The following is an 804,913-nucleotide window of genomic DNA, read 5'->3' on the forward strand; positions in this document are numbered from 1 at the left end:
ACGGCGGCCCAGGGAGAGCAGGCCTTCTCGGACTCTTCTCCGGAGTTCGCTGGAGGGGTCTTCGGCCGCGTCCAGGAGCAGGCGCTTCACGTTCGCCCAGGCCGAGCCGATCACGTTCTGCACTTCTCGGTGTTCCAGGACCTGCTTCTTCACCCGCTCGGCCCGGTCCATCATCGCCGGGTCGTGCTGCATGTCCGCGGCGAAGGTGATCAGGAAACGGTCAAGGGCCTGGCGCATGGGGTGGTCCGGGTCGGTCTTCACCAGCCAGGCGAAGGACAGCACTTCGCCGTAGATCCGGTCGGCCACGATCGAGTCCACGAACTTCGGGGACCAGCTGGGGGCCCGTTCGGAGACGATGCCGGCGAACTTCTCGTGGTTCTCCTTGACCCAGTCGTAGGCCTTGTCGCAGAGCAGGTCCACCAGCTGGCGGTGGGTTCCGTCGGACAGGACCCGTTCCATCAGCTTGCCCAGCGGTGGGCCCCAGGGGACCGCGACGATCCGCTTGGTCACCGCCTGCTCGAACACGGCCTGGACGTCCTCGTCGCGCAGCACGGCCACCACGCCGCGGACGACCGTGGCCAGTTCCTGGGTGACGCGTTCGGCGTTCTCCGGCTGGGACAGCCATTCGCCGAGCCGCCTGGAGACGTCGACCCGGACCAGCTTGTCTCGGACGACCTGCTCGGAGAGGAAGTTCACCCCGACGAACTCGCCCAGGCTGTCGCCGAGCACGTCCTTCCGGTTCGGGATGATCGCGGTGTGCGGGATCCGGATGCCCAGGGGGTACCGGAACAGGGCGGTCACCGCGAACCAGTCGGCCAGTGCGCCGACCATGCCCGCCTCGGCAGCCGCCCGGACGTAGCCCACCCAGGGCGGGCCGCCGGCGTTCTCCCAGGCCCACGTGGCCGCGAAGATCACTGTGGCGCCGAGGAGGAACCCCAACGCCACGAGCTTCATCCTGCGCAGCCCGCGCAGCTTCTCCGCTGCCTTCGGCACGGCACCCAACGAGCTGCCCATTTGCTCCACACGTCCATTGTCCGCGAGGATCAGGCATCGTGCGTCGCCCAGCTCTCACTCCCAGGCTCCAGCCGTTCACCTCGACGATCTTCGCGGAGATGACGGCGCTGGCCACCCGCGCCAAGGCGGTCAACCTCGGCCAGGGCTTCCCGGACACCGACGGACCGGCTTCGATGCTGGCCGCGGCCCAGGAGGCGATCGCGTCCGGCGTCAACCAGTACCCGCCCGGACCTGGCCGGCCGGAACTGCGCGCGGCGATCGCCGCGCACCGGACGCGTTACGGCACGTCGTTCGACCCGGACTCGGAGATCCTGGTCACGGTCGGCGCGACCGAGGCGATCGCGTCCGCGTTGCTGGGGCTGGTCGGCCCAGGCGACGAGGTCCTGCTGATGGAGCCGTACTACGACTCGTACGCGGCCTGTGTCGCTTTGTCGGGCGCGACCCGCCAGGTGGTGCCTCTAGTGGAGGACGCGTCCGGCCGGTTCGCGCCGGACATCGCGGGCCTGCGCGCCGCGATCGGCCCGAACACCCGGTTGTTGCTGTTGAACTCGCCGCACAACCCGACCGGGACGGTGTTCACCCGGGACGAACTGACCGCGATCGCCGAGCTGTGCGTGGAGCACGACCTGATCGCGGTGACCGACGAGGTCTACGAGGACCTGGTCTTCGACGGGCGGTCGCACATCCCGTTGGGGTCGTTGCCGGGGATGGCGGCACGGACACTGACGATCTCCAGCGCCGGCAAGATGTTCAACTGCACCGGCTGGAAGATCGGGTGGATCTGCGGCCCGGCCGAACTCGTCGCGGCCGCGCGGGCCGCCAAGCAGTTCCTGACGTTCGTCGGCGGAGCGCCGTTCCAGCCGGCTGTGGCGCACGCCCTGGAGCACGAAGCCGCCTGGGTGGTCGGCCTGCGGGACCAGTTGCAGGGCAAACGGGACCGCTTGGTGGCCGGGCTGACCGAGGCCGGCTTCGGGGTGCGGGCCAGCGAGGGCACCTACTTCGTCTGCGCGGACGTCCGCCCGCTCGGTTTCACCGACGGCCTGCAGTTCTGCCGTGAACTGCCGGACCGGATCGGGGTCGCGGCCGTTCCGGTGCAGGTCTTCACCGACCGGCCAGACGAGTGGCAGCACATCGTCCGGTTCGCCTTCTGCAAACGCGACGAGGTCCTCGACGAGGCCGTGGCCCGGCTGCACAAACTCACCCCGCGCCAAAACAGCTGAACCCCAGGTGACCGTGGGCACGTTGGGCCTCGGCGAGGGCGTGGGCCGGTGAATCGCCCAGCCGTAGCCGCCGGTGGAACGTGGTGACGAGGTCGACCGCCTGCTCGTCGGGAACGGGCAGTGTGCTGGCGATCAACGCCTGCGTGCCGCGTTCCAGCACGATCTTCGCGACGGCCTCGGCGCGGGCGACCTCACACGCCGACAACACCAGTATCCGAGGCGTCCGGGTCAGCTGCCGCAGGTCGTGCACGTACAGCTCCCCGTCGGCCAGCTGCAGCGACGAGAACAGCGGAGCGTCCAGACGGAACCGGCCATGCGCGGCGACATGGGCGACGTCAACTCCCTCCATCGCCGCCAACGCACTATCCACAGTGGACTCTTGGGTGTCGTGTCCGAGCATGGTGACCTCCCGCGAAGCGTGCACCAACTCGGGGCCAGTGACGGAAACCGTGCCCACACCAGGCCCGACCCGGCTCGCCGCGACCCAAGCCGCAGCGGACGGCACGACGGAGACGGGTCGCCCGGCGCACGTGGGCAACGCGGCCCACACCAAGCCCGACATCCCTTTCGCCGGCACGATCACCAACTCGCGGTCACCCAACTCCAGCGTCCCGAAGAGCCGCCGGTCCAAAGCCTCGCCATCGTGCCGGCCGGCCTTGAGCCGCAACCGGAAGGCGTTCACCTCGGCGGTCCCGTCCGGCCCCAGTCGATGCACCTGAATCCGTTGCCGCACAACGGAACACGCCAACAGTTCGCCGTCGTGAACAGCGAACCGGACGAACGCCCGTGCGCCAAAAGCAGCCAAATCGACACCCGGCTCAAGCCAACCCAGGATGTCCCGCGGCCGTCGCGCGGCGCGCAGGGCGGTCGCCACGAACTCGTCGGTGAACTCCGGGGAAGCTCGCATCCCGGCCCGGCAGGCCGCGAACAGCCGCCGGTTGTCGGTCGCCACCCGCGCCCGAGCCAACCATCGCAGAGCCCGCAACCGCGGTACGGGAGCACGGCGCTGCGCTGCCACGATCCGCAGGAACTCGGGATTCCCGCTGGCCACCAACAACTCGGCGGCTTCGACCAGCCGCCCCCACTTGAGGCACCGACGCCACACCCGGCGCACCGCGGCGAACAGCTCCACGCATTCCCGGCCCTGTCGTGCCGCCAGTTCGATCCGAAGGGCGAGCGCGTCCGCGACCGCCACCCACGCCGGCCTCCGCTGCCTCCGGAAGAGGTCCTGGGCGCGCTGTGCCTCCCTGGCCGCTGACCGGAGGTCACCCGCCCACAGCGCGCAGTACCCGGTGGCGACCGCGACCTCAGCCAATCGGCTCGCGCGCCCGACCAACAGGCGTTCCGCCTCGTCGAGCACGGCGGTGGCGTCCCGGATCATTCCCGCGGTCGCCAAGGCTGAGGCACGGTCCACCAGTGCCTCAGCCCGTCCTTTCCGCAGGCCATCGCTCGCTTTGTCGAACAGCGCCAACGCGAGCGGCACGTCTCCGCCCTGCAACGCGACGAATCCTCGGTTGTGCACGCACGTGGCTGCCCGTTCGTCCTCGCCGAGGCCGACCAGGATCTCTTGAGCGGCGGCGAAGCTCGCGTCCGCCTCGGCCAGCCGGAGCAGGTAACCGAGCGCGATTCCCTTACCCACCAAGGCGTTCGCCAGCCACCGAGGGTCACTACCGAGATCCTGCGCCGCCTGCGAGAGCGTCACGACAGCCAGTGGGTAAGACCCCGTCGCGCACAGCCGCAACCCGTGCAGACACCGCACCCGTGCCGCCGGCGCGCCCCTTTCGGCTGCCTTCGCCAATGCACGCGCGCAACCCCGGGTGTTTCCGCGTTCCAACGCGACCCAGGCGGCGGTCAGCCACGCGTCGCCCGAGTCGTTCGCGCGCAACACCTTGTGGGCGGACACGAAGTCGCCGCGTTCCACGTGTGCGAGCGCGGTGTGGTGGCTCACCGTACGAACCAGTCGGTCGCCGCGGTCCCGATCACCAGACGCACTGGTCCGCGGGGCACGTCGTCCACCTCGAAGAGTCCGTGGCCGTCCACCGGGGCCCACGTCATGCCGTCCGGCCATCGGACCTCGACCTCGTTGACCGCGGGCACCACGAGGCCGGTCAGCACAACGCCGATCTCCACGTGCACAACGAGATCCCCCAACTCGAACCGCAGACTGGCCCCTCGGACACCCGTGTCCGGCACCAGCGCGAGGCGGTCCCAGTTGACGAGAGTCGGTGCCGGCATCGGTGGCATGGGGTCGACGAGATCGAACAGGTGCCGCAGACGGTCCCTCACCGGACGTCCGCCAACCTGAGCCGCAGCAGCCGAAGACACCGCCCCTTGGCCTGGCCGACGCTCCCCATGCCGAGGTCCAACACGCCCGCCAACTCGGCGTACGTGTACTCGGGCAGGTACGCGAACAGCCGCAGCAGCTGCTGGCATCGCGCCGGCAGGCGTCGAATGGCCGTCCAGAGTTCCCGGTCCCGCGCGTCGGCGAGAACTGTGTGCTCAGGGACGGCGATGTCGTCGTCGGTGCCGCTCTCGGGGCGCCACTTCAAGGGCAGCGGGCGGCGCATCCTGATCACCCGCATGCATTCGTTCTTCGCGGTGGTGACGATCCAGGCCGCGACCCGCGCCGGCTCCTTCAGGTCACCGAGGTGCTCGGCGAGGTTGAGCATCGTGGTCTGGAAGACGTCGGCCGCGTCCTCGTCGTTGAGCCGGTGGGAACGGGTCACCGCCCAGATCCGTGGCCCGTGCTCGTCGACGATCCGCTGCCAGGCCTGTTCGTCCCACCGGGTGAGGCCGGGAACCAAGTCGCTGAACATGCAGCCTCAGACGCCGCACCAGCCCCGACAGCTCCCCAACGGACCCGATCGAGTGATCAACTCGACTCGAGCGACTCGGTGAAACGCAACAGCAGCCGGGCGAACTCAGCCCGGTCCTCGGCCGGCCACTCGGTCATCAGCTCGTCGTAGTGCCGCTGCCGGGTTCGGTGTGCCTCTTCGACCAGTTCGACACCGCTGTCGGTCAGCACGAGCCCGGTCCGCCGCCCGTCCGCCTGCGACGCGACCCGCCGCACCCAGCCGGCCTCGATGGCCGCCGAGGCCAGCCGGCTGCCCCGGGACGGGTCGATGCCCAGCCGGTCGGCCACCTCCCGGACCGACACCTCGTCCGCCCCGGCCACCGGCCCCTGGTCCACCGCGTCCACCACACCCAGCACGACCACGTCCACGTTCTGGATGCCGGCGCGTTTCGCCAGGGAATGGCGGGTTTGGCTGCGTCGGATCCGGTTCATCGCGAGCTCGATGGCTGCCAGTTCGTCCACCTCGCGAAGCCTACCTTGACCAAGGCATATTCATGCTAGTAGCATGGACATGTCGAAAGCATTCAAGGAGGAGTCATGCGAGTCATCTCGATCGGCAAGTCACCCCGGATCCTGGACGCCCTCACCAACGCCCTCGAAGAAGCCGGATACCAGGCGGTCAGCTCCACCCACTACGACCGGACCGACGACCCACTACTCAACGAGCGGTACGACTCCGTCGCGTTCGGCCGGGCTGTCACCCCTGAGATGCGGGAACGGTTCGAACGGATCCTGCGCGGGCACAACCCGGAAATCGCCTCGGTCGTGGGCATGTGTCCCGAAGTGGGCGTCCTGGTCGGGCAGGTCGACTACGCGTTGGCCCGCCTCCGGGAAGGCCCCGAGTTCACCGTCGAAGGCCAGGAAGTACGTGTGACGACAAGTGCCGAAGTGACGCTGTCGTGGCGGATTCGACGGGTGAACCTGCTGTTCCAGCCCAGCGTCAAGGTCTTCCACACGGCGACCTTAGAGCCGGGCACCCACACCGTCCGGATCAGCGAACGCGACAAACTCCGCCTCGGCAGTAACTTCCTTCAAGTGACGGCGGACGACAAGGTGGTGTTCACCACGCGGTGTTGAATTTGCCCTCGCAAGCTCGGGCGCCTCTAGTGTCCCGCGCCGGAAGTCCGACACCTTTCTCAACGGCCCAGCTTCCCGCTGGCCGCACGGCCGAAAGGCCCAAGTACAACCCGGTACGAGGACCTTCCGGCCGCACGCCCAGCGGAAACCTGGATCCGCCGAATACCCCCAACGAACCTCCGGTCGTAACCACTAGCCGATCTGTGTCCATTGCCGACCCCTGCGGGATCGCCCACCCCCACCGGTCCACCCCGCCCCACGCGACCGACATCTTCGCTCGGGGTCGGTTACGGCCGTGGCTGGGGCGATGTCGGGCGTGTTGCGTGGCGTAGATGACCGGCGCGACCAAGCTATAGCAGGAGGTAGGCCGCGTTTCCCAGGCGCAGCACGGTTTCGTGCGACGGCAGTGTCTCCCCGCCCAGCGTTGGGCCGCTGTGCCGGCGGTGGAACGCGGTCAGCACGGCGTGCCGGGGTTCGGTGGACTGGTTGAGCGTGCCCGAGTGCCACAGGTGGCTGTTGAACAGCCAGCATGTGCCGGCCGGGCCGGTCAGCAGGACTTCGTCCGGATGGGGCTTCGCGCCGGACGGCTTGAAGTCATGGTCCACGTGTGAACCGGGGACCACCCGGGTCGCGCCGTTGACCGGTGTGAAGTCGGTCAGGGCCACGATCGCGTTGCACACCTGCCAGCGGCCGGGGCCGGCGCGGTCGGTGGCGTCCATGTGCAGTGCCTGGCCGCCGTGGCCCGGAGTGCCGGCCCGGTAGTGCATCTCGCGGATCTGGAAGTCTGGGCCGAGCACGTGGGTGACGGCGGCGAGCAGGGGCGGGCGCAGCCAGAGCGAGTCGAAGAGGCTGCTCTGGTCGAGCAGGCCCTTGAGGTGGAGGGTGCCGCCCTGGCGGCTGCCCTCGATCTGCCGGGCGATCTCGGCCAGCATGGCCGCGACCGCGTCCTCGGCGACGAACCCGTCGAACCGGCAGAAGCCGAGTTCGTCGAGATCGGCCCGATGTCCAGGGACGAGCGCCTCGGGCACCCCCAACTCGTCCAGTACCTCCCGCATGGCTCCAGGCTGACTCTTGGGCCAGGGACACGCCAGTGGATTCACCTGATGAGGGGGGCGCGTATCCGGTTCAGTCCGCCTGGCGGGCATGGTCGCGGTTGCGCGCATCGGCTTTCAGAATCTTCCGTTTCAACGGCCGGAAATGGTTCGCGAACCGCATTCCGGTCCGCATTCCGGCCAGGCCGAGCCGGCCGATCACCGGTTTGTGGGCGATCGAGTTGCCGTCGAAGCGTTCCCGCGACTTGACGACGGCTTCCCATGCGTAGCCGTGCATCTGACGCTCGTAGTCGGCGATCCCGGCCAGGGCGGCCATCCGGACCAGGTTGTCCCCCAGGAGCTCGGCGTCCCGCAACGCCGTGTTCGCGCCGACCCCCAGGCCGGGGGTCATGGTGTGGATCGCGTCGCCGATCAGCGTGATGTTCGTGCTTGGCCACGGGTCGACCGGCTCCGAGGTGCGGATGTTCAACGGGAAGCAGGACGTGGCGTCGGCCAGCAGGAACAGCCGGCGCAGGACCGGTGCCCACGTCCGGGTGCGGTCGAGCACCAGCCGGTGCAGTTCGGGACCGGACATGTCCATGAAGTTCGGCGGCAGCAGCCGCCGGTGCGAGCCGAAGCCCCACATCACGTAGTCCCTGGTGTTGTCGAACGTCAGGCCGGGCCACGCCCGCACCAGCTCCGGGTCGGTCTCGCCGCGCTGCCACTCGAACTCCATCACGTGGAAGATCGTGCTGATCCCCTTGGGCGCGAACGCCATCGTCACGCCGCGCAGCATCTTCGGCGGCAGGAGCGCGCGCACCTCGTCGGTCAGCGGCAGCTTGCCCGTGACACCGAACAGGTCCGTCTCCACGAGCTTGGCGTGCGGCAGGAACTGCTTGCGGACACGGGAACCCGTGCCGTCCGCGCCGACCAGGACGTCGCCGGTAGCCGACGACCCGTCGGCGAAGTACGCGGTCACGGTTCCGTCCGGGTTCTGGGTGTACCGCTCGAACTTCTTGTCGAACCGGACGACGTCCTCCAGTCCGGTCAGCAGGATCTGCCGCAGCGTCATCCGGCTCACCGACCGCTCGGTGAACTCCGGGTCGACCGGGCCGAGGATGTCGGCGTCCTCCGGTCCGCCCGCGACGAACAGCTCGCCCATCTTCTCGGTGATGAAGTTCGTGTACCGCGGCGAGATCGCGGCGGTCCGCTTGAACGTCTCGAACAGCGGTGGCGGCAGGCAGCTGTGCAACGCCCTGCTGCCGTCCGGCGAGATGCCGACGCGGTAGCCGAACAGGCCGTCGGTCCTGGTCAGGTCGCGTTCGAACACGGACACCTCGATGCCCGCCGCGGTCAGCCGCTGGGCCAGGGCCAGTCCGCCGGTGCCGGCGCCGATGATCATCACATGCATGGATCTCATCCTCCGAGTGCTCTATGATAGAGAAGCTTAGTGAGTAAATCTCTCTATGACCGAGAGATTAGGCCGAGGGAGAGATCATGTCAACGGACAACCGGGCCGGGCTGCTGGCGGCCATCCAGGAGGCGTCCCGGATCTCGGTGAGCCGCACGGTCTCCTTCCAGCAGGCCGTGGCCGCCCGCCTCGGGATCGGCTCGTCCGACCTCAACTGTCTGAACCTGCTGCAGCTGGCCGGCCCGATGACCGCGGGCAAACTCGCCGAGGAAATCGGCCTGACCAAGGGCGGCGCCATCACCGCGGCCCTCGACCGGCTGGAACGAGCCGGCATGATCGAGCGGGAACGTGACCCGGCCGACCGCAGGCGCATCATCATCCGGCCCACCCAGCGCGTGATCGACCTGGTCGGGCCCCTGATGCCCGCCGACGTGTGGGAGAACCTGTACGACCGCTACACCGACGACGAGTTGCGCGTCGTCCTGGACTTCACTGAGCGCTCAAGCGCGACCGTCCAAACCCTGATCGACCGGGTTTCCAGTACCTGACACAACCTGTCAGGTATGGCGGACATGCTGGTCACCATGACCAACAAGTTCGAAGCAGCCAACTGGGACGAGCACAACTACGTCGAGACCGAGGACGGCGGGAAGCTCGCGCTCGTCAAGGTCAACTACAAGTACGGCGGGCAGATCGAGGGCGAGACCGAGTCACGCAGCCTGCTCACCTACCTGGCGGACGGCAGTGGCACGTTCGTCGGCACCGAACTGTTCACCGGCACGATCGAGGGCAAGAAGGGCACAGTCGTCTTCCAACACGCCGGCACGTTCGACGCCGAGCACATCGTGGACAACTGGACCCTCGCCCCTGGCACGGGCACTGGCGAACTCGAAGGCGCGACCGGCACCGGCTCGTTCGACATGAAGATGGGCACGCCGTCCGTGGAATACACCTTCACGACCTGACCGCCAGGACCCGCAGGGCGAGATGGATCTCCAGCGCGCGGTCCGGCGACTGCCAGTCCTCGCCCAGCAGGGACGCGATCCGGTCGAGCCGCTGCACCACGGTGTTCACGTGCACGTGCAGGACGTCCTTGGCGCGCGTGAGGCTCCCGCCGCAGTCGAAATAGCTCCGCAGGGTCCGGACCAGCTCGGTGCCGCGCCGACGGTCGTAGTCGAGCACCGGCCCGAGGGTCGCGCGCAGGAACCCGTCGACGTCCGCGCGGTCGCCGAGCAGCACGCCGACGAAGCCCAACCCGGCCAGCGAAGCGCCTTTGCCGGTCTGCCCGAGCGCACGCAGCGCGTTCAGGCACCGGCCGGCTTCGGCGTGCGCCGCGGCCAGTTCGGCCGGTCCCGTCGCCGGTCCGGCGGCCCCGACGGTCACCGGACACCCGACCGCGCCGGCCAAAGTCCGGGCGAGCTTGTCCGGGTCGCTGTCTGTGTCATTTTCCGTGTCATTGCCTGGGGCGAGCAGCACAACCTGTTCGGCATACACGCCGACCAAAGCGGCGTTTCCGGCCGCCGCGGCCGCGAGCCGACCACGCGACACCCCGTCGGCGTGCGCGATGAACACCGTGTACGGGACAGTCAGGTCAACACCCAGGCGGCGGCCGCGGGCGACCAGGGTGCTGGGACTGCGGCCGGTCAACAGATCCGTCAGCAGTTCACCGCGCACCTGCTCCTCGGCGTGCGCCACGGACCGTCGCAACAGCAACAACAGCGCGGTCACCAGGCCGGCACGTTCGAACAACAACCGGTCCGCGTCCGGCAACGTGACCCGACCGGTCAACACCAGGCTGCCCAACAACTCCGGACCAGCGAGCGCGGCACACACCCAAACGTCCCCATTGGACACAGCGCGTCCCGACGACTGTGCCCGGACGACCATTTCGGACGGCGGCTCGGCGGACGCCCCGACCGAAGCCAACAACACCCCGGCCGCGTCGAACAACGCGATCCCGCCGGACAGGACCTGCGCCACGGCCGACACGACGTCAAGGACATCGGCGCCGCGCAACACCAGGGCGGTCAACCTGTCGTGCACCTCTGACGCGCGACGGATGTCCGAGTTGACGCGGCGCGTCTCCGCGAGCAGTTCGGCGTTGTCGATCGCGACTGCCGCGTGGTCTGCCAGCGACGACAGCAAGGCCACCTCCGCACGCGAGAACGTCCGTGGCGCCCGGTCGGCGGCGTAGAGCACGCCGATCACCCGGCTGCCCAACGTCAACGGCACCCCGATGATCGACACCAGTCCTTCCTCATGGACGGCCGTGTCGATGGAGTGCGTGTGCTTGAACCGGGTGTCGGCGAAGTAGTCGGGTGTGGCGTACGGCCGGGCGGTCTGCGCGACCAGACCGCCGAGCCCTTCGGCGAAGCCGAGCGAAAGCTCCTGGAACAACGCGGAAACCGAGCCCTCGGTGACCCGCATGTACGTCTGGCCACCGCTGTCGTCGTTCAGGCTCAGGTACGACACGTCCACGCCGAGCAGGATCCGGGCGCGGTGCACGATCGACCGCAGCACCGCGTCCGGGTCGCGCAGCCTGGCCAGGTCGGAGGCCGTGTCCACCAGGGCGGACAGTTCGGCCTCCCGACGTTGGTGCTCGACCAAGGTGTGTCGGACGGCCAGGGCGGCCTCGGTCGCCGCCGCCCACTCCGCCGCCTCCGCCGGTGCCATGCCAGGGGCGCGGGCGGCGGCCAGCCGGGTCAGCTGTTCGCCGTCCGCGTCCGCGGCGAGCAGGTCAAGCAGCTCCCGAAACGCGTTCACGCGGGCCATCTTGGCCTAGTGTCGAGTGACCCTGCTCCCATGGCCTTGCTGGGGCTCAAATCGTCCCTGGCGGCGGCGCCGGAAAGCACTGGTACAACCCGGTACAAGCCCTTCCCGGCGCCACCACCAGGAACAATTTGATCACCCAGCAAGCCGCATGGGAGCAGGGTCACTCGACACCAGTGACACCCCACGCGTCTCGCGGGCGAGCGCCACGGCCACGACCGTGACCAGGCACATCCCGGCTACGTAGAGCGAGATCGGCCAGGCCGAGCCGGTGCCCTTCAGCAGCGCGGTCGCGATCAGCGGGGCTACCGCGCCGGCCGCGACCGACGCCAGCTGGTACCCGATGGACGCGCCGGAATACCGGACGCGGGTGCCGAACAGCTCCGCGAAGAACGCCGCCTGCGGGGCGTACATCGCGCCGTGCAGCAGCAGGCCCAGCGTCACGCCGAGGGCGATCATCCCGAACGACCTGGTGTCCAGCATGCCGAAGAACAGAAACCCCCACACGCCGATCCCGATCGCGCCGAACAGGTACAGCGGCCGCCGCCCGATCCGGTCGGACAGCGCGCCCCACAACGGGATCGTCACCAGGTGCACGGCCGAGCCGATGAGCACCGCGTTCAACCCGACCGACCGCGGCACTTTCACCGCCTCGGTCAGGTACACCAGCACGAACCCGGTGATCACGTAGTACGAGGCGTTCTCGGCGAGCCGCGCGCCCAACGCGACGAGCACCTCGCGCCAGTGTTCCCGGATCACCCGGACGATCGGCGCCCGCTCCGCGGTACCTTCCGATTTCCGTTGTGCCTCAAGGAAAACCGGCGACTCCGAGATGGACAGCCGGATCCACAGGCCGACCAGCACCAGGACCGCGGACAGCAGGAACGCGATCCGCCACCCCCACGCCACGAACGCCGCGTCGCTCTGCACAGCGGCGAGGATCGCGAGCACCCCCGTGGCCAACAGGTTCCCGGCCGGCACACCCGCCTGCGGCCACGAAGACCAGAAACCGCGCCGTTCCGCCGAACCGTGTTCGGACACGATCAGCACGGCACCGCCCCACTCGCCGCCGATCGCGAAGCCCTGGACCAGTCGCAGCACGGTCAACAGGATCGGCGCGGCCACGCCGATGGTCGCGTACCCGGGCAGCAGGCCGATCAGGAACGTCGAAGCGCCCATCATCAGCAGGCTCACCACCAGCAGCCGCTTGCGGCCCAACCGGTCGCCGAAGTGGCCGAACACCAGCCCGCCAAGCGGCCGGGCGACAAAGCCCAGCGCGTACGTGGTCAGCGCCAGCAGGGTGCCGTTGAGCGGGTCGGACGTGGGGAAGAAGACCTTGTTGAAGACCAGGGTGGACGCCGACGTGTACAGGAAGAAGTCATACCACTCGACCGTGGTGCCGATCATGCTGGCGCCGATGATCCGGCGTAAGGAGCCCTGCGTCGCTGCCATGGGCTGTGCCTCCACTAACTGGCGGTCCATCCGCCGTCGACGGGAATCGAGATGCCGGTGACGTGGGTGGCGTGCGGGCCGCACAGCCAGAGCACGACATCGGCGACGTCCTCGGGTTCGATCAGGCGTTTCACCGCGGACCGGTCGAGCAGGATCCGCTCGACCACGTCATCGGCACTGATGCCGTGCGCCTCGGCCTGTGCCGCGATCTGGTCGGTCACCAGTCGTGTCCGCACGTAGCCCGGGTTGACGCAGTTGCTGGTCACGCCGTGGGCGGCGCCTTCGAGCGCGGCGACCTTGCTCAGGCCTTCCAGCGCGTGCTTCGCGGTGACGTACCCGGCCTTGAACGCGCTGGCGCGTAGGCCGTGTGCGCTGGAGATGTTCACGATCCGGCCCCAGCCGCGGGCGTACATGTGCGGCAGGCAGCGACGGATCAGCAGGAACGGCGCGGTGACCATGACCTGCTGCAGCGTCGCGAACTTCGCCGGCGGGAACTCGTGGATGGGCGCGAGGTGCTGGAGTCCGGCGTTGTTGACGAGGATGTCGACCGCTTCGGGCAGACGGTCGATGGTCGCCGGGTCGCTGAGGTCGCCCTGGTGCGCCACGCCGCCGATCTCCCGGGCGGCGTCGTCCGCGGCGGCGCCGGCCAGATCGACGATGTGCACTTCCACGCCGGCTCCGGCGAGTGCCCGCGCGCACGCGAGGCCGATGCCGTTGGCCCCGCCGGTCACGAGCGCGACCCGTCCGCTGTGAGTTGCGCCACTGTCCATGAGCAACGACGCTAGGGGGAGACGTTCCGCTTGGCGATGTGGGCCTGGCCCACACATGCTGAGAAAGTCATGTGGAAGTTCGCCATGGCAAGCAGATGTCCACGACGATAAGTAGTCTGATCTGTATGATTTGCCCGAAGTGTCAGAATGTGATGCAGACCGTCAACCGCAACGGCGTCCACATCGAGCAGTGTCAGGGCTGCCGTGGGATCTTCCTTGACCGAGGCGAACTCGAGCAGATTGCGGGCGCTGAGCAGCGCTACAACGAGCCACCGGCGTACCGCGGCGACTCAGCGCCCCCGTATCGCGGCGGCCACAAAGACTCCGCGCCCCCGTATCGGGGCGGCCACAAGGACTCCGCGCCGCCGTACGGCTACGGTCGGGGTCATGGCGACTCCCCACCCCCGTACGGCCAAGGCGGTCAGCGGCGCAAGCGCCGCAGCTTCCTGGAAAACCTGTTCGACTGAGTGAAAGCGCCGGTGGACCTGAAGATCTGCGCGGGCTGCGGGCAGCGGATGGACGTGCCCGTCGTCCCGCCGGACGAGCCTGTGGTCGTCTGCCCCGACTGTGGCCATCGGCAGCCCTTCCTGCGGCTGCCGATGTTCGCGTTGACCGGCCCGAGCGGAACCGGCAAGTCGACCGTGGGCCGCCTGCTCATCCGTGAGCTGGCCGACCGGGTCGTGGTGCTGGAGCAGGACGTGCTGTGGACAGCCGGCCTGCGTGACCCGCACAACGACTTCCAGCTGTTCCGCGCGACCTGGCTGCGGATGGTCGGCATGATCCACCAGAGCGGCCGCCCGGTGGTGCTCTGCGGAACCGTGGTGCCGGTGCAGTTCGAGGAATGCCCGGAGCGGGCGTTGATCGGCGAGATCCACTACCTGGCGCTGACGTGCGCGCGGGACGTGATGCGCGACCGGCTGCGCGCCCGCCCGGCCTGGCGCGAATGGGACGAACCCAGGATCAACGAGATGCTCGAGTTCAACGACTGGGTCCAACGCGAGGCGCCCACGATGACTCCCCCGATGCGCCTCCTGGACACCACGAACCGTCAGGTCGAGGACACCGCGAAGGAAGTGGCCGCCTGGGTCAGCGCAGGCCTCGGATAAGGCAGTGGGCCCCGGCGGTGCCGGGGCCCACTGCTTGGTGCTTACTTCTCGGTTGTCTTCGTGGTGCTGGTCTTCGGGGTCGTCGTCCGCGGGGCCGGCTTGCGGGCCGGGGCCGTGCGGTTGGCGACCTTCCGGCTGGTGCTGCGGACTTCGTGGGCCACGTCGGCACCCAGGTCCTCGACGGCTTCGGCGGTCTCGGCCGCGAGCTTCTCGGCGGCGCGGGCGGTCTTCTCGCCCACCGAACGGGTGCGGCGGGTCACCTTGGACAGCACTTCCTCGGCCAGCTCACGGGCGTCAGTCACCGCGCCACCGGCCCGGTCCTGCGCCGAGGAGATGGCTTCCTCAAGCTGGTCCACGATCTTCTTGACCTGCGGCTGGGCGCGGAACTTGTCCAGCGCCTCCTCGCCCTGCTCGGCGAGCTTGCGGTAGAGCTTCAGCGCCGCGTCGGTGTACTCGTCGACGAGCTTGCGCAGCTCGGCCGGGTCCAGCTTGCCGCGCAGCGAGGTCACGTCGGTCGGGATCTCCTTGCGGGCGGCCTCGGCGCGCTCGGTCACGTTGTCCTTGGCCTTGGTCACCGCGTCCAGGACCGCCTTGGCGGCCAGGTCGCCCGCGCCGAGGGCGGCGAGCAGCGGGGTGCGGACCTGTTCGACGGCCTTGCGGACGTCTTCGGTGTTCGGGCGGGTCATTTCTCAGTCACTCCTCAGCGGTCGTCTTGCTGTCCACATCGGACTTTTCCACTGTGGACTTCAGAGTCGGGTCGGACGATCGGGCGGCGTTCTCCTTGCGGAACGACTCGTACACGTCCAGCAGCACCTGCTTCTGGCGTTCGCTCAGCTCAGCGTCGGCGCGGATCGCGTCGGCCACCGGGCCACCCGTGGGCAGATCCAGGATCCCGGCCTGCACGTACAGCGCCTCCGCGGAGATGCGCAGGCCCTTGGCGATCTGCTGCAGGATCTCCGCGCTCGGCTTGCGCAGGCCCCGCTCGATCTGGCTCAGGTACGGGTTGGAGACCCCGGCGAGCTTCGACAGCTGGCGCAGCGAGATCTTCGCCGTGTTGCGCTGCTGGCGGATGTAGTCCCCGATGTCCCTGCCGAGACCGGCGACCTTGTCCATCGGCGACTGTGTGTCCTCGGCCACCTGGTCACCTCCTCTCGACACGTTCCACGGTAGGTCCGGCTGCTAGCAATTGCAAGCACTCAGTACGCACGGTGGCGGTGGGTTCGGTCACAGCGGTTTAGGCTGTACGCGATGAGCGTTCGTGCTGACATCGACGACACCGCGGCACGCCTGCGGAGCCGGCTCGTCCGCGCACTCGTCCGAGGTGGAACGCTCGCCGACCCACGATGGCGCGACGCGTTCCTCACGGTGCCGAGGCACGCGTTCCTGCCGCGCTACTTCCTGCAACGCGCCGGCCGGTGGGCCGCGGTCGAGCGGGGCGACCCGGACTGGCTGAACCCGATCTACGCCGACCGTGTCCTGGTGACCCAGCTCGACGGCGATGGCACGCACTGGGAGCGGGCGCGCGCGGGCGGGCCGGTGCCCGGGGCGCCCACGTGCTCGTCCAGCATGCCCACGATCATGGCCGTGATGCTGGAGGCCCTCCAGGTCGGCGACGACGACCGGGTGCTGGAGATCGGCACGGGTACCGGCTACAACGCGGCCCTGCTGTGCGTCCGCCTCGGCGACCGTCGAATATCCACAGTGGACGTCGACAGGACGTTGGCCGAGCCGGCCCGGCGACGCCTCAACGAAGCCGGCTACCACCCGACATGCGTGATCATGGACGGCGCCAACGGATATCCCGACGGCGCCCCGTACGACCGCGTGCTGTGCACCTGCGCCGTGCCCACGATCCCGTTGCCGTGGCTGGAACAGACCAAGCCGGGCGGGATCGTCGTCACCACGCTGAGCCGGCCGATCGGCGCCGGCCTGGTCCGGATCACCGCGGGCGACGGCCCGAACGGGCAGGGGCAGGTGCTTGCCGACGATGGCCGGTTCATGCCGCTGCGCGCGCCCGACACACAGACCGTAGCGTGGCCGGCCGCGGACGCGGTGGGCAGCACAAGGAGTGCGCGACTGTCCGCGGGTGTGATCAGCCCGACCAGTCCGTTCGAGTTCTTCGCCGGTCTGGGCGCGCCCGGCGTGCACGCGGTCGGCGCCGCGCACAACGCGGTCCTGATGGCACATCCGGACGGTTCGTGGGCGCGGCACGAGTCGGCGACCGTGACCCAGGGCGGACCACGCCGGTTGTGGGACGAGGTCGAAGCCGCCTACCAGCAGTGGGTCGCGCTCGGCGAGCCACGGCGGGCGCGGTTCGGGATCACCGTCACACCGGACGTTCAGGAACTGTGGCTGGACCGGCCGGACAGCCCGAACCGCTGGCCGCTGGCCGGATGACCGATGACCATGTGGTCGTACGAGCCGGGCGCAACGTACGCTGGATGACGTGCCGACGGTTGCCGGATGGATAGTTTGGGGCATTGACTGGGCGCCCGTCCCGGTCGGTGTCTTCGCGTTCGTGCACGTCCTGTTGCAGCGCGCGGACGCCTTCACCGCGATCGACCGGATGACCAAACCCGCGTGGCTGGGTATCACGGCTGGTGGGACCGCAGCGGTCGCGTTGTTCTCGCTCGCCACGTTCTCGGCGTTGTTCTGGATCGCCGGTCTGGTCGCCGTGCTGGTCTACCTCGTGGACGTGCGCCCGAGGCTGATCGAGGTGCAGCGCGGGAACCGGTGGTGAGCTGGCACGCGTACGGCTCGGGCGACCCGGTCGTCCTTGTCGTGCCGGGTTTGGCGGCCACTCCGGGCGAAGCCCGCATCCCCGCCTCGGGTCTGGCGGGTACCAGGGTCGTGATGACGCTGCCCGGACACGGTGACGAACCCGACGCGCCTCCCGGCTACTGGGACTACGGCACCATCGCGCGGGACGTCCTGCGCGCCGCGGACGAGGTGCGGGCCACCTGCGCGATCGGTGTGTCGCTGGGTGCGGGCGCGTTGACCAGAGTCGTCGCCGAGAGCCCTGACAGGTTCGAGCGTCTCGCCCTGCTGTTGCCCGCGGCGCTCGACGAGCCGCGGCCCACCGACGTCCAGGACGAGCTGCGCAAGCTCACCACCAAGGACGTCGACAGGCTGCGCGAATACGTGGCCGCGCCACTACCCACCGGATACGCCCTCGGCGACTACGTCGAAGCCCGCGCGAAAGCCCTGACCCGATTGACGGCCGCGATCGAGTTGCTGGCCGGCACGTTTCCCGTCGAAGACCGGCGGGTGCTCGCTGATGTCGACGTCCCAGTGCTGGTGATCGGCGCGGTCGGCGACACGTTGCACCCGGCCGACGTCGCTCGCGCGACGGCGAAGGCGTTTCCGCATGGCGTGCTTGAACTGTTCGACTCACCAGCCCCGCTGATCACACATCGCGCGCAGGTGCGGTCACTTCTGCAGGGCTTCTTCCGCAGGGACTGAGCAGGCTGCCTGTGTCAGTGGTCAACGGCTGGGCGGATAGCCTGACCTCGTGACATGGACCATCAACGGCTCTCTTGACGTCGTTTCGGCCACGGACCGCCCTGACCTGCTGGCCGACCCGGTCGTGACCGCGCTGGAGGCGCTCGACCCGGCCGACGCGGCGAGGATCGGCGTCGCCGCCATCGATCCCACCCTCGCCGACACCGCCGAGTTCTGCGCCGCCTACGGATCCCCACTCGAAGCGTCCGCGAACTGCGTGGTCGTCTCCGGCAAACGCGCGGGTGAGGAACGGTTCGCTGCCTGTCTCATCCTCGCCACCACGCGAGCCGACGTGAACGGCGCCGCGCGGCGCCGGCTGGACGTCCGCAAGGCCTCGTTCGCTCCCATGGACATCGCCGTCGAACTGACCGGGATGGAGTACGGCGGCATCACGCCGGTCGGCCTGCCCGACGGGTGGCCGCTGCTGATCGACCAGGTCGTCGCCACCGCGCCGGAACTCGTGATCGGCAGCGGCATCCGCGGCAGCAAGATCCTCATCCCCGGCGACATCCTGGTGAAGCTCGCCGGCGCCGAGGTCATCGAGGGCTTGGGCCGTTAGGGCGTGAAGCGGTGTACCCGACCGTCCGGCCCCAGCGCGACCGCGTCCGATCCGAACGGCGCCGGGCTGTCGAGCACCTGGCCGCCCAGGTCGCGCCAACCGCTGCCGGAGTTGGCCGCGAGCCCGCCCGCCGACGTCCGCGCCACCACGAACACGCGCGGGCCGGACACCACCAGGGCCGGGTTCCCGGAGCCGGCGAGGCCGGGCAGGACCTGCAGGCCGGCAGCGATGTCGCCGGCCGCGGTCCGGTAGGCGACCAGCGGTCCGCCCGGAGTCATGGCCGCCGCCGGCGGGCCGCCCGGCGGCAGCGACCTGAAGCCGGTGTCCAGCCGGTCGCCGTGCCAGCGCAGCACTTTGTCCCTTGTGGACCCGTACACGTCGTCCCCGGCGACCGCCAGACCGTCCTGCAGGTCCGTGCCGCCGATGTCCGTCCACCCGCGACCCGGCCGCCACACGCTCAGCCCGCCAAGGCCGTTCTTGACGTACACCGCCTTGCCGTTGGTGACCGGCGAGCCGACCTGACCGGGGACGCCCGCGGTGTACTGGCCGGGATTGCCGAGGTTCTGCCACTTGCCGTCGACGAGCGCGACGATCGCGTTGTCCGTGGTGCGTTTGGCCACCACCCAGCCGCCCGCGACGGACACGGCCTGAGTGACCGGTCCGTCCGCCCAGGGCAAGGCCACCCAGTCGGATCCCGGCACGCATCGGTACAGCCGCCCGTCGAACACGACGTAGGCCTGCCCGTCACCGGCCCATGTGGACCCGAGCGGGAACCGCTGGTACATCCGCGCGAGCCAAGGCGCGTAAGGGTTTCCGAGGGACGAGTCGGAGTCGTGCGGCACGTACGCGCCGAAGATCCCGATCTTGTCCTGCCGGTCCGCGGCGCTGAGGTTCGGCGGCACGTCCGTCACGCCGTAGTCGCGGTAGTTCACCGAGACGAACTGCGGCCCGCGGTACAGCCGCGTCGCCTCCTCGGTGAACCGAGCGGCCATCACGTGGTCCGGGTGGTCGTGGAACCTCGGGACGTCGAGCAGCAACCTCGTGTCCGGGTTGGGGTCCTGGGTGCGGACCACGGTCGGCCGCAGCCGGGTGAACAGCTCGACCAGCAGCCGCACCAGATCGTCGTGGGTGTAGAAGTACTGCTGGTGCACGACCCCGCCGTCCGGGATGAGCGTGCCGACGCGCAGCTCGTCGCGGGTGTCGTTCCAGAGCCGGACGAGCGCCTCCTTGCCGCCCGTCGCGCGCGGGTCGTTGTTCTCCGGCAGGTTCACGAAAATGACCTGAAGGTATGGCTTCGATCGCAGAACGTAGTGCTCGACCGAATGTTTCGGGTCGATGTCCAGCCGTTGCGAGATCCATTCGTCCGGGACACCGGCCATGCGGGCGTACGCCGCCCGCGTTCCGGCCTGACGACGCGCCGTATACGCTTGTGGGTCGGGCTTGTCGGTCTCGCCGCCGGTCAGATAGATCCCAGTAGTCGGAGTACCCGCCCGGATGCCCGCCGCCAGGTCCGGGTTCATGAAGATCAAGTCGTCGTCCGCGTGGGCGATGACCTGCACGTACTGCACGTCCTTGGCGATGGTGAGCGGCCGGGCCACCGGGCTCGACGAGCACAGCAGCAGGACCACTGCCATTGTGGCGGTGATCACCAGTACCAGCCAGTGGCGAACCTTTCGGCCGCGCGGGGACGACAACGGACGGAGCGGCATGAAGAAGACCGTAGCTGGGCAAAACATGTCAGCAACGTTCTACCCGCGCGAGGCGTCTAGTGGGTGAGGGCGAGATCAGAGAGAGGGAACACGTGCGGCTTTCCGTTGTGGTGCCCTGCTTCAACGAGGAGCACGGCCTCGCACACCTGCATGAGGAGCTGTCCGCGGTTCTGTCCGAGGTGACCACGGACTTCGAGGTCGTGCTGGTCGACGACGGCAGTACGGACCAGACGCTGTCGCGGATGCGCGAGCTCGCGGCGGCGGATCCGCATGTGCGCTATGTCGCGCTGAGCCGGAACTTCGGCAAGGAGTCGGCGATGCTCGCCGGGCTGAGTGAGGCCAAGGGCGACGTCATCGCGATCATGGACGCCGACCTGCAGCACCCGCCTGAGCTGCTGGGCCAGATGGTCGAGCTGCTCGGCAAGGGCTTCGACCAGGTGGTCGCCCGGCGGGACCGCAAAGGCGAGGGCAAGGTCCGCAAGCTGTCGTCCAAGGCGTACTACAAGATGATGAACCGCCTGGTCGACGTGCGGTTGCGGGACGGCGAGGGCGACTTCCGGGTGATGAGCCGCCGCGCGGTCGACGCGCTGCTGTCGCTCGGCGAGTACAACCGGTTCTCCAAAGGACTGTTCGCCTGGATCGGTTTCGACACCGCCGTCATCGACTACGAGAACCGGGAACGCCGGACCGGCAGTTCCAAGTGGACCTTCGGCAAGCTGCTGAACTACGGCATCGACGGCGTGGTCTCGTTCAACAACCGGCCGCTGCGGCTGGCCGTGTGGATCGGGCTGATCGTCACGCTGCTGGCGTTCGCCTACGCCGGCTACGTCATCATCGACACGATGATCAGCGGGATCGACGCCCCCGGCTACGCCACGCTGATGGTCGGCATCGCCGGTATCGGCGGCCTGCAGCTGCTGTTCCTCGGCATCGTCGGCGAGTACGTCGGCCGGATCTACTACGAGTCCAAACGCCGCCCGCACTTCCTGGTGAAGGAGACCAGCGACCCGACACCGGGACCGGTGTCGGCGACCATCGGCCGCGACCGCGAGGCCGGCCGGTGAACCAGTGAAAAGAATCATCCGCTTCGGCGCGGTCGGCGTGGTGAACACCGGCGTCTACTGGGGACTGTATCTGCTGCTGAAGCTCGCGCTGCCGTACCTGGTGGCGCACGTGATCGCGTTCGCGCTGGCCACGGTCGGTTCGTACTTCCTGAACTGCTGGTTCACCTTCCGCACCCGGCCGAGCTGGCGGACTTTCCTGCTCTTCCCGCTGTCCACCGCGTCCAACTTCGTGATCACGTCACTGGGGCTGTACCTGCTGGTGGACGTCGGGCATTTCAACGACAAGGTCTCGCCCCTGGTCGCGGCGGCGTTCGCGATCCCGATCACGTACGTGGTGGCCAAGTACGTGCTCGTCGGGGCCGAGAAGGACAAATCGGCGGAACAGGTGACTTCTTGACATCGTTGACCCGGCGGAACTGGGTGCCGCCGTTGGCCGTTTGCGTGCTCGTGGGGCTGCTGGCCCAGATTCCAGCCCTGCGCCAGGGCTTGTTCTACATGGTCGACGACAGTGCGGCCCAGTTCCTGCCGATGTGGCGGCGGATCGGCGAGCAGCTGCTGAACGGCACCCTGCCGTTGCTGGACGTCGATTCGTGGGCCGGCGGCAACCTCGCCGGCGAGGCCCTGTTCGGCCTGTGGAACCCGGTCAACCTGTTCGACTACGTCCTGGTCACCCGGTTCGACGACCTGGCGACCGCGGCGACCGTGGTGAAGACCCAGTTCCTGGTGATCGCGGCACTGGGCGTGTACCTGCTGATCAGGGAGTACGGCGGCGCCAAGTGGGCGGCGTTCTCGCTGGCCGTGGCGTTGCCGTTCAGCGGCTTCATCCTGTACTTCCAGGCCGGCACGTGGGCCGGCGGTCTGATGACGTTCGCCTGGGTGCCCTTCATGTGGTGGTCGGCGCGCCGCGCGGCCCGCCGGGCCGGCCACCCGATCTGGGCGTTCGTGTTCGGCGGGCTCTGTGTGACCGCCGGCAACCCGTACGGCGTGCTGGTGATCCTGGTCGTCTACATCGGCCTGTACGTGGAGTTCCGGCAGTGGCGGGTGGTGCTGATCGGCCTGTCCGTGGCCGCGATCGCGCCGCTGGTGTTCCTGCCGCTGGTCGGGGCCGCGTCCGTGGGCGGGCGCAACGGCATGCAGTTCTTCAACAACGGCGAGCTGGCGCCCGGGGTCACCGACCTGCTGACGTTGAGCGTGCCCAGCCAGCTGCCGTCGATCAAGGGGTTCGACCCAGGGTCCATCCGGCTGCGGGTCCCGGCCACGTATTTCGCGTGGTTCGCCGTGCCGGTGCTCGCGTGGCTCGACTGGGGCGTGTTGCGTCGGCGTCGGCGCGAGCTGACCGCGGTGTTCGTGGTGACCGGCACGTACCTGGTGTTCTGCCTGGCGCCGTCGCACCTCTGGATGTTCCGCTGGCCGCTGCGCAACATCGAGAACCTGTACCTGGGCCTGGCGGTGTTGCTCGGTGTTCTGATGACCGCCGGCCTGCGCACGGACCATTTCCGGCGCCGTGTGCTGATCACAGCCGGTGCGCTGCTGGGCGGCACGTACCTGGCCGTCGCGTCCTGGCCGAAGATCTCCGCACGGCATCTGCTCGCGCTGGCGTTGGTGGCCCTGCTGACAACGTTGCTGATCATGGCTGTGCGGCGCGGCAACTCGCGCTGGCAGGCGCTGGTGCTGACCGTCGGCACCGCTGTCGTGCTCGTACTGCAGACCACGTGGGCGCCGTTGAACACGTCGGTGACCACGGCCTATCCGACACCCCCTGTCCACCGGTCCTCGTATATGGGCACGGTCGCGCAGGTCGCGGTCGTGGGTGACGCGACCGGGCCACCAGCTCGCGGTGTGCTGTTCGGCAACGGGTACGCGGCGGCCGGTGTGCCGAGCCTGATGGCGTACACCGGCATCGACTACAGCAAGTTCACCAAGGCGCTGTGCCAGGACCACCGGGGAACGTGCCACGAGGGCTACGACAAGCTGTTCGCACCTGTCCAGGACAACCTGTCGATAGCGGACCTCGCGCGGGTGCAGACCGTCGTGGTGGAACGCAGGCTGGTGGACGACCCCAAGCCGCGGCCTGGCTGGCGGGTGCTGTCCCGGGACAACGATGTGACCGTGTTGCGGAGGGAAGGCCCGATCGAGTTCCCGTTCGGCCGGATCAGCGCGCTGACCGCCGGGGTGACCGTGGACAAGGACACAATGGATGGCGCGCGGTCCGAACAGGTCCGGTTCCGCCGCGGCCAGGGGCCGGCGCAGGTGACGTTCGCCCGGCTCGCCTGGCCGGGCTACCGCGCCGAGGTGAACGGCCGGAAGGTGCCCGTCCGCGAGGACCAGGCCGGCTTTCTCGTGGTGGACCTGCCCGAAGGGGTGGACTCCGGTGAGCTGAAACTGGGCTGGACACCCCCGGGATTCGTGGCCGGAATTGTGTGCGCTCTGCTCGGCTTGGCGCTTGCTGTCGCGCTAGGGTGGCCTCGTGCGAAACGTCCGCGCTCACCTGGTGCGCTTCTCCGACGCCGACGGGAAAGTCCACACCGGACTGAACCAGGGCGAGACCATCAGGTTGTTGCCGGCTAACACCCGGATCGCGGACCTGCTGACCGTGCCGCTCAACCAGGCGCGGCTGGTGGTCCAGCTGGCCGAGACCGAGGTGCCCGCGCAGGACGTGCAGCTGCTGTCCCCGCTCGACGGCGCGATGGAGGTCTGGGCGGCGGGCGTCACATACTCGCGCTCGCGGGACGCGCGCGTGGAGGAAAGCAGCGAGCGCTCGATCTACGACCGGGTGTACGACGCCGAACGGCCGGAGCTGTTCTTCAAGGCCCCGGCCTGGCGGGTGGTGACCGACGGCGAGCCGATCGCGGTCCGGGACGACTCGGCGGTGAACGTGCCCGAGCCCGAGTTGGGCCTGGTGGTGAACGCGTTCGGCGAGATCGCCGGCTACCTGGTGGTCAACGACGTCAGCTCCCGGTCGATCGAGGGCGAGAACCCGCTGTACCTGCCGCAGGCCAAGGTCTACGCGGGCAGCTGCGCGGTGTCCGCCGGGATCGTCCCGTCCTGGCTGGTCGAAGCCGACGACCTGACGATCGAGATGGTGGTCCGGCGGGGCGCCGAGGTCGTGTTCACAGGCAGCACGTCGACCCGGGAGTTCCACCGGTCGCCGGCCGCGCTCGTGCCGTACCTGCTGGACTGGCTGGAGTTCCCCGAAGGTGTCGTGCTGTCCACCGGCACCGGGATCGTGCCGGACCTGGACTTCGACCTGGCCCCCGGCGATGTGGTGGAGATCACCATCGAGTCGATCGGCCGGCTGGTCAACCCGGTGGTCGGGGTCAAGGAATGGATCAGCCGCCGGGAAGAAAAGTAGACACCGGCGAAGTTGTGCCAGGCATGAGCATTCCTGAGAACGCGCGGGAGTTCCGCCTGGCCGCCCGGCCGGAGGGCACGCCGCGGCCGGACAACTTCGAGCTGGCGACCGTGCCGGTGCCCACTCCGGGCGACGGTCAGGTGCTGGTTCGCAACCTGTACCTGAGCGTGGACCCGTACATGCGGGGACGGATGCGGGACGTCAAGTCCTACGCGCCGCCGTACGAGGTCGGCAAGGTGATGCAGGGCGGGGCCGTCGGCGAGGTGGTCGCGTCCACAGTGGATTCCGTGCGGGTCGGTGACACTGTTCTGCACAACCTGGGGTGGCGGGAGTACGCGCTGCTCGGGGCGGGCGACGTCGAGCGGATCGACCCGGATGCCGCGCCGCTCGGTGCGTACCTGGGAGTGTTCGGTATGCCGGGGCTCACCGCGTACACCGGCTTGGTCCGGACGGCCGCCGTGCGGGAAGGCGACGTGGTGTTCGTGTCGGGCGCCGCCGGCGCGGTCGGGTCGGTCGCCGGCCAGATCGCCCGGCTCCGGGGCGCGTCACGGGTCGTCGGCAGCGCCGGTTCGGCCGAGAAAGTCCGTTACCTGAAGGAAGAACTCGGCTTCGACGAGGCGTTCAACTACCGCGACGGCGACGTGCGGGATCTGCTCGCCCAGGCCGCGCCGGACGGCATCGACGTGTTCTTCGACAACGTCGGCGGCGACCACCTGGAAGCCGCGATCGACAACTTCAAGGTGAACGGCCGGGCCGCGTTGTGCGGCTCGATCTCCGGGTACAACAACGAGAACCCCGCACCCGGTCCGCGCAACCTCGGCAAGCTCGTCGGCTGGCGGCTGCGCGTCGAAGGCTTCCTGGTCCTCGACCACTACGACCTGCTGGCGGAATTCCGCGCCGAAGTCGGGCCGTGGATCTCCGACGGCAGGCTGAAGTACCAGGAGACCGTTGTGGACGGTTTCGAGAACACCGCACAGGCCTTCATGGACATGCTCGCCGGCGCGAACACCGGCAAGATGCTGGTGCGTCTCTAGAACACAACAGTCTTGTTGCCGTGCACGAGAACGCGGCTCTCCAGGTGCCACCGCAGACCCCGAGCGAGCACGACCTTCTCGATGTCACGGCCCTTGCGGACCATGTCCCGCACGCTGTCGCCGTGGCCGACGCGGATCACGTCCTGTTCCACGATCGGCCCGGCGTCCAGCTCGGCGGTGACATAGTGACAAGTCGCCCCGATCAGCTTCACACCCCGTTGGTACGCCTGGTGGTACGGCTTGGCCCCGACGAACGACGGCAGGAAGCTGTGGTGGATGTTCAACGCCCGCCCGGCCCACGCCTCACACAGCTGTCTGGGCAGGATCTGCATGAACCGCGCGAGCACGATCGCGTCCGGCTCCGCCGCGTCCACCACTGAGCGGACCTCGGCGAACGCGGCGACCTTGTCCTCGCGGAACGAGATGTGGTGGAACGGAATCCCGTGCGCCCGCGTGATGCTCGCGAGATCCTCGTGGTTGCCGATCACCGCGGCCACATCGACGTCCAGCTCACCGGAAGCGACCCGGCCAAGCAGGTCGTAAAGGCAATGCCCTTCCTTGGACACCAACAACACGACCCGCTGCCGCCGCCCGGTGTCCGCGACCTTGCCCTCCCCGCCCAACTCGGCCACCACCCCAGCGAACCGCGCCCGCAACTCGGCGACGTCAAACGGCAACGACTCGGCCAGCACCTCCTGCCGCGTGAAAAACCACCCGGTCTCGGGATCGGTGTGGTACGCCGCCTCCACGATCCACCCACCGGCGTCGGCGAGGAACTGGGAGATCCGGGCGACGATCCCGGTCCGGTCCGGACAGCCGAATGTGATCACGTACCGGCGCTGGGGCTGGGTCATGCGGGCAGACTAGCCCGGGGGCACACTCCCGGCCTAGGCTGGTTCGGCTGGCCCACTACTGATTCGGGGTGACCGGCCCACCGCCGGTTCGGTTGGGCCACCATCGGTTCGGCAGCCCACCACCGGTTCGGTTTGACATGGGGACCCCCGCGGCGGTTGCAAGCCGACTACGCCGGCAGGCCAAGGGTTCTCTGGTTCATTCCCCCAGGTTCTTCGCTGGGGCGTCTTTTGGGCCTGCCGCCGCAGCCAGCTTAAAACCACCACGCCCCATGTAAAACCGAACCTCCGCTCGGCGTACTCTCACTCCGCTTCCTGTCTTTGGCTGCTGTGTGGCCGGCTTTTGGCGCTGCGCTCGGTGACCGAGCCTCTGCTCGGCATACTTCTCTTGCTCCGATTCTCGTCTTTGGCTGCCGCGTGGCTGGCTTTTGGCTCTGTGTCCGGTGACCGAGCCTCTGCTCGGCTACCTCTCTTACTTCGCTTCTCATCTTGGGCTGCCGCGTAGCCGGCTTTTGGCCCTGTGTCCGGTAACCAAGCCTCCGCTCGGCTACCTCTCCCACTCCGCTTCTCGTCTTTGGCCGCCGGGTAGCTGACTTTTGGCGCTGCGCTCGGTGACCGAACCTCGCTTGGCTACTTCTCTTGCTCCGCTTCTCGTCTTTGGCTGTCGCCTGGCCGGCTTTTGGCTCTGTTCCCGGTAACCGAACTTCGCTTGGCCTATCCCTCTTACTCCTCCGCTTCTCGCCTCGCGCAGCCTTTCTTTGTTCAGCTGGCCCTTCTTCGCCTTCTTTTTCAGCCTCCGTTGATGGTGTGGCGGAGTTCTGGGTTTCCGGTGTAGATCGCGGTGCTGGGGCGTTTCCAGGCTGCTCGGTAGACCGCGTCCGCTGTGCCGACCAGGTTGGCGTCCGCGTCGGTTCCGGCGTCCGGCACTGGGCCTGCTGTCACCTTTCCGCCTTCCGCTTTGAGTAGCCAGGCCCGGCCGGCGTCCGCCGCGTGTACCAGCAGGGTGCCGTCGATTTCGGGGGGTCTGCGCTTGACCATGAACGGTGAGATCGTCACCACTATCTCGTCGATGCCGTCGGCGGCGTGCTCGGAGTCGAACAGCAGGGTGGGGACCGCGTTGTTCACGGCGTGTTCGGCGTCCAGGCGGTGGATGCTTGTCTCGTGGGCTTGGCGGCGGGCCCACCAGCCGACCGAGCCCAGCTCCGGGAGGAAGGACCACACTCGCTTGGCCGGGTCGTCGTGCAGGCGCTCGACCATCGTCGAGCGTTGCTCGTCCCACCAGGTCAGCAGGTCTTCCCAGGCGGTGGGCGGGACCGGGAGCTTCGGCCGGGTGTCCTCGGGTTTCCGCTCCAGGGCGGCGCACACCAGGGCGTGCACTCCGCCGATGTGGCTCACCAGGTCGTGGACTGTCCACTGGGGACATGTTGGGACCTGGGCGTCCGGGCCGGCTTTGCCTGCGGCGGCGCGCAGTGCGTCGGACTGTTCGGCGATGTGTGCCAGATAAGTCTCATGCTCCACTGGTTCGAGCCTAGCGGGCAACGGCCGACCAGGACAGGGTCACTTCACCCAGCCGCCAGCGCCTGCGGGTATCCAGCACCGGCCAGTCCTCGGCCAGCCGTCGGACCGTCTCCACCCAGCGGGCGCGTGGACCGTACGGACTCAGTGGGGCCGCCGCGGCCCAGTGGGTGTCCATCGCGGTCAGCAGGTCGTGCACGGGGTGACCGGGAACGTTGTGGTGGATCAGGGACTTGGGCAGTCGTTCGGCCAAATCGGACGGTTGGGTGATGTCGGAAGGCAGGCACGCCAACGTGAACGTCAACGGGCCGACCTTGGACAGCGTCACCCAACAGCATCGTCGGCCGATCTCGTCGCACGTTCCCTCGACGAGCAGCCCACCCGGCGCCAACCGGCCCAGCATGGTGGTCCACGCCTGCGCCGCATCCTCCTCTGTGTACTGACGCAGCACGTTGAAAGCCCGCAGCAGCAACGGTCGCGTCCCGGCGAGTTCGAACCCGCCGCGGCGGAACTCCAGTCTGGGCGGGTCGGCCGCGGCTTGGGCGGCCTCGACTCGTTCCGGATCCAGTTCGAGGCCGAGCACCCGGACGTCCGCGACAGTCCGTAGTCGGGCCGCGAACTCGACTGTGGTCACCGGCGACGACCCGTACCCCAGGTCGACCACGAGGGGGTCCGCGACGGTCCTGAGCAGGGCTGTGTGCGTGGCGACGATCCAGCGGTCCACCTTGCGCAGCCGGTTCGGGTTCGTGGTGCCGCGCGTCGGCACCCCCAACGCGCGGGCCCGGCCCGCGGCTAGCCTTGGCGGGCGAGCCATTTCTCGGTGAACGCGGCCTCGTTGGCCAGCAGCTTCACGACCTGCTCGCCGATGGCCTTCTCGATCCGGCCGCCGACGATCGGGATGCTCACCCGGATCTCCAGTTCGGTCACCCAGGTCGACCCGTCCGCGGTGTCGGACAAAGTGGACTTCCCGGTGATCTCCCCTGGTACACCCGGAATCGTGGCGGTCACCGTGCCGGTGCGGTCGGCCCGCCAGGTCTCGGTCCGGTCAACGACGAGGTCGCCCTTCAGCAGGGTTCGGACGGCTGAGGGAAGATGATCCGCGGCGAGCCCCTGGCGCACCCGGTACGTCACCTCACCATTGTGCTCCGCGCGGTCCATGACGGAGGCGTTCGTCCCGCCCAGGGCCTGGAGCCGGTCGGCGAGGTACGCCTCGTCGACGAGCGCGGCGTGCACGGTGTCGGCCGGGGTGGCGAAGCTCGCCCGGTGCTCCATACGGCTAGGCATGAACCGGAGGTTACCGTTGACGCCCGTGACCACCTCGCGTCCCGCCATCGGCACCCACCTGAGTGGGTACACGACCCTGCGCCTGGGCGGACCGGCGGCGAGGTTCATCGAAGCGACCAGCGCCCGTGAAGTCGTCGACGCGGTCTGCGCGGCCGACGCCGCGGGCGAGCCGCTGCTCGTGCTCGGCGGCGGGTCGAACGTGCTCGTCGCCGACAAGGGATTCGACGGCACGGTCGTGCACATCGCCAGCAAAGGCGTGGGCATGGACAGCACATCCGGCTCGGTGCAGCTGACCGCGGAGGCCGGCGAGAGCTGGGACTCGGTCGTCGAACAGACGGTACGGGCCGGCCTCGGCGGCATCGAGTGCCTGTCGGGCATCCCCGGGCTTGTCGGCGCGACGCCCGTGCAGAACGTAGGCGCGTACGGCGTCGAGGTGTCCGAGGTGCTCGTGTCGGTCGACCTGCTCGACCGCGCCAGCGGCGAGGTACGGACGCTGACCGCTGACCAGTTGGGCCTGGCGTACCGCACGAGTGTGTTGAAGGGCACAGACCGCGCGGTCGTGCTGCGCGTGCGCTTCCAGCTGGCCGACAGTGGCCTGTCCGCGCCGATCCGGTACGCCGAACTGGCGAACACCCTCGGTGTCGCCCCGGGCGAGCGGGTGCCTGTCGCCCACGTCCGGCAGTCCGTGCTGGACCTGCGCCGCGGCAAGGGAATGGTGCTCGACCCGGACGACCACGACACGTGGAGCGCCGGATCGTTCTTCACCAACCCGGTCCTGCCTGAGCCGCACCTCACCGAGGCGCTTGCCCGGATCCGCGCCCAGGTCGGCCCGGACGTGCGGATCCCGCAGTACCCCGGCGGCAAGCTGTCGGCGGCCTGGCTGATCGAACGGGCCGGTTTCCCCAAAGGCCACCCCGGCCCCGGCAACCGAGTCGCCCTCTCCCACAGCCACACCCTCGCACTGACCAACAGGGGCGACGGCACCACGGACGACCTGCTGTCCCTCGCCCGTGAGGTCAGGGACGGCGTCGACCAGGTGTTCGGGGTGGAGTTGGCGGCCGAACCGGTCCTGGTGGGCTGTTCCATGTGACTACCGTCACATAGTCTGCACCGCGATCTCTTTGACACGTCTTTACAGTGGGAGTGTCGTGATACGGAGGGGTGACAGCGTGCGAGCAGGTCGAAGAACCATTGTCGGCGCGTTCGTGCTCAGCGTGTTCGCCCTCGCGGGCTGCACCTCGTCGAACTCGGGCGTTCCGCTCGGTGTCGGCGACAAGCCCAGCGGCGACACCGGTGGCGGTGACTCCGGGCCCAAGGCGAAGATCGCCGCCGACCCGGGGCCGGACGCCAAGGAGGTGCCGGTCCTCAAGCCGATCAAGATCACTGTATCGGACGGCCAGCTGACCGATGTCGCGGTCACCAACCCGGAGGGCAAGCAGGTCGCCGGGACGACCACGCCGGACAAGCTGAGCTGGGCGAACACCGAACGGCTCGCGTTCGGCAAGACGTACACGTACACCGCGCACGCGACCGGCAGCGACAACAAGCCGGCGGAGCTCAAGGGGTCGTTCACGACCATGAGCCCGGCGAAGACCGCCCGCGCGACCGTCAACCCGACTGACAACGCGACCGTCGGGGTCGGCATGCCGATCAGCGTGAAGTTCCAGGACGGCTTCGCGCCGAAGGACCGGGCCGCGGTCGAGAAGGCGCTGAAGGTGGAGACCTCGCCGACGAAGGTGGAGGGCGGCTGGGCGTGGCTGTCGCCGACCCAGGTGGACTGGCGGCCCAAGGTGTACTGGCCGGCGAACACCAAGGTCAACGTGTCCGCCAACCTCTACGGCGTCGATTTCGGCAACGGCTTCGGCAAGGCCGACGTGACCAGCAAGTACGCCATCGGCCGCAACCAGGTGATCAAGGTCAACACCCCGGACCACAACCTGAAGGTGTACCGCGACGGCGCGCTGGCGGCGACGTACCCGTCGAGCAACGGCTCGGACGCCGACCCGGACCGCAACACCCCGAACGGCACCATGATCGTGATGACCAGGGAGCCGATCGGCGACTTCTCCAACCCGCGCTACGGGTACACGAACGTGAAGAAGAAGTGGTCGCTGCGGATCTCCAACCACGGCGAGTACCTGCATGAGAACGAGGAGAACCGCGCCAACATCGGCAAGAACAACACCTCGCACGGCTGCGTGAACCTGCTTGAGGTGGATGCGAAGGCGCTGTTCGACTCCTCGCTGATCGGCGACCCGGTCGAGGTGACCGGTGCCAAGGCCAACATGCCCACCACGTCGGACGTCAATGATTGGCTGTTCTCGTGGGACAAGTGGAAGAGCATGTCAGCCCTGAAGTGACCCTGCGGCAGGTCGTCGGCGGAAACGGCGTCCGGCTGGCCGTGCGTGTGGCGGGCCCGCAGGACGCGCCCGCGATCGTCCTCGTCCACGGCTGGGCGCAGTCGAGCGCGGCCTGGTCGGCCCAGCTGACCGATCCGTCGCTGACGAGCCGCTACCGGCTGGCGGCCGTGGACCTGCGTGGCCACGGCGCCTCGGACGTACCGGACATCGCCGGCGGATACGACGATCCTCGCGCCTGGGCGGACGACATCCAGGCGGTCATCGACCTCGTCGGCCGGCCGGCGGTCCTGGTCGGCTGGTCGTACGGCGGCGCGGTCATCGCCGACTACCTGCGCATCCATGGTGACGCTGACCTCGCCGGGATCGTGTTCGTCGGCGCGTCCACCGAGATCGGCCGGGACCGGCCGGGTGCCCGGATCGGCCCGGCGATGCGGGCCGCGATGCCCGACGCCCTGGCCGAAGATGCCGAAGTGGCCGCTTCGGCGTTCATCGGATTCGCCCGCGCGATGTCCGCGACGAGGTTGTCCGGCGCGGTGGAACAGCGCGTCGTTGGGGACTCGCTGCGGGTTCCGCGGCAGGTCAGGAAGGCTTTGCTGCGTCGTGACGTGGACAACGCGGAGGTGCTGTCGGCGATCACCGTGCCGACCCTGGTGGCGCATGGCCGGTTGGACGCCGTGATCGACCCCTTGGCCGCGACATATGCGCACGGGAAGATTCCAGGGGCTGAGTTGCGTTGGTTCGATGAGGTGGGGCACATGCCCTTCGCCGAACGCACCGAGGAGTTCGACGAGATGCTGTTGGGGTTCGCCCACAGGGAGGCGGAAACGTGACGGTGTGGCTCCGCCCACCAAGAAGGGTCGCGTTGCTCTCGGTGCACACGTCACCGCTTGAGCAGCCCGGGACCGGCGACGCGGGCGGCATGAACGTGTACATCGCGCAGACCGCGACCCGGATGGCCGAGCGGGGCATCGCGGTCGAGGTCTTCACCCGGGCGACGTCGTCGGACCTGCCGCCGGTGGCCGAACTCGCCCCGGGGGTGCTCGTCCGGCACGTCCCCGCCGGGCCGTTCGAGCCGCTCGATCGCACCGAGCTGCCGGCCCAGCTGTGCGCGTTCACCGCGGTCGTCCTGCAGACCGAGGCGAACAACGAGGCCGGTTTCTACGACCTCGTGCACTCCCACTACTGGTTGTCAGGCCAGGTGGGGTGGCTGGCCCGGGACCGCTGGGGCGTCCCGCTCGTGCACACCGCGCACACGCTCGCGCGTGTGAAGAACGCGGCGCTCGCGGATGGCGACACGCCGGAACCGCGGTCGCGGGAGATCGGTGAACAGCAGGTGGTCGACCAGGCCGACCAGTTGGTGGCGAACACCGACATGGAGGCCAACGACCTGTTGCACCGCTACGACGCTGACCCGGCCAAAGTCTGCACGGTGTCCCCCGGCGTCGACCTGGCTCGCTTCCAGCCCGGCTCGCGGACGGACGCGCGGGCGCGCCTCGGCGTTCCGGCGTCCGCGACGGTGTTCGCGTTCGTCGGCCGGATCCAGCCGTTGAAAGGCCCGGACGTGCTCCTACGGGCCGCCGCAGAGGTGCTGCGCCGAGGCGACGTGAACCGGTCCGACCTGGTGGTGTTGGTCGTCGGTGGCCCGTCAGGGACCGGCCTCGAACAACCGCGGGCGTTGCAGGAACTAGCGGCCCACCTGGGCATTTCGGACGTCGTCCGGTTCCTGCCGCCGCAGGCCGGGCCCGAGCTGGCCCAGGTGTACCTGGCCGCGGACGTGGTCACCGTGCCGAGCCACAACGAGTCGTTCGGGCTGGTTGCCCTGGAGGCGCAGGCGTGCGGCACACCGGTGGTGGCCACGGACGTCGGTGGCTTACGTGTCGCGGTCCGTGACGGCGTTACAGGTCTGTTGGTGCCGGGACATTCGGCGGACATGTGGGCGGACGCCTTGACTCGGCTGAACTCCCCTGAGCTGCGTGCGGTGTTGGGTGCCGGCGCGGTGTCGCACGCGCGGGCGTTCTCGTGGGACCGGACGACCGACGAGCTGGTCGGCGCGTACATGCGGGCCGGGGTAGCGTTTCGGGAGGTGTCCGAGCAGGCGGAGGTCGCTTCGTGAGTCTGGCAGCGGTGATCAGGTCCACATTGGACGATCATGGGATCGTCTACACCGAACCGGAACCCGACCGGTTCTTCGCGACCCTGCCGGGAACGAAGAAGCTACAGACCAACTGCTGGCTGATCATCGGCGAGCACGCGCTGGTCGTCGAAGCGTTCGTGTGCCGCCGCCCGGACGAAGAACAGGAGGCGGTCTACCGTTTCCTGTTGCACCGCAACGCGAAGCTCTATGGCGTCCACTACACCATCGACGCGGTCGGCGACATCTACCTGCTCGGCCGGATCGGCCTGCACGCCGTCACCCCGGACGAGATAGACCGGCTGCTTGGCCAGGTCCTGGAAGCCGCGGACAACGATTTCAACACGTTGTTGGAGATCGGCTTCGCGTCGTCGATCCGACGTGAGTGGGAGTGGCGGACATCCCGGGGCGAATCGCTGGCGAACCTGAAGGCGTTCGAACACCTGACGAAACCGGCCAGAGACCAACGAGTGTCTGACTCGTGATCTGAGTGCTGCAACGGGATTCCCACGCGGTCCCGTCTTTGGCGCATGAGCAGACGAACGAGTGGCTTACTCCTCGCTGGGGCGCTGCTTCTGGGGGTGACGGCGTGCAGCAGCGGTTCCAGCGGCTCCAACGCGAGCCTGGCGGCGCCCGAGGCGGCCAGTGGGAAGGCCGGCGGGGCAGCGCCGCCGCGAGCCCAGGACCAGCAAAGCGCGCCGCAACAACAGCAGCAGGCAAGCGCGCCCGTACAGAACCGTCAGCTGGTGCAGACCGCGCGGATGGAGATGTCCGTGGACAGCGACCCGTTGGGCGCCATTGTCAGCGCGCGCGGGATCGCCACCAGCCTGAACGGCTTCACCGGCCAGGAGGAGTCCGGCGGCGACAAGGCCTCGGTCACCCTGCGTGTCCCGGCCGACAAGTTCGACGCCGCCCTCGAACAGCTGGCCAAGCTGGGCACCGTGAAGGCCCAGCACAAGCAGGCCGACGACGTGACCGACCAGGTGGTGGACCTGGACGCCCGACTGGCCACGCAACGAGCCAGCGTGGACCGGATGCGAGCGCTGCTGGCCAAAGCGGCCAGCGTGAACGAAGTGGCCCAGGTGGAAAGCGAACTGACCCGCCGGGAAGCCGACCTGGAATCCATGGAAAGCAGGCGAACCGCCCTCGGTGGCCAAGTAGCACTGTCCACAGTGGTCCTGGAAGTGACCAGAACACCCCCACCACCAACCAAACCGGTGGAAGAGAAGCCGGACAACCCCGGCTTCCTGAGTGGACTCGCCGGCGGCTGGACAGCCTTCGGAAAGGTACTGAACGGCATCGGCGCGGCCCTCGGAGCGATGCTGCCCTTCCTGATAGCCCTAGCCATCCCAGGAGCGGCCTACCTCTACATCCGCCGCAAGCGCCGAAAGCCCAAAACAGCCTAGAACGGAGAATCCGGTCCCCCGGAGGGGAGGGGATCGGATCCTTGGGGAAAGAGACCGAGTCCGCGACAGAGGAGGTGAATCCTCAGCGGAGGGAGGGACCGGTCCTCAGCAGCCGCGCCGACACCAGTCCCGGTTTGGCCGCGCCGGTCATTTACGCCCCAGAACACGCCCGACATCGCCCCAAGCCCAGCGGTGGCCAGCCCCGAGCGAAGATGTCGGTCGCGTGGGCTGGGGTGGAAATGATCGGCTTCCGGCGGCCAAACCCGTCCGAGCGGAGCGAGGACAATTAAACACAGGGCGGCTTGAGCGAGGGGGAGTCGCGTTCTCAAGCCGCCCCGTGTCACAGGTCCCGCACTCGGTGTGGCGGGGGGCACCTCACCGTGTCATGCGGGATGCGGCTCGACAGGGGAGACGAGCCGCGGATCGCCGCCGTCAACCGGGGAGTGCGTGGGAGCCGGTCGGCGGAAGCCTTGTCAACTTGGCAGAACAGAGGGTCGGATCTCAAGCCTGGTCGCTACCCCATTCGGGTTTGAAACAAGAAAATCAATAACGGTTGTGTTTCGGGCTGGGGTTGCCGGTCAACTGGGTGTGGATGGGTGGCCCGAACGCAGCTATCTGGCTGCCCTGTTCGGGTGAAACCGGTGGGGCATGGCAGGCTTTGGGGCATGGCTGTTGGAACCCTTGTGTTGCTCCGCCACGGCGAGAGCGTGTGGAACGCTGAGAACCTGTTCACCGGGTGGGTGGACGTCCCTTTGTCGGCCAAGGGTGAGGGGGAGGCTGGTCGCGGCGGCGAGTTGCTGCGGGATGCCGGCCTGTTGCCGGATGTGGTGCACACGTCGTTGCTGCGGCGGGCGATCGCCACCGCGAACCTGGCGTTGGACGGGGCCGACCGGCACTGGATTCCGGTTCGCAGGGACTGGCGGCTGAACGAACGCCACTACGGTGCGTTGCAGGGCAAGAACAAGAAACAGACTCTGGAGACGTACGGCGAGGAGCAGTTCATGCTCTGGCGCCGGTCGTACGACACGCCGCCGCCGCCGATCGAGCCGGGTTCCGAGTTCAGTCAGGACAGTGACCCGCGGTACGCCGGTGTGGACGCTCCGCTGACCGAGTGCCTGAAGGACGTGGTGGCCCGCCTGCTGCCGTACTGGGACTCGTCGATCGTGCCGGATCTGCGCACGGGCCGGACTGTCCTGGTCGCGGCGCACGGGAACTCGTTGCGCGCCTTGGTGAAGCACCTTGACGGCGTGTCCGAGGAGGCGATCGCGGGGTTGAACATCCCGACCGGCATCCCGTTGCGCTACGACCTGGACGACGACCTGCGGCCGACCAACCCGGGCGGCACGTACCTGGATCCGGACGCGGCGACGGACGCGATCAAAGCGGTGGCGAACCAGGGGCGCTAGTCGTTAGGGTGACCGCGGAGCGAAGGAGGTGAGAGCTGTGTTCATGTCAACTGTGTGCACGTTAACTGTCACGCGCTTTCGCCTGGTCTCGTCGACCGGGAGCGCGTTTCCCGGAAGGTAGTTCATGAGCTTTGTCATCCGCCCGCTGGTCGCGGGCGAGGAACAGCTGTTCACCGCGTTCGACGCCCCCGACGTCGTGGGTGTCGCCGTGTTCGGCCGTTCCTATTCGGACCTGGTGGCCAAGAACCAGTACCGTCCCGAGTGGACGTGGGTGGCGTTGCGGGACGGCGAGGTCGTCGCGCGCGCCGCCTGGTGGGGCGGGCCGGATGACTCGGAGCCGGGCGCGCTGGACTGGTTCGACTTCACCGACCCGGACGCCGGTGTGGAGCTGCTCCGGCAGGCGCCGTTCACGGCCGAGTACTGCCTGATGCTGCCCGCCGGCTGGCGGGCCGACCCGGTGGTCGCGGCGGCCGCGAACGCCCGGATCGACGCGGCTGTGGCCGCGGGCATGAAGCCGCTGGTCGAGCGGTACCGCTACACCTGGACTCCGGCTGACGGCCTGCCGGACCGGCCCGGCCGGCTGTCGTTCCGGCCGGAACCGGACGACGAGGTGATCGTCGACGTGTTGCGGCGGATCCAGGAGGGCAGCCTGGACGCCCACAAGATCGCCGACCTGAAGCGGATGTCCCCGGACGAGGCGGCCCGCTCCGAACTGGCGGACCTGCAGTGGTTTCCGTCACCACGCGAATGGTGGCGCCTGGCGTACACACCGGACGGTGACCTGGTCGGCATCACGGTCCCGAGCCGCAACCACGTGACCCCGGTCGTCGGGTTCGTCGGCGTCGTGCCGGAGCAACGCGGCCACGGCTACGCCTACGACCTGTTGCTGGAGTGCACGCACATCCTGGTGGCTGAGGGCGCGGACCGGGTCGCGGCCGACACGGACAGTACGAACGTCCCGATGGCGGCCAACTTCGCCAAGGCCGGCTATCCGATCACCCAAGAACGGATCTTCTTGGCCTACTGACTAAAGCAGGCCGAGCTCGCGAGCGCGGGCACCGGCCTGGAAGCGTGACGTGGCGCCCAGGGTGGTCATCAGTTCGGTGACCCGACGCCGGTAGGTGCGTAAGGACAGGCCCATCGACCGCGCGGCCACTCCGTCGGCCGCGCCGGAGCCGAGCAGTTCGAGCATCCTGGGCGCCATCGAGCACACTTCGCCGTGGTCGCGTTCGTAGTCGGCGAGGTCGGTGGACTCCTGCCAGGCCGCGTCGAAGATCGCCGACATCCCGGTGACCACGGCCGGGATCCACACGACGGTGAAGCTGCCGTCGCCGGCCAGGATCGCGACCCGGCGGTCCACCACGACCGCCTCGGTCAGCTCCAGGTTGGTGATCCGGATCTGTGCTCCGGTAGCGGCCGCGAACCGTGCGTGTTGGGCTCCGGTCGGGTCGAGCAGGACGCCCGGCCGGTAGAGCTTGCGCATGCCGAGCGGGGAGGCCGGCTGGTTGTGTGAAGCCCATGTGCGCACGTCGTTGGCGGCGCAGGTGATGTCCCTGGCTCTCGCGAAGAGGTGCCGCGTGCGCTCGTAGAGCTCGCGGTGTCCGCGTAGCACGACGACTCCAGCACGTGTCTCCATGACGCTTCTGAGTCTGCTGCCCGGATACCCGTCGGGTCAACCAGACACGATTGGGTGAACTGAGACCGACGCTGAGAAGAACAAAGCGCCGAACGGTGTCACGGGGATCACGGAACGGCACGTCGGACTGGTACAACAGCCCCCTTACCTGCTTACCATTCGGGCGTGACCGTACCGGCCTACCTGGCCTTGTCGATCGGCCCGCTGCTGATCGGCGGCCTTGTCGGTTACTTGGTCGGCCGCCGCCACAGCCGGCGCGCCATGCGCCGTCCCGCAGGCCCGACCGTGGCCGAGTTGGTGCAGCGGATCGTGCACGACGCCCGGACCGGTGTAGCGGTGGTGAACCCGTTCGGGGCGGTCGTCCTGTACAACCCGCGAGCGGCGGAGTTGGGCGTGGTGTCGCACAACCGGGTGGACGACCGGGCCCGCAAGGCGGCCGAGCTGGTGATCGAGACCGGCGAGACGGCCGAGATCGATCTCACGCCATTGGAGAGCCGGGGGCGGCAGCCCACCGCGGTCCGTGCCGAGGTCCGCCCGTTGGGCGACGGGTTCACGGTGGTGGACGCCGCCGACGAGTCGGAGTCGGTCCGCCTTGAGGCCACCCGGCGGGACTTCGTCGCCAACGTCAGCCACGAGCTCAAGACCCCGGTCGGGGCGATGGCGCTGCTCGCCGAGGCCGTCCTGGACGCCGCCGACGACGAGGAGCAGGTCCGCCGGTTCGGCGGCAAGATCCTGCGCGAGGCCACCCGGCTGGGCACGTTGGTCACCGAGCTGATCGCGCTGTCCCGCCTGACCGGTGCGGAGAAGCTGCCCGAGCTGAACACGGTCGAAGTGGACGCGGTCGTCGCCGAGGCGCTCAGCCGCGCCACGCTCACCCTGGAGTCGAGCGGCGTGGAGATCGCCACCGACAGTCCCAGCGGCCTGCTCGTGGACGGCGACCGCACACTGCTGGTGACCGCGCTGAGCAACCTGCTGGAGAACGCGGTCGCCTACTCGTCGCCGGGCAGTCCGGTGTCGATCAGCCGGCGCCTGTTCGACGGCCACGTCGAGATCGCGGTGACCGACCGTGGCATCGGCATCGCCGACGAGCACCAGCAGCGCGTGTTCGAACGGTTCTACCGGGTCGACAAGGCGCGGTCGCGGGTCACCGGCGGCACCGGGCTGGGCCTGGCGATCGTCAAGCACGTCGCGGCCAACCACGGCGGCGAGGTGAAGCTGTGGAGCAAGCCGGGAACGGGCTCCACGTTCACGCTCCGGATCCCCGCACGACGGGTGAACGGGGACAAGGTCCTGGCGCGGGTCCCCGCGCCGGGCACTGAGATTGATCATGGAGGAGCGCTGTGACGAGGGTTCTCATTGTCGAGGACGAGGAGTCCTTCGCCGACCCGTTGGCCTTCCTGCTGCGCAAGGAGGGGTTCACGGCGGCCGTGGCCGGTACCGGCCAGCAGGCGCTCGAGGAGTTCGACCGCAACGGCGCGGACATCGTGCTGCTTGACCTGATGCTGCCCGGGATGAGCGGCACCGACGTGTGCAAGGCGCTGCGGCAGCGCTCGGCGGTCCCCGTGATCATGGTGACCGCGCGGGACAGCGAGATCGACAAGGTGGTCGGCCTCGAACTGGGCGCCGACGACTACGTCACCAAGCCGTACTCGGCGCGTGAACTCATCGCCAGGGTCCGCGCGGTGCTGCGGCGCGGCGGCGAGGGCGGCCCGGAGGGCGAGCTGTTGCCGCAGGTCCTGGCGGCCGGGCCGGTGCGGATGGACGTCGAGCGGCACGTGGTGACCGTGGACGGCGGCGAGGTCTCGTTGCCGCTCAAGGAGTTCGACCTGCTGGAGTACCTGCTGCGCAACGTCGGCCGGGTGCTCACCCGCGGCCAGCTGATCGACCGGGTGTGGGGCGCGGACTACGTCGGCGACACCAAGACCCTGGACGTGCACGTCAAGCGGCTGCGGTCCAAGATCGAACCCGACCCGTCGTCACCTCGGCACCTGGTGACCGTGCGCGGGCTGGGGTACAAGTTCGAGTCCTAAGGACCGGCCTCCCCCGAGCGCCAGGTAACGTTTCGGTCATGCGCCTAGGCGTGCTCGACGTCGGTTCCAACACCGTCCACCTGCTCGTGGTGGACGCCCACCGGGGTGCCCATCCACTGCCGGCGCGCTCCGAGAAGACGGTGTTGCGGCTGGCCGAGCGCATCAACCGGACCGGCGACCTGTCCAGGGTGGGCGCGGACGAGCTGGTCAGAACGGTCGCGTCGGCCAAGGCGTCAGCGGCCCAGCTCGGCTGCGAGGAGCTCATGGCCTTCGCGACGTCCGCGGTCCGCGAGGCGCACAACGCCGTCACGGTGTTGCAACGCGTGCGTGACGAGACCGGCGTCGAACTGATCGTGCTGTCCGGCGAGGACGAGGCCAGGCACACGTTCCTGGCCGCTCGGCGCTGGTACGGCTGGTCCGCCGGCCGCCTGCTGGTGCTGGACATCGGCGGCGGTTCGCTGGAGATCGCGGTCGGCCGGGACGAGGAGCCCGACCGCGCGCTGTCCGTGCCGTTGGGCGCCGGGCGGCTGACGCGGACCAGGTTCTCGCACGACCCGCCGAACCGCACCGAGATCGCCGAGACGGTCGGCTGGCTCGAGGACCAACTGGCCCCGGTGGCCAAGAAGGTGCTGAAGTACGGCGAACCCGATCGGGTGGTCGCGACCTCGAAGACCTTCCGGACACTGGCGAGACTGACCGGTGCCGCGCCATCCTCTCAGGGACCGCGGGTTCGCCGGGTGCTCACCGAGGCCGGGTTACGCCAGCTGCTCGCGTTCGTCTCCCGGATGTCAGCGCACGACCTGGCGGAACTGGAAGGAGTGAGTGCCAGCCGCGCGCACCAGCTCGTCGCGGGGGCGCTCGTGGCGCAGGCGAGCATGCGGGCGTTGTCCCGCCCGGAGCTGGAGATCTGCCCGTGGGCACTGCGCGAAGGGGTCATTCTGCGCAGACTTGACCAGACCGATGGCCCGTTGGAGTCGAAATGACGGGATCCGGCTCTGGACTGTCGCGTCCCGTATTGGCACGGTGGAAGAGATGAGTCGAGAGGAAGGGCCGGAGCGCACCCAGCGCACGGTGGCCGAGTTGCTCGCCAAGTACGGCGACGGCTCGCAGGAGAGCACGCCCCGCAGGCGCCGCCGCCGGGCCGAGGACGCCGAGGAGACCGCTCCGCAGGCGATCATCGACCGGGTCAACTCGACGAACAGCCGCCTGCGCCCGGTCGGCGACGAACAGCCCCCCGACGAGGATCCGCCGGGACCAGCGGCCCCGCCGACCACCCGGCACCGCCCGGTGCCCCAGCCGTCCCAGCAGATGCCGCAACCGCAGCCGGCGCAGCAACTGCCGCCGCCGGCGCCGGCGCCCCAGGTGGTACAGCCGACCCAGCGGCAGATGCCGCCGGTCCCGCCGCCCGATCGCCGCGAACGCCGTCCGCTGCCGCAGAACTCGCAACCGCTGCCGCAGCCGTCACAGCAGATGCCGCAGCCGTCGCAACAACTGCCCAAGCCCGTTCCCCGGCCGCCGCAGCCGCCGCAACCGTCGCAGCAGATGCCGCAGCCGACCGGGGGCTGGCCCGCGCCCGAGCCGGGTGGGCTGGCCGCGCGGTTGGACGGCCGGCAGGACAGTCGGCCGGACCTGCGTGCCGCGGCGCCACCGCAGCCGATGCAGGACGGGCTGACCGAGCAGATCCCGCGGGTCACCGACGAGCAGTCCGCGCCTGGCATGCGTACCGGGCAGCACCCGGCGCCGCATCGCGTGGCCAGGACGTCCCGGGCGCCCCAGCCGGCGTTTCCGCAGCCCGAGTTCCCGGCCCACGAGTTCCCCCAGCACGAGCCGGACGAGTCGGACAACTACCCGACCGAGTACCACGGCTTCGACCCGGTCCCGGCCGACCCGCAGCAACGGACCCAGTTCGTCGAGGGCATCGAGCTGGACGACGACCAGTACGGGCAGGACTACCAGCAAGATCCGCGGTCGGTCGAGCACGACCGCCCGATCGGCCTGGACGACGACTACGTCGACGAGGAGGACGACGAGGCCGAAGGTGCCCGGTCGCCGGCGCGGGAATGGCTGGCCATGGGCGGCCAGTTGGCCATCGGGGTGATCGGCGGCGCCGCGCTGTGGCTCGGCTTCAACTGGCTGTGGGGCAAGTTCGCGATCGTCGCGCTGGTGATCGCGTTGGTCGTGACCGCAGGCATGGTGTTGGTGGTCCGCAAGATCCGCCATCAGGAAGACCTGGTGACCACGATCGGCACCATGGTCGTCAGCCTCGTGATCACCGTGTCACCCGTGTTGTTGAACCATTGACACCCATCCCCGTCGCACTGTCGACCGCTTCGGTGTACCCGCAGAACGCGGCGACAGGGTTCGAGATCGCCCGAGCGCTCGGGTACGACGGTGTCGAGGTGATGGTGTGGGCGGACCCCGTCAGCCAGGACGTCGACGCGCTGCGCAGGTGTTCGCGTAACCACGGTGTGCCCATCACGGCGATCCACTCGCCGTGTTTGCTGATCACCCAACGGATCTGGTCGCCCGACCCGGAGATCCGGCTGCGGCGCGCGGTGGAGGCCGCGCAGGACCTCGGCGCGCCCACGGTCGTGGTACACCCGCCGTTCCGGTGGCAGCGCCGGTACGCCGAGAACTTCCCCGAACTCGTCGCGAACCTTGAGGCCAGATCCGGGATCGCGATCGCGGTGGAGAACATGTTCCCGGTGAAACCATTGGCACGCGGGCGAAGTATGTCCGCGTTCAAGCCGTCGACCGATCCGACCGACGCCGGCCACAAGCACTACACACTGGACCTCTCGCACACCGCGGCGGCCCAGGACGACGCCATCGACATGGCCAAACGCATGGGGGCCGGGCTCAAACACGTGCATCTCGCGGACGGCTCGGGCGCCCCGCGCGACGAGCACCTGGTTCCCGGCCGTGGCACTCAGCCCTGTGACCGGCTGTGCGAGATGTTGGCCGCCAACGGCTTCGCCGGACAGGTCGTACTGGAGATCAACACGCGGGCCGCGAAGAGCCCCGCTGAGCGGGTACGGGACCTCGCTGAGGCGTTGTTGTTCGCCCGCTTGCATCTTGACAGCTGATCACCAGGCCCGAATAGGTATCCCAGATCACAGACGGCTTCTTACTTAGCCGTAGAGTCCTTGTGTGCATCCGCTGCGATCGCTCATTCTCGCGGCGGCGGGCAACGACGCGATCCGTCGTCTGGTCGCCACCGCCCCGGTCAGCCGGGACCTCGCCGCCGCCTGCCGGCCCGCCACCCCGCCCGCCGAAGGGCTCGCCGGCTCGCGGGTGCGGTCGGCGAAAGGCACATACACGAAACCGTTGACTGTTGCCTATGACAGGCACGTCGACCCGAGTTACGTCCGGTGTGCCAACACGCTGTTGTCCGGCAACGGATACCCGATGTTCGCAACCCATGACCCCCGTCTGGTGCGTATCGTCGGCGATCGGGCGCGTTGGTACTACCGGAAGCCGGGAACCCACGAATACCAAATGCTTTTCGGGGTCCGGCCAGATGAGCAGCGCCAGTTGGCGCAGGAGGGGGAGACAGTGCGGGTCTACGTGCCCTTTGGCTCTCAGTGGTACGGCTACCTCATGCGCCGGTTGGCTGAGAGATTCGCCAATAAGACCTTCTTCACCCGAGCACTGGTCAGCCATTCGTGAACGGGCGAGGAAGCAACGTGATCTCGTTCAGCACAGCAGCGGCGATAAGGCCGCTCGGCGACGGCACATTCACCGCTGAACTGCCCGCGGAATGGACCGTCGCCGGAAAACCGCACGGCGGTTTCCTGTTGGCGTTGTTGGCGAAAACCGCGGTGGCGCTGCACGCGGGCAACGGCACACCGCTGGTGGACCCGCTGGCGGTGAGCGCGCAGTTCCTGCACGCCCCTGGTGTCGGCCCGGCCCTGCTGCGGACCGAGGTTCGCAAGACCGGCCGGCAGGCCACGGTCGTCGCGGTCAACCTGGAACAACGCGGTCGGTCGTGTGTGGAGGCCGTGGTGACCACGGGCCGGCTGCCGCGCGACCGGGCGGCGTGGACGGACCTGCCGAACCAGTCGGCCGAGCCGCCGGGCAACGCGATCGACATCTCGACGCTGCCGTCGGCCTCGATGTTCCGGCTGACCGAGGGCTGTGACGTCCGCCTGGATCCGTCCGGCGCCGGGTTCCTGCACGGCCACGTGGGCGACCCGCTGCGGCTGCGGCTGTGGGTGCGACCGCGCGGTGAGCACGCGGACCCGTTGTTCGCGCTCGTCGCCGGGGACATCTCGATGCCCGTGACGTTCAACCTCGGCCGGATGGGCTGGTCGCCCGCGGTGCAGTTGACGGCGTTGTTGCGGTCGCGGCCGGCCCCGGGCTGGCTGCGGATCCAGGTCGACTGCCGGGCGGTGCACGGCGCCTGGTTCGACTCGGACGCCACGGTGGTGGACTCCACCGGACGGCTGGTCTGCCAGGCCAGGCAGCTCGCCCTGACCGCTACGCCTGGGTAGGGCATCTGGCACGCTGTCCGGCATGACGACCATCGCTGTGCTGGGGGCGGGGAAGATCGGTGAGGCGCTGCTGTCCGGGCTGCTGTCCGGCGGCCGCCTGCCGGAGCAGCTCATGTTCACCGAGCGCTACGCCGAACGAGCGGCGGCCCTGACCAAGCAGTACGGCGTCCGCGTGGTCGACGTCCCGACGGCCGTCCGCGACGCCGAGGTGCTCGTGGTGGCCGTCAAGCCGCAGGACATCGACCCGGTACTGGACGAGTTGGCCCCGGTCATCTCGCCCCGCAACCTGGTGGTGTCGCTGTGCGCCGGCCTGCCGACGTCGCTGTACGAGCGGAAGCTGCCAAACGACGTGCCGGTCGTCCGGGTCATGCCGAACACCCCGATGCTGGTCGGCCAGGCCATGAGCGTGATCTCCGCCGGCCGGCACGCGTCCCCGCAGCACCTGGTGCTGGTGGAGGAGATCCTCGGCACGGTCGGCGAGGTCATCCGGGTGCCCGAGTCGCAGCAGGACGCCGTGACGGCCCTGTCCGGCTCCGGCCCGGCGTACTTCTTCTTCCTGGTGGAAGCCATGATCGACGCGGGGATCCTGCTGGGCATCCCGCGGAACGTGGCGGAGAAGCTGATCATCCAGTCGGCCGTCGGCGCGGCCGCCATGCTCGCCCAGACCGGCGAGCACCCGGTGACCCTTCGTGAGGCCGTCACGTCGCCCGCGGGCACGACAATCATGGCCATCCGTGAACTGGAGCGCCATGGGGTGCGCGCGGCGCTCCTCGCGGCCATCGAGGCCGCGCGCGACCGTTCCGAGGAGCTCGGCAAGGCGCACGAGTCGTGAACACACCCTGCACACGCTGGGTGTCCTGCCAGTACGCCTGACGGAGGTCGCATCTGTCACACGTGTCCCGCTACTCTCTTGAGAAGCACGTGCGTGTCGATACTGTCGATGGGGAAGATCGGCAGCGCGACGCGTGGCTAAGGACGCGTGAACCATGCCGACCAACCAGCAACGAAGTTCAGAACCCACGGCCATCTCCTCGGTGCAGTTCCTGACCGTCGCCGAGGTGGCCAAGATGATGCGGGTGTCGAAGATGACCGTCTACCGGCTGGTGCACTCCGGTGACCTGCCGGCGGTACGGGTGGGGAAGTCGTTCCGGGTACCGGAGCAGGCTGTCCACACCTACCTGGAGAACGCGTACTTCGACGCCGGCTGACAGCCAGGCGAGGAGCCCGGGTGACCGCCGGGTAAACTCGGCGGTCGTTCGTGCTGTGCCCCTGATTGTGCGACCATGCGGGCTCAGTCCCCATCGAGACAGACAAGGCAAGGAACCCGTATGGGCTCGGTTATCAAGAAGCGTCGGAAGCGGATGTCCAAGAAGAAGCACCGCAAGTTGCTGCGCAAGACGCGGCACGCGCGTCGCAAGCAGGGCAAGTAACCCGCTGCGCCGATCGGGTGATAACCGTGGAAAGCATGTGTGACCTGCGTTAACACCTCGTATCCGGGACCGGTAACAGTCAGGTCACGGGGGTAGGCTACTGGCGGTCAGTACGCCTGTAGCAGGGAGACGCATGGCGCCCAAGGTCGTCTTGGTCACCGGAGCGGGCGGGTACGTCGGAGCACATCTGGCCGCACGCCTCGCCGCCAACCCGGACATCGAACGAGTTCTCGGAGTGGACACCGCTCCGCCCGCCAGCAGCCTGCTGAAGGCCATGGGCCGGGCGGAGTTCGTCCGCGCCGACATCCGCAATCCGCTGATCGCGAAGGTGCTCAGCTCGGCCCGGGTGGACACGGTCGTCCATGCCGCGACGACCGCGAACCCGCCGGGCCCGTCCCGCCGCACGGTCATCAAAGAGATGAACGTGATCGGCACCATGCAGCTGCTCGCCGCGTGTCAACGGTCGCCGCTGGTCCGCAATCTGGTCGTGAAGTCCAGTGCGGCGATCTACGGCGCCGGCGCGCGGGTACCGGCGGTGTGCACAGAGGACATGGCGCCCAAGGCGAGCAGTGGGTACGCCAAGGACGCGGTCGAAGTCGAAGGCTACGTGCGGGGTTTCGCACGCCGTCGCCCAGACGTCCGCGTCACTGTGACCAGGCTGACGAACATGATCGGCCCGGGTGTGGACACTGTGCTCACACGGTATTTCGCGTTGCCTGTCGTACCAACCGTGCTCGGGTACGACGCGCGCGTGCAGTTGCTGCATCCCGAGGACGCGCTAGCCGTCCTCGAACGCGCGACCGTCGCGGATCTGCCAGGCGTGTACAACGTCGGCGGCGACGGCGTGCTGTCGTTGTCACAGGCCATCCGGCGCGCGGGCAAGCTGCCCGTGCCCATGCCGCGGGCGGCGTTGCCCGCGGCCGGCCGTGTCCTCAAAGGCGTGGACTTCTCCGACGACCAGATCCAGTTCCTCAACTACGGCCGGGTCGTGGACACCACACGGCTGAAGCGCGACTTCGGGTTCGAGCCGAAGTGGAGCACCCGGCAGGCCTTTGACGACTTCGTACACGACAAGAGACGTATCGATGGGTGAACCGCACATGCAGGAAGCTCAAGTCATTCCCCTGCGCAGCCCCGCACAACGTCGTCGGATGGGGAACGGCCGCGCGGTCGCGCGACCCGTTCCGGACACGCGCCCCCCAGTCGAACCGACCCCGCTGCACCCGCGGCCAGAGCCGACCGGCATCAGGCAGAGCCTGGCCGACGCGCTCGGTTTCGTGCGCAAGCGGCTGGCCGGTGACTACTCGGTCGACGAGTTCGGCTTCGACCCCCAGCTCACCGACAACGTGCTCATGCCGCCACTGAAAGTGTTGTACGACAAGTGGTTCCGCGTGGAAGCGCGCGGCACGGAGAACCTGCCGGCGGACGGTGGCGCCCTGGTGGTGTCGAACCACTCGGGCACGTTGCCGGTGGACTCGGTGATGACCGCCATCGCGGTCCACGAGAACACGGCGACCAGCCGGCACCTGCGGATGCTCGGCGCGGACCTGGTCTTCCAGATCCCGGTCCTCGGTGCCCTGGCGCGCAAGACCGGCCAGACGCTGGCGTGCATGGCGGACGCCGAACGGCTGCTGCGGTCCGGCGAGATCGTCGGGGTGTGGCCGGAAGGCTTCAAGGGCGTGGGAAAGCCGTTCAAGGACAGGTACAAGCTGCAACGCTTCGGCCGGGGCGGGTTCGTCGCGGCGGCGCTGCGCACCGGCGTGCCGATCATCCCGGTGTCCGTGGTGGGCGCCGAGGAGATCTACCCGAAGATCGGCGAGGTGAAGCCGCTGGCCAGGCTGCTGGGCCTGCCGTACTTCCCGATCACGCCGACCTGGCCGTTGCTCGGCCCGCTTGGCGCGGTCCCGTTGCCGTCCAAGTGGTACATCGAGTTCGGCAGTCCGATCAGGACGGACGAGCACGACCCGGCCGACGCGGACGACCCGGCGGTGGTGTTCAACCTGACCGACCAGGTCCGGGAGACGATCCAGCAGACGATCTACCGCCTCCTCGACCAACGCCCCGGCGTCTTCCGCGGCTGACACACGGGCTCACGGGCACTGCTCCTCGTTCTTCACGGCGGCGAAGTCGATCACCGACTTGATGGTGATCGACGTGCCCGCGGCCGGCGTCTGCGCGCAGATCTTCCAGTTGCGGTCCAGGACCTGCTGGCGTTTCTTGCCGGTGGCGTCGTGTGACGTGGTGAGGAAAAGCGGGTCGCCGGTCAGCTTCTGCATCTGGTCCTGGGCGGCCTGTAGGTTGTTGCCCACCAGGTTGGGCATCTGCCACGCCTTGCCCGGACTGGGGGCGGTGGATCCGGTGGTCGAGGTCGGCGCCGGGACGGGGGTCGGCTGCTGAACAGTCGCCTGCATGGTCGCCGTGGCCGCCTTGCTGCCAACCGAAGACCCTGTCCCCGGGTTGCATCCGGCGACAAACAGCGCCAACAGCACCAGCGTTGCGAATCTGGTCACATCTTCAGAGGTACCACGAATGCGCGGTTACGACGCTTCGCGTCTGCGGTACGCCAACCCGACCGCGATCGCCCCGGCCAGCGCGCCCGCGCCGAGCACCGACGGCACGCCGATCTTCGCCGCCTTGCGGCCGGTCCGGAAGTCGCGGATCTCCCAGCCGCGCTTGCGGGCCACGTCCCGCAGGTCACCGTCCGGGTTGATGGCCACCGCGGTGCCCACCACCGACAGCATCGGCACGTCGTTGACTGAGTCCGAGTAGGCCGAGCAGCGCCGCAGGTCCAGGCCCTCGCGGGCGGCCAGTGCCCGGACCGCGTGCGCCTTGGCCTGGCCGTGCAGCAGGTCACCGACGAGCTTCCCGGTGTACACGCCGTTCTCGCTTTCCAGGACCGTGCCCAGCGCGCCGGTCAGGCCGAGCCGGCGGGCGATGATCGCGGCCAGGTCCACCGGGGTCGCCGTCACCAGCCAGACCCGCTGGCCGGCGTCCATGTGCATCTGCGCGAGCGCCCTGGTGCCCGACCAGATCTTGTCGGCCATCAGCTCGTCGTAGATCTCCTCGCCGTGCGCGCGCATCTCGTCGACGCCGTGGCCGGCGATGAAGCCGAGGCCGGTTTCCCGGCTGCGCTTGATGCCTTCCTTGCTCTCGCTGCCCATCAGCCGGAACTTGGCCTGCTCCAAGGCGAACCGGGCCAGGTCACCGGTGGTGAAGAACTTGCGCGCGGCCATCCCGCGGGCGAAGTGGAAGATCGACGCGCCCATCATCATGGTGTTGTCCACGTCGAAGAAGGCGGCCGCGGTCAGATCCGGCGGCCCGCTGACCGGAGGTGCCTCGAGCTCCATCGCGACCGCGGCGTCGGCGGAGGCTGCGCCGGCAAGGACGGCCAGCCGTTCCAACTCCGGTTGTTTCTCCTGTTCACGCCTGCGGGTCACTGCCGAGCCTCCGGGAAAATCACGAGTTACCCCCATCAAGACAGGGTACTGACCCGAAGGAGATCAACCGATCCGGATCGCCGGGAGTCCGGGGAGCAGGGCCGGAATTTGCAGGATTGGTATGGGCAGCGAGGGCATGTCGGGGTCGGCCGGCCGGGTCGGTGGGGTGGGTACGGGTACCGGCACCAACGGGACCGGTGGCGCGGACGTGGTCAGCGGGGTCGGCGCCGCCTCCGACGGGGCCGCGGGCGGTGGCGTCTGCGGAGCGGACGTCTTCACCTTCGGCGGGTTGCCGGGCGGGCTTGGCACGCCCGGCGGCAGGGTGTTCGCCGCGGGCCGCTGGCAGGCGTCCGAGGCGGGCAGCAGGCCGATGTCGTCGGACGCACCGGTGGTGATCTGGTAGCACTCGACCCGGCCGAGCAGGGCCGTGACCCGGTCGGCGATCCGGACGAGGAGCTGCCGCGACTCCCGCTCCTTGTCCCGCGCCTGGATCGGCAGGCGCGGGTCGAGCGCGGCCAGCCGGCCGTCCTGCTGGCCGGACCAGACCTTCAGGGTGTTCAGCTGCTGCAGGTCGCCCCGGGTGGACAGCGCGATCAGCTGGCGGGACGCCTGCGAGGTGTCGTTGTCGAAGTCCGTCAACGCCGTCAGGTAGCCGCCGACGGGGGCGTTGCCCAGGTCGGGGTGCAGTTCGGCGAGCTTCGTCATCTCGTCGACCCGGGCCGCGGCGAACTCCAGGCGCTTGAGGGCCTTGGGCTGGTCACCGAACGTCAGGCCCATCGAGGCCGCCTCGGCGGTCTTTTTTACACCGTAAAGCGCGTCGCCGGGCAGCGCGTCCTTGGACAGCAGAAAACTCATCCCGGCCAAGGCGAACACCAGCGCGAGCGCGGCCGCGAGGGCCACCGCGAACCGGCCGCGCCGGGAGCTGACAGCCGGTCGGGCCGCGTTGAGCACACGTTTGCGCATCCGTGCCCGGGCCAGGTCGTCCGGCTTGACGTCGATGTCGCGCAGCGCCGCGACGATCGCCAGCTCGGCGTCGAACTCGGGATCGGATGTGCGCGACTCCACAGCGCGAGCGAACCGCTCGGCCTGGTCGTCTGACGCGCTGTCCACCGGTCTCCCTGGGGTAGCCGACATCTCGAATCGATGCTCAGGTCTTCGGAAGAGATAACGAATCCATCGCACTCACAGTTACGGCCGGCGGGCAACCCCGTTCAGTGGTCAACCGTCTCCGGATAGTGAGGATCCGTGTCGTGCTCGCCGCGCTGGCGGGCCTACTCGTCTTTTCTACTCCTTCCTACGCAGGCCAGGCGGGCTTTTTGCCGTCCTCGACCAGCTGGCTCACGGCCAGCCGGGGTGCGGTGTTCGGCTACACGCCCTGCGGCGGGGACCTCTGTCCCGCGCTGCTCGGCACCGTCGACGGGGGTGCCACCTGGCACGCGCTGACCCCGCCGCCGGTGAAGCTCCCTGACAACCACAACCAGGTCCAGCTCACCGTCATCGACCGGCGCACCAGTTTCGTCTCCGACGGGACTTCGTTGTGGGCCACCAACGATTCGGCACGCAGCTGGTACCAGATCAGCCTGAGCGCCTTACGCACGCCGTTCTTCATTTCGAAGGTCGCGATCTCACACGGCAAGGTGTTCGCCGTGGCGCAGTCCCTCGGAAACGGGGAAGAGGATTTCACCCAGATCTACTCGGCCCCGGTCGGGGCGACGATTCTGCGGCCACTCGCCGGATTCGTCGCCAAGGGCGGCATCAACTACGGCGACATCGCCGTGGACGGCAACGTCATCCAGCTCTACCTCGGCGCCGACTTCGCGTCCGAGCAATACGGCTACTCCGTGGACGGAATTCACTTCCGGGTGGCGCCCTCGCCTTGCCCGGTGGCGAACTTCGCCCGCCTCGGCGGCATCAGGGACGGCCGGCCGATGGTGTTGTGCAACGGCGGCGGCGGCTCGCCCGCGCCCGGCCACATGACCCGGCAGGTGTGGACGGCTCCGCAGCTCGGCGGCACGTTCGAGGCGTCCGCGCCGGCCCCGGACGTGGGCATCACACAGGGCTTCGGACCGGCCTCGCCGCAGAACATCACAATCGCCGCGGTCGGCGGTGGGATCGGAATCCTGCACAACAGTTTCGACGGCGGCCAGACCTGGAAGTCGCTCACCCTGAGCGAGCGCGGATTCGGTCTTTTCGACCTGCGTTTCGTGACCGACAAAGTCGGTTTCGTGGTGGACGGCACGCCGGACTCCGCGGACGGTTCCGCGGTATTCCGGTCCGTCGACGCCGGGCACACCTGGCAGGAAATGAAGATCAACGCCACCCGTTGGGCAACAACTGGGCAAGGCGGCGGACCGCCCGGTGCTGAAGCGCTTTGATGGCCCCTTCGTTGCGGTGCATCAGCTCAGCGGTCTCGGCCACCGAAAGCCCTTGCAGGAAACGCAGGGCGATACATTCACGCTGATCGTCGCCGAGCTGCTCGACGCACCTGAGCAGCTCGGCGTTCGTGATCTTCGCCATGACCTGCTGCTCGGGGCCGACCTGGACGGTGCGGTCGTCGTCCACCTCGGCCTTGGTCACCTCCAGCCGGAACCGGCTGGACTTGACGTGGTCGAGCACGAGGTTGCGGGCGATCGTCACCAGCCAGGCGCCCACATCCCGGCCCTGGTAGGTGACGGACGCGATCCGCCGCAGCGCCCGCAGGAACGTCTCGCTCGTCACATCCTCGGCCAGTTCGCGGTCGCCGACCCGGAACAGCACGTACCGATAGACGACGTCCACATAGCGTCCGTACAGCTTGCCGAAGGCGGAGGTGTCGCCGCGTTGGGCGCTGTGCACCAGCTCCCACGCCTGGCGGTGTTGGACGTCCGGCTCCTGGTCCGTGCCAGCATCCGGCCGTGGTTGGGCGCTGGAACGCGCCTGCCACGACGGTGAAGGCATGGGTACTCCCTCGTCGGTTCTCCCGAGCGACCGCACCGCCGCGCCGGAGCCATAGCGCAGCATACGGGTTGTTACTGCGAAGTAGGTAGCGGGTTGGATATGAGGATGAGACACGATATGCGCACCTACGTGACGCAAGTGAGGCATGCCACACTGCGTGTCGAAACCCAAAGACCCATTCGGAGGTTCAGCCATGGCGGAGGCGCCGCGCAACGTGTCCGACCTGGTCGCGGACGCGGCCAGGCAGGCACCTGACCGCCTCGCGTTCGCCGAGGCCGGTAGCGACGTGGTGGTGACCTGGGCCCAGCTGGACACCGCGGTCAACGCCGAGGCGCGCCGCCTGCTCGACGACGGGCTGCAGCCCGGCGAGCGGGTGGCCATCCGGCTGCCGACCGGCGTCGCGCTCGTCACGTCCCTGTTCGCGGTGATGCGCGCGGGCGGCATCGCGGTGCCGATGGCGGTGGACCTTCCTGATCGTGAACGCGCCCGCATCACCGACCACAGCACACCCAGGTTCGTGATCGACGAACCGCCCGCCGGTGGTGCCGCGGAACCCGTTGCGGCCGTCTCCGGCGGCGAGGACATCGCTGTCCTTTGCTACACGTCCGGGACCGCGGGTGTGCCGCGTGGCGTGATGTTGTCGCATCGGGCGCTGCTGGCGAACGTCGCCCAGTGCGCCGCCCTGAAACCGGCTCCGGTGACGTCCACCGACCGGGTCCTGCTCGCGGTGCCGCTGTTCCACGCGTACGGCCTGGGGCCGGGCGTGTTCCAGGTCGCCGCCGCGGCCGCCTCCGGCGTGCTGATGGACCACTTCAGCGTCGAACCGGCCCTGCGGGCGTGCAAGGAGTTCCGGATCACCGCGATCGTCGGCGTGCCACCGATGTACCAGGCGTTCGCCCAGGTGCCGTCGGACCAGCTGGACGACGCCCTGTCCACACTCCGCCTGCTGACCTCCGGCGCGGCCCCGCTCGACCCGGCGACGTTGGCCGCCATGCGGGCCGCGACCGGCCTCAACGTCTTCGAGGGCTACGGCCTGACCGAGACCGGCCCGGTGGTGACCTGGACCCTGGTCGGCGGCGTGGCCAAACCCGGTTCGGTCGGCCGGCCGCTGCCCGGTGTCGAGCTGCGACTCGTGGACAGCGACGGAACACCCGGCGGCGAGGACGAAGAAGAGGACGCCGGTGTGGTCTCGGTCCGTGGCGCCAACCTGTTCTCCGGCTACTGGCCCGACGGCGCGCACGGCCCCGACGCCGACGGATGGTTCCGCACCGGCGACGTGGGCTACCTCGACGACGACGGCGACCTGCACCTGGTGGACCGCGCGAACGACCTGATCATCGTGAACGGCTTCAACGTGTACCCGCACGAGGTCGAGCAGGTGTTGGCGGAACTGCCGGACGTGGTCGAGGCGGCGGCCGTCGGCGTCCCCGACGAGCGGACAGGCGAGCGGGTCAAAGCGGTGCTCGTGCTGAAATCCGGCGCGGCCCTGACCGAGGCGGACGTGCACGCGCACTGCACGGCCCGGCTGGCGAAGTTCAAAGTGCCGGGCCCGGTCGAGTTCGTCGACGTGCTGCCCCACTCGATCACCGGCAAACTGCGCCGCGCGTCACTGCGTAACGTATAGCCCGTGCCCCAAGTGATCGTGGTCAGCCGGCATGAGTGCCACGCGTGCGAACAAGCCGAAGCGGACGTGTCCCGGATCTGCGGCGAACTCGGCGTGCCGTGGACAACCCAGGACGTCGACGCCGACCCCGAACTGCGCGCCGAGTACGGCGACCGCGTCCCGGTGATCCTCATCGACGGCGTGGAGCACGGCTACTGGAAGGTGGAGGAGGCCCGGTTCCGGGCCGCCCTCACCCGATAGCTCAGCAGCTGTTGTCCATCTGGTCGAACCGCTTCTTCGGTCTTTCATTGACAGGTGCCCAGCATGTCCACGAGGGCTTCGGCCTGTTTCCGCAGATCCCTGCTCGTCGATGCCTTGACATACGCTCGTCCGGCGTCGGCGCAGCGGTTCGGGTTCTTCGCCAACTCGACGATTCTCAGATTGTCGGATCGGGGTCGGTGACCGGCGGCAGGACCGCCGGAAACGGCTGGTCCTGTTGCCGCACAGGCAATGCGCCACTTGGCCGCGGTTCGACCTGCGGAGTGGCCGGATCGGACGGTTGCGGTACTGGGGACGGGTCAGGGCTTTCTTCGGTCATCGTTATCCCCCAATGGGACGATAGTTACGCGGGGGTGCGTTCGGAGCGGATGATTTCCCACCGCCCCGGTGTGGTGCGAATCGCTCCAATCGGGCAGAACGTAACGGAGTTCTTACCGTTTCCGTCGAGATGATGCGAACGAGTTGATCCAGGGCATCGAATGAAGGGTGTGAAGCAGTTGAACACCGAGCAGGTCGATGTCGCGGTCGCCGCCCGTGGTGACGACGACGGCAGGCTTCCCAGGGCGCGCGCGAGCCTGGTGGGCGTCATCTCGGTCGCCGCCGCGCTGGCGTTCGGGCATCTGGTCGCCGGCGTGATCGACTCGAACGCCTCGCCGCTGCTGGCCGTCGGCAAGACCGCGATCGACATCACACCCAAGCCGATCCAGGACTGGGCCAAGGCGACCTTCTACACGTACGACAAGCTCGTCCTGTTCATCGGCATGGGCCTGGTACTGCTCGGGATCGCGGTGGCGGCCGGGCTGGTGTCCCGGCGGTCGTCGACACCCGGCGTGATCATCGCCGTCGTCATCGGGATCGTGGGCATCGTCGCCGTCATGGTCCGGCCGGACGTCGGCCAGCTGTCCGTGCTCGCGCCCGTGGTCAGCCTGGTCACCGGCGCTGGGGTGTTCCGGCTGCTGCACCGCCGCGCATACGAGATCGTTGACGACGCGGACCGCCGGAAGTTCCTGAAGGTGTCCGTCGGTGTGGTCGCCGGGGTCGGCGTCGCCGGGGTCGCCGGGCAACTCCTGGCCAACCGGGTCGACGTGGAGGGCTCCCGGACCGCGGTCGGCGCGCTCGCCCCCACCACGCCGGCGCCGCCCGTGCCTACGGGCGTCGACTTCAGCCCGGCCACGCCGCGGTTCCTCACGTCCAACCGCGACTTCTACCGGATCGACACCGCGCTGACCGTGCCCAAGCTGCGGGCCGAGGACTGGGCGCTGCGGATCCACGGCGCCGTCGACAAAGAGCTGACCCTGCGCTACGAGGACATCCGGCAACGTCCCCTGATCGAGCGAACCATCACGCTCGCGTGCGTGTCCAACGAGGTCGGCGGTGACCTCATCTCCACGGCCACGTTCATCGGCGTCCCGCTCCGCGACATCCTCGCCGACGCCGGCGTCAAACCCGGCGCCGACCAGCTGTTCTCCACCAGCGTCGACGGGTTCACCTGCGGCACGCCGGTCGCCGACGTGCTGGACCGCGGGATGCTGGCGATCGGCATGAACGGCGAGCCGCTGCCGGTCGAGCACGGGTTCCCCGCCCGGATGGTCGTCCCCGGGCTGTACGGGTACGTGTCGGCCACCAAGTGGGTCGTGGACATGAACTTCAACAAGTTCACCGACGCCAACGCCTACTGGATCGACCGCGGCTGGTCCCAGAAGGCCCCGATCAAGACCCAGTCCCGGATCGACAGCCCGCACAGCCAGGACACCGTCAAGGGCACCAGGGTCACCGTCGCCGGCATCGCCTGGGCGCAGACCCGGGGCATCGGCAAGGTGGAGGTCCGGGTGGACGGCGGCGACTGGCGGCCCACCCAGCTCGCCACCGAGGTGACCGTGGACACATGGCGGATGTGGAAAGCCGACCTGGACATCCGACCGGGCGATCACACGGTCGAGTGCCGAGCGACCGACAAAACCGGCTACACCCAAACCCAGGACCGCGCCGACCCGGCCCCCAACGGAGCCACCGGCTGGGACTCGCGAACCTTCACCGTCAGCACCTGATCCGGGACAGCCACACACCCAGGCCGGAGTTTTGCCCGACACCCAACCCCGGTTTGGCCGCGCCGGTCATTTACGCCCCAGAACACGCCCGACATCGCCCCAGGCACGGCGAGACCCAGCCCCGAGCGGAGATGTCGGTCGCGTGGGCTGGGGTGGAAATGGCCGGCTGAAGGCGGCCAAACCCGTCCGAGCGGAGCGAGGACAATCAGGCACTGCCTGCGACTTTGTGCATCCGTTCACAAATGGCTACCGTAGTCCCGTCACCATGGCTTCTTCGGTGACGATCATCCGGGTCTGGTGAGGAGTAGCAGCGTGGCGGCAGCGCGGGGTCAGCGTGGCGGCGACCGGGAGATACCGGCCGCACCCGGCGCGACCGAGGTCACCATGCCCATCCCGCCCGTGACCGACACGCCGATGCAGCGCGCTCGGACGATCCCCGAAGCGGCTGTCGCTCGGCTCGCCGTGTACCTGCGAGTGCTGTCCGGCATGGCAGAGCAGGGCGTGATCACCCTGTCCAGCGAGGAGCTCGCGGCCGCGACGGGGGTGAACTCTGCCAAACTGCGCAAGGATCTCTCGTACATCGGGTCGTACGGCACGCGTGGCGTCGGGTACGAGGTCAGCGTCCTGGTCGACCAGATCGAACGCATCCTGGGTCTGACCCGCAGCCACAGCGTGGCAGTGGTCGGAATCGGTAACCTCGGACATGCCCTCGCCAACTACGGCGGGTTCCCGAGCAGAGGTTTTCCCGTGGCCGCTCTCTTCGACGTCGACCCCGATCTCATCGGGGTGCCCGTCGGCGGCATGCCGGTCAGCCACATCGACGACATCCCCAAGGTCTGCCACGAGCGGGAGATCTCCATCGGCGTGATCGCGACGCCGCCCGCTGCCGCGCAGGCCGTGTGCGACCGGTTGGTCGCCGGGGGTGTGGCGAGCATCGTGAACTTCGCCCCCGTGGTGCTGCAGGTGCCCGACCACGTTGAGGTGCGGAAAGTCGATTTGGCGGTCGAGCTCCAAATTTTGTCGTTCCATGTGGCGCGCAGAGCGGACAGTATGAATGTCAACGGCGTGGCGCTGCCGAACGACAACGGGGTGGTGATCGGGCGATGAGTGTCCTCGCCGTGGGTCTTTCGCACCGCACGGCGGAGGTCGACCTGTTGGAGAAGGTCGCGCTGTCCGCTGACGGGGTGCCCAAGGTCCTCGCGGATCTGCTGCAGAGTTCGAACGTCTCCGAGGCGCTGGTGGTCTCGACCTGCAACCGGGTCGAGGTCTACGCGGTCGTCGAGGCGTTCCACGGTGGCCTGTCGGACGTGGTCGAAGTGCTCTCCCGGCACTCCGACCAGCCCGTCGCCACGTTGTACAAGCACCTGTACGTGCACTACGCGGCCGCCGCGGTCGAGCACCTGTTCACCGTCGCGTCGGGTCTCGACTCGATGGTCGTCGGTGAGGCGCAGATCCTCGGCCAGGTCCGGTTGGCCTACAACGCGGCCAAGCAGGCCGGCACGGTCGGGCGCGTCCTGCACGAGTTGTCCCAGCAGGCGCTGCGCGTCGGCAAACGCGCCCACTCGGAGACCGAGCTGGACCAGGCCGGCGGATCCGTGGTCACGGAGGCGTTGTCGGACGCGGAAGCCGCGCTTGGCGGCCTCGCCGGACGCAACGCGCTCGTGGTCGGCGCTGGCTCGATGGGTGGGCTGGCCGTCGCCGCCCTGCGACGCGCCGAGATCGGCCGGGTCGTGATCGCGAACCGCACCCGCGCCAACGGCACCAGGCTCGCGGATTCCCTTGCCGAGTACGACATCCCAGCCGAGGCCGTCGGCCTGGCGGACCTGGCTGAGCAGATCGCCGCGGCGGACGTCGTCGTGTCGTGCACCGGCGCGGTGGGTGCCGTCATCACGCACGGGCACGTCGCCCAACGGTCGACGCCGCTCGTCATCTGCGACCTCGGCCTGCCGCGGGACGTCGAACAGGGTGTCGGCGAGTTGCCCGACGTCACTGTCGTGGACCTGGAAAGCCTGCAACGTCGGCTGTCCGACACGCCCAGCGGCCAAGGTTCGCTGCGGGCCGCGCGGATCGTCAGCCAAGAGGTGCAGGCGTACCTGGCCGCCCAGCGCTCCGCCGAGGTCACGCCGACCGTGACCGCGTTGCGCCGGCGGGCCGCCGAGGTCGTCAACGCCGAACTGCTTCGGCTCGACGCCAAGCTGCCGGGCCTGGACACCGAGGTGCGCCAGGAGCTGGCGCGCACGGTCAACCGGGTCGTGGACAAGCTGCTGCACACCCCGACCGTCCGGGTGAAGCAGCTCGCCGCGAACCCCGCGGGCGCCGGCTACGCCGACGCCCTGCGTGAGCTGTTCGCGCTCGACCCGGCCGCCCCCGACCGGATCGCGGGCTCCGAATTGCACACTGTGGACGGTGAACGGGAGTGAAGCGGACCATTCGCCTCGGAACCCGCGGCAGCGCGTTGGCGTTGGCGCAGACGCAGACCATCGCCGCGATGCTGGAGAGTGCCGCCGGCATCCACACCGAGATCGTCACCGTGTCCACCCCCGGTGACCGCTCGGACAAGCCGATCCCGGAGATCGGCATCGGCGTGTTCACCACGGCGGTGCGCGACGCGCTCGCCGACGACCAGGTGGACGTCGCCGTCCACTCCTACAAGGACTTGCCCACCGCGCCGGACCCTCGGCTCGCGCTCGCGGCTGTGCCGCAACGCGAAGACCCCAGGGACGCGTTGGTGGCGCGGGACGGGCTGACGCTCGGCGAGCTGCCGCCCGGATCGACCGTCGGAACCGGCTCGCCACGCCGGGCCGCCCAGCTCGAAGCGCTGGGTCTCGGCCTGGCGATCGTCGGCCTGCGCGGCAACGTGGACACTCGGATCCGCAAGGTCACCGACGGCCAGCTCGACGCGGTCGTGCTGGCCAAGGCGGGCCTGAAACGGCTCGGCCGCCTGGATGTGATCACCGAGGTGATCGAACCGATCCAGATGCTGCCGGCGCCCGCCCAGGGCGCCCTCGCGGTCGAGTGCCGCGTCGACGACGTCGACGTCGAACACCTTCTTCGCTCCATTGTGGACGATCAAGCCACCAGGGCTGCCGCAGCCGCCGAGCGCGCCATGATGGCGACGCTCGAAGGCGGATGCAACGCGCCCGTTGGCGCACTGGCCGATGTCGTGGAGGACCTCGACGACGACGGGCGCGTGGTGATGCGCCTGTCGTTGCGTGGCGTCGCCGCGGTGTACGCGAAGGACGACAAGGGCAAGCCCGTTGTCGTGGACCTGCTGCGTGCTTCGGCCACTGGTGACCTGACCGCTGCCGAGCAGCTCGGCCGTGACCTGGCCTTGGAACTGCTCGACCTCGGGGCCGGTGTGCTGTCGGCTCCCGAGGGCCGTAGTTGATGGGAAGTGCCCTGAATATGACGACCACCCCCACTCGTGCACGCAAAGCTCCTGGACGCGTGGCATTCGTTGGCTCCGGTCCGGGTGACGCCGGGCTGCTGACCGTTCGCGCCAGAGAGCTGCTCGAGCGAGCCGAGCTGGTCGTGACCGACCCGGACGTGCCGGCCGGCGTGCTGGCGTACGTGAACGGTGCCGCCGAGGTCCGGCCGGCCGTCGGCGAGCCCGGCGACGTGGCCAAGGACCTCACCACCGAGGCCAAGGCGGGCCGGTCCGTGGTCCGCCTGGTCGCCGGTGACCCGCTGACCCAGGCTCCGGTCGTGGCCGAGACGCACGCGGTGGCCAAGAGCACGATCGCGTTCGACGTGATCCCCGGCGTTTCGGCGGGCACGGCCGTGCCCGCGTACGCCGGGGTCGCGCTCGGCTCGACGCACACCGAAGTGGATGTGCGCGGCGCGGTCGACTGGGCCGGCCTGGCCGGCACCCCGGGTCCGATCGTGCTGCACGCCAGCTCCAGCCACCTCGCCGAGGCCGCGTCCGCGCTCGTCGAACACGGCCTCGCGGCGCAGACGCCGGTCGCCGTGACCTCCGACGGCACCGGCTCCTCGCAGCGGACCATCGACACCACCCTGGCCTCGCTGGCCGCGGACGCCGGCGAACTGGTCGGGCACCTGGTGGTCACGGTCGGGCAGGCCGTCGCCGGCCGCTCGAAGCTGTCGTGGTGGGAGTCGCGGGCGCTGTACGGCTGGAAGGTCCTGGTGCCGCGCACCAAGGACCAGGCGCAGGAGATGTCCGAGCGGCTGCGGACGCACGGCGCCATCCCGTCCGAGGTGCCGACCATCTCGGTCGAGCCGCCCCGGTCCCCGGCGCAGATGGAACGGGCCGTCAAGGGCCTGGTCGACGGCCGGTACCAGTGGGTGGTGTTCACGTCCACCAACGCCGTCCGCGCGGTGTGGGAGAAGTTCGCCGAGTTCGGCCTGGACGCGCGGGCGTTCTCCGGCGTGAAGATCGCGTGCGTCGGCGAGTCCACGGCCGCGCGGGTGCGGGCGTTCGGCATCATCCCCGAGCTGATCCCGTCCGGTGAGCAGTCCAGCGAGGGCCTGCTCGCGGACTTCCCGCCGTACGACGACATCCTCGACCCGGTCGACCGGGTGCTGCTGCCCCGCGCCGACATCGCCACCGAGACCCTGGCCGCCGGGCTGCGTGACCGTGGCTGGGAGATCGACGACGTGACGGCGTACCGGACCGTGCGGGCCGCGCCGCCGCCCGCCGACACCCGCGAGATGATCAAGACCGGTGGGTTCGACGCGGTGTGCTTCACCTCGTCCTCCACGGTCCGCAACCTGGTCGGCATCGCGGGCAAGCCGCACGCCCGGACGCTGGTGGCGTGCATCGGCCCGAAGACCGCCGAGACCGCCCGTGAGTTCGGCCTGCGGGTGGACGTCCAGCCGGAGTTCGCCCAGGTGCCTGCCCTGGTGGACGCCCTGGCCGAGCACGCGGCCCGGCTGCGGGCCGAAGGCGCCCTGCCACCGCCGCGGAAGACCAAGCGAGCCCGCAGGTAACCCGACCTGAGTGGAGCCCTGATGTTCCCGAGCCACCGTCCCCGCCGGCTCCGGCGAACGGCCGCGACGCGGCGGTTGGTGAGCGAGACGACGATCCGGCCGGAGCAGCTCGTCCTGCCGATGTTCGTGAAGGAAGGGCTGGCCGAGCCGGTCGCCCTCACGTCGATGCCGGGTGTGGTCCAGCACAGCCGTGACTCGCTGCGGAAGGCCGCCGCGGAGGCGGTGGCGGCCGGGGTCGGTGGCCTGATGCTGTTCGGCGTCCCCGAACGGCACGACGCGGTCGGCTCGGGCGCGACGGACCCGGACGGGATCCTGAACGTGGCCCTGCGCGACGTCCGGGCCGAGGTCGGTGACGCCACGGTGTTGATGTCCGACCTGTGCCTGGACGAGTTCACCGACCATGGGCACTGCGGCGTGCTGGACGCGCACGGCAACGTCGACAACGACGCCACGCTTGAGGTTTACGCCGAGATGGCCGTGGCGCAGGCGCATGCCGGCGCGCATGTGCTGGGACCGAGCGGAATGATGGACGGCCAGGTGGCCGTGATCCGCAGCGCGTTGGACGACGCGGGCTTCGAGGACACAGGCATCCTGGCGTACTCCGCGAAGTACGCGTCAGCGTTCTTCGGCCCGTTCCGGGAAGCCGTGGACTCCCAGCTCAAAGGCGACCGCAAGACGTACCAGCAGGACCCGGGCAACATCCGGGAAGCGCTCCGGGAGATCCAGCTCGACCTCGCCGAGGGCGCCGACATGGTCATGGTCAAGCCGGCGCTGCCGTACCTGGACGTGATCCGCGCGGCCGCCGAGATGTCGGACGTACCGGTGGCCGCCTACCAGGTGTCCGGCGAGTACTCGATGATCGAGGCCGCCGCCGCGAACGGCTGGATCGACCGGGACCGGGCGGTACTGGAGGCGTTGACGGCCATCCGCCGCGCGGGCGCGGACATCGTGCTCACGTACTGGGCGGTCGAGGTCGCGGGCTGGCTCGACGGACGTTGAAGGTAACGTTCGCGCCGTGAAGATTCGCATATCGGGCGGTGACACCGACGCCCCACCGGTCGTCCGATACTCGTTCTGGACGTGGATATTCGCGGGCGCGGTCGGCCTGATCGACGCCGTGCTGCTGTGGTCGGTCAAGAACGCGCTGGTGGATCAAGCCATCAGGCAGAACACCAACTCGACGGTGTCCGCGGACCAGATCCGGTCCGGCGCGGACAACCTGGTGTGGTTCGTGACCATCACAGCGGTCGTGTTCGCCGTGGCGTACGCGTTCTTCGCCTACCGGGCCAGGGACGGTATCCGGTCGGCGCGGACGACGCTGCTCGTCGTGGGTGTCTTCCACCTGCTGCTGAGCATGCTTGTGACCGTCAGCTACCTCGTGCTTTTCTCGGTGCTGCTGTCCATCGTCGGGATGGTCCTGCTGTACCTGCCGACCGCGCGGGCGTACTTCAACCCCGAGCGTTAGGAGCGAAGTGTCCGACCACCAACCGCTGTTCCCCGGGCCCGCCCGGCCGCCGGGCACCGTGCCGCCCGTGCCGAAGCCGCCGGTGCCGAAAGAGGTCACCATCGCGTTCGTGATCTGGGTGCTCACCGCGGTGGTCGGGGCCGTGGTGCAGCTGGTCAACCTGGATCCGCTGGTCAAGTCGTACCAGCGGCAGCTCGGCAACTCCGGCCAGAGCGACGTGCTCAGCTACGGCGAACTGCGGACCGCGGCGTTCGCCGGGGTCATCGTCGCCGCCCTGCTCTGGTTGTTCTTCGCCTGGAAGATGCGGTCCGGAAAGAACTGGGCGCGGGTCGTTCTCAGCCTGCTCGCGGTGGTCGGGCTGATGGCGCAGGCCGTGGCCGTGGGCTTCAGCGACGTCCTCGCGATCGTCGAGGTGCTGGTCACCGCCACCGGCCTGGTGTTCATGTTCATGCCGCCGGCCAACGCGTACTTTGGGCAGTTCCGCCGGCAGCCCTTCCTCCGGCCATGACCCAGCCGGTGCTGTTCTCGGAGCCGGGGTCCACCTGGTGGCCCGCGTTGTGGGGGCCGATCTTCGCGGTCGTCGGCGCCCTGGTCGAATGGCTCACCGGTCCGGTCCACACGGTCGGCTGGACGGTCGTCGGCCTGGTGCTCGCTGGCGCTGGCGCGGCGTGGGCGTACGGCAGGCGCCAGGTGTGCTCGGTCGAACTGACCCCGGAAACCCTGCGCCAGGGCCGGGAAACGATGGACGTCTCGAAGATCGCGGCCGCTGACGAGGAAGTCGGGACACCCATGGCCGCGCGCGTGCTCGGAACCGGATGGGCCGTGCCGCGCAAGTTCGAATCCGTACCTGTTCGGTTACAGGACGGCACCACGGTCGTCGCGTGGGCGCGGGACGGCGAGGCATTGCGGGTTGCCCTGCAAAAGCTTGTCGAGTCGTGAGAAGCTGCGTGCTGTGACCGCCCAGCCCGAGACCGCGCAGGAACCCGAGGTTCCCGAGTCGCCGCCGTATCGCGCCCGGTTGAACCAGCCGCGCCGCGCGTTCGTCGGCGTCGCCGAAGTGGTGGTCGCCGGTTTCCTGGTGTGGCTGGCGTTCTGGCTGTGGGCGAAGGCACCGGTCACCATCACCCAGTCGTTCGGCGACGGGCAGCCGCCGTATGTGTCCCACCGATACTTCGGCCACTGGCTGTCGCTCTCGATCCTGTCCGGTACGGTCGCGGCGGTACTCGTTCTCGACGCGGTCCGGGAGTTCGTCCTGGCGGTTCGCGCGCGCCCGCGCGCGAAAGGGCGTCGTAGGCGATAAGTCCAGCGGTTCCCAGGAAACTCCCAGCCTCCTCCCAGCCGGTCGGCATCTGATACGAAGAGCATTGCCGCCATGAGACGCGGACGCCGTGCGTGGTTGATCAACGGAGTGTTAGTGGTGGCTCTGCTCGCCGCCGGCTGGGGTGCGTACAAGTTCCTGTGGCCCAGCTCGAACCAGGCGACCCCCACGAACGTGCGGACAGTCGCGGTACAGCGCGGAACCGTCGTCGACACGGTGTCGGCCGCCGCGACCGTACAGAGCAGCTACACCGCGACCGCGGACTTCGCCGCGAGCGGCACGATCACCCAGATCAACGTCAAGGTCGGCGACCACGTCAGCAAGGGCCAGCAACTGGCCAAACTGGACGACTCCCAGGCCCGGCTGCAGCTCACCGCCGCCAAGTCCAGCCTGACCGCGGCCCAGGACAACCTGGCGACCGCGCAGGCCAACGCGGCGACCGCGACAGCCACCCCGACCAACAGCCCTGGCGGCCAGAACTCCCAACAGAACGCGCAGCAGAGCGTGAAACAGCTGCAGGCCCAGGTGGACCAGGACAAGGTCAGTGTGAACACCGCGCAGCAGAACCTGGACAACACCACCCTGGTCGCGCCGGGCGACGGTACGGTCACCGCGATCAACGGGACCGTCGGCCAGCGGGCCGGTTCGTCCGCCGGCGGCACAGGCGGGTCCGGTTCGGGCTCCGGCTCCAGCGGGTCGGGTTCGTCCGCGTCGTCGTCGAGTTCGGCGTCCGGGCTCATCGTGATCACGAACCTGGGCGGCCTGCAGGTCCGCGCCAACCTGGCCGAGATCGACGTGGCCAAGGTGAAAGCCGGCCAGGACGCCACTGTGACGCTCAACGCGATGCCGGACAGCCCGCAGCCCGCCAAGGTCGCGTCCGTCGACCTGACGGCCACGAGCGGCAGCAACAACGTGGTGACCTACGGCGTCACCCTGACCCTCAACCAGGCGCCCGCGAGCCTGCGGCAGGGCCAGTCCGCGAGCGTGTCCATCACGGTCTCGGAAGCCGACGACGCGCTCGTCATCCCGTCGGCCGCGATGCAGACCCTCGGTGCCGCGCACACCGTCAACGTGGAGGTCAACGGGCAGTCCGTGCGTCGGAACGTCGAGATCGGCGTGCGCAGCGAGTCGTTGGTGCAGATCACGTCCGGCCTCGCCGAGGGCGACCAGGTCGTCCTGGCCACGACCACGCCGCCGGCGACCGGTCAGAACGGGCAGCGCGCCGGCGGTGGGCTCGGCGGCGGTGGCTTCGGCGGCGGTGGTGGTGGCGGGTTCGGCGGCGGTGGCGGAGGAGGCGGCGCACGGACAGGCGGCGCTGGTGGCACTGGTGGCGGGACCGGGCGATGAGCACCATTCCGGTCGATTCGGTCGTCAAACCGGTCATCGAGGTCACCGAGCTGCGTAAGACGTACGGCCACGGGGAGACTGCGGTGCACGCGCTGCGTGGCGTGGACATGACCGTGTGGCCGGGTGAGTACCTGGCCATCATGGGCGCGTCCGGCTCCGGCAAGTCGACGCTGCTGAACGTGTTGGGCTGCTTGGACGTTCCGACTTCGGGTGCGTACAAGTTGGACGGCATCAGTGTGGGCACGCTGAACGAACGGCAGTTGTCGTTGGTGCGCAACCGGAAGATCGGGTTCGTGTTCCAGTCGTTCAACCTGGTGCCGCGGACCACCGCTCTGTCCAATGTGGAGCTTCCGTTGATCTACGCGGGCCTGCGGCGCAAGGAACGCCGGCAGCGGGCCGCCGCGGCCCTGGCCATGGTCGGCCTGGCCGACCGGGCCGGGCACCGGCCGAACGAGCTGTCCGGCGGCCAGCAGCAGCGGGTCGCCCTGGCTCGTGCCCTGGTGACCGGACCGGCCATGGTGCTCGCCGACGAGCCGACCGGAAACCTGGACAGCGAAAGCACTGCCGAAGTCCTGAACGTGTTCGACAGTCTGAACCGCAGCGGCCGCACGATCGTGATGATCACGCACGAGGACCATGTGGCCGCGCACGCGGCCCGGACCGTGCGAGTGTCCGACGGCCAGATCATCGAAGACACGGCGCAGTGGCGAACGACAGGAGCGCTCACATGAGCTTCGTCGAGATCCTGCGGTTCGCCATCCGGGGCCTGACAGCGAACAAACTCCGGTCCGCGCTGACCACGCTCGGCCTGATGATCGGGGTCGCCGCGGTGATCCTGCTCGTCGCCGTGGGCAGCGGTGCCTCGGCCGCGATCCAGAACAGCATCGCCGGCCTGGGCACCAACGTGCTCACCGTGTCGCGGGCCGGCGGCCAGGGCGCCACCACCCGGCCGTTGACCGTCCAGGACGCGAAGGCACTCGTCGACCCGCGCGGCGCGCCGGACGTGAAGGCCAGCTCACCCGTTGTGTCCACTTCGGTCACCGCGGTCTACGCCGGCAACAGCTACGACATCCCCCAACTGGTCGGCACCGACCCCGCGTACTTCAGCACGTCCAACAGCCCGCTGGCGGACGGTGCCAGCTTCACCACCGAGGACGTCTCCGAAGGCCGCAAGGTGATGGTCCTCGGCGCGACCGTCGCCCAGGAACTGTTCCCCGACCAGGAACCGGTCGGCCAGCAACTGCTGGCCAACAACATCCAGTTCACCGTGATCGGCGTGCTGGCCACCAAAGGGTCGTCCGGTCTGAACAACGCGGACGACACCGCGATCGCCCCGCTGACCGCGGTCCAGAACTCGCTCGCCGGCTATGGCGCGGTCAACCAGATCATCGTGCAGGCGCAGAGCGCGGACGCGATGAACGCGGCACAGGCCGAGGTCACCGCGATCCTCACGGCCCGCCACCGGATCTCCGCCAACCAGACCACCGACTTCCGCATCCTCAGCCAGACCCAGCTGCTGGCCACCCGCACGACCGCGACCGACACGTTCACCGTCCTGCTGGCGTCGGTCGCCGCGATCTCCCTGCTGGTGGGCGGGATCGGCGTCACGAACATCATGCTCGTCACGGTCACCGAACGGATCCGTGAGATCGGCATCCGCAAGGCCATCGGCGCGCCGAAGTACGCCATCCTCGGCCAGTTCCTCACCGAGGCGACCCTGTTGAGTCTCTTCGGCGGCGCCCTCGGGATCGCCGCCGGCGTGATCGGCAGCCAGTTCACCATCGCCGGCATCAAACCCGTGGTGGTGCCCGGTTCGATCCTGCTCGCGTTCGGCGTGTCCGCGCTGATCGGCCTGTTCTTCGGCAGTTACCCGGCGGGCAGGGCCGCCGCACTGCGTCCGATCGAAGCCCTGCGCCATGATTAGGAGAGGTAGATGACGCAACCACAGCAGCAGCCGGAACAGGTGATCGGCACCCCGGTCGGCGGCAACATCGACCAGGAGCTCACCCAGGCCAAGCGCGGCGTGGGCAAGGTCACCATCGGGCTCGGCGTCGCGGTGCTCGTGGTCGCCGCGTTCTTCGGCGGCATCTGGGTGCACTCGGCGACCGCCAGTTCGAACACCCCCGCGGCGGCAGGCCCGCAGGGACCGGGCGGTGGCGGCCGCAACGGCACCGGCCGGCCCGGTGGCGGCGTTCCCGGTCAGGGCGGACCGGGTGGGCAAGGCGGTCAGGGCGGCGGCGGTTTCCGTGGCGGCACCGCCGGAACCATCGACCACATCGACGGCACCACGGTCTACGTCAAGATGCAGAACGGAACCGTCGTGAAAGTGTCCACAACGGACTCGACCAAGGTCGAGCTGACCCAGCCGGGCAAGCTCACCGACCTCAAGGCCGGCGACGGCGTCCTGGTCCAGGGCCAGCGCGGCAGCGAGGACAACTCCGTCACCGCCCAGGCCATCACCACCCGCCCGACCAACCAGTAGCTCGATCACAGAGGTACCGCCGGGATGTGTCGTGTCTTCCGGCGGTACCGTCGGGATCGTGAGCACAGGTGTTGAGACGTCGGCGCAGCTGTTCGAGCGCGCCAACGCCGTTACTCCGGGTGGTGTGAACTCACCGGTCCGCGCGTTCCAGTCGGTGGGTGGCACGCCGCGGTTCATGGTGAAGGGCTCCGGTCCGTACCTCTGGGACGCGGACGGCAACAAGTACGTCGATCTGGTCAGTTCGTGGGGCCCGATGGTCCTCGGGCACGCGCATCCGGCCGTCGTCGAGGCGGTCCGTGAGGCGGCGGTGAACGGGTTGTCGTTCGGTACGCCGACTGTGGGTGAGGTCGACCTGGCTGAGGAGATCATCGGCCGGGTGCCGCCGGTCGAGCGGGTGCGGCTGGTGAACTCCGGCACCGAGGCCACGATGAGCGCGATCCGGCTGGCCCGTGGCTGGACCCGGCGCACCAAGATCGTGAAGTTCGCCGGGTGTTACCACGGTCACGTCGACGCTCTGCTGGCGGATGCCGGCTCCGGCGTGGCGACCCTCGGCCTGCCCACCACACCGGGTGTCACCGGCGCCCAGGCAAGCGACACGATTGTCCTGCCGTACAACGACATCGACGCGGTGAAAGCGGTCTTCTCGGCGCACGGCGACGAGATCGCCGCGGTCATCACCGAGGCCGCGGCCGGCAACATGGGGGCGATCGCGCCGTTGCCCGGCTTCAACGCGACGCTGCGCTCGCTCGCGACGGACGCGGGCGCGGTGCTCATCATGGACGAGGTGATGACGGGTTTCCGGGTGTCGTCGTCGGGCTGGTTCGGCCTGGACGGTGTCGCCGGGGACCTGTACACGTTCGGCAAGGTCATGTCCGGCGGCCTGCCCGCCGCGGCGTTCGGCGGCCGGACGGACATCATGGCCGCGCTGGCCCCGTCCGGGCCCGTCTACCAGGCCGGCACGCTGTCCGGGAACCCGGTGGCGGTGGCCGCCGGCCTGGCCAGCCTGCGTGCGGCCGACTCGGCGGTCTACGCGGCACTGGACGCCAACGCCAAGCGCTTGGGCGACGCGTTCACGTCCGCGCTGACCGTGGCCGGCGTACCGCACCAGGTGCAGTTCGCCGGCAACCTGCTGAGCGTGTTCTTCAGCGCCACCCCGGTCACCGACTACGCCGAGGCCAAGGCCGCCGAAACGTGGCGGTTCCCGGCGTTCTTCCACGCTTTGCTGGACCGCGGGGTGTATCCGCCGCCGAGTGCGTTCGAAGCCTGGTTCGTCAACGCGGCCATGGACGACGAGGCGTTCGCGGTCATCGAGTCGGCCCTGCCCCACGCGGCGGCAGCGGCTGCGGCGGCGACTCGATGACCCGCACGGTCGTGCACCTGCTCCGGCACGGTGAAGTGCACAACCCGACCGGCGTTCTCTACGGTCGGCTGCCCGGTTTCCACCTGTCCGAGGTCGGCCGGCGGCAGGCACTGACCGTGGCCGAGTACCTGTCCGAACGCGACATCACGCACGTGGTCGCCTCCCCGTTGCAGCGGGCCCAGGAGACCGCCGAACCGGTCATCTCGTCGCACCGGCTGGACCTGGCCACCGACGACCGGCTGATCGAGCCGTGGAACTCGTTCGAAGGCGAACGTGTCTCGGTCGGCGCGGGCTCGCTGGCGTCCCCGCGGCACTGGAAACACCTGACGAACCCCTTCATCCCCTCGTGGGGCGAACCGTACCTGTCGATCGCCCACCGCATGCTCGGCGCGGCGCACCGGGCCCGTGCCAACGCGCTCGGGCACGAAGCTGTCTGCGTGTCACATCAGCTGCCCATCTGGACGCTCCGCCGGTTCCTGGAAGGCAAACGCCTCTGGCACGACCCGCGCCACCGGCAGTGCGCACTGGCCTCGCTGACCAGCCTCGAGTTCGACGACGAGAAACTGGTCCGGATCGCCTACGCGGAACCCGTGGGCGCGACCGACCCGAAAGCGACCGGCGCATGAGAAAGCTCTGGCTCGTGGTGTTGCTGCTCCTGTCGGCCTGTTCGACCGGCGACGACGCCGTGGTCCGCGGCACCGAGTTCGACCTGGTCGCCCCGGACGGGAAACTGGTGCTGAACTACACCGGGTCGGACCGGAAGAAGCTGGGTGAGCTGACCGGGGAAAGCCTCCAGGAGCCCGGCAAGCAGATCAAACTGTCCGACTACGCCGGAAAAGTGGTCCTGCTGAACATCTGGGGCGCCTGGTGCGGCCCGTGCCGGGCGGAAGCCCCGGAACTGCAGAAGCTCGCCGACGACAACAAGGAAGCCGGCCTGCAGGTCCTCGGGATCGACGTCCGCGACGACATCAGAAGCCAGCCGCAGGACTTCGTGAAGAACTGGAACCTGACGTATCCGTCGATCTACGACAAAGCCGGCCGGACCCTGCTGGCGCTGAAGGGCTACCCGCGCAACGCCGTGCCGAGCACGATCATCCTGGACCGCCAGCACCGGGTGGCGGCCGTCTACCTGGTGCCGGTCCTCGCCGGCGACCTCCAACCCCTGATCAAGCAGCTCACCGCCGAGCCGGCTTAGTGCTGAACTGGGGCTTTGTGTGACGTGGGACCTAGGTCCTGGGTGCCGGTCATGGGGTGGTCCGCTCGGCTGCTTACCCTCCTTGGTGTGAATCCGACCGAGATCGCCATGTCGGGGCCGTTGCTGGTCGCCGGCGGGTTGGCCTTGGTCGCGGGCATGGTGTCGTTCGCCTCGCCGTGTGTCGTCCCGCTCGTGCCTGGTTACCTGGCGTATCTGGCCGCCCTGGTGGGGGCGGACACACCGGCCGGGGACGTCGCGGAGGGGACCAAGCGCGGACGGTTCCGGGTGCTCGGCGCGGTCGGATTGTTCGTGCTCGGGTTCACCGTTGTCTTCACCGCCGCCGTGGGCGGGTTGGTGTGGGTGTCCGACCAGTTGATCATCAACCAGGACGCGCTGCAGCGGGTCGGCGGGGTGGTGATGATCCTGATGGCCCTGGTGTTCGTCGGTCTGGTGCCGGCGCTGCAACGGGACGTGCGGTTCCACAAGCTGCCGCGGGGCGGTCTGGTCAGCGCGCCCATCCTGGGCGCCATCTTCGGGCTGGGGTGGACGCCGTGCATCGGGCCGACGTTGTCCGGTGTGCTGACGATCGCGGCGACCACGGGCGGCGCGGGCGCGCGGGGCATCCTCCTGGTGCTCCTGTACTGCCTGGGGCTGGGTGTGCCGTTCCTGCTCATCGCGTTGGGGGCGAGATGGGCGGTACGGGCCACCGGGTGGCTCCGGCGTAACAGCCGGAAGGTGCAGATCTTTGGCGGCGTGCTCATGTTCGCCGTCGGGGTGCTTCTGGTGACTGGGCTGTGGGGCGAGTTCATCGCGTGGCTGCGGTACGCGTTCGTCAGCAACGTAAGGCTTCCGTTGTGATCGCGTTCCTGCGCAACACGTGGCGCGGCCTGACGTCCATGCGGACCGCGCTCATCCTGCTTTTCCTCCTGGCGCTCGCCGCGATGCCCGGAGCGTTGTTGCCGCAGCGGTCGTTGAACTCGGCCAAGACCGCGGACTACATCGCCCAACACGGGTGGTGGGGGCGGCTGCTGAACAAGCTGCAGTTCTTCGACGTGTACGCCAGTGTCTGGTTCTCCGCGGTCTACCTGCTGCTGTTCATCTCGCTGGTCGGCTGCCTGCTGCCCCGGCTTTTCGAGTACCTGAAGGCGGTCAACGCCAAACCCGTCCTCACCCCGCGCAACCTCAAGCGGATGCCGCACCACGTCGAGTCCACTGTGGACAAAGCGCCGGTCGAGGTCATCGCGGACGCCAAGGTGCGGCTGCGCGGCTGGCGCATGGTCGTGCGGGAGGAAGACGACGGCGGCCGGACGCTGTCCGCGGAGAAGGGGTTCCTCCGCGAGACCGGCAACCTGGTGTTCCACTTCGCCATGCTGGGCCTGATCGTCGCGCTCGCGCTCGGCAAGCTGTTCGGCTACGAGGGCCAGGTCATCGTCAAGGCCGACGGCAGCCAGGAGTTCTGCAACTCCGGCGTCCTCGGCTACGACTCGTTCCACCCGGGGCTGCGGGTGGACGGCACCGACCTGTCGCCGTTCTGCCTCAAGGTCACGTCGTTCACGCCGACCTACCTGGCGAACGGCCAGCCCGAGAAGTTCGAGGCCGACCTGCGCTACCAGGCCGGCGACGACATCGACAACGGCACCTGGCGGCCGTACACCCTCGAGGTCAACTCGCCGCTACGCACCGAAGGCGACCGGGTCTACCTCCTCGGCAACGGTTACGCACCGGTGTTCACGGTCACGTTCCCCAACGGCGAGAAACGCACCATGGACACCCAGTGGCGCACCACCGACAACATCACCTACCTGTCCGAAGGGGCGACGAAGTTCGACCCGCCGGGCATCACGGACGCGCAGCAAAGAAGGACCAAACAGCTCGCCATCACCGGCCTTTTCGCCCCCACCGCCGAGCTGCGCGGCACGCTGCTGGACTCCAGCTACCCCGACCTGCGCGACCCCGCGGTCGCGGTCGACGTCCTGCAGGGCGACACGGGGGTGGACAACGGCCGCGGCCAGTCGATCTTCACTGTGGACCAGTCCCTGATCGACGACGGCCGGCTCAAACGGGTGCTTCGCACCAACATGCGACCCGGTGAACACCGCACGCTGCCGGACGGCACGGACATCTCCTTCGACAGCGTGAAAAGGTGGGTTTACCTGCAGGTTTCGCACGACCCCGGGCAGGTCTGGGTGCTCGTGTTCGCGATCTGCCTGATTGTCGGGATCGGGGCGTCCCTCACGATCAGGCGACGTCGGCTGTGGGTGCGGGCGGCGCCTGCGGACGGTGGCCGTACCGTGGTCGAGGTCGGCGGGCTCGCGCGCACCGACCAGGCCGGATACGGCGAGGAATTCACCAGGCTCTCGAAGGACGTGCTGGGAGGCACCCGCTGATGGTCAACGAGACCCTCGCCCGCTACAGCGACTGGACGTACGGCGCCGCAGTCGTCATCTACGTCTTCGCCATGGTGTTCGCCCTGATCGAGCAGGCGTACACCAAGCCACGTCGCGTCCGGGCCGAAGCCCGCCAGTTGGCGACCGTCGGCGGCCCCGCCGTGGTGGAGACCCCCAAGGTCCCGGTGGGCCGGCCGGAGCGTGGCCGGGCCGACCGGATCGGCCGGATGGGCGCCTCGCTGCTGATCCTCGGCGTCCTGTTGCACTTCATGTCCATCGTGTTGCGCGGGGTCGCTACCGAGCGTCCGCCCTGGGGCAACATGTACGAGTACATGACCCTGGTGACGTTCGTGGCCATGGCGACCTGGGTCGTGCTGATGCGGAAGTTCCCGGTCCGCAGGGTTTCGGCGTTCGTGCTGCTGCCGGTCGTGATCCTGATGTTCCTCGGCGGCACGGTGCTGTACGCCAACGCGGCCCCGGTCGTGCCGGCGCTGCAGTCGTACTGGATGGTCGTGCATGTGACGGCCGCGGCGTCCGCGTCCGGCCTGTTCCTCGTGCCGGGTGTCGCCAGCATCCTTTACCTGGTCCGGACCAAATACGACAAGGACGACGGCAAGTTCACCCGGATCGGCCCGCGGCTGCCCGAGGCGGACGTGCTCGACCGGCTCGCCTACCGCACGACGATCATCGCGTTCCCGGTCTTCACGTTCGGGGTGATCTGCGGTGCCATCTGGGCGGAGTCCGCGTGGGGCCGCTTCTGGGGCTGGGACCCCAAGGAAACCGTCGCGTTCGTCGCGTGGGTCGTCTACGCGGCCTACCTGCACTCCCGCGCGACCGCGGGCTGGCGTGGCCGCCGAGCCGCGCTGATCAACATCCTCGGATTCGCGGGCACGGTGTTCAATCTGTTCTTCGTCAACCTGGTCAGCACCGGCCTGCACTCCTACGCGGGCGTCAGCTGACCTAACGGCGGGTAACCGTCACCGAACAGTGACGCACCCTGTTCGACCTGCTTCGGATCCTACGACTACCGTCGCACAAGATGGTCGAGGCGGTCTCGATCCTTGATGTCCGCAGGAGGGACCCCGGCGGTGACTGGACGCTACGACGACTCCGCCCAGCGACCTGATGTCGCTTGGCAGCCACCAGCCCCGCACGGCAACGCCGACGACAAACCCGCGGAACCCGAGGCGGCCGAACACCAGCCCGAACTGTACGTGGCGCCGACCGACCCGACACCCCGGCCGATCGTCGAGGGGTCCGGGCAGTACCCGGTCCCGGGCGGCTCCGGTCCGTACCAGGTGCCCGGCGGCTCCGGTCCCTATCCGGCACCCGGCGGGTCGGGTCCGTATCCCGTCCAGGGCGGCGGTTCAGGGCCCTACCAGGTCGCCGGCGGATCCGGACCGCAGCAAGTGCCGGGCGGTTCCGGTCCCTATCAGGTGCCCGGCGGGTCCGGGCCGTACCAGGTGGCAGGTGGCTCGGGGCCGCATCCGATGGCGCAGCAGGGTTTTCCGTACCCGCAGCAGCCTCAGCAGGGCTACGCGCCGCCGTCGCAGTACCCGCCGCAGCCGCAGCCGCAGCCCGGCCCACCGTCGCCGGTGTCCCACGAGTTGGCCACCAACCGGCTGGTCAAGCAGGAGAAGCGACGTCCGCAGTCCGGTTGGCGCAAGGCGCTCTTCTCGGCCAGCGGCGGCCTGGTCAACGTCGGCGAGAGCAACGAGGACACCCGCCGCCGTGAGCTGATCCAGCGGGTCAACCAGCCGCTGCGCGGCTGCTACAAGATCGCCATGCTGAGCCTGAAGGGCGGGGTGGGCAAGACCACGGTCACCACCACCCTCGGGTCGACGTTCTCGTCGCTGCGCGGCGACCGGGTGATCGCCGTGGACGCGAACCCCGACCGGGGCACGCTGTCGCAGAAGATCCCGCTGGAGACCACGGCCACCGTCCGGCACCTGCTGCGCGACGCCTCCCGGGTGACCAAGTACAGCGACGTGCGGGCGTACACGTCGCAGGGCCCAAGCCGGCTGGAGGTCCTTGCCAGCGAACAGGATCCGGCCGTGTCCGAGGCGTTCAGCGAGGACGACTACCGGCGGGTGGTCGCCCTGCTTGAGCACTTCTACAACATCGTGCTGACCGACTGCGGCACCGGCCTGATGCACTCGGCCATGAAGGGCGTGCTGGACCTCGCCGACTCACTCGTGATCGTGTCGTCCGGCTCGGTGGACGGCGCCCGCAGCGCCTCGGCCACGATCGACTGGCTGGACGCGCACGGCTACCGCGACCTGGTCGCCCGGTCGGTCGCGGTGATCAACTCGGTGCGGCCCAAGTCGGGCTCGGTGGACGTGGACAAGCTGGCCGCCCACTTCGCCGCCCGCTGCCGCGCGGTCTGCCAGATCCCGTTCGACCCGCACCTTGAGGAGGGCGCGGAGATCGAACTGGACCGGCTGCTGCCGGCCACCAGGCTGGCCCTCCTGGACATGGCCGCGATGGTCGCCGACGACTTCCCCAACGACACCAGGTAAACCCACGCGAGTGCGCTGAAGCACCACGAGGGCTGGTCTCAGGCCGGTGGGTCGTCGCCGGCCTTCTTGTTTCGCTCGTCCAGGCCACGCAGGAACTCTGGGTCGTCGTCGGGAGCGACGGAGCCGCGACGTGTCGGAACCGTGGCGTTCTGCGATCCGAACGCGCGCCACAGCAACACCGCGACGGTCAGCGCTCCGACCACGGCGAGCAGGTACAGCAGCATCCCGCCACCTCCAGGAGTGTCCTCCCTGACGAGGTTAGCCCGTTTCGGCGAAGAGCGCCGCCAAGGCATACGGGGAGATGGCGGAATGTAACCGTGCCAGTGGACGACACCGGCTGGGTGCTCTTCGTCACTCGGTGTGGTTGGCCTCGGTGGTGAGTTCGGCGAGCAGGGTCTTCACCTCGGACTCACGGAACCGACGGTGGCCGCCGGGGGTGCGGATCGACCCGATCCGGCCCGCGGTGGCCCAGCGGGTGACGGTTTTGGGGTCGACCCGGAAGAGGGCCGCCACCTCGCCGGGGGTGAGCAGCCGCTCACTGACATGGCCAACGGTTGCGGTCACATCCGCCTCCTTCAGGATCCCGGCCGGAAAGTTCTGACTTGATTCCCGGCTTACCGGTCGCATCGTGTCATCTCGACCATCGGGTACTCGAACGGCTAAGCGATAGTAAAGAGGTAGTAAGGGGCAAAACGCCCACTCAGGACAGGTTGGCGGCACGCCGTAGGCTGCGAGCGTGGACGACTTGGACCGCCGGATCATCACCGAGCTGCGGCTGCACGGCCGTGCCACGTACGCCGAGCTAGGACGTCAGGTCGGGCTCTCCGCGTCGGCCGTGCACGAACGGGTCGGCAAGCTGGAGTCCAATGGCGTGATAACCGGCTACCACGCCACAGTAGACCCGCGGGCCATAGGTTTGGGGGTCACCGCGCTGGTCGGTATCCAGCCGACCGACACCGCCGTCGACGACGAGGTGGCCGTCGAGCTCGCTGAACTGGCCGAAGTCGAATCCTGCTGGGCGGTCGCGGGGGACGAGGCGTTCGTGGTCAAGGTGCGCGTGCCGACCGTGGACGAGCTGGAACGCACCCTCGCCCGGCTGCGCCGGATCAGCGGGGTCGCCCGGACCCACACGACCGTGGTGCTGTCCACCAGGTTCGAGGGCCGCCCGAACACGTTGGACGCCGGGTAGGCTCTGCGATTGTGGAAGCCCGCCTCAGCCGAGACATCGTGCTGTACACGGCCGCGCGCCTCGGGCTCGTCGCCGTGGTCGCGGCCGTGCTCGTGTTGTTCAAAATTCCTTTGCTCGTCGCGTTGGCGGTCGCTGTCGTGACCGCGTTCCCGCTGAGCCTGCTGTTGCTGCGCGGCCTCAACCAGCGCGTCACCAACGCGATGAACGAGCGGAGCGACGCGCGCCGGGCGGAACGCGCCAGGCTGCGTGCCCAACTGCGGGGCGAGGAGAACTCCTAGCCACGCCTGCGCGGTCGTGCGCGGAGCAAGATGGCCGTGATGAGGACCAGCAGAACCACCGCGCCCGCGAGCCACGGCCATGCCTCGGGAGACATCCCGGACGTGCCTCCGGCGACGTAGCGGGTGACCACCTCGCGATGCGGGTCGTCGTTGGCCGACTGGGTGATCCGGACGTCCTGGGTGATCACCGACGGGGTGCCCCACTGGCCGTCGTACCTGGTCACGTACGTGTTCCTGGAGTCGTCGCGGCCGGCGAAGTAAAGCTGGAACTCCTGGTTCGGCGCCGGGGACGTGGCGTCCATCTTGTGCGGCGCGAGCACGTACAGCCGCAGCGCCTGCGGTGTGGTGGCCAGGCCGGACAGCCGCATCGGGTACACCGGGTCGGCCGTGTCGAACGCGATCCGCAGCGGCGGCAGCACCCCGTGCAGGGTCCCGCCCTGGGCCGCGGTCAGCCGGACGGCCGCGAACGACCAGCCGCCGTCCAGGTACGGGGTCATCCCGGTGGCCAGCTGCGGCGGCAGGCTGAAGCCGTTGTCGGTGAGCCACTGGGCCACGTCGGCCGAGGTCCGGCCGGTCAGCTGGGCGACGGTGTACGGACCGATCTGGGTGTGCTGGCTGACCGTCACCCCGCCGCCGGGCGGCGCCGCGGCCATGTTGCCGCCCCCGACCCCTGACCCGGTGCGGACGTCGCGGTACTCGGGCTTGGTGAAGTCGTCCAGGTACGTGAAGTCCTTCTCGTCACCCAGGCTGACGTCCGCCTTGGTGGGCACCGGCATCACCCACGCCGCCCTGGTCGCCGTCGTGTCCGCGGCGAACTGCATGCTGACCGTCTCCTTGCCCTGGTCCAGGGCGACGATCGCGGTCTCCTGCCCGACCCGCACCTTCTGGTCGCCGACGAACCCGCCGCACGCGCACGCCTGCGCTGTCATCGGTGTCGCCACCTGCAGCGTCAGCAGCGCCGCGACCACCCCCAAGAGCTTTCTCATGCGCCTTGGACGGTGGCCCGCTCGACGCCGGTTGACGGGGTGTCCCGATTGTTACTGTCGCCCCATGACCAGTGTGGACCGATGTAGTGAGACCACCAGGGACTGGGTGTGCGAGGCCGTCCGGATCATCGAGGCCGACGCCAACCGCAGCGCCGACACCCATCTGCTGCCGTTCCCGCTGCCGCCGGACTGGGATGTCCGGCTCTACCTCAAGGACGAGTCGACCCACCCGACCGGCTCGCTCAAGCACCGCCTGGCCAGGTCGCTGTTCCTGTACGCGCTGTGCAACGGCTGGATCACCGAGGGCACCCCGGTGATCGAGGCGTCGTCCGGGTCGACGGCGGTGTCCGAGGCGTACTTCGCCCGGCTGCTGAACCTGCCGTTCATCGCGGTGATGCCGGCGTCCACCAGCCCGGAGAAGGTCGCGCTGATCGAACGCCAGGGCGGCCGGTGCCATTTCGTGGACCAGCCGAGCGCCATCTACGCCGAGTCCCGGCGGCTGGCCGGTGAGCTGGGCGGGCACTACATCGACCAGTTCACGCACGCCGAACGGGCCACGGACTGGCGCGGCAACAACAACATCGCCGAGTCGATGTTCCAGCAGATGGCGCTCGAACCGCATCCGGAGCCGGCGTGGGTGGTGGTCGGCGCGGGTACGGGCGGCACGAGCGCGACTATCGGCCGCTACATCCGGTACCGGTCGATGCGCAGCCACCTGGCCGTGGTCGACCCGGAGTGCTCGGTGTTCTTCGACGCGTGGCGGGACACGCTGCCCGACCTGACCGGCTGCCGGGGGTCGCGGATCGAGGGCATCGGCCGGCCGCGGGTCGAGCCGTCGTTCCTCGGCCAGGTGATCGACCGGATGCTCAAGGTCCCGGACGCGGCGTCGGTCGCGGCGATCCGGTACGTCGAGCCGTTGCTCGGCCGCCGGGTGGGCGGGTCGACGGGCACGAACCTGTGGGGCTCGTTCCAGGTCATCTCGGAGATGGTGGCCGAGGGCACGCAGGGCAGCGTCGTGACGTTGTTGTGCGACGGCGGCGAGCGGTACGCCCACACGTACTACTCGGATGAGTGGCTCGCGAAGAACTCGATGGACCTGGAGCCGTACTACCGGGTGCTGGCCGACTTCTTCCACACCGGCGTCATGCGAGAACCGCAGCGACAGTCGTAGCCACCGCCCAGATGAGCATTGCCAGCGCGGTGTCCTTGAGTGCGGGGATCAGCGCCGGCCCGACCGCCCCTGTCAGTACTTTGTGGACGGACGGGATCGCCGTCGCGGCGGCGAGCAGCCCGAGCAGCATCCACGGACTGACGATCGAGAGCCCGAGCGTGACCACGAACGGTGCCAGGGCGAGGGTGCTGTAGAGGTACCGCGCGCCTTTGTCGCCGAGCCGGACGGCCAGGGTCCTCTTGCCCGACTCGGCGTCCGTCGGCCGGTCGCGCAGGTTGTTCGCGGCCATCACCGCGGCCGAGAACGAGCCCAACGCCAGCGAAGCGACCACGCCGAGCCAGGTGACCTGTCCGGTTTGGACGTACATGGTGCCGAGCACCGGAATCGGTCCGAAGAAGAAGAAGACCGCGACCTCACCGAGGCCGATGTAGCCGTACGGCTTCTTGCCGCCGGTGTAGAACCACGCCCCGAGCAGGCTGATCACACCGACCGCCAACAGCCACCACTGACGGGAGGTGACGACGAGGGCGAAACCGGCGGCGCACGCGATGCCGAAGCACGCGAACGCGGCCGTACGGACCATCTCCGCCGGCACCAGACCGGACGCCACGAGCCGCAGCGGCCCCACGCGCTCGGCGTCGGTGCCTCGGATGCCGTCGGAGTAGTCGTTGGCGTAGTTCACGCCCACCTGGAACGCCAACGCCACGAGGAGCGCCAGCAGGGCCTGCCACCACACGAACCCGCCGAGGGCCACCGCCGCTCCGGCACCCACCAGCACGGGTGACACGGAATTGGGCAACGTGCGGACGCGTGCGCCCGCCATCCACTGCGCGACAGTAGCCATACCCACAGTTTTACAAACTGGTCAGGAGTGCCCGCACGGCCGCCTTGTCGATCTTCCCTGGGCCACGCAGCGGCAGCGCGTCGACGACCCGCAGGACCTTCGGCACGGCCGGCGCGCCCAGTTCGGCCCGGACCTGCTCACGCAACGCGTCGAGGTCCGCGTCGGCGGCGACCACCACGGCGGCCACGATCTGGCCCCACTCGGGGTCGTCCAGCCCGACCACGCACGCAGCCGGCACGTGCCGTTCCAGCAGGCGCTCCACGGCCGAGGCGGGCACCTTGACCCCACCTGTGTTGATCATGTCGTCGGCGCGGCCCAGGATGGTCAACCGGCCGTCGACCCACTGGCCCAGGTCGGACGTGACGAACCAGCCGTCCACGAACGCCGCCGCGGTCAGGTCGGGACGGTTGCGGTAGCCACGCGCCAGCACAGGCCCGGACAACGCCACACGCCCGGCAGTGCTGATGCTCGACCCTGCAAGCAGGTCTTCGGCTAGCCGCACGGACACCCCATCCAGCGGCACGCCGTCGTAGACGCAACCGCTTGCGGTCTCGCTCATCCCGTACGCCGTGACGACCGGTAGCCCGGCTGCGGCAGTGCGGAGTTCCGCTCCCATCGGGGCCCCACCGAGCACGATCCCGTCCAGTGCCGCCAGCGCCGACCGGGCCGGCGTGTCCACCAGTCGGGCCAGTTGGGTGGGCACCAGGGCGGTGTAGTGCCTGCCGGGGGACGCCAGCAGCTGGTCGGCGGCGGCCAGGAAGTCCTCGGCCCGGAAGCCGGTCGACAGGTCCTGCACCACCGGCGGCGAGCCGGCGAGCAGCGACCGTACGACGACCTGGATCCCGCCGATGTACCGGGCCGGCGTGGCCAGCAGCCACCGGCCGGGCCCGCCGAGGCGCGCGTGGGTCGCCTCCGCCGACGCCCGCAGTGCCCCGGCGGACAGGAGGACGCCTTTGGGCTCGCCGGTCGATCCCGAGGTCGCCACCACGACCGCGGTCGGATCGTCCGGCGAGTCCTCGTCCGGGCCCAGCGGACCGGCCAGGTCAGCGGGCCCACCGGGCAGCAGCGCGGGACCCGACCCGGCCAGTGCCGCGGGCAGTCGGTCCCACAGCTCCGCCGGGTCGATGACGACGATGGACCTCATCAGTAGTGGTACGGGAACGGCGTCCAGTCCGGGCGGCGCTTCTCCAGGAAGGCGTCCCGGCCCTCGACGGCCTCGTCGGTCATGTACGCCAGCCTGGTCGTCTCCCCGGCGAACAGCTGCTGGCCCACCAGCCCGTCGTCGATCAGGTTGAACGCGTACTTCAGCATCCGCTGCGCGGTCGGCGACTTGCCGTTGATCTCCCGCGCCCACTCCAACGCCGTCGACTCCAGCTCCGCGTGCGGCACGACGGCGTTCACCGCCCCCATGTGGTGCATGTCCTGCGCGGTGTACGTACGGCCGAGGAAGAAGATCTCGCGCGCGAACTTCTGACCGACCTGACGGGCCAGGTAGGCCGAGCCGTAGCCGCCGTCGAAGCTGCCCACGTCCGCGTCGGTCTGCTTGAACCGGGCGTGCTCCTCGGAGGCCAACGTGAGATCGCACACCACGTGCAGGCTGTGCCCGCCACCCGCGGCCCACCCGGGCACGACCGCGACCACGACCTTCGGCATGAACCTGATGAGTCGTTGGCACTCCAGGATGTGCAGGCGGCCGGCGCGGGCCGGGTCGATCGTGTCGGCCGTCTCCCCGTCGGCGTACTGGTAGCCGGTCCGGCCGCGGATCCGCTGGTCGCCGCCGGAGCAGAACGCCCAGCCGCCGTCCTTCGGCGACGGACCGTTGCCGGTCAGCAGCACGCAGCCGACGTCGGCGCTCATCCGGGCGTGGTCCAGCGCCCGGTACAGCTCGTCGACGGTGTGCGGACGGAACGCGTTGCGCACGTCGGGCCGGTCGAACGCGATCCGGACGGTCCCGGAGTCCACTGCCCGGTGATACGTAATGTCGGTGAAGTCGAACCCGGGCACGACACGCCAGGCCTTGGGGTCGAACAGCTCCGAAACGACACTCTCTGCCACGTTTGCGAGGATAGGCGCGTGAATCCGTCGACCGCACAGGCCATGGTCATCGTCGACGAACTGGCGCGCAACGACGTGCGTGACGTCGTCGTCTGCCCCGGCTCGCGCAACGCGCCGCTGAGCGTGGCCCTGTTCGAGGCGGCCCGGGACGGGCGGCTGCGGCTGCACGTGCGGGTGGACGAGCGCAGCGCCGCGTTCCTCGCCATGGGGCTGATGGTGGCGACCCGCCGGCCGGCCGCGGTGGTGTGCACGTCCGGGACGGCCGTGGCGAACCTGCATCCGGCGGTCCTGGAGTCGTACCACTCGGGCCTCGGGCTGCTGGTGATCACCGCGGACCGGCCGCCGGAGCTGCACGGCAGCGGCGCCAACCAGACGATCGACCAGCGCAACCTGTTCGCGCCCGCGGCGATCCTGGTGGACTTCCCGGTGGCCGAGCGGCGGGCCGGGCTGAACCCGGTGTGGCGCGGCCTGGTGTGCCGGGCGATCGCGCAGGCCGAGTCGGGCCGTCCGGTGCAGGTGAACGTGCCGTTTCGGGAGCCGCTGCTGCCAGGGTTCGCGCACGAGTGGCCGGAGGAGCTGGCCGGCCGCCCGGACGGGGTGCGCTGGACGACGTCGGCGCCGGCCCGTTCGGTGGCCGGCAGCCGGGTGGATTTTCCTTTGCCGGCAAGGACTTTGATGGTCGTCGGCAGTGGCCGTGCGGACCGGGCGGCGGCCGCGTGCGAGGTGGCGACCCGGGCCGGGTGGCCGATCGTGGCTGAACCGGTGGCCACCACCGGAACCGCGGGCGTGATCAGGTGCGGCCCGTTGTTGCTCAACTGTCTTGACCGGGCCACGGACCTGCGGCCGGAGGCGGTCGTGGTGGTCGGCCGGCCCACGTTGTCGCGCGGGGTGCGTGGCCTGATGGGCAAGGCGCCGGTCTACGGGATCGGCGACCATCCACAGTGGACGGACCCGCAGTACGTGGCGATCCACGTCCGCGGCTGGCTGGACACCACGGACATGCCGTACGTCCAGGGCCACGACCCGGACTGGCTGACCGCGTGGCGGACCGCGGCCGACCGCGCGTCGACCGTGGTGGACAAGCTGCTGGAAGAGGAGGAATGGCCGTCCGGGCTGCGGCTCGCGCGGGACGTCCTGGCCGCGCTGCCGACCGGGGCCGTGCTGTTCCTCGGCTCGTCCAACCCGGTCCGGGACGTCGACCTGGTCGCCGAAGCCCGCTCGGACGTGACGATCCACGCCAACCGCGGAGTGGCGGGCATCGACGGGAACGTCTCCACCGCCGCCGGCATCGCCCTGGGCGACCCCGGCCGCCCGGCGTACGCGCTGCTCGGCGACCTGACGTTCCTGCACGACTCGAACGGCCTGCTCATCGGCCCCGAAGAGGCCCGGCCGAACCTCACGGTCGTGGTGCTGAACGACGACGGCGGCGGCATCTTCTCCCTGCTGGAGCAAGGCGCGGCCGAGTACCGCGACAGCTTCGAGCGGGTCTTCGGCACACCGCACGGCGTGGACATGGCCGCCCTCTGCGCCGGGTACCGCGTCCCGCACACAATGGCAACGTCACCTTCGCAACTCCGCGAAGCTCTGGCGACGCCGGACGGTCTGCGCGTCGTCGAAGTCCAATCGGACCGGGCGCGGCTGCGGGACTTGCACGCGCGGCTGCGGGCAGCTGTCTCAGATGCCGTTTTTGGGTAGTCCCGTCCTCTGAGAACCGTACTTCGGCGGGTATTCGCCCACCAGCGGCCTGGCTAGGTTCTAGACCACCTTCGGCATAACCAAAGGGGTCACACAATGTTCCTCAGATCGAGACTGCGGTTAGCCTCCTCCGCGGCAGGGCTCGTCACGGTGCTGTGCGGCGGCGTGGCAGGCGCCGCGCCCGCGCCTGGGGCGGCGGGTGTGGGCGACCCGTACTACCCGAACGCCGGCAACGGTGGTTACAGCATCTCGCACTACAACATCAGGTTGACCTACAACCCGGCGACGGACCTGTTGTCGGGCAACACCACGATCCTGGCCACGGCCACCCAGGACCTGTCCAGCTTCGACCTGGACTTCCTGCTGCCGATCAAGTCGTTGCGGGTGAACAACTTCCTCGCGCAGACACGCACCGCGGCGGTGGGCGAGGTCGTGGTCACGCCGCAGGCCCCGCTCGTCAAGGGCAGCAACATCACCATCGTCGTGGAGTACGCGGGCACACCCTCCACGGTGAAGGACGCGACCGGCTTCACCGCCTGGAAGAAGACCCCCGACGGCGCGCTCGCCAACGACGAGCCGGACATCTCGCCGTGGTGGTACCCGGGCGACAACCACCCCACCCAGAAAGCGACCTACGACGTCTCGGTGGCCGTGCCGAACGGCACCTCCGTGCTGTCCAACGGCACGCTCGTCAGCACCGCCCCGCAGATCAACGGCTGGACCCGGTGGAACTGGCGCAGCACCAAGCCACAGGCGTCGTACCTGACGTACATCGCGGTCGGCAACTTCGAGATCAGGAACGCCGTCGCGACCAACGGCCAGCGGATCATCACCGCGTACAGCGCGAACCTCGGGGACAACGCGGACGCGGCCAAGGCGAGCGTCGAGCGCACCGGTGAGATCATCGAGTTCGAGTCGTCGGTGTTCGGCGACTACCCGTTCGAGGCGCAGGGCGGTGTCGTCAGCCCCGGCATCAACTTCGCACTGGAGAACCAGACCCGTCCGGTGTACTCCAACGCGTTCTTCCGCGCGGGCGCGAACACTTCCGTGATCGCGCACGAGAACGCCCACCAGTGGTTCGGCGACTCCGTGTCAGTGCAGGCGTGGCGGAACATCTGGCTGAACGAGGGTTTCGCGACCTACGCGCAGTACCTGTGGTCCGAGCACGAGGGTGAGGGCACGGCGGCCGAGGTCGCCCAGTACTACTACGACCTGCGTCCGGCGGACGACCCGTTCTGGCAGTTCGTGGTGGCGTCGCCCGGCGCCGGCAACGAGTTCAACAACGCCGTGTACCAACGCGGCGGGATCACGTTGCAGGCCCTGCGCAACAAGATCGGCGACGACAACTTCTTCAACCTGTTGAAGACGTGGACGTCCAGCCACAAGTACGGCAACGGCACCATCGAGCAGTTCATCGCGCTCGCGGAGAAGATCTCCGGCCAGCCGTTGTTCGACTTCTTCCAGACGTGGCTGTTCACCCCCGGCAAGCCGGCCGGCGGGATCGGCAACCCGGCCACCGCGGCGCTGTCCGCGAAGGTGGCCAAAGCCAAGCCCAAGTCCGTCGACCAGATCGATCTGACCCACCAGATCCTCGCGACGGAATCCCACCACTGATGATCACCCGGGGTTTGCCGGTCCCGGCAAACCCCGGGGTTTCACCGGCTACAGTGCCTCGCGTGGGGACAAGGGCGGTGAAGGTTCGGCGGGTGACGGCGATCTCGCTCGTGTCGTTCGGCGGGGTCATCACGTTCCTGGCCGTCCTGCTGTTGATCGGCACCTACCGGCAGGACGTGGCCCTCAACTCGCGGGCCGTCGGCACCACGGCCGAGGTCGTGTCGGTCGCGTTCGACCGCACGCTGGTCCGGTATCAGACCCCGGACGGGGCCGTGCACCTGCCGCCCGACGGCATCTCGTTCCCGAAGGGCCTGCAGGTCGGCCAGATCGTCCAGGTCGAGTACGACGCGGCCCACCCCGACGTGGTGAAAGTGGCCGGGCGAGGGGCGTACCTGGCGTTGTTGCCGGTGGGCACGTTGCTGCTGTTCCTCTGGCTCGTCATCGTGCCTGTGGTGTGGTGGCTCAGGCGCGCTACGCGGTCGCCGTCTCCTGCCACCAGCTGAGCACTTCCTCCGAGACGCCGGGCGCGGCCACGAGCAGGCCGTCCACGGGCAACGCGGCGTCCGATCCGTGCCTGTCCCACACGACGGCGCCTGCCTCGATCGCCAACGCCACCGCGCCGGCCACGTCCCACTCGTGGTAGCTGTGCAGCACCGCGGCCGCCGCGTGCCCTAGCGCCACCTGAGCGATGGCCAGGGCCGCCGAGCCCAGCACCCGCACACCGGCGTGCGCCAACGCGGCACGTTCGATGAACCCACCCATCCCCGGCCACGGACCTGTCCGCGTCAGTTCCGTGCACACGATGGACCGCGCGCACGTGAAGCGGTCCGTTAACGACACCTGCACACCGTTCGCACGGGCCCCACGGCCCCGTGCGGCCGCGTAGATCTGTCCCCGGTACGGATCCGCCACCACACCTACGACCGGCCCTGAGGCGTCCACCAGGGCCAGGCTGTAGGCACACCACGGGACGCCGGCCACGTAGTTGGCCGTGCCGTCCACCGGGTCCACCACCCAGCGGTACTCCGCGTCCTCCGAGCCCAGGTCGGCGCCGAACTCCTGGCCGACCACGGGCATCCCGGGGAACTCGGACGTCAGCACCCGGCGGGTGTGCCGTTCCAGGGTCCGGTCGGTGTCGGTGACCCAGTCGAACGGCGAGTCCTTGCCACTGGGTCGCGCGCCACGTCCGGCGGTTGCCGTGATGACATCCGTCGCGTCGTTGGCCAGCCGGCCGGCCACTTCCAGGGCCCTTGACAGCAGTCCAGGCTCGACTGGCCTGGGCGGGCGCGATGACAAGAGGGTCATGCCGACCTAGAGTGACCGCGCTGGGTGTCCGGCAAACGTCGGGAAGGTGGCCAGCGAAGGATCGCAAGGCCACACGTTGGAAGTTTCGGCTTCGTTCCCCGGCTGGTCACGCGCTCGTCGCCGCTGTGCTCGGATTCGGGATCATCGTGTGGCTCGTGCGAGTCGCCATTGTCACCGAGAGCTTTCTGCCGCAGGTGAACGGCGTGACCAACTCCGTTCTGCGGGTCGTCGAGCACCTGCGCGCACACGGGCACGAGGCGTTGATCGTGGCGCCCGGGCCAGGGCCGGAAGCGTATCTCGACGTTCCGGTCGTCCGGACCCGCGCGGTCGACGTCCCCGTGGTGACGTCGCTGCCGATCGGGGTGGCCGGGCCGAAGGTCACCACCGCCCTGCTGGATTTCGAGCCGGACGTGGTGCACCTGGCGTCGCCGTTCGTGCTCGGCTTCGGCGGCATGCGGGCCGCGCGTCGGCTCGGCGTGCCGACGGTCGCGATCTACCAGACGGACGTCGCCGGGTTCGCCGCCGCGTACGGTCTCGCGCGCGGTGCGCGGGCGGCGTGGCTGTGGATCCGCCGGTTGCACACGTTCGCCGACCGGACGCTGGCGCCGTCGACGGACGCGGTCCAGTCGCTGGTCGCGCACGGGGTGCCGCGCGTTCACCGGTGGGGACGAGGGGTGGACACTGAGCTGTTCAACCCGGTCAGAAGGGACGAAACGCTCCGTTCGGAGCTGGCGCCGAACGGCGAGCTCCTGGTCGGGTACGTCGGCCGGCTGGCCCCGGAGAAGCAGGTGGACCGGCTGGCCGCGCTGAGCGGCATGCCCGACGTGCGGCTGGTGATCGTCGGGGACGGGCCGGACATGGCGCGGCTGCGCGACCGGCTGCCGAACGCCGCGTTCCTGGGTTTCCGGACCGGCGAACCGCTGGCCACCGCGTACGCGAGCCTGGACGTGTTCGTGCACACCGGGCCGCACGAGACGTTCTGCCAGGCCGTGCAGGAGGCGATGGCGTCGGGTGTGCCGGTGATCGCGCCGGACGCGGGCGGCCCGCGTGACCTCGTGCACCACGGCAAGACCGGCTATCTCCTCGGCGACATGCGCGTCCAGTTGGGCCCCGCGGTGGAAGCCCTGCGGGATCCGGCGTTGCGCGAGCGGATGGCGACCGCCGGCCGGCGTGCGGTCACTGGACGCACGTGGTCGGCGGTGTGCGACGAGCTGCTGGGGCACTACGCCGCGGTGACCCGCCTGGCCCAGGCGGCGTGATGCGGGTCGTCCAGCTGGCCAACTTCTACGGTCCGAAGTCCGGCGGGCTGCGCACGGCCCTGCACCACCTCGGCGCCGGCTACTGCGCCCGGGGTCACGAGGTGATCCTGGTCGTCCCGGGCGACGGGCACGCGGACACCCGGATCGCCGGCGGGGTGCGCCGGATCACGTTGCCCGCGCCGCGCATCCCCGGCACCGGCGGCTACCGGGCGGTGGACCCGTGGCGGGTCCGGAAGCTGCTGGAACACCTCAGACCCGACCGGCTGGAGGTCTCCGACCGGCTCACGCTGCGGGGGATGGGCCGCTGGGCCCGGGAGCACGACGTGCCCAGCGTGGTCATCTCGCACGAGCGGCTGGACCGGCTGCTTGAACAGTTCCTGCTGCCGCCGACCTGGGCACGCGGTGTCGCGGACTTCGCGAACCGGCGGATGGCCGCGGCGTACGACACGGTCGTCTGCACCACCGCGTTCGCCCGTGAGGAGTTCGACCGGATCGGCGTCGCCAACGTCCGCCGGGTTCCGCTCGGGGTGGACCTGGCCACGTTCACCCCGGCCCGGCGACGCACCGACCTGCGCCACGATCTGGCGCCGGACGTCGACACCCTGTTGATCCACTGTGGACGTCTCTCGCCGGAGAAGCACGTCGAGCGAAGCGTGGACACGTTGGCGCGACTGCGTTCCGAGGGGCACCGGGCCCGGCTGGTGGTCGCCGGGGACGGGCCGAGTATGAGCTCGTTGCGACGCCGGGCATCCGGCCTGCCCGTGACGTTCCTCGGGTTCGTGCAGAACCGGCACGACGTGGCCGATCTCCTTGCCACAGCGGACATCTCACTCGCGCCAGGTCCACATGAGACATTCGGGCTCGCCGCGCTCGAAGCACTGGCCTCCGGGACGCCGGTGGTGGTGTCCGCGTCGTCCGCGCTGCGGGAGATCGTCCGGCCCGGCTGCGGCGCGGCCGTGGACGACCACGCGGACGCGTTCGCCGGCGCGGTGGCGGACCTGCTGGCCGCCCCGGAGCCCCGGCGACGGGCCGCCGCGCGCGCCCGCGCCGAGGAGTTCAGCTGGCGGTCTTCGGTACACGGCATGCTGAGAGCGCTCAGTCTCGCCTAGAGTCTGGTCATGTCGCGTGCCAGCCTCGAGAAGAAGCCGCGCGAGGTCGCCGAGATGTTCGACGGCGTCGCTCGCCGGTATGACCGGACCAACTCGGTGATGACGTTGGGGTACGACCGGCGCTGGCGCGAGATGACCCGCAGGGCCCTGGACCCGCAGCCCGGCGAGCAGATCCTCGACCTCGCCGCCGGCACCGGCGTCTCCACGGTCGCGTTCGCCCGGACCGGGGCGTGGTGCGTGGCCGCGGACTTCTCGGTCGGCATGCTGCACGGCGGCGACGCCCGTGAGCTGCCCCGAGTCGCCGCCGACGCGATGCGCCTGCCGTTTGCCGACAACTCGTTCGACGCGGTCACCGTCGTCTTCGGCATCCGGAACTTCCACAACACCGTCGAGGCCCTCAAAGAGATGCGGCGGGTGATCAAGCCTGGCGGCCGGTTGCTGGTCTGCGAGTTCTCGCGGCCCAAGTTCCGGCCGTTCCGGTCGGTCTTCTACTGGGGCATGAAGCGGGTCGCGCCGATCATCGCCCGGCTGGTGTCCTCCAACCCGGCGGCCTACCGGTACCTGGGCGAGTCGATCAAGGACTGGCACTCCCAGCTGGGCCTGGCCGAACTGATCGAGGCCGCGGGCTGGGCCGAGGTGGAGTGGATGGACCTGACCTTCGGCGTGGTCGCCCTGCACCGGGCGACCAAGCCGAGGTGACTCAGGTGACCGTCCCGGTCAGGTCCAGGTCCGGGTAGGCCCCGGGCTGCCCGGGAGGTGTCCCGTGCAGGTGGAGCTGCCTGGCCGGACCGGGTTCGTGACCGGCGGCGGTCGGGATGGCGACGTCAGTACTCACCGAGCCGGGCGGGATGTCCACGAACAGGGCCAGCCCGGTCTGCGACAGTGGCCGGGACGGCAACGGATCCTCGCCCGAGTTGAGCAGTAACCACTGCGGGTCGACGTCCGTGGTGGTCAGCTCCGGCCCGGTGGCCGGCGCGACCGGCGTCACGATCCAGTCGACGTCGGCGTCGACGTCAGTGGACAGCCCCACGTGCCAGGCCAGTTTTCCGCCTCGGGAAGTCTCGGCGTTCGCCGGACTGACGGTGATCGCGGGTGGCGGGTCGTCGTTGTCGACCCGGACCACGCCGATGAACGAGCCGACGACCACGCCGCGGGTGGCCTTCGCGAGCGCGACCAGCGGATAGCTCGTGTTCCACCGGGTGTCGCCGACGACCGTCGCGGGCAGGTCGATGGTGTGCTGCCCGGGAGCGACCGTGATGTCGTGCTCGGTGAACACCCGTACGGTCTTGTCGCCCAGGTAGACCTTGAGGGTTCCGCCGCCGTCACCGGTGACCGTGACCGGGATCTGGTACGTCCGCTCGCCGGAGTCGCCTTCCAGCACCGCCAGCACCCCGAGGTCGACCCTGGTCAGCGAAGCCGGCCGCGTGACCGGCAGACCGGGGTACCAGCCGTACGCGTCGACCAGCCAGGCCTCACCGCTGCCGGTCAGCGGCGTGAGTTCCAGTGACGCCACCTGGCCGAGGAACGGTGACACGGGCACACGGACTTCCTGCGCCCAGTACCCCGTCGTGTTGTTCGTCGCGGCCAGGCCGTCGATCGTCACCGCGCCCAAGTTCGTGCGTCTGCCGAAGTTGTCGGTGACGGCAACGGCGAACCGGGTACCGGCGCTGTTCACCGGCACGATGACCCGCATTGCCAGCGCTCGCGCGCCGAACAGCCACACGGGCCGGCTCGGCCGGACCACCGCGGGCGTGCCCGGCGCGGACCACTTCACGTCCACCGCGTCCCGGCCGGACTCGGTCGTGGCCGCGGTGAAGGGCAGGAAGTTCGGGGACTTGAACCTGAGGTCGGCGCCAAGACACGCGTCAGAGGGCGCGACCTGGGCACACAACCGGCCGCTTCCGGTGACCTTGGTGGAGTCGTCCGGCACGACGACCGGAATCCGCCCGGCGCCAAGCGCGTGGCTGAGGACCCGCGCCGGACCTGCGGAAGGTGCGCGAACGCCGGAGCCGTCAAGCAACGGAAGCACGCGGTCGTCACGGGCGAGCAGCAGCCGTGCGGCCGCAGCGGTGTACGTGGCGCCCACGGCTCGTTGCTGGGAGTCCGTCAGGCGGGTGGGCGTGCCCGGCGAGCACAGCGGGTCCGGGTTGGGGTCGAACGAATGGAAGTCGTCGACCGACGGAGCGACGGCCACACCCGGCGTCCACTCACTGTTGAAGAAGTTGTGGTTCGCGCCGTTGACGTACAGCACGCTGTGCAGGGCCGTGCCGCGGCTCACCCCACGCGCCGCGTCCGCGTACTGCTGGCCCTGGAGGTCGGAAACGTCGCCGTCACAGGCCGGCAGGAGGGTGACCGAAGGCACGTCCGGCTCGGGGTCCTGGCCGAACGCCGTCGGCGCGATCAGCACGTCACCCCGGATCGTCCAGCGGACCGGGCTGGTGTCGCCCGGCGGCCGGAAGAGGCTGTCCATGGCCGCCCGGTTGACGCCCTCGCCGCCCCGGGAGTGCCCGACCAGCAACACGTTCGACATGTCGGCGACCGGTGCCTGCCGGACCGCGGCGGGCGCCGACGCGCGGCCCGCCTCTGCCCAGTCCGCCCAGTGCGCGAGATGCTGCCGGACCAGGGACGATCGGGCCTGCGCGCCGCCGTCGAAGGCGTTGAAGTCCAACGCGTTGACGCCGTCTGCGGAGATGGACACCGTCACGTATCCCTGTGACGCCAGGAGTTCTTGGGTCTGCAGGTAGCCGCGGTAGCTGGGGATCATCGCTGTGCCGGCCGGGCACGGCCAGTCGAAGACGGTCACGTTCGGGTTGGCGGGGTTGTAGCAGTACAGGTGCCGGCCGTGCAGGAACAGGACAAGCGGTCGCGGACCGGGCGCGTTCTTCGGCGCGACGACCACGCCCTGCATCTCGATGGGCCCGCCGAGATCCGGCAGGGTGATCGGATCGAGGGCGTACTCACCCGTGACGGTCTGGTACGGCCCCGGCGTTCCAGGGTCGACGGCGTTGACGGGGAGCGGCGACGGCAGCGGCCCGGTCGACTGTTTCTGTAACGACTGTTTCGGCGGGGCGTCCAGGCGTCTGCCCCCTGCCCAGACCTCCAGGGTGCCCGGCTCGACGGCGTGGCCGACCGGCAGGGTGAACGTCCGGTGGTCCTTGGCCGGTCGCGGCCAGCCCAGGAACTGCCCGGTACTGCGGAACTCGATCGCGGCGTCGCCGAACGGCACCGGCTCCGGCGCCGTCCACACCAGTTGGCCACCGGCCGCCGGTGGCCCGGCGCTGGCGGTCGCCGCCGTGCCCAGGGTGAGTGCCGCAGCCAGCATGGTGATCAGGATCTTGCGCATCCGATGCCCCCAAGCCCAGGGTCGCGTGACCTTCCACGGATACCGGGTTTCCGGCCTCGGCCGCGAGTGGCCTGCCCAGTGGACTGCCCGGCCGGGGCGCCGTGTCGCGCCTCACAGGACAGGCACAAAGCTAGAATCGGCGTTCAGACTTAGTGAAAGCCTTCACAAGGAGCCGCATGAGTACCCGACGACGACCAGGTGACGACGCCGAGGTCATCGTCGTCGGCGCCGGCCCGGCCGGCTCCACCGCCGCGGCCTACCTGGCCCGGTCCGGGGTGGACGTGCTGCTCCTGGAGAAGAGCCAGTTCCCGCGCGAGAAGGTGTGCGGCGACGGCCTGACCCCGCGGGGCGTGAAGCAGCTGATCGACCTGGGCGTCGACACCAGCGAGGAAGCCGGCTGGGTGCACAACGACGCCCTGCGGATCATCACCGGCGACCTGGTCCTGCACCTGCCCTGGCCCGAGCTGTCCACGATGCCGCCGTACGGCGTCGCCCGAACCCGCCAGGACTTCGACGAGCTGCTGGCCAAGATCGCCGAACGCGACGGCGCCCGCCTCCAGCAGAACACCACGGTCATGGGCGCGGTCACGTCAGCGACCGGCCGGGTGGTCGGCGTGCGCGCCAAAGTCGGCCCGGACAAGACCGAGGTCACCTACAAAGCACCGCTGGTGCTCGCGTGCGACGGCGTCTCCGCGCGCCTGGCGCTGTCGGTCGGGATCGAGAAGCACGAGAACCGGCCGATGGGTGTCGCCGTCCGCCAGTACTACGCCTCGCCCCGCCACAAGGACGACTTCATCGAAGGCCACCTGGAGCTGTGGGACCGCAGCGACCCGGCGAACCCCCGGCTGCTGCCCGGCTACGGCTGGGTCTTCCCGCTCGGCGACGGCACGGTGAACGTCGGACTGGGGATGCTGTCCACATCGTCCGCCTTCCGTAACACGGACTACCGCGCGCTGCTGCGCCAGTGGCTGGACGGAACCCCGGAGGACTGGGGTTTCCGCGAGGAGAACGCGGTGGGCAAGATCGGCGGCGCGGGCCTGCCGATGGGCTTCAACCGAACCCCCCACTACCAGGACGGCATGCTCCTGCTGGGCGACGCGGGCGGCATGGTCAGCCCCTTCAACGGCGAAGGCATCGCGGCGGCGATGGAGTCGGCCAAGATAGCCGCCGAGTGCGTCCTGCAAGCCCTGGCCCGAAAAGAAGGGCCCTCCCGCGAGCGAGCCCTGCAGGCCTACCCACAGGCAATGAAAGATCTTTACGGTGGCTACTACCGTCTCGGCAATATTTTCGCGAAGATCATCGGAAAACCGAAAATAATGCGGATGGCGACCAAGTACGGCTTGCGCGTGAACGCCCTGATCCCACTGGTCTTCAAAGGCCTGTCCGGCTGCTTCGACCCGAAGGACGGCGACGTGGTCGACCGGATGATCTCGGTGGCCAGCCGGATCGCCCCCTCCCTGCGCTGACCACGGTCGGCTGGCTAAACGCGGTCGGCTTGGTCGCGCCGGTCATTTACGCCCCAGAGCACGCCCGACATCGCCCCGGGCACGGCGGGCCCTAGCCCCAAGCGAAGATGTCGGTCGCGTGGGCTGGGGTGGAAATGATCGGCTTGAGGCGGCCAAGCCCGCCCGAGCGGAGCGAGGGCAATCCAATACAGCACTTGGACATGGTGGGGGTCACAGCGGCGGGGTTGTCGGCGTGGTCCTAGACTCACCGGTGTCCTGTGAATCGCTTCACAAGGTCATGGGATAGCTTGTGAAGACTTTCACAAGCGTGGCGACGAGCGTTCTCGCTGGCTGGGGCGGTCAAAACGCCAACCGGACGGGTGTCTGGTTAGGGCTGCCTAACCACAAGGGGTGTGAGGAAGACCCCTTAGGGTGCCGAGCGAGGCGATCGAGGCGCGGGAAAGGACGGCGACGTCAATGGGCGGCGTGCTGGCACAGGGTGGTGGAACCGAGCTCGGCTCGTACCTGCCGTTTGTGTTCCTGTTCTTGCTCGGGATCGGGTTCGCCGGGGTGTCCGCGGCGATGGGGTCGCTGCTCGGGCCCAAGCGGTACAACCGGGCCAAACTGGACGCCTACGAGTGCGGCATCGAGCCGTCGCCGCAGCCGGTTGTCGGCGGCGGCCGGGTTCCGGTCGCGTACTACCTGACCGCGATGCTGTTCATCCTGTTCGACATCGAAATGGTCTTCCTCTACCCCTTCGCGGTGACCGCGAAGGTGCTGGGCGCGTTCGGCTTGGTGGAGATCGTGCTGTTCATCGCGACCGTCGGTTTCGCCTACGCATACGTGTGGCGGCGGGGCGGACTGGACTGGAACTAGAGGGGGCTTGAAGGTGGGAATCGAAGAGAAGCTCCTGCCCAACGGCGTCATGCTGGCCGGCTTGGAGAAGCTGGTCAACTGGGCGCGGAAGAACTCCGTCTGGCCGGCCACGTTCGGTCTCGCGTGCTGCGCGATCGAGATGATGACCGTCGGCGGCGCGCGGTACGACTACGCGCGGTTCGGCATGGAGCGCTTCAGCGCCAGCCCACGGCAGGCCGACCTGATGATCGTGGCCGGCCGGGTGACCAACAAGATGGCCCCGGTGCTGCGCCAGATCTACGACCAGATGCCCGAGCCCAAGTGGGTCATCGCGATGGGTGTCTGCGCCTCGTCGGGTGGCATGTTCAACAACTACGCCGTCGTGCAGGGGGTCGACCACGTCGTCCCGGTGGACATCTACCTGCCCGGCTGCCCGCCGCGCCCGGAGATGCTCCTGGACGCGATCCTCAAGCTGCACGCGCGGATAATGGAGGAGCCACTCGGCCCGCGGCGCGCGGCGAAGCTTCTCGAAGAGGGCTTCCAGAAGACCGAGCTGATTCCGTCATCCCAGCGGTACGCGCCGAAGAAGAAGGGCTGATCGGGTGACAACACCTGGCGACGAGCAGTCCAGCGCCGGTGACGGCCTGGAAGCCCCCGACACCACGCCGAAACCCGGTGTGGTCGCCGGGAAGTCCCGGCACGGCATGTTCGGCGTCACCGACAGCGGTGACACCTCCGGCTTCGGCGGCCTGCGGCTGCCGGCCTACACCCCGGCCCCGGCGGAACGTCCCTACGGCGGCTGGTTCGACGAGGTCACCGACGAGCTGATGGCCGCGTTCTCCCACCGCGGCATCCCGGCCGAGGCGATCCTGCAGACCACGGTGGACCGCGGCGAGATCACCTACTACGTCGACCGCCAGCACCTGGTGCGGATCTGCACCGCGCTGCGGGACGAGGCCGGGCTGCGGTTCGAGCTGTGCAGCTCGGTGTCCGGTGTGGACTATGGCGTGGACGTGCCGCAGCGGCTGCACTCCGTCTACCACCTGACGTCGATGACGTTCCGGCGGCGCATCCGCCTTGAGGTGTGTGTGGACGTCGAGGACGCGCACGTGCCGAGCGTGGTCGACGTCTACCCGACCGCCGACTGGCAGGAGCGGGAGACGTACGACATGTACGGGATCGTCTACGACGGACATCCCGCGCTGACCCGGATCCTCATGCCGGACGACTGGGACGGCTTCCCCCAGCGCAAGGACTACCCGCTCGGCGGCATTCCCGTGGAGTACAAGGGCGCGGAGATCCCCCCGCCCGACCAGCGGAGGTCTTACTCGTGACCACAACCGACCCGTACGACGCCGACGTACGCGACACCACCGAGGGCCCGATCTACAACGTCGCCGGCGGCGACTGGGACGAGGTCCTCGAAGACGCCACGCACGACGAGCGCATGGTGATCAACCTCGGCCCGCAGCATCCGTCCACGCACGGCGTGCTGCGGATCGTGGTCGAGTTGGAGGGCGAGACGGTCACCCAGACCCGGGTGGTGATCGGCTACCTGCACACCGGGATCGAGAAGAACGTCGAGTACCGGACGTGGACGCAGGGCGTCACCTTCATGACCAGGACGGACTACCTGGCGCCGCTGTCGCACGAGGCCGCCTACTGCATGGCCGTGGAGAAGCTGCTGGGGGTGCAGGCGCCGCGCCGGGCCCAGTTGATCCGCCAGCTCCTGCTGGAGATCAACCGGATCAGCTCGCACTTCGTGTACCTGGCCACCGGTGGCATGGAGCTGGGCTCCACCACCGCCGCCGCGCTCGGGTTCCGCGAGCGTGAGGTGATCCTGGACGTGCTGGAGTACATCACCGGCCTGCGGATGAACCACGCGTTCATCCGGCCCGGCGGGGTCGCGCAGGACCTGCCGCCGGACTGGAAGGACCGGCTGACCGCCTTCGTCAAGACGATGACGGAGCGGATCCGGATGTACCACAAGCTGTTCACCGGCCAGCCGGTGTGGCGCAACCGGCTCAAGGGCGTCGGGTACCTGCCGCTGGACGGCGCGTTGCAGCTCGGCGTCACCGGTCCGGTGCTGCGGTCCGCCGGCCTGGCGTGGGATCTGCGCAAGGTCGAGCCGTACCTGGCGTACGACGAGGTCGACTTCGAGGTGCCGACCTCGACCGAGGCCGACTGCTGGGCCCGCTACCTCCTGCGGATGGAGGAGATGGACCAGTCGCTCAAGATCATCAAGCAGACCATGAAGCTGCTCGAGCCCGGCCCGGTGATGGTGGAGGACAAGAAGATCGCGTGGCCGGCGCAGCTGACCATCGGTCCGGACGGGATGGGCAACTCGCTCGAGCACGTCCGCAAGATCATGGGCCAGTCCATGGAGTCCCTGATCCATCACTTCAAGCTGGTCACCGAGGGCTTCCACGTGCCGGCCGGCCAGGTGTACCTGCCGATCGAGTCGCCGCGCGGCGAGCTCGGCTACCACGTGGTGTCCGACGGCGGCACCAGGCCGTTGCGCGTGCACGCCCGCGAACCAAGCTTCATCAACCTGCAGTCCACGCCCGCCATGACCGAAGGCGGGCTGATCGCGGACCTGATCGCCGCGATCGCTTCCATCGATCCGGTCATGGGTGGTGTGGACCGTTGACCCAGCACATCGAAGCCGAACAGATCGAGTCCCCGGTGACCGAGGACCTGACTGTGTTCGACGGCATCGTCGACAGGGCGCAGGCGATCGTCGCCCGCTACCCGCAGTCCCGCTCGGCGCTGCTGCCCATGCTGCACCTGGTCCAGTCCGTGCAGGGGTACGTCAGCCAGGCGGGCATCATGTTCTGTTCGCGGCAGCTGAAGCTGAGCGCGGCCGAGGTCAGCGCGGTCGTGACGTTCTACACGATGTACAAGCGCAAGCCATGCGGCGAGCACTTGGTCTCCGTGTGCACGAACACGCTGTGCGCGGCGCTCGGTGGCGACGCGATCTACAAGACGCTGCGTGAGCACCTCAGCGAAGACGGGAAACCGTTGGGGCATGAGGAGACCGTGGGCACGCCGGGCGAGCCGGGCTCGATCACCGTCGAGCACGCCGAATGCCTGGCCGCCTGCGACCTCGGCCCGGTCCTGCAGGTCAACTACGAGTTCTACGACAACCAGACGCCCGAGACGGCGGTCGAACTGGTGGACGCCCTGCGGCGCGGCGAGCGGCCGGCGCCGACCCGGGGCGCGCCGCTGACCGACTTCAAGGACGTGTCGCTGCAGCTCGCCGGGTTCTTCGAGCGTCCATCCGATGTGGACGGTCCGTCCGCCGCGACGGAGACGCTGCGGGGCGCCCAACTGGCGCAGGAGCGGGGCTGGACCGCGCCGTCGATGCCGGCCAAGGTCGAGTTCCCCGAGCTGGACAAGAAGTGAGGCTGGGATGAGCACAGTCGACCCGGTGACACCGGTTCTCACCAAGCGCTGGCTGTCGCCGCGCTCGTGGTCCATCCAGACCTACGAGCAGCTGGAGGGCTACACCGCGCTGCGCAAGGCGCTGACCGCCACGCCCGAGCAGATCGTGCAGGTGGTCAAGGACTCCGGCCTGCGCGGCCGCGGCGGCGCGGGCTTCCCGGCCGGCGTGAAGTGGTCCTTCATGCCGCCCAACGAGGACAAGCCGCATTACCTGGTGATCAACGCCGACGAGGGCGAGCCGGGCACCTGCAAGGACATCCCGCTGATGATGGCGGACCCGCACTCGCTGATCGAGGGCTGCGTCATCGCCTCGTACGCGATGCGGTCGCACCACTGCTTCATCTACGTCCGCGGTGAGGTCATCCACTGCATCCGCCGGCTCAACGCGGCCGTCGAGGAGGCCAAGGCCGCCGGATACCTGGGCCGCAACATCCTCGGCTCCGGCTTCGACCTGGAGATCACGGTCCATGCCGGCGCCGGCGCGTACATCTGCGGCGAGGAGACCGCGCTGCTCGACTCGCTCGAAGGGCGACGCGGCCAGCCTCGACTGAAGCCGCCCTTCCCGGCGGCGGCAGGGCTCTACGCGGCACCCACCACAGTGAACAACGTCGAGACCATCGCGTCGGTTCCCTACATCATCAACGGCGGCGCCGACTGGTTCCGCAAGATGGGCACGGAGAAGTCGCCCGGCCCGAAGATCTACTCGATCTCCGGCCACGTGGAGCAGCCCGGCCAGTACGAGTCCCCGCTCGGCACCACCCTGCGCCAGCTGCTGGAGCTCGCGGGCGGCATGAAGGACGGCATCCCGCTGAAGTTCTGGACGCCGGGCGGGTCCTCCACCCCGATGTTCACCGCAGAGCACCTGGATGTTCCGCTCGATTTCGAGGGCGCGGCCGAGGCTGGCTCCATGCTGGGCACCACCGCCGTACAGGTCTTCAACGAGACCGTGTCGGTGCCGTGGGCCGTGATGAAGTGGACCCAGTTCTACAAGCACGAGTCGTGCGGCAAGTGCACTCCGTGCCGCGAGGGCACGTACTGGCTGGTGCAGATCCTGGAGCGGATGGTCGACGGCCACGGCACCGAGGAGGACATCGACACGTTGCTGGACATCTGCGACAACGTGTTGGGCCGCTCGTTCTGCGCGCTCGGTGACGGCGCGGTCAGCCCGATCACCAGCGGCATCCAGTACTTCAAGGACGAGTTCCTCGCGCTGTGCGAGAAGAACCGCAAGCCGGCACTGGCGGGAGCAAGCCGATGACCGTGGCACCGGAGAAGAACGAACTTGTCGTGCCCGAGGGGCATGTCAAGCTCGTCATCGACGGCATCGAGGTGGTCGCCCCCAAGGGCGAGCTGCTGATCCGCACGGCCGAGCGGATGGGCATCACGATCCCCCGGTTCTGCGACCACCCGCTGCTCGACCCGGCCGGCGCGTGCCGCCAGTGCCTGGTCGAGGTCGAGATGGGCGGCCGGCCGATGCCCAAGCCGCAGGCGTCCTGCACGATCACGGTCGCCGACGGGATGAACGTCAAGACCCAGATGACGTCGCCGGTCGCGGACAAGGCCCAGCAGGGCGTGATCGAGCTGCTGCTGATCAACCACCCGTTGGACTGCCCGATCTGCGACAAGGGCGGCGAGTGCCCGCTGCAGAACCAGGCGCTGGCGCACGGCCGCGCGGACTCCCGGTTCGTCGACACCAAGCGGACGTTCCCCAAGCCGATCCCGATCTCCACCCAAGTCCTGCTGGACCGCGAGCGGTGCGTGCTCTGCCAGCGCTGCACCCGGTTCTCCGCGCAGATCGCCGGCGACCCGTTCATCGAACTGCTGGAGCGCGGCGCCGACCAGCAGATCGGGATCGCCGAGGAGAAGCCGTTCCAGTCGTACTTCTCTGGCAACACCATCCAGATCTGCCCGGTGGGCGCCCTGACCAGCGCCGCGTACCGGTTCCGCTCCCGGCCGTTCGACCTGGTGTCCACGCCGAGTGTCTGCGAGCACTGCTCGTCCGGCTGCGCGGAGCGGACGGACTGGCGGCGCGGCAAGGTCACGCGCAAGCTGGCCGGCAACGACCCTGAGGTCAACGAGGAGTGGATCTGCGACAAGGGCCGCTTCGCCTTCCGGTACGCCACCGCGGCCGACCGGTTCACCCGGCCGATGGTTCGCAACAAGGACACCGGTGAGCTGCAGGAAGCGTCCTGGACCGAGGCCCTGCAGGTCGCGGCCGACGCGCTGACGGCCGCCAAGGCGCACGGAGTCGGCGTCCTGCCCGGCGGCCGGCTGACGGTGGAGGACGCGTACGCGTACGCGAAGTTCGCCCGCGTCGCCCTGGGCACCAACGACGTCGACTTCCGCGCCCGGCCGCATTCGGCTGAGGAGTTGGACTTCCTGGCGTCGACCGTGGTCGGCACCACTCCGGACACCGGGGTGACCTTCACGGGTATCGAGGCCGCGCCCGCGGTGCTGTGCGTGGCGTTCGAGCCGGAGGAAGAAGCGCCGATCGTGTTCCTGCGGCTGCGTAAGGCAGCCCGTAAGGGCCGGACCAAGGTGTTCCACATCGGACAGTGGACGTCCCCGGCGGTGGACAAGACCCACGGCACCCTGCTCGCCACCCCGCCCGGCGGCGAGGCGGCGGCCGTCGACGCACTGCCGCAGCACGCCCCGGACGTCACGGAAGCCTTGGGGCAGCCCGGTTCCGTCGTCCTCGTCGGCGAACGCGCGGCACAGGTCCCCGGCCTGTTCTCGGCGTTGCTGCGGCTGGCCGGCAGGACCGGCGCGAAGCTGGCGTGGATCCCCCGGCGCGCCGGGGAACGCGGCGCGGTCGAGGTCGGCGCCCTGCCGACCCTGCTGCCCGGCGGCCGGCTGGTCGCGGACGCGGACGCCCGCGCCGAGGTCGAGCGGGTGTGGGGTCTCGAAGCGGGCGCGTTGCCCACCGAGCCCGGCCGCGACACCGACGGCATCCTGCGGGCCGCCGCCGACGGCGAACTGGCCGCGCTGGTGGTCGGCGGGGTCGACCCGTACGACCTGCCCGACCCACAGCTCGCGCTGAAAGCGTTGCAGCAGGCCGGTTTCGTGCTCAGCCTGGAGCTGCGGCCGAGCGCGGCGACCGACTACGCGGACGTGGTCCTGCCGATCGCGCCCGCGGTCGAGAAGGCCGGTTCGTACGTCAACTGGGAAGGCCGGCGCCGCGAGTTCGGCACCACGCTCGACGGCACGGGCGCGCTGCCCGACTGCCGCGTGCTCGACACGCTCGCGGTCGAGATGGACGCCGACCTCTTCACCCAGACCCCCGCCGCGGCCGCGGGCGACCTCGCCCGGCTCGGCGAATCGGTGCCTCGCAAGGCGACCGCGCCGAGTGAGGAGTCACGTCAGCAGGGTCTGCCGCAGAACGACGGCCAGGTCCTGCTCGCCACCTGGCGGCAGTTGCTGGACAACGGGTCGCTGCAGGCGGACGAGCCGCACCTGGCCGGCACCGCCCGGCGCCCGGTCGCCCGGCTGTCGGCGCACACCGCCGAAGTGCTCGGTGTGGCCGGCGCGGAAGCGGTAACGGTGGCGACCGACCGAGGCTCGGTCACCCTGCCGGTCGAGTACGCGGACGTGCCCGACGGCGTCGTGTGGCTGCCGGGCAACTCCGGCGACGCCACCCTCCGCCGAACCCTCGGCGTCGGCCACGGCGCACCCGTGAACGTGTACGCAGGAGGCACCCAGTGATGACCTGCCCAGCAAGCCGCGCACGAGGGGAGGAACCGTGAGCCACCGGGCACAACTGCTCGCCGACGACCCGATCTGGCTGATCCTGCTCAAGGTCGTGTTCATCTTCCTGTTCGCACTCCTGGTCGCGATGATCTCGGTGTGGGGCGAGCGGCGGATCATCGGCCGGATGCAGAACCGGCCCGGCCCCAACCGGGTCGGCCCGTTCGGTCTGCTCCAACCGATCGCGGACGCGCTCAAGCTGCCGTTCAAGGAAGAGATCATCCCGGTCACCGCGGACAAGCCGGTCTACCGGCTCGCGCCGGTGATCGCGCTGTTCCCGACGTTCCTCGCGTTCGCGGTGATCCCGTTCGGCGGCGAGGTCTCGATCTTCGGGGAACGGACCGTGCTGCAGCTGGTCGACCTGCCGGTCGGCGTGCTCGTGGTGCTGGCGTGCTCGTCCATCGGTGTCTACGGCGTGGTCCTCGCCGGGTGGGCGTCCGGAACGCCGTACCCGCTGCTCGGCGGTCTGCGGTCGGCGGCGCAGGTGATCTCGTACGAGATCGCGATGGGCCTGTCGATCGTCGGTGTCGTGCTCCAGTCGCACTCGCTGGCGCTCGGCGACATCGTCGACTCACAACACGGCCTCTGGTACGCGGTAGCGCTGCTCCCGAGCTTCGTCATCTACGCGATCTCGATGGTCGGCGAGACCAACCGGGCGCCGTTCGACCTGCCCGAGGCCGAGTCCGAGCTGGTCGCCGGCTTCCACACCGAGTACAGCTCGATGAAGTTCGTGATCTTCTACATCGCCGAGTACATCAACATGATCATCGTCTCGGCGGTGGGCACCACGCTGTTCCTCGGCGGCTACATGGCGCCGTGGCCGCTGTCGCTGATCGGCGACAACGTGCTCAACCGCGGCTGGTGGCCGATGCTCTGGTTCATCGGCAAGATCCTGCTGCTGATCTTCGTGTTCATCTGGCTGCGCGGCACGCTCCCCAGGTTCCGCTACGACCAGTTCATGAAGATGGGCTGGAAGTTCCTGGTCCCGATGAACCTGCTGTGGATCATGGTGCTCGCGGTGATCTCCGCGTGGGGCGACCTCGGTACCGGCGGCCGGCTCATCTCCATCGGCTTCGGCGTGGTCGTGCTCGTCGGTGTCGCGATGATGATGCCGGACCGGCGGATCACCGACCCCGGCCGCGTGCCGATGGCCGGCAGCGGCTTCCCGGTGCCGCCGATCGACCTGCAGATCCCCAGCAAACCGCGGCGGACCAGGCAGGGCCGCTCCCGGGCCAGCCGTCGCCAGACCGTCTCTGCGGCGAGTTCGAAGGAGGTCGAGGATGGGTCTGCTTGATCCGGTGAAGGGTTTCGGCGTCACCTTCGCGATGATGTTCAAGAAGGTGGCCACCGAGAAGTACCCGGAGGTCAAGAAGGTCACCGCGGCCCGCTACCACGGCAAACACCAGCTCAACCGGCACCCGGACGGGCTGGAGAAGTGCGTGGGCTGCGAACTCTGCGCGTGGGCCTGCCCGGCGGACGCGATCTTCGTCGAGGGCGGCGACAACACCGAGGAGGAGCGTTACTCCCCGGGTGAGCGCTACGGCAAGGACTACCAGATCAACTACCTGCGGTGCATCGGCTGTGGCCTGTGCATCGAGGCGTGCCCGACCCGCTCGCTGACCATGACCACCGAGCACGAGCTGGCCAACGACAACCGCCAGGTGCTGATCTTCACCAAGGAGGACCTGCTCGCCCCGCTGCTGGCGGGGATGGAGCAGCCGCCGCACCCGATGCGGCTCGGCGAGCACGAGCAGGACTACTACGTGAACGGCCCGGAGCTGGCCAAGGGGGTCCAGCAGTGAACCACCTGCTCCTGGCGCAGGCCGGGGAGATCGCCAAGGTCCCCACCGGCGAGGCGATCATGTTCTGGATCCTCGGCCCGCTCGCGGTGGCCGGCGCGCTCGGCATGATCTTCGCCCGCAACGCCGTGCACTCCGCGCTGTTCCTGGTGCTGACCATGCTCGGCCTCGGTGTGATTTACATGATCCAGCAGGCGCCGTTCCTCGGCTTCGTGCAGATCATCGTCTACACCGGCGCGGTCATGATGCTGTTCCTGTTCGTGCTGATGCTGGTGGGCCGGGACTCCTCGGACTCGGTGGTGGAAGTCCTGCGCGGCCAGCGGGTCACCGCCGCGCTGCTCGGCATCGGCCTCGCCGGCCTGCTGGTCGCCGGGGTGTCCCGGGCGCTCACGTCGGTCCGGCCGGTCGGCCTCAACCAGCCCAACCTGAACGGACGCGGCAACGTCGACGGCGTCGGGCGGCTGCTCTTCTCGGACTTCCTGTTCCCGTTCGAGCTCACGTCGGCCCTGCTGATCACCGCCGCGGTCGGCGCGATGGTGCTGGGGTACCGGGACAAGAGCAGGCGCAAGTCGCAGCGCGAGACAGCCGACGCCCGGTTCCGCGGCGAGCACGACCGCGTGTCGCCCCTGCCCGGCCCAGGTGTGTTCGCCACAGCCAACTCCGTGGCCACCCCGGCGCTGCTGCCGGACGGCTCGGTCGCGCCCGAGTCGCTGTCGCGGATCATCGAGGCCACCGCGTCCGAACGGTTCGCCGAGGACATCGAGTCGGCCGCCGGCCGGCTGCCCGAGGCCGACGCGCACGCGCTCAAGGGGCCCACCGAAGATCTGCTTGCAGGGTCGAGCGTCAACGCTGAGGAGGGTCAGTCGTGACTCCCACGTACTACCTGGTGCTCTCCGCGCTGCTGTTCACCATCGGCGCGGTCGGCGTCCTGGTCCGGCGCAACGCCATCGTGGTGTTCATGTGCGTCGAGCTGATGCTCAACGCGGTGAACCTGACACTGGTCACGTTCGCCCGGATCAACGGCTCACTGGACGGCCAGGTGATGGCGTTCTTCGTGATGGTCGTGGCCGCCGCCGAGGTCGTGGTCGGTCTCGCGATCATCATGTCCATCTTCCGCACGAGGCGGACGTCCTCCGTGGACGACGCGAACTTGCTGAAGTACTAAGGGGTATAGCAGGTGACCCAGACTCTCGACCTCGCCGCGGGCGAGGTGGCCAAGGCGTCCGGCGGCCTGGCCGGATCCGCGTGGATCCTGATCGCGTTGCCCGCGCTCGGCGCGCTCGTGCTGTTGGTCGGCGGCAAGCGGACCAACGCGTGGGGCCACCTGTTCGGCATCCTCACAGTGGTCGGCGCGTTCGCCTACGGCCTCGCGTTGTTCTTCAACACCACGTCGCTCGCTGACGCGGACCGGGTCCGGGAAACCAGCGTGTTCTCGTGGATCCACGTCAACCAGCTGAACGTCGACTTCGGACTGCGGATCGACCCGCTGTCGGTCACGTTCGTGCTGCTGATCACCGGCGTCGGCGCGTTGATCCACATCTACTCGGTCGGCTACATGGCCGACGACGACGGCAGGCGCAGGTTCTTCGGATACCTCAACCTGTTCGTCGCGGCCATGCTGATCCTGGTGCTGGGCAACAGCTTCGTGACGCTGTACCTCGGCTGGGAAGGCGTAGGCCTGGCGTCCTACCTGCTGATCGGCTGGTATCAGAACCGCCCGTCCGCGGCCACCGCCGCGAAGAAGGCGTTCCTGATGAACCGCGTCGGTGACGTGGGCCTGGCCGTGGCGATCTTCCTGCTGTTCAAGAACCTCGGCACCACCCAGTACACCGAGGTCTTCGCCCGGATCCACGAGCTGTCCCCCGGCACGATCACCGCGATCGCGATCCTGCTGCTGCTCGGCGCCTGCGGCAAGTCCGGCCAGTTCCCGCTCCAGGCGTGGTTGCCGGACGCGATGGAAGGCCCGACCCCGGTCTCCGCCCTGATCCACGCGGCGACGATGGTGACCGCGGGCGTGTACCTCATCGCCCGCACGAACCCGATCTACAACCTGACGCCGGACGGCCAGCTGGTCGTGGTCATCATCGGCGCGATCACACTGCTGATCGGGTGCGTCATCGGCTGCGCTTACGACGACATCAAGAAAGTCCTCGCGTACTCCACGGTCTCCCAGATCGGCTACATGATCCTCGCGGTCGGCCTCGGCCCGGTCGGGTACGCGCTGGGCATCATGCACCTGCTGGCGCACGGCTTCTTCAAGGCCGGACTGTTCCTCGGCGCCGGTTCGGTGATGCATGCCATGAAGGACGAAGTGGACATGCGCAAGTTCGGCGGCCTGGCCCGGACCATGCCGATCACGTTCGTCACGTTCGGTCTCGGCTACCTGGCGCTGATCGGCTTCCCGTTCCTCTCCGGCTTCTACACCAAGGACGCCATCATCGAGGCGGCCTTCGGTCAGGAGGGCTGGCGTGGCTGGGTGTTCGGCGGCGCGGCCGCCCTGGGCGCCCTGCTCACCGCGTTCTACATGACGCGCCTGATGTTCATGACGTTCTTCGGCAAGAAGCGCTGGAAGGACCTGAAGGCCGCGGACGGCTCGGACTTCCACCCGCACGAGTCCAAGCCGGTGATGTGGATCCCGATGGCCGTCCTGGCGATCGGGTCGATCGGCGCCGGTGCGTTCCTGGCCATCGGCGACCGGTTCACCGACTGGCTCGCTCCGTCGGTCGGCAAGCGCGTCGAGGTCGAGCACCTGCTGATCCCGAAGGAACTGATCGAATGGGGCTCGGTCGGGCTCATGGTCATCGGTGCCGTGCTGGCCTGGCTGTTCGTCGGCCGTAAGGACGTCCCGGTGGTCAAGCCGGCCCGGGTGTCGCCGGTGGTCCGGGCGGCCCGTGCGGACCTGTACGGCAACGCGCTGAACGAAGCCCTGATCGCCAAGCCGGGCACCTGGCTGGCCCGCGCCCTGGTCTTCTTCGACAACAAGGGTGTCGACGGCCTGGTGAACGGGATCGCGGCCTCGTTCGGCGGCAGCTCCGGCAGACTTCGCCGGCTGCAGACCGGCTTCGTGCGTTCGTACGCGTTGAGCATGCTGGCAAGCGGGATCCTCGTGGTCGCCGCGCTGCTGATGGTGAGGTTCTCGTAATGAACGTTGTTCCGGCGGCCGCGGGCACGTCGAGCGGCGGCTCCGCGTTGCTACTCGCCCTGCTTTTGCTGCCGTTGCTCGGCGGCATCGTGGTGGCGTTCCTGCGCGACGACCGCACGGCGAAGCTGACCGCGCTGACGGTCTCGATCGTCGAGCTGATCCTCGTCGTCCCGGCCTGGATCACTTACGTGCCAACGGGTGCGCGGCTGCAGCTGACCCTGTCGGTGGACTGGATCCCGTCGTTCGGCGTGCACTTCTCGCTCGGCATCGACGGCATCGCGCTGACGATGATCGCGCTGATCGGCGTGCTCACCCCGATCGTGATCGGCGGCTCGTGGGCCGACAAACTGCCTGAAGGCCGTAGCGCGGCAGGCTTCTACTCGCTGCTGCTGGTCATGCAGGCCGGCATGGTCGGCGTCTTCGCCGCCACGGACGTCTTCCTGTTCTACGTGTTCTTCGAGGCCGTCCTGGTCCCGATGTACTTCCTGATCGGCCGGTTCGGCGGGCCGCGCCGGCAGTACGCGGCCATGAAGTTCTTCCTGTACTCGCTGCTCGGCGGGCTGATCATGCTCGCGTCGGTGATCGGCCTGTACGTGGTCAGCGCCGACTACAACAACGGCGTCGGCAGCCTGGACTGGACGACGCTGGCGCGGGTCATGCACAACGCCCCGACGAACACGCAGATCTGGCTGTTCCTCGGCTTCTTCGTCGCCTTCGCGATCAAGGCGCCGCTGGTGCCGCTGCACACCTGGCTGCCGGACGCGACCGCCGAGTCGCCGGTCGGCACCGGTGTCCTGCTGGTCGGCGTGCTGGACAAGATCGGCACGTTCGGCTTCCTGCGCTACTGCCTGCCGCTGTTCCCGGCCGCCAGCAAGGACCTCGCGCCGCTGGTGCTGGTCCTGTCGGTCGCCGGCATCCTGTACGGCGCGCTGCTCGCCGCCGGCCAGAACGACATGAAGCGGCTGATGGCGTACATCTCCATCGCCCACTTCGGGTTCATCGGCCTGGGCATCTTCGCCTTCTCGACGCAGTCGATCGCCGGCGCGTCGCTGTACATGGTCAACCACGGTCTCGCCACCGGCATGCTGTTCCTCGCGGTCGGCATGGTCGTTTCCCGCGGCGGCTCGCGGCAGATCTCCGACTACGGCGGTCTGGCCAAACTCACTCCCTTGCTGGCCGGCCTGTTCCTGTTCGCCGGCCTGTCCGCGCTCTCACTGCCTGGAACGAACTCGTTCGTGTCCGAGTTCCTCGTACTCGTGGGTTCGTACCCGAACGCCCCGGTGTACGCGATCCTGGGCGCGGTCGGCATGATCCTGGCCGCGTTGTACGTGCTCTGGGCGTACCAACGGGTCTTCCAGGGTCCGGTCCGCGGCAACGCCCTGGTGGGCCTCGCCGGCGGGCCTGGCGCCGCGGGTGATCCGGCCAAGGTCGGGCTGAAGGACCTGAACATCCGGGAGAGGGTCGTCATGGCGCCGCTGGTGGCGCTGATCCTGTTCCTCGGCTTCTACCCCGCCCCGGTGCTGAACGTGCTTCAGCCGACGGTGGACGCAACGCTGAGTTCGGTCGGCCTGGCCGATCCGGTGGGAGGCAAGTGACGTGTCCGGAGTTCTCATGCTGGCCCAACCGGCGGGCCCGATCAGTCCGCCCTCGATCGACTACCCGGCGGTCCTGCCGATCCTGATCCTGCTCGGCGCGGCGTGCGTCAGCGTGCTGTTCGAGGCGTTCCTGCCGAAATGGGCCCGCTGGGGCTGGCAGCTCGCGCTGTCGGTGGTGTCCATCGCGGTCGCCTTCATCCTGCTGATCGTCTACGTCAGCGACTCGCCCAAGGCCGGCATCGTCACCCTGAACGGCACGCTCGCGGTGGACAAGCCGGCGCTGTTCCTGTGGGGGACGTTGCTGGTCCTCGGGCTCGGCGCGATCCTGCTGATCGCCGACCGGAACATCGAACGCGGCGGCGCCTTCACCCCGCAGGCCGGCATCCGCCCAGGCACGTTCCAGGACCGCGCCCAGGCGGCGTCCGCCGACTCGCAGACCGAGGTCTTCCCGCTGACGCTGTTCGCGCTGGCCGGGATGATGGTCTTCACCGCGGCCAACGACCTGCTGACCATGTTCATCGCGCTGGAAGTGCTGAGCCTGCCGCTGTACCTGATGTGTGGCCTGGCCCGGCGCCGCCGGTTGATCTCGCAGGAAGCCGCGGTTAAGTACTTCCTGCTCGGCGCGTTCGCCTCGGCGTTCTTCCTGTACGGCCTGGCTTTGCTGTACGGCTACGCGCAGTCGGTGCGGCTGTCGGCCATCGCCGACTCGGTCGCCGGCGCCGGCCGGTCGGACACCTTGCTGTTCGGCGGCTTCGGCCTGCTGGTGGTGGGTCTGCTGTTCAAGGCTTCGGTCGGCCCGTTCCACACGTGGACGCCGGACGTCTACCAGGGCGCGCCCACCCCGATCACGGCGTTCATGGCCTCCTGTACGAAGGTCGCCGCGTTCGGCGGGATCCTGCGCGTGCTGTTCGTCGCCTTCCACAGCACCAGTTGGGAGTGGCGCGGGGTGCTGTGGGTGGTCGCGATCATCTCGATGGCGATCGGCGCGGTGCTCGGCCTGACCCAGACGGACGTCAAGCGGATGCTGGCGTACTCGTCGATCGCGCACGCCGGCTTCATGCTGGTCGGCGCGATCGCGATCCGCCCGGAAGGCTTGTCCGGCACGCTGTTCTACCTGCTCACGTACGGTTTCACCACGATGGCGGCGTTCGGCGCGGTGAGCCTGGTCCGCGACTCCAAGGGCGAGGCGACCCACTTGTCGCAGTGGGCCGGCCTGGCCAAGCGGTCGCCGTTGCTGGCCGCCGTGTTCACGTTCCTCCTGCTCGCCATGGCCGGCATCCCGTTGACCAGTGGGTTCATCGGCAAGTTCGTGGTGTTCTCGGCCGGCCTGAAGGACGGCATGGCGCCGCTCGTGGTGATCGCCCTGGTCGCCTCGGCCGTGGCCGCGTTCTTCTACCTGCGGGTGATCGTGCTGATGTACTTCAGCGACCCGGCGCCGGACGGCCCGACCGTGACCGTGCCAGGTGGCTGGACCACGGCCGCGATCACCCTGGGTGTGCTGGTGACCCTTGTTCTCGGCCTGGTGCCGGCGTTCGCCCTGAACTGGGCCGGGTCCGGCTCGTTCCACCCCTGATGGAGTGTCCCGTGTCCAGTGTCCTGAACCGGAGGTACGTCGCCGGTCTCGACGGCCCAGCTTCCCGCTGGCCGCACCGGCCAAAGGCACAGGTACAACCCGGTACAAGCCCCTTCGTCCGGCGCGCCCAGCGGAAACCTGGATCCGCCGAATACCGGCAACGTACCTCCGGTTCAGGACACCGGTTTCGCCGTTATGACCTGGTGGAACCAGACACGTGTGACTGCCTACACGACGCGGCGGCCCACCTGGGCTATTACGCTGGCAGCTGCTGGTAACACTCTGCTGCCGGGAGCGACGACGACGTGACAGTTGACCCAACGCCCGACGCGCGCCTGCCGCTTGGCCTGAGCGCGGCAGACCCGGACTTGGTCAAGTCCGTCACCGATGCCCTGGGCGACGTCGAGAAAATCCTCCGCGGCGTCGCCGACAGTGACGTCTCGTTCATCGACGAGGCCGCGTTGCACTTGGTGAACGCGGGCGGCAAGCGTTTCCGCCCGTTGTTCACGCTGATCGCGGCGCATGTCGCCGACGGGGCCACACCCGAAGTCGTCACGGCTTCGGCCGCGGTCGAGCTCGTGCACCTCGCGACGCTCTACCACGACGACGTGATGGACGAGGCCACCATGCGGCGTGGCGCGGCGAGCGTGAACGCCCGGTGGGACAACACCATCGCCATCCTCACCGGCGACTTCCTGTTCGCGCACGCGTCCGGCCTGGTCGCCGACCTGGGCACGGACGCGGCCCGGATCATCGCCGAGACCTTCGGCGAACTCGTCACCGGCCAGATGCGGGAGACCGTCGGCCCGGCGCCCGGCGAGGACCCGGTCGACCACTACCTGTCCGTGATCGGCCAGAAGACCGGTTCGCTGATCGCGACCGCCGGCCGGTACGGCGGCATGTTCTCGAACGCGGCGCCCGACCAGACCGAAGCCCTCTACCGGTACGGCAAGATCATCGGTGCGGCGTTCCAGATCTCGGACGACATCATCGACATCGCGTCGCCCGCGGCCGAGTCGGGCAAGACCCCCGGCACCGACCTGCGGGAAGGCGTCAAGACGCTGCCGATGCTGTACGCGCTGTCGGTCGGCGGGCCGGAGTTCGAGCGCCTCAGCACGTTGCTCGCCGGACCGATCACCGACGACGCCGAGGTCGCGGAAGCCCTCGACTTGCTGCGTGGCTGCAAGGGAATGGTGCGCGCGCGGGAGACGCTGGAGGAGTACGCGGAGCGGGCGCACGCGGCTTTGGCGCCGTTGCCCGAGTGCCCAGCCCGGGACGCGTTGGAACTCCTGACACGGTACGTGATCGAGCGCAGCCGATAAGGCAACTATGGGTGGTCCGTCGGCCGTGGCGCCCCGCCGCCCTTTAGGCTGGCTCGGGTTGGGGATCCACGAGGGAGCGAGTGATGCAGATCTTCGGGCAGGTCTGGCTGTGGAGCCTGGGGTCGTTCCTGCTGGGGGCGCTCTTCACCTGGCTGCTGCTGGTACGTCCGATGCGCAAGCGGTTGGCCGAGTTGGAGACGGCCGGTCAGGCCCGGCCGGCACCGACGCGCTTCGCCGAACCATTGCCCGGTCCGACCGCGGCGGACAAGTCGCTGGACGACCTGTTCGACTCGCAGACGAGGGGCGCGCCACTCGCGTTGCCGCCGTTGCCTGTGTCCGCGCCGCAGGTCGCCCCGCCGATGTTGGCGCCCGAGCCGATCAAGGGCAATCTCGACCTGGAGCCGCCGACGTCCTCGATCCAGAACCGGCTCGACCCGACCCCGGCGGCTCCGCCCACGGACGACAGTGACACCGAGCTGTCCGACAGCTCGTGGCGGTCGTTCACCGAAAGCACCACGGTCTTCGTCCCACCCACTGACCTGCGGATCCCGAAGGTGGCCGAACCGAGCGACGAGGACTGGTTCGCCCGGGACGAGGATCCGCACGCGATCACGGACGTCGAGGACGACGAGGCGGTCGACGAGACCGGCACGATCTTCACCCAGCACACCACGCCGATCCCGGCCGAGGTGATCCGGTCGCTGGACGAGTCCCAGCCGCCGCCGGCGGTCGCCGAGGACTCGCCGACCGAGATGACCCAGGCGATCGCGCCACCACCCGCGGCCCGGCACGGACTGGCCGTCGAGGACACCCCGGCTCATTCGTACGAACCGGAGCCGGAGCCTGCGCACGCCTCCTTCGAGGCGCCGCCAGCCCATGACTACCCGCCGGAGCCGGTCCATCCGGCGCACGAGTCCGAGCCTGCGGCCCAAGCGTTTGAACCGGCGCACCAGCCTGCGATGACCCAGGTGTACGAACCGGTGCCGGCGGAGGCCGTTGACGCCGAGCCTTATGTCCCTGAGCCGACCCAGGCGTTCGATCCCGCGCCGCAGGAGGGGACGCGTTCGTTGTTCGAGCCGGTCGTGCCTGTGGCGGAGCACGATGTCGACGAGTCGGGGGATTTCGTTCCGCCTGGCCCGTTCGGTCCTGGCTCGGCGATGCCGCTGCCCGGTGGGGGCTCGCCCGCGCCGGAGTTCAACGTCAAGGCCAGTGTGACGGCGTTGCGTTATTGCACGCGGGACAATCCGCAATTCGACCGGATTGTGGCCGAGGTGTGGTTCCGCAGTCCGGGCGACGCCGAACGGGTGGGCTTCCGGGTCCTCTCGTAATGGTCCAGACCAGCGATTGTCACACAGGGTAGTCGTTGATCGCCCGCACTCGGGGAAGATCGACTTTCCGTCGCATGTCGCCCGCGTTTATTCACGCAGTGTCCTGAAGGCCAGGGTGTCGCACGCCCCAAATGTCGGAGTGACGCGGAACACGGGGTCCGTTACTTTGCTGCCATGGCTGCGGACGGACTGCAGATGACCACGTCCAAGCTGCTCCTCGCCCGTTTCCCGTTTCGGCACTGGGCAATCTGGCGGACTCCCCATCGCGTTTTAGTCGGCTATGTCCTCGCTGTTGACGCATTGGCGCTGCTCGGCACAGCCGCGGCGCTTGTGATTCTGCCGGTCGGGCGGGTGAACTCGGTCACCGTGCTCCTCTTGATCGCGTGTTCCGTGCTCTATACGGAACTGTCGCTGCCGATCGAAAAGATGCAGGAACGTTATCGCGGTGCGCCGTCGATCGATCTGAACGCGGTGTGGATGTTCGCCGGGATTCTGCTGCTCCACCCGGCACTTTCGGCGGTGGTGATCTTCGTGGCCTACTTCACCACGTGGGTTCGGGTGCGTCCGAACGAGTTGTACTTCCGGACTTTCTCGGTCGCGGCGACAGTGGTGGCGGGTCTCGCCGCCGTCGCATTCCTGCGGCTGGTCAGTACTGAGTCGTTCGCCGAAATGCCGAGAAACACCGAGTCGTTCACCATCGTGTTCGGCGCCGCGCTGATCTTCCTCGTCGTCAACTCCGTACTCGTCACCGGCTCGATCTGCCTGGGCACCCCGCACCGGAAACTGCGCCACGCCCTTGGCCAAATGCCGGACCACGCACTGGAGGCCGCCACGGTCGCCCTGGGGATCCTGCTGTCCTGGGCGCTGGTCGACTGGCCGGTGGTGATCCTGCTGATCATGGGGATCATGCTGGTCCTGCACCGCAGCGTGCTGATCCGCCAGTTCCGCGACCAGGCCAGGGCGGACGCCAAGACCGGCCTGCTGAACTCGGCGACCTGGTTCAAGGACGCCGCGGCCGAACTGGACCGGTCCACCCGGGGCGCGGCCCTGCTCATGCTGGACCTCGACCACTTCAAGACGATCAACGACCGGCACGGCCACCTGGTCGGCGACAAACACCTGCGCGGTGTCGCCGACGCCCTCAAGGCCGAGGTCCGCGCCACCGACCTGGTCGGCCGGTTCGGCGGCGAGGAGTTCGTCATCCTGCTCCCCCGAACCGCCCAGGACGACGCCCTCGCCATCGCCGAACGCATCCGCCACCGAGTCGCCACCGTAACCATCGAGGGCCTGGACACAGTCACCGTCTCAGTAGGCGTCGCCGCCCACCCCGACCACGGCACCACACTCGAAGAAGTGGTCAGCGCCGCCGACCGCGCCCTGCTGGCCGCCAAGACAGCGGGCCGCAACCGAACCCTCCTCTTCGCCGGCTGACGGAACCAAACCCCCACCCCACCCCGTCATAACCCAGACACACCGACACCGCCGTTGGTACCGTGCCACTGGGACAGTCATCTGCTCGACAAGGGGTCCGCGATGCTCATCGCAGATGGTGGAGGCGGGGAGGCCCCCCAGGCCATCCCCCAAACGATCTTCGACAGCATGAACAACTTCGCCAAGGCGGCGGCCGACGGCGGCTTCGAAGTCAGCGCCGAAGGCGGCGACGCCCTGATCAAAGCCATCGAACGCTTCCAGACCTGGGCCAACGGCCAGTCTCGCTATCTGTTCCGGCTCACCCAGGAGCCGAAGCTGGGGACAAGCAACGGCGCCAAGGTAATAGCCCCATTCGCGGTAGAAGTCGCCACGGACGCACAGGGCTTCATGACCCAATTGCAAGCACTCACCCAGTCGTTGGACAAAGCCAAGGAAGGTATCGAGAAGGCGATGGCGAACTATCGTGCGACGGACGAGGCCAGCGCGGCGAAGGCCAACAGGACGTACGAGGCGTAGCCTCGCTGACTGAAACAATTGCGAACAGGGGAGTTCGGTGAAACGTTCACTGCTGCTGGCGTCGACGGTGGCTGTGCTCGTGATGTCTTTGGGGGCGTGCACGAGCAAGACCGGCGGAATCGCCGGCGGTTCGCCGACGACCAGCTCCACGGGCGGTAGTGGACCGTCCTCGCGGAGCAGTTCGCCGCCCGCCACATCGTCCTCGAAGTCCGGGGCTTCGAGTCCCACCAAGAACATCGCGACCTGCTCGCTGCTGACCAGCGGCGACATGTCGAGTCTTCAGCTCACTGGGGGGACTGAGAGCAATCTGACCTCGTCTCGTGGCTGTGACTATCACTACACATCCAATACATATTCATTCGGAACTGCCATCTATGACGCGCTCGGCGTGAAGGACATTCAGGGGAACCCCCAGCTTCAGCCGGTCAAGATCGGCAACCACGACGCCGTTCAGTTCGTTGTCAGCAGTATCTGCATCATCGCGATCAAGGTGACCGAGTCGTCGCGGGTGGAAGTGTCCGTCGCGGCGAACGGCGACGCTCAGAAGGCTTGCTCGCTGGCCAGGCCTGGGGCTGAGATCGTTGAGAAGAAGCTTCCGTGAGGTAGGGAAGGTCGATCATGGGTGAACACGACGCCGTCTACCGGCCTGGCCAGTCAGGGCAGACCGGGTCCGCCGACAACCTCGTGAACCCTGGGCCGCGCGGCTCCACCGCCAACCAGTACGGCGTGGACATGCGGGGCACCACGGACACCACGGGGCAGGTGCGGGACCGGACGAGTACCACCTATGACCGTGAGCACGACGGCGGCCTCTGGAACTGGCTGCAGCGGACCTTCATGAAGGACGGTCAGGTCAACAGCCAGGTGCAGCAGCAGACGGCGCAGGACGCGTCGACCTTGACCGCTGGGGTGAGTACCCGCTCGACTCCGGGCATTCCGACCACCAACTACATGTCGGTGGAGCACGGCAATCTGAAGAACATGGTCAAGGACGGCGTTGATCCGGGCAGCAGTCAGGACCGCAGTGACGTCTGGATCACCACCGGCAACGCGATGGTCGAGCACCAGCAGGACTTTGTCGGCGCGATCGGGGCCAGTGAGGGTGAATGGCGGGGCAAGGCCGGTGACTCGGCCCGCAAGTTCATGGCGGATGTCGCCAACTACATCGGCAAGGCTGGGCAGAGCGCGCAGTTGGCGGGCAAGCAGGAGAGTCTGCATTCGCAGGCGTTGAGCAATGCCGGCAATGCCATGCCCGATCCGATTCCGTTCAATCTGGACGCGGCCAACGCGGATTTGAAGAACACCACGGATCCGTTCGACTACATCGCGAAGTACTCGAAATACGAGGCGACCTATCAGGCGAGTGAGCAGGCGCATCAGCAGGCCGCTGATGTTGTTTCCACGTACGACCAGAGTCTTCGGGGTGCGAGTACGTTGCCGTCGTTCGACGCTCCGCCGCAGATGGGGGGTTCCACTCCGCCGCAGCCGAAGAAGATCGATGATGGTGGGGACAGTGGGCATCGTGGTGATCGGCCTGGGTTGAGCGCCGTTGATTCGCATGGTCCTGATGGCCCGCAGGGTGACACGCCCAAGCAGGGGACCGGGTTCCCGCCGGGGACTGGTGGCCCTCCTGGCAATGGGTTCCCCGGAGGTGGCGTTCCCGGTGGTGGTCCCGGTGGGGGCGGCGGGCACGGTGGTGGGATCAACCCAGGTGGCGGCCCAGGCAGCGGCGGCGGTACGGGTGTCGGGCCGGGTGGTACCGGTGGGCAGAGCTACATTCCTGGGGCTGGTGGGGGTGGCGGTGGTGGCGCGCCGTTGCCGAACTACGGCAGTCCGGACGCGATGCCGATGGGGCCGATGGGTGGTTTCGGCGGGAACTTCGACCAGGGTGGGTCCAACTACGGCGGTTCCCGCTACGGCGCTGGCGGTGGGAGTGAAGGCGGCGCTGGCGGGCGTGGCGGGTTCGGCGGCGGTGCGGGCTCGGGCACAGGCGCTGGCGCGAGAGGTTTCGGGCCTGGTTCCGGTGTTGGTGGGTTGGCCGCTGAGCAGGCCGCGATGGGACGGGGCGGGGCTGGTGGCGCTGGCCGGGGCGGGATGGGCGGCATGGGTGGGATGGGCGGCCACAAGGGTGAGGGCGGCGAGGACGAGGAGCACCAGCGTGCCTCGTTCCTGGTCGAGCCGGACCCGGACAGTACGTTCGGCACCGACGAGATAACTGCACCACCGGTGATTGGCGGCTGATGCCCACGTCGTTCGCGTTGTCGTTCGCGGCGGTCGACATCCTGTCGGAGGGGCTGGGTGTCAACTGCCGGATGTACCCCTTCCAGATCCCCAGTTTCGGCGAGTTCCCGGAGGACCGCGCGCGGATCGCGGAGGCGATCAAGAACGACATGATCGGCCGCGGCCTCGCGGATCACCACACGCTCGCGCCTGAGGTGATGGACGCGTTGACGTTGCTGTCGGAGTATCAGGTGGCGGTGGCGGTCATGGGTGACGTCGACAACGGGAAACAGGTGTTCGCCCGGGGCTCGGCCACCGCTCGCCGGGGCATGGTGGTCCGCCAGGACGGCCAGATCCTGAAGTTCGAGCTGGTCCGCCCGGAATCGCTGGCGAGGAGCATCGTGGCGATGCTGCCGCCGTTGAACGCTGGGCCGGGGCAGTCGGCGACGATCACCCGCCCGATCAAGCGCGCGCCCCGCCCGGACGAGGAAATGGCTCTGCGGCAACAGATTCGGACGCCGCGGGGGATGTCGACCGCGCAGATCCGGTCGGCCGGGGAGATCCTCCGCCGGAAACGCGTCGGGTCCGGGCATTTCACCGTGAACGGCCGCGACCGGTTCGGCAAGACGACGCAGGCACCCGGGCTGGGCTGGATCGACACGGACGCCGGCCGCTACCTCGTCCAGTCCCACATCGACGAGGACACGACCGGCGGCACGTACTTCCCGGCGGACAACGCGCGCGTCATCCACCAGCTCAACGAGCTGCTGAAGTCGGTCGGCTAGCCGCGGATCTCCATGGTGCAGCACTTCGGGCCGCCGCCGGCCTTGCGCAGTTCCGAGATGTCCACGAACACCGGCTCGTAGCCGCGCTCGGTGAGTTGCGCCGCCAGGCCGGTCGCCTCGATCGGCAGGACCACGTTGCGGCCGTCGGAGACCCCGTTGAGGCCAAAGCACTCCGCGTCCTCAGCGGTGGCGATGACGGCGTCCGGGAACAGCCGCCGCAGCACCCGCAACGAACCCGCGGAGAAGGCCGCGGGGTAGTAGGCGACGTTCGGTTCGTCCTCGTTCAGCACGAACAGGGCGGTGTCCAGGTGGTAGTAGCGCGGGTCCGTCAGCCGCAGCGAGACGACGGGCACACCCAGGATCTCCTGGGCTTCGGCGTGCGCCCCGGGGTCGGTGCGGAAGCCGGTGCCGGCCAGCAGGAACCGGCCGGTCCAGGCGAGGTCGCCCTCGGCCTCGTTGATGTTGGTGGGCATCACCACGTCGTGGTAGCCGTTCTCGACGAACCAGCGTCGGTAGAAGTCGGCTTCGGCGGCGCGCTGCGGGGCGCGGAACTGCGCGCCGAGGACGCGGCCGTCGATCACGGTGCCGGAGTTGGCGGCGAAGACCATGTCGGGCAGGCCGGGTTGCGGCTCGATGGTCTCGACCTTGTGGCCCAGCTCGACGTACGTGTCGTGCAGCGCGGTCCACTGGGCGAGGGCCAACGCCTTGTCCACCGGCTTGGTGGGGTCCATCCACGGGTTGATCGAGTACTCGACCGTGAAGTACTCCGGCGCGCACATCAGGTACCGCCGCGTCGTGGGCATCCGCGCGGCGACGGCGGGCTTCACCTGGGCTGACGTCATGGATCGAAATGTATGGGCGGCATACACCGCGGATCAAGCTCGTTACATTGCGCTTGGACAGGCAGAATGTTGCGTGTGGACTCGATAGATCAGCGAATCGTTTCGGAGCTGGTGGCCGACGCCCGCTCCAGCTACGCGGAGATCGGCAAAGTGGTCGGCCTGTCCGCTCCCGCGGTGAAACGCAGGGTCGATCGGCTGTTGGACAGGGGTGTGTTGCGCGGCTTCACCGCGGTGGTCGACCCGGAGGCGCTCGGCTGGGGCACCGAGGCGTTCGTGGAGGTGCGCTACCGGGGAAACGTCTCGCCGACACAGATCAGGGCAAGTCTGGAGCCTCTCCCAGAAGTCGTGGCCGCCTATACCGTCTCCGGCGCCGCGGATGCCATCGTCCATCTGCGTGCGGCGGACATCCATCACCTGGAGGACGCTCTGGAGAGGCTCAGGGGGGTGGACATGATCGATCGCACGGTGTCGACGGTGGTGCTGTCCACGCTGCTGGAGCGGCCACCGCCGCCGGAGCCCCGAAAGTAACTGTTACCGGAGGTAACATATAATTGTGGCATGTGACGTAGACCGCTTCGCCGGTACCGGTCGGAAACCGGTGCATACCTTTGGTAACCGGTAATGGCAAGCCCTTGCGCACCCTCCGCATGAGGACGCTGGGAGCACCTGAACCGAGGACTAGGCTGGAAGGCGGGGAAGGCAACTTCAGTTCGGGTTGCGGCAGAGAGGGATCATGAGCACAGGCGTCGAGGGCGAAACAAACGGCCACGCGCTGCGGACGGCCAGGCACACCGAGATCACCAAGCTGGACCGGGTCGTCATCCGGTTCGCGGGCGACTCCGGGGACGGCATGCAGCTCACCGGTGACCGGTTCACATCTGAGGCGGCGGCGTTCGGCAACGACCTGGCGACACTGCCCAACTTCCCGGCGGAGATCCGCGCCCCGCAGGGCACCCTGCCCGGCGTGTCCAGCTTCCAGCTGCACTTCGCCGACTACGACATCCTCACCCCGGGCGACCGGCCGGACGTGCTGGTCGCGATGAACCCGGCGGCGTTGAAGGCGAACATCGCCGACCTGCCCCCCGGCGGGACGCTGATCGTCAACACCGACGAGTTCAACAAGCGCAACCTGGTGAAAGTCGGCTACGACACCGACCCGCTCGAGGACGGCTCACTGGAGTCGTACCAGATGCACAAGGTCGCGATGGCGACGATCACCCGCGCCGCGCTGGACGAGACCGGGCTCTCCAAGAAGGACGCCGAACGCGCGAAGAACATGTTCGCGCTCGGCCTGCTGTCGTGGATGTACCACCGGCCCACCGAGGGCACCGAGGTGTTCCTGCGGGAGAAGTTCGCGAAGAAGCCGGACATCGCGGAAGCCAACATCCTGGCGTTCCGGGCCGGCTGGAACTACGGCGAGACCACCGAGTCCTTCGCGGTCACCTACGAGGTGGCCCCGGCGAAGCTCGCACCTGGCACGTACCGCCAGATCACCGGCAACACCGCGTTGGCGTACGGGATCGTGGCCGCGGGCCAGCAGTCGAAGCTGCCGATCGTGCTGGGCACGTACCCGATCACGCCGGCCTCGGACATCCTGCACGAACTGTCCAAGCACAAGAACTTCGGCATCACGACGATCCAGGCCGAAGACGAGATCGCCGGGGTCGGTGCCGCGCTCGGCGCGTCCTACGGCGGCGCGCTCGGCGTGACGTCGACCTCGGGCCCCGGGCTGGCGTTGAAGTCCGAGACGATCGGCCTCGCGGTGATGACCGAGCTGCCGCTGGTCGTGATCGACGTGCAGCGCGGCGGCCCGTCGACCGGGTTGCCGACCAAGACCGAGCAGGCCGACCTGTTGCAGGCCATGTACGGCCGCAACGGTGAGTCGCCGGTGCCGATCGTGGCGCCGCAGTCCCCGGCGGACTGCTTCGCCATCGCCCTTGAGGCCGCGCGGATCGCGTTGACGTACCGCACGCCGGTTCTGTTGCTGTCGGACGGTTCCGTGGCCAACGGGTCCGAGCCGTGGATGGTCCCGGACGTCGCGGAACTGCCGGACCTGAGCGTCGAGTTCGCCTCGCGGCCCAACGCGACCGACGGGTCCGAGGAGTTCTGGCCGTACATGCGCGACCCGGCGACCCTCGCCCGGGAGTGGGCGATTCCCGGCACCCCCGGCCTGCAGCACCGCATCGGTGGCCTGGAGAAACAGGACGGCAAGGGCTCGATCTCGTACGACCCGGCCAACCACGACCACATGGTTCGCCTGCGCCAGGCCAAGATCGACGGCGTCAAGGTGCCGGACCTGGTGGTCGACGACCCGTCCGACAAGGCGCGGGTCCTGGTGCTCGGCTGGGGTTCGTCCTACGGGCCGATCGGCGCCGCCTGCCGGCGGGTGCGCAAGCTCGGCCATTCCATCGCCCAGGTGCACCTGCGGCACCTGAATCCGTTCCCCGCGAATCTGGGCGAGGTCCTGCGCGCCTACGACCGGGTGGTCATTCCCGAGATGAACCTCGGCCAGCTCGCCATGCTGCTGCGGGCGCGCTACCTGGTGGACGCGATCAGCTACACCAAGGTCGCCGGCCTGCCGTTCAAGGCAGAGGAGCTGCAAGGAGTGCTCACCGCCGTCGTCAAGGGGGAAACAGTGAAGGGGGTCTCGGCATGACCGCGATCGACCTCGGTCTGCCCGGGTTGGCCGGAGTGCCCACCACGGACGACAAGCAGACCGCCAAGGAGTACAAGTCGGACCAGGAGGTCCGCTGGTGCCCGGGGTGCGGCGACTACATCGTGCTGAACGCCGTGCAGGCGTTCATGCCGTCGCTCGGCCTGAAGCGCGAGAACATCGTGTTCGTCTCCGGAATCGGCTGCTCGTCCCGGTTCCCGTACTACATGAACACGTACGGCATCCACTCGATCCACGGCCGCGCGCCGGCGATCGCCACCGGGCTCGCGGTGGCCCGCCCGGACCTGTCGGTGTGGGTGGTGACCGGCGACGGCGACGCGCTGTCGATCGGCGGCAACCACCTGATCCACGCGTTGCGCCGGAACGTGAACCTGAAGATCCTGCTGTTCAACAACCGGATCTACGGCCTGACCAAGGGCCAGTACTCGCCCACGTCCGAGGTGGGCAAGGTCACCAAGTCCACCCCGATGGGCTCGCTGGACCACCCGTTCAACCCGATCTCGCTCGCCCTCGGCGCCGAGGCCACGTTCGTCGGCCGCGCGCTCGACTCGGACCGCAAGGGCCTCACCGCGGTCCTGCAGGCGGCCGCCCAGCACCGTGGCAGCGCGCTGGTGGAGATCTACCAGAACTGCCCGATCTTCAACGACGGCGCGTTCGACGTGTTGAAGGACGCGGACGAGTCGGCCCGCAGGCTGATCCCGCTGGAGCAGGGGTCGCCGATCCGGTTCGGCCCGGACGGGGAGTACGGCGTGGTCCAGGCCGGCTTCGGCGGCCTGGACGTGGCCAAGGTCTCCGAGGTCGGCGAGGAGAACCTGGTGGTGCACGACGCCACGCTGGAAGACCCGACCTACTCGTTCGCACTGTCCCGGCTGGGCGGCGAGGACATGTCCCACACGGTCACCGGCATCTTCCGTAACGTGACCAGGGCCACGTACGACGACCTGGCCCGGGTCCAGGTCGCGGACGCCCAAGCCGCGAAACCCGCTGACCTGCAGTCCCTGCTCCGCGGCAAGGACACCTGGACGGTCGAGCCCTGAGTTCGAAGTCGCCGGGCGGAGCATTCGTGCTCTGCCCGGCGTTTTTGTAAGCAGTTGTTTCACTCGGGCGGATCATGGGATCTCTGAATTGACCCCAGCCGCGACGCAGACGGCCGGTGGATCTTTTCGATAGAGTTACATTTATGCGACCTGGGGTTGCCTGCCTAGTGCTGGCCATACTGTTGGCGGGATGCGGTTCTGACGCGTCCGCGTCGGACGAATACCGCGCCCATGTCGACGCGTGCAAGCTGCTCAACCAGGACACACTGCAGTTGTTGGCCGCCGGCCTGCCGGGATCCGCGACGGATTCCGCCACACCCCCCTCGATCACGGCGGACGTGTCGACCTGCAAGCGAGGCTTCGGCAACCCGACGGACGTGGTCCTGCACGGCAGCACAAAGTCAGGCAACACCCCAGGAAGTCCCGCGTACCGGTACGTGTCGGTGGAGGCGCAACGTTTCGACGACCGCGGCGGCCAGTCCGGCCTGGACCGAGCCCGTTATTTCCTCCAGCAGTACAGCACTCCAGCGGCCGACATCGGCGCAGGCCAGAAGGATTTCGAACAGAAATACACCACCTTCGAAGCAAATGGTATATCGCACGCCACCCTCTGGGCGATCACGAAGAACCTGGTGGTGCACATAGAGTACGGCGGAGGAAACATCAGAAGCGTCCCAGACGGAATAGCAGAACAAGAAGCCCGAGACGGAGTCCAAAAACTAACCGCCGACGCCGCCGCCCGCCTCCCCAAAGCCTAACCGACCAAAAACCAACGCAACAAAGCCGCACGCAGAGGCAGCGAAGCCGCCCCGCTGAAAAGCAAGGCGGCAAAGCCGCCCTGGGAGGAACGCTGGGAAAGCGAGGCGGCGAAGCCGCACGTGGGGGGCTTGGGGGGCTCGGCCCCCCAAAATTGTCACGGCCGACCCGGCGAAAGTGCGAAGCACTGAGCAGGGCCGACCAGAGACCGTGGCGGGTGGAGGATTCGAACCTCCGAAGCTTGCGCGGCTGATTTACAGTCAGCTCCCTTTGGCCACTCGGGCAACCCGCCGGGGTGCGAGAACCATACCCAATCGCCTTGGGCTTGTGCCAACGGGTATCCCCTTGCGGGGGCGGCGGTAGCATCCTGGCGCATCAAGGTGTCGGTACTCGGAGGTGTGGCTCGTGGCGGACCCGTCGTTCGACGTGGTGAGCAAGGTCGACCGGCAGGAGGTGACCAACGCGATCAACCAGGCCGGCAAGGAGCTGTCGACCCGGTTCGACTTCCGTGGCACTGGTGCTGAGATCAGCTGGACCGGTGAGGAGTCCATCTCGGTGCAGGCCGAGACGGAGGAGCGGTGCCTGGCCGCGATCGATGTCTTCAAGGAGAAGCTGATCAAGCGCGGCATCTCGTTGAAGGCGTTCGACGTGGAGGAGCCGCGGTCGTCCGGTAAGATCTACAAGGCCTCGGGGTCGATCGTGCAGGGGATCGCCACGGACAAGGCCAAGGAGATCGCCAAGGCGATCCGGGACAACGGTCCGAAGGGTGTGCAGGCGCAGATCCAGGGTGACCAGTTGCGGGTGTCCGGCAAGAAGAAAGACCACCTCCAGGATGTGATCGCGTTGTTGAAGGACCAGGACTTCGGGATCGCCCTCCAGTTCACCAACTACCGCTGATGCGCGGCATCGTTCTGGCCGGGGGCAGCGGCACCCGGTTGCATCCGATCACGCAGGCGGTCTCCAAGCAGCTGCTGCCGGTCTTCGACAAGCCGATGATCTACTACCCGTTGTCGGTGCTGATGTTGGCCGGTGTCCGCGAGATCCTGATCATCTCCACACCTACCGACCTGCCGAGCTTCCGGCGGCTGCTCGGCGACGGGAGCCAGTGGGGGCTGCGGTTGGAGTACGCGGAGCAGCCGCAGCCGAACGGTCTCGCGGAGGCTTTCATCATCGGCGAGCGGTTCGTCGGCGACGACGATGTGGCGTTGGTGTTGGGCGACAACATCTTCTACGGCCAGGGGTTCTCTGGTCTGCTTCAGCGGCAGGTCGCTGACCTGGACGGTTGTGTGCTGTTCGGCTATCCGGTGAAGGACGCGCACCGCTACGGCGTCGGTGAGGTCGACGCGGACGGGCGGTTGGTGTCGATCGAGGAGAAGCCGGCGGTGCCCCGGTCGAACAAGGCCATCACCGGGTTGTACTTCTATGACAACCAGGTGGTCGAGATCGCCAAGGGGCTGACGCCGTCGGCGCGGGGCGAGTTGGAGATCACCGACGTCAACATGGCGTATCTGCGGCAGGGCCGGGCCACGCTGATCGACCTGGGTCGTGGGTTCGCGTGGCTGGACACGGGCACGCATGACTCGCTGCTGGAGGCCGGGCTGTTCGTGCAGGTCCTGGAACACCGTCAGGGTGTGCGGATCGCTTGCCTTGAGGAGATCGCGTTGGCGATGGGGTACATCTCCGCCGACGAGTGTCTTGCCTTGGGCGCGAAGCTGGCCAAGTCGGGGTATGGCGAGTACGTCATGGCCGCGGCGAGGGCAGCAGGCGCCCTTCCCGCCACGACATGACTGCGGCCGGCACCATGGCGGCGGCGGTGAGCACGAACGCCATGGGGAAGCTGGTCGCGGTGACGATCACGCCGACGCCTATGGAGCCGGCGGCCATGCCGAGGTCGTAGGCGGCGTTCCAGATGGCGCTGACGGTGCTGTAGCCGGCCGCGGGCACGCGTGCGTACATCAGGCTGATGGACGCGTTCTGCAGCACGCCGAATCCGATGCCGAAGAGGGCCGCCCCGGCGAACACGAACGCGGGCTCGTGCGTGGCGGCCATCAGCACCATGCCGAGGATCGCGAGACCGACGCTGGGTACGAGCATCCGGACCTGGCCGTGCCGGTCGCCGATCTTGCCGGCGAACCACCGGCCCACTGTGGCGGCGGCCGGCTGCACGAACAGGGCGATGGGCGCGACCCACGTCTGGGTGGCCAGCGGCAGGTACGTGACGACGACACCGGCGGCGCCCGCTGCCGCGGCGAAGATCAGCGCGGGCCGGGTCAGTGCGCCGTTGCGCAAGCCGCCGAGCACGCCATGCTGCTCACTGTCCGCCTTCTCCCGGTCCGGCAGCCCGAGCACGGTGACCACGGCCACGATGGGGAACGCGGCGGTCAGCACGAACACGATCCCGTATCCCCAATGACCCGCCATCCACACGCCCAGGGGCAGCGCGAGCAGTGACGGAACGCCGCCGACCAGCCCGACGATCGCGAGTCCCTCACCGCGTCGTTCGTCCGGGATCAGCGCGGCGGTCAGTGCGCCGCCGGCCACCATGGTGATGGCGAACCCGATGCCGCGCAGGACACCCACCGCGAAGATCATCGGGACCGACATGGACCCCAGCAACGCCAACGCGGGTGCCCCGAGCAGCACCAGTCCCGCGCCCAGTGCCCAGCGGTAGCCGACGAGGGTGACGATCCGCGGGGTCACCAACTCGCCCAGCACGGTCGCCACGAGCAGGACCCCGTTGGCGAGCCCGGCCGCGGTGGCCGTGCCGGACGTGCCGGCGTACATCGGGATGACGGCCAACGGCAGGTAGAAGCTCACCGACGACGCCACGACCGAGACGAAACGCAGGAGCAGGGCGCGGTTGAGGATCGGCGGCCGGGCGCAGGCAGTGGTCATGGGAACGAAGCTAGGTGGCAAGTGGGTCGCTGATAAGGTCCAATTCCGTGCCGCCGCAGTGGTCCGGTTGGTCAGCGAGGGGCCAGTGTGGGGGCCGCGTCCAGCAGGTCGTAGCCGAGTTCGACGTCGCCGCGGATCATCACGTCCACGGTCCGGGGTTCCCGGCGGCCGCCGAGGAGCATGCAGAACTCGATCACGTTCATGGTCATCTCGACCGTCACGCCGAGGTCAGGGTCGGACAGCGGCAGCGTCCACGTGCCGCCGCCGTGCCCGGTCAGGACCAGCCGCAGGGTGTTCCCCTCGCACGGCAGGCGACGGCTCTTGGCGGCGTGCGGCAGCAGCCGTGCGGTGAAGTCCGCGACCGCCCGCAACTGGTCCGCGGGCGGCGCGGGCAGGGCCTTGCGGGTCGCCACCGCGATGTCGTTCGCGTGCATCCAGGTCTCGAACGCCCGGGACACCAGCAGGTCGTCCTGGTCGCCATGCCGGCTGATCAGGTCCGCTTGACGGCGCCACGCGGCCCAGGCGGAGTCGTGGTCGGCGGGCGTGGACAGCAGCAGGTCGGTACGGCTGTCCGGGTCCTCCCACGAGTACACCGGCGGGTCGACGGGCAGGCCCAGCCGGTCCGCCACCAGGTTGTCGGTGGCCGTGAGGTGGATCACCAGGTCCAGGATGGTCCAGTCGCCGTGGGCGACCCGGTTCCACTGCTCAGGCGCGAGCTCGCGGAGCAACGCGTCCAGCGCGCACACCGCGCCCGCGTACGCGTGCGAGGCCGGTAGGACGTTGAGAACCTTGTCCCGCAACGACTCCGGCGGATCCCCTTGGCACGTGCTGAGGCGCTCCGCGGCGTTGATGAGATCCCGTGCCTCGGCCCGGCACGTCTCGCATGTCCGCAGGTGGTTGTCGACCGCGTCGGACTCCGCCGGCTCACAGGCGTTGACTGTCCAGGCGGCCAGGAGTGAGGACACCGTCGCGTGCTTGCTCATAGCCCGCGCAGACCCGCTTGCAGCCGTGCTTTCGCCGTGCTCTCCGGAATTCCCAGCTTGGCCGCGATCTGGTGGTAGGTGAGGCCGTGGAAGTACGCCATGTCGACGGCCTGCCCGGACGGGACCTGACTGGTCGACTCACGCAACCAGGACACCGACCGCAGGTGCGCCATCCGGGCCAGCCAGCCGCTGAGGGTCGCCTGCGTCGGGTCGTACGACAACGGACGGTCCCAGAGGGTGTGGAACGTCGAGACAGTGACCGCCTCGGCCACCTCCGCGGACAGGGTGACGCCCATGGCCACCGCATAGACCGTTCGGCCGTACCGGTCGTACACCTCGGCCAACGCGTCGTGGTCGCCGTAGGTCAACCGCTGCCGGATGTCGCTGTCCCACATGTGTCGGACAATCCCAGCGGTTCGGCCGCAATCACACCGCCAGACGTCACATCCGGCGGCGGGCCATGTCCTCCAGTCGCCGGATCCGGTCGGCGATCGGCGGATGCGTTCCGAACAGGTTCGCCAGCCGTTCACCCGAGCGGAACGGGTTCGCGATCATCAGGTGCGACTGCGACATCACGGCCGGCTCCGGCGCGAGCGGGGCCGCGTTCGTGCCGTACTCCAACTTCCGTAAGGCCGACGCCAACGCCAACGGATCGCCGGTCAGTTCGGCGCCGGACTCGTCGGCCTGGTACTCCCGGGACCGGCTCACCGCCATCCGCACCAGCCCGGCCGCGACCGGTCCGACGATCGCGATCATCAGGATCCCCAACGGGTTCGGCCGGTCGTCGTCGTCACCCAACCCGAAGAACATCGCGAACGTGGCCAGGACGCTGATCACGCTCGCGAGCGCGCCGGCCACCGACGAGATCAGGATGTCCCGGTTGTAGACGTGCGCCAACTCGTGCCCCAGCACCGCCCGCAGCTCTCGTTCGTCCAGCAACGTCAGGATGCCGCTCGTGCAGCACACAGCCGCGTTGCGTGGGTTTCGCCCGGTGGCGAACGCATTCGGGGCCTGGGTGGGGCTGATGTACAGCCGCGGCATCGGTTGGCGCGCGGCGTTGGACAGCTCGCGGACGATCTTGTACATCGCCGGCTGTTCCCACTGGGACACCGGTTGCGCGCGCATCGCCCGCAGCGCGATCTTGTCGGAGCTGAAGAACGCGTACGCGTTCATGCCCAACGCGATGAGCAGACCGATGACGAGCCCGGCCGTGCTGAACAGGGAACCGATCAACAGGATGACCGCGCTCATGCCACCCAGCAAGAGCGCTGTCTTCAACCCGTTGTAGTGCCTGTGCACGGTGGCCCTTCCTCCGCAAACCCCGGAGAGACAACGCTGCCGGACACCGAGAAGTTCCTGTTAGGACCCGGTGTGGCCGAGTCGCCAGTACGCCGCCGGCCGGACGTGCGCCCGGTCGATGCCGCGCTCCTCCACCAGATGCTGACGGACGGCCTGCATGACCTCCCGTTCGCCGGCGGCCCACACCGCCGGGGCGCCGTCCGGGAACTGGGCCGCGGACAGTGCCTTGACCAGCGGCTCGCTGCTGCCCGCCGGAACGCCGTCGCGACGCACCCACGTGACGTTCAAGTCCTGCTCCTCGGTGGCGTCCTCGATCTCGATGAACGCCTTGACGGTGGCGCCAGGCAGCGCCGTCATGATCGCGTTGATCGCCGGGATCGTGGTCTCGTCACCGACCAGCAGGTGCCAGGCGGCGCCCGGGTCCGGCTGGTAGGCCGGGGACGGACCGACGAAGATCACGTCGTCACCGGGCTGGGCGCGGGTGGCCCAGCGGGACGCCGGTCCATGGTCGCCGTGCAGGACGAAGTCGAAGTCGATCTCGTTCGCCACCGGATCGTGCCGACGGATCGTGTACGTACGCATGTACGGCCGCACGCGCGACAGCGCGGCCCGCGCGGTCTCCAACGTGAGCGGCTCCGGCAACTCCGCGTCCGGCTCGTACAGGTAAAGCATCACGTTCTCGTCCGTGCCCGCGCCGACGAAGTCGTCGATCGACGGTCCGCCGACGGTGATCCGCGCCATCCGTGGGGTGACGCGGCACGTGCGGAGAACCGGGGCCCGCCACAGCTTGGTCGGCTGCCGCCGGGCACGGCGCCTTTCAGTGCTCACCAGCACCAATCTACGACCCGGCGGTCAGTGCAGGATGTCGTACTCCACGGTCGCCGTGTGCGGGCCGTTCATGGTCAGCCGGCAGGGCTGGTCGCGTTGGAAGCCCGAGCAGTCGTCACGCCACCCGACGACGATCGCGTTCCCGCCTGTGCCCTGCGCGGTGAGCACCAGGTTGTCGCCCGCGGTGTACTGAATCGGGCACGGCGGGACCGTGGTGGAGCTGTGCCCGGCCGTGCAGAACAGGGTGCCGCTCTTGGTGGAGTCGATCCGCACCCGGCCCCATGAGCTGCCCTGGCCGATCATCTGAATGGTCAGGGTGTACTTCGGTTTCACCTTGAACCTGGCCACGATTGTCCGGGTCGTGTTCGCCTGCGTGGTGCAGGCGGGACTGTGCGCGTTGGCGCACGTGGCCGCGTCCCAGGTGTCGAAATCGTGGTCCTCGTCGGGAACGGCTGCTACTGAGACCGAGTCGCCCGTGGTGAACGTCATCGTGCACGAACCGCACGCGTGGCCGTTGAGCGTGACCGAACCGCCCGCCGCCGCGATCTGCACGGTCAGCTGCACCTTTGTCGGTTTGAAGAGCGCCTGGACGTTCTTTCGCGAGTCCATCGTCAGGTCACATGTCTGGCCGGAGCAGTCGCCGCCCCACTGGGACAGCGCGTAGTCGGTCGCGGCGTGCGCGGTCAGGCTGACGTGGGTGCCCTGGTCGTAGTCGTAGGAACACGTCGACGTGGGCGCGCAGTTGATCTTTCCGTCGGTGGACGTGACCGCGCCGCCGGCGTTCGTCGTCACGGTGAGCCGGTACTTCGGGATGACGGTGACGGAGATTTTCACGGACGCAGTGCCGCGCCGGCCGTCGGGCATTGTCGCCTGGACCGTCACCAGATAGTTCCCGGCGGCCGGCCAATGGTGTGACACCGGCAGTCCGGTGGCCGTGCCGCCGTCCGCGAAACTCCACTCCGCCGTGGACGGCGGTGTTCCGTCGACGTCCACGGACATCGTGACGTCCTCGTTCACCATCGGGGTTTCCTTGGACACCCGGATCTTCAGGGCGACCGAGGGCTCGCCTGGTGTGGGGACGGTGGTCGAGGCCTGCGGCGACAGGGCGGCCGAAGGCGGCGCGGACGAAGCGGATGCGGACGTGGATGTGGACGTGGATGTGGACGTGGATGTGGGTGCGGTCGCCGGGTTCCCGCTCGGGCTTGCCGTCCCGGTCGGTGTCGACACTCCGGCGTTGGGGTCGCGCGGGTCGTACTTGGCGACGTCGACCACCGTGCCGTCGAGCCGGATCACGCCGGCCTGCTCGGTGTCCGGGTTGTTGAAGAAGACCACGCCGTCCCGGTTGAGCAGCTGGAACCGTCCGCCCGTGGCGAGCACCCGCGCCTGGCCGACGACCCGTCGGCCGGTCAGGTCGATGATCCACACCCGGCCGTCGCCGTAGTCCGGCACGAACAGCCGGTTGCCCGCCTCGACCGGCTCGCCGAGGTCCTTGCCGGCCAGCGGGATCGCCGTGTCGCAAACGCTCGCGCCCACGTCACAGACGTTCACCACACCCCGTGACGCGACGATGTACAGCCGCGACCCGTGCGGCGAGCCGCTGACCTGGACGGTGTCGTCCGGCCGCAGGTCCAGGTCGACCGTGCCGCGGGCGACCCCGGTGTCCGGGTCCACGACGACCGCCTTGCGCCGCGCGGTGTTCACCACCACCGGCGAGCTGCCGACCAGCGTCATCACCGCGTTCCCGGCGCTGGTGACGGCCTGTTTCGTGCGTCTGCCGCCGGAGATCCTGGTCAGGTCGCCGGTCGCGGTGTCGATGATCCACAGCCGGCCGGCGTCGTCGACCACCGCGGTGTTCCCGGACAGCTGGGCCGACATCGGCTGCGGCTCACCCACCGCGGCGCCGGTGCGTGGGTCGGCCTGGGTGACGATCCCGTGCTGGGTGTCCAGCGCGTACAGGGAGTTCGCGCCGGCGAACGCGGTCAGCCCGCCGGTGACCTGCGGGATCGGGGCGGCCGGCGGGGTCGGCGCGAACGTGGCGCCGTCCACCCGCCGGATCGTGCCCGCGGTCCTGTCCACGGCGTACGCGGTCATCCCCTGCTGGACGACCTCGATGGCGTTGCCGGCGGCGGCCACCGGGACCTGCCCGACCACCTCGGCCGTGGACCCGTCCAGCAGGGTCACCTGGCCGACCTTCGCCGACGCGAGCCACGCGGCGCCGGACGTCAGCCGGATGCCCTGGCCGGGATGGCCCGTGCCGAACACCGCCAGCCCGGCCACCACGACGGCCGCGGCGACCCCGGCGGCCACCTTCGGAACTCCTCGGATCACACGGGGGAGAGGCACGGCAGCGCCCGGTGATACGTCCGGTCATCCGGTTCGGCGTTGCGCCGGCCGGGCGCACCGGACTGTGGCTGCGGTAACAAGATGGTCTCGAAAACGGTTCTGACCGGATAAAGTTACTGCCACGGCGTATCTAAGCCGTGGATTCGTCACCATCTTCCCGATCTTCCGAACAAACCTCATGTGTTGCCCGAAGGGTTGGAAAGTGATCATCGATACCTTCGAGTGCGTCCCTGAACGGTCCTGGTCGTCACCGGTATGGGCCCCCTCCCGGAACGCTGTGACATCGGAATGGGTGGCTATTTCGCCTGATCGGGGTACAGTGACGTGCCCGTTGACGCAGACGCGGTGGTGATCCTGTGTCGTTGCGTCGACGTACCCGAGATGCCCGTACCCCGGTCGGACGAGGAGGCGGCATGGCGGATCGACCGGTGGCCGTGGAGCCGGTAGACGAGACCCCGCTTGTCCGGCGGTTCCGGTTCTACTCCGTCAGCGTCGTCCTGCTGGGCCTGCTCGCCGCCGTTCTGGTCAGCCTGTGGCTGCCGCCGACCGGGCACACCGACCTGGTGTGGACCGGCGTCCTGCTGATCGGCGGCTTCCTCGTCGCCGAGCAGCTCGCGATCAACGTCGACGTCCGTAGCGGGGTCAGCTGGTCCATCTCGTTCACCGAGATCCCGCTGGCCATCGGCCTGTTCGTGGCACCCTTCGAGCTTGTCCTGCTGGCCCACGTCATCGCGGGTGTCAGCACGTTGCTGATCCGTGGCGTGCACGACCGTGTGCTCTACAACGCCGGTGTCCTGGTGATCGAGATCAGCACGGCGTTCGCGGTGCTGCACGCCTTCAACCTCGGCCTTGACGGCGTCGGCCCGCCGTGGGCCGGGGTGTTCGTCGGCGCGTTCGCCGCTCCCGTCTCCAGCACGCTGCTCGGCATGGTCACCGTGCACGTCCTCGGCCGGCGCATGCGGCTGTCGGCCGGGATCCTGCTGGTCGGCCGCACGCTCGTGCTCGGCATGGTCAACGCCGCCGTCGGTGTCGTCGGTTACGAGGTCTCGGTCCATTCCGTCGCTGGCTGGCCGCTTGTGGTGCTCGCGCTGTCCGGCTTCGGCGCGCTGTACGTGGCCTACTCGGGCCTCCTGCGCGACCAACGCGACCTGGAGGCGTTGTCCCAGGTCAGCCTGATCGTGGCCCGGTCCGGCCAGCAGGCGGCCGCCAAGCCCGCCACCGGCCTTGAGGACATCTCCGCGGACGTCGCCAGCGACGAATGGCACGCCATCGCCGAACGGATCAAGGAACAGCTCGGCGCGGCCCGTGTCGTCCTGCACATCCGGTTCGACCCGCAGGCGCCGATGCGGACCGCGGTCGCCGGCACGGACCTGCCCGAAGACGCCTACGACGTGAACAGCGCCGTCGTGAACAGCCCCAAAGGCGACCCGCTGCTGCGGCTGCCCGGTTCGCACGTTCGGCACTTCCGCCGGATCGACGCCATGCCCGAGATCCGCCAGTCACTGATCCGCCGGGACGCCACCGAGGCCCTCGTCGTGCCCTTGCGCAGCGCGAGCCACCTGCTCGGCGTCCTTGAAGCGCACGACAGGCAGAGCCGTTGGCGCGGTTTCGGCACGGCCGACATGCGCATCATCGGCACCATGGCCAGCCATCTGGCGACCGCGTTGGACAACCGCCGGCTGCTGTCGCGGCTGCGGCACGACGCGTACCACGACCCGCTCACCGGCATGCTGAACCGGCCGGGCTTCCGGCAGGCGGCCACCGAGCAGCTGCGGAGCGATCCGCAGGCCATGGTCGCCCGGATCGACCTGGACGTGCTGTCCACGGTCAGCGACGCGCTCGGCTACGCCTGGGGCGACCGGATGGTCTCGGCGGCGGCGCGCCGCATCAGGGACACGCTCGGTTCGGAGAGCATGATCGCCCGCCTGGAAGGCATGGCGTTCGCGGCGTTGCTGCCCAGCCGTCCGCTCGACGAGATGCACGCCCTGGCGGAACGCTTGCGGGACATGCTGATCGCGCCGTACCTCGTGGACCGCCTCACGCTCGATGCCGGCGCTGTCGTCGGCTACGTGTCCGCGTCGATGGAGGACGAGTCGACGGTCATCGACGTGGACACGCTGCTGCAGCACGCTGACGTGGCCGTCCGCGCCGCTCGGGCCGGCGGCGAGCCCGTCCGCGCGTACATGCCGAGCATGGGCCAGATCTTCCTGCGCCGGTTCCAGCTGGTCACCCAGTTCCGGCACGCGGTGGAGACCGGCCAGGTCAAGGTCCACTACCAGCCGAAGGTGGCGCTGCCCAGCCGGAACCTGGTCGGCGTCGAGGCGCTGGTCCGGTGGACCCACCCGGAGTACGGCAACCTCGACCCGGACGAGTTCGTGCCCGCGATCGAAGCCGCCGGTCTGGTCGGCGCGCTCACCGGGTTCGTCCTCGAACAGGCCCTCACCAAGGTCCGCAAGTGGCTCGACCGCGGGCTGCGGATCTCCGCGGCGGTGAACATCTCCGTACGCAGCCTGGCCGAACAGGACTTCCCCGAGCAGGTCTCGGACCTGCTGGCCCGCTACGGCGTGCCGGCCGAACTGCTGACCCTGGAGCTGACCGAGTCCGGCGTGATGGCCGACCCACAGAAGGCGCTGCCTGTGCTGCGCAGGCTGCACACGCTCGGCGTGATCCTGGCCGTGGACGACTTCGGCACCGGTTACTCGTCACTGGCGTACCTGCGGCAGCTCCCGGTGGACGAGGTCAAGATCGACAAGAGCTTCGTGTTCGGCATGGGCACGGACCTGTCGGACCTCGCCGTGGTCCGGTCGATCGTCGAACTGGGTCACTCGCTGGGCCTGTCCGTGGTCGCCGAGGGCGTGGAGGAGGATGTGGCCCGCGACCAGCTGTCCGCGATGGGCTGCGACGTGATCCAGGGCTACCTGATCTCCCGTCCGCTGTCCGAGGGCCGGCTGGAGGCATGGTTGCAGGCCAGGACGACCAAGACCGCGGGCCGGTTGGACGAGACGGTCCTGACGCTGCTGTCCTAGCGGGGACCCCGGTTTTAACTCCTGGCCCTGGTTGTGTAGAGTTCTCCTCGCTCGCCCCAATAGCTCAGTCGGTAGAGCGTCTCCATGGTAAGGAGAAGGTCTACGGTTCGATTCCGTATTGGGGCTCTGTGGGATCAGCCGTGATGCAGACCATGGCATCGCGGCCTGTCTCATGTGGCGGTGTAGCTCAGGTGGTAGAGCAAACGGCTCATAATCGTTGTGTCGGCGGTTCAAGTCCGCCCACCGCTACGCGATTGGTCGGGACGCGGGTTCCGGCCTATTACACTGGGGTCATCCCCGGATGTTGTGACCTAGAGAGGTACTGCTGTGGCTGCCACTGACGTGCGACCGAAGATCACGCTCGCGTGCGAGGTGTGCAAGCACCGCAACTACATCACCAAGAAGAACCGGCGCAACGACCCGGACCGGCTTGAGCTGAAGAAGTTCTGCCCCAACTGCGGCACGCACCGGGCGCACAAGGAAACTCGCTGAGCGTTCTCCCGTGGCTCTGGATCTCTCGTACATCGGACGCACGTACCCGGCGTCAGCCCCCTATGGCGTGAGCCGGGCGAAGATCCGTGAGTTCGCCGAGTCCATCGGCGACGACAACCCGCTCTACACCGACCCGGCCGCGGCCACCGCGGCCGGGTTTCCGGATGTCGTCGTCCCGCCGACGTTCCTCACGATCATCAACCTGGCCGCGATCAACGTGGTCATCGAGGACCCCGAGCTGGGCCTGGACTACGGCCGGATGGTGCACGGCGACCAGAAGTTCACGTACCGCCGCCAGGTGCACGCGGGTGACGAACTTCGCGTGGTCGTCCACATCGAGGACATCATGTTCCGCGCCGGCAACGACTTCATCAACCTGCGCGCGGACGTCTACGACGCCGACGACGAGATCGTGGTGGTCTGCCACGCCCAACTCGTGGTGCGCGAAGCCGAGAAGCCGGCGGAGGTGACCGGATGACCGTCGCCGTCGGGGACGAGCTGCCACCGTTGACCGTGAACGTCACCCGCAAGGACCTGGTCTGCTACGCCGGCGCCGCCCTGGACTTCAACCCGATCCACTGGAACGAGAAGTTCGCCAAGGAGGTCGGGCTGCCGGACGTCATCGCGCACGGCATGCTCACCATGGCCTTCGCCGCGCGCGTCCTGACCAACTGGGTCGGCGACCCGAGCCGGATCCTGGAGTACGGCGTCCGCTTCACCCGTCCGGTCGTGGTGCCCAACGACGAGAAGGGCGCGGTCGTCGAGCTGTCCGGGAAGGTCCGCGAGGTCAACGCGGACGACGGCACCGCCAGGATCGACATCACCGCGAAGTTCGACGGCCGGACCGTCCTGGGCAAGGCCGTCGCCACCGTCCGGATCTCGTAGGGCGTCCTTACTTCGCTTCCCGGAGCAGGTCCGCCATCCGGGTCACGCCGGTGACCAGGTCATCGTCGCTCAACGCGTACGAGAGCCGGAAGTAGCCGGGTGTGCCGAATGCCTCGCCGGGCACCACCGCGACCTCGGCGTGGTCGAGCACGAGGGCCGCGAGGTCCACGCTCGTCTCCGCACGCTGGCCGCGGATCTCCTTGCCCAGCAAGCCTTTCACCGACGGGTACACGTAGAACGCGCCTTCCGGCGTGGGCACGTCGACCCCCGGGATCGCCGACAACAGCTCGACGATCGTCCGACGCCGGCGGTCGAACGCGGTCCGCATCTCGTACACGGCGTCCAGGGAGCCCGAAACCGCCGCCAGCGCGGCCCGCTGGGACACGTTCGCCACGTTCGAGGTCAGGTGGGACTGGAGGTTCGCGGCGGCCTTGATCACGTCGTCCGGGCCGATCATCCAGCCGACCCGCCACCCGGTCATCGCGTACGTCTTCGCGACGCCGTTGACGACCACGCACGTGTCGGCCAGCTCGGGGACCAGGACCGGCATGGACTCGGCCCGTACGCCGTCGTAGACGAGGTGCTCGTAGATCTCGTCGGTGATCACCCAGACGCCGTTCTCGACCGCCCAGCGGCCGATCGCCGCCACCTGCTCACGCGGGTACACCGCACCGGTCGGGTTCGAGGGCGAGCAGTACAGCAGGGCCTTGGTGCGCGGCGTGCGGGCGGCTTCGAGCTGCTCGACCGTGGCCCGGTAGCCGGCGGTCTCGTCGGTCACGACCGGCACGGGGACGCCGCCGGCCAGCGCGACGGCCTCCGGGTACGTGGTCCAGTACGGTGCCGGCAGGATCACCTCGTCGCCCGGGTCGAGCAGGGTGGCGAACGCCTGGTAGACGGCCTGCTTGCCGCCGTTGGTCACGATCACCTGGCTCGGCCGCACGTCGTAGCCGCTGTCGCGGGCGGTCTTGGCGGCGATCGCCTCCCGCAGTTCCGGCAGGCCGGCGGCCGGGGTGTAGCGGTGGTTCCTCGGGTCCAGGGCGGCTTCGGCGGCCGCCCGCGCGATCGGCTCCGGGGTGGGGAAGTCCGGCTCACCCGCGCCGAAGCCGATCACCGGCCGACCGGCCGCCTTGAGCGCCTTGGCCTTGGCGTCCACCGCGAGGGTCGCCGACTCGGTGATGCCGCCGATCCGGGCCGAGACCCGGGTGGGTGCTGCTGCCATACCGGCATCGTCGCAGATCCACGCGGTTGCGACCGGGCTGGGGTGACCGCGATTGGAGGCCGGCGCGGTGGTTGCCGTACACTTCCCATCCTGGAAGGTCGAGACCTAGCCGCACCCGGTCGAAAGTGACAGAGTGGGGAGGGTAGGCGTCGGCCATCTAAGGGGTGTAGCTCAATTGGCAGAGCAGCGGTCTCCAAAACCGCAGGTTGCAGGTTCAAGTCCTGTCGCCCCTGCAGCAGCGGGTAAAAGGCGAGCGGAGGAACTGGCGTGAGCGAGGAGCCGGGCAAGGAGCGGGAAGAGGAGCAGAAGCCCCCTTCCCGTCCGGTCACCGCGGCCGCGCGGCGTGAGCGCCGTGCGGCGACGCGTCCTGCCGCTCGGAAGGACAGCGCCGCCGGTGACGTCAACGAGACGCCGAAGGCGAAGGGCACGGTCAAGCCCAAGGCGAAGCCCACGGGCGAGGGCGAGGAGGCCAAGGACCGCAAGGGCCGGGCCACGCCGACCCGGGAGAAGACCGAGAAGCGGCCCGGCCTGTTCACCCGGCTGTTCCGGTTCCTCCGCGAGGTGGTCGCCGAGCTGCGCAAGGTCATCTGGCCGACGCGCAAGCAGATGGTCGGCTACACCCTCGTCGTCCTGGTCTTCCTGGCCGTGATGACAGCCGTCATCGCCGGCCTGGACGTCGGAATCGGCAAGGGCGTGTTCGCGATCTTCGGCTGAGCCCACGCGAACACCCGGCAAGTCAGCGAATCAAGGAAGCGAGACCACTGTGACCTCCGAGAACGGCGCCGCTGTCGGCCATGAGCCGACCAGTTCGGCCGACGACGAGGTCGTCGCTGCCCACGAACTCGCCGACGAGGACACCGCTGTCGGGGACACCGCTGTCGAGGAAACCGCGGTTGAGGACGTCGCGGTTGAGGACGCAGCCGGGGACGACGCGGCCGAGGACGAGCCCGCCGTCGACGACGAGGAGGAGGCCGACCCGGTCGCCGAACTGCGCGACGCGCTCCGCCGGGCGCCGGGCGAGTGGTACGTGATCCACTCCTACGCGGGCTACGAGAACAAGGTCAAGACCAACCTCGAGACGCGCATCCAGACCCTGGACATGGAGGACTACATCTTCCAGGTGGAGGTGCCGACCGAGGAGGTCACCGAGATCAAGAACGGCCAGCGCAAGCAGGTGCAGCGCAAGGTGCTGCCCGGCTACATCCTGGTCCGGATGGATCTCAACGACCCGTCCTGGAGCGCGGTCCGCAACACGCCCGGTGTCACCGGGTTCGTGGGCGCCACCTCCAAGCCGTCCCCGCTGACCATCGACGAGGTCGCCAAGTTCCTGTTGCCGCAGGTCGAGCAGGCCAAGCCGGCGGCGGGCGGCAAGGCGACCGCCACCGCGACCAAGCCGACGGTCGAGGTCGACTTCGAGGTCGGCGAGTCGGTTACAGTGATGGACGGCCCCTTCGCGACCCTGCCGGCGACCATCAACGAGGTCAACGCGGACGCGCAGAAGCTCAAGGTCCTGGTGTCGATCTTCGGCCGGGAAACCCCGGTCGAGCTGTCGTTCAGCCAGGTCTCCAAGATCTGACCGGCCCCTGTCGGGGTCCGGCGGCCACGCGACGTGGCAGGTTCGTCGCGCGGACTCACGCAGGAAACAGGAATACGAGATGCCTCCCAAGAAGAAGAAGCTTGCGGCGATCATCAAGCTGCAGATCACGGCCGGCCAGGCCAACCCGGCGCCGCCGGTCGGCCCGGCGCTCGGCCAGCACGGCGTCAACATCATGGAGTTCTGCAAGGCCTACAACGCCGCGACCGAGTCGCAGCGTGGCACGGTCGTGCCGGTCGAGATCTCCGTGTACGAGGACCGGTCGTTCGACTTCAAGCTCAAGACCCCGCCGGCCGCGAAGCTGCTGCTGAAGGCCGCCGGTGTGGACAAGGGCAGCGGCGAGCCGCACCGCGTCAAGGTCGCCAAGGTCAGCTGGGACCAGGTCCGCGAGATCGCCCAGACCAAGCAGGCCGACCTCAACGCCAACGACATCGACCAAGCAGCCAAGATCATCGCCGGCACCGCCCGGTCGATGGGCATCACGGTCGAATAATTCCTCGAAGTCGTGGGAGGGCTTGCCGCCCGCACCACAACTGATCCACAAGTAGGGACAGCAGAATGGCAAAGCACAGCAAGGCCTATCGTCAGGCCGCCGAGCTGGTGGACCGGGAGCGGCTGTACAGCCCGCTCGAGGCCGCCAAGCTCGCCAAGGAGACCTCCAAGGTGAAGATGGACGCGACCGTCGAGGTCGCGATCCGGCTGGGTGTCGACCCGCGCAAGGCCGACCAGATGGTGCGCGGAACCGTGAACCTGCCGCACGGGACCGGCAAGACCGCCCGGGTCATCGTGTTCGCCACCGGTGACAAGGCCGCCGAGGCCGAGGCCGCCGGCGCGGACGCGGTCGGCGCCGAGGACCTGATCGAGCGCATCCAGGGCGGCTGGCTGGACTTCGACGCCGCGATCGCCACCCCGGACCAGATGGCCAAGGTCGGCCGGATCGCCCGCATCCTGGGCCCCCGCGGCCTGATGCCGAACCCCAAGACCGGCACGGTCACCCCGGCGGTCGCCAAAGCGGTCGCCGACATCAAGGGCGGCAAGATCAACTTCCGGGTGGACAAGCAGGCCAACCTGCACCTGGTGATCGGCAAGGTGTCGTTCGAGGACGACAAGCTGGTCGAGAACTACGCGGCGGCGCTGGACGAGATCCTGCGGGCCAAGCCGTCCTCCGCGAAGGGCCGCTACCTGAAGAAGGTCACCTTCACCACGACGATGGGCCCCGGCATCCCGGTCGACCCGGCTCGTACCCGTAACCTGCTCGCCGACGAAGCGACCGTCTGACGGCACTTCCCCAGGCACCGAAAGGGCGGATCCCCAGCGGGGGTCCGCCCTTTCGCTTTGTCAGCTGGTCGGTGGTACCGAGGTCGTCGACGGAGTCGAAGTCGTTGCGGGACATGGATCAGGCTCGCTCTGATGCCCGGTGATCACCCAGCCGTCGCTGACCTTCTTCAGGGTGAACCGACCGAGTCCGGTGGTGCCCTCGCGGAGTTGGAGCTGTCGGCACGAGCTGATCTCGATCTCCGACTTGCCTATGGTGTCGATCAACGGTATTTGTCGCAGGGGGCCGACCTTGCCGTCGAGTCCCCGGATGACGGATTCGCAGTCGCCGCCGCCGAAGTCGGCCACGAAGGCCTGCTTGCCTTCTGGGCTGAACAGCAGCTTGCACGCGTTCGTGGCGTAGTCGGCCCGGGTTCCGGTGGCCGCATACAGGTAAAGAGTGTTCAGCGCGGCGCTCGGCGAGCCCGGCGGGCGGCCGGGGTCTTTCAGGTCGCCGGGACCGGCGAGCCCGTGGGTGCCTTTGCCGTCGTCCTGGGAGGAACCACCGAAGTAGCGGGTGATGAGCCAGGCGATCACGGCGATCACCACGAGGTAGAACGCCAGCTTTCGGACCGGCCAGCTCTGCAGGATCTTCTTCCACAGTGGCTTTTTCGCCGGTGGCAGCTGCAGGGGGGCGGCGCCGCCCTGGGACTCCTGGAACTTGAGGAATTGCTGGAACTGTTGGAACTGCTGGAACTGGGCGTGCTGTTCGGGGTCGACGGGGCCAGCGGGTGGGGGTGCCTGGCTTGGGGTCAGGTCGCGGTGCTGGGGGTGTTCGTTGTCGGCCACGTCACTATCATGCCGGGGCGATTTGGAGTACGCGCTACGCGTCCCGTATCGTTTTCAGAGTTCTACCGAAGACCGCTGGTCTCTTCCTCGTGAAGATGAAGATCCCGCAAGGGTGGCCCGCGCAGGAGGAACGTGGCTGATCTTTCTCACGCCCGTGCCTGCGCGCCGGGCGTTTCGTCTTTTCCGGGCCGGAGCACAGGGGTCACCCCAGCCCTGAGAGGAGGCGGACATGGCGAAGTCGGACAAGGTGGCCGCGGTCGCCGAGATCGCGGACAAGTTCCGCACGAGCTCGGCCGCCGTAGTCACTCAGTACAGCGGCCTCTCCGTGTCGCAGCTGACCACGCTGCGCCGCGCTCTCGGCACGAACGCGTCCTACCGCGTCGCGAAGAACACCCTGGTCAAGCGGGCCGCTGAGGACGCTGGTGTGCAGGGCCTCGATGCTCTGTTCACCGGTCCGACCGCGATCGCGTTCGTCGACGGCGAGCCTGTCGACGCGGCCAAGGCGCTGCGCGAGTTCGCGAAGGACAACAAGGGCCTGGTCATCAAGGGCGGCTACATGGACGGCCGCCCGCTCACTGTCGCCGAGGTCGACCAGATCGCCGACCTGGACAGCCGTGAGGTGCTGCTCGCCAAGTTGGCGGGCGCGATGAAGGGCAACCTCGCCAAGGCCGCCGCGGTGTTCGCCGCACCGGCCACGCAGTTCGCCCGCCTGGCCGCCGCGCTGCAGGAGAAGAAGGCAGCTGAAGCTCCCGCCGAGAGCTGAATCCACCCACCATCGTTTTAGTCGTTAGGAAGGACAGCCATCATGGCGAAGCTCAGCACCGACGAGCTGCTCGACACCTTCAAGGAGATGACCCTCCTGGAGCTGTCGGACTTCGTGAAGCAGTTCGAAGAGGTCTTCGACGTCAAGGCCGCCGCGCCGGTCGCCGTCGCCGCCGCCGGCCCCGCGGGTGCCGCCCCGGTCGAGGTCGAGGAGCAGGACGAGTTCGACGTCGTCCTGGAGTCCGCCGGCGACAAGAAGATCCAGGTCATCAAGGTCGTCCGTGAGGTTGTGTCCGGGCTGGGCCTGAAGGAGGCCAAGGAGCTGGTCGAGGCCGCTCCGAAGCCGGTACTGGAGAAGGTCGCCAAGGAGGCCGCCGAGGCCGCCAAGGAGAAGCTTGAGGCCGTCGGCGCCAAGATCTCGCTCAAGTGAGCTAGTGGTCGCCGCCGGAAGTCCTTCGGGGTCTCGACGGCCCAGCTTCCCGCTGGACGCACGGCCGAAAAGCCCAAGTACAACCCGGTACGAGGGCCTTCCGGCCGCACGCCCAGCGGAAACCTGGATCCGCCGATACCCACGAAGAACTTCCGGCGGCGACCACTAGTGTCCCGCGCCGGGACACTGGTTTTACACTGTAAAGGGCCGCTCGTCGCAGACGGGCGGCCCTTTCGCATGTACCGCCGACTGGCGTACTCTCCCGGGCCGGGTGGCGTACTGGATGTTGCTGTACGTTGCCCGTACCAAGCAGTAACCCCGGCGGGTCCAGCTCGTTGCACATGAGGACGACATGTGCGTGTACACAGCTCGGGAGGGTCGATGGGCGCCGAAGTGGTGGTCGAAGGTCTCACCAAGTCTTTCGGTCGACAGACCATCTGGCGTGACGTCACCCTGACCTTGCCGCCGGGCGAGGTCAGCGTGATGCTCGGTCCGTCCGGAACCGGCAAGTCCGTGTTCCTCAAGTCCATGATCGGCCTGCTCAAACCCGATCGCGGCCGGTGCGTCGTGAACGGCGTGGACATCGTGTCCTGCTCCGAGCACAAGCTGTACGAGATCCGCAAACTGTTCGGCGTGCTGTTCCAGGACGGCGCCCTGTTCGGCTCGATGAACCTGTACGACAACATCGCGTTCCCGCTGCGCGAACACACCAAGAAGTCGGAAACCGAGATCAAGCGGATCGTCCTGGAGAAAATGGACATGGTCGGTCTCGCCGGCGCGGACAAGAAACTCCCCGGTGAGATCTCCGGCGGTATGCGCAAACGGGCTGGGCTGGCCCGCGCGCTCGTGCTGGACCCCGAGATCATCCTGTGCGACGAGCCGGACTCCGGCCTGGACCCGGTCCGCACCGCGTACATCAGCCAGCTGCTGCTTGACCTGAACGCCCAGATCGACGCCACCATCCTGATCGTCACGCACAACATCAACCTGGCCAGGACCGTGCCGGACAACGTGGGCATGCTCTACCGCCGCGAGCTGGTCATGTTCGGCCCGCGCGAGGTGCTGCTGACGTCGGACGAGCCGGCGGTGCGGCAGTTCCTCAACGGCAGCCGGTTCGGCCCGATCGGGATGTCCGAGGAGAAGGACACCGCGACCCTGGCCGCCGAGCAGCAGTTGGCGGACGCCGGCCACCACGACGGGTCCACCGACGACGTCTACGGGGTGGTGCCGCAGCTGCAGCCGACGCCGGGGCTGCCCGATCGCCGAGGTGTCCGCCGCCGCAAGGACCGCGTGATGAGCATCCTGCACTCGCTTCCGCCGGCCGCGCAGGAGGGCATCATCGAAAGCCTGACGCCGGACGAACAGCAGCACTACGGCGTGCGGCCGCACATGTTCGCGACCGCGCCGATCGGCCGCAGACCTTCGCCGCAGCCCAGAGACCGCATCGAGGGCGACCTCGGGGTGGCGAACCTCCCGCAGACCACGTGGCGTCCACCTGAACCAGGCCAAGGTGGTGGCGTGTGACAAGTCGTACCACCAGGTCGGCATTTCCTGGTGCTGGTGCGCTTCGTGAGACCGGCCAGATGTTCGCCCTCGGTCTGGACGTGGTGCGCGGGTTCTTCCAGCGACCGTTCCAGTTCCGCGAGTTCATCCAGCAGTCCTGGTTCATCGCGAGCGTGTCCATCCTGCCGACCGCGTTGGTGGCGATCCCGTTCGGCGCGGTCATCGCGCTGCAACTGGGATCGCTGGTCACACAGCTCGGCGCGCAGTCGTTCATGGGTGCCGCGAGCGTGCTCGCGATCATTCAGCAGGCGTCGCCGTTGGTGACCGCGCTGCTGGTGTCCGGTGCCGGTGGTTCCGCGATGTGCGCGGACATCGGCGCACGGACCATCCGTGAGGAGATCGACGCGATGGAGGTGCTCGGCGTGTCCGCCGTGCAGCGCCTCGTCGTGCCGCGGGTGCTCGCGTCGATGCTCATCGCCGTGCTGCTCAACGGTTTGGTGAGCGTCGTCGGCGTGCTCGGCGGGTACTTCTTCAACGTGGTCCTGCAAGGCGGTACGCCAGGTGCCTACCTCGCCGGGTTCTCCGCGCTGGCCCAACTGCCGGACCTGTGGATCAGCGAGATCAAGGCGTTGATCTTCGGGTTCATCGCCGGGGTGGTGGCCTGCTACCGCGGGTTGCACCCGGCGCCCGGCCCGAAGGGGGTCGGCGACGCGGTGAACCAGTCCGTGGTCATCACGTTCCTGTTGCTGTTCTTCGTGAACTTCGTGCTGACCACGGTGTACCTGACGGTCGTCCCGGCGAAGGGGAGCTGAGCGGCGATGACCGTGCGGGACCAGATCCGCCGGCCCTTGGAGATGCTCGACAAGGCCGGCGACCAGATGTCGTTCTACATGCGGGCGCTCGCGTGGATTCCCCGCACGCTCACCAAGTACCTGCGGGAGACGCTGCGGCTGCTGGCCGAGGTGAGCTTCGGCAGCGGGGCGCTCGCGGTCATCGGCGGCACCATCGGCGTGATGCTCGGCCTGACCCTGTTCGTCGGAACCGTGGTCGGCCTGCAGGGTTACGCCGCGCTGAACCAGATCGGCACGTCCGCGTTCGCCGGGTTCGTGTCCGCGTACTTCAACACCCGTGAGATCGCGCCGCTGGTGGCCGGTCTGGCGTTGTCCGCGACGGTCGGGTCGGGCTTCACCGCGCAACTCGGCGCGATGCGGATCTCCGAGGAGATCGACGCGCTCGAAGTGATGGGCGTGCCGAGCCTGCCGTACCTGGTGACCACCCGGATCATGGCCGGTTTCGTCGCGGTCATCCCGTTGTACATCATCGGCCTGCTCAGCTCGTACGTGGCCGCGCGCACGATCACGGTCTACTTCTACGGCCAGTCGGCGGGCACGTACGACCATTACTTCAACCTGTTCCTGCCACCGCAGGACGTGTTCTGGTCGTTCGGCAAAGTGCTGATCTTCGCTGTGTTGATCATCCTGACGCACTGCTACTACGGCTACCGCGCCAGCGGCGGCCCGGCCGGCGTCGGTGTCGCGGTCGGCCGGGCGGTGCGGACCACGATCGTCTCGGTCACCCTGCTGGACTTCTTCCTGAGCCTGGCGATCTGGGGTACGACGACCACGGTGAGGATCGCCGGATGACGACACTCAGGCGCAGGCTGCTCGGTGTCGCGTTCATCGCGATGCTGGTGGGTTTCGTCGCGCTGTCGATCGCGTTCTTCAACAAGTCGTTCAACACGTACGTGAACGTCGGCCTGACCACCGACTCCATCGGCAACCAGCTGCAGGAACGGTCCGACGTCAAGGTCCGCGGCCTGATCGTCGGCTCGGTCAAGTCGGTCAAGCCGACCACGCGCGGCGCCGAGCTGACCCTGGCGCTGGACCCGGACAAGGCGGCGGTGATCCCGAGCAACGTCTCCGCGCAGTTCCTGCCGAAGACCCTGTTCGGCGAACGCTATGTGGCGTTGCAGATCCCGGACGAGCCGGCCGCGCGGACGCTCCGGACCGGCGACATGATCCAGCAGGACCGCTCCACCAAGGCGATCGAGGTGCAGAAGGCGCTGAACGACCTGCTTCCGGTGCTGCAGGCGGTCCAGCCGGAGAAGCTGTCCAGCACGCTGACCGCGATCTCCACCGCCCTGCAGGGCCGCGGCAAGGCGCTCGGGCAGACCCTCGCGGACCTCGGCAGCTATGTCGGCGAGGTCAACCCGTACGTGCCGCAACTGCAGCACGACCTGCAGGCCTTGGTCGGCGTCTCCAACACGTACAGCGACGCGGCGCCGCAGCTGATCCAGGCACTCGACGACCTCACGGTCACGTCGAAGACCATCGCCGAGCAGAAAGCCAATCTGTCCACTTTGTACGGAAGTCTGACCACGGCGTCCACCGACCTGAAGACCTTCCTGCAGGTCAACAAGAACAACCTGATCCAGTTCGCGGACACGTCCCGGCCGACCATGGAGCTGCTGGCGCGGTACGCACCGGAGTACCCCTGTTTCCTCAGGCAGATGGCGGAAACGGTGAAGTCGGCGGACGTGGCGTTCGGCAAGGGCACGAACGAACCTGGTCTGCACGCGACCCTGGAGATCACGGTCAACCGTGGCCCGTACAAGGCGGGCCAGGACGAGCCACGTTACGACGACAAGCGTGGACCGCGGTGCTACGACTTCCAGAAGTTCCCGGTCCCGTTCCCACAGCACCCGCCGGACGGCCCGTTGAAGGACGGCTCGAAGTCGCCCCCCAACAGCCGGCCCGCCAACGACGGGGTGCTGCCGCCCGCCAACATCGGCTCGGTCATCGGCGGCACCGCGCCGTCGTCCGCCGGGCAGGACTTCATGCTGCCGGGCAGCCGGGCCGAGGCGGACTTCGTCGCCGCGATCATGGGCCAGCAGTTGGGGGTGCGCCCCGATGACGTGCCGACCTGGACGGCCGTTCTGGTGGCGCCCGTGTTCCGAGGGGCGGAGGTGAACGTCAAATGAGAGGGCTCGTCGCGCCGCTGATCAAGCTGTCGCTGTTCATCCTCATCACGGTGGTGGCCACGACCGTGCTCGCGATCAGCATCGCCAACGCGAACCTGTCGTCCACCGACACGTACTCGGCGCGTTTCACCGACGTGACCTCGTTGCTGCCCGGCGACGACATCCGGATCGCCGGGGTTCGCGTTGGGCAGGTTGAGGACGTCAGCATCGCGGACCGCAAGCAGGCGGAGGTCAAGTTCTCCGTGGACGCCGGCCGGAAGCTGCCCGCCGGGGTGACCGCGACGATCAAGTTCCGCAACCTCGTCGGCCAGCGGTACGTCGCGCTCGGCCAGGGCACCGGCACCGGGTTCCTGAGCCCCGGCGACACGATCCCGTTGGAGCGGACCAAGCCCGCGCTGGACCTGACCGAGCTGTTCAACGGGTTCAAGCCGCTGTTCCGGGCGCTGCAGCCGGAGGACGTCAACAAACTCTCCTACGAGATCATCCAGGTGTTGCAGGGTGAAGGCGGGACGGTCCAGTCCCTGCTCTCGCACACCGCCACGCTGACGTCCGCGATCGCCGACAAGGACGCGGTCATCGGCCAGGTGATCACGAACCTGAACACCCTGCTGGACACCGTGAACGCGCACGGCACGCAGCTGTCCGACCTGATCGTGCAGCTGCAGCAGTTGGTGTCCGGCCTGGCCGCGGACCGTAAGCCGATCGGCGACGCGATCCAGTCGCTGTCCGGCCTGGCCGGCACCACCGCCGGCCTGCTGGTCCAGGCGCGTGACCCGCTCAAGGACGACATCGCGAACCTGGGCACGCTGACCAAGAGCCTCAACGACAACGAGAAGACCGTCGAACACTTCCTGCAGTTCATGCCGGGCAAGCTGACCGCGCTGACCCGGACCGCGAGTTACGGGTCGTGGTTCAACTTCTTCCTCTGCTCGGCGTCCGGTTCGGTGGCGCTGCCGCCGTTGATCAGCCAGCCGATCAGCATCCCGATCGCGCCCGTCACCCAGCCGAGGTGCCAGTCATGAGGTGGCACAGGTGAAGTCCTTCAGAAGTCGGAACCCGATCACGATCGGCATCACCGGTCTGGTGGTGATCGCGCTCGTGCTGCTGGCCGCGATCTACTCCGACGACCTGCCGATCATCGGCGGCGGCACCACGTACAAGGCGGAGTTCTCCGAGGCGGCCGGCCTGAAGTCGGGCGATGAGGTGCGGGTCGCCGGGGTGAAGGTCGGCAAGGTCAGCGGCGTGAAGCTGGCCGGGCCGAGCGTCCTCGTGTCGTTCAAGGTCAAGGACGCCTGGCTGGGTGACCAGACCAGGGCGGCGATCAAGATCAAGACCTTGCTGGGCCAGAAGTACCTGGCGCTCGAACCGGAAGGCAACGTGGTCGCCGACCCCGGCAACGTCATTCCGCGCAGCCGCACGATGGCGCCGTACGACGTGCTTGAGGCGTTCCGCGGCCTGGCCGACACGGTCAACAACATCGACACCACGCAGCTGGCGCAGAGCTTCGAGGTGTTGACGTCGACGTTCGCCGACACCCCGAACAGTGTGAAAGGCGCCCTGAACGGCCTGCAGGCGTTGTCCAAGACCATTTCCAGCCGCGACACCGAGCTGGCGAAGCTGCTGGACAACACCCAGCAGATCACCCAGACCCTGGCCGACCGGGACGCCGAGGTGGCCAAGCTGCTGTCCGACGGCAACCTGCTGCTGGACGAGATCCGCAAGCGCAAGGACGCCATCGACAAGCTGCTCACCGGTACCCAGACGCTGTCCCAGCAGCTCAAGGGCCTGGTGGACGACAACTCCCAGCAGCTGGGCCCGGTGCTGACCCAGCTCGACCAGTTCACCGGGATGCTCCAGCGCAACCAGGACGACCTGGCCAAGGGCATCGAGAAGCTGGCGCCGTTCGTCCGGGAGTTCACCAACACCCTGGGCAACGGCCGGTGGTTCGACAACTACATCTGCGGCCTGCTCCCGCCGTCGATCGGCCCGATCAACCCGCAGGGGTGTCTGCCGTGAGTACCTTCCAGACGCGCCGGGCGCGTGATCTCAGTCGCGGGGTGGCCATCGCCTGCGTGCTGGCGTTGCTCGCGGCTTTGGTGCTGTGGTTCGTGCTGCGGGACAGCAACCGCAAGCACGTCACCGCGTACTTCGGCGGTGCCGTGGGCTTGTACGCGGGCAACGAGGTGCGCGTGCTCGGTGTCGCCGTCGGGACTGTGGACAAGGTCGAGCCGCAGGGCAACCAGGTCCGGGTGGAGCTCTCGGTGGACAACGACGTCCCGGTCCCGGAGGACGCGGCCGCGGTGGTCGTGGCGCCGTCCCTGGTGAGCGACCGGTACGTGCAGCTCGCGCCGGTGTACACGGCCGGTCCGCAGATCCGGTCCGGGGCGACGATCCCGCGCGAACGGACCGCCACCCCGCTGGAGGTGGACGACCTGTACGCCAGCCTGAACCGGGTGACCACGACGCTGGGACCCAACGGCGCCAACCAGAACGGCGCGTTGTCGGACCTGCTGAACGTGCTGGCGAAGAACCTCCAGGGCAACGGCCAAGCCACCCACGACACCATCAAACAGCTGGGGGACGCGGCCAGAACGTTGAACGACAGCCAGAGCGCGCTGTTCAACACCGTCGACAACCTGCGGAAGTTCACCGGCACGCTGGCGTCGAGCGACAAGCAGGTCCGGCAGTTCTCCGAGCAGCTCGCCGACGTCAGCAAGTTCCTCGCGGCCGAGCGCACCAACCTGGCGCAGTCGGTGCAGCAGCTGTCCACCGCGCTGGAGAGCGTCCAGCGGTTCATCAACGACAACCGCGGCCGGATCAAGTCCAATGTGGACAAACTGGCCTCGATCACCCAGGTGCTCGTGGACGAACGCGGCGCCCTGGCCGAAGTGCTCGACGTCGCCCCACTCGCGCTCAGCAACCTGGTCGACACGTACAACGCGTCCTCGGGCACGCTGGACGCCCGAGCGGACCTCAACGACCTGACCAACCCGCCGATCGTGATGGTCTGCCGGCTGATCAAACAGACCATCCCGGCGCAGATCCCGCCGATCCTGGCGGACGCGTGCGGCAAGCTCGCGCCGATCCTCCAGGGTGCCCTGCCGTTGCCGTCGGTCGCGCAGGTCATCAACGGCCTGCAGAACGGCGGGCTGCCGGCGCTGCCGATGCCGCTGGTCGGAGGTGGCCGATGAGGATTCGACGCCTGGCCATCGCTTTGTGCGCCGGCACGATGACGCTATCCGCGTGCAGCTTCGGCGGCATCTACGACCTCCCGCTGCCCGGCGGCGCCGACCTGGGCGACCGGTCGTACACGGTGAAGGCGCAGTTCCGGGACGTGCTCGACCTGGTGCCGCAGTCCGGCGTGAAGGTCAACGAGGTCCCGATCGGCCGGGTCGAGTCGATCGCGCTGGCCAAGGACGGCTGGACCGCCGAGGTCACCATGCGCGTCAACGGATCCGTGCAGCTGCCCGGGAACTCCACCGCCCAGCTCAAGCAGTCCAGCCTGCTCGGTGAGAAGTACATCGAGCTGACCGCGCCCGCGGCCGGCCAGGAGAAGGGCAAGCTCGCCGACGGCGCGTACATCGGCCTGGACCGGACCAACCGGAACACCGAGGTCGAAGAGGTCCTCGGCGCGTTGTCCATGCTGCTCAACGGCGGCGGTGTGGAACAGCTGCACACCATCGCGAACGAGCTGAACCAGGTCGCGGCCGGCAACGAGCCGCAACTGCGCGACCTGCTCGGCAACGTCAACAAGCTGGTGTCCAGTTTGGACGCTCGGAAGGGCGACATCACCAACGCGTTGGACGGGCTGAACAAGCTGTCCGGCACGCTCGCCGGGCAGAAGGACAAGATCGCGAACGTGGTCGACCAGATCACCCCCGGCCTGCAAGTGCTGTCCGAACAGCGCCCGCAGCTGGTCAGCATGCTGCAGAGCCTGGACGGCCTGTCCGGGGTCGCGGTCGACACCATCAACAAGAGCCAGGCGGACCTGGTCGCCGACCTCAAGGCGCTGTCCCCGACCCTGCAGAAGCTCAGCGAGGCCGGCGAGAACCTGCCCAACGCGCTGGAGATCCTGCTCACGTACCCGTTCCCGGACTCCGCGGTGCCCGGCGTGAAGGGTGACTACGTCAACCTGTACGCCAAGCTGGACCTGAACCTGCAGGAGATCATGAACAACCTGGGCCGCAGCCGGCAGAACCCGCTCCAGGACATCCCCCTGGTCGGCCAGCTGACCAGCGGCAAGCAGGGCACCCAGCCGGGCGCGCCGCCGCCGCTGCAGGTGCCGAACCTGTCGGCCCAGCCGAACACGCCGAACACCTGCACCGGGGTCGGCGGCCTGCTCGGCTCGCTGCTGGGAGGTGGCAAATGCTGACCCGGCGGACCAGGTTGCAGCTCGTCGCGTTCTTCGTGATCGCGATCGTCGCCGTGGTGTACGCGTTGTTCCGGTTCACTGGCCTCAGCAAGGTCTTCGGCGACGACGGGTACACGGTCAAGCTCGAACTGAAGGACTCCGGCGGGATCTTCACCAACGCCGAGGTCACGTACCGGGGTGTCCAGGTCGGCCGGGTCGGCGAGATGCGGCTGACCAAGCAGGGCCTGGAGGTCGACCTCGCCATCGACCCGGCCGCCCCGCGGATCCCGGCGGACCTCCAGGCGGTGGTCACCAACCGGTCCGCGGTCGGCGAGCAGTTCGTCGACCTGCAGCCGGTCAAGGACGCCAGCCCGTACCTGTCCGGCAGTTCGGTGATCACCGCGGACAAGGCCAAGACGCCGATCTCCACCGACACCGTCCTGCGCGACCTGGACGACCTCGCGGTGTCCGTGCCGACCGACTCGCTGCGGACCGTCGTGGACGAGCTGGACAAGGCGTTCTCGGGCACCGGCCCCGATCTTCAGGTGCTGATGGACGCGACCGGCAGTTTCACCAAGGCCGCCAACGACCACCTGCCGCAGACCATCGCCCTGCTCAACTCCGCCGGGACAGTGCTGGACACGCAGAACGCCCAGGCCGGCAACATCAGGTCGTTCGCCACCAGCCTGGCCCAGCTCAACGACCAGCTGAAGAAGTCCGACCCGGACATCCGCAAGCTGATCGCGGCCACCCCGGAGGCCGCGGACCAGGTCACCGGGCTGCTGCGGGACTCCGGCACGAACCTCGGTGTGGTCCTTGCCAACCTGCTGACCACGTCGAACATCCTGGTGACCCGGCAGGACGGCCTTGAGCAAGCGCTTGTGGCGTACCCGATCGTCGCGGTCGGATCCCACACCGTCACCCCTGGGGACGGCACCGCCCACCTCGGCCTGGCGCTCAACCTGTTCAACCCGCCGCCGTGCGTGAAGGGCTACGAGCAGACGAAACGCCGGGCCGGCAACGACCTCTCGCCCGCGGCCACCAACGACCAGGCGTACTGCGCCGAACCGGTCGGTAGCCCGATCAACGTCCGTGGTGCCCAGAACGCGCCCTTCGGGGGTAAGGTCGCAGCTCCGACGCAGTCGCAGGTGCAGGCCAACGCGGGTCGGCCGCAGCAGCAACTCGCCGAACAGGCCGGTCTGCCCGGGGCGCTGGGCGGATCAGGCGCCCAGGGACCGATCAACCTGATCCAGCTGCTTGGCCTCACGGGAGCATGATGACGACGACGCTGTCCCGCTTTCTGCTGCCGGTCTCGATCGTGCTTGTCGTCGTCGCGGCCGGCTTCGCGACCTGGTTCGGGGTGTTGTGGCTACGCGGGCCCAAGGGCGACGCCGCCGCCGTGGCACGGGCCCGTGAGGACGTCAGCACGTCAGGCACGGCCGCGGTCGCGACCCTGACCTCGTTGAACTACAACAACGTCGACGGTGTGTACCAGCAGTACCTGGACGTCTCGACCGGTGCGGTGCACGACGACTACGCCAAGAACGCGGACGCGTTCAAGAAGCGCATCAGGGACAGCAAAGTCGTCACGACGTCGACCGTGCGGCAGGTCGCGGTGACCGACGTGAACCTGCAGAAGAAGGAAGCGACCATCTTGGTCGTCGTGGACACGCAGGTGACCGAGAACGGCACTGCCGACCCGAACAAGCCCGCCGACACCACGCCGAAGCGGCTGCGCATCGAGGCCGCCCTCGACCAGACCGACAGCGGGTGGAAGGTCAAGGGCCTGCGGACGGTCCCGTACTCAGCCACCGCCCAGTGAGCACGAGAGGAAATCCGACTGTGCCACCCCCGCGCCGCCGTCCCGCCACCCCGCCGCCCCGGCGGACGACCAAGGTGGCCGGCCTCCGCAGGCCGGCGGCCCAGCCCGAGGGCGAAGACGTCCTCGACCCGGCCGACACCGTGGACACCGCCGACTCTGTGGACATCGTCGAAGAGGTGCCCCAGCTTGACGTCCCGGTGATCGGCGAGACCGACGACCGGCCCCGCCCGCAACCCAAGCGGCGCGACTCCGGAACGGTGGCCGACGACTCCGCGCCCGTGAAGCACCGCCGTCGCCGGGTCAAGGACCCCGAGCCGGACGAGACCGTGGGTGTCGAGGACGAGGGCGACGAGGGTGTCGCCGAGCCGGCCGAGGACGTGGCCTCCGAGGAAGAGTTCGACGACGAGGAATTCAGCTACGAAGAGGTCACCGAGGACAACGGGCCACAGGTCAAGATACTGCTGCCGATGGTGCTCGTGGTGGCGGCACTGCTGTTGGGCGCGTTGTCCTGGTTCTTCGCGACAAAGGCCGCCGACTCGCGCGAAGGCGCGAACAATGCCGCACTTGTGGACGTGAACGGCACCAAAGACCTTGTCGGCGCCGCCCAACAAGCGGTGGCCGGTGTCCTTTCGTACAAGTACGACCAGATGGACCAGGCCAAGATCCAGGCGCAGCAGTATCTGTCCGGTGAGGCGGTCGACCAGTACAACAAGTCCATGCAGGCGTTGGCGTCCCAGATCCAGTCGCAGAAACTGCAGGTCGCGGTGAATCCGGTCAGTGTCGGCGTGGTGCGGTTGGCCGGCGATGACGCGCGAGTTCTGGTGTTCGCGGACCAGATCGGGGTGCGTGCCGACAACCAGCCGTCCGGTGGTCCGACCCAGTTCGCAATGGACATGCACCGGACCAATGGAAAGTGGAAAATCGTGAAATTGGACTTCTTTGACGGCAAGTAGAGCCTGGTTCAGTGGCGTAGGAATGCTTCCTCGGGTATTCGTGGGGTTGTGCACCTCACCGTGTGTTGGGACCGTGCCGGTGACGACCTGATCGGGGTCTTCAGCCCGCACGCGGTGGCCTGGCTGCGCAGGCAGATGTCCGGCTATGAGCAGTTGCTGGAATGGCGTTACGCCGGTTACGTGAGCGAAGACCCGACCGCGAACGCCGTGGGCGTTCCGGTGGCGTCCCGGCCGGCCGAATACCCGCCGCTGGTCGCGGCGCTGAGCGAGATCATCCCGGAGGACGAGCTCGAACCGATCCGGCTGTGGTGGGAGCCGGATGTGGTGCGGTGGCTCTACGCGGGCACCCGGGTGGTCCTCGACTCGCTGCCGACCACGGGCGGCGTGGTCGTTCTGCACGAGCGGCACCAGATCGAAGCGTGGCAGGCCGCGGTTCCGAACATGCGCGTGGTCTTCGCCGTGGCCGCGGGGGTTTGGCCGGTGCCGGTGGGCACCGAACGCAACCGGCACACGATGCCCACGCCGGACCCGACCCGGCTGGACCGGGACCGCCAGCTGACCGACTGGCTGCGGAAGGTGGTGGACAGGCTCACCGACATCGCCGAACCCGCCTCGACGTCCTGAGGACATTCACTCGGAGCGGTGAAGGACGGACACGACTGGGTAAACCTTCGGGTGCTGCTTTGTGCGCGAACGGCCACGGACCGTAAGTTCCGGTGCGATGAAAATCGCCCTGCCGTCCCATCGCGGGATCCTGGTGGCCGTCGCCGGCGCCACCAGTGCCGCCAAGGCGGAGACCGTCGACGCCATCGCCAAGCACTACGGCCAGGCCGCGCTGACCATCGGCAACCGCGCCAGCCCGGACCCCGAGTCGAGCGTCGACGAGCTGATGAAGGTCGACGGCCGCGCGGCCGAGGACGCGATCACCGTGGTGCGGATGGCCGAGTCCGCCGCGGTCCGCGGCAGCGAGGTGGTGATCACCGCCCGCCCGGTGCTCGACGAGCTGGCCCGCTACCGGGCCGCGCGCAAACTGCGGCACGAGTACGTCCAGCACCACATCATGCGGCGGGTCGAGGACACCGCGGCGTGGGAGGCCGCCGACTACGATTTCGTGGTGTGGGCTCGGTCACCTTTTCCCAGTCCGCCGGTGCGCGCTTTCGAGGCCGCACTAGGCAGTGTTCTCAAGGATCTGTGCGTACCCCATCACTCGGTGTGTCCACCTTTGGTCGACGAAATGATCGAACAGCTGGTAGCTTCTATCCCCCGCTAGCTGCCCCTACAGGTGACGAAGTGCTCGTCCACGTGGGTGAACGCCGCGTGGCCCCTTGACTGGAGGGGCGGTCAGGGTCACGCTGTTGGCATGAGCGGAGGGCCGTTTCCCCGGCCCCTGGACAGTCGCCGCTAGTTTGGCTAGACTGCGTCTTTGCTCTGCCCACTTTCCGTGCGCCCGTACCCGAGAGCTAGGATGATGGGCATCAAGCACCCTTGACAGTCGCGTTAGTTGCCTGCTAGCGCGGCCGCTCAACCGCTCATAGTCCCTGGAAGGACGCATCTTGGCAGTCTCCCGCGCGACCGAAGCCACTGCTGCGACCAACTCCATGTCCGGAATCCCAGGTGCGCCCACGCGTGTCTCGTTCGCCAAGCTGAGCGAGCCGCTGAGCGTTCCCAACCTGCTCGACCTGCAGATCCAGTCCTTCGAATGGTTCACCGGCAACGAGGCGTGGTTCCAGCGCCGGATCGACGCCGGTGACGAGAACCCCGTCGGTGGTCTCGAGGAAGTACTGAACGAGATCTCGCCGATCGAGGACTTCTCCGGCTCGATGTCGCTTTCCTTCTCCGACCCGCGCTTCGACGAGGTGAAAGCCTCGGTCGAGGAGTGCAAGGACAAGGACATGACCTACGCCGCACCGCTGTTCGTCACCGCCGAGTTCACCAACCACACCACTGGCGAGATCAAGAGCCAGACGGTGTTCATGGGCGACTTCCCGGTGATGACCAACAAGGGCACGTTCATCATCAACGGCACCGAGCGTGTCGTGGTGTCCCAGCTGGTGCGGTCGCCCGGCGTGTACTTCAACACGTCCGTCGACAAGACGACCGACAAGGACGTCTACGACACCCGCATCATCCCGAGCCGCGGCGCCTGGCTGGAGTTCGACGTCGACAAGCGCGACACCGTCGGTGTCCGCATCGACCGCAAGCGTCGGCAGCCGGTCACCGTGCTGCTCAAGGCGCTCGGCTGGTCGGCCGAGCAGATCCGGGAGCGCTTCACCTTCTCCGAGACGCTGCTCGCCACGCTGGAGAAGGACCACACGGCCGGGACGGACGAGGCCCTGCTGGACATCTACCGCAAGCTGCGGCCGGGCGAGCCGCCGACCAAGGAGTCCGCGCAGACCCTGCTGGAGAACCTGTTCTTCAAGGACAAGCGGTACGACCTGGCCAAGGTGGGCCGCTACAAGGTCAACAAGAAGCTCGGCCTGACCGAGGCCTACGACACCGGGGTGCTGACCGAAGAGGACATCGTCACCACGATCGAGTACCTGGTCCGCCTGCACGCCGGGGAGACCTCGGTGATCGGCCAGGACGGCCGGGAGATCCCGATCGAGGTCGACGACATCGACCACTTCGGCAACCGGCGGCTGCGCACGGTCGGCGAGCTGATCCAGAACCAGATCCGGGTCGGCCTGTCCCGGATGGAGCGGGTCGTCCGGGAGCGGATGACCACCCAGGACGTCGAGGCGATCACGCCGCAGACGCTGATCAACATCCGTCCGGTGGTCGCGGCGATCAAGGAGTTCTTCGGAACGTCGCAGCTGTCGCAGTTCATGGACCAGACCAACCCGATCGCCGGCCTGACGCACAAGCGGCGCCTGTCGGCACTGGGGCCGGGTGGTATCTCCCGTGAGCGCGCCGGCATGGAGGTCCGGGACGTCCACCCGTCGCACTACGGCCGGATGTGTCCGATCGAGACGCCGGAAGGCCCGAACATCGGCCTGATCGGCTACCTGTCCTCGTACGGGCGGGTCAACCCGTTCGGATTCATCGAGACGCCGTACCGCAAGGTCGTCGAAGGCCGGGTCACCGAGCAGGTCGACTACCTGACGGCGGACGAGGAGGACCGGTACGTCAAGGCGCAGGCCAACTCGCCGACCGACGCCGAAGGCAACTTCGTCGAGGAGCGCGTGCTGGTCCGTACCAAGGGCGGCGAGGTCGAGTACATCGACCCGCACGGTGTCGACTACATGGACGTCTCGCCGCGCCAGATGGTGTCGGTCGCGACCGCCATGATCCCGTTCCTCGAGCACGACGACGCCAACCGCGCGCTGATGGGCGCGAACATGCAGCGCCAGGCCGTGCCGCTGCTGCGCAGCGAGGCGCCGCTGGTCGGCACCGGCATGGAGCTGCGGGCCGCGGTCGACGCCGGTGACGTGGTCGTCGCCAGCAAGGGCGGCGTGGTCGAGGAGCTGTCCGCGGACTTCATCACGGTGATGGCCGACGACGGCACCCGCCAGACCTACGGCCTGCACAAGTTCCGCCGCTCCAACCAGGGCACCTGCATCAACCAGAAGCCGATCGTCGGCGACGGGCAGCGGATCGAGGTCGGCCAGGTCATCGCGGACGGCCCGTGCACCGAGAACGGCGAGATGTCGCTCGGCAAGAACCTGCTCGTCGCGATCATGCCGTGGGAGGGCCACAACTACGAGGACGCGATCATCCTCTCGCAGCGGCTCGTCCAGGACGACGTGCTCACCTCGATCCACATCGAGGAGCACGAGATCGACGCCCGGGACACCAAGCTCGGCGCCGAGGAGATCACCCGGGACATCCCGAACGTCTCCGAGGAGGTCCTGGCGGACCTGGACGAGCGCGGCATCATCCGGATCGGTGCCGAGGTGCGGGACGGCGACATCCTCGTCGGCAAGGTGACCCCGAAGGGCGAGACCGAGCTGACCCCGGAGGAGCGCCTGCTCCGCGCGATCTTCGGCGAGAAGGCGCGCGAGGTGCGCGACACGTCGCTGAAGGTGCCGCACGGCGAGACCGGCAAGGTGATCGGCATCCGGGTGTTCTCCCGTGAGGACGAGGACGAGCTGCCACCCGGTGTGAACGAGCTGGTCCGGGTCTACGTGGCGCAGAAGCGCAAGATCCAGGACGGCGACAAGCTCGCCGGCCGGCACGGCAACAAGGGCGTCATCGGCAAGATCCTCCCCGCGGAGGACATGCCGTTCCTGCCCGACGGCACGCCCGTCGACGTCGTGCTGAACACGCACGGTGTGCCGCGCCGGATGAACATCGGCCAGATCCTGGAGACCCACCTCGGCTGGCTGGCCAAGACCGGCTGGAAGATCGACGGCAACCCGGACTGGGCCGACAAGCTGCCCGAGGAGCTGTACGACGTGCCGGCGGACACGAACACCGCGACCCCGGTGTTCGACGGCGCCAGCGAGGCGGAGCTCACCGGACTGCTCGGCTCGACGCTGCCCAACCGGGACGGCGAGCGGATGGTCCAGGAGAACGGCAAGGCGATCCTGTTGGACGGCCGCTCCGGCGAGCCGTACCCGTACCCGGTCGCGGTCGGCTACATGTACATCCTGAAGCTGCTGCACCTGGTCGACGACAAGATCCACGCCCGGTCCACCGGCCCGTACTCGATGATCACCCAGCAGCCGCTGGGTGGTAAGGCGCAGTTCGGTGGCCAGCGCTTCGGTGAGATGGAGTGCTGGGCGATGCAGGCGTACGGCGCCGCCTACACCCTGCAAGAGCTGCTGACGATCAAGTCCGACGACGTCGTGGGCCGGGTCAAGGTCTACGAGGCGATCGTGAAGGGCGAGAACATCCCGGAGCCGGGTATCCCGGAGTCCTTCAAGGTGCTGCTCAAGGAACTCCAGTCGCTGTGCCTGAACGTGGAGGTGCTGTCCAGCGACGGCGCCGCCATCGAGATGCGCGACGGCGACGACGAGGACCTCGAGCGTGCGGCCGCGAACCTCGGGATCAACCTGTCCCGCAACGAATCGCCGTCCGTTGACGACGTTGTGAACTGACCTCGCCGAGGGTGGGGCTTCGCCCCACCCCTGGCCTTATCCCCCGAATCTGCTGTCTTTCAACCAAAGGGGAGAAGAACCGACGTGCTTGACGTCAACTTCTTCGACGAGCTCCGAATCGGCCTGGCCACCGCGGACGACATCCGTCAGTGGTCCTTTGGCGAGGTCAAGAAGCCGGAGACCATCAACTACCGCACCCTGAAGCCGGAGAAGGACGGGCTCTTCTGCGAGAAGATCTTCGGTCCGACCCGGGACTGGGAGTGCTACTGCGGCAAGTACAAGCGGGTCCGCTTCAAGGGCATCATCTGTGAGCGCTGCGGTGTCGAGGTGACCCGCGCGAAGGTCCGCCGCGAGCGGATGGGGCACATCGAGCTGGCCGCGCCGGTCACGCACATCTGGTACTTCAAGGGTGTGCCGTCCCGGCTGGGCTACCTGCTCGACCTGGCGCCGAAGGACCTCGAGAAGATCATCTACTTCGCCGCGTACGTGATCACCGGGGTGAACACCGAACTGCGGCACAACGACCTGCCCACGCTGGAGTCGGAGATCGGCGTCGAGCGCAAGCAGGTCGAGGCCAAGCGGGACGCCGACATCGAGGCGCGGGCCCAGAAGCTCGAGGGTGACCTCGCGACTCTGGAGGCCGAGGGCGCCAAGAGCGACGTGCGCCGCAAGGTCAAGGAGGGCGGCGAGCGCGAGATGCGCCAGCTGCGCGACCGGGCCCAGCGCGAGCTGGACCGGCTCGACGAGATCTGGACCACCTTCACCAAGCTCGACATCAAGCAGCTGATCGCCGACGAGCTGTTGTACCGCGAGCTGATCGACCGGTACGGCGACTACTTCACCGGTTCGATGGGCGCCGAGGCGATCAAGACACTGGCCGGCAACTTCGACGTGGACGCCGAGGCGGAGATCCTCCGCGAGACGATCCGCAGCGGCAAGGGCCAGAAGAAGCTGCGCGCGCTCAAGCGGCTGAAGGTGGTCGCGGCCTTCCAGGTGACCCGCAACTCGCCGATGGGCATGGTCCTGGACTGCGTCCCGGTCATCCCGCCGGACCTGCGGCCGATGGTCCAGCTCGACGGTGGCCGGTTCGCCACCAGCGACCTGAACGACCTGTACCGCCGGGTGATCAACCGGAACAACCGGTTGAAGCGGCTGATCGACCTGGGCGCGCCGGAGATCATCGTCAACAACGAGAAGCGGATGCTGCAGGAGGCCGTCGACGCGCTGTTCGACAACGGCCGCCGCGGCCGTCCGGTCACCGGTCCGGGCAACCGGCCGTTGAAGTCGCTGTCCGACCTGTTGAAGGGCAAGCAGGGCCGGTTCCGGCAGAACCTGCTGGGCAAGCGGGTCGACTACTCGGGCCGTTCGGTCATCGTGGTCGGTCCGCAGCTGAAGCTGCACCAGTGCGGCCTGCCCAAGGCGATGGCGCTGGAGCTGTTCAAGCCGTTCGTGATGAAGCGGCTGGTCGACCTCAACCACGCGCAGAACATCAAGTCCGCCAAGCGGATGGTGGAGCGGGCCCGGCCGGCCGTGTGGGACGTGCTCGAAGAGGTCATCACCGAGCACCCGGTGCTGCTCAACCGGGCGCCGACGCTGCACCGCCTGGGCATCCAGGCCTTCGAGCCGCAGCTGGTGGAAGGCAAGGCCATCCAGCTGCACCCGCTGGTCTGTGAGGCGTTCAACGCGGACTTCGACGGTGACCAGATGGCGGTGCACCTGCCGCTGTCGGCCGAGGCACAGGCCGAGGCCCGGATCCTGATGCTGTCGTCGAACAACATCCTGTCGCCGGCGTCCGGCCGTCCGCTGGCCATGCCGCGTCTGGACATGGTCACCGGCCTGTTCCACCTGACCCGGCTCGACGAGAAGGCGATCGGCTCCGGCCTGGCGTTCTCCTCGCCGGCCGAGGCGATCATGGCCTTCGACCGCAAGGTGATCGGCCTGCAGGCCCCGGTGAAGATCCGGATCAAGAACCGGCAGCCGGGTCCGGGCATGCAGCCGGACACGTACGAGCCGGGCAGCCAGTGGCTCGCCGAGACCACGCTCGGCCGGGTGCTGTTCAACGACCTGCTCCCCGAGGACTACCCGTTCATCAACGAGCCGATGCCGAAGAAGCGGCAGGCGGCGATCGTGAACGACCTCGCCGAGCGGTACCCGATGGTCACCGTGGCCCGGACGCTGGACAAGCTGAAGGACGCGGGCTTCTACTGGGCCACCCGGTCCGGCGTCACCATCGCCATCTCCGATGTCGTGGTGCCGCCGAACAAGTGGGAGATCCTGGACCAGTACGAGCAGAAGGCCGACGCGGTCGAGAAGCGCTACCAGCGTGGCCAGCTGTCGCACGCCGAGCGCAACAACGAGCTCGTCAAGGTCTGGAGCCAGGCCACCGACGAGGTCGCCAAGGCGATGGAGGCGAACTTCGCCGAGGACAACCCGATCCCGGTGATCGTGAAGTCCGGCGCGGCGGGCAACATGACCCAGGTCCGGTCGCTGGCCGGCATGCGTGGTCTGGTGTCCAACCCGAAGGGCGAGTACATCCCGCGGCCGATCAAGAACAACTTCCGCGAGGGCCTGTCCGTCGGTGAGTACTTCATCGCCACGCACGGTGCCCGCAAGGGTCTGGCCGACACCGCGCTGCGGACCGCCGACTCGGGTTACCTGACCCGGCGTCTGGTGGACGTGTCGCAGGACGTGATCGTGCGCGAGATCGACTGCGGCACCAGCCGCGGCATCATCATGCCGATCGGGGAGGCGGGGCCGGACGGCGTCGTCACCCGTGACCAGCACGTGGAGACCAGCGTGTACGCCCGCACGGTGGCGGAGGACATCTCCGACGCCGAGGGCAACGTCATCGTCAACCGCGGTGACGACCTCGGCGACCCGGCGCTGGCCAAGCTGATCGACAGCTCGATCACCAAGGCGAAGGTCCGCAGCGTGCTCACCTGTGAGTCCGCGGTCGGTGTCTGCGCCATGTGCTACGGCCGGTCGATGGCCACCAGCCAGCTGGTGGACGTCGGCGAGGCGGTCGGCATCGTCGCCGCCCAGTCGATCGGTGAGCCGGGTACCCAGCTGACCATGCGTACCTTCCACCAGGGCGGTGTGGCCGGTGACGACATCACCACCGGTCTGCCGCGTGTGCAGGAGCTGTTCGAGGCCCGCCAGCCCAAGGGCAAGGCGCCGATCGCCGACGTCGACGGCCGGGTGCGGATCGAGGACGGCGACCGGTTCTGGAAGATCACGCTGATCCCGGACGACGGCAGCGAGGAGATCGTCTTCGACAAGCTGTCGAAGCGTCAGCGTCTCGCCGCGACGCCGACCGGCCTGCTGCAGGACGGCGACCACGTGTCGGTCGGCCAGCAGCTGCTGGAAGGCACGCCGGACCCGCACGAGGTGCTGAGGGTGATGGGTCCGCGTGCGGCCCAGCTGCACCTGGTCGAAGAGGTCCAGAAGGTGTACCGGGCCCAGGGTGTGTCCATCCACGACAAGCACATCGAGGTGATCGTCCGGCAGATGCTGCGCCGGGTCACGATCATCGACAGCGGTGCCACCGACTTCCTGCCCGGCTCGCTCCCGGAGCGCGCCGACTTCGAGTCGACCAACCGTCGGATCGTGGCCGAGGGTGGCGAGCCCGCCTCGGGTCGTCCGGTGCTGATGGGTATCACCAAGGCGTCGTTGGCGACCGAGTCGTGGCTCTCCGCGGCCTCCTTCCAGGAGACCACGAAGATCCTGACCGACGCGGCCATCAAGGGTGCGTCCGACAAGCTGGTCGGCCTGAAGGAGAACGTGATCATCGGTAAGTTGATCCCGGCAGGCACGGGCATCAACAAGTACCGCAACATCCAGGTGCAGCCGACCGAGGAGGCACGGGTCGCGGCGTACGCGATCCCGTCCTACGACGACGGCTACTACACCCCGGACGTGTTCGGTACCGGCACCGGCGCAGCCGTCCCCCTGGACGACTACGACTTCGGCCGCGACTACCGCTAAGGGCTCAACGGCCAACGGCCCCCGACGCACCTGCGTCGGGGGCCGTTTCCGTTTCCGTTCCATCGAACGAATGATCACCCATTCGTGTCATACGTTTCGTAGTACGCTGGTGGCATGGACCAGATCCCCATCCGCGTCCTCAATCAGGACACAGCCGGTGTGCTCGCGCGCGTCGAGCGTGGCGAGACTGTGGAGATCACCAACCGAGGCAAGCCCGTGGCTCGCTTGGTGCCGGTGGTCGAAGGCGAGCTCGACGATCTCATTGCCCAGGGCCGGGTCGTGCCGGCCACCATCCACGGGCCGTTCCCGATGCCGACGGTGAAGGTTGAGGACAACGCGGCCTCAGCGGCTTTGATCGCCATGCGCGAGGAGGAGCGCTGGTGATCTACCTGGACAGTTGCGCGATTGTCAAGCTGGTTGCCGAAGAAGACGAGACTGCGGCCCTGGTGGGCTGGCTGCGTGAGCATCAGGACGAGCCACTGGTGACATCGGTTCTCGCGGAGGTCGAGGTTCCCCGGGCACTGCGCCGTGGTGTGCCGCGTGTGCTCGGGGCGGTTACGTCGACCTTGTCGCGGCTCGACCGGATGGAGATCGACGGTCCGGTGCGGGCGACCGCCGCCGCGTACCTGGAACCAAATCTCCGATCACTGGACGCCATTCATCTGGCGACAGCCGACAATCTGGTGGCGTCCGGGAAGACGGTGACCGCGTTCGTCACCTATGACAAGCGGCTGGCCACCGCGGCGGCCGATGCCGGACACACCGTGGTGGCGCCTGGCGAGTGATCCGCTGGTCACTGGCGGGGTTCCCAGCGGAACGCCTTGAGAGCGACCGCGACGAAGAGGATCAGCGACGGCACGGTGGCGGCCACGCCGAGGAGTGCGTTGCCGTTCGACCAGCCCTCGGTGACGAGGTGGCCGGGGCCGACCACCGGCAGGAACGTGCCGATGGTGGACACCACGTCGTTGCTGGACTGCACCATGACCATCCCCGCGATCGCCGCCAGCATCACCGGGATCGCGGTGATCTGGGTGACCTCCACGCTCCGGCTGAACGCGGCCGTGGCGATACCGGCCAACAGTGCCACCGCGATGCCGAGGATCACGCCGACCAGGACCACGGCCGGGTTCGACGGCAGTGGTGCGCCGACGGCCAGGCAGAAGCCGAAGTAGACGATGGTCTGCGCCAGGCCGACGACCATCATGGGCGCGCCGATCCCGAGGTAGATGGCTGTGTCGGTGAGTTCGCTGGTCCGTAGCCGTTTCAACACGAGTGACTGCCGTCGGGCGGTGAACACGGTGGTGCTCACCAGGTAGACCGAGATCACCATCAGCAGGACGAACCGGCTGCCCATCGTGCCGGCCCATGCCTCGGTGGGTTGGGTGCGGTCGGCGAACCAGGCCATGGCGCAGAGCAGGACGGGGGCGGCCAGCACCGAGTAGGCGGTGATCCGCTTACGCAGCAACAGCCGCAGTTCTGTCCACGCGAGATGGAAGGTCATACCTTCTCCTTGCCGATCGACAGGAAGATCTCCTGCAGGGAGGCGGGGTTGGCGGCCAGGGTGTCCAGCCGGACGTTGTGCTCCTCCGCCCAGCGCAGCAGCGTGTAGAGGTCGTCCTGGAGGTGGTGGGTGGCCACGGTCAGGGTGTGACCGTCCACTGTGGGCGTTCCGTGGAAGTGCGGCAGCGGCACGGCCGGCGGGACGGTGGCGGTGATCCGGGCCGGTTGGTTGGTGAGCACCTCGGCCAGGGTGCCGGCCACCTCGATCCGGCCGGTGTGCATGATCGCCACCTGGTCGGCCAGGGCCTGCGCCTCCTCCAGGTAGTGGGTGGTCAGCAGAACCGTGCTGCCGCCTGCCCGCAGCGCCGACACGGTGTCCCACAGGTGGGCGCGGGACTCCGGGTCCAGGCCGGTGGTGGGTTCGTCCAGGATCACCAGGGGCGGCCGGCCCCAGATGGCGAGCGCGAAGTCCAGCCGCCGCCGTTCGCCGCCGGACAGCTTCTCCACGGCCACGTTCCGCCGGTCCGTGAGATCCACAGTGGACATCAGGTCGGTCGGGGAGTCCGGCCGGCTGCGCAGGCCGCCCCACAACCCGAGCGTCTCCGCCACGGTCAGTTCGCCGATCAGCCCGGAACTCTGCATCATCACGCCGACATCCGCGCTCAGCCTGGTCCGGTCGGCCACCGGGTCCCGGCCGAACACCCGCACCCGCCCGCCGCTGGGCCGCCGGAACCCCTCGATGATCTCCAGCGTCGTCGTCTTGCCGGCGCCGTTCGTCCCCAACAGCGCGAAGATCTCCCCCTCGCGCACCGCGAAGTCGACCCCGGCCACCGCGGCGAAGGAACCGTAGTGGTGGTGGAGGTCCGACACGTCGATCACGTCCATGCGAACACTGTCGCGAAAACGTGTGCCCGCTCGTCAGTCGTCGGTGTCACGAGCTCTCATGACACGTGTCATGTGGTGTTACGTTGGCTGACGTGCCCGAGCCGAACGCGTTGGAACCGTTGCGGCGGTCCACGCGCAACGCGCTCCTGGTCACGTTGGTGCTGGTCGGTGCGCTGACACCGCTGGCGTTGATCAACACGAAACCTGGCCCGGTGCGGGCCGCCGTGCTGATCGCCGGGACGGTGATCTTCCTCTGGGTGTACGGGCGTCGGCTGTGGCGGACGGTGATGTCCGGCCGCTGGGAGGCGATACCGCTGTGGCGGACGTGGGCGCTGGTCGCGTTCGTCATGGCGCTCAGCCTGCTGGGCCTCACGGTCGATCCCCAGCTGGGCCTGATGTCCACCACCTGCACCGGCCTGGCCCTCGCCGAGTTCGTGATCGGCCGGGGCTCAGTGGCGTGGTGGTTCATCACGGCCGGCGCGATCGCCCAGGGACTCGCGTTCGGCGTGTCCGCGGGACTCAGCGGGTCCCTGCTGTTCGCATTCGTCTCCACGACCGTAATGGCGGCGTTCGTGCTGTTGACCGCGTACTGCCTGGCCATCTCGTTCCGGCAGTGGGAAGGCGCGCTGAAACTCGACCGGGCCCGGCGGGAGGCCGCCGACCTGGCCACGGTTCGGGAACGGCTGCGGCTCGCCGAGGACCTGCACGACATCCTCGGCCACGCGCTCGAAGTGGTGTCGTTGAAGAGCGAGCTGGCGGTCCGCCTCGGTCCGATCGACCCGGACCGCGCCCAGGCCGAGATGGTGGAGGTACAGGCTCTGGCCAGGGGTGCGCTGAAGGACGTCCGTGCGCTCGTCCAGGACAACCGGCCGACGGACCTCGGCACCGAGCTTGTGGGCGCGCGCAAGCTCCTGACGTCCGCGGGCATCGAGTGCGACTTCGACGCTGACGACACGCTCGTCACCCAACGGGAGCTGTTCGGGCGCGTGCTGCGTGAGGCCGTGACGAACTTGCTCAGACACGCCAACGCGCGCACGTGCTGTGTCTCCCTGACCGTGGGTCGGCGCGAAGCCGTTCTGCGTGTACGCAACGACGGCGTGCAGTCGGCGTCCGTCACGACCACCGGCTCGGGACTGGCCGGCCTCGCCCGGCGCGTCAACGAGGCCGGCGGCACGTTCCAGGCCGGCGCGGTCGAACCCGAGTCGTTCGAGGTCGTGGCGAAGGTGCCGGCGTGATCCGGATCGTGCTCGCCGACGACGAGCAGCTCACCCGCCAGGCCGTGGAGACCCTGCTGAACCTGGAGCCGGACCTGACCGTGGTGGCCGGCGTCGCCGACGGTGACCAGGCTCTCAAGGCGGTCGCGGAACACCGCCCGGACGTGGTCGTGCTCGACGTGGAGATGCCCGTGATGGACGGTCTGCGCACGTTGGAGCTGCTGGCCGGCTCCGGGGTTCGCGGCGTGATGCTCACCAGGCATGCCCGGCCCGGAGTCCTGCGGCGAGCGCTGTCCCTTGGCGCCAAAGGGTTCCTGGCGAAGACCGCGCCGGCGTCCTTGCTGGCCGAGGTGATCAGGCGGGTGCACGCCGGGATGCGTTACGTGGACCCGGAGTTCGCCGCCGAGGCACTCGCCGAGACGGACTGCCCACTGTCCGATCGCGAGCTGGAGATCCTGCGCATGGTGGACGAGGAACGCACGGCCACCGACATCGCGTACGCCCTGCACCTGTCGGCCGGCACGGTCCGCAACTACATCTCCGCGGCGATGACCAAACTGGACGCGCGGAGCCGCACCCAGGCCGCCCGGATCGCCCGCGATCAGGGGTGGATCTGAGCCCCAACCAGCTCTTCGAGCAGGTGTGCCGCGCGGGACCCGTCCGGGTACTCCCGGAACTCGGCCTGGATCCGCCGGGCGGCCTGGTGGTACGACCCGTCGAGCACGGTCGCCACGCCCTGTCGGATGGCGCCCGGCGATGGGGTGCGTTTGCGCAGGTTGACGCCCGCGCCGGCCCAGGCGATCCGGCCGGCGACGTCCGGCTGGTCGTTGCCCCACGGCGCCATCACCAGCGGAACCGCGTGCGACAGGGCCATTTTCACGCCGTTGTAGCCGGCGTTCGTCACCATCGCGTCCACTTTGGGCAGCAGCAGCGAGTGCGGAATGAACTCGGCCACGCGGGTGTTGGCCGGCACCGGGCCGAGGTCGTGCGGTGACGTCACCACGACCAGGCCGTCGAACGAGGCCAGCCCGGCCAGCGCCGGCTTGGTGAGAATCGACGGATCGGTGGCCACTGTGCCTTGTGTCACGTGCACAACGGCCTTCGCGGAGTCCAGTTCGGCCCACCACTCCGGCAGGGCCGCCGTGGTGGCCGGAGGCAGCAACGGGCCGACGAAGTGGACGTTCGCCGGCCAGTGCCGGCGTGGGTACTCAATGGCCGGTGTGGCCGCCTGCATGTGCAGCATGGGTGACTGCATGTGCCAGAACACGTTGGCGCCCCGGGGAAGCGGCTTCAGGCCCAGGGCGGCCCGGGTGGACACGTACGCCTCGTTGAGGTCCTTCATCACCAGCGGCCCGAGGGCCGTCATGGCCTTCATGGTGAGCGCGTTCATCCGTCGACTGAAGGCGTTCGACGGCGGTGGTGCGCCCGTACCGAACCGAGGGATGTCGGGAGCCGGCGCGGTCAGCGGGCTGATCCCCAGCGTCGCCCACGGGGTTCCGTGGCGTTCGTACAGGCCTTGGCCGCCGAGGGAGCACAGGTCGACGATGAGCCCGTCGAACGGCATGAGCTCCTCGTAGTCCGCGACCTGTCCTGCCATGCGTTCGACGAGGAGCTTGCGGAGGGCGGAGAACCCCGCCTTGGGTTCACGCAGGCCAGGGTCGGGCACGGGCGGCAGTTCGTCGAACGTGGGTGTGCGGCGTGGCTCGACCCAGGTGGCCCCGGTGTTCTCGACCAGCGCCCGGTACTTCGCGCCGACGTGCCAGCGGACCGAGTGGCCCCGCTCGACCAGGGCCTTTGCCACAGGCAGGGCCGGGTGTACGTGGCCTGCGGCGTCCATGGTGCTGATCAGGAACCTGGGCACGGGATCCTCCTCTAGGATTGCCTTGACTGTCATTTATCTTGAGAGACGAGATAATCGAATGTCAAGGGAAATCCTGGACGAGCTCCGGGCCGAGCTGGGTACGGCGTCCCGCGTCTACCAGGTCTCGGTCGACGCCCTGGACGAGGCCGTGGCTGGGCACCTGGGCGTCAACCGGACGGATCTGCGCTGCTTGGACGTGCTGATGCAGTTGGGCACGGCCACCCCTGGCGTGCTCGGCGCGCGGCTCGGTCTGACCACGGGAAGCGTCACGGCGATGCTCGACCGGTTGGCCAAACTCGGCTACCTGACCCGCGCACCCGATCCCGGCGACCGGCGTAAGGTGCTCATCAGCGCCACCGACGAGGTCAAAGCCAAGGCATGGCAGCTCTACGGCCCGATCGCCGAGGAGGGCGCGCGGGACGCGAACGTCTACACCGAGGCCGAACTGCGCCTGCTGATCAGCTTCCTGCGGGGTGCCGCGGAGTTCCAGGATCGGCACCGGGCCCGGATCCAGGCCCTGCCGTGAGCGCCGTCACCCGTCGTTCACCTGCGGTTCCAGGGGTAGACTGGGGGGAGCCGAGACCAGGGGTACCCCGGTTTTGCTCCGCGCGTGAGCGCCAGGTATCTTTGCTAATCGTGCCCGACTGATGTCGGGCCGCTCCGTGTGCCTGCGAGCGGTGGTCGACCCAGTCGACGCCGCAGAAGCACACCGGAGACCTCCCAAACCCCGTTGGGATGCCGCGGCTGTCGTATGTGGCGCTGTCCCGCACGGGCCTTCAGGGGAAGGGCGACACGCCCGACCTCGGGTTACGGCGGGGCCAGGGGGAACAGCGGAAACACGGACAACCGTCAGTAGCTAGCAGTCGTAGAGAAAGCCGGTCCATGCCCACGATCCAGCAGCTGGTCCGTAAGGGCCGCCAGGACAAGGTCGCGAAGACCAAGACCGCGGCGCTCAAAGGGAGCCCGCAGCGGCGCGGTGTGTGCACGCGTGTGTACACGACCACGCCCAAGAAGCCGAACTCGGCGCTGCGCAAGGTCGCCCGTGTGAAGTTGACCAGCGGCATCGAGGTCACCGCCTACATCCCGGGCGAAGGCCACAACCTTCAGGAGCACTCGATGGTGCTCGTCCGCGGCGGCCGCGTGAAGGACCTCCCGGGCGTCCGCTACAAGATCATCCGCGGCTCGCTGGACACGCAGGGCGTGAAGAACCGCAAGCAGGCTCGTAGCCGCTACGGCGCGAAGAAGGAGAAGAGCTGATGCCCCGCAAGGGCCCGGCCCCGAAGCGGCCGTTGATCTCCGACCCCGTCTACAGCTCCCCGCTGGTCACCCAGCTGATCAACAAGGTGCTGCGGGACGGCAAGCGGTCCGTGGCGGAGAAGATCGTCTACGGGGCGCTCGAGGGCGCCAGGGAGAAGACGACCACCGACCCGGTGGTGACGCTCAAGCGTGCGCTGGACAACGTGAAGCCCACCATCGAGGTGAAGAGCCGCCGCGTCGGTGGCGCCACCTACCAGGTGCCGATCGAGGTCAAGCCCGGTCGCAGCACCACCCTCGCGCTGCGCTGGCTGGTGAGCTACTCGCGGAGCCGGCGTGAGAAGACCATGGTCGAGCGCTTGATGAACGAGCTGCTCGACGCCAGCAACGGCCTCGGGGCGAGCGTGAAGCGCCGCGAGGACACGCACAAGATGGCCGAATCCAACAAGGCCTTCGCTCACTACCGCTGGTGACCTGCCAGCCCCAGTGAGCGCCACAGCTCATCAAGACAGGGGAAGACTCCAGTGGCACTCGACGTGCTCACCGACCTTGCCAAGGTCCGCAACATCGGGATCATGGCGCACATCGACGCGGGCAAAACCACGACGACCGAGCGGATCCTCTTCTACACGGGGATCAACTACAAGATCGGCGAAGTGCACGACGGCGCCGCGACGATGGACTGGATGGAGCAGGAGCAGGAGCGTGGTATCACCATCACCTCCGCTGCTACCACCACGTACTGGGACAACAACCAGATCAACATCATCGACACGCCGGGCCACGTGGACTTCACCGTCGAGGTCGAACGGAACCTGCGCGTGCTCGACGGCGCGGTGGCCGTCTTCGATGGCAAGGAAGGCGTCGAGCCGCAGTCCGAGCAGGTGTGGCGGCAGGCCGACAAGTACGACGTGCCCCGGATCTGCTTCGTCAACAAGATGGACAAGCTGGGCGCCGACTTCTACTTCACCGTGCGCACCATCTCCGAGCGCCTCGGTGCCCGGCCGCTGCCGATCCAGCTGCCGATCGGCGCCGAGAGCGAGTTCATCGGCGTGATCGACCTGGTCGAGATGCGGGCGCTGACCTGGCGCGGCGAGGTCACCAAGGGTGTCGACTACACGGTCGAGGAGATCCCGGCCGACCTGGCCGAGAAGGCCGCGGAGTACCGCGAGGCCCTGCTCGAGGCGGTCGCCGAGACCGACGACGTCTTCATGGAGCAGTACCTCGACACCGGGGAGCTGTCCGTCGAGCAGATCAAGGCCGGCATCCGGAAGCTGACCGTCGGCCGCGAGGCCTACCCTGTCCTGTGCGGCTCGGCGTTCAAGAACAAGGGCGTGCAGCCGATGCTGGACGCGGTCGTCGACTACCTGCCTACCCCGCTGGACGTGCCGGCTGTCGAGGGCACGCTGCTGGACGGCGAGACGGTCGTGACGCGCAAGCCGTCGACCGACGAGCCGTTCGCGGCGCTGGCGTTCAAGATCGCCGCGCACCCGTTCTTCGGCAAGCTGACCTACATCCGGGTCTACTCCGGCCAGATCCCCTCCGGCGCCCAGGTGATCAACTCCACCAAGGAGCGCAAGGAGCGGATCGGCAAGCTGTTCCAGATGCACTCCAACAAGGAGAACCCGGTCACCGAGGCCATCGCCGGCCACATCTACGCGGCGATCGGCCTGAAGGACACCACCACGGGTGACACGCTCTGCGACCCGCAGAACCCGATCATCCTGGAGTCGATGACCTTCCCGGAGCCGGTCATCCAGGTGGCGATCGAGCCGAAGACCAAGGCGGACCAGGAGAAGCTCGGCACGGCGATCCAGAAGCTGGCCGAGGAGGACCCGACCTTCAAGGTCAAGCTGGACGAGGACACCGGCCAGACGATCATCGCCGGCATGGGCGAGCTGCACCTGGACATCCTGGTGGACCGCATGCGCCGCGAGTTCAAGGTCGAGGCCAACATCGGCAAGCCTCAGGTGGCGTACCGCGAGACCATCCGCAACACCGTGGAGAAGGTCGAGTACACCCACAAGAAGCAGACCGGTGGCTCCGGCCAGTTCGCCAAGGTGCTCGTCAAGCTGGAGCCGCTGGCCACCACGGACGGCGCGCTCTACGAGTTCGAGAACAAGGTCACCGGCGGTCGCGTTCCGCGCGAGTACATCCCGTCGGTCGACCAGGGCGCTCAGGACGCCATGCAGTACGGCGTACTCGCGGGCTACCCGCTGGTGGGGCTGAAGCTGACCCTGCTGGACGGCGGTTACCACGAGGTCGACTCGTCCGAGATGGCGTTCAAGATCGCCGGTTCGATGGTGCTGAAGGAGGCCGCGAAGCGGGCCCACCCGGTGCTGCTCGAGCCGATGATGGCCGTTGAGGTGACCACACCCGAGGACTACATGGGTGAAGTCATCGGTGACCTGAACTCCCGCCGTGGCCAGATCCAGGCCATGGAGGAGCGCAGCGGTACGCGTGTCGTGAAGGCGCTCGTCCCGCTGTCGGAGATGTTCGGCTACGTGGGTGACCTGCGGTCGCGTACCCAGGGCCGCGCGAACTACTCCATGCAGTTCGATTCCTACGCCGAAGTTCCCACGAACGTGGCGAAGGAGATCATCGCAAAGGCGACGGGGGAATAACCCCTCACCGGAGCACCACACAGCGTGTGGGCTCTCCGGGGTTCCCCCGGGGTCCGCACAACCGACCCTGATGAGCCGTCGGCCCGACGCCAAACCTATTGTTCGGGCCGACGGATAAGAACAAGTCCAGGAGGACAATCCAGTGGCGAAGGCGAAGTTCGAGCGGACCAAGCCGCACGTCAACATCGGCACCGTCGGTCACATCGACCACGGCAAGACGACGCTCACCGCGGCCATCTCCAAGGTCCTGCACGACAAGTACCCGGACCTCAACCCCTTCACGCCGTTCGACCAGATCGACAAGGCGCCGGAGGAGAAGCAGCGCGGCATCACCATCTCGATCGCTCACATCGAGTACCAGACCGAGAAGCGCCACTACGCGCACGTCGACTGCCCGGGTCACGCGGACTACATCAAGAACATGATCACCGGTGCCGCCCAGATGGACGGCGCGATCCTGGTGGTCGCCGCGACCGACGGCCCGATGCCGCAGACGAAGGAGCACGTGCTGCTCGCTCGTCAGGTCGGCGTGCCCTACATCATCGTCGCCCTGAACAAGGCCGACATGGTGGACGACGAGGAGATCCTTGAGCTGGTCGAGCTCGAGGTCCGCGAGCTGCTCTCGGAGTACGAGTTCCCGGGTGACGACCTGCCGGTCGTGCGCGTCTCGGCGCTGAAGGCCCTCGAGGGTGACCCCGAGTGGTCGGCCAAGCTGCTTGAGCTGCTCGACGCGGTGGACGAGAACATCCCCGAGCCGGTCCGGGAGACCGACCGGCCGTTCCTGATGCCGATCGAGGACGTCTTCACGATCACTGGCCGTGGCACCGTGGTGACCGGTCGGATCGAGCGTGGCGTGGTCAACGTCAACGAAGAGGTCGAGATCCTGGGCATCCGGGAGAAGGCCACCAAGACCACCGTCACCGGTGTCGAGATGTTCCGCAAGCTGCTCGACCAGGGCCGCGCGGGCGACAACGTGGGTCTGCTGGTCCGTGGTGTGAAGCGTGAGGACGTCGAGCGCGGCATGGTCGTGGCCAAGCCCGGCACCTCCACCCCGCACACCGAGTTCGAGGCGCAGGTCTACATCCTGTCCAAGGACGAGGGCGGCCGGCACACGCCGTTCTTCCAGAACTACCGTCCGCAGTTCTACTTCCGGACGACCGACGTGACCGGCGTGGTGACCCTCCCCGAGGGCACCGAGATGGTCATGCCGGGTGACGACACCAAGATGTCCGTCCAGCTGATCCAGCCGATCGTGATGGACGAGGGCATGCGGTTCACCATCCGTGAGGGTGGCCGGACCGTCGGCGCCGGCACCCTGGTCAAGATCCTCAAGTGAGCTGGGTCGGATTTTCCGACCCCGATTTGGACGCCGTATTTCGATATGGCATCCTGTATAGGTTGCTCGTCGTGGGGCGGCCGGGTTTCCTGTCGGGAGACCGGCCGCCTCCGTGCGAGAGCAAAAGTTAGCGCCGGTTTCCTGTGGAGCACTGGCGAGGATCGCACCCCCGCGGAACGACGGCGGGACCGGTCTGTGGGTAAGGCGCGACACGCCCGACCTCGTGGACCGGGGACCATGACTTGTGAACAGAGGGCGGAGCCTCTCGTGGGCTGGCTGCTGAGGCCATCCAAGCGCTCTACAGGGACATCACGGAAGGAACGGCAAAGCCACCATGGCGGGACAGAAGATCCGCATCCGGCTCAAGGCCTACGACCACGAGGCGATCGACGCCTCCGCGCGCAAGATCGTGGAGACCGTGACGCGTACCGGCGCTCGGGTCGTCGGGCCGGTGCCGCTGCCGACCGAGAAGAACGTCTACTGCGTCATCCGCTCGCCGCACAAGTACAAGGACTCGCGCGAGCACTTCGAGATGCGCACGCACAAGCGTCTGATCGACATCCTCGACCCGACGCCGAAGACGGTCGACGCGCTCATGCGCATCGACCTGCCGGCCAGCGTCGACGTCAACATCCAGTAAGCGCCTGCGCGCGAGAAACGCAGCGGAGAGAACGAGACCATGTCTGACAGGCAAGTGAAGGGCATTCTGGGCACCAAGCTCGGCATGACCCAGGTCTTCGACGAGGCCAACCGGATCGTCCCGGTGACCGTCGTCCAGGCCGGGCCGAACGTGGTGACCCAGGTTCGCACCCAGGAGACCGACGGCTATGTCGCGGTGCAACTGGCCTTCGGCGCCATCGACCCGCGCAAGGTCAACAAGCCCGAGACCGGGCACTTCAGCAAGGCCGGTGTGACCCCTCGGCGCTATCTCGCCGAGCTGCGGACCACCGACGCGGACGAGTACACCGTCGGCCAGGAGATCACCGCCGAGGTGTTCGAGGCCGGCGCTGTGATCGACGTGACCGGCACCAGCAAGGGCAAGGGCACCGCCGGTGTGATGAAGCGACACGGCTTCAAGGGCCTGAGCTCCTCACACGGCACCCAGCGCAAGCACCGCTCGCCGGGCTCGATCGGTGGCTGCGCCACCCCGGGCCGCGTGTTCAAGGGCCTGCGGATGGCCGGCCGGATGGGCCATGCCAGGGTGACCACCCAGAACCTGACCGTGCACCGGGTCGACTCGGAGTCCGGCCTGATCCTGATCAAGGGCGCGGTGCCCGGCCCCAAGGGTGGCCTCGTGTTCCTCAAGAGCGCCGCGAAGGGTGGTGCGTGAAGCCATGGCATCCGTTGACATCCGCACCCCGGACGGCAAGACCGACGGCAGCGTGGAACTCCCGGCCGACGTCTTCGACGCCCAGGCGAACATCCCGCTGATGCACCAGGTGGTGATCGGCCAGCTGGCCGCGGCCCGCCAGGGCACGCACGACACCAAGACCCGTGGCGAGGTCCGCGGCGGTGGCAAGAAGCCGTACCGGCAGAAGGGCACCGGCCGCGCCCGGCAGGGCTCGACCCGCGCGCCGCAGTTCGCCGGCGGTGGCGTGGTGCACGGCCCGACGCCTCGGGACTACACCCAGCGGACCCCGAAGAAGATGAAGGCCGCCGCGCTGCGTGGCGCCCTGTCCGACCGGGCCCGCAACGAGCAGCTGTACGTCGTGTCCGCTTTGGTCACCGGCGAGCAGCCGTCCACGAAGGACGCCCGCAAGGCGCTGGCCGAGCTGACCCAGGTGAAGCGGGTCCTGGTCGTGCTGACCCGGGAGGACGAGCTGGCCATGCTGTCGGTCCGCAACCTGGACAACGTGCACGTGCTGTGGCCGGACCAGTTGAACACGTACGACGTGCTCTACACCGACGCGGTCGTGTTCACCAAGGACGCGTACGACAGCTTCGTCGCCGGCCCGATCCGCGGCCGCGCGGCCAAGGCGTCCGCCCGCTCCAGCGAGGTCGAGGAGGAGGACCAGTGATTCCCGACCCCCGCGACATCCTGCTCGCCCCGGTGATCTCCGAGAAGTCCTACGGGCTGCTCGAGGAGAACAAGTACACCTTCGTGGTGCACCCGGACGCGAACAAGACCGCGATCAAGATCGCGGTCGAGAAGGTGTTCGGCGTGAAGGTGATCAGCGTGAACACGCTGAACCGGCAGGGCAAGCGCAAGCGCACCCGCACCGGCTACGGCAAGCGCAAGGACACCAAGCGCGCGATCGTCACGCTGTCCGCTGACTCGAAGCAGATCGAGATCTTCGGCGGCCCGGCCGCCTAAGGGAACGAGGAACTCGCAGAGATGGGCATCCGCAAGTACAAGCCGACGACGCCGGGCCGTCGCGGCTCCAGCGTCTCGGACTTCGCCGAGATCACCCGGGACCACCCGGAGAAGTCGCTGGTGCGTCCGCTGAACAAGAAGGGCGGCCGCAACGCGCACGGCAAGATCACCACCCGGCACAAGGGTGGCGGCCACAAGCGCGCGTACCGGCTGATCGACTTCCGGCGCAACGACAAGGACGGCGTGCCGGCCAAGGTCGCGCACATCGAGTACGACCCGAACCGCACCGCGCGGATCGCGCTGCTGCACTACGCGGACGGCGAGAAGCGCTACATCATCGCGCCGGACAAGCTGCGCCAGGGCGACCCGATCGAGAACGGCCCGAAGGCCGACATCAAGCCGGGCAACAACCTGCCGCTGCGCAACATCCCGGTGGGCACGGTGATCCACGCGATCGAGCTCCGGCCCGGTGGCGGCGCCAAGATCGCCCGGTCGGCCGGCGCGAGCGTGCAGCTGGTGGCCCGTGAGGGCTCGCTGGCGCAGCTGCGCATGCCGTCCGGTGAGATCCGGATGGTCGACGTCCGCTGCCGCGCCACTGTCGGCGCGGTCGGCAACGCCGAGCAGTCGAACATCAACTGGGGCAAGGCCGGCCGGATGCGGTGGAAGGGCAAGCGCCCGACCGTCCGCGGTGTGGCCATGAACCCGGTGGACCACCCGCACGGCGGTGGTGAGGGTAAGACCTCCGGTGGTCGCCACCCGGTCAACCCGGCAGGTAAGCCGGAAGGCCGGACCCGTCGCCGCAAGGCTTCGGACCGGATGATCGTCCGTCGCCGCAAGACCGGCAAGAAGCGCTGAGCAGGAGGGAGTGAACCATGCCACGTAGCCTGAAAAAGGGCCCGTTCGTTGACGACCACCTGCTCAAGAAGGTGGACGCGCTGAACGAGTCCGGTAAGAAAACGGTGATCAAGACCTGGTCCCGCCGGTCCACGATCACCCCGGACATGCTGGGACACACGATCGCGGTGCACGACGGCCGCAAGCACGTCCCGGTGTTCGTCTCGGAGGCCATGGTCGGGCACAAGCTGGGCGAGTTCGCCCCGACCAGGACCTTCAAGGGCCACATCAAGGACGACCGGAAGTCCCGCCGCCGTTGAGCGGCGCGCCTAGACACGAACCAGCAAGGGGTAAGCAGCGATGAACGCCCGTAACGAGGCCACGGTGGAGGAGCTTCCTCGCGCCATGGCTCGGGCTCGCTACGTGCGCACCACGCCAATGAAGGCGCGCCGCGTCATCGAGCTCATCAAGGGTCGTAGCGCCAGCGAGGCCCTGGCCGTGCTCCAGTTCGCGCCGCAGGCCGCCAGCGGTCCGGTCGCGAAGGTGCTCGCCAGCGCCATGGCCAACGCCGAGAACAACCTCCAGCTCGACCCGGATTCGCTGTGGGTGAGTGCGGCATACGTGGACGAGGGTCCGACGCTCAAGCGGTTCCGGCCGCGGGCGCAGGGCCGCGCGTACCGCATCCGCAAGCGCACCTGCCACATCACGGTCGAGGTCGAGTCGCTTGTGAACAAGAAGGAAGCGACACGCAAGCCGGCCCGCAAGGCCGCGAAGAAGACCAGTGAGAAGGGAAGTGCCAGCTAGTGGGTCAGAAGATCAACCCGCACGGCTTCCGCCTGGGTATCACCACTGACTGGAAGTCCCGCTGGTACGCGGACAAGCAGTACGCGGAGTACGTGGCGGAAGACGTCAAGATCCGGAAGCTGCTGTCCAAGGGCATGGAGCGCGCCGGCATCTCCAAGGTGGAGATCGAGCGGACCCGGGACCGCGTGCGGGTGGACATCCACACCGCACGGCCGGGGATCGTCATCGGTCGCCGTGGTGCCGAGGCCGACCGGATCCGCGGTGAGCTGGAGAAGCTCACCCGCAAGCAGGTCCAGTTGAACATCCTTGAGGTGAAGAACCCCGAGTCGGACGCCCAGCTCGTCGCGCAGGCCGTGGCCGAGCAGCTGTCGAACCGGGTTGCCTTCCGGCGCGCGATGCGCAAGGCCATCCAGGCCGCGATGCGTTCGCCGCAGGTCAAGGGCATCCGGGTGCAGTGCGGTGGCCGTCTCGGCGGCGCCGAGATGTCCCGCTCGGAGCACTACCGCGAGGGCCGGGTCCCGCTGCACACGCTGCGCGCGGACATCGACTACGGCATCTTCGAGGCGCGCACCACCTTCGGCCGGATCGGCGTGAAGGTCTGGATCTACAAGGGTGACGTGGTCGGCGGTCGCCGCCAGCACGAAACCCGCGACAACGCCACGCAGGAGCGCGCCCCGCGCCGCGAGCGTCCGAACCGGGCACGTCGTTCCGGTGCTTCCGGCACCACCGCGACGAGCACCGAGGCTGCCAGGGCCGCCGCCCAGGAGGCACGTTCGGATGCCGCTGCCGAGGCCGCGCAGGCGCCGGCCGAGCCCGCCGTGAACGGCTCGCCGGAGGCCACGGCAACAAACGGGGAGGGCTGAGCAGTGCTCATCCCACGCAAGGTCAAGCACCGCAAGCAGCACTCACCGAAGCGCTCGGGTGCCGCCAAGGGCGGGACCAAGGTGAACTTCGGCGAGTACGGCATCCAGGCGCTGGAGCCGTCGTACGTGACCAACCGGCAGATCGAGTCCGCCCGTATCGCCATCAACCGGCACATCCGCCGTGGTGGCAAGGTGTGGATCCCGATCTTCCCGGACCGGCCGCTGACCAAGAAGCCGGCCGAGACCCGGATGGGTTCCGGCAAGGGCTCGCCCGAGTACTGGGTGGTCAACGTCAAGCCGGGGCGCGTCCTGTTCGAGATGAGCTTCCCGAACGAGGCCGTGGCGCGCGAGGCACTGCGCCGCGCGATCCACAAGCTGCCGATGAAGTGCCGCATCGTCACGCGTGAAGGTGGTGACTTCTAATGGCAGTGACCGCGTCTGAGGTGCGTGAGCTGACCGAGGAGGAGCTGGTGCTCCGCCTGCGCGAGGCCAAGGAGGAGCTGTTCAACCTCCGGTTCCAGATGGCCACCGGCCAGCTGGACAACAACCGTCGCCTGCGTACCGTGCGCCGCGACATCGCCAAGATCTACACAGTGATGCGGGAGCGCGAACTCGGCTTGTCGGCTTCCCCGGACGAGTCAGTTACGGATGAAGGTGCCGCATGACCGAGCCAGTCAACGAAACTGCCGCTGAGCCTCGCGGCCGCCGCAAGGTCCGTGAGGGCTACGTCGTGTCCGACAAGATGGACAAGACCGTGGTCGTCCGCCTTGAGGACCGCAAGAAGCACCCGCGGTACGCCAAAGTGTTGCGCTCCACCGTGAAGGTGAAGGCACACGACGAGGAGAACGCCGCCGGTGTCGGCGACCGCGTTCTGCTCATGGAGACCCGTCCGCTGTCGGCGACCAAGCGCTGGCGGCTGGTGGAGATCCTCGAGAAGGCCAAGTAGTTCCAGCAAGCATGACCGCGCGTACCAGGTCGGAAATCTGATACGCCACAACGGGTCAGGGAGACCAAGTGATTCAGCAGGAGTCGCGGCTACGCGTCGCCGACAACACAGGTGCCAAGGAGATCCTTTGCATCCGTGTGCTCGGCGGTTCGGGTCGGCGCTACGCGGGCATCGGCGACATCATCGTCGCCACCGTGAAGGACGCCATCCCGGGTGCCGGCGTGAAAAAGGGTGACGTGGTGAAGGCGGTCATCGTCCGCACCGCGAAGGAAAGGCGTCGTCCGGATGGCTCGTACATCCGCTTCGACGAGAACGCCGCGGTGCTCATCAAGAACGACACCGAGCCGCGTGGCACCCGCATCTTCGGCCCGGTGGGCCGCGAGCTGCGCGACAAGAAGTTCATGAAGATCATCTCGTTGGCACCGGAGGTGCTCTAGCCATGAAGGTGAAGAAAGGCGACACGGTCGTCGTCATCGCCGGCAAGGACAAGGGCGCCAAGGGCAAGGTCATCCAGGCCTACCCCAAGCAGAACCGGGTCCTGGTCGAGGGTGTCAACCGGATCAAGAAGCACACCAAGATCACCCAGACGCAGCGCGGCGCCCAGCAGGGCGGGATCGTGACCCAGGAGGCCTCGATCCACGTCAGCAACGTCATGGTGGTCGCCGACGGCAAGGCCGTCCGGGTGGGCTACGACGAGAAGGACGGCCGCAAGATCCGCGTCGCGCGCGGCAAGGGCAACGGGAAGGAGATCTGATCATGACGACGACTGAGAAGGTCATCCCCCGGCTGAAGACCCGCTACCGCCAGGAGATCGCGCCGGCGCTGCACAAGGACTTCAACTACGACAACGTGATGCAGATCCCGGGCATCGTGAAGATCGTCGTGAACATGGGTGTCGGCGACGCCGCCCGCGACGGCAAGCTGATCGAGGGCGCGGTTCGCGACCTGGCCACCATCACCGGCCAGCGTCCCGAGGTTCGCAAGGCCCGCAAGTCGATCGCGCAGTTCAAGCTGCGCGAGGGCATGCCGATCGGCGCCCGGTGCACGCTTCGCGGCGACCGGATGTGGGAGTTCCTCGACCGGCTGCTGACCATCGCACTGCCCCGTATCCGTGACTTCCGCGGCCTGTCGCCCAAGCAGTTCGACGGCAACGGCAACTACACGTTCGGTCTCAACGAGCAGTCGATGTTCCACGAGATCGACCCCGACTCCATCGACCGGCAGCGTGGCATGGACATCACTGTCGTGACCACCGCTACCAACGACGACGAGGGCCGCGCGCTGCTGAAGCACCTCGGCTTCCCGTTCAAGGAGAACTGAGATGGCCAAGAAGGCGCTGATCCACAAGGCGGCGAAGAAGCCGAAGTTCAAGGTTCGTGCCTACACCCGCTGCCAGCGCTGCGGGCGTCCGCACTCGGTGTTCCGCAAGTTCGGCCTGTGCCGGATCTGCCTGCGCGAGATGGCGCACCGGGGCGAACTGCCGGGCGTGAGCAAGTCCAGCTGGTAGTCCGCGAACTCGCGAGCTACCTCCCACATCACCGAAGGCCCTGTGACATCTTCTCGGGGAACCGCGGTGAGAAAGGTTGACAGGTCACCATGACGATGACCGACCCGATCGCAGACTTCCTGACCCGTCTGCGCAACGCCAACTCGGCGTACCACGACGAGGTTGTGCTGCCGCACTCGAAGATCAAGGCGAACATCGCCGAGATCCTCAAGCGTGAGGGCTACATCGCCAGCTACCGTGCCGAGCCGGGCGAGAAGTGCAAGAACCTGGTCGTGGAGCTGAAGTACGGCCCCAACCGGGAGCGCAGCATCGCTGGTCTCCGCCGCATCTCCAAGCCCGGCCTGCGGGTGTACGCGAAGTCGACCGGCCTGCCGAAGGTGCTCGGCGGACTGGGTGTGGCGATCATTTCCACGTCGACCGGCCTCGTGACCGATCGGCAGGCCAACAAGCAGGGTGTAGGCGGAGAAGTTCTCGCCTACGTCTGGTAGGGGGAGGAGAAGGCATGTCCCGTATCGGAAAGCTGCCGATCGCCGTCCCCGCCGGGGTCGACGTCAACATCGACGGCCAGACGGTCAACGTCAAGGGCCCCAAGGGTTCGCTGACGCACGTCATCGTCGAGCCGATCTCCCTTGAGCGCGCCGAGGACGGCACGCTGCAGGTGAAGCGGCCCAACGACGAGCGCCAGAACCGCGCCCTGCACGGCCTGACCCGCACGCTCGTGAACAACCTCGTCGTCGGCGTGACCGCCGGCTACGAGAAGAAGCTGGAGATCCACGGCGTCGGCTACCGGGTCGCGCTCAAGGGCAGCGACCTGGAGTTCCAGCTCGGCTACAGCCACTCGATCAAGGTGGTCCCGCCGCAGGGCATCACCTTCACGGTCGAGACGCCGACGCGGTTCTCGGTCAGCGGGATCGACAAGCAGCTCGTCGGTGAGGTCTCGGCCAACATCCGCAAGCTGCGCAAGCCCGACCCGTACAAGGGCAAGGGCGTCCGCTACGCGGGCGAGAAGATCCGCCGCAAGGTCGGAAAGACGGGTAAGTGACATGAGCGAAGCAACAACTGTGAAGCGCAAGCCGGTGGGCAAGGACATCTCCACCCGCCGTCGCATCGCCCGCGCGCGCCGTCACTTCCGGCTCCGCAAGAAGATCAGCGGTACGCCGGTCCGTCCGCGCCTGGTGGTCAACCGGTCCTCGCGGCACATCGCCGTGCAGGTGATCGACGACCTGGCCGGCCACACGCTGGTGTCGGCGTCCTCCCTCGAGGTGGACGTGCGCGGGCTGGAAGGCGACAAGAAGGCCAAGGCCGCCAAGGTCGGCCAGCTGGTCGCGGCCCGCGCCAAGGACAAGGGCATCGACAAGGTCGTGTTCGACCGGGGTGGCTACGACTACCACGGCCGGATCGCGGCGCTCGCCGACGCCGCCCGTGAAGCGGGGCTGGAGTTCTGATGACCCGCGAAGCAATCGAGAACGGAAGGAACGCCTGATGCCGGGACGTACACGGCAGGGTGGCGGTTTTGGCGGCCAGGGCGGTCAGGGCGGCGGCAACGACCGCGGTGACCGTCGGGACCGCAGGGACCGCCGCGACGGTGGCCGTGGCGGAGCGGCCCAGGAGAAGACTCCGCACCTTGAGCGCGTGGTCGCGATCAACCGCGTCGCCAAGGTCGTGAAGGGTGGCCGGCGGTTCAGCTTCACCGCGCTGGTGGTCGTCGGGGACGGCGACGGCCAGGTCGGTGTCGGCTACGGCAAGGCCAAGGAGGTGCCCGCCGCGATCGCGAAGGGCGTGGAGGAAGCCAAGAAGAACTTCTTCCGCGTGCCCCGGATCGCCGGCACCATCCCGCACCCGATCCAGGGCGAGGACGCCGCCGGCGTCGTGCTCCTGCGGCCGGCCAGCGCCGGTACCGGCGTGATCGCCGGTGGCCCGGTGCGTGCCGTCCTGGAGTGCGCCGGTGTGCACGACGTGTTGTCGAAGTCGCTCGGCAGCGACAACGCGATCAACATCGTGCACGCGACCGTCGCCGCGCTGAAGGGCCTGCAGCGTCCGGAGGAGGTGGCCGCCCGCCGCGGTCTGCCGCTTGAGGACGTCGCTCCGGCTGCGATGCTGCGTGCCCGCGCCCAAGCGGCCAAGGGAGCGTGACATGGCCAAGCTGAAGATCACCCAGGTCAAAAGCAAGATAGGCACCAAGCACAACCACCGCGAGTCGCTGCGCACCCTCGGGTTGCGCAAGATCCGCCAGAGCACGGTGCGTGACGACACCCCCCAGGTCCGCGGCTTGATCCACTGCGTGCGGCACCTGGTGGTCGTCGAGGAGGTCCAAGACTGATGGCCATCAAACTCCATCACCTGCGGCCGGCCCCCGGCGCCAAGACCGAGAAGATGCGGGTCGGTCGCGGTGAGGGTTCCAAGGGCAAGACGGCCGGCCGTGGCACCAAGGGCACCAAGGCCCGCAAGAACGTGCCGGCCCGGTTCGAAGGTGGGCAGATGCCCATCCACATGCGGCTGCCGAAGCTCAAGGGCTTCAAGAACCGCTTCCGGGTGGAGTACCAGGTTGTCAACATCGGCGATCTGGCCGGTCTGTTCCCGGAGGGCGGCAAGGTCGGCATCCTCGACCTGGTCGCCAAGGGCGCGGTCCGCAAGGGCCAGCTCGTCAAGGTCCTCGGCGACGGCGACCTCGGCGGCGTGAAGTTCGACGTGACCGCCAACGGTTTCTCCAGCAGTGCGGTCGAGAAGATCACCGCGGCGGGTGGCACTGTCACCAAGCTGTGAGCTGTTGAACGCGCAAGGCCCGTCAGGCAACTCCTGACGGGCCTTGCGCGTTTCTACCTGCGACACCTCCTGGGCGGCAGCGGATAGGCCAGTCGCTACTGTCGGTTGTCATGGAACTTGTGGTGCTCCTGGACGAGGACGGGTACGCGACCGGAACGGCCGACAAGGCGGAGGTACACCACGAGCGAACGCCGCTGCATCTGGCGTTCTCGGCCTACGTGTTCGATCCTGACGGGCGGTTCCTGTTGACCCGCAGGGCGATGGGCAAACGCACCTGGCCGGGTGTGTGGACCAACAGCTGCTGCGGCCATCCGGGGCCGGGCGAGGACATGGTGTCGACCGTGCGCAGGCGGTTGCGGGACGAGCTCGGCTTGGTGGCCGCGGAGGTCGACCTTGTGCTGCCCCGGTTCCGCTACCGGGCGACGATGCCGGACGGGGTGGTGGAGAACGAGATGTGTCCCGTCTACCGGGTCACCGTCACCGGGCAGCCCGCGCCGGATCCCGAAGAGGTGATGGCCTTCGAATGGGTCGAGTGGCCGCCCCGGGACCGCGCGTTGTCCCCGTGGGCGACGGAACAACTGGTCGAACTGGCAGAAATGGGACCAGACCCCCGTGTCTGGCCGGTGGGAGACGAGCAGGACCTGCCGCCAGCGGCGCTCAAGTAAGCCGGACGGGGGTGGCGGACCCCCACGGATAGACTGTTAGAGTTCGGGGCACGCTTCGGGACAAATGTGCCCCGAAGCGTTCCTGGCTTTGTTCCAGCCAGGCCGTGTTCCCGCCGGTGAACCACCGGCCCATGTCGTTCGCCGGTGTGACGCCGGTGACGCGAGGAGGTCTTGCGTGCTAGGCGCCTTCCGCTCGGCTCTCGCGACGCCGGATCTGCGCAAGAAGATCCTGTTCACACTCGGGATCATTGTGCTGTACCGGATAGGAGCGCTGCTGCCCTCTCCGGGCGTGTCCTACCCGAACGTGCAGAAGTGCATGGCCGGCATCTCGGACCAGGGCGGGATCTACTCGCTGCTGAACCTGTTCAGCGGTGGCGCGCTGCTGCAGCTGTCCGTGTTCGCGCTGGGCATCATGCCGTACATCACGGCGAGCATCATCATCCAGCTGCTCACCGTGGTCATCCCGCGGTTCGAGCAGTTGAAGAAGGAAGGCCAAGCGGGCCAGGGCAAGCTGACCCAGTTCACCCGCTACCTGACCATCGCGCTGGCGATCCTGCAGGCCACCGGCATCGTGGCGCTGGCCGACCGTGGCCAGTTGTTCAACAACTGCCAGGACGACATCATCCCCGGGCACGGCATCTGGAAGCTGGCCATCATCGTCGTCACGATGACCGCCGGCACCGCCGTCATCATGTGGCTGGGCGAGCTGATCACCGAACGCGGCATCGGCAACGGCATGTCGCTGTTGATGTTCGTGAACATCGCGGCGCGGATCCCGGCCGAGGGCAAGAACATCTGGGACAAGGGCGCGCTCACGTTCGTCGTGATCTGCGTGTTCGGTCTGGCCATCATCGCCAGCGTCGTGTTCATGGAGCAGGGGCAGCGCCGGATCCCGGTGCAGTACGCCAAGCGCATGATCGGCCGCCGGATGTACGGCGGCACGTCGACGTACCTGCCGTTGAAGGTCAACCAGGCCGGTGTCATCCCGGTGATCTTCGCGTCGTCGCTGCTCTACCTGCCCGACCTGATCTCCCGGCTGGTCGGCGCCAACCAGGACTCCGGCTGGCAGCGGTTCATCGCGCAGCACCTGGTGTCGCAGGGCGACTGGGTGCACATCCTGACGTATTTCGCCCTGATCATCTTCTTCACGTACTTCTACATCCAGATCACGTTCAACGTCCATGAGCGTGCCGACGAGATGCGGAAGTTCGGTGGCTTCATCCCCGGTATCCGGCCCGGTCGTCCGACGTCGGAGTACTTGAGTTTCGTACTGAGCCGCATCACCCTGCCCGGCTCGATCTACCTCGGCATCATCGCGATCCTGCCCAACTTCTTCCTGTCCATCACCGGGCAGGGGCAGAACCAGAACTTCCCGTTCGGTGGTACCGCGGTCCTGATCATGGTCGGCGTCGGCCTCGACACCGTGAAGCAGATCGAGAGCCAGCTGATGCAGCGCAACTACGAAGGGTTCCTCAAGTGACACGACTCGTTCTGGTCGGCCCGCCCGGCGCGGGCAAGGGCACGCAGGCCGGGACGCTCAGTGAGAAGCTCGGCGTGCCGCACATCTCCACCGGGGACCTGTTCCGGGCCCACATCGGGGACGGAACGGCCCTCGGCCGCAGCGTCAAGGGCATCCTCGACGCCGGCAAGCTCGTGCCGGACGAGGTGACCAACGAGATGGTCCGGGAGCGGCTGGCCGAGGCGGACGCCCAGGACGGGTTCCTGCTCGACGGCTTCCCGCGCAACATCGCCCAGGCCGAGGTGCTCGACAAGATCCTGGCCGAGTCCGGGCACAAGCTGGACGCCGTGGTGGAGTTCCAGATCGACGAGGACGTGGTGGTGGACCGCCTGCTGAGTCGCGGGCGCACCGACGACACCGAGGAAGTCATCCGCCACCGCCAGCACGTGTACCGCTCGGAGACCGAGCCGCTGCTGAACCACTACCGCGACCTGTTGCTGACGGTCGACGCCGTCGGCGATGTCGACGAGGTCACCTCCCGCGTGCTGCGGTCGCTGGACGAGAAACCCCACGGGCAGGCGTGACCACGGGTGGTGTGCTCGGGCGGCTGCGGGGGCGCCGCAGCATGATCGAGATCAAGTCCCGCGGCGAGCTGGAAGCCATGCGCGCCGCCGGGGTCATTGTCGCGCGTGCGCTGGACGTGGTGACCAAGGCCGTCCAGCCGGGGGTGAGCACGGCCGAGTTGGACGAACTGGCCGAGCAGACGATCCGGGACGCGGGCGCGGTGCCGTCCTTCAAGGGGTACCACGGTTTCCCGGCGACCATCTGCGCGTCGGTGAACTCGCAGGTCGTGCACGGCATCCCGGGGCCGGGCCAGGTGCTCGCCGAGGGTGACCTGATCTCCGTCGACTGCGGGGCGATCCTGGACGGCTGGCACGGCGACGCGGCCGTGACCGTCGTGGCGGGCGCGATCTCCCCGGAGGACGCTGCCTTGTCGGAGGCGACGCGGGCGTCGATGTACGCGGGGATCGAGGCGCTCAAGGTCGGCAACCGGCTGTCGGACGTGTCGCATGCCATCGAGCTGTCGATCCTGGCTTCGGCGAAGAGCGACGGCGTGCGGTACGGGATCATCAAGGACTACGGCGGTCACGGCATCGGCACCGAGATGCACATGGAGCCGTTCCTGCCGAACTACGGCAAACCCGGCAAAGGCCCCAAACTGATCCCGGGGATGGCCATCGCCGTCGAGCCGATGCTGACCAGGGGCGGGAACAAGACCCTGGAGCTGGACGACGGCTGGACCGTGGTGACGGTCGACGAGTCCCGCGCGGCCCACTGGGAGCATTCCGTGGCCGTGACCGAGGACGGCCCCTGGATCCTGACGGCACCGGCCGACTGACGGTAGGGGCAGCCCTACCTCGGGTGGTGGGGCTTGTGCCATCCACCTGGGGATCTGTGGCTGGAAGCATGGGTTCCATGATTGAGCCCGACCGGATGCGGGTCTCCGACATCGACCGCCAGGCCACCGAGGCCAGACTTCGGGTGGCGCACGCCGAAGGCAGCCTGACGCTGACCGAGCTGGACGACCGGCTGGTCGGCCTCTGGCAGGCCAAAACCCGCGGTGACCTGGCGTTGCTCACGATGGACCTGCCGGCCCCCGCGCCGCCAACCCCGCCGCCGCCGAAGCCAAGGCCGAGCGCGCTGAAGGTGCTGGCCGCCATCTGGCTGAGTGTCAGCGTCCTGAACGCGACGATCTGGCTCATCATCAGTGTCACGACCGTGAGCCTTGTTTACCCCTGGTTCATCTGGGTCCTGATGCCGCCGGGCGTGGTGCTCGGCTCGGTCTGGATGATGACGCGTAAGGGCAGGTAGGGACCCTGATTTGGGGGACGTCCGCAGGGTGCGTACACTGGTTTGGTGGCGCGCTCGTTGCGCCGGTCCCGTTGTGCGGTTTTCACAAACGAACCCTCACGTGTCCGGACTCCGCGCGTCCGTCATGAAGATCAGGACAGTCATCTCGTCACGAAACGCGGAGGACATGGGCAAGAAAGACGGGGCCATCGAAGTCGAGGGTCGCGTGGTCGAACCCCTTCCCAACGCGATGTTCCGCGTTGAGCTGGAGAACGGGCACAAAGTTCTCGCGCATATCAGCGGCAAGATGCGGCAGCACTACATCCGTATCCTGCCGGAGGACCGGGTCGTTGTGGAGCTCTCTCCGTACGATCTGACCCGTGGGCGCATCGTCTACCGCTACAAGTAGTGACCTTTACCAGGCTTGAACAGGAGAGCTGAGGCGTGAAGGTCCAGCCGAGCGTCAAGAAGATCTGCGACAAGTGCAAGGTGATCCGCCGGCACGGTCGCGTCATGGTGATCTGCGAGAACTTGCGTCACAAGCAGCGCCAGGGCTGACACACAACACCAAGAGGACCTCCCAACACCTGCCGGGTCACACGGACCCGGCCACCCCCGGACTTCAGGCCGGGGCCCGGGCACATCGAGTCACCCCGGGGCGGTCAGGGAGCAGACCTGGAGAAACACCTTAAAAGGAGACATCGCCGAAATGGCCCGACTCATGGGCGTCGACCTCCCCCGCGAGAAGCGGTTGGAGATCGCGCTGACCTACATCTTTGGCATCGGGCGTACCCGCTCCAAGGAGACGCTGAAGGCCACCGAGCTCTCCGCTGACCTGCGCGTGAAGGACCTCACCGACGAGGACGTCCTCAAGCTGCGGGACTACATCGAGGAGAACTACAAGGTCGAGGGTGACCTCCGCCGTGAGGTCCAGGCCGACATTCGCCGGAAGATGGAGATCGGCTGCTACGAGGGCCTGCGGTGGCGCCGCGGTCTGCCGGTTCGCGGTCAGCGGACCAAGACCAACGCCCGTACCCGCAAGGGCCCGAAGAAGACGGTCGCCGGCAAGAAGAAGGCCGGTAAGAAGTGATGAGCCAGTACTGCGGTCGGAGTCTGAAGCTCGTCACCCAGCGGCGTCGCGGCCGGTCCGCCATGCGGGCCACGCTCGTCGCCCCGCAGAACGCCCGTCCAGAGGCGTTGCGGGACCTCTACCTCGACGCCGGGTCCCGGATCCGGCGCGCGGCCGTCACCTCGCCTTCCAGCGCTTCCAAGTAGGAGAACCACCCACCAATGCCACCCAAGTCACGTACTGGCGCCGGAGTCAAGAAGGTCCGGCGCAAGGAAAAGAAGAACATCTCGCACGGGCACGCCCACATCAAGAGCACCTTCAACAACACGATCGTCTCGATCACCGACCCGCAGGGCAACGTGATCAGCTGGGCCTCCAGCGGCCACGTCGGCTTCAAGGGCTCGCGCAAGTCGACGCCGTTCGCCGCCCAGATGGCCGCGGAGAACGCCGCCCGCAAGGCGGCCGAGCACGGCATGAAGAAGGTCGACGTGTTCGTCAAGGGCCCGGGTTCCGGTCGGGAGACCGCGATCCGTTCACTGCAGGCCGCCGGCCTCGAGGTCGGCACGATCCAGGACGTGACCCCGCAGCCTCACAACGGCTGCCGCCCGCCAAAGCGGCGCCGGGTCTGAGGAACGGGGAGGAGTAACTACAGATGGCTCGTTACACGGGACCTGCCACGCGCAAGTCGCGGCGGCTCAAGGTTGACCTCGTCGGCGGCGACCAGGCGTTCGAGCGCCGCCCCTATCCGCCCGGCCAGCACGGCCGCGGCCGGATCAAGGAGAGCGAGTACCTGCTCCAGCTGCAGGAGAAGCAGAAGGCGCGCTTCACCTACGGCGTGCTGGAGCGTCAGTTCCGCAAGTACTACGAAGAGGCCGTGCGCCAGCAGGGCAAGACCGGTGAGGTCCTGCTGCAGCTGCTGGAGTCCCGGTTGGACAACGTGGTGTACCGCGCCGGCCTGGCCCGCACCCGGCGCCAGGCGCGCCAGCTGGTCAGCCACGGTCACTTCATCGTCAACGGCCAGAAGGTCAACATCCCGAGCTTCCAGGTGACGAAGTTCGACATCATCGACGTGAAGCCGAAGTCGCTGCCGACGCTGCCGTTCGAGGTCGCCAAGGCCACCTTCGGCGACCGGCCGATGCCGGCCTGGCTTCAGGTCGTGCAGTCGAACCTGCGGATCCTGGTGCACCAGCGGCCGGAGCGGGCGCAGATCGACACGCCCGTCCAGGAGCAGCTGATCGTCGAGTTCTACTCGAAGTAGTGGTTCCAGCAGGCATCAAATAGCGGGTGCCTTAGGGAAGGAAAACAGAAGTGCTCATCTCTCAGCGTCCCAGCCTGGTCGAGGAGCCGGTCGCCGAAACCCGGTCCCGGTTCGTGATCGAGCCGTTGGAGCCGGGCTTCGGCTACACGCTCGGCAACTCGCTGCGCCGGACCTTGTTGTCCTCGATCCCGGGGGCGGCGGTGACCAGCATCCGCATCGACGGCGTGCTGCACGAGTTCACCACCGTGCCGGGGGTCAAGGAGGACGTCACCGACATCATCCTGAACCTCAAGGAGCTGGTGGTCAGCTCCGAGGAGGACGAGCCGGTCACCATGTACCTGCGCAAGCAGGGCCCCGGTGAGGTCACCGCGGGCGACATCGTGCCGCCGGCCGGTGTCACCGTGCACAACCCCGATCTGCACATCGCCACGCTGAACGGCAAGGGCAAGCTGGAGATCGAGCTGGTCGTCGAGCGGGGCCGGGGCTACGTGCCGGCCGTGCAGAACAAGCAGGCGGGTGCCGAGATCGGCCGGATCCCGGTCGACTCGATCTACTCGCCGGTGCTGAAGGTGACCTACAAGGTCGAGGCCACCCGGGTCGAGCAGCGCACCGACTTCGACAAGCTGATCCTCGACGTGGAGTCCAAGCCGTCGATCACGCCGCGGGACGCGGTGGCGTCGGCCGGCAAGACCCTGGTCGAGCTGTTCGGCCTGGCGCGTGAGCTGAACGTGGACGCGGAGGGCATCGAGATCGGCCCGTCGCCCGCCGAGGCGGACACGATCGCGGCCTACGCGATGCCGATCGAGGACCTCGACCTGACGGTGCGGTCGTACAACTGCCTCAAGCGCGAAGGCATCCACACCGTGGGTGAGCTGGTGTCGCGCAGCGAGGCAGACCTGTTGGACATCCGCAACTTCGGGGCGAAGTCGATCGACGAGGTCAAGATGAAGCTCGTCAGCCTCGGCCTCGCGCTGAAGGACAGCCCGCCCGGGTTCGACCCGTCCGCGGCCGCGTCCGACTACCCGGCCGAGGGCGCGTGGACGGGCTCGAGCCTGGACGCGGGTCACGACGACGGCCAGGACTACGCCGAGACTGAGCAGCTCTAAGCCCCTGGCTGGAGCGCATCTACTAGGAGCAAGGAAATGCCCACCCCTACGAAGGGTCGCCGCCTCGGCGGGTCTCCGGCGCACGAGCGGATGTTGCTGGCCAACCTGGCCACCTCGCTGTTCACGCACGGCCGGATCACGACCACGCAGGCCAAGGCCAAGCGCCTGCGCCCGCTGGCCGAGCGCCTGATCACCAAGGCCAAGTACGCGCACCTGGCGAACGAGGAGTTCGAGAAGAACACGCCTGAGGCCGAGCGCAAGGACAAGTACAGCGCGACCGGCTTCAAGATCAGCCCGGCCGCGCTGCACCACCGTCGCGAGATCACCAAGGTGATCCGGGACAAGAACGTGGTGCACCGGCTGCTGGCCGAGATCGGCCCGTTCTTCATCGACCGGGACGGCGGCTACACCCGGATCGTCAAGACGTTGCCGCGCAAGGGCGACAACGCCAAGATGGCGATCATCGAGCTGGTGAACGAGAAGACGGCCACCAGCGAGGCGGAGAAGGCGCGCGGCACGAAGTTCGCCAAGGACGCCAAGAAGGCCGACGAGGCCAAGGCCGAGGTTCCGGCCGAGGTCGAGGAGACCACCGAGGCACCGGCCGACGAGGCCCCTGAGGTCGAGGCGGACAGCGCCGAGGAAGCGACCGAGGAGACCGAAGAGGCCGCCGAGGACGAGAAGAAGGACAAGTCCTGACGGACCGGCAAGACCCGAACGAGCCCGTCGTTCCCTCCGGGGACGACGGGCTCGTCCGTATCCGCCTGGACGTGTCCTACGACGGCACGGATTTCTCCGGCTGGGCCCGGCAGCCGCAGAGACGTACGGTGTGCGGTGTCCTTGAGGACGTCCTCGCCCAGGTCCTGCGCGGCCCACTGCGTCGACTGACGGTCGCCGGCCGCACGGACGCGGGTGTGCACGCCACCGGCCAGGTGTCCCATGTGGACCTTCCGGTCGACACGGACGCGCCTGCCTTGCCGTACCGGCTGAATCGCGCGTTGCCGGCGGATGTCCGCATCCTGCGGGCACGTCGGGTGCCGCCCGAGTTCGACGCCCGGTTCGCCGCGCTTCGCCGGCACTACACGTACCGCGTGTCGGACGCACCGGTGGAACCCTTGCGGCGCAACCATGTTGTCGCTTGGCCCCGGCCGCTCGACCTGGCCCGGCTGAACCTGGCCGCGGCGAACCTGTTGGGTACGCACGACTTCGTGGCGTTCTGCAAGAAACGCGAAGGCGCCACCACGATCCGCGAGCTGCAACGCCTGGAGTGGCACAAGGCCGACGACGTGTTCGTCGCCCAGGTGTCCGCGGACGCGTTCTGCCACTCGATGGTCCGCAGCTTGGTCGGTGCCCTGCTGGCCGTCGGTGAGGGCCGGAAGCCGGCCGACTGGCCGGTTTCCCTGCTGGCCGCGGAAAGCCGCTCCAGCGACGTCACGGTGGCCCCGGCGCACGGCCTGGTGCTGACCGGTGTGGACTATCCGCCGGACGAGCAGCTCGCGGCCCGCGCACAGCAGACCCGGAACGTACGCACGCTGTGAGTCAGAGCGGCCCCCGGGCAGGGACGGGGGCCGCTCTGGTCTTCGACGTTGATTGCCCTCGCCGCCGAACATGAAAATTTGGAAGGAACGGACACCAGAGTTGCCCCAGACGACACCATTACGCAAGGGAGTCATGTAACTTCGCGTTGTCACTCGTTCCCTGGGAACGAATGGGGCCGTTCGCCGCAACACTGATTACGGCGAACGGCCCAACAGGTTCAGTCGCCGCGCCTGACCGGACCAAGAATCTGCTGCTCGCGCTGGGTGGTCACGAGCCGGACCGGCCGCCACAGGTTGGTGCCGAGCGCGACCACCTGGTCGTCCTGCAACGACGTCAGCTGGTTGATCATCGGTGGCGGCAGCCGCCAGATCCGGGCGGCGAGCTGGGCCTGCCCGGCCGGCAGCCGCTGCATCAGCACCAGGTCGGCGGCGTTCGCGGTGGCACCCGCCTGCGGGTGCAGGTACGGCAGCACGTAAATCGTGGTCTGCCAAGGGGTTCGCGGCGGGAACAGCTCCTGCGGCGTGGGGCCGCCGTCGTGGACGACCAGCAGGGGGCCGTCCTCGGTCGGCCGGGGCAGTTCGACCGGGCTGAGCCGGCGGATCTGCACCAGCGGCACCGGTCGTCCGTCCGGGCCGGTGCCGGCGGCCTTCGCCAGTGCCTGCCACTTGGCCGGCCGGCCGGTGGCCACGACCACCCACGCGCCGATGGCCATCGCCCGCAACGCCACCTGCAGGGCCAGGTACAGGCCGCCGACCAGCACGATCCTGGTCGGCGCCGGGCGCAGCGCGGAGATCATCAGCGGTTCGCCCTGGGCGCCCTGGCCGAGCACCATGCCGCCGCGGTCACCGGACGGGCTGACGTGGTCCAACATGGACGGTGACACCAGGAACTCCGGTGCCACGCCTTTGGTGAGTCCCTGCGCGTCGAGCAGTCGGCTGGATCCGCTCACACCGCACCTCCCAGCGGCAACGTCGCCGCGAGCCCGGCGACCTGCAGGCCTCGCAACGGTGTCAGGGTGATTCCGAGCCGGTCGGTGATGGCTTCGAGCCGTTCGTCGGCGTGGTCCAGTTCGGTCGGGGTCCGGGCGCTGACCCGGACCAGCCCGCGGACGCCGATCTGGTCGGGTTCGCTGCCGAGCGACAGTGACAGCGCCACAGTGGATGAAAGCGCGCGGACGCCGGTCAACGCGTTGAGGCTGTTGGCCATCTTTCCGTTGGGCCATCCGGTGATCGCGTAGCTCGCGTGGCCCACGCCGGCCGCGGTCACGCCAGTCCACTTCTCCCGCAAGGACACTCGCGTGTTCGAGCCGGCCACCGCGGTCAGTTCGGCCGCGGAGATGCCGGCCCTGAGCAGTTCGTCCGGGTCGAGCGGTCGCGTCGGCACCCCACGGGACTCCAGCGCGTTGCGGACCCGGGAAAGCGCGCCAATCAACGCGCGATGCGCTCCGACCACACCACCGCCGCGTTCGCGAACCGCTGCGGGACAACGACTCGGGTCCAGCCGTACGGCGACCCAGGTCGTTCGCCGGGCGGCCGCCGGCAGCGGGCCAAGAACCTCCATGTAGGACGCCAGCGCGGGCGAGTTCGGCGGCAACGCGGTGCTGCCCGGGTAGCAGTGCCAGATCACCTGGATCGCGTCGAGCACCACGCCACGGTCCTCAAGGCACGGCGCGAGCGCGCCAAGCGGCAGGCTCGGCGTCGTACCGACCTGGGTCACCAGGCTCGGCGTCGGGTCGACCAGGAGCACCGCGGTCCACGTGCCGTCGTGCCACGCCAGGCCCAGCGGCCGGCGCTCATGGTCGGTGCCGTGCGCCACGACAAGGTCCGGCACGGCGAGCCGCAGCAGGCTCACCCGGGCGTCATCCGGGCCGGTGACGACCGCGCCACTCTCGGCGGCCACCTGCTCCATCGACGGCGGCGCAGCCGGCCTGGTCACCCGCGCGTGTGACCGGAACGTGTACCTCGTGGTCAGGTTCATCCACTGCGGCAGCCACCGGCCGCGCCACCGGATGAACGCGAACAGCAGCGCGAGGACGAGCACACCGATCGCCACGTACAGCAGTTTCGTGTCGATGGCCAGCAGGACCAGGCCGATCGCCAGACCCAGTTCGACCACGACCAGGTTGCTCACCGGCAGCGCGCCGAGGCTGGCGCCGACCGTGCGGCGCCGGGCGGAGATCGCGACGGGCGGCGGGCCGGGCGGTTTCGGCGCCGGCGCCGGCCCGGTGTTGCCGGGCGGCCTTGGCGGCATGCCGGGCGGCGGTCCTGGTGGCGGTCCTGGTGGCGGTCCACCTGGGGGTGGCCCTGGTGGGCGTCCGCCGGGTGGCGGGCCGCCAGGCGGGCGTCCCCCCGGCGGTGGCATGCCTGGGCGCCCAGGTGTGGTCACCGACATCTCTTCCCCTTGATCGCGCTGCTCAGGCCCAGTTGTACCGAACCGCGAGCCGCCGCCTGCTGGTACGGCTATCCTGCGGAACCGTACCGCGACTGGGAGAGCTGTAGGCCGAGAATGCCCTCAACACCGACGACAAAGTCACAGGTTCAGGCGTACCGGTTCGTACTGCGAAGGATGCAGTCCGCGCTGGTCCGTAAGGACGCCGTGATGCTGCACGACCCGATGCGCACGCACTCGCGCGCCACCATCGTGGGCGTGTGCCTCGCCGTACTCGGCGTGCTCGGATTCGTCATCGTGGGGCTGCTGAGCCCCGCGCCGACGGTCCCGGAAGGCGGCATCATCATCGCCGAGCCGTCCGGCACGGTGTACGTCGTCTCCGGCAACCCGAAGACGCTGACGCCCACCTTCAACTTGGCCTCGGCCCGGCTGCTGGTGTTGGCGCAGAGTCAACAAGGGCAGGGCGGCGCGCAGCCGTCCGCGCAGGACGCGAACACGCCCGGCCAGGCCCCGGCGGCGCCGACCGTGGTGCCCGACGAGAACCTGAAGGACATCCCGAAGGCCCGGCTGGCCGGCCTGCCCAACGGCCCCCAGCTGCTGCCCGTCGACGACCAGCGGATCAAGGACGACTGGGCGGTCTGCGACCGGATCCTGATCGACCCGACCCTGCCGGACGCGAAGGCCAAGACCGGGATCGAGACGACCGTGCTCGCCGGCGTGGACACGTTCGACCGAGAGCTGCGGGACGGCGAATCCTTGCTGGTGAAGGCGAAGAACACCAAGACGTACCTGATCTACCGCACGCCCACCACGGTGAACCAGCAGAACGCCAACGCCGTGCGTGCCGAGGTCGACATGAACGACAGCTCGGCCGTGGCCGCGCTCCACCTCAACGCCAACAGCGCCAGGGACATCAGCGTCGGCCTGCTGAACGCGATCCCCGAGGTCAAGAAGCTGACCGCGCCGGCGATCGACGGCAGCGGCACCAACGTCCAGCTGGGCCAGCCGGTCGGATCGGTGTTCTCGGTCTCCCGCGCGGGCGGCGCCAAGGACTACTACGTGGTCCAGGCGGACGGCTACGACAAGATCAAGTCCACCACCGCCGACCTGATCCGGTACAAGAAGTCCCCCGGTGGCGCGACCATCCCGGAGATCAGCCCGGAAAAGATCAGCTCGGTGCAGCCACAGCAGCGGATCGACGACTCGGCGTACCCGGACACGGTGCCGGGGGTGCTGCAGGCGCAGTCCGCCGGTGCCTCGGTGGCCTGCCTGGAATGGAACCTGCAGGGCAGCGGCAGCGCGCGGGACCAGCACACGTCGTTGCACATCAGCGGTGACCTGCCGACGCCGAAAGACGCGCAGGGCAACAAGATGGCGCCGGTCAAGATCTCCACGCCGAACGCGGACGGCCAGAAGATCGACCAGTTCTTCATGCCGCCGGGCCGGGCCGCCTACGCCCGCAGCGCGACCTCCAAGGAGAACTTCGACACCGGCTCGCTGTCGCTCGTCTCGGACCGCGGCGTGAAGTACGGCATCCCGGACCTGAAAACCGCCGGCGCGCTGGGCCTGGCGAACCCCACGCCGGCACCGGACGCGATCATCCGCCTGCTGCCCGACGGCGCCCAACTGAACACCAAGGACGTCATGCGCAGCTACGACTCGGTCCCGATCGACCCGAACGCCGGCACGATCCCCACCCCGTCCACCCAATCAGGCTCAGGCGGTGGGTGAGGGGGTTATTCCGGCTGCGTCTTCCTGCTGCGACGGATCGCGTGCATCACGAACAACGTCAGCAGCAGCAAGGCGATCCCGGATCCGGTGCCGATCAGCGCCACGTTCATCGACGACCAGTCGCGTTCCTTGATCGGCGGCATGTTCGGCGGCAGCGCCTGCGGCTTGTCCGGGCCGATGTTCGACTCGGACGGGATGAACGCGGTGAGCGCCGCGACCGGGTTGATCATGCCGTAGCCGACCATCGAGTCGCGGCCACCGGGCGCGGCCGGGTGTTGTGCGGTCATCTTGATCCGGTTCATCACCTGGCGGGCGTTCAGCGTCGGGAACCGTTCCCGCACGAGCGCGGCCAGGCCGGCCACGTACGGGGCGGCGAAGCTGGTGCCCTGGATCTGGATCTGCTTGCCGCCGTCGATCGTGAGGTTCGCGAGTTTGCCGGACGGGTCCAGCGAGACGATCTCGGTTCCGGGGCCGGCCACGCTCACCCACGGGCCCTGCATGCTGAAGTCCGCGAGGGCGCCCCTGCGGTCGATGGCGGCCACGGAGAGCACGTCGTCCGCGAACCACGGGGGCGTGATGATGGCTGTGGGCTTGGCGGGGTCGCGGCCGTTCGACGGGTCTTGGCAGAATCGCGAGTCCTTGTTGCCGGCCGACGCCACCACGACCTTGTTCTTGTCCACGGCGTAGCGCAGCATCCGCTGGAGATCCAGCTCGGCGGGGTTGATGGCCTCGGTCGCCGGCCGGCAGTTGTCCACCGACATGTTGATCACGGTCACCCGTGGGTCGTCGGCCGCGTGCCGGATGGCCTGGGCGAGGGTGTTGAGGTCGCCCGCCGGCCGCTCGCCGGCGTTGGGCTCGTCGGTCGGGGTGCCCGCGTAGCGCTCGCTGGACTGGCGGATGGCGAGGATCTGGGCGTCCGGCGCGACGCCGGTGAACCCGATCTGGGTGCCGTCGGTGCGGGCGGCGATGATGCCCGCGACCTCGGTGCCGTGGCCGTCGCAGTCCTGGGTCGAGTCCGACTGCTGCTTGTTGACGTAGTCCGGGCCTTTGATCAGCCGGTTCTGCAGGTACTCGTGCACACGGACACCCGTGTCGATCACCGCGACCGTCTGGTTCTTGCCGGTGGCGAACTGGTGCGCCTGCTCGATCTGCAGCTGCTGCTGGCCCCAGGGCTTGTTGGCCAGCACCACGGTTCCGTCGTTCAACGACGCGATGCACGGCGTCTTCTGGGTGTACGGGATGGTCGGCGGTGGCTGCTCGGTGTCGTTCACGAGTGGCCGGTTCAGGTCGACCTGCGGCGGCACAGGTCCGGAGCCGGCTTTCTGGGCCAGCGCGGGCTGGGCGGTGAGCAGACACGCCACCGCGGTGACCGCGGCGAGCTTCCGGGCGGCCATCAGATCTTGAAGTTGAGGTGCCGCAGCGTGACGTACAGGTTCATCACGGCCAGCGCGAGCGGCAGGACCGAGGCGATGCAGATGGCCTCGAACACGTCGACTCCTCGCCGCAGCGGCGGTGAGAACCGTTGTTGTGGGAAGACGACACCCAGCACGAGGGCGCCCGCCCCAATGACCATCAGCGCTCCGAACACCCACAGCAGCCGGTCGAACGAGTCGGCCGTGACCAGCCACCCGATGAGCACACCGCCGCCGGACAGCATGCCCGTCGCCAGCAACGCGACCGCCTGACTGCCGTTGGCGTACGTACGGCCGCGCAACAAAAGCACGAGGGTGACGACGATCGCGAGGATGATGCCCCACACGCCGGGCGCGCTCGCGCTGATCACCGCGGACACCGCGGACACGATGCCGCAGCCGATGATCATGCCGGTCATGTACTCGTGCGCCAGGCCGGCGCGGCGTTCGATCGACCGGTAGTCCGGGAAACCGGAGTCCTCCTTGAGGTCCTCCGCGCTGCCCGGGACGTTCGGCAGGGGCAGCTTCGCGAGCTGGATGGTCAGCCGCGGCAGCATCGAGATTCCAGCGAGCGCCGCGGCGGCGGCACCGGCCGCGATCCCGTACGGCGGGTGTTCGATCAGCGTGCCGACACCGAAGGCGAGGACGCCGAAGACCGAGGCCGTGCCGGCCGCCACGAACGTGGTCACACCCGCGCCGAGCAGCATGATCGAGGCCGAAGCCACGACTCCCATCAGGAACGACCCGAGCAGGAAGTTCGCCGCGCCAGGGCCGTGCGGCACGATGTAGACGCCGCTGACGAACGCCATCGGCAGGCCACCGGCGGCCGCGACCAGCACGCCGGCTGTGGCGGCCTGGTAGGCGCGGGCGATCACGGCGCCGATGGCGACCGCGAGCACCGCGGTCGCGCCTGACGTGACCGCCGCCGCGATGGCGCTGCCGCCGGAGACCGGGCCGCCGAGGAACACCGCGACCGCGCCCGTCACCAGGGCCAACGCGCCGGCGACGTAGCCGATCCGGTTGGCGGTCTGCTTGGTCCACGGCCGGAAGCTGTCCGGGGTGGCCTCCGCGATCGCGTCGACCACGTCGTCGAACAGCGGCGGCGGCGGGTTCTCGTTGCGCCGGCGCAGTTGCAGCATGTCGCCGTCGACGATGCCGAGCGACCCCAGCGTCCGGCTCGGGTCGAGCGGGCTGTCGCCGAGCTTGGCCAGGCACCAGCCGCCGTGCCGGGCGCCGCCGTCCGGCGTGGCCTCCTTGGCCATGTCCAGCAACATGGGCAGCAGGTCGGCCACTGCCACGTCAGCGGGCAGCGCGACGTCGATGCGCGTTCTGGGCGCCACGACCGTCACCCTGCTGAACACCGTCGTACCGGTAGCCACCGCCTTGCCCCCTTCGAACAGTCTGGTCGGTCGCCCACTTGGTCAGGTAGTTCTTCACCGAATGACGTACCAGTGTCGGTGGGCGCCCTTAGTATGGCCGCACCGGGACTTCCTCCGCTGGCGGTTCCGAACCAAAGGCGATTTCCCAGCAGCTACCAGAGGGGCCTCACCGTGAGCACGCTGCAGTTCAAGCGTTCGCCACGCCTGTCCGCACCGCGTCCGCCGGGCGGCGAGGTCCACCTGGAACCACCGCCCGAGGTGCCCAGGGTCATCCCGGGCAGCATCGTGATGAAGATGATGCCGATCGTCATGATCGTGGCGATGCTCGGCATGGTCGTGATGATGTTCACCCTCGGCGGGCCGGCCGGGCGCAGCCCGATGTCGCTGCTGTTCCCGGTGATGATGATGTTCTCGATGGTCGGCATGTTCGGCGGTGGCGGCCGTGGCGGTGGCCAGAAGAAAGCCGAGATGAACGAGGACCGCAAGGACTACCTGCGCTACCTCGGCCAGATGCGGGACCGGGCCCGGGAGGCCGCGCGGGACCAGCGGTCCGAGCGCGAGTGGATCCACCCGGACCCGCAGGCCCTGTGGTCGATGGCGACCAGCCGCCGGATGTGGGAACGCCGCCAGGCCGACGCCGACTTCTGCCACCTGCGGGTCGGCCGCGCGTCCACCCGGCTGGCGACCCGGCTCGTGCCGCCGCAGACCGGCCCGGTCGACGAGCTCGAACCGATCGCGACGCTCGCCCTGCGCCGGTTCGTCCGCGCCCACTCGATCGTGCCGGACCTGCCGATCTCGCTCGCGATCCGGAACTTCGCCGCGGTCGGCTTCGCCGGCGACCGGGCGCAGACCCGCGGCCTGGCCCGCGCGATGATCGCCCAGCTGGCCACCTTCCACACCCCGGACGACGTGCTGATCGCCGTGGTCACCACCGGCCGCGCCAAGGACGAGTGGGAGTGGGCCAAGTGGCTGCCGCACGTCCAGCACCCGACCCTGGTCGACGGCATCGGCCAGATGCGGCTGATGGCCGGCTCGCTCCTCCAGGTCGAACAGTGGCTGGACGACCAGCTGCGGGAGCGCCAGCGGTTCACCCGCAACGCGCCGCCGCAGCCGGACCAGCCGCACATCGTGATCGTGATCGACGACGGCGAGGTCTCCCGGGAAGAGCAGATCGTCCTGGAGGAGGGCCTGATCGGCGTGACCCTGCTCGACCTGTCCGACTCGCTCGGCCAGCTGACCGCCCGCCGCGGCCTGCGTCTCGTGGTCGAGCCCGAGCGGCTCGGCGCGCGCAGCGCGAGCGGTGTGGAGTGGTTCGGCGCGCCGGACAGTCTCACCACTGCCGAGGCGGAAGCCTTGGCGCGCAAGCTTTCCCCGTACCGGCTCGGCGTCGGCGCGGCGGACACCGGCGACGAGGAGCCGCTGCTGTCCAACCCGACGCTGCTTGAGCTGCTGGGCATCCCGGGCGACCCGATGACGTTCGACGTGCAGCAGGCATGGCGGCCGCGGCCGGTGCGGGACCGGTATCGGGTGCCGTTCGGGGTCGGCGAGTTCGGCCAGGCCGTCGAGCTGGACATCAAGGAAGCCGCGATGGAGGGCATGGGCCCGCACGGCCTGTGCATCGGCGCCACCGGTTCCGGCAAGTCGGAGTTCCTGCGCACGCTGGTGCTGGGCATGCTGGCCACGCACTCGTCGGTGAACCTGAACTTCGTCCTGGTGGACTTCAAGGGTGGTGCGACGTTCCTCGGTCTGGACAGCGCGCCGCACGTCGCCGCGACCATCACCAACCTGCAGGGCGACCTGACCCTCGTCGACCGCATGAAGGACGCGCTCGCGGGTGAGATGAACCGCCGGCAGGAGGCGCTGAAGACCGGCGGCAACTTCAAGAACGTCTGGGAGTACGAGAAGGCCCGGGAGAACGGCGCCGACCTCGACCCGTTGCCCGCGTTGTTCATCGTGGTCGACGAGTTCTCGGAGTTGTTGTCCGCCAAGCCGGACTTCATCGACCTGTTCGTCGCGATCGGCCGGTTGGGCCGGTCGCTGCAGATGCACATGCTGCTCGCGTCGCAGCGCCTGGAAGAGGGCAAGCTGCGCGGCCTTGACTCGCACCTGTCGTACCGGATCGGCCTGAAGACGTTCTCCGCGGCGGAGTCCCGCGCGGCCATCGGTGTCCCGGACGCGTTCGAGCTGCCGTCCATCCCGGGCTCCGGCTACCTGAAGTTCGACACCAGCACGATGGTCCGGTTCAAGGCGTCGTACGTGTCCGGTGCGTACCGGCCGGCGGGCATGCAGGCGGTTGGCCCGTCCGCGCCGGTCACCAGCGACCGGCGGCCGCGGCTGTTCGTGCCGGACTTCGTGGAGATCCCGAAGGAGCCGGTCCGGCCGGTCGAACAGCCCAAGGAGCAGAAGCCGGAGGGCGGCACCGAGGTCAGCGAGCTGGACGTGATCGTCGGCCGGCTGGTCGGCCAGGGTCCGCCCGCGCACGAGGTGTGGCTGCCGCCGCTGGACGTGCCGAACTCGCTGGACACCCTGCTGCCGCCGTTGCAGCCGACCGAGGATCGCGGCCTGTCCGCGTCCGGGTTCTTCGCCAACGGCCGGCTGCAGGTGCCGTTGGGCATCATCGACAAGCCGTTCGAGCAACGCCGTGACCTGCTGTGGGCGGACTTCTCCGGTGCGGCCGGGCACGCCGCGGTGGTCGGCGGCCCGCAGTCGGGCAAGTCGATGATGCTGCGGACCCTGGTGATGTCGATGGCGTTGACCCACACGCCGCAGGAGGCGCAGTTCTACGCGCTCGACCTCGGTGGCGGCACGCTGGCTTCGCTGCGCGGGCTGCCGCACGTCGGCGGGGTGGCGTCCCGGCTCGACCCGGACCTGGCCCGCCGGATGGTGGCCGAGATCAGCACCCTGATCACCGACCGCGAGCACCGGTTCCGGGACATGGGCATCGACTCGATGGTCGAGTTCCGCAACCGCAAGCGCCGCGGCGAGATCGCCGACGACCCGTTCGGCGACGTGTTCCTGCTGGTCGACGGCTGGCTGAACTTCCGACAGGAGTTCGAGGCGCTGGAGGCCCAGGTGGTCAACCTGGTCGCCCAGGGCCTGTCCTACGGCGTGCACGTGGTCGTGGCGGCCAACCGCTGGGCGGAGATCCGGCCGGCGGTCAAGGACCTGATGGGCACCCGGTTCGAGCTGCGGCTCGGTGACCCGAGCGAGTCGGACATCGACCGGCGGGTCGCGGTGAACGTGCCCGCTGGCCGGCCCGGCCGCGGCCTGTCCCGCGACAAGCTGCACTTCCTGGTCGGCCTGCCGCGGATCGACGGCTCCAGCAACGCCGAGGACGTCGGTGGCGGCGTGCAGGACGCGTCGGGCAAGATCCGCCAGTGCTGGCGTGGCCCGGTCGCGCCGCCGGTCCGCCTGCTGCCGGACCTGATGCCGTACGACGACCTGCTCAAGCAGGACAAGAACCGCGCCAGCCGGATGATCCCGATCGGCGTGAACGAGGACGAGCTGGCCCCGGTGTACATCGACTTCGACGCCGAGCCGCACTTCCTGGCGTTCGCGGACGGCGAGTCCGGCAAGACGAACCTGCTGCGCGCGATCGCCCGCGGCATCATGGACCGCTACCGCGAGAACGAGGTGGTCATCCTGATGGTGGACTACCGGCGGACCATGCTGGGGTTCATCAACACCGACTACCTGCTCGGCTACGCGGTCAGCTCCAACCAGCTGAACGACATGATGGGCGACGTGATCGGCTCGCTGCGCAAACGCCTGCCCGGCCCGGACACCACCCAGGAGCAGTTGAAGAACCGGTCCTGGTGGTCCGGACCGGAGCTGTTCGTGATCGTCGACGACTACGACCTGGTGGCCACGTCGAGCGGCAACCCGTTGCAGCCGTTGCAGGAGTTCCTGCCGCAGGCCAAGGACGTCGGCATGCACATGATCGTGACGCGGCGGTCCGGTGGTGCGTCGCGCGCGTCGTTCGACCCGATCATCGGCAAGCTGCGGGAGCTGTCCAGCCCCGGTGTGGTGATGAGTGCGAGCAAGGACGAAGGCGTGCTGCTCGGTACGTACAAGTCCAGGCCGTTGCCGCCGGGCCGCGGCACCATGGTCACCCGAAAGATCGGCCAGCAGGTCATCCACGTGGCCTGGCTCCAACCCGAGTGACACCCCCTACGATTCTCGGTGGCTTCGAGAGTCTGTGGGGTGAGCGGGTAGATGGCGGTGCGGGTCGCCGTGGACTTCGGCACGTCGAGCACGTGCGTCGCCGTGTCCGTGAACGCCGGTGCGCCGCAGGTGGTCGCGATCGACGGCCGGCCGGTGATGTCGTCGGCTGTCTATGCCGCAACGGACGGCACGTTGTTCGTCGGTGTGGAGGCGGAGCGGCAGGCGGCTGTGGATCCGTCCCGGTTCGAGCCGAACCCGAAGCGCCGGATCGACGAGCCGGAGTTGCTGTTGGGCAACTCCGTGGTGCCGGTCCGTGCGGTGATCCGGGCTGTTCTGTCGCGCGCGGTCAGTGAGGCCCGGCGGTTCACCGCGGGCGCGGCCGTGTCCCAACTGGTGTTGACGCATCCGGCGGACTGGGGCGGGATCCGGGCCCGGGTGCTGCGGCAGGCGGGCAACGGGCTCGCCGAGCGGATCTTCCTTGTCCCGGAGCCGGTCGCGGCCGCCGTGTTCCACGTCAACAATCCCAACGCGGCCGTGTTCGTCGCCGACCCGGCGCCCATCCCGACCGGGGACACCTTGGCCGTGTTGGATCTCGGCGGCGGGACGGTGGATGTGAGCGTGGTCCGGCGGGTGTCGAGAACCGGGCCGGGGCAGGGTTTCCACGTGCTGGCGACCAAAGGCGACCCGTCGTTCGGCGGTGCGGACGTCGACCAGGTCCTGATGCAGCACATCGGTCAGCTCGTGTCCAACACGGACCCGGACGCGTGGCGTGCGCTGACGGAGGGGCGAGAGCTGGCCGACCGCAGGCGTCGGCGGGTGGTGGCCCAGGATGTGCAGGGCGCGAAGGAGACCTTGTCGAGGCATACCTTCACGGATGTGCCGATGCCGCCGCCGTTCGCGGACGCGCACGTCACCCGGGTGGACCTGGAACAGTTGATCGAGGGGCCGCTGTCCCGTGCCGTGGAGTTGACCGCGGCGACGATTCGCGAGTCCGGGGTGTCGCGGGTGGACGCGATCTTCCTGGTCGGCGGTTCCAGCCGGATCCCGATGGTGGCGCGCCTGGTCCACGAACGGATCGGAGTGATGCCGGTCACGCTGGACCAGCCGGAGACCGTGGTGGCCCGTGGCGCCCTGATCGCCACCGAACCCGCGCCCACCGACAGCGGCCGGCACACCGTCCGAACGCCACCTCGGCCGGTCATCACGTATCCCGTGCCGGTCCCGCCACCTCCGCCGCCACCTGCCCCGCCTCGGCGCAAGGCCAGGGCTGGTTGGCTGGTCGGCGCGGGGGCGTTGGCCGTCGTCATCGCGGTCACACTGGTCGTCGTCCTGACCGCCAACAGTGGACCGACGCCGCCGCCTGGCCGGACGATCGCCCAGTTCGACTACCAGTTCACTCTGCCCGAGGACTGGAAGCAGGTCAGCTCGGACACGGCGAACCGTGAGGTCGCGGCCAAACCCAGCGGTGCCGAGAACGGCGACGACACCATCGTCGTGCAGGAGCTCGCCTTGGATTTCGACGCCACCGCGCAACGTGACCGTGCGATGGCAGCGCTGCGGGCCAAGTACGACCAGTCCACGGTCCGCCTCGCCGACCTGAACGAGAACGCGACTTTCGCCGGCCGTTCGGTGGTCTCGTACCGCCAGCGGCTCGACAAGGCCACTGTGGACTGGTTCGTGCTGTTCGTTGGGCACGCCCAGGTCAGCACCGGCTGCCAGTACACGGACGCGAACCGTGACCGGGTGCTGTCCGCATGCGACCAAGTGGTCCGGACGATGACGGTGACCGCCTGATCCACCCCGATCGAGTGATCCTCCCGGACATTTCACAAGAGCAAATCCCTGTCCACAACTTTGCCGCGCGTAGACAAAACCCCAGGTCGACGCCACATTATTGGCTTCGCATTCGCACCGGTGCGGACCGCGGCGTTCACAGGTGCAAGTACTTCCCGGATTCTTCGGGACAGGGGGAACCGAAGCTGGCAGGGTCTGCGTCGGAAGGGTTGTACGAACAAAGAGCGTGCAACCGAGAACTTCTCTGAAGGGGGTAACTCCCAATGCCTGAAGGCTACGTCGTAACTGGTGCGGACCTGCTCAAGGCCAAGTCGGACACCCAGAACGTCCGTGACAACTCGGCCGCGAACATCAACAACATGCGCAACCAGCTCGCCGGCATCGAAGGTGCCTGGCAGGGACAGGCGGCCACCGCGTTTCACTCGCTGCTGGAGCGGTTCAACACCGCGTCCGACCGGATTCTGCAGGACCTGCAGACGATCAGCGAGAACCTGGGGACGGCGGCCACGCAGTACGGCGCCCGTGAAGAGGAGTCGTCGCAGTCCCTGAAGAACGCCGGCGGCGGCGACTTCAGCTTCTGATTCCCTTGTCGTTCGCGACACAGCAACACCACTTGACTTTCAGAATTTCATTGGGAGGAATCAAATGCCGAACGGCGACCACATCAAGGTAAGTTTCGCGGCCGTTGAGCAGGCCGGCGTCAACATCACCAGCACCTTCAACAAGATGACCCAGGAGCTGGACGACCTGAAGTCCCGCCTCGCCCCGCTGGCCGAGGCCTACCAGGGCCAGGCGCGCGACGCCTGGAACCAGGTCCAGACGGACTGGAACAAGAACCAGGACGAGCTGAACCAGGTGCTGAGCTCGATCGGTACGGCCGTCTCGCAGGCCGCGCAGGACTACCGCGACACCGAGGGTGGCGTCAGCCGCATGTGGCAGTGACGCTCGGCTAAACCATGAAGGGCCCCGGGAACTCCCGGGGCCCTTAGTCGTGTTCCGTGTTTCACGCACTGGTCGTCAGAAGCGGATCTGCCCGAGCCGGGTCCAGAAATCGTCGGCGGCCGCCTTGTCGGGCAGCGCGGTGACCTCCGGCGGCTGCGGAACCGGCGGGAAGTCGGCCCAGTTGGCCCGTCCTTTGTCCGCGTAGCCGAGCTGTATTTTCATTTGCGCGCCACGTCCCGTTGCCCCGCCGTTGACCTCGATTTCGGTAGCGTGCCGGCGCTGTTGAGGACCGGCTGGACAGGCAGAAGAGTGCCCATCATGTCCGACCCGATCTGGTTGGCGATGCCGGTCGGGATCGGAGTCACCGCCGCGTCCAGGAACGGTTTGAGCGTATTGGCGGTGTGCGCTTTCGAACTGCGGCCATCCTGATTGTCGGCCGTTTTCGTCAGGCCCGGCGGCGCCGCTTTGGCGGTCGCGTTGATGCGCCGAGTCGGACGTGGTCGACCGGGCTCTGGGCGGGACTGGAGATGTCGGCGGACCGGCCGCCAGCAGCATCCACCTGAGTCCTTCGCAACGCTCCGGGACCGTGGACCCCACAGGTCGGGAGCGTAACGGGTCGGTCACTGTGGGTGTACGAGGTCGGTTAAGTGGGGGGCGTTTTGACCCCGCCGGATCGCGCCGGGTAACCTCTACCGTTGTTGTGCGGCGCGGCGTGTGACCACTCGCGCCCTTGGTGGGTCCGACCTGCCGTGGGTCCGGCCCGCACAGGCACTCCAGACGCAAGTGACGATGAGGTAGACCCGTGCCCACGTACAGCCCGAAGCCCGGCGAGGTGGCCCGCGCCTGGCATGTGATCGATGCCGAGAACGTGGTGCTCGGCCGCCTTGCCACGCAGGTCGCCACTTTGCTGCGCGGCAAGCACAAGCCCACTTTCGCCCCGCATGTGGACACTGGTGACTTCGTTGTCATCGTGAACGCCGAGAAGGTCGTCCTGACCGGCAACAAGCGGGATCAGGCGTTCGCCTACCGGCACAGTGGCTATCCCGGCGGATTGTCCAAGAAGTCCTTTGGCGAGCTGCTCGACACCCGGCCTGACCGGCTGGTCGAGAAGGTCGTCAAGGGCATGCTGCCGAAGAACAAGCTCGGTCGCGCCCAGGGCAAGAAGCTCAAGGTCTACGCCGGCCCCGAGCACCCGCACACGGCTCAGCAGCCGACGCCCTTCGAGATCACCAAGGTTGCCCAGTGAGTGAAGAAGACATCGTGAGCGCCCCGGAGACCGACGAGGTCGCCGAGGTCGCTGAGGTCACCGAAGTCGACGCCGTCGACGCCGAGCCGCAGGTCGAGGAGGCAGCCGCCGCGGCGGCGCCGCCGGTGATCCGGCTGACCGGCGAGGTCGCCCAGACCGTGGGTCGCCGCAAGGAGGCCGTGGTCCGGGTTCGGCTGACCCCGGGCAGCGGTCAGTTCCGGCTGAACGGCAAGACCCTTGAGGAGTACTTCCCCAACAAGGTGCACCAGCAGCTCATCCGTGAGCCGCTGGTGACGGTGGAGAAGCCCGAGGTGTTCGACATTCGGGCGAACCTCAAGGGCGGCGGCACCACCGGCCAGGCCGGTGCGCTGCGCCTGGCGATCGCCCGCGCGCTGATCGAGCTCGACCCGGAGGACCGTCCGGCGCTGAAGAAGGCCGGCTTCCTCACCCGTGACCCGCGGGTGAAGGAGCGGAAGAAGTACGGCCTGAAGAAGGCCCGCAAGGCGCCTCAGTACAGCAAGCGCTGACGTAGACAAGCCCGAAACGGGAGCAGCTCGGTACGCCGCTGCTCCCGTTTGTGCTCTTCCAGGAGGGATGCACCGGATGGCACGGCTGTTCGGCACCGACGGTGTCCGTGGTCTGGCGAACGTCGAACTGACTCCTGAGCTTGCCCTTTCGGTCGCCGCGTCGGCGGCCAGGGTGTTGGCTGAGCATGACCGCTCGCACCGTCCGGTCGCTGTGGTCGGCCGCGATCCGCGGGCCAGTGGCGAGATGTTGCAGGCCGCGGTGGCCGCGGGGTTGGCGTCGGCCGGCGCGGACGTGTTGCAGGTGGGTGTGGTGCCGACGCCGGGGGTGGCGTTCCTGGTGTCCGACCTGGGCGCGGATCTTGGGGTGATGATCTCCGCGTCGCACAACCCGATGCCGGACAACGGGATCAAGCTGTTCGCGGCGGGTGGGCACAAGTTGCCGGACGAGGTCGAGGACGAGATCGAAGCCGGGGTCGGCACGACCGCGGGTCGTCCGACCGGTGCCGGCGTCGGCCGGATCTTCGACGTGCCGGACGCCCTGGACCGTTACGTCACGCATTTGCTGAAGGCGTGCCCGCAGCGGCTGGACGGCCTGCGCGTCGTCGTGGATTGCGCGAACGGCGCCGCTTGGGCTGCCGCGCCGCGCGCCTACCGTGAGGCGGGCGCTGAGGTCATCGCGATCCACGCGTTGCCTGACGGCGAGAACATCAACGACGACTGCGGATCCACTCACGTCACGGCTCTGCAGAAGGCGGTCGTGGCTGAGGGCGCCCACCTGGGGGTCGCCCACGACGGTGACGCGGACCGTTGCCTGATGGTCGACGCGACCGGCGAGCTGGTGGACGGCGACCAGATCATGGCTGTGCTCGCGCTTGCCCTGAAGGACCGCGGCGAGCTGGTCGAGGACACCCTGGTCACGACCGTGATGAGCAATCTCGGCCTGCACCTGGCGATGCGCGAGGCCGGCGTGACCATCCGGACGACCGCGGTGGGCGACCGGTACGTGCTGGAAGAGCTGCGGACCGGCGGCTATTCGCTGGGCGGCGAGCAGTCCGGGCACGTCCTCATGCCGAGCCACGCGACCACGGGCGACGGTCTGCTGACCGCGATGGGTGTGATGGCCCAGGTGGCGTCCACCGGCCGCTCCCTGGCAGACCTGGCAGGTGTGATGCGTCGCCTTCCACAGGTCCTGGTGAACGTGAAGGTCGCCGACAAGGCAGCGGTCGCGCGGGCCAGTTCGGTGAACGACGCCGTGGCCGAGGTCGAGAAGGAGCTCGGCGAGTCCGGTCGGGTCCTGCTCCGCCCGTCCGGTACCGAGCAGCTGGTCCGGGTGATGGTCGAAGCCACCAGCGAGGCGGCCGCGGAAGCGGCGGCACACCGATTGGCCGGTGTGGTCTCCGCCGTCGGCTGACGACCCAACTGGCAGGGTAGGCACCTCACTACGCTGGGCGCATGACTTACGGCCCGCCACCTCACCAGCAATGGCCTCCGCCCGGGGGACAGCCGCCATTCGGCCCCCGTCCACGACGCAAGCGAGGACTCGTCATCTTCGCGGTCGTCGGCGGCACTTTTGTGTTGCTGGCTGCCCTCGCCGTGTTGCTTGCCGGCAATATCGGTATCACTGAGCTGGTCATCGGCGTCGCGATTCTGGTCGTGGCCGCGGTCATCGTGACCGTGGCCACCAAGCCGAAGGCGGCGCCCGGCTACCCGAACCAGCAGTGGCAGCAGGGCCCGCCACCTGGGTACGGCCCGCCCCCGCAACCACCTGGTTACGGTCCGCCGCCGGGCTGGCAGGGCGGCCCGCCGCGGCACTGAGTCTTCCCGGGCGCAAACCCGAAGTTCACCCGTCGAACAGGCGTTGACGTGGGTACATTGCTGTGCGGAAGCAATTTGGCACCGTTTCGCGACATGGTGCGTCCAAGCCGTGAACCGAGCTTGAAGGGGGAGGGACGATGGCTGTCGACGACACACTCAAGATGGACCACGACCTCATGCGGGCCGTATCCGAGGACGTCGCCGATCTGAGCCTGGCGCTGGCGACAATGCAGCAGTACAGCACCGGTGACGGCTTGAAGGTGGAACATTTCGGCGGCACGCATGTCGGCAACGCCGCGTTCAACGCGTACAACGGCGCTGCGCAGAGGCTCGCCGCGTCCCTTGGTAAGGCGCATGACTTTCTCGTCGCCGCCTCCCAGAAGCTGAGCCAGACGTCGGCGATGGTCAAGGAGACCGACGTGGACAGCGCCTGGGGCATCACCAAGGCCGGAGGTAAGTAGTCGTGGCAGCCGGATTGGGCGCGCCTGTCGAAGCGCCGTTGCAGCCACCGCCGGACGTGAACACGGCGGACACCTCCGAGGCCATGCTCCACAAGCTCGACGACTTCAAGAAGCTGATGGCCGGCGACCGGATGGGCTTCCTGTACGACCGGTGGCGCAACCACCCGTGTGCTTCGCCGCAGATGAAGGGGCAGTGGCAGGGCCAGCCGGTGTTCGGCCAGGGGTGGCAGGAGAACGAGTCGGGTGACGCCGGCAACGGTGACGCCGGCGGGCTGTACCAGCTGAAGGTGATCAACTGGGGGTTCATCTGGGGCGCCCGTGGCCGGCTGAACAACCTGCATTCGGCCGCGGAGGCGTTGCAGAACGCGTCCGACCAGGTCTTCCAGAAGGTCCACGGCGCGTGGACCAGCAAGGCGGGCGATGCCGCCGCCAACAAGTTCACGGATCTGCGTGCCGCCGCCCGTGACTACGCCGACCAGGTACAGACCGTGGGTGCGCAGATGGACGGCGCGTGGCACACCACCAGGCAGGCGGTCGAGCAGCTGTCGAACTTCGCCACTCAGACCGACGTCGGTGGCAAGCCGATGTTCGACAAGTTCGGCGCGGACGGCGCGGGCGACGACCACGGCAACGGGAGCCGCCAGCAGTGGAGCCGCCGGATCGACGAGATCAACAAGGCGTTGCAGAACGGCACGAAGCGATGGGGTATCGAGGCCCATGAAGTCCTCAACCCCGGTACTTCGCTCACCGGCCGCGTCACACAGACTCCGGATAGCGTTCGCTGGCCAGGTCAGGTGTATTTGACCGAGGGCGACAACATGTGGGCGGACCAGGCGTGCAACTGGCTCGATGACATGGCCCAGTGTTATTTCCTCACCATCGCCAATTTCCGGCGGCGCGTTGAGGAGACATTGAAAACGGTCAAGACCGCGTGGAGCACGGTTTACGACAAGACTGTCAATCTCCCGGGAAATCCGTTCGACAAGCTGACGCTCGACGCCGCGGCCCCGCCGCCCGGCGGCAACGGCAAGGACGACGACCACGGGAAAGACAAGAATGACGGCAAGGACGGCAGTCACCCCGGCAACGGCGGCCATCACGGCTCGGTGGACGGCGGCGGCCCGGTCACGCCCGGGAGCGCCGGTGGACCGGACACCGGCGGATCCCAGCCGGTGGACCACAGCGGTACGCAGCCGTCCCAGACCGGCGGCAGCGTGGATCCCGGCACCGGCCCGAACGTTCCCGGTCCGGGGCAGCCCCAGCCAGGGCAACCGGGACAGCCCCAGCAGCACGAGACCGTGACGATCCAGGACGGCGACCGGAAGATCTCGGTCGACAGCCCAGCGGGCGGACACGTCAAGCTGACCGTCGACGACGGCTCCGGGCACCCGAAGACGTACGACATGGACTTCGGTCCCGACCAGCAGACCCCAGGCCAGCACACGCCTGGCCAGCAGACTCCGGGTCAGCACAGCGTGGTTGGCGGCCAGCCGGATCCGACCCAGGGAGCCGGCAGCCAGCCGGGCACCGGTCACCAGGGCCAGCCGTCCCCGCAGAACGGTCAGGCCCACACGCTCCCCGCGCCCGCGGACGGTTCCGTGCAGCACGCGGTGGCAGGTCCGGACGGCAAGGCGGTCATCCACGACGGCAACGTGACGATCACCGCCGAGCAGCCGCCGGGTTCGAACCAGGTGAAGATCACCGTCGACGACGGCTCCGGCCACCCGGCCACGTACATGATCGACTACGCCGACCCGTCGAACCCGCAGATCCAGCACAGCGCGGATCCGGCAGCCCAGCACGCGGCCGGGTTCGCGCAGCAGCAGGCTGACGCAGGCCAGCACGCCCAACATGCCGCACAACCGCAGCAGGCGAGCGGCGACTACGCCCCCACCGACCAGGTCCAACAGGCCGGTAGCCCACGCGCCGACACCGTCTGGGCGGAGCCGCACGAAACTCCGCTGACCACGTCGGTCCAGTCGAATTTCGGGTTCGACGACGGCGCCGCTCACAGTCCTGCGTCCGACGGCGCGTGGTCGACGCAGGGTGATTTGCTCGACGGCAACCAGAGCCAGGTCGCGCCCGCTGCCGGTGACGCGGGTCTGGCCACTGTCCCTGACGACGGCGGCGCGCACCATCAACAGCAGGGCGCCGGCGCGGCAATGGGCGGCATGCCGATGATGGGTGCGATGGGCGGCGGCGGTGGCGGTGGCGGTGGCGGTGACCAGGAGCGCGGCGCCAGTGCGTGGAGCACACAAGGTGACCTGTTCGACGACGGCCCCGGTCTGTCCGCGGACCGCATCAACACCGTTCTCGGCGACGAGGGCTAGGAGGTCCGATGTTCGACGAGAACAGTCCTGAGATGCGGATGGCGCTCGCGCCGTACGAGGACGCGCTCGCCACGTTCGACGCGCAGATGGCGCAGATCGGCGACGAGTTCGCCGCGGAGTGGAGCGCGTACCAGAAGACGGCGGACGAGCGGGACAAGGCGCAGGCCGAGGCGGTGGCGGCAATGGCCGACCAGCTCAAGGCCGACCGGGAGGCGGGCCCGCCGGAAGGCTGGATCCCGCCGCGGGAGGTCAAGGACCTTACGATGTCGTTCGGCGAGTTCGATGACGAGGCGGCGTCCGCGTCGACGTGGACGGCTCCCACGCCGCCGATGGGTTTCCCGCCGCCGCCTCCGATTCCCGAGCCGATCCCGGAGACGCTGCGGGCTCCGGCGCCCGAGCCGACGATGCGGTTCGGCGACTTCGAGGACGAGGAACCAGCAAGCCCACCGCCGCCCCCGCCCGCGCCGGGGCGTCGGCGGTTGCGTACGGACGACGACGAGGACATGTCCGGCCAGAGTTGGCTGTCGTAACGTGATGTCTGGGGAAACCAATGGTTAAGGGGCATGACGGCCTCGGGATGGACCACGAGGCCGTCGGTCAGATCAGCAAGGATCTGGCTGAATTCGCGCAGGCGTTGACGAGCATGCGGTCGTACGCGCACGCGGACGACGGGCTCACGCCGGACAAGTTCGGCCTGATCGCGCAGAAATCCGGCGTCGGCCAGAACTACGCGCAGCTGCGGGACAAGATGCGGGACGTCCTGGACAAGGCGACCCCGATTGTGGACGCGATGAGCCAGGCGCTCGCGTCCGCCCAACGACAAACCGCTGAGGTCGACTCGAATGTCGCGTCGAACATCAGGAAAGCGGACAGGATGCGGTGATGGTTTCCGGTTCTCACGCGGACGGGATAACGGCGGCACTGAAGCCGACGGCGAACAAGGACATCCATTCCACCGACGAACTGCGGCAGGCGTTCGCGTGGTTCCGGGACAACTTGGCGGCGAAACCCGGCAAGCTCGGCGAGCTGTACCAGCGTTGGACGACGCACCCGGCCGCCAAGGGCGGCTGGACAGCTCAGCCGTGGGGCGAGGACGACGACCGGCTGCTGGACGAGTTGGGCGGGATCGACTTCGGCCCGTTGCAGGGGGACAGCCAGCGGTTCGCGAACCTGCGCGGCGCCACCGAGGAGATGCGGCAGGGTGCGGAGAACATCCGCAACCGGCTGCACGACGCCTGGTCCGGCCCGTCGGCGCAGGCCGCACTAGACACATTGGACAGACTGGGCAAGGCGTCGGCGTCGTTCCGGGACACGCTGAACCAGTTCGCCGCGGCGCTGGATCTGGCCCGGTCGGCGTCCCGGGACGCGATCGTGCACGTCCAGCGGAGTGGCATCCGCCCGTTCGACCTGCCGCAGGGGGTGGACACCCGGCGTGCGCAGATTCGCCGGCTGGACATGGCGATCGCGGGGCAACCGCCGTACGAGCGTCCGTACTCGGCCGTCGAACTGCGCGTTCCGTCCATAGTGGACCTGAACATCGGCGGCTTGGAGAAGTGGTGGAGCAACGAGGTGATCAACAGTCTGGACGCGATGTGCGACAGCTACGCCAACGTGGTCGCCCCGCTTCGCCAACTGCTCACCGACACCACCACCGCGGTCACCAACTCATGGTCGGCGCTGGACGACGCGCTGAAACGGCTCGACAGCGGGGATCTGGACCCGTTCGGCGCGGTGAAGGCTGACGTGCCTGGCACCGGCCCGGCGCACGCGCCGGACAACGTGACCTTCGACGACGGTCAACGCCGGATCACGGTCCAACACGACGCCCAGGGTCGGCTGAGCCTCACCGAAGAGCACGTCGGAGCCTCGAATCCGACCGACCAGAGCCAACCAGGCCCGACCCCGACCTCGGGTAGCGGCGGTGGTGCCGCCGCCGCTGGTGGCGGTGGTGGGGGTGCAGCGGCCGGCGGTGGCGGAAGCGTCGGTGGCGGTGGGAGCGTGGGAGGTGCGGGTGCCGCCGCTGGTGGCGGCGGGCCGTCCGGCCAAGGGCCGATGTCCGGGGTGCAGGTACCTGCGTCCAGCCAGCCGGAACAGGCTGCGGCGGCCGCCGGGGCGCACGCGAGCGCGGGCGGTGGCCAGCAGGGCGGCGGCGGGATGCCGATGGGAATGGGCATGGGCGCCGGTGGCGGCCAGGGCGGCGACCAGGAACGCAAGGCGAGCAGGTGGCGTACCCAGGGCGACCTGTTCGACGACGCGGCGGCTGATGTCGTGCCGATGGTGATCGGTGACGTCGACCCCTATGAGGGGAAGTGATGATCGACGAGTCCGACCCGGCGGTGGTCGCGATGCGAGCCCGGTTCGACGAGATCTCCACCCGGCACCGGCAAAGCGTCGCGGACACCGCGGCGACGTACGAGGAAGGCGAGGAACGCAACAAGGCGTACCGCGAGGAAGTGGCCCGCCGGGAGGCGGACATGCTGGCTCCGCCGACCCAGCCGGTCCCGAAGAACCCGTGGCTGAGCCGCCGGACCATGCCGCCGCGCCAGGACGCGTCGGACGACGGCTCGGAGACCGGTTACTACACCAACACCTGGATGGAGTAGCCGTCACGATGCCAGCGGCGCGCCTTTGACGTCGTCCTCAAGGAACTTGGCGTACTCGGTCGCGCCGGTGAGATGGGTCAGGAAGAACGCGGTCAGCAGCGCCCGTGCGATCCGCTGGGTCTTCCGCTCGCCCTTGCCCGGCAACAGCAGTTGGCTCCAGTGCCGGCCTTCGGCGAACCCGAGGTGTCCGGCTTTCGGCAGCTCACGCAGTTGCGTCGGCCCGCCCCAGTACTGCGCGATCAGATGGGCGTTCGCCACCGGTGGCGCCACCATGTCGTTGCCGGCGGCGATGTGCAGGCCAGGCATGTGGCATTGGCTCGCCGCGACGGATGCCGGCGGGTGCGCCTCCGCGGCGGCCAGTGTCGCCACGGCCTTGACCCGTGGGTCCTGCGCGGCGGCCAGCACCGCGCTGCCACCCCCGAACGAATGACCGGCCAGGCCGAGGCGTTCCGGCGAGACGCGGAGGTCGCCCATCCGGACCCCGACGCACGCGTCCAACGCGGCGCTGAGGTCGGCGGCGAAGAGCCGGTGGGAGCCGAACGGCCCGACCTGGGTGCCGGGGGCGGCCACGACGATGCCCCACGACGCGAGGTGCCGCAGCAACCCGTGATAACGCCGCGGTGGCTGGAGCCATCCGTGTCCGAACGCGATCGCCGGCAGGTCACGCCCGGACTTCGGGGTGAACACGACGCCGCGCAGGCCGATCAGCCCCAGGTCGCCCCGCATGACCGTATGCGGTCCGGGAAGTGACAGCTCGTACACCAGGCTCGCCATGGGGCGACGGTAGCCGATCAGTCCGGAACGCACCGGTCCACCCTGCGGCCCGGCACCCCGGTGGGCATCGGGCCACGGGAATCGGCAGACTCGTGGCATGCGCGGAGTGTGGACCACGGACCGAATCCGGTCGGCCGAACAGCAGCTCTTCCAGACCCTGCCCGAACCGACTCTGATGCGTCGGGCGGCGTTCGGTGTCGCGGTCTGCGCGGCGGAGTTCCGGCCGAGGCGGGTTCTGCTCCTGGTCGGCGCGGGCAACAACGGCGGCGACGCGCTCTGGGCGGGCGCGTTCCTGCGTCGGCGTGGCATCGCGGTCGACGCCATCCTCCTCAACCCCGACCGCGCCCATCAGGAAGGGCTGCGGGCTTTCCGTCGAACAGGAGGCCGAATCGTCGACACGCCAGGCGATCCGGACGTCGTCATCGACGGAATCGTTGGTATTTCAGGCAAAGGGCCGTTGCGTCCACGGGCCGCCGAGATCGTCGACCGGATCACCGCGCCGATCATCGCGGTGGACCAGCCCAGTGGTGTCGATCCGGACACCGGCGCCGAGGACGGGCCATGCGTGACCGCGACCGTCACCGTCACTTTCGGCGGCCGCAAACCGGTGCATGCCCTGAGCCGGCGCTGCGGCGAGATCCGTGTCCTCGACATCGGCCTTGGCGAGGTTCTCGACGACCCGGACCTGGTGATCCTCGACCGGCATGACATCGACTGGCCGATCCCCGGTCCGGACGACGACAAGTACACCCAGGGTGTCACGGGAATCGCCGCCGGATCGGCCACCTATCCGGGCGCGGCCGTGCTTTCCGTCAGCGGCGCGGTCCTGGCCACGTCGGGCATGGTCCGGTATGCCGGAACGGCCGCGGACAACGTCCAGCAACGATGGCCCGAGGTCGTCGTCACCGGTGCGATCGAGGACGCCGGCCGGGTCCAGGCCTGGGTGGTCGGCCCCGGCATCGGCACCGGCTCCGCGGGCCGGGAACTCGTCGCCCATGTTCTGGGACAAGGCGTTCCGGTGTGCGTCGACGCGGACGCGATCACGCTGCTCGCGGAGAATCCGGCGTTGTGGGACCGGCGCGATCCGGACACACCGGTCGTGCTCACCCCGCATGACCGTGAGTTCGCCAGGCTGGGACCGCTGGGCAATGACCGGGTCGCGTCGGCGCGCGCGCTCGCCGGCAAGCTGAACGCCGTAGTGCTGCTCAAGGGGTACAACACAATTGTCGCCGATCCGGCTGGCCGGGTGCTGGTCAACCAGTCGCCGTCGGCGTGGCTGGCCACCGCGGGATCGGGTGACGTGCTGTCCGGGATCCTCGGTGCCGTGCTGGCCGCCGGGGTCGATCCTTGGCTGGCCGGGGGATATGCGGCGTATGTGCATTCCCGGGCGGGCACGTTCGCGGCTTCCGGTGCGCCCGCGTCGGCCTCCCTGATCGCCGCCGCGGTTCCCGAAGCCATCCGGGACCTATGAGTTCGTGCGAACGGACCGTTCATTCGGACAACTTCTGGCATACCCCCGCCAGCCGTGTCAGTGTTGAAGGGTGACCTGGAAAACAAGCGTACTCACCGCGATCGGCCTGATGGGCCTCATGGCCAGCCCGGCGAACGCCGAACCGGCCAACCTGGTGTACACCGACCACGGCCCGGTCCGTGGCGTGGTGTCCCAGAATGAGGATGTGCGTTCGTTCCAAGGGATTCCCTTTGCCGCGCCACCGGTGGGCCAGCTGCGGTGGCGTCCGCCGCAGCCGGCCGCCCGATGGCACGACCCGTTGGACGCGAGCAGGCCACGCAGCCAGTGCGCCCAGCTCGCCGGGCTGGGCACGAGCGAGTCCGTCGACGAGGACTGCTTGTATCTCAACGTGACCACGCCGGCGAAGCAGCGAAAGCCGTTGCCGGTCATGGTTTGGGTGCACGGCGGCGGCTTCACCAGTGGCAACGGGTCGATGTACGACGCGACCAAGCTGGTGACCCAGGGCGATGTCATCGTCGTGACCGTCAACTACCGCCTGGGCCCGTTGGGGTTCCTCGCCACACCTGGCCTGTCGGCCGAGACCCCCGGTGTGCAGTCCGGCGACTACGGCCTTGAGGACCAGCAGGCAGCACTGCGTTGGGTGCAGCGAAACGCGGCGGCGTTCGGCGGCGACGCTCGCAATGTCACCGTGTTCGGCGAGTCCGCCGGGGCCGCGGGCGTGTGCATGCAACTCACGTCGCCGACCGCCGCGGGCCTGTTCCAGCGGGCCATCGGCCAGAGCTTCAGCTGCACCACGAGGTTCCCCACCAAACAGGAAGGCGAGGCGCTGGGCACCCAGGTGGCCACCCAGCTCGGCTGTGCGGACGTCGCCTGCCTGCGTGCCAAGCCCGTCAAAGACCTCTTGACAGCGTCGCCCGCCGCGGCACCGGTGATCGGCGGGCGGGAGTTCCCGCTGGAGCCGGCGGACGCGTTGCGGCAGGACAGGTTCAGCCATGTCCCCGTGCTCTGGGGGAGCAACCTGGACGAGATGCGGCTGTTCGTCGGCCTGCGGCATGACCTGATCGGCAAGCCGGTCACCGCCGCCGAGTACGAGGCGTACGTGCGAGCCACGTACGGTCCGGACGCCGGTCGCGTGCTCGCCCTGTACCCGGTGACCAAGTTCGAGTCGCCGAGCATCGCCCTTGCGGCAGTCCAGACGGACGGCGGTGACCCATCGGTGGGCGGCGGTCTGTCGACGTGCCCGGCCCTCAGGAGCTACGGGTTGTTCACCGCTCCACCACGGTCGATTCCGTTGTTCACATACCAGTTCGTGGACCGGACCGCGCCGGCGATCGCCAGCACGCCGACATTCCCCGGAGGTGCGCAACACGCGGCCGAGTTGAACTTCCTGTGGGGCCACTTGTTCGGCCCGCCACTGACCCCACAGCAGGAGGCACTGTCGTCGACAATGGTCCGTTACTGGACGACATTCGCCCACACCGGCAACCCAAACGGCCCGGGAACTCCACCGTGGCACCACTTCAGGTCAACCAGAAACGTGCAGGCACTTGGCCTGGACACAGTGGCCCCAAGCGACCCAGCCGGCCCAAGCAACTGCGCGTTCTGGGCGACAGTCAAACCCAATGCCGCCTAACTTGTCGTTCAAGCGCTTCGCCTTGGTTTGGTGCCCTTCTTGTGGTGGGCTGGCCGGGTGTATGCCTCGCCGGTTGCGAGGATGCGTCCGACATCAAAGCGTTGCGCCGCAACATGATTCTTCGAGCCTGGTCGTCACCCGGGTCCCGGCCGGGTGGGTTTGGTGCCGCCGCTGGACGTGCGACTTTCGTGGGGATGTTGCGGAACCCTCGCCGGACACGTGCCGGAGTCAGCCTGGCCGGGCTGGTGGGGCGTTCTCAGCGCCGCAGAACCTCGGTGACCAGCGGCCGGGCCAGCCGACGCTGGGTGTGCACGACGAGGACCAGCCAGGTCCACCGGTCGGCTGCTTCCGGGGTCGCGTAGCCGAGGCCGGGTCCAGCCCAAGGCCTGCTTAAACAGCCGGAATGTGTGCTCCAGGTCGAATCTGCGCAGTTAGGACCGCCAGCAGCGGTCCACGTCGGCGGCGGTGGCTCCGGTGGCCGAGGACCACAGCCATACGTGGTCGCGGTCGCCGTGCAGGTGGTCGACTTTCAGGCGGAGCAACGCGCCGTCGATGACGGGCAGTTCGCCTTCATGGTCGAGCCAGCAGGTGCGGTGGGTGAGTCGCGGATGGAGCCGGCCCCAGCTGCGAGCTGTCGCCGTGCCGTAGCGGGTCGTCTCGGTGGTCGTGGTGTGCTTGGGTTCCGGCTAGGTGGCGGGCTTGGCAAGAGCGAACTCGGGACCGTGCTTGGGTGGCCTCCCGTCGGTGCCCGGCAGTCTGGGCGGTTTGGGCAGCCGCAGCACCCGGTCGGAGCGGATCCGGCCGAGCACCTTGACGGGTAGGTCCGCCAGCACGGACGCGAGCCGGGTGACGTCGTAGCCGGCGTCCATCACCACGAGGATGTCGGGATCGCCCTCGCTCCAGTGCCTGGCCGTGATCGTCGTTGGACAACATCACGGAGCTGATCCGCGGTCACGGTGGTGGTGGCGTCGTCCTCGGGGCCTGAGCCGGACCGTGTCCAGGATTCCGGTCCACGACGTACGCCCGGACTCCAGGGCGGCCACGAAGGAGTAGGGCCAGCCCGGAATGAACTGCGAGACGTTCTTCGCCCGACCGTAGACGTGGCAGAACAGCCTGTCCACGCTGGTCGGTGCGTCGGAACGCAGCCAGGGGCTGACGTCCACCGCCAGCGCGATCCGTCCGTCGTCCGTGCGGGGCAGGGGCAGCCCGGCCAGTTTCGGCACGTAGCCGCTCCGCCTCGATCCGGCCGCGGTTGAGCCCGTCATTGAGTGCGCCGTGGCCACGCCGATGCTCAGCGGTCAGCGTCAGGTCCACGGCATCGTCCAGCAGACTCATCCACACGGCCGTGGTCAGTGATCATGGGTGCTTCGCAACGCACATGATCACGCCAGGGGCCGTACCGCTGTTCCGGTGAACAGCGAAAACCTCGCAGACAGCCCGACACGGCGCTGCTACAAGTCCTTGTGGAGTCCGAACTCCCTGCAGATAGCGGCGAGGACTTCCGCCGGGTCAGACGTGTCCGTGCGGGTGACGCCCTCGACGATGAACGGTGCCTGGCCGCACTGACCTGAATCAACCTGGATGCAGTCGGTGCCGGAGCCGACGCTGAGGAAGTACACATTGTCGTCGTCACCGGGATGGGTCGCTTGCAACCGCTCGACCCTGAGGCCGGGCACAACCCGGCGGGCATCAACGAAGACGTCGTCCAGTACGCCGCCGCTACGGTCAGCCGGACCCCACACCCTGCCTCTGATCACAGGTCCACTCATGCGTTGCATCATCCAGCAGCTGACGTCGTTCACGCGACGAACAGCACCCTGAAGGTCAAAGAACGCGAACCGCCCCGATCCCGGCTCTCATCGACCGGGACATCTGAAACTCGACCTAGTCAAGCATCTCCACTGGTCAGACGTGCTGCGAGTGGATTGATCAAGGGCATCGAGACCATCCCTTGAGGACACAAGCATGATCCGCCAACCAAACTGATCTGCGAAAACAGCTGCCGGCTGAGCGACGTTGGGGTCAAGCGCGCTGGACGCCGAGGGTCATCAACCGGGAGACGTAGGTGGCGAGGTCGTCGGGTGTCCAGGGTAACTGGTTCACGACGATCATCCGGCCGCAGCTCTCGCAGATGGACGCGAGCAGCTCGGCCAGGACGGGTGCCTTGCGCTCGGTGTCTTCCACGTCGAGTGTTGACAGGTACATGATCACGAGATCGCGCAGCCGCCCGAGAACGGTGTCCCGGGCGGCCCGGACCCGCTTGGCCACTACGGACTCGGAGGTGCGGGAGGACTCGAAGACGACCCGCCACGAGTCCGGTGCTTCGATCGCCGCGGTGAGGAACGCGGTCAGTCCTTGCGTGATGAGGGCTTCCACATCCTCGAACGAAGGCATCTTCGGCAACGCGGCGATGACAGCGTCGAACAACCGGGTCTCCTCGCGGCTCAACAACGCCAGCAACAGTTCGTCCCGGTTCTTGAAGCACTCGTACACCACGGGTTTGGTGACGCCGGCGGCATCGGCGACGGCCTGCATGGACGTGCCGCGATACCCGTGTGCCAGATACACCTGCAGCGCCGAGTCAAGAATGAGGGGCCGCCGTTTCTCCGGCCCCAGATGCGCCGCCCGTCGACGAGCCGGCCTGTCTTGCGCCACCGAACGAACCTACATTATCCCCCACCCGAGTGAAGCAACTCCCACACCCAATCCCAACCACCAGCAAAAACACCCCCACTCACTCCCACCCACTATCCACTCCCCAAACGCCCTACTCCCACCTACCCGCCCACTCCCCAACGCCCTACTCCCACATACGCACTCCCCAACACCCCAACGCCACTCCTAACACCCCCACTCCCCAACGCCACTCCTAACGCCCGCCCTCCCACTCCCACTCTTGACACCTCCTCATTCCCGAACCCCACAAGCCCGAACCTCGAACCCCACTCCCGAAAACCCGCACTCCTAACGCCCCACTCCTAACGCCAACTCCCACCCAACGGCACCTCTCACTGCCACTCCTCACACCCCCGAACTCCGATACCCCCCACTCCCGCCCCTGTGACTGCCGCCCCGCTTCACCCAGAACCTCCGACCCCACTCCCACCCACTCTCACTGCCGCCCCGCTCAGTCCCGAACGCACCCCAAGGCAGCGTCGTGAACGATGTCCCGGGAGCGGTTGCCAGTCGCGACCGCGGGGCGTTGCGAACCGCGACCAAGCCCCTTCTTCCTGGCCGGGACCGCGGCCACGGCCGCAGTCCTGTTGGCCTTCATGGCCGAGCCTTTTCCCGATCGCGGCCAGAGGCAGCGTTGTCCGATGCATCCACTCCGCCGTTGCCGCGTCCACCAAGCCCGCTCCAATGACCTCAGCCGTCGCTCCCGGCCCCCAAGTAGCCGATCACCTCATGTCCCGGCCTCTTCCCAAGCAGCATTCCCAACCGCCACAACGGACTCTCGAACATCCCATCCGCCGTCTTCAGAAACGAAACTCCCGTCAGTCCACTTCGGACAGCGGGCAAGGAGAATCCCCGGGCGCGGTGCGGATCGCGTTGACACCCCGTGATCGACCCACGCGACGGAACCAGAATCTGGAGCCCGCGTGCGCGACCGGTATCACGCTGCCCGACTTCGTTTTCCTGGTGCTGATCCTGGACTATGCGTGCCCGCGTGACAGGCCTGTGCGTCGGGAGGAAGGACGGTCCCCACCTCACGGTCCGTGCGGCGAGCGCAGCTCTTTGCGCAAAGACTGCCCTCGCCGGGCGGCTGATCGATCAGGAGAGTGGGGTTGCCCCTTTGATGGGGTGTTCGGCTTTGGTGGGGGGCTGGTTGGGGGCGTGTTCCCTCTCCCGGCCAACCTGCCAGAGGCAACCACACGTATCAAGAGGTCCGTATCGCCGCCGCTCGACTTGCTTTGCGTAGGCGGACCTCTTGACACGTGTGGTTGGGCTTCGCCCAGGTTGGTCGGGAGAGGGAACACGCCAGCCACACCCATGTGCGCGGGCGCGCGATGCGGGGCTCGGTTAGGTCTATGCCGTCGCCGTTGGATCTCATGCTGAAACGGATCGCGGCCGGCACTCGGGGAACGAAAACGCACGATCCCGGGTACGTCATCCGCGGCCGCTCCCGAACGTCGAGAGCTGCACGCTTTGTCAGGCTGCGTCGAGGTGGGCGACGACGCACGCGATGTTGTCCGGGCCGCCGGAGTGGTTGGCTTGTGCGACTAGTTCCGCTACGGCGTGGTCTGGGCTGGTGTGGCTGGTCAGGATCGATACCAGGGTGTCCCGTGATACCACTGTGTGCAGGCCGTCCGAGCAGAGTAGGTAGCGGTCGCCGGCTTGGGCTTCGTGCAGGTGGATTTGTGGTTCGGTGAGTTCGGCGTTGTCGGTGAAGGCGCGGACCAGGAGGGCGCGGTCTGGGTGGGAGGCCGCTTCTTCTGGTGTGAGTTTGCCTTCGTCGATCATGGTTTGCACGACTGTGTGGTCGTGGGTGATTTGGAACAGTTCGCCGTCGCGTAGCAGGTAGACGCGGCTGTCGCCGATGTGCACCAGTCCCAGTTGGGTGCCGGACCACACCAGGGCGGTCAATGTTGTGCCGCTGCCGTCTGGGGTGTCGCCGACTCGGGCACGGACCGAGTCACGGGCCGCGACGGCCGCCTCGGTGAGCATGTTGAGCAGGTCGCCTTGGGCCAGCGCGGACCGCAGTGCTCCCACCGCCGTCCAGGAGGCGTTGTGGCCGGTGGGGCCGAAGCCGTCGGCGACGGCGAGCAGTTGGTTGTCGGCGTAGGCGGTGTCCTGGTTGTGTGGCCGGACGAGGCCGCGATCTGTGCCGACGGCGTAGCGAATGGACAGTTGTCGCTCACCAACCATGGTGGTGTCCTTTCTGGACAGACGATTGATGAGGGAGGTGACCAGATCCCGTCGGGCCGCGTGGTCGGACTCGGTTTCCCGCCAGTACGCGGCCACCTCACTCGCGGCGGCGAGTGGGGTGAGGCCGCAGATCACGCGGATCCGGGCCAGTGGCAGGCCGATCCGCCGCAGCCAGGCCACCAGCCGGGCTTGGTCCAGCTGTTCCGGCTGGTAGTAGCGGTATCCGGAGACCGGGTCGACCCGAGCCGGAGCCAGCAGTGCCAGCTCGTCGTAGAGGCGCAGCGCTTTGGGCGTCAGCCCGGTGGCCCTTGCGAACTCCCCGATGCTCAGCAGTTTGCTCACCCTCCTCATTTGACGCCACCCACCGTGTGGCCTCCCCTGGGGGCAAGGTCAAGCCCTCAGTCCCAGGCGGGGGTTTGCTGGGTCAGCACGGCTGAGCACCGGGCCAGGAGGCTTTTGAGGGTTTCACGTTCTTCGTCGGTGAACTCGGCGGCGAGTCGTTGTTCGACGGCTGTGGCGCGGGCGTCGGCGGTTTCGAAGGCGGCCAGGCCGGCTTCGGTCAGGCGGGTTTCCAGCATGTTGCGGTGCCAGGGGTGCGGGGTGCGGGCGATCAGGCCGGCGGACTCGAGGTTCTGCAGGATCGTGGTCATCGTTTGGGGTGTCACGTGGCACAGCCGGGCGAGGGCGGCCGCTGAGATGCCGGCGTTGTCGATCAGGTAGAGCAGGGCGGCGTACTGGGGGACCGTCAGCCCAGCGGGCTTCACGGCCGCGTGCTTCACCGTCATCAGGTCGTCGACCACCTGTTTCAGGTCGCCACCCAGGCGTTCCGCGATCGGCATCCGCATCTCAACAGCCTACTTATAGTAATTACATTGACGACTATCAGAGCTCTGATTAATGTTCGTACCCTGAACTGAAGAGGGGTCCTGATGATACGAAAACTGTTACTCGCTGTAGTTGTCGGCGTGCTGGCGCTGACCGGCACCGCATCCGCCGGCCAACTTCCCCGGTCCATTGACGCGCATGGTCCGACGCTGCATCCCGAAGGTGTCGCGTGGGACCCGACCCGCCAGGAGTTCCTGGTCGGGTCGTATCCCCATGGCGACATCTCGGTGGTCCGCGCCGATGGTCGGACGCGGACCCTTGTGCACGACCCGAGGGTGACCTCGACGTTCGGACTGCACGTGGACGCCATCCGAAATCGGTTACTCGCGGTGACCGGCGATGGGGTGGGCATCTTCGACCTGCGGACCGGGCGGACGCTGAATCTGGTGAAGGTCGGGGTACGCCCGAACGACCTGGCGATCGACTGGTGGGGCAACGCCTATGTCACCGATCCCGGGTCGGACACGATCTTCCGGGTCGACGTGCACGGGAAAGTCACGCCGCAGGTCACCGACCCGCGGCTGGGCGACCCGAGCTTCGGGCTGAACGGCATCGTGTGGCATCCGGCCGGCTACCTGCTGGCGGTCCGGTACCTGGACGGCAAGCTGCTCCGGATCTCCCTGCCCGACAGCGGGATCACCGAGGTCCAGTTGGCCAAGCCGATCATCGGCGGCGACGGCCTCGCGCTGCGCCCGGACGGAAAGCTGGTGGTGGTGACGAACAACTTCGGGGCACCCGGCGGTGAGGACGCCGTCACCGTGCTCCAGCCGCACGGCCTGTGGATCTCCGCCACGGTCGTGAAGCACGAGGTGTGGCCAATCCCGGCCCCGACGACCGTCGCGGTCACGCCGTACGGCAGCTATGTCCTCAACGGGCGTCTTGACTGGCTGATCAGGGACCACAAGACCTCGGACGAGTTCTTCCTGACCCGCGCCTGACCGCCGGGAAACATCCGTGTGCGAGCATGGGCGACGTTATGTCCGAACAGAACGCGCCTCGTGCGGAAGCGATCGTCGACCTTGACGCCGTCCGGCACAATGTCGCCCTGCTCGCCGACCGGACGCAGGTCCCGGTCATGGCCGTGGTGAAGGCGGACGGATACGGCCATGGTGCCGCGCCGGTCGCCAGAGCCGCGCTGGCGGCGGGCGCCACGTGGCTCGGCTCGTGCTCCGTGCCCGAGGCCATCGACCTGCGCAAAGCCGGGATCGAAGCGCCGATCCTCGCCTGGCTGTACACGGCCGGCGAGGACCTGAGTGACGCGGTCGCGGCCGGTGTCGACCTGTCCGTGGCGAGTGTCGACGAGTTGACCGCCGCCGAAGGCGCCCGGGTCCACCTGAAGATCGACACCGGCCTGAACCGCAACGGCTGTCCCATGGAACTGTGGCCGGACCTGGTCAAGGCCGCCAAGGGGCACGAGGTCGTGGCGGTCTGGTCGCACCTGGCCAGCGCGGACGAGCCGGGCGACCCGTCGATCGACCGGCAGAAGGCCAGGTTCGACTGGGCGTACCAGGTGGCCGTGGACGCCGGTCTCACCCCGATGCGGCACATCGCCAACTCGGCCGCCACGCTGACCCGGCCGGACCTGGCGATGGACATGGTCCGGGTGGGGATCGCCATGTACGGGCTGAACCCCGTGCCGCAGCAGGAGGATCTGCGGCCGGCGATGACGTTCCGGTCCAGTGTCGTGCACGCCAAGCGGACCGCCGCGGGTGAATCCGTGTCCTACGGCCAGACCTGGACGACGCAGCGGGCCACCACGCTCGCGCTTGTCCCGGTGGGGTACGCGGACGGCGTGCCCCGCGGCCTGTCCGGCCGCCTGGAGGTGTTCCTGGCTGGCAGGCGCAGGCCGGTGGTTGGGCGGGTCTGCATGGACCAGATCGTCGTGGACTGCGGCGACGACCCGGTGCGGCCGGGCGACGAGGTGATCCTGTTCGGGCCGGGTGACCAGGGCGAACCAACCGTCCGGGAGTGGGCCGACATCCTGGGGACCATCGACTACGAGATCGTCACCAACATGTACCGCCCGCGGGTGCGCCGCCGTTATGTGGGGACGAAGTGAACCCTCGGGTCGCCGGTGTCATCGGCGGGGTCTTGGGTGTCGTGGCGACGGGTGCGGCGATAGGTGCTGCTGTTCGGTCGAAGCGGCGCGATATCGAGGACATGTACGCCGATGAGCCGTTCGGGAAGCTGCCGCCGAGCCGCACGTGCACGGTCGCGGCTGACGACGGCGTCCCGCTTTGGGTCGAGGAGGTCGACCCGGATGACGGCGGCACCCCGGACATCACCGTGGTGTTGGTGCACGGGTTCGCGGTGAGCCGGCTGTCGTGGCACTTCCAGCGCCGGATGTTCGCCGAACAGACCGACCCTCGTGTCCGCCAGGTGCTGTACGACCAGCGGAGTCATGGCCGGTCCGGCCGGGCGTCCGAGGAGTCGAGCACGATCGAGCAGTTGGGTCGTGACCTGGCCGCGGTGCTGCGCGCGGTCGTCCCGAAGGGTCCGGTCGTCCTGGTCGGGCACTCAATGGGCGCGATGACCGTGATGGCGCTGGCCGAGCAGGACCCGGACCTGTTCGCGGACCGCGTCCGGGGCGTCGCCCTGATCGGCACGTCCGCGGGCGAGATCGGCACGAGTGGCCTGCCCCGGCCGTTGCTGTCCCGGTACAACCCGCTGACCAGGGGCATGGGCACGTTGGCCGACTGGCAGCCGGGTCTGGTCGAGCTCGTCCGGGCCGCCGGCGGCCAGCTCACCCGCCGGGCCGTGCGGCTCCTCGGGTTCGGCAGCCGAAGCGTCAGCCCGCGCCTGGTCGACTTCCTGGTGCAGATGCTGGACGTCACGCCGGTGCGTGTCCTGGCCGACTTCATCGACACCTTGGGCGGCCACAACAGGTACGCGGCGCTGGCCGGTCTCCAGCACTGTTACGTGCTGGTGCTCAGCGGTGACCGGGACCGGATGACGCCGTTCTCGCACGCGGAACGGATCGCCACCGAACTGCCCGACGCGAAGCTCGTCCGGGTGCGCGGCGCCGGCCACATGGTGATCATGGAACAGCCTGACCTGGTCAACGTGAACCTGGTCGATCTGGTCCGGCAGTGCGCGCGGGGACGCGGCATGGGACGGAGATGGTGGCGGCGCAGGGCATGAACTCGCTGAAACTCGCTCTTCCGGACGACACCGTCGAGTTCGGACACAAGCTGGGCGCGGTGCTGTGCGCCGGCGACCTGGTGCTGCTGGCCGGGCCGTTGGGTGCCGGGAAAACCGTGCTGGTGCGGGGAATCGCGGCCGGTCTCGGGGTGACCGGCCGGGTCAGCTCCCCGACGTTCGTGATCGAACGCGTACACCGGCCGGGCCCTGCGGGACGCGGGGTCGCTCTGGTGCATGTGGACGCTTACCGGTTGGCCGGCCACGTCGAGGAAGTCGACGACCTGGACCTGGACTCGGACCTGACGGACGCGGCGGTCGTGATCGAGTGGGGCGAAGGCCTCGCCGAGCAGCTGTCCGCGGATTATCTGTTGGTACGCCTGGAAAGGCTCGACGACGACACCAGGATCGCGCACCTGGAGCCGCACGGTTCGTGGGCCGGGCGCCTCGCGGACCTCATGTGTTGATCAGGAGCGTGGCGCCGCGCTTGAGGGTTCGGATCACCGGCGCGGTCTCCAGGTTCTCCACGGCTCGCAGCGTGCCCAGCTTCTCCGTCAGGTACCGGTAGAACGCCGGGACAGTCCGGAAGACGACGGACGCCATCAGGTTGCGGGAGCCGGTGGTGGCCGCCGCGAACACCACCTCGGGATGCTTGGCGAGCGCCCGGCCCACTTCGGCGAGTTGCGCCGGCGGCACCGCCATCCACAGGCGCGCCTCCACCGGATAGCCCAGGGCGACCATGTCCATGTCCACGTCGAAGTAGAGCGCGCCGGTCTCCCGCAGGAAGTCCACCCGGCGTTTGGCCGTCGACTCCGACCAGCCGGTGACTTTCGCCAGGTCGGCGAAGCCGACGCGGCCGTCGCGTTCGAGCGCGGCCAGCATCCGGTAGTCGGCGTCGTCGAGCGGGACGATCTCGTCGGTGTAGCGCACTTTGGGCCGCAGTGCCGAGACCTGCTCCTTGGTCAGGCCGGACAGGACTTCCGACTGCTCGACGGGTCCGCCGACGTACGCGTGCAGCAGGCTGTGCGCGCTGACGTCCAGTACGCGCTGCGTCTTCGGCAGTTTCTGCAGCAGCAGGTTCCCCGGTTCCTGGTGGGCGCGGCACTGGACCACGCAGTCGATCTCGGTGCCGCCGGACAGCATCCGTACCCAGTAGGTGTCCGAACGCATGGCGAGGGCCGACGCGACTGATACGGAGACGTCAGGTGCGCAGCGCACACGCAGGTACCAGCGGGTCTCGCCGACGCGCCACGGGAGCGCCAAACCGACCACGCGGGCGGTGTTGGTGGCGCGCAACTGGCGGTACCTGCGGGCCACGGTCTGGTCGGACACTCCCAGGACGTCGGCGATTTTGCTGAAGGACGCGCGGCCGTCGATGTTGAGGGCATAGATCAGGCCACGGTCAATCGCGTCGAGTTCCACCATCGAAGCCTACAAGATGTCGGAAAACGCCACCTGGGCCAAGTTAGTGGCAACGGTTTTCAGTCGTGTTGCAGAGTCCCGGACGTAACCACGGAGAGGGAGTTCCTGATGGGCAAGTGGTCACCGCTGGTCGCGGTGTGTCTGGGGGCGTTCATGCTGCTTGTGGACATCACCATCGTGACGGTCGCACTGCCGGACATGGCGCACGACCTGAACGCGTCGTTCACGGGTCTGCAATGGGTGCTGGACGCCTACGCGCTCGCTTTGGCGGCGTTGGTACTCGGCTCGGGGTCGGTCGCCGACCACATCGGCCGGAGACGGGTGTACCTGATCGGTCTCGTCGTGTTCGCGGTCGCGTCGCTCGCGTGTGGGGTCGCGCCGAACGTCGAGATCCTGATCATCGCGCGAATCGTGCAGGGCGTCGGCGGCGCGGCGATGCTGGCCACCACGATGGCCCTGATCAACGTGACGTACCACGGCAAGGATCGGGCGGTCGCGCTCGGCCTGTGGGGAGCCGTCATCGGCATCGCGGCCTCGGCCGGCCCGGTTCTGGGCGGCCTGTTCACCGAGTACGTGCACTGGCGCGGGATCTTCCTGGTCAACCTGCCGATCAGCGTGATCGCCATCTGGATGACCATGCGTGCCGTCGGTGAGTCCAAGAATCCGCACGCCAGCGGGGTGGACTTGCCCGGCGTCGTCGCGTTCACGGCGTCCGCGGGCGCGATCACGTACGGCCTGATCCAGGCCGGTGAGGACGGCTGGGGTGCCGCGGGCACGCTCGGCTGGCTCATCGCCGGCGCGGCCGCGCTGGTCGTGTTCGTCGTGATCGAGATCCGCAGCGACCACTCGATGCTGGATCTCGCGCTGTTCCGCCGTCCGGCGTTCACGGTCATCCTGCTGGCCGCGCTGGCCATGTCGTTCGCCGCGTTCGCCTACGGCCCGTTCACGTCGATCTGGCTGCAGAACGTGCTGCACATGAAGCCGCTGCCGGCCGGTCTGGCCCTGCTGCCGATGAGTGTGGCGTCGTTCCTGGTGGCGGGCACGGTCGGCCGGCACCTGCACTCGGTCGCGGCCCGGTTGACGGTCGGGTTCGGCCTGGTCGTCATCGGTGTCGGCGCGTTGCTGCTGCACACCGGGTCGAGTTGGGTCGCGGTCCTGCCCGGTCTGGCCGTCACCGGCCTCGGGGTCGGGGTGACCGGCCAGGCGCTGCCGGGCGCGATGATGGCCACGGTCCCGCCGCACCGGGCGGGGATGGCGTCGGGCGCGCTGAACACGTTCCGCCAGTTGGGTTTCGCGCTCGGCGTCGCGGTTCTCGGCACGGTCGTCCGCGGCGGGTCGAGTTTCGACAACGGACTCGAATCGTCCTATGTGGTCGCCGGTGTGGTCGGCGTCGTCGTCGGGGTGATCGCGTTGTTGTTCCTGCGGTCACGCGATTCCGTCGACCAGGCCAAGCCGCAGCAGGTCCTGGGGGCGGAGGTGTAGCTGGTCGGCGAGCCGCGGCACCGACTCGGGCGGGAGCTTGAGGATGGCGGCCGCGGCACTCGGCCCGATCACCGAGAAGTAACTGTCCGGCGTGATCCACGTCCGGCCGGCACCGGCGAGGGCGAGCGCCCCGCCGGAGCCGCCTTCGCCGATCACGAGCGTGGTCACCGGGATCCTGGCCGCGGCCACCGCGGCGAACACGGCTGAGATGGCTGCGGCCAGCCCGGCGGCCTCGGCAGTCGAGTCGTTGGCCGCGCCCGGGGTGTCGACCAGCGTGAGAACCGGGATGCCGAGTCGGTCGGCCATGGTGATCACCCGGGCGGCGGTCCGGTAGCCGGCCGGTCGGGTCGCGGTGCCGGCCTGGGCGGCGAACGCGACGGATCGCCCGGCGCGGCGGCCGATCCCGCACAGCATCCCGGGATCGACGCCGCCCACCCGGTCGCCGCCGACCAGGGCGTAACTGTCGAAATAGGACTCAAGGTACGCCGGGGCGTGCGGTCGGTCCGGGCCGCGGGCCTGTTCGACCGCCGTCCAGCCGTTCGCCGGAAGTTCTTGACCGCCAAGCGATTTCGGTACGTCGGCCGGCTCGGTCGACGTACCTGTCAGCAGCACCAGCCAGGTCGCCAGCGCCGCCGGGACGTCCTGCGGCGCCATCACCGTGTCAATCAGCCCGGCGGCGAACTGGCCTTCGGCGGTGAACGCGGCATGGTCGGCCTCGACGCGTACCCGCCGTCCGCCGAAGGCCACCTGGGCGCCGGAAACACCGATGATGACGTCGGCGCCAGCACCCAGCGACGCCCACACGCCGCCAGTCGTGGGATCACGAAGGACGGCGATGTGCGGAATCCCAGCTTCCCGGTTCAGCTGGCACTCGTGCGCGACGCGTTGCAGTTGCTTGAGTGAGAACAAGCCTTCCTGCATGCGACTGCCACCCGTGGCCACCAGCGAGACGACCGGAATGCCCGCTGAGCGCGCGGACGAGAAGGCGGTCACGAGTCGGTCGCCGGTGGCAGTGCCGACGGATCCGCCGAGGAACCGGAAGTCGAACTCGACCACCATCGTGTCGACGCCGCCGATGACCGTCCGCTCGTACGTCACCGATTCCGGTTTCCCGGTCAGGTCCCGCGCCCGCCGGTGTGCCTCGGCGTAGCCCGCCCAGCCCAGCGGGTCAGGCGGTGAGGGCACGCTTGGTCACCTTGCCCATCTCGTTGCGGGGCAAGGAATCCAGGAACCGGACGACCCGCGGCCGCTTGTGCGGGGTCAACAGCCGGGCCACGTGGTCGACCAGGTCCTCGGCGGCCGGTCGGGCGCCGGGCGCGGCCACGACCCAGGCCACGATCCGTTCGCCCAGGTCGTCGTCGGGCTCGCCGGTCACCGCGACCTCCAGCACGTCCGGGTGTTCCAGCAGGACGTTCTCGATCTCGCCGGCGCCGATCTTGTAGCCGCCGCTCTTGATCAGGTCCGTGGCGCGCCGGCCGACGATCCGGACGTAGCCGTCCGGGTCCAGGGTGGCCACGTCGCCGGTTCGGAACCAGCCGTCCCGGAACGCCGCCGCGGTCGCGTCCGGCCGGTTCAGGTACTCCAGGAACAGGTTCGGCCCGCGCACCTCGATCTCGCCGACCTCACCGGCACCGACCGGATCGCCCTGCTCGTCCACGATCCGCACGGACACGCCGTCGACAGGTGGCCCGACGGCGCCGGGTCGCCGCTCGCCACTGGCGCGGACACTGCAGTTCATCAACGTCTCGGACATCCCGTAGCGTTCGACGATCCGCTGGCCGGTCGCCCGCGCGATCCGTTCGTGGTCGCTCGCGGGCAACGCCGCCGAACCGGACACCAGCAGCCGGGCCCGGCCGAACGCCGAAGCCAGCTCCGCGTCCTGTTCCACGTCCGCGGCGAGCCGGTGGTACATCGTGGGAACGCCGAACATCATCGTCGCCCCGGAAGCGAACTCGGCGGCGATGTCCGCCGAGGAGAACCGGGTGAGGTGCCGGACCGAGCCACCCCGGCGAAGCGGCCCGACTACGCCGACAATCAGACCGTGCACGTGGAACAGCGGCAACGCGTGCACGAGTACGTCGGCCGCGGTCCACTCCCACGCGACCGCCAGCGCGTCCAAATTGGACACAACGGCCCGGCGGGGCAGGACGACCCCTTTGGGCGGCCCGGTGGTGCCGGAGGTGTAGACGACGAACGCCGGGTCCTCGTCGCCGACGGGAATGTCCGGCAACGCGACGGCGGCGCCGAGGTCGACCGACAGCCGCGGCACGCCGACGTCCGGGCCGCCCAGCAGGAGATCGGGCGAACTGTCCGACAGGATGTGCTCCAGTTCCCGAGTCCCCACCTTGGGGTTGATCGGGATCACCGGCACCCCGGCGACCAGCGCGCCGAGGGCCGCCACGACTGTCTCAGGTGTCGGCGTGGCCCAGACAGCCACGCGTTTCCTGCCGATGACCTGGGCGGCGACACCGCCCGCGACACCGGCCAACTCGCCGTAGGTCAGTGCCGTGGAGCCGAACCGCAGGGCTGGGCGTTCGTTGCCCGTGACCAATTCGCTGAACACTCGCCCATTGTCGACGGTTCTCGCGGCCGGCGCGGCATGAAGGACCTCACATCAGGGTGTCCTCGGAGTACCGCCACAGCCGCTCCGCGTTCTCCGGGTCGAGCGCGTACGTGGCCACGCCGACACGCGTGCCGGGCTGGTTGGGTCCGGCTTCGTTGCAGTCCTCGAAGTACCTCCCGCTGACGCCGTTGAGCAGCGGAGACGCGGCCAGCAGCACGGACGTGGCCGCGCCCTGTTCCGGCGACTTCCAGAAGACGTCGGCGAACTGGGCCCGTAGCCGCTCGATGTCCGCGGGGTCGATGTGCCGCTGGAGGTTGGTCTGGATCGCACCCGGCATCAGGGCGTTCGCGACGATGCCGTCGTCCGCCCACCGCCTGGTCGCCTCGACCGCCAGCAGGACGTTCGCGGTCTTCGACTGGCCGTACGCCTGCCAAGGCTCGTACGGGCGGTTGGCGTAGTGGACGTCGTCGAACACCACAGGCGAACGCAGGTGTCCAGAGGAGCTGACGGACACGACGCGGGCGCCGTTCGCGGCGGCCAGCGCGGCGTGCAGGCCGGTGGTGAGGGTGAAGTGCCCGAAGTGGTTGGTGGCGAACTGCAGTTCCCAGCCCGCCGGCGTCCGGGTCTCCGGCGTGGCCATCACCCCGGCGTTGTTCACAAGAATGTGCAGCGGGCCGGTCCAGTCCTGGACGAAGGCCTTGACCGACGCCTGGTCGGCGAGGTCGAGCGCGGCGACAAGCACCCGGGTGTTGCCCGTGGTGGCGACGATGTCCTCGGCGGTCCGCTTGCCCGCGTCGACGTTGCGGACGGCCAGCGTGACCTCGGCGCCCGCGCTCGCGAGCGCACGGGCGGTCTCGACGCCGATGCCGGACGCGGCGCCGGTGACGACGGAGCGCTTGCCGGAGAGGTCAACGCCAGCGATGACCTCAGCGGCTGTGGATTCCTGGGTGAACGAGGTGGTGACAGTCATGTCGTGGTCATTCCCTACAGCCGGTACGATGTAAACGGAGGATCCTCCGCTAGGATCCAAGTTAACCGGAGGACCCTCCGTTTAGCAAGTGAGCCGCACCACGAAGGAGGACACGTGTCGGCACCCAAACCGCTGCGCGCCGACGCCCAGCGCAACCGCGACCGTCTGGTGGAAGCGGCCGTGCGCGCGTTCTCCGAAGAAAACGCCGACGTGACACTCGAAGCGATCGCCAAGGCCGCGGGTGTCGGCATCGGCACGCTCTACCGCCACTTCCCGACCCGCGAAGCCCTCGTCGAAGCCGCGTACCGCAACGAGCTGGCGAAACTGTGCGACGTGGTCCCCGACCTCCTGCGCGCCAAACCCGCCGACGAAGCCCTGCGCACCTGGCTCGACCACTTCATCGACTACATGGCGACCAAGAAGGACATGGGCGACGCGCTCAAAGCCGTGATCGCCTCCGGCGGAAACCCGTTCGAACACAGCCGCGCCAAACTCGAAGGAGCCATCACCGCCCTGCTCACCGCGGCCGTCGAAGCCGGCAGCCTCCGCGCCGACGTGCAGCCGTGGGACGTGCTGGCCAGCGCGAGCGGGGTCTCCCTGGTGGTAGGCGAAACCGGCCAGCGAGAACTCGCCGGCCGGATGCTGGATCTACTGATGGACGGACTCCGCTACCGTGCCGGGCGATGAGGCCCGTTTCCTTGTCCTGCACGACTACGGCATGGGCGGCGTGTGGTGGTGGATCCGCGCACGGTCAGCGCGCCAGATCCGGGAGACGTTCGCCGAAGTGGAAGTCGTCACGGAGGCGGACGCGATCGAGTTGGCCGGCCAGTGGAACCTGGACGAAGTCGACATCGACGCGCCGGTGATGCCGGCCGTGCTCACCGAGCTCCGTGCTCAACGGGAGGCCCAGCGCACCCATCCCGACTTCGCCGCACTGGCCGGCCGGACCATCCTCTACCTGCGGATCCAATGGGACGGCGACGACCCGGCGGACTACCTGACGGAGGTCGGCAACGACGGTCGGCGACTCCGGCAGGTCGAGGTGTCACCGGACGGAACCGAGCTGAAGACCGATCCTGACGACTGGGCGTTCAATCCACCCGCGGTGGATCTGTTCGACCCCGACCTGGTCGGCAAAGAGATCAGCCAGGAAGAGTTCGAGGCCGCGTGGCGGCGCGCCCGCCACGACGACACCTGACAAAGCCCGTCCGCCGAAAGGCGACCCGAAACTGTCAGACCCCCGCGCTAACGTGGAAATTGGGGGACCCCCAGGCGGGGACGCCCGTCGCGGCGTGGCATGGCGGTCGGGGCGGGGAGCGGACGGGCAGTGGGGCCGTTGGGAGCTACCGGATGAGCAGGCCGAGGTGGGGTTCGAGTTCGCGGAGCAGGGCCGCTTTGGGGCGGGCGCCGACGATCTGGTGCACCACTTCGCCGTTCACGTAAAGGTTGAGTGTGGGCATCGCCATCACTCGCGCGTTGGCGGCGGTCTTCGGGCAGTTGTCGACGTCCACCTTCACGACTTCGAGGTCCGCTGCGTACTCAGCGGCGATCTGGGCCAGGACGGGTTCGAGCATCCGGCACGGTGGGCACCAGGTCGCCCAGAAGTCGACGAGTACCGGCCGGTCGGCGTTCGCGATGTGGGCGGCGAACGTCTCGTCAGTCAACGAGAGCATGGGCGAGTCCTCTCCGGGACGGTGGCGAGTTGGGCGGCGAGCCGGTCGCGGATCTGGCTCAGCCGGGCGATGCCGTTGTCGAGTTCGGCCAGCTTTCGGCGGTACACGGCGATCGCGGCGGGGCACACGTCGCCCGCGGCGTGGCCGGCCCGCAGGCATTCCACGAACGGCCGGGTCTCCTCCAGGGCGAACCCGATGTCGAGCAGGGACCTGATCTCCTGCACGAGACGCAGGTCGCTCTCGTCGTACTCCCGGTGGCCGTTCGCGGCCCGCTTGGCCGCCAGCAGCCCCTGCGCCTCGTAGTACCGCAGGGAGCGGGGGCTGGTGCCGGCGCGTTTGGCCAGCTCTCCGATCCGCATCATGCCTTCGACGGTATGCCTTGACACCGGCGTCAAGTCCAGGAACACACCTCGTACGCTTGGTTGCGTGCTCGTACTCGCCCTGGACACGGCCACTCCCGCGGTCACCGCCGGTGTCGTCGAACTCGCCCCGCACGGTGCCGTGGAGACGCTGGCCAGCCGGGTGACGGTGGACGCGCGGGCGCACGGCGAGCTGCTGACCCCGCACACCCAGGAGGCCTTGGCTGAGGCCAACGTCACGTACGCGGATCTGGACGCGATCGTCTGCGGTTCCGGTCCTGGCCCGTTCACCGGGCTGCGGGCCGGGATGGTCACGGCCGGTGCGCTGGGTCAGGCGCTCGGCCGGCCCGTGTATCCGGTGTCGACGTTGGACGCGATCGCCGCGGAAGTGGTGGCGCACCGGTTGCTCGTGGTCACCGACGCGCGGCGCAAGGAGGTCTACTGGGCTCGCTACGTGGACGGCCGTCGGGTGGACGGCCCGAACGTGGACAAGCCGGCTGCCGTGGACACCGATGTGGACATGATCGTGGGTGCCGAACTGCTCGCCGAGCCGGTCGCGGAGCCGCGCTATCCGAGCCCGGCCGGGTTGGTCCGGGCCGCGTCGGCGATGCTGCTCGGCGAGGTCGCGCCGCCTCCGCTGACCCCGTTGTACCTGCGTCGCCCGGACGCGGTGGAGCCCGGCGAACGCAAGCGGGTGAGCCGGGCATGACCGTGCGGGTGCAGCCGCTGCGCCGCGAGGACCTCGGCCGATGTGCCGAGCTGGAGAAGGTGCTGTTCCCCGGCGAGGATCCGTGGAGCGAGCAGTCGTTCCGGTCCGAGCTGGCGGCCGGCGGCTACTACCTGGGCGCGTTCGCCGAGGACCTGCTTGTCGGTTACGCCGGGTTGGCGCTGCTCGGGCGGCCTGGCGCGTACGAGGCGGAAGTGCACACGATCGGTGTCGATCCGCGGTGGCAGGGCAAGGGTGTCGGCAAGGCGCTGCTCGAAGGTCTGCTGGCGCATGCGGATCAGGTGCACGCGCCGGTGTTCCTTGAGGTCCGTACCGACAACGCCGCCGCGATCGGCCTTTACGAGAAACACGGCTTCGAGCAGATCGGCATCCGCAGGCGCTACTACCGGCCGTCCGGCGCCGACGCGTACACGATGGCCCGGCCGAGGAGAACCAGTGACTGACAAGATCGTTCTCGGCATCGAGAGCTCGTGTGACGAGACCGGCGTGGGCATCGTCCGGCTGGCCGGCGACGGGAGCATGGAGCTGCTCGCCGACGAGGTGGCGTCCAGTGTGGACCAACACGCCCGGTTCGGTGGCGTGGTGCCCGAGGTGGCCAGCCGCGCGCACCTGGAAGCCATGGTGCCCACCATGTCCCGCGCGCTCACCGCGTCCGGCATCGCACTGTCCGATGTGGACGCGATCGCGGTGACGTGCGGCCCCGGCCTGGCCGGCGCGCTGCTCGTCGGTGTCGCCGCGGCCAAGGCGTACGCCGCCGCGCTCGACGTCCCGCTGTACGGCGTGAACCATCTGGCCGGGCACGTGGCCGCGGACACGTTGCAGCACGGGCCGTTGCCGGCGGAGTGCCTGGCGCTGCTGGTGTCCGGCGGGCACACACAGTTGCTGCGGATCGAGGACCTGGCCGGCAAGATCACCGAGATCGGGTCGACCATCGACGACGCCGCGGGCGAGGCGTACGACAAGGTCGCCCGGATCATCGGCCTGCCGTACCCGGGCGGCCCGCCGATCGACCGGGCCGCGGCGGACGGCGACCCCAAGGCCATCTCGTTCCCGCGTGGCCTGACCGGTCCACGGGACGCCAAGTTCGACTTCTCGTTCTCCGGCCTGAAGACCGCGGTCGCCCGGTGGGTCGAGGCCCGCGAACGGGACGGCGACGCCATCTCTGTGCCGGACGTCTGCGCGTCGTTCCAGGAGGCCGTGGTGGACGTGTTGACGGCCAAGGCGGTCCGGGCGGCGACCGAGTTCGGCATCGGCACGTTGGTGGTCTCCGGCGGCGTGGCGGCGAACTCGCGGCTCAAGGCGCTGGCCGCGCAGCGGTGTGCCGACGCGGGTGTCGAGCTGCGTGTGCCACGGCCCCGGCTGTGCACGGACAACGGCGCGATGATCGCGGCCCTGGGGGCGCACCTGGTGGCCGCCGGGGTCCGGCCATCGGCCATGGACCTGCCCACCGACCCTGGCCTGCCGGTCGACACCGTCTTCGTGTGAAAGACCTACCAATTGGGCCGATTGGACGTAGGTTATTGACGGCAGGCGCGCCGAGTCGCAGAGTATGCCCTGACTTCGTCGCCTTCCCTTGGGGAGACCGCAATGCGCCCTGCCCGTCTCCTGGCCATGGTGGCCGTCGCCAGCCTCGCGCTGGGCGCCGCCTCAGCCGTCGCCGAGCCACTCGGCAGCCAACGTCAACAGGCCTACACCGACGCCGGAATCGAGTTCGGCGTCCCCGCGAGCGTCCTGCTCGGGGTGTCCTATATGGAGTCCCGATGGGACGCCAACGCGGGCACGCCGAGCACAGCGGCGGGCTACGGCCCGATGCATCTCACCGACGTGACCACCGCCAACGCCGGCGGCTCGAAGTTCGAGGCAGCCGGCGGGGACGCACGCGGTGACGACGCCCGCCCGATGCTCGCCCCACCTGCGGCCGCCACTCCGGTCACGGCCGTCCCACAACTGCAAACCGTCGACCTCGCGGCCACGCTCACCGGCGCGGACAAAGCCACACTGCGCGCCGACCCGGCGCAGAACATCCGTGGTGGCGCGGCCCTGCTCGCCAAGTACCAGAAGGACCTCGGCATCGCGAGCACCAACCCGGCCGACTGGTACGGCGCGGTCGCCCGCTACAGCGGCTCGGACGACTCGACGACCGCGGCGTCCTTCGCCGACGACGTCTTCTCGACCATCACACAGGGTGTCGACCGCGTCACCGACGACGGCCAGCACGTCACCCTGCAGCCGGCCGCGGTCCAGCCGAACACCGCCCAGCTGGGCAAACTCGGCCTGCGCGGGAACGCACCCGGCGCCGAGTGCCCGGCGAACCTGGGCTGCGACTGGGTTCCCGCCGGATACGGGCAGTTCAAGAACACGTACGGCAACCACGACCTCGGCGACCGGCCGGCCAGCCAGAAGATCGACTACATCGTCATCCACGACACCGAGGGCCAGTGGGACGGCGTGCTCGACTCGATCAAGAAGATCGACAACCCGTCCAGCTGGCAGTACTCGATCCGGTCCAGCGACGGTCATGTCGCCCAGCACGTCCAGGCGAAGGACGTGGCCTGGCAGGCCGGCAACTGGTACGTGAACTCGAAGTCGATCGGCATCGAGCACGAGGGCTTCGCCGCCGCCCAGGGCAAGTGGTACACCGAGTCGCTGTACCGCTCCTCGTCCCGGCTCGTTCGCTACCTGGCCGCGAAGTACCAGGTCCCGTTGAACCGCCAGCACATCATCGGCCACGACAACGTGCCCGGCATCACGCCGCCGCTGGTCCATCTGATGCACTGGGACCCGGGTCCCTACTGGGACTGGACGCACTACTTCGACCTGCTGGGCGCCCCGGTCCGGCCGACCGGCAACAGCTTCACCGGCATGGTCACCATCCGGCCCGACTACGACACCAACCAGCCGGCGTTCACCGGCTGCACGGTGTCCGGTGACGGCAAGCCGTGTGTGCCGCACGGATCGGGCTCGGTCATCCTGCACACCGAGCCGCGCCAGGACGCGCCGTTGCTCCTCGACGCCGGCCTGCATACGGACGGCGGTCCAACCACGATGGACGTCTCCGACCACGGCAGCCGGGTGGAGACCGGACAGCAGTACGCGGTGGCCGACCAGAGCGGCTCGTGGACGGCGATCTGGTACCTCGGCCAGAAGGGCTGGTTCTACAACCCGCACCACAGCGTGGGTCTCGGCGCGATGGGGCTTGTGGTCACGCCGAAGCCGGGCAAGGCGACCATCCCGGTCTACGGCCGCGCGTACCCCGAGGCGAGCGCGTATCCAGCCGGTGTGCCTGTGCAGGCCTTGGCTCCGCTGCAGTACACGTTCGCCGCGGGCCAGCGGTACGTGCTCGGCGGCCCGGCGCCCGCGGAGTACTACTACGCGGTGACGTTCGACACGCCCAGCCACACCGTGGTCAAGGGAACGACCAAGTACCTGGAGATCCAGTTCGGACACCGGGTGATGTTCGTCAACGCGGCGGACGTCAACATCTGGCCGTCGTTCCTCTGCGGCGCGTGACACGGATATGACAACGGCCCCCCGGCGCAGCCGGGGGGCCGTTTCGGTGCCCGCCGTCAGATGCCGGCGGCGCACCACTTCGAGCCGTGCTGGGACATGGACAGCGTGATGTTCTTGGTCTGGCTGCCCATCAGGACCTTGATGGCCGCGGCCGCGTAACTGCCCGACTCCCTGACGTCGACCAGCGTGGCCGTGGCCGAGGACGGCAGCTGGCCCATCGCGCTGGTCAGCTCCTTGGTCGCGTTCGAGTCGCAGGTCAGCCCGGAGATCTGGGACGTCGAGTGCGAGTTGATGATCGACACGGCGGTCTCCGCCAGCTCCCGCGCGGTGCCCGCCCCGCCGCCCGACGACCCGGAGCCGCCACCGCTGCTGCCCGTGCCCGTACCTGGCTTGGCGCCACCGCTGGCCTTGCCGCCACCCGGCAGGCCGCCGCTCGCCCCGGGGATGGCACCGCCGTCCGGTTTGCCGCTGTCCGCGGACTTGCTGGAATCGTCCTTGCCGGACAGCACAAGCACCAACACCAACGCGATGACCGCGGCCGCGGCGACACCCGCGAGGGTGACTATGAGTGCTGTGTTGGACTTGCGGGGCGGCTGTGGAAAACCCGGTGGCGGATAGCCGCCCTGCTGCGGTGGGTATCCCTGCTGTTGCTGGTAGCCGTACTGTGGACCCTGTTGATAGCTCATGTGGACAATCCCCCAGCTGATCTTTGTCAGTGTGGCCGGAGTGTAGCCAGCGGGCCGGACGGCCGCAGGATTTCCGCGAGGCTGGTGGGGGTCGTTGAAGCGTTGGCACTCGCGTGGGTAGAGTGCTAGTTGCACGGCACCAACACCGCCCCGACCCCCGCGACGGCGGGGTGGCAGGAGCCGCGTAGGTACCTGCCAACGCTTTCGACGACCGTGGAGGTCCCACCGGTGAGCGTGAACATCAAGCCGCTCGAGGACAAGATCGTTGTCCAGGCCAGCGAGGCCGAAGCCACGACGGCTTCCGGTCTGGTGATCCCGGACACCGCCAAGGAGAAGCCCCAGGAGGGCAAGGTTCTGGCCGTCGGGCCGGGCCGGATCGACGACAACGGCAACCGCGTCCCGCTGGACGTGAACGTCGGCGACGTCGTCATCTACTCCAAGTACGGCGGCACCGAGGTCAAGTACGACGGGGAGGAGTACCTGATCCTCTCCGCTCGCGACGTGCTGGCCGTCATCAACTGACGCCTTCCTATCGCCAGACGCCCCGGCGGCCCCTTTCCCGGGGCCATCGGGGCGTTTGTCATACAGAGAGGTTGTAAATGCCCAAGGAGATCAGCTTCGACGAGGACGCTCGTCGGGCGCTCGAGCGTGGGGTGAACAAGCTCGCGAACGCGGTCAGGGTGACCCTTGGCCCGCGCGGGCGGCACGTCGTGCTCGCCAAGAAGTTCGGCGGCCCCACCGTCACGCTGGACGGCGTCACCGTGGCTCGGGAGATCGAGCTCGACGACGCCCACGAGAACCTCGGCGCGCAGCTCGCCAAGAGCGTCGCCACCAAGACCAACGACGTCGCGGGGGACGGCACCACCACCGCGACCGTGCTCGCCCAGTCGCTGGTGCGGGTCGGCCTGCGCAACGTGGCGGCCGGCGCGAACCCGACGTCCCTCGGCAGGGGCATCCAGGCCGCGGTGGACAAGGTCATCGAGGTGCTGAAGGCCAGGGCCACCCCGATCAAGGGCCGCGACAACATCGCCCAGGTCGGCACGGTCACGTCCCGGGACAGCTCGATCGGCGCGCTGCTCGGCGAGGCGATCGAGAAGGTCGGCGAGGACGGCGTGATCACCGTGGAGGAGTCCTCCACGCTGGCCACCGAACTCGTCATCACCGAAGGTGTGCAGTTCGACAAGGGCTACATCTCGGCGCACTTCGCGACCAACCCCGAGGCGCAGGAAGCCGTCCTCGAGGACACGTACATCCTGCTGTTCCGCGAGAAGATCTCGGCGCTGAACGACCTGCTGCCGGTGCTGGAGAAGGTCGTGCAGGCCGGCAAGTCCCTGCTGATCGTGGCCGAGGACGTCGAGGGCGAGGCGCTGTCCACCCTGGTGGTCAACTCCGTGCGCAAGACGATCAAGGCCGTCGCGGTCAAGGCGCCGTATTTCGGCGACCGCCGCAAGGCGTTCCTGGACGACCTGGCGATCGTCACCGGCGGCCAGGTGATCTCCAGCGAGATCGGCATGAAGCTGTCCGAGGCCGGCCTGGACGTGCTGGGCTCGGCCCGTCGCGTGGTGATCACCAAGGACGAGACCACGCTGGTCGAGGGCCGCGGTGCCAAGGCCGACGTGCAGGCGCGGATCGAGCAGCTGCGCAAGGAGATCGAGGCGACCGACTCCGACTGGGACCGGGAGAAGCTGCAGGAGCGGCTGGCCAAGCTGGCCGGCGGCGTCGCGGTGATCAAGGTCGGCGCGGCCACCGAGACCGAGCTGGCCGAGCGCAAGCACCGGATCGAGGACGCGGTGGCGGCCACCAAGGCCGCCGTGGAAGAGGGCATCGTGCCCGGTGGCGGCAGCGCCCTCGTGCACGCGGCCAAGGAGCTCGAGGGCGACCTGGGGCTGACCGGCGACGAGGCGACCGGTGTCCGCATCGTCCGGGAGGCGCTCGCCGCCCCGCTGCACTGGATCGCCAGCAACGCCGGTGAAGAGGGTGCCGTCGTGGTCAACCGGGTCCGCCAGCAGGACTGGGGGAACGGCTTCAACGCGGCCAAGCTGACCTACGGCAACCTCGTCGCCGACGGTGTCGTCGACCCGGTGAAGGTCACCCGCTCGGCGGTGTCCAACGCCGCGTCGATCGCTCGGATGGTGCTCACCACCGAGAGCTCGATCGTGGAGAAGAAGGAAGACGCTCCGCCGGCCGGCCACGGGCATGGCCACGGGCACGGCCACTGAGCCGTCTCGACCTGAAGTCGGCCCTCGTGAGCCTCGCTCACGAGGGCCGACCCATGTCATGCGCTGGTCACCGCCAACGTGCGCTTGCGCGACTTGATGATGTTGTCTCGTTCGGATTCTGAGAGCCCGCCCCAGATCCCGTACGGCTCGTGCACCGCGAGCGCGTGTTTCCGGCAGTGCTCCAGGACCGGACAGGCGTGGCAGATCGCCTTCGCCCGCGCCTCCCGCCTGTTGCGTGCCGGTCCCCGCTCGCCGTCCGGGTGGAAGAAGAAGGCGCTGTCCATGCCGCGACAGGTACCTTCGAGCTGCCAGTCCCACACGTCCGCATTGGGGCCGGGAAGCCTGCGTGTGTCCGCCATCGTGGCCTGCCTCCTCTGTGATGAGGACGTCAGTACTCCATTCGGTCCAACGATGGCGACAGTAGAACCGCGCCAATACTTGTTCAAGGGTGATCACCTACAGATCACCCAATCCAGTAACCGGCCCATTACGCACAGCACAGAGTGACAGCGGTTCGGCGCACGGTAGCGATCGGCTGGCCAAGCGCCGGTCCGGTTGCCGGCCGGAGCGTCCGACCCGACGATGAGGGCGTGGCGACGGGGCCGGAATCCACGCTCGACGGCATACCCCGGCAGGGGGAGGTGCCCGAGCCGGCGTTGCCCGTGGCGGCGGTGGCCAGACGGCTCGGCGTCGCCCCCGCGACCCTCCGGACCTGGGACCGCCGTTACGGCCTTGGACCGCGAGATCACATGACCGGCTGCCATCGCCGGTACAGCCCGGACGACATCGCCCGCCTTGAGCTCATGCAGCGCGCTTTGGTCCGTGGGGCGTCGCCCGCCGAGGCCGCCGAGTACGCCTTGAAGGCCCACGGGAACGTCCGGGAGGCACCGCCCCGCCCGGTCGGTGTTCCGGGCAGCACGGTGCTCGCCAAGGGCCTGGGACGGGCCGTGCTGGCGATGGACGCGGCGACTGTGCAGCGGCTGCTGGCCGACGCGATCGCCACCGATGGGGTGATCACCTGCTGGGACCATGTGGTACGGCCCGTGTTCGCCGCGGTCGCCGGCCGGTGGGCGCACTCGGGCGAGTCCATCGAGGTGGAGCACTTGCTGCACGAATGCGTCCTGGCCGCGATGATCACGGCGACTCCGCTGCTGGGGCCGACGCACAACACACGGCCGGTACTACTGTCGTGCGCGCCAGAGGAGAGACACAGCTTGCCGCTGTACGTACTGCGTGCCGCATTGGCGCGCCGGGAGGTTGGAACCCAGATGCTTGGCGCGGCGCTTCCCGCCACCGCGCTGGGCGCGGCCGTACGGCGGATAGGGCCCGCAGCGGTGGTGCTCTGGGCCCAGTTGCCGCGTTACGGCGACCCCTCGGTGTTCGACGCGGTGTTGGCCAACGCGGAGATCCCGACGTTCGGCTGCGGTCCTGGCTGGGCCGCGGTCCTGCCGGGACACGTCGAACGGCTGGACGCCCTCGGCGACGCTGTGGACCGGCTGGAGGCGGTGGCGATTGGTGTCTGACGAGTTCCGTACCGCCGCATTCGGCGACCGCCCGGACATGACCCCGCGGACCCCGCGGACCCCGCGGGACCAATGGCTGACCGCGGTCGTCCTGGGCGGCCAGGGGCGGTACGCGGCCGCGTCGGCGTTCCTCACCACTTTGCTCAAGCATCCGGATCCGGTCCTGGCCTCGCTGGCGGCGTCGACGCTCGGCTCGCACCGCCGCCAGGTCGGCGGGCACGCCGTCGCCCGGCGGTTGGACGCGGCGGCATTGGCCCGGCTCACTGACGGGTCCGGCGACGGCGACCGGGACGGCGTCGACCTCCTGGGCGCCAGGTCCGACGCGCTGCTCGGCCTCGCGGCGGACGCGCTGGGGGTCGGGCGGCTGTCGACCGCGCGCCGGTTCATCGCGGTCGCGGACGGCCTGGGCGACGTCGGCTGGCGGGGCCAGGTGCGGCTGCGGTGGGTCCGGGCCGAGGTGGAACTCGCCAGCGGGCAGCCGGAGGTCGCCCGGCCGAACGCGGAAGCCGCACTTCGGCGGGCTCGGGCCGCGGGGGCCGCCCGGCACGTCGCCAAGTCGGAGATGGTCCTGTCCGCGGCACTCGCCGCGGGCGGCGGTGTCACGGAACGTGTCCAAGCGGCGGACCTCGCGGCCGGGGTGGTGGACCGGGCCATTGAGCTGGGATTGTTGCCGCTGGTGTGGCCTTGCTCACTTTTGCTTGTCGATCTGGATCCGGGCCGGGCGGACGAACACCGGCGGCGGGCGGCCGGCGCCCTGCACTGTGTGTTACGACGGAGCGACCCGATCGCGCGACGCCTGGCCGCGTCCTCTCCGTGGATCCCGAACACGCTGGTGGTACCGGGGGAACTCGGGCAGGCGGGCATCCGGGCGAACTCGTTCACAGAATTACCACCAGATCGTGTCAAGGTGGGGGCGGAAGCGTCCGATAGGGGAGGTGGAACGTCACTCGGCTGCAGGAAGGAGTCCCCGTGACGACGGTCTTGATCTGCGACGACCGCCGCAGCGTGCGGGAAGGTCTCACCCGCGTAATGTCTGCGGTACCCGGGGTCAGTCGCATCGACTGCGTAGCGCACGGTGACGAGTTGCTCGCCCGTTTCTCCCGCCAGCCGGTGGACGTCGTACTGGTTGGTACCCAGCGCGCCGTGCCAACCGGAGTGGAAGCGACCCGGCGGCTCGTCTCGGCCAACCCGCAGGCCAACGTCATCGTGTTCGGCGCGCCGGACGACGCGGGCAGCATCGCCGCCGCGATCGCCGGTGGCGCCCGCGGCTATCTGCGCTGGGACGCGTCCCGGCCGGAGCTGGTGGCCGCGCTCGCACACACCCTGGCCAGCACGTCCGTGCCGGCGCCCCGTCAGCCGTCCGACCCGGGTGTCCAGCTCACCGACCGCGAGCTGCAGGTGCTGCGCGGGATGAGCCAGGGCAAGAGCAACGGCCAGATCGGCCGCGAGCTCTACCTGTCCGAGGACACCGTGAAGACCCACGCCCGCCGGCTGTTCCGCAAGCTCGGTGTGCGGGACCGTGCCCAAGCTGTTGCGCACGGGTTCCGCAGGGGGCTGGTTTCCTAGCCGCCGAGCGGGAAGTATCTAGCAGGTGCCAACGGCCCGGGGGATGCGCCTTCGGGCCGTTACACATGTGTCAGCGGGCGTATCGGTCACGATTGGTCGGATCCGACTACTACACCCCATCCGGCGGTTAGTCCGGTTGGGTGTGACCGGTACGGTGGAGAAGCTGTCACCGTGACGGGGGATACTCCGCGCACGGAGACAGTCACTGTCGGATGCCTACGAGTAACGCCAAGGCTGTTGTCTGCGATGACGAATTTGGGGGACGGACTGGACGCTTCAGTGAGCGCTGCCGTCGAGGGCGACCCTCGAGCGGTTGGTCGCGTATTGGAGTCCATACGTCCCCTCGTGGTGCGGTACTGCCGCGCTCGGGTCGGTAGGCAGGAACGTTCCTTCGCTTCGGCGGACGACGTCGCTCAGGAGGTGTGCCTCGCGGTACTCACGGCCTTGCCGAGTTACCGCGACCAGGGACGACCATTCCTGGCCTTCGTGTACGGCATTGCCGCGCACAAGGTGGCAGACGCTCATCGTGCGGCGGCACGTAACCGTTCGGAGCCGGTGGCCGACGTACCTGACGAACCGGAGACCGACGCGGGTCCGGAACAACGAGCGATGCAGGGCGAACTGACCAGGCGCATGAAGCAACTGCTGGACGTCCTGCCTGACAAACAGCGCGAGATCGTGGTGCTACGGGTCGTGGTGGGCCTGTCCGCGGAGGAGACCGCCGAGGCGGTCGGTTCGACTCCAGGGGCGGTCCGGGTCGCGCAGCACCGTGCCTTGCAACGGCTACGTAAGACTCTGTCAGCGGAGGAGGTGGTCTGAATGGCCGACCGGCACGAAAGTGACGGCAGAGAGTCACCCGAGTCGCCGCAGGCCGGCCGATCGGGTGAACTTCATCCGATCACCTCGGGCGCGACGTCCACGGAACGTGACGATACCCACGTTCCGGCCGAAAATGAATACTTCTCGGCACTTGACCTTGCCGACATGGGCGAGGACCTCGGCGGCGAACCTGAGGACATGGCCCAGATCCGGTCCGACGACGCGTTGCTCGACGCGCTCGCGGCCCAGGTCAACGGCGCACTGGGGACGAACGGCCGGCACCCGGACACCATGTCCGGCGTGGTGGATTTCGACGACGAGCAGCTGAACGCGCTGCTGCTCGCCTGGCGGCAGGACGTGGACAGCGTCCCCGTGCCCGTGATGGTGGACACCACCGCCGCGGTGGCGACCGTCACGGCCGCCAAGTCGGCGCGGAGACGTAGACCTCGGATGCTCGTGCCGGTGGCCGCGGCCGCCGCAGTGCTCGTGGGAGTGTTCGCAGGCGTGGGGATAGCTGCGCGGGATGCCCAACCGGGTGACGCGCTCTGGGGTTTGAGCAAGGTCCTCTACGCAGATCACGCACGGTCGGTCGAAGCCGCCCAGTCCGTGCGCTCCGACTTGAACGACGCCCAGCAGGCACTGCAGCAAGGCAAGATCGACGCGGCCAAGGACGCGCTGCAGGCCGCGAGCTCGCAGCTGCCGGCCGTCTCCAGCGAGGACGGCAAGGACGCGCTGCAGGCCAAGCACGAGTCGCTGATGCAGCAGCTGAGCGGCACCACCGGCCCGATCGTGCCGACCACCCTGCCGGCCCAGCGGTCCGACTCCTCCAGGGCGGAGCAGCCCCAGACGCCGACGCCGTCGACATCCACGCAGGCGCCGAGCTCCGAGAAGCCTTCGTCGCAGCCCCCGTCGTCCACCAGCTCCGCGCCGTCGAGCGCGGTACAGCCGCCCAGCTCCTCCTCGGAGCCGTCCGCCGGCAGCGGGCCGCCGCGCAGCGACAGCCCGGGATCCGGTGGCGGCGGTGGCGGCGTCTCCGGCCAGTCCACCGACACGAACCAGACCAACCAGCCGTCCGGCACGTGAGCGTCAGCGGGCGCTTTCCGTCGCGGTGACGCCGTCGGCGAAGCCCCGGCAGTACTCCCAGCTCACGTACGCGCCCGGGTCCGGGTCGAACGCCGGCTCGTGCGGCCGCATCCGGCCGTCGTTGAGCAGCTGTTCCAGGCTGGCGCGCAGCAGTGCCCAGTCGTGGTAGTGCGGCTCCTGGCACTCCGAGCAGTCCACCACCACGCCCTTGATCCCGCGCGGCTCCAACAGCGCCTGGTAGACGGCCAGGTCGGACAGGTCTGTCAGCAGTTCCGCCCGCTCCTCGTCGGCCATCGGCGGACCGATGTCGTCGTCGGGGTCGGCGATGGCCCGGGCGGGGTCGTCCGGGTCGCCCGCGAAGGGGTCTGGGGGCAATGCGTCGTGCGGCACGGTCTCGCACGGTACCGAACGGTCCCCGGACACTGTCCAGATACCATGGTGTCAACGGCCTCGCCTGGGAAAACTCCCGGTGCAGGCACACGTCAGGCGTAGGAAGGCCCGCCCCCACCATGACCAGCGAGCTCACCTCCCACGAGGTACCGAGCAAGTTCGCGATGCTCGGCCTGACCTTCGACGACGTCCTGCTGCTACCCGCGGCCTCCGACGTCGTCCCCAGCGAAGTGGACACCGGTACCCGGCTGTCCCGGAACGTTTCCCTGCGCATCCCACTGGCCTCGGCGGCGATGGACACCGTCACCGAGTCGCGGATGGCGATCGCCATGGCCCGTCAGGGCGGCATCGGTGTGTTGCAGCGCAACCTGCCGATCGACGTGCAGGCCGGCCAGGTGGAGACGGTGAAGCGGTCCGAGGCCGGCATGGTGACCGACCCGGTGACGTGCTCACCCGACGACACCCTGGCCGAGGTGGACGCGATGTGCGCCCGCTACCGGATCTCCGGCCTGCCGGTCACCGACGCGGCCGGCAAGCTGGTCGGCATCATCACCAACCGGGACATGCGGTTCGAGGTCGACCACACCCGCAAGGTCAGCGAGGTGATGACCAAGGGCCCGCTGGTGACCGCCCAGGTGGGCGTGTCCGCGGAGGCCGCGCTCGGCCTGCTGCGCCGGCACAAGGTGGAGAAGCTGCCGATCGTGGACGGCGCGGGCAAGCTGCGCGGCCTGATCACGGTCAAGGACTTCGTCAAGACCGAGCAGTACCCGATGGCCACCAAGGACCCGGACGGCCGGCTGTTGTGCGCCGCCGCGATCGGGGTCGGCGACGACTCGCACAAGCGCGCGATGGCGCTGGTGGACGCGGGTGTGGACGTGCTGATGGTGGACACCGCGCACGGCCACCAGCGCAACGTGGTGGAGATGGTCCACCGGTTGAAGAAGGAACTCGGCGACGTGGTGGACGTGGTCGGCGGCAACGTGGCCACCCGGGCCGGCGCCCAGGCGCTGGTGGACGCGGGCGCGGACGGCGTGAAGGTCGGTGTCGGCCCGGGCTCCATCTGCACCACACGGGTGGTGGCCGGCGTGGGGGTGCCGCAGATCAGCGCGATCTACGAGGCCGACCAGGCGTGCCGCCCGGCCGGCGTCCCGGTGATCGGCGACGGCGGCATCCAGTACTCCGGTGACATCGCCAAGGCGATCGCGGCCGGCGCCAGCTCGGTGATGCTCGGCAGCCTGCTGGCCGGCACGGCCGAGTCGCCGGGCGAGCTGATCCTGCACAACGGCAAGCAGTACAAGACGTACCGCGGCATGGGTTCGTTGGCCGCGATGCAGTCGCGCAGCGAGAGCAAGTCGTACTCCAAGGACCGGTACTTCCAGGACGACGTGCTCGCCGAGGACAAGCTGGTGCCCGAGGGCATCGAAGGCCGGATCCCGTTCCGCGGGCCGCTGTCGTCCGTGGTGCACCAGCTGGTCGGCGGGCTGCGCTCGGGCATGGGCTACACCGGGGCGCACACCATCCCGGAGTTGCAGCAGGCCCAGCTGACCCGGATCACGGCGGCCGGGCTCAAGGAGAGCCACCCGCACGACATCACCATGACTGTCGAAGCACCGAACTACACGACTCGTTGAGAATTGGCCGGATGACGGGATTCCGGCTCGGGGAAGGACACTGACAGTGCGGGACCTTGTCGAGATCGGCATGGGCCGGACGGCGCGGCGCGCCTACGAGCTCGGGGACATCGAGATCGTGCCGTCCCGGCGGACACGGTCGTCCAAGGACGTGTCCACGGCGTGGCAGCTGGACGCGTACCGGTTCGACATCCCGCTGGTGACCCACCCGACGGACGCCGTCGTGTCGCCGCGCACCGCGGTGGCCGTCGGTGAGCTGGGCGGTCTCGGTGTGCTCAACGCCGAAGGGCTGTGGGCCCGTCACTCCAGTGTGGACGATGTGCTGTTCCGGCTGATCGAGGCCGCCGACCGGGCGACCGAGGCCGGCGAGGTCACCAAGGTGTTGCAGGAGCTGCATTCCGCGCCGATCCAGGCCGACCTGGTGGCCAGCGCGATCAAGGAGGTCCGCGACTCCGGCGTCACGGTCGCGGCCCGCGTCAGCCCGCAGCGGGCGGCCGAGCTGACCCCGGACCTGATCGCCGCGGGTGTGGAGATCCTGTTCGTGCAGGGCACGATCGTGTCCGCCGAGCACGTCGCCCGGGACGGCGAACCGTTGAACCTCAAGAGCTTCATCGAGGGGCTCGACATTCCGGTGGTGGCCGGTGGCGTGCACGACTACCGCACGGCCATGCACCTGATGCGGACCGGTGCGGCCGGCGTGACCGTCGGCTACGGCTACAGCGGCGGCGTCACCAGCACGGACAGTGTGCTCGGCATCGGCGTCCCGATGGCGACCGCGATCATCGACGCGGCCGCCGCCCGGCGGGACTATCTCGACGAGACCGGCGGCCGGTACGTGCACGTCCTCGCCGACGGTGGCATGGAGACCAGCGGCGAGATCGCCAAGGCCATCGCGTGCGGCGCCGACGCCGTGATGCTCGGGGCACCGCTGGCCAGCGCGACCGAGGCGCCGGGCCAGGGCCTGTACTGGACGGCCGCGGCCGCGCACCCGTCGCTGCCGCGCAGCCGGGTCGTGCCGGCCGCGGACAGCGAAGTGGACCTGCGGCAACTGCTGTTCGGGCCGTCGACGGACGCCGACGGCGTGCTCAACCTGTTCGGCGCGTTGCGTCGGGCGATGGCCAAGACCGGTTACTCCGACCTCAAGGAGTTCCAGAAGGTCGGATTGACCATCCGCGGCTGACCGACAGAAACTGGGGTGGGTTTTGCGCACGATTCTGGCGCGCGGCAAAGGCGTCGCGTTGGCGGAGTGGACGGACGGCGACGGCGAGTGGTTCGACGAGCACAGTGACGGCGTGTTCGACGTGGACCGCGACGGTCGGCCACTGCCCTTCACGGCGCCCATCCATCGAGCGGTGGTGACCACTGAGGACGGTGCCGAGGTGCTCGGCGTGGTCTCGTGGCACCCGGTCACCTACGGCCCCAGTTATGGGTGCCTGGCGTGGAACTTCGGCCGTGCGCTGCTGCCGTCCGCGCGGGGCCGGGGGATCGGTACCGAGGTGCTGCGGCTGCTGGTCCGGCACCTGTTCGACTCGACCGACATCGATCGGATCGAGGGAAGCACCGACGTCACCAACACGGCGGCCCAGCGGTCGATGGCGAAGGCCGGGTTCACCCGGGAGGGTGTTGTGCGGGGCGGGCAGCTGCGGGACGGCGAACGGCACGATCTGATCAGCTTCAGCATCCTCCGGTCCGATGTTACCGACGAGAAACTTACCGCTAGTCAGATCGGCCGGGCCGAACTAGCCTCAGGGGATGGCTGACTACGACGTCATCATCGTGGGCTCCGGCTTCGGCGGGAGTGTGGCGGCGCTCCGGCTGACCGAGAAGGGCTACCGGGTGGCCGTGATCGAGGCCGGCCGCCGGTTCGCCGACGACGAGTTCGCGAAGACGTCATGGGACCTGCGCCGGTACCTGTGGGCGCCGGCGGTCGGCTGCTTCGGCATCCAGCGGATCCACATGCTGCGGGACGTGATGGTCCTGGCGGGCGCTGGTGTCGGCGGCGGCTCCCTGGTCTACGCGAACACCCTCTACCGGCCGCTGGAACCGTTCTACCAGGACAAACAGTGGGCCCACATCACGGACTGGCAGGCCGAGCTGGACCCGCACTACGACCAGGCCAGCAGGATGCTCGGCGTGGTCACCAACCCGACCGTGACCCCGTCCGACGAGGTGATGCAGAAGGTCGCGGCCGACATGGGGGTCGCGGACTCGTACCACCCGACCCCGGTCGGGGTGTACTTCGGCAAGGCCGGCGAGACCGTCGGCGACCCGTACTTCGGCGGCGCGGGCCCGGCCAGGACCGGGTGCACCGAGTGCGGATCGTGCATGACGGGCTGCCGGGTCGGCGCCAAGAACACCCTGGTCAAGAACTACCTGTACCTGGCCGAACAGGGCGGCGCCAAGATCATCCCGATGACCACGGTCACCGGGATCGCCCAGCGCGCCGACGGCACGTTCGACGTGGCGATCCGCAAGACGGGCAAACGTTTCCGGCACTCGCTGACCGCGACCCAGGTGGTGCTGGCCGCCGGAACCTGGGGCACCCAGCAGTTGTTGCACCGGATGAAGGACTCCGGTGCCCTGCCGCGGCTGTCGGACCGGTTGGGTGAGCTGACCCGGACCAACTCCGAGGCGATCATCGGCTCCGGCCGGTTCACCGTGGACCCGGCGCTCGACTTCAGCCGCGGGGTGGCGATCACCTCCTCCATCCATCCCGACGCGCACACCCACATCGAGCCGGTCCGGTACGGCAAGGGCAGCAACGCCATGAGCCTGATGCAGACCATCGCCACCGATGGCTCCTTGGAGGTCCCGCGCTGGCGGCAGGCACTGCGGTTCATGGCCAGGCATCCGATCCAGACCGTCCGCCTGCTCAACGGCTACCGCTGGAGCGAACGGACCGTGATCCTGCTCGTCATGCAGAGCCTGGACAACTCGATCACGACGTACCTGGACAGCGGCCTGTTCGGGCGCAAGCGGTACACCTCACGGCAGGGGCACGGCGAACCCAACCCGAGCTTCATCCCCGCCGGGCACCAGGCCAACCAGTTGACCGCCAAGCACATCGGCGGGGTCGCGGGCGGAACCTGGGGCGAGGTCTTCGACATCCCGCTGACCGCGCACTTCCTCGGCGGCTGCCCGATCGGCACGGACGCCGGCAGCGGGGTGATCGACCCGTACCACCGGGTCCACGGCTATCCCGGACTGTCCGTTGTGGACGGCGCGGCGGTCACGGCCAACCTCGGCGTGAACCCGTCGCTGACCATCACGGCCCAGGCCGAGCGGGCGTTCTCGATGTGGCCCAACAAAGGCGAGGGGGATCCGCGGCCGGAGCAAAGTGCGGCGTACCGTCGGCTGGACCCGGTCGCCCCCGCACATCCCGCCGTTCCGTCGAACGCGCCGGCAGCACTGACCTACTAACTAGTTGGCGGCATTCACCTTGGCCGCGAGTTCGTCGTCGCTGCCGATGAAGCCGAGTTGCTGGAGCACGCCGAAGCGGTCGGTCAGGCCGTGGAAGTAGACGATCTTCCCGTCGCGCAGCCGGACCCAGACGAACCCCGTCCACTCGGCGGGCCGGCCGGTCGCCTCGGCCCGCCGGTAGAACCCGGTGCCGGTGGCGCGCAACGTGATCCGGGCGGCGACTGTGTCACCCTCCTCGACCATCCCGTCGAGGGCCACGTGGATGTCCGGGAACGAGCTGAGCATCTGCTCCCAGCCCGTGCGGAACGCGGCGATGCCTCCTTCGGCGGGAGCGTCCACCACGATCGGGCCTTCCTCAGTGACGTCGTGCGCGATCACCTCGGCGAGGTTGGTCAGGTCATGGGTGTTGATAATCGAGACGAACCGCTCGACTACGGCCTTCTGCATGTCGCCTCCTCCTTTACACTGTAAAACAGTACTCTCGTATTTACGGTGTAAAAACGTCAAGAGGTGTGGATGTGAAGCTGAGCACGGAAGCGGTCCTGGACGCCGCGCTGCGGTTCGTCGACGAGCACGGCCTGGACCGTCTGTCCATGCGCAAACTGGGCGCTGAGCTGGGTGTCGAGGGCATGGCCCTGTACTACTACGTGCCCAACAAGGACGCGTTGCTCGACGGGATGGCCGAACGGGTGACCGCCGCGATCGAGGCGCCCGCTCTGGACCTGGCGTGGCAGGAGTGGCTGCGGGCGTTCGCCGGCAGCATGCGACTGGCCCTGTTGCGACACCCGGCCGTGCTCCCGCTGGTGGCGACGCGGAACGTGATGGCACCCGAGTTCCTGGCCGTGTTCGAACGGGCGTTGGCCGTCCTGAACGCTTTTCAACCCCGGCAGGCCGTGCACGTCTTCAATACCGTGACGACGTTCGTGCTTGGCCATGTGCTCGCCGAGGCGGGTCGGAGCGACGGCCCACCGCCGACGTTCCCGGCCGGATACCCGTTGATCGAACGGGCCGTCCAGGATGGCGCCGGCGACCAGGACGACCTGGAGAGGTTCCAGTTCGCGATCGACGCGCTCGTCGACGGGTTCGAGCGCCGGATATGCACGTGACGCCATTGTTGTGCGAACGAGCGGCACGGCACTCATGATGGGGAGGTCGGGAGGAGTCGGGGATGATGGATCGGCGCGCTTTCTTGCTGGCTGGGGTGGGTGTGGTCGCCGCGGCGTGTTCCGGCGGCGGCACTGAGCCCAAGGCGCAGCCGAGCGGCACGTTGCCGTCGCCGACGTCGACCACGACGCTCCCGCCCGGACCGCCGGACTGGCCGGCGTTGCGGTCCAAAGTGTCCGGTGGGCTGCTGCTGCCCGGCGACGCCGACTTCGACACCACGTACCGGGGGTTCAACTCGTTGCGGGACAGTCGCAAGCCCGCGGCGGTGGCGCTGTGCAAGAAGAACGAGGATGTCCAGGCCTGTGTGGCGGTCGCGCGCGGCTCGAAGATCCCGATCGCGGCGCGCAGCGGCGGCCACAGCTACGCCGGATACTCGACACCAGAGAACGGACTGCAGGTCGACGTACGGGCCATGGCCGACGTGGAGGTCCGTCCGGATGGGACGGTCCGGATCGGAGCCGGGGCCAAACTGGCCGACGTGTATGCCGCGTTGGCCAAGGCCGGCCGGTGCCTGCCCGCCGGCTCGTGCCCGACGGTCGGCATCGCCGGGCTCACGTTGGGCGGCGGGATCGGCGTGCTGTCAAGGAAGTTCGGGCTGACCTGCGACCGGCTGGACGCGGTCACGGTGGTGACGGCGGACAGTCGGGTCGTCACCGCGACCAAAGGCGCGGACGCGGACATGTTCTGGGCGATGCGCGGCGGTGGCGGCGGGAACTTCGGCATCGCCACCGAGTTCATCTTCACCACCGAGCCGGCGCCGGAGCTGACCGTGTTCTCGCTGAGGTTCCCGGCCGGCTCGGCCGCGAACGTGCTGGGCGAGTGGCAGCAGTGGGTCACGCGGATCCCGAACGAGCTCTGGACGAACATGGTGATCACCGGCGGCAGCCCGCCGACCTGCCGGGTTGGTGGCTGTTTCGTCGGGTCGGTCGGCGCGCTCAACTCGCTGGTGGCCGACCTGCTCAGCCGGACGTCCGCCCGCCCGGCGTCCCGTTTGGTGCAGTCCAAGGGATATCTCGACGCGATGCGTTACTTCGCCGGTGGTGGCGCCGCGCCGAGCCGAGAATCCTTTGTGGCCTCTTCACGGATGTTGTCCGGCCCGGCCGACGATCCGGCGGCACTGGCCGATCTGGTCGCCGGAAAGTCCGATATGGACATCCTGCTGGACAGCCTCGGCGGCGCGGTGGCCGAACCGGGGTCGGCCGCGACCGCGTTCCCGCACCGCAAAGCCCTTGCCAGTATGCAGATCTACCACAAGACAACGCCGGCCGCGGCCGACCGTGCGAACGCGCAGCTGGACGACGTCCGTGACCGACTGGGCGCGATGACCGGCGCCACCGGCTACGTCAACTACATCGACCCGGCTATGCCGGACTGGGCGAACGCGTACTACGGCGCCAACCTGGACCGTCTCAAAGGGATCGCGAAGCAGTACGACCCGGACGCGGTCTTCGCCTTCCCCCAAGGGATTCCGCGCTAGGCACCAAGACAGATAAAGGGCCGGCGCAGCGGGTCCGCTGCCACAGCCTCGGCCAGCGCCACGGCCGGTGGCGCGCCAGCGGCCAGCGCCTGGTGGTAGTCGTCCATCGCGGCCGCGGCCGGCTGGTCACCGACCCGGCTCGCGGCGGCGACCACGGTGTTCACGCCACCCGCGAGCAACGCCCCGGCGAACCCCAACGCCTCGTCACCCGGCCGGATCCGGTTCAGCGCCAGCTCACAAGCGGCCAGCACGACCTGTTTCGGCGGTCGCCGCAGCCGCGCCAATTCATGCGCGAACAGCGCGCCATCGACAAGTTCCAGCTTGGAGAACAAGGCGTTGTCGGCCTCGTGCTCGCCGTGCGCGGCGATATGTGCGAGTTCGGCACCGTCCAAAGCAGCCAGCACGTGCTTGACGTCAGCTTCGTTGCCGGCCAACAGGATCGCTTTGTCGTGGTGAGCAGCCAGCTTGTCGATCTCGCCGACGGCAGCGGTCAACCCAGGCCCGCGGACGAGCACGATCTTGCTGCCGTTGGAGCTGGTGCGGGTCGCGGCGAGCCACGCGGTCGCCGAAGGCGCGACCACAACTGGCCGGCCGCGTAGTGACTCCAGAACGCCCCATGGTACCGCGTAAAGCGCACCGGTGGGAACGATCACCAGGTCACGGTTGCCGGTCAGCTCGTTGATCGGCTTCATCAACTGTGTGTCCAACGCGTCCGCCTGCTTGTGCGCCGACGCGGAAACGGCGTCGAACAACGGTCCCGGCAGGAAGTCCGGGGCCATCGCGTTGAGGTCCGCGTGCAGCCGTCGGGCCGACTCGACCGCCCGTGCGGCCGCTCCAAGGCGCACCAGCCGCACTCGGCCGTCCACCACGACCACGGCCAGCATCTCGTCGCCGGACACCGCGAAGCTGACCAGGACCCGTCGCCCCAGCGCGGCACTCACCTCGCCAACTCCGGCCACCGGCCGGGGTTGGCCCCAACGGCTCGCCGCGTGCCAGCCAAGGCGCATCGCCGCGCGCTGGCGTTCGGCGTACCGGGACCGCAGCGCCGCAGTGGGCCGGCCGTCCAAGCGGGCCTGGCGCAGCGAGTACCCGAGGCTGCGGATCTCCGCGATCAGGTCGACCAGTTGCGGGTCCTCGATCCCGGAAACCGGTTCGTAGCGGTACATCTGCGCCCGGGTGCGCTCCAGCCAGCCGAACATTCGACGAGCCGAGTCGCCCCCGTCGAGCACCAGCCGGACCGCCAGGTCACCAAGCTCCTGACCATGGATCGCGGTGCCGGACACCAGTTCCAGCGCACCCATCCGGTCGCGGGCCTGCCCAAGCTCGGCCAGCCCGGCCCGCGCCTGGGCGAACGCCTTGCGTCGATTGCCTTGCGCGGCAGCAAGTTCGGCCCGGGTCAGACGCAACAGCATGCGCTGCTCGATGGATGCGAGCGGCCCTGGCCGGCGTACCCCGGCGAGCAGTTCAGCGGCCTGGTCCACCTTGCGCCGCCGCACTTCCAGCCGGGCGGCGAGGGTACGGGCGAGCGCCGCCTCGTCCAGCAGCCGCAGGGAAGTCAAATCGGCGGCCTGCCGCATGGCTTTCGCCGGCAACGCCGCCGGAATCTTGGCCTGTGCCAAGGCACGTGCGGTGTCCACGCGGAGCCCGAGCAGGGCCGCGACCGCTGCCCACGCCTCGTTGCCCCGTCGCATGAACCGGCGCCGAGCCGACAACGCCAGCTTGCGCGCCAGGCCGAGGTCGTCCTCCAGCATGGCCGCGGTGGCCCGAGCCACCTCCGCCTCAGCCAGGTCCTGCGGCGCGTCCATCCCCGGCAGCACCTCGTCGAGATACCGGCCAGCCTCGTCGGCAAGGCCGCTGGCGAGCAGCGCGTGCGCCTGGTCGACCCGCAACCGCGGCAGGATGCCGGGGGCAATGTCCAGGTAGATACGTTCCGCGCGTTCGTACCTGCGCAGTGCGCCCGGGATGTCGCCGGAACGGCGGCTCAGGTCACCCAGGTTGTGGGCGGCTTGCGCAGCGCGCATCGGCAGGTTCCGCGCCATGGCCAGGTCAACCGCGCGATTCAGGTCGCCGGTCGCCGGACGGAGGTGGCCGAGGATCACGTTCGCCAGGCCACGCAAAATCAGCGAGGTGATCAGCGACTCGTGCAGTCGATCCGGCTCGTCCGTGCCCAGCTCGATGGCCCGTTCCTTGTGCACGATCGCCGTTCCGAGCAGGGGCAGGCCCTCCTCATCCCGGCCCGCCCGCATCAGAACGGTGGCGAGGTTGTGGTCGACGAACCCGCTCAGCTCGGAGCGGACCGACCCCTCCGGCAGCTGCTCGATCTGCGGGCGCAAGCTCACCAGTAGGGCTGTGCCCTCCTTGGTCGTGGTCAGTTCGGCCTGGATCATCGCGAGCGTGATCATCAGCCGGATCCACGTGCGGGTCCAGTCGATGCCTCGGTTGGCCGCGTCGACTTCCTCCAGCACCGCCTGCCCGCGGCGCAGCAGCCGGATGGCTTCCGCGTGGCGGCCGGCGTTGCCGATCACGAGCCCCTGCCGGTGTAGCTCGCGTCCTTGCCGGATCAGCTCATGGGGATCGGCCGCGGGAACTGGCACCTGACTATGAGATCACAGATGGTTAAAGAACGAAGCCCACCAGTCGGTGGGCTCCGTCCGATTCAGCTGGGTGAGAGCCCGTCAGTCGGTCACTTCGTTAGCGGGTCGCACGTCGTCGCCCTTCTCCTGGGCTGACTCGTCCTTCGCCTGGGCCGACGGGTTCGGCACGTCGAACGGGTACGTGCCGTCGACGCGATGCGGCGCCTTGCCGTGCTCGGGTTTCGGCTTGCCGTGCTCGTTTTTCGGCTTGGGCAGGTCGAACGGGTACGTACCCGTCGGCCGGGTGTCGACGCGCTCGTCGGGTTCCGGCTCCGGGTCCGGCTCCGGCTTGGCGAGACCGACGATTGCGTCGAACTCCTCGCCCTCTCGTGTCGTCGGGTTCGTCATGAGCGGTTTCCTCCCTCGTGAGCGCGCTCTTGAGCACGTCCTCCCCGAATCCCAGGTCGTGAGCGACGTAACGACTCTGGGTGATCAAACCGGGCTCCTGCGCGGGAACCAAGGCGAATCTACCCCACGAATGGCGGTATGGGAATTACTTGGAGCAATGAAACAGTGCTCCCTTTACGCCGATTGTGACGGAATTGACTTAATCAGAGGCTAACGTTTGTCAGCACGGTTATCCGCTCCTCGGACAGGTCCGCCATGGCCGACCGGACGCCTTCGCGGCCGAATCCGGAACCCTTCACCCCGCCGTACGGCATCTGGTCCGCGCGGAACGACGGAACGTCACCGATGACCACCCCGCCCACCTCAAGCTCCGCGCCCGCCCGAGAGGCCACCTGCAGATCCTTCGTGAACACCCCGGCCTGCAGGCCGTACGCGGACTCGTTCACCTGGTCGAACGCCTCATCCACACTGTCCACAACAGACACCGCGAGGACCGGGCCGAAGATCTCCTCGGCCCACGCCTTGCTGTCCTTCGGCACGTCCTGCAGCACGGTCGGCCGCACGTTCCGGCCCTCGCGCCCGCCGCCGACAAGCAGTTTGGCGCCCTGTGCGGTGGCCTCGTCGATCCATTGGACGATCCGCTCGGCCGCCGCGGTGTCCACCACCGGACCGACTTCGACGTCGGGGTCGTGCGGGTCGCCGTCGCGTAGGGCGCGGACGGCGTCGACGAGCTTGCCGATGAACTCGTCGGCGACCGACCGGTCCACCAGCACCCGCTGGACGGCGATGCACGACTGGCCCGCCTGGTAGTTGCCGAACGTGGCGATCCGCTTGGCCGCGAACTCCAGGTCCGGCCAGTCCGCGCACACCACGGCCGCCGCGTTGCCACCCAACTCCAGCACGAAGTGCTTGCGCGGCGCGGCGTCCATCAGCGACCAGCCCACCGGGCCGGATCCGGTGAACGAGACCACCGGCAGCCGGGGGTCACGCACCAGCGCGGCGGTCGCCTCGTTGCCCACCGGCAGGACGGAGAACGCACCCGCCGGCAGGTCCGTCTCGGCGAGCAGGTCCCCCAGGACCAACGCGGACAGCGGCGTGCGCGGCGCGGGCTTGATCAGGATCGGCGCGCCGACCGCGATCGCCGGCGCGACCTTGTGCGCCACCAGGTTCAGCGGGAAGTTGAACGGCGAGATGCCCAGCACCGGGCCCTTGGGGAACCGGCGCACCAGGGCGATCCGGCCCTCGCCGCCCGGCTCAGTGTCCAGCCGCTGCAGCACACCGTCCGACCGGCGGGCCTCTTCGGCCGCGAACCGGAACGTCGACACCGCGCGGCGCACCTCGATCTCCGCCCACCGCAGCGGCTTGCCGTTCTCCGCCGTGATCAGCTCGGCCAGTTCCTCAGCCTGCGCCGCCAAACCACGCGACACGTGTTCGAGCGCGGCCGCCCGAACGTGCGCGGGCGTGCTCCGGAACTCCCTGGCGACCGCCGCCGCGGCCGCGACGGCCCGCTCGATCTGCTCCGGCCCGGGAACCGCGACCGAGGCCACCTCGGAATCGTCGAAAGGGTGTGTGACGGTCAGGACGTCCACACCCTGCTCGGGCTGTCCGGCGATCCAACAAGGACGAGGAGTGGGCGTGTACGCATCCATAGCATGCACGGTAGTCACTCCTCCGTGTATGCGTTCACGCACTCCCCGTTAAGACGCGTACCCCACACGGTTGATCAAGACCCAGGCTGAGATGCTGGGACCTGCGCACATGTTGTTTTCGTGGAGGAGCACCACAGTGTCCGACGCCACTGCCCGGCCCGTGCTCGTGGTCGACTTCGGCGCCCAGTACGCCCAGCTGATCGCCCGGCGGGTCCGGGAGGCTCAGGTGTACTCCGAGGTCGTCCCGCACACCGAGTCGGTCAAGGAGATGGTCGCCCGCGACCCGGCCGCCATCGTCCTGTCCGGCGGTCCCGCGAGCGTGTACGCGGAGGACGCGCCGAGCGTCGACCCGGCACTGTTCGACACCGGCGTCCCGGTGTTCGCGATCTGCTACGGCTTCCAGGCGATGGCCCGGGAGCTCGGCGGCACGGTCGAGGCGACCGGCATCCGCGAGTTCGGCCGCACCGAGCTGACCGTGCGCGGCGGCGTCCTGCACGACGACCTGCCGGCGCGGCACCCGGTGTGGATGAGCCACAACGACAGCGTCACCCAGGTGCCTGAGGGTTTCACCGTGACCGCGACCAGTGACGGCGCCCGCGTCGCCGGCTTCGAGAACGTGGCCCGCCGGTACGCGGGCGTGCAGTACCACCCTGAGGTCGGGCACTCGCCGCACGGCCAGGAGGTGCTGCGCCGGTTCCTGCACGAGATCGCCGGCATCCGTCCCGAATGGACAGTCGCGTCCATTGTGGATGACCAGGTGCGGGCGATCCGGGCACAGGTCGGCGACGGCCGCGCGATCTGCGGCCTGTCCGGCGGGGTGGACTCCGCGGTGGCCGCGGCGTTGGTGCAGCGGGCCATCGGTGACCGGCTCACGTGCGTGTTCGTCGACCACGGCCTGCTGCGCGCCGGGGAACGCACCCAGGTCGAGCGGGACTTCGTCGCCGCGACCGGGGTGAAGCTGGTCACCGTCGACGCGCGCGAACGGTTCCTGACCGCGCTGGCCGGCGTGACCGACCCCGAGGAGAAGCGCAAGATCATCGGCCGCGAGTTCATCCGGGTCTTCGAACAGGCCGCGCGGGACATCAAGGCTGAAGGCGGCGTGGACTTCCTGGTCCAGGGCACGTTGTACCCGGACGTGGTCGAGTCCGGCGGCGGCGCGGGCACGGCCAACATCAAGAGCCACCACAACGTCGGCGGCCTGCCCGACGACCTGAGCTTCCAGCTGGTCGAACCGCTGCGCACGCTGTTCAAGGACGAGGTCCGCCGGGTCGGCCTCGAGCTCGGCCTGCCCGAGACGATCGTGCACCGCCAGCCGTTCCCCGGCCCCGGCCTGGGCATCCGGATCATCGGCGAGGTCACCGCGGGCAACCTGGAGATCCTGCGGGCGGCCGACGCGATCGCCCGCGAGGAACTGACCTCCGCCGGCCTGGACCGCGACATCTGGCAGTGCCCGGTCGTCCTCCTCGCGGACGTGCGAAGCGTTGGCGTGCAAGGAGACGGCCGAACCTACGGGCACCCGGTGGTGCTCCGCCCGGTGTCCAGCGAGGACGCGATGACCGCGGACTGGAGCCGGCTGCCGTACGACGTCCTCGAACGGATCTCCACCCGGATCACCAACGAGGTCCACGAAGTCAACCGGGTCGTCCTGGACATCACGAGCAAGCCACCCGGCACCATCGAGTGGGAATGACGACGCCGACGGCCCGCCCAAGCGAGGGGCAAGGGCGGGCCGTGGTGCGGGACAGCGCCCGCGAGTAGTGCGGGTCAGCGGTTGCGGCGGCGGACCGAGCTGCCGAACAGCAGCAGGCCCACCAGGACCGCGCCGCCGGCGAGCAGCCAGCGCGGGTCGAAGTGCGGCAGCCACGTCCTGCCGTCGGTGAGTACGTACGCGGACATCAGCAGGGTCGCGATTCCCGCGAGCATGGTCAGCACGTCCGGCCGGCGCTTGCGGTCCGGGTCTCGCTCAGCCACGTCGTACCTCCACATTTCCGGTGCTGGCCCGGACGTCCAGGGTGATCTTCAGGCCGCTGGTGCCGCTCTGGGTGGCGCGCACCCGCGCCGGGATGCCGTTGTCGCGCTGCCCGAGGCACTCCACCGAGCCGCGGCTGGCCGAGCAGTTGACGTCCACTTCCGCGTTGGCGGGCACGATCACGACCGCGTTGCCCAGGCCGACCTTCACGTTGGTCCGCACCGGTTCGGTCGACTTCAGGGCCGTCAGGTCCAGGTTCACCGAGCCGCCCCCGAGGGTGTAGTCCGAGCGGAGCTCCTGCACCGACGCCGGCGTGTCGTTGATGGTGCCCCACTCCTCACCCACGACGGCGGGACCGCCGCCGGGCCCGGTGTTGGTGAGCACGAACCCGCCCAGGGCCAACGGCACCGCGAGCCCGATCAGGCCACGGCCGCCGCCCAGGAACGAGCCGCCGACCATGCCGATGCCGATGACCGCCAGCACGATCCCCACGATGTGCGGTACTGAGAGCCAGGCCGCGTAAGGCGCCGCCAGCACACACGCGCCGCCGATGACGAGCGCGGCACCGAGCGTGATCCCGCCCACTCGGGCGCGCTTACGCCGTACGGGTGGCTCCGGCTCGGGGTTCACCGGGGTCGGTTCCGGCAGGTCCCACGCGAACGGCGCGGCACCCAGCGGATCCCAGGCCGGTGGGTCGGTGCGCGGTGGCTCCGGGTCTGTCACGGGCGTGCTCATGTCCATCCCCAAGTTCGGCTCGGGATCCTGCGGCCGGGCGGTGGTGGTGGTGTTCAGTGGCGGCTGCCGCGCGGTCTGCTGGCCGAGGGACGCACGGTTGCGGTGTAGCAGGTACATCGCCACGACCAGCAGGATCAGCCCGATCAGGCCGTTGCCGTTGCCGTTGAACGTCCAGAACGACACGCCGATCAGCGCCATGCACAGCAGCACTGTGAACGCCGTCCCCGTGCTGCTGCGGCCCTGGTGGACCATGGACATGAACGGCGCTTCCTCGTCGTTCTGCTCCGGGAAGAACAACCAGCCCAACAGGTACAGCAGCACCCCGGCGCCGCCGCCGAAGACCGTGGTCACGACCAACGCGACCCGGACGATCACCGGGTCGATGGCGTACCGGTTGGCGATGGCCTGCGCCACGCCCGCGAACATCCGGCCACGGCGTGGCCGACGTGGCCGGCTGGCCCAGAAGTCCTTGAGGGTGTCCTCGACGCCGGCCAGCGGATGGGTCTGCTGTCGCTGTCCTGAACTCACGCAGACCAGGATGCGCTGAAAGGGCGGCTGACCACATCAGGGCACTCCCCTGACCTTGCCCCGGGGGCGTTCCCTGATGACCGACTCAGGCAAACCGTGTGACCATTCACGGGTGGCATTGCAGCTTCGACGCGACCGGACGGAAGTCGCCGACCCGACGGTCCCCGAGATAGAGCGGCTGTACCGCAGGCGCTCCGGCCGAACCGTCGCCGGGATCGCCGGCGGTCTGGCCGACCATCTCGGTGTTGACGTGCTCTGGGTGCGGCTGGCGTTCGCCGCCGCGGCGGTCGCGGGCGGCGCGGGCGTGGTGGCCTACGGGCTGCTCTGGATCTTCGTGCCGCAGCAGGACCCGGACGTCGAAGCGCCCCCGACCTCCCGGCGGGAACACCAACAGGCCGTCGCGCTCATCGCGCTCGGCCTGGGGGTCGCGCTCGCGACGAACACGCTGATCGGCGCGTTCAACGGATGGGCGGCCGCCGCGTTGGCCGTCACTGTCGTCGGTGGCGCGATCGTGTGGCGCGAGGCCGACGAGGCGGCGCAGCGCCGCAAGGGCAAAGACAGCCAGATGTTCAGCGGCGACCGCAACGCGCTGGTGCGGGTGCTGTCCGGCGTCGCCCTGGTCGTCACCGGTGTCGCCGGGTTCCTCCTGAAAGCCGTCGGCGACCTGCAGCAACCGCAGTTCGTGATCGCCGTGGTGGTGGCGGTGCTGATCGGTGTGGCCCTGGTCACGGTGCCGTGGTGGCTCCGGCTGGTCCGTGACCTCACCGAGGAGCGCCGCAAGCGGATCCGGACCGAGGAACGCGCCGAGATCGCGGCCCACCTGCACGACTCCGTACTGCAGACACTCGCGTTGATCCAGAAGCAGTCGGACGCGCCCCGCGAGGTGCTCCGGCTCGCCCGCGGCCAGGAACGGCAGCTGCGGACCTGGCTGTACGGGCCGACCGGGTACGGCCGGGACGAAGCCGCGCAGGTGAGCGGGCCAACCACGCTGTCCGAGGCGATCGCGACCGCGTGCGGCGAGGTCGAGGACGCGTTCGCGATCAAGGTCCAGCAGGTCGTGGTTGGCGACGTCGAGCTGGACGAGAAGCTGACCGCGCTGGTCCAGGCGACCAGGGAGGCGACCGTGAACGCGGCGAAGCACGCCGGCGTCGGCGAGGTCAGCGTGTACGCCGAAGTCGAACCCGACCGGGTGAACATTTTCGTCCGGGACCGCGGCAAGGGCTTCGATCCGGCGGCGGTTTCCGAGGACCGGCATGGCCTGGCCGACTCCATCCGGGGCAGGATGGACCGCAACGGGGGAACGGTCCGGCTGCGGACCGCCCCCGGCGAGGGCACCGAGGTGCACCTCGAGATGTCACGGAGCACAGCCTCCGTGGCACGCGCGGAGCGATGAGGAGGCCGACGGCGTGACTGAAAGCACCCAGCGACGGGTCCGGGTTTTCCTGGTCGACGACCACGCGCTGTTCCGCGCGGGCGTCCGCACCGAGCTGGACTCGATCACCGACGAGATCGAGGTGGTCGGCGAGGCCGGCACGGTCAACGAGGCGGTCACCGGGATCGCCGCGAAACTTCCCGACGTGGTGCTGCTCGACGTGCACATGCCGGACGGCGGCGGGGCCGAGGTGCTGCGCCAGATCCGGCCGACGCACCCGGCGGTCGTGTTCCTCGCGCTGTCGGTGTCCGACGCGGCCGAAGACGTGATCGCCGTCATCCGCGCGGGCGCGCGCGGGTACGTCACCAAGACGATCACCAGCCAGGAACTGGTCCGCTCGGTGGTCCGGGTCGCCGAGGGCGACGCGGTGTTCTCCCCCCGGCTGGCCGGTTTCGTGCTGGACGCGTTCGCCGACCGGCCGGGGGCGGCCCCGATCAGCGACCCCGAGCTCGACCTGCTCACCCCCAGGGAGCGGGACGTGCTGCGGCTGTTGGCGCGTGGTTACGCCTACAAGGAGATCGCGTCGGAGCTGTTCATCTCGGTGAAGACGGTGGAGACGCACGTTTCGAGCGTCCTGCGCAAAACCCAGCTGTCTAACGGCTCCCGGCCCGTTCGACGGACCTCAGCCGCAGGCCACGCGGCACGACACGACGCCGAACACGCACCGCCGCCCGCCCGCGCGGACCAGGCAACTCGCCAAGCTGGCGGGTCTGGGAGTGGCGACCGGCGTGCTGTGCGCGTCGATCATCGCGGCCTCGGTCATCAACACGCACCGGCAGGCGGCAGCCAACGCCGCGGCCCGGCCGTCCCTGGAGACGACCGACCAGCAGGCACTGCTGCCGAACCTGTTCACCCTCGGCCCCGGCACGCCCACCGACGGGAACCGGACCGTGACCGGGCTGCCGCTGCCGAACAAGGGCGCCGCGGCCACGTCCATCGACACCGGTCCCGGTGCCGCGACCCAGCCCGAGCAGAAGAAGGGCGCCAGCAGCCACCCCGTCTTGGCCGAGAGCCCGATCAACGCGGAACTGGTCCGCCGGTACTACGACCTGCTGGCCAACCACCCCAACCAGGCCCTCGGCCTGTTGGACGACGCACTGCTCGGCTCGGACATGTCGCGGTTCGTCAGTTCGTGGTCCCAGGTCCGCGGCATCCAGGTGCTCGACGTGCAGCAGCGGCCGGACGGGCTGCTCGCGATCGTCGAGGCGGTCCTGCCGGACGGCGGCACGGCCCGTGTCCAGCAGTTGCTCAAGGTGACCAGCACGTCACCGCAGCGCATCACCGGCGCGGAGATCATCTCGGCACAACGAAGCTAAGGTTGACCCGGCTGGGGCCCATCCTCTCGTCAGAGGGTGGGCCTCACCCACATCTGGTGTGCCTGTCGATCCCTGTGGGTACTCACATCACCATGGCCACACCCGAACGGGCTAAGCTGGTCGGGCTCGAGAGCCTCGGGCGAATGTGGCGTTGGTCTCAGTCGTCGGCCATGGCGCTACGTGACCCACGTGCGGCGCGTATCCAGGTAACGGTCTTGTGGCCGTGCGCGAAGAGTGAGCGCATAGCCTGGAGCCCGTTGCCCGCATCCGAGGCGCGACGGCAACGGGGTTGTCCGCGGTTCAGGAAGATCGCCGGCGAGCTGTTCGCGGGCAGGGAGGTGTCGTGAGCGACGAAGGCCGACTGGTCGCCGGTCGCTACCGGCTCATGCACCGTATCGGCACCGGCGCGATGGGGGTCGTCTGGCAGGCCAGAGACGAACGGTTGAACCGGGTCGTCGCGGTCAAGCAGGTCCTGCTGCAGTCCGGGCTGTCGGCCGACGAGATCGACGAGGCACTGGAGCGGGTTCAGCGGGAAGGCCGGATCGCCGCGAAGCTGCACCACCCGAACGCCGTGACGGTGTTCGACGTCGTGGACGACGACGATGCCCCATGGCTGGTCATGGAGTACGTCCCCAGCCAGAGCCTGGCGGCGGCCATGAAGGAGCGCGGCGCGTTGCCGCCGTTGGAGGTCGCCGCGATCGGCGCGCAGATCGCGGCCGCGCTGGCCGCCGCGCACGCGGCCGGGATCGTGCACCGGGACATCAAGCCGGGCAACATCCTGCTCGCGGACAACGGCGCGGTGAAGATCACCGACTTCGGCATCTCCCGCGCAAGCGACGACGTGCAGGTCACCAAGACCGGCCTGATCGCGGGCACCCCGGCGTACCTGGCGCCGGAGGTGGCCTACGGCAAGGACCCGACCCCGCCGACGGACGTCTTCTCGCTCGGTTCGACGCTGTACGCGGCGGTCGAGGGTGAGCCGCCGTTCGGTCTGAGTGAGAACACCCTGGGCCTGTTGCACGCCGTGGCCGCCGGCAAGATCAATCCGCCGCGCTACGCCGGGCCGCTCGCGCCCGTGCTGATCTCGTTACTCGCGGCCGAGGCCGAGGAGCGGCCGACGGCGGCGCACGCACGGGACATGCTCGCCGCTGTGGCCCGCGGCGACCTTCCGGACGTGCCCGAGACCAGGACCATGTTCGCCGGTCCGGCGACGGATCCACGGACCCGTGCGCTGAACCAGCAGCCGCCGCGCTCGCGTACCGGGGTCCGGCCCGCGGTCCCCGGCGGTTCCCGGACGGGTGTGCGTCCCGCGACCGGTGGAGGGTCCCGGACCGGGGTCCGGCCGGCGACGGGGCCGCCACCGAAGCAGTCCAAGCGGCCGTTCGTGATCGGCGGGATCGCGTTGGCCGGCTTACTCGGCATCGGCGGCTACCTGATCGCGGCCAGTCCCGGCCATCAGGAGAACCCGGAGCCGTCGAAGGTGAACAGCAGCCAGACCACCCAGGCGCCGCCGAGCATCTCGTACACCACACCGTCGGACGCGCCGTCCACCACGTCCCCGCCGAAGTCGACGCCCAAGTCCACCCCGAAGTCGTCGGTCGAGCCGCCGAAGTCGTCCTCGAGTTCGAGCTCGGCCCCGCCGAGCACCTCGTCGACCCCGAAGTCCTCGACGTCGAGCACCAGCTCGACCCCGCCGTCCACGAGTAGCAGCCGCTGAGACAACCTTCTGGCACCCTCAAACGACATATCACCAAGAGACAAATCCAGCCGTACGGGAGTTAGGCGTTGCCCTCCGACGAAGACCGCCTGGTGGCGGGTCGATACCGACTGGGACAGCGCATCGGCAGCGGTGCGATGGGCGTCGTGTGGCAGGCGCTCGACGAGCGGCTGCACCGCACGGTCGCGGTGAAACAGCTCCTTCCCCAGCCGGGTGTGAGCCCCGCGCAGGCCGAAGAGGGCCGGCTCCGGTCGATGCGGGAGGGCCGGATCGCCGCCCGGCTGCAGCACCCGAACGCCATCACGGTGTACGACGTGGTGGACGACGACGGGCAGCCGTGGCTGGTGATGGAGTACCTGCCGTCCCGCAGTCTCGCCGCCGAGCTGGACGAGCGGATGACGATCCCGCCGCAGGAGGCCGCGAGGATCGGCGCTGAGGTGGCCACCGCGCTCGTGGCCGCGCACGCCGCGGGGATCGTGCACCGGGACATCAAGCCCGCGAACGTGCTGCTCGGTTCGGAGGGCAGCGTCAAGATCACCGACTTCGGCATCTCCCGCGCGGTCGGTGACGTGACCGTGACGGCAACCGGCATGCTCGCCGGCACGCCCGCGTATCTCGCGCCCGAGGTCGCCAAGGGCATGGAGCCAACGCCGGCGTCGGACGTGTTCTCCCTGGGGTCGACGCTGTACGTCTGCGTCGAGGGTCATTCGCCGTTCGGGTTGAGCGAGAACACCCTCGCGCTGCTGCACGCGGTCGCGGCCGGCAAGATCACCCCGCCGCGCCAGGCCGGTCCGATGACCGCGCTGTTGATGCGGTTGCTACGGACCGACCCGGCCGAGCGGCCGACCATGATGGCCACCAAAGAGGCGCTGTCGGCGATCGCCGCGGGCCGTTCGGTCCCGCCGGGTGTCCTGAGCGGCACGTACGACGGCCCCACGGTCGCGCACCGCACACCGCCGCCGATCTCGGCCCCGATCCCGGTGCAGCAGCCGCCCAAACCGCACCAGGTGACCAGGTTGGACGCCAACCCGCTGGCCGAGCCGCGAAGAACCGCACCGGGCGGCTTCGGTCCGGTGAGCTCGACCGGCTCCGGCAATCCGGTCGGCCCGGTCGGTCCGGTCGACCACACACCGCCCACGGCGCCGAAGCCGGGCCGGGATGTCAAGCGGATCGTGCTGACCGTGCTCGCGATCATCGGTGCCGCCCTGGTCGGTGTGCTCGTCGCGAGCCTGTTCACCCGCTCCAAGTCGACCGACGCGTCGCCGGGGCCGACGACACCGCTGCCCACCACGAGCGTCACGGTCACCCAGACAGGCAGCTCGACGCCGAAGCCCAGCACGTCCAGCAGCCGGACGTCGTCGTCGAGTTCGTCGTCCTCCTCGTCCAGTTCGAGCAGCTCGCAGAGCGACAACCTCGACGGCGGCGACGACTTCGTCAAGCAGTACTACGACCTGCTGCCGCAGAACCCCGAGGCGGCCTGGAACGAGCTGACCCCCAAGGCGCAGGCGAAGAGCGGCGGCAAGAAGGCGTTCTTCGACTTCTACGCGGACTTCGACGACGTGAAGGTCGTGGACACCAACCAGAACGGCAACATCGTCACCGGGACGGTCAAGTTCAAGAAGAAGAACGGCGGCGAGACCTCCGAGGGCTACCGGTTCGTCCTCGTCAAGCAGGGCGACAAGTTCCTGATCGACGACTTCGCCAAGACCAATGGGGGCTAGCCGGCGACCTTCGCCGCCACCTCGGTGAGCGCGCTCAAGAACGCCTTCACAGCCGGGTTTTCCGCGTTCGACTGGCGGATCGCGGCATAGATCTCGCGGACCACGGTGGGCTTGCGCACCCGTCGGGCGACCACGCCCGAGTGCGGGTTGTCCAAGCCGAGCCGGGGAATGAGCGCGACGCCGAGGCCGGCGGCCACAAAGCCCTGCGCGGTCTGGTAGTCCTCCGCCTCCACCGAGAAGTGCGGGGTGAAACCCGCTGCGGCACAGGCGTTTCGGACGACCTCGGCGCACGGTCCGCTGTGCCATTCGGCGTTCACCCACGGCTCGTCGGCGAGGTCGGCCAGATCGAGGACGCGTTTGCCGGCCAGCCGGTGGCCGCGCGGCAGCACCACGCGCAGCGGGTCCTGCAGCAGGTGGATCAGTTTCAGGCCGGTCCGCATCGTGTTCACCCGGTGGTTCAGCACGATCGCCACGTCCGCGTTGCCCGTCACCACCTCGGGCAGCGGGTCCTCGGGGTCGATGAGTTTCATGTCGATCCGCAGGCCCGGGTGTTCCTTACGGAGCCGCACTATCGACGGCGGCACCAGGGCGATGCCCGCGGTGGCGAAGTAACGCACCGACAGGTAGCCGGTTCGGCCCGCTTTCAGATCCTTGAGCGCGGTCTCCGCGTCCGTCAGGTTCCTGCTGAGGATCTCCGCGTGGTCGGTGAGCAACTGGCCGGCCGCGGTCGGGCGGACACCCCGGCCGACGCGCTCCAGCAACGGGATACCCGCCTCCCGCTCCAGCACGGCCAACTGTTGGCTGACCGCGGACGGCGTGTAGCCGAGGTTTCCCGCGGCCGCCGTGACCGAACCGCTGGTCACGACCGCCCTGAGGATCTGCATCCGGCGCACGTCCAACATGGACCGACCTTACAGGATTACTTAACGGTTGATGTACATAATTTCACTTGTGCTGCCAAGTTAGCTCCGGCACCGTTGGCGCCATGGGCGGCAAGGGCACGTTGGCGCGGATGTGTTTACTGGCGCTGCTGTGGGGATCCAGCTTCCTGTGGATCAAGCTGGCGCTGCGGTCGTTCTCCCCCGGCCAGATCGCCCTCGGCCGGATCATCCTCGGCGCGGCCGTCCTTTTCGCCCTGACGTACGCGGGTCGCAAGCGTTTGCCGCGTGGCCGCCGGACGTGGGCGTACCTCACGGTGGCGGCCTTCTTCGGCAGCGCGCTGCCGTTCTTCCTCTTCGGGCTGGGCGAGAAGACCATCGACTCGGGTCTCGCAGGCGTACTGAACGCGACGACCCCATTGTGGGCGTTGCTGATCGCGGTGGTGTTCCGGATGGAACGCAACCTGTTCTCGCTCAAGATGCTCGGCCTGCTGCTGGGGTTCGTCGGCGTGCTGGTGATCTTCGCCCCCTGGCAGGCGCACGGCCTGGCGAGCTGGGGTTCGCTGGCGGTCCTGGCGGCCGCGGCGAGCTACGCGGTCGCGTACACATGCATCGGCCGCGCGATGACCGGCAGCGGTGTGGCGCCGATCGCCCTGTCCGCCGGGCAACTGCTGATCGGCACCGGCATGAGCGCGCTGATGCTGCCGATCGACGGGTTCGGCCCGATCACGATCCAGCCGGTCAGCGCGCTGGCCGTGCTGATCCTCGGCCTGTTCGGCACCGGGTTCGCGTTCGCCCTGAACTACCGGCTGATCGCGGACGTCGGCGCGGTGACCGCGACCTCCGTGGGCTACCTGCTGCCGGTGGTGTCCGTGCTCCTCGGTGCCGTCGCGCTGCACGAAGCGATCACCGTCCGCGTGGTGATCGGCATGGTCGTCGTGCTCGTCGGTGTCGGGCTGACGCGCTGGCAGCCCAGGCAACGGCCCGCTGACGAGATCGAGATCACACCAGCCGTCGGTCAGAGGCCCAGCGAGACAGTTCGTAACGCCATCTCCTCGGTGACGGCCTCGTCGCGGGACGGGATGCGAACCGGCGCCGGCCGGTTCTTGATCAGCTCCGCAACGGTGATCGATCCGGCACGCATGTGCCGGCGACCAGTCGTGGGACGATCCACTGTTACTTCCTCGCCTGTGTCTTCTGACAGCTAAGTCTTCTTACAGCTGGTGTTCGATACGGCTTGTCGAGTACCCGGCGCTACCACCCGTTCGATCGATCGGGGGTGTGTAACACCTCGTCTGTAGCTCGATTGGGCCAGCGGTGACCGCCGGCATTGCCTGTATCGGCCCGTTCGGGCGAGGACTTAATGGGTAACTTCGGAACTGATCTTCGGATTGCTACCGGAGGTGAACCGCAGGCGCCGTTGCTCGGTGTACGTGGTGCCGTCCTTCTTGGTGACGGTCACCTCACTGACCGTGGTCCCCTGGTTCGGGTCGATGCCGATCCGCCGCACCTGGATCGATTTGATGTCGGCGTACCGCGCCTTGAAGGCGTCCGCGCCCTGCGTGCGCATGCCGCCGGTAGTCATCTGGTACGCCGCGTCCGGGTTGCTCGTAACCGCTTTGTAGAAGGCTTCGGTCCGGTCGCCGATCTCCTTCGGGTCGTTCATGGCGAGCGCGATCCCCGGCATGGTTTCGCGGACCGGCGGAGTGTACGTCGGCGACGGAGGCGCGCTCGGCACGGTCGCGCTGTCCGTCAGCGTGGCCTGCGGGCTGCTGTCGGTCGGCGGCCGGCGGGTCGCGGTCACGCTCGACTTCGGCTCGGTGTGCCTGTCGCTGGTGTGCGTCGGCCTGGCCGTGTCGGTCGCCGTCGGGTCGGTCGGCGTGAGGATGAGCATCGGCAGGCTGGGGTAGTTCGGCAGCGCGTCGATCGTGCTCGGACTGCGCGGCTGGCCCATCAGCGCGGACGCGGCGAACACCAGGCCCACGACCACGGCGAGGGACGCTCCCACGGCGAACCACGCGGCCGTTCGCCAACTGCGCGGCGGCGTCACCGAGGCGGGAACCGTGCCGAGGTCGAACTTGCGCAGGCCGGGCACGGTCTGCTCGACCAGGCTCTCCGGCTCGATCCGGGCATGGGCGGGCGCGTGCGGGTACTGGATCGCGGGCGTCCACGTGCCCGGATGCTGGCTGTGGCGGCCGGTCGCCGCTCCCTGCTGCCCGCTGGTCATGCTTGTGTGACCCTTCTCACTGCCTGTCATGACGCGACTACGCAAGATCACGACGGCAAGGTGACCACCTGGAACTCCTCGCCCAGCCGACCGGCGCCCAACCCGTGCTTCCCGGCGACCGCGCCGAACCCGGCACGCAGGTCGTCCTCAAGGCTGGCCCACGCCCCGACCTGGGAGACGTGCGACCGCAACGCCTGGATCTTGCGGGCGAACGTGTCGGTGACGTCCACGACGTGATTGGGCAGATGAGCTGGCGCGTCGCTGATCCACAGCTCCTGGACCGACCAGGGCTCCAGCCCCTCGTCGTCGAGCAGCTCGGGGAACGCGTGCGGGTTGCGGGCGTCCGGATAGACGGCGGCGACCGTGGCCTCGCCCACGGCACGGTGGTCCGGATGGGAGGTGACGATCCGGTCCCAGTTGATCTCCGGCGACCAGGTGAGCACGCGGTCAGGACGCACTTCGCGGATCACGCGGGAGATGTCCTCGCGCAGCTGGAGGGAAGCGACGACGGCGCCGTCCGGGTGGGTCAGGAACGTGACGTCCTGCACACCGAGCACAGCGGCGGCGGCTCGCTGCTCGGCCATCCGCCGCTCGGCGGTCGCACCTCGGTCCGCGCCAGCCGGTCCGCTGGCCTCACCACGGGTGCAGACACAGTACGAAACCTTGATCCCGGCGTCGGTCCACCTCGCGACCGTGCCGCCCGCACCGAAGTCGACGTCGTCGGGATGGGCGGTGACGACCAACGCTGTCCCAGTGCTCACCCACGCCAGGGTAAGCGGTGCCGAACCACCAAGATCCCCCTGGTGGGGCGCTGAAACCAACGTCGCACGACCGGGTGAAACGCCTTGACAAGGACCGACTACGAGTCGCTCTTGTACTTCTTCTGGGTGGACTCCAGGGCCTTGATGGCCACGCCGCCGGAGGCCGCGCCCAGCAGGATCGCCAGGACGTCGAGGAACCCGCCGCCCAGGCTGAACAGGCCGGCGATCACGGCCCCCGCGGTGGTCACCCCGGCGACCGGCCACCGGCTGGTGATGTACCGCGCGACGTCACCACCGCCCGCCCGTCGCTTCGCGGCCGAGTTCAGCATGGCGAGGTAACCCACGTGGGCGAGGACACCCACCAGAGCCACAATGACGACGATCAAGGCGATCAAGTCCAGCATGACTCCAGTGTGCCCGTTTCTGGACCGACACGGATGGGTGATCGCCCGGATCGTCCCCTGAGATTGCCTGTGATGTCGCCCGCTCACGGCCTGTTTCGAACAAGGACCTCGACGCAGGCCCTAACGGCCGAGCCGGCCACGCCCCAGGTTCAGCAGCGCCATCGCCAGCTGGCGGCCCTCCGGCCCCAGTTCCCGGTAGCGGGCCAGCACGTCCATCTCGCGGTTGTAGACGATCTTCGGCCCGCCCGCGGCCATCCGGGCGGCGCCGATCGTCTTGGACACCTCCACCCGGCGTTTCACCAGCCGCAGTATTTCCGCGTCGAGCCAGTCGATCTCCTCGCGCAGCTCGGCGATGTCCGGCGTGGCCGTCGCGGCCGTCGCGGCGGCTGGGGTTTCCGGCGTGTCCTCGGTGGTCGGGGTCATCGGCTCAGTCCTGTCTTTCGGGAATCCAGGCCCGGAGCCGACGAAGCCCCCGGGTCCGAGGACTCCGGGGGCTCGTGGAAGCTGCGCGCGCGTCAGGCGACCACGGGAACCGAAGTCCGGGTCCCGTAGTAAAAGTAAAATCGCCCTGTCCGCACGGGTTCATCCTGACACAAGTCGGCGCCGCCAGTCGACCCGGGTGTGGACGACGAGGCTGACGACGAGCCACCCGATCGGGAACGCGGGCCAGAAGAACGGGATGCCCGACAACACCCACCGCGCGATCAGCAGCGCGCTGACCAGCACGACCACAGCGGCGTGGATCCGCAGTGGCCGGGCGGGCAGGCGACGGGCGGGTGGCCGCTGCCGTGGCAGGTCGCTGGTGAGTTCGGTGAGTTCGTGCCGATAGCGCGCGGCGTACACGGCCGCCAGGCGCTCCTCGGTCTCGGTGAGGGTGAGCCGGCCTTCGCCGCCGGCCGTCTGGACTGTGGAGGCGACTTCGTGACGTTCCGCGTCCGAAGCCAGGACCTGCTCTGTACTCATGCCCCCATGGTCTGCGCGTACTCCTCGCGCGGCGTCGGCTCGGCGTCGTCATCTTCGGCTACGTCGTCCGACGTAGTCCGCTTCAGCAGCTTGCCGAGCACGACCGACCCGATCACCACGCCACCCAGGACCATCACCCACGACAGCAGGCCCGAGTCGATGAACTGGCTGACCCCGGACAACGCGGCCCCGACCGCGGTCCAGATGGCCGCCCACACCACCGACGAGATCGCCGCGAACAGCGTGAACCGGCGCAGCGGCATCCGCAGCGCCCCAGCCAGGACGGGTGCGAGCGTGTGCGCGACCGACACGAACCGCGCGGTCACCAGCAACCAGCCGCCGGTGTCCCCGACCAGGCGTTCGGCCTGCGCCCACCGTTTCGGTCCGGCCTTGCGCCCGACCCAGCCGTGCTTGATCGCCGGGCCCATCCACCGGCCGAGCCCGTACCCGGCCAACTGCCCGGCCAGGCACCCCACGGCCGCCGCCACCCCGGCTATCGGCGCCCATGACACGTGCAGCACCCCGATGCACGCGCCGACCAGGACCTCGCCCGGCAGGATGACGCCGATGACGAGCGTGGTCTCCAGGAACGACAACACGAAGATCGTCACCAGCACCAACACCGGCGCCAGTGCGTGCAGGTTCGGCATCAGATCCTCGAACACGATCTCGTCCCCCAGTCTCTCTCCCCGGCTGTTTCCGCACTTCAGACTCTCGCCTGGCGACGGCGTACGGATCAGGGATGCGCCCCCGAAAACCCTGGAAACGGTCCCTGAATACCCGGTGAAGCCCCCTACGACCAGGGAACCCCACCCCGTCTACCTGGGCAAACCAATTTCGGCCTGGTTCTATGCCTGACGAACTGGCCGGGTCCTGTGACCTGAGACCCGCACACTTGTGCGAGGCGCGCGGGGTTTTGTCGGTGGGGGCGAGTACGGTTTACCGCGATGAGCGCCCTGTTCGAGCTTCCCGGAACCACCCCCGTCAACCCGGCCGTCGCCGCCCTGATCGACGGGCTGAACGACCGACAGCGTCAGGCCGTCGAGCACAGCGGGTCGCCGCTGCTCGTGGTCGCGGGCGCCGGATCGGGCAAGACCCGGGTGCTGACCAGGAGAATCGCCTACCTGCTCGCGGCGCGGGACGTGCATCCCGGGCAGATCATGGCGATCACGTTCACCAACAAGGCCGCCGCGGAGATGAAGGAGCGTGTGGCCGACCTGATCGGCGGCCGCGCCCGAGTGATGTGGGTCTCCACGTTCCACTCGATGTGCGTGCGGATCCTGCGCCGTGAGGCCAAGTCGTTGGGCATGTCGTCGAACTTCTCGGTGTACGACTCGGACGACACCCGCCGGCTGATCACGCTGGTGGCCCGTGATCTCGATCTCGATCCGAAGCGGTACTCGGCGCGGTCGCTCGCGGTGCAGATCTCGAACCTGAAGAACGAGCTCGTCGGCCACGAGGACGCGGCCGGGCGCGCCACCAACGACTTCGAGCGCCGGGTCGCCGAGGTCTACAGCACGTACCAGAGCAGGCTGACCCAGGCGAACGCGTTCGACTTCGACGACCTGATCATGCGCACGGTCGAGCTGCTGCAGGCGTTCCCGGAGGTCGCCGAGTACTACCGGCGGCGGTTCCGGCACGTGCTCGTCGACGAGTACCAGGACACCAACCACGCGCAGTACATGCTGGTCCGCGAGCTGGTGGGGACGGGCGAAAGCGGCGTCGAGCCGGGCGAACTGTGTGTGGTCGGCGACGCGGACCAGTCGATCTACGCGTTCCGCGGCGCGACGATCCGCAACATCGAGGAGTTCGAGCGGGACTACCCGCAGGCCACCACGATCATGCTGGAGCAGAACTACCGCTCGACGCAGACCATCCTGTCCGCGGCCAACGCGGTGATCTCCCGCAACGAGGGCCGCAAGGACAAGCGGCTGTGGACCGACCAGGGCGACGGCGAGAAGATCGTCGGCTACGTCGCCGACAACGAGCACGACGAGGCCGCGTTCGTGGCCGGCGAGATCGACCGGCTCGTCGACCAGGGCGACGCGAACAACAGCGACATCGCGGTGTTCTACCGCACCAACAACCAGTCCCGTGTGTTCGAGGAGATCTTCATCCGGCTCGGGCTGCCGTACAAGGTCGTCGGCGGCGTGCGGTTCTACGAGCGACGGGAAGTCCGGGACGCGTTGGCGTACCTGCGAGTGCTCGCCAACCAAGAGGACACGGTGTCGTTGCGCCGGATTCTCAACGTGCCCAAACGCGGCATCGGTGACCGCGCGGAGGCCGTGGTGGCCACGCACGCCGAGCAGGAACGGATCTCGTTCAACGCCGCGCTTCGCAAGGCCGCGGCGGGCCAGGTGCCGTTGCTCAACCCGCGTTCGGAGAGGTGCATCAGCACGTTCGTCGAACTCGTGGACTCGTTGCGGGCGTTGGTCGGCGACGGCCTCGGCGTCGCCGAACTGCTTGAGGCGATCATCGACCAGACCGGCTACCAGGTCGAACTGGAGGAGAGCGAGGACCCGCAGGACGCCACCCGGCTGGACAACCTGCGCGAACTGGTCACCGTGGCCAGGGAGTTCGCCCAGGTGCCGCCGCCTGTCGACGACGAGGAGACCGCGCCCCGGCAGGGTTCGCTCGAAGCGTTCCTTGAGCGGGTGTCGTTGGTGGCGGACGCGGACCAGGTGCCGGACGCCGAGTCGGACGGAGTTGTGACGCTGATGACGTTGCACACCGCCAAGGGCCTGGAGTACCCGGTCGTGTTCAGCACCGGTTGGGAGGACGGCGTCTTCCCGCACCAACGGGCGTTGAGTGACCCGGTCGAGCTGGCCGAGGAGCGCCGGCTCGCGTACGTCGGCATCACGCGTGCGCGCGAACGCCTGTACATCTCGCGCGCGATCATGCGGTCCGCGTGGGGACAGCCGTCGACCAACCCGGCGTCCCGGTTCCTCGACGAGATCCCGGCCGACCTGATCGACTGGCGCCGGCTCGAACCCGTCCGCCGGTCCGGCCCGTCCGCGGCGACCACGTGGGGCAGCCGGACCGGATCGGACTCGGCCCAGGCGCGGATCGCCGAGCAGGGCATGCGGTCCACGCCGTTCAAGGGATGGAAGGACACCCCGGCGCTCAAGCTCGAAGCGGGCGACCGGGTGAACCACGACAAGTACGGCCTCGGCACTGTCGTCGCCACCGACGGCGCCGGCCCGCGCGCCACCGCGACCATCGACTTCGGCAGCTCCGGCACGATCCGGCTGATGCTGATCGGGAGCGTCCCGCTCGTCAAACTCTGAGCTGATGACGAATCAGGGACGCCTACGGGTGTTCCCGGATGCGTGTCGCGCATCGTGGGTACAAGATCTTGGATGGGAATCTCGGGGGACCACTTTCCGAGTGAGGTAACTAGCACGCGTATCGGAGAATTTGTGAACACCAAGCCCATCCAGGACGCCGTCAGCAACTGGTTCCGCCGCACCGCGGGGGGTGACCAGCGGCCGGTGATGTTCGACATCGACCGGACATACCCGGCCTTGCGTCGGCTCGACCACGCGTATTCGGACATTCGGAGCGAGTTGGAGGAGGTCATCAAGGATCGGGATGTGCTGCCCGCCTACCACGACCTCGATCCGGACCAGGCGGACATCTCGAACGCGACGCCCAAGGAGTGGAAGATCTTCTACCTCTGGGCGATGGGGGAACGAGCCGAGCCGAACGCGACGAAGTGCCCGAAGACCACCGCGCTGATTTCCTCCATCCCGAACGTGTTCCAGGCGTTCTTCTCGATCCTGGAGCCGGGCAAGTCGATCCCCGAGCACGAGGGCCCGTACTGCGGGTACCTCCGCTACCACCTCGGCCTGATCGTCCCGCCGGACTCGCCGCCGAAGATCCGCGTGCGTGACCAGTGGTACACGTGGCAGGAGGAGCAGAGCGTCCTGTTCGACGACAGCTGGAACCACGAGGTCGTCAACGAGAGCACGGGTGAGCGGATCGTCCTGATCGTGGACATCCTGCGGCCGATGCCGCTCCCGCAGACCATCATCAACCACGGCGTGGCCCGGGTGGCCCGGTACGTCTACGGTCGCAAGGTCATGAAGCGGGCCGCGGCCGGCATGACCGGCTGAGACTCTCGTTCGGGCAGGTCGGGCCGGATCTCCCGGCCCGAACCTCGCTCACCTGTGCGAAAACTGTCAGACCCCCATGCTTGACTAGCACCTATGAAGATCACAAAGGTCAAGCAAGGGGTAGCGCGGTGGACGAAATCCTGTTTCGGGCGCTTGTCGAAGCTGTCGACGGCTATCTGGGCAGGGTCGAGCGGATCGCCGCGCTCTCCTCGGAGGCCGGTATCGAGCTGGCCAGGCTCGTCGGCGCGTGGCGCTCCCTGCTCGGACAGCACCCACCCGCCCGGCGCGGCCGGTGCGCGGGGTGCCGGGCACCGGGGATGTGCTCGGTCTGGCAGGTCGCCGGGGCGTGGTTCGTCAGAGCGTGATGCCGCGCGCGGCCAGCCAGGTCTGCGGGTCGATCTTCTTGCCGCTCGGGTCCCAGACCTCGAAGTGCAGGTGGGTGCCGGTGGACTGGCCGCGGTTGCCCATCCGGGCGATCTGGTCGCCGGCCTTGACGCGTGCGCCTTCGTGCGTGGTGATCGAGTCCATGTGGCCGTAGACGGTGATGTAGCCGTCCGGGTGCTGGATCCGGACCCACAGGCCGAACCCGCTCGCCGGGCCGGCCTCGATCACGACGCCGTCGGCGACCGCCACCTCCGGCGACCCGAACTGTCCGGCGATGTCCACGCCGAAGTGGTTCGTGCCCCACCGGTAACCGAAACCGGACGTGAACACGCCCTGGGCCGGCTTCACGTACTTGGGCCCGGCCGCCTCCTGCTTGGCCGCGTTGTCCTGCGCGGTCCGGCTGGCGATCATCTGGGCGCTCTTGGAGAACTTCTGCGCCTCGACACCACCGTCGGTCGTGTGCGCGACAGTCAGGATCTCAGGAGCGGCCGAAGAGTCACCACCAACGCCGAACGCGGCCGACGCGTCCACGGGGGCGATGTCGTCAGACGGCGAAGAGCCCTTGAGGGTCTGACCAGCCGCGGCCGCGGCGATCGCGCCGAGCGCGACGGCGGCGACAACCACGCGTCCGCGCAGCGCTGCGGGAGGCGCCGGGAGGCGGTGTACGCCTCGGCGGTCGCGGGTGTCGTCACTGGTGCGCTCAAGCGCCTCCAGGACCACCGCGGACCGTGTATGGCCGCCGGGGGAGCGGTGCTGGGACAAAGCCTGCCCTTCTGCCTCGGGGAGATCCGGGCGGCACCTCAGCTCGCGGGGGCGAGCGTCGGCGGCGGACACCGGGCGGGGGATCCCGGGTGAGTGGCTCGGGGAAACCACTCTGTCCAGCCGTGACCGGACCGTGACAACGGACCGGGGGACAGTAACGAAGGGAGACAGTCCACGGCAACTTCCCAGACGCCCGTTGTGCCGTCCAGGTTGCCCAGAAAGCCCACTATCCAGTGACTATTACCCAAAGTTAAATCCACATAACACGCCAGGATGTGATCTGCGTTACCCCATCCGAGCGACCCACCCCCTCCCCACCCCCTCCCCACCCGCCCAACCAACCCACCCAACGAACCAACCCACCCACCCAGCCTCATCCCATCCGCCAAGCCGAGCCTCACCCATCCACCCGCCCAACCTCCTCCGGCCGACACACCCACCCTCGTCCCGCGCGCGCCCACCCTCGTCCCGCTCACCTCGTCCCACCGACATGTCCACCCTCGCCCACCGACCTGTCCGGCCTCATCCGTCCGCGCACCCATCCCACCCACCCAGCCTCAGTCCGTCCCCACGCCCAGCCTCATCTGACCGACACGTCGAGCCTCGTCTGTCCGCGCACGCATCCCACCTACCCAGCCTCAGTCCGTCCCCACGCCCAGCCTCATCTGACCGACACGTCGAGCCTCACCCATCCGCACACTCATTCCATCCGCACACCCAATTCCATCAGCGCACTCACCCCATCAGCGCACTCATCCCGTCCGCCGAGCCTCGTCCCACCGCATGCCCCCACTCACGCGCCCAGCCCGTCCATCCCACGCACCCCATCCCACGCACCCCATCCCGTCCGCCCAGCTTCATCCCGCCTGCTCAGCCTCGTCCCGCCGACACGTACAGCCTCATCCCATCCGCAGACTCATCCCGTCGGCCGAGTCTCATCCCACTCGCGTGCCCCGCTCACCGCGGCCAGCCCGTCATCCACACGCCCCCATCCACGCACCAGCTTCATCCCGCCCGCCAAGCCTCGGCCCCCCGACACGCCCTGCCTTATCGACCCCCACACCCCATCCCACCCACCCAGCGCTCGTCCCATCCCGCCTCGTCGCACACACCCAAACTGCATCCCGTCGACGCGCCCAACCTCGTCCAACCACGCCCCATCCCACGCGCCCAGCTTGATCCCGCCCGCGCACCCAAACCTCATCCTGTCGACATACCCAGCCTCATCCACCCACGCACCCAATCTCACATGCCAGCCTCATCTCACCCACACACCGAGCACCTCACTCGACCCACACCTGATACCTCACCCCACTTACACCGCGCCTCATCGAACCGCCCCATCCCCACCGCCCCACCAAGCTCCACAGCCCGCCAAGCCCACTCAAGAAACCGGACAACCCCCCCATTACCACCCCCGGAAAGCCCAACAGCCAGGCCGACATCGACAAGCCGATCATCTGTCCGTCCATCGCCCGCCCCTGCCTAAGTGCACCTCGGCCGTCCTTAGTCCCGGCGGCCCTCGACTCGGCGGCCGTCAACCCGCCTGGGACGGCGGCTGTTTTCGCACGCCGGCAGCGGGGCCCGGTGATCAAGGGTGGTGGTCGGAGTGGGTGGGGCGTTGGCGAAGGGGCAGTTGGGATGGGTCATTCGGGCGGTGACGGGGGTGATGGTCTGGGGCTTTGTGTTGATGGGCGGGTTTGGGGGTTGGGGTGGGGTGGTGGATTTGGCGGCCAGGCGGGCCGGGGTGGTGGGGGCTTGCTAGGTTCGGGGGCAATGAGCTCCCGGACTCGATCTTCGGACAGCCGGCCGGCGCGGTCGTCGGCGGGCGATCAGGCAGATGGCGACGGCGACCGGACAGATGCTGTCGGCGGCCGGTCGGATGGTGGCGGTGCCGCCGCTTTGTCCCCTCGGGTTGGGTGGGGGGATGTGCCGCTGCTTTTGAAGGTCGCGGTGGTGGTCGCGGCTTTGGCGGCTGGGCTTCTTTCCGTTGGGCCGTTTGTCGGGGTGGTCAGTCCGGAGTTGACGCCCGCGTATCACAGTGGGTTTCTTCTCGTTCTGCTCGCTGCTGTGCCGGTGGTGTTGGCTGTCGGTTTGCTTGTGGGTGGGCGGGCTGTTGGGGCCGCTGGGGTGCTTGTCGGGTCTGCTTTGTTGGGGCTCGGGCGGGTTTTTCGGGACCTTCAGCTGGTGTCCGGGCCGCTGGTGGCTTCGCGGCCGGAGTTGGCGGTCGCGACGAGTTTGGCGCCGCTGAAGGCAGGCACCGGGACTTGGCTGCTGATCGCTGGGAACGCGCTGACCCTTGTGGCCGGGATGCTTGTGATTGTCCGGGCCGGGGCGCGGCCGGGGTCGGTTGTCGCCGTCGAGTTCGAAGAGGATGGTGGGCAGCGCAGGCAGTTGCTCGCCGGCGGGCTGGTTTTCGGTGGGTTGGCCACGCTTGGCCTGCTGATGCCGGCGTTCTATTCGGACAACGCGTTCGTGCTCACCCCCGACCTGATGAACGGGCCCGGGATGGCCGCCGCCGGTGGGTGGCTGATGGCGGCCGCGGCCCTGTTCGGTTCCGTTCTCGCCGCCACCTCGCAGTCGCCGAAGTTCGGCCGGGGTGTGCTGCTGGGGTTGGGTGTCGCGGTCCTCGGGGTGTTGCTGCCGTCGCAGATCGCGGCCGCGGCCGTGGAGTGGCTGCAGACCGATGGTCTTTCGGTCGTGGCCACGGTCGGCGCGATCGGGCTGATCGGCACCGCGGTCTGGCCGGCCGGGTACGTGCCGTGGCGGCAGAGCGAGACGAAGCTGGGCACGCTCACCACGTACCGGTCGCACGTCGTCGCCGGTGTGCTCGCGATCCTGGCCGGGATCACCGGGCTCCTCGGCCGGGCAGCCGACCTGGTCGTGGTGGAGCGCCCCACGGACAAGCCGATCACCCAGACCGACCTGCTCATCCTCTTGTCGAGGGTACGTCCCCAGTCGTACGCCGACCGGCTTCTGCTGCCCGCCGGGCTGTTGCTGCTCGTGCTCGGCGTGCTGTTGCTGATCAAGCCGATCGCCGCGGCCGTACGGCCGGCGTTGAGCGTCGGGTGGGTGGCGATGCCACTCGCCGGCCTGGGCGCGCTCGACGCGGTGGTCACGGCCACCAACACCAGCACCGCGATCCGCTCGGGCACAGGTGTGGTGTGGACGGTCATCGCGGTCGTCCTGGCCATCGCCGCGGCGGTGTTCGCAGGCGCGGCAGGTGGGCTTGAACGGGACACCCTCGAACAGGACGAGGAACGGCGTACGAATATCGTCCTGGCCGCCCCGATCGTGGCCGCGGCCATGTTCGCCGTCGGCGCCTTCGGCTTACCGACGATGCGCGCGGCCGAGTTCGCCGCCCCCGGCCTTTGGCAGAACCTCCGGCTGGCCTCGTGGGGCTTGTTGCTTGCTGTGGTGGCCATACTCATCGCCATCGGCATCGCCACCCGCAGCCGCCCAGGGCGGGCTGCCATGTTGTTGCTGGGCGCGGCCGCGGTCGTCGGCGTGCACGCCATGGAGTTCCCGTTGACCTCCGCGCGCGCGGCGGGCGCGGAGGTCGGGCCCGGGACATGGTTGTCGCTGGCGTGCATCGCGGCGTTGGTGATCAGCGCGTTCGTGGCCCTGGCGGTACGTCCAGAGCGGCGATGACCCCGATCAGGGTGCTGCTGGTCGAACTCGAACCGGACGACCTGGCGACCAGGACACTCGCGCGGGCACTGCGGGACGAAGGTGCCGAAGTCGTTTACACGTCCGCCCACACAGCAGCGGAGGTCGCAGCCACCGCCGCCCAGGAGGACGTCCGCGCCGTCGGGTTCGTCGTACGGTCCGACGAGCACAGGCGGATGTGCGCTGAGCTGGCCGGACAGGACGGCATCGTGGTGTTCGCCACTGTCGAAGAGGACACACCCGAAACCGGTGGAATCGCAGTTTTTCGGGACGGATCCGTGGCCGCGATCGTGGCGTGGGCCGAAAAACTGGGTTGACATGTGGCGGCGGTCACGCCCGGTGACCGACCTCACCAGGTCCGGCGCCCCGGCCCGCGAACCAGGTCGCTAGGGTCTTTTCGTCCAACGCAGTGCGCATATGGTGGAGCAGGAGCTCTCAGTGGACCTGTACGAGTACCAGGCGAAGGACCTCTTCGCCGCCCACGGAGTGCCGGTGCTGCCGGGCTCCGTGGCTGACAACCCCGAAGACGCCAAAGCGATCGCCGCTGGCCTCGGTGGCCGCGTCGTGGTCAAGGCCCAGGTGAAGACCGGCGGCCGCGGCAAGGCCGGCGGCGTGAAGCTGGCCGACGACCCCGAGGACACCCAGGCGAAGGCCAAGGGAATTCTCGGCCTCGACATCAAGGGCCACATCGTCCGCCGCGTGCTGGTCACGCCCGCGTCGGACATCGCCGAGGAGTACTACTTCTCGTTCCTGCTCGACCGGGCGAACCGCAAGTTCCTCGCGATGGCGTCCGTCGAAGGCGGCATGGACATCGAAGAGGTCGCCGCCACCAAGCCCGAGGCGCTGGCCAAGATCCTGATCGACCCGATCGAGGGGGTGGACCTGGCCAAGGCCAACGAGATCGTGGCCGCCGCGAAGTTCCCCGAGGCGGTCGCCGGCCAGGTCGCCGACGTCATCGTCCAGCTGTGGGACGCCTTCGTGGCCGAGGACGCCACCCTGGTGGAGGTCAACCCGCTGGTCCGGGACCCACGGGACAAGATCTTGGCGTTGGACGGCAAGGTCACGCTGGACGAGAACGCGTCCTTCCGGCACCCGGCGCACGCCGACCTGGTGGACGTCGCCGCCGAGGACCCGCTCGAAGCCGCGGCCAAGGCCAAGGACCTCAACTACGTCAAGCTGGACGGGCAGGTCGGGATCATCGGCAACGGCGCCGGCCTGGTTATGTCCACTTTGGACGTCGTGGCCTACGCCGGGGAGCGGCACGGCGGCGTCAAGCCGGCCAACTTCCTGGACATCGGCGGTGGCGCGTCGGCCGAGGTGATGGCCAACGGGCTGGAGATCATCCTGTCCGACCCGGACGTGCGCAGCGTCTTCGTGAACGTGTTCGGCGGCATCACCGCGTGCGACGCGGTCGCCAACGGCATCGTGCAGGCGTTCAAGCTGCTGGAGTCCCGCGGCGAAGCGGTCACCCGGCCGATCGTGGTCCGGCTGGACGGCAACAACGCCGACGAGGGCCGCCGCATCCTCACCGAGGCCGCGCTGCCCGGCCTCGAACAGGTGGACACAATGGACAACGCGGCCGACAAGGCCGCCGCGCTTGCAGCGGGGGCGTGAGACAGATGGCCATCTTCCTCAACGAGAACTCCAAGGTCATCGTCCAGGGCATGACCGGGTCCGAGGGCACCAAGCACACCAAGCGGATGCTCAAGGCGGGCACCAACATCGTCGGCGGGGTGAACCCGCGCAAGGCCGGCACCGAGGCCGACATGGACGGCACGCTGATCCCGGTGTTCGGCTCGGTGGCCGAGGCGATCGAGAAGACCGGCGCGGACACGTCGGTGATCTTCGTGCCGCCGAAGTTCGCCAAGGACGCGGTGCTTGAGGCGATCGACGCCGAGATCCGGCTCGCGGTCGTGATCACCGAGGGCATCCCGGTGCACGACTCCGCCTACTTCTGGGCGCACGCCGTGGCCAAGGGCAACAAGACCCAGATCATCGGGCCGAACTGCCCCGGGGTGATCTCGCCGGGCAAGTCCAACGCCGGCATCATCCCGGCCGACATCACCGGCCCCGGCAAGATCGGCCTGGTGTCCAAGTCCGGCACGCTCACCTACCAGCTCATGTACGAGCTGCGGGACATCGGTTTCTCGTCGGCCGTGGGCATCGGCGGCGACCCGGTCATCGGCACCACGCACATCGACGCGCTCCGGGCGTTCCAGGACGACCCCGAGACCGAGGTCATCGTGATGATCGGTGAGATCGGTGGCGACGCCGAGGAGCGGGCGGCCGCGTTCATCAAGGAGAACGTGACCAAGCCGGTCGTCGGCTACGTCGCCGGCTTCACCGCGCCCGAGGGCAAGACCATGGGCCACGCGGGCGCGATCGTGTCCGGCTCGGCCGGCACCGCCGCCGCGAAGAAGGAGGCCCTTGAGGCCGCCGGGGTCAAGGTCGGCAAGACGCCGAGTGAGACGGCGGCGTTGGCGAGGGCCATCGTCGAGGGCTGATTCGAGAGTTGTTCACCGGAGGGGCCGGGCGCTGGTGTAGCGTCCGGCCCTGCTGTGCATGTGGCGAAAGGCGCAATCCGGGAACCGACCGGCGCCCGGCCGCGTCCACAGTAGGAAACTTGTGTCCGTTTCGTAGAGCAGTTGAGCAGCTGAGGAGAGCCCCGCGATGACCTTCCCGAGCGGAGCACCGGGCGGTTACCCCGGGCAAGGCCCGTATCAGCCCCCGCCCGGCCCCGGTTACGGTCCCGGCCCGCACCAGGGTGGCGGCCTCAAGCTGAGCCTCGCGCAGATCCTGGCGCTCGGCGGCGCCGGTCTCGGCGTGCTCATCCTGTTCCTCGGTTTCGCGCCGGTCTTCACCGGTACCAGCTTCTACGAGTCCGTCGTCGGTTGGATTCCCGCGCTGTATCTCATCTCCGGTCTGCTTGAGCTGCCGGCGTTTCTCCCCGGTGACGACAAGAAGCCCGGCTTCCTGCCCGCGGTCGTGTCCGTCGGCGTGACGCTGACGTACCTGTTCTCGGTGTTCAGCCGAAGCGGACTGGCGGCCGGTGGGGTGCTGGTGCTCGTGTTCGGCATCTTGCAGACCGGTGCCACGGTCGTCGGCTACCTGTTCGAGGCGGGCATCATCAAGCCGCCGGCGCCGAGTCCGTACGGCATGGCGCCGGGCGGCTACCCGCCGCCGCCCGCTCCTGGTTTCCCGCAGACCGGCGGTTTTCCCGCGCAGCCGACGACGCAGCAGCCGATCCCGCAGCCCGGTGTCTACGGCGGTTCGCCCGGCCAGCAGACCCAGTTCGCGCCGCAGCAGGGCCAGTTCGGCCAGCCGGGCACCCCACCCGGCGGCTACCCGCAGCAGACGCCGCCGTCGTTCTGACCTTGACGTCCCGATCGGGCGGTCTGGATCTTCCAGGCCGCCCGATGTCTGTTATGGACACTGTGTGAACAGCGGCGATGTCGTTCACTTGATTGGTGGACTCGCGGCGTGCCCTCACCGGGATGATCCAATCGCGGTGTCAGGGTGGCGGGCATGTCGCTGTACCCGCCCGATCTGGAGGACGTCGACCCGGACGACGTGACGTACCCGGACGAGCCGGTGCAGGGCCGTGCCCGGGTTCTCTTCGGTGCCGCGATCGCGCCACTGCTCGTCGGGTACGCGGGTACGGCGGCGTTGCTCGCCCTGGTCATCTCGGTGGCGACCAGGGCCCATTTCTCGACAGGAGGGGTGCTCTCGGCGGCGATGCCCGGCTGGCTGGGCACGTACCAGGTGCCGCTCACCCTGGGCGGCCAGCACTTCGGTGCGTTGCCGCTGTTGCCGACCATCGCGGTCGCCCTGTACGTCGGCCGGACCGCTGGGAACGCGGCCGACAGGCTGGCGGTGATCGGTACGCGGGAGACCGTGCCGGTCATCGCCACCATTACCGCCGCGCACGCGGTCACCGGTTTCGTGTTCGCGGAGATCACGTCCACCGCTTCGGTGTTCCTGAGCCTGCTCGTGCCCGGACTGGTGGCGGCGGGCGCGTCCGTGGTCGGGCTCGCCCGGCGCGGGTATCTCGGGGACGCGTTGGGACGGTTCGACGAACTGGTGGTCAGCGGGCTGCGGGCCGGTCTGCTCGGGCTTGCCGCGTTGGTGGGGATCGGCGCCGCGCTGTTCCTGCTGGGTCTGGCGACCTCGTTCGCGACGGCCAACGCGCTGTTCACGAGGGGCGCTCCGGGCGCGGGCAACGGACTGGGGATGTTCCTGCTGTCCGCCGCGTACGTGCCGAACGCCGTGGTCGGCGGGATGGCGTTCGCGGTGGGGCCCGGGATCTCCATCGGACACCTGACCGTCACGCCGCTCCATTTCACCGGCGGTCCGCTGCCCGCGGTGCCGGTGCTGGCGGCGCTGCCGGAGAGCGGCGCCGGGTGGTGGCCGATTGTGGTGCTGCTGCCGTTGGGCGTGGGGGCACTGGTCGGGTGGGTGTTGCGGGACGCGTGCACGGATCCGATCGCGCGCCTGCGTGCGGTCGGAGCGGCGGCCGTGGTGGCTGCCGTCGGGTGTGCCGTACTCGGTACCGGGGCCGGCGGGCGGCTGGCGAACGGGCCGTTCAACCCGTTGACCATGCATCCGTGGAGCCTCGCGTTGGCCGTGGCGCTGTGGATCGCGTTGCCCGCGGCGACGGTCGCCTGGTGGGCGGGGCCTCGGCTGGCCCTCGCGCCGTCCCGGAGCCTGCTCGACGACGCCATCGAAGCCGAGGACCAGGTCGACGAGACCGACGAACCGGAACCTGAGACCGACGAACCGGAACCTGAGACCGACGAACCGGACGTCGACCTGGAGCCGGAGCCGGACACAGCTGTCGATTCGGTGGCGGTGGCGGACAGCGCTGAGCCGGACGCGGACGCCGGACCTGGCGAGGAAGATCAGGAAGGCAACACCTAGGCTGGCCTTATCCGACCAGGCCAGGAGACCACGCTGAGCGCCCACCGCATTGACCGGCTCACTTCACCCGCGCGGGTCGTCGTGCTCGTGTCCGGGTCAGGCACCCTGTTGCAGGCGCTGCTCGACCAACCCGCCGAGTATCCCGCGCGAGTCGTCGCCGTCGGTGCCGACCGCGACGGAATCGAGGGGCTGGCGCGCGCGGAACGGGTCGATGTGCCCACGTTCGTGCTGCGCGTCCGTGATCACGCCGACCGCGACGAGTGGGACCAGGCGCTCGCCGAGACGGTCGCCAAGTACGAGCCGGACCTGGTGGTCTCGGCCGGGTTCATGAAGATCCTCGGCCCGGCGTTCCTGGCCCGCCACGACGGTCGTGTGATCAACACCCATCCCGCGTTGCTGCCCGCGTTCCCTGGCGCGCACGCGGTCCATGACGCGATCGAGTACGGCGTCAAGGTCACCGGCTGCACTGTGCACCTGGTCGACGGCGGCGTGGACACCGGGCCGATCCTGGCCCAGGAGGCGGTGCCGGTGCGGCCCGGCGAGGCAGCGGACGACCTGCACGAACGGATCAAGACGGTGGAGCGGCGACTGTTGGTCGACGTGCTCGCGCGGCTGGTACGCGAGGGCTGCACTGTGGACGGACGAAAGGTGAGCATCCCGTGAACCCAGCGACGGTACCCGTTCGGCGGGCGCTGATCGGTGTCTCGGACAAGGCCGGCCTGCTGGAGCTGGCCACCGGGCTGCACGCGGCCGGCGTGGAGATCGTGTCGACCGGCGGCACCGCGCGGGTGATCGCGGACGCCGGCGTCCCGGTGACCCGGGTGGAGGAGGTCACCGGCTTCCCGGAGTCGTTGGACGGTCGGGTCAAGACGCTGCACCCGCGCGTGCACGCCGGGCTGTTGGCCGACATGAACCGCCCTGACCACGTGGAGCAGTTGGCGCGCCTGGACATCAGGCCCTTCGACCTGCTCGTGGTGAACCTGTACCCGTTCGAGCGGACGGTCGCGGCGGGGGCGAGCCAGGACGAGTGCGTCGAGAACATCGACATCGGCGGGCCGGCCATGGTCCGTGCGGCGGCGAAGAACCACGGGTCCGTCGCGGTCGTGGTCGACCCTTCCCGGTACGACTGGGTGCTGGACAAGGTCCGGTCCGGCGGGTTCGAGCTGGCCGACCGCAAGCGACTCGCGGCCGAGGCGTACCGGCACACCGCGTCCTACGATATCGCGGTGGCGTCCTGGATGGGCAGCGTGCTGTCGCCGGACGACGAAGGCAGCGGTTTCCCCGGCTGGGTCGGGGCCAGCTGGCAGCGGTCGAACATCCTGCGGTACGGCGAGAACCCGCACCAGAACGCGGCACTGTACGTCTCCAGTCACGGCGGCTCTGGCCTGGCGACCGCGGAGCAGTTGCACGGCAAGGAAATGTCGTACAACAACTACGTGGACGCGGACGCGGCCCTGCGTGCCGCCTACGACCACGACGTGCCGTGCGTGGCGATCATCAAGCACGCCAACCCGTGCGGTATCGCTGTGTCCGAAGTGGACATCGCGGAGGCGCACCGCAAGGCGCACGCCTGCGACCCGGTCAGCGCGTACGGCGGCGTGATCGCGTCGAACCGCGAGGTGACGGTCGACATGGCCGAGCAGGTCGCGGAGATCTTCACCGAGGTGATCGTCGCCCCCTCGTACGCCGAGGGCGCGGTGGACGTGTTGACGCGCAAGAAGAACGTCCGGATCCTGGTCGCCGACGCACCCCGGCGCGGCGGCGCTGAGATGCGGGCCGTGTCTGGCGGCCTGCTGCTGCAGACGTCCGACGTGTTCCAGGCCGACGGTGACGACCCGGCCACGTGGACCCTCGCGGTCGGCGAGCCCGCGGACGAGGAGACGTTGGCGGACCTGGTGTTCGCGTGGCGCTCGGTGCGCGCGGTCAAGTCCAACGCGATCCTGCTCGCGTCCGGGGGCGCGACCGTCGGCGTGGGCATGGGCCAGGTCAACCGGGTCGACTCGTGCCGGCTGGCGGTGACGCGCGCGGGCGACCGCGCCAAGGGTTCGGTCGCCGCTTCGGACGCGTTCTTCCCGTTCCCGGACGGCCCGCAGGTGCTGATGGACGCCGGTGTGAAGGCGATCGTCCAACCGGGCGGCTCGATCCGGGACGCCGAGGTGATCGCCGCCGCCGAAGCCGACGGCGTGACGCTCTACCTCACCGGCACCCGCCACTTCGCGCACTGAGCGATGGTTGCCTCCGGCCGAGGCCGGAGGCAACCACGGTCACTTCAGCAGGAAACTGTCGATGATCGTCTGATCGACCGTGTTCCCGTCGGTGTCACTCGCGGATGCCTTGAGCGACACCGACTTCGCGTTCGCCGGGTGGACGAGCACGGTGAACGTCCGGCCGTTCAACGTCACCACCGGCGCCGGCCGCCAGGTCCTGCCCTGGTCGTACGACACCTGGATGCCGGTGACCTTCGCCTTGCCGCCGGTGTTGTGGTCGATGCTGACCGGCACCACCGTGGGCAGGTAACGGGACGCGCGGCTCTGGTCGTCCAGCGTCGGCGCGAACCGGACGGCGATCAGCGGCAGGCCCTTCGCGTCCACGCCGGCCACCGTGTCCGACTTGAACGTCCAGTCCGCGGTGACGTTCGTGGACACCGACTGCGGGGACAGCGACTCGACGTGCAACTGGTACGTGCCAGGTCCCGGCGGCACGCTGAACAGCGCGAAGCCAGGAGTGGGCACTGTCGCGACCTGCTGCCCGTCCTTGGACAACGTGGTCACGCCGGTGGACACCGCCGACCCAAGCCGGCCCGGTCCGGGCTGGGTGAACATCGACAGCGCGAACCGGGTCAGGTCACCGAGGCGCAACGCGGTGAAGCCGACCCCGTCCTGGGTGGGCATGCCCGGCCCGAACACCCCCACGTTCCAGCGTTCCGTGGTGTGTCCCGGCTTGAACGTCCGAGGTTCCGTCACTTCCTGCGCCGACTCCGACTCGAAGTCGTCCGGCTTCACCACCTGCCGGAACATGCCCGTCCACGGCACGTTCGGGGTGTAGAACTCGTCCAGGCTGTACGGCAACGGCTTGGTGATCGTCTCCTCCCGCCGGCCGAACTTTCCGGCGCTGGTGGATCCGTGCTCAGAACGCACTTTGGTGAGGTCGCTGTCCCTGACGCGGGTGACGAGCGTGTCCGGGATCTTGCCGTCGGTTTGGGCGCGCACGTTGTAGAGGTACGGGCTGTTGTTGAAGCTGCCGTTCGCGTCCGGCTCGGCCATCCGCGCCTCGGCGTAGAACTGGAACTGCCCCGGCGCCGCCGAGGTCTGTGACGGCCGTACGAAGAAGCCGTCGAAGTTGTTCAGGATGTAGCCGTTGCCCGTGCCGCCTTCGAACGCGGTCTTGCGGATGAACCGGAGCACCGCCTGGCCGGGCTTGGCGTTGGGCTTGTCGACCTGGATCGCGACGGGTTTGGCGGTCCGGGCGTCGATGGTCATCGTGGCGTCCCCGGTGACCTTGTACTCCGGCTCGTTCACGATCGCCAGCTGCTTGTAGTCCGCGCTCTGGACGTATGTGTCCAGGTAGAACCGGCCCTTGGGCAGCCGGGCCACGACCGTGCCCGACGGGTCGTACGGCAGGTACGCCATGGGGTGGTCGATGTCGACGAACCGGGGACCGTAGTTCGGCGTCGGCTGCCCGTCGAAGTCCAGGAACGTCATGGTGACGTTGTAGCTCTCCACCTCGCGGGTCACCGTGATCGGCGTGCGGACTCCGCCACCGAGGACCACGCCGTTGTACACGCCGTCCGGCGCGTTGACGCGCGTGTCGGTCGTGACCGTGGCCTCTGCGTCACCGCCGGCCGGAATGGTCAACGTGCTCGGCGCGACCGTGAACATGCCTGACGGAGCCTGGTGTCCGGCCGGGTCCTTGATGTCCGTGGTCATGTCCAGCGTGACGGGCGTCGACCCGGAGTTGTGGTACGTCACGGTTTTCGTGATCGGCGTGTCGTCGTTGTGCGGCCACTGGGCGGTGCCTTCGTTGAGGTTCGGGACCGACGCGTACACGTTCTGCGTGACGGCCTTGGCGACGTCCAGCCGACCGGCGCCCTGCTCGAACACGGACAGCGCGGGGTTCGGCTTGGCGCTGCCCATCAGGGCGTTCTTGAGCTGGTCGGCCTTCCAGTCCGGGTGTTCACCGGCCAGGATCGCGGCCGCCCCGGCGACGTGCGGGGTCGCCATGGACGTGCCGGACAGCTTCATGTGCGTCGCGTCGACCGGAACGCCGATCTTGGCGTGCGCCGCCCTGGCCGCGACGATGTCCACGCCGGGCGCGGTGATGTCCGGCTTGATCGCGCCGTCGCCCGACCGAGGTCCGCGGCTGGAGAACGGCGCGAGCTGGTCGTTGTGGTCGACCGCGCCGACCGTCAGCGCGGCGTCCGCGGCGCCTGGGCTGCCGATCGCGCCACCGCTGTTGCCTGAGGCGATCACGAACAGCGTGCCGGTCTTCGCGGTCAAGTCGTTGACCGCCAAGGAGAACGGGTCGGTGCCGTCGCTCGGGAACGGGCTGCCGAGGCTCATGTTGACGACCTTCGCGCCCTTCGACACGGCCCACTGCATCCCGGCGATGATGCCGGACTCGCTGCCGGTCCCCTCGTCGCCCAGGACTTTCCCGTTGAGCAGCTTGGTGTCCGGGGCGACACCCCCGTACTTCGGGTGCTCCCCGGTGATGATCGACGCGACGTGCGTGCCGTGCCCGAAGTAGTCGTCCGTGCCGGTCGCGCTGCCGGTGAAGTCCTGGCTGTCGGCGACCGCGCCGGCCAGGTCCGGATGCGTGGCGTCAACGCCGGAGTCCAGCACGGCCACGGTCGTGCCCTGGCCCTGGTAGCCGAGTTTCCACGCCTCCGGGGCGCCGATCTGGGTGATGTTGTCGTCCGTCGCCCGCACCGGGCCGTCCAGCCAGATCCGTTGGGCGGACGTGAAACTGTGCGCCCCACTGGCCTTGTCCAGCCGTACCGCCGATCCCTGGACGCTGGGCAGGTCCCTGACCTTGGCGCCGAACGACGGGCCGCCGCTGACGATCAGCGGCGTGTCCTTGCGAACGCTGTCACCGAAGCCGGTCTGCGCCAGTTTGGTGACGTTGAACAGCCGCGGATCCATCCGCTTGTCGCGCAGTAGCGCGGTGACGTCCTCGGGGATCACGTGCAGGTCCCCGAACTGGTCCCGCTGCTCGATGAACCGGGTGTGCTCACGTCCTTTCGCCCGGATCACCGTCGTGGCGACCGAACCGTTGAGGATGACCTTGTCGCCGGTGATCAGGGTGACCGTGTCGGTGGCCGCCTGACCAGGCGCGGGTGGCGCCGCCGACGCGATTCCGACCGGCGTGAGGAGGCTCAACGCGAGCGCCGAGCCGAGTAAGCCGATGGCTGTTCGTTTGGGATTCACATACCGGCAGACTCTCGAAGCCGCCGAAACGTTGCCCTGTGCCGCCCACGAAATCGGGCGGCACTCGGGGTCATGCGACGCGGTAGGCGTCGTCCGGGACGTCCGTGACGAACATATGGCCTGGTGAATGGGTGATGGCGAACGGCGGGCACGACGCCATCAGCGCCGCCTGCGGGGTGACTCCGCAGGCCCAGTACACCGGGACGTCACCGGGTGCCGCGTCCACGGCGTCGCCGAAGTCCGGTGTGGCGAGATCCTTGATGCCCAACCCGCCGGGATCGCCTACGTGCACGGGAGCGCCGTGCACGTCCGGCATCAGCGCGCTGATCCGTCGCGCGGTCTCCACCTGGTCGGCCGGGACCGGGCGCATCGACACCACCAAGGGGCCGCGCATCCGGCCGGCCGTACGGCATTCCCGGTCGGTGATGTACATCGACACGTTCCGGCCCTGTTCCACGTGACGCAGTGGGACACCGGCCCGGATCAGGGCGTGTTCGAACGTGAAGCTGCAGCCGATCAGGAAGGCGACGAGGTCGGAACGCCACAGCCGGGTGGCGTCCTTCAGTTCGCACACCATTTCGCCGTACTCCCACACGCGGTAGCTCGGCAGGTCCGTGCGCAGGTCGGCGTCGGGCGCGAGCGGCGTGCTCGTGATGCCGGCGTCGGTGATGTCCAGCACCGGGCACGGCTGCGGATTGCGTTGGGCGAACAGCAGAAGGTCGTACGCCCAGTCCCGCGGAACGGCGATCAGGTTCGCCTGCGCGTAGCCAGCGGCCCAGCCGCTGGTCGGGGTGACCGTGCCGGCCCGAAAGAGCTTCCTGGCCTCGTCCGGTGTCATGTCAACTCCTTCCCCCTCGTCTCGGGCAGTCCCAGCAACGCCAGGACCGCGATGCCGTAGGCGACCGCGCCGAACACCATCGCGCCGCCGACACCCCAGCTGGTGGCGAGGAAGCCGACGAGTGTCGGGAACGCGGCGCCGACCGCACGGCCGAAGTTGTACGTGAAGCCCTGTCCGGTGCCGCGCAGGTCCGTCGGATACAGCTCGGCCAGGTACGAGCCGAAGCCGCTGAAGATCGCCGACGCGCAGAAGCCGAGCGGGAACATCAGGACCAGTACCAGGGTGTTGGCGCCGGTCGGGATGTTGACGTACGCGACGACGATGATCGCGGACAGCACGGCGAACAGCGCGAACGTCTTCTTGCGGCCGATCCAGTCGGTGATGTAGCCGCCGCAGACGTATCCGATGAACGCGCCGGAGATCAGGACCGCGAGGTAGCCACCGGTGTTGACGACCGTCAGGTGCCGTTCGGTCCGCAGATAGCCGGGCAGCCAGAAGAAGATCGTGTAGTAGCCGCCCTGCACGCCGGTCGCCAGGATGGCGGCGAACACCGTCGTGCGCAGGAGGTTCCCTTGGAAGATCGCGCGGAACGAGCCGCGGTTCGCGCTGGTGGCGCGTTTCTCGGCGGCGTTCGGCGCGTCCTTGATGTTCCTGCGGATGTACCAGACCAGGATCGCCGGCAACGCGCCTGTCCAGAACAGGATCCGCCAGGCCATGTCCTGGCTGGCCACGCTGAACACGACCGTGTAGACGATCACCGAGAGGCCCCAGCCGACCGCCCATGAACTCTGGATGAACGCGACCGCCCGGCCGCGGTAGCGGGGTTGGGCGTACTCCGCGACCAGGATCGCGCCGGCCGCCCATTCACCGCCGAACCCCAGGCCCTGCAACGCCCGCAGGACGAGCAGGGTCTCGTAGTTCGGGGCGAATCCGCACAGCACGGTGAAGATCGCGTAGGTCGTCACTGTGATGATCAGGGTCCGCACCCGGCCGATCCGGTCGGCCAGCACCCCGGCCGCGGCTCCGCCGATGGCGGACACCACCAGGGTGACCGTGCCAAGCAGGCCGGACTGTCCGGTGGTCAGGCCGAAGGTGGCGGCGATCGCGGTCACCCCGAGGGGAAGGACTTGGTAGTCATACGAATCGAGGCCGTAGCCGCCGAACGCGCCGGCGAAGGCCCGTCGGCCGTTGGGTCCCAGCGACCGGTACCACTCGAAGGGCTTGGTCTGCTCGTGAGTCGTTGTGCTCATGCGCACCTCGCAGAGTGTTGTATGACAGGTCACAGTAAGGATCGTTCAACAATCCTTCAAGAGGTAAGATGGATGAAAATTCGCTCGACGGAGGTACAGCGTGCGTGCGGAAGCGTCCGAACTGGCCGCCGACCGGGCCTTGCTCGGCCGGACCAGCACTGCCGAACGAGTGGCCGACGTGCTGCGGACCCGGATCAGCGAGGGTTTCTTCGCGCCGGGAACCCGGCTGGCCGAGGACGCGATCGGCAGCGCGCTCGCGGTGTCCCGCAACACTCTGCGTGAGGCGTTTCGTCTGCTCACCCACGAACGGCTGTTGACCCACGAGCTCAATCGCGGGGTCTTCGTGCGGATGTTGAGCGTGGACGACGTGATCGACATCTACCGGGTCCGCAAGATGGTCGAATGCGCCGCGGTCCGTGACCTGGTCGCACCGCCGAGGGATCTCGATCAGGTGATGGCCGGGGTGTCGGACGGGTTCGAGGCGGCCGAGTCGGGCGAGTGGCAGGGCCTGGGCACCGCGAACATCCGGTTCCACCGGGCGGTGGTCGCGCTCGCCGGCAGCCCACGGGTGGACGAGCTGATGCGGGGCATCCTGGCCGAACTGCGGCTCGTCTTCCACGTGATGGCCGATCCGCGGCGCTTCCACGAGCCCTATCTGCTGCGCAACCGCGACATCGCCGAACGGATCGGGGCCGGTGCCGGCCAGGCCGCGGAAAGCCTTCTGGCACAATACCTTCAGGACGCGGAGGATCAGCTGGTCGACGCGTTCGGCGAACTCGACCCCGCTTGACAACCCACCTCGGTCCTCCGGTAAGCTGAACTCAGCGATCGAACATACGTTCGAACCGCGCTGGCTCCCCACGGCGGTCGTTCGGTGTGTGGGAGGTGTTCCGGTGTCAGGGTCGGCAGTGACGAGAGCGGCGTCGCTGAAGCCCGTGGTCATGCCCGACGGGGTGGGTGTGGCCAGCGGCCTGACCCTGACACCGGTCGACCGGGACCGAGTCCTGCCTGTGCTGCCAGCACTGGCCGGGCTCCTGCCCCGGGGTGGCATGCGGCGCGGCAGCACGGTGGCGGTACGCGGGTCCGTCACCCTGCTGCTCGCGTTGCTCGCCGAGGCCACGGCAGGGGGATCATGGGCCGGGGTGGTCGGCATGCCCAGGTTGGGGGTGGTGGCCGCGGCGGAGTTGGGTGTCGCCGTGACCAGGCTGGCGCTGGTCCCGTCACCGGGGGCTGATCTGCCCGCCGTGGCCGCGGCCCTCCTGGACGGCATGGACCTGGTCGTGGTGGCAGCGGGCGGCCGGATCGCCGAGCCACAGGCCCGGCGGCTGTCGGCGCGGGCCCGACACCGGGGCGCGGTCCTGATCCCGTTCGGCCCATGGCCCGGCGCGGACCTGGAGCTGACTCACGTCCGTAGCAAGTGGACAGGCATGGAGAACGGCTACGGCCACTTGAGAAGCCGTGAGCTCACGGTGTCCGCGCGCGGCCGCGGCGCCGCTGTACGACCGACAGTGGCGTCCCTGGAAGTCACCGGCACCGGCGCGCTCGTCCTGGCGGAAACCCCTGCGGCTCCACGGCTTTCCCTCGTCTCTGACTGACACTCGGCCATCACACGACGGCAGCCGCGTACACGTCGAACGCTCTCTTGTCGAACAGCACCAGCCGCACAGCGGTGATCTCCGGGGTTTCCTTGCCAGTTTCGGTGATCGTGGCCAATGCGATCGTGGCGGCGGACTCGACTGGCCAGCGGTAGATCCCGGTGGAGATCGCCGGGAAGGCGATGGTGCGCGCGCCGAGGCCGACCGCGACGTGCAGTGAGTTGCGGTAGCAGTCAGCCAGCAACTCCGAGCGGTCCTCTGTGGCTGACCAGACCGGGCCGACAGTGTGTACAACCCATTTCGCCGGCAGGCGCCCCGCGGTCGTGGCCACTGCCTGGCCTGTCTTGAGGCCGCGCCCGTAGTGCCCGGCTCGCAGGGCACGGCACGCGGCGAGGATCTCCGGGCGGCTACCCGAAGGGGTCGACGCCGGTGAGGTGGACGCTGGCCGTCCACAGGTGCGCCGCCAGTGCGGTGTCGGCCAGCACTCCCCGCACCGGTTCGAGTCGGGGTTTGCCGCGCAGTCCGGCCATCCGGGGACCCCACAGCTGTCCGCCACGAACGGACGGGTCGAGGACCGCTCGGACGGCGGGCCATGCGGCGGAGTGCTTGCCCTGCAGGAGAACCCCGGCGGGCAGGCCGCGCAGTCGTTGGCCGGCGGTGCGGAGATGGACCGGGGGACGGGACGGGGTGAGCGAGTCCAAGGCGCCGCCGGGATGGGCGACCACGCTCAGGACCGTGTGTCCCGCGGCTCGCAGGCGGCGGTCGAGCTCGAACCCGAACAGCATCTGTGCCAGCTTCGACCGGGCGTAGGCGTCCTTTGCCTGGTAGTCGCGGGTGACCTGGAGGTCGTCCAGGTCGAGCCGGGCGGTTTTCGCCACGAAGCTGCCGGTGGTGACGACCCGACCGGCGGGGGCCGCCGAGAGCAGCGGCGCCAGCCATCCGGTCAGGGCGAAGTGGCCGAGGTGGTTGGTGGCGAACATCAGCTCGTGCCCGTCTTGGGTTTCCGACCGTCGGGGGTGGTCGAGCGATACGCCGGCGTTGCACACGACCGCGTCGAGGCGATCCAGCTCCAGTGCGTCCACCGAGGACTTGAGGGTGGCCGGTTCGGCCAGGTTCAGTGGCAGGTGACTCAGCCGGGCAGCCGGAACACGGGACTGGATCGCGGCCATCGCGGCCGCGGCCTTGGCGGCGTCCCGGCTGCCGAGGACGACGACTGCCCCGACGCTGGCGAGCTGTTCGGCGACGAAGTAGCCGATACCCGCGTTCCCGCCGGTGACCAGGATGTTCTTGTCCTCAGCCGAGGGGAGTCGGTGGACGTTCCAGGGTGGCATGTCGGCGTTCACCCCACCAGCTTGCCTCCACCGGCGAGGAGGGCGAACACCAGTTGGTGCAGGGTCTTGCGCAGCCGGCCGGTCTCGCCGCGGCGGATCAGGTGGATCACCAGGTCGCTGTGCAGTGAGCCCAACAGGATGTGGGCCATCAGGTCGGCGTCGAGGTCCGGGCGCGCCGCCGCGATCAGCCCGCCGACGTGGCGATGCCAGCGCTGGTACACGTCGCTTGCCTGGCGTCCGCCCTCCTCGGCCTGTTCGTAGGCCGCGATCAGGCCGATGTTGCGGGTGGCCAACACCATCACCGCGTCGAAGAACGCGATGAGCCGCTCGGCCGCGGGCGCGCCGGGGCCCAGTGGCGGCGGTCCGTCGGCCATCGCGTCCAGCAGGGTCTTGGCGCGTTCCTCGACCAGTTCGCGCATCAGGGCCGTGCGGCTGCCGAACCGGTGGAACACCGTTCCCTTGCCGACTCCGGCCGCCCTCGCTATGTCCTCAATGGACACGTCGGCCGGGTCGTGCTCGCTCAGTAGCCGCTCGGCGGCGGCCAGGATCGCGGCTCGGTTGCGAGCCGCGTCGGCGCGTTCCGGCATGGACACCCCTTGACAAGTGGACCGTCGGTCAACATAGTACCAGGAGATAACTGGACCGGCGGTTCACTTAGGAGTACGCATGCGCGCGGTGGTCATGCACGAGACAGGCGGGCCGGAAGTGCTTGTCCTGACGGACATCCCGAAACCCGAGCCCGGACCGGGCCAGGTGCTGGTGCGGATCGAGGCGATCGGGGTCAGCGTCGGCGAGACCCGGATGCGGGCGGGCGCGTACCCGCTTCAGTTGCCGATGGTGCTCGGCGCCGAGGCGGCGGGCGTCGTCGAGAAGCTGGGCGACGGTGTCGAGCCGTCGCTGATGGACGCTCGGGTCGTGATGGTGACGGGCGGGGCCGGGTCGTACGCGGAGTTCATCGCGGTCAACGCCGGCAACGTGACCAAAGTTCCCGATGGGTTGTCCGCCCAGGACGCGGTCGCGTCCGCCGCGCCCGGTGCGTTGGCACTCGCGTTACTGCACCGCGCGGGGCTGCGCGGCGGAGAAACGGTACTGGTCGAAGGAGGATCCGGAAAGGTTGGCGGCTACCTGGTCAGGCACGTCCGCGAGTTCGGTGTCGAGCGGATCGTGGCCACCGCGTCACGCAAGCCGGTCGAGGGCGCGGATGTCGTGCTGGACCACGGAAATCCGGACTGGACGGACGATCTGGACCCGCTCGACGTGGCCTTCGACATGGCCGGCGGCGAGACCACCAGACGAGTGCTCGGCAAGCTGAAACCAGGCGGTCGGATGCTGCTCTACGGCGCGCTCACCGCGCAGCCGGAGCTGGATCCGGTGGCAGTACAGGGACAGGGGCTCCAGGTCATCGGATGCGGCGGCCCGTTGTGGTTCCGGCAATGCCTGGACGTGCACTACCCGGAGTTCGTCGACCTGGCCGCACGGGGCCGAACCCACCTCCAGCCGGTGGCCGACGTCCTGCCGCTGGACCTGGCGGCGGAGGCGCACCGGCGGGTGGCGGCCAGTGCCGGGCGGATCTTGCTGCGGCCCAACTTGGGTTTGGACAGTTGATCGTTCGGGGATCTTTCGGTGGAGATCTCTCTGCTGTGATGTGATCGAGCCATGCCAGTCACGGGCGGACCGATGAGTTTGCCCCGCGTCAATTGTCTGTACATGGTGTGTCGGAGCACGGTCGCTCCGGTGCCGGTTGGCGTCCCCGAGATCACCAGGAGGATCCTGTGCGAGAGCTGCGGGTGGACATGTTCAGCACGGTCGACGGATACGGTGGCAGCAACCCGCCGGACGCTCCGTACTGGGGTTACGGTGCGCCGGGTCTTTTCGAATGGATACACGCCCAACTCGCCGAGGAGCACGTCATGCTCATGGGCGCCACGACCTACCGGCAGATGTCCGAGATTGTCGCGCGACACGAGGACCCGACGTTTCCCCGGATGGCGGAGCTTCCCAAGATCGTGTTCTCCAAGACGCTCCAGCCACCGTTGACGTGGGCGAACACCACGGTGGTCGACGAGCTGGTCGAGACGGCCGTGCCGGCGTTGAAGGCCATGTCGGACGGCCTGCCGATGCGCACCATCGGCAGCCCGTCCCTGGTGCGCAGCCTCTTCCGGCTCGGCCTGGTCGATCGGGTCCGGGTGATGGTCTTCCCCACGATCCGCGGTGTCACCGGTGATGGCCCGGTATTCGCCGAGGCGCCGGACCTTGAGCTGAGCCTGACCGGGACGAGCGTGATCGACGACCGTCTCGTCCTGCTCGACTATCGCGTTGGTGGTCCGGCAAGAGTGGCAGGGAGCCAGGTAACCGAGTAAGGCCCGCAACCCGCTGGTGTCGAACAAATGAGCGAGCTGAAGCGGATCCACCGCGAACCCCGGCCGATCATGTTCCGCCGGGTCCCGGACGAGCTGCCCGCCATGCAGCGGGCCTGGGCCGAATTGGAGACGCTGGTCGGCGTGCGCGGCCGCAAGTTCTACGGCGTCTTCGACGAGAACGCCGTGCGGTATCACGTGTGCGCCGAGATCCGGCCGGAAGACCCGGACGACCGGTTCGGGCTGGAGGTGGGCGAACTGGCCGGCGGGACGTACCTCCAGCTGGTGCTCAAGGGCGAGCCGCCCGAGGTGTACTCGGGCATCGGGCCGGGATTCGACCGGTTACGGTCCACTGTGGAGCGTGACACCACCCGGCACGACGTCGAGTTCTACCGGCGACGGGACGAGATCGAGCTGTGGCTGCCGGTCACCGCGTAGCCTCCTCGGGGTACGGGAAGGCGTAGAACCGGAGTGCGATCTCGCGCGTGCCGGGTCCGGCTTTGTCGTGTGTGAGGCAGTAACGGGTCAGCAGGTCGTCGTACTCGGCGTCGAAGCGCGCCAGGTCAGCCTCGCTCAGGTGGAGCACGGACCGGTGCCCCTTGGCCCAGCCGCCGAACTCGTCGCGGTTCCTGGCGGCCCACGTCAGCAGGCGCAGCTCGTTGTCGTACTTCTCGTCGAGATACGCCTTGAGCCGGTGGTCCATGCCGGCCGGGTCAGGCTGTTCGATGCTCAGCGAGGCCGTCCGCCACCGGCCGTCCCGGCCCTGGCGGACATGTCCGGCCTCGGCCAGCGTGGTCAGCCTCGCGGTCACCTCCGCCACGGGCACGCCCAGATCGGTGGCCAGCGTGTCGGCAGTGGCCGGCGCGAGGCCTTTGAGCGCGCGCGACAGCGCCAGATAGGACTCGTCCCGGTTGATCTCGACGTCCCGCACGGTCAGCTTGCGCCGCGGCATGCCGCCGACAAGGAGCTTTCTGGCGTGCCACAACAGGATCATGGCCAGCGGAACCTCCAGGAACACCGCCATCAGCAGGCTGGTCAGGCCGTTCTTCTTGCTGTTCCAGTCGAACACCACGTCGAACCACGCGTCGGCACACAGCAGGGCAGCCGTGGCCGCAAGTACTGGCACGGCCGCGCGGCGCCGGCGCAGTCCCAGCCAGGCCGCGGTGGCGAAACAGCAGACCAGCGCCACGTCGAACCCGACCCAGGCCAGCCGCCACTCGCTGGCGCGGTAGCGGTCGGGCAGCGAGTCCGCCAGGTAGATGGTCCACGGCACCAGGCAGACGGCCGCCGCGCCGACGATGATGAGCAGGATCCGTCGCGACATGACAGCAAGGTATGCCGACGCGTTGTGGCTGGCCATCGGGTGTCGCCCCGATGATCACACGTAAGGGTGACGCCAGTTGACCCCGAAGAAAGTCGAACCTATGTTCGAATTATGCGAACTCTAGTGGTCTGGTGCCCGGACTGGCCGGTGGTGGCGGCCGCGTCCGTGGCCGGGCTGCTCCTGGCCGTCCCGATGGCGGTGGTCGCGGCCAACCGGCTGGTGGCCACGTCCGCCGTGGCCAGGGCCGAAGGGGTGCGTCGCGGCATGCGCCGGCGCGAGGCCCAGGGCAAGTGCCCCGAACTCGTGGTGTTCGACGACGACCCGGTCCGGGACGCCCGGCTGTTCGAGGCGGTGGCGGCCGCCGTCGAGGAGTTGGCCGTCGGGGTGGAGGTCGTCCGGCCGGGCGTGGTCGCGGTGCCCGCGCGCGGACCGGCGGGATACTTCGGCAGCGAGGAAGCGGCTGCCGAGCGACTGGTCGACCAGGTCGCCGACCGGACCGGTGTGGAAAGCCAGGTCGGCGTGGCCGACGGGCTCTTCGCGGCGACCCTGGCCGCGCGGCGAGGCATGCTGGTGGCGCCGGAGCGCAGCGCGGAGTTCCTGGCGCCATTGGCCGTCAACGAGTTGCAGCAGCCGGGCGGTCCGGACCGGACCGGCCTGGTCGACCTGTTACGCCGCCTCGGGTTGCGGACCTTGGGCGGGTTCGCCGGGCTCGCCGAACGTGACGTCGCCTCCAGGTTCGACGCGGACGCGATCCGTGCGCACCGGTTGGCCCGCGGGCTGGAGGAACGTCCGCCGGCGCGGCGTCGCCCGCCACCGGATCTGTCGGTCGCGGCCGAGTTGGACCCGCCGGTGGACCGGGTGGACGCGGCGGCGTTCGTGGCCAGATCGCTCGCTGACCGGTTGCACGCCGGCTTGGCCGCCCATGGCCTGGCCTGCACCCGCCTGGGCATCTATGCGCTCAGCGAGCGCGACGAGGAACTCGGCCGGGTGTGGCGGTGCGCGGAACCGTTATCCCCCAACGGGATCGCCGACCGGGTCCGCTGGCAACTGGACGGCTGGTTACGCACCGGCGGCCCCACCGCCGGCCTGCGGCGACTATGGCTCGAACCGGAGGAGGTCGTCGAAGGCCAGGCCCTGCAACTGGATCTCTGGCGCGGTCACGGTCATGCCGAGGCGGCGGAGCGGGCCGGTCGGGCGATGGTCCGCGTGCAGAGCCTGCTTGGGCCCGAGGCGGTGGCCACGCCGCTGCTCGTCGGCGGCCGTGGTCCCGTCGACCGAGTCCGCCTGGTGCCGTGGGGCGACGAGCTCCGGTCCACATCGGACCCCACGCTGCCCTGGCCGGGCCGGCTGCCGGCACCGTCTCCCTCGGTCGTGTTCACCGAACCGGTCGCGGCCCGTGTGGTCGACGCCGCGGGAGCGCCCATCCACGTCACCGAACGGGACGAACTCACCGGAACCCCGGCCGAAGTGGGTGTGCGCGGCGCCCCACCTCGACGGGTGCGCGCCTGGGCCGGCCCATGGTCGTCAGACGAACGTTGGTGGGACCGAGCCTCCTCATCCCACCAGGCCCGTGTCCAGGTCGTCCTCGGCGACGACGAAGACCGCCAGACAGCGCTACTTCTGGCCTACCACAACGGAAACTGGCTCGTCCAAGCCCACTACGACTGACCCAACGGAGTGTCCGGCCGCCAGGCAGGGGTCCCGGTCGGTGTCCTGTAAGCCGGTGAAAGTGTGGGCGGTGATTGAGCCGTTGCTGCCGCCGGAGTCCGGTGGTGGGCGGCGGTGGCGGGATCACCAGCTGATGATCGACGCGATCCTGTGGAAGCTACGGACTGGGGCGCCGTGCCGTGACCTGTCCGAACGGTACGGGCCGTGGAAGACCGCGCACGAGCGGCTGCGGTTGTGGACCAAGAACGGCACCTGGCAGAAGATCCTGGATGAGGTGATAGCCAAAGACGACGCGGTCGGCGATCTGGAGTGGGTCATGAGTGCGGACTCCAGTGTGGTCCAGGCCCACCAGCACGCCGCTGGCGCCGGAAAGGGGCTGCCAGCCTGCGATCGAGGCCTTCGCGGTCCAGGGCGAAGGACTCGGCCGGTCCCCGGGCGGGCTGAGCACGAAGATCCATCTGGCGGTGGACGGCCGCGGGTTGCCGACGCGTGCGATCGTGACGCCTGGGCAGGCCGGGGACAACCCGCAATTGCCGTCGCTGCTGGACGGCATCCGGGTAAGGCGGCGTTGGTCAAGGTCGGCCTGGAGCACCGGCCGCACGAGATGTCCGGCGGTGAGCCGTGTCGGACCAGGGCATCTCCGCACCCGGCCGGACACGGTCGTCGCGGACAAGGCCTACCCACATCCCTCGACCCGCCGGGCGCTACGCGAGCGAGGCTTTCGTTTCACCTGCCCAGAACGCGCAGATCAGATCGCTCGACGCTCAGCCAAGGGTTCGCGCGCCGGCCGCCCGCCTGCCCTCAATGCCCACCAGTACAAGCAGCGCAACGTGGTCGAGCGGCGTTTCAACCGACTCAAACAGTTCCGGGACCTACTACCCACTACGCCAAACCGACAGCGCACGCTCCCCAAGTGGCGCAACGCTCTCACTGTCAAACAGCGGCGCGGTCATCAACGGGGCCGCCGCACCTAGGCATCATCAACGCCGCTGCCACGCCCAGCTCTGCCGTCAGCAACACCCCCGCCACACCCAACTTCGCGGTGATAGCGACCATGCTTTCCGCAGCCCTGCGGTAGGTGGGGTGCCGCCGCGGGCGGGGATCCGTTCCCGAAGCGGGCCGGCCGGCGTTGTTGGCGTGGCGGGGTGGATCGACTGGAAGTAGTCGGTTGGAGTTGGTCGGGGAGACGTTGCGGGCGGCGTGGGAGCAGCTTGCCGACACCGTCCCGAGTGGTTGGTCGAGCATGCTGATCCAGAACGGCCCGATCGTTACGGGCCGCGGGTCGAGATGTTTTGGTTGCACGCAGGTGGAGTTGTTGCGGCGGGTGTAGGTGGAGGAGTACCAGGTGGCCGGGTATGGCACCGCGCACACGGTGACCCGGGCCGCCGGCGACCAGGTGACGGTGGTGGGGCCGGTGTTGCCGGACGCCACCTGGCAAAACAGCGCCGCACAGAGGGGTATGCGGCCACGGACTTCCGGATCGAGTGGGACGCTCGGGTGGTGACCTGCCCCTGGAGTAAGGGCAGCACGTGCTGGTCACCCCGCGACAATCTTGGGTCCATCTGCTGCGACAAAGTCCGTCCGAGCGGAGCGGGGACGATCACCACCGAGCGTGATCGCACACGGAAAGGCGGTCGCGACACGCGCGACCGCCCTTCGACTTGACCCTGATGACCCGTAGGGACATACTCGAACACATGTTCGAATACTTCTCGTCGTCGTACCAGTCCGACCGTGACATGGCCCAGGATCTGCTCACCGAGTTGATCCCGCGGCAACGTCAGCCGGTGGACTCTCAGCCGCCGAAGCCCTGGGGCCCGGGTCCGGGCGGCGGCGGGTACTGGCCGGGGTTCGGGGCGGCGGACTTGAAGTAGGCGTTCGAGTCCGGCTGGAACAGCAGGAACAGGGTGGCGCCCGCGGCCGCGAGCTGGACGATCAGGAAGATCAGCAGCAGTGCGCCGAGGCCGCCCATGACCGTGAAGATCAGGCCGATCCCGAACAACCCGATCAGGCCGAACAGCGCGCCGAGGCCGCTGAGCACGGCCAGCACGATCCGGGCCCACTCGGCACCGTTGCGCATCATCACGGCTAGCACGAACCAGCCCACGTCGATGACCAGGCCGAAGATCGCGGTGCCGCCGAAACCGAGGTAGTAACCGGAGAACCCGATCATGTAGATGATGTAGTACAGGACGCTGACCACGGCGCCGCCCGCGGAGAGCAGGAACGCCCAGATCACGGTCTTCGGGACGGGCAGTGTCGGCCGGGCGCCGCCGGTGCCCCAGTTGGCGCCGATGCCGGTGAGCTTGCTGGCGAAGCCGGGGACCTCGGGGATCTTCGGGCCTTGGCCGGGCTGGCCGTAGCCGCCCTGCGGTTGTCCGTAGGGCTGTTGCGGCTGGCCGTACGGCGGCTGTGGCTGACCGTAGGGCGGGGGTTGGGGCCCGCCTTGCGGCGGTCCCTGGGGCGGGCCCTGCGGCCGACCCTGCCCGGGTGGCGGGAAGCCACCAGGCTGGCCTTGGCCCGGCTGGTACGGGCCCTGCGGGTTCTGAGTCACGGCTGGACGGTAGACGCGCCGGACAGGCCAGCTGAAGAGCTGGAGCGATCGATTGGCCCAAAGTCTGCCCGCTTGGGCAGTGACTGGTAACCGGGATGTGACGCCAGGTGGTGAGAAATGGGCTGGAACAACCCGCCGGTGCGGTGGGCCGACCTGGAGCGTGCGCTGTCCGGCAAACCCTTCCAGAAAGGCGACGGCGGTGACAGTCCGGCCTGGACCAACCACCGCGGTCCGTACACCGCCCGCATCGACCTGCCGGGAGCGAACGACGATCCGCGTCCGGAGAAGCGGGCGGTGCCGTACGCCGAACTGCACTGCCACTCCAACTTCAGTTTCCTGGACGGCGCCAGCCATCCGGAGGAACTGGTGGAGACGGCCGCGCTGCTCGGTCTGGCGGCGGTGGCGATCACCGACCACGACGGTATGTACGGTGTGGTCCGGTTCGCCGAAGCCGCCAGGGAGCTGGGCGTCCGCACGGTGTACGGCACCGAGCTGAGCATGGGGCTTTCCGCGCCGCAGAATGGGATCGCCGACCCGGAGGGCGAGCATCTGCTGTTGTTGGCCCGGCGGCTGGACGGGTACACCGCGCTCTGCCGGACGATCAGCGCCGGGCAGATCGACGGCAACGAGAAAGGCCGCCCTGACTACGTGGTCGAACGTGTCGTGGCGGACACGAAGGACAGCTGTGTGGTGCTCACCGGGTGCCGGAAAGGGGCGGTCCGGCGTGCGTTGGCCACCGAGGGCTCGGCCGCGGCCATGGACCGGTTGCGTCACCTGGTCGACGTGTACGGCAAGGAGAGCGTCTACGTCGAACTGACCGATCACGGCTATCCGGACGACAGCGTCCGCAACGACCTGCTCGACGGCATGGCCAAGGAGTTGGGCCTGCCGACGGTCGCGACGAACGCGGTCCACTACGCCACGCCGGAACGCGGCCGGCTGGCCGCGGCGATGGCCGCGGTCCGGGCCCAGCGGAGCCTGGACGACATGGAGGGGTGGCTGCCACCGGCGTCGACCGCGTACCTGCGGTCGGGCGACGAGATGTACGCCAGGTTCGACACCCGCTATCCCGGCGCGGTACATCGGGCGGCGTTGCTCGGGTTGGAGTGCGCGTTCGACCTGAGCCTGGTCGCGCCCAAGCTGCCGCCGTTCAACGTGCCCAACGGCGACACCGAGGACACGTATCTGCGTGAGCTGACCTACGAGGGAGCCGCGCGTCGGTACGGCCCACGCGAGGAGAACCGCAAGGCGTACGAGCAGATCGAGCACGAGCTGAAGGTGATCGAGGACCTCGGGTTCCCCGGGTACTTCCTCGTCGTGTGGGACATCGCCAAGTTCTGCCAGGACAACAAGATCCTCTGCCAGGGTCGCGGTTCGGCCGCGAACTCCGCGGTCTGCTACGCGCTGGGGATCACCAATGTCGACGCCGTCGAGCACAAGCTGCTGTTCGAACGGTTCCTCGCGCCGGCCAGGGACGGCCCGCCGGACATCGACCTGGACATCGAGTCCGACCGCCGCGAGGAGGCCATCCAGTACGTCTACCGCAAGTACGGCCGGTCATGCGCGGCGCAGGTCGCGAACGTGATCAGCTACCGGGCCAAGTCCGCGGTCCGGGACATGGCCAGGGCACTGGGATACTCGCCCGGCCAGCAGGACGCGTGGAGCAAGCAGATCGACCGCTGGGGACCGGTGAAGTCCACAGTGGACGAGAACGACCACGACATCCCGCCGGTCGTGCTCGACCTGGCCGGCCAGGTCGAGGGTTTCCCGCGGCACCTGGGCATCCACTCGGGTGGCATGGTGATCTGCGACCGCCCGGTCAGCGAGGTGTGCCCGATCGAGTGGGCCCGGATGGCGGACCGGTCGGTGCTGCAGTGGGACAAGGACGACTGCGCCGCGATCGGCCTGGTCAAGTTCGACCTGCTGGGCCTGGGCATGTTGTCGGCGTTGCACTACGCCATCGACCTGGTCGACGAGCACGAGGGCAAGCAGGTCGACATCGGCAAGCTCGACTTCACCGACCCGAAGATCTACGACATGCTCTGCCGGGCCGACTCGGTCGGGGTGTTCCAGGTGGAGAGCCGGGCCCAGATGGCGACCCTGCCCCGGCTGAAGCCCCGCAAGTTCTACGACCTGGTGGTGGAGGTCGCGCTGATCCGGCCCGGCCCGATCCAGGGCGGCTCGGTGCACCCGTACATCCGCCGGAAGAACAAGGTGGAACCGGAGGTCTACGAGCACGACCTGCTGAAGCCGGCGCTGAAGAAAACCCTTGGCGTGCCGCTGTTCCAGGAGCAGATGATGCAGCTCGCGGTGGACGTGGGCGGGTTCGACGCGGCCGAGGCCGACGAGTTGCGCCGCGCGATGGGCGCCAAGCGGTCCACCTATCGGATGGAACGGCTGCGGGAACGTTTCTACCGGGGCGCGGCCGAGAACGGTGTGACCGGCGAACTGGCCGAGCGGATCTACGAGAAGATGCTGGCGTTCGCCAACTTCGGGTTCCCGGAGAGCCACGCGCTGAGCTTCGCGCACCTGGTGTTCGCCAGCTCGTACTTCAAGTACTACCACCCGGCGGCGTTCTGCGCGGCGCTGCTGCGCGCCCAGCCCATGGGGTTCTACTCGCCGCAGTCCCTGGTGGCCGACGCCCGCAGGCACGGCGTGGAGGTCCGTGGCCCGGACGTGAACGCCAGCGTCCCGCACGCCACCCTGGAGCCGAAGTCCACAACGGACAGGACACCGACCGTCCGGTTGGGACTCGGCACCATCCGGACGATCGGTGACCGGCTGGCCACCGCGATCGTCGCGGAACGCCAGGAGCGCGGGCCGTTCACCGGCATGACCGACCTGGCCAGGCGCGTGCAGCTGACCACCGCGCAGGTCGAGGCGCTGGCCACCGCGGGCGCGTTCGGCTGCTTCGGGACCACCCGGCGGGCGGCGCTGTGGTCGGCCGGCGCGGCCGCGGGTGACCGGCCCGAGCTGCTGCCGGGCACCACGCTCAGCGCGGCCGCGCCGACCCTGCCCGGCATGGACGAGGTGGAGCTGGCCGTGGCCGACGTGTGGGCGACCGGCCTGTCCCCGGACAGCTTCCCCACCCAGTTCGTCCGGGAGCGACTCGACCAGCTGGGGGTGCTGACCGCGGCCCAACTGGCCGACGTCCCCGACGGCACCCGGGTCCTGGTGGGCGGCGCGGTCACCCATCGCCAGCGGCCGGCCACCGCGGGCGGGGTCACGTTCCTGAACCTCGAGGACGAGACCGGAATGGTCAATGTGGTCTGCTCACCGGGCCTGTGGGCGCGGTACCGGCGGGTCGCCCGCGCCAGCGCGGCGATGCTGGTCCGTGGTGTGATCCAGGTCGCGGAGGGTGTGGTCAGCCTGCAGGCGGACCGGCTGCAGAACCTCGAACTACGTATCCCGTCCCGGTCCCGGGATTTTCGCTAGTGGTTGCGACCGGAGGTTCGTTGGGGGTATTCGGCGGATCCAGGTTTCCGCTGGGCGTGCGGCCGGAAGGTCCTCGTACCGGGTTGTACTCGGGTCTTTCGGCCGTGCGGCCAGCGGGAAGCTGGGCCGTCGAGACCCCCGACGAACTTCCGGTCGTGACCGCTAGCTGTCGTGTGTCAACTCAGGTCGGCATCCGGACGGCGGTCCGCACGAAGCGGCTTGTCCCTTTACGATCCGGGGGTGTCCGAGGGCGCGGCCGACTTCGAGATCGGCAAGGACGGGTCGAACGTGATCGTCGTGGGCGTGGACGGCAGTCCGCCCGCGCTGCACGCCGCTGCCTGGGCAGGGGGGTTGGCCAGACGGGAACGGGCCAAGCTGGTGCTCGTCTACGTGGAGCCGATCGCCAGCCCGGCGTACTGGACGGCGATGGGCATGGCCGGGGCGACCGAGGCCGCGTCCGCGTTCGTCGACGAGATCCGCCAGGACGCCGCCGCCTACCTGGACCGCTCCGGCGTCCCGTGGGAGCTGGTGCACTACCGCGGCGATCCGGCGCACGGCCTTGAGGCCATCGCTGAGGAGCGGCGCGCCGACTGCATTGTGGTCGGCCGGTCGCGGCACGGCGGTGGCCTGGTGGGCTCGGTGCCGAAGATGCTGATCAAGGACGCCAAGCGCCCTGTTGTCGTGGTGCCCTAGCGTCTGGGCGCGGGGGTCGGTGACGTGGTCGTCGTTCCGGTGTGGCGGGACAGGACGATCCAGACGATGATCGCCGCGATCACGGCCAGCACGAGCAGGATCGCCAACGCGATCTTGGCCTTGCTGTACGGGCGTTCGCCGTGCACCTCGCCGGTCCGGCCGTTGACCAGGATCTGCCAGGTCTTGCCGGCGTGCAGGTACGTGGCGATCCACACCGGCAGCAGCATCAACTTGAACGTCACGTTGTTGTGCTGCGTGGCGACGTCGTTGACGCGTTGCTCGTCGCCGCCGATGTCCTGCCGGCAGTCCTCGCGGATCACCGGCTCTATGGTCGTTCTTGCCGTGTCGAAGCCCTGTTCCGGCTCGACGTCGTAGCGCAGCGCGGAGTACCCGGCCAGGTACTGCGGCTGGTACGGCGCCGCGTCGAGTAATGGCCACGGCTGAAGGTCGTGCAGCTTCTTCTGCGGTAACGCGACGCTGGCGGGAATCAGGATGTCGTCGAAGAACCGCTCCACCACGCCGTTCGCCGGATACCACCGGGTGTGCTGGACCCGACGGGTCTGCGTGTTGCCGTCGCTGTCGGTGTAGCGCTCGGTCGTGTAGTAGTGCTCACCGCGTTGGCCGGAGTACTGCGACACGGTCTGTGAGTCGAAGGTCCAGTGCGGGACGTACGTGCCCTTCGTGGACTCGGCCTCCCTGACCTTCTTCAGCGCCGACGGCGCGAACCAGCGTGACGACGTCCACTTGCCCAACGCGTCCCGCATGGCGCCACGGTCGAGCATGAACGGCAGCACTGCCTCCGGCACGATCTGGCCGGTCGCGGTGCCGTCGACGACGAGCGGCGAGCCGCAGAACTGGCATGTGCCGGCGATGTCGTTGGTCTGTGTCTGCGCCGCACAGCGCTGGCACTTGAGCGTGTACGCGCCGATCGCGCCCACGGGCTTGCGCGGCAGCCGCGTGAGTTCGGCGAACGCGATCTCACGTACCTGGCGGTCGCCCGTCGTGATCTCCTGCTGGAACCCGCAGTACGGGCAGCGCATGGCGTTGGTGCCAGGCGCGAACTGGACGCGGGCGCCGCAGCCACCGCACGGGTACGTGTGGGACGCGGCCGGGGCCGGGGTGTCCGTCATGGCGGTCAGGCCTGCGGCGGCAGTGGCGGCGGGACGGCCCCGAACAGCGGGGTCAGCTCGGGCACCTGGCTCGCCGGCACCCAGCCGGCCATGCCGTTGCGCCACACCAACGTGGTCGCCGTCAGCACGCCACCGGCGACCTGCTGGCCCAACCCGTTGCGGTCGAACGGACCCAACTGCTGGCCGTTCGCGCCGACATACCACTGCTCCACCGGCGGCAGTGGCGGCGGACCCGCCGGAGCCTGCTGCGCCTGGGGTTGCATCTGTTGCTGGTGCATGGCCGCGGCGGCGGTCTGGCCGAGCCCCATGCCCAGCCCGACACCGAGCCCGGCGCCCGCGCCGCCCTCGTTGTTCGCCGCGTCCTCGATGGCGTTGGCCGTCTGGAACTTCGTGTACTGGTCCAGGTTGCCGAGCACGCCCATCTGCGAGCGCTTGTCGATGGCCGCCTCGACCTCGGGCGGCAGCGAGATGTTCTCGATGATGAACTTCGGGATGGCCAGACCCATCGGGCCCAGCTCCTCGGTCAGCGCCACCGCCAGCCGGTCGCCGATCTGCCCCTGCTGGGTGGCCAGGTCGAGCATGGGCACCCCGGACGACGCCAGTGCCGTGCCCAGCCGGCCGACGATCATCTGCCGCAGGTACTCCGAGACCTCCTCGGTGCGGAACTGCGGGTCGGTGCCGGCCAGCTCCTTCAGCAGTGCGGGCGGGTTGATCACGCGCAGCGAGAACGCGCCGAACGCGCGCAGCCGGACCATGCCGAACTCCGGGTCGCGCACGATCACCGGGTTCTGCGTGCCCCACTTCATGTCCGTGAACTGCCGGGTGTTGACGAAGTACACCTCGGCCTTGAACGGCGAGTGGAACCCGTACTTCCAGCCCTTGATCGTGGACAGGATCGGCATGTTGTGCGTCTCGAGGGTGTACATGCCCGGCGCGTAACTGTCGGCGACCTGGCCCTCGTTGACGAAGACGGCCGCCTGGGACTCACGCACGGTGAGCTTGGCGCCCATCTTGATCTCGTTCTCGTACCGCGGGAACCGCCACACGATGGTGTCCCGGCTGTCATCGGTCCATTCGATGATGTCGATGAACTCGCCGCGGATCTTGTCGAAAACGCCCATAACTCCCCCGGTGGTCGGCGGTCCCAGCTCTGGCTACGGCGACGCGACGATAGCAACATCCACCGGGCCGACGCTGGGCTGCCGGCCGACCCCGCTCAGCTCGGTGGCCGCTCCCGGCCGGGGACCTCCATCAGGTAGCCGTCCTCCACCATGTCCTCGACCGCGTGCGGCAGCAGGAACGCGGTGCCCCCGCCGGGCTGCTCGAACCAGGGGATGGCCACCCCGGTCAACGCCTCGAACGGTTGCTGTACGCGATAGGTGTGGTACTCGCGGTGCACCCAGTCAGGCACCAGGGACCGCAACGGGAACGGCGTTCCGACCGAGTACGTCAGATTCCCGTCGCCCGCGCCGAACCGGTCGATCTCGGTGCCCGGGTGCAGCTCCACCAGCCGCTTGCCGCGGAACAACGTCAACGGCGGCTCGCCGTAAAGCGGCTGGATGGGCCAGTCCTGGGGGCGTCCCGGGCTGGTGATCTCGGCCGGCCGGGCGGCCGGCGCGGTGATCTCCGTCGGCCGGGCCATGGGGGCCGGCGCGGAGATCATCGCGGTGGCGTTGCCGGGCTGGTGCATCGGCTCGGGCTTGGGCCCGCTCGGCACGGATGCCCGCTCGCGTTCCTCGGTGTCCTCAAGGGCGGACAGCGACGGCATCGACAGCACGGTCCTGTCCAAGTCGTCCTCCGCGGCCGGGGCCGGCAACGGTGGCGGGGGAGGCGGCGGGGGCGCCTGCTGGGGGACCGAAGGTTCCGGCATCTCCGCCCGAACGGGCAGCGGCGCGGGTGGCCTCGGGCCGTCCATCAGGACCTTGCCGAGCAGGAACGCCGACGCGTCGGTGACGTCCTCGAAATGCTGCGGCGAGTCGAACTGGTTCTGCTCGAACCAGCCCACGCGCCAGCCGTCGTCCACCCGCTCGAGCGTCCACGTGCGCTCCACCGGCGGACCGATCCGGTACGCCGACTCGGGCACGCCCAGCTCGGCGAACTTCCCCCGGACCTGGGCCAGCGCCGGGCCCGGCGGGGGCGCCGACGGCATCGCCGGGACAGCCGGGGCCGGCATGGCCGGCGCCGGAGCGGGCGGCGGGGGCGCGGAGATCGGCGGCGGCGGAGGCTGAGGCGGTGACACGTTGATCGGCGGGTGCGGGGGCGTCGGCCGCCCCGGCTGTGGCGGTGGCGTGCCGCGGGCGACGAACGCGGACGCGTCCGCGACCACCTGTTCGTCAACCTGGGGCACCTCGAAGCCATGCCGGCGGATGTGGTCCACCAGGTCCGGCTCGGGGCTCACGCCGTAGGTCCGCAGGTAGTAATTCACCGACGCCGGCCAGATCCACACCCCGTCGGTGTGGAACGCGATCGGGACCGAGTTGCGGCCCTCCGGGTCCAGCCGGTCCACGTCGTAGCCGCGGCTGGGCAGCGCGAACGGCGCGTCGTCCAGGTACGCGAGCATCGCCTGGGTGTCCAGCTCGTCCAGCTGCGGCCGGTTCACGATCGGCCGGCCCTGCGGGCCGATGCCGTCGAAGGTCCGGGCGACCCGGAACCTGGGCCGTTCGAAACCACCCGGCGGGGTCTGCGGCATCGGCGGTGGCATCGGCGCGGACAGGCGCCTGGCCAGCCATTCCGGCACGTTCTCGTCGTCACGGGGGAAGATGCGCAACTCGTCCGCGAACGCCGGTGGCGGCGGCGGGTTGGTCCACCGCGGCTCGTCCCGGTCGTACTCGAGGTTGTAGCTGGACGGCCGGTCAAGCTGGTAGCGGGCGTTGAACCAGGTCCCGCGGCCGTCGCGGTACATGCCGCCGCGCAGCCGGGCGAACAGGGTCGCCAGGTCCGGCGCCACGGTCCACGGCCGGACCTCCTCGGGTTCGGCGTCGTCGGTGTGATCGGCGGCCTGCACGGCGAGCTCGGCGGTCATCTCGTGGTACCGGCCGACAGCCCGGTAGTGCACCGTGACCTGTGCCCACTCCGTCGGGGCGGCCCGCAACAGGGCCAAGCCGATCTGCTTGACCAGAGTGTCCTGCTCGGTCGGATCCAGCTGGGTCGGTTGCGTCACGTTCCCATCCTCCCTTTCTCGATCCGATTCGGCACATGGGGAATTCACCATCTGCCTTTACACGAAGTGCCCAACCGGACCCGTGACACCTCGCAGCGTAATCGTTCGCGTTTTGTCGGTCCCCCTTGAGACAGTGGCCGGGTGCTCCGCCCCTACCGCGAACTGGCCCGCGTCCCGCGGGCTTTGGGCCTGCTGACCTGGACGTTGGTGGGTCGGCTGCACATGACTGGCACGCCGCTGGCGATGTCGTTCCTGATCGCCGGCTGGACCGGGTCGTACGCGGTGGCGGGGTTGCTCGGCGCGGTGCTGATGGTCGGCCTGGGGGTGGCCGGGCCGCTGCGCGGGCGGATGGCCGACCGGCGTGGCGCGGCGAGCCAGTTGGTCGGCACGGGTGTGATCTATGGCCTGGGGGTAACCCTGGTGGCGTTCGTGCCCAGCTGGCTGCCGCCCGGCTGGTGGCCGCTGGAGGCCGGGCTGGCGTTCGCGGCCGGCCTGGCCTGCCCGCCGGTCGTCCCGGTCGCGCGGGCGACGTGGCCGCGCCTGCTCACCGGGTCCGCGTTGAAGTCGATGTACACGGTCGAGGCGACGTTCACCGAACTGCTGTACGCCGTCGGGCCGCTGTTGGCCGCTTCGGTCGTCGCGCTGTTCAACCCGGCGTTGGCGATAGTGATCTGCGGCGCCCTGGCCACGATCGGAGCCGTGGTCTTCGCCCGTGCCCTGGCGCGCGCCGGGTTCGACGGCCCGCTGCCGGCCGAGGAGAAGGCCTCCGGGGGAACGCACCGCGCTGTTGACCGCGCCGGGCGTCGCGGCCTGCCTCGGCCTGGCTTTATGCCTGGTCGGCGCGCTGTTCATGGTGGACACCACGATCGTCGCGCTCGGCCGCAACATGGCCATGCCGATCCTGGCCGGCGCGCTCGGCGCTGTCTGGGCCGTCGGCTCGTTCCTCGGCGGGCTCGTCGCCGGTGGCCTCACCGGCCGGCCCAGGCTCACCGTTCGGGTGCTGCTGACCCTGGTCGGCCTGGTCGCGCTGGTGCCGACCATGCCGCCAGTGTCCGACCCGGCGCTGCCGTGGCTGGTCGGACTGGTGCTCCTGCTCAGTGGCGCGGCGATCGCGCCCACCCTGGCCGCGGCGAACATCGTCCTCGGCGAGCTGGCGCCGCCGGAACGAAGGACCGAGGCGTTCGGCTGGGTGGCCACGGCGAGTACGGTCGGCACGTTCATCGCGATGCCCAGCTCCGGGCTGCTGCTCGACCACGGCGGGCCGGCCGTGGCCGTCGGTGCCGCCGCCGCGGCCGGTGTGCTTGCCGTGCTGCTGACCCTTTTCATCCCGGCCAAGGTGCCCGTCCCGGCTTTGAGAGGATGACCGAGTGAGCGCGACCACCCTGGATGGCAAGGCGACCCGAGACGCGATCTACGAGGACCTGAAGGTGCGGGTGGCCGCGCTGAAGGAGCGCGGCATCGCACCCGGCCTCGGCACCGTGCTGATCGGCGACGACCCCGGCTCGGCCATGTACGTGCGCGGCAAGCACTCGGACTGCGCCAAGGTCGGCATCACGTCGATCCGCAAGGACCTGCCGGCCGACATCAGCCAGGAGGCCGCCGAGGCCGTGCTGGACGAGCTGAACGCCGACCCGGCCTGCACCGGCTACATCGTCCAGCTGCCCGTGTCCCCGCACCTCGACACGGGTCGGCTGCTCGAACGGGTCGACCCGGCCAAGGACGCCGACGGCCTGCACCCGGTGAACCTCGGCCGGCTGGTCCTGATGGAACCCGCTCCGCTGCCGTGCACCCCGCGCGGCATCATCGAGCTGCTGCGCCGCTACCAGGTGCCCATCGCGGGCGCGAACATCACCGTCATCGGTCGTGGCGTGACCGTCGGTCGTCCGCTGGGCCTGCTGCTCACCCGCAGGTCGGAGAACGCGACGGTCACCCTGTGCCACACCGGCACCAAGGACCTCGCGGCCGAGGTCCGCCGCGCGGACATCGTGGTGGCCGGCGCCGGCGTGGCGCACCTGATCACCGCGGACATGGTCAAGCCGGGCGCCGCCGTGCTCGACGTGGGCGTCAGCCGCACCGAGGCCGGCATGGCCGGCGACGTCCACCCGGACGTGCGCGAGGTCGCCGGGTTCCTGTCGCCCAACCCAGGCGGCGTCGGCCCGATGACCAGGGCCATGCTCCTGACGAACGTCGTCGAGGCCGCCGAGGCCCGGGGGTGAGTGTGTCCGCGAACAACGGCGGCACCCGGACCCAGCTGCCGTTCGCTGTCGTGATGCTGGTCGTGGTGATCGGGATCGTGCGGGTCGTGATGCAGCACTGGCGCGAGGGCACCACGGAGATCGGCCTCGCCCTCCTGCTGGCCGCGTTCCTACGGGCTGTGTTGCCCGACCGAAAGGCCGGGTTGCTCGCGGTCCGCACGCGCAAGGTGGATGTGCTGCTGTACGGCGGATTCGCCGCGATGATCATCTTCATCTCGTTGACGATCGTCGGCGGCCCCTTCGACTCCACCGGCTGAATGGTCGGCCAGCCTCGGTCAACCGGCCGAGGATGGACCGGCTCTTCGACCGAAGTCGCAGGTAGGGGCGGTTCCATAACGTCGTTGGCATGACGCCGAGCCAGCTCACCGCCCTCCACTCCGGACTGATCATCTTCCTGGTCACGTGGCCGGTGGTCGTCCTGGTGCAGCTGGCCGGCCGCAGGCGCGCCCGCACGGTCATGAGCGGCGCCGTGGTCACGCTCTACGCCAGCCTCGCCGTCGCGATCGTGCTGCTGCCGCTGCCCGGCCCGCACACCCACCGGCCGGTCCAGACCATTCAGCTCGTGCCGTTCCAGTGGGTGCTCGACTTCGTCGGCGGCGACCCGCGGGCGTTCACCCAGGTCGTGCTGAACGTGTTGCTGTTCGTGCCGGTGGGGGTGTTCGCCCGGACGTTGTGGCGGCGGAACCTGCGCCAGGCCGTCCTCATCGGATTCGCGTTCGCACTGTTGATCGAGATCACCCAGCTGACCGCCAACTTCGGCACCGCGCCGTTCGCGTACCGGATCTTCGACGTGGACGACCTGATGACCAACACCCTCGGCGCCGCCTTCGGCTGGATCGTGGCCAACGCCCTGGTGCGTGTCCCAGATCCCGTGAGAGCCATGCCACTGCCCAAAGACCGGGTGTTGCGGGGTTGATAGCCTGCGGTGGCTGGTCCCGGCGCTGAGACCGCGCTGGTCGCGCCCGAGACCCCCATACTCACTTGAGTGGATCGGAAGGCAATGACCCGCACCCCCGTCAACGTCACCGTCACCGGCGCGGCCGGCCAGATCGGCTACGCCTTGCTGTTCCGGATCGCCTCGGGCCAGCTGCTCGGGCCGGACACCCCGGTCCGGCTGCGCCTGCTGGAGATCACCCCGGCGCTCAAGGCCGCCGAAGGCACCGCCATGGAGCTGGACGACTGCGCGTTCCCGCTGCTGGCCGGGATCGACATCAGCGACGACCCGCGGGTGGCGTTCGACGGCGCCAACGTCGCCCTGCTGGTGGGCGCCCGGCCGCGGACCAAGGGCATGGAGCGCGGTGACCTGCTCGAAGCCAACGGCGGCATCTTCAAGCCGCAGGGCGAGGCCATCAACGCGGTAGCCGCCGACGACATCCGCGTCCTCGTGGTCGGCAACCCGGCCAACACCAACGCGCTGATCGCCCAGCGGCACGCGCCGGACGTGCCCGCGGCCCGCTTCACCGCGATGACCCGGCTCGACCAGAACCGCGCGTACAGCCAGCTGGCGAAGAAGCTGGACGTCACGGTCAACGACGTCAAGCGCCTGGCGATCTGGGGCAACCACTCGGCCACCCAGTACCCGGACCTGTTCCACGCCGAGGTCAACGGCAAGAACGCGGCCGAGACCGTGAACGACCAGAAGTGGATCGAAGCGGACTTCATCCCGACCGTGGCCAAGCGCGGCGCGGCGATCATCGAGGCCCGTGGCGCGTCCTCGGCGGCGTCCGCCGCGAACGCCGCGATCGACCACGTCCACGACTGGGTGAACGGCACGGCCGAGGGTGACTTCGTGTCGGCCGGTGTGGTGTCGGACGGCTCGTACGGCGTGCCGGCGGGCCTGATCTCGTCCTTCCCGGTGACTTCCACCGGCGGCGACTACGAGATCGTGCAGGGCCTGGCGATCGACGACTTCTCCCGCGCCCGCATCGACGCCTCCGTGGCCGAGCTCGCTGAGGAGCGCGACGCGGTCCAGGGCCTCGGCCTGATCTGACATCCGTGCCAAAGGGCGCCCTCTCCCCGAGGGCGCCCTTTGTCGTGTCACCAGGCCACGGGCAGTTTGTGCACGCCGAAGATGGCCATGTCGTCGCGCAGCGGCACGTCGTCCGGGTCGACCGCCAGCCGCAGGGTCGGGAACTCCCGCAGCAGCGCGGTGAAGCCGATCCGCATCTCGATCCGGGCCAGCTGCTGGCCGAGGCACTGGTGGATGCCGTGCCCGAACGCGACGTGCCCGGCCGGTGTCCCGGCCAGGTTCAGCCGTTCCGGGTCGACGAACCGCATCGGATCCCGGTTGGCCGCGGGCAGGTGGATGGACACCGGATCGCCCGCCTTGATCAGCCGGCCGTCCAGTTCCACGTCCTCGAGCGCGGTCCTGGCCGCTCCGAAGTGGACGATCGTGAGGAAGCGCAGCAACTCCTCCACGGCGTTCTCGGCCAGGCTGGGGTCGGATCGCAGCGCGGTCAGCTGGTCGGGGTTGGTCAGCAACGTGAAAGTGCCCAGCCCCAACATGTTCGCGGTGGTCTCGTGCCCGGCGATGAGCAACAGGAGCCCCATGTTGGCGACCTCCTCGTCGGTCAGCTCACCATCGGCGACCAGGCCGCTGAGCATGTCGTCGCCCGGCTGCCCGTGCTTGCTCACGACCAGCCCGAGCAGGTACGACTCCAGGTCCTCGAACGCCCGGCGGGCTTCCTCGGGCGGCGAGTCGAGCCGCAGCAGGTTGGCGGACTCCCGCTGGAAGTAGGCCCGGTCGGTGGCCGGCACGCCGAGCAGTTCGCAGATCACCAGCGAGGGGATCGGCAGCGCGAACGCCTGCACCAGGTCCACCGGCGGCCCGGCCTGGCGCATGCTCTCCACGTGCGCCGCGGTGATCTCCTCGATCCGCGGGATCAGTTGGTTCATCCGGCGCACGGTGAACTGGCCGGTCAGCAGCTTGCGGTAGCGGCCGTGGTCGGGCGGGTCCAGCGCGATGAACATGCCTGGTTTCGCCGGCTGCGGGTCCGGGATCACGCGGATCGGGGACTTGCGGAACTCGGCGCGGGAGCTGAACCTCGGGTCCGCCAGCACCGCGCGGGCGAGGCTGTGCGAGGTCACCAGCCAGCCGGTGTCGCCGTCGGGATACTGCAGCCTGGACAGCGGCGGCCGGTCGAACAGCTCCGCGGGCGGGTCGAGCGGAGTGTCGCCACGGTCGGTGGGGAAGTCGTAGATGTCGGAAAGGGTTTCTGTCATCGCGAACTCCTCTCATCTGCCTTCGACGTAACGCTTCGAACCTGACCCTGGGCTGTCACTGGTCTGACAAAGAGCTGACGGTGGGCAGCGACACCCGGAAGGTGCTGCCCCGGCCCGGCTCGCTGGTCACGGTGATCTCGCCGCCGTGCGCCAGCACGATCGCCTGGACGATGCTCAGGCCCAGGCCGGTGCCGCCCGACGAGGTCCGGCCTTCCGCGCGGTAGAAGCGTTCGAACACGCGCGCCACCACATCAGGCGCCATACCAGGGCCTTCGTCGGCGACCGTCAGGCAACCGTCCTGCACGCTGACTGTCACGGATGTTCTGGGCGGCGTGTGTTTCAGCGCGTTGTCAACGAGATTGCGCACCACCTGTCGCAACGCCTGCTCGTCGCCCGCGACGACCGACTCCCGCGACGCGTCCATCGTGATCCGCCGGTCCGGGTGCAACGCGCTGACGTCCGCGATCGACTCCGCCGCGATCCCGCGCAGGTCCACGGGTTCCCGTGGGACGTCCCGAAGCGGGTCCTGGGCCAGGCTGACCAGATGCAGCAACTGATCGACCAGGTGGCTCATCCGGTCGGCCTGCTGCTCGATCCGGCTCAACGCCACCGCGGCCAGCTCCGGCTTGCCGGACACCCGCTGGAGTTCCGCCCAGCCGCGGATCGTGGTCAGCGGCGTCCGCAGCTCGTGCGACGCGGCGGCGACGAAGTCCTGCAGGCGTTGTTCGGACTGTTTCTGTTCCCGCAGCGAACGGTTGAAGAGGACCGCGCCGAACACGGACACCGCGATCGCCGCGGCGCCGGTGGCGACGAGTTCGAAGACGACCAGCTGGTTGACCGCGTTCTCGCCGGCGTTGAGGCTGCCGCCGATGATGGCGTACCGGAACTGGGTCGGGCTGTTCTGGCCGGCCAGCAGGATTTCGGCGTGTTCGCCGAGGTCGAACGAGCGCATCCGGAACCTGGTGTCCGAAGAGGACAGTGTGAGCGGCTCGGCGGCCCAGCCCGGCGGGACCGGGTCGGGGATGGTGGGCGCGGTGACCGGCTCCCCGGTCAGGCTGACCGGCTGGGTGCGTTCCAGGATCCGGCCGTCCGGAGCGACCAGGACGATGAGAAACCCTTCGGGCATCTGCTGTCCCACCGCGACACCGTCCACTGTGACCAGATGGCCGGCGAGTGGCGGCAGGTTGCGCTGGACTTCGACGAGGGTGCGGTCGACGCGGTTGGTCGCGTACGCGTCGAGCACGACAACGGCCGCGCAGTCGATGACGGCCATCCCCAACACCGTCAGACCGATGAGTCCGACCAGCAGACGGCCGCGGGCGCTGCGCATCTACAGCTCGGCGATCCGGTAGCCGAACCCGCGGACGGTGTGGATCAGCGGCGAACGGCCGGCGTCGATCTTGTGCCGCAGCCGGGACACCAGCTTCTCCACCACGCCTTCGCCGAACTCGTGCTGCCACACGTGGTGCAGGATCTGTTCCTTCGTCATCACCTGGCCCGCGTTGACCATGAGATACCGCAGCAGCTTGTACTCGGTCGGGGTCAGCTCGATCGGCTGGCCGCCGCGGGCGGCCTGGAACCTCGTCTCGTCCAGGGTGAGGTCGGCGCTGCGCAGGACCTGGCCGGTGGCCTTGCCGGACCGGCGCAACAGGGCGTGCACCCGGGCGAGGAGTTCGAGTACGTGGAACGGTTTGGTGACGTAGTCGTCCCCGCCGATCCGCAGCCCGGTGACCATGTCCTCGATCGAGCCCCGCGCGGTGAGGAACAGGATCGGCGGGGTGTGGCCGCCCTCGGTCATCCGCCGGCACAGCGCGAACCCGTCCATGTCCGGCAGCATCACGTCGAGGATCACCAGGTCGGGACGCTCGTTGGCGACGGCGTGCAGCGCCGCCTGGCCGGAGCCGACGGTGGACACGCGATAGCCGGCGAGGTCCAGCGTGGTGGACAGCAGCTCGGTGATCGCCGGTTCGTCGTCGACCACGAGCACCCGCTGACCTTCCCCAGTGCGTTGCACCCTCCGCCTCCCTCTGGTCACGCAAACGAACTTAGAGGACTCAACGTTCCCAGGTACCGTGCTCGTATGTCGATGATCGCGTGGCCGGTACCCGACCCCGACCTGCCGTCCGGCATCCATCCGGCCCTCGCCGACGCGGCGTCCGCCGCCGCAACGGCGTTCCGAGCGGCCCGCGCCCGGCACACCCGCGCGGAACTGGGCGAGCAGGTCGCGATGGGCGCCGACGGAACACCCACCATGCGGGTCGACGCCCTGGTGGACGAGGCCATCGTTGAGTCCGCGTCCCGCAACCGGGTGAACCTGCTCAGCGAGGAGGCCGGCTTCGTCGACCACGGTTCCGCGGTCACCCTGGTGATCGACCCGGTGGACGGCTCGTCGAACGCGGCGATGGGCCTCCCGCTGTCGTGCTTCGCCGGTGCCGTGGTCACCGACAACACCGCCACCGAAGCCCTGACCCTCTGGTTCGACACCGGACGTACCTGGTGGGCCCGTGCCGGCGAACCCACCCCGTACCGAACCACCGGCCGCACCACCCTGGCCGGAGCCACGGTGACCATGTTGCGTCCCAAGAACAACAGCTTCGACGCCTGGCTGCGCGTGGTCGGCCGGGCCGACCGGGTCCGCGTCCTGGCCACCACCTGCCTGGAAGCCGCCCTGGTCGCCGACGGCTCGGTGGACGCCTTCGTGGACTCCGGCTCGAACACCCACCGGATCATGGACCTGGCGGCGGCGATGGTGATCGTGCCGGCCGCCGGCGGGGTGGTGCTGGACGTGCACGGCCGTCCCCTCGACTTCGACCCGGACCTGACCCGCCGCTGGTCCGGCCTGGCCGCCGCCACCCCGCAACTGGCCGACGAGCTCATCCAGGCCGTCCTCGGCTGACCCTCGCCATGTCACCGATCGCCGCCGCTCGTGCCAGGATGACGGCATGCCGAAAGCACTGCGCCTGACTGGCAACCCGGACGCCGACAAGCTGCTGAGCAAGGATCCGTTCGCGCTGCTCACCGGGCTGCTGCTGGATCAGCAGTTCCCGATGGAGCATGCGTTCGCCGGCCCGCAGAAGATCGCCGACCGGATGGCCGGGTTCAGCATCACCAAGATCGCGGACGCCGACGTGGAGGAGTTCGTCGAGCTGTGCGTGCAGCCGCCCGCGATCCACCGGTACGGCGGCTCGATGGCCCGCCGGGTCCACGCGCTGGCCCAGTACGTCCTGGAGCACTACGACGGCAAGGCCGACAAGATCTGGAAGTCCGGCAAGCCCGACGGCAAGGAAGTACTCAAGCGGGTGAAGGCGCTTCCCGGATACGGCGACCAGAAGGCCAGGATCTTCGTGGCGTTGCTCGGCAAACAGCTGGGCGTCACCCCGGAGGGATGGCGTGAGGCAGCCGGTGCGTACGGCGAGGACGGGTCACGGCGTTCCATCGCCGACGTCACCAGTCCGGAAACCCTGGCGGAGGTCCGGGCCTTCAAGAAGGCGGCCAAAGCCGCCGCGAAGTGACACCTGGTTGGCGGAACGCCGCGGCGGGAGAGTTCGCGACACTCTGGTGTGGAGGTGAACCACCTATGCACGCGACTGCGGGTGATCGGCTTCTCGTCCACGGCAAGAACGTGGGCCTTGCCGAACGGCACGGTGAGATCATCGAGGTGCGGGGGCCGGACGGCTCGCCGCCTTACCTCGTGCGGTTCTCCGACGGGCACGAAGGACTGGTGTACCCCGGTCCGGACTGTGTGGTGGAGCCGGCCGACTCCGAACGCTGAGTCGCCACAACCAGAACAACCAGGGCGACGGCGGCGACAGCCGCCGCCACGGGCCCGAGCGCGCGTGTCCCGGAGAACTCGATCACCAGCCCACCGGCCACTCCGGACAGTCCGATACCCAGGTAGATCGCGGCCGCGTTGACCGCGAGCACCAGGCCTGCGGTGGTCGGCGCGATGTCCACCAGCCGGTGTTGCATCGGTGGGTTGATCGACCACACCGACATCCCCCACAGCAGCAGGATCACCACGGCGCCGGCCACGCCGGTCGCCGCGAACGGCAACACGGCCATGGTGACCACGCAGCCGGCCAGCGACACGATCAACGGCCCCCTGGTGCCCAGCCGGTCGGTCACCCGCCCACCGGCGATGTTCCCCAGCACCCCGCCGAGGCCGTAGACGAACAGCAGCAGGCTGATCATCCAGCCACTCACACCGGTGACGTCGTTGAGCAACTCGGTGAGATACGTGTACACGCTCACGCCGGCGATCGACACCAGCAGTGTCACCACAAGCAACGGGAGAACCCGCCTGTCGGCGACGACCCGCAGGCGCTCCCGCAACCCCACGGCAGGCGGCGCCGCGACAGACGGAACGACCAGACGGACACTGACGGCCGCGATCGCGATCAACCCCGCGACCAACGCGAACACCCCGCGGTATCCCAGAGGTTCGGCCAGCAGACTGCCCAACGGGATCCCCACGACCAACGCCATCGTGAGGCCACCGAACACGGTCGCGATGGCGCGCGCCCTGCGCTCCGGCGGGTTCAACTCCGTCACGACTGTCGTCGCAGTCGGCGTGTACACGGCCGCGCCGAGCGCGGTGACTATGCGCGCGATGAAGAGCGTCACGTAGTTGGGCGCGATGGCGGCGAGAGCGTTCCCCACAGCCATGACGGCCATCGCGACGACGAGCAGCCGTCGCCGTTCCCACCGCCCGGTGGCCGCGGCCAGCAAGGGAGACGCGACGGCGTACGTCAGTGCGAACGCGGTCAGCAGTTGGCCCGTCGCGGTGACCGACACGTGCAGCTCGGCGGACACCTCCGGCAGCACCCCGGCGATGACCTGGGCACTCGTGCCCGCCGCGAACGTCCCGGTGGCCAGCAGATGGTTCCGCACTAGCTCACGACCTCAGCCAAAGCGGGGGTGGACGGTTCGGGTGACCAGGCCATCCCGGGCCAGCCGGTATCCACCAGGTACCTACCTCCCACCAGTGTGCCTTCTTACGGCGGATACTAGCTGGGCGATGGCGCGCACACCGCCGCTCGCCGGAGCGGCCCAAGCGCACCAACTGAGCGAAGCCGGCCGGATGAGCGGCAAGATCGTGCTGGTAGCCGGGACTGGGCTAACCGGCCAGGAACAGCACGCCGCCGATGATCACCACGAGCGCGGTCGCGCCGTGGATTCCGTAGGCGGCGGCTTTGCTTCCTCTGTTCCGCAGGATTGTCATGGCGTCGCCGGTGGGGGTGATCGCGGCGGCGAGCATCAGGTAGCCGGCGACTTCGAACTGTCCCAGGGCCAGCGGGATCAGGACCGACAGGCCGGAGACGACGTCCCGGATCCCTTTCAGGTTCAGCCACGACGTCTCGTTCGGCCAGGTGGGCAGGCCGAAGGACTTCGCTGTCCGCGCCGGGGCGAGCAGGTACTGGCTGCCCACGAAGATGATGCCGAGGCCGGACAGGATCGCGATGCCCATGGCGATGTAGTGCATGCTCGTTCTCCTAGCGGTGCTAGATGTTAGAGCGACGCTAACACAAGCAGCGCTCTGTGCGCTAGCGGTGCTAGGATTCCTAGTGTGTCCGTCCAAGCACGCCGCGAGCGGGAACGCGCCAGGCGGCAGCAGTTGATCATCACGACCGCGCGGGACCTGGCCGAGGCGGAGGGGTGGGACGCGGTCACCACCCGCCGGCTGGCCCAGCTGATCGAGTACAGCCAACCCGTGCTCTACAGCCATTTCGCGGGCAAGGACGCGATTGTCGGCGCGGTCGCGCTTGAGGGGTTCGCCGAGCTGGCGGCGGAGCTCGGCCGGCGCCGAGGGCTGGAGCCGCTGGTCCGCGCCTATGTCGACTTCGCCGAAGCCAACCCGGCGGTGTACGACGCCATGTTCACGCTGTCGACGCCGCTGCGGTTCGCGCAGGAGGAGACTCCGGAGCCAATGAAGGCGGGGTTCAACGCGATCCTGGAGGTGCTCCGGCCGCTCGCCGGCGAGAAGGATCTCGGCATCTTCACCGAAGTGGTGTGGAGTGCGCTACACGGCCAGGTGATGTTGACCCGCGGCGGCCGGACGCCCAAGGAGAGCCAGCGCAAGCGGCTGGCCATGTTCGTCGACCTGGTTCACGCCGGAGCCGTGGCGTAGACGAGGAAGGCCACGCGCCCGCTCGACGCCTCGATGCGGTGCGCGACCGGGTTCAGGTAGCCGGTGGCGACCGCCGCGGCTTCCGCCACAGTGGTCGGCAGCGCCAGGTCGGTGGCGACGAGCGGGGCGAACGCGCTGGACGGGGTGAACGTGGTCGCCAGCGGCAGGCTGAACGCGATCGTCCCGCTCGGCCGTAACACCCGCAGCCAGTCCTTCAACGCCGCGTTCCCCAGGAAATGCAGCGAGGACGCACACACCACGAGGTCCGCGCTCGCGTCGGGGACAGGCGCGGGCACGGCCGGCGCGACCTGCCACCTGATCTTGCCCTCCGGGTCCTGCACCGCGGCCTTCTCCAGGGCGCGGGCAATCATCCCAGCGGACAGGTCGACCGCCACGACATCGCGCGCGCCCAGGTGCTGCAACGCGGCGAACGCGGCCGCGCCCGTCCCGGTGGCGATGTCGACGACCAGGTCCGGGGTGGGCGCGTCGGCCAGTCCGGCGACCAGCTTCTCCGCGACCACCTGGTGGAACAGGTCATCGTCGTAGTGAGTGGCGATCTCGTCGAACACGTTCACCCGGCGGATGGTAATCGGTCACCCGGTAGTGAAGCTCGCGCCCGAGTGTTGACCGCCCTTGCCCGATCCGATGCAGTAGAAGTACGGCCGGCCGTTGGTACCCGCTCTGGACGGCAGCACCGAGATCGACCACCCGTCCGTGGTGGCTCCCGGGTGCGTCCGGGTCCGCATCACGTCCGCCGTACAGACCTTGGTGACTTCCGGCAGACGGACGATGTCGGACTGTTGGAGGTCCATCGCGTCGTCCGGCAGCCAGCCGCCGGCGAACGCCTCCCAGTAGTGCGGCACCTCGCACCGGGCGCTGCCCGCCGACGCCGGTTTGCCGCCGATGACCACCGTCCCCTGGAAGCAGGCACTGGCGGCCATGCAGTATCCGACGTCGCACGGCTTGAGCCTCGGCGGCGGCGGCACGGCTGGTTCGGTCGTCGATGAGGCACTGGCAGGTTCGGTCGGCGGCGCCGCGTCCTGAGTGACTACCGGCTTGTGGGTCAACAGCAGGAAGACGGTCACGGCGGCCAGTACGGCCAGGACCACGGCCGCCGCGGGCCACAGCCATCGTCGTGGCTTGACGACTGGGACCGGTGCGGCGCCACGGAGTTCGTCGGCGAAGAGCCCTGCGCTGGGCGTACGGGCTGATGACTCCGCTGCGAGTGCCCGGATCAGCGCCGCGTTCACGTTCGGCGGCGCCCCTTTGATGGGCTGGATCTCGCCGCGCAGCGCGGTTGCCAACTGGTCGAGCGAGGTGGCCGGCCAGGGGATGTCACGAGGATTGCGGCCGGTGGCGATGGTGTAGAGGGTCGCGGCGAGCGAGTACACGTCCGCGGCCGGGGTCGGCGCGCTCCAGGCGAAGGCTTCGGGCGCCGCGTACGAGGGACTCAACGCGCCCAACGTGATCGTGGCCTCCTGGGCGTCCAGGATCGCCGCGAGCCCGAAGTCCGCGAGCTTCACCGCGCCGAAGCCGTCGATGAGCACGTTGGCCGGCTTGATGTCCCGGTGCAGCACACCGGCCGCGTGCGCCTGCCCGAGCGCGTCCGCGAGTCGCAGCCCGATGTCGACCACGCGCTCGACGGGCAACGGACCCTCTCGCGCGAGCAGGTCCGCCAGCGACCCGCCTGAGCACAGCTCCATGACGATGTACGGCCGGCCATCCGTGGTCACGCCCGCGTCGTACACCGAGACCACGTGCGGGTGACCGGACAGCCGGGCCGCGGCGCGCGCCTCACGGAGGAACTTGTCGCGTTCGGCTTGGGCGTTCAGCACCCGGTTGTCCAGCTTGACGGCCACGTCCCGGTCGATCCGGACCTGCCGGGCCCGGTACACCACGCCGAAGCCGCCGCTGCCCAGCTCACCGGTGATCGCGAGCCCCGGGATGTCCGGTAATCCGTCCACGGCGACACAGCCTATGTCCAGGGCAGCAGCTTCACTCCACCGAGGAACGGCAACGCGCCGGTGTGCTGCAGGGCGGCGAGGCCCAGCCAGATCGACAACAGCGTGATGATCGGCGCCACGATCACCAGCTCGACGGTTCCGCCCGTGCGCATCCGCATGATCTTCGGCGGTGCCACCGGGTACCAGGTCTTGCCGCCCAACGGGATCGGCCACAGCATCGGGCAGCCCTGTTCGGTGATGGCGTCCCCGAGGTAGTGCGCGACGCATCCGATGCCGACCGCCACCCCGCACGCGGCCGCGTTGGCCGACGTCCGGTCCGTCCACATCAGACATAACGCGGTCAGCGCGATGGACGCGACGGTGATCACCAACGCGTCGTTCCTGCCGTCCCACTTGTGCAGCACGCCGCGGATCGCCAGGCCGCAGAACACGAACATCAGGACGGGCAGCGCCCACTTCTGGCTGGCCAGCACCACGGACGTGGTGATGATCGCCGCGACCACGGCGAAGAACACGGTGTGGGTCAGGCCGCGGTGGCCGCCGTGCCGGTTGGCGTCCCGTCTCGTCCGGGTCAGCCGGTACACGCCGTGGCTCATGCCGTGCAGCAGGCTGGAGAAGCCCTGGCTGATCGAGCCGAACGTGCGGGAGATCGTGGACGACGGGTGGTCCAGGTCGGGCAACAGCGCGCCGCCGGTCGCCAGCACCGCCCCGACCACCCAGGCGCGCGGGCTGAGCTGCCCGATCGCGTGGTCGGTCGCGAGCGCGGTCACGGCCGACCACACGAGTAAGCCGCTCATCGCGTGCGTGGGTCCGGTCGCCATGAGTTCCCCCTCAGGAAGATCGACTGAGGGAGCCTACCGAGCCGGGCATACCATCCGGTCCAAGTGACGGCCGCGACACGGCCACCAAAATGAGCCAGTACGCTTGTACTGTTAAATCGACTCAAGGACGAGATATCCCGGGAGAGGAACCCAGGCAGATGGCCAAGATCAAGGTCGAGGGGACGGTCGTCGAACTTGACGGCGACGAGATGACGCGCATCATCTGGCAGTTCATCAAGGACAAGCTGATCCACCCGTACCTGGATGTCGACCTCGACTACTACGACCTGGGCATCGAGCACCGGGACGCGACCGACGACCAGGTCACGGTCGACGCGGCCAACGCCATCGCCCGGCACGGCGTCGGCGTCAAGTGCGCCACGATCACCCCGGACGAGGCGCGGGTCGAGGAGTTCGGCCTGAAGAAGATGTGGCTGTCGCCGAACGGCACCATCCGGAACATTCTCGGCGGCGTGATCTTCCGCGAGCCCATCGTCATCTCGAACATCCCGCGGCTGGTGCCGGGCTGGACCAAGCCGATCATCATCGGCCGCCACGCCCACGGCGACCAGTACAAGGCGACCAACTTCAAGGTGCCCGGCGCCGGTGAGCTGACCATCACGTTCACCCCGGCGGACGGCTCCGAGCCGATCCAGCACGTGGTCGCCAACTACGGCCCGGACGGCGGCGTCGCGTTGGGGATGTTCAACTTCAACAAGTCGATCGAGGACTTCGCGCGCGCGTCCCTGCGATACGGCCTCGAGCGCCAGTACCCGGTGTACATGTCCACCAAGAACACCATCCTCAAGGCGTACGACGGCGCCTTCAAGGACATCTTCCAGCGCGTGTTCGAGGAGGAGTTCAAGGCGGACTTCGACGCCAAGGGCCTGACCTACGAGCACCGGCTGATCGACGACATGGTCGCGGCCGCGCTGAAGTGGGAGGGCGGCTACGTCTGGGCGTGCAAGAACTACGACGGTGACGTCCAGTCCGACACCGTGGCGCAGGGCTTCGGCTCGCTCGGCCTGATGACGTCCGTGCTGATGACACCGGACGGCAAGGTCGAGGCGGAGGCCGCGCACGGCACCGTGACCCGGCACTACCGCCAGCACCAGGCCGGCAAGCCGACGTCCACCAACCCGATCGCGTCGATCTACGCCTGGACCCGTGGCCTGGAGGCCAGGGGCAAGCAGGACGGCACGCCCGAGGTCATCGGCTTCGCGAACACCCTGGAGAAGGTCGTCATCGAGACCGTCGAGAGCGGCAAGATGACCAAGGACCTGGCCCTGCTGGTCGGCCCGGACCAGCCGTGGCAGACCACCGAGGAGTTCCTGGCCACGCTGGACGAGAACTTGCGGCGCAAGATGGCGTGAGCTTGAACAAGGGTTGAAGACCAACTGGTGAGCCCCCGTGAGTCGACCGTGAACCGAGACTCGCGGGGGTCACTTGTGCGACCATGGTGACTACTGACAGTGGTGGATCGCTGAGCCGGTGGACTTCACCGGGTGCATCTTCCGCTCAGCGGTTCTACCCGACGGCAAGCTGCGATATACGTGGTCATGGTTGATCACTGAGCCAGGACGGGAGCGTGGGTGTCGTGCTGGGCCTGCCCAAACGAACGCTGATAGTCATCGCCGTGCTGGTCGGGGTCATCGTGTTGTACGTGATCGGCAGCAACAAGCAGGCCGGTAACGCCAACAACGCCTCGCCCACGACCCCGGCGGCGAACGCCTCGCAATGCCGGGTGACGGTCACCGCGGACGTCCTGAAGGTCCGCGCGGCACCGGACGTGAAGTCGGCACAGGTCGGCAGCTACAAGCAGAAGGCCGAGGTGGACGCCGAGAAGGTCACCCAGAACGGCTTCCGGAAGCTGTCCGAGGGCCACTGGGTGTCGAACGACTTCGTCAAGCCGATCGCCGGCCGCGACTGCGGCTGATCGCCGGACACGTACCCGGCGTTCCGTTACGGTGTGCCGGTGCGTTTGCTGATCAGTGCCGCCGCCGTCCTAGTACTGGTCGCCGGGTGTGCGAAGAGTGTCCAGGGCACGGCGCTGCCCGCTGACGACGTCGTCGCTACCACGGGCAGCAGCCGCCCCTCGTTGCCCAGAGTGACCGGCTCCCGCACACCCCCGTCGAGCGGCTCGACGTCCGCCTCGGGCGACGGCGGGTCGGTTTCGGTGAGCGCCCTGCAGGGACACTGGGAGGGCACGTACATCTGTGGGCAGGGCGAGACCGGCCTGAAGCTGGACATCGGCGCGGCGGACACGATCGGCACGGCCGAGGTGACCTTCACCTTCTTCCCGCTGGCCAGCAACCCGCAGGCGGCGTCCGGCAGCTACGTGATGAAGCTGAGCGCGACCGCCGGCCAGTTGAAGTTCGTCCAGGACCACTGGGTCCAGCGGCCGAACGGGTACGACATGGTCGACCTGCTTGTGCAGGGTCAGCCCGAGTCGGACACGATGGACGGCAAGGTGGTGAACGCGTCATGCAGCACGTTCACCGTCACCCGCAAGTGAGGACACACCTGTGCTGACCGTTTCGACGGTGAACGTCAACGGCCTGCGCGCGGCCGCGCGCAAAGGCTTCCGGGAATGGCTCGCGTCAACGGCAGCGGACGTCGTGTGCCTACAGGAGGTCCGCGCGGTCGAGGAGCAACTTCCCGAAGGAGTATCGGACGGCTGGTTCGCCACGTACGCGCACGGCCCGAAGGGACGCGCTGGTGTCGCCGTCTACACCCGCGCCGAGCCGTCGGCGGTCCGCGTCGGCTTCGGTACCGCCGAGTTCGAGGACAGCGGCCGGTACGTGGAGGTCACCCTCCCTGGGATCGTGATCGGCAGTGTGTACGTCCCCAGCGGCGACGTGGGCACCGAACGGCAGGAGGAGAAGAACCGGTTCATGGCCGCGTTCCTGCCGTATCTCGCCGAACTGAGCGAGAAGGCGTCGACCACCGGCAGCGAGGTGCTGGTCTGCGGCGACTGGAACATCGCCCACCGCGACCTGGATCTCAAGAACTGGCGCGGCAACCGCGGCCAGTCCGGCTGCCTGCCCGAGGAACGCGCCTGGCTCGACTCGATCTTCGCCGACCTCGGCTATGTCGACGTGGTCCGCGCCGAACACCCGGACGTCCCCGGTCCGTACACCTGGTGGAGCTACCGCGGCAAAGCCTTCGACCACGACACCGGCTGGCGGATCGACCTCCAGGTCGCCACCCCTGGCCTGGCCGCCCGCGCGACCACAGTGGACATCGAGCGGGCGGCGTCGTACGGCGAGCGCTGGTCCGACCACGCGCCGGTGACGATCACGTACTCCGACTGAGGGCTATCCCAGTCGGGGGAACGCTTTGGGCTCGTTCAGGACTCGGGCCGCTCCGCCGGGGATGAACGCGGACAGTTCGTGCGCGATGCTCCGGCACGCGCCGCCCAGACCACTGAGGACTTCCTCTCGTTCGGAACCCGCCAACTGCCAAGGCTTTGACGTCTCTATCACTCTGTTCGCGTCGTCGACGGCCGTGCTGATCGCGCCGGTGGCCGCGCGGAAGTCGAAGTCGGCCAACGCTTTGTCCACTTTGGTGGACAGGGCGATGTCGGGGCCGGTGGGGATGGTGCCGGCCAGGCCGCGGACCCGGTTGAAGAGGTTGCCCACACCGTTGGCGAGGTCCTTGTTGTAGCGGTCGACCAGTCTTTCCTCGGTGAAGTCCGTGTCGCCGACGCGGGCTGGGTCGGCGAGCAGCCACCAGCGGAGTGCGTCCGTGCCGTACTTCGTTGCGAGGTCCGCCGGGGTTGTGGTGGCGTTGCCGAGGGATTTGGAGATCTTGGTGCCGGCGACCGCCAGGTAGTCGTGCACGAAGATCGCGGTGGGCAACGGCAGTCCCGCGGACAGCAGCAGGGCCGGCCAGTACACGGCGTGGAACCGGATGATTCCCTTGCCGATCACGTGGGTTCGGGACGCCTGGTCCCACCAGCGCGTGAAGTCCTGGCCCTGCAGTGCCGTCACGTAGTTGGCCAGGGCGTCCCACCAGACGTAGACCACTTGGGACTCGTCGCCCGGCACCGGGATGCCCCAGCCGCCGGACCGGGCCGCCGGGCGGGACACGCTGATGTCCGACAGTCCCGCGCGCACAAAGGAAAGCACCTCGTTGCGGCGGGCGGCCGGCTCGATCCGGATGTCGTTCTCCAGTGCTGACAGGATCCGCGACTCGTAGCGGGACAACCGGAAGAACCAGTTCTCCTCGGACACGACCTCCGGTGCGGTGCCGTGCTCCGGGCACACCGAGTCGGTCACGAACTGTTCACAACCTTGGCAGTACAGGCCCGAATAGGACTTTCGGTAGAAGTCGCCGCGGTCGGCCGACGCCTGCCACAGGCGCTCGACCCCGGAGGCGTGCCGGGCGTCGAAACCTGTTCGGATGAAGTCGTCGTAGGAGACGTCGAGGGGTTCGCGAAGTGCGGCGAACCGTTCGGTGTTCGCCGCGACGAACGTGCGCACGTCGACGCCTGCCGCTCGGGCCGCTGTCACGTTCTTGTGGGCGTTGTCGTCCGTGCCGGTGAGGAACCGGACATTCGCGCCGCGCAGGCGCTGATGTCGGGCGAGCACGTCGGCCTGGACCAACTCCAGGGCGTGACCGAGGTGAGGTTCGGCGTTGACGTAGGGAATGGCCGTGGTGACGTAGAAGTTCCGCACAGTGACCTCCGGGTGGACGGACCGGCCGCCCGGAGTCGGTACCCGGTGGCGACCGGGTACCTGGTTGCGATCAGCGCATGCCTGAGGACCCCGGGAAGGGGGCCATCATCGACCGCGCGTTGTTCCGCATGGGTTTGATTATACTGATCACACCAGGGAATATCTCGCTTGAGAACTCTTGGTCGCCTAGGCTAATTCGGTGGCTATCGAACTGATGATGACCCCGCCTGAGCCCCAGCCGAGCGATGCCGCGATGCGGCGTGCGCTGCGGCGGGCTGGCGACGGATCTACGCTGGACCTCACCGAGGCCACGGTGTTGCTGCACGCGCGCGGCGAGCAGCTGGACGAGCTGATGGCGGCGGCGGCCCGGGTCCGGGACGCACACCTGCGTGCCGAGGGCCGTGTGGGGATCGTCACCTACAGCGGATCCGTGTTCATACCACTGACTCGACTTTGTCGTGATCGTTGTCACTACTGCACGTTCGCGACCGTCCCGCACCGGCTGCCGGCCGAGTACCTGGAACGCGACGAGGTACTCGAGATCGCCCGGCAGGGCGCCGCGGCCGGGTGCAAGGAAGCCCTGTTCACGCTCGGCGACCGACCGGAGGATCGCTGGCCGCAGGCCAGGAAGTGGCTCGACGAACGCGGTTACGATTCCACTTTGGACTATGTGCGGGCGATGGCCGTCGCGGTGCTCGAGGAGACCGGTCTGCTGCCGCACCTGAACCCGGGCGTGCTGTCCTGGGAAGAGCTGTCCCGGTTGCGACCGGTCGCGGCCAGTATGGGCATGATGTTGGAAACCACGGCCCACAGGCTGTGGAGCGAACCGGGCGGCCCGCACTATGGCTCACCGGACAAAGAGCCGGCGGTCCGGCTGCGCGTGCTCACAGACGCGGGCCGGGTCGCCGTGCCGTTCACCACCGGCATCCTGGTCGGCATCGGCGAGACGCTCACCGAGCGCGCCGAGTCCCTGCTCGCGATCCGCGGCATCGCCCGGCAGTACGGGCACATCCAGGAGATCATCGTTCAGAACTTCCGCGCCAAGCCGGACACGGCCATGCGCGGCATGCCGGACGCGGACCTGCACGAACTCGCCGCGACCGTGGCCGTCGGCCGGCTGCTGATGCCGCCCGGCGTGAGCGTCCAGGCCCCGCCGAACCTGGTCGGCGACGAGTTCCAGCTGCTGCTGCGGGCCGGCGTCGACGACTGGGGCGGCGTCTCACCGGTCACCCCCGACCACGTCAACCCGGAGCGCCCATGGCCGGCGCTGGACGCGCTGCGGGCGGAGACCTCCACAGCCGGCTTCGAGCTGCGCGAGCGGCTGCCGGTGTACCCGCGGTTCCTGCGGGGCGCGCCCGGCCAGTGGACCGACATCCGGATCGCCGAGCACATCTCGGCCGTGTCCGGGCCGGACGGCCTGGCCACCGATGTGCACCCGGTCGGCCTGCCGTGGCAGGAGCCGGACGGCGGCCTGGACACCGTCGGCCGTGCCGACCTGCACGCGACGATCGACACCGTGGGCCGTACGGACGACCGCCGTGGCGACTTCGACTCGGTGTACGGCGACTGGGACGAACTGCGCAAACAACTGCCGATCGTGCCGGAACGCCTCGCGTCGGACGTGAAGGCGGGCCTGGCGCTGGCGGAGTCGAACCCAGGTGCGTTGCTGGACCCCGCGAACGCCGACCTGGCACTGGCGTTGATCACGGCGGAAGGCGACGCGCTGGAGACGATGGTCCGGCTGGCGGACGCGGCCCGGCAGGACGCGGTCGGCGACGACATCACGTACGTGGTCAACCGGAACATCAACTTCTCGAACGTGTGTTACGTCGGCTGCCGGTTCTGCGCGTTCGCGCAACGGGAGCGGGACGCGGACGCGTACCGGCTGTCGGTGGACGAAGCCGCCGACCGTGCGCTGGAGGCGTGGAACGACGGCGCCACCGAGGTGTGCATCCAGGGCGGGATCGACCCGAAGCTGCCGGTCACGTACTACGCCGACCTGGTGCGCGCGATCAAGGCCCGGGTGCCGCGGATGCACGTGCACGCGTTCAGCCCGATGGAGATCGTCAGCGCGGCCTCCAAGGCAGGCGTGAGCATCCGCGAGTGGCTGACGGACCTGCGGGACGCCGGGCTGGACACCATCCCGGGGACGGCCGCGGAGATCCTCGACGACGACGTCCGGTGGGTGTTGACCAAGGGCAAGCTGCCGGCGTCCACCTGGATCGAGGTCGTGTCGACCGCGCACTCACTGGGCATCCGGTCGTCGTCGACGATGATGTACGGCCACGTCGACCACCCCGGGCACTGGCTGGCGCACCTGCGCACACTGGCCCGGATCCAGGACTCCACTGGTGGCTTCACCGAGTTCGTGGCGTTGCCGTTCGTGCACCGTAACGCGCCCATCTACCTGGCCGGTGTGGCCCGCCCAGGGCCGTCACGGCGGGACAACCGCGCGGTGCACGCGATGGCCCGGCTGGGGCTGCACGGGCGTATCCCGAACATCCAGTGTTCGTGGGTGAAGCTGGGCGAGGACGGGACCGCGGAGATCCTCAACGGCGGCGCGAACGACGTCGGCGGCACGTTGATGGAGGAGACGATCAGCCGGATGGCCGGGTCCGAACACGGCTCGGCACGCACGGTCGGTCAGCTCCACGAACTGGCCGCCCTGGCCGGCCGGCCCGCACGACAGCGCACGACTACGTACGGCTCGGTAACCGCTGCTGCGCGTTGACGCAGGTAACCGCCTTGCGTCCGGCACGGCGGGTTCTTGATCGACACCCCGGCGCACCCTCTGCTCGAACGGGCGATAACCTGCGACACCGCAAGAGGGTGTGTCGGGGAAAGTCTCGATACTTGACACACTCGGTAGCTTTTTCTCGGCTCGGTAGCAACCGTGTCCCTCGATCGGGGGGCGCCAGGTCGGTCGTGTGTCGCAGGAGGCGAACCAGTGCGTAACCGGGTGGCTGGCCGCAGGACCCGTTCGCTGGTGAAGAAGATGATGGCCGTCGCCGGCCTCATGCTCGTGGTGACCGCCCACGCCGCCGCGGCGGCCCAGAACGGCGGCATCGACAGCAACATGTCCACCACCATCGCCGGCCCGGTCGGCATCACCGCCGCCGCGCTCGGCATGATCGGGCTGCTGCTCGGTCTTTGGCGGTTCGTCCGCAAGTCGGCCAAGGCTCGCTTGGCCGCCCGAATCCAGGCAGTGGAGCCGCAGCAGCCCGCTCCGGTCGGGGCTTCTCAGGGCGCCTGACACACTTCGGCTCTCAATACGAAGGACTTGCCCAGCCTGTCGCTTACATAGAGTGCACCCTGGCTACGGGCTGTAGTGTTCTCGCTATAGCATCTAAGCTATGGGGCGATTCTGGTTGGGCGACAAGCCGAGGAGAATCAGCTACTGGATCGCCTCAGGCAGGCGGATCATCCTGCTGACGGTGTGGCGCAAGACGAAGATGCGTGAGTCCGCGGAGATTGAGCGGGCTCGCCGAGCGATGCGATGGTGTCAGGAAGAGCGGCACACCGTGGACGAGGAGATGTCGTGACCGAGCGGACCTCTTGGAGCGAGCTGCGCGACGAACTCGGTGTTGACCGTGCTCATCCTTCTTACGACGCCGCGCGTATCGCATTCGAACTCGGTGTCGAGGTACGGACGCTCCGGGAAGAGCGAGGGTGGTCGCAGACCGAGTTGGCAACACGGGCCGGGATGACGCAGTCGGCGATGGCACGGTTCGAGGCCGGCGGCACTGTGCCGACCCTACCGGTGCTCGAACGAATCGCCGGCGCGCTGGGGATGCGTCTCGCGGTCGAACTGAGGCCGGCTTCCTGACCTGCTTGTTCTGCGGGACTCGTCGTTTGCCAGTACCTTCGTTCGGTGGCTGGGAAGGTGCGGGAGCTTCGGGACAGGTGGGCTTGGTTCGATCATTTGCTGCGGGCCAATGAGGCGTTCGCCGAGCGGTACGGCAACCAGTTCGCTGCGGCCATCACGTACTTCAGTGTGTTGTCGCTGTTTCCGTTGTTGATGATCGCTTTCTCGGTCGCCGGGTTTGTGCTGTCCGCTCAGCCCGAGTTGTTGAACCAGCTCAAGGACGGCATCAGCCGGGCGGTTCCCGGGTCGCTCGGGGGCACGATCAACGACATTGTCACCGCCGCGCTGAACTCCAAGGGGGCAGTGGGGATTCTAGGGCTGGTCGCCGCTCTGTACTCGGGCATCGGGTGGATGAGCAACTTGCGGGACGCGTTGACCGCGCAGTGGGGGCACGAACGCAGGCCGACTCCGCTGTTGTCCACCACGCTCAAGGACTTCTTGGCGTTGTTGGGGTTGGGTGGGGCATTGGTGGTGTCGTTCGGGCTCACGGCCGCTGGGACCGGGTTGGGCAACCTGCTGCTGCGGCTCGTCGGTTTGGCGGGGGTCGGGTGGGCGCGGTTCCTTTTGTTCGTCGCCACTTTGGTGTTGTCGGTCGCGGCGAACTGGTTGGTGTTCTTGTGGGTTCTCACGCGGTTGCCGAGGGCGAAGGTTGTTGTCCGCAGCGCGGTGCGGGGTGCGGTGGCGGCCGCGGTCGGGTTCGAGATCCTCAAGCAGCTCGGCGCGATCTACCTCAGTGGTGTCACCAGTTCGCCCACGGGCGCGTTGTTCGGGCCGGTGATCGGGTTGCTGGTGTTCGCGAACCTGGTTGCCCGGTTCCTGTTGTGGATCACCGCGTGGACGGCGACCGCTAGCGAATCGGGGGCAGCTGGATCGTCTGCTCCGCGTCACTTGGCTCCGGGATAGCCGGGCGGGCGTAGCGTCGGCGGATCCGCCAGATCGCGAACGCGAGCACGGCCACGGCCGACACGGAGATCGCGATCGTGGGCAGCGCGCCTTGGTTGTTGGCGATCGCTTTGCCGCCTTGCGCTGTCCCCGCCGGCGATCCGCCCGCTTGGGCGCTGACCGAGCCGGCGCCGCTCGACGGCGGCGCGCCCACTGGTTGGGGGCCGGTGAGTTGGCCGACCGCGTCGGCTTTGTTGGTCTTGTACAGGTCGAAGGCCCAGGTGAACAGGTGCCCGCCCTGCTCGGCCATGAGCACGGGGTGCTGTTCGCCGCGCATCAGGACCACCAGCAGCCGGTGGCCGCCCTGTTCGGCGCCGCCGAGGTACGTGTGCCGGGCGTCGTCGGTGAAACCCGTCTTGCCGCCGAGGAAGCCGGGATACGTGCCGAGCAGGCGGTTGTCGTTGTTGACCTTGAAGCCGGGTTTGCCGCCGTAGCCGGGCATGTCCATCTGTTTGGTGGCCACGGCCTGGGCGAACAGCGGGTGCTTCATCGCCTCCTTGTAGAACACCGCCAGGTCGAACGAGGACGTCATCATGCCCGGCCCGTCCAGTCCGGACGGCGTCGCGACCTGGGTGTCCAGCGCGCCCAACGACTTGGCTTTGGCGTTCATCTTCGCGACCGCCTGGTCGACGCCGCCGAGCTGCATGGCCAACGCGTGCGCGCAGTCGTTGCCTGAGCGCATGAGCAGCGAGAAGAACAGCTGCTGGTTGGTGTACTGGCCGCCTGGGCCGATGCCCACGCGGGTGCCGTCCTGGTTGGCGTCGTCCGTGGTGCCTGTCACGACCGTGTCCATTTTCAGCTCGTCCATCACGACGAGCGACAGCAGCACCTTGATCAGCGAGGCCGGCCGTTCCCGGGCGTGTGGGTCCTTCGCGCCGAGGATCTGGCCGCTGTCCAGGTCGGCCACCACCCACGACACGGTGGTGACGTCCTTGGGCGGCTCGGGCGCGCCCGGCGGCACGGTGATCCCGCACGACGCCATCTTCGGGCCGCCGGCCGGGGTGTCCGGCAACGGCAGCGGTCCGGGCGACGACTGGCCGGGCTTGGGGTTCTCGGACGTGTCGACCGGCTTGGGTGGCGCCGCCTTGTCCTGGCACGCCGCGTCCGGCTGCGCTGCCGCGGCGAGGCTCGTCGACAGCGCGAGGCACAGCACAGCGAGCAGGACGGCGACGACTCGCCTTGAGGTCAGGACCACCGACCCAGGTTAGGGTGTAAGCCGTTGGTCAAGTCAACGGGCCCGTTGCGTGCGAAGGCGCCTGGCCCGGGCCATTTTCCGGCGGACGGTCATCAGCATGGCCAGCAGGACCACGACCCCGGCGAGGATGGTGACCGGCAGGCCGAAGTTGCCGAACGCGGACCGCTGCAGGTCGCCCTGGCCGGGCTGGGCCTCGTTGTCGTCCTTGTCGGCGCTGTTGACCACGCTGGTCTCGCGGGTGGCCTTGGGCGGGTCGCTCAGCCCGCTGAGCTTGCCGACCGGCTGGACCTTGGCGTTGACCAGGTCGAAGCCGTAGTCCAGGAGCGCCTCCACCTGGTCCATCGGCGGCTTCTCCGACCGCATGACGGACACGACGACGTGCCGGCCGTTGCGCTCGGCGCTGCCCACGAAGGTGCTCTTGGCCGCGGTGGTCAACCCGGACTTGCCGCCGGTCATGCCCTTGTAGTCGTCGAGCAGCTTGTAGTTGTCGTTGGTCCGGCTGATCCCGGTCTTGCGGTTGCCCTGCGGGGTGATGGTGACCTTGCCCGCGCCGGTCGCGTCGGCGAACTCGGGGATACGCATGGCCTCCCGGTAGATGGTCGCCATGTCGTACGCGGACGTGCTCATCCCCGGCTGGTCCGTGCCGTTCGGGTTGACCGCGCGAGTGTCGTCCGCCTTGAGGTCGGCGGCCAGCGCGTTCATTTTCTTCACGGCCTCGTCGGCGCCGCCAAGCGCCCGGGAGATGGCGCTGGCCACGTCCGACGCGGAGGTGACGATCAGCGCCCGGATCAGGTCGTGCGCGGTGTACTTGCCGTCCGCGACCAGGCCGACCTTGGACAGCTTGGCGAGCGTGTCCTCCTTGGTGGCCACGATGATCCCGTTCGGGTCCAGGTCCCGCAGCGCGACCATGGCCAGCAGGACCTTGATCGTGCCGGCCGGCCGCTGCCGGGCGTGCGGCGCGTACGCGGCGAGGATGTCGCCGCTGTCCTGGTCGGCGATCACCCAGGCCGCGGAGTTGAGGTTGCCCGGCGGCAGCGTGGCGTTGCTGGGCAGCACGGCCCCGCAGTCGCCCATCCGGTCACCGCCGACCGGTTCGCTGGGCACGTCCAGCTGTGCCATGGGGTCGCCGTCGCCCTCGTCGGGCACCTGCGGCGGTGCCACCTGGGACGGGCACACGGCCGGCGGCGGGGGCTTCGACGCGCTGGACGACGAGCTCTTGCCAGCGCTCTTGGACGAGTTGGCCGAGGAGCTGCCGCTGCCGCTGGCGGGCGGTTGCCGCGAGTCGGACGGCGCGGCGGTCGCCGTCGGGACGGCGAACGTGACGGCGGCGACGACACTGAGGCAGAGGGTCAGTACGCGGGCCGGTTGCCGATCTCGTTCGGGCACCCCTGCAGGCTAGTCACTCGATCGTGATGTGACACGACGGCCCCGTGCACCGGGGTGCCGGGTGACCGGGTAAAGCGTGGGCGAATAATGCCGGTCTGGCTGTTTTCGACCGCTGCCCACCACCCTGTAGGACAAGGAGACCGACCGACGTGGACTTCGTCCGGCACCTGCTGATCTTCCTCCACCTGCTGGGCATGGCCATGCTGCTCGGCACGTTCATGCTGCAGCTCAGGGCGGGCAAGGACGCACCGCTGAACAAGGGCTGGCTGCACGGCGCGGCCCTGCAGCTGGTGACCGGCGTCGCGCTGATGCTTCTCGCGCCGCTCACGCACCAGGACTACAACCAGATCAAGCTCGGCGTCAAGCTGCTGGTGCTGATCGTCATCGGCGTGCTCGCGGTGATGAACGTCAGCAGGGAGCGGGCGCCCAAGTGGCTCGGTCCGACCCTCGGTGGCCTGGTCGTCCTGAACGTGGGGCTCGCGGTTTTCTGGTCCTGACCCGGATGTCCGGCACCCGGCCGACCTGGCAATACATGCACGGATATAGATGACCCTACCTATGGCGGATTTCACCCTTTCGAATTACTTCGTACTGTCAGCCCGGTTTGTCTGCAGCCGGAGAGTGCGTGCTCCCCGGCAGCGAGTGCACGGGAGGGCAAGTGCGAAGAACAACCGCTGGCTTAGCGCTGCTCGCGCTGGTTGGCTTGGGGATCGGCTCGGTGACCGCCCCAGCGGTCGCGGCACCGGCGGCACCACCCGCGGGGACCACCGCGGATCCGGCGCCAGTGAACCACGACCTGACGAACAAGCTTGAGGACAAGCGCCGGGCGCTGCGCCAGGAGGCGGTGGCCGACGTGGTGGCCGGCCGGACGCAGGTCCAGCAGCGCGGCGCGAGCAAGGTCGCGAAGATCGGCGCGAAACCGGCGGACGCCGCGAAGGGCGCGAACAAGAACGACCGGGTCGACCAGTACGTCGAGCTGGGCCGGGAGAAGACCGACAAGATCTTCGTGATCCTGGCCGAGTTCGGCAACGACCGGGACCCGGCGTACCCGGACGTCGACACCGACCCGAACACGGCCGGTCCGGTCCGGTTCGACGGGCCGCTGCACAACCAGATCCCGGCCCCCAACCGCGCGGTCGACAACAGCACGATCTGGCAGCCCAACTACGACCGGGCGCACTACCAGCAGCTGTACTTCGGCCAGGGCGCCGGCGTCGAGTCGGTGAAGACCTTCTACGAGAAGCAGTCCTCCGGCCGGTACTCGGTCGACGGTGTGGTCACCGACTGGGTGAAGGTCAAGTTCAACGAGGCCCGCTACGGCCGGTCCAACGGCTTCCCGTGCGCGAGCGCGATCTGCAACAACACGTGGGACCTCGTCCGCGACGCGATCAGCAAGTGGTACGACGACCAGATCGCCCAGGGCCAGAGCCCGGCCGCGGTCAAGGCCGAGCTGGCCTCACTCGACCAGTGGGACCGGTACGACTACAACAACAACGGCGACTTCAACGAGCCGGACGGCTACATCGACCACTTCCAGATCGTGCACGCCGGCGGCGACCAGGCCGACGGTGACCCGTACCAGGGCGAGGACGCCATCTGGAGCCACCGCTGGTACGCGTTCCCGAACTCGCCGGACGGCCCCGCGGGCAACAAGCGCGGCGGCACCCAGATCGGTTCCACCGGGCTGTGGGTCGGCGACTACACGATCCAGCCGGAGAACGGCGGCCTGGGCGTGTTCGCCCACGAGTACGGCCACGACCTCGGCCTGCCGGACGAGTACGACACCTCGGGCCCGACCACGGCGAACGAGAACGGCGTCAACTGGTGGACGATCATGGCCCAGAGCCGGGTCTCGGCAGCGTCCGACCAGGCCATCGGCACCCGGGCGCCGGACTTCGGCGCGTGGGACAAGCTGCAGCTGGGCTGGCTGGACTACGAGACCGTGGTGGCCGGCCAGGACAAGAAGATCGACCTCGGCCCGCACGAGTACAACAGTGCCAAGGCACAGGCGGTCGCGGTCGTCCTGCCGGACAAGGTGAAGTCGACCGACTACGGGAAACCGGTCGCCGGCACGAAGATGTACTGGAGCGGCAAGGGCGACAACCTGGACAGCTCCGCGGCCCGGGACATCGACCTGACCGGCAAGACGTCGGCCACGCTGAACCTCAAGGCCCGCTATGACATCGAGCAGGACTTCGACTACCTGTACGTGCAGGCCTCGACCGACGGCGGCGCCAACTGGACGTCGCTGGACGGCACGGTCGGCGGTGCGCCGTTCGGCAAGGACGGCTCCAACGCGCCGTCGTTGACCGGGTCGAGCGGGAACAACTGGGTCGACGTGGCGGTGCCGTTGACGTCGATCACGGGCAAGAAGGCCAAGTTCCGGTTCCGGTACGTGACCGACGGCGGTGTGTCGCTGAACGGCTTCTTCGCCGACGAGATCTCGGTGACCGCCGACGGCACCACGGTGTTCACCGACGGCGCCGAGGGTGCCACCACCGGCTGGACGCTGACCGGGTTCAAGACCACGACCGGCACCGAGACCCAGACGTTCGACAACTTCTACCTGGCGTCCAACCGGACGTACGCGTCGTTCGACCAGTACATGCGGACGGGGCCGTACAACTTCGGCACGCCGGCCACGCCGAAGCAGGTGGACCACTTCCCGTACCAGGACGGCCTGCTGGTGTCCTACTGGGACACTTCGGTGGCGGACAACAACTCGAGCCAGCACCCTGGTGAGGGCGAGATCCTGCCGATCGACGCCAACCCGGAGCCGATCTACAACCTGCAGGGCCTGCCGTGGCGGCCGCGGATCGCCGGCTACGACGCGCCCTTCTCGTTGCAGAAGTCGGATTCCTTCACGTTGCACGCGGGCGGTCGGGCCAGCTACGTCCGTGGCCGGGACGCCCAGCCGTTGTTCGACGACACCAAGAAGTTCTGGTACGCCGAGCAGCCGACGGCGGGTGTGAAACTGCCCGCGACGGGCGTGCGGATCAAGGTGCTGTCGCAGGACGGCACGTCGATGACGATTCGCGTGTTCTCGAAGTAACTTCCAGATTCAGCGGGGGTGTTCCGGTTCGCCGGAGCACCCCCGTTTTTTATACCTACTATCGACGGGTTTACGTTATCAGATCGCTGTTTTAGCGTCGATCACGTTCGGGTGCGTGGCAACGGGCCCGAATTCATTCCTTTTTGCCCCTGCACTGAAAGGAATGCGCTGCTATGCGCAAGTTTTTTTCCGCTGTAGTTCTCGCGGCGGCGGCCACCACGATGGCCGCTCCGGCCGCGCTCGCCGACACCAGCGTGCCCATGATCATCGGTGGCGGGACGGTCAGTTCCGCGCCGTGGGGCGCGCAGGTCTACGTCGGCGGGCAGTTCAACTGCTCCGGCACGATCATCGCCGCCCAGTGGGTGTTGACCGCGCGGCACTGTTCCGGGTCGAGCATGTCCGTTCGGGTCGGGAACGTGAACCTCGGCCAGGGCGCCGCCAGCACGGTCGACCGGACCGCGGCCTCGCCCAACGGCGACATCCTGTTGCTGCACTTGCGGACCGCGATCAACACGACGTTCATCACCCTCGGCAACGCCGACCCGGGCACGGGCACGACCAACAGCATCTACGGCTGGGGCCGGCCGCGGGACAACCAGCCCGCGTCGCCGGTGCTCAAGACCGCGACCGTCCGGGTGACCGGGTCGAGCACGGACGCCTTCGGCGGCCGGGCGATCCGCAGCCAGGGCGTGAGCGGCGCCGCGTGGCACGGCGACTCGGGCGGCCCGGAGATTTTCAACGGCGTCCAGGTCGGCGTGTGCTCCACCGGTGAGAACAGCGGCCACGACCCGAACGGCACGCAGAACTACGCGAGCGTCGCGGCCAGTCGGACATTCATCAGGAACACCGCGGGCGTCTGAACCCGCATTCGGAAAATCCCCTCGTGCACCTGCGCGAGGGGATTTTTCCGTGACTATTCATCCCACCGCGATGCACGTCCTGACGATCGATACGCGGTGACGTTTGGGCGATCGCGCTGGCGGCGTTCACGGACGGGGGCGCCGCCGCGCAGGATGCCGCCGGCGGCCGGGCCACCCGTCCAGGATCGCGGTATTGACGTTCTTACGTAATTACGTAACCATACTGACATGGAGGTGGAAGAGCGTCTGGCTGCCCTGGAGGACCGGGTCGCCGCGCTGGAAGGACGGAAAAGCGTCGATCCCGCGAAGTTCTGGGCGCTGACCGGGCTGCGTGAACGCCTGCCGGACTCCGGCGGGGTGCTGTTCACGGGTGCCGTCTCGTTGCCCACGGGCGAGTACTACGAGTGGCAACAGGAGGCCATGGCCGAGGACCAGTTCGACCGGGACTGGTCGGATCTCAGCGGCGTGCTCGCCGCGTTGGGCCATCCGGTGCGGCTGTTGCTGCTCAAGGAGATCCTCAAAGGTGCTCGGTCCACCGCCGAACTCCAGGAACACGAGTCGCTGGGCACGACCGGCCAGCTGTACCACCACCTCCGGCAACTCGTCGCCGCCGGCTGGCTTCGCGCGGCCGGCCGCGGCCAGTACGCCGTGCCGGGCAGCCGGGTGGTACCGCTCCTCGTCGTGCTGGCCGCGATTCAAGAGCCAGCATGAAAGGGGAACCATGACCAGCCGACGAACCGTTCTCACCACAGCGACCGCGGGAGCGGCGCTGCTCGCAGCCGGAGCCCCAGCGTCCGCCGGAGGCTCCGGCGACTTGAGGTCTCTTGTGGACGGATGGCGGGACTATCTGACCGGGATCGCCGGAGTTCCGTCCGTGGCGATCGGGGTTGTCGCGAACCGGCGACAGTACGCGGTCAACGGGGACGCGGTGTTCCAGATCGGGTCCATCACCAAGACATTCACGGCACTGGCGCTGGCCATCGCCGACCGCGCCGGCCGGCTGTCCATCGACGACCCGCTGCGAACACACCTGCCCGCCAACTACCCGGTACCCACCCGGGGTGCCACGCCGATCACCCTGGCCCACCTGACTTCCCACCTGTCCGGTTTGGACGTTCTGCCGCCCGGCCTGGCCGAGGACCCGGATCTGGACCCCAAAGACCCGTACGCCCACTTCACCGAGGCCAAACTGATCGCGGCGCTGGGGCGGACGACCCTGCTGAGCGATCCCGGCACCAAGTACCTGTACTCCAACTACGGCGGTGGCCTCCTCGGCCGTGCCCTCCGTGACGACTACCCGGCGCTGATCCGTGACCAGATCACGAACCCGTTGGGCCTCAAGGACACCACGATCACCCTCAACGCGGACCAGCAGCGCCGGAAGGTCGACGGCCACGACTCCGAGACCCGCGAAACCACGCCGGACTGGCACCTGCCGACCCTGGCGGGCGCGGGTGCCCTGTATGGCACGGTCAACGACCTGCTGCGGTACCTCCGCGGCCACATGGGCGAAGCGCCGAACACCCTGAAACCCGCCCTGGATCTGGTGCAAACACCCAGGTTCACCATCACCCCGGCGCTGCGGATCGGCATGGGCTGGCACATGTACACCCTGCCCGCGAGCCACCGGACCGCGGTCTGGCACAACGGCGGCACAGGCGGCTTCACCAGCTACGCGGCGTTCTGCCCGAGCCGTGGCACCGGCGTCGCGCTCCTCGTCAACATCGGCGGCTTCGACCTGGATCCCTACGGCGTGGCCATTCTCGACGCCCTCTGAGCTGTCAGCCGTCGGGAGCGATGACCTTGACCGTGGGGAAGTAGGTGCGGTAGCGGGAAGCGTCCCTCGTCAACAGGGCGAACTTGGCTACAGCGGCGTGCGCGCCGATGTAGAAGTCCGGCAGTGGAGCGGTTTTCGCCCCACCTCGCCGCCGATAGTCCAGAAAGGACTTCCCGGCCAGGAAAGCCGCCGGCCATGGCAGTGGCGTGCGGATGAAATCGTCCGGTGGCAACGCGTCGTCCAGGTCCTCGATCCGCTGGAACCGGATCGAGACCTCGGCGTAGATGATCGGGTTGATGACCAGGAGGCAGTTCTCCGCCGCCTGGGTAAGTGCGGCGGTGGACCACTCCAGCCATTCGGCGTTCTCGGTCAGCAGGTCGATCAGAACGTTCGAGTCGACCAGAGTGCGTTCAGTCACCGCGGGTCAGCGCCATGATCTCCTCGGTCGACATCGGCACGTCGCCCCGGCCACGCAGCCGTGCCACGATCCGATGGCCGCGTTGACCCGAGGACGCCGCCCGCACGATCCTGGCCTCGCCGTTCTCGACGACGAAGTCGACTTCGTCGCCAGGCTGCAGACCGAGTTCCTCGCGCACGGTGACCGGGATCGTCACCTGGCCCTTCTCAGTCAGTCGCATGAGGTAAGAGTATTACTTTCTTACTTCTTACTCAACTCAGACCCGGCGGAACAGCAGGGCGCGCTTGACCTCCTGGATGGCTTTGGTGACCTGGATGCCTCGGGGGCAGGCGTCGGTGCAGTTGAACGTGGTCCGGCAGCGCCAGACGCCCTCGGTGTCGTTGAGGATGTCCAGGCGTTCGCCGGCGCCTTCGTCGCGGCTGTCGAAGATGAAGCGGTGCGCGTTGACGATGGCGGCGGGGCCGAAGTAGGAGCCGTCCGACCAGTACACCGGGCAGGACGTCGTGCAGCAGGCGCACAGGATGCACTTCGTGGTGTCGTCGAAGCGTTCGCGGTCGGCCGCGGACTGGATCCGTTCGCGGGTGGGTTCGTTGCCGTACGTGATCAGGTACGGCTTCACCGCGCGGAAGGCCTCGAAGAACGGCTCCATGTCGACCAGCAGGTCCTTGCGGGCTTCGAGGCCTTTGATCGGCGCGACCGAGATGGTGGTCGGCCGGCCGCGCTTGGCCAGCAGGTCCTTCACGAGCACCTTGCAGGCCAGCCGGTTCACGCCGTTGATCTGCATGGCGTCCGAGCCGCAGACGCCGTGCGCGCAGGACCGGCGGAACGTGAGCGTCCCGTCCAGGTACCACTTCACGTAGTGCAGCAGGTTGAGCACCCGGTCGGTGGGCAGGGCCGGGACGTCGAACGACTCCCAGTGCGGTTCGTCGTCGAACTCGGGGTTGAACCGCAGCACGCGCAACGTCACCGTGATGGCGCCGTCCGGCACGGGGGGCGCGTCGCCGCGGGAACCGGCTTCAACTGTTGCGGTCATCAGTACTTGCGCTCCATCGGCTTGTACCGGGTAAAGGTGACGGACTTGTACTCCAGCGAGATGTCCGAGGTCAGCGACGAGTCCTGCTTGTACGCCATGGTGTGGCGCATGTAGTTCGTGTCGTCCCGGTTCGGGTAGTCCTCGCGGGCGTGGCCGCCACGGGACTCCTTGCGGTTCAACGCGCCCACGACCAGGACCTCGGCCAGTTCGAGGAGAAACCCGAGCTCGATCGCTTCGAGCAGGTCGGTGTTGTAGCGCTTTCCCTTGTCCTGCACGGTGATGTGCGCGTAACGGGACTTCAGCGCCTGTACGTCGTGCAGCGCCTGCTTCAGGGTGTCCTCGGTGCGGTACACCGACGCGTTGGCGTCCATTGTGGCCTGCAGCTCGGTCCGGATGTCCGCGACCCGTTCCCGGCCGTGCTCCGACAGGATCAACGCCAGCTGGTCCTCGACGAACGCGGTGGGCTCCTCCGGCAGGTCGACGAAGTCCCGGCCGACGGCGTACTCGGCGGCCGCGATCCCGGCGCGCCGGCCGAAGACGTTGATGTCCAGCAACGAGTTCGTGCCCAGCCGGTTGGCGCCGTGCACCGACACGCACGCGCACTCGCCGGCCGCGTACAGCCCGGGGATCACGTGATCGTTGTCCCGCAACACCTCCGCGTGGATGTTGGTGGGAATCCCACCCATCGCGTAGTGCGCGGTCGGGTACACCGGCACCGGCTCCTTCACCGGGTCCACCGCGAGGTACGTCCGCGCGAACTCGGTGATGTCCGGCAGCTTGGTCTCCAGCACCTCGGCGCCCAGGTGCGTGCAGTCCAGCAGCACGTAGTCCTTGTTCGGCCCGGCGCCCCGGCCTTCCAGTACTTCCAGGGCCATCGAACGAGCCACGATGTCGCGCGGCGCCAGGTCCTTGATCGTCGGCGCGTACCGTTCCATGAACCGCTCGCCGGCCGCGTTGCGCAGGATCGCGCCCTCGCCGCGGGCGCCCTCGGTCAGCAGGATCCCCAGCCCGGCCAGACCCGTCGGGTGGAACTGGTAGAACTCCATGTCCTCCAGCGGCAGGCCCTTGCGGAAGATGATGCCCATGCCGTCGCCGGTCAGGGTGTGCGCGTTCGACGTGGTCTTGAACACCTTGCCGAACCCGCCGGTCGCGAACACCACGGACTTGGCCTGGAACACGTGGATCTCGCCGGTCGCCAGCTCGTACGCGACCGCGCCCGTGCACACCGGGTCGCCGTTCGCGTCCGGCGTCATGCACACGTCCAGCACGTAGAACTCGTTGAAGAACTCGATGCCGTGCTTGACGCAGTTCTGATACAGCGTCTGCAGGATCATGTGGCCGGTGCGGTCCGCGGCGTAACAAGCGCGGCGGACGGCCGCCTCACCGTGGTTACGCGTGTGCCCACCGAAGCGGCGCTGGTCGATCTTGCCCTCTGGCGTGCGGTTGAACGGCAGGCCCATCTTCTCCAGGTCGAGGACGGCGTCGATGGCCTCCTTCGCCATGATCTCGGCGGCGTCCTGGTCGACCAGGTAGTCGCCGCCCTTGATGGTGTCGAAGGTGTGCCACTCCCAGTTGTCCTCCTCCACGTTGGCCAACGCGGCGCACATGCCGCCCTGCGCCGCGCCCGTGTGGGACCTGGTCGGGTACAGCTTGGTCAGCACCGCGGTCCGGGCGCGCTGGCCGGCTTCGATGGCCGCGCGCATGCCGGCCCCGCCGGCCCCGACGATCACCACGTCGTACTTGTGGAACTGCATGGGAATCCGCTTCCTGACTACGATCAAGGAGTGGTGGGGCTCAGGAGTCCATGTTCGGGTCGAACGTGAAGATCACGAACGTGCCGAGCGCGAGGATCAGCACCATGGAGACGTACAGCAGGATCTTCAGCCAGAACCGGGTGGCGTCCTTGCGGGCGTAGTCGTTGATGATCGTGCGCAGCCCGTTGCCGCCGTGGATCTCCGCCAGCCACAGCATGGACAGGTCCCAGAACTGCCAGAACGGCGACGACCAGCGGCCGGCCACGAAGCCCCAGTTGATCCGGTGCACCCCGCCGTCGAGGATGTTCATGATCAGCAGGTGGCCGAGGACGAAGATGACCAGGGCCACCCCGGAGATCCGCATGAACAGCCAACTGGCCATCTCGGTGTTGCTGCGGCGGGCCGACGGCCGGCGCGGCGCGCGGGGCTTGTCGAGAGCGAGTGTCATCAGTGCCCCCACAGGTCGCGGACCGTGCGTTCGAGCATGAAGTACGCGCCCGGCGCCATCACCAGCACCCAGACCACCAGGATCCCCCACAGCATCTGGCGCTGGTAGCGCGGGCCCTTGGCCCAGAAGTCGACCAGCATCACGCGGATGCCGTTGAGCGCGTGGTAGAGCACCGCGCCGACCAGGCCGACCTCGATCAGGTTGACGAGCGGTGTCTTGTAGGTCTCGATGACCTGGTTGTAGGCCTGCGGCGACACCCGCACCAGTGCGGTGTCCAGCACGTGCGCGAACAGGAAGAAGAACGTGAGCACACCGGTGATCCGGTGCGCCACCCACGACCACATGCCCGGGACGCCGCGGTACAGCGTCCCGCGTCGGGTGGGCCGCTCCGCCTCGACGGCTTCGGCGGACATTGGTTCGGTGCCTCCAACATCATGCGTGGGGCCGGCAGTCCACTCGGGACGAACATCCACCGGGCCTTGACCCTTCGGGATGCTAGTCCGCCCAGGTGCGCGTGGCCCAACCGACAGTTGTCGGCTGTGATCCAGTGAACACTGCCGGGTACGACTTCGGCCGAACCTCGGACAGCCGCTGACCTGGGGTGCCACCCTGTTCTGGTGATCGATCTGCTCGGTCTGCTGCTGGCGCCGGCCCAGCGGCCGGCCCACGTGCCCAGGCTGGACGTCCCGGCCGCGATCAAGGTCCTGGAGACACAGCAGGTCTACCAGGCGCCCGGGGTGGTCGTGAACATCGACATGGCCAAGGTCAGCGCCGAGCTGTCAGCGGACACCAAGGTGCTGATCGCGCCGTTCACGGAACCGTTCAAGGACGGCAACAACTACCCGAAGTACGACGACCACCTCAACCAGGTCCACCAGCCGCTCAAGGCGTGGGCGGACAGCAGGAAAGTGCGACTGATCACAGTGGAGGGGCTGTCGACGTCGTACGGTCCGGCCGACCTGACCGAGCTGCGGGAGATCGCGGCGTACATGGACATCACCGGCCCGGTCCTCTCGGCCGCGCGCAACGCCAAGGGAGTCCCGGTCGGTGACACCGTTCCGCACTACCAGGTGGTCGCACCCACCGCCGCCCAGCTGGCCGACATGGCCGGGAAGCTACGCCAGGATCCCGTCTACAACGCGCCTGGCCGGGACGACAAGTTCCCCGCCGAGTCGTGGCAGCTGGTCAAGGACAAGACCGGGTTCACCATGCGGGTCGCCGCGCTGCCGCCGCTGAAGCCGGGCGAGCCGTTCGTGGACTACGCCCCCGCACTGGCCAAGGAATTCCCTGACGACATCGTCCTGGTAGCCCAAGGCTATTGGGTGGAGATCGCCGGCAAGGACCAGGAACTCCTTTCCTCGGCCCGCAACTACGCCTCCGGCCGCTACGAGATGGGGACGTTCCAACAGGGCGGCACGATCGACGGCCGGGTCGGGTCGATCATGCTGCGCTTCCACGATCTGAGCCGCCGCAAGCCGTTCGGCCGCCCGCAGCCGCAGACCTACGATCCACAAACGACGATCACCAAGTACACGCCGTGGGCGTGGGGCGCCTCCGCCTTGGTGCTCGGCGGCGGCGCGCTCGCCGGGTTCGGTCTGCGTCGCCGACGGCAGCACCAGGTTGAGCGGGCCGCGATGCACAAGGCGAAGGCCGAGGCGTACGCCAAGATCAGCGAACTGGGCACGGCGTTGCTCGACCACCAGACACCTGAGGCGGCTGAGCGCTACTCGACCGCGCGGGACATGTTCGAGCAGGCCGAGACCGCGGTGGCGATGGCCGAGGTGGAGCGGATCGCCGACGAGGGGCTGGAGCTGCTGTGAACAAGCGCTTGCTCGGCGTACCGGTGTGGGTGGTCTTCGGGCTGGTCGTCGGCGCGCTCGTGGGCGTCGCCGTATATCAGAAACAGCCGAAGGTCTCGTCGGACGTACGGGCTGTCGTCGAAGGCTTCCGGCACGGCTCGGTGTACGTCGAGCGGGGCGCGCCGCCGGTGGTGAACCCGGACCGGGTCCGCCAGGTCATCGGCGACCGGCCGATCGTGGTGGCGATCCTGGCCGACCGCCCGCTGCCACCCGGCCGGCCCCTGGTGCGGTCCCGCCAGAAGTTCTGCGGTGACGTGGCCGTCCAGGTGCCCACCAACGAGGTGATCATCTTCGGCACTGACGAGAAGGACGGCTATGGGAGCGCCTTCTGCACCGGCAAGCAGTTCAGCAATCCGGACAACCCGGTCAAGGCAGGGAACTTCGACTTCCCGCTGATCGCGGCGGCCGAAACCGCGTGGAAGTACCGGATCTCCGCCACCGACCTCACACCCCAGGTGGAGGAGTACGTGCTGGCGTTCGACGCCCAGGTCAGCCAGGACAAGGTGGCCACGGCGCCCCGGCGCGGCGCGGTCCCGGACAAGCTGGCGGCCGGCGACGTCGTGCTGTCGCTCGGCGGGATCGTGGCGGCCAGCGTCGCCCTCTTCTTCCTGTTCAGCGTGGTCGGCTGGTTCTTCGGCCGGGAACGCCGGGGCAACGTCCGCAGGCTCGCGCTCGACGCCCGGCTGAGCAAGGTCGGCGACTACGTCCTACGCGCCGACCCGCAGCAGGACAAGCAGGCGGAGGTGTCCCGTGAGTACGTGCTGGTACTGCGGGCGCTTGAGGACGGCGAGGACGTCGGGTCCCGGGTCAAGAAGCTGGAGAGGATGATCCGATGACTTGGCTGTGGATCGGCGGCGCGGTCGTCGTACTGGCTGTGGGCGCCCTGGTTCCGGCGGTTTTCGGGCGGCAGCGGCAGCGGCTGCGCAGCAACGACGACGCCATCGCGGCCCGCTCCCGACACAACCAGTTGGGCCTGTACGTGGAGAACGTCAGCCCAACCGACGACCCGTTGCTCCAGCAGGCGCGGGAACGCTGGGTAACCGCCGGTGGGGTGCTGGCCAAGGCCCGGTCCGAAGGCGACTTCACCCTGGCCACGCAGATCTGCGTGGAAGGACTCGAGCTGGTCGCCAAGGCCGGAGAGTGATCACTCTCGGTGGTCATGCCGCTGCCATAGTGGTCTTTCGGTAAACGATTGGATTACGCCGGGGCCGGTGCGTGCTGGGGCTCTCCTACGGACGGGTACGGTTCGCCAATTCGCAATTCCCGGCGGCCCCCGCCGGGTCGTTCGCTGCTCATGGAGCGGGGAGGGAGTACGTCGTGCGTCGATCGCGCGTAACCACGTTGGCGGCCGTCGCCTTGACCGGAGCCCTTGCGCTGGCCGGATGTGCCAAGGACTCGGGAGGCGGTTCGAGCAACCCACCGGCCGGCGGTGCTGGCAGCCAGACGCCTGGTTCCCTCGCCGCGGGGTGCAAGGTCGCGACGCCGCCGGCGGCGTCCGGTGGCGGCAGCACCAGCAGCAGCTCGTCGGGCGCGAAGGTGGACGGCAGCGCGCTCAAGGTGGGCCTCGCCTTCGACATCGGCGGCCGTGGTGACGCGTCGTTCAACGACGCCGCCGGCGCCGGGATGGACAAGGCAAAGGCGGACCTGGGCATCAAGGACGTCAAGGAGCTGACCGCGGCGCCGAACGAGTCGCCGGACGCCAAGACCAGCCGGCTGCGCCAGCTCGCCGACGGCGGGTACAACCCGGTCGTCGCGATCGGGTTCGCGTACGCGGACTCGGTGAAGGCGGTCGCCACCCAGTACCCGAATGTGAAGTTCGGGATCGTCGACGACGACACCGTGACGCTGCCGAACGTGACGCCGCTGGTGTTCGCCGAGGAGCAGGGCTCCTTCCTGGTGGGTGTCGCCGCGGCGTACAAGAGCAAGGCGTGCCACATCGGCTTCGTCGGCGGCGTGGACACGCCGCTGATCCAGAAGTTCGAGGCCGGCTTCAAGCAGGGTGCGAAGGCCGCCGCGCCGGACGTCAAGATCGAGAGCGAGTACATCACGCCGGCCGGTGACTTCACCGGTTTCCAGGACCCGGCGAAGGGCAACACCGTCGCCGCCGGTGAGATCGGCCGCGGCGCGGACGTCGTCTACCAGGCCGCGGGCGCGTCCGGCAAGGGCGTGTTCCAGGCCGCGAAGTCCAAGAACGTGCTGGCCATCGGGGTCGACTCGGACCAGTACAACCAGTCGACGGTCGCGGACGTCAAGGACGTGATCATCACCTCGATGCTCAAGCGGGTCGACGTCGCGGTGTTCGACTACGTCCAAGCGGTGGCCTCGAACAACCTGTCGTCGCTGCCCAAGCGGTTCGACCTGAAGGTGGACGGCGTCGGCTACGCCACCTCCGGCGGCCAGATCGACACCATCAAGTCGGTGCTGGACGCGTACAAGGGCCAGATCGTCGGCGGCCAGATCACCGTGTCGGACAAGCCGAGCAAGTAGGACACTCAGCGGTTGTCCGGGGCCCGGGAAGTCATGAGCTTTCCGGGCCCCGGCACCAGTTCAGGGAGCTGGTAAACCATGAGCACGGACGTCGCCGACGAACCGGCCGTCGTACTGGAGGGAATCACCAAACGCTTTCCCGGGGTGGTCGCCAACAGCGATGTCCGCCTTGTGGTGCGCAGAGGTGAGGTGCACGCGGTCTGCGGCGAGAACGGCGCCGGCAAGTCCACGTTGATGAAGATCCTGTACGGGATGCAGCAGCCGGACGAGGGCACGATCACGGTCAACGGCACGGTTGTGCAGTTCCGCAGCCCGTCGGACGCGATCAAGGTCGGCATCGGCATGGTGCACCAGCACTTCATGTTGGCCGACAACCTTTCGGTACTGGAGAACGTGGTGCTCGGCGCCGAGGCGCTGCACGGAACCGGCCGCAAGGCCCGGGGCCGGGTCGCCGAGCTGGCCGAACGGACCGGCCTGCGGACCGATCTGGACAGTCCGCTGGAGTACCTCGGGGTGGCCGACCGGCAGCGGGTCGAGATCGTCAAGGTGCTCTACCGCGGCGCCCGGATCGTCATCCTGGACGAGCCGACCGCGGTGCTTGTCCCGCAGGAGGTCGACGACCTGTTCGCGACCGTCCGGCAGATGCGTGACGACGGCTTCACGTTCATCTTCATCTCGCACAAGCTGGACGAGGTCCGGGCGATCGCCGACACGGTCACCGTGATCCGGCGCGGCACCACGGTCGGCACGGCCGACCCGAAGACGATCAGCTCCCGGCAGCTGGCCGAGATGATGGTCGGCTCCGAGCTGCCCAGCCCGGAGACGCGGGAGTCCACGGTCACCGACATGCCCGTGCTGACCGTGACGGATCTACGGCTGGAGTCGTCCGGCCGGGCCGTGCTGGACGACATCTCCCTGCTCGTACGGTCCGGTGAGATCGTCGGGGTGGCCGGCGTCGAAGGCAACGGGCAGACCGAGCTGGTCGAGACGATCATGGGCATGCGCAAGGCGGCCGCCGGCATGGTTTCGCTTGGTGGCAACGACATCACGAAGCTCGGCACGCTGGCCCGTCGCGAGGCCGGCATCGGGTACATCGCCGAGGACCGCACCCGGTACGGCCTGCTGCTGACGCAACCGTTGTGGGCCAACCGGATGCTCGGTTACCAGACCCGCAAGCCGGTGTCCGGCGGGCAGTGGCTGGACATCGCCGGGGCCAAACAGGACACTCGCCGGATCGTTGAGGCCTACGACGTGCGCACGCCGGGCATCGACGTGCCGGCCGCCGCACTTTCCGGTGGGAACCAACAGAAACTCATCGTCGGCCGGGAACTGTCCGGCGATCCCGTGCTGCTGATCGCGTCGCATCCGACGCGCGGTGTGGACGTGGGCGCGCAGGCGTTGATCTGGGAGCAGATCCGCCAGGCCCGCGCCAACGGGCTCGCGGTGCTGCTGGTGTCCGCCGACCTGGACGAGCTGATCGGGCTGTCCGACCGGATCGTGGTGATGCTGCGCGGCCGGCTGGTGTCCGAAGAGGACCCGGCGACGGTGACCCCGGAGGATCTCGGCTGCGCCATGACCGGCGCGCCCAGGGAGGCGAAGTGAGGACCACACTGCGTGGCAAACTGCTGCCGCCCGTGTTGGCGATCGTGTTCTCGGTGCTGCTGTGCACGATCGCCCTGGTGATCTCCGGGGACGACCCGCTGAAGGCGTTCGGCGCCATGATCGGCCAGTTGGGCCGCGGCACCACGCTGATCGACACGGTGAACAGCGGTGCCGTGTACTACATCGCGGGTCTCGCGGTGGCCATCGGCTTCCAGATGAACCTGTTCAACATCGGTGTGGAGGGCCAGTACCGCTTCGCTGCGGTGGTCGCGGCGATCGTCGGCGGCGAGATCGTCCTGCCGGCCGGCATCCACACTGTCGTGATCCTCATCGTCGCGGTCCTGGCCGGTGCGGCGTACGCGCTGGTTCCCGCGTTGCTGAAGGTGTATCGCGGGGTCAGCGAGGTCATTTCGACGATCATGCTGAACGCCATCGCGATCGGCCTGATCGCGTACCTGACCGGCGTCAAGGCGTTCGGTGTGCAGCGCGGCAACAACATCACGACCCAGCCGATCGAGTCGTCCGGCTGGGTGCCGGGCATCCCGATCGGCTCGGGCAGCCTGTTCGGGTTCGTGTTCATCGCCGCGCTGATCGGCGTGGCGTACTGGGTGATGCTGAACCGGACCCGGTTCGGGTTCGAGCTGAAGGCCAGCGGCGAGTCGCCCACGGCGGCCACCGCCGGCGGTGTGGACGCCCGCAAGATGGTCATCACGGCGATGCTGCTGTCCGGCGGCATCGCCGGCCTCACCGGCCTGCCGGAGCTGCTCGGCCGTGACCACGAGTACCTGCAGACCTCGCCGGCGGGCTACGGCTTCGTCGGCATCGCGGTCGCCCTGCTCGGCCGGAACCACCCGGGCGGGATCGCGTTGGGCGCCCTGCTGTGGGCGTATCTCGACAAGTCCGCGGTGTCCCTGGACAACGTGGGTGTGCCCCAGGAGATGACAACGATCATGCAGGGCGCGATCGTGCTGTCGGTCGTCGTGGCCTATGAGGTCGTCCGCCGCTTCGAACTGGCCGCGGAGCAACGCAGAGTGGGTCGCGAACTCGCGGCGGGAGGTGCCTGATGGCGACCACTGTCAGCTCGCCGGTCACCATGGCGATTCCGCCGAAGGAGCGTCGCTTTCCGGGCTGGCTCAGGGGTGTCCTGTGGGCGGTCGGCACCATCGCGGTCCTGTCCACAGCGTCCTACCTGACCGGGAACACCGACCTCACGTCGTCCAGCACCTCCCAGACCGCGTTGCGGCTCGCGTTGCCGATCCTGTTGGCGGCCTTGGGCGGCCTGTGGTCGGAACGCGCGGGCGTGGTCAACATCGGCCTCGAGGGCATGATGATCCTCGGCACGTGGGGCGCGGCCTGGGGCAGCTACTACGCCGGCCCGTGGGTCGGCCTGATCGCCGCGTGCGCGTTCGGCGCCCTCGGCGGCCTGCTGCACGCGATCGCCACAGTCACGTTCGGCGTGAACCACATCGTGTCCGGTGTGGCCATCAACCTGCTCGGCCTCGGTGTCACGAAATACCTGGCACACCTGGTCTTCCAACCACTGTCGCACAACCCGCGCCAGTCCCCGGTGGTCCCGAAGTTCGACACCTACTCGGCGTCCGGCCTGTCGTCCTGGCTCGGTGACCTGGAACACCAACAACGAGTGGTGATCTCCGACGTGGCCGGCATCGTCCGCGGCCTGATCACCCAGGTGGCCCCGCTGACCATGCTCGCGGTCCTGCTGGTGCCGGTCAGCTACCTGCTGCTCTGGCGCACCCGCTTCGGCCTGCGCCTGCGTTCCTGCGGCGAGAACCCAGTCGCGGCAGAGTCCCTCGGCGTCAACGTGTACGCCTACAAATACGTGGCCGTACTGATCTCCGGCGCCTTCGCCGGCGCCGGCGGCGCCTCCCTCGTGCTCCTGAAGGACGGCGCCGACTACCTGGAAAACCAGACCAACGGCCGCGGCTACATCGGCCTGGCCGCGATGATCTTCGGCAACTGGCGCCCCGGCGGCCTGCTGAGCGGCTCCGCCCTCTTCGGCTACACCGACGGCCTCCAACTCTCCGGCCGCGGCCCAGCCGTCCTGGCCCTGCTCTACGCGGCCGTCCTGCTGCTGGTGATCGTCGTCGTCGTACAACTGGTCCGCCGCCGCTGGTTCGCCGCCGGCGCCGCAGTCCTGGCCGCGGGAATCCTGTACGCCATCTACTACAGCGTCGACGAACTACCCCGCGACCTGACCCCGTACGCACCGCACTTCGTCACGTTGATCGTGCTCGCCGTGGCATCACAACGACTCCGAATGCCCCAGGCCGACGGCTTCATCTACCGCCGAGGCCAAGGCTCATGACACTGCACAGCACCAGGCGTGCCAGTCGCCACAATCAATCCGAGCGCAGCGCCGACAGCGCACGACCTGCGTGGTGACAGCGCTGTTGGTGCCGGGCGCCACTGGTGGCACCGAGGGGCCGGGTCTTTTCTTTGGACTCTGACCTGGTGTTTCGCTAGCGTGCGGGATCATGAACCCTGACTGGGATGCCCTGCGGAAGGCCGCGATCGAGGCGGCGGCGAACGCCTACTGCCCCTACTCCGGCCTGCAAGTGGGTGCCGCGGCGCTGGTGTCGGACGGGCGGACCATAGTTGGGTGCAACGTGGAGAACGCGTCGTACGGGCTTGGGTTGTGTGCCGAGTGCACGATGGTGGGGCAGTTGCGGATGACTGGTGGTGGGCGGTTGGTGGCGGTGGCGTGCCGGAGTGGGGTGGGGGAGTTGCTGATGCCTTGTGGGCGGTGTCGGCAGGTGATCTATGAGTTCGGTGGGCTGGAGTGTCTTGTCGATACGCCGCGGGGGATTCTGCCGATGAGTGCGGTCCTGCCGGAGGCGTTCGGGCCGGAGCACCTGCCCGCGTGAACGTAGGGTGGGGTGCACCGAGTTCGAGGAGGAGCGATGGGTCGCGAACGACTGTCCGCTGTGGACGTCATCCGGACGAAGCGGGATGGTCACCGGCTGAGTGACGACCAGATCGACTGGGTCGTGGACGCGTACACCCGGGGTGTGGTGGCCGACGAGCAGATGTCCGCGTTGGCCATGGCCATCTTCCTGAACGGGATGGACACCGCCGAGGCGGCCAGGCTGACCCAGGCGATGATCGACTCCGGGGAACGGCTCGACCTCGAGGTGGACCGGCCGACCGTGGACAAGCACTCGACCGGTGGGGTCGGGGACAAGATCACGTTGCCGTTGGCGCCGTTGGTGGCCGCGTGCGGGGCGGCGGTTCCGCAGTTGAGCGGCCGGGGGTTGGGGCACACCGGGGGCACGCTGGACAAGCTGGAGTCCATTCCCGGGTGGCGGGCGCAGTTGAGCACCGACGAGATCAGGAAGCAGCTCGTCGAGGTCGGCGCGGTGGTGTGCGCGGCCACTGAGGGGTTGGCTCCTGCGGACAAGAAGTTGTACGCACTGCGTGATGTCACGTCGACGGTTGAGTCGATTCCGTTGATCGCCAGCTCGATCATGTCCAAGAAGATCGCTGAGGGCGCCGAGGCGCTCGTGCTGGACGTGAAGGTCGGTTCGGGCGCGTTCATGAAGACCGAGCAGGACGCCCGCGCTCTCGCTGAAGCGCTCGTGGGGATCGGCAAGCAGCACGGTCGCAAAGTCACCGCGTTGCTCACCGACATGTCCGTTCCGTTGGGCCGTGCGGTTGGCAACGCCGTCGAGGTCGCGGAATCCGTGGAAGTCCTCAAGGGCGGTGGGCCACAGGACATCATCGACCTCACAGTCGCCCTCGCCAGGGAGATGCTCGCCCTCGCCGGCATCGACGCCGACCCGGCGCAAACGCTTGCGGCAGGCGGGGCCTACGAGACCTGGTGCCGGATGATCAGCGCCCAGGGCGGCGACCCCGAGGCGCCTCTCCCGAAGGCCGGACACGTGCACATCGTCGAAGCTGTGGCCGATGGCACCCTGACCCAGCTGGACGCCTACCAGGTCGGTGTGGCGGCCTGGCGGCTGGGCGCAGGCCGCGCCCGCAAGGAAGACGCCGTGCAGCACGCCGCTGGCGTCATCTGCCACAAGAAGCCGGGCGACCGGGTGCTTGCCGGCGAGCCGCTCCTGGAACTACGCACGGACACACCGGAGGCCATGGAAGGCGCTCTGCAGGCGCTCGACGGCGGCTACCGCGTCGAGCACGGCACGCCGGAGCCGGCCAAGCTGGTCATCGACACGGTCCGATAGACGAAAGGGCCGCCCAGGAGGCGGCCCTTTCGATCGAATCCGTCAGGCCTCCTCGGTGGAGTCCGCCTCTTCGAGTTCCTCGATCCGCGGCTTCTCGCCGTTGATCTTCTTGCCGCCACGGGCTCGGCGCTGCTGGCGCGGCATGGTCGACGGCGGCGCCGCCGGCATCGTGGGGCCGCCGCCCATCATCAGCTCGGCGAACGTGGCCATCGCCTCGTCCAGGTGGCCGCCGATCCGGCGCTCGGTCTCCTCGTTGCTCTTGCGCACCAACGACGTGACCTTGTCGGTGTCCGGCTGGATCGCCACCAGGCTGTGCACCTTGGTGAGGTTCTGCTCGATCGTGCCGCCCAGCTCGCCGAGCCGGGCCGCGAAGCCGTCCTCCACCGTGTCCAGCCGGGACGCCATGTCGTCGAGCCGGCCGAGGGCCTGCTCCAGGCGCTGCGCCAGGGACTCCAGCCGGTCGCTGGCGTCCATTGTCTCCTTGGTCTCGTCCAAGGCCGCGTTGAGCGCGTTGCGGGCCTCGTCGAGCGACGTGCCCAGCTGGTCGCGGGTGTTGTCGAGCGACGACGCCAACGAGTCACGCGTGCTGTCCAGCGACTTCGACAGCAGGTCGCGGCTGTTGTCCAGGGACGACGCCAACGCGGCACGGCTGTCGGACACCGAGGCGGCCAGCGAGTCACGCGTCGAGCTGACCGAGTCACGGGTCTCGTCGAACCGGTGGTTGACGCCGTCGTTGACCTCGGTGATGTGCCGGTGCAGGGCGTCCTTCGTGCCGTCGAGGTGCTCGTGCACGCCTTCGTCGACCTCGTCCAGGCGGCCGCGCAGCGCGGTCTCCAGGGTGTCGATGCGCTCGCGCAGCGGCACGTGGGTCGCGCTGGGCACCGAGTCGAGCTTGGTGTCCTGCTTGTCGAGGTGCGTGTCGAGGGAGTCGATCCGCCGGTGGATGTTCGCCAGCTTGTCCTCGAGGCCGTCCATCCGGCCGACGACGCCTTCCATCTTGCCGACGACGCCGTCCAGCCGGCCGTCGAGCTGGGCGAACGGTGTGGCCAGCTTGTCCACGATCGATTCGACCGCACGGGCCAGGGACGCGATCGCGTTGTCCTGGGCCTCAAGTTTCGCCATCGCCTCGTCCAGGCGTTCCGCTATCACACCGACCTCGGTGCGATCCGGTAGTTCGGACAGCCGCTTGCGCACGGACCCGATCGACTCCAACGGCGAGAGCCTGGCGTGGATCTCGTCGAGCGCGTCGAACACCTGCTGCTGCTCGCTCTCACGGATTTCGGCCGCGCGCGTCAGCATGTTGCGCATCCGGTCGAACGACACCGTGGCGTTGCTGTTCTCGTTCACGGAGGTGACCTTCGTCCTGGGGAGGGGAGACGCAGGGGAGCCTAGCCAGTCCCAAAACGCGTCCATACACCACCCGTTAGTTCTGTGTTAGTTGATCTCGCGAGATTACGCCGTTCAGCGGTAATCTCGGCCCTTGCGGGCAGTCTCACTCTGGGAGCGAGTGGGCACACTACGTTGCCACGGTTGGACACGATCGGGTGATGGCCGGTCCAGGTAACGTACCCCCATGTCGACCTCGAATCCCTTGACGCCTGAGGCGATCCGACGCGCCCCCAAAGTGTTGCTGCACGACCATCTGGACGGTGGCCTGCGGCCGGCCACCGTGATCGAACTCGCCGACAGCTCCGGTTATGTTGATCTCCCCAGTACCGACGAGGCCGAGCTCGGCCAGTGGTTCACCGACGCCGCGAACGCCGGCACGCTGGAGCGTTACCTGGAGACGTTCGCCCACACGTGCGGCGTCATGCAGAGTGAGGATGCTCTCGTTCGGGTGGCCTCCGAATGTGCACAGGACCTGGCGGACGACGGCGTGGTCTACGCGGAGGTGAGGTACGCGCCGGAGCTGTTCACCGAGCGTGGTCTCAGCCTCGACCAGATCGTCCAGGCCGTCGAAGCCGGCTTCCGCGAGGGCGAGCGGGCCACCGGTGGCAAGATCCGGATCGGCACCCTGCTGTGCGCGATGCGGCAGAACGCGCGCTCGCTGGAGATCGCCGAGCTGGCCGTCCGCTACCGCGAGCAGGGCGTCGTGGGCTTCGACATCGCTGGCCCGGAGGCCGGGTTCCCGCCCACCCGCAACCTGGACGCGTTCGAGTACCTGCGCCAGCAGAACGCGCACTTCACCATCCACGCGGGCGAGTCGTTCGGCCTGCCGTCGATCTGGGAGGCGATCCAGCACTGCGGCGCCGAGCGGCTCGGCCACGGCGTGCGGATCGTGGACGACATCAAGGTCGACGGCGACGGCACGGTCCACCTCGGCCGGCTGGCGAGCTACGTGCGCGACCGGCGGATCCCGCTGGAGATGTGCCCGTCGTCGAACCTCCAGACCGGCGCGGCGCCGTCCCTCGCGGAGCACCCGATCGGCCTGCTCACCAAGCTGCGGTTCCGGGTGACGGTCAACACGGACAACCGCCTGATGAGCGGCTGCTCGGTGTCCAGTGAGATGGCCGCGCTGGTCGACACCTTCGGCTACGGCTGGTCCGACCTGCGCTGGTTCACGGTGAACGCGATGAAGTCCGCGTTCATCGGCTTCGACGAGCGCCTCGCGCTGATCAACAACGTGATCAAGCCGGGCTACGAAGCCCTCATCGCGGGCGGCGAGAAGCACCCCTCGGAGTGAGTTCCCCCAGGTGGGTGGCTCGGCGCGGGCCGAAACCACCCACCTGGAGTCGCCCTTCAGTGGATGGTGAGCCGGTCAACGAAGGCGTTGACCAGCTTCTGCCAGACGTCGACCTCGGCGTCGAACGGCGCGCTCGGCACCAGGCGGGTCGGGTCCGGCCGGAGCACGAACGACACCAGCCAGCCCAGCGACTCCGACTCCGACAGCGCGTCGGCGACGGAGTCGTCGCCGGCCCATTCGGCCGCGTCGGTGAGCAGCTCCACGGCGAGGTCCAACTGGGTCGGGTCGACCGTGTTCGGGCCTTCCGCGATGTCGTCGGCCAGCCCGGTCAGCACGTACGTGTTGTCGATGTGGACGTCCACCTCGAGGTCGCCGTTGGTGGCCTTGGCGACCACGTCATCCCAGGTGGACACCTCGGTGAGGTCGTTGTCCTCGACTTCCTCCGAGGTGATGAACCGGCTGAGCGCGCGGGTCGACTTGAACGCGTCGATCTGGCCGTCGGCGCCGAGGAAGATCGGCTCGTCGTCGATGTAGCAGCGCAGCGTGTAGTACTCCGCGCTCTCGGTGATGATCTTGATCGGGTCGATGCCCACCTCGGCCCAGAAGCCCACCGGCTCCGGCTCGGCGACCTCGGCCTCCTCCTCGGCTTCGGCCTCGGCGCCCGTCGAGGCATCCTCGGCCGACTCCAGCTCGTCGATGTCCTCGTCGTCGCTGGCCAGCTCGGACTCGGCCGCCTCGGCCTGGAACGCGGCCAGCTCCTCGGTGGCGACCTCCAGCGCGGCCTTGTCCACCTCAGGGGCGATCACGACCTCGTCGATCGCGTCGAGCACCTCGTCCCACCGCTCGACGATGGTCTCCGCCAGCTGGGTCCAGCGCCGCTCGCCGTCCCGGCCGGTGAACGGGAACGTGCCCTGGTCGAGCAGGTCGAAGCCCTCGGCCGCGGACAGCACGTCGTTCACCGCGTCCAGCTCGCAGACGTCCGCGAGGGACCGGACGATGTTGACGATCTGGGCCAGCTCGTCGATGGTCCAGGTGTCCATCTCCTCGGCGACCAGCTCCGGCACGCCGACGAGGTCGAACTGGTTCGACTCCTCCGGCAGCAGTTCCGGCACGGACAGCTTGGGCACCACCGGCCACGCCGGATGGTCCGTCAGATCGTGCTCGGTCGCCGTCCGCACGAACGCGGCCAGGTGGGCCGCGTCGGGGAACGCGTAGAGGTCCTCCTCGTCGCCGAGGAACGCCTCCCAGTCCTCGCCGTCCTCCCGCCAGCGGGGAGCCCAGAGCGTGACGACGTCGCCCTGGGGCAGCCCGAGCTCGATCGGGACGATGTCCTGAGCCATTGGCCCTCCGCCTTCTTGCCGCTGTAAATCAGTACTGCGTGATCCCGTGTCCGGCGCTCATTCTGGGCACACCGAACGCCGGCAGCCTACGGCTTTTGGGTTGTGCGTCGATCACCGGTCGGACCGGAGCGACGAAGGATCGAACGAGTGGACGTCGTCTTCAGTTCCCTGGTCGGCAACGGCCTGCTGATATACCGGCGCCGGGATGGCCGCTCGGTCGCCGATGACGTCCCAACCAGCGGCTCTGGCTGGGGCGACGCCCATGGCGCCCTCGAGTTGCGTGGTCACCTCGTCACCGAGAACAAGGGCCAGTTGGTTGAGGCCGCGCTGTTTGGCGTACTCGGCGGCCTGCTGGGCGACGGCTGTGATGGTCTCGCCGAGCCAGCGGACACCGCGGTGCAGTGCCGTCGGGTGCAGCCGCAACGACTTCAGCTCGCCGCCGGCGGTCGTGGTGGCTTCGACGAGCCCTTCGGGATCGCGGGCGGTGGCGACGATGGACTCGACGCGCCGGCGGAGGTCCTGGCTGGCCAGCCTGCGTTCTTCGGCCTGCTGGACGTACTCGTCGACGGGTGGCTCGGTCACTGGAACACTCCGCTGAGGTCGTCCGGGTCGTCAGGCCCGTGACCGGCCGGCATCCCAAGATCCGCAAGGCTTTCGGTGGCTTTCGGGGGGAGCACGGACCGCAGTGACGAGTGCATCCGCGAGTTCGCGGCCGTGGTCGCGCGGGCGGCCAGCCGGACCACTTCGGCAGCCACCTCGTCCGGGTGCCGCGCCAACACGGCTGGCTTGATGTCCACGGACCGCAACATCCCGCCAGGGCTGACGGTCACCGTGACCATGCTGTCCGCCGAGGACGCCACCCCGGTCACCGGGCCGATCCGCCCGGCCCGCGCCGCCGTCTCGGCGACAGTCCGGCCGAGCCGGTCCAACTCCTCCTGCACATGATCCTCGTTGCCCACAAGTCCCGATTCTATGGCTTTTTCGTCGGCCGGATCAGCCCGTCGGGCGGTAGAAGCCGAGGAACGGCATGCCGATGTTGCTGGTGCGGACGTGGCTGATCTGCACCGGGTCGCCGGCCTCGATCATCTGGCCGTTGCCGATCGCCATCGCCACATGTCCTTGCCACACAATGAGATCGCCGGGCATGAGCTGGCTCTGGTCGGGGACGGACGCGCCCATCGCCTGTGCGGCCGAGTGTCGCGGCAGGGACAGTCCGGCGGACGCGTAGGCCCATGAGGTGAGGCCGCTGCAGTCCGTTCCGGACGGTGGGTTCGAGGCACCCCAGACGTACGGTGTGCCAAGGGCTGTCAACGCTTTCCGGACGGCCGCGGCGGCGATCTCGTTGGGAGCCTCCACACTGGCGCCACCGGGCAGGTTGATGCCCACGCCACTGCCGGGCTGCGGCGGCACGGCGACAGGCAGCCGAGGACCAACGGCCGTGCCTCCACCGCCTCCGCCACCGCCTCCTCCGGCGTGACCGCCGCCGCCTGAGCCCGAACCGCCGTGGTGGCCGCCGCTGGTGGCCGAGTCGATGCCGCTGTGCGTGCTGCCGGCGCTCTGCGCGGTCGTGGCGCCAGGGGCCGTCGGCGGGCCCATGGACTGGCCGAGGGATCCCATGCTGCCCGCGTCGACCTTCTGCAGGCCGGTCAACTGTCCGACCAACGGGGTCAGCTCATCGCGGACCTTCTGCAGCGCGGCCGCGGTCTTGGTGGTGTAGTCGTCCGCCTTGGTCTTGGCGTCGGCGGCGGCGTTGGTCCAGGCGGCGGCGTTCCCGCTCTGCGCGGCGGACTCCGCGGCCTGCATGATCGGCGTGGCCCACCGGATGAACTCGTCGATCAGGCCCTGGATGCTGGTGCGGCCGGTGTTCACCGCGTTCACGGCCGTCGTCGCCGCGTTCTGCGCGGTGGTGCAGTTGCCGGACAGGGTGGCCATCGCGCCCGTGAACGCGGCCGAGCGTCCTTGGAAGGCGTTCGCCTGGTCGCCGTACCAGCCCTGCAGGGTCGTCTTCGCCTGGGATTCCTGCCGGCCTTTCATGTCGTTCAACGACGTCACGCCGCGGCCGAACGCCTCCGCGGCCCGTCCGCCCGCGCCCGTGTCACCGTCGAGCTTGGCCAGATGGTCGCGCATCGGCTGGACCAGTCCGCCGACGAACCCCGCCGCGCTCATCAGACCTGCTCCGCCCGCTTGATCGACCCTTCGTGGTCGGCCTGCTGGTTCTGGTACCCGGTCAACGCGTCCCCCACCGCCTTGGCCAGCGCCGACAACCCGCTCGACGCCGCCGCGACGCCGTCCAGCTGCGCCTGCGCGGCCTGCTGGAACGCGCCGTTCAGGCCCACCTCCGCGCCGATCTTGCCGAAGCAGTCGCCTGGCAGCGCGTTCATCCCGCTCAACGCGCCGGTACCGACCTTGCCCAGTTCGTCAGCCATCGACGTCATGGTGCTCCGGTACGACTCAAGCGCCTCCGGCTCGACCTTGAAGCCGCCTTCGGGCATGGTCCTCCCCTCCCTGTCCACGCCTACTGTGCCCTACGACGTGGCCCGCGGTGGGCAGGTTCCCCCGAATTGGTCAGACACCCATGGGGTGCCAGACCGTCTTGGCCTCCAGGTACGCCCGCAACCGGGTGATGTCCGGCTGTTTCGTCCAGTCCGGTTCGGTGGTCGGGGTCCGCAGTACGCGCTTCACCGTGCCCGCAGCGGCCTTCTCCAGTTCCGTCCGCAGGATCGTCGGGGCTCCGGTGAGGTCGAGCGCGTTCACGTCCGCGTGCGAAGCCAGCCAGGGAGCGAGTTCGACCGCGCTGCCGGTGAGCATGTTGACCACGCCACCGGGCACGTCCGAGGTCGCGAGCACCTCGGACAACGTGATCGACGGCAGCGGGCGTTCCTTGCTGGTGACCACGACCGCCGTGTTCCCGCCGGCGACCACCGGGGCGAGCACGCTGACCAGGCCGAGCAGGGACGAGTCCTGCGGCGCGAACACCGCGACCACACCGGTCGGCTCCGGGACCGTGAACGAGAAGTACGGGCCGGCGACCGGGTTGGCCGCGCCGAGCACGGTCGCGATCTTGTCGGTCCAGCCCGCGTACCAGACCCACCGGTCGATCGCAGCGTCCACAAGGGACTGTGCGCGGCGGGTGCCCTCGCTGGTGGCGACCTCGGCGATGAACTGGTCGCGCCGGCCCTCCATCACCTCAGCCACCCGGTACAGCACCTGGCCGCGGTTGTACGCGGTCGCGCCGGACCAGCCGGGGAACGCCTTGCGGGCGGCGGCGACCGCGTCCCGTGCGTCCTTTCTGGACGCCTGGGCGACGTTCGCGAGGAACTTCCCTTTGGTGTCGCTCACCTGGTACGAGCGGCCGGACTCGGAGCGCGGGAAAGCGCCACCGATGTACAGCTTGTAGGTTTTGGCAACGCCAACGCGGGTCTCAGACATCGAGGTACGCCTCCAGCCCGGTCCGGCCGCCTTCCCGGCCGAAACCCGACTCCTGGTAGCCACCGAACGGCGCGGTGGGATCGAAGCGGTTGAACGTGTTGGCCCAGACCACGCCGGCGCGCATCCGGTTGGCCGTCCACAGGATCCGGGAGCCCTTCTCGGTCCAGATGCCGGCGGACAGGCCGTACGGGGTGTTGTTCGCCTTGGCCACGGCCTCGTCCGGGGTCCGGAACGTGAGCACCGACAGCACCGGCCCGAAGATCTCCTCGCGGGCGATCCGCATGGCTTGGCTGACGTTCGAGAACACCGTCGGCGCGAAGAAGAAACCCTTCTCCGGCAACGGACACGGACTTGTCCACTTGTCCGCGCCCTCGTCCTCACCGGCCTGGGTCAGCGAGCGGATCTTGGCCAGCTGCTCGGCCGAGTTGATCGCGCCGACATCGGTGTTCTTGTCCAGCGGGTCGCCCACGCGCAGCGTCGACACCCGGGTCCGCAGCTTCTCCAGCAGCTCCTCCGCGACCGACTCGGCGACCAGCAGCCGGGAGCCCGCGCAGCACACGTGCCCCTGGTTGAAGAAGATCCCGTTGACGATGCCCTCGACGGCCTGGTCGAGCGGCGCGTCCTCGAAGACGATGTTGGCCGCCTTGCCGCCCAGTTCCAGCGTGAGCTTCTTGCCGGTGCCGGCCAGCGAACCCTGGATGAGCTTGCCGACCTCGGTCGACCCGGTGAACGCGACCTTGTCCACCTGCGGGTGGTTCACCAGCTCGGCGCCGACCCCGCCGGCACCCGGGATGATGTTCACCACCCCCGGCGGCAGGTCGGCCTGCTGGATGATCTCGGCCAGCACCAACGCGGTCAGCGGCGTGGTCTCGGCCGGCTTGAGCACGACCGTGTTGCCGCACGCCAGCGCGGGCGCGATCTTCCACGCGGCCATCAGCAGCGGGAAGTTCCACGGGATCACCTGCCCGGCCACGCCGAGCGGGCGCGGCGCTGGACCGTAGCCCGCGTAGTCGAGCTTGTCGGCCCAGCCCGCGTGGTAGAAGAAGTGCGCGGACGCGGTCGGCACGTCCGTGTCCCTGGACTCCTTGATCGGCTTGCCGTTGTCCAGGCTCTCCAACACAGCGAGTTCGCGGGCGCGCTCCGCGATCATCCGCGCGATCCGGTAGATGTACTTGGCGCGCTCGGCGCCGGACATCCGGCCCCACACCTTGTCGTACGCCCGGCGGGCGGCCTTGACCGCGAGGTCCACATCGGACGGTCCGGCCGTGGAGACCTCGGCCAGGACCTCCTCGGTGGCTGGGTTGATCGTCTTGAGCGGCTCGCCCGTGCCGTCGACGAACTTGCCGTCCACGAACATCCGGTAGCTCGGCTTGAGGTTCGCGATGTCCCTGGACTCCGGGGCGGGTGCGTACTCCCACGTACTCATCTTCACTCAGTCCACCGTCACGTAGTCCGGGCCGCTGTAGTGGCCCTCGAGTTGGGTTCTGCGTTGCATCAGCAGGTCGTTGAGCAGGCTGGACGCGCCGAACCGGAACAGTTTGTTGGTCAGCCACGCCGGCCCGGCGACCTCGTGCACCGCCACCAGGTAGCGGATCGCGTCCTTGGTCACCCGGATGCCACCGGCCGGCTTGACCCCGCGCAGCTGGCCGGTGGCCTTGTGCCAGTCGTGCACGGCCTGCAGCATCACGTGCGTCACCGGCAGGGTCGCCGCGGGGGACACCTTGCCGGTGGAGGTCTTGATGAAGTCGCCGCCGGCGAGCAGGGCCAGCCAGGACGCGCGCCGGACGTTGTCGTAGGTGACCAGTTCGCCGGTCTCCAGGATGACCTTGAGGTGCGCGTCGCCGCACGCCGCCTTCACCGCCTGGATCTCCTCGAAGACCTGGCCGTACCGGCCGGACAGGAACGCGCCGCGGTCGATCACCATGTCCACTTCGGACGCCCCGGCGTTGACCGCCTCCTTGACGTCCGCCAACTTGATCTCCTTGGCGGCCCGGCCGGACGGGAACGCGGTGGCCACACTCGCCACCTCGATCGACGTGCCGCTGAGCGCCTCGACCGCGACGGTCACCAGGTCCGGATACACGCACACGGCCGCGACCTGCGGAACGTCCGGCCGCTCCGGGTCGGGCCGGCGGGCCTTGGCGCACAGCGAACGGACCTTGCCGTGCGTGTCCGCGCCTTCCAGGGTGGTCAGGTCGACCATCGAGATCGCGGTGTCGATCGCCCACAGCTTCGACGCCTTCTTGATGCTGCGGGTGGCCAGGCCCGCGGCCCGCTGTTCAACGCCGACCTGGTCGACGCCGGGCAGGCCCTGCAGGAACCGGCGCAGGGACGTCTCGTCGCGGGTCGCCTCGGCGAACTCGGGCGGCGATGTCGAAGTGGCCATGAGACAGGAGTCTATGCCGGGTCCCCGCCGGTCGGGCCGTGGTCACCCGAGGTGATCGGCGCTACTCCTCGATCTGGCCGCGGGTGTTGTCGATCTGGCCGCGGGGCTTCTTTTTCTTGGCCGGCTTGACCTCGACGCCGGCCATCATCGCGAACCCGGTGATCCGCACCACCGGCCGGCCCTCCGCGGGGGTGCCGAGGGTCTTGTCCTCGAACGCGCCCATGAAGCCGATCCCGTCGACCTGCACGTGGATGTCGTCCGGGACCCGGATCTCCACGCCGCCCCAGAACGTGAAGACCTGGATGGTGGTGTGCTCGGCGACGAACGTGGCCTGCGACAGGTCCAGGTCCACCCCGCCCATGACCGCGACCACGTTGTGGTGCGGCGGGCAGACCCACGGGGTCTTGCGGTCCACGCCGGACATGATCGCGATGGACTGGGCCGGTCCGGTCGTGCCGCCGATCCGGTTGGTCGAGACCGGCATGGACTGGGGGACGGCGAGCGCGCGCGGCGCCTGGACGGGCAGGTCACGGGTGACCGGTTCGAGGTCGGCGAAGGTCTTGGCCGCGTAGACGGTGTCCAGGCGTTCCTCGAGTTCCTTCAGGTCGATCCGACCGTCGGCCATCGCGCTGTGCAGGATCTGCGCCACCTTCTCGCGGTCCTCGTTCGAGATCCGGATGCTCAGGTGGTCCCCCGGCTGCTGCTCACTCACACCCCGAGACTAGTCCGATCTGCTACCGTGAGGAACATGATGCGCGCTGTGACGACGACGCCGGAGACGGTCCCGGCGCGCTGACGAGTGTTTTCGCGAAGCCCCGGGGCGGGTGCCCCGGGGCTTCGTCGTGTGGTCACCCGCTCCCTGTCGATGAGGGAGATGTCCATGTACGACCACCGAAAGCTCGGCCGCGAACTCGGCCTGTTCGACACCGACCCGCTGATCGGCGCCGGCCTGCCGTACTGGCTGCCGGCCGGCGCGATTGTCCGGCACACCCTGGAGGAGTACGTCCGCGCGATCGAACGCCGGGCCGGCTACCAGCACGTGTACTCGCCGGTGATGGGCAAACGCGAGTTGTACGAATTGTCCGGGCACTGGGCGCATTACCGGGACGACATGTTCCCGCCGATGGATCTCGGCGGTGAGCAGGTCGTGCTGCGGCCGAGCCTGTGCCCGCACCACGCGGTGATCTACCGGACCCATGCGCACAGCTACCGCGAACTTCCGTTGCGGATAGCCGAGTTGGGCGGTATGCACCGCGCGGAACTGTCTGGTGTGCTCGGTGGGCTGACCCGGGTGCGGGCGATCCAGTTGAACGACGCGCATGTCTTCTGCACCCCGGAACAGGTCGCCGACGAGGCGGCGGCCGCGCTGGGGCTGATCCGGCAGGCGTACGCGGCGCTGGGCATCCGGCCGGTGCGGTACCGGTTGTCGTTGCCCGGCCCGGGCGGGAAGTACGTTGACGAGCCGGAGGTGTGGCGCCAGGCGCCGGCACTGCTGGTCGACGTCCTGGAGCGGTCGGGTGTGCCGTACGAGGCGGTTGACGGCGAGGCCGCGTTCTACGGACCCAAGATCGACGTGCAGATCGCCGGCAGCGCCGGCCGGGAGGCGACCCTGTCCACCGTCCAGGTCGACTTCTACCAGCCCAAGCAGTTCGACCTGCACTACATCGGGCCGGACGGCGCCAAACACCGGCCGGTCATGGTGCACCGCAGCATCATCGGCAGCGTCGAACGTGCCGTCGCCCACCTCATCGAGCTGTACGGCGGCGCGTTCCCGGCGTGGCTCGCGCCCACCCAACTGGCGGTGCTGCCCATATCGGACGCTGAACTCCCACACGCTGATGCGTTGCTGAAAGGCACCGAGCTTCGTGTGGAGATCATCGGCCCGGAGCGCGGCAGCCTGGGCGCACGCGTCAGGGACACGCGACTCGTGCCGTACGTGGCGGTGATCGGTGCCCGTGAGGCGGCCGATGATCACGTCGCCTTGCGGCTGCGTGACGGCCGTCGGCTGGACCCGATGCCAGCCGCCGAGGCGCTGCGCCGGATCGGCACTTTCGTGGACATGCACAGCCTGGCGCTGTGGGACTGAGGCGTCTCGTTCGCCGAAGACCACGTTGGCTTGGCCGCGCCGATCGTTTACGCCCCGCAACACGCCCGACATCGCCCCGAGCACAGCGGCGGCCGGCCCCGTGCGGAGATGTCGGTCGCGTGGGGCGGGGTGGAAACGGTCGGCTGAAGGCGGCCAAGCCCGTTCGAGCGGAGCGAGGACAGAGGATACCTTGTCGCACATGGACGTCCTCGAGGTTGACCACCCGCTGGCCAAGGCCCGCCTGACCACCATGCGGGACGCTCGCACGGACAGCGCGGCCTTCCGGGCCGCGCTGCACGAGCTGACCCTGATGCTCATCTACGAGGCGATGCGGGACGCTCCGGTGCGGGTGGAGCGCATCCACACCCCGGTCGCCCGGACCGACGGCTACGAGCTGGCGAACCCGCCTTTGCTCGTGCCGGTGCTGCGGGCCGGGTTGGGCATGGCCGACCAGGCGCACAAGCTCATCCCGGACGCCCAGATGGGGTTCGTGGGGATGAGCCGCGACGAGGAGACGCTCAAGCCGACGCCGTACATGGAGTCGCTGCCGGAGAGTCTCGCCGGCCGGCCGGTGTTCGTGCTCGACCCGATGCTCGCCACGGGCGGCTCGATGAAGTACACGATCGAACTGCTCGTGGGCCGGGGCGCGACGGACGTGACGGCGGTGTGCGCGCTGGCCGCTCCGGAGGGGATCCGGGTACTCGCCGAGTCCGGCCTGCCTGTCCGGCTGGTCACGGCGAGTATCGACGAGCGCCTCAACGACTCCGGGTTCATCGTGCCCGGGTTGGGCGACGCGGGTGACCGTCAGTACGGGGCGGTGTGAGCGGTCCGGCGGGGCGTGGTGGCCAGGCCGGCGCGCAGGACGCGTTCGACTTGGCCACTGTCCGTGAGGTTCCCGTTCAGCTCCAACGACACCAGGCCGTGCGCCAGCCCCCAGACCGTCATGGCCGCGGTCACCGGGTCGTCGAGGCCGGCTCGGCGTCCAACCGCGACCATCGGTTCAAGCACGTGTCCAGCTGCCTCGTGGTCCGGTTCGAACCCGGCGACGGCTTTGGTGAACATGATCGAGTAGAGATGCGGCTCGGCGAGCGCGGCTCGCCGGTAGGCCAGTCCGAGCCGGACCAGGTCCTCCTCCGGGTCGCCCGTGCAGTCCGTCTCGTGCAGTCGGGCACCGAAGCGTTGGAACGCCGCGACGTACAGTTCCCGCACCAGAGCGGGCTTTCCGCCGAACAGCGAGTACACGGCCGTGGTGGAGGTGCCGACGTCGGCGGCGAGCCGCCGGAGGCTCAGCGCGTCGGGACCGGCGTCGGACAGGAGCTGTCCGGCACGGTCCAGCAGTCGGACGCGTAAGGCCTCGTCGTGTGTTTTGGGGCGGGGCACCAACTGAGGTTAGCCCGGAAATGTGTAGTCGGTTCCGACTGTGCACCAAAGTGCACCCCTGCGGGCAGCGGGTTCGCCACTCGCGTGCGTTACGGGCGCTGGTTTTTCGTGATCCAGGCGTTAGGATGCCTCAATGGCCTTGACCTTGCGCCTGAGCGACGAGGAGACCGAGCGCTTGGCAGCGCTCGCTGAGGCTGAAGGACGCTCCGAGCAGGAGATCCTGAAGCTCGCGCTGGCCGAGCGGTGGTCGAAGCTGCACAAGCAGCAGCAGATCGGCGACGTGCTCGAACGAATCCTGCCGCGCTACGAAGGACTGCTCGACCGACTCGGCACCGGGTGATCCAGTCACACGCTGTATAAGTGTGCGGTGATCACCTATTTGGACGCCAGCGACTTACTCGTCCTGGCGGCTGCGGTGACCGGGGGAGATCTGGTCGTGCGTGACATCGGCCTGCTCGACTCGGCCGCACATCGCCCGCAGGCGACCGTGCTCGGCGTGGAGGCGTACGACACCCTCTGGCTCAAAGCGGCCGCGCTGATGGAGTCGATAATCCACACCCGTCCGTTCGCTGAGGGCAACTGGCGGCTCGGCTGGGTCGCCGCTGTCACCTTCTGCGACATCAACGGCTGGTGGGTGGACGCGGACGAGGACGCCGCGCTCGACCTGGTCAGAGAGGTCGACCGGGGGGAGATCGAGGTGCCGGGGCTGGCCGATCACCTGGAGTCATGGGGTCTCCCGCGTAAATCACCTTGACCTAGAGCGCGCTCCAGGTTCTAGCGTCGGGACGTGACTTACGCGATTGCCCAAGCGGCTGAACGCAGTGGGCTGTCCATCGACACACTGCGTTACTACGAACGGATCGGCCTGGTCGAGCCGCCGGCGCGGGACTCCGGCGGCCGCCGGAGCTACAGCGACGAGGACCTGTCCTGGCTGGAGTTCCTCACCAAACTGCGAACCACCGGTATGCCCATCAGAATGATGCGGGAGTACGCGCAACTGCGCGGGCCCGGCGTGGAGGCGAAGCGTCGGCAGATCCTCGTCGAGCACCGCGCGGACGTGCTGAGCCGGATCGCCGAACTGCAGAGCTGTCTCGACACCCTGAACTACAAGATCGATTCCTACTGCACGATGACCCCGATCCAGGAGGCCACCGCATGACACTGTCCCGCCGCCGGTTGGGGCGGCTCGAGGTGGGCGCCCAGGGTCTGGGCTGTATGGGAATGAGCCAGAGCTACGGGCCGGCGGACGAGACGGAGTCCCTCGCCACCATCCACCGCGCCCTGGAGTTGGGCGTGACCCTGCTTGACACGGCTGACGTCTACGGCATGGGGGCCAACGAGGAGCTCGTCGGCCGTGCGATCGCCGGCCGCCGGTCGTCCGTGGTGCTGGCCACCAAGTTCGGCATCGACCGGGACAACACCGCCATGGGAGTGCGCGCCGATCCCGACTACGTCCGGTCGGCCTGCGACGCCTCGCTGCGCCGGCTCGGGGTCGACCACATCGACCTCTACTACCTGCACCGGGTCGACCCGAACGTGCCGATCGAGGACACCGTCGGAGCCATGGCCGGCCTGGTCGACGCCGGGAAAGTCAGTCACCTGGGGCTGTCCGAGGCGGGTGCGGACACGATCCGGCGCGCCAACGCCGTCCACCCGATCACCGCACTGCAGAGCGAATGGTCGCTGTGGACCCGAGACATCGAGGGGTCCATTGTGGACACCTGTCGGGAGTTGGGCATCGGGATCGTGCCGTTCTCGCCGCTGGGGCGGGGTTTTCTGACCGGCCGGGTCGCGGCCGACCTGCCTAAGGACGACATGCGCCGGGGCCTGCCCCGGTTCGTGGGCGAGAACTACGACCGGAACCTCGCCATCGTGGCCGCCCTGCGTGAGCTGGCTGCGGAGCGCGGGGTGACGGCGGGGCAGCTCGCCCTGGCCTGGGTGCAGAACCAGGGCGACGACGTGGTGCCCATTCCGGGAACCAAGCGGCGTACGTACCTGGCGGAGAACGTCGCCGCGGCCGAGTTGACGTTGTCCGCTGAGGACATGGCGCGGATCGAGGCGACCGCCGGCGATGTGGCCGGCGACCGGTACCAGGCGGAGCTGATGAAGTTCGTCGATCGGTGACCTCAGAGCATCCCCGCGATCGCGGCCAGCTGGTCGGCCTGCGCCGCCATGTCCAGCGCCGCGATCCGGAGAAGCACGTGCCGGGCACCGGCGTCGACGTACTTCCGCAGCTCCGCCTCGATGTGCTCGCGCGGCCCGGCCACCAGCAGCTGAATCGTCCGTACGACATCGAGCGGCTTGCCGTAGTTGCGTCGGGTGAAGTCGTCCAGCGCCGCCTCGCCCTCGGCGACGGTGTCCGTCACCAACACGGTCGCGTACAACGCCGGCGTGATCGCTGAAGGGTCTCTCCCGGCGGCGGCCGCGGCCGCGTGGACCGCCTCCAGACCAGGCGTGTAGTCGCTCGGCGACGGCGGGTACGGCAGCCAGCCGTCGTAGAGGCGACCGGTCCGTTCGAGGGCTTTCGGTGTGGCGCCGCCCAGCCAGATCTCCGGGCCGTGCGGGCGAGCTACGGGCGGCACAGCGTCGTAGTGCAACACCTTGCCGTGGAACGAAACGGGCTCGTCAGCTGTCCACAGCTGCCGCCACAGCGCCACGGTCTCGTCCAGCCGTGTGAACCGCTGCGGCCACGGCACGCCGCTCCACGCGTACTCCGTTTCGGAGCGCCCCGGGAACCCGGCGCCGACCGTCACGATCAGCCGTCCGCCCGACAGCAGGTCGAGTGACGCCAATGCCTGGGCGGCCTGTACGGGTGCGCGGAACGCCGGCAGCATGGCGGCGGTCCCCAGTTTGATCCGCGAGGTCACGGTCGACACTGCCGCGAGCGTGGTCAGCGGTTCCAGGACGGGCCGCAGCAGAGTTTCGCCGACCCACAGGGAGTCGTAGCCAAGGTGTTCCGCGCGGACCGCGAAGTCGACGAGAGCGCTGGGGGTCGGGTCGTTGCTGGTGGTCGGCAGGAGCACGCCGGCGGTGGGGGTGGGAGCCCCCGCAGGGGGCTGGTATGACACTGTTGCGTTCGCCATGCTTCGAATCCTCCATATGGCGGCAATTCCCTCGAAGGAATACGGTGGCTCGTGGACTTTTCCAGCGCCTTGCGGGCTCGCCGGGTTCGCAGGCGGATGAGCCAGCTCGAACTCGCGGTCCGCGCCGGCACCACCCAGCGGCACGTCAGCTTCATGGAGAGCGGCCGGTCCGCGCCCGGCCGGGCCATGGTCGTCCGGCTCGCGGAGTCACTGGAACTGCCGCTGCGCGACCGCAACGACCTGCTGCTCACGGCCGGGTTCGCGCCCGCGTATCCCCGGACCCCGCTGGACGATCCGGCGCTCGAACCGGTGCTGTCCGTGTTGGACCACGTGCTGGCCGGCTACATTCCGTTCCCGGCGATCGTGGTGAACCGGTACGGCGAGATCGTGGCGCACAACAAGGCGTTCCCGCTGCTGACCGAGGGAGTGGCCGCGCGGCTGTTGGAGCCGCCGCTGAACGCGTACCGAATCGCCTTGCACCCCCAGGGAATGGCGCCTCGGGTGCGGAATTTCGGCGCCTGGGCGAGGCATGTCACCGAACGTCTGCACCAGGAGGCCGTCCGCAACCCGGACCCGCGACTGGCCGAGCTGGCAGCCGAGTTGGCGGGCTATGTGCCCGAGGTGGAGCTGACCGACGACCACCTGGGGTTCGCCGTCCCGCTGGAGCTGGTCACCGAACGCGGCGACCTGCGGCTGATGACCACGGTCACCACGTTCGCGACCGCGGTCGACGTCACCGTCGCCGAACTGAAACTCGAAGCGTTCCTGCCCGCCGACGCCCACACCGCGGACCTCCTACACCGTTAGGCCAGCCGCCAGGGTGGCGCCGAGTTCCCAACAGGACGCCAGTTCGTCCTTGCCGGGCGTGCCCAGCACGACGACCGGCGCCGCGGCCGCCGTCCAGCCGAGGCCCGCGGTGATCGCCTCCACTGCACGGACCGCGCCTTCGGTCCCTTCGTTCCCGTGCACGTACAGGCCGTACGGCCGGCCGCGGGTCGAGTCGAGACACGGGTAGTAGATCTGGTCGAAGAAGTGCTTGAGGGCGCCGGACATGTAGCCGATGTTCGCCGGCGTGCCCAACACGTACCCGTCCGCGTCGAGCACGTCCGAGGCGGTGGCTGCCAAGGCCGCCCGGCGGACCACCGTGACACCGGTGATCTCCGGGTCGGTGGCACCGGACACCACCGACTCGAACATCGCCTGCGTCCCAGGCGAAGGCGTGTGGTGCACGATCAACAGCCGGGCCATTCACACCCCCAGCAGCGCTGAGACCTCGCTGTGCACTGTGGACAGTCGAGCGGTCGCCGCGGCCCGGGCGGCCGGCAACGACTCGGTCACCGGCGTGACGACTTCCAGGTACGCCTTGAGTTTCGGCTCGGTACCGGACGGGCGGATGATCACCCGCACGCCTTCGCCGCTCAGCCGCAGGATGTCCGGCTGGGGGAACTCCGCGGTCACCTCGACCGACGCCAGTGTGGTCGGCGGGGCCGTCCGCAACCGGCTCATCAGCGACCGGATCACCGCCAAGTCGTTCACCCGCAAGGACACCTGGTCGGTCAGGTGGACGCCGTGGGTGGTGGCCAACGTGTCCAGGACGTCGAGCAGGGACTGTCCGGCGGCCTTCAGGGTCGCGGCCAGGTCGCAGGCGACGATCGCGGCGGAGATGCCGTCCTTGTCGCGGACGAAGGACGGGTCGACGCAGTTGCCGAGCGCCTCCTCGTAGGCGAAGACCAGGCCGGTGCCCTGCCCGTCGCCGGCCCGGACCAACCACTTGAACCCGGTCAACGTCTCGTCGTACCGGACACCGTGCGCGGCGGCGATCTTGCCGAGCATCGACGACGACACGATCGTCGCCGCCACCAATGGATCGGGGTTCGCCACTCGGTCCAATGTGGACAAAACATGCGAGCCGAGCAAGGTTCCGGTCTCGTCACCGCGCAGCATCCGCCACCCGTCGGGTCCACGGACTCCCAACGCGCACCTGTCCGCGTCCGGGTCCAGCGCGATCGCCAGGTCGGCGTCCACTGAGGAAGCCAACGACAGCAACAGGTCCGTCGCCCCAGGCTCCTCCGGGTTCGGGAACGAGACCGTTGGGAAAGCGGGATCCGGCGTTTCCTGCTCCGCAACCACGTGCACGTCGGTGAATCCGGCCCGGCGCAACGCCTCCACAGCCGGCGCGCCGCCGACCCCGTGCATAGGCGTCAACGCGATCCTCAGGTCGCGCGCGGTCCCATGCGGCAGCGAGGCCACCCGCGCGTAGTACGCCTCGACCACATCCGACCGCGTGCTCGGTGTGACCGGCACGGTCGGTACGGACACGGCGGGAACCATGTCCCTGATCGCGGCCTCGATCAACCGGTCGTCCGGTGGCACGATCTGCGTCCCGGCCGAGTCGTACAGCTTGTACCCGTTGTCCGCGGGCGGATTGTGCGACGCCGTGATCTGGATTCCCGCGACAGCCCCGAGATGCCGGACCGCGAACGCGGTCATCGGCGTCGGCAACGGTCCGTCCAACGGGCACACCTGGAACCCGGCCGCGGTCAGCACGCCCACCACGTCAAGGAAGAACGCCGGAGACCCGTTCCTGGCGTCCCGGCCGACCACCACCAGGCCCGACGTGTACCCCTTGTGCGCGAGCCAGGCCGCCACGCCGGCCGTGGTACGGATCACGACCGCGCGGTTCATCCCGTTGGGACCGGCGCGGACCGGGCCGCGCAGCCCGGCCGTGCCGAACGTCAACGGTCCGGACATCCGGTCCGCCAGTTCCTCGGCCGCGCCCTCGATCCCGCCCATCGCCCGCGCCAGCACCTTCTGCAGCTCGGCGCGGGCGTCGGGGTCGACGTCGTCGGCGATCCAGCGGAACGCCTTGTCCCGCAGTTCGGACGTGAGCCTCACGCCCGAACTGCCAGTTCACGCAACAGCTTGCCCATCCGGACGGCGGCCCGCTGCCCGGCCTCGAGCACCTCGATGTGGTTCAGCGGTTCGCCGGTGATGCCCGCCGCCAGGTTCGTCACCAGCGACAGGCCGAACACCTCCACGCCGAGCGCGCGGGCCGCGATCGCCTCCAGTACGGTCGACATGCCGACCAGGGACGCGCCCATCGTCGAGAACATCCGGATCTCCGCCGGCGTCTCGAAATGCGGTCCGGGCAGCCCCGCGTACACCCCCTCCTGCAGCGCCGGGTCGATGGTCCGGGCGACGTCCCGCAGGCGCTTCGAGTACAGATCCGTGAGGTCGACGAACTCCGCGCCCACCAACGGCGACTGCGCGGTCATGTTGAGGTGGTCGCTGATCAGGACCGGCTGACCCACTTCGTACTCCGGCCGCAGCCCGCCGGCCGCGTTGGTCAGCACGACCGTCTTGCAGCCCGCGGCCGCAGCGGTCCGGACGCCGTGCACGACCTGGGCGACGCCGTGGCCCTCGTAGTAGTGCGTACGACCAAGCATGATCAGTACGCGCTTGTCGCCGATGGACAGTGACCGGACTGTGCCGCCGTGACCCGTCACCGTCGGCGCCAGGAAACCAGGCAGTTCGGCGACCGGCACTTCCACGCCGTCCGTACCAATCTCATCCGCGGCCGGCCGCCAGCCTGAGCCGAGAACAACGGCGAGGTCGTGGCTTGCCACGCCGGTCTTCTCGGCCAGCGTCGCCGCGGCCGACCGTGCCAACACCTTCGGGTCTTCCTTTGTACCGGTCACGCGCGCGAGCCTACGGGAGCCTCCCGACGGATGACACGAACCACCAGGAACACCAGGAAACCGATGGGAGCGAACAGAATCGTCACGATCAGTACCGGCGCCATCACCAACGGATGAATTCCACGCCTGCGGCTCTCCAGGTACATCCACCGGCCGACGAACAGGTCGAACGCGATGATGTGCGCCCACACCACGGTGGCCGCGGCGCCGTCGGCCATGGCCGCCTGCAGCTTCTCGAGCGACGGCGACGTCACCACCGGTAGCAGGTCGGCCAACCGGGGGACGACCAACACGAGGTACAACGCGGCTGTCGGCGCGGCGACCAGCGGGGAGCTGATGATCCTGTGCGTCCACGACCACGCGGGTGCCAGGATCATCAGCGCCCAGAAGGGTGCCGCGAGATAGAAGCTGAGCTGGAACACCTGAGCCATCAGGCCAGGACCTTCTCGCGAGGCGGAATCGGGGTACGCGACCGCAGCACCATGGCGCCGGCGGCCAACGTCACGACGACGAGCGCCACGAACGCCACCGCGGTCGCGCCGTCCGGGGAGGTCAGCGACTGTCCCCGCAGCGCCTGCCACCACACGATCGCCAGCAGTCCGGCGTACGCGAACCCGCCGACGAGCACCAGGCGCGTCCGGACGACTGTGTCCAGCCGGGAGAACCGGCCGAGGAACAACGCGAGCAGCGGAAGCGCCTGCAGGGCGTGGATGCCGACGAAGTGCGGGATCCGCAGGTCGCCGCCGGTGGTGCTCCAGTGCGTGATCGGCATGCCCGGTCCGCCGTCCGGCACCCCCACCGAGTGCCCGCCGATCAGGCCGACCTTGACGCCGGACTTCAGCAGGGCGAGCTGGTCCGGCGTGGGCGGCGGCATCATGAACGCGACCGCCATCCCGATCAGCGCCAGGCCGAAGCCGATCCGCAGCGCCCACAGCATTGGCCGGTCCACGGACCGCTCCAGCAGCACGAACACGCCGATCACGGCGTTGGACAGCCACAGCACGACGATCGAGACGGCCATCACCTGCCACAACGCGTCGTTGAGGGGTGTCGAGACGTTGAAGTGGCTTTCCGTGCCACGGAACACCTGCCCGATGATCACGGCCGTCTCGATGACCAGCACAAGCGACGTGATGGTCCCCATCCACCACGCGGTCCGCCGGCCGCGCTTGAGCAGCGACAGCAGCCACGCGAGCGTGAAGCCGTAGATCGCGATCGAGACCGAGAACTTGAACGGCTTGAGCCAGATCGGTTCGCCGAGCAGCGTGCGGTCGTCGAATAACAGCCCGCCGATCGACAGCAGCAACGTGACGATCATGAAGCCGACGCCGGCCAGCAGCGGCCGGTGCCAGGTGCGGAGTCTCGCCAGGTCCATGGAGTGCCCCTCGGTTATGGATAGTGTTGATATCTGCTATCCGATATTTACACTATCCATTCGTAGGGCACAATGGGTGATGACCCCTACTGGAGGAGGCGCCGACATGCGCATGGCGGAGTTGAGTCGTCAGACAGGCGTCCCTGTCCCGACGATCAAGTACTACCTGCGCGAAGGCCTGCTCCGGCCCGGCGAACGGACCAGCCCCAACCAGGCGGTGTACGACGAGTCGCACGTCCGCCGGCTCAAGATGGTGCGCGCCCTGGTGGAGGTCGGCGGCCTGGCCATCTCGGCGGTCCGGGAGGTGCTGGCGGCGGTCGACGACCCCAAGCTGGACCACAAGGTCCTCGGCGAGGTCCAGCACCGGCTCGGCCCGATCCACCAGGAGGGCCAGGGCGAGCACTGGCAGGCCGCGCACGACCTGGTCGAGGAGCTGCTGGAGCGCCGGGGCTGGCACGCCGAGCCGCTCAGCCCGCCCGGCCTGGCCCTGACGGCCGCGCTGACGTCACTGTTCGATCTGGGCCGCGGCGACCTGGTGAGCCTGGTGGAGCTCTACGCCGAGGCGGTCGAGAAGGTGGCCGAGGTCGACGTCAACCTGGTGAACCGGGACCGGGGGGTGGAGGACCTGATCGAAGGCGCGGTGGTCGGGACCGTGCTCGGCGAGGCGATCATCACCTCGTTGCGCCGGCTGGCCCACCAGCACGCGTCCTTCCAGATCTTCGGCGACCTAACCGAACGTGAATGACGGCGCGATCACGTCGAAGATCTTGGCTTTGCCGTCGTCCTCCTCGACGGTCGGCACGGTCAGGCTGACCACCCACAGGTCGTTCCCGCCCGGGATGATGTTGGCGAACGTGGTGCGGCGCTGATCCCCTTCGGCGGTCTTGTACCGCAGCTGCTCCGCCTTTTCCTGCGCGCCCGAAGCGGGTGGCCGGTCCAGCGGCAGGCCGTCGCTCTGCACGTAGTCGCCCGGCCAGATCGCCCGCAACATGCTCTTGTAGTCGGCGATCCTGCGCGCGGTCGGCGGCGCGTAGAAGCCGACGAACCGCTCGACCAGCAGCTGGTAGCGGCCGTCCTGGGAGACGAAGTGCACCCGGACCGAGGGCGGGAAGCCCTTCGGGACCTGCCGTTGCTCGACGAACTGCGCCCAGCCCTTCGGCACCTGGATCACGTAACCGCCGCCCTGCTCACCCTTTGCCGTGATCGCGTCGCCGCTGCGCGGCTCCGGGGCGGCGACGGGCACGTTCGTCGCGGGCACGATGACCTGGGTCGACGTGGCCGGCGGCTGCGGCAACAGGGACCGCCCGCTCACCTGCCGGGTGCCGAAGAACGCGCCCGTCGCGGCGACCACGAACACCACGACCGCGCCCACGTGGACCACCGTCCTCGGCATGCCGCGGCGCGGCCGAACCACCGGCGCCGTCGGCGTCGAGGCGAACGGCAGCGGTCCGGGGTCGGGGGCCAGCGTCGGCGGTTGGGCCTCGGGGGCCTGCCGGGGCGCCGACGGGGTCACCCGGGTCGGCAGGTCCGCGGACTCCGATTCGGCTCGGGCGATCGCCTCGGTGGTGAACGCGGAGCTGCCCGGCTCCGGCAGCAGCGGGTAGATCCGCCGCCGCACCTCGGCCAGCGACAGCCGCGCGGCGACGTCCTTGACCATCAGCGCCTTGATCAGGTCCGTCATCGGGCCGGTGGTCTTCGGCTGCGGCACGTCCCCGTTGACGACCTGCAGCAACGTGGTGATCACATCGCCTTCCGGGTCGTACGGCGCCCGCCCCTCGACCGCGGCGAACAGCGTCGCGCCGAGGCTCCACAGATCGGCCGCGTTGGTCACCGCGCCGCCGGACGCCACCTCCGGCGCGATGTACGACGGCGAGCCGAGCGTGATCCCGGTGCTGGTCAGCGTGTGTTCGGAGATGTTGCGGGCGATGCCGAAGTCGGCGAGCTTGATCCGGCCGTCCTCGGCCACGAGCACGTTCGCCGGCTTGACGTCCCGGTGCGTGATCCCCGCCTGGTGGGCCGCCTGCAACGCGGCCGCCACGGCGTCCGCCACCGCCGCGGCCTGGGTGTTGTCCAGCGGGCCGTGGACGCGCAGGAGATGCGCGAGGCTGCTGCCCGGCACGAACTCCATGACGACGTACGGGTCGCCGTCCTCCTGCGCGATGTCGTACAGCGTGACCACGTTCGGGTGGGACAGCACAGCGATCGCACGGGCCTCGCGCATGGTCCGTTCCCGCAGCTCGTCGGCCGCGGGTTCGGGCATACCCGGCGGCAGCCGGACCTCCTTGACCGCGACCGGCCGGCGCAGGTATTCGTCGTACGCTCGCCAGACCGTGCCCATCGAGCCATGGCCGACCAGGCTGATCAGCCGGTACCGGCCGGCGATCAGCCGCTCGGGGGACGGGGTCTCGGTCACCCCGCCATTGTGCCCAACACCCCTACATCTCCCTTGGACATGGTCTGTTTCACAGCTCGGCGTTAGATCAGGTGGATAGCATCGCGAGGTATGAGCCAGGCGCTGGAGCCCGAGGAACTGGTACTCGCCGCCGAGTTCCCCACGCCCACCGGACAACAGTGGCGGGAGCTGGTCGCGGGCGTGCTCCGGAAGGCGGGCCGCCTGCCGGACCAACTGGACGGCGACGTCACCGACCTGATCGCCACCAAGACCTACGACGACATCCTCGTCCACCCGTTGTATACGGAGAGTGACGATTCGTCGGGTATGCCGGGGCTGGCGCCGTTCGTCCGTGGCGGCCGCCCCGAAGGCGGTGTGCTGGCCGGCTGGGACGTGCGGCAGCGGCACGCCCACCCGGACCCGGCCGTGGCGCGCAAGGCCATCCTCGCCGACCTCGAGCACGGCGTGACGTCGTTGTGGCTGGTCGTCGGGGCCGCCGGCCTGCCGGTGGCCGCCCTGGCCGACGTGCTCGAAGACGTCTACGTCGACCTCGCGCCGGTCACCCTGGACGCCGGGCCCGCGTTCCGGGAGGCGGCCGAGGCGCTGCTGGAGATCCACTCGGACAAGGCGGTCCCGGCGAGCGCGGTCAGCGGCAACCTCGGTGCCGACCCGCTCGGCCTGCGTGCGACGACCGGTGCCGAGCAGGACCTCGCCGGAGCCGTCGACCTGGCGGTCCGGGTCGCGGCGGAGTTCCCCAAGCTCCGCTCGATCGTCGTGGACGCGCTGCCGTACCACCGGGCCGGCGGCTCGGACGCCCAGGAGTTGGGCCTGTCCATCGCCACCGCGGTGGCGTACCTGCGGGCGCTGACCGACGCCGGGCTGAGCGTCGAGCAGGCCGCCGGGCAACTGGACTTCCGGTACGCGGCCAGCGCCGACCAGTTCCTGACCATCGCCAAGCTGCGGGCGGCGCGACGGCTGTGGTCCCGCGTCACCGAGGTCGCCGGCGGCCAGGCCGTGCCGCAACGGCAACACGCCGTCACGTCCCCGGTGATGATGACCCGCCGCGACCCGTGGGTGAACATGCTGCGGGCGACGTTGGCGTGCTTCGGCGCCGGTGTCGGCGGTGCGGACGCCGTGACCGTGCTGCCGTTCGACCACGCCATCGGCCTGCCGGACGACTTCGCCCGCCGGATCGCCCGCAACACCCAGTCGGTCCTGCTCGAAGAGTCCAAAGTGGCCGGTGTGGTCGACCCGGCCGGCGGCTCCTGGTACGTCGAGCAGCTCACCGACGACCTGGCCCGGGCCTCGTGGGCGTTCTTCCAGTCGATCGAGCGCGAAGGCCTGGACTCCGACTTCGTGGCCGACAGCCTGGCCGAGACGTGGCGGCGCCGGTCGGTGAACCTGGCCCGGCGCAAGGACCCGCTCACCGGCGTCAGCGAGTTCCCGAACCTGACCGAGAAACCGGTCGTCCGCGCGCCTACGCCCGCAGCGCCGTCGGGCGGATTGCCCCAGGTCAGGCTGGCCGAGGCGTTCGAGGAACTCCGTGACCTGGCCGACGCCCAGCCGGCCCGGCCGAAGGTCTTCCTGGCCACGCTCGGGCCGGTCGCGGCGCACACCGCGCGGGCGATGTTCGCCGCCAACCTGTTCCAGGCCGGCGGCATCGAGACCCCGACCGCGGGCGCGACCGAGACGGCGGCCGAGGTGGCCGAGGCGTTCACCGCGAGCGGCGCGCGGATCGCGTGCTTGTGCGGCACCGACAAGGCGTACGCGGAACGTGTCCCTGAAGTGAGCAAGGCACTGGCGGACGCCGGTGCGATCAAGGTGCTGCTGGCCGGCAAGGGCGATCATTCCGGTGTGGACGGATATGTCCACATGGGAGTCGACGCGCTCGCCGTGCTGCGCGACACCCTGACGGCGTTGGGAGTGCGAGCATGATCCCGAACTTCGCCGACGTGGAGCTGGGTGACGTCACCCCGGCGCCGGCGGCGGACTGGCAGCGGGCCCTGGCCGAGTCGACCGGCAAGGGGGCGGACGCCCTGGTCTGGGAGACCCCGGAGGGCATCGGCGTCAAGCCCGTGTACACCGCCGAGGACCTGGCCGGCATCGACTTCCTGGACACGTACCCCGGGATCCCGCCGTTCCTGCGCGGTCCGTACCCGGCGATGTACGTCACCCAGCCGTGGACCATCCGGCAGTACGCCGGGTTCTCCACCGCCGAGGAGTCCAACGCCTTCTACCGCCGCAACCTGGCCGCCGGCCAGAAGGGCCTGTCGGTCGCGTTCGACCTGGCCACGCACCGCGGCTACGACTCCGACCACCCGCGGGTGACCGGTGACGTCGGCATGGCGGGCGTGGCCATCGACTCCATCTACGACATGCGGCAGCTGTTCGACGGCATCCCGTTGGACCAGATGAGCGTGTCGATGACCATGAACGGCGCGGTCCTGCCTGTGCTCGCGCTGTACGTCGTCGCCGCCGAGGAACAGGGCGTCCAGCCGGAGCAGCTCGCCGGGACCATCCAGAACGACATCCTCAAGGAGTTCATGGTCCGCAACACGTACATCTACCCGCCCGCGCAGTCGATGCGGATCATCTCGGACATCTTCGCGTTCACCTCGCGGACCATGCCGAAGTACAACTCGATCTCCATCTCCGGCTACCACATGCAGGAAGCGGGCGCCACGGCCGACCTGGAGCTGGCGTACACGCTGGCCGACGGCGTCGAGTACATCCGCGCGGGTCTGGACGGCGGCCTGTCCATCGACAGTTTCGCGCCGCGCCTGTCGTTCTTCTGGGCCATCGGGATGAACTTCTTCATGGAGGTCGCCAAGCTGCGCGCGGCCCGGCTGCTGTGGTCCAAGCTCGTCAACCAGTTCTCGCCGAAGTCACCGAAATCACTGTCGCTGCGTACGCACTGCCAGACGTCCGGGTGGTCGCTGACCGCGCAGGACGTGTACAACAACGTCGTCCGTACGTGTGTCGAAGCGATGGCGGCGACACAGGGGCACACGCAGTCGTTGCACACCAACGCGCTTGACGAGGCCCTCGCGTTGCCCACGGACTTCTCCGCGCGTATCGCCCGTAACACCCAGCTCGTGCTGCAACAGGAATCGGGGACGACACGGGTCATCGACCCTTGGGGTGGCAGCGCTTTCGTCGAGCGGCTCACGTACGAGCTGGCGCGCAAGGCATGGGGGCACATCGCCGAGGTCGAATCCGCGGGCGGCATGGCGCGCGCGATCGACGCGGGCATCCCGAAGCTGCGCATCGAGGAGGCTGCCGCGCGCACGCAGGCCCGGATCGACTCGGGCCGGCAGCCGGTGATCGGCGTGAACAAGTACCGGCTGGCCGGCGGCGACGAGCAGATCGAAGTGCTCAAAGTGGACAATGCCGGGGTACGGGCCCAGCAGTTGGAGAAGCTCCGCAGGCTGCGCGCGGAACGGGACGAGCCGGCCTGCCAGGACGCGCTGCGCCGGCTGACCGCGGGTGCCGAGGGCGACGCGAACCTGCTGGCCCTGGCGATCGACGCGGCTCGGGCCAAGGCCACGGTCGGCGAGATCTCGGCCGCGCTCGAGCAGGTGTGGGGCCGGCACTCCGGGCAGATCCGTACCATCTCCGGGGTGTACCGGGAGGAGGTCGGCATCGGGGTGTCCAATGTGGACGAGGCGCGCCGGGTGGTCGACGAGTTCGCCGAGGCCGAGGGCAGGCGGCCGCGCATCCTGGTCGCCAAGATGGGGCAGGACGGGCACGACCGCGGCCAGAAGGTGATCGCCACCGCGTTCGCCGACCTCGGCTTCGACGTGGACGTGGGCCCGCTGTTCTCCACCCCGGCCGAGGTCGCCCGCCAGGCGATCGAGGCGGACGTGCACGTCGTGGGCGTGTCGTCGCTCGCGGCCGGGCACCTCACCCTCGTACCCGCGCTCCGCCACGAACTCGCCGAGCACGGCCGGCCGGACATCATGATCGTCGTCGGCGGCGTGATCCCACCGCAGGACTTCGACAGCCTCTACGAGGCCGGCGCGGCCGCGATCTTCCCGCCGGGGACGGTCATCGCCGACGCCGTGGTCGACCTGCTGGCCAAGCTGCGGGCCCGACTCGGGCATGAGTGACTTCGTCCGCGGTGTGCTCGCCGGTGACCGGGCTGTCCTGTCCCGGGCGATCACGCTGGTCGAGTCCACCCGCGCCGACCACCGGCAGCGGGCCCAGGAGATGCTCGTCGAGCTCCTGCCGCACGCCGGCGGGGCGCACCGGGTGGGCATCACCGGCGTGCCCGGCGTCGGCAAGTCGACATTCATCGACACCCTCGGCGGCACCCTCACGGCCGCCGGGCACCGGGTCGCCGTCCTCGCCGTGGACCCGTCGTCCACCAGGACCGGCGGCAGCATCCTGGGCGACAAGACCCGGATGGCCCGGCTCGCGGTCGACCCGGCGGCGTTCATCCGGCCGTCGCCGACGTCCGGCACGCTCGGCGGCGTGGCACGGGCCACCAGGGAGACCATCGTCCTGATGGAGGCCGCGGGCTACGACGTCGTGCTGGTGGAGACGGTCGGCGTCGGCCAGTCCGAGGTGACCGTCGCCAACATGGTCGACTGCTTCCTCTTCCTCACCCTGGCCCGGACCGGTGACCAGCTGCAGGGCATCAAGAAGGGCGTGCTTGAGCTGGCCGACGTGATCGCGGTCAACAAGGCCGACGGCGACCACGAGAAGGAGGCCCGCAAGGCCGCCCGTGAGCTGGCCGGGGCCCTGCGGCTGCTGCGCACGGGCGAGGAGCTGTGGACGCCACCCGTGCTGACCTGCAGCGGCCTGACCGGCGCCGGCCTGGACACCGTCTGGGAGCAGGTGCGACAACACCACACGGTCCTCGACCAGGCGGGTGAGCTGGCGTCGAAACGCAGCCGCCAGCAGGTCGACTGGACCTGGGCGATGGTTCGCGACACGGTGATGACCCGGTTGCGGGACAACCCGGACGTCCGGGCGATCGCCCCCGAGGTCGAGAAGGAAGTCCGCGCGGGCCGGCTGACCGCCACCCTGGCCGCCGAGCGGATCCTGAAAGCCTTCGGCTTGCGTTAGTGTTGCGCTATGGCGCGAACCGTATCCAAGGCGTTGCTGGCTTGCGTGTTCGCGCTGCTCATGCTCGTGCCAGCACAGGCCACCGCCGCGCCGGGCCGCCCGATCGGGCACGTCCAGGCGCCACCTGGACCGGACATCCCCAAGGCACCGACCGTCGACGACGCCGCCCAGTCCAAGGACAAGCTGGTCATCGGGGTCGTCGCGGTGGTCCTGCTGGGCATCGTCATCTACGGCCACCGGCTGCGCAGCAAGCGCAAAAAAGCCTCGGGCGGTAGTTGAGCTGCGTCCAATTGTCCTCGCTTCGCTTGGACGTGCTTGGCCGCCTTCAGCCGGATCATTTCCACCCCGCCCCACGCGACCGACATCTTCGCTTGAGCCTGGTAGGCGCCGTGGCTGGGGCGATGTCGGGCGTGTTGCGGGGCGTAAATGACCGGCGCGGCCAAGCGGCGGCGGCAGGCCGGGGATAGTTGATCTTCCCATACTATGGAATCCGCCGGTCAAAGCACACAAAAAGGTGGACTGTGATTGGCGGTTCGATACCTTCAGCCTGACCGAAATTCGTCCTGCCGCTCGGCGCTTCGCCGCTACCGGCGACCGGTTTGATCAACCGGAACCGCCCACCCCCGCGAGCACGATGGGGCAGGATTGGTGCTGAGTGACACTTCTCTTGCGCCGACCGCGCCAAGATGTTCATTCAAGACACTGACGCTCGACACCCGGTACCACGGTCGCGTGGTGCTGCCGCGGAGGTGCGGCATGACTGTTCTGGACTCAAGGATGGACACCTCGGGGGACGATCCCGATGTGTTGATCACCGACTCGGCCGCCAGTATTCCTCTTGTGGAGGACATCGGCGCCGGTCGCGGGCCGTCCTGGTTGGACGGATGGCTTTCCGGGAGCATCGGCGACATCGTCGCCTGGTACCGGCATCTGCACGCCCACCCGGAGTTGTCCCGGCAGGAGTTCCAGACCACCCAGCTCATCGCCACCATGCTGCACTCGGCCGGGCTGCAACCTGTCATCGGTCCAACTGGTACGGGTGTGATCTGCGAGGTCGGCAGCGGTGACCGGTGCGTCGCGCTGCGTGCCGACATCGACGCGCTTCCCTTGACAGAGGCCACCGGTCTGCCGCACGCGTCCACCGTGGACGGCGTAGCGCACTCATGTGGACACGATGCGCACACGACCATCCTGCTGGCCGCCAGCATGGCCCTGGCCGCCGCCCCTGAGTTGCCCGGCCGGGTGCGGCTGATCTTCCAGCCGGCCGAGGAGACCATGCCGGGCGGCGCGCTGGACATGATCGAGGCCGGCGCCCTCAACGGCGTGGAACGCATCTACGGCCTGCACTGCGACCCCCGGGTCGAGGTCGGCCGGATCGGCACCCGCGTCGGCGCCATCACCTCGGCCACGGACCTGCTCGAACTGCGCCTGACATCCCCCGGCGGCCACACATCGCGTCCGCACCTGACGGCCGACCTAGTGCACGCGCTGGGTACGGTCATCACAGGCCTGCCCAACCTGCTGTCCCGCCGCGTCGACCCACGGTCCGGCACCGTGCTGGTCTGGGGCGCGGTCCACGCGGGCGAAGCCCCCAACGCGGTCCCCGAGGAAGGCGTCCTGCGAGGCACCCTGCGCACAGGCGACCACGAGATCTGGGAAGCCCTGGAACCCCTGGTCGCGGGCCTGGTGCAGTCCCTGCTGACTCCGCTGGGAGTGGGCTACGAACTCCACCACCGCCGCGGCGTCCCGCCCGTGGTGAACGACGGCGAGTCAACGGCCATCATGCGCGCCGGCATCGAATCCGCCCTGGGCGCCGACGCGGTGGCCGGCACCAAGCAGTCCTCCGGCGGCGAAGACTTCGGCTGGTACCTGGAACACGTCCCCGGCTCCTTCGCCCGCCTGGGCGTCTGGCCCGGCGACGGAGTGATGCGAGACCTGCACCAGCCCACCTTCCAACTGGACGAGCGAGCCCTCCTGACCGGCATCCGCGTCATGGTCCACACCGCGTTGACGGCGTTGGCCAGCTGACCCCTGGGTGGGTCAGCTGGGGCCGATGCCCTGGCAGGGGCGGATTCGGAGGTCGGCCACGTAGTCCGCTGGGGCACCGGCGGCTTCGGCCGCGTCGGCTACTACTCCCAGGTAACGGGCTGAGGGAAGGCCGCCTTCGTAGGCGTCCAGGACGTAGAGCCAGGCCACTACGGAGCCTTCCAAGGTCTGTACGCGCAGGCGGATCTTCTTGTAGAGACCCAGCGCGCCCTCCCAGCGGTCCAGGCGGGACTCGTCGCGCGGGCTCACGTCGTAGAGCACCGCGAACACCTGGGAGTCGTGGTCTTCCACGACTGTGGCGAGCGCGCCCTCCCAGCTGAGATCTTCGCCCCCGAACGTCAGGCGCCAGCCGACGAGCCACCCGGTACCCGCCATCGGCGAGTAGGGCGCTCGCTCGAGCATCTGGCTGGGATCCATGTTGGACCCGTAAGCAGCGTAGAGCGGCACGAACGACAGCCTAGCGACCCGATTGATCCCCCGACGGGATGCGGCCCGGGGAGTCACGCGTACGGTTTACAAGACCTGCTTGCAGAGCATCAGCACAGGAGGACCCCGGTGACCCGGATCGTGATCATGGGGGGCGGCATCGCCGGTTACGAGGCGGCTTTGGTCGCCGCGCAGCACGGCGCGGACGTCACGATCGTCGAGCGCGACGGCCTCGGTGGCGCGTGCGTGCTGTACGACTGTGTGCCGTCGAAGACGTTCATCGCGTCGGCCGGGGCGCGTTCGGCCTTCCGCAACGCCGATGAGCTGGGCATTCGTACCGAGGGTGACGAGCCCGGGGTTGATCTGCCGGTGGTGCACGGTCGGGTCCGTGGGTTGGCGTTGGCGCAGTCGGCGGACATCCGGTCGCGGCTGCAGCGGGAGGGGGTCCGGCTGATCGCGGGCACCGCGCGGTTCTGCGACCCGCAGCCGGGGCTCGCGGCGCACCAGATCGCGGTCGCGCCGCACACCGGTGAGTCGGAGGTGCTCCGTGCGGATGTGACGCTGATCGCGACCGGCGCGACCCCACGCGTGCTGCCCGGCGCCGTGCCGGACGGGGAGCGGATTCTCGACTGGCGTCAGCTGTACGACCTCACTGAGCTGCCCGAACACCTCGTGGTGGTCGGGTCGGGTGTGACGGGCGCGGAGTTCGCGTCCGCGTACACCGAGATGGGTGTCAAGGTCACGGTGGTGTCCAGCCGTGACCGTGTGCTGCCGCACGAGGACGCGGACGCCGCGGCCGTGCTGGAGGACGCCTTCGCCGAGCGCGGCACCGAGCTGTTCAAGCACGCGCGGGCGGAGAAGGTCGAGCGGGTGACGGACGGGGTCGTGGTGTACCTCGCGGACGGCCGCAAGATCGACGCCAGCCACGCGCTGATGACGGTCGGGTCGGTGCCCAACACCGGGGACCTCGGCCTGGACAAGATCGGTATCGAACCGGGTCCCGGCGGGTTCATCTCGGTCGACCGGGTCTCCCGCACAGGGGTGCCCGGGGTGTACGCGGCAGGCGACTGCACCGGCGTGTTGATGCTCGCGTCCGTCGCCGGCATGCAGGGCCGTATCGCGATGTGGCACGCGCTCGGCGAAGGTGTCGCGCCGATCAGGCTCAAGACGGTCGCCGCGAACGTGTTCACCCATCCGGAGATCGCCACGGTCGGCATCAGCCAGCAGTCGATCGACGCCGGCGAGGTGCCGGCCCGCACGATCATGCTGCCGTTGGCCACGAACGCGCGCGCCAAAATGGAGGGTCTGCGGCGCGGTTTCGTGAAGTTGTTCTGCCGCCCGGCGACGGGGGTGGTGATCGGTGGCGTGGTGGTCGCGCCGACCGCCAGCGAGCTGATCCTGCCGATCGCCATCGCGGTGCAGAACCAGTTGACGGTCGAGCATCTCGCGTTGACGTTCTCGGTCTACCCGTCGCTGTCCGGGTCGATCACCGAGGCCGGCCGCCGGCTCATGCGGCACGACGACCTGGACTGACGCGGCGGCCCGGCCGCGGGTTTACCCGGATCGACGAGATCCTCGTCGCAAAAGTCGGGGCAACTGGCCGATCTGCTCGGACGTGTATTCCGCGAAGGCTCTTTTCCAGTGGTACGAAAGGTCTCCCGGAATGCGTATTCGTTCAGTACTGGCCGGTGTCCTGGTGGGCGCGGGCGTCCTTCTGCTCGGTGCCCCCGCTGTTCTCGCGGACCAGCAGCCGAAGGCCCCGTCGACAGAGGCACCGACGGTCGCCAAGGCGCCCCCCAAGGCGAGCCCGACTCCCGCCACGACCAAGCCCACCACCCCGCCGAAGCCGGTCGCCGTGATCGTGAAGCCGAAGGGCGCCCCGGAGACCGGTGGCGGCGGCACTCAGTCGGAGCGCTGACGGCCCATGCGCAAGTGGCTGGGTGGCGCGGTCGTCGCGCTGGCTCTGACGTTGACCGGCTGCGGCGGGAAGCCGTCGAACCCGGTGCCGCCGCCGGCCGGTGGCCCGGGCCCGACAGCGGCGCAGGAACAGCAGGAGATGGCCGTTCCCGCGCTACCGGCCGCCGAGCCGACGGGCATCGAGATCCCGAAGATCAAGGCGAAGTCCACCCTGGTCCCGCTGGGCCTCAACCAGGACGGCACCATCGAGGTCCCGCCGGTCAGCGCGCCCATGCAGGCCGGGTGGTACACGAAGGCGCCGACACCGGGCGAGATCGGCCCTGCGGTGATCCTCGGCCACGTGGACGGCAACAAGCAGCCAGGCATCTTCTACCGTCTCAAGGAGATGGCGACCGGCGACGAGATCCTGGTGTCCAGAAAGGACGGATCGACCGCCCGGTTCCTGGTGGCCAAGGTCGACCAGGTGTCCAAGAAGGACTTCCCCAGCGACAAGGTGTACGGCGACGTCTCGGACGCGGAACTGCGCCTGATCACCTGCGGCGGGGTGTTCGACCGCACCGCCCACAGCTATGAGGACAACGTGATCGTCTACGCGGTCTACACACCCGCCTAGTCCGCCGGCAGTCCAGGTGGGCCTTGGTCCACGCGGCGGCGGATGGGGTCCGCGGTGTCGAGCAGCTCGCCGAACGGCATGCGCTCGTCCCACCACGTGACCCCTTCCGTCGCCAGGTCCGCCAACAGCGGCCATGTCCCGTCCGGACTGGAGCCGCCGATGACCACGTCGAACGGTTCCTCGGCACGTCCCGCGTCCCGCCGCGCCTGTCTCAGGTACGCGCCCATTGCCTGAACCTCCGCCAGCACAGGGAGTTCCGCCTGCCACGCGCCCGCCATGATCGGCACGGCCCCGTCCCAACGGGCGGCGCGGCGCATCGGCGCCTTGTTCGGCCACCGGCCGCCCACCCAGATCGGCACGCGGGGCCGTTGCACCGGCGTCGGCCGGAACACCACGTCCCGCACGGTCAGGTACGTGCCCTCGTAGGTGGTCCGCTCGCCGGACCACAGGCGATCCAGCACCTCCAGCCCCTCGTCCAGGCGGGCAGCCAACTCGCGCCGGTCGGTCGGCTCGCCGAAGGCGCCGTACTCGTCGTCCACCGGGTCGCCGAGGCCGACCCCCAGGATCATCCGCCCGCCGGTGAGCCGGTCGAGCGTGGTGACCTCCCGGGCCAGCTTCTGCGGTCGTCTGCGCGCCACCGGGGTGACCATGGTGCCCAGCTTGATCCGGCTGGTGACCATCGCGGCCGCGGTGAGCAGGATCCACGGGTCGGCGATCTCACGGGCCAGCCGTTTCTCGTGCACCATGTGGTCCCAGACGAACAACGCGTCCCACCCCGCGTGCTCGACCGCCTGAGCCAGCACGGCCACTGCCTCCGGGTCGGCGAAGTCGCCGAAATTGGGGATGCTCACCGAGAATCGCATGCGCCACACCCTGCCCCACGGCACCGACAAAACTGCCAGACTGGATCACATGACCGCTCGTACGCTGCTGATTCTCCGGCACGCCACCGCCGCGAGCGGCCCGGCGGACGCCGACGAGCAGCGCCCACTCACCGATCATGGCCGAGCCGAAGCACGGGCGCGGGGCCGCGAACTGGCCGGGTTCCAGCCGCAGCAGGTGCTGTGCTCGACCGCGCTGCGAGTCCGGCAGACCTGGCAGGAGATCAGCGCCGAACTGACCGCCCAGCCCAAGGTGGAGTTCGAGCCGACGATCTACGCGGCGACCTCGGACACCCTGCGCGAACTGATCTGGCAGACCGACGACGACGTCACCACGCTGCTGCTGATCGGCCACAACCCGGCCGTCCACGAACTGGCCTGGGAACTGCGGCGGGACGGGACACCCCAACACTTCCCGCCGGCATCACTGGCCGTGGTGACCTTCGACGGCCCCTGGACCAAGCTGTGACTTCCAACCTTCAAAGCGACATCTCAGGTGTCGAGATTCGTCAGCGCCGCGACAACCGGCCCCCATACAAACGCCTCCTCCTTTGACCTCGGCCGGATGATCTCGTTCGGCAACACGTTGACGCCCCACTGACTGAGCGTCATCAAGTTCGCCTTGAATACCGGATGCGCCGCTAAGGTCGGCTTGGCGTAAGGTGTCACGGTAACCGGCAACTTCAGGCCAAGTGCTTCGTTGAGCAGCCCGAGCGCGAACGTATCACTAATCCCCGCCACCCATTTGTTAATGGTGTTGAACGTGGCTGGCGCTACGGCAATGGCGTCAGCTCGCGGTAAGGTGTCCGGCTCTTCCGGTTGTTTGTAATCGTGCCGCACAGAATAGCCCGTAAGTGTGGCAAGCGAGGCCGCATCTATCCAGCCCGCTGCCCGTGGCGTGGGAACCAGGCAGACTGTCCAGCCTTGCGCTTGCAAGAGTCGGATCAGCTCACCAATGGCAAGGATTGGCGGTGCGGCACAACTGACCAGATATAGCACGCGCGTCGGTTTCGGCTCTGCCACTACAACGCTCCGGCCCGCGTTGCGAGGGCACGGAGGCCAGGCGTTGCGCTCTTGTGTTCACGGGCCAACAAGGTACAGAGCAGCCGCCGCGCCATGGCGTTCCGAGAGACGGCTTGCTGTGCCACTCGTTCCGCTTCAAGCAAATGCAGTACGGCCAAGCTGTCGTCACCGTGCCCGGCTGCGGCCCAGCCAAGTTCGAGGTGTATCTGCGGACGGCGACCACGCAACGCCGCAGGCAGCACGTCAGTATCAAGCGTTTCGCCAAGCCGCAATGCCGCCTGGGAATCGCCAAGAGCGACGCGCACTGACAATCCGTGGATGGCGACGTTCGTCGGACCAAAGGCAGTCCACAGCCGATTGTCGTCCTGGCCGATGTGTTCAGCCAGGACAGTAGCCTGGAGTAAGTTGTTTTTGGCCGCCTTGGCATCACCACGCCGGGCAGATATGACCGCCAAGAGCAGCAGCAACGCACCCTGAGCCGACATGGTGTCTTTTGTACTGGTGCGGGCCGACGTACCGGCCAGGCGTTCCGCAGCACTGTTGGCCGTCTGCTCAGCATCACCAATATGGCCGTCGCCGAGGAGCGCCTGGGCGACTTGGTAGGTGGCGACGCCGAACAAGTCGGGTTGCTCTGCCTCCAGCGCAGCGCGTAGACAGCGATCAGCAGTAACCCAAGCCAAGCTCGTATCACCGACCTTGCTGGCAAGCTTGGCGGCAGCAAGGTAGGCAGTGGTTTTGGTGGCGTGCGGGATTGTGTCGACTGAGGCGTCAAGCTGGCTGATGAGTGCCGGCAACAGCCGGGCGGAACCGTCGTAGTCGGCCAGTTGGTACAGCCGGTGTGCTTGGATCACGCCTGCCTTGACTTGGGCGGCCTCCAATGCAGGCGCGGGAAACTGGCCGAACAATGCCCGCCGGAGGTCGTCAAGTACCGGCAGCTCGATAGTTGGCCTATTGGTCGCTGGCAGCTCAGGTTCATGGCGGACGTCATCGCGCAGTTCGGCCGCCTTCGCGCGCACGGCGGCAAGCCGCTGATCACGGCCGCGTTGTTCGTGTTCGGCCTTGGCCGCCTCCAACTCGAAGTAGACAGCGAGTAGCGTGCCGTCCGCCTTGCACGCCTCGTCGGCAGTGCGCCAAAACGCTTCATCGGCCCGGGCGCGGCCTTTCTCAAGGTGGCCGATGTTCGAGCGGTCATAGGAGGTCTGCGCACCCAGCTCTGACTGGGTCAGATCAGCGGCTTGCCGGAAGGTGGCCAGTTTCTCACCCAGAGCACGCCGGAGCGCGGCGATCGCTTCGGGCTCGCGAGCCATGTCATCCACACTCCTAAGTGTCCAGTACGCACCAATATAAGCAGCTTACCGAGCGTGAGAGTTGAGGTGAGAGCTGTACTCACATGGTTACTCACCTTCGGCACAGTGGCTGAAGATCACGACAGGCGCTCGGTCCCAGATACCACCGCCTCCCTGAGCCGGGCACCGCCTGAGAAACCTTGTCTGCCACGAGTTTCTTTGAGGAGCAGTGATGCCAAGCGTCAACCGCGTTTTTGCTGCTTGTGTTCTGCGAACGGAGACCAGCCGCGGATGATCTTCCCTTCTGGGTGCTCGTCTCCTTGGCCGTGGTGTTGTGGTCCGCAGTCCTTGTCCGCTGGCTCTGGGCGAAATCTGGATGGGCGGCACGGTTCGTAGTGTGGCGGTGGCGGCGTCAGGATCGGGTTCGGCGGCGATGAGGCTCCTGAGATGCTGTCGCCTGGTTTCAGCCGGATCGCTCCCAAGCCTACGACGTCGAAACCTTTGATGTCCGAGTGCGGGCCGCTGAAGTGTTGGCGGCCATCGGTCCAGAGAAGCTGGGCTGGATCGCTCTGTTTCGGGCCTGCCGCTGGGCCGAAGTGTCGGCCTCCGGCTTTGAACACAACCTGGAACTTGCCGATCTGGCCTGGGTGCGGGCCAGCGAGTGGTTGCGGATTTGGCTTGGGATTGCTGGTACCTGCAAGGAAACATGAAACTCTGAGGAGGAACAACACCATGAGTGAAACGCCGACCCTGCGGGTCGTCGAACCACCTGTTGGACACAACAACTTTCCGGTGTCCTGGCCAGAAGAACCCTGTCCTTCCTGGTGCGATGGACAGCATCCCCGACTGTGAAGAACACATGTCAAGCGCATGGATGTGTTTTGTGGTGCTGTCAACGGAGGTGCCGGTGGTCGTGGCGATGGATGCGGGCGGTGGCACGACCGTGCCGGTCGTGCTGCCCAAGGAACTGGAGATTTACCTGGAGCAACGGTTCCGGGAAGTCGGGCCACGGATTGTCATTAGACAACGACCGTCCGGCGAAACGAAGCTGACGCTGCTCCCACGGGAAGCTGTGCATCTGGGGGAGGCATTGCTGCGGTTGGCAGGGATGGCGACGGACGACACGACGTTGATCTCGTGTCAAGGATGTGCGGGGCATGAGGCGTGAGGCAGAGCGACTCGTTGCAGCGCAGGCGAAGCGACTGATCGCCTCCTCCTGATCTTTCAGTCTTCACGAGCCACCACAGGTACTCGCCATGACACACCAGGTGTGTCATGGCGAGTACCTGTGCTCACCTGCTCGTTACGGGAATCACCCGTTGGTGTTATTCCTTCTCGACCCAGTCAAAGGTCTTGGTGACGGCCTTCTTCCAGTCCTTGTAGAGCTTGTCGCGCTGGTCGTCGGCCATGGTCGGTTCCCACTGCTTGTCCTTGGCCCAGTTGGTGCGGATGTCGTCCTCACCGGACCAGAACCCGACCGCGAGACCGGCGGCGTACGCGGCGCCCAGGGCGGTGGTCTCGGCGACCACCGGCCGGATCACCGGCACCCCGAGCAGGTCCGCCTGGAACTGCATGAGCAGTTCGTTGGCGACCATGCCGCCGTCGACCTTCAGCGCGGTGAGCGGCACGCCTGAGTCGGCGTTCATCGCGTCGATCACCTCACGCGACTGGAACGCTGTGGCTTCGAGCACCGCACGCGCCAAGTGTCCTTTGTTGACGAACCGGGTCAGGCCGACGATCGCGCCACGCGCGTCCGACCGCCAGTACGGCGCGAACAGGCCGGAGAACGCCGGTACGAAGTAGCAGCCGCCGTTGTCCTCGACGGACCGGGCCTGGGCCTCGATCTCCGCGGCCGTGGTGATCATGCCGAGGTTGTCCCGGATCCACTGCACCAGCGAGCCGGTGACCGCGATCGAGCCCTCCAGGGCGTACACCGTGTCGTTCGAGCCGATCTTGTAGCAGACCGTGGTGAGCAGTCCGTTCTCGCTCATCACCTTTTCGGTGCCGGTGTTGAGCAGGACGAAGTTGCCGGTGCCGTAGGTGTTCTTGGCCTCGCCGGGGGACAGGCACGCCTGGCCGAACGTGGCCGCCTGCTGGTCGCCGAGGATGCCCGCGATCGGCACGCCGGCCAGCGCGCCGCGCTCACGCACGTTGCCGTAGACCTCCGAGGAGGACCTGATCTCCGGCAGCATGGCCAGTGGAACGCCCATCTCCCGGGCGATCTCCTCGTCCCACTGGAGGGTGTCCAGGTCCATCAGCATGGTCCGGGACGCGTTGGTCGGGTCGGTGGCGTGCACCCCGCCCTCCGGGCCGCCGGTCATGTTCCACAGCACCCAGGTGTCCATGTTGCCGAACAGCAGTTCGCCGTTCTCCGCCCTGGCCCTGGCACCGTCCACATTGTCCAGGATCCAGCGGATCTTCGGGCCGGAGAAGTACGTCGCCAGCGGCAGGCCGGTCTTCGTCCGGTACCGCTCCTGCCCGCCGCCCAACGCGCCCAGCTCGTCGACGATCCGGTCGGTCCGGGTGTCCTGCCACACGATCGCGTTGTAGACCGGCTTTCCGGTGGCCTTCTCCCACACCACGGCGGTTTCGCGCTGGTTGGTGATGCCGACCACGGCGATGTCGGCGATGACGAGGTCGGCCTTGGCGAGCGCGCCGGCCGCCACCGCACGGGTGTTGCGCCAGACTTCGTCAGGGTCGTGTTCGACCCAGCCGGCCCGGGGGAAGATCTGCTCGTGCTCCTTCTGGTCGACCGCCACCACCCGGCCGTCATGGCTGAAGATCATGCAGCGGGTCGATGTGGTGCCCTGGTCGATCGCGGCCACATACTGGGCCATCAGGCTTGTCCTTTCTAGACGGCGACTTTGTAGAGAAGAGCGGCGAGCGTGCCGCCGACGAGCGGTCCGACGACGGGTATCCACGAGTATCCCCACTGCGGGCTACCTTTGCCGCGGATCGGCAGCAGGGCGTACGCGATGCGTGGGCCGAGGTCACGCGCCGGGTTGATGGCGTATCCCGTGGGGCCGCCCAGCGAGGTGCCGATCACGAGCACCACGAACGCGACGCCGGCGTAGCTCAGTGCCGCGTTCCCGGGCGGGTTGAACACGATCCAGCCGACCAGCACGAACGTGCCGATGATCTCGGTCACCAGGTTCCACACGGTGTTCCGGATCTGCGGGATCGTCGAGAAGATGCCGAGCGTGCCGCTCGGGTTGTCGTGCTTGTCGAACTGCAGCTTGTACGTCAGCCAGCAGAGGACCGCGCCGATGAACCCGCCGAGCATCTGGCCGGCGAAGTAGATCGGCACGTCCGCCCATTTGGTGCTGCCTTTGATGGCCAGGCCGAGCGTGACCGCGGGGTTCAGGTGCGCGCCGCTCGGGTTGGCGATGCTCGCCCCGGTGAAGACCGCGAATCCCCAGCCGATATTGATGAAGAGTGGACCGCCGCCGTTGCCGTTCGTGCGTTGCAGCACATGGTTCGCCACCACACCGGTACCGAGCAGGATCAGTATCGCGGTACCGAATGTCTCCCAGAAGAAGATCGTTCCCGCGCTCATCTCCACGGTCATCGCCACCTCCACGTCCGAGGGCAGGGACGTGGGCCCGACGACGCTGCCGGGTGGGCGACGTCACCGAACCCACGGTGACCAGCGACGTTAGTGGGCGCTAACGCCGCTGTCCATGATCCGGCCGGCGTTGTGTCGATGTTCGGCTCACTGGACATTCACATCGGCCATGTCACGTGCGCGCCGGGCGCGGGCGCGCCATCTTGGCGGTAGCGTGAGGCTGTCAGCTTTCAGTCAACTCGGGCAGGAGGCGCTTCGTGGCCAGCCGGAAGCCGAGGCAGCCAGTTCGCACCATCGACCCGGTGACCGTCCCCGGCCGCCTGGGTCCGGCGGAACGGGAGGATTCGTGGCGCCGGCTGGGTGAGGAGACGTTCGACCTGGTCGTGGTCGGCGGCGGCGTGGTCGGCGCGGGCACGGCGCTGGACGCGGCCACCCGCGGCCTGAAGGTCGCCCTGGTGGAGGCCCGCGACCTCGCGTCCGGGACGTCCAGCAGGTCGTCCAAGCTGTTCCACGGCGGCCTGCGTTACCTGGAGCAGCTCGAGTTCGGCCTGGTCCGGGAGGCCCTGCGGGAACGTGAGCTGATGCTCACCCTGCTCGCGCCGCACCTGGTCAAGCCGGTGAGCTTCCTGTACCCGCTGACGCACAGGCTCTGGGAGCGGCCGTACACCGCGGCCGGCCTGTTCCTGTACGACACGATGGGCGGCGCCCGCTCGGTGCCCGGCCAGAAGCACCTGACGCGGGCCGGCGCGTTGCGCATGGTGCCCGCCCTGAAACGGGACGCCCTGATCGGCGGTATCCGCTACTACGACGCCCAGGCCGACGACGCCCGGCACACCATGACGGTGGCGCGGACCGCAGCCCACTACGGCGCGGTGGTCCGGACATCCACCCAGGTCACCGGGTTCATCCGGGAGGCCGACCGGGTGTCCGGGGTGCGCGTGCGGGACGTGGAGGACGGCCGGGAGACGGAGATCAAGGCCAACGCGGTGGTCAACTCCACCGGCGTGTGGACCGACGAGCTGCAGCGGCTGTCCGGCAGCCGTGGCCGGTTCCGCGTCCAGGCCAGCAAAGGCGTCCACATCGTGGTGCCGCGCGACCGGATCGTCTCGGAGTCCGGCCTGATCCTTAGGACCGAGAAGTCGGTGCTGTTCGTGATCCCGTGGGGCAGTCACTGGATCGTGGGGACGACGGACACCGAGTGGAACCTGGACCTGGCGCACCCGGCCGCGACCAAGGCCGACATCGACTACATCCTTGACCACGTCAACACGGTCCTGGCCACCCCGCTCACCCACGACGACATCGAAGGCGTCTACGCCGGACTGCGGCCGCTGCTGGCCGGGGAGAGCGAGGAGACGTCGAAGCTGTCCCGGGAGCACGCGGTTGCCCGCGTCGCCCCCGGTCTGGTGGCGATCGCCGGCGGCAAGTACACGACATACCGTGTGATGGCGGCGGACGCGGTCGACGCGGCGTCGGTTGACCTGCCGGGTCGGATCCAGTCGTCGATCACCGACAAGGTGCCGTTGCTGGGCGCGGACGGCTACCACGCGCTGGTGAACCAGGCGGACCAGCTGGCGGTGAAGGCCGGGGTGCATCCGTACCGGGTGCGTCACCTGCTCAACCGGTACGGCTCGATGGTGCACGAGCTGCTGGCCCTGGCGGCGAACCGGCCGGAGCTGCTGAAGCCATTGACCGCCGCCCCGGACTACCTGCAGGTGGAAGCGGTCTACGCCACCAGCCACGAGGGCGCTCTGCACCTGGAGGACGTGCTGGCCCGGCGGACCAGGATCTCGATCGAGTACGCGCACCGAGGCGTGGACGCGGCGGAGCAGGTGGCCAACCTGATGGCCGAGATCCTCGGCTGGGACGCCGCGACCATGAAACGCGAGATCGACGTCTACACGGCCAGGGTGAACGCGGAACGCGACTCCCAGACCCAGCCCGACGACCAGGCGGCGGACGCCCTGCGCTCGGCCGCCCCGGAAGCCCGAGCCCGCATCATCGAGTCGGTCTCCTGACCGTCCCGGAACGCGCGACACGGCGTCCGGGAACGCGTGACACGGCTGGGTCAGTGAGTGGCGCCTTCGGCGTGGAGTTCGGTGAGGTGGTGCAGCAGGCGGCGGTGGTCCGCCGGGGAGATCGTCGTCCAGGCTTCGCCGTTGGCCTCGGTCCGGCGGACCTGGAGGTACCGGCCGGCTTCGGTGTCGAAGAAGCTGATCACCCTGGGGGTTCGGATCCGGCGGCCCCACTTGTCCCGGGCCGCGCCGCCGAACTGGCCCTGGCGCAGCACGTCGCCGATCATCGTCCGGAGCGCGTCGGCGTCGACGTCCCGCAGGCCGCGGCGGCGCAGCGAGGCTTCGAAGTCCTTGGGGGCGGTGGCGTCGCGGGCCGCTCCCTCGAAGTCCTTGCTCGGCAGGGTGACCGAGTGGCCGGGGCCCGCGGTTGCCGGCGGCAGCACCGAAAGCGCGTGCCTGGGCAGGCCGAGACCGTCCGCGGACCGCAGGGTCAGGGTGTCGCCTTCCTGGGTGGCCAGGACGCCCGCGTCGTCCGTCGCCGCCGCCAGCAGGCGCACACTCCGGCCGACCCAGAGCCGGCCGTCCAGTTCCCGCAGCGGCCGGGCGATCAGGCGCAGCAATGTCACCAGTTCCGGGGACAGCGACACCGAACGTCCGAGGCCCCTGGCTTCGAGCGACTCCCAGACCCGCTCGACCAGGAGCGCACGTTCCGTGTTCGTCCGGCCCGGCGAGGGCACCTTCAGGATCAGCGGCATGTCGCCGAGGTCAAGGTGCTCCCAGAGCACGTCGAATTCGAGCGCGGTGAGGGTGATCGCCTCGCCGAGGCCGGTCTCGTCCAGTCCCGTGTCGAACATCGTCACTGACGATACGGCCCCGTCCCGATCACGGGTGGGGGAACCTCCGACCCGGCGCCTTCGACACTCTCCGTGATCTTCTCGTCCTCGCGCCGGTCGCGCCGGCGCCGAGGCTGCACGGGCTCGACCGCTTCGGGGTTGTTCCACCCCGACATCACCGGTTCGCCCATCCGCCGAGGGATCGCACGGTCCGCGCCGCCGCCACCGCCGACGGACGCGGCCGTCGTGGGTGTCGTGGCCGACGGCGAAACGCTGCCTCCGCCACCCGGAACCATCGGAACGTTCTCCATCATGGAACCGGAGGCGGCCGCCGGGACCTTGGGGCCGGCGGAAAGCCTGCGCGAGTTGTCGGAGTCCTGCTGGCGGGTGGGGGCCACCGGTGCCAGCGGCGCCATGCCGGTCATCGGGCTCTCCGGCGGTGGAGCGGCCAGCGTCGGCACCCGCAGCTCGATCTCGGGTGCCATCGGACCGGCGAAACCGGCCTGTGCGACGGCCTCGCGCGGCAGGTGCCCGCTGAAGCGCTGTGGCGGCTCGGCCGGCTCCACCGGGGCGGCGGCCGGCGCGGACGACACCTGGGTCGTCGACGGCACGAGGTCAAGGATGTTCAACAGGTTGTGGCCACGGTTGCCGTGATGGCCGGCCGTGTCAGGAGGTTCCGGGAACGACGGCAGCGCGTCCGCGGTCGTCGTGGTGTCGTTCTGGTACATGACCATCGCCTCGAACGCCTTGCGGGCCGCCTCGGACGTGGCGCGCTCGATGGGCTCGTGATCCGACTGCAGGTCAATGAGTTGCTGCACCGGTGCGAGCGCGGGATCCGGCTTGGGCGTCGAACCAGGCGCGGGCATGGCCGCACGGACCCTGGCCACGTGTTCGGCCTGCTGCTCGACCGACGCCTGCATCGCCGCGGCGTCCGTGGCCGCCGGCCCGGCCCAGGTGGCGATGTCGGACAGCTGGGCGAACGCCGCGTTCGCCGCCTTGCCCGACCAGGACGCCTCGGCCTGTGCGACGGCTTTCTGCAGATCCTGGCCGATGTCGTGCAGGGCCGCCGACAGGGCGGACCAGCGCGCGGCCGGTTCGGCCGACGCACCCGCCCCGGGCCCGTTCTGTAACTGCGTGTACAACTCCGCGTGGCTGAAGCCGCGCCACCTTGTGATGTCCAGCTCTTCGCGCGTCACTAGCTCACCCCTGGCCGTGCTGGCTCATCGAGACGTTCTTGTCTTCCTCGGACTCGCGGTAGTCGCCCGCCGCCTTGGTCAGCTTGTCCACCATGACGCCCAGTGCGTCGCGGTAGGTCCGCAAGCTGTCCATCGCGTCCTGCGACACCGTGTTGATCCGGTAACCGGCGTACTCACTGATCGGGTCGCTCGCCCATAACGGTGTCACGCTCGCGTTCGACGAGGCCAGCCTGATCTGCTCGTCGACCTTGGCCAGCGCGTCCGAAAACACCGTCCGCAGTTTGGGCACCACTGCCGGGTCGAACTGGATTCCCTCGTCCGCCACGCCATCCTCCCGCCGAGATCGCCTGTGGGTGTCAACCGTATCCAATACCGACGCTCGGATACGACTATTGGTTCACTTGGCACCGATCTGTTCAGCCGACGGCAACCCAATGGAGTAACCGAACCGACCGGTCGCCCATCTGCTCGACACTCTCCCCGGTGAGCCGGAAGCCGCACTTCTCGGCCACCCGCCGGGACCGCACGTTGTCCGCATGGTGCTGGTAACCGATCCTGGTCAGGCCGAGAAAGCCGAACCCGAACCGCACAGCCGCGGCCAACGCCGTCGACGCAACCCCGCGACCGCGATGCGACGGATGAGTCCAACACGCGGCCTGCGCCCCGTCCGGCCCCTCGTCGAGACCACGCAGGTCGACCTCGCCGAGCAACGCTCCGGTTGTCGGCTCGGCCACCGCCCACGAACACCGCACACCGCGTTTCCATTCGGAGTCACGGCGTTGGATGTACGCGAGCGCGTCCCCGAGGTCCTCGATCTGATAGTCGGCGACCCAGCGACGGGTCTCCAGATCGGTGAACGCCTCGACGATCGCCGGCCGGTCATCGAGCAGGTCATCAGCCCGCAACGCCCGCAGATAGTAACCGCCAGCGTTGATCTCGATCGGCTCCACAGTGTCTGATTGTCCTCGCTCCGCTCGGACGAGGTTTGGCCGCCTGAAGCCGGTCATTTCCACCCCAGCCCACGCTACCGACATCTTCGCTCGGGGCTGGCCACCGCTGGGCTCGGGGCGATGTCGGGCGTGTTCTGGGGCGTAAATGACCGGCGCGGCCAAACCGGGACTGGTGTCATCTCCGCGTTGCTCCGTTCTGGCGGCTTTGGCTTCCACCCCACGGTATCGGTCTGCACTGACATTATTCGGTGCCCTGGTGGGTGGGGATGGCGTTCCGATTGGGCAACGACTTGGTGTCGTCCGGTCATCGGCCGATACCTTTCAGCGGTGAGGCTGCCCTGGAGGAACGCCCCTCGCGCGGCGTTGAGCAGTCCTGTGACCGTCATTGTCGGCCTGGTGACAGGGCTTGTGTTGGCGTTCGTGGCCGCCGCGACGGCGTTTTACGTGTCCGCGGCTGGATCCGCCGCCGCGCAGTACGCGGTGGACCATCGTTGCGCGAGCGACAACGGCCTGCATGTCGGGATTGCCACGGACGATTTCCACACGAGTGACGCGGCCGCTCGACTGGTCGCCGCCGAGCATGGCGCTGATGTCGCTTACCGCACCAGGGTTTACGGCGCGATGGGCCCGCTGGACGCGGTCAACCTGCTCAGCCGGGAGGGCGCGTTCGACAACCTGCCGGTGGTGGCCGGTGGGGACCGGACCGGCGTGTGGATCCCGGACGACGTCGCCGACCACTTCCATCTGAAACCGGGTGACGGCGTCCCGATCAACGGCGTCCTGGTGCGGGTCGGGGCGGTGTTCAAGCAGATGGTCAACCCGCTGCCGGCGTACTGGTGCGCCGACCACAGCCGGATCGTGCCCGATCCGCTCAAGGGCATCAACGGCGCGCCGGAGACGTTCGTGGTCTCGTCCGAGCTGCTGGACCAGCTCATCGTGCAGAACCAGGTGGAGCCCAAGGAGACCCATCTCGACCTGTCCACATCCCGCCCGCTGCGGACCGCGACCGATGCCCGGAAATGGGCCGACGACACGGCTGCGATGCGATCGGACGTGGTCGAAGCGCTGCACGAGTCGCCGGCGGTGACGGACTACGCGGCGCTCAGTGCCCAGACCGCCGAACGGACTCAGCAGACCGTGCGAGCGGCCGTGCTGCCACTCACCGTGATCAGCGTTCTCGCTGGGTTACTCGGGGTGATCGGCCTTGCCGCGCAGTGGATCCAGCGGCGCGGCGCCGAGGTACGTCTACTGTGGACACGCGGGGTCGGGCCGGCGGCGATCGGCGGCAAGGCCGTGCTGGAGATGGGCACGCCGTTGCTCGTCGGTGCCGCGGTGGGGTGGGGTGCCGCGTGGCTGACCGCTCCTGTGCTCACACCCGCGACCGTGTTCGATCCGTGGGCGCCAGGTGTGGCCGCGCTGCTTGCCTTGGCGGCATGGTTGATCGCCCTGGCCGTGCTGGGTCTGACCACGGCTCTCCGCGTGCGTAGGGAGTTCACGGCGGTGGACCGCACGCCGCGCCGGATCGCCTTGGTGGCCAAGAAGATGCCGTGGGAGGTCCTGGCCGGGGTCGCGGCGGTGCTCTTGTGGACGATGTCGGACGAGCACGCCGTGCAGGTGGACCCGAGCGACTCGTTGCCGGACGTTGGCCTGCCGGCGCTGGTGTTCCCGTTGCTGTGCATAGTGTTCCTGGTCGGTGTGGTGGCCAGGTTGGCCGGCTGGCTGGCCAGGGCCAGCCATCGGCTGCGGGGCTGGCGCAACCCGACCGTGCTCTGGGCGTTACGGCGGACGGCCGCGCAACGCAAGGTCGCGGTGGCGCTGCTCGCCGTGGCCGGCCTCGCGATCGGCGTGATCGCGGCCGGTGTCGGGATCGCCCGGACCGAGCGGGAGTCGTTGGCGGACAAGAGTTGGACGCGGGTCGGGTCGGACCACGCGGTGCCGCTGAGGCGCAGTGCGGCCGAGTCGGCGGGTGTCCCGGCGAGCATCCGCGGCCAGGCGACGCGGATCGCGTTCAACCAGGTGTACGTGCACGACAACATCGACGCCCGAATCCTCCTCGTCGACCCGGCCACGTTCGCCGACGGCGCCGAGTGGCGGGACCGGTGGGCCGAGCCGGCGCTCAAGGACCTGCTGGCGAAACTGGACCAGCCGACCGCGGACGGGTCGATCCCGGTGATCGCGGCCGGCAAGTACCCGTTGTCCCAGTACGTCAAGCAGGGCCTTATCGTCCCGCACACGACCGAGGTCGCCCGGGTGCCGACCTTCCCGGCGATGGGACCGACCGACGGGATGCTCGTGGCGTCCTGGAAGTTCGTGCCCGCGGACCTGCGCTGGGGTTTCCAGCAGGAGGTGTTGACCCGCGGCGACCCTGGGCCGGTGGCGAAGGCCCTCGCCGCGGCCGGCGAGCCGACCACGTCGGTGGTCGACGCGGACAGCGCCACCGAGGCGTTGCCGTTCCTTGTCGTGGCGTGGATTTTCGCGTTCTTCGTGGTGCTCGGCTTCGCGCTCGCCGCGGTCGCGGTCGCGACATTGCTGGTGTCGGTGGAAACCAGACGCCGGTCGACTGCGGTCGCGCACGCGTTGCTCGCCAGGATGGGACTACGCGCCCGTGCGCTGCTCGCGACGCATCTGGTGGAGTTGGCGATCCTCGCGGGCACAGCGACGGCCGTAGGTGTCGGCGGCGGCTGGTTGATCCTGGTGTTGGTCACCCGGTGGCTGGACCCGTATCCATTGCTCAGTCCCGTTCCGCAGCCAGCGAGCCTGAGCACGGTCGGGTTGGTCACGCTGGCCGTCGCGGTCGTCGGAGTGGTGCTGGTGGCGGGGTACGCGGTCCGGGCGGCCCGCCGAGCCAAGGTGAGGGAGCTGCTTCGTGCCTGACCTTGTATACGCTGTACACAACGTGGTTCACCGGTACCGCACGCCGTCCGGCGAGGTCACCGCGGTCCAGGACGTGACACTCGACATCCCCGGGGGCGGACTCACCGTGCTCGCCGGCCCGTCCGGCTCCGGAAAGTCCACGCTGCTGCGCGTCCTCGGCATCCTGGAACGTCCGACCGGCGGCACGGTTTCGTTGTACGGCAAGGAAACCGTCGATCTCGGCGAGCGCAGGCGGCGGGCGCTGCGGCGAAGCCTGCACCTGGTGTTCCAGAACCCGGTGGACAACCTGTTCACCTATCTCGACGTACGCGACAACCTGCGCGCCGCGGCACAACTGGCCGGCGCGCCCGAGCCGGACATGGACCTGTTGGACCGCCTTGGCCTGCCAGGCACGGCGAACTGGCCGATCAGCGCGCTGTCCGGCGGGCAGCAGCAACGGCTGGCGTTCGTGACCGCGCTCGCCGCCCGTACCAAGGTCGTGCTGGCCGACGAACCCACGTCCCAACTGGACACCGCCTCCGCCGGTCTGGTCATCGAGACCATGCTCGACCTGGTCCGGCTGGGCGTGACCGTGGTCGCCGCGTCGCACGACGACGCCGTGCTCGACGTGGCCGACCAGATCCACCGACTGGGGGACCGATGACGACCCTGCTCACCGCCGATGGCGTGTCGCGGTCCTTCGACCAGCCCGTGCTCAGGGACATCTGCCTGGAGTTACGCGCGGGCGAACTGGTGACCCTGGTCGGCAGGTCCGGCTCCGGCAAGAGCGCCCTGCTGGCCGTGCTGGCCGGATTCGACGAGCCGGACGCGGGCTCGGTCACCGTGACGGGTTCGCACGGCGGCGGCCCGCCGCCGTGGTCCGCGATGGCCGTGCTGCCGCAGAGCTTCGGCCTGCTGGACGAGCTCACGCTGGAGGAGAACGTGGCCTCGCCGATGCTGTTCGGCGGCGGCCCGGTCGACGAGGCCATGGCCCGTGCGGCGGACCTGTTGACCCGCCTGGACATCGGCCCGCTTGCCCGCCGTTACCCCGGTGAGGTCTCGGTCGGCCAACGGCAGCGGGTCGCACTGGGCCGAGCGGTCGCCGGCCGGCCCAAGGTGCTGCTGGCCGACGAACCGACCGCGCACCTCGATCACGCCACGATCCAGTTGGCTGTGCGGCTGCTGCTCGACTTCGTCGCCGAAGGCAGCGCCTGCCTGGTCGCCACGCACGACCCGGCCATCACCACCCAGGCCCACCGACGGCTGGAACTCGTCGACGGCCAGATCCGTCAGTAGCGGTGCCGCCGGTCCCGACGGCGACGGTGCTGCTCGCGTTCCCACGCGCGCCTGTCATGTGACCAGCCCTCGCCGAACATCGTGCCGCCGATGATCACGAACAGCACCGGCAGCACGAAGATCCACGGATTGCGGAACTCGAAGAGGAATAACGCGATCGTGCCCAGGAACACCACGGGCACCAAGGAGCCGTAGATCCGTTGTGCGAGCGGCCGCTGCTGCCAGCGTTCGATCCCAGGCCGCCCTGGTGGCGGCTCCGGGACAGCCGGCCGGGCGACGACCGGCTGCGGTCTGCCCGGCGCCGGCGCCGGTATCGGCCCGAACCGGGGCTTGGGTTCGGGCAGGTCGGTGAACAGCTCCAGCAGCTCACCCCGGGTCTTGGACGCGGCGACCCGGGCGGTCCGCTCGCCGTACTCGTCGATGTCGAGGCGGCCGGCACTCATGTGGTCACCCAACGCCCGTAGCGCCTGTTCGCGCTCGGCGTCCCCCACGCGGATCTCCGACGACTGAGGCTCGCTCACCTCTCAATGGTACGGCCGCGAAGCTGAGACGGACCGTGACATCAGTCCTGCAGTCGCCGCCGCTTGGCCAACTCGGACGCGCCGCCGATCACGAACACCCCGCCGAACACCGGAAGGAACACCCACCACAGGCCCGAGGTGAATCCCAACACGAAGGACGCGGGCACACCGCCGATGAACAGGATGCCGGCCATCAGGATCAGCGCGTTGCTGAGCCGGGTCTCCCGGAGGGCCTCGCCGCTGTCCGTCCGCGCGGGCGGTTGGGCCGCGGACATGTCCGGATGCGGCGCGGGCAGGTCCTCGAACAGGACCTCCAGCTCCGACCGGATGACCGCCGACATCGCCTTCGCCCGACGCTCCTCGTGTTCGGCGGGGGAGATCCGGCCCGCACCGAAGTGCTCGGAGAGCAGCCGGGCGGACTCGTCGCGTTCCGCGTCGCCGACCCTGAGATTCATGAATCGGGCCTCCACCATGGGACGGATCCTAGGAGACCATGGCAAGCACGGCGATGATGAGCAACGCGGGGATCAGCGCCCACCACTCGCCCAAGATCGCGGTGACCGTGACGATCGCGCCGATGGCGACGACTACTGCGGCCACCACGACGACGGTGGTCCGTTTCCTCGGCGGCTCGTGGCGGACCAGCGGTGCCGCCGGCACCGGAACCGGCCGCGGCCGCTGGTGGTGTTTCAGCGGGTTCGGCTCGGGCAGGTCGGCGAAGATCGCGGCCAGCTCGCCTCTGGTCTTGGCCGCCGCGGCCTGCGCGCACCGCTGGTCGTACTCGGCGACGTCCAGACGGCCCTCCGCCATGTGCTCGGCCAACGCCCGGAAGGCTTCCTCACGTTCCGTGGTGCCGATCCGGACGTTCCCGTCACCCGCTGCCATGGTTCAAGTGTAGGGAGAGTCAGTCCTTGATCTCACACAGAACGCTACCTTGGGTCACGGTCTCCCCGCTGGCCACGGCGAGTCCGGTGACCGTGCCGGACTTGTGGGCGCTGACCGGGTTCTCCATCTTCATCGCCTCCAGGACGACGAGGAGGTCGCCGGCTTCGACCTGCTGGCCGTCCTCGACCGCGATCTTGACGATCGTGCCCTGCATCGGCGCGGTCACCGCGTCGCCGGACACCGCCGCCGCGCCCTTGGCGCCGCCGCGCTTGCGTGGCTTGGCCGTCCGCGCGGACGCCTGCGCGCCGCCGCCGGACGAGATCGCCAGGTCGCCGGGCAGGGACACCTCCAGCCGTCGCCCGCCGACCTCCACGACGACCGTCTGCCGCGGCTGCTCATCCTCGGCGGCCTCGCCGGACCCGCCGAACGGCTCGATCCGGTTGTCGAACTCGGTCTCGATCCACCGGGTGTGCACGGTGAACGACTCGACGAACGCCGGGTCCCGCACGATCGCCCGGTGGAACGGCACGACCGTGGCCATGCCCTCGACCACCAGCTCGTCGAGCGCGCGCCGGGCCCGGCGCAGGGCCTCCGCGCGGCTCTCCCCGGTGACGATCAGCTTGGCCAGCAACGAGTCGAACTGGCCGCCGATCACCGAACCGGACTCGACGCCGGCGTCCACCCGCACCCCCGGGCCGTCCGGCGCCACGAACGTGGTCACTGTGCCCGGCGCGGGCAGGAAGTTGCGGCCGGCGTCCTCGCCGTTGATCCGGAACTCGAACGAGTGACCGCGCGGCTCGGGGTCCTCGGTCCAGCGCAGCGGCTGGCCGTCGGCGATCCGGAACATCTCCCTGACCAGGTCGATGCCGGTGGTCTCCTCGCTGACCGGGTGCTCCACCTGCAGCCGGGTGTTCACTTCGAGGAACGAGATCACACCGTCCTGGCCGACCAGGTACTCGACCGTGCCGGCGCCGGAGTACCCGGCCTCCTTGCAGATCGCCCGTGCCGACGTGTGGATGGTCTTGCGCTGCTCGTCGGTGAGGAACGGCGCGGGCGCCTCCTCCACGAGCTTCTGGTGCCGGCGCTGCAGCGAGCAGTCCCGCGTGCCGACCACGATCACGTTGCCGTGCTTGTCCGCCAGCACCTGGGCTTCCACGTGCCGCGGCTTGTCCAGGTACCGCTCGACGAAGCACTCGCCCCGTCCGAACGCGGTGACCGCCTCGCGGACCGCGGAGTCGAACAGCTCGGGGATCTCCTCCAGCGTGCGGGCCACCTTCAGGCCACGCCCGCCGCCGCCGAACGCGGCCTTGATGGCCACCGGCAGGCCGTGCTCCTCGGCGAACGCGACCACTTCGGCCGGCCCGTTCACCGGATCCTTGGTGCCGGGCACGAGCGGCGCGCCGGCCCGCATCGCGATGTGCCGGGCCGTGACCTTGTCGCCCAGGTCCCGGATGGCCTGTGGGCCCGGGCCGATCCACACCAGTCCGGCGTCCAGCACCGCCTGCGCGAAGTCGGCATTCTCGGACAAGAACCCGTAACCCGGATGGACGGCGTCCGCCCCCGCGCGCTTGGCCACGTCGAGCAGCTTCTCCACCGACAGGTACGACTCGCCTGGCGTGCTGCCGCCCAGCGCGAACGCCTCGTCGGCCAGCCGGACGAACGGCGTGTCCCTGTCCGGGTCCGCGTACACGGCGACGCTGGTCAGCCCGGCGTCGCGGCAGGCCCTGATCACCCGGACCGCGATCTCCCCACGGTTGGCGATGAGTACCTTGTGCAGCGAAGCGAGATCCCCCGCGGTGCTGATGCTCGCCGACTCGGGCACGCGCTCCTCCTAGTGCTGGGCTTCAGGGCAGTTTACGGCGGCCGCCAACCGCCCAACTGCGAGCAAGGCCACGTTGAACCCTTACCTTGCCAGTAGTGTCCCCCTATCCGGGTCCGGGGAGGAGCGAGTGAGATCACGTTCGGCGATCGTCACCATCGTGGTCGCCGTCGTCGTGGTCCTGGCGGCCATCGGCGGGGCGTACGTCCTGCGGACCAAGTCCGCCTCGTCCGCGTCGTCGCCACCCAACACGCCCCAGCCGCCGCCGAGCGCCGCGAGCGTGTGCCATGCCGAGCCCTGCTCGGTTGTCGCCACCGCGGCCATCGGCACCACCAGGATCGACCTGTACGCGGAAGCTGGCGGCCACTCCGGCCGGCTGAAGATCGGCGACGAGGTGGTGATCGACGTGACCATCACCGACCGGGGCGCGGCCCTGACCGGCAACTCGCTGCAGTGCGTGCCGGGCTCGCTGCAGGCATGCCTGGTGCGCGGTGAGGACCCGGCCGGCGGCACCGTGGGCGAGGTCATGGTCGGCCGGTCCGGCAAGTGGCAGACCACCGAGACGCCGTACTACTCCGACGCCGGCTACCTGGCGCTGGCGGACATCAACAACGACACCACGGCCGAGGTGATCGTCGCCCAGAAGGGGTACTACGCCCAGGTGTTCACGCTGGACGGCACCGACAAGGGCTGCACCAGGCCGGTGAACCGGCTGAACCTGCTGCCGGGCTGGCCCACCGTCAAACCGTCCCCGGCCCAGCTGCACGAGCCCTGCTGAGGCGTCACCAGAAGTCGGCCACGCTCACGCCGACCTCGGTCAGCAGCCGACGGGTCAGCGGCAGGCTGATGCCGATCACGCTGCTCGCGTTGCCGTCGATGCTCTCCACGAACCAGCCGCCCCGGCCGTCGATGGTGAACGCGCCGGCCACGTCGAGCGGTTCGCCGCTGGCGATGTAGGCGTCCAGTTCGGCCGCGGTCGGCTTGTCGAACCGGACCACCGTGCTCTCCCAGCCGGCCACGGACCCGCTGACCGCGCCGCCGGTCAGCCGGATCACGGCGTGGCCGGTGAGCAGGTCGCCGGCGTTGCCGGCCATGTCCGCCCAGCGTTCCCGGGCGCGTTCGGGGGTGCCCGGCTTGCCGAGGATCTCGCCGTTCAGCGACAGCATCGAGTCGCAGGCGACGATCACCGAGTCGGGGTGGTCCCGGGCGACGAGGTCCACCACGGCTTCGGCTTTGGCCTCGGCCAGCGCGGTGACCAGTTCCTGGTGGGTGGCGTCGGGCAGGGCGGCGGTGACGGCCTCCTCGTCGACACCGGACACCTGGACGATAGGGTCGATGCCGGCCTGCCGGAGCACGCCGAGCCGGGCAGGGGATGCCGACGCGAGTACGAAACGCACACAGGCACCCTAGAGCGTGCCCCGTGGGCCACGATCGCGAGAGCCGGGCCCACGGGGCACGCTCTAGAGGATCCGAGTGATCAGCCTGTCGACATATCGATCCTGGTCGGGCAGGTCGAACCACGGCATGGCGGCGCTCAGCTGAGCCCGGCCATGCAGGCCCAGCCACAGCTCGACCGCGACCTCGAAGGTCTCCTGTGGACGGTCCGGCAAGGCCTCCCGGACCGCGGCCATGACCGGCTCGAACGCCGCGAAGCCCGCTGCCACAACGTCTTCGGGCGGATCCGGGGCGGCGTCGGTCCGCTTGTCCGCGTGGAAGATCACCGCGTAGTGCCCGGGATGGTCCCTGGCGTAGCCGAGGTACGCGTGCGCCAGGGTGCGCAGTCGTTCGTGGACGTCTTCCGCGGTAGCCGCGGCCCGCAGGCGTTCGGCGAGGGTGGCGAAGAACCGCTTCTTCACCTCGTGCAGCAGCGCTGCCAGGTCGGCGAAGTGCAGGTACATCGCGGTCGGGCTGACGCCGGTCGCCCCGGTGACCGTGCGTACCGACAGGTCGTCCAGCTCCTTGGTGTCGAGCAGGTCGACCGTGGCCGCGATCAGGGCGTCGCGCAGCTCCTCGCCGGAGCCACGGCGGCTGCGGGGTCGGCTCGTGGTCACGGCTGAGAGCCTACTCAGCGCTAAGTTGACGACTGTACATATACGAGTGTAAACAGACGCCATGACCACATTCAAGCTGGCCGCGGCCATGTCCGCGCTGTTGGTCCTCACTGGGGTGGGCACGGCCGACGCGACCCAGTCCGCCACGATCGTGGGACTGGGCAGCGACACCACCGAGACGCTCTTCGACTCGTTCGCCGCCGACTACCATCGCGACCCGGTCGTCACCTACTGGGCGACCGGATCGCCGACCGTCACCCTGAAGGCCGGCTGCGCGCCGATCGCCCGGCCGAACGGCTCGTCGCCGGGCATCCGCGCGCTGGCCACCCGCCAGACCGCCGCGAACGGCAGTCCCTGCATCGACTTCGCGCGGTCGGTCGCGCCACGGTCACCCGGCGCGCCCGCTGACAGCGTCTTCTATCCGATCGCGAACGACGGCCTGGACTGGGCGGCGAACAAGGTCACGAACGCGCCGCCGACACTGACCTTGCGCCAGGTGGCCGACATCCTCGAATGCGACGTGACCACCTGGGACCAGGTCGGCGGCACGTCCCACGACACGATCCAGCCGTACCTGCCGGAAACCGGACCTGGCCTGGCGAACCTGCTGCACATCATCGCCGGCATCGACCACATCGGCCCGTGTGTCGGAGTGTCCCAACAGGACGATGGGACCACACCTCAGGTGAAGGACAACCCGAACGCGCTCGCGTTCTACTCGATCGGCAAGTACATCGGGCAGGCGGTGTACGGCATCGCCGACGTCCACGGCTCGCTGCGGCTGGGGAACATGGACGGCGCGCCGCCGACCGTGTTCAACCCCGGCACCGGTCGGGTCGAGGTCAACTACGGCCAGGTTCCCGGTGTCCAGGGCATTCCGGCCTCGTTCCGGATCCCGGAGTGGCTCGTGGTCCGCAAGGGCGCCGACGGCACGGTCCCGGTGTCGCTCCGGAAGTTCGTGTCGTGGGTGTGCGGCAGTCCGTTCGCCCGGTGGGACATCCAGAACCACGGATTCCTGGTGTCCCCTGACTGTGGGGTGGCGTCATGACCGTGTTGGTGACCGGGGGTTCGGGATTCCTTGCCGGCTGGTGTGTTCGTGAGTTGCTCGACCGGGGATACGACGTGCGGACGACAGTGCGCGACGCCACCCGCCGTGTCTCGTCACCGGTTCCCGTCGTCCGTGCGGACCTCGGTTCCGACGACGGTTGGGCGGAAGCCGTCGACGGGTGCGAGTACGTGCTGCATGTCGCGTCGCCTTTCCCGCGTACGGAACCGAAAGACCCCGAGGAACTCATCCGGCCCGCGCGAGACGGCGCGTTACGTGTGCTGCGGGCGGCGTTCAACGCCGGTGTCTCCCGCGTGGTGCTGACGTCGTCGAGCAGCACGATCGGGCGCGACGAGACACAGTGGACAGACCCGGCCACGGCACGGCCCTACATACGCTCGAAGATCCTCGCCGAACAGGCCGCGTGGGACTTCGTCGCGGAGCGCGGGATCCGCGACAAGCTGGTGACGATCGCACCGAGCGCGATGCTGGGGCCGGTGCGGGGCCCGAACCTCGCGTACTCGCTGCTGATCGTGTCGCGGCTGTTGAAGGGTGAGATGCCTGGGTTGCCACGGCTGGGTTTCTCGTTCGTCGACGTCCGGGACGTGGCCGCGCTGCACGTCCGGGCGATGCTCGAACCGGCGGCCGCCGGCCAGAGGTTCCTGGCGGACGCGGGATTCCTGTGGATCGCGGAGGTCGCGGACGTGCTGCGGGCGCGGCTGGGGCCGGCGGCGGCGAAGGTGCCGACCCGCAGGCTGCCCGACATCGCGGTCCGGCTGGCCGCGAAGTTCGACAGCGAACTGAAGCAGGTCGTCGGCGAACTGGGCAGACGCACCACTTACAGCACCGACAAGGCGAAGAACGTCCTTGGTTGGCTGCCGCGGCCGCTTGCCGAGACGATCGTCGACTGCGCGGAGAGTCTGCCGGTGTAGTCACAAAGGTCCGGTCTGACGCGACTGGGGTCGCGTCAGACCGGACCTTGGCTGTCAAGCGGGCTCGGCGATCTTCTCAGCGGGTCGGGCCGGAGCCACCACCGGCTGCGGCGGTTGAGCCCGGTTCCGCATCCGGGACGAGAAGAACAAGCCGAGCACAAGCAGTCCCGCCGGCAGCAGGAGCGTCTGCGACATCGCGGTCGCGAACCCGTCCTGGAACGCCGTGTCCGCCGCGTGCCGCAGGTTCTCCGGCAGGCCGGCCGGGATTCCGTTGACGGACTTGGCCATCGCGCTCACGAACTGGGGGCGCACGTCCGCGGGCAGGGTCGCCGCCTGGGTCGCGATCGCGTCCGGCATCGTGGCCGCGAGCCTGGCCTGCAGCAGTACGGCTCCACCGGCGCTGCCGAGCAGGTTGCCGATCTGCCGGGACATGCTGAAGATCCCGGACCCGGCGCCCATCATCCGCGGCTGCAGACCGGCGATGGCCGTCGCGCTCAACGGGCTGAAGATCAGCCCGATCCCGATGCCGTTCAACACCATGCCGGGCACGAACAGGAGCAGGTTCACGTCCGGCGCGGCGAATAGCGAGAGGCTGCCGATGCCGAGCGCGTACACGGCCAGCCCGACCATCACGATGTACTTGCCGTTGATCCGGTCGGACAGCCGCCCGGCGAACGGGCCGAGCACGCCGGCCAGCACCGCGACCGGCGCCGAGAACAGCCCGGCCTCCAACGGGGTCAGGTCACGCACCGACTGCAGGAAGATCATGATCGGGATGAACTGGGCGGTCATGGCGAAGCCGATGCACAGGTTCGTCATGTTGCCGAACGAGAACGACCTGCTGGTGAACAAGGCCAATGGCAGCAACGGTTCTCTCTTGTTGCGTGCCTGCCAGAACACGAACGCGACGAGCAAGGCCACGCCCCCGAGGAGGATCTCGGTGATCGTCACCCCGCCGAACACCGTGCCCCAGTGGTACTGCTGGCCGTTCTGCAGGCCGAACACCAGTGCCAGCAGGCCGAGCGAGCTGAGCAGGATGCCCGGCACGTCGAACCGGTGGCTGTGCTTGGGCTGCCAGTTCGGCACGAGGGTGAAGACGAGCACCAACGCGACCACGCCGACCGGCACGTTCACGAAGAAGATCCACTCCCAGCCGATCGACTGCACGACCAGGCCGCCGATCACCGGGCCGGAGACTGTGGCCGCACCGGCGACCGCGGCCCACATGCCCATGGCGGCACCGCGGTTGGTGGGGAACAGGTGCACGATGAACGCCATCGACTGCGGTGTCAGTGCCGCCGCGCCGAGCCCCTGGACGGCCCGCGCGATGATCAGTGCGGTCGCGCTGTCGGCGAACCCACACCACAGGGACGCGAGCGTGAACACGATCAACCCGAACACGTACATCCGGCGCGGCCCGAACCGGTCGCCCAGCCGGCCGGACAGCAACAGCGGGACGGCGAAGGTGAGCAGGTAGACGCTGTTCACCCAGAAGATCTCGTTCAGGCTGGCGTGCAGGCCGGTGATCATGGCCGGCACCGCGGTGTTCACGATCGAGCTGTCCAGCAGGATCATGAAGAAGCCGAGGCACAGCGCGGAAAGCGCGGCCCATGGGTGGTACTTCCTGGTCATCGTTCCTCCCCTGCGGGCCAGTCCAGCCGGTCCCATGTCAGGTCGTCGATGGTCTGCTCGACCCACCGCAGCTCGGCCAGCTGCATGGCCTGGCGGTACTGGACGTCGATCCAGAAGACCGGCGGCGCCTCGCCCTTGCCCAGCCGTTCGATCACGGCGTCGTAGGCGGCGACGCCGGCCTCCAGCTGCATCCGACGTTGGTTCAGTCCGGTCAGGGCGTCCTCTTTGGACAGGTAGTGCACGCACGCGAGCACCGCCGGGAACTGCGGATACTCGTCCGCCGGGATGGCGAGCATCTCGCGCAGCTGTTCGGCGTACCCGTCCGAGCCCGCCTCGGTGACCATGTACACGGTTCGTTCCGGCCGTCTGCCGGCCCGGCTGGTCTCCACGACCTCGATCAGGCCGTCCTCGGCGAGCCGCTCGACCGTCCGGTAGAGGGAGCCGGGGGTGATCTTGACGTGCCTGTCCCGGCGCCGCTCGAGCAGCAGCTGGCGCATCTCGTAGGGATGCAGCTCCCGCTCGGTGAGCAGCTCCAACACCATCAACGCCAGCGGCGTCAGCTTCGGTCCCAACATGGTTCCTACTGGATTAGTCTCGGGTAAATATTCCACGTGGACTATAAGGCCTTCGGGACTGGGGCGGCAACCGTCAAAGTCCTTGAACCTCACCCAACGTGAGGTCTTACGGTGGTGCTGTGACTGGAACCGGGGGTGTTGACCAGCCGCGATGGAGTGTCGGTGCGCTCGCCAAGGCGACCGGCCTGACTGTGCGGACCCTGCACCACTATGACGAACTGGGCCTGCTGACGCCCAGCGAACGGACTCGTGCGGGGCATCGCAGGTACACCGAGCGTGACCTGCACCGGCTGTACCGGATCCGCCTGCTGCGCCAGTTGGGCATGTCGCTGGACTCGATCGGTTCGGTGTTGGCCGAACCGGAGGCGCTGCGCGACGTGCTGAACCGCCGCGCGGACGAACTGGACGACGAGGTCTGGCGGCTGTCCATGCTCCGGCGCCAGGTCGGTGAGCTGCTGGAACATCTCGACGACACGGAGTTGCCCGATACCGGCACACTGCTCGCCCAACTGGGCCGCAACGGGATCTTCCAGGACTCGCTGACCAAGCAGCAGCGGATGGCCCTGAGTGACCAGTGGGAGTCACTTGGACAGGACGGCCAGAAGCAGTTGGACGTCGAGTGGCCGCAGGTGCTCGCCAGGCTGGCCGAGCACTGTCACGCGAACGACCCCGTCGACAGTCCGGCCGTGCGGGAGACGGCCGCGCGTCTGGTCAGGGTCATCCAGACGTTCGCGGGTGGCGACATGGAGATCGTGGCGTCCATGAATGGCTTCTTCCGCGAGCACGGCCTTGAGGTGTTGGGGGACGTTGACGCGGGCCATCTCGGCGTCGGCGACGAGCTTTGGGACTACATCAGCCGGGCTTTGACAGATTTTACCGCGAAATAAGGAGATAACAAGAAAATGTACCGTAGGACAGCTGTGTTCGCAGCCAGTTTGTTGATCATGGGCGGTGGTGTCGCGCACGCGGCCGACCCCTTCGTACCGCACCTGCCGCCACCGACGGGCCCGTTCCCGGTCGGCGTGACCGACCTGCACCTCGTCGACCACAGTCGGCCCGACCCGTGGAAGCCGGCGAAGTACCCCGTCCGTGACGTCATGACAACGGTCTTCTACCCGGCGGCCGACGTCCGCGGGTACCCGCTCGCGTCGCAGATGACCGCGGCCGCCGCGGAGCAGTTCCCGAGGGTCGACGTCGCCTTCACCCACCCCGAACTCCCGAAAGCCGGGGTCGACTGGGCGGCGACGATGTCCCACGCGCACGTCGGCGCCCCCGCGCGGGCGACGCGACACCCGGTTCTGTTGTACAGCCCGGCGACCGCGGACCCGCGGACCCTGGGCACCAGCCTGGCCGAGGACCTGGCCAGCCGCGGGTACATCGTGGTCGCCATCGACAGTCCCGGTGAGACCACTGAGGTGGACATTCCCGGCCAAGGCGTCCGGATCATCGACCTGACCAGTAGCCCGGCAGTCGATCCGAAGGTCTTCCGGGACATCCTCACCACCAGGATCGCGGACACCAGGTTCGTGCTGGACTCGTTGACAACGCTGGCGAACGGCCAGAACCCGGACGCGGAACTCCGGCGGCTGCCTGCCGGTCTTTCGCGTGCGCTCGACATGCGTCGCGTCGGCATATACGGCCACTCGATCGGCGGGTCGACTGCCGCCGAGACGATGTACGAGGACCCGCGGATCAAGGCCGCGGTCAACCTGGAAGGCTTCCTCGACTACCTGCCGGACAGTCCACAACAGACGTTCGGTGACCTGCTTCCGGTAGCGGCGAACGGAACCGACCGCCCCTTGTTGTTGTTCGGCACTGACGGCTACCGCACCCCCCGGTACGACCACGGCTGGAACGCGATGCTCGCCAAATCCCCTTGCCGTACCACAGTACGACGACTGACCGACGCGAACCACTGGGTCTTCAGCGACTTCGGCTCGATGGCCGCCCAGTTCCAGGCCGCCGGGCTGATGACCCAGGAGCAACGGAACACCCTGATCGGCGCCATCGCGCCGGAACGGTCGGTGCCGCGGATCCACAACCGGGTGGCCGACTTCTTCGGCCGCCATCTTTAGTCCAGGGTGTCCGGCTTGAGCACGCCGACCGCGCCCCGGGCCACCTGGGCCCAGGTCAGCCGGCCGAACAGGTAGTGGCAGGCGACCTGCTCGTTGGTGAACCTGGCCCAGTCGTAGCGGTTGCCCTGTTCACGCCAGAACACCTCCCAGCCGGTGACGCCGTTCTCGTCCGGGTGTTCGTCGCGGATCAGGCACCAGGTGTTGTCGGCTTCTGTGCCCACCGAGACCAGTTCCGCCGGGATGCCCACGGCGTCCAGCCAGCTGGTGATCGTCTCAGCTTTCATCGGTGAACTCCTCGGTGAGGTAGCCGAGCGCGACCAGGTCCTGCGCCGGATACACAGTTCGGTAGCGCACGCCGCCGCCGGGCTGGGCGAACCAGGCGGCGGAGATCCCGCGCCACACCGGCAGTGGGCGCAGGACCTGGTAGCGCCGGTAGCCCGCGCGCAGGTGGGACGGGGGCAACGCGCGCCGGTCGAACGCGGTCGAGTCGGCCGCGAAGACCCGGCCGTCCGGGATGCCGAACCGGTCGATCACCGTGCCCGGGTCGAGCACCTCCGGTTCGCCCGGCGCGGTCGCGCCCTCCGGGAACAGTTCGCTCGGCGGCCAGGCGTACTCGGTGTCCACTGTGGCCCGTCCGGCGCCGGGGCGGACCACGAACCGACGGTCCCAGTCGCGTTCGTTCTGCCCGCCCAACGAGTCGTAGCCGACAGCGAGGCCGTCGACGACCGGGTCCTCAAGCGGCGGCGACGGCAGTTCGGTCGGGAACGTCTCGGTGTCCGAGATCAGATCCGACTCCGGGTGGTCGTGGGGTTCGAACCGCATCCCGGGCGCGTAGTCGTACTCCGGGCTCGGCGGCGGCAGCTGGCGGGCCGGGCGGCCGGTGGCGACCGGCATGTGCCCGATCGGGAACATCCGGACCAGCCAGATCGCCAGAACCGTGTCCTGGTCCGGTTTCGCCGACGCCATGTGCGCGGGGACGGGCGTGGCGGCCGGTGCCTGCTGTCTGCCCTGGTCGACCGGCATGACCGCCGGTCCGGGCGCCTCGCCGCGAACCGCCGTCGGCACCGGACCGCCGACAACGGGGGCTTGGGCTCGTGGGCCGGGCGCGGGGCCAGCCGGGGGTGCGGCGGTCGGGCCGCCGACAGGGGCCGACGACCCGGGAGGTGCTGTGGGCGCTGGGCTGTTGGTGACGAACTGGGGACCGCCACCGCCGCCGGTCGGGGCACCGGCCACCGGACCAGGGGCGGCCACCGGACCAGAGGCGGCCGGTGGCACGTCCAGCACGGCGGGGGTCGCCGCGGCGGCGTGCACGGTGTGGTCGGGGACGATCGGGACGCCCGTCGGCGGGGTCGGCAGGTCGTGGGGGAGCACGTGCCCGGGTTGCATGGGGATGGGCCCGGTCGACGGCTCGGGCCCGCCGTGATCGAACACCGGGCCGCCATGCGAAGCCGGAGTCCCGTGGCCGCCGACAACGGAATCCACCGCGTCGCCGACGCTGCCGGTGGCGGAACCAAGCAGGCCAGGTGGCCCGCCGTGCGGGTTCGATGCCCCGTGGCCGCCCGCGAGCGGGTCCGGTCCGCCGTGGGCACCGGCTGCCTGGCCACCCGCGTGCGAGTCCAGCCCGCCCTGCACAGTGCCGGTGGCCGTGTCGAGAATGCCGTGGTGACCGTGGTTCCCTGGGCCGGCCACACCCTGGACCATCTGGTTCGCGGAACCGGCCAGGGTCTGGACCGTGTTCCCGGTGTTCTGAACCACTTGGCCAGCGTCGGGGCCAGCCGCGGCCTGCACGGCTTTTCCGGTGTCGTGGACCAAGTGGTGAGCGCCGCCCGCCACGCCTTCCACCATCTTCAGTGGTCCGTGCGCGCCAGGGCTCGGGTCGACGAGCGTGTGCGTGGTGTCCACGACCGCGCCTGTGGCCGGCTGGACCGCGGACATCAGGGTGTGGTGGACGTTGGCCACGTTGGCGGCTGTTCCTTTCACCGCCGTGTCCAGGCCGAGCAGCGCTGTCGGGTGCCCGGCCGCGGCCGCGTGCTCGGCGACGTCCTTGTGGTTGGCCAACGGGACCAGGTTGCGGACGATCGCCAGCTTGGCCGCGCCGACCTGTTCGGCCGCGTGGTCCAGGTGGTCGGCGGCGGTCGTGCAGCCTTGGGCGACCGCGGTGAGGTGGCCGGTGTCGGGTTTGACGTACCCGTTCCAGTGGGTCCGGGCGGCGTCCGCGCCCGCGCCTTCGGTGGTGCGCAGCGCTGATTGGGCGGACGTGTCCGCGTCCTTGGTCAAGGTGGTCAGCCTGGTCCCGGTGTCCCGCCACACTTGGGCGGCCGCACGCATCCTGTCCTCGTCCGCCGCTGGCCACTTGACGCCGGTCCGCGCCGCTACCTCGGCCAGTTCAGGCGGCAGTTCGATACCCATGTCGTCACGCCTTGTCGAGTCGGTGGCGCGTGTCGGTGTCGACGTCCCGGTACGCGGCGGCCATCGTCCGCAGTCGGGTACCCATGTCGGTGAGGTGGCCGGCGGCGGCGTCCAGGCCGGTCCGCGTCTGCTCGGACGGTCCGGAGTAGACGGACGCGAAGCTCTGGCCGACCTCGTCGTCGCCCCATGGCTTGCCCAGCGCGTCCAGCGTGTGGGTCAGGTCCCCGGCGATCCGGCCGGCTTGTTCGGCGTGCCCGTCGAACTCCCCAGCGTGCCGGGCGAGCGTCTCGTGGTCGGACCGGAAGCCGTCGTTCACGACCGGCCCCCGTCCATCCAGCTCACGTCCTCGAAGCTGTCGTCGTCCGCGCGTCGCGCCGGCGGCGCCAGTTCGGCAGGGGTCAGGTCGGCGCGGCCGGCGAGCAACGCGGCCGGGTCGGTGTGCACGGGCAGCAGCGGGCTGACCGTCCGGTTCGCCGTCTCGGACGCCTTGGTGGCCGCCGCGGCGGCCGTCCGGACGATGAGTTTCGCCAGGTCCGACGGGCTCGTCCGGACGTACGCGGCGTCCGCGATGACCAGGTCGGTCAGCGTTCCGTGCGCGCCGACAGTGGCTTTGACCAGGCCGTCCGAGCTGGTGACGGACTCGTTCACGGCCGCGAGCGACCGTTGCATGTCCGCCAGCCGGTCCCGGCTGCGCCGGTAGTCGGCGAGCAGTTCGTCCACTTGCGCCTGATGATCGGAAGCCACGGCCACCTCCGGGAGGACATACTGCTCGGTCAGGCGTTGGACGCCAGCCGATCCGATCCGGTTCCCTGCGTCACCCGACCGTTTTGCGGACCAGCCCGCGGCGCGTGCCCCTGCGTTCCACCAGCGTGAACCCGGCGTCGGTGAACATCGACAGGGTGCCGTGGTAAAGCTCACCCGAACTCATCGTCCCACTTTGGGTGTCCACCGGGTACGCCTCCACGATCCACGCGCCGTGTCGGACCGCGTGTCGCACGGCCTCGTCGAGCAGCGTACGTGCGACGCCACGGCCGCGCGCGGACCGATGGATGAAGAAGCAGGTGACCGACCAGACCCGGCTGAGGTCCTCGGCCGGGTCGACCGGTCTGGCGATCGGCGAACGGTCCAGCCGCCGGTAGACCGGCCGGGGCGCGACCGCGACCCAGCCGACCGCGGTCGTTCCCTCGATGGCGAGCAGACCGGCGGGCTCGTCGGACTCGGCGAGTTTGCGGGCGTCCTCGCGGTTGGCTTCGCCGGAGTCCCGTTTGAACTCCGGACTGGTCTTGCGGAACCACATGCACCAGCAGCCGGCGACCGCTCCGTTCGGACCGAACAGCGACTCCAACGCGGGCCAGGTCCGCTCGGTCAGTTCGACGACGCGCACGGTCAACCGCGCAGCGCCTGGACCACGCGGGACGGGCTCGGCCGGCCCAGCCGTTCGGCCATCCACACGCTCGTGTCGGCCAGTTTCGCCAGGTCGACGCCGTGCCTGAGGCCCAGGCCGTCGAGCATCCACACCAGGTCCTCGGTGGCCAGGTTGCCGGTCGCCGACTCGGCGTACGGGCAGCCGCCGAGACCGCCGGCCGACGAGTCCACTGTGGATACTCCGGATCGGAGCGCGGCGAGGGTGTTGGCCAACGCCTGGCCGTACGTGTCATGGAAGTGCACGGCCAACGCGGCCGGGTCGCCGAAGCCCGCGATCAGGGCCTCGACCTGGCCCGGCGTGGCCACGCCGATGGTGTCCCCCAACGACAGCTGGGAACATCCCATGTCCAGCAGGCGCCTGCCCACGGCGACCACCTGGTCGGCCGGGACCACACCCTCCCACGGGTCGCCGAAGCACATCGAGAGATACCCGCGCACCCGCAGGCCTTCGGCGCGGGCGCGGGTGACCACCGGGTCGAACATCTCGAACTGCGAGTCGAGCGTCCGGTTGAGGTTGCGGGCCGCGAACGTCTCGGTGGCGGAGGCGAAGATCGCGATGTGCTCCACCCCGGCGGCCAGCGCCCGGTCCAGCCCACGCTCGTTCGGCACCAGCACCGGATACGCCACACCGTCCCGTTTGGACAGGCCGGCGAGCAGCTCTTCGGCGTCCGCGAGCTGCGGGATCCACTTGGGGTGCACGAAGCTGGTGGCCTCAAGGACGCGCAGCCCGGCGTCCGCCAGCCGGTCCAGGAACTCCAGCTTGACCCGCACGTCCACGATCGACTTCTCGTTCTGCAGCCCGTCCCGCGGACCGACCTCCCAGATGGTGACTTCCTCCGGAAGGGCGGCCACGGACGGGACTACGGCCGGCAGGCCCGTGGCGGCCAACTAACGGCCCTGGTAGCCGGGCGGCGGCTGCTCTTGTTGTTGCTCGTACCGCTGCTGATGGCGCTCCCGCGCCTTGAAGTCGTCGTCCGGGTTGTCGTTGACCTCCCGGTAGAGCAGCGAGTGCACCCGCTCCACCTGCGGGATGTCGTCGAACTCCAGCGGCTCGTCGGACGCCGACTCGACGATCAGCGTGCCGCAGCCGACGATCCGGTCGATCAGCCCGTGCTCGAACCGAACACTGTTGATCCGGGACAGCGGGATGTCGATGCCGGTCCGGTTGATCACGCCCTCCCGGGCCATCACCCGGTCGGTGGTGACGATGAAGTGGGTGGTCCGCCACCGCAGGAACGGTATGAAGAACAGCCACACGATGAGGATCAGCGCCACGGCGCCGATCGCGATCCACGCGACTGTCTTCCACGACAGGTCCTGCGCGAGGATCGCCAGCCAGATGCCCACACCGAGCGTGATGATCAGCACGATGTACGGCAGCAGGAGCATCTTCCAGTGCGGGTGCTTGTGGATCACGACGCGCTCGCCTTCGCTGAGCAGGTCGTCTGGATAGGCCACGGTGGTTCCTCCGGTCAGCGCCGATGACGGCCATACCGTACCCGCGCGGACCACGTCCAGGGTGCCGGACTGTGAATCTTCGCTTACAGTGCCCTTTCGCCGACCCCCTAACGGGGCCGCCCACCCCCTCCGGTTGCCCTTAGGTGCACGACGTCACCGGCAGGTACAACATGATCATGGCCGGCCCCGTCGCGGACCACAAGCGTGCCGTCCGCCTCAAGGTAGCGGGCGGTGCCCAGCAGGTCGACGTCGCCGGCCAGCTCCACCCGGACCTCCTGGCCCAGCGTCACGCAGTGCCTGGCGTACTCCTCGTGCAGCCCGCTGACGAGCGGGTCGCCGTTCGCGTCCCGCCACGGCGCCTCCCACCGGTCCAGTTCGGTCAGCAGCCGGACGGCCAGCTCGGTCCGGTCCGCCTCGTCCGCGCCCTCGTCGGCCAGTGACGTGGGCTGCAGGCCGCCGGGCGCCAACGGGACGTCGCCAGGCAGCGGCCGCACGTTCAACCCGATGCCGAGCACGATGCCGTGTTCGTGCGTGGACGCCAGCACGCCGGCGCCTTTGCGCTGGTCAGGACCCAGCAGCAGGTCGTTCGGCCACTTCAGCCCGGCGCTGACGCCGACGCTCGCGGCCACGTTCACCAGCGCGACCCCGGCGAGCAGCGTCAGCCAGGGCAACCGGTGCGCGGGCACACCGGGCCGGTAGTGGACGCTCAGGTAGAGGCCGCCGCTCGGCGAGATCCACGACCGGCCACGCCGGCCCTCGCCCGCGGTCTGCTCCTCGGCGATCAGCACGGTCCGGTCCACCGGGTCCGGCCTGGCCAGCAGATCCGCGTTGGTCGAGCCGGTGGCGGCCACGACCTCGATGCCGGCATACGGACCATTCGGATGTACCAGGCGCCGCGTCAGCTCGTCTCTGTCCACAGAATGACCCTAAGGGTGACGTGGGCAACGGCGCGAAACCAATGCTCACCGGGTCTGGCTAGGCTCCCTGGCCATGAGCAGCGCCACGAAGCCGATGGGGGAGGCCCCCGAGGGCGACCCGGACATCCACACCACGGCCGGAAAGCTCGCGGACCTTTACCGCCGCAATGACGAGGCGGTGCACGCGGGCTCCGCGCGGGCGGTGGACAAGCAGCACGCCAAGGGCAAGAAGACCGCCCGGGAGCGGATCGACGCGCTGCTCGACCCGGGTTCGTTCGTCGAGCTGGACGAACTGTCGCGGCACCGCTCGACGAACTTCGGGCTGGAGAAGAACCGCCCGTACGGCGACGGCGTGGTGACCGGGTACGGCACCATCGACGGCCGACCGGTGTGCCTGTTCAGCCAGGACGTCACGGTGTTCGGCGGCGCGCTCGGCGAGGTGTACGGCGAGAAGATCGTCAAGGTGATGGACCTGGCGATCAAGACCGGGCGGCCTGTGATCGGCATCAACGAGGGCGGCGGCGCGCGCATCCAGGAAGGTGTGGTGTCGCTCGGCCTGTACGGCGAGATCTTCATGCGCAACACCCGCGCGTCCGGCGTGATCCCACAGATCTCGCTGATCATGGGCGCCAACGCGGGCGGACACGTCTACTCGCCCGCTCTCACCGACTTCGTGGTGATGGTCGACCAGACCTCACAGATGTTCATCACCGGGCCGGACGTGGTGAAGACCGTGACCGGGGAAGAGGTGACGTTCGAGGAGCTGGGCGGTGCCCGCACGCACAACACCAAGTCCGGCAACGCCCACTACCTGGCCGCCGACGAGGACGACGCGTTCGCGTACGTGAAGGACCTGCTGTCGTTCCTGCCGTCCAACAACATGTCCGACCCGCCGGTGTTCCCGGTGGCCGAGTCGGGCTCGGTCGCGGAGTCGCTGACCGACGGCGACCGCGAACTGGACACGCTGATCCCCGACTCGCCGAACCAGCCGTACGACATGCACGAGGTGATCACCCGCGTGCTCGACGACGGCGAATTCCTTGAGGTGCACGCACTCTTCGCGCCCAACGTGCTCGTCGGCCTCGGCCGGGTGGAAGGGCGCGCCGTCGGCGTGGTCGCCAACCAGCCGACCCAGTTCGCCGGCTGTCTCGACATCGACGCCTCGGAGAAGGCCGCGCGGTTCGTGCGCACGTGCGACGCCTTCAACGTGCCGGTGCTGACGTTCGTCGACGTCCCCGGCTTCCTGCCCGGCACGGACCAGGAATGGAACGGCATCATCCGCCGCGGCGCCAAACTCATCTACGCCTACGCCGAGGCCACGGTCCCCAAGGTCACCGTCATCACCCGCAAGGCGTTCGGCGGCGCCTACGACGTCATGGGCTCCAAACACCTCGGCGCCGACATGAACCTCGCCTGGCCGACCGCCCAGATCGCCGTCATGGGCGCCCAAGGCGCCGCGAACATCGTGCACCGCAAGACATTGGCCAAAGCCGTCGACGACGGCCAGGACGTCGAAGCCCTCCGCGCGGAACTGGTGCAGGAGTACGAGGACACCCTGCTCAACCCGTACGCGGCGGCCGAGCGCGGCTATGTCGACTCGGTCATCCCACCCTCATATACCCGGGGCTACGTGGCACGGGCGCTGCGGATGCTGCGGGACAAGCGCGAAACCCTGCCACCCAAGAAGCACGGCAACATCCCCCTGTAGGGAGGAAAGTCGATGAACCAGCCGCTGCTGCGGGTCGTCCGGGGCACCCCGGACGACGTGGAACTCGCTGCCCTGACAGCCGTCGTGGCCGCGTTGCCGCCACCAGCCGCCGACGACGGTGCCGAGCCACGGCGATCCGCGTGGTCCGACCCGTCGGCCCGGCTGCGAACCCAGTTGCCGCACGGCCCAGGCGCCTGGCGTTCCTCGGGATTCCCGAGGTAGTACCCGACGTTCGGCTCTGCTGGGCGTCCCGGCCGCTGACCTAGCGTGCTGGGTATGTCACGTCGTGGTCTGCTTGTCGTCGCTGGTCTGATCGGGTTGGTGTCCGGGCTGGCGGCCGCGCCGGCTTCGGCCGCCCAACCGGCTTACGTCCTCAAGGACGGCGTCACCCAGCCCCTGTTCTCGTTCGCCGACGCCATCCGGGAGACCGTGTGGGTGGACATCGGCCTTGATCTGGACGGTGACGGGGTTGGCGACCGGGTCGCCGCGGACATCATCCGGCCGGCGACCGACCAGAAGGTCCCGGTGATCCTGGAGGCCAGCCCGTACTACCAGAGCACGGGCCGCGGCAACGAGAGCGAGATCAAGACCTACGACTCCGCCGGCAAACCGGTGAAGTTCCCGCTGTTCTACGACAACTACTTCGTGCCGCGTGGATACGCCGTGGTGCTGGTCGACTTCAACGGCACCAACCGGTCCAAGGGATGTATGGACACCGGTGGCCGGTCGGAGGTCGCCACCGGCAAGTCCGTGATCGACTGGTTGAACGGCCGGGCGACGGGCTACTCGGCGGTGTCCGGCGGCAGTCCGGTCGCCGCGTCGTGGACGACGGGGTCGGTCGGCATGATCGGCAAGTCGTGGGACGGCAGCGTCACCCAGGGGGTGGCCGCGACCGGCGTGGACGGGCTGAAGGCGATTGTCCCGGTCTCGGCGATCAGTTCGTGGTACGACTGGTTCCGCTCGGACGGCGTGGCGTTCACCGGGTTCGGCACGCCGACCAGCCTCGCGTCCGGGTTCGAGAACGCCAACGCCCAGGCGAACTGCGGCGCGGTCCGCAACGAGATGACCCAGGGTTCGCCCGCCAACGGCGACATGACCCCGATGTGGGTGCAGCGGGACTACGTGCGCAGCGCCAGCAAGGTCAAGGCCGCCGTGTTCTCCGCGAACGGCGCGTTCGACCTCAACGTGAAGCCGATGAACTGGGGGCAGTGGCTGGCCGCGTTGCCGCCGTCGGTGCCGCGGAAGCTGTGGCTGTCGCAGACCGGGCACGTGGATCCGTTCGACTACCGGCGCGCGGAGTGGGTGCGGACCCTCAACCGGTGGTTCGACCGGTGGCTGCTGAACGTCCCGAACGGCATCGAGAACGAGCCGCAGGTGTCCGTCGAACGCCAGCCGGACGTGTGGTCCGACACGGCTGTCTGGCCGCCGGCTGGCACGGCGACCACGACCGTGCACCCGGTGGCCGGGTCGACGGCGGGGGTCGGCACGTTGTCGGCGGCGATCGGTTCGGGCACGTCGTCCTTCACCGACAACGGTTCCGGCACACCCGCGAGCTTCATCGCCGCGCCGACGAGCACGTCGTCCCGCCGGGTCCTGTACAGCACGGGCACGTTAACGTCCGACATGCGGATCGCCGGGATCAGCAAGATCACGGTGGCCGCGACCCCGTCGACAACCACCGCGCACCTGTCCGCGTTCCTGGTGGACTACGGCCCGTCGACGATCCGGAGCACGGCCGGCGCGGGCATCCAGACACTCACCACGGAGTCGTGCTGGGGTGACAACCGTCCGGGCGACGACGCCTGCTACAGGGACACCGTGCCAACGGTGTCCAATGTGGACGCGTATGTGTTCTCCCGTGGCTGGGCGGACCTGTCCAACTACGCGTCGCTTAGCCAGACCAGCCCGCTGACGCCGGGCACGAAGTACACCATGACCTTCCGGCTGTCCACAACGGACCATATCGTGCCTCGGGGACACCGGCTGGCGCTGGTGATCGCCGGCACGGACAGCAGCGCGATCGTCGCCCCGGCCCGGTTGCCGAGGCTGACGGTCAGCCTCGCGGACACGTCGCTCCAGCTGCCGGTGGTCGGATCGGCCGCGCAGGCGAAGGCCGAGGCAGCGCCGCAGGTCACGTCGGTCCAGCCGGACGTCGAACCGGACCAGGTCGACTTCCGATAGCGGTCGGTGACTTCGCCCGATCGTCGCCCGAGCGGCGGCGATCGGGCCGGTTGCGTGCCAGGATCACGCCGATCGCGGACACGGCCATGCCCACCAGCACGCTCAGCGTCAGCCTTTGATGCAGCAACGGAATCGCCAACAGGGCGGTCACCGGCGGCACCAGGTAGAGCAGGCTGGTCGTCTGCCCGGCCGAGTACTTGCGCAACAACAGGTACAACAGCGAGAAGCCGCCGATCGAGTTGATGGTCGACAACCACAGCAGCGAGCCGACGGACGGCCACGTCAGCGGGAGGTCGAGCCCGCCGTGCAGGGCGGCCAACGGAAAGCTCGTCACCACGGCGCCGAACAGCTGGATCGTGATCCCGCTGCGCAGGTCCACGGACTGGCCGAAACCCTTCTGGTACAGCGTTCCCGCCGCGAACCCGGCCAACGCGATCCCGGTGAACACGTACCCTGCCGCGTTGGCGGTTCCGCCGATCCCGTCGCCGAGCGAGATGACCACGCCGGCCAGGCCGACTCCGAGACCGATCCACTGCCGCCCGACGAGCCGTTCCCGGAACAGGGGTACCGCGGCCGCCGCCACGACGAGCGGGCACGCGCACAGGATCAACGCCGACAGTCCGGCCGGAACCCCTTGGCCCAGGCCGAGATACGTGCCACCGAGCTGGACCGTCTGGATCAGGACGCCGATGACCAGCAGGTGCGCGTACACCCGCGGCTCACGCGGCCACGGCGCCCGGGTCACCAGCGCCACCAGGCCCAGGATCACGAACGAGAACAGGAAACGCCACGCCAGCAAGGCGAGCGGCGGTCCACTGTGGGCACCGATGGTGCCCACGAGGTATCCGCTTGACCACACGAGGATGAACAAGACCGGCACGAGACCGCCCCCAAATGTAACAGTCTGACCCGTTACGGCGAGTGTAACAGGTCGACACGTTACACGTTGACGTATCGTGGTCCGATGGACGGATCGTGGGTGCGCAGTGAGACCGGAGCGACCTGGCTGGACCTGGTGGCCACGGTCAGCGGCGCCTACGGTGCTGCCCCTCGTGAGCGGCTGATCAGCGTCGACCTGCTCGGCGACTGGCTGGCCACGGTGCACCTGCGGCCGGCCGCCGACCCGACCGAGGACGACCTGGAGCGGGCCCGTGCGCTGCGGGAGGCCTTGCGCGGCTTGGCACTCGCGGTGGTCCGCGGCGAGCGTTGGCCGGCCAGGCACGTCCGCCTGGTCAACGAGGTCCTCGCCGAGGACCGGCCGTTGACCCTGACCGGCGGACACGTCCGGCCGCCGGCGACATGCCGGGAGGCGTTGGCGCGGATCGCCCGCCAGGCCGCCGAACACCTCGCCGAGCCGGCCGCGTTGCGGCAGTGCGCGGACGAGGTCTGCGGCATGCTCTTCATCGACCCGGGTGGCCGGCGACGGTGGTGCTCGGCCGAGATCTGCGGGGTCCGCAACCGCGTCCGTGCCCACCGCCGGCGCAATGCTCCTGTCACAGCTCAGTCTTGAACCGAAGGCGCGGAAACACCGCGACCACGCTGGCCTTTCCTACGACACCACTCATCCTGCCGCCGAAAGACCTTCACGGCCGGAAGGACCACAGGTGGATCAGCGGTGGCCGTTCTTGATCATCGACACCATTCGTGCGATGTTCACGCACAGCACCGGCCCGTTGGGGTTCTTGCTGTCGCGGATCGCGCCCCCACAGTCGAAGGTCACTTCGACGCAGTTACCGTTCGTGCCACCGCTGAAGCTGGATTTGCGCCAGCGCGCGTCTGGCAACTCCGGGGTCATGAAGCACCCCTCTCACTCGCTCGCCCGTACGTACTCCTCCGCAAGCTTAGCGAGCTGCTGCTGCGTCTGATCAACGCTGAGAGCTTGTGATGCCAGCCGGTCGAACATCCGTCCGTACCGGTCCAGGTCGGCTGGCCGCTCCGCCGACGTGGCGCCATGGTCGTGTTCGAGGAACACCGCGTTCATCTCCAGCTCGTCGGGGAACCGCAGCATGGTGAACGCGCCAGTCATGGCCACATGCGCGCCGGTATCGAACGGGAGCAACTGCAAGGCGATGTTGCCCTGCCTGTTCATCTCCACCAGGCGCCGCAACTGGGCCGCCATCGTGCCGTACCCGCCGACCGTGCGCCGTATGACTGCTTCGTTCAGCACAGCTCGGAGCCGAGGTGGATTGTCGGACGACAGGCGCCGCTGCCGGGCAAGTCGCAGTTCCACCGACCGTTCGATCTCGGCATCCGTGGAATCAAGCTGTGCGGCAGCCGCGACCGCCCGCACGTATTCAGGTGTCTGCAACAGGCCAGGCACCAGCTCAGCCTCGTAGACCCACAACTCCGTCGCTTCAGCCTCCAGGCCGAGGAAACTCTCCACCCAGTGCGGCACTGTGTCCGAATACAGCTGGTACCACGCCCGTTCATTCGACTCTTCGGCCTGCCGGACGAGCATGTCCACGTCCGGCGCGCCGACGTTGTACCGCTGGCACAGCAAGCGCACGGAACGCGGCAGGATCGCCTGTTTGCCAGTCTCCATCCGGCTGATCGAGGCACCCTTGAGGCCGGCGTACTTGGCCGCCTCGTCCTGCGACACACCGACCAGCTCACGGCGGCGGCGAAGCTCGCGTCCCAGCAGCTTACTCTGACGTACACCGACACCATCGCCGTGCTTGGCCCGTCCACGGCCATGGCAAAGCGAACCAGCTCAGAGGGCAAAGTCGTATGGGGGAACACCGGGAGGCTGGCCGAGGTCGTTGCGGCACTGAAAGACCTGCCGTCCCCGGGAGGGGACGGGGCACCCACGGCAGAGCAACGCAGCGATTCACCGCCGGGAAAGCAGATTCCGCAACCATGATCACGGCTCTGTGGATAGCACTTGCCGCCTGCTCAGTCGCTGGCGCCATCGCGACTGTCCTTCTCGGACAGATATATGAAGCCAAGATCAGGAGCATCGCGGATCAGACTGTCAAGGCGATGCATACGGCCGACGACGTCCACGCGATCCTCGTGGAAGTGCACAAGCTCACTGACCTGTACAGCCAGGAACGCGGCACCCGCGGCCCACGGGAATGCGCGAAGGCCAGCCGCGGACGTCATCGCTTGCGTTGACACTGCACAGCCAGGTGCGCGGCACTCGCAGGCGGAGATCAGGGGTCCCGCCACGAGTCAGCGCGCCGCGCACCAACTGCCGATCCGTGTGGCGGCTGCAACCGCGCCTATGCCAGCACGCCCACGGATCGGCCCACTGTCCAGGAAGAGGAACAATCCCAATGCCCATTCATGACGTCTCCATCCAACTTGCCGCGGATCAGGACCAGCGTCCCTACTGGCTGACCGGACCGTGCCCATGGTGGTGCAGCGATGTACACGCGGACAGCGATGTCGCCGAAGAGCGAGTGCACATGTCCAGCACACAGATGTGTGAGATGGAGCTGAAGAGCGAACGCCCACTCGGCGGCGAGGCTGACTTCCTTCCCTTCGAAATCACCGCCTGCCTGCACCAACACATCCGTGAAATCGGCCCGCGAATCGCGATTGAGCCACTGCCGCACAATCGCTCCCGGCTTTACATGCTCCCCGACGAGGCCATGGAATTCGGCACGTGGCTCATCCGCCTCGCGACCATGGCCGACCGGAAAACCGGACCGGACAACCAAACTGCGGCCGCGCACCCTAGCTATTGCCATTGCTGACCGTGGGTGTCGGTCCGGGACGATCTGGCCGCACACGCCACCGACGTAGTTCAGGAGGTGAGCTTGGCCAAGGCGGCGTCGTGCAAGCGGCCGTTCGTGGACAAGGCCGAGCCGCCTTCGAACGTGGCGACGCCGGCCAGGTCGGTGAACCGGCCGCCGGCCTCCTCGACCAGGACTTGCAGAGGGGCCACGTCCCACGGGTTCACGATCGGCTCGGCCACCACGTCCAGCACGCCTTCGGCCACCAGACAGTGCTGCCAGAAGTCGCCGAACGCCCGGCTCTCCCAGCAGGCGTCCACCAACCGCAGGTACGCCTCCCGCGAGTGGTACTTCACCCACGAGCCCAGGTCGGTCGTTGACACATAGGCGTCGTCAAGATCGTCCACACCGGACACGCTCAGCCGGCGGCCGGTGTCCGTGTACGCGCCTTCGCCGGCCGAAGCCCACCACCGGCGGCCCAGGGCCGGCGCGCTGACCACGCCGACAACCGGTGTCCCGCCGTCGACAAGGGCGATCAGCGTCGCCCACGCGGGCATGCCACGCAGGAAGTTCTTGGTGCCGTCGATCGGGTCGATCACCCAGGTCCGGCCCGTGCCAATGGTGCCGCCCCGCTCCTCGCCGGCCACGGTGTCGGCTGGGACCTCGGCGGCGAGCACGGCCCGGATGGCGTCCTCGACCGCGGTGTCCGCGTCCGTCACGGGCGTCCGGTCGGGCTTCCGGCTGACCACCAGATCCAGCGCGCGGAACCGGTCGGACGTGATGGCGTCGGCTGTTGCCGCAAGACGCAACGCCAAGTCAAGGTCTGATGACACAGACCTGATGTTGTCACGCATACAGTGGTGGCCGTGAGTGTGGTGCTGCTGGCCGAGGACGACTCGGCGATCGCAGACCCGTTGTCACGTGCTCTGCAGCGTGAGGGATACGCGGTGGAGGTCGTCACGGACGGGCTGAGTGCGTTGGAGTTCGCCGACGCGGGTCGAGCCGACCTGCTCGTGCTGGACCTGGGCCTCCCCGGGATGGACGGGTTGGAGGTCTGCCGGCGGTTGCGTTCGTCCGGACGCGGCCTGCCGGTGTTGATGCTGACCGCGCGCGCGGACGAGGTCGACTTCGTGGTCGGCCTGGACGCGGGCGCCGACGACTACGTGGCCAAGCCGTTCCGGCTGGCCGAGCTGCTGGCCAGGATCCGGGCGCTGATGCGCCGCCAGGCACCGGGCACGGTCGAGGTGAACGGCGTGAAGATGGACCTCGCCGCCCGCCTGGTGACCGTGGACGGCGCCGAGATCACCTTGGCCAACAAGGAGTTCGAGCTGCTGCGGGTGCTCATCCAGCGGGCCGGCCAGGTGGTCACCCGGGAGGAGATCCTGGCCGAGGTGTGGGACGACGGGCCGGAGCGCAAGACGAGCAAGACGCTCGACATGCACATGTCGTGGCTGCGCCGCAAGCTCGGCGAGATCGGGCCGCGGGCCACCGAGCGCCGGATCGCGACCGTCCGCGGCGTCGGCTTCCGCTTCAACTCGGACTGACGGGATGCGCCGGCGGATCCTGCTCGCCATCCTGCTCGCGGTCGCGGTGACCACGTGCGCCCTCGGCATCCCGCTCGGCTATGTGGCGTTGCAGCTGGTGGAGACGGGGAGCAGGGACACCCTGCGGGCACGGGTGCAGCAGATCGGCGTGCAGCTGGACGACGACCTGGCCAATCACAAGCTGGACATCGACAAGCTCCAGCTGGTGGTGCAGCAGAACGCCCGGCTCGTGGTGCGGGTGCCGGGCCATCCGGTCGAGACGCTCGGCCCGGATCCCGGGCCGGACCCGCTCGCCGAGCAGATCGAGATCCTGCAGGGCGGCACGGCCATCCTGGAAGTGCCGTCCTCGCCGACGCGGGCCAAGCAGACGCAGATCGCCGGGTTGGTGGTGCTGACGATCGCGCTCACCATCGCGGTCGGCAGCGCGGTGGCCATCGTGACCGCGAACCGGCTGGCGAAGCCGCTCGGGCACGTGGCCGACCGCGCGGCCCGGCTCGGTGCCGGCGACTTCCGGCCGGACCGGCAGCGCTACAGCGTGGCCGAGCTGGACCGGGTCGCGGAGGCGCTGGACACGTCCGCGACCGCGTTGGCCGAGTTGGTGCAGCGGGAACGTGAACTCGTCGGTGACGTGTCCCATCAGCTGCGCAGCCGGCTGACCGCGTTGCAGCTGCGGCTGGAGGCGTTGGTGCACACGGTGGCCACCGACGAGGAGGCCAGCACGGACGCGGTGGCCGCGCTGGAACAGGCCGAGCGCCTCGGGGACGTACTGGACGAGCTGTTGGCCGCCGCGCGGGAGGCCCGTGCGACCGACGCGGAACCGCTCGACCTGGCCGCGGAACTGCCGGCCATCGCGGGCGAGTGGCGAGAACCGTTGCGCAACAAGGGTCGTGCGTTGCGGGTACGGGTGCAGGACCGGCCGTTGGCCCGAGCGACCCGGACCCGGCTCAGTGAGGCCATCGGTGTGCTGCTGGACAACGCGATGCGGCACGGCGCCGGAACGGTGTCCTTGTCGGCCCGTCAGGGCGACGCGACCGTGGCGATCGAGGTGACCGACGGCGGTACCGGCGTGCCGGACGAGCTCGTCGCGCACATCTTCGACCGGGGCGTGTCCGGCGGCGGGTCGACCGGGGTGGGCCTGGCGCTCGCGCGGGCGTTGGTGGACTCGGACGGCGGCCGGCTGGAGCTGTCCGCGGCCCGCCCGGCGACGTTCACGATCTTCCTGCCCGTGCCGCGTGCGGACGAGGTGCGGGGCGTTCGGTGGCCGGCGGAGCGTTCGCCCCGGTAGTCATTCCGGGTCGGGGACGATCCTGGGGCGGGCGTTGGCCTTGGGGAAGACCCAGCGGCGGAAGCCCCAGAACCGGAAGAACATCGCGAGCAGCATGCCGATCACCGAGCCGGAGAGGAAGTCCGCGACCTCCTGGACCCACCGGTCCACGAACGGCACCTGCAGGTGGAACACGTACCGGGACAGGTACGGCGGGATCAGGTTGATCAACAGTCCGCCCGCGCTGATCAGAAAGAACAACGCGGCCTCGTGGTGCCGGTCCCGACCGCCCCTGGTTCGGAACGACCATTCGCGATTCAGGACATACGAGACAATTGTCGCGATAATGACCGAAATGGCTTTGGCCGTAATCGGTTTGGCGTCCAGGACCGTCAGCTTCAGGAAGAACCACAGGCCGTTGTCGATGAGAAACGTCGTACCACCGACGATGGCGAACTTCAGCAGCTCACGGTGTTTGACGAGAACGGATCGCAGCGGCTCAGGGACCTGGGCCAGCACGCTCTCGACAAACGACACACCTGAAGTCTACGAAAACTTGCGGTCACACGGCGGTTTCAGTGACTACGCGGCGCGCTCGGCCTCGTCCTCGCCCACCGCGCGCAGCCGCCGCGAGGAACGGGCGGCCCGCGTCCGCGCGTTGGCCTCCGGGAAAACCCACTTCTTAAAGGCCCACCAGCGGAACACCATGGCCAGCAGGGTGCCGATGATCATGCCGCTGATGAAGTCGGCCGTCTCCTGCGTGAAAACCGTCACATCAGGGGCGCGGAGGTCCAGCACGTACCGCGACATCCACAGCGGCGCCGAGTTCAGCACCACGCCGATCCCACTGATCAGGAAGAACAGGGCAGCCTCGTGATGGCGCTCACGGCCGCCTCGGGTGTGGAACGACCATTCGCGGTTCAGGATGTACGACACGATCGTGGCGACGATGACCGCGAAAATGAGGGCCGTGACCGGGTGCGCCTCCAGGATCGTCCACTTCAGCGAGTAGTTCACGACGTTGGTGACGGCGAAGCAGACCCCGCCCACGACCGCGAACCGCAGCAGCTCACGGTGCTTGAGCATGAGCTTGCGGACTGGCTCGGGAAGCCGCGAGAGCACGGTCTGCACAAAGGCCATGCACCCGAGCCTACTGATCGCTTTCACCGTCGGTGACACCCACCCTGTCACAACGGCCACACGAGCGATCGCCGATCACAACCCGGTCACGTTTAGTGGCGGGTGCCAGTTGATCATGTCTCAGCGGGGGCCTGGGCCAGGTTTCTCCTTGCACTGACCGGTCAGTACGGCCAGCAGTCGCTCGATGTCGCCCATGCCGTCGCACGAGTCCTTCGGCGGCGGTTGTGACGTGCGCGTCGCCGGCGTGCTCGGCGTTGTCGTCACCGGCGGCGAGGACGGCTCCGCCGGCTTGGTCTGGCTGGACGAGCCGGGTTTCTCCGCGGGCGGGTCGGCCGGCGGGGGGTTGTCGGCGGGCGGCGGCTTGGTGCCCGTGGTCGGCGGGGACGTCGAAGTGGGCTTCTGCGGCTTCGGCTTGGTGTCCTGCGGCGGCACCGGCCAGTCCCACCACGGCAGCTTGACCACGGTGGACGCGCTCGCCGTGCCGAGGGTCGCGGTGACGTGCACCTTCCGCGAGTGCCACTGCGACAGGTCGGACCGGTCCTGGTCGTCCCAGCCCCAGTCCTTGAGCCGGACCCGCAGGTAGAACCGGTCGCCGGGCTTCAGGGTGTCGTCGGTCACGCAACTGGTCGTGGCGCCGTTCGACGTGCACGACGCCGACGGCCACGCCGACAACAGCGTCGCGGGCTGGTCGAACGTGACGGTCACCTGCTTGGTGCTCTCGCCGGTGTTCTTCGCGATGGCCTGCACCGCGGGCGCGTGCGAGAAGCCGGGCGCCGGGATCCCGAGCCAGTCCGGGAAGGCGAAGATCGACACCCCGTCCTTCTCGACCGGCGGCTGCACCTCGATCTGTACCGACAGGTTGACGCTCATCGCCGTCCCGGCGCTGATCACCCCCGTGATCACGCCGCCGGTGCTGTCCTTGCTCGCGACGAGCCGGAACAGCAGCTTCACCGTCTCGCCGGGCTGCAGCCCGTGGCCGCTCGTGCACGTGACCGTCCCGGTGCCGCCGGGACAGGAGACGTTCGTCGTCTGGGCCGCGTCCAGCCGCAGCAGCGGTTCCCCGGCCATCCGGGCCGTCCCGACCGCGCTCACCCCGTTCGGCAGGGCCAGCGCGGCCGTCACGGGCTCGGACGGGCTCTCGCCGCTGTTGGTGATGGTGATCGGCAGCTCGGCCGGTGCGGCGCCGGGGATCAGCGTCAGCGACGTCGGCGTCGGGACGTTGAGGCTCGGCGGTCCGGGCAGCTTCGGCGGCGCGGGTGTGGGGGACGGCGAGGGTGTTGGCGAGGGGGACGGCGGCGCGGGTGTCGGCGTCTCCTGGGACGGCGTGTTCTGCGGCGGGGGCGGTGGTGTCGGCGGAGGCGCCGGTGGATTCGGCGCGGGAACCGACGACGAGGTGGGCACCGCCGGTGGTGCCGGCTGGGCGGCCGGGATCGTCTGCTCGGACTGGCCGGCCGCCAGCGCGATCGCGATGGCCGCGACCAGCGCAGTGGCGGACGCGGCGACACCGATGAACTGGCGCGGCAGCGAGGCCGCGGCGCCGCCGGCGGCGGCTCCACCCGTGGCGCCGGCCGCTGCGGCACCGACGGCCGCCACGGTGGCGACCTTCGTGGTCGTCGCCAGGTAGCCGAGCGCTCCGGCGCCGAGGACCAGCGGCGCGACGATCCCGCGCAGGCCGCCGTTGACGTCGGCCAACTCGGCCGCGAGGGCACGGCATCGGGCGCATTCGTCCAGATGCGACTCGACCTGTGCGGTCTCCCGCTTGGACAAACCGCTGCGCGTCCACGCGCCGAGCCGCTCGGCCGTCGCGCGACAGCGCTCGTTGTCACTCTCAGCCAAATGCACCTGTAGGTATGCCTGCCGCAGGCCCTCCCTGGCCCGATAGGCGAGAGCACTCACACCATTGGGTGTCAATCCCAGGATCGGGGCAACCTCTGCGGGTGATTGACCTTCTACTTCGGTGTGCCACAACACCGCTTGCCACCGCTCAGGCAGCCGCGCGAACGCCCGAGCGGCCAACGACCGCTCCAACCCGGCGACCGCCGTGTCGGAGAACGGGATCGCGGTGTCCGCGCCGGCGACCGTCGTGACGTCGTCGGACAGCTCGACCTTGCGATCTCGGCGGGTCTTGTCGTACGCGGTGTGGCGCAGGGCGGTGAGCAGGTACGCGCGGAAGGCCGAGTCCGGACCACGGCCGGCGCGCAGGGTGTCCAGGACTTTGGCGAACGCCTCGGAGACCAGGTCGTCGGCTTCGGCCTGGTTGCGGGTGAGCTGGCGAGCGAGGTTGTACGCCGCACCGACGTGCCGCTCGTAGAGCGACCCGTATGCCGAAACTGTGCCGTTGCGTACCGACTCGATCAGTTCGGCGTCGCTCGGTCCGTGCACGTCAGCGGGAACCGTGGACACGTGCCTCCCTAGTAGCTCACCGTGATGCCGGACCAGTGTGACTGACGGACATTACGGAGTCATCTCCGTCATCGCTCGACGCTAGCTCTCAGTAACGGGGTCCATCGTTCGAATGACAAGTCGGCAGAAATCGCGTCACGCATGAGGCCTAGCCGCGTTCCAGCATCGGATCTTCAGAAGCGAGAGGAACGGGTGACTGTGGCGGTTCGCGAAGCGGGTTCACGTTCGCCCCATGGTGCGGAGGCCGCCCTGCGGTCCCTGCGTGCCCGGTGGCGAACCGCGAGCATCGCAGCCGGCTGGCGGTACCCGAGCGACTGGGCCCTGCCCGAAGTCGACTCGGTGTGCGCGTCCGCCCTGGTCAAGGCCGATCTGGCGGACCCGCTGGCGGAGCTCGCCCGGGCTCGCGCGGCCTCCGGGGCGGGGCTGGACGAGACCCTGACGGACGTCGCCGCCCTGCACGCGGTGCTGTCGGACCCACGGCTGGTGGCCGCCAACCCCGACGCCGTGCCCGCGCGACTGCTCCGGCTGACGGCCCTGGCCTGGGCCGACGTGTCCAACCTGGAGATCGCCCGAACCGAGGTCAGGGAGAGCCTGACCGGTCTGACCACCTCGGCGTACCTGCGGACCAGGCTCGGCGAGGTCTACCGCCAGGCGGCCCGGGACGGCGGGGCGGTCGGGCACGTCCTGCTCACCGTCGGCATCGACCTGTCCACGGTGATCGGCTGGTCCCGGTTGATGGCCATGGTGCTGGCGGCGGACGTCCTGAGACAGGTCTTCGACGGCGGCGAGAGCCTCGCCCTGCTCGGACCGTCGGTCGCGGTAGTGCTCACCGAACGTGACGGGAACTTGGCTTTGCGTAGCGCACGGGCTCGGATGATGCTCGCCGAACGTCTCTCGGTCGACCCGCAACTGCACACCCTCGGCGCCGTTGAAGTGCGCCTGCACCACCTGCCGGAAACGCACGAACAGGCCTGTGCGCTCGTCGACACCCTGGGCCGGGCCTGAGGCAACGTTCGACACAACTTCGACACAACACAGTGTCACCGACAGGAACCAGGGGGTTCCGGCCACGTTCGGGTGGTTCTCATGATTTGCTGTTAGTCGTGAGTGAAGTGGCCGAGCGCAGCGGGGAAGCGCCCGTCCGACGGGCGGAAGGACGGGTGACCCAGGCAGTCGTCTGGCTGGTGGGGTCCTGGCGGGCGATGTGGGTGATCCTCGCCGTGCCGTTGGCGTTCATCCTGACCGCGATCATTGTGTACGTCGTACACGGCAGGATGGGGGTGGACTCCGCCGTCTACCGGGCGGGTGGTGTGGCGCTGCTCACCGGCGAGCCGCTCTACGACAGCATGACCCTCGGCGCCGAACCGTGGTGGGCTCAGCTGCCGTTCACGTACGCGCCGTCGGCGGCGTTGTTCTTCGTGCCGCTCGCGTTCCTGCCGACGGTCCTCGCGTGGGGTGTGCTGACCGCGGTGTCGGTGCTGGCGATGAGCGTGGTCATCCGGATCATCCTGGACAAGGTGCCGAACCGGCCCAGTTGGCTGGTGCCGACCAAGGCCACGATGTGGTTCTCGATCCTGCTGCTCACGATCGAACCGGTGTGGCGCACGCTGTTCCTCGGCCAGATCAACCTGCTCCTGCTGCTCATGGTCGTGCTGGACGTCCTGGTGATCACCGGGGCCGGCGGCCGGCTCGGCAAGTGGGGCGGTGTCCTGATCGGGATCGCGGCCGCGGTGAAGCTCATCCCGTTGATCTTCGTCGCGCACCTGCTGCTGACCGGGCGGCGCGCGGCGGCGGTCCGGGCGTTCGCCACGTTCGCCGGCCTGCAGGGCCTGATGTTCCTGATCACGGCGCGGGACACCTGGCACTTCTGGACCATCACGGCCTTCGGCGACCCGATGCGGATCGGACCGGTCTACTGGAACGGCAACCAGTCGCTGACCGGGCTGCTGTCCCGGATCACGCTGGCCGACCCCAGCTCGGCCAAGATCGCCATCCTGGTCGGCGCGGTCCTCGCGATCCCGGCGGCCCTGCTGGTCCGCCGCTTCCACCGGCACAACATGGCGGTGGCCGCGCTGATGGTCAGCGCGTTCTTCGGCCTGATGGTCAGCCCCATCTCGTGGACCCACCACTACGTGTGGGTGGTGCCGCTGCTGGTGATGCTGGTCGCCCGGATGCCCGACCCGTTGCCGCAGGGGATCAAGCGGATCGCGCGGGCGGGGATCGCGCCGCTGCTGGTGTTCCTGGTGTTCGTCAGCTGCGTCCTGCTGATCATGCGCGGCGGGTGGGGCAAGGAACTGCTGTGGCACTGGTGGGAGTTCATCCCGGGCAGCGCGTACATGATCGTCCCGGTCGGCGCGGGTATCGCGATCGGCATCCGGGTGCTGCGCAGACGGCGGAAAGCCCGCGCCCAGTCCGCGGCCGAACCCCGGATTCCCGCCGGCCATTCCACGTGAAGTACTCGCGCTGGATCGACCTGGCGTTCTATGTCGGGTTCGGGGTGGACGCGGCCTACACGGCAGTGTTCAACGAGTTCTACGGGTTCCGTGTGTGGGGGAACTTCGCGGTCTTCGGCTACGCGTTCGCGGCCCTGCACACGGCGATTTTCATCGCGTTGAAACGGCCCGCGTCGCGGTGGGTGCCGGTCGGGTTCGTGGTCACACTGAGCGTGCTCGTGCCGATGTTCGTGTTGGTGGCCAAGCGGATGACCGGCCGTGACTGGGGTTCGCCGGCGTCCTCGATGACCGCCCAGCCGGAGGTGTGGGCGATCGAACGAGCCGGGAACCTGTTGCTGCACACCGGTTCCCCGTACGTCGACCTGCACACGCTCACGCGGCCGGTGGTCGTCGACGACTTCACGCCGTACGGTCCGGCCATGGCGTTGCTCGGGCTGCCGAGTGCGGTGTTCGGCCGGTCCGTGGTCACCGACGCGCGAGTTGTCGCGCTGGTGGTCAGCGTCGCCGTCCTGGCGGTCGCGGTGCGCATCGCCAAACCAGATCTGGCTGTCCGGCCGGTCCAGTTCGTGCTGCTGACGACGTACGTCACATTGCCCGCCGCGACCGCGGGCAACGACCTGCCTGTGGTCGCGTTGCTGATCCTGTCGGCCGTACTGGCCACAAGGGACAGACCGGAGTGGGCCGGGCTCGTCCTCGCGTTGGCCGCCAGCATGAAACTGACCGCCCTGCCGGCGGCGGCCGTCGTGGCGGTGGCGATCTGGGCGCTCAAGGGCCGGCTGGGCCGGTTCCTGGTCGCGTTCGCGGCCGGCGGTGTCGTGTTCACCGGGCTGTCCGCAGCCGTGAACTTCGACGCGTTCATCGACAACGTGATCAAGTTCCCGGCGAACGCGGCCGAGGTGCGGTCGCCCGCCGGCAGCCCGCTGCCGGGCCACCTGCTTGAGCAGACCGGCCCCCTCGGACATGCGGCCGTGCTGGTCCTGATGGCGCTGGCGGCCGTGGGGATGGTGTGGTGGCTGCTGGCCCGGCCGCCCAGGACGACCGCTGAGATCCTGCAGCGCGTCGCCATCGGTCTCGGCCTGGCCATGCTCCTGATGCCGGCCACCCGCTGGGGCTACCTGATCTACCCGGTGACACTGCTGGGCGCGGCGCTGCAGACGTGGCGGCCGGCGTTCCTGAAAACCCGGGTTCTCACATGAGATGGGTGGTTCTCGGCCTCGTCGCGGCCGCTTACGTCGTGTGGGGCGTGGTCACGTGGGTCCAGAACCTGCCCAACGGCGGTGACACAGCCGTCTACCAAGCCGGCGCGGCCAGCCTGTTGCACGGATTTCCCTTGTACGACAACGACATACTGCCGACAGAACCGGGATACGCGCGGCTGCCGTTCACCTACCCGCCGGTGGCCGCGCTGCTGTTCACGCCGCTCGTGATCGTTCCACCGCAGGTCGCGTGGGGGATCATGAACGCGCTGTCCGTCCTGGCGCTCGTCGGTGTCGTGTACGTCGTGCTGCGCAAGGTGCCGCGGCGGCCGTCGTGGCTGCGGCCGGAGTGGGGCGCGGTGCTCCTCGGACTCGGCCTGCTGCTGACCGAGCCCGTGCGGGTCAACCTCGGATACGGGCAGATCAACCTGTTGCTGATGGCGTTGGTCGTGCTGGACGTACTGGCGCCGACCAGGTTCGGCGGCGTGCTCGTGGGGGTCGCCGCCGCCGTGAAGCTGACGCCGTTGATCTTCGTCGTGCACTTCCTGCTGGTGGGGCGCAAACGGGACGCTCTGCGCGCGGCGGGGACGTTCGTCGGCCTCCAGGCGCTCATGTTCGCTATCGCGCCGCACGACGCGTACCGGTTCTGGACGCACACGGTGTTCGACTCGTCCCGGATCGGCCCGACGAACTGGTCGTGGAACCAGTCGCTCGGCGGGATGATCCGGCGGTTCAGCGAACAGGCGTCCTGGTCACAGCCTGTCGCGTACGGCATCGGCCTGGTGCTCGCGGTAGGCGCGGCGGTCCTGGTCAGGCGGTACCGGGACCGTCCCGCCTGGGCGATGCTCGTCACCGGCTACCTGGCGTTGCTGGTCAGCCCGGTGTCCTGGGTGCACCACTGGGTGTGGGCGGTGCCGCTCGTGGCCGTGCTCCTGGCCGAGGCCGGGTGCGGCAACAAGGTCGCGCGGTGGCTGCTGCCGGTGACCGTGCTGCTTTTCACACTGCCGATCCTGCGGTGGATCCCACACGGCGAGTTCCGGGAGTACTCCTGGACGGCGTTCGACATGATCTTCGGCAACGGGTTCGTGCTGTTCCCGGTGGTCGCCGGGGTGGTGCTGCTGGTCCGGTCCTCGCGACGGACCCCGGAGTTGGCGCAGGTAGGGTGACCTCTCCGTGGACCCCGTTACCGGCCTGCCCCGCGTCGGCATGGTGGGCGGCGGCCAGCTGGCCAGGATGACCCAGCAGGCCGCGATCGCCCTCGGCCAGTCGTTGCGCGTGCTCGCGATCTACTCGTCCGAACCCGCCGCCCTGGTCACCCCCAACGTCACCCTCGGACATCACACGGACCTGGACGCGCTGCGCGAGTTCGCGCGCACGTGCGACGTGATGACGTTCGACCACGAACACGTGCCCACCGAGCACCTCCGGGCGCTGGTCGCGGCGGGTGTCAAGGTCCATCCCGGCCCCGACGCCCTGATCCACGCGCAGGACAAACTGGTGATGCGGGACCGTCTGGCGGAGATGGGCGTGCCTGTCCCGGAGTACGCGCCCGTCACGGAGCCCGCGGACCTCGTGCGGTTCGGCTCGAAGTACGGGTGGCCGTGCGTGCTCAAGGCCGCGCGTGGTGGCTACGACGGCCGTGGCGTGTGGATGGTCGGCTCTGAGGCCGAGGCGGTGCCGTTGGCCACGGAACTCCTCGCGGCTTCAACGCCGTTGCTCGTCGAGGAGCGCGTGGAGATGAAACGCGAACTCGCTGCCTTGGTCGCGCGTTCGCCGTTCGGTCAGGGCGCGGCGTGGCCGACTGTGGAGACCGTGCAGAAGGACGGTATCTGCGTCGAAGTGCTCGCGCCCGCGCCTGACCTGTCTCCCGCGCTGGCCGCGGAAGCCCAGGAGTTGGCTCTGCGCGTGGCGTCCACGTTGGGCGTCGTGGGCGTGCTGGCGGTGGAACTGTTCGAGACACCGACCGGTCTCGTCGTGAACGAACTGGCGATGCGGCCGCACAATTCGGGGCACTGGACCATCGAGGGCGCCACGACATCCCAGTTCGCCCAACACCTCCGAGCCGTCCTGGACTACCCACTGGGCTCCACGGACCCGGTCGCGCCCGCCGTCGTGATGGCCAACGTCCTCGGCGCCGCCACCTCACCCTCGATGGGCCCGGACGAGCGTATGCACCACCTGTTCGCCCGATTCCGCGATGTGCACGTGCACTACTACGGAAAAGCCGAACGGCCAGGCCGGAAGATCGGTCACGTAACCGTTCTCGGCCAGGACATGGCCACCGCCCGCACCCGTGCGCGCCTCGCCGCGGACTGGCTGTCCACAGGCATGTGGACGGACGGCTACGACATTCACGGAGGAAACTAGTGGCGCACGTCGGCGTGATCATGGGCAGCGACTCCGACTGGCCCGTGATGTCCGCGGCAGCACAAGCACTGACCGAGTTCGACGTGCCCTACGAAGTCGGCGTCTACTCCGCACACCGCACTCCCCAGCGAATGCTCACGTACGCCACCGAAGCCGCGGCCCGAGGCATCCAGGTGATCATCGCCGGCGCGGGCGGCGCCGCCCACCTCCCCGGCATGGTCGCCGCCGCCACCGTCCTGCCCGTCATCGGCGTGCCCGTACCCCTGAAGTACCTGGACGGCATGGACTCCCTGCTGTCCATCGTCCAGATGCCCGCCGGTGTCCCTGTGGCGACCGTGTCCATCGGCGGAGCCCGGAACGCCGGGTTGCTGGCCGTACGGATCCTCGCCGCGAGCGACCCGGCACTGCAGCAGCGGATGGCCCAGTTCCAGGCGGACCTGGCCGCGATGGTCCTGGACAAGGACGCGGCCCTCAGGAGGACCGCCACGGAGTCGTGACCCGCGCTTACCGCGTTCGGGTGATACCACACAGTAACCGGTGTGGACGGGTGTGGGCATGGCAGGATGCCCGGCTGGGTCGCTCAGGAAAGGGGCCACCTTGGCGGGCGGGTTTGAGTGTTCGTTGTTGGAATTGGACGTCATCGGGGACGCGTGCGGTCTGGATGTCCGGCCGTTTCCGTTCGATGTCCCGGTGCACGGCGAGTTGATCGAGGACCGGGTGCGGTTGGTGGCGGCGGTGCAGCGCAGCCTGACCGGAAAGGGCCTGGCTGACCGCGATTCGTTGGCCCCCACCGTGGTGCGGTTGGTGGGATTGTTCGCGCGGCCCCAGTGGTCGATCGGCATGCTCGGCAGTGCGGGAACGCAAACCTATTGTGTTCGAACGGGATCGGACGGCCGCAGCGCGGTGCTCGCCCAGCGATGGGGAGAACTGGTTCGGTTCGACCCGATCACACCCGAGTCAGTGGTGCGTGAACTGGTGCGACTGTTGCCGCCGGCCAAACCCGGCCCAGGTGCCTCAGTCACCATCGCCTTGGCCAACGAATCGCGTACCCGCGGGAGGCATCGACGCGACGACGACGCGCCGGACACCTTCCTGCAACCCGGCCGACCCACACGCACCACAGACGGCGCGCAACTGGGCATTGCCCGGGACATTCTGCGACGCCCACGAGCGGGAGCCGGATACTTCATTGTGACCGAACGTGGCCCCAATGGAAGAGACGGCGAGCCGCAAACCATGAGTTGGCTAGACACCGACGCGGGCCGCTATGTGGTGCTCTCCTCAGTCGGCGCTGATGGCCAGCAGTACGCGACATACGCTCCCGCCGACCTTCAGCGCGTGGAAAACAATCTTGAACGTCTCGCCGGGCTGCGGCACTGACCAGGACAATTTCCGCCGGGTGGGTCAATGTCGTCCCGCGGTCGGCCGAAGGCGGTGGCCCGCTGCTATCGTATCCGTGCGCAGCGTGGCATGACGACCTTGGGGAGGGTTGATCATTGTGGCCGACGACTATCGCGGACTGCTCAGTGCCGTCGGGAGTCTCAACAGCGCCATCGACAAAGGTGTCTACATGGATTACGAGGGCGCCAAGCAACTGCTCACCTTTGTGCAACACAACCAGGCAGCCGTGGCAAAGGTGCGCGCGAGGGGGGATCGCCTGGCGCAGGTCCCACAACTGGGCGACACGCCAGCGGCGAATGTGTACATGCCGTATCTGCCCACCGTCGCGACAGACCAAACCCAGGGTCTGCTTCCCACGCTCAAGCAGCTTCAGGATCGGTTGGACGCCGCAGCGTCGAACATTCAGAAGTCGATCGACCTGTATCAGCAAACCGACCATGGACATGGTGTGTCGATGGTCCACATTTTCAACACCATGATGGCCTGACAACCAAGAAGGCGACGAGGCAACGTGAAGCGGTGCGCGATTCCTGCCGGTCTGGTGGCGATGTGCGTAGTGGTATCGGCCTGCCAAAACGGCGTCGCCGGCGTACCCACGTCGACTTCTGTCACCGGCACTCCACCTGGGAGCTCGACATCCAGCGTGGATTCCAGCAGCACACCGACTGGGGGCATGGCCACCGTGAACGCGTGTTCCCTGCTCTCCACGAGCGAGGCAACCAGCCTCGGGCTGCCCGGTGCGGGCTACAAAATGAACGCGGGTGCCAAATCCGGTTGTGAATGGGACGGGTCGAGCTTCATCGTCATCGTCGGCATCTTCACCACCGCCGGTCTGGCCGATGTGAAGGTCAACGGTGGCACAGTCAGTGACACTCAGATCGGACGCTATCCAGCCAAACAGTTGAAGGAAGTCAGCGGTGGCTGCATGTACTCGCTTGGCGTGACGGACAAGTCCCGGGTGGATATCGAAGTCACCGCCGTCAGTGGGGGTGATCCCTGTCCGGAGTCGCTGGCCGTGGCGACAGTGGTCGAGAAAAAGATCTCGTAGTCAGCGGTGCACCGGAGGAGAGGAGCGAACTGATGGTGGATCGGACGTCGATTGACGGGGGACAGCAGGCTCCGACGCCGACTGACGCTCAGGTGCAAGCGGCGCAGACAAAGTTCAACGTGCAGCAGTACCAGGACGAATACCTGTGTGCCGAGTTGCGGAAACTGGTGAAGACCATCCTGGGGCAGGATCCGAACTCTGTCGACACGGTGGATCCGGCGGCATTGGCGAACATGAAGCAGGGGTTGTATCCACGTGCGGCGCCGGCCGGGCCAGGGGTGGTCTACCGCGGGATTCCGCATCAGAAGCTGTACGACAGTGTGACCCAGGGCGCGGATGCCGGCCAGATCGGGGACATGGCCTCGGCCTGGCAGATGTCATCGGACGACCTGATCGAGGCGAGTCAGAGCAACGCCGCCCAAGTGTTGGCCGGCAGCGAGATCGCGTGGCAGGGACAGGGCGGTGACCAGGCACGGGCGGCCGTCGCGTCGCTGACCAACCAGGCCGGACAGGTCGGTCACGCGTCCATGGTGTCCGCGCAGTTGTATCAGCAGCAGGCAAACGCGCTGGCCCAGGCCAGGAACACCATTCCGAAACCGCCGGAGCCTCCGTTCGATCAGGCGGCCGCACAGCGGCAACTGTCCACGGTGACGGATCCGGTCGCGAACGCGAAGCTGGCCCAGCAGCAGTACGAGCAGTTCGCCGCCCAACAGCAGGCCCATGACCAGGCGGCCACGATCGTGGAATTGTATGACCGGGTGGTGACGCAGACTTCGCGGAACCAACCGGGCTTCGCGCCGCCACCACCGCCGCCGCCGCCAGGTCCGGGACCAGGTCCGCATCCGGGCGGACCAGCGTCACCCGGTGGTGGGTCCGGGAGCGGTTCGGGTGTGGGGCACGGACAGGGTTTCGCGGGTGGGGCGTCGGGACAGTCGGGGCCGGGTGGTGGGGCGCCAGGGGCGAGTGGTGGCGTGCCTGGCCAGGCTGGGTTCCCCTCGTTGGATGGCCAAGACGGGCGTGGTGGTGGGGCGCCAGTGTCTCCGTCGAGTTCGGACTTTGGCAGCGGCAGTTCGCGGCCTCCGGGCGGCCTGCCGTTCGGCGCCGGTGGTGGTTACCCAGGCGGTTCGGCGGGCGGGGACGGGTTCGGTGGCGGCATGGTCGGCCCCGGTGGCGGGTTTGCCGGGGGCGGGTTTGACGCGGCGCGTTCGGGCTACGGCTCTGGTGGGGGAGGCCGGTCCGGTGGGTACGGGCAGGCGTCAGGCGGTGCTGGCGGATCTGGTGGCGCTCGTGGATCCGGCGGTGCAGGTGGGTCCGGCGGTGATGGGGCTCGTTCGGGTGCTGGTGCCCTGGCCGCTGAAGAGGCGGCGCGGCAACGCGGCATGACTGGTGCGCGCGGTGCCGCCGGTGCACCCGGCGGGATGCCGCCGGGTGCCGCGCGTGGCGAGAAAGGCGAGGACGACGAACACAAACGCGCGTCGTACCTGCTGGAGCCGGACACCGACGGACTGTTCGGCGCCGACCAACGGGTGCCGCCACCGGTGATCGGCGGCTGACCGAAGTCAGCCCCTGAGCAGGGAGCGGGCCATGACCTGGCGTTGGATCTGGTTGGTGCCCTCGTAGATCTGGGTGATTTTGGCGTCGCGCATCATTCGCTCGACCGGGAAGTCGCGGGTGTAGCCGGCGCCGCCGAAGAGTTGGACCGCGTCGGTGGTCACCGACATGGCTGTGTCGGAGGCGAAGCATTTGGCTGCGGCGGCCACGAAGCCGGTGTTGGGTTCGTTTCGTTCGGCTTTGGCGGCGGCCACGTAGACCATGTGGCGGGCCGCTTCGGTTTTCATGGCCATGTCGGCGAGCATGAACTGGACGCCCTGGAAGTCGGCGATCGCTTTGCCGAACTGCTTGCGTTCCTTGACGTACGCGATGGCCGCGTCCAACGCGCCCTGGGCGATGCCGACGGCTTGGGCGCCGATGGTGGGGCGGGTGTGGTCCAGGGTGCGCAGGGCCGTCTTCAGGCCGGTGCCGGGTTCGCCGATGATCCGGTCCGCCGGGATCACGCAGTTCTCGAAGTAGATCTCGCGGGTCGGCGAGCCCTTGATGCCGTGCTTGCGTTCCTTCGGGCCGACCGAGAAGCCCGGGTCGTCGGCGTGCACGACAAAGGCCGAGATGCCCTGGGACGGCTTGGCCGCGTCCGGGTCGGTCACCGCCATCACGGTGTACCAGGACGACTCACCCGCGTTGGTGATCCAGCATTTCGTGCCGTTGAGCACCCACTGGTCGCCTTCGAGGCGGGCGCGGGTCCGCATCGCCGCGGTGTCCGAACCGGCTTCGCGCTCGGACAACGCGTACGAAATGGACGTTTGGCCGGCCGCCAGTGACGGCAGCACGAGCTTCTTCAGGTCCTCGGAGCCGGACAGGATGATCGGCATCGAGCCGAGCTTGTTCACGGCCGGGATCAGCGAGGACGACGCGCACACCCGCGCGACCTCCTCGATCACGATGCACGTGGCGACCGCGTCCGCGCCTTCGCCGCCGTACTCCTCCGCGATGTGCGGCGCCGCGAACCCGGACCGGACCAGCGCGTCCCGCGCCTCGGCCGGGTAGCGCTCGTTCTCGTCGCAGTCGGCGGCGTAGGGCGCGATCTCCTTCTCGGCCAGCGCACGGACCGCCTCACGCAGTGCGTCGTGCTCCTCCGCCAGCTGGTAAATGCCCGCGTTCACCCTTGTCCGCCTTCCACGAATACGTCCTCAAGCTCTCCGATGTTAGCGCGCGTTCACAACCCGGAGCTTGTGTCGTGAGCCGCACTTGGCTTTAGTCGAGTGATGACGCGTCCCGCACTCGACTATCCCGAGGTCCCTGTCGGCGCGATCCTGGCCGGCGCGGCCCGCCGCTTCGGCGACCGGACGGCGTTCCGGCACCACGACGACGAACTGACCTTCAGCCGGCTCTGGACCCAGGCATGCCGGTTCGCGAACGGCCTGGTCGGCCGCGGTGTCCGGCCCGGGGACCGGGTCGCCCTGGTGATGCCGAACTGCCTGGCGTTCCCGGTCGCGTACTACGGGCTGCTGCTGGCCGGGGCCACGTTCGTACCGGTCAACCCGCTGATGCCGGAGCCAGCCGTCCGCGCCCAGATCGAGGACGCCGAGGCCAAGGTGGTGCTCAAGGCGGCCGATGTGGCCACGGTCGGGCAGGGACAGCCGGACACGCCGCCGGACGTCGAGATCGACATCCACCACCACCTGGCGCACCTCGCGTACACGGGCGGGACGACCGGGCTGTCGAAAGGCGTCCGGCTGCCGCACCGCAACGTCGTGGTCAACACGCTGCAGTTCGCCTGCTGGCAGACCGGCGGCGTGCCGGCGCTGGACGACGAGGGCGGGCTCGTCCTCAACCAGGTGAACGACCCCGGCGAGTACCGCGCTCGGGTGGGCGCGGGGGTGGCCATCAACCTGACCCCGTGGTTCCACGCGATGGGCACGATCGCCGGGCTGAACGTGACGATCCTGGCCGGCACGTCCGTCGTGCTGCACGACCGGTTCGACCCCGTCGCGTACCTCGCCGACGCCGAGAAACGCCAGGTCACGTACGTGGGTGGCGCGCCCGCGCTGTTCGCGGGACTGCTGGCGTGCCCGGCCATCCACACCACGGACCTGTCCTCGGTGACCGGGATCGGGTCCGGCGCCGCGCCCATGCCGATGGAGATGACCAGGGCATTGCAGCGGCTCATGCCCAAGGCGGTGATCGTCGAGGGCTACGGCCTCACCGAGGTCACCATGGGCGCCGCCAGCTCGCCAGTGGCCGTGTCCGCGACGCGCAAGGTCGGCACGGTCGGCCTGCCCGTGTTCGACACGGAGATCAAGGTCGTGCCGGTGGAGGGCGGCGAGGAACCGCTGCCGGCCGGCGAACGCGGCGAGGTGTGCATCCGTGGCCCGCAGGTGATGCTGGGCTACCACAACCGGCCGGCCGACACCGCGGACGTGCTCGTCGACGGCTGGCTGCACACCGGCGACATCGGCGTGCTCGACGCCGACGGCTATCTGTCCATTGTGGATCGCAAGAAGGACATGCTGATCTACAAGGGGTACAACGTCTACCCACGGGAGCTGGAGGAACTGCTGGTCGCGCACCCTGGGGTGGTGATGGCCGCGGTCGTCGGGCGCAAGTCGGTGGAGGTCGGCGAGCTGCCGGTGGCGTTCGTCGTGCCCGCCCGGCCGGACGTCACGGCCGAGCAGTTGATGGCGGACATCAACGCGAAAGTCGTGCCGTACAAGCGACTGCGCGAGGTCATCCTCACCGACCAGATCCCGGTTTCGGCCGCTGGTAAGATCCTCAAACGAGAACTCCGCCAACTCTTGTTAGAGAGCTCGTGAGCAACCATTTCCGCCCGTCGCCGGGTCGCATGGGACTTGCCGCCGCGGTCGCGCTGGTCCTGGTTGTCGCCGGGTGCGGCAGCGACACGCCGAAGACGACGACCAAGCCGCCAGACATCGGGGCAGCCGGCGCCCCGCTGCGCGGCCACACGTACCTGTCCGACAGCGTCACCGACCAGGGGCAGGCGCACACGCTGGTCGCCGGGACCCGGGTGTCCATCCAGTTCGAGGACAGCGGGGACGTGGTCGCCCAGGTCGGGTGCAACTCGATCGTCGGGCCGGTGAAGCTGGACAGCGGCAAGGTCGCGGCCGACCTGGCGATGACCCAGAAAAGCTGCGACGACGACCTGGACAACCAGGACAAATGGCTGTACGACGTGCTCAACGGCGATGCCACCTGGAAGCTGGACGGCTCGACGCTGCGGATCGCGTCCGGGGCGACCGAGATCGTGCTGAGCGAGGCGAAGAACGTGCCGCTGACCGGCACCACCTGGCAGATCGACTCGATCGTCGGCGGCGACACCGGCACCACCACCCCGCCGAAGGGGTCGCTGGTGTTCACCGACCGGAAGGTCACGGTGTCCACCGGCTGCAACACCGGCGAAGGCGACTACCAGGCCGCCGGCCAACGCCTCGCGGTGTCCACTGTGGCCATGACCCGCAAGGCGTGCCCGCCGGACCTGGCCGAGACCGAACAGGCGATCCTCGCGGTCCTGTCCGGCGACGTCGACTACAAGATCGAGGGCCGGGTGCTGACGCTGACCAGCGCGGCCGGCACCGGGCTGCGCCTTCAGGCCGCGAACTGAGTCAGCGACAACGTGTTGCCGTCGGGGTCGGTGAACCAGGCGACCTTGCTGCCGTCCGGGGTGGTCCAGACACCGAGGTCGTCCTGGCCCATCCCGTCATAACGGGTGAACTTCACGCCGCGTTCGGTCAACGTGCGGATCGTCGAGTCGATGTCGTCGACCCGCCAGCCGAGCACGGTGAACGGTTGCGGCGTGAACGAGTCCACTTTGGTCACCCGAATGCCGGGCAGGACCAGCGCGAACGGCGTCACCGCCAGCACGGTCAACCAGAGCGCGCCCTCGTAGAACTCGCGTGACCGCGCCAGGTCGGTCGACGCGGCGAACGCGATCGGCTCGTCGAGCACTGTCATACCTCCGGGATCGGGACCGCCCGCTCGGCCGTGCGGTGGGCGTCGAGCTTGGCGGGATCAGGGTGGGTGACCTGGACCAGGGAGCCGCCGCCGGCCAGCACCGCGAGCAGCCCGGACAGCACGCCGTCCGGGAAGTTCCAGTCCTGAGTGGACAGAACGCGGGCGTTGACCGCCTTGGCCCTTGCGGTTTTCACCACGTCGTCGACGGTCAGGTCGAGCAGCGCCGGGGTGTCGCCGGGGACGTCCACGAACGGCGTGAAGTCGTCGCCGAAGATCCGTGACTCGGCGATGTAGTCCAGCGCCCCGGCGGGCGGGTCACCGCGCAGGCCCATGCCCATCGGGTCGAGCGACACCACTGCCCGTGGGCCGGTGACCGTCGAGTCCACTGTGGTCAGTGTGATCGCCGCGCCGGTCGGGTCCGTGGTGACGTGGGCCCCGCACCACCAAGCGCCGAGCAGCACCCCCGCGGTCTGCCAGTGCGCCGGCAGCAGCACCGCGACATCCGTCCCCGGTTCGACGTCGAACTCCTCGGTCAACCAGTTCGCGGTCTTCGCCGCCCAGTTGGCCAACGTGGCCACGGACAGCTCGACGCGGGTGCCCGCGAGGTCGTCGTAGTGGGTGATCAGCGGACGGGACTGGTCGCCCCGCAGCAACGGCCGGAACAGCGCCTCTGTCACGGACATCAGTCCACGCACCGCACACCGTCGATGATGTTCGGCTGCTGCTGCGGCTGTTCCCCGTTGAGCCGCAGCGGCCCGTTGGACGCGAAGTTCGACGGCTGCCGGCCGAGCAACTGGGCCACGAACGTCTTCACCGCGGGGACGTCCACGGTGATGATGCTCTGGCCGCGTTCGTTGCGGGCACCGACCTCCTTGACCGGGATCGTGGTGAAGTCCACCTGGCCGGTCGACATCGCGCTGAGCTGCCTGGCCAGCGTCAGCAGGTCCAGGCCCGGGTCGACGACCACGGACTTCGCCGCCGCGTCGGTCAGCCGCGACAGCTTCCCTGGATCGGTCAGCGTGCCCGCGGTGAGCACCTGCTGCATGGCCGCGCTGAGGAACACCTGCTGACGCACGATCCGGTCAAGGTCGCCGCGCGGCAGGCCGTCGCGCTGCCGGACGAACGACAGCGCCGCGCCGCCCCTGATCGTCTGCACGCCCTTGCGGAAGTTGGCGCCCGAGTTCGGGTCGCTGGTCGAATGGTTCAGACACACCGTCACACCGCCGACCGCCTCGGTGAGCAGATAGAACCCGTACAGGTTCACTTCGGCGTAGTGGTCGACCCGTACCCCGGTCAGGTTCTGCACGGCCTGCGCCAGCGCGGACCGGCCGACCCGGTCGGACTCGCGCTCGATCTGGCCCCTGTCCTTGACGCCGTCGGCCGTCATCTGCTGCGCCTTGAGGTACTTCGTGGCGCCGTAGGCCGCGTTGATCTTGTCGTCGCGGTAGCCCGGGATGGACACGTACGTGTCGCGCGGGATGGAGATCGCGTAGCCCTTCGCGCCGTTCTTCGGCAGGCGCAACAGGATGATCGTGTCCGTGTTCACGCCGTCCGCCGCCTCGGTCCGCAGCTCCCTGAGCACCGACGCCGGCAACGGGTTGCCCTTCGCGTCGGTCCGGGTGTCACTGCCGACGATCAGGATGTCCTCGGCGCCGTCCTCGGCCGGCGGCGCGTTCTTCTGCACCTCCGGGCTCAGCACGTCGGACGTGTTCGTGTTCTCGTTCACGGTGTTGACCGTGTTCCGCGCCAGCCCGGCGGCGGCGAGGGCGGCGGCGGACGCCAACGCGACCACGACCCGGGCGGCGATCCACGCGGCTCGCTTCGCGCGCCCCCTCGGTTTCGGTGCGCTCTCGGCAGGTTCGTCCGCGACCGGGTCCTTGTCCTGCGCCACCGGCTCGTCGGGAACCTGTGTCACCGGCTCGTCGGGAACCGGGTCCTCGTCGTGCGTCACCGGTTCGTCGGCCACCGGAACTCCTCCCACCCCAGCATTCGTGTACGAGCGTAACCGCCCTCGGTTCGCCGGGAACGAACGCCACCCGAAGGACCGCCCGTTGGGGCGACTCCGCGGCGATCCCCGGCCGGCATCAGTTGACGCAGGTCACACCGTTGGCGTTGATCGGTGGCGACGTCGGTGTGACGTTTGTGGACGATGTGCCCCCGCTGGTCGGCGGCGCGCTGGTCTGGACCTGGTGACCGGTCGCCGGCTGGTAGTTCTTTCCCAGCACCGCGCGGACTTCGCCGGTTTTCAGCGTCGAGTCGACGGTCAGCGTGAACTGCCCGCCGAGCGCCAGCTGCACCTGTTGCGCGGAATCCTCTTCGCCGGGCCGGTAGTACAGCGTCGACGTCGGCTGTGCCGCCGTGTCGGTGACTGTCCCAGGCAGGAAACCCTTACCCTTCAACACCGCCTGTGCCGACGCGGCCGCTCCCCGGATCGGTGACGCGTTCCGCACGTCGACCGTGACCGTGCCCGGCGCGAAGGGTGTGCTGGTGGGTGCGGTGGACGACGTCGGCGGGGCGGACGGGGCCGGCGGGTGGTCGTCGCGGGTCAGTGCGGCGACGAAGTCGTGCACCTGCTTGGGGTCCACCTTGATCACGTCCGCGCCGCCGATCTTGGCCGGCCCGACCGTCGGGATCGTGTAGAAGTCGATGGCACCGCTGGACAGCCCGGACATCTGCTGGGCGAACGTGGTGATGTCCCACCCCGAGGACAGCACCACCGACTTCTTGATCGCCGTGGTCAGGTCGTTCAGCTTGGACATGTCGGTCAGCACGCCGGTGGACAGCACCTTCCGGGCCAACGCGCCGATGAACACCTGCTGCCGGACGATCCGGTCGAAATCCCCGTTCGGCAGTTCGTAGCGCTGGCGTACGAACGACAGCGCGTCCGCGCCCGACACGGTCTGCACGCCGGCCGGGAACCTCGCGCCGGACTTCTGCTCGTCCACCGCCTTGTTCAGGCACACCTCGACACCGCCGATGGCCTTGGTGATGTCGTAGAAGCTGGCCAGGTTCACCTCGGCGTACTTGTCGATGGTGACCGCGTTGCCGATCAGCTGCTCGATCGTGGTGATCAGGTTGATCCGGCCCTGCTTCTTGGCCACGTCCTCGGCCTGCTTCGGCGGGACGTTGCGCTGGTCCTTCATGACGTCGTTGAACTTGTACACGAACGCCGAGTTGAGCTTGTGGCTGCCGAAACCGCCGTTGATCGTCACCCACGAGTCGCGCGGGAACGAGATGGCGACCGCGCGCCTGCCGTCGGTCGGGATGTGCACGAGGATCATCGTGTCGGTGTTGCGTTCACCGTCGTTGATGCCGCCGTGCAGGATGTCCATGACCTCCTTGGGCAGCGGGTTGCCGTACGAATCGGTCCGGCTGTCCATGCCGACGAGAAGGATGTCCTGTGCGCCGTCGAGCGGCTTCGGGCCGGCCTTCTGCACGTCCGGCGGGATCACGTCGGTGGTCACCACATCGGCGTTGACGTCACGGTATGTGACGTAGGCGTAGGCGGTGAAGGTCAGCACGAAGATCGACCCGAGTGCGATCACGCACCGTGCCATGTACAGCGCGATCCGATAACCGCCCCTGGACAAGGTCGCCTCCTGGATCTCCCGCCTCGACCCACATTACTGAACATCGCCGTAAAACGGCGGTGTACCGGTAATACGCCCAGCACCCCTGAACGGTTGGCTGGCGATTTAGGCCCGCATGAAAGACTGCGACCCGTTACCACCTAGTGAGAGGCTGACGGATGCGTGTTCTGGTGACCGGGGGTGCGGGCTTCATCGGCTCCCATTACGTTCGGGAGGCGCTGTCGGGCGCGTATCCGGAACTGGCCGACGCCGAGATCATCGTGCTGGACAAGTTGACGTACGCGGGCAACGAGGCCAACCTCGCGCCGGTCGCCGACAACCCCCGGCTACGCTTCGTACGCGGCGACATCTGTGACATCTCCCTGGTCAGCGAGCTGATGCGGGGCACCGACCTGGTCGTGCACTTCGCCGCCGAATCACACGTGGACCGGTCCATCATGGCCGCCGCCGACTTCGTGCTGACCAACGTGCTGGGCACCCAGTACCTGCTGCAGGCCGCGCTGGACGCGGAGGTCGGCAAGTTCGTGCACGTGTCCACCGACGAGGTGTACGGCTCGATCGACGAGGGCTCGTGGCCGGAGGAGCACCCGCTGCTGCCGAACTCGCCGTACTCGGCCTCCAAGGCGTCGTCGGACCTGATCGCCCGCTCCTTCCACCGGACGTACGGGCTGCCGGTGTGCATCACCCGGTGTTCGAACAACTACGGGCCGTACCAGTTCCCGGAGAAGGTCATGCCGCTGTTCGTGACCAACCTGCTGGACGGCCACAAGGTCCCGCTGTACGGCGACGGCCTCAACGTCCGTGACTGGCTGCACGTGGACGACCACTGCGCGGGTATCCAGCTGGTCGCCGACAAGGGCCGGCCGGGTGAGGTCTACAACATCGGCGGTGGCACCGAGCTGCCGAACAAGGAGCTGACCCAGCGGCTGCTGGACGCGGTCGGCCGGGACTGGTCCATGGTCGAGCCGGTCACCGACCGTAAGGGCCACGACCGCCGCTACTCGGTGGACATCACCAAGATCAGCACGGAACTGGGATACGCCCCGCGGGTGCCGTTCGACCAGGGCCTGCGTAGCACGGTCGAGTGGTACCGCGACAACCGTTCGTGGTGGGAGCCGTTGAAGAAGCGGGCTGCGCTCGCGTCATCCCGATGACCGCGCTCGCGATCCTGGTGCCGGGCGGCACCGGGCAGCTCGGCCACGACCTCGCGGTCGGCGCGCCGGCCGGGTCGGTGGTGCGGGCCCCCGCGCGGGCCGAGCTGGACATCAGCCAGGCCGGTCCCGTAGTCGAAGCCGTCGATGGGCTGGTCGCGGCGGCCGGCGACCGCCCGCCGGTCGTGATCAACGCGGCCGCCTACACCGCGGTGGACGCGGCCGAGACCGACCAGGACAAGGCGTTCGCGGTGAACGCGGACGGCCCGCGGCTGCTCGCGGCGGTGTGCGCGTCCCGGCGGGTGCCGCTTGTGCACGTGTCCACCGACTACGTCTTCTCCGGGGACAAGACCGGACCGTACGAAGTGGACGACCCGGTCGGCCCGAAGTCGGTCTACGGCACGACGAAGCTCGCCGGCGAGAACGCGATCCTCCGGTCCGGTGTGGACGGTTGGGTGGTCCGGGCCGCGTGGGTCTACGGGGCGAACGGCAACAACTTCGTCAAGACGATCACCCGGCTTGAATCCGAACGCGCCACACTGTCCGTTGTGGACGATCAGCGCGGCTCGCCCACCTGGACCGTGGACCTGGCCGCCGGCCTGCTGGAACTGGCCGGGCGGATCGTGGCCGGCACCGCGCCGGAAGGGCGTGTCCTGCACTGCACCGGCGGCGGCGAGACCACCTGGTGCGGTTTCGCGCGGGCGATCTTCGAAGAACTCGGCGCCGACCCCGCCCGGGTACAGCCGTGCACCACGGCGGACTTTCCCCGCCCGGCCAGCCGGCCGAAGAACTCGGTGCTGTCCCCGACCGCTTGGAATGACGCCGGCCTGACCCCGATGCGGCCGTGGCGTGAGGCGCTCACCAAATCGTTCCAGGCGAACAGTTAGGCGGTCGCCCGGCGGTACGCGGCGACGGTCGCCTCGGCGCAGCGCCGCCAAGTGTACTCGCCCGCGTGGGCCCGCCGGACGGCCAGGGTTGCCGGTGTCGGCGGTTCCCGCAGGGCAGCGGTCAGCGCCAGCCGCAGGGCGTCCAGGTCGCCGAACGGCACCAGGGTGGCGTGCCCGCCGGCCACTTCGCGCAACGCCGGCAGGTCCGTACAGACCACCGGCACGTCACACGCCATCGCCTCCAGCACAGGCAGGCCGAAGCCCTCGTCCCGGGAGGGCAACACCAGCGCGGACGCCCCGGCCACCACGTTCCGAAGGTCCACATCGGACAGGTAGCCGACCGGGTGCACCCGGCCGGACGCGGCCCGGTGTCCCGGCCCGGCCAGCACCAGCGGCGGCAGGTCGACGGCCGAGTCGTGCGCCTTCAGCAGCCAGTCGAGCCGTTTGCGCGGCCCGGCCGCACCCACGAACAGCAGGTACTCCTCAGGCAGGCCAAGGCGTTTACGCACCTGGTCGCCGGGTGGGCGGGCGGTGAACCACGCCGGGTCGATCCCCAACGGCGTCACCGTGACCCGCTCGGCCGGCAGGTCGAGGCGTTCGGTCACCACGTCCGCGACGGCCTGGGACGGCGTGCACACCATCGCCGCCCGGTGCGCCGACCGCCGGACCAGCTCCGGCAGGTCCCGGTCACCCGGCGGCAGTTCCTCAGGCGCGTCAAGGAAAGCAAGATCGTGCACGGTGAGCACGCCCGCCGCCCGCAGGGACGCGGGCAGCACGAAGTTCGTTCCGTGCACCACGTCGGTGAACCCGGCGAACAGCTCGATCGGCGGGAACGGCCCACGCAGCCAGCATTTCCGCAACAGCCGCGCGGACACGGGCATTCCCCGGGCCCGTGAGCCGTGCGGCAGCACCTTGCGGAGCTTCCGCCAGCCGCGCAGGGTGAACGCGACGGCTCGCATGTCAACCTCAGGCATGGACGCGAGCTCCTCAGCCAGGGCAGCGGTGTATCTGCCCACGCCGGTCCGGTCGCCGAGCAACGGCGTCCCGTCCAGCAGTACCCGCAACCTGCCTTTAGTGGTCACCGCCGGAGGTCCTTCGGGGTCTCGACGGCCCAGCTTCCCACTGGACGCGCGGACCGGAAGGCCCAAGTACAACCCGGTACGAGGGCCTTCCGGCCGCACGCCCAGTGGAAACCTGGATCCGCCGAATACCCTCGAAGGACCTCCGGCGGTGACCACTTGGCCAACGTGTTACCTCCCTTGCCGCAGTACCCGGCGGATCCGGCCGCCGGCCCGCTTGGCCAGCTCGCCCGGTCCGCCGGCGTTCAGGTACTCCTTCATCAGCGCCAGGTCCCGGCGCATCACCCCGACCGCGCCGAGCGGCTCCTGCGCCACCAACGGCCCGGTCCCGGTGAGACGGTCCGCGGCCGGCCGCGGGTTCCGGCAGAACTCGACCAGCGGTGCGAGCACTGTCTCCCAGGTATACCGCTCCCGGACAGCCTGGATGCGAACTTGGCAGGTTTTGCCGAACTCCTCGTCGTACAGCACCCGCTCCAGGGCGTCGGCGAGCGCTTCCGGGTCCTCGGCCGGCACGACCACGCCGAGACGTTCCTGCGCCACCAGGTCGGCGAACGAGTCGCCGGCGGTGGTCACGATCGGCAGCCCGGCCCAGAGGTAGTCCAACACCCTGGTGCGGAACGCGAACGTCGTCTCCACGTGCTCGAAGTGCGTGGTCACGCCGCAGTCGGCGGACAGCAGCCAGTTCTGCCGCTCGTCGTACGGCACCCACGTCTCGTTGAAGAACACGTTGCGGCCCACCAGGTCCAGCCGGTGCGCCAGGGCGCGGGTCCGGGTCGCCATGTCCATCTCGCCGACGTCCGGGTTCGGGTGCCGCATGCCCAGGAACAGCAGCTTCGCGTCGGTCCGGCGGTGCCGCAGCCGGTCGAAGGCGTGCAACAGGGTCAACGGGTCGAACCAGTTGTAGATCCCGCCGGCCCAGATCGTCAGCTTGTCATCCGGTTTGATGCCCTGCACCAGTTCCCGCGGGCCCGGACCGGTGCGCTCCGGCGGTTTGGCCGACAGGCCGAACGGCGCGACCGCCAGCAGCGACCGCACGGACGGGTCGCTGTCGTAGAGCGTCGGGTTCAGCCGGCCGATCGCGCCGAGGTGGCCGAGCCAGAAGTGGCGCTGGCGTTCGGACGCGCACAGGAAGAAGTCGCCCCGCAGCAACTGGTTGCTGAGCACCTCGGTGACCACTTCGACCACGTGCGCGCGCCGGGCGTCGGTCAGGTCCTTGCCCTGCTCCAGCTGTTCCAGGTGCATCGGGTCGTAGATGTCGCAGACCAGGATCTTGCTGGCGAACTTGAGCTCCTGCACCTGTTCGAGCACATGCCCCTGCATGATCACCACGTCGGCCCACTCGACGTCCGGGCTGACCTTGCTCTCGTGCGTGTACCGCACCTGGAACGGCGCGGGCGGCGGGTCGGAGTGCGGGTTCATCGTGACCAGCCGGACGTCATGGTCGCCGGACAGCACGTCGGCCATGTTCCACGCGCGGATCGCCGGCCCGGCCATCCGTTCGGTGATCGCGTCCGACGTCATCACCAGGATGTTGCGCCGGTACCCGTACACCTCGCCCAGGTCGAGCGTTTCGGACAGGGCCCGGTGGGCCATCAGGTACGGGATCTCCGGGGACGCGGGCTCCATCGCGTTGCGCATCAGCTTCAGCAGGTCGCCGTCCGACCGGACCCGGGCGGCCTGCTCGACCGCCCGGGACTCCTTGAGCGAGGGCAGCATCTCGATGAACTGGTCGATGGCGAACAGGGCGGCCGCCGAGACCCGGGGGATCGCGATCGGGTCGCTGTCGTCCGGTCCGTCCAGCCGGCGTTTGGTGATGTCCAGCTGGGTCGTGTCGATCTCACCGCGGGCGGTGGCCCGCCGGACCGACAACGCCAGCGCGGCCGGCAGCACCATGGCGAGCGTCTTGTCCGAGACGTTCTTGTACAGGGACGCGAGCGCGTTTCGCTCCAGCAGGTACGTCTCGCGGGACGAGTCCACGTCGGCCATCGACCGGTGGTGGCGGTGGTACGCGACCGACGCGGGTTCGTATCGCACCCGCCAGCCCCGCAGGTTCAGCCGCCAGCCGAGGTCCACGTCCTCGTAGAACATGAAGAACCGCTCGTCGAACCCGCCGAGCCCACGGAACGTGTCGGCCCGGACGAACAGCGCCGACCCCGTGCCGAACAGCACGTCACGCGGAGTGTCGAAGCGGCCGTCGTCAGGTTCACCCTGATGGGTTTTGTAGCCCATGCCGAACCACGTCAGCCCGCCGTCGACGAAGTCGACCTTCTCGCCTGTCCAGTCGAGCACCTTGCTCGCCACCGCGGCCACCGTCGGCTCGGCCAGCAGCATGTCCACCGCGGCCCGCACCCAGTCCTGATGCGGCCGGGCGTCGTTGTTCAGGAACGCCACGACGCTGCCCTTGGCGTGCTGAACGCCCAGGTTGCAGCCACCGGCGAAGCCCAGGTTGGTCGCTGACTCGACGACCTTCACCCCAGGCACGTTCGCCTTGATCCGCTCGACGCTGCCGTCGTCGGACCTGTTGTCCACGCAGATGACCTGAAGCCGGTCCGCGGGGTACGCCAGGTCGTCCCGCAGCGACCGCAGGCACGTGATCGTGTCGTCGGCGCCGCGGTAGTTGACCACGACCACGGACACCACCGGTAGCAGCGCGTCGTCCGGCACAACACCTCCTGGGGACTCTGGTTCCCCATAAGCCTGCCTCATCGTGCGAAGCGGCCCGCCAGTGGTTAGCCTGCGGCGGTGGTCAAGCGTGTGATCGCCGCTCTGCTGCTGGTCGGGACCCTCCCGGCCGGCGTCGCCGCCGCGGACCCGCCACCCGCCGTCCCCCCTGGGTGTGCCGGCGGGGTCGCGCCCAACCCCAGCGTCGAGCAGGTGGCCGCCAACCGACAGCCGGCCGGCTACACCTTCGAACCGACCTGGAGCGTTCCCCCAGGCACCCCGGACGACCAACAACCCCGCCTGTCCACCGAACCCGCGCAGGCCTCGGACGGCAAGCTCAACGCGGTCATCGCCACTCCCGCAGGCCGGGTGAGCACGGCCTACGAGACGATCCCCACGGTCGTCCCCCGCGGCACGTACAGCCTGACGGTCTGGGCCGGCACCAGCGACCTGTCCCACAACCAGCCGATCGGCCTGCGGTTCTACGACGCCCAAGGCCGCCAGGTGGCCGAACGGTCGGTGCAGGCGAATCACTTCATTGACACGGACAAGAAGCTGGGCAGGTTCGACCTCGGCCCAGCCATGGCCCCACCGGAGACCGTGATGGTCCGCTTCTTCGTCGCGACAAACGCGAACTGGGTCAAATGGGACTGCGTGTACCTGACCGTCGACCCACCCGACTCCTGATCCACGACGGCGCCATCACCAGCACCTCGCCGAGCACACGGATCCGCAGGCCGAGCCGGAAATTGGCGGCCTGGGGCACGTTCCGGCGGACCGGCAGCAGGGCTGTGATGGCGGCGAAGCGGGCGATCTCGCGAGCGGCGATGAGCAGGGGCGCGCAGCGCAGCAGCATCAGGAGCCGGTTGCGCTCGTTCCACCGGTGGAACGGCACTGACCCGGGCTTCGTGGTGGCGCCGTGGACGTGCACGACCTCGGCTTTCGGCACCGAGACGATCCGCCAGCCGGCGAGTCGCAGCCGCCATGACGTGTCGGTGTCCTCGTAGTAGCAGAAGAACTCGGTCGGGACACCGCCGACCTGGCGGAGGGCGTCCGTGCGGACCAGGGCCGCTCCGCCGCAGAAGCCGAAGACCGGGCCGTCGGTGACGTCCACGCCGTGACCGTCGCGGGTCAGGCCCACGCCGATCGACTGGACGTCGCCGTCGAGCGTCAGCAGTTTTGAGCTGGCCGCCGCGGCGCCTGGGTCGGCGTCCAGGGCGTCTTCCAGTGCGCCCAGCCAGCCGGGTGTGGGCATGGCGTCGTCGTTCAGCCAGGCCATGTACGGGGTTGTGCACTCCGCGAGGGCGGCTTGGATTCCGCCCGCGTAGCCGGTGTTCACCGGCAGGCGCAGGACCGGGACCGGGTAGGCGGCCGCCAGGTCGCCGCTGCCGTCGTCGGAGGCGTTGTCCACCACCAGGATCCGATGTGGACGGTCCTGGGCGGCCAGTGCGGCCAGGCAGGCGGTGATGTGGTCGCGGCCGCGCCAGGTCACCACCACGACAGTTGTTCTCATTGTCCTCGCCTCGCTCGGACGTGCCTGGCCGCCGCAGGCCGATCATTCCACCCCAGCCCACGCGGCCGGCATTCGCCTATGTGGGCTGCGGGCACAGAGCGTGACTGAGCATTCCGGACACGTCGGGCTTCTCGGTCGTCTCCTTGGTGAATGTCAAGGTGACCGCGCGCTTGTCCCTCGTCACGCCAGAAATGGTGAAGAAACCGTAGATGCCACCAGTGTGGCCGATATATTCGGCGCCACACGGCAATGTGGTCGAGCCGATGCCGAGCCCGTAGGTCAAACCGGGATCGGGTCCGGTCGGGACACCGGCAAGCATTTGCTCAAGCTCACGCGCCTTGACCACTTGTCCGGCGACAACAGCGGCATAGAAACGGTTCAGGTCGACGCCGGTGGAAACAATGGAGCCGGCCGCCCATGGCACCGATGGTTCGACGCGTGAGACATCGGTGACCGTGCCGGCGATGGTGGCGTAACCCTCGGGGTGTGGACCTCGGATATCGAGTTCGCCGGTCGCCGGGAGGTAGGTGTCCTGGAGGCCGAGTGGGGTGATGACGCGGCGTTGAAGTTCGTCGCCGAACGGTTTGCCGGTGACGCGTTCGATGAGCATCCCGACGACGATGTAGTTGGTATTGCTGTAGGCGTACCGCGAGCCCGGTGCGAAGTCCGCGGGACGGCGCAGCGCGATCGCGACCTCTTCGGCCGGTGTCGCCGTGCGCTTCTCGACCCCCGCGAGGTACTCGTTGACCTCGGGGTTCGCGGCGAAGTCGGGCAGCCCGCTCTGGTGGCGCATCAGCTGACGGACGGTGATGGCGTGTCCGTCGATGCCGTCGCCGCGTAACAATCCGGGGAGATAGGTTTCCACCGGCTCGTCGAGTGACACCTTGCCCTCGGACACTAATTGCAGCAGTACCACGCTGGTGAATGTTTTGGTGATGCTTCCCGCGCGGACGCGTTGCTGCGGCGCGGTGGGAATTTTGGTCTTGCTGTCACGGTCGGCGACACCGCTGGTGAGGGTTACAGTCGCACCGTCCTCGGTGATCGTGGCGATCGCGCCGGCCGCGCCTAAACCGACCATCCGGTCGATGTCGGCTTGAACGGCGCGAACTCGGGTTTCCTTCACTCCGTCGGTGGTCTTGATTCTGAGGTCCATGGCGCATCCGGCGATGAGGACAAACGCGGAAGTTGTTGCGAGAATGGGTATCAGACGCACACCGGTCAAGTTATTGGGAAACGACCGCGCGGCACATCGGGGGGAAACCCCGGACTTCGCCGTGCCGGGGATCAGCCCAGCGGATGAGGCGCGCTCCACCGGATGCCGATTAGGGTGCTCAGGCCGGCGGGTCGGTCGCTGCCCACGTCCGGCCGGCGTGGCACCCTGTTCGGGTGCCCGAGCTGGTCGTGCTCACCGAGCAACTCCTGGCCCCGGTTCCCGGCGGAACCGGTCGTTACACCCGCGAACTGGTCACGGCCATGGCCGAGTGCGCGCCTACGGGCTGGACGATCACAGGTGTCACCGCGCGCCACCGCGACCTGAGCAACGCCGTCATCCCAGGTGTTGACGGCCCACGCGCGCTTCCGTTGCCGAGGAGGGCGTTGACGGCCGCGTGGGAGCGCGGCGTCCGGCTGTGGCCAGGGGGCGACGCTGTGCACGCGCCCACGCCACTCGCGCCGCCGAACGCCAAGCGCGGCTTGGTCGTGACTGTGCACGACACGGTTCCGTTCACCCACCCCGAGACGCTCACGAAACGGGGTGCAGCGTGGCACCAGGCGATGATCAGGCGCGCCGCCGAGCGTGCGACGGCCATTGTCGTGCCGACCGCGGCCGTTGCCGCCGAGCTCAGCGAGTACGCCCCCGGTCCCGCGCGCGTGCACGTTGTCGGCCATGGCGTCCCGTCGTTCGTTGCGCGGGCCCCGGAGGACGCCGACCAGATTGCCGAACGCCTGAAACTGCCGCCTCGCTACGTTCTTGCTGTCGGCACCGTCGAGCCGCGCAAGGGTCTTGGTGTCCTGGTCCAGGCCATGGCACTGCCGGACGCGCCGGACCTGCCGCTGGTGATCGCCGGCCCCAGTGGATGGGGCGACGTCCACCTCGGTGGCCTGCCGGCCGACCGGTTGCGTCTCTTGGGGTATCTGTCCGACGCGGAACTCGCGGTCGTGCTGCGCCACGCGACTGTCCTGGCGGCGCCGAGCATGGCTGAGGGGTTCGGGCTGCCCGTGCTCGAAGCGATGGCCGTGGGTGTCCCGGTGGTCCACTCGGACGCCCCGGCGTTGGTCGAGGTGGCCGGCGGCACGGGTGTGCAGGTCAGCCGGAACGATCCGGTGGCGCTCGCGACCGCTCTGCGGGACGTGCTCACCGACCCTGGGCGCACGGCCACGCTGGTCGAGGCGGCGCGGGCCCGAGCGGCCGGATTCACCTGGGCGAAGGCCGCCGAATCGCTCTGGGAACTGCATCTGGAGCTGTACCACTTCGTCCGGTGAGTTCCCGGGTTCGGCCGATATCGCCGCGCCGGGCGTCGTAGTCTGCTCGGGTGGCAAGTCCTGAACCACGCGTGCTGATCGACGCCACCGCCGTCCCCGCGGATCGCGGTGGCGTCGGTCGGTATGTCGATTCGCTGGTGTCCGCATTGGACGCCGACGGTGCCAGGATCGCGGTCGCCTGCCAGCAGCGGGACGCCGAGCTGTACGGCACCCTCGCGCCAGGCGCCCGAATACTGCCGGCCAGCGAGTCGATCGAGACCCGGACCGCGCGGCTGGTGTGGGAACAGACGACGTTACCCGGCTTGATCCGCAGGTTGCGCGCTGACGTGCTGCATTCCCCGCATTACACGACGCCACTCGCCAATTCGGCGGCGTCGGTCGTGACACTGCACGACGCCACGTTCTACACGGACGCGTTGTTGCACTCCTCCGTGAAAGCGCGCTTCTTCCGTGGCTGGACCGGCATCGCGTTGCGTCGGGCGTCGATGTGCGCGGTCCCCAGCGAGGCCACGGCGCAGGAGCTGACCAGGGTCGCGAACGCGGATCCACGGGTCATGGAGGTCATTCCGCACGGCGTGAGCGGTGAGTCGTTCCGCCCGCCCAGCCCGGAGGACATCCGGGCGGCGCGGCAGACGGTCGGCCTGCCCCGCCAGCCGTACATCGCGTTCCTCGGTGCCCTGGAGCCGCGGAAGAACGTTCCCGCCCTGATCAGGGGCTACATGCGGGCCTGCGAGGGCCGGACCGACCCGCCGGCCCTGGTGCTGGCCGGCCAGCCCGGGTGGGACGGCCAGGTCGAACGCGCCCTGGACGCGTTGCCGCACCGGCTGCGGGTGATCCGGGCCGGCTACTTGCCGTTCACGCAGCTGCCCGGCTTCCTGGGCGGCGCCGAGGTGGTCGCGTACCCGAGCCTCGGCGAAGGCTTCGGCTTGCCGGTGTTGGAGGCCATGGCCTGCGGTGCGTGCGTGCTCACGACCAGCCGGCTGTCGTTGCCCGAGGTCGGCGGGGACGCGGTGGCGTACTGCGGGGTCGGCGCGGGGGACATCGGGGCGGCGTTGGCCGAACTGCTCGACGACCCGGCGCGCCGGTCCCAGCTGGCGTCCGCGGCACAGCGGCGGGCCAAGGAATTCACGTGGACGCAGAGCGCGGAACGACACCGTGAGCTGTACGCCCGGGCCGTCACCATTCACCGGCGCGGCCGTTAGTCGAGCGGCAGTCCGGCCTCGAGCAGGGCGAACCCCCGGTCCAGGGCCTCGACGAAGTCGGTGTCCTCGCGACCGTAGAACGCCGCGATCGCCACGCCGAGTACCGCGCCGGCCCACATCCGGATGGCGAAGTCCTTCGGGTCCCGGCCGAGCCGTTCCGCGACCATGTCGGTCAGCAGGGTCAGGCCCGAGGTGAACTGGTCCATGACCACCACCCGCAGCTCGGGGACGGACGAGACCAGCCGCATCCGGGCGTGTTCCAGCTCGGTCTCCTCCGCGGTCATCCGCGTGAACACATCGGTCAGCGCCACCCGGATCGCGTCGAGCGGCTTCATGTCGGCGGGCTGGCTGAGGAACGACTCGACCATCATGGGGTCGTACTGGTCGAACAGGACCGTCTCTTCCTTGGTCGCGAAGTACCGGAAGAACGTGCTCTGCGACACCTCGGCGGCGGCCGCGATCTGTTCCACGGTCGTCTCGGCGTAGCCCTGCGACAGGAAAAGCCGCAACGCGTGCTGCTGGATGGCGGCACGCGTCCTGGCTTTCTTCCGCTCCCTGAGCCCTGGGCGGTCAGCCTGCGACGACGTAGTCATGCTCCGATTCTGACTGTTCGACGTCCGCGGGGCGGCGCGGCAGGAACATCAGCGTCAACACGCCGCCGAGAACCGCGAACCCCACACATACCCACAGCATATCGACCATTCCGGACATGAAGGCGTTCCGGACCGCGTCCAGCAGCCACGGCTGCCCGGTGGCGTGCGCGATCTGCACACCCGCCGCCGCGCTGTCGGTGGCCGGACCCGGCACGTTCAGGCCGGCCCGGTAGCCGGAGATCAACACCGTGCCCAGGATCGCCACCCCGAACGTCCCACCGACCTGGCGCAGCGCCTGCAGCAGCCCGGAGCCCACGCCGGTACGGTCCTTGTCCAACGAACCCATGGCCAAGTCCATCGACGGCGGCAACGCGAACCCGATGCCGACGCCGATTCCGGTGACCCACACCGCCACGAACCCGTAGCCGGTGTCCACGGACGTCCACGTCGCCACCACCAGGCTGACCGCCATCAGCAGGAACCCAATGGCGACAAGGATTTTGGCGCCCAACGCGGGTCGCAGCCGGTCCGCGACCTGGGCACCGACGAGCAGGCCGCCGACGATCGGCAGCAGCTTCAGCCCGGTGTGCAGCGAGTCCGAGCCGTTGACCGCCTGGAAGTACTGCACCAGAACGAACATCGCGCCCATCATTGCGAACGAGCCGAGCGTGGCCATCACCGAACCCCAGGCGAACCCACGTGAACGGAACAGCGCCAGGTCGAACAGTGGACGCGCGGAACGCCGTAGCCACAACACAAGCGCTGCCAACAGCGCCACGCCGCCGAGGGCGGGGACGAGTACCTGGGCCGAGCCCCAGCCCTTGTCGCCGGCCTCGATCAGCCCGTACGTCAGGCCCACCAGGCCGGCGCTGGACAGCAGGATGCCCAGGAAGTCGATCCGCTGGTCCCGGCGGCCGGGGATGGTCGGCAGCAGCCACGCCAGGGCCGCGATGCCGATCACCACGAACGGCGCGTTGATCAGGAACACCGAGCCCCACCAGAACGTGTCCAGCATCCAGCCGCCGAGCACCGGCCCGAGCGGGATGCCCAGCGCCATCGCCATGGTGAGTACGGCGATCGCCCGCGCGCGTTCGCCCGCTGGGAAAAGCTTGGTGAGCACGGAGTTCGACAACGGAACCATGAACGCCGCGCCGACCCCCAGGACGGCACGGGCAGCGATCAGCGTGGTGGCGTCGTCGGCGTACGCACACGCCACCGAGGCCACCCCGAACAGCGCCAGGCCGCCGATCAGCAGCGGTTTGGGGCCGAACCGGTCGCCGAGCAGGCCCGCGGGCACCAGGCCGGCGGCCAGCACGAGCGTGTACGCGTTGGCGAACCACTGCAGCTGCCCGGTCGTGGCGTGCAGGTCCGTCGCCAGGGTCGGCAGCGCGACGTTCAGGATCGTCGCGTCCAGGCCGAAGGTCAGCAGAGCCACGGCGAGCGCCCCCAGCACCCACCAACGTCCTCTGTTCATGACAGCACCCCTCATTTGAAAGTAACTCTCATGTGAGAGTAGCTGTCACTTTCAGGGCTCGCCAGGGACGTGACAGAATGCACAGCCGTGACCGAACCGAGACACTATGGCGACGAGTTGGCCGTGGTCACCGTCACCTACTCCCCGGGCGAGACGCTCGAACGGTTCCTCGACACCCTGGACAAGGCCACCAAGCGGCCTTACCGCGTCGTGCTCGCCGACAACGGCTCCACCGACGGCGCCCCGGAACAAGCGGCCGAACGCGAAGGCGTGCAGCTGCTGTCCACGGGCGAGAACCTGGGCTACGGCGCCGCCGCCAACCGAGGGGTCACCGAGTTCGACGACGCCTACGGCTGGGTCGTGGTGGCCAACCCCGACATTGAATGGGGCCCCGGTTCGATCGACACCCTCCTGGACGCGGCCGACCGCTGGCCGCGCGGCGGCTCCTTCGGCCCCCTGATCCGCGAACCGAACGGCGACGTCTACCCGTCCGCGCGGCTGCTGCCGTCCCTGGGCAAAGGCGTCGGGCACGCCGTCGTCGGCCGCGTCTGGCGGGACAACCCGTGGACCAAGGCGTACCGGCAGTCGGAAGGCGCGATCGTCGAGCGCACAGCCGGTTGGCTGTCCGGTTCGTGCCTGCTGCTGCGGCGGGCGGCGTTCGACTCGGTCGACGGCTTCGACCCGCGCTACTTCATGTACTTCGAGGACGTCGACCTCGGCGACCGAATCGGCCGCGCGGGCTGGCAGAACGTGTACGTGCCGTCAGCGGAAGTGACGCACATCGGCGGCCACGCCACCGCCAAGGCGTCGGAGAAGATGCTCGCGGCCCACCACGCCAGCGCGTACCGCTACCTCGCCGACCGCCACCAAGGCGCGGAATGGCGCCCGCTGCTCGCCGCCATCAAAGCCGGCCTCAAACTCCGCCTGAAACTCGAGACCCGCAAATAGTCAGAGGGTGCCGTCCATCCGCTCCGACATGGTCCGGCGCGGCTTGGGCGGCTGTTTGACGGTCGGCACCATGCCCTCGGGCTGCTGCTCCGGCTCTGGATCACGCGGCCGGGGCTGCGGCGTCGGCGCCTGCTGCTGGTAGCCCTGGTGCTGCTGCTGTGGATGCCCGTGCTGGAAGGGCGGCCGGGGGGACGGCTGGGACTGGGTCGGCTGGTTCTGCGCCAGCGGGTGTTGCACCACCATCGTTGCTTCCGGGTCGGTCTCGCGCTTGTCCAGCGAGGAGACCACCACTCGGGGAATCTGCAGGGTCGCCGAAGCGTCCATCGGCGAGATCGCGTCTTCCGGCGTCACCACATAGGCGCCGCGTGCGCGGGCTCGCGCCAGGGCAGCGTCGGCTCGCTCCCGGGGATCCATGCCTTGGCCTCTCCCGCGTCGCCTCAAGCCGGCACCGCCACCGGCTGTCGTGTTGCCACCAGAGTATTCCCTTGAGGCCGCTGTCGTCAGGGATGAAGTGAAATCCGCATCTTGATCTTAGACGTATCCGGTCCGGCCGCTGTCACGCAGGATCTCGGTGAGACGCTTGATGTCCTGGGCGCGTTCGCGTTGGCACACAAGGACGGCGTCCGGGGTGTCCACCACGATCAGGTCACGGACCCCCAGGGTGGCCACCAGCCGCCCACCGGCCGGTACGACCACTACATCTTGGGTGTCCACCGACACCACCACACCACCACCGGGGGTGTCGACCACCCTGGCGCCGTCCACCTCGGTCGCCAGCAGCTCCCCGAGGGTTTCGAAGTCGCCGATGTCGCTCCAGCCGAAGTCGCCGGGCACGGTCGCGACCAGGCCTTCCGCGGCGGCCGGCTCCATCACGGCGTACTCGACCGCGACCTTCGGGATGCCCGCCCACAGCGTGCCGACGACGTCGTCCCGGTCCTCGGTGTCCCACGCCTCGGCGATCTTGGTGACCGGCTCGAACACGTCCGGCCTGCGCTTTTCCAACTCCCGCAGGAACACGTCGGTGCGCCAGACGAACATGCTGGCGTTCCACAGATACCGGCCGGAGCCCACATACTCCTGCGCCACCGGCAGGGTCGGCTTCTCCTTGAGCTCCAGCACCTGCTGCCGGACACCCAACTCCGCGGTCTCGCTGCACCTCAGGTAGCCGTAGCCGGTCTCGGGACGCGTCGGCGTGATGCCGATGGTCATCAGCTCGCCCCGCTGGGCGCCGGCGGCGGCCTCAGCGACGGTACGGGCGAACGCGTCCGTGTCCTTGATCAGGTGGTCGGCGGCGAACGACGCCATCACCGCACCGGGGCTGCGCTGCTGGATCACCGCGGCGGCGAGGGCGATCGCGGCACACGAGTCCCGGGCGAGCGGCTCGACCAGGATGTTGCGCCCCGGCAGGTCCGGCAGTTGGCGGGCGACCGCCGCCGAGTGCGCGGTCCCCGTCACGACGTGTACCCGATCAGGTGACGCCAGCGGCACGAGCCGGTCGTAGGTCGCCTGCAGCAGCGACCGCTCGGTGCCCGTCAACGGGTGCAGGAACTTGGGGTTCGTCGCACGGGAAAGGGGCCACAACCGGGTCCCGCTGCCGCCAGCGGGCACAACCACATGCAGGTCCACAAGGCCACTGTAACGTCGCCACCATGACCGTCCGCGCTTGGCGACCTGACTACCCGCTGGACATGGTGGGTGTGCTCGCGCCGTTGCGTCGGGGGGCCGGCGATCCCAGTTCGCAGGTATCTCCGGACGGTGTCATCTGGCTGGCCGCGAACACCCCGACCGGTCCGGGGACGCTCAGTCTGCGCCGGTCCGCCGACGGCGAGGTCAGCGCGGAGGCTTGGGGCGACGGGGCGGATTTCCTGCTCGACGGCCTGCCCGCGTTGCTCGGAGCCGACGATGACGACTCGGATTTCGTGGCCCACCATGACGTTGTGGCCCAGGTTCGCCACCGCATGCCCGGGATGCGGCTCGGCGCGTCCGGGCGGGTGTGGGACGTGTTGATGCCGGCGATCCTGGAGCAGAAAGTCACCGGCATCGAGGCCCGTCGCTCGTGGCGTGAACTGTGCCGCCGGTTCGGCACTTGGGCGCCTGGCCCGATGCGTCTGCGCGTCCCGCCGTCACCACGCGCGATCATGTCCATCGCCGACTGGGACTGGCATCGCGCCGGAGTCGACAACGCCCGGCGCCGCGCTCTCATCGCCTCGGCACAGGTGGCGGGCCGGTTGGAACGGGCCGTGTCGCTCAAAGGTGCCGAGGGGAGGGCGTTGCTACGCAAGGTTCCCGGCATCGGTGTGTGGACGGCCGCCGAGGTGGCCCAACGCGCCTGGGGCGACCCGGACGCGGTGAGCTTCGGCGACTTCCACATCCCCGCGGTCGTCGGTTACGCGCTGCTGGGCCGGAAACTGGACGACGAAGGCATGTTCGAAGTCCTCGCCCCCTATTCGCCGCAACGCCAACGGGCCGTCCGCTACATCGAGGCCGCCGGGTTCAGCCGTCCCCGCTTCGGACCCCGACTGGCTCCCCGCGACTACCGCGCCATGTAGCCGCCGAGATCATCGGCAGCAGGTCCTCGGAGTCCGGCGGCAACTCCGAAACAGGCCACCATTGCAGGTCGTCCGACTCGTCGCTGCGCACGGCCTGCGCTCCGGCCGGCGCGTGTACCGCGAAGCGAACGTCGAAATGCCTTGTGGGCACACCCAATGAGCACGTGATCGGGTGAACGTCCAAATGCGCCGGTGTGGGATCGATGGTCAGGCCGTCGATCCCTGACTCCTCGGTCGCTTCCCGCAGGGCGGCCTCGACCAGTCCCGCGTCGCCCGGCTCGCAGTGCCCGCCGAGCTGCAACCACCGGCCGACCCGGGGGTGCAGCGTCAGCAACACGTGCTCGCCGCTCGCGTCCAACACCACGGCCGACGCGGTCAGATGCCCGGCGGCGCACTCCCGTCTACAGGAATCCTCCCGTGCGGCAAGGAATCCGAGGTAGGCCTGCCGGAGCGACTCCTGCCCGAAGTCGTCCGGCCGCCAATTCTCCAGTAGTGCGACAGCGTTGGCGTGCAAGGTCACCCGGCAACATTACTGGTTGTAGGTCTTGTCGATGTTCTTCGCCACGACCTTGCGGGTGTTGGTGTAGATGCCCTTGGTGATGTCCGCAAGCGGCTTCGACATGCCCTTCGCGTCGATCGCCTTGTCCAGCGGGCCTTTCAGCCGGTCGATGGCCAGTTCGAGCCTCTTCACCAGGTCGCAGATCTTCTTGACCACCCGGATCAGCTTCGACGTCCACTCGGCGATCTTCTTCGCCCATTTCACCGCGCGCCGCACGATGTCGGCGACCATGCCGGGGGTGGCGAGGCCGACCGAGATCACCTCGGCCGCGGCCCATTCGATGGCCGCCGCGACCAGGTCACCCACGGCCTGCGAGATGAGTTCGCGGACCACCTTGCGGACCGCGTTGAGGGCGCCGCCGGCCATGCTCACCGCGATCGACACGGCCTGGCACCCGGTGGACACCGAGTTGACGATCGCGACCTGGCCCGCGGCGAACACCTTGTAGGCGTCGATCGCCACACCCTCCCATGGCGCGGTGTCGGTCTGCACGGCCTTGGTGATGTCGTCGGCCGCGCCGGACACCTCCTTGGCGACGTTGCCCCAGGTGGCGCTCATCGCGTCGATGGCCTGCTGGTCGCCGACCATCTTGTCGAGCGGTTCCTTCAGGAAGCTGACGTGTTCGATCAGCCAGCCGAACCCGGCCGCGGCGAGCCCCGCCAGCGGGTCGCCCGCGTCGATCAGCTTGCTGACCGCGCTGGCCGCGCTGAACGAGTTGACCAGGCCCTCGGCCCAGTTGCCGTCGCCGATGGCCTTCGCTGCGGTGGCCACCGTGTCGATCGCGCCCGCGCCCGCCGTGTCACTGACTGGCTTCTCCGGCGCGATCAGCGTGTTGCCGTCAGGCATCAGTTGCCTCCGAACGCTTGCTTCTTGGCGTGCTCGACCTCGTCGTACGCGTCGGCCATCGCCTTGATCCCGGCCGCGACCCCTTCGACCATCAGCCGGCTGGCGGCGACAGCGCCGGTCGCGACCCCTTCGATGACCATCACACCGGCAGCCAACGGCTGCCCGATCAGGCCGAACGCCTCGTTGTGCAACGTCATCTGGCCGGCCGCGTCCGCCGCGGTGCCCAGCCGGTCGCCGGCGGCGTCCACTTTCTTGGCGTGCGCCCGCATCCCGTCCGGATCGACAATGTAGCCGTCGTCAGCCATCTCGCTCCCTCGTTAACGCAGAAAGCCGCCGTTGTCGAAGTAGTCGTCGTCATTGGGACCAACGGCGGCCGGTGGCCTGGGCCGGCGGTTGGACGGCGGAGGCGGCGGCTGGGTTCCCCGGATTATCGAGTCGTCTTCCTGGCCGTACCCACCACCGCCGGGCCGGTAGTCCTCGGGCGGCGTCTCCGGGTACGCACTGCGCACCTTGTCCACCACGACATGCAAAGCCTCGGTGTCGCCCAGCAACGGCTCGGACACCCGCTGAACCTCGTCCGCGATCCGGCTCTGCGCGGCCGCCACCAACCGAAGCACCTCTTGGGCGACGGCATGCCCGTCACGGTCGCGCAAACTGTTGCCGAGCTCGAGCCCGACCAGGTTGCCCGACGCGTTCACGGTGACCGTGACCTGTCCGTTCATCCCGTGCTGGGTGATCTGGATGTCGCCGAGCTCCTGCTGCATCCGCTCGGCCCGCTGCTCGGTGTCCCGAAGCTTCGTCTCGTACTCGGCCTGCCACTGCTCGCCTGGGGAAGGCATGGTCATGCGCGGAGTATCACAGAGGACAGTGACACCCCGCAGGACATTCGGAAATCGTGGGGTTACCGCTCCACCAGGCCGTCGGGGAGGTCGCGGGGTGGGCGGGGGGCGAGCGGGGTGTCCGCCGGGTAGCCGATCGCGACGGCGCCCAGTGGCTCCCATTCGGTTGGCAGGTCAAGGACTTCGCGGACGATGTCGGCGCAGAAGATCGTGGAGGAGACCCAGCAGGAGCCGATTCCGTCCGCCGCCAGGGCCACCAGGAGGCCTTGGACGGCCGCGCCGCCGGCGATGGTGAACATTGTGCGTTCGGCAGCTGTCCGGTAGGTGTCCGAATAGGTGTGGGAGCCTTCTCGGATCAGGAAGGGGACGACTATTTCCGTTGCGCCGTAAAGTATGTTGCCGCGTTTGACGCGTTTCTCGATCCGTTCCGGGGACCAGCCGTCGGCGGCCAGGTCCGAGCGCCACTTGGTGCGCATGGCGTCCAGGAGGGCGTCTCGGCGGGCGCTGACGTGCACGAACCGGACTGGTCGGGTGTGGTGGGGCGCGGGCGCTGTGAGTGCCACGCTGACCGCTCGCCGGATCGCCTCGGTGGGTACCGGGTCGGTGTTGAAGAACCGCACGGACCGCCGCAGCAGCACGGCTTCCTGACGTCCCTGGGCCAGTGCTTCCTCGGTGCCCAGGCGGAACAGGTCCTCGTCGGCCGGCCGGATCAGGTCGGCGCCGGTCGAGCCGTCGTCCGGACGGCCCAGGCCGCGCACGACCGCCACCGGCATGCCGCCGATCTTGCCTTTCACCAGGTCGGCCGCTCCGGCCACCTCGTCGGCCACGGCGACTTCGGTCACCACCAGTTCGTTGCCCTGCGGGTCGATCTGGCCGGCGTAGCGGTGCAGGACGGGCAGGCCGGAGGCGCCGATGGCGACGTCGGTCTGCCCCACCCGCCAGGCGCGGCCCATGGTGTCGGTGATCACGACCGACACCGAGACGTCCAGCCGGGACTTGAGGCCCGCGCGCAGCGCCGCGGCCGACGCGTCCGGGTTCTCCGGCAGCAGCGCCAGTTCGTCACCGGACACATTGGACGCGTCGATCCCGGACGCGGCCTGGATCAGGCCGAACTTGTTCTCGGTGATGAGGGTCCGGTTCTTCCGTGCGATCACCTTGACCGCCTCGGCCTCGACCAGCCGCCTGCGTTCGGCGTCCCGGGCCACCGGGTCGTGCGGCACGGCCACCAGTCGTCCCTCTACTTTGGACACGACTTTGCTGGTGACCACGACGATGTCGCCGTCCTGCAGCCATGGGGCGGCCGAGGCGATCGCCTCGGCCAGGTCGTCGCCTGGACGGAACTCGGGCAGCCCGGGAACACCCAGGATCTGCACTGCGCCCTGGCCGGCGTGATCACTCATACCGAAAGCCCTGCCATTTCGAAAGCCGCCCGCGCCATCTCCGCGGTCGCGTCCACATCGGTCATCAGCAACGGCACGGCCCGAACGGCGACGTCGGGCACGTCGGCGGTGTCGCCCGTGTGCACGAGCCACGCGTCGAGCACCCCGTCGGCGGAACACTTGCGCGAACCGTAGTACCGGCCCACAGCTTGTGCGCTGGTCTCCACGCCGATCGCCGTCAGGCACGCGTCCGCCATGCCCCGCAACGGTTTCCCGCCGATGATCGGCGAGATCCCGACCACGGTCGCGTCCGTCTTGCGTACCGCGTCCTTCATGCCGGGCACCGCCAACACAGTGCCCACGCTGACCACCGGGTTCGAGGGTGCGAACAGCACGACGTCCGCCTCGGCGACGGCGTCCAGCACACCAGGACCAGGCGCCGCCTCATCGGCCCCGACCGGCACGATCGAATGCGCGGGCAGCTCGGCCCGGTACCGCACCCACCACTCCTGGAAGTGGATCGCCTTGCGCTCACCCTCAGGTGTGTCCACCACCACATGGGTTTCGACGCGGTCGTCGGTCATCGGCAGCAGCCGCACACCAGGCTGCCAGCGATCGCACAACGCCTCGGTCACCGCGGAGAGCGGATAGCCGGCCCGCAGCATCCGGGACCGGACCAGGTGCGTGGCGATGTCCTTGTCGCCCAGCCCGAACCAGGACGGGTCGGCGCCGTACGCGGCCAGCTGCTCCTTGACCACCCACGTCTCGCCCTGCTGGCCCCAGCCGCGGTCGGTGTCGATGCCACCGCCCAGGGTGTACATGCACGTGTCCAGGTCCGGGCAGATCCGCAGGCCGTGCATCCACACGTCGTCACCGGTGTTCACCACGGCGGTGACCGAATGCTCGGACGAGCCGGGACCGACCGGCGGCAGCCCGAGGAGCGCCTTCACACCGAGCAGGAACCGGGCCCCACCGACCCCGCCGACCACAACGACGACCTTCACCACACGATCCTGCCATGAAGGCCCCAATCCCGTCTGGACCAGGGCCTTGATCGCCACCCCTCAGAACTGGGTGATGGGCAGCATGACGGCGTGCCGCAGGTTGACCCGGGCCGGGCGGCTGGTGGCGTACGCCACCAGGTCGGCGATGTCGGCGGCCTCGATGATGCCGGCGTTCTCGATGAAGCTGTCCAGGAACTCCCTGCGGGCCCCGGTGATCTGGTCGCCCAGTTCGGTGGCCACCATGCCGGGCTCGATGTTCGTCACCCGCACACCGAGCGGGCCGAGGGTGGCCCGGAGGTTGTTGGACAGGTGGGTCACCGCGGCCTTGGTCGCGGTGTAGACCTCGTACTCGGGGATCGTCAGGTGCGCCCCGATCGAGGAGATGTTCACCAGGTCGGCGTGGCCGCTCGCGGTGAGGTCCGGGGTGAACGCCCGCATCACCCGCAGCAGGCCCAGCACGTTGGTGTCGATCATCCGCTGCCACTCGGCGGGCGCGTCGTCCTCGACCACCGAGCGCGGGATCATCACACCCGCGTTGTTCACCACCAGGTCGACCTGCCCGATGGCGTCGTGGACGGCCTGGACGGCGGCGGCCACGGACTCGTCGGACGTGACGTCCGCGACCACACCGACCGCCTGTCCGCCATCGGCCTTGATCTTGTCCGCCAGCTCGGTGACCCGCCCGCCGCGCCGCGCCAGCAGCGCCACCTTGGCCCCGTTCGCGGCCAGCACCTGGGCGGTCGCGGCACCGATACCGCTCGCAGCTCCGGTCACAACCGCGGTCCGTCCTGCCAGGTTCTCGTAGTTCGTCATGGCTCAACCGTGCGCTTCCCGGAGCACGGCTGCGAGGCCCCGTTCTACCTGGTCACCGCCAAACTGGTTCTGCTGAGACCACCCTTGGGTGGGCGGCCCGTTGCACACTGGACGGTGTGAGCAACGAGCTGGGTGAGTTCCTGCGGGCGCGGCGGGCGAGGATCGCGCCGGAGTCGGTCGGGCTGCCGCGTGGGGCGCGGCGCCGGGTGCCGGGTCTTCGGCGGGACGAGCTGGCGCGCCTCGCGGGGGTGAGCGTCGAGTACTACACCCGGCTGGAGCAGGGCCGGAGCCCGAACGTGTCGGACTCCGTGTTGGATGCCATCGGCTCGGTGCTGTCCCTGAACGAGACCGAACTGGAGCACCTGCGTACCCTTGTGCGTCCCACGCGGCGCGCGCGCCCGTCGCCGCGCGGGGCATCCAAGGCCACCAAGGTCCGGCCGACCGTGCAGGCCATGCTGGACCAGTTGGACCGGCTGCCCGCGGTCGTCCTCGGGCCGGCGTTGGACGTGCTCGCCTGGAACCGGCTCGCCGACGCGATGTACGACTTCACCGGCAAGGACGACACGAACATGGCCCGGCATGTCTTCCGGGATCCGGACGCCGCCGTGTACTACCCGGAGTGGGACAGGGTCGCCCGGGAGACCGTGGCGAACCTGCGGTTGATGGCGGCCAGGCACCCGGACAACCCGCGGCTGGAGAGCGTGATCGGTGAGCTGGCCATGCACAGCCAGCAGTTCCGGGAGCTGTGGGCACACCACGACGTGATGGAGAAGTCCTTCGGCCACAAGGCCGTCGGGCATCCGCTGGTCGGCCGGATGGACCTGGGGTACGAGACGTTCCCGCTCACCGGGGAGCAGGACATGATCCTGGTGATCTACATGCCGGAGCCCGGTTCGGCGTCGGCCGAGAAGCTGGCGCTGCTGGCCAGTTGGTCAGTTCCAGAACTTGAAGGTCAGCTGGCCGAACGCGGAGTACCCGGCCTGACCCCCGATGGCGCGGAAGGCTGAGTCGATCAGGTCGCTGAACGCCGAGCCGACCTGCGGGATGCCGAGCAGCACCGCGAACAGGATCAGCGGCGCCCACGGCCGCGCCTTGGCGCCGAACGCCTTCGCCTGGTAGGACAGCCACGGTTCGATCGCGCCCCAGCCGTCCAGGCCCGGCAGCGGCAGGATGTTCAGCACGAACGCGAAGATCTGCAGGAACGCCAAATAGGACAGTCCAGCGGCCAGGATGCTGGTGGAGGGATCGGGCGCGACGTAGGTCGTGTTGCCAATCCGCGTCGTCTCGACGAGCGACGGGTCGAAGAAGACCCGGACCGCGACGATGAGCAGCACGCCGATCGCGAGGTTCGTCAACGGTCCGGCGAGTGACACCCACGACTGGACTCGCTTGTTGCGCATCGCGTGCCGGTTGAGCCACACCGCGCCGCCGGGCAGCGGGATGCCGCCGATCAGAAGGAACAGCACGGGCAGCACGATGCTGAAAACCGGATCGGTGTACCGCCGGATGTCCAGGCTGAGGTACCCCTTCGCGCGGACCTCGTAGTCACCGCCGCGGAAGGCGGTGTACGCGTGACCGAACTCGTGCAGGCACAGCGACACCGCCCACCCGCCGAGCACCAGGATCACCACCCCGGCCGTGTAGGCGAACTTGTTGTCCAGGATGGTGAGTGCGCCGCCCGCGATCGTGGCCGCGATCAGGCCGAGGAACAGGGGGCTGGGCCGCACGTTTCGTGTCCGCACCGCACAAGTGTGTCAAGAGCCGGACCGGGCCGAAGATCCGCCCTTCCTGAGATGCGCCTGAGAAATGTCACCCGATCGGTCAGAGAAGCGGCGTTTCCTGGCTGACCGATGTCACCCAGGTGGGTCTTTCGCTTGACCCGCTGGGACTACACAGGTGTAATCACAGAGATGTCATTCGCCTAATGGGAGGGCGAATGGTGTCCGCCGACCGGGGAGTGCGGAAGGCGGGGAGGTGGACGGACATGATGGCTGAAGAAGGGGACCGAGTCGTGGAGTGGGGGGACGCGCCGACCGAGGATCTGGGCGTCCTGGTGCATCTCTTCGACACGGCTGACGACGAGCAGGAGTGGCAGGAGCGCGCGCTGTGCGCGCAGACCGACCCCGAGGCGTTCTTCCCGGAGAAGGGCGGCTCCACCAGGGAGGCCAAGCGGATCTGCCAGGGCTGCGAGGTGCGTTCCGAGTGCCTCGAGTACGCCCTCGGGCACGACGAACGCTTCGGCATCTGGGGCGGCCTGTCCGAGCGGGAGCGCCGCAAGCTGAAGAAACGCGCGATCTAGCTCACCCGAGGCCTGGTCGCGCCGGTCATTTTCGCACCGCAACACGCCCGACATCGCCCCAGGCACATCGCCGCTGAGCCCCGAGCGGAGATGTCGGTCGCGTGGGGCGGGGTGGAAATGATCGGCTGAAGGCGACCAGGCCCGCCCGAGCGAAGCGAGGGCAGTCAAACACCGAGGGGCGGTTAGAGCAGGGTCGGACGATTCCGTACGGTGGTTACCGGCTGGTAAGAGCCGTACGGAGGTGACTGGTTTGACCGCGCGCGGGGCGTCGTTCCCGTCACCTCCGGTGCTGAGGACCGTGCCGGTGCTCGCCGTCCTGGTCTGTCACGACGGCGAGGAGTGGCTTCGGCTCGCGTTGTCGGCGTTGCGACGCAGCACGCCGAGGCCACGGCATGTCGTCGCGGTCGACACCGGTTCCGCTGACGGCACGGCGAAGTTGCTGGCCGCGAGCGGTGATGTGGTGGACGGCGTTCTCACCCTCGGCCGTGGCACCGGTTTCGGCGATGCCGTCCGGGCCGCGGTCGGCCACGCGGTGGAGCGGTGGGGTGACCCCGGCGGATGGATCTGGCTGCTGCACGACGACTGTGCGCCCGAGCCGGACTGCCTGGGGAACTTGTTGACCGCGGCGGAGCTTTCGCCGTCCGCCGGGGTGCTTGGCCCGGTCGCGGTGGACTGGGCGGATCCCCGGCTGGTGGTGGAGGCCGGCCTGTCCATGGACTCATCCGGTCATCGACAGACCGGGATCGGTTCCGGCGAGGTGGTCCACCAGGTCGAGCAGAGCAGCGAGGTGCTCGCGGTGTCGTCGGCCGGCATGCTGGTCCGGCGCGACCTGTTCGACCGGTTGGCGGGATTCGACCCGGCGCTGCCCGGTGTGTTCGACGACGTCGACTTCGGGTGGCGCGCCAACCGTTCCGGAGCGGTGGTCCTGTGCGTGCCGGCGGCGAGAATTCGCCACGCCAGAGCGGCGCGGGTGGCGGGGTCCCGGGCCGCGGGCATCCGGACGTTCCTGGTGAACTGTTCGTTCTTTTCCTACGTCATAGGCATTCCGCGACTGGCCGTGCTGTGTCTGTTGCGTGCCTTGGGGTTCACGCTGATCCGCCGGTTGTCGGCCGCGCGGGACGAGCTGGTGGCGTTGGGCAGGATGCTGGGCGGTCGGCTGCGGATCGCCCGTGCGCGCCGGGCACGGCGGCACCAGCACGGCAATGTCCGTGGGTTGTTCACGAGCCGGTTCACCAGGCTGCGTAACACGGTCCGCGCGGGGATGACCCAGTTCGTGCGCAGGCGGGTGGCGGCCGACGCGGCGTTGGGTCGTCTGCCTGAGGCGCCGGTGTGGGTGCCGCCCGAGGACCTGCCGAAGCCAGTTGGCCCGCAGGCGTTGCCCGCCGGAGCGATGATCCGCGGTCCCCGTCGAACCGCCGGATTGCGCCGGCCACCGAGATCCGTCGCGGTGTCCTTGCCGCGCACCAGACGGCCCAGTCCGCGCCCACGCCCGTCACCGGTACCGCGCGACGGGAGCGCGCCGCAGGTCACGGACCTGATGCTGGTGGAGGTCGATCGCGGCCGGGTGGTCAAGCAGATCCTGCTCGCGCCGCCGCTGGTGCTGGTCCTGGCGTTGCTCGTGGTCACGTTCGCGGTGAACTGGCAGAGGCTCGGCCTGGACATGACCGGCGGCCGGCTGCTGCCGATGCAGGACCCTTGGGGTGAATACCTTTCGGCCTGGCACGCGGTCTCCGGTGGTACGGCGTCGCCCGCACCCGCGGCCCTCGCCGTGTTGGCACTGGTGGGCGGCAAGGCCGGGTTGCTGATGATCGGCGACCTGCCGTTGGCCGGACTCGGCGCCTATCTCGCGACGCGACGGCTGCCTGTGCGGCGGGGCGCTCGTGCGCTTGTCGCCGGGGCGTACGCGTTGGTGCCGCCCGCGTTCACGGCGGTGTCCCAAGGGCGGCTGGACGCCGTCGTCGTGCACATCCTGCTGCCGCCCGTCGTCGCCGGTGTGGTTTCCGTGCTCACCAGGGCTTCACGGTCGTGGCTGTCGGTGGCGGCCGGGTCGTCGCTGGGGCTGGCCGTGATCGGGGCGTTCTCGCCGTTGGTGCACGTGATTGTCCTGGTGTGCGCGTTGGGCGGGTTCGTTCTCGTCGGCGGCCAGCGCGGGGACGGACGGCGGCGCGCGGTCGCGCTGTTCGCGATCGTGTTGCTGCCGTTGGCGTTGCTGCTGCCGTGGCCCGCGGTTGTGTTGCAGCACCCGGAGATCATGTTGCAAGGCGTGGGTGCGCAGGTGCCCGCCACGGGACTCGGCAACGCGGTGTGGCTGGCGGGCGCGCTCGCGCTCATTGTGGTCGTGTGCCTGGTGTGGCGGCCCCGGGCAGGTGCGTTGCCAGGACTGGGTTTGGCGGCGCTGGGGTTCGTCGGCCTGGCCGTGGTGCGTGTCTTCGCCGAGTCGACGGGCTGGGTGGGGACACCGCTGATCGTGGTCGGCTGGGGCGCGCTGTGGGCGTTGGCCGGCGTGAGCGGGACGGGATTCTCCTGGCGCGTCATCATCGCCGGCACCGTGGGCTTGGGGATCTTGGCCGCCGGTGCCTTCGTGTTGCGCGCCGGGCCGCTGACCGCCGGGGACGGGGTACGGCTGGCGTCGTCGCCGGAACACGAGCTGGCCAACACCGCCCGCGGCGTGCTGGTGCTGTCCCGGGGAGCCGATCCGGTCCGTCAGGCGGCCGGCCGGATGCCCCAGTTCGGCGACGACAACCTGGTTCCGGTCGACTCGGCCGAGACCCGGATGCGCCGCTGGGACAGCGATCTCCGCTCGACCGTGCCGGAAACGGCCAAAATCGCGGTCGCCCAAGCGGCGGCCGCTGGAGTCCTTTTCGTCGTCATGCCGGACCAGGCCACCGCCGACGCGCTGGGCAGGACCACGGGAGACCTGGTGTCGCCCGCCGCGTCCACTTCGGACGGACGGCCGATCCTCCGGCTGCAGCCCGCCGCCGGACTGGCCGTGCTGCTGGCCCCTGACCAGGCCAGACTCGCCGTCACCGGCGGAAACCCGCCCACCGCGCTCGGCGCGGGCGGCATCGTGCCGATCGACGCCCAACCCCCGGACGTGGCCGTCCGGGTGTCCGACGGCTCGGACGGACGGCTGCTCGTGGTCGCGGCGGCGGAGGAACCCGGCTGGCGCGCGGAGATCAATGGCCAGCAGGTCCCGGTGGTCCGCGCCTGGGGCGGCCTGGTCGGTGTGGCCGTGCCCGCTCGTGCGGCGGACGTGCACGTGGAGTACTCGTCCACCTTGCGGGCGTTCCTGCTGCTGATCCAAGGCGCTGTGCTGCTTTTCACGCTGATGACCGCGATCCCGGGGCGTCGTCGGACCGGTTGAGAAAGCGGTGCAGCCCGACCCGGACACCCTCGGTGGGCACCGTGCTGGCGAAGCACGCCGCCTCCACCGCGAGGCCCTCGTCGATCGGCAGGTTGATGCCTCGGGTGACCGCGCGCAGGCAGGCCGCCACGGCCGTGGGGGCCTGCCGGACGATCCGGGCGGCCAGGTCCCGCGCCGCGTCGAGCAGTTCGTCGGCCGGGACTACCGTGTTGACCAGGCCGATCTCGGCGGCTCGCGCGGCCGGAATCGGGTCCCCGGTCAGGATCATCTCCAGGCCGCGCTTGCGGCCGACGTGCCGTGGGAGCCGTTGGGAGCCGCCGAACGGCGGCGGGAAGCCGAGGGTGATCTCGGGTTTGGCGAACGTGGCGTGCTCGGCGGCGATCGCGAGCGGCGCGGCCTCGGTCAGCTCGCACCCGCCGCCGTAGGCCAGGCCGTTGACCGCGACGATCACCGGCTTCGGGAACTCCTCGATCCGACGGGTCAGGCCATGGCCGCGCCGGACGATCTCGCGCAGCGCCCGCTCGGTGCCGCCGGCGATGCTCTCGGCCAGGGACGGGATGTCCGCGCCGGCGCTGAACGCCCTGCGGCCGGCACCAGTCAGCACCACCGCGCGGACGTGGTCGTCGGCGTCGACTCGGTCCAGCGCGGCCAGCAGCGCGTCGATTGTCGGGTAGTCCAGGGCGTTGAGCTTCCGCTCCCGGTCGATGGTGATCGTGACGAGCGACTCGTCCTGATCCACGTGGATTGCCATACCCGGAGGCTAGGAGCCTATTCTAGGACGATCCAGTAATTGTCCTAGATACAGGATCCGGCATGCGGCCACCCTCCTACAAGCGCATCGTGGACGAGCTCGCCTCCTCGATCCGAGCGGGGAGGCTGCCGGCAGGTACCCGGCTGCCGGCCCACCGCACGCTGGCCCGCGACCAGCGGATCGCCCTGGCCACGGCCAGCCGCGTCTACGCCGAGTTGGCCGCGATGGGCCTGGTCGTCGGGGAACCCGGCCGCGGCACGTTCGTCCGGGACCTGTCCGGCTTCGACGGGCCGGAGCCGTCTCGCGTCCTGCCGGTGCCGCGTGTGGCTGACCTGTCGTTCAACCAGCCGCTGTCCGTCGGTCAGGCCGACCAGTTACGGCACGCCCTGCGGACCCTGTCGACCTCGGGTGACGTGGAATCCCTGCTGCGCCAACACCCACCGGGCGGGCGACGGCAGGACCGGGCGGTCGTCGCCACCTACCTGCTCGACCGCGGCATCGACACCGCACCGGCGAACGTGTTGCTGGCCAACGGAACCCAGCAGGCGCTCGACACCGTGCTGCGTGCGCTGACCCGGCCCGGCGACGTGCTCGCGGTCGACGCGCTCAGCTACCCCGGCATCACTCTGCTCGCGTCCGTGCACGGACTTGATCTCGCACCTGTCCCTGTCACGGCGTCAGGTCCTGATCTTGAAGCCCTTGATCGACTCTGCCGCAGCCGACCGGTCCGCGCGATCTACACGATTCCCACCGTGCACAACCCGCTGGGCTGGGTGCTGGATGCGGAACAGCGTTCGCGCCTCGTCGACATCGCACGTGACACTGTGATCATCGAGGACGGTACGTACGCGTTCCTGGACTCATCGCCGCCCCCGCCGCTGCAAGCCCTCGCACCTGAGCGCACCTGTTACGTGGGCAGCCTCTCCAAGAACGTTGCGACCGGACTGCGGTTCGGCTTCGCCGTGGTGCCTGAGCAGTACATCGGAGCCGTCACCAGGAGCCTGCGCGCGGCGGCTTGGGGTGCGCCGGCGCTCGTCACCGCGGTCGCCACGGGGTGGCTCGCCGACGGTACGGTCGCGCGGCTGGAGCAGGATCGCCGCGAGGAAGCCGCTGTCCGGCAAGGCATCGCGCGCTCCGCGCTCGCCAGCATGGAGATGACCGCGCACCCGACGTCTTACACCGTATGGCTGGGTCTCGATTCGCACCTGCGCCCGGATCAGGTCGCGGCCGCGCTCGCGGGGGAAGGGATCCTCGTGTCCACCGCTGACGCGTTCGCCACCGGCGCGTACCGGCCGCGCGCACTGCGGCTAGCGTTGGGCACGCCACCGCTGGCGGAGCTGGAGTCCGTTCTGCTCCGCCTGCGCGCCACCGTCGAGGCCATCGCGCCGTGAGTCCTAAGTGGACTGTCAGCCGCCCTCGATCGCGTCCGGGTCGACCCCGAGGTAGTTCGCGACCTGCTCGACGAGCACGTCGTGGACGAGGTCGGCCAGGTCGACGCTGTCCTTCGCGCGCGCCTCCAGCGGGCGGCGGTAGAGCACGATCCGGGCGGACGTCGGGTTGCCCCGGCGGTCCATGCCGGCGGGCACCAGCCGGGCCAGCGGGACACCGCCGTCGGCCAGCACGCCGTCCGGCGGTGGGGCGCCGGGGGTGCGGGTCTCGATCTCCGGGACGTCGTCCACGGCCACGTCCAGCTTGGTCAGCTCGGTCCGCCAGCGCGCCTCGATCGGCTCCAGCGCGTCCAGCACGAGGGCGTCAAACCGCTCGGCCCGGGTGCTCGCCGCCGGCAGTGTCGCCGGGATCAACGGTCCGCGCAGGCCGCGGCCATGCCGGTCCCGGCCGCGGCCGCCTCGGCGGCGCGCTCGGCGGGGCATGACCACACCAACCTCCAGACATGGCGACACGGCGACTAAGAAGAGACGACTAGGAAGAACAGAGTACAAGTGGCCGTGTCCCGGTGTGCCTGCCTGCCCGCCGCCGCGAAACGCGCTATCGTCCACGATCGTGCGGAACGTGCGGCGTTGTTCGCGGACCGGGTGTGTGAATCCGGCTGTTGCGACGCTGACCTACGCCTACGCCGACTCGACGGCCGTTGTCGGGCCCCTGGCCACGTACTCCGAGCCGCACAGCTACGACCTGTGCGAACAGCACGCGCTCCGGCTGACCGCGCCGAAGGGCTGGGAGGTCGTCCGGCACGACGGCGAGTTCGCCGCGCCCGAGCCGTCCCATGACGACCTGACCGCGTTGGCCGAGGCGGTGCGGGAGGCCGGCCGGCCGGACCGGCCGGTGGAGCCGCCGGACCTGAGCAGCCAGAACGGCCGCCGCGGCCACCTGAGGGTGCTGCCCGATCCCGTCGTGGAATAGCCCGTCCAATAGGCTCGGCAGGCGAGTTTCCTGCGATCCCGGGAGAGCCCTGTGCGTGACCTGTCCGCAGTGTTCAAGGCGTACGACATCCGCGGCTTGGTGGGTGAACAGCTCGACAGCGACCTCGTCCGGGAGATCGGCGCCGCGTTCGCGCGGCTGGTCGGTGGCCCCGCGGTGGTCGTGGGCCACGACATGCGTGACTCGTCACCCGGCCTGGCCGGCGCGTTCGCCGAGGGTGTGACGCGGGAAGGCGTCGACGTCGTCAGCATCGGCCTGGCCAGCACGGACATGCTCTACTTCGGGTCCGGCAACCTCAACCTGCCCGGCGCCATGTTCACCGCCAGCCACAACCCGGCCGCCTACAACGGGATCAAGCTCTGCCGCGCGGGTGCCGCCCCGGTCGGCCAGGACAGCGGGCTGTCGGACATCAGGGCGGACGTCGAGCGCGGCATGCCGGAGTCGGGTGCGACGCACGGCGCCGTCGACGAGAAGACCATGCTGGACGCGTACGCCGCGTACCTGAACAAGCTCGTCGACCTGTCCGCGATCCGGCCGCTGAAGGTCGTGGTGGACGCGGGCAACGGGATGGGCGGCTACACCGTGCCGAAGGTGTTCGAGGGCCTGCCGGTCGAGATCGTCCCGATGTACTTCGAGCTGGACGGCAGCTTCCCGAACCACGAGGCCAACCCGCTCGACCCGGCCAACATCGTCGACCTGCAGGCCAAGGTCCGCGAGGTCGGCGCGGACGCCGGCGTGGCGTTCGACGGCGACGCCGACCGCTGCTTCGTGGTCGACGAGAACGGCGACCCGGTGTCGCCCAGTTCGATCACCGCCCTGGTCGCCACCCGTGAGCTGGCCAAGGAGCCGGGCGCGACGGTCATCTACAACCTGATCACCTCCAAGGCCGTCCCGGAGATCGTCGGCGAGCACGGCGGAACACCCGTCCGCACCCGCGTCGGCCACTCGTTCATCAAGCAGGAGATGGCCCGGACCGGCGCGATCTTCGGCGGCGAGCACTCGGCGCACTACTACTTCCGGGACTTCTGGCGGGCCGACACCGGCATGCTGGCCGCGTTGCACGTGCTGGCCGCGCTCGGTGAGCAGGACGGCCCGCTGTCCGCGTTGACGAGCGAGTATGCCCGCTATGCCGCCTCCGGTGAGATCAACTCCACAGTCGACGACCAGGACGGACGCATGCGGGCGGTGCGCGCGGCGTTCGGTGGCCGCGACGGCGTCACCATCGACGAGTTGGACGGTCTCACTGTCGAGCTGCCCGGCGGCGCCTGGTTCAACCTGCGTCCGTCGAACACCGAGCCGCTGTTGCGGCTTAACGTGGAGGCCAGGGACGCCGACGCGGTGGCCGCTCTGCGCGACGAGGTGCTCGCTCTGGTGCGGGATTGAGCCACACTGGACGTGAGCAGAGGAGGAAAGCGTGGCCGTAGAGCTTGATCAGCGGTTGCTGGAGATCTTGGCGTGCCCGTCGGACGACCACGCGCCGCTGAGGCCCGGCACCCCGGACGACCCGGACGCGGACGTCCTCACCTGCACTTCCTGCGGTCGCCGATACCCGGTGACCGATGGGATCCCGGTGCTGCTGCTGGACGAAGCGACAGAGTCCCCCACCGTGGGCGAGTGAGTCCCGATGCCCGACGACACCTTGCTGGACGACCCGGCCAGGCTGACCGAGGCGGACACCGAGGGCCTGCTGCGGGCCGCCGCGCAGGCCGGCGCCCAGGTCCGGTCGGTCATCGAGATAGCCGGTGAGCTCGGCGTGCCCGGCGGCCTGCGGGACTTCCGGCCGCGGGCGTTGATCCTGGTCACCCGGCCGGGCGACGGTCGGGCCATCGTCGACCTGCTGTCCGCCCTGCTCGGGCCGACGTGTCCGGTGCCGGTGGTGATCACCGACGAGGTGCCCGCCTGGGTGGGCCCACTGGACGTGGTGATCGCGCACACCGAGGACCCGGGCGACCGCGTGCTGGCCGAGTCGGTCGGCCGGGCGACTCGGTACGGCGCCACCACCGTGCTCACCGCGCCCCCGGAAGGCCCGGTGGCGGCCGCGGGCGCCGGGAAGGCGTTCCTGCTGCCGCCGCGGGTGCCTGTGCCGCCCGGGTTCGCGTTCCCGCGCGCCCTGGCCACCGGCCTGTTCACGGTCCGGACGCTGGGGCTGCTGAGCACCGATCTCGAGGTCCTCGCCGACGAATTGGACAAAGAAGCCGAAAAAGGACATCTCGCGCACGAGTCGTTCGTCAACCCGGCGAAGTCTCTCGCGCTGCGGCTGACCGACCGGGTGCCGCTACTGTGGGGTTTGGACCCGGCGGGAACCGCCGTGGCCCATCACGCGCGGCACGTACTCGCCGCGCATGCGGGGTACGTCTGCGACGTGGGCTCATATGCCGACGCCCAGACCAGGTTCGCCCTGCATCGGGCGGCCGTTCGGGCCACCAGCGGTCAGGGTATTTTCGACGACCCGGACGACTACGTGGGTGACCCGACCGCGATGCTGCGGGTGCAGCTGCTGGCGATCGCGGCCGGACCGGCGGCGGACGTGGCGCGACACATGGCCGCGGACTCGTTGCCGGGTGGGGACGTGCTGGTCCCGGCCGAGGAGGTGGGCGCCGACGAGTCCACCCGGGCCGCGGTGCTCGCGCTGCGGTTCGAGCTGGCAGCGCTGTACCTGGGGCTGGCGGCCGGCACCATCGGCGGGTCAGGACGGTACGCGCCCGCCGGGGTGTGACGCGGGGCAGACGCCGACCGGCGGCTGAAACGAGGAGATGGGTTCAAGAGTGGAGTTGCTGCGCAACGCTGTGCGGCCCTATGCATGGGGGTCGCGCACGACCATCGCGGAGTTGCTGGGGCGGCCGGTACCGGCGCCGCACCCGGAGGCCGAACTGTGGATGGGCGCGCACCCCGGTGACCCCTCACACCTCGGTGACCGGTCCCTGCTGGCGGTCGTCGACGCCGACCCGGTGGGCCAGCTGGGCGCGGACTGCGCCGACCGGTGGGGCAACCGGCTGCCGTTCCTGATGAAGATCCTCGCCGCCGAGGAGGCGTTGAGCCTGCAGGCGCACCCGTCCGCCGCGCAGGCCCGCGAGGGCTACGCCCGCGAGGAGTCGTTGGGCATCCCACGGGACGCGAAGAACCGCAACTACCCGGACCCGACCGCCAAACCCGAGCTGGTGTGCGCGCTGACCGAGTTCCACGCGCTGGCCGGGTTCCGCGACCCGCACCGGACGGTCCGGCTGCTGCGCGAGCTGGAGACCCCGGGGATGGCCGTGTACACCGACCTGCTGGCCGGCCAGCCGGACGCGGACGGCCTGCGTGCGCTGTTCACGACGTGGATCACCCTGCCCCAGCCGGCCCTGGACACCCTGCTGCCGGAGCTGCTGGACGCGTGCGTCCTGCACGTGAAGGACCACGGCGAGTTCGACCTGGAGTGTCGTACGGTCCTTGAGCTCGGCGAAGCCCACGACGGCGACGCGGGTGTGCTGGCGGTGTTGCTGCTGAACAGGGTCGTTCTGGCCCCTGGCGAGGCGATCTACCTGCCGGCCGGGAACCTGCACACGTACCTGCACGGCACGGCCGTGGAGATCCTGGCGAACTCCGACAACATCCTGCGCGGCGGGCTCACACCGAAGCACGTGGACGTGCCGGAGCTGCTGCGTGTCCTGGACTTCACGTCCGCCGACATGCCCGTCCAACGCGGCACGGCGGTGGCGCCGCGGATGTGGCGTTATCCGACCGACGCCCCGGAGTTCGAGCTGTCCCGGCTGGAATGGGCGCCCGATGAGACGGACGAAGTGCTGTTGTCCAGCACGGGGCCGCAGATCATGATCTGTACCGCCGGGGCGGCCACGTGCGAGTCCGAAGGCCGGAAGGTCGAGCTGGGCCGGGGCGAGTCGGTGTGGTCGGCGGCCCATGACCCGGCCGTTCGGGTGACCCCGGTGCCCGGCGTCCGAACCCAGCTCTTCCGGGCCACCGCCGGCGGTTAGGGTTTGTCCGGACATACCGGACGCTAGGGGAGGGCACGTGTCAGCAAGCGGCGGCACCAAGGCGATCATCGCCGCGCTGGCGGCGAACGCGGGCATCGCGGTGGCCAAGTTCGTCGGCTTCCTGATCACCGGGTCCTCGTCGATGCTCGCCGAGTCCGTGCACTCGCTCGCCGACACCTCCAACCAGGGCCTGCTGCTGCTGGGGCAGAAGACGTCGCGACGCAAGGCGGACCGCGAGCACCCGTTCGGCTACGGCCGCGACCGGTACTTCTACTCGTTCATCGTCGCCCTGATGCTGTTCACCCTCGGCGCGGTGTTCGCGCTGTACGAGGGGATCCACAAGGTCCAGGCGCCGGAGCCGCTGGAGTCGCCGATCGTCGCGGTGATCATCCTGGTGGTCGCGGTCGTCCTGGAGGGCTTCAGCTTCCGGACCGCGATCAGCGAGTCCCGGCAGACCAAGGGCACCGCGACGTGGTGGCAGTACATCCGCCAGTCCCGCGCGCCGGAGCTGCCCGTCGTGCTGCTTGAGGACGCGGGCGCGCTGCTGGGCCTGGTGTTCGCGCTGATCGGTGTCGGCCTGGCGATGATCACCGGCGACCCGGTGTGGGATGGCATCGGCACGATCATGATCGGTGTCCTGCTGGGGATCATCGCGGTCATCCTGATCGTCGAGATGAAGAGCCTGCTGATCGGCGAGGGCGCCACCCCGGCCGAACTGGACACGATCTGCGACGAGCTGGCCGCCGGCCGGGTCGAGCGGGTCATCCACATCCGCACCCAGTACCTGGGCCCGGACGAGCTGCTCGTGGCCGCGAAGATCGCCCTGTCGCCCGGCCTGGCCACCGAGGACATCGCCCAGGCCATCGACGACGCCGAACTGCGGGTCCGCTCGAAGGTCCCAGCGGCCCGGCTCATCTATCTCGAACCCGACCTGGACCGTGTTTGATCGTCCTCGCTCCGCTCGGACAGGCTTGGCCGCCTGAAGCCGGCCATTTCCACCCCGCCCCACGCGACCGACATCTTCGCTTGGGGCGGTCACCAGCTTGGCCGGGGCGATGTCGGGCGTGTTGCGGGGTGTAAATGACCGGCGCGGCCAAGCGGCCGGGAACTTGGTCGACCAGCACGTCCTGATCACACATCCCCGGTCGCACCCCGTAGTGTCGTGGTCACGCGATGATTGGGGGCAAGGATGCCAGGGGTCGGGTTGTGGCGGACCAAGTCGGTTGAGCAGTCGATGTCGGACACCGACGAACCGGACAGCAAGCTTCGGAGAGACCTGTCCGCGTGGGACCTGACGGTGTTCGGTGTCGCCGTGGTCATCGGGGCCGGCATCTTCACGTTGACCGCCCGGACGGCCGGTGACTTCGCCGGTCCGTCGGTGGCGTTGGCGTTCGTGCTCGCGGCGGTCGCGTGTGCTTTGGCCGCGTTGTGCTACGCGGAGTTCGCGTCGACGGTTCCGGTGGCTGGGAGCGCGTACACGTTCTCGTACGCCACTTTCGGCGAGCTGATCGCCTGGATCATCGGCTGGGACCTGGTGCTGGAGTTCGCGGTCGGCGCGGCGGCGGTGGCCAAGGGATGGTCGGCGTACCTGCAGGTGGTCCTCGGATACATCTTCGGCGACGGCGTCTCCACCATCGCGCACGTGGCCGGACTGGAGATCGACTGGGGCGCGCTGCTGCTGGTGGTCGTGCTGGCGGCGCTGCTGACGTTGGGCACCAAGCTGTCGTCCCGGGTGAGCCTGGTGATCACCGGGATCAAGGTCGCCATCGTGCTGTTCGTGATCTTCTTCGGGATCGCGTACATCAAGGCACAGAACTACACCCCGTTCGTGCCACCCCAGGCGCCCCCGACCGCGACGTCCAGCACAGGCATTGACCAGACGGTGTTCTCGTTGCTGGCCGGCGGCGCGGACAGCACGTACGGCATCTTCGGGTTGCTGGCCGCCGCCTCCTTGGTGTTCTTCGCGTTCATCGGCTTCGACGTGGTGGCGACGACCGCGGAGGAGACGAGGAACCCGCAGAAGGCGGTGCCGCGCGGAATCCTGGGCTCGCTCGCCATCGTGACCGTGCTGTACGTGTCGGTTTCCCTTGTGGTGGTGGGCATGCTGCCGTACGGCAAGCTGGCGACCAACGCGGCCCCGGCCGGCCGCAAGACACTGGCGACGGCGTTCTCGGCCAACGGGGTCGACTGGGCCGCCAACGTGATCTCGATCGGCGCCCTCGCCGGCCTGACCACGGTCGTCATGGTGCTGATCCTCGGCCAGGTCCGGATCGTGTTCGCGATGTCCCGTGACGGCCTGCTGCCCAGAAGCCTGTCCAGGACAGGAAACCGCGGCACCCCGGCGCGCGCGACGGTCATCATCGCCGCGCTGGTCGCCGTGGCGGCCGGCTTCTTCGCGGCGGACAAACTTGAGGAAATGGTGAACGTCGGCACCTTGTTCGCGTTCATCCTGGTCTCCGCCGGGGTCTGGATCCTCCGCCGGACCCGGCCGGACCTGGAACGTGGATTCCGGGTCCCGTGGGTCCCGCTGATCCCGATCCTGGCGATCCTGGCCTGTCTGTGGCTGATGCTGAACCTGTCGGTGCTGACCTGGATCCGGTTCGCCGTCTGGATGCTCCTCGGCTTCATCGTGTACTTCACCTACAGCCGAAGGAACTCCGTGCTGGGCAAACGCCTGTCGGCCGAGAACTTCTTGTGATCTAACGGCGGGCACGCAGAATGCTTTGGTACACGGCGTCCACGGGCCAGGCGAGCCGTGGGTTGGTGTCGATGACGGGAGCGCACGGCAGTCGCTGTTTCCGCGCGAGCGGTCTGAGCCTGTTCCCGGCGTCGAACACCGCGTTCAGCAAGGCGAACAGGGCACTCGCGCGGGGATCGGACAGGTCGTCTTCGTCCGCCGCGGCGAACATCTCGTTGACGTAACTGGTGTGCGCGATCGGAAGTTCGTGTGCCCGCAGTCGGTCTCGCATCCGCTTGTGAATCGTGGCGCACTCGCGGCCCACCCACTGGGCCGGTCGCACTCGGCGCGTCGGAACCAGCGCAGCCGGCTGACGATCTCCGAGTCGTGATGCGCCATCAGGAACAGGTGCTCGGCCAGGGTGAGACGGGTGGGTGCCAGCTGCCGGGCGCGGTCGACGTCGAGCGAGTCCGGGTCCACCGGTCGTACGGACAGCAGGATTCCCGGCCGCTCCAGCCAGTACAGGCGGTACGGACCGGGTGGCGGCAGAGGTGGGGTTCCCTCGGGCGCCCGGATCCGAGTCGAACCCGTCACCGCTGTGTCGCTGTTGGTGATCCTGCCCACCGCGTTGGTGACCCGCTTCGAGGCGAAGCCGGCGACCATCTGGCGGTGGTGCCGGCGGCGGACAACGGCGACCACTGCGGGGACCGGCATCCACCACGCGGTGAGCAGCGCCAGGACGACCGCTCCCTGGACACCCCAGCGGAACGCCGCCACCTCCATGAACAGCCAGAGCACCAGCAGCGTCGTGGCCACACTGAGCAGGCGCTTTCGCGAAGTCACGACCATCGCCCGCTGCAGCGGGGTCAGCCGGCCTTGGGCGTTGACCTGGCACGTCTCCGGGTCGGTCCACGACCACCCCGCGGCCGGTCGCTCTGACATGCCGTCACCCCTGATGGACAATCCCGTTGTGCTGATCGCGTGTCTCGACGTCGGGTCGACCTGGACCAAGGGTGCTCTCGTTTCCGCCGAGGGGGAACTCCTCGCCACCGCGCAGCACGCCACCACCCCGCCCGAAGTCCTGGACGGCATGGGCGAGGTCCTCGCCGCGATGGGCGCCCACGACGAGGTCCTGGTCTGTTCCTCGGCGGGTGGCGGCCTGCGGCTGGCCGTGGTCGGTCAGGAACGGCTGATCAGCGCCGAGGCCGGGTATCGGGTCGCGTTGTCCGCTGGTGCCAAGGTCGTGCACGTCTCCGCCGGTGAACTCGATGGCGCGGGCATCAGGGAGCTGCGGGCCGCCAAGCCGGACGTGATCCTGCTTGTCGGCGGCACCGACGGCGGCGACACCAAGGTCCTCCTGCACAACGCCAGCGCTCTGGCCCGCAACCGGCTCCGGCCGCCGATCGTCCTCGCCGGCAACGTCAAGGCCCAGGCGGACGCTCTGGACCTGTTGCGGGAGCGGACTGTTGTCGCCACCGAGAACGTTCTCCCCGATGTGGGGGAGCTCGCGCCCGGCCCGGCCCGCACAGCCATCCGGGACGTCTTCCTGCGGCACGTCATCGGCGGGAAGGGCCTGTCCAGGGGGCCACGGTTCCGTGGCATGGTCAGCGCCGTCACGCCGGACGCCGTCCTCACGGGGGTGTCCCAACTTGCCGCCGTCCAGGGTGACGACGGGGCGGTCCTGGTGATCGACGTCGGTGGTGCGACCACGGACGTGTACTCGGCGGTGTCCACACAGGACGATGAGCGACGGGCTGTCGCGTTGCCCGCGGACCGGCGCACGGTCGAAGGCGACATCGGCATGCGGTGGTCCGCGCCCGGAATTGTCCAGGAGGCGGCGGCACAACGACTCATCGCGCCAGGAGAACTCCACGAGGAAGCCGGCTATCGGGCCAGGACTGTCGACTTCATTCCCCTGACACCCGCTGATTTCAGAATCGACCTGAAGTTGGCGGGTTTGGCGGCGGTCATTGCCGTCCGTCGTCATCTAACACTGTTAGAGAACCGGCTGGGGCCGAAAGGCGCCGGGCTCATTGTGTTGTCCGGCGGGGTTTTCCGGCACGCGGACGACCTTTCCGCGGTTTTCGACGAGCTGCGCGCCGATCCCGTACTCCGGCCGGTTCTGCGCAACGCGCGAGTTGTCGTCGACCGTCACTATGTTCTCGCGCCCGCGGGTTTGCTGACTCAGGCGGACCGTACCGAAGCCGCGCGGCGGCTGCTGGTAACACTTGGCCGCGATTGACGGTCCGTCGCGCCCTCACCTAACTTTCGGCCCGTGACTGAGATAGCCGAGTTGTACGGTGACGCACTTTTCGCCCACGACCACGATCTGGAGGCGGTGCGACTGGACGCGATGACCCGGATGCACGATCCGGCGACTCAGGCACGACTCCAGGTCATCGCCCGGCCGGGCATGCGCTGCCTGGACGTCGGCGCCGGCCTCGGCCGGGTCTCCGGGTGGCTCGCCGAGCAGGTCGCGCCGGGCCAGGTGACCGCGTTGGACAAGGATGTCCGGCTGCTCAACGCGTTGCCTGACGTGTACCCGAGCGTGCAGGTCGTCGCGGCCGACATCAGCGACAAGACGCTCGATTTCGGCACGTTCGACCTGGTGCACTGCCGGATGGTGCTGATGCACCTGCGCAACCGCATCGAGGTGTTCCAGAAGCTCACCCAGTGGGTCGCGCCGGGCGGCTGGATCGTCCTGGCCGACGCGGTCCACGCGACCATGGTCAGCCCGCCGGAGAACCCGTTCCGCCAGCTGATGGAACGGCACTGGCGCACCCTGGAGAAGTCCATCGGCACGGACAACTCGTGGGCGTGGCAGTACCCGGAGCTGTTGCACGAGGCCGGGTTCGTCGACGTTGGCGTCGAGATGTACCAACCGCCGATCACGATGAACTCCGCGGCTGGGCGGTTCTGGGCGCTCAACTTCGGGCACCTGCGGGACCGCATCCTGTCCGACGGGTACGTCGACGAGGAGCTCTTCGAGGCGGCGGTCGGCGTGATGAGCGAGCCGGGCTTCACCGAGCTGTCCATGGGCCTGGTGACCGCCTGGGCCCGCAAGAAGCCCTAGAGAACCAAGCCGGCCGCCTGGGCCACGGCCAGGTCCCATTCCGGGTCGGCGAGGTAGTCGCCGTGCCGCCGCACCCCCGGGGACCAGCGCAGACCGGGTGTGGGCTGCAGCGCCGGGTCCGGCAGCCAGTGGTCGCCGCCGAGGACCAACGCTCCCGACGACGTGAGCGTGGCCGCGGCGAGTGGGCCGCTGGTGCCGTCCGGCCGGAATCCCACGCCGATCAGCTTCGACGCGACGACCTGCCGTCGCCAGGTGGTGACTCCACCGCCCAACGGGTCCGTGCCACGGCACAACGCCCGCCAACGCCCGTCCAGCAACCCGTGCAGCTCCGCCAGCGACCCGTGCGGGACCACGCCGGGGAACGCCCGTGGGTACGCCCACTGCAGCGGCGATCCGGCGGTGACCAGGCCGACGCGTTCCCGATCGCCCGGCGGCAACGTCTCCATCAGGCGGGACACCGCGATGGCCGCGATCAGCGAGCCGTGGCTGTGCCCGGTGACGACCACGCGGGTGTCCCGGTCGGTGAGGTGCTCGGCGGCGCGGGCGGCCAGCTCCGGGATGACTTTGAGCGCGTAGCACGGCGGCACGATCGGATGTGCCTCCCGCGGCCAGAAACACGCCAGGTCGGCCAGGATGCCGAGGGTTCTGGCCGTGTCCGGCTTGCGGACCGCCTGGTACACCACGCGGACGAGGTTCGCCGCGAGCAGGCCCAGCGCGAAGACACCAACTGTGGAGAACGGTTTCAGCCAATCGGGCGCACCGAGGTCCCGCAGCCGCATCCAGATCGACACCCCGGCGCCGCCGCACAGCACCGCGCCGGCTCCGAGCAACAGGTGGTGCAGGTGGTGGCGTTGAAACCGGCCCCGGCGCCAAGCGCGTGCCGCGACGGCATGGCCGTAATCGTCCGCGCTTTCGTGCAGAAGATCCACCTCAGGCGGCGCCTTTCCGGTATGCGCGGCCCGCCATCGGTAAGCCGCCGTCACCGCTCCCAGAATCAGCCCGATCACTGTCGTCAGAACGAAGGAAACGCCCCACAGCAAGGTCACCGGCTCGTATCCGCGCGGCAGATCCATGCCCTCGTTGCCGACCGCCTTGCGGACCGTGACGGCCACGCCGGCGCCGAACCCGCCGCCCAGCAAAGCCGCGGTCGCCAACACCACCGGTGACATCCAGCCGCCCGCCCACGGCCGCAGCTCGCGCGGATCGTCAGCCCAGAAAGCCTTGCGTGCCAACAAAGCGGCCGGTACGACCACGATCCCGAACAGCACGCACACCACGATGAGCGCGGCCGCGATGCCCTCGACCGTGGCGTTCGTGCCAGGAAGCTTGGTGGGCAACGGATCTTGCGCGAAGGCCGACCACAGAACGAGCCCGGCGCTCGCGATGACCAGGATCCGGCACGGAATCCGGCCCACCACCAGCCGCAGCCACCGGCCGGCCCGATCCGGGGACGCCCCGGTCGGGTCGTCCAGCAGCAGCACGCCCACGGCCGCGAACACCAGCACCACCATCTGGACCGTGCCGACCGGCGACCCGACCGGCGGCAACGCCAACGCGGACAGCGCCGCAATCGTGTGCAGCGACCGCAACGTGGGCGTGTCCGGATCGGCGACCAGGCTCGCACCGGGCATCTTCTGCGGCCGGTTTCCCGGCACCGGGCTGGGCATGGGCGGGGCGTTCACCCGCCACGTCACCGCCGAGATGTGGTGCAGCGCGAGCACCACGGCCAGCACCGGGAGCAGACCGACCGCGGGCCGGAACCCGCTCGCGCGCCTGAGCCAGTCCGGCACGAACGGCATGCAGCCCGAGCCCGGCGCGAGGCACTGCGCGGCCAGCAGGTCCAGGCTCACGACCGCCACCTGAGTGACGAAAAGCACAGTCAGCAGGAGCGCCCCGAGCCGCAGCAGCGACCGAGCGGCCAGCCCGAGCAGATCGGCCGCGCGGTTGTTCTCCGGGATCGGCGGCAACGTCCAGTGCGCCACGTTCGCCAGAGTGAACGGGAACATCAACGCCCACGCCGACTTGGCCGCGCCACCGGACGTCATGCCGCCCCAGACATACCCTTCGACCGTGCGCGGCACGAACCGGCCGTCGGCCTGGAGCACCGGCCCAGGGCCCGGCCGCATCAGCCGGTCCGCCGGGCGCACGATCCGCCCGGCGCCGTCGCCGGCCACGTCGACCGCGGCCGCCGCCCCGACGAGAGACTCCGCGCGGGTGCCCATGATCCCGTGAACGCGCAGCTCAACGACTCGGGTGCCGGAGCTTGGCATGAGCACGAGGTCTCCTCAAGTGGGCCAACGGTAGTGTTCGGACGACCGAGTTTGGAGGGAATCACGCGATGACCGCTGAAGACACGCGGAACTACACCGGGACCCGGTACGCCGGGAAGGTCGGCGAGCTCGACTTCGCCGTGGCGGACCTCTCCCTGGCCGAGTTCGGCCGCAAGGAGATCCGTCTCGCGCAGCACGAGATGCCCGGCCTGATGGCGTTGCGCCGGGAGTACGCGGAGGTGTACCCGCTGCGCGGTGCTCGCATCTCCGGCTCGCTGCACATGACGGTCCAGACGGCGGTGCTCATCGAGACGCTGGTCGCGCTGGGCGCCGAGGTCCGTTGGGCCTCCTGCAACATCTTCTCCACCCAGGACCACGCGGCCGCCGCGATCGTGGTGGGCCCGCACGGCACCGAGGAGGAGCCCAAGGGCGTGCCGGTGTACGCCTGGAAGGGCGAGACCCTGGAGGAGTACTGGTGGTGCACCGAGCAGATGCTGACCTGGCCGGGTGACGCCACGCCGAACATGCTGCTCGACGACGGCGGCGACGCCACCATGCTCGTGCACAAGGGCAAGGCGTACGAGGAGGCCGGCGTGGTGCCGTCCGCCGAGGACGACGACCCGCACGAGTGGAAGGTCGTCCTGGACACGCTGCGCGCGTCCCTGTCGGCCGACCCCGCCAAGTGGACCAAGATCGCCGGCGAGATCAAGGGCGTCACCGAGGAGACCACCACCGGCGTGCTGCGGCTGTACCAGCTGGCCGCGGCCGGTGAGCTGCTCTTCCCGGCGATCAACGTGAACGACTCCGTCACCAAGTCGAAGTTCGACAACCGGTACGGCATCCGCCACTCCCTGATCGACGGCATCAACCGTGGCACGGACGTGCTGATCGGCGGCAAGGTGGCGGTCGTCTGCGGCTACGGCGACGTGGGCAAGGGCGCCGCGGAGTCGATGCGCGGCCAGGGCGCGCGGGTGATCGTCACCGAGATCGACCCGATCTGCGCGCTGCAGGCGGCCATGGACGGCTACGCCGTGCGCACGCTGGACAACGTGATCGGCGAGGCCGACATCGTGATCACCACGACCGGCAACAAGGACGTGGTGACCGCCGACCACATGTCGCGGATGAAGCACCAGGCGATCCTCGGCAACATCGGCCACTTCGACAACGAGCTGGACATGGCCGGCCTGGACCGCTACCCGGGCATCCGGCGGATCAACATCAAGCCGCAGGTCGACGAGTGGGTGTTCCCGTCCGGCCGGTCGATCATCGTGCTGTCCGAGGGCCGGCTGCTCAACCTGGGCAACGCCACCGGGCACCCGTCGTTCGTCATGTCGAACTCCTTCTCCAACCAGGTGATCGCGCAGGTCGAGCTGTTCACCAAGAACGAGGAGTACGACAAGGAGGTCTACCGGCTGCCCAAGAAGCTGGACGAGTACGTCGCCAAGATCCACCTGGAGGCGTTGGGCGGCGAGCTGACCAGGCTCACCAAGGAGCAGGCCGAGTACATCGACGTGGACGTGGAAGGCCCGTTCAAGGCGGAGCACTACCGTTACTGATGTTGTCGCGCGGCTGCGCGCGGCGGGCTGTGTGTTCGCCGAGGACGAAGCCGCGCTGCTGGCCGACGCGCCGGGTGACCTGGACTCCATGGTCGCCCGGCGCGTCGCCGGTGAACCGCTTGAGTACATCCTCGGCTGGGCCGAGTTCTGCGGACTGCGCGTCTTCATCGAGCCAGGGGTGTTCGTGCCCCGCCAACGCACGGCGTTGATGGTTCGCGAAGCCGTCATGGCAGCTCCTGCGTCGCCTGTCGTCGTCGACCTGTGCTGCGGTTCGGGCGCGGTCGGCGCGGCTGTGGCTGCGGCACTTTCCGATGTCACGTCGCACGCGGCGGATCTCGACCCGGCAGCGGTGTCCTGTGCTCGCAGGAACGTCACGGGGGCGGTCCACCAAGGCGACCTGTACGACGCGTTGCCCCCGGCCCTGCGCTGCCGGATAGACCTCCTGTTGGCGAATGTTCCTTACGTGCCAACGGAAGCGATCGCGTCCATGCCACCGGAGGCACGGGACCACGAGGCGGCCGTGGCGTTGGACGGCGGACCGGACGGGCTCGACGTGTTCCGCCGGGTCGTGGTGTCGGCGTCCGACTGGCTCGCCCCGGGCGGCTCGGTGTTCCTGGAAACGAGTGCGCAGCAGGTCTCCACGGCCGTCGAAACCCTGTCCCGCGCCGGGCTCACGGCCCGAGTGGCGACCGACGACGAGATCGGCGCCACCGTGGTGATCGGTGTCAGGCCCACTCGATCAGGACCTCGGCCAGGCCGGCCGGCAGGTTCGTGAAGTAACCGCTGGTCACCCGGCCCAGCCCGCAGACAAGTCCTTCGGTGCCGACCGGTTCGGTGCCCTCCCGCGCCCGGAACTGCCGGATCACCTTGGACGGCATCGCCTTCCGGTGGAACGCTAGCTGGACCAGGTAGCTCCCCGCGCCGCGCAGGAACGTGCGTTCCATTCCGGGCGACGGGCCGACACCCAGGTTGTTGGCGAACGTGAAGCAGAAGACGTGCGTCTCACCCTGGTTCAGCCGGCGGTCGAACAACAGTTCCAGGGCCATCGACTCGGACAGCGGCGAGTGGCGGACCCGGCCGAGCCGGCACCCCTCGGCGGTGCTGAGCTCGGATCGTTCGATCTCGCTGCCCTTGTCACCGCGCTGGGTCGCGAAGTAGCGGTCCGGGCCGGACCGTAACGCCGTCACCACGAACCGCGTGGTCTGGGTGCGCATCTCCCGCTCGGGGCCGAGGTGGATGTAGTCGTGCACGGCCTCGATCCGCAGGTCGGCGTTGGTCTTGCTCTCCGGCGCGGCCTCGAACTCGGCCAGCAGGTCGGCCACGTCCTCCCAGACCTTGCTGACCTCGATGAACTTCGGCACCACCTCGCCGGCCCGGTCGGCCCGCTGCCGGGGCCCGATCAGCACCACCAACGAGTCCGTGGGCAGTCGCAACACGGTCTCCAATGCGCGTACCGTGTCGATGGACCTCGGCACCTCGGGGTGGCGCAGGCCGCGCTGCCAATAGCTGAGCGTCGACTGGCCGATCTTCACGCCGAGCCGGTCCAGATGCGCGGTGATCCGCGTCAGCGACAGGCCACGGCACTCGATCGCCTCGCGTAACGCTCGGTGGAACGGACCGTAGCGCAGCGCGTCACTGAGGCGTTCCGGCAACGGACCGGTATCCACTCCTCACCCCATTCACGCCTTGTGAACGACCTGTGAACGTTCACAGTAGTTCCTCCGCCCGACGAGAGGTAGGTGCGAACGATCCCCTTACGTGACAAGGGGGGTTGCCGTCAGGTATCGCCTGGTCGCACTGTGTTCACAACAGTCGTGCTCAGCGTTCTCCGAACGGTCACCCTGCAACCGTTAGGACACTCCGCACGACACCTGTGAGGGCGAGAAGGGAGCCCAAGCCCATGCCCGCGCCGAGGCTCACGCGTTGTCTGCCCGCGACCGCGATCCTCGGCGCAGGTCTCGTCCTGGCGGCGGCCCCACCAGCCGCTGCCGAACCGGCACCGATGGCCACGGTGATCGCCAGGGGTGAACGCGAGGCGATCACGCCACCCGCGGCTACCACACAGGACCCCCTCCTGCTGCTGGTGGTGGCGAGCGGGCTGGCCATCGGTGCCGGCGGGGTGATCATCACCCGCCGGCGCCTTCGTCTGGCACACTGAACAGGTCATTCTTGGCTGGACGAACCTCACGGCCCGGTCGGTAGTCCGGGCGGCCGCGCAGTCCGTTGTGGCAGCGGTCCGTTGTCCCGTTTCGGGAAACCAGGCTGGCCAGGCTGCTTTCGCATGCCTGGAGGTCGGACGTGAGTGAGATGTTCACCGTCTATTTCGACGGACAGTTCTGGGTCGGTGTGCTGGAGGTGCACGACGAGGACGGGGTCCGCGCGGCCCGGCACGTCTTCGGTCCGGAACCCACCAACGCCGAACTGCTGCAGTTCGCCTGCCGGGGCGAGTTCGACCGGCTGTCCCGGTTGGCGCACAGGTCCCCGGCGGTGTCGTCCGAGCAGCGCGCCTTGAGCTGGAAGCGTGAGCTGCGGAACGTCGACACACCCATGGTCGGCACCGCGGCGCAGCGGGCCATGAAAGCCGCCGTCGCCGCACGTTCGGTGGAGAGCAAGGCCGCCCGCAAGGACCGGGAGGCGGCCGAGAAGGACCGGCGGCGGACCATCGCCCGCGCCAAGGCCAAGGCCAAACACCGAGGCAGGTAGCCTGCCGCCGTGGGTCGACTGGTGGTCATCGAAGGCTTGGACGGCTCGGGCAAGCGCACCCTCGGCGGTGCGCTCACCGAGGCGTTCCAGCGGCGTGGGGCGAAGGTCGCGCAGCACGCGTTCCCGAGATACGGCGAGGACGTGCACGCCGATCTGGTCAGCGACGCCCTGCACGGCAGGCTCGGCGACGTCGCCGACTCCGTGCACGGCATGGCCGTGCTGTTCGCACTCGACCGCCATGCCGCCCGGGAAACGCTGCGCGCGGATCTCAACGACTTCGACATTGTGCTTGTCGACCGTTACATAGCGTCGAACGCCGCCTATCAAGCGGCCCGGCTGCGTCAGGACGAGCGCGGCGAAATCGTCGACTGGGTGGCCGAGCTGGAAGTGAAAAGGTTCGGCCTGCCCGTGCCGGACCGGCAGCTGTTGCTGAAAGTCCCGGTCGAGCTCGCCGCGACCAGGGCGGAGAACCGCGACCGGGTCCGTGACTCCTACGAGACCGACAGCGGATTGCAGGCCAGATGCGCCGCGGTCTACGACGGGCTGGCGCGGATCGGCTGGCTTTCGCCGTGGCTTGTCCTGCACGGCGACGCCGAACTGGAATTCGACTCGCTGGCTGACACCCTTTTGGCTGACGCGTAACACCCGCACTCATTGATACGGATAGCACACCAAACGTCGAGTGATGGAGTATTTGGGTGACGCAGAGGCAAGATCAGCGGGTTGCGCACGCCCACGCGGGCGATAGTGCGACGATGGGAGGCATGAAGGCACGCGTGCTGGTCGTTGACGATGACCCCGCCCTCGCCGAGATGCTGACGATCGTGCTCCGCGGCGAAGGTTTCGACACCGCGGTCGTGGCCGACGGCTCCCGCGCGCTCCCCGCGCTGCGTGAGCTCAAGCCCGACCTGGTCCTGCTCGACCTGATGCTGCCGGGCATGAACGGGATCGACGTCTGCAAGGCGATCCGCGCCGAGTCCGGCGTCCCGATCGTGATGCTGACCGCCAAGAGCGACACGGTCGACATCGTGCTCGGCCTTGAGTCCGGCGCGGACGACTACGTCGTCAAGCCGTTCAAGCCCAAGGAACTCGTCGCCCGGGTGCGGGCGCGGATGCGGCGCACCGAGTCCGAGCCGGCCGAGGTGCTCGCCATCGGCGACCTGACCATCGACGTCCCCGGCCACGAGGTGACCAGGGAGGGCAAGGCGATCCAGCTGACGCCGCTGGAGTTCGACCTGCTCGTCGCGCTGGCCCGCAAGCCACGTCAGGTGTTCACCCGCGAGGTCCTGCTCGAACAGGTCTGGGGCTACCGGCACGCGGCGGACACGCGTCTGGTGAACGTGCACGTCCAGCGGCTGCGGTCGAAGGTGGAGAAGGACCCGGAGCACCCGGAGGTGGTCCTCACGGTGCGCGGGGTTGGCTACAAGGCCGGTCCTCCGTGATCCTATGCGGGTGAGGGCGTTCGTCCGGCGACACATCCGGATGGTGGTACGGCAGATCGGCCGGGCGGTGGTGTTCGGCCGGGAGCGGTCTGTGGCGTTCGGTGAGCTGTGGCGCCGTTCGTTGCAGGTCCGGGTCGTCGTGAGCACGCTTGCCCTGTCCTCCGCCGTGGTCTTCGTGCTGGGCATGGTCCTGCAGAACCAGATCACCGACCGGCTGCTGTCCAGCAAGCAGCAGGCGGCCACCGTGGAGACCCAGGCCGCCGTCGCGGTCGTCGACCGGGAGCTGCTCGGTGCGGACGTGCTCGGCGACAGCCTGGTGAACCGGCTGTCCAGCGCGCGCACCAAGCTGTCCAGCCCGTCCAGTTCGGCCGACGACCAGTCCAACGCGACGGACTCGGTCGCCGGCGCGTTCGAGCCGGTGATCGCGTATGACGGCCGGGATGTGACGACGGTCGTCAGCGTCGGGTCGTACATCGACGTGCCTGTCGGGTTGCGGCAGGCCGTCCAGAACAACCAGATGGCCCGCCAGGTGTTCACCGTGGACCGGGACGCCAGCCGGAAGACGTTCCTGTTCGTCGGCGCGCCCGTGACCAGCGCGAACCGGCCGATCCAGCTGTATCTGCTGTTCCCGCTCACGGCCGAGCAGAACACCATCAACGTCGTGCAGAGCACCTTGATCGTCGGCGGTCTGGTGCTGCTGTTGCTGCTCGCCGGCATCGCGAACCTGGTCACCCGGCAGGTCGTCCGCCCGGTGCGGCGGGCCGCCGAGGCCGCCGAGCGGTTCGCCTCCGGGGAGCTGGACGAGCGGATGGCGGTGATCGGCGAGGACGACGTGGCCAAGCTCGCCGAGTCGTACAACCAGATGGCCGAGAGCATCAAGTATCAGATCCAGCAGCTGGAGGAGTTCGGCCAGCTGCAGCGCCGGTTCACCTCGGACGTGTCGCACGAGCTGCGGACCCCGTTGACGACCGTGCGGATGGCCGCGGACGTGCTGCACGCCTCGCGCAGCCAGTTCCCGGCCGGCCTGGCCCGGTCGACCGAGCTGCTGGTGGACGAGCTGGACCGGTTCGAGTCGCTGCTCGGCGACCTGCTGGAGATCAGCCGCCTGGACGCCGGCGTGGAGGAGTTGGCCGCCGAGGTCACCGACGTCCGCGCGATCGCCAAGCGGGCGCTGGACTCGGTACGGGTGATCGCGGAGAACGCGGGCAGCCGGATCGAGCTGGAACTGCCCGCCGCGCCGGCGACCGCCGAGGTCGACGCCCGGCGCGTCGAACGGATCCTGCGCAACCTGCTTGCCAACGCGGTCGACCACGGCGAAAGCCGGCCGGTGCGGCTGCGGCTGGCGTTCGACGACACCACGCTCGTGGTCACCGTCCGGGACTACGGCGTAGGTCTGCGGACGGGCGAGGCGGAGCTGGTGTTCAACCGGTTCTGGCGCGCGGACCCGTCCCGTAACCGGCATACCGGCGGCACCGGACTGGGGCTGGCGATCAGCGTGGAGGACGCCCGGCTGCACGGCGGCGCGCTGGAGGCGTGGGGCGAACCCGGCCGAGGCGCGAACTTCCGCCTGTTGTTGCCGCGGCAGCAAGGCGTCGAGCTCGGCGAGAGCCCGCTGCCGTTGCGTCCGGCCGACGACACCGAAGTGGTCGCCCAGCAACCGCTGGAGGAAGTCCGTTGACCGGCCGCCTGCTGGCCCTGCTGGCCTGTGTGTGGGTGCTCAGCGGGTGCGCGAACATCCAGGACGACACTGTCCCGCAGATCATTCCGAACTCCGAGGCGCCGACCCAGAAGCCCCCGCAGGGGCCGGCCAAGGACGCCGAGGCGATCACGGTGGTCCGCGACTTCATCCGCAACAGCGGCAACACCACGGCGGCGCAGGCGTACCTGACCGAGGAAGCGAAACGCGCGTGGCATCCGGACAACCAGCCCACGATCATCGAGGACGACTTCTCCACGGTCCCGCAGTCGCCTGACAAGGAGGGCGATCCGAACCAGATCACCGTCGAGGTCAAGGGCACCCGGATGGGAATCCTCAATCAGGACAAGTCCTTCACGGCCCAGCAGGGCGCGCTCAGCCAGGCCGTGCGACTGGCCAAACAGGACGGTCAGTGGCGGATCGCGCAGGTGCCCGCGAACGGGCTGATCGTGCCGTTGATCGAGTTCAACCTGAACTACCGGCCGGTCCGGCTCTACTTCTACGACGTGACCAAGAGCGTGGTCGTACCGGACCTGCGGTACCTGCCGGCGGCGCCGAGCGTGACCCCCTCCGATGTCGTGCAGTTACTGCTGCTCGGTCCCGCGAGCAGCCTGGACGGCGCGATGCGCAGCGCGTTACCGCGGACCGCGACGCAACGCACCAACGCGGCACTGGCCAAGGACAACGTGTTGGTGGTGAACCTCGGCGACATCGGCAATCCCAACCGGGAGGACAAGGAACTCATCGCCCAGCAGGTGATGCTGTCCCTGCGGGACCTGGCCAGCACGGTCCGGATCCAGGCCGAAGGCGTCCCGCTGGTGCCGGAGCGCAGCGAGTGGCGGGCCGCGGACGTCCAGACCCTGAGCGACAAGACGACGCCGGGCGCGCAGTACCCGGGTTACGTGGTGGTCAACAACCGGATGAAGTCCTTGAAGGACCTGACGCCCGTGCCCGGCCCGGCCGGCAGCGGCGAGTACCACGTGGAAAGCGTGGCCCAGTCCGGCGACGGCTCCGACCTGGCGCTGGTCGAGCGCACCAACGCCGGCCTGCAGCTGCGGGTCGGCAACACCAACGTGGGCCTGCGCGTGGTCTACGGCCCCACCACCGAGATGACCCGGCCGACGTGGCAGCCGGGACTGTCGGCCAACCAGACGGGCAGCAACGAGGTCTGGACGGTGGCCGACGGGGCGGTGGTCCGGCTGGCCAGGACCAAGGACAACAACTGGTACGGCCTGCCGGTGGACTACACCAGCCTGAGCAAGTTCGGCAAGATCACCGACCTGCGGCTGTCCCGGGACGGGGTGCGAGTGGCTGTGGTCGCCGACGGCAAGCTCTACGTCGGCGCGGTGGCCCGCACCGACAACAGCACCGGGGTGACCATCGCGGCCCCCAAGCTCGTTCCCCGGGTCACCAGCGCGGTCAGCGTCGACTGGCTGAACCCGAGCACGGTCATGGTCGCCACCAACAGCCCAACCGGCCCGGTCTGGCGGGTCCCGGTGGACGGGGTCGAGCCGGAGCGTTACAGCCTCTCGAACCTGACCCAGCCGCTCACCTCGATCACCGCGGCGCCGAGCCGCACGGTGGTCGTGACGGACGCGGTGGGTATGTGGGGAGCCTCCGAGGTGGGCCAGATCTGGCAGCCCTTCGAAGGCGGCCAAGGCCCGACCGCGCACGCCTTCTATCCTGGCTGACCAGGGCTTCGAGTCGAGGTAACGCCGTTTTGTCGGTCCCGTGTGCGACGGTGTCGCCATGTTGCGAGGACTGCTGGACCTGATCCTGCCCGCATGCTGCGCGGGCTGCGCCACCCCCGGTGAGGTGCTGTGCCTTCGTTGCCGGCGGGGCATGGCCTGCGTACGTCTGGTCGAACGAACCAAGGGCCCACCCATGTACGCGCTCGCCAAGTACGACGGGCCCGCCCGGCGCGCGGTCATCGCGTACAAGGAGCGTGGCCGGCGGGAGCTGGCGGCCCACTTCGGCAGGCTGCTCGCCGAAGCCCTCGCCCGGCTGTCCGGGCCAGGGGTCGTGGTCGTCCCGGCCCCGTCCCGAGCGGCCGCGGCCCGCCGGCGAGGTGGCCAGCACATGCTCGAAGTCGCCCGGCGGACCGGTGTCCCGGTCCGGTCGGTGCTCCGGCTGGACCGGCGCGCCCGGGACTCGGTCGGACTGGACCGGGCCGGGCGCGCCGCCAACCTCAAGGGCCGGATCCGGTGCGCGCCCCTCGCCCGCGGGACTGAGGTGATAGTCGTCGACGACGTCATCACCACCGGCGCGACCGCCGCCGCGTGCGCTGACGTGCTACGAAAGGCCGGAGCGAATGTGAAAGCCGTGTTGGCTTTGACCGCCACCTAGATCTGGTGCATACCCCCGTACGGGTGAACTCTCGCCGGGAACCAAGATCGGGATTCGGACGTTGGCCGGGTATGTGGTGGCGGAGTGTTCGGCCGGTGGGCCCGTTGGAGGGACGACGGAGCCTGCCGATGCCAGCCCGGACAGCGACCGCCACGGGTACTTCACTCCTCCACAAGGGTGAAATCGCCCGCTGTCGTGTGGACGTTCGTGCGCCGCTCGGGTATCGCGTCCCGGGTTTTCGTGTGCCGTGTGTCACTCTCCGTCGCGCACCGAGTTCGCCCGTCGCGGGGGCTGTTGCCGAACCGCAACCCGGGCTAACGTGCAGCGCTATCAGTCCCGGCATGAGGGAGGAGGCGATCAGCCCATGATCCTGGCGCCGGTGGGGAGCTGACCCGGAAGAAGGCACGGGTTGGTTCGGCAGGGCCCCGGACGCCATGTATTCGCCGATCAATGGCTCGCATGTGGACAGCGAGGAGGTCGTGTATGGACATCGTCGTGAAGGGGCGCAACGTCGAAGTGCCCGATCATTACCGGGTGCATGTGACGGACAAGCTCGCCCGGCTTGAGCGGTATGACAAGAAGGTCATCCGCTTCGATGTGGAATTGTTCCATGAGCCCAACCGCCGGCAGGCCAAGAGCTGCCAGCGGGTGGAGATCACCGCCAAGAGCAGGGGACCGGTCGTCCGGTCGGAGGCGTGCGCCGGCGACTTCTACGCCGCGCTCGACTCAGCGGTGAACAAGCTTGAGAACCGGTTGCGGCGTCTGCATGACCGCAGGCGTGTGCACCACGGGCGTCGTAGCCCGTCCTCCGTGGCCGAGGCGACGTCCTCGCCTGAGATCGGCTCCGTTGACGCCGCGCCTGAATTGCGCGAGCGCAACGCCATGATGACCCCCCAGCGATCCGCGCGGACCGCGCTGCTGGAGTCCCCGGAGTTCGACGGCCTGTCCGACGACGGCATCGTTCCGGAGCAACGATGGGACAGCGGGCTGGACGAACCCATGCCCGGTCGCGTCGTGCGGGAGAAGGAGCATCCCGCCACACCCATGAGCGTTGACCAGGCCCTCTATCAGATGGAGCTGGTCGGACACGACTTCTACCTCTTCTTCGACGCCGAAGTGGGCCGGCCGAGCGTGGTGTACCGCCGGAAGGGCTTCGACTACGGCGTGATCAGAATGGCATAACCGACCCACCAACCGAACGACCCAACAACCGGCCGGCCTGGCCGCGCGACACCAGTCCCGCGGCCAGGCCGCGCCGCACGTTCACGCCGCGCAGCAGGCCCGACATCGCCCCGGCACAGCTCCCGGGAACCATGTGGCTCCCGGGACGTTCTCCTTGTGTAAAGACCACCCGTCGTACGGGCCGTGCGTCCCCGTTTGCGCGTTCCCTACGATGGGACATCGAGGTGCCCGTCATCGGTGGGCGCACAGTCGATCACGTAGTGAGGTCAGGGCAACATGGTGCTGGCTCGGGTGCTCCGCGCGGGCGAAGGCAAGACACTGAGGCGCTTGCGCAATATCGCTGCGCACATCAACACCCTCGAAGACGACGTGGCCGCCCTGTCCGACGATGCGCTGCGGGAGCGTACCCAGACGTTCAAGGAACGGTTCGCCAACGGCGAGACCTTGGACGACCTGCTGCCCGAGGCGTACGCGACGGCCCGCGAGGCCGCCAAGCGGGTGCTCGGCCAGCGGCACTTCGACGTGCAGGTGATGGGCGGCACAGCGCTGCACCTTGGCATGGTCGCCGAGATGAAGACCGGCGAGGGCAAGACCCTGACGTGTGTGCTGCCGGCCTACCTGAACGCGATCGCCGGGCGCGGCGTGCACGTTGTCACGGTCAACGACTACCTGGTCAAACGGGACGCGAACTGGATGGGCCGGATCCACCAGTTCCTCGGCCTGAACGTCGGCATGATCCTGTCCGACATGTCGCCGGACGTGCGCCGCTCGGCCTACCAGGCGGACATCACCTACGGCACGAACAACGAGTTCGGCTTCGACTACCTGCGTGACAACATGGCGTGGAGCCTGGAGGACTGCGTCCAGCGCGAGCACTCCTTCGCGATCGTCGACGAGGTCGACTCGATCCTGATCGACGAGGCCCGCACGCCGCTGATCATCTCCGGCCCGGCCGAGCAGTCGTCCCGTTGGTACCAGGAGTTCGCGCGGATGGCGCCGCTGCTGCGCCGCGACATCCACTACGAGGTCGACGAGCGCAAGCGCACGGTCGGCGTGGTCGAGGCCGGGGTCGCGTTCATCGAGGACCAGCTGGGCATCGACAACCTGTACGAGTCGGCGAACACGCCGCTGGTCGGGTACCTGAACAACGCGCTGAAGGCCAAGGAGCTCTACAAGAAGGACAAGGACTACATCGTCAAGCAGGGCGAGGTCCTGATCGTCGACGAGTTCACCGGCCGCGTGCTGCACGGCCGGCGCTACAACGAGGGCATGCACCAGGCCATCGAGGCCAAGGAGCGGGTGGAGATCAAGGCCGAGAACCAGACCCTGGCCACGATCACCCTGCAGAACTACTTCCGGCTGTACGAGAAGCTGGCCGGGATGACGGGTACCGCCCAGACCGAGGCGGCCGAGCTGCACCAGACGTACAAGCTGGACGTGGTGCCGATCCCGACCAACAAGCCGATGGTCCGCACGGACCACACCGACCTGATCTACAAGAGCGAGCAGGCCAAGTACGAGGCGGTCGCGGAGGACATCGCCGAGCGGCACGAGAAGGGCCAGCCGGTGCTGGTCGGCACCACGAGCGTGGAGCGGTCGGAGTACCTGTCGAAGCTGCTGACCAAGATGCGGATCCCGCACGAGGTCCTGAACGCGGCGAAGGCGGCGGAGGCGCAGGAGCGCGAGGCGAAGATCATCGCCCAGGCCGGCCAGCGCGGCGCGGTCACCATCGCCACCAACATGGCCGGTCGTGGTACCGACATCGTGCTCGGCGGCGGCGAGATCGAGCTCCAGCAGGACCCGGCGATCGAGGACGAGCTGGAGGAAGCCGAGGCGGAGATCGCCGGCGACCCGACGCACATCCAGGCGCACCGGATCGCGACCGAGAAGGCCGAGTCGAAGGCCCGGGACGCGGCGGAGCGGCAGGCGAAGCCGATCGCGGACGCCGCGCAGGACGAGGTGCTCGGCAGGCTCGGCTCGGCGGTCCGCGAGTACCTGCGGACCACGGACGCCGTGGCCGAGCAGCGGGTGCTGGCCAACCGGATCGGCGGCGGGGGCAAGGTAGACGACGAGTTCTTCGAGCGTCGCGACCGCCAGTACGACCTGATCGGCGAGCGGGTCCACGAGGGTGTGCAGGTGGTGCTCACCAAGCAGCACGACCTGCCGGCGGACAACGTCGGCGAGGTCGCGTCGTCAGCGGCCGACCGGGCGCAGACCGCGGTGAAGAAGGCCACCGAGCGGTCGTCCAAAAAGGACCGCGGGATGGACGAGGGCAAGCGCGTCGAGCAGCTTGAGACGACCATCGGCAAGGAAGTCTACGAGGCGGTGCACACCCCGCTGCTGCATGACGTGTTCAGCCGGCTCCGGCACGACCTGTTCGACCAGGTCGTCTACGACCGGACGTACGACGAGGAGTACGAGAAGGCGAGCGCGGACCGGAAGGTCATCGCCAGCCTCGGCGGCCTGTACGTGCTCGGCACCGAGCGGCACGAGTCCCGCCGGATCGACAACCAGCTGCGCGGTCGTTCCGGCCGGCAGGGCGACCCGGGTGAGTCGCGGTTCTACCTGTCGCTCGGCGACGAGCTGATGCGGCGGTTCAACGCGGCCATGGTCGAGCGCGTGATGACCACGCTGCGCGTCCCCGAGGACATGCCGATCGACGCGAAGATCGTCACCCGGGCGATCAAGAGCGCGCAGACCCAGGTCGAGCAGCAGAACTTCGAGATCCGCAAGAACGTCCTCAAGTACGACGACGTGATGAACGAGCAGCGCAAGGTGATCTACGCCGAGCGCCGCCGGATGCTCGAGGGCGAGGACATCAGCGAGCAGATCAGGAACATGATCGTGGATGTGGCCAAGGAGTACGTCCTTGGCGCGACCTCCGAGGGCTACTCCGAGGACTGGGACCACGAGAAGCTGTGGACGGCGTTGAAGACGCTGTACCCGGTCAAGCTGAACTGGACGGAACTGGCCGAGGGCGACGACGACCTCACCAGGGAGTACCTCGAGGAAGCCATCACCGAGGACATCCTGGCGGCGTACGAGGACCGCGAGCGGCAGATCGACGGCCAGGTCGGCGAAGGCGCGATGCGTGAGCTGGAGCGCAAGGTCGTCCTCTCGGTGCTGGACCGCAAGTGGCGCGAGCACCTCTACGAGATGGACTACCTGAAGGAAGGCATCGGCCTGCGCGCGATGGCCCAGCGCGACCCGCTGATCGAGTACCAGCGCGAGGGCTACGAGATGTTCAGCGCGATGCTGGAGGCGCTGAAGGAGGAGACCGTCGGCTTCCTGTTCAACCTCCAGGTCGAGACGGCCCAACCGGAACCCGCCCAGGCGACCGCGCCGACCGAGGTCCCCGAGGCCTTCGCCCGCGCGGCCGAGGCGGCCCGCACCCAGTCCAACGGCACAGCTCAGAACGGCAACGGTCGCGGCCGGCACGCCGCACCGGAACCGGAGGACGAGGAACCACAGCAGAACGTCCCCCCAGCGCTGCGCGGCAAAGGCCTGGGCGGCCCCAGCCAACAGCAACGCCTGAACTACAGCGGCCCAGCCGAAGACGGCGGCGTGAACTCCCACGACGACACCGCCGACGACGAAGGCGCCTCGGGCGGCGGCAGCGGAACCCGCCGCGAACGCCGGGCAGCGGCCCGAGCAAACGCCAAGAAAGGCCGAAAAGGCCCCCGCCGCTGATCCACAAAGGACAAACCCGGACGAGGCCCGCCGTGCCAACGGCGGGCCTCTTCGCTGACCTTGGTCAGAGAGCTTGGGGGAAGTCGAAGAACCTGTGCGGGTCGTAGGCGTTCTTGACCGCTGCCAGGCGGGGGTGGTTGCCCGCGTGGTAGGCCGTGGCCCAGTTGTCGAGTTGGGGGTCGGGGAAGTTGGGGTAGACACGCCCGGACCCGTCGGTGTGGGCGGTCGCCCAGGACTGGTCCACCCATGGGTCGCCCGGGTCGGCGATGTGTTCGAGCAGGAAGCGCTCGGTGCGGTGGGCGAACGCGGTGGCGTCCTCGGCGACTCGGTTGTAGGCCCCGCCCATCGCGGTGAAACTGAGCTGCCGTCGGCCCGCGGCGAGCTGGGTCAGCAGCGATGTGAGGGTGTCGGAGGCCATCGGGTGGGCGAAGAACTCCGATCGGATCCGCACGGGTTGTTCGGGTAGGTCCCGTGGGTCGGCGAAGGTGCGCTTCAACTGGTGGTACGGGAGGCCGGGGCGCAGGTCGATCGCGGCGGCCAGGCCCGCTTGGTCGGTGAACTCCCGCAGCAGGTCCCGGGTCGGTCCCTCGTCGAGGGTGGCGGCGCCGAAGAGGGTGGCCCGGACAGGTGCGCCGGGCTCGGACTCAAGGGTGAGGTTGACGGTGAGGTCGTCCGGGGCGTCCGGTGCCCAGACCTGCCAGGCCGAGACCAGGTCCGCGACGGGGATGTCCGACCAGTGTGCCTCGATCCGAGTGGTCGTCGGCTCCGGCACGGTGTCGAACCGCAGTGACGTGACCACGCCGAACTGGCCGCCGCCCGCGCCCCGCAGCGCCCAGAACAAGTCTGGGTGGTGGTCGTGGTCGCAGTCCACGACGCTGCCGTCCGCGAGCACGACCTGCGCGCCGACGAGACGATCGCAGGTCAGCCCATGCTTGCGGCCGAGTAACCCGATCCCACCGCCCAAGGTGAGACCTGTGATCCCGACGGTGGGTCCGCACCCGGCCGGCAGGGTTCGGCCGTAGGTGTGCAGCGTCGGGTACACCTGTTCCAGGCGGGCGCCGGCTTGGACCGTGGCGACCTGGTCAGGTGCCACGGTGATGCCGTCGAGGCCGGACATGTCGAGGACGATGCCGTCCGTCGACGAGCGGCCCGCGAAGCAGTGTCCGCCGCCACGAGGGACGATGCGGTCACCGATGGCTGTCGCGTATGCCATGGCGCCGACGACGTCCGAGACTGAGCGGCACAGAACCACGAGCCGGGGACGCACCTCCCGGTACGCGGCGTTGACCGGGTGGCGGATCGTCTCGTAGCCCGAAGTGCCGGGGCTGAACAACTCGCCGTCGAGGGAATCGCGGAACTCGGCCAGGGAGGGCATGGGCCCGAAACTAGTGGTCACGACCGGAAGTTCGTCGGGGGTCTCGACGGCCCAGCTTCCCGCTGGCCGCACGGCCGAAAGGCCCAAATACAACCCGGTACGAGGACCTTCCGGCCGCACGCCCAGCGGAAACCTGGATCCGCCGAATACCCCCAACGAACCTCCGGTCGCAACCACTAGGAGCGGCGCGACGACAGTTCTTGACCGAATCGCGCACCACGGGTGGCGAGGAAGGGCTTGTAGGAGGCGGAGTGCTCGTGGCCACAGGCGCACCGGTCGACGCTGCCGCCGAGGAGTTGGCGCGGGGTGAGGCCGGTCAGGCGGAGGCATTCCCGGCTGAGGTGGGCTTGGTCGGCGTACCCGGCGTCGACCGCCAGTCCCGCGATGCCGTCCGTGCCGCGCCGGCCCGAGGCGGTGGCGCCGGCCTGAGCCAGTGCGAGAAACCCCTGGAACCGCAACGTCCGCTGGAGGACCTTGGGACTCACCCCCACCGCGTGCAGGCAGCGGCGACGTAGTTGGCTGGCGGACAGCGTCAGGTGGGTGGCCAGGGTGTCGATGTCGACCGGATGCCACGGCATCAGCGCCCGCACGGCTTCGCCCACCAGTGGATCCAGGCGGTCCGCACGCCGGAACTCCCGCACGAGATGGGCCTGCACCACCATGAGCGCCCGCTCGGGCGTCCCGGCCAGAGCCATCGCCTCCACCAGGCGGTCCACCGAAGGTCCCCACAGCTCCGTCAAGCCAAGGCGCTGGTCCACCAGGTCGTCGAGCACCGTCGGGAGGGGCGGCGCGGTTCCCGGTTGGAACCGCACACCCACGACCGTGGTGTGCGCTGGAATGGCCTCGATCGCCGGCGCGGTCAGCGGACCGACCAGCTGGGGATGGCCGCCGATCGGAAAGTGGATCTCGACCCCGCCCGTGGGCAGGTGCCGCTGCACGTACACCGCCGGGCCGGTGCGCTGGATCCAGACTGTCCGCACCGCCCCGGCCAGCTCGGGCAACGGCGCACGCTCGACGTATGACTCCACTGTGGTCATCACAGCACTAGGCCTGGCGGCCTTCAAGGATTCGCAGGAAGACGCAGGTCCAGATGCCTTGCCTGCGTTCCATCCTGGCCGTCAGTGCCTGGGCTCGGCGGTGGCCCGGGCGGGTGGTCTCCAGGCGGCCGGTCATCTCCACGGCGTTCGGGGTCGGCCAGCAGGTGTGCACCGAGTACAGCTGGTAGCGCGTGGCCGCCGGCATGGTTCGGAGGCGGGTCAGGGTGGCTTCGTAGATCGGGTCGGCCAGGAGGGTCCGGACCTGGGCGATGTGCCGGCGACCGTCCAGGACTTCGAGGACCTTGGTGAGCATGGTCCGGAGCTGGCCGTCGTCCGGCGTCTCCTCGGTCAGGATCAGCTGCGGCTCGACCATGGGTTTCGGCGTCGCCCAGCGTTCCAGGTCGAGGGGGATCTCGTCGGTGGGTTCGTAGCCGCGCAGCGGGCGCAGGGTCGGTGTCACGCCGGTACAGAGTCGGTGCGGTGGGTGAACCGGACAAGGTTCGCCCGGCCGGGTTACGTCGCCGAACCACCCGTAATCACGCGGAACGTCGCTCTTTTGGAGCAGTCGGGGTCACGGTTTGCGGTTGTCTGTCACTTGGGTGGTTAATTGTCCCGCGTTCACTTCGGCTTCTATTCTGAGGCGGTCTGATCCATCGGATCCGGGGAGGCGCGATGCGCGCAAAATTGTTGACACTCGTTGCGGTGATTGTTTCGGTGATTGGTTTGGCGCCGGCCGCCACGGCCGCCGAGGACATCCCGCCGCCCGGGTGCGATACCGTCGTGGAGCCCATCTTCGCAGGTGAGCGCGTCACGGCGTACTGCAACTACCTGCCGTATCCACCCTCTTCGTATCGGGTGGTGGCGCACTGTGCGGCCGGCGGTTCTTTCTGGTATGAGCTGGGGTCTATCGCCGAGCCGGGGTTTAGTCCTTCGGTCGCCGAATGCCGCGGACTTTTGCTTTCGACCGCCCGGGTCGCCGGATATCACATAGAACAACGTTAATATGTTGATGAGTCGCGGCGGAGGTGCTCGAAACAGAGGACGGCCGCCGCGCTCGCCACGTTCAGCGATTCCACGCCGCCGCGCATCGGAATCGAGACCCACATGTCCACCAGGGCCCGCACCCCGTCGGACACCCCCGCCGTCTCGCTGCCGAGCACGAACGCCGCCTTGCTCGGCAACGACGCCGAGAACAGCGACGAATGCGCCTTGGCGTCCAACGCGATCAGCGGGTACCCGGCCGTGTGCAGCTGCTCAGCGGCCTCGGTGGCGGTCGCGCACCGCAGCACGGGCGCGTGGAACGCCACCCCCGCGGACGCCTTGACCACCAGGGGGTCGATGCCGGCCACCCCACGCCTCGGCACCACGATCCCGCCCATCCCCGCGGCGGTGGCCGTGCGCAGGATCATGCCCACATTCGCCGGCGTGGTGATGCCGTCGAGCAACAGCACCCCACGCGGCGGCCGTGGCCCCGCCAGCGCGTCTGTCAGGAGCTTCATCCGGGGCGCCACGACGTCCGCGAGCACCCCTTGGTCCTGCTTGCCGTTGCCGGCCAGCACCTTCACCCGCTGCGCGGTCGCCCGCTGGACGGGCACCCCCCGCGACGAGGCGGCGTCCAGGATCTCGCGCGCCGCGTGGCCACGGGCCGTGTCCGCCAGAACCACCTTGTCGACCTGCAAGGTCACGTCCCCGAGCGCCTCCAACACCGGCTTGCGGCCGTACACGGTGACGAACCTGTCCTTCGGCGATCCCACTTGGCCAGAATCCCACGTCGGCCGAATGTGGAACGATCGGGCTATGTCGGATCGTCTGTCCGCGGTGGACGCGTCGTTCATCTACCTGGAGGACCAGGCGACGCCGATGCACGTCGGGGGCGTCGCGGTGTTCCGGCGGCCGCGAGGTGGCTTCGACTACGACGAGCTTGTCGACCTTCTGGGGCGTCGGCTGGACCTGGTGCCGCGGTATCGGCAGCGGGTGCTGTCCGTGCCGGGGCATCTGGCCAGGCCGGTGTGGGCGGACGACGCCGACTTCGACCTGACGTACCACGTGCGCCGCTCAGCGCTGCCACGGCCGGGCAGCGACGAGCAACTGCATGAGTTGGTCGGGCGGCTGATGTCGCGGCCGTTGGACCCGTCCAGGCCGTTGTGGGAGGCGTATCTGGTGGAGGGGTTGGCTCGGGGGCGGTTCGCCCTGGTCACCAAGACCCACCTGGCGCTGGTCGACGGGATCGGCACGATCGACATCGGCCAGATCATCCTGGATCCGACGCCGCACATCAGTGAGGACGGCGACACGGCCTGGCTGCCGAAACGCACCCCGTCGGCGGGGCGGCTCGTGCTGGACGCGTTGAGCGACGCCGTGCAGCGCCCCCGTGAGCTGGTGGACAACGCCAGGTCGGTGGCGGGCGACATTTTCTCCAGCACGGTGGTCCAGCGCCTGGCGGACACCGCTGGTGGCCTGGTCACGGCGATCGGCACGGCCGCGAGTGCCGCGCCGAGCAGCCCGTTGAACGCCAAGGTGTCGCCGCAGCGGCGGTTCGCGGTCGCCCGGACGAGCCTTGAGGACTTCCGCGGGATACGCAACGAGCACGGCTGCACGGTCAACGACGCCGTGCTCGCGACCCTCGCGGGGGCGTTACGGACGTGGCTGCTGTCCAGAGGGCAAGCGGTCACATCGTCCACGACCGTGCGCGCATTGGTGCCGCTCGCAGTGCGCGAGGATGAAACGGACACCACAATCCCAGGCATGCTGGGCAACACGGTGACCGCCAAGCTCGTCGACCTGCCGGTCGGCGAGCCGAACGCGGTGGTGCGGCTGCATCAGGTCAGCCACGCGATGCGCGCGTACAACGACTCGGCGCGGAAGGTCGCCGCGGGGGCGTTGCGCCGGATGAGTGGGTTCGCGCCGCCGACGCTGCATTCGCTGGGCGCGCGGGCCGCGGGCACGTTCTCCCGGCGGATCTTCAACGTGGTGATCACCAACGTGCCGGGGCCGCAGGTGCCGCTGTACGCGGCGAACGCGAAGATGATGGAGATGTTCCCGGTCGTGCCGCTGGTGCGCAACCAGGCGCTGGCGATCGGGGTCACCTCGTACGACGGTGGTGTCTACTTCGGACTCAACGGGGATCGGGGTGCCATGTCCGATGTGGACAACCTGGCCCGGATGGTCGAGGAGTCACTGGAAGAGCTGCTTTCGACGGTAAGGGTGTGAGTTGTGCGGGTCTACATCCCTGGCACGGTGACGATGCTGCGCGAGCTGAACGCGGCCGGTGAGCTCAAACCGTTGAACGGAACGGCTTTCGCCCTGACGCCGGCGCTGCGTGAGGCGTACACGACCGGTTCGGCCGAGGACCTCGAGTACGTGGCGATGGCGGACGCCGCCCGCGCCTCGCTGCGGCTGATCGGCGACGACCCGGACGCGATGCGCAGGCGCGTGGTGATCGCGGCCGATGTGGACACTGCCGCCCCGCGTCCTGACCTGGACAACTCGGTGGTCCGGATCACCGGACCCGTTGTGGTCAAGGACATCGCGTCGATCCACGTGGACGCCGCCGAGGCCGAACCGGCCGTGCGCGCCGCGGTGCTGGTGGTCGACGCGGCCGACATGGGCGACGAGGACGCGGAATTCGTGCTGGGTGACGTGGCGGACCATGACCTGGCCTGGTACGCCACCCAGGAACTCCCCTTCTTGCTGGAGTTGATGTAGATATGGACGCTGTCTCAGCCGTGCCGGAACCACGGAACGAGCCGATCCGGAGCTATTCGCCGGGCAGCCCCGAACGGGCTTCGCTGAGCGCCGCGGTGGCCGAACTGGCGGGTCAACGGGTCGAGTTCACCCAGACTGTCGGCGGGGCACGGCGAATGGCCGGCGGCGACCGGGTGGACGTCGTGCAGCCGCACAACCGGGCGCACGTGCTCGGCGTGACCGCCCAGGCCACCCCCGACGACGTGGCAGGCGCCGTGCGGGCCGCCAAGGACGCCGCGCCCGCGTGGCGCGCGCTGCCGTTCGACGAACGAGCCGCGATCCTGTTGCGGGCCGCGGACCTGCTGGCCGGGCCGTGGCGGGACACGTTGAACGCGGCGACCATCCTGGGCCAGTCCAAGTCCGTGCAGCAGGCCGAGATCGACAGCGCGTGCGAGCTGATCGACTTCTGGCGGTTCAACGTCGCCTTCGCCCGCCGCCTGCTGGCCGAGCAGCCGGAGTCCGGTCCGGGCATCTGGAACCGGTTCGACCACCGGCCGCTGGACGGCTTCGTCGTGGCCATCACGCCGTTCAACTTCACCGCGATCGCCGGGAACCTGCCGACCGCGCCCGCGCTGATGGGCAACACCGTGGTGTGGAAGCCGTCGGTGACCCAGTCGCTGGCCGCGCACCACACCATGCGGCTGCTGGAGGCGGCCGGCCTGCCGCCCGGCGTGATCAACCTGGTGACCGGCGACGGGCCGGCGGTCAGCGAGGTCGCGCTCGCCGACCCGGACTTCGCCGGCCTGCACTTCACCGGGTCCACCAAGACGTTCAAGTACCTGTGGCGGACCATGGCGTCGCATTTGGACACCTACCGGGCCTATCCGAGGATCGTCGGCGAGACCGGCGGCAAGGACTTCGTGGTCGCGCACGCCTCGGCGGACCCGGCCGCGCTGTCAGTCGGCCTCGTCCGGGGCGCTTTCGAGTACCAGGGCCAGAAATGCTCGGCCGCGTCCCGCGCGTACGTCGCCCGCTCGGTGTGGGAGGGCGGCGTGCGTGACCAGCTCGCGGACACCACGAAGTCCTTGACCTACGGGGATGTCACGGACTTCTCGCACTTCGGCGGCGCGGTCATCGACCACCGCGCGTTCGCCAAACACGCGGACTTGTTCGAACGTGTCCACGCCGAAGGCACCCTTGAGGTCCTCACCGGCGGCACCGCGGACGACAGCGAGGGTTTCTTCGTCCAGCCCACGGTCCTGGTGGGTGACGACCCGACGCACGAGGTGTTCCGCACCGAGTACTTCGGCCCGATCCTCGCCGTGCACGTGTTCGACGACGCCGACTACCCGAAAGTTCTCGAACTCGTCGATTCGTCCACCGCATACGGCCTCACCGGAGCGGTCTTCGCGACCGACCGGCACGCCGTCGAGGAGGCCCAGCAGGCGCTGCGGTTCACCGCGGGCAACTTCTACGTGAACGACAAGCCGACCGGGGCCGTGGTCGGTCAGCAGCCGTTCGGCGGCAGCCGCGCGTCCGGGACCAACGACAAGGCGGGCTCGATCTTCAACCTGCAACGGTGGATCAGCCCACGGTCCATCAAGGAGACGTTCGTCCCACCCACGTCGCACGGCTATCCGCACATGGGCTGAACAGCGAAAAGGCCCCCGCGAAGCGGGGGCCTTCTCAGACTTTCAAAGCACTTAGCGGGGCATTTCGCCGACCTGGCTGGCGGGCGGGGCCTGGACGTCCACCGGCTGTCCCCAGTCGGTGTACTTGACCGTCACGTTCGCGGACTGGCCCTGGGCGATCGGGGTCGCCACGACGACCTGCACGGGCAGGTTGTCGGCGTTGACCCAGAACTCCTCGTTGATGGTCTTCATGCCGGCGGTGCCGGCCGCCTGCTCGGCGAGCTTGCGCATCTCCGGGTCGGGCAGCGACTGCGCGGCCTTGGCCATGTCGACCGTGATCCAGTAGTGCGTGGTCTCCTGGCCGTCCAGGGTCTCCTTGGCCGACTTGGTGATCTGGCCGGCGGCCTTGATCTGCTCCATCTGCTTGGACACGTCGAAGTTGGAGCTCATGTTCTCGATCATCGGGCCGAGGGTCTTCGACAGCGGGTCGGTGCCGTCCGCCGAGATCTTCACCCACGGCTTGTCCGCTGACATGCCGGCCTGACCGGCCAGGTTCGCCGGCAGCTTCATGTAGAGCGCCTTGTCGACGATCCGCATCTCCATGGTGCCGAGCGAGGACATGTCCAGCGACATCTGCATGGCGACGTTCGAACCGTCCACCTTGAACGCGCCGCTGCCCTTCATGCTGATCGCACCGGCGCTGCCGGCCGAGCCGGACATGTCGATGGACATCTTGGCGCTGGTGGCCTTGTTGTTGTTCTTGACCGCGCCGGCGAGATCCAGCGTGTTGCCGAAGATCTTCAGTCCGCCGCCACTGCCACCACCGGTGGACGCTGAGTTGTTGTCCGCAGCGACGGGGGTGCCATTTTCCTTGGTGCCACATCCAGCCACGGTCAGCACGAGCGCGAGGCCCGCCGCGGCGACTAGTGTCTTTCGCATCTTCTTGTCCCACCCCAGCTAGTGCGGTTCATGGGTAACGCAACGCTACTTCCTTGGACGTGACAGGGCACGTCCTGGTTCCGTCATCCCCGGACTGAATCGTCCAGCCCCGCCCGAGACGTTAGCAAACGGCGCAGTGACTCCAGTCGCCCTTTCGTGGCCTCGCCGTCGGCGACCACCGTGTCCAGCATGCAGTCGGGGTCCTCGGGCGGGCCGAGGTGGCCGCACATCGACGGGCATTCCTCGGCGGCCTGGGTGAACTCCGGGAAACTGTGCACGATGTCGTCCGCTGAGATGTGCGCCAGGCCGAACGACCGGATACCCGGTGTGTCGACCACCCAACCACCCCCCGGCAGGGGGAGGGCCACCGCGGTCACCGACGTGTGCCGGCCCTTGCCAACCCCGCTGACCACGCCGATGGCCCGGTCGGCGTCCGGCACGAGCTTGTTCACCAATGTCGACTTGCCCACCCCGGAGTGCCCCACCAAAGCGGACACCTGGTCGGCCAGCTTCGCGCGTAGCTCGTCCGGTTCCTCGTCCTGTCGGGTGACGACGATCGGCAGGTCCAGGTCGGCGTACGCGGCGACGAGCCCGGCCGGGCCGGCCAGGTCCGACTTGGTCAGGCACAGGATCGGCTCGACGCCGCCGGCGTAGGCCGCGACCAGGGCGCGGTCGATGAACCCGCGGCGTGGCGGCGGGTCGGCCAACGCGGTCACGATCACCAGTTGGGACGCGTTCGCCACGACGACCCGCTCGAACGGGTCGGTGTCGTCCGCGGTCCGGCGCAGCACGCTCGTGCGTTCGGCGACCCGGACGATCCGGGCCAGCGTGTCGGGCTTTCCGCTGGTGTCGCCGACCAGGTCGACGGTGTCCCCGACGACGACAGGGGTCCGGCCGAGCTCACGGGCCCGCATGGCGACCACGAGCTGCTTGGGGTCATGCCCGAGCGCGCACGTCCAGCGGCCACGGTCCTTGCCGACGACCATCGCGGCCTCGGCGTCCGCGTGCTCCGGTCGGCGTTTGGTGCGGGGCCTGGTGCCGCGACCCGGCCGGACGTGTACGTCCGTCTCGTCGAGCTTGGTCCAGTCGCGGCGCCGGTCCCGCGGGGGCACGTCAGTTGCCGCCCAGCATCGCCGACCACATTCCTGGGAAGTCCGGGATGGTCTTGGTGGTGCAGCCGATGTCGTCCACCTCGACGCCGTCGACGACCAGGCCGAGGATCGCGCCCGCGGTGGCCATCCGGTGGTCGGCGTACGCGGCCCACGGCCCGCCGTGCAGCGGCCGCGGCCGGATCACCAGGCCGTCGTCGGTCTCCTCGACGTCCCCACCGAGCGCGTTCAGCTCGTTGGCCAGGGCTTTGAGACGGTCGGTCTCGTGGCCACGCAGGTGGGCGATGCCACGCAGCACGGACTGGCCTTCGGCGAGCGCGGCCAACGCGGCGACAGTCGGTGTCAGCTCACCGACCTCGTGCAGGTCAACGTCCACACCGGACAGTGTTGTTCCAGCCCCCTGCGGGGGCTCCCACCCCCGCCGCGGACCTGGCCCGCGGATCGCCAGTCCGTCGGTGCTCAACTCGACGTCACAACCCATGTTGGCGAGGATCTCCCGGATCGCGTCGCCCGGCTGAGTGGTCTCGGCGGGCCAGCCGGTGACCGTGACCGTGCCGCCAGTGACCGCGGCGGCGGCCAGAAACGGTGTCGCGTTGGACAGATCCGGCTCGATGACCCATTCGCGGCCGTGGATCGGTCCTGGCCGAACCTGCCACGTGTCGGCTTCGGTGTCGTCCACGTCGACGCCCGCCGTGCGCAGCATCTGCACGGTCATCTCGATGTGCGGCATGGACGGCACCGGTTTGCCGTCGTGGCGCACGGTCAAACCGTTGTCGTAGCGGCAACCGGAGAGCAACAGGCCCGACACGAACTGCGACGACGCCGACGCGTCGATGGTCACCTCGCCGCCAGCGAGCGCGCCTTTCCCGGCCAGCGTGAAGGGAAGCCGGTCGCCGGTGATGTCCGCGCCCAGGCCGCGCAACGCGTTCAGGATCGTCCCCATCGGACGCTCGCGCGCGTACTCGTCGCCGTCGAACCGGATCTCGCCGTCGGCGATCGCGGCCGCGGGCGGGACGAACCGCATGACCGTCCCGGCGAGCCCGCAGTCGACGTCAGCCGGGCCGCGTAGCGTCGACGGGGTGACAAGCCAGTCATTACCTTCGTCGGCGATGCCCGCGCCTAGGGAACGCAGGGCGTCCGCCATGAGATGCGTGTCTCGGCTGCGCAGCGGGGCGCGCAATGCGGACGGACCGTCGGCGAGGGCGGCCAGGATCAGCGCGCGGTTGGTGATCGACTTGGACCCCGGGATCGACACGGTGGCCCTCACTGGCGTCCGGGTGACAGGAGCGAGCCATGCCTGAGTCATGCGTCGATGATCCCCCATGCACTCGCCACACTCGCGTGCGCGTGTCACGATCTCGAGTAACACTTGGGTAGAAAGGTGTGGGGAAATTGTGCGGCAGGTACGCGTCCACGAAGAACCCGGCCACGCTGGCGGCCGAGTTCGACGCGCTGGACGCGACAGAGGACGCCATCAGCGGCCCGGACTACAACGTCGCGCCGACACGCAACGTCGTGGCCGTCGTGCAACGGCATCCGCGTGACGAGGCCGGCGAACCGGACCCGACCACGACCGAGCGATCGCTGCGGGTGATGCGCTGGGGTCTGGTGCCCGCGTGGGCCAAGGACGCCGGAATCGCCGCGAAGATGATCAACGCCCGGTCCGAGAGCGCCGCGACCAAACCGGCTTTCCGCACGTCCATGGCCAACCGCCGGTGCATCATGCCGGCCGACGGCTGGTACGAGTGGCAGCGCGACGGCAAGGTCAAACAGCCGTTCTTCACCACCCGCAAGGACGGCGCCAGCCTCGCCATGGCCGGCCTCTGGACGGTGTGGCGGGACAAGCAGAAGCCGGACAGCGAACCGTTGGTCACCTGCGCCGTGCTGACCATGCCCGCGGTCGAGCAGCTGGCCGAGATCCACGACCGAATGCCGGTCCTGCTGCCGCCGTCCGCGTGGAACGCCTGGCTGGACCCGGACTCCACGGACGCCTCGGCGCTGATCGTGCCGCCGTCCGAGGAGTTCCTGGCCGCGCTCGAACTGCGGCCGGTGTCCACGGCCGTCAACAGCGTGAAGAACAACGACCCGTCCCTGCTCGACCCGCTCCGCGAACAGGGCGAGCCGGCACTGTTCGACCAGCGGAAATGACGCGGTTCCGATGACTACGGAGACGATCGACACCCCGCGCGGCCCGGCCCGCGCGGAACTCCACTGTGCCGCCGAGGGGCGGGCGGCTCTGCTGCTCGGTCATGGCGCGGGCGGCGGTATCGGAGCGCCCGACCTGGTCGCCGCCACGCGTGGAGCCACCGCCGCCGGGGTGCATGTGGCGCTCGTCGAACAGCCCTACCGGGTGGCCGGACGGCGTGCGCCCGCGCCTTCCGGACAGTTGGACGAGGCGTGGCTCGCGGTCGTGGACGACCTGGCAGACCGGTGGTTCGCGGAGCTCCCGTTGGTGTTCGGCGGCCGTTCCTCCGGGGCCCGGGTGGCCTGCCGGACGGCGGCCGAGGGGGACGCGGTCGCCGTGCTGTGCCTGGCTTTCCCGTTGCATCCGCCCGGAAAGCCGGAGAAGACCCGGCAACCCGAACTGGACGGCGTCGAGGTGCCTGTTCTGGTGGTACAGGGGGAGAAGGACACGTTCGGCCGGCCGGAACCCGCGCACCACCGTGAAGTCGTGCTGCTGGCCGGCGACCACAGCCTCAAGGCCGACGTCCCAGGGGTGTGCCAGGCGGTGCAGGAGTGGCTGGCCCGGGTGCTGCGTCCATTGGACTGAGGACGACGTCGGCGGCGCGGGCGACGACCTCGCGGCGGGTCCGGCCGCCGGGGTGGTCGGCGGCCAGGAAGTGGCTGCCGATGGCCGCGCAGAAGGCGAGCAGGCTGCGGGCCTCGACCTCGTCCGGGTCCGGGCAGTAGACGCCGATCATCTCGCGCAGCAGGTCCATCCGCTGGTTGTCCACCCGGCGCAGGCGTTCGGCGACGTCGTCGTCGCGGCGGGCCCACTCGCGCACGGCCAGGTCGATGGGCAGCAGGCGCTCCGAGAGGGTCAGCTGGCCGGCCAGGCGGATCTTCGCGCGGGCGTCGCCGCCCTCCCGCTCGATCCGCGCGAACACCTCGTCGGTGCTCTCCCGTTCCCAGGTGTCCAGCATCGCCGTCAGCAGCGCGCCACGGTCGGTGAAGTAGCCGTAGAAGCCGCCTTTGGTGACGCCGAGCGCTTTGGCCAGCGCCTCGACCCGGACGGCGTCCGGGCCGCCGGCGGCCAGCGCCCGCAGTCCCTCCTCGATCCACATGCCGCGCGGTGTCCGGAGCGAACCCACGACGTGCCTCCTCTCTCCCTCCGACGACCGAGGCGTCTCCCTCCCAAGAGTGATACGTCACCGTATAACAGGCGTTAGCCTCGCGTTGTACGCCATCGTATACAAGGAGGCCGGGGACCGTGACCCGAATCGACAAGAGTGCCTACACCGGGCGGTCGTGGCGCGTCCAGGAATTCACCGAGGACTTCCGGATCGAGGACGTCTGGGCGTTCCGTACCCCCGGAGCCGGACCACACGACTTCCCGGCGATGCTCGCCGCGCTGCGGGCGGCCGGGACACCCGCGAAACAGCCCTGGTGGATCCGGTCGCTGTTCGAGGCCCGCTGGAAGCTCGGCGCGCTCCTCGGCTGGGACAAATCGTCAACCGGCGTCGGCGGCAGAGTCACCTCGCTCCGCGACCGAATGCCCGACGACCTCCGCACCGCCCCGCGCGGCCTGGACAGCGCCGACCTACCGCTCAAAACGATCTACGAACTGGACACCGAGTGTGCCCGTGAGCTGGCGAACAAGACCGTGCACGGCGTGATGCACCTCGGCTGGGCGCAGCGGACCGACGGCGACTACGAGCTGCTGATGACCGTCCTCGTCAAACCCAACGGAACCTTCGGCCGGCTCTACATGGCCGCCATCGCCCCCTTCCGCTACCTCGTCGTCTATCCGGCGCTGACCCGGCAGTGGGAGCGCGCGTGGCGGGAACGGGCGGACGTGTCCCGGTGACTAAATGGGCTGGCTGGGTACCGCGAACACGACCTAGTCGCGTTTCTCCGCGATGCCCCGCAACGAGTCGCGGATGCCCGCGGGGTCGGCGCCGAAGAACCTGGCGTCCACGTCCTGCGCGATGACGATCGCCTGGCGCGCCAGCTCGCGGCCCTGGGGAGTGAGGGTCAGGCGCAGCGAACGGGCGTTGGACTGGTGTGCCAGGCGGGCGATCAGGCCATGGTCGGCCAACGTGCGCACCACCCTGGAGGTCATCTGGCGGTCGGTGCCCGCGCCGTCCGCCACCTCCTGCTGGCCGGGCGGGCCGCCGCCGACGGTCTCCAACCAGCCCACGGTGGCCAGCAGGATGAACTGGGTGTGCGTCAGGCCGAGCCGCCGCAGCCGGCCGTCGAGTTCGGCCTTCCACGCCAGCGCCGCCTGGTGCAGCCAGTAACCGGGGGAGGCCAGCGGGCCGCTCAGGCCACCTGCTCCTCGAGTGCCTTCCATGTCCTCAGCATGTCCTTCCGCATCCCACGGCCGAAGTAGAGGCGGAACAACGGCACGAGCGGCCCGGTGACCCGCACGGTCTTGGTACACCGCACCTGGCCGTCGCCGACCGGCTCGAACGTGTTCACGCCGGTGATCCGCCCGCCCGGCAGGCCGCATTCGGACGCCCACCGGGTGAGTGGGACCACGTCCGTGATCGTCCAGTCGGTGGCCGGCCCGCCGCGCGGCTTCGACCAGCCGGTGGTGCCGACCTCGAACGTGCCGTCCAGCCGGGCCGCCTCCTCATGCGGGTCCCAGGACGGCCAGTTCGCCACATCGGTGACCACCGCCCAAATGTCCCGGACCGTGCCGTTGATGACGGCTTCCTCGCGGATCTCGTACATGAGCGCCTCCTTGGTGTCGCAACACCAAGAGTAGGTGGTGTCACGACACCAAAGCAAGGGCCTGTTACGCGGTCGCGATCGGGGCGACGACCGCGTTCGTCAGCCGGACTAGGTCGTCCGGTGCGAGTTCGACCTCAAGGCCACGTCGTCCGGCCGAGCAGAACAGCGTGGCGAACTCAATGGCGGACGTGTCCAGCACGGTGGGCAGACGTTTGCGCTGGCCGAGCGGCGAGATTCCGCCGGCCACGTACCCGGTCGCCCGTTCCGCGGCCGCGACGTCGGCCATCCGCGCCTTCTTCCCGCCGACCGCGCTCGCCAGGGCCTTCAGGTCGAGCTGGGCGGTCACCGGCACGATGCCGACCGTCAACGAGCCGTCCACGTCCGCCAGCAGCGTCTTGAACACCCGCGCCGGCTCCAGCTCCAGCGCCTGCGCCGCCTCCAGGCCGAACGACGCGGCCCGTGGGTCGTGCTCGTAGGAGTGCAATGTGTGCGGCACACGCTGCTTCGCCAGCAAGGCCGTGCCCGGAGTGCCCTTACCCGCCATGTGGGGGAGCTTACGGTCGGGAATCACAGCACCCGCAACCGTGTTTATCCCGGTGTGCTGACCGAGCAGATGACCAAGCCGCGGCGCGCGCAGGCGCCCACTCGGCCGATTTCGCCCCGCGTATCCTCGAAGGTGTCGCGAGCGACCGGGACGATCGCCGGTCGGTGGGAAGGGAGTCTGGTGCCGGGCACCGAAACCCAGGTGAGCAAGGAACCGGAGAGCGCGCAGGAGCGGGCCGCCCGGTTCGAACGGGACGCCATGCCCATGTTGGACCAGCTGTACTCGGCCGCGCTGCGGATGACCCGCAACCCCGCGGACGCCGAGGACCTGGTCCAGGAGACGTACCTGAAGGCGTTCGGCGCGTTCGCGTCGTTCTCCGAGGGCACGAACCTCAAGGCGTGGCTGTACCGGATCCTCACCAACACCTACATCAACGGCTATCGCAAGCGGCAGCGCCAGCCGCTGCAGCAGCCGACCGACGAGATCACGGACTGGCAGCTCGCGCAGGCCGAGTCGCACACGTCGAGCGGGCTGCGGTCGGCCGAGGTCGAGGCGATGGACAACCTGCCGGACGACGATGTGAAGCAGGCCTTGCAGCGGCTGCCGGAAGAGTTCAGGCTCGCGGTGTACCTCGCCGACGTCGAGGGATTCGCTTACAAGGAGATCGCCGAGATCATGGGCACCCCGATCGGGACCGTGATGTCGCGACTGCACCGCGGCCGCCGCCAGCTCCGCGACATGCTGTCCGACGTCGCGAAGGAGCGGGGATTCCTCAAGTCCGGCGCGGCGGAGGTGGCGGGGTCGTGAGCTGCGGAGACCACCACGAGACGGACTGCTCCGAAGTCCTCAACGAGGTGTGGCTGTTCCTGGACGGTGAGTGCGACGGAGACCGCAAGGAGCTGCTTCGGCAGCACCTCGACGAATGCAACCCGTGCCTGCAGGAATACGGCCTCGACGAGCACCTGAAGGCGCTGCTGGCCAAGAAGTGCGGCGGTGACCACGCGTCCACCGAGTTCAAGGAGCGGCTGCGCGCCCAGATCCGCCGGACCGTGGTGGAGCAGGGCGGCGTCACCGTGGAGACCACCACCGTGCAGGTGGAACTGACTGAATGAACGAAGCCCCCAGGCTCTGCCGGGGGCTTCGTCTCGGTCAGCTGTTCGGGCGGTTGCCGTGGTTCGCGCCACCCTTTTTACGGTCGCGACGCTTGCGAGCGCGCTTCGACATGCGAGTCTCCTACTACTGCGGTACTTGTTCACCTCATTGTGACAGGTCCGCCGGGCGGGCCTGGACCATGGTTGGATCTAGTCGGGGTGGAGGGAACGGTGTCGACACTCGCTGACCTGCTGGCCGAGCACACCGGCCTGCCCGGGGGTGCGGTCGATCACCTGCAGAAGGTGGTCGCGGAGTGGCAGCTGCTGTCCGACCTGTCGTTCGCGGACTTCCTGCTGTGGGTGCCGTACGTGCAGGACCTGGACGGCGAAGGCGACCACCTGGACGGCGAGTTCCTGTGCGTCGCGCACGCCCGGCCCACCACGGCGCCGACAGCCCACCCGGAAGACGTCGTCGGCACGTTCATCAAGGTGACCGACCACCCGCAGCTGCGGCGCGCGGTGGTGGAGCGGCGGATCTGCCGTGAGGAGGATCCGCACTGGTACCTCGGGGTGCCGGTGCGCCGGGAGACGATCCCCGTGGTCTACGACGGCGACGTCATCGGCGTGCTGTCCCGGGAGACGAACCTGGCTGTGCCGCGGGTGCCGAGCCCGCTGGAGATCGCGTACCTGGGCAGCGCCGGCGACCTGTGCCAGATGGTCGCGGACGGCACGTTCCCGTCGATGGAGCCGACCGCGGACGTGCACACCAGCCCGCGCGTCGGCGACGGGCTCATCAGGGTCGACGCGAACGGCGCGGTGATCTTCGCGAGCCCGAACGCTTTGTCGGCGTACCACCGGATGGGGCACGCGGCGGACCTCGTCGGCATGCGGCTGGCGCCGTTGACCCGGTCGCTGATCGCGGATCCGTTCGACGCGACCGAGGTCGCGCAGCGCGTGCTCGCCGCGGTCGACGGGCAGCCGAGCATGCGGACCGAGGCGGAGTCGCGCCGTGGGGCGGTCGTGCTGTTCCGGGCGCTTCCCTTGCGTCCCTTGGACAATCCGGCCGGCGCACTGGTGCTGGTCCGGGACGTGACCGAGGTGAAACGCCGGGACCGGGCGTTGTTGAGCAAGGACGCGACGATCCGGGAGATCCACCATCGCGTCAAGAACAACCTGCAGACCGTGGCCGCGTTGCTGCGTCTGCAATCCCGGCGGACGAACAGTGCCGAGGCCAAGGCCGCGCTCGCGGAGTCCGTGCGGCGGGTCGCGGCGATCGCGATGGTGCACGAGACGCTGTCGATGTCCGTGGACGAGCGCGTCGACCTGGACAAGTTGTTGGACAAGGTGATCCCGGTCGTCGGCGACGTCGCGGTGGCCGAGTCGCACGTGAAGGTGCGGCGGGTCGGGCAGTTCGGGATCGTGTCCGCCGAACTGGCCACGCCGTTGGTGATGGTGGTGTCGGAGCTCGCGCAGAACGCGGTGGAACACGCGTTTCCGGCCGGTCAGGGCGGTGAGGTCACCATCTCGGCGGACCGCTCGGCGCGGTGGCTGGATGTCGCCATCTCCGACGACGGCCGCGGTCTGCCGCGCGGATTCTCGTTGGAACGCACCGACGGTTTGGGGCTGCAGATCGTTCGGACGCTTGTCGAATCCGAACTTCGTGGATCTCTTTCGTTGCGGCGGCGGCAACCGCGTGGCACCGAAGCGGTTCTTCGGGTCCCACTTTCACACCGCCGGTAGAAAACCCAAAGGCCCTGTCCCGACCGATGGGGGACAGGGCCTTCAGGTGCTTGTGTTACGCGGGTATTCGCAGAGCCTCAGGCGTTGCTGCGCGCCCGGGTGCGAGCGTTGCGCCGCTTCAGGGCACGGCGCTCGTCCTCGCTCATTCCGCCCCAAACGCCTGCGTCCTGGCCACTTTCGAGGGCCCAGGACAGGCACGAGGAGGTCGCGGGGCAGCGGTGGCAAACGCCCTTCGCCTCGGCTATCTGCAGCAGCGCGGGACCACTGTTTCCAACTGGGAAGAACAGCTCAGGGTCCTCGTCACGGCAGGCCGCGCGGTGGCGCCAGTCCATTGTTCCTAGCTCCTTGCCAGGCGCGCTTCGTCGCGCCAGTCGATGTCATTCGGTCGTCGGGGTGCTTGTGAATGCTTTCACGAACCAGCCGGATGTCAAGAGGTCTTCTGCAGTCCGGTGAGTGAACTCACCCAAAAGATCGACGTCGCGATGTATCTCCGGACGTTGCGTGACCTCGTGTCACACGCCCGGTATCTCAAGTACCCGGTCGGTCAGATGGCAACCGTCAATGCCTTCGGAACCGACGTGAACTCGACGTTTGTCCGCTCGCCGTACAGGTCACCGTCCACCTGGAGGCGAACCGGCTCCTCGGCGGTGACCCTGATCTGCTCAACATCATCGCGCCGCAGAAGCTTCCCGCCGCGCTGGTTTCCACGTTTGGACACGGCCTGCCGGACCGCACGCAGAACCGTCGGCATCCGAAGCGTGCTCAGCGAGTACAGGCCGAGGCCGCCGTCGAACGTGGTGCCCGCGTTCAGGTGCACCGGGCGATTGCCCAGGTAGGACCACGGGTCGGTGTTCGACACGAACGCCATCCGCATGCCGTTGTGCGGCTGTTCGCCGGGCAGTTCGATCTGCAGCTGCGGCTGGCCGTTGGCCGGTTTGAAGTACGTGGCCACGGCGATCCGCGCGTACAGCCACGGGCTGGTCTCCTTGCCCCGCCGCCGGTCCACGCCGGCCACCACGTCGGCGTCCCAGCCGACCCCGGCGTTGAACGTGAAGTACCGGCTGTCGGTCCCCCAGGACGCCCGGCCGAGCCCGACCGTGCGGCTGCGGCCTTCCTCCAGCGCGGTCAACAGGACATGGGTCGCCTCGACCGGGTTGCGCGGCAGGCCGAGGGCGCGGGCGAACACGTTCGCCGAGCCGCCGGGCACGACACCGAGCATCGGCCGGTGCCCCTGGTCCTTGGTGAGCAGGCCGTTCACGACCTCGTTGACGGTGCCGTCGCCGCCGTGCGCGACGACCAGGTCGACGCCTTCCTCGGCGGCACGGGCCGCCGCGGCCATCGCGTGGCCCCGGTAGTCGGTCTCGATGACGTCCAGCTTGACCTCGCTGGCCAGGGCGTGGGCAAGCACGTCCCGCCCGGCCGGCGTGGTCGCCGTCGCCTGAGGGTTCACCACCAGCACTGCGCGCATTACTGCAGCGTAAAACAGTGCGTAGACGGACCTGTCCAGCACGGGTATCGATCGAGGGGCATGGGGTAACCCATCCGAGTCGGTTCGTGCCGGCCTGTGACCGTGCTCCCCTTCGTCATGACATCTGGCTGTCGCGACGAGTGCACCCGGACGACCGATCCGCTCGACAACGACGTTGTAGGGATCATCGCTCGAATCCCGGTGCGATGGGACCGGCTGATTGGGTGGCATACGATCGGTTACCACGTACCGAAAGTCACAACCCTGCATCAACCAGGAAGTTTCTCCGTGACCACCAAATCCGCCGTGCCTGGCACGGTCAGAGCGGCCGGCGTGTTCGTCGCCGCCGAGGGCGCCGCCGGTGTCGTGTTCGCCATCGTCCTGCTGGTCGCAGGCAGTTCCGGGCCGGGTCGCAACATCTACGGCGAAGCCGGCTACTTCACGGTCATCTTCGGCGGCGTGATCGCCTGCGGGATCGGCCTGCTGCTCGGCAAACGCTGGGCGCGGGGCCCGTCGACGGCCGTGCAGATCCTGCTGCTCGGCGTGGCGTGGTACGCCATGGGCCCGTCCGACCGGCCGGAACTCGGCGTGCCGGTCGCCATGGTGTGCGTCGCCGTGCTGGTGCTGCTGTTCCGGGCGCCGTCGCGGGCATGGGCTGACGGATACGCCCAAGAAGATGCGAAATAGTACTTTTGTCGGTTACTAGCGATCACTCGGACGGGCGACCCTACGGACGTCCCTGATTCCACCCTGTGGCGGCCCACGGGCCGCGGAATCGAGTGATCCGTATGAAGTACGTCCTTGGCACAGTCATGTCCGCAGTGGCCGTCCTGACCGCTGTGGCGCCGGCCGCCACGGCCGCGGACTCCGCGCCGGCGATCATCGGCGGCGGCACCGCGTCCAACGCGCCATGGGCCGCGCGCCTGTTCGTCAACGGACGGCAGAACTGTTCCGCGACGATCATCGCGCCACAGTTCATCCTCACCGCCAAGCACTGCGTGTCCGGAGCGGGCACGTACACGTTCCGGATCGGCAGCCTGGACCAGACCACCGGCGGCACGGTCGCCACGGGCACCACGATCACCCGCAATCCGTCCGCGGACATCGCGATCGTCCGGCTGGACCGGGCTGTGCAGGCCACGTTCTCGCCGCTCGGCACCACGGCCGACGTGCGGGTCGGCCAGACCGCGCAGGTCTACGGCTGGGGTGCGACGTGCACCAACCAGCCGGAGATCAACTGCCAGTCGCGGGTGCTGAAGGTCGCGAGCGTGACCGTGACTTCGGTGTCCTGCCGTGACTTCGCCGGTGCTTTGGCCGTGTGCGCACGCCGTGGCAACGGAATCACGGCCGGCGGCGACTCGGGCGGCCCGATGTTCGCCTCCGGGCGCCAGGTCGGCGTCGCGTCCACAAGTGACCGTGCGACGACCACCGCGTACAACAACATCACCCAGCAGCGTGCGTGGATCCGGTCGGTGGCCGGAGTCTGACGCGGGTTGCCCGGACGGGCCGGTCGAATTCCGCGACCGGCCCGCCCCGGCGGAGATCACCCGATGCGGGACTCGTGTAGTCGGGGTCGCGTGGTCCATTGTGGATGGTATGTGTGAGGCGGTCGCCGCGTCCCCGAACTGCCAGCGGCTGCTCGCCGGCGGCAGACACATGCTGTTCGGGGTGAGCCTGTTCAACAGCTTCTTCTCCGCCGTACGGCTGGCCGAGCTGGCCGCCTGGGCGCTCGTGCGGTTCGACTCCGTGCATTTCCTCGTCGCCGACCGGCCGAGCGCGCACACGTTGATGGCGTTGGGATACCCAGCCGAGCGCGCGCGGGCCAAGGTCGACCAGGAATCGAGGCTGGCCCGCAACCGGGTGCGCCGGGCACTGGTGGACGCCGGCGCGGCCGACCCGGACAGCCTGCTGCTGGGCTGGGACGACCTCGAACGCAACCCCGGCTACACCCGGCTTCGCGGGCTGGTGCGGACCGCGTTCGACGACGACCCACGGTTCCGCGCGTCCTGCCTCGCGGTGTCCCGTGACTACCTGCGCCACCGTGGTGAGACCCCCACCGAGCAACAGGTGATCACGGCCAGTGAGTACTTCCTGAACGAGTTGCCGATCGGCATGGACACCCCGTCGATCCTCGGTGTCGCGGAGTCGCTCTGCGCGTACCACCGGGTGCTGGCGTTCGCCGACGTACTGCGGACCGCGCCTGGCTGGCTGGCCCCGTCCGCCAACCAGGGCTACCTGATGGTGCGGACTAACGGTTGAGGGCCGCCCGGATAGGTTCGAGCGCGGCGATGGCCTCGGTCAACTCCTCGGCCTCCTCCCACTGCTCGCGCCACTCGGACTCCTCGTCCAACACGCGCGCGATCGCCCGCAGCGACAGTTCCACCAGTTCGTCCGGCAGGTCCAAGGAATCGCCGTCGGACAGGAAGCTCGGTCCGTACACGGAATCCACCTCGGGACCGTCCGGCTGCTGCGAGGCCACGACGGCGGCCGCGGCGATCGCCTGGAACGCCTCAGGGGCCTCCAGGTAGTCCGCGTTGTCCGCGGCCGCGGTGAGCGCCTCCCGGATCAGCCGCACCCGGGCGCCCGGCTCGGCGTCATCCAGGTCCCCGCTGAAGTCGGCGGCGTCGTCGTTGTCGAAAGCACCCTTGTCCCAGGTACCCATCGGACTGCTCCTCGAAAGTGGTGATTGTGCGAGCGGAACTTACCTGTCCGTTCGAGGAGCGTGGCTGAGGCATGGCGGTGGCAGCTGGTGGCCGCTCTCGGTGCCCGCGCGACCACCAGCTGTGCATGGGTTCAGCAGGACAAGTTGTTGCCCGCGGGCACACCGAGGACGCCGACGAACCTGGTGTAGTTGTTCACCCGGCTCTGCACCTGGGCAGGGTTCCGGCCGTTGCACTCCAGGCTGCCGTTGATGCTGCGGATCGTCTCACCGAAGCCGGCCCCGTTGACCATGGCGTTGTGCGGGGTCATGGTTCCCGGGCCGTTCTGGGTCATCCAGTACCAGAGGCCGGTCTTCCACGCCACGGAACTGTCCTGCTCGACCAGCCACGGGTTGTGCAGCAGGTCGATGCCCAGCGAGTCGCCCGCGGCCTTGTAGTTGAAGTTCCAGCTCAACTGGATCGGGCCGCGGCCGTAGTACGCGGCCTGCCCGGCCGGGCAGCCGTAGGGCTGGCTCGCGTCGCAGTAGTGCGGGTAGTTGGACGTGTTCTGTTCGACGATGTAGACGAGGTTGCCGGTCTCGTGGGCGACGTTGGCAAGGAACGCGGCGGCCTCCTGACGGCGGACGGTGTCGCTGCCGGTCTTGGCGAAGCCGGGGTAGGCGCTCATCGCCGTGGTCAGGCCGCTGTACGTGTAGAACGGATTTCGGCCGGGGAACATGGCGTTGAACTGGGCCTCCGTCACCACGAAGCCGCCCGTGGGCGGCGGTGTTCCGCCGCCGCAGGTGCCCTGGTCGGCCCAGACGTCGGCGCGGCCGGGGGTTTCGTTCTGGGTCCACCACTTCGCGGACCAGTTGTGACTGTTGTACGAGGCGACATTCCCGCCGACGTAGACCTGGCCGGAACTCCACGCGGCGGCACACGCTGGCGCGGCCGCTGATGTCGCGGGTGTCGTGATTCCCATCGTGGCCGCGCATACCGCGATGGCGGCCACCAGATGGCGTGTTCGCATGGCGTACTCCTCAAGTGCAGGGGCGAGAGGGTGTTCGGAGCGTACGCCAAATTGGTCTATACCAGTCAAGGTCGGAATCGGACAGGATGGCCCGCTATTGGTACGAGTGAGGAGCCAATAGTTTTTGCAGGACGCGTGTTTTGTATGGCCAATACGACGCAAGTCACAGCCGAAGTGACCGGCCCGCGGGGTCCGGCGAATCTACGATCGGTTGGTGACAGTCGAAACGGACGCGAAGGTCTATCTCCTTCGGCACGGCGAGACCGAATGGTCGCTCGCCGGCCAGCACACCGGCCTCACCGACGTTCCACTGACGGACAACGGTGAGCAGCAGGCCCGGCGGGCAGGACTGGTGATCAGCGCGTTGCGCGGCACCGCTGTACCGCCGTACCGCGTCTACACGAGCCCGCGGAAACGCGCGATCCGCACGGCCGAACTGGCCGGCCTTGAGGTCGACGACACCCTCGACGAACTCGCCGAGTGGAACTACGGCGACTACGAAGGCCTGACCACGGAACAAATTCGCGAAACCGCCCCCGGCTGGACGGTGTGGACGCAGCAGATCCCCGGCGGCGAGGACGTGAAAGAGGTCAGCGACCGGGCCGACACCATCCTCGACAAGGTGCGCAAGGTACTGCCGTGCGGCGACGTGGTCCTGGTCGGCCACGGCCACTTCACCCGGGCCCTGATCGCCCGCTGGCTCAACCTCCCGGTCGACCAAGGCGTCCACTTCGGACTCGACGCGGCCGGCACCACCGTGCTCGACCACGAACGCGGCGAGCCCCGAGTCGGCCGTCTCAACATCCCACCCCTCGACCTGTAAATCGGACCGCCCCGGCGTCCACCGGCGTGTGTGCCGGTGGACGCCTCGGATCTTGCCGATCTGGTCATCGCGTCCGGCAGTCGTGGGTCATCATCGATTGGGCTCCTGGTCCACCCGGAGCATGTCCCGAATCTGGTCTGCCTTCTCCTGCTCCAGTCCGGCGCACGCCATGGCCTCCCAATAGTGATCTTTGTCCTTCTCGGCGACGCTTCGGAACATGTCCGCCCGATCCTGGTAGAAGTCCCGCGTCTCCTGTGCCGTGGCATCACCCGGCGGCATCATCGGTCGCACAGAGTTGGCGTCGCCCAGGGTGGCCAGGGCCTCCCCGACGCGCGGTGACCGTTGTACAGCCATGCCGGGTTACACCTCCGGTTTGTCGCGACCCGTGATCGGTGGGGCGGGTGCATGTGTTCCAAGGGAACCGCCGATCAAGCGCAACACCCCGGACAAACTGTCCGGGTATCCCCTATCGAGGGGCTTGGCCTGTGGAAATGATGGCGTCGATGATCGCCGCCCAGGGCAGCTCACGGCCTGGAGCCGACCGCGGCCTGTGAAGCGGCCACACGTTCTCACCCATCACCAGGTGCACGCCAGCCCGCTGGAGAGCCGCGACATGGTCGGCCCAGGCTGGTTGATTCGCGTGCGCCGCGTTGACTCTGGGGAACACCACAACCGGGACTTCGCCCAGGCCGATGGTCTCGCATACTTGAGTGAGCGCTTGGTTGTCCGCAATGCCGAGGGCCATTTTGGCCACCGTGTTGGAGGTCGCGGGCACCACCGCGTAACAGTCGACTCTCGGGTGCGGACTGTCTTCCCACGGCATCCGAGGCTTGTGCCGCACCGGCAACCCGGTCAACTTCTCGATCTTCTCGACATCGCCGGTCGCGTCCAGCCAGGTCCACGCGGTCGGGGTCAGCGTTACCGCGACCTGCCAGCCGCGCTGCATCATGGGCTGGATCAGCTTCGGCGTGATCTCGTCCAATCCGCCGGCCGCACACCCGACCAGGCCCAGCACACGAGCGGGCATCAGCTTTCGCTCACCGCGCGGCATCGCTCCGCCAACGCCAGCAGGAGCGAGGACTTCTTGCCGCCCGTCACAGGCGCCCGCCGATACAATGTCCGCACGACCTCACGCGCAATTGCACTGTGCCGCAACAACTGTGGCGACTTCCGTTCCGCGGACAACAACACTTGCAGTGCGTCTTGGTCCTTCGCCAGCAGGCTAAACGCGCGTGCCAAGTCGATCAGATGCGTTACCTGCCGTTCGACCGGCAGCCCATCCGTGTCGACATCGCTCCCGTGGTCGACTACAAACCCGATATCGCCCAGGTCCAGCGACGCGGACAGTCGGTGCAGCCGGACATTGCCGGGTCCAAACCCGGTCTGCCAGTAGTTCGCATCGTGCCCCAACGCCGTCGCCGCATCCTCCGCCTTGTTGAGCAGGTCGTTGGTCGTCGCCCGCTCATGGTGCCGCGCCGCAGCCACCGCCGCTCTGAGGTGCAGCATGCCATAGAGGCTCAGCGCACTCGGGTCACCCGTGCGCATCCTCCGCGCTAGATACCGCGCCGCCGCATTCCCAAGTTCGAGTGCGTCCTCAAATCTCCCGGTCGCCAACAGCGCGTGCGTCCCAGATCGCGCGGCCGATGCCAACACCAGCGGATCATCAGCCATGTCAGCCGCATGCATGGCCCGCTCCGCCGCGATCCACGCCAGATCCGCCTCACCTATCTTGCTCAACGTCGTGGCCCCAAGGTGATGAATCCGCGCCGACACTGCCGCTGCCTGTCTTCGGTAGGCATCGTCAACATCGGCCGACTCCATCTGTTGAGCCACCTTGACCAACCTCGGCAACACGGCGACAACGCGCCCAATCTGACCACCCTGATAGTCCATCCACGCGGCTTCAGTCCAGTGCGCCACCGGCTTGGGATCCACATACTCCGGCGAAATCGATGGCCCGAACAACGTCTTCGACAACCGGTGCGGAGTCATCAGTGCGTCGCGAATCGCGGGCACGTCGTCGTTCTTCTGGTCATCCTCCAGGAGCACGGGCTCCCCAAGCAGATCCCCCAGCGACACCCGCAGCGCTCGCGCGACCTCCATCAGCACGTCCAAGCGGTTGATGTCCCGCTCGCCACGCTCGATCTTGCTCAACCAGTCCTCAGACCGCCCCACCAGACCAGCCAGCGTCGACTGCGCCAACCCACGACGGCGCCGGTAGAACGCGATACGTTCCCCGACCGTCAGCGGATCACCAGCCCCACGCATGCGCTGAGGTTAGCAGCGTGGAACGCTCGCTGACCGATTCGACTTGAAACTACAGCTGCAAGCAATGAGAAGAATGCTTTCTAAGACCCGACATACCTGATCCTGTGGTTGAGGTCGACGGGATACCGGTAGCCGAGTATTTGAAGAGCCGTTTTCGAAAGACTTTCAACAGACGCACGCTTGTGTGCGATCGCTGACATTTTCTTGAAGTCGACCTCTATTTTTCCGCCGTCATTACCGTCGCCAGTCGTGCGGACCTCGGCGCTGGGATCTGTAAAGCTGTCTTCCAGATTATTGGTGATCACTCGGTCGGCTGATTCCTCACGCAGCCGTAGTTCTTCACTTCTACATAGAGTGGCGGCCGATCGTCTCCCAGGAAGAAGCCGGTAAGGTCATATCGTTTGTGTTCGCCATCGAGTCGAATCAGAGTTGTTTGAGCCTGATCGTCGTACACGGTGAACGGAATGTTCACATATGTAGTACTTTCCAGCTACTGTTTGACCATGAGGGCACCTGCATGGCCCTTCACGTGCTCCGACTCGGCTACCGCATGCGGAGGGTAACCGTCATCGCCACGATCGGGTAGAGCGTTGTCGAATGGCACGGGTCCTGACCAATCTTTCGGCCTGGTCAGGACAAGTGGCGCTCAGCAACCGCCCTGGCTTTCGATGTCTCGGTTCGACACCAGACCTTCAAACGTAGTTCGGACGGTTCGCCATGTGGAACAGGTACGTAAGATGCCGAAACTCCCGCTTGGCTCTGCCCGGTCGGTCGCCCCGGTCAGGCCCAAGAGCTGTCGTGTGAGTTGGCCCGGTGCCAGCGACGCACATACACCAACAGGCAGAGACAGACTTCCAGTTAAGTCCGACTGGTGACTCACGAGGGTCTTTCGCTTCTGCTCGTTAACGTCGGTCCACCCGCATCGAGGAAGTCAGCGTCGGTCCGAGCTCCGCGATGGTGGCAAGCGTCGCCCGTCGTTTGACGCCGATTCATCTCGATCTCGATCGTCACCGAGGAAACCTCATGCGGAGGGCGGCAGCCTCGTCGCGGCCAACTCGTGCGGTGGCGAAGCTACGCACTCACACAAGTGTTCGGGCCGTTGGGGTTCAGGATCGGGCTGCATCCGGACCGTCAAAGATCGATCAGCGACGAGAAACGGCGCTTACCACCGAAACGAGTGTTCGTTGGCGAGCGCCGTTTTGAGGCGTGTGACCTCAGCCCTGCTTGGTCTCCCAGAAGATCTTGTCGATCTGGGCGATCAGGTCGAGCAGTTCCTGGCCCTTGGCCGGGTCCATGCTGCCCTTGGCGCCGGCCGCGCCGGCCGCCTTGGTGGCCTTGTTGAACAGGGTGTGCAGCTCGGGGTACTTGTCGAAGTGGGGCTGCTTGAAGTAGTCGGTCCAGAGGACCCAGAGGTGGTGCTTGACGAGTTCGGCGCGCTGCTCCTTGATCAGGATGGCTCGGGCGCGGAACTCGGGGTCCTCGTTGCCCTGGTACTTCTCCTGGATGGCCTTGACCGACTCGGCCTCGATCCTCGCCTGAGCGGGGTCGTACACGCCACACGGCAGGTCGCAGTGAGCGGTCGCCTCGAGCCGCGGGCGCACGAACGCCCTGATCCGCGACGGCAGTCGCATGTGGTGCCTCCCTGGCAGTCCACGCGCCGGGGTTTCACGCACCTCGACGCGCTCGGTAATACGGATGCTCCGACAATGAGGACCCTACTCTGGCGGCACAGGTCAGGCAGGTGGAGGTGATCGGTGGCTCACCCAATGGGCTGGTGGCCGATCCGGCGGGTGACTGTGCGTGGCCCGTCGATGGCGCCCACGCTGAAGGACGGCGACGTCGTGCTCGTGCGCAGGTCGAGCCGGGCGAAGGTGGGCGACATCGTCCTGGTGCGGTGGGCCGGGCGGCCGGGGCAGCTGTCGGTCAAACGGGTCAAGGAGCCCGGCTACTTCGTGGTCGGCGACAACCCGTACGCGTCGACCGACTCGCGGCAGCTCGGGCCGGCTGAGGTGGTCGGCGTGGTGATCACCCGGTTGATCTAGTAGCCCTCGCGGAGGGACTGGTAGTGGGCCATGCACTTTTCGTATGACGGAAGCAGGCCTGCGTCGGCGGCTTCGGCGAGGGTCGGCGCGTTCTGGTCCTTGTCCGACAGGACCGGTTCGATGTCCGCCGGCCAGGGCAGGTCCAGCGTCGGGTCCATCGGGGTGATGCCGTGCTCGCCGCTCGGGTTGTAGCCGGTGGAGCACAGGTAGATCATCGCGGTGTCGTCCTCCAGCGCGAAGAACCCGTGTCCGAGGCCTTCGGGGACGTACACCGCGGAGTACGTGTGCGCGTCCAGCTTCACGCACTCCCACTGGCCGAAGGTCGGCGAGCCGACCCGGATGTCCACGATCACGTCGAGCATGGCGCCGCGCGGGCAGTAGATGTACTTGGCCTGGCCGGGTGGGGTGTCCGCGAAGTGCACGCCGCGGATCGTGCCCCGGCGGGAGACGCTGTGGTTGGTCTGGCCGAGCCGCAGCGGGTGGCCGACCGCCTCGGCGAACGCGTCACCCTGGAACGGCGCGGCGAACATGCCGCGGCCGTCGGCGAAGGTCTGTGGCTGGAACTCGAACGCGCCCGCGATGGACAGCTCCCGTACCTGCATGCGCCGAAGTCTAGGTGACGGTTCCGCCGGCGCGACCGCCGCCACCTGGGCGGACTTGACCGATCGTGAGCCCGTCCGCCTGTGGGTTTGGCGTACATACCGGACGGACGTCTTGCGAAATTCCCTTCTGACGTGCGGAAATCACCGCAGGAATTGTGATCCCCGCCGCAGACACGGGAAATTCGACCTGCCACACTTACCGAACCGCAGCGTCCGCGGCCGGTCCGTCTCACCACTGGCGGCACGACCCGGCGGTCGACGCCGTTCGACGTTTCCGGCGCCACCGCGCCCGGACCGAATGGCGTTACCCAACAGCTGCAACGCGAGTAGAGGACGCCGTGACCGCAACCAACGACCGGATCGTTACTGACCTCGGCAAACCCGTGACCGACGAGGAAGTCTTCGCCGCGCACGAGGGTGGCAAGCTCGACATCGGGGTCCCCCGGCCGATCGAGGATCCGCGCACGCTGGCCATCGCCTACACCCCGGGGGTCGCGAAGGTGAGCAACGCCATCGCCCGGGATCCCAAGATGGCCGCCAAGTACACCTGGACCCACCGCCTCGTCGCCGTGGTCAGCGACGGAACGGCCGTGCTGGGCCTCGGCGACATCGGCGCGTCGGCGTCGTTGCCGGTGATGGAGGGCAAGTCCGCCCTGTTCAAGACTTTCGGCGGCCTCAACTCGATCCCCTTGGTGCTGAACACGACCGATGTGGACGAGATCGTCGAGACGCTGGTGCGGCTGCGGCCGTCGTTCGGGGCGGTGAACCTGGAGGACATCTCGGCGCCGCGCTGCTTCGAGTTGGAGGCCAAGCTGATCGAGGCGCTCGACTGCCCGGTCATGCACGACGACCAGCACGGGACCGCGGTGGTGGTGCTCGCGGCGTTGCAGGGCGCGACCAGGGTGCTCGGCCGGGAACTGGGGTCGGAGCGGGTGGTCATCGCGGGTGCCGGCTCGTCCGGGATCGCGTGCGCGAAGATCCTGATCGCGGCCGGCGTCGGCGAGGTGACCCTGCTGGACTCGCGCGGGATCATCCACTCCGGCCGGGACGGCCTGAACTGGATCAAGCAGGAGATGGCCGAGGTCACCAACGCCAGCGGCCTGCGCGGCGGGATCGCGGAGGCGTTGCGCGGCGCGGACGTCTTCCTGGGATTGTCGTCGTCGCAGGTGCCGGAGGAGCTGATCGCGACCATGGCGCCGAAGTCGGTGGTGTTCGCACTGTCCAATCCGGACCCGGAGATCCGCCCTGACATTGCGCGCCGGCACGCGTCGATCGTGGCCACCGGCCGCAGTGACTTCCCCAACCAGATCAACAACGTCTCGGCGTTCCCGGGCATCTTCCGCGGCGCGCTGGACGCCGGCGCGACCAGGATCACCGAGGGCATGAAGCTCGCCGCGGCCGAGGCGATCGCGGCGGTGGCCCTGGACGAACTGGACGCCGACCACATCATGCCGAGCGCCCTGGACCCCCGAGTGGCGCCCGAGGTCGCCCAAGCAGTGGCAGCGGCAGCCCTCCGAGACGGCGTTGCCTGACAAAGACAACAGAACAAGAAAGTTCAGGGCCTAGGCAACCAAGTGTTGCCTAGGCCCAACTTCGTCAAAGGGGTGTTTCGCTTGGTCGCGCCGATCACTTACGCCCCGCAACACGCCCGACTTCGCCCCAGCCAGGCTGGCAACCGGCCCCGAGCGAAGATGTCGGTCGCGTGGTGCGGGGTGGAAATGATCGGCTGAAGGCGACCAAGCCCGTCCGAGCGGAGCGAGGACCATCAAACACTGTAACCTGATCTGCGGCGGGAGGTTCGTGAGACGGTGCTCGGCCCGCCCCAGGTTCCAGGCGCGGGAAGGGTGGCACCGTGGCTGAACTGGTCGAGCCGGCGGGTGCGGCCCGTGGGTCCGCGTGGGCGGAGGCCGGCTGGGTCCGTTGTTCGGACGGCTTGGTAGTCCAGGCCAATCTGGGTGCCGCGCTGCTCGCCGGGGCGCATTCGCCGGAGCAGTTGGTGGGCCAGTCGTTGGCAGGGTTTCTCGTCGAGGACGACAACGGCCAGCATGTTCTGCGGCCGGACGGCACCGCGGTGGAGGTCACGGCGCTGCGGATCTGCAACGGCGACGGCCGGTCGACGGTCGTGTTCGCGCCCACGTCGATGGGGATGACCACGGTCGACGAACTGCTGGCGGCGCAACGGGTCGCGCGGTTGGGCAGTTTCGTCCACGATGTCGCACTCGGTCGGACGCACTACAGCCTGCCGTTGTACGAGCTGCTCGGCGTCGCGCTCGGGGCCGAGGACACGGAGGCGCAGCTGCTGTTCCGGACGCATCCGGAGGATCTGCCCGCGGTCGTGGAGTTCCGGGAACGCCTGATGGAGGCGACCGACGACGAGCCGCTCGAACTTGAGCTGCGGGAACGTGACGGCGACAAGACATATCTGGTTCGCTCGCAGCCTGTCTTCGACAGCAAAGGCGTGGTGTACCGGGTTCGCGGCGTCGTCCATGACATCACTGACCTGCGCGCGCCTGACCGGCAGCGCGGCCTGGACCGGCGGTTGTTCGAGGACGCGCAACGGGTGGCGTTGCTGGGCACGTGGGCGTGGAACACGAGCACAGGCGACTGTGTCTGGTCGACGATGCTGTACGAGCTGTTCGGCGTCGAACCCAAGACCGCGATGACGTACGACGGCTACCTGCGGTACGTCCACCAGGACGACCGCGAGTGGGTGGATCGGACCTGGCGGCAGCTGGCCGAGAACGGTGAGCCGGTGGTGTGCGAGTACCGCGTGGTCCGGCCGGACGGCGTGGTGCGGGTGTTCCGGTGCCGGGGTGCCTCGTTCGCCGGCCGCAAGGACGGCCCGGTGATGGTCGGCACCGCTCAGGACGTGACCGAGCAGCGGTCCACCGAGAGCCGGATGCAGCGGTCCAGCCAGCGGTTCACCGACCTGGTCGCGATCACCCCGGTCGGCATCGGACTGTTCGACGCCACCGAACGGATCGTCGACGCGAACGACGCGTTGTGCCGGCTGCTCGGAATGGACTTGGAGCGGCTGCGCGGAATGACCGTGGCGCAGCTGACCCATCCGGATCATTCGCCGGACGACCGGTTGGCCGCTGGTCAGCGGGTGTTGGTCACGGCCGCGGGCGAGCCCGTGTACTGCGAGCTGAGCGTGGTCTCGTCCGTCGCCGACGACGGCCAACGGTTCGGGCTGGTGGTGTTCCAGGACGTCACGGAACGCCGTCGCGCCGCGGAACTGCTGCGGCATCAGGCCACCCACGACGACCTCACGGGCCTGCCGGGCCGGGTCGCGGTGAACGAGCTGCTGGCCGAACTGCTCACCGGCGAGGACGCCGGCAAGGTCGCGTTGTTGTTCTGCGACTTGGACAACTTCAAGCGGGTCAACGATTCCATGGGCCACGACGCCGGTGACGAGCTGCTCGTCGCGCTCGCCCGGCGGCTTGAGGACGGTGTGCCCGAAGGCTGTGTGGTCGCGCGGATGTCGGGCGACGAGTACGTCGTGATCTGCCGTGACGTCACGACGGTCGGTGGTGTCGACGAGTTCGCGAGCGGTGTGGCGCACCTGTTCCGGACGGCGATTCCGGTGCGGGGTCAGCTGTTGCGGGTTTCGGCGTCGGTGGGCGCGGCGGTGCCGAGTGGTCCGGAGACGACCGGCGCGGACCTGTTGCGGTTCGCCGACGCCGCGATGTTCCAGGCGAAAAGGCGTGGGGCCGGCCGGGTGTCGCTGGCGAACGCGACGCTGATCGCGTCCGCGGGCAGCCAGCTGTACCTGGAGGGGCAGCTGCGGGAGGCGTTGCAGAACGACGGTTTGGTGCTGCACTACCAGCCGGTGGTGGGGGTGGACGGGTCGATCCTGTCCGCCGAGGCGTTGGTCCGCTGGCCGCATCCGGAGCGTGGGATGTTGGCGCCGGCGCAGTTCCTGGTGGTCGCCGAACAGGGCGACCTGTTGCGGGACTTGGACAAGTGGGTGCTGCGAACCGCGTTGCACGAGGCCAGGAGCTGGCCGGCGGTGGCCGGGCGGCAGGTGTCGGTGGCGGTGAACCTGGCCGGGTTGGTGCCGGGCGACCCGGAGTTCGTGGACGTGGTGGCCACCGCGATCGCGGGCGGTGGCATCGAGTGGGAACGGGTCGTGCTTGAGCTGGTCGAGATCGACTTCGTGGACCTGCCGTCGCGCAGTCGCACGGCCATGGCCGAGCTGGTGGCGCGGGGTGTGCGGTTCGCGGTGGACGACTTCGGCACCGGGTACTCGTCGCTGGCCCGGCTGAAGGACCTGCCGGCGCAGATCATCAAGGTGGACCGGCGGTTCGTCGCCGGGATCGGGACCGATCCGCTGGACTTCGCGGTGGCGCGCGCGGTGGTCGACCTGGCGCGGACGATGGGCCGCAGCTGTGTCGCGGAGGGTGTCGAGACCGACACGCAGTTCACGATGCTGCGTGACATGGGTGTGGACGCCTACCAGGGGTGGCTGCTGTCCCGAGCGGTGCCGCCGGCCGAGTTTCGTGCGCTGCTCAGCCCGGGAAAGCTGCGCGTACCGTCCTGACCTGCGGGTTTATCTGATCGACAGTGGACTGTGATCAGCCCGGATCGTGGAATGCCGTGCTGTTGTCGGTGCCGCGGGATAGGGTCGATCGGACTTAGGCCGGCCGGCGAGTGGCCGCCACGACGACAGGGGCCCCGGGTGATCGAGTTCCGGGACGTGACCAAGCGGTATCCAGACGGGACGATCGCCGTCGACAAGCTGAACCTGACCGTGGACGCGGGCGCGATCACGGTGTTCGTCGGGCCGTCCGGCTGCGGCAAGACCACCTCGCTGCGGATGGTCAACCGGATGATCGACCCGACCGGCGGCAGCATCCTGATCGACGGCAAGGACGTGCAGGAGTCCGATCCGGCGTTGCTGCGCCGTGGCATCGGGTACGTCATCCAGCAGGCCGGCCTGTTCCCGCACCGCACCGTGCTGGACAACGTGGCGACCGTGCCGCTGCTGTCCGGTTGGGACAGACGCAAGGCACGGGCCCGTGCGGCCGAGTTGCTGGCGACGGTCGGGTTGCCGGCGGAGATGGGCAGGCGGTACCCGGTGCAGCTGTCCGGCGGGCAGCAGCAGCGGGTCGGGGTGGCGCGGGCGCTCGCGGCCGACCCGCCGGTCCTGCTGATGGACGAGCCGTTCAGCGCGGTCGACCCGGTGGTCCGGGAGGATCTACAGAACGAGTTGCTGCGCCTGCAGGACGAGCTGGACAAGACGATCATCTTCGTCACCCACGACATCGACGAGGCCGTGCGGATCGGCGAGAAGGTCGCGGTGTTCCGCAAGGGTGGTGTGCTCGCGCAGTACGGCACGCCGGCGGACGTGCTGCGGTATCCGGCGGACGAGTTCGTGGCCTCGTTCGTCGGCCGGGACCGTGGCTACCGTGGGCTTTCGTTCCTGCAGGCCGACGGCATCGCGGTCGACCAGGTCGCCAAGGCCACGGTCGGCGAACCGTACGGTCCGGCGGCCGCCGACTGGGTGCTCGCTGTGGACAGTGCCGACCGCCCGCGCGGCTGGCTCCCACCGGAGTCCAGTGTGGACGGCGAGCTGTCGGCGGACTCGTTGGTGGCGGGCGGTTCCCTGTACACGGTCGGCACCCCGCTGCGGGGTGCGCTGGACGCGGCGCTGTCGTCGCCGACGAGCCTGGGAGTGGTCGTCGACACCGAGGGCAAGTACGTCGGCGTGATCACCGCGCGCCAGGTGCTGGACCTGATCGAGGGCCAGCCACCGGCCGTGAGGGCGCGATGAACTGGATCTTCGACCACGTCGGCGACATCGTCTACTGGACCGGCCAGCACCTGTGGCTGTCGCTGTTGCCGGTGGCGATCGGGCTGGTGATCTCGATCCCGCTGGGCTGGGTGGCCAACCGCTGGCGGGTGGCCAGGGCGATCCTGGTCCCGGTCGCGGGCATTCTCTACACGATCCCGTCGCTGGTGCTGCTGGTCATGTTGCCGGCGTTGCTGGGCACCCAGATCCTGAACCCGATCAACGTCGTCATCGCGCTCACCATCTACACGGTCGCGTTGCTGGTGCGGGTGGTCGCGGACTCGCTCGCGGCGGTGCCGCCACCGGTGATCGCGGCCGCGAACGCGATGGGCTACCGGCCGGTGCGCCGGTTCCTCGGGGTGGAGCTGCCGTTGGCGATCCCGGTGCTGGTCGCGGGCCTGCGCGTGGCGACTGTGTCGAACATCAGCCTGGTCAGCGTCGGCGGCCTGCTCGGGGTGAAGCAGCTGGGCTACGCGTTCCCGGACGGCTACGGCGTGGAACGGTACTCCGAGATCATCGCCGGGCTGGTGCTGATCATCCTGCTGGCGCTGCTGTTCGACCGGATCTGGCTGCTGGTCGGGCGGTTGCTGACGCCGTGGACCCGGGCGGGGGTGGCCAAGTGAACCCGTTCACCGGCGCCTTCGACTGGCTGGGCAACGCCGAGCACTGGTCCGGGTCGGAGGGCATCCCGACGAGAATCGTGGAACACCTGGGGTACACCGGGTTGGCCGTGCTGTTCGGCGCGATCATCGCGGTGCCCCTCGGCGCGCTGATCGGGCACACCGGCAAAGGCGGCGCCGTCGTCGGCGCGGCCAACGGGCTGCGGGCGATCCCAGAACTGGGCCTGTTGGTGCTGTTGGTGCTGCTCATGGGAATCGGCGTGCTGCCCGTGACGATCGCGCTCGTGGTGCTGGCCATTCCACCGCTGCTGGCGGGCACCTACTCCGGCATCCGCAACGTCGATCCGTCCGTTGTGGACGCGGCGCGCGGGATGGGGATGACGGGATGGCGCGTGCTGTGGAGCGTCGAACTGCCCAACGCCCTGCCGTTGATGCTGGCCGGCCTGCGGTCGGCGACGCTGCAGGTGATCGCCACCGCGACCATCGCGGCGTACGTGTCGCTCGGCGGGCTCGGCCGGTACGTGATCGACGGGCAGTACGCCCGGGACTTCCCGCAGATGCTGGGCGGCGCGATCGTGGTCGCGGCGCTTGCCCTCGTGGTGGAGGGGCTCCTGCTGCTCCTGCAATGGCTTGTGGTGTCGCGTGGGCTGCGTGGCAACCCGACCCGACGCCGGGACAGGCGGGGCTCGCCCGCCGCAATCGCAACAGAAACCGCATGAGGAGAGAACTACCAATGAAGCGCACACTCGCCGGGCTGGCGACCGCCGTCGCGGCGGCGCTCATGCTCACGGCATGCGGGGGCTCGTCCGACCCGCTCAGCAACCCGTCGACGGGAGGCTCGCCGGCCCCGACCGACACGATCAAGGTCGGCTCGGCCAACTTCGTCGAGAGCAAGCTGCTCGCCGAGATCTACGCCCAGGCGCTGGCCGCCAAGGGGGTCAAGGTCGAGAAGAACCTGGGGATCGGCAGCCGGGAGGTGTACTTCCCGGCGCTCAAGGACGGCTCGATCGACCTGGTCCCGGAGTACACCGGAACCGTGCTGCAGTACCTGGACAAGAAGGCCACGGCCACCAGCCCCGAGGACGTCTACGCGGCGCTGAAGAAGACGCTGCCGGCCGACCTGACGGCCTTGGACAAGGCCACCGCCGAGGACAAGGACGCGGTGGTGGTGACCAAGGAGACCGCGGCCAAGTACAACGCCAAGTCCATCGCGGACATCGCGTCGAAGGGCGGCGAGATCACGTTCGGCGGCCCGCCGGAGTTCAAGGACCGGCCGGACGGCATCCCCGGCATCAAGGAGCGCTACAGCCTGACGTTCAAGGACTACAAGTCGCTGGAGCCGGGCCCGATCACCACCAAGGCCCTGCTGGACGGCACCATCCAGGCCGCGGACATCTTCACCACGGACGCCTCGATCGCCCTGAACGGCTTCGTCGTGCTGGAGGACCCGAAGAACAACTTCGCGGCGCAGAACGTGGTGCCGGTGATCAACACCAAGAAGGCGTCGGACAACGTCAAGAAGGTCCTCAACGCCATCTCGGCGAAGCTGGACACCAAGACGCTGCTGGACCTCAACGGCAAGCTGTCCTCGCCGGACAAGCCGGACCCCGCCAAGGTGGCCGAGGACTGGCTGAAGACCGCCGGAATCTAGCCTCGACCTGGGAACCAAGCCGAACCCGGCCGCACTGGCCGGGTTCGGCTTTTTCGTGCTCGAAGATTTTCGAACCTGGGTCTCAACCCGGGCGGACACACGGGCGTCTTAGGGGCAAAGGGGTCGAAACACCGTCGCGATCCCTGCGCCGAGTGACGGGCCGGCGCATTGTCCTGCTGGGGTTGCACGAGAGGGCCAAAGTACGTGAGCACACCCGTTGTGAACCAGGCGTGGAAGGCGATGACCCGCGCCGAACGCGAGCAGTTCGACGAGGACGGCTTTCTACTCATTCCTGGTGCGTTGAGTGCGGACGAGGTCGACTATTACCAGGCCGCGGTCGATGGGGTTTACCAGAAGGCAAGCCAGTCCGGCGGACTGGCCGCGGATGGCTCGTTGCATCTGCTGAGCGCGGCGCCGAACTGTCCGGAACTCGCCACTCTGCTCGACCATCCGGCGGTGTTCGGATATGTGTGGTCCATGCTCGGCTGGAACACGCACGTCTACCATTCGCATATCGACGTGCATCCGAAACTCGCCGAACGCAAACCGTTCTGGTGGCAGTGGCATCAGGACGGCGGCCGGCAGAACCGGGAGATCGAGACCGATCCGCGGCCGCGGATGTCGGTCAAGCTGGCGTTCTGGCTGTCGGACGTGTCGCGGCCCGGCCGGGGCAATCTCACTGTCGTCCCGGGCAGTCACCGGACGAACTGGCTGGTCGGCCCGCCCAGCCGCGGCATCGAGTGGCCGCAGCCGGAGGGTGCCGTCCAGATCACCGTCAACCCTGGTGACGTGCTGTTCTTCGACCGCCGGCTGTGGCACGCCCGGTCGGACAACTACTCGGACGTCACGCGCAAGGTCGTGTTCGTCGGGTACACCTACCGGTGGATCGCGATCCGCGACGAGGTCGCCGACCTGTCCGAGCGGCCGTGGTGGAACTCGTTGACCCCGGTGCAGCGCCAGCTGCTCGGCACGGTCGGCGACGGCACGGGTGACCATTTTTGGGGACATTTCCCGGACACCACCCCGCTGTACGGTGAACTCGCCGCCCGTGGCCTGCTCGATCCCGAGCACCCTCCCCTGATTCCCTGACCGAATCATGTGCGGCCTCCTCACCTACATCAGCACGACCGGTATCGGGCGAACCATGACCGACGCCATTTCCGAGGCGTTGGCGAGTATTCACCACCGTGGCCCGGACGGAACAGGCATTATCAGTGACGACGATGTCGTGATGGGGTTCAAACGCCTCTCGATCATCGACGTCTCGCACAGCGACCAGCCGTTGAACTACGCCAATGGGCGGTATTCCATCACGTTCAATGGCGAGATCTACAACTATGTGGAACTGCGGGCGGAGCTCGTCGCACTGGGCGCCGAATTCGCCACGCGCGGCGATACCGAGGTGATCGTCGCCGGTTATCACCATTGGGGCGAGGCGGTCGTCCGCCGGTTGCGCGGAATGTTCGCCTTCGTCATTTGGGACCGCCGGGAACGGGTCGCGTTCGGCGCCCGCGACCCGTTCGGGATCAAGCCGCTGTTCCACCATGTGGCCGAGCACGGCGTCTACTTCGCCAGCGAGAAGAAGGCGCTGCTGCCGTTCGCGCGGTGGGGCGAGGGCGCGTTGGATCTGGCGTCCCTGTCGCACTACCTGACCCTGCAGTACGTGCCCGAGCCCGGGACCCTGCACCGGGACATCGGCCGGATCGGCTCCGGCGAGTGCTTCAGCTACCGGCCCGGCGACGCCGGCCTCGCCATCCGCCGCTACTGGCGGGCGGAGTTCCGGCCGACCCCGCAGGACCATCCGGCGGAGCTGTACCGGCGGATCCGCGAGGCGCTGCGGGAGAGTGTCCGGATCCACATGCGCTCGGACGTCCCGGTCGGCGCGTTCCTGTCCAGCGGTATCGACTCGACCGCGGTCGTGGCGCTTGCGCGGGAGGTCAACCCGCGGATCCTGACGTTCACCGCGGCCCTGGAGGTGGACGGCTACTCGGAACTGCCGGTGGCCCAGGAGTCCGCGCGTCAGCTCGGGGTGACCATGCACCCGGTGTCGGTCACCGCGCGGATGATGATGGACGCGTTGCCGCGGATCGTCTGGCACCTGGACGAACCCGTCGCCGACCCGGCTCTCGTGCCGTTGTTCTACGTGGCCCGCAAGGCGAGTCAGCACGTGACCGTCGCCCTGTCCGGCGAGGGCTCGGACGAGTTCTTCGCCGGGTACCGCGTCTACCGGGAGCCGTTGTCGTTGCGTTCGGTGAGCGGGCTGCCGACGTCGATGCGCCGAGGTCTGCGGGCCGTTTCGAAGGCGATTCCCCAAGGGGTCAAAGGGAAATCGTTCCTCGAACGCGGGACGACGCCGATCGAGGAGCGGTACTACGGCAACGCGCGGATGTACACCGAGCAGGAGAAGTCCGTCCTCATGCGACAGTACGACGGCACTGTGCGGTACACCGACGTGACCTCGCCGCTGTACGCCGAGGCCGTCGGGCTGGACGACGTCGAGAAGATGCAGTACATCGACGTCTACACGTGGCTGCGCGGGGACATCCTGGTGAAGGCCGACCGGATGTCGATGGCGAACTCGCTGGAGGTGCGGGTCCCGTTCCTGGACTACGCCGTGTTCGACGTGGCGTCCAGGATCCCGACCGACCTGAAGCTGCCGCCGCGTTCGGCCGACACGAAGTACGCGCTGCGCCGGGCGCTGGAGGGCGTGGTCCCGCCGGACATCGTCAACCGCGTCAAGCTCGGCTTCCCCACGCCGATCCGGGTGTGGCTGCGCGGCGAGATGCACGACTGGGCCGCGCACATCCTGGGTACGTCCAAGACCGGCCACCTGATCGACCTCGGGTACGTCCGCAAGCTGCTGCACGAGCACCGGCTGGGACAGGCCGACCACAGCCGGAAGATCTGGACCGTGCTGGTGTTCTGCCTGTGGTACGCGATCTTCGTGGAGGGCAGTCTCGACCCGCGCCCGGAGCCGGCCACATCCGCCCTGCTCACCAAGCCTGTCGTCGGGTCGATGGTGACCTGAGGCTGCATGATGTGGGCATGGTGCGGAGTTGGCGACGCCCGATGGTCGGCCGGGACCGGGACGAGACGCATCGCGCGTCCACCCCCTTGGAGCTGCTGTTCGACCTGTGTTTCGTGGTGGCGGTCGCCTCGGCGGCGGCCGAACTGCACCATGCCCTGGCCGCCAGCCACCTTGGCGCGGGCCTGTTCGGGTTCGCCACGTCCTTCTTCGCGATCTGGTGGGCGTGGGTGAACTTCACGTGGTTCGCGTCCGCCTACGACACCGACGACGTGCCGTACCGGCTGCTCACCCTGTTGCAGATCGCGGGGGTGCTGGTGATGGCGGCCGGCATCCCGGAGGCGTTCGAGCACCGCGACTTCACCGTTCCCACGATCGGGTACGTGATCATGCGCGTGGCCATGGTGATCCAGTGGCTGCGCGCGGCGCGCGAGCACACGGCCGGGCGTCCGGCGGCGCTGCGGTACGCGCTGGGGATCAGTGTCGTGCAGCTGTGCTGGGTGGTCCGGCTGTTCCTGCCGGGCGTGTGGGGGTGGATCGGGTTCGGCTTGTTCGCGGTGCTGGAACTGCTGGTGCCGGTGTGGGCGGAGTATCGCGGCAACCGGACGTCGTGGCATCCGAACCACATCGCCGAGCGGTACGGGCTGTTCACGTTGATCGTGCTCGGCGAGTGTGTGCTGTCGGCGACGACCGCGATCCAGACCGCGATCAGCGAGTCCGGGCTGTCCGCGGCCCTGCTGGTGATCGCCGGCAGTGGGCTGGTGTTGCTGTTCGGGTTGTGGTGGGCGTACTTCAAACGGGACGCGGCGCCCCGGCTGCGTAACTCGCTGAAGTCCACAATGGTCTGGGCGTACAGCCACTACGCCGTGTTCGGCTCGGTGGCGGCGGTCGGTGCCGGCCTCGGCGTCGTCGTCGACACCGAGGCCGGCAAGACCGAGCTGCCGACGTACGGCGCGGCGCTGGCGGTCGCCGTGCCGGTGGTGGTCTACATGGTCGTCGTCGGTTTGCAGCACAAGATCATGAACAGGGACGAGCCGGTCGCGCTGCGGTACATCGTGCTGGGCGCGGTGCTGATCCTGGCGGCCGTGCTGCTGCCGTTGCCGGCGGCTGTGGCTGCGATGGCCGTGGTCAGCTCGCTTCTGGTGGTGTACGGAGTGGTCGTCACCAGTCGTTTTACACTGTAAAAGAGGCGGCGTTGTCGATCGCCCATTCGCGGACCGACTTCGCCGGCCGGCCGGTGACGTCCGCCACTGTGGACGTGATCGGCTCTGGTTCGGCAACCATGCCGGCCCATCCGTCGAACGCGGCGGTCAACAGCGTGGGCGGCCATCCCGCGTCGCGCATCCGCTGTTTGCCCTGCTCGGGGGTGAGTTCCTCGAACCGCAACGCACGGCCGATGACGTCACCGATGGTCTGGACGGCGTCGAGTTGGGTCACCAGTTCCGGGCCGCTCAGCGAGTACGACCTGCCCACGTGACCGTCCTCGGTCAACGCGCGGACGCCGACCGCGGCCATGTCGTACTCGTGGATGTACGGCCGCGCCAGCTTGGCGAACGGCGCGCGCACCACGCCGCTCGTCTTGATCTCGGCGGCGAACTCCAGCAGGTTGCCGGCGAACCCGGTCGGCCGCAGGAACGTCCACTGTAGACCGGCAGCCCGGATCAGCGCCTCGGCGTCGTCCGCCCACTTGGCGCCGCCCTCGGACGACAGGTACACCACACGCCTCGGCAGTACCTCCAGAACTGCCGGCAGCGTGTCGACGGTGAAGAACGGCCACACCAGGAACACCTTGTCCGCGCCCGTCGCCGCGGCCCGCACACTGTCCACATCGGTCAGGTCGCCGGCCACCACGTCCACCCCGTCCGGCAGCCTGGCCGTTGCCGGCGTGCGGACCAGCGCGCGGACCTCGGCCCCCTGGGCGACGAGCTGCGCCACTGCCTGCCTGCCGACTTTGCCTGTCGCACCTGTCACGAGGATCGTCATGACCCCACCCTGCAACCTCAACCTAGGTGGAGGTCAATTCCCGCCGACGCGGGTGGTCATCTCGGCGGCGAACCTCAGCACCTCGGCGGCCAGGTCGGGCCATGTCTCGCCGCACTCGGGGTCGCACGAGTGCCGGAACGTGGCGCTGATCGCGGCGATGGGGCGGTGGCCGTGGTCGAACACCGGCGCGGCCACCGACGCGAACCCCTCGGTCACGTACCCGTCCTCGACTGCCCACCCGCGACGCCGTTCCGCGGACAGCACGCGACGCAGGGCGGGCAGGTCCCGTGGGCCGCGGCCGGTCCGGTTCACGAAACTGTCCTTGCCCGGGAACAACGCCCTGATCTGCGCCGCTGGCAGGTGCGCGAGTATCGCCCTGCCGGACGCGGGCAACTGCGCGGGCAGCCGTACACCCACGCTCGTTACCAGTGACTGCGGGTGCGTGGGCTGTTCGCGTACGACGTACAGCGTTTCCGCGCCGTGCAGCACGCCCAGGTGAGCGGTGTGCCCGACGCGGTCGGCGAACCGGCGTAGCAACGGCCGTGCGAGGCGCTCCAGCGGGTCGTGCCGCAGGTACGCCGATCCGACCTCGAAAGCCGACACACCGAGCCCGTAGCGCCGCTCCTCGGGCAGGTGCGTGACGAAACCGGCCTCGGCCAACTCGGCCAACAGGTGGTACGTGGTCGACCGTGGCAGCCCCAGCTCACGGGCCACGGTAACGGCCGACACCGGCCCCGGCCGTGCCGCGATCATCCGAAGCACGGCAAGTCCGCGCCGCAGCGCCGGCACATCGCTGCTGCTCACCACGGACCCACGCTAAAATGTCTGGGATCCCAGACGCAACTCGGGCCGGTCGGGTCGTGCCTGCGGTGTTCGCGCGGACATGATGGGCCAATGGCCGAACCGGTAGCTCTGGGTCCCGCGTCCATCAGCCGCGCGGACGTGGTGGCCGTCGCCCGTGACGGCGTGGGCGTACGGCTCACTGACGAAGCCCTCGAAGCCGTGGCCCGGTCGCGCGACCACATCGAGCGGCTCGCCGAAAGTCCCGAACCGACCTACGGCGTGTCCACCGGATTCGGCGCGCTCGCGGTCCGGCACATCCCGCCGGAGCGGCGGGTCGCCCTGCAGCACTCCATCGTCCGGTCGCACGCGGCGGGCGCTGGGCCTGAGGTGGAGACCGAGGTCATCCGCGCGCTGCAACTGCTGCGGTTGCGGACGCTCGCGATGGGCCACAGCGGTGTCAAAGTGTCCACTGTGGAGGCTATGGCCGGCCTGATCAACGCCGGCATCGTGCCCGTCGTGCACGAGTACGGCTCGCTCGGCTGCTCCGGTGACCTGGCTCCGCTGTCGTCGATCGCGCTGGCCCTGGTCGGCGAGGGGCAGGTCCGGGTCGACGGCGTACTCAGGGACGCCGCCCAGGCCCTCAAAGAAGCCGGCATCGCGCCTGTCCAGCTGGCCGAGAAGGAAGGCCTGGCGCTCATCAACGGCACCGACGGCATGCTCGGCATGCTGGTCATGGCCATCCACGACCTGCGTCGCCTGATGGCCATCGCCGACCTCACCGCGGCCATGAGCGTGGAGGCGCTGCTCGGCACTGACCGTGTTTTCGCCGCTGACCTGCACGCGCTGCGCCCGCATCCTGGGCAGTCCGAGTCCGCCGCCCGGATGGCCGAGATCCTGAAGGACTCCGAGATCGTCGCCAGCCACCGCGGCCCGGACTGCACGCGCGTGCAGGACGCGTACTCGCTGCGCTGTTCCCCACAGGTCCACGGCGCCGCGTTGGACACCCTCACGCACGCGGAACTCGTGGCCGACAGGGAGCTCATGTCGGCCGTGGACAACCCGTTGGTGCTGGCCGACGGCCGGGTCGAGTCCAACGGGAACTTCCACGGCGCCCCGGTCGCGTACGTGCTGGACTTCCTGGCCATCCCGGTCGCGGACGTGGCGAGCATGGCCGAGCGGCGGACCGACCGGATGCTGGACGTGGCCCGGTCGCACGGCCTGCCGGCGTTCCTCGCGCACGACCCGGGTGTCGACTCCGGACACATGATCGCCCACTACACGCAGGCCGCTGTGGTCGCCGAACTGAAGCGCCTGGCCGTGCCCGCGTCCGTCGACTCGATCCCGACGAGCGCGATGCAGGAGGACCACGTGTCCATGGGCTGGGCGGCCGCGCGCAAGCTCCGCAAGGCCGTCGACGGCCTCACGACCGTGCTCGCCATCGAGTTGTTCACCGCGGCCCGCGCGCTCGACCTGCGGGCCCCGCTCAAGCCCGCGACGGCCACCGCTCGGGCCGTCGCCGCCCTCCGCCAGACCGTTCCGGGGCCCGGCCCTGACCGGCACCTGGCCCCCGAGATCGCCGCCGCCGAAGAACTCATCCGCTCTGGAGGCATCAAGTGACCGTTCGGGCCGCCCGTGGCACGACACTGACCGCCCGGAGCTGGGCCACCGAGGCCCCGCTGCGGATGCTGCACAACAACCTCGACCCGGACGTCGCGGAACGCCCCGAGGACCTCGTCGTCTACGGCGGCACCGGCAAGGCCGCCCGGGACTGGCCGAGCTTCCACGCCATCACCCGTGAGCTGACCGAGCTGAACGCCGACGAGACCCTGCTGGTGCAGTCCGGCCGCCCGGTCGGCGTGCTCAGGACGCACGAGTGGGCGCCGCGGGTGCTGATCGCCAACTCCAACCTGGTCCCGGACTGGGCGTCGTGGCCGGAGTTCCGCCGGCTGGAGGCGGCCGGACTGACCATGTACGGCCAGATGACCGCGGGCTCGTGGATCTACATCGGCACCCAGGGCATCCTGCAGGGCACGTACGAGACGTTCGCGGCGATCGCGAACAAGAAGTTCGGCGGCTCGCTGCGCGGCACCCTGACCGTGACCGCCGGCCTCGGCGGCATGGGCGGCGCCCAGCCCCTCGCGGTGACCATGAACGACGGCGTCGCGCTGGTCATCGAGTGCGACCCGCGCCGCGCCCAGCGTCGACTGGAGACCAGGTACCTGGACGAGCTCGCGTCCGATCTGGACCGTGCGGTCGAGCGGGTCGAGGCCGCCAAGCGGGAGCGGCGGCCGCTGTCGGTCGGGGTGGTCGGCAACGCCGCCGAAGTCCTGCCGGAACTGCTGCGCCGAGGGGTCGAAGTCGACATCGTCACCGACCAGACCAGCGCCCACGACCCGTTGATGTACCTGCCGAAAGGCGTGGCGCTGGACGACTGGCCGGACTACGCGGGCAAGAAGCCGGACGAGTTCACCGACCGGGCCCGCGACTCGATGGCCGAACACGTCGACGCCATGCTCGGCTTCCTGGACAAGGGCGTCGAGGTGTTCGACTACGGCAACTCGCTGCGCGGCGAGGCCAAGCTCGGCGGCTGCGACCGGGCGTTCGACTTCCCCGGGTTCGTGCCCGCGTACATCCGGCCGCTGTTCTGCGAGGGCAAGGGCCCGTTCCGGTGGGCCGCGCTGAGCGGTGACCCGGCCGACATCGCCGCCACCGACCGCGCGATCCTGGAGCTGTTCCCGGAGAACGAGTCGCTCGCCCGGTGGATCCGGATGGCCAGCGAACGCGTTGCCTTCCAAGGGCTTCCGGCCCGGATCTGCTGGCTCGGCTACGGCGAACGGCACCTGGCCGGCCTGCGGTTCAACGAGATGGTCGCCAGCGGTGAGCTGTCCGCGCCGGTCGTGATCGGCCGCGACCACCTGGACTGCGGCTCGGTCGCGTCGCCGTACCGGGAGACCGAGGCGATGGCCGACGGCTCGGACGCGATCGCGGACTGGCCACTGCTCAACGCCATGGTCAACACCGCCTCCGGGGCCACCTGGGTGTCCATCCACCACGGTGGCGGCGTCGGCATCGGCCGCTCGATCCACGCCGGCCAGGTGACCGTCGCGGACGGTACGGAACTGTCCGCCCAGAAGATCGAAAGGGTGTTGACCAACGACCCGGGAATGGGTGTACTACGCCATGTGGACGCCGGATACGACCGTGCGGGTGAGATCGCCCAATCACGGGGTGTGCATATACCGATGACCCGTGCATGATCTTCGCATGAGCACGGCGACGGAGTTGCTGTCCGCGATCAAGGACGTCGGTACGGACTCGACGCGCGGCGGATACTCCAGGCACGGTTACGACACCGCCGAGCTGGAACTGCGTGAGTGGTTCACGGCCGAGGCGGGCAACCGGGGCCTGGACGTCGAGGTCGACCGGAACGGGAACATCTGGGCCTGGTGGGGCGAACCCGGGCCGGACGCGCTGGTGACCGGCAGCCACCTGGACTCGGTGCCGGGCGGCGGCGCGTTCGACGGCCCGCTCGGCGTGGTGTCCGGGCTGGCCGCGGTGGACATGTTGCAGGCCAAGGGGTTCAAGCCCGGCCGGCCGCTGGCGCTGATGGTGTTCGCCGAGGAGGAGGGCGGCCGGTTCGGCGTGCCGTGCCTGGGCTCCCGGCTGCTCACCGGCGCCATCGCGGCCGAACAGGCCCTGGCGTTGACGGACCCCGCCGGGGACACGCTGGCCGACGTGCTGCGGGCCGCGGGGCTGGACCCGGAGCGCGTCGGCAAGGACGAGGAGGCGCTCGGCCGGATCGGCCGGTTCGTCGAGCTGCACGTGGAACAAGGCCGTGGGCTGGTCGACCTGGCCACACCGGTCGGGGTGGCCACGTCGATCCTGGCGCACGGCCGGTGGCGGTTCCGGTTCTCCGGCGAGGGCAACCACGCGGGCGCGACCCCGATGGGCTCGCGGCGGGACCCGATGCTGCCCGCGTCCCAGCTCGTGCTGTCCGCCCGCTGGGCGGCGTCCAGTATGGACGGCGCCAGGGCCACGGTCGGCCGGCTGGAGCCGATTCCGGGCGGCACGAACGTGATCGCGTCGGCGGTCGATGTGTGGCTGGACGCGCGGGCGCCCAACGACGGCCGGACGCGGACGGTCGTGGAACGGATCACGGCCGCGGCCAAGCAGGCCGCCCGGGACGAGGGCTGTGAGGTGACCGTGACCGAGGAGTCCTATGGGGACGCCGTGCACTTCGACTCGGCACTGCGTGAGGAGGTCGCCGAGGCGATCGGCCAAGCCCCTGGGCTGCCGACCGGAGCGGGTCACGACGCCGGCATCCTGGCCGCGCACGTACCGACCGCGATGCTGTTCGTCCGCAACCCCACAGGCGTCAGCCACGCGCCAGCGGAACACGCCGAGTCCGGCGACTGTGAAGCCGGCGTGGTGGCGTTGTCGAAGGTGCTCGAGAAACTCGCCGGATGAGATATTGGTGTGAGTACGCGTGGCTGGACGCGACCGGGGTCCAGCCGGGCGTACTGGTCGAGACCGTCGGTGACCGGATCCTGTCGGTGACGGTCGACGAACCGCGGCCCCTGGACGCGTACCGGTTGCACGGTCTGGTCGTGCCGGGATTCGCGAACGCGCATTCGCACGCGTTCCATCGCGCGCTGCGTGGGCGTACACACGCTGACGGCGGCACGTTCTGGACGTGGCGCGAGGGCATGTATACCCTCGCGTCCCGGCTGAATCCGGAGAACTACCGGCGGTTGGCCACGGCCGTGTTCGCGGAGATGGCGATGGCCGGGGTGACGTGCGTCGGCGAGTTCCACTACGTGCACCACGGGCCTGGGGGCGTGCCGTACAGGGATCCGAACGCGATGGCCGAGGCGTTGCGTCAGGCCGCGAAGGACGCCGGCATTCGGATCACGTTGCTGGACACGTGTTACCTCACCGGCGGGATATCGCAGGACCTGACCGTCGACCAACTCCGTTTCTCGGACGGCTCCGTGGACGCGTGGGCAGCGCGGGTGTCGTCGTTGCCGTCGGACCCGACTTTGCTTGCTGGGGCAGCGATCCACTCGGTCCGGGCGGTTCCCCGCGAGGCGTTGGCCGAGATCGTCGCGGCCCGGCCGACGGGACCGTTGCACGTTCACCTATCTGAACAGGTCGCGGAGAACGAGGCGTGCGTGAACGCGTACGGTATGACTCCCACGGAGTTACTTGCCGCGGAAGGGGCACTGTCGCCTCGAACAACGGCCGTGCACGCCACCCACTTGTCGGCAAAGGACATCCAACTGCTCGGCAGCTCGTCGACGGGTGCGTGCTTCTGCCCGACCACCGAGGCCGACCTGGCCGACGGGATCGGCCCGGCCCGCGAACTCGTCGACGCCGGATGCCTGCTTTCCCTTGGCAGCGACCAGAACGCGGTGGTGGATCCACTGCTCGAAGCGCGTGCGCTCGAACACGGCGAACGCTTGCGGACCGGACAGCGCGGACGGTTCAGTCCACATGAGCTGTATGGCGCGTTGACGGCGCACGATAGCCTTGGCTGGCCCACGGGGTTCGCCGACCTGGTCGCGATCCGACTCGACAGTCCGCGTACCGCCGGGTGTTCGCCCGAGCAGGTGATGCTGGCGGCGACGGCGTCGGACGTGCACACCGTGGTCGCGGGCGGCCAGATCGTCGCCCGGGACGGAAAGCACGAAAAGCTTGGTGATGTCGGACTTGTGCTCGCGGAAGCGATAGGGGAGCTGTGGCAATGAGTGTGTTGCTGACCGGGATCGGCGAACTCACCACGAACTCCGACGAACTCGGCATCCTGAGCGACGCCGCCCTGGTGATCGACGGAACGCACGTGGCGTGGATCGGTCCGGCCGCGTCAGCACCCGCGGCGGACACAGCGGTCTCCCTTGACGGCCGAGCGGTCCTCCCCGGCTGGGTGGACAGCCACACCCACCTGGTCTTCGCCGGCGACCGAACAGCCGAGTTCGGCGCCCGAATGGCCGGCGAACCCTACCGCGCCGGAGGAATCGCGGTCACCGTCGGAGCCACCCGCGCGGCCTCGGACTCCGAGCTGTCGGCGGTTCTCGAGCGACACATAGCCGAAGCGGTATCCCAGGGAACAACCTACATAGAGACGAAAACGGGCTACGGCCTGGACGTCCCGAACGAACTCCGCTCGGCCCGTTTGGCGGGTGCCTACGCCGACGCAGTGACCTTCCTGGGCGCCCATCTGGTACCCCAAGGCTGGGACGCGGACTCCTATGTGGATCTTGTCTGCGGCCCCATGCTTGACGCGGTGGCCCCGCACGTTCAGTGGATCGATGTCTTCTGTGAGACAGGTGCGTTCGACGCTTCTCAGTCTCGGGCCGTGTTGACCGCTGGCGCCGCGCGCGGCCTCGGCCTTCGTGTCCATGGGAACCAACTCGACTATGGTCCGGGTGTGCGCTTGGCCGTCGAGTTGGGCGCCGCGTCGGTCGATCACTGCACCTATCTGACGAAGTCCGATGTGGACGATCTGGCCAGCTCGGAGACCGTGGCCACGCTGCTGCCCGCCTGCGACTTGTCCACGCGCCAACCACTTCCGGACGCACAGGCGTTGTTGAACGCGGGCGCGACGGTCGCCTTGGCCTCCAACTGCAACCCGGGGTCTTCTTACACGACGTCGATGGCTTACTGCGTGGCGACGGCCGTGTTGCAGATGAAGATGTCGGTCGCGGAGGCGGTCCGCGCGGCCACTTGGGGCGGTGCACGGGCATTGCGGCGGGAGAACGAGATCGGCATTCTCACACCTGGTGCGCGAGCGGACATCCACGTGCTCAACGCCCCATCGATCACGCATCTCGCCTACCGTCCAGGCGTTCCGCTGACCCACTCAGTCTGGCGTGCGGGCACGCGGGCTCGCTAGCCGGTGGCGAGGATGATCGCCTCGGTGATCGGGGCTTTGCCGTTGGCACGTCGTTCCATCAGCGTGACACCAGCGGCGATGTAGCGGTAGTTGTCTCCGATGTCTCGCATGTGATGTATGTCGGCCTCGGCGGCAAGACACAACGCGGTGAGCCGGAGGGCTGTTGCCTTCTCGGGCGTGAGCGGAGACTGTCGGTCGATCGGGTCGGCAAGTTCTGTCGTTAGATTGGCGGCGACCTCCGCGCCCCAGTTCAGTGTTCCGCCACCTGACTCTCGCAGACTGGCCGCCGACCTGCGGGCCATGCTCAGGAGTCCGTCCAGCATCACGACGTGGTCGGTACAGGGGCCGGTGTACATCAGGAACTCACGTGTGAAGTCACTGCGACCGTCGAGGTCGTCGAGAAATGAGGCGGCGCTCCCTCCGTGTAGAAGCCCTTGTCTCCCTTTGATCGCCCAACCCAGGCCCCGAAACAAGGCTGAGCCGATGCGTTCGGCCACCACCTCTTGACCCGCGGGTATCGATTGTCGTGCGTACACGACTGCGGCGTTGTACAGCCGCGATCGGTCCGTGAACAGCAGGCGGTCGAGGTCTGTTGTGGCGTTCGTTCGACTATGCAGACCGTACGCGAGACGGCGGATCCGCTCGACGTCACTGGAGGCCCGCGCCAGTCGATGGATGCGCCAGGCGATCTCGACGGCGCGCATGAGGTCGTCATCCGCCGATCCTTCAATGATGGTCTGCCTGCCGTTGTAGGAGGAAGTGTCGTTCAACATGTTCGCGAGGGGTACAGCGAGTTCGTCCGGGTCGAACTCGATGAGCTGACGGCCGATGACGACCGCGTACAGCGCGACGCACCTCGTGAGGGTATCGACCGACCGCTGGAGATCGGCCCGCACGTGGTTCGCCACTATCTCCTCGCTGACCAGGCACGGGTGCGGATCGGCATTGGTCCACAGCGTTCGGTTTCGTGTGTTCAGCCAGACACTCAACGGAAGGCCACCAAGTGCCCGCTGGACAACGGGTTCCATGATCTCCTGCTCGGTGGGCAGCCGGTAGGTCTGCGTGTTGTCAAGGACGCTCCACACCCAGCTGGCGAAGTTGGCCGCTTCACTTCGCAGTACGCCGAGGAACACGTCGTCAGTCGGACGGACGGGCAGCGCTCCTGTGTCGCGGCAGTACAGCGCATAGAGCTGAGTTGTGATGGGTTTCGGGCAGACTCGGCCGGTGCTGACTTGGATGGTGTTCCGCAGATGGCGGTTGAGCAGGACGCCCGCGGCCAGCCGTCGCCGGTCCGGGGCGGCGTCCGGGTGCAGGCCCTCGTTGAACCGCGTCTCCAACTCCTGGGCCAAAGTTGGATCCAGTTCACTGTCCTGCTCGGTGCAGTCGAACGCGAGTGACAGCGCGGTGATCGTGTTCGAGCGCAGACATGCCCTGACGATCTCGTCAGCGTCCGAACGGGCGGTGTAGAGCAGCGTTGTCTCGCGCCACCAGTCGTCTTCGACGTTGTCCGCAAGCGTTTTCACCAGGCCTTTCTCGCGGATGTGGCTCGCGGCCAGGTACTCCTGGAAGGTCAGGTGGGCGAAGGAGTACATGCCCACGTCCCGCTCCACGAGCAGCCCGTTCGAACTGGCGTCGGCCAGGAAGTCAGCGGGTTTGACCTGGCGCGATATCCGGTCCAGGGGGATCTTGATCGCGTCGAGGACGTCCTTGGTCGGCAGGTCGCGGACGCGGCGTTCCATCATGGTGAACGCGAGGCCGCGCAGGAGGGCTTCTTTCTTGTCGCCGCTGAGTTCACTGGTCAGTTTCTTGGCTTCTTGGCGACGCCAGAGCAACACTTGGCAGATCTCGCTGTACAGGTCCGCGCGGCTGCCTGGGAGGGCACCGCGGAACCTGTGCACGTTGGTGATCATGGTGAGCAGTAGGGGGTTCACCGTGAGGTCGGTCAGGTTCGGTGAGTTGTTGAGGCGGCTGAGGAGGTCGTTTGCTTCGGTGTGGGCGCGCTGGGCAGCTTCCGCGGGCGTTCCGTTCTTGGTGTGTCGCTCTACGGCCAGGTACCAGCCTTGGACGAACTTGCGGACTTGTTCGTCGGTGAAGCCGAGGGCGTGCAGGATCAGGGAGCCGCTGATCGAGGTCGACTTGTAGCCGTGCGGGCGGGATGTGATGACGAAGTCGTTCCTCGGATATCGTGCGATCTGCGTTTCCACCCATTCGGCGATCCGTCCACGATCTTCTTGACGGGCGACTTCGTCAAGGCCGTCGAGCAGCACTACACAGTCGCCGTCGCGCAGTCGCTGTTCGAACCAGCCTTTCGGTTCGGACTTGCCGAGTGGGCCCAATGGTCGGGTGGCCAGTTGGGGAAGGGTGACATCGGGGGTGATGGTGGTGATGTGATCACGGAGGTAGAGCAGGATCGGAATGGTGCGTCGCTTGCCGCTGTCCAACACACGTCGGGCGGTGTATCGCAACAACGTTGTCTTTCCGCTACCCGGTGCGCCGAGGATGGCCAGCACCGCCGGTTGTTTGTTGTCGAGGAAATCCCACAGCGAATACCGGTTTCCGGGGGATGGCGGTTGTTCGCTCACCACACCCGCCGGGACTCGGTGGGGTGCGCTGAGGTCGAGACCCACGTCGACGAAGACCTCGTCCAGATCGGGATTGTAGAACCCGATCGTGGTCAGGCCCTTCAGGTCGATGGAGCGCAGGCTGCCCAGCATGTACTCGCGATACCGTTTGGCGAACCGGGTGAAGCGTCGGCCGAGTGCCTCGTCGACGTGGTCCACGGCGCGGTTGAGCCAACGTTTCCGCAGTTCCGCGGCCACACTCGCGAAGAAGAGTGCCGCCTCGTACCCGGCGACGACCATCCATTTGACGACATCGGGCCAGATCAGGGCCGCCACTGGTCCCACGGCCGCCACCGCGGCGAACATCGCCACACCCGCTTTGCCCGCCATGAACAAGATCCTTTGTTTGAGAGAGGACGTACAGATTACCTTTCACTTGTGGGTGAAAGGTTCTGTACCTCGCATTCCGGACGCGGTAGAACCCGGGGATGAGACGTACTGGGGTTTTGATCTCGACTGTTCTCGCGGTTCTCGGACTGGTTGTGGCGCCCGCTGACGCGGGCCAGAGATCATATGTGGGTGTGCTCGACGGGGCGCGGTATCGGGTTGTGGTGCCGGCGAACTGGAACGGGACTCTGGTGGTGTGGAGTCACGGGACCTATTCGCCGGACGGACAGGAGCCCGCGGAGCTCTCGTTGACGTCGCAGCCGGCGACTGAGGACTGGTTGGTGGGGCACGGATACGCGTTGGCGGCGTCCGGGTTCAGGCATGTGTTGGGGTGGTCGATCGCGGACGGGTATGTGGACCAGATCCGGTTGATGGACTGGTTCAGTGTCAATGTCGGGGCGCCGAGGCGGGTCGTGTCGGCTGGGGCGTCGGCGGGTGGGGCCACGGCGACCGGGCTCGCGGAGCGCAGTCCTGGCCGGTTCGGCGGGGTCGTCACGGAGTGCGGCATGCTCGCCGGCGGGTTGGCGTACTGGAATTCCGGGCTCGACCTGATGTTCGCGGTGAGGACGTTGCTGGGTGGGGATTTCGCCCTCGTCAAGCCGACGGACCCGGGCAACGAGGACAAGGCGGCGGCCGTCATCGACGCGGCCGCGCAGGGAACGCCGCAGCAGCAGGCCAAGCTGGCGTTGGCGAACGCGCTCGCGGACGTCCCCGGCTGGTTCGACCCGACCAAGCCGCGACCGACGAGCATCGCCGAACAGGTCAGCGCCATGAGCATCTGGGATACGGCTGTCCGAACCGGCGCGGTCGGTGTCACGCGCACGGACATGGAGAGATGGGCCGGCGGCAATCCCACCTGGAACATCGGCGTGGACTACCGGGTCCTGTTGGCCCGTTCGAGTGAACTCGCGTTCGTGCGGCAGGCATACGCGGCCGCCGGCCTGGACCTGTCCACTGACCTGGACCGACTGGCCGCCGCCCCCAGAATCGCGCCTGACCTGAAGGCGACTGCCTACCTGCTGCGGACCAGCCAGCCGTTCGCGGAGGCGCCGTGGCCGGTCGTGGGCATCCGCGACACGGCCGACGGCGTCCTGCCGATCGCAAACGACACCCCGTACGCCGCACGCACCGATCGCCCCGCGAACCTCCGGCAGTTGGCAGTCGACCGCGCGGGGCACTGCGCCCTGACCGCGTCCGAGGAGATCACCGCGTTCCAGACCCTCTTCGACCGCATGGACACTGGACGCTGGCCGGCGACTGACCCGGACGGCCTCAACACGCGGGCCCGCGCACTCGGCCCGGAGACCCAGGTCGTCTGGAACCCGCTGAACCACGACTACGAGCAGGTCCCGACGGCGTTCACTCGGCACGTGTCCGTGCCTTATCCCCGTTAGCAGGCTACGTGAGGGGGCCGACGTAGAGGATCTGCCTCGAGTTGCCGGCCAGCTTGGCGGTCATTCCATGGGTGTCCGTCACGCCGAGTGGCAGCAGTGCCGCGAACGTGTCCCGATCGACGTCGGCGTCGAGGGTGGTGCCGTCGGCCAGGGTCAGCCGCATGTCCGCGGCGCCCTGGGGGAGGATTCCGGCGACCACCTGCCGGCCGCCGACCGTCGCGGTCAATGACAGCAGTTCGGGTTTGGCCGCGCTGACGGCCCTGGACACGTACGGCATGAACCGGCTGCCCTGCGCCTGCTGTAGGCACGCGCCGACGCCGGCCGGGTTGACGGCGAGGATGAGCCGTTCGTCGTTCGCCTGGACGGTGGCCGCCGGGCTCCAGCCGTCCGAGTCCGGCTCGCCGCTCTTCGCGATGCAGTCGCCGAGGTGCCTACCGGCCGTGGACGAACGGTCGCTGGACGAGTAACTGGGGTTGACCACACCGTACGGCTGAGGCGCCGGAGGCAGGGGGATCCGCGGGTCGCCGTCCTGGCCGACCGTGACCCTGTCGTCCACAGCGGACAAATAGGACGGATAGACGAACAAGCCGTCTTGCTGGACCGCCCGGCCCTCGATGTCGTCCTGGTACCTGCCGACCACCCGCACGCGCATGTCCGGCCACGACGGGTCGACGACGCCGGCGACCGTGCCCGCGTTCGTGGTGAGCATCGCGGCCGTCCTCGTGCCCGGCGCGTACACCGGATCGGCGTCCGGGCTGGACAGTGTGGTCCCGCCGATGACGGTCTCGCAGAACAGCGGCCGGCCGTTGGTCCTGATGGCCGTGACCGTCCACAGCTCGCCGCCCTTGACCGCCAGCACCGGGCGCCATTCGGACCGGTCCGGGTACTTGGCCATTGTGGACAGTTCACGCGCGGTCCGCCAGCATCGGTCCAGCTGGGCGGTCACTTCGCGCGAATTCACGGCCAGCCGCACCACAGTGGGGTGGTAGTCGCGTTTCGGCGGGGCGTCCCCGTGCCGCACCAACGCGATCGACCCGCTGACCACCAGCGCGAGCACGGCGGCCGTGGCGGGCAGCCACACCCGCCGCGGCCGCCGGTCCGCATTGGCGTCGTTCATACCGCCAAACTACCGTCAATGGTTGATGATCATCTTGTTCCCCGAGTCGATGCCCCGACCGATTTGCAGCACGCCCCCGGCCGAGTTGGACAGCGTGGTCGTGGCCTGGTCGGGCTCGGCGCCGGCCGGCAGCAGCACAGCGAAACTGTTGTTCAGCACATCGGCATCCATCGGCTTCCCACCGGGGAAGGTCAGCTCCATTCTGGCCACGAGATTGCCCATGCTGCCGGCCACCAGCCTGTGGCCACCCAGTGTCGACGGAACGGAAAGGGAAACCGCGCCACCCTCGAACACAGTGGGCAGGTTCTCGGCCAACATCGGCAGGAACGTCGCGGTCTGGCCCTTGTCGTGGCACGCGCTGGTCCCAGCCGGGTTCGTCGCCATGATCAGCCGTTCGCCGCCGGCCTCGGCCATCGCGCCGGCCTGCCACAGATTCGCGTCCGGCACTCCACCCTTGACCTTCGCGAGGCACTCGCTTAACTTCCTGTCGCGCTCGGACGTCCGGCCGGCCGGTGGGTACGGCGGATTGTCGACGACTGCCCCCAGGGTTCTGGGCAGCGCCAGTTTTTCGCCGTTGTCCTGCCCGCGCACGCTGAGAGTGGTGTCGTCCGACGGCGGCGAACCCAGCGTGGTGAGGAACATGCCGTTCAGCCGCTGAGCGGGCGAGTCATGCGTGTCCCCGTCCGTGGTCGTTTCCTGAACGATCGGCCGCGACCAGGTGGGATCCACCGTGCCCGCGATCGCCCCGAACTCCGTGACCAGAAGCACACCGCCCTTCGTGCCCGGCAGCGGCTGGGCCTTCCCGTCCGGTGCCGACACCGTCACCTTGTTCACGGTCGTCTCGCAGAACAGCAGTTTGCCGTCGGCGCGGATCGCGGAAAGCCTCGAGAACATGGATCCGACCACGACCAGCGACTGCCAGGTCTGGCGGGCGGGGTACTGGTCCTTGTTGGGCAACTGCTGGATGGCCAGCGCACAGCGGTCCATCTCGTACCCGGCCTGGCTGGGCGGCATGGCCGGTGGGAACCCCTCGGGCAGCGCGGGCACCTGCTCGACCTGCCTGCCCGCCGGGGGCATGGAGGTGGAGTTGGACCCGAGGGTCGCGACCACCACACCGCACACCGCCACCACCGCGGCAGCGGCCGCGGCGAACGCCAGGACCCTGGTGCGCGGGGTGCGGCGGATCCCGGCCAGGACCTTGGTCTCGATCCGCGTCCGGACATCGGCCGGCACGTCGGTCGCGGGCGGGACTTCGAAGTCGTTGTCGATCATTGCCGGGCCTCCCGGATGGTCACCAGATCGCGAAGGCGGGCCTTGGCCCTGGACAGGGTGGATCGCAGCGTCACCTCGGCGACCCCGAGGATCGCGGCGGCGTCCTTCTGCGGCAGCTCACCCAGCAGACACAGTTCGGCGGCCCGGCGCTGCGCGGTCGGCAACTGCTGGATCGCCGTCACCACCGGGTGAAACCTGTCGATTTGGTCCACAACGGACTGAGCGTGGTCCGGTGCCGCGACCGGATCGGCGACCCGCCTGGTCAGCCGCAGTCGCCGCCGGGAGCTCTTGTACTCGTCCCGCGCCAGGTTCCCGGCCACTGTGTAAAGCCACGGCAGCACGCTCTCGCTGACAAGCACGAAGTCTTTGCGTTTACGCCATGCCGTGAGGAACGTCGCCGAGGTGATGTCCTCGGCGAGATGCGCCGAACCAGTCAACCGGTTCGCGTAGTTCCACAACGCCTTCAGGTGCCGCCGGAAGATCTGCGCGAACGCGTCCTCGTCACCTGCGGCGACACGCTTCCACAGCTCCCGGTCGGCGAGACCGTCAGGAGGGTCGACAGGCATCGCGCGCAGCCCCATACGTCCGATGTTGGCCGTCATATCCAGTATGGGGACGGCAGGGGCTCAGATGTTGTCGACGTCAGTCCTCGACGGTGGCCTCGTCGCGGGCCAGGAAGGTGGCCAGGCGCTCGACGGCCTCTTCGAAGTCCGGGTTGGCGTCGACGAACGCGCGGAGCTTCTCGGCCAGCCAGCCGAGCGTGACCTCTTCATCGCCGCGGCGTTCTTCCAGCTCCTCGATGCCTCGGTCGGTGAAGTACATGTGTGTTCCTCCGATGTCGACGCGGCTCCCGCGGTCGACACCGCGGGAGCCGCTGGGACTCGACTTGGGACAGGTCAGTCGGCGAACGCCTGCTCGATCAGGCCACGCTGCTCGAACTCGTGCACCTTGGACGAACCCGCCGACGGCGCCGACATCGGCCGCCGCGAGACCCGCTGCATGACGTTCAGGCGCTCCGGGTACTTCTCCCGGACGAACAGGCCGTAGAACGGCCACGCGCCCTGGTTGGCCGGCTCCTCCTGGACCCAGCGGATGTCACGCGCGTTCGGGTACTTGTCCAACGCCGCCCGCAGCTTCTTCTCGGGCACCGGGTAGAGCTGCTCGATCCGGACGATCGCGGTGTCGTGCGCGCCGCGCTTCTCCTTCTCGGCCGCCAGCTCGTAGTAGAGCTTGCCGGACACGAGCAGGATCTTGCGCACGCCGTTCGGCTCCGGGTTGGTGGGGTCGTCGAGCACCGACATGAACCGCGCGTCGGTGAAGTCCTCGACCGAGCTGACCGCGTGCTTGTTGCGCAGCATCGACTTCGGCGTGAACACCACCAGCGGGCGCTGCACGCCGTCCAGGGCGTGCCGGCGCAGCAGGTGGAAGTAGTTCGCCGGGGTGGACGGCACCGACACGGTCATCGAGCCCTCGGCGCACAGCTGCAGCCACCGCTCGATCCGCCCGGACGTGTGGTCCGGGCCCTGGCCCTCGTGGCCGTGCGGCAGCAGCATCACCACGTCCGACAGCTGGCCCCACTTGGCCTCGCTGGACGAGATGAACTCGTCGATCACCGACTGGGCGCCGTTGACGAAGTCACCGAACTGCGCCTCCCACAACACCAGCGCGTTCGGGTTGGCCACCGAGTAGCCGTACTCGAAGCCGACCGCCGCGTACTCCGACAGCGCCGAGTCGTACACCAGGAACTTGCCCTGGTCGTCGCTCAGGTTCTGCAGCGGCGTGTACTCCTGGCCGGTCTTGCGGTCCACCACCACGGAATGCCGCTGCACGAACGTGCCGCGCCGGGAGTCCTGGCCGGCCAGCCGGACCATCTTGCCCTCGATGTTCAGCGAACCGAACGCCAGCAGCTCGGCGAACGCCCAGTCGATGTCGCCCTCGCGGGCCATCTTCGCGCGCCGCTCCAGCACCGGCTTGACCCTCGGGTGCGGGGTGAAGCCGGGCGGCAGGTTGATGTGCGCGTCCGCGATCCGCTCGATCACCTCGCGGGGCACCGCCGTGGTGACCTTCGTCGGGACCTGCTGCTCGAACTCGACCGTCGGGCTCGCCGAGACCGGGTGCTTCTCCAGCTCGCGGACCTCGTTGAAGACGTGCTCCAGCTGCGAGGAGAAGTCCCGCAGAGCCTTCTCGGCCTCGTCGACGGAGATGTCGCCACGGCCGATCAGGGCCTCGGTGTACGTCTTGCGGACGCTGCGCTTGGTGTCGATGATGTCGTACATCGCCGGCTGGGTCATCGAGGGGTCGTCGCCCTCGTTGTGCCCGCGCCGCCGGTAGCACAGCATGTCGATCACGACGTCCTTGTTGAACGCCTGGCGGTAGTCCATAGCCAGCCGCGCCACCCAGTGGCACGCCTCCGGGTCGTCGCCGTTCACGTGGAACACCGGCGCCTGGATCATCTTGGCCACGTCGGTCGCGTACTGGCTCGACCGCGAGTTCTCCGGCGCGGTGGTGAAGCCCACCTGGTTGTTGATGATCACGTGCACGGTCCCGCCGGTGCGGTAGCCGCGCAGCAGCGCCAGGTTCAGCGTCTCGGCGACCACGCCCTGGCCGGCGAACGCGGCGTCGCCGTGCAGCGCGACCGGCAGCACGGTGAAGCCACCGGTGTCACTGCCGCCCTTGTCCAGCAGGTCCTGCTTGGCCCGCACGATGCCTTCCAGCACCGGGTCGACGGTCTCCAGGTGCGACGGGTTCGCGGTCAGCGACACCTTGGTCTCGCCGTCGCCGAACATCCGGAAGTACTTGCCCTCCGCGCCGAGGTGGTACTTGACGTCACCGGAGCCGTGCGCCTGGCCCGGGTCCAGGTTGCCCTCGAACTCGCGGAAGATCTGCGAGATCGGCTTGCCGACGATGTTGGCGAGCACGTTCAGCCGGCCGCGGTGCGGCATGCCGATGACGACCTCGTCCAGCTCGTACTCGGCGGCCTTGTCCAGGATCGTGTCCAGCAGCGGGATGACCGTCTCGCCGCCCTCCAGCGAGAACCGCTTCTGGCCGACGTACTTGGTCTGCAGGAACGTCTCGAACGCCTCGGCCGCGTTCAGCTTCGACAGGATGTACTTCTGGACCGCCGCGTCCGGCTTCTCGTGCGGGATCTCCACGCGGTCCTGGATCCAGCGGCGCTCCGCCGGGTCCAGGATGTGGGTGTACTCGATGCCCACGGTCCGGCAGTACGAGTCGCGCAGCACGCCCAGCACGTCCCGCAGCCGCATCGACTCCTTGCCGGCGAACCCGCCGACCGCGAACTCGCGGTCCAGGTCCCACAAGGTCAGGCCGTGCGACAGCACGTCCAGGTCGTCGTGCCGGCGCTGGCGGTAGTTCAGCGGGTCCGTGTCGGCCATCAGGTGGCCGCGGTTGCGGAACGCGTCGATCAGTTCCAGCACCCGGGCGGTCTTGTCGACCGAGCCCTCGGGGATGTCCTGCACCCAGCGGATCGGCTCGTACGGGATGCGCAGGGCCGAGAAGACGTCGTCGTAGAAGCGGTCCTCGCCGAGCAGGATCTCGTGGATCCGGCGGAGGAACTCGCCGGACTCGGCGCCCTGGATGATCCGGTGGTCGTAGGTGGACGTCAGCGTCATGATCTTGCTGATGCCCATCTCGATCAGGGCCTTCTCGCTGGTGCCCTGGTACTGCGCGGGGTACTCCATCGCGCCGACGCCGATGATCGCGCCCTGACCCGCGGTGAGCCGTGGCACCGAATGGTTGGTGCCGATCGTGCCCGGGTTGGTGAGCGAGATCGTGGTGCCCTGGAAGTCGTCGGTCTTCAGCGTGCCGGCGCGGGCGCGGCGGATCAGGTCCTCGTACGCCTGCCAGAACTGCGTGAACGTCATGGTCTCGCAGTTCTTGATGGACGCGACCACGAGCGTGCGCTGGCCTTCCTTGCCCGGCAGGTCGATCGCCAGGCCCAGGTTGACGTGCTCCGGCGTGACCAGGGTCGGCTTGCCGTTGACCTCGGCGAAGTGCCGGTTCATGTTCGGGTACGACTCGAGGGCCTTGACGACCGCGTAGCCGATCAGGTGGGTGAAGGAGACCTTGCCGCCCCTGGTCCGCTTCAACCGGTTGTTGATCACGATCCGGTTGTCGAACAGCAGCTTCGCCGGCACCGCGCGCACGCTCGTCGCGGTCGGCACGGTGAGCGACAGCTCCATGTTCTTCACGATCGCGGCCGCCGCGCCGCGGATCGGCTTGCTCTCGTCCCCCGCCGACACCGCTGGTGGCGTCGCCGCTTTCGGCGCCGCGACCGCCGGCTTCTTGGCCGGGGCGGCGGGTGGGGCGGTCGGCGGGGCCGTGGGTGTCGGCTTCGGGGGCGCCGGCACCGGCGCGGGCGTGGCCGCGACCGGGGCCCGCCCGTTGGTCTCCGGCGCCGGGGGCTCGACCCTGGTCACCGTCTTGGTCTGCCCGGTGGCAGTGCTTGTCGCCGTCGTCGTCTGAGTCCGCTGCTGGGTGGGCTTGTAATCGGCGAAGAAGTCGTGCCACGCGGGGTCCACCGAACTGGGGTCCGCTAGGAACTGCTCGTACATCTCTTCGACGAGCCACTCATTGGGGCCGAACTGTGACGCAGGACTGCTGCTGGACACGGCTGGCACTCGCCTCTATCCATCTCGTTCTCGATATTGAACACACGCCCCGACCAGGTTAGTACCCCGCTCGGCGTGTGTGTGACCCGATTGAACCTTGTGCACATCTCGCTCATGGGGTATCGATCACTTGATCGATCACGAACAGGTCACGAGCCGTCGGCCCCTGATCTCGCCAGGTCGTCGTCGGGCGCGTCGGCCACGGTCCCGTAGCTCCATAACCGGGCGTACTGCCCGTCCGCGGCCAGCAGTTCCTCGTGGCTGCCCTCCTCGACGATCCGGCCGCCCGAAAGCACGACGATCCGGTCCGCCCTGGCAGCGGTCGCGAGCCGGTGCGCGACCACGAACGTCGTCCTGGACCGGGCCACTTGTTCGCTCGCCACGAGGACGGCCGACTCGGTCGCCGGATCGAGCGCGGCCGTCGCCTCGTCGAGCAACAGGATGTCCGGCCGCACCAACTCGGCGCGGGCGAGCGCGACCAACTGACGCTGTCCAGCCGAGAGGCCCTGACCGCGCTCGCCGACCTGCTGGCGGAACCCGTCCGGCAGGCCGGCGACCATGGTCAGCGCGCCAACCGACCGCGCCGCGTCCTCGATCTCGGCCTGGGAGGCGTCCGGCCGGCCGTAGGCGACGTTCCTGGCCACGTCGCCGGTGAACAGGTGCGCCTCCTGCGGGACCACCCCCAGGCGCTGGTGGAACCCGCTCAGGTCGTACCGCCGGATGTCCACGCCGTCCACCCGGACCTCGCCGTCGCTCACGTCGTAGTAGCGGGCGACCAGTTTGACCAATGTGGACTTTCCGGCGCCGGTCGCGCCGACCAGGGCCACGGTCTCGCCTGGCCGGACGCGTAACGTCACGCGGTCGAGGGCGGGCTCGTCGACGCCGGGGTAGTGGAACGACACGTCCCGCAGTTCCACCTCGCCGCGCAGCTTGGCGGGCACGGCGACAGGGTGCTCCGCGGGCGGGACCGACGTCGGGGTGCGCAGCAGTTCACCGATTCGCCGCAGGCCGACCCTGGCCTGCTGGTAGCCGTCGAATACCCCGGACAGCTGCTGCACGGGCGCGAAGAACAACCCGAGGTACAACAGGAACGCCAGCAGCACCCCCGGGCTCAACGTGTTCTCCGCCACCCGGTGCGCGCCGACGACCAGCACAGCGGCCCGCGCGAAGCCGGAAAGCATGTCCACGAAAGGAAAGTAGGTCGCGATGTACCGCTGCGCGCGGGCCCGGGACCGTCGGTACGCGTCACTGCGCTGAGCGAACGCCTCCGCCGACCGGTCCTCCCTCGTGTACGCCTGGGCCACCCGCAGGCCGGAGACGTTCTCCTGCATGTCGGCGTTGACCGCGCTCACCCGCTCCCGCGCCTCGGCGTACGCCACCGACGACACCCGCTGGAAGATCACCGTGCTGACGATCACGATCGGCAGGACGGCCAACGCCACCAGCGCCAGCGCCGAATCCGTGACCACCAGGGCCACCGTCACCGCGACCACGGTCAGCAGGCTCGTGACCGCCGTCATCAGCCCGGTCTGCAGGAACGTCGACAGGGCGTCCACATCCGTGGTCATCCTCGTCATGATCCGGCCGGCCATCTCGCGCTCGTAGTAGTCGAGCCCGAGCCGTTGCAGTTGCGCGTAACTGCGCACCCGCAACAGGAAAAGGAGCCGTTCGCCCAGCCGTGCGGTCAGCACCGCGCTGTTGGACGTGATCAGCCAGTCCGCGGCCACGATCACCAGGCCCAGCCCGGCCACCACCCACAACCCGGTGGTGGTGCCGGTGTTCACACCGTTGTCGATGCCGTAGCGGACCAGCGACGGCAGGGCCATGGACGCCACCGCGTCGGCGATCATGAACAGGCCGATGAGCGCGAGGCCCCGGCGGACTGGCCGGAGCAGCCGGCCGAGCGAGAATCTCGGGTCGGGCTCGCGTGGATCCTCGTTCGCCAGGTCGGGTCGCTCGTTCGCCGGCGGCAAGGCCTCGACCTGTTCGAGCAGTTCGGGAGTCGGCGGCAGACCACCGATCGCGCCGCCGATGCCGCCACCGCCACCCCGCCGGCCGACACTCACACTGGCGACACGGACCCGAGCGACCGGGTCTTCGTGGTCTTGGGCGTCCTGCGGCCAAAGCGCCTCGGTCACGCCGCCTTCGGCCAGGTCCTGCTCGGCGCAGCGATGGGTGTCCTCGATCGCCTCACCCGGGCCGGCGAGCAGGTTGCGGTACAGCTCACAGCGTTCGGTGAGTTCCTGGTGGGTGCCGATGTCCACGACTTTGCCGCTGTCGAGCACGGCGATCCGGTCGGCCAGGCCCAGGCTGGACCGCCGGTGCGCGATGAGGATGGTGGTGCGGCTTTCCGTGATGTCCCTGAGCGTCTCGTGGATCGCGGACTCGGTCGCGGTGTCCACGGCGGACGTGGCGTCGTCGAGCACCAGGACCCGTGGATCAGTGAGCAGTGCTCTCGCCAACGCCACGCGCTGCCTTTGCCCGCCGGACAACGTGAGCCCGCGCTCGCCCACAACGGTGTCGTAGCCGTCGGCCAGGTTCATGATGAAGTCGTGCGCCTGCGCCGCCTTGGCCGCCGCGAACACTTCGTCGTCCCGCGCCTCCGGCCGGCCGTACGCGATGTTCGCTCGGACCGTGTCCGAGAACAGGAACGCCTCCTCGAACACGACGCCGACGGCCTGCCGCAAGTCGTTGAGCCGCAGGTTCCGGACATCCACGCCACCGATCCGGATCGCGCCTTCATGGACGTCGTAGAACCTCGGCAGCAGCATGGACACGGTCGACTTGCCCGACCCGGCAGTGCCGACAAGGGCGAGGGTCTCGCCTGGCGCGACGGTGATGGACACGCCGTCCAGCACCGGTTCGCTGCGGGTGTAGCCGAATCGGACGCCGTCCAGGTCGACCTTGAGCGGACCGACCGGCACCGGCTCGGGGTCCGCCGGGTCGGTCACCTCGGGCTGGGAGTCGATCAGGTCGTACACGCGCTCGACACCGGCCCTGGCCAACTGGGCGCTGACCATCAGGCTGGACAGCAGCCGCGCCGGCCCGACCAGGTTCGCCACGTAGCTGGTGAACGCGAGGAACGTCCCCAAGGTGACCTGTCCGTGCAGCGCCATCCAACCGCCGAGCGCCAACACCCCGACCTGCCCGACGGCGGGCATCGCCACCAAGGTCGCCGAGGGTCTCGCGACGAGCCTCGCCGCCCGCATCCGCTCCGCGAAAAGCTTGCGCGCCGCCTTTTCCAGCCGCGTGACCTCGGCGGTCTCCTGGCCGAAGCCCTTGACCACGCGCACGCCGGTGACCGTCTCCTCAACGTGCTGAGCGAGGTCGGCGGCCCGCTGCTGAGCCGACCAAGTGGCCGGGAACACCCGCTTCCGGGTGCGCATGGCCACGTACACGACCACGGGCACAACGACGAACGCCACCAACGTCAGCAACGGTGACAGCCACAACATCGCGGCGACGGCGACGACCGCGAACACCACGGTCCCGATCGCCAACGGAACCATGGACAGCAGCCCCTGCACCAACTGCAGGTCCGTGATGGACCGGGACACCACCTGCCCGGTCCGCAACGCGTCCTGCCGCGCCCCGTCCAGCCGCTGGACCGACCGGAACACCCGCTGCCGCAGGTCGTGCTGGACGTCGATGGCCAGCCGCCCACCCAGATACCGCCGCAGGAACGCGCTCCCGAACGTCAGCAGCTCCAAGGTGACCAGCACGACCACCAACCCGACCAGCCCATTGGTCCGGCCGCCAACCGCGTCGTCCACCGCCACCTTGACCAGCAGCGGCCCAACCGCCTGGAAACCAACACCCACAACGGAAGCCAGGACGGACAGCAGCACCAGCCGAGGGTGCCGCCAGCACGCCCGGGTCAGCCGCCGTATCCACCCCTCGGTGGTTGCCGAGGTCGGTCCAGAAGTTTCAGCCACAAACCCAGGTTATGCCGTACCACCGACAATTCCGGACTGTCAGGTGATGTCCCTGCGGCGGGCGGTGAGGTGGCCGGCCAGGCCGAACACTGTTGTCCAGGCTATGAACAGCAGGCCGCTGCCCCACCAGGATGGTGAGTACTGCAGGCCGAGCAGTTCGCGGGCCTGGTTGTCGAGATACTCCCCGCGGCGGAGGCCTGCGGGCAGGCCTTGCACGAAGAGGTCCATGGAGAGCGTGGAGACCATGTCGCTGCTGGTCTTGTTCGGCAGGAAGGGTGGGATCTCGCCGAGGTCGTTGAAGCGCATCACCGTGTTGGCGATCGGCTCGACGACTATCGCGTACACCACGCCGCCGACGATGGTTCCCAACTGGTTGCCGATCAAGGCGCCGAGGCCCACCCCGAACAGCGTCCACAGGATCATCGCGATCACGCCGACGCCCGCCACGGTGAACCACGCCTTGGCGTCCGGGAAGTTGTCGCCCAGCAGCGCGCCCAGTGTCGCGGCCAGCATGCACACGAGCCCGTACAAGGCCCCCATCGAGGCGTACACGAGTTGCTTGGCCACGAGGACCGAGCCGCGTGAGGGCGCGGTGAGGTAGCTCGTGGTGATGGTCTTGTGGCGCATCTCCCCGGTGACCGCGGTGCCGCCGAGGATCAACGCGAAGACTGTGGCGATGCTGATGCCTTGGGCGAAGGCGGGCAGCGCCACCGGGAACGGACCCCGTGAACTGAGTTCACCCAACGCGCCGATGGCGGCGCCGCCCCACGTGAAGGCGAGGCTGACGACGGCCGCCGGGATCAGCAGCGCCCACCACAGCTTGGTGGAGAAGACCTTGCGGTACTCCGCGCTCAGCAACAGGCTCACTGTGGCCTCCCGGCGAACTGGCCGCTGGTCAACTGGAAGAAGATCTGCTCGAGGTCGGCGTGCCTGGACTCCAGGCCGTAGATCGCCACCTGGGCGGCCAACGCGATGTCGCCGACCTGCCGCGCCTCCGCGTCCCACACCGCGAGCACCCCGTCGGGCAACTGCTCGATCGCGGCGTAACCGGCCTCCTGCAACGCCTTCAGCAACGCCGCCGGGTCGGACGGTGTCACGATCACCCGGGAGCGCTGGGACTTGCGGAGGTCGTCGAGCGAGCCGTAGTACATGGTCTGGCCGCGGCTGATGATCACCACCTGCTCCACGGTCTGTTCGATCTCGGCGAGCAGGTGACTGGACACCAACACGGTCCGCCCGCTGCGGGCGAAACGCTGCAGGAAAGTCCGCAGCCACTTGATGCCCTCGGGGTCAAGGCCGTTGGCCGGCTCGTCCAGCACAAGCACCTGGGGATCACCGAGCAACGCCGTGGCCAACGCCAACCGCTGGCGCATCCCCATGGAGAAACCGCCCGGTCCGCGACCGGCGGCGTCGGTCAGGCCGACCAGGTGCAGGACTTCCTCAACGCGATGATCCGGCACGCCAACGGCACGCGCGTACACGCGCAGGTGGTTACGGGCCGTCCGCCCGGGATGAAAGCTCTGCGCCTCGAGCACGGCACCCACCACGCGCCCCGGATTGCCCAGGTGGTGGAACGGCTGCCCGTTGATCGTGGAGAACCCGGCGGTGGGCGTCACCAGGCCGAGCAGCATGCGCAAGGTCGTCGTCTTCCCGGCGCCGTTCGGGCCGAGGAAGCCGGTGACCGTGCCTGGCTCCACCGTGAAACTGAGGTTCTGTACCGCGAGGACCTGACCGAACGTCTTGGTCAGGTTCTGGACCACCACCCGACCGCTACCGTCGTGCATCCGCACATAGTGCCGTAGCGGGACATAACGGGACGGTTAGGCGCGGCGACGTGGATCGGTCCGATGGACCCGCGGAATCTCCGTGGTCTGCTCGACCAACGACTCAGGAGGCACATCCCGGGCCCGGGACATCCGCAGCGCACGCCCCAGCGAGTCGCGCAACGGACGGCGCCGCTCCCGATGTGGCAAACCTTCGCCAATCAGATGCTCATGTGCCATTCGCCACACCTGACACGGCCACCGCCGCCCCCGCCAACCCCGCGGACAAGCCGCGCACTTCCGGTCCGGCCCAGGCTGGTGCACCGTCAACAACAGCCGCCACCCATCGGCCAGCCGACTGATCTCCGACCGGGCCAACGGCAGCAAAGTCGCCGGATCCCCCTCGTCAGCCATCTGATCCAACAAGTCCAGCCGCCGCAGCACCGCGGCCCGCAACGTCTCGTCCACCGGATCGGTCACGGCTCGCTCGCCCGGTCCTCAGCCTGGTCAAGGGCCTGTCTCAGGCTCCGCGTCTGCTGCGCGGACAACACCGCCGACGCCCCGGCCGGCGGCACCAGGAGCACCCGCCCATGGTCCACCAGAACAGTCAACGCCCGATCCCGACCGAACAGGTCATGACACCCGAAATCCCACCGCGGCTCAGCCACGACACGCCTCAACGCTCACTCAAAGACAATCGGCGTGACCAGACCGTGACTTAAGCCCCCACCCGGGGCAACCACCGACCAGAAGAGGTTTTCACCACACCAACAACCGGTGTGTTGATAAATATCACCGAACAACCGACCCCCCAGTGCAGCGCCCGAGCCCGTTATTGCCTAAGCTAGTAAGTGGCGACCCGCTCCCGGTGACCCCCAGGCTGGTTGAGCGGGTCGCCCCTGGACCTCCCGTCTTCGCTGAGGCGGGCTCAGCTTCGCTTCTCCAGGGGCCCCGTATCTTTGGGGGGCCGAGCCCCCCAAACCCCCCACGTGCGGCTTCGCCGCCTCACTACCCGCTCGCGGCCGCTGCGGCGGAGCCGCAGAACAAACAACGACAACAGCAAGCAGGGTTGACGCGTGCTCGCGTAACAGGGGTGTGCTTCGTCCTTCCTCCCGGCCGACCTGGGCGCAGCCCAACCACAGGGGTCAAGAGGTCCGCCTACGCGAAGCAACCCCGAGCGGCGGCGATACGGACCTCTTGACGCCTGTGGTTGTCTTTGACAGGTCGGGTGGGAGGAAGGGCGCCCCCCTCCTCCTGGTCGATCTGCCCGCCTGGCGAAGGCATGTCTTTTAGAGCTGGGGTCCGGAGCAACACATCTCCACCGCAGTGAAAGAGGCCCACGGCTGGTAGCCGGGGCCTCTTCTCCGATGCCTGTCTTAGAGGACTGTGGAGAGGGCGGTGTGCGGCAGATCGTGGGCTTCGGCGACGGGCTCGTTGGTCAGGGCTCCGGCGTGGGTGTTCAGGCCAAGGGCCAGTTCTCCGTCCGCCTTCAGCGCTGCGTGCCAGCCCTTGTCCGCCAATGCCACCGCGTACGGGAGCGTCACGTTGGTGAGGGCATAGGTGGAGGTCCGGGGGACGGCTCCGGGCATGTTCGCCACGCAGTAGAAGACCGAGTCGTGGACCATGTACGTCGGGTCGGCGTGGGTGGTCGCGCGGGAGTCGGCGAAGCAGCCGCCCTGGTCGATCGAGATGTCCACCAGGACCGAGCCCGGCTTCATCCGCTCGACCAGTTCGTTCGACACGAGCTTCGGGGCTTTCGCGCCGGGGATCAGCACGGCGCCGATCACCATGTCGGCTTCGAGGACCGCCTGCTCCAGGGTGTACCGGTTGGAGGCCAGGGTTCGGATCCGGCCGCCGAAGTCCACGTCGATCTGCCGGAGACGGTCCACGTTGGTGTCCAGGATCTCCACGTCCGAGCCCATCCCGGCGGCGATCCGGGCCGCGTTCACACCGGCCACGCCGCCGCCGATCACCACGACCCTGGCCGGGTGCACGCCGGGAACGCCGCCGGGCAGCACGCCACGGCCGCCGGAGGGACGCATCAGGGAGTACGCGCCGACCTGGGGTGCCAGCCGGCCCGCGACCTCGGACATGGGGGCGAGCAGGGGGAGGGCGCCGCGAGCGGTCTGGACCGTCTCGTAGGCGACGCCGGTGGTGCCGGCGGCCAGCAGGGCCTCGGTGAGGGGTTTGTCGGCGGCGAGGTGCAGGTAGGTGAACAGGACCTGGTCGCGCAGGTACTTGTACTCCGCGGCGATCGGTTCCTTGACCTTCATGACCATCTCGCCCTCGGCCCAGACCTCTTCGGCCGTGGCCAGGATCTTCGCGCCGGCCGCGAGGTACTCCTCGTCCGGGATGGCCGATCCGGCGCCCGCGTCGGCCTGGACGTAGACCTCGTGGCCGCGGCTGGACAGTTCGTGGGCGCCTGCGGGGGTGAGGGCGACCCGGTACTCGTGGTTCTTGATCTCACGGGGGACTGCGATCTTCACCTGACGCTCCTACAGGGCCATTCGGGTGGTTTTCACCACGGTCCCGCACACTTTGGGCCATGTCATCATGCCGTTGGCACTAGGTAGGGGTGATCGTGTTGTGTTCCGAGCACAACCCCTAGGCCCAGCGGCCGGTGGCGAGCTGGACCGTCAACGCCAGTCGGGTGTCCGGATCGTCCAGGTTCAGGCCGGTCAGCTCGACCAGTTTGGTGATCCGGTACCGCAGGGTGTTCGCGTGGATCCGCAGCTCCCGCGCGGCCGCCTTGGGGTCGCCGGGATGCCGCAGCCACTCGTACAGGGTGTCCACGTAACACGTGCCGACCTGCTCGTCATGCGCTCTGAGTAAAGGGATCGGTCCCAGGTCCGCCGCGCCCGTCGGCACGGTGGCGACGGCGGCCCGGTGCAGGGCGACCACGGGCCACGACTCGTCGTGAACGGCGACCGGACCGTCGATCAGCCGGGCCCGCACCAGCCCGAGGGCCTCTTCCGCCTGGGCACGCGACTCGGTCAGGTCGACGACCTCCGCAGGCGCGCCGACCCCGACCAATGCCTGTGACTCCGACCACAGTGCGTCCCGCAGCGCCGGCCAGCCCGCGCGGTCCGGGACGATCGCGTACAGCACGCCATGCAGTTCCGTGACGGCCAGCCGTCGGCCCACGCCGGCCGTGATCCGCTCCCACAAAGCCAGTCGCAGACCCTCGGCGCCGAGCACGTCACCCGAGTCGACGTCGATCGCGACAACGCGGTGCGGCTCGTCCTCCAGGTCCAGCTCCGCCGCCGCCAGCCGTACGCTTCCCTTGCCCTGCAACATGGTTCGCACGAGCTCGGCGGACCGCCGGCGTTCGGCGTCCGCCAAGGCACGGCGCCGCAACAGGTGCAGGGCGACGACAGGTGCGGTGTCGGCGAACGCCGCCGCGCGCTCGTCCGCGACCGGCCCGGGGACCACCGCCCACATGGAGCCGAGCAGTTCGCCGCCCATCCGGATCGGCACGATCAGCCTGGGCAGCGTGCCGTCCTGCTGAGCGGGCACGAAGATGGTGGTCCGGCCACGGCTCAGCTCCCGGAACACGCCACGCGACCGGAACCGGGCGAGCACGTCGTCGGGCACGCGCCGGCCCATGATCGTCGAGATCCGTGCCGGGTCCGTCCGGTCCTGCCTCGCCGAGTACGCCAGGACCCGCGAGTTCGCGTCCTCGATGGTGACCGGCGCGTCCACGACGGCGGCCGCCGCGTCGGCGAGCCGGAACAGGTCGCCCAGACCCGCCGCGCCCGGCTCGGCGCCGGACTCGTCGTCGGCCGCCGCGTCCAGAACGGTCCGCAGCAACCAGACCAATTGGGCCCACGCGGCGCCGTTGTGCACCTCGACGACCGCGGTGCCGTTGGCGCGCGCCGCGCTGAGCACGCCTGGACTGGCGGCCAGCGGGGGCTTCAGCAGCACGGCGGACGCGCCCTCGGTGCGCTCGACCAACTCGGCGGCCTTGGCCGGGGTGGTCACCGCGACCCCCAGGACCAGGTCGCCTTCGGCGACGTGCGTGCGCCGGCCGCCTTCGGCGATCACCACGTCGGTCACTGGCCGGTCGCCGGGCAGGACGGTCCGCAACAGGGTCGGGCCGACCCGGTCAACCAGGCCCCGCACGGTCGTCATGGACAAAGTGTGATCGGTTTTCGGCGAACTTTCGTCCGGAACACGCGCAACCTTTTGGGGGCCTCGGTCGTCTTGTGATCAGAGGGTTTGGGAAAAAGCGGTTCGGGAAAGACCGAGTGGGGTACGACGTTGAAGGTTCACGACGGGGTGAACCAGGGGGCCCGCGAGCCCGACTGACGTCGGGTATGCGAGCGGTGGTGTGGCCGTCATCGGGGGCGGCCACACCACCGCGCCCCGGACCTTCACACTTCGTTCGGCGAGTTCCGGATGATGTCGTCCAGGGAGATCTCGTCCCGCGTCGAGCACAGCGCCCACCGGTGACCGAACGGGTCGCGCACGATGCCGTACCGCTCGCCCCAGAACATCTCGTCGACCGGCATCTCCACCGTCGCGCCGGCGAAGATCGCGCGCCTGGCCAGGTCGTCCACGTCCTCGACTTCCAGTGTCAGCATCACCGGCGAGCCACCCAGGGCCGCCGGGCTGAACGCGTTGAGCTGCGGCGTTTCCTCGCTGATCAGCAGCCGCCCGCCGCCGACCGCCAGGTCGACGAACAGCACCGTCCCGTCCGGCAGGACGTTGCGGAACACCTCGGCGGCGCCGAACGCCTTCTTGTAGAACTCCAGGGCCGCGGGCACGTCCCGGACGAACACGTGCGGCGTGAGACTGACCGCGCGACTCGGTTTCACGCCGACTTCTGCCTTGCCATCAGGCCGGCGCGCGCGGCGCATTCGACCAGGCGCGCCAGCAAGGCGGCTTCCTCGGCCGCAGCCGTCCGTCCCTGCGCGGTCAGTTCGTAGTAACGACGTCTGGCGTCATGGGGCTCTTCGCTGTCGCCCGCCACCTCGACGACCATGCCGTCCACGACGAGCCGCTGCAACGTGCGGTAGAGCGTGCCCGGACCGAGCCGGACAGTTCCGTCGGAGACTTCCTCCACGAACCGCATGATCGCGTAGCCGTGCGCGGGCCCGCCTGCCAGGGCGAGCAGCACCTGGAACCCCGCGGGGGTGAGGGGAGGATTGCGGTCCGGCATGCGGGCAGTCTACAGTCCGGACTCGTTGTATCCGATGTGGATATATCCAGGAGGGATAGTTGTGATCGGTGGGGTGCGCCAGGCCATCCTCTACGTGGAGGACCAGGGCCAGGCCAAGGAGTTCTGGACGACGAAGATGGGCTTCCCGCTCGCCCGGGACGAGGCCTACGGCGAAGGGCAGCGGTGGATCGAGATCGACTCCCCGGACGGCCACATCCGGCTCGTGCTGTCGACCCGGCTGCCGGGCTGGTCGGCCGGGGAGACACCGGAAGGCATGCCGACGTCGAACGTGATGTTCTACGCCGAGAACCTCGAGCAGACGCACCAGGAGCTCGCCGCCCGGGGCGTGAAGTTCCCGACGCCGCCGGCGAAGATGCACTTCGGCTGGTGGTCGGTGTTCGAGGACAACGAGGGCACGCGGTACGGGCTAACCCAGAAGTCCGAAGAGGACTGACGGGAACGCCACCAGGGCGACCGTCTGCATGCCCCGGGCGTTCGGGTGCATCGGCGCCGACGGCGACGTCGGGACCAGGCCCTCGACCCACTTGCGGTCGGGCGCCTGGCAGGCGTCATGGCCGGCGGAGAACGCGTACGGGTTGACGAACGCGGCGCCGTGCCGGCGCGCCTGGTCGGCCAGCATCGTGTTGAGCAGCCGTTCGACGGAGTCGAAGTACGGTCCGTCGCCTGTCGCGAACGGGACAGCGGGGAAGCAACTGCCCGTTTGCGGCAGGATCCGCAGGTACCCCACCACGACGACGTGCGCGTGCGGGGAACGCTTGCGGATGCCGTCGAGCACCGCGGCGATCTTCGGAGCGGTCGCGGCGACGCGACCGGCCAGCTCGTCCTTGCCGGTGGCCTGGTAGTGCTTCTCGCACGGGTTGCCCGTCGGGTCGGAAGCGCCCAACCTGCCGCACGTCTGCAGGATCTCGCCGAAGCCGATGTCGTTGCCGCCGATCATCAGCGTGACCACCTGCGTGTCCTTGGTCAACGCGGTCAGCTGCGGCGGGTTCACGCCGCCCGTGACCTTCTGCGGCGCGGTCATGTCCGTGGTCTTCGCGCCGCCGCAGCTGACGTCCGTGAGCTTGACCCGCAGCCAGCTCGCCAGCAGCGCCGGGTAGTTGTGGTTCGACCGCGCGCATCCGGCCGGTGTCCCGGTCTGGTCCGGGATACCGGGGCCGGACGCGTACGAGTCGCCGAGGGCGACGTAGCCGCCGCGCGATCCAGCCGCCGTGGCCGGCGTGGCCAGGGTGATCAGTCCGAGCAGGGCCACCAGAGCCACGACGATCCGCATGCCGGACAACCTAACAAGACAGCACTCGGCGGAGAACCTCGTTGAGGGATTCGCCGTCCGCCGTGTCGGTGGTGCGCCACGCGACGACGCCGTCCGGCCGGACCAGGCTCGCGCCTTGCGCGCCGACGCCGTAGACGTCCGCGTGCTCACCCAGGCTGTGCACCCCGACGTCGATCGGCGCGTGCTTCGCCGCCTCCTGCCACGCCTCGTACCCGTCCGGCCCGGTGAACAGCTGCCAGTCGCCGAAAAGGTCCACAGTGGACTGATCGGGCGCGAGCCAGGCGTGCGGCGCGTGGAAACCGGGCCGGGCCGACGGTTCGAAGGGGTTCTCGACCGGGGCGGGGTCGTCGTCGTCGATGACCACGGCGGTGGACCGGCTGCGGTAGCCCAGGACGACCTCGGGGTGGCCGACCGGCTCGGGAATGTCGTCGCCCGCCATGTGCGGGGCCAGCCGCTGGACGTAGTTGTACAGCGACTCGTTCACCACGAGCTGGGCGTACGGCTTGCGCTCGGCCTCGTACGTGTCGAGCAGCCCGTCACCGGCCTCGCCCCTGAGTACCGCCCCAAGCTTCCACGCGATGTCGTAGCCGTCGCACACGGCCGCGTTGCCGCCCATGCCACCCGTCGGCGGCGTGACCTTGCCGGCGTCGCCGACGAGGAACACCCGGCCGGCACGCCAGCGTTCGGCGACCTTCGCGGCCGTCTCCCACGGGCCGGTCCACACGATCTCCGGTTCGAGATCCGGACTGTCCAGCCCGATCCGGATGAACTCGGCGAGCCGCTCCGGCGGGTAGTCGTGCATGGACTCGCCCTGCTCCGGGTGGTACTCCAGCGCGAAGATGTGCCGGTTGGCGTAGTTGGACGTGACGTACGCGCCGGTGAACTTCGGATTCTGCAGGTAGTACAGCCAGGTCTCCCCGTCCGGCAGCAGACCGGACAGGTCCGCGTCGAATACGATGCCGATGGCATTGCCCAGGTTGCCCTTGCCGGTACGGGGAATGCCGAGACGTTCCCGGATCTGGCTGCGGTTGCCGTCGGCGGCGATCAGGTACTTGGCGCGCACTTGCTCGACGCGTCCGGTCGCGAGATCGAGCAGCTGGACGTTCACTCCGTCGGCGTCCTGCTCGAACGACGTCAGCTCGGTGCCGAACCGGACGTCGGCGCCGTGTTCCCGGGCCTTGTCCAGGAGAATCGGCTCGACCTGGTCCTGACTGGCCGACCCCCAGCCGGCCGGTGTGACCTTCTCGACGGCCGCGAGCAGTTCACTGAAGTCCTCGGCGATCGTGTGCAGGACCTTGCCGCGCACGCTCTCCGCCACTTTGATCTTGAACCCGTCGTTCGGCGGCGCGGCCGCCAGGATCCGCTCGGCGACCCCGCCGATCCGGAGGAACTCCATGGTCCGCGGGAACTGCCCGGCGGCCCGCGGGTGTGGGGACGTGCCCGCGTGTTTCTCCACGACCAGGACCTGGACGCCTTGCCGGGCCAGAAACATGGCTGCTGACGTGCCGCCGAGGCCGGCACCAACGATCACTACATCGGTCATGAAAGCATCTTAGACACTAAGAGACTCAATGTGCAAGAGTCTATTGAAACGAGGCATCTGGAGTCCAAGGTGGACTGTAGGTCGTTCCACCCAGTGGACGCGGTGTCGTCAGCCGAGGCGGCGGGCTAGCGTCCCTGAACATGGATCTGCTCGTGTCCCGGCCGTATGTGGACTGCATGCGCGTGACGAGCATGGCCTGTCGCGCTGCTGCCTGAGTTCACCCTTATCCGCGATTCCAGGAGATACCTATGTCTTCCGACGGCTGGTCCTTCGACACCAAGCAGATCCACTCCGGCGCCGCGCCCGACCCGGCCACCGGCGCGCGGGCCACCCCGATCTACCAGACCACGTCGTACGTCTTCCGCGACACGCAGCACGGCGCGGACCTGTTCAGCCTGGCCGAGGCCGGCAACATCTACACCCGCATCAACAACCCCACACAGGACGTCCTTGAACAGCGGGTGGCCGCGCTCGAAGGCGGTGTCGCCGCCGTGGCGTTCGCGTCCGGGCAGGCCGCCGAGACCGCCGCGATCCTCACCCTCGCGCACGCAGGCGACCACCTCGTGTCCAGCGCCTCGCTGTACGGCGGCACGTACAACCTCTTCCACTACACGCTGCCGAAGCTGGGCATCGAGGTCAGCTTCGTCGACGACCCGGACGACCTGGACGCCTGGCGGGCGGCCGCGCGGCCGAACACCAAGCTCTTCTTCGCCGAGTCGCTCGCGAACCCGCGCAGCCACGTGCTCGACGTGGAAGCGGTGGCGGGCGTCGCACACAAGGTCGGTGTCCCGCTCGTGGTCGACAACACCGTGCCGACGCCGTACCTGCTGCGGCCGATCGAGCACGGCGCCGACATCGTCATCCACTCCGCCACCAAGTACTTGGGCGGGCACGGCACCGCGATCGCCGGTATCGTCGTCGACGGTGGCAGGTTCGACTTCGGTGTGCACGCGGAGCGGTTCGCGGACTTCCACGAGCCCGACCCGAGCTACCACGGACTGCGCTACTGGCCGGCGCTCGGGCACGGCGCGTTCGCGGCGAAGCTGCGGGTGCAGCTGCTGCGGGACACCGGGGCGGCGATCGCGCCACTGACGAGTTTCCTTGTCATCCAAGGCATCGAGACGTTGTCGCTGCGGATCGAACGGCACGTGGCGAACGCACGGGCCCTGGCGGAGTGGCTGGAGCAGCGGGACGAGGTGTTGGCTGTGCACTATGCGGGCCTGCCGAGCAGCAGGTGGCACGAAGCCGCGCGGAAATACCTGCCGAAGGGCGCGGGCGCGGTGGTGTCGTTCGAGCTGCGGGGTGGCGTCGACGCGGGACGCGCGTTCGTGGACGGCACCGAACTGTTCTCCCAGTTGGTGAACATCGGTGACGTGCGCAGCCTGATCGTGCACCCGGCCAGCACCACGCACAGCCAGCTCAGCCCCGAGGAGCAGGCGGTCACTGGCGTCACCCCCGGGCTGGTCCGGCTTTCCGTGGGGCTGGAGGGGATCGAGGACCTCAAGGCCGACCTGGAGGCCGGTTTCCGCGCGGCGAAGGCGAACACGTGACCGCTGGCTGGCGGGAGGGGGACCCGGCCGGCCGGCGCCGGTGGGTCCACCTGCCCCGGCCGTTGACACTGGACTCAGGAACAACCCTGCCGAATGTCCGGATCGCGTACGAGATGTGGGGCCTGCCGAACCCCTCGAAGTCCAACGCCGTGCTGGTGCTGCACGCGCTGACCGGGGACAGTCACGTCGCCGGTCCGGACGTGCCCGGCCAGGCCAGCCCGGCGTGGTGGGACGGGCTGATCGGGCCGGGCAAGGCGGTGGACACCAACCAGTACTTCGTCCTCGCGCCGAACGTGCTCGGCGGCTGCCAGGGCAGCACCGGGCCGTCCAGCCCCGGGCCGGACGGAAAGCCTTGGGGCAGCCGGTTTCCCGCGTTGACCGTCCGGGACCAGGTGGCGGCCGAGGCGGCGTTCGCGGACGCGCTCGGCATCGACCGGTGGGCCGGGGTGCTGGGCGGTTCGATGGGCGGGATGCGCGCGGTCGAATGGGCGGTGACGGCCCCGGACCGGGTGGCGTCGGTGCTCCTGCTGGCCTGCCCGGCGGCCGCGTCGGCGGACCAGATCGCCTGGGCCGCGCCGCAGCTGGCGGCGATCCGGGCGGACCCGGACTTCTCGGGCGGCGACTACTACGGCACGACCGGCCCGCTCACCGGGTTGGGGATCGCCCGGCGGATCGCGCACGTCACGTACCGCAGCGAGAACGAGCTCGCCACCCGGTTCGGCCGCGCCGAGCAGGGTGACGGCCGCTGGGCCGTGGAGTCCTATTTGGACCATCAGGCGGCGAAGCTGGTGAACCGGTTCGACGCCAACTCCTACCTGGTGTTGACCGAGGCGATGAACACCCACGACGTCGGCCGGGACCGGGGCGGAGTGCGGGCCGCGCTCGGCCGGGTCACCGCAAGGACGGTCGTCGCGGGAGTCGACAGCGACCGGCTGTACCCGCTCTACCAACAGGTCCAACTGGCCGACGGGATCACCGGAGCCGGCGAGCTCAGGATCGTGCGTTCACCGTACGGCCACGACGCGTTCCTGATCGAGACCCAGCAGGTCTCCGGGCTCGTCAAGGAGCTGCTAGGAACCTAGCGCCGCGGTGATCCACAGGGCCACGGGCAGGTCGCGGGAGGTGCACTCGGCGGCCAGCTTGATGGTCCACCGCAGCGCCTGCATCATCACCATGGCCATCTCGGCCGGGCTGGCGTTGGCCATGGCGATGTCGATCTGGTCCTTCGCCGCCTCGGTGTCGCCGTGCACCTGGGCGAGCAGAGTACGGACCGCGGTCCGCACCGGCGGGTCGGCCTCGTCGATCGGGACTTCGTGGCCGTCGTCGTCGTAGACCTGCATCTTCACCGGGGCCGTGCCGCCGGAGCCCAACGCGGCCACCATCGCGCTGCACTCCTGGAACAGCACGAGCATCAGCTCGGTCGCCTCCTCGCGGCCGCGGTCACGGGCGAACGCGGTCATCTGGTCGACCGCGCCCGTGTCGTGCCCGGCATGCATCGACGCCAACGCGGCACTGGCGACGGCGATGATGCTCGGCGGCGGCGGAGAGTTCGGGTCCACTACGACATCTTCCACCAGCGGTAGGGCGGAAACGCAAGGCCGGCCACGCGGATACCCGCGCGGCCGAATGATCTACGGTGTGGAATTTGCCCTCGCAAGCTCGGGCGAGCTGTCACGCCCCGTTGCCAGACGGGGCCGGATGTTCGGACAGCTGGGTGTCCAGGTCTCCTGGTTGACCGGCGAAGTCGCCTTGGGCGAGTGTGACGCCCATCGCGTGCCACCAGGCCGCGTCCTGCGCGGTCGGCACGTCCACGACGCCGACTGTCACGCCCATCTGGCTCAGCGTGGCGATCATCGAGCCGGTCAGCTTGGTGAGCACCGAGTCCGGTCCGGGCCGGGTGGCGGTGACCGAGCCGGCCAGGATCACCGAGTCGATCTCCTGCTCCTCGACGATCGCGAACTCGGTCTGGCTGCCGGTGAACTCGTGCAGGCCGACCACGACCCCGTTGTCCCGCAGTGCCTGCAGGTTGGACTGGGCTTCACCGCGGTCGGCCACGACCGCCCGCGCGTCCAGCGAGATCTCGATCTGCTCGGCGGGCAGTCCGCGCCGGGCGACCACCCGGTTCACCACCGCGGCCAGGTTACCGTCGGACGACTGCAGCGGCGTCAACCGCAGCAACAGCCGGACGTTCGCGGGCGGCCGCTTGGCCAGCGCGGCGCACGCCCGGTCGAACGCCCAGGGCCCGATCGTCAGCGACATACCCGTGCTCTCCGCCATGTCCCGGCATTCGTAGTGCCGGATCAGGCGGCCTTCCTCCGCGTGCTGCCAGCGGAGCATCACCTCGAGCGCGACGGTCCTGTTGTCCGCCAGGCCGACTATCGGCCGGTACTCGACGTCCAGTTCGCCGCACTCCCACGCGCCGGGCATGCCGGACGTGATCGCGAACCGGGCCCGGTCGTCGGCGTCGTCGTGGACGTTGTGGATCTCCCACTGGCGTTTGCCGACGGCCTTGGCGCGGCGCATCGCGGAGTTGGCCGCCCGCAACAGGTCCAACCGGCCGAACACGCGCCCGGTGTGCTCGACGACACCGATGCTCGCGCAGACCGCGACGCCGGATTCGCCGATGAACGTCGGTTCGGCGAGCCAGTTGTTGATCTCGTTGATCAGCTCCTGGTAGTTCGGGGTGTGCTCGCTGTTCTCGATCAGGATCGCGAACTCGTCGCCGCCGACCCGGCCGACCACCGCGTTGTGGTCCGCCACGATCGCCCGCAGCTGGTTGGCCACCACCTGCAGCATCCGGTCGCCGACCAGGTGGCCGAGCCCGTTGTTGATCACCGAGAACGAATCGATCCCGATGTGCAGCAACGTGATCGACGTGTCCGGACCGGCGCCCTCGAGTACCGCGTCCAGTTTGGACTGGAAGTGCTGCCGGTTCGCCACCCCGGTGAGCATGTCCCGCACCGACTGCTGGCCCAGCTGGTTCTGCAGCGCCTGCAGCTCGCTGAGGTTCTCCACCATGGTGATGTGGTAGAGCGGCACACCCCGGTCATCGCGCAGCAACGAGATCACCAGATAGACCCAGGCGTACGTGCCGTCCTGGCGGAGCATCCGCCGGCGTTCCCGGATCCGGGGCGTGATGCCCTCGGTGACCTCGCGGTACGAGATCACCACGTCGTCGACGTCCGCAGCCGGGAACAGCTCGCTGACGTTGCGGTCCGCCAGGTCGCCCGGCTCGCACTCCAGGATGTGCGCGAGCGCCGGGTTGGTCTGCACGAACCGGCCGGACATGTCGGTCAGCGCGATGCCGATCGCCGAGCCGAGGAAGACCTCCTCGAACCGGTCGTTCGCCACCCGCTCCCGGCGTTCGGCCTCCCGCTTGGCCTTCAGCAGCGCCTGCTTGATGTGCTCCTGCTGCTCCAGCGTGCGCAGCCGCATCCCGGACGCGTACCCGGTGGCCAGCCCGGACAGCAGGCCGACGACCCGCTCGGCGAACCCGGGCTTGTCCCGGCGGTCGGAGTCCAGCAGCAGCGCGGCGGCCAGGATCTCCACCGTGCACTGGAGGCTCTCCGGACCGGTGAAGTCGTTGTTCACCAGGGCCCGGCCGACGTCGACCGCGGGCGACGGGTCGAACATGTCCGCGTTGAGCGCGTCGGCGAGGACGGTCACCTGCGCGAGCAGGAACTCGGTCATCTCGTCGATCGTCATCGGCACGTAGGCGGTCCGGCCGACCACATGGGCCCAGGCCTTGGCCACCTCAAGCCGCCGGCGGGCGCGCTCGGGATCCAGCGGCGTCTGGTCGTTCACCGACGCGCCACCGTGCTTCGGGGGCTCGGCCTCACACCACACCTCTTGCTGGTCGGGACATTTCTGGATTCGCGTGTTCTCCGACGAGATATCGGATCGGTCCGGACCGGCGGTTACCGCCGTCCGGGCATTCGATCTCGGCGGCCGGGAACTCTGTGTAGGCGAGTACTGGGGTCGCACCGCACGGCTTCCGGACACCTCTCTCGTGTGTTCTGGTGATGGTCAGGCTACTCAGCGGAGTAGCCCGCCGGTAGACGGGCGCACCCTCCCGGCCCATTCAGGCGAGTGTGCACCGACAAATGGTTGCCCACAGTAGTGTGGACTGCTCCAAAAGAGTGATGACCGAGGAGTGATTTCGACTCTATCGATCCGGAAATATCCGTTCCGCAGTCGTCACGGAGAGTTTGGTCCCGACACCCGCCCACATGCCGTCGCCACTCTGGGCCGCCCGCGTCGGCGGCGGGCTGTCCGGCCGCCACTTCGACGGCGCCACCAGTCCCGGCTCGACCAGCTCGAAGTCGCCGAACAACCGAAGGATCTCGGCCTTGGTCCGGACGCTCATCCGGTCCCCGCCGGCCACCGCGGCGGTCTCGAAGATCGTGTGCGTGTTGACGTCCTCGAAGTCGTCGGTGCCGTGGCTGATCCCCAGCATGCTGCCGGACGCGAGCGCCGCACGGTACTCGTCGAACACGGACACCACCCGGTTGTCCGGGATGTACTGGCCCACCGTGAGCGCGAGCAGGCCGATCGGCTGGTGGTAGTCGAGCAGCCGCACCGCGTTCGGATGCCCCAGAACCTGGTCGGGCCGGGCGATGTCGGCGTCGACCATGTCCGCCAGCGGGTCGTCCTCCAGCAGCAGCCGGCTGTGCGCGACCGCCACCTCCTCGCGGTCGACGTACACCACCCGGCACGCCGCGTCGACCTTCTGGGCGATCTCGTGCACGTTGCCCACAGTCGGGATGCCCGAGCCCAGATCGAGGAACTGCCGGACCCCCGACTTGACCATGAACAGCACGACGCGGCGCATGAACGCGCGGTTGTTCCAGGCCAGTTCCCGGATGTTCGGCTGGATCTCCAGCATCTGGTAGAACACCGCCCGGTCACAGGCGAGGTTGTGCCCGCCGCCCAGGGCGTAGTCGTAGATCCGGGCGATACTCGGCCGTCCAGGGTCGATGTCGTCCGGTATCCAGCGCCGGTCGCCGGCCATGGTGCCTTCTCGTCGAGACGTACGGGATCTCGCAGCCTACCCGAGCGAACCCCGGGTGAGGGCCGACATCGCCATCCGGCGGAGTAAGGCACCCATTTGGGTGCGGTCGAGCTGCCGGCTGTGCGGGGTCGAGTTGATCAGCCCGAACACCGCCATGGCCGCGGCGCGGGCGGACGGCTCGCCGATGCCCGTCACCACGTCCTGGATCGTCTCGACCCACACCTCCACGTACCGGCGTTGCAGGGTGCGCACCCGGCGCCGGTCCGGGTCGGCGAGATTGCCGAGGTTGCGCTCCTGGACGGTGATCAACGCCGGGTTGTCGAGCGCGAAGTCGACGTGGAACCGGACCAGCTCGGCCAGCCGGACCGAACTGTCCGGGTACTTCTCCGCCCGGCTCAGCCCGCCCTCCAGCAGCACCTCGCTGATGGCCGTGAGCATCTCGCCGAGCATCGCGTCCTTGCTCCGGAAGTGCCGGTAGAGGGCCGGGCCGGAGATGCCGACCGCGGCGCCGATGTCGTCGATGCCGACGCCGTGGAAGCCGTGCCGGGCGAACAGCTCCGCCGCGGCGGCCAGGATCTGCTCACGCCGGGACCCTGGGGTGCCGGCCGGTACGGGGTGTGACGACACGTCACAATGCTAGCCCGGCGAAGTTAGCGAGCGCTAACAGTGACGCGGTACCGGCGGACGGGTTAACAATTCACCAGGTGCTTCCACAATCGACAAAGCCTGACGATGATGAAAGTCCCAATCCTGCTTGGGTAACTCGCGGAGGGCTCAATGAAGCGACCGTTCCGTACCTTGTTATGCCTCGCGGCCACTGCCGTGGGCCTCGTCGCGGTATCCGCTCCGGCCAACGCCGCCGGGGCGAACTATGTGGCGCTGGGCGATTCGTACTCGTCCGGTGTGGGCACCGGCGGCCCCTACAGCGGGGGCAGCTGTGACCGCAGTGCCAGCGCCTATCCACAGTTGTGGGCGAACAGCCACAGTCCTTCCTCGTTCACCTTCGCCGCCTGCTCCGGGGCGCGCACCGGGGACGTGCTGTCCGGCCAGGTCGGCTCGCTCAACGCCGGCACCACCCTGGTCACGATCTCCATAGGCGGCAACGACGCCGGCTTCGTGGACGTGATCACCACCTGCACCCTCAACGACGACCAGACCTGTATCAACCGGGTCAACCAGGGCAAGGCGTTCGTGAACAACGAGCTGCCGGCCAAGCTGGACAGTGTCTACGCGGCCATCAAGCAGCGCTCGCCAAGCGCGCGCGTCATCGTCCTGGGCTACCCGCACTTCTACAAGGTCCCCGGCAACTGCATCCTGGGGTTGTCGGACACCAAGCGGTCGGCCATCAACAGCGGCGCCGACGCGCTGGCCTCGGTGACCTCGGCGCGAGCGGCCGCGGCCGGGTTCACCTTCGTGGACATCCGGACCATCTGGACGAACCACGAGATCTGCTCGAGCGACCGGTGGCTCAACAGCCTCACCTGGCCGGTCGGCGAGTCGTACCACCCGACCAAGGACGGCCAGGCCAAGGGCTACCTGGTCGCCCTCAACCGGGTGACCGGCTGAGCGTTCTCCCGCCGAAGGCCCGGGTCGCCTGACCCGGGCCTTTCGTCTTCGGTTAGTCATCGCTAACATGGACGGAGGAGTTAACGATGACTAACTGTGGAGCAAGGGAGCAGATGGACGCGCCCGTGCTGGCCAGCCAGGCCGATCCCGCCGACCCGGCCTACCAGCGATACGTCAAGGAACACGCCACGCTCGCCGACGAGTTGCGCGCGCGGCTGGCCCAAGCGCGGCTCGGTGGCTCGGCGAAAGCCAGGGAACGGCATGTCTCCCGGGGCAAGCTGCTGCCCCGCGACCGGGTGGACTCGCTGCTCGACCCCGGTTCGCCGTTCCTCGAACTGTCCCCGTTGGCCGCGAACGGCATGTACTCCGACGAGGCGCCCGCGGCCGGGATCATCACCGGTGTCGGCCGGGTCGCCGGCCGGGAGTGCGTGGTCGTCGCGAACGACGCCACGGTCAAGGGCGGCACGTACTACCCGGTCACGGTCAAGAAACACCTGCGCGCGCAGGAAGTCGCCCTGCACAACAACCTGCCGTGCGTCTACCTGGTCGACTCCGGCGGCGCGTTCCTGCCAAGGCAGGACGAGGTGTTCCCGGACCGCGACCACTTCGGCCGGATCTTCTTCAACCAGGCCACCATGTCCGCGCGCGGCATCCCGCAGATCGCCGCGGTGCTCGGCTCGTGCACCGCGGGCGGCGCGTACGTGCCGGCGATGAGCGACGAGGCCGTGATCGTCCGCAACCAGGGCACGATCTTCCTCGGCGGCCCGCCGCTGGTGAAGGCCGCCACCGGCGAGGTGGTGACGGCCGAGGAACTGGGCGGCGGGGACGTGCACGCACGGATCTCCGGGGTGACCGACCACCTGGCCGAGGACGACGCGCACGCGTTGCGGATCGTCCGGTCGCTGGTGTCGACGCTGCCCCCGCGTGTTCCCAGTCCGTGGGACGTGCACTCGGTCGAAGAGCCGGTCGTCGACCCCGCCCAGCTGACCGGCGTGGTGCCGACCGACGCACGGACTCCGTACGACGTACGCGAAGTGATCGCGCGGATCGTGGACGGGTCCCGGTTCCGTGAGTTCAAACGGGAGTACGGCACCACTCTGGTGACCGGGTTCGCCGCGATCCACGGCCATCCGGTCGGGATCGTCGCCAACAACGGCGTCCTCTTCGGAGAGTCCGCCCTGAAGGGTGCCCACTTTATCCAGTTGTGCGATAAACGTCGGATTCCCTTGGTGTTCCTGCAGAACATCACCGGCTTCATGGTCGGCCGGGACTACGAGGCCGGCGGGATCGCCAAGCACGGCGCCAAGATGGTCACCGCGGTCGCGTGCGCCCGCGTGCCCAAGTTCACGGTCGTCGTCGGCGGTTCGTTCGGCGCGGGCAATTACTCGATGTGCGGCCGGGCGTACTCGCCGCGGTTCCTGTGGATGTGGCCGAACGCCCGGATCTCGGTGATGGGTGGCGAACAGGCCGCGTCGGTGCTCGCGACCGTCCGCCGGGACCAACTGGGCGACGCCTGGCCTGCGGCTGAAGAGGAAGCGTTCAAGGAGCCGATCCGCCAGCAGTACGAGGACCAAGGCAACCCGTACTACTCGACCGCTCGCCTGTGGGACGACGGCGTGATCGAGCCAGGCGACACCAGGACCGTGCTCGCCCTGGCGTTGTCGGCGGCCGCGAACGCGGAGCTCGAATCGGTCTCCTACGGCGTTTTCCGGATGTGACCATGTTCCAGTCTGTTCTGATAGCCAACCGGGGCGAGATCGCGGTCCGGATCATCCGGACGCTGCGGCGGCTGGGTGTCCGGTCGGTCGCGGTGTACAGCGACGCGGACGCCTCCGCCCGGCACGTCCTGGAAGCCGATCTCGCCGTCCACATCGGACTGTCCGCGGCCCGGGAGAGCTACCTGTCGATCCCGCGGATCATCGCGGCCGCGCAGCGGACGGGCGCTCAGGCGATCCACCCCGGATACGGGTTCCTCGCCGAGAACGCGGCGTTCGCGCGGGCCTGCGCCGATGCCGGGCTCGTGTTCGTAGGGCCACCTGCGTCGGCGATCGAGGCCATGGGCGACAAGATCCGGGCGAAGCAGACCGTGGCCGCCGCCGGCGTCCCGGTCGTGCGTGGCCGGACCGAGTCCGGGATGTCCGACGCGGACCTGGTCGACGCCGCCGCCGAGATCGGGTTCCCGGTGCTGCTGAAGCCGTCCGCGGGCGGTGGTGGCAAAGGGATGCGGCTGGTCACGTCGGCCGACGAGCTGGCTGCGGCGATCGAGTCCGCGCGGCGTGAGGCACGCGGTTCGTTCGGCGACGACACCCTGCTGGTCGAGCAGTTCGTGCAGCGGCCAAGGCACATCGAGATCCAGGTGCTGGCCGACGGTTTCGGGAACGTGATCCACCTCGGCGAACGGGAGTGCAGCCTGCAGCGGCGGCACCAGAAGATCATCGAGGAGGCCCCGTCGCCGTTGTTGGACGCGGCTATGCGTGAACGGATGGGCGCCGCGGCGGTCGACGCCGCGCGGGCGGTCGGGTACGTCGGCGCCGGGACCGTGGAGTGCATCGTGTCGGCGGACCGGCCGGACGAGTTCTTCTTCATGGAGATGAACACCCGGCTGCAGGTCGAGCACCCGGTGACCGAGCTGGTGACCGGCCTGGACCTGGTCGAATGGCAGCTTCGGGTGGCCGCCGGCGAACGATTGACGCTGGCCGACGTCCGGCTCGACGGACACGCGGTGGAGGCCCGGGTGTACGCCGAGGACCCGGCCCGCGACTTCCTACCCACCGGCGGGACCGTGCTGGCGTTGCGGGAACCGGCCGACGCGCGGGTCGACTCCGGGCTGCGGGTCGGCGGAGCGGTCGGCTCGGACTACGACCCGATGCTGGCCAAGGTCGTCGCCTGGGCGCCGACCCGAGCGGAGGCGCTGACCCGGCTTTCGGCGGCGCTGGGGGAGACCGTCGTCCTCGGTGTCGGCACGAACATCGCGTACCTGCGGGATCTGCTGGCCGATCCGGACGTGGTGGCCGGCCGGTTGGACACGCAGTTGGTCGAGCGCCGGGGCAGGTTCACGCAGGCCGTGCCGGACGAGGTGTTCGTGGCGGCGGCTCTCGACGAGTTGCTGTCGTCGCGGCCGACGGGCCCGGTCGTCTCCCGATGGGACGTGCCTGACGGGTGGCGGTTGGGTGGCTCGGCCGGGTTCTCGGTCCGGCTCGACTGCGCCGACCGGCACGTGCTGGTCCGGGTGGTGGAGGGCGCCGTTTCGGTCGACGGGTCCGACTTCACGCCGGCGTCGGTGACGGTCGACGGTTCCGTGCTGCGGTTGACGTACGCCGGTCAGACCAGGGCCTACCAACGCGCCAAGGACGGCTCGGTGCTGTGGCTGGCCGCCGACGGATCCTCTTGGGCCGTGGCCGAGCATTCGCTGCTGGAGGAAAGCGGCGTGGCGGGTTCGCGTGGCGGTCCGGTGACGAGCCCGATGCCCGGCACCGTCCTGGTCGTGAAGGCCGCGGTCGGTGACGTGGTCGCGGCTGGGACGCCGTTGCTCGTCGTCGAGGCGATGAAGATGGAGCACACGATCACCGCACCGGTGGACGGCGTGCTCACCGAGTTGACCGTGCAGGCCGGCCAACAGGTCGCGCTGAATCAACCTCTCGCGCTGGTGACCCCGGCCGTCCAGGAGGACACATGATCGACGTCAGGCTCTCCGAGGACCAGGAGACGCTGCGCAAGACGGTCGCGGAGTTCGCTCGCGACGAGATCGCGCCGGTGATCGGCGAGTACTACGAGAAAGGCGAGTTCCCGTACGAGATCGTCGCCCAGATGGGCCGGATGGGCCTGTTCGGCCTGCCGTTCCCGGAGGAGTGCGGCGGGATGGGCGGCGACTACTTCGCCCTGTGCCTGGCGTTGGAGGAGTTGGCGCGGGTCGACTCGTCGGTGGCCATCACCCTGGAGGCCGGTGTCTCCCTCGGCGCCATGCCCGTTTTCCGGTACGGCACCGCGGCGCAGCGCGCCGAATGGCTGCCCGCCCTCGTGTCCGGGGAGGCCCTTGGCGCGTTCGGCCTGACTGAGCCTGGCGGCGGTTCGGACGCGGGCGCCACCCGGACGACCGCGCGCCGGGACGGTGACAACTGGGTGATCAACGGCACCAAGGCCTTCATCACCAACTCCGGCACGGACATCACGCGTCTGGTCACCGTCACCGCGGTGACCGGTGAGCTGGACGGGCGCAAGCAGATCTCGGCGATCATCGTGCCCGCCGGCACTCCGGGCTTCACCGTGTCGAAGAAGTACTCCAAGGTCGGCTGGAGCGCGTCGGACACCCGTGAACTGTCCTTTTCGGACTGTGTGGTGCCGGCCTCGAACCTGCTCGGTGAGGAAGGCCGCGGCTACGCCCAGTTTCTGTCCACATTGGACGAAGGCAGGGTGGCCATCTCGGCGGTCTCGGTCGGCCTGGCGCAGGGCTGCGTGGACGAGTGCGTGAAGTACGTGCGCGAGCGGGAGGCGTTCGGGCACAAGATCGGTGAGTACCAGTCCATCCAGTTCAAGATCGCCGACATGGAGGCCCGGACCCACGTGGCCCGGTTGGCCTACTACGAAGCGGCCTCGCGCATGCTGCGCAACGAGCCCTTCAAGCGCCAGGCCGCGATCGCCAAGCTGGTCGCCTCGTCGGCGGCCATGGACAACGCCAGGGACGCGACCCAGATCTTCGGCGGCTACGGCTTCATGAACGAGTTCCCGGTCGGCCGCTTCTACCGCGACGCGAAGATCCTGGAGATCGGCGAGGGAACGAGCGAGGTGCAGCGCATGCTCATCGCCCGCGATCTCGGCCTGCAACGCCCCTGGCAGTGAGATCCAGGTGTCGTCGCAGCAACAGCGAGGTCGTCTCGGCGGCCTCGCCGGGAATGTCGTGCCCGACGCCCGCCAGGTACTGCAGATCGTACTGCGCGGCCACCCATGTGCACGTCGCCATGACCCCTGAGGAAGCGATGAACGGGTCCTTGGTGCCGGCGATGAAACTCGTCGGCACGGTCACCCGTTGGTCGTATCCCATGAAGTCGTTGGCGAGGTACCAGTTGAGCGCCGGGGCGGGCGCTGTCGGCCGCTGATCCAGCATCGCCTTGGCCATCCGTTGCTGCGCGGGGTCCGTTCGCAGGGCTCCGGCGAACGCGCCGAGATGCGGAAAGGACAGTGCCGTCAGCGAACGAACCCGGCGGGCATAGCGCGCGGCCGCGATCCACGCGACCGCCGCGCCCAGGTCGTGGCCCACGAGGTCGAACCGGTGCCAGCCCATGGCGTCCGCCATCGCGACCGCGTCGTCCACCGCGTAGTCCAGCCAGTAGTCCTCGACGGCCGTGGGCCGGACATCCGGCGAATAGCCGCGCTGGTCGGGCGCCACGGCCCGGTAACCCGCCGCCGCCAACCGGTCCAGCTGGTGGTCCCACTGCCTGCCGGACTGCGGAAAACCGTGCAGCAGCAGTACTTTGGGGCCACCCTCCGGGCCGGCGGCGACGGCGTCGAACGTCCCCGCCGCGGTGGGAATCCGCAGCGGGGTGATGCGCGGTGATGCTCGGGTCAGGGATCGCGTCATGGGGCCAGCCTGCCCCCTTGCCACGCTGGAGACCATGAAGGTTCCCGCCCGAGTCAGGGTGGGGAAAACCCTACTCCGGCAAGCTGACCTTGCCGTTGGAGTTCATCGCCTGCATCAACGTCTTCGCCAGGCCGAGGCCGGTGCCGCCGAGCGACAACGCCTTGGCGAACAGGTCCTCGATGCCTTCGGCGCCGTTGAGGACGACCATGTGGTCGATGTTGCCGAACGACTTGGCCGCGGCTTCGACGATCTCCGGCCACTTCTCGGCCAGTTCCTGGGCGATCACGGCGTCCTGGTTCTCGGCCAGCGCCGCCGCCCGGGCCTTGATGCCGTCCGCCTCGGCCATCGCCTTGGCGCGGGCCGTTTCCGCCTCGGCCAAACCCTTGGCCTGCACGGCCTCCGCCTCGGCGATACCGCCGATCCGGGTGGACTTGGCGTTCGCCTCGGCGCGCGCCAACTGGGCGTCCCGTTCGGCCTCGGCGAGGATGCGGACCTCGTATGCCTTGGCGTCAGCGGGTTTGCGGACCTGGGACTGCAGCCGCTGCTCGGCCAGGTCGGCCTCCAGCTGTGCGGTCTTGGTCGCTTCGACGACGACCTCCTGGCGCGCGGTCGCGTCCGCCAGCGGCCCGGCCTGGCTGGCCCGCGAGCTGGCTTCGTCGATCTCGGCCTGGAACCCGGCCTGCTTGATCCGGGACTCGCGCCAGGCGGCCGCCTTCTCGATCTCCGCGGCCTGCTCGGCCTGGGTGGCCTCCCGGTCGTGCTGCGCCTGGGCGATCCTGGCCGCCGCCGCGACCGCCGCCGCGTGCGGCTTGCCGAGGTTCGAGATGTACCCGGTGGTGTCGTCGATCTCGTGCACCTGCAACGAATCCACCATCAGGCCGAGCCGGATCATCTCCGACTCCGACGACCGCGACACCTCGGTGATCAGCCGCTCCCGGTCCCGGATCAGCTCCTCGACCGTCAGCGCGCCGATGATGGACCGCATGTGACCTGCGAAAACACTGTGGATCCGGGTGTCCATGTTGTCCTGCTGGTCCAGGAACCGGCGGGCCGCCTTCGCGATCGACGCGTAGTCGTCGCCGACCTTGTAGATGACCACACCCTGCACGGACACCGGAATGCCCTGTTTGGTGACGCAGTGCACGGAGATCTCCGACACCCTGGTGTCCAGCGAGAGCCGCCTGGCCACCTGGAAACCGGGCAGGACCAGGACTCCCTTACCGGTTACGATCTTGAAGCCGGTGGTGTTCGGCTCAAGGTGGTGCTTGGCCTTGGCGCCGAGGCCGGACACGATCAGGGCCTCGTTGGGCTCGGCGACCCGCCAGAACGCTCGCAGCAACCCCAGCAGGATGAGAAAGACGACCACCGCTCCAACGGCCAACCATAAGTCCTCAGGCATGCTCCGTGCCCCCTTCGACGCGTGCGGATACAACACGCCGACCAGACTTCCCGGCTCACCTGTGGGTGAGGCTAGACCTACCCGAGACCCGTCGTAAAGATGGATTTTTACGCTGTGACGTGAGGTACTCCGGATGTCCGAAAATCACGCTGCCGTCACGCCGACGGCCGAATAACATCGGTTGTCATGGGCAACCAACACGAGCGAGCCGTCGCCGCGCTGCGGGACCAGTACGCGGCGTTGCCGCCGGGCGCTCCTGTCCGGTTGGCCAAGAACACGTCCAACCTGTTCCGGTTCCGCGACCCGGCGGCCCGGACCCTGGACGTGCGCGGGTTCGCGGGCGTGTTGAGCGTGGACGCCGAGGCCCGCACGGCCGACGTGGGCGGCATGACCACGTACGAGGACCTGGTCGACGCCACCCTGCCGCACGGGCTGATGCCGTTGGTCGTCCCGCAGCTCAAGACCATCACGCTGGGCGGCGCGGTGGCCGGGTTGGGCATCGAGTCGACGTCCTTCCGCAACGGCCTGCCGCACGAGTCCGTGCTGGAGATGGAGATCCTCACCGGCGACGGCCGGATCGTGCACACCAAACGCGGCGACGACCTGTACCGGGGCTTCCCGAACTCGTACGGCACGCTCGGCTACGCGTTGCGCCTCAAGATCGAACTGCAGCCCGTACAGCCGTATGTCGAGCTGACGCACGTGCGGTTCGACGACCCCGCGGTGATCGCCGACCACAGTGACGTCGACTTCCTGGACGGCACGGTCTTCAGCCCGCACGAGCAGTACCTGACCTTGGGTCGATTTGTCGACAAAGCGACACGGCGGCCGAGTGACTACACCGGCACCGAGATCTTCTACAAGTCCATTCGCGACCGGAGGGCCGACGTCCTCACGGTCCGCGACTACATCTGGCGCTGGGACACCGACTGGTTCTGGTGCTCCAAGGCGTTCGGCGTACAGAACCCGGTCGTCCGGCGGCTGTGGCCCAAGCAGTACCTCCGTTCGGACGTCTACCGCAAGGTGGTCGCGTGGGACCGCCGGTACAAGGTGACCGACCGGATCCGGCGGGTCCGTGGCGCGCCCGACCGCGAACCGGTGATCCAGGACGTGGAGATCCCGCTGGCCCGGCTGGCCGAGTTCCTCGAGTTCTTCCACCGCGAGATCGGCATCAGCCCGGTCTGGCTGTGCCCGGTCAAGCTGCGCGACAGCGAGACCTGGCCGCTGTACCCGATGGACCCGGACACGCTGTACGTGAACGCCGGCTTCTGGGCCACGGTCCCGCTGCGGCCGGGCCAACGGCAGGGCGCGCACAACCGGCTGATCGAGCAGGTCGTCACCGACCTCGGCGGCCACAAGTCGTTGTACTCGGAATCCTTCTACGCGCGTGAGGATTTCTGGCGTCTGTACAACGGGGAGCGTTACCGCGCCCTCAAGCGCGAATTCGATCCGGACGGTCGGCTGCCCGACCTCTACGACAAGTGCGTGCGAGGAAGTTGATGCGAATCGCGGACACCATCCACCAGATGACCGGCGACGTGCCGGTCGAGTTCGTCGCCTACGACGGCAGCCGGGCCGGTGCCCCGGACGCGGATGTGCAGGTGGACATCCGCTCGCCGCTCGCGCTGTCGCACATCGCCGCGTCGCCGAACACCCTCGGCCTGGTTCGCGCCTACGTGACCGGTGCCCTCGAGATCGTCGGCGACATGTACACGGCGCTGGCGGCCCTGCCCGCGCTCAAGCTCAGCGCGATACCCACCGACGCACGGGTGAAACTCGTCGCCAAGCTGGCCGGTGCCCGGCTCTGGTGGCCGACCCGGCCGCCCAGGGAGGAACGGCGGCTGCGCGGCGGCCGGCACTCGATGAGGCGGGACGCGCAGGCGATCTCGCACCACTACGACGTGTCGAACACGTTCTACGAATGGGTGCTCGGCCCGTCCATGGCCTACACGTGTGCCGTCTACCCGAACGAGAACGCGACGCTGGAGGAGGCCCAGTACGAGAAGTTCGACCTGGTCGCCCGAAAGCTCGCGTTGGAGCCGGGCATGCGGCTGCTCGACGTCGGCTGCGGCTGGGGCAGCATGGTCATCCACGCCGCCAAGCACTACGGCGTGCGGGCCCTCGGCGTGACCCTGTCGGCCAACCAGGCCGAATGGGCGCAGAAGCGGATCGCCCAGGAAGGGCTGAGCGACGTCGCCGAAGTGCGGCACCTGGACTACCGCGCGGTCCAGGAGACGGACTTCGACGCGATCAGCTCCATCGGCCTCACCGAGCACATCGGCGACGCCAACCTGGCGAGCTACTTCCAGCTGCTGTACAGCAAGCTGCGGATCGGCGGCCGACTGCTGAACCACTGCATCACGCGGCCGAACAACCTGGAGGAAGCCAGGACCCAGAGCTTCATCAACCGGTACGTGTTCCCGGACGGCGAACTGCTCGGCCCCGGCCGCATCATCTCCCAGATGCACGACACCGGTTTCGAAGTCCGGCACGAGGAGAACCTGCGTGAGCACTACGCGCGGACCCTGGCCGGCTGGTGCCGGAACCTGGACTCGCACTGGGAGGAGGCGGTCGCCGAAGTCGGCCCGCACACCGCGCGCGTCTGGCGGTTGTACATGGCCGGCTCACGGCTTGGCTTCGACCGCAACATGATCCAGCTGCACCAGGTGCTCGGCGTGAAGCTCGACGCCCAGGGCCGCTCGTTCATGGACCTGCGGCCGACCTGGTAGCCCAGCGCTGGGTGGGGCCGCGCCCCACCCAGCGTCGGTCACCAGCGGAACGTTTCCCAGGGGCCGTGGGTTCCCGAGGTACAGGCCCGCGACATGCCGCTGTACCCCAGTTCGGCCAAGGGAACTCCGCCCTTGTGAAACATACCGACAAGCTTGTATGTTTCCGTCCATGGCCAACAGGGTGTTCGTCGCCGGGGTCGGGATGACCAAGTTCGAGAAGCCGGGCAGCCGTGACTGGGACTACCCGGACATGGCACGGGAAGCGGGCGGCGCCGCGTTGGCCGACGCGGGTGTCGGCTACGACCTCGTCGAGCAGGCCTTTGTCGGGTACGTGTACGGCGAGTCGACGTCGGGGCAGCGGGCGGTCTACGAGCTCGGGCTGACCGGGATCCCGGTCGTGAACGTCAACAACAACTGTTCGACCGGGTCGACCGCGCTTTTCCTGGCCGCCCAGGCGGTTCGCGGCGGGCTCGCGGATTGCGTGCTGGCGTTGGGTTTCGAGAAGATGCAGAAGGGTTCGCTCGCGTCCACGTACGACGACCGTGAACAGCCGCTGATGAAGCACATCCTGGCGTTGGCCGAGCTGCGTGAGTTCGCGGCGCCGCCCGCGCCGTGGATGTTCGGCGCCGCGGGCCGTGAGCACATGGAACGGTACGGGACCACGGTCGAGCAGTTCGCGAAGATCGGCGAGAAGAACCACCGGCATTCGGTGAACAACCCGTACGCGCAGTTCCAGGATGCCTACACGCTACGGGAAATCCTTGACGCCAAGGAGATCTATCCGCCGTTGACCCGGTTGCAGTGTTCGCCGACGTCCGACGGGTCGGGTGCGGCGGTGATCGTCAGCGAGCGTTTCCTGGAGCGGCACGATCTTGCCGGGAAGGCCGTGGAGATCGTCGGCCAGTCCATGGTCACGGACATGACGAACACGTTCACCGACGCGATCAGTATCGTCGGCGCCAAGATGACCGCCTCGGCCGCCGAGCAGGTCTATTCGCGGGCCGGTATTGGTCCGTCCGATGTGGACGTCATCGAACTGCATGACTGTTTCTCCACGAACGAGCTGATCACCTACGAGGCGCTGGGACTGTGCGCCGAGGGCGAGGGCGGAAAGCTCGTCGACGCGGGCGACACCACATACGGCGGCCGGTGGGTGGTCAATCCGTCCGGTGGGTTGATCTCCAAAGGCCATCCGTTGGGGGCCACCGGGCTGGCGCAGTGCGCGGAACTGACGTGGCAGCTGCGTGGTTCGGCGGACAACCGTCAGGTAGACGGGGCGAAAGTGGCTTTGCAGCACAACATCGGACTGGGTGGCGCGGTCGTGGTGACGGCTTACCGCCCGGCGGAGAGGTGACGGAATGGCGAGCGTGAACGTTTCGGTCGAACTGCCGGCCGGGCCGGAGAAGGTGTGGTCCGCGATGGCGGACCTGGCCCGGTTCGAGGAATGGCTGACCATTCACCAGGGGTGGCGGGGTTCGTTGCCCGACGTGTTGGCGGTGGGCTCGCGGATGACCGAGATCGTGTCGGTGATGGGAATGGCGAACAAGATCGAATGGACGGTCGACGCCTACGACCCGCCGCGCTCGCTGCGCATTTCCGGCACCGGGATGGCCGGTGTCCGGGTGTCGTTCACGCTGTCCGTCGAACCGTTGGGGGACAAGGCGAAGGCCACGATCGACGCGGAGTTCAGCGGGCAGATGGTGGTCGGCCCGATCGGCGCGGCGGTGGAGAAGAACAGCCGGGGTGAACTGGAGAAATCGCTGGCGAAACTCACCGAGCTGGTCGCGTGACCGGCTTCTCGCCGGACGGTGTCGGGCAGTGGACCGAGCCGGACACGTTCGAAGTCACCGCGGAACGAATCGCGCAGTACGCGGCCGCCACGAATGATCCGATTCCCGCGCACTTGTCCGGCGACATCGCGCCGCCGGTGTTCGCCATCGTGCCGGTGTTCATGTCGTTGATCCCGGCGGCGTTGGCGGTCGCGCCGGCCGAGTACGTCATGCGAATTGTGCACGGCATGCAGGATTTCCGGTTCCATCAAGTGATCCGGCCGGGAATGACTCTGGTGTCCAGGGCGAAACCCATTGGTTTCGGGGGAAACCCGAAGGGGACGAGGGTCGCGGTCTACATCGAGAGCCGTTCCTCGGACGGATCGTTGGTCAACGAGCAATGGGTGACTTCGTTCTTCCGTAACATCGACGCCGGTCCGTTGGTCGGTTCACTCGCTCCGGTGCATTCGTTCACCCAAGATGATCCGGTCGCCAACGTGGTGTCGCATGTGGACGATGACCAGACGTTCCGGTACTCGCTCGCGTCCGGCGACCCGATGCCGATTCATCTGGACGAGGAGATCGCCCGAATGGCCGGCCTGCCGGGAATAATCGCGCATGGACTGTGCACTATGGCGTTCACTTCGTGGGCGGTGTTGACCGAGGTGGCGAACGGCGACACCGCGCGACTGCGGCGCCTGGCCGTGCGGTTCAACAAACCTGTGCTGCCGGGCCAGGACATCGCCACTCAGGTCTGGCGATCCGGCCCGAACTACACGTACGAGACCAAGGTCGGTGAAACCGTGGTGATCAGGGACGGCTACGCCGAGATTGCGGAGGACTGACAATGGGCGCACTGGACGGCCGGGTGGCGATCATCACCGGCGCCGGCCGCGGCATCGGCCGTGAGCACGCGCTGTTCTTCGCCCGCGAAGGCGCCAGCGTCGTGGTCAACGACCTCGGCGGCGCCAACGACGGCAGCGGCGCGGACGCGGGGCCCGCGCATGACGTCGTGAACGAGATCACTGCTCTCGGTGGTACGGCGGTCGCGAACACAGCGAACATAGCAACCTGGGACGGCGCCCAATCAGTTGTCGCCCAAGCCGTTGACAGCTTCGGTCACCTGGACGCCCTGGTGAACAACGCGGGAATCCTGCGTGACGCCTTCATAGCGTCCACCGAAGAGTCCCAATGGGACAGTGTGATCGCCGTGCATCTCAAGGGACACTTCGCCATGCTGCACCACGCGGCCGTCCACTGGAAGGAACGAGCCAAAGCCGGCGCCACAGTCAACGCCGCGGTGGTGAACACGGCCTCCGCCTCCGGCACCATCATGCCCAACGCCGGCCAAGCCAACTACGGCGCGGCAAAAGCGGGCATAGCGGCCATGACCCTCGTCGCCGCCCAGGAACTGGAACGTTACGGGGTCCGCGCGAACGCGATCGCCCCCATCGCCCGAACCCGCCTCACCCTGGCCACCCCCGGCTTCGAAACACTGTTCGCCTCACCCACGGACCCCCAAGCCTTCGACGCCTTCCACCCCGCCCACGTGTCCCCCCTGGTCGCCTACCTGGCCACCGAAAACTGCCAAATCAACGGCAAAGTCTTCGCAGTCCAAGGCGGAGTGATCCAAGAACTCCAAGGCTGGCAGTCAAAGCATACAGCGGAAACCGACAAACCCTGGACCCTGGCCGAGATCGACCACCAACTCTCCACCTGGACATAACCCGCGGAAGCCTCTTCTTGTCGGTCTTCGAGGGGCGATCTGCTGCCGCGGCACGATCTCGTGGGTGCCGGCCCAGATCTTCGCGAAGGCATTGGTGGTCGAGCGCGTTAGCGTCTGGCCGGCAGGGCCGGGAGTCGGCTCCGGGTACGCGCATCTGCAGGCGGGTGTAGTCCAGCGCGGGCTACCGTTCTCGCAGGTAGTCCAGGCGCAGGTCGCGGACGGGTTGGCAGTGCAGCTTGTAGCGGTCGACGAGTTCCCTTGGTGCTTTTGGTAGTTGTCGTTGAGAACGTCACGAACTCGTCGAGTTGTGGTGTCGGGGCGACTCGCGCTGAGCACTTCCCTCGGCAGCGGTCGTCGATGGGCGTTCTGCCACTCGGCTTCGGCTTACAGCAGGCCAAGGTCGCGGGCGTGCATCGCTGCTTGGGTTCGGTCGCGGAGGCCTAGGCGGTTGAGGATTCGCGAGACGTGGTTCTTGACGGTTCCTTCGCTGAGGTAGAGCTGTTGGGCGATCTCCTTGTTCGTCGCGCCGGTGGCCAGGACACGCAACACTTCGGTTTCTCGGGCGGTGAGGACGTCGTCGACTACAGGCCGTCGCACGCCAGCGAGGCCTTTGACGATGGCGGGATGCAGTTGTGCGATTCCGGCGTGGGCGAGTCGGACGGCCTCCGCGAGTTCCTGGGTCGGCAGGTCCTTGAGCAGGTAGCCGACCGCGCCCGCGCGCAGCGCCTGGACGACGTACTGCTCATCGTCGAATGTGGTCAGCATGACGACCTTGCACGTTGACGCGAGGTGTTGGGCGGCCTCCACCCCGTCCATCTCCGGCATCCGCACGTCCAGCAGCACCACATCCGGAGAGTGCACGTTGGCCTGTTCGATCGCCTCCTTTCCGTTCGATGCGACGGCGACGACCTCGATACCGTCCTGGATGTCCAGCAACGACGCGATTCCGTCTCGTACCAGTTCCTGGTCGTCGACCACCAGTACGCGGACCGTCATGCCGGTACCGTCACGGTGATCTGGGTGCCCTTGCCCAGCTTGCTGTCGATCTGCAGGTGGCCGCCGATGAGCTCAGCCCGTTCCCGCATTGCTTGTAAGCCAAAACCTTCCGTGTAGTCGTCGATATCGAAACCGCACCCGTTGTCCGCGATCACCAGCCGTGCGGTGTCGGCGCCGTAAGTCAAGGCCATGGACACCTTGGTCGCCTTGCCATGCCTGCGCGCGTTCGTGATCGACTCCTGGGCGGCCCGGTACAGCGTCGACTCGGCCTTGATACCGGCGGTCGGGGCGCCGGTGATCTTGAGCTCGCCGTACAGGTCGTCCCTGACCAGCTCCTGCAGCGCTGCGGGCAGGTCGAACTCGTCGCCGCTGTGCATGGCCCGCACCGCTGATCTGACGTCGGTCAGGGCACGGCGAGCCGAAGCGTACGCGTTGGCGACGGATCGGTCGGCCTTCTCCGGATCTCGGTCGCGAAACGCCATGGACATCTCCAACTGCACTGTGATCGCGGTGAGATGGTGTCCGAGGGTGTCGTGGATGTCCCGCGCGATCCGGGTGCGTTCCACCTCGGCGGTCATCTCCGCCACCATCCCCTGCGCCTCCAGCGCGCCGACCGCGATGTGCGCCATGGTGAGCGCCAAGGTCAGGCCGACGGCGAACATCAGCACATCAGACAGGTAGTTCGCGTCGGTGTACCAACCGGGCATCCAGATGAAGTAGCCGCCGAGGAGCGCCGCGAGGCACGCCGCGCCTAACCACAACGCGGCCCGCCGACCCACCGTCAAGTAGGCGACGAACGGCACCAGGACGAACAAGGCCCGGGACAGCCCCGACTCGTCCAGTGCCGCGATACCGGCGTACAGCACTACTCGGACGATCAGCCAGCGGACGGGATGCCATCGTGGCTTCCGTTCGATGAGGTAGAGCACGACCAGGCCGGCGACGAACCCGGCCAGCCGGAGGAGGTCGCCGCCACCAGGGGACAGACCGGCCACGGCGTAGTACAGGCCGGCCAGCAGGACGACCGAGTAGACCATCGCCGTGACCACGGAGATCACGCGCATGGGAATACTGTCGTCGGTTTGGGGCGTGTTGGACAGTGCCGACCGGCACGTGCCGCCTGACACTTTCGGGTCATGTTTCCGAATTCCTAAGGTCGAAGCCATGACAACCGCACTCACCCGACTCAGCACCTGGTCCGGCCTACTCGCCGGCCTGGCGATAGCGGTCATCGGCGGGCTGGAGGGATTCATCGGCGAAACCGCCGCGACCAGCTTCGTCATCGCCCTCACACCCGCGCTCGCCACCCCGCTCCTGGTGGCCCTACACACCAGGCAGGCGAGAGCGAGCGGCCGGTTCGGCGAACTGGCCTTCTTCGTCAACCTCGTCGGCCTGGGCCTGTATGGCGGCGCAGCATTCGCCCTGGACATGGTCGTGTACTACATCTCCGTGCCCCTGGCCGCCGCGACCAAGGTCGCCCTGTTCGGCAGCGCCGCGGTCTTCGCCATCGGCTCGGTGATGTTCGGGATCTCCATGCTCCGCACCAAGGTGTTCCCCGCAATCCCCACCTGGGGCTACACCCTCATACTGGCGGTGTTCGCGGTCGTCGGCCCCTTACCCCACTCACCGATCAAGAGCGCCCTTCACGTCCTGTCCGGCACCACCCTCATCTGGCTCGCGACATCCCTCATGGACAGGGCGCCCCAACGCGCCCCAGCCCTGGCCACCAGTTAGGACCCGCCCTGAGAAATCACGATCGGAACGTCCCATCGGGGGCCATTTGCCGCCAGCACCCGCATCACGGCTGGGGTGGCTGTCGCCCGTCTGCAGCCTTGGCTGGCGAATGGCGGCATCTGGTGGTTCGCCGTTCAGTGCGGTGATATCCGCCCGGCCCTACGTCGCCGCGAACTGATCGAGATCTGGTGCTCACTTGGTATTCGCGACTTCCGGCTTCCGACGCCAGAATCGAGCGTGACCCGTTGGGCCGGGCATCTCGTTGGTGCCTCGGTTTCACGGACTCGCCGGTGATCAGTTCAGGCTTGACTTTGTGTCGAACTCAGTCGGGCTCGTCCAGCAGTGCGGGGCGGAGTGTCGGCGGTGGTGGGCATAGCGGGCGCCGCAGTGGCCATGCAGGATCTGCAGCAGTAGTGAAGCTTGCCTCCACGGAGTGGGTGTTCGGTATAGGAGTCGGGCGCGGGTTGTGGGTGAGATCTTGGTCGTGGCGGTGAGCTGTATGGGTGGTGCGCAGGAAGTCCAGGTACGACTGGGTTTTGGCGGGCACGGGTCTGGTTCCGGCGTTTCCGCCGGCAGGTTTCCCGTGCCTGCCCTTGGAATCCGCCGTGCGCCTCGTCGACACAACCGGCTCTCCACTGGTTCGCGAACGCGAAGATCGCCCTCGCACACGAATGTGGTGCAGGAGGCGGCCAGGCTTTCGGGCTGAAGGGGGAGGATGAGATGGGCACGTACCGGAGTCAATCGGCGGTTCACTGTGGTGGCGTGGGCGTTGCTGGCCGTTTCGGTGGTTGTTGGGGTGATGGGGGTGGTGGCCTCATTCTGCCTGCGGTTGGCGGTTTGATTGGTTGCCTCGGCCCTCGGCTGGTCGGAAACTAGGACGGGCTTGTTGGTGTGCTCGTTGGCATTGTGGTCGGTGTCGCGGTCATCGCCGGTTACCTCGGGCTTCTTTCCGTCGCCTGGCGTTGAGCCGCAGCCACCACTGCGACCCTATGGCGGCGGCGAACGAAGGCCTCCCTGTGGATGGAGAATCCGGACGCTGTTCAGCTCGCTTCGCACTGCCAGGGGAAGGGGGCGAGGTCCGGCTCCACCCATTCCGCCCTCGCCTTCGCACCGGCCAATGTGGACGTTCGGTAGAATCTGGTGAGCAGCCTCTTGTCCAGGAGTGCGGCGTTGTCGCCGACGAAGGTGTCGAAGTCGGCGACCGTCGACTCGGACACGTGGTGGCCCACCAGTTCGACCCAGGCGCGGCTGACCGTGGCGTTGTACTTCTGTGGTGCTCCCGCGTAGCGGGCGGTGTTCCGGATGCCGTCGCTGATCAGGTCCACTGCTGTCTCGGTGCCGTACTCGCGGATCGCGAGCCAGGTGAGGTGGACGTGTTGGCGGTGGCCAAAATGGTTCGCCTGAAGCATTACCTCCTGCATCAGGCCTTGGAACCGGGTCATGTGGATACCTCCGTCAGTGCGCGCAGAACTTCGTGGAAGCCGGCGATCGCCGTCGGCGGCAGATCGCCGAGGGCGCGGCGTTCGAGATCGGTGAGGGTGTGGCGGATCGTGTCGGCCGCGATGCGACCGGACTGGGTCAGCTCGACCAGGACCGAACGCCGGTCGCCCGCACGGGTGTTTCGGGTGATGTGGCCTCGGCGTTCCAGGCGGTCGAGCACGCTGGTCAACGTGGTGGGGCGAGTCCCGACGGCGGCGCCCAGTTGAGAGACCGTGCGCCCCTGGCCGTCGGCGAGGTTGGCCAGCGCGTTGATCTCGGACGCCGTCATGTCAAGGTCGACAAGCTCGGTGGCCAGCAGGTGCAGCGTCGCGTGGGTCGCGCGCTGCAGTGCCAGCAACGCGGACCGCTCAACAGGGTCGTGTCCAGGTGTCACGATTTCGGATAATACGAAATCGTTCTAATTCTGGTCAAGGGATTAGGGACTCGCAGGGCGATCGGGAGAGGTGAGGCAGTGTGGATCGGGAGGTGAAGCGGCCGGTTCGGCGATGAGGCGGTGCACCCTCGGGGGTGAGGCGCTGCACCTCAAGGGGAGGTCAGACGGTTCGGATCTGAGGTGATGCGAGGGGTGGCGCGGCGGTTTCGATGGAGGTGAGGCGGCTCGACGGATGGTGAGGCGGCTCGGAGGGCGGGGCGGTTAGGGCCAAGGGGTGAGGGGCGGCTCGGGAGGCGCGAGGCGGCTTGGCGCGGAGGGCGTGGGCGGGGCGGCCAAGACCAGGGGTGAGGAGCGGCTCGGCGTGGGAGGCCGGAGGCGGCTCGGCTTGGGGCGGAAGGCGCGGGCGGCTCGGAAGGCGAGGCGGGGCGGGGCGGCCAAGACCAGGGGTGAGGAGCGGCTCGGCGCGGGCGGCCGGAGGCGGCTCGGCTCGGCTTGGCGGGGAGGGCGGGGTGGCTAGAGCCAAGGGGGTGAGGGGCGCTCGGGAGGCCGGAGGCGGCTCGGCTTGGGCGGAGGGCGCGGGCGGCTTGGCGCGGAAGGCGCGGGCGGGCGGCCCGGGAGGCGCGAGGCGGCTCGGCGCAGAGGGCGCGGGCCGGCGTCTCGGAAGGCGGGGCGGGGCGGTTTGAGGCGTCCGGCTTGAGGGGGTTTGAGGGGGGAGGTCGTTCGGCTTGGCTGTGGTGAGGCGTTCGGTTTGCGGGATGAGTTGGTTGGGGTTGTGGGTGGGGTTGCTGGGTTAGGTGAGGGTTTCTGGGGCCATCGTTCGTAGGCAGGCTTTGGCTCGTTGCCAGCGGGCTTCCAGTTGGGTGTCGTCGGGGTAGGCCCAGTTGCTGACCAGGAGGCCGCGGACGGTGTCCATCGCTGTGTACGCGTAGTGGCGGAACTGGGTGGTGTCCGCTGAGGGGCCGAAGAGGCGGCGGCCGAACTGGAGGACCAGGTCGCTGATCTGGGGTTCCACGTCGGCTACTTGGGCTCGTAGGTCTGGGTCGGTGCGGGCGGCCAGGAGGAGTTCCATGCTGGCCGCGAAGATCGGGCCTTGGTGGATCTCCCAGAGCAGGTCGAGGGTGTCGCCGACTGGGTCGTTTGATGTCGACAGGCGGTCCATCTCGGCGAACGCCAGGTCTGCGCGGCGCGACGCCAGGTGGCGGACGGCGGCGGTGACCAGGTCGGCTTTGGTGGGGAAGTGGTGGACTTGGGCGCCGCGGGTGACGCCGGCGCGTTCGGCCACCCGGGTGGTTGTGGTGCCCGCGTAGCCGTACTCGACGAGGCAGTCGATGGTCGCGTCGAGCAGGCGCTCACGCATGGCCGCGCTGCGTTCTTCCTGGGTGCGCCCGGTCTTGGACCTGCGGCCGGTGGTCACCGACATGGGGACACCTTAGTCTTGCCATTACATACCTGCACGTGTGTATGTTTGTTCGATGGTCCGTCAGCTCAAGGGCAAGGTCGTTGTGATCACGGGTGGCGCCCGGGGTATCGGTGCGGCCACGGCCCGTGCGCTCGAAGCCGAGGGTGCCAAGGTGGTGGTCGGCGACCTGGACTCGGCCAGGGTGCTGGACGTCACCGACCGCGCTGGGTTCACCAAGTTCCTCGACGAGGTGGAGAGCACGGCCGGGCCGATCGACGTGCTCGTCAACAACGCCGGGATCATGCCGCTCGGCCGGTTTGAGGACGAGGACGACGCCTCGACCGTGCGGCAGTTGGAGATCAACCTGCACGCGGTCATCCACGGCACCCGTGAGGCCGTCAAGCGGATGCGTCCACGCGGCACGGGCCACATCGTCAACGTGTCGTCGGCCGCGGGCAAGGCGGGGTTTCCCGGCGCGGTCACGTACTGCGCGACCAAGCACGGCGTTGTCGGCCTGTCCGAGGCGGTACGGATGGAGTTGCGCGGGTCCGGTGTCGAGATCACGTGCGTGCTGCCGAGCATTGTGCGCACCGAGTTGACCGCGGGGGTCAAGGACGCGGCGCTGGTCAAGTCGATCACGCCGGAGCACGTCGCGGCCGCCATCGTCCAGGCGCTGAAGCGCCCGAGGTTCGAGGTGTTCGTGCCGCGTTCGGTCGGCACGTTGAACCGGATCGGCCGGCTGCTGCCGCGCCGGGCCGCCGAGTGGATGGTGCACGTGCTCAAGGGCGACCGGGTGATGATCGACGCGGCGAACTCGGCCGAGCGCGCCGCCTATGAGGCGCGGGCTCAGGCCAGCGCGCCGGGTGCGGACGAGGCGTACGGTTTCAAGGCATGACGGCCGCATCGATCACCGACACCTTGGTCGCCCGCCTCACCGACCGGGTCTCGGCGTCCACATCGGACACTTTGGCCACGGTGGACGTGTACGGCGGGGGCACCCTCGCCAAGGTCCCGCACTCGACCCCGAAGGACGTGGCCGACGCGGTCGAAGCCGCCCGGGTGGCCCAGAAGTCGTGGGCCACGGTGCTGCTCGCCGAACGGATCCGGATCTTCGACCGGTTCCACAGTCTCGTGCTGGAGCACGCCGAGACCCTGTACGACCTGCTGCAGGCCGAGACCGGCAAGGCCCGCAAGGACGCGTTCCTGGAGGTCAGCGCCCCACTCGTGACGGTCGGGTACTACGCGCGCAAGGCCGCGGGCCTGCTCGAACCCCGTCGGCGCGAGGGCATGATGCCGGTCGCGGTCAGGACAACGGAACTCCGTTCCCCCAAGGGCGTGGTCGGGATCATCACGCCGTGGAATTACCCGTTCGCGTTGGCGTTCACCGACCTCATCCCGGCGCTGATCGCAGGCAACGCCGTCGTGCTCAAGCCGGACACGCAGACCGCCCTGACCACGCTGTTCGGCGTGGATCTGCTCTACCAGGCCGGTCTGCCGCAGGGACTGCTGCGGGTGGTCCTCGGTGACGGTCCGGTGGTCGGCACGGCCCTGGTGGACACCGCCGACTACATCGGCTTCACGGGGTCGACCCGCACCGGCAGGCAGATCGCGGAACGGGCCGGCCAGCGGCTGATCGGGTGTTCGCTGGAACTTGGCGGCAAGAACCCGTTGCTGGTGCTGGAAGACGCCAATCTGCACCGCGCGGCCGTCGGTGCCGCGCAGACGTGCTTCTCCAACAGCGGGCAGCTGTGCATGTCGCCGGAGCGCGTGTTCGTGCACACGGCCGTGTACGACGCGTTCGTGGCGAAGTTCCTGGCGCAGGTGCGGAAGATAAAGCTCACGGCCACGTACGACTTCGCGGCCGACATGGGTTCGCTCATCTCACAACGCCAACTTGAGACTGTGGTGAAGCACGTCGAAGACGCCCGCTCCAAGGGCGCGACCGTGCTCGCGGGCGGCAAGCCACGGCCGGACATCGGCCCGTTCTTCTACGAGCCGACTGTGTTGACCGACGTCACGCCCGAAATGCTGTGCTACGACAACGAGACGTTCGGTCCGGTCGTGTCGATCTACCGGGTTGTGGACGAGAACGAGGCCGTCGAACGCGCCAACGAGACTGTCTACGGCCTCAACGCCAGCGTCTTCGGCCGTGACGTGCGCAAAGCCCATGACGTGGCGGCGCGGTTACGGGCCGGCACGGTGAACATCAACGACGGTCACGTCGTCGGGTTCGGCAGCGCGGACGCGCCGATGGGCGGCATGAAGGACTCTGGTCTGGGCCGGCGCAACGGTGCCGAGGGGCTGTTGAAGTACACCGAGGCGCAGAACGTCTCTGAGCAGCGCGTGCCGCTGTCCGCCCCGCCCGGCTGGCTTCCGTATACGCTGTACACAAAGGCGATGCGCCTGACACTGCGCCTGTTCAGGCGGCTTGGCCTGCGATAATGGCGGCATGATCAATCTTCCGGCGGCCGCCTCGAACGTGCTCGACAAGGTGTTCCGGGGTGGCGTCGCCGACCTGCGGCCGATGCCGCGGGTGCTGGTCGATCACGGCCCCAACCGGTGGGTCTACCGGCTGGCCGGGGCCGGTGCCGGCGATCCGGTGCTGCTCGTGCCGCCGCTCGCGGCGCCGGCGCTGTGCTTCGACCTGCGCCGCGGTTGCAGCCTGGCCGAGCACTTCGTCGACGCCCGTCGCCGGACGTATCTGGTGGACTACGGCACGGTCAGTTTCGCCGACCGCGGCCTGGGCATCGAGCACTGGATCGACGAGGTCCTGCCGCGGGCGATCCGGGCGGCCAGCGCGGACGCGGGCGGGCGGCCGGTGCATGTCGTGGCGTGGTGTCTCGGCGGGATTCTGAGCCTGCTCACCGTCGCGGACCAGGCGGACCTGCCGGTCGCGTCGATCACGACGGTGGCCAGCCCGATCGACTTCACCGCCATTCCGCTGGTCGCGCCGGCCCGGCCGCTGGTGGAGCTGACCGGCGGCTGGCTGCTGACCGCCCCCTACCGCCTGCTTGGCGGGGCGCCGCGGCAGATCGTGCGGTGGGCGTTCCAACTCAGTTCGGTGGACAAGTACGTCACCAAGCCGGTCGCGCTGCTGACCCACCTGGACGACATGGAGTTCCTGGCCCAGATCGAGGCGGTCGAGGAGTTCATGGACAACATGGTCGCCTACCCCGGCCGGACCTTCGGGCAGCTGTACCACCGGTTCTTCCGCGGGAACGATCTGCACGACGGGGTCGTTGACATTGAAGGCCGGCTGATCTCGTTGGCCAAGATCGAAGTTCCGGTCCTGGTGATCGCCGGCGCGACCGACGGCATCGCACCGGAACCGGCGGTGCGGAGGCTGACGATGCTGCTAGACCACTCACCCGACGTCAGGTTCGAGGTGTGCCCGGGTGGCCACCTCGGCGTGCTGACCGGACGGAGTGCCCGGCACACCACGTGGAAGGCCATGGACGCCTTCCTGGAGAAACACGCGGCCGCATGAGCGCCTGGCCGTGGACCCCGGACCTGGTCCGGAAAGAGCTGACCGACTATCTCGACGTGGCGATGACCATGCCGGACAGTCCGACCGCGTGTCCACCGTGGACGGTCACCGACCTGACCGCGCATCTGGTGGCGACGTTCCGGCGGTACCGGATGCTGCTCGCCCGGTCCCGGTCCGGCGACTTCACCAAGCCGTTCGAGCCGGAGGAACTGTCCCGCTGGAACCTCGCCTCGGTCGCCGAGTACTCGGGTGACAGTTTCGCCGAGCTGCCCGAGGAGGTCGACGGCTTCATCGCCGAGGCGACCAACCCGATGGAGATGATGGCCAACCAGCGCGGCCCGATCCCGGTGGCGTTGCAGCTGGTGTTCGGCCTCAACGAACTCGTCCTGCATCACCACGACGTGGTCCCGTACCGGCCGGAACGGACAGTCCTGGAGCCGCTGTTGGACATGTGGCAGCGGCGGTACGCCCCGTTGCCGGAGGAGCCGGACCCGTGGCATCGGATCCTGCTGGCCTCCGGCCGGAACGTCTGAGGAGCTACTTCAGCTCGCCCGAGGACTTGCCGAGCAGGCGACGGGCCACGATGAGCTGCTGGATCTGCTGGGTGCCCTCGAAGATGTCCAGGATCTTCGCGTCCCGGGCCCACTTCTCCAGCAGCGCGTTCTCGGTGTAGCCGAGGGAGCCGCAGAGTTCCACGCAGCGCAGGGTGATCTCGGTGGCGACCCGGCCGGCTTTCGCCTTGGCCTGCGAGGCTTCCAGGGAGTTCGGCTTGGAGTTGTCGGCCATCCAGGCGGCTTTCAGGGTCAGCAGGTTCGCGGACTCCCAGTCGGCTTCGAGGGCGAGGAAGGCCGCGGCGGCCGCGTGCTGGTTGTTCGCCGGCTTGTCGTAGTCGACTTTGACGCCGGCTTCGGCGAGCAGCTTCTCGGTCTCTTCCAGGGCGGCGTGGGCCAGGCCGACGGCCATGGCGGCGACCAGTGGGCGGGTGTTGTCGAACGTCTGCATGACGCCCGCGAACCCCTGGCTGATCTCGGGGTTGCCGAGCAGGTTCTCGGCGGGCACGTGGCAGTCGGTGAACCGGATGACCGCGGTGTCCGAGGAGCGGATGCCGAGCTTGTTCTCCAGCCGCACCACCGCCATGCCGGGGGTGCCCTTCTCCACCACGAAGGACTTGATCGCGGCCCGGCCGAGTGACTTGTCCAAAGTGGCCCACACCACGACCGCGTCGGACCGTTCGCCCGCGGTGACGAAGATCTTCTCGCCGTTGATCACGTAATGGTCGCCGTCCTTGACCGCGGTGGTCGTGATCGCCGCCGAGTCCGAGCCGCAGTCCGGCTCGGTGATCGCCATGGACGCCCAGAGCTTGCCGAACCGGGCGAGCTGCTCCTCGTTGGCGACCGACGCGATGGCCGCGTTGCCCAGGCCCTGGCGCGGCATGGACAGCAGGAAGCCGACGTCGCCCCAGCATAGCTCGATCGTGCCAAGGACCGTGGACATGTTGGCGCCGTTACGGATTCCGGTCGCCTTCGTCGAGTCACGCCGGACGCCGGACGCGCCGCCGCCACCTTCGCCGGACGCGTTCACGCCGTCCAACAGGGCCGCGAAGATGTCCAGCTCCTTGGGGTACGTGTGTTCCGCGCGGTCGTACTTGCGCGAGTTCGGCCGGAAGATCTCGGCGGCCGCCTGGTGCGCCTGGTTGATCAGGGCGCCGAACTTCTTGGGGATCTCCAGGTTGATCACAGCAGTACCGCCCCTTCCATCAGACCGATCGCTCGCAAGTCCCGATACCACCGTTCCACCGGATGCTCCTTGACGAACCCGTGCCCGCCGAGCAGTTGCACGCCGTCGCTGCCGATGGTCATTCCCTTGTCGGCACACAGCTTCCGGGCGAGCGCGACGTCACGGGCGTACGGCTTTCCTTGCTCGGCACGGGCTGCCGCCCGGTACGTGAGCAGCCGCATCCCTTCCAGCTCGATGCTGATGTCCGCGACCCTGAACGCCACTCCCTGCCGGTGGCTGACCGGTTCGCCGAACGCCACCCGCTCGTTGACGTACGGGATCACGTAGTCCAGCACGGCCTGGGCCGTGCCGACCGCCAGGGCACACCACCCCAGCCGGCTGAGCCGGACGCATTCGACGTACGAAGCCTTGTCCCCCAACAGGGCGGACCGCGGCACGGTGACGCCGTCGAGCACCAGCCGGCCCATTCCGGCGGCCCGCAGTCCCATCGCCGGCTCGGCCTCGATCAGCACACCGGAGGACTCCACGATGAACAACGTGGGCGAGCCGTCCAGCATCGCGGCCACCACGAACAGTTCGGCGTCGGCGGCCCGCGGCACCAGCGACTTCACGCCGTCCAGCCGGTATCCCCGCGGTGTCCGGGTCGCCTTCGTGGCCAGGGCGAACGGGTCGAACAACGGTTTCGGCTCCAGAATCGCCAACGCGGCCGCGGGCACGTTATCGCCCACAAAGGACGGCAGGTACGTGGCCTGCTGGTCGGCGTCGCCCCACAGCACCAACGCGTTGCTCACCGCCGAGGGCGCCAGGCAGGCGACCGCGAGCCCCATGTCGCCGTGTGCCAACGCCTCCGCGATCAGCACACCGGACACAGTGGACCGCTCGGTGCCCACGCCGCCGAGGGACTCCGGCACGCCGATCATGGTCACGCCCAGTTCGGCGGCGGTGGCGAGCAGCTCGGCGGGAGGCGTGCACGCGGTGTCCGCGTCGGCGGCGGCCGGACGCAGCCGCTCGGTCGCGAACTCCGCGACCGTGTCCCGGATCATCTGCTGCTCGTCGTCGGGGGTGAGGTCGAACAGGCCGCGTTCTCCCACCGGCTCGAGCCGGGCGGGCTTGCCCAGCCGGGTCGCGGCCTGGAACGTGCGGGTCGCGGCGCCGAACGTGCGGAACCCGGTCCTGGTCGCCTGGTAGACGCCGCGCTCGATCGGCTTGTTCAGCCCGAGCCGCTGCACGATGCGTGCCCCTGCGATCCGGTTGAGTACCGCGAGCGCGATACCCATGGCGTCCCGCTTGTGCCGTTCGACCAATGTCACCAACTCCTCGCTCCGTTGCTTACCTACTCTAGAGTAGGTTTCGGTCGATCGCGAGGGGTGATCGGGCATACCGGCGGCCCCGCCCTTGTTAGCGCTCGGTGAGCGGAGTGAACGAGCGAGGAGCGGACGAATGCCCAAGGCAGTGCGGTTCGACGAGTACGGCGGGATCGACGTCCTGCGGGTGGTGGAGGTGCCGGTGCCTGAGCCGGCCGCCGGTGAGGTGCTGGTCAAGGTCAAGGCGGCGTCGATCAACCCGGGCGAGGGCAAGATCCGCGCCGGGCTGCTGCACGCGATCTGGCCGGCCACGTTCCCGTCCGGCCAGGGCAGTGACCTGGCCGGGATCGTCGAGCAGGTGGGCGAAGGGGTGACCGGCTTCACAGCTGGCGATGAGGTCGTCGGCTTCACGGACGACCGCGCCAGCCACGCCGAGTACGTGGTCGCGGCGGCCAAGAACCTGACCGCCAAGCCCGCGAACGTGCCGTGGGAGGTCGCCGGGACGTTGTTCGTCGCCGGGAGCACGGCCTACGCGGCTGTCCGTGCCGTGTCCCTGAAGCCAGGCGACACAGTGGCGGTGTCCGGGGCCGCCGGCGGCGTCGGTTCTCTCGTCGTACAACTGGCGGCCCGCGCCGGCGCCGAGGTCATCGGCATCGCCGGCCCGGCGAACCACGACTGGCTCGTGGCGCACGGAGCCAAGCCGGTCGCCTACGGGGACGGGCTGGCCGACCGGCTGCGCGCCGCGGGCACGATCGACGCCTTCATCGACACGCACGGCGACGGCTACGTGAAACTCGCGGTCGAGCTGGGGATCAGCCCGGACCGGATCGACACGATCGCGGACTTCGCGGCCGTCCAGACCTACGGGGTGAAGGCGGAAGGCAGCGCGGTGGCCAGCACGGCCGAGGTCGTCGGCGAGCTGGTCGCCCTGGTCGCGGCCGGCGACCTTGAGGTGCCGATCGCGGCGACGTATCCGTTGACCGAGGTCCGCGCGGCCTACGAGGAACTCGAGAAGGGACACACGCGAGGCAAGATCGTGCTGCTGCCCTGACAACCCACGCGGTGGGCCACCTCGTACAGCGGTGAGTGATCCGGATACTTCCGTGGCTGTCGTTGGTGGTGGCGGCCTGGCAGAGCGTGGCGAGCGTCCGGGAGGCGTTGCGCCAAGGCCAGGACGACCTCTACGTCTATCTCCTAGGCGTCCACGCGGCAGCGAACGGCATGCCGCTGTACGGGGTGCGCGCGCCGAACGGCGACCCGTTCATCTATCCACCGTTCGCGGCGTTAGTGATGTGGCCGATGTCCTGGGTCACGCAACGGTGGGCGAGCGCGTTGTGGACAGCCGGGACGCTTGTTGTACTCCTGTTCCTCGTGGTCGTGCTGGCCTGGGGGAAACGGCAGGAGTGGCGTCCCCCTGTCTGGTGGACCGTGGTCCTCGGCAGCTACAGCCTGCTGCTGGTGACCACGCCCAGCCGGTTGAACCTGGGTCTCGGCCAGGTCAGCGCCTTGATCGCGCTGTTGGTGGCGGTGGACGTCCTGAAGGTGACACCACAGTCGACCCGCGGAATCTGTCTGGGCGTCGCGGCCGCGATCAAGCTCACGCCGCTGGCGTTCGTGGTGTACCTGCTGATATGCGGGCGCCCACGGGACGGCCTACGAGCGTCGGCCGCGTTCGTGGGTTGCGGCGCGCTCGCGTTTGCCGTGCTGCCGCGCGACTCGGGGGCCTATTGGACGGACGCTGTTTTTCACATGGAGGCCCGTCTCGGCTACCTGGACTATGTGGACAACCAGTCCGCCCAGGGTTTCCTGCTGCGAACCGGGCTGCCGGGCCTGTGGCCGGTGATCGCGGGCGCGGTCATGGTTTTCGCGCTGTACCAGGGCAGGTTGCTCGCCCGCGGTGGACATGACGTGCTCGGGATGCTCGTGATCGGGTGTGCGGCGATCGTGGCGTCGCCGATCAGCTGGGGGCATCATCTGTTCTGGGTGGTGCTCGCCGGGCTGTGGCTGGTGTGGTCGGCCAGACCCGTTCAGGTCGTCGTGGGGGCCGCTGTCCTCGCTGTGATGCTCGTCTGGCCTGATCTGGAGCCGGGCCAGGCCGGTCTGGTCACCGGCAACAGTCGCCTGCTCACGGCCGTGTTGCTGGCAGGCGGCATCCTGTTTGCAACCAACCGTGGGGTCCACCTCGTTCCCATGCGTAGAGCGAGAGGAGCGGGGCATGGGGGATCGCGACGACGAGTTCGTCGAGTTCGTCCGGACGCACGGCGCGGACCTCCGACGGACCGCGTTCCTGCTGTGCGGCGACTGGCACCGCGCTCAGGACCTCACCCAGAACGTGTTGATCAAGCTGTTCCTGGCGTGGCCGAAACTGCATCGGGACGACGGTCTGCGCGGTTACGCCCGTAAGACGCTGGTCCGGACGGTGATCGACGAGTCACGCCGGTTCTGGCACCGCGAACGGGCGACCGCGGTCCTGCCTGAGACCTCGACGACAGGCCCTGACCCGGACATCTCGGTCGATGTGCTCCGCGCGCTCGCGGCGCTCCCGGCCCGGCAACGCGCCACGGTCGTCCTCCGGTACTGGGAGGATCTGCCGGTCGACGAGGTGGCGAAGGTGCTGGGCTGCAGCGAGGGCACGGTGAAAAGCCAGGCCGCGCGCGGGCTGGCCACGTTACGTGCGATGACCAGCGACGACGGGCTGCTGGAGGGACACCGATGAACGACGACGACCAAACAGTGGCCAAGGCGTTGCTGGAGCGCGCGGTGAGCACGGAGCCGCCGCTGGACATGGACCCGCATGCGTTGCTGCGGACCGCGCGTCGACGCCAGTCCCGTCGGCGGACTGTCATCAGCAGTGGTGCGATCCTGGGCGTGGTCGCCGTCGCGATGGGTGCGGTGATTCTGACCGGGAACAAGAAGGACAGCGTGCCGATCGGTCCCTCGATCCGGACCGACGTGAGCACGACGGCACCTGAGACGTCGGCGGCGGACCCGGCACAGCGGCCAGGCCGGCCACCGGTGGGGCAGCCGCCGTCGACCCAACGTGTCATCGACGACCGCGGCAAGCGGTTGACCGAGATGTTCGCCAACGCCCACATCGTCCCGCCGGGAATGACGGTCGAACCCTCCGCCGACGCGCCCGACGAACCGTTCCAGTTCGCCCGGGAGAACACCGACTCCTACCAGGCGTACGCGATTCTCAGGGACAGCCGCGGCGCCGGCCGGGTGGCCGTCAACGTCACCCGGTCGCGGCCGCTGACCGACGTGCTGAGCTGCAAAGCGGTGCAGGAGAGCATCTTCTGCCTGGAGAAGAGGTTCCCGGACGGCAGCAAGGCCAGGGTCTTCGACATCCACGGTCCGGTCACTGTCCCGAACTCGGTGTTGCGGCGGCTCACCGTCATCCGGCCGAACGGGTCGTTCCTGGAGATGTACGTCGAGAACACGACGGGCCTGTTCGCCACCGCGGCGACCAGGGACGACCCGCCGCTGACCGCCGACGACCTGTTCAAGGTGGCGGCGACACCCAGCTTCGCCTACTGATCTACTGGTGTCAGCAGGTCCAGGAAAGCCTGCGCCGCAGGAGAAAGGGTGATGCCGCTCGCGGTGGCCGCGTAGATCTGACGCGGCGCGATGTCGTCCGGGTGCACGAGCACCAGCGAGATGTCCGGGCGGCAGGCGTCCACCGCGAGCGACGGGATCAGCGTGACGCCGACGCCGGCCGCGACAAAGCCCTGCTTGGCCATCCAGTCCCGGGCCACGAAGCCGATCTTGGGCTGGAAACCCTTGCGCAGGCACGAACTCATCAGGGTGTCCTCGGGTTTGGTGCTGCCGGCGATCCAGTTCTCGTCGACCAGCTCCTTCAGCCGGACCTGGCGCGCGCCGGCCAGGGCGTGCCCCGGCGGCAGGGCGACGTACATGTAGTCGTCGCGCAGCTTGTGCAGGTCGAAGCCGTCGATGTGGTGCCTGCGCGGGAAACTCACCACGGCCACGTCGACGTCGCCGTCCGCGACCATGGCGAGCAGGCCCGGGGTGAAGCCTTCCCGGAGGGTGACCTGGACGTCCGGATAGGACTGTTGGAAGGCCCTGATGGCTTGGGGGACAAGGACGGCGTCCGCGGTGGCGAAGCCGGCCACGCGCAGGCTGCCGGTCGTCAGCGCCTGGAGGTTGGCCAGGTCGCGGCGGGCGGCGTCGAGCCTGTCGAGCACGGCTTGGGCGTGGCCGAGCAGGCGTCGTCCTGGCTCGGTCAGCCGGACACCTCGCGGCAGGCGGTCGAAGAGGGCGGTGCCCGCCTCCTCTTCGAGGGCCGAGATCTGCCGGGACACCGCCGACTGGGTGTAGCCCAGGTCCGGGGCCGCGGCGGTGAACGAACCCAGCCGGGCCACGGCCACGAAGACCCGCAGCAGCGGGGTGGCGAAGTCATGCGAGAGCGGCATGGATTCCATGCTAGACATTCGCTGGTTGCATCGCTCGCCAGCGCCTAGCGTGGACGTCATGAAGATCGCTTTTCTGGGCCTCGGCGCGATGGGCCTGCCGATGGCCAAGCGCGTCCTGGCCGCCGGACATGACCTGACAGTGTGGAACCGTTCACCCAAACAGTTCCCGGGCAAGGTGGCGGCCACGCCCGCTGAGGCGGTACGTGACGCTGAAGTCGTGATCACCATGCTCACCGACGCGGACGTGGTCAAGGAGGTGGTGAAGGGCCTGCCGTTGGCCGCCGGCACGCATCTGATCGAGATGTCCACCATCGGCCCGGACGCCGTCAACGAGGTCGCGGAGCTGCTGCCCGCCGGTGTGACGTTGATCGACGCCCCGGTGCTGGGCAGCGTCGACCGGGCCGCGAAGGGTGAGCTGGTGCTGCACGTCGGCGGGGACGCGGATCCGGTGACGTCCGTCCTGGAGTTGTTCGGGACGGTCCGGCGGGACGGTCCGAGGGGTGCCGGCGCCGCCGTGAAACTCGTGTTGATCAACGCGGTCATCGCGGGGGTGGCGGTGATCGGCGAGGCGATGGCCCTCGCGGACCGGTTCGGCCTGCCGGAGGACGTGGTCAGGCAGGCCATGGCGGCGTCACCGCTGGCCGGCATCGCGGGCCGCGCCTTCGCGGAGGGGGTGTACTACCCGATTCGCCTGGCGGCCAAGGATGTGGCGCTGGCCAAGGGCGACCTGCCGGTGGCGAACACGGTGTTCGAGCACTTGGCGACCGTGGCCGCCGACACTGACCTGGCTGGGACCGTCGATCAGATCAGGAACACGTTCTCGCGGAGCTGACGGCAGGCCGCCCCTGGGGTCAGCAATCAGTAACCGGCGGTGGCCACGCAGCCGAGATAGGCGGCCCTGGCGAGTGCGGGGGTCGACCTCAACGACTCGTACATCGCGTTGCACTGGGAGCCGCGATCGGGCATGGAGGCCGAGGCGGTGCCGGCGCCCGCGGTGACCGCCACCGCGGCGAGTACCGCTGCGGGCAGGATCGTGGCCGCGATGCGTCGAAGGTACTTCATGAACACTCCTTGTGATTTCGGCATGGGGAATTCCCGTCACCAGAGGCCATCGTGTTGGGTCACCGGTGGCGGAATCCATCCCAGATTTCTGGGATCTTCGGCGGGCCGGGTACCGTGCCCGGGGTGCCAAGCCTTCGTGATCTGGAGCGCGAACTCGTCGCGGACGTGCGGGATCTGGCCAGGGACAAGCTGCCGATGCCCGTCCTGTTCGCCCAGTTGCGCGACAGACTCCGGGAGGTGGTGGGGTTCGACGCCGGCTGCTGGCACGGCGCCGACCCGGTCACCGGGTTCGTGACGTCCACTGTGTCCGATGGGCTGGACCTGTCCCGGTTCGAGCAGGCGGTGCACATCGAGCTGTGGTCGGACGATCCGCTCACTTTCGAGCGGCTGCGTCGCAGCGGCCGTGGCGCCGATTCGGTCACCCGGGCCACTCATGGCCGGCCCGAGCGCAGCGTGCGATACCGGGAACTGCTCACCGAAATGGGCTACGGCGACGAGATGCGCCTCAACTTCGACGCGCAGGGTGGCCGGTGGGGTGCCGCCGCGCTGATGCGGGCACCGGACCGGGGGCCGTACCGGGCCGAGGAGTTGCGGTTGGTGGAGACCTTCACGCGGCATGTGGGGATGGCGCTGCGGAGCTGCTACCAGCCCGCCGGCAGCCAACCCGAAACCGCGTTGGCGGTGACGGTGTTGGGGCCGAACGGGCAGGTGGCAGCGGCCGACCAGCAGGCGCAGGCACTGCTCGCCGAACTGGGTGAGCACAGTGGACTGCTGACCGTCGCCGAACAGGCCAGGGGCGCCGGGGGCGCGCCGGCCATGGCCCGGCTGCGCGCGCCGAACGGGCGATGGCTGATGCTGCATGCCTCGCTGCTGCAAGGCGGTGACGAGGGGCGGGTGGCGGTGGTGGCCAGGCCGGCCGCACCGGCGGAGGTGATGCCGATCGCGCTGATGACCTACGGCCTGACCAGCCGCGAGCAGGAGGTCGCGCGGGCCGTGCTGCGGGGCAACAGCACCAAGGAGATCGCCGGGTTGCTCACCCTCACCCCGGTCACCGTGCAGGACCACCTGCGGTCGGTGTTCACCAAGACCGGGGTGCGCAGCAGGCGTGAGCTGATCGCGTTGTTCATGGCGTTGTAGTAACACGTTCTTGTGGAGCTAACCACTACACCGTTTGATGGATTGAGAAAAATATGTAACACGTTCTAGCGTCTGTGGCATGACACAGGTGTCCCGCCGGAACGTCCTCGCCGGAGCCGGGCTCGCGTTGGCCGCGGGCCTGACGCCGGCACGTATCGCGTCGGCCGACGTGGGGGCGTACGACGTCGTGGTCGTCGGCGCGGGCGCGGCGGGCATGACGGCCGCGTTGACCGCGGCCAAACGCGGCCTGAAGGTCGTCGTCATCGAGAAGGCGTCGGTGTTCGGTGGCTCGCTGGCCCGGTCGGGTGCGGCCGTCTGGATTCCCAACAACCAGGTCCTGCTCGCGGCGGGCGTGCCGGACACACCGCAGAAAGCCGCGCAGTACCTCGCTGCCGTCGTCGGCAACGGCTCGTCTCCCGAGCGCCAGCAGGCGTTTCTGGTCAACGGGCCGAAGATGATCTCGTTCGTGACGGCCAACAGTCCCTTGCGGTTCCGGTTCATGCCGGGCTACAGCGACTACTACCCCGAGCTGCCCGGCGGAATGCCGAACGGCCGGTCGATCGAGCCGGACGTGTTCGACGGCACCGCGCTCGGCGCCGAGCTGGCCAACCTGAACCCGCCCTACCTGCCGGTTCCGGCCGGCATGGTGGTCTTCGGCGCCGACTACAAGTGGCTCAACCTGGCCGCGGTGAACGTCAAGGGCGCTGCGGTCGCGGCCGAGTGCCTCGCGCGAGGCACAGCCGCCGCGTTGGCCGGACAGAAGCCGTTGACCATGGGTCAGTCGCTGGCCGGGGCGCTGCGGGTCGGGTTGGCGCAGGCCGGGGTCCCGGTGCTGCTGAACACCCCGTTGCAGGACCTGCTCGTGGAGAACGGCCGGGTCGCGGGAGTGCTGACACCGCAGGGCCCGATCAGGGCGACGCGAGGAGTGATCGTCGGATCGGGCGGGTTCGAGCACAACGCCGCCATGCGCGCTCAGTACCAACGTGCGCCGATTGGTACAGAGTGGACGGTCGGGACGCGGACGAACACCGGCGACGGCATCCAAGCCGGGCAACGCGCCGGCGCGGCACTGGCTTTGATGGACGATGCGTGGTGGGGGCCGGCGATCCCGTTGCCTGACGGGCCGTACTTCTGCCTCGCCGAGCGGACTTTGCCCGGCGGCCTGATCATCAACCAGGCAGGGCAACGGTTCGTCAACGAGGCCGCGCCGTACAGCGACGTCGTGCACGTGATGTACGACAAGAACCCCACAGCGCCGTGTATTCCGTCGTGGATGGTCGTGGACCAGAGCTACCGCAACAAGTACCTGTTCCGGGACACGTTGCCGGCGTTGCCTTTGCCGGACGCGTGGTTCGCTTCAGGCGCGGCTGTGAAGGCTGCGACGGTCGAAGGACTGGCCATAGCGATCGGTGTGCCGCCGTCGACCCTGCGCGCGACCGTGAACCGCTTCAACGGCTTCGCCTTCACCGGCCGTGACCTGGACTTCCACCGCGGTGACAGCGCCTACGACCACTACTACACGGACCCTGCTGTGTTTCCGTCGTCCAGCTTGGCAGCGCTGTGGCTGCCGCCGTTCTACGCGTTCCGGATCGTCCCGGGCGACCTGGGGACGAAGGGCGGCATCGTCACGGACGCCCGAGCGCGGGCGTTGCGATCGGACGGAACCGTGATCCCAGGACTGTACGCGGCCGGGAACGCCAGCGCGGCCGTGATGGGGCACAGCTACGCGGGCGCCGGCTCCACGATCGGCCCGGCCATGACGTTCGGCCACATCGCGGCCAACGACATTTAGGGCCTGTATCGAGGTCCCCGTCCGCGATAGCCGGGCCGGATGCGGTCCCTGGCGCCACCGCCGGCACACCCAAAGACAACCAGTATTCGCGGCGTACCGGCGGCGACGCCAGGAACCGCCCCGATCCCGACTCTCATCGAACGGGGACCTCGATACAGGCCCTAGCCGACCGCCTTCTCCAGCTCCGCCAACGAATCCTCCAGATGCGTCAGCAGCCGTTGCAGGTGCGGCACGTTCCGGCGGCAGCCGGTCAGGCCGAAGTTCAACGCGCCCGCGTAGCTCGTGATCGTGATGTTCAGGGCCTGCCCGTCGTACGGGATCGACAGCGGGTACATGCCTTGCAGTTCGGCGCCGTTCCAGAACAACGGTTTCTGCGCGCCGGGCACGTTCGAGATGATCAGGTTGAACGGCGGCGGGGTCAGGTTCACGAAGCCCGGGATCGGCGCGAACGCCAGCGGCGCCATGGTCAGCCCGGACAGCGCCAGGATCTGCAACGGGCTCAGCTCGGCCAGTGACCGCTTGGCCACCTGGGCGGACTCGGTGATCTGGGTGAACCGCTCGACCGGGTCGGCCAGGTGCGTGCCCAGGTTCACCAGGATCGCGCCGACCGAGTTGCCGCTGGCCTCCGACCGTTTCTGCTTGCCGCGCAAGGACACCGGCACCATCGAGATCAGTGGCCGGTCGGGCAGCGCGTCCAGTTCGAGCAGGTAGCGCCGCAACGCGCCGGCGCACATCGCCAGGACGACGTCGTTGAGTGTCGCGCCGGTCGCCTTGCGGACCGCCTTGATCCGGTCCAGCGACCATTTCTGGGCCGCGAACCGGCGGGCACCGGTGATCTGGACGTTGAAGATCGTCCGTGGCGCCTGGAAAGGCAGCACCGAAGCCTGCTCGCGCAGGGCCGTCTGGGCGCCTTTGACCACCGCCGGCAGCACACCGGCGATGTCAGTCGTCATGCCCCGCAACGATTCCAATAACGCCAACGGGCCACCTTGGCCGTTCCGTTCGGCCTTCTCGATCGGCGGCACCGCCCAGACCGGCGGCATTCCCATGGTCGTCGAGTCCGTTGAGAGCGCGCGGTTGGCCAGGATGATCGAGGAAACGCCGTCCATCAGCGCGTGGTGGACCTTCGAGTACGTGGCGAACCTGTTGCCTTCCAGGCCTTCGATCAGCGAGAACTCCCACAGCGGGCGATGCCGGTCCAGTAACGAGCCGTGCAGCCGGGACACCAGTTCCAGCAGTTCACGGACGCGTCCCGGCCGGGGCAGCGCGGAGAACCGGACGTGGTACTCCATGTCCAACTGGTTGTCCGTGGACCAGGACCACTGGCCGAGGCTGCCCACCGGCCGTCGCGGCCGCTTGCGGAACAGCTGCTGGACGGTCTCCTCGGCACCGACCAGCGAGTGGTACAGCTGGCTGAGGTAGTCCGGGCCGGCGCCGTCGGGCAACGTGTACAGCTGCAGCCCGCCGACGTGCATGGGATGTTCTCGGGACTCGCCGATCAGGAACATGGAGTCGGTGATCGGCATAAGCGGGATACGCGCCATTTCCTGCCTCCTGTTCCCCACCCGTGGCCTGCAGAAACTACCACCACGCAGGGTAGCCAGGAAGATCGAGCAGTGATACATTCGGCGTATCGTCGTCTCACGTGAGAGGTGTCGATGATCGGGCCTGGTTCAGCGACATGGCGTAACGCCGTGGACTGGCGGCTGTTGCTCGGGTCCGGCCGGGCCTTGCTGCTCCAAGTGGCCCATCCAACTGTGGGGGCCGGGGTCGCGGATCACTCGGACTTCCGGAAGCGGCCTTGGCAACGGCTGCGACGCACGATCGATTCGTTGATGCTTCAGGAATACGGCGGCGAACGCGCGTACACCGAGGCGCGGCGGCTGCGTGAGCTGCACAAGGGCTTCAAGGGTGTCGACCAGCACGGCCAGCGGTACAGCGCGCTCGACCCGGACGCGTACTGCTGGGTGCACGCCACGCTGTTCGAGGCGGGTGTGGACCTGCACGCCAACTTCGGCCCGCCGCTGCCGCTCGCCGAACAACACCGGCTGTACGCGGAATGGCGGTGGCTCGGCGAGGTCCTCGGGATCAAGGCGAGCCGGATGCCGGCCACCCTCACCGGATTCTGGGAGTACTTTCGGCACATGGTCGCCGACGAGTTGGCGGACAACAAGTCCGTCCGGGACGTGCTGGCCTCGCTCGCCGACCGTAAACCCGTCAAACCGCCCTGGCCGCACTTGCCGGACCCGGTGTGGCGGCTGGCCGGGCCGGTCGCGTCCGGTGTGCTGATGACCGCGACGGTCGGCACGCTGCCGCCGCCCTTCCGGAGCCGACTCGGTCTACAGTGGACGAAGGCGGACGAGCTGCGGCTGCGTGCCCTGAAGCGGGCGGTACGGGTGGGCATGCCGCTGGTGCCGCCCAGGTTGCGGTACCACCCGATGGCGTTGGCGGCCCGGCGATGCCGTTGACCGACGAGAGCACGGTCCGGATTCTCGACGCCGCGTTGGAGGTGTACGAGGAGTTCGGACTTCGGCGCAGCTCCGTTGACGATGTGGCCCGAAGGGCCGGCTTGGGGCGGGCCACGGTGTACCGGCGGTTCCCGCAGAAGGGCGACCTGATCGCGGCGGTCGGCCTGCGCGAGGTCGAACGATTCCTCGACGCAGTGGACGTGGAGATCAGCAAGGCGCCCAGTGCCGAGGAGCGGATGATCACCGGGTTCGTGGCGGTCGTGCGCGGGCTGCGGCGGCATCCGTTGCTCAACCGCTTGCTGTCCAGCGAGCCCGAGGCCATCCTGCCCGGTCTGACACTGTCCGGCGGGCCGGTGATCGCGCTGGCCCGGTCGTACCTGGTCGACAAGATCCGCGCCGACCAGGACGCCGGGCTGCTGCCGTTCTTCGACGCGGAACCGTTGGCCGAGATGCTCGCGCGCCTGATCCACTCGATGGTGCTGACCCCGGAGGGCTGTATCCCTTGTGAGGACGAACGCGAGATGCGCGCCTTCGCCCGTACCTACCTCGTTCCGTGGCTCAACATCAGCTGAAGACGAGCAGCGACCGTGCCCCGGTGCCTGTCCGCATCCGCTCGAACGCCTCGTTCACCTCGTTGAGGGAGATCCGGTGCGACACCAGCGGTTCGAGGTCCAGCCTGCCCAGTTCGATCTGCGTCGCCAGCAGCGGGATGTCCCGGTCCGGGTCGCCCGAGCCGTACACCGAGACGGCGATCGTCCGGGCGAAGTGGTACAGCTCCAGGGCGCTGAAGCTCACCTGGTCGTCGCGCCGGCCGACGCCGACGATCGTGACCTTGCCGCCGCGCCTCGCGCATCCCCACGCCGTGCGGATCGTCGCCGACGCGCCCACGCACTCCAGCGCGTGGTCCACTCCGCGGCCACCGGTCAGGCCACGGACCTGCTTGGCGAGCTTGTCGTTGGCGGTCAGGAAGTGGGTCGCGCCGGCCTGCAACGCGAGTTCTTCCTTGGCCGGCGCCACATCCACGGCGATGATCGGTCCCGCGCCGGCCAACCGCGCGCCGATGATCGCCGACAGGCCGACGCCGCCGAGCCCGATGACAAGGACAGATTCACCCGCGCGGACGCCTGCGGTGTTGCGTGCCGCTCCCACGCCCGTCACTACCGCGCAGCCAAGGAGAGCCGCGGTGTCGAGCGGTACGCCGTCCGCAAGCGGCACCATCGTGGCCTCGGGCAGCACGACTTCTTCGGCGAACGCGCCCACACCCAGCGTGACCTGCAGTTCCTTGCCGTCGATCGTGCCGCGCGGCTGGCTGACGTTGCCTTCCACCTGGACACACAGCCAGGGTTGGGAGTTGAGGCAGAACCAGCACCGCCGGCACGCGGGCGCCCAGTTCACCACCACCCGGTCGCCTTCGCGCACCCGCGTGACCTGGTCGCCGACCGCCGCGACCGTGCCGGCGGCCTCATGGCCCAGCACGAGCGGGAACTTCGGCGCGAACGTCCCGTTGACCATGGAGAGATCCGAGTGGCACACCCCGGCCGCCGCCACTCTCACCCGCACTTCGCGCGGCCCGAGCTGGGGCAGCTCGATCTCGGCCACTTCGATGTCGTTGCCTGGTCCGTGTACCACTGCCGCTTGCACCATGGGGTGATTGTCACATCTATCCGTACAGCGTTAGGTATAAAGTCGCCTTACTGGCGAGTAGGAGGTGGTCGACGGTGAGCACAGGCCCGCTGGCGGGACTCCGCGTGGTCGAGCTGGCCGGGATCGGGCCGGCCCCGTTCTGCGCCATGCTCCTGGCCGATCTCGGGGCCGATGTGGTCCGGGTCGACCGCCCCGGCGCCGCCGCGCTGCCCGGTGTGGCCGGCGGGGACTTGACGAACCGGAACAAGCGTTCGGTCATCGTCGACCTCAAGAACCCGGCGGGCGCCGAAGTCGTGCTCCGCCTCGCCGCCCAGGCCGACGTGCTGATCGAGGGCCTGCGGCCGGGGGTGACCGAACGGCTCGGCATCGGGCCGGCCGACTGCCTGGCCCGCAACGGCAAGCTGGTGTACGGCCGGATGACCGGCTGGGGCCAGGACGGGCCGCTCGCCCAGTCCGCCGGCCACGACATCGCGTACATCGGGATCACGGGTCTCTTGCACGCCATCGGCCGTGCGGACGGGCCGCCGCAGGTCCCGCTGAACCTGCTCGGCGACTTCGGTGGCGGCGCCCTGTACCTCACGGTCGGCATCCTGGCCGCGCTGCGGTCCGGGCAGGGGCAGGTGGTGGACGCGGCGATCGTCGACGGCGCCGCCCACCTCGGGACCATGATCTACGGCCTGGTGTCCAAAGGCGGCTGGCAACCCGCGCGAGGCGTGAACCTGCTGGACACCGGCGCGCCTTTCTACGACGTCTACGAGACGTCCGACGGCGAGCACATGGCCGTCGGTCCGTTGGAACCGCAGTTCTATCAGGAGTTCATCCGGCTGCTCGGCCTGGCGGACGAGGATCTGCCCACGCAGCTGGACATTCCACGGTGGCCCGAGTTACGCAAGCGGTTCGCCGAGGTGTTCGCCACCCGCAGCCGTCGCGAATGGACAGACGTGTTCGAGGGCACGGACGCGTGCGTCGCGCCTGTCCTGTCGCTGGCCGAAGCCCCCGAGCACCCGCACATCGCCGCGCGCGGCACGTTGGTCGAGCGGGACGGGTTCGTCCAGCCCGCGCCCGCGCCCCGGTTCTCCGGCACCCCCGCGTCGCTCAGGACACCACCGGCGTTCGCCGGTCAACACACCAGGGCCGCCTTGGCGGACTGGGGTTTCGACGACATCGACGACCTGCTGGCGCAAGGCGCTGTGAAAGAAGGCTGACCCATGAAGATCAGTACGCAGCTGATGTACGCCGGCGACCCGAAGGACCTGATCGAGCAGGTCTCGGCGATGGAGAACGCCGGCCTGGACGCGGTGTGGGTGGCCGAGGCGTACGGCTTCGACTCGCCGACCCTGATGGGATATCTCGCCGCCAAGACCACGACGGTCCAGATCGGGTCGGCCATCCTGCCCATCTACTCCCGCACGCCCGCGCTGATCGCCCAGACCGCGGCCGGTCTCGACGCGGTGTCCGGCGGACGCGCGATCCTCGGCCTCGGCGCCTCCGGCCCGCAGGTCATCGAGGGGTGGCACGGCGTCCCGTACGACAAGCCGCTCGGCCGGACCCGCGAGATCGTCGACATCTGCCGGCGGATCTGGCGCCGCGAGGTGATCACCAACACCGGCAACTACCCGATCCCGCTGCCGGCCGACCAGGGCACCGGGCTCGGCAAGCCGCTGAAGATGCTGACCCGGCCGATCCGCGCGGACATCCCGATCTACATCGCGTCCCTGGGCGACAAGAACGTCCAGATGACCGCGGAGATCGCGGACGGCTGGCTGCCCACCCTGTTCATCCCGGAGAAGGCGAACGACGTCTGGGGTGCCTCGCTCGCCGCCGGCAAAGCCAAGCGGGACGCGAGCCTGGGCGACCTGGAGATCGTGGCCGGCGGGCTGCTCGCCATCGGCGACGACGTCGACGCGGTTCGGGACGCGTCGCGGCCGGTCATCGCGTTGTACGTCGGCGGAATGGGCGCCAAGGGCCGGAACTTCTACAACGACCTGGCCCGCCGCTACGGCTACGAAGCCGAGGCCGAGCAGATCCAGGAGCTGTACCTGTCCGGCCGTAAGGAAGAAGCCGCCGCGGCCGTGCCCGCCGAGTTCGCCGAGCTGATGAACCTGGTCGGCCCGGCCGGGTACGTGAAGGAACGCCTGCAGGCGTTCAAGGAAGCCGGTGTCACCACGTTGAACGTGACCCCGATCGGCGCCGACCCGGCCGCGTTGATCGCACAGGTCAAGGAGTGGCTCGCCTAGCGTGGACGCGCTCTACTACGGCGCTTATGTCGCCACCGTCACCGGATCTGAGTACTCGTCGGGTTACGTGGCGGTGGTGGACGGCCGGATTGCCGCCGTGGGTTCCGCTGTGCCCGCCGGTTTCGAGGGGCTGCGGCGGGTGGACGTGTCCGGGTGCCTGATCACCCCAGGCCTGGTCAACACCCACCACCACCTCTACCAGTGGGGCACCCGTGGGTACGCGCAGCAGGCGGACCTGTTCGGCTGGCTGACGTCGTTATATCCACTGTGGACCGGTATCACCCCGGACATCGTGTCCGCGACTTCGGCGGCCGGGCTGGGAATGCTGGCGTTGAGCGGCTGTACGACCGCGGCTGACCATCACTACGTGTTCCCCACGGACGTCTTCGGCGCGTTGGTCGAGTCCGGGAAACGGATCGGCATCCGGCTGCACGCGGTCCGCGGGTCGATGGACCTCGGGTCTTCGAAAGGCGGACTGCCGCCGGACTCCATTGTGGAGGACACGCAGGAAGCGTTGGCACGTACCGAGTCGGCGATCACGACGTACCACGACCCCGCCCCGGACGCTCGGATCCAGGTCGCGGTGGGCCCGTGTTCGCCGTTCTCGGCGTCCAAGGAACTGATGCGCGCCGGCGCGGAACTCGCCCGCCGACACGGTGTCCGCCTGCACACCCACCTCGCCGAGACAGTCGACGAAGAGGAACAGTGCCTGGCGATGTTCGGCCAGACTCCGGTCCAGTACGCCGAAGAACTGGGCTGGCTGGGCCCGGACGTGTGGCTGGCGCACGGCGTGCACGTCCATGACGCGGAGATCGACCTGTTGGCACGCAACCGAACCGGGGTCGCGCACTGCCCGAGCTCGAACGCCCGGGTCGGCGCCGGGATCGCCCCGGTCCGCTCGTTCCTCGACGCCGGCGTGCCGGTCGGCCTCGGCGTGGACGGGGCGGCGTCCAACGAGTCCGGCGGCCTGGCTGAGGAACTTCGTCAAGCCCTGTTGGTCGCCAGGTTGCGCGGCGGCCCTGCGGCGTTGACCGCCAGGCAGGCTCTGTGGCTGGGAACCATGGGCGGCGCCCAGTGCCTCGGCCGGGACGAGCACCTCGGGTCGATCGAACCGGGCAAACTCGCGGACCTCGCGATCTGGCGCCTGGACACCTTGGCGCACACGGGAATCGCGGATCCTGTTGCCGCACTTGTCTTCGGCCGCGTACCGCCGTTGGAGATGCTGCTCGTCGGCGGTGAGCAGGTCGTCGAGAAGGACCGCCTGCTCACCGCTTCCGAGGCCGAACTGACCCAGAACTTGGCCAGGGCATGCGCCGACCTGGCCAGCTAAGGAGTCAGACGCCGGCAGTGTTGCGGATGAAGGTACGGCTGGCCGCGACGCTGGCGTAGTTCTGGATGCCCTGTGGGTTCGAGCCGCTGTTGCCGGCGGTCGACGCGACACCCACCTGCACGCCGTTGGCCACCTCGGGACCGCCTGAGTCGCCGTGCCAGGCGGCGCCGTTGATGCCTTGGCTGCCGATGGCACGGCCGCCGAAGGCGTCCGTGCTGCGGCCGGTCACGCGGACGTTCGCGGTCTTGAGGACCGGTGACGGCGGGCTCTGGTTGAGGGTGCGGCCCCAACCGAAGATCTGGTTGGTGGAGCCGGTCGCCGGGTCGGCGTTGCCGAGGCGCATGAATGTGGTGTTGATCGGCGCGGTCAGGTGCAGCAACGCGATGTCACCGTTGGGGGACGTCACCTGGCGGTCGACCTGACCCCGGACACCCTGGTCGAAATTCACGTTCCCGACCAGAACGTGCATTCCGGACGCATTCTCGCAATGGCGGGCGGTCATCACCCATTGCGCCGCGATGATCGTGCCGGAGCATTCGAATCCGTCGAACTGGCTGCCGCCCTGGTCCCAGTAGATCTGGGCGCCCCACGGCGCCGAGCCGACCGTGCCACCCCCGATGATCTGCGGAGACACACCACCGGCCTGAGCGGCCGGGGCGACCGCGAGCGCGGCGAGGCACACCACGGCGGCCACGACTGATTTACGCATGATCCAGTCCTTTCGACGACAATAAGCAGGGAAGTCGTTCGAGACTGGACAAAGTGAACCCCCGTTAACGACGTCCGCGGTACCGACGAACGTCGTTAACGGGGGGAGTGGTCAGAGGAGGTCGTGGATACGGATAGGGAGGTCTCGGATCCGGCGGCCGGTGGCGTGGAAGATCGCGTTGGCGATCGCGGCCGACACTCCGGTCGCGCCCAGTTCGCCGATGCCCTTCGCGCCGATCGGGCTGGCGATCCGATCCTCCTCGTCGATGAACGACACGTCGATGTCCTGGATGTCCGCGTTCACCGGGACCACGTAGCCGGCCAGGTTTCGGGACAGGAACCGGCCGAGATTCGGCTCCAGCACGGACTTCTCCAGCAACGCCTGGCCGTAGCCCCAGATGATGCCGCCGGTCATCTGGCTGCGCGCGGCCAGCCGGTTGATGATCCGGCCCGCGCTGTACACCGCGACGATCCTCGGCACTCGGACCAGCCCGAGGTCGGCGTCCACCCGCACTTCGGCGAACACCGCGCCGTACGTGCGGATCGAGTAGCCCGAGGACTTCTCGTCCGGTGCCCAGTGCCCTTCGGACTCGACGAACTCCAGGCCGGACGCGCCCACCAGGTCCGCCAGCGAGCGGCCGGGCGACGCCTGCAGTTTCTCCATCACGGCCGTGGCCGCGTCCTGCACGGCCGCGCCCAACGCGCCGGCGGAGATCGACCCGACAGTGCCGAAGTGCGGCGGCAATGCCGTGTCGCCGTGCCGGACTTCGACGTCGCCCGGGTCGCAGCCGAGGATCTCGGCCGCCGCCAGCTGGACCAGACCGGGCAGGCCGGTGCCGATCTCCTGCATGCTGGTCTCGACGACGACGTGCCCGTCGGACTGGACGCGAAGCCGGGCCGACGACGTGTTGCGGAACGTGTTCATGGTCGAGACACTCATGCCCCAGCCGATCAGGTCGTCGCCGTCGCGCATCTCGGGTTTGCGGTCCGCCCACCCGAACCGTTCGGCGCCCTGCTGGAGGCACTCCACCAGCGACCTGGCCGAGAACGGCTGGCCGGTCAACGGATCCACCGACGGCTGGTTGCGCAGGCGCAACTCGACCGGGTCGATGCCGAGCCGGTGCGCCAGTTCGTCCATTGCGGACTCCAGGGCGAACACACCGGGACCTTCGTGCGGCGCCCGCATCGGGGTCGGCTGTGGCCGGTCGACCTCCTGGATCCGGGTGCGCACGTCGATCGCTGGGCTGTCGTACAGCCAGGTCGACGCGTGCGTGGTGAACTCGGTGTACTGGTCCACCCTGGCCGCCGCGTTGACGCCGTGGTGCCTGATCGCGGTCAGCTTTCCGGCCGCGGTCGCGCCGAGCGTCACGGTCTGGCTGGTCGCCGGCTGGTGCCCGCTGAGCGAGAACATCTGCGCCCTGGTCATCACGAGCTTCACCGCACGGCCGCTCACCTTGGCCGCGCCCGCCGCCAGGAACACATGCGGCCACACGTATCCCTTGGAGCCGAAGCCGCCGCCGACGAACGGGCACACGATCCGGACGTTCTCGCGCGCCACCTCGAACGCCATCGCGGCCGCCATCTGCGCGAGCCCGGCCGCCTGCGTCGACGTGTGCAGGGTCAGTTGGTCGTCCTCCCACCAGGCGATGGTCGCGGCCGGTTCGATCGCGCTGTGGTGCCGGTCCGCCGTGGTGTACGTCGCCGTCACGACATGGTCGGCCAGTTTCACCTCAGCGTCGAAGTCGCCGACGCTCTCGTCGGTCGGGTGGAACGTGTGACCGCCGGCCGGCACGACTTCCTCGCCCTGCCCGAACAACACCGGCCTGCGCACGTCCGTGTACGTGGCGGTGACCAGGCCGGCCGCGTACTGCGCCTGCTCCAGGGTCTCCGCCAGGACCATCGCTACCGGCTGGCCGTCGTAGTGGATCTGCTTGCCCTGCAACGGGATCATCGAGTGGCCGAGCATCGGGCTGGGCATCGGGGGCATCGGCGGCAGCTCGTCGTAGACCGCCAGGACACCCGGCGCGGCCAGTGCGGCTGTCATGTCCACCGACGCCAACTGTCCGAAGGGGACGGTCGCTGGTGTCAAAGCCGCGTACACCACGTCAGGGACCTGGGTGTCGGCGGCGTAGGTCGCCCTGCCGGTGAGTTTGGCCGGACCGTCCGGCCGGACAACGCTGGTCATCGCGCACCTCCTGCGGTCATCAGGGCGCGGACCGCCGCGCGCTGGGCGAGCGTCACCTTGTACCCGTTGTCCGCGAGCGGCTTGGCGTCCACAAAGGACTCCGCGATCGCCTGTGCGATGGCCTCCTTGTCGTTCACGCTGACACCCCGCAACGCCGATTCGGCCGCGGTGAGCCGCCACGGCCGGTGGGCGACACCGCCGAGCGCGATCCTGGCCGCGTCGATGACCGTGCCGTCAAGGGAGACCACCGCGGCCGCGGAGACCACGGCGAACTCGTACGACACCCGCTCGCGCACCTTCAAGTAGTGCGACCGAGGCGCGGGCGCCGGGACATGGACCGCGACGATCAGTTCGTCCGGTTCGAGGGCGGTGTGCCGTTCGGGGTGATCACCGGGCAGGAGGTGGAACTCGGTCGCCGGGATGGTCCGTTCACCGCGCGGTCCACGCACCTCGATCGACGCGTCCAGGGCGGCCAAGGCGACCGCGAGATCCGACGGGTGGGTGGCGACGCAGTGCTCGCTCCAGCCGAAGATGGCCTGGCCGCTGGTGTCGCCGGCGAGCGCGGAACAGCCGCTGCCGGGCTCCCGCTTGTTGCACGGCACCTTCGTGTCCGAGCGGAAGTACGGGCACCGGGTGCGTTGCTGCAGGTTGCCGCCGACGGTGGCCATGTTCCGCAGCTGCGGGGACGCCGCCCGCAGCAAGGACTCGGCCAGCACCGGATAGTCCACAGTGGTCCGGTCTAGCAGCTCGCTCATCGTGGTGAGCGCGCCGACACGCAGACCGCTGTCCGTGGCGATCCCAGTGAGCGGCAGGGCGGTGATGTCGACGAGCCGGTCCGGCTGCTCGATGCCTTCCTTCAGCCAGTTGACCATCTCGGTGCCGCCGGCCATCAGCCGCGTCCCCGGCTCGCCCAACGCTGCGAGCGCGTCCTCGACGGTGGTCGCGCGGGAGTACGTGAACGTCTTCACTGTACGCTCGCCTCCCGGACCGCAGTGACGATCTGCGGATACGCGGAGCAACGGCAGATGTTGCCGCTCATCCACTCACGGATCTCGTCGGACGAACCCGTGTGGCCCTCGGCGATGCACGCGACGGCGGACATCACCTGCCCCGGCGTGCAGAAGCCGCACTGGAAACTGTCGTTGGCGTGGAAGGCCTGCTGCACCGGGTGTTCGCCGTCGGCGGACAGGCCTTCGATGGTGGTGATCTCGGCGTTCTCCGCCGCGACGGCGAGCATCATGCACGACAGCACGCGCTTGCCGTCGACCAGGACTGTGCACGCGCCGCATTCGCCGCGGTCACAGCCCTTCTTCGTGCCGGTCAGACCGAGACGCTCGCGCAGGGCGTCGACCAACGTCGTCCGGGGGTCCGCCGGGAACTGGCGGACCTGCCCGTTGACGTTGAGTGATTGGTGGTGGGTCACCGCACCACACTATGCGTACAGCGCCTCGATCGCCTGGGAATAGCGGTCGGTGATCACCCGACGGCGCAGTTTCAGGGTCGGCGTGAGCTCACCGGACTCCGGCGTCCACACCGTCGTCAGCACCTCGTACTTCTTGATCTGCTCCACCTTGGACAGCACCGAGTTGGCCGCGACCACCGCGCTTTCCAGCTCCGCCAGGACATCCGGGTGCTTGGCGAGCAGCGCGAGGTCGGTCTCCCCGATGCCCCTGGCCCGCGCCCACAGCGGGGCGGTCTCGTCGTCCAACACGATCAACGCGGTCACGAACGGCCTGGTGTCGCCGATCGCGACCGCCTGGCCGATCAGCGGGTGCGCCCGCAGCAGGCCCTCCACCTTGGTCGGCGCGATGTTCTTGCCGCCGGAGGTGATGATCAGCTCCTTCTTGCGGTCGGTGACGAACACGAACCCGTCCTCGTCGATCCGGCCGATGTCGCCGGTGGCCAGCCAGCCGTCAGCGTCGGTGTCCGGTTTGACCGAGCCGTCCTCCTGCAGGTAGCCGAGGAACACGAGCGGGCCACGGACCATCAGCTCGTCGTCCTCGCCCAGCTTGATCTCCGACCCGGGCAGCGCCTGGCCGACCGAACCGACCCGGTAGCTGTTGGGGATGTTCTCGGTGACGGCACCCGTCGTCTCGCTCAACCCCCACACCTCAAGGACCGGAATGCCGATGCTGGCGAGGAAGTCCAGCACCGCGACAGGGATCGGCGCGGCCCCGCTGTTGCCGCCGCGGTGCAGCTGGTCCAGGCCGATCATGGTCCGGATCGGCAGCAACGCCTTCTCGTCCAGCGCCGCGAGCTTCGCCTTCAACTCGTCGGGCAACGGCTTGCCCTCGCTGCCGAGCCGCCATGCCTCCAGCGCGGCGTCCCGTGCCATCCGCACACCGGCGGCCTGCTCCTCCGGCAACGCCCCCAGCCCGCCCTGCAACGCGGCCGTCATCTTCTCCCAAACCCTTGGCACGCCGAACAACCCGAACGGCCGCACGCCCTGCAGCGCGGGCACGAGCTGGGTGTGGTCGGCGACCAGAGTGGCGTGGCCGGCCCGGAAGATGAGCAGGTAGACGCCGAGCATCCGTTCGGCGATGTGCGCCAACGGCAGGTATGCCACTGATTTTCCGTGTAGCGGCAAAGGATGTACGACATGCACGGACGCGCCCGCGGACAACACGTTGTGGTGGCTGATCACGACACCCTTGGGGTCGCCCGTGGTGCCGGACGTGTAGATCATGCACACCGGCTGCTCCGGCCGGATACTGTCGGTCAGCTGCTCGAACCGCTCCGGGGCGTTGGCGTGGACCGCCGCGCCCTTCTCGTGCACCTCGCGGTACGACACGAACCTGCTGTCGCCCGTCGGGATCGCGTCCTCGTCGATCACCACGATCTTGGCGAGGTTCGGCAGGTCGGGCAGGGCGGGCAGCCAGCGGGCCAGCTGCTCGGCGCCCTCGATCACCACCAACGGCGCGGCACTGTGCCTGGCCACGAAGGCGATCTGTTCGGTGGACAATGTGTCGTACGTCGTGCACGGGATCCCGCCGAGGTGCATCGCCGCCTGGTCGACGATCCAGTGCTCCGGCCGCCGCGACGCCATGATCAGCATCCGGTCGCCGGTCGCCAGCCCCAGCTCGGCCAGCCCATGGGTGACGGCCGCGACGTGCTCGCGGAACTCGGCCCAGGTCAGAGTGGTCCTGTCCGGCCCCCAGTGCGAACTCAGGGCCGGCTGGTCGCCGTACTCGTCCGCGTTGCGCCGCAACAGGGTTGCGACCGTCTGGCCGTCGATCTCCCGCTGTACGTCATCACCGCTGATCAAGACCGCTCCTTTGCGTCCCCTGGCCAAGCCACAGTATCTCTACTCGTCAGTAACGCCAACGGCTCCGTTCGGTGACGTCCTGCGGGGTCGAATCGGCGAAAAGGGCTACCTCACCCTTGCGCACGCCTGCGATGGCCGAAACCAGCTCCGGGCCGAACGCCTCGACCAAGGCCGGTTCGGCCTCGAAGGCGGCCACCGACTGGTCGAGCGAGGTCGGCAGCATCGGCACGCCGTCCAGGGTCACCGGGTCCACGTTCACCGGGTCCGGCAGGCGGGCGCCCTCGGTGATGCCGGCCGCCCCGGCGACCATCAGCCCAGCCAGCGCCAGGTACGGGTTGGCCGCGCCGTCGAAGCACTTCACCTCCAGGTTCGGCGAGCCCGCCGTGATGAACCGCAGCGCCGCCTCCCGGTTCTCCAGGCCCCAGCAGGCGTACGGGCCCGCCCAGGTGGACGGGACCAGCCGCAGGTAGCTGGCCACCGAAGGCGCGCCGACCGCGAGCAGCGCCGGCAGCCGGGACAGCACGCCGCCGATGAACGCCATGCCGTCCTCGGTCATGTCGTACGGCCCGTCGCCGCCCGTGAACAGGTTCTCGCTGCCGCGCCAGACGCTCAGGTGCACGTGGCCGCCGTTGCCCACCCCACCGGCCAGGACTTTCGGCGCGAAGGTGGCGCGCAGGCCGTGCTTCTGGGAGATCGCCCGGATCGTCTCGCGGACGAGGACCAACGTGTCGGCCGCACGGACCGGGTTCTGGGCCGCCACGGACACCTCGTACTGGCCGGCCGCGTACTCCGGATGGATCTGCTCGACCTCGACCCCCTGGCCGCTGAGGGCTTCGAGCAGGTCATGGAGATAGTCGGCCCGCTCGGTGATCCGGGTCATCCCGTACGCGGGACCGTTGCACGCGGGCACGAACTCGTCGCCCTGCCCGATCGACACGCACCACTCGACCTCGAACGCCGCCATCACGGTCAGGCCCTGGTCCTTGAGCTTGTCGACGGTTCGGATGGCGAGGCCACGGGCGTCCGCCGGGTGGACCGCGCCTTCCTGCGTGTACCGGACACCCGGCGCCCACGCCCACCCGGGCTGGGCCGACAACACCGTCAACCGCTCCACGTCCGGCTTCAGCCGCAGGTCACCGACGGGTCCGCCGCCCACGATCGAGTCGTCCAGCAGGAAGTGGTCGAACACCGGGGACGTGCCGACACCGTCCTGGACGGCCCGCGGCAACAGCTTCACCGGCACCGCCTTCACCCGGGTGATGCCACTGGTGTCGACCCAGGTCACCGCCACCGCGAGCACCCCGCGGGCAGTCAAGTTCGCGGAATCCATGGTCTTCCCCTCGCTCCTACGCTTAGGGCTCAATGATCTCCTTCCTGGTGGGAGCGCGCGATGGCACCACTCCGTCGGACCCTGAGCGTGTGGCAGGCGATCGGCCTCTCGGTCGCCCTGATGGCCCCGAGCATGGCCGCGAACATCAACCCGCAGTTCATCGTTCCCTTTGTCGGCCGGGCCGTGCCGCTGGCGTTCCTGCTGGCCGCGGTCGCCGTGTTGCTCGTGGCGTACGGGTTCGTACGGCTGTGTCAGTACTTCAACCACGCGGGCTCGGTCTACGCGTTCGTCGGCGCCACCCTCGGGCCACGGACCGGTGTGGTCGCCGGCGTGGGGCTGTTGGGGACGTACACGTTCTACGCCGTCGGGACCGCGGCCGCCGCGGGGCGGTTCGGCACGGCGTTCCTGCAGAGCATCGGTGTGTGGCCGCACCCGCCGTCGTGGGCGCCGTTCCTGCTGGCTGTCGTGGCGCTGTTGATCGGATTGCAGCTGACGGTCGTGCCCGCCAAACGGGGGATGGGCCTGTTGCTGCTGGTCGAGGGGGTGACGGTGGCGCTGATCCTGCTGGTGACGGTGATCGTGCTGGTGCGGCTGGTGCCGTCGAAGTTCGACCTGGACGTGTTCACGGTCCCCGCCGGCACCGGGAGTTCCGCGGTGTTCCTCGGCGTCGTGTTCGGGTTCCTGTCGTTCGCCGGGTTCGAGGCGGCGGCCACGCTCGGTGAGGAGACCGCCCACCCGCGACGGGACATCCCACGGGCGATCCTGGGCACGGCGATCTTCGGCGGGGTGTTCTTCGTGGTCGTCACGGCCGTGGAGATGATGGGGTTCGGCGACCCGAACGCCTTCGCCAACTCGCAGGCCCTGGTGGGTGAGCTGGGCACGTCCTATGTCGGCTCGTGGGTCGGGGACACGATCACGTTGGGCGCGGCGGTCAGCGCGTTCGGCTGCATGCTCGCGTGCGTCGCTGGCGGTTCCCGGCTGCTGTTCGCCTTGGCCCGGGACAGCTTCGGCGCCCGCGGCCTGGGCGCGGCCTCGGCGGCGGGGACACCGGCCCGCGCGGCCGCGGTGGTGTCCACGATCGTCTTCGTCTGCCTGGTCGGGTGCTGGGTGCTGTTCGGGGCGACCGCGACCGACCTGGTCGGCTGGTTCGGCGCGATGGGGACGTTGATCCTGCTGGTCGCGTACCTGCTGACGACGGTGGGCGCGATCCGGCTGCTGTTCGTGCGGCGGGTGATGGACGTGCCACGCTGGCAGGTGGTCATCCCGTTGGCGGCCATCGTGGTTCTGGGATACACCTTGTACAGCAACGTGATCCCGTATCCGACCGAAGGAGCGGCCCAGTGGTTCCCGATCGTCGCCGGCGGGTGGCTGCTGCTCGCGCTGGTCGCCGTGTGGGCCGCGCCGGCCACCGCCCGTCGTGTCGGGGAGAGGCTCGCCGATGTTCGAGCAACTGTCCCTGATTGACCACCACTGCCACGGTGTGGTCCGCCGCGATCTCTCTCTAACAGCGTTAGAGAGTCATCTCACCGAGGCCGCGGTGGGATCGTTCGCGTCCCGGATCGGGCTGGCGGTCCGGCGCTGGTGCGCGCCCGTGCTGGACCTACCCGCGCACGCGCCCGCCGAGGACTACGTCGACCGGCGGACGGCACTGGGGTTCGACGAGGTCAACGCCAGGTTCCTGGGCGCGGCCGGGCTGCACGCGCTGTGCGTGGACACGGGGTACACGCCCGAGCCCATCCTGTCGCCCGCCGAACTGGGTGCGCTGGCCGGCGGCCCGGCGTACGAGATCGTCCGGCTCGAAGAAGTCGCCGAGTCGCTGCACGGTGCCGTGACCGCGGGCGGGTTCCCGGACGCCTTCCGGTCCCTTTTGGACACCCGGTGCACGGCCGCGGTCGGCGTCAAGTCGATCGCGGCCTACCGCGTCGGGCTCGGCCTCGCCGCCGAACGGCCGGCCGACACCGAGGTGGTCACCGCGGCCGCGCACTGGCTCGCCGGCCCGGCCCGGCTCGCCGATCCCGTCCTGCAGCGGTTCCTCATCTGGTGCGGCGCGGACCTCGGCCTGCCGGTCCAGTTCCACGTCGGCCTCGGCGACGCCGACGTGGACATGCGGTCGTGCGACCCGCTGCTGCTCACCGGCCTGATCAGGAACCTGCGCGTACCGGTGATGCTGCTGCACAACTACCCGTTCCACCGCGAAGCCGGCTACCTGGCCCAGGTGTTCGACAACGTGTACGTCGACGTCGGCCTCGCCACCCACAACCTCGGCGACCGCGCCACCGTGCTGGTCGAGGAGACCCTGGAGTTGGCGCCGTTCACCAAACTGCTGTTCTCGTCGGACGCCTTCGGGCTGCCGGAGTTCTACCACCTGTCCGCCGTGCTTTTCCGGCGTGGCCTGGCGTCGGTGTTGGGCTCCGGCGTGTCCGAGGGGTCGTGGACCGCGGCGGACGCCGACCGGCTCGCCGAACTCGTCGCGGTCGAGAACGCCACCCGGGCGTACGGCCTATGAGAACCGGCGTTTCGGCCAGATGTAGTAGATCCCGGCCGCGACGACGAACCCGACCAGGAACGTGATGTCGCCGATCCACGGGATCGCCTTCGGCACTTCACCGACGTACCGTTCCTGGTTGGAGAACAGGCCGATGCCGACGATCATGCCCATCAGCATCGCGGTCGGGCCGCCCCAGTTCTTCACCCGGGTGTCCTGCAGGGCGGCGTCGATCTGCTGGTCACGACGGAAATGCTGGTCGACGAGCACGACGCCGAGCCACGGCCCGATCCAGTACGCGATCACCAGCAGGAAGCTCTCGTACGCCTTCCCGGCGTCCTTGAGTCCCAGCCAGGCCAGCACGAAGCCGATCACCCCGAACGCCACGGCCACAACGGCCCTGCGCAGTGCCAACGGGAGCTTGATGCCTAACGTGAGGAACGCGAGCGCGCCCGAGTAGACGTTCAGGACGTTCGCCGCGACGGCTCCGAGCGCGATCGACAGCAACGTCAACGACGCCAGCCATCCCGGCAGGTGCCCGGTGAACGCCGTGGCCGGGTTGTCCGATGTGGACCCGCTGATGGTCGTGGACGCGGCGCCGACGAGCATCAATACCGTGGTGGACAAGAACAATCCTGTGCCGGAGAACCAGCCGACGGCCCGTCGGCTCACGTCCTTGGGCAGGTATCGCGTGTAGTCGGCGGCGTAGGGGTTCCAGCCGGCGGTGTAGCCGAACGCGGCGCTGGCCGTGATGATGAACCCGCCGAGGCCGCCGGTTCCGACGCTGGCCCCTGGCGACGACTTGCTGAAGATGACCACGGTCGTGATCAGGAAGACCAGCGCGAGCAGCGGGAACACGTACCGTTCGAAGGCTTGGACCAGGTTGTGCCCGAAGAACGCCACCACGACCTGGACCGCGACGATCACGATCAGGCACAGCACCAACGGCATCCCGGTCAGCGAGTTCAGGGCGAACGTCCCGCTGACGCTGTTCACCGCGAACCACCCGACACCGGCCATCACCGACATCAGCGACGCGGGCAGCGCGTTGCCGAAGAACCCGAACGCGACCCGCCCCAGCACCATCTGCGGCACGCCGTGCGCGGGCCCGCGCGCGGACAGCACGCCGTGGGTGACCGAGCCGAGCAGGTTGCCGATGGTCACCGCGGCGGCCGCCTGCCAGAAGTTCAGGCCGAACACCGACACCGCCAGCACACCGACGAAGACCGTGGCGAACTCCAGGTTCGGCGACGTCCACGTCCAGAACAGCTGCCGTGCGGTGCCGTGCTTGTCCGCGTCCGCGACCGGCTCGATCCCGCCCGGCTCCACCTTCACAACTTTCTGGCCGTACATGGTTCGGCACCCTAGATCGTCGACGTTTCCGCCGGGTCACGGTTGACCAACCGCCGATCCTGCAGTAAACATTTACTGCATGGACACCAGGGCCGCCCTGCTGGCCGCCGCGGCGCAGGAATTCGCACGTCTCGGGCTGAAAGGCGCCCGGATTCGGGAGATCGTCGCCCGGTCCGGGGTGAACGAGCGGATGATCTACCACCACTTCGGCAGCAAGGAGGGCCTGTACCAGGCGGTGTTCAAGCACGAGGCCGCCGGCGTGAAGGAAGTCTGGCGGGAGGCGCTCGAACAGGCCGCGGGCATGGAGCCGTACGACGGCGTGCGGCACGTGTACCGGACGTACTTCGACATGATGCACGCCCGGCCGCTGCTGCTCGCGCTGGTCACCCAGGAGGCGGTCGGTGGTTGGGGGGCGCGGCCGCAGATGTCCGACGACGCGGTGCCCGAGGAGTTGCGGGCGCTGTACGACCAAGGTGTGGCCGAGGGGATCTTCAGTGCGGACCTCGATCTGGACGTCGTGTACGTGACCGCGGTGAGCGCGCTCGTCTCGGTGCCTGGGATGGCCGGGCACTTTCCGGACCTGATCGCCCGCCGGGGCATGGCGGCGTTGCGGGACCAGGTGGTCGCACTGTTGATGGACGGGATGACAGGGGAACGGAAATGATCGATGTCCTGGTGGTCGGCGCGGGGCCGACCGGGTTGGCGCTGGCCTGCGACCTCGCCCGGCGGGGTGTTGACGTGCGAGTGATCGACAAGGCGCCGGAGCCGTTCGGCGGCTCGCGTGGCAAGGGCCTGCAGGAGCGCAGCCTGGAGGTGCTGGCCGACCTCGGTGTGATCGACGAGATCACCGCGGCCGGCTGGGACCTGCCGACCAGGATCCACATCGGCGACCAACCGGTCCGTGAGGTCCGGGTGGGCGGAGCGGCGCTTCTGCTGCCCCAGTGGAGTGTGGAGAAGGCGCTGCGGGACAAGCTGCGCCAGTCCGGTGTTCGGGTGGAGTTCGGCGTCGAACTGGTGTCGTTCGCCCAGAGCGACTCGTCGGTGGTCGCCTCGGTGCCGGGGGAGACCATCGAGGCCAAGTACATGGTCGGCTGCGACGGCGGGCGCAGCGTGACGCGCAAGGCGCTCGGTGTCGCGTTCGACGGCGAGACCGCGGCCGAACAGCTTTTCCTGATCGCGGACGCGGAGGTTTCCGGCCTGACCCGGGACGCGACCCACATGTGGATCGACCCCAACCGCGGCATGTTCGCCGTCACCCCGTTCCCGGCGACCAGGCAGTGGCAGATCCAGGTCGCCGGCGACCCGGCCACTCCGACGCCGCCGGAGTTCCAACGCCTGTGCCGCGAGTACATCGGCAGCACCGACGTCACCCTGTCGAACTTCACCTGGATGTCGGCCTACCGGCCGAACGTCCGCATGGTCGACCGGTTCCGCGTCGGCCGGGTGTTCCTGGCCGGCGACGCCGCCCACGTCCACCCGCCCACGGGTGGCCTGGGAATGAACACGGGCATCCAGGACGCCTACAACCTCGGCTGGAAACTGGCCCGAGCGGTCGCCGGCACAGCCTCCCCCGGTCTGCTCGACACGTATCAGGACGAACGCCTGCCGGTCGCCGAATGGACCTTGGCCACCAGCACCCAGGCCCTGATGACGGTGGTGGCGGTGGTCCGGGCGGGCAGCAACAAGATCGAGGCGGGCGTCAAGGACGAACACCGCCAACTCGACCTCGCCTACCCGAACAGCCCCCTGTCCAAGAACCTGACGGACTGGACCGGTCCGCGGGCCGGCGACCGATCACCCTGGGCGGACAAGGCAAAGGGCCCGGATTTCACCCTCCTGGCGTTCGCCGGCGAGGCCCCGACTATCGCGGGCGTCCGCACGCATCTGATGCCGAAGCAGGATGACAAGGACGTGCTGGTGCTGGTGCGGCCGGACGGCCACATCGGAATGGTCGCCACGCCCAAGGACGTGAAGTCCATTGCGGACTATGTGGCCCGGCCCTGACCGGTGGGTGTCAGTCCTCCTGATCGGACAGCAGCCGGGCCAGTTCGGTCCGGGAGCGCACGCCCAGCTTTCGGTACACCGCGGCCAGATGGCCTTCCACTGTCCGCACGCTGGCGAACAGCTGCGCCGCCACTTCCCGGTTGGTCAGGCCGGTGGCGACCAGCTCGGCTATCTTCCGTTCCGTCTTGGTCAGTGTTCCGCCGGAACGGGCCGGCTGGACCCGGGTGAGTTCGGTGGTGGCGATCTCGGTGAACGGGGTCGCGCCGATGGCCGTGAAGCACGCCAGGGCGTTCTCCAGTGCGATGCGGGCTTCCCCTTTGGCTTTGTTGCGCCGAAGAACCTGGCCCTGCGCCAGGAGAGTCCGGCCGTACTCGAGCGGCAGCTGGGTCTGCGTGTGCGCCGCCACCGCGTTGTCCAATGTGGACGCGGCAGAGGACAGGTCGCCGCGGGCGGCTTCGGCCAGGCCCTGGATCCGCAGGCCCACCCCGAGCAGGGTGGGGCGGGCGGACCTCGTGCCCAGGTCGATCAGTTCGTCCGCGAGCGACTGCGCCTCGTCCAGCCGGCCGGTGTTCACCAGCGCCTGGCCCAGGTCGCTGTCCAGGCGCTGGCGGCGCGATGGTTCCCTGATGCCCTCCGCGCCAGCCATGTCCATCGCGGTCGTCAGCACGGACACGGCTGTGGTGTCGTCGCCGCGCAGGAGCGCGACGGCACCCAGCACTTGCCGGTACACAATGGCCTTACGGAAGCCGATGGCCGGTCCTTCGGCATTGAACTGGTCCTCGATCAGCTGCTGTGCCCCGTCCAGGTCACCTGTCAGCACCCGCAACAGACCGTCGGTGGCGTACAGGACCGCCGGAATCAAGCCGGACGCGCGGCGCACGGCCTCGTCCATCGCGGCGCCGGCCTCGGCATACCGACCGGCCCAACACTCGGTCAACGCCAGATGCCCGAACAACGGCGACAACGCGCCGTCCTCGCCCTCGTCCATCGCCTGCTTGATCGCGCGGCCCAACACGACCCGGGAGCCGGCCAGGTCGTCGACGGTCTTGAGGAAGTAGCCGCGGATCGTCGACGCCCGTGCGGTGATCGGCATCCACGGCATCGTGGCCTGGACCTGCTCGGCGCGGCTCAACAGGTCCTCCCGCATGCCACGGCCGGCACCGATGTTCGTGTCCGTGAGGTGGATCAACGCCGAGGCGAGCGCGGCCGGATCCGGCTCCACGTCAAGGCCGTCGAACAGCTCCAACGCCTTCGTCGCGTACGCCTCCCGGTCGCCGCCTTCGCCGTCACCGACATCGGACGCCATGGCGAACGCGACCGCGCGCAGATGGGTGTCGTCCCCGGCCTCGGCGATGGCGCGGCGGATCATGTCCTGCGCGGCCTCCGGACCACGGCTCCAGTAGATCACCTCGACCAGGAACGGCAGGTTCTGGCGGCGCAGGTCCGGGGGCATCCCGGCCATGTCCTTCTCGTCGATGTACTGCAGGGCACGTTCCCGCTCCCCGAGCGCGTACAGCACCTCGGCCGCAGCGACCCGACGACGGCCCAGGTCCACCAAGGCCGACGCGGGCGTGAACTCGACCGCCAACTCGGCCAGTTCCGCGGCCGCCCCGGTCGCCCCACGGGTACGCGCCGCCGTGGCCCCGTCGTCCAGGACACCGGCGACTTCGGCGTCGGGCGGCTCGGCCGCGATCGCCATGTGCCGGGCCCGCTGCTCGGGATCGCTCACGATCGTGGCCAGGCGCCGGTGCAGCGCGGCGCGCCCGCCGGGCGCCAGCGTCTCCAGCGCCGCGTACCCCAGCAGTGGGTGCGCGGGGCGCAAGCGGCCGGAGCTTTCCGCCACCATGCCCGCTGTGACCGCCGCGTCGATCGCGTCGAGCGGGTCCTTGACTATCCCCTGGAGCGCGCGTGTCGTGAGGGAGACCGTGGGGTACGCGAGCGCCGAGGTCGCGATGAGCGCGGCCTGGGTGTCCATGTCCAGCTCGGCGAGCCGCTCGTTGACCACGGTCGTCAGCGACGTCGGCAACGGCAGGTCGGTGGTCGGCTCGCCGTGCTGACGCGTGATGGCGCGGCCCACTTCCAAGGCCCAGAACGGATTTCCCGCGGTCCGCCGGACCAGTGTGCGCAGCACCCGCGGCCGCAGGGACAGGTTCAGCCGGGTCCGCAGCAGCTGGTCGATCGTGCGCTCGTCGAGCGGGTCCAGGTGCAGGTCGTCCACGGTGATCTCGCGCCACAGCTGCGACGGTGTCTGGTCCAGCCGGACACTGCCGAGCAGCCGGATCGGCTCGGACCGCATCCGGCGCAACGCGAACCGCAGTGCCTCAACCGTCGGACTGTCCACCCAGGACACGTCGTCCAGCACGACGAAGACCCGCCGCTGCGCGCACAGCGTCCGCAACATGGTGAGCACGGCCATGCCGACCTCGCGCTGGCCGACCGGCGCCGTCCCGGGCATCCGCCGGGCCAGCGCCACCTCGAGGGCGATCCGCTGCGGCTCGGGCAGTTCGTGCAGCAGCCCGTCGGTGGCCTCGTCCAGCAGGTCGGTCAACCCGGCGAAGGACAGCCCGGTCTCACTCTGACTACCGCGCGTCGCCAGCACCAGGAAATCGCGATCACGGGCGGCGGCCATCGCCGCCACACACACCGTCGTCTTGCCTATGCCGGGCTCACCGTGCATCAGCAACGCGCGTGGCCCCGGGTCGCGGTCGTCAAGCAGCCGCTCGACGGCGGCCAGTTCCGCCGACCGGGCCAGCCACTCGGCACCGCGCATGTCACCCATGGTGACAGAGATCGACCACGCCATGGGGGCCGACCTCAGTGCCCGATCGGGCGTCCGGGCTCTTGCACCAGCGTCCTGAAACCACGAAGGTGTGACCATGCACGCGAGCCGCGAGGTGATCGAGGCGAACCAGATGCTGACCGTGGCACGGCAGGAGGCGCTGAAGGGCAAGGCCGAGGGCGGTATCCCGATCGGTGCGGCGCTCTACGGGCCGGACGGTGAGCTGCTCGGCAGCGGCCACAACCGGCGCGTCCAGGACGGCGACCCGTCCACGCACGCGGAGACAGCGGCGTTCCGCAACGCCGGCCGCCGGCCGCACTACCGGGACACGATCATGGTCACCACGTTGTCGCCCTGCTGGTACTGCAGTGGGCTGGTACGCCAGTTCGGCATCTCCCGGCTGGTGATCGGCGAGGCGACCACGTTCTTCGGCGGCCACGAGTGGCTGGCCGGGATCGGCGTCCAGGTGACCATTGTGGACGATCCGGACTGCGTCGAGCTGATGACCGAGTTCATCCGGGAACACCCCGAACTGTGGTACGAGGACATCGGAGAGGTCCATGACGGTTCCCCTGGTTGACCTGCGGCCCTGGTTCGACGGCTCCGGCCGGGCCGAGGTGGCCGCCCGGATCGACGAGGCCCTGCAGGAGTCCGGTTTCCTGCTCGTCACCGGCCACGGTGTGCCGTCGTCCCTACGGTCCCGCGTCCGCGCCGAAGCACGCCAGTTCTTCGCCTTGCCCGGTGAGGTCAAGCAGCCGTACGCGGTGTCGGTCGGCGGGCGCGGCTGGCTGCCGCCGGGCGCGGAGGCGAACTCGTACGCGGAAGGCGTGGAGTCGCCGCCGGATCTGAAGGAGTCGTACTCGGTCGGTGCCGAAGCGGCGGTCGGCGACCCGTCGGTCGACGACTTCTGGTTCGCCCCCAACGTGTGGCCGGCGGAGGTCCCGGACCTGCGCGACGCGGCGAGCGAGTACATGGGCCGGATGCGGGCTCTGGCCGACGAGCTGCTCACCGTCTTCGCCGCGGCGCTTTCCCTGCCACCGGACCACTTCACGCGGCACACGGGCAACTCCACCTACACCTTCAACATCAACTGGTACCCGCCGCTGACCACGGTGGGCCAGCCGGACAAGGACCAGTTCCGGATCGGCCCGCACACCGACTTCGGCACGGTCACCGTGCTGGACCGGGAGCCCGGCGTCGGCGGCCTCCAGGTGTACACAAAGGACGGTGAATGGGTGGACGCGCCGTACCATCCCGAGGCGTTCACCGTCAACATCGGCGACCTGATGGCTCGCTGGACCGGCGACCGCTGGCGCTCCACCCGCCACCGCGTACTGCCGCCGCACGCCAGCGCGCCGGACGAGGACCTGGTGTCGTTGATCTACTTCTACGAGACCGACCACGACGCCCGGATCACGTCCCTCGGCCCGCCGGTCGGCCACGTCGACTACCCCGAGGTGACCGCTTCGGTCTACCTGAAGGAAAAACTCGACGCCATCACGATGGACTAGGCGTCCAGCACCGCGGCGTCCACCACCGGCGGCAGCGTGGACCACGGGAAGTTGATCCACTGGTCGGTCCGCCGCCACACGTACTCGCACTTCACCATCGAGTGCGATTTCTCGTACAGCACCGCGCACCGGACGTCCGCCACGTGGTCCTGGCAGAAGTCGTGCACCAGCTTGAGCGTCGACCCGGTGTCGGCGACGTCGTCGGCCACCAGCACCTTGGCGCCGGTGAGATCGACCACATTGGGCACTGGCGGCAGCATCACCGGCAGCTCCAGCCGCTCGTCCACACCCGTGTAGAACTCGACGTTCATGACGTGCAGGTTCTTGACGCTCAACGCGTATCCCAGCGCACCGGCGGCGAACAGCCCGCCCCGGGCGATGGACAGGATCAGGTCCGGCCGGAACCCGTCCGCGGCCACCATTTCCGCCAGCTCGCGGGACGCCTTGCCGAACAGGTCCCAAGTCAGGATCTCGCGCTCGTCCATGCCGGCATGCTAACCGCGCTGGTGTGGTCAGCCGCTCATCAGGGCGTCGAAGCTCGGGAAGTCCTCGGCGAGCCGGTTTCCGGTGAAGTTGCCGACCCAGCCCTCGTCGTCGTGGAAGAAGCGGATCGCCACGTAGTCCGGCCGGGTGCCCATGTCGAACCAGTGCGTGGTGTTCGCCGGGACGCTCAGCAGATCGCCCGCGGTGCACAGCATCCCGTACACCTTCCCGTTGACGTGCAGGTAGAACACACCTGAACCGCGGGCGAAGAAACGGTCCTCGTCGTCGTCGTGGGTGTGCTCGGCGAGGAACTTCTGGCGAGCCTTGGCGGCCATCTCGGTCCATTCCGGACTGTCCGACGGGGTCATGTGCAGGGCGTCGACGTACCCGTACCCCTCGGTCTCGATCACCTGGTCGACATGTTCCCGGTAGGCGGACAGCACCTCCTCCGACGGCGGTGTCGCCGACAGCGTGGTGACGATCGGCCACCGGGAGAACCGGACGCCGATCCGCTTGAGCTCGCTTTCGATCTCCGCGGCGTCCTCGGTGCGCGTCAGTACGGTCGACGGGTCCGTGTCGGGCCACACAGTCAGCAGCGTCATACCGCCATTATGAACCGCAACAGCCATTCCAGGCACTCCGTGCGATGCCTGGCCTGCGTCAGGTCCGCGCCCCACACGTACAGCCCGTGCCGGGCCACGATCAACGCCGGGGTGTCGGCCCGGTGGCCCGCTTCGAAACTGTCGCCCAGCACGACCATGTCCTGGCTGTTCGGCACGACCGGGATGGTCACCAGGTCGTCGTGCGCGGACCGGCCGAAGCCCTTGAGCATCTCCATGTCACGCAGCTGAACCCCGTCCGGCCAGCGTTCGGCCGCCAACACGGGCGCGTGCACGTGCACGTGGACGACGGCCCTGGCACCCGAGACCGCGGCGATCCGTGCGTGCAGCCCGGCCTCCGCGGACGGCACGCCTGGCCCGACAGCAGCACCCGACGAGTCGATCTCGACCACGTCCGCGGCGGTCAGTTCCCCTTTGTCCAGGCCGCTCGCGGTGACCGCCAGCCGCAGCGGCTCGTCCCGCAGGCGGACGGACAGATTCCCGGAACTGCCCCGCATCCAGCCCATCGCGGTGTACCGGGCGGCTTCCTTCGCGAGCAGCTCGCCGGCTTCTGGCAGGTTCACGCCAACTCCACACTGACGTCGGCGAACGACCGGATCGCCAGGTGCGGCCCGAAGTCCGCGTCGCCGAACGGCTCACCCGGCCGGGCCAGCCCGACCGTGCGCCAGCCCGCCTCGGCCGCCGCGTCCAGTTCCGCGGGCACGTCGGAGAAGAACACGATCTCCCCGGCGCCCAGGGCGGCGGCGATCGCCTGGTACGACGGAGCCGCCCGTTTCGGCCCGGCGTTGACGGTGTCGAAGTGCGCCATGAACAACCCTGTGACGTCTCCGTCCGTGGACCGGGAGAACGACGCGACCTGGCCGGCGACCGAGCCCGACGAGAACACCGCCAGGTCGACCCCTTTGTCGTGCCAGGCCCGCAGCGCCGGCACGACATCCGGGAAGAACTCGGTCACCAGGTCGCCGTCGGCGTAGCCACGCTCCCAGATCAGCCCCTGCAGGGTCTTCAGCGGCGCGATCTTCTTGTCCTCGGCCATCCACCTGTGCAGCACGGCCACGACTTCGTCAGTGCCGGCGTCCGCACCGAGCCCGCCCAGGGTCTTGATCTGCGCGACGGCGTCGACGACGATCGGATCGGTCGGGTGCTCGGTGATCCACGGGCCGAGCCGGGGCCGGGCGTAGTCGTACAGGACCACGTGCACCTGGCTGGTCGGGGTCAGCGTGCCCTCGATGTCGACGACGACCCATCGCGCGGTCAGCGTGGTCACTGGTTGTGTTCTCCTTCGCGGTAGTACTCGGCCACCAGGCCCGGCTCGAACGGGCCGCGGTCGGTGACGATCGTGGTCACGAAACGCGGCGGCGTCACGTCGAACGCGGGATACAGGCCACGGACTTTGTCGCTGGCCGTCCGCCGGCCCAGCGTGTACCGGACTTCGTCGCCCGACCGGTATTCGATCGGCACATCCGCGCCGGTTGTGACCTGCTGGTCGGGCGCCTGGACCAGGGCGTGGAACGGAACGTGGAAGGCCGACGCGGCCACCGCGAGGGCAAGCGTGCCGACCTTGTTGATCACATGCCCGTCCATGGCGACCCGGTCCGCGGCGGTGACCAGCGCGTCCACCTCGCCGGACTGCAGCACGGCCGCGCCCATCCCGTCGGAGATCAGCGTGGTGTCCACGCCCATCTCACCGAGCGTCTCCGCGGTCAGCCGGGCGCCCTGCAGGTACGGCCGGGTCTCGGTGCAGAAGAAGCGCAAGCGTTTGCCTGCCCGGTGGGCGGCGTTGACGGTCTCGATCAGGTACAGGTCCGCCCAGCAGTGCGTGAGCACACCGCCTTCGTCGGGAAGCAACGCGGCCGCGTGTGTCCCGAGGGAACGACAACGGGACCGGTACAGCTCGTCACCTGCTTGCGCGCCCGCCAAAGTCGACGTCAACAACTCCTCGCCGGCGCCCGTGGCCGCGCTGAGCACGGCGTTGACGGCCTTGCGCAAGTGGTTGTTCGTTGAACGGGTCCGGATCAGCCGTTCGCCCGCCTGTTCCAGAGCCGCGTGGGCAGCGTGCGGACGCATGCCCGCGGCTTCCCGGGCGGCCAGGACCATGCCATACAGCGCGGCGAAGTACGGCCCGGACGACTGGGTGACCATGTCCTCGATCGCGCGGGCGACCTCCTCGACCGTCCGGCACGTCACCCAGTTCCGCTGGAACGGGAACTCCCGCCGGTCGAGGATCAGCACGCCGTCGTCCGTCAGCCGAACACTGTCGGCGAGCACCGGGTCCATCAGCTGTATCCGGTGATCGGCGGGTGTTCGCCGGTCAGGAAGTACGTGCCCACCTCGCGGGCCTTGTAGACCACCGGGTCGTGCAGGGTGAGCGTGCGCGCGTTGCGCCAGAACCGGTCGAAGCCGTACTTGGTGGCGGTCGCGCGGGCACCCATGAACTCGTAGACCTTGGTCGTGGTCTCGTTGACCACCTTGGTGGCGAACACTTTCGCCGACGAGACCGTTACCGCCGTGGTCGCACGCTGTTCCGGCGTCAGGTCCGTGCCGGCCAGGTCCGCGGCCCGCAACGCGTCGGCCGCGCGGTCGGTGAGCAGGCCGGCGGCCTCCACTGCGGCGAACAGTTCGCCGTAGCCGGCGAGGATGTACGGGTCGTCCGTTGACGCGTCCACATTGGACAGAAACCATGGTCGGGTGAGCGACTTGGTGTAGTCGGCGGCCTCGGCCAGCGCGCCCATCGCGATACCCACATAGATCTGGGTGAGCGCGACCTGGAACCCCAGCGCGGCCAAGGAAAGCCGGAGGTTGTCCGGCGGGTTGGCGCCCAGCACGTCGTCCGGGTCGACGGTGACACTGTCGAACACGATGCCGCCGCTGGCGGTCAGCCGCTGGCCGGTGTTGTCCCAGTCGGACGGGTACGAGATGCCCTCGGCGCGGGCGTCGACCGTGAACGTGACCTTCTCGTCGGTGTCCACCGTGGTCGCCGACACCACCAGCCGGTCGGCCACGCTCGCGCCGGTCGCGAACGTCTTGCGACCGTCCACGACGAACCCGTCGTCGGTCGGCGTGAGCCGCAGGGCGGCGTCCAGCGGGTTGGACACGCCGGAGAAGAACCACTCCGGGTTCGCCCGCATCTGCCGCGCCGGCCCCGGGTTGTCGAACAGAGTCGCCCGCCACAGGTGCAGGTAGTGATAACCGATCAGGTGGCCGATGGAGGCGTCCGCGGACGAGACGATCCGCGTCACCGCGTTCGTCGCCTCCTGGTCGGCACTCAGCAACCCGGACGAGCGCAACAGTTCGACCTCGGCCACCGGCGGTCGGTTCGCCTGGTCCCGTTCGGCCGCGTCCGCCCTCAGCTGCGCGGCCACCTCCTCGGCCAAGCCGATCCAGTCCGTCATGCGGCAAATCTAGCCAATCGCTGAAAGATGCGCGATCAGCAAACTTGCGTGTCCCGCACTTTTAGGTATCGTGAGGGTGTGTCAGGACTCCGGGAACGCAAGAAGCAGGCCACCCGCGAGGCGCTGAGCATGGCCGCGCTCCGGCTGGCGATCGCGCACGGGATCGAGAACGTGCTGGTGGAGGACATCGCGGCGGCCGTGGACGTGTCGCCGCGGACGTTCAACAACTACTTCTCCAGCAAGTACGAGGCGATCTGGTGGCGTGAGCTCAACCGGGCGATGGTGATCGGGGACCTGCTGCGGGCCCGGCCGGCGGACGAGCCGCTCTGGGACGGCATCACACATGCCGTGCTCCAGGTGTTCGGCGGGGACGCCACCGCGGCACCGCCGGCGGGCTGGATCGACGGCATCAAGCGAATGATGAGCACCCCGCAGATGCTGGGGGAGGTGCTCAAGGGACAGGTCGCCGTGCAGGACGAGCTGGCGACCGCGATCGCCGACCGCCTGGGGCTCGACCCGTCCAGGGACATGTACCCGCGGGTCATCGCGGGCGCGGTGATGGCCGCGTACCAGACCGCCCGGGACTACTGGCTGGAGATCGAACCGCCGGTGCCGATGGGGCCGCTGATCCTGGAGGCGTTGGCGCAACTGAAGAACCTACAGGGAGGAACACCATGACCATCCTGATCGTCGGGGGCGGCCCGAACGGGCTGATGCTGGCGTGCGAACTGAGACTGTCCGGGGTGCCGGCGATCGTGCTGGAACAGTTGCCGGAACGGTCGAACCAGCCGAAGGCCAACGGCATGGTCGGCCAGGTCGTCCGGTTGATGGACCACCGTGGCCTGCACGAGCGGGTGGGCGCGCCCGTGCCGATGCGGGTGCCCAGGTTCATGTTCGGCGCGCTGCCACTGGAGTTGGACCGGCTGGCGGACAACCCGATCACGATCCTGCCCGTGCCACAACGGCGCCTGGAACAGATGCTGGAGGAACGTGCGCTGGAGTTGGGCGCGGAGATCCGGCGCGGGCATGAGGTGATCTCGTTCGAGCAGGACGAGACGCAGGTCGTCGTGCAGGTGCGTGGACCCGAAGGCGAGTACGAGATGCGCACGCCTTTCCTGGTCGGCGCGGACGGCGCGGCCAGTGTGGTGCGCAAGGAGGCCGGCATCGACTTCCCTGGCGTGACCAATGTGGACACTGTGACCCGGTCGGCGCACGTGTCGCTGCCCGACGGCGCCGTCGTCGACGGAGCGCTGGACGTGCCGGGCTTCGGCCGGATCGGGAACACGGCGTTCACCAGGACTGAGCGCGGTGTCTTCGTGTACTCGCAGTTTGAGCCCGGCCGGCCGATGATCAACACGACCGAATGGTCGTCGTCCGAGCCGGCCGACGACGTGCCCATGACCGTGGCCGAGTTGCGCGCGAGCATCCACCGGGTGCTGGGGGCGGACGTGCCGATCGGCGAACCCGAGCACCCCGGCCCGAACCTGCTGCGCCGGCTGGCCGGCCGCAACACCCGGATCGCGGAAAGGTTCCGGGCCGGCCGGGTGTTCCTGGTCGGCGACGCGGCCCACGTGCACTCGGCGATGGGCGGCCCTGGGCTGAACCTCGGTTTGCAGGACGTGGCGAACCTCGGCTGGAAGCTCGCGGCCGCGGTCAAGGGCTGGGCGCCGGACGGGCTGCTGGACACGTACGAGTCGGAACGGCGTCCGTTGGCCGAACGGGTGGTCATGCATTCGATGGCACAGTCGGCGTTGGTGGCACCTGGGCCGGAGGTCACCGCGTTGCGTGAGCTCTTCGAGGAGCTGTTGCGCGACGAGTCGACGTTGCGGCACGTCGCGGAGACCATGGCCGGCTCGGACGTCCGCTACCTGTCCGGCGACCATCCGCTGGTCGGCCGGTTCCTGCCGGACATCCCGTTGGCCGACGGGCGGATCGCCGAGCTGATGCGGTCCGGCCGGCCGGTGCTGCTCGACTTCGCCGGGGTGGACGTGCCCGAGGGCTGGCGCGACCGGGTGGACGTGGTCGCGGTGCGGTCGCCGGCGGCGCCGGCCGGAGCAGTGCTCGTCCGGCCGGACGGGTACGTCGCGTGGGCCGGCGACGATGTCCACAATGGACTTCCGGAATCGTTGGCGATGTGGTTCGGTACGCCGAAACACATGGCCGTCACGCCATAGGTGAAGTCGCTGTCCGTGTGCGTTCGGGTGCGGTGGGTGGTCGCGGTAGCGGGACGTTATGGGATCGCAACCGGCGGGGCGTCACTATTCCCACATTGCTCTGATCAGACCAATGTGGACTTCGAGGGAATAGGCCGGTTGTCTGATTGAGCGGCGGTCACCGGCGGGATGTGCTTCGTAAAGCACGACCTATGGGATCCCCACGAAGGGTTTTCGCCGTGACCACAGCCAGATCCAGAGCCGGCATGGCGGTGCTCGCACTGAGCACCGCCCTGTTCGGCCTGTCCACGCCCGCCGCGTTCGCGCAGCCACCCGCCGAGCAGCCCGTGCCGGCTTCGGACAAGCAGCTCGACGCGCGGGACCGCGCGCTCGTGGCAGCCGCCGAACAAGAGGGGCGGCCCGAGGTGTCCATCCTGGTGGCCGCCGAGAAGGGCCGGTCGGACGCGGCAGCGGCCGAGTTGCGCTCGATCGGCGCGAAGGTGCGGTCCACCGAGAAGGACGTGGACTACATCAAGGCGACCCTGTCGCCCGAAGCGGCCAGGAAGGCCGCCCGGCTCGACTCGGTCCGGTCGATCGACGTCGACGGCCTGATCGCGCAGGACGACCCCAAGGAGGCCGGCGCGGGCAACCCGCTGCCGCAGCCGGCACCGGGCGCCAACACCCCACGGTCGAACCCGTACATGCCGACCCGGGACACCCACGCCGCCCAGTTCGGCCAGCTGTTCCCGTTCTGGGACGGCAAGGACGTCACCGTGGCCATTCTGGACAGTGGCATCGACCTGGACCACCCGGCGCTGGCCAAGACCAGCCGCGGCGACCGCAAGATCACCGACTGGTACGACGCGAACGCCCCCGACTCCGGCGACGGCACCTGGGTGGCCATGTCCCAGGACACGCACACCGGCCAGTTCACCGTCGGCGGGAAGACCTGGACCGCGCCCGCCACCGGCGGCCCGTACAGCGTCGGCGTGTTCAGCGAGACCAACGGCGCCAGCGACCTGGGCAGCGCCGGCAGCGAGCTCGGCGGTGACGTCAACCGTAACGGCGTCCGGGGCGAGAAGATCGGCGTGCTACAGGACGTCACGACCAAAGAGGTCCGGGTCGACCTGAACGGCAACGGCGACTTCACCGACGACAAGCCGATGATCGACTACAAGGTCAAGCAGGACGTCGGCTTCTTCGGCACGGACAACCCGGCCACGGACGTGGTCGAGCGCGTCGCGTTCGTCGTGCAGACGGACAAGTCCGTGTACGGCACTGAAGACACCCCGTTCGTCGACATCGGCATCGCGGGTGCCGAGCACGGTTCGCACGTCGCCGGCATCGCGGCGGGCAACGACCTGTTCGGCGGCAAGGTGGAAGGCGCCGCGCCGGGTGCGAAGCTCATGTCCGTCAAGGCATGCCTCACCACGACTTCGTGCACGGACAGCGGCCTCACCGACGGCGTGCTGTACGCGGCGCGTAACGGCGCCGACGTCGTGAACATCTCCATCGGTAGCCTGCCGGCGCTCAACGACGGCAGCTCCGCGCGGGCGCAGATCTACAACCGGATCATCGCGCAGTACAACGTGCAGCTGTTCATCTCGGCCGGCAACGACGGTTCCGGCGCGAACACCGTCGGCGACCCGTCGGTGGCCACGGACGCGGTGAGCGTCGGCTCGTACATCACCTCCGCGACCTGGCTGTCGAACTACGGTTCGGAGACCAAGCAGCGCGAGAACCTGCACCCGTTCTCGTCCCGTGGCCCGAGTGAGAACGGCGGTTTCAAGCCGAACATCGTCGCTCCCGGCTCCGCGATCTCGACCGTACCGCGCTGGAACCCGGGCGCGGCGGTGCCTGGCACGTACGACCTGCCGGCCGGCTACGCGCACCTTCAGGGCACGTCGATGGCAGCCCCGCAGGCGACCGGCGCGGCGGCCCTGCTGATCAGCGCGTACAAGGCGACCCACGGCGGCAAGCGCCCGCCGGTGGCGCAGCTGCGGACCGCGATCTACTCGTCCGCCCGCTACATCGACGAGTTCGGCGCGTACGAGCAGGGCAACGGCCTGTTCGACGTGTTCGGCGCGTTCTTCCTGCTGCAGCTCGGCCCGAACACCGACACCGTGACCAGCTCGGTGGAGGTGCACACGGTGCTGTCCGACGGGCTGGCCAAGCCGGGCATCGGCGTCGGCATCCACGACCGCGAGGGCGTGACGGCCGGCAAGAAGTACGTGCGGACGTACACGTTCACGCGGACCACGGGGTCGCCGAGCCCGCAGTTCTACCGGCTCCGCTGGCAGGGCGACGACGGCACGTTCTCGTCGCAGCACAACGTCTGGCTGCCGCTGAACCAGCCGGTGAAGGTGGACGTCCAGGTGAACCCGCGGGACACGGGCATCCACTCGGCGATCCTGCAGCTGGACAACCCGTTCACGCTCGGCGTCGACAGTCCGATCCTGAACACGGTGTTCGCGCCGCAGGAACTCAACGCCCGCAACGGGTTCTCGTACAGCGCCAACGGGAAGATCGACCGCAACGAGTTCAAGTCGTTCCTGGTGCGTGTCCCGCAGGGCACGACCGGTCTGAAGATCGACCTGACCGGCGGTGGCGCGGCCGGCAAGGGCCAGGTCCGGTTCATCCGGATCGACCCGAGGGGCATCCCGACCGAGTACCCGGTGAACTCCACGATCTGCTACAACCCGGACGCGGGCGGCGGCTGCGCCACCGGCTCGCCGACCTCCCGCACGGTGACCAACCCGATCCCCGGTGTCTGGGAGTTCTACGTGGAGGCCCGCCGGACCTCGGACGTGCCCGCGGCGCCGTACTCCATCACGGCGACGGCGATCACGACCCAGGTCACGCCGAACCCGGACGTCATCCCCAGCCTGCAGGCGGGTGTGCCGCTGGCGCGTAGCTACTCGGTGGCGAACTCGGCGGGTGCCTTCAACGGCAAGCTGGCCGGCGGCCCGCTGAGCAGCGTGCTGAACCTGCGGCCGACCATCGCGGAGGGGAAGCAGTCCCAGTTCCCGATCACCGTGGTGCCGGGCTCGACGTCGTTGCGGGTGACGACCGGCAACCCAAGTGTGGCCGCGTCCGACCTTGACCTGTATCTGTTCAACTGCACCACCGGCAGTTGTGTGCAGACGGCCGTGAGCGGCGGCGCGACCGCCGACGAGCAGGTCACCATCAACAACCCGGCGCCCGGCCGGTGGATCGCCCTGGTGGTCGGCTTCGCGGTGCCCGGCGGCACCACGGACTTCGACTACGCCGACATGTTCAGCTCGCCCACCCTGGGCACGGTGTCCATCACGGACACTGACGCCCAGCGTGCGACGGGTGCCACGTGGACGGCGTCGGCGACGGTCACGGCGGCCTCCGTGCCCCCGGCCGGCCGGAAGCTGCGCGGCGACATCAACGTCCGCACCAGCGACGGCTCGATCGTCGGCGGCGGTGTCGTGCAGATCGGCTCGGTGAGCTAGGTGCCAATGGTGAAGCCCCTCGGATCCGCCGAGGGGCTTCACCATGTGCAACCGGTTCGACCGGTATACCGTCCTTGGGCTATGAGGTCCTTCGCGGTGATCCTGGTGGTCGTGCTGGCCGCCGGCTGTGGCGCGCGCCAGGAGCCCGCGAGCGTACCGAGTTCCGTTCCCCAGACCCAGGAGCCTTCCGTGCGCGGCACCGGACTCATCGTGTCCACTGTGGACGGCAAGGCCGACGAGGTCGCCACGGCGGTGACCGCGTTGGGCGGACGGGTCGTCGCCAGTGACGCGAGCGTCGGCTACCTGAGAGTGAGCGTCCCCAGTGACGTTGTGTCAAAAGTGAAGGCGCTGCCCGGGGTCACCGCGGTCCAGGTTGAGGGACTGGTCGACCGTGGCGGACCGCCCTCGTGAACCGAGGTCCACGAGGACGGCGGACTCCCTCCTAGAAAGTCACGTCACTGCACAGGTAGAAGGCCTCCGCGCTGTCCGGCTGCTGGCGCTGCCAGATCGTGAAGATCACGTGCCGGCCGGTACGGGCCGGCAGCCGGGCCGAGATCGAGTAGATGCCGTTGGACAACGACGGGTTCTGCACGGTGTTGAACACCTCAAGGTCGGACCACCGCAGCGGAGTGAGCGGGTTGTAGCCGTTCTTCGTGATGTACGACGTCCAGATCCCGAGGTGCGCGGCGGTTTCCTTGATCGTCATGGTGATGCTGGCACCGGAGGTGAGCTTGGTGGCCGGCCAGTCGTTGCGGGCCAGGTTGATGCCCGCGTACTTGGCCCGGCCGGCGCCGCACAGCTGGCCGTCCGGGATCAGGGCCTGGGAGTTCCCGCCGGCGTTCGGCAGGTTCACCTCGTTCCAGTCGTAGAACGGCTGGGTGCCGCCGGCCGCGATAGCGGCCTTGCACGCGGCCGACTGTGGGTTCTCCGGGCTTTCGTTGAATCGGCACTGCCATGTCCGGCTCGGCGGATTCATGGTGGTGCCGTGCGCGCTCGCCGACGTGACCGGCAGCACCGCGGACAGCAGGATGGGCAGGGCGCCGGCGAAGGCCACGAGGGCGGCGCGATAACGCTTGGGCATGACGTCTCCTTGCAGGATGTCATGTAGTCGTCGCGCCCCGACCCATGAAAAGAGAAGTGCCTCCGATTCTGAATTGGTCTAGTCCACCGTGGCTAGCGCCATTCGGGCTAACCCATCCCACCTTCCTACGGCGCCGCGCCGGGCCCGCCGGGGGTCGAGCCCTTCGGCTTCTTGGACTTCCTGTTCCGGCCGCCCTGCGCCGGGGGCCCACCGGGCTGCTGGGCCACCCCCGCGTTCCCGTTCTCGCTGCCGGCCGCGTTCCCGGTCTGGGCTCCGGGCACGGACTCGGTGACCGTCACGGTCGTCGACGGCTTCGGCTCGGCCACCGCCTGCTGCGACCGTCGGGCGGGTTGTTGTTGCGCCGGCGGCCCGGGTACCTGCGACGGGACCACCTGGCCGAGCGTCGAACCGACGGCGCCACTGTGCCCAGGGGGCGGCTGGGGGACCGGCTCGCCGGATAGCGTGGACGCCCACAGCGCGACCACGCCCGCGGCCACCCCGGCGCTGACCGTGGCGACGGCCGCGACCCGCGGGAACCGCCGGGTACGGACGATCGGGGTGGTCGGCCGGTCGGCGCGGAGCATCTCGGCGCACTCGTCGGCCGAGGGGCGATCCGCCGGATCGTTGCGCGTCATCAGCTCCAACGCCGTCGTGATCGACGCCGGCACGCCGATCGGGATCCGTGGCCGGCGGCTGATCCGCGCCAACACCGTCTCGGCTTCCAGGCCGGGATACTCGACCTCGCCGGTCAGGCATTCCAGCAGCACCAGGCCGAGCGCGTAGATGTCGGCGGGCGGCCCGACCGTCGTCCCCAGGACCTGTTCCGGCGACAGGTACGCGGCCGTCCCCACGAGCCGGTCGGACGCGGTGATCCCACTGCGCGCCAACAACTTCGCCAATCCGAAGTCGGCCAGGTGCGGCCGTGAAGCCGAGTCGAGCAGCACGTTGCCCGGCTTGAGATCCCGGTGCACCACACCGCGCGCGTGCACGTACGCCAACGCGTCCGCCAGGTCCGCGCCGAGCGTGCGGGTCTCCTCCACACCCAGTGGCCCGGCGTCGATCCGGCGGCCGAGATGCTGGCCGTCGACCAGTTCGAGGACGAGGAACGGCTCGCCGTGGACGCATCCCGAGTCGTAGACCTTGACCAGGCCGGGGTGGTCGAATCCGGCGAGCAGCGTGGCCTCGTCCTCGAACCGCACCCGACCCACCGGGTCGGCGTGCGGCTGGAAGATCTTGACCGCGACCTCGCGACCCAGCCGCTGATCCCATGCCCGCAGGACCCGGGCGGTGCCGCCACGTCCGAGCTGCGCGATCAGCTTGTAGCGATCAGCCAGCACGGGCGCGGCGCGTCCGCCGGATTCCTCGTACATCTGGGCCACACTAGTGACTATGGATCTCAAGTCCATAGCGCACCACCTCTATGCCCTGCGACCAGGTGAATTCATGGCCGCCCGGACGGAGTACGCGCGTGCGGCGAAAGAAGCGGGCGACAAGGAGGCCGCGGAGAAGATAGCCAAGTTAAGAAAGCCGTCCCAGGCGGCGTGGGTGCTCAACCTGCTCGCCCGGCGCGCGCCCGCGGAGCTGAAGCGCCTGGCCAACCTGGGCGCCGCGTTGCGGGACGCCCACGGCCGGTTCGACGGCGAGACGATCCGCGAGCTCTCCCAGCAACGCCGGCAGGTGGTGCGCGCGATGGTCACGCAGGTTCGGTCCATCGCGAACGACGAGGGGCAGAAGCTCAGCGACACCGTTCTGCGGGATGTCGAATCCGTGTTCACGGCGGCGCTCGCCGACCCGGCGGTGACCGAGACCCTGATGACCGGCACCCTGGCCGCCACCGCCGACCTGGCCACACCGGAGGGCTGGCCGGACGCGTCGCCACCGGTCGTCGACGAGGTCGCGCTGCGCCGCGAGCAGCGCGCCGAACGCCGCCGCCAAGATCTGGGCCGGGCCCGAGCTGAAGCCCAGCACGCCGCCGAAGTCCGCGAGCGGGCCCAGAACGCCCTGGCCCACGCCGAACAAAAAGCCGAACGCGCGGCCACCCAGGTCCGAGACCTCGAAGCGGACCTGGAACGAGCCCGTACCGCGGAAAAGGAAGCGAACAGCGAAGTCAGAGAAACCCGAACGGTGTTCAGAACGGCCGAAAAAGCCGCCGAACGAGCCCGTCGAGCCCTGGAAACCCTCGAAAACTCGCCCTGACTACGGCACGACCTGGCGCAAGGCTTCGACGGCGCCGGCGCGGTGCTCGTCCCAGAGGTGCGCGACTTTGGCTGTGTCCTTTGCGCGGATCGCCTCGATTATCGCGTTGTGCTCGTGGTGCACTCGGTCTCTGTGTTCGGGCACGCTGTAGTACAGCGCGCGGTAGGCGTCTGTGGCGTCCCAGAGGACTCGGACCAGACGGGTCAGCCGGGGCATTCCGGCGGCTTCGAGCACGATGAAGTGGAATTGGCGGTTCGCCGCGGCCATCGCCACTATGTCGCCGGCCTGGGCGGCTTTTTCGATATCCGCCTTGGCCTGGAGCAGGCGGTCGATGTCGGTGTCGGTCAGCCGGGGGACGGCCCGGACGGTCGCCTCGGTTTCCAGCAGTTCGCGGATTCGGTAGACCTCCAGCAGGTCGTCCAGGGAGAGGTCGGCGACCTGGTAGCCGTGGTGCGGCCGGTACGTGACCTGGCCTTCGCCCTCCAGGGTCCGCAGCGCCTCCCGCAACGGGACCCGGCTGACGCCGAGGCGTTCGGCGAGGGCGTCCTGCCGGATCGGGGAGCCGGCCGCCATCTCGCCGGTCAGGATCAGCCGGCGCAGCTCGTCCAGCACGAATTCCTGGGCCGTCGGCGGGCGCTTGGTCACCGGCCGAGCCTATCATTGGAGAATTGATATTGTATCCAACCCTGGCTAGCCTGCTGGTCATGACTGGTATCCCGCCCCTGGACCTCGTCGCCGCCGACGACCTGTTCTCCGACGAGGAACGCGCGATCCGTGACACCGTGCGCCGGTTCTGCGCCGAACACGTCCGCCCGCACCTCGCCGAGTGGTTCGAGCAGGGCGTGATCCCAGCTCGTGAACTGGCCGTCGAGCTGGGCAAGCTCGGTGTCCTCGGGATGCACCTTGACGGCTACGGCTGCGCGGGCACCAACGCGGTGTCCTACGGCCTGGCGTGCCACGAGCTGGAGGCGGCCGACTCCGGTATCCGCAGCCTGGTGTCCGTTCAGGGGTCGCTCGCCATGTACGCGATCCACGCCTACGGCAGCGACGAGCAGAAGAACGAATGGCTGCCGGCCATGGCCACGGGCGAGAAGATCGGCTGTTTCGGCCTGACCGAGGCGGACTTCGGCTCCAACCCCGGCGGGATGCGCACCACCGCCAAGAAGGACGGCGCCGACTGGGTGCTCAACGGCACCAAGATGTGGATCACCAACGGTTCTGTGGCCGACGTGGCCATCGTGTGGGCCCGCGCCGACGAGGGTGTTCGTGGGTTCGTCGTGCCCACGTCGACCAAGGGGTTCACGGCGAACACCGTGCCCGGCAAGCTCTCCCTGCGCGCGTCGGTCACGAGCGAGCTCGTGCTGGAGGACGTGCGGCTGCCCGCGGCCGCGGTCCTGCCGAAGAGCAAGGGCCTGTCCAGCCCGCTCGGCTGCCTCAACGAGGCCCGGTTCGGGATCGTGTTCGGCGCGTTGGGCGCGGCCCGTGACTGCCTGGAGACGGCGATCGCGTACGCGAACGACCGAGAGGTCTTCGACAAGCCGCTCAGCGCATATCAGCTGACTCAGGAAAAGCTCGCCGAAATGGCGCTTGAGCTGGGCAAAGGCATGCTGCTGGCGGAACGGATCGGCCGGCTGAAGGACAGCGGGACACTCCGGCCGGAGCACGTCAGCATGGGCAAGCTGAACAACGTCCGGGCGGCCATCCAGATCGCCCGGGAGGCCCGCACGATCCTCGGCGCGAACGGCATCACCCTTGAGTACCCGGTGATGCGGCATGCGAACAACCTCGAATCAGTGCTTACCTACGAGGGGACGAGCGAGGTCCACTTGCTCGTCATCGGCCAGGCGCTCACAGGCGTGAGCGCGTTCAGGTAGTTCACGCAGTTCCGGTAGGAGGAGCAATGGCGGCGTTGTGGCACCCGTTCTCGGACATGGGTGCGGTCCAGCAGAACGGTGAGTTCGTCGTCGCCCGCGGCGAGGGTGTGTACGTCTACGACACGGACGGGCGTAAGTACCTCGACGCGACCGCCGGCCTGTGGTTCGTGAACGTCGGGCACGGCCGGGCGGAGATCGCCGACGCCGCGGCCGGCCAGATGCGGGACATCGCCGCCTACTACACGTTCGGGGACGTGGCCACGCCGTCGACGATCGCGTTGGCTGAGCGGCTGGCGTCGATCTCGCCGATGGCCGCCACGAAAGTGTTCTTCACCAGCGGCGGGTCGGACTCGATCGACAGCGCGGTCAAGCTCGCCCGCCGCTACTGGCACGAGCTGGGCCGGCCGGACAAGGCGATCGTGATCGGCCGGGAGCGCGCGTACCACGGCACCCACGTCGGCGGCACCGCGCTGGCCGGGATCCAGCCGAACCGGGACGGCTACGGCGAGCTGATGCCCGACGCGGCCACGGTCAGCTGGGACAAGGCCGACGGGTTGCGTGAGGCGATCGAGCGGCTGGGCGCGGACCGGATCGCGGCGTTCTTCTGCGAGCCGGTGATCGGCGCGGGGGGCGTGTACCCGCCGCCGGACGGCTACCTGGCCGAGGTCCGCCAGGTGTGCCGGGACAACGACATTCTGTTCGTCGCGGACGAGGTGATCACCGGGTACGGCCGGATCGGCGGCGCGTGGTTCGCCAGCGCCCGGTTCGACCTGGATCCGGACATGATCACCACCGCGAAGGGGCTGACCAGCGGATACCTGCCGATGGGCGCGCTGCTGGTGGCGGGCCGGGTGGCCGAGCCGTTCCACCGGGCCGGCGCCGGGGTGTGGTGGCGGCACGGCTACACGTACTCCGGGCACGCCACGAGCGCCGCGGTCGCCATGGCCAACCTGGACATCGTCGAGCGGGAGGACCTGCTCACGTCGGCCGCCCGCCTGGAGTCCACATTGGACAAAGAGTTGGCGGTCCTGGCCGGGCACCCGGCGGTCGCCGAGGTCCGCAGCGGCTTCGGCGCGGTCGCGGCCGTTCAACTGGCGGAAGCGGCCAACGCGCTGAAACTGGTCCGACTGGCCCGGCAGCACGGCGTGTCCACCCGCGCGGTCGGCACGGGTGGACTGCAGATCTCGCCGGCACTGACCATGACCGACGCCCAGGTCGTCGACCTCGTCACCGGCCTGCAGGCCGCACTGGCAGCTCTCTAGGAAGCGCGCTGTTACGTCGGCGTTATGTGCGGCGTGGCACCGTGTCCGGGGAGGGGGCAGTATTGATGCGGGTGCTGCTTGCGGAGGACGAGAGCGGATTAGCGGCCGCGGTCGCGGACGGGCTGCGGGACAACGGCATGGCGGTGGACGTCGCGCCGGACGGTGGCGCGGCGCTGGCCAAGCTCGACGCCAACGACTACGACGTGATGATCCTGGACCGGGACCTGCCTGTGGTGCACGGCGACGTGGTGTGCCGCTCGCTGTCGCAGGATCCGGCCGCGCCCATGGTGCTGATGCTGACCGCGGCGGCGGAGCTGTCCGACCGGCTGGACGGGTTGCAGCTCGGCGCGGACGACTATCTGGCCAAGCCGTTCGCGTTCGCCGAGCTGGTGCTGCGGGTTCGGGCGCTGGCCCGGCGGGGCCGCGGGCGGGCGCCGGTGTTCGCGCGGCAGGACTTGGTGATGGACACGCTGCGCCGGGCGGTGGCCCGCAGTGGTCAGCCGATTTCCTTGTCGGTCAAGGAGTACGGCGTCCTCGAAGTGTTGCTGGCGGCGGACGGCGGGGTGGTCAGCCACGAGGAACTGTTGGAACGGGTGTGGGACGAGTACGCCGACCCGTTCAGCAACTGCGTGCGCGTGACGATGAACCGGTTGCGGCGCAAGCTCGGTGATCCGCCGATGGTGGAGACGGTCACCGGCGCGGGCTACCGGATTCCATGAGACCGTTGTCGACCTGGTGGCACCGGCCCAGGCTGACCATCCGGATGCGGTTGACCCTGACCTACGGGTCGATGGTGCTGCTCGGTGGGACGCTGCTGATCGGCGGGGCGGTGGCGCTGGTGGACAAGGACCTGTTCGCGCCCCTGCCACCGTCCTTGCTCCCACAGAAGAAGCTCGCGCTGGCCGATCTGATCGTGCCGGCCGAGGTGCTCGTCCAGGTGCTCGTCAAGTACCGGCAGTTGGCTCCGGTCATCACCTGGTTCATCAACACGAGGAACGGCAGCACCACCGCCATCGAGACGCAGTTGCGTGAGCGACTGCGCGATGAGGCGATCAGTCGGCTCGTCGAGTCGTCCGGGGTGCTGCTCGGTGGGCTGGCCCTGTTCTCGGTGGCGGCCGGCTGGTGGATCGCCGGGCGCGTGGTGCGGCGGCTGAAACGGGTCACCGAGGCGGCGCGTAGGGCCAGCGAGACGACCTTGCACGAACGGCTGAACTTGCCTGGCCCGCCGGACGAACTGACGGAACTGGGTGACACGTTCGACGCCATGCTCGAACGGCTGGACACGGCGTTCGACGCGCAGCGGCGGTTCGTCGCCAACGCCAGCCACGAACTGCGCACGCCGCTGTCGGTGACCCGCGCCGTGGTGGACGTGACCTTGGCCAAAGCGGACCCCACCGTCGACCAGTTGCGCGCCATGGGTGTCGAGGTGCAGCGGGCGACCATTCGCGCGGAACGGCTGATCGCGGGCCTGCTCGCGCTCGCGCGCAGCGAGTCCGCGGTGCAGCAGGTCGGCAGCGACGATCTCGCGGATCTGGCGATGGAGGCGTTGGACGCGGTGCGCGGCGAGATTCGTCGGAACGGCCTGACCGTGACCACCGAGCTGGCTCCTGCGCCGGTGCACGGCGATATCGCGCTGCTGTCCCGCGCGGTCGCCAACCTGGTGGAGAACGCGGTGCGGCACAACGTCAGCGCCGGCCGCGTGCACGTGCTCACCCGCGCCAGCACTTCCCCATCGGACCATGGCGTCGTGCTGGAGGTGAGCAACACCGGGCCAGTCGTGCCGCCTGCGGACATCGACCGGTTGTTCGAGCCGTTCTATCGGGCCGACCGGTCCCGGTTGCACAGTGAGGGATTCGGGCTCGGATTGTCCATTGTCCGCGCGGTGGCCGCGTCGCACCGCGCCACGGTGCGTACCCGGCCCCGGCCGGGTGGCGGGCTGACGGTGACGTTGTGCTTCGGTGGCTGGCGATAACAGCGGGTTAACCGATGTCGAGACCGCCGTGTTAGGCGTTCCCCGGCACGCTGGTGGGTGTTCGCAGTTTCCGAGATAGGGGAGATTCATGGAATTGCGTCGTTTCCTGCCGCTCGCGGCCGGGGTGGCTGCCGTGCTGGCCACAGCCGTGCCGGCCACCGCGTCGACGGCACCGATACAGCTCACGATGCCCGCACCGACCGGTCCCGACGCCATCGGCACGGTGTCGCTGCACCTGGTGCAGGCCGGGCGCCCGGACCCCTGGGTGCCGGGCCAGACGCGCGAGCTGATGGTGAGCCTGTGGTACCCGGCCCGCCACGCCGATCGCTACCCGACCGTGCCGTACATGACGCCGGGCGCCTGGTCGTCGTTCGAGCACAATCGTGGGATTCCCGCGGACTCGGTGGTGGTGCCGCAGACCGCCGGCCATGACGGTGCGCCCGTGGACCGCCACCCGGGTGGCCTGCCGGTGATCCTGTACTCGCCGCCGTCGACCGGTGACCGTGCCGTCAACACCGCGCTCGTGCAGGAGTTGGCCAGCCGCGGCTACCTGGTCGCGACGGTCGACCACACGTACAGCGACGACGAGGTCGAGTTTCCGGACGGCCGGGTCGCGCAGCGGGTCCTACCGAACGACCAGACCCTCCAACAGCTCACCGACGAGGTGGCGGAGCGGGACAAGGACACCCGGTTCCTGCTGGACGAGCTGACCGCGATCGACCACGGCGCCAACCCGGACGCCGAACGTCACCCGCTGCCGCAAGGCCTGTGTGGTGCGCTCGACCTCAACCGGGTGGGCATGTTCGGCCACTCGTTGGGCGGGGCCACCACGTTCGCGACCATGCTCGACGACCCGCGGATCAAGGCAGGCGTCGACATGGACGGCACGCTGTTCGGGCCGGTCGTCACCGCCGGCCTGAACCGCCCGGCCATGCTGTTGGCCCACCAGGACAAGACCCGGGACACCGACCCGAGCTGGGGCCCGTTCTGGAACGCCTCGACCGGCTGGAAACGCGACTTCCAGCTGCAAGGTTCCCGGCACCTCTCGTACTCCGACGCGGAGGTCATCTTCCCGCAGACGGCGTCGGTGATGGGCCTGACGCCGGTCCAACTCGCCGCCATCATCGGCACGATCGACCCGGCGCGGGCGATCAAGGTCCAGTCCAGCTATGTGGACGCGTTCTTCGAGCTGCACCTGCGTCACCACGACGAGCACCTGCTCGACGGCCCGTCGCCGCGGTTCCCGGAAATGTTGTTCCAGCCCTGATCTAGGCGGCCGGCTTGCGGGACGTGGTCAGCGGCCAGAGCAGCCAGATGCCGGTGATCAGGGCGAGTTTGGGCATCATGCCCTGCCACAGGGCCGTCGTGTGCTGTGGCGTGCTGACCATGAAGATCAACACCGCCATGACCGCGCAGGCGATGCCGCACGCGAGTACGCACTTGCCCCATTCCCGCCACTCATGACGCACCCGCTCCGGCCCTGACTTCGGCGGCTTCCACGGCGCCGGGCCGTTCGCGAAGCGGTGGGCGAACCGCTGGTCCGCCCACCGCATCATGCTGTGTCCGAACGCGACACTGAAGCCGAGGTACGCCGCGGCCAGGCCGTGCGTGAAGCTCGCCTCGGCGCCCTTGCCCAGGTCGATCACCGTGACCACGAGCAGGACCACATCCACGAGCGGCACACAGATCAGTAGGACCTTGCTCACTGTCCGCCAGCGCAGCAGGTACCGCGTCGCCAGCCCGGCGGCGAGGAACACCCAGAACCCGATCTCGCACGCCCCGATCACCATCAGCATGTGTCCAGCGTGGCCGGTCGGCGCCGGCGAATCGTCAGGCGGACGAACGGCCGCCGGTCATCCCTTCGAAGGACCGCCGGCGCCGGGCGGATGTGTTCTGATGGGGTGTGCTCTTCGGGCAGTCGATCTCCCGCCTCAGCGAACGGCCCTGGTGGGATCGGTGGATCGCGGTGTCCTCGCTGCTGCTCGGCCTGCTGTACCTCACCGACCTCGGCTCGGTGAGCCCGGGTTTTCCGCCGTCGCCGCTGTGGCTGCACTGGGTGTTCCTGTTCGTGATCTGCGTCGCCCAGACGTTCCGCCGGACCAGGCCGCTCGCCGCGCTGGTCGCCGGCCTGGTGGTGTTCGCCGCCGACAACGCGACCGGGCCGAGCACCCCGGTCATGATCGTCTTCCTCGACCTGTTGTTCTGTGGCACGCTGCACAGCTCACCCCGCGCCGCCCGCTGGATCGTGCGGGCGGTGGTGGGCTTCGTGTTCGCGGTCGTGGTGGTCGCCGCGGTGGTGCTGCACAACTTGCGCGCCACGGTCGGGATCGGGCTTGGCGTGTTCAGCCTGGTGATCGTGCCGGTGTGGTGGGCGTTCAACATCCGGCAGCACAAGGAGATCGCCGAGCGGGAACGGGCGAGCGCCCGGCAGTTGGCCCGGATCAACGAGTTGGACCGGCAGGCCGCGGTCACGGCCGAACGCGCCCGGATGGCCAGGGACCTGCATGACGTCGTCGCCGGTCACCTGTCCGCCATCGCGATCCAGTCCGAGGCGGTACTGTCCATCATGGACTCCAAGCCGGAGCTGGTGCGTTCGGTGTTGAAGTCGGTGCGGGCGAACAGCGTCCAGTCGTTGACGGAGATGCGGGCGATGATCGAGGTGCTGCGGGACGGCGAGGACGCGCGGACCGCGCCGGCCCGGCTGGCCGACCTGGACCGGCTGGTGTCGTCCGCCCGCGCCGGCGGGCTCACGGTCGACGTCGAGTGGTCCGGAGTGGACGGCCTGCCGGTCGCGGTCGACCTGGCCGCGTACCGGATCATCCAGGAGGCGTTGACCAACGCGATGAAACACGCGGCCGGCGGGTCCGCACGGGTGTGCGTCGCGGTGGCCGGCGCCGAGCTGGTGGTGGAGGTGACCAACTCGCTCACCGGCCCGTCGACTGGCGGCACCGGCACCGGACTGGTGAGTATGCGGGAACGAGCACACGCCGTCGGCGGCTCGCTGATCGCCGGCCCGGGATCCGGCGGCTGGCAGGTGCGCGCGGTGCTGCCTACGGGAGGTCTGACGTGATACGGGTGCTGGTCGCGGACGACCACGCGGCGATCCGGGCGGGTCTGGTGATGATCCTGGACGGCGCCGAGGACATCACTGTCGTCGGCGAGGCCGGTGACGGCGCCACGGCCGTCCAGATGGCCCGGAATCTGCGCCCGGACGTGGTGCTGATGGACATCCGGATGCCGAACATGGACGGCATCGCCGCGACCAGGGAGCTGACCCAGGACGCCGTGTGCGACGTGGTCGTGCTGACCACGTTCGACCTGGACGAGTACGTGCACGGCGCGTTGCGGGCCGGCGCCGCCGGGTTCCTGCTGAAGTCGGTCGAGGCGGTCCGGCTGGTGGAGTCGGTCCGCCTGGTCGCGGCCGGCGACGGGGTGATCGAGCCGAGCGTGACCCGCCGCCTGCTGCGGACGTTCGCGGCGGCCGTGCCCAAGCCGGTCAGCACCCCGGCCGGTCTGGACCTGCTCACCGAGCGTGAGCGTGAGGTCCTGGTGTGTCTCGGCGAGGGCCTGTCGAACCATGAGATCGGCAAACGGCTTTTCATCGGCGAGACGACCGTCAAGACGCACGTGTCCCGCGTGCTCACCAAACTCGACCTGCGGTCCAGGGTGCAGGCGGCGATTCTGGCCCAGGAAGCCGGCCTGATCTCTGACACGGCGTAACAAGGGAATCTCACAGAGTGCGTTACTAACCGCCCACATGATGAGATAACGAGTGAGCGTGTACGGACCTGTGACTCGGGTTGCCTAGGGTCCGTTCACGTCACCTGATCGGCCGAACACGGGTAGGTGCTGTGTCTGACCCCTTACCGCTCGACGGCGGTGTCGCGCCCACTGCGGCGCGCTCGCTGCCGGCTGCTCTGTGGCGCGCGATCAGGGCGGACAAGTGGACGTTCACCTGCGCGGTCATCGTCGTCGTGATCGTGCTCATGGCCCTCGGCGCGGACCTGTGGGTGTCGATCGAGGGGCAGAACCTCGACCCGGACATCCACAACCTGACGAACGGCGTGCCGATCGGGTCGCTCGGCGGGGTCAGCGGGTCGCACTGGTTCGGCGTCGAGCCGCTGACCGGGATCGACCTGTTCGCCCTGGTCGCGCACGGCGCCCGGGTGTCGCTGCTGGTCGGGCTGGCCTCGACGCTGCTGGCCACGTTCCTCGGCGTGCTGATCGGCGCCAGCGCCGGGTACCTGGGCGGCTGGTGGGACCGGCTGGTGACGTGGTCGGCGGACGTGTTCCTCGGGTTCCCGTCGCTGATCTTCATGATCGCCCTCGGCGCGGTCACCCCGATCCAGTTCCCCCGGCAACTGCTGATGATCGTGGTCCTCGGGATCTTCGGGTGGCCACGGGTCGCCCGGATCGTCCGCGCCCAGGTGCTGTCGCTGAGCAAACGCAACTTCGTCGCCGCGGCCAAGGCCATGGGCGGCGGTTCGTGGCACGTGTTCACCAAGCAGCTGCTGCCCAACCTGTGGGCACCGATCATCGTGGTGGGCAGCCTCAGCATCCCGGCGATGATCGGCAGTGAGGCGGCGCTGTCGTTCCTCGGCGTCGGGGTGCTGCCGCCCACGCCGAGTTGGGGGCGGACGATCTCGCGGGCGATCGACTGGTTCGAGACCGATCCGATGTACCTGGTCTTCCCCGGTCTCGCGCTGTTCCTGGTCACGTTGGCGTTCAACGTGGTGGGCGACGGCATCCGGGACGAGCTCGACCCCAGGTCGAAGGGACGCGCCTGATGCGTATCGCGCGGTTCGTCTCGGCCCGGCTCGGCGGCATGGTCCTCGTCCTGCTCATCGTCACGTTCATCACGTTCCTGGTGTTCTACGTGCTGCCGTCGGACCCGGCGCAGTTGGCGTGCGGGCGGCCGTGCAGCCCGCAGGCACTCTCGCTGGCCCGGGAGTTCATGGGCTACAACGTGCCGTGGTACCAACAGTTCCTGGACTTCCTCGGCGGCATCTTCGGCGGCCGCACGTTCGGCACCGGCGCCACCGCGATCCACTGCACGGCCCCGTGTTTCGGCTACGACTTCCAGAACAACGTGGACGTCCTGCACGAGATCACCGAGCGCGTCGAGGTGAGTTTCTCGGTCGCGCTCGGCGCCGCGGTGCTGTGGCTGATCACCGGGGTCGGCCTCGGTGTGCTGTCCGCGCTCAAGCGGGGCACGCCGATCGACCGGATCACCATGGCCCTCGCCATGGCCGGCGTGTCGATGCCCGCGTACCTGGCCGGCATGATCGGCATCACGATCTTCGCGTTCGCGCTGGACGTCGTGCCCAAGACGGGATACGTGCCGATCGGCCAGAACGTGGCCCAGTGGGCGTGGCACCTCGTGCTGCCGTGGTGCGTGCTGGCGTTCCTGTTCGCCGCTACCTACGCGCGGCTGACCAGGGGACAGATGCTGGAGATGCTGGGTGAGGACTTCATCCGGACGGCCCGCGCCAAGGGCCTGACCGAGACCAAGGTGGTCGGCCGGCACGCGTTGCGCAACGTGCTGCTGCCCGTGGTCACGGTGTTCGGTGTGGACCTCGGCCAGTTGCTCGCCGGGACCGTGATCACCGAACGGATCTTCGGGATGGCCGGCGTCGGCCGGCTGCTGATCGACGCGATCGGCTCGTTCAACCTGCCTGTGCTGCTGGGCGTGACGCTGTTCTCGGCGTTGCTCGTCACGGTCATGAACTTCCTGGTCGACCTGTTCTATGGCGTGCTCGATCCGCGGGCCCGCCTGACATGAAGGGGAATCCATTGAAACGCCTGATCGCCGGGGTGACAGTCGCAGCGACACTGCTGACCGCCTGCGGCGCCAATGACAAACCAGCTGATCAAGCGGGTGGCGCCGGCACCATCAAGGCGGGCGGCACGCTCTACATCCTTTCGGACGCCGCCGGCCAGCAGTACGACCCGGCCAAGAGCGGCAGCCTGGTGGTGACCGGCCTGCAGTTCGTGCACCGGCGGCTGACCTCGTGGCAGGTCGCGCCCGGCAAGGACACCACGATCGTCCCTGACCTGGCCACCGACACCGGGAAAGCCAGCGACGGCGGCAAGACGTGGACGTTCACGCTGAAGGACAACGTGAAGTTCGCCGACGGCACCCCGATCAAGTCCGCGGACGTCAAGTGGGGCCTGGAGCGGTCGTTCGCGTCCGCGTTCTCCGGCGGCCTGACCTACCACAAGGACCTGCTTTCGCCTGGCCTGGCGTACAAGGGCCCATACGACGGCGGCAAGGAACTCGACACGATCGAGACCCCCGACGACAAGACGATCATCTTCCACCTGGCCCGGCCGTACGGCGACTGGAACTGGGTGGCCAGCACGCCCGCGTTCGCACCGGTGCCCAAGGGCAAGGGCGCTGAGCCGAACTACGGCGAGCACGCGATCGCGTCGGGTCCGTACACCATTCAGAAGTACGAGCGGGGCAAGGGCGCGACCCTGGTCCGCAACCAGTACTGGAGCGCCACCGAGGACACCACCCGCAAGGGCTACCCGGACACCGTCGAGTGGCAGTTCGGCCAGCAGACCGACGTGGTCTCCAAGCGGCTGATCGCCGACACCGGCAACGACCAGAACGCGTTCGGCGTGTCGTTCGCGTCCCCCGCCCAGCTGGCGCAGATCCAGGGCAACGCCAGTGCGAAGTCGCGGCTGGTCACCTCCGAGTCAGGCGCGCTGGCCTACCTCGCGCTCAACACGACCAGGGGCAAGCTCACCGACCCGAACGTGCGCAAGGCGTTCCAGTACGCGGTGAACAAGGCCGCGTACCAGGTCGCCAGCGCCGGCAGCGCGCAGCTCGCCGGGGACGTCGCCACCACGCTGATCACGCCGGGCATCGCCGGCCGCGAGCAGTTCGACCTGTACCCGACCAAGCCGGAGGGCGACCCGGACAAGGCCAAGCAGATCCTGGCGGCCGCCGGCCTGCCCAACGGGCTGGACAACCTGGTGCTGGCGACCAAGAACGAGAACAACTACCCGGAGCTGGCCGCGTCCATCCAGGCCGCGCTGGCCAGGGCGAACATCAAGGTGAACATCAAGACGCTGGAAAGCGACACGTACACCGAGGAGATCGACACCAAGGCGAACCCGGACTACGACCTCACTCTCGCGTCCTGGCAGCCGGACATCCCGACGGCGAACGCGAACCTGCAGCCGCTGTTCCAGTCCACCGAGATCGGCGGCGGCGGGGTCAACGAGTCCCGCCTGAACGACCCGGCGGTCGACAAGGGCATCACCGACGCGCAGGCCACTGTGGACCCGGCCGACGCCGCGAAGAAGTGGGTCGAGCTGGACAAGAAGCTGATGGCCGACTCGGTGGTGGTGCCGCTGATCTACACCCGTAACTCGTTCCTGCACGGGTCCAAGGTCGGCAACGTCACCATCGGCCGGTTCCCGGCGTACGTGGACTACCGCCAGTTCGGGATCATCCAGTGACATCGGCCTCGCCAGCCGGGTCGCTGGCTGATTCGGCTGGCGGGGCTGACCTGCTGGAGCTGTCGGACGTCTCGGTCGAGTTCAACGGCTCGGTGCGGGCGGTCAGGTCGGTGAGCTACGCCATCGCCCGCGGCGAGGTGCTCGCCGTGGTGGGGGAGTCGGGTTCCGGCAAGACCGTGACGGCCATGTCCCTGTTGGGTTTGTTGCCGTCGAACGCGGCTGTGACCGGCCGTGCCTTGTTGGACGGCCGCGACCTCTACGCGATGACGCCCGACGAGCTGCGCGGCGTGCGCGGCTACGAAGTCGGGATGATCTTCCAGGAGCCGATGAGCGCGCTGAACCCGGTGTTCACCGTCGGCTACCAGATCGTCGAAGCCCTGCGCGCCCACCAGCGACTGTCCTCTTCGGACGCGAAGCGGCGGGCGATCGAACTGCTCGACCTGGTCGGGATCCCGTTGCCGGCCGAGCGGTTCCGCGCGTACCCGCACGAGCTGTCCGGCGGTCAGCTGCAGCGGATCGTGATCGCCATGGCGGTCGCGAACGACCCGAAGCTGCTGATCGCCGACGAGCCGACCACGGCACTGGACGTGACCGTGCAGGCGGAGATCCTGGAGCTGTTGCGGGACCTCAAGAGCCGCCTGAACACGTCGATCCTGCTGATCACGCACGACATGGGCGTGGTCGCGGACCTGGCCGACCGGGTCGTGGTGATGTACGACGGGCAGGTCGTCGAACAGGGCACGGTCACCGAGATCTTCGGCTCGCCACGGCAGGACTACACCAGGCAGCTGCTGGGGTCGGTGATCTCGCTCGGCTCGGCCGCGACCGAGGGTGTCGAACGGGCTCTGGCCGCGGCGGTGGTCGTCCGGGACGACCACCTCGCGGTCACCGAACACCCGGCCACCACATCGGTTCCGGACGTGCCAGCGACCGCGCCCGTACTGTCCATTTCGGACATGTCGGTGGTGTACGGCGGCCGGTTCCGGTCGATCTCGGTGCGCGCCGCCGACCACGTGTGCCTGCACATCGAGCCGGGTGAGGTGCTCGGCCTGGTCGGCGAGTCCGGATCGGGCAAGAGCACGGTGGCCAAGGTCGTGACCGGTCTGCTCACGCCGACGCTGGGCGCCGTCACGATCGGTGGGGTCGACATCACCTCGGTGCGTGGCCGGGCGGCCAAGGCGCTGCGGCGACGGATCGGCCTGGTGTTCCAGGACCCGTTGTCGTCGCTGAACCCGCGGGCGACCGTCGGTGACAGTGTCGCGGAACCCATCCGGCTGCACAACACCTTCCGCGGGTCCGAAGTGGACAAAAGGGTGGCCGCGCTGCTCGAGTCCGTGCAGCTGTCGGCGTCGCTGCGGAACCGCTACCCACACGAACTGTCCGGCGGCCAGCGGCAACGCGTGTGCATCGCTCGGGCGTTGGCGCTCGATCCGGAGCTGCTCGTCGCCGACGAGCCGACGAGCGCGCTGGACGTGTCGGTCCAGGCCCGGGTGTTGGACCTGTTCCGTTCGCTGCAGGACGAACTTGGCTTCGCGTGCCTGTTCATCAGCCACGACCTGGCCGTGATCGAGCAACTCGCCGGGCGGGTCGCGGTGATGCACCGCGGGCACGTGGTCGAGCAGGGGCCGACCAAGGCGGTCCTGTCCTCGCCCGTGCACCCCTACACGCAACGGTTGCTGGCCGCGGCGCCGGTCGCCGACCCGGCGGAACAGCGGCGTCGCCGGGAGGCCTGGCGGAAGCTCGACTGACACTCCGTAGCTCCTACTTTCGGCGCTGGTCTTGACCTCAGGACAGGCGTAGGCAGGCTCGCATGGGCACGAGACGAACATTCCTGTCCGCATCAGTCGCCGCTGCGGCACTTGTCGGTATTCCGGCGGGTGCCGAGGAACTCGGCGACCGCGGCCCCGGCCGGCCGGTCCGGCCGCAGCCACCCGACGCCGAGTTACGGGCGATCCTGCGGGAGATCGACGAGCGCCGGATCGAGGCGACCATCCGCAGGCTGGCCGCCTTCGGCACCCGGCACACACTGTCCTCACAGGACGATCCGGTCCGCGGCATCGGCGCCGCCCGGGACTGGCTCTTCGCCGAGTTCAGCAAGATCCCGAACCTGGCCGTCCAACTTCAGTCCTACATCCAGCCGGCCGCGCCGCCGCGGATCCCGGTCGAGGTCAAGATCACGAACGTGGTCGGCACTCTGCGCGGGTCGACCAACCCCGAACGCGTCTACGTCATCTCCGGCCACTACGACTCCCGTTGCACGGACGGGCTGGACGGGGTGAAGGACGCGCCCGGCGCCGACGACGACGCCTCCGGTGTGGCGGTCGCGATGGAGCTGGCGCGGGTGATGGCCAAACGCAAACCCAAGGCGACCCTCGTGTTCGTCGCGGTGGCCGGCGAGGAGCAGGGACTGTTCGGCTCCGACTTCATGGCCAAGCAGTTCAAGGCGGCCAACACGGACGTCCAGGCCATGTTCACCAATGACATCGTCGGCAGCAGCACGGCCGACGACGGCAGCCGCGACCCGCACACGATCCGGCTGTTCGCCGAGGGCGTCCCCACTGCGGAAACCCCGGCCCAGGCCAACGTCCGCCGGTCGGTCGGCGGCGAGAACGACTCGACGTCCCGCCAGCTGTCCCGGTTCGTACGCAGTGTCGCGGTGAACGACGCGACCAACATGAACGTCCGCGTGGTCTACCGAAGGGACCGCTACCTGCGCGGCGGCGACCACATCTCGTTCCTGACCCAGGGCTATCCGGCCTGCCGCTTCACCGAGCCGCACGAGAACTTCGCCCACCAACACCAGGACGTCCGGGTGGAGAACGGCGTGCAGTTCGGCGACCTGCCGGAGTTCTGCGACTTCGCCTTCACCGCCCGGGTGGCCCGGGTGAACGGCGCGGTCCTGTGGTCGCTGGCCAGCGCCCCGGGAACGCCGAAGGGCGTCAAGATCGACACCTCCCAGCTGACCAACCAGTCGACCCTGCTCTGGACTCGCGGCACCGAACCCGACCTGGCCGGCTACGAGATCGTCTGGCGGGAGACCACGGATTCGGACTGGACCAACGTGATCAACGTCGGCGACGTGACCACGGCCAAAGTCGACCTCTCCAAGGACAACGTGTTCTTCGGCGTCCGAGCGGTCGACAAGTCCGGCCACCGCAGCCCAGTTGCCTTCCCTGTGCCCACATAACCACCGCGCGGACAAGGCAGCTCCCCAGCCGGGGGCTGCCTTGTCCGGTAAGCGAAGTTCAGGCGATGTTGTCGAGAATGTCGAGCCGGGCGGCGTTGGTCGCCCATGAAACCTCGTCAAGCGCGTAGAGCGTCCGGTCGTCCGGGCTCAGGGCGATGCTCCAGATGTCGACCACACCGGTCGGGGTGATCCAGCCGCTGACCAGATTGGTGTTGGTGTCGACCACGGCGACCCTGGGCGCGCCGTTGTTGTAGAACTCGGCCACGTACAGTCGCCCGGCGCTGTGCCCGACGATGACCTGGACGAGCGAGTCGTAACCGGGTTGGACGGTGATCGTGGCCGTGGTGCGGTCCGTGGCCGTGTCGACCACGTACACATTTCCGTCCTGGAACGCGCCGACGTACAGGCGTGTCCCGTCACGACTGACCACCAGCGCGTTGCTGTCGCTGCCGAACGGCCCCGGAATGGTCACCGCACCCCGGATGCTGGGCGGGTTGGTCCGGGCGTCGAGGTGCACGGGCGGCCCGCCAGTGACGACATAGACGTCGTTGCCGTTGGGGCTGACGGCCACGCGTTGCACCGCGAAGGTGTTGCCGGGGGCGGAATCGAGCCCGACGACGCCGGTGAAGGTCTGGGTCGCGGCGGAGAACACCAGCACCCGTCCCGGCCTGCTCTGCCGGAACGTGCTCGGTCCGTACTGGGTGAAGTACAACGTCGCACCGTCCGGGCTGACTGCCAGGTCGGTCACCTCACCCGGCATCCAGTTGGGAAACGGCAGGGGCTGCGCGGGAAACGGCACATAGGCGCTGACGCTGTCGGTCACGGTGTCGATCAGCACCACTCCGCCACTGACCAAGGCGTAGATCCGATTTCCGGTCGGGCCGGCCACCAGGTAGCGGGCATTCGAGCCGGCCGGCAGGACTATCCATTTGATGAACTGTCGGGTGGCGGCGGACACGACCGCGACAGCCGGGTTCCCGTAGCCCTGGCCGTAGTCTTGCACCGCGGCGTACACCTTGCTTCCGTCCGCGCTGGTCGTCATTCCATGGGGGTATTTGCCGAAGTCCACCGAACTCTGGACCGGCGCTGTGGCCGCTGTCGGAGCCAGTGGTGTGACGAGCACGACCGCTGCCGCGACAGCCGCGGCGCGACGGGCCAAACGATATCCGATACCGTTCATATCACTCCTCTCGCCCGATTATCGCGCGCCACGTTTTCGCCTGCCTATCGTGCAAATGGGCGCCATTCGTTGCCAGAGAACCAATCCCACCATTATGCGGAATTGTCGGACAGGCAAATGTTGACTATGAGTTGCCGACCTCGGTGATGTGCAGGACCGCGCCGCCGGCCTCGTCCGACGCGGCCAGGTCCACCTCGCCCGAGATGGCCCAGTCGTGGTCGCCCGCGGGGTCGTCGAAGATCTGCCGGACCACCCACCGGTCCGATTCCTGCTCGATCACCAGCAGATGCGGGCCACGGGCCGCAGGGCCGGCAGGCAGTTCGCCGTGTTCCTCGAAGTACGGCTCCAGAGCCTCCTGCCAGGCGGCGGCGTCCCAACCCGAGGCCGCGTCCAGCTCGCCCAGTTCGTGGTACTGCCGCCGCGCGGCCAGCTCGACCCGGCGGAACAAGGCGTTGCGTACCAGCACCCGGAAGGCGCGGGCGTTCGACGTGACCGCCGGCGGCGCGGCATCCTGTTCCTGTTCGGGCTCGTCGTCGGGGTTGCGGAGTTTCTCCCACTCGTCGATCAGGCTGGAGTCGACCTGGCGGACCAGTTCGCCCAGCCACTCGACGATGTCCTGCAGTTCCTCGGTCTTCGCCTCGTCGGGCACGGTCTGCCGGAGCGCCTTGTACGTGTCCGCCAGGTACCGCAGCACGAGCCCTTCCGAGCGGGCCAGCTGGTAGAACGAGATGTAGTCGGCGAACGTCATGGCCCGCTCGTACATGTCCCGGACCACGGACTTCGGTTCGACGTGGTAGTCCGCGACCCACGGGTGGCCCTGCCGGTACATCTCGTAGGCCGCGTGCAGCAGTTCAGCCAGCGGCTCCGGGTGTTTGACCGATTCGAGCAGCTCCATCCGCTGGTCGTACTCGATCCCGTCGGCCTTCATCTGGTTGACGGCCTCGCCGCGCGCCTTGTGCTGCTGCGCCGAGAGAACCTGCCGCGGACTCTCCAATGTGGACTCGATCACGGACAGCGCGTCCAGCGGGTAGGTCGGGGACTCCTTGTCCAGCAGGTCGATCGCGGCCAACGCGAGCGGCGACAACGGTTGGTTCAGAGCGAAGTCGAACTGCAGGTCGACAGTGAGCCGGATCCGTCGGCCCTCGTCGTCCGGCTCGTCCAGCCGTTCCACCACGCCGGCGGCGAGCAACGCGCGGTAGATCGCGATCGCACGGCGGATGAGCCTGCGTTGCGACGGGCGGTCCTCGTGGTTGTCCTCCAGCAGATGCCGCATCGCCTTGAAGGCGTCACCCGGCCGGCCGATCACGTTGAGCAGCATCGAGTGGCTCACCGCGAAACTGGACGTGAGCGGTTCGGGTTCGGCCGCGATGAGCCGTTCGAACGTGGGCTTACCCCAGGAGACGAAGCCCTCGGGCGGTTTCTTGCGGACAACCTTGCGGCGTTTCTTCGGGTCGTCGCCCGCCTTGGCGAGCAAGCGCTCGTTCTCCACGTCATGATCGGGCGCCTGCACGACGACGTTGCCGACCGTGTCGTAGCCGGCCCGACCGGCGCGCCCGGCGATCTGGTGGAACTCGCGGGCCTTGAGGTGCCTGGTCCGCGTACCGTCGTATTTGGACAGTCCGGTGAACAGGACGGTCCGGATCGGCACGTTGATCCCGACTCCCAGGGTGTCCGTGCCGCAGATGATCTTCAGCAGGCCGGCCTGGGCGAGGCGTTCGACCAGCCGCCGGTACTTCGGCAGCATCCCCGCGTGGTGCACACCGATGCCGTGCCGCACCAGCCGGGACAGGGTTTTGCCGAACCCGGACGTGAACCGGAACCGGCCGATCAGCCGGGCGATCTCGTCCTTCTCCTCGCGGCTGCACACGTTGATGCTCATCAACGCCTGCGCGCGTTCGATGGCGGACGCCTGCGTGAAGTGGACGACGTAGATCGGCGCCTGGTTGGTGTACAGCAGTTCTTCGAGGGTTTCGTGCAGGGGCGTCAGCACGTAGTTGTAGAAGAGCGGAACCGGCCGTTGCGCCGAACTCACCGTCGTGGTGGCCAGCCCGGTGCGCCTGGTCAGGTCCTTCTCGAACCGGGTGACGTCGCCCAGGGTCGCGGACATCAGCACGAACTGGGCCCGCGGCAGTTCGAGGATCGGCACCTGCCACGCCCAGCCGCGGTCCGGCTCGGCATAGAAGTGGAACTCGTCCATGACCACCTGGCCGACATCGGCGTCGGCGCCGTCGCGCAACGCGATGTTGGCCAGGATCTCGGCCGTACAGCAGATGATCGGCGCGCCGCCGTTCACGCTGGAGTCACCGGTCATCATGCCGACCTGGTCGGCCCCGAACACCGAACACAGGTCGAAGAACTTCTCCGAGACCAGGGCCTTGATCGGCGCGGTGTAGAACGTCCGCTTCCCCGCCGCCAACGCGGCGAAATGCGCGCCGACGGCGACCAGGCTCTTGCCCGACCCGGTGGGGGTGGCGAGGATGACGTTCGACCCGGACACCACCTCGATCAGCGCCTCCTCCTGCGCGGGGTAGAGGCTGAGCCCACGGTCGGCGGCCCATTCGGCGAACGCCTCGAACAGGCTGTCGGGATCAGGGGTGGCGGGAAGGCGCTCGGTGAGGTTCATGGCCTCTCAAACCTAGTACCTCGGTGAACTGCACGTTCGTCAGCTGTCCATGATCTCCGCGTAGGCGCCGTCGAACCGCTCGGCGAGTCGCAGGAACAGTTCGCCCCAGCCGCTGCTGAGCGACACGTCCTGCAGCGGTCCGGTCGGCGCGAACAGAAACTTCAGCTCCGGCAACGTGGACAGATCACCGAGGCGGACACGGTCCCGGTGATCCGAGAGTTCCCGGACCATCTCGTCGGCCGTGTCCCATCGACGCGTCCACGAGGTGTCCTGCTCGGTCGTGGTCACGACGGTGAGCACGTCGTCCAGTACTCGCGCCAGCCCCGTCATTCTTCGGTGCCGCGCGGGAGGTCGCTGGCGAGGAACGCCCGGTAGGCCGCTGGTGAGGCCATGCGTTCACACCGCTCGAACAGCGCGGCGAGCCCGGGACCGTGCTGGGTCAGCAGTTCGTCGTTGTGGCCGAACACGTCGAGTTCGTTGGCGAAGGTCAGTTCGATGAACGGGGCCAGCTCGTCGTCGGCCAGGACAGCGGTGTCGCCGGTGAACCGGTCCCGGAACTCGACCGGCTGCCGAACCCCCAGTTGCGGATAGAGGAAGCCCCGGTCACAACCGCCGTACCGGTAGACGGTCTGTTCGGCGGACGTGCCGATCAACTCCGCCAGTTCGTCCCGCCGCTCAACGGGCACGAGCGCGACAGGGAATCCGGCGGTGCCGTAGGCGGCATGGCAAAGCCCCGCGGTCACCAGGCTCGTCTCAGCGCTCCACTCGGCAAGGGTGCGCGCGGTGCGGTGGAGGTGGTCGAGGAGGGTGCCGCCCGGGTGCTCCATCTCCGCCGCGCCGCGAGCGGTGAGGAAGTCGATGATCTCTGGGTACCGAGGCACGGTGTTCGGGTCCATGACGTCCTTCTGGCCGCTAACCTAGTGATCGTTAGGTTGTGCCGGACTTTGCCGAAGGAGCGTTAGGTTGTCAAGACCGCGTCGTCGAATCCCCGCGGCGCAGCGGCGCGCGCTGATCGGCTCGTGTGCCGCCGAGGTCTTCGCCGAGCGCGGCTACGACGGCTCCTCGGTCGACGAGATCGCCCGTCGGTCAGGGGTCTCCGCACCGGTCCTCTACGACCACTTCCCGTCAAAGCTGGCCCTGTACCGGCAGGTGCTCGACACCGAGTACGCCCAGCTGCGGGAAACCTGGCACCGCGGTGTCACCGGCCATGGCCCCATGCAGCAGCGGGTCGCGGGCGCGATCGACGCCTGGTTCGCCCACGTCGAGCGACGCCGGACCGCGATCCCCCTGCTCTTCCAGGTCTCCACCGCCGACCATGACGCCCGCCAAGCCCAGGTCGACGTCACCGCGGCAAGCCGCGCGGAAGTGCTCCCCCTTGTCGCCGGCGTGCTGCGCGAGACTGGCGACACCACCGAGGCCGAGATGCTGGTCGAGATCATGGGCGCTTCCCTGCGCGCCCTCGCCCTCTGGTGGTACGACCACCCCACCACTCCCCGGTCCCACCTGGTCACCACCACAATGGACGCCCTCTGGCCCGGCCTGGAACGACGACTGCGGTGAGGGGCGGCCGTGGGACCGCCCCGATCCGGTCACCCCTGCTGGTACAGGCTGAACGTGGTGCCCTGGTCGTCCTCGCAGTGCGCGATCCGTCCCATCCCCGGAATCGGCCACGCCTCACCCGGCTTGCCACCCAACTCGGCGACCTTGGCCAGCGTGGCGTCCAGGTCGTCGGTCTGGAAGTACACCCGGCTCGCCGGCAGCCGGGCACTCTTCGGCGCGATCGCCCCCGCCGGCGAGGTGCCGACCAGGTGGTAGTCGTCGCTCTCGAACTGCTGCGTCTGCCACCCCAGCACGGTCCCGAAGAACGTCTTCGCCTTCGCGGTGTCCTCGACGGCCAGTTCGAACCAGTTGATCTCACCAGACATGGAATGAGTCCCTTCACTAGGTCACGTGCCCCAAGGACGACCAGCCAAGACCCAACTCGACAGGAACCAACAAGATCTTTTACGGCCGTGTGCCACGAAACCCGAACGAGTTGTCCACATAGCGATCCACAGCGGTGTCAAGCTACTGTCCGCGGTTCGAAGCCCAGGCATCGAGTCGGTTGCCGGGCCGGACGAATCACTGGAGCCTGAAACCGTGGATGCCGTCGAGCGTCACAATGACATGAGCCTGCGGGAGTTTTCAGCGTGGGCCGGCCAACAGGCCAAACGGCTGGCGGCCAATTTCGGCCTCGACAGTCAGGCCGACCGGGACCTGTTCGCGCTCGCGCAGACCGTCAAGCTCGGCGAAGAGGTGGGCGAACTCCATGCCGAGGTGCTCGGTGCCATCCGCTATTGCCGGGCGGACAAGGTCGACCAGTACACCAATGAAACCCTCGCCGGTGAACTCGCTGACGTCATGGTGTGCACAATGTTGTTGGCGCAGATCTTCGACGTCGACCTGGCTGGTGCGGTGGCCGGGAAGATCGGCTTCTTGGACGAGCGAAGGTTCTAGTCAGTCGATCGTCATCATGGTTCGCTCGAGATACTTGTTCATGTGATTCTCTTTGTAGGGGAATCGATTCCACAGCTGCACGACTGAGCTCTCGTACAGATTGTCGAATGGCTGATGGAAGCGGTCGCTTCGGGCGAGTCGAGACCTTCAGAGAAGCCGGGCAACGAGGAAGACCCACAGAAAAGTACCGCCGGATCGCCAAGCGTGAGCACCATTCTGGCTAGGTTGGTTCTTTTCCTTCGTCCCTGCAAGGGCATATGCGCCTCAGTTCCCACTGAACCTGATCAGGTGTCTGCTCTGGACCAGGACAGACTGATCACTTTGGGCGGGACGTGACACAAGCCGAGTTGTCCCAACGGACTTGATACTTCTCTGGATATTGAAGCCGACGCAGAAGGCGTTCGCGGCCCCGCGGCCCGCTGATCGATCCGAGTCCTGGCACCTCGCCCTAGTCGCGTTCGTCCCAGATGAGTCCAAACCGGGTCGGCGCTCCAAGGTCCTGCAGGCGCTTGGCTCGACGAAGCAGCGCCTCATGGGTTCTGTGAGCGAGTCGATCGCGGATGTCTATCCAGGCGGCACGTTGTCTAGGAGGCACCACAGGGATCTCGCGTCGAAGCTCAAGCTCGGCGGCATCGCCACGTGGGTGATCCCACAGGCCGTCTCGTTGCCGAGTGATCTGGACGGATCGACCAATCGCGTTGACGAGAGAAGCGACGTTATAGCGATAACCGAGCTGCTTCAAGCAGTAGTCAATCGCCTGGATCGTGAGTGGTACGCCGGCCGCGACGAGCAACAAGCGAGTGGCTTCTTCTAGGTTCCTTGGTCCTGGCAGAGGACCGTGCCGGTAGAGGGCGTACAGCCCTTTACCGGCCCAGCAGAACCGTCGGTTTGGCGCCAGAACAGCAGTGGCGGTCGCCGTGCTGAGGTGCTGGCCGTAGTCACGTTCGGCAAGCCGAACGAAGTCACGCACATGAAGGGATGTCTGGACGTCGCAGGCAACTGCATAGAGGACCTCGGTGTTGCTGGCCCGGCGTGGGCCTAGGCAGCTACAGCGTTCGCCTTCCCAAGGGGTCAGTAAATGACCGCAGCTACTGCAGCGTGACGTCAGTCCGCTCACCGGGTGGCCCCGGTCGTAATAGTGCGGGTATCCATTAGCCAGTCGAACCTAGCCGGGGCCGCGTCGTCCCACCAAGCCCAGGCGCGCTCCGACCAATGTCGCCATACGGCGAAGCGCGGGGCGAGGTCGGATGGGGTCGGAAACGGTGGCATCCGCCATGAGCCATCGAGCTGTGGTTGCAGGAGGTCCCCGAGCGAACGAGTCAAGGTCAACATCGTGCGGACGTCCAGAGGGCTCGGCGAATCGAGTTCGCCGGGACACCAAAGCAGGTCGGGGTCGCACAGGGCCGGGATAGGCCAGTGGTCCGGGGTAATCAGGATGATCCCAGCCTGGGCGGCATAGGCGCGCATCTGCTCAGTGATGGTGCCGGTGCCTCCGAAGATCCGCACAATGGGAACATCTCGGCGAGTGGAACTTGACAGCCAGTAGTCGTCGGTGACGGCCTTGAACCGCAGCAGGTCGTTCTTGGGAATACGCCCGGTGTACGCCTTCCACTCGCCGATGACAAGAGCTTGATGGCATTGCGTTTGCTCGTCGATTTGGTGATAGAGGCCGGACAAACTGCGGTGCCCGAATACGCGCCATCCAGGTGTGTGGGGTAGTCGCGTGGATACCAGGTGGGCGCGAATCCGGCGTTCCAGCGCGGCCCCGTTACCGTCCTGCCCGGCGGCGAGATGAGCGTGAGCGAGCAGGAAGAGATCCATCGACAGAGCGGCTAGACTGCTCACCCTTCGCTCCAGTCTGGTGAGGTCGTCGCCGGAGCTGCCACAAACGGGCCGATGTCGCTTTCAGTATCTGGCCCTAGGGCGTCGAGGTAACGACCCACTGCCTCCTCATTGATCAGATCGAGGTTGTCGCCGGACGCGGCCTCGATGAGCCCATGTGCCTTGCGCAGTACGTCGCGCGGTTTGCGACTGGACCGAGTGAACAGCGCCTCGATGGCTCCTGGCGTGAACGGGTACACGCTTTCTGGCCCGTGATCGGTAGCGCTCTTGCGAGCGTCGTCGAGATACTTGGTTAGCAGCTTGGTGGCGGCACCTAGGTCGCGCAGTGGCGGCAGCACCACGATACGGTGTTTGTTGGCTTCAGAGACCTCAAAGGTCGGCAGGTCGGCCAGTTCCCAGGCTGTGCCGATTGTCAGCGCGGCTCGCGGATGCATTGTCACCACGATGCTGAGCATGTCGGCCATGGGCAGCGTTTCAAGGATAATGTCACGGAACCGCTCGGTCTCTAGGTCCCGCTTGGCCTTGGCCGTGGTGGTACTGGCCAGGTCCTCAAGTTGATCACAGCACAGCAGGACATGTTTCATTCCTGCGGCAGCCGCAAACAGCAGGAAGGTTGCCAGATAAACGGCGCCGTTACGGGTCCGCGAAGCGGGTTTGACCTTGTCCAGGTAATCAGCAGCGACAGCCGGATCCGCGTCGCAAAGCGCGAGGATCAGCTTATCGTCAGGTGGGCCAAGAGTCCGGCCGCGTAGAGACCGATGTTGCTCGGCTACCACCTTGGCGAGCGTCTGCGGATCCTTGACTCCGGTCTTCTCGACTAGTGCGATGCGCAATCGCTGGGAGAGGGTGTGGTCATCGTCAGCGATGCGGAAGTCAGTCGCATACTCGACGGAGGTGAATAGGGCGGCGTTCAGAGATCTGATCTGGGCGGTGTCGAAGCTGGTGAGCAAACCACAGATGGGAGCCTCGGCAGCATCGTCCTCGTCTAGGCCGCAGGCAAGATATGACGCGCGACCATAGTCCTGGTTCAGGCTCCAGACAAGATGCTGCATGAGCACGGATTTACCGAACCCGCGAGCATCGGAGTCACCCGGACCGGTTCCAGTTGACCAGAGATACCCGAAGCGCAGCCCGGAAAAAGCGGCGCCCAGCACGAATTTCTCGGTCGCCTCCTGGAGCTTCTCTGCGTTTACGGCGGGCTCGTAGAGAAGACCATTCTCGCGTCGATCAGAACCGCCGAGCCGGGCGATCCCAGTTGTCGGGAACGGGTTATTAACCAGCTTCCATTGCTTCTTGAGCCATACCGGGCCTGCAGTTCGGGGGGTGGAGTTCATCGGGTCTCCTCGGTGGGGGTCACACTGATTACGTTAAACACTCGTTGCAACCCACTTGCGGTAGGCAGGATCAGTGGCTTCGTGGAAGCAGGAGTGGCACGCAGCGATGCCTGATCCAGGTGAATGCGTAGACCAAGTCGTTCATGCTTGCCTGCGAGTACTTCCGCGACGGCGCGGTCGAACTCGTCGTCGCTGATCCGTTGCTTCCAGCAGACTGCGGCTCGCAACTGCCACACCGGAAGGTACATTCCTGCTGCAGCGTCGGCCCGTTGCTCGCACCACACCTGCCAGAGGGCATCAAGTGCGTCGTTCCGAGTCTGCTCGCCGACTCGACGCGTGATCTTTACGCCGGTTTCGCCGCTTTCTACCGTACTGATAGCCCACAATCGCAACGCTGGTGGCCCTGGCGCGTAGTAGCTAAAATTTGCCAATCCAAGGAATCTCGTCCATCGACGCAGCAGCTCCAAGCTGATGTAGTCCAATGGGCAATTGGCCGCTGTGAAAGCGAAGCGGGCGATCGCCTCTTCACAGGTGGTGACGAACTGCTTGCGAGTCATCGTCTTCTGTCGAGCGTGCAGCCTCACAGAGATTCGCCTCACGTAGCCGCGTACAGCTTCATCGAGCGCTTCTGTATCGGCGCTCCAGCCGAGTGCACCTTGCGCGATCGCGTCGACAGCGAATGCAATGAACTCGTTCAGGTAAGCATCGTGTGTAGAGTGTTTTGTGCCAACCAATTTGAGCAGAGGTATCGTGAAATGGGACGTGGTGCTTTGCGGGAGAGCGCCGACCACACGTAGGAAGCCGGCGAATTGAGGGTGCGCGCCGAGCAATGCTCCAACAAGCACGTTGTAGGCGGCGCGTCGGTCATGCGCGACAAGCGTGGCCCATTCCCGGCCTGCACATGTGACTGTAAATGAGGAATCTGCATGAGCGTACGCCGATCGGGGACCTGACGGCAGAATATGCTTGTCCACCCAGCCCAAGCGCATGAGCTCCTTGAGCGCGTCAACGGTGTTGTGCACGTGCTTGGTGTTATCTGAGCGCGTCTTGGCCCATTTCCGCTCGTCGAAGGATCCGTCGGTGTCATTCTCCCTATCGACAGCGGACGCTCGATCGACCAGAGCGCGGCGGATCTGTTCGAAGGTTGCGCCCGCGGCTGCGTTGGTGATTGCAACTTCGAGGTAGGCGAGGTCGTTGAGTCTTGGGATACCGGAGCCACCAACGCTCATTTTGCTTCCTTGAGGTCAATGGCCTGTGACCGTCCCGTATCGGCCGAGATTCGCGAAGGCAGTGTCCCGCTTGCTCGTTTGCGACGAGCGGCGTTCTGCACGCGACGGAATGGCCGGGGCGTCGAGCCCGCAGCAATGAGCCGTCGAACCCGCTGAACGGTGTGGCCGCTGGGAAACATCGTGGCCTCTCAAGGTTGTGGTCGGTGTCTCCGTCCACTGTCCCCAGCCGGGAGAGGTGTGACAAGGTCTATGCAGAGGTTGTGGTCCTCATGCCCCATGAGGACCACAACATCTATATACTGGTCGAGTCAGCGTAGGGACCGAAACAGTGGGTCGGTGGTGGTGCCGACAGGGGCCAGGCTGGCGGCACGGCTGCACGCGCACGTCCGCTGGCATCCCAGTGGCACTCAACCCAGATCGCGGGGTATGCGGGGTATGTACCGTCCCTGCCCAAGCTCACGACACACTTGGGACTTACCGACACCCTTCGCTCCCTCGAGAGCGATGAAGATCGGCACCATCGCCGCACCCCGACTCCAGCCAGAATCGGGTCAAACGATACGGGTCGCCCTCAAGCTCGGCCTAGGTTCCGTCCGGGTGATAAGTGCCCTCCGCCCGCTCACATCTAACTGGCGGGCGTGACTGAGCGGGTGAGCAGGCGCCAGGAGGACTCGGGGAAGCGGAGGGTGCCGGCATCGCGGTTCTTGGTGTCGCGAACCCCCACGACCCCGGGCACCATGGCGACCTCCACGCAGCCGCCGGACGATCCGCTGTAGGACGACTTGCGCCAGTCGGCGTTAGCAAGATCCATCTTGTCTCATCCTTTGTCGTAGTCGGCTGCGACTTCGGCGAGGAAGTCCACTGAATCGGGTGAACTCAGGGCTGCCTCGATCAGAGTATCGGTCGCATCCTGAAACGGGGCAACATCGTCGGGGTCGTCGATGAACAGGGATGCGCCCTTGTGCTCCAGATAGACGATGGTGCACGCCTTGGCGAACTCCAGTGTCGAATAGCTGCCGTCGAGGCCGGTGTGGGCGCCGCGTGTGAACGGGATGACTCGCACATCGATGTTCGGCCGGGCAGCGAGGGCTATGACGTGCCGAATCTGTTGAGCCATCACTTGAGGGCCACCTACTGGCCGCCGAAGCGCTGCCTCGTCGAGGATGGTGAGGTAATGCAGCGGGCCAGGCCGGGTAAGTACTGCTTGCCGGCCGAGTCGAGTCGCGACCATCGTTTCCATCCTTGACCCGACGACCGCCGCCGAGGTCATGATTTCGCGGATGTAGTCGGGGATTTGGAGCAGCCCGGGGAACCTCACCAGCGCGACCTCGACCATCCGGGTGGCCTTCGACTCGAAGTTGATGAGGGCGGGCAAGTCGTCGGGTACTCGGTTGCCGGTGGTCTCCCACCAGCCGGGGAGGCCTGCTTCGCGGGCCATCGTCAGGAGGCGTTCTCGCTCGACGCCGACCACGCCGTAGACCACAAGCAGTGCTGCCATGTCCTCGGGCGTGATGTCGCGGTTGCCCAGTTCCATGCGGTTCAACGTCGCCGGGGACATGCCGACACGCCTGGCGGCGTCTCGGGTGTTGAGGCCGGCTTTGTCACGGAGATCCTTGAGTTCGGCCGCGAGGCCGCGGATTCGGGCGGTTCCGTGCTTTTTGGGCATGACCGCATCCCATCGGTGGAGACATCGGGGCGCCATTACACGATCGGCGTAGTTGTCTCAGCTGCCGGGACAACGTTCTTCTGTGCAACCGTTTTGGCATGAGTACAGGACAAGACGCTGTTCCTCGAGAATCCGCCCTGTGGAATCCGCCCAGTCGGTTTGCTGTCTTCCGATTGGGCGACGGCGAGATTATCGCTTGGGGGCTCGGGCATCACGACCATGTGGATGTTCGGTCGGTTCGGCCGGGGATGAGTGGGTCGTTCGATTCGGTCGACGGTATTTCATTTCTTTTCGGGGAGGGGCACATGATCGCCTGGGTCGATCCGATGCCCGAGTTCGGTGAGGCGGCCGCGCAGGAAGCGGCGGTCTGAGTCCTCGGTGGCCAGTGCCAGGGCGCGAAGGTAGGCGGTGACGGCTTCTTCGGTCCGGTCGAGGCGGCGCAGCAGGTCGGCGCGGGCCGAGTGCATCAGGTGGAAACGTTCCAGGCCGGGGATCTCGTCGATCAGGGCGAGTCCGGCGGCCGGGCCGGAGACCATGGCGACGGCGACCGCTCGGTTCAGGGCGACGACCGGGGTGGGTGAGCGCAGCGACAGCTCTGTGTACAACGCGACGATCTGGGGCCAGTCCGTGTCCGATGTCGACGACGCTTGGGCGTGCACCGCCGCGATGGCCGCCTGTAGTTGGTAGGGGCCGGGTTGGCGGCGGGTCAGTGCTCGGTCCACCAGGGCCGCGCCTTCGGTGATCGAAGCCTGGTCCCACAGTGAACGGTCCTGGTCCGCCAGCAGGACGAAATCACCCGATCGGGTCCGTCGGGCGTGGTGTCGGGAGTCCTGCAACAGCATCAGGGCGACCAGGCCGAGGGCTTCCGGCTCGTCCGGCATCAGCGAGGCGATCAGCTTCCCCAACCGGATCGTCTCCAGCGCCAGCACCCGGTCCGCGGCCACGTAACCCTGCGTGAACGCCAGGTACACCACCGCGAGCACCGCGGACAGCCGGGACGGCAGCAGGTGGTCGGCGGGCACCGCGAAGGCTATGCCCGCGTCGCGGATCTTTCGCTTCGCGCGCACCAGGCGTTGGGCCATTGTGGACTCGGTGACCAGGAACGCGCGGGCGATCTGGGCCGCGGTCAGGCCGGCGACCGCCTGCAATGTGAGGGCCACGCGGGCCTCCAACGACAGAGCCGGGTGGCAGCACGTGAAGATCAGGCTCAGCCGCTCGTCACCGACGGTGAGCAGGCTGGCGTCGTCGTAGTCCGGTAGGGGCGCCATGGGCTGGTCCGGGGGAGTTCGTCTGGCTCGACGTATTCGGTCTATCGCCCGGTTGCGGGCCACGGTCAACAGCCAGGCGATCGGGTCGGCCGGCGGTGTCGACCAGGTCCGCAGGGCTTGCGCGCACGCGTCCTGCAGGGCGTCCTCCGCGAGTTCCATGTCGCCGAGGACACGGACCAGGGCCGCCAGCATGCGGGTCCGGTGCTCACGGAAGACCTGCTCGACCGCGTGCACTAGCCGAAGGCCACTTCCAGGATCGGGCGGATCTCGATCGACCCGAGCTCGGCCAGCGGGCAGATCGACGCCAGCTCGATGGCCTCGTCCAGCCCGGCGCAGTCCACCACGAAGTACCCGCCGAGCGCCTCGTGGGTCTCGGCGAACGGGCCGTCGGTGATCAGGGTCTCGTCGGAACGCACCCGCACGGTCGTCGCCGTGTCCGGCAGGTGCAGCGGGTCGCCGGCGACGTACACACCCCTGGCCCGCAGTTCCTTGTAGTACGCGTTGATCCGGTCGTACGCGTCGGGCAGCTCTTCCCGGTGGCAGCCGTAGACCATCAGCATGTACCGCATCAGCTCCTCCTTCAGTCAGGAGAATGACGATCGGGCCGGCCCGGACTCGACCGGCCCGACCGAAGTTACGCCTTCGCGATCGCCGGCAGCCACTCCACCACGGACCCCTCGGCGTCCTCCGCGTACAGCGCCTCGTGCTCCATGTCGTCGAAGGCGTGCTCGTCGAACGCGGCGAACGACCGCTTGAGCACGTCCTCGTCCAGCAGGCCGGCGGCGAGCAGCTCCTCCTGCGCACGGCCCTTGAGCACGTGCAGCGCCAGCGCTTCGGCCGGGCACGTGGGCGGCTCCCACTCGTCCTCGGTCAGCCGCTGGCCCACGATGACGGTGGCGATCAGGAACCGCTTGGCGAACCAGGCCGAGTACTGGTCGCTGAACGCCGGCGGCAGCTCGTCCAGGACCAGCAGCTCCTCGTGCTCGTCCGCGGTGGTGTCGTCCTCGTCGAGCGTCTTCACGTCCTCGAACAGCTCGTCGATCATGATCACCACGGCTTCCGCGAACGCGCCCGCGACCAGCTCGGCCTGCTCCGGGGTGACGCCGTCGGAGCTGCCGAAGGCGTCCGTGCCGAGGGCCTGCACCAGCCCGGCCTCGCCGAGCAGCTGGTCGTGCCGCTCGGCGACCTCCTCCGCGGTCAGCTCGACGTGCTCGATCTCCTCGTCGTCCTCGTCCTCGGCGGCGGACTCCAGGGCGGTCTCCAGGTCCTCGTCGCTGACGGTGACCTCACAGCTCTGCACGGTCCAACTGGCGAGCAGGTCGGTCCGTTCCAACAGCTCGGTGAGCACGGCGCGCGCCGCCTCTTCCGCGAACGCCAGCGCGGGCGCCTCGACCAGCCAGCTGATCGACGCGCCGCCGGCATGGGCGGTCACCTCGTGATCGAGCGGTTCGATCTCGACGCCATCGGGCCCTTCGATGCCGGCCAGCAGGTCGAGCTGCTCGTCGAGCAGGGACACGACGCCGTGGCGGTGCAGTGCGTCCAGTTCCGGGGTGCCGGCCGGCGGGGCGACCTCGGCCTTGAGCTGGTAATCCATGGGCGCGAGTTAACCATCCTGTCCGGTCTCGGGTGCACGCAGCCGTCGCGGAAAGTAGGCGGCGCCCGGCCCGAGCGCGGCCAGCCCGTCGGCCGGGTTGGAGAACGCGCACTTGCGCAGGGACAGGCAGCCGCAGCCGATGCACGAGTCCAGCCCGTCCCGCAGTTTCTCCAACGCGCTGATCTGCTCGTTCAGCCGCTCCCGCCAGCCGCGGGACAGCTTCGCCCAGTCCGCTTTGGTCGGCGTCCGGGCGGCGGGCAGCAACGCGAGGGCCTCGGCCACCTCGTCGAGCGTCAGTCCGACGTTCCGGGCGGCGCGGATGAAGGCCAGCCTGCGAAGCACGCCGCGTTCGTAACGGCGCTGGTCGCCGGCCGTGCGGGTGGATGTGATCAGGCCGAGCCGGTCGTAGTAGCGCAGCGCCGACGTGGCGTACCCGCTGCGCCGCGCGACCTCGCCGACGGTCAGCAGATCCCTGGTGTGCATGGCCGCGCCCTTGACTTGAAGTTGACTTCAACTACCAGGATGGCGGACAGGACTTCGCATGGCAAGGAGACGGATATGCCGGCTGCCATCATCACAGGGGCTTCGAAAGGGTTCGGGCGGGCGTTGGCGCACGCGCTGGCCGACCGCGGCTGGGATCTGGTCGTGGACGCGCGTGGCGCGGAAGCGTTGAAACAAGCCGACTTCGGCCCGAACGTGACCATCATCCCGGGCGACGTCACGGACCCGGAGCACCGCGCCGACCTGGTCGACGCGTTACCCAAGCTGGACCTGCTCGTGAACAACGCGAGCGCGCTCGGCCCCAGCCCACAGCCCGCGTTGGCCGACTACCCACTCGACGAGTTCGCGCGGGTGTACGAGGCCAACGTCTTGGCACCACTCGCACTCATCCAGCGCGCACTATCCAAACTGGACAGTGGGATCATCGTCAATGTCAGCTCGGACGCGGCCGTCGAAGCCTACGAGGGCTGGGGCGGCTACGGGTCGAGCAAGGCCGCGCTCGACCGGATCAGCGCGGTCCTCGCCGTCGAACATCCGTCGCTGCACGTGTACGCCTTCGACCCGGGCGACATGCGTACCGACATGCACCAGGCCGCTTTCCCCGGCCAGGACATCTCCGACCGGCCCGAGCCGGAGACCGTCGTGCCCGCGCTGCTCAAGCTGATCGACGAACGACCGCCGAGCGGACGGTACACCCGATGATCACGTCCGCGATCGAACCACCCGAGGCACATGGCGTGGCCCGCGACGAAGTGCGCATGCTCGTGGCCACGCCGCGAGGTGTGACGCATGCGCGGTTCGCCGACCTGCCCAGGTTTCTCGAGCCCGGCGACCTGGTCGTGGTGAACAACTCGGGCACCCTCGCCGCGGCCGTCACCGGGCACCGGGACGGCTCCGAGCTGACCGTCCACTTCTCCACCAGGCTGGACGACGGCTCCTGGGTGGTGGAGTTGCGGCCGCCCGGCCCGGCCACCGGCCCGGTGTCCGACACCAGAGCGGGCCAGAAGGTCGACCTCCCGGACGGCGTGCTGGTCCTCGTCGAGGAGTACGTGCTCGGCCGGTTGTGGCGCGCGGCCGTGTCCGTTGACGTGCCGGCGATGCTGGCCCGGTACGGCCGTCCGATCAAGTACGCGTACGTGCCCGGCGACTGGCCGATCGAGGACTACCAGACGGTCTTCGCGCGTCACCCGGGCAGCGCCGAGATGCCCAGCGCCGGCCGGCCGTTCTCGGCGGAACTGGTCACCGACCTGGTGTCCGCGGGCGTGTCGGTCGCGCCGATCACGCTGCACACGGGCGTGTCGTCGATCGAGGAAGGCAAGGCTCCGCTGCCCGAACGGTTCCACGTCCCCGAGTCGACCGCGCGGATGGTCAACCTCACGCGGGACGCGGGCAGGAGGGTCGTAGCCGTGGGCACGACCGTCACCCGCGCGCTGGAATCGGTGGCGTGCAACGGAATAGTGCGTCCGGGTGCCGGGTGGACGGACCTGGTCCTCGGCCCGGACCGGCCGGCACGGGTCGTCACCGGCTTGATCACCGGATGGCACGAGCCGGGCGCCTCGCACCTGCTGTTGCTGCGGGCAGTGGCCGGGGACCGGTTGGTCGCGGACGCGTACCGGGCCGCGGCCGCGGGCGGATACCTGTGGCACGAGTTCGGCGACAGTTGCCTACTGTTGCCGGGTGACTGACGAAGAGCGTTACGAACAGGGGATGCGCGTTCGCCGGGAGGTTCTCGGCGACGAGCACGTCGACCGGGCGGTCGCGGGCACCGACGACGTGACCCGGGACTTCCAGGACTACATCACCCGCAACGCCTGGGGCGACATCTGGTCCCGCCCGGGACTGTCCAAACGGGACCGGAGTTTGGTCACCCTCGCACTACTAGCCGCGCTGCAGCACGAGGGTGAGCTTGCGATGCACGTCCGCGCGGCCCTGCGCAACGGCGTGACAAGGGACGAGATCATCGAAGTCCTGCTCCAGGTCGGCCTCTACGCGGGCGTCCCCACCGCCAACCGCGCCTTCGCCGTCGCCCAGCGGACTCTGGCGGACCGGGAGGTTGCCGGACCATGAAATTCCCGCAGGGGCAGGGTTGCGAGAATTTCATGGTCCAGGAATGGGCGACACGCCGTCCCGGAACAGGCGGCGTGGCGTCCGAAGTCAGGCGGACTTCGCGGTCGCCGGGTGCAGGCGCAGGGCGACGCCGGCCCAGAGGGCACGGCGGACGGCCTCGTAACACGGGCGGCACGCGGGGACCCTGATCGGGCGGGTGGGTGACTGGTTCAAGGACACGCTCAGACCGGGTTCAGCCGTGGCCTGGCAGGTGCTGTGATGATGCCCGGCGGGGGCGCAGACACACAGGCACGCGGTGGTGGGGTTCATCGCAACCTCCGTTGGTGAGCGTGATGCACCACACTAATGGCACTCAGTGCCATTGCGCAACACCCCGTGCTACTTTTTCGGTCATGACGAGCGGGGTGCCCGACCGGCGGCGTCGGGTCCGTGCGGCGCTGACCGCGGCCGCCATCGATCTGTTCCTGACCAAGGGCTACGAGGAGACGACGGTCGACGAGATCGCCGCCGCCGCCGGGGTCGGCCGCCGGACGTTCTTCCGGTACTTCCCCTCCAAGGAAGACGTGATCTTCCCCGACCACGAGGCCCGGCTGGCCCGGGTCGCCGAGGTGTTCGCGACCGCGCCCGCCGACGAGGCGCCCCTGTCGGTCGCCTGCCGAGCCGTCCACGGCGTGCTCGAGGCGTACCTGGACGAGGGCGTCGTCGCAGTACAGCGGTACGGCTTGACCCGCGACTTCCCCCAGTTGCGGTCCCGCGAGATCGCCAGCGCGCACAGCTACCACATCGCCGTCACGCGGTATCTGGTCGACCGCGTCGGCGACGAGCCGGACGGCGCCCTGTGGGCCGAGGTCGCCGGCTCAGCCGTCGTCGCCGCCCACAACCACGTCCTGCGCCAGTGGCTCAAGACCGGCGGCAAGGGCGACGTCCTGGGCAAGGCGGACCGTGCGTTCCGCTACATCCGGGAGACGCTCGGGGTCTCCGCGGCCCGTTCGGCCGACGTCGACGACGTGGTCGTCGCGGTCATGCGCCGGGGGATGCCGCTCGCGAACGTGGTCCGCCGGATCGAGGACGCCCTCGATGGATGACACTCAGTGCCATTGTGTCGGCGCGGAGGGCTGACGGTACAGCGGCGCCCCGCTGATCGTTCAACTGAAGCCTTCGGCAAGCACTTGAATGGTCGCAACATTTTTAGCCGCCAACGGCTTCGCGTAGCTCCGAATTGTCCATTATGGGACCGTTGAATGCCGCTTTTCGTATGACCTGTCCGACTCGGTTGTGGGTGTGAGTCGTCCAGTGAATGTGGTTCTGTCCGGTTGGGCCTGTTGGCCGATACTCAGCGGTGCTCGCCATCGTCAAGACTCCTCGGTGCGTTGAGGTCGGCCCGATTGCCGGTGCCGGTCGAGGAACTGGGGGTCTGATGCGTGCTCGCGTGTCGTGGTGTGCCGTGTTGACCAGACGGTTGGCGGCCGGCGTGGTGATGTCCGTCGGTATGGGCCTGTTGCAGCCGGTGGTGTCCGCGGCGGTGCCGGTCGCGGTGCCGGACGAGGCGCCGACTGAGACGTTGGCGCAGCAGTATGCGAAGCAGGGGAGCAAGAGTGTGCGAGTCGGTTCCAGGCTGACTGAGACCGAGGAGGTCTTGGCGCAGCCGGACGGCTCGTTGGTATGGCGTCAGCATGTCCGGCCAGTGCGGACCAAAAAGGACGGACAGTGGGCCGACGTGGACACCACCCTGGTCCGACGGGCCGGCGGCGAGGTCGGACCTCGGGTGTCTACATTGGACCTTGCATTGTCGGGCGGGGGTTCGACGGGGCCGCTGGTCAAGGTCGGCCATGGCGCCGCAGAGGTCGGTCTGACCTGGGACGGTGTCCTGCCCGAACCCGTGCTGGACGGGCCGAGCGCCACCTATCCCGAAGTGTGGCCGGGAGTCGACCTGAAGGTCACCGCCGACACCGTGGGTTTCTCCGAGGCCCTGGTGGTCAAGAACGCCGAGGCCGCCAAGAATCCCAAGCTGGGCAAGGTCACTTTCGGCACGTACACCAAGAACACCGCGGTACGTGGCGCGGCCGGCAAGGGCCGGGCACGTGCCGCCGACGGTACGGCCACGGGTATCGAGGTGGTCGACGGCACGGGCGAGGTGGTCTTCACTGGTGACGCCACCCGGATGTGGGACTCCTCAGGCAGGGGCAGCGAGCGGGACCGACAGGGTGGCTCCGCGGAAGGAACACGTCGCGGTGTCATGCGCAATGAGGTGACTCCGGCCGGGGTGACGATCAGTCCGGACGCCGCGTTCCTGTCGGACAAGGACACCAGGTTTCCGGTGTATCTGGATCCGGAGTATTTGTGCTCGAACACGTCCTGGTGCGGTATGCAGCATCGGGTCGTGGTCCAGTCGGGTTTTCCTGGCGCGCACAACTTCGACGGCCTGGATGATTTGAAGGCCGGTTACGAGACGTTGGACCGGGCGGGCGTGTCTCGTTCGTACATTCAGATGAACACCGCTCCGATTCTCGGCAAGCGCATCCACTGGGCCAATCTGAACACCACGGTCATCCACTCGTGGAAGTGCGAGGGCGATACCTCGGACACGGAACTGTGGCTGGCCGGCGGGGTGGACGGCGGCACGACGTGGGGCAACCAGCCGAACGGCGTCTACTGGCTGAGTAACAGCAATGTGGCCAACTGTCATGACGCCGGCGATGTCCACTCGGTGTTCGACGCGGGGCGCGCGGTCGTGGACGCGGCCAACAACGGTTGGGGTACGACGACGTTCGAGTTGAAGGCGGCGGACGAGGGCAATGTGTCCGGGTGGCGCAGGTTCGCGCTCAATCCTTATCTGGAGGTCGCCTATGACTCGGTGCCGAACAACCCGTGGGGCCATGCCATGCAGAACGGGGCGGTGCCGTGTGTGAAGGGGGACGACCGGCCGTGGTTGGATACCCGGACTCCGCAGGTGCAGGCGCTGGTTTCGGACCCTGACGGCGGGAGTCTGAGTGTGGAGGTGGCCACCAGCGGCGGCCCGTATGGCAACGACGTGCCGAACTCCTATCGGGACAACAACGGCAACCGGTTCGAGGTGGGCACGCCGGGACCGAACCAGGCAGCGTTGGCACAGTACTGGGTCCCGGGGGACTGGATCACCGGCGACGGGATCTACAAGTGGGCCATCCGGGTCGGTGACGGCGAGGTCGACTCGCCGCGCTGGGACTGGGACTGCGAGTTCTATGTGGACACCGTGGTGCCGTTGCCGCCCAAGGTGGCGTTGACTGGCAGGGCCCCGCAGGTGCAGGGTGACCTGGTGGCCTTCGCGATCTCGGTGCCGCTGGCCACATCCGGTCTGGATGACATCGACCGGTTCGTCTACACCACTGACGGCAGCGACCCGAGCGTGCAGGGGTCACCCAGTGTGGCGCGCAATCCGGGCCGGGACGCTGGCGGCAACGTGACCGCCGCCTTGACCGCCACCGCGGTCAACGGCAACCAGAACCTGATCCGGGTCAAAGCGGTGAACAAGACCGGCAAGCCTGGCCCGAACGCGACCTGTGTGCCGGGCAACGGTCTGGACGGGCCGGCCTGTGCGTACACCGTCCTGCCGTTGACTCCGGAGAAGGGGCTTGCCGGTGCGTGGGGGGTCGATGATCAGGGTGGGCTTGCGGCGTCGGACAACGTGGCCGCGTTGCGGGCAGGTGCCACCGCGCACCCGCTGGCGCTGCAGGGAAACGCCGCCTGGTCGCTCGGTTACAGCGGGGGCAACTCCTGGACCCAGCCCGACGCAAGCGGCGCCAAGGACGGCGTCAAGGGTGGCATGTTCTTCCCCGGTGGCGGCAACGGGTACTTGTCCACGTCCGGTCCGGTGCTGGACACCAGCCAGTCCTTCACGATGTCCGCTTGGGCGAAGCTGACCGACACCAGTCCGAACACCTGGCACGCGGTCATCTCGCAGGACGGCAGCACCTCCAGCGGCGCGCTCATCGAGTATTCCTCGGACGCGAACGCGTGGACGTTCAACCTGCCGGACTGTGACTGCACTGATCCCGCGAACTCGCGGGTCGTGTCCAAGGCGCCGCCGCGGCTGAACGTGTGGACGCATCTGACCGGTACCTACGATGCCGCGAGTGGGTTGGCGACGCTGTATGTCGACGGGGTCAAGCAGAACAGTCTGGTCCGGCGCGGCTGGTCGGCGACTGGTCCGCTGACCGTGGGCGCGTTGAAGTGGAACGGCAACCGCGCCAGCTACTTCTCCGGGTGGGTCGATGATGTGCAGGTGTGGCAGCGTCCGCTGTCGCTCGAAGATGTGCGTGCGCTGGTTAATACCAGTGTGTCCCGGGCGCAGTATGGTCTCGCCGAGGGCGCGGCGGACCTGCTTGCCGTCGGGTCGACGGGAAGCCGGGGCCAGCCGGACACGTTCGTGCCGGCTCCGGTGCCCAGTCTGCAGGGGTACTGGAAGCTGGACGAGAGCACCGGGACGACCGCGGCGGACGCCGGCAACAACGGCAGTGGGTACTCGCCGCAACCGTTGACGTTGACCGGTGGTAGCACCTGGGTATCGGGTAAGTCCGGTAATGCGGTGCACTTTGACGGCACCGGTTACGGCAAGACCGCCGGTCCGGTCGTGGACACCAGTCAGTCGTTCACGGTCTCGGCCTGGGCGAAGTTGGACGATCTCGACGGCCACTACGGTGTGGTCGGGCAGTCCGCGTCGGGCGGTGTGCCTGGTTTCCTGATGCGCTATTCCAAGGACGTCAACGCGTGGGTCTTCGGGTTGAACAGCTCGCCGACTGAGGCGTCGGGCCGCCAGATGAAATGGACCTTCCTCCCGAACCAGGGGGCGAAGGCCGGGGAGTGGACCTTGGTGACCGGTGTGTACAACCGGGAGGCGGGGCAACTGCAGATCTATGTGAACGGCCGGTTGGCCGCGCAGCGCAAGTACACCGACGCACCGTGGAACGCGGCCGGACCGTTGAGCATCGGTTCCTACGACGTGGGTGGCATGACGCACGGTTTCAAGGGAGCCGTCGACCAGGTTCAGGTGTGGCAGCGGCCGCTGACCGCGTCCCAGGTCGGCGCGCTCGCTGGTTTGTCTTATGTGGACGCAACGTGGAGCTTCACTGGCCCGGCGACGGTCACCCCGAGCGGTAACGTCGCGGAGGTCGCCACCCAGGGTGACACCGCGCGGGCCCAGTTCACCTGGGACGGCGTGGTTCAGGCCCAGCGGCCGGACAGCTTGCGCACGGATCGTTCGTTCACGGTCGAGGCATGGGTGAAGCAGGATGCCGCCGACGACTACACCCGGATCGCGGTGTCGGCCGACGAGGCGTTCTCGCTCGATTTCCGCCGGGACAACCTGACGGAGGGGCATTGGTCCTTCGGTTTCGCGTGCACCCGAGGATCGCCGTGCCTCAGCGTGGTGTGGAGCGACGCGAAGGCGGAGCGCAACACGTGGACGCACCTGGCGGCCACCTATGACAGCACCACCAACGCCGTGTGCCTTTATGTCAACGGTGTCCGACAGTCCACGTGCGTTTCCGGCCTGTCGGTCGCGGACTCCACCGGGGATCTGCGGATCGGCAAGTTCAAGTGGCTCGGCAAGATGGTGAACAACTGGAACGGTGGTGTCGCGGGAGTGCGGGTCTACTCCGGGGTGCGCACCGATGACCAGATCAGGAATGACCGCTCGGCGGACGATCCCGGCAACCTGTTCGGCGTGAAGCATTACCAGTAGCACCATCGAGTTCCGTTCGGTTTCTTGACTTTCCGTGCACGTTGGCCCGGTGGAGGGGACAGGACGATGGCTAAGTGGCGATTCTCGAGTGTGGCCGTCGCGGTGGCGTTGAGCATGGTGGCCACCGGGGTTTCGGCGACCGCGGCGCCCGCGACCGGGTGGCACGGGCTTGGGTGGGAGCTGCCCGAGTTGCAGAAGCCAGTGCATGTGCCGGGAACCGAGGGCACGCTGCGCGCGGCGCCGAGGAACGCGACCAGGGACACGGCGTTGCGTGCCGCGCCCTTGGTGTCCTGGCCACGTGCGCAGAGCGCGGATGTGGCGTTGCCCGCGACCACGACCGGCAAGCCGCAACCTGAGGCGCGCCGGGCCGGTGATTCGCCGGTGTCGGTCACCCGCGGCCATGGCAAGGACGGCAAGGGAAAGCTCAGCCCACGGGCTGGCACCGCCGCTGCTGGGCATGACCAGGGTTTGGTCAAGGTCGACACGGTCGAGCACGCGATCGCTGACAAGGCGCGGGTTACGGGCACGCTGGTGCGTGTGGCGCCGGTGTCCGGTGACACGACCGGGCCGGTGTCGGTGGATCTGGACTATGCCGGTTTCGTCGATGCTTACGGCGGGGGGTACGGCCAGCGGTTGCGTTGGATGTCCTATCCGGACTGTGTGCTGACCACGCCGGAGAAGCCGGCCTGTCAGGTGCCGACTCCGGTGGACTCGGTGAACCTGGAATCCGACCGGCATCTGGTCGGTGAGCTTGCGGTGCCGGCGGGGGGCACTGTGCTGGGCGCTACGCCTGGGGCGAACTCCGGTGGCGGTGACTTCACCGAGACGTCGCTGTCGCCGGCGGGGACCTGGTCGGCGGGGACGTCGTCCGGTGATTTCTCCTACACCTATCCGATCGGGTTGCCGACGCCGCAGGGTGGCAACGCACCGCAGGTGAAGCTCAGTTATTCCTCTGGGTTGGTGGATGGGCTGACCTCGGCGACCAACAACCAGCCGTCGGCGGTGGGGGACGGTTGGGCTCTGTCGGGTGCCGGGTACATCGAGCGCAAGTTCGAGTCCTGTGTGACCGATCCCGGTGGGAACAACGGCGACAAGAAGACCGGTGACCTGTGTTGGTCGGCGGACAACGCCACGTTCGCTCTCGGTGACCGTTCCGGGGAACTGGTCAAGGACAAGGACAACAACTCCTGGCACGCCAAGAACGACGACGGGGCCCGTTACGAGCGGTTGGGTGGCGCGGCCAACGGGGACAAGGAGGGTCAGTACTGGAAGGTCACGACGAACGACGGCACCCAGTATTTCTTCGGCCTGAACCGGTTGCCCGGCTGGAGTGACGGCAAGCCGGAGACCCAGTCCGCGCTGACCGTGCCGGTGTTCGGTAACCATCCTGGCGAGCCGTGCCACACCGACGACTTCGCCAGTTCCTGGTGCACGTATGCCTACCGGTGGAACCTGGACTACGTCGTCGACCCGCACGGCAACGCGCAGTCGTACTACTACCAGCCCGAGACGAACTTCTACGGCCTGAACGGCAACTACACCGATCCTGGCGTGCAGTACACCCGCGGCGCCTTCCTGACCAGTATCCAGTACGGGTTCAACGTCACCGTCCCGGGCGCGGGGGTGTACGACCCGGCGCCGATCAGGGTGTTGTTCGACACCGCGGAGCGGTGTGTGCCGTCCGGCGCGATCACATGCGATCCCGGGCAGCTCACCAAGGACACCGCGAACTCGTGGCCGGACGTGCCGGCCGACAAGATCTGCAACGCGGGTGACGTGTGCAAGAACAACATGAACCCGACGTTCTTCACCCGCAAGCGGGTCACCGCGATCACCTCGGAGGCCGCGGGTGTGCCGGTCAACCGGTGGACCCTGGGCCAGTCGTTCCCGCAGACCGGGGACGGGTCGGCGAACGCGTTGTGGTTGGACACGGTCACCCGCACCGGCCTGACCGGTGGCACCCTGACGTTGCCGCCGAGCACGTTCATCGGTACGGCCAAGCGCAACCGCGCCTTCCCTGGGCAGAACAACCTGACTGGGATCACCCGCAACCGGCTCACCTCGGTGATCAACGAGCAGGGCGGTGTGATCACCGTTGACTACACCGAGCCGGACTGCCAGGGCGGCACGCCGGCCCCCGAGGGCAACCACACCCGCTGCTACCCGGTGTTCTGGTCTTTTCAGGGTAACTCCGACCCACAGATCGACTGGTTCAACAGGTACGTGGTCACCGACGTCTATGAGGACGGCCGGACCGTGCAGTCGCAGCAGACCCGCACGCACTACGACTACGTAGGCGACGCGGCCTGGCACTACGACGAGAACCCGCTCGGCGACCCGACGTACAAGACGTGGTCGGTGTGGCGTGGCTACGGCACGGTGAAGACCACCAAGGGCAACCCGGACGACCCGGCCGGCCCAAGGTCGGTGACCCAGTCGTTGTTCTTCCGCGGCATGGACGGCGACACCTTGCCGGGTGGTGGCCGGCGCGGCGTCCAGCTGACCAACTCTCTCGGCGAGTCCATGCCGGACCGGGACCAGTTCCACGGGATGACGTGGGAAACCCAGAAGTTCCTTGACGGCAAACCGATCTCGGTGACGGTCACCGACCCGTGGACCTCCGACCCGACCGCGACCGCGGCCAGCGGCAGGCAGTCCTTCCACGTCGCCCCTGCGGTCACGCGTGAGCGGGCCTGGATCGAGAACAGCAAGTCCTGGCGCACCACCCGCACCGCCACCTCCTACAACGGCCAGGGTCTCACGACCGCGGTCGAGGACGACGGCGATGTCGCGGACCCGAAGCAGGCCACCTGTACCCGTACGAGCTACGCGCAGAACGGGGACGCGTGGCTGCTGGCGTACCCGAGCGTGACACTGAAGATCACCGGCCCGTGCACCGACGGCAACAAAGCCAGCAGCGGCAGCATCATCTCCGACACCCGTAACCACTACGACGGTGGCGACGTCGGGGCGCCACCGTCGCGTGGGTTGGTCACCCAGACCGACACCGTGGACACCTGGCCCGCGGGTGGCGCGGAGACCTTCGTGTCCGCCAAGACCGCCTTCGACACCTACGACCGGGTGACCGCCAGCACCGACGAACTCAACCGCACCACCACGACCGCCTACACCCCGTCCAGCGGCGCGGCCAGCCGGATCACCACGACCAGCCCGTCGCTCGGCGGCACCCTCGGCAGCCTGACCGCGGCGAAGGTGTTCGACCCGTCGTCCGGGCTGCTGCAGTCGGCCATCGACCCGAACGGCCGGCACACCGACGCGACCTACGACCCGCTCGGCCGGCTCACCGCGGTCTGGAAACCCGGGCACGACAAGAGCGGCCCGGCCGACGCCAGATACGAGTACACCGTCAGCACCGACAAACCCAGCATCGTGGCCAGCAAGGTGTTGCAGTCCTCCGGCCAGTACGCCACCACCTACCGCCTGGTGGACGGGCTGGGCCGCACGGTCCAAACCCAGGCGCCGACGCCGTACACCTCGGGCCGGGTCCTCAGCGACAGCTTCTTCGACTCGCAGGGCCGACCGTGGAAGACCCACAACGCCTACTGGAACGGCGACTCGGGGCCGAACACGACCTTGCTGGTGGTGCAGGACCTGGCCGTGCCCAACACCACGGTCAACACCTACGACTCGGCCGGCCGGCAGACCGCCGCGACCATTCTGAAGAACAACACCAAGCTGGCCGAGTCCCGTGTGCTCCTTGACGGTGACCGGACCACGACCATCCCACCGGTGGGTGGCACCGCCGAAACCGTGGTCAGCAACGCCCGCGGCCAGATGACCGCCCGGGCGCAGTACCTGGACCGGGCGCACACCAACCCCGGCGACCCGGCCGACACCACCACCTACACCTACACCCCGGCCGGCTACCAGGCCACGATCACCGACACCACCGGCAAGAACGTCTGGACGACCGGCTACGACCTGCGCGGCCGCAAGACCGTCGGCACCGACCCGGACAGCGGGACCAGCCGGGCCGCCTACGACCCGGCCGGCCAGGTCGTGTCCACCACGGACGGACGAGGTCGGACCGTCGCGTTCGGCTACGACGCGCTGGGTCGCCGGACCGGCGAGTTCGATGGGTCCCCCACTGGGCCGAAGCTCGCCTCCTGGTCGTATGACAGCCTGCTCAAGGGTATGCCGACCAACTCGATCCGTTACGTCAACGGCCAACCGCACGTGGTCAACGCGGCGACCGGCTACGACAAGGCCAACCGGCCGACCGGCTCGCAGGTGACCGTCATCAACGAGGCCGGTCTGAACGGGACCTACACGTTCCCGGTCACCTATGACCCGAACACCGGTCTGGTGGCCACCAGCACCAGCCCAGGGGTCGGTGGGCTGGCAGAGGAGACGATCTACCGGGGTTACGACCCGTACGGCAACCCGACCACGGCCTACGCCGCGACCTCGAACGGGTCGGGCACGTCACTGGTGTCGGACACCAAGTACAACCCGTTCGGCCAGGTGCTGCGGGAGAACTTCGCCGCCGCCACCGACCCGAACCAGGTGTCGGTCACCAACACCTACGACGACGCCACCGGACGACTGCAGAACGTCTTCGCGGTCCGGGCGACCAGGACCACCCCCCAGGTGGTCAACCGCACCTACAGCTACGACGACGGCGGGAACGTCACCAAGATCGCCGACACCCCCGACGGCAGCGCGTTCGACACCCAGTGTTTCAGCACGGACTATCTACGTCGGCTCACCGAAGCCTGGACCCCCGGCAACGGCGACTGCACCTCATCGCGCTCGGTCGCCGCGCTGGGCGGCGCGGCCCCGTACTGGACCAGCTGGACCTACGACAAGACGGGTAACCGGACCAGCCAAACCCAACACACCGCGACCGGCGACAGTGTCGCGACAAGCACCTACCCCGACCCGGGCAGCAAACAACCGCACGCCGTGCAATCCGTGACGACCGGGCAGAAGCGCAACATCTACGGCTACGACGACGCCGGCAACACGGTGTCCCGCAATGTCGCGGGTAAGAACCAGACGTCCACGTACGACGCCGAGGGACGCCTTGCCACGGTGACCGACGTGGACGGGAAGGTCTCCAGCTACCTCTATGACGCCGACGGCAACCGGGTCATCACAAAGGACCAGACCGGCACCACGCTCGCCGTCGGCGACCTGGAACTGTTCGTGCTCACCGGCACGACCACGGCCAAGGCACTCAGGTCCTACACCCACGGCGGACAGAAGATCGCCGTGCGTGGTGCCGGCGGGCTGGACTGGGTGGTGGGCGACCATCACGGCACCAGCCTGGCCAAGATCGGTGCTCGTGACCTGGCGGTGGCGCGGCGTTACCAGGACCCGTTCGGCAACGCGCGCGGACCGGACCCGGGGTCGTGGCCGGACAAACACGGATTCCTCGACGGATACCAGGACACCACCGGCCTGACCCATGTCGGCGCCCGCGAGTACGACCCGACCCAGGGCCGCTTCACCCAGGTCGACCCGGAATTCGACCTGACCCACCCGCAGTCCTGGAACAACTACTCCTACAGCGGCAACAACCCAGTCACCTGGTTTGACCCAAGCGGCCGCGGGTTCTGGGACATCCTCGAGGTCGTCGCGATCGTCGCGGTCGCGATCGCGGTGGTCACCGTGGTGGCCATACCCGTGGTCACCATGGTGGCCGTCGAGGTCGGTGTCGCCACAGCGGCCGCTGTCGATGTGGGTATCGAAGCGGGTGCGGCAGCCGTCGAGGTGGGCGCGGCCGATGTGGGTACCGCGACGGTGATGGTCCCTGAGACGACCATGGTCAACGAAACCGTCGTCACCACCGAAACGGTGATGCAAGAACAAGTCAGCACCGAGGTGGTGGCCGAGGCCGCCGCCGAACCAGCCGCCGCCGAAACCGCCGCCGCCGAAGCCGCTACCACGGAGGCGGCTAGTTCCGAGGCCGCGAGCTCGGAAGCAGCAGTCGCCAGCGAAGAGGGCGCGGCTACGGAAGAAGCCGCTAGTGGCGAGGCAGCCAGTTCGGAGTCCTCCGCGACCGAGGGGAGCGGCAGCGCCGGGGAGCCGACAAAGCTGTACCGGGCTCCGGAAAAGGGCAACATGGCAGCTGAGGAGAAGGGCCTCGATCCCGCCAATCACCCGGATGTCGGCCGTCACCAGGGCACTGCTTACCTGGGAGACTCCGCGGGAGTGGCTGAGAAGTATGCTGGTCAGGGGGTTTATGAGGACGGCTATTGGGAGTACACGATGAAGCCGGAATTTGAGACCGAGTTCCCGGCGAACGTCTTCCGGGCAACGCACGACAACTATCCTGGAGAGTTCCAGTGGGTCATCCCGAGAGGTGATATTGGCCGATTCAACTCACTTATTGCCGATAGTAAATGGATCAACTTTTATATGGGGTATTCATGGTAGATAAAGAGGAGCTCTGGCGAAAAAGCGGCTTGCATCAGTTTCAGATTGTTCAGTGTGTGGTTACCGAACATCGTGGCCGGTTCGGTATCGATGTCGATGTTGTTACACCGACCGGCAGAGTTCCCGGATTCATCGATTTCGTGATGCTTGCGGATTCCGACGAGCATCCGTCGCCCGCGGACTTCCCCGCTGTTGGTGCTGTGCTGGAGGCGGTGACATTGGACTTCATCATACCTTTGGGGGGCGAACTGCGGCTCACTGCTCGCAAGTCCTCCATCGAGCGGCAAAGAGCGCAGGACAAGCAAAGGTGAAGGGCGGGGTAGCTGCAAGGCCATTTTGGGCGGAGGTTTCCATATCGACGACCAAGCACAGATCGTTGATCTGTTCGATGGTCAGTCCAGTGGTATGATACATGCCAGGACTTCTATTTGCCGCTTGGATAGGTATGTGATATTAGGGCTTTATGGCGTGTATCGTGGACAGCGTCCACCCCGTTCCAGGAGGTGTAATGAATGACCGCGACGCGTTCGACCGGTTTGATCGTTACTGTGAGATACTCGACTCGCTTATCGGCGCAACGTCTGTCATCAGTGAGGTTGAACCGCGAGAGATGGGGGACGGACCGGTTCGCGCTGTCGTGTATATAGGAACGCCGGAACCTGGATATGTAACCGGGCTCACATATGGACTCTCGCTCTCTAGTCATCCGGATTGGCGGTCGAGAGGTCGTGAGCTTTCCATCACCGTCCGCTCTGAAAACGTCGAGTGGTCTCAGGTCCCCGCGAGGATGGTTGCCACACTAAGGGGAGTCTGTCCCTTCAACTCCGGTCAAGTTCTCGGCTATGTTCAGCCGTTCGTGGAAGATTCCGCAATGAATAGTGTCCTCTTGTCTGAACCGGCAGTTGAGTGGAGCTCAGGATTGATTGATCTAAGTTGCGGTGAAGTTGATCCGAAAGAGCCTGGCCTGGTGGAAATCATCGGCGTCTACCCCGTCCACTCGTCGGAACGAGACTTTGTTCGCTCGCGTGGATTCGATGCGTTCTGGAGCCTGGAATGGGATCGCTTTGACCCTGCACGGGCGCCAGTAGTATGAATAATCCGAGTTTGTCAGTTCTTCACGACGGGAATGGTTGAGCTGTGAACGGCTAGGACGACACACCGGAGCTTCGAGCAATCGATGACCAGAGATCGGCTGATTCGATAGCCCTCCCTGATGACGAGTGATATGGGCAGGGTACTTTGGGCGGCTTGCCGCGGACTGACCAGAGGGTGGATATGTCTTACTTTGCCGATCTCGCCGTGTATGACTACCTTCCGGAGAGTGTCCCGGAGGGTCGGACTGCGCTAACGGTAGGTTGGTTGGACGCGGAGCATCCGTACCAAACGGGGGCGTGCCCAGAGGGATTCGCTGAACGTCTGTTCGAATTCTGCCAATCACATCAAAGTGCTCGGACGAGAGGCTTTCAGAACTGTACGTTGTGCGGACGGTCTGGTATTGATGATCCGCCAGTAATGGTAATGGCGAGTTTGGGCGGGATCTCGATTCCGCTTGGGCACGCCGAGCTTCGGGTATACGATGAGGTTGGCACCTGGCTGGTGGCACCTAACCTGGTGCTGCACTACGTGGCGAAACACCAGTATCTGCCACCTCGTCAATTCGTAGATGCTGTCATGGCTGGGCGACTGGTCTCCTGATCTGGACGCTTTGCTCTGGATGCACTAGTCGGGAGGCTTGTTCGTGTATCATGAACGTGCGGAGGGGAAGCCATGGTCGCAGAGAAGAACGACCAGACGAGCCACTAGGTAGTCAACAGTAACTGCATGCCCTACCGCGTCCGCGAGGCAGCCTCGGCGGTACCGACCGACGGCTGCCGGGTTGTCACCCGCGACCTGATGGGGCACCACACTCGCGATGGGTAATTTGGGGGTGCTCGTATCGCCGGATCAGCGATCGAAAACTTGACTGAGTAATCTCCAAAACCGAGACTTCCCATTTCGTGGAAGCCCTGGTTTGTTGGACCTATGTCCGGTATCGGACCAGTGAAACCCACCACACAGTGACCGGCGACACCGTCACGACGCGGGGCCCAATCGACCGTACGCCCTACGGAGGCGGGCCGCTGTCGATGTGGGGTACCGCGACCGTGACGATCCCTGAGACGACTACGGTCGACGAAACCGTCGTCACCACCGACGGTGATGGAGGAACAGACCAGCACCGAGGCAGCGGCCGAACCGCCCGCCGCCGAAACGGCCGCCAGCACCGAAGCCGCCACCTCCGAGGCGGCGAGTTCCGAAGCGGCCACGACTGAGGCCACAGGGTCGCAAGCGTCGGCCAGTGAGACCTCGGCCGCGGAACAAGCCGCCAGCGAGGACGCATCCGCCGAAGCCGGACTCCAGCGAAGTAACAGCGGCGGCGATTCGGAAGACCTCGGTGAGGGACCCGCACTACCGAAGACCCGGGAAAGCGAGGGGCTGTCGGCGGGATCGAGGACCCGGTGCACGGTGGCGCGGCCGACGGAGAGCACCTCCGTCAGTTCGGCGATGGTGTGGTCGCCGGTGGCGTGCATTCGCACCAGTTCGGCCTGCTGGTGGGCGCCGCGGGCGGTGGCGACACAGCTTCGATCCCGACATGGCGAGGCCGCGATATTTCGGCGAGCGCAACGAAGCGGCTCCCTACCCTGACCGACCGTGGCTGGGCGCCGATCGGAATCAGCATCCGAGACCTGTTCGCCGCCAACAACCTTCCGCTGCTGAAGGACGACGACATACATGGGCGACATGCTCTACGTCAGCGGCGCCGTCAGCAAAACCACGCGGTAGCACCTACCCCGCGCGACGACGGGTTGAGATGGCTCAACCGTTGGACGAGCGGCAGCGCTGATCCACGTGGAACGTGCAAGATCATCGCGGCGTCCGGGCGACGTGGAGACCGCTTCGTGGGACACAAAGCGGCTGGGATACCGCCCGGCGCGGCGCTCGCTCGGATACGGTGGTTCGGTGGGTGAGAACAGTCAGCTTGAGCCGCAGGCGTATGACCCGAAGAACCTCCGGGTGTCCGACGCCGAGCGTGAGCACGTCACGGGCTTGCTCCAGAAGGCGGTCGCGCTCGGCATGCTGACGCTCGACGAGTTCACCGAACGTACTGACCGGGCGCTGGTCTCGCGCACCCGCGGTGAGTTGAACAGCGTCGTGATCGACCTGCCCGGTGTCGTCCACACCGAGGTCGTCTCCGTCGACGAGCCGATGGTGCTGAGGACCCGGTCCGGCTCGGTGAAGCAGAACGGCGACTGGGTGGTGCCGAGGAGCATCACCGCGGAGTGCACGATGGGCAACGTCCAGATCGACTTCACGCACGCGCGGTGCTCGCACAAGGACGTCACGCTGCGTGCGACCTGCGGGTCGGGGCACATCACGGTGATCGTGCCGCGCGGCTGGCTGGTCCGGATGGAGGAGGTCACCACCAGCATGGGCCACGCGGTGAACAAGGCGACCGACCCCGCCGACCCGGCCATGCCCGTCCTGCACGTGCACGCCAAGGTCGGGATGGGCCACCTCAAGATCAAGCACTCCCGGGACCACTGATCCGCGTGCCTCGCGCGGGGTGAATGGCGGGCATGGCAGTATCCGGCGGTGCGTTATTACGCTGACCTCCACGTGCACTCGAAGTACAGCCGGGCCTGCAGTCGTGACTGTGACGTCGAGAACCTGGCGTGGTGGGCGCGGCGCAAGGGGATCACCGTGCTCGGCACGGGCGACTTCACCCATCCCGCCTGGGCGCGGGAGCTGCGGGAGACCCTTCAGCCGGCCGAGCCGGGGCTGTTCAAGCTGCGCGACGACGTGGACGCGGAAGTGCTGCGCAAGCTGCCGCCGACCTGCCACGGCGAGGTCCGGTTCGTGCTGGAGGTGGAGATCTCCACCATCTACAAGCGCGACGACCGCACCCGCAAGGTCCACCACCTCTGTTACGTGCCGTCGTTCGAGGCCGCCGACAAGTTCACCGCCGCGTTGGCCAAGATCGGCAACCTCGGCTCGGACGGGCGGCCGATCCTCGGCCTGGACTCGCGTGACCTGCTGGAGATCACGCTGGAGTCCGGCGAGGGCTCGTACCTGGTGCCGGCGCACGTATGGACGCCGTGGTTCGCCGTGCTCGGCTCGAAGTCCGGGTTCGACGCGGTCGCGGACTGTTACGTCGACCTCGCCGACGAGGTCTTCGCCGTGGAGACCGGCCTGTCCAGCGACCCGAGCATGAACTGGCGGGTGTCCCGGTTGGACTCCTACACCCTGGTCAGCAACTCCGACGCGCACTCGCCGCCCATTCTCGGCCGCAACGCCACGGTGTTCGACACCGAGCTGAGCTACTTCGCGCTCCGGGACGCGTTGCGCGACGGCCCCGGGTATGTCGGGACCGTCGACATGTTCCCCGAGGAGGGCAAGTACTTCCTTGACGGGCACAGGAAGTGCGACGTCCGGATGGAACCGGCCGACACCCGGAAGCACAACCTGCTGTGCCCGGAGTGCCGGAAGCCGCTCACAGTGGGTGTGCTGCACCGGATCGAGGAGCTGGCCGACCGGGACAGCGGTGTGCGGCCGGCGAACGCGGGATCGACGTGGAGCATCGTGCCGTTGCCGGAGATCGTCGGCGAGATCCTCAAGGTGGGGCCGAAGAGCAAGGCGGTGGCCAGCGCGGTCACCGAGTTGGTCGGCACGCTCGGCCCGGAGTTGCCGATGTTGTTGGAAGTACCGCTGGACGAGATCAAGGCCGCGCGCACCCCGTTGGTGCACGAGGCGATCACGCGGCTGCGGGCCGGGCAGGTCCGCTGCGATCCAGGTTTCGACGGCGAGTACGGCACGATCTCGGTGTTCGCGCCCGGGGAGACGGCCGCGCCGACCATGGACACCCCTGGCCTGTTCGACATGCCCGCGGTCGACGAGGTGGTGGTTCCGCGCCGCGTGGTGCAGCCGTCCACTGTGGACGAACCGATCGAGGAGCCGGTCGTGGCACCGGTTCCCGGTGCGTTGCTGGACGGGCTGGATCCGGACCAGCGGGCTGCCGCGTCCGTTGTGGAGGGTCAGCTGCTGATCGTGGCCGGGCCGGGCACGGGTAAGACGCGCACGTTGACGCACCGGATCGCGCACCTGGTGATCGACCACGGCGTGGATCCGGGGAGCGTGCTGGCGATCACCTTCACCCGGCGGGCCGCGGAGGAGATGCGCGAGCGCCTGGCCGCCTTGGTGGACGGGGACGTGAACGTGGCCACGTTCCACCAGTTCGGGCTGCAGGTCCTGCGCGAGCAGCACGCGGTGCTCGGCCTGGCGCCGGACTTCGCGGTCGCCGACGAACCGACCCGGATCGCGGTGCTGCGCGAGATCCTGGGCGACTCGTCGGTGCGCAAGGCGTTGCAGGACATCTCCCGGGTGAAGCGGATGTTCGCCGCCCGGCTGGCCGCGTCCGCCGCCGGCGAGCTGCCGATCGGCGACGAGATCGACGGCGACCTGATCGGCCTGGTCGAGCGGTACGACAAAGCCATGCACAGCCGAGACCTGGTCGACTTCGACGACCTGCTGGCGATGCCGGTCACGTTGCTGTCCCGGCAGATCGACCTGGTCGAGCACTACCGCGCCCGGTACAAGTGGATCTGCGTGGACGAGTACCAGGACGTCGACGAGCTGCAGTACCGGCTGTTGCAGGAACTCACGCCGCCGACCGGCAACCTGTGCGCGATCGGCGACCCGGACCAGGCCATCTACTCGTTCCGCGGCGCCGACGTCGGGTTCTTCCTGCGGTTCCAGCGGGACTTCCCGACCGCGCGGACGGTCCAGCTGACCCGCAACTACCGGTCGAGCCCGGTGATCGTGGCCGGCGCGGTGGCCGCGGTCCGGCCGGCCACCCTGGTGCCGGACCGGGAGCTGCAGGCGATGCGGCCGGCCACCGACGACCGGATCGGCATCCACCCGGCGGCCGACGAGGAGGCCGAGGCCCAGTTCGTGGTGCAGACCATCGAGGAGTTGCTGGGCGGTTCGTCGTTCCACGCCAGGGACTCCGGCCGGGTCGCCGGCGACGGTGTCCAAGGTGGACTGTCCTTTGACGACATCGCGGTGCTGTACCGGACGGCCGCGCAGGCCCGTCCGGTGATGGAGGCGCTGTCCCGGGAGGGACTGCCGTTCCAGAAGCGGTCGCATTCGCCGTTGGCCGGGCATCCGGGCGTCCAGGAACTGGTGAAGCACTTCGTCGTCGCGCAGGACGCCACGCCCGCGTTGCTGCGCCGCGCGGCCCAGCAGGTGCCCGAGGAGTTCGCGGACACCGTCCAGGACGCCCTTGAACTGTTGCAGCCGCTGGCTCTTCGGCACTCTCCGGAGAGCTTCCTGGCCGAGCTGTCGCTGGGCGCCGAGGTGGACACCTGGGACCCCAGGGCGAACCGGATCTCGTTGCTCACCCTGCACGCCGCCAAGGGACTGGAGTTCCCGGTGGTGTTCATCATCGGCTGCGCCGACGGCCTGCTACCGATGCAGTGGGCCGAGGAACCTGACGAAGAACGCCGGCTGTTCTTCGTGGGCATCAGCCGCGCCCAGAACCACCTGTACCTCAGCCACGCGCAACGTCGTGGCGCACCTTCGCCGTTCCTGCGGTCACTGGACGATTCCCTGGTCGAACGGCTCGCCGGCCGAACATCCAGGCGGAGCCGCCAACTCCGGTTGCTCTAGGTTGGGGCCATGAGCGAGCCAGGTCTGCGTGAAGTCGTTCCCGGCGTCCACGCATGGGTCCAACCAGACGGCTCATGGTGGCTCAACAACGCGGGAGCGGTGCACAACGGTGACGACATCGTCCTCATCGACACCTGCGCGACCCGCCGCCGGACAACCCTGTTCCTCGAAGCCGTCGCCGCGGCGACAGGAAACGCCACCATCCGCACCGCGGTCAACACCCACCTCCACGGCGACCACACGTACGGCAACGCGCTACTGCCCGCGTCCACCACGATCGTCGCCCACCAGAACACCCGCGACGGCCTGCTCGCCGACTTCCTGCTGAAGAACACCCCACCGATCTGGTCGCCCACCCCCAACTGGGAGATCGACGACATCCGCCCGCCGACAGCGACCCTGCGGGACACCATGTCCCTCTACGCGGGCACCACCGAGGTCCAACTCCACCACCCCGGCTACACCGCCCACACTGTCGGCGACGTCGTCGCCTGGCTGCCGCAACAGCAGGTGCTCTTCACCGGCGACCTGGTCTTCCACCAGGTGACCCCGTTGGTGTTCATGGGTTCGGTCGACGGCGCTCGGCGCTCGGTGGAATGGCTGCGGTCCTTCCCCGCCCGGTCCGTGGTCCCCGGCCACGGCCCCCTGCTCACCGACGAGACCTTCAACGACGTCCTGGACACCCACACCCGCTACTACGAATTCGTCCAGTCCACCGCCGCCACCGGAATCGCCCAGGGCCGCACCCCACTCGACGCCGCCAAGGACTGCGACCTCGGCGAGTTCGCGACCCTCCCAGACCCGGAACGGATCGTCCTCAACCTGCACCGCGCCTACGCCGACCGCACCAACACCCCCATGGACCTGGCCGCCGCCCTCACCGACGCCGTCACGTACAACAACGGCCCCCTGCACTGCGCCCTGTAGCCCCGTCCGGAATTGTCGGTGCCTGTCGTTAGCCTCCTCACCAGGCAATTCGCCCAGGCAGGGCACTTGGTCCGGTATCGTTGGCACGCGGAGGGAGCTCACATGACAGCCCTGCCTCAAGACTGGTTGATCCGGCGCGCGGGCGGATGGACGTTGCGTGACGTCCAGCGGCTGCCCGAGGACTACCGCGTGGAAGTCCTAGACGGAGCTCTCATCGTGAACCCGAGTCCCCTGCCGGTCCACCAGCGGATCGCGCGCCGGCTGGCCGCCGCGCTGGAGGGCCAGCTGCCCGCCGGCTGGCAGCTGGAGGTCGACATCGACGTGATGCTGGCGGAGAACCCGCTGGACTACGTCGCCCCCGACATCGTCGTCTTCCCCGCCGCCTTGCCGCTTACCACCCGCCCAGTCCCAGGGAACGCCGTCCTGCTGGTCGTGGAGGTGGTGTCCCAGGGGTCGCGCAAGGAGGACCGCGGGTCGAAGCCGATCGCGTACGCCGAGGCGGGTGTCCCGTACTACTGGCGGGTCGAAGGGCCGGCGAGCGGCGAGGACGTGGTGACGGTCTACGTCCATGAGCTGCCGCCCGGCGCGAGTCGGTACGACATCACCGGCGTCTACGAGTCCAAGCTCGAGGTCGAGCTGGAACGTTCCGTCAGCATCGACCTGACCGCACTGCACTAGCCGAACGGTCGCGATGCGAGCCACTACCCCCGCGCGGGCCAGCATTTCCGCCACCGGGATTGGGGTCATGGTGGCGTTGGCGGACATATAGGCCACCGCGGGCAGCAGTTCGACTGTTTTCGGGATGAACGGGATCGGCTCGTTGTCCTGGCCGATTGTTCCGTCCCGGTCGAACAGGAATCCATCACAAAGATCGGCAAGCCATCGAACTATTCGACTTCTCCCGCGAACGGGTGCCAGAGGCGACGTTACCCTGATGTTCCGCGCGCACAAGGACGGTTTGGGAATTCACCGGCGTTTCGCATACTGTGTTCGGGGCGACCGAAGCGTCCGATTGCGAAGGCGAACACCTTCGGAGGTGGAGTGGATGCATGCGACTGGAGATCAGGCACCTGCGGACGGTGCTCGCGGTGGCCGACGCCGGTTCGATCAGCCGGGCCGCCGCGATTCTGCAGGTCACCCAGCCCGGTCTGTCGTCGCAGCTGCAGCGCATCGAGCGTGAGGTCGGCGGCCACCTGTTCCGGCGCGGCCGGGACGGGATCGTGGTCACCGAGCTCGGCCAGCAGTTCATCGACGAGGCGCGGGACCTGGTCGACCGATTCGACCGGCTGGGTGCGGCCGGCGAGCAGTTCACCACCCGCGCGCACGAGCCGGTCATCCGGGTCGCGGGTATCGACAACCGGCACACACCGGCGCTGGTCACCGTGATCCGGGAGGTCATGGCGGCGCCCGAGGTGTCCAGCTGGATCCACCCGGAGGTCCGTCCGGTGATCGAGGCGCTCGGCGCCAACAACGCCGACGTCGCCGTGCTGCACGAGTTCCCGCGGTACCCGATCTACCTCGGGCCGGGCATCGAGCACCGGGTGCTGGTCACCGAGCCGTTCTTCATCGGCCTGCCGGCGAGCCACCCGCTGGCCGCCGAGGACGAGATCGTCCTGGCCGACCTGGCCGAGGCGGACTGGGTGCTGCCGCCGGACGACGAGGCCGGCGGCCTGGCGAGTTTTCGCCTCGCGTGCGGCGCCGCCGGGTTCGTCCCGCAGGTCCGCCACCGCATCGCCAGCTCGATCGCGGCCGGCCTGCTGATCTCCGCCGGCGAGGCGATCGGGTGCTATTTTCCCACGTCACAGCCGCAGGGTGAGGTGGTGTTGCGGCCGATCGCGGGCAACCCGCACTACCGGCGGCTGATGGTGGCCTGGCGCGGCGACTCGCCGGTGGCGCCGGTCGCCGACCAGGTTTACGAGCGCATGCTCGCGAGGTACCTGGAGGTCATGCGGGCGTCCCCGGTGTACGCCAAGTGGTGGAGTTCGCGCGAGGGTGACCAATCATAATCGCAGAGTTATGGCAATTTGTTGGGTACCGGTTAATGGGGTCGGTGATATCATTCTTTTACTTACCTCCGGGGGTATGTTATGACCGATGTTCTGGACGCTCGAAATGGCCAGGCGGAATTGCGGGCAGCGGCCCGGGACAACCGGCAGCGGATCACCTGTGTCGAAGGGAAGTTGGGCACCGGGAAAACCACTCTGCTGGCCGAAATGGCGCGCCAGGCGGACACCGGCGGCTTTCGGGTGCTGATCGCGCAGGGGTCGATGTCCGAGTCGGACTTCCCGTTCGGCGTGGTCGACCAGCTGTTCGCCGGAAAGCTCGACGACTTCGAGTTGACCGACATGCACCGCGCCCTGCGCTACCTGTCCCGCTACCTGCGCAACCTGGCCACCCACCAGCCGGTGTTCATCGGCGTGGACAACGTGGACAAGGCCGACGAACCGTCCCTGCGCTGGCTGTCGTTCATGCGCCGCCGCCTGGCGGACCTGCCGGTGACCATGGTGTTCACCTGCGGCCCGGTCCGCTCCAGCCTGGTCAACGAGCTGACCGGGCCGGTCGAGCGGATCCGGCTGACCGGCCTGGATCCCGGCGGGTGCGCGCGGATGATCGGCGACGCCCCGGACGAGTACGTGCACGCCTGCTACCTCGCCACCGGCGGCAACCCGTACCTGCTCAGGGAACTGCTGGCCGCGTCAGCCCCGAGGACCGTGGAGGGGATCGAGCTGGCCGCGGCCACGGTCGCCAACAGCCTCGTCCCGCGGCTCGCCGGCTACGGCCCGCACCTGGTCGCCATGGCCAAGGCGGTCGCGTTGCTCGGGTCGGCCGGGATCACGCTGGCCGCGGAGGTCGCCGGCCTGGACGTCAAGGTCGCCACGGCCGCCGCCCGGCAGCTCGCCGACCTCGGCTTCGTCGGCGACGAACCGCTCGCCATGACGTACCCGATCGCCCGCATGGCGTTGCTGCACACGATGACGAGCCCTGAACGCGAGGCCGCGCACAATCGCGCCGCGCGGTACCTGCACCGCCGCGGTGAGCCCGCCGGCGAACACCTGCTCGCCAGTGCGCCGATCGGCCAGCAGTGGGCCGTACAGGCGCTGAGAACGGCCGCACGCGGCGAGAGCAGCCCGGACCGGGCTGTCCGCTACCTCCGGCGGCTGTTGCAGGAACCGTTGCCCGACGACGGGTTGCGCGCCGAGGTCCTGGCTGAGCTGGGCACGCTGGAGAGCCATCTCGACCCGGACGCGGCGTTCGAGTCGCTCAAACGGGCCCGCGCCCAGGTCACCGATCCGGTGGAGGAGGCAAGGCTGACCCTGACCCTCGCCTACGAGATCGCGGAGCGGCAGGACCGCGGCCGCGCGGTCGCCACCCTCGACCAGGCCACCGCGTCCGTCGCCGGGCTCGACCGGGACCTCGGCCACACCCTGCGGCTGTACGCGACCAGGCTGATCCTTGAGGAGTCGTGCGTCGACGAGGAGCTGCCCGGCCGGTTCGCCCAACTGCGGGCGGAGCCGGCGATGTCGGCCAAGAACGAGCTCTTCCTGTCCGCCCTGCTGGCGTTCCGCGACTGCCTGCGCGGCGACGACCCGGGCCGGGCGGCGATCCTGGCCAAGGCGGCGCCGGCGCGGCTGGTGGCGGGCGCGGTCGGCGACATCATCGACCGGGCCACGTTCACCCACCTCGTGATCACCCTGATGATCGCGGACGAGCTGGACCTGGCGCTGAAACTCTGCGAGGACGCGTTCGCGGCCACCGCCAGCCGGGAGGTTCCGGTCGCGACGGCCCAGATCCAGTCCCTGCGGACCCATCTGTACCTGCGCGCCGGCCGGTTGGCCGACGCGGAGTCGGCCGGACTGGCCGCGTTACGCATCTTCGACCAGCTCAGGCTGGGCCGGCAGCGAGTGGTCACGCTGGCTGTCACCGGGCTGTGCTCAACCTGGGCGGAGATGGGCGAACCCGGCCGCGCCGACGAACTCTTCGCGTCGCACCGGCTGGACGGGGCTGTGCCGGAGGCACGTCGGTTCGATCGAGTGCTGTACCACCGCGGCATCGTGCGGTCGCGGCTCGGGGACCACGGTGGCGCGTTGCTCGATCTGCTGGAGTGCGGTCGGCGGCTGGCGAAGCGCGGTGTGCTGAACCCGGGCGGGACGGCGTGGCGGTCGCACGCCGCCGAGCAGTACCTGGCGCTCGGCCGGCCGGCCGAAGCGCTGCGACTGGCCGAGGAGGAGGTCGCCCTGGCCCGGCGGTGGGGCCGGCCCAGGGCGCTCGGCGGCGCGTTGCGGGTGGCCGGGCTGGCCGCCAAGGACAACGATCTGGTCGCGGAATCCGTGCGGGTGCTGAACAACTCGACGGCCCGGTTGCAGCTGGCCAGGTCGTTGCTGAGCTGGGGCGGTGTGCTGCCGCAGGCCGACCGACGGGCGGTATACCGGCGCGCGCACGATCTGGCGAAGGCGTGCGGCGCGGTGCCGATCATGACCATGGCGGCGAACGAGTTGCGTGCCGCGGGCGGCCGGCGGTCCCGCCGGGACTCGTGCGCGTTGACCGATCAGGAGATGTGCGTGGCTTCGATGGCCGTACGCGGGCAGACGAACCGGGAGATCGCCGCCGAGCTCTACGTCACCCAGCGTGCCGTGGAACAGCACCTGACCAAGGCTTATCGCAAGCTGGGCATCGCCGGCCGGCCGCAGCTCGCCGCCGCGCTGCGGGGCCAGGGGCCGGATGCGGATCAGCCGGAATGAAGAATGTTCACGTCGCGTCCCAACGGAATCGGCGTCCGCGCCGACAATGTCGACAATGGATCCCGAACGGGCTAACGGGAGCGCGATCCGGGGCCCGACGGCGTCGCCGATCGCCCCGGATTTGGACCGGATCGCGTACCTTTGCCGCTCTGTGCGGGCATTCTCCCAGGTCAGATGTACTTTTTCGATCAAATGGCCTGGCCAGCTATGCCTTGGTCGCTCGCTGATGGCAGTATGGATAGCGGTCGCGGGTCTTCGCTGTGGAGACCTGGGCTGTCTTTCAGGGAGATAGTGGTATGGCGCAAGGCACCGTTAAGTGGTTCAACGGCGAGAAGGGCTTCGGGTTCATCGAGCAGGACGGCGGCGGCGCCGACGTGTTCGTGCACTACTCGGAGATCCAGGGCACGGGCTTCCGGTCGTTGGACGAGGGCCAGCGTGTTGAGTTCGAGATCGGCCAGGGCCAGAAGGGCCCGCAGGCCCAGCAGGTGCGAGCGATCTGACCCAGCACTTCGTGGCATGGGTCCGCGCCTTTCGAGCGCGGGCCCATCCCGCCGGAGACGAAGTCTCTACCGTTCGAGTTTCGCGGCCACCTCGGCCGCTCTGGGGTGATTGAGGCAGTCCAGAATGGCCTTGGCGGCCCGCCATGACCTGGTGGCCGACTCGGTGTCCAGCTCGTCCAGCTGAACGTCACCGAGGTTGTTGAGCGACAAGGCCTCGTAGTACGAGGAACCCAACTCCCGGAAAGCGTCGATCGCGATCCGGTAGTTCGCCGAGGCTTCGCCCGGTGCGCCCAACCGGTGGTGGACATAGCCGAGGCTGTCGTGAATGGCCGCCTGCAGGTGCCGGTCACCGGTTTTCTCCGCCAGCGAAAGCGCTTGCCGGCACAGCCCGAGCGCGGCGTGGTAGTCGCCGAGATGCGCGGTCGTCCACCCCAGACCGTTGAGGCTGCTCGCCTCACCCAGCCCGTGCCTGCTCCACCGGAACAACGCGAGTGCCTGCCGGTGGTGGAACATCGCCCGCTGGTAGTCGGTTTTGTCCTGGTACGCCCACGCCAAGTGCCGGTGTGCCAACGCTTCCCCGGCGCGGTCACCGACTTTGCCGTACAGCTCGATCGCACGTTCGGCGTGGATCTCGGTCTGGCCGTACTCACAGAGGCTGTAGTAGACCTGCGCGAGCGAGCGGTGCGCGTCCGCTTGCGCCGCTTCACTTCCCGCACGTTCGGCGATCGCCAGGCCGATGTGCTGCGCGTGCACCCAGTCCTGCCAGTGCCCGCGTAACCGGAGATAGCCTTCGAGCACCCGCGGCAGTTGCCAGGCGTGCACGTCCCAGCCGTCGTCGGCGGCGTGCTGCACGCACGCCATCAGCACTTGGTGTTCCTCTTCGAACCATCGCACGGCTTTGCCGTAGTCGGCGAGGTCCCGCGGCCGGGCACCGGCGACGGGCACGTCCAGTTCGATCCCGGACTGGCTGCCGTACAGATGCCGGTCCCCGGCGACCGCGCTGAACAGGAAATGGTCGAGCACGCGGCTGACCGCCGCCCTGCGCTCCGCTGCGGGCTCGTCCTGTTGGGCCTGCTCGGTGGCGTACACGCGTAACAAGTCGTGGCAACCGAACCGACCGGGCCGGTGCTCGGCGAGCATGTGCGCCCGGACGAGTTCGGCGATGTCCCGGCGGGCGCGACCGAGGTCCGTGCCGGTGAGCGCGGCGGCCGCGTGCATGCCGATGTCCGGCCCGGGATACACGCCAAGCAACCGGAACAGCCGCGCGCCACCCGCGCTGAGCCGCTGACAGGACCACGAGAACACGGTCCGCAGATCAAGGTCGTCGCCGCCGTTCAGCCCGTCCAGCCGGGTGGTCTGTAAATCGTCGACAAGATCCTGAAGCGGTGTGCGAAAAGCGGGGTTGATCCGCGACGCCAGGACGCTCAACGCGAGCGGCAGGCCCGCGGCGAACTTCGCCAGTTCCGCCGCGGCATGCGGTTCGGCGGCCACGCTGCGCTCGCCCAGCCGCGTCGCCAGCAGCTCCTTGCTCGTCGCGACGGTGAACAGGTCAAGACACCGCCGATGCGCGCCGGTCGCGGCCACCAGGCCGTCCAGCCGGTCCCGGCTGGTGATGATGACCGCACAGGTCGAGCTGCCCGGCAGCAGCGGCCGGGCGTGCTCGCTGTCCCGGACGTTGTCCAGCATCACCAGGATCCGCCGGCCGGCCAGCAGGCTGCGGAACATCGCCGCCCGCTCGTCCGCCTCGGCCGGAACCGCCTGCGGCGCCACCCCGAGGTCCTGCAGGAAGCCGCGCAGCACCCGGCCGGTGTCCAGCGGTGCCTGCGGCCCGAAGCCGCGCATGCCCGCGTACAGCTGGCCGTCCGGGAACCGGGACTGGATCCGGTGCGCCCAGTGCAGCGCCAGCGTGGTCTTGCCGACCCCGGCGGTCCCGCTGATCACGGCGATCGTCATCCGGTCGCTGTCCAGGGTTCGGTCGAGCGCCCGCAGGTCGTCGACCCGGCCGACCACCCTCGGGTCGTGCGCGGGCAGCTGCCGCGGGGTCGGCCGGTTCGACTTCGGCAGCACCCGGGGGACCAGTTCGACCAGGGCGCCGCCGGTGCCCAACTCCTCGTCACACCGTTTCGCCAGCTCCACCGACGCCGGCCGCAGACCGTTCTCGATCTTGCTCAGATACCCGGTGTTGTAGTGCACCCGACCGGCCAGTTCGCGCAGTGACCAGCCGGCCGCCTGCCTGGCCTGCCGTAACCGGCTGCCGAACGCACTGGTCATCCCGCCCCCATCCAGTTGCCAATCGCCGAGGCAACGAGCAAACCCTGCCACCCACGACCCGGCCGAGCGATAGTTGAAAGCACAAGCGTGCCAACCGGCCATGCCTGATGGCAACGGTAGTAGTACCGACGCCGATCACACACGCTTGATGGACGGCGCCTTCTTGTCCGGGACGGTGGGGAGGCGGCCGGCGCGGCATTCGGTGTCCCCAGCACCTGCCGCCCATCGCGGGAGGGGCTCGCCCCGGTTTCACCCCCGAACCGGGTCAGCAGGCCCCTCCCCGTCTAACTGTCCTCGCTCCGCTCGGACGGACTTGGTGACCAGGTCTTTCCCCGGTCCCCCTCCCCAGGTATGCGTTGTGGGCGTATGGGGTGGACCCTCGGCGGGCGGGCCCAGAGCATGGGGGCATGGGGCACGTGCGGTATCAGGAGATGGGCGTTTCGCTCATGCCGTATGCCATGCGGCTCACCGGTTATGACCGGCAGTGGGCGGAGGACGTCGTCCAGGAGACCCTGATCAGGGCGTGGCGCAACGCGGGCAGGCTCGACCCGCGGCCACAGTTGTTGCGGGCGTGGATGTACACGGTCGCGCGGCGGGTGGTCATCGACGACCGCAGGCATCGGCGGGCTCGGCCGTTCGAGGTGGAGGAGGCGCACGAGGACTACGTCAGCGTGCCCGACCCGGCCGAGGAAACAGTGTCGTCCATGGTGGTGCACCGGGCGTTGGAGCGGTTGCCCGCCGCTCAGCGCGAGGTGATCCTGGAGACCTACCTGCGGGGCCGGACGGTCAACGAGGTCGCGGCCATGCTGGGGGTGCCGCCCGGGACCGTGAAGTCCCGGATGTACCACGGTGTTCGGGCGTTGCGCCGGTCACTCAGCGACCGGGTGTGACCGAGAACCGCCGCGGTTGCGCGAGCGCGGCGGTCACTACCGGTGAGTCCCGGAAGGCCTTGGCCACCGCCACCCACCACGCGTACTCGCTGTCCAAACCGGACCCGTCCGTGGTGGCCTCCACCATGACGGTGTCGGACTCGCGTCCGGCGTGGATCGCGGCCTTGAGCTGGGCCGCCTCGACGGTCGCGAGCAGCTCGTCGCCGGACAGGCCGCAGCCGACGCCGATGCGTTCCGCGGTCGCGCGGACCGTCGGGTCGAACCGGGGTGCCAGCGCCCACCGCCACTCGCTCAGCTCCAGCATCTGCCGGCGGACCCGGTGGTGCGGCGAGAACTTCTTGCCCTTGGCCACGAACACCACCTCGGGGTTCACGAACCGCAACGCCCGGTGCAGCGGCCGCAGCAGGGTGAACACGTGCCAGCGTTCGGCACACAGGCCCAGTTGCGGGCGGAGCCGTTCCACCCCGGGCAGGACGGCCGCGATCGCGCCCGGCACGAACCCGAGCACGGACAGCCCGGACATCACCGGCGGCACCCATTCGACGTACTGCCATTCGAACCACACCGACGCCAGCGCGAAGAACTGGCCGAGCAGGTGCAGCAACGCGAACATGACGCCCACCTGCAGGCATCGCAGAACCCGGCGCAGCCACGGCACGTTCGCGATGTCCGGGTCCTTCGCGGCCCGCCCGCACCCACGCGTCGACGCCGCCACCGCGATGGTCGTCGGGATCAGGTAGACGAGGACGAAGGCGGCCACCGTTGGCTGGGTCCCGAACTGCGTGGTGAAGGCCAGTTTGTCGCTGCCGCGCACGTCCGACATCAGGAACAGCGCGGTCAGCAGCACGATCACCGCGAAGAAGATCCTGCTGAACCGCCACACCAGCTGGCAGGCGCGTTTCGCGGCGAACCGCCAGTACGTGACCAGCGAGATGGCGCCGCACGCGAACCCACACTCGAACCAGACCTCAAGCAACGTGGAGAAGTTGCCGACACCGGTCCAGGTGTCGAACCACGTGGTGAACGACGGCGCGGACATGAAGGCCGTGCCCGTGGCGTACGCGAGCGTGATCGTCAGCGCCCATGACCGAGGGTGGCCGCCGTATCGGTACAGCCGCGACAGTTTGAACGTCGTGGCCAGCGTGCCGATGATCGCGCCGGTGAGGAAGACGACGTCATATGTAGACGTCATGCGCGACCTCGTCGGCGTGGGCGAACGACGCCACCATCCGCCGCACGTGCTTGGGCAGGCCGTCGCCGGCCATCGCCCGCTGGTGGTCGGTGATGGCTTCCAGCAGCTCGTCCGCGAGCTCCTCGGCGTCGCGCTCCTCGTGGTCGTCGAAGATCGTCCGGCCGGCCAGGTACCTGGCCATGTGCGGCAACAGGTTCGGCGCCATCCGCCGCAGGCTCTCGGACTTGTTCATGGTCACCGGCTGGTGGCCGAGCATCAGGTGCGCGAACTCGTGCAGCAGGATCTGCAGCCGGTGGTACCAGCGCGGCGAGTCCGCGCAGATCACCAGGTAGGTGCCGTTGGCGAGCAACGCCGACACGCCGGTCAGCCGGGCGTCCGGCAGTGGCGCGAACCGCACTTCGACGTGTTTGCCCAAGTGCCGGCCCATCAGCTCGCACACCCGCCGCGCGGCCTCCTGGTAGGTCGCGTCCGGTGCCAGGTCGAGCTCACGGGCGATTCGGTTGACCATCGCACGGCGGGTGCGTCTGTTCATCGGGGGTCCCCATCGCGCTGAATGAACCAGCCCTCGTACTTCCCGGGTTCCAGGGCGTCGGCGATCGCCTGGATGGTGGCCCGCCTGGTCTGCTGGGACAGTTCCGGCACCTTCCCGGCCAGCCGGGTGACGAACTCGACCACGCCGAGCTCCCGCAGCTGCACCAGGTCGGCGCGTTCGGTGTCGACCCACCGGGCCAGCCGGTCGTCGAAGAAGTACGCCGGCGGAACGTCGAAGTGCTCGGACAGGCCGAGGATGTGCTTGAGTCGCGGGTTGTCGCTGACTCCGTTGAGCAGCTCGCGGATGTAACTCGCCGAGATCGAGCCGAAGCGGCCGTTCGCGCTGATCGCGCCGGCGACGTCCTCCGGCGACACCGCGCCCTGCGTCGTCTCGAACAGCGTGCGTAACGCTTCGTGTCGCCACGTCGGACGTTCACCCTCGGCTAACTCCCGGCGACCGCCGACGAAGTACGCGGGGTGCACGCCGAGCGCGCCGGCGAGGTCCTCGATGGCCTGTCTGGTCGGGTTGTCCTTCTGTCCTTTGCGGAGCTGGGCGATATAAGCGTGGCCTATGTCCCCGCCACGGTCACGGATCGCGGCGGACAGTTCGACGTTGCTGAGCCGCCTGCGCCGTCCCGGTGGGTGGCGGCAGAGATCGTCGAGCACAGCTGCGAAAAGCCCCTCCCCGACACGCGTCATGTCGCCCTCCTCCCTCACAGGTGTCGACAATGTACTCGTTCGAAACAGACAGGCAAGGGTTGAACACTGTGCGTCGCGGCCCTATGCTCCGGTCGGCGTATTTCTACTCCTGTTGGGGGTGATTCACTAGAACTCCTACGCCAGTTGAAGTCGTGAGATATGCGCCGCCCCTGAAGGACCAGGTTGCAGGATTCGAGCCGATAGTGAGGTTCCCGTATGCGTGCACGGCATAGAGCAACCCGCCAGCGAGCTCGTACGGTAAAGCCACGCACGGGTCTGATCGTGGTGGGAGTCGCCGGACTGGCGGCGGCGACCGTTGCCGCGACTGTGATGACCGACTTCGCCGGTGCGAGCGAACCCGTGAACCGTGGGCAGAACCAGAGCCCCGTGACAGGCAGGCCCGGCGCCCCGCAGCCGGCCCGGCCGGCGACAAGCTGGTACTCAGACTGGTCCTCCCGGGGATCGAGCGGGACGAACTGCGATCCGATGGCGCTCCGGTGGTGCTGAGCAACCCCTGAACCTCGGCCGCGAGAAGGAGCCTGAATGAAGCAGCAACAGTTAGGTGGTTACGGGGTCGAGACCCGGCGGTCGAGCCGGTCCGGCGCCCCGGCACGGCCCGACGAGTTCTGGGATGCCGCGCCTATGCGGGCGGCCTCCACCGAACGGCACTTCGGCCAGCTGCTGAGGGAATACCGCCGCGCCGGCAACGTCGGCCAGGCGGAGGTGGCCCAGTGGCTGGGGGTGAGCCAGGGCCAGATCAGCAGGATCGAACGGGACCGAAGTCAGGTGCACGACCTGGACAAGCTGGAGCGTTGGGCCAAGGCGCTGAAGATCCCGCAGCGGCTGCTGTGGTTCCAGCTGTCCGGTGCCCGCCCGGCGGAGTTCGCCGGCGGCGATGGACTGTTCAACGCGTTGCGTACGGTCAGCCGCCCGGACGACCAGGTGGGGATGGGCATGCGGTCGCTTTTCCGTTGGCTGGGCAACGAGATGACCGACGAGCCGGAGACGCCGAACGACAACGTCTTCCGGGCCGCGGCGGAGTCGTACCTGCGTGGTGGCTGGTACGCCTACGACGAGGGCGAAGTGGCGCTGGGCAGCCAGCGGATGCGGATCGCGCTGAACCTGGCGCGCCGGTCCGGCGAGGCCCCGCTGTCCGCGGAGATCCTGGCGGCACTGAGCTTCCAGTCGTTGTTCCACGGCACTTTGGACACCGCGGTGCCGGTGATCAGGATGGCCGAGCAGGCGGCCGAACGCACCGGGCTGGTCCAGCTGCAGGTGGAGGTCGGCTCGATGGGAGCGGCCTGCTACGCGATGATGGGCGATCGCGACACGTGCCTGACAGTCCTGCGCCGGGCAGAGAAGTCCTTGGAGGCACGGGGCAGCACCGACCCGACGGACCGGCTGTACCTGGCGGCCGGCTGCGCGTTGTCGTTCCGGTTCCTCGGCTGGCCGAAAGAGGCCGAAGGGTTCGCCCGCACGGCCGTCAAACTGAGCGACCGGTGGCCGGGTGTGCGGCTGTGCACCCGCACCTTGCTGGCCTCGGCCCTGGCCGACCAGCGGAAGATCGAAGAGGCCTGCGCCACGGCCTCGCAAGTGGTGCCGCGTACGGCGCCGATCCGTCCGGTGCGCGACCAGATCTGCCTGACCTCGGTGGTGCGCAGGCTGTCGAAGCACGGCGACGACGTGTCAGTGCGGATGTTGTACAGCCAGCTGGCGTCCGTCGGCGTGCCTGTGCCGCGGATCTGACCCGCAAAGGGCCGTTTTCCCCTGGCAAATCCCCGAACTTGCCAGGAGAAAACGGCCGTGTTCGATTGCCCTCGCTTCGCTCGGGCGGGCTTGGTCGCCTAAGCCGGTCATTTCCACCCCGCCCCAGGCGACCGACATCTTCGCTCCGGGCCGGCCTTCGCTGTGCTCGGGGCGATGTCGGGCGTGTTGCGGGGCGTAAACGACCGGCGCGACCAAGCCGTGCGGTGGGCCACAGTCAAACCAGAGGTCAGGGGTCCTACCCGGCCGCGATCATCCGCTGGATCTCGTGGTCGAAGTCGAACCAGTTGTCCTCGTCCCCGGGCAGGACGACCTCGTAGGTGCTGTCCAGGAAGTCCGCGATGTCCTGGGCCAGCGCCTCGAACCGGGCCTGCCCCTTCGGGGTCACGAACTCGATCAGCACCATCTCGGCGTCGTCCGGCGCCGGCCACATCCGCACGTCACCCTCGCCCGTGCGAACGATCAGACCGTCGGCCAGCAGGTCACGCGACAGGATCCACTGCACCGCCCGTGCGCCCTCCGGCTCGAACAGCGCGTAGACGGCGAACGGGTCGCGTGTGTCGTAGCGCAGCTCGACGTCGACGGGGACCGGGTGGTCCGACACCAGGTCGAACGTGACCGTGGTGGTGATCTCCGTGTGTTCGTCGCGAGTCATCGCTCTGCCTCCCTGCTTCGTGTGGCCCTGCGGCGATGAGACGCCCCCCCATCGACCACCTGACGTCGTTATCCCAGATGATCACTCGAACGTGTCGGGAAGTGGTCCCGGTCACTCGACCGTGGCGGTAACTCTGCCCGAAAGGGTTGCCGCGAATGTACGCCGGTAGTCCTTGGGGCCGACTCCGACGACGCGGGTGAAATGGTGCCTGAGCAGGGCGGCACCACCGAAGCCGCACTTCTGCGCGACCTCCTCGACACTCAGGGTGGTCTCTTCCAACAGTTGCTGGGCGTGCAGGACGCGCTGCATCGACAGCCAACGCAAAGGTGTCGTTCCCGTCTCGGCGACGAACCTGCGCGCGAAGGTCCGTTCGGACAGTTGCGCGCGGCGGGCGAGGCCGGCCACGGTGTGCTCGGCGTCCAGGTTGTGCAGCATCCACGTGAGCACCGGCTCCAGGCTGTCGCCTGTGGACTCCGGGATCGGCAGTTCGACGTACTGCCGCTGGCCGCCGTCGCGTTGGGGCGGCACGACCATCCGGCGGGCGATCGCGGTCGCCGGCCCGGCGCCCAACTCCCGGCGCACGTAGTGCAGGCAAGCGTCGATGCCGGCGGCGGTGCCCGCGCTGGTGATGATGTCGCCGTCGTCGACGAACAGCACGTCCGGGTCGAGTTTCGCCTGGGGGAAGCGCTCCGCGAACTCTTGTGCGTGCCGCCAGTGGGTGGTGCACAGCCGGCCGTCGAGCAGGCCCGTGGCGGCCAGCAGGAACGCCCCGCTGCACACGGTGAGCAGGGTCGACCCGCGCTCCGACGCCGCGCGGATGGCGTCCAGGACGGCCGGCGGGTACTCGGCGCGGATGTTCGCGGCCGGCATGGCCACCAGGTCGGCGTCCGCCAGGGCGGCCAGCCCGTGGTCCGGGGTCAGCGGCACGCCCACGGTGGTCCGCAGCGGCACCCCGGGCCGCTCGGCGCAGACCCGGAACTCGATCGGCGGGACGCCCTCGTCGGTCCGGTCGACGCCGAACACCTCACAGAGCACCCCGAACTCGAAGGGCGCGAACTCGTCGATCAGCACGACGGCGACAGTCTTGAGCACACTCCCAGAGTAGATTGGCAGGATTTTGTTGTACAGGGTCCGTGCTGCCACTGTTGTCTGGAACTGTCACAGCGCAAAATTACTGCCATGACACTTTTGCTGCTACTCCTGGTCCTGGGGCTCGTGATATACGGCCTCGAGCGCAACCACCACCGGATGCCCAAGCCGCGTGCCCGGCTGCACGGCAACGTCGACGCGTTCTGGCCGCACTGACAAGGGCGAACTATCCAGCCCGTTCGGGCAACTACCTGGGGACAGCCCGAATTCCGCTTGCGCACACCCAGCGTTCCAGCGAGCCTCGCGGCGTGCGACACCACGAGTACGTCCGCTACGACGGCATTGGGCTACGCGACCTGATCGCGTCCGGGGAAGTGAGCGCGGCCGAAGTGGCCGCCGCCGCCAAGGACGCGATCGTGGCCGCCAACGACCGGGTCAACGGCATGACCCAGATCTTCGACACACCACTGGGATCCGCCCCCGACGGCCCCCTGGCCGGAGTTCCGTTCCTCCTCAAGGACTTCGGGCCGGTCGCGGACGGTGTGGAATTCTCCATCGGCAGCCGTGCCTTGCAGGGTGTCAAGTCACCTCAGGACAGCGAGCTGATGACCCGCTTCCGCGCGGCCGGGCTGGCGGCCTTCGGGGTCACGACGGTCCCGGAGATGTGCATCAGCTACGCCACCGAAAGTGTCCGGTACGGAATCACCCGCAACCCGTGGGACCTTTCGCGAGGCGTAGGCGGCTCCAGCGGCGGCGCCGCGGCCATGGTCGCCGCTGGCGCCGTGCCGATCGCGCACGGCAGTGACGGCGCCGGTTCGCTGCGGATCCCGGCGTCGTGTTGCGGTCTCGTGGGGGTGAAACCGAGCCGCGGCAGGGTCACGGGCGCCCCGGGCTCCGGCGACCCAGGCTTCGGCATGACAGGCGAGTTCGCCGTGACCCGTACCGTCCGGGACGCCGCGCTCCTGCTGGACCTCGTGCACGGACCCGGCGTCGGCGACAAGTACACGGCGCCACCGCCCGCACGGCCGTACCTTCAGGAACTCGGCGCGTCACCCAAGGCCCTTCGGGTGGGACTGTCCACAACGGCCTGGTCCGGCGTCGCGGTCGACCCGGAGGTGGCCGCCGAGACGGTTCGGGTCGCCAAGGTGCTCTCGGAGCTGGGCCTTCAGGTCGAGCACGCCAGCCCGGAAGTCTCCTGGGCGGACGCCTTTCTGGGGTTGAAGGGCCAGTTGGCGGCGGTCGCTGAACCGTGGCTGACCTCGCCCCGCCCACCCCAGCCGGACAAACTGGAGGCGGTGAGCCGAGCGGTCCTCGCCTGGGTCCGGGACCTCAAGGTGACGGACCTGTTGGCCTGCCTGGCCGCGCAACACCGGGTCAGCCGAACCGTCGGCGCGTTCTTCACCGACTACGACATCCTGGTCACCCCCACACTTGGTCAACTGCCCGCCCCGCACGGCACATTCACCTACGACAATCCGTCGCACACAGTGGACAGCTGGCTCACGTCGATCTTCGACCACGGGCCGTTCGCCTTGGTGTTCAACGTGACGGGCCACCCCGCCATCAGCCTCCCGCTCGGCCAGAGTGCGGACGGACTGCCCATCGGCGTGCAGCTCGTGGCCCCCTACGGTCGCGAAGACCTCCTGTTCCGCGTCGCCGCCCAACTTGAGGACGCCCTGCCCTGGCGGGACCGGACGCCTCCGTTCAGCGGGTGATGTCCCCTCGTCAGCGGGTGCGCCGTTTGTACATCCATGTCGCGAAACTGAACGACACCACCAAGATCCCCGCCACCCAGGCCAACGCCACCCAGCCCTGGTCACCGATGGGGGTGCCTGTCAGCAGGCCCCGTACCGTCTCGATGACCGGCGTCATCGGCTGATTGTCGCTGATCGCGCGGAGGAACGACGGCATGGTGTCGGTCGGCACAAAGGCGCTACTCAGGTACGGCAGGAACAGCATGAAGAAGCTCAACGCCGTCGCCGCCTCAGCCGTCCGCGCGATCACCCCGAGCCCAGCCCCCAACCAGGACAAGGCGACGACGTAAAGCAGCAGCAGCCCGACCGCCAGCACCCAGTCGACAAACCCGCCCGTCGGCCGAAACCCCATCGCGACCGCCGCGCCGACGACAATGGTGGTGGACAAGGCGTTCCGCGTCACGCTCGCCACAACATGGCCGGTCAACATCGCAGAACTTCGAATGGGCAACGAACGTAACCGGTCCACCATCCCACCCCGCATGTCCTCAGTGACCATGACCGCGGTGGAAGCGGCACCGTAACCCGTACACAGCAAAATGATCCCGGGCACAACGTAGTTCACGTACGCCGTCCCAGTGTGGATGGCACCGCCGAACACATACACGAACATCGCCATGATCATCAGCGGCAACATGATCGACATGATCAACGTCTGAAGATTGCGACGACTCAACCGAATGCTGCGCCCGATCATGGTCAACGAATCACTGATGGCGTTGCCCAAGCCGGTGTGAACGGTCACTGCGGAGCCGGAGCCGGCGACGGTCGCGCCGAAACCGGTTGGGGTGGGCGAGGTGGTGCTGGCTTTGGTGTGCGTGCTCATGTCGATTCCTTGGGAGGCTGGGGTTGTGGTGAGGGCGATGGCGGTGCCGGGTGGACGGGGCGATCGTCGAGGAGTGACGTCGGGGTTGATGCAGGCGGTGGGACTGGTAGTGGGTGGGCGAGTTGGTGTTGGGGTTGGCGTGGGTGAGGAGAGGGTGGAGTTGGAGTGGGCGGCGGGATGGGGTTGGCGGCGCGGTGGAGTTCGAGTGGAAGGGAGGGCGGAGGTGGAACTGGAGTGGCTGGGCGAGACGGGGTTGGGGTTGGCGTGGGTGAGGACGGTGGAGGTGGGAGTGGGTGAGGAGGGTGGGCTGGGGTTGGAGTGGATGGGAGGTGGAGTTGGTGTGGCTGAGCGAGGAGAGGTGGAGTTGGCGTGCGTGAGGAGGTGAAGGTGGGAGTGGGTGGTGAGGTGGGGTTGGCGGCGCGGTGGAATTGGAGTGGGAGGGAGAGGGCGGAGGTGGAACTGGAGTGGGGTGGGCGAGGTGGGGTTGGCGTTGGCGTGGGTGAGGAGATGGGGATGCCGTGGTAGTGCGTGGGCGGGGTGGGGTTTGGCGTGGGTGGGAGAGGGTACGAGGTGGAGTTGGTGTGGCTGGGCGAGGAGAGGTGGGGTTGGCGTGGGTGAGGAGGTGAAGGTGGGAGTGGGTGGCGACGTGGAGTTGGCCTGCGTGAGGAGGTGAAGGGAGTGAGTGAGGAGGTGGGGTTGGTGTGGGTGGTGAGGGTGGAGGGTGGAGGTGGGGTTGGCGTGGGTGGTGAGGGTGGAGTGGGAGGGAGAGGGTGGAGGCGGGGTTGGCGTGGGCGGCGAGGTGGGGTTGGTGTGGTGAGGAGGTGAAGGTGGGAGCGGGTGAGGAGAGTGGAGGGGCTGGGGTTGGGGTGGGTGGTCATGCCGGCGTTCCGTGGACATGACGGTCACCGAAGGGTTCCTTGGGGAGTCGGGGTTCTTTGGGTGGTTGTGGTGAGGGCCATGAAGACGTCGTCGAGGGTGGGGCGGTGGGAGGTGACGCGCAGGATGGGGATGTTGTTGGTGTGCAGGGTGTTCAGTACGTGGTGGAGGTGGGTGGCGGTGCCGTCGGAGGGGATGCTGAGGGTTTGGTCGGTGGGGATTCCGCCGAGGAGGTTGGTGGCGCGGGCGAGGGTGGGGTGGGTGTCGAACGTCAGGTCGAGGCGGTCGCCGCCGACTTGGGCTTTGAGGGAGTCGGCGGTGCCGGCGGCGACGACCCGGCCGTGGTCGACCACCACGATTCGGTCGGCGAGGCGGTCCGCCTCCTCCAGGTACTGGGTGGTCAGCACGATCGTGGTGCCGCCGCGGACCAGCTCCTTGATCGCGTCCCACATGGTGCTTCGGCTGGCTGGGTCCAGGCCGGTGGTGGGTTCGTCGAGGAAGATCACCTGTGGGTTCGCGACCAGGCTCATGGCCAGGTCGAGGCGGCGGCGCATCCCGCCCGAGTAGGTGCTCACCCGCTTGGTCATGGCGTCGACCAGGTCGAAGCGCTCCAGTAACTCGTCCGCGCGGTGCCGGGCGCGGGCGCGGCCCAGGTGCATCAGGCGGGCGGCCATCACCAGGTTCTCCCGGCCGGTCTGCTCGTCGTCCACTGCCGAGTACTGGCCGGTCAGGCTGATGGCGGCGCGGACCCGGGCCGGCTCGCGGACCACGTCGTGCCCGGCCACCAACGCGGTCCCGGCGTCCGGCCGGGTCAACGTGGTGAGGATCCGGACGGTGGTGGTCTTGCCGGCTCCGTTCGGTCCGAGCAGGGCGAACACCGAGCCCGCGGGCACCCGCAGGTCGATCCCGGCCAACACCGCTGTGGACCCGTAGGTCTTGCGTAGACCTGTGACCTCGACAATCACGACCCCTCCTCGATACTGCGTATCCGATACGCCATTTAGCGTAGTTGATACGCAGTGGGGTTCGCCACCCTAAAATGGGGGGATGAGCGAGGAGAGCAACCTGGCGTCCGACCTGGCGTTGCTGTGGGGCCTGCGGGAGCCGTCCCGGCGTGGGCCGAAGCCGGCGCTCACGCTTGAGGACATCGTCCGGGCCGCGGTCGACGTCGCGGACGCCGAAGGGCTCGACGCGGTGTCGATGGCCAGGGTCGCCGCGCAGTTGGGCAACTCCACGATGGCGCTCTACCGGCACGTGAAGAGCAAGCGCGAGCTGTTGGTGCTGATGTCGGACGCCGCGCTGGAGTATCCGCCGGAGTTCCCGGACGGCAACGACTGGCGTGCGGGCATGACGCTCTGGGCGCACGGTGTGTTCGCGGCGGTCAGGGCGCACCCGTGGTTCTTGCGGATCCCGATCAGCGGGCCGCCGTTCGGGCCGCGCAATCTGCTGTGGTTCGACCGCGCGTTGGGCACGCTGTCCGACATAGACATTCCGGCCGAGGAGAAACTGTCCCTGGTCATGGGTTTGGTGACCTACGTGCAGGGCGGGTACCGGCTGCAGATCGAACTGGCCGAGGGACGCGCGGAAGACCCCGCGGCGTTCACTCGTGACTACGCCGCGGGGCTACGCAGAGTTGTTGACATCCAACGGATGCCGGCACTGGGCAGGCTGGTCCTTGAAGGTGTGTTCGACATCGAGGAGCCACGGGGCGAGGACATCGACTTCGACGACTTCGACTTCGGCCTGTCGGTCTACCTTGACGGCGTCGCCGCCCGGATCGACCGGGTCACGTGAGGTGCTCGGGCAGGCCGGTGTCCGGGATGCCCAGCTTCGCCGCGTACCGCGAGTTCAGCTCCGTCCAGCCGTAGTCGACGGCCTCGCTGCCGCGGATCGGGCCGATCGGGTCGCCGTCCAGCAGATGGTCGGCGACGTCGAGGCACAGGTGCCAGCCGGCCGCGATCTTGGGCACCATGTCCTTGTCCCGCACGGTGTGCAGCAACGTCAGCTGCGTGCCCGTGTCGGTCGCCGCCAGCTCCCAGCGCAGCAGGTCGTCGCCCCACGAGTACTCCAGGAGCTTGGCCGGCTCGGCGTGGATCACCTCGGCCGGCAGGTCCACAGACGACTCGTCGTCGATCATGGTGAGCACGGCCCCGCCTGTGCCGCCAAGGTCGCGGTCCGCGGTGTACGGGGCCCACCTGGTCAGCTGGTCCGGCTGGGTCAACGCGCCCCACACCTTGTCCGGCGGGTGCTTCAGGTCGCGGACGAACACCAGTGTCCAGCGGTCCCCGTTCGGTCGCGCTTCGACGTCGCCGACCGGGCTTGGCTCGTAGTTCACAGTCACTCCAGGGTGTCGAGGTGACGCTCCAACGCGTCAAGGTGCTTGGTCCACATTCGCCGGTACGGCGCGAGCCACTCGTCGACCTGCGCCAGCGGCTCCAGCTCGATGTGGTACATCCGCTGCTGCGCGGCGATCCGCACGGAGACGAAACCGGCCTCCCGCAACACCTTCAGGTGCTTGGACACGGTCGGCTGGCTGATCGCGAGGGTCTCGACCAGGTCGCCGACGTTGCTCTCGGCGTGGCGTAACTCGTCGAGGATCCGCCGACGGGTCGGCTCCGCGAGTACGGCGAAGGAGTCCATGGACACCACCTCAATATGCCCCTATGGGTATATGCCTGTCAAGGACTATTCGATGAAGTCCCCGAGCACCCGCGCGACCAGCTCCGGTCGCTCCAACGACATCATGTGCGGCGTCCCCGGCAGTTCCTCGAAGCGCGCGCCCGCGATCCGGCCGGCGAGCCCACGCATGGCCTCGGGCGGGCCGGCGACGTCGACCGACCCGGCCACCACCAGCGCCGGCGCCGGGAACGACCCGAGCTTCCCCTGCACGTCGAGGGTCTTGAACACACGCCACGACGCGGCCCAGTCGGCGACGTTGCCACGGAGCAGACGTTCACGCGCGTACTGCACACCCCACCCGTTCACTGCGAGCGCCTCGGTGGTGAACCAGCGCGGCAAGGTCGCCGGGACCTGGGCAGCCATGCCGTCCTTCTCGGCGGCGCGGGCACGGCTTTCGAACAGGTCCTCGGCTGGCTGGTCCGTTGTGCCGAGCAAGGCGAGTGACGCGATCCGTTCGGGATAGGCGACCGCTGTGGCCTGCGCGACCGCGCCGCCGAACGACAGGCCGACGACGTGCGCGCGGTCGAGCGCCAACTCGTCGAGCACCTTGACGAGATCGTCGGCAAGGTCACCTGTCGTCCGCGCGGCCGGAGCACCCATCGCCAGGCCGTGTCCGCGCACGTCGTACGCGAAAACGCGCCTGGTGTCAGCGAGTTCGGCCATCACCGGCTCCCACATCCGCCAGTCCAAACCGATCGCGTGCACCAACACCACGGGCGGACCTTCGGCACCACGTTGGGCGACGAAGGTCTCGTGATCCGTGAGCCGCACGCGCCGCAGTGCCGCCGGACGAGGAAACCCTTCGTCAGCAAGGACTCGGTCGATGACGGCCAGTCCGTTGAGCGCGCGCGGCACGCCCGCGTACATCGCGACGTGTTCGCACAGGGCGATCAGTTCGGCTGGGGTGACACCTTGGTTCAGCGCCGCTCGGGTGTGCAGATCCAGCTGCGGATCGGCCGCGCCGATCGTGACGAGCATGGCGACGGTGGCGATTTCCCTGGCGGTCCGGCTGAGTTCGGCCTGCGCCATGGTCACGCCCATGCCCCTGATGATCAGGTCGTACATCTGCGGTGAGCGCAGCCGCAGTTCGGCCAGTGTGTCCTGTGGTTCGGCGCCGATCAGGCCCCGGAACTCGTGTTCTCCCCGGTCAAAGCGGTCCATGTCGGCTGATCATAGGTCACCTGGTGAGAAGTTTCGCCATGATCGGGTCGACGTCCGTGGGTTCGGTGGACCGCCAGGCGACGTAGCCGTCCGGGCGCACGAGCATGGCGCCGGGACCGAGGTCGACCTGGTGGCTTCGGACAGGTCCGGCCGGCCACGTACCGTCGTGCAGCAGGGCGAAGTCGGGGCCGACGAGGTCCAGTGTGGACCGTCCGTCGGGCAGCCACGCGTGCGGCACGCGAGTACCTGGAGTCCCGTCCAGGTTGAGTTCCAGCGGCCGCGCCGGGCCTGGGTGGTCGACCGCGCTGGACACGTACTGCGTGCCGTACATCACGGCCAGGTCTTCGGCGAACGGCATCGGGTTGTGGTTCATCCACGTCTGCCAGCGACGCATCGCCTGGTCGGTCGTCATCTCCGCGACCGGTCGGCGTTCGGCCTCGTACGTGTCCAGCAGTGCCGGGCCCGCCATGCCGTTCAGCACGTACGCCAGTTTCCACGCGAGGTTGTGGGCGTCCTGGATGCCAGTGTTGGCACCGAAGGCGCCGGCGGGCGGGATGAGGTGGGCGGCGTCGCCGGCCAGGAACACCCGCCCGGCGCGGTACTTGGCGGCCACCGCGCTCGTGGTCTCCCACGGCGCCACCGACACCAGTTTGACGTCCAGGTCCGGCTGGCCGGTCGCCACCCGGATGAGCCGCGTGCAGTACTCGTCGGTGAAGTCGGCCGGCGTCCGCGATCCGGTCAGCTCGACATGGAACACCCACCGGCGCCGGTTGTCGATCGGCAGGAGGATGCCTGCGCCGTCCGGGTGGGTGGTCCAGGCCAGGATGAAATGGTCCAGGTCCAGTTCCGCCTCGAACGAGATGCCGACACTGGACATCGTCGGCGCGTCCCCGACCATGTCGATGCCGAGCCGCTCCCGGATCGAGCTCCGCGAGCCGTCGCAGGCGACCAGATAGTCGGCGCGGATCGTCGCACCGTCGACGATGGCGGTGACGCCGTCGTGATCCTGGGTGAAGCTTTGGAACTCGGTGCCGAACCTGATGTCCGCGCCCAGCTCACGCGCCGCGGCGAGCAGAATCGGCTCCAGCGCGTCCTGCGGACACGCGCAGTGCGAATCCGGGCTGACCCGCAGGATCGGCTCGTTGTCGGTGGTCTCCATGATCCGCCGCAACGGCGGCTTGTCCAGCGTCTCGTACACGACAAGGTCGTGGTTGTCCTTGAGGGCGGCGCCCGCCTCCCGGACCTCGTCCGCGAAACCCGCGCCACGGAACAACTCCATCGTGCGCGGGGTGAACCCGCGGGCCTTCGGGTGGATCGACGTGGTCGCGTGCCGCTCGACCACCGTCGTCCTGACTCCGTGCTGCCCAAGGAAAACAGCGGTGGACAGGCCGACCAGCCCGCCACCGGCGACTAACACGTTCATGGTCCGTCTCCCATGTTGTCCAGAAACCTGTCATGCCAGGCCAGTTCGGCCTCGAATCGGAACAAGGTGTGCTCGAACGTCAACGGCTCATAACCGGTGAGGTACGGCGCCGCCTGCTGCTGCAGCTCCCGCCACGCCCGCAGTCGTTCGGCGATCTCGTCGCGTCGCGCGGTCATCAACCGCCGGACCTCGGCGGTGCTGAGCCCCTGGGTGTACTGCAACGCGAGATCCACCGGGTCCGGCGGGATCCGGACCGTCCCCAACGCCTCGTCCCGGTGCTCCGCCAGCTCCTCCCAGCCTTCGGGAGTGATGGCGTAGACCGTGCGCGGCGGCATGTTGCCTTCCTGCTCGGTCCGTACCACCTCGACGACACCGTCGGCCGCCATCCGGTGCAACGCGCCGTACAGCGACCCGGGCTTGATGTCCGTCCACAACTCGGTCCGGTCCTGCTGAGCCGCGCGCCGGATCTGGTGCCCGTGCATCGGTCCGTCCTTGGCGAGCGCCCCGAGGATGAACAACCTGGTTCCGTTCACATGACTACTCAAACACGAGTAGTCGGGACGAGTCAAGAGCGAGTAGTCGCGTGCGAGTAGAACTTGACGTCAACCATGGTTGAGGTTTGACACTGGGGGTGAGACCGAGGAGGCAGGCGTGCGTGTTGTGGAAGTGACGGCGTTTGGTGGGCCGGAGGTGCTGCAGGTCAGGGAGGTGCCGGACGCGACGGCCGGGCCGGGGCAGGTGGTGGTGGAGGTGGCCGCTGCCGAGTTGTTGATGATGGACACGATGATCCGGCGTGGCCTTGGCGGCGAGTACTTCCCGGTACAGCCGCCGTACCGGCCGGGTGCCGGCGTGGCTGGGGTGGTCAGTTCGGTGGGTGCGGGCGTTGACTCCGCGTGGATTGGGCGGCGAGTGGTCGCGGAGGTTGACGGGGGCTATGCCGAACAGGTGGTCGCGTTGGCCGACCAGGTGATTCGGGTCCCGGAGGCGTTGGGGCTCAGGGAAGCCATCGCGCTGCTGCACGATGGCGCGACCGCGTGGGGGCTGTTGGAGCTGACGCCGGTAGCGGCCGGACAGACCGCGTTGGTGCAGCCGGCTGCGGGTGGGTTGGCGACCGTTCTGGTGCAGTTGCTGGCTATGCGGGGGGTGCGGGTGGTCGGGGCGGCGAGGGGTGAACGGAAGCTCAGTCTCGTCAAGGAACTCGGGGCGGACACGGCCGTGGACTACAGCCGTCCTGAGTGGACTGACCAGGTCGGGACGGTCGACGCCGCGTTCGACGGGGTCGGCGGCGAGTTGGGCCGGCAGGCGTTCGACACGGTCCGGGCCGGCGGCCAGTTCTTCAACTACGGCAACGCCAGCACCCGTCCCGCGGACGTGCCGCGCGACCAGGGCATCCACGTGCAGGGCCTGGAGAAGCTCAAGCCATTGCACGACGGGTACCGCCAACGGGCCGAGGCGGTGTTCGCCGAAGCCGCGGCCGGGCGGATCCGGCCCGTGATCGGGTCCACGTATCCGCTGGCCGAGGCCGGCACGGCGCATCAGGCGCTGGAATCACGCGCCCTGGTGGGGAAGTGCCTACTGATTCCCTGAGAGCTGCTCGGCTGCCGCGATCACCAACGGGTCCAGCGCGCCTGGATCGGACGCCACCAGCCTGATCAGGTCCGTCTTCATCCTCGGATCCCAGAACAGGCGGATGTGGTTGGCGATCTCGGCAGCCGCCCGGGTGGAGTCCAGGTGGTGGAACTGGATCGCGATCTCGTTGGCGCGCCAGCCCTGTGGTGATGTGGTCATTTCAGTCCAGTGCTGTGATGGGGATTGCTTCCTGGCCCGTCGAGGCCGCCCGGTGTGGTGTCCGCAGGCCCACCTGGACCGCGGTCACCTTGTACTCCGGGCAGTTCGTGGCCCAGTCGGAATTCTCCGTGGTCACCACGTTCGCACCGGTCACCGGGTGGTGGAATGTGGTGTACACCACGCCGACCGGCATCCGGTCAGAGATCACCGCGCGCAACGTGGTCTCGCCGACCCGGGACGACAACGCCACCATGTCGCCGTCGTTGATGCCGCGGACCTCCGCGTCGTGCGGGTGGATCTCCAGCAGGTCCTCGGGGTGCCAGGCCACGTTCGCGGTCCGCCGGGTCTGCGCGCCCACGTTGTACTGCGACAGGATTCGGCCCGTGGTGAGGATCAACGGGAACTTGCGGGTGCTGCGCTCGTCGGTCGGCACGAACGTGGTGGGCACGAAGTGCCCCTTGCCGCGCACGAACTTGTCGACGTGCATGATCGGCGTGCCCTCGGGCGCGTTGTCGTTGCACGGCCACTGGACGCTGCCGAGCTTGTCCAGCTTGGCGAACGACACACCGGAGAAGGTCGGGGTCACCGCCGCGATCTCGTCCATGATCTCGCTGGGGTGGCCGTACTTCATCGGGTAGCCCATGGCTTCGGCGATCTCGCACGCGACCTGCCACTCGTGCTTGCCGGTCTTCGGCGCCATCACCGGCCGCACCCGGTTGATCCGGCGTTCGGCGTTGGTGAACGTGCCGTCCTTCTCCAGGAACGACGTGCCCGGCAGGAACACGTGCGCCAGCTTGGCCGTCTCGTTGATGAACAGATCCTGCACCACCAGCAGGTCCAGCGACTGCAGCGCGGCGAAGACGTGCTTGGTGTTCGGGTCCGACTGCGCGATGTCCTCGCCCTGTACGAACAACGCCTTGAACGTGCCGTCGATGGCCGCGTCGAACATGTTCGGGATCCGCAGGCCGGGCTCGGGCAGGATCGGCCGGCCCCACAACGTCTCGAACACCTCCCGCACCGCGTCGTCGGACACGTGCCGGTAGCCGGACAGCTCGTGCGGGAACGAGCCCATGTCACACGAGCCCTGCACGTTGTTCTGACCGCGCAACGGGTTCACGCCGACGCCGTCCCGGCCGATGTTGCCGGTGGCCATGGCCAGGTTCGCCATGCCCATCACCATGGTCGAGCCCTGGCTGTGCTCGGTCACGCCCAGGCCGTAGTAGATGGCCGAGTTGCCGCCGGTCGCGTACAGCCTGGCCGCCGCGCGCAGGTCCGCCGCTGGCACACCGGTGATCGGCTCGGTCGCCTCCGGGCTGTTCTCCGGCCGCGCGATGAACTCCGCCCACTCTTCGTAGCCCTCACACCGGTCGTCCACAAAGGACTGATCGACGAGCCCCTCGGTGACGACGACGTGCGCGAAGGCGTTGACCACGGCCACGTTCGTGCCGGGCTGGAGCTTGAGGTGGTACTGCGCCTCGACGTGCGGGGACCGCACGAGGTCGATCCGGCGCGGGTCGAGCACGATCAGCTTGGCGCCCTCGCGCAGGCGCTTCTTCATCCGGGACGCGAACACCGGGTGCGCGTCGGTCGGGTTGGCGCCGATCACGACGATCACGTCGGCCGCCGCGACCGACTTGAAGTCCTGGGTGCCGGCGGACGTGCCGAACGTCTGCTTCAGCCCGTACCCGGTCGGCGAGTGGCAGACGCGGGCGCACGTGTCGACGTTGTTGTTGCCGAACGCCGCCCGGATCATCTTCTGGACGACGTAGACCTCTTCGTTGGTGGTCCGCGAGGACGTGATGCCGCCGATCGAGGCGGGGCCGTGCTTCGCCTGCACCTCAAGGAGTTTGCGCGCGGTGTACGAGATCGCGGTGGCCCAGTCGACGACCTGCCACTCGTCGTCGGCCGACTCCCGGATCATCGGCTCCAGCTTGCGGTCCGGGTGTGTGGCGTACCCGAACGCGAAGCGTCCCTTCACGCACGAGTGGCCTTCGTTGGCGTCGCCGCCCTTGTACGGCACCATCCGCACGAGTTCGTCACCGCGCAACTCCGCCTTGAACGAGCACCCGACACCGCAGTACGCGCACGTCGTCACGACGCTGCGCGTCGGCATGCCCAGGTTCACCACGGACTTCTCCTGCAGCGTCGCCGTCGGGCACGCCTGCACGCACGCGCCGCACGACACGCACTCGGAGCTCATGAAATCCATGCCGCCGGGGGAGACCTTGGAGTCGAACCCACGGCCTTCGATGGTCAACGCGAACGTGCCCTGCACCTCGCTGCACGCCCGCACACACCGCGAGCACACGATGCACTTCGACATCTCGAAGTCGAAGTACGGGTTGCTGTCGTCGGTCAGCAGGTCAAGGTGGTTCTCACCCTCGTAGCCGTACCGCACCTGCCGCAGGCCGACCACGCCGGACATGTCCTGCAGCTCGCAGTCGCCGTTCGCGGAACACGTCAGGCAGTCCAACGGATGGTCCGAGATGTACAGCTCCATCACACCTTGACGGAGTTTCTCCAGCCGTGGCGTCTGCGTCCGGACCTGCATGCCCGGCGCGACAGGCGTGGTACAGGACGCCGGCGTGCCCTTGCGCCCGTCGATCTCGACCAGGCACAGCCGGCACGACCCGAACGCCTCCAGGCTGTCGGTGGCGCAGAGCTTCGGGATGTCGATACCGCTCAACGCGGCCGCGCGCATCACGGACGTGCCTTCCGGCACGGTCACCGGGATGCCGTCGACCTCGACGGTGATCGTGGCTTCGCCAGTGACGGCCGGCGTGCCCAGGTCTGGTTCCTTCATCAGCGTCATGATCTCGTCTCCTGGCTGGCGAAGTCGTCCGGGAAGTGCCGCAACGCGCTCAGCACCGGGTTGGGGGTGAGGCCGCCCATCGCGCACAGCGATCCGTCGGTCATCAGCTCGCAGAGGTCGTTCAGCAGGGCCAGGTTGGTGTCGGTGTCCTGGCCGGCGACGATCTTGTCGATGGTCTCGACGCCACGCACCGAGCCGACCCGGCACGGCGTGCACTTGCCGCACGACTCCTCGGCGCAGAACTCCATCGCGAACCTGGCCATCGCGGCCATGTCCACGGTGTCGTCGAAGACCACGATCCCGCCGTGTCCGAGCATCGCCTTCGCCGCGGCGAACGCCTCGTAGTCCAGCGGGATGTCGAGCCCGTCGGCCGGAAGGTAGGCGCCGAGCGGGCCGCCGACCTGCACCGCCCGCACCGGGCGGCCGGACCGGGTGCCGCCGCCGAAATCGTTGACCAACGTGCCGAGCGACATGCCGAACGCGGTCTCGAACACGCCGCCGCGCGCGATGTTGCCGGCCAGTTGGAACACCTGCGTACCGCGGGAACGGCCCATCCCGAGCGCGGCGTACGCCGCCGCGCCGTCCGCCAGGATCGCCGGCACCGACGCGAGGGTGAGCACGTTGTTCACCACGGTCGGCTTGCCGAACAGTCCGGTGATCGCCGGGATCGGCGGCTTGGCCCGCACCATGCCGCGTTTGCCCTCCAGGCTGTCCAGCATGGAGGTCTCCTCGCCGCAGATGTACGCGCCCGCGCCCACCCGGACGTACAGGTCGAACCTGTGCCCGGAGCCGAGCACGTCGTGACCGAGCCAGCCGCGCGCGTACGCGATCTCGATCGCCTGCCGCAGGGTTCGCACCGCGTCCGGGTACTCGGACCGGACGTAGACGTAGCCTTCGGTGGCGGCTGTCGCGTATCCCGCGATCGTCATGCCCTCGATCAGGCCGAACGGGTCGCCCTCGATCAGCATCCGGTCGGCGAACGTGCCGCTGTCGCCCTCGTCGGCGTTGCAGCACACGAACTTCAGCTGACCCGGCGTGTCCAGGACGGTCTTCCACTTGATCCCGGCCGGGAATCCGGCACCGCCCCGGCCGCGCAGCCCGGACTCGGTCACCTGGGCGACGACGTCCGCCTTGGCCATCTGGACGGCTTTCCTCAGCCCGGCCATGCCGCCGTGGGCGAGATAGTCGTCCGCGGACAGCGGATCGGTGACACCCACACGCTGGAAGCAGAGCCTGTTCTGGGCCACCAGCCAAGGGAGTTCTTCGACCAGTCCGAGGCTCTCGGCCTCGCCGCCGAGGATCGCGGGTACGTCTTGCGGGGTGACGGAGCCGTAGCCGACGCGGCCGTTGTCGGTGACCACCTCCACCAACGGCTCCAGCCACAGCATGCCTCGGGAACCGTTACGCACCAACCTGATGTCCAGGCCATGCGCCTCGGCGTACGCCGTGACGGCAGCCGCGACCGCGTCCGCGCCCACTGAGCACGCGGCCGAATCGCGTGGGACATAGATGGTGGTCATGGGTTTCCCGTCTCCGCTTCCAGAATAAGCTCGTCGAGGCGGTGCTCGTCCAGCTTGCCGTGCATCCGGCCGTTGATCTGGGCGGCCGGGCCCAACGCGCAGTTGCCCAGGCAGAACACCTGCTCCAGGGTGATCGAGCCGTCCGGCGTGGTCTGCCCGAGCTTGATCCCGTACACCTGTTGCGCGTGCCGAACCAGTTTCTCCGCGCCGACCGACTGGCATGCCTCGGCCCGGCACAGCTTCACCACGGTCCGACCGGCCGGTTCGGGCCGGAAGTCGTGGTAGAAGGTGATCACGCCGTGCACGTCGGCGCGGGAGATGTTCAGCTCGTGCGCGATGATCGGCACCATCTCCTGGCTCACGTGGCCGAACTCCTCCTGCAGGCCGTGCAGGATGGGCAGCAGCGCACCTCGGTCGCCGCGGTGGGCGTCGATCACTGCGCGGACCCGGTCCGCGAGGGTCATCCTCGTCTCCCAACGTCTGCATACGGTATACACAACCGTACGCCAGTCCCGGCACCCGAGGAAAGGGCGCCTTACCGAGCAGTCTTGAACAGGTCGCCCACCTTGGCCATCCCCGTTCGGATGGCTCGTTCGCCAAGATTGCCGAAACCCAACACGAGTTGCGACGGCGTGGTCGCGCGATCGGACCTCTGCACACTCATTCCGTACAGGCCGACCCCGCGTACGCGGGCTTTCTCGATCACCGCGCGCTCGTCCGCGGCGATGTGCGCCACCGCATGGAACCCGGCGGCCAATCCGGTCAGTTCTACGTCGAACGGTCTCAGCGCGTCGACGAGAACGTTCCTGCGTTGGGCGTAGATCTGGCGCATCCGGCGCAGGTGCCTGTCGAACCGCCCGGACTCGATCATGGTCGCCAGGGTCAGCTGGTCCAGTCCGGGTGAGCCGTGGTCGCTGGACTTCTTGAGCTCGGCGACGTGGTCGGCCAGGTTCGGCGGACACACGATCCACCCCAGCCGGACGGCGGGAACGAGCGACTTCGACACCGTGCCGATCGCGGCGACGCGGTCCGGCGCCAAGCCCTGCAGGACGCCGACGGGCTCGCGGTCGTAGCGGAACTCGGCGTCGTAGTCGTCCTCGATGATGTACGCGTCCTTTCTGTTCGCCCACTCGACGAGCGCCTGTCGCCGATGCGGAGCGAGTACCACGCCTGTCGGCCATTGATGCGCGGGTGTGAGAACGACCGCGCGGGCGGCCGTCCGGTCCAGGGCGTCGACGTCTATGCCGTCCTCGTCGATGGGCACGGGAACCAGGGTGGCGCCACTCAGCGCGCACGCGGCCGCGCCCGTGTCTCCGTAGCCGGGGTCCTCGAACGCGATCTGGGTGATCCCGTTGGCGGCCAGGACCTTCAACGTCAGGGCGAGCCCTTGGGAGAAGCCGGAGCAGATCACCATCCGCTCGGGGTCGGCGGCCGCGCCTCGAACCCGGCGCAGGTAGGCGGCGAGGACCTCTCGCAGGTGGGCATCGCCGCGTGGGTCGCCGTAGTCGAGCGCCGTGTTGGGCGCGCGGCGGCAGGCCTCGCGCATCGCCCAGGCCCAGTCCGTGCGGGGGAAGCTCGCCAGGTCGGGGACGCCGCTCGCGAAGTCGATGTCGAGCTGGGGTGTCACCGGTTTCGGCTGGGTCGGCGGGACCTGTGCGGTCGCCGCGACCCGCGTCGCCGAGCCGACCCGGGTGGTCAGGTAGCCCTCGGCCTGCAGTTGCGCGTAGCAGTCCTGGACGATTCCGCGTGAGATACCCAACGTGCCGGCCAGTTCGCGGGACGACGGCAGACGCTCGCCGACGGTGAGCCGGCCGGACTGGACGGCCTGCCGCAGAGCCCGTTCGAGCTGGCATTTCAGCGGAGTCGGCTGGTCGCGGTCCAGGTCGACGATCAGCTCGGGGCTGACACCGGACCACTCGACGGACATGAATCCGGAGCATATCCGCGGTCCACTTGTGCGTCACTGTTCGTCACAGCGGGTTGACGGTCGATCACCTGGAGAGGATGATAAATCTCATCAGGCGTTGAATAAAGTTCGGTTGATCACTGGAGGTTGGTCATGACGCAGAGTGGGTTCGCCCCCGAGGAGCTCAACTTCGAGGAGGCGTACCAGGGGGAGACGCCGCTCGGCGAGCGGATGCCGTGGGACATCGGCCGGCCGCAGCCGGCCCTGATCCGGGTCGCGGACGCCGACGGGTTCGGCGGCGAGGTGCTCGACATCGGCTGCGGGCTGGGGAACAACTCGATCTTCCTGGCGTCCAGGGGCTACCACGTCACTGGCGTCGACGGCGCGCCCACCGCGCTCGCCGAGGCCCGCAAGCGGGCGGCCGCGCAGGGCGCCGAGATCGATTTCCAGCAGGGCGACGCCACCCGGCTCGACGGGCTGGTGGACCGCTTCGACTCGGTCCTGGACAGCGCCCTGTACCACTGCCTGACCGAAGAGCAGCGGCACGAGTACATCGCCGCGCTGCACCGGGCCACCCGGCCGGGCGCGCGGCTGCACATCTTCTGTTTCTCCGACAAGATCCCCGAGGGGTTCCCCGGCCCGTTCCGGATCAGCGAGCAGAACCTGCGGGACACCGTGGGTCCGAAGTGGACGATCACGGCCATCGAGGAGGAACGCTACGACACGTCGGTGACCGCACAGCAGTTCGCGGCCGTGGGCCGGCAGATGGACCCGAACGCCGAGATCGACCCGGCGGCGTTCGACGTCTTCACTGAGAGCGAGCAGGGCACCGCCCAGGTGCCCGTCTGGCATCTCAGCGCCACCAGGGCGTAGTGCGTCGACAGCGGGCCGGCGGGGTAGCCTGGACGGCGTAGTGCCTAGGGTTCCGCCGCCGTTCCGCTGTCACCACGGTGACCGAAGGACAATCAGGGACGGCGGGCCAGGTCCGAGCGGCACCATCAACCACGGCAGGGTGTGGTCGGTCAACTGACGGGACAAAAGCCTGGAGGTCTTCCTGGGCCTGTGTTCGCGGTGTCCGGGGGAAGGCTCTGTCGTGAATGGCTTCGCTCTCGGGCTCGTGCTCGTCGCCGCCGTGGCACACGCGATCTGGAATATCTCCGCGAAACGGATCGGCCGCGGCGGGGCGCGGCTCGTCTTCCTGTATTCGGCCGTTTCGGCCGCTGTGTTCGCCCCGGCGGCGGTGGTTCTGCTGGCAGTCGAACCGCAGCGTCCGGAGTGGACATGGCTGCTCGCGGCGGTGGTGACCGCGGCCCTGCACGTGGTGTACGGGATCGTGCTGCAGCGCGGGTACGCGGTCGGTGACCTCTCGGTGGTGTATCCGCTGGCCAGAGGCACCGGGCCGCTGCTGTCGGTGTTGGTGGCGGTGCTGGTGCTGGGTGAACACCCCGGCTGGCCGGGCCTGGTCGGCGCGTTTCTGGTGATCGTGGGTGTCCTGGTGATCAGCACCGGCCGGCCGACGGGGGAGGGCGTGTCGCCGGAGCGGCGCCGGGCAGGTGTCGGCTACGGCGTGCTGACCGGGGTGGCGATCGCGGCCTACACGCTCTGGGACGCGTACTCGGTGACTGCGCTGGCGGTGCCGCCGCTGGTTTACTTCGGTATCCGCGCGCTTGTCCAGTGCCTGCTTCTCGCGCCGTACGCGTTGCGCGGGAAGGCCGAGATCGCTGGGTTGTGGCGGGACCATCGCCGCCAGGTCCTGACCATCGGCCTGCTGTCGCCGGTGGGCTACCTGCTCGTGCTCTTCGCGCTTCGGATCGCGCCGGTCAGTTTGGTCGCCCCGGCCCGGGAGTTGAGCATCGTGCTCGGCGGACTGGCCGCGTGGCGGGTCCTGGGTGAGGCACACGCCGTTCGCCGCCTGGCCGGTTCGCTGGTGGTGCTGGCCGGAATCGCGGCGATCGCGGTGGCCTGACTGCCCGCCTATTGTTTGGTGATCACCGAAATTGGTCGGCGGAATATCGAACTGTCCACAATATGTGCTGTTCGAGCGGCATCGACAGCACCCGATCGGGTGGCGTCTTGTCACGCGGATGGGGCAACAAGGAACCATTAACGGTTCAAGTAAGCTTTGACACCTTCCCGGAGGAGAAGAAGGTGTTTCGCGGGTGACTGGTTGAGGTCGACAGTGCCGGAACCCAGCCACGAACCGAGACCGGTCGCCGCCCGTGACCGGCTGATCCTGGCGCGCAAGTGGGCGTACGTGCTGCACGGCGCGGCCTTTCTGCCGTTGTCCCAGGAAGAGCTGGAAACCGAGCTCGCCGAACTGCTCGACGCGGTGTGCTCGACGGTGTCCGAATCCTCCGACCGGGCCGGTGCGGCCGGCGCCAAGCTGATCGAGCTCGGCTGCTCCGGGGACGGGGCGCTGCCGTGCACAATGGACACTCTGGGCAAGGGCCTGCTCGGGCTGCCGGAGTTCCAACCGGTCGAACGGTTCGCCGAGCGGATCGTGCTCGGGCTGGGCCAGTTCGCGTCCGGCTACGCCGAAGCCAACCGGCGCAACACGTTCGACCAGCAGGAGAGTATGAAGCTCTCGCTGCTCAAGGCGGTGCGGGACGCGCAGTGGAACCTGCGCGCCAGCGAGGCCCGGTTCGACGAGGTCGTGATGTCCACGGCCAACGGCATCCTGATCACCGACCTGGACGGCAACCTGCTCCGGGTGAACGGCGCGATCGCCGACATCCTCGACTACGAACCGCACGAACTGACCGCACTGACCCTGTTCGAACTGGTCCATCCCGACTACGCGCCGATCCTGCGCGAGGACTACCAAGCCCTGCTCGACGGTCGGAAGGAACGCGTCAAACAGCCGCAACGCCTGCTCCGCAAGGACGGTGACATCGCCAGGATCACGCTGACCGCGTCGGTCCTGCGCGGCGACGACGACCAGCCAACGCATTTCGTGACGGTCGTCGAGGACGGCACGGAACTGATGCTCCTGCAGAGCGAACTCAACCGGCAGGCGCTGCACGACGTGCTCACCGGACTGCCCAACCGGCAGTACTTCTCCACGTACATCGAAGGCGCGCTGCGGCGGGCCGGTTCCCGGTACGGCGTGACACTGTTCCACCTCGACCTGGACAGTTTCGCGATGATCTGCAACGGACTCGGCCGGCGCGCCGGGGACCACCTGCTGGTGACCGTGGCCCAGCGGCTGAAGGCGGTGGTCAGCGGCGAGACCGCGATGGTGGCCCGGTTCGACGGCGACGAGTTCGGGATCCTGGTCGAGAACACCGCGGACACCCCCGGCGTGGCGAAGATCGTCGCGGACATCAACCGCGAACTCGCCGAACCGACCTATGTGGACAATCGAGGGGTGGCGGTGTCCGCGAGCATCGGCGTGGTCCACCGGCCCGCGCCCGAGCTGGATCCCACGGAACTGTTGCGGGCGGCGGACTTCACCCTGCGTCGGGCCAAGGCCGCCGGCCGCGGCCAGTGGGAGCTGTTCCACGCCGACCAGGACCTCCAGGACCGCCGGACGTACACGCTGGCCGCGGAGATGCCGGGAGCGTGGGAGAACGGCCAGGTCACCGTCTGCTATCGGCCGGTCGTCGGACTGGCCGACCGACAGGTCGCCGGGGTCGAGGCGATGCTGCGCTGGGATCATCCGCGCCTGGGGGTGCTGGGCCATGACGTGTGCGTCGAGCTCGCCGAACTGACCGGGCTGATCCTGCCGTTGGGCGAATGGGCGCTGCACGTGGCGAGCGGGCAGGTGGCCTGGTGGCGGCAACGGCTCGACCTGCCGCTGGTGGTCGGCCTGACCGTGCACCAGACGTCGGACGCGGATCTCGTCGCGCGCGTGGTGCGGGCCGTCGAGGATCCCGCCGTGCTGACTTTAGGCGTCCCGGTCGGCGCGCTGCGCACACCGGAGACGATGGACAACGTCCGGGTGCTGACGGACATGGGAATCCGTACCGTGCTTGACGATTACGGCACGGCACCGGGCGAGCTGACGCTGATCGAGGACCTGCCGGTGCGGTCGGTGCGGCTGTCGCGCCGTCTGGTGGAGCGCCAGGCCACCGCCGCCACGGACGCGCCGCTGGCCAGCGCGCTGATGACCGTGGTTCCGTTGGTGCAACTGGCCGGCGCGACGGTGATCGTGGACGGCGTCAAGTCCCGCGGCCAGGCGGACTGGTGGCGGTCCACAGGCGCGGACCTGGCCATGGGTGACCTCTACGGCGCCGCGGTCCCGCCGGGCGACTTCACGGCCAAGTTCATCTCGTAGTCCGGTACCGGACGAGCGCGGGCACGAACAGTCCAATGAGGACAGCTCCGCCGATGACGCTGACACCGCCGATGACCGCGCCCGCCGCCGGGGTGGTCAGCGAGGCGACCGCCCCGGCCCGGAAGTTCCCCAGCTGCGGGACACCCGCGCCGACCACGATCTCGGCCGCGGCGACCCGGCCGCGGAACTCGTCCGGCGTCAGCACCTGGACCATCGCGCTCCAGCACACCACACTGATCGCGTCGGCGGCTCCGGCGAGGGCGAGTGACGCGATGGCCACGCCGAGCGTGGGGGCCAACCCGAAGCCCAGCACCCCGAGCCCCCACACCCCACCGGCGACCAGCATCGCGAGCCCCTGCCGGCGCACGTGCCGCATCGGGCCGGACAGCACGGATCCGATCACGCCGCCGATCGCGGGGGCCGCGTTCAGCAGGCCCAGTGTTTTCGGGTCGCCGCCGAAGTGCTCCGCGTTCACGGCCGGGAACAGGGCGAACGGCATGCCAAGCGCGGTCGCGTTCACGTCCGCCAGAAAGGCGCCTGTGATCACGCGGCTGCCTTTGATGAACCGCAGTCCCGCCAGCACCGAACGCAGACCGGGACGCGTTGGCGTGCCCCGTGGACGCATCGGCGGCAGCCGGGCGATGCCGTACAAAGCCCCGGCGAAGCTGACCAGGTCGACCAGGTAACAGCCGCGCAGCCCCCACCCGGCGGCGATCAGGCCGGCGATCGGCGGGCCGATGATCATGCTGCCGTGGAACGCGAACACGTTGAGCGCGGCGCCCGCGGGCAGCAGTTCCGGCGGCAACAGCCGGGGCGCGAACGTGCGCAGGGCCGCGCTGTTGACGGACGCGATCGTGGACTGGACCACGATGAGCAGGTACAGCGGCCACACCTGCCCGTTCCCGGCGAGCGCCTGCCACGCGAAGGCCGCCGACACCGCCGCGAGCAGGCTGCTGGTGAGCAGCATCAGCTTGCGCCGGTCGACCGCGTCGACGACGGATCCGCCTATCAGGCCGAACACGATCGCCGGGATGCCCGCGGCGAGGCCGACCCCACCGACCGCGATGGCCGAGCGGGTGATCGTGTACACCTGCAGCGCGACCGCGAAGGTCGTCATCTGGCTGCCGATCACGGACAGCAAGCCGCCCAGCCACAACCGGCGGAACGCGGACGACTCCCCCAACGGCCGGAGGTCCATGAACAGCCGGATCCGAGCCACTCACCCGAGCATACGGATTGTGGGCGTCTTCCGGCCGCACACGTACAACACCAGGTCCTGCAGGGTGCCTGTCACCTCTTTGCCCGAGCCGTAGGTCCAGTCGGCGTCGGTGGCGCTGAGCCGGACGCCGGTCAGGTCCACGCCGAAGTACTTCGCGCGCTTCGGCGAGAGTCCATGCAGGACGATCAGCAGCCGGTCGGCCGGGATCCGCCACGGCAGGCCCAGCGGGACGACGAAGTCCAGGCTGTGGATCACGTCGTGGCTCAGCGCGGCTTCCAGACCGCCGCCCGGCGGGCGCCACGGGTGCGCCAGGTTCTCCCGGATCGTGCCGGCCAGATCTTGCGCCGACAACCGGGCGGCGTCGGCTTTGGCGCGGCGGTCGGACATCCGGGTGAAGCTCCCGCCGGACTTGAGCATCTCCAGCATGATCCGGCCCGGTTTGTAGCGGAACGGCATGGTCATGTGCGCGGCGACCTCACGCACCCGCCAGCCCTCGCACAGCGTCGGCGCGTCCCACTGGGCGGGGCTCAGCCCGTCGAGCGTGTCGGCGAGTTCCGTGCGTTGTTCGGTGATCGTCGTCATCAGGTCCATGCCCCACCGACGAACGGGTCAGCCCGAGATGGACACCTCGGCGAGCCGGCGTCGCAGATAGTCCCGGTCTGTGTCGGACGGCGCCAGGTCGAGCGCCTGCCGGTACGCGGTCGCGGCCTCGCCGAACCGGTCGAGCCGGCGGAGCAGGTCGGCCCGGGCCGCCGGCAGCAGGTAGTACCCGTCGAGCCCGGTGAGCCGGTCGACCATGCGCAGCCCAGCCGCCGGACCGTACGCCATGCCCACGGCCACCGCCTGGTTGAGCCGGACGACCGGGGACGGCACGAACCTCGTCAACTGGCTGTACAGGGCGACGACCTGCGGCCAGTCGGTGTCCGCCGCCCGCCGTGCGGTCGCGTGGCACGCGGCGATCGCGGCCTGGACCTGGTACGGCCCGGCCTGGCCGCGCCGCAGCACCGCGTCGAGCAACGCCGTGCCCTCGTCGATCATCGCGCGGTCCCACCGGTCGCGGTCCTGGTCCTCCAGGGTGACCATCGCCCCGGCGTCGTCGAGCCGGGTGGCCTGCCGGGCGTGGTGCAGCAGCATCAACGCGAGCAACCCGACCGCCTCGGGCTCGTCCGGCATCAGCCGGGTGAGCATCCGGGCCAGATGCACGGCCTCCTCGCTGAGGTTCTGCCGGACGACGGCCGTGTACCCCTCGTTGAACAGCAGATACAGCACGGCCAGGACACCCGGCGTGCGTTCCGGCAGCAGATGCGCCGGCGGAACGCGGTACGGAATCCCGGCGTTGCGGATCTTCCCCTTGGCGCGGGTCAGCCGTTTCGCCATGGTGGCCTCACCGACCAGGAACGCCCGCGCGATCTCGTCCGTGGTCAGGCCGGCCAACGTCCGCAGGGTCAACGCGACCTGGGCGTCCAGCGCCAGCGCCGGATGGCAGCAGGTGAACATCAGCTTGAGCCGGTCGTCCGGGAACTCGTCCGGCGGCTCCACATACGCCATCTGAGCGGCCTCCCTCAACTTCGCGGCGCCGACGGCGTCCCGGCGCAACCTGTCCGTCGCACGGTTGCGCGCGGTCGTGGTCAACCAGGCGCCCGGACGCCGCGGGACGCCGTCCCGTGGCCAACGCTGCAGGGCCGCGGCGAACGCCTCCTGCGTGCACTCCTCGGCCAGGTCCCAGTCGCCGGTGATCCGGATCAACGTGGCCACGACCTGGCCCCACTCGTCCCGGAACGCCCGCGCGACGGCTGCTTCGACGCTCACAGCATCGGGCGGATCTCGATGGTCCCGTAGGTGGCCGCCGGGTGTTTCGCGGCGATCTCGATGGCCTCGTCCAGGTCGGCGCAGTCGATCAGGCAGAACCCGCCCATCTGCTCCTTCGTCTCCGCGAACGGGCCGTCGGTCAGCAGTACCGCGTCGTCGCGCACGCGCACGGTCGTCGCGTCCGTCGGCGGGTGTAGCCCACCACCGCCGACGATCACGCCGCGTTCGATCATCTCCGCCGACCAGCCGCCGCAGCCGTCCTGGGCGTGCTCGGCGGATGTCTCGTCGCCGCAGATCAACAGCATGTACTTCAACTCGTCCTCCTCACAGGTGTCCCCTTCCTACGACGAACGGGCCCACCGTGAAAAGGACAGGTTCAGTCGACCGGTTCCCGGGCCGGGGGCAGTTCATTCTGCAACGCCGGCATCAGCTGGTCCGCCTCGTACGCGCGGGTCAGCTGCAGCATCGCCGCGCGATGCTCCTCCAGGGCTTGCGCGTGCGCCGCGATCAGGTCGTGGCCGTGCCGCATCTCGTAGTACATCGCCAGGAAGACGGACGCCTGGACCTGCGCGGTCAGCTCCGAGGTCGGCTGTGGGGCCCCGCACGGCTCGGGGGCCTCCTGGAACAGCATCTCGGCGTACTCGATCCGGGCGAGGCCCAGCGCGCGGTTGCTCCCGTGCGTGGGGAAGTCGGGCTGCTCGGTCATGAGCGCAACGGTAGCCGGACATTCCGGGCTGGTTCGAGAAAGCTCGCCGACAATCACCTGGCCCGGTGTCGGACATATCCCCCACCAGGGGACTGCCCCTACCTTGGGTGAAGCCTATGGTCCGCCCGGCATATGTTGACCCGGTGAGCGGAGAGATCGATCCGGACGTCGACCTACGGGTCGAGGGGCAGCGGCGGGAGTTGGTCGGGCACCACGTCCAGGTGCTCGGCGCGATCGCGCTCGGCGGCGGGCTCGGCGCGGTGGCCCGGTACGGCCTGGCGCAGGCGATGCCCGTGCGTCCCGGCCAGTTCCCGTGGGCGACGTTCGTGACCAACGTGTCCGGCTGCCTGCTCATCGGCGTGCTCATGGTGCTCGTGGCGCGGGCACATCGGCTGGTCCGGCCGTTCTTCGGGGTCGGCGTGCTCGGCGGCTTCACCACGTTCTCCACATACGCGGTGGAGTTCCAGAACCTGTTGCGGGCCGGGCAGGTCGGGCTGGCGTTCGCCTACCTGGCGGGAACGTTGGTGAGCGCGGTGATCGCGGTCCTGATCGGAGTCAAGACCACTCGTTCCGTGGTGCGCGCATGACCGTTCTGCTTGTGTTCGTCGGCGCGATGGTCGGGGCGCCGCTGCGGTATCTGACCGACCGGGCCGTCCAGAAGCGACACGAGACCACGTTCCCGTGGGGGACGTTCACCGTGAACGTGACGGGATGCCTCATCCTGGGCGCGCTCAGTGGCGCGGGCTCCGCGTCGGCGACGTTCTCGCTCCTGGGAACGGGGTTCTGCGGGGCACTCACCACGTACAGCACGTTCAGCTACGAAACTTTCCGGCTGGCCGAACAGAAGGAGTACTTCTACGCGGCCATGAACGTCGTCGTGAGCATCGTCGCCGGCGTCGGCGCGGCGGTGATCGCGTACATGGCCGTCATGTGAGCACAGGGACCTTCCTGCGTGTGTAGTTCTGCGCGACGACCGACGCCAGCACGATCGCCCCGCCCAGCGCCTGCAGCGCGGTCAGCTCCTGGTTCAGCACGAGCCAGCCGAGAGTGGTCGCGACCACCGGGCTGAGCAGGCTCAGGAACGTCACGTTGGTGGCGGACAGGTGGCGGATGCCGCGGAACCACAGGGCGTACGCGAACGCCGCGCCGATGATGGCGAGGTACGCGTAGCCGGCGACGTTCGTGCCGGTCAGCGCGGGCGGCGGGCCTTCGACGAAGAACGCCAGCGGCAGCAGCACCAGGCCACCCGCGGTGAGCTGCCACCCGGTGGTGGCGAGCAGGGGAGCGGGTGACGTCCAGCGCTTGCTCAGCACGACACCCGTGGCCATGACGACCGCCCCGCCCACGGCCGCGAGGATGCCCAACGCGTCGAGCCGTGCGTCCGCGCGCAGCACAAGGAGGCTGACTCCGGCGACGCCCGCGATGGCGGTCAGCGTGGTTCGTAGCGTCAAGCGATCGCCCAGCAGACCGACGGACAGGCTGGCGACGATCAACGGCTGGATGGCGCCGACGGTCGCGGCCACGCCGCCAGGCAGCCGGTACGCGGCGACGAAGAGCAGCGCGAAGAACGCGCCGATGTTGAGCACGCCCAGCACGAGCGCGCGCCACCACCAGATGCCTTGCGGGAGCCGTCGGGTGATCGCGATCAGCAGCAGACCCGCGGGCAGCGCCCGGATCACGGCCGCGAGCAGGGGCCGGCCGGGCGGCAGCAACTCGGTGGTGACCAGGTACGTGGTTCCCCAGATGGCCGGCGTGAGCGCGGTGGTGAGGACGATCCCGGTCCGGTTGCTTAGCATTAAGACAATTTACCTTAGGGCTAAGCAATTGATACCGTTGGGTGTGGCAGATCACGTCGACCATGTCCTGGCGCAGTGGGCCGAAACCCGTCCCGACCTGGACGTCTCCCCGATGGGGGTGTTCGGCCGGCTCAGTCGGCTCAACCGGCTGGTGGACGGCGAACTGGGCCGTACGTTCGCCAAACACGACCTGGACCGGGCGTCCTTCGACGTGCTCGCCACGCTGCGTCGGGGCGGCGGCCGGCTCACCCCGGCGGAGCTGATGCGGTCGTCGATGATCACGTCCGGCGCGGTCACCCAGCGGCTGGACCGGCTGGAGACCCGCGGCCTGGTCACCCGGACCCCCAGCGACGCCGACGGCCGCGGCGTGTACGTCGACCTGACCGAAGAAGGGCGGGGCGTGATCGACCGGGCCCTGCCGGACCACGTCGACACCGAACACCGGCTGCTGGCCGGCCTCACCGGCCGCCAACGCCACGACCTCGCCCGGGTCCTGCGCGACCTGCTGGAATCACTGGGCGACGGTGTTGTCTAGCCGGGCGTCGTACAGCCGGGTGTACCGGTCGATCCGCCACAGCTGGCCGAAGACGATCAACGTGGCGCCGAAGATCGTCGGCCACGGCTGCAGCGCGACCAGACCCCAGACCAGCAGCGCGAACCCGGCCCCGCCGGTCACCGCCAGCAGCCGCAGGACCTGCTTGAGCTCGTGCGGCAGCGACTTGCGGTCCTTGAGCCACATGCGTTCGCCGTAGATTCCCCGCGACGACCAGCTCGTTGGCCGGTCCACCGGCGGGAACGCGCCCGGGTTGACGACCAGCCACCCGATCACCAGCGCCAGCGGGACAAGGCACCACCAGCCGAACCACGCCCGGCTCCACACCGACAGGATGAACACCGGAACCGCCGCGAACCGGGTCCACACGCTCCACGGGTTCGCGTGCCTGCGCCAGGTCTCGTCCTTCATTCGAACACTCCTTGGGTCACCATCTCGTTCACCAGCTGCCCGATCCGCTCGAACCCGTCCTGGCTGACCGCGTCCATGCCCAGGTATCGGCTCAGGTGCGCGCGCAGCGCGAAGCCGCCGAGCTCCAGGCTGACCAGGACGGCCGCGCGCAGCTTCGGGTCTTCGACCGGCCGGGCGTTGTTCGAAGCAAGCATTTGCTCGGTGGCGACGACCATCTCGTCGAACATCGACGCGGTGTCCTGGGCTCGTTCGACCATGGCGCGGGCCAGGTAACTGAGCACCGCGTTGCCGCCATCGGTCGCTTTGCCGTGAGCGTGCGCGTTGCGCGCGAACGCCATGGCGTACAGGTCGCAGGCTTCGACGAGTCCCTGCTTCGAGCCGAAGTGGTGCACCACCAGGGCGGCGGAGACTTTCGCGTCCGCGGCGATCCGACGGACCGGGGTCGCTGCGAACCCGTCGGCACCGAAGCGCCGTAGGGCCGCGTCGCGGATCCGGGCCCGCGCGGTCAGGTCACTGACATCCACACACTCAGGCTGAGCCGATGACCGGCCGGTCGTCAAACCGTTCAGGAAGCTGAACACTTGTTCAGCCTCGACAGCGGTCGCGGCGACGCCGACTGATCGGAGGGCATCCCCGGCGGCCGACAAGCCGCCAGTGAAGCCGGTCCTTCAGTGCAGCCGGCGCCGGCCACCCGCCACCACGACCAGACCTCAGGCGGGTCCGGCGGGGCGGGCATGACCGGCGAAGCCATGCGAGACTTCCGTCGAGACCGGGCCTGTGGCCGTGTCGCAGCGACACAGTGCTGTCCACATCGGACCAATGCCGGTCCGATGGCACCGTGTGCTCACGGCGAGGAGCGCCGTGTTGGTACATAGTTGAGCCATGAACACGGTTGCCTCCGCTTCTCACCGTCGGTCTCAACTCGATTGGCGTGCAGACTCTATCGCGAATCCCCAGTCGCGGACATGCCTGGCGAGACGCGTTCGAATAACGTTGGCCGATCTATCGGTCAGCGGCTGAAACCCAACGTCGCCCAGCCCGGCCGGTCGGGAATGTCCCGCTCGCTCCACCCGGTCGGCCACTTCCGGCGCACTTTGCCGTTGACCTTGGTGAGGGCGCCGGAAAGACCCGTGTCGGTGTGCACACCGAAGTCGACCTCGCCTTCGAAGGCGGTACCGCGGAACGCGGCCCCGTCGCCCTTGAACGTGACCCGGCGGAAGTCGACCAGGCCGACGAACACCGCGGTACGGAAATCCGCGTTCGCGCGGAAAGTCGTCCCCCGCAGAGTGGTCGGGCCGACGAACCGGGTATGTACGAACGCCGCTGATCGCACGACCGCGTGCGTCAGTGCGAATTTGACCAAGGTCGCATTCGACAGGTTCAGCTCGATGTCCGTCCAGAAGACATCCGCCGGACCGCTCGCGCCGTCGCCCGGACGCAGATGGCCGGCGAGCAGGGTCTGCGCGGCCTGACGGACCTCCAGCTCCTGTACCCGACCTTCGTGAGCCGGGTGCCTGGCCCGATCGACGCGCGGGGATCGCAGCCGTGGGGAGTGGCCGTTCCCGGCCCGTCCCGGATCGGCCACGGGCGGATCAAAAGGCATCCGCAGATAGGCGCAGATCAGATTCACGATGGTCTGCCGATGGGCCGGATTGCCCTGGGCCAGACGTTCCAGGGCATAAAGCCCGGCCAACCGGATCGGCGCTTTGTCGCTGCCCAGCTGATCCGCTGCCTTGCCGTACAGTTCGGTCACCCGGCGTTCGGTGGCGTCGTGGTCTTTCTTCCACAGATCGAGTTCAGCGGACCGTTGTCGGCGCGCGGCCAACAGCAGCGCCGCGGCGCCACCGGTGCCGATCACAATGTTGGACGCGGTGCGAATGGTGTCGAGTCTGATGGCGTCGCGCGGGTCGTTGGAGCCCAGCAACGCCAACAGCAATCCCACCGAGAGCCCAGCCACCAGCACCAAGCCGATCGTCCAGAGAACGATGGTCCGAGTGGAGAGCACCCGATGGTCGCTGTCCTTCTCACCAACCACGATAACCAATGGTGCCCGACGGGACGGGCGCCGACAACGTCCACCCGAGTTGTCCCTAGCAGCGGTCGAATGTGATCACGACCGCGCTGCCGGCCGCGATGTCCAGGCTGACTGTGCCGTTGCGCACCCGGACATGGTCCGGGTGGCCCGGCCGTAGGTGACCATTGCGGTCCACCGTGGACCCCTGAATCGAGGTTTGCTCGTCGGCCAGCGCGGTGCCGGTCATGCGCAGGACCTCGGCTCCGCTGCTGTGTCCGCCGACGTTGATATCCAGATGCACGGGCCCCGCGTTGGTGTCGTCCTTCTGCAGCACGGCAATACGCGTACGGCCGTCGTCGCCGCGCACGGCGTATGCGGTGATGTTGCGGTCGGTCGACACGGTCACCGGCAGGAACGTGCCCGGACCCATCTGGCGGGCCATCCACAGGCCGTAGAAGATCGGCATGGCCTTGTAGACCTGTGCGGTCTCGTCGTCTTTGGTCGCCGCGCAGAACGGTGTGTAGCGCTGGAACTTGCCGTTCCAGATCGGCTCGTTGCAGACGCCCAAGCCGCCGTGGATGTTCACGCCGGACATCCCCGCCTGTGCCAACGACAGGCTGTAGTCCATGCCCCACAACGCGGACGCGTACTTGTTGCTGACGCCGTCGACGCCGCCGCCGAACGCGGAATTGGCTTCGTCCACCCGCATCGGCAGGTTCGCCGCCCGCGCCGCCGCGAGGTTCTTCGCCACGGAGTTCAGCTGTGCGGTGACCGTCGCCGGGGCCATCAGCTTCGCGATCGTGGTGTCCGGGCCGCCGACGTACTGGTGCACGGTCAGCATCGAGAACTTGTCGTGGTCGTCCGTTGCCAGGCCGGCCGCCCACGACGACGACGTGCTCGCTGTGTCCGGGCCAGCGATGCGGGTGGTGCCGACCGCGGCCGCGCACGTCTCCCAGTCCTTCTTGTAGTCCGCGTACGCGTAACCCGCGGGCCGGAAACCCTTGCCCGCCCACTGGTCCGGCTCGTTGCCGCACTCCGCGGCCACGAGTTTCCCGCCCAGGGTCCGGGCCATCGTCCTGGCCTGGTCGGCGCCGAGCGCCGGGTCCCAGCGGCCCAGGTTGATCCCCACCTCGGCCCGCCAGCCCGTCTGGGCCAGCAACGTGTTGAGCCGTTGGATGTCGGTCGGGGTGACCACGTCGTTCACCCAGGGCGGCAACGGGTTCGGCGGCTGCTGGCCGCGCGGGACCCACAGCGTGTCGCGGTCGAGCGTGTTCCCGGAGATCCGGACGTTGCTCCGGCCCAGCGTCCGGAACAACGCGGCCACATTGCCCTTGGTCGGGTCGAGGTTGCCGATCCCGAGTTCGCGCATCTCGAACGACAGGCCGACGAAGTCCGCCGGCAGCCGGCCGGCCGGATGGGCGCTGTCGACCGTGATCGTCCCAGTGATCGGTACAGTAATAGGTACAGCTTGGGCGGTCTGTCCCGCGACCATCACGAGCGCGGCGAGAGCGGCGGCCCAGCCGGTTCTGATTTCGCGCATGCCGGTCTCCCTGTGCGTACCGGCGGCGCGCCCGGACGGGCGGTCTTCGACCGGCGACGGTACGTGGTCCGGACCAATCCAGTCAATGCCCCGGTCCGCGACGGCGGTCTGGAACGAATTCGGCCGCCGTCGCGGAAAGGCGAGAATGCCGCGCCGGGTCACCCGGAAGTGTTCTAGACCAATTTGAGATCGGCGAAACCGGAGCGGGCGGTTTGCCGGGGCGGCCGGACGGACGTACTGCTGACCAGCCCGAACTCACCCGCTGGGCCGGTCGGCCCAGCGGGACATTGCCAGGGAACGCGTTCATCCTGCCGGGGGACACGATGACCTAAGGGAATCGTGTCATGGGGACATTGACCAAACTGTGCGACACGTTCTAAATTTTCCGGTTACCACAACCCTGCGATTTCTCCAAGCTATTCCGCGGACCCGGGACGACCCTGCCGTTTTGGTCGGGCCGTGTTCGTTCCGCGCTCATTTTTCCTCAAGCACCGTCCGGATTGATCATCCTTACGGGAGTGGGCAATGCGATTAAGTCTGTACAGGGCCGGAGTGAGGCGATCCCTCCTGGTCGGCCTGGCCATGGCCACGGTCGTGGCCGTGGTGGCCACCGCGAACCCCGCCCAGGCCGACGACGGCGGCGTCTCCGACGCGCCGATCCTCGGCATCTGGGAGGCCCAGAGCCTCAACGGCGTCAACAACAACCCCAATTTCCCGTCCCTGGGTGCCGGCAACACCAAGTACCTGCGGATCGGCCCAACCCGGTACGCCGACGGGCTCAGCCAGATGGTCTCCGGGCCGAACGCCCGCGCGGTGTCGAACCGGATCTTCAACGACATGCACATCAACGTGTTCTCCGACCGTGGCGTCACCCAGTGGGGCAACGTGTGGGGCCAGTTCGTCGACCACAACATGGGCCACCGCGACGAGGCCGGCACCAAGGCGGACATCCCGTTCAACGCGAACGACCCGATGGAGTCGTTCCGCGACACCCTCGGTGTCATCCCGTTCAACCGGTCCGTGCCCGCCCCGGGCACGGGCGTGAACAACGCCCGGCAGCAGCTCAACACGGAGAACTCGTTCCTGGACGGCGAGGCCGTCTACGGGCCGTCGGACGGCCGGCTCGACTGGCTGCGCAGCGGCTCGGTCGACGGCAACCCGGACAACAACTCCGCCACGTTGATGATGCCGAACAACTACCTGCCCCGCGCGGACAGCCGCGGCAACGCGTCCGCGGCCCCTACCATGGCCGTTGACGGTCGGCTGTTGACCACACCGGGCAAGGCCGTCGTCGCGGGCGACGTCCGTGCCAACGAACAGGCGCTGCTCACGTCGGTGCAGACCCTGTTCGCCCGTGAGCACAACCGGATCGTGGCGGCGCTGCCGAGGAGCATGTCGCAGGAGGACAAGTTCCAGCTCGCCCGTGCCGTGGTGATCGCGGAGATCCAGAACATCACGTACAACGAGTTCCTGCCCGCGATGGGCGTGTCGCTGCCCTCCTACCAGGGCTACGACCCGAACCTGGACCCGTCGACCGCCCACGAGTTCGCCACCGTCGGATACCGGGCGCACAGCTTCATCCACGGCGAGATGGAGACCACCACCAACCTCAGCCGCTACTCGCAGGCGACGCTCGACGCGCTGAAGGCGGCCGGTGTGGAGGTCACGCCGGACGGCGCCAACGTGGACATCGCCGTGCCGGACAACCTGCTGTTCTTCAACCCGAACATCGTCGAGCAGATCCAGCTCGGGCCCATCATGACGGGCATCACCGGCGAGTCGGACTACCGCAACGACGAGACCATCGACAACCAGTTGCGCAGCATCCTGTTCCAGGTCCCGACATCGAGCAACCCGGACTGTCTGGACGGTCCGACCATGCCGCAGTGCTTCAGTGGCGTGGTCGACCTCGGCGCGATCGACCTGCAGCGTGGCCGCGACCACGGCATGCCGACGTACAACCAGATGCGCAACTCCTACGGCCTGTCGACGAAGACCTCGTTCACGGCGATCACCGGTGAGTCGACCGACTCGTTCCCGGCCGACCCGCTGCTGACCCCGGGCAACGAGATCAACGACCCGAACTGCCTCGATGTCGTCGCGTTGTTCGACATCAAGGGCAACCCGACGACCGTCGCGGCCGACAACGCCACCCGTGTCGTCAGGCGGTGCACGGTGGCCGCCCGCCTCAAGGCACTGTACGGCTCAGTGTCCAACTTGGACGCCTTCACCGGGATGCTCGCGGAGAAGCACCTGACCGGGTCCGAGCTGGGCGAGCTGCAGATGGCGATCTGGAAGGACCAGTTCGGTGCCGCCCGCGACGGCGACCGGTTCTTCTACCTCAACGACCCGTTGCAGGACTACATCCGCAGCAACTTCGGAATCGACTCGCACCGGACGCTGGCGCAGGTGATCGCGGCCAACACGGACGTCCCGGCAACGCAGTTGCCGGCCAACGTGTTCCGCCTTCCCGGCGCGCCCAACGTCAGCGCCGGCTTGGTGGGCGATTCGGCGGCCGACGCCGTGGCACCCGCGCCGGACGCGACCCCCGCGGCCGTCGCGACGTCCAGCCTGACCCGTCACGACAGCCGGAACCCCAGCCCTGCCAACAAGTCGACTCCACAGTCCGCGATCACCGGACAGTATCCGATTGCCCGGCAACTGCATCGCCGCCCAAGGCGCTGCAGGACGGCCGGTTAGCGATCCACTGTGTCGCCGTCACGCCCGTCGCGTGACGGCGACACGTTCTGCTTCGGAGGTCACGTCATGGCTGTCGACTCATCGACGGGCTTACCGGCGCCGGCTGTGCCGCGGCAGCGCCCGTGGCTCGTGCTCGCCGTTCTGTGCCTTGGTTTCTTCGTCATCCTGCTGGACACGACCATCGTGAACATCGCGGTCCCGGAACTGACCGTGAGCCTGGGCGCCACGCTCGATCAGGTCCTGTGGATCGTCAACGCGTACACCATCACCTACGCCGCGTTGCTCATCACCGGCGGCCGGCTCGGCGACATGTACGGTGCGAAGCGGCTTTTCATGATCGGGCTCGTTCTGTTCACCACGGCGTCCGCGGTGTGCGGCCTGGCCCAGACACCTGCCCAGTTGATCGCCGCCCGCGCGCTGCAGGGCGTCGGCGGTGCGTTGCTGACACCTCAGACCCTGGCCATCATCACGGTGACGTTCCCGGCGAACCGGCGCGGTGCCGCGTACGGCATCTGGGGCGCGGTGGCCGGGCTGGCCACCGTCGCCGGGCCCGCGGTCGGTGGCTGGCTGGTGACCAGCCTGAACTGGCGCTGGGTCTTCTACGTCAACCTGCCGATCGGGCTGGCCGCCCTCGGGCTGGCCGCCGCGTTCCTGCCCGACCTGCGGTTCAACCGCCGACACCGGCTGGACTGGCGCGGCACCGCGTTGGTGTCGCTTGCCCTGTTCCTGATCAGCTTCGGCCTGATCGAGGGGCCGTCGCATCGCTGGGGCGCGGTGTGGGGGCCAGTGACGATCCCGACCGTGCTCGGCGCCGGGGTGGTCGTCCTGCTGCTGTTCGTGTGGCAGCAACGCGCCCATCGCGACCGTGAACCCCTTGTCCCAACAGGTATCTACGCCAACCGCGACTTCGCCGTGATGAGCGGGGTGGTGGCGGCGATCTCGTTCGGGATGCTCGGGCTGTTCCTGCCGCTGGTGATCTTCCTGCAGTCCGTGCTGTCGCTGAGCGCGTTGCAGGCCGGCCTGGTGCTGGCGCCGATGTCCCTCGCGTCCATCGCGAGCGCCCCGGTCGCCGGCCGGTTGGCCGACCGCTACGGCGGGAAGGACGCGTTGATCTTCGGACTGGTGTTCTGGGCCGGCGGCATCGCCCTGGTGCTCTGGTCCACCCGGATCGACGACGACCGCGGCCAGCTGATCGCCGGCCTGGTCATCGCCGGCCTGGGCCTCGGCATGACCTTCGCCCCGCTGCAGAGCATCGCGATGCGCGACATCATGCCCAACGTCGCCAGCGCCGCCGCCGGTCTGATGAACACCGCACGCCAGTTGGGCGCGCTGCTCGGTTCGTCCGTCACGGGCGCGTTGCTGCAGGCCCAACTCGCCGCCCGGCTCGGCCCGGCGGCCGACCAGAACGTCGACGCGCTGCCCGAGTCCTTCCGCCCCTGGGTGCTCGACGGCTTCCACAAGGCCGCGGCGACCGCCAAGGGCCTCGAAGTCGGGGCCGGCCAGAGCGGCGCCCACATCCCCGCGGACGTCCCGGCGTCCGTCCGGCCGGCGATCGAGCAGATCGCGTTGAAAGCGTTCCACGAGTCGTACATCCCGGCGATGCGCCTGACCTTGATCCTGCCGGTCATCGTTCTCGCGCTCGCGGTGATCGGTGCGCTCTTCGTCCGGCACACCGGCCGCCCCCGGACCGGTGAAGAGCGCACCCCGACCGGGTGAGGACGGCCCTACCCCGGCTCTGCCGGTCCGCCGGATGGTCATCGGGCGGGCCGCCGGAAATGCTTTCGGCATGCGAAAGACATTGCAGTTGTTGACGATCGCGGCGGTGGCCGTCGGCGTGTCGGCGCCGGTCGCCGCCGCGTCGTCCCGGCCGGAGTGGGCCACCTGTGCCACGGCTGTCCAGCAGGAATGCGCGAAGATCGAAGTCCCGTTGGACTACGACCGCCCGGCCGGCCCGCGGATCTCGCTGGCGATCTCCCGGATCCGCACGGCCACACCCCAGCTGCGCCGGGGAGTGCTGCTGCTGATCCCCGGCGGACCCGGCAACACCGGCCTGCAGCGGCCGACCGCCCTCGGCCTGCACCTGCCCAAGGACGTCCTGGACCGCTACGACCTGATCGGCTTCGACCCACGCGGTACCGGCGAGAGCACACCCGTGAACTGCGCACTCACCCCGCAGGACATCACCTCGGACCAGTTCCTGCCCTGGCCGGACGCGAACGGGGACATCACCGCGAACGCCGCCCATGCCCGTCGAGTGGCCGAGGCGTGTGCCGGCAACGGCGGCCCACTGATGCAGCACATCAGCACCCCCACCGAGGCCAGGGACATCGACCAGATCCGGATCGCGCTCGGTGAACGGAAGCTGTCCTCCTGGGGCACCTCGTACGGCACGTATGCCGGCGCGGTCTACGCCACGATGTTCCCCGGTCACACCGACAGGGTCGTGTTGGACAGCAACGACGACCCTGACCCGAAGCGGCTGGAACGTGGATGGCTCAACAACTTCGCCGTCGGCGGCGAGGACCGGTTCCCCGATTTCGCCGCCTTCGCCGCGGCCCGTGACTCCACCTACGGTCTTGGCACCACCCCGGCCGCGGTGCGGGAGACCTACCTGAGCCTGGCCGCGTCCCTGGACCGTGCGCCCCGGCCCGACCTGACCGGAAACGGCTTTCGGTCCACAATGTTCAACGGTCTGTACAACACCAGCAACTTCCCTTTGCTGGCACAGGTCCTGCAGGGAGTGCGAACCGGCGGCCCGGTGCCGGCCATTCCCGTCCCGCCGAACCTGCAGAACCTCGTCGCCGTTTCGACCGCGACAGCGTGCAACGACGTCGCGTGGCCTCGCTCGGTGCAGTTTTACGCCGACGCTGTCGCGCGTAGCCGGAGCGACTTCCCGCTGACCGCAGGCATGCCCGCCAACATCATGCCGTGCGCGTTCTGGCCGTTCCAGCCAGTCCAGCCCGTGCGGATCACTCCGTACGGACCGGACAACGTGCTGCTGGTGCAGAACCTTCGTGACCCGGCGACACCCTACTCGGGCGCGTTGAAGATGCGTGCGGCGTTCGGCCACCGGGCCCGGATGGTCACCGTCAACTCCGGCGGCCACGGCGCGTACCTCGTCAACGGGAACCCGTGCGGGGACAACGCGGTCACGGCGTTCCTCGTCAACGGCACCTATCAGGACACCACATGCTGATGTAGAGCTGTCAGCTTGTCGTACGACTTGGGCTGCGCGGTCGCGGCGGCGGGCGGGAAACCGTTGGCCGCCGTGGCCGCCGGCTGACCGGAGGTGAACAGCCAGGTCTGGAAGAACTTGTCCAGGTCCTGCCCGGACACCCGCTTGGCCAGCGCGACGAAGTCCGCGGTGTCCGCGTTGCCGTACCGGTGCTGCGCGACCCATTCTCGCACGATGGTGAAGAACTTGTTGTCTCCCACCACGTTGCGCAGTGCCTGCAGGGTCATCGCGCCGCGGGTGTACACCGGGTCGGCCAGCAGCTTGTCCGGGGTCGGGTCGCCTGGCTTGATCTTCCAGCAGCCGGGCTTCTGGTGCCCGTAGGTCCAGTCGGCCAACTGCTGTGCGGTGCCCTCGCCGGCGTACTCCGACCACAGCCACTCCGCGTAGTTGGCGAACCCCTCGTTCAGCCAGATGTTCCGCCAGCCGCGCACCGACACCGCGTCCCCGAACCACTGGTGTGCGTTCTCGTGCACGACGACATACATGTCCGAGTGTGGCGCGAAGTTCCCGCTGTAGTACACCGGCTGGCTCTGGAACTCCTCGGCGTCGGTGCTGCCGTCGTTGGCCGCGACCACACCACCTTCGGAGTCGAACGGGTAGGGCCCGAAGATGCTGGACTCCCAGGCGATCACCTCAGGAGTGCGTTCCACGCTCGCGATCGACGAGTCGCGCACGGCTGGGCTGAGCCGTCGGTCGTAAGCGGTGACGAACGGCCGTCCGTCCGGCGCGGTGGTACGACGGATGTCGTAGTGGCCGATGGTCAGCATCTGCAGGTAAGTGGCCTGCGGCTTGGTGCCGCGCCAGTTCCACCTGGTCCAGCCCAACTGACTGGTGGTGCCGGTGAGCAACCCGGTGGAGATCGCCTGGGTGCCGTCGGGCACCGCCACCGAGACGTCGAAGGTCGCCTTGTCGGTCGGGTGGTCGTTGCACGGGAACCACGCCGAGGCGATGTGCGGCTCGGCGGTGGACATCGCGCCGTCCGGGGTGGCCACCCACGGGTTCTCCCCGTCGATCTCCACTGTGGACGGAACACCCTGGTAGCGCACCACCACGGTGATCGGCCGGTTGGCCGGCACGCCGGCCTTGGGGGTGACCACCAACTTGTTGCCCCGCTTGACGAACTTCGCGGGGGCGTTGTCCACCAGCACCGAGCTGGTGTCCAGCCCGAAGTCGAAGGAGAACGCGCTCAGGTACTGGGTGGTGGTGGCCAGGATGGTGGCGGTGCCGGACAGCCGGTCGGCCCCCGGCTGGTAGGTCAACCGCAGGTCGTAGTGGTCCACCTGGTACCCGGTGTTGCCGTCGTTCGGATAGTACGGATCGCCGATACTCGGCAGACCTGGTGTTCCGGCGGCGGCGGCGTTGCCCACCGGCAACAGCGCCACGGTCAGCGCGGCGAGTACGGCACGGGTCCAACGGGTCATCGGTGACCTCCTACCACTGGGAGACGTCGATGATGAGGACTCCCGGGCCGGGCCGGACAGCCACAACCTGTGCGGCAACCGGCCGTCCGATTTGAACACATTGTGGGTAGCTCCCCATGTCGAACCGCAGCACAGTGGGCTGCCTCACCGCAACCTCGGGGCGGGTCGCCGCGAATCGGCCCGGGTGAGGACAGGAGGTCGGCATGGCGAAACCGGATGGACCGGCCGAGCCGCGATGGCACCGGACCGTGGTGTCGGTGGACCGGGACGCGATCGGGCACAACGTCCGCCAGTTGTCCCCGCCCGGTGTGCCGGTGATGGCCATGGTCAAGGGCGACGCCTACGGCCACGGTGCCATCGAGGCGGCGGCCACCGCAGTGGCGGCCGGGGCGCGATGGCTGGGGGTCGCCCTGGTCCAGGAGGGGCTACGACTGCGCCAGGCCGGGTTCGCCGTGCCGATCTTCGTCAGCACCGAGCTACCGGCCGGTAGCGAGGTGGACGCGGTGCGGGCCGACCTGCGGATCAGTGTCCACACCGACGACGGGCTGCTGCGGTTGGCGGACGCGGCCCGCGCGCTCGACCGTCCGGTCGGGGCGCACCTGGCTGTGGACACCGGGCTGGCCAGGGCCGGCGTGGCCGGCCATGACGCCGTCGGGTTCGCCGGCCGACTGGCCCGCGCCGGACTGCGGCTCGACGGTGTGTGGACGCACCTGGCCAAGTCCGAGGACATCGACAGCTTCACCGCCCGCCAGCTCGACCGGTTCGACGAGGTGCTGGCCGGCCTGCACGCCGGCGGACACCGGCCCGTCCTGCGGCACGCCGCGAACACCGCGGCCGTCCTGGCCTGGCCGCGGTCCCACCTTGACCTGGTGCGCCCCGGGATCGGCCTGTTCGGCGCCATCCTGAACGCCGGGTTGTCCGGCGCGGACGCGCTGCGCCCGGCGCTGACCTGGCGCAGCCGGGTAGTCCAGACCAGCCGGCTGCGCGCCGGCCAGGGCGTCTCCTACGGACTGACCTACCGGGTGGCCGGCCCCGCCACGGTGGCCACCGTGGCGGTCGGGTTCGCCGACGGCTACCCACGCCAGTTGTCCAACCGTGGCGAGGTGCTGATCCGTGGCCGGCGCTACCCGGTCGCCGGGGTGATCGCGATGGACCAGCTCACCGTCGACGTCGGGGACGACCCGGTGGCGCCCGGCGACGAGGTGGTGCTGATCGGCCGGCAGGGCGAGCAGTCGATCACCGTGGCCGAGGTCGCCGACTGGGCCGGCACCATCCCGGACGAGGTGTTCTGCGGCATCAGCGCCCGGGTGCCACGCGACTACGTCGGCAGCCCACCGCCGGCCGAGGTCTTCAAGACCCACCAACTCGGCGTGTCGAGGTCTTGAAGACCCGCCAACCCCAGTCCCATCCGCACCGTCCAGGAGTCGCCATGGCCGACCAGCCCCAGCCCGCGTTACCAGGACTACGGGCACAGTTGTTGCGGCGCAAGCCACCCGAGCAGTTCGACGTCGCCGTCGGGTCGGCGGCCAAGCTCAAACGGTCACTGGGCACGTTCCACCTGGCGATGATCGGGATCGGCTGCGTGGTCGGCACCGGCATCTTCTTCACGTTGTCCACCGCGGTGCCCAAGGCCGGACCCGCGGTGATCGTGTCGTTCCTGATCGCCGGGCTGGCCGCCACCTTGTCCGCGTTGTGTTACGCCGAGGTCGCCTCCAGGATTCCGGTGGCCGGGTCGACGTATTCCTACGCGTACGCCTCGCTCGGCGAGTTCGCCGCGATGGCCATGGCCGCCTGCCTGCTGCTGGAGTACGGCGTGTCCACTGCCGCGTCCGCGGTCGGCTGGAGCGGCTACCTGGCCAAGTTGTTCGAGGACCTGCTGCACGTCAAGCTGCCGTACTGGGCGCTGCACGCGCCAGGGGTGTCCGACAGCGGCCAGGTCGGCGTCGTCAACCTGCCCGCGGTGATACTGCTGTTGCTGTGCGGGCTGTTGCTGGTGCGCGGCGTCACCGAGTCGATGGTCGTGAACACCATCATGGTGCTGCTCAAGCTGAGCGTGTTGGCGCTGTTCATCGTGCTCGCGCTGAGTGCGTTCCACAGCAACAACTTCGCCGACTTCGCGCCGATGGGAATGGCCGGAATCGGCGCGGGCAGCGCGTCCATCTTCTTCACTTTCGTCGGCGTCGACGCGGTGTCCACGGCCGGCGAGGAAGTCCGCGAGCCGCGCAAGACCTTGCCGCGCGCCATTCTCATCGCCGTCGGCGTGGTGATCGTGTTCTACGTCCTGGTGGCGGTGGCCGCGCTCGGCGCGCAGCAGTGGGAGCGGTTCGACGGCCAGGAGGCTGGCCTGGCGGTGATCCTGCAGGACCTGACCGGGCAGGCATGGCCCGGCGAGGTGCTGTCGCTCGGCGCGGTGATCTCGATCTTCTCGGTGTGCCTGGTCAGCCTGTACGGGCAGACCAGGATCCTGTTCGCGATGGGCCGCGACGGCATGGTGTCGCGGCGGTTCGCCAAGGTCAGCCCGCGCACCCGGACCCCGGTGTTCAACACCGTCCTGGTGACCGTCCTGGTGGCGCTGGGCGCGGCGTTCTTCCCGCTGGACGCGCTGGGCGACCTGACCAGCATCGGCACGTTGTTCGCCTTCATCGTGGTGGCGCTGACCGTGCTGATCCTGCGCCGCACGAACAAGGACGGCCCACGTGGCTTCCGGATTCCCGGTGGCCCGGTCATCCCGGTCCTCACCGTGGTCGTCTGCGGCTACGTGATGATCAGCCTCGGCTGGATCACCTGGGTGATCTTCGCCGGCTGGCTGCTGGTCGCGTTGGCCTACTACCTGCTCTACGCCCGTCGGCACTCCGCGCTGAACGCACTGTCCACTGTGGACGGCTCGGCGGAGACCGACGCCCGGATCACGATCTAGGCGGCGCCCGACCCCCGTGTTAGGGTCACCTAAGTTCGGCGGCGGCGCCGCGACGGGCGCGATCCTCCAGATCCTGGTGTTCGGGGCGGAACTCTCGCGATAGCCGGCAGTGCGCCGCTCGGCGCGTTCGCCGCCGCGGTGTACTTCCTCGCCTACCGCAAGGGCGTTGCCGGATACCGGCTTGTCCTGGTCGGCATCGGCGTCGCTGCACTGCTCACCGCGTTGAACCGGTACCTCCTGCTCGCCGCGGAACTCGACGACGCGTTTCGCGCCGCGGTCTGGCTCACCGGCAGTCTGCTCGACCGGACCTGGGACCACGTCACCATCGTCACGGTCGCGGTCGGGACGCTCGTACCGGCGGCATGCCTGGCGGCAAGACGCCTGTCCTTGCTGGAGATGGGCGACGACGTCGGTGCCGCACTCGGAGTAGCCCCCGCGCGCACAAGGCTTGCCGTGTACGTGATCGCGGTGGGCTTGGCCGGCGCGGCCACCGCGGCGGCTGGTCCGGTGGCATTCGTTGCGTTGGCGGCACCGCACATCACGAAACGACTGTCGCGTGTGGCCGGACCGAATCTCGTCGGCTCCGGGCTGGTCGGCGCGATTCTCCTGCTGGTGGCCGACGTGTCGACCCAGCGGTTTTCCCGACGGGCGAGCTGCCAGTCGGGGTGGCCACCGCCGCCCTTGGCGGACTGTACCTGGCCGTGTCGCTCGGGCGGATCAGGCGAGGCTGGGATGACGCGTTCGAGGTCGGCGAGCACCGCGTTCGCGGCCGACGGCGACCCACCGTCCCATCAGGACACTCGGGGCACCTCGAACACCTTGCCCGCCTGCACAGCGGGCAGCCGCGACGTCGACCTGGCCGAACCCGAGGTGGTCGAAGGGCTGCCGGGGCGACGGCAAGTAGGCCGGAACGGGCGGCGAAGCGTCCAATGTCGCCGCCGCGACGAGCGGTATGCCATGTTCGAGCGCCACCTGTAACGCCTGGCCGGGATCCAGCGCGATCACCCGTTGCGGTTGAACCGGCACGTCAGTCGTCCCGTACGGGTGGACAACCGGTTTCGTCGCGACCCGGGGGATCGCCGTCCCGACGATCCCCCGGACCGCACGCCGCGAGCGCGAGCGTGCCACCGCCGAGCGCGGTGAGGAACGTTCTCCTGTCAACCCGTCACTTAGGTTAGCCTACGCATACTTGGGTCGATCGGTAAAGAGGCGCCCGTGGACCCGAACCCGCGGGTCGGCTCGAAGATCCACTTCGGACAGCCGAACTCTTCGAGATCTCACCAATCCGCTCCGTGACCCGCGGCGAATCCCGGTCATCAGGCACAGGACCCAAGGGAGATCAACGACATGCGTTTGCCACGCAAAGCAGTGGTCGTCGTCGGCGGATTCGCGCTGATGGCACTGGCCGCCTGCGGGAACAGCACCACCGCCGCCCCGGCCGCCCAGCCGTCCCCGGCACCCCCCAGCACATCGGCGATGGCGAGCCAGTTCGGCCCGGCGTGCGGCGCGGTGCCCAAGGAGGGCGCGGGCAGCTTCCAGGGGATGGCCCAGGACCCGGTGGCCACGGCCGCTTCGAACAACCCGGTGTTGTCCACTTTGGTCGCCGCGGTGAAGCAGGCGGGCCTGGTCGACACGCTCAACGGCGCCAAGGACATCACCGTGTTCGCGCCCACGAACGACGCGTTCGCCAAGATCCCCAAGGCCACCCTGGACAAGGTGCTGGCCGACAAGGCCACGTTGACCAAGATCCTGACCCACCACGTGGTCGGCAAGACCGTCACGCCGACCGACCTGTCCTCAGGTACGTTCGACACGCTGGCCAAGGACACCGTCACCACGAGCGGCAGCGGCGACTCGTTCAAGGTCGACAACGCGAACGTGGTCTGCGGCAACGTGAAGACCGCCAACGCCACAGTGTACATCGTAGACTCGGTGTTGATCCCGGCCGAGCAGTTCGGCCCGGCGTGTAGCGCGGTGCCGAAGGATGGCGCGGGTAGCTTCCAGGGGATGGCCCAGGACCCGGTGGCCACGGCCGCTTCGAACAACCCGGTGTTGTCCACTTTGGTCGCGGCCGTGAAGCAGGCCGGCCTGGTCGACACGCTCAACGGCCTCAAGGGCGTGACCGTGTTCGCGCCGACGAACGACGCGTTCGCGAAGATCCCCAAGGCGGACCTGGACAAGGTGCTGGCGGACAAGGCCACGTTGACCAAGATCCTGACCTACCACGTGGTCGGCAAGACCGTCACGCCGACGGACCTGGCGAACGGCAGCTTCGACACCGTCGAAAAGGGCAAGCTGACCACGATGGGCAGCGGCACCGACTTCACCGTCGGCACCGGCGGCGCCAAGGTCGTCTGTGGCAACGTGAAGACCGCCAACGCCACCGTCTACATCATCGACTCCGTCCTCATGCCGCCGGCCAACTGACAACCTTGGGCTAGGCCGGCACACAGCCGGGGTGACCACCGACGGGCGGTCACCCCGGCTGTCCCGCGATCGTCCGACGTGGGATGATCATCCCGACTGTGATGAATCTTCCCGCTGGGAGACGTTGAAAGGGTGCGTGACGACGGGCTCGCCGATACCGAGGCGACGTCGCCGACGCCGAGCAGCGCCGCCGACCGCCTGATCGGCCGGCCGATGCCCGGCGACCGGCTGCGTGGCTGGCTGGTCGCGAGCGTACTCGCGGTGGTCGGCGGACTGGTTCGGTTCCAGAACCTCGCGTGGCCCACCGATCACGGCACGCCGGTCTTCGACGAGAAGTACTACACCGCGCAGGCGTGGCAGATGCTGCGCAACGGCTGGATCGAGGACAACCCCGGCTTCAACTGGACCGTGCACCCGCCGCTGGCCAAGCAGATCATCGCGATCGGCGAGATGCTGTTCGGCTACAACGGCTTGGGCTGGCGGTTCACCGCCGCGATCGCGGGCACGCTGATGGTCCTGCTGATCGTCCGCGTCGCGCGGCGGCTGACCCGGTCCACCCTGCTCGGTGGCGTCGCCGGGGTGCTGCTCATCTGCGACGGCGTGCTGCACCTGATGAGCCGGATGGGGATGCTCGACATCTTCCTGGCGTTGTTCGTGCTCGTCGCGTTCGGCTGTGTCCTGATCGACCGCGACCAGGTACGCGAACGGCTCGCGACCGCCGCACGCGAGGGCTGGGCGACCACATCGCTGTACGGGCCACGGCTGGGCTTCCGCTGGCGGCGCTGTGCCGCGGGCGTGTCGCTCGGGCTGGCGTGCGGAGTGAAATGGGGCGGGCTGTACTGGGTCGTCGCGTTCGGCCTGCTGACCGTGTTCTGGGACGTCACCGCTCGCCGCGCCGCCGGGATCACGCACCCGTGGATCGGCACGCTGCTGCGTGACGTGCTACCCGCACTGTGGGCGCTGCTGCTCATCCCGGTCATGGTGTACCTGGGCACGTGGTGGGCGTGGTTCGCCAGCGAGACCGGGGTGAACCGGCATCTGGCACGGGACACCGCGTCGTTCGCCGACGTGTTCCCGGCCGCGCTGCGTTCCCTCTGGCAGTACTCGGCGGACGTGCTGCGTTTCCACGAGACCCTGTCGACACCGAAGAACAATCCGCATCCGTGGGAGTCCAAGCCCTGGACCTGGCCGATGGGCCTGCGTCCGATGCGTTACTACTACGAAGTTGTCTCGGGCGGCTGCGGCGCGCCGACATGCGTGCGCGCAACCATGCTCATCGGGACGCCCGCGATGTGGTGGCTGTCACTGCCGATGCTCGCATGGGCTTTCTGGCGCGCGATCGGCAAGTTGGACTGGCGGTACGCGGCGGTACTGGTGGCGTACCTGGCCGGGCTGCTGCCGTGGTTCATCAACCTGGACCGGCAGATGTACTTCTTCTACATGACGCCGGTGTCCGCGTTCCTGGTGCTGGGCCTGGTGCTGCCGCTCGGCCAGATCCTCGGCTCGGTGCGGGACGGGTACGAGCGGCGCGGCACCGGACTGCTGGTGGTCACCCTGTACGTGGGCCTGGTCGTGGCGAACTTCGTGTGGCTGTGGCCGATCCTGAACGGCGACCCGATCACCGGCGGCCGCTGGCAGGCCGAACTCTGGCTCCCGTCCTGGCGTTGACCGTCGCGGTGAGTGGGTAGTCTCCGGTTCGTGGCCGAGCCGATCACCGACGCGCGTGTTTCCGCTGTCCTCCGGGTCTTCGTCCGCGGCTGTGGGCCGATGGTCCAGCGGCTGCGGGACGAGGGAGAGCCGGTCGACATCGACGACGACGAGACCGATGTGGACCGTGGCCTGCTGGAGAAGGTGAAGGACCAGCTGGCCCAGGTGAAGTTCCCGGGCTCGGACGCGTGGGCGCGGATGGACGCGGACGACCGGTCCACCTGGTGGGTCGGCCGAGTCGGCCGGTTGACGGCGTTGGTGGCCTCGTTCACGGGGCTCGCCGGCGCGATCGGCGACCGGTTTCCGTTGCAGGACATGCTCGGTTCGGCTGGGCAGGGACTTCTGTTGTGCGCCATAGCTGCCGAGCGCGGCATTGACGACGTCGGCACGCGGGTGCGGTTGCTGGCCTCGGTGTTGTTCGACCGGGACATCGATCCCGTTGTGGCAGCCGGCGACGGCAACGACAAGGAAGACGAGGAGACGGTCGAGCGACTGGCGGCCGACGCCGTCGCCGGAGAGGTCGAGGAACCGCCCAAAGGCAAGAAGTTCGGAGTCAAGGCGGCCGCGAAACTGTTGTGGCGCCAAGGCCGAATGCTCATGGCCATCCGCGACGAACTGGAAAAACGCCCCCAAGGCCGCTTCTACCACAAAGCACTGGGCCTGCTCCCGGTCGTCGGAATGGCCGGCGACTACCTGGGCGAACGTTCAGCCCTCAGACGTGCCGCCAAAGCCGCCACCAAGTGGATCGCCAAGAACCACCCCGGCGCGCCGTGAACCCAGCGCCGCGTCAGCAGTCCTTGTGGCGGTCTGTGGTCAGGCGGTCGAGCCATTCGCCGAGCAAGCGTTGTTCCGCGTCGCTGAGCGTTGTTTGTTCGGGCAGCAGGGCGCGCAGTGCACGGGCGGCACCGGCGGGGCCTGGGTCGCGTACGGCGGGTTTGTCGAGGGTGACGGCGGAGATCATTGCTTCGCGCATGGCGGTGAGGAGGGCGGGGTCGCGTCGATCGTCGGGCAGCGACAGCCAGGTGAGCACGGCTCCGCGGGCGGTCGCGTGGATGAGCGAGGCCGCGAGGTCCTCGTCGACGCGCAGCCGGCCGCTTGTGGCGAGTCGGTGGATGCGCCCGAGCAGGATCCGCATACCGGCTTGGAAGGCGGCTGAGTTCGTGCCGCGCTTGGGCTCGCCGTACATCAGCGCGTACAACTCGGGATTGGCGAGCCCGAACTCGACGGCGAGGTCCCAGCCCGTGCCCAGGTCCTCGACGGGATCCTGCGGGCGGGTGTCGGCGTGTTTGGCCGCGAGGAACGTGGCGTAGCCGTACTCGGCCACCGCCTCAAGCAGCCCGTCCTTGTCGCCGAACCAGCGATAGATCGCCGGGGCCTGCACCCCGGCGGCGGCCGCGACCGCACGGGTGGTGACCGCGTCCCGTCCCTCGCGCGCGAGCAGGTCCGCCGCCGCCTCAACAACCCGCTGCCGGGAGGTCTCCCGAGCCGCGACCTCCACCTCCGTGCCATCAGTCACTTATCAACGATAACACCAAATCGTTTCCGGTGATGTTATCTGTGATACCGTCTTGTCGATACCACTGGAAACGCGAGGTAGGGGAGTTGTGGACATGCCCGAGAAGCTGCGCATCGTCGGCCTTGAGGAACACGTGGTCCTGCCGGTTCTGCTCGACGCATGGGCGAGGGCGGGAGTGCCACAGGGTCCTTACGCAGCCGACCACCCGGTCACGCGACGGCTGCGTGACGTCGGCGATCGACGCCTGGCCGACATGGACGACCAAGGCATCGACGTCGCGGTGCTGTCCCTTGCCACCCCCGGCGTGCAGAACCTCCCGGCGGCCGACGCGGTGAGCGTCGCGCGCGAGGCCAACGACGCACTCGCCGAGATCGTCGACACCCATCCGCCGCGATTCCAGGCGCTCGCAGCCATCCCGACGTCCTCGCCCGACGCTGCCGCGGCGGAACTGGAACGGGCGGTCACCCAACTCGGCTTTCCCGGCGCGATGCTCTACGGCCGCACTGGCGACAAACTGGCCGACGCGCCAGAGTTCGACGACCTCTACGCAGCCGCCGAGCAGCTCCGCGTCCCGCTACACTTCCATCCACAAGCCCCGGTCCAGGCGGTGCAGCAGGCCTATTACGCGGGACTGCCGCACGGTGTGGGATCGGCGCTGGCGACCGCCGGGCTGGGCTGGTACTACGACCTCGGCGTGCAGTACCTGCGCATGATCTTCGCCGGAGTGTTCGACCGCCATCCCGAACTCCAGGTGATCGCCGGGCACTGGGGCGAGGTCGTCCTGTTCTACCTTGACCACGTCGGTTTCCTCCGGGACATGGCCGGGCTGCGACGGCCGTTGGCCGACTACTTCCGCCAGAACTTCTGGGTGGCCGGCAGCGGCACGGTCAGCGAGCGCTACCTGCGCTGGACGGCCGAAGTCGTCGGGACCGACCGCATGCTGTATTCGACCGACTATCCCTACACCTACGGCACCCGGCCCGGCGGCTTCCCGTACCTGGACACCAGCGGCGGCGTCGCCCGGTCCTTCCTGGAGAACGCGCCGTTCACCGAGCAGGAGAAGGCCGCCATCGGGTCCGGCAACTGGGAGCGGCTGACCGGACGCGCCACAGCCGCCTAACGGCGTCACCGACTGGGCAAGCGGTTCGGCTTTCGCCATGCCGGTTGATCGAGCGTCCGCGTCTGCCGGTTTTTGGTTGGTGGTGAGCGGTGGCGCCGTGTCAGGGGCCGTGTCAGCGCCGTGGCCGTGCGCTGTCAGCACGGCCGGCGACCGTAGTCACCGTGATCAGATCCACCCCCGATCCTCAGGAGCACGCCATGCCGAAGTTTGACACCCCCGCCCCGATCACCACCGCCCTGAACATCCCCGCCGGCCGCGTCCACCTCATCGCCACCGACCGCACCGACACCGAGGTCGCCATCCAGCCCGCGGACCCCTCGAAGAACCGCGACGTCAAAGCAGCCGAACACACCACCGTCGACTACACCGACGGCGTCCTACGCATCCACACCCACGCCACCGACAACCAGTACTTCGGCCCCACCGGCAGCGTCGCCGTCACCATCCACCTACCCACCGACTCCCGCGTCGAGGCCACCACCGGCGCCAGCGAACTCCACACCGTCGGCCGCCTGGGCGACGTCACCTTCAACGGCGCCTACCGCCACATCACCATCGACCACGCCACCACCCTCCAGCTCACCGCCGTCGACGGCGACGTCCACGTCGGCCACCTCGACGGCCCCGCCCAGGTCACCACCACCCGCGGCGACATCCACATCACCGAAGCCACTCGCGGCACCGTCGTGCTGCGCACCCAATCCGGCAGCATCACCCTCGGCGCCGCCACCGGCGTCTCCGCCAGCCTGGACGCCGGCACCACCTACGGCCGCATCAGCAACTCGCTGAAGAACAACGGCACCACCGAACTCGACATCACAGCGACCACCGCCCACGGCGACATCGCCGCCCACAGCCTCTGAACGAGCGGATTGGGCCTAGGCTCGCTCGTATCGTGGACGTGGGTCACAGCGAGGCGATCAGGCGCTCCACCCGCTCGTCCACCGCGCGGAACGGGTCGTTGCACAGTACGGTCCGCTGTGCCTGATCGTTGAGCTTGAGATGCACCCAGTCGACGGTGAAGTCCCGGCCCGCCTGCTGTGCGGCGGCGATGAAGTCGCCGCGCAGCTTCGCCCGCGTGGTCTGCGGCGGGGTGTCCATGGCGGCCTCGATCTCGCCGTCCTCCGTCACCCGGGCCACGAGATCCTTGCGCTGCAACAGGTCGAAGATCCCGCGGCCACGCCGGATGTCGTGGTAGGCGAGGTCGAGCTGGGCGATGCGCGGGCTGGACAGCTCCATCCTGTGCTTGGCCCGGTAGCGCTCGACCAGCCGGTGCTTGATCGCCCAGTCGATCTCCCGGTCGATCTTGCTCAGGTCCTGCTGCTCGACCGCGTCCAGCGTGCGACCCCACAGCTCGATCACCCGCTCGGCCATCGGGTCCGGCGACCGCTTCGCCACATGCTCGACCGCCCGGGAGAAGTACTCCCGCTGAATGTCCAGCGCCGAGGCCTCCCGCCCGCCGGCCAGCCGCACCAGGCGCCGGCCGGTCAGGTCATGGCTGATCTCCCGGATCGCCCGGATCGGGTTGTCCAGGCTGAAATCCCGGAACTGCACGCCTTCCTCGATCATCTCCAGCACGAGGTTCGCGCTGCCCACCTTCAACAGCGTGGTCCCCTCGGCCATGTTCGAGTCGCCGACGATCACGTGCAGGCGGCGGTAGCGCTCGGCGTCAGCGAGCGGCTCGTCGCGGGTGTTGATGATCGGCCGGGACCGAGTCGTCGCCGACGAGACGCCTTCCCAGATGTGCTCGGCGCGCTGCGACAGGCAGTACACCGCGCCACGCGGGGTCTGTAGCACTTTCCCGGCACCGCAGATCAGCTGCCGCGTCACCAGGAACGGCAGGAGCACGTCGGCGATCCGCGAGAACTCCCCGGCCCTGGTGACCAGGTAGTTCTCGTGGCAGCCGTAGGAGTTGCCGGCCGAGTCGGTGTTGTTCTTGAACAGGAAGATGTCGCCACCGATGCCCTCGTCCGCCAGCCGCCGCTCGGCGTCGACGAGCAGGTCCTCGAGGATCCGCTCACCGGCCTTGTCGTGCGTGATGAGCTGCACGAGGTCATCGCATTCCGCTGTCGCGTACTCAGGGTGCGAACCGACATCAAGGTAGAGACGAGAGCCATTGTGCAGAAAGACGTTCGAGGAACGCCCCCAGGACACCACTCGCCGAAACAGGTACCGCGCGACCTCGTCCGGGCTCAGCCTGCGCTGGCCGTGGAACGTGCAGGTCACGCCGAACTCGGTTTCGATCCCGAAGATCCGCCGCTGCATTCCCTCAGTCTAGGCGCTCTGGGTCAGAAGTTGTCTGGATCGCTCTGAGCTGGGGCGACTTGGCTGAGTTCAGTGCGGAGCTTGTCCTGCCGGGGCCTGAGGGGAAGGATCCCGGGAACTGCGATCATGTACGCCATCGTATCGGCAGGCGGAGCAGGGCAATGGCATGACGCGTTTTCAGCAGGTATCGACGGAGCACTGGGAGGTGCGGCGATGGACACGTCCGCGTATGTGAAGGCTGTTTTCGAACAGTCGAACACGTTCGCCGACTGGGTACACGGCCAGGACGCGGCGGCCCCGGTGCCGACATGTCCGAAGTGGACGCTAGCTGATCTTGTCGACCATGTCGGCGGGACACAGCGTGTGGTGGCCAAGCTCGTGGGGGAACGGATGACCGAGCCGAGCAGGGCGTTCGCCAGCTACGTTCCAGGTCCGACCGATTCGGCCCAGTGGCGCGCCTGGCTGACCGACGCCGCGGCCGAGGTGAAGCAGGCGTTCGAGTTGGTCGCCGATGACACGCCAGTATGGGATCCGTCCGGCGGCGCTGCGGGCGTGCAGTTCTGGTCACGTCGACTGTTCGGCGAGGCTTGCGTGCATCGCGCGGACGCGGCCGCGGCGCTCGGCATCCAGTACGAACTGGCGCCAGAGCCTGCCGTCGCGGCCATCGAGGACTGGCTGGACACGATGACGTCCCGCGGCTACTGGGAGAACAGGCCGGACTTCGCCGACGCGATGCGCGGCGGCGGCCAGACCCTGCATTTCCACGCGACCGACGCGCCCGGAGAGTGGCTGGTACGCCGAGAACCGGACATGGTCGTCCTGGAACGCACGCACACCAAGGCAGACGTCGCGGTACGCGGCCCAGCCACCGAACTACTGCTCGTGCTCAGCAGGCGTCGTCCGCTGGACGCGGCTCCTACGCTGGACCTGCACGGCGATCGGGCACTGCTCGACCACTGGATCGAACACATGGACTGGGTCAACGCCGGCTGAGCTGATCGCGCGGGGAAGGTTGCGGAAAGTTTCCGCTGGTGAGAGAGAAAGTTGGGCGGCGAGTGTCGCATCTGTCCATGGAGGATGGGTGGTGCTGTCCGTTTCACACCCCGTTGGGTGGAGGAAATCTGGAGAACTGATGTGCGTTGAACGTCGTCGAACCGCGCTCTACGGTAGCGTACGGACCATCTGGTTCCGCCGGCCCGACGTTACGTTGGTCGCGTGATCACAGTCCCGACGTAGTTGCTGGTGCGCGGTCTTCCACGGCCCATAGCGTTCGGGCAGGTCACGCCACGGTGCCCGGTGCGCAGCTTCCACAGGATCGCGTTGATCAGGTCGAGCCGATCCTCAACGAGCAGCGACTGCGTTAGTCCCCGTCGTCGCAGTGCGACCGGTGGTTGTTGCCGGAGTGTGAACCGAGTAGCCCGCCGAGCAAGCCAGTCACGCTGCCGACCAATCCTGTTACGCCGCAAATCAATCCGGGCACCGACGCGGCCGGCTGGGCGGTAGGCGGCGGATCGGTCGGTGGCGGTGGTGTAGTCGGTAAGGGGTTGGCCGATGGTGAGGTCGTGGGCGGCGGGGTCGAGGTTGTTGGTAGCGGGCTCTGGGGTGTGGCCGGTCGGGGAGGGGCCGCGGCGACGATGTCCCTTGGCGGAGTCACGGCCTTCACCGGCATGGCCTGCGCCTGGACGGGCGTCTGCACGGTCAGTGGCCGGATGTCCGGGACGGCGGTGATTCCCTTGGCGTACGTGGACATCCACGCCAGCACCAGATTCCGGTAGCTGGTCGAGTGGTTGTAGCTCAGGATGGCGTCACTGAGCCCTTCGGGAGTGCCGAGGTCTCGGTTGTCCGCGCACAGGTAGTGGGCCGCGACCAAACTCGCGTCGTACACGTTGTTGGGGTTCGCTCGGTCGTCGGACCAGGTCGCCCAGGTACTCGGGAGGATCTGCATCGGCCCGACCGCACGGTCCCAGGCCGGGTCGCCATCGAGCCGGCCGCCGTCGGTGTCCGGGATCGCGGCGAAGCCTCCGGCGCCGTCCAGCGCCGGCCCCAGGATCGGGTGCAGCGTGGTGCCGTTTCCGTCGACCTGGCCGTGCTCCGCGTGGTTGGCCTCCACCTTGCCGATCGCCTCGAGCAACTCGACCGGCAGGTGACATCCCGACTGTGCTTTGTGGATCAGATCGGCGGCGCGTCGATAGGCGTCCAGCACGGTGGCCGGGACATCCCCGGTGAACACTGCCGGAATCGTCAACGGACCGGAGTCGTCGAGATTCTCCGTCCCACCGGTCGGCTGATCCACCTCCGGCGGTGCCTCGGCGTGGTCTGTATTCCCTGGTGGCAGGGAATTTCCGGCGGGCAGCGAATCCGGTGCTCGCGGTGCGTTCGTCGGCACGTCCGGAGCCGCGGCCGAGGTGGCCAACAGCACCAGGCACGCACCGACCGCACCTGCCCGCGACGTCGACATCCGACGCCGCTTGTTCCGTTTGTTTTGGCCTGTTTTCCGCACCTGCCCAGTAGAACAGGCTGCCGGCAACGAAAGCGCTTCCGGAGCTGGTGGTGTCCGCGGCGGGCAAGGAATGTGCCCTACCCGGAAATCGACGCTGGTGCACTCACGGTGCACCCCGGACCAGCACCGCCTTCTGCCAAGACCGGTCACGCTCAAACGTCGACGTGTCGGCGTCGCCAGAATGGCGCGTCCGGCCAGTGCGTTTCCAGGCCGTAGTAGGCGAGTCTGGCCTGCCGGTACGCGTTGAGCTCGCCGGCCTGGGCACGCTGGTACTCCTGTGTGGGTTTGACCTGGCCCGCCAGCGGATCATCGAGCGCCGAGACCCACCCCGTCCCGACGGTGAGAGGCAGCCCGCTGCCGCGACGGCGGATGCTGCTCATCCCACACCGCGCGGCAAACCGGCTGCTCGGTCGTCGAAGGGCGGGTACGTGACGGCCGGTGGGATCATGTGGTCGCCTGTAGGATCTCGCCGCGCGTGAATAGTCCGAAATTCGTGGCATTTCTTCGAGGCTTCAAGGACTCGGACCGTTGCCCCGGGCGGTGCTGGTCACGGGCGGTCGGGTGTTCCCGCCGGGTCGGCTGCGTAGTGGGCGAGGTCGTCGGCCATCCGCTGCATCACCCGGGGCAGGACGAAGGGCATGGTCCAGCCGATACCGGGTCGCATCCGCCAGGTGCCGTGCCAGGTGATGGTAGTGCCGCCGGCCGGGGTGGGATCCAACTCGATGACGGCACGGTAGTCCTTCATGGCGAAGTTGAAGGCGTCCTCGTACGACATCCGTTGGCGCGGCACCAGTTCGGTGAGTCGTTCACCGGTGACGACCCGGCCCGTGCGGAACGCGCGGATCGCTCCGACGCCGTCGTGGCCGTGTGGGTCGAGGCCGCTGGAGCGTTCCTCCACCAGTTCGTCCAGTCCGGAGGACCATCGGGGCCAGCTGCGGGCATCGATCAGCAGGCCCCACACGGTGTCGACGGGTGCCGAACTCGTTGCGCTGACTCGGTAGTGAGGCACGTCGTATCCTTTCGTTCTCCTTCGCACCCTGCCGAGGTGACGCCGCGGCAGCGGATGTGATGGTGGTCGGTGGTTTCCAGCAGTTCCCGCGCCTGGCCGAGACGGGCGTTGAGCAGCCGCTGCAACAGGGTTGTGCCTGTCTCCTCGGTGAATCGGCGCATGAAGGTGTGCCAGCACGCGGGCCTGCCGCGAACCTGCGCCAGCACGCCCGGTGTCGCCGGCGGCGAACCGGACGTCGACACCGGCACCGTCGTCGGCGAGCGATTCGATGTGCTCCCGCATGCGGACCGTGGTGCTGGCAGGGAGCGCGTCGATCATGATCCGCGCGAGGTCCTCCCGGGCGATTTCGATGTCGTGGTCGGAGACGTCGAACTCGTTCACCGGCATCTGGCCGATCTCCTGGCCGTCGGCGTCGACGAACACGCTCAGTTCGGTCGCGCGAACACGGTTCTGCTTGATCTTGGTGAGTAGGCCCGGTCTGTGCCTCCTTTGAGGCCCATCTTAAAGCAACAAGATATAGCTTTAATGCCCGAAGGGGTGGCCCGTGACGAGGATCACCCATCGGTATGGGATTTACTGCCCGGATGCGGGACAAGGAGTGAACGAGAGATGGCAAACGACTCCCCGCCGCGGCCGGCGGCCCGCCGGCCCGGTGGCCGCACCGCCCGTGTCCGGGAGCGGATCCTCGCCGCGACAGCGGAACTCGTCGCGCGGCACGGCTTTGCCGGCTTCGGCTACGAGGACGTGGCCGAGCTGGCCGGGGTGCACAAGACGAGCGTCTACCGCAACTGGCCTGATCGCGACGCGCTGGTCAGCGAGGCGCTGCTGTGGAATGTCGAGGGGATGGTGTCCATTGCCGACACCGGGGATCTCCGTCGCGATCTGGTCGACTTCCTGATCGCGCTCGGCGAGAGCCTGAACTCGCCCAGGGGGCGGGCATTGTTGCAGGCCGCCCGGTCGGCTCAGGAGAACCCGGCGACCCGCGGCACGGTGAACGCGATCTTCCAGCAGCGCACTGATCTCGTGATGCGACGGGTGGACAGCGCCGTCGTACGCGGCGAGCTGCCGCCGGTGGACAGCTACCTCGTGACCCAGATGCTCTCCGGTCCGGCCTACAGCTACGTCGACCAGCGGGTGCGGCCTTTCACCCGGACGGAGGCCGAACGGATCACCGACGTCGTGCTGGCTGGGATCCGGCACACGGCGTCGTGAATCGATTTCGTGCGCGCCCACTTGTCGACCGAGGGCGTGGTGAACCCCGCCCGCTGGGGCGACCGCGCGGATGGTCAGCGCCTCCTCCTTGCCGTCCTCGTCCAGCAGTTCCTCGGCGACGCGGAGCATGTCTTCGCGGGAGCTGGCCGCCTTCGCCGGCACGGGCCTGGACGCGCCTAGTGCTCATGACACCAGACTGACACCGTCAACTTGACATCGTCAACCTGACACCGCTAACTTGACGGCGTCAAGTTGATGAAGACCGGTGAGACCACACGCCCTGGAAAGGCTCCGCCCGTGCTTCAACTCAGCGACTCGTCCTGGATCCTCGCCGGGGTCGTGCTCATCACCGTCGTCATCATCGCGTTCGGCGGCACGTTCCTGCTCCAGATCGTGCGCGTACCCATGACGGACTTCCAGAAGACCTTCGCCCAGTCGAGGCGGGGAACTGTCGTTCGATCCTTACGTAGATGGAGATCGCCATGACACGCACTGGAATGACAGCGTTGATCACCGGGGCTTCGGCCGGAATCGGTGCCGAGTTCGCGCGGTTGTTCGCCGCGGACGGGCATGACCTCGTTCTCGTCGCCCGCCGCCGCGCCAAGCTGGAGACGTTGGCTGATCAACTCCGTGACGCGCACGGGATCGACGTCAGTGTCATCGCCGCGGACCTGAGCGACCCGACCGAACCGGCGCGGGTGCACGCCGAGATGACCCAGGCCGGCATCGAGGTGGAGTTCCTGGTCAACAACGCCGGCTTCGGCACCAACGGGTCCTTCGCCACACTGGACTTGGCCCGGGAGTTGGCGATGATCGAACTCAACGTCAAAGCGCTCACGCGGCTCACGGGCTTGTTCCTGCCGTCGATGGTCGCGCGCGAGAGCGGTCGCATCCTGAACGTCGCCTCGTCGGCCGGATTCCTGCCCGGACCGTACATGGCCACGTACTACGCCTCAAAGAGCTTCGTTGTGAACTTCACCGAGGCCATCGCCTACGAACTGAGGGGCAGTGGGGTCACGGCCACCGTGCTGTGTCCTGGTCCGTCGGCGACCGAGTTCGCCACCGTCGCCGGTGCGCAACGCTCACCCCTGTTCACGTCCGGGCTCACCGACGCGGCCACGGTCGCACGATCCGGCTTCGAGGCGATGAAAGCCGGCAAGACGATCGCCATTCCCGACCTGGGGACCAAATTCCGGGCGGAGGTGCTGCGGGTCGCCCCGCGCTCGGCGATCCGTGCGATCGCGGCGCGACTGAACCGACCTTGACCCGGACGGGCGCTGTGCGGGTGGTCCTGCGCCAAACCGGTCGTTGCCGACTTCGGCGCCCCGGCCGGGCGGGTTGTCCACAGCGACCTGCCAGCCGTGCTTGCCGATGTCGAACTGTCCTATGTGGCGAGGTGGTGGAGCGAACGGTGGTAAGGGGGTCTGTCGTATGACGGTCTTGACGGATGTGGTCCGTGGGCTGCTGTTCGCCGCGGGAACGGTGTGGCTGATCGTGGAGTTGGTCAACAGCAGGCGTTCCCGTGCCGAGGCGGTGACGGCGGACCACGGCAGTCGGGTGTTGCTGCATGTCGCCGTCGGGGTTGGGTTCGCCGTGGCGATCGGCCTCTGGCGGGTGGTTCCGGCCACGGCGGTGCAGCCGACCGTTGCCGCGTGGGTCGGGTTGGGCATCCTCGCGTGCGGTGTCGCGCTGCGGGTGTGGAGCTTCCGGACCTTGGGCAGGTACTTCACCTACTCCGTGCAGACCAGCGACGACCAACCGGTGATCAGCACCGGTCCTTATCGCGTGGTTCGGCATCCCAGCTATGTCGGGTTGTTGTTGGTCGTGGTGGGGACGGGTATGTCCGTCGCGAACTGGCTGTCGATCATCAGTCTGACCGCGATCATGCTGTCCGCTCTGGTCTACCGAGTCGTCGTGGAGGACCGGGTGTTGTTACGGGAGCTCGGTCAGCGGTATCGCGACTACGCCGCCACACACAAGCGACTCATCCCCTTCATCTGGTAGCGGGTTTCCGCCAGCGGTGATCCGTGGGATTCCTGATCTGATCGTGGCCGCGGTGCGGAGGCAACGGTGTGCTCACTGGAGTGCGTCGAGCCCGGTTTGGAGGAACTGCCGGGCCGAGTTCGCGGCATCCGTCGCGGACACGCCAAGTGGCTCGAACTCGGCGTCCCATTCGACCACGCAGCCCCCCAGATCGCTCAGGACGCGAAGAGTCGACACCAAGGTCGCGAATGGGAGCGCGCTTTGGTCGATGCGGTAGCTGTAGTGGCTGGGTCCGTTGTCCAGGAGCGTCTCCACGATCCGTCCACCGTCCGTGGTGACGAGCTCTCGACCTTGGCCGCTCGCGGTCACCGCGGTTGATGTGACGGCGGGATGCCATTCGTGGAGGGAACCGAAGCCGCCGATACGCTTCCACATGTCCTCCGGGGAGGTGGCGAAGCGCCTTGACGTGGTCACACGGGCCATGGTCCGGTCACATCCGTGCGGTCAGTTTGATCTCGACGAGCTGCGCGGGGAACGCGAGCCGCGGTGTGCCGACCAGGGTGCTCGCCACTTGTGGATCATCCCGTCCGTATGCCGCCTTGCGTATGGGTCCGGCGACGTCGAAAGCCGCGTCGATGTCAAGGACGTACAGGACTTCCTCCACGACGTCGGCGAGCGAGGCGCCGAACCGGCGCAGGAGCGCCTCCGCGTTGGTGTAGGACCGTCGCATCTGCTCGCCCATGTTCCCGTAGTCGATCACTTTCCCGTTCTCGTCGAGCGGAGCCGGAGCGACGAGCTCAGGGCCGTTGTGGGCGAGCTGCCCGGACACGTAGATCGTGTCACCGCGTTTGACCGCCTGAACGTAGCCGTAAGCTTCCTCCCAGGGAACACCGAAGTTCTCGGTGCGCGTTGCGGACATGGCGCTCTCCTTCACAGTGTGCGATGGCCGGGATGTCTTGACCGTAGGAGCCGTGGCCGATCGGTGGCCAGAGGTATCGGTGCCGTTCTTGGCAAGGATCGTGTCAGGAGGTGTGGTGGTGTCCAGGCCTGCTCGCACGGTTGCCATCGTCGCGATGCCGCGAGTGATCGCGCTGGACTACAGCATCGCGGCCAACGTCCTTGGCGGTCATCCAGGCTACGAGCTGATGGTGTGCGGGGAACCTGGGCCGGTCGCCGCGGAACAGCGGGTGACGATCGTCGCCTCGCACGGGCTGGCCGCGCTCGCACGGGCGGATGTCGTGATAGTCCCGGGATACACCGATCCGCATCTCGCCATCGCGGACGCCTACCTGGACGCCATCGCCGGCAGTGCTGATCGAGGTGCCACGGTGGTCGGGATCTGCACGGGCACGTTCGCGTTGGCGGCCAGCGGGATCACAACCGGACGGCAAGTGACCACCCACTGGCGGTACACCGCACAGCTACGACAGTTGTACCCGGAGACCACCGTCATCGACAACGTCCTGTTCGTACAGGACGGGAATCTGCTGACGTCCGCGGGCGCTGGTGCCGGCATCGATGTGTGTCTGCACCTGATCCGTACTGACTTCGGTGTCGACGCCGAACGATTGGCGAGCAAGGACATGGTCGCCTCGCCCGCACGCCCGGGGCCACAGCCCCAGATCGTGGACGTGTTCTCCCCGCCAGGCGCGGACCTGGAAGCGACCCGAGTCTGGGCGGTCAAGCACCTGAACGAGCCGGTCACCGTGGCGGAGCTGGCTCGACGCAGCAGCATGGCCCGGCGCACCTTCATCCGCAGGTTCCGTGAACAGACCGGGATGCCACCGATACGCTGGCTCACCCTGCAACGCGTCCTGCTGGCCCGGCGGCTGCTGGAAACGTCAGACTGGTCGGTCGAGCGGATCGCGAACGTGACCGGGATGGGCACCGCCGCGAACTTCCGGGCCATCTTCCGCCGGGAGACCGGCATGTCGCCGAGCACCTATCGACGCCTGCACCACATCGGGGCCGCACCTGGCGAAGCGCGTTCCAGCACCTGAACGCCCGCCGCGGCGACGGCTTCATATTCTGGTCCGTGATGGACTGCGGTGGCCGGACGCAGAGGGAGATCATGCACGATCTGGAGGCGTTGCTCGCCGGGGTTCGCGTGGACCCGGCGGTACATCGCTTGCGTCCGGACTTCGCGGTGCTTGTCATGGTCGTCGACGGTCTGCCGACCGGGCCGAGCGACGGTGAGCCGGTCATCCCGTGTGATCTCGTACGAGACTGCCGTGTCCTGGTCGCCGTGCACGACAAGAGTAGGGACTATGTTGGCCGTCAAGTACTTCAGCGGCTTGTAGTGGTGGAACTCCTCGAACTGTACTCGACCGACCTCAAACTCGTCGTCGAGCATCAGGAAACCCTGTGCGGCCTGGCTGACGTTGAAGTTTTCGTTACCCCATGGCAGTTCCGGGTGAACAAAAGTACGTTGAAGATCCAACACTGGGTTCCATAGGGCCAGCCGACCGAGACGATCACCAAGCCGCGGGAGGGTGAGAGCGGTAGATACTGCTCCGAAGCTCGACGCCACGATCGCCAACGTGCCTGGGAAGCGGCGAGTCCCGTACTCGATGGCAGCCTGCAAGTCGAGCATCTCGCCGGCAATCGTCATCCCACGCTGAGATCCATCGCTGTCACCGTGGCCCTGAAAGGAGAACCGCAAGACGTTGAAGCCGCTGTCCGCCAGGCGATCCGCCAGGCGAACGAACATTCCGCCCTCGGTCATGTTGGCGTTGATGCCATGACATTGAATGACCAAGCCACGTTGTTCTTGTACTCGGGCAGGATGCCACGCGGCGTCCAGCCGTATGCCATCGATGGATGTCAACTCCACCTGTTCCACGCCAGCGCTCCCTCGTCACCTACTGTGACCGTGTCTCGCGTCCAAGTGTGCCCGACCCTGCGTGAGTAGACCGTTCCATCATGGCGAGAAGACAAATTCGCAGGTCCCGACCGCGCCTGAAGGACGCCAGGAACTCAACCACGATCTGGACCGGCGACCGAGCGCCCGCGAGGCACACCGACTACGAAGCATGCTCGTCGACAAGTCACAAGCATCTCGGACTGTGCCCTTATGCAAGCCCCAGTCAAGTGTAGACCGTCCGAAGTGGTCGCTGTGACATCCTGCGCGGTTGTCCAGTGTCCAATTGGTGTCCAGAAACTGGTCCCGCGGATGGGCTAGCCCACCTAGGCATGTCCATTGCACGCTGCGGGCGTGGTCCGATCTCGAACGGCATGCGGCGAAACTGCGCCTCGCAGAGCCGCTCCTACCTTGCGAAGCGACGCCATGCCCTGGGTACCTGAAGGCGTTGACGTCGAGGTGCCCAACGCCGCTCGGATGTACGACTACATCCTCGAGGGCAGCCACAACTTTGCGGCGGATCGGCAGTTGGCGGAGAAGGTGCTGAAGGTTGTTCCCGCCGAGGAGGCCGCCCGTTCCAATCGGGCCTTTCTCCGACGAACCGTGCGGCACCTCGTGCGGGACGTTGGTGTCCGCCAGTTCCGGACCTCGGTTCTGGCGTACCCACAGTCGGCAGCGTGCACCAGGTAGCTCAGCGCGACGCACCTGACTGCACCGTCGTGTACGTGGACAACGATCCGGTGGCGTCGCACACAGCCAACTGATGCTCGCCGAGAACAAGAACGCGACGGCGATCCTGGCCGATCTACGTCAACCGGCCACCGTGCTCGGCCGCGACGACACCCTCCGTCTGTTGGACTTCCGCAAGCCAGTTGCCGCTCTTCTGTTCGCCGTGCTGCACTTCCTGGCTGACGACGATAGCCCTGGGGACATTGTCGCTTCTTTTCGCGAGATGCTCAGCCTCGGGAGTTCCTTGGTCATCTCCCACGCGACAGACGATCACTATCCAGAAGAGCTCGCACAAGCTGTCGAGTTGTATCACAACACTAGGAACCGGCTCACTCCACGTACCCACGACCAAGTCGTGCAGTTGTTCGCAGGCTTCGACCTGGCGCCACCAGGTGTCGTCCTCGCGCCACTCTGGCAACCAGACCCCGCCGAGTTCATCGATCCTCCTCGCTCACTCTGCTACGGAGGCGTTGGCTTCAAGACCATTTAGTCCGCGATTGGATTCCGCCACTGTCCAAAGTGGCATTACTACTTGATCGGTTGTCCGACCGGACCAACAGAGTGCCGCCTGGATGGAAAGGTAGACCAAAGCACAATGCTGGACCTCGACATGGCCTACATCAACTACGAGCACGGCGGCCTGGTGGACGCCAACAGCAGGGGAGACGAGGTTGGACGTTACGAGTACACGGGACTGGTCCGCATTCTCGGCGAGGGTGACCGCTGGCCACACATCGCTCGCTGCCGCGCGACTGGGGCCCCTTCGCGCCGATCATCTTCTACGACACAACAGCCCTTCTCGTGGAACGCTGGTGGGACCACCGAGTACCAGGACACGCCGAACGCAAGCGCAATCTGCTGCGCCTCAAACCTTTCCCTGATGGGGACGTGATGTACCTGACCGTGATGCACGGCGACCTGTTTGAACCGAGATACCGTGCCGCCGACGCCAAGGCGAGACGTTGGCTCGCCCGAGACACCGTCCTCAGCGCGGTAGTCGGTGACATGAACGAGTCACTCAGCGGGCCTCATCACGAGCCCGCCGACCTAGACGACCCGAGCATCTACACAGATCCCGCCGGCTACGTACATCGCCTAGGCGAAGACAACAACGGCAACCCTGTACGGCCCGCCCGGCTGGCGACGTACGCCATGAACTACCTATGCGGCTACTGGGATGACCAACTTGGCAAGCGCGTCGGCGGCATCGGTTTCCAGGACGCAGCCGAACTCGCCGGCATCTACACCGGCACCAACCTCCCCAAACCCAGCGGTCGGCAATGTACCCAGATAGACCACAGTTTGCTCAACCGTCGGTTGTCAGAGCGAGTCGTACCTGGCTCGGTCTGCATCCACGAGCCCCTCGACCCCGGCCGTCCAGACTCCGACCACAAACGTCTGTCAGTCACAGTCCTGACGGCGGTATCAACGACCTGCTCGCCGAAGCCCGCCGCCCCGACCGGCGGTTCGTCGCCGTGGTCTGTGAATCGATCGACCGGGTTTCCCGCATCACCCGCATCGGCACCACCGGCAGCAGCCGCCCAAAAAGGCCACCCCCGTACTCAACCGGCGAGTCAAACAGGCGATCGCGGAGGTATGTGCTCAACATGGTGGAACTGGCCTGGGACGGGTTCATCCAACACACCAAGCAGGGCTGGAACATCGGTCGACCACCCTACGAGTACCTCGCCGACAGGGTGCCGCACCCCGTGCCGGCCCGCCGCGCCGAAGGGCGCACCAAACACCGACTGGTGCCCGATCCCGTACGTGGACCGGTAATCACTCGCATCTTCCCGGTGCGGGCACTGGAGAAACTCGGTTACGACACCATCGCCGACCAGCTCAACATCGACCTGGAGCGCAACCCGCCACCGCAACCCGTTGACCCCGCCCGCGCGGTCGGCCGATGGACGGGCTCCGCGGTGCGGGAATTCCTGTGCTTCTCTGCACTACAGGGGACAGTGTGATGGCCCTCGTGTTGTCCCCTGCTCGTGGCTGGTGCCGCAGGGATTCCTCAGGTCATGCGTCAGCGAGC

At 68.7% G+C, this 804,913-nt stretch carries 783 protein-coding genes, 4 tRNA genes and 10 pseudogenes (1 of these 797 running past the window's edge); 486 read left to right on the forward strand and 311 right to left on the reverse strand.

Features of this window, described 5'->3' with window-relative positions; translation table 11 throughout:
- Positions 1-1,014: the 5' portion of a DUF445 domain-containing protein gene (locus tag EV192_RS04675; protein WP_132111404.1), read on the reverse strand. 255 nt of this gene lie to the left of the window's left edge; only the first 1,014 of its 1,269 coding nucleotides appear in the window; the start codon lies at positions 1,012-1,014; its stop codon lies beyond the left edge, outside the window.
- A gap of 38 nt (positions 1,015-1,052) precedes the next feature.
- Between EV192_RS04675 and EV192_RS04680 the strand changes: the two genes are divergently transcribed.
- Positions 1,053-2,234 carry a pyridoxal phosphate-dependent aminotransferase gene (locus tag EV192_RS04680; protein WP_132111406.1) on the forward strand — a complete coding sequence of 394 codons (1,182 nt, stop codon included), beginning with the start codon at positions 1,053-1,055 and terminating at the stop codon, positions 2,232-2,234.
- Here EV192_RS04680 and EV192_RS04685 read toward each other — a convergent pair.
- The 4 genes from EV192_RS04685 to EV192_RS04695 are packed head-to-tail and all read right to left on the reverse strand — an operon-like array spanning position 2,212 to position 5,550.
- On the reverse strand, positions 2,212-4,182 hold the full coding sequence (locus tag EV192_RS04685; protein WP_165960208.1) for a CHAT domain-containing protein: 1,971 nt from the start codon (positions 4,180-4,182) through the stop codon (positions 2,212-2,214). The two genes, EV192_RS04680 and EV192_RS04685, sit on opposite strands and share 23 nt — an antisense overlap.
- A complete protein-coding gene (locus tag EV192_RS53630; protein WP_165960209.1) occupies positions 4,179-4,520 on the reverse strand; it encodes a hypothetical protein in 342 nt (113 codons plus the stop codon). Before EV192_RS53630 ends, EV192_RS04685 begins: the two co-directional genes overlap by 4 nt.
- Complete coding sequence (locus EV192_RS04690; RefSeq protein WP_132111410.1) at positions 4,517-5,050, reverse strand: RNA polymerase sigma factor; 534 nt, start codon at positions 5,048-5,050, stop codon at positions 4,517-4,519. The genes EV192_RS53630 and EV192_RS04690 overlap by 4 nt, the downstream gene beginning before the upstream one ends.
- A 56-nt stretch (positions 5,051-5,106) precedes the next feature.
- Positions 5,107-5,550, reverse strand: coding sequence for a MarR family winged helix-turn-helix transcriptional regulator (locus tag EV192_RS04695; protein ID WP_243726630.1), 444 nt, complete (start codon positions 5,548-5,550; stop codon positions 5,107-5,109).
- A gap of 75 nt (positions 5,551-5,625) precedes the next feature.
- On the opposite strand from EV192_RS04695, the gene EV192_RS04700 reads away from it, so the two are divergent.
- Positions 5,626-6,165: a hypothetical protein gene (locus EV192_RS04700; RefSeq protein ID WP_132111412.1), complete on the forward strand. Its 540-nt coding sequence runs from the start codon at positions 5,626-5,628 to the stop codon at positions 6,163-6,165.
- Positions 6,166-6,515: 350 nt separating this feature from the next.
- Here the strand turns inward: EV192_RS04700 and EV192_RS04705 are convergent, their stop codons facing one another.
- Together EV192_RS04705 and EV192_RS04710 are read right to left on the reverse strand one after the other, a co-directional pair.
- Entirely contained in the window at positions 6,516-7,220 is a 705-nt protein-coding gene (locus tag EV192_RS04705; protein WP_165960210.1) for a phytanoyl-CoA dioxygenase family protein, read from the reverse strand.
- 70 nt (positions 7,221-7,290) lie between these two features.
- Complete coding sequence (locus EV192_RS04710) at positions 7,291-8,607, reverse strand: FAD-dependent oxidoreductase (protein ID WP_132111416.1); 1,317 nt, start codon at positions 8,605-8,607, stop codon at positions 7,291-7,293.
- A gap of 86 nt (positions 8,608-8,693) precedes the next feature.
- On the opposite strand from EV192_RS04710, the gene EV192_RS04715 reads away from it, so the two are divergent.
- Together EV192_RS04715 and EV192_RS04720 are read left to right on the forward strand one after the other, a co-directional pair.
- Positions 8,694-9,155 carry a MarR family winged helix-turn-helix transcriptional regulator gene (locus EV192_RS04715; RefSeq protein ID WP_132111418.1) on the forward strand — a complete coding sequence of 154 codons (462 nt, stop codon included), beginning with the start codon at positions 8,694-8,696 and terminating at the stop codon, positions 9,153-9,155.
- Positions 9,156-9,170: 15 nt separating this feature from the next.
- Entirely contained in the window at positions 9,171-9,572 is a 402-nt protein-coding gene (locus tag EV192_RS04720; protein ID WP_132111420.1) for a DUF3224 domain-containing protein, read from the forward strand.
- On the opposite strand, the gene EV192_RS04725 is transcribed toward EV192_RS04720, so the two are convergent.
- The 3 genes from EV192_RS04725 to EV192_RS04735 all read right to left on the reverse strand — a co-directional run bounded on the left by EV192_RS04725 (position 9,562) and on the right by EV192_RS04735 (position 13,598).
- On the reverse strand, positions 9,562-11,379 hold the full coding sequence (locus EV192_RS04725) for a helix-turn-helix domain-containing protein (protein WP_132111422.1): 1,818 nt from the start codon (positions 11,377-11,379) through the stop codon (positions 9,562-9,564). The two genes, EV192_RS04720 and EV192_RS04725, sit on opposite strands and share 11 nt — an antisense overlap.
- A gap of 132 nt (positions 11,380-11,511) precedes the next feature.
- Complete coding sequence (locus EV192_RS04730) at positions 11,512-12,828, reverse strand: MFS transporter (protein ID WP_132111424.1); 1,317 nt, start codon at positions 12,826-12,828, stop codon at positions 11,512-11,514.
- A gap of 14 nt (positions 12,829-12,842) precedes the next feature.
- On the reverse strand, positions 12,843-13,598 hold the full coding sequence (locus EV192_RS04735) for a 3-hydroxybutyrate dehydrogenase (protein ID WP_132111426.1): 756 nt from the start codon (positions 13,596-13,598) through the stop codon (positions 12,843-12,845).
- 125 nt (positions 13,599-13,723) lie between these two features.
- Here EV192_RS04735 and EV192_RS04740 point away from each other — a divergent pair, with 125 nt between their 5' ends.
- On the forward strand, positions 13,724-14,065 hold the full coding sequence (locus EV192_RS04740; RefSeq protein WP_132111428.1) for a TFIIB-type zinc ribbon-containing protein: 342 nt from the start codon (positions 13,724-13,726) through the stop codon (positions 14,063-14,065).
- A 48-nt stretch (positions 14,066-14,113) separates the two neighbouring features.
- On the forward strand, positions 14,114-14,704 hold the full coding sequence (locus EV192_RS04745) for a P-loop nucleotide/nucleoside kinase family protein (RefSeq protein WP_132112997.1): 591 nt from the start codon (positions 14,114-14,116) through the stop codon (positions 14,702-14,704).
- 41 nt (positions 14,705-14,745) lie between these two features.
- Here EV192_RS04745 and EV192_RS04750 read toward each other — a convergent pair whose 3' ends face one another.
- A complete protein-coding gene (locus EV192_RS04750; RefSeq protein ID WP_132111430.1) occupies positions 14,746-15,390 on the reverse strand; it encodes a hypothetical protein in 645 nt (214 codons plus the stop codon).
- Positions 15,391-15,397: 7 nt separating this feature from the next.
- Positions 15,398-15,817, reverse strand: a complete 420-nt coding sequence (locus tag EV192_RS04755) for a helix-turn-helix domain-containing protein (protein WP_132112999.1) — start codon at positions 15,815-15,817, stop codon at positions 15,398-15,400.
- A gap of 135 nt (positions 15,818-15,952) precedes the next feature.
- Between EV192_RS04755 and tgmC the strand changes: the two genes are divergently transcribed.
- The 4 genes from tgmC to EV192_RS04775 are packed head-to-tail and all read left to right on the forward strand — an operon-like array spanning position 15,953 to position 18,764.
- Positions 15,953-17,101, forward strand: coding sequence for an ATP-grasp peptide maturase system methyltransferase (tgmC, locus tag EV192_RS04760; RefSeq protein ID WP_132111432.1), 1,149 nt, complete (start codon positions 15,953-15,955; stop codon positions 17,099-17,101).
- Positions 17,102-17,150: 49 nt separating this feature from the next.
- Complete coding sequence (locus tag EV192_RS04765; RefSeq protein ID WP_132111434.1) at positions 17,151-17,444, forward strand: DUF2516 family protein; 294 nt, start codon at positions 17,151-17,153, stop codon at positions 17,442-17,444.
- Positions 17,441-18,166, forward strand: coding sequence for an alpha/beta fold hydrolase (locus EV192_RS04770; protein WP_132111436.1), 726 nt, complete (start codon positions 17,441-17,443; stop codon positions 18,164-18,166). The genes EV192_RS04765 and EV192_RS04770 overlap by 4 nt, the downstream gene beginning before the upstream one ends.
- Positions 18,167-18,215: 49 nt before the next feature.
- Positions 18,216-18,764: a YbaK/EbsC family protein gene (locus tag EV192_RS04775; RefSeq protein WP_132111438.1), complete on the forward strand. Its 549-nt coding sequence runs from the start codon at positions 18,216-18,218 to the stop codon at positions 18,762-18,764.
- Here the strand turns inward: EV192_RS04775 and EV192_RS04780 are convergent.
- The gene (locus EV192_RS04780; protein WP_165960211.1) at positions 18,761-20,473 is read right to left on the reverse strand and encodes a PIG-L family deacetylase; all 1,713 of its coding nucleotides are present in this window, start codon (positions 20,471-20,473) and stop codon (positions 18,761-18,763) included. The genes EV192_RS04775 and EV192_RS04780 overlap by 4 nt on opposite strands.
- A 92-nt stretch (positions 20,474-20,565) precedes the next feature.
- Between EV192_RS04780 and EV192_RS04785 the strand changes: the two genes are divergently transcribed.
- From EV192_RS04785 to EV192_RS04805, 5 genes are read left to right on the forward strand one after another with little or no spacing between them, the layout of a single operon-like run.
- Positions 20,566-21,537, forward strand: a complete 972-nt coding sequence (locus EV192_RS04785; RefSeq protein WP_132111441.1) for a glycosyltransferase family 2 protein — start codon at positions 20,566-20,568, stop codon at positions 21,535-21,537.
- Positions 21,538-21,541: 4 nt separating this feature from the next.
- Positions 21,542-21,934, forward strand: coding sequence for a GtrA family protein (locus EV192_RS04790; protein WP_207925882.1), 393 nt, complete (start codon positions 21,542-21,544; stop codon positions 21,932-21,934).
- Positions 21,931-24,105 (forward strand): glycosyltransferase family protein, encoded by a 2,175-nt coding sequence (locus tag EV192_RS04795; RefSeq protein WP_132111443.1) that lies wholly within the window; start codon positions 21,931-21,933, stop codon positions 24,103-24,105. The genes EV192_RS04790 and EV192_RS04795 overlap by 4 nt, the downstream gene beginning before the upstream one ends.
- Complete coding sequence (locus EV192_RS04800; protein WP_132111445.1) at positions 24,005-24,889, forward strand: fumarylacetoacetate hydrolase family protein; 885 nt, start codon at positions 24,005-24,007, stop codon at positions 24,887-24,889. The genes EV192_RS04795 and EV192_RS04800 overlap by 101 nt, the downstream gene beginning before the upstream one ends.
- 23 nt (positions 24,890-24,912) lie before the next feature.
- Positions 24,913-25,923, forward strand: a complete 1,011-nt coding sequence (locus EV192_RS04805; RefSeq protein ID WP_132111447.1) for an NADP-dependent oxidoreductase — start codon at positions 24,913-24,915, stop codon at positions 25,921-25,923.
- Here EV192_RS04805 and purU read toward each other — a convergent pair.
- The 4 genes from purU to EV192_RS04825 all read right to left on the reverse strand — a co-directional run bounded on the left by purU (position 25,920) and on the right by EV192_RS04825 (position 29,573).
- Positions 25,920-26,777, reverse strand: a complete 858-nt coding sequence (gene purU / locus EV192_RS04810) for a formyltetrahydrofolate deformylase (protein ID WP_132111449.1) — start codon at positions 26,775-26,777, stop codon at positions 25,920-25,922. The genes EV192_RS04805 and purU overlap by 4 nt on opposite strands.
- A 786-nt stretch (positions 26,778-27,563) precedes the next feature.
- Positions 27,564-28,292 carry a maleylpyruvate isomerase family mycothiol-dependent enzyme gene (locus tag EV192_RS04815; RefSeq protein WP_165960212.1) on the reverse strand — a complete coding sequence of 243 codons (729 nt, stop codon included), beginning with the start codon at positions 28,290-28,292 and terminating at the stop codon, positions 27,564-27,566.
- Positions 28,293-28,302: 10 nt separating this feature from the next.
- Complete coding sequence (locus EV192_RS04820) at positions 28,303-29,103, reverse strand: class I SAM-dependent methyltransferase (RefSeq protein ID WP_132111453.1); 801 nt, start codon at positions 29,101-29,103, stop codon at positions 28,303-28,305.
- On the reverse strand, positions 29,082-29,573 hold the full coding sequence (locus EV192_RS04825; RefSeq protein ID WP_132111455.1) for a DUF2505 domain-containing protein: 492 nt from the start codon (positions 29,571-29,573) through the stop codon (positions 29,082-29,084). Before EV192_RS04825 ends, EV192_RS04820 begins: the two co-directional genes overlap by 22 nt.
- Between EV192_RS04825 and EV192_RS04830 the strand changes: the two genes are divergently transcribed.
- The 8 genes from EV192_RS04830 to EV192_RS04865 all read left to right on the forward strand — a co-directional run bounded on the left by EV192_RS04830 (position 29,572) and on the right by EV192_RS04865 (position 37,903).
- Complete coding sequence (locus EV192_RS04830) at positions 29,572-30,663, forward strand: UDP-N-acetylmuramate dehydrogenase (RefSeq protein ID WP_132111457.1); 1,092 nt, start codon at positions 29,572-29,574, stop codon at positions 30,661-30,663. The genes EV192_RS04825 and EV192_RS04830 overlap by 2 nt on opposite strands.
- Before the next feature lie 79 nt (positions 30,664-30,742).
- Positions 30,743-31,933 carry a L,D-transpeptidase gene (locus tag EV192_RS04835; RefSeq protein ID WP_132111459.1) on the forward strand — a complete coding sequence of 397 codons (1,191 nt, stop codon included), beginning with the start codon at positions 30,743-30,745 and terminating at the stop codon, positions 31,931-31,933.
- Complete coding sequence (locus EV192_RS04840) at positions 31,906-32,763, forward strand: alpha/beta fold hydrolase (protein WP_243726632.1); 858 nt, start codon at positions 31,906-31,908, stop codon at positions 32,761-32,763. The genes EV192_RS04835 and EV192_RS04840 overlap by 28 nt, the downstream gene beginning before the upstream one ends.
- The gene (mshA, locus tag EV192_RS04845; protein ID WP_243726633.1) at positions 32,760-34,046 is read left to right on the forward strand and encodes a D-inositol-3-phosphate glycosyltransferase; all 1,287 of its coding nucleotides are present in this window, start codon (positions 32,760-32,762) and stop codon (positions 34,044-34,046) included. The genes EV192_RS04840 and mshA overlap by 4 nt, the downstream gene beginning before the upstream one ends.
- Positions 34,043-34,549, forward strand: coding sequence for a type III secretion system chaperone family protein (locus EV192_RS04850; RefSeq protein WP_132111461.1), 507 nt, complete (start codon positions 34,043-34,045; stop codon positions 34,547-34,549). Before mshA ends, EV192_RS04850 begins: the two co-directional genes overlap by 4 nt.
- Before the next feature lie 45 nt (positions 34,550-34,594).
- Complete coding sequence (locus EV192_RS04855) at positions 34,595-35,470, forward strand: DUF4349 domain-containing protein (protein WP_132111463.1); 876 nt, start codon at positions 34,595-34,597, stop codon at positions 35,468-35,470.
- Positions 35,471-36,135: 665 nt separating this feature from the next.
- The gene (locus tag EV192_RS04860; protein ID WP_132111465.1) at positions 36,136-36,876 is read left to right on the forward strand and encodes a phosphoglyceromutase; all 741 of its coding nucleotides are present in this window, start codon (positions 36,136-36,138) and stop codon (positions 36,874-36,876) included.
- A 124-nt stretch (positions 36,877-37,000) separates the two neighbouring features.
- Positions 37,001-37,903 carry a GNAT family N-acetyltransferase gene (locus tag EV192_RS04865; RefSeq protein ID WP_132111467.1) on the forward strand — a complete coding sequence of 301 codons (903 nt, stop codon included), beginning with the start codon at positions 37,001-37,003 and terminating at the stop codon, positions 37,901-37,903.
- On the opposite strand, the gene EV192_RS04870 is transcribed toward EV192_RS04865, so the two are convergent.
- Positions 37,904-38,512, reverse strand: coding sequence for a helix-turn-helix domain-containing protein (locus EV192_RS04870; RefSeq protein WP_132111469.1), 609 nt, complete (start codon positions 38,510-38,512; stop codon positions 37,904-37,906). It abuts the gene before it with no gap.
- Between the two features lie 165 nt (positions 38,513-38,677).
- On the opposite strand from EV192_RS04870, the gene EV192_RS04875 reads away from it, so the two are divergent.
- The 12 genes and pseudogenes from EV192_RS04875 (at position 38,678) to EV192_RS04925 (ending at position 48,546) form a co-directional block, all read left to right on the forward strand.
- Positions 38,678-39,856 carry a sensor histidine kinase gene (locus EV192_RS04875; RefSeq protein WP_243726634.1) on the forward strand — a complete coding sequence of 393 codons (1,179 nt, stop codon included), beginning with the start codon at positions 38,678-38,680 and terminating at the stop codon, positions 39,854-39,856.
- Positions 39,853-40,542: a response regulator transcription factor gene (locus EV192_RS04880; RefSeq protein ID WP_132111471.1), complete on the forward strand. Its 690-nt coding sequence runs from the start codon at positions 39,853-39,855 to the stop codon at positions 40,540-40,542. The genes EV192_RS04875 and EV192_RS04880 overlap by 4 nt, the downstream gene beginning before the upstream one ends.
- A 38-nt stretch (positions 40,543-40,580) precedes the next feature.
- Complete coding sequence (locus EV192_RS04885) at positions 40,581-41,525, forward strand: Ppx/GppA family phosphatase (RefSeq protein WP_132111473.1); 945 nt, start codon at positions 40,581-40,583, stop codon at positions 41,523-41,525.
- Positions 41,526-41,574: 49 nt separating this feature from the next.
- Entirely contained in the window at positions 41,575-42,843 is a 1,269-nt protein-coding gene (locus EV192_RS55520; protein WP_243726635.1) for an NfeD family protein, read from the forward strand.
- A complete protein-coding gene (locus EV192_RS04890) occupies positions 42,840-43,628 on the forward strand; it encodes a sugar phosphate isomerase/epimerase family protein (RefSeq protein WP_243726636.1) in 789 nt (262 codons plus the stop codon). Before EV192_RS55520 ends, EV192_RS04890 begins: the two co-directional genes overlap by 4 nt.
- 199 nt (positions 43,629-43,827) lie before the next feature.
- Positions 43,828-44,211: pseudogene (locus tag EV192_RS04895) on the forward strand (proline dehydrogenase family protein); the annotation flags it as partial.
- A gap of 20 nt (positions 44,212-44,231) precedes the next feature.
- Complete coding sequence (locus EV192_RS04900; protein ID WP_165960271.1) at positions 44,232-45,035, forward strand: thioesterase family protein; 804 nt, start codon at positions 44,232-44,234, stop codon at positions 45,033-45,035.
- A 22-nt stretch (positions 45,036-45,057) separates the two neighbouring features.
- Entirely contained in the window at positions 45,058-45,867 is an 810-nt protein-coding gene (proC, locus tag EV192_RS04905; RefSeq protein ID WP_132111479.1) for a pyrroline-5-carboxylate reductase, read from the forward strand.
- 154 nt (positions 45,868-46,021) lie between these two features.
- Positions 46,022-46,243 carry a helix-turn-helix domain-containing protein gene (locus EV192_RS04910; protein ID WP_132111481.1) on the forward strand — a complete coding sequence of 74 codons (222 nt, stop codon included), beginning with the start codon at positions 46,022-46,024 and terminating at the stop codon, positions 46,241-46,243.
- Positions 46,244-46,363: 120 nt separating this feature from the next.
- A complete protein-coding gene (locus tag EV192_RS04915; protein ID WP_076993459.1) occupies positions 46,364-46,465 on the forward strand; it encodes a 30S ribosomal protein bS22 in 102 nt (33 codons plus the stop codon).
- 133 nt (positions 46,466-46,598) lie between these two features.
- Positions 46,599-47,558 carry an NAD-dependent epimerase/dehydratase family protein gene (locus EV192_RS04920; RefSeq protein WP_132111483.1) on the forward strand — a complete coding sequence of 320 codons (960 nt, stop codon included), beginning with the start codon at positions 46,599-46,601 and terminating at the stop codon, positions 47,556-47,558.
- A gap of 58 nt (positions 47,559-47,616) precedes the next feature.
- A complete protein-coding gene (locus EV192_RS04925; protein ID WP_243726637.1) occupies positions 47,617-48,546 on the forward strand; it encodes a lysophospholipid acyltransferase family protein in 930 nt (309 codons plus the stop codon).
- Between the two features lie 9 nt (positions 48,547-48,555).
- Here the strand turns inward: EV192_RS04925 and EV192_RS04930 are convergent, their stop codons facing one another.
- From EV192_RS04930 to EV192_RS04940, 3 genes are all read right to left on the reverse strand, one after another.
- Positions 48,556-48,975 carry a PASTA domain-containing protein gene (locus EV192_RS04930; RefSeq protein WP_132111487.1) on the reverse strand — a complete coding sequence of 140 codons (420 nt, stop codon included), beginning with the start codon at positions 48,973-48,975 and terminating at the stop codon, positions 48,556-48,558.
- A gap of 27 nt (positions 48,976-49,002) precedes the next feature.
- A complete protein-coding gene (locus tag EV192_RS04935; RefSeq protein ID WP_243726638.1) occupies positions 49,003-49,902 on the reverse strand; it encodes an HAD family hydrolase in 900 nt (299 codons plus the stop codon).
- Between the two features lie 63 nt (positions 49,903-49,965).
- Positions 49,966-51,012 carry a DUF5667 domain-containing protein gene (locus tag EV192_RS04940; protein ID WP_132111492.1) on the reverse strand — a complete coding sequence of 349 codons (1,047 nt, stop codon included), beginning with the start codon at positions 51,010-51,012 and terminating at the stop codon, positions 49,966-49,968.
- A gap of 140 nt (positions 51,013-51,152) precedes the next feature.
- Here EV192_RS04940 and EV192_RS04945 point away from each other — a divergent pair, with 140 nt between their 5' ends.
- Positions 51,153-52,277 (forward strand): WD40/YVTN/BNR-like repeat-containing protein, encoded by a 1,125-nt coding sequence (locus EV192_RS04945; protein WP_207925884.1) that lies wholly within the window; start codon positions 51,153-51,155, stop codon positions 52,275-52,277.
- Here the strand turns inward: EV192_RS04945 and EV192_RS04950 are convergent.
- The gene (locus tag EV192_RS04950; protein WP_132111494.1) at positions 52,213-52,839 is read right to left on the reverse strand and encodes a sigma-70 family RNA polymerase sigma factor; all 627 of its coding nucleotides are present in this window, start codon (positions 52,837-52,839) and stop codon (positions 52,213-52,215) included. The genes EV192_RS04945 and EV192_RS04950 overlap by 65 nt on opposite strands.
- 193 nt (positions 52,840-53,032) lie before the next feature.
- On the opposite strand from EV192_RS04950, the gene EV192_RS04955 reads away from it, so the two are divergent.
- The 23 genes from EV192_RS04955 (at position 53,033) to EV192_RS05065 (ending at position 75,789) form a co-directional block, all read left to right on the forward strand.
- Entirely contained in the window at positions 53,033-54,463 is a 1,431-nt protein-coding gene (locus EV192_RS04955; protein WP_132111496.1) for an AMP-binding protein, read from the forward strand.
- Positions 54,464-54,475: 12 nt separating this feature from the next.
- Positions 54,476-54,703, forward strand: coding sequence for a glutaredoxin family protein (locus EV192_RS04960; protein WP_424923347.1), 228 nt, complete (start codon positions 54,476-54,478; stop codon positions 54,701-54,703).
- A gap of 515 nt (positions 54,704-55,218) precedes the next feature.
- The gene (locus tag EV192_RS04965; RefSeq protein WP_243726707.1) at positions 55,219-56,769 is read left to right on the forward strand and encodes a molybdopterin-dependent oxidoreductase; all 1,551 of its coding nucleotides are present in this window, start codon (positions 55,219-55,221) and stop codon (positions 56,767-56,769) included.
- A gap of 312 nt (positions 56,770-57,081) precedes the next feature.
- Positions 57,082-57,876, forward strand: a complete 795-nt coding sequence (locus EV192_RS04970; RefSeq protein WP_279492786.1) for a redox-sensing transcriptional repressor Rex — start codon at positions 57,082-57,084, stop codon at positions 57,874-57,876.
- On the forward strand, positions 57,873-59,189 hold the full coding sequence (locus EV192_RS04975; RefSeq protein WP_132111502.1) for a glutamyl-tRNA reductase: 1,317 nt from the start codon (positions 57,873-57,875) through the stop codon (positions 59,187-59,189). The genes EV192_RS04970 and EV192_RS04975 overlap by 4 nt, the downstream gene beginning before the upstream one ends.
- Positions 59,186-60,157, forward strand: a complete 972-nt coding sequence (gene hemC / locus EV192_RS04980; RefSeq protein ID WP_132111504.1) for a hydroxymethylbilane synthase — start codon at positions 59,186-59,188, stop codon at positions 60,155-60,157. Before EV192_RS04975 ends, hemC begins: the two co-directional genes overlap by 4 nt.
- Entirely contained in the window at positions 60,157-61,716 is a 1,560-nt protein-coding gene (locus EV192_RS04985; protein ID WP_207925885.1) for a bifunctional uroporphyrinogen-III C-methyltransferase/uroporphyrinogen-III synthase, read from the forward strand. The genes hemC and EV192_RS04985 overlap by 1 nt, the downstream gene beginning before the upstream one ends.
- Positions 61,717-61,737: 21 nt before the next feature.
- Complete coding sequence (gene hemB / locus EV192_RS04990; protein ID WP_132111508.1) at positions 61,738-62,715, forward strand: porphobilinogen synthase; 978 nt, start codon at positions 61,738-61,740, stop codon at positions 62,713-62,715.
- 16 nt (positions 62,716-62,731) lie between these two features.
- Positions 62,732-63,181: a hypothetical protein gene (locus tag EV192_RS04995; protein ID WP_132111510.1), complete on the forward strand. Its 450-nt coding sequence runs from the start codon at positions 62,732-62,734 to the stop codon at positions 63,179-63,181.
- Positions 63,182-63,188: 7 nt separating this feature from the next.
- A complete protein-coding gene (locus EV192_RS05000; RefSeq protein WP_132111512.1) occupies positions 63,189-63,689 on the forward strand; it encodes a hypothetical protein in 501 nt (166 codons plus the stop codon).
- Positions 63,686-64,120, forward strand: coding sequence for a hypothetical protein (locus EV192_RS05005; protein WP_132111514.1), 435 nt, complete (start codon positions 63,686-63,688; stop codon positions 64,118-64,120). The genes EV192_RS05000 and EV192_RS05005 overlap by 4 nt, the downstream gene beginning before the upstream one ends.
- A 13-nt stretch (positions 64,121-64,133) precedes the next feature.
- On the forward strand, positions 64,134-64,481 hold the full coding sequence (locus tag EV192_RS05010; protein WP_132111516.1) for a hypothetical protein: 348 nt from the start codon (positions 64,134-64,136) through the stop codon (positions 64,479-64,481).
- 72 nt (positions 64,482-64,553) lie between these two features.
- Positions 64,554-65,846 carry an efflux RND transporter periplasmic adaptor subunit gene (locus tag EV192_RS05015; protein WP_132111518.1) on the forward strand — a complete coding sequence of 431 codons (1,293 nt, stop codon included), beginning with the start codon at positions 64,554-64,556 and terminating at the stop codon, positions 65,844-65,846.
- Positions 65,843-66,577, forward strand: coding sequence for an ABC transporter ATP-binding protein (locus EV192_RS05020; protein ID WP_132111520.1), 735 nt, complete (start codon positions 65,843-65,845; stop codon positions 66,575-66,577). Before EV192_RS05015 ends, EV192_RS05020 begins: the two co-directional genes overlap by 4 nt.
- Positions 66,574-67,770, forward strand: a complete 1,197-nt coding sequence (locus EV192_RS05025) for an ABC transporter permease (protein WP_132111522.1) — start codon at positions 66,574-66,576, stop codon at positions 67,768-67,770. The genes EV192_RS05020 and EV192_RS05025 overlap by 4 nt, the downstream gene beginning before the upstream one ends.
- A gap of 9 nt (positions 67,771-67,779) precedes the next feature.
- Positions 67,780-68,328, forward strand: a complete 549-nt coding sequence (locus EV192_RS05030) for a hypothetical protein (RefSeq protein ID WP_132111524.1) — start codon at positions 67,780-67,782, stop codon at positions 68,326-68,328.
- Positions 68,329-68,386: 58 nt separating this feature from the next.
- Positions 68,387-69,688, forward strand: a complete 1,302-nt coding sequence (gene hemL, locus EV192_RS05035; protein WP_132111526.1) for a glutamate-1-semialdehyde 2,1-aminomutase — start codon at positions 68,387-68,389, stop codon at positions 69,686-69,688.
- Complete coding sequence (locus tag EV192_RS05040; protein ID WP_132111528.1) at positions 69,685-70,314, forward strand: histidine phosphatase family protein; 630 nt, start codon at positions 69,685-69,687, stop codon at positions 70,312-70,314. The genes hemL and EV192_RS05040 overlap by 4 nt, the downstream gene beginning before the upstream one ends.
- Positions 70,311-70,883 (forward strand): TlpA disulfide reductase family protein, encoded by a 573-nt coding sequence (locus EV192_RS05045; protein ID WP_132111530.1) that lies wholly within the window; start codon positions 70,311-70,313, stop codon positions 70,881-70,883. Before EV192_RS05040 ends, EV192_RS05045 begins: the two co-directional genes overlap by 4 nt.
- Positions 70,884-70,934: 51 nt before the next feature.
- Positions 70,935-71,741, forward strand: coding sequence for a cytochrome c biogenesis CcdA family protein (locus EV192_RS05050; protein WP_424923337.1), 807 nt, complete (start codon positions 70,935-70,937; stop codon positions 71,739-71,741).
- A gap of 38 nt (positions 71,742-71,779) precedes the next feature.
- Positions 71,780-73,270: a cytochrome c biogenesis protein ResB gene (gene resB / locus EV192_RS05055; protein ID WP_132113013.1), complete on the forward strand. Its 1,491-nt coding sequence runs from the start codon at positions 71,780-71,782 to the stop codon at positions 73,268-73,270.
- Complete coding sequence (gene ccsB, locus EV192_RS05060; RefSeq protein WP_132113015.1) at positions 73,267-74,229, forward strand: c-type cytochrome biogenesis protein CcsB; 963 nt, start codon at positions 73,267-73,269, stop codon at positions 74,227-74,229. Before resB ends, ccsB begins: the two co-directional genes overlap by 4 nt.
- 129 nt (positions 74,230-74,358) lie before the next feature.
- Positions 74,359-75,789 (forward strand): MinD/ParA family ATP-binding protein, encoded by a 1,431-nt coding sequence (locus EV192_RS05065; RefSeq protein ID WP_132111534.1) that lies wholly within the window; start codon positions 74,359-74,361, stop codon positions 75,787-75,789.
- Positions 75,790-75,827: 38 nt separating this feature from the next.
- On the opposite strand, the gene EV192_RS05070 is transcribed toward EV192_RS05065, so the two are convergent.
- Together EV192_RS05070 and EV192_RS05075 are read right to left on the reverse strand one after the other, a co-directional pair.
- A complete protein-coding gene (locus EV192_RS05070; protein ID WP_132113017.1) occupies positions 75,828-76,010 on the reverse strand; it encodes a hypothetical protein in 183 nt (60 codons plus the stop codon).
- Positions 76,011-76,140: 130 nt separating this feature from the next.
- Complete coding sequence (locus tag EV192_RS05075) at positions 76,141-76,353, reverse strand: BldC family transcriptional regulator (RefSeq protein ID WP_132111536.1); 213 nt, start codon at positions 76,351-76,353, stop codon at positions 76,141-76,143.
- A gap of 172 nt (positions 76,354-76,525) precedes the next feature.
- Between EV192_RS05075 and EV192_RS05080 the strand changes: the two genes are divergently transcribed.
- On the forward strand, positions 76,526-76,978 hold the full coding sequence (locus EV192_RS05080; RefSeq protein WP_132111538.1) for an Lrp/AsnC family transcriptional regulator: 453 nt from the start codon (positions 76,526-76,528) through the stop codon (positions 76,976-76,978).
- 11 nt (positions 76,979-76,989) lie between these two features.
- Positions 76,990-77,256: a DUF4229 domain-containing protein gene (locus EV192_RS05085; protein WP_243726639.1), complete on the forward strand. Its 267-nt coding sequence runs from the start codon at positions 76,990-76,992 to the stop codon at positions 77,254-77,256.
- Here the strand turns inward: EV192_RS05085 and EV192_RS05090 are convergent.
- Positions 77,253-78,242: a DUF2330 domain-containing protein gene (locus tag EV192_RS05090; protein WP_132111540.1), complete on the reverse strand. Its 990-nt coding sequence runs from the start codon at positions 78,240-78,242 to the stop codon at positions 77,253-77,255. The genes EV192_RS05085 and EV192_RS05090 overlap by 4 nt on opposite strands.
- A 64-nt stretch (positions 78,243-78,306) precedes the next feature.
- Here EV192_RS05090 and cds1 point away from each other — a divergent pair, with 64 nt between their 5' ends.
- Positions 78,307-79,413, forward strand: coding sequence for an L-cysteine desulfhydrase Cds1 (gene cds1 / locus EV192_RS05095; protein ID WP_132111542.1), 1,107 nt, complete (start codon positions 78,307-78,309; stop codon positions 79,411-79,413).
- Here the strand turns inward: cds1 and EV192_RS05100 are convergent.
- Genes EV192_RS05100 through EV192_RS05110 form a run of 3 tightly spaced genes read right to left on the reverse strand, consistent with a single transcriptional unit; the run spans position 79,385 to position 82,312 of the window.
- Positions 79,385-80,257: a 1,4-dihydroxy-2-naphthoate polyprenyltransferase gene (locus EV192_RS05100; RefSeq protein ID WP_132111544.1), complete on the reverse strand. Its 873-nt coding sequence runs from the start codon at positions 80,255-80,257 to the stop codon at positions 79,385-79,387. The genes cds1 and EV192_RS05100 overlap by 29 nt on opposite strands.
- A gap of 10 nt (positions 80,258-80,267) precedes the next feature.
- Positions 80,268-81,401 carry an o-succinylbenzoate--CoA ligase gene (gene menE, locus EV192_RS05105; RefSeq protein ID WP_132111546.1) on the reverse strand — a complete coding sequence of 378 codons (1,134 nt, stop codon included), beginning with the start codon at positions 81,399-81,401 and terminating at the stop codon, positions 80,268-80,270.
- Complete coding sequence (locus tag EV192_RS05110) at positions 81,401-82,312, reverse strand: 1,4-dihydroxy-2-naphthoyl-CoA synthase (RefSeq protein WP_132111548.1); 912 nt, start codon at positions 82,310-82,312, stop codon at positions 81,401-81,403. The genes menE and EV192_RS05110 overlap by 1 nt, the downstream gene beginning before the upstream one ends.
- 18 nt (positions 82,313-82,330) lie before the next feature.
- On the opposite strand from EV192_RS05110, the gene menD reads away from it, so the two are divergent.
- The 3 genes from menD to EV192_RS05125 all read left to right on the forward strand — a co-directional run bounded on the left by menD (position 82,331) and on the right by EV192_RS05125 (position 86,124).
- Entirely contained in the window at positions 82,331-84,007 is a 1,677-nt protein-coding gene (gene menD, locus EV192_RS05115; protein ID WP_132111550.1) for a 2-succinyl-5-enolpyruvyl-6-hydroxy-3-cyclohexene-1-carboxylic-acid synthase, read from the forward strand.
- A 96-nt stretch (positions 84,008-84,103) separates the two neighbouring features.
- Positions 84,104-85,621, forward strand: coding sequence for a M1 family metallopeptidase (locus tag EV192_RS05120; protein WP_132111552.1), 1,518 nt, complete (start codon positions 84,104-84,106; stop codon positions 85,619-85,621).
- A 62-nt stretch (positions 85,622-85,683) separates the two neighbouring features.
- Positions 85,684-86,124: a DUF3592 domain-containing protein gene (locus EV192_RS05125; protein ID WP_132111554.1), complete on the forward strand. Its 441-nt coding sequence runs from the start codon at positions 85,684-85,686 to the stop codon at positions 86,122-86,124.
- Here the strand turns inward: EV192_RS05125 and EV192_RS05130 are convergent.
- Positions 86,093-86,926, reverse strand: a complete 834-nt coding sequence (locus EV192_RS05130; protein ID WP_132111556.1) for an inositol monophosphatase family protein — start codon at positions 86,924-86,926, stop codon at positions 86,093-86,095. The genes EV192_RS05125 and EV192_RS05130 overlap by 32 nt on opposite strands.
- 155 nt (positions 86,927-87,081) lie before the next feature.
- Here EV192_RS05130 and EV192_RS05135 point away from each other — a divergent pair, with 155 nt between their 5' ends.
- The 3 genes from EV192_RS05135 to EV192_RS05145 are packed head-to-tail and all read left to right on the forward strand — an operon-like array spanning position 87,082 to position 89,993.
- On the forward strand, positions 87,082-88,185 hold the full coding sequence (locus EV192_RS05135; RefSeq protein ID WP_207925886.1) for a glycosyltransferase family 4 protein: 1,104 nt from the start codon (positions 87,082-87,084) through the stop codon (positions 88,183-88,185).
- Entirely contained in the window at positions 88,185-89,294 is a 1,110-nt protein-coding gene (locus EV192_RS05140; protein WP_132111560.1) for a glycosyltransferase, read from the forward strand. The genes EV192_RS05135 and EV192_RS05140 overlap by 1 nt, the downstream gene beginning before the upstream one ends.
- Before the next feature lie 9 nt (positions 89,295-89,303).
- A complete protein-coding gene (locus tag EV192_RS05145; protein WP_132111562.1) occupies positions 89,304-89,993 on the forward strand; it encodes a demethylmenaquinone methyltransferase in 690 nt (229 codons plus the stop codon).
- A gap of 1 nt (position 89,994) precedes the next feature.
- On the opposite strand, the gene EV192_RS05150 is transcribed toward EV192_RS05145, so the two are convergent.
- Entirely contained in the window at positions 89,995-92,637 is a 2,643-nt protein-coding gene (locus tag EV192_RS05150) for an alpha/beta hydrolase family protein (protein WP_207925887.1), read from the reverse strand.
- A gap of 176 nt (positions 92,638-92,813) precedes the next feature.
- Between EV192_RS05150 and EV192_RS05155 the strand changes: the two genes are divergently transcribed.
- The 22 genes from EV192_RS05155 (at position 92,814) to EV192_RS05260 (ending at position 117,836) form a co-directional block, all read left to right on the forward strand.
- Positions 92,814-94,103: a geranylgeranyl reductase family protein gene (locus tag EV192_RS05155; protein ID WP_132111564.1), complete on the forward strand. Its 1,290-nt coding sequence runs from the start codon at positions 92,814-92,816 to the stop codon at positions 94,101-94,103.
- Positions 94,104-94,559: 456 nt separating this feature from the next.
- Complete coding sequence (locus EV192_RS05160) at positions 94,560-94,958, forward strand: NADH-quinone oxidoreductase subunit A (protein WP_132113023.1); 399 nt, start codon at positions 94,560-94,562, stop codon at positions 94,956-94,958.
- A 13-nt stretch (positions 94,959-94,971) separates the two neighbouring features.
- Positions 94,972-95,535 carry a NuoB/complex I 20 kDa subunit family protein gene (locus EV192_RS05165; protein WP_132111566.1) on the forward strand — a complete coding sequence of 188 codons (564 nt, stop codon included), beginning with the start codon at positions 94,972-94,974 and terminating at the stop codon, positions 95,533-95,535.
- 4 nt (positions 95,536-95,539) lie between these two features.
- Complete coding sequence (locus EV192_RS05170; RefSeq protein WP_132111568.1) at positions 95,540-96,271, forward strand: NADH-quinone oxidoreductase subunit C; 732 nt, start codon at positions 95,540-95,542, stop codon at positions 96,269-96,271.
- The gene (locus tag EV192_RS05175) at positions 96,268-97,587 is read left to right on the forward strand and encodes an NADH-quinone oxidoreductase subunit D (RefSeq protein ID WP_132111570.1); all 1,320 of its coding nucleotides are present in this window, start codon (positions 96,268-96,270) and stop codon (positions 97,585-97,587) included. The genes EV192_RS05170 and EV192_RS05175 overlap by 4 nt, the downstream gene beginning before the upstream one ends.
- Before the next feature lie 35 nt (positions 97,588-97,622).
- Positions 97,623-98,342: an NADH-quinone oxidoreductase subunit NuoE gene (gene nuoE / locus EV192_RS05180; RefSeq protein WP_243726709.1), complete on the forward strand. Its 720-nt coding sequence runs from the start codon at positions 97,623-97,625 to the stop codon at positions 98,340-98,342.
- Between the two features lie 7 nt (positions 98,343-98,349).
- Complete coding sequence (gene nuoF, locus EV192_RS05185; protein ID WP_132111574.1) at positions 98,350-99,639, forward strand: NADH-quinone oxidoreductase subunit NuoF; 1,290 nt, start codon at positions 98,350-98,352, stop codon at positions 99,637-99,639.
- The gene (locus tag EV192_RS05190; protein ID WP_132111576.1) at positions 99,636-102,083 is read left to right on the forward strand and encodes an NADH-quinone oxidoreductase subunit G; all 2,448 of its coding nucleotides are present in this window, start codon (positions 99,636-99,638) and stop codon (positions 102,081-102,083) included. Before nuoF ends, EV192_RS05190 begins: the two co-directional genes overlap by 4 nt.
- A gap of 37 nt (positions 102,084-102,120) precedes the next feature.
- Complete coding sequence (nuoH, locus tag EV192_RS05195; RefSeq protein WP_132111578.1) at positions 102,121-103,419, forward strand: NADH-quinone oxidoreductase subunit NuoH; 1,299 nt, start codon at positions 102,121-102,123, stop codon at positions 103,417-103,419.
- Complete coding sequence (gene nuoI, locus EV192_RS05200; protein WP_132111580.1) at positions 103,406-103,927, forward strand: NADH-quinone oxidoreductase subunit NuoI; 522 nt, start codon at positions 103,406-103,408, stop codon at positions 103,925-103,927. Before nuoH ends, nuoI begins: the two co-directional genes overlap by 14 nt.
- A gap of 5 nt (positions 103,928-103,932) precedes the next feature.
- Positions 103,933-104,793 carry an NADH-quinone oxidoreductase subunit J gene (locus tag EV192_RS05205; RefSeq protein WP_165960273.1) on the forward strand — a complete coding sequence of 287 codons (861 nt, stop codon included), beginning with the start codon at positions 103,933-103,935 and terminating at the stop codon, positions 104,791-104,793.
- Entirely contained in the window at positions 104,790-105,089 is a 300-nt protein-coding gene (gene nuoK / locus EV192_RS05210; protein ID WP_132111584.1) for an NADH-quinone oxidoreductase subunit NuoK, read from the forward strand. The genes EV192_RS05205 and nuoK overlap by 4 nt, the downstream gene beginning before the upstream one ends.
- 66 nt (positions 105,090-105,155) lie before the next feature.
- The gene (nuoL, locus tag EV192_RS05215; RefSeq protein WP_132113025.1) at positions 105,156-107,066 is read left to right on the forward strand and encodes an NADH-quinone oxidoreductase subunit L; all 1,911 of its coding nucleotides are present in this window, start codon (positions 105,156-105,158) and stop codon (positions 107,064-107,066) included.
- The gene (locus EV192_RS05220; RefSeq protein WP_132111586.1) at positions 107,066-108,661 is read left to right on the forward strand and encodes an NADH-quinone oxidoreductase subunit M; all 1,596 of its coding nucleotides are present in this window, start codon (positions 107,066-107,068) and stop codon (positions 108,659-108,661) included. Before nuoL ends, EV192_RS05220 begins: the two co-directional genes overlap by 1 nt.
- Before the next feature lie 16 nt (positions 108,662-108,677).
- Positions 108,678-110,234 carry an NADH-quinone oxidoreductase subunit NuoN gene (nuoN, locus tag EV192_RS05225; RefSeq protein ID WP_132113027.1) on the forward strand — a complete coding sequence of 519 codons (1,557 nt, stop codon included), beginning with the start codon at positions 108,678-108,680 and terminating at the stop codon, positions 110,232-110,234.
- Between the two features lie 305 nt (positions 110,235-110,539).
- On the forward strand, positions 110,540-111,556 hold the full coding sequence (locus EV192_RS05230) for a polyprenyl synthetase family protein (RefSeq protein ID WP_132111588.1): 1,017 nt from the start codon (positions 110,540-110,542) through the stop codon (positions 111,554-111,556).
- 83 nt (positions 111,557-111,639) lie between these two features.
- The gene (locus EV192_RS54580; RefSeq protein WP_207925888.1) at positions 111,640-112,884 is read left to right on the forward strand and encodes a sunset domain-containing protein; all 1,245 of its coding nucleotides are present in this window, start codon (positions 111,640-111,642) and stop codon (positions 112,882-112,884) included.
- A gap of 174 nt (positions 112,885-113,058) precedes the next feature.
- Positions 113,059-114,315: a GGDEF domain-containing protein gene (locus EV192_RS05240; protein ID WP_243726640.1), complete on the forward strand. Its 1,257-nt coding sequence runs from the start codon at positions 113,059-113,061 to the stop codon at positions 114,313-114,315.
- A 102-nt stretch (positions 114,316-114,417) separates the two neighbouring features.
- The gene (locus tag EV192_RS05245) at positions 114,418-114,831 is read left to right on the forward strand and encodes a hypothetical protein (RefSeq protein WP_243726641.1); all 414 of its coding nucleotides are present in this window, start codon (positions 114,418-114,420) and stop codon (positions 114,829-114,831) included.
- Positions 114,832-114,868: 37 nt separating this feature from the next.
- Complete coding sequence (locus EV192_RS05250) at positions 114,869-115,432, forward strand: DUF3558 family protein (RefSeq protein ID WP_132111590.1); 564 nt, start codon at positions 114,869-114,871, stop codon at positions 115,430-115,432.
- Positions 115,433-115,449: 17 nt separating this feature from the next.
- Positions 115,450-117,072, forward strand: coding sequence for a hypothetical protein (locus tag EV192_RS54585; protein ID WP_132111592.1), 1,623 nt, complete (start codon positions 115,450-115,452; stop codon positions 117,070-117,072).
- Positions 117,072-117,836, forward strand: coding sequence for an ESX secretion-associated protein EspG (locus EV192_RS05260; protein WP_132111594.1), 765 nt, complete (start codon positions 117,072-117,074; stop codon positions 117,834-117,836). The genes EV192_RS54585 and EV192_RS05260 overlap by 1 nt, the downstream gene beginning before the upstream one ends.
- On the opposite strand, the gene ddaH is transcribed toward EV192_RS05260, so the two are convergent.
- Entirely contained in the window at positions 117,833-118,678 is an 846-nt protein-coding gene (gene ddaH, locus EV192_RS05265; protein ID WP_243726642.1) for a dimethylargininase, read from the reverse strand. The genes EV192_RS05260 and ddaH overlap by 4 nt on opposite strands.
- A gap of 75 nt (positions 118,679-118,753) precedes the next feature.
- Here ddaH and EV192_RS05270 point away from each other — a divergent pair, with 75 nt between their 5' ends.
- The 4 genes from EV192_RS05270 (at position 118,754) to EV192_RS05285 (ending at position 123,147) form a co-directional block, all read left to right on the forward strand.
- Complete coding sequence (locus EV192_RS05270) at positions 118,754-119,206, forward strand: Lrp/AsnC family transcriptional regulator (RefSeq protein WP_132111596.1); 453 nt, start codon at positions 118,754-118,756, stop codon at positions 119,204-119,206.
- A gap of 205 nt (positions 119,207-119,411) precedes the next feature.
- The gene (locus tag EV192_RS05275) at positions 119,412-121,334 is read left to right on the forward strand and encodes a 2-oxoacid:acceptor oxidoreductase subunit alpha (RefSeq protein WP_132111598.1); all 1,923 of its coding nucleotides are present in this window, start codon (positions 119,412-119,414) and stop codon (positions 121,332-121,334) included.
- Positions 121,331-122,389, forward strand: a complete 1,059-nt coding sequence (locus EV192_RS05280) for a 2-oxoacid:ferredoxin oxidoreductase subunit beta (RefSeq protein ID WP_132111600.1) — start codon at positions 121,331-121,333, stop codon at positions 122,387-122,389. Before EV192_RS05275 ends, EV192_RS05280 begins: the two co-directional genes overlap by 4 nt.
- Before the next feature lie 116 nt (positions 122,390-122,505).
- A complete protein-coding gene (locus tag EV192_RS05285; protein ID WP_132111602.1) occupies positions 122,506-123,147 on the forward strand; it encodes a hypothetical protein in 642 nt (213 codons plus the stop codon).
- Positions 123,148-123,356: 209 nt separating this feature from the next.
- Here EV192_RS05285 and EV192_RS05290 read toward each other — a convergent pair.
- Positions 123,357-123,437, reverse strand: a tRNA-Tyr gene (locus tag EV192_RS05290).
- A 113-nt stretch (positions 123,438-123,550) separates the two neighbouring features.
- Between EV192_RS05290 and EV192_RS05295 the strand changes: the two genes are divergently transcribed.
- The gene (locus EV192_RS05295) at positions 123,551-124,042 is read left to right on the forward strand and encodes a YajQ family cyclic di-GMP-binding protein (RefSeq protein ID WP_132111604.1); all 492 of its coding nucleotides are present in this window, start codon (positions 123,551-123,553) and stop codon (positions 124,040-124,042) included.
- Positions 124,042-124,932, forward strand: a complete 891-nt coding sequence (gene rfbA / locus EV192_RS05300) for a glucose-1-phosphate thymidylyltransferase RfbA (protein ID WP_132111606.1) — start codon at positions 124,042-124,044, stop codon at positions 124,930-124,932. The genes EV192_RS05295 and rfbA overlap by 1 nt, the downstream gene beginning before the upstream one ends.
- Here the strand turns inward: rfbA and EV192_RS05305 are convergent.
- The 6 genes from EV192_RS05305 to EV192_RS05330 all read right to left on the reverse strand — a co-directional run bounded on the left by EV192_RS05305 (position 124,886) and on the right by EV192_RS05330 (position 131,457).
- Positions 124,886-126,040 (reverse strand): MFS transporter, encoded by a 1,155-nt coding sequence (locus tag EV192_RS05305; RefSeq protein WP_132111609.1) that lies wholly within the window; start codon positions 126,038-126,040, stop codon positions 124,886-124,888. The genes rfbA and EV192_RS05305 overlap by 47 nt on opposite strands.
- A gap of 71 nt (positions 126,041-126,111) precedes the next feature.
- Positions 126,112-127,023, reverse strand: coding sequence for a maleylpyruvate isomerase family mycothiol-dependent enzyme (locus tag EV192_RS05310; RefSeq protein WP_132111611.1), 912 nt, complete (start codon positions 127,021-127,023; stop codon positions 126,112-126,114).
- Positions 127,020-127,418: an RNA polymerase sigma factor gene (locus EV192_RS05315; protein WP_132113035.1), complete on the reverse strand. Its 399-nt coding sequence runs from the start codon at positions 127,416-127,418 to the stop codon at positions 127,020-127,022. Before EV192_RS05315 ends, EV192_RS05310 begins: the two co-directional genes overlap by 4 nt.
- Before the next feature lie 46 nt (positions 127,419-127,464).
- Positions 127,465-128,322 (reverse strand): zinc metalloprotease HtpX, encoded by an 858-nt coding sequence (gene htpX, locus EV192_RS05320; protein WP_132111613.1) that lies wholly within the window; start codon positions 128,320-128,322, stop codon positions 127,465-127,467.
- A gap of 60 nt (positions 128,323-128,382) precedes the next feature.
- Positions 128,383-129,150, reverse strand: coding sequence for a siderophore-interacting protein (locus EV192_RS05325; RefSeq protein WP_132111615.1), 768 nt, complete (start codon positions 129,148-129,150; stop codon positions 128,383-128,385).
- Between the two features lie 24 nt (positions 129,151-129,174).
- On the reverse strand, positions 129,175-131,457 hold the full coding sequence (locus EV192_RS05330; RefSeq protein ID WP_132111617.1) for an InlB B-repeat-containing protein: 2,283 nt from the start codon (positions 131,455-131,457) through the stop codon (positions 129,175-129,177).
- 360 nt (positions 131,458-131,817) lie between these two features.
- Here EV192_RS05330 and EV192_RS56735 point away from each other — a divergent pair, with 360 nt between their 5' ends.
- The 7 genes from EV192_RS56735 (at position 131,818) to EV192_RS05360 (ending at position 135,896) form a co-directional block, all read left to right on the forward strand.
- A complete protein-coding gene (locus EV192_RS56735) occupies positions 131,818-131,940 on the forward strand; it encodes a hypothetical protein (protein ID WP_279492796.1) in 123 nt (40 codons plus the stop codon).
- Complete coding sequence (locus tag EV192_RS05335; RefSeq protein WP_132111619.1) at positions 131,907-134,519, forward strand: putative bifunctional diguanylate cyclase/phosphodiesterase; 2,613 nt, start codon at positions 131,907-131,909, stop codon at positions 134,517-134,519. The genes EV192_RS56735 and EV192_RS05335 overlap by 34 nt, the downstream gene beginning before the upstream one ends.
- A gap of 53 nt (positions 134,520-134,572) precedes the next feature.
- Positions 134,573-134,645, forward strand: a tRNA-Thr gene (locus EV192_RS05340).
- Positions 134,646-134,695: 50 nt separating this feature from the next.
- Positions 134,696-134,768, forward strand: a tRNA-Met gene (locus EV192_RS05345).
- 78 nt (positions 134,769-134,846) lie between these two features.
- On the forward strand, positions 134,847-135,011 hold the full coding sequence (gene rpmG, locus EV192_RS05350; RefSeq protein ID WP_132111621.1) for a 50S ribosomal protein L33: 165 nt from the start codon (positions 134,847-134,849) through the stop codon (positions 135,009-135,011).
- A gap of 10 nt (positions 135,012-135,021) precedes the next feature.
- Entirely contained in the window at positions 135,022-135,489 is a 468-nt protein-coding gene (locus EV192_RS05355) for an FAS1-like dehydratase domain-containing protein (RefSeq protein ID WP_132111623.1), read from the forward strand.
- A complete protein-coding gene (locus EV192_RS05360) occupies positions 135,486-135,896 on the forward strand; it encodes a MaoC family dehydratase (RefSeq protein WP_132111625.1) in 411 nt (136 codons plus the stop codon). The genes EV192_RS05355 and EV192_RS05360 overlap by 4 nt, the downstream gene beginning before the upstream one ends.
- Before the next feature lie 7 nt (positions 135,897-135,903).
- Here EV192_RS05360 and EV192_RS05365 read toward each other — a convergent pair whose 3' ends face one another.
- Positions 135,904-137,115, reverse strand: coding sequence for a pyridoxal phosphate-dependent aminotransferase (locus tag EV192_RS05365; RefSeq protein ID WP_132111627.1), 1,212 nt, complete (start codon positions 137,113-137,115; stop codon positions 135,904-135,906).
- A 160-nt stretch (positions 137,116-137,275) separates the two neighbouring features.
- Between EV192_RS05365 and EV192_RS05370 the strand changes: the two genes are divergently transcribed.
- From EV192_RS05370 to rplA, 5 genes are all read left to right on the forward strand, one after another.
- Positions 137,276-137,348: transfer RNA gene (locus EV192_RS05370), tRNA-Trp, on the forward strand.
- 34 nt (positions 137,349-137,382) lie between these two features.
- Positions 137,383-137,829: a preprotein translocase subunit SecE gene (secE, locus tag EV192_RS05375; RefSeq protein ID WP_132111629.1), complete on the forward strand. Its 447-nt coding sequence runs from the start codon at positions 137,383-137,385 to the stop codon at positions 137,827-137,829.
- 49 nt (positions 137,830-137,878) lie between these two features.
- The gene (gene nusG / locus EV192_RS05380; protein ID WP_132111631.1) at positions 137,879-138,691 is read left to right on the forward strand and encodes a transcription termination/antitermination protein NusG; all 813 of its coding nucleotides are present in this window, start codon (positions 137,879-137,881) and stop codon (positions 138,689-138,691) included.
- 79 nt (positions 138,692-138,770) lie between these two features.
- Entirely contained in the window at positions 138,771-139,202 is a 432-nt protein-coding gene (gene rplK, locus EV192_RS05385; protein ID WP_132111633.1) for a 50S ribosomal protein L11, read from the forward strand.
- Positions 139,203-139,267: 65 nt separating this feature from the next.
- Positions 139,268-139,987, forward strand: a complete 720-nt coding sequence (gene rplA / locus EV192_RS05390) for a 50S ribosomal protein L1 (protein ID WP_132111635.1) — start codon at positions 139,268-139,270, stop codon at positions 139,985-139,987.
- 60 nt (positions 139,988-140,047) lie between these two features.
- On the opposite strand, the gene EV192_RS05395 is transcribed toward rplA, so the two are convergent.
- Positions 140,048-140,812 carry a hypothetical protein gene (locus EV192_RS05395; protein ID WP_132111637.1) on the reverse strand — a complete coding sequence of 255 codons (765 nt, stop codon included), beginning with the start codon at positions 140,810-140,812 and terminating at the stop codon, positions 140,048-140,050.
- Positions 140,813-141,041: 229 nt separating this feature from the next.
- Between EV192_RS05395 and rplJ the strand changes: the two genes are divergently transcribed.
- The 19 genes from rplJ to EV192_RS05490 all read left to right on the forward strand — a co-directional run bounded on the left by rplJ (position 141,042) and on the right by EV192_RS05490 (position 163,421).
- The gene (rplJ, locus tag EV192_RS05400) at positions 141,042-141,575 is read left to right on the forward strand and encodes a 50S ribosomal protein L10 (RefSeq protein ID WP_132111639.1); all 534 of its coding nucleotides are present in this window, start codon (positions 141,042-141,044) and stop codon (positions 141,573-141,575) included.
- Positions 141,576-141,617: 42 nt separating this feature from the next.
- A complete protein-coding gene (rplL, locus tag EV192_RS05405) occupies positions 141,618-142,004 on the forward strand; it encodes a 50S ribosomal protein L7/L12 (protein ID WP_132111641.1) in 387 nt (128 codons plus the stop codon).
- Between the two features lie 381 nt (positions 142,005-142,385).
- On the forward strand, positions 142,386-143,528 hold the full coding sequence (locus EV192_RS05410) for an ABC transporter ATP-binding protein (RefSeq protein ID WP_132111643.1): 1,143 nt from the start codon (positions 142,386-142,388) through the stop codon (positions 143,526-143,528).
- 59 nt (positions 143,529-143,587) lie between these two features.
- On the forward strand, positions 143,588-144,319 hold the full coding sequence (locus tag EV192_RS05415) for an MlaE family ABC transporter permease (RefSeq protein ID WP_132113037.1): 732 nt from the start codon (positions 143,588-143,590) through the stop codon (positions 144,317-144,319).
- A gap of 6 nt (positions 144,320-144,325) precedes the next feature.
- Positions 144,326-145,150 (forward strand): MlaE family ABC transporter permease, encoded by an 825-nt coding sequence (locus EV192_RS05420; protein WP_132111645.1) that lies wholly within the window; start codon positions 144,326-144,328, stop codon positions 145,148-145,150.
- Positions 145,147-146,487, forward strand: coding sequence for an MCE family protein (locus EV192_RS05425; RefSeq protein ID WP_132111647.1), 1,341 nt, complete (start codon positions 145,147-145,149; stop codon positions 146,485-146,487). Before EV192_RS05420 ends, EV192_RS05425 begins: the two co-directional genes overlap by 4 nt.
- The gene (locus tag EV192_RS05430) at positions 146,484-147,509 is read left to right on the forward strand and encodes an MCE family protein (RefSeq protein WP_132111649.1); all 1,026 of its coding nucleotides are present in this window, start codon (positions 146,484-146,486) and stop codon (positions 147,507-147,509) included. Before EV192_RS05425 ends, EV192_RS05430 begins: the two co-directional genes overlap by 4 nt.
- A 10-nt stretch (positions 147,510-147,519) precedes the next feature.
- Positions 147,520-148,503, forward strand: a complete 984-nt coding sequence (locus tag EV192_RS05435) for an MCE family protein (RefSeq protein ID WP_132111651.1) — start codon at positions 147,520-147,522, stop codon at positions 148,501-148,503.
- Positions 148,500-149,678, forward strand: a complete 1,179-nt coding sequence (locus EV192_RS05440; RefSeq protein WP_132111653.1) for an MCE family protein — start codon at positions 148,500-148,502, stop codon at positions 149,676-149,678. Before EV192_RS05435 ends, EV192_RS05440 begins: the two co-directional genes overlap by 4 nt.
- On the forward strand, positions 149,675-150,859 hold the full coding sequence (locus EV192_RS05445; protein ID WP_132111655.1) for an MCE family protein: 1,185 nt from the start codon (positions 149,675-149,677) through the stop codon (positions 150,857-150,859). Before EV192_RS05440 ends, EV192_RS05445 begins: the two co-directional genes overlap by 4 nt.
- Positions 150,853-152,115 carry an MCE family protein gene (locus EV192_RS05450; protein WP_132111657.1) on the forward strand — a complete coding sequence of 421 codons (1,263 nt, stop codon included), beginning with the start codon at positions 150,853-150,855 and terminating at the stop codon, positions 152,113-152,115. The genes EV192_RS05445 and EV192_RS05450 overlap by 7 nt, the downstream gene beginning before the upstream one ends.
- A complete protein-coding gene (locus tag EV192_RS05455; RefSeq protein ID WP_132111659.1) occupies positions 152,115-152,660 on the forward strand; it encodes a hypothetical protein in 546 nt (181 codons plus the stop codon). Before EV192_RS05450 ends, EV192_RS05455 begins: the two co-directional genes overlap by 1 nt.
- 20 nt (positions 152,661-152,680) lie before the next feature.
- The gene (locus EV192_RS05460; RefSeq protein ID WP_132111661.1) at positions 152,681-153,613 is read left to right on the forward strand and encodes a hypothetical protein; all 933 of its coding nucleotides are present in this window, start codon (positions 152,681-152,683) and stop codon (positions 153,611-153,613) included.
- Between the two features lie 48 nt (positions 153,614-153,661).
- Entirely contained in the window at positions 153,662-154,237 is a 576-nt protein-coding gene (locus EV192_RS05465) for a DUF2017 family protein (RefSeq protein ID WP_165960213.1), read from the forward strand.
- A 97-nt stretch (positions 154,238-154,334) separates the two neighbouring features.
- Positions 154,335-154,883, forward strand: coding sequence for a hypothetical protein (locus EV192_RS05470; RefSeq protein WP_132111665.1), 549 nt, complete (start codon positions 154,335-154,337; stop codon positions 154,881-154,883).
- Between the two features lie 283 nt (positions 154,884-155,166).
- Complete coding sequence (gene rpoB, locus EV192_RS05475; protein WP_132111667.1) at positions 155,167-158,652, forward strand: DNA-directed RNA polymerase subunit beta; 3,486 nt, start codon at positions 155,167-155,169, stop codon at positions 158,650-158,652.
- Between the two features lie 84 nt (positions 158,653-158,736).
- Positions 158,737-162,636 (forward strand): DNA-directed RNA polymerase subunit beta', encoded by a 3,900-nt coding sequence (locus tag EV192_RS05480; protein WP_132111669.1) that lies wholly within the window; start codon positions 158,737-158,739, stop codon positions 162,634-162,636.
- Positions 162,637-162,750: 114 nt separating this feature from the next.
- Positions 162,751-163,020 carry a type II toxin-antitoxin system Phd/YefM family antitoxin gene (locus tag EV192_RS05485; protein ID WP_132111671.1) on the forward strand — a complete coding sequence of 90 codons (270 nt, stop codon included), beginning with the start codon at positions 162,751-162,753 and terminating at the stop codon, positions 163,018-163,020.
- Complete coding sequence (locus EV192_RS05490) at positions 163,017-163,421, forward strand: type II toxin-antitoxin system VapC family toxin (RefSeq protein ID WP_132111673.1); 405 nt, start codon at positions 163,017-163,019, stop codon at positions 163,419-163,421. Before EV192_RS05485 ends, EV192_RS05490 begins: the two co-directional genes overlap by 4 nt.
- Before the next feature lie 8 nt (positions 163,422-163,429).
- Here EV192_RS05490 and EV192_RS05495 read toward each other — a convergent pair whose 3' ends face one another.
- Both EV192_RS05495 and EV192_RS05500 read right to left on the reverse strand, forming a co-directional pair.
- Entirely contained in the window at positions 163,430-164,137 is a 708-nt protein-coding gene (locus EV192_RS05495) for an ABC transporter permease (protein WP_132111675.1), read from the reverse strand.
- A complete protein-coding gene (locus tag EV192_RS05500; RefSeq protein ID WP_132111677.1) occupies positions 164,134-165,021 on the reverse strand; it encodes an ABC transporter ATP-binding protein in 888 nt (295 codons plus the stop codon). The genes EV192_RS05495 and EV192_RS05500 overlap by 4 nt, the downstream gene beginning before the upstream one ends.
- A gap of 92 nt (positions 165,022-165,113) precedes the next feature.
- Here EV192_RS05500 and EV192_RS05505 point away from each other — a divergent pair, with 92 nt between their 5' ends.
- On the forward strand, positions 165,114-166,256 hold the full coding sequence (locus tag EV192_RS05505; protein ID WP_132111679.1) for a sensor histidine kinase: 1,143 nt from the start codon (positions 165,114-165,116) through the stop codon (positions 166,254-166,256).
- Positions 166,253-166,852: a response regulator transcription factor gene (locus EV192_RS05510; RefSeq protein WP_132111681.1), complete on the forward strand. Its 600-nt coding sequence runs from the start codon at positions 166,253-166,255 to the stop codon at positions 166,850-166,852. The genes EV192_RS05505 and EV192_RS05510 overlap by 4 nt, the downstream gene beginning before the upstream one ends.
- Here EV192_RS05510 and EV192_RS05515 read toward each other — a convergent pair.
- Positions 166,837-168,096, reverse strand: a complete 1,260-nt coding sequence (locus EV192_RS05515; RefSeq protein WP_165960214.1) for a glycosyltransferase — start codon at positions 168,094-168,096, stop codon at positions 166,837-166,839. The genes EV192_RS05510 and EV192_RS05515 overlap by 16 nt on opposite strands.
- A gap of 58 nt (positions 168,097-168,154) precedes the next feature.
- Between EV192_RS05515 and EV192_RS05520 the strand changes: the two genes are divergently transcribed.
- The 40 genes from EV192_RS05520 to truA all read left to right on the forward strand — a co-directional run bounded on the left by EV192_RS05520 (position 168,155) and on the right by truA (position 192,284).
- Positions 168,155-168,622 (forward strand): MarR family winged helix-turn-helix transcriptional regulator, encoded by a 468-nt coding sequence (locus EV192_RS05520; protein WP_132111685.1) that lies wholly within the window; start codon positions 168,155-168,157, stop codon positions 168,620-168,622.
- Between the two features lie 356 nt (positions 168,623-168,978).
- On the forward strand, positions 168,979-169,353 hold the full coding sequence (gene rpsL, locus EV192_RS05525) for a 30S ribosomal protein S12 (RefSeq protein WP_025361387.1): 375 nt from the start codon (positions 168,979-168,981) through the stop codon (positions 169,351-169,353).
- Positions 169,353-169,823: a 30S ribosomal protein S7 gene (rpsG, locus tag EV192_RS05530; protein ID WP_132111687.1), complete on the forward strand. Its 471-nt coding sequence runs from the start codon at positions 169,353-169,355 to the stop codon at positions 169,821-169,823. The genes rpsL and rpsG overlap by 1 nt, the downstream gene beginning before the upstream one ends.
- A gap of 51 nt (positions 169,824-169,874) precedes the next feature.
- A complete protein-coding gene (gene fusA, locus EV192_RS05535) occupies positions 169,875-171,974 on the forward strand; it encodes an elongation factor G (protein ID WP_132111689.1) in 2,100 nt (699 codons plus the stop codon).
- Positions 171,975-172,116: 142 nt separating this feature from the next.
- Positions 172,117-173,310, forward strand: coding sequence for an elongation factor Tu (gene tuf / locus EV192_RS05540; RefSeq protein WP_132111691.1), 1,194 nt, complete (start codon positions 172,117-172,119; stop codon positions 173,308-173,310).
- Between the two features lie 334 nt (positions 173,311-173,644).
- Positions 173,645-173,950: a 30S ribosomal protein S10 gene (rpsJ, locus tag EV192_RS05545; protein WP_003938093.1), complete on the forward strand. Its 306-nt coding sequence runs from the start codon at positions 173,645-173,647 to the stop codon at positions 173,948-173,950.
- A 39-nt stretch (positions 173,951-173,989) separates the two neighbouring features.
- On the forward strand, positions 173,990-174,640 hold the full coding sequence (rplC, locus tag EV192_RS05550; RefSeq protein ID WP_132111693.1) for a 50S ribosomal protein L3: 651 nt from the start codon (positions 173,990-173,992) through the stop codon (positions 174,638-174,640).
- Between the two features lie 4 nt (positions 174,641-174,644).
- The gene (gene rplD, locus EV192_RS05555; protein ID WP_132111695.1) at positions 174,645-175,328 is read left to right on the forward strand and encodes a 50S ribosomal protein L4; all 684 of its coding nucleotides are present in this window, start codon (positions 174,645-174,647) and stop codon (positions 175,326-175,328) included.
- The gene (gene rplW, locus EV192_RS05560; RefSeq protein WP_132111697.1) at positions 175,325-175,624 is read left to right on the forward strand and encodes a 50S ribosomal protein L23; all 300 of its coding nucleotides are present in this window, start codon (positions 175,325-175,327) and stop codon (positions 175,622-175,624) included. Before rplD ends, rplW begins: the two co-directional genes overlap by 4 nt.
- A 21-nt stretch (positions 175,625-175,645) precedes the next feature.
- Complete coding sequence (gene rplB / locus EV192_RS05565) at positions 175,646-176,479, forward strand: 50S ribosomal protein L2 (RefSeq protein ID WP_132111699.1); 834 nt, start codon at positions 175,646-175,648, stop codon at positions 176,477-176,479.
- Positions 176,480-176,496: 17 nt separating this feature from the next.
- A complete protein-coding gene (gene rpsS, locus EV192_RS05570; protein ID WP_132111701.1) occupies positions 176,497-176,778 on the forward strand; it encodes a 30S ribosomal protein S19 in 282 nt (93 codons plus the stop codon).
- A gap of 40 nt (positions 176,779-176,818) precedes the next feature.
- A complete protein-coding gene (gene rplV / locus EV192_RS05575) occupies positions 176,819-177,262 on the forward strand; it encodes a 50S ribosomal protein L22 (protein WP_132111703.1) in 444 nt (147 codons plus the stop codon).
- Positions 177,262-178,125 carry a 30S ribosomal protein S3 gene (gene rpsC / locus EV192_RS05580; RefSeq protein WP_132111705.1) on the forward strand — a complete coding sequence of 288 codons (864 nt, stop codon included), beginning with the start codon at positions 177,262-177,264 and terminating at the stop codon, positions 178,123-178,125. Before rplV ends, rpsC begins: the two co-directional genes overlap by 1 nt.
- 3 nt (positions 178,126-178,128) lie before the next feature.
- Positions 178,129-178,548 (forward strand): 50S ribosomal protein L16, encoded by a 420-nt coding sequence (gene rplP, locus EV192_RS05585; protein ID WP_033384217.1) that lies wholly within the window; start codon positions 178,129-178,131, stop codon positions 178,546-178,548.
- Positions 178,548-178,790: a 50S ribosomal protein L29 gene (rpmC, locus tag EV192_RS05590; protein ID WP_132111707.1), complete on the forward strand. Its 243-nt coding sequence runs from the start codon at positions 178,548-178,550 to the stop codon at positions 178,788-178,790. Before rplP ends, rpmC begins: the two co-directional genes overlap by 1 nt.
- Positions 178,787-179,071 (forward strand): 30S ribosomal protein S17, encoded by a 285-nt coding sequence (rpsQ, locus tag EV192_RS05595; protein ID WP_132111708.1) that lies wholly within the window; start codon positions 178,787-178,789, stop codon positions 179,069-179,071. Before rpmC ends, rpsQ begins: the two co-directional genes overlap by 4 nt.
- A gap of 68 nt (positions 179,072-179,139) precedes the next feature.
- On the forward strand, positions 179,140-179,508 hold the full coding sequence (gene rplN, locus EV192_RS05600; RefSeq protein ID WP_033384214.1) for a 50S ribosomal protein L14: 369 nt from the start codon (positions 179,140-179,142) through the stop codon (positions 179,506-179,508).
- A 2-nt stretch (positions 179,509-179,510) separates the two neighbouring features.
- On the forward strand, positions 179,511-179,825 hold the full coding sequence (rplX, locus tag EV192_RS05605) for a 50S ribosomal protein L24 (protein WP_132111709.1): 315 nt from the start codon (positions 179,511-179,513) through the stop codon (positions 179,823-179,825).
- Positions 179,826-179,827: 2 nt separating this feature from the next.
- A complete protein-coding gene (gene rplE / locus EV192_RS05610; RefSeq protein WP_132111710.1) occupies positions 179,828-180,391 on the forward strand; it encodes a 50S ribosomal protein L5 in 564 nt (187 codons plus the stop codon).
- Position 180,392: 1 nt separating this feature from the next.
- On the forward strand, positions 180,393-180,578 hold the full coding sequence (locus EV192_RS05615) for a type Z 30S ribosomal protein S14 (protein WP_132111711.1): 186 nt from the start codon (positions 180,393-180,395) through the stop codon (positions 180,576-180,578).
- Positions 180,579-180,667: 89 nt separating this feature from the next.
- Positions 180,668-181,066, forward strand: coding sequence for a 30S ribosomal protein S8 (gene rpsH, locus EV192_RS05620; protein ID WP_132111712.1), 399 nt, complete (start codon positions 180,668-180,670; stop codon positions 181,064-181,066).
- A 14-nt stretch (positions 181,067-181,080) separates the two neighbouring features.
- Positions 181,081-181,620: a 50S ribosomal protein L6 gene (gene rplF / locus EV192_RS05625; RefSeq protein ID WP_132111713.1), complete on the forward strand. Its 540-nt coding sequence runs from the start codon at positions 181,081-181,083 to the stop codon at positions 181,618-181,620.
- Between the two features lies 1 nt (position 181,621).
- Positions 181,622-182,023 carry a 50S ribosomal protein L18 gene (rplR, locus tag EV192_RS05630; protein WP_132111714.1) on the forward strand — a complete coding sequence of 134 codons (402 nt, stop codon included), beginning with the start codon at positions 181,622-181,624 and terminating at the stop codon, positions 182,021-182,023.
- Between the two features lie 37 nt (positions 182,024-182,060).
- The gene (rpsE, locus tag EV192_RS05635) at positions 182,061-182,711 is read left to right on the forward strand and encodes a 30S ribosomal protein S5 (RefSeq protein ID WP_132111715.1); all 651 of its coding nucleotides are present in this window, start codon (positions 182,061-182,063) and stop codon (positions 182,709-182,711) included.
- 1 nt (position 182,712) lies between these two features.
- Complete coding sequence (gene rpmD, locus EV192_RS05640) at positions 182,713-182,898, forward strand: 50S ribosomal protein L30 (protein WP_132111717.1); 186 nt, start codon at positions 182,713-182,715, stop codon at positions 182,896-182,898.
- A complete protein-coding gene (gene rplO / locus EV192_RS05645) occupies positions 182,898-183,341 on the forward strand; it encodes a 50S ribosomal protein L15 (RefSeq protein ID WP_132111719.1) in 444 nt (147 codons plus the stop codon). Before rpmD ends, rplO begins: the two co-directional genes overlap by 1 nt.
- 110 nt (positions 183,342-183,451) lie before the next feature.
- Entirely contained in the window at positions 183,452-184,006 is a 555-nt protein-coding gene (gene idi / locus EV192_RS05650; RefSeq protein ID WP_132111721.1) for an isopentenyl-diphosphate Delta-isomerase, read from the forward strand.
- A 175-nt stretch (positions 184,007-184,181) separates the two neighbouring features.
- Positions 184,182-185,486 carry a preprotein translocase subunit SecY gene (gene secY / locus EV192_RS05655; RefSeq protein ID WP_132111723.1) on the forward strand — a complete coding sequence of 435 codons (1,305 nt, stop codon included), beginning with the start codon at positions 184,182-184,184 and terminating at the stop codon, positions 185,484-185,486.
- A complete protein-coding gene (locus EV192_RS05660) occupies positions 185,483-186,049 on the forward strand; it encodes an adenylate kinase (RefSeq protein ID WP_132111725.1) in 567 nt (188 codons plus the stop codon). Before secY ends, EV192_RS05660 begins: the two co-directional genes overlap by 4 nt.
- Before the next feature lie 41 nt (positions 186,050-186,090).
- Complete coding sequence (map, locus tag EV192_RS05665) at positions 186,091-186,864, forward strand: type I methionyl aminopeptidase (protein ID WP_132113039.1); 774 nt, start codon at positions 186,091-186,093, stop codon at positions 186,862-186,864.
- A gap of 77 nt (positions 186,865-186,941) precedes the next feature.
- Entirely contained in the window at positions 186,942-187,337 is a 396-nt protein-coding gene (locus tag EV192_RS05670) for a DUF1707 SHOCT-like domain-containing protein (protein ID WP_165960215.1), read from the forward strand.
- A 166-nt stretch (positions 187,338-187,503) separates the two neighbouring features.
- A complete protein-coding gene (gene infA, locus EV192_RS05675) occupies positions 187,504-187,725 on the forward strand; it encodes a translation initiation factor IF-1 (protein WP_033384191.1) in 222 nt (73 codons plus the stop codon).
- A gap of 35 nt (positions 187,726-187,760) precedes the next feature.
- On the forward strand, positions 187,761-187,874 hold the full coding sequence (gene rpmJ / locus EV192_RS05680) for a 50S ribosomal protein L36 (RefSeq protein WP_010148647.1): 114 nt from the start codon (positions 187,761-187,763) through the stop codon (positions 187,872-187,874).
- A gap of 151 nt (positions 187,875-188,025) precedes the next feature.
- Complete coding sequence (gene rpsM / locus EV192_RS05685) at positions 188,026-188,406, forward strand: 30S ribosomal protein S13 (protein ID WP_132111729.1); 381 nt, start codon at positions 188,026-188,028, stop codon at positions 188,404-188,406.
- Positions 188,406-188,591 (forward strand): hypothetical protein, encoded by a 186-nt coding sequence (locus EV192_RS05690; RefSeq protein ID WP_132111731.1) that lies wholly within the window; start codon positions 188,406-188,408, stop codon positions 188,589-188,591. Before rpsM ends, EV192_RS05690 begins: the two co-directional genes overlap by 1 nt.
- 15 nt (positions 188,592-188,606) lie before the next feature.
- Positions 188,607-189,014: a 30S ribosomal protein S11 gene (gene rpsK / locus EV192_RS05695; protein WP_132111733.1), complete on the forward strand. Its 408-nt coding sequence runs from the start codon at positions 188,607-188,609 to the stop codon at positions 189,012-189,014.
- A 23-nt stretch (positions 189,015-189,037) separates the two neighbouring features.
- Positions 189,038-189,643: a 30S ribosomal protein S4 gene (gene rpsD / locus EV192_RS05700; protein WP_132111735.1), complete on the forward strand. Its 606-nt coding sequence runs from the start codon at positions 189,038-189,040 to the stop codon at positions 189,641-189,643.
- 50 nt (positions 189,644-189,693) lie between these two features.
- On the forward strand, positions 189,694-190,749 hold the full coding sequence (locus tag EV192_RS05705; protein WP_132111737.1) for a DNA-directed RNA polymerase subunit alpha: 1,056 nt from the start codon (positions 189,694-189,696) through the stop codon (positions 190,747-190,749).
- Between the two features lie 36 nt (positions 190,750-190,785).
- Positions 190,786-191,445, forward strand: a complete 660-nt coding sequence (gene rplQ, locus EV192_RS05710; protein ID WP_132111739.1) for a 50S ribosomal protein L17 — start codon at positions 190,786-190,788, stop codon at positions 191,443-191,445.
- A 65-nt stretch (positions 191,446-191,510) separates the two neighbouring features.
- Positions 191,511-192,284 carry a tRNA pseudouridine(38-40) synthase TruA gene (truA, locus tag EV192_RS05715; RefSeq protein WP_243726713.1) on the forward strand — a complete coding sequence of 258 codons (774 nt, stop codon included), beginning with the start codon at positions 191,511-191,513 and terminating at the stop codon, positions 192,282-192,284.
- 218 nt (positions 192,285-192,502) lie between these two features.
- Here truA and EV192_RS05720 read toward each other — a convergent pair whose 3' ends face one another.
- Together EV192_RS05720 and eccE are read right to left on the reverse strand one after the other, a co-directional pair.
- Entirely contained in the window at positions 192,503-193,156 is a 654-nt protein-coding gene (locus EV192_RS05720) for a hypothetical protein (RefSeq protein ID WP_243726714.1), read from the reverse strand.
- Between the two features lie 74 nt (positions 193,157-193,230).
- Entirely contained in the window at positions 193,231-194,415 is a 1,185-nt protein-coding gene (eccE, locus tag EV192_RS05725; RefSeq protein WP_341770849.1) for a type VII secretion protein EccE, read from the reverse strand.
- 375 nt (positions 194,416-194,790) lie between these two features.
- On the opposite strand from eccE, the gene eccB reads away from it, so the two are divergent.
- On the forward strand, positions 194,791-196,404 hold the full coding sequence (gene eccB / locus EV192_RS05735) for a type VII secretion protein EccB (protein WP_132111745.1): 1,614 nt from the start codon (positions 194,791-194,793) through the stop codon (positions 196,402-196,404).
- Positions 196,405-196,409: 5 nt separating this feature from the next.
- Here eccB and mycP read toward each other — a convergent pair whose 3' ends face one another.
- Positions 196,410-197,798, reverse strand: a complete 1,389-nt coding sequence (gene mycP, locus EV192_RS05740) for a type VII secretion-associated serine protease mycosin (RefSeq protein ID WP_132111747.1) — start codon at positions 197,796-197,798, stop codon at positions 196,410-196,412.
- The gene (gene eccD, locus EV192_RS05745; RefSeq protein ID WP_165960216.1) at positions 197,798-199,195 is read right to left on the reverse strand and encodes a type VII secretion integral membrane protein EccD; all 1,398 of its coding nucleotides are present in this window, start codon (positions 199,193-199,195) and stop codon (positions 197,798-197,800) included. The genes mycP and eccD overlap by 1 nt, the downstream gene beginning before the upstream one ends.
- 171 nt (positions 199,196-199,366) lie before the next feature.
- Here eccD and eccCa point away from each other — a divergent pair, with 171 nt between their 5' ends.
- From eccCa to EV192_RS05765, 4 genes are all read left to right on the forward strand, one after another.
- A complete protein-coding gene (gene eccCa / locus EV192_RS05750) occupies positions 199,367-203,359 on the forward strand; it encodes a type VII secretion protein EccCa (RefSeq protein ID WP_132111749.1) in 3,993 nt (1,330 codons plus the stop codon).
- Positions 203,360-203,410: 51 nt separating this feature from the next.
- Positions 203,411-205,153, forward strand: a complete 1,743-nt coding sequence (locus EV192_RS05755; RefSeq protein WP_132111751.1) for a type VII secretion-associated protein — start codon at positions 203,411-203,413, stop codon at positions 205,151-205,153.
- 263 nt (positions 205,154-205,416) lie between these two features.
- Positions 205,417-205,734, forward strand: a complete 318-nt coding sequence (locus tag EV192_RS05760; protein WP_132111753.1) for a WXG100 family type VII secretion target — start codon at positions 205,417-205,419, stop codon at positions 205,732-205,734.
- A gap of 64 nt (positions 205,735-205,798) precedes the next feature.
- Positions 205,799-206,095, forward strand: a complete 297-nt coding sequence (locus tag EV192_RS05765) for a WXG100 family type VII secretion target (RefSeq protein ID WP_132111755.1) — start codon at positions 205,799-205,801, stop codon at positions 206,093-206,095.
- Positions 206,096-206,170: 75 nt separating this feature from the next.
- Here EV192_RS05765 and EV192_RS53640 read toward each other — a convergent pair whose 3' ends face one another.
- Positions 206,171-206,317 (reverse strand): hypothetical protein, encoded by a 147-nt coding sequence (locus EV192_RS53640; RefSeq protein WP_165960217.1) that lies wholly within the window; start codon positions 206,315-206,317, stop codon positions 206,171-206,173.
- 580 nt (positions 206,318-206,897) lie between these two features.
- On the opposite strand from EV192_RS53640, the gene rplM reads away from it, so the two are divergent.
- The 10 genes from rplM (at position 206,898) to EV192_RS05815 (ending at position 215,077) form a co-directional block, all read left to right on the forward strand.
- On the forward strand, positions 206,898-207,341 hold the full coding sequence (rplM, locus tag EV192_RS05770) for a 50S ribosomal protein L13 (RefSeq protein ID WP_132111757.1): 444 nt from the start codon (positions 206,898-206,900) through the stop codon (positions 207,339-207,341).
- Positions 207,338-207,868: a 30S ribosomal protein S9 gene (rpsI, locus tag EV192_RS05775; protein ID WP_243726644.1), complete on the forward strand. Its 531-nt coding sequence runs from the start codon at positions 207,338-207,340 to the stop codon at positions 207,866-207,868. Before rplM ends, rpsI begins: the two co-directional genes overlap by 4 nt.
- A 76-nt stretch (positions 207,869-207,944) precedes the next feature.
- Positions 207,945-209,279 (forward strand): phosphoglucosamine mutase, encoded by a 1,335-nt coding sequence (gene glmM, locus EV192_RS05780; protein ID WP_132111759.1) that lies wholly within the window; start codon positions 207,945-207,947, stop codon positions 209,277-209,279.
- 41 nt (positions 209,280-209,320) lie between these two features.
- Positions 209,321-209,683 (forward strand): hypothetical protein, encoded by a 363-nt coding sequence (locus tag EV192_RS05785; RefSeq protein WP_132111761.1) that lies wholly within the window; start codon positions 209,321-209,323, stop codon positions 209,681-209,683.
- 137 nt (positions 209,684-209,820) lie between these two features.
- The gene (locus EV192_RS05790) at positions 209,821-210,144 is read left to right on the forward strand and encodes a hypothetical protein (RefSeq protein ID WP_132111763.1); all 324 of its coding nucleotides are present in this window, start codon (positions 209,821-209,823) and stop codon (positions 210,142-210,144) included.
- 2 nt (positions 210,145-210,146) lie between these two features.
- Positions 210,147-212,474 carry an ICP22 family protein gene (locus tag EV192_RS05795; protein WP_132111765.1) on the forward strand — a complete coding sequence of 776 codons (2,328 nt, stop codon included), beginning with the start codon at positions 210,147-210,149 and terminating at the stop codon, positions 212,472-212,474.
- Between the two features lie 8 nt (positions 212,475-212,482).
- The gene (locus EV192_RS53645; protein WP_165960218.1) at positions 212,483-213,004 is read left to right on the forward strand and encodes a hypothetical protein; all 522 of its coding nucleotides are present in this window, start codon (positions 212,483-212,485) and stop codon (positions 213,002-213,004) included.
- 20 nt (positions 213,005-213,024) lie between these two features.
- A complete protein-coding gene (locus EV192_RS05805) occupies positions 213,025-213,357 on the forward strand; it encodes a hypothetical protein (protein WP_132111769.1) in 333 nt (110 codons plus the stop codon).
- Positions 213,357-214,787 (forward strand): WXG100 family type VII secretion target, encoded by a 1,431-nt coding sequence (locus tag EV192_RS53650; protein ID WP_165960219.1) that lies wholly within the window; start codon positions 213,357-213,359, stop codon positions 214,785-214,787. Before EV192_RS05805 ends, EV192_RS53650 begins: the two co-directional genes overlap by 1 nt.
- Complete coding sequence (locus EV192_RS05815; protein ID WP_132111771.1) at positions 214,787-215,077, forward strand: hypothetical protein; 291 nt, start codon at positions 214,787-214,789, stop codon at positions 215,075-215,077. The genes EV192_RS53650 and EV192_RS05815 overlap by 1 nt, the downstream gene beginning before the upstream one ends.
- A gap of 3 nt (positions 215,078-215,080) precedes the next feature.
- Here EV192_RS05815 and EV192_RS05820 read toward each other — a convergent pair whose 3' ends face one another.
- On the reverse strand, positions 215,081-215,851 hold the full coding sequence (locus EV192_RS05820; protein WP_132113047.1) for a dienelactone hydrolase family protein: 771 nt from the start codon (positions 215,849-215,851) through the stop codon (positions 215,081-215,083).
- 97 nt (positions 215,852-215,948) lie between these two features.
- Between EV192_RS05820 and EV192_RS05825 the strand changes: the two genes are divergently transcribed.
- A complete protein-coding gene (locus EV192_RS05825) occupies positions 215,949-217,322 on the forward strand; it encodes an NAD(P)H-hydrate dehydratase (protein WP_132111773.1) in 1,374 nt (457 codons plus the stop codon).
- A 70-nt stretch (positions 217,323-217,392) separates the two neighbouring features.
- Positions 217,393-218,955, forward strand: coding sequence for a carboxylesterase/lipase family protein (locus tag EV192_RS05830; protein ID WP_132111775.1), 1,563 nt, complete (start codon positions 217,393-217,395; stop codon positions 218,953-218,955).
- Positions 218,956-219,641: 686 nt separating this feature from the next.
- Here the strand turns inward: EV192_RS05830 and EV192_RS55525 are convergent.
- The 5 genes and pseudogenes from EV192_RS55525 to EV192_RS05855 form a co-directional block, all read right to left on the reverse strand.
- Positions 219,642-220,220 (reverse strand): annotated as a pseudogene (locus tag EV192_RS55525) (transposase).
- Positions 220,221-220,406: 186 nt separating this feature from the next.
- Positions 220,407-220,757, reverse strand: coding sequence for a hypothetical protein (locus tag EV192_RS05840; protein ID WP_132111777.1), 351 nt, complete (start codon positions 220,755-220,757; stop codon positions 220,407-220,409).
- Positions 220,758-220,977: 220 nt separating this feature from the next.
- Entirely contained in the window at positions 220,978-221,610 is a 633-nt protein-coding gene (locus EV192_RS05845) for a TetR/AcrR family transcriptional regulator (RefSeq protein ID WP_132111779.1), read from the reverse strand.
- A 1,494-nt stretch (positions 221,611-223,104) separates the two neighbouring features.
- Positions 223,105-224,163, reverse strand: a complete 1,059-nt coding sequence (locus tag EV192_RS05850; protein ID WP_243726645.1) for a MerR family transcriptional regulator — start codon at positions 224,161-224,163, stop codon at positions 223,105-223,107.
- Positions 224,164-224,219: 56 nt separating this feature from the next.
- Positions 224,220-224,666, reverse strand: a complete 447-nt coding sequence (locus EV192_RS05855) for a MarR family winged helix-turn-helix transcriptional regulator (RefSeq protein ID WP_207925891.1) — start codon at positions 224,664-224,666, stop codon at positions 224,220-224,222.
- 84 nt (positions 224,667-224,750) lie between these two features.
- Here EV192_RS05855 and EV192_RS05860 point away from each other — a divergent pair, with 84 nt between their 5' ends.
- From EV192_RS05860 to tsaE, 4 genes are read left to right on the forward strand one after another with little or no spacing between them, the layout of a single operon-like run.
- A complete protein-coding gene (locus EV192_RS05860; protein ID WP_132111783.1) occupies positions 224,751-225,644 on the forward strand; it encodes an SMP-30/gluconolactonase/LRE family protein in 894 nt (297 codons plus the stop codon).
- A 38-nt stretch (positions 225,645-225,682) separates the two neighbouring features.
- Positions 225,683-226,765, forward strand: a complete 1,083-nt coding sequence (gene alr / locus EV192_RS05865; RefSeq protein ID WP_132113053.1) for an alanine racemase — start codon at positions 225,683-225,685, stop codon at positions 226,763-226,765.
- Entirely contained in the window at positions 226,762-227,847 is a 1,086-nt protein-coding gene (locus EV192_RS05870) for an alpha/beta fold hydrolase (protein WP_165960220.1), read from the forward strand. The genes alr (EV192_RS05865) and EV192_RS05870 overlap by 4 nt, the downstream gene beginning before the upstream one ends.
- Positions 227,844-228,311 (forward strand): tRNA (adenosine(37)-N6)-threonylcarbamoyltransferase complex ATPase subunit type 1 TsaE, encoded by a 468-nt coding sequence (tsaE, locus tag EV192_RS05875; protein WP_243726646.1) that lies wholly within the window; start codon positions 227,844-227,846, stop codon positions 228,309-228,311. The genes EV192_RS05870 and tsaE overlap by 4 nt, the downstream gene beginning before the upstream one ends.
- On the opposite strand, the gene EV192_RS05880 is transcribed toward tsaE, so the two are convergent.
- Positions 228,301-229,266, reverse strand: coding sequence for an Lrp/AsnC family transcriptional regulator (locus EV192_RS05880; RefSeq protein ID WP_243726647.1), 966 nt, complete (start codon positions 229,264-229,266; stop codon positions 228,301-228,303). The two genes, tsaE and EV192_RS05880, sit on opposite strands and share 11 nt — an antisense overlap.
- A gap of 108 nt (positions 229,267-229,374) precedes the next feature.
- Between EV192_RS05880 and EV192_RS05885 the strand changes: the two genes are divergently transcribed.
- Positions 229,375-230,748 carry a DHA2 family efflux MFS transporter permease subunit gene (locus EV192_RS05885; RefSeq protein WP_132111789.1) on the forward strand — a complete coding sequence of 458 codons (1,374 nt, stop codon included), beginning with the start codon at positions 229,375-229,377 and terminating at the stop codon, positions 230,746-230,748.
- On the opposite strand, the gene EV192_RS05890 is transcribed toward EV192_RS05885, so the two are convergent.
- From EV192_RS05890 to EV192_RS05900, 3 genes are read right to left on the reverse strand one after another with little or no spacing between them, the layout of a single operon-like run.
- The gene (locus EV192_RS05890) at positions 230,692-231,933 is read right to left on the reverse strand and encodes a carboxyl transferase domain-containing protein (protein ID WP_132111791.1); all 1,242 of its coding nucleotides are present in this window, start codon (positions 231,931-231,933) and stop codon (positions 230,692-230,694) included. The genes EV192_RS05885 and EV192_RS05890 overlap by 57 nt on opposite strands.
- Positions 231,917-233,311, reverse strand: coding sequence for an acyl-CoA synthetase (locus EV192_RS05895; RefSeq protein WP_132111793.1), 1,395 nt, complete (start codon positions 233,309-233,311; stop codon positions 231,917-231,919). Before EV192_RS05895 ends, EV192_RS05890 begins: the two co-directional genes overlap by 17 nt.
- A 46-nt stretch (positions 233,312-233,357) precedes the next feature.
- Positions 233,358-234,281, reverse strand: coding sequence for an SDR family NAD(P)-dependent oxidoreductase (locus EV192_RS05900; protein WP_132111795.1), 924 nt, complete (start codon positions 234,279-234,281; stop codon positions 233,358-233,360).
- A 114-nt stretch (positions 234,282-234,395) separates the two neighbouring features.
- Here EV192_RS05900 and EV192_RS05905 point away from each other — a divergent pair, with 114 nt between their 5' ends.
- Together EV192_RS05905 and EV192_RS05910 are read left to right on the forward strand one after the other, a co-directional pair.
- A complete protein-coding gene (locus EV192_RS05905; protein ID WP_132111797.1) occupies positions 234,396-234,968 on the forward strand; it encodes a TetR/AcrR family transcriptional regulator in 573 nt (190 codons plus the stop codon).
- Positions 234,955-235,479, forward strand: coding sequence for a hypothetical protein (locus EV192_RS05910; protein WP_207925892.1), 525 nt, complete (start codon positions 234,955-234,957; stop codon positions 235,477-235,479). The genes EV192_RS05905 and EV192_RS05910 overlap by 14 nt, the downstream gene beginning before the upstream one ends.
- Positions 235,480-235,624: 145 nt before the next feature.
- On the opposite strand, the gene trxA is transcribed toward EV192_RS05910, so the two are convergent.
- On the reverse strand, positions 235,625-235,954 hold the full coding sequence (gene trxA / locus EV192_RS05915) for a thioredoxin (protein WP_132111799.1): 330 nt from the start codon (positions 235,952-235,954) through the stop codon (positions 235,625-235,627).
- A complete protein-coding gene (locus tag EV192_RS05920; RefSeq protein ID WP_132113058.1) occupies positions 235,942-236,313 on the reverse strand; it encodes a MerR family transcriptional regulator in 372 nt (123 codons plus the stop codon). The genes trxA and EV192_RS05920 overlap by 13 nt, the downstream gene beginning before the upstream one ends.
- A 67-nt stretch (positions 236,314-236,380) precedes the next feature.
- Here EV192_RS05920 and tsaB point away from each other — a divergent pair, with 67 nt between their 5' ends.
- The 4 genes from tsaB to EV192_RS05940 all read left to right on the forward strand — a co-directional run bounded on the left by tsaB (position 236,381) and on the right by EV192_RS05940 (position 240,550).
- The gene (gene tsaB, locus EV192_RS05925) at positions 236,381-237,022 is read left to right on the forward strand and encodes a tRNA (adenosine(37)-N6)-threonylcarbamoyltransferase complex dimerization subunit type 1 TsaB (protein WP_132111801.1); all 642 of its coding nucleotides are present in this window, start codon (positions 236,381-236,383) and stop codon (positions 237,020-237,022) included.
- Positions 237,019-237,483 carry a ribosomal protein S18-alanine N-acetyltransferase gene (rimI, locus tag EV192_RS54600; RefSeq protein WP_424923338.1) on the forward strand — a complete coding sequence of 155 codons (465 nt, stop codon included), beginning with the start codon at positions 237,019-237,021 and terminating at the stop codon, positions 237,481-237,483. The genes tsaB and rimI overlap by 4 nt, the downstream gene beginning before the upstream one ends.
- Positions 237,476-238,525 (forward strand): tRNA (adenosine(37)-N6)-threonylcarbamoyltransferase complex transferase subunit TsaD, encoded by a 1,050-nt coding sequence (gene tsaD, locus EV192_RS05935; protein WP_132111803.1) that lies wholly within the window; start codon positions 237,476-237,478, stop codon positions 238,523-238,525. The genes rimI and tsaD overlap by 8 nt, the downstream gene beginning before the upstream one ends.
- Positions 238,526-238,627: 102 nt before the next feature.
- Positions 238,628-240,550, forward strand: a complete 1,923-nt coding sequence (locus EV192_RS05940) for an N-acetylmuramoyl-L-alanine amidase (RefSeq protein ID WP_132111805.1) — start codon at positions 238,628-238,630, stop codon at positions 240,548-240,550.
- Positions 240,551-240,606: 56 nt separating this feature from the next.
- Here EV192_RS05940 and EV192_RS05945 read toward each other — a convergent pair whose 3' ends face one another.
- Positions 240,607-241,236 carry a hypothetical protein gene (locus EV192_RS05945; RefSeq protein WP_132111807.1) on the reverse strand — a complete coding sequence of 210 codons (630 nt, stop codon included), beginning with the start codon at positions 241,234-241,236 and terminating at the stop codon, positions 240,607-240,609.
- A gap of 228 nt (positions 241,237-241,464) precedes the next feature.
- Between EV192_RS05945 and groES the strand changes: the two genes are divergently transcribed.
- Positions 241,465-241,758: a co-chaperone GroES gene (gene groES, locus EV192_RS05950; protein WP_132111809.1), complete on the forward strand. Its 294-nt coding sequence runs from the start codon at positions 241,465-241,467 to the stop codon at positions 241,756-241,758.
- Positions 241,759-241,835: 77 nt separating this feature from the next.
- The gene (gene groL / locus EV192_RS05955; protein ID WP_132111811.1) at positions 241,836-243,455 is read left to right on the forward strand and encodes a chaperonin GroEL; all 1,620 of its coding nucleotides are present in this window, start codon (positions 241,836-241,838) and stop codon (positions 243,453-243,455) included.
- Positions 243,456-243,511: 56 nt separating this feature from the next.
- Here the strand turns inward: groL and EV192_RS05960 are convergent, their stop codons facing one another.
- Positions 243,512-243,814, reverse strand: coding sequence for a WhiB family transcriptional regulator (locus EV192_RS05960; protein ID WP_132111813.1), 303 nt, complete (start codon positions 243,812-243,814; stop codon positions 243,512-243,514).
- A gap of 231 nt (positions 243,815-244,045) precedes the next feature.
- On the opposite strand from EV192_RS05960, the gene EV192_RS05965 reads away from it, so the two are divergent.
- The 5 genes from EV192_RS05965 (at position 244,046) to EV192_RS05985 (ending at position 248,446) form a co-directional block, all read left to right on the forward strand.
- Complete coding sequence (locus tag EV192_RS05965; RefSeq protein WP_341770842.1) at positions 244,046-244,978, forward strand: MerR family transcriptional regulator; 933 nt, start codon at positions 244,046-244,048, stop codon at positions 244,976-244,978.
- A complete protein-coding gene (locus EV192_RS05970; protein ID WP_207925893.1) occupies positions 244,971-245,951 on the forward strand; it encodes a hypothetical protein in 981 nt (326 codons plus the stop codon). The genes EV192_RS05965 and EV192_RS05970 overlap by 8 nt, the downstream gene beginning before the upstream one ends.
- The gene (locus EV192_RS05975; protein WP_018682728.1) at positions 245,948-246,544 is read left to right on the forward strand and encodes a response regulator transcription factor; all 597 of its coding nucleotides are present in this window, start codon (positions 245,948-245,950) and stop codon (positions 246,542-246,544) included. The genes EV192_RS05970 and EV192_RS05975 overlap by 4 nt, the downstream gene beginning before the upstream one ends.
- Before the next feature lie 246 nt (positions 246,545-246,790).
- Complete coding sequence (locus EV192_RS05980) at positions 246,791-247,363, forward strand: sigma-70 family RNA polymerase sigma factor (protein ID WP_132111815.1); 573 nt, start codon at positions 246,791-246,793, stop codon at positions 247,361-247,363.
- A complete protein-coding gene (locus EV192_RS05985; protein WP_132111817.1) occupies positions 247,364-248,446 on the forward strand; it encodes an anti-sigma-D factor RsdA in 1,083 nt (360 codons plus the stop codon).
- Between the two features lie 3 nt (positions 248,447-248,449).
- Here EV192_RS05985 and EV192_RS05990 read toward each other — a convergent pair whose 3' ends face one another.
- Positions 248,450-248,836 carry a DUF5319 domain-containing protein gene (locus EV192_RS05990; RefSeq protein ID WP_207925894.1) on the reverse strand — a complete coding sequence of 129 codons (387 nt, stop codon included), beginning with the start codon at positions 248,834-248,836 and terminating at the stop codon, positions 248,450-248,452.
- A gap of 119 nt (positions 248,837-248,955) precedes the next feature.
- On the opposite strand from EV192_RS05990, the gene guaB reads away from it, so the two are divergent.
- Genes guaB through EV192_RS06010 form a run of 4 tightly spaced genes read left to right on the forward strand, consistent with a single transcriptional unit; the run spans position 248,956 to position 253,887 of the window.
- Complete coding sequence (gene guaB / locus EV192_RS05995; RefSeq protein WP_132111821.1) at positions 248,956-250,467, forward strand: IMP dehydrogenase; 1,512 nt, start codon at positions 248,956-248,958, stop codon at positions 250,465-250,467.
- A gap of 46 nt (positions 250,468-250,513) precedes the next feature.
- Complete coding sequence (locus tag EV192_RS06000) at positions 250,514-251,647, forward strand: GuaB3 family IMP dehydrogenase-related protein (protein WP_132111823.1); 1,134 nt, start codon at positions 250,514-250,516, stop codon at positions 251,645-251,647.
- A 22-nt stretch (positions 251,648-251,669) separates the two neighbouring features.
- Entirely contained in the window at positions 251,670-252,227 is a 558-nt protein-coding gene (locus EV192_RS06005) for a GNAT family N-acetyltransferase (RefSeq protein ID WP_165960222.1), read from the forward strand.
- Positions 252,220-253,887, forward strand: coding sequence for a GMC family oxidoreductase N-terminal domain-containing protein (locus EV192_RS06010; protein ID WP_132111827.1), 1,668 nt, complete (start codon positions 252,220-252,222; stop codon positions 253,885-253,887). Before EV192_RS06005 ends, EV192_RS06010 begins: the two co-directional genes overlap by 8 nt.
- Here the strand turns inward: EV192_RS06010 and EV192_RS06015 are convergent, their stop codons facing one another.
- Entirely contained in the window at positions 253,888-254,334 is a 447-nt protein-coding gene (locus EV192_RS06015) for an ester cyclase (protein WP_132111829.1), read from the reverse strand.
- A 71-nt stretch (positions 254,335-254,405) separates the two neighbouring features.
- Here EV192_RS06015 and EV192_RS06020 point away from each other — a divergent pair, with 71 nt between their 5' ends.
- Both EV192_RS06020 and EV192_RS06025 read left to right on the forward strand, forming a co-directional pair.
- Positions 254,406-254,993, forward strand: coding sequence for a TetR/AcrR family transcriptional regulator C-terminal domain-containing protein (locus EV192_RS06020; protein ID WP_207925895.1), 588 nt, complete (start codon positions 254,406-254,408; stop codon positions 254,991-254,993).
- Positions 254,994-255,058: 65 nt separating this feature from the next.
- The gene (locus EV192_RS06025) at positions 255,059-256,528 is read left to right on the forward strand and encodes an FAD-binding oxidoreductase (protein ID WP_243726648.1); all 1,470 of its coding nucleotides are present in this window, start codon (positions 255,059-255,061) and stop codon (positions 256,526-256,528) included.
- On the opposite strand, the gene EV192_RS06030 is transcribed toward EV192_RS06025, so the two are convergent.
- The 3 genes from EV192_RS06030 to EV192_RS06040 form a co-directional block, all read right to left on the reverse strand.
- Positions 256,525-259,122: a CHAT domain-containing protein gene (locus tag EV192_RS06030; protein WP_132111833.1), complete on the reverse strand. Its 2,598-nt coding sequence runs from the start codon at positions 259,120-259,122 to the stop codon at positions 256,525-256,527. The genes EV192_RS06025 and EV192_RS06030 overlap by 4 nt on opposite strands.
- Before the next feature lie 81 nt (positions 259,123-259,203).
- Positions 259,204-259,509, reverse strand: a complete 306-nt coding sequence (locus tag EV192_RS06035) for a hypothetical protein (RefSeq protein ID WP_132111835.1) — start codon at positions 259,507-259,509, stop codon at positions 259,204-259,206.
- Positions 259,510-259,712: 203 nt separating this feature from the next.
- Positions 259,713-261,158 carry an aldehyde dehydrogenase family protein gene (locus EV192_RS06040; RefSeq protein WP_132111837.1) on the reverse strand — a complete coding sequence of 482 codons (1,446 nt, stop codon included), beginning with the start codon at positions 261,156-261,158 and terminating at the stop codon, positions 259,713-259,715.
- A gap of 136 nt (positions 261,159-261,294) precedes the next feature.
- On the opposite strand from EV192_RS06040, the gene guaA reads away from it, so the two are divergent.
- Entirely contained in the window at positions 261,295-262,848 is a 1,554-nt protein-coding gene (guaA, locus tag EV192_RS06045) for a glutamine-hydrolyzing GMP synthase (protein WP_424923339.1), read from the forward strand.
- Between the two features lie 74 nt (positions 262,849-262,922).
- On the opposite strand, the gene EV192_RS06050 is transcribed toward guaA, so the two are convergent.
- The gene (locus EV192_RS06050; protein ID WP_132111841.1) at positions 262,923-263,144 is read right to left on the reverse strand and encodes a hypothetical protein; all 222 of its coding nucleotides are present in this window, start codon (positions 263,142-263,144) and stop codon (positions 262,923-262,925) included.
- Positions 263,122-264,390: a PspC domain-containing protein gene (locus EV192_RS06055; protein WP_132111843.1), complete on the reverse strand. Its 1,269-nt coding sequence runs from the start codon at positions 264,388-264,390 to the stop codon at positions 263,122-263,124. Before EV192_RS06055 ends, EV192_RS06050 begins: the two co-directional genes overlap by 23 nt.
- A gap of 112 nt (positions 264,391-264,502) precedes the next feature.
- On the opposite strand from EV192_RS06055, the gene EV192_RS06060 reads away from it, so the two are divergent.
- From EV192_RS06060 to EV192_RS06075, 5 genes and pseudogenes are all read left to right on the forward strand, one after another.
- Positions 264,503-265,783 (forward strand): PspC domain-containing protein, encoded by a 1,281-nt coding sequence (locus EV192_RS06060; RefSeq protein WP_424923340.1) that lies wholly within the window; start codon positions 264,503-264,505, stop codon positions 265,781-265,783.
- 13 nt (positions 265,784-265,796) lie between these two features.
- Positions 265,797-266,420: pseudogene (locus EV192_RS06065) on the forward strand (response regulator); the annotation flags it as partial.
- 118 nt (positions 266,421-266,538) lie between these two features.
- Complete coding sequence (locus tag EV192_RS53655; RefSeq protein WP_165960147.1) at positions 266,539-267,138, forward strand: hypothetical protein; 600 nt, start codon at positions 266,539-266,541, stop codon at positions 267,136-267,138.
- A 343-nt stretch (positions 267,139-267,481) separates the two neighbouring features.
- Complete coding sequence (locus EV192_RS06070) at positions 267,482-268,855, forward strand: serine/threonine protein kinase (protein ID WP_132111847.1); 1,374 nt, start codon at positions 267,482-267,484, stop codon at positions 268,853-268,855.
- 68 nt (positions 268,856-268,923) lie between these two features.
- Positions 268,924-270,576, forward strand: coding sequence for a serine/threonine-protein kinase (locus tag EV192_RS06075; RefSeq protein WP_165960223.1), 1,653 nt, complete (start codon positions 268,924-268,926; stop codon positions 270,574-270,576).
- Here EV192_RS06075 and EV192_RS06080 read toward each other — a convergent pair.
- Positions 270,573-271,478: a LysR family transcriptional regulator gene (locus EV192_RS06080; protein ID WP_132111849.1), complete on the reverse strand. Its 906-nt coding sequence runs from the start codon at positions 271,476-271,478 to the stop codon at positions 270,573-270,575. The two genes, EV192_RS06075 and EV192_RS06080, sit on opposite strands and share 4 nt — an antisense overlap.
- An 83-nt stretch (positions 271,479-271,561) precedes the next feature.
- Here EV192_RS06080 and EV192_RS06085 point away from each other — a divergent pair, with 83 nt between their 5' ends.
- Complete coding sequence (locus EV192_RS06085; RefSeq protein ID WP_132111851.1) at positions 271,562-272,662, forward strand: DMT family transporter; 1,101 nt, start codon at positions 271,562-271,564, stop codon at positions 272,660-272,662.
- A 152-nt stretch (positions 272,663-272,814) separates the two neighbouring features.
- Here the strand turns inward: EV192_RS06085 and EV192_RS06090 are convergent, their stop codons facing one another.
- The 6 genes from EV192_RS06090 to EV192_RS06115 all read right to left on the reverse strand — a co-directional run bounded on the left by EV192_RS06090 (position 272,815) and on the right by EV192_RS06115 (position 276,474).
- A complete protein-coding gene (locus EV192_RS06090; RefSeq protein WP_132111853.1) occupies positions 272,815-273,681 on the reverse strand; it encodes a hypothetical protein in 867 nt (288 codons plus the stop codon).
- A gap of 47 nt (positions 273,682-273,728) precedes the next feature.
- Positions 273,729-274,442 (reverse strand): PIG-L deacetylase family protein, encoded by a 714-nt coding sequence (locus tag EV192_RS06095; RefSeq protein ID WP_243726649.1) that lies wholly within the window; start codon positions 274,440-274,442, stop codon positions 273,729-273,731.
- Positions 274,443-274,540: 98 nt separating this feature from the next.
- Positions 274,541-274,846 carry a hypothetical protein gene (locus tag EV192_RS06100; protein WP_132111855.1) on the reverse strand — a complete coding sequence of 102 codons (306 nt, stop codon included), beginning with the start codon at positions 274,844-274,846 and terminating at the stop codon, positions 274,541-274,543.
- Between the two features lie 120 nt (positions 274,847-274,966).
- On the reverse strand, positions 274,967-275,269 hold the full coding sequence (locus tag EV192_RS06105) for a chorismate mutase (RefSeq protein ID WP_132111857.1): 303 nt from the start codon (positions 275,267-275,269) through the stop codon (positions 274,967-274,969).
- 159 nt (positions 275,270-275,428) lie between these two features.
- Positions 275,429-275,809 (reverse strand): DUF1707 SHOCT-like domain-containing protein, encoded by a 381-nt coding sequence (locus EV192_RS06110; RefSeq protein WP_132111859.1) that lies wholly within the window; start codon positions 275,807-275,809, stop codon positions 275,429-275,431.
- Complete coding sequence (locus EV192_RS06115) at positions 275,806-276,474, reverse strand: DedA family protein (protein WP_132111861.1); 669 nt, start codon at positions 276,472-276,474, stop codon at positions 275,806-275,808. The genes EV192_RS06110 and EV192_RS06115 overlap by 4 nt, the downstream gene beginning before the upstream one ends.
- A gap of 282 nt (positions 276,475-276,756) precedes the next feature.
- On the opposite strand from EV192_RS06115, the gene pcrA reads away from it, so the two are divergent.
- From pcrA to EV192_RS06130, 3 genes are all read left to right on the forward strand, one after another.
- On the forward strand, positions 276,757-279,096 hold the full coding sequence (gene pcrA, locus EV192_RS06120; RefSeq protein WP_132111863.1) for a DNA helicase PcrA: 2,340 nt from the start codon (positions 276,757-276,759) through the stop codon (positions 279,094-279,096).
- A gap of 132 nt (positions 279,097-279,228) precedes the next feature.
- The gene (locus EV192_RS06125; protein WP_207925896.1) at positions 279,229-279,924 is read left to right on the forward strand and encodes an aspartyl/asparaginyl beta-hydroxylase domain-containing protein; all 696 of its coding nucleotides are present in this window, start codon (positions 279,229-279,231) and stop codon (positions 279,922-279,924) included.
- A 128-nt stretch (positions 279,925-280,052) separates the two neighbouring features.
- Positions 280,053-280,289, forward strand: a complete 237-nt coding sequence (locus EV192_RS06130) for a hypothetical protein (RefSeq protein ID WP_132111867.1) — start codon at positions 280,053-280,055, stop codon at positions 280,287-280,289.
- Here the strand turns inward: EV192_RS06130 and EV192_RS06135 are convergent.
- Entirely contained in the window at positions 280,279-281,028 is a 750-nt protein-coding gene (locus EV192_RS06135; RefSeq protein ID WP_243726650.1) for a M23 family metallopeptidase, read from the reverse strand. The genes EV192_RS06130 and EV192_RS06135 overlap by 11 nt on opposite strands.
- A gap of 2,229 nt (positions 281,029-283,257) precedes the next feature.
- Here EV192_RS06135 and EV192_RS06140 point away from each other — a divergent pair.
- The 8 genes from EV192_RS06140 (at position 283,258) to purH (ending at position 291,881) form a co-directional block, all read left to right on the forward strand.
- Complete coding sequence (locus tag EV192_RS06140) at positions 283,258-284,721, forward strand: hypothetical protein (RefSeq protein ID WP_132111869.1); 1,464 nt, start codon at positions 283,258-283,260, stop codon at positions 284,719-284,721.
- A complete protein-coding gene (locus tag EV192_RS06145; protein ID WP_132111871.1) occupies positions 284,718-285,056 on the forward strand; it encodes a hypothetical protein in 339 nt (112 codons plus the stop codon). The genes EV192_RS06140 and EV192_RS06145 overlap by 4 nt, the downstream gene beginning before the upstream one ends.
- Before the next feature lie 121 nt (positions 285,057-285,177).
- A complete protein-coding gene (gene sucC, locus EV192_RS06150; protein WP_132111873.1) occupies positions 285,178-286,353 on the forward strand; it encodes an ADP-forming succinate--CoA ligase subunit beta in 1,176 nt (391 codons plus the stop codon).
- A gap of 5 nt (positions 286,354-286,358) precedes the next feature.
- Positions 286,359-287,243: a succinate--CoA ligase subunit alpha gene (gene sucD, locus EV192_RS06155; protein ID WP_132113070.1), complete on the forward strand. Its 885-nt coding sequence runs from the start codon at positions 286,359-286,361 to the stop codon at positions 287,241-287,243.
- Positions 287,244-287,409: 166 nt separating this feature from the next.
- Positions 287,410-288,111, forward strand: a complete 702-nt coding sequence (locus EV192_RS06160) for a DUF5336 domain-containing protein (RefSeq protein ID WP_132111875.1) — start codon at positions 287,410-287,412, stop codon at positions 288,109-288,111.
- A gap of 153 nt (positions 288,112-288,264) precedes the next feature.
- On the forward strand, positions 288,265-289,656 hold the full coding sequence (locus EV192_RS06165; RefSeq protein ID WP_132111877.1) for a cell division protein PerM: 1,392 nt from the start codon (positions 288,265-288,267) through the stop codon (positions 289,654-289,656).
- 48 nt (positions 289,657-289,704) lie between these two features.
- The gene (gene purN, locus EV192_RS06170; protein WP_132111879.1) at positions 289,705-290,319 is read left to right on the forward strand and encodes a phosphoribosylglycinamide formyltransferase; all 615 of its coding nucleotides are present in this window, start codon (positions 289,705-289,707) and stop codon (positions 290,317-290,319) included.
- Positions 290,316-291,881: a bifunctional phosphoribosylaminoimidazolecarboxamide formyltransferase/IMP cyclohydrolase gene (gene purH / locus EV192_RS06175; RefSeq protein ID WP_165960225.1), complete on the forward strand. Its 1,566-nt coding sequence runs from the start codon at positions 290,316-290,318 to the stop codon at positions 291,879-291,881. The genes purN and purH overlap by 4 nt, the downstream gene beginning before the upstream one ends.
- A gap of 39 nt (positions 291,882-291,920) precedes the next feature.
- On the opposite strand, the gene EV192_RS06180 is transcribed toward purH, so the two are convergent.
- From EV192_RS06180 to EV192_RS06190, 3 genes are all read right to left on the reverse strand, one after another.
- Positions 291,921-295,079, reverse strand: a complete 3,159-nt coding sequence (locus EV192_RS06180) for a S8 family serine peptidase (protein ID WP_132111883.1) — start codon at positions 295,077-295,079, stop codon at positions 291,921-291,923.
- 70 nt (positions 295,080-295,149) lie between these two features.
- Complete coding sequence (locus tag EV192_RS06185) at positions 295,150-295,917, reverse strand: putative hydro-lyase (RefSeq protein WP_132111885.1); 768 nt, start codon at positions 295,915-295,917, stop codon at positions 295,150-295,152.
- On the reverse strand, positions 295,914-297,167 hold the full coding sequence (locus EV192_RS06190) for an MFS transporter (protein WP_132111887.1): 1,254 nt from the start codon (positions 297,165-297,167) through the stop codon (positions 295,914-295,916). Before EV192_RS06190 ends, EV192_RS06185 begins: the two co-directional genes overlap by 4 nt.
- 100 nt (positions 297,168-297,267) lie before the next feature.
- Here EV192_RS06190 and EV192_RS06195 point away from each other — a divergent pair, with 100 nt between their 5' ends.
- Together EV192_RS06195 and EV192_RS06200 are read left to right on the forward strand one after the other, a co-directional pair.
- Positions 297,268-297,957, forward strand: coding sequence for a GntR family transcriptional regulator (locus tag EV192_RS06195; protein ID WP_243726651.1), 690 nt, complete (start codon positions 297,268-297,270; stop codon positions 297,955-297,957).
- A gap of 151 nt (positions 297,958-298,108) precedes the next feature.
- Positions 298,109-298,762, forward strand: coding sequence for a hypothetical protein (locus EV192_RS06200; protein ID WP_132113074.1), 654 nt, complete (start codon positions 298,109-298,111; stop codon positions 298,760-298,762).
- A 10-nt stretch (positions 298,763-298,772) separates the two neighbouring features.
- Here EV192_RS06200 and EV192_RS06205 read toward each other — a convergent pair.
- The 3 genes and pseudogenes from EV192_RS06205 to EV192_RS06215 all read right to left on the reverse strand — a co-directional run.
- Positions 298,773-299,165, reverse strand: a pseudogene (locus tag EV192_RS06205) (macro domain-containing protein); the annotation flags it as partial.
- 4 nt (positions 299,166-299,169) lie between these two features.
- A complete protein-coding gene (locus EV192_RS06210) occupies positions 299,170-300,093 on the reverse strand; it encodes an SDR family NAD(P)-dependent oxidoreductase (RefSeq protein ID WP_132113078.1) in 924 nt (307 codons plus the stop codon).
- Positions 300,094-300,101: 8 nt separating this feature from the next.
- The gene (locus EV192_RS06215) at positions 300,102-300,680 is read right to left on the reverse strand and encodes a TetR/AcrR family transcriptional regulator (RefSeq protein WP_132111889.1); all 579 of its coding nucleotides are present in this window, start codon (positions 300,678-300,680) and stop codon (positions 300,102-300,104) included.
- A gap of 79 nt (positions 300,681-300,759) precedes the next feature.
- On the opposite strand from EV192_RS06215, the gene EV192_RS06220 reads away from it, so the two are divergent.
- The 3 genes from EV192_RS06220 (at position 300,760) to EV192_RS06230 (ending at position 302,888) form a co-directional block, all read left to right on the forward strand.
- Positions 300,760-301,698, forward strand: coding sequence for a quinone oxidoreductase family protein (locus tag EV192_RS06220; protein ID WP_132111891.1), 939 nt, complete (start codon positions 300,760-300,762; stop codon positions 301,696-301,698).
- 167 nt (positions 301,699-301,865) lie between these two features.
- Positions 301,866-302,453 (forward strand): dihydrofolate reductase family protein, encoded by a 588-nt coding sequence (locus tag EV192_RS06225; protein WP_132111893.1) that lies wholly within the window; start codon positions 301,866-301,868, stop codon positions 302,451-302,453.
- A gap of 27 nt (positions 302,454-302,480) precedes the next feature.
- Positions 302,481-302,888, forward strand: coding sequence for a GyrI-like domain-containing protein (locus EV192_RS06230; RefSeq protein ID WP_132111895.1), 408 nt, complete (start codon positions 302,481-302,483; stop codon positions 302,886-302,888).
- On the opposite strand, the gene EV192_RS06235 is transcribed toward EV192_RS06230, so the two are convergent.
- Positions 302,878-303,774, reverse strand: coding sequence for a helix-turn-helix transcriptional regulator (locus tag EV192_RS06235; RefSeq protein WP_132111897.1), 897 nt, complete (start codon positions 303,772-303,774; stop codon positions 302,878-302,880). The two genes, EV192_RS06230 and EV192_RS06235, sit on opposite strands and share 11 nt — an antisense overlap.
- Before the next feature lie 111 nt (positions 303,775-303,885).
- Here EV192_RS06235 and EV192_RS06240 point away from each other — a divergent pair, with 111 nt between their 5' ends.
- The 3 genes and pseudogenes from EV192_RS06240 to EV192_RS57295 all read left to right on the forward strand — a co-directional run.
- Entirely contained in the window at positions 303,886-305,442 is a 1,557-nt protein-coding gene (locus EV192_RS06240; protein ID WP_132111899.1) for a DNA polymerase Y family protein, read from the forward strand.
- Between the two features lie 70 nt (positions 305,443-305,512).
- Positions 305,513-305,695 (forward strand): annotated as a pseudogene (locus EV192_RS57290) (transposase); the annotation flags it as partial.
- Between the two features lie 79 nt (positions 305,696-305,774).
- A pseudogene (locus tag EV192_RS57295) lies at positions 305,775-306,317 on the forward strand (transposase); the annotation flags it as partial.
- A gap of 920 nt (positions 306,318-307,237) precedes the next feature.
- Here the strand turns inward: EV192_RS57295 and EV192_RS54605 are convergent.
- A complete protein-coding gene (locus EV192_RS54605; RefSeq protein ID WP_207925897.1) occupies positions 307,238-307,996 on the reverse strand; it encodes a hypothetical protein in 759 nt (252 codons plus the stop codon).
- Positions 307,997-308,113: 117 nt separating this feature from the next.
- On the opposite strand from EV192_RS54605, the gene EV192_RS06260 reads away from it, so the two are divergent.
- Both EV192_RS06260 and EV192_RS06265 read left to right on the forward strand, forming a co-directional pair.
- Positions 308,114-311,431, forward strand: a complete 3,318-nt coding sequence (locus EV192_RS06260; RefSeq protein ID WP_132111903.1) for an error-prone DNA polymerase — start codon at positions 308,114-308,116, stop codon at positions 311,429-311,431.
- A gap of 240 nt (positions 311,432-311,671) precedes the next feature.
- Entirely contained in the window at positions 311,672-312,124 is a 453-nt protein-coding gene (locus EV192_RS06265) for a universal stress protein (RefSeq protein ID WP_243726652.1), read from the forward strand.
- Here EV192_RS06265 and EV192_RS06270 read toward each other — a convergent pair.
- The 4 genes from EV192_RS06270 to EV192_RS55540 all read right to left on the reverse strand — a co-directional run bounded on the left by EV192_RS06270 (position 312,121) and on the right by EV192_RS55540 (position 316,803).
- On the reverse strand, positions 312,121-313,254 hold the full coding sequence (locus EV192_RS06270; RefSeq protein ID WP_132111907.1) for a TFIIB-type zinc ribbon-containing protein: 1,134 nt from the start codon (positions 313,252-313,254) through the stop codon (positions 312,121-312,123). The two genes, EV192_RS06265 and EV192_RS06270, sit on opposite strands and share 4 nt — an antisense overlap.
- A gap of 5 nt (positions 313,255-313,259) precedes the next feature.
- Positions 313,260-314,375, reverse strand: a complete 1,116-nt coding sequence (locus EV192_RS06275; RefSeq protein WP_132111909.1) for an SPFH domain-containing protein — start codon at positions 314,373-314,375, stop codon at positions 313,260-313,262.
- A gap of 95 nt (positions 314,376-314,470) precedes the next feature.
- Positions 314,471-316,465 (reverse strand): TNT domain-containing protein, encoded by a 1,995-nt coding sequence (locus tag EV192_RS06280; RefSeq protein ID WP_132111911.1) that lies wholly within the window; start codon positions 316,463-316,465, stop codon positions 314,471-314,473.
- A 101-nt stretch (positions 316,466-316,566) separates the two neighbouring features.
- Positions 316,567-316,803, reverse strand: a complete 237-nt coding sequence (locus EV192_RS55540; RefSeq protein WP_243726653.1) for a hypothetical protein — start codon at positions 316,801-316,803, stop codon at positions 316,567-316,569.
- On the opposite strand from EV192_RS55540, the pseudogene EV192_RS57300 reads away from it, so the two are divergent.
- From EV192_RS57300 to EV192_RS06310, 6 genes and pseudogenes are all read left to right on the forward strand, one after another.
- Positions 316,697-317,119 (forward strand): annotated as a pseudogene (locus EV192_RS57300) (MFS transporter); the annotation flags it as partial. The gene EV192_RS55540 and the pseudogene EV192_RS57300 sit on opposite strands and share 107 nt — an antisense overlap.
- A 7-nt stretch (positions 317,120-317,126) precedes the next feature.
- The gene (locus EV192_RS06290; protein ID WP_132111913.1) at positions 317,127-317,777 is read left to right on the forward strand and encodes an MFS transporter; all 651 of its coding nucleotides are present in this window, start codon (positions 317,127-317,129) and stop codon (positions 317,775-317,777) included.
- A gap of 4 nt (positions 317,778-317,781) precedes the next feature.
- Positions 317,782-318,630, forward strand: coding sequence for a bifunctional methylenetetrahydrofolate dehydrogenase/methenyltetrahydrofolate cyclohydrolase (locus tag EV192_RS06295; protein ID WP_132111915.1), 849 nt, complete (start codon positions 317,782-317,784; stop codon positions 318,628-318,630).
- Positions 318,627-318,926 carry a DUF3017 domain-containing protein gene (locus EV192_RS06300; RefSeq protein WP_424923341.1) on the forward strand — a complete coding sequence of 100 codons (300 nt, stop codon included), beginning with the start codon at positions 318,627-318,629 and terminating at the stop codon, positions 318,924-318,926. Before EV192_RS06295 ends, EV192_RS06300 begins: the two co-directional genes overlap by 4 nt.
- An 89-nt stretch (positions 318,927-319,015) precedes the next feature.
- A complete protein-coding gene (locus EV192_RS06305; protein WP_132111917.1) occupies positions 319,016-319,585 on the forward strand; it encodes a VanZ family protein in 570 nt (189 codons plus the stop codon).
- Positions 319,586-319,669: 84 nt separating this feature from the next.
- Positions 319,670-320,659, forward strand: a complete 990-nt coding sequence (locus EV192_RS06310; RefSeq protein ID WP_132113082.1) for a malate dehydrogenase — start codon at positions 319,670-319,672, stop codon at positions 320,657-320,659.
- A gap of 47 nt (positions 320,660-320,706) precedes the next feature.
- On the opposite strand, the gene EV192_RS06315 is transcribed toward EV192_RS06310, so the two are convergent.
- From EV192_RS06315 to EV192_RS06325, 3 genes are read right to left on the reverse strand one after another with little or no spacing between them, the layout of a single operon-like run.
- Positions 320,707-321,891: a cytochrome P450 gene (locus EV192_RS06315; protein ID WP_132111919.1), complete on the reverse strand. Its 1,185-nt coding sequence runs from the start codon at positions 321,889-321,891 to the stop codon at positions 320,707-320,709.
- A 55-nt stretch (positions 321,892-321,946) separates the two neighbouring features.
- Positions 321,947-323,221, reverse strand: coding sequence for a sensor histidine kinase (locus EV192_RS06320; RefSeq protein WP_132111921.1), 1,275 nt, complete (start codon positions 323,219-323,221; stop codon positions 321,947-321,949).
- Positions 323,222-323,905 carry a response regulator transcription factor gene (locus EV192_RS06325; protein ID WP_243726655.1) on the reverse strand — a complete coding sequence of 228 codons (684 nt, stop codon included), beginning with the start codon at positions 323,903-323,905 and terminating at the stop codon, positions 323,222-323,224.
- A 66-nt stretch (positions 323,906-323,971) separates the two neighbouring features.
- Between EV192_RS06325 and EV192_RS06330 the strand changes: the two genes are divergently transcribed.
- The 3 genes from EV192_RS06330 (at position 323,972) to EV192_RS06340 (ending at position 325,663) form a co-directional block, all read left to right on the forward strand.
- Positions 323,972-324,787: an inositol monophosphatase family protein gene (locus tag EV192_RS06330; protein ID WP_132111925.1), complete on the forward strand. Its 816-nt coding sequence runs from the start codon at positions 323,972-323,974 to the stop codon at positions 324,785-324,787.
- Between the two features lie 46 nt (positions 324,788-324,833).
- On the forward strand, positions 324,834-325,403 hold the full coding sequence (locus EV192_RS06335) for an HhH-GPD-type base excision DNA repair protein (RefSeq protein WP_132111927.1): 570 nt from the start codon (positions 324,834-324,836) through the stop codon (positions 325,401-325,403).
- Positions 325,404-325,468: 65 nt separating this feature from the next.
- A complete protein-coding gene (locus EV192_RS06340; RefSeq protein WP_132111929.1) occupies positions 325,469-325,663 on the forward strand; it encodes a DUF1918 domain-containing protein in 195 nt (64 codons plus the stop codon).
- Here EV192_RS06340 and EV192_RS06345 read toward each other — a convergent pair.
- Both EV192_RS06345 and EV192_RS06350 read right to left on the reverse strand, forming a co-directional pair.
- On the reverse strand, positions 325,576-326,781 hold the full coding sequence (locus EV192_RS06345) for an MFS transporter (RefSeq protein ID WP_243726656.1): 1,206 nt from the start codon (positions 326,779-326,781) through the stop codon (positions 325,576-325,578). The genes EV192_RS06340 and EV192_RS06345 overlap by 88 nt on opposite strands.
- Before the next feature lie 226 nt (positions 326,782-327,007).
- Positions 327,008-327,373 carry a DUF4267 domain-containing protein gene (locus EV192_RS06350; RefSeq protein WP_132111931.1) on the reverse strand — a complete coding sequence of 122 codons (366 nt, stop codon included), beginning with the start codon at positions 327,371-327,373 and terminating at the stop codon, positions 327,008-327,010.
- 84 nt (positions 327,374-327,457) lie between these two features.
- On the opposite strand from EV192_RS06350, the gene EV192_RS06355 reads away from it, so the two are divergent.
- Positions 327,458-328,018 carry a TetR/AcrR family transcriptional regulator gene (locus EV192_RS06355; protein ID WP_132111933.1) on the forward strand — a complete coding sequence of 187 codons (561 nt, stop codon included), beginning with the start codon at positions 327,458-327,460 and terminating at the stop codon, positions 328,016-328,018.
- Here the strand turns inward: EV192_RS06355 and EV192_RS06360 are convergent.
- From EV192_RS06360 to EV192_RS06370, 3 genes are read right to left on the reverse strand one after another with little or no spacing between them, the layout of a single operon-like run.
- Positions 327,997-328,593 (reverse strand): class I SAM-dependent methyltransferase, encoded by a 597-nt coding sequence (locus EV192_RS06360; protein ID WP_243726657.1) that lies wholly within the window; start codon positions 328,591-328,593, stop codon positions 327,997-327,999. The genes EV192_RS06355 and EV192_RS06360 overlap by 22 nt on opposite strands.
- 18 nt (positions 328,594-328,611) lie before the next feature.
- Positions 328,612-329,982, reverse strand: a complete 1,371-nt coding sequence (locus EV192_RS06365) for a serine/threonine-protein kinase (protein WP_165960227.1) — start codon at positions 329,980-329,982, stop codon at positions 328,612-328,614.
- A gap of 11 nt (positions 329,983-329,993) precedes the next feature.
- Positions 329,994-330,803 carry a metal-dependent hydrolase gene (locus EV192_RS06370; RefSeq protein WP_132111939.1) on the reverse strand — a complete coding sequence of 270 codons (810 nt, stop codon included), beginning with the start codon at positions 330,801-330,803 and terminating at the stop codon, positions 329,994-329,996.
- A gap of 158 nt (positions 330,804-330,961) precedes the next feature.
- Between EV192_RS06370 and EV192_RS06375 the strand changes: the two genes are divergently transcribed.
- The 4 genes from EV192_RS06375 (at position 330,962) to EV192_RS06390 (ending at position 334,117) form a co-directional block, all read left to right on the forward strand.
- Positions 330,962-332,176: an NADP-dependent isocitrate dehydrogenase gene (locus tag EV192_RS06375; protein ID WP_132111941.1), complete on the forward strand. Its 1,215-nt coding sequence runs from the start codon at positions 330,962-330,964 to the stop codon at positions 332,174-332,176.
- A 215-nt stretch (positions 332,177-332,391) separates the two neighbouring features.
- The gene (locus tag EV192_RS06380) at positions 332,392-332,739 is read left to right on the forward strand and encodes an SH3 domain-containing protein (RefSeq protein ID WP_243726658.1); all 348 of its coding nucleotides are present in this window, start codon (positions 332,392-332,394) and stop codon (positions 332,737-332,739) included.
- Positions 332,740-332,778: 39 nt separating this feature from the next.
- Positions 332,779-333,318 carry a hypothetical protein gene (locus EV192_RS06385; protein ID WP_132111943.1) on the forward strand — a complete coding sequence of 180 codons (540 nt, stop codon included), beginning with the start codon at positions 332,779-332,781 and terminating at the stop codon, positions 333,316-333,318.
- Between the two features lie 10 nt (positions 333,319-333,328).
- A complete protein-coding gene (locus tag EV192_RS06390; RefSeq protein WP_132111946.1) occupies positions 333,329-334,117 on the forward strand; it encodes an exodeoxyribonuclease III in 789 nt (262 codons plus the stop codon).
- Between the two features lie 3 nt (positions 334,118-334,120).
- On the opposite strand, the gene metG is transcribed toward EV192_RS06390, so the two are convergent.
- A complete protein-coding gene (gene metG / locus EV192_RS06395) occupies positions 334,121-335,482 on the reverse strand; it encodes a methionine--tRNA ligase (RefSeq protein WP_132111948.1) in 1,362 nt (453 codons plus the stop codon).
- Between the two features lie 214 nt (positions 335,483-335,696).
- Between metG and EV192_RS06400 the strand changes: the two genes are divergently transcribed.
- The 5 genes from EV192_RS06400 (at position 335,697) to yhjD (ending at position 340,250) form a co-directional block, all read left to right on the forward strand.
- Positions 335,697-338,213, forward strand: coding sequence for a bifunctional FO biosynthesis protein CofGH (locus EV192_RS06400; protein WP_132113088.1), 2,517 nt, complete (start codon positions 335,697-335,699; stop codon positions 338,211-338,213).
- Positions 338,214-338,429: 216 nt separating this feature from the next.
- Positions 338,430-338,735, forward strand: coding sequence for a hypothetical protein (locus EV192_RS06405; protein ID WP_132111950.1), 306 nt, complete (start codon positions 338,430-338,432; stop codon positions 338,733-338,735).
- Positions 338,736-338,835: 100 nt separating this feature from the next.
- A complete protein-coding gene (locus tag EV192_RS06410) occupies positions 338,836-339,024 on the forward strand; it encodes a hypothetical protein (protein WP_207925898.1) in 189 nt (62 codons plus the stop codon).
- Positions 339,021-339,308, forward strand: coding sequence for a helix-turn-helix domain-containing protein (locus tag EV192_RS06415; RefSeq protein ID WP_243726659.1), 288 nt, complete (start codon positions 339,021-339,023; stop codon positions 339,306-339,308). Before EV192_RS06410 ends, EV192_RS06415 begins: the two co-directional genes overlap by 4 nt.
- A 45-nt stretch (positions 339,309-339,353) precedes the next feature.
- Positions 339,354-340,250 carry an inner membrane protein YhjD gene (gene yhjD / locus EV192_RS06420; RefSeq protein WP_132111954.1) on the forward strand — a complete coding sequence of 299 codons (897 nt, stop codon included), beginning with the start codon at positions 339,354-339,356 and terminating at the stop codon, positions 340,248-340,250.
- On the opposite strand, the gene EV192_RS06425 is transcribed toward yhjD, so the two are convergent.
- On the reverse strand, positions 340,195-341,484 hold the full coding sequence (locus tag EV192_RS06425; RefSeq protein ID WP_243726660.1) for a D-alanyl-D-alanine carboxypeptidase family protein: 1,290 nt from the start codon (positions 341,482-341,484) through the stop codon (positions 340,195-340,197). The two genes, yhjD and EV192_RS06425, sit on opposite strands and share 56 nt — an antisense overlap.
- Before the next feature lie 33 nt (positions 341,485-341,517).
- Entirely contained in the window at positions 341,518-342,870 is a 1,353-nt protein-coding gene (locus EV192_RS06430) for a D-alanyl-D-alanine carboxypeptidase family protein (protein WP_132111956.1), read from the reverse strand.
- 149 nt (positions 342,871-343,019) lie between these two features.
- On the opposite strand from EV192_RS06430, the gene EV192_RS06435 reads away from it, so the two are divergent.
- The 5 genes from EV192_RS06435 (at position 343,020) to EV192_RS06455 (ending at position 348,559) form a co-directional block, all read left to right on the forward strand.
- Entirely contained in the window at positions 343,020-343,367 is a 348-nt protein-coding gene (locus EV192_RS06435; RefSeq protein WP_132111958.1) for a hypothetical protein, read from the forward strand.
- Between the two features lie 161 nt (positions 343,368-343,528).
- Positions 343,529-345,922, forward strand: a complete 2,394-nt coding sequence (locus EV192_RS06440) for an immune inhibitor A domain-containing protein (protein ID WP_132111960.1) — start codon at positions 343,529-343,531, stop codon at positions 345,920-345,922.
- Positions 345,923-346,095: 173 nt separating this feature from the next.
- Positions 346,096-346,782, forward strand: coding sequence for a S1 family peptidase (locus EV192_RS06445; RefSeq protein ID WP_132111962.1), 687 nt, complete (start codon positions 346,096-346,098; stop codon positions 346,780-346,782).
- 228 nt (positions 346,783-347,010) lie between these two features.
- Complete coding sequence (locus EV192_RS06450; RefSeq protein ID WP_132111964.1) at positions 347,011-347,493, forward strand: ArsR/SmtB family transcription factor; 483 nt, start codon at positions 347,011-347,013, stop codon at positions 347,491-347,493.
- A 10-nt stretch (positions 347,494-347,503) separates the two neighbouring features.
- Positions 347,504-348,559 carry a serine hydrolase domain-containing protein gene (locus EV192_RS06455; RefSeq protein WP_132111966.1) on the forward strand — a complete coding sequence of 352 codons (1,056 nt, stop codon included), beginning with the start codon at positions 347,504-347,506 and terminating at the stop codon, positions 348,557-348,559.
- Between the two features lie 4 nt (positions 348,560-348,563).
- Here the strand turns inward: EV192_RS06455 and EV192_RS06460 are convergent, their stop codons facing one another.
- Genes EV192_RS06460 through sdhC form a run of 6 tightly spaced genes read right to left on the reverse strand, consistent with a single transcriptional unit; the run spans position 348,564 to position 352,625 of the window.
- Positions 348,564-348,977 (reverse strand): type II toxin-antitoxin system VapC family toxin, encoded by a 414-nt coding sequence (locus tag EV192_RS06460; protein WP_132111968.1) that lies wholly within the window; start codon positions 348,975-348,977, stop codon positions 348,564-348,566.
- Positions 348,970-349,197, reverse strand: a complete 228-nt coding sequence (locus EV192_RS06465; protein ID WP_132111970.1) for an AbrB/MazE/SpoVT family DNA-binding domain-containing protein — start codon at positions 349,195-349,197, stop codon at positions 348,970-348,972. Before EV192_RS06465 ends, EV192_RS06460 begins: the two co-directional genes overlap by 8 nt.
- Before the next feature lie 36 nt (positions 349,198-349,233).
- Positions 349,234-350,010: a succinate dehydrogenase iron-sulfur subunit gene (locus EV192_RS06470; RefSeq protein WP_132111972.1), complete on the reverse strand. Its 777-nt coding sequence runs from the start codon at positions 350,008-350,010 to the stop codon at positions 349,234-349,236.
- Entirely contained in the window at positions 350,010-351,764 is a 1,755-nt protein-coding gene (gene sdhA, locus EV192_RS06475; protein WP_132111974.1) for a succinate dehydrogenase flavoprotein subunit, read from the reverse strand. Before sdhA ends, EV192_RS06470 begins: the two co-directional genes overlap by 1 nt.
- Before the next feature lie 40 nt (positions 351,765-351,804).
- Positions 351,805-352,215: a succinate dehydrogenase hydrophobic membrane anchor subunit gene (locus tag EV192_RS06480; RefSeq protein WP_132113092.1), complete on the reverse strand. Its 411-nt coding sequence runs from the start codon at positions 352,213-352,215 to the stop codon at positions 351,805-351,807.
- Positions 352,212-352,625: a succinate dehydrogenase, cytochrome b556 subunit gene (gene sdhC / locus EV192_RS06485; protein WP_132111976.1), complete on the reverse strand. Its 414-nt coding sequence runs from the start codon at positions 352,623-352,625 to the stop codon at positions 352,212-352,214. The genes EV192_RS06480 and sdhC overlap by 4 nt, the downstream gene beginning before the upstream one ends.
- Positions 352,626-352,829: 204 nt before the next feature.
- Here sdhC and EV192_RS06490 point away from each other — a divergent pair, with 204 nt between their 5' ends.
- The 9 genes from EV192_RS06490 to EV192_RS06535 all read left to right on the forward strand — a co-directional run bounded on the left by EV192_RS06490 (position 352,830) and on the right by EV192_RS06535 (position 362,362).
- The gene (locus EV192_RS06490) at positions 352,830-354,032 is read left to right on the forward strand and encodes a hypothetical protein (RefSeq protein ID WP_132111978.1); all 1,203 of its coding nucleotides are present in this window, start codon (positions 352,830-352,832) and stop codon (positions 354,030-354,032) included.
- Positions 354,029-354,907 carry a hypothetical protein gene (locus EV192_RS06495; RefSeq protein WP_132111980.1) on the forward strand — a complete coding sequence of 293 codons (879 nt, stop codon included), beginning with the start codon at positions 354,029-354,031 and terminating at the stop codon, positions 354,905-354,907. The genes EV192_RS06490 and EV192_RS06495 overlap by 4 nt, the downstream gene beginning before the upstream one ends.
- A complete protein-coding gene (locus EV192_RS06500) occupies positions 354,904-355,215 on the forward strand; it encodes a hypothetical protein (RefSeq protein ID WP_132111982.1) in 312 nt (103 codons plus the stop codon). Before EV192_RS06495 ends, EV192_RS06500 begins: the two co-directional genes overlap by 4 nt.
- Positions 355,216-355,388: 173 nt before the next feature.
- The gene (locus EV192_RS06505) at positions 355,389-356,558 is read left to right on the forward strand and encodes a BMP family lipoprotein (protein ID WP_132111984.1); all 1,170 of its coding nucleotides are present in this window, start codon (positions 355,389-355,391) and stop codon (positions 356,556-356,558) included.
- Positions 356,559-356,636: 78 nt separating this feature from the next.
- The gene (locus EV192_RS06510; RefSeq protein WP_132111986.1) at positions 356,637-358,160 is read left to right on the forward strand and encodes an ABC transporter ATP-binding protein; all 1,524 of its coding nucleotides are present in this window, start codon (positions 356,637-356,639) and stop codon (positions 358,158-358,160) included.
- Positions 358,157-359,224 carry an ABC transporter permease gene (locus tag EV192_RS06515; protein ID WP_132111988.1) on the forward strand — a complete coding sequence of 356 codons (1,068 nt, stop codon included), beginning with the start codon at positions 358,157-358,159 and terminating at the stop codon, positions 359,222-359,224. Before EV192_RS06510 ends, EV192_RS06515 begins: the two co-directional genes overlap by 4 nt.
- A complete protein-coding gene (locus tag EV192_RS06520; protein WP_132111990.1) occupies positions 359,224-360,486 on the forward strand; it encodes an ABC transporter permease in 1,263 nt (420 codons plus the stop codon). Before EV192_RS06515 ends, EV192_RS06520 begins: the two co-directional genes overlap by 1 nt.
- Before the next feature lie 169 nt (positions 360,487-360,655).
- Positions 360,656-361,045, forward strand: a complete 390-nt coding sequence (locus tag EV192_RS06530; RefSeq protein ID WP_424923342.1) for a cytidine deaminase — start codon at positions 360,656-360,658, stop codon at positions 361,043-361,045.
- Positions 361,046-361,081: 36 nt separating this feature from the next.
- Complete coding sequence (locus tag EV192_RS06535) at positions 361,082-362,362, forward strand: thymidine phosphorylase (RefSeq protein WP_132111994.1); 1,281 nt, start codon at positions 361,082-361,084, stop codon at positions 362,360-362,362.
- 42 nt (positions 362,363-362,404) lie between these two features.
- On the opposite strand, the gene EV192_RS06540 is transcribed toward EV192_RS06535, so the two are convergent.
- Positions 362,405-363,670, reverse strand: a complete 1,266-nt coding sequence (locus tag EV192_RS06540) for a hypothetical protein (protein ID WP_424923348.1) — start codon at positions 363,668-363,670, stop codon at positions 362,405-362,407.
- 265 nt (positions 363,671-363,935) lie between these two features.
- Between EV192_RS06540 and EV192_RS06545 the strand changes: the two genes are divergently transcribed.
- Positions 363,936-365,045: an adenosine deaminase gene (locus tag EV192_RS06545; RefSeq protein ID WP_132111998.1), complete on the forward strand. Its 1,110-nt coding sequence runs from the start codon at positions 363,936-363,938 to the stop codon at positions 365,043-365,045.
- 56 nt (positions 365,046-365,101) lie between these two features.
- Here the strand turns inward: EV192_RS06545 and EV192_RS06550 are convergent, their stop codons facing one another.
- The 9 genes from EV192_RS06550 to EV192_RS06590 all read right to left on the reverse strand — a co-directional run bounded on the left by EV192_RS06550 (position 365,102) and on the right by EV192_RS06590 (position 372,912).
- Positions 365,102-366,385, reverse strand: a complete 1,284-nt coding sequence (locus tag EV192_RS06550; protein WP_132112000.1) for a primosomal protein — start codon at positions 366,383-366,385, stop codon at positions 365,102-365,104.
- Positions 366,386-366,496: 111 nt separating this feature from the next.
- Entirely contained in the window at positions 366,497-366,967 is a 471-nt protein-coding gene (locus tag EV192_RS06555; RefSeq protein ID WP_132112002.1) for a YbaB/EbfC family nucleoid-associated protein, read from the reverse strand.
- Positions 366,964-367,344 carry a YbaB/EbfC family nucleoid-associated protein gene (locus tag EV192_RS06560; RefSeq protein ID WP_132112004.1) on the reverse strand — a complete coding sequence of 127 codons (381 nt, stop codon included), beginning with the start codon at positions 367,342-367,344 and terminating at the stop codon, positions 366,964-366,966. The genes EV192_RS06555 and EV192_RS06560 overlap by 4 nt, the downstream gene beginning before the upstream one ends.
- A gap of 34 nt (positions 367,345-367,378) precedes the next feature.
- A complete protein-coding gene (locus EV192_RS06565; protein WP_132112006.1) occupies positions 367,379-368,551 on the reverse strand; it encodes a C40 family peptidase in 1,173 nt (390 codons plus the stop codon).
- The gene (locus EV192_RS06570) at positions 368,551-368,877 is read right to left on the reverse strand and encodes a hypothetical protein (RefSeq protein ID WP_132112008.1); all 327 of its coding nucleotides are present in this window, start codon (positions 368,875-368,877) and stop codon (positions 368,551-368,553) included. Before EV192_RS06570 ends, EV192_RS06565 begins: the two co-directional genes overlap by 1 nt.
- 73 nt (positions 368,878-368,950) lie before the next feature.
- A complete protein-coding gene (locus tag EV192_RS06575) occupies positions 368,951-369,814 on the reverse strand; it encodes an aldehyde dehydrogenase family protein (RefSeq protein WP_132112010.1) in 864 nt (287 codons plus the stop codon).
- Positions 369,807-371,240 (reverse strand): aldehyde dehydrogenase family protein, encoded by a 1,434-nt coding sequence (locus EV192_RS06580; protein WP_132112012.1) that lies wholly within the window; start codon positions 371,238-371,240, stop codon positions 369,807-369,809. Before EV192_RS06580 ends, EV192_RS06575 begins: the two co-directional genes overlap by 8 nt.
- 6 nt (positions 371,241-371,246) lie before the next feature.
- Positions 371,247-372,200 (reverse strand): deoxyribose-phosphate aldolase, encoded by a 954-nt coding sequence (deoC, locus tag EV192_RS06585; protein WP_132112014.1) that lies wholly within the window; start codon positions 372,198-372,200, stop codon positions 371,247-371,249.
- Positions 372,201-372,261: 61 nt separating this feature from the next.
- Positions 372,262-372,912, reverse strand: a complete 651-nt coding sequence (locus EV192_RS06590; RefSeq protein ID WP_243726661.1) for a DUF1707 SHOCT-like domain-containing protein — start codon at positions 372,910-372,912, stop codon at positions 372,262-372,264.
- Between the two features lie 153 nt (positions 372,913-373,065).
- Here EV192_RS06590 and thrS point away from each other — a divergent pair, with 153 nt between their 5' ends.
- Positions 373,066-374,286 (forward strand): threonine--tRNA ligase, encoded by a 1,221-nt coding sequence (thrS, locus tag EV192_RS06595; RefSeq protein ID WP_279492877.1) that lies wholly within the window; start codon positions 373,066-373,068, stop codon positions 374,284-374,286.
- A gap of 199 nt (positions 374,287-374,485) precedes the next feature.
- A complete protein-coding gene (upp, locus tag EV192_RS06600) occupies positions 374,486-375,109 on the forward strand; it encodes a uracil phosphoribosyltransferase (protein ID WP_132112018.1) in 624 nt (207 codons plus the stop codon).
- On the opposite strand, the gene EV192_RS06605 is transcribed toward upp, so the two are convergent.
- Positions 375,091-375,666: a TetR/AcrR family transcriptional regulator gene (locus EV192_RS06605; protein ID WP_132112020.1), complete on the reverse strand. Its 576-nt coding sequence runs from the start codon at positions 375,664-375,666 to the stop codon at positions 375,091-375,093. The two genes, upp and EV192_RS06605, sit on opposite strands and share 19 nt — an antisense overlap.
- A gap of 133 nt (positions 375,667-375,799) precedes the next feature.
- Between EV192_RS06605 and EV192_RS06610 the strand changes: the two genes are divergently transcribed.
- From EV192_RS06610 to EV192_RS06625, 4 genes are read left to right on the forward strand one after another with little or no spacing between them, the layout of a single operon-like run.
- Complete coding sequence (locus EV192_RS06610; RefSeq protein WP_132112021.1) at positions 375,800-376,006, forward strand: ribbon-helix-helix protein, CopG family; 207 nt, start codon at positions 375,800-375,802, stop codon at positions 376,004-376,006.
- 27 nt (positions 376,007-376,033) lie between these two features.
- Positions 376,034-376,420: a type II toxin-antitoxin system death-on-curing family toxin gene (locus tag EV192_RS06615; protein WP_132112023.1), complete on the forward strand. Its 387-nt coding sequence runs from the start codon at positions 376,034-376,036 to the stop codon at positions 376,418-376,420.
- 33 nt (positions 376,421-376,453) lie between these two features.
- Positions 376,454-376,825, forward strand: coding sequence for a MerR family transcriptional regulator (locus tag EV192_RS06620; protein WP_132112025.1), 372 nt, complete (start codon positions 376,454-376,456; stop codon positions 376,823-376,825).
- Entirely contained in the window at positions 376,822-377,790 is a 969-nt protein-coding gene (locus EV192_RS06625) for an aldo/keto reductase (RefSeq protein WP_132112027.1), read from the forward strand. Before EV192_RS06620 ends, EV192_RS06625 begins: the two co-directional genes overlap by 4 nt.
- Before the next feature lie 2 nt (positions 377,791-377,792).
- Here EV192_RS06625 and EV192_RS06630 read toward each other — a convergent pair whose 3' ends face one another.
- Positions 377,793-378,749: an LLM class flavin-dependent oxidoreductase gene (locus EV192_RS06630; protein ID WP_132112029.1), complete on the reverse strand. Its 957-nt coding sequence runs from the start codon at positions 378,747-378,749 to the stop codon at positions 377,793-377,795.
- Positions 378,750-378,800: 51 nt separating this feature from the next.
- Here EV192_RS06630 and EV192_RS06635 point away from each other — a divergent pair, with 51 nt between their 5' ends.
- A complete protein-coding gene (locus EV192_RS06635) occupies positions 378,801-379,556 on the forward strand; it encodes a helix-turn-helix domain-containing protein (protein ID WP_132112031.1) in 756 nt (251 codons plus the stop codon).
- Here the strand turns inward: EV192_RS06635 and EV192_RS06640 are convergent.
- The 5 genes from EV192_RS06640 to EV192_RS06660 are packed head-to-tail and all read right to left on the reverse strand — an operon-like array spanning position 379,545 to position 383,822.
- Entirely contained in the window at positions 379,545-379,997 is a 453-nt protein-coding gene (locus tag EV192_RS06640) for a flavodoxin family protein (protein WP_132112033.1), read from the reverse strand. The genes EV192_RS06635 and EV192_RS06640 overlap by 12 nt on opposite strands.
- On the reverse strand, positions 379,998-381,644 hold the full coding sequence (locus tag EV192_RS06645; RefSeq protein WP_132112035.1) for a phospho-sugar mutase: 1,647 nt from the start codon (positions 381,642-381,644) through the stop codon (positions 379,998-380,000).
- Positions 381,641-382,447 (reverse strand): purine-nucleoside phosphorylase, encoded by an 807-nt coding sequence (locus tag EV192_RS06650; RefSeq protein WP_243726663.1) that lies wholly within the window; start codon positions 382,445-382,447, stop codon positions 381,641-381,643. The genes EV192_RS06645 and EV192_RS06650 overlap by 4 nt, the downstream gene beginning before the upstream one ends.
- Positions 382,444-382,878 carry an ABA4-like family protein gene (locus tag EV192_RS06655; RefSeq protein ID WP_132112037.1) on the reverse strand — a complete coding sequence of 145 codons (435 nt, stop codon included), beginning with the start codon at positions 382,876-382,878 and terminating at the stop codon, positions 382,444-382,446. The genes EV192_RS06650 and EV192_RS06655 overlap by 4 nt, the downstream gene beginning before the upstream one ends.
- Positions 382,878-383,822, reverse strand: a complete 945-nt coding sequence (locus EV192_RS06660) for a hypothetical protein (protein WP_132112039.1) — start codon at positions 383,820-383,822, stop codon at positions 382,878-382,880. Before EV192_RS06660 ends, EV192_RS06655 begins: the two co-directional genes overlap by 1 nt.
- A 106-nt stretch (positions 383,823-383,928) precedes the next feature.
- Here EV192_RS06660 and EV192_RS06665 point away from each other — a divergent pair, with 106 nt between their 5' ends.
- Positions 383,929-384,567 carry a MerR family transcriptional regulator gene (locus EV192_RS06665; protein ID WP_132112041.1) on the forward strand — a complete coding sequence of 213 codons (639 nt, stop codon included), beginning with the start codon at positions 383,929-383,931 and terminating at the stop codon, positions 384,565-384,567.
- On the opposite strand, the gene EV192_RS06670 is transcribed toward EV192_RS06665, so the two are convergent.
- The gene (locus EV192_RS06670) at positions 384,550-386,160 is read right to left on the reverse strand and encodes a serine/threonine-protein kinase (protein WP_243726717.1); all 1,611 of its coding nucleotides are present in this window, start codon (positions 386,158-386,160) and stop codon (positions 384,550-384,552) included. The genes EV192_RS06665 and EV192_RS06670 overlap by 18 nt on opposite strands.
- 165 nt (positions 386,161-386,325) lie before the next feature.
- Between EV192_RS06670 and EV192_RS06675 the strand changes: the two genes are divergently transcribed.
- The 5 genes from EV192_RS06675 to EV192_RS06695 all read left to right on the forward strand — a co-directional run bounded on the left by EV192_RS06675 (position 386,326) and on the right by EV192_RS06695 (position 393,312).
- The gene (locus EV192_RS06675; protein WP_132112043.1) at positions 386,326-388,149 is read left to right on the forward strand and encodes a methylmalonyl-CoA mutase family protein; all 1,824 of its coding nucleotides are present in this window, start codon (positions 386,326-386,328) and stop codon (positions 388,147-388,149) included.
- Positions 388,146-390,323, forward strand: a complete 2,178-nt coding sequence (scpA, locus tag EV192_RS06680; RefSeq protein WP_132112045.1) for a methylmalonyl-CoA mutase — start codon at positions 388,146-388,148, stop codon at positions 390,321-390,323. The genes EV192_RS06675 and scpA overlap by 4 nt, the downstream gene beginning before the upstream one ends.
- On the forward strand, positions 390,316-391,284 hold the full coding sequence (gene meaB / locus EV192_RS06685; RefSeq protein ID WP_132112047.1) for a methylmalonyl Co-A mutase-associated GTPase MeaB: 969 nt from the start codon (positions 390,316-390,318) through the stop codon (positions 391,282-391,284). The genes scpA and meaB overlap by 8 nt, the downstream gene beginning before the upstream one ends.
- A gap of 9 nt (positions 391,285-391,293) precedes the next feature.
- A complete protein-coding gene (locus tag EV192_RS06690; RefSeq protein WP_132112049.1) occupies positions 391,294-391,563 on the forward strand; it encodes a hypothetical protein in 270 nt (89 codons plus the stop codon).
- A gap of 477 nt (positions 391,564-392,040) precedes the next feature.
- Entirely contained in the window at positions 392,041-393,312 is a 1,272-nt protein-coding gene (locus tag EV192_RS06695; protein ID WP_132112051.1) for an amidohydrolase, read from the forward strand.
- A gap of 12 nt (positions 393,313-393,324) precedes the next feature.
- Here EV192_RS06695 and EV192_RS06700 read toward each other — a convergent pair whose 3' ends face one another.
- Entirely contained in the window at positions 393,325-393,777 is a 453-nt protein-coding gene (locus tag EV192_RS06700; protein ID WP_132112053.1) for a gamma-glutamylcyclotransferase family protein, read from the reverse strand.
- Between the two features lie 108 nt (positions 393,778-393,885).
- Here EV192_RS06700 and EV192_RS06705 point away from each other — a divergent pair, with 108 nt between their 5' ends.
- The 3 genes from EV192_RS06705 to EV192_RS06715 all read left to right on the forward strand — a co-directional run bounded on the left by EV192_RS06705 (position 393,886) and on the right by EV192_RS06715 (position 396,286).
- Complete coding sequence (locus EV192_RS06705; protein ID WP_132112055.1) at positions 393,886-395,289, forward strand: NAD(P)H-quinone dehydrogenase; 1,404 nt, start codon at positions 393,886-393,888, stop codon at positions 395,287-395,289.
- A 130-nt stretch (positions 395,290-395,419) separates the two neighbouring features.
- Positions 395,420-395,674, forward strand: coding sequence for a hypothetical protein (locus tag EV192_RS06710; RefSeq protein WP_132112057.1), 255 nt, complete (start codon positions 395,420-395,422; stop codon positions 395,672-395,674).
- 6 nt (positions 395,675-395,680) lie between these two features.
- Positions 395,681-396,286, forward strand: coding sequence for a class F sortase (locus EV192_RS06715; RefSeq protein WP_132112059.1), 606 nt, complete (start codon positions 395,681-395,683; stop codon positions 396,284-396,286).
- Here the strand turns inward: EV192_RS06715 and EV192_RS06720 are convergent.
- Complete coding sequence (locus EV192_RS06720; protein ID WP_132112061.1) at positions 396,283-397,149, reverse strand: LLM class flavin-dependent oxidoreductase; 867 nt, start codon at positions 397,147-397,149, stop codon at positions 396,283-396,285. The two genes, EV192_RS06715 and EV192_RS06720, sit on opposite strands and share 4 nt — an antisense overlap.
- Positions 397,150-397,198: 49 nt before the next feature.
- On the opposite strand from EV192_RS06720, the gene EV192_RS06725 reads away from it, so the two are divergent.
- A complete protein-coding gene (locus tag EV192_RS06725) occupies positions 397,199-397,636 on the forward strand; it encodes a SixA phosphatase family protein (protein WP_165960228.1) in 438 nt (145 codons plus the stop codon).
- Between the two features lie 23 nt (positions 397,637-397,659).
- Here the strand turns inward: EV192_RS06725 and EV192_RS06730 are convergent, their stop codons facing one another.
- Together EV192_RS06730 and EV192_RS06735 are read right to left on the reverse strand one after the other, a co-directional pair.
- Positions 397,660-398,190 (reverse strand): flavoprotein, encoded by a 531-nt coding sequence (locus EV192_RS06730; RefSeq protein WP_243726664.1) that lies wholly within the window; start codon positions 398,188-398,190, stop codon positions 397,660-397,662.
- A complete protein-coding gene (locus EV192_RS06735; RefSeq protein ID WP_243726718.1) occupies positions 398,190-399,497 on the reverse strand; it encodes a helix-turn-helix domain-containing protein in 1,308 nt (435 codons plus the stop codon). The genes EV192_RS06730 and EV192_RS06735 overlap by 1 nt, the downstream gene beginning before the upstream one ends.
- A 491-nt stretch (positions 399,498-399,988) precedes the next feature.
- Between EV192_RS06735 and EV192_RS06740 the strand changes: the two genes are divergently transcribed.
- Positions 399,989-400,186 (forward strand): hypothetical protein, encoded by a 198-nt coding sequence (locus EV192_RS06740; protein ID WP_132112067.1) that lies wholly within the window; start codon positions 399,989-399,991, stop codon positions 400,184-400,186.
- A gap of 119 nt (positions 400,187-400,305) precedes the next feature.
- Entirely contained in the window at positions 400,306-400,644 is a 339-nt protein-coding gene (locus tag EV192_RS06745) for a hypothetical protein (protein WP_132112069.1), read from the forward strand.
- A 157-nt stretch (positions 400,645-400,801) separates the two neighbouring features.
- Here the strand turns inward: EV192_RS06745 and glpK are convergent, their stop codons facing one another.
- Both glpK and EV192_RS06755 read right to left on the reverse strand, forming a co-directional pair.
- Positions 400,802-402,313, reverse strand: a complete 1,512-nt coding sequence (gene glpK, locus EV192_RS06750; protein ID WP_132112071.1) for a glycerol kinase GlpK — start codon at positions 402,311-402,313, stop codon at positions 400,802-400,804.
- A gap of 14 nt (positions 402,314-402,327) precedes the next feature.
- Complete coding sequence (locus tag EV192_RS06755) at positions 402,328-403,032, reverse strand: MIP/aquaporin family protein (RefSeq protein ID WP_132113102.1); 705 nt, start codon at positions 403,030-403,032, stop codon at positions 402,328-402,330.
- Between the two features lie 266 nt (positions 403,033-403,298).
- On the opposite strand from EV192_RS06755, the gene EV192_RS06760 reads away from it, so the two are divergent.
- Positions 403,299-405,059, forward strand: coding sequence for a glycerol-3-phosphate dehydrogenase/oxidase (locus tag EV192_RS06760; protein WP_424923343.1), 1,761 nt, complete (start codon positions 403,299-403,301; stop codon positions 405,057-405,059).
- A gap of 50 nt (positions 405,060-405,109) precedes the next feature.
- Here the strand turns inward: EV192_RS06760 and EV192_RS06765 are convergent, their stop codons facing one another.
- From EV192_RS06765 to EV192_RS06780, 4 genes are all read right to left on the reverse strand, one after another.
- On the reverse strand, positions 405,110-405,910 hold the full coding sequence (locus tag EV192_RS06765; RefSeq protein WP_132112073.1) for an ESX secretion-associated protein EspG: 801 nt from the start codon (positions 405,908-405,910) through the stop codon (positions 405,110-405,112).
- Between the two features lie 2 nt (positions 405,911-405,912).
- Positions 405,913-407,085, reverse strand: a complete 1,173-nt coding sequence (locus EV192_RS06770; RefSeq protein ID WP_132112075.1) for a WXG100 family type VII secretion target — start codon at positions 407,083-407,085, stop codon at positions 405,913-405,915.
- Between the two features lie 4 nt (positions 407,086-407,089).
- Complete coding sequence (locus EV192_RS06775) at positions 407,090-407,410, reverse strand: hypothetical protein (RefSeq protein ID WP_132112077.1); 321 nt, start codon at positions 407,408-407,410, stop codon at positions 407,090-407,092.
- A 91-nt stretch (positions 407,411-407,501) separates the two neighbouring features.
- Positions 407,502-408,035: a GNAT family N-acetyltransferase gene (locus EV192_RS06780; protein WP_132112079.1), complete on the reverse strand. Its 534-nt coding sequence runs from the start codon at positions 408,033-408,035 to the stop codon at positions 407,502-407,504.
- 396 nt (positions 408,036-408,431) lie between these two features.
- Between EV192_RS06780 and EV192_RS06785 the strand changes: the two genes are divergently transcribed.
- From EV192_RS06785 to EV192_RS06795, 3 genes are read left to right on the forward strand one after another with little or no spacing between them, the layout of a single operon-like run.
- A complete protein-coding gene (locus EV192_RS06785; protein WP_132112081.1) occupies positions 408,432-410,909 on the forward strand; it encodes an ABC transporter permease family protein in 2,478 nt (825 codons plus the stop codon).
- Positions 410,902-411,552 carry an ABC transporter ATP-binding protein gene (locus EV192_RS06790; protein WP_132112083.1) on the forward strand — a complete coding sequence of 217 codons (651 nt, stop codon included), beginning with the start codon at positions 410,902-410,904 and terminating at the stop codon, positions 411,550-411,552. Before EV192_RS06785 ends, EV192_RS06790 begins: the two co-directional genes overlap by 8 nt.
- On the forward strand, positions 411,549-412,184 hold the full coding sequence (locus tag EV192_RS06795; RefSeq protein ID WP_132112085.1) for an ABC transporter ATP-binding protein: 636 nt from the start codon (positions 411,549-411,551) through the stop codon (positions 412,182-412,184). The genes EV192_RS06790 and EV192_RS06795 overlap by 4 nt, the downstream gene beginning before the upstream one ends.
- Here the strand turns inward: EV192_RS06795 and EV192_RS06800 are convergent.
- Genes EV192_RS06800 through EV192_RS06815 form a run of 4 tightly spaced genes read right to left on the reverse strand, consistent with a single transcriptional unit; the run spans position 412,178 to position 415,412 of the window.
- On the reverse strand, positions 412,178-412,705 hold the full coding sequence (locus EV192_RS06800) for a DUF1707 SHOCT-like domain-containing protein (RefSeq protein ID WP_132112087.1): 528 nt from the start codon (positions 412,703-412,705) through the stop codon (positions 412,178-412,180). The genes EV192_RS06795 and EV192_RS06800 overlap by 7 nt on opposite strands.
- A 41-nt stretch (positions 412,706-412,746) precedes the next feature.
- A complete protein-coding gene (locus tag EV192_RS06805) occupies positions 412,747-413,178 on the reverse strand; it encodes a DUF1707 SHOCT-like domain-containing protein (RefSeq protein ID WP_132112089.1) in 432 nt (143 codons plus the stop codon).
- Positions 413,179-413,188: 10 nt separating this feature from the next.
- On the reverse strand, positions 413,189-413,590 hold the full coding sequence (locus tag EV192_RS06810; RefSeq protein ID WP_132112091.1) for a DUF1707 SHOCT-like domain-containing protein: 402 nt from the start codon (positions 413,588-413,590) through the stop codon (positions 413,189-413,191).
- 19 nt (positions 413,591-413,609) lie between these two features.
- Positions 413,610-415,412, reverse strand: coding sequence for an acetyl/propionyl/methylcrotonyl-CoA carboxylase subunit alpha (locus EV192_RS06815; protein WP_243726665.1), 1,803 nt, complete (start codon positions 415,410-415,412; stop codon positions 413,610-413,612).
- Positions 415,413-415,539: 127 nt separating this feature from the next.
- On the opposite strand from EV192_RS06815, the gene EV192_RS06820 reads away from it, so the two are divergent.
- Positions 415,540-416,187 (forward strand): hypothetical protein, encoded by a 648-nt coding sequence (locus tag EV192_RS06820; RefSeq protein ID WP_132112093.1) that lies wholly within the window; start codon positions 415,540-415,542, stop codon positions 416,185-416,187.
- Between the two features lie 4 nt (positions 416,188-416,191).
- Here EV192_RS06820 and EV192_RS06825 read toward each other — a convergent pair whose 3' ends face one another.
- Positions 416,192-416,806, reverse strand: a complete 615-nt coding sequence (locus tag EV192_RS06825; protein ID WP_132112095.1) for a Maf family protein — start codon at positions 416,804-416,806, stop codon at positions 416,192-416,194.
- Between the two features lie 63 nt (positions 416,807-416,869).
- Positions 416,870-417,460: a TetR/AcrR family transcriptional regulator gene (locus tag EV192_RS06830; RefSeq protein ID WP_165960229.1), complete on the reverse strand. Its 591-nt coding sequence runs from the start codon at positions 417,458-417,460 to the stop codon at positions 416,870-416,872.
- A gap of 61 nt (positions 417,461-417,521) precedes the next feature.
- Here EV192_RS06830 and EV192_RS06835 point away from each other — a divergent pair, with 61 nt between their 5' ends.
- Together EV192_RS06835 and EV192_RS06840 are read left to right on the forward strand one after the other, a co-directional pair.
- The gene (locus tag EV192_RS06835) at positions 417,522-418,508 is read left to right on the forward strand and encodes a PstS family phosphate ABC transporter substrate-binding protein (protein ID WP_132112099.1); all 987 of its coding nucleotides are present in this window, start codon (positions 417,522-417,524) and stop codon (positions 418,506-418,508) included.
- The gene (locus EV192_RS06840; protein ID WP_132112101.1) at positions 418,505-419,437 is read left to right on the forward strand and encodes an NAD-dependent epimerase/dehydratase family protein; all 933 of its coding nucleotides are present in this window, start codon (positions 418,505-418,507) and stop codon (positions 419,435-419,437) included. Before EV192_RS06835 ends, EV192_RS06840 begins: the two co-directional genes overlap by 4 nt.
- 54 nt (positions 419,438-419,491) lie before the next feature.
- Here the strand turns inward: EV192_RS06840 and EV192_RS06845 are convergent, their stop codons facing one another.
- Both EV192_RS06845 and EV192_RS06850 read right to left on the reverse strand, forming a co-directional pair.
- Positions 419,492-421,069: a DHA2 family efflux MFS transporter permease subunit gene (locus EV192_RS06845; RefSeq protein WP_132112103.1), complete on the reverse strand. Its 1,578-nt coding sequence runs from the start codon at positions 421,067-421,069 to the stop codon at positions 419,492-419,494.
- On the reverse strand, positions 421,066-421,644 hold the full coding sequence (locus EV192_RS06850) for a PadR family transcriptional regulator (RefSeq protein WP_132112105.1): 579 nt from the start codon (positions 421,642-421,644) through the stop codon (positions 421,066-421,068). The genes EV192_RS06845 and EV192_RS06850 overlap by 4 nt, the downstream gene beginning before the upstream one ends.
- 119 nt (positions 421,645-421,763) lie before the next feature.
- Between EV192_RS06850 and EV192_RS06855 the strand changes: the two genes are divergently transcribed.
- Positions 421,764-422,531: a MerR family transcriptional regulator gene (locus tag EV192_RS06855; protein WP_132112107.1), complete on the forward strand. Its 768-nt coding sequence runs from the start codon at positions 421,764-421,766 to the stop codon at positions 422,529-422,531.
- A gap of 33 nt (positions 422,532-422,564) precedes the next feature.
- Positions 422,565-423,719, forward strand: coding sequence for an alpha/beta hydrolase (locus EV192_RS06860; protein WP_243726666.1), 1,155 nt, complete (start codon positions 422,565-422,567; stop codon positions 423,717-423,719).
- Here EV192_RS06860 and EV192_RS06865 read toward each other — a convergent pair.
- The 8 genes from EV192_RS06865 to EV192_RS06900 form a co-directional block, all read right to left on the reverse strand.
- Positions 423,716-424,003, reverse strand: a complete 288-nt coding sequence (locus tag EV192_RS06865) for a hypothetical protein (RefSeq protein ID WP_132112111.1) — start codon at positions 424,001-424,003, stop codon at positions 423,716-423,718. The genes EV192_RS06860 and EV192_RS06865 overlap by 4 nt on opposite strands.
- On the reverse strand, positions 423,993-426,128 hold the full coding sequence (locus EV192_RS06870; RefSeq protein ID WP_243726667.1) for a TNT domain-containing protein: 2,136 nt from the start codon (positions 426,126-426,128) through the stop codon (positions 423,993-423,995). Before EV192_RS06870 ends, EV192_RS06865 begins: the two co-directional genes overlap by 11 nt.
- Positions 426,129-426,132: 4 nt before the next feature.
- On the reverse strand, positions 426,133-426,444 hold the full coding sequence (locus EV192_RS06875; protein ID WP_132112113.1) for a WXG100 family type VII secretion target: 312 nt from the start codon (positions 426,442-426,444) through the stop codon (positions 426,133-426,135).
- Entirely contained in the window at positions 426,441-426,872 is a 432-nt protein-coding gene (locus EV192_RS06880; RefSeq protein WP_132112115.1) for a YbaB/EbfC family nucleoid-associated protein, read from the reverse strand. The genes EV192_RS06875 and EV192_RS06880 overlap by 4 nt, the downstream gene beginning before the upstream one ends.
- A 70-nt stretch (positions 426,873-426,942) precedes the next feature.
- Positions 426,943-427,512 carry a GNAT family N-acetyltransferase gene (locus EV192_RS06885; protein ID WP_243726719.1) on the reverse strand — a complete coding sequence of 190 codons (570 nt, stop codon included), beginning with the start codon at positions 427,510-427,512 and terminating at the stop codon, positions 426,943-426,945.
- 2 nt (positions 427,513-427,514) lie between these two features.
- Complete coding sequence (locus EV192_RS06890; protein ID WP_132112119.1) at positions 427,515-428,441, reverse strand: hydroxymethylglutaryl-CoA lyase; 927 nt, start codon at positions 428,439-428,441, stop codon at positions 427,515-427,517.
- Positions 428,442-429,011 carry a PH domain-containing protein gene (locus EV192_RS06895; protein WP_132112121.1) on the reverse strand — a complete coding sequence of 190 codons (570 nt, stop codon included), beginning with the start codon at positions 429,009-429,011 and terminating at the stop codon, positions 428,442-428,444.
- Positions 429,012-429,118: 107 nt separating this feature from the next.
- A complete protein-coding gene (locus tag EV192_RS06900) occupies positions 429,119-429,928 on the reverse strand; it encodes a biotin--[acetyl-CoA-carboxylase] ligase (protein WP_243726668.1) in 810 nt (269 codons plus the stop codon).
- Positions 429,929-430,001: 73 nt separating this feature from the next.
- Here EV192_RS06900 and EV192_RS06905 point away from each other — a divergent pair, with 73 nt between their 5' ends.
- The 3 genes from EV192_RS06905 to EV192_RS06915 are packed head-to-tail and all read left to right on the forward strand — an operon-like array spanning position 430,002 to position 433,817.
- Positions 430,002-431,636 (forward strand): acyl-CoA carboxylase subunit beta, encoded by a 1,635-nt coding sequence (locus tag EV192_RS06905; protein WP_132112123.1) that lies wholly within the window; start codon positions 430,002-430,004, stop codon positions 431,634-431,636.
- 12 nt (positions 431,637-431,648) lie between these two features.
- A complete protein-coding gene (locus EV192_RS06910) occupies positions 431,649-431,858 on the forward strand; it encodes an acyl-CoA carboxylase subunit epsilon (protein WP_132112125.1) in 210 nt (69 codons plus the stop codon).
- Positions 431,859-431,912: 54 nt separating this feature from the next.
- Entirely contained in the window at positions 431,913-433,817 is a 1,905-nt protein-coding gene (locus EV192_RS06915; protein WP_132112127.1) for a Xaa-Pro dipeptidyl-peptidase, read from the forward strand.
- Here EV192_RS06915 and EV192_RS06920 read toward each other — a convergent pair.
- A complete protein-coding gene (locus EV192_RS06920) occupies positions 433,768-434,697 on the reverse strand; it encodes a DMT family transporter (RefSeq protein ID WP_279492891.1) in 930 nt (309 codons plus the stop codon). The genes EV192_RS06915 and EV192_RS06920 overlap by 50 nt on opposite strands.
- Positions 434,698-434,781: 84 nt before the next feature.
- On the opposite strand from EV192_RS06920, the gene EV192_RS06925 reads away from it, so the two are divergent.
- A complete protein-coding gene (locus EV192_RS06925) occupies positions 434,782-435,327 on the forward strand; it encodes a CGNR zinc finger domain-containing protein (protein WP_132112131.1) in 546 nt (181 codons plus the stop codon).
- A 99-nt stretch (positions 435,328-435,426) separates the two neighbouring features.
- Here the strand turns inward: EV192_RS06925 and EV192_RS06930 are convergent, their stop codons facing one another.
- Both EV192_RS06930 and EV192_RS06935 read right to left on the reverse strand, forming a co-directional pair.
- A complete protein-coding gene (locus tag EV192_RS06930; RefSeq protein WP_132112132.1) occupies positions 435,427-435,612 on the reverse strand; it encodes a DUF397 domain-containing protein in 186 nt (61 codons plus the stop codon).
- A gap of 12 nt (positions 435,613-435,624) precedes the next feature.
- A complete protein-coding gene (locus EV192_RS06935; RefSeq protein ID WP_341770850.1) occupies positions 435,625-436,458 on the reverse strand; it encodes a helix-turn-helix domain-containing protein in 834 nt (277 codons plus the stop codon).
- A gap of 215 nt (positions 436,459-436,673) precedes the next feature.
- Here EV192_RS06935 and EV192_RS54610 point away from each other — a divergent pair, with 215 nt between their 5' ends.
- Both EV192_RS54610 and EV192_RS06945 read left to right on the forward strand, forming a co-directional pair.
- Positions 436,674-436,931, forward strand: a complete 258-nt coding sequence (locus tag EV192_RS54610; RefSeq protein WP_132112136.1) for a hypothetical protein — start codon at positions 436,674-436,676, stop codon at positions 436,929-436,931.
- Between the two features lie 161 nt (positions 436,932-437,092).
- Entirely contained in the window at positions 437,093-437,515 is a 423-nt protein-coding gene (locus EV192_RS06945; protein ID WP_132112138.1) for a DUF6907 domain-containing protein, read from the forward strand.
- 50 nt (positions 437,516-437,565) lie between these two features.
- Here the strand turns inward: EV192_RS06945 and hisN are convergent, their stop codons facing one another.
- Complete coding sequence (gene hisN, locus EV192_RS06950) at positions 437,566-438,348, reverse strand: histidinol-phosphatase (RefSeq protein ID WP_132112140.1); 783 nt, start codon at positions 438,346-438,348, stop codon at positions 437,566-437,568.
- A gap of 12 nt (positions 438,349-438,360) precedes the next feature.
- Between hisN and EV192_RS06955 the strand changes: the two genes are divergently transcribed.
- Together EV192_RS06955 and EV192_RS06960 are read left to right on the forward strand one after the other, a co-directional pair.
- Positions 438,361-439,038, forward strand: coding sequence for a response regulator transcription factor (locus EV192_RS06955; protein ID WP_132112142.1), 678 nt, complete (start codon positions 438,361-438,363; stop codon positions 439,036-439,038).
- Positions 439,039-439,042: 4 nt separating this feature from the next.
- Positions 439,043-440,323, forward strand: a complete 1,281-nt coding sequence (locus tag EV192_RS06960; RefSeq protein ID WP_132112144.1) for an ATP-binding protein — start codon at positions 439,043-439,045, stop codon at positions 440,321-440,323.
- Here the strand turns inward: EV192_RS06960 and EV192_RS06965 are convergent, their stop codons facing one another.
- The 3 genes from EV192_RS06965 to EV192_RS06975 form a co-directional block, all read right to left on the reverse strand.
- Complete coding sequence (locus EV192_RS06965) at positions 440,324-440,839, reverse strand: GtrA family protein (RefSeq protein ID WP_132112146.1); 516 nt, start codon at positions 440,837-440,839, stop codon at positions 440,324-440,326.
- A gap of 45 nt (positions 440,840-440,884) precedes the next feature.
- A complete protein-coding gene (locus EV192_RS06970; RefSeq protein ID WP_132112148.1) occupies positions 440,885-441,442 on the reverse strand; it encodes a GtrA family protein in 558 nt (185 codons plus the stop codon).
- Between the two features lie 120 nt (positions 441,443-441,562).
- Positions 441,563-443,845 (reverse strand): sigma-70 family RNA polymerase sigma factor, encoded by a 2,283-nt coding sequence (locus tag EV192_RS06975; protein WP_132112150.1) that lies wholly within the window; start codon positions 443,843-443,845, stop codon positions 441,563-441,565.
- 198 nt (positions 443,846-444,043) lie between these two features.
- Here EV192_RS06975 and EV192_RS06980 point away from each other — a divergent pair, with 198 nt between their 5' ends.
- From EV192_RS06980 to EV192_RS54615, 10 genes are all read left to right on the forward strand, one after another.
- Positions 444,044-444,850: a GGDEF domain-containing protein gene (locus EV192_RS06980; RefSeq protein ID WP_132112152.1), complete on the forward strand. Its 807-nt coding sequence runs from the start codon at positions 444,044-444,046 to the stop codon at positions 444,848-444,850.
- Between the two features lie 98 nt (positions 444,851-444,948).
- Complete coding sequence (locus EV192_RS06985; protein ID WP_243726669.1) at positions 444,949-446,298, forward strand: glycosyltransferase 87 family protein; 1,350 nt, start codon at positions 444,949-444,951, stop codon at positions 446,296-446,298.
- On the forward strand, positions 446,295-447,494 hold the full coding sequence (locus EV192_RS06990) for a glycosyltransferase family 87 protein (RefSeq protein ID WP_132112156.1): 1,200 nt from the start codon (positions 446,295-446,297) through the stop codon (positions 447,492-447,494). Before EV192_RS06985 ends, EV192_RS06990 begins: the two co-directional genes overlap by 4 nt.
- On the forward strand, positions 447,491-448,660 hold the full coding sequence (locus EV192_RS06995) for a glycosyltransferase 87 family protein (protein WP_132112158.1): 1,170 nt from the start codon (positions 447,491-447,493) through the stop codon (positions 448,658-448,660). The genes EV192_RS06990 and EV192_RS06995 overlap by 4 nt, the downstream gene beginning before the upstream one ends.
- A 7-nt stretch (positions 448,661-448,667) precedes the next feature.
- The gene (locus EV192_RS07000; RefSeq protein WP_132112160.1) at positions 448,668-449,861 is read left to right on the forward strand and encodes a 5-(carboxyamino)imidazole ribonucleotide synthase; all 1,194 of its coding nucleotides are present in this window, start codon (positions 448,668-448,670) and stop codon (positions 449,859-449,861) included.
- Between the two features lie 20 nt (positions 449,862-449,881).
- The gene (gene purE / locus EV192_RS07005; protein ID WP_132113113.1) at positions 449,882-450,358 is read left to right on the forward strand and encodes a 5-(carboxyamino)imidazole ribonucleotide mutase; all 477 of its coding nucleotides are present in this window, start codon (positions 449,882-449,884) and stop codon (positions 450,356-450,358) included.
- Between the two features lie 133 nt (positions 450,359-450,491).
- A complete protein-coding gene (locus EV192_RS07010) occupies positions 450,492-451,241 on the forward strand; it encodes an ESX secretion-associated protein EspG (protein ID WP_165960232.1) in 750 nt (249 codons plus the stop codon).
- 118 nt (positions 451,242-451,359) lie between these two features.
- Positions 451,360-451,749: a hypothetical protein gene (locus tag EV192_RS07015; RefSeq protein ID WP_132112164.1), complete on the forward strand. Its 390-nt coding sequence runs from the start codon at positions 451,360-451,362 to the stop codon at positions 451,747-451,749.
- A 60-nt stretch (positions 451,750-451,809) separates the two neighbouring features.
- Positions 451,810-452,310, forward strand: a complete 501-nt coding sequence (locus EV192_RS07020; RefSeq protein WP_243726720.1) for a DUF3558 family protein — start codon at positions 451,810-451,812, stop codon at positions 452,308-452,310.
- A gap of 32 nt (positions 452,311-452,342) precedes the next feature.
- Complete coding sequence (locus EV192_RS54615; protein WP_207925899.1) at positions 452,343-453,863, forward strand: hypothetical protein; 1,521 nt, start codon at positions 452,343-452,345, stop codon at positions 453,861-453,863.
- Positions 453,864-453,869: 6 nt separating this feature from the next.
- Here the strand turns inward: EV192_RS54615 and EV192_RS07035 are convergent, their stop codons facing one another.
- Complete coding sequence (locus EV192_RS07035; protein ID WP_132112170.1) at positions 453,870-455,027, reverse strand: acyl-CoA dehydrogenase family protein; 1,158 nt, start codon at positions 455,025-455,027, stop codon at positions 453,870-453,872.
- Between the two features lie 102 nt (positions 455,028-455,129).
- On the opposite strand from EV192_RS07035, the gene EV192_RS07040 reads away from it, so the two are divergent.
- Positions 455,130-456,677, forward strand: a complete 1,548-nt coding sequence (locus tag EV192_RS07040; RefSeq protein WP_132112172.1) for a class I adenylate-forming enzyme family protein — start codon at positions 455,130-455,132, stop codon at positions 456,675-456,677.
- Positions 456,674-457,483 (forward strand): META domain-containing protein, encoded by an 810-nt coding sequence (locus tag EV192_RS07045; RefSeq protein ID WP_132112174.1) that lies wholly within the window; start codon positions 456,674-456,676, stop codon positions 457,481-457,483. The genes EV192_RS07040 and EV192_RS07045 overlap by 4 nt, the downstream gene beginning before the upstream one ends.
- Here the strand turns inward: EV192_RS07045 and EV192_RS07050 are convergent.
- The 4 genes from EV192_RS07050 to EV192_RS07065 all read right to left on the reverse strand — a co-directional run bounded on the left by EV192_RS07050 (position 457,468) and on the right by EV192_RS07065 (position 461,423).
- The gene (locus EV192_RS07050; RefSeq protein WP_132112176.1) at positions 457,468-457,833 is read right to left on the reverse strand and encodes a VOC family protein; all 366 of its coding nucleotides are present in this window, start codon (positions 457,831-457,833) and stop codon (positions 457,468-457,470) included. The genes EV192_RS07045 and EV192_RS07050 overlap by 16 nt on opposite strands.
- The gene (locus tag EV192_RS07055; protein WP_132112178.1) at positions 457,830-458,516 is read right to left on the reverse strand and encodes a TIGR03089 family protein; all 687 of its coding nucleotides are present in this window, start codon (positions 458,514-458,516) and stop codon (positions 457,830-457,832) included. The genes EV192_RS07050 and EV192_RS07055 overlap by 4 nt, the downstream gene beginning before the upstream one ends.
- Positions 458,516-459,799, reverse strand: coding sequence for an LCP family protein (locus EV192_RS07060; RefSeq protein WP_243726670.1), 1,284 nt, complete (start codon positions 459,797-459,799; stop codon positions 458,516-458,518). Before EV192_RS07060 ends, EV192_RS07055 begins: the two co-directional genes overlap by 1 nt.
- A 118-nt stretch (positions 459,800-459,917) precedes the next feature.
- Entirely contained in the window at positions 459,918-461,423 is a 1,506-nt protein-coding gene (locus EV192_RS07065; protein ID WP_132112180.1) for an LCP family protein, read from the reverse strand.
- Positions 461,424-461,581: 158 nt separating this feature from the next.
- On the opposite strand from EV192_RS07065, the gene rfbB reads away from it, so the two are divergent.
- The gene (gene rfbB / locus EV192_RS07070; RefSeq protein WP_132112182.1) at positions 461,582-462,577 is read left to right on the forward strand and encodes a dTDP-glucose 4,6-dehydratase; all 996 of its coding nucleotides are present in this window, start codon (positions 461,582-461,584) and stop codon (positions 462,575-462,577) included.
- Positions 462,574-463,461 carry a dTDP-4-dehydrorhamnose reductase gene (gene rfbD / locus EV192_RS07075; RefSeq protein ID WP_132112184.1) on the forward strand — a complete coding sequence of 296 codons (888 nt, stop codon included), beginning with the start codon at positions 462,574-462,576 and terminating at the stop codon, positions 463,459-463,461. Before rfbB ends, rfbD begins: the two co-directional genes overlap by 4 nt.
- Here rfbD and EV192_RS07080 read toward each other — a convergent pair.
- Positions 463,458-464,543 (reverse strand): glycosyltransferase family 4 protein, encoded by a 1,086-nt coding sequence (locus EV192_RS07080; RefSeq protein ID WP_132112186.1) that lies wholly within the window; start codon positions 464,541-464,543, stop codon positions 463,458-463,460. The genes rfbD and EV192_RS07080 overlap by 4 nt on opposite strands.
- Positions 464,544-464,711: 168 nt before the next feature.
- Positions 464,712-467,246 carry a glycosyltransferase gene (locus EV192_RS07085; protein ID WP_132112188.1) on the reverse strand — a complete coding sequence of 845 codons (2,535 nt, stop codon included), beginning with the start codon at positions 467,244-467,246 and terminating at the stop codon, positions 464,712-464,714.
- A 36-nt stretch (positions 467,247-467,282) separates the two neighbouring features.
- On the opposite strand from EV192_RS07085, the gene EV192_RS07090 reads away from it, so the two are divergent.
- On the forward strand, positions 467,283-467,888 hold the full coding sequence (locus tag EV192_RS07090) for a DUF7850 domain-containing protein (protein WP_132112190.1): 606 nt from the start codon (positions 467,283-467,285) through the stop codon (positions 467,886-467,888).
- Here EV192_RS07090 and EV192_RS07095 read toward each other — a convergent pair.
- Both EV192_RS07095 and EV192_RS07100 read right to left on the reverse strand, forming a co-directional pair.
- Positions 467,842-468,714, reverse strand: coding sequence for a glycosyltransferase family 2 protein (locus tag EV192_RS07095; protein ID WP_132112192.1), 873 nt, complete (start codon positions 468,712-468,714; stop codon positions 467,842-467,844). The genes EV192_RS07090 and EV192_RS07095 overlap by 47 nt on opposite strands.
- Positions 468,715-468,790: 76 nt before the next feature.
- A complete protein-coding gene (locus EV192_RS07100; RefSeq protein WP_132112194.1) occupies positions 468,791-469,927 on the reverse strand; it encodes a serine hydrolase domain-containing protein in 1,137 nt (378 codons plus the stop codon).
- Positions 469,928-470,100: 173 nt separating this feature from the next.
- Here EV192_RS07100 and EV192_RS07105 point away from each other — a divergent pair, with 173 nt between their 5' ends.
- Positions 470,101-471,195, forward strand: coding sequence for a glycosyltransferase family 4 protein (locus tag EV192_RS07105; protein ID WP_132112196.1), 1,095 nt, complete (start codon positions 470,101-470,103; stop codon positions 471,193-471,195).
- Positions 471,196-471,266: 71 nt separating this feature from the next.
- The gene (locus tag EV192_RS07110) at positions 471,267-472,397 is read left to right on the forward strand and encodes a glycosyltransferase family 4 protein (protein WP_132113117.1); all 1,131 of its coding nucleotides are present in this window, start codon (positions 471,267-471,269) and stop codon (positions 472,395-472,397) included.
- Here EV192_RS07110 and EV192_RS07115 read toward each other — a convergent pair.
- Positions 472,394-472,990, reverse strand: a complete 597-nt coding sequence (locus tag EV192_RS07115) for an acyl-CoA-like ligand-binding transcription factor (protein ID WP_132112198.1) — start codon at positions 472,988-472,990, stop codon at positions 472,394-472,396. The genes EV192_RS07110 and EV192_RS07115 overlap by 4 nt on opposite strands.
- Complete coding sequence (locus EV192_RS07120; RefSeq protein ID WP_132112200.1) at positions 472,968-474,464, reverse strand: MFS transporter; 1,497 nt, start codon at positions 474,462-474,464, stop codon at positions 472,968-472,970. The genes EV192_RS07115 and EV192_RS07120 overlap by 23 nt, the downstream gene beginning before the upstream one ends.
- A gap of 87 nt (positions 474,465-474,551) precedes the next feature.
- On the opposite strand from EV192_RS07120, the gene EV192_RS07125 reads away from it, so the two are divergent.
- Entirely contained in the window at positions 474,552-475,412 is an 861-nt protein-coding gene (locus EV192_RS07125) for a glycosyltransferase family 2 protein (RefSeq protein WP_132112202.1), read from the forward strand.
- Here EV192_RS07125 and EV192_RS07130 read toward each other — a convergent pair whose 3' ends face one another.
- Both EV192_RS07130 and EV192_RS07135 read right to left on the reverse strand, forming a co-directional pair.
- Positions 475,413-475,826, reverse strand: coding sequence for a hypothetical protein (locus EV192_RS07130; RefSeq protein ID WP_132112205.1), 414 nt, complete (start codon positions 475,824-475,826; stop codon positions 475,413-475,415).
- Positions 475,827-475,943: 117 nt separating this feature from the next.
- Positions 475,944-477,038, reverse strand: a complete 1,095-nt coding sequence (locus EV192_RS07135; protein ID WP_132112207.1) for a mannose-1-phosphate guanylyltransferase — start codon at positions 477,036-477,038, stop codon at positions 475,944-475,946.
- 23 nt (positions 477,039-477,061) lie between these two features.
- Between EV192_RS07135 and EV192_RS07140 the strand changes: the two genes are divergently transcribed.
- Positions 477,062-477,961 carry a DNA-3-methyladenine glycosylase family protein gene (locus EV192_RS07140; protein WP_132112209.1) on the forward strand — a complete coding sequence of 300 codons (900 nt, stop codon included), beginning with the start codon at positions 477,062-477,064 and terminating at the stop codon, positions 477,959-477,961.
- On the opposite strand, the gene EV192_RS07145 is transcribed toward EV192_RS07140, so the two are convergent.
- Genes EV192_RS07145 through EV192_RS07175 form a run of 7 tightly spaced genes read right to left on the reverse strand, consistent with a single transcriptional unit; the run spans position 477,906 to position 483,401 of the window.
- A complete protein-coding gene (locus EV192_RS07145) occupies positions 477,906-478,481 on the reverse strand; it encodes an NUDIX hydrolase (protein ID WP_132112211.1) in 576 nt (191 codons plus the stop codon). The two genes, EV192_RS07140 and EV192_RS07145, sit on opposite strands and share 56 nt — an antisense overlap.
- A 9-nt stretch (positions 478,482-478,490) precedes the next feature.
- Positions 478,491-479,366, reverse strand: a complete 876-nt coding sequence (locus EV192_RS07150; RefSeq protein ID WP_132112213.1) for a hypothetical protein — start codon at positions 479,364-479,366, stop codon at positions 478,491-478,493.
- Positions 479,366-479,671 (reverse strand): type VII secretion target, encoded by a 306-nt coding sequence (locus tag EV192_RS07155; RefSeq protein WP_132112215.1) that lies wholly within the window; start codon positions 479,669-479,671, stop codon positions 479,366-479,368. The genes EV192_RS07150 and EV192_RS07155 overlap by 1 nt, the downstream gene beginning before the upstream one ends.
- A gap of 12 nt (positions 479,672-479,683) precedes the next feature.
- Positions 479,684-480,211 carry a YbaB/EbfC family nucleoid-associated protein gene (locus EV192_RS07160; RefSeq protein ID WP_165960234.1) on the reverse strand — a complete coding sequence of 176 codons (528 nt, stop codon included), beginning with the start codon at positions 480,209-480,211 and terminating at the stop codon, positions 479,684-479,686.
- Between the two features lie 56 nt (positions 480,212-480,267).
- Positions 480,268-481,605, reverse strand: coding sequence for a coenzyme F420-0:L-glutamate ligase (locus EV192_RS07165; RefSeq protein ID WP_132112219.1), 1,338 nt, complete (start codon positions 481,603-481,605; stop codon positions 480,268-480,270).
- The gene (cofD, locus tag EV192_RS07170; protein WP_132112221.1) at positions 481,602-482,588 is read right to left on the reverse strand and encodes a 2-phospho-L-lactate transferase; all 987 of its coding nucleotides are present in this window, start codon (positions 482,586-482,588) and stop codon (positions 481,602-481,604) included. Before cofD ends, EV192_RS07165 begins: the two co-directional genes overlap by 4 nt.
- Before the next feature lie 60 nt (positions 482,589-482,648).
- The gene (locus EV192_RS07175) at positions 482,649-483,401 is read right to left on the reverse strand and encodes an SDR family oxidoreductase (protein WP_132112223.1); all 753 of its coding nucleotides are present in this window, start codon (positions 483,399-483,401) and stop codon (positions 482,649-482,651) included.
- A 116-nt stretch (positions 483,402-483,517) separates the two neighbouring features.
- Here EV192_RS07175 and EV192_RS07180 point away from each other — a divergent pair, with 116 nt between their 5' ends.
- Positions 483,518-484,408: a helix-turn-helix transcriptional regulator gene (locus tag EV192_RS07180; RefSeq protein WP_132112225.1), complete on the forward strand. Its 891-nt coding sequence runs from the start codon at positions 483,518-483,520 to the stop codon at positions 484,406-484,408.
- Here the strand turns inward: EV192_RS07180 and EV192_RS07185 are convergent.
- A complete protein-coding gene (locus EV192_RS07185; protein ID WP_132112227.1) occupies positions 484,334-485,143 on the reverse strand; it encodes a site-2 protease family protein in 810 nt (269 codons plus the stop codon). The genes EV192_RS07180 and EV192_RS07185 overlap by 75 nt on opposite strands.
- A gap of 242 nt (positions 485,144-485,385) precedes the next feature.
- On the opposite strand from EV192_RS07185, the gene EV192_RS07190 reads away from it, so the two are divergent.
- A complete protein-coding gene (locus EV192_RS07190; protein ID WP_132112229.1) occupies positions 485,386-485,700 on the forward strand; it encodes a WhiB family transcriptional regulator in 315 nt (104 codons plus the stop codon).
- A 250-nt stretch (positions 485,701-485,950) separates the two neighbouring features.
- Positions 485,951-489,064 (forward strand): glycosyltransferase family 2 protein, encoded by a 3,114-nt coding sequence (locus EV192_RS07195; RefSeq protein ID WP_243726671.1) that lies wholly within the window; start codon positions 485,951-485,953, stop codon positions 489,062-489,064.
- Here EV192_RS07195 and EV192_RS07200 read toward each other — a convergent pair.
- Positions 489,021-489,815 (reverse strand): enoyl-CoA hydratase-related protein, encoded by a 795-nt coding sequence (locus EV192_RS07200; protein ID WP_132112231.1) that lies wholly within the window; start codon positions 489,813-489,815, stop codon positions 489,021-489,023. The genes EV192_RS07195 and EV192_RS07200 overlap by 44 nt on opposite strands.
- A 62-nt stretch (positions 489,816-489,877) precedes the next feature.
- On the opposite strand from EV192_RS07200, the gene EV192_RS07205 reads away from it, so the two are divergent.
- A complete protein-coding gene (locus EV192_RS07205) occupies positions 489,878-491,206 on the forward strand; it encodes an aminotransferase-like domain-containing protein (RefSeq protein ID WP_132112233.1) in 1,329 nt (442 codons plus the stop codon).
- 15 nt (positions 491,207-491,221) lie between these two features.
- On the opposite strand, the gene EV192_RS07210 is transcribed toward EV192_RS07205, so the two are convergent.
- Positions 491,222-491,686: a metallopeptidase family protein gene (locus EV192_RS07210; protein WP_132112235.1), complete on the reverse strand. Its 465-nt coding sequence runs from the start codon at positions 491,684-491,686 to the stop codon at positions 491,222-491,224.
- 130 nt (positions 491,687-491,816) lie between these two features.
- Between EV192_RS07210 and EV192_RS07215 the strand changes: the two genes are divergently transcribed.
- The 7 genes from EV192_RS07215 to EV192_RS07245 all read left to right on the forward strand — a co-directional run bounded on the left by EV192_RS07215 (position 491,817) and on the right by EV192_RS07245 (position 498,863).
- Positions 491,817-492,176, forward strand: a complete 360-nt coding sequence (locus EV192_RS07215; protein WP_132112237.1) for a DUF3499 domain-containing protein — start codon at positions 491,817-491,819, stop codon at positions 492,174-492,176.
- Between the two features lie 51 nt (positions 492,177-492,227).
- Positions 492,228-493,577, forward strand: coding sequence for a phosphomannomutase/phosphoglucomutase (locus EV192_RS07220; protein ID WP_132112239.1), 1,350 nt, complete (start codon positions 492,228-492,230; stop codon positions 493,575-493,577).
- 31 nt (positions 493,578-493,608) lie between these two features.
- Complete coding sequence (locus EV192_RS07225; protein ID WP_132112241.1) at positions 493,609-493,812, forward strand: Trm112 family protein; 204 nt, start codon at positions 493,609-493,611, stop codon at positions 493,810-493,812.
- A 6-nt stretch (positions 493,813-493,818) separates the two neighbouring features.
- On the forward strand, positions 493,819-494,910 hold the full coding sequence (locus EV192_RS07230) for an SIS domain-containing protein (protein WP_132112243.1): 1,092 nt from the start codon (positions 493,819-493,821) through the stop codon (positions 494,908-494,910).
- Between the two features lie 49 nt (positions 494,911-494,959).
- A complete protein-coding gene (manA, locus tag EV192_RS07235) occupies positions 494,960-496,165 on the forward strand; it encodes a mannose-6-phosphate isomerase, class I (protein WP_132113121.1) in 1,206 nt (401 codons plus the stop codon).
- 37 nt (positions 496,166-496,202) lie between these two features.
- Positions 496,203-497,111: a cation diffusion facilitator family transporter gene (locus tag EV192_RS07240; protein WP_132112245.1), complete on the forward strand. Its 909-nt coding sequence runs from the start codon at positions 496,203-496,205 to the stop codon at positions 497,109-497,111.
- Positions 497,112-497,354: 243 nt separating this feature from the next.
- Entirely contained in the window at positions 497,355-498,863 is a 1,509-nt protein-coding gene (locus tag EV192_RS07245; RefSeq protein ID WP_132112247.1) for an amino acid permease, read from the forward strand.
- A gap of 144 nt (positions 498,864-499,007) precedes the next feature.
- Here the strand turns inward: EV192_RS07245 and EV192_RS07255 are convergent, their stop codons facing one another.
- Positions 499,008-499,784, reverse strand: coding sequence for a hypothetical protein (locus EV192_RS07255; protein ID WP_132112251.1), 777 nt, complete (start codon positions 499,782-499,784; stop codon positions 499,008-499,010).
- Positions 499,785-499,797: 13 nt separating this feature from the next.
- Here EV192_RS07255 and EV192_RS07260 point away from each other — a divergent pair, with 13 nt between their 5' ends.
- Positions 499,798-501,084 (forward strand): glutamate mutase L, encoded by a 1,287-nt coding sequence (locus EV192_RS07260; protein ID WP_243726672.1) that lies wholly within the window; start codon positions 499,798-499,800, stop codon positions 501,082-501,084.
- Between the two features lie 33 nt (positions 501,085-501,117).
- Positions 501,118-501,915 (forward strand): class I SAM-dependent methyltransferase, encoded by a 798-nt coding sequence (locus EV192_RS07265; protein WP_132112253.1) that lies wholly within the window; start codon positions 501,118-501,120, stop codon positions 501,913-501,915.
- On the opposite strand, the gene EV192_RS07270 is transcribed toward EV192_RS07265, so the two are convergent.
- On the reverse strand, positions 501,912-504,185 hold the full coding sequence (locus EV192_RS07270) for a lipase family protein (protein ID WP_132113125.1): 2,274 nt from the start codon (positions 504,183-504,185) through the stop codon (positions 501,912-501,914). The two genes, EV192_RS07265 and EV192_RS07270, sit on opposite strands and share 4 nt — an antisense overlap.
- Before the next feature lie 68 nt (positions 504,186-504,253).
- On the opposite strand from EV192_RS07270, the gene ahcY reads away from it, so the two are divergent.
- Positions 504,254-505,744: an adenosylhomocysteinase gene (gene ahcY, locus EV192_RS07275; RefSeq protein WP_132112255.1), complete on the forward strand. Its 1,491-nt coding sequence runs from the start codon at positions 504,254-504,256 to the stop codon at positions 505,742-505,744.
- A gap of 13 nt (positions 505,745-505,757) precedes the next feature.
- A complete protein-coding gene (locus tag EV192_RS07280) occupies positions 505,758-506,519 on the forward strand; it encodes a putative protein N(5)-glutamine methyltransferase (protein WP_132112257.1) in 762 nt (253 codons plus the stop codon).
- Here the strand turns inward: EV192_RS07280 and EV192_RS07285 are convergent.
- Positions 506,470-507,411 carry a helix-turn-helix domain-containing protein gene (locus EV192_RS07285; RefSeq protein WP_132112259.1) on the reverse strand — a complete coding sequence of 314 codons (942 nt, stop codon included), beginning with the start codon at positions 507,409-507,411 and terminating at the stop codon, positions 506,470-506,472. The genes EV192_RS07280 and EV192_RS07285 overlap by 50 nt on opposite strands.
- A gap of 233 nt (positions 507,412-507,644) precedes the next feature.
- Between EV192_RS07285 and EV192_RS07290 the strand changes: the two genes are divergently transcribed.
- The 9 genes from EV192_RS07290 (at position 507,645) to secA (ending at position 518,803) form a co-directional block, all read left to right on the forward strand.
- On the forward strand, positions 507,645-507,902 hold the full coding sequence (locus tag EV192_RS07290; protein WP_132112261.1) for a hypothetical protein: 258 nt from the start codon (positions 507,645-507,647) through the stop codon (positions 507,900-507,902).
- A 149-nt stretch (positions 507,903-508,051) separates the two neighbouring features.
- A complete protein-coding gene (locus tag EV192_RS07295; RefSeq protein ID WP_243726721.1) occupies positions 508,052-508,447 on the forward strand; it encodes a YjdF family protein in 396 nt (131 codons plus the stop codon).
- Positions 508,448-508,456: 9 nt separating this feature from the next.
- Complete coding sequence (locus EV192_RS07300; protein ID WP_132112265.1) at positions 508,457-509,089, forward strand: dTMP kinase; 633 nt, start codon at positions 508,457-508,459, stop codon at positions 509,087-509,089.
- 122 nt (positions 509,090-509,211) lie between these two features.
- Positions 509,212-509,889: an MtrAB system response regulator MtrA gene (mtrA, locus tag EV192_RS07305; protein ID WP_033392556.1), complete on the forward strand. Its 678-nt coding sequence runs from the start codon at positions 509,212-509,214 to the stop codon at positions 509,887-509,889.
- 4 nt (positions 509,890-509,893) lie between these two features.
- Complete coding sequence (gene mtrB, locus EV192_RS07310; RefSeq protein WP_132112267.1) at positions 509,894-511,567, forward strand: MtrAB system histidine kinase MtrB; 1,674 nt, start codon at positions 509,894-509,896, stop codon at positions 511,565-511,567.
- Positions 511,564-513,276 carry an LpqB family beta-propeller domain-containing protein gene (locus tag EV192_RS07315; protein WP_132112269.1) on the forward strand — a complete coding sequence of 571 codons (1,713 nt, stop codon included), beginning with the start codon at positions 511,564-511,566 and terminating at the stop codon, positions 513,274-513,276. Before mtrB ends, EV192_RS07315 begins: the two co-directional genes overlap by 4 nt.
- Positions 513,277-513,334: 58 nt before the next feature.
- Positions 513,335-513,931, forward strand: coding sequence for a ComF family protein (locus tag EV192_RS07320; protein ID WP_243726674.1), 597 nt, complete (start codon positions 513,335-513,337; stop codon positions 513,929-513,931).
- A 483-nt stretch (positions 513,932-514,414) separates the two neighbouring features.
- Positions 514,415-515,113 (forward strand): ribosome hibernation-promoting factor, HPF/YfiA family, encoded by a 699-nt coding sequence (hpf, locus tag EV192_RS07325; RefSeq protein WP_132112271.1) that lies wholly within the window; start codon positions 514,415-514,417, stop codon positions 515,111-515,113.
- Between the two features lie 276 nt (positions 515,114-515,389).
- On the forward strand, positions 515,390-518,803 hold the full coding sequence (secA, locus tag EV192_RS07330; protein ID WP_165960235.1) for a preprotein translocase subunit SecA: 3,414 nt from the start codon (positions 515,390-515,392) through the stop codon (positions 518,801-518,803).
- Positions 518,804-518,867: 64 nt separating this feature from the next.
- On the opposite strand, the gene EV192_RS07335 is transcribed toward secA, so the two are convergent.
- From EV192_RS07335 to EV192_RS07345, 3 genes are all read right to left on the reverse strand, one after another.
- Positions 518,868-520,178 (reverse strand): FAD-binding oxidoreductase, encoded by a 1,311-nt coding sequence (locus EV192_RS07335; RefSeq protein ID WP_132112273.1) that lies wholly within the window; start codon positions 520,176-520,178, stop codon positions 518,868-518,870.
- Positions 520,179-520,354: 176 nt separating this feature from the next.
- The gene (locus EV192_RS07340; protein ID WP_132112275.1) at positions 520,355-521,215 is read right to left on the reverse strand and encodes a helix-turn-helix domain-containing protein; all 861 of its coding nucleotides are present in this window, start codon (positions 521,213-521,215) and stop codon (positions 520,355-520,357) included.
- 7 nt (positions 521,216-521,222) lie between these two features.
- Positions 521,223-521,675, reverse strand: coding sequence for an Rv3235 family protein (locus EV192_RS07345; protein ID WP_132112277.1), 453 nt, complete (start codon positions 521,673-521,675; stop codon positions 521,223-521,225).
- Between the two features lie 212 nt (positions 521,676-521,887).
- On the opposite strand from EV192_RS07345, the gene EV192_RS07350 reads away from it, so the two are divergent.
- Positions 521,888-522,217, forward strand: coding sequence for a hypothetical protein (locus tag EV192_RS07350; RefSeq protein WP_132112279.1), 330 nt, complete (start codon positions 521,888-521,890; stop codon positions 522,215-522,217).
- Here EV192_RS07350 and EV192_RS07355 read toward each other — a convergent pair.
- Positions 522,214-522,969 carry a TrmH family RNA methyltransferase gene (locus EV192_RS07355; RefSeq protein ID WP_243726675.1) on the reverse strand — a complete coding sequence of 252 codons (756 nt, stop codon included), beginning with the start codon at positions 522,967-522,969 and terminating at the stop codon, positions 522,214-522,216. The genes EV192_RS07350 and EV192_RS07355 overlap by 4 nt on opposite strands.
- A 43-nt stretch (positions 522,970-523,012) precedes the next feature.
- On the opposite strand from EV192_RS07355, the gene EV192_RS07360 reads away from it, so the two are divergent.
- The 3 genes from EV192_RS07360 to pruA are packed head-to-tail and all read left to right on the forward strand — an operon-like array spanning position 523,013 to position 526,551.
- Positions 523,013-524,425: a WS/DGAT/MGAT family O-acyltransferase gene (locus EV192_RS07360; RefSeq protein WP_132112283.1), complete on the forward strand. Its 1,413-nt coding sequence runs from the start codon at positions 523,013-523,015 to the stop codon at positions 524,423-524,425.
- A 3-nt stretch (positions 524,426-524,428) separates the two neighbouring features.
- Positions 524,429-524,920, forward strand: coding sequence for a DUF6912 family protein (locus EV192_RS07365; RefSeq protein WP_207925901.1), 492 nt, complete (start codon positions 524,429-524,431; stop codon positions 524,918-524,920).
- A 2-nt stretch (positions 524,921-524,922) separates the two neighbouring features.
- Positions 524,923-526,551, forward strand: a complete 1,629-nt coding sequence (gene pruA, locus EV192_RS07370) for an L-glutamate gamma-semialdehyde dehydrogenase (protein ID WP_132112285.1) — start codon at positions 524,923-524,925, stop codon at positions 526,549-526,551.
- A gap of 51 nt (positions 526,552-526,602) precedes the next feature.
- Here pruA and EV192_RS07375 read toward each other — a convergent pair whose 3' ends face one another.
- From EV192_RS07375 to aroA, 3 genes are all read right to left on the reverse strand, one after another.
- Entirely contained in the window at positions 526,603-527,469 is an 867-nt protein-coding gene (locus EV192_RS07375; protein WP_132112287.1) for an SCO4651 family lipoprotein, read from the reverse strand.
- A gap of 83 nt (positions 527,470-527,552) precedes the next feature.
- Positions 527,553-528,581: a ribosome small subunit-dependent GTPase A gene (rsgA, locus tag EV192_RS07380; protein WP_132112289.1), complete on the reverse strand. Its 1,029-nt coding sequence runs from the start codon at positions 528,579-528,581 to the stop codon at positions 527,553-527,555.
- Position 528,582: 1 nt separating this feature from the next.
- Complete coding sequence (aroA, locus tag EV192_RS07385) at positions 528,583-529,884, reverse strand: 3-phosphoshikimate 1-carboxyvinyltransferase (protein ID WP_132112291.1); 1,302 nt, start codon at positions 529,882-529,884, stop codon at positions 528,583-528,585.
- Positions 529,885-529,970: 86 nt separating this feature from the next.
- Between aroA and EV192_RS07390 the strand changes: the two genes are divergently transcribed.
- Entirely contained in the window at positions 529,971-530,726 is a 756-nt protein-coding gene (locus EV192_RS07390; RefSeq protein ID WP_132112293.1) for an SOS response-associated peptidase, read from the forward strand.
- A gap of 10 nt (positions 530,727-530,736) precedes the next feature.
- Positions 530,737-531,348, forward strand: a complete 612-nt coding sequence (locus EV192_RS07395; protein ID WP_132112295.1) for an alpha/beta hydrolase family protein — start codon at positions 530,737-530,739, stop codon at positions 531,346-531,348.
- Here EV192_RS07395 and EV192_RS07400 read toward each other — a convergent pair.
- Complete coding sequence (locus tag EV192_RS07400) at positions 531,275-531,889, reverse strand: TetR/AcrR family transcriptional regulator (protein WP_341770845.1); 615 nt, start codon at positions 531,887-531,889, stop codon at positions 531,275-531,277. The genes EV192_RS07395 and EV192_RS07400 overlap by 74 nt on opposite strands.
- A 119-nt stretch (positions 531,890-532,008) precedes the next feature.
- Between EV192_RS07400 and EV192_RS07405 the strand changes: the two genes are divergently transcribed.
- The gene (locus EV192_RS07405) at positions 532,009-532,605 is read left to right on the forward strand and encodes a DUF2867 domain-containing protein (RefSeq protein ID WP_132112297.1); all 597 of its coding nucleotides are present in this window, start codon (positions 532,009-532,011) and stop codon (positions 532,603-532,605) included.
- A gap of 33 nt (positions 532,606-532,638) precedes the next feature.
- Here the strand turns inward: EV192_RS07405 and EV192_RS07410 are convergent, their stop codons facing one another.
- The 3 genes from EV192_RS07410 to ybaK all read right to left on the reverse strand — a co-directional run bounded on the left by EV192_RS07410 (position 532,639) and on the right by ybaK (position 534,018).
- Entirely contained in the window at positions 532,639-533,091 is a 453-nt protein-coding gene (locus EV192_RS07410; RefSeq protein ID WP_132112299.1) for a MarR family winged helix-turn-helix transcriptional regulator, read from the reverse strand.
- Positions 533,061-533,474, reverse strand: a complete 414-nt coding sequence (locus tag EV192_RS07415) for an SRPBCC family protein (RefSeq protein ID WP_132112301.1) — start codon at positions 533,472-533,474, stop codon at positions 533,061-533,063. Before EV192_RS07415 ends, EV192_RS07410 begins: the two co-directional genes overlap by 31 nt.
- A gap of 64 nt (positions 533,475-533,538) precedes the next feature.
- Positions 533,539-534,018, reverse strand: a complete 480-nt coding sequence (ybaK, locus tag EV192_RS07420; RefSeq protein WP_132112304.1) for a Cys-tRNA(Pro) deacylase — start codon at positions 534,016-534,018, stop codon at positions 533,539-533,541.
- Positions 534,019-534,198: 180 nt separating this feature from the next.
- Here ybaK and EV192_RS07425 point away from each other — a divergent pair, with 180 nt between their 5' ends.
- Together EV192_RS07425 and rsrA are read left to right on the forward strand one after the other, a co-directional pair.
- Positions 534,199-534,825 carry a sigma-70 family RNA polymerase sigma factor gene (locus EV192_RS07425; RefSeq protein WP_243726676.1) on the forward strand — a complete coding sequence of 209 codons (627 nt, stop codon included), beginning with the start codon at positions 534,199-534,201 and terminating at the stop codon, positions 534,823-534,825.
- Entirely contained in the window at positions 534,822-535,130 is a 309-nt protein-coding gene (gene rsrA / locus EV192_RS07430; RefSeq protein ID WP_132112306.1) for a mycothiol system anti-sigma-R factor, read from the forward strand. Before EV192_RS07425 ends, rsrA begins: the two co-directional genes overlap by 4 nt.
- A gap of 37 nt (positions 535,131-535,167) precedes the next feature.
- Here the strand turns inward: rsrA and EV192_RS57305 are convergent, their stop codons facing one another.
- Positions 535,168-535,242 (reverse strand): 50S ribosomal protein bL37, encoded by a 75-nt coding sequence (locus EV192_RS57305; RefSeq protein ID WP_372448383.1) that lies wholly within the window; start codon positions 535,240-535,242, stop codon positions 535,168-535,170.
- Positions 535,243-535,340: 98 nt separating this feature from the next.
- On the opposite strand from EV192_RS57305, the gene EV192_RS07435 reads away from it, so the two are divergent.
- A complete protein-coding gene (locus tag EV192_RS07435) occupies positions 535,341-536,849 on the forward strand; it encodes a sensor histidine kinase (protein WP_132112308.1) in 1,509 nt (502 codons plus the stop codon).
- 77 nt (positions 536,850-536,926) lie between these two features.
- On the opposite strand, the gene EV192_RS07440 is transcribed toward EV192_RS07435, so the two are convergent.
- Positions 536,927-537,181 carry a WhiB family transcriptional regulator gene (locus EV192_RS07440; protein ID WP_132112310.1) on the reverse strand — a complete coding sequence of 85 codons (255 nt, stop codon included), beginning with the start codon at positions 537,179-537,181 and terminating at the stop codon, positions 536,927-536,929.
- A 212-nt stretch (positions 537,182-537,393) separates the two neighbouring features.
- Positions 537,394-538,317 (reverse strand): diacylglycerol/lipid kinase family protein, encoded by a 924-nt coding sequence (locus EV192_RS07445; protein ID WP_132112312.1) that lies wholly within the window; start codon positions 538,315-538,317, stop codon positions 537,394-537,396.
- A gap of 288 nt (positions 538,318-538,605) precedes the next feature.
- Here EV192_RS07445 and EV192_RS07450 point away from each other — a divergent pair, with 288 nt between their 5' ends.
- From EV192_RS07450 to EV192_RS07460, 3 genes are all read left to right on the forward strand, one after another.
- The gene (locus tag EV192_RS07450; RefSeq protein WP_132112314.1) at positions 538,606-539,004 is read left to right on the forward strand and encodes a hypothetical protein; all 399 of its coding nucleotides are present in this window, start codon (positions 538,606-538,608) and stop codon (positions 539,002-539,004) included.
- A gap of 101 nt (positions 539,005-539,105) precedes the next feature.
- On the forward strand, positions 539,106-539,804 hold the full coding sequence (locus tag EV192_RS07455; RefSeq protein WP_132112317.1) for a S1 family peptidase: 699 nt from the start codon (positions 539,106-539,108) through the stop codon (positions 539,802-539,804).
- 109 nt (positions 539,805-539,913) lie between these two features.
- Positions 539,914-540,576 (forward strand): tRNA-dependent cyclodipeptide synthase, encoded by a 663-nt coding sequence (locus EV192_RS07460; protein WP_132112319.1) that lies wholly within the window; start codon positions 539,914-539,916, stop codon positions 540,574-540,576.
- On the opposite strand, the gene EV192_RS07465 is transcribed toward EV192_RS07460, so the two are convergent.
- Positions 540,566-540,979: a DUF4259 domain-containing protein gene (locus tag EV192_RS07465; protein WP_132112321.1), complete on the reverse strand. Its 414-nt coding sequence runs from the start codon at positions 540,977-540,979 to the stop codon at positions 540,566-540,568. The two genes, EV192_RS07460 and EV192_RS07465, sit on opposite strands and share 11 nt — an antisense overlap.
- Before the next feature lie 131 nt (positions 540,980-541,110).
- Positions 541,111-541,986 carry a glycoside hydrolase family 19 protein gene (locus EV192_RS07470; RefSeq protein ID WP_132112323.1) on the reverse strand — a complete coding sequence of 292 codons (876 nt, stop codon included), beginning with the start codon at positions 541,984-541,986 and terminating at the stop codon, positions 541,111-541,113.
- A gap of 214 nt (positions 541,987-542,200) precedes the next feature.
- On the opposite strand from EV192_RS07470, the gene EV192_RS07475 reads away from it, so the two are divergent.
- Positions 542,201-542,809, forward strand: a complete 609-nt coding sequence (locus EV192_RS07475; protein ID WP_132112326.1) for a histidine phosphatase family protein — start codon at positions 542,201-542,203, stop codon at positions 542,807-542,809.
- Positions 542,810-542,899: 90 nt separating this feature from the next.
- Here EV192_RS07475 and EV192_RS07480 read toward each other — a convergent pair whose 3' ends face one another.
- The 4 genes from EV192_RS07480 to sodN form a co-directional block, all read right to left on the reverse strand.
- Positions 542,900-543,163 (reverse strand): AMED_5909 family protein, encoded by a 264-nt coding sequence (locus EV192_RS07480; RefSeq protein ID WP_132112328.1) that lies wholly within the window; start codon positions 543,161-543,163, stop codon positions 542,900-542,902.
- Positions 543,164-543,275: 112 nt separating this feature from the next.
- Positions 543,276-543,836, reverse strand: a complete 561-nt coding sequence (locus EV192_RS07485) for a flavoprotein (protein ID WP_132112330.1) — start codon at positions 543,834-543,836, stop codon at positions 543,276-543,278.
- The gene (locus tag EV192_RS07490) at positions 543,836-545,077 is read right to left on the reverse strand and encodes a helix-turn-helix domain-containing protein (RefSeq protein WP_132112332.1); all 1,242 of its coding nucleotides are present in this window, start codon (positions 545,075-545,077) and stop codon (positions 543,836-543,838) included. The genes EV192_RS07485 and EV192_RS07490 overlap by 1 nt, the downstream gene beginning before the upstream one ends.
- 1,214 nt (positions 545,078-546,291) lie before the next feature.
- Positions 546,292-546,708 (reverse strand): superoxide dismutase, Ni, encoded by a 417-nt coding sequence (sodN, locus tag EV192_RS07495; protein WP_132112334.1) that lies wholly within the window; start codon positions 546,706-546,708, stop codon positions 546,292-546,294.
- Between the two features lie 123 nt (positions 546,709-546,831).
- Between sodN and EV192_RS07500 the strand changes: the two genes are divergently transcribed.
- A complete protein-coding gene (locus EV192_RS07500) occupies positions 546,832-547,119 on the forward strand; it encodes a S26 family signal peptidase (protein WP_243726677.1) in 288 nt (95 codons plus the stop codon).
- Here the strand turns inward: EV192_RS07500 and EV192_RS07505 are convergent.
- On the reverse strand, positions 547,116-547,721 hold the full coding sequence (locus EV192_RS07505) for a dTDP-4-dehydrorhamnose 3,5-epimerase family protein (protein ID WP_132112336.1): 606 nt from the start codon (positions 547,719-547,721) through the stop codon (positions 547,116-547,118). The genes EV192_RS07500 and EV192_RS07505 overlap by 4 nt on opposite strands.
- A 338-nt stretch (positions 547,722-548,059) precedes the next feature.
- Between EV192_RS07505 and EV192_RS07510 the strand changes: the two genes are divergently transcribed.
- From EV192_RS07510 to EV192_RS07550, 9 genes are all read left to right on the forward strand, one after another.
- Positions 548,060-549,253 carry an NAD(P)-dependent malic enzyme gene (locus tag EV192_RS07510; protein ID WP_132112338.1) on the forward strand — a complete coding sequence of 398 codons (1,194 nt, stop codon included), beginning with the start codon at positions 548,060-548,062 and terminating at the stop codon, positions 549,251-549,253.
- Between the two features lie 320 nt (positions 549,254-549,573).
- On the forward strand, positions 549,574-552,264 hold the full coding sequence (locus tag EV192_RS07515; RefSeq protein WP_132112340.1) for a putative bifunctional diguanylate cyclase/phosphodiesterase: 2,691 nt from the start codon (positions 549,574-549,576) through the stop codon (positions 552,262-552,264).
- Positions 552,265-552,402: 138 nt separating this feature from the next.
- Positions 552,403-553,497 carry an ABC transporter ATP-binding protein gene (locus tag EV192_RS07520; protein ID WP_207925902.1) on the forward strand — a complete coding sequence of 365 codons (1,095 nt, stop codon included), beginning with the start codon at positions 552,403-552,405 and terminating at the stop codon, positions 553,495-553,497.
- Positions 553,494-554,138 (forward strand): ABC transporter permease, encoded by a 645-nt coding sequence (locus tag EV192_RS07525; RefSeq protein ID WP_132112344.1) that lies wholly within the window; start codon positions 553,494-553,496, stop codon positions 554,136-554,138. The genes EV192_RS07520 and EV192_RS07525 overlap by 4 nt, the downstream gene beginning before the upstream one ends.
- Entirely contained in the window at positions 554,135-554,854 is a 720-nt protein-coding gene (locus EV192_RS07530; protein WP_132112346.1) for an ABC transporter permease, read from the forward strand. Before EV192_RS07525 ends, EV192_RS07530 begins: the two co-directional genes overlap by 4 nt.
- 14 nt (positions 554,855-554,868) lie before the next feature.
- Positions 554,869-555,786 (forward strand): ABC transporter substrate-binding protein, encoded by a 918-nt coding sequence (locus EV192_RS07535; RefSeq protein ID WP_132112348.1) that lies wholly within the window; start codon positions 554,869-554,871, stop codon positions 555,784-555,786.
- Positions 555,787-555,990: 204 nt separating this feature from the next.
- Positions 555,991-556,875 (forward strand): phytanoyl-CoA dioxygenase family protein, encoded by an 885-nt coding sequence (locus EV192_RS07540; RefSeq protein ID WP_207925904.1) that lies wholly within the window; start codon positions 555,991-555,993, stop codon positions 556,873-556,875.
- A 7-nt stretch (positions 556,876-556,882) separates the two neighbouring features.
- On the forward strand, positions 556,883-558,814 hold the full coding sequence (gene asnB, locus EV192_RS07545; protein ID WP_132112350.1) for an asparagine synthase (glutamine-hydrolyzing): 1,932 nt from the start codon (positions 556,883-556,885) through the stop codon (positions 558,812-558,814).
- A 17-nt stretch (positions 558,815-558,831) separates the two neighbouring features.
- Positions 558,832-559,995, forward strand: a complete 1,164-nt coding sequence (locus EV192_RS07550) for a low temperature requirement protein A (RefSeq protein ID WP_207925905.1) — start codon at positions 558,832-558,834, stop codon at positions 559,993-559,995.
- On the opposite strand, the gene EV192_RS07555 is transcribed toward EV192_RS07550, so the two are convergent.
- Together EV192_RS07555 and EV192_RS07560 are read right to left on the reverse strand one after the other, a co-directional pair.
- Positions 559,985-560,794 carry an SDR family oxidoreductase gene (locus tag EV192_RS07555; protein ID WP_132112352.1) on the reverse strand — a complete coding sequence of 270 codons (810 nt, stop codon included), beginning with the start codon at positions 560,792-560,794 and terminating at the stop codon, positions 559,985-559,987. The two genes, EV192_RS07550 and EV192_RS07555, sit on opposite strands and share 11 nt — an antisense overlap.
- A gap of 33 nt (positions 560,795-560,827) precedes the next feature.
- Complete coding sequence (locus tag EV192_RS07560) at positions 560,828-561,601, reverse strand: IclR family transcriptional regulator (RefSeq protein WP_132112354.1); 774 nt, start codon at positions 561,599-561,601, stop codon at positions 560,828-560,830.
- Between the two features lie 87 nt (positions 561,602-561,688).
- Here EV192_RS07560 and hutH point away from each other — a divergent pair, with 87 nt between their 5' ends.
- Genes hutH through hutI form a run of 5 tightly spaced genes read left to right on the forward strand, consistent with a single transcriptional unit; the run spans position 561,689 to position 568,469 of the window.
- Positions 561,689-563,194 (forward strand): histidine ammonia-lyase, encoded by a 1,506-nt coding sequence (gene hutH / locus EV192_RS07565; protein ID WP_132112356.1) that lies wholly within the window; start codon positions 561,689-561,691, stop codon positions 563,192-563,194.
- Entirely contained in the window at positions 563,191-564,834 is a 1,644-nt protein-coding gene (gene hutU / locus EV192_RS07570) for a urocanate hydratase (RefSeq protein WP_132112358.1), read from the forward strand. Before hutH ends, hutU begins: the two co-directional genes overlap by 4 nt.
- A 7-nt stretch (positions 564,835-564,841) precedes the next feature.
- Positions 564,842-566,044 (forward strand): allantoate amidohydrolase, encoded by a 1,203-nt coding sequence (locus EV192_RS07575; protein ID WP_132112360.1) that lies wholly within the window; start codon positions 564,842-564,844, stop codon positions 566,042-566,044.
- The gene (locus EV192_RS07580) at positions 566,041-567,324 is read left to right on the forward strand and encodes a formimidoylglutamate deiminase (protein WP_132112362.1); all 1,284 of its coding nucleotides are present in this window, start codon (positions 566,041-566,043) and stop codon (positions 567,322-567,324) included. Before EV192_RS07575 ends, EV192_RS07580 begins: the two co-directional genes overlap by 4 nt.
- Positions 567,321-568,469, forward strand: coding sequence for an imidazolonepropionase (gene hutI, locus EV192_RS07585; protein ID WP_132112364.1), 1,149 nt, complete (start codon positions 567,321-567,323; stop codon positions 568,467-568,469). Before EV192_RS07580 ends, hutI begins: the two co-directional genes overlap by 4 nt.
- On the opposite strand, the gene EV192_RS07590 is transcribed toward hutI, so the two are convergent.
- Entirely contained in the window at positions 568,466-571,420 is a 2,955-nt protein-coding gene (locus EV192_RS07590; protein ID WP_132112366.1) for an NACHT domain-containing protein, read from the reverse strand. The two genes, hutI and EV192_RS07590, sit on opposite strands and share 4 nt — an antisense overlap.
- 98 nt (positions 571,421-571,518) lie before the next feature.
- Between EV192_RS07590 and EV192_RS07595 the strand changes: the two genes are divergently transcribed.
- A complete protein-coding gene (locus EV192_RS07595) occupies positions 571,519-572,871 on the forward strand; it encodes a hypothetical protein (RefSeq protein WP_132112368.1) in 1,353 nt (450 codons plus the stop codon).
- 4 nt (positions 572,872-572,875) lie between these two features.
- Here EV192_RS07595 and EV192_RS07600 read toward each other — a convergent pair whose 3' ends face one another.
- From EV192_RS07600 to EV192_RS07665, 14 genes are all read right to left on the reverse strand, one after another.
- Positions 572,876-573,988, reverse strand: a complete 1,113-nt coding sequence (locus tag EV192_RS07600; RefSeq protein WP_132112370.1) for a hypothetical protein — start codon at positions 573,986-573,988, stop codon at positions 572,876-572,878.
- Positions 573,989-574,003: 15 nt separating this feature from the next.
- Complete coding sequence (locus tag EV192_RS07605; RefSeq protein WP_132112372.1) at positions 574,004-575,260, reverse strand: hypothetical protein; 1,257 nt, start codon at positions 575,258-575,260, stop codon at positions 574,004-574,006.
- Positions 575,257-575,862 (reverse strand): RNA polymerase sigma factor, encoded by a 606-nt coding sequence (locus EV192_RS07610; RefSeq protein WP_243726678.1) that lies wholly within the window; start codon positions 575,860-575,862, stop codon positions 575,257-575,259. The genes EV192_RS07605 and EV192_RS07610 overlap by 4 nt, the downstream gene beginning before the upstream one ends.
- 40 nt (positions 575,863-575,902) lie before the next feature.
- Positions 575,903-576,082: a DUF6104 family protein gene (locus EV192_RS07615; RefSeq protein ID WP_132112374.1), complete on the reverse strand. Its 180-nt coding sequence runs from the start codon at positions 576,080-576,082 to the stop codon at positions 575,903-575,905.
- Between the two features lie 74 nt (positions 576,083-576,156).
- The gene (locus tag EV192_RS07620) at positions 576,157-579,888 is read right to left on the reverse strand and encodes a multifunctional oxoglutarate decarboxylase/oxoglutarate dehydrogenase thiamine pyrophosphate-binding subunit/dihydrolipoyllysine-residue succinyltransferase subunit (protein WP_132112376.1); all 3,732 of its coding nucleotides are present in this window, start codon (positions 579,886-579,888) and stop codon (positions 576,157-576,159) included.
- Between the two features lie 149 nt (positions 579,889-580,037).
- Positions 580,038-583,823 carry an ABC transporter ATP-binding protein gene (locus EV192_RS07625; protein WP_132112378.1) on the reverse strand — a complete coding sequence of 1,262 codons (3,786 nt, stop codon included), beginning with the start codon at positions 583,821-583,823 and terminating at the stop codon, positions 580,038-580,040.
- A 39-nt stretch (positions 583,824-583,862) separates the two neighbouring features.
- A complete protein-coding gene (locus EV192_RS07630; RefSeq protein WP_132112380.1) occupies positions 583,863-584,690 on the reverse strand; it encodes an ABC transporter permease subunit in 828 nt (275 codons plus the stop codon).
- Positions 584,687-585,607: an ATP-binding cassette domain-containing protein gene (locus EV192_RS07635; RefSeq protein WP_132112382.1), complete on the reverse strand. Its 921-nt coding sequence runs from the start codon at positions 585,605-585,607 to the stop codon at positions 584,687-584,689. The genes EV192_RS07630 and EV192_RS07635 overlap by 4 nt, the downstream gene beginning before the upstream one ends.
- Before the next feature lie 36 nt (positions 585,608-585,643).
- Complete coding sequence (locus EV192_RS07640; RefSeq protein WP_243726679.1) at positions 585,644-586,066, reverse strand: hypothetical protein; 423 nt, start codon at positions 586,064-586,066, stop codon at positions 585,644-585,646.
- Positions 586,063-586,254 (reverse strand): hypothetical protein, encoded by a 192-nt coding sequence (locus EV192_RS07645; protein ID WP_132112384.1) that lies wholly within the window; start codon positions 586,252-586,254, stop codon positions 586,063-586,065. The genes EV192_RS07640 and EV192_RS07645 overlap by 4 nt, the downstream gene beginning before the upstream one ends.
- Before the next feature lie 708 nt (positions 586,255-586,962).
- Positions 586,963-588,072: an alanine dehydrogenase gene (gene ald / locus EV192_RS07650; protein WP_132112386.1), complete on the reverse strand. Its 1,110-nt coding sequence runs from the start codon at positions 588,070-588,072 to the stop codon at positions 586,963-586,965.
- A gap of 118 nt (positions 588,073-588,190) precedes the next feature.
- Positions 588,191-589,717: a PucR family transcriptional regulator gene (locus EV192_RS07655; RefSeq protein ID WP_132112388.1), complete on the reverse strand. Its 1,527-nt coding sequence runs from the start codon at positions 589,715-589,717 to the stop codon at positions 588,191-588,193.
- Between the two features lie 242 nt (positions 589,718-589,959).
- Positions 589,960-590,403, reverse strand: coding sequence for a VOC family protein (locus EV192_RS07660; protein ID WP_243726680.1), 444 nt, complete (start codon positions 590,401-590,403; stop codon positions 589,960-589,962).
- A complete protein-coding gene (locus tag EV192_RS07665; RefSeq protein WP_132112392.1) occupies positions 590,400-590,747 on the reverse strand; it encodes a PadR family transcriptional regulator in 348 nt (115 codons plus the stop codon). The genes EV192_RS07660 and EV192_RS07665 overlap by 4 nt, the downstream gene beginning before the upstream one ends.
- Positions 590,748-590,808: 61 nt before the next feature.
- Between EV192_RS07665 and EV192_RS07670 the strand changes: the two genes are divergently transcribed.
- Positions 590,809-591,201, forward strand: coding sequence for a VOC family protein (locus EV192_RS07670; RefSeq protein WP_165960236.1), 393 nt, complete (start codon positions 590,809-590,811; stop codon positions 591,199-591,201).
- Here EV192_RS07670 and EV192_RS07675 read toward each other — a convergent pair.
- Together EV192_RS07675 and rdmE are read right to left on the reverse strand one after the other, a co-directional pair.
- A complete protein-coding gene (locus EV192_RS07675; protein WP_132112396.1) occupies positions 591,175-592,038 on the reverse strand; it encodes an SGNH/GDSL hydrolase family protein in 864 nt (287 codons plus the stop codon). The genes EV192_RS07670 and EV192_RS07675 overlap by 27 nt on opposite strands.
- A gap of 10 nt (positions 592,039-592,048) precedes the next feature.
- Positions 592,049-593,581: an aklavinone 12-hydroxylase RdmE gene (gene rdmE, locus EV192_RS07680; protein WP_132112398.1), complete on the reverse strand. Its 1,533-nt coding sequence runs from the start codon at positions 593,579-593,581 to the stop codon at positions 592,049-592,051.
- A gap of 248 nt (positions 593,582-593,829) precedes the next feature.
- Here rdmE and EV192_RS07685 point away from each other — a divergent pair, with 248 nt between their 5' ends.
- Entirely contained in the window at positions 593,830-595,131 is a 1,302-nt protein-coding gene (locus tag EV192_RS07685) for a bifunctional o-acetylhomoserine/o-acetylserine sulfhydrylase (RefSeq protein WP_132112400.1), read from the forward strand.
- The gene (metX, locus tag EV192_RS07690) at positions 595,128-596,213 is read left to right on the forward strand and encodes a homoserine O-acetyltransferase MetX (protein WP_132112402.1); all 1,086 of its coding nucleotides are present in this window, start codon (positions 595,128-595,130) and stop codon (positions 596,211-596,213) included. The genes EV192_RS07685 and metX overlap by 4 nt, the downstream gene beginning before the upstream one ends.
- Here the strand turns inward: metX and EV192_RS07695 are convergent.
- The 4 genes from EV192_RS07695 to EV192_RS07710 all read right to left on the reverse strand — a co-directional run bounded on the left by EV192_RS07695 (position 596,202) and on the right by EV192_RS07710 (position 600,769).
- Positions 596,202-596,627 (reverse strand): hypothetical protein, encoded by a 426-nt coding sequence (locus tag EV192_RS07695; RefSeq protein ID WP_243726723.1) that lies wholly within the window; start codon positions 596,625-596,627, stop codon positions 596,202-596,204. The genes metX and EV192_RS07695 overlap by 12 nt on opposite strands.
- Before the next feature lie 175 nt (positions 596,628-596,802).
- On the reverse strand, positions 596,803-598,935 hold the full coding sequence (locus tag EV192_RS07700) for an EAL domain-containing protein (protein ID WP_132112406.1): 2,133 nt from the start codon (positions 598,933-598,935) through the stop codon (positions 596,803-596,805).
- Between the two features lie 361 nt (positions 598,936-599,296).
- Complete coding sequence (locus tag EV192_RS07705) at positions 599,297-600,142, reverse strand: SAM-dependent methyltransferase (RefSeq protein WP_132112408.1); 846 nt, start codon at positions 600,140-600,142, stop codon at positions 599,297-599,299.
- Positions 600,143-600,178: 36 nt separating this feature from the next.
- Positions 600,179-600,769: an SACE_7040 family transcriptional regulator gene (locus EV192_RS07710; RefSeq protein ID WP_132112410.1), complete on the reverse strand. Its 591-nt coding sequence runs from the start codon at positions 600,767-600,769 to the stop codon at positions 600,179-600,181.
- Positions 600,770-600,919: 150 nt separating this feature from the next.
- Here EV192_RS07710 and EV192_RS07715 point away from each other — a divergent pair, with 150 nt between their 5' ends.
- The 4 genes from EV192_RS07715 to EV192_RS07730 all read left to right on the forward strand — a co-directional run bounded on the left by EV192_RS07715 (position 600,920) and on the right by EV192_RS07730 (position 606,544).
- On the forward strand, positions 600,920-601,708 hold the full coding sequence (locus EV192_RS07715) for an SGNH/GDSL hydrolase family protein (protein WP_132112412.1): 789 nt from the start codon (positions 600,920-600,922) through the stop codon (positions 601,706-601,708).
- 113 nt (positions 601,709-601,821) lie between these two features.
- A complete protein-coding gene (locus EV192_RS07720) occupies positions 601,822-603,426 on the forward strand; it encodes a carboxyl transferase domain-containing protein (RefSeq protein ID WP_132113145.1) in 1,605 nt (534 codons plus the stop codon).
- A gap of 2 nt (positions 603,427-603,428) precedes the next feature.
- A complete protein-coding gene (locus EV192_RS07725; protein ID WP_132112414.1) occupies positions 603,429-605,384 on the forward strand; it encodes an ATP-binding protein in 1,956 nt (651 codons plus the stop codon).
- The gene (locus EV192_RS07730) at positions 605,381-606,544 is read left to right on the forward strand and encodes an acyl-CoA dehydrogenase family protein (protein WP_132112416.1); all 1,164 of its coding nucleotides are present in this window, start codon (positions 605,381-605,383) and stop codon (positions 606,542-606,544) included. Before EV192_RS07725 ends, EV192_RS07730 begins: the two co-directional genes overlap by 4 nt.
- Here EV192_RS07730 and EV192_RS07735 read toward each other — a convergent pair.
- Positions 606,504-607,283 (reverse strand): alpha/beta fold hydrolase, encoded by a 780-nt coding sequence (locus EV192_RS07735; protein ID WP_132112418.1) that lies wholly within the window; start codon positions 607,281-607,283, stop codon positions 606,504-606,506. The genes EV192_RS07730 and EV192_RS07735 overlap by 41 nt on opposite strands.
- Before the next feature lie 70 nt (positions 607,284-607,353).
- Positions 607,354-608,682 (reverse strand): flotillin family protein, encoded by a 1,329-nt coding sequence (locus EV192_RS07740; RefSeq protein WP_132112420.1) that lies wholly within the window; start codon positions 608,680-608,682, stop codon positions 607,354-607,356.
- A 186-nt stretch (positions 608,683-608,868) separates the two neighbouring features.
- On the opposite strand from EV192_RS07740, the gene EV192_RS07745 reads away from it, so the two are divergent.
- The 6 genes from EV192_RS07745 to EV192_RS07770 all read left to right on the forward strand — a co-directional run bounded on the left by EV192_RS07745 (position 608,869) and on the right by EV192_RS07770 (position 614,906).
- Complete coding sequence (locus EV192_RS07745) at positions 608,869-610,182, forward strand: FAD-binding oxidoreductase (protein ID WP_132112422.1); 1,314 nt, start codon at positions 608,869-608,871, stop codon at positions 610,180-610,182.
- Positions 610,182-611,411, forward strand: coding sequence for a class I SAM-dependent methyltransferase (locus tag EV192_RS07750; RefSeq protein WP_132112424.1), 1,230 nt, complete (start codon positions 610,182-610,184; stop codon positions 611,409-611,411). The genes EV192_RS07745 and EV192_RS07750 overlap by 1 nt, the downstream gene beginning before the upstream one ends.
- A gap of 169 nt (positions 611,412-611,580) precedes the next feature.
- Positions 611,581-612,765 (forward strand): lipid-transfer protein, encoded by a 1,185-nt coding sequence (locus EV192_RS07755; RefSeq protein WP_132112426.1) that lies wholly within the window; start codon positions 611,581-611,583, stop codon positions 612,763-612,765.
- Between the two features lie 4 nt (positions 612,766-612,769).
- On the forward strand, positions 612,770-613,201 hold the full coding sequence (locus EV192_RS07760; RefSeq protein WP_132112428.1) for a type II toxin-antitoxin system Rv0910 family toxin: 432 nt from the start codon (positions 612,770-612,772) through the stop codon (positions 613,199-613,201).
- Positions 613,198-614,025 (forward strand): MaoC/PaaZ C-terminal domain-containing protein, encoded by an 828-nt coding sequence (locus tag EV192_RS07765; RefSeq protein ID WP_132112430.1) that lies wholly within the window; start codon positions 613,198-613,200, stop codon positions 614,023-614,025. The genes EV192_RS07760 and EV192_RS07765 overlap by 4 nt, the downstream gene beginning before the upstream one ends.
- A 2-nt stretch (positions 614,026-614,027) precedes the next feature.
- Positions 614,028-614,906: an SDR family oxidoreductase gene (locus EV192_RS07770; protein ID WP_132112432.1), complete on the forward strand. Its 879-nt coding sequence runs from the start codon at positions 614,028-614,030 to the stop codon at positions 614,904-614,906.
- A 384-nt stretch (positions 614,907-615,290) separates the two neighbouring features.
- On the opposite strand, the gene EV192_RS07775 is transcribed toward EV192_RS07770, so the two are convergent.
- Entirely contained in the window at positions 615,291-615,902 is a 612-nt protein-coding gene (locus tag EV192_RS07775) for a response regulator (protein WP_132112434.1), read from the reverse strand.
- Entirely contained in the window at positions 615,899-616,966 is a 1,068-nt protein-coding gene (locus tag EV192_RS07780) for a sensor histidine kinase (RefSeq protein WP_132112436.1), read from the reverse strand. The genes EV192_RS07775 and EV192_RS07780 overlap by 4 nt, the downstream gene beginning before the upstream one ends.
- 100 nt (positions 616,967-617,066) lie before the next feature.
- Between EV192_RS07780 and EV192_RS07785 the strand changes: the two genes are divergently transcribed.
- Entirely contained in the window at positions 617,067-617,636 is a 570-nt protein-coding gene (locus EV192_RS07785) for a hypothetical protein (RefSeq protein WP_132112438.1), read from the forward strand.
- Positions 617,637-618,676: 1,040 nt separating this feature from the next.
- On the opposite strand, the gene EV192_RS07790 is transcribed toward EV192_RS07785, so the two are convergent.
- The 3 genes from EV192_RS07790 to EV192_RS07800 all read right to left on the reverse strand — a co-directional run bounded on the left by EV192_RS07790 (position 618,677) and on the right by EV192_RS07800 (position 620,866).
- Entirely contained in the window at positions 618,677-619,078 is a 402-nt protein-coding gene (locus EV192_RS07790; protein ID WP_207925906.1) for a hypothetical protein, read from the reverse strand.
- Positions 619,075-619,509, reverse strand: a complete 435-nt coding sequence (locus tag EV192_RS07795) for a MarR family winged helix-turn-helix transcriptional regulator (RefSeq protein ID WP_207925907.1) — start codon at positions 619,507-619,509, stop codon at positions 619,075-619,077. Before EV192_RS07795 ends, EV192_RS07790 begins: the two co-directional genes overlap by 4 nt.
- Before the next feature lie 790 nt (positions 619,510-620,299).
- Complete coding sequence (locus EV192_RS07800) at positions 620,300-620,866, reverse strand: TetR/AcrR family transcriptional regulator (RefSeq protein ID WP_132113151.1); 567 nt, start codon at positions 620,864-620,866, stop codon at positions 620,300-620,302.
- Positions 620,867-620,981: 115 nt separating this feature from the next.
- On the opposite strand from EV192_RS07800, the gene EV192_RS07805 reads away from it, so the two are divergent.
- Genes EV192_RS07805 through EV192_RS07820 form a run of 4 tightly spaced genes read left to right on the forward strand, consistent with a single transcriptional unit; the run spans position 620,982 to position 624,928 of the window.
- Positions 620,982-621,803, forward strand: a complete 822-nt coding sequence (locus EV192_RS07805; RefSeq protein WP_132112440.1) for an SDR family oxidoreductase — start codon at positions 620,982-620,984, stop codon at positions 621,801-621,803.
- A complete protein-coding gene (locus tag EV192_RS07810) occupies positions 621,800-623,350 on the forward strand; it encodes a succinic semialdehyde dehydrogenase (protein WP_132112442.1) in 1,551 nt (516 codons plus the stop codon). The genes EV192_RS07805 and EV192_RS07810 overlap by 4 nt, the downstream gene beginning before the upstream one ends.
- Positions 623,351-623,357: 7 nt before the next feature.
- Positions 623,358-624,395 (forward strand): alpha/beta fold hydrolase, encoded by a 1,038-nt coding sequence (locus EV192_RS07815; protein WP_132112444.1) that lies wholly within the window; start codon positions 623,358-623,360, stop codon positions 624,393-624,395.
- Positions 624,392-624,928: a maleylpyruvate isomerase N-terminal domain-containing protein gene (locus EV192_RS07820; protein WP_132112446.1), complete on the forward strand. Its 537-nt coding sequence runs from the start codon at positions 624,392-624,394 to the stop codon at positions 624,926-624,928. Before EV192_RS07815 ends, EV192_RS07820 begins: the two co-directional genes overlap by 4 nt.
- A gap of 4 nt (positions 624,929-624,932) precedes the next feature.
- Here the strand turns inward: EV192_RS07820 and EV192_RS07825 are convergent, their stop codons facing one another.
- Both EV192_RS07825 and EV192_RS07830 read right to left on the reverse strand, forming a co-directional pair.
- Positions 624,933-626,132 carry an acyl-CoA dehydrogenase family protein gene (locus EV192_RS07825; RefSeq protein WP_132112448.1) on the reverse strand — a complete coding sequence of 400 codons (1,200 nt, stop codon included), beginning with the start codon at positions 626,130-626,132 and terminating at the stop codon, positions 624,933-624,935.
- Positions 626,129-627,409: an acyl-CoA dehydrogenase family protein gene (locus EV192_RS07830; RefSeq protein ID WP_132113153.1), complete on the reverse strand. Its 1,281-nt coding sequence runs from the start codon at positions 627,407-627,409 to the stop codon at positions 626,129-626,131. The genes EV192_RS07825 and EV192_RS07830 overlap by 4 nt, the downstream gene beginning before the upstream one ends.
- 163 nt (positions 627,410-627,572) lie before the next feature.
- Here EV192_RS07830 and EV192_RS07835 point away from each other — a divergent pair, with 163 nt between their 5' ends.
- The 4 genes and pseudogenes from EV192_RS07835 (at position 627,573) to EV192_RS07850 (ending at position 630,973) form a co-directional block, all read left to right on the forward strand.
- Complete coding sequence (locus EV192_RS07835; RefSeq protein ID WP_132112450.1) at positions 627,573-628,487, forward strand: NADP-dependent oxidoreductase; 915 nt, start codon at positions 627,573-627,575, stop codon at positions 628,485-628,487.
- 170 nt (positions 628,488-628,657) lie between these two features.
- A pseudogene (locus tag EV192_RS55550) lies at positions 628,658-629,380 on the forward strand (glycosyltransferase family 87 protein); the annotation flags it as partial.
- Positions 629,381-629,651: 271 nt separating this feature from the next.
- On the forward strand, positions 629,652-630,152 hold the full coding sequence (locus tag EV192_RS07845) for a SigE family RNA polymerase sigma factor (RefSeq protein WP_132112454.1): 501 nt from the start codon (positions 629,652-629,654) through the stop codon (positions 630,150-630,152).
- Positions 630,149-630,973: a hypothetical protein gene (locus tag EV192_RS07850; RefSeq protein ID WP_132112456.1), complete on the forward strand. Its 825-nt coding sequence runs from the start codon at positions 630,149-630,151 to the stop codon at positions 630,971-630,973. Before EV192_RS07845 ends, EV192_RS07850 begins: the two co-directional genes overlap by 4 nt.
- Here the strand turns inward: EV192_RS07850 and EV192_RS07855 are convergent.
- Positions 630,967-631,866, reverse strand: a complete 900-nt coding sequence (locus EV192_RS07855; RefSeq protein WP_207925908.1) for a LysR family transcriptional regulator — start codon at positions 631,864-631,866, stop codon at positions 630,967-630,969. The two genes, EV192_RS07850 and EV192_RS07855, sit on opposite strands and share 7 nt — an antisense overlap.
- Positions 631,867-631,924: 58 nt before the next feature.
- Between EV192_RS07855 and EV192_RS07860 the strand changes: the two genes are divergently transcribed.
- A complete protein-coding gene (locus tag EV192_RS07860) occupies positions 631,925-632,698 on the forward strand; it encodes an NAD(P)-dependent oxidoreductase (RefSeq protein WP_165960238.1) in 774 nt (257 codons plus the stop codon).
- A gap of 26 nt (positions 632,699-632,724) precedes the next feature.
- On the opposite strand, the gene EV192_RS07865 is transcribed toward EV192_RS07860, so the two are convergent.
- Positions 632,725-632,928 (reverse strand): hypothetical protein, encoded by a 204-nt coding sequence (locus EV192_RS07865; protein WP_132112462.1) that lies wholly within the window; start codon positions 632,926-632,928, stop codon positions 632,725-632,727.
- A gap of 123 nt (positions 632,929-633,051) precedes the next feature.
- Here EV192_RS07865 and EV192_RS07870 point away from each other — a divergent pair, with 123 nt between their 5' ends.
- Positions 633,052-634,065, forward strand: coding sequence for a helix-turn-helix transcriptional regulator (locus EV192_RS07870; protein WP_132112464.1), 1,014 nt, complete (start codon positions 633,052-633,054; stop codon positions 634,063-634,065).
- A 79-nt stretch (positions 634,066-634,144) separates the two neighbouring features.
- A complete protein-coding gene (kstD, locus tag EV192_RS07875) occupies positions 634,145-635,857 on the forward strand; it encodes a 3-oxosteroid 1-dehydrogenase (protein ID WP_132112466.1) in 1,713 nt (570 codons plus the stop codon).
- Between the two features lie 161 nt (positions 635,858-636,018).
- On the opposite strand, the gene EV192_RS07880 is transcribed toward kstD, so the two are convergent.
- The gene (locus tag EV192_RS07880; RefSeq protein ID WP_132113156.1) at positions 636,019-637,392 is read right to left on the reverse strand and encodes a WS/DGAT/MGAT family O-acyltransferase; all 1,374 of its coding nucleotides are present in this window, start codon (positions 637,390-637,392) and stop codon (positions 636,019-636,021) included.
- Between the two features lie 123 nt (positions 637,393-637,515).
- Between EV192_RS07880 and EV192_RS07885 the strand changes: the two genes are divergently transcribed.
- Positions 637,516-638,325, forward strand: coding sequence for an oxygenase MpaB family protein (locus EV192_RS07885; protein ID WP_132112468.1), 810 nt, complete (start codon positions 637,516-637,518; stop codon positions 638,323-638,325).
- Positions 638,316-638,897 (forward strand): TetR/AcrR family transcriptional regulator, encoded by a 582-nt coding sequence (locus tag EV192_RS07890; RefSeq protein WP_132112470.1) that lies wholly within the window; start codon positions 638,316-638,318, stop codon positions 638,895-638,897. Before EV192_RS07885 ends, EV192_RS07890 begins: the two co-directional genes overlap by 10 nt.
- Here the strand turns inward: EV192_RS07890 and EV192_RS07895 are convergent.
- Positions 638,890-639,969 carry a Zn-dependent alcohol dehydrogenase gene (locus EV192_RS07895; protein ID WP_132112472.1) on the reverse strand — a complete coding sequence of 360 codons (1,080 nt, stop codon included), beginning with the start codon at positions 639,967-639,969 and terminating at the stop codon, positions 638,890-638,892. The two genes, EV192_RS07890 and EV192_RS07895, sit on opposite strands and share 8 nt — an antisense overlap.
- 74 nt (positions 639,970-640,043) lie before the next feature.
- Here EV192_RS07895 and EV192_RS07900 point away from each other — a divergent pair, with 74 nt between their 5' ends.
- Genes EV192_RS07900 through EV192_RS07910 form a run of 3 tightly spaced genes read left to right on the forward strand, consistent with a single transcriptional unit; the run spans position 640,044 to position 643,536 of the window.
- A complete protein-coding gene (locus EV192_RS07900; protein ID WP_132112474.1) occupies positions 640,044-641,174 on the forward strand; it encodes a CaiB/BaiF CoA transferase family protein in 1,131 nt (376 codons plus the stop codon).
- A 3-nt stretch (positions 641,175-641,177) separates the two neighbouring features.
- On the forward strand, positions 641,178-642,206 hold the full coding sequence (locus EV192_RS07905; RefSeq protein ID WP_132112476.1) for an LLM class F420-dependent oxidoreductase: 1,029 nt from the start codon (positions 641,178-641,180) through the stop codon (positions 642,204-642,206).
- Position 642,207: 1 nt separating this feature from the next.
- A complete protein-coding gene (locus EV192_RS07910) occupies positions 642,208-643,536 on the forward strand; it encodes an 8-oxoguanine deaminase (protein WP_132112478.1) in 1,329 nt (442 codons plus the stop codon).
- A 4-nt stretch (positions 643,537-643,540) separates the two neighbouring features.
- Here the strand turns inward: EV192_RS07910 and EV192_RS07915 are convergent, their stop codons facing one another.
- The 6 genes from EV192_RS07915 to EV192_RS07940 form a co-directional block, all read right to left on the reverse strand.
- Entirely contained in the window at positions 643,541-644,245 is a 705-nt protein-coding gene (locus EV192_RS07915) for a S1 family peptidase (protein ID WP_132112480.1), read from the reverse strand.
- Positions 644,246-644,356: 111 nt separating this feature from the next.
- A complete protein-coding gene (locus EV192_RS07920; RefSeq protein ID WP_132112482.1) occupies positions 644,357-646,429 on the reverse strand; it encodes a xanthine dehydrogenase family protein molybdopterin-binding subunit in 2,073 nt (690 codons plus the stop codon).
- On the reverse strand, positions 646,426-647,397 hold the full coding sequence (locus tag EV192_RS07925) for an FAD binding domain-containing protein (protein WP_132112484.1): 972 nt from the start codon (positions 647,395-647,397) through the stop codon (positions 646,426-646,428). Before EV192_RS07925 ends, EV192_RS07920 begins: the two co-directional genes overlap by 4 nt.
- Positions 647,394-647,852 (reverse strand): (2Fe-2S)-binding protein, encoded by a 459-nt coding sequence (locus EV192_RS07930; protein WP_132112486.1) that lies wholly within the window; start codon positions 647,850-647,852, stop codon positions 647,394-647,396. Before EV192_RS07930 ends, EV192_RS07925 begins: the two co-directional genes overlap by 4 nt.
- A 9-nt stretch (positions 647,853-647,861) precedes the next feature.
- Complete coding sequence (locus EV192_RS07935) at positions 647,862-649,694, reverse strand: AMP-dependent synthetase/ligase (protein ID WP_132112488.1); 1,833 nt, start codon at positions 649,692-649,694, stop codon at positions 647,862-647,864.
- A 46-nt stretch (positions 649,695-649,740) separates the two neighbouring features.
- Entirely contained in the window at positions 649,741-651,024 is a 1,284-nt protein-coding gene (locus EV192_RS07940) for a type I glutamate--ammonia ligase (RefSeq protein WP_132112490.1), read from the reverse strand.
- Between the two features lie 60 nt (positions 651,025-651,084).
- Between EV192_RS07940 and EV192_RS07945 the strand changes: the two genes are divergently transcribed.
- The gene (locus EV192_RS07945) at positions 651,085-652,488 is read left to right on the forward strand and encodes an APC family permease (RefSeq protein ID WP_132112492.1); all 1,404 of its coding nucleotides are present in this window, start codon (positions 651,085-651,087) and stop codon (positions 652,486-652,488) included.
- Entirely contained in the window at positions 652,463-653,530 is a 1,068-nt protein-coding gene (locus EV192_RS07950; protein WP_132112494.1) for an amidohydrolase family protein, read from the forward strand. The genes EV192_RS07945 and EV192_RS07950 overlap by 26 nt, the downstream gene beginning before the upstream one ends.
- On the opposite strand, the gene EV192_RS07955 is transcribed toward EV192_RS07950, so the two are convergent.
- Complete coding sequence (locus EV192_RS07955; protein ID WP_132112496.1) at positions 653,525-654,862, reverse strand: purine-cytosine permease family protein; 1,338 nt, start codon at positions 654,860-654,862, stop codon at positions 653,525-653,527. The two genes, EV192_RS07950 and EV192_RS07955, sit on opposite strands and share 6 nt — an antisense overlap.
- A gap of 79 nt (positions 654,863-654,941) precedes the next feature.
- On the opposite strand from EV192_RS07955, the gene EV192_RS07960 reads away from it, so the two are divergent.
- Both EV192_RS07960 and EV192_RS07965 read left to right on the forward strand, forming a co-directional pair.
- Positions 654,942-655,526, forward strand: coding sequence for a TetR/AcrR family transcriptional regulator (locus tag EV192_RS07960; protein ID WP_132112498.1), 585 nt, complete (start codon positions 654,942-654,944; stop codon positions 655,524-655,526).
- Positions 655,523-656,866, forward strand: a complete 1,344-nt coding sequence (locus EV192_RS07965) for an FAD-dependent oxidoreductase (protein WP_132112500.1) — start codon at positions 655,523-655,525, stop codon at positions 656,864-656,866. The genes EV192_RS07960 and EV192_RS07965 overlap by 4 nt, the downstream gene beginning before the upstream one ends.
- A 10-nt stretch (positions 656,867-656,876) precedes the next feature.
- Here EV192_RS07965 and EV192_RS07970 read toward each other — a convergent pair whose 3' ends face one another.
- Positions 656,877-659,636, reverse strand: a complete 2,760-nt coding sequence (locus tag EV192_RS07970; protein WP_165960239.1) for an AAA family ATPase — start codon at positions 659,634-659,636, stop codon at positions 656,877-656,879.
- Between the two features lie 106 nt (positions 659,637-659,742).
- On the opposite strand from EV192_RS07970, the gene EV192_RS07975 reads away from it, so the two are divergent.
- Together EV192_RS07975 and EV192_RS07980 are read left to right on the forward strand one after the other, a co-directional pair.
- Positions 659,743-660,225, forward strand: coding sequence for a nucleoside deaminase (locus tag EV192_RS07975; protein WP_132112504.1), 483 nt, complete (start codon positions 659,743-659,745; stop codon positions 660,223-660,225).
- A complete protein-coding gene (locus EV192_RS07980) occupies positions 660,206-661,156 on the forward strand; it encodes an isopenicillin N synthase family dioxygenase (protein WP_132112506.1) in 951 nt (316 codons plus the stop codon). The genes EV192_RS07975 and EV192_RS07980 overlap by 20 nt, the downstream gene beginning before the upstream one ends.
- Here the strand turns inward: EV192_RS07980 and EV192_RS07985 are convergent.
- Genes EV192_RS07985 through EV192_RS08010 form a run of 6 tightly spaced genes read right to left on the reverse strand, consistent with a single transcriptional unit; the run spans position 661,153 to position 665,651 of the window.
- Positions 661,153-661,641: a phosphoribosyltransferase gene (locus EV192_RS07985; RefSeq protein WP_132112508.1), complete on the reverse strand. Its 489-nt coding sequence runs from the start codon at positions 661,639-661,641 to the stop codon at positions 661,153-661,155. The two genes, EV192_RS07980 and EV192_RS07985, sit on opposite strands and share 4 nt — an antisense overlap.
- A gap of 27 nt (positions 661,642-661,668) precedes the next feature.
- Complete coding sequence (locus tag EV192_RS07990; protein ID WP_132112510.1) at positions 661,669-662,241, reverse strand: 1,2-dihydroxy-3-keto-5-methylthiopentene dioxygenase; 573 nt, start codon at positions 662,239-662,241, stop codon at positions 661,669-661,671.
- Positions 662,238-662,822, reverse strand: a complete 585-nt coding sequence (mtnB, locus tag EV192_RS07995; RefSeq protein ID WP_279492917.1) for a methylthioribulose 1-phosphate dehydratase — start codon at positions 662,820-662,822, stop codon at positions 662,238-662,240. The genes EV192_RS07990 and mtnB overlap by 4 nt, the downstream gene beginning before the upstream one ends.
- Entirely contained in the window at positions 662,819-663,526 is a 708-nt protein-coding gene (gene mtnC / locus EV192_RS08000; protein ID WP_132112513.1) for an acireductone synthase, read from the reverse strand. Before mtnC ends, mtnB begins: the two co-directional genes overlap by 4 nt.
- Positions 663,523-664,536: a s-methyl-5-thioribose-1-phosphate isomerase gene (locus EV192_RS08005; protein WP_132112515.1), complete on the reverse strand. Its 1,014-nt coding sequence runs from the start codon at positions 664,534-664,536 to the stop codon at positions 663,523-663,525. Before EV192_RS08005 ends, mtnC begins: the two co-directional genes overlap by 4 nt.
- Positions 664,536-665,651, reverse strand: a complete 1,116-nt coding sequence (locus EV192_RS08010; protein ID WP_132112517.1) for an acyl-CoA dehydrogenase family protein — start codon at positions 665,649-665,651, stop codon at positions 664,536-664,538. The genes EV192_RS08005 and EV192_RS08010 overlap by 1 nt, the downstream gene beginning before the upstream one ends.
- A gap of 78 nt (positions 665,652-665,729) precedes the next feature.
- On the opposite strand from EV192_RS08010, the gene EV192_RS08015 reads away from it, so the two are divergent.
- The 4 genes from EV192_RS08015 to EV192_RS08030 all read left to right on the forward strand — a co-directional run bounded on the left by EV192_RS08015 (position 665,730) and on the right by EV192_RS08030 (position 671,694).
- A complete protein-coding gene (locus EV192_RS08015) occupies positions 665,730-666,329 on the forward strand; it encodes a TetR/AcrR family transcriptional regulator (RefSeq protein WP_243726682.1) in 600 nt (199 codons plus the stop codon).
- On the forward strand, positions 666,326-667,825 hold the full coding sequence (locus EV192_RS08020) for an FAD-dependent monooxygenase (RefSeq protein WP_132112521.1): 1,500 nt from the start codon (positions 666,326-666,328) through the stop codon (positions 667,823-667,825). Before EV192_RS08015 ends, EV192_RS08020 begins: the two co-directional genes overlap by 4 nt.
- Positions 667,826-668,070: 245 nt before the next feature.
- Positions 668,071-671,283: a S8 family serine peptidase gene (locus EV192_RS08025; RefSeq protein ID WP_243726727.1), complete on the forward strand. Its 3,213-nt coding sequence runs from the start codon at positions 668,071-668,073 to the stop codon at positions 671,281-671,283.
- Between the two features lie 81 nt (positions 671,284-671,364).
- Positions 671,365-671,694 carry a hypothetical protein gene (locus EV192_RS08030; protein ID WP_132112525.1) on the forward strand — a complete coding sequence of 110 codons (330 nt, stop codon included), beginning with the start codon at positions 671,365-671,367 and terminating at the stop codon, positions 671,692-671,694.
- A gap of 31 nt (positions 671,695-671,725) precedes the next feature.
- Here the strand turns inward: EV192_RS08030 and EV192_RS08035 are convergent, their stop codons facing one another.
- Both EV192_RS08035 and EV192_RS08040 read right to left on the reverse strand, forming a co-directional pair.
- On the reverse strand, positions 671,726-672,364 hold the full coding sequence (locus EV192_RS08035) for a lytic polysaccharide monooxygenase auxiliary activity family 9 protein (protein ID WP_132112527.1): 639 nt from the start codon (positions 672,362-672,364) through the stop codon (positions 671,726-671,728).
- A 125-nt stretch (positions 672,365-672,489) separates the two neighbouring features.
- Positions 672,490-673,734, reverse strand: coding sequence for a serine/threonine-protein kinase (locus tag EV192_RS08040; protein ID WP_165960240.1), 1,245 nt, complete (start codon positions 673,732-673,734; stop codon positions 672,490-672,492).
- A 19-nt stretch (positions 673,735-673,753) separates the two neighbouring features.
- On the opposite strand from EV192_RS08040, the gene EV192_RS08045 reads away from it, so the two are divergent.
- A complete protein-coding gene (locus tag EV192_RS08045) occupies positions 673,754-674,560 on the forward strand; it encodes a hypothetical protein (protein WP_165960241.1) in 807 nt (268 codons plus the stop codon).
- Here EV192_RS08045 and EV192_RS08050 read toward each other — a convergent pair whose 3' ends face one another.
- A complete protein-coding gene (locus EV192_RS08050; protein ID WP_243726683.1) occupies positions 674,561-675,205 on the reverse strand; it encodes a GntR family transcriptional regulator in 645 nt (214 codons plus the stop codon).
- 59 nt (positions 675,206-675,264) lie between these two features.
- On the opposite strand from EV192_RS08050, the gene EV192_RS08055 reads away from it, so the two are divergent.
- From EV192_RS08055 to EV192_RS08075, 5 genes are all read left to right on the forward strand, one after another.
- On the forward strand, positions 675,265-676,434 hold the full coding sequence (locus EV192_RS08055) for an acyl-CoA dehydrogenase family protein (protein ID WP_132112533.1): 1,170 nt from the start codon (positions 675,265-675,267) through the stop codon (positions 676,432-676,434).
- A 26-nt stretch (positions 676,435-676,460) separates the two neighbouring features.
- Positions 676,461-677,696, forward strand: coding sequence for an aminotransferase family protein (locus tag EV192_RS08060; protein ID WP_132112535.1), 1,236 nt, complete (start codon positions 676,461-676,463; stop codon positions 677,694-677,696).
- A 65-nt stretch (positions 677,697-677,761) separates the two neighbouring features.
- Positions 677,762-678,415 (forward strand): response regulator transcription factor, encoded by a 654-nt coding sequence (locus tag EV192_RS08065; RefSeq protein ID WP_132112537.1) that lies wholly within the window; start codon positions 677,762-677,764, stop codon positions 678,413-678,415.
- Positions 678,412-679,668, forward strand: coding sequence for a sensor histidine kinase (locus EV192_RS08070; protein WP_132112539.1), 1,257 nt, complete (start codon positions 678,412-678,414; stop codon positions 679,666-679,668). Before EV192_RS08065 ends, EV192_RS08070 begins: the two co-directional genes overlap by 4 nt.
- Before the next feature lie 88 nt (positions 679,669-679,756).
- Positions 679,757-680,935 (forward strand): alpha/beta hydrolase family protein, encoded by a 1,179-nt coding sequence (locus EV192_RS08075; RefSeq protein WP_132112541.1) that lies wholly within the window; start codon positions 679,757-679,759, stop codon positions 680,933-680,935.
- A gap of 1 nt (position 680,936) precedes the next feature.
- Here the strand turns inward: EV192_RS08075 and EV192_RS08080 are convergent, their stop codons facing one another.
- Positions 680,937-681,464, reverse strand: coding sequence for a hypothetical protein (locus tag EV192_RS08080; protein WP_132112543.1), 528 nt, complete (start codon positions 681,462-681,464; stop codon positions 680,937-680,939).
- 107 nt (positions 681,465-681,571) lie between these two features.
- On the opposite strand from EV192_RS08080, the gene EV192_RS08085 reads away from it, so the two are divergent.
- The 7 genes from EV192_RS08085 (at position 681,572) to EV192_RS08115 (ending at position 690,325) form a co-directional block, all read left to right on the forward strand.
- On the forward strand, positions 681,572-682,738 hold the full coding sequence (locus EV192_RS08085) for a sensor histidine kinase (RefSeq protein ID WP_132112545.1): 1,167 nt from the start codon (positions 681,572-681,574) through the stop codon (positions 682,736-682,738).
- Positions 682,735-683,388 (forward strand): response regulator, encoded by a 654-nt coding sequence (locus EV192_RS08090; protein WP_132112547.1) that lies wholly within the window; start codon positions 682,735-682,737, stop codon positions 683,386-683,388. Before EV192_RS08085 ends, EV192_RS08090 begins: the two co-directional genes overlap by 4 nt.
- A gap of 131 nt (positions 683,389-683,519) precedes the next feature.
- Complete coding sequence (locus tag EV192_RS08095; RefSeq protein WP_207925909.1) at positions 683,520-684,455, forward strand: ABC transporter permease; 936 nt, start codon at positions 683,520-683,522, stop codon at positions 684,453-684,455.
- On the forward strand, positions 684,455-685,450 hold the full coding sequence (locus EV192_RS08100) for an ABC transporter permease (protein WP_132112549.1): 996 nt from the start codon (positions 684,455-684,457) through the stop codon (positions 685,448-685,450). Before EV192_RS08095 ends, EV192_RS08100 begins: the two co-directional genes overlap by 1 nt.
- Positions 685,451-685,461: 11 nt before the next feature.
- Positions 685,462-687,138: an ABC transporter substrate-binding protein gene (locus EV192_RS08105; protein WP_243726684.1), complete on the forward strand. Its 1,677-nt coding sequence runs from the start codon at positions 685,462-685,464 to the stop codon at positions 687,136-687,138.
- Positions 687,135-688,886, forward strand: coding sequence for an ABC transporter ATP-binding protein (locus EV192_RS08110; protein WP_132112554.1), 1,752 nt, complete (start codon positions 687,135-687,137; stop codon positions 688,884-688,886). Before EV192_RS08105 ends, EV192_RS08110 begins: the two co-directional genes overlap by 4 nt.
- Before the next feature lie 62 nt (positions 688,887-688,948).
- Positions 688,949-690,325 (forward strand): M20/M25/M40 family metallo-hydrolase, encoded by a 1,377-nt coding sequence (locus tag EV192_RS08115; protein WP_132112556.1) that lies wholly within the window; start codon positions 688,949-688,951, stop codon positions 690,323-690,325.
- Positions 690,326-690,383: 58 nt separating this feature from the next.
- Here the strand turns inward: EV192_RS08115 and EV192_RS08120 are convergent, their stop codons facing one another.
- From EV192_RS08120 to EV192_RS08135, 4 genes are all read right to left on the reverse strand, one after another.
- Positions 690,384-691,367 carry an NHL repeat-containing protein gene (locus EV192_RS08120; protein ID WP_165960242.1) on the reverse strand — a complete coding sequence of 328 codons (984 nt, stop codon included), beginning with the start codon at positions 691,365-691,367 and terminating at the stop codon, positions 690,384-690,386.
- Between the two features lie 262 nt (positions 691,368-691,629).
- Positions 691,630-694,128 carry a DEAD/DEAH box helicase gene (locus EV192_RS08125; protein ID WP_132112560.1) on the reverse strand — a complete coding sequence of 833 codons (2,499 nt, stop codon included), beginning with the start codon at positions 694,126-694,128 and terminating at the stop codon, positions 691,630-691,632.
- Between the two features lie 39 nt (positions 694,129-694,167).
- The gene (locus EV192_RS08130; protein ID WP_132112562.1) at positions 694,168-694,458 is read right to left on the reverse strand and encodes a hypothetical protein; all 291 of its coding nucleotides are present in this window, start codon (positions 694,456-694,458) and stop codon (positions 694,168-694,170) included.
- Positions 694,455-695,024 carry a DUF6817 domain-containing protein gene (locus EV192_RS08135; protein WP_132112564.1) on the reverse strand — a complete coding sequence of 190 codons (570 nt, stop codon included), beginning with the start codon at positions 695,022-695,024 and terminating at the stop codon, positions 694,455-694,457. The genes EV192_RS08130 and EV192_RS08135 overlap by 4 nt, the downstream gene beginning before the upstream one ends.
- Positions 695,025-695,091: 67 nt before the next feature.
- On the opposite strand from EV192_RS08135, the gene EV192_RS08140 reads away from it, so the two are divergent.
- Entirely contained in the window at positions 695,092-695,688 is a 597-nt protein-coding gene (locus tag EV192_RS08140) for a TetR/AcrR family transcriptional regulator (RefSeq protein ID WP_132112566.1), read from the forward strand.
- Positions 695,689-695,717: 29 nt separating this feature from the next.
- Here EV192_RS08140 and EV192_RS08145 read toward each other — a convergent pair whose 3' ends face one another.
- Positions 695,718-696,053 carry a VOC family protein gene (locus EV192_RS08145; RefSeq protein WP_132112568.1) on the reverse strand — a complete coding sequence of 112 codons (336 nt, stop codon included), beginning with the start codon at positions 696,051-696,053 and terminating at the stop codon, positions 695,718-695,720.
- Positions 696,054-696,267: 214 nt separating this feature from the next.
- Here EV192_RS08145 and EV192_RS08150 point away from each other — a divergent pair, with 214 nt between their 5' ends.
- Positions 696,268-696,624 carry a hypothetical protein gene (locus EV192_RS08150; protein ID WP_132112570.1) on the forward strand — a complete coding sequence of 119 codons (357 nt, stop codon included), beginning with the start codon at positions 696,268-696,270 and terminating at the stop codon, positions 696,622-696,624.
- A gap of 541 nt (positions 696,625-697,165) precedes the next feature.
- The gene (locus tag EV192_RS08155; protein ID WP_132112572.1) at positions 697,166-697,438 is read left to right on the forward strand and encodes a hypothetical protein; all 273 of its coding nucleotides are present in this window, start codon (positions 697,166-697,168) and stop codon (positions 697,436-697,438) included.
- Positions 697,439-697,737: 299 nt separating this feature from the next.
- Here the strand turns inward: EV192_RS08155 and EV192_RS08160 are convergent, their stop codons facing one another.
- The 9 genes from EV192_RS08160 to soxR all read right to left on the reverse strand — a co-directional run bounded on the left by EV192_RS08160 (position 697,738) and on the right by soxR (position 706,040).
- Complete coding sequence (locus EV192_RS08160; protein WP_132112574.1) at positions 697,738-698,445, reverse strand: hypothetical protein; 708 nt, start codon at positions 698,443-698,445, stop codon at positions 697,738-697,740.
- A gap of 20 nt (positions 698,446-698,465) precedes the next feature.
- Entirely contained in the window at positions 698,466-699,800 is a 1,335-nt protein-coding gene (locus tag EV192_RS08165) for a hypothetical protein (protein ID WP_132112576.1), read from the reverse strand.
- Positions 699,797-701,029, reverse strand: a complete 1,233-nt coding sequence (locus EV192_RS08170; protein WP_132112578.1) for a hypothetical protein — start codon at positions 701,027-701,029, stop codon at positions 699,797-699,799. Before EV192_RS08170 ends, EV192_RS08165 begins: the two co-directional genes overlap by 4 nt.
- 625 nt (positions 701,030-701,654) lie before the next feature.
- A complete protein-coding gene (locus tag EV192_RS08175) occupies positions 701,655-701,840 on the reverse strand; it encodes a DUF397 domain-containing protein (protein ID WP_132112580.1) in 186 nt (61 codons plus the stop codon).
- A 6-nt stretch (positions 701,841-701,846) separates the two neighbouring features.
- Entirely contained in the window at positions 701,847-702,695 is an 849-nt protein-coding gene (locus EV192_RS08180) for a helix-turn-helix domain-containing protein (protein WP_132112582.1), read from the reverse strand.
- 281 nt (positions 702,696-702,976) lie between these two features.
- Positions 702,977-704,197 (reverse strand): RNA polymerase sigma factor, encoded by a 1,221-nt coding sequence (locus EV192_RS08185; protein WP_279492925.1) that lies wholly within the window; start codon positions 704,195-704,197, stop codon positions 702,977-702,979.
- Positions 704,197-704,532 (reverse strand): YciI family protein, encoded by a 336-nt coding sequence (locus EV192_RS08190; RefSeq protein ID WP_132112584.1) that lies wholly within the window; start codon positions 704,530-704,532, stop codon positions 704,197-704,199. Before EV192_RS08190 ends, EV192_RS08185 begins: the two co-directional genes overlap by 1 nt.
- A gap of 65 nt (positions 704,533-704,597) precedes the next feature.
- A complete protein-coding gene (locus tag EV192_RS08195) occupies positions 704,598-705,557 on the reverse strand; it encodes a hypothetical protein (RefSeq protein ID WP_132112586.1) in 960 nt (319 codons plus the stop codon).
- Between the two features lie 9 nt (positions 705,558-705,566).
- On the reverse strand, positions 705,567-706,040 hold the full coding sequence (gene soxR / locus EV192_RS08200; RefSeq protein WP_132112588.1) for a redox-sensitive transcriptional activator SoxR: 474 nt from the start codon (positions 706,038-706,040) through the stop codon (positions 705,567-705,569).
- 75 nt (positions 706,041-706,115) lie between these two features.
- Here soxR and EV192_RS08205 point away from each other — a divergent pair, with 75 nt between their 5' ends.
- From EV192_RS08205 to pcaC, 3 genes are read left to right on the forward strand one after another with little or no spacing between them, the layout of a single operon-like run.
- Positions 706,116-706,760 carry an SDR family NAD(P)-dependent oxidoreductase gene (locus EV192_RS08205; protein WP_132112590.1) on the forward strand — a complete coding sequence of 215 codons (645 nt, stop codon included), beginning with the start codon at positions 706,116-706,118 and terminating at the stop codon, positions 706,758-706,760.
- On the forward strand, positions 706,757-707,743 hold the full coding sequence (locus EV192_RS08210) for an S-adenosylmethionine:tRNA ribosyltransferase-isomerase (protein WP_132112592.1): 987 nt from the start codon (positions 706,757-706,759) through the stop codon (positions 707,741-707,743). The genes EV192_RS08205 and EV192_RS08210 overlap by 4 nt, the downstream gene beginning before the upstream one ends.
- Positions 707,736-708,125, forward strand: coding sequence for a 4-carboxymuconolactone decarboxylase (gene pcaC, locus EV192_RS08215; RefSeq protein WP_132112594.1), 390 nt, complete (start codon positions 707,736-707,738; stop codon positions 708,123-708,125). The genes EV192_RS08210 and pcaC overlap by 8 nt, the downstream gene beginning before the upstream one ends.
- 87 nt (positions 708,126-708,212) lie before the next feature.
- On the opposite strand, the gene EV192_RS08220 is transcribed toward pcaC, so the two are convergent.
- The gene (locus EV192_RS08220) at positions 708,213-708,434 is read right to left on the reverse strand and encodes a DUF6372 family protein (protein ID WP_132112596.1); all 222 of its coding nucleotides are present in this window, start codon (positions 708,432-708,434) and stop codon (positions 708,213-708,215) included.
- 83 nt (positions 708,435-708,517) lie between these two features.
- On the opposite strand from EV192_RS08220, the gene EV192_RS08225 reads away from it, so the two are divergent.
- The 13 genes from EV192_RS08225 to EV192_RS08285 all read left to right on the forward strand — a co-directional run bounded on the left by EV192_RS08225 (position 708,518) and on the right by EV192_RS08285 (position 733,117).
- Positions 708,518-709,210, forward strand: coding sequence for a TetR family transcriptional regulator (locus EV192_RS08225; protein ID WP_165960244.1), 693 nt, complete (start codon positions 708,518-708,520; stop codon positions 709,208-709,210).
- Between the two features lie 362 nt (positions 709,211-709,572).
- A complete protein-coding gene (locus EV192_RS08230; RefSeq protein ID WP_165960245.1) occupies positions 709,573-713,844 on the forward strand; it encodes a LamG-like jellyroll fold domain-containing protein in 4,272 nt (1,423 codons plus the stop codon).
- A 66-nt stretch (positions 713,845-713,910) separates the two neighbouring features.
- Positions 713,911-720,246: an RHS repeat-associated core domain-containing protein gene (locus tag EV192_RS08235; RefSeq protein WP_132112602.1), complete on the forward strand. Its 6,336-nt coding sequence runs from the start codon at positions 713,911-713,913 to the stop codon at positions 720,244-720,246.
- Positions 720,240-720,557 (forward strand): hypothetical protein, encoded by a 318-nt coding sequence (locus EV192_RS08240; RefSeq protein WP_132112604.1) that lies wholly within the window; start codon positions 720,240-720,242, stop codon positions 720,555-720,557. The genes EV192_RS08235 and EV192_RS08240 overlap by 7 nt, the downstream gene beginning before the upstream one ends.
- A gap of 197 nt (positions 720,558-720,754) precedes the next feature.
- The gene (locus EV192_RS08245) at positions 720,755-721,339 is read left to right on the forward strand and encodes a suppressor of fused domain protein (protein ID WP_165960246.1); all 585 of its coding nucleotides are present in this window, start codon (positions 720,755-720,757) and stop codon (positions 721,337-721,339) included.
- Between the two features lie 182 nt (positions 721,340-721,521).
- Positions 721,522-721,941: a DUF7919 family protein gene (locus tag EV192_RS57660; RefSeq protein ID WP_481728511.1), complete on the forward strand. Its 420-nt coding sequence runs from the start codon at positions 721,522-721,524 to the stop codon at positions 721,939-721,941.
- A 1,305-nt stretch (positions 721,942-723,246) separates the two neighbouring features.
- Positions 723,247-723,831: a DUF1707 SHOCT-like domain-containing protein gene (locus EV192_RS08255; RefSeq protein WP_207925910.1), complete on the forward strand. Its 585-nt coding sequence runs from the start codon at positions 723,247-723,249 to the stop codon at positions 723,829-723,831.
- A gap of 48 nt (positions 723,832-723,879) precedes the next feature.
- On the forward strand, positions 723,880-726,951 hold the full coding sequence (locus tag EV192_RS08260) for a UvrD-helicase domain-containing protein (RefSeq protein WP_132112608.1): 3,072 nt from the start codon (positions 723,880-723,882) through the stop codon (positions 726,949-726,951).
- Positions 726,952-726,960: 9 nt separating this feature from the next.
- Positions 726,961-727,878: an MBL fold metallo-hydrolase gene (locus EV192_RS08265; protein WP_132112610.1), complete on the forward strand. Its 918-nt coding sequence runs from the start codon at positions 726,961-726,963 to the stop codon at positions 727,876-727,878.
- A 102-nt stretch (positions 727,879-727,980) separates the two neighbouring features.
- Positions 727,981-728,556 (forward strand): Uma2 family endonuclease, encoded by a 576-nt coding sequence (locus tag EV192_RS08270; RefSeq protein ID WP_132112612.1) that lies wholly within the window; start codon positions 727,981-727,983, stop codon positions 728,554-728,556.
- A gap of 371 nt (positions 728,557-728,927) precedes the next feature.
- Positions 728,928-729,884 (forward strand): LysR family transcriptional regulator, encoded by a 957-nt coding sequence (locus tag EV192_RS08275; protein ID WP_132112614.1) that lies wholly within the window; start codon positions 728,928-728,930, stop codon positions 729,882-729,884.
- A gap of 81 nt (positions 729,885-729,965) precedes the next feature.
- Entirely contained in the window at positions 729,966-732,617 is a 2,652-nt protein-coding gene (locus EV192_RS08280) for a helix-turn-helix transcriptional regulator (RefSeq protein ID WP_132112616.1), read from the forward strand.
- Between the two features lie 296 nt (positions 732,618-732,913).
- Positions 732,914-733,117, forward strand: a complete 204-nt coding sequence (locus tag EV192_RS08285; RefSeq protein WP_132112618.1) for a cold-shock protein — start codon at positions 732,914-732,916, stop codon at positions 733,115-733,117.
- Positions 733,118-733,183: 66 nt separating this feature from the next.
- Here EV192_RS08285 and EV192_RS08290 read toward each other — a convergent pair whose 3' ends face one another.
- The gene (locus EV192_RS08290) at positions 733,184-735,388 is read right to left on the reverse strand and encodes a helix-turn-helix domain-containing protein (protein ID WP_165960247.1); all 2,205 of its coding nucleotides are present in this window, start codon (positions 735,386-735,388) and stop codon (positions 733,184-733,186) included.
- A 407-nt stretch (positions 735,389-735,795) separates the two neighbouring features.
- Here EV192_RS08290 and EV192_RS08295 point away from each other — a divergent pair, with 407 nt between their 5' ends.
- Entirely contained in the window at positions 735,796-736,278 is a 483-nt protein-coding gene (locus EV192_RS08295) for a sigma-70 family RNA polymerase sigma factor (RefSeq protein ID WP_132112620.1), read from the forward strand.
- On the opposite strand, the gene EV192_RS08300 is transcribed toward EV192_RS08295, so the two are convergent.
- From EV192_RS08300 to EV192_RS08310, 3 genes are read right to left on the reverse strand one after another with little or no spacing between them, the layout of a single operon-like run.
- Positions 736,262-737,470, reverse strand: coding sequence for an MAB_1171c family putative transporter (locus EV192_RS08300; RefSeq protein ID WP_132112621.1), 1,209 nt, complete (start codon positions 737,468-737,470; stop codon positions 736,262-736,264). The two genes, EV192_RS08295 and EV192_RS08300, sit on opposite strands and share 17 nt — an antisense overlap.
- Positions 737,454-738,002 carry a hypothetical protein gene (locus EV192_RS08305; protein ID WP_132112622.1) on the reverse strand — a complete coding sequence of 183 codons (549 nt, stop codon included), beginning with the start codon at positions 738,000-738,002 and terminating at the stop codon, positions 737,454-737,456. The genes EV192_RS08300 and EV192_RS08305 overlap by 17 nt, the downstream gene beginning before the upstream one ends.
- Positions 737,999-738,700 (reverse strand): hypothetical protein, encoded by a 702-nt coding sequence (locus EV192_RS08310; protein WP_132112623.1) that lies wholly within the window; start codon positions 738,698-738,700, stop codon positions 737,999-738,001. Before EV192_RS08310 ends, EV192_RS08305 begins: the two co-directional genes overlap by 4 nt.
- Before the next feature lie 543 nt (positions 738,701-739,243).
- Here EV192_RS08310 and EV192_RS08315 point away from each other — a divergent pair.
- Positions 739,244-740,446: a helix-turn-helix domain-containing protein gene (locus tag EV192_RS08315; RefSeq protein ID WP_132112625.1), complete on the forward strand. Its 1,203-nt coding sequence runs from the start codon at positions 739,244-739,246 to the stop codon at positions 740,444-740,446.
- A 256-nt stretch (positions 740,447-740,702) separates the two neighbouring features.
- On the opposite strand, the gene EV192_RS08320 is transcribed toward EV192_RS08315, so the two are convergent.
- Both EV192_RS08320 and EV192_RS08325 read right to left on the reverse strand, forming a co-directional pair.
- Positions 740,703-741,119 (reverse strand): SsgA family sporulation/cell division regulator, encoded by a 417-nt coding sequence (locus EV192_RS08320; protein WP_132112627.1) that lies wholly within the window; start codon positions 741,117-741,119, stop codon positions 740,703-740,705.
- 111 nt (positions 741,120-741,230) lie between these two features.
- The gene (locus tag EV192_RS08325) at positions 741,231-742,211 is read right to left on the reverse strand and encodes a GlxA family transcriptional regulator (RefSeq protein ID WP_132112629.1); all 981 of its coding nucleotides are present in this window, start codon (positions 742,209-742,211) and stop codon (positions 741,231-741,233) included.
- Between the two features lie 87 nt (positions 742,212-742,298).
- On the opposite strand from EV192_RS08325, the gene EV192_RS56740 reads away from it, so the two are divergent.
- Together EV192_RS56740 and EV192_RS08330 are read left to right on the forward strand one after the other, a co-directional pair.
- The gene (locus tag EV192_RS56740) at positions 742,299-742,424 is read left to right on the forward strand and encodes a hypothetical protein (RefSeq protein ID WP_279492934.1); all 126 of its coding nucleotides are present in this window, start codon (positions 742,299-742,301) and stop codon (positions 742,422-742,424) included.
- Positions 742,425-742,516: 92 nt separating this feature from the next.
- Positions 742,517-743,923: an amidase gene (locus EV192_RS08330; protein WP_132112631.1), complete on the forward strand. Its 1,407-nt coding sequence runs from the start codon at positions 742,517-742,519 to the stop codon at positions 743,921-743,923.
- 10 nt (positions 743,924-743,933) lie between these two features.
- On the opposite strand, the gene EV192_RS08335 is transcribed toward EV192_RS08330, so the two are convergent.
- Positions 743,934-744,788 carry an ABC transporter permease gene (locus EV192_RS08335; RefSeq protein WP_132112633.1) on the reverse strand — a complete coding sequence of 285 codons (855 nt, stop codon included), beginning with the start codon at positions 744,786-744,788 and terminating at the stop codon, positions 743,934-743,936.
- Positions 744,789-745,690: 902 nt separating this feature from the next.
- Positions 745,691-746,629 (reverse strand): ATP-binding cassette domain-containing protein, encoded by a 939-nt coding sequence (locus EV192_RS08340; protein WP_132112635.1) that lies wholly within the window; start codon positions 746,627-746,629, stop codon positions 745,691-745,693.
- An 82-nt stretch (positions 746,630-746,711) separates the two neighbouring features.
- Here EV192_RS08340 and EV192_RS08345 point away from each other — a divergent pair, with 82 nt between their 5' ends.
- Positions 746,712-747,458 (forward strand): TetR/AcrR family transcriptional regulator, encoded by a 747-nt coding sequence (locus EV192_RS08345; protein WP_132112637.1) that lies wholly within the window; start codon positions 746,712-746,714, stop codon positions 747,456-747,458.
- Here EV192_RS08345 and EV192_RS08350 read toward each other — a convergent pair.
- The 5 genes from EV192_RS08350 to EV192_RS08370 are packed head-to-tail and all read right to left on the reverse strand — an operon-like array spanning position 747,451 to position 751,460.
- Positions 747,451-747,999 (reverse strand): SRPBCC family protein, encoded by a 549-nt coding sequence (locus EV192_RS08350; protein ID WP_243726685.1) that lies wholly within the window; start codon positions 747,997-747,999, stop codon positions 747,451-747,453. The genes EV192_RS08345 and EV192_RS08350 overlap by 8 nt on opposite strands.
- Positions 748,000-748,001: 2 nt before the next feature.
- Positions 748,002-748,304, reverse strand: a complete 303-nt coding sequence (locus EV192_RS08355; RefSeq protein WP_132112641.1) for an ArsR/SmtB family transcription factor — start codon at positions 748,302-748,304, stop codon at positions 748,002-748,004.
- Positions 748,305-748,349: 45 nt separating this feature from the next.
- On the reverse strand, positions 748,350-749,504 hold the full coding sequence (locus EV192_RS08360; protein WP_132112643.1) for an alpha/beta hydrolase: 1,155 nt from the start codon (positions 749,502-749,504) through the stop codon (positions 748,350-748,352).
- Positions 749,505-749,520: 16 nt separating this feature from the next.
- Positions 749,521-750,927, reverse strand: a complete 1,407-nt coding sequence (locus EV192_RS08365; RefSeq protein WP_132112645.1) for an FAD-dependent monooxygenase — start codon at positions 750,925-750,927, stop codon at positions 749,521-749,523.
- Entirely contained in the window at positions 750,924-751,460 is a 537-nt protein-coding gene (locus tag EV192_RS08370; protein WP_132112647.1) for a PadR family transcriptional regulator, read from the reverse strand. The genes EV192_RS08365 and EV192_RS08370 overlap by 4 nt, the downstream gene beginning before the upstream one ends.
- A 118-nt stretch (positions 751,461-751,578) precedes the next feature.
- Here EV192_RS08370 and EV192_RS08375 point away from each other — a divergent pair, with 118 nt between their 5' ends.
- A complete protein-coding gene (locus tag EV192_RS08375; protein WP_132112649.1) occupies positions 751,579-752,514 on the forward strand; it encodes a zinc-binding dehydrogenase in 936 nt (311 codons plus the stop codon).
- On the opposite strand, the gene EV192_RS08380 is transcribed toward EV192_RS08375, so the two are convergent.
- From EV192_RS08380 to pdxR, 5 genes are all read right to left on the reverse strand, one after another.
- Positions 752,500-752,715 carry a formate dehydrogenase subunit delta gene (locus EV192_RS08380; protein ID WP_132112651.1) on the reverse strand — a complete coding sequence of 72 codons (216 nt, stop codon included), beginning with the start codon at positions 752,713-752,715 and terminating at the stop codon, positions 752,500-752,502. The two genes, EV192_RS08375 and EV192_RS08380, sit on opposite strands and share 15 nt — an antisense overlap.
- Position 752,716: 1 nt before the next feature.
- A complete protein-coding gene (gene fdhF, locus EV192_RS08385) occupies positions 752,717-755,527 on the reverse strand; it encodes a formate dehydrogenase subunit alpha (RefSeq protein WP_132112653.1) in 2,811 nt (936 codons plus the stop codon).
- Positions 755,524-757,047: an NADH-ubiquinone oxidoreductase-F iron-sulfur binding region domain-containing protein gene (locus EV192_RS08390; protein ID WP_132112655.1), complete on the reverse strand. Its 1,524-nt coding sequence runs from the start codon at positions 757,045-757,047 to the stop codon at positions 755,524-755,526. Before EV192_RS08390 ends, fdhF begins: the two co-directional genes overlap by 4 nt.
- The gene (locus tag EV192_RS08395) at positions 757,044-757,511 is read right to left on the reverse strand and encodes a formate dehydrogenase subunit gamma (protein WP_132112657.1); all 468 of its coding nucleotides are present in this window, start codon (positions 757,509-757,511) and stop codon (positions 757,044-757,046) included. Before EV192_RS08395 ends, EV192_RS08390 begins: the two co-directional genes overlap by 4 nt.
- Positions 757,512-757,582: 71 nt before the next feature.
- Positions 757,583-758,974 carry a MocR-like pyridoxine biosynthesis transcription factor PdxR gene (gene pdxR / locus EV192_RS08400; RefSeq protein WP_132112659.1) on the reverse strand — a complete coding sequence of 464 codons (1,392 nt, stop codon included), beginning with the start codon at positions 758,972-758,974 and terminating at the stop codon, positions 757,583-757,585.
- A 132-nt stretch (positions 758,975-759,106) separates the two neighbouring features.
- Between pdxR and EV192_RS08405 the strand changes: the two genes are divergently transcribed.
- The 3 genes from EV192_RS08405 (at position 759,107) to EV192_RS08415 (ending at position 763,229) form a co-directional block, all read left to right on the forward strand.
- Complete coding sequence (locus tag EV192_RS08405) at positions 759,107-759,826, forward strand: class I SAM-dependent methyltransferase (RefSeq protein WP_132112661.1); 720 nt, start codon at positions 759,107-759,109, stop codon at positions 759,824-759,826.
- Positions 759,827-760,046: 220 nt separating this feature from the next.
- Positions 760,047-760,919, forward strand: coding sequence for a DMT family transporter (locus EV192_RS08410; RefSeq protein WP_132112663.1), 873 nt, complete (start codon positions 760,047-760,049; stop codon positions 760,917-760,919).
- A gap of 213 nt (positions 760,920-761,132) precedes the next feature.
- Positions 761,133-763,229, forward strand: a complete 2,097-nt coding sequence (locus EV192_RS08415) for a putative bifunctional diguanylate cyclase/phosphodiesterase (protein WP_243726686.1) — start codon at positions 761,133-761,135, stop codon at positions 763,227-763,229.
- Here the strand turns inward: EV192_RS08415 and EV192_RS08420 are convergent.
- The 5 genes from EV192_RS08420 to EV192_RS08440 form a co-directional block, all read right to left on the reverse strand.
- Entirely contained in the window at positions 763,219-764,448 is a 1,230-nt protein-coding gene (locus tag EV192_RS08420) for an MFS transporter (RefSeq protein WP_132112665.1), read from the reverse strand. The two genes, EV192_RS08415 and EV192_RS08420, sit on opposite strands and share 11 nt — an antisense overlap.
- Entirely contained in the window at positions 764,449-765,030 is a 582-nt protein-coding gene (locus tag EV192_RS08425) for a maleylpyruvate isomerase family mycothiol-dependent enzyme (protein ID WP_207925911.1), read from the reverse strand. It abuts the gene before it with no gap.
- 27 nt (positions 765,031-765,057) lie between these two features.
- The gene (locus EV192_RS08430) at positions 765,058-766,257 is read right to left on the reverse strand and encodes an RNA polymerase sigma factor (RefSeq protein WP_132112669.1); all 1,200 of its coding nucleotides are present in this window, start codon (positions 766,255-766,257) and stop codon (positions 765,058-765,060) included.
- Positions 766,254-766,571, reverse strand: a complete 318-nt coding sequence (locus EV192_RS08435; RefSeq protein ID WP_132112671.1) for a YciI family protein — start codon at positions 766,569-766,571, stop codon at positions 766,254-766,256. The genes EV192_RS08430 and EV192_RS08435 overlap by 4 nt, the downstream gene beginning before the upstream one ends.
- A 62-nt stretch (positions 766,572-766,633) precedes the next feature.
- Positions 766,634-766,963 carry a hypothetical protein gene (locus tag EV192_RS08440; protein ID WP_132112673.1) on the reverse strand — a complete coding sequence of 110 codons (330 nt, stop codon included), beginning with the start codon at positions 766,961-766,963 and terminating at the stop codon, positions 766,634-766,636.
- Positions 766,964-767,106: 143 nt separating this feature from the next.
- Here EV192_RS08440 and crcB (EV192_RS08445) point away from each other — a divergent pair, with 143 nt between their 5' ends.
- Both crcB (EV192_RS08445) and crcB (EV192_RS08450) read left to right on the forward strand, forming a co-directional pair.
- A complete protein-coding gene (gene crcB / locus EV192_RS08445; RefSeq protein WP_243726687.1) occupies positions 767,107-767,550 on the forward strand; it encodes a fluoride efflux transporter CrcB in 444 nt (147 codons plus the stop codon).
- Positions 767,547-767,897, forward strand: coding sequence for a fluoride efflux transporter CrcB (gene crcB, locus EV192_RS08450; RefSeq protein ID WP_132112677.1), 351 nt, complete (start codon positions 767,547-767,549; stop codon positions 767,895-767,897). Before crcB (EV192_RS08445) ends, crcB (EV192_RS08450) begins: the two co-directional genes overlap by 4 nt.
- Here crcB (EV192_RS08450) and EV192_RS08455 read toward each other — a convergent pair.
- On the reverse strand, positions 767,890-768,759 hold the full coding sequence (locus EV192_RS08455) for an EamA family transporter (RefSeq protein ID WP_132112679.1): 870 nt from the start codon (positions 768,757-768,759) through the stop codon (positions 767,890-767,892). The two genes, crcB (EV192_RS08450) and EV192_RS08455, sit on opposite strands and share 8 nt — an antisense overlap.
- 43 nt (positions 768,760-768,802) lie before the next feature.
- Here EV192_RS08455 and EV192_RS08460 point away from each other — a divergent pair, with 43 nt between their 5' ends.
- On the forward strand, positions 768,803-769,294 hold the full coding sequence (locus EV192_RS08460) for a MarR family winged helix-turn-helix transcriptional regulator (protein ID WP_132112681.1): 492 nt from the start codon (positions 768,803-768,805) through the stop codon (positions 769,292-769,294).
- Here the strand turns inward: EV192_RS08460 and EV192_RS08465 are convergent.
- From EV192_RS08465 to EV192_RS08480, 4 genes are all read right to left on the reverse strand, one after another.
- On the reverse strand, positions 769,271-769,723 hold the full coding sequence (locus EV192_RS08465) for a DUF6653 family protein (protein WP_132112683.1): 453 nt from the start codon (positions 769,721-769,723) through the stop codon (positions 769,271-769,273). The two genes, EV192_RS08460 and EV192_RS08465, sit on opposite strands and share 24 nt — an antisense overlap.
- Positions 769,720-770,247 (reverse strand): TetR/AcrR family transcriptional regulator, encoded by a 528-nt coding sequence (locus EV192_RS56745; RefSeq protein WP_165960249.1) that lies wholly within the window; start codon positions 770,245-770,247, stop codon positions 769,720-769,722. The genes EV192_RS08465 and EV192_RS56745 overlap by 4 nt, the downstream gene beginning before the upstream one ends.
- 485 nt (positions 770,248-770,732) lie before the next feature.
- The gene (locus EV192_RS08475) at positions 770,733-771,758 is read right to left on the reverse strand and encodes a pentapeptide repeat-containing protein (RefSeq protein WP_243726688.1); all 1,026 of its coding nucleotides are present in this window, start codon (positions 771,756-771,758) and stop codon (positions 770,733-770,735) included.
- Between the two features lie 55 nt (positions 771,759-771,813).
- Entirely contained in the window at positions 771,814-773,277 is a 1,464-nt protein-coding gene (locus EV192_RS08480) for a glycosyl hydrolase family 79 C-terminal domain-containing protein (RefSeq protein ID WP_132112685.1), read from the reverse strand.
- A 552-nt stretch (positions 773,278-773,829) separates the two neighbouring features.
- Here EV192_RS08480 and EV192_RS08485 point away from each other — a divergent pair.
- From EV192_RS08485 to EV192_RS08495, 3 genes are all read left to right on the forward strand, one after another.
- The gene (locus EV192_RS08485) at positions 773,830-775,977 is read left to right on the forward strand and encodes a peroxidase family protein (protein ID WP_165960250.1); all 2,148 of its coding nucleotides are present in this window, start codon (positions 773,830-773,832) and stop codon (positions 775,975-775,977) included.
- A 66-nt stretch (positions 775,978-776,043) separates the two neighbouring features.
- Positions 776,044-777,693, forward strand: a complete 1,650-nt coding sequence (locus EV192_RS08490; RefSeq protein ID WP_132112689.1) for an MFS transporter — start codon at positions 776,044-776,046, stop codon at positions 777,691-777,693.
- A 70-nt stretch (positions 777,694-777,763) separates the two neighbouring features.
- Complete coding sequence (locus EV192_RS08495; RefSeq protein WP_132112691.1) at positions 777,764-779,173, forward strand: alpha/beta hydrolase; 1,410 nt, start codon at positions 777,764-777,766, stop codon at positions 779,171-779,173.
- Here EV192_RS08495 and EV192_RS08500 read toward each other — a convergent pair.
- Positions 779,155-780,633: a M1 family metallopeptidase gene (locus tag EV192_RS08500; RefSeq protein WP_132112693.1), complete on the reverse strand. Its 1,479-nt coding sequence runs from the start codon at positions 780,631-780,633 to the stop codon at positions 779,155-779,157. The two genes, EV192_RS08495 and EV192_RS08500, sit on opposite strands and share 19 nt — an antisense overlap.
- A gap of 203 nt (positions 780,634-780,836) precedes the next feature.
- Here EV192_RS08500 and alr (EV192_RS08505) point away from each other — a divergent pair, with 203 nt between their 5' ends.
- The 6 genes from alr (EV192_RS08505) (at position 780,837) to EV192_RS08535 (ending at position 788,458) form a co-directional block, all read left to right on the forward strand.
- A complete protein-coding gene (gene alr / locus EV192_RS08505) occupies positions 780,837-782,018 on the forward strand; it encodes an alanine racemase (protein WP_132112695.1) in 1,182 nt (393 codons plus the stop codon).
- A 44-nt stretch (positions 782,019-782,062) separates the two neighbouring features.
- The gene (locus EV192_RS08510; protein ID WP_132112697.1) at positions 782,063-783,550 is read left to right on the forward strand and encodes an amino acid permease; all 1,488 of its coding nucleotides are present in this window, start codon (positions 782,063-782,065) and stop codon (positions 783,548-783,550) included.
- A 99-nt stretch (positions 783,551-783,649) separates the two neighbouring features.
- Positions 783,650-784,528, forward strand: coding sequence for a FecCD family ABC transporter permease (locus EV192_RS08515; RefSeq protein ID WP_132112699.1), 879 nt, complete (start codon positions 783,650-783,652; stop codon positions 784,526-784,528).
- Positions 784,529-784,897: 369 nt separating this feature from the next.
- The gene (locus EV192_RS54620) at positions 784,898-785,977 is read left to right on the forward strand and encodes a fasciclin domain-containing protein (RefSeq protein WP_207925912.1); all 1,080 of its coding nucleotides are present in this window, start codon (positions 784,898-784,900) and stop codon (positions 785,975-785,977) included.
- 132 nt (positions 785,978-786,109) lie between these two features.
- Positions 786,110-787,645: a dolichyl-phosphate-mannose--protein mannosyltransferase gene (locus EV192_RS08530; protein ID WP_424923344.1), complete on the forward strand. Its 1,536-nt coding sequence runs from the start codon at positions 786,110-786,112 to the stop codon at positions 787,643-787,645.
- A gap of 30 nt (positions 787,646-787,675) precedes the next feature.
- A complete protein-coding gene (locus tag EV192_RS08535; RefSeq protein WP_132112701.1) occupies positions 787,676-788,458 on the forward strand; it encodes a hypothetical protein in 783 nt (260 codons plus the stop codon).
- 13 nt (positions 788,459-788,471) lie between these two features.
- Here EV192_RS08535 and EV192_RS08540 read toward each other — a convergent pair whose 3' ends face one another.
- Positions 788,472-789,200, reverse strand: a complete 729-nt coding sequence (locus EV192_RS08540; RefSeq protein WP_132112703.1) for a TetR/AcrR family transcriptional regulator — start codon at positions 789,198-789,200, stop codon at positions 788,472-788,474.
- 94 nt (positions 789,201-789,294) lie between these two features.
- Between EV192_RS08540 and EV192_RS08545 the strand changes: the two genes are divergently transcribed.
- Together EV192_RS08545 and EV192_RS08550 are read left to right on the forward strand one after the other, a co-directional pair.
- A complete protein-coding gene (locus EV192_RS08545) occupies positions 789,295-790,320 on the forward strand; it encodes an amidohydrolase family protein (RefSeq protein WP_132112705.1) in 1,026 nt (341 codons plus the stop codon).
- A 197-nt stretch (positions 790,321-790,517) separates the two neighbouring features.
- Positions 790,518-791,183 (forward strand): DUF4097 family beta strand repeat-containing protein, encoded by a 666-nt coding sequence (locus tag EV192_RS08550; RefSeq protein WP_132112707.1) that lies wholly within the window; start codon positions 790,518-790,520, stop codon positions 791,181-791,183.
- A 43-nt stretch (positions 791,184-791,226) separates the two neighbouring features.
- Here the strand turns inward: EV192_RS08550 and pafA are convergent, their stop codons facing one another.
- Positions 791,227-792,585 (reverse strand): Pup--protein ligase, encoded by a 1,359-nt coding sequence (pafA, locus tag EV192_RS08555; RefSeq protein WP_132112709.1) that lies wholly within the window; start codon positions 792,583-792,585, stop codon positions 791,227-791,229.
- 213 nt (positions 792,586-792,798) lie between these two features.
- Between pafA and EV192_RS08560 the strand changes: the two genes are divergently transcribed.
- Complete coding sequence (locus EV192_RS08560; protein ID WP_165960252.1) at positions 792,799-793,578, forward strand: maleylpyruvate isomerase family mycothiol-dependent enzyme; 780 nt, start codon at positions 792,799-792,801, stop codon at positions 793,576-793,578.
- 234 nt (positions 793,579-793,812) lie between these two features.
- On the opposite strand, the pseudogene EV192_RS55575 reads toward EV192_RS08560, so the two are convergent.
- From EV192_RS55575 to EV192_RS08580, 4 genes and pseudogenes are all read right to left on the reverse strand, one after another.
- Positions 793,813-793,925 (reverse strand): annotated as a pseudogene (locus EV192_RS55575) (transposase); the annotation flags it as partial.
- 20 nt (positions 793,926-793,945) lie between these two features.
- Positions 793,946-795,043, reverse strand: coding sequence for a lysozyme family protein (locus tag EV192_RS08570; RefSeq protein ID WP_132112713.1), 1,098 nt, complete (start codon positions 795,041-795,043; stop codon positions 793,946-793,948).
- A 194-nt stretch (positions 795,044-795,237) separates the two neighbouring features.
- A complete protein-coding gene (locus EV192_RS08575; protein ID WP_132112715.1) occupies positions 795,238-795,465 on the reverse strand; it encodes a hypothetical protein in 228 nt (75 codons plus the stop codon).
- A 167-nt stretch (positions 795,466-795,632) separates the two neighbouring features.
- The gene (locus EV192_RS08580; RefSeq protein WP_132112717.1) at positions 795,633-796,094 is read right to left on the reverse strand and encodes an SRPBCC family protein; all 462 of its coding nucleotides are present in this window, start codon (positions 796,092-796,094) and stop codon (positions 795,633-795,635) included.
- A 132-nt stretch (positions 796,095-796,226) separates the two neighbouring features.
- Between EV192_RS08580 and EV192_RS53670 the strand changes: the two genes are divergently transcribed.
- From EV192_RS53670 to EV192_RS08600, 5 genes are all read left to right on the forward strand, one after another.
- Positions 796,227-796,565 carry a hypothetical protein gene (locus tag EV192_RS53670; RefSeq protein ID WP_207925913.1) on the forward strand — a complete coding sequence of 113 codons (339 nt, stop codon included), beginning with the start codon at positions 796,227-796,229 and terminating at the stop codon, positions 796,563-796,565.
- 138 nt (positions 796,566-796,703) lie between these two features.
- A complete protein-coding gene (locus EV192_RS08590; protein WP_132112719.1) occupies positions 796,704-797,306 on the forward strand; it encodes a TetR/AcrR family transcriptional regulator in 603 nt (200 codons plus the stop codon).
- A gap of 9 nt (positions 797,307-797,315) precedes the next feature.
- Positions 797,316-797,486 (forward strand): hypothetical protein, encoded by a 171-nt coding sequence (locus tag EV192_RS53675; protein WP_165960253.1) that lies wholly within the window; start codon positions 797,316-797,318, stop codon positions 797,484-797,486.
- Positions 797,487-797,788: 302 nt separating this feature from the next.
- Complete coding sequence (locus tag EV192_RS08595; RefSeq protein ID WP_132112721.1) at positions 797,789-798,571, forward strand: SDR family NAD(P)-dependent oxidoreductase; 783 nt, start codon at positions 797,789-797,791, stop codon at positions 798,569-798,571.
- Positions 798,572-798,737: 166 nt separating this feature from the next.
- A complete protein-coding gene (locus EV192_RS08600) occupies positions 798,738-799,310 on the forward strand; it encodes a methyltransferase family protein (RefSeq protein WP_165960254.1) in 573 nt (190 codons plus the stop codon).
- A 72-nt stretch (positions 799,311-799,382) separates the two neighbouring features.
- Here EV192_RS08600 and EV192_RS08605 read toward each other — a convergent pair whose 3' ends face one another.
- Together EV192_RS08605 and EV192_RS08610 are read right to left on the reverse strand one after the other, a co-directional pair.
- The gene (locus EV192_RS08605) at positions 799,383-799,763 is read right to left on the reverse strand and encodes an SRPBCC family protein (protein ID WP_165960255.1); all 381 of its coding nucleotides are present in this window, start codon (positions 799,761-799,763) and stop codon (positions 799,383-799,385) included.
- A gap of 16 nt (positions 799,764-799,779) precedes the next feature.
- Positions 799,780-800,208 carry a Rid family hydrolase gene (locus EV192_RS08610; RefSeq protein WP_132112727.1) on the reverse strand — a complete coding sequence of 143 codons (429 nt, stop codon included), beginning with the start codon at positions 800,206-800,208 and terminating at the stop codon, positions 799,780-799,782.
- 118 nt (positions 800,209-800,326) lie between these two features.
- Between EV192_RS08610 and EV192_RS08615 the strand changes: the two genes are divergently transcribed.
- Positions 800,327-801,289: a GlxA family transcriptional regulator gene (locus tag EV192_RS08615; protein ID WP_207925914.1), complete on the forward strand. Its 963-nt coding sequence runs from the start codon at positions 800,327-800,329 to the stop codon at positions 801,287-801,289.
- Here the strand turns inward: EV192_RS08615 and EV192_RS08620 are convergent.
- Positions 801,232-802,131, reverse strand: a complete 900-nt coding sequence (locus EV192_RS08620) for an alpha/beta hydrolase (protein ID WP_207925915.1) — start codon at positions 802,129-802,131, stop codon at positions 801,232-801,234. The two genes, EV192_RS08615 and EV192_RS08620, sit on opposite strands and share 58 nt — an antisense overlap.
- A gap of 444 nt (positions 802,132-802,575) precedes the next feature.
- Here EV192_RS08620 and EV192_RS56750 point away from each other — a divergent pair, with 444 nt between their 5' ends.
- The 3 genes and pseudogenes from EV192_RS56750 (at position 802,576) to EV192_RS08630 (ending at position 804,845) form a co-directional block, all read left to right on the forward strand.
- On the forward strand, positions 802,576-802,839 hold the full coding sequence (locus EV192_RS56750) for an SAM-dependent methyltransferase (protein WP_279492951.1): 264 nt from the start codon (positions 802,576-802,578) through the stop codon (positions 802,837-802,839).
- Positions 802,827-803,368 (forward strand): annotated as a pseudogene (locus tag EV192_RS08625) (SAM-dependent methyltransferase). The gene EV192_RS56750 and the pseudogene EV192_RS08625 overlap by 13 nt, the downstream one beginning before the upstream one ends.
- A gap of 1,108 nt (positions 803,369-804,476) precedes the next feature.
- On the forward strand, positions 804,477-804,845 hold the full coding sequence (locus EV192_RS08630) for a hypothetical protein (RefSeq protein WP_132112729.1): 369 nt from the start codon (positions 804,477-804,479) through the stop codon (positions 804,843-804,845).
- Positions 804,846-804,913: the final 68 nt, after the last annotated feature.

Origin of the sequence: Actinocrispum wychmicini (genome assembly GCF_004345645.1) — a bacterium.
GTDB classification, from domain to species: domain Bacteria; phylum Actinomycetota; class Actinomycetes; order Mycobacteriales; family Pseudonocardiaceae; genus Kibdelosporangium; species Kibdelosporangium wychmicini.

What these genes read in the sequence shown, in the direction of transcription:
- EV192_RS04690 (WP_132111410.1), bottom strand. Translation starts at nt 5,050, where the DNA reads ATGTTCAGCGACTTGGTTCCCGGCCTCACCCGGTGGGACGAACAGGCC.
- EV192_RS04700 (WP_132111412.1), top strand. Translation starts at nt 5,626, where the DNA reads ATGCGAGTCATCTCGATCGGCAAGTCACCCCGGATCCTGGACGCCCTC.
- EV192_RS04705 (WP_165960210.1), bottom strand. Translation starts at nt 7,220, where the DNA reads ATGCGGGAGGTACTGGACGAGTTGGGGGTGCCCGAGGCGCTCGTCCCT.
- EV192_RS04710 (WP_132111416.1), bottom strand. Translation starts at nt 8,607, where the DNA reads ATGCATGTGATGATCATCGGCGCCGGCACCGGCGGACTGGCCCTGGCC.
- EV192_RS04715 (WP_132111418.1), top strand. Translation starts at nt 8,694, where the DNA reads ATGTCAACGGACAACCGGGCCGGGCTGCTGGCGGCCATCCAGGAGGCG.
- EV192_RS04720 (WP_132111420.1), top strand. Translation starts at nt 9,171, where the DNA reads ATGGCGGACATGCTGGTCACCATGACCAACAAGTTCGAAGCAGCCAAC.
- EV192_RS04725 (WP_132111422.1), bottom strand. Translation starts at nt 11,379, where the DNA reads ATGGCCCGCGTGAACGCGTTTCGGGAGCTGCTTGACCTGCTCGCCGCG.
- EV192_RS04730 (WP_132111424.1), bottom strand. Translation starts at nt 12,828, where the DNA reads ATGGCAGCGACGCAGGGCTCCTTACGCCGGATCATCGGCGCCAGCATG.
- EV192_RS04735 (WP_132111426.1), bottom strand. Translation starts at nt 13,598, where the DNA reads ATGGACAGTGGCGCAACTCACAGCGGACGGGTCGCGCTCGTGACCGGC.
- EV192_RS04740 (WP_132111428.1), top strand. Translation starts at nt 13,724, where the DNA reads ATGATTTGCCCGAAGTGTCAGAATGTGATGCAGACCGTCAACCGCAAC.
- EV192_RS04745 (WP_132112997.1), top strand. Translation starts at nt 14,114, where the DNA reads ATGGACGTGCCCGTCGTCCCGCCGGACGAGCCTGTGGTCGTCTGCCCC.
- EV192_RS04750 (WP_132111430.1), bottom strand. Translation starts at nt 15,390, where the DNA reads ATGACCCGCCCGAACACCGAAGACGTCCGCAAGGCCGTCGAACAGGTC.
- EV192_RS04755 (WP_132112999.1), bottom strand. Translation starts at nt 15,817, where the DNA reads ATGGACAAGGTCGCCGGTCTCGGCAGGGACATCGGGGACTACATCCGC.
- tgmC (WP_132111432.1), top strand. Translation starts at nt 15,953, where the DNA reads ATGAGCGTTCGTGCTGACATCGACGACACCGCGGCACGCCTGCGGAGC.
- EV192_RS04780 (WP_165960211.1), bottom strand. Translation starts at nt 20,473, where the DNA reads ATGCCGCTCCGTCCGTTGTCGTCCCCGCGCGGCCGAAAGGTTCGCCAC.
- EV192_RS04805 (WP_132111447.1), top strand. Translation starts at nt 24,913, where the DNA reads ATGAGCATTCCTGAGAACGCGCGGGAGTTCCGCCTGGCCGCCCGGCCG.
- purU (WP_132111449.1), bottom strand. Translation starts at nt 26,777, where the DNA reads ATGACCCAGCCCCAGCGCCGGTACGTGATCACATTCGGCTGTCCGGAC.
- EV192_RS04820 (WP_132111453.1), bottom strand. Translation starts at nt 29,103, where the DNA reads ATGGCTCGCCCGCCAAGGCTAGCCGCGGGCCGGGCCCGCGCGTTGGGG.
- EV192_RS04830 (WP_132111457.1), top strand. Translation starts at nt 29,572, where the DNA reads ATGAACCGGAGGTTACCGTTGACGCCCGTGACCACCTCGCGTCCCGCC.
- EV192_RS04825 (WP_132111455.1), bottom strand. Translation starts at nt 29,573, where the DNA reads ATGCCTAGCCGTATGGAGCACCGGGCGAGCTTCGCCACCCCGGCCGAC.
- EV192_RS04855 (WP_132111463.1), top strand. Translation starts at nt 34,595, where the DNA reads ATGAGCAGACGAACGAGTGGCTTACTCCTCGCTGGGGCGCTGCTTCTG.
- EV192_RS04860 (WP_132111465.1), top strand. Translation starts at nt 36,136, where the DNA reads ATGGCTGTTGGAACCCTTGTGTTGCTCCGCCACGGCGAGAGCGTGTGG.
- EV192_RS04865 (WP_132111467.1), top strand. Translation starts at nt 37,001, where the DNA reads ATGAGCTTTGTCATCCGCCCGCTGGTCGCGGGCGAGGAACAGCTGTTC.
- EV192_RS04870 (WP_132111469.1), bottom strand. Translation starts at nt 38,512, where the DNA reads ATGGAGACACGTGCTGGAGTCGTCGTGCTACGCGGACACCGCGAGCTC.
- EV192_RS04885 (WP_132111473.1), top strand. Translation starts at nt 40,581, where the DNA reads ATGCGCCTAGGCGTGCTCGACGTCGGTTCCAACACCGTCCACCTGCTC.
- EV192_RS55520 (WP_243726635.1), top strand. Translation starts at nt 41,575, where the DNA reads ATGAGTCGAGAGGAAGGGCCGGAGCGCACCCAGCGCACGGTGGCCGAG.
- proC (WP_132111479.1), top strand. Translation starts at nt 45,058, where the DNA reads ATGACGACCATCGCTGTGCTGGGGGCGGGGAAGATCGGTGAGGCGCTG.
- EV192_RS04910 (WP_132111481.1), top strand. Translation starts at nt 46,022, where the DNA reads ATGCCGACCAACCAGCAACGAAGTTCAGAACCCACGGCCATCTCCTCG.
- EV192_RS04915 (WP_076993459.1), top strand. Translation starts at nt 46,364, where the DNA reads ATGGGCTCGGTTATCAAGAAGCGTCGGAAGCGGATGTCCAAGAAGAAG.
- EV192_RS04920 (WP_132111483.1), top strand. Translation starts at nt 46,599, where the DNA reads ATGGCGCCCAAGGTCGTCTTGGTCACCGGAGCGGGCGGGTACGTCGGA.
- EV192_RS04925 (WP_243726637.1), top strand. Translation starts at nt 47,617, where the DNA reads ATGGGGAACGGCCGCGCGGTCGCGCGACCCGTTCCGGACACGCGCCCC.
- EV192_RS04950 (WP_132111494.1), bottom strand. Translation starts at nt 52,839, where the DNA reads ATGCCTTCACCGTCGTGGCAGGCGCGTTCCAGCGCCCAACCACGGCCG.
- EV192_RS04955 (WP_132111496.1), top strand. Translation starts at nt 53,033, where the DNA reads ATGGCGGAGGCGCCGCGCAACGTGTCCGACCTGGTCGCGGACGCGGCC.
- EV192_RS04975 (WP_132111502.1), top strand. Translation starts at nt 57,873, where the DNA reads ATGAGTGTCCTCGCCGTGGGTCTTTCGCACCGCACGGCGGAGGTCGAC.
- EV192_RS04985 (WP_207925885.1), top strand. Translation starts at nt 60,157, where the DNA reads ATGGGAAGTGCCCTGAATATGACGACCACCCCCACTCGTGCACGCAAA.
- hemB (WP_132111508.1), top strand. Translation starts at nt 61,738, where the DNA reads ATGTTCCCGAGCCACCGTCCCCGCCGGCTCCGGCGAACGGCCGCGACG.
- EV192_RS05005 (WP_132111514.1), top strand. Translation starts at nt 63,686, where the DNA reads ATGACCCAGCCGGTGCTGTTCTCGGAGCCGGGGTCCACCTGGTGGCCC.
- EV192_RS05015 (WP_132111518.1), top strand. Translation starts at nt 64,554, where the DNA reads ATGAGACGCGGACGCCGTGCGTGGTTGATCAACGGAGTGTTAGTGGTG.
- EV192_RS05020 (WP_132111520.1), top strand. Translation starts at nt 65,843, where the DNA reads ATGAGCACCATTCCGGTCGATTCGGTCGTCAAACCGGTCATCGAGGTC.
- EV192_RS05025 (WP_132111522.1), top strand. Translation starts at nt 66,574, where the DNA reads ATGAGCTTCGTCGAGATCCTGCGGTTCGCCATCCGGGGCCTGACAGCG.
- EV192_RS05030 (WP_132111524.1), top strand. Translation starts at nt 67,780, where the DNA reads ATGACGCAACCACAGCAGCAGCCGGAACAGGTGATCGGCACCCCGGTC.
- EV192_RS05040 (WP_132111528.1), top strand. Translation starts at nt 69,685, where the DNA reads ATGACCCGCACGGTCGTGCACCTGCTCCGGCACGGTGAAGTGCACAAC.
- EV192_RS05045 (WP_132111530.1), top strand. Translation starts at nt 70,311, where the DNA reads ATGAGAAAGCTCTGGCTCGTGGTGTTGCTGCTCCTGTCGGCCTGTTCG.
- EV192_RS05050 (WP_424923337.1), top strand. Translation starts at nt 70,935, where the DNA reads ATGGGGTGGTCCGCTCGGCTGCTTACCCTCCTTGGTGTGAATCCGACC.
- resB (WP_132113013.1), top strand. Translation starts at nt 71,780, where the DNA reads ATGCGGACCGCGCTCATCCTGCTTTTCCTCCTGGCGCTCGCCGCGATG.
- EV192_RS05090 (WP_132111540.1), bottom strand. Translation starts at nt 78,242, where the DNA reads ATGAGAAAGCTCTTGGGGGTGGTCGCGGCGCTGCTGACGCTGCAGGTG.
- cds1 (WP_132111542.1), top strand. Translation starts at nt 78,307, where the DNA reads ATGACCAGTGTGGACCGATGTAGTGAGACCACCAGGGACTGGGTGTGC.
- EV192_RS05100 (WP_132111544.1), bottom strand. Translation starts at nt 80,257, where the DNA reads ATGGCTACTGTCGCGCAGTGGATGGCGGGCGCACGCGTCCGCACGTTG.
- menE (WP_132111546.1), bottom strand. Translation starts at nt 81,401, where the DNA reads ATGAGGTCCATCGTCGTCATCGACCCGGCGGAGCTGTGGGACCGACTG.
- EV192_RS05120 (WP_132111552.1), top strand. Translation starts at nt 84,104, where the DNA reads ATGTTCCTCAGATCGAGACTGCGGTTAGCCTCCTCCGCGGCAGGGCTC.
- EV192_RS05130 (WP_132111556.1), bottom strand. Translation starts at nt 86,926, where the DNA reads ATGACCCTCTTGTCATCGCGCCCGCCCAGGCCAGTCGAGCCTGGACTG.
- EV192_RS05140 (WP_132111560.1), top strand. Translation starts at nt 88,185, where the DNA reads ATGCGGGTCGTCCAGCTGGCCAACTTCTACGGTCCGAAGTCCGGCGGG.
- EV192_RS05145 (WP_132111562.1), top strand. Translation starts at nt 89,304, where the DNA reads ATGTCGCGTGCCAGCCTCGAGAAGAAGCCGCGCGAGGTCGCCGAGATG.
- EV192_RS05150 (WP_207925887.1), bottom strand. Translation starts at nt 92,637, where the DNA reads ATGCGCAAGATCCTGATCACCATGCTGGCTGCGGCACTCACCCTGGGC.
- EV192_RS05155 (WP_132111564.1), top strand. Translation starts at nt 92,814, where the DNA reads ATGAGTACCCGACGACGACCAGGTGACGACGCCGAGGTCATCGTCGTC.
- EV192_RS05160 (WP_132113023.1), top strand. Translation starts at nt 94,560, where the DNA reads ATGGGCGGCGTGCTGGCACAGGGTGGTGGAACCGAGCTCGGCTCGTAC.
- nuoF (WP_132111574.1), top strand. Translation starts at nt 98,350, where the DNA reads ATGAGCACAGTCGACCCGGTGACACCGGTTCTCACCAAGCGCTGGCTG.
- EV192_RS05190 (WP_132111576.1), top strand. Translation starts at nt 99,636, where the DNA reads ATGACCGTGGCACCGGAGAAGAACGAACTTGTCGTGCCCGAGGGGCAT.
- nuoI (WP_132111580.1), top strand. Translation starts at nt 103,406, where the DNA reads ATGGGTCTGCTTGATCCGGTGAAGGGTTTCGGCGTCACCTTCGCGATG.
- EV192_RS05220 (WP_132111586.1), top strand. Translation starts at nt 107,066, where the DNA reads ATGAACGTTGTTCCGGCGGCCGCGGGCACGTCGAGCGGCGGCTCCGCG.
- nuoN (WP_132113027.1), top strand. Translation starts at nt 108,678, where the DNA reads ATGCTGGCCCAACCGGCGGGCCCGATCAGTCCGCCCTCGATCGACTAC.
- EV192_RS54580 (WP_207925888.1), top strand. Translation starts at nt 111,640, where the DNA reads ATGCAGATCTTCGGGCAGGTCTGGCTGTGGAGCCTGGGGTCGTTCCTG.
- EV192_RS05240 (WP_243726640.1), top strand. Translation starts at nt 113,059, where the DNA reads ATGGCTGCGGACGGACTGCAGATGACCACGTCCAAGCTGCTCCTCGCC.
- EV192_RS05245 (WP_243726641.1), top strand. Translation starts at nt 114,418, where the DNA reads ATGCTCATCGCAGATGGTGGAGGCGGGGAGGCCCCCCAGGCCATCCCC.
- EV192_RS54585 (WP_132111592.1), top strand. Translation starts at nt 115,450, where the DNA reads ATGGGTGAACACGACGCCGTCTACCGGCCTGGCCAGTCAGGGCAGACC.
- EV192_RS05260 (WP_132111594.1), top strand. Translation starts at nt 117,072, where the DNA reads ATGCCCACGTCGTTCGCGTTGTCGTTCGCGGCGGTCGACATCCTGTCG.
- ddaH (WP_243726642.1), bottom strand. Translation starts at nt 118,678, where the DNA reads ATGACGTCAGCCCAGGTGAAGCCCGCCGTCGCCGCGCGGATGCCCACG.
- EV192_RS05275 (WP_132111598.1), top strand. Translation starts at nt 119,412, where the DNA reads ATGAGCACAGGCGTCGAGGGCGAAACAAACGGCCACGCGCTGCGGACG.
- EV192_RS05280 (WP_132111600.1), top strand. Translation starts at nt 121,331, where the DNA reads ATGACCGCGATCGACCTCGGTCTGCCCGGGTTGGCCGGAGTGCCCACC.
- rfbA (WP_132111606.1), top strand. Translation starts at nt 124,042, where the DNA reads ATGCGCGGCATCGTTCTGGCCGGGGGCAGCGGCACCCGGTTGCATCCG.
- EV192_RS05305 (WP_132111609.1), bottom strand. Translation starts at nt 126,040, where the DNA reads ATGACCACTGCCTGCGCCCGGCCGCCGATCCTCAACCGCGCCCTGCTC.
- EV192_RS05310 (WP_132111611.1), bottom strand. Translation starts at nt 127,023, where the DNA reads ATGAGCAAGCACGCGACGGTGTCCTCACTCCTGGCCGCCTGGACAGTC.
- EV192_RS05315 (WP_132113035.1), bottom strand. Translation starts at nt 127,418, where the DNA reads ATGTGGGACAGCGACATCCGGCAGCGGTTGACCTACGGCGACCACGAC.
- EV192_RS05335 (WP_132111619.1), top strand. Translation starts at nt 131,907, where the DNA reads ATGGCGGATCGACCGGTGGCCGTGGAGCCGGTAGACGAGACCCCGCTT.
- EV192_RS05360 (WP_132111625.1), top strand. Translation starts at nt 135,486, where the DNA reads ATGACCGTCGCCGTCGGGGACGAGCTGCCACCGTTGACCGTGAACGTC.
- EV192_RS05365 (WP_132111627.1), bottom strand. Translation starts at nt 137,115, where the DNA reads ATGGCAGCAGCACCCACCCGGGTCTCGGCCCGGATCGGCGGCATCACC.
- rplK (WP_132111633.1), top strand. Translation starts at nt 138,771, where the DNA reads ATGCCTCCCAAGAAGAAGAAGCTTGCGGCGATCATCAAGCTGCAGATC.
- rplA (WP_132111635.1), top strand. Translation starts at nt 139,268, where the DNA reads ATGGCAAAGCACAGCAAGGCCTATCGTCAGGCCGCCGAGCTGGTGGAC.
- rplJ (WP_132111639.1), top strand. Translation starts at nt 141,042, where the DNA reads ATGGCGAAGTCGGACAAGGTGGCCGCGGTCGCCGAGATCGCGGACAAG.
- rplL (WP_132111641.1), top strand. Translation starts at nt 141,618, where the DNA reads ATGGCGAAGCTCAGCACCGACGAGCTGCTCGACACCTTCAAGGAGATG.
- EV192_RS05410 (WP_132111643.1), top strand. Translation starts at nt 142,386, where the DNA reads ATGGGCGCCGAAGTGGTGGTCGAAGGTCTCACCAAGTCTTTCGGTCGA.
- EV192_RS05415 (WP_132113037.1), top strand. Translation starts at nt 143,588, where the DNA reads ATGTTCGCCCTCGGTCTGGACGTGGTGCGCGGGTTCTTCCAGCGACCG.
- EV192_RS05420 (WP_132111645.1), top strand. Translation starts at nt 144,326, where the DNA reads ATGACCGTGCGGGACCAGATCCGCCGGCCCTTGGAGATGCTCGACAAG.
- EV192_RS05425 (WP_132111647.1), top strand. Translation starts at nt 145,147, where the DNA reads ATGACGACACTCAGGCGCAGGCTGCTCGGTGTCGCGTTCATCGCGATG.
- EV192_RS05430 (WP_132111649.1), top strand. Translation starts at nt 146,484, where the DNA reads ATGAGAGGGCTCGTCGCGCCGCTGATCAAGCTGTCGCTGTTCATCCTC.
- EV192_RS05445 (WP_132111655.1), top strand. Translation starts at nt 149,675, where the DNA reads ATGAGGATTCGACGCCTGGCCATCGCTTTGTGCGCCGGCACGATGACG.
- EV192_RS05450 (WP_132111657.1), top strand. Translation starts at nt 150,853, where the DNA reads ATGCTGACCCGGCGGACCAGGTTGCAGCTCGTCGCGTTCTTCGTGATC.
- EV192_RS05455 (WP_132111659.1), top strand. Translation starts at nt 152,115, where the DNA reads ATGACGACGACGCTGTCCCGCTTTCTGCTGCCGGTCTCGATCGTGCTT.
- EV192_RS05470 (WP_132111665.1), top strand. Translation starts at nt 154,335, where the DNA reads ATGAAAATCGCCCTGCCGTCCCATCGCGGGATCCTGGTGGCCGTCGCC.
- EV192_RS05485 (WP_132111671.1), top strand. Translation starts at nt 162,751, where the DNA reads ATGGACCAGATCCCCATCCGCGTCCTCAATCAGGACACAGCCGGTGTG.
- EV192_RS05495 (WP_132111675.1), bottom strand. Translation starts at nt 164,137, where the DNA reads ATGACCTTCCATCTCGCGTGGACAGAACTGCGGCTGTTGCTGCGTAAG.
- EV192_RS05500 (WP_132111677.1), bottom strand. Translation starts at nt 165,021, where the DNA reads ATGGACGTGATCGACGTGTCGGACCTCCACCACCACTACGGTTCCTTC.
- EV192_RS05520 (WP_132111685.1), top strand. Translation starts at nt 168,155, where the DNA reads ATGTCAAGGGAAATCCTGGACGAGCTCCGGGCCGAGCTGGGTACGGCG.
- rpsL (WP_025361387.1), top strand. Translation starts at nt 168,979, where the DNA reads ATGCCCACGATCCAGCAGCTGGTCCGTAAGGGCCGCCAGGACAAGGTC.
- rpsG (WP_132111687.1), top strand. Translation starts at nt 169,353, where the DNA reads ATGCCCCGCAAGGGCCCGGCCCCGAAGCGGCCGTTGATCTCCGACCCC.
- rpsJ (WP_003938093.1), top strand. Translation starts at nt 173,645, where the DNA reads ATGGCGGGACAGAAGATCCGCATCCGGCTCAAGGCCTACGACCACGAG.
- rplC (WP_132111693.1), top strand. Translation starts at nt 173,990, where the DNA reads ATGTCTGACAGGCAAGTGAAGGGCATTCTGGGCACCAAGCTCGGCATG.
- rplD (WP_132111695.1), top strand. Translation starts at nt 174,645, where the DNA reads ATGGCATCCGTTGACATCCGCACCCCGGACGGCAAGACCGACGGCAGC.
- rplB (WP_132111699.1), top strand. Translation starts at nt 175,646, where the DNA reads ATGGGCATCCGCAAGTACAAGCCGACGACGCCGGGCCGTCGCGGCTCC.
- rpsS (WP_132111701.1), top strand. Translation starts at nt 176,497, where the DNA reads ATGCCACGTAGCCTGAAAAAGGGCCCGTTCGTTGACGACCACCTGCTC.
- rplV (WP_132111703.1), top strand. Translation starts at nt 176,819, where the DNA reads ATGAACGCCCGTAACGAGGCCACGGTGGAGGAGCTTCCTCGCGCCATG.
- rpmC (WP_132111707.1), top strand. Translation starts at nt 178,548, where the DNA reads ATGGCAGTGACCGCGTCTGAGGTGCGTGAGCTGACCGAGGAGGAGCTG.
- rpsQ (WP_132111708.1), top strand. Translation starts at nt 178,787, where the DNA reads ATGACCGAGCCAGTCAACGAAACTGCCGCTGAGCCTCGCGGCCGCCGC.
- rplX (WP_132111709.1), top strand. Translation starts at nt 179,511, where the DNA reads ATGAAGGTGAAGAAAGGCGACACGGTCGTCGTCATCGCCGGCAAGGAC.
- rplE (WP_132111710.1), top strand. Translation starts at nt 179,828, where the DNA reads ATGACGACGACTGAGAAGGTCATCCCCCGGCTGAAGACCCGCTACCGC.
- EV192_RS05615 (WP_132111711.1), top strand. Translation starts at nt 180,393, where the DNA reads ATGGCCAAGAAGGCGCTGATCCACAAGGCGGCGAAGAAGCCGAAGTTC.
- rpsH (WP_132111712.1), top strand. Translation starts at nt 180,668, where the DNA reads ATGACGATGACCGACCCGATCGCAGACTTCCTGACCCGTCTGCGCAAC.
- rplF (WP_132111713.1), top strand. Translation starts at nt 181,081, where the DNA reads ATGTCCCGTATCGGAAAGCTGCCGATCGCCGTCCCCGCCGGGGTCGAC.
- rplR (WP_132111714.1), top strand. Translation starts at nt 181,622, where the DNA reads ATGAGCGAAGCAACAACTGTGAAGCGCAAGCCGGTGGGCAAGGACATC.
- rpsE (WP_132111715.1), top strand. Translation starts at nt 182,061, where the DNA reads ATGCCGGGACGTACACGGCAGGGTGGCGGTTTTGGCGGCCAGGGCGGT.
- rpmD (WP_132111717.1), top strand. Translation starts at nt 182,713, where the DNA reads ATGGCCAAGCTGAAGATCACCCAGGTCAAAAGCAAGATAGGCACCAAG.
- rplO (WP_132111719.1), top strand. Translation starts at nt 182,898, where the DNA reads ATGGCCATCAAACTCCATCACCTGCGGCCGGCCCCCGGCGCCAAGACC.
- idi (WP_132111721.1), top strand. Translation starts at nt 183,452, where the DNA reads ATGGAACTTGTGGTGCTCCTGGACGAGGACGGGTACGCGACCGGAACG.
- map (WP_132113039.1), top strand. Translation starts at nt 186,091, where the DNA reads ATGATCGAGATCAAGTCCCGCGGCGAGCTGGAAGCCATGCGCGCCGCC.
- EV192_RS05670 (WP_165960215.1), top strand. Translation starts at nt 186,942, where the DNA reads ATGATTGAGCCCGACCGGATGCGGGTCTCCGACATCGACCGCCAGGCC.
- infA (WP_033384191.1), top strand. Translation starts at nt 187,504, where the DNA reads ATGGGCAAGAAAGACGGGGCCATCGAAGTCGAGGGTCGCGTGGTCGAA.
- rpsM (WP_132111729.1), top strand. Translation starts at nt 188,026, where the DNA reads ATGGCCCGACTCATGGGCGTCGACCTCCCCCGCGAGAAGCGGTTGGAG.
- EV192_RS05690 (WP_132111731.1), top strand. Translation starts at nt 188,406, where the DNA reads ATGAGCCAGTACTGCGGTCGGAGTCTGAAGCTCGTCACCCAGCGGCGT.
- rpsK (WP_132111733.1), top strand. Translation starts at nt 188,607, where the DNA reads ATGCCACCCAAGTCACGTACTGGCGCCGGAGTCAAGAAGGTCCGGCGC.
- rpsD (WP_132111735.1), top strand. Translation starts at nt 189,038, where the DNA reads ATGGCTCGTTACACGGGACCTGCCACGCGCAAGTCGCGGCGGCTCAAG.
- rplQ (WP_132111739.1), top strand. Translation starts at nt 190,786, where the DNA reads ATGCCCACCCCTACGAAGGGTCGCCGCCTCGGCGGGTCTCCGGCGCAC.
- EV192_RS05720 (WP_243726714.1), bottom strand. Translation starts at nt 193,156, where the DNA reads ATGTTGGACCACGTCAGCCCGTCCGGTGACCGCGGCGGCATGGTGCTC.
- eccB (WP_132111745.1), top strand. Translation starts at nt 194,791, where the DNA reads ATGCCCTCAACACCGACGACAAAGTCACAGGTTCAGGCGTACCGGTTC.
- mycP (WP_132111747.1), bottom strand. Translation starts at nt 197,798, where the DNA reads ATGGCCGCCCGGAAGCTCGCCGCGGTCACCGCGGTGGCGTGTCTGCTC.
- EV192_RS05755 (WP_132111751.1), top strand. Translation starts at nt 203,411, where the DNA reads ATGGCGGTGCGGGTCGCCGTGGACTTCGGCACGTCGAGCACGTGCGTC.
- EV192_RS05760 (WP_132111753.1), top strand. Translation starts at nt 205,417, where the DNA reads ATGCCTGAAGGCTACGTCGTAACTGGTGCGGACCTGCTCAAGGCCAAG.
- EV192_RS05765 (WP_132111755.1), top strand. Translation starts at nt 205,799, where the DNA reads ATGCCGAACGGCGACCACATCAAGGTAAGTTTCGCGGCCGTTGAGCAG.
- EV192_RS53640 (WP_165960217.1), bottom strand. Translation starts at nt 206,317, where the DNA reads ATGAAAATACAGCTCGGCTACGCGGACAAAGGACGGGCCAACTGGGCC.
- glmM (WP_132111759.1), top strand. Translation starts at nt 207,945, where the DNA reads ATGGCACGGCTGTTCGGCACCGACGGTGTCCGTGGTCTGGCGAACGTC.
- EV192_RS05785 (WP_132111761.1), top strand. Translation starts at nt 209,321, where the DNA reads ATGACTTACGGCCCGCCACCTCACCAGCAATGGCCTCCGCCCGGGGGA.
- EV192_RS05790 (WP_132111763.1), top strand. Translation starts at nt 209,821, where the DNA reads ATGGCTGTCGACGACACACTCAAGATGGACCACGACCTCATGCGGGCC.
- EV192_RS53645 (WP_165960218.1), top strand. Translation starts at nt 212,483, where the DNA reads ATGTTCGACGAGAACAGTCCTGAGATGCGGATGGCGCTCGCGCCGTAC.
- EV192_RS05805 (WP_132111769.1), top strand. Translation starts at nt 213,025, where the DNA reads ATGGTTAAGGGGCATGACGGCCTCGGGATGGACCACGAGGCCGTCGGT.
- EV192_RS53650 (WP_165960219.1), top strand. Translation starts at nt 213,357, where the DNA reads ATGGTTTCCGGTTCTCACGCGGACGGGATAACGGCGGCACTGAAGCCG.
- EV192_RS05815 (WP_132111771.1), top strand. Translation starts at nt 214,787, where the DNA reads ATGATCGACGAGTCCGACCCGGCGGTGGTCGCGATGCGAGCCCGGTTC.
- EV192_RS05820 (WP_132113047.1), bottom strand. Translation starts at nt 215,851, where the DNA reads ATGGCGAGCCTGGTGTACGAGCTGTCACTTCCCGGACCGCATACGGTC.
- EV192_RS05825 (WP_132111773.1), top strand. Translation starts at nt 215,949, where the DNA reads ATGCGCGGAGTGTGGACCACGGACCGAATCCGGTCGGCCGAACAGCAG.
- EV192_RS05855 (WP_207925891.1), bottom strand. Translation starts at nt 224,666, where the DNA reads ATGCGGATGCCGATCGCGGAACGCCTGGGTGGCGACCTGAAACAGGTG.
- EV192_RS05860 (WP_132111783.1), top strand. Translation starts at nt 224,751, where the DNA reads ATGATACGAAAACTGTTACTCGCTGTAGTTGTCGGCGTGCTGGCGCTG.
- alr (WP_132113053.1), top strand. Translation starts at nt 225,683, where the DNA reads ATGTCCGAACAGAACGCGCCTCGTGCGGAAGCGATCGTCGACCTTGAC.
- tsaE (WP_243726646.1), top strand. Translation starts at nt 227,844, where the DNA reads ATGAACTCGCTGAAACTCGCTCTTCCGGACGACACCGTCGAGTTCGGA.
- EV192_RS05885 (WP_132111789.1), top strand. Translation starts at nt 229,375, where the DNA reads ATGGGCAAGTGGTCACCGCTGGTCGCGGTGTGTCTGGGGGCGTTCATG.
- EV192_RS05900 (WP_132111795.1), bottom strand. Translation starts at nt 234,281, where the DNA reads ATGACTGTCACCACCTCGTTCACCCAGGAATCCACAGCCGCTGAGGTC.
- trxA (WP_132111799.1), bottom strand. Translation starts at nt 235,954, where the DNA reads ATGCTCTCGTTGACTGACGAGACGTTCGCCGCCCACATCGCGAACGCC.
- EV192_RS05920 (WP_132113058.1), bottom strand. Translation starts at nt 236,313, where the DNA reads ATGCGGATCGGAGAGCTGGCCAAACGCGCCGGCACCAGCCCCCGCTCC.
- rimI (WP_424923338.1), top strand. Translation starts at nt 237,019, where the DNA reads ATGACCGTGCGGGTGCAGCCGCTGCGCCGCGAGGACCTCGGCCGATGT.
- EV192_RS05940 (WP_132111805.1), top strand. Translation starts at nt 238,628, where the DNA reads ATGCGCCCTGCCCGTCTCCTGGCCATGGTGGCCGTCGCCAGCCTCGCG.
- EV192_RS05945 (WP_132111807.1), bottom strand. Translation starts at nt 241,236, where the DNA reads ATGAGCTATCAACAGGGTCCACAGTACGGCTACCAGCAACAGCAGGGA.
- groL (WP_132111811.1), top strand. Translation starts at nt 241,836, where the DNA reads ATGCCCAAGGAGATCAGCTTCGACGAGGACGCTCGTCGGGCGCTCGAG.
- EV192_RS05960 (WP_132111813.1), bottom strand. Translation starts at nt 243,814, where the DNA reads ATGGCGGACACACGCAGGCTTCCCGGCCCCAATGCGGACGTGTGGGAC.
- EV192_RS05980 (WP_132111815.1), top strand. Translation starts at nt 246,791, where the DNA reads ATGACGAATTTGGGGGACGGACTGGACGCTTCAGTGAGCGCTGCCGTC.
- EV192_RS05985 (WP_132111817.1), top strand. Translation starts at nt 247,364, where the DNA reads ATGGCCGACCGGCACGAAAGTGACGGCAGAGAGTCACCCGAGTCGCCG.
- guaB (WP_132111821.1), top strand. Translation starts at nt 248,956, where the DNA reads ATGACCAGCGAGCTCACCTCCCACGAGGTACCGAGCAAGTTCGCGATG.
- EV192_RS06010 (WP_132111827.1), top strand. Translation starts at nt 252,220, where the DNA reads ATGGCTGACTACGACGTCATCATCGTGGGCTCCGGCTTCGGCGGGAGT.
- EV192_RS06015 (WP_132111829.1), bottom strand. Translation starts at nt 254,334, where the DNA reads ATGCAGAAGGCCGTAGTCGAGCGGTTCGTCTCGATTATCAACACCCAT.
- EV192_RS06025 (WP_243726648.1), top strand. Translation starts at nt 255,059, where the DNA reads ATGGATCGGCGCGCTTTCTTGCTGGCTGGGGTGGGTGTGGTCGCCGCG.
- EV192_RS06035 (WP_132111835.1), bottom strand. Translation starts at nt 259,509, where the DNA reads ATGACGAACCCGACGACACGAGAGGGCGAGGAGTTCGACGCAATCGTC.
- EV192_RS06040 (WP_132111837.1), bottom strand. Translation starts at nt 261,158, where the DNA reads ATGGATGCGTACACGCCCACTCCTCGTCCTTGTTGGATCGCCGGACAG.
- EV192_RS06050 (WP_132111841.1), bottom strand. Translation starts at nt 263,144, where the DNA reads ATGTGGAGGTACGACGTGGCTGAGCGAGACCCGGACCGCAAGCGCCGG.
- EV192_RS06080 (WP_132111849.1), bottom strand. Translation starts at nt 271,478, where the DNA reads ATGTTGGACGTGCGCCGGATGCAGATCCTCAGGGCGGTCGTGACCAGC.
- EV192_RS06085 (WP_132111851.1), top strand. Translation starts at nt 271,562, where the DNA reads ATGGGCGGCAAGGGCACGTTGGCGCGGATGTGTTTACTGGCGCTGCTG.
- EV192_RS06090 (WP_132111853.1), bottom strand. Translation starts at nt 273,681, where the DNA reads ATGACCAGCGGGCAGCAGGGAGCGGCGACCGGCCGCCACAGCCAGCAT.
- EV192_RS06100 (WP_132111855.1), bottom strand. Translation starts at nt 274,846, where the DNA reads ATGCTGGACTTGATCGCCTTGATCGTCGTCATTGTGGCTCTGGTGGGT.
- EV192_RS06105 (WP_132111857.1), bottom strand. Translation starts at nt 275,269, where the DNA reads ATGACCCCGACCACCGAGGACACGCCGGAAACCCCAGCCGCCGCGACG.
- EV192_RS06110 (WP_132111859.1), bottom strand. Translation starts at nt 275,809, where the DNA reads ATGAGTACAGAGCAGGTCCTGGCTTCGGACGCGGAACGTCACGAAGTC.
- pcrA (WP_132111863.1), top strand. Translation starts at nt 276,757, where the DNA reads ATGAGCGCCCTGTTCGAGCTTCCCGGAACCACCCCCGTCAACCCGGCC.
- EV192_RS06145 (WP_132111871.1), top strand. Translation starts at nt 284,718, where the DNA reads ATGACCCCGATCAGGGTGCTGCTGGTCGAACTCGAACCGGACGACCTG.
- sucD (WP_132113070.1), top strand. Translation starts at nt 286,359, where the DNA reads ATGGCCATCTTCCTCAACGAGAACTCCAAGGTCATCGTCCAGGGCATG.
- EV192_RS06160 (WP_132111875.1), top strand. Translation starts at nt 287,410, where the DNA reads ATGACCTTCCCGAGCGGAGCACCGGGCGGTTACCCCGGGCAAGGCCCG.
- EV192_RS06165 (WP_132111877.1), top strand. Translation starts at nt 288,265, where the DNA reads ATGTCGCTGTACCCGCCCGATCTGGAGGACGTCGACCCGGACGACGTG.
- EV192_RS06185 (WP_132111885.1), bottom strand. Translation starts at nt 295,917, where the DNA reads ATGACACCGGACGAGGCCAGGAAGCTCTTTCGGGCCGGCACGGTCACC.
- EV192_RS06190 (WP_132111887.1), bottom strand. Translation starts at nt 297,167, where the DNA reads ATGAGCACAACGACTCACGAGCAGACCAAGCCCTTCGAGTGGTACCGG.
- EV192_RS06200 (WP_132113074.1), top strand. Translation starts at nt 298,109, where the DNA reads ATGCCCGACGGGGTGGGTGTGGCCAGCGGCCTGACCCTGACACCGGTC.
- EV192_RS06210 (WP_132113078.1), bottom strand. Translation starts at nt 300,093, where the DNA reads ATGCCACCCTGGAACGTCCACCGACTCCCCTCGGCTGAGGACAAGAAC.
- EV192_RS06215 (WP_132111889.1), bottom strand. Translation starts at nt 300,680, where the DNA reads ATGCCGGAACGCGCCGACGCGGCTCGCAACCGAGCCGCGATCCTGGCC.
- EV192_RS06220 (WP_132111891.1), top strand. Translation starts at nt 300,760, where the DNA reads ATGCGCGCGGTGGTCATGCACGAGACAGGCGGGCCGGAAGTGCTTGTC.
- EV192_RS06230 (WP_132111895.1), top strand. Translation starts at nt 302,481, where the DNA reads ATGAGCGAGCTGAAGCGGATCCACCGCGAACCCCGGCCGATCATGTTC.
- EV192_RS06235 (WP_132111897.1), bottom strand. Translation starts at nt 303,774, where the DNA reads ATGTCGCGACGGATCCTGCTCATCATCGTCGGCGCGGCGGCCGTCTGC.
- EV192_RS06240 (WP_132111899.1), top strand. Translation starts at nt 303,886, where the DNA reads ATGCGAACTCTAGTGGTCTGGTGCCCGGACTGGCCGGTGGTGGCGGCC.
- EV192_RS06260 (WP_132111903.1), top strand. Translation starts at nt 308,114, where the DNA reads ATGGGCTGGAACAACCCGCCGGTGCGGTGGGCCGACCTGGAGCGTGCG.
- EV192_RS06270 (WP_132111907.1), bottom strand. Translation starts at nt 313,254, where the DNA reads ATGACGGACACCCCGGCCCCGGCCGCGTCCCACACGTACCCGTGCGGT.
- EV192_RS06275 (WP_132111909.1), bottom strand. Translation starts at nt 314,375, where the DNA reads ATGGGCGTTTTCGACAAGATCCGCGGCGAGTTCATCGACATCATCGAA.
- EV192_RS06280 (WP_132111911.1), bottom strand. Translation starts at nt 316,465, where the DNA reads ATGGTGAATTCCCCATGTGCCGAATCGGATCGAGAAAGGGAGGATGGG.
- EV192_RS06305 (WP_132111917.1), top strand. Translation starts at nt 319,016, where the DNA reads ATGACGCCGAGCCAGCTCACCGCCCTCCACTCCGGACTGATCATCTTC.
- EV192_RS06310 (WP_132113082.1), top strand. Translation starts at nt 319,670, where the DNA reads ATGACCCGCACCCCCGTCAACGTCACCGTCACCGGCGCGGCCGGCCAG.
- EV192_RS06315 (WP_132111919.1), bottom strand. Translation starts at nt 321,891, where the DNA reads ATGACAGAAACCCTTTCCGACATCTACGACTTCCCCACCGACCGTGGC.
- EV192_RS06320 (WP_132111921.1), bottom strand. Translation starts at nt 323,221, where the DNA reads ATGCGCAGCGCCCGCGGCCGTCTGCTGGTCGGACTCATCGGTCTGACG.
- EV192_RS06330 (WP_132111925.1), top strand. Translation starts at nt 323,972, where the DNA reads ATGTCGATGATCGCGTGGCCGGTACCCGACCCCGACCTGCCGTCCGGC.
- EV192_RS06335 (WP_132111927.1), top strand. Translation starts at nt 324,834, where the DNA reads ATGCCGAAAGCACTGCGCCTGACTGGCAACCCGGACGCCGACAAGCTG.
- EV192_RS06340 (WP_132111929.1), top strand. Translation starts at nt 325,469, where the DNA reads ATGCACGCGACTGCGGGTGATCGGCTTCTCGTCCACGGCAAGAACGTG.
- EV192_RS06350 (WP_132111931.1), bottom strand. Translation starts at nt 327,373, where the DNA reads ATGCACTACATCGCCATGGGCATCGCGATCCTGTCCGGCCTCGGCATC.
- EV192_RS06370 (WP_132111939.1), bottom strand. Translation starts at nt 330,803, where the DNA reads ATGGCGACCGGACCCACGCACGCGATGAGCGGCTTACTCGTGTGGTCG.
- EV192_RS06375 (WP_132111941.1), top strand. Translation starts at nt 330,962, where the DNA reads ATGGCCAAGATCAAGGTCGAGGGGACGGTCGTCGAACTTGACGGCGAC.
- EV192_RS06400 (WP_132113088.1), top strand. Translation starts at nt 335,697, where the DNA reads ATGATGACCCCGCCTGAGCCCCAGCCGAGCGATGCCGCGATGCGGCGT.
- EV192_RS06410 (WP_207925898.1), top strand. Translation starts at nt 338,836, where the DNA reads ATGGGGCGATTCTGGTTGGGCGACAAGCCGAGGAGAATCAGCTACTGG.
- EV192_RS06445 (WP_132111962.1), top strand. Translation starts at nt 346,096, where the DNA reads ATGCGCAAGTTTTTTTCCGCTGTAGTTCTCGCGGCGGCGGCCACCACG.
- EV192_RS06450 (WP_132111964.1), top strand. Translation starts at nt 347,011, where the DNA reads ATGGAGGTGGAAGAGCGTCTGGCTGCCCTGGAGGACCGGGTCGCCGCG.
- EV192_RS06455 (WP_132111966.1), top strand. Translation starts at nt 347,504, where the DNA reads ATGACCAGCCGACGAACCGTTCTCACCACAGCGACCGCGGGAGCGGCG.
- EV192_RS06465 (WP_132111970.1), bottom strand. Translation starts at nt 349,197, where the DNA reads ATGCGACTGACTGAGAAGGGCCAGGTGACGATCCCGGTCACCGTGCGC.
- EV192_RS06470 (WP_132111972.1), bottom strand. Translation starts at nt 350,010, where the DNA reads ATGACCGCAACAGTTGAAGCCGGTTCCCGCGGCGACGCGCCCCCCGTG.
- sdhA (WP_132111974.1), bottom strand. Translation starts at nt 351,764, where the DNA reads ATGCAGTTCCACAAGTACGACGTGGTGATCGTCGGGGCCGGCGGGGCC.
- sdhC (WP_132111976.1), bottom strand. Translation starts at nt 352,625, where the DNA reads ATGTCCGCCGAAGCCGTCGAGGCGGAGCGGCCCACCCGACGCGGGACG.
- EV192_RS06500 (WP_132111982.1), top strand. Translation starts at nt 354,904, where the DNA reads ATGACTTGGCTGTGGATCGGCGGCGCGGTCGTCGTACTGGCTGTGGGC.
- EV192_RS06510 (WP_132111986.1), top strand. Translation starts at nt 356,637, where the DNA reads ATGAGCACGGACGTCGCCGACGAACCGGCCGTCGTACTGGAGGGAATC.
- EV192_RS06520 (WP_132111990.1), top strand. Translation starts at nt 359,224, where the DNA reads ATGGCGACCACTGTCAGCTCGCCGGTCACCATGGCGATTCCGCCGAAG.
- EV192_RS06530 (WP_424923342.1), top strand. Translation starts at nt 360,656, where the DNA reads ATGAACCCTGACTGGGATGCCCTGCGGAAGGCCGCGATCGAGGCGGCG.
- EV192_RS06535 (WP_132111994.1), top strand. Translation starts at nt 361,082, where the DNA reads ATGGGTCGCGAACGACTGTCCGCTGTGGACGTCATCCGGACGAAGCGG.
- EV192_RS06540 (WP_424923348.1), bottom strand. Translation starts at nt 363,670, where the DNA reads ATGCGCAACATGCTGACGCGCGCGGCCGAAATCCGTGAGAGCGAGCAG.
- EV192_RS06545 (WP_132111998.1), top strand. Translation starts at nt 363,936, where the DNA reads ATGTCGACCTCGAATCCCTTGACGCCTGAGGCGATCCGACGCGCCCCC.
- EV192_RS06550 (WP_132112000.1), bottom strand. Translation starts at nt 366,385, where the DNA reads ATGGCTCAGGACATCGTCCCGATCGAGCTCGGGCTGCCCCAGGGCGAC.
- EV192_RS06565 (WP_132112006.1), bottom strand. Translation starts at nt 368,551, where the DNA reads ATGAGCGCGGCGGGGTTCGTCGGCGGACTGGTCCAGCCGATGCGCGAC.
- EV192_RS06570 (WP_132112008.1), bottom strand. Translation starts at nt 368,877, where the DNA reads ATGCCCGAAGGCGGCTTCAAGGTCGAGCCGGAGGCGCTTGAGTCGTAC.
- EV192_RS06575 (WP_132112010.1), bottom strand. Translation starts at nt 369,814, where the DNA reads ATGTCTGAGACCCGCGTTGGCGTTGCCAAAACCTACAAGCTGTACATC.
- EV192_RS06580 (WP_132112012.1), bottom strand. Translation starts at nt 371,240, where the DNA reads ATGAGTACGTGGGAGTACGCACCCGCCCCGGAGTCCAGGGACATCGCG.
- deoC (WP_132112014.1), bottom strand. Translation starts at nt 372,200, where the DNA reads ATGGCCACTTCGACATCGCCGCCCGAGTTCGCCGAGGCGACCCGCGAC.
- thrS (WP_279492877.1), top strand. Translation starts at nt 373,066, where the DNA reads ATGAGGGAGATGTCCATGTACGACCACCGAAAGCTCGGCCGCGAACTC.
- upp (WP_132112018.1), top strand. Translation starts at nt 374,486, where the DNA reads ATGGACGTCCTCGAGGTTGACCACCCGCTGGCCAAGGCCCGCCTGACC.
- EV192_RS06610 (WP_132112021.1), top strand. Translation starts at nt 375,800, where the DNA reads ATGGCCTTGACCTTGCGCCTGAGCGACGAGGAGACCGAGCGCTTGGCA.
- EV192_RS06625 (WP_132112027.1), top strand. Translation starts at nt 376,822, where the DNA reads ATGACACTGTCCCGCCGCCGGTTGGGGCGGCTCGAGGTGGGCGCCCAG.
- EV192_RS06630 (WP_132112029.1), bottom strand. Translation starts at nt 378,749, where the DNA reads ATGGCGAACGCAACAGTGTCATACCAGCCCCCTGCGGGGGCTCCCACC.
- EV192_RS06640 (WP_132112033.1), bottom strand. Translation starts at nt 379,997, where the DNA reads ATGGCCCGGCTGTTGATCGTGCACCACACGCCTTCGCCTGGGACGCAG.
- EV192_RS06655 (WP_132112037.1), bottom strand. Translation starts at nt 382,878, where the DNA reads ATGGCTCAGGTGTTCCAGCTCAGCTTCTATCTCGCGGCACCCTTCTGG.
- EV192_RS06660 (WP_132112039.1), bottom strand. Translation starts at nt 383,822, where the DNA reads ATGGACCTGGCGAGACTCCGCACCTGGCACCGGCCGCTGCTGGCCGGC.
- EV192_RS06665 (WP_132112041.1), top strand. Translation starts at nt 383,929, where the DNA reads ATGCGCATGGCGGAGTTGAGTCGTCAGACAGGCGTCCCTGTCCCGACG.
- EV192_RS06670 (WP_243726717.1), bottom strand. Translation starts at nt 386,160, where the DNA reads ATGGGCACGGTCTGGCGAGCGTACGACGAATACCTGCGCCGGCCGGTC.
- EV192_RS06675 (WP_132112043.1), top strand. Translation starts at nt 386,326, where the DNA reads ATGAGCCAGGCGCTGGAGCCCGAGGAACTGGTACTCGCCGCCGAGTTC.
- scpA (WP_132112045.1), top strand. Translation starts at nt 388,146, where the DNA reads ATGATCCCGAACTTCGCCGACGTGGAGCTGGGTGACGTCACCCCGGCG.
- meaB (WP_132112047.1), top strand. Translation starts at nt 390,316, where the DNA reads ATGAGTGACTTCGTCCGCGGTGTGCTCGCCGGTGACCGGGCTGTCCTG.
- EV192_RS06690 (WP_132112049.1), top strand. Translation starts at nt 391,294, where the DNA reads ATGGCGCGAACCGTATCCAAGGCGTTGCTGGCTTGCGTGTTCGCGCTG.
- EV192_RS06695 (WP_132112051.1), top strand. Translation starts at nt 392,041, where the DNA reads ATGACTGTTCTGGACTCAAGGATGGACACCTCGGGGGACGATCCCGAT.
- EV192_RS06710 (WP_132112057.1), top strand. Translation starts at nt 395,420, where the DNA reads ATGCGTATTCGTTCAGTACTGGCCGGTGTCCTGGTGGGCGCGGGCGTC.
- EV192_RS06715 (WP_132112059.1), top strand. Translation starts at nt 395,681, where the DNA reads ATGCGCAAGTGGCTGGGTGGCGCGGTCGTCGCGCTGGCTCTGACGTTG.
- EV192_RS06720 (WP_132112061.1), bottom strand. Translation starts at nt 397,149, where the DNA reads ATGCGATTCTCGGTGAGCATCCCCAATTTCGGCGACTTCGCCGACCCG.
- EV192_RS06725 (WP_165960228.1), top strand. Translation starts at nt 397,199, where the DNA reads ATGACCGCTCGTACGCTGCTGATTCTCCGGCACGCCACCGCCGCGAGC.
- EV192_RS06735 (WP_243726718.1), bottom strand. Translation starts at nt 399,497, where the DNA reads ATGGCTCGCGAGCCCGAAGCGATCGCCGCGCTCCGGCGTGCTCTGGGT.
- EV192_RS06745 (WP_132112069.1), top strand. Translation starts at nt 400,306, where the DNA reads ATGGACAGCATCCCCGACTGTGAAGAACACATGTCAAGCGCATGGATG.
- glpK (WP_132112071.1), bottom strand. Translation starts at nt 402,313, where the DNA reads ATGGCCCAGTATGTGGCCGCGATCGACCAGGGCACCACATCGACCCGC.
- EV192_RS06755 (WP_132113102.1), bottom strand. Translation starts at nt 403,032, where the DNA reads ATGAGCGCGGGAACGATCTTCTTCTGGGAGACATTCGGTACCGCGATA.
- EV192_RS06765 (WP_132112073.1), bottom strand. Translation starts at nt 405,910, where the DNA reads ATGTTCGACACGGGACTGGACGAGACCGGCCTCGGCGAGGCGATCACC.
- EV192_RS06795 (WP_132112085.1), top strand. Translation starts at nt 411,549, where the DNA reads ATGACGACCCTGCTCACCGCCGATGGCGTGTCGCGGTCCTTCGACCAG.
- EV192_RS06805 (WP_132112089.1), bottom strand. Translation starts at nt 413,178, where the DNA reads ATGGTGGAGGCCCGATTCATGAATCTCAGGGTCGGCGACGCGGAACGC.
- EV192_RS06810 (WP_132112091.1), bottom strand. Translation starts at nt 413,590, where the DNA reads ATGGCAGCGGGTGACGGGAACGTCCGGATCGGCACCACGGAACGTGAG.
- EV192_RS06835 (WP_132112099.1), top strand. Translation starts at nt 417,522, where the DNA reads ATGACCACATTCAAGCTGGCCGCGGCCATGTCCGCGCTGTTGGTCCTC.
- EV192_RS06840 (WP_132112101.1), top strand. Translation starts at nt 418,505, where the DNA reads ATGACCGTGTTGGTGACCGGGGGTTCGGGATTCCTTGCCGGCTGGTGT.
- EV192_RS06845 (WP_132112103.1), bottom strand. Translation starts at nt 421,069, where the DNA reads ATGACCAGGAAGTACCACCCATGGGCCGCGCTTTCCGCGCTGTGCCTC.
- EV192_RS06850 (WP_132112105.1), bottom strand. Translation starts at nt 421,644, where the DNA reads ATGTTGGGACCGAAGCTGACGCCGCTGGCGTTGATGGTGTTGGAGCTG.
- EV192_RS06865 (WP_132112111.1), bottom strand. Translation starts at nt 424,003, where the DNA reads ATGAAAGCTGAGACGATCACCAGCTGGCTGGACGCCGTGGGCATCCCG.
- EV192_RS06870 (WP_243726667.1), bottom strand. Translation starts at nt 426,128, where the DNA reads ATGGGTATCGAACTGCCGCCTGAACTGGCCGAGGTAGCGGCGCGGACC.
- EV192_RS06905 (WP_132112123.1), top strand. Translation starts at nt 430,002, where the DNA reads ATGAGCAGCGCCACGAAGCCGATGGGGGAGGCCCCCGAGGGCGACCCG.
- EV192_RS06910 (WP_132112125.1), top strand. Translation starts at nt 431,649, where the DNA reads ATGAACCAGCCGCTGCTGCGGGTCGTCCGGGGCACCCCGGACGACGTG.
- EV192_RS06915 (WP_132112127.1), top strand. Translation starts at nt 431,913, where the DNA reads ATGTCACGTCGTGGTCTGCTTGTCGTCGCTGGTCTGATCGGGTTGGTG.
- EV192_RS06925 (WP_132112131.1), top strand. Translation starts at nt 434,782, where the DNA reads ATGGACGGATCGTGGGTGCGCAGTGAGACCGGAGCGACCTGGCTGGAC.
- EV192_RS06930 (WP_132112132.1), bottom strand. Translation starts at nt 435,612, where the DNA reads ATGACCCCGGAGTTGCCAGACGCGCGCTGGCGCAAATCCAGCTTCAGC.
- EV192_RS54610 (WP_132112136.1), top strand. Translation starts at nt 436,674, where the DNA reads ATGATCACGGCTCTGTGGATAGCACTTGCCGCCTGCTCAGTCGCTGGC.
- EV192_RS06945 (WP_132112138.1), top strand. Translation starts at nt 437,093, where the DNA reads ATGCCCATTCATGACGTCTCCATCCAACTTGCCGCGGATCAGGACCAG.
- hisN (WP_132112140.1), bottom strand. Translation starts at nt 438,348, where the DNA reads ATGCGTGACAACATCAGGTCTGTGTCATCAGACCTTGACTTGGCGTTG.
- EV192_RS06960 (WP_132112144.1), top strand. Translation starts at nt 439,043, where the DNA reads ATGCGCCGGCGGATCCTGCTCGCCATCCTGCTCGCGGTCGCGGTGACC.
- EV192_RS06970 (WP_132112148.1), bottom strand. Translation starts at nt 441,442, where the DNA reads ATGGCCTTTGTGCAGACCGTGCTCTCGCGGCTTCCCGAGCCAGTCCGC.
- EV192_RS06995 (WP_132112158.1), top strand. Translation starts at nt 447,491, where the DNA reads ATGAGATGGGTGGTTCTCGGCCTCGTCGCGGCCGCTTACGTCGTGTGG.
- purE (WP_132113113.1), top strand. Translation starts at nt 449,882, where the DNA reads ATGGGCAGCGACTCCGACTGGCCCGTGATGTCCGCGGCAGCACAAGCA.
- EV192_RS07020 (WP_243726720.1), top strand. Translation starts at nt 451,810, where the DNA reads ATGTGCGTAGTGGTATCGGCCTGCCAAAACGGCGTCGCCGGCGTACCC.
- EV192_RS54615 (WP_207925899.1), top strand. Translation starts at nt 452,343, where the DNA reads ATGGTGGATCGGACGTCGATTGACGGGGGACAGCAGGCTCCGACGCCG.
- EV192_RS07040 (WP_132112172.1), top strand. Translation starts at nt 455,130, where the DNA reads ATGACGCGTCCCGCACTCGACTATCCCGAGGTCCCTGTCGGCGCGATC.
- EV192_RS07050 (WP_132112176.1), bottom strand. Translation starts at nt 457,833, where the DNA reads ATGACAGTGCTCGACGAGCCGATCGCGTTCGCCGCGTCGACCGACCTG.
- EV192_RS07055 (WP_132112178.1), bottom strand. Translation starts at nt 458,516, where the DNA reads ATGTCCGTGACAGAGGCGCTGTTCCGGCCGTTGCTGCGGGGCGACCAG.
- rfbB (WP_132112182.1), top strand. Translation starts at nt 461,582, where the DNA reads ATGCGTGTTCTGGTGACCGGGGGTGCGGGCTTCATCGGCTCCCATTAC.
- rfbD (WP_132112184.1), top strand. Translation starts at nt 462,574, where the DNA reads ATGACCGCGCTCGCGATCCTGGTGCCGGGCGGCACCGGGCAGCTCGGC.
- EV192_RS07085 (WP_132112188.1), bottom strand. Translation starts at nt 467,246, where the DNA reads ATGAGGCAGGCTTATGGGGAACCAGAGTCCCCAGGAGGTGTTGTGCCG.
- EV192_RS07095 (WP_132112192.1), bottom strand. Translation starts at nt 468,714, where the DNA reads ATGAGAACAACTGTCGTGGTGGTGACCTGGCGCGGCCGCGACCACATC.
- EV192_RS07115 (WP_132112198.1), bottom strand. Translation starts at nt 472,990, where the DNA reads ATGACTACGTCGTCGCAGGCTGACCGCCCAGGGCTCAGGGAGCGGAAG.
- EV192_RS07120 (WP_132112200.1), bottom strand. Translation starts at nt 474,464, where the DNA reads ATGAACAGAGGACGTTGGTGGGTGCTGGGGGCGCTCGCCGTGGCTCTG.
- EV192_RS07130 (WP_132112205.1), bottom strand. Translation starts at nt 475,826, where the DNA reads ATGGATCCCCGGGAGCGAGCCGACGCTGCCCTGGCGCGAGCCCGCGCA.
- EV192_RS07140 (WP_132112209.1), top strand. Translation starts at nt 477,062, where the DNA reads ATGACCGTCCGCGCTTGGCGACCTGACTACCCGCTGGACATGGTGGGT.
- EV192_RS07150 (WP_132112213.1), bottom strand. Translation starts at nt 479,366, where the DNA reads ATGCCTGACGGCAACACGCTGATCGCGCCGGAGAAGCCAGTCAGTGAC.
- EV192_RS07155 (WP_132112215.1), bottom strand. Translation starts at nt 479,671, where the DNA reads ATGGCTGACGACGGCTACATTGTCGATCCGGACGGGATGCGGGCGCAC.
- EV192_RS07160 (WP_165960234.1), bottom strand. Translation starts at nt 480,211, where the DNA reads ATGACCATGCCTTCCCCAGGCGAGCAGTGGCAGGCCGAGTACGAGACG.
- EV192_RS07165 (WP_132112219.1), bottom strand. Translation starts at nt 481,605, where the DNA reads ATGAGTGATCACGCCGGCCAGGGCGCAGTGCAGATCCTGGGTGTTCCC.
- EV192_RS07175 (WP_132112223.1), bottom strand. Translation starts at nt 483,401, where the DNA reads ATGACGAACTACGAGAACCTGGCAGGACGGACCGCGGTTGTGACCGGA.
- EV192_RS07190 (WP_132112229.1), top strand. Translation starts at nt 485,386, where the DNA reads ATGATGGCTGAAGAAGGGGACCGAGTCGTGGAGTGGGGGGACGCGCCG.
- EV192_RS07200 (WP_132112231.1), bottom strand. Translation starts at nt 489,815, where the DNA reads ATGGCAATCCACGTGGATCAGGACGAGTCGCTCGTCACGATCACCATC.
- EV192_RS07205 (WP_132112233.1), top strand. Translation starts at nt 489,878, where the DNA reads ATGCGGCCACCCTCCTACAAGCGCATCGTGGACGAGCTCGCCTCCTCG.
- EV192_RS07210 (WP_132112235.1), bottom strand. Translation starts at nt 491,686, where the DNA reads ATGCCCCGCCGAGCGCGCCGCCGAGGCGGCCGCGGCCGGGACCGGCAT.
- EV192_RS07230 (WP_132112243.1), top strand. Translation starts at nt 493,819, where the DNA reads ATGCCCGACGACACCTTGCTGGACGACCCGGCCAGGCTGACCGAGGCG.
- EV192_RS07245 (WP_132112247.1), top strand. Translation starts at nt 497,355, where the DNA reads ATGCCAGGGGTCGGGTTGTGGCGGACCAAGTCGGTTGAGCAGTCGATG.
- EV192_RS07255 (WP_132112251.1), bottom strand. Translation starts at nt 499,784, where the DNA reads ATGTCAGAGCGACCGGCCGCGGGGTGGTCGTGGACCGACCCGGAGACG.
- EV192_RS07260 (WP_243726672.1), top strand. Translation starts at nt 499,798, where the DNA reads ATGGACAATCCCGTTGTGCTGATCGCGTGTCTCGACGTCGGGTCGACC.
- EV192_RS07270 (WP_132113125.1), bottom strand. Translation starts at nt 504,185, where the DNA reads ATGCCAAGCTCCGGCACCCGAGTCGTTGAGCTGCGCGTTCACGGGATC.
- ahcY (WP_132112255.1), top strand. Translation starts at nt 504,254, where the DNA reads ATGACCGCTGAAGACACGCGGAACTACACCGGGACCCGGTACGCCGGG.
- EV192_RS07290 (WP_132112261.1), top strand. Translation starts at nt 507,645, where the DNA reads ATGCCCGCGCCGAGGCTCACGCGTTGTCTGCCCGCGACCGCGATCCTC.
- EV192_RS07295 (WP_243726721.1), top strand. Translation starts at nt 508,052, where the DNA reads ATGTTCACCGTCTATTTCGACGGACAGTTCTGGGTCGGTGTGCTGGAG.
- mtrA (WP_033392556.1), top strand. Translation starts at nt 509,212, where the DNA reads ATGAAGGCACGCGTGCTGGTCGTTGACGATGACCCCGCCCTCGCCGAG.
- mtrB (WP_132112267.1), top strand. Translation starts at nt 509,894, where the DNA reads ATGCGGGTGAGGGCGTTCGTCCGGCGACACATCCGGATGGTGGTACGG.
- EV192_RS07320 (WP_243726674.1), top strand. Translation starts at nt 513,335, where the DNA reads ATGTTGCGAGGACTGCTGGACCTGATCCTGCCCGCATGCTGCGCGGGC.
- hpf (WP_132112271.1), top strand. Translation starts at nt 514,415, where the DNA reads ATGGACATCGTCGTGAAGGGGCGCAACGTCGAAGTGCCCGATCATTAC.
- secA (WP_165960235.1), top strand. Translation starts at nt 515,390, where the DNA reads ATGGTGCTGGCTCGGGTGCTCCGCGCGGGCGAAGGCAAGACACTGAGG.
- EV192_RS07335 (WP_132112273.1), bottom strand. Translation starts at nt 520,178, where the DNA reads ATGCCCTCCCTGGCCGAGTTCCGCGATTCCCTCGACGGCGAGTTGTTC.
- EV192_RS07340 (WP_132112275.1), bottom strand. Translation starts at nt 521,215, where the DNA reads ATGACCACAGTGGAGTCATACGTCGAGCGTGCGCCGTTGCCCGAGCTG.
- EV192_RS07350 (WP_132112279.1), top strand. Translation starts at nt 521,888, where the DNA reads ATGCGCGCAAAATTGTTGACACTCGTTGCGGTGATTGTTTCGGTGATT.
- EV192_RS07360 (WP_132112283.1), top strand. Translation starts at nt 523,013, where the DNA reads ATGTCGGATCGTCTGTCCGCGGTGGACGCGTCGTTCATCTACCTGGAG.
- pruA (WP_132112285.1), top strand. Translation starts at nt 524,923, where the DNA reads ATGGACGCTGTCTCAGCCGTGCCGGAACCACGGAACGAGCCGATCCGG.
- EV192_RS07375 (WP_132112287.1), bottom strand. Translation starts at nt 527,469, where the DNA reads ATGCGAAAGACACTAGTCGCCGCGGCGGGCCTCGCGCTCGTGCTGACC.
- aroA (WP_132112291.1), bottom strand. Translation starts at nt 529,884, where the DNA reads ATGACTCAGGCATGGCTCGCTCCTGTCACCCGGACGCCAGTGAGGGCC.
- EV192_RS07395 (WP_132112295.1), top strand. Translation starts at nt 530,737, where the DNA reads ATGACTACGGAGACGATCGACACCCCGCGCGGCCCGGCCCGCGCGGAA.
- EV192_RS07410 (WP_132112299.1), bottom strand. Translation starts at nt 533,091, where the DNA reads ATGGAAGGCACTCGAGGAGCAGGTGGCCTGAGCGGCCCGCTGGCCTCC.
- EV192_RS07415 (WP_132112301.1), bottom strand. Translation starts at nt 533,474, where the DNA reads ATGTACGAGATCCGCGAGGAAGCCGTCATCAACGGCACGGTCCGGGAC.
- ybaK (WP_132112304.1), bottom strand. Translation starts at nt 534,018, where the DNA reads ATGGCGGGTAAGGGCACTCCGGGCACGGCCTTGCTGGCGAAGCAGCGT.
- EV192_RS07440 (WP_132112310.1), bottom strand. Translation starts at nt 537,181, where the DNA reads ATGGACTGGCGCCACCGCGCGGCCTGCCGTGACGAGGACCCTGAGCTG.
- EV192_RS07445 (WP_132112312.1), bottom strand. Translation starts at nt 538,317, where the DNA reads ATGCGCGCAGTGCTGGTGGTGAACCCTCAGGCGACGGCGACCACGCCG.
- EV192_RS07455 (WP_132112317.1), top strand. Translation starts at nt 539,106, where the DNA reads ATGAAGTACGTCCTTGGCACAGTCATGTCCGCAGTGGCCGTCCTGACC.
- EV192_RS07460 (WP_132112319.1), top strand. Translation starts at nt 539,914, where the DNA reads ATGTGTGAGGCGGTCGCCGCGTCCCCGAACTGCCAGCGGCTGCTCGCC.
- EV192_RS07465 (WP_132112321.1), bottom strand. Translation starts at nt 540,979, where the DNA reads ATGGGTACCTGGGACAAGGGTGCTTTCGACAACGACGACGCCGCCGAC.
- EV192_RS07470 (WP_132112323.1), bottom strand. Translation starts at nt 541,986, where the DNA reads ATGCGAACACGCCATCTGGTGGCCGCCATCGCGGTATGCGCGGCCACG.
- EV192_RS07480 (WP_132112328.1), bottom strand. Translation starts at nt 543,163, where the DNA reads ATGGCTGTACAACGGTCACCGCGCGTCGGGGAGGCCCTGGCCACCCTG.
- EV192_RS07485 (WP_132112330.1), bottom strand. Translation starts at nt 543,836, where the DNA reads ATGCCCGCTCGTGTGCTGGGCCTGGTCGGGTGTGCGGCCGGCGGATTG.
- EV192_RS07490 (WP_132112332.1), bottom strand. Translation starts at nt 545,077, where the DNA reads ATGCGTGGGGCTGGTGATCCGCTGACGGTCGGGGAACGTATCGCGTTC.
- sodN (WP_132112334.1), bottom strand. Translation starts at nt 546,708, where the DNA reads ATGCGACTGCCGTCGCGGATCAGGGCGTTCGTGCGCCCGCGGCTCGAG.
- EV192_RS07505 (WP_132112336.1), bottom strand. Translation starts at nt 547,721, where the DNA reads ATGCAGGTACGGGAGCTGTCCATCGCGGGCGCGTTCGAGTTCCAGCCA.
- EV192_RS07525 (WP_132112344.1), top strand. Translation starts at nt 553,494, where the DNA reads ATGAACTGGATCTTCGACCACGTCGGCGACATCGTCTACTGGACCGGC.
- EV192_RS07535 (WP_132112348.1), top strand. Translation starts at nt 554,869, where the DNA reads ATGAAGCGCACACTCGCCGGGCTGGCGACCGCCGTCGCGGCGGCGCTC.
- asnB (WP_132112350.1), top strand. Translation starts at nt 556,883, where the DNA reads ATGTGCGGCCTCCTCACCTACATCAGCACGACCGGTATCGGGCGAACC.
- EV192_RS07550 (WP_207925905.1), top strand. Translation starts at nt 558,832, where the DNA reads ATGGTGCGGAGTTGGCGACGCCCGATGGTCGGCCGGGACCGGGACGAG.
- EV192_RS07555 (WP_132112352.1), bottom strand. Translation starts at nt 560,794, where the DNA reads ATGACGATCCTCGTGACAGGTGCGACAGGCAAAGTCGGCAGGCAGGCA.
- hutH (WP_132112356.1), top strand. Translation starts at nt 561,689, where the DNA reads ATGGCCGAACCGGTAGCTCTGGGTCCCGCGTCCATCAGCCGCGCGGAC.
- EV192_RS07575 (WP_132112360.1), top strand. Translation starts at nt 564,842, where the DNA reads ATGAGCACGGCGACGGAGTTGCTGTCCGCGATCAAGGACGTCGGTACG.
- EV192_RS07580 (WP_132112362.1), top strand. Translation starts at nt 566,041, where the DNA reads ATGAGATATTGGTGTGAGTACGCGTGGCTGGACGCGACCGGGGTCCAG.
- hutI (WP_132112364.1), top strand. Translation starts at nt 567,321, where the DNA reads ATGAGTGTGTTGCTGACCGGGATCGGCGAACTCACCACGAACTCCGAC.
- EV192_RS07590 (WP_132112366.1), bottom strand. Translation starts at nt 571,420, where the DNA reads ATGGCGGGCAAAGCGGGTGTGGCGATGTTCGCCGCGGTGGCGGCCGTG.
- EV192_RS07595 (WP_132112368.1), top strand. Translation starts at nt 571,519, where the DNA reads ATGAGACGTACTGGGGTTTTGATCTCGACTGTTCTCGCGGTTCTCGGA.
- EV192_RS07600 (WP_132112370.1), bottom strand. Translation starts at nt 573,988, where the DNA reads ATGAACGACGCCAATGCGGACCGGCGGCCGCGGCGGGTGTGGCTGCCC.
- EV192_RS07605 (WP_132112372.1), bottom strand. Translation starts at nt 575,260, where the DNA reads ATGATCGACAACGACTTCGAAGTCCCGCCCGCGACCGACGTGCCGGCC.
- EV192_RS07610 (WP_243726678.1), bottom strand. Translation starts at nt 575,862, where the DNA reads ATGACGGCCAACATCGGACGTATGGGGCTGCGCGCGATGCCTGTCGAC.
- EV192_RS07615 (WP_132112374.1), bottom strand. Translation starts at nt 576,082, where the DNA reads ATGTACTTCACCGACCGAGGCATCGAGGAGCTGGAAGAACGCCGCGGC.
- EV192_RS07635 (WP_132112382.1), bottom strand. Translation starts at nt 585,607, where the DNA reads ATGCACGACGGTAGCGGTCGGGTGGTGGTCCAGAACCTGACCAAGACG.
- EV192_RS07655 (WP_132112388.1), bottom strand. Translation starts at nt 589,717, where the DNA reads ATGACGACCGTGCGGGGCCTGGTTGACCGGGTCGGCCCGACCCTGTTG.
- EV192_RS07665 (WP_132112392.1), bottom strand. Translation starts at nt 590,747, where the DNA reads ATGCCGGACCGCAATCCTCCCCTCACCCCCGCGGGGTTCCAGGTGCTG.
- EV192_RS07675 (WP_132112396.1), bottom strand. Translation starts at nt 592,038, where the DNA reads ATGCGGATCGTCGTGGCTCTGGTGGCCCTGCTCGGACTGATCACCCTG.
- rdmE (WP_132112398.1), bottom strand. Translation starts at nt 593,581, where the DNA reads ATGACCGATGTAGTGATCGTTGGTGCCGGCCTCGGCGGCACGTCAGCA.
- EV192_RS07685 (WP_132112400.1), top strand. Translation starts at nt 593,830, where the DNA reads ATGTCTTCCGACGGCTGGTCCTTCGACACCAAGCAGATCCACTCCGGC.
- EV192_RS07695 (WP_243726723.1), bottom strand. Translation starts at nt 596,627, where the DNA reads ATGCATGCCGGGCACGACACGGGCGCGGTCGACCAGATGACCGCGTTC.
- EV192_RS07705 (WP_132112408.1), bottom strand. Translation starts at nt 600,142, where the DNA reads ATGGCCGGCGACCGGCGCTGGATACCGGACGACATCGACCCTGGACGG.
- EV192_RS07715 (WP_132112412.1), top strand. Translation starts at nt 600,920, where the DNA reads ATGAAGCGACCGTTCCGTACCTTGTTATGCCTCGCGGCCACTGCCGTG.
- EV192_RS07720 (WP_132113145.1), top strand. Translation starts at nt 601,822, where the DNA reads ATGGACGCGCCCGTGCTGGCCAGCCAGGCCGATCCCGCCGACCCGGCC.
- EV192_RS07725 (WP_132112414.1), top strand. Translation starts at nt 603,429, where the DNA reads ATGTTCCAGTCTGTTCTGATAGCCAACCGGGGCGAGATCGCGGTCCGG.
- EV192_RS07730 (WP_132112416.1), top strand. Translation starts at nt 605,381, where the DNA reads ATGATCGACGTCAGGCTCTCCGAGGACCAGGAGACGCTGCGCAAGACG.
- EV192_RS07735 (WP_132112418.1), bottom strand. Translation starts at nt 607,283, where the DNA reads ATGACGCGATCCCTGACCCGAGCATCACCGCGCATCACCCCGCTGCGG.
- EV192_RS07740 (WP_132112420.1), bottom strand. Translation starts at nt 608,682, where the DNA reads ATGCCTGAGGACTTATGGTTGGCCGTTGGAGCGGTGGTCGTCTTTCTC.
- EV192_RS07745 (WP_132112422.1), top strand. Translation starts at nt 608,869, where the DNA reads ATGGGCAACCAACACGAGCGAGCCGTCGCCGCGCTGCGGGACCAGTAC.
- EV192_RS07750 (WP_132112424.1), top strand. Translation starts at nt 610,182, where the DNA reads ATGCGAATCGCGGACACCATCCACCAGATGACCGGCGACGTGCCGGTC.
- EV192_RS07755 (WP_132112426.1), top strand. Translation starts at nt 611,581, where the DNA reads ATGGCCAACAGGGTGTTCGTCGCCGGGGTCGGGATGACCAAGTTCGAG.
- EV192_RS07760 (WP_132112428.1), top strand. Translation starts at nt 612,770, where the DNA reads ATGGCGAGCGTGAACGTTTCGGTCGAACTGCCGGCCGGGCCGGAGAAG.
- EV192_RS07770 (WP_132112432.1), top strand. Translation starts at nt 614,028, where the DNA reads ATGGGCGCACTGGACGGCCGGGTGGCGATCATCACCGGCGCCGGCCGC.
- EV192_RS07775 (WP_132112434.1), bottom strand. Translation starts at nt 615,902, where the DNA reads ATGACGGTCCGCGTACTGGTGGTCGACGACCAGGAACTGGTACGAGAC.
- EV192_RS07780 (WP_132112436.1), bottom strand. Translation starts at nt 616,966, where the DNA reads ATGCGCGTGATCTCCGTGGTCACGGCGATGGTCTACTCGGTCGTCCTG.
- EV192_RS07785 (WP_132112438.1), top strand. Translation starts at nt 617,067, where the DNA reads ATGACAACCGCACTCACCCGACTCAGCACCTGGTCCGGCCTACTCGCC.
- EV192_RS07790 (WP_207925906.1), bottom strand. Translation starts at nt 619,078, where the DNA reads ATGACCCGGTTCCAAGGCCTGATGCAGGAGGTAATGCTTCAGGCGAAC.
- EV192_RS07800 (WP_132113151.1), bottom strand. Translation starts at nt 620,866, where the DNA reads ATGCGTGAGCGCCTGCTCGACGCGACCATCGACTGCCTCGTCGAGTAC.
- EV192_RS07805 (WP_132112440.1), top strand. Translation starts at nt 620,982, where the DNA reads ATGGTCCGTCAGCTCAAGGGCAAGGTCGTTGTGATCACGGGTGGCGCC.
- EV192_RS07810 (WP_132112442.1), top strand. Translation starts at nt 621,800, where the DNA reads ATGACGGCCGCATCGATCACCGACACCTTGGTCGCCCGCCTCACCGAC.
- EV192_RS07815 (WP_132112444.1), top strand. Translation starts at nt 623,358, where the DNA reads ATGATCAATCTTCCGGCGGCCGCCTCGAACGTGCTCGACAAGGTGTTC.
- EV192_RS07820 (WP_132112446.1), top strand. Translation starts at nt 624,392, where the DNA reads ATGAGCGCCTGGCCGTGGACCCCGGACCTGGTCCGGAAAGAGCTGACC.
- EV192_RS07830 (WP_132113153.1), bottom strand. Translation starts at nt 627,409, where the DNA reads ATGGGTATCGCGCTCGCGGTACTCAACCGGATCGCAGGGGCACGCATC.
- EV192_RS07835 (WP_132112450.1), top strand. Translation starts at nt 627,573, where the DNA reads ATGCCCAAGGCAGTGCGGTTCGACGAGTACGGCGGGATCGACGTCCTG.
- EV192_RS07845 (WP_132112454.1), top strand. Translation starts at nt 629,652, where the DNA reads ATGGGGGATCGCGACGACGAGTTCGTCGAGTTCGTCCGGACGCACGGC.
- EV192_RS07850 (WP_132112456.1), top strand. Translation starts at nt 630,149, where the DNA reads ATGAACGACGACGACCAAACAGTGGCCAAGGCGTTGCTGGAGCGCGCG.
- EV192_RS07855 (WP_207925908.1), bottom strand. Translation starts at nt 631,866, where the DNA reads ATGCCGCTCTCGCATGACTTCGCCACCCCGCTGCTGCGGGTCTTCGTG.
- EV192_RS07860 (WP_165960238.1), top strand. Translation starts at nt 631,925, where the DNA reads ATGAAGATCGCTTTTCTGGGCCTCGGCGCGATGGGCCTGCCGATGGCC.
- EV192_RS07865 (WP_132112462.1), bottom strand. Translation starts at nt 632,928, where the DNA reads ATGAAGTACCTTCGACGCATCGCGGCCACGATCCTGCCCGCAGCGGTA.
- kstD (WP_132112466.1), top strand. Translation starts at nt 634,145, where the DNA reads ATGACACAGGTGTCCCGCCGGAACGTCCTCGCCGGAGCCGGGCTCGCG.
- EV192_RS07885 (WP_132112468.1), top strand. Translation starts at nt 637,516, where the DNA reads ATGATCGGGCCTGGTTCAGCGACATGGCGTAACGCCGTGGACTGGCGG.
- EV192_RS07890 (WP_132112470.1), top strand. Translation starts at nt 638,316, where the DNA reads ATGCCGTTGACCGACGAGAGCACGGTCCGGATTCTCGACGCCGCGTTG.
- EV192_RS07895 (WP_132112472.1), bottom strand. Translation starts at nt 639,969, where the DNA reads ATGGTGCAAGCGGCAGTGGTACACGGACCAGGCAACGACATCGAAGTG.
- EV192_RS07905 (WP_132112476.1), top strand. Translation starts at nt 641,178, where the DNA reads ATGAAGATCAGTACGCAGCTGATGTACGCCGGCGACCCGAAGGACCTG.
- EV192_RS07915 (WP_132112480.1), bottom strand. Translation starts at nt 644,245, where the DNA reads ATGCGTAAATCAGTCGTGGCCGCCGTGGTGTGCCTCGCCGCGCTCGCG.
- EV192_RS07920 (WP_132112482.1), bottom strand. Translation starts at nt 646,429, where the DNA reads ATGACCAGCGTTGTCCGGCCGGACGGTCCGGCCAAACTCACCGGCAGG.
- EV192_RS07940 (WP_132112490.1), bottom strand. Translation starts at nt 651,024, where the DNA reads ATGGATTCCGCGAACTTGACTGCCCGCGGGGTGCTCGCGGTGGCGGTG.
- EV192_RS07945 (WP_132112492.1), top strand. Translation starts at nt 651,085, where the DNA reads ATGGCACCACTCCGTCGGACCCTGAGCGTGTGGCAGGCGATCGGCCTC.
- EV192_RS07950 (WP_132112494.1), top strand. Translation starts at nt 652,463, where the DNA reads ATGTTCGAGCAACTGTCCCTGATTGACCACCACTGCCACGGTGTGGTC.
- EV192_RS07955 (WP_132112496.1), bottom strand. Translation starts at nt 654,862, where the DNA reads ATGTACGGCCAGAAAGTTGTGAAGGTGGAGCCGGGCGGGATCGAGCCG.
- EV192_RS07960 (WP_132112498.1), top strand. Translation starts at nt 654,942, where the DNA reads ATGGACACCAGGGCCGCCCTGCTGGCCGCCGCGGCGCAGGAATTCGCA.
- EV192_RS07965 (WP_132112500.1), top strand. Translation starts at nt 655,523, where the DNA reads ATGATCGATGTCCTGGTGGTCGGCGCGGGGCCGACCGGGTTGGCGCTG.
- EV192_RS07970 (WP_165960239.1), bottom strand. Translation starts at nt 659,636, where the DNA reads ATGCGCGGTGCCGAGTGGCTGGCCCGGTCGGCGGAACTGGCCGCCGTC.
- EV192_RS07975 (WP_132112504.1), top strand. Translation starts at nt 659,743, where the DNA reads ATGCACGCGAGCCGCGAGGTGATCGAGGCGAACCAGATGCTGACCGTG.
- EV192_RS07980 (WP_132112506.1), top strand. Translation starts at nt 660,206, where the DNA reads ATGACGGTTCCCCTGGTTGACCTGCGGCCCTGGTTCGACGGCTCCGGC.
- EV192_RS07985 (WP_132112508.1), bottom strand. Translation starts at nt 661,641, where the DNA reads ATGGACGAGCGCGAGATCCTGACTTGGGACCTGTTCGGCAAGGCGTCC.
- EV192_RS07990 (WP_132112510.1), bottom strand. Translation starts at nt 662,241, where the DNA reads ATGACGCTGCTGACTGTGTGGCCCGACACGGACCCGTCGACCGTACTG.
- EV192_RS08005 (WP_132112515.1), bottom strand. Translation starts at nt 664,536, where the DNA reads ATGGACCCGGTGCTCGCCGACAGTGTTCGGCTGACGGACGACGGCGTG.
- EV192_RS08010 (WP_132112517.1), bottom strand. Translation starts at nt 665,651, where the DNA reads ATGACGGACTGGATCGGCTTGGCCGAGGAGGTGGCCGCGCAGCTGAGG.
- EV192_RS08020 (WP_132112521.1), top strand. Translation starts at nt 666,326, where the DNA reads ATGACCATCCTGATCGTCGGGGGCGGCCCGAACGGGCTGATGCTGGCG.
- EV192_RS08025 (WP_243726727.1), top strand. Translation starts at nt 668,071, where the DNA reads ATGGCGGTGCTCGCACTGAGCACCGCCCTGTTCGGCCTGTCCACGCCC.
- EV192_RS08030 (WP_132112525.1), top strand. Translation starts at nt 671,365, where the DNA reads ATGAGGTCCTTCGCGGTGATCCTGGTGGTCGTGCTGGCCGCCGGCTGT.
- EV192_RS08035 (WP_132112527.1), bottom strand. Translation starts at nt 672,364, where the DNA reads ATGCCCAAGCGTTATCGCGCCGCCCTCGTGGCCTTCGCCGGCGCCCTG.
- EV192_RS08040 (WP_165960240.1), bottom strand. Translation starts at nt 673,734, where the DNA reads ATGTACGAGGAATCCGGCGGACGCGCCGCGCCCGTGCTGGCTGATCGC.
- EV192_RS08045 (WP_165960241.1), top strand. Translation starts at nt 673,754, where the DNA reads ATGGATCTCAAGTCCATAGCGCACCACCTCTATGCCCTGCGACCAGGT.
- EV192_RS08055 (WP_132112533.1), top strand. Translation starts at nt 675,265, where the DNA reads ATGACTGGTATCCCGCCCCTGGACCTCGTCGCCGCCGACGACCTGTTC.
- EV192_RS08060 (WP_132112535.1), top strand. Translation starts at nt 676,461, where the DNA reads ATGGCGGCGTTGTGGCACCCGTTCTCGGACATGGGTGCGGTCCAGCAG.
- EV192_RS08065 (WP_132112537.1), top strand. Translation starts at nt 677,762, where the DNA reads ATGCGGGTGCTGCTTGCGGAGGACGAGAGCGGATTAGCGGCCGCGGTC.
- EV192_RS08070 (WP_132112539.1), top strand. Translation starts at nt 678,412, where the DNA reads ATGAGACCGTTGTCGACCTGGTGGCACCGGCCCAGGCTGACCATCCGG.
- EV192_RS08075 (WP_132112541.1), top strand. Translation starts at nt 679,757, where the DNA reads ATGGAATTGCGTCGTTTCCTGCCGCTCGCGGCCGGGGTGGCTGCCGTG.
- EV192_RS08080 (WP_132112543.1), bottom strand. Translation starts at nt 681,464, where the DNA reads ATGCTGATGGTGATCGGGGCGTGCGAGATCGGGTTCTGGGTGTTCCTC.
- EV192_RS08100 (WP_132112549.1), top strand. Translation starts at nt 684,455, where the DNA reads ATGCGTATCGCGCGGTTCGTCTCGGCCCGGCTCGGCGGCATGGTCCTC.
- EV192_RS08115 (WP_132112556.1), top strand. Translation starts at nt 688,949, where the DNA reads ATGGGCACGAGACGAACATTCCTGTCCGCATCAGTCGCCGCTGCGGCA.
- EV192_RS08120 (WP_165960242.1), bottom strand. Translation starts at nt 691,367, where the DNA reads ATGACGACCAGCGCGGACGGAAGCAAGGTGTACGCCGCGGTGCAAGAC.
- EV192_RS08125 (WP_132112560.1), bottom strand. Translation starts at nt 694,128, where the DNA reads ATGAACCTCACCGAGCGCCTTCCCGCCACCCCTGATCCCGACAGCCTG.
- EV192_RS08130 (WP_132112562.1), bottom strand. Translation starts at nt 694,458, where the DNA reads ATGACGGGGCTGGCGCGAGTACTGGACGACGTGCTCACCGTCGTGACC.
- EV192_RS08135 (WP_132112564.1), bottom strand. Translation starts at nt 695,024, where the DNA reads ATGGACCCGAACACCGTGCCTCGGTACCCAGAGATCATCGACTTCCTC.
- EV192_RS08145 (WP_132112568.1), bottom strand. Translation starts at nt 696,053, where the DNA reads ATGTCTGGTGAGATCAACTGGTTCGAACTGGCCGTCGAGGACACCGCG.
- EV192_RS08160 (WP_132112574.1), bottom strand. Translation starts at nt 698,445, where the DNA reads ATGGATCTCTTCCTGCTCGCTCACGCTCATCTCGCCGCCGGGCAGGAC.
- EV192_RS08165 (WP_132112576.1), bottom strand. Translation starts at nt 699,800, where the DNA reads ATGAACTCCACCCCCCGAACTGCAGGCCCGGTATGGCTCAAGAAGCAA.
- EV192_RS08170 (WP_132112578.1), bottom strand. Translation starts at nt 701,029, where the DNA reads ATGAGCGTTGGTGGCTCCGGTATCCCAAGACTCAACGACCTCGCCTAC.
- EV192_RS08175 (WP_132112580.1), bottom strand. Translation starts at nt 701,840, where the DNA reads ATGGATCTTGCTAACGCCGACTGGCGCAAGTCGTCCTACAGCGGATCG.
- EV192_RS08180 (WP_132112582.1), bottom strand. Translation starts at nt 702,695, where the DNA reads ATGCCCAAAAAGCACGGAACCGCCCGAATCCGCGGCCTCGCGGCCGAA.
- EV192_RS08190 (WP_132112584.1), bottom strand. Translation starts at nt 704,532, where the DNA reads ATGCGGTACATGCTGATGGTCTACGGCTGCCACCGGGAAGAGCTGCCC.
- EV192_RS08195 (WP_132112586.1), bottom strand. Translation starts at nt 705,557, where the DNA reads ATGGATTACCAGCTCAAGGCCGAGGTCGCCCCGCCGGCCGGCACCCCG.
- soxR (WP_132112588.1), bottom strand. Translation starts at nt 706,040, where the DNA reads ATGCACACCAGGGATCTGCTGACCGTCGGCGAGGTCGCGCGGCGCAGC.
- EV192_RS08205 (WP_132112590.1), top strand. Translation starts at nt 706,116, where the DNA reads ATGCCGGCTGCCATCATCACAGGGGCTTCGAAAGGGTTCGGGCGGGCG.
- EV192_RS08210 (WP_132112592.1), top strand. Translation starts at nt 706,757, where the DNA reads ATGATCACGTCCGCGATCGAACCACCCGAGGCACATGGCGTGGCCCGC.
- EV192_RS08220 (WP_132112596.1), bottom strand. Translation starts at nt 708,434, where the DNA reads ATGAACCCCACCACCGCGTGCCTGTGTGTCTGCGCCCCCGCCGGGCAT.
- EV192_RS08225 (WP_165960244.1), top strand. Translation starts at nt 708,518, where the DNA reads ATGACGAGCGGGGTGCCCGACCGGCGGCGTCGGGTCCGTGCGGCGCTG.
- EV192_RS08235 (WP_132112602.1), top strand. Translation starts at nt 713,911, where the DNA reads ATGGCTAAGTGGCGATTCTCGAGTGTGGCCGTCGCGGTGGCGTTGAGC.
- EV192_RS08240 (WP_132112604.1), top strand. Translation starts at nt 720,240, where the DNA reads ATGGTAGATAAAGAGGAGCTCTGGCGAAAAAGCGGCTTGCATCAGTTT.
- EV192_RS08245 (WP_165960246.1), top strand. Translation starts at nt 720,755, where the DNA reads ATGAATGACCGCGACGCGTTCGACCGGTTTGATCGTTACTGTGAGATA.
- EV192_RS57660 (WP_481728511.1), top strand. Translation starts at nt 721,522, where the DNA reads ATGTCTTACTTTGCCGATCTCGCCGTGTATGACTACCTTCCGGAGAGT.
- EV192_RS08265 (WP_132112610.1), top strand. Translation starts at nt 726,961, where the DNA reads ATGAGCGAGCCAGGTCTGCGTGAAGTCGTTCCCGGCGTCCACGCATGG.
- EV192_RS08270 (WP_132112612.1), top strand. Translation starts at nt 727,981, where the DNA reads ATGACAGCCCTGCCTCAAGACTGGTTGATCCGGCGCGCGGGCGGATGG.
- EV192_RS08275 (WP_132112614.1), top strand. Translation starts at nt 728,928, where the DNA reads ATGCGACTGGAGATCAGGCACCTGCGGACGGTGCTCGCGGTGGCCGAC.
- EV192_RS08280 (WP_132112616.1), top strand. Translation starts at nt 729,966, where the DNA reads ATGACCGATGTTCTGGACGCTCGAAATGGCCAGGCGGAATTGCGGGCA.
- EV192_RS08285 (WP_132112618.1), top strand. Translation starts at nt 732,914, where the DNA reads ATGGCGCAAGGCACCGTTAAGTGGTTCAACGGCGAGAAGGGCTTCGGG.
- EV192_RS08290 (WP_165960247.1), bottom strand. Translation starts at nt 735,388, where the DNA reads ATGACCAGTGCGTTCGGCAGCCGGTTACGGCAGGCCAGGCAGGCGGCC.
- EV192_RS08295 (WP_132112620.1), top strand. Translation starts at nt 735,796, where the DNA reads ATGGGGCACGTGCGGTATCAGGAGATGGGCGTTTCGCTCATGCCGTAT.
- EV192_RS08300 (WP_132112621.1), bottom strand. Translation starts at nt 737,470, where the DNA reads ATGACGTCTACATATGACGTCGTCTTCCTCACCGGCGCGATCATCGGC.
- EV192_RS08305 (WP_132112622.1), bottom strand. Translation starts at nt 738,002, where the DNA reads ATGAACAGACGCACCCGCCGTGCGATGGTCAACCGAATCGCCCGTGAG.
- EV192_RS08310 (WP_132112623.1), bottom strand. Translation starts at nt 738,700, where the DNA reads ATGACGCGTGTCGGGGAGGGGCTTTTCGCAGCTGTGCTCGACGATCTC.
- EV192_RS08315 (WP_132112625.1), top strand. Translation starts at nt 739,244, where the DNA reads ATGAAGCAGCAACAGTTAGGTGGTTACGGGGTCGAGACCCGGCGGTCG.
- EV192_RS08320 (WP_132112627.1), bottom strand. Translation starts at nt 741,119, where the DNA reads ATGACTCGCGACGAACACACGGAGATCACCACCACGGTCACGTTCGAC.
- EV192_RS56740 (WP_279492934.1), top strand. Translation starts at nt 742,299, where the DNA reads ATGACACTTTTGCTGCTACTCCTGGTCCTGGGGCTCGTGATATACGGC.
- EV192_RS08335 (WP_132112633.1), bottom strand. Translation starts at nt 744,788, where the DNA reads ATGAGCACGCACACCAAAGCCAGCACCACCTCGCCCACCCCAACCGGT.
- EV192_RS08345 (WP_132112637.1), top strand. Translation starts at nt 746,712, where the DNA reads ATGAGCGAGGAGAGCAACCTGGCGTCCGACCTGGCGTTGCTGTGGGGC.
- EV192_RS08355 (WP_132112641.1), bottom strand. Translation starts at nt 748,304, where the DNA reads ATGGACTCCTTCGCCGTACTCGCGGAGCCGACCCGTCGGCGGATCCTC.
- EV192_RS08360 (WP_132112643.1), bottom strand. Translation starts at nt 749,504, where the DNA reads ATGGACCGCTTTGACCGGGGAGAACACGAGTTCCGGGGCCTGATCGGC.
- EV192_RS08365 (WP_132112645.1), bottom strand. Translation starts at nt 750,927, where the DNA reads ATGAACGTGTTAGTCGCCGGTGGCGGGCTGGTCGGCCTGTCCACCGCT.
- EV192_RS08380 (WP_132112651.1), bottom strand. Translation starts at nt 752,715, where the DNA reads ATGACCACATCACCACAGGGCTGGCGCGCCAACGAGATCGCGATCCAG.
- fdhF (WP_132112653.1), bottom strand. Translation starts at nt 755,527, where the DNA reads ATGACGCTGATGAAGGAACCAGACCTGGGCACGCCGGCCGTCACTGGC.
- EV192_RS08390 (WP_132112655.1), bottom strand. Translation starts at nt 757,047, where the DNA reads ATGACCACCATCTATGTCCCACGCGATTCGGCCGCGTGCTCAGTGGGC.
- EV192_RS08395 (WP_132112657.1), bottom strand. Translation starts at nt 757,511, where the DNA reads ATGACCCTCGCGGACCGGGTCCGCGCAGTGATCGACGCCCACCGCGGC.
- pdxR (WP_132112659.1), bottom strand. Translation starts at nt 758,974, where the DNA reads ATGTCCGTCGAGTGGTCCGGTGTCAGCCCCGAGCTGATCGTCGACCTG.
- EV192_RS08405 (WP_132112661.1), top strand. Translation starts at nt 759,107, where the DNA reads ATGACGCAGAGTGGGTTCGCCCCCGAGGAGCTCAACTTCGAGGAGGCG.
- EV192_RS08425 (WP_207925911.1), bottom strand. Translation starts at nt 765,030, where the DNA reads ATGACGACGATCACCGAACAACGCACGGAACTCGCCGACACGCTCGAC.
- EV192_RS08440 (WP_132112673.1), bottom strand. Translation starts at nt 766,963, where the DNA reads ATGACCGAGCAGCCCGACTTCCCCACGCACGGGAGCAACCGCGCGCTG.
- crcB (WP_132112677.1), top strand. Translation starts at nt 767,547, where the DNA reads ATGACCGTTCTGCTTGTGTTCGTCGGCGCGATGGTCGGGGCGCCGCTG.
- EV192_RS08455 (WP_132112679.1), bottom strand. Translation starts at nt 768,759, where the DNA reads ATGCTAAGCAACCGGACCGGGATCGTCCTCACCACCGCGCTCACGCCG.
- EV192_RS08465 (WP_132112683.1), bottom strand. Translation starts at nt 769,723, where the DNA reads ATGAAGGACGAGACCTGGCGCAGGCACGCGAACCCGTGGAGCGTGTGG.
- EV192_RS08480 (WP_132112685.1), bottom strand. Translation starts at nt 773,277, where the DNA reads ATGCGCGAAATCAGAACCGGCTGGGCCGCCGCTCTCGCCGCGCTCGTG.
- EV192_RS08490 (WP_132112689.1), top strand. Translation starts at nt 776,044, where the DNA reads ATGGCTGTCGACTCATCGACGGGCTTACCGGCGCCGGCTGTGCCGCGG.
- EV192_RS08495 (WP_132112691.1), top strand. Translation starts at nt 777,764, where the DNA reads ATGCGAAAGACATTGCAGTTGTTGACGATCGCGGCGGTGGCCGTCGGC.
- EV192_RS08500 (WP_132112693.1), bottom strand. Translation starts at nt 780,633, where the DNA reads ATGACCCGTTGGACCCGTGCCGTACTCGCCGCGCTGACCGTGGCGCTG.
- alr (WP_132112695.1), top strand. Translation starts at nt 780,837, where the DNA reads ATGGCGAAACCGGATGGACCGGCCGAGCCGCGATGGCACCGGACCGTG.
- EV192_RS08510 (WP_132112697.1), top strand. Translation starts at nt 782,063, where the DNA reads ATGGCCGACCAGCCCCAGCCCGCGTTACCAGGACTACGGGCACAGTTG.
- EV192_RS54620 (WP_207925912.1), top strand. Translation starts at nt 784,898, where the DNA reads ATGCGTTTGCCACGCAAAGCAGTGGTCGTCGTCGGCGGATTCGCGCTG.
- EV192_RS08545 (WP_132112705.1), top strand. Translation starts at nt 789,295, where the DNA reads ATGCCCGAGAAGCTGCGCATCGTCGGCCTTGAGGAACACGTGGTCCTG.
- EV192_RS08550 (WP_132112707.1), top strand. Translation starts at nt 790,518, where the DNA reads ATGCCGAAGTTTGACACCCCCGCCCCGATCACCACCGCCCTGAACATC.
- pafA (WP_132112709.1), bottom strand. Translation starts at nt 792,585, where the DNA reads ATGCAGCGGCGGATCTTCGGGATCGAAACCGAGTTCGGCGTGACCTGC.
- EV192_RS08560 (WP_165960252.1), top strand. Translation starts at nt 792,799, where the DNA reads ATGGACACGTCCGCGTATGTGAAGGCTGTTTTCGAACAGTCGAACACG.
- EV192_RS08570 (WP_132112713.1), bottom strand. Translation starts at nt 795,043, where the DNA reads ATGTCGACGTCGCGGGCAGGTGCGGTCGGTGCGTGCCTGGTGCTGTTG.
- EV192_RS08575 (WP_132112715.1), bottom strand. Translation starts at nt 795,465, where the DNA reads ATGAGCAGCATCCGCCGTCGCGGCAGCGGGCTGCCTCTCACCGTCGGG.
- EV192_RS08590 (WP_132112719.1), top strand. Translation starts at nt 796,704, where the DNA reads ATGGCAAACGACTCCCCGCCGCGGCCGGCGGCCCGCCGGCCCGGTGGC.
- EV192_RS08595 (WP_132112721.1), top strand. Translation starts at nt 797,789, where the DNA reads ATGACACGCACTGGAATGACAGCGTTGATCACCGGGGCTTCGGCCGGA.
- EV192_RS08600 (WP_165960254.1), top strand. Translation starts at nt 798,738, where the DNA reads ATGACGGTCTTGACGGATGTGGTCCGTGGGCTGCTGTTCGCCGCGGGA.
- EV192_RS08610 (WP_132112727.1), bottom strand. Translation starts at nt 800,208, where the DNA reads ATGTCCGCAACGCGCACCGAGAACTTCGGTGTTCCCTGGGAGGAAGCT.
- EV192_RS56750 (WP_279492951.1), top strand. Translation starts at nt 802,576, where the DNA reads ATGCCCTGGGTACCTGAAGGCGTTGACGTCGAGGTGCCCAACGCCGCT.